The organism is Xanthobacter nonsaccharivorans, assembly GCF_043194755.2.
GTDB classification, from domain to species: Bacteria; Pseudomonadota; Alphaproteobacteria; order Rhizobiales; family Xanthobacteraceae; genus Xanthobacter; species Xanthobacter autotrophicus_G.
Genome location: NZ_CM195526.1, coordinates 3,014,839 through 3,923,171 on the forward strand (window position 1 = coordinate 3,014,839; position 908,333 = coordinate 3,923,171).

Annotated in this window: 792 protein-coding genes, 9 tRNA genes, 7 pseudogenes and 1 riboswitch (2 of these 809 only partly in view); of the genes and pseudogenes, 358 read left to right on the forward strand and 450 right to left on the reverse strand. The window is 68.8% G+C overall.

The genetic code is table 11. From position 1 onward, the window contains the following. The 3 genes in view from V5F59_RS13885 to V5F59_RS13895 are tightly spaced (each overlapping or abutting the next) and all read left to right on the forward strand, a layout consistent with a single transcriptional unit that may run on beyond the window. Positions 1-106: the 3' portion of a hypothetical protein gene (locus V5F59_RS13885; protein ID WP_393978327.1), read on the forward strand. The gene continues 644 nt to the left of window position 1, outside the view; the window shows 106 of its 750 coding nt (coding positions 645-750); its start codon lies beyond the left edge, outside the window; the stop codon is at positions 104-106. After that, entirely contained in the window at positions 103-564 is a 462-nt protein-coding gene (locus V5F59_RS13890; protein ID WP_393978329.1) for a hypothetical protein, read from the forward strand. The genes V5F59_RS13885 and V5F59_RS13890 overlap by 4 nt, the downstream gene beginning before the upstream one ends. Then, entirely contained in the window at positions 561-854 is a 294-nt protein-coding gene (locus tag V5F59_RS13895) for a hypothetical protein (RefSeq protein ID WP_393978331.1), read from the forward strand. The genes V5F59_RS13890 and V5F59_RS13895 overlap by 4 nt, the downstream gene beginning before the upstream one ends. A 286-nt stretch (positions 855-1,140) precedes the next feature. On the opposite strand, the gene V5F59_RS13900 is transcribed toward V5F59_RS13895, so the two are convergent. Genes V5F59_RS13900 through V5F59_RS13910 form a run of 3 tightly spaced genes read right to left on the reverse strand, consistent with a single transcriptional unit; the run spans position 1,141 to position 4,788 of the window. Further along, complete coding sequence (locus tag V5F59_RS13900; RefSeq protein ID WP_393978333.1) at positions 1,141-1,941, reverse strand: DNA adenine methylase; 801 nt, start codon at positions 1,939-1,941, stop codon at positions 1,141-1,143. Between the two features lie 31 nt (positions 1,942-1,972). After that, complete coding sequence (locus V5F59_RS13905) at positions 1,973-3,304, reverse strand: hypothetical protein (protein ID WP_393978335.1); 1,332 nt, start codon at positions 3,302-3,304, stop codon at positions 1,973-1,975. Beyond that, the gene (locus tag V5F59_RS13910) at positions 3,304-4,788 is read right to left on the reverse strand and encodes a DGQHR domain-containing protein (RefSeq protein ID WP_393978337.1); all 1,485 of its coding nucleotides are present in this window, start codon (positions 4,786-4,788) and stop codon (positions 3,304-3,306) included. Before V5F59_RS13910 ends, V5F59_RS13905 begins: the two co-directional genes overlap by 1 nt. A gap of 398 nt (positions 4,789-5,186) precedes the next feature. Here V5F59_RS13910 and V5F59_RS13915 point away from each other — a divergent pair, with 398 nt between their 5' ends. Both V5F59_RS13915 and V5F59_RS13920 read left to right on the forward strand, forming a co-directional pair. After that, positions 5,187-5,741, forward strand: coding sequence for a recombinase family protein (locus V5F59_RS13915; RefSeq protein WP_393978339.1), 555 nt, complete (start codon positions 5,187-5,189; stop codon positions 5,739-5,741). Next, positions 5,738-5,953 (forward strand): hypothetical protein, encoded by a 216-nt coding sequence (locus V5F59_RS13920; protein WP_393978341.1) that lies wholly within the window; start codon positions 5,738-5,740, stop codon positions 5,951-5,953. The genes V5F59_RS13915 and V5F59_RS13920 overlap by 4 nt, the downstream gene beginning before the upstream one ends. A 481-nt stretch (positions 5,954-6,434) precedes the next feature. On the opposite strand, the gene V5F59_RS13925 is transcribed toward V5F59_RS13920, so the two are convergent. The 6 genes from V5F59_RS13925 to V5F59_RS13950 form a co-directional block, all read right to left on the reverse strand. Then, positions 6,435-6,575 (reverse strand): hypothetical protein, encoded by a 141-nt coding sequence (locus V5F59_RS13925; protein WP_393978343.1) that lies wholly within the window; start codon positions 6,573-6,575, stop codon positions 6,435-6,437. Between the two features lie 277 nt (positions 6,576-6,852). Beyond that, complete coding sequence (locus tag V5F59_RS13930; RefSeq protein ID WP_393978345.1) at positions 6,853-7,269, reverse strand: hypothetical protein; 417 nt, start codon at positions 7,267-7,269, stop codon at positions 6,853-6,855. 18 nt (positions 7,270-7,287) lie between these two features. Beyond that, on the reverse strand, positions 7,288-7,608 hold the full coding sequence (locus V5F59_RS13935; protein WP_393978347.1) for an HlyD family secretion protein: 321 nt from the start codon (positions 7,606-7,608) through the stop codon (positions 7,288-7,290). 223 nt (positions 7,609-7,831) lie between these two features. Beyond that, a complete protein-coding gene (locus V5F59_RS13940) occupies positions 7,832-8,443 on the reverse strand; it encodes a hypothetical protein (protein ID WP_393978349.1) in 612 nt (203 codons plus the stop codon). Next, complete coding sequence (locus V5F59_RS13945) at positions 8,440-8,562, reverse strand: hypothetical protein (protein ID WP_509211098.1); 123 nt, start codon at positions 8,560-8,562, stop codon at positions 8,440-8,442. Before V5F59_RS13945 ends, V5F59_RS13940 begins: the two co-directional genes overlap by 4 nt. Positions 8,563-8,668: 106 nt before the next feature. Next, complete coding sequence (locus V5F59_RS13950) at positions 8,669-9,055, reverse strand: hypothetical protein (protein WP_393978353.1); 387 nt, start codon at positions 9,053-9,055, stop codon at positions 8,669-8,671. Positions 9,056-10,580: 1,525 nt separating this feature from the next. On the opposite strand from V5F59_RS13950, the pseudogene V5F59_RS13955 reads away from it, so the two are divergent. Then, positions 10,581-10,952, forward strand: a pseudogene (locus tag V5F59_RS13955) (tyrosine-type recombinase/integrase); the annotation flags it as partial. Between the two features lie 190 nt (positions 10,953-11,142). Here the strand turns inward: V5F59_RS13955 and V5F59_RS13960 are convergent. Continuing rightward, a tRNA-Phe gene (locus V5F59_RS13960) sits at positions 11,143-11,218 on the reverse strand. A 306-nt stretch (positions 11,219-11,524) separates the two neighbouring features. Here V5F59_RS13960 and V5F59_RS13965 point away from each other — a divergent pair. The 5 genes from V5F59_RS13965 (at position 11,525) to glnT (ending at position 16,800) form a co-directional block, all read left to right on the forward strand. After that, complete coding sequence (locus V5F59_RS13965; protein WP_393978355.1) at positions 11,525-12,184, forward strand: helix-turn-helix domain-containing protein; 660 nt, start codon at positions 11,525-11,527, stop codon at positions 12,182-12,184. Between the two features lie 158 nt (positions 12,185-12,342). Continuing rightward, on the forward strand, positions 12,343-13,242 hold the full coding sequence (locus V5F59_RS13970; RefSeq protein ID WP_393978357.1) for a class II glutamine amidotransferase: 900 nt from the start codon (positions 12,343-12,345) through the stop codon (positions 13,240-13,242). Continuing rightward, a complete protein-coding gene (locus V5F59_RS13975) occupies positions 13,239-13,949 on the forward strand; it encodes a protein glxC (RefSeq protein ID WP_393978359.1) in 711 nt (236 codons plus the stop codon). The genes V5F59_RS13970 and V5F59_RS13975 overlap by 4 nt, the downstream gene beginning before the upstream one ends. An 11-nt stretch (positions 13,950-13,960) precedes the next feature. Then, positions 13,961-15,298, forward strand: a complete 1,338-nt coding sequence (locus tag V5F59_RS13980; protein ID WP_393978361.1) for an FMN-binding glutamate synthase family protein — start codon at positions 13,961-13,963, stop codon at positions 15,296-15,298. Between the two features lie 140 nt (positions 15,299-15,438). After that, a complete protein-coding gene (glnT, locus tag V5F59_RS13985; protein WP_393978363.1) occupies positions 15,439-16,800 on the forward strand; it encodes a type III glutamate--ammonia ligase in 1,362 nt (453 codons plus the stop codon). A 72-nt stretch (positions 16,801-16,872) separates the two neighbouring features. On the opposite strand, the gene V5F59_RS13990 is transcribed toward glnT, so the two are convergent. Next, complete coding sequence (locus tag V5F59_RS13990; RefSeq protein WP_393978365.1) at positions 16,873-17,289, reverse strand: cupin domain-containing protein; 417 nt, start codon at positions 17,287-17,289, stop codon at positions 16,873-16,875. A gap of 81 nt (positions 17,290-17,370) precedes the next feature. Further along, entirely contained in the window at positions 17,371-18,336 is a 966-nt protein-coding gene (locus tag V5F59_RS13995) for a LysR family transcriptional regulator (RefSeq protein WP_393978367.1), read from the reverse strand. A gap of 103 nt (positions 18,337-18,439) precedes the next feature. Between V5F59_RS13995 and V5F59_RS14000 the strand changes: the two genes are divergently transcribed. The 12 genes from V5F59_RS14000 (at position 18,440) to eda (ending at position 31,710) form a co-directional block, all read left to right on the forward strand. Then, positions 18,440-19,693: a sarcosine oxidase subunit beta family protein gene (locus V5F59_RS14000; protein WP_393978369.1), complete on the forward strand. Its 1,254-nt coding sequence runs from the start codon at positions 18,440-18,442 to the stop codon at positions 19,691-19,693. Between the two features lies 1 nt (position 19,694). Further along, complete coding sequence (locus V5F59_RS14005; protein WP_393978371.1) at positions 19,695-19,967, forward strand: sarcosine oxidase subunit delta; 273 nt, start codon at positions 19,695-19,697, stop codon at positions 19,965-19,967. After that, on the forward strand, positions 19,964-22,921 hold the full coding sequence (locus V5F59_RS14010) for a sarcosine oxidase subunit alpha family protein (RefSeq protein WP_393978373.1): 2,958 nt from the start codon (positions 19,964-19,966) through the stop codon (positions 22,919-22,921). Before V5F59_RS14005 ends, V5F59_RS14010 begins: the two co-directional genes overlap by 4 nt. After that, positions 22,914-23,522 (forward strand): sarcosine oxidase subunit gamma, encoded by a 609-nt coding sequence (locus V5F59_RS14015; RefSeq protein WP_393978375.1) that lies wholly within the window; start codon positions 22,914-22,916, stop codon positions 23,520-23,522. Before V5F59_RS14010 ends, V5F59_RS14015 begins: the two co-directional genes overlap by 8 nt. Before the next feature lie 92 nt (positions 23,523-23,614). Further along, entirely contained in the window at positions 23,615-24,484 is an 870-nt protein-coding gene (gene purU / locus V5F59_RS14020) for a formyltetrahydrofolate deformylase (RefSeq protein ID WP_393978377.1), read from the forward strand. A gap of 334 nt (positions 24,485-24,818) precedes the next feature. Continuing rightward, entirely contained in the window at positions 24,819-26,609 is a 1,791-nt protein-coding gene (gene atzF / locus V5F59_RS14025) for an allophanate hydrolase (protein WP_393978379.1), read from the forward strand. A gap of 212 nt (positions 26,610-26,821) precedes the next feature. Continuing rightward, positions 26,822-27,028: a hypothetical protein gene (locus V5F59_RS14030; protein WP_393978381.1), complete on the forward strand. Its 207-nt coding sequence runs from the start codon at positions 26,822-26,824 to the stop codon at positions 27,026-27,028. Beyond that, positions 27,025-27,765 carry a zinc ABC transporter ATP-binding protein AztA gene (gene aztA, locus V5F59_RS14035; RefSeq protein ID WP_393978383.1) on the forward strand — a complete coding sequence of 247 codons (741 nt, stop codon included), beginning with the start codon at positions 27,025-27,027 and terminating at the stop codon, positions 27,763-27,765. Before V5F59_RS14030 ends, aztA begins: the two co-directional genes overlap by 4 nt. A gap of 221 nt (positions 27,766-27,986) precedes the next feature. Beyond that, the gene (locus V5F59_RS14040; protein ID WP_393978385.1) at positions 27,987-28,859 is read left to right on the forward strand and encodes a metal ABC transporter permease; all 873 of its coding nucleotides are present in this window, start codon (positions 27,987-27,989) and stop codon (positions 28,857-28,859) included. Positions 28,860-28,871: 12 nt separating this feature from the next. After that, complete coding sequence (locus V5F59_RS14045; RefSeq protein ID WP_393978387.1) at positions 28,872-29,834, forward strand: metal ABC transporter substrate-binding protein; 963 nt, start codon at positions 28,872-28,874, stop codon at positions 29,832-29,834. Positions 29,835-29,897: 63 nt separating this feature from the next. Then, positions 29,898-30,965, forward strand: coding sequence for a CobW family GTP-binding protein (locus V5F59_RS14050; protein WP_393978389.1), 1,068 nt, complete (start codon positions 29,898-29,900; stop codon positions 30,963-30,965). A gap of 97 nt (positions 30,966-31,062) precedes the next feature. Beyond that, positions 31,063-31,710 carry a bifunctional 4-hydroxy-2-oxoglutarate aldolase/2-dehydro-3-deoxy-phosphogluconate aldolase gene (gene eda, locus V5F59_RS14055; RefSeq protein WP_393978391.1) on the forward strand — a complete coding sequence of 216 codons (648 nt, stop codon included), beginning with the start codon at positions 31,063-31,065 and terminating at the stop codon, positions 31,708-31,710. 81 nt (positions 31,711-31,791) lie between these two features. Here eda and accC read toward each other — a convergent pair whose 3' ends face one another. The 4 genes from accC to V5F59_RS14075 all read right to left on the reverse strand — a co-directional run bounded on the left by accC (position 31,792) and on the right by V5F59_RS14075 (position 35,305). After that, a complete protein-coding gene (gene accC, locus V5F59_RS14060) occupies positions 31,792-33,150 on the reverse strand; it encodes an acetyl-CoA carboxylase biotin carboxylase subunit (RefSeq protein ID WP_393978393.1) in 1,359 nt (452 codons plus the stop codon). A gap of 130 nt (positions 33,151-33,280) precedes the next feature. Next, on the reverse strand, positions 33,281-33,760 hold the full coding sequence (accB, locus tag V5F59_RS14065) for an acetyl-CoA carboxylase biotin carboxyl carrier protein (RefSeq protein ID WP_393978395.1): 480 nt from the start codon (positions 33,758-33,760) through the stop codon (positions 33,281-33,283). 55 nt (positions 33,761-33,815) lie between these two features. Beyond that, on the reverse strand, positions 33,816-34,256 hold the full coding sequence (aroQ, locus tag V5F59_RS14070; protein ID WP_393978397.1) for a type II 3-dehydroquinate dehydratase: 441 nt from the start codon (positions 34,254-34,256) through the stop codon (positions 33,816-33,818). Between the two features lie 131 nt (positions 34,257-34,387). Further along, positions 34,388-35,305 carry a glycosyltransferase family 2 protein gene (locus tag V5F59_RS14075; RefSeq protein ID WP_393978399.1) on the reverse strand — a complete coding sequence of 306 codons (918 nt, stop codon included), beginning with the start codon at positions 35,303-35,305 and terminating at the stop codon, positions 34,388-34,390. 404 nt (positions 35,306-35,709) lie between these two features. Here V5F59_RS14075 and V5F59_RS14080 point away from each other — a divergent pair, with 404 nt between their 5' ends. Together V5F59_RS14080 and V5F59_RS14085 are read left to right on the forward strand one after the other, a co-directional pair. After that, positions 35,710-36,951: a hypothetical protein gene (locus V5F59_RS14080; RefSeq protein ID WP_393978401.1), complete on the forward strand. Its 1,242-nt coding sequence runs from the start codon at positions 35,710-35,712 to the stop codon at positions 36,949-36,951. Continuing rightward, positions 36,948-37,538, forward strand: a complete 591-nt coding sequence (locus V5F59_RS14085; RefSeq protein WP_393978403.1) for a protein-S-isoprenylcysteine O-methyltransferase — start codon at positions 36,948-36,950, stop codon at positions 37,536-37,538. Before V5F59_RS14080 ends, V5F59_RS14085 begins: the two co-directional genes overlap by 4 nt. A gap of 433 nt (positions 37,539-37,971) precedes the next feature. Here V5F59_RS14085 and V5F59_RS14090 read toward each other — a convergent pair whose 3' ends face one another. Then, on the reverse strand, positions 37,972-38,193 hold the full coding sequence (locus V5F59_RS14090; RefSeq protein ID WP_393978405.1) for a hypothetical protein: 222 nt from the start codon (positions 38,191-38,193) through the stop codon (positions 37,972-37,974). Between the two features lie 86 nt (positions 38,194-38,279). Beyond that, the gene (locus V5F59_RS14095; protein WP_393978407.1) at positions 38,280-38,576 is read right to left on the reverse strand and encodes an exodeoxyribonuclease VII small subunit; all 297 of its coding nucleotides are present in this window, start codon (positions 38,574-38,576) and stop codon (positions 38,280-38,282) included. Between the two features lie 176 nt (positions 38,577-38,752). Between V5F59_RS14095 and V5F59_RS14100 the strand changes: the two genes are divergently transcribed. The 7 genes from V5F59_RS14100 to V5F59_RS14130 all read left to right on the forward strand — a co-directional run bounded on the left by V5F59_RS14100 (position 38,753) and on the right by V5F59_RS14130 (position 47,138). Next, positions 38,753-39,916, forward strand: coding sequence for an ATP phosphoribosyltransferase regulatory subunit (locus tag V5F59_RS14100; protein WP_393978409.1), 1,164 nt, complete (start codon positions 38,753-38,755; stop codon positions 39,914-39,916). Next, positions 39,913-40,890 (forward strand): ATP phosphoribosyltransferase, encoded by a 978-nt coding sequence (gene hisG, locus V5F59_RS14105; protein ID WP_393978411.1) that lies wholly within the window; start codon positions 39,913-39,915, stop codon positions 40,888-40,890. The genes V5F59_RS14100 and hisG overlap by 4 nt, the downstream gene beginning before the upstream one ends. Before the next feature lie 93 nt (positions 40,891-40,983). Continuing rightward, the gene (locus V5F59_RS14110) at positions 40,984-41,814 is read left to right on the forward strand and encodes a sulfite exporter TauE/SafE family protein (RefSeq protein ID WP_393978413.1); all 831 of its coding nucleotides are present in this window, start codon (positions 40,984-40,986) and stop codon (positions 41,812-41,814) included. A gap of 220 nt (positions 41,815-42,034) precedes the next feature. Beyond that, the gene (locus V5F59_RS14115) at positions 42,035-42,823 is read left to right on the forward strand and encodes a TSUP family transporter (protein ID WP_393978415.1); all 789 of its coding nucleotides are present in this window, start codon (positions 42,035-42,037) and stop codon (positions 42,821-42,823) included. Positions 42,824-42,997: 174 nt separating this feature from the next. Next, positions 42,998-45,628: an aminopeptidase N gene (gene pepN / locus V5F59_RS14120; RefSeq protein WP_393978417.1), complete on the forward strand. Its 2,631-nt coding sequence runs from the start codon at positions 42,998-43,000 to the stop codon at positions 45,626-45,628. A 183-nt stretch (positions 45,629-45,811) separates the two neighbouring features. Next, entirely contained in the window at positions 45,812-46,105 is a 294-nt protein-coding gene (locus tag V5F59_RS14125; RefSeq protein WP_393978419.1) for a hypothetical protein, read from the forward strand. 76 nt (positions 46,106-46,181) lie between these two features. Then, positions 46,182-47,138, forward strand: a complete 957-nt coding sequence (locus V5F59_RS14130; protein ID WP_393978421.1) for a LysR family transcriptional regulator — start codon at positions 46,182-46,184, stop codon at positions 47,136-47,138. Here the strand turns inward: V5F59_RS14130 and fae (V5F59_RS14135) are convergent. Beyond that, complete coding sequence (gene fae / locus V5F59_RS14135) at positions 47,132-47,671, reverse strand: formaldehyde-activating enzyme (RefSeq protein WP_393978423.1); 540 nt, start codon at positions 47,669-47,671, stop codon at positions 47,132-47,134. The two genes, V5F59_RS14130 and fae (V5F59_RS14135), sit on opposite strands and share 7 nt — an antisense overlap. Positions 47,672-48,005: 334 nt before the next feature. Here fae (V5F59_RS14135) and V5F59_RS14140 point away from each other — a divergent pair, with 334 nt between their 5' ends. Next, positions 48,006-50,318, forward strand: coding sequence for a sensor histidine kinase (locus tag V5F59_RS14140; RefSeq protein ID WP_393978425.1), 2,313 nt, complete (start codon positions 48,006-48,008; stop codon positions 50,316-50,318). Positions 50,319-50,515: 197 nt separating this feature from the next. Continuing rightward, a complete protein-coding gene (locus V5F59_RS14145; RefSeq protein ID WP_393978427.1) occupies positions 50,516-52,111 on the forward strand; it encodes a serine hydrolase in 1,596 nt (531 codons plus the stop codon). 7 nt (positions 52,112-52,118) lie between these two features. Here the strand turns inward: V5F59_RS14145 and V5F59_RS14150 are convergent, their stop codons facing one another. The 4 genes from V5F59_RS14150 to V5F59_RS14165 all read right to left on the reverse strand — a co-directional run bounded on the left by V5F59_RS14150 (position 52,119) and on the right by V5F59_RS14165 (position 59,202). Further along, on the reverse strand, positions 52,119-55,103 hold the full coding sequence (locus tag V5F59_RS14150; protein WP_393978428.1) for a bifunctional [glutamine synthetase] adenylyltransferase/[glutamine synthetase]-adenylyl-L-tyrosine phosphorylase: 2,985 nt from the start codon (positions 55,101-55,103) through the stop codon (positions 52,119-52,121). Between the two features lie 165 nt (positions 55,104-55,268). Next, the gene (locus V5F59_RS14155) at positions 55,269-56,657 is read right to left on the reverse strand and encodes an ATP-binding protein (protein ID WP_393978430.1); all 1,389 of its coding nucleotides are present in this window, start codon (positions 56,655-56,657) and stop codon (positions 55,269-55,271) included. A 43-nt stretch (positions 56,658-56,700) separates the two neighbouring features. After that, entirely contained in the window at positions 56,701-57,420 is a 720-nt protein-coding gene (locus V5F59_RS14160) for a winged helix-turn-helix domain-containing protein (RefSeq protein WP_393978432.1), read from the reverse strand. A 201-nt stretch (positions 57,421-57,621) separates the two neighbouring features. Further along, complete coding sequence (locus V5F59_RS14165; RefSeq protein ID WP_393978434.1) at positions 57,622-59,202, reverse strand: Do family serine endopeptidase; 1,581 nt, start codon at positions 59,200-59,202, stop codon at positions 57,622-57,624. Between the two features lie 354 nt (positions 59,203-59,556). On the opposite strand from V5F59_RS14165, the gene V5F59_RS14170 reads away from it, so the two are divergent. From V5F59_RS14170 to V5F59_RS14180, 3 genes are all read left to right on the forward strand, one after another. Then, positions 59,557-59,961: a COG4315 family predicted lipoprotein gene (locus tag V5F59_RS14170; RefSeq protein ID WP_393978436.1), complete on the forward strand. Its 405-nt coding sequence runs from the start codon at positions 59,557-59,559 to the stop codon at positions 59,959-59,961. A gap of 180 nt (positions 59,962-60,141) precedes the next feature. Then, entirely contained in the window at positions 60,142-60,654 is a 513-nt protein-coding gene (locus V5F59_RS14175) for an RNA polymerase sigma factor (protein ID WP_393978438.1), read from the forward strand. Beyond that, complete coding sequence (locus V5F59_RS14180) at positions 60,651-61,454, forward strand: anti-sigma factor family protein (protein ID WP_393978440.1); 804 nt, start codon at positions 60,651-60,653, stop codon at positions 61,452-61,454. The genes V5F59_RS14175 and V5F59_RS14180 overlap by 4 nt, the downstream gene beginning before the upstream one ends. On the opposite strand, the gene V5F59_RS14185 is transcribed toward V5F59_RS14180, so the two are convergent. From V5F59_RS14185 to ccmI, 4 genes are read right to left on the reverse strand one after another with little or no spacing between them, the layout of a single operon-like run. Next, on the reverse strand, positions 61,455-61,931 hold the full coding sequence (locus tag V5F59_RS14185) for a cytochrome c-type biogenesis protein (RefSeq protein ID WP_393978622.1): 477 nt from the start codon (positions 61,929-61,931) through the stop codon (positions 61,455-61,457). 5 nt (positions 61,932-61,936) lie between these two features. Next, positions 61,937-63,922 (reverse strand): heme lyase CcmF/NrfE family subunit, encoded by a 1,986-nt coding sequence (locus tag V5F59_RS14190; protein WP_393978442.1) that lies wholly within the window; start codon positions 63,920-63,922, stop codon positions 61,937-61,939. 3 nt (positions 63,923-63,925) lie between these two features. After that, positions 63,926-64,405: a cytochrome c maturation protein CcmE gene (gene ccmE / locus V5F59_RS14195; RefSeq protein WP_393978444.1), complete on the reverse strand. Its 480-nt coding sequence runs from the start codon at positions 64,403-64,405 to the stop codon at positions 63,926-63,928. After that, entirely contained in the window at positions 64,402-65,598 is a 1,197-nt protein-coding gene (gene ccmI, locus V5F59_RS14200) for a c-type cytochrome biogenesis protein CcmI (protein WP_393978446.1), read from the reverse strand. The genes ccmE and ccmI overlap by 4 nt, the downstream gene beginning before the upstream one ends. A gap of 172 nt (positions 65,599-65,770) precedes the next feature. Here ccmI and V5F59_RS14205 point away from each other — a divergent pair, with 172 nt between their 5' ends. After that, positions 65,771-66,190, forward strand: coding sequence for a YidB family protein (locus V5F59_RS14205; protein WP_393978448.1), 420 nt, complete (start codon positions 65,771-65,773; stop codon positions 66,188-66,190). 122 nt (positions 66,191-66,312) lie between these two features. Then, the gene (locus tag V5F59_RS14210; protein ID WP_393978450.1) at positions 66,313-68,511 is read left to right on the forward strand and encodes a transglycosylase domain-containing protein; all 2,199 of its coding nucleotides are present in this window, start codon (positions 66,313-66,315) and stop codon (positions 68,509-68,511) included. Positions 68,512-68,629: 118 nt separating this feature from the next. On the opposite strand, the gene V5F59_RS14215 is transcribed toward V5F59_RS14210, so the two are convergent. From V5F59_RS14215 to V5F59_RS14285, 15 genes are all read right to left on the reverse strand, one after another. Next, positions 68,630-70,327 carry a GMC family oxidoreductase gene (locus tag V5F59_RS14215; RefSeq protein WP_393978452.1) on the reverse strand — a complete coding sequence of 566 codons (1,698 nt, stop codon included), beginning with the start codon at positions 70,325-70,327 and terminating at the stop codon, positions 68,630-68,632. 69 nt (positions 70,328-70,396) lie between these two features. Further along, on the reverse strand, positions 70,397-71,860 hold the full coding sequence (locus V5F59_RS14220) for an aldehyde dehydrogenase family protein (RefSeq protein WP_393978454.1): 1,464 nt from the start codon (positions 71,858-71,860) through the stop codon (positions 70,397-70,399). Between the two features lie 54 nt (positions 71,861-71,914). Continuing rightward, positions 71,915-73,639, reverse strand: coding sequence for a thiamine pyrophosphate-binding protein (locus V5F59_RS14225; protein ID WP_393978456.1), 1,725 nt, complete (start codon positions 73,637-73,639; stop codon positions 71,915-71,917). Between the two features lie 63 nt (positions 73,640-73,702). Then, on the reverse strand, positions 73,703-75,025 hold the full coding sequence (locus V5F59_RS14230; protein WP_393978458.1) for an MFS transporter: 1,323 nt from the start codon (positions 75,023-75,025) through the stop codon (positions 73,703-73,705). Between the two features lie 39 nt (positions 75,026-75,064). Then, on the reverse strand, positions 75,065-75,871 hold the full coding sequence (locus V5F59_RS14235; RefSeq protein WP_393978460.1) for an enoyl-CoA hydratase/isomerase family protein: 807 nt from the start codon (positions 75,869-75,871) through the stop codon (positions 75,065-75,067). 40 nt (positions 75,872-75,911) lie between these two features. Next, a complete protein-coding gene (locus tag V5F59_RS14240) occupies positions 75,912-77,456 on the reverse strand; it encodes an AMP-binding protein (RefSeq protein WP_393978462.1) in 1,545 nt (514 codons plus the stop codon). Next, positions 77,449-77,967, reverse strand: a complete 519-nt coding sequence (locus V5F59_RS14245) for a (2Fe-2S)-binding protein (protein ID WP_393978464.1) — start codon at positions 77,965-77,967, stop codon at positions 77,449-77,451. Before V5F59_RS14245 ends, V5F59_RS14240 begins: the two co-directional genes overlap by 8 nt. Continuing rightward, the gene (locus V5F59_RS14250) at positions 77,955-78,779 is read right to left on the reverse strand and encodes an FAD binding domain-containing protein (RefSeq protein ID WP_393978466.1); all 825 of its coding nucleotides are present in this window, start codon (positions 78,777-78,779) and stop codon (positions 77,955-77,957) included. Before V5F59_RS14250 ends, V5F59_RS14245 begins: the two co-directional genes overlap by 13 nt. Continuing rightward, complete coding sequence (locus V5F59_RS14255; protein ID WP_393978468.1) at positions 78,776-81,772, reverse strand: xanthine dehydrogenase family protein molybdopterin-binding subunit; 2,997 nt, start codon at positions 81,770-81,772, stop codon at positions 78,776-78,778. The genes V5F59_RS14250 and V5F59_RS14255 overlap by 4 nt, the downstream gene beginning before the upstream one ends. A gap of 191 nt (positions 81,773-81,963) precedes the next feature. After that, entirely contained in the window at positions 81,964-82,803 is an 840-nt protein-coding gene (locus tag V5F59_RS14260) for a helix-turn-helix domain-containing protein (RefSeq protein ID WP_393978470.1), read from the reverse strand. Between the two features lie 16 nt (positions 82,804-82,819). Continuing rightward, positions 82,820-83,593: an ABC transporter permease gene (locus V5F59_RS14265; RefSeq protein WP_393978472.1), complete on the reverse strand. Its 774-nt coding sequence runs from the start codon at positions 83,591-83,593 to the stop codon at positions 82,820-82,822. Beyond that, a complete protein-coding gene (locus tag V5F59_RS14270; protein WP_393978474.1) occupies positions 83,593-84,429 on the reverse strand; it encodes an ABC transporter ATP-binding protein in 837 nt (278 codons plus the stop codon). The genes V5F59_RS14265 and V5F59_RS14270 overlap by 1 nt, the downstream gene beginning before the upstream one ends. A gap of 107 nt (positions 84,430-84,536) precedes the next feature. Further along, positions 84,537-85,577: an ABC transporter substrate-binding protein gene (locus V5F59_RS14275; RefSeq protein WP_393978476.1), complete on the reverse strand. Its 1,041-nt coding sequence runs from the start codon at positions 85,575-85,577 to the stop codon at positions 84,537-84,539. A gap of 83 nt (positions 85,578-85,660) precedes the next feature. Continuing rightward, positions 85,661-87,079 carry a UbiD family decarboxylase gene (locus tag V5F59_RS14280; RefSeq protein WP_393978478.1) on the reverse strand — a complete coding sequence of 473 codons (1,419 nt, stop codon included), beginning with the start codon at positions 87,077-87,079 and terminating at the stop codon, positions 85,661-85,663. 73 nt (positions 87,080-87,152) lie between these two features. Next, positions 87,153-87,767: a UbiX family flavin prenyltransferase gene (locus V5F59_RS14285; protein WP_393978480.1), complete on the reverse strand. Its 615-nt coding sequence runs from the start codon at positions 87,765-87,767 to the stop codon at positions 87,153-87,155. Between the two features lie 290 nt (positions 87,768-88,057). Between V5F59_RS14285 and V5F59_RS14290 the strand changes: the two genes are divergently transcribed. The 4 genes from V5F59_RS14290 to V5F59_RS14305 all read left to right on the forward strand — a co-directional run bounded on the left by V5F59_RS14290 (position 88,058) and on the right by V5F59_RS14305 (position 93,867). Then, positions 88,058-89,059: a LysR family transcriptional regulator gene (locus tag V5F59_RS14290; protein WP_393978482.1), complete on the forward strand. Its 1,002-nt coding sequence runs from the start codon at positions 88,058-88,060 to the stop codon at positions 89,057-89,059. 213 nt (positions 89,060-89,272) lie between these two features. Beyond that, complete coding sequence (locus tag V5F59_RS14295; protein WP_509211099.1) at positions 89,273-90,442, forward strand: alpha-hydroxy-acid oxidizing protein; 1,170 nt, start codon at positions 89,273-89,275, stop codon at positions 90,440-90,442. Next, entirely contained in the window at positions 90,439-91,899 is a 1,461-nt protein-coding gene (locus tag V5F59_RS14300; protein WP_393978486.1) for an FAD-binding oxidoreductase, read from the forward strand. Before V5F59_RS14295 ends, V5F59_RS14300 begins: the two co-directional genes overlap by 4 nt. Before the next feature lie 267 nt (positions 91,900-92,166). Beyond that, a complete protein-coding gene (locus V5F59_RS14305; protein WP_393978488.1) occupies positions 92,167-93,867 on the forward strand; it encodes an amidohydrolase in 1,701 nt (566 codons plus the stop codon). 578 nt (positions 93,868-94,445) lie between these two features. Here V5F59_RS14305 and V5F59_RS14310 read toward each other — a convergent pair. The 3 genes from V5F59_RS14310 to V5F59_RS14320 form a co-directional block, all read right to left on the reverse strand. Beyond that, a tRNA-Thr gene (locus tag V5F59_RS14310) sits at positions 94,446-94,521 on the reverse strand. Positions 94,522-94,646: 125 nt separating this feature from the next. Further along, positions 94,647-95,054, reverse strand: coding sequence for a DUF4332 domain-containing protein (locus tag V5F59_RS14315; protein ID WP_393978490.1), 408 nt, complete (start codon positions 95,052-95,054; stop codon positions 94,647-94,649). An 87-nt stretch (positions 95,055-95,141) separates the two neighbouring features. Next, positions 95,142-95,519: a hypothetical protein gene (locus tag V5F59_RS14320; RefSeq protein ID WP_393978492.1), complete on the reverse strand. Its 378-nt coding sequence runs from the start codon at positions 95,517-95,519 to the stop codon at positions 95,142-95,144. 261 nt (positions 95,520-95,780) lie between these two features. Here V5F59_RS14320 and V5F59_RS14325 point away from each other — a divergent pair, with 261 nt between their 5' ends. The 5 genes from V5F59_RS14325 to V5F59_RS14345 all read left to right on the forward strand — a co-directional run bounded on the left by V5F59_RS14325 (position 95,781) and on the right by V5F59_RS14345 (position 102,394). Next, positions 95,781-97,469 carry a helicase HerA-like domain-containing protein gene (locus tag V5F59_RS14325; protein WP_393978494.1) on the forward strand — a complete coding sequence of 563 codons (1,689 nt, stop codon included), beginning with the start codon at positions 95,781-95,783 and terminating at the stop codon, positions 97,467-97,469. A gap of 230 nt (positions 97,470-97,699) precedes the next feature. Next, positions 97,700-98,131: an ANTAR domain-containing protein gene (locus V5F59_RS14330; RefSeq protein WP_393978496.1), complete on the forward strand. Its 432-nt coding sequence runs from the start codon at positions 97,700-97,702 to the stop codon at positions 98,129-98,131. A 254-nt stretch (positions 98,132-98,385) separates the two neighbouring features. After that, positions 98,386-99,765 carry a M20/M25/M40 family metallo-hydrolase gene (locus tag V5F59_RS14335; RefSeq protein WP_393978498.1) on the forward strand — a complete coding sequence of 460 codons (1,380 nt, stop codon included), beginning with the start codon at positions 98,386-98,388 and terminating at the stop codon, positions 99,763-99,765. A gap of 94 nt (positions 99,766-99,859) precedes the next feature. After that, positions 99,860-100,867 carry a zinc transporter ZntB gene (locus V5F59_RS14340; protein WP_393978624.1) on the forward strand — a complete coding sequence of 336 codons (1,008 nt, stop codon included), beginning with the start codon at positions 99,860-99,862 and terminating at the stop codon, positions 100,865-100,867. Positions 100,868-101,002: 135 nt separating this feature from the next. Next, positions 101,003-102,394, forward strand: a complete 1,392-nt coding sequence (locus V5F59_RS14345; protein WP_393978626.1) for an esterase-like activity of phytase family protein — start codon at positions 101,003-101,005, stop codon at positions 102,392-102,394. Positions 102,395-102,583: 189 nt separating this feature from the next. Here the strand turns inward: V5F59_RS14345 and V5F59_RS14350 are convergent, their stop codons facing one another. Together V5F59_RS14350 and V5F59_RS14355 are read right to left on the reverse strand one after the other, a co-directional pair. Beyond that, entirely contained in the window at positions 102,584-104,212 is a 1,629-nt protein-coding gene (locus V5F59_RS14350) for an ArnT family glycosyltransferase (RefSeq protein ID WP_393978500.1), read from the reverse strand. A 376-nt stretch (positions 104,213-104,588) separates the two neighbouring features. After that, positions 104,589-105,185, reverse strand: a complete 597-nt coding sequence (locus V5F59_RS14355) for a superoxide dismutase (protein WP_393978502.1) — start codon at positions 105,183-105,185, stop codon at positions 104,589-104,591. A gap of 205 nt (positions 105,186-105,390) precedes the next feature. Here V5F59_RS14355 and V5F59_RS14360 point away from each other — a divergent pair, with 205 nt between their 5' ends. From V5F59_RS14360 to V5F59_RS14380, 5 genes are all read left to right on the forward strand, one after another. After that, positions 105,391-106,212, forward strand: a complete 822-nt coding sequence (locus tag V5F59_RS14360; protein WP_393978504.1) for a hypothetical protein — start codon at positions 105,391-105,393, stop codon at positions 106,210-106,212. Positions 106,213-106,481: 269 nt separating this feature from the next. Next, the gene (locus V5F59_RS14365; RefSeq protein WP_393978506.1) at positions 106,482-106,721 is read left to right on the forward strand and encodes a DUF1127 domain-containing protein; all 240 of its coding nucleotides are present in this window, start codon (positions 106,482-106,484) and stop codon (positions 106,719-106,721) included. A gap of 389 nt (positions 106,722-107,110) precedes the next feature. Continuing rightward, on the forward strand, positions 107,111-108,124 hold the full coding sequence (locus tag V5F59_RS14370) for a polysaccharide deacetylase family protein (protein ID WP_393978508.1): 1,014 nt from the start codon (positions 107,111-107,113) through the stop codon (positions 108,122-108,124). A gap of 251 nt (positions 108,125-108,375) precedes the next feature. Continuing rightward, positions 108,376-109,302, forward strand: coding sequence for an L-threonate dehydrogenase (gene ltnD / locus V5F59_RS14375; RefSeq protein WP_393978510.1), 927 nt, complete (start codon positions 108,376-108,378; stop codon positions 109,300-109,302). Positions 109,303-109,746: 444 nt separating this feature from the next. Then, entirely contained in the window at positions 109,747-110,031 is a 285-nt protein-coding gene (locus V5F59_RS14380) for a cysteine rich repeat-containing protein (protein ID WP_393978512.1), read from the forward strand. A 46-nt stretch (positions 110,032-110,077) separates the two neighbouring features. Here the strand turns inward: V5F59_RS14380 and putA are convergent, their stop codons facing one another. Then, complete coding sequence (gene putA / locus V5F59_RS14385) at positions 110,078-113,710, reverse strand: bifunctional proline dehydrogenase/L-glutamate gamma-semialdehyde dehydrogenase PutA (RefSeq protein WP_393978514.1); 3,633 nt, start codon at positions 113,708-113,710, stop codon at positions 110,078-110,080. Between the two features lie 227 nt (positions 113,711-113,937). On the opposite strand from putA, the gene glsA reads away from it, so the two are divergent. Next, the gene (gene glsA, locus V5F59_RS14390; protein ID WP_393978516.1) at positions 113,938-115,776 is read left to right on the forward strand and encodes a glutaminase A; all 1,839 of its coding nucleotides are present in this window, start codon (positions 113,938-113,940) and stop codon (positions 115,774-115,776) included. A 112-nt stretch (positions 115,777-115,888) separates the two neighbouring features. Beyond that, positions 115,889-116,683, forward strand: coding sequence for a DUF2189 domain-containing protein (locus V5F59_RS14395; protein WP_393978518.1), 795 nt, complete (start codon positions 115,889-115,891; stop codon positions 116,681-116,683). A 57-nt stretch (positions 116,684-116,740) separates the two neighbouring features. On the opposite strand, the gene V5F59_RS14400 is transcribed toward V5F59_RS14395, so the two are convergent. Beyond that, positions 116,741-118,075 (reverse strand): NUDIX hydrolase, encoded by a 1,335-nt coding sequence (locus V5F59_RS14400; protein ID WP_393978520.1) that lies wholly within the window; start codon positions 118,073-118,075, stop codon positions 116,741-116,743. A gap of 197 nt (positions 118,076-118,272) precedes the next feature. Continuing rightward, positions 118,273-119,001: an SIMPL domain-containing protein gene (locus V5F59_RS14405; protein ID WP_393978522.1), complete on the reverse strand. Its 729-nt coding sequence runs from the start codon at positions 118,999-119,001 to the stop codon at positions 118,273-118,275. A gap of 166 nt (positions 119,002-119,167) precedes the next feature. Between V5F59_RS14405 and V5F59_RS14410 the strand changes: the two genes are divergently transcribed. Beyond that, positions 119,168-119,243 (forward strand) — tRNA-Ile (locus tag V5F59_RS14410). A 278-nt stretch (positions 119,244-119,521) separates the two neighbouring features. On the opposite strand, the gene V5F59_RS14415 is transcribed toward V5F59_RS14410, so the two are convergent. From V5F59_RS14415 to V5F59_RS14445, 7 genes are all read right to left on the reverse strand, one after another. Further along, the gene (locus tag V5F59_RS14415; protein WP_393978524.1) at positions 119,522-120,106 is read right to left on the reverse strand and encodes a class I SAM-dependent methyltransferase; all 585 of its coding nucleotides are present in this window, start codon (positions 120,104-120,106) and stop codon (positions 119,522-119,524) included. Positions 120,107-120,148: 42 nt separating this feature from the next. Beyond that, complete coding sequence (locus V5F59_RS14420) at positions 120,149-121,000, reverse strand: SDR family NAD(P)-dependent oxidoreductase (RefSeq protein WP_393978526.1); 852 nt, start codon at positions 120,998-121,000, stop codon at positions 120,149-120,151. Positions 121,001-121,109: 109 nt separating this feature from the next. After that, positions 121,110-122,156, reverse strand: a complete 1,047-nt coding sequence (locus tag V5F59_RS14425) for an AraC family transcriptional regulator (protein ID WP_393978528.1) — start codon at positions 122,154-122,156, stop codon at positions 121,110-121,112. Positions 122,157-122,193: 37 nt separating this feature from the next. Further along, positions 122,194-123,021, reverse strand: coding sequence for an oxidoreductase (locus V5F59_RS14430; RefSeq protein WP_393978530.1), 828 nt, complete (start codon positions 123,019-123,021; stop codon positions 122,194-122,196). A gap of 432 nt (positions 123,022-123,453) precedes the next feature. Continuing rightward, positions 123,454-124,068 carry a TetR/AcrR family transcriptional regulator gene (locus V5F59_RS14435; RefSeq protein ID WP_393978532.1) on the reverse strand — a complete coding sequence of 205 codons (615 nt, stop codon included), beginning with the start codon at positions 124,066-124,068 and terminating at the stop codon, positions 123,454-123,456. Between the two features lie 3 nt (positions 124,069-124,071). Further along, positions 124,072-124,494, reverse strand: coding sequence for an ester cyclase (locus V5F59_RS14440; RefSeq protein ID WP_393978534.1), 423 nt, complete (start codon positions 124,492-124,494; stop codon positions 124,072-124,074). Between the two features lie 555 nt (positions 124,495-125,049). Further along, the gene (locus V5F59_RS14445) at positions 125,050-125,907 is read right to left on the reverse strand and encodes a LysR family transcriptional regulator (RefSeq protein ID WP_393978536.1); all 858 of its coding nucleotides are present in this window, start codon (positions 125,905-125,907) and stop codon (positions 125,050-125,052) included. Positions 125,908-126,007: 100 nt separating this feature from the next. Here V5F59_RS14445 and V5F59_RS14450 point away from each other — a divergent pair, with 100 nt between their 5' ends. Continuing rightward, positions 126,008-126,988 (forward strand): quinone oxidoreductase family protein, encoded by a 981-nt coding sequence (locus tag V5F59_RS14450; protein ID WP_393978538.1) that lies wholly within the window; start codon positions 126,008-126,010, stop codon positions 126,986-126,988. A 246-nt stretch (positions 126,989-127,234) separates the two neighbouring features. Further along, the gene (locus V5F59_RS14455) at positions 127,235-127,753 is read left to right on the forward strand and encodes a hypothetical protein (RefSeq protein ID WP_393978539.1); all 519 of its coding nucleotides are present in this window, start codon (positions 127,235-127,237) and stop codon (positions 127,751-127,753) included. 81 nt (positions 127,754-127,834) lie between these two features. Here V5F59_RS14455 and V5F59_RS14460 read toward each other — a convergent pair whose 3' ends face one another. The 3 genes from V5F59_RS14460 to V5F59_RS14470 all read right to left on the reverse strand — a co-directional run bounded on the left by V5F59_RS14460 (position 127,835) and on the right by V5F59_RS14470 (position 131,975). Next, positions 127,835-129,109, reverse strand: coding sequence for an MFS transporter (locus V5F59_RS14460; RefSeq protein ID WP_393978541.1), 1,275 nt, complete (start codon positions 129,107-129,109; stop codon positions 127,835-127,837). Positions 129,110-129,135: 26 nt separating this feature from the next. Continuing rightward, positions 129,136-129,684 (reverse strand): hypothetical protein, encoded by a 549-nt coding sequence (locus V5F59_RS14465; RefSeq protein WP_393978543.1) that lies wholly within the window; start codon positions 129,682-129,684, stop codon positions 129,136-129,138. 311 nt (positions 129,685-129,995) lie between these two features. Then, positions 129,996-131,975, reverse strand: coding sequence for a phospholipase D-like domain-containing protein (locus tag V5F59_RS14470; protein ID WP_393978545.1), 1,980 nt, complete (start codon positions 131,973-131,975; stop codon positions 129,996-129,998). A gap of 412 nt (positions 131,976-132,387) precedes the next feature. On the opposite strand from V5F59_RS14470, the gene V5F59_RS14475 reads away from it, so the two are divergent. Further along, positions 132,388-132,810, forward strand: a complete 423-nt coding sequence (locus tag V5F59_RS14475) for a cupin domain-containing protein (protein WP_393978547.1) — start codon at positions 132,388-132,390, stop codon at positions 132,808-132,810. 287 nt (positions 132,811-133,097) lie between these two features. Here V5F59_RS14475 and V5F59_RS14480 read toward each other — a convergent pair whose 3' ends face one another. The 10 genes from V5F59_RS14480 to V5F59_RS14525 form a co-directional block, all read right to left on the reverse strand. Then, positions 133,098-133,802, reverse strand: coding sequence for an ABC transporter ATP-binding protein (locus V5F59_RS14480; RefSeq protein WP_393978549.1), 705 nt, complete (start codon positions 133,800-133,802; stop codon positions 133,098-133,100). Then, complete coding sequence (locus V5F59_RS14485) at positions 133,795-134,604, reverse strand: ABC transporter ATP-binding protein (protein WP_393978551.1); 810 nt, start codon at positions 134,602-134,604, stop codon at positions 133,795-133,797. Before V5F59_RS14485 ends, V5F59_RS14480 begins: the two co-directional genes overlap by 8 nt. Further along, the gene (locus V5F59_RS14490) at positions 134,601-135,632 is read right to left on the reverse strand and encodes a branched-chain amino acid ABC transporter permease (protein WP_393978553.1); all 1,032 of its coding nucleotides are present in this window, start codon (positions 135,630-135,632) and stop codon (positions 134,601-134,603) included. Before V5F59_RS14490 ends, V5F59_RS14485 begins: the two co-directional genes overlap by 4 nt. Then, positions 135,629-136,501: a branched-chain amino acid ABC transporter permease gene (locus tag V5F59_RS14495; protein WP_393978555.1), complete on the reverse strand. Its 873-nt coding sequence runs from the start codon at positions 136,499-136,501 to the stop codon at positions 135,629-135,631. Before V5F59_RS14495 ends, V5F59_RS14490 begins: the two co-directional genes overlap by 4 nt. Positions 136,502-136,666: 165 nt before the next feature. Beyond that, positions 136,667-137,821: an ABC transporter substrate-binding protein gene (locus V5F59_RS14500; RefSeq protein ID WP_393978557.1), complete on the reverse strand. Its 1,155-nt coding sequence runs from the start codon at positions 137,819-137,821 to the stop codon at positions 136,667-136,669. A gap of 49 nt (positions 137,822-137,870) precedes the next feature. Next, positions 137,871-139,067, reverse strand: coding sequence for a 2Fe-2S iron-sulfur cluster-binding protein (locus tag V5F59_RS14505; RefSeq protein WP_509211100.1), 1,197 nt, complete (start codon positions 139,065-139,067; stop codon positions 137,871-137,873). Continuing rightward, positions 139,064-139,927, reverse strand: coding sequence for an FAD binding domain-containing protein (locus tag V5F59_RS14510; RefSeq protein WP_393982929.1), 864 nt, complete (start codon positions 139,925-139,927; stop codon positions 139,064-139,066). Before V5F59_RS14510 ends, V5F59_RS14505 begins: the two co-directional genes overlap by 4 nt. After that, entirely contained in the window at positions 139,924-142,284 is a 2,361-nt protein-coding gene (locus tag V5F59_RS14515; protein ID WP_393982928.1) for a xanthine dehydrogenase family protein molybdopterin-binding subunit, read from the reverse strand. The genes V5F59_RS14510 and V5F59_RS14515 overlap by 4 nt, the downstream gene beginning before the upstream one ends. Then, on the reverse strand, positions 142,281-143,132 hold the full coding sequence (locus tag V5F59_RS14520; RefSeq protein ID WP_393982927.1) for an alpha/beta hydrolase: 852 nt from the start codon (positions 143,130-143,132) through the stop codon (positions 142,281-142,283). The genes V5F59_RS14515 and V5F59_RS14520 overlap by 4 nt, the downstream gene beginning before the upstream one ends. Further along, a complete protein-coding gene (locus tag V5F59_RS14525) occupies positions 143,129-144,412 on the reverse strand; it encodes an amidohydrolase/deacetylase family metallohydrolase (RefSeq protein WP_393982926.1) in 1,284 nt (427 codons plus the stop codon). Before V5F59_RS14525 ends, V5F59_RS14520 begins: the two co-directional genes overlap by 4 nt. Positions 144,413-144,562: 150 nt before the next feature. Between V5F59_RS14525 and V5F59_RS14530 the strand changes: the two genes are divergently transcribed. After that, positions 144,563-145,072: a MarR family winged helix-turn-helix transcriptional regulator gene (locus tag V5F59_RS14530; protein ID WP_393982925.1), complete on the forward strand. Its 510-nt coding sequence runs from the start codon at positions 144,563-144,565 to the stop codon at positions 145,070-145,072. A 525-nt stretch (positions 145,073-145,597) separates the two neighbouring features. Beyond that, a complete protein-coding gene (locus V5F59_RS14535; protein WP_509211231.1) occupies positions 145,598-145,912 on the forward strand; it encodes a DUF983 domain-containing protein in 315 nt (104 codons plus the stop codon). A gap of 88 nt (positions 145,913-146,000) precedes the next feature. On the opposite strand, the gene V5F59_RS14540 is transcribed toward V5F59_RS14535, so the two are convergent. The 15 genes from V5F59_RS14540 to V5F59_RS14610 all read right to left on the reverse strand — a co-directional run bounded on the left by V5F59_RS14540 (position 146,001) and on the right by V5F59_RS14610 (position 171,821). Continuing rightward, the gene (locus V5F59_RS14540; protein WP_393982923.1) at positions 146,001-146,678 is read right to left on the reverse strand and encodes an energy-coupling factor ABC transporter permease; all 678 of its coding nucleotides are present in this window, start codon (positions 146,676-146,678) and stop codon (positions 146,001-146,003) included. A gap of 37 nt (positions 146,679-146,715) precedes the next feature. Continuing rightward, a riboswitch (cobalamin riboswitch) is annotated at positions 146,716-146,935 on the reverse strand. A gap of 362 nt (positions 146,936-147,297) precedes the next feature. Further along, a complete protein-coding gene (locus V5F59_RS14545; protein ID WP_393982922.1) occupies positions 147,298-148,524 on the reverse strand; it encodes an ABC transporter substrate-binding protein in 1,227 nt (408 codons plus the stop codon). A 167-nt stretch (positions 148,525-148,691) separates the two neighbouring features. Further along, complete coding sequence (locus V5F59_RS14550; protein ID WP_393982921.1) at positions 148,692-150,092, reverse strand: efflux transporter outer membrane subunit; 1,401 nt, start codon at positions 150,090-150,092, stop codon at positions 148,692-148,694. 10 nt (positions 150,093-150,102) lie between these two features. Continuing rightward, positions 150,103-153,369, reverse strand: a complete 3,267-nt coding sequence (locus V5F59_RS14555) for an efflux RND transporter permease subunit (RefSeq protein ID WP_393982920.1) — start codon at positions 153,367-153,369, stop codon at positions 150,103-150,105. Beyond that, positions 153,366-156,473 (reverse strand): multidrug efflux RND transporter permease subunit, encoded by a 3,108-nt coding sequence (locus tag V5F59_RS14560; RefSeq protein ID WP_393982919.1) that lies wholly within the window; start codon positions 156,471-156,473, stop codon positions 153,366-153,368. Before V5F59_RS14560 ends, V5F59_RS14555 begins: the two co-directional genes overlap by 4 nt. After that, a complete protein-coding gene (locus tag V5F59_RS14565) occupies positions 156,470-157,912 on the reverse strand; it encodes an efflux RND transporter periplasmic adaptor subunit (protein ID WP_393982918.1) in 1,443 nt (480 codons plus the stop codon). Before V5F59_RS14565 ends, V5F59_RS14560 begins: the two co-directional genes overlap by 4 nt. 515 nt (positions 157,913-158,427) lie before the next feature. Further along, the gene (locus V5F59_RS14570) at positions 158,428-160,062 is read right to left on the reverse strand and encodes a dihydroxyacetone kinase subunit DhaK (protein ID WP_393982917.1); all 1,635 of its coding nucleotides are present in this window, start codon (positions 160,060-160,062) and stop codon (positions 158,428-158,430) included. 90 nt (positions 160,063-160,152) lie between these two features. Then, positions 160,153-161,931: a methanol/ethanol family PQQ-dependent dehydrogenase gene (locus tag V5F59_RS14575; protein ID WP_393982933.1), complete on the reverse strand. Its 1,779-nt coding sequence runs from the start codon at positions 161,929-161,931 to the stop codon at positions 160,153-160,155. Between the two features lie 605 nt (positions 161,932-162,536). After that, on the reverse strand, positions 162,537-164,498 hold the full coding sequence (locus tag V5F59_RS14580) for a MacB family efflux pump subunit (protein ID WP_393982932.1): 1,962 nt from the start codon (positions 164,496-164,498) through the stop codon (positions 162,537-162,539). A gap of 14 nt (positions 164,499-164,512) precedes the next feature. Further along, positions 164,513-165,799: an efflux RND transporter periplasmic adaptor subunit gene (locus V5F59_RS14585; RefSeq protein WP_393982916.1), complete on the reverse strand. Its 1,287-nt coding sequence runs from the start codon at positions 165,797-165,799 to the stop codon at positions 164,513-164,515. A 13-nt stretch (positions 165,800-165,812) separates the two neighbouring features. After that, the gene (locus V5F59_RS14590) at positions 165,813-167,318 is read right to left on the reverse strand and encodes an efflux transporter outer membrane subunit (RefSeq protein WP_393982915.1); all 1,506 of its coding nucleotides are present in this window, start codon (positions 167,316-167,318) and stop codon (positions 165,813-165,815) included. Between the two features lie 479 nt (positions 167,319-167,797). Further along, complete coding sequence (locus V5F59_RS14595; protein ID WP_393982914.1) at positions 167,798-169,042, reverse strand: ABC transporter substrate-binding protein; 1,245 nt, start codon at positions 169,040-169,042, stop codon at positions 167,798-167,800. 35 nt (positions 169,043-169,077) lie between these two features. Next, a complete protein-coding gene (locus V5F59_RS14600) occupies positions 169,078-170,094 on the reverse strand; it encodes an SMP-30/gluconolactonase/LRE family protein (protein ID WP_393982913.1) in 1,017 nt (338 codons plus the stop codon). Between the two features lie 3 nt (positions 170,095-170,097). Then, entirely contained in the window at positions 170,098-170,970 is an 873-nt protein-coding gene (kce, locus tag V5F59_RS14605) for a 3,5-dioxohexanoate:acetyl-CoA acetone transferase (RefSeq protein WP_509211232.1), read from the reverse strand. 77 nt (positions 170,971-171,047) lie between these two features. Beyond that, positions 171,048-171,821 carry a cyclase family protein gene (locus V5F59_RS14610; RefSeq protein ID WP_393982911.1) on the reverse strand — a complete coding sequence of 258 codons (774 nt, stop codon included), beginning with the start codon at positions 171,819-171,821 and terminating at the stop codon, positions 171,048-171,050. A gap of 292 nt (positions 171,822-172,113) precedes the next feature. Here V5F59_RS14610 and V5F59_RS14615 point away from each other — a divergent pair, with 292 nt between their 5' ends. Then, the gene (locus tag V5F59_RS14615; RefSeq protein WP_393982910.1) at positions 172,114-172,818 is read left to right on the forward strand and encodes a TetR/AcrR family transcriptional regulator; all 705 of its coding nucleotides are present in this window, start codon (positions 172,114-172,116) and stop codon (positions 172,816-172,818) included. A gap of 530 nt (positions 172,819-173,348) precedes the next feature. On the opposite strand, the gene V5F59_RS14620 is transcribed toward V5F59_RS14615, so the two are convergent. Further along, positions 173,349-174,044 (reverse strand): ribonuclease activity regulator RraA, encoded by a 696-nt coding sequence (locus V5F59_RS14620; protein WP_393982909.1) that lies wholly within the window; start codon positions 174,042-174,044, stop codon positions 173,349-173,351. A gap of 21 nt (positions 174,045-174,065) precedes the next feature. Further along, positions 174,066-174,851, reverse strand: a complete 786-nt coding sequence (locus V5F59_RS14625; RefSeq protein WP_393982908.1) for an SDR family oxidoreductase — start codon at positions 174,849-174,851, stop codon at positions 174,066-174,068. A gap of 146 nt (positions 174,852-174,997) precedes the next feature. Between V5F59_RS14625 and V5F59_RS14630 the strand changes: the two genes are divergently transcribed. Then, positions 174,998-175,921 (forward strand): LysR family transcriptional regulator, encoded by a 924-nt coding sequence (locus tag V5F59_RS14630; protein WP_393982907.1) that lies wholly within the window; start codon positions 174,998-175,000, stop codon positions 175,919-175,921. Here the strand turns inward: V5F59_RS14630 and V5F59_RS14635 are convergent. The 15 genes from V5F59_RS14635 to V5F59_RS14705 form a co-directional block, all read right to left on the reverse strand. After that, on the reverse strand, positions 175,865-176,893 hold the full coding sequence (locus V5F59_RS14635; protein WP_393982906.1) for a 5-oxoprolinase subunit C family protein: 1,029 nt from the start codon (positions 176,891-176,893) through the stop codon (positions 175,865-175,867). The genes V5F59_RS14630 and V5F59_RS14635 overlap by 57 nt on opposite strands. Next, a complete protein-coding gene (locus V5F59_RS14640) occupies positions 176,890-177,633 on the reverse strand; it encodes a 5-oxoprolinase subunit B family protein (RefSeq protein ID WP_393982905.1) in 744 nt (247 codons plus the stop codon). Before V5F59_RS14640 ends, V5F59_RS14635 begins: the two co-directional genes overlap by 4 nt. Continuing rightward, positions 177,617-178,372, reverse strand: coding sequence for a LamB/YcsF family protein (locus V5F59_RS14645; RefSeq protein ID WP_393982904.1), 756 nt, complete (start codon positions 178,370-178,372; stop codon positions 177,617-177,619). The genes V5F59_RS14640 and V5F59_RS14645 overlap by 17 nt, the downstream gene beginning before the upstream one ends. Positions 178,373-178,485: 113 nt before the next feature. Beyond that, positions 178,486-179,193, reverse strand: a complete 708-nt coding sequence (locus tag V5F59_RS14650; protein ID WP_393982903.1) for an ABC transporter ATP-binding protein — start codon at positions 179,191-179,193, stop codon at positions 178,486-178,488. Next, positions 179,183-179,917, reverse strand: coding sequence for an ABC transporter ATP-binding protein (locus V5F59_RS14655; RefSeq protein ID WP_393982902.1), 735 nt, complete (start codon positions 179,915-179,917; stop codon positions 179,183-179,185). The genes V5F59_RS14650 and V5F59_RS14655 overlap by 11 nt, the downstream gene beginning before the upstream one ends. After that, the gene (locus tag V5F59_RS14660) at positions 179,914-180,921 is read right to left on the reverse strand and encodes a branched-chain amino acid ABC transporter permease (RefSeq protein ID WP_393982901.1); all 1,008 of its coding nucleotides are present in this window, start codon (positions 180,919-180,921) and stop codon (positions 179,914-179,916) included. Before V5F59_RS14660 ends, V5F59_RS14655 begins: the two co-directional genes overlap by 4 nt. A 2-nt stretch (positions 180,922-180,923) precedes the next feature. Next, positions 180,924-181,799, reverse strand: a complete 876-nt coding sequence (locus V5F59_RS14665; RefSeq protein ID WP_393982900.1) for a branched-chain amino acid ABC transporter permease — start codon at positions 181,797-181,799, stop codon at positions 180,924-180,926. Between the two features lie 31 nt (positions 181,800-181,830). Next, entirely contained in the window at positions 181,831-183,087 is a 1,257-nt protein-coding gene (locus tag V5F59_RS14670; RefSeq protein ID WP_393982899.1) for an ABC transporter substrate-binding protein, read from the reverse strand. Between the two features lie 93 nt (positions 183,088-183,180). Further along, positions 183,181-184,005, reverse strand: coding sequence for a putative hydro-lyase (locus V5F59_RS14675; RefSeq protein WP_393982898.1), 825 nt, complete (start codon positions 184,003-184,005; stop codon positions 183,181-183,183). A gap of 455 nt (positions 184,006-184,460) precedes the next feature. Further along, positions 184,461-185,435, reverse strand: coding sequence for a threonine ammonia-lyase (locus V5F59_RS14680; protein ID WP_393982897.1), 975 nt, complete (start codon positions 185,433-185,435; stop codon positions 184,461-184,463). A 123-nt stretch (positions 185,436-185,558) separates the two neighbouring features. Further along, complete coding sequence (locus V5F59_RS14685; RefSeq protein ID WP_393982896.1) at positions 185,559-186,470, reverse strand: LysR family transcriptional regulator; 912 nt, start codon at positions 186,468-186,470, stop codon at positions 185,559-185,561. Between the two features lie 165 nt (positions 186,471-186,635). Then, complete coding sequence (locus tag V5F59_RS14690) at positions 186,636-187,364, reverse strand: maleate cis-trans isomerase family protein (protein ID WP_393982895.1); 729 nt, start codon at positions 187,362-187,364, stop codon at positions 186,636-186,638. A gap of 23 nt (positions 187,365-187,387) precedes the next feature. Continuing rightward, on the reverse strand, positions 187,388-188,152 hold the full coding sequence (locus V5F59_RS14695; protein ID WP_393982894.1) for an ABC transporter ATP-binding protein: 765 nt from the start codon (positions 188,150-188,152) through the stop codon (positions 187,388-187,390). A 3-nt stretch (positions 188,153-188,155) separates the two neighbouring features. Then, a complete protein-coding gene (locus V5F59_RS14700; protein WP_393982893.1) occupies positions 188,156-188,965 on the reverse strand; it encodes an ABC transporter permease in 810 nt (269 codons plus the stop codon). A 157-nt stretch (positions 188,966-189,122) separates the two neighbouring features. Then, positions 189,123-190,136, reverse strand: coding sequence for an ABC transporter substrate-binding protein (locus V5F59_RS14705; protein WP_393982892.1), 1,014 nt, complete (start codon positions 190,134-190,136; stop codon positions 189,123-189,125). 153 nt (positions 190,137-190,289) lie between these two features. Here V5F59_RS14705 and V5F59_RS14710 point away from each other — a divergent pair, with 153 nt between their 5' ends. Continuing rightward, positions 190,290-191,084 carry a GntR family transcriptional regulator gene (locus V5F59_RS14710; RefSeq protein WP_393982891.1) on the forward strand — a complete coding sequence of 265 codons (795 nt, stop codon included), beginning with the start codon at positions 190,290-190,292 and terminating at the stop codon, positions 191,082-191,084. Next, positions 191,081-192,460, forward strand: coding sequence for an amidohydrolase family protein (locus V5F59_RS14715; protein ID WP_393982890.1), 1,380 nt, complete (start codon positions 191,081-191,083; stop codon positions 192,458-192,460). Before V5F59_RS14710 ends, V5F59_RS14715 begins: the two co-directional genes overlap by 4 nt. A 36-nt stretch (positions 192,461-192,496) precedes the next feature. On the opposite strand, the gene hydA is transcribed toward V5F59_RS14715, so the two are convergent. Further along, positions 192,497-193,924, reverse strand: coding sequence for a dihydropyrimidinase (hydA, locus tag V5F59_RS14720; protein WP_393982889.1), 1,428 nt, complete (start codon positions 193,922-193,924; stop codon positions 192,497-192,499). A 291-nt stretch (positions 193,925-194,215) separates the two neighbouring features. On the opposite strand from hydA, the gene V5F59_RS14725 reads away from it, so the two are divergent. The 3 genes from V5F59_RS14725 (at position 194,216) to V5F59_RS14735 (ending at position 198,944) form a co-directional block, all read left to right on the forward strand. Further along, on the forward strand, positions 194,216-195,100 hold the full coding sequence (locus tag V5F59_RS14725) for a protein-L-isoaspartate O-methyltransferase family protein (protein ID WP_509211101.1): 885 nt from the start codon (positions 194,216-194,218) through the stop codon (positions 195,098-195,100). Between the two features lie 189 nt (positions 195,101-195,289). Next, a complete protein-coding gene (locus V5F59_RS14730) occupies positions 195,290-197,965 on the forward strand; it encodes a spermidine synthase family protein (protein WP_393982887.1) in 2,676 nt (891 codons plus the stop codon). Between the two features lies 1 nt (position 197,966). Beyond that, positions 197,967-198,944, forward strand: a complete 978-nt coding sequence (locus tag V5F59_RS14735) for an alpha/beta hydrolase family protein (protein ID WP_393982886.1) — start codon at positions 197,967-197,969, stop codon at positions 198,942-198,944. Positions 198,945-198,957: 13 nt separating this feature from the next. On the opposite strand, the gene V5F59_RS14740 is transcribed toward V5F59_RS14735, so the two are convergent. From V5F59_RS14740 to V5F59_RS14755, 4 genes are all read right to left on the reverse strand, one after another. Beyond that, positions 198,958-199,152: a hypothetical protein gene (locus V5F59_RS14740; protein WP_393982885.1), complete on the reverse strand. Its 195-nt coding sequence runs from the start codon at positions 199,150-199,152 to the stop codon at positions 198,958-198,960. 110 nt (positions 199,153-199,262) lie between these two features. Next, complete coding sequence (locus tag V5F59_RS14745) at positions 199,263-199,607, reverse strand: DUF1491 family protein (protein ID WP_393982884.1); 345 nt, start codon at positions 199,605-199,607, stop codon at positions 199,263-199,265. Next, entirely contained in the window at positions 199,608-200,309 is a 702-nt protein-coding gene (locus tag V5F59_RS14750) for a peptidoglycan-binding domain-containing protein (protein WP_393982883.1), read from the reverse strand. It lies immediately after the preceding gene. Beyond that, entirely contained in the window at positions 200,306-201,730 is a 1,425-nt protein-coding gene (locus V5F59_RS14755; protein WP_393982882.1) for a sensor histidine kinase, read from the reverse strand. Before V5F59_RS14755 ends, V5F59_RS14750 begins: the two co-directional genes overlap by 4 nt. Positions 201,731-202,012: 282 nt before the next feature. On the opposite strand from V5F59_RS14755, the gene V5F59_RS14760 reads away from it, so the two are divergent. Continuing rightward, positions 202,013-202,465, forward strand: a complete 453-nt coding sequence (locus tag V5F59_RS14760; RefSeq protein WP_393982881.1) for a DUF5330 domain-containing protein — start codon at positions 202,013-202,015, stop codon at positions 202,463-202,465. Positions 202,466-202,586: 121 nt separating this feature from the next. Then, entirely contained in the window at positions 202,587-203,009 is a 423-nt protein-coding gene (locus tag V5F59_RS14765; RefSeq protein WP_393982880.1) for a SufE family protein, read from the forward strand. Between the two features lie 12 nt (positions 203,010-203,021). On the opposite strand, the gene V5F59_RS14770 is transcribed toward V5F59_RS14765, so the two are convergent. Further along, complete coding sequence (locus V5F59_RS14770) at positions 203,022-203,579, reverse strand: hypothetical protein (RefSeq protein ID WP_393982879.1); 558 nt, start codon at positions 203,577-203,579, stop codon at positions 203,022-203,024. A 380-nt stretch (positions 203,580-203,959) separates the two neighbouring features. Beyond that, on the reverse strand, positions 203,960-204,997 hold the full coding sequence (locus tag V5F59_RS14775) for a GntR family transcriptional regulator (RefSeq protein WP_393982878.1): 1,038 nt from the start codon (positions 204,995-204,997) through the stop codon (positions 203,960-203,962). A gap of 203 nt (positions 204,998-205,200) precedes the next feature. On the opposite strand from V5F59_RS14775, the gene V5F59_RS14780 reads away from it, so the two are divergent. Further along, positions 205,201-206,292 (forward strand): Ldh family oxidoreductase, encoded by a 1,092-nt coding sequence (locus tag V5F59_RS14780; RefSeq protein WP_393982877.1) that lies wholly within the window; start codon positions 205,201-205,203, stop codon positions 206,290-206,292. Positions 206,293-206,607: 315 nt separating this feature from the next. On the opposite strand, the gene V5F59_RS14785 is transcribed toward V5F59_RS14780, so the two are convergent. From V5F59_RS14785 to cysD, 3 genes are all read right to left on the reverse strand, one after another. Continuing rightward, positions 206,608-207,417 (reverse strand): enoyl-CoA hydratase/isomerase family protein, encoded by an 810-nt coding sequence (locus V5F59_RS14785; protein WP_393982876.1) that lies wholly within the window; start codon positions 207,415-207,417, stop codon positions 206,608-206,610. A 191-nt stretch (positions 207,418-207,608) separates the two neighbouring features. Next, a complete protein-coding gene (cysC, locus tag V5F59_RS14790; protein WP_393982875.1) occupies positions 207,609-209,531 on the reverse strand; it encodes an adenylyl-sulfate kinase in 1,923 nt (640 codons plus the stop codon). A gap of 50 nt (positions 209,532-209,581) precedes the next feature. After that, on the reverse strand, positions 209,582-210,376 hold the full coding sequence (gene cysD, locus V5F59_RS14795; RefSeq protein ID WP_393982874.1) for a sulfate adenylyltransferase subunit CysD: 795 nt from the start codon (positions 210,374-210,376) through the stop codon (positions 209,582-209,584). 328 nt (positions 210,377-210,704) lie between these two features. Here cysD and V5F59_RS14800 point away from each other — a divergent pair, with 328 nt between their 5' ends. From V5F59_RS14800 to V5F59_RS14840, 9 genes are all read left to right on the forward strand, one after another. After that, positions 210,705-211,019 carry a DUF2849 domain-containing protein gene (locus V5F59_RS14800; RefSeq protein WP_393982873.1) on the forward strand — a complete coding sequence of 105 codons (315 nt, stop codon included), beginning with the start codon at positions 210,705-210,707 and terminating at the stop codon, positions 211,017-211,019. Between the two features lie 48 nt (positions 211,020-211,067). Further along, positions 211,068-212,723: a nitrite/sulfite reductase gene (locus V5F59_RS14805; protein WP_393982872.1), complete on the forward strand. Its 1,656-nt coding sequence runs from the start codon at positions 211,068-211,070 to the stop codon at positions 212,721-212,723. Next, complete coding sequence (locus tag V5F59_RS14810) at positions 212,710-213,210, forward strand: DUF934 domain-containing protein (protein WP_393982871.1); 501 nt, start codon at positions 212,710-212,712, stop codon at positions 213,208-213,210. Before V5F59_RS14805 ends, V5F59_RS14810 begins: the two co-directional genes overlap by 14 nt. A 22-nt stretch (positions 213,211-213,232) precedes the next feature. Beyond that, positions 213,233-213,952, forward strand: a complete 720-nt coding sequence (locus V5F59_RS14815) for a phosphoadenylyl-sulfate reductase (protein WP_393982870.1) — start codon at positions 213,233-213,235, stop codon at positions 213,950-213,952. 113 nt (positions 213,953-214,065) lie between these two features. Further along, positions 214,066-215,079, forward strand: a complete 1,014-nt coding sequence (locus V5F59_RS14820; RefSeq protein WP_393982869.1) for a sulfate ABC transporter substrate-binding protein — start codon at positions 214,066-214,068, stop codon at positions 215,077-215,079. 116 nt (positions 215,080-215,195) lie between these two features. Then, the gene (gene cysT / locus V5F59_RS14825; RefSeq protein WP_393982868.1) at positions 215,196-216,050 is read left to right on the forward strand and encodes a sulfate ABC transporter permease subunit CysT; all 855 of its coding nucleotides are present in this window, start codon (positions 215,196-215,198) and stop codon (positions 216,048-216,050) included. Further along, positions 216,047-216,970 (forward strand): sulfate ABC transporter permease subunit CysW, encoded by a 924-nt coding sequence (gene cysW, locus V5F59_RS14830; protein ID WP_393982867.1) that lies wholly within the window; start codon positions 216,047-216,049, stop codon positions 216,968-216,970. The genes cysT and cysW overlap by 4 nt, the downstream gene beginning before the upstream one ends. Further along, complete coding sequence (locus V5F59_RS14835; RefSeq protein WP_393982866.1) at positions 216,967-218,019, forward strand: sulfate/molybdate ABC transporter ATP-binding protein; 1,053 nt, start codon at positions 216,967-216,969, stop codon at positions 218,017-218,019. Before cysW ends, V5F59_RS14835 begins: the two co-directional genes overlap by 4 nt. A 96-nt stretch (positions 218,020-218,115) precedes the next feature. Then, positions 218,116-218,307, forward strand: coding sequence for a hypothetical protein (locus tag V5F59_RS14840; protein WP_393982865.1), 192 nt, complete (start codon positions 218,116-218,118; stop codon positions 218,305-218,307). Positions 218,308-218,364: 57 nt separating this feature from the next. Here V5F59_RS14840 and V5F59_RS14845 read toward each other — a convergent pair whose 3' ends face one another. Together V5F59_RS14845 and moaA are read right to left on the reverse strand one after the other, a co-directional pair. Further along, positions 218,365-219,354, reverse strand: a complete 990-nt coding sequence (locus V5F59_RS14845) for a DMT family transporter (protein WP_393982864.1) — start codon at positions 219,352-219,354, stop codon at positions 218,365-218,367. 278 nt (positions 219,355-219,632) lie between these two features. After that, positions 219,633-220,679 carry a GTP 3',8-cyclase MoaA gene (gene moaA, locus V5F59_RS14850; protein ID WP_393982931.1) on the reverse strand — a complete coding sequence of 349 codons (1,047 nt, stop codon included), beginning with the start codon at positions 220,677-220,679 and terminating at the stop codon, positions 219,633-219,635. A 209-nt stretch (positions 220,680-220,888) separates the two neighbouring features. On the opposite strand from moaA, the gene V5F59_RS14855 reads away from it, so the two are divergent. Together V5F59_RS14855 and V5F59_RS14860 are read left to right on the forward strand one after the other, a co-directional pair. Then, the gene (locus tag V5F59_RS14855; protein WP_393982863.1) at positions 220,889-221,263 is read left to right on the forward strand and encodes a gamma-butyrobetaine hydroxylase family protein; all 375 of its coding nucleotides are present in this window, start codon (positions 220,889-220,891) and stop codon (positions 221,261-221,263) included. A gap of 122 nt (positions 221,264-221,385) precedes the next feature. Continuing rightward, the gene (locus tag V5F59_RS14860; RefSeq protein WP_393982862.1) at positions 221,386-222,168 is read left to right on the forward strand and encodes a DUF1223 domain-containing protein; all 783 of its coding nucleotides are present in this window, start codon (positions 221,386-221,388) and stop codon (positions 222,166-222,168) included. A gap of 135 nt (positions 222,169-222,303) precedes the next feature. Here the strand turns inward: V5F59_RS14860 and V5F59_RS14865 are convergent, their stop codons facing one another. The 3 genes from V5F59_RS14865 to V5F59_RS14875 all read right to left on the reverse strand — a co-directional run bounded on the left by V5F59_RS14865 (position 222,304) and on the right by V5F59_RS14875 (position 227,120). Then, entirely contained in the window at positions 222,304-223,476 is a 1,173-nt protein-coding gene (locus tag V5F59_RS14865; protein WP_393982861.1) for an acetyl-CoA acetyltransferase, read from the reverse strand. A gap of 82 nt (positions 223,477-223,558) precedes the next feature. Further along, complete coding sequence (locus V5F59_RS14870; RefSeq protein ID WP_393982860.1) at positions 223,559-225,250, reverse strand: formate--tetrahydrofolate ligase; 1,692 nt, start codon at positions 225,248-225,250, stop codon at positions 223,559-223,561. Positions 225,251-225,356: 106 nt separating this feature from the next. Then, positions 225,357-227,120, reverse strand: a complete 1,764-nt coding sequence (locus tag V5F59_RS14875) for a tetratricopeptide repeat protein (protein WP_393982859.1) — start codon at positions 227,118-227,120, stop codon at positions 225,357-225,359. Between the two features lie 192 nt (positions 227,121-227,312). Between V5F59_RS14875 and V5F59_RS14880 the strand changes: the two genes are divergently transcribed. Next, positions 227,313-228,182, forward strand: a complete 870-nt coding sequence (locus tag V5F59_RS14880) for a 4-(cytidine 5'-diphospho)-2-C-methyl-D-erythritol kinase (RefSeq protein ID WP_393982858.1) — start codon at positions 227,313-227,315, stop codon at positions 228,180-228,182. A 22-nt stretch (positions 228,183-228,204) separates the two neighbouring features. Beyond that, positions 228,205-228,531 carry a YnfA family protein gene (locus tag V5F59_RS14885; protein WP_393982857.1) on the forward strand — a complete coding sequence of 109 codons (327 nt, stop codon included), beginning with the start codon at positions 228,205-228,207 and terminating at the stop codon, positions 228,529-228,531. Here V5F59_RS14885 and V5F59_RS14890 read toward each other — a convergent pair. The 7 genes from V5F59_RS14890 to V5F59_RS14920 form a co-directional block, all read right to left on the reverse strand. Beyond that, a complete protein-coding gene (locus V5F59_RS14890; RefSeq protein ID WP_393982856.1) occupies positions 228,484-231,327 on the reverse strand; it encodes a DUF2339 domain-containing protein in 2,844 nt (947 codons plus the stop codon). The genes V5F59_RS14885 and V5F59_RS14890 overlap by 48 nt on opposite strands. 208 nt (positions 231,328-231,535) lie before the next feature. Next, positions 231,536-231,823, reverse strand: a complete 288-nt coding sequence (locus tag V5F59_RS14895) for a YciI family protein (RefSeq protein ID WP_393982855.1) — start codon at positions 231,821-231,823, stop codon at positions 231,536-231,538. 33 nt (positions 231,824-231,856) lie between these two features. Further along, positions 231,857-232,438 carry a TetR/AcrR family transcriptional regulator gene (locus V5F59_RS14900; protein WP_393982854.1) on the reverse strand — a complete coding sequence of 194 codons (582 nt, stop codon included), beginning with the start codon at positions 232,436-232,438 and terminating at the stop codon, positions 231,857-231,859. Positions 232,439-232,597: 159 nt separating this feature from the next. Beyond that, entirely contained in the window at positions 232,598-234,277 is a 1,680-nt protein-coding gene (locus V5F59_RS14905) for an NAD+ synthase (RefSeq protein ID WP_393982853.1), read from the reverse strand. Between the two features lie 90 nt (positions 234,278-234,367). Continuing rightward, entirely contained in the window at positions 234,368-235,240 is an 873-nt protein-coding gene (locus V5F59_RS14910; RefSeq protein WP_393982852.1) for a S49 family peptidase, read from the reverse strand. 31 nt (positions 235,241-235,271) lie between these two features. Further along, positions 235,272-236,045, reverse strand: coding sequence for a tRNA1(Val) (adenine(37)-N6)-methyltransferase (locus V5F59_RS14915; RefSeq protein ID WP_393982851.1), 774 nt, complete (start codon positions 236,043-236,045; stop codon positions 235,272-235,274). After that, entirely contained in the window at positions 236,035-236,262 is a 228-nt protein-coding gene (locus tag V5F59_RS14920) for a putative signal transducing protein (protein ID WP_393982850.1), read from the reverse strand. Before V5F59_RS14920 ends, V5F59_RS14915 begins: the two co-directional genes overlap by 11 nt. A 117-nt stretch (positions 236,263-236,379) precedes the next feature. Between V5F59_RS14920 and V5F59_RS14925 the strand changes: the two genes are divergently transcribed. Continuing rightward, a complete protein-coding gene (locus V5F59_RS14925; protein ID WP_393982849.1) occupies positions 236,380-237,387 on the forward strand; it encodes a polyprenyl synthetase family protein in 1,008 nt (335 codons plus the stop codon). Positions 237,388-237,487: 100 nt separating this feature from the next. Here V5F59_RS14925 and V5F59_RS14930 read toward each other — a convergent pair whose 3' ends face one another. Next, positions 237,488-237,913: a DoxX family protein gene (locus V5F59_RS14930; RefSeq protein ID WP_393982848.1), complete on the reverse strand. Its 426-nt coding sequence runs from the start codon at positions 237,911-237,913 to the stop codon at positions 237,488-237,490. 149 nt (positions 237,914-238,062) lie between these two features. On the opposite strand from V5F59_RS14930, the gene V5F59_RS14935 reads away from it, so the two are divergent. Continuing rightward, entirely contained in the window at positions 238,063-238,989 is a 927-nt protein-coding gene (locus tag V5F59_RS14935) for a LysR family transcriptional regulator (RefSeq protein ID WP_393982847.1), read from the forward strand. 95 nt (positions 238,990-239,084) lie between these two features. Here V5F59_RS14935 and V5F59_RS14940 read toward each other — a convergent pair whose 3' ends face one another. The 5 genes from V5F59_RS14940 to V5F59_RS14960 form a co-directional block, all read right to left on the reverse strand. Continuing rightward, positions 239,085-239,540 (reverse strand): hypothetical protein, encoded by a 456-nt coding sequence (locus tag V5F59_RS14940; RefSeq protein WP_393982846.1) that lies wholly within the window; start codon positions 239,538-239,540, stop codon positions 239,085-239,087. A gap of 320 nt (positions 239,541-239,860) precedes the next feature. Further along, positions 239,861-241,108, reverse strand: a complete 1,248-nt coding sequence (locus tag V5F59_RS14945) for an MFS transporter (protein ID WP_393982845.1) — start codon at positions 241,106-241,108, stop codon at positions 239,861-239,863. 166 nt (positions 241,109-241,274) lie between these two features. Continuing rightward, positions 241,275-241,775 carry a Spy/CpxP family protein refolding chaperone gene (locus tag V5F59_RS14950; protein ID WP_393982844.1) on the reverse strand — a complete coding sequence of 167 codons (501 nt, stop codon included), beginning with the start codon at positions 241,773-241,775 and terminating at the stop codon, positions 241,275-241,277. Positions 241,776-241,930: 155 nt separating this feature from the next. Next, on the reverse strand, positions 241,931-242,863 hold the full coding sequence (locus V5F59_RS14955) for a metallophosphoesterase family protein (RefSeq protein ID WP_393982843.1): 933 nt from the start codon (positions 242,861-242,863) through the stop codon (positions 241,931-241,933). A gap of 93 nt (positions 242,864-242,956) precedes the next feature. Beyond that, positions 242,957-244,327: an NAD(P)H-dependent oxidoreductase gene (locus tag V5F59_RS14960; RefSeq protein WP_393982842.1), complete on the reverse strand. Its 1,371-nt coding sequence runs from the start codon at positions 244,325-244,327 to the stop codon at positions 242,957-242,959. Positions 244,328-244,530: 203 nt separating this feature from the next. Here V5F59_RS14960 and V5F59_RS14965 point away from each other — a divergent pair, with 203 nt between their 5' ends. Both V5F59_RS14965 and fae (V5F59_RS14970) read left to right on the forward strand, forming a co-directional pair. Further along, positions 244,531-245,766 (forward strand): glycoside hydrolase 5 family protein, encoded by a 1,236-nt coding sequence (locus V5F59_RS14965; RefSeq protein WP_393982841.1) that lies wholly within the window; start codon positions 244,531-244,533, stop codon positions 245,764-245,766. A 143-nt stretch (positions 245,767-245,909) separates the two neighbouring features. After that, positions 245,910-246,419 (forward strand): formaldehyde-activating enzyme, encoded by a 510-nt coding sequence (gene fae / locus V5F59_RS14970; RefSeq protein ID WP_393982840.1) that lies wholly within the window; start codon positions 245,910-245,912, stop codon positions 246,417-246,419. 96 nt (positions 246,420-246,515) lie between these two features. On the opposite strand, the gene V5F59_RS14975 is transcribed toward fae (V5F59_RS14970), so the two are convergent. The 11 genes from V5F59_RS14975 to tuf all read right to left on the reverse strand — a co-directional run bounded on the left by V5F59_RS14975 (position 246,516) and on the right by tuf (position 261,595). Then, positions 246,516-246,773: a hypothetical protein gene (locus V5F59_RS14975; protein WP_393982839.1), complete on the reverse strand. Its 258-nt coding sequence runs from the start codon at positions 246,771-246,773 to the stop codon at positions 246,516-246,518. Positions 246,774-247,117: 344 nt separating this feature from the next. Then, complete coding sequence (gene rpoC, locus V5F59_RS14980) at positions 247,118-251,302, reverse strand: DNA-directed RNA polymerase subunit beta' (protein ID WP_393982838.1); 4,185 nt, start codon at positions 251,300-251,302, stop codon at positions 247,118-247,120. A gap of 111 nt (positions 251,303-251,413) precedes the next feature. Next, positions 251,414-255,490 carry a DNA-directed RNA polymerase subunit beta gene (gene rpoB, locus V5F59_RS14985; protein WP_393982837.1) on the reverse strand — a complete coding sequence of 1,359 codons (4,077 nt, stop codon included), beginning with the start codon at positions 255,488-255,490 and terminating at the stop codon, positions 251,414-251,416. Positions 255,491-255,773: 283 nt separating this feature from the next. Beyond that, the gene (gene rplL / locus V5F59_RS14990; RefSeq protein ID WP_168456327.1) at positions 255,774-256,148 is read right to left on the reverse strand and encodes a 50S ribosomal protein L7/L12; all 375 of its coding nucleotides are present in this window, start codon (positions 256,146-256,148) and stop codon (positions 255,774-255,776) included. A 68-nt stretch (positions 256,149-256,216) separates the two neighbouring features. After that, positions 256,217-256,735, reverse strand: coding sequence for a 50S ribosomal protein L10 (rplJ, locus tag V5F59_RS14995; RefSeq protein WP_393982836.1), 519 nt, complete (start codon positions 256,733-256,735; stop codon positions 256,217-256,219). A 663-nt stretch (positions 256,736-257,398) separates the two neighbouring features. Beyond that, entirely contained in the window at positions 257,399-258,097 is a 699-nt protein-coding gene (gene rplA, locus V5F59_RS15000) for a 50S ribosomal protein L1 (RefSeq protein WP_393982835.1), read from the reverse strand. 5 nt (positions 258,098-258,102) lie between these two features. Further along, a complete protein-coding gene (gene rplK / locus V5F59_RS15005) occupies positions 258,103-258,552 on the reverse strand; it encodes a 50S ribosomal protein L11 (protein WP_169121423.1) in 450 nt (149 codons plus the stop codon). A 179-nt stretch (positions 258,553-258,731) separates the two neighbouring features. Next, on the reverse strand, positions 258,732-259,262 hold the full coding sequence (gene nusG, locus V5F59_RS15010; RefSeq protein WP_393982834.1) for a transcription termination/antitermination protein NusG: 531 nt from the start codon (positions 259,260-259,262) through the stop codon (positions 258,732-258,734). A gap of 12 nt (positions 259,263-259,274) precedes the next feature. Then, positions 259,275-259,472 carry a preprotein translocase subunit SecE gene (gene secE / locus V5F59_RS15015; protein ID WP_393982833.1) on the reverse strand — a complete coding sequence of 66 codons (198 nt, stop codon included), beginning with the start codon at positions 259,470-259,472 and terminating at the stop codon, positions 259,275-259,277. A 223-nt stretch (positions 259,473-259,695) separates the two neighbouring features. Beyond that, positions 259,696-259,772, reverse strand: a tRNA-Trp gene (locus tag V5F59_RS15020). Between the two features lie 632 nt (positions 259,773-260,404). Beyond that, a complete protein-coding gene (tuf, locus tag V5F59_RS15025; protein WP_393978142.1) occupies positions 260,405-261,595 on the reverse strand; it encodes an elongation factor Tu in 1,191 nt (396 codons plus the stop codon). A 272-nt stretch (positions 261,596-261,867) separates the two neighbouring features. Here tuf and V5F59_RS15030 point away from each other — a divergent pair, with 272 nt between their 5' ends. After that, the gene (locus V5F59_RS15030) at positions 261,868-262,512 is read left to right on the forward strand and encodes a hypothetical protein (protein ID WP_393976017.1); all 645 of its coding nucleotides are present in this window, start codon (positions 261,868-261,870) and stop codon (positions 262,510-262,512) included. A gap of 22 nt (positions 262,513-262,534) precedes the next feature. On the opposite strand, the gene V5F59_RS15035 is transcribed toward V5F59_RS15030, so the two are convergent. Next, positions 262,535-262,608: transfer RNA gene (locus V5F59_RS15035), tRNA-Gly, on the reverse strand. A gap of 51 nt (positions 262,609-262,659) precedes the next feature. Continuing rightward, positions 262,660-262,744: transfer RNA gene (locus tag V5F59_RS15040), tRNA-Tyr, on the reverse strand. A 319-nt stretch (positions 262,745-263,063) separates the two neighbouring features. On the opposite strand from V5F59_RS15040, the gene rlmB reads away from it, so the two are divergent. The 10 genes from rlmB (at position 263,064) to V5F59_RS15090 (ending at position 276,205) form a co-directional block, all read left to right on the forward strand. Further along, positions 263,064-263,912 carry a 23S rRNA (guanosine(2251)-2'-O)-methyltransferase RlmB gene (gene rlmB, locus V5F59_RS15045; RefSeq protein ID WP_393976018.1) on the forward strand — a complete coding sequence of 283 codons (849 nt, stop codon included), beginning with the start codon at positions 263,064-263,066 and terminating at the stop codon, positions 263,910-263,912. A 391-nt stretch (positions 263,913-264,303) separates the two neighbouring features. Further along, positions 264,304-265,971: an MFS transporter gene (locus tag V5F59_RS15050; RefSeq protein WP_393976019.1), complete on the forward strand. Its 1,668-nt coding sequence runs from the start codon at positions 264,304-264,306 to the stop codon at positions 265,969-265,971. Positions 265,972-266,450: 479 nt separating this feature from the next. Continuing rightward, entirely contained in the window at positions 266,451-266,759 is a 309-nt protein-coding gene (locus V5F59_RS15055; protein WP_393976020.1) for a DUF485 domain-containing protein, read from the forward strand. Continuing rightward, a complete protein-coding gene (locus V5F59_RS15060; protein ID WP_393976021.1) occupies positions 266,759-268,492 on the forward strand; it encodes a cation acetate symporter in 1,734 nt (577 codons plus the stop codon). The genes V5F59_RS15055 and V5F59_RS15060 overlap by 1 nt, the downstream gene beginning before the upstream one ends. Before the next feature lie 27 nt (positions 268,493-268,519). Then, positions 268,520-270,115, forward strand: a complete 1,596-nt coding sequence (locus V5F59_RS15065; RefSeq protein WP_393976022.1) for a putative nucleotidyltransferase substrate binding domain-containing protein — start codon at positions 268,520-268,522, stop codon at positions 270,113-270,115. Further along, positions 270,112-270,420, forward strand: a complete 309-nt coding sequence (locus V5F59_RS15070) for a hypothetical protein (RefSeq protein ID WP_393976023.1) — start codon at positions 270,112-270,114, stop codon at positions 270,418-270,420. Before V5F59_RS15065 ends, V5F59_RS15070 begins: the two co-directional genes overlap by 4 nt. A 99-nt stretch (positions 270,421-270,519) precedes the next feature. Further along, a complete protein-coding gene (locus V5F59_RS15075) occupies positions 270,520-273,288 on the forward strand; it encodes an ATP-binding protein (RefSeq protein WP_393976024.1) in 2,769 nt (922 codons plus the stop codon). After that, complete coding sequence (locus tag V5F59_RS15080; RefSeq protein ID WP_393976025.1) at positions 273,285-273,731, forward strand: response regulator transcription factor; 447 nt, start codon at positions 273,285-273,287, stop codon at positions 273,729-273,731. Before V5F59_RS15075 ends, V5F59_RS15080 begins: the two co-directional genes overlap by 4 nt. Beyond that, positions 273,728-275,908, forward strand: a complete 2,181-nt coding sequence (locus V5F59_RS15085) for an exonuclease domain-containing protein (RefSeq protein WP_393976026.1) — start codon at positions 273,728-273,730, stop codon at positions 275,906-275,908. The genes V5F59_RS15080 and V5F59_RS15085 overlap by 4 nt, the downstream gene beginning before the upstream one ends. 222 nt (positions 275,909-276,130) lie before the next feature. Then, a tRNA-Thr gene (locus tag V5F59_RS15090) sits at positions 276,131-276,205 on the forward strand. Positions 276,206-276,551: 346 nt separating this feature from the next. Here V5F59_RS15090 and V5F59_RS15095 read toward each other — a convergent pair. Genes V5F59_RS15095 through V5F59_RS15120 form a run of 6 tightly spaced genes read right to left on the reverse strand, consistent with a single transcriptional unit; the run spans position 276,552 to position 282,840 of the window. Continuing rightward, positions 276,552-277,541 (reverse strand): aliphatic sulfonate ABC transporter substrate-binding protein, encoded by a 990-nt coding sequence (locus V5F59_RS15095; RefSeq protein ID WP_393976027.1) that lies wholly within the window; start codon positions 277,539-277,541, stop codon positions 276,552-276,554. Positions 277,542-277,572: 31 nt separating this feature from the next. Then, on the reverse strand, positions 277,573-278,568 hold the full coding sequence (locus tag V5F59_RS15100) for an amidohydrolase family protein (RefSeq protein ID WP_393976028.1): 996 nt from the start codon (positions 278,566-278,568) through the stop codon (positions 277,573-277,575). A gap of 8 nt (positions 278,569-278,576) precedes the next feature. Continuing rightward, positions 278,577-279,692 carry an LLM class flavin-dependent oxidoreductase gene (locus V5F59_RS15105; RefSeq protein WP_393976029.1) on the reverse strand — a complete coding sequence of 372 codons (1,116 nt, stop codon included), beginning with the start codon at positions 279,690-279,692 and terminating at the stop codon, positions 278,577-278,579. Positions 279,693-279,739: 47 nt separating this feature from the next. After that, on the reverse strand, positions 279,740-280,528 hold the full coding sequence (locus tag V5F59_RS15110) for an ABC transporter ATP-binding protein (protein WP_393976030.1): 789 nt from the start codon (positions 280,526-280,528) through the stop codon (positions 279,740-279,742). Positions 280,529-280,531: 3 nt separating this feature from the next. Then, positions 280,532-281,389, reverse strand: a complete 858-nt coding sequence (locus V5F59_RS15115; protein WP_393976031.1) for an ABC transporter permease — start codon at positions 281,387-281,389, stop codon at positions 280,532-280,534. A gap of 20 nt (positions 281,390-281,409) precedes the next feature. Then, on the reverse strand, positions 281,410-282,840 hold the full coding sequence (locus V5F59_RS15120) for a SidA/IucD/PvdA family monooxygenase (RefSeq protein ID WP_393976032.1): 1,431 nt from the start codon (positions 282,838-282,840) through the stop codon (positions 281,410-281,412). 111 nt (positions 282,841-282,951) lie between these two features. Between V5F59_RS15120 and V5F59_RS15125 the strand changes: the two genes are divergently transcribed. Beyond that, entirely contained in the window at positions 282,952-283,377 is a 426-nt protein-coding gene (locus V5F59_RS15125) for a winged helix-turn-helix transcriptional regulator (protein ID WP_393976033.1), read from the forward strand. A 212-nt stretch (positions 283,378-283,589) separates the two neighbouring features. Here the strand turns inward: V5F59_RS15125 and V5F59_RS15130 are convergent, their stop codons facing one another. The 4 genes from V5F59_RS15130 to V5F59_RS15145 form a co-directional block, all read right to left on the reverse strand. Next, a complete protein-coding gene (locus tag V5F59_RS15130) occupies positions 283,590-284,375 on the reverse strand; it encodes a 1,6-dihydroxycyclohexa-2,4-diene-1-carboxylate dehydrogenase (protein WP_393976034.1) in 786 nt (261 codons plus the stop codon). 73 nt (positions 284,376-284,448) lie between these two features. After that, positions 284,449-285,792 carry an MFS transporter gene (locus V5F59_RS15135; RefSeq protein ID WP_393976035.1) on the reverse strand — a complete coding sequence of 448 codons (1,344 nt, stop codon included), beginning with the start codon at positions 285,790-285,792 and terminating at the stop codon, positions 284,449-284,451. An 88-nt stretch (positions 285,793-285,880) separates the two neighbouring features. Further along, a complete protein-coding gene (catA, locus tag V5F59_RS15140) occupies positions 285,881-286,795 on the reverse strand; it encodes a catechol 1,2-dioxygenase (RefSeq protein WP_393976036.1) in 915 nt (304 codons plus the stop codon). A 106-nt stretch (positions 286,796-286,901) separates the two neighbouring features. Next, complete coding sequence (locus V5F59_RS15145) at positions 286,902-288,080, reverse strand: muconate/chloromuconate family cycloisomerase (RefSeq protein ID WP_393976037.1); 1,179 nt, start codon at positions 288,078-288,080, stop codon at positions 286,902-286,904. 97 nt (positions 288,081-288,177) lie between these two features. On the opposite strand from V5F59_RS15145, the gene V5F59_RS15150 reads away from it, so the two are divergent. After that, positions 288,178-289,080: a LysR family transcriptional regulator gene (locus V5F59_RS15150; RefSeq protein ID WP_393976038.1), complete on the forward strand. Its 903-nt coding sequence runs from the start codon at positions 288,178-288,180 to the stop codon at positions 289,078-289,080. A gap of 191 nt (positions 289,081-289,271) precedes the next feature. On the opposite strand, the gene V5F59_RS15155 is transcribed toward V5F59_RS15150, so the two are convergent. Genes V5F59_RS15155 through V5F59_RS15165 form a run of 3 tightly spaced genes read right to left on the reverse strand, consistent with a single transcriptional unit; the run spans position 289,272 to position 293,292 of the window. Further along, positions 289,272-290,078, reverse strand: coding sequence for a siderophore-interacting protein (locus V5F59_RS15155; protein WP_393976039.1), 807 nt, complete (start codon positions 290,076-290,078; stop codon positions 289,272-289,274). A 50-nt stretch (positions 290,079-290,128) separates the two neighbouring features. Then, positions 290,129-291,076, reverse strand: a complete 948-nt coding sequence (locus tag V5F59_RS15160; protein WP_393976040.1) for an alpha/beta hydrolase — start codon at positions 291,074-291,076, stop codon at positions 290,129-290,131. A gap of 11 nt (positions 291,077-291,087) precedes the next feature. Next, a complete protein-coding gene (locus tag V5F59_RS15165; protein ID WP_393976041.1) occupies positions 291,088-293,292 on the reverse strand; it encodes a TonB-dependent siderophore receptor in 2,205 nt (734 codons plus the stop codon). Between the two features lie 278 nt (positions 293,293-293,570). Between V5F59_RS15165 and V5F59_RS15170 the strand changes: the two genes are divergently transcribed. The 5 genes from V5F59_RS15170 to V5F59_RS15190 all read left to right on the forward strand — a co-directional run bounded on the left by V5F59_RS15170 (position 293,571) and on the right by V5F59_RS15190 (position 298,383). After that, positions 293,571-294,602, forward strand: coding sequence for a helix-turn-helix transcriptional regulator (locus V5F59_RS15170; protein WP_393976042.1), 1,032 nt, complete (start codon positions 293,571-293,573; stop codon positions 294,600-294,602). 146 nt (positions 294,603-294,748) lie between these two features. Then, on the forward strand, positions 294,749-295,696 hold the full coding sequence (locus tag V5F59_RS15175) for a siderophore ABC transporter substrate-binding protein (protein WP_393976043.1): 948 nt from the start codon (positions 294,749-294,751) through the stop codon (positions 295,694-295,696). Then, a complete protein-coding gene (locus tag V5F59_RS15180; protein ID WP_393976044.1) occupies positions 295,693-296,673 on the forward strand; it encodes an ABC transporter permease in 981 nt (326 codons plus the stop codon). The genes V5F59_RS15175 and V5F59_RS15180 overlap by 4 nt, the downstream gene beginning before the upstream one ends. Before the next feature lie 52 nt (positions 296,674-296,725). After that, positions 296,726-297,628 (forward strand): iron chelate uptake ABC transporter family permease subunit, encoded by a 903-nt coding sequence (locus V5F59_RS15185; protein ID WP_393977032.1) that lies wholly within the window; start codon positions 296,726-296,728, stop codon positions 297,626-297,628. After that, positions 297,625-298,383 (forward strand): iron ABC transporter ATP-binding protein, encoded by a 759-nt coding sequence (locus tag V5F59_RS15190; RefSeq protein WP_393976045.1) that lies wholly within the window; start codon positions 297,625-297,627, stop codon positions 298,381-298,383. The genes V5F59_RS15185 and V5F59_RS15190 overlap by 4 nt, the downstream gene beginning before the upstream one ends. A gap of 108 nt (positions 298,384-298,491) precedes the next feature. Here the strand turns inward: V5F59_RS15190 and V5F59_RS15195 are convergent, their stop codons facing one another. Beyond that, on the reverse strand, positions 298,492-299,136 hold the full coding sequence (locus tag V5F59_RS15195) for a glutathione S-transferase family protein (RefSeq protein WP_393976046.1): 645 nt from the start codon (positions 299,134-299,136) through the stop codon (positions 298,492-298,494). 133 nt (positions 299,137-299,269) lie between these two features. On the opposite strand from V5F59_RS15195, the gene trxA (V5F59_RS15200) reads away from it, so the two are divergent. Then, positions 299,270-299,776 (forward strand): thioredoxin, encoded by a 507-nt coding sequence (trxA, locus tag V5F59_RS15200; RefSeq protein ID WP_393976047.1) that lies wholly within the window; start codon positions 299,270-299,272, stop codon positions 299,774-299,776. Between the two features lie 171 nt (positions 299,777-299,947). After that, complete coding sequence (acuI, locus tag V5F59_RS15205; RefSeq protein WP_393976048.1) at positions 299,948-300,934, forward strand: acrylyl-CoA reductase (NADPH); 987 nt, start codon at positions 299,948-299,950, stop codon at positions 300,932-300,934. Between the two features lie 18 nt (positions 300,935-300,952). Here the strand turns inward: acuI and V5F59_RS15210 are convergent, their stop codons facing one another. Then, complete coding sequence (locus V5F59_RS15210) at positions 300,953-301,597, reverse strand: response regulator (protein WP_393976049.1); 645 nt, start codon at positions 301,595-301,597, stop codon at positions 300,953-300,955. Continuing rightward, the gene (locus V5F59_RS15215; protein WP_393976050.1) at positions 301,594-302,055 is read right to left on the reverse strand and encodes an ATP-binding protein; all 462 of its coding nucleotides are present in this window, start codon (positions 302,053-302,055) and stop codon (positions 301,594-301,596) included. Before V5F59_RS15215 ends, V5F59_RS15210 begins: the two co-directional genes overlap by 4 nt. Before the next feature lie 223 nt (positions 302,056-302,278). On the opposite strand from V5F59_RS15215, the gene V5F59_RS15220 reads away from it, so the two are divergent. After that, on the forward strand, positions 302,279-303,454 hold the full coding sequence (locus V5F59_RS15220) for a polysaccharide biosynthesis/export family protein (protein ID WP_393976051.1): 1,176 nt from the start codon (positions 302,279-302,281) through the stop codon (positions 303,452-303,454). 224 nt (positions 303,455-303,678) lie between these two features. Here V5F59_RS15220 and V5F59_RS15225 read toward each other — a convergent pair whose 3' ends face one another. From V5F59_RS15225 to V5F59_RS15260, 8 genes are all read right to left on the reverse strand, one after another. Beyond that, complete coding sequence (locus V5F59_RS15225) at positions 303,679-304,395, reverse strand: ABC transporter ATP-binding protein (RefSeq protein WP_393976052.1); 717 nt, start codon at positions 304,393-304,395, stop codon at positions 303,679-303,681. Next, positions 304,395-305,147, reverse strand: a complete 753-nt coding sequence (locus V5F59_RS15230) for an ABC transporter ATP-binding protein (protein WP_393976053.1) — start codon at positions 305,145-305,147, stop codon at positions 304,395-304,397. Before V5F59_RS15230 ends, V5F59_RS15225 begins: the two co-directional genes overlap by 1 nt. Then, positions 305,144-306,370 carry a branched-chain amino acid ABC transporter permease gene (locus V5F59_RS15235; protein WP_393976054.1) on the reverse strand — a complete coding sequence of 409 codons (1,227 nt, stop codon included), beginning with the start codon at positions 306,368-306,370 and terminating at the stop codon, positions 305,144-305,146. The genes V5F59_RS15230 and V5F59_RS15235 overlap by 4 nt, the downstream gene beginning before the upstream one ends. Positions 306,371-306,373: 3 nt before the next feature. Next, a complete protein-coding gene (locus V5F59_RS15240; RefSeq protein WP_393976055.1) occupies positions 306,374-307,315 on the reverse strand; it encodes a branched-chain amino acid ABC transporter permease in 942 nt (313 codons plus the stop codon). Positions 307,316-307,657: 342 nt separating this feature from the next. After that, positions 307,658-308,896 carry a branched-chain amino acid ABC transporter substrate-binding protein gene (locus V5F59_RS15245; protein WP_393976056.1) on the reverse strand — a complete coding sequence of 413 codons (1,239 nt, stop codon included), beginning with the start codon at positions 308,894-308,896 and terminating at the stop codon, positions 307,658-307,660. Between the two features lie 75 nt (positions 308,897-308,971). Beyond that, positions 308,972-310,378, reverse strand: a complete 1,407-nt coding sequence (locus tag V5F59_RS15250; RefSeq protein WP_393976057.1) for an acetoin dehydrogenase dihydrolipoyllysine-residue acetyltransferase subunit — start codon at positions 310,376-310,378, stop codon at positions 308,972-308,974. A gap of 13 nt (positions 310,379-310,391) precedes the next feature. Then, a complete protein-coding gene (locus V5F59_RS15255; protein ID WP_393976058.1) occupies positions 310,392-312,578 on the reverse strand; it encodes an alpha-ketoacid dehydrogenase subunit alpha/beta in 2,187 nt (728 codons plus the stop codon). Positions 312,579-312,670: 92 nt separating this feature from the next. Further along, entirely contained in the window at positions 312,671-313,261 is a 591-nt protein-coding gene (locus V5F59_RS15260) for a VOC family protein (protein ID WP_393976059.1), read from the reverse strand. A gap of 344 nt (positions 313,262-313,605) precedes the next feature. Here V5F59_RS15260 and V5F59_RS15265 point away from each other — a divergent pair, with 344 nt between their 5' ends. The 4 genes from V5F59_RS15265 (at position 313,606) to V5F59_RS15280 (ending at position 316,900) form a co-directional block, all read left to right on the forward strand. Then, positions 313,606-314,292 (forward strand): GntR family transcriptional regulator, encoded by a 687-nt coding sequence (locus V5F59_RS15265; protein WP_393976060.1) that lies wholly within the window; start codon positions 313,606-313,608, stop codon positions 314,290-314,292. 380 nt (positions 314,293-314,672) lie between these two features. Then, entirely contained in the window at positions 314,673-315,032 is a 360-nt protein-coding gene (locus V5F59_RS15270; RefSeq protein WP_393976061.1) for a hypothetical protein, read from the forward strand. An 8-nt stretch (positions 315,033-315,040) separates the two neighbouring features. Next, the gene (locus tag V5F59_RS15275) at positions 315,041-315,985 is read left to right on the forward strand and encodes an SH3 domain-containing protein (protein WP_393976062.1); all 945 of its coding nucleotides are present in this window, start codon (positions 315,041-315,043) and stop codon (positions 315,983-315,985) included. A 141-nt stretch (positions 315,986-316,126) separates the two neighbouring features. Continuing rightward, on the forward strand, positions 316,127-316,900 hold the full coding sequence (locus tag V5F59_RS15280) for a response regulator (protein WP_393976063.1): 774 nt from the start codon (positions 316,127-316,129) through the stop codon (positions 316,898-316,900). A 167-nt stretch (positions 316,901-317,067) separates the two neighbouring features. Here V5F59_RS15280 and V5F59_RS15285 read toward each other — a convergent pair whose 3' ends face one another. From V5F59_RS15285 to V5F59_RS15345, 13 genes are all read right to left on the reverse strand, one after another. Further along, positions 317,068-317,544 carry a globin family protein gene (locus V5F59_RS15285; protein ID WP_393976064.1) on the reverse strand — a complete coding sequence of 159 codons (477 nt, stop codon included), beginning with the start codon at positions 317,542-317,544 and terminating at the stop codon, positions 317,068-317,070. A gap of 89 nt (positions 317,545-317,633) precedes the next feature. Beyond that, complete coding sequence (locus tag V5F59_RS15290; protein WP_393976065.1) at positions 317,634-319,682, reverse strand: hybrid sensor histidine kinase/response regulator; 2,049 nt, start codon at positions 319,680-319,682, stop codon at positions 317,634-317,636. 103 nt (positions 319,683-319,785) lie between these two features. After that, on the reverse strand, positions 319,786-323,250 hold the full coding sequence (locus tag V5F59_RS15295; protein WP_393976066.1) for an AAA family ATPase: 3,465 nt from the start codon (positions 323,248-323,250) through the stop codon (positions 319,786-319,788). Next, positions 323,247-324,536: a metallophosphoesterase family protein gene (locus tag V5F59_RS15300; RefSeq protein ID WP_393976067.1), complete on the reverse strand. Its 1,290-nt coding sequence runs from the start codon at positions 324,534-324,536 to the stop codon at positions 323,247-323,249. Before V5F59_RS15300 ends, V5F59_RS15295 begins: the two co-directional genes overlap by 4 nt. 358 nt (positions 324,537-324,894) lie before the next feature. Then, positions 324,895-325,083, reverse strand: a complete 189-nt coding sequence (locus tag V5F59_RS15305) for a hypothetical protein (RefSeq protein ID WP_393976068.1) — start codon at positions 325,081-325,083, stop codon at positions 324,895-324,897. A gap of 96 nt (positions 325,084-325,179) precedes the next feature. Then, a complete protein-coding gene (locus V5F59_RS15310; RefSeq protein ID WP_393976069.1) occupies positions 325,180-328,341 on the reverse strand; it encodes an efflux RND transporter permease subunit in 3,162 nt (1,053 codons plus the stop codon). Between the two features lie 4 nt (positions 328,342-328,345). Next, positions 328,346-329,458: an efflux RND transporter periplasmic adaptor subunit gene (locus V5F59_RS15315; RefSeq protein ID WP_393976070.1), complete on the reverse strand. Its 1,113-nt coding sequence runs from the start codon at positions 329,456-329,458 to the stop codon at positions 328,346-328,348. Positions 329,459-329,695: 237 nt separating this feature from the next. Next, positions 329,696-330,502 carry an enoyl-ACP reductase FabI gene (gene fabI / locus V5F59_RS15320; protein WP_393976071.1) on the reverse strand — a complete coding sequence of 269 codons (807 nt, stop codon included), beginning with the start codon at positions 330,500-330,502 and terminating at the stop codon, positions 329,696-329,698. Further along, positions 330,499-332,784 (reverse strand): DUF3141 domain-containing protein, encoded by a 2,286-nt coding sequence (locus tag V5F59_RS15325; protein WP_393976072.1) that lies wholly within the window; start codon positions 332,782-332,784, stop codon positions 330,499-330,501. The genes fabI and V5F59_RS15325 overlap by 4 nt, the downstream gene beginning before the upstream one ends. A 10-nt stretch (positions 332,785-332,794) precedes the next feature. Next, positions 332,795-334,009, reverse strand: coding sequence for an acetate/propionate family kinase (locus tag V5F59_RS15330; protein WP_393976073.1), 1,215 nt, complete (start codon positions 334,007-334,009; stop codon positions 332,795-332,797). Positions 334,010-334,011: 2 nt separating this feature from the next. Next, positions 334,012-334,977 (reverse strand): phosphate acetyltransferase, encoded by a 966-nt coding sequence (locus V5F59_RS15335; RefSeq protein WP_393976074.1) that lies wholly within the window; start codon positions 334,975-334,977, stop codon positions 334,012-334,014. Between the two features lie 160 nt (positions 334,978-335,137). Beyond that, positions 335,138-336,862, reverse strand: coding sequence for a SulP family inorganic anion transporter (locus V5F59_RS15340; RefSeq protein WP_393976075.1), 1,725 nt, complete (start codon positions 336,860-336,862; stop codon positions 335,138-335,140). 309 nt (positions 336,863-337,171) lie between these two features. Next, complete coding sequence (locus tag V5F59_RS15345; protein WP_393976076.1) at positions 337,172-338,239, reverse strand: HAD family hydrolase; 1,068 nt, start codon at positions 338,237-338,239, stop codon at positions 337,172-337,174. A gap of 219 nt (positions 338,240-338,458) precedes the next feature. Between V5F59_RS15345 and V5F59_RS15350 the strand changes: the two genes are divergently transcribed. Both V5F59_RS15350 and guaA read left to right on the forward strand, forming a co-directional pair. Next, positions 338,459-338,869 carry a VanZ family protein gene (locus V5F59_RS15350; RefSeq protein ID WP_393976077.1) on the forward strand — a complete coding sequence of 137 codons (411 nt, stop codon included), beginning with the start codon at positions 338,459-338,461 and terminating at the stop codon, positions 338,867-338,869. 117 nt (positions 338,870-338,986) lie between these two features. Continuing rightward, entirely contained in the window at positions 338,987-340,549 is a 1,563-nt protein-coding gene (gene guaA, locus V5F59_RS15355) for a glutamine-hydrolyzing GMP synthase (protein WP_393976078.1), read from the forward strand. Between the two features lie 569 nt (positions 340,550-341,118). Here guaA and V5F59_RS15360 read toward each other — a convergent pair. After that, the gene (locus tag V5F59_RS15360; RefSeq protein ID WP_393976079.1) at positions 341,119-341,595 is read right to left on the reverse strand and encodes a hypothetical protein; all 477 of its coding nucleotides are present in this window, start codon (positions 341,593-341,595) and stop codon (positions 341,119-341,121) included. A 243-nt stretch (positions 341,596-341,838) separates the two neighbouring features. After that, the gene (locus tag V5F59_RS15365; protein ID WP_393976080.1) at positions 341,839-343,872 is read right to left on the reverse strand and encodes a DEAD/DEAH box helicase family protein; all 2,034 of its coding nucleotides are present in this window, start codon (positions 343,870-343,872) and stop codon (positions 341,839-341,841) included. 258 nt (positions 343,873-344,130) lie between these two features. Between V5F59_RS15365 and V5F59_RS15370 the strand changes: the two genes are divergently transcribed. After that, positions 344,131-344,724: a DUF6088 family protein gene (locus V5F59_RS15370; RefSeq protein WP_393976081.1), complete on the forward strand. Its 594-nt coding sequence runs from the start codon at positions 344,131-344,133 to the stop codon at positions 344,722-344,724. A gap of 34 nt (positions 344,725-344,758) precedes the next feature. Here the strand turns inward: V5F59_RS15370 and V5F59_RS15375 are convergent, their stop codons facing one another. From V5F59_RS15375 to V5F59_RS15410, 8 genes are all read right to left on the reverse strand, one after another. Further along, entirely contained in the window at positions 344,759-345,808 is a 1,050-nt protein-coding gene (locus V5F59_RS15375; protein WP_393976082.1) for a DUF2326 domain-containing protein, read from the reverse strand. Further along, positions 345,805-345,948, reverse strand: a complete 144-nt coding sequence (locus V5F59_RS15380) for an ABC-three component system middle component 6 (RefSeq protein ID WP_509211102.1) — start codon at positions 345,946-345,948, stop codon at positions 345,805-345,807. The genes V5F59_RS15375 and V5F59_RS15380 overlap by 4 nt, the downstream gene beginning before the upstream one ends. An 80-nt stretch (positions 345,949-346,028) precedes the next feature. Beyond that, complete coding sequence (locus V5F59_RS15385; protein ID WP_393976083.1) at positions 346,029-346,721, reverse strand: HNH endonuclease; 693 nt, start codon at positions 346,719-346,721, stop codon at positions 346,029-346,031. Positions 346,722-346,863: 142 nt separating this feature from the next. Beyond that, on the reverse strand, positions 346,864-347,901 hold the full coding sequence (locus V5F59_RS15390) for a nucleotidyl transferase AbiEii/AbiGii toxin family protein (RefSeq protein WP_393976084.1): 1,038 nt from the start codon (positions 347,899-347,901) through the stop codon (positions 346,864-346,866). Beyond that, the gene (locus tag V5F59_RS15395) at positions 347,894-348,523 is read right to left on the reverse strand and encodes a DUF6088 family protein (protein ID WP_393976085.1); all 630 of its coding nucleotides are present in this window, start codon (positions 348,521-348,523) and stop codon (positions 347,894-347,896) included. Before V5F59_RS15395 ends, V5F59_RS15390 begins: the two co-directional genes overlap by 8 nt. 651 nt (positions 348,524-349,174) lie before the next feature. Then, complete coding sequence (locus V5F59_RS15400) at positions 349,175-349,714, reverse strand: 2,4'-dihydroxyacetophenone dioxygenase family protein (protein ID WP_393976086.1); 540 nt, start codon at positions 349,712-349,714, stop codon at positions 349,175-349,177. 65 nt (positions 349,715-349,779) lie between these two features. Beyond that, complete coding sequence (locus V5F59_RS15405; protein WP_393976087.1) at positions 349,780-350,772, reverse strand: transketolase family protein; 993 nt, start codon at positions 350,770-350,772, stop codon at positions 349,780-349,782. A 17-nt stretch (positions 350,773-350,789) separates the two neighbouring features. After that, positions 350,790-351,605: a transketolase gene (locus V5F59_RS15410; RefSeq protein WP_393977036.1), complete on the reverse strand. Its 816-nt coding sequence runs from the start codon at positions 351,603-351,605 to the stop codon at positions 350,790-350,792. 675 nt (positions 351,606-352,280) lie between these two features. Here V5F59_RS15410 and V5F59_RS15415 point away from each other — a divergent pair. Further along, the gene (locus V5F59_RS15415; RefSeq protein ID WP_393976088.1) at positions 352,281-353,387 is read left to right on the forward strand and encodes a glycerol dehydrogenase; all 1,107 of its coding nucleotides are present in this window, start codon (positions 352,281-352,283) and stop codon (positions 353,385-353,387) included. A gap of 52 nt (positions 353,388-353,439) precedes the next feature. Beyond that, the gene (locus V5F59_RS15420) at positions 353,440-354,150 is read left to right on the forward strand and encodes a GntR family transcriptional regulator (RefSeq protein ID WP_393976089.1); all 711 of its coding nucleotides are present in this window, start codon (positions 353,440-353,442) and stop codon (positions 354,148-354,150) included. Positions 354,151-354,241: 91 nt separating this feature from the next. Here the strand turns inward: V5F59_RS15420 and V5F59_RS15425 are convergent, their stop codons facing one another. The 11 genes from V5F59_RS15425 to V5F59_RS15475 form a co-directional block, all read right to left on the reverse strand. Further along, positions 354,242-354,946 carry an SDR family NAD(P)-dependent oxidoreductase gene (locus V5F59_RS15425; RefSeq protein WP_393976090.1) on the reverse strand — a complete coding sequence of 235 codons (705 nt, stop codon included), beginning with the start codon at positions 354,944-354,946 and terminating at the stop codon, positions 354,242-354,244. A gap of 111 nt (positions 354,947-355,057) precedes the next feature. Next, positions 355,058-355,816, reverse strand: a complete 759-nt coding sequence (locus V5F59_RS15430) for an ABC transporter ATP-binding protein (protein WP_393976091.1) — start codon at positions 355,814-355,816, stop codon at positions 355,058-355,060. Further along, positions 355,797-356,537 carry an ABC transporter ATP-binding protein gene (locus tag V5F59_RS15435; protein WP_393976092.1) on the reverse strand — a complete coding sequence of 247 codons (741 nt, stop codon included), beginning with the start codon at positions 356,535-356,537 and terminating at the stop codon, positions 355,797-355,799. Before V5F59_RS15435 ends, V5F59_RS15430 begins: the two co-directional genes overlap by 20 nt. Then, the gene (locus V5F59_RS15440; RefSeq protein ID WP_393976093.1) at positions 356,534-357,577 is read right to left on the reverse strand and encodes a branched-chain amino acid ABC transporter permease; all 1,044 of its coding nucleotides are present in this window, start codon (positions 357,575-357,577) and stop codon (positions 356,534-356,536) included. The genes V5F59_RS15435 and V5F59_RS15440 overlap by 4 nt, the downstream gene beginning before the upstream one ends. Beyond that, entirely contained in the window at positions 357,574-358,458 is an 885-nt protein-coding gene (locus tag V5F59_RS15445; protein WP_393976094.1) for a branched-chain amino acid ABC transporter permease, read from the reverse strand. Before V5F59_RS15445 ends, V5F59_RS15440 begins: the two co-directional genes overlap by 4 nt. A 391-nt stretch (positions 358,459-358,849) precedes the next feature. After that, positions 358,850-360,115, reverse strand: coding sequence for an ABC transporter substrate-binding protein (locus V5F59_RS15450; RefSeq protein ID WP_393976095.1), 1,266 nt, complete (start codon positions 360,113-360,115; stop codon positions 358,850-358,852). Between the two features lie 387 nt (positions 360,116-360,502). Next, positions 360,503-361,855 carry an LLM class flavin-dependent oxidoreductase gene (locus tag V5F59_RS15455; protein WP_393976096.1) on the reverse strand — a complete coding sequence of 451 codons (1,353 nt, stop codon included), beginning with the start codon at positions 361,853-361,855 and terminating at the stop codon, positions 360,503-360,505. Between the two features lie 310 nt (positions 361,856-362,165). Beyond that, positions 362,166-363,026, reverse strand: a complete 861-nt coding sequence (locus V5F59_RS15460; RefSeq protein WP_393976097.1) for an NADPH-dependent oxidoreductase — start codon at positions 363,024-363,026, stop codon at positions 362,166-362,168. 54 nt (positions 363,027-363,080) lie between these two features. Then, on the reverse strand, positions 363,081-364,496 hold the full coding sequence (locus V5F59_RS15465) for an LLM class flavin-dependent oxidoreductase (protein WP_393976098.1): 1,416 nt from the start codon (positions 364,494-364,496) through the stop codon (positions 363,081-363,083). A 14-nt stretch (positions 364,497-364,510) separates the two neighbouring features. Next, positions 364,511-365,713: an acyl-CoA dehydrogenase family protein gene (locus tag V5F59_RS15470; protein ID WP_393976099.1), complete on the reverse strand. Its 1,203-nt coding sequence runs from the start codon at positions 365,711-365,713 to the stop codon at positions 364,511-364,513. Positions 365,714-365,757: 44 nt separating this feature from the next. Beyond that, entirely contained in the window at positions 365,758-366,597 is an 840-nt protein-coding gene (locus V5F59_RS15475; protein WP_393976100.1) for a MetQ/NlpA family ABC transporter substrate-binding protein, read from the reverse strand. 275 nt (positions 366,598-366,872) lie between these two features. Between V5F59_RS15475 and V5F59_RS15480 the strand changes: the two genes are divergently transcribed. From V5F59_RS15480 to V5F59_RS15500, 5 genes are all read left to right on the forward strand, one after another. Then, positions 366,873-367,961, forward strand: a complete 1,089-nt coding sequence (locus V5F59_RS15480) for an LLM class flavin-dependent oxidoreductase (protein ID WP_393976101.1) — start codon at positions 366,873-366,875, stop codon at positions 367,959-367,961. Between the two features lie 30 nt (positions 367,962-367,991). Beyond that, positions 367,992-368,858 (forward strand): ABC transporter permease subunit, encoded by an 867-nt coding sequence (locus V5F59_RS15485; protein WP_393976102.1) that lies wholly within the window; start codon positions 367,992-367,994, stop codon positions 368,856-368,858. Beyond that, positions 368,855-369,568 carry an ABC transporter ATP-binding protein gene (locus V5F59_RS15490; RefSeq protein ID WP_393976103.1) on the forward strand — a complete coding sequence of 238 codons (714 nt, stop codon included), beginning with the start codon at positions 368,855-368,857 and terminating at the stop codon, positions 369,566-369,568. Before V5F59_RS15485 ends, V5F59_RS15490 begins: the two co-directional genes overlap by 4 nt. Positions 369,569-369,592: 24 nt before the next feature. Beyond that, the gene (locus V5F59_RS15495; protein WP_393976104.1) at positions 369,593-370,582 is read left to right on the forward strand and encodes an ABC transporter substrate-binding protein; all 990 of its coding nucleotides are present in this window, start codon (positions 369,593-369,595) and stop codon (positions 370,580-370,582) included. A gap of 113 nt (positions 370,583-370,695) precedes the next feature. Further along, positions 370,696-371,922: an acyl-CoA dehydrogenase family protein gene (locus V5F59_RS15500; RefSeq protein ID WP_393976105.1), complete on the forward strand. Its 1,227-nt coding sequence runs from the start codon at positions 370,696-370,698 to the stop codon at positions 371,920-371,922. Positions 371,923-372,069: 147 nt separating this feature from the next. On the opposite strand, the gene V5F59_RS15505 is transcribed toward V5F59_RS15500, so the two are convergent. Further along, on the reverse strand, positions 372,070-372,219 hold the full coding sequence (locus V5F59_RS15505) for a hypothetical protein (RefSeq protein ID WP_393976106.1): 150 nt from the start codon (positions 372,217-372,219) through the stop codon (positions 372,070-372,072). Between the two features lie 386 nt (positions 372,220-372,605). On the opposite strand from V5F59_RS15505, the gene V5F59_RS15510 reads away from it, so the two are divergent. The 5 genes from V5F59_RS15510 (at position 372,606) to V5F59_RS15530 (ending at position 377,037) form a co-directional block, all read left to right on the forward strand. Continuing rightward, positions 372,606-373,736, forward strand: a complete 1,131-nt coding sequence (locus V5F59_RS15510; protein ID WP_509211103.1) for an ABC transporter substrate-binding protein — start codon at positions 372,606-372,608, stop codon at positions 373,734-373,736. A 74-nt stretch (positions 373,737-373,810) separates the two neighbouring features. Then, complete coding sequence (locus V5F59_RS15515) at positions 373,811-374,692, forward strand: branched-chain amino acid ABC transporter permease (RefSeq protein ID WP_393976108.1); 882 nt, start codon at positions 373,811-373,813, stop codon at positions 374,690-374,692. Positions 374,693-374,696: 4 nt separating this feature from the next. After that, a complete protein-coding gene (locus V5F59_RS15520) occupies positions 374,697-375,539 on the forward strand; it encodes a branched-chain amino acid ABC transporter permease (protein ID WP_393976109.1) in 843 nt (280 codons plus the stop codon). Continuing rightward, positions 375,536-376,324 carry an ABC transporter ATP-binding protein gene (locus V5F59_RS15525; protein ID WP_393976110.1) on the forward strand — a complete coding sequence of 263 codons (789 nt, stop codon included), beginning with the start codon at positions 375,536-375,538 and terminating at the stop codon, positions 376,322-376,324. Before V5F59_RS15520 ends, V5F59_RS15525 begins: the two co-directional genes overlap by 4 nt. After that, positions 376,321-377,037, forward strand: a complete 717-nt coding sequence (locus V5F59_RS15530) for an ABC transporter ATP-binding protein (protein WP_393976111.1) — start codon at positions 376,321-376,323, stop codon at positions 377,035-377,037. Before V5F59_RS15525 ends, V5F59_RS15530 begins: the two co-directional genes overlap by 4 nt. Before the next feature lie 37 nt (positions 377,038-377,074). On the opposite strand, the gene V5F59_RS15535 is transcribed toward V5F59_RS15530, so the two are convergent. After that, a complete protein-coding gene (locus tag V5F59_RS15535) occupies positions 377,075-378,247 on the reverse strand; it encodes an MFS transporter (RefSeq protein ID WP_393976112.1) in 1,173 nt (390 codons plus the stop codon). A 103-nt stretch (positions 378,248-378,350) separates the two neighbouring features. Here V5F59_RS15535 and V5F59_RS15540 point away from each other — a divergent pair, with 103 nt between their 5' ends. After that, positions 378,351-379,277 carry a LysR family transcriptional regulator gene (locus V5F59_RS15540; protein ID WP_393976113.1) on the forward strand — a complete coding sequence of 309 codons (927 nt, stop codon included), beginning with the start codon at positions 378,351-378,353 and terminating at the stop codon, positions 379,275-379,277. A 55-nt stretch (positions 379,278-379,332) separates the two neighbouring features. Here the strand turns inward: V5F59_RS15540 and katG are convergent, their stop codons facing one another. Continuing rightward, positions 379,333-381,507, reverse strand: a complete 2,175-nt coding sequence (katG, locus tag V5F59_RS15545; protein WP_393976114.1) for a catalase/peroxidase HPI — start codon at positions 381,505-381,507, stop codon at positions 379,333-379,335. Between the two features lie 184 nt (positions 381,508-381,691). On the opposite strand from katG, the gene V5F59_RS15550 reads away from it, so the two are divergent. Further along, positions 381,692-382,612, forward strand: a complete 921-nt coding sequence (locus V5F59_RS15550; RefSeq protein WP_393976115.1) for a hydrogen peroxide-inducible genes activator — start codon at positions 381,692-381,694, stop codon at positions 382,610-382,612. Here the strand turns inward: V5F59_RS15550 and V5F59_RS15555 are convergent. Continuing rightward, a complete protein-coding gene (locus tag V5F59_RS15555) occupies positions 382,575-383,060 on the reverse strand; it encodes a MarR family winged helix-turn-helix transcriptional regulator (protein ID WP_393976116.1) in 486 nt (161 codons plus the stop codon). The genes V5F59_RS15550 and V5F59_RS15555 overlap by 38 nt on opposite strands. A 489-nt stretch (positions 383,061-383,549) precedes the next feature. On the opposite strand from V5F59_RS15555, the gene V5F59_RS15560 reads away from it, so the two are divergent. From V5F59_RS15560 to V5F59_RS15570, 3 genes are read left to right on the forward strand one after another with little or no spacing between them, the layout of a single operon-like run. After that, positions 383,550-384,524: an ABC transporter substrate-binding protein gene (locus tag V5F59_RS15560; protein WP_393976117.1), complete on the forward strand. Its 975-nt coding sequence runs from the start codon at positions 383,550-383,552 to the stop codon at positions 384,522-384,524. A gap of 1 nt (position 384,525) precedes the next feature. Next, complete coding sequence (locus V5F59_RS15565) at positions 384,526-385,299, forward strand: ABC transporter ATP-binding protein (RefSeq protein ID WP_393976118.1); 774 nt, start codon at positions 384,526-384,528, stop codon at positions 385,297-385,299. 9 nt (positions 385,300-385,308) lie between these two features. Beyond that, entirely contained in the window at positions 385,309-386,088 is a 780-nt protein-coding gene (locus V5F59_RS15570; RefSeq protein WP_509211104.1) for an ABC transporter permease subunit, read from the forward strand. A 76-nt stretch (positions 386,089-386,164) separates the two neighbouring features. Here the strand turns inward: V5F59_RS15570 and V5F59_RS15575 are convergent, their stop codons facing one another. The 11 genes from V5F59_RS15575 to V5F59_RS15625 form a co-directional block, all read right to left on the reverse strand. Next, the gene (locus tag V5F59_RS15575) at positions 386,165-387,583 is read right to left on the reverse strand and encodes an amidase family protein (protein ID WP_509211105.1); all 1,419 of its coding nucleotides are present in this window, start codon (positions 387,581-387,583) and stop codon (positions 386,165-386,167) included. Continuing rightward, positions 387,583-388,104 (reverse strand): aromatic-ring-hydroxylating dioxygenase subunit beta, encoded by a 522-nt coding sequence (locus V5F59_RS15580; RefSeq protein WP_393976121.1) that lies wholly within the window; start codon positions 388,102-388,104, stop codon positions 387,583-387,585. The genes V5F59_RS15575 and V5F59_RS15580 overlap by 1 nt, the downstream gene beginning before the upstream one ends. Positions 388,105-388,114: 10 nt before the next feature. Beyond that, a complete protein-coding gene (locus V5F59_RS15585; RefSeq protein WP_393976122.1) occupies positions 388,115-390,991 on the reverse strand; it encodes an FAD-dependent oxidoreductase in 2,877 nt (958 codons plus the stop codon). An 80-nt stretch (positions 390,992-391,071) separates the two neighbouring features. Then, positions 391,072-392,196 (reverse strand): 2Fe-2S iron-sulfur cluster-binding protein, encoded by a 1,125-nt coding sequence (locus V5F59_RS15590; protein ID WP_393976123.1) that lies wholly within the window; start codon positions 392,194-392,196, stop codon positions 391,072-391,074. Then, a complete protein-coding gene (locus V5F59_RS15595; protein ID WP_393976124.1) occupies positions 392,197-393,018 on the reverse strand; it encodes an FAD binding domain-containing protein in 822 nt (273 codons plus the stop codon). It lies immediately after the preceding gene. Next, positions 393,015-395,396, reverse strand: a complete 2,382-nt coding sequence (locus V5F59_RS15600; protein ID WP_393976125.1) for a xanthine dehydrogenase family protein molybdopterin-binding subunit — start codon at positions 395,394-395,396, stop codon at positions 393,015-393,017. Before V5F59_RS15600 ends, V5F59_RS15595 begins: the two co-directional genes overlap by 4 nt. A 90-nt stretch (positions 395,397-395,486) precedes the next feature. Further along, the gene (locus V5F59_RS15605) at positions 395,487-396,575 is read right to left on the reverse strand and encodes a TRAP transporter substrate-binding protein (RefSeq protein ID WP_393976126.1); all 1,089 of its coding nucleotides are present in this window, start codon (positions 396,573-396,575) and stop codon (positions 395,487-395,489) included. A 114-nt stretch (positions 396,576-396,689) separates the two neighbouring features. Further along, positions 396,690-398,579, reverse strand: a complete 1,890-nt coding sequence (locus tag V5F59_RS15610) for a TRAP transporter large permease (protein WP_393976127.1) — start codon at positions 398,577-398,579, stop codon at positions 396,690-396,692. Between the two features lie 49 nt (positions 398,580-398,628). Beyond that, on the reverse strand, positions 398,629-399,237 hold the full coding sequence (locus V5F59_RS15615; RefSeq protein ID WP_393977038.1) for a TRAP transporter small permease subunit: 609 nt from the start codon (positions 399,235-399,237) through the stop codon (positions 398,629-398,631). Between the two features lie 75 nt (positions 399,238-399,312). Then, a complete protein-coding gene (gene maiA, locus V5F59_RS15620) occupies positions 399,313-399,951 on the reverse strand; it encodes a maleylacetoacetate isomerase (RefSeq protein ID WP_393976128.1) in 639 nt (212 codons plus the stop codon). An 88-nt stretch (positions 399,952-400,039) separates the two neighbouring features. Then, the gene (locus V5F59_RS15625) at positions 400,040-400,411 is read right to left on the reverse strand and encodes a hypothetical protein (protein ID WP_393976129.1); all 372 of its coding nucleotides are present in this window, start codon (positions 400,409-400,411) and stop codon (positions 400,040-400,042) included. Positions 400,412-400,728: 317 nt separating this feature from the next. Between V5F59_RS15625 and V5F59_RS15630 the strand changes: the two genes are divergently transcribed. Further along, the gene (locus V5F59_RS15630; protein WP_393976130.1) at positions 400,729-402,045 is read left to right on the forward strand and encodes an amidase family protein; all 1,317 of its coding nucleotides are present in this window, start codon (positions 400,729-400,731) and stop codon (positions 402,043-402,045) included. Positions 402,046-402,105: 60 nt separating this feature from the next. Here the strand turns inward: V5F59_RS15630 and V5F59_RS15635 are convergent, their stop codons facing one another. After that, on the reverse strand, positions 402,106-402,309 hold the full coding sequence (locus V5F59_RS15635) for a nitrilase-related carbon-nitrogen hydrolase (RefSeq protein WP_509211233.1): 204 nt from the start codon (positions 402,307-402,309) through the stop codon (positions 402,106-402,108). A gap of 223 nt (positions 402,310-402,532) precedes the next feature. Next, a complete protein-coding gene (locus V5F59_RS15640) occupies positions 402,533-403,351 on the reverse strand; it encodes a crotonase/enoyl-CoA hydratase family protein (protein WP_393976131.1) in 819 nt (272 codons plus the stop codon). Positions 403,352-403,435: 84 nt separating this feature from the next. Here V5F59_RS15640 and V5F59_RS15645 point away from each other — a divergent pair, with 84 nt between their 5' ends. Continuing rightward, positions 403,436-404,080 carry a TetR/AcrR family transcriptional regulator gene (locus V5F59_RS15645; protein ID WP_393976132.1) on the forward strand — a complete coding sequence of 215 codons (645 nt, stop codon included), beginning with the start codon at positions 403,436-403,438 and terminating at the stop codon, positions 404,078-404,080. A 75-nt stretch (positions 404,081-404,155) separates the two neighbouring features. On the opposite strand, the gene V5F59_RS15650 is transcribed toward V5F59_RS15645, so the two are convergent. From V5F59_RS15650 to V5F59_RS15665, 4 genes are all read right to left on the reverse strand, one after another. Beyond that, positions 404,156-405,151, reverse strand: coding sequence for an LLM class flavin-dependent oxidoreductase (locus V5F59_RS15650; protein WP_393976133.1), 996 nt, complete (start codon positions 405,149-405,151; stop codon positions 404,156-404,158). 175 nt (positions 405,152-405,326) lie between these two features. Beyond that, positions 405,327-406,544: an MFS transporter gene (locus V5F59_RS15655; RefSeq protein ID WP_393976134.1), complete on the reverse strand. Its 1,218-nt coding sequence runs from the start codon at positions 406,542-406,544 to the stop codon at positions 405,327-405,329. A 139-nt stretch (positions 406,545-406,683) separates the two neighbouring features. Then, the gene (locus tag V5F59_RS15660; RefSeq protein WP_393976135.1) at positions 406,684-408,237 is read right to left on the reverse strand and encodes a class I adenylate-forming enzyme family protein; all 1,554 of its coding nucleotides are present in this window, start codon (positions 408,235-408,237) and stop codon (positions 406,684-406,686) included. 70 nt (positions 408,238-408,307) lie between these two features. Next, a complete protein-coding gene (locus V5F59_RS15665; protein ID WP_393976136.1) occupies positions 408,308-409,072 on the reverse strand; it encodes an SDR family NAD(P)-dependent oxidoreductase in 765 nt (254 codons plus the stop codon). 174 nt (positions 409,073-409,246) lie between these two features. Here V5F59_RS15665 and V5F59_RS15670 point away from each other — a divergent pair, with 174 nt between their 5' ends. Both V5F59_RS15670 and V5F59_RS15675 read left to right on the forward strand, forming a co-directional pair. Then, the gene (locus V5F59_RS15670; RefSeq protein WP_393976137.1) at positions 409,247-410,299 is read left to right on the forward strand and encodes an Atu2307/SP_0267 family LLM class monooxygenase; all 1,053 of its coding nucleotides are present in this window, start codon (positions 409,247-409,249) and stop codon (positions 410,297-410,299) included. Positions 410,300-410,361: 62 nt separating this feature from the next. Then, entirely contained in the window at positions 410,362-410,877 is a 516-nt protein-coding gene (locus tag V5F59_RS15675) for a hypothetical protein (protein WP_393976138.1), read from the forward strand. Positions 410,878-410,898: 21 nt separating this feature from the next. Here the strand turns inward: V5F59_RS15675 and V5F59_RS15680 are convergent, their stop codons facing one another. Then, on the reverse strand, positions 410,899-411,894 hold the full coding sequence (locus V5F59_RS15680; protein ID WP_393976139.1) for a GlxA family transcriptional regulator: 996 nt from the start codon (positions 411,892-411,894) through the stop codon (positions 410,899-410,901). Between the two features lie 240 nt (positions 411,895-412,134). Between V5F59_RS15680 and V5F59_RS15685 the strand changes: the two genes are divergently transcribed. The 6 genes from V5F59_RS15685 (at position 412,135) to V5F59_RS15710 (ending at position 420,384) form a co-directional block, all read left to right on the forward strand. Then, positions 412,135-413,481: an L-serine ammonia-lyase gene (locus V5F59_RS15685; protein WP_393976140.1), complete on the forward strand. Its 1,347-nt coding sequence runs from the start codon at positions 412,135-412,137 to the stop codon at positions 413,479-413,481. A gap of 255 nt (positions 413,482-413,736) precedes the next feature. Next, positions 413,737-415,011 (forward strand): serine hydroxymethyltransferase, encoded by a 1,275-nt coding sequence (glyA, locus tag V5F59_RS15690; RefSeq protein ID WP_393976141.1) that lies wholly within the window; start codon positions 413,737-413,739, stop codon positions 415,009-415,011. A 275-nt stretch (positions 415,012-415,286) separates the two neighbouring features. Next, positions 415,287-416,540, forward strand: coding sequence for a sarcosine oxidase subunit beta family protein (locus V5F59_RS15695; RefSeq protein ID WP_393976142.1), 1,254 nt, complete (start codon positions 415,287-415,289; stop codon positions 416,538-416,540). A gap of 10 nt (positions 416,541-416,550) precedes the next feature. Next, on the forward strand, positions 416,551-416,844 hold the full coding sequence (locus tag V5F59_RS15700; protein ID WP_393976143.1) for a sarcosine oxidase subunit delta: 294 nt from the start codon (positions 416,551-416,553) through the stop codon (positions 416,842-416,844). Next, positions 416,844-419,852, forward strand: a complete 3,009-nt coding sequence (locus V5F59_RS15705) for a sarcosine oxidase subunit alpha family protein (RefSeq protein ID WP_393976144.1) — start codon at positions 416,844-416,846, stop codon at positions 419,850-419,852. Before V5F59_RS15700 ends, V5F59_RS15705 begins: the two co-directional genes overlap by 1 nt. Then, entirely contained in the window at positions 419,845-420,384 is a 540-nt protein-coding gene (locus V5F59_RS15710; protein ID WP_393976145.1) for a sarcosine oxidase subunit gamma, read from the forward strand. The genes V5F59_RS15705 and V5F59_RS15710 overlap by 8 nt, the downstream gene beginning before the upstream one ends. A gap of 395 nt (positions 420,385-420,779) precedes the next feature. Here V5F59_RS15710 and V5F59_RS15715 read toward each other — a convergent pair whose 3' ends face one another. From V5F59_RS15715 to V5F59_RS15760, 10 genes are all read right to left on the reverse strand, one after another. Then, the gene (locus tag V5F59_RS15715) at positions 420,780-421,574 is read right to left on the reverse strand and encodes an ABC transporter permease (protein ID WP_393976146.1); all 795 of its coding nucleotides are present in this window, start codon (positions 421,572-421,574) and stop codon (positions 420,780-420,782) included. Further along, the gene (locus V5F59_RS15720; RefSeq protein WP_393976147.1) at positions 421,574-422,431 is read right to left on the reverse strand and encodes an ABC transporter permease; all 858 of its coding nucleotides are present in this window, start codon (positions 422,429-422,431) and stop codon (positions 421,574-421,576) included. The genes V5F59_RS15715 and V5F59_RS15720 overlap by 1 nt, the downstream gene beginning before the upstream one ends. Before the next feature lie 53 nt (positions 422,432-422,484). After that, positions 422,485-423,552, reverse strand: coding sequence for an ABC transporter substrate-binding protein (locus V5F59_RS15725; RefSeq protein ID WP_393976148.1), 1,068 nt, complete (start codon positions 423,550-423,552; stop codon positions 422,485-422,487). A 73-nt stretch (positions 423,553-423,625) separates the two neighbouring features. Then, entirely contained in the window at positions 423,626-424,153 is a 528-nt protein-coding gene (locus V5F59_RS15730) for a DUF5943 domain-containing protein (protein ID WP_393976149.1), read from the reverse strand. Positions 424,154-424,193: 40 nt separating this feature from the next. Then, positions 424,194-425,213, reverse strand: a complete 1,020-nt coding sequence (locus V5F59_RS15735) for a dipeptidase (protein WP_393976150.1) — start codon at positions 425,211-425,213, stop codon at positions 424,194-424,196. 70 nt (positions 425,214-425,283) lie between these two features. Beyond that, positions 425,284-426,345 (reverse strand): ABC transporter ATP-binding protein, encoded by a 1,062-nt coding sequence (locus V5F59_RS15740; RefSeq protein ID WP_393976151.1) that lies wholly within the window; start codon positions 426,343-426,345, stop codon positions 425,284-425,286. A gap of 27 nt (positions 426,346-426,372) precedes the next feature. Then, a complete protein-coding gene (locus tag V5F59_RS15745; RefSeq protein ID WP_393976152.1) occupies positions 426,373-427,179 on the reverse strand; it encodes an ABC transporter permease in 807 nt (268 codons plus the stop codon). Positions 427,180-427,187: 8 nt separating this feature from the next. Then, entirely contained in the window at positions 427,188-428,150 is a 963-nt protein-coding gene (locus V5F59_RS15750) for an ABC transporter permease (RefSeq protein WP_393976153.1), read from the reverse strand. Continuing rightward, positions 428,123-429,190 carry an ABC transporter substrate-binding protein gene (locus V5F59_RS15755; RefSeq protein WP_393976154.1) on the reverse strand — a complete coding sequence of 356 codons (1,068 nt, stop codon included), beginning with the start codon at positions 429,188-429,190 and terminating at the stop codon, positions 428,123-428,125. Before V5F59_RS15755 ends, V5F59_RS15750 begins: the two co-directional genes overlap by 28 nt. A 134-nt stretch (positions 429,191-429,324) precedes the next feature. Continuing rightward, the gene (locus V5F59_RS15760; RefSeq protein ID WP_393976155.1) at positions 429,325-430,035 is read right to left on the reverse strand and encodes an isochorismatase family protein; all 711 of its coding nucleotides are present in this window, start codon (positions 430,033-430,035) and stop codon (positions 429,325-429,327) included. Between the two features lie 127 nt (positions 430,036-430,162). Here V5F59_RS15760 and V5F59_RS15765 point away from each other — a divergent pair, with 127 nt between their 5' ends. The 3 genes from V5F59_RS15765 to V5F59_RS15775 all read left to right on the forward strand — a co-directional run bounded on the left by V5F59_RS15765 (position 430,163) and on the right by V5F59_RS15775 (position 435,000). After that, entirely contained in the window at positions 430,163-431,056 is an 894-nt protein-coding gene (locus V5F59_RS15765) for a LysR substrate-binding domain-containing protein (RefSeq protein WP_393976156.1), read from the forward strand. Positions 431,057-431,150: 94 nt separating this feature from the next. Beyond that, positions 431,151-433,799 carry an ATP-binding protein gene (locus tag V5F59_RS15770; RefSeq protein ID WP_393976157.1) on the forward strand — a complete coding sequence of 883 codons (2,649 nt, stop codon included), beginning with the start codon at positions 431,151-431,153 and terminating at the stop codon, positions 433,797-433,799. After that, positions 433,789-435,000: a response regulator gene (locus tag V5F59_RS15775; protein ID WP_393976158.1), complete on the forward strand. Its 1,212-nt coding sequence runs from the start codon at positions 433,789-433,791 to the stop codon at positions 434,998-435,000. The genes V5F59_RS15770 and V5F59_RS15775 overlap by 11 nt, the downstream gene beginning before the upstream one ends. On the opposite strand, the gene V5F59_RS15780 is transcribed toward V5F59_RS15775, so the two are convergent. Beyond that, the gene (locus V5F59_RS15780; protein WP_393976159.1) at positions 434,909-435,703 is read right to left on the reverse strand and encodes a winged helix-turn-helix domain-containing protein; all 795 of its coding nucleotides are present in this window, start codon (positions 435,701-435,703) and stop codon (positions 434,909-434,911) included. The genes V5F59_RS15775 and V5F59_RS15780 overlap by 92 nt on opposite strands. Before the next feature lie 277 nt (positions 435,704-435,980). On the opposite strand from V5F59_RS15780, the gene fmdA reads away from it, so the two are divergent. The 4 genes from fmdA to V5F59_RS15800 all read left to right on the forward strand — a co-directional run bounded on the left by fmdA (position 435,981) and on the right by V5F59_RS15800 (position 439,850). Beyond that, complete coding sequence (gene fmdA / locus V5F59_RS15785) at positions 435,981-437,207, forward strand: formamidase (RefSeq protein ID WP_393976160.1); 1,227 nt, start codon at positions 435,981-435,983, stop codon at positions 437,205-437,207. 66 nt (positions 437,208-437,273) lie between these two features. Next, positions 437,274-437,792: an AmiS/UreI family transporter gene (locus V5F59_RS15790; protein WP_393976161.1), complete on the forward strand. Its 519-nt coding sequence runs from the start codon at positions 437,274-437,276 to the stop codon at positions 437,790-437,792. 59 nt (positions 437,793-437,851) lie between these two features. Then, positions 437,852-438,154: an FmdB family zinc ribbon protein gene (locus V5F59_RS15795; protein WP_393976162.1), complete on the forward strand. Its 303-nt coding sequence runs from the start codon at positions 437,852-437,854 to the stop codon at positions 438,152-438,154. Between the two features lie 115 nt (positions 438,155-438,269). Continuing rightward, positions 438,270-439,850, forward strand: coding sequence for an adenosine deaminase (locus V5F59_RS15800; protein WP_393976163.1), 1,581 nt, complete (start codon positions 438,270-438,272; stop codon positions 439,848-439,850). 109 nt (positions 439,851-439,959) lie between these two features. Here V5F59_RS15800 and V5F59_RS15805 read toward each other — a convergent pair. Together V5F59_RS15805 and V5F59_RS15810 are read right to left on the reverse strand one after the other, a co-directional pair. Next, positions 439,960-440,766: pseudogene (locus V5F59_RS15805) on the reverse strand (SDR family NAD(P)-dependent oxidoreductase). Positions 440,767-440,800: 34 nt separating this feature from the next. Continuing rightward, positions 440,801-441,508 (reverse strand): glutathione S-transferase family protein, encoded by a 708-nt coding sequence (locus V5F59_RS15810; RefSeq protein WP_393976164.1) that lies wholly within the window; start codon positions 441,506-441,508, stop codon positions 440,801-440,803. A gap of 175 nt (positions 441,509-441,683) precedes the next feature. Here V5F59_RS15810 and V5F59_RS15815 point away from each other — a divergent pair, with 175 nt between their 5' ends. The 3 genes from V5F59_RS15815 to V5F59_RS15825 all read left to right on the forward strand — a co-directional run bounded on the left by V5F59_RS15815 (position 441,684) and on the right by V5F59_RS15825 (position 443,823). Continuing rightward, the gene (locus V5F59_RS15815) at positions 441,684-442,382 is read left to right on the forward strand and encodes a glutathione binding-like protein (protein ID WP_393976165.1); all 699 of its coding nucleotides are present in this window, start codon (positions 441,684-441,686) and stop codon (positions 442,380-442,382) included. A 67-nt stretch (positions 442,383-442,449) separates the two neighbouring features. Further along, a complete protein-coding gene (locus tag V5F59_RS15820; RefSeq protein WP_393976166.1) occupies positions 442,450-443,040 on the forward strand; it encodes a TetR/AcrR family transcriptional regulator in 591 nt (196 codons plus the stop codon). Positions 443,041-443,085: 45 nt separating this feature from the next. Then, the gene (locus tag V5F59_RS15825; RefSeq protein ID WP_393976167.1) at positions 443,086-443,823 is read left to right on the forward strand and encodes a haloacid dehalogenase type II; all 738 of its coding nucleotides are present in this window, start codon (positions 443,086-443,088) and stop codon (positions 443,821-443,823) included. Positions 443,824-443,844: 21 nt separating this feature from the next. Here the strand turns inward: V5F59_RS15825 and V5F59_RS15830 are convergent, their stop codons facing one another. The 5 genes from V5F59_RS15830 to V5F59_RS15850 form a co-directional block, all read right to left on the reverse strand. Further along, a complete protein-coding gene (locus V5F59_RS15830; RefSeq protein WP_393976168.1) occupies positions 443,845-444,663 on the reverse strand; it encodes an anti-sigma factor family protein in 819 nt (272 codons plus the stop codon). Beyond that, entirely contained in the window at positions 444,660-445,493 is an 834-nt protein-coding gene (locus V5F59_RS15835; protein ID WP_393976169.1) for a sigma-70 family RNA polymerase sigma factor, read from the reverse strand. Before V5F59_RS15835 ends, V5F59_RS15830 begins: the two co-directional genes overlap by 4 nt. 54 nt (positions 445,494-445,547) lie before the next feature. Continuing rightward, entirely contained in the window at positions 445,548-445,850 is a 303-nt protein-coding gene (locus V5F59_RS15840) for a cupredoxin domain-containing protein (protein WP_393977040.1), read from the reverse strand. Between the two features lie 118 nt (positions 445,851-445,968). Next, positions 445,969-446,934, reverse strand: coding sequence for a metallophosphoesterase family protein (locus V5F59_RS15845; RefSeq protein ID WP_393976170.1), 966 nt, complete (start codon positions 446,932-446,934; stop codon positions 445,969-445,971). A 171-nt stretch (positions 446,935-447,105) separates the two neighbouring features. Continuing rightward, positions 447,106-447,732 (reverse strand): FMN-dependent NADH-azoreductase, encoded by a 627-nt coding sequence (locus V5F59_RS15850; protein ID WP_393976171.1) that lies wholly within the window; start codon positions 447,730-447,732, stop codon positions 447,106-447,108. A gap of 129 nt (positions 447,733-447,861) precedes the next feature. On the opposite strand from V5F59_RS15850, the gene V5F59_RS15855 reads away from it, so the two are divergent. After that, the gene (locus V5F59_RS15855) at positions 447,862-448,806 is read left to right on the forward strand and encodes a LysR family transcriptional regulator (protein WP_393976172.1); all 945 of its coding nucleotides are present in this window, start codon (positions 447,862-447,864) and stop codon (positions 448,804-448,806) included. Here the strand turns inward: V5F59_RS15855 and V5F59_RS15860 are convergent. Beyond that, positions 448,745-449,689 (reverse strand): LysR family transcriptional regulator, encoded by a 945-nt coding sequence (locus V5F59_RS15860; RefSeq protein ID WP_393976173.1) that lies wholly within the window; start codon positions 449,687-449,689, stop codon positions 448,745-448,747. The genes V5F59_RS15855 and V5F59_RS15860 overlap by 62 nt on opposite strands. 131 nt (positions 449,690-449,820) lie before the next feature. Here V5F59_RS15860 and V5F59_RS15865 point away from each other — a divergent pair, with 131 nt between their 5' ends. The 7 genes from V5F59_RS15865 (at position 449,821) to mtnK (ending at position 456,071) form a co-directional block, all read left to right on the forward strand. Continuing rightward, entirely contained in the window at positions 449,821-450,378 is a 558-nt protein-coding gene (locus tag V5F59_RS15865; protein WP_393976174.1) for a carboxymuconolactone decarboxylase family protein, read from the forward strand. Positions 450,379-450,537: 159 nt separating this feature from the next. Further along, positions 450,538-451,185 (forward strand): pyridoxamine 5'-phosphate oxidase family protein, encoded by a 648-nt coding sequence (locus V5F59_RS15870; RefSeq protein ID WP_393976175.1) that lies wholly within the window; start codon positions 450,538-450,540, stop codon positions 451,183-451,185. A gap of 95 nt (positions 451,186-451,280) precedes the next feature. Further along, positions 451,281-452,075 carry a TIGR04282 family arsenosugar biosynthesis glycosyltransferase gene (locus tag V5F59_RS15875; protein WP_393976176.1) on the forward strand — a complete coding sequence of 265 codons (795 nt, stop codon included), beginning with the start codon at positions 451,281-451,283 and terminating at the stop codon, positions 452,073-452,075. 42 nt (positions 452,076-452,117) lie between these two features. Continuing rightward, positions 452,118-453,185: a radical SAM protein gene (locus V5F59_RS15880; protein WP_393976177.1), complete on the forward strand. Its 1,068-nt coding sequence runs from the start codon at positions 452,118-452,120 to the stop codon at positions 453,183-453,185. Continuing rightward, positions 453,186-453,902 (forward strand): glycosyltransferase family 2 protein, encoded by a 717-nt coding sequence (locus V5F59_RS15885; protein ID WP_393976178.1) that lies wholly within the window; start codon positions 453,186-453,188, stop codon positions 453,900-453,902. Between the two features lie 9 nt (positions 453,903-453,911). Continuing rightward, positions 453,912-454,787: a nucleoside phosphorylase gene (locus V5F59_RS15890; RefSeq protein WP_393976179.1), complete on the forward strand. Its 876-nt coding sequence runs from the start codon at positions 453,912-453,914 to the stop codon at positions 454,785-454,787. Positions 454,788-454,808: 21 nt separating this feature from the next. Next, the gene (mtnK, locus tag V5F59_RS15895) at positions 454,809-456,071 is read left to right on the forward strand and encodes an S-methyl-5-thioribose kinase (RefSeq protein WP_393976180.1); all 1,263 of its coding nucleotides are present in this window, start codon (positions 454,809-454,811) and stop codon (positions 456,069-456,071) included. A gap of 23 nt (positions 456,072-456,094) precedes the next feature. Here mtnK and V5F59_RS15900 read toward each other — a convergent pair whose 3' ends face one another. Beyond that, positions 456,095-456,559 (reverse strand): PRC-barrel domain-containing protein, encoded by a 465-nt coding sequence (locus tag V5F59_RS15900; protein WP_393976181.1) that lies wholly within the window; start codon positions 456,557-456,559, stop codon positions 456,095-456,097. 148 nt (positions 456,560-456,707) lie between these two features. On the opposite strand from V5F59_RS15900, the gene V5F59_RS15905 reads away from it, so the two are divergent. From V5F59_RS15905 to V5F59_RS15915, 3 genes are all read left to right on the forward strand, one after another. After that, complete coding sequence (locus tag V5F59_RS15905) at positions 456,708-457,346, forward strand: cytochrome b/b6 domain-containing protein (RefSeq protein WP_393976182.1); 639 nt, start codon at positions 456,708-456,710, stop codon at positions 457,344-457,346. Between the two features lie 12 nt (positions 457,347-457,358). Next, positions 457,359-458,147 carry a molybdopterin-dependent oxidoreductase gene (locus V5F59_RS15910; protein WP_393976183.1) on the forward strand — a complete coding sequence of 263 codons (789 nt, stop codon included), beginning with the start codon at positions 457,359-457,361 and terminating at the stop codon, positions 458,145-458,147. A 167-nt stretch (positions 458,148-458,314) separates the two neighbouring features. After that, positions 458,315-460,312, forward strand: a complete 1,998-nt coding sequence (locus V5F59_RS15915; protein ID WP_393976184.1) for a hypothetical protein — start codon at positions 458,315-458,317, stop codon at positions 460,310-460,312. Between the two features lie 57 nt (positions 460,313-460,369). On the opposite strand, the gene V5F59_RS15920 is transcribed toward V5F59_RS15915, so the two are convergent. Then, complete coding sequence (locus V5F59_RS15920) at positions 460,370-460,639, reverse strand: hypothetical protein (protein ID WP_393976185.1); 270 nt, start codon at positions 460,637-460,639, stop codon at positions 460,370-460,372. 279 nt (positions 460,640-460,918) lie between these two features. Between V5F59_RS15920 and V5F59_RS15925 the strand changes: the two genes are divergently transcribed. Both V5F59_RS15925 and V5F59_RS15930 read left to right on the forward strand, forming a co-directional pair. Further along, positions 460,919-461,473 (forward strand): sigma-70 family RNA polymerase sigma factor, encoded by a 555-nt coding sequence (locus tag V5F59_RS15925; RefSeq protein ID WP_393976186.1) that lies wholly within the window; start codon positions 460,919-460,921, stop codon positions 461,471-461,473. Then, positions 461,470-462,111 carry an NrsF family protein gene (locus V5F59_RS15930; RefSeq protein ID WP_393976187.1) on the forward strand — a complete coding sequence of 214 codons (642 nt, stop codon included), beginning with the start codon at positions 461,470-461,472 and terminating at the stop codon, positions 462,109-462,111. Before V5F59_RS15925 ends, V5F59_RS15930 begins: the two co-directional genes overlap by 4 nt. 67 nt (positions 462,112-462,178) lie before the next feature. Here V5F59_RS15930 and V5F59_RS15935 read toward each other — a convergent pair whose 3' ends face one another. Beyond that, positions 462,179-463,081, reverse strand: coding sequence for an alpha/beta fold hydrolase (locus V5F59_RS15935; RefSeq protein ID WP_393976188.1), 903 nt, complete (start codon positions 463,079-463,081; stop codon positions 462,179-462,181). Between the two features lie 166 nt (positions 463,082-463,247). Between V5F59_RS15935 and V5F59_RS15940 the strand changes: the two genes are divergently transcribed. From V5F59_RS15940 to V5F59_RS15950, 3 genes are all read left to right on the forward strand, one after another. Continuing rightward, positions 463,248-463,826 carry a CGNR zinc finger domain-containing protein gene (locus tag V5F59_RS15940; protein WP_393976189.1) on the forward strand — a complete coding sequence of 193 codons (579 nt, stop codon included), beginning with the start codon at positions 463,248-463,250 and terminating at the stop codon, positions 463,824-463,826. A gap of 111 nt (positions 463,827-463,937) precedes the next feature. Continuing rightward, positions 463,938-464,624, forward strand: a complete 687-nt coding sequence (locus tag V5F59_RS15945; RefSeq protein ID WP_393976190.1) for a DUF1109 domain-containing protein — start codon at positions 463,938-463,940, stop codon at positions 464,622-464,624. 136 nt (positions 464,625-464,760) lie between these two features. Then, entirely contained in the window at positions 464,761-465,306 is a 546-nt protein-coding gene (locus V5F59_RS15950) for a sigma-70 family RNA polymerase sigma factor (protein WP_393976191.1), read from the forward strand. 11 nt (positions 465,307-465,317) lie between these two features. On the opposite strand, the gene V5F59_RS15955 is transcribed toward V5F59_RS15950, so the two are convergent. The 8 genes from V5F59_RS15955 to V5F59_RS15990 all read right to left on the reverse strand — a co-directional run bounded on the left by V5F59_RS15955 (position 465,318) and on the right by V5F59_RS15990 (position 477,578). Continuing rightward, on the reverse strand, positions 465,318-466,397 hold the full coding sequence (locus tag V5F59_RS15955; protein ID WP_393976192.1) for a helix-turn-helix transcriptional regulator: 1,080 nt from the start codon (positions 466,395-466,397) through the stop codon (positions 465,318-465,320). A 325-nt stretch (positions 466,398-466,722) separates the two neighbouring features. After that, the gene (locus V5F59_RS15960) at positions 466,723-467,862 is read right to left on the reverse strand and encodes an aminomethyl transferase family protein (protein ID WP_393976193.1); all 1,140 of its coding nucleotides are present in this window, start codon (positions 467,860-467,862) and stop codon (positions 466,723-466,725) included. Positions 467,863-467,939: 77 nt separating this feature from the next. Beyond that, positions 467,940-469,655 (reverse strand): trimethylamine N-oxide permease, encoded by a 1,716-nt coding sequence (locus tag V5F59_RS15965; protein ID WP_393976194.1) that lies wholly within the window; start codon positions 469,653-469,655, stop codon positions 467,940-467,942. Positions 469,656-469,851: 196 nt separating this feature from the next. After that, complete coding sequence (locus V5F59_RS15970) at positions 469,852-470,823, reverse strand: electron transfer flavoprotein subunit alpha/FixB family protein (protein ID WP_393976195.1); 972 nt, start codon at positions 470,821-470,823, stop codon at positions 469,852-469,854. Beyond that, the gene (locus V5F59_RS15975) at positions 470,823-471,617 is read right to left on the reverse strand and encodes an electron transfer flavoprotein subunit beta/FixA family protein (RefSeq protein WP_393976196.1); all 795 of its coding nucleotides are present in this window, start codon (positions 471,615-471,617) and stop codon (positions 470,823-470,825) included. The genes V5F59_RS15970 and V5F59_RS15975 overlap by 1 nt, the downstream gene beginning before the upstream one ends. Before the next feature lie 8 nt (positions 471,618-471,625). After that, complete coding sequence (locus V5F59_RS15980) at positions 471,626-473,038, reverse strand: hypothetical protein (protein WP_393976197.1); 1,413 nt, start codon at positions 473,036-473,038, stop codon at positions 471,626-471,628. Between the two features lie 2 nt (positions 473,039-473,040). Beyond that, entirely contained in the window at positions 473,041-475,203 is a 2,163-nt protein-coding gene (locus V5F59_RS15985; RefSeq protein ID WP_393976198.1) for a heterodisulfide reductase-related iron-sulfur binding cluster, read from the reverse strand. A gap of 170 nt (positions 475,204-475,373) precedes the next feature. After that, entirely contained in the window at positions 475,374-477,578 is a 2,205-nt protein-coding gene (locus V5F59_RS15990; protein ID WP_393976199.1) for an oxidoreductase, read from the reverse strand. A gap of 386 nt (positions 477,579-477,964) precedes the next feature. Between V5F59_RS15990 and V5F59_RS15995 the strand changes: the two genes are divergently transcribed. From V5F59_RS15995 to V5F59_RS16030, 8 genes are all read left to right on the forward strand, one after another. Next, the gene (locus tag V5F59_RS15995; RefSeq protein ID WP_393976200.1) at positions 477,965-478,168 is read left to right on the forward strand and encodes a hypothetical protein; all 204 of its coding nucleotides are present in this window, start codon (positions 477,965-477,967) and stop codon (positions 478,166-478,168) included. 419 nt (positions 478,169-478,587) lie between these two features. Further along, positions 478,588-479,808 (forward strand): ABC transporter substrate-binding protein, encoded by a 1,221-nt coding sequence (locus V5F59_RS16000; protein ID WP_393976201.1) that lies wholly within the window; start codon positions 478,588-478,590, stop codon positions 479,806-479,808. Between the two features lie 186 nt (positions 479,809-479,994). Further along, positions 479,995-480,846 (forward strand): branched-chain amino acid ABC transporter permease, encoded by an 852-nt coding sequence (locus tag V5F59_RS16005; RefSeq protein ID WP_393976202.1) that lies wholly within the window; start codon positions 479,995-479,997, stop codon positions 480,844-480,846. 3 nt (positions 480,847-480,849) lie between these two features. Beyond that, positions 480,850-481,863 carry a branched-chain amino acid ABC transporter permease gene (locus V5F59_RS16010; protein WP_393976203.1) on the forward strand — a complete coding sequence of 338 codons (1,014 nt, stop codon included), beginning with the start codon at positions 480,850-480,852 and terminating at the stop codon, positions 481,861-481,863. Between the two features lie 2 nt (positions 481,864-481,865). Further along, positions 481,866-482,606, forward strand: a complete 741-nt coding sequence (locus V5F59_RS16015; protein ID WP_393976204.1) for an ABC transporter ATP-binding protein — start codon at positions 481,866-481,868, stop codon at positions 482,604-482,606. Beyond that, on the forward strand, positions 482,599-483,303 hold the full coding sequence (locus V5F59_RS16020; RefSeq protein WP_393976205.1) for an ABC transporter ATP-binding protein: 705 nt from the start codon (positions 482,599-482,601) through the stop codon (positions 483,301-483,303). The genes V5F59_RS16015 and V5F59_RS16020 overlap by 8 nt, the downstream gene beginning before the upstream one ends. 21 nt (positions 483,304-483,324) lie before the next feature. Continuing rightward, positions 483,325-484,251, forward strand: a complete 927-nt coding sequence (locus V5F59_RS16025) for a nitrilase-related carbon-nitrogen hydrolase (protein ID WP_393976206.1) — start codon at positions 483,325-483,327, stop codon at positions 484,249-484,251. A 78-nt stretch (positions 484,252-484,329) separates the two neighbouring features. Then, on the forward strand, positions 484,330-485,139 hold the full coding sequence (locus tag V5F59_RS16030) for a TrmB family transcriptional regulator (RefSeq protein ID WP_393976207.1): 810 nt from the start codon (positions 484,330-484,332) through the stop codon (positions 485,137-485,139). 9 nt (positions 485,140-485,148) lie between these two features. Here V5F59_RS16030 and V5F59_RS16035 read toward each other — a convergent pair whose 3' ends face one another. The 3 genes from V5F59_RS16035 to V5F59_RS16045 form a co-directional block, all read right to left on the reverse strand. Further along, positions 485,149-486,171: an LLM class flavin-dependent oxidoreductase gene (locus tag V5F59_RS16035; protein WP_393976208.1), complete on the reverse strand. Its 1,023-nt coding sequence runs from the start codon at positions 486,169-486,171 to the stop codon at positions 485,149-485,151. Positions 486,172-486,516: 345 nt separating this feature from the next. Then, positions 486,517-487,311, reverse strand: coding sequence for an SRPBCC family protein (locus tag V5F59_RS16040; RefSeq protein ID WP_393976209.1), 795 nt, complete (start codon positions 487,309-487,311; stop codon positions 486,517-486,519). Between the two features lie 21 nt (positions 487,312-487,332). Continuing rightward, positions 487,333-488,475 (reverse strand): zinc-dependent alcohol dehydrogenase family protein, encoded by a 1,143-nt coding sequence (locus V5F59_RS16045; RefSeq protein WP_393976210.1) that lies wholly within the window; start codon positions 488,473-488,475, stop codon positions 487,333-487,335. A gap of 123 nt (positions 488,476-488,598) precedes the next feature. Between V5F59_RS16045 and V5F59_RS16050 the strand changes: the two genes are divergently transcribed. Genes V5F59_RS16050 through V5F59_RS16060 form a run of 3 tightly spaced genes read left to right on the forward strand, consistent with a single transcriptional unit; the run spans position 488,599 to position 492,346 of the window. After that, on the forward strand, positions 488,599-489,486 hold the full coding sequence (locus V5F59_RS16050) for an FAD binding domain-containing protein (protein ID WP_393976211.1): 888 nt from the start codon (positions 488,599-488,601) through the stop codon (positions 489,484-489,486). Beyond that, positions 489,483-489,965 (forward strand): (2Fe-2S)-binding protein, encoded by a 483-nt coding sequence (locus tag V5F59_RS16055; protein ID WP_393976212.1) that lies wholly within the window; start codon positions 489,483-489,485, stop codon positions 489,963-489,965. Before V5F59_RS16050 ends, V5F59_RS16055 begins: the two co-directional genes overlap by 4 nt. After that, positions 489,962-492,346: a xanthine dehydrogenase family protein molybdopterin-binding subunit gene (locus V5F59_RS16060; RefSeq protein ID WP_393976213.1), complete on the forward strand. Its 2,385-nt coding sequence runs from the start codon at positions 489,962-489,964 to the stop codon at positions 492,344-492,346. Before V5F59_RS16055 ends, V5F59_RS16060 begins: the two co-directional genes overlap by 4 nt. Positions 492,347-492,442: 96 nt before the next feature. Here V5F59_RS16060 and V5F59_RS16065 read toward each other — a convergent pair whose 3' ends face one another. From V5F59_RS16065 to V5F59_RS16085, 5 genes are read right to left on the reverse strand one after another with little or no spacing between them, the layout of a single operon-like run. Next, entirely contained in the window at positions 492,443-493,987 is a 1,545-nt protein-coding gene (locus V5F59_RS16065) for a class I adenylate-forming enzyme family protein (protein ID WP_393976214.1), read from the reverse strand. Positions 493,988-494,032: 45 nt separating this feature from the next. Continuing rightward, the gene (locus V5F59_RS16070; RefSeq protein ID WP_393976215.1) at positions 494,033-494,785 is read right to left on the reverse strand and encodes an SDR family NAD(P)-dependent oxidoreductase; all 753 of its coding nucleotides are present in this window, start codon (positions 494,783-494,785) and stop codon (positions 494,033-494,035) included. Between the two features lie 58 nt (positions 494,786-494,843). Next, on the reverse strand, positions 494,844-495,605 hold the full coding sequence (locus V5F59_RS16075) for an N-acyl homoserine lactonase family protein (RefSeq protein ID WP_393976216.1): 762 nt from the start codon (positions 495,603-495,605) through the stop codon (positions 494,844-494,846). A gap of 30 nt (positions 495,606-495,635) precedes the next feature. Next, positions 495,636-496,409: an enoyl-CoA hydratase-related protein gene (locus V5F59_RS16080; protein ID WP_393976217.1), complete on the reverse strand. Its 774-nt coding sequence runs from the start codon at positions 496,407-496,409 to the stop codon at positions 495,636-495,638. After that, positions 496,410-496,877 (reverse strand): acyl-CoA thioesterase, encoded by a 468-nt coding sequence (locus V5F59_RS16085; protein WP_393976218.1) that lies wholly within the window; start codon positions 496,875-496,877, stop codon positions 496,410-496,412. Between the two features lie 379 nt (positions 496,878-497,256). Here V5F59_RS16085 and V5F59_RS16090 point away from each other — a divergent pair, with 379 nt between their 5' ends. After that, positions 497,257-498,492, forward strand: coding sequence for an ABC transporter substrate-binding protein (locus tag V5F59_RS16090; RefSeq protein WP_393976219.1), 1,236 nt, complete (start codon positions 497,257-497,259; stop codon positions 498,490-498,492). Between the two features lie 55 nt (positions 498,493-498,547). On the opposite strand, the gene V5F59_RS16095 is transcribed toward V5F59_RS16090, so the two are convergent. Further along, complete coding sequence (locus V5F59_RS16095) at positions 498,548-499,615, reverse strand: winged helix-turn-helix transcriptional regulator (protein ID WP_393976220.1); 1,068 nt, start codon at positions 499,613-499,615, stop codon at positions 498,548-498,550. A gap of 275 nt (positions 499,616-499,890) precedes the next feature. On the opposite strand from V5F59_RS16095, the gene V5F59_RS16100 reads away from it, so the two are divergent. After that, on the forward strand, positions 499,891-500,781 hold the full coding sequence (locus tag V5F59_RS16100) for an aldose 1-epimerase family protein (RefSeq protein ID WP_393976221.1): 891 nt from the start codon (positions 499,891-499,893) through the stop codon (positions 500,779-500,781). 33 nt (positions 500,782-500,814) lie between these two features. On the opposite strand, the gene V5F59_RS16105 is transcribed toward V5F59_RS16100, so the two are convergent. The 9 genes from V5F59_RS16105 to V5F59_RS16145 all read right to left on the reverse strand — a co-directional run bounded on the left by V5F59_RS16105 (position 500,815) and on the right by V5F59_RS16145 (position 511,958). After that, the gene (locus V5F59_RS16105; RefSeq protein WP_393976222.1) at positions 500,815-501,153 is read right to left on the reverse strand and encodes a Rieske 2Fe-2S domain-containing protein; all 339 of its coding nucleotides are present in this window, start codon (positions 501,151-501,153) and stop codon (positions 500,815-500,817) included. Between the two features lie 180 nt (positions 501,154-501,333). After that, positions 501,334-502,893 carry a hypothetical protein gene (locus tag V5F59_RS16110; protein WP_393976223.1) on the reverse strand — a complete coding sequence of 520 codons (1,560 nt, stop codon included), beginning with the start codon at positions 502,891-502,893 and terminating at the stop codon, positions 501,334-501,336. Then, the gene (locus V5F59_RS16115; RefSeq protein ID WP_393976224.1) at positions 502,872-503,336 is read right to left on the reverse strand and encodes a hypothetical protein; all 465 of its coding nucleotides are present in this window, start codon (positions 503,334-503,336) and stop codon (positions 502,872-502,874) included. The genes V5F59_RS16110 and V5F59_RS16115 overlap by 22 nt, the downstream gene beginning before the upstream one ends. 194 nt (positions 503,337-503,530) lie before the next feature. Continuing rightward, positions 503,531-504,037, reverse strand: coding sequence for a peptide deformylase (locus V5F59_RS16120; protein WP_393976225.1), 507 nt, complete (start codon positions 504,035-504,037; stop codon positions 503,531-503,533). Positions 504,038-504,216: 179 nt separating this feature from the next. Further along, complete coding sequence (locus tag V5F59_RS16125; RefSeq protein WP_393976226.1) at positions 504,217-504,942, reverse strand: adenosylcobinamide amidohydrolase; 726 nt, start codon at positions 504,940-504,942, stop codon at positions 504,217-504,219. 163 nt (positions 504,943-505,105) lie between these two features. Further along, positions 505,106-507,778 (reverse strand): bifunctional diguanylate cyclase/phosphodiesterase, encoded by a 2,673-nt coding sequence (locus V5F59_RS16130; RefSeq protein ID WP_393976227.1) that lies wholly within the window; start codon positions 507,776-507,778, stop codon positions 505,106-505,108. Between the two features lie 29 nt (positions 507,779-507,807). Further along, the gene (locus V5F59_RS16135) at positions 507,808-508,914 is read right to left on the reverse strand and encodes a TRAP transporter substrate-binding protein (protein ID WP_393976228.1); all 1,107 of its coding nucleotides are present in this window, start codon (positions 508,912-508,914) and stop codon (positions 507,808-507,810) included. Positions 508,915-509,077: 163 nt separating this feature from the next. Then, positions 509,078-510,004, reverse strand: coding sequence for a cation diffusion facilitator family transporter (locus V5F59_RS16140; RefSeq protein ID WP_393976229.1), 927 nt, complete (start codon positions 510,002-510,004; stop codon positions 509,078-509,080). Between the two features lie 334 nt (positions 510,005-510,338). Next, positions 510,339-511,958: a GMC family oxidoreductase gene (locus V5F59_RS16145; RefSeq protein WP_393976230.1), complete on the reverse strand. Its 1,620-nt coding sequence runs from the start codon at positions 511,956-511,958 to the stop codon at positions 510,339-510,341. Positions 511,959-512,061: 103 nt separating this feature from the next. Between V5F59_RS16145 and V5F59_RS16150 the strand changes: the two genes are divergently transcribed. After that, positions 512,062-512,955 (forward strand): LysR family transcriptional regulator, encoded by an 894-nt coding sequence (locus V5F59_RS16150; RefSeq protein WP_393976231.1) that lies wholly within the window; start codon positions 512,062-512,064, stop codon positions 512,953-512,955. Between the two features lie 477 nt (positions 512,956-513,432). Continuing rightward, a complete protein-coding gene (gene rnk / locus V5F59_RS16155) occupies positions 513,433-513,885 on the forward strand; it encodes a nucleoside diphosphate kinase regulator (RefSeq protein WP_393976232.1) in 453 nt (150 codons plus the stop codon). Positions 513,886-514,048: 163 nt separating this feature from the next. Here the strand turns inward: rnk and V5F59_RS16160 are convergent, their stop codons facing one another. The 12 genes and pseudogenes from V5F59_RS16160 to V5F59_RS16215 all read right to left on the reverse strand — a co-directional run. Then, entirely contained in the window at positions 514,049-514,612 is a 564-nt protein-coding gene (locus tag V5F59_RS16160) for an NADPH-dependent FMN reductase (RefSeq protein ID WP_393976233.1), read from the reverse strand. A gap of 34 nt (positions 514,613-514,646) precedes the next feature. Continuing rightward, positions 514,647-514,934, reverse strand: coding sequence for a YciI family protein (locus V5F59_RS16165; protein ID WP_393976234.1), 288 nt, complete (start codon positions 514,932-514,934; stop codon positions 514,647-514,649). A gap of 93 nt (positions 514,935-515,027) precedes the next feature. Continuing rightward, positions 515,028-516,002 carry a sugar ABC transporter substrate-binding protein gene (locus tag V5F59_RS16170; protein WP_393976235.1) on the reverse strand — a complete coding sequence of 325 codons (975 nt, stop codon included), beginning with the start codon at positions 516,000-516,002 and terminating at the stop codon, positions 515,028-515,030. Between the two features lie 46 nt (positions 516,003-516,048). Continuing rightward, entirely contained in the window at positions 516,049-517,023 is a 975-nt protein-coding gene (locus tag V5F59_RS16175; protein ID WP_393976236.1) for an ABC transporter permease, read from the reverse strand. Further along, on the reverse strand, positions 517,020-517,979 hold the full coding sequence (locus V5F59_RS16180) for an ABC transporter permease (protein WP_393976237.1): 960 nt from the start codon (positions 517,977-517,979) through the stop codon (positions 517,020-517,022). The genes V5F59_RS16175 and V5F59_RS16180 overlap by 4 nt, the downstream gene beginning before the upstream one ends. After that, positions 517,972-519,510, reverse strand: a complete 1,539-nt coding sequence (locus V5F59_RS16185) for a sugar ABC transporter ATP-binding protein (RefSeq protein ID WP_393976238.1) — start codon at positions 519,508-519,510, stop codon at positions 517,972-517,974. Before V5F59_RS16185 ends, V5F59_RS16180 begins: the two co-directional genes overlap by 8 nt. 8 nt (positions 519,511-519,518) lie before the next feature. Beyond that, positions 519,519-520,943 (reverse strand): FAD-linked oxidase C-terminal domain-containing protein, encoded by a 1,425-nt coding sequence (locus V5F59_RS16190; protein ID WP_393976239.1) that lies wholly within the window; start codon positions 520,941-520,943, stop codon positions 519,519-519,521. Positions 520,944-521,008: 65 nt separating this feature from the next. Further along, positions 521,009-521,890 carry an intradiol ring-cleavage dioxygenase gene (locus V5F59_RS16195; RefSeq protein ID WP_393976240.1) on the reverse strand — a complete coding sequence of 294 codons (882 nt, stop codon included), beginning with the start codon at positions 521,888-521,890 and terminating at the stop codon, positions 521,009-521,011. Further along, a complete protein-coding gene (locus V5F59_RS16200) occupies positions 521,887-522,804 on the reverse strand; it encodes an NAD(P)-dependent oxidoreductase (RefSeq protein ID WP_393976241.1) in 918 nt (305 codons plus the stop codon). The genes V5F59_RS16195 and V5F59_RS16200 overlap by 4 nt, the downstream gene beginning before the upstream one ends. 10 nt (positions 522,805-522,814) lie before the next feature. Then, positions 522,815-524,206, reverse strand: a complete 1,392-nt coding sequence (locus tag V5F59_RS16205; RefSeq protein WP_393976242.1) for an amidohydrolase family protein — start codon at positions 524,204-524,206, stop codon at positions 522,815-522,817. 3 nt (positions 524,207-524,209) lie between these two features. Then, entirely contained in the window at positions 524,210-525,298 is a 1,089-nt protein-coding gene (locus V5F59_RS16210; protein WP_393976243.1) for a maleylacetate reductase, read from the reverse strand. Between the two features lie 127 nt (positions 525,299-525,425). Beyond that, positions 525,426-525,737 (reverse strand): annotated as a pseudogene (locus tag V5F59_RS16215) (Dabb family protein); the annotation flags it as partial. A gap of 121 nt (positions 525,738-525,858) precedes the next feature. On the opposite strand from V5F59_RS16215, the gene V5F59_RS16220 reads away from it, so the two are divergent. The 4 genes from V5F59_RS16220 (at position 525,859) to V5F59_RS16235 (ending at position 529,961) form a co-directional block, all read left to right on the forward strand. Then, a complete protein-coding gene (locus V5F59_RS16220; RefSeq protein WP_393976244.1) occupies positions 525,859-526,770 on the forward strand; it encodes a LysR family transcriptional regulator in 912 nt (303 codons plus the stop codon). Positions 526,771-526,852: 82 nt separating this feature from the next. After that, positions 526,853-527,545 (forward strand): hypothetical protein, encoded by a 693-nt coding sequence (locus tag V5F59_RS16225; protein WP_393976245.1) that lies wholly within the window; start codon positions 526,853-526,855, stop codon positions 527,543-527,545. Continuing rightward, a complete protein-coding gene (locus V5F59_RS16230) occupies positions 527,511-527,894 on the forward strand; it encodes a hypothetical protein (protein WP_393976246.1) in 384 nt (127 codons plus the stop codon). The genes V5F59_RS16225 and V5F59_RS16230 overlap by 35 nt, the downstream gene beginning before the upstream one ends. Positions 527,895-527,927: 33 nt before the next feature. Further along, positions 527,928-529,961: a YgiQ family radical SAM protein gene (locus V5F59_RS16235; RefSeq protein ID WP_393977042.1), complete on the forward strand. Its 2,034-nt coding sequence runs from the start codon at positions 527,928-527,930 to the stop codon at positions 529,959-529,961. A gap of 45 nt (positions 529,962-530,006) precedes the next feature. Here V5F59_RS16235 and V5F59_RS16240 read toward each other — a convergent pair whose 3' ends face one another. The 8 genes from V5F59_RS16240 to V5F59_RS16275 form a co-directional block, all read right to left on the reverse strand. Then, the gene (locus V5F59_RS16240; RefSeq protein WP_393976247.1) at positions 530,007-531,368 is read right to left on the reverse strand and encodes an RsmB/NOP family class I SAM-dependent RNA methyltransferase; all 1,362 of its coding nucleotides are present in this window, start codon (positions 531,366-531,368) and stop codon (positions 530,007-530,009) included. Positions 531,369-531,652: 284 nt separating this feature from the next. After that, complete coding sequence (locus tag V5F59_RS16245; protein ID WP_393976248.1) at positions 531,653-532,360, reverse strand: ABC transporter ATP-binding protein; 708 nt, start codon at positions 532,358-532,360, stop codon at positions 531,653-531,655. Beyond that, the gene (locus V5F59_RS16250) at positions 532,357-534,111 is read right to left on the reverse strand and encodes a branched-chain amino acid ABC transporter ATP-binding protein/permease (protein WP_393976249.1); all 1,755 of its coding nucleotides are present in this window, start codon (positions 534,109-534,111) and stop codon (positions 532,357-532,359) included. The genes V5F59_RS16245 and V5F59_RS16250 overlap by 4 nt, the downstream gene beginning before the upstream one ends. A 12-nt stretch (positions 534,112-534,123) precedes the next feature. After that, positions 534,124-535,020 (reverse strand): branched-chain amino acid ABC transporter permease, encoded by an 897-nt coding sequence (locus V5F59_RS16255; RefSeq protein ID WP_393976250.1) that lies wholly within the window; start codon positions 535,018-535,020, stop codon positions 534,124-534,126. A 117-nt stretch (positions 535,021-535,137) separates the two neighbouring features. Then, on the reverse strand, positions 535,138-535,392 hold the full coding sequence (locus V5F59_RS16260; protein ID WP_393976251.1) for a Zn-ribbon domain-containing OB-fold protein: 255 nt from the start codon (positions 535,390-535,392) through the stop codon (positions 535,138-535,140). 171 nt (positions 535,393-535,563) lie between these two features. Next, a complete protein-coding gene (locus V5F59_RS16265; protein ID WP_393976252.1) occupies positions 535,564-536,358 on the reverse strand; it encodes an enoyl-CoA hydratase/isomerase family protein in 795 nt (264 codons plus the stop codon). A gap of 33 nt (positions 536,359-536,391) precedes the next feature. Further along, positions 536,392-537,555: a thiolase C-terminal domain-containing protein gene (locus V5F59_RS16270; protein WP_393976253.1), complete on the reverse strand. Its 1,164-nt coding sequence runs from the start codon at positions 537,553-537,555 to the stop codon at positions 536,392-536,394. Further along, positions 537,552-539,111, reverse strand: coding sequence for an acyl-CoA synthetase (locus tag V5F59_RS16275; protein WP_393976254.1), 1,560 nt, complete (start codon positions 539,109-539,111; stop codon positions 537,552-537,554). The genes V5F59_RS16270 and V5F59_RS16275 overlap by 4 nt, the downstream gene beginning before the upstream one ends. A gap of 167 nt (positions 539,112-539,278) precedes the next feature. Between V5F59_RS16275 and V5F59_RS16280 the strand changes: the two genes are divergently transcribed. Beyond that, complete coding sequence (locus tag V5F59_RS16280) at positions 539,279-539,959, forward strand: TetR/AcrR family transcriptional regulator (RefSeq protein ID WP_393976255.1); 681 nt, start codon at positions 539,279-539,281, stop codon at positions 539,957-539,959. A gap of 55 nt (positions 539,960-540,014) precedes the next feature. Here the strand turns inward: V5F59_RS16280 and V5F59_RS16285 are convergent, their stop codons facing one another. From V5F59_RS16285 to V5F59_RS16295, 3 genes are all read right to left on the reverse strand, one after another. Beyond that, the gene (locus V5F59_RS16285) at positions 540,015-541,166 is read right to left on the reverse strand and encodes an ABC transporter substrate-binding protein (RefSeq protein WP_393976256.1); all 1,152 of its coding nucleotides are present in this window, start codon (positions 541,164-541,166) and stop codon (positions 540,015-540,017) included. 320 nt (positions 541,167-541,486) lie between these two features. Next, a complete protein-coding gene (locus V5F59_RS16290) occupies positions 541,487-541,891 on the reverse strand; it encodes an SRPBCC family protein (protein ID WP_393976257.1) in 405 nt (134 codons plus the stop codon). A gap of 53 nt (positions 541,892-541,944) precedes the next feature. Continuing rightward, a complete protein-coding gene (locus V5F59_RS16295; RefSeq protein WP_393976258.1) occupies positions 541,945-542,322 on the reverse strand; it encodes a VOC family protein in 378 nt (125 codons plus the stop codon). 97 nt (positions 542,323-542,419) lie between these two features. On the opposite strand from V5F59_RS16295, the gene V5F59_RS16300 reads away from it, so the two are divergent. Next, positions 542,420-543,259 carry a helix-turn-helix transcriptional regulator gene (locus V5F59_RS16300; protein WP_393976259.1) on the forward strand — a complete coding sequence of 280 codons (840 nt, stop codon included), beginning with the start codon at positions 542,420-542,422 and terminating at the stop codon, positions 543,257-543,259. A 142-nt stretch (positions 543,260-543,401) separates the two neighbouring features. Here the strand turns inward: V5F59_RS16300 and V5F59_RS16305 are convergent, their stop codons facing one another. After that, positions 543,402-544,409, reverse strand: coding sequence for a helix-turn-helix transcriptional regulator (locus V5F59_RS16305; RefSeq protein WP_393976260.1), 1,008 nt, complete (start codon positions 544,407-544,409; stop codon positions 543,402-543,404). A gap of 171 nt (positions 544,410-544,580) precedes the next feature. On the opposite strand from V5F59_RS16305, the gene V5F59_RS16310 reads away from it, so the two are divergent. Beyond that, entirely contained in the window at positions 544,581-545,201 is a 621-nt protein-coding gene (locus V5F59_RS16310; protein WP_393976261.1) for a GyrI-like domain-containing protein, read from the forward strand. 75 nt (positions 545,202-545,276) lie between these two features. Beyond that, the gene (locus V5F59_RS16315) at positions 545,277-545,846 is read left to right on the forward strand and encodes a GNAT family N-acetyltransferase (RefSeq protein ID WP_393976262.1); all 570 of its coding nucleotides are present in this window, start codon (positions 545,277-545,279) and stop codon (positions 545,844-545,846) included. A 188-nt stretch (positions 545,847-546,034) separates the two neighbouring features. Here the strand turns inward: V5F59_RS16315 and V5F59_RS16320 are convergent, their stop codons facing one another. Next, a complete protein-coding gene (locus tag V5F59_RS16320) occupies positions 546,035-547,051 on the reverse strand; it encodes a glycerophosphodiester phosphodiesterase family protein (RefSeq protein ID WP_393977044.1) in 1,017 nt (338 codons plus the stop codon). A gap of 81 nt (positions 547,052-547,132) precedes the next feature. Between V5F59_RS16320 and V5F59_RS16325 the strand changes: the two genes are divergently transcribed. Together V5F59_RS16325 and V5F59_RS16330 are read left to right on the forward strand one after the other, a co-directional pair. Continuing rightward, entirely contained in the window at positions 547,133-547,954 is an 822-nt protein-coding gene (locus tag V5F59_RS16325; RefSeq protein ID WP_393976263.1) for an AraC family transcriptional regulator, read from the forward strand. Positions 547,955-548,272: 318 nt separating this feature from the next. Continuing rightward, positions 548,273-548,788, forward strand: coding sequence for a cupin domain-containing protein (locus V5F59_RS16330; protein WP_393976264.1), 516 nt, complete (start codon positions 548,273-548,275; stop codon positions 548,786-548,788). A gap of 530 nt (positions 548,789-549,318) precedes the next feature. On the opposite strand, the gene V5F59_RS16335 is transcribed toward V5F59_RS16330, so the two are convergent. Further along, positions 549,319-549,714: a winged helix-turn-helix transcriptional regulator gene (locus V5F59_RS16335; protein ID WP_393976265.1), complete on the reverse strand. Its 396-nt coding sequence runs from the start codon at positions 549,712-549,714 to the stop codon at positions 549,319-549,321. 115 nt (positions 549,715-549,829) lie between these two features. On the opposite strand from V5F59_RS16335, the gene V5F59_RS16340 reads away from it, so the two are divergent. Together V5F59_RS16340 and V5F59_RS16345 are read left to right on the forward strand one after the other, a co-directional pair. Beyond that, positions 549,830-550,267, forward strand: coding sequence for a nuclear transport factor 2 family protein (locus tag V5F59_RS16340; RefSeq protein WP_393976266.1), 438 nt, complete (start codon positions 549,830-549,832; stop codon positions 550,265-550,267). Between the two features lie 5 nt (positions 550,268-550,272). Next, positions 550,273-550,881 (forward strand): FMN-dependent NADH-azoreductase, encoded by a 609-nt coding sequence (locus V5F59_RS16345; protein WP_393976267.1) that lies wholly within the window; start codon positions 550,273-550,275, stop codon positions 550,879-550,881. A gap of 202 nt (positions 550,882-551,083) precedes the next feature. Here V5F59_RS16345 and V5F59_RS16350 read toward each other — a convergent pair whose 3' ends face one another. From V5F59_RS16350 to V5F59_RS16365, 4 genes are all read right to left on the reverse strand, one after another. Further along, complete coding sequence (locus V5F59_RS16350) at positions 551,084-552,505, reverse strand: sensor histidine kinase (protein WP_393976268.1); 1,422 nt, start codon at positions 552,503-552,505, stop codon at positions 551,084-551,086. After that, complete coding sequence (locus tag V5F59_RS16355; RefSeq protein ID WP_393976269.1) at positions 552,505-553,215, reverse strand: response regulator transcription factor; 711 nt, start codon at positions 553,213-553,215, stop codon at positions 552,505-552,507. The genes V5F59_RS16350 and V5F59_RS16355 overlap by 1 nt, the downstream gene beginning before the upstream one ends. Continuing rightward, the gene (locus tag V5F59_RS16360; RefSeq protein ID WP_509211106.1) at positions 553,190-553,720 is read right to left on the reverse strand and encodes a cytochrome b/b6 domain-containing protein; all 531 of its coding nucleotides are present in this window, start codon (positions 553,718-553,720) and stop codon (positions 553,190-553,192) included. The genes V5F59_RS16355 and V5F59_RS16360 overlap by 26 nt, the downstream gene beginning before the upstream one ends. An 87-nt stretch (positions 553,721-553,807) precedes the next feature. Next, on the reverse strand, positions 553,808-554,086 hold the full coding sequence (locus V5F59_RS16365; RefSeq protein ID WP_393976271.1) for a PepSY domain-containing protein: 279 nt from the start codon (positions 554,084-554,086) through the stop codon (positions 553,808-553,810). Between the two features lie 196 nt (positions 554,087-554,282). On the opposite strand from V5F59_RS16365, the gene V5F59_RS16370 reads away from it, so the two are divergent. The 3 genes from V5F59_RS16370 (at position 554,283) to V5F59_RS16380 (ending at position 559,424) form a co-directional block, all read left to right on the forward strand. Then, positions 554,283-554,759 (forward strand): rubrerythrin family protein, encoded by a 477-nt coding sequence (locus V5F59_RS16370; RefSeq protein WP_393976272.1) that lies wholly within the window; start codon positions 554,283-554,285, stop codon positions 554,757-554,759. Between the two features lie 519 nt (positions 554,760-555,278). Beyond that, entirely contained in the window at positions 555,279-558,416 is a 3,138-nt protein-coding gene (locus V5F59_RS16375) for a two-partner secretion domain-containing protein (protein WP_393976273.1), read from the forward strand. Between the two features lie 564 nt (positions 558,417-558,980). Further along, a complete protein-coding gene (locus V5F59_RS16380; protein ID WP_393976274.1) occupies positions 558,981-559,424 on the forward strand; it encodes a PaaI family thioesterase in 444 nt (147 codons plus the stop codon). Between the two features lie 86 nt (positions 559,425-559,510). Here the strand turns inward: V5F59_RS16380 and V5F59_RS16385 are convergent, their stop codons facing one another. Continuing rightward, positions 559,511-559,987: a MarR family winged helix-turn-helix transcriptional regulator gene (locus V5F59_RS16385; protein WP_393976275.1), complete on the reverse strand. Its 477-nt coding sequence runs from the start codon at positions 559,985-559,987 to the stop codon at positions 559,511-559,513. A 187-nt stretch (positions 559,988-560,174) separates the two neighbouring features. On the opposite strand from V5F59_RS16385, the gene V5F59_RS16390 reads away from it, so the two are divergent. The 18 genes from V5F59_RS16390 (at position 560,175) to V5F59_RS16475 (ending at position 578,760) form a co-directional block, all read left to right on the forward strand. Next, positions 560,175-560,963, forward strand: coding sequence for an SDR family NAD(P)-dependent oxidoreductase (locus V5F59_RS16390; protein ID WP_393976276.1), 789 nt, complete (start codon positions 560,175-560,177; stop codon positions 560,961-560,963). 324 nt (positions 560,964-561,287) lie between these two features. Next, positions 561,288-562,784 carry an FAD-dependent oxidoreductase gene (locus V5F59_RS16395; protein WP_393976277.1) on the forward strand — a complete coding sequence of 499 codons (1,497 nt, stop codon included), beginning with the start codon at positions 561,288-561,290 and terminating at the stop codon, positions 562,782-562,784. Positions 562,785-563,025: 241 nt separating this feature from the next. After that, positions 563,026-563,268, forward strand: a complete 243-nt coding sequence (locus V5F59_RS16400) for a hypothetical protein (protein WP_393976278.1) — start codon at positions 563,026-563,028, stop codon at positions 563,266-563,268. 73 nt (positions 563,269-563,341) lie between these two features. Further along, a complete protein-coding gene (locus tag V5F59_RS16405; protein ID WP_393976279.1) occupies positions 563,342-564,757 on the forward strand; it encodes an FAD-dependent oxidoreductase in 1,416 nt (471 codons plus the stop codon). Positions 564,758-564,793: 36 nt separating this feature from the next. Then, positions 564,794-566,548 (forward strand): FAD-dependent oxidoreductase, encoded by a 1,755-nt coding sequence (locus V5F59_RS16410; protein ID WP_393976280.1) that lies wholly within the window; start codon positions 564,794-564,796, stop codon positions 566,546-566,548. Positions 566,549-566,624: 76 nt separating this feature from the next. Next, on the forward strand, positions 566,625-567,467 hold the full coding sequence (locus V5F59_RS16415) for a branched-chain amino acid ABC transporter permease (protein WP_393976281.1): 843 nt from the start codon (positions 566,625-566,627) through the stop codon (positions 567,465-567,467). Between the two features lie 3 nt (positions 567,468-567,470). After that, on the forward strand, positions 567,471-568,484 hold the full coding sequence (locus tag V5F59_RS16420) for a branched-chain amino acid ABC transporter permease (protein WP_393976282.1): 1,014 nt from the start codon (positions 567,471-567,473) through the stop codon (positions 568,482-568,484). Beyond that, positions 568,477-569,196, forward strand: coding sequence for an ABC transporter ATP-binding protein (locus V5F59_RS16425; RefSeq protein ID WP_393976283.1), 720 nt, complete (start codon positions 568,477-568,479; stop codon positions 569,194-569,196). The genes V5F59_RS16420 and V5F59_RS16425 overlap by 8 nt, the downstream gene beginning before the upstream one ends. Continuing rightward, positions 569,193-569,888 carry an ABC transporter ATP-binding protein gene (locus V5F59_RS16430; RefSeq protein WP_393976284.1) on the forward strand — a complete coding sequence of 232 codons (696 nt, stop codon included), beginning with the start codon at positions 569,193-569,195 and terminating at the stop codon, positions 569,886-569,888. The genes V5F59_RS16425 and V5F59_RS16430 overlap by 4 nt, the downstream gene beginning before the upstream one ends. A gap of 54 nt (positions 569,889-569,942) precedes the next feature. After that, positions 569,943-571,136 carry an ABC transporter substrate-binding protein gene (locus V5F59_RS16435; protein WP_393976285.1) on the forward strand — a complete coding sequence of 398 codons (1,194 nt, stop codon included), beginning with the start codon at positions 569,943-569,945 and terminating at the stop codon, positions 571,134-571,136. A 70-nt stretch (positions 571,137-571,206) separates the two neighbouring features. After that, on the forward strand, positions 571,207-571,935 hold the full coding sequence (locus V5F59_RS16440; RefSeq protein ID WP_393976286.1) for an SDR family oxidoreductase: 729 nt from the start codon (positions 571,207-571,209) through the stop codon (positions 571,933-571,935). A gap of 351 nt (positions 571,936-572,286) precedes the next feature. After that, positions 572,287-573,390 carry a cupin domain-containing protein gene (locus tag V5F59_RS16445; RefSeq protein WP_393976287.1) on the forward strand — a complete coding sequence of 368 codons (1,104 nt, stop codon included), beginning with the start codon at positions 572,287-572,289 and terminating at the stop codon, positions 573,388-573,390. Next, a complete protein-coding gene (locus V5F59_RS16450; protein ID WP_393976288.1) occupies positions 573,387-574,160 on the forward strand; it encodes a maleylpyruvate isomerase family mycothiol-dependent enzyme in 774 nt (257 codons plus the stop codon). The genes V5F59_RS16445 and V5F59_RS16450 overlap by 4 nt, the downstream gene beginning before the upstream one ends. Before the next feature lie 69 nt (positions 574,161-574,229). Then, positions 574,230-574,949 carry a fumarylacetoacetate hydrolase family protein gene (locus tag V5F59_RS16455; RefSeq protein ID WP_393976289.1) on the forward strand — a complete coding sequence of 240 codons (720 nt, stop codon included), beginning with the start codon at positions 574,230-574,232 and terminating at the stop codon, positions 574,947-574,949. Continuing rightward, positions 574,946-575,587, forward strand: coding sequence for a maleylacetoacetate isomerase (maiA, locus tag V5F59_RS16460; RefSeq protein WP_393976290.1), 642 nt, complete (start codon positions 574,946-574,948; stop codon positions 575,585-575,587). The genes V5F59_RS16455 and maiA (V5F59_RS16460) overlap by 4 nt, the downstream gene beginning before the upstream one ends. Before the next feature lie 57 nt (positions 575,588-575,644). Beyond that, complete coding sequence (locus V5F59_RS16465) at positions 575,645-576,898, forward strand: 3-hydroxybenzoate 6-monooxygenase (protein ID WP_393976291.1); 1,254 nt, start codon at positions 575,645-575,647, stop codon at positions 576,896-576,898. Between the two features lie 72 nt (positions 576,899-576,970). Further along, complete coding sequence (locus V5F59_RS16470) at positions 576,971-578,188, forward strand: ABC transporter substrate-binding protein (RefSeq protein WP_393976292.1); 1,218 nt, start codon at positions 576,971-576,973, stop codon at positions 578,186-578,188. Positions 578,189-578,403: 215 nt separating this feature from the next. After that, a complete protein-coding gene (locus V5F59_RS16475) occupies positions 578,404-578,760 on the forward strand; it encodes an NIPSNAP family protein (RefSeq protein ID WP_393976293.1) in 357 nt (118 codons plus the stop codon). 737 nt (positions 578,761-579,497) lie between these two features. Here the strand turns inward: V5F59_RS16475 and V5F59_RS16480 are convergent. The 5 genes from V5F59_RS16480 to hsdR all read right to left on the reverse strand — a co-directional run bounded on the left by V5F59_RS16480 (position 579,498) and on the right by hsdR (position 587,201). Next, positions 579,498-580,430, reverse strand: coding sequence for a restriction endonuclease (locus tag V5F59_RS16480; RefSeq protein WP_393976294.1), 933 nt, complete (start codon positions 580,428-580,430; stop codon positions 579,498-579,500). Further along, the gene (locus V5F59_RS16485) at positions 580,427-580,774 is read right to left on the reverse strand and encodes a hypothetical protein (protein WP_393976295.1); all 348 of its coding nucleotides are present in this window, start codon (positions 580,772-580,774) and stop codon (positions 580,427-580,429) included. Before V5F59_RS16485 ends, V5F59_RS16480 begins: the two co-directional genes overlap by 4 nt. Beyond that, on the reverse strand, positions 580,771-582,090 hold the full coding sequence (locus tag V5F59_RS16490; protein ID WP_393976296.1) for a restriction endonuclease subunit S: 1,320 nt from the start codon (positions 582,088-582,090) through the stop codon (positions 580,771-580,773). The genes V5F59_RS16485 and V5F59_RS16490 overlap by 4 nt, the downstream gene beginning before the upstream one ends. After that, entirely contained in the window at positions 582,087-583,619 is a 1,533-nt protein-coding gene (locus V5F59_RS16495; RefSeq protein WP_393976297.1) for a class I SAM-dependent DNA methyltransferase, read from the reverse strand. Before V5F59_RS16495 ends, V5F59_RS16490 begins: the two co-directional genes overlap by 4 nt. A gap of 78 nt (positions 583,620-583,697) precedes the next feature. Next, the gene (hsdR, locus tag V5F59_RS16500; protein ID WP_393976298.1) at positions 583,698-587,201 is read right to left on the reverse strand and encodes a type I restriction-modification system endonuclease; all 3,504 of its coding nucleotides are present in this window, start codon (positions 587,199-587,201) and stop codon (positions 583,698-583,700) included. Between the two features lie 3 nt (positions 587,202-587,204). Here hsdR and V5F59_RS16505 point away from each other — a divergent pair. Beyond that, positions 587,205-587,318: pseudogene (locus V5F59_RS16505) on the forward strand (integrase core domain-containing protein); the annotation flags it as partial. 68 nt (positions 587,319-587,386) lie between these two features. Here V5F59_RS16505 and V5F59_RS16510 read toward each other — a convergent pair. From V5F59_RS16510 to V5F59_RS16520, 3 genes are all read right to left on the reverse strand, one after another. Continuing rightward, positions 587,387-588,007 (reverse strand): terminase small subunit, encoded by a 621-nt coding sequence (locus tag V5F59_RS16510; protein WP_393976299.1) that lies wholly within the window; start codon positions 588,005-588,007, stop codon positions 587,387-587,389. An 87-nt stretch (positions 588,008-588,094) separates the two neighbouring features. After that, positions 588,095-588,295, reverse strand: coding sequence for an Arm DNA-binding domain-containing protein (locus V5F59_RS16515; protein WP_393977046.1), 201 nt, complete (start codon positions 588,293-588,295; stop codon positions 588,095-588,097). A gap of 526 nt (positions 588,296-588,821) precedes the next feature. Further along, entirely contained in the window at positions 588,822-589,601 is a 780-nt protein-coding gene (locus tag V5F59_RS16520; RefSeq protein ID WP_393976300.1) for a class I SAM-dependent methyltransferase, read from the reverse strand. An 87-nt stretch (positions 589,602-589,688) separates the two neighbouring features. Here V5F59_RS16520 and V5F59_RS16525 point away from each other — a divergent pair, with 87 nt between their 5' ends. Beyond that, positions 589,689-590,120 (forward strand): Rrf2 family transcriptional regulator, encoded by a 432-nt coding sequence (locus tag V5F59_RS16525; protein ID WP_393976301.1) that lies wholly within the window; start codon positions 589,689-589,691, stop codon positions 590,118-590,120. A gap of 92 nt (positions 590,121-590,212) precedes the next feature. Here the strand turns inward: V5F59_RS16525 and V5F59_RS16530 are convergent, their stop codons facing one another. Then, positions 590,213-590,788: a TetR/AcrR family transcriptional regulator gene (locus V5F59_RS16530; RefSeq protein WP_393977048.1), complete on the reverse strand. Its 576-nt coding sequence runs from the start codon at positions 590,786-590,788 to the stop codon at positions 590,213-590,215. A 196-nt stretch (positions 590,789-590,984) separates the two neighbouring features. Between V5F59_RS16530 and V5F59_RS16535 the strand changes: the two genes are divergently transcribed. Next, complete coding sequence (locus V5F59_RS16535) at positions 590,985-591,383, forward strand: RidA family protein (RefSeq protein ID WP_393976302.1); 399 nt, start codon at positions 590,985-590,987, stop codon at positions 591,381-591,383. Between the two features lie 212 nt (positions 591,384-591,595). Here V5F59_RS16535 and V5F59_RS16540 read toward each other — a convergent pair whose 3' ends face one another. Further along, positions 591,596-592,429, reverse strand: a complete 834-nt coding sequence (locus V5F59_RS16540) for a helix-turn-helix transcriptional regulator (protein ID WP_393976303.1) — start codon at positions 592,427-592,429, stop codon at positions 591,596-591,598. A 94-nt stretch (positions 592,430-592,523) separates the two neighbouring features. Here V5F59_RS16540 and V5F59_RS16545 point away from each other — a divergent pair, with 94 nt between their 5' ends. Next, positions 592,524-593,408, forward strand: coding sequence for an SDR family oxidoreductase (locus V5F59_RS16545; protein WP_393976304.1), 885 nt, complete (start codon positions 592,524-592,526; stop codon positions 593,406-593,408). A gap of 183 nt (positions 593,409-593,591) precedes the next feature. Here V5F59_RS16545 and V5F59_RS16550 read toward each other — a convergent pair whose 3' ends face one another. The 6 genes and pseudogenes from V5F59_RS16550 to V5F59_RS16575 form a co-directional block, all read right to left on the reverse strand. After that, positions 593,592-595,220: a hypothetical protein gene (locus tag V5F59_RS16550; RefSeq protein ID WP_393976305.1), complete on the reverse strand. Its 1,629-nt coding sequence runs from the start codon at positions 595,218-595,220 to the stop codon at positions 593,592-593,594. Between the two features lie 369 nt (positions 595,221-595,589). Further along, positions 595,590-596,066 carry a DUF4411 family protein gene (locus V5F59_RS16555; protein ID WP_393976306.1) on the reverse strand — a complete coding sequence of 159 codons (477 nt, stop codon included), beginning with the start codon at positions 596,064-596,066 and terminating at the stop codon, positions 595,590-595,592. Further along, positions 596,063-597,181 carry an ImmA/IrrE family metallo-endopeptidase gene (locus tag V5F59_RS16560; protein WP_509211107.1) on the reverse strand — a complete coding sequence of 373 codons (1,119 nt, stop codon included), beginning with the start codon at positions 597,179-597,181 and terminating at the stop codon, positions 596,063-596,065. Before V5F59_RS16560 ends, V5F59_RS16555 begins: the two co-directional genes overlap by 4 nt. Before the next feature lie 524 nt (positions 597,182-597,705). Continuing rightward, positions 597,706-598,383 carry a hypothetical protein gene (locus V5F59_RS16565; RefSeq protein WP_393976308.1) on the reverse strand — a complete coding sequence of 226 codons (678 nt, stop codon included), beginning with the start codon at positions 598,381-598,383 and terminating at the stop codon, positions 597,706-597,708. A 166-nt stretch (positions 598,384-598,549) separates the two neighbouring features. After that, a pseudogene (locus tag V5F59_RS16570) lies at positions 598,550-599,398 on the reverse strand (transposase); the annotation flags it as partial. Positions 599,399-599,765: 367 nt separating this feature from the next. Continuing rightward, positions 599,766-600,611, reverse strand: coding sequence for a hypothetical protein (locus V5F59_RS16575; RefSeq protein WP_393976309.1), 846 nt, complete (start codon positions 600,609-600,611; stop codon positions 599,766-599,768). 256 nt (positions 600,612-600,867) lie between these two features. On the opposite strand from V5F59_RS16575, the gene V5F59_RS16580 reads away from it, so the two are divergent. Continuing rightward, positions 600,868-601,095: a hypothetical protein gene (locus V5F59_RS16580; RefSeq protein WP_393976310.1), complete on the forward strand. Its 228-nt coding sequence runs from the start codon at positions 600,868-600,870 to the stop codon at positions 601,093-601,095. After that, complete coding sequence (locus tag V5F59_RS16585) at positions 601,092-601,412, forward strand: DUF7662 domain-containing protein (protein WP_445329483.1); 321 nt, start codon at positions 601,092-601,094, stop codon at positions 601,410-601,412. The genes V5F59_RS16580 and V5F59_RS16585 overlap by 4 nt, the downstream gene beginning before the upstream one ends. On the opposite strand, the gene V5F59_RS16590 is transcribed toward V5F59_RS16585, so the two are convergent. From V5F59_RS16590 to V5F59_RS16640, 11 genes are all read right to left on the reverse strand, one after another. After that, positions 601,334-602,275 carry a LysR family transcriptional regulator gene (locus V5F59_RS16590; protein ID WP_393976311.1) on the reverse strand — a complete coding sequence of 314 codons (942 nt, stop codon included), beginning with the start codon at positions 602,273-602,275 and terminating at the stop codon, positions 601,334-601,336. The genes V5F59_RS16585 and V5F59_RS16590 overlap by 79 nt on opposite strands. Before the next feature lie 85 nt (positions 602,276-602,360). Beyond that, entirely contained in the window at positions 602,361-603,554 is a 1,194-nt protein-coding gene (locus V5F59_RS16595) for a 2-oxo acid dehydrogenase subunit E2 (RefSeq protein ID WP_393976312.1), read from the reverse strand. 13 nt (positions 603,555-603,567) lie between these two features. After that, complete coding sequence (locus V5F59_RS16600; RefSeq protein WP_393976313.1) at positions 603,568-604,812, reverse strand: CoA transferase; 1,245 nt, start codon at positions 604,810-604,812, stop codon at positions 603,568-603,570. 106 nt (positions 604,813-604,918) lie between these two features. Then, the gene (locus V5F59_RS16605; RefSeq protein WP_393976314.1) at positions 604,919-607,705 is read right to left on the reverse strand and encodes a 2-oxoglutarate dehydrogenase E1 component; all 2,787 of its coding nucleotides are present in this window, start codon (positions 607,703-607,705) and stop codon (positions 604,919-604,921) included. Between the two features lie 142 nt (positions 607,706-607,847). Then, positions 607,848-610,226 carry a 5-amino-6-(D-ribitylamino)uracil--L-tyrosine 4-hydroxyphenyl transferase CofH gene (gene cofH / locus V5F59_RS16610; RefSeq protein ID WP_393976315.1) on the reverse strand — a complete coding sequence of 793 codons (2,379 nt, stop codon included), beginning with the start codon at positions 610,224-610,226 and terminating at the stop codon, positions 607,848-607,850. A gap of 5 nt (positions 610,227-610,231) precedes the next feature. Beyond that, positions 610,232-610,933 carry a 2-phospho-L-lactate guanylyltransferase gene (cofC, locus tag V5F59_RS16615; protein ID WP_393976316.1) on the reverse strand — a complete coding sequence of 234 codons (702 nt, stop codon included), beginning with the start codon at positions 610,931-610,933 and terminating at the stop codon, positions 610,232-610,234. Continuing rightward, on the reverse strand, positions 610,930-611,958 hold the full coding sequence (gene cofD / locus V5F59_RS16620) for a 2-phospho-L-lactate transferase (RefSeq protein ID WP_393976317.1): 1,029 nt from the start codon (positions 611,956-611,958) through the stop codon (positions 610,930-610,932). Before cofD ends, cofC begins: the two co-directional genes overlap by 4 nt. Beyond that, the gene (gene cofE / locus V5F59_RS16625; protein ID WP_393976318.1) at positions 611,955-612,722 is read right to left on the reverse strand and encodes a coenzyme F420-0:L-glutamate ligase; all 768 of its coding nucleotides are present in this window, start codon (positions 612,720-612,722) and stop codon (positions 611,955-611,957) included. The genes cofD and cofE overlap by 4 nt, the downstream gene beginning before the upstream one ends. Beyond that, on the reverse strand, positions 612,712-613,398 hold the full coding sequence (gene npdG, locus V5F59_RS16630) for an NADPH-dependent F420 reductase (protein WP_393976319.1): 687 nt from the start codon (positions 613,396-613,398) through the stop codon (positions 612,712-612,714). The genes cofE and npdG overlap by 11 nt, the downstream gene beginning before the upstream one ends. 62 nt (positions 613,399-613,460) lie before the next feature. Next, the gene (locus V5F59_RS16635; RefSeq protein ID WP_393976320.1) at positions 613,461-614,417 is read right to left on the reverse strand and encodes a TIGR03619 family F420-dependent LLM class oxidoreductase; all 957 of its coding nucleotides are present in this window, start codon (positions 614,415-614,417) and stop codon (positions 613,461-613,463) included. 56 nt (positions 614,418-614,473) lie between these two features. Beyond that, complete coding sequence (locus V5F59_RS16640) at positions 614,474-614,914, reverse strand: cupin domain-containing protein (protein WP_393976321.1); 441 nt, start codon at positions 614,912-614,914, stop codon at positions 614,474-614,476. Positions 614,915-615,291: 377 nt separating this feature from the next. Here V5F59_RS16640 and V5F59_RS16645 point away from each other — a divergent pair, with 377 nt between their 5' ends. The 3 genes from V5F59_RS16645 to V5F59_RS16655 all read left to right on the forward strand — a co-directional run bounded on the left by V5F59_RS16645 (position 615,292) and on the right by V5F59_RS16655 (position 618,983). Beyond that, a complete protein-coding gene (locus V5F59_RS16645; RefSeq protein ID WP_393976322.1) occupies positions 615,292-616,188 on the forward strand; it encodes a TRAP transporter substrate-binding protein in 897 nt (298 codons plus the stop codon). 116 nt (positions 616,189-616,304) lie between these two features. Next, positions 616,305-618,185, forward strand: coding sequence for a TRAP transporter large permease (locus V5F59_RS16650; protein ID WP_393976323.1), 1,881 nt, complete (start codon positions 616,305-616,307; stop codon positions 618,183-618,185). Between the two features lie 39 nt (positions 618,186-618,224). Then, positions 618,225-618,983, forward strand: a complete 759-nt coding sequence (locus V5F59_RS16655; RefSeq protein WP_393976324.1) for an SDR family NAD(P)-dependent oxidoreductase — start codon at positions 618,225-618,227, stop codon at positions 618,981-618,983. 17 nt (positions 618,984-619,000) lie between these two features. On the opposite strand, the gene V5F59_RS16660 is transcribed toward V5F59_RS16655, so the two are convergent. From V5F59_RS16660 to V5F59_RS16680, 5 genes are all read right to left on the reverse strand, one after another. Beyond that, positions 619,001-619,777: a WCX domain-containing protein gene (locus tag V5F59_RS16660; protein WP_393976325.1), complete on the reverse strand. Its 777-nt coding sequence runs from the start codon at positions 619,775-619,777 to the stop codon at positions 619,001-619,003. After that, positions 619,756-619,947: a DUF6538 domain-containing protein gene (locus tag V5F59_RS16665; RefSeq protein WP_393976326.1), complete on the reverse strand. Its 192-nt coding sequence runs from the start codon at positions 619,945-619,947 to the stop codon at positions 619,756-619,758. The genes V5F59_RS16660 and V5F59_RS16665 overlap by 22 nt, the downstream gene beginning before the upstream one ends. A gap of 51 nt (positions 619,948-619,998) precedes the next feature. Beyond that, positions 619,999-620,088 (reverse strand) — tRNA-Ser (locus V5F59_RS16670). Between the two features lie 672 nt (positions 620,089-620,760). Next, positions 620,761-621,618 carry a 2,3,4,5-tetrahydropyridine-2,6-dicarboxylate N-succinyltransferase gene (gene dapD, locus V5F59_RS16675; protein WP_393976327.1) on the reverse strand — a complete coding sequence of 286 codons (858 nt, stop codon included), beginning with the start codon at positions 621,616-621,618 and terminating at the stop codon, positions 620,761-620,763. 78 nt (positions 621,619-621,696) lie between these two features. Next, positions 621,697-623,310, reverse strand: a complete 1,614-nt coding sequence (locus V5F59_RS16680; protein WP_393976328.1) for a peptide chain release factor 3 — start codon at positions 623,308-623,310, stop codon at positions 621,697-621,699. Between the two features lie 203 nt (positions 623,311-623,513). Between V5F59_RS16680 and V5F59_RS16685 the strand changes: the two genes are divergently transcribed. Continuing rightward, the gene (locus V5F59_RS16685) at positions 623,514-623,948 is read left to right on the forward strand and encodes a hypothetical protein (RefSeq protein WP_393976329.1); all 435 of its coding nucleotides are present in this window, start codon (positions 623,514-623,516) and stop codon (positions 623,946-623,948) included. A gap of 679 nt (positions 623,949-624,627) precedes the next feature. Here V5F59_RS16685 and V5F59_RS16690 read toward each other — a convergent pair. The 4 genes from V5F59_RS16690 to V5F59_RS16705 are packed head-to-tail and all read right to left on the reverse strand — an operon-like array spanning position 624,628 to position 627,915. Continuing rightward, positions 624,628-625,344 (reverse strand): FadR/GntR family transcriptional regulator, encoded by a 717-nt coding sequence (locus V5F59_RS16690; RefSeq protein WP_393976330.1) that lies wholly within the window; start codon positions 625,342-625,344, stop codon positions 624,628-624,630. Positions 625,345-625,396: 52 nt separating this feature from the next. Beyond that, complete coding sequence (locus tag V5F59_RS16695; protein WP_393976331.1) at positions 625,397-626,146, reverse strand: SDR family NAD(P)-dependent oxidoreductase; 750 nt, start codon at positions 626,144-626,146, stop codon at positions 625,397-625,399. Positions 626,147-626,164: 18 nt separating this feature from the next. Beyond that, the gene (locus V5F59_RS16700; protein ID WP_509211234.1) at positions 626,165-626,872 is read right to left on the reverse strand and encodes a 3-oxoacyl-ACP reductase FabG; all 708 of its coding nucleotides are present in this window, start codon (positions 626,870-626,872) and stop codon (positions 626,165-626,167) included. Between the two features lie 59 nt (positions 626,873-626,931). Further along, positions 626,932-627,915, reverse strand: a complete 984-nt coding sequence (locus V5F59_RS16705; RefSeq protein ID WP_393977050.1) for an NAD(P)H-quinone oxidoreductase — start codon at positions 627,913-627,915, stop codon at positions 626,932-626,934. A gap of 269 nt (positions 627,916-628,184) precedes the next feature. Here V5F59_RS16705 and V5F59_RS16710 point away from each other — a divergent pair, with 269 nt between their 5' ends. The 8 genes from V5F59_RS16710 (at position 628,185) to V5F59_RS16745 (ending at position 637,732) form a co-directional block, all read left to right on the forward strand. Next, the gene (locus V5F59_RS16710; RefSeq protein ID WP_393976333.1) at positions 628,185-629,411 is read left to right on the forward strand and encodes an ABC transporter substrate-binding protein; all 1,227 of its coding nucleotides are present in this window, start codon (positions 628,185-628,187) and stop codon (positions 629,409-629,411) included. A gap of 161 nt (positions 629,412-629,572) precedes the next feature. Then, positions 629,573-630,445 carry a branched-chain amino acid ABC transporter permease gene (locus V5F59_RS16715; protein ID WP_393976334.1) on the forward strand — a complete coding sequence of 291 codons (873 nt, stop codon included), beginning with the start codon at positions 629,573-629,575 and terminating at the stop codon, positions 630,443-630,445. A gap of 4 nt (positions 630,446-630,449) precedes the next feature. Then, positions 630,450-632,285: a branched-chain amino acid ABC transporter ATP-binding protein/permease gene (locus tag V5F59_RS16720; RefSeq protein ID WP_393976335.1), complete on the forward strand. Its 1,836-nt coding sequence runs from the start codon at positions 630,450-630,452 to the stop codon at positions 632,283-632,285. Further along, positions 632,269-632,973, forward strand: a complete 705-nt coding sequence (locus V5F59_RS16725) for an ABC transporter ATP-binding protein (protein WP_393976336.1) — start codon at positions 632,269-632,271, stop codon at positions 632,971-632,973. Before V5F59_RS16720 ends, V5F59_RS16725 begins: the two co-directional genes overlap by 17 nt. A 17-nt stretch (positions 632,974-632,990) precedes the next feature. Next, positions 632,991-633,833 carry a shikimate dehydrogenase family protein gene (locus V5F59_RS16730; protein WP_393976337.1) on the forward strand — a complete coding sequence of 281 codons (843 nt, stop codon included), beginning with the start codon at positions 632,991-632,993 and terminating at the stop codon, positions 633,831-633,833. Next, the gene (locus tag V5F59_RS16735) at positions 633,830-634,582 is read left to right on the forward strand and encodes an SDR family NAD(P)-dependent oxidoreductase (RefSeq protein ID WP_393976338.1); all 753 of its coding nucleotides are present in this window, start codon (positions 633,830-633,832) and stop codon (positions 634,580-634,582) included. The genes V5F59_RS16730 and V5F59_RS16735 overlap by 4 nt, the downstream gene beginning before the upstream one ends. A gap of 111 nt (positions 634,583-634,693) precedes the next feature. Beyond that, positions 634,694-636,082 carry an FAD-binding oxidoreductase gene (locus V5F59_RS16740; protein WP_393976339.1) on the forward strand — a complete coding sequence of 463 codons (1,389 nt, stop codon included), beginning with the start codon at positions 634,694-634,696 and terminating at the stop codon, positions 636,080-636,082. Between the two features lie 42 nt (positions 636,083-636,124). Beyond that, the gene (locus V5F59_RS16745) at positions 636,125-637,732 is read left to right on the forward strand and encodes a GMC family oxidoreductase (protein WP_393976340.1); all 1,608 of its coding nucleotides are present in this window, start codon (positions 636,125-636,127) and stop codon (positions 637,730-637,732) included. A gap of 602 nt (positions 637,733-638,334) precedes the next feature. Here the strand turns inward: V5F59_RS16745 and yidD are convergent. Continuing rightward, positions 638,335-638,727, reverse strand: a complete 393-nt coding sequence (gene yidD, locus V5F59_RS16750) for a membrane protein insertion efficiency factor YidD (RefSeq protein ID WP_393976341.1) — start codon at positions 638,725-638,727, stop codon at positions 638,335-638,337. Positions 638,728-638,852: 125 nt separating this feature from the next. Between yidD and V5F59_RS16755 the strand changes: the two genes are divergently transcribed. Beyond that, a complete protein-coding gene (locus tag V5F59_RS16755) occupies positions 638,853-639,473 on the forward strand; it encodes an HD domain-containing protein (RefSeq protein WP_393976342.1) in 621 nt (206 codons plus the stop codon). A gap of 75 nt (positions 639,474-639,548) precedes the next feature. Here V5F59_RS16755 and V5F59_RS16760 read toward each other — a convergent pair whose 3' ends face one another. After that, positions 639,549-640,040: an iron-sulfur cluster assembly scaffold protein gene (locus tag V5F59_RS16760; protein ID WP_393976343.1), complete on the reverse strand. Its 492-nt coding sequence runs from the start codon at positions 640,038-640,040 to the stop codon at positions 639,549-639,551. Positions 640,041-640,373: 333 nt separating this feature from the next. Here V5F59_RS16760 and folE point away from each other — a divergent pair, with 333 nt between their 5' ends. The 4 genes from folE (at position 640,374) to V5F59_RS16780 (ending at position 643,786) form a co-directional block, all read left to right on the forward strand. Continuing rightward, positions 640,374-641,138: a GTP cyclohydrolase I FolE gene (gene folE / locus V5F59_RS16765; protein WP_393976344.1), complete on the forward strand. Its 765-nt coding sequence runs from the start codon at positions 640,374-640,376 to the stop codon at positions 641,136-641,138. A 127-nt stretch (positions 641,139-641,265) separates the two neighbouring features. Continuing rightward, positions 641,266-641,769, forward strand: a complete 504-nt coding sequence (gene hisI, locus V5F59_RS16770; protein ID WP_393976345.1) for a phosphoribosyl-AMP cyclohydrolase — start codon at positions 641,266-641,268, stop codon at positions 641,767-641,769. 210 nt (positions 641,770-641,979) lie between these two features. Next, positions 641,980-643,056, forward strand: coding sequence for a patatin-like phospholipase family protein (locus V5F59_RS16775; protein WP_393977052.1), 1,077 nt, complete (start codon positions 641,980-641,982; stop codon positions 643,054-643,056). A 91-nt stretch (positions 643,057-643,147) separates the two neighbouring features. Then, a complete protein-coding gene (locus tag V5F59_RS16780; RefSeq protein ID WP_393976346.1) occupies positions 643,148-643,786 on the forward strand; it encodes a flavin reductase family protein in 639 nt (212 codons plus the stop codon). Between the two features lie 36 nt (positions 643,787-643,822). Here the strand turns inward: V5F59_RS16780 and V5F59_RS16785 are convergent, their stop codons facing one another. The 3 genes from V5F59_RS16785 to V5F59_RS16795 are packed head-to-tail and all read right to left on the reverse strand — an operon-like array spanning position 643,823 to position 647,221. Further along, on the reverse strand, positions 643,823-644,956 hold the full coding sequence (locus V5F59_RS16785) for an alginate O-acetyltransferase AlgX-related protein (RefSeq protein ID WP_393976347.1): 1,134 nt from the start codon (positions 644,954-644,956) through the stop codon (positions 643,823-643,825). Positions 644,957-644,968: 12 nt separating this feature from the next. Next, on the reverse strand, positions 644,969-646,387 hold the full coding sequence (locus V5F59_RS16790; RefSeq protein ID WP_393976348.1) for an MBOAT family O-acyltransferase: 1,419 nt from the start codon (positions 646,385-646,387) through the stop codon (positions 644,969-644,971). Positions 646,388-646,438: 51 nt separating this feature from the next. Next, complete coding sequence (locus tag V5F59_RS16795) at positions 646,439-647,221, reverse strand: NAD kinase (RefSeq protein WP_393976349.1); 783 nt, start codon at positions 647,219-647,221, stop codon at positions 646,439-646,441. A 167-nt stretch (positions 647,222-647,388) separates the two neighbouring features. Between V5F59_RS16795 and cutA the strand changes: the two genes are divergently transcribed. Next, positions 647,389-647,715, forward strand: coding sequence for a divalent-cation tolerance protein CutA (cutA, locus tag V5F59_RS16800; protein WP_393976350.1), 327 nt, complete (start codon positions 647,389-647,391; stop codon positions 647,713-647,715). A gap of 109 nt (positions 647,716-647,824) precedes the next feature. On the opposite strand, the gene V5F59_RS16805 is transcribed toward cutA, so the two are convergent. From V5F59_RS16805 to V5F59_RS16815, 3 genes are all read right to left on the reverse strand, one after another. After that, entirely contained in the window at positions 647,825-648,856 is a 1,032-nt protein-coding gene (locus V5F59_RS16805; RefSeq protein WP_393976351.1) for an MBL fold metallo-hydrolase, read from the reverse strand. Positions 648,857-649,046: 190 nt separating this feature from the next. Further along, the gene (locus V5F59_RS16810; protein ID WP_393976352.1) at positions 649,047-650,060 is read right to left on the reverse strand and encodes an amino acid ABC transporter substrate-binding protein; all 1,014 of its coding nucleotides are present in this window, start codon (positions 650,058-650,060) and stop codon (positions 649,047-649,049) included. Between the two features lie 41 nt (positions 650,061-650,101). Next, positions 650,102-650,734 carry a L,D-transpeptidase gene (locus V5F59_RS16815; RefSeq protein ID WP_393976353.1) on the reverse strand — a complete coding sequence of 211 codons (633 nt, stop codon included), beginning with the start codon at positions 650,732-650,734 and terminating at the stop codon, positions 650,102-650,104. A 433-nt stretch (positions 650,735-651,167) separates the two neighbouring features. On the opposite strand from V5F59_RS16815, the gene thrS reads away from it, so the two are divergent. Further along, complete coding sequence (thrS, locus tag V5F59_RS16820; RefSeq protein WP_393976354.1) at positions 651,168-653,144, forward strand: threonine--tRNA ligase; 1,977 nt, start codon at positions 651,168-651,170, stop codon at positions 653,142-653,144. 57 nt (positions 653,145-653,201) lie between these two features. On the opposite strand, the gene V5F59_RS16825 is transcribed toward thrS, so the two are convergent. Further along, complete coding sequence (locus tag V5F59_RS16825) at positions 653,202-653,525, reverse strand: cytochrome c (RefSeq protein WP_393976355.1); 324 nt, start codon at positions 653,523-653,525, stop codon at positions 653,202-653,204. Positions 653,526-653,650: 125 nt separating this feature from the next. Beyond that, positions 653,651-654,727: an RgsD C-terminal domain-containing protein gene (locus V5F59_RS16830; protein WP_393976356.1), complete on the reverse strand. Its 1,077-nt coding sequence runs from the start codon at positions 654,725-654,727 to the stop codon at positions 653,651-653,653. Between the two features lie 186 nt (positions 654,728-654,913). Between V5F59_RS16830 and V5F59_RS16835 the strand changes: the two genes are divergently transcribed. Beyond that, positions 654,914-655,477 carry a nitroreductase family protein gene (locus V5F59_RS16835; RefSeq protein ID WP_393976357.1) on the forward strand — a complete coding sequence of 188 codons (564 nt, stop codon included), beginning with the start codon at positions 654,914-654,916 and terminating at the stop codon, positions 655,475-655,477. 135 nt (positions 655,478-655,612) lie between these two features. Here the strand turns inward: V5F59_RS16835 and cynS are convergent, their stop codons facing one another. The 9 genes from cynS to V5F59_RS16880 form a co-directional block, all read right to left on the reverse strand. After that, positions 655,613-656,101, reverse strand: a complete 489-nt coding sequence (cynS, locus tag V5F59_RS16840; RefSeq protein WP_138401318.1) for a cyanase — start codon at positions 656,099-656,101, stop codon at positions 655,613-655,615. A gap of 67 nt (positions 656,102-656,168) precedes the next feature. Beyond that, positions 656,169-657,086: an ABC transporter ATP-binding protein gene (locus V5F59_RS16845; protein ID WP_393976358.1), complete on the reverse strand. Its 918-nt coding sequence runs from the start codon at positions 657,084-657,086 to the stop codon at positions 656,169-656,171. 5 nt (positions 657,087-657,091) lie between these two features. Continuing rightward, positions 657,092-657,931 (reverse strand): nitrate ABC transporter permease, encoded by an 840-nt coding sequence (gene ntrB / locus V5F59_RS16850; protein ID WP_393976359.1) that lies wholly within the window; start codon positions 657,929-657,931, stop codon positions 657,092-657,094. A 4-nt stretch (positions 657,932-657,935) separates the two neighbouring features. After that, positions 657,936-659,300 carry a CmpA/NrtA family ABC transporter substrate-binding protein gene (locus V5F59_RS16855; RefSeq protein WP_393976360.1) on the reverse strand — a complete coding sequence of 455 codons (1,365 nt, stop codon included), beginning with the start codon at positions 659,298-659,300 and terminating at the stop codon, positions 657,936-657,938. A 66-nt stretch (positions 659,301-659,366) separates the two neighbouring features. Beyond that, positions 659,367-660,542 (reverse strand): NAD(P)/FAD-dependent oxidoreductase, encoded by a 1,176-nt coding sequence (locus tag V5F59_RS16860; protein WP_393976361.1) that lies wholly within the window; start codon positions 660,540-660,542, stop codon positions 659,367-659,369. Further along, complete coding sequence (locus tag V5F59_RS16865; RefSeq protein WP_393976362.1) at positions 660,539-661,153, reverse strand: 2-hydroxychromene-2-carboxylate isomerase; 615 nt, start codon at positions 661,151-661,153, stop codon at positions 660,539-660,541. Before V5F59_RS16865 ends, V5F59_RS16860 begins: the two co-directional genes overlap by 4 nt. Before the next feature lie 25 nt (positions 661,154-661,178). Then, positions 661,179-662,042: a sulfurtransferase gene (locus V5F59_RS16870; protein WP_393976363.1), complete on the reverse strand. Its 864-nt coding sequence runs from the start codon at positions 662,040-662,042 to the stop codon at positions 661,179-661,181. A gap of 88 nt (positions 662,043-662,130) precedes the next feature. Further along, positions 662,131-663,252 (reverse strand): acyl-CoA dehydrogenase family protein, encoded by a 1,122-nt coding sequence (locus tag V5F59_RS16875; protein WP_393976364.1) that lies wholly within the window; start codon positions 663,250-663,252, stop codon positions 662,131-662,133. 90 nt (positions 663,253-663,342) lie between these two features. Continuing rightward, on the reverse strand, positions 663,343-663,873 hold the full coding sequence (locus V5F59_RS16880; RefSeq protein ID WP_509211235.1) for an OsmC family protein: 531 nt from the start codon (positions 663,871-663,873) through the stop codon (positions 663,343-663,345). A 257-nt stretch (positions 663,874-664,130) separates the two neighbouring features. Between V5F59_RS16880 and V5F59_RS16885 the strand changes: the two genes are divergently transcribed. From V5F59_RS16885 to V5F59_RS16895, 3 genes are all read left to right on the forward strand, one after another. Then, positions 664,131-664,799 (forward strand): TetR/AcrR family transcriptional regulator, encoded by a 669-nt coding sequence (locus V5F59_RS16885; RefSeq protein WP_393976366.1) that lies wholly within the window; start codon positions 664,131-664,133, stop codon positions 664,797-664,799. Between the two features lie 192 nt (positions 664,800-664,991). Then, a complete protein-coding gene (locus V5F59_RS16890; protein ID WP_393976367.1) occupies positions 664,992-666,119 on the forward strand; it encodes a zinc-dependent alcohol dehydrogenase family protein in 1,128 nt (375 codons plus the stop codon). 114 nt (positions 666,120-666,233) lie between these two features. Further along, a complete protein-coding gene (locus V5F59_RS16895) occupies positions 666,234-666,359 on the forward strand; it encodes a hypothetical protein (RefSeq protein ID WP_393976368.1) in 126 nt (41 codons plus the stop codon). 63 nt (positions 666,360-666,422) lie between these two features. On the opposite strand, the gene V5F59_RS16900 is transcribed toward V5F59_RS16895, so the two are convergent. Further along, positions 666,423-667,457 (reverse strand): c-type cytochrome, encoded by a 1,035-nt coding sequence (locus V5F59_RS16900; RefSeq protein ID WP_393976369.1) that lies wholly within the window; start codon positions 667,455-667,457, stop codon positions 666,423-666,425. 183 nt (positions 667,458-667,640) lie between these two features. Here V5F59_RS16900 and V5F59_RS16905 point away from each other — a divergent pair, with 183 nt between their 5' ends. The 6 genes from V5F59_RS16905 to V5F59_RS16930 all read left to right on the forward strand — a co-directional run bounded on the left by V5F59_RS16905 (position 667,641) and on the right by V5F59_RS16930 (position 671,991). Next, a complete protein-coding gene (locus V5F59_RS16905; RefSeq protein ID WP_393976370.1) occupies positions 667,641-668,243 on the forward strand; it encodes a 50S ribosomal protein L25/general stress protein Ctc in 603 nt (200 codons plus the stop codon). A gap of 56 nt (positions 668,244-668,299) precedes the next feature. Continuing rightward, positions 668,300-668,908: an aminoacyl-tRNA hydrolase gene (gene pth / locus V5F59_RS16910; protein WP_393976371.1), complete on the forward strand. Its 609-nt coding sequence runs from the start codon at positions 668,300-668,302 to the stop codon at positions 668,906-668,908. A 139-nt stretch (positions 668,909-669,047) separates the two neighbouring features. Beyond that, positions 669,048-670,145, forward strand: a complete 1,098-nt coding sequence (gene ychF, locus V5F59_RS16915) for a redox-regulated ATPase YchF (RefSeq protein ID WP_393976372.1) — start codon at positions 669,048-669,050, stop codon at positions 670,143-670,145. A gap of 11 nt (positions 670,146-670,156) precedes the next feature. Then, positions 670,157-670,621: a MaoC/PaaZ C-terminal domain-containing protein gene (locus V5F59_RS16920; protein WP_393976373.1), complete on the forward strand. Its 465-nt coding sequence runs from the start codon at positions 670,157-670,159 to the stop codon at positions 670,619-670,621. Positions 670,622-671,056: 435 nt separating this feature from the next. Continuing rightward, the gene (locus tag V5F59_RS16925; protein WP_393976374.1) at positions 671,057-671,521 is read left to right on the forward strand and encodes a MaoC family dehydratase; all 465 of its coding nucleotides are present in this window, start codon (positions 671,057-671,059) and stop codon (positions 671,519-671,521) included. Further along, the gene (locus V5F59_RS16930; RefSeq protein WP_393976375.1) at positions 671,518-671,991 is read left to right on the forward strand and encodes a MaoC family dehydratase; all 474 of its coding nucleotides are present in this window, start codon (positions 671,518-671,520) and stop codon (positions 671,989-671,991) included. The genes V5F59_RS16925 and V5F59_RS16930 overlap by 4 nt, the downstream gene beginning before the upstream one ends. A 52-nt stretch (positions 671,992-672,043) precedes the next feature. Here the strand turns inward: V5F59_RS16930 and V5F59_RS16935 are convergent, their stop codons facing one another. Further along, the gene (locus V5F59_RS16935; protein WP_393976376.1) at positions 672,044-673,030 is read right to left on the reverse strand and encodes an aldo/keto reductase; all 987 of its coding nucleotides are present in this window, start codon (positions 673,028-673,030) and stop codon (positions 672,044-672,046) included. 115 nt (positions 673,031-673,145) lie between these two features. Between V5F59_RS16935 and V5F59_RS16940 the strand changes: the two genes are divergently transcribed. From V5F59_RS16940 to V5F59_RS16960, 5 genes are all read left to right on the forward strand, one after another. Then, a complete protein-coding gene (locus V5F59_RS16940; RefSeq protein WP_393976377.1) occupies positions 673,146-673,805 on the forward strand; it encodes a TetR/AcrR family transcriptional regulator in 660 nt (219 codons plus the stop codon). Positions 673,806-673,924: 119 nt separating this feature from the next. Then, complete coding sequence (gene ndk, locus V5F59_RS16945) at positions 673,925-674,347, forward strand: nucleoside-diphosphate kinase (protein WP_393976378.1); 423 nt, start codon at positions 673,925-673,927, stop codon at positions 674,345-674,347. A gap of 169 nt (positions 674,348-674,516) precedes the next feature. Then, entirely contained in the window at positions 674,517-675,218 is a 702-nt protein-coding gene (locus V5F59_RS16950; protein ID WP_393976379.1) for a TerC family protein, read from the forward strand. A 161-nt stretch (positions 675,219-675,379) separates the two neighbouring features. Then, complete coding sequence (locus V5F59_RS16955; protein WP_393976380.1) at positions 675,380-676,117, forward strand: TerC family protein; 738 nt, start codon at positions 675,380-675,382, stop codon at positions 676,115-676,117. 116 nt (positions 676,118-676,233) lie between these two features. Continuing rightward, complete coding sequence (locus tag V5F59_RS16960; RefSeq protein ID WP_393976381.1) at positions 676,234-678,354, forward strand: molybdopterin-containing oxidoreductase family protein; 2,121 nt, start codon at positions 676,234-676,236, stop codon at positions 678,352-678,354. A 32-nt stretch (positions 678,355-678,386) separates the two neighbouring features. On the opposite strand, the gene V5F59_RS16965 is transcribed toward V5F59_RS16960, so the two are convergent. From V5F59_RS16965 to aqpZ, 5 genes are all read right to left on the reverse strand, one after another. Continuing rightward, positions 678,387-679,268 (reverse strand): hypothetical protein, encoded by an 882-nt coding sequence (locus V5F59_RS16965; protein ID WP_393976382.1) that lies wholly within the window; start codon positions 679,266-679,268, stop codon positions 678,387-678,389. A 7-nt stretch (positions 679,269-679,275) separates the two neighbouring features. After that, complete coding sequence (gene purN / locus V5F59_RS16970) at positions 679,276-679,956, reverse strand: phosphoribosylglycinamide formyltransferase (protein WP_393976383.1); 681 nt, start codon at positions 679,954-679,956, stop codon at positions 679,276-679,278. After that, on the reverse strand, positions 679,953-681,038 hold the full coding sequence (gene purM / locus V5F59_RS16975) for a phosphoribosylformylglycinamidine cyclo-ligase (protein ID WP_393976384.1): 1,086 nt from the start codon (positions 681,036-681,038) through the stop codon (positions 679,953-679,955). Before purM ends, purN begins: the two co-directional genes overlap by 4 nt. An 83-nt stretch (positions 681,039-681,121) precedes the next feature. Beyond that, positions 681,122-682,018: a hydrogen peroxide-inducible genes activator gene (locus V5F59_RS16980; RefSeq protein WP_393976385.1), complete on the reverse strand. Its 897-nt coding sequence runs from the start codon at positions 682,016-682,018 to the stop codon at positions 681,122-681,124. Positions 682,019-682,384: 366 nt separating this feature from the next. Next, positions 682,385-683,074, reverse strand: a complete 690-nt coding sequence (gene aqpZ / locus V5F59_RS16985) for an aquaporin Z (RefSeq protein ID WP_393976386.1) — start codon at positions 683,072-683,074, stop codon at positions 682,385-682,387. A 558-nt stretch (positions 683,075-683,632) separates the two neighbouring features. Between aqpZ and V5F59_RS16990 the strand changes: the two genes are divergently transcribed. The 3 genes from V5F59_RS16990 to V5F59_RS17000 all read left to right on the forward strand — a co-directional run bounded on the left by V5F59_RS16990 (position 683,633) and on the right by V5F59_RS17000 (position 687,222). After that, the gene (locus V5F59_RS16990) at positions 683,633-683,911 is read left to right on the forward strand and encodes a hypothetical protein (protein WP_393976387.1); all 279 of its coding nucleotides are present in this window, start codon (positions 683,633-683,635) and stop codon (positions 683,909-683,911) included. Between the two features lie 91 nt (positions 683,912-684,002). Beyond that, positions 684,003-686,570 (forward strand): carbohydrate-binding family V/XII, encoded by a 2,568-nt coding sequence (locus tag V5F59_RS16995; RefSeq protein WP_393976388.1) that lies wholly within the window; start codon positions 684,003-684,005, stop codon positions 686,568-686,570. Between the two features lie 142 nt (positions 686,571-686,712). Next, the gene (locus V5F59_RS17000; RefSeq protein WP_393976389.1) at positions 686,713-687,222 is read left to right on the forward strand and encodes a DinB family protein; all 510 of its coding nucleotides are present in this window, start codon (positions 686,713-686,715) and stop codon (positions 687,220-687,222) included. Positions 687,223-687,225: 3 nt separating this feature from the next. Here V5F59_RS17000 and mdoH read toward each other — a convergent pair whose 3' ends face one another. Further along, a complete protein-coding gene (gene mdoH / locus V5F59_RS17005) occupies positions 687,226-689,049 on the reverse strand; it encodes a glucans biosynthesis glucosyltransferase MdoH (RefSeq protein ID WP_393976390.1) in 1,824 nt (607 codons plus the stop codon). 63 nt (positions 689,050-689,112) lie between these two features. On the opposite strand from mdoH, the gene V5F59_RS17010 reads away from it, so the two are divergent. The 5 genes from V5F59_RS17010 to V5F59_RS17030 all read left to right on the forward strand — a co-directional run bounded on the left by V5F59_RS17010 (position 689,113) and on the right by V5F59_RS17030 (position 693,037). Next, on the forward strand, positions 689,113-690,117 hold the full coding sequence (locus V5F59_RS17010) for a zinc-dependent alcohol dehydrogenase (RefSeq protein WP_393976391.1): 1,005 nt from the start codon (positions 689,113-689,115) through the stop codon (positions 690,115-690,117). A gap of 81 nt (positions 690,118-690,198) precedes the next feature. Then, on the forward strand, positions 690,199-690,630 hold the full coding sequence (locus V5F59_RS17015; RefSeq protein WP_393976392.1) for a 6-pyruvoyl trahydropterin synthase family protein: 432 nt from the start codon (positions 690,199-690,201) through the stop codon (positions 690,628-690,630). A gap of 9 nt (positions 690,631-690,639) precedes the next feature. Then, complete coding sequence (locus tag V5F59_RS17020) at positions 690,640-691,674, forward strand: glycosyltransferase family 4 protein (RefSeq protein ID WP_393976393.1); 1,035 nt, start codon at positions 690,640-690,642, stop codon at positions 691,672-691,674. Continuing rightward, positions 691,671-692,537 carry a class I SAM-dependent methyltransferase gene (locus tag V5F59_RS17025; protein ID WP_393976394.1) on the forward strand — a complete coding sequence of 289 codons (867 nt, stop codon included), beginning with the start codon at positions 691,671-691,673 and terminating at the stop codon, positions 692,535-692,537. Before V5F59_RS17020 ends, V5F59_RS17025 begins: the two co-directional genes overlap by 4 nt. After that, the gene (locus tag V5F59_RS17030) at positions 692,534-693,037 is read left to right on the forward strand and encodes an Lcl C-terminal domain-containing protein (protein ID WP_393976395.1); all 504 of its coding nucleotides are present in this window, start codon (positions 692,534-692,536) and stop codon (positions 693,035-693,037) included. Before V5F59_RS17025 ends, V5F59_RS17030 begins: the two co-directional genes overlap by 4 nt. A gap of 6 nt (positions 693,038-693,043) precedes the next feature. Here the strand turns inward: V5F59_RS17030 and ftsY are convergent, their stop codons facing one another. Genes ftsY through dapF form a run of 3 tightly spaced genes read right to left on the reverse strand, consistent with a single transcriptional unit; the run spans position 693,044 to position 696,529 of the window. Further along, entirely contained in the window at positions 693,044-694,366 is a 1,323-nt protein-coding gene (gene ftsY / locus V5F59_RS17035; RefSeq protein ID WP_393976396.1) for a signal recognition particle-docking protein FtsY, read from the reverse strand. Between the two features lie 19 nt (positions 694,367-694,385). Next, entirely contained in the window at positions 694,386-695,672 is a 1,287-nt protein-coding gene (gene mtaB / locus V5F59_RS17040) for a tRNA (N(6)-L-threonylcarbamoyladenosine(37)-C(2))-methylthiotransferase MtaB (protein ID WP_393976397.1), read from the reverse strand. Next, the gene (gene dapF, locus V5F59_RS17045; protein ID WP_393976398.1) at positions 695,672-696,529 is read right to left on the reverse strand and encodes a diaminopimelate epimerase; all 858 of its coding nucleotides are present in this window, start codon (positions 696,527-696,529) and stop codon (positions 695,672-695,674) included. Before dapF ends, mtaB begins: the two co-directional genes overlap by 1 nt. A gap of 265 nt (positions 696,530-696,794) precedes the next feature. Here dapF and V5F59_RS17050 point away from each other — a divergent pair, with 265 nt between their 5' ends. The 4 genes from V5F59_RS17050 to V5F59_RS17065 all read left to right on the forward strand — a co-directional run bounded on the left by V5F59_RS17050 (position 696,795) and on the right by V5F59_RS17065 (position 700,413). Continuing rightward, on the forward strand, positions 696,795-697,457 hold the full coding sequence (locus V5F59_RS17050; protein ID WP_393976399.1) for a GyrI-like domain-containing protein: 663 nt from the start codon (positions 696,795-696,797) through the stop codon (positions 697,455-697,457). Positions 697,458-697,586: 129 nt separating this feature from the next. Continuing rightward, on the forward strand, positions 697,587-699,188 hold the full coding sequence (locus tag V5F59_RS17055; RefSeq protein WP_393976400.1) for a DUF3300 domain-containing protein: 1,602 nt from the start codon (positions 697,587-697,589) through the stop codon (positions 699,186-699,188). Positions 699,189-699,416: 228 nt separating this feature from the next. Then, positions 699,417-699,950: an RNA 2',3'-cyclic phosphodiesterase gene (gene thpR / locus V5F59_RS17060; protein ID WP_393976401.1), complete on the forward strand. Its 534-nt coding sequence runs from the start codon at positions 699,417-699,419 to the stop codon at positions 699,948-699,950. A gap of 43 nt (positions 699,951-699,993) precedes the next feature. Continuing rightward, complete coding sequence (locus tag V5F59_RS17065) at positions 699,994-700,413, forward strand: YkvA family protein (RefSeq protein WP_393976402.1); 420 nt, start codon at positions 699,994-699,996, stop codon at positions 700,411-700,413. Positions 700,414-700,511: 98 nt separating this feature from the next. Here the strand turns inward: V5F59_RS17065 and V5F59_RS17070 are convergent, their stop codons facing one another. Then, positions 700,512-701,492 carry an NADPH:quinone oxidoreductase family protein gene (locus V5F59_RS17070; RefSeq protein ID WP_393976403.1) on the reverse strand — a complete coding sequence of 327 codons (981 nt, stop codon included), beginning with the start codon at positions 701,490-701,492 and terminating at the stop codon, positions 700,512-700,514. Between the two features lie 367 nt (positions 701,493-701,859). Here V5F59_RS17070 and V5F59_RS17075 point away from each other — a divergent pair, with 367 nt between their 5' ends. The 8 genes from V5F59_RS17075 (at position 701,860) to V5F59_RS17110 (ending at position 708,251) form a co-directional block, all read left to right on the forward strand. Beyond that, positions 701,860-702,381 carry an invasion associated locus B family protein gene (locus V5F59_RS17075; RefSeq protein ID WP_393976404.1) on the forward strand — a complete coding sequence of 174 codons (522 nt, stop codon included), beginning with the start codon at positions 701,860-701,862 and terminating at the stop codon, positions 702,379-702,381. 161 nt (positions 702,382-702,542) lie between these two features. Further along, positions 702,543-703,766, forward strand: a complete 1,224-nt coding sequence (gene rlmN, locus V5F59_RS17080) for a dual-specificity RNA methyltransferase RlmN (protein WP_393977054.1) — start codon at positions 702,543-702,545, stop codon at positions 703,764-703,766. Positions 703,767-703,793: 27 nt separating this feature from the next. Beyond that, positions 703,794-704,177 carry a VOC family protein gene (locus V5F59_RS17085; protein ID WP_393976405.1) on the forward strand — a complete coding sequence of 128 codons (384 nt, stop codon included), beginning with the start codon at positions 703,794-703,796 and terminating at the stop codon, positions 704,175-704,177. Between the two features lie 10 nt (positions 704,178-704,187). Further along, positions 704,188-704,721 (forward strand): hypothetical protein, encoded by a 534-nt coding sequence (locus V5F59_RS17090; RefSeq protein WP_393976406.1) that lies wholly within the window; start codon positions 704,188-704,190, stop codon positions 704,719-704,721. An 83-nt stretch (positions 704,722-704,804) separates the two neighbouring features. Beyond that, positions 704,805-705,197: a hypothetical protein gene (locus tag V5F59_RS17095; protein WP_393976407.1), complete on the forward strand. Its 393-nt coding sequence runs from the start codon at positions 704,805-704,807 to the stop codon at positions 705,195-705,197. A gap of 72 nt (positions 705,198-705,269) precedes the next feature. Further along, positions 705,270-706,136, forward strand: a complete 867-nt coding sequence (locus V5F59_RS17100; protein ID WP_393976408.1) for a chorismate mutase — start codon at positions 705,270-705,272, stop codon at positions 706,134-706,136. Between the two features lie 52 nt (positions 706,137-706,188). Then, positions 706,189-707,313 carry a histidinol-phosphate transaminase gene (gene hisC / locus V5F59_RS17105; RefSeq protein WP_393977056.1) on the forward strand — a complete coding sequence of 375 codons (1,125 nt, stop codon included), beginning with the start codon at positions 706,189-706,191 and terminating at the stop codon, positions 707,311-707,313. Beyond that, complete coding sequence (locus tag V5F59_RS17110; protein ID WP_393976409.1) at positions 707,310-708,251, forward strand: prephenate/arogenate dehydrogenase family protein; 942 nt, start codon at positions 707,310-707,312, stop codon at positions 708,249-708,251. The genes hisC and V5F59_RS17110 overlap by 4 nt, the downstream gene beginning before the upstream one ends. 87 nt (positions 708,252-708,338) lie before the next feature. Here V5F59_RS17110 and V5F59_RS17115 read toward each other — a convergent pair whose 3' ends face one another. The 4 genes from V5F59_RS17115 to galU form a co-directional block, all read right to left on the reverse strand. Then, positions 708,339-711,821, reverse strand: coding sequence for an indolepyruvate ferredoxin oxidoreductase family protein (locus V5F59_RS17115; protein WP_393976410.1), 3,483 nt, complete (start codon positions 711,819-711,821; stop codon positions 708,339-708,341). Positions 711,822-712,039: 218 nt separating this feature from the next. Continuing rightward, entirely contained in the window at positions 712,040-713,083 is a 1,044-nt protein-coding gene (locus V5F59_RS17120) for a nickel/cobalt transporter (RefSeq protein ID WP_393976411.1), read from the reverse strand. Continuing rightward, entirely contained in the window at positions 713,080-713,721 is a 642-nt protein-coding gene (locus V5F59_RS17125) for a DUF1007 family protein (protein WP_393976412.1), read from the reverse strand. Before V5F59_RS17125 ends, V5F59_RS17120 begins: the two co-directional genes overlap by 4 nt. Before the next feature lie 230 nt (positions 713,722-713,951). Further along, positions 713,952-714,839: a UTP--glucose-1-phosphate uridylyltransferase GalU gene (galU, locus tag V5F59_RS17130; RefSeq protein WP_393976413.1), complete on the reverse strand. Its 888-nt coding sequence runs from the start codon at positions 714,837-714,839 to the stop codon at positions 713,952-713,954. Positions 714,840-715,119: 280 nt separating this feature from the next. Between galU and V5F59_RS17135 the strand changes: the two genes are divergently transcribed. After that, on the forward strand, positions 715,120-716,436 hold the full coding sequence (locus tag V5F59_RS17135; RefSeq protein ID WP_393976414.1) for a lytic murein transglycosylase: 1,317 nt from the start codon (positions 715,120-715,122) through the stop codon (positions 716,434-716,436). A 76-nt stretch (positions 716,437-716,512) separates the two neighbouring features. On the opposite strand, the gene V5F59_RS17140 is transcribed toward V5F59_RS17135, so the two are convergent. From V5F59_RS17140 to V5F59_RS17155, 4 genes are all read right to left on the reverse strand, one after another. Next, positions 716,513-717,223 carry a hypothetical protein gene (locus V5F59_RS17140; RefSeq protein ID WP_393976415.1) on the reverse strand — a complete coding sequence of 237 codons (711 nt, stop codon included), beginning with the start codon at positions 717,221-717,223 and terminating at the stop codon, positions 716,513-716,515. A 51-nt stretch (positions 717,224-717,274) separates the two neighbouring features. After that, positions 717,275-718,531, reverse strand: a complete 1,257-nt coding sequence (locus V5F59_RS17145) for a cytochrome P450 (protein ID WP_393976416.1) — start codon at positions 718,529-718,531, stop codon at positions 717,275-717,277. Further along, on the reverse strand, positions 718,515-720,179 hold the full coding sequence (locus tag V5F59_RS17150; RefSeq protein WP_393976417.1) for a di-heme-cytochrome C peroxidase: 1,665 nt from the start codon (positions 720,177-720,179) through the stop codon (positions 718,515-718,517). The genes V5F59_RS17145 and V5F59_RS17150 overlap by 17 nt, the downstream gene beginning before the upstream one ends. A 303-nt stretch (positions 720,180-720,482) precedes the next feature. Further along, entirely contained in the window at positions 720,483-721,619 is a 1,137-nt protein-coding gene (locus V5F59_RS17155; RefSeq protein ID WP_393976418.1) for a helix-turn-helix transcriptional regulator, read from the reverse strand. A gap of 371 nt (positions 721,620-721,990) precedes the next feature. Between V5F59_RS17155 and V5F59_RS17160 the strand changes: the two genes are divergently transcribed. From V5F59_RS17160 to V5F59_RS17180, 5 genes are all read left to right on the forward strand, one after another. Next, the gene (locus V5F59_RS17160; protein ID WP_393976419.1) at positions 721,991-723,478 is read left to right on the forward strand and encodes a peroxidase family protein; all 1,488 of its coding nucleotides are present in this window, start codon (positions 721,991-721,993) and stop codon (positions 723,476-723,478) included. 282 nt (positions 723,479-723,760) lie between these two features. Beyond that, positions 723,761-733,030, forward strand: a complete 9,270-nt coding sequence (locus V5F59_RS17165) for an SDR family NAD(P)-dependent oxidoreductase (RefSeq protein WP_393976420.1) — start codon at positions 723,761-723,763, stop codon at positions 733,028-733,030. A 58-nt stretch (positions 733,031-733,088) separates the two neighbouring features. Beyond that, entirely contained in the window at positions 733,089-734,288 is a 1,200-nt protein-coding gene (locus V5F59_RS17170; RefSeq protein WP_393976421.1) for an efflux RND transporter periplasmic adaptor subunit, read from the forward strand. Between the two features lie 21 nt (positions 734,289-734,309). After that, positions 734,310-735,455: an ABC transporter permease gene (locus V5F59_RS17175; RefSeq protein ID WP_393976422.1), complete on the forward strand. Its 1,146-nt coding sequence runs from the start codon at positions 734,310-734,312 to the stop codon at positions 735,453-735,455. After that, entirely contained in the window at positions 735,452-736,207 is a 756-nt protein-coding gene (locus V5F59_RS17180) for an ABC transporter ATP-binding protein (protein ID WP_393976423.1), read from the forward strand. The genes V5F59_RS17175 and V5F59_RS17180 overlap by 4 nt, the downstream gene beginning before the upstream one ends. 8 nt (positions 736,208-736,215) lie before the next feature. Here V5F59_RS17180 and V5F59_RS17185 read toward each other — a convergent pair whose 3' ends face one another. After that, a complete protein-coding gene (locus V5F59_RS17185; protein ID WP_393976424.1) occupies positions 736,216-736,770 on the reverse strand; it encodes a MarR family winged helix-turn-helix transcriptional regulator in 555 nt (184 codons plus the stop codon). A 280-nt stretch (positions 736,771-737,050) separates the two neighbouring features. Between V5F59_RS17185 and V5F59_RS17190 the strand changes: the two genes are divergently transcribed. Genes V5F59_RS17190 through V5F59_RS17205 form a run of 4 tightly spaced genes read left to right on the forward strand, consistent with a single transcriptional unit; the run spans position 737,051 to position 740,870 of the window. Then, positions 737,051-737,557 carry a flavin reductase family protein gene (locus tag V5F59_RS17190; protein ID WP_393976425.1) on the forward strand — a complete coding sequence of 169 codons (507 nt, stop codon included), beginning with the start codon at positions 737,051-737,053 and terminating at the stop codon, positions 737,555-737,557. A gap of 20 nt (positions 737,558-737,577) precedes the next feature. Next, entirely contained in the window at positions 737,578-739,062 is a 1,485-nt protein-coding gene (locus tag V5F59_RS17195; RefSeq protein ID WP_393976426.1) for a 4-hydroxyphenylacetate 3-hydroxylase family protein, read from the forward strand. Positions 739,063-739,107: 45 nt separating this feature from the next. Further along, positions 739,108-739,488 (forward strand): cupin domain-containing protein, encoded by a 381-nt coding sequence (locus V5F59_RS17200; RefSeq protein ID WP_393976427.1) that lies wholly within the window; start codon positions 739,108-739,110, stop codon positions 739,486-739,488. Positions 739,489-739,517: 29 nt separating this feature from the next. Beyond that, positions 739,518-740,870, forward strand: coding sequence for an amidase (locus V5F59_RS17205; RefSeq protein WP_393976428.1), 1,353 nt, complete (start codon positions 739,518-739,520; stop codon positions 740,868-740,870). Positions 740,871-740,931: 61 nt separating this feature from the next. On the opposite strand, the gene V5F59_RS17210 is transcribed toward V5F59_RS17205, so the two are convergent. From V5F59_RS17210 to V5F59_RS17220, 3 genes are all read right to left on the reverse strand, one after another. Further along, positions 740,932-742,371, reverse strand: coding sequence for a DUF1254 domain-containing protein (locus tag V5F59_RS17210; protein WP_393976429.1), 1,440 nt, complete (start codon positions 742,369-742,371; stop codon positions 740,932-740,934). Positions 742,372-742,466: 95 nt separating this feature from the next. Further along, a complete protein-coding gene (locus V5F59_RS17215) occupies positions 742,467-743,858 on the reverse strand; it encodes a sensor histidine kinase (protein WP_393976430.1) in 1,392 nt (463 codons plus the stop codon). Beyond that, positions 743,842-744,555, reverse strand: coding sequence for a response regulator (locus V5F59_RS17220; protein WP_393977058.1), 714 nt, complete (start codon positions 744,553-744,555; stop codon positions 743,842-743,844). Before V5F59_RS17220 ends, V5F59_RS17215 begins: the two co-directional genes overlap by 17 nt. Positions 744,556-744,730: 175 nt before the next feature. Between V5F59_RS17220 and V5F59_RS17225 the strand changes: the two genes are divergently transcribed. The 12 genes from V5F59_RS17225 (at position 744,731) to V5F59_RS17280 (ending at position 755,464) form a co-directional block, all read left to right on the forward strand. Beyond that, the gene (locus V5F59_RS17225) at positions 744,731-745,039 is read left to right on the forward strand and encodes a hypothetical protein (RefSeq protein WP_393976431.1); all 309 of its coding nucleotides are present in this window, start codon (positions 744,731-744,733) and stop codon (positions 745,037-745,039) included. A 163-nt stretch (positions 745,040-745,202) separates the two neighbouring features. After that, positions 745,203-746,033, forward strand: a complete 831-nt coding sequence (locus V5F59_RS17230; protein WP_393976432.1) for a sterol desaturase family protein — start codon at positions 745,203-745,205, stop codon at positions 746,031-746,033. A 153-nt stretch (positions 746,034-746,186) separates the two neighbouring features. Next, positions 746,187-746,561 carry a hypothetical protein gene (locus V5F59_RS17235; RefSeq protein WP_393976433.1) on the forward strand — a complete coding sequence of 125 codons (375 nt, stop codon included), beginning with the start codon at positions 746,187-746,189 and terminating at the stop codon, positions 746,559-746,561. Positions 746,562-746,705: 144 nt separating this feature from the next. Further along, positions 746,706-747,401 carry a helix-turn-helix transcriptional regulator gene (locus V5F59_RS17240; RefSeq protein WP_393976434.1) on the forward strand — a complete coding sequence of 232 codons (696 nt, stop codon included), beginning with the start codon at positions 746,706-746,708 and terminating at the stop codon, positions 747,399-747,401. 68 nt (positions 747,402-747,469) lie between these two features. After that, positions 747,470-747,844: a VOC family protein gene (locus V5F59_RS17245; protein ID WP_393976435.1), complete on the forward strand. Its 375-nt coding sequence runs from the start codon at positions 747,470-747,472 to the stop codon at positions 747,842-747,844. A 172-nt stretch (positions 747,845-748,016) separates the two neighbouring features. Then, on the forward strand, positions 748,017-748,301 hold the full coding sequence (locus V5F59_RS17250) for a helix-turn-helix domain-containing protein (RefSeq protein ID WP_393976436.1): 285 nt from the start codon (positions 748,017-748,019) through the stop codon (positions 748,299-748,301). Continuing rightward, positions 748,298-750,340 (forward strand): hydrogenase 4 subunit B, encoded by a 2,043-nt coding sequence (gene hyfB / locus V5F59_RS17255; protein WP_393976437.1) that lies wholly within the window; start codon positions 748,298-748,300, stop codon positions 750,338-750,340. The genes V5F59_RS17250 and hyfB overlap by 4 nt, the downstream gene beginning before the upstream one ends. Continuing rightward, positions 750,331-751,284 carry a respiratory chain complex I subunit 1 family protein gene (locus V5F59_RS17260; protein ID WP_393976438.1) on the forward strand — a complete coding sequence of 318 codons (954 nt, stop codon included), beginning with the start codon at positions 750,331-750,333 and terminating at the stop codon, positions 751,282-751,284. Before hyfB ends, V5F59_RS17260 begins: the two co-directional genes overlap by 10 nt. Continuing rightward, positions 751,284-751,976: a hydrogenase-4 component E gene (locus V5F59_RS17265; RefSeq protein WP_393976439.1), complete on the forward strand. Its 693-nt coding sequence runs from the start codon at positions 751,284-751,286 to the stop codon at positions 751,974-751,976. The genes V5F59_RS17260 and V5F59_RS17265 overlap by 1 nt, the downstream gene beginning before the upstream one ends. Beyond that, positions 751,973-753,418, forward strand: coding sequence for a hydrogenase 4 subunit F (locus V5F59_RS17270; protein ID WP_393976440.1), 1,446 nt, complete (start codon positions 751,973-751,975; stop codon positions 753,416-753,418). The genes V5F59_RS17265 and V5F59_RS17270 overlap by 4 nt, the downstream gene beginning before the upstream one ends. A gap of 13 nt (positions 753,419-753,431) precedes the next feature. Continuing rightward, positions 753,432-754,940 carry a hydrogenase large subunit gene (locus V5F59_RS17275; RefSeq protein ID WP_393976441.1) on the forward strand — a complete coding sequence of 503 codons (1,509 nt, stop codon included), beginning with the start codon at positions 753,432-753,434 and terminating at the stop codon, positions 754,938-754,940. 11 nt (positions 754,941-754,951) lie between these two features. Beyond that, a complete protein-coding gene (locus tag V5F59_RS17280) occupies positions 754,952-755,464 on the forward strand; it encodes an NADH-quinone oxidoreductase subunit B family protein (RefSeq protein ID WP_393976442.1) in 513 nt (170 codons plus the stop codon). A 318-nt stretch (positions 755,465-755,782) separates the two neighbouring features. On the opposite strand, the gene adh is transcribed toward V5F59_RS17280, so the two are convergent. Then, positions 755,783-757,303, reverse strand: coding sequence for an aldehyde dehydrogenase (gene adh, locus V5F59_RS17285; protein WP_393976443.1), 1,521 nt, complete (start codon positions 757,301-757,303; stop codon positions 755,783-755,785). Positions 757,304-757,673: 370 nt separating this feature from the next. Between adh and V5F59_RS17290 the strand changes: the two genes are divergently transcribed. Then, the gene (locus tag V5F59_RS17290) at positions 757,674-759,563 is read left to right on the forward strand and encodes a sigma-54-dependent Fis family transcriptional regulator (protein WP_393976444.1); all 1,890 of its coding nucleotides are present in this window, start codon (positions 757,674-757,676) and stop codon (positions 759,561-759,563) included. Between the two features lie 31 nt (positions 759,564-759,594). Here the strand turns inward: V5F59_RS17290 and V5F59_RS17295 are convergent, their stop codons facing one another. Next, a complete protein-coding gene (locus tag V5F59_RS17295) occupies positions 759,595-760,704 on the reverse strand; it encodes a hypothetical protein (protein WP_393976445.1) in 1,110 nt (369 codons plus the stop codon). A gap of 317 nt (positions 760,705-761,021) precedes the next feature. On the opposite strand from V5F59_RS17295, the gene V5F59_RS17300 reads away from it, so the two are divergent. After that, entirely contained in the window at positions 761,022-762,098 is a 1,077-nt protein-coding gene (locus V5F59_RS17300; RefSeq protein ID WP_393976446.1) for a hypothetical protein, read from the forward strand. A 19-nt stretch (positions 762,099-762,117) separates the two neighbouring features. Here the strand turns inward: V5F59_RS17300 and V5F59_RS17305 are convergent, their stop codons facing one another. The 4 genes from V5F59_RS17305 to V5F59_RS17320 form a co-directional block, all read right to left on the reverse strand. Next, a complete protein-coding gene (locus V5F59_RS17305) occupies positions 762,118-762,675 on the reverse strand; it encodes a winged helix DNA-binding protein (protein ID WP_393976447.1) in 558 nt (185 codons plus the stop codon). A gap of 68 nt (positions 762,676-762,743) precedes the next feature. Beyond that, positions 762,744-763,724, reverse strand: a complete 981-nt coding sequence (locus V5F59_RS17310; RefSeq protein ID WP_393976448.1) for a TRAP transporter substrate-binding protein — start codon at positions 763,722-763,724, stop codon at positions 762,744-762,746. Positions 763,725-763,789: 65 nt separating this feature from the next. Beyond that, entirely contained in the window at positions 763,790-765,097 is a 1,308-nt protein-coding gene (locus V5F59_RS17315; protein WP_393976449.1) for a TRAP transporter large permease, read from the reverse strand. 4 nt (positions 765,098-765,101) lie between these two features. Then, positions 765,102-765,647 (reverse strand): TRAP transporter small permease, encoded by a 546-nt coding sequence (locus V5F59_RS17320; protein ID WP_393976450.1) that lies wholly within the window; start codon positions 765,645-765,647, stop codon positions 765,102-765,104. Positions 765,648-766,018: 371 nt separating this feature from the next. Here V5F59_RS17320 and V5F59_RS17325 point away from each other — a divergent pair, with 371 nt between their 5' ends. Beyond that, positions 766,019-769,690: a hydantoinase B/oxoprolinase family protein gene (locus tag V5F59_RS17325; protein WP_393976451.1), complete on the forward strand. Its 3,672-nt coding sequence runs from the start codon at positions 766,019-766,021 to the stop codon at positions 769,688-769,690. A gap of 216 nt (positions 769,691-769,906) precedes the next feature. Here V5F59_RS17325 and V5F59_RS17330 read toward each other — a convergent pair whose 3' ends face one another. After that, positions 769,907-773,272 (reverse strand): DNA translocase FtsK, encoded by a 3,366-nt coding sequence (locus V5F59_RS17330; RefSeq protein ID WP_393976452.1) that lies wholly within the window; start codon positions 773,270-773,272, stop codon positions 769,907-769,909. Positions 773,273-773,664: 392 nt separating this feature from the next. Here V5F59_RS17330 and V5F59_RS17335 point away from each other — a divergent pair, with 392 nt between their 5' ends. The 8 genes from V5F59_RS17335 to V5F59_RS17370 all read left to right on the forward strand — a co-directional run bounded on the left by V5F59_RS17335 (position 773,665) and on the right by V5F59_RS17370 (position 779,689). After that, a complete protein-coding gene (locus V5F59_RS17335; protein WP_393976453.1) occupies positions 773,665-773,925 on the forward strand; it encodes an RAG2 PHD domain containing protein in 261 nt (86 codons plus the stop codon). Positions 773,926-773,988: 63 nt separating this feature from the next. Then, positions 773,989-774,180 (forward strand): hypothetical protein, encoded by a 192-nt coding sequence (locus V5F59_RS17340; RefSeq protein ID WP_393976454.1) that lies wholly within the window; start codon positions 773,989-773,991, stop codon positions 774,178-774,180. Between the two features lie 65 nt (positions 774,181-774,245). Beyond that, entirely contained in the window at positions 774,246-774,335 is a 90-nt protein-coding gene (locus V5F59_RS17345; protein ID WP_393976455.1) for a K(+)-transporting ATPase subunit F, read from the forward strand. Between the two features lie 10 nt (positions 774,336-774,345). Continuing rightward, positions 774,346-776,076, forward strand: a complete 1,731-nt coding sequence (gene kdpA / locus V5F59_RS17350; RefSeq protein WP_393976456.1) for a potassium-transporting ATPase subunit KdpA — start codon at positions 774,346-774,348, stop codon at positions 776,074-776,076. 1 nt (position 776,077) lies between these two features. Beyond that, on the forward strand, positions 776,078-776,254 hold the full coding sequence (locus V5F59_RS17355) for a hypothetical protein (protein WP_393976457.1): 177 nt from the start codon (positions 776,078-776,080) through the stop codon (positions 776,252-776,254). A 25-nt stretch (positions 776,255-776,279) separates the two neighbouring features. Next, positions 776,280-778,376 (forward strand): potassium-transporting ATPase subunit KdpB, encoded by a 2,097-nt coding sequence (gene kdpB / locus V5F59_RS17360; protein ID WP_393976458.1) that lies wholly within the window; start codon positions 776,280-776,282, stop codon positions 778,374-778,376. Between the two features lie 11 nt (positions 778,377-778,387). Beyond that, positions 778,388-778,993, forward strand: coding sequence for a K(+)-transporting ATPase subunit C (locus V5F59_RS17365; protein ID WP_393976459.1), 606 nt, complete (start codon positions 778,388-778,390; stop codon positions 778,991-778,993). 240 nt (positions 778,994-779,233) lie between these two features. Then, the gene (locus V5F59_RS17370; RefSeq protein ID WP_393976460.1) at positions 779,234-779,689 is read left to right on the forward strand and encodes a YybH family protein; all 456 of its coding nucleotides are present in this window, start codon (positions 779,234-779,236) and stop codon (positions 779,687-779,689) included. 285 nt (positions 779,690-779,974) lie between these two features. Here V5F59_RS17370 and V5F59_RS17375 read toward each other — a convergent pair whose 3' ends face one another. After that, positions 779,975-781,939 (reverse strand): sigma-54-dependent Fis family transcriptional regulator, encoded by a 1,965-nt coding sequence (locus V5F59_RS17375; protein WP_393976461.1) that lies wholly within the window; start codon positions 781,937-781,939, stop codon positions 779,975-779,977. Positions 781,940-782,272: 333 nt separating this feature from the next. Between V5F59_RS17375 and V5F59_RS17380 the strand changes: the two genes are divergently transcribed. The 6 genes from V5F59_RS17380 (at position 782,273) to V5F59_RS17405 (ending at position 787,814) form a co-directional block, all read left to right on the forward strand. After that, positions 782,273-783,280 carry a thiamine pyrophosphate-dependent dehydrogenase E1 component subunit alpha gene (locus V5F59_RS17380; RefSeq protein WP_393976462.1) on the forward strand — a complete coding sequence of 336 codons (1,008 nt, stop codon included), beginning with the start codon at positions 782,273-782,275 and terminating at the stop codon, positions 783,278-783,280. Between the two features lie 27 nt (positions 783,281-783,307). Beyond that, a complete protein-coding gene (locus V5F59_RS17385) occupies positions 783,308-784,330 on the forward strand; it encodes an alpha-ketoacid dehydrogenase subunit beta (RefSeq protein ID WP_393976463.1) in 1,023 nt (340 codons plus the stop codon). A 12-nt stretch (positions 784,331-784,342) separates the two neighbouring features. Then, positions 784,343-785,491 (forward strand): acetoin dehydrogenase dihydrolipoyllysine-residue acetyltransferase subunit, encoded by a 1,149-nt coding sequence (locus tag V5F59_RS17390; RefSeq protein ID WP_393976464.1) that lies wholly within the window; start codon positions 784,343-784,345, stop codon positions 785,489-785,491. Between the two features lie 62 nt (positions 785,492-785,553). Further along, the gene (locus V5F59_RS17395) at positions 785,554-786,354 is read left to right on the forward strand and encodes a glucose 1-dehydrogenase (protein ID WP_393976465.1); all 801 of its coding nucleotides are present in this window, start codon (positions 785,554-785,556) and stop codon (positions 786,352-786,354) included. Positions 786,355-786,368: 14 nt separating this feature from the next. Beyond that, positions 786,369-786,719 (forward strand): carboxymuconolactone decarboxylase family protein, encoded by a 351-nt coding sequence (locus V5F59_RS17400; RefSeq protein ID WP_393976466.1) that lies wholly within the window; start codon positions 786,369-786,371, stop codon positions 786,717-786,719. Positions 786,720-786,743: 24 nt separating this feature from the next. After that, positions 786,744-787,814 carry a 2,3-butanediol dehydrogenase gene (locus tag V5F59_RS17405; RefSeq protein ID WP_393977060.1) on the forward strand — a complete coding sequence of 357 codons (1,071 nt, stop codon included), beginning with the start codon at positions 786,744-786,746 and terminating at the stop codon, positions 787,812-787,814. Here V5F59_RS17405 and V5F59_RS17410 read toward each other — a convergent pair whose 3' ends face one another. Together V5F59_RS17410 and V5F59_RS17415 are read right to left on the reverse strand one after the other, a co-directional pair. Continuing rightward, positions 787,815-788,975, reverse strand: a complete 1,161-nt coding sequence (locus tag V5F59_RS17410; RefSeq protein WP_393976467.1) for an alpha-hydroxy acid oxidase — start codon at positions 788,973-788,975, stop codon at positions 787,815-787,817. Positions 788,976-789,079: 104 nt separating this feature from the next. Continuing rightward, positions 789,080-789,289 (reverse strand): annotated as a pseudogene (locus V5F59_RS17415) (L-lactate permease); the annotation flags it as partial. Between the two features lie 321 nt (positions 789,290-789,610). Between V5F59_RS17415 and V5F59_RS17420 the strand changes: the two are divergent. Next, a complete protein-coding gene (locus V5F59_RS17420) occupies positions 789,611-790,402 on the forward strand; it encodes an FCD domain-containing protein (RefSeq protein ID WP_393976468.1) in 792 nt (263 codons plus the stop codon). A 25-nt stretch (positions 790,403-790,427) separates the two neighbouring features. On the opposite strand, the gene V5F59_RS17425 is transcribed toward V5F59_RS17420, so the two are convergent. Further along, a complete protein-coding gene (locus V5F59_RS17425) occupies positions 790,428-790,886 on the reverse strand; it encodes an Lrp/AsnC family transcriptional regulator (protein WP_393976469.1) in 459 nt (152 codons plus the stop codon). A gap of 130 nt (positions 790,887-791,016) precedes the next feature. Between V5F59_RS17425 and alr the strand changes: the two genes are divergently transcribed. The 10 genes from alr to V5F59_RS17475 all read left to right on the forward strand — a co-directional run bounded on the left by alr (position 791,017) and on the right by V5F59_RS17475 (position 803,538). Then, positions 791,017-792,192, forward strand: coding sequence for an alanine racemase (gene alr, locus V5F59_RS17430; RefSeq protein ID WP_393976470.1), 1,176 nt, complete (start codon positions 791,017-791,019; stop codon positions 792,190-792,192). A gap of 13 nt (positions 792,193-792,205) precedes the next feature. Beyond that, the gene (locus V5F59_RS17435) at positions 792,206-793,471 is read left to right on the forward strand and encodes a D-amino acid dehydrogenase (RefSeq protein ID WP_393976471.1); all 1,266 of its coding nucleotides are present in this window, start codon (positions 792,206-792,208) and stop codon (positions 793,469-793,471) included. 182 nt (positions 793,472-793,653) lie between these two features. Further along, positions 793,654-794,685 (forward strand): LacI family DNA-binding transcriptional regulator, encoded by a 1,032-nt coding sequence (locus tag V5F59_RS17440; RefSeq protein WP_393976472.1) that lies wholly within the window; start codon positions 793,654-793,656, stop codon positions 794,683-794,685. Between the two features lie 173 nt (positions 794,686-794,858). After that, on the forward strand, positions 794,859-796,340 hold the full coding sequence (locus V5F59_RS17445) for an FAD-binding oxidoreductase (protein WP_393976473.1): 1,482 nt from the start codon (positions 794,859-794,861) through the stop codon (positions 796,338-796,340). A gap of 30 nt (positions 796,341-796,370) precedes the next feature. Continuing rightward, positions 796,371-797,885, forward strand: a complete 1,515-nt coding sequence (xylB, locus tag V5F59_RS17450) for a xylulokinase (RefSeq protein WP_393976474.1) — start codon at positions 796,371-796,373, stop codon at positions 797,883-797,885. A gap of 142 nt (positions 797,886-798,027) precedes the next feature. Beyond that, on the forward strand, positions 798,028-799,122 hold the full coding sequence (locus V5F59_RS17455; protein ID WP_393976475.1) for an ABC transporter ATP-binding protein: 1,095 nt from the start codon (positions 798,028-798,030) through the stop codon (positions 799,120-799,122). 53 nt (positions 799,123-799,175) lie between these two features. Beyond that, on the forward strand, positions 799,176-800,501 hold the full coding sequence (locus V5F59_RS17460) for an ABC transporter substrate-binding protein (protein ID WP_393976476.1): 1,326 nt from the start codon (positions 799,176-799,178) through the stop codon (positions 800,499-800,501). A gap of 208 nt (positions 800,502-800,709) precedes the next feature. Then, positions 800,710-801,570, forward strand: a complete 861-nt coding sequence (locus V5F59_RS17465) for a carbohydrate ABC transporter permease (protein ID WP_393976477.1) — start codon at positions 800,710-800,712, stop codon at positions 801,568-801,570. A gap of 5 nt (positions 801,571-801,575) precedes the next feature. Beyond that, a complete protein-coding gene (locus tag V5F59_RS17470) occupies positions 801,576-802,403 on the forward strand; it encodes a carbohydrate ABC transporter permease (protein WP_393976478.1) in 828 nt (275 codons plus the stop codon). A 43-nt stretch (positions 802,404-802,446) separates the two neighbouring features. Then, the gene (locus V5F59_RS17475) at positions 802,447-803,538 is read left to right on the forward strand and encodes a glycerol dehydrogenase (protein ID WP_393976479.1); all 1,092 of its coding nucleotides are present in this window, start codon (positions 802,447-802,449) and stop codon (positions 803,536-803,538) included. A 37-nt stretch (positions 803,539-803,575) separates the two neighbouring features. Here V5F59_RS17475 and V5F59_RS17480 read toward each other — a convergent pair whose 3' ends face one another. The 12 genes from V5F59_RS17480 to V5F59_RS17535 form a co-directional block, all read right to left on the reverse strand. Further along, the gene (locus V5F59_RS17480; RefSeq protein WP_393976480.1) at positions 803,576-804,304 is read right to left on the reverse strand and encodes an ABC transporter ATP-binding protein; all 729 of its coding nucleotides are present in this window, start codon (positions 804,302-804,304) and stop codon (positions 803,576-803,578) included. After that, the gene (locus V5F59_RS17485) at positions 804,297-805,070 is read right to left on the reverse strand and encodes an ATP-binding cassette domain-containing protein (RefSeq protein ID WP_509211108.1); all 774 of its coding nucleotides are present in this window, start codon (positions 805,068-805,070) and stop codon (positions 804,297-804,299) included. The genes V5F59_RS17480 and V5F59_RS17485 overlap by 8 nt, the downstream gene beginning before the upstream one ends. Next, positions 805,067-805,969 (reverse strand): branched-chain amino acid ABC transporter permease, encoded by a 903-nt coding sequence (locus V5F59_RS17490; RefSeq protein WP_393976482.1) that lies wholly within the window; start codon positions 805,967-805,969, stop codon positions 805,067-805,069. Before V5F59_RS17490 ends, V5F59_RS17485 begins: the two co-directional genes overlap by 4 nt. After that, positions 805,966-806,850, reverse strand: a complete 885-nt coding sequence (locus V5F59_RS17495) for a branched-chain amino acid ABC transporter permease (protein WP_393976483.1) — start codon at positions 806,848-806,850, stop codon at positions 805,966-805,968. Before V5F59_RS17495 ends, V5F59_RS17490 begins: the two co-directional genes overlap by 4 nt. A 28-nt stretch (positions 806,851-806,878) precedes the next feature. Further along, on the reverse strand, positions 806,879-808,009 hold the full coding sequence (locus V5F59_RS17500; RefSeq protein WP_393976484.1) for an ABC transporter substrate-binding protein: 1,131 nt from the start codon (positions 808,007-808,009) through the stop codon (positions 806,879-806,881). Continuing rightward, positions 807,994-808,773 carry a pyrimidine 5'-nucleotidase gene (locus tag V5F59_RS17505; RefSeq protein ID WP_393976485.1) on the reverse strand — a complete coding sequence of 260 codons (780 nt, stop codon included), beginning with the start codon at positions 808,771-808,773 and terminating at the stop codon, positions 807,994-807,996. The genes V5F59_RS17500 and V5F59_RS17505 overlap by 16 nt, the downstream gene beginning before the upstream one ends. Positions 808,774-808,791: 18 nt before the next feature. Then, a complete protein-coding gene (nadC, locus tag V5F59_RS17510; protein ID WP_393976486.1) occupies positions 808,792-809,682 on the reverse strand; it encodes a carboxylating nicotinate-nucleotide diphosphorylase in 891 nt (296 codons plus the stop codon). 103 nt (positions 809,683-809,785) lie between these two features. Then, a complete protein-coding gene (locus tag V5F59_RS17515; protein ID WP_393976487.1) occupies positions 809,786-811,042 on the reverse strand; it encodes an amidohydrolase family protein in 1,257 nt (418 codons plus the stop codon). 119 nt (positions 811,043-811,161) lie between these two features. Further along, positions 811,162-812,634 (reverse strand): aldehyde dehydrogenase family protein, encoded by a 1,473-nt coding sequence (locus V5F59_RS17520; protein WP_393976488.1) that lies wholly within the window; start codon positions 812,632-812,634, stop codon positions 811,162-811,164. Continuing rightward, the gene (locus V5F59_RS17525) at positions 812,631-813,365 is read right to left on the reverse strand and encodes an orotidine 5'-phosphate decarboxylase / HUMPS family protein (RefSeq protein ID WP_393976489.1); all 735 of its coding nucleotides are present in this window, start codon (positions 813,363-813,365) and stop codon (positions 812,631-812,633) included. Before V5F59_RS17525 ends, V5F59_RS17520 begins: the two co-directional genes overlap by 4 nt. A 169-nt stretch (positions 813,366-813,534) precedes the next feature. Further along, positions 813,535-814,503, reverse strand: a complete 969-nt coding sequence (locus V5F59_RS17530) for a CobW family GTP-binding protein (protein WP_393976490.1) — start codon at positions 814,501-814,503, stop codon at positions 813,535-813,537. Beyond that, positions 814,500-815,027 carry a CinA family protein gene (locus V5F59_RS17535; protein ID WP_393976491.1) on the reverse strand — a complete coding sequence of 176 codons (528 nt, stop codon included), beginning with the start codon at positions 815,025-815,027 and terminating at the stop codon, positions 814,500-814,502. The genes V5F59_RS17530 and V5F59_RS17535 overlap by 4 nt, the downstream gene beginning before the upstream one ends. Before the next feature lie 315 nt (positions 815,028-815,342). Here V5F59_RS17535 and pdxR point away from each other — a divergent pair, with 315 nt between their 5' ends. Beyond that, entirely contained in the window at positions 815,343-816,815 is a 1,473-nt protein-coding gene (gene pdxR / locus V5F59_RS17540) for a MocR-like pyridoxine biosynthesis transcription factor PdxR (protein ID WP_393976492.1), read from the forward strand. 188 nt (positions 816,816-817,003) lie between these two features. Here the strand turns inward: pdxR and V5F59_RS17545 are convergent, their stop codons facing one another. The 5 genes from V5F59_RS17545 to V5F59_RS17565 form a co-directional block, all read right to left on the reverse strand. Then, positions 817,004-817,261 carry an Arm DNA-binding domain-containing protein gene (locus tag V5F59_RS17545; protein ID WP_393977062.1) on the reverse strand — a complete coding sequence of 86 codons (258 nt, stop codon included), beginning with the start codon at positions 817,259-817,261 and terminating at the stop codon, positions 817,004-817,006. Between the two features lie 163 nt (positions 817,262-817,424). Then, positions 817,425-817,509: transfer RNA gene (locus V5F59_RS17550), tRNA-Leu, on the reverse strand. A gap of 253 nt (positions 817,510-817,762) precedes the next feature. After that, positions 817,763-818,533, reverse strand: coding sequence for an enoyl-CoA hydratase (locus V5F59_RS17555; RefSeq protein WP_393976493.1), 771 nt, complete (start codon positions 818,531-818,533; stop codon positions 817,763-817,765). 135 nt (positions 818,534-818,668) lie between these two features. Then, positions 818,669-819,550, reverse strand: coding sequence for a bifunctional DNA-formamidopyrimidine glycosylase/DNA-(apurinic or apyrimidinic site) lyase (gene mutM / locus V5F59_RS17560; protein ID WP_393976494.1), 882 nt, complete (start codon positions 819,548-819,550; stop codon positions 818,669-818,671). Between the two features lie 109 nt (positions 819,551-819,659). After that, on the reverse strand, positions 819,660-820,808 hold the full coding sequence (locus V5F59_RS17565; RefSeq protein ID WP_393976495.1) for a DNA recombination protein RmuC: 1,149 nt from the start codon (positions 820,806-820,808) through the stop codon (positions 819,660-819,662). Positions 820,809-820,888: 80 nt separating this feature from the next. On the opposite strand from V5F59_RS17565, the gene def reads away from it, so the two are divergent. The 4 genes from def to V5F59_RS17585 all read left to right on the forward strand — a co-directional run bounded on the left by def (position 820,889) and on the right by V5F59_RS17585 (position 823,634). Next, positions 820,889-821,407 carry a peptide deformylase gene (def, locus tag V5F59_RS17570; RefSeq protein WP_393976496.1) on the forward strand — a complete coding sequence of 173 codons (519 nt, stop codon included), beginning with the start codon at positions 820,889-820,891 and terminating at the stop codon, positions 821,405-821,407. Between the two features lie 28 nt (positions 821,408-821,435). Further along, complete coding sequence (fmt, locus tag V5F59_RS17575; RefSeq protein WP_393977064.1) at positions 821,436-822,359, forward strand: methionyl-tRNA formyltransferase; 924 nt, start codon at positions 821,436-821,438, stop codon at positions 822,357-822,359. A gap of 23 nt (positions 822,360-822,382) precedes the next feature. Then, a complete protein-coding gene (gene truA, locus V5F59_RS17580; RefSeq protein WP_393976497.1) occupies positions 822,383-823,120 on the forward strand; it encodes a tRNA pseudouridine(38-40) synthase TruA in 738 nt (245 codons plus the stop codon). A gap of 160 nt (positions 823,121-823,280) precedes the next feature. After that, positions 823,281-823,634, forward strand: a complete 354-nt coding sequence (locus V5F59_RS17585; RefSeq protein WP_393976498.1) for a hypothetical protein — start codon at positions 823,281-823,283, stop codon at positions 823,632-823,634. 80 nt (positions 823,635-823,714) lie between these two features. Here V5F59_RS17585 and trxA (V5F59_RS17590) read toward each other — a convergent pair whose 3' ends face one another. The 8 genes from trxA (V5F59_RS17590) to V5F59_RS17625 all read right to left on the reverse strand — a co-directional run bounded on the left by trxA (V5F59_RS17590) (position 823,715) and on the right by V5F59_RS17625 (position 839,473). Then, positions 823,715-824,035 carry a thioredoxin gene (trxA, locus tag V5F59_RS17590; protein ID WP_393976499.1) on the reverse strand — a complete coding sequence of 107 codons (321 nt, stop codon included), beginning with the start codon at positions 824,033-824,035 and terminating at the stop codon, positions 823,715-823,717. A gap of 75 nt (positions 824,036-824,110) precedes the next feature. Next, complete coding sequence (gene addA, locus V5F59_RS17595; protein ID WP_393976500.1) at positions 824,111-827,617, reverse strand: double-strand break repair helicase AddA; 3,507 nt, start codon at positions 827,615-827,617, stop codon at positions 824,111-824,113. Continuing rightward, positions 827,614-830,661, reverse strand: a complete 3,048-nt coding sequence (gene addB, locus V5F59_RS17600; RefSeq protein WP_393976501.1) for a double-strand break repair protein AddB — start codon at positions 830,659-830,661, stop codon at positions 827,614-827,616. Before addB ends, addA begins: the two co-directional genes overlap by 4 nt. A gap of 569 nt (positions 830,662-831,230) precedes the next feature. Continuing rightward, on the reverse strand, positions 831,231-831,932 hold the full coding sequence (locus V5F59_RS17605; RefSeq protein WP_393977066.1) for a nucleotidyltransferase family protein: 702 nt from the start codon (positions 831,930-831,932) through the stop codon (positions 831,231-831,233). Positions 831,933-831,964: 32 nt separating this feature from the next. Beyond that, entirely contained in the window at positions 831,965-833,536 is a 1,572-nt protein-coding gene (tsaE, locus tag V5F59_RS17610; protein ID WP_393976502.1) for a tRNA (adenosine(37)-N6)-threonylcarbamoyltransferase complex ATPase subunit type 1 TsaE, read from the reverse strand. Further along, on the reverse strand, positions 833,533-835,953 hold the full coding sequence (locus V5F59_RS17615) for a sensor histidine kinase (RefSeq protein WP_393976503.1): 2,421 nt from the start codon (positions 835,951-835,953) through the stop codon (positions 833,533-833,535). The genes tsaE and V5F59_RS17615 overlap by 4 nt, the downstream gene beginning before the upstream one ends. Positions 835,954-836,951: 998 nt before the next feature. Further along, a complete protein-coding gene (locus V5F59_RS17620) occupies positions 836,952-838,178 on the reverse strand; it encodes an ArgE/DapE family deacylase (protein WP_393976504.1) in 1,227 nt (408 codons plus the stop codon). A gap of 71 nt (positions 838,179-838,249) precedes the next feature. Then, complete coding sequence (locus tag V5F59_RS17625; RefSeq protein ID WP_393976505.1) at positions 838,250-839,473, reverse strand: urate hydroxylase PuuD; 1,224 nt, start codon at positions 839,471-839,473, stop codon at positions 838,250-838,252. A gap of 129 nt (positions 839,474-839,602) precedes the next feature. On the opposite strand from V5F59_RS17625, the gene V5F59_RS17630 reads away from it, so the two are divergent. After that, entirely contained in the window at positions 839,603-840,529 is a 927-nt protein-coding gene (locus tag V5F59_RS17630) for a LysR family transcriptional regulator (RefSeq protein WP_393976506.1), read from the forward strand. Between the two features lie 138 nt (positions 840,530-840,667). On the opposite strand, the gene V5F59_RS17635 is transcribed toward V5F59_RS17630, so the two are convergent. Then, entirely contained in the window at positions 840,668-842,059 is a 1,392-nt protein-coding gene (locus tag V5F59_RS17635) for a nucleobase:cation symporter-2 family protein (RefSeq protein WP_393977068.1), read from the reverse strand. A 262-nt stretch (positions 842,060-842,321) separates the two neighbouring features. Between V5F59_RS17635 and uraH the strand changes: the two genes are divergently transcribed. The 3 genes from uraH to V5F59_RS17650 are packed head-to-tail and all read left to right on the forward strand — an operon-like array spanning position 842,322 to position 845,432. Beyond that, on the forward strand, positions 842,322-842,675 hold the full coding sequence (gene uraH, locus V5F59_RS17640) for a hydroxyisourate hydrolase (protein ID WP_393976507.1): 354 nt from the start codon (positions 842,322-842,324) through the stop codon (positions 842,673-842,675). Positions 842,676-842,679: 4 nt separating this feature from the next. After that, positions 842,680-844,146 carry an allantoinase PuuE gene (puuE, locus tag V5F59_RS17645; protein WP_393976508.1) on the forward strand — a complete coding sequence of 489 codons (1,467 nt, stop codon included), beginning with the start codon at positions 842,680-842,682 and terminating at the stop codon, positions 844,144-844,146. A 23-nt stretch (positions 844,147-844,169) separates the two neighbouring features. Then, the gene (locus V5F59_RS17650; RefSeq protein WP_393976509.1) at positions 844,170-845,432 is read left to right on the forward strand and encodes an allantoate amidohydrolase; all 1,263 of its coding nucleotides are present in this window, start codon (positions 844,170-844,172) and stop codon (positions 845,430-845,432) included. Between the two features lie 471 nt (positions 845,433-845,903). Here V5F59_RS17650 and V5F59_RS17655 read toward each other — a convergent pair whose 3' ends face one another. From V5F59_RS17655 to V5F59_RS17665, 3 genes are all read right to left on the reverse strand, one after another. After that, on the reverse strand, positions 845,904-846,914 hold the full coding sequence (locus V5F59_RS17655; protein WP_393976510.1) for an Hsp33 family molecular chaperone: 1,011 nt from the start codon (positions 846,912-846,914) through the stop codon (positions 845,904-845,906). A 226-nt stretch (positions 846,915-847,140) separates the two neighbouring features. Further along, on the reverse strand, positions 847,141-848,070 hold the full coding sequence (argF, locus tag V5F59_RS17660) for an ornithine carbamoyltransferase (RefSeq protein WP_393976511.1): 930 nt from the start codon (positions 848,068-848,070) through the stop codon (positions 847,141-847,143). Continuing rightward, positions 848,067-849,275, reverse strand: a complete 1,209-nt coding sequence (locus V5F59_RS17665; protein WP_393976512.1) for an aspartate aminotransferase family protein — start codon at positions 849,273-849,275, stop codon at positions 848,067-848,069. The genes argF and V5F59_RS17665 overlap by 4 nt, the downstream gene beginning before the upstream one ends. Positions 849,276-849,905: 630 nt before the next feature. Here V5F59_RS17665 and V5F59_RS17670 point away from each other — a divergent pair. Continuing rightward, positions 849,906-850,436, forward strand: a complete 531-nt coding sequence (locus V5F59_RS17670; protein ID WP_393976513.1) for a GcrA family cell cycle regulator — start codon at positions 849,906-849,908, stop codon at positions 850,434-850,436. Between the two features lie 127 nt (positions 850,437-850,563). Here V5F59_RS17670 and hisS read toward each other — a convergent pair whose 3' ends face one another. Then, positions 850,564-852,093, reverse strand: a complete 1,530-nt coding sequence (gene hisS, locus V5F59_RS17675) for a histidine--tRNA ligase (RefSeq protein WP_393976514.1) — start codon at positions 852,091-852,093, stop codon at positions 850,564-850,566. Between the two features lie 164 nt (positions 852,094-852,257). After that, a complete protein-coding gene (locus V5F59_RS17680) occupies positions 852,258-852,953 on the reverse strand; it encodes a L,D-transpeptidase (RefSeq protein ID WP_393976515.1) in 696 nt (231 codons plus the stop codon). 455 nt (positions 852,954-853,408) lie between these two features. Here V5F59_RS17680 and V5F59_RS17685 point away from each other — a divergent pair, with 455 nt between their 5' ends. The 9 genes and pseudogenes from V5F59_RS17685 (at position 853,409) to serA (ending at position 867,039) form a co-directional block, all read left to right on the forward strand. Then, positions 853,409-857,002, forward strand: a complete 3,594-nt coding sequence (locus V5F59_RS17685; protein WP_393976516.1) for a response regulator — start codon at positions 853,409-853,411, stop codon at positions 857,000-857,002. Beyond that, a complete protein-coding gene (locus V5F59_RS17690; protein WP_393976517.1) occupies positions 856,999-857,883 on the forward strand; it encodes a CheR family methyltransferase in 885 nt (294 codons plus the stop codon). The genes V5F59_RS17685 and V5F59_RS17690 overlap by 4 nt, the downstream gene beginning before the upstream one ends. 214 nt (positions 857,884-858,097) lie before the next feature. After that, entirely contained in the window at positions 858,098-859,981 is a 1,884-nt protein-coding gene (gene ybaL, locus V5F59_RS17695; protein WP_393976518.1) for a YbaL family putative K(+) efflux transporter, read from the forward strand. A gap of 95 nt (positions 859,982-860,076) precedes the next feature. After that, positions 860,077-861,024: a metal ABC transporter substrate-binding protein gene (locus V5F59_RS17700; protein ID WP_393976519.1), complete on the forward strand. Its 948-nt coding sequence runs from the start codon at positions 860,077-860,079 to the stop codon at positions 861,022-861,024. Further along, positions 861,021-861,923, forward strand: a complete 903-nt coding sequence (locus V5F59_RS17705) for a manganese/iron ABC transporter ATP-binding protein (RefSeq protein ID WP_393976520.1) — start codon at positions 861,021-861,023, stop codon at positions 861,921-861,923. The genes V5F59_RS17700 and V5F59_RS17705 overlap by 4 nt, the downstream gene beginning before the upstream one ends. Positions 861,924-862,152: 229 nt before the next feature. Next, a complete protein-coding gene (locus V5F59_RS17710; protein ID WP_393976521.1) occupies positions 862,153-863,031 on the forward strand; it encodes a metal ABC transporter permease in 879 nt (292 codons plus the stop codon). Continuing rightward, positions 863,028-863,878 (forward strand): annotated as a pseudogene (locus tag V5F59_RS17715) (metal ABC transporter permease). Before V5F59_RS17710 ends, V5F59_RS17715 begins: the two are co-directional and overlap by 4 nt. Before the next feature lie 126 nt (positions 863,879-864,004). Next, positions 864,005-865,180: a phosphoserine transaminase gene (locus tag V5F59_RS17720; RefSeq protein WP_393976522.1), complete on the forward strand. Its 1,176-nt coding sequence runs from the start codon at positions 864,005-864,007 to the stop codon at positions 865,178-865,180. Between the two features lie 272 nt (positions 865,181-865,452). Continuing rightward, positions 865,453-867,039, forward strand: a complete 1,587-nt coding sequence (gene serA, locus V5F59_RS17725; protein WP_393976523.1) for a phosphoglycerate dehydrogenase — start codon at positions 865,453-865,455, stop codon at positions 867,037-867,039. Positions 867,040-867,708: 669 nt separating this feature from the next. Here the strand turns inward: serA and V5F59_RS17730 are convergent. From V5F59_RS17730 to V5F59_RS17765, 8 genes are all read right to left on the reverse strand, one after another. Beyond that, positions 867,709-868,257 (reverse strand): GlcG/HbpS family heme-binding protein, encoded by a 549-nt coding sequence (locus V5F59_RS17730; RefSeq protein ID WP_393976524.1) that lies wholly within the window; start codon positions 868,255-868,257, stop codon positions 867,709-867,711. 102 nt (positions 868,258-868,359) lie between these two features. Further along, positions 868,360-869,298: a DMT family transporter gene (locus V5F59_RS17735; RefSeq protein WP_393976525.1), complete on the reverse strand. Its 939-nt coding sequence runs from the start codon at positions 869,296-869,298 to the stop codon at positions 868,360-868,362. A gap of 213 nt (positions 869,299-869,511) precedes the next feature. Beyond that, positions 869,512-870,093 (reverse strand): disulfide bond formation protein B, encoded by a 582-nt coding sequence (locus V5F59_RS17740; protein ID WP_393976526.1) that lies wholly within the window; start codon positions 870,091-870,093, stop codon positions 869,512-869,514. A 12-nt stretch (positions 870,094-870,105) separates the two neighbouring features. Continuing rightward, a complete protein-coding gene (locus V5F59_RS17745) occupies positions 870,106-870,261 on the reverse strand; it encodes a DUF5993 family protein (protein WP_393976527.1) in 156 nt (51 codons plus the stop codon). Positions 870,262-870,547: 286 nt separating this feature from the next. After that, complete coding sequence (locus V5F59_RS17750; RefSeq protein WP_393976528.1) at positions 870,548-871,426, reverse strand: VOC family protein; 879 nt, start codon at positions 871,424-871,426, stop codon at positions 870,548-870,550. 137 nt (positions 871,427-871,563) lie between these two features. Beyond that, positions 871,564-872,151, reverse strand: coding sequence for a hypothetical protein (locus V5F59_RS17755; RefSeq protein ID WP_393976529.1), 588 nt, complete (start codon positions 872,149-872,151; stop codon positions 871,564-871,566). Between the two features lie 98 nt (positions 872,152-872,249). After that, positions 872,250-874,223 (reverse strand): methylmalonyl-CoA mutase family protein, encoded by a 1,974-nt coding sequence (locus tag V5F59_RS17760; protein WP_393976530.1) that lies wholly within the window; start codon positions 874,221-874,223, stop codon positions 872,250-872,252. Positions 874,224-874,406: 183 nt separating this feature from the next. After that, positions 874,407-874,643, reverse strand: a complete 237-nt coding sequence (locus V5F59_RS17765; protein WP_393976531.1) for a GlsB/YeaQ/YmgE family stress response membrane protein — start codon at positions 874,641-874,643, stop codon at positions 874,407-874,409. A 249-nt stretch (positions 874,644-874,892) separates the two neighbouring features. Here V5F59_RS17765 and ccrA point away from each other — a divergent pair, with 249 nt between their 5' ends. Beyond that, the gene (gene ccrA, locus V5F59_RS17770; RefSeq protein ID WP_393976532.1) at positions 874,893-876,176 is read left to right on the forward strand and encodes a crotonyl-CoA carboxylase/reductase; all 1,284 of its coding nucleotides are present in this window, start codon (positions 874,893-874,895) and stop codon (positions 876,174-876,176) included. Between the two features lie 122 nt (positions 876,177-876,298). On the opposite strand, the gene V5F59_RS17775 is transcribed toward ccrA, so the two are convergent. From V5F59_RS17775 to ftsW, 4 genes are all read right to left on the reverse strand, one after another. Further along, positions 876,299-877,390: a patatin-like phospholipase family protein gene (locus V5F59_RS17775; RefSeq protein ID WP_393976533.1), complete on the reverse strand. Its 1,092-nt coding sequence runs from the start codon at positions 877,388-877,390 to the stop codon at positions 876,299-876,301. 87 nt (positions 877,391-877,477) lie between these two features. Beyond that, complete coding sequence (gene murC / locus V5F59_RS17780) at positions 877,478-878,893, reverse strand: UDP-N-acetylmuramate--L-alanine ligase (protein WP_393976534.1); 1,416 nt, start codon at positions 878,891-878,893, stop codon at positions 877,478-877,480. Next, the gene (murG, locus tag V5F59_RS17785) at positions 878,890-880,068 is read right to left on the reverse strand and encodes an undecaprenyldiphospho-muramoylpentapeptide beta-N-acetylglucosaminyltransferase (RefSeq protein WP_393976535.1); all 1,179 of its coding nucleotides are present in this window, start codon (positions 880,066-880,068) and stop codon (positions 878,890-878,892) included. The genes murC and murG overlap by 4 nt, the downstream gene beginning before the upstream one ends. A gap of 94 nt (positions 880,069-880,162) precedes the next feature. Beyond that, complete coding sequence (gene ftsW / locus V5F59_RS17790) at positions 880,163-881,374, reverse strand: putative lipid II flippase FtsW (RefSeq protein ID WP_393976536.1); 1,212 nt, start codon at positions 881,372-881,374, stop codon at positions 880,163-880,165. 230 nt (positions 881,375-881,604) lie between these two features. Between ftsW and V5F59_RS17795 the strand changes: the two genes are divergently transcribed. Next, the gene (locus V5F59_RS17795) at positions 881,605-884,328 is read left to right on the forward strand and encodes a ligase-associated DNA damage response DEXH box helicase (protein ID WP_393976537.1); all 2,724 of its coding nucleotides are present in this window, start codon (positions 881,605-881,607) and stop codon (positions 884,326-884,328) included. Here the strand turns inward: V5F59_RS17795 and nadC (V5F59_RS17800) are convergent, their stop codons facing one another. The 11 genes from nadC (V5F59_RS17800) to V5F59_RS17850 all read right to left on the reverse strand — a co-directional run bounded on the left by nadC (V5F59_RS17800) (position 884,329) and on the right by V5F59_RS17850 (position 894,657). Continuing rightward, the gene (gene nadC / locus V5F59_RS17800) at positions 884,329-885,192 is read right to left on the reverse strand and encodes a carboxylating nicotinate-nucleotide diphosphorylase (protein ID WP_393976538.1); all 864 of its coding nucleotides are present in this window, start codon (positions 885,190-885,192) and stop codon (positions 884,329-884,331) included. It lies immediately after the preceding gene. Positions 885,193-885,202: 10 nt separating this feature from the next. Further along, the gene (locus V5F59_RS17805) at positions 885,203-886,747 is read right to left on the reverse strand and encodes an L-aspartate oxidase (RefSeq protein WP_393976539.1); all 1,545 of its coding nucleotides are present in this window, start codon (positions 886,745-886,747) and stop codon (positions 885,203-885,205) included. Next, complete coding sequence (nadA, locus tag V5F59_RS17810) at positions 886,744-887,766, reverse strand: quinolinate synthase NadA (RefSeq protein ID WP_393976540.1); 1,023 nt, start codon at positions 887,764-887,766, stop codon at positions 886,744-886,746. The genes V5F59_RS17805 and nadA overlap by 4 nt, the downstream gene beginning before the upstream one ends. A 57-nt stretch (positions 887,767-887,823) precedes the next feature. Beyond that, a complete protein-coding gene (locus tag V5F59_RS17815) occupies positions 887,824-888,834 on the reverse strand; it encodes an NUDIX hydrolase (protein ID WP_393976541.1) in 1,011 nt (336 codons plus the stop codon). A 75-nt stretch (positions 888,835-888,909) separates the two neighbouring features. After that, positions 888,910-889,929 (reverse strand): two-component system response regulator, encoded by a 1,020-nt coding sequence (locus V5F59_RS17820; RefSeq protein ID WP_393976542.1) that lies wholly within the window; start codon positions 889,927-889,929, stop codon positions 888,910-888,912. Next, on the reverse strand, positions 889,926-890,531 hold the full coding sequence (locus V5F59_RS17825) for a chemotaxis protein CheB (RefSeq protein WP_393976543.1): 606 nt from the start codon (positions 890,529-890,531) through the stop codon (positions 889,926-889,928). Before V5F59_RS17825 ends, V5F59_RS17820 begins: the two co-directional genes overlap by 4 nt. A 27-nt stretch (positions 890,532-890,558) precedes the next feature. Then, positions 890,559-891,164 carry a 3-isopropylmalate dehydratase small subunit gene (leuD, locus tag V5F59_RS17830; RefSeq protein ID WP_393976544.1) on the reverse strand — a complete coding sequence of 202 codons (606 nt, stop codon included), beginning with the start codon at positions 891,162-891,164 and terminating at the stop codon, positions 890,559-890,561. A 192-nt stretch (positions 891,165-891,356) separates the two neighbouring features. Then, complete coding sequence (locus V5F59_RS17835) at positions 891,357-891,905, reverse strand: cytochrome b (protein WP_393976545.1); 549 nt, start codon at positions 891,903-891,905, stop codon at positions 891,357-891,359. Positions 891,906-891,986: 81 nt separating this feature from the next. Next, on the reverse strand, positions 891,987-892,418 hold the full coding sequence (locus V5F59_RS17840; RefSeq protein WP_393976546.1) for a metallopeptidase family protein: 432 nt from the start codon (positions 892,416-892,418) through the stop codon (positions 891,987-891,989). 562 nt (positions 892,419-892,980) lie between these two features. Further along, positions 892,981-894,408 carry a 3-isopropylmalate dehydratase large subunit gene (leuC, locus tag V5F59_RS17845; protein ID WP_393976547.1) on the reverse strand — a complete coding sequence of 476 codons (1,428 nt, stop codon included), beginning with the start codon at positions 894,406-894,408 and terminating at the stop codon, positions 892,981-892,983. 78 nt (positions 894,409-894,486) lie between these two features. Next, the gene (locus V5F59_RS17850; RefSeq protein WP_393976548.1) at positions 894,487-894,657 is read right to left on the reverse strand and encodes a hypothetical protein; all 171 of its coding nucleotides are present in this window, start codon (positions 894,655-894,657) and stop codon (positions 894,487-894,489) included. A gap of 145 nt (positions 894,658-894,802) precedes the next feature. On the opposite strand from V5F59_RS17850, the gene V5F59_RS17855 reads away from it, so the two are divergent. Continuing rightward, entirely contained in the window at positions 894,803-895,519 is a 717-nt protein-coding gene (locus tag V5F59_RS17855) for an MgtC/SapB family protein (RefSeq protein ID WP_393976549.1), read from the forward strand. A gap of 3 nt (positions 895,520-895,522) precedes the next feature. Here the strand turns inward: V5F59_RS17855 and V5F59_RS17860 are convergent, their stop codons facing one another. Then, positions 895,523-896,329 (reverse strand): TrmH family RNA methyltransferase, encoded by an 807-nt coding sequence (locus V5F59_RS17860; protein ID WP_393976550.1) that lies wholly within the window; start codon positions 896,327-896,329, stop codon positions 895,523-895,525. Continuing rightward, positions 896,326-897,393 (reverse strand): LacI family DNA-binding transcriptional regulator, encoded by a 1,068-nt coding sequence (locus V5F59_RS17865; protein ID WP_393976551.1) that lies wholly within the window; start codon positions 897,391-897,393, stop codon positions 896,326-896,328. Before V5F59_RS17865 ends, V5F59_RS17860 begins: the two co-directional genes overlap by 4 nt. A gap of 120 nt (positions 897,394-897,513) precedes the next feature. On the opposite strand from V5F59_RS17865, the gene V5F59_RS17870 reads away from it, so the two are divergent. The 4 genes from V5F59_RS17870 (at position 897,514) to V5F59_RS17885 (ending at position 901,616) form a co-directional block, all read left to right on the forward strand. After that, positions 897,514-898,434: an NAD(P)-binding domain-containing protein gene (locus V5F59_RS17870; RefSeq protein WP_509211109.1), complete on the forward strand. Its 921-nt coding sequence runs from the start codon at positions 897,514-897,516 to the stop codon at positions 898,432-898,434. A 115-nt stretch (positions 898,435-898,549) separates the two neighbouring features. Continuing rightward, positions 898,550-899,278: a hypothetical protein gene (locus V5F59_RS17875; RefSeq protein WP_393976552.1), complete on the forward strand. Its 729-nt coding sequence runs from the start codon at positions 898,550-898,552 to the stop codon at positions 899,276-899,278. Between the two features lie 329 nt (positions 899,279-899,607). After that, positions 899,608-900,141 (forward strand): Hsp20/alpha crystallin family protein, encoded by a 534-nt coding sequence (locus V5F59_RS17880; RefSeq protein ID WP_393976553.1) that lies wholly within the window; start codon positions 899,608-899,610, stop codon positions 900,139-900,141. 329 nt (positions 900,142-900,470) lie between these two features. Beyond that, the gene (locus V5F59_RS17885; protein ID WP_393976554.1) at positions 900,471-901,616 is read left to right on the forward strand and encodes a site-specific DNA-methyltransferase; all 1,146 of its coding nucleotides are present in this window, start codon (positions 900,471-900,473) and stop codon (positions 901,614-901,616) included. Positions 901,617-901,618: 2 nt separating this feature from the next. On the opposite strand, the gene mutY is transcribed toward V5F59_RS17885, so the two are convergent. After that, complete coding sequence (gene mutY, locus V5F59_RS17890; protein WP_393976555.1) at positions 901,619-902,710, reverse strand: A/G-specific adenine glycosylase; 1,092 nt, start codon at positions 902,708-902,710, stop codon at positions 901,619-901,621. A gap of 79 nt (positions 902,711-902,789) precedes the next feature. Here mutY and V5F59_RS17895 point away from each other — a divergent pair, with 79 nt between their 5' ends. Then, entirely contained in the window at positions 902,790-903,293 is a 504-nt protein-coding gene (locus V5F59_RS17895) for a DUF721 domain-containing protein (RefSeq protein ID WP_393976556.1), read from the forward strand. 236 nt (positions 903,294-903,529) lie between these two features. Further along, positions 903,530-904,207, forward strand: coding sequence for a DsbA family protein (locus V5F59_RS17900; protein WP_393976557.1), 678 nt, complete (start codon positions 903,530-903,532; stop codon positions 904,205-904,207). A 126-nt stretch (positions 904,208-904,333) separates the two neighbouring features. Here the strand turns inward: V5F59_RS17900 and V5F59_RS17905 are convergent, their stop codons facing one another. Further along, entirely contained in the window at positions 904,334-904,741 is a 408-nt protein-coding gene (locus V5F59_RS17905) for a tautomerase family protein (RefSeq protein ID WP_393976558.1), read from the reverse strand. A 98-nt stretch (positions 904,742-904,839) separates the two neighbouring features. Between V5F59_RS17905 and V5F59_RS17910 the strand changes: the two genes are divergently transcribed. From V5F59_RS17910 to V5F59_RS17920, 3 genes are all read left to right on the forward strand, one after another. After that, entirely contained in the window at positions 904,840-905,715 is an 876-nt protein-coding gene (locus V5F59_RS17910) for a LysR substrate-binding domain-containing protein (protein ID WP_393976559.1), read from the forward strand. A gap of 910 nt (positions 905,716-906,625) precedes the next feature. After that, the gene (locus tag V5F59_RS17915) at positions 906,626-907,123 is read left to right on the forward strand and encodes a DUF6790 family protein (RefSeq protein WP_393976560.1); all 498 of its coding nucleotides are present in this window, start codon (positions 906,626-906,628) and stop codon (positions 907,121-907,123) included. 109 nt (positions 907,124-907,232) lie between these two features. Beyond that, a protein-coding gene (locus V5F59_RS17920; RefSeq protein ID WP_393976561.1) for an ABC1 kinase family protein crosses the window boundary here: on the forward strand, positions 907,233-908,333 show its 5' portion. The gene runs 246 nt beyond the window's last position; the window shows 1,101 of its 1,347 coding nt (coding positions 1-1,101); its start codon is at positions 907,233-907,235; its stop codon lies beyond the right edge, outside the window.

Consider the following 908,333-nt stretch of genomic DNA (forward strand, 5'->3'; position numbering starts at 1 on the left):
CGGACGGCACCTCGGGCTTCCTGCTCAAGGACGGGATCATCGCGCGCACGGGGGGCGCGGCGCGCTGAACTTCTCTTTTCACGTCACACCATGGGGGATCAGATGAAAGCCGTACTGAAAAATCCGAGAACGGGCGAGCTGAAAGAGGTCAAAGTCGGGTTCAGCTTTGTGCTGTTCTTCTTTTCCGCGCTATTCGGCCTGCCGCTGTTCCTGCGTGGGCTCTATAGGCTCGGTGCCTTCATGGCCATCTGGCGCGTCTTCGTCATCGTGATGAGTGTGCTTCCGGGTGAGGAAACCCGCGCGGCCCTCGCCTCCCTTTTCCTTATGCTGGACACCGGCCTCATCGTCTGGCTCGGTCTGAAAGGCAACGAATACACCGCCAAGAACCTGCTCGAAAAAGGCTGGGTGTTCGCCAAGCCCGACAGCCTCGAAGCCCAATTCGCCATGTCCCGCTGGAAGATCGAGCCCGTGGCCGCAGCCGCGTTGCCGGGAAACGGCGGAACCGCCCCTGAGGCTCGTGGTATAGCCTCGCGCCCTTGGGCACGATGCGTCGAGAGGCCATGAGGCTACACATTGTCATCGGAGGGGCCGAAGCGCCGCGGCCGAGATTACGCAGGCGCAACGGCCGCTTGCAGCCACTTAGAAGCGCCACAGAGGCAGAACATGCGAACAGCCGCTCTCTTGTCGCTCTCTCCCTCGTCATGGCCGCTGGCGGCCTGTTTGCGCAGGCGCAGCAGATGCCGGCCGAATATATCGGCGTCTGGGCACATGAGCGCGGCTCGTGCGACCTCGCCGCTGCCGATGCCCATGGTGAGTTTCCGTTCCTCGTCGTGACGCGGGGCGGCTACGGGTGAGGCGGAGCGTGGGGTAACGGGGATGTCATGGTCGTGTCGTCGCAAAAATCGCCGTACCGAATCTAGGATTCCGGGATTGGGCAGCCTTGCCGTAACGCGACGCCTCTGGGCAACCTTGCCATTCTGCTTTCTGAAGACGTGGCATGACCCTAGACCGCCGCTGAAAGCTTCCGGCCTGGGGCAGCTGGCCCGCTTGGCTCATACGGGGCTAAAGGGCGGATTGCCGGTTGGCAGCTTCACAGAAAGAAGATCGCAAAACCGTCGCATTTGGCAAGTCCCTGAGGTTTCATAGGTTTGCCGAGAAGAGCGCCTCTGTCGTCTTGCCACGGCGGCCGGGCTCGCTTGCCAACACGCTAACGCGAGAAACTGGCCGATACTCGCAGATCTCAGCGTAAAGCTCTCGAACGGATTCATGATCGGCATTCGTGACGACGACCGCCGCGCCACGATCGATCGCTGATGCCACTGCGTCGCGCAATCTGATCTGGTCCTCCCACCCAAAAAGCGTTTCATTGTACTTTATGAAGCCATTGAGGTTGTGGCGAACAGTATACGGTGGATCCACGAAGACAAAATCGCCTTGCCTTGCGTGAGCGATCGTCGGTTCGAAGTCGCAGCAAACAAGCTCTGCGCGTTGCAATCGGCGTGATATTCCCTCGAAATCCTCATTGTCGAAAATAACCGTCGACTTTGTACCGATCGGTACGTTGAACACGCCTTTTAGGTTCACACGATAGAGCCCGTTCCAACAGGTGCGGTTGAGGTACATTGTGCGGGCCGCCCGATCGAGGCCGTCTTCCGGGACTCGAGACCGCAGATCATAATAGTAGCTGCGGCTATGCTGCGCATGATGGCGCTGCATCAACTCCATAAGCTCTCGCGGAGAGTCCCGCAGGACAGTATATAGGTGGATCAACTCGGCGTTGACGTCGGATAGAATGGCGCGCGCAGGCGCAAGGTGGAAAAAGATCGCTCCTCCACCCAGAAAAGGCTCGATATACCGATCATATGATGCCGGAAGCGGCAATTGATCCGAGTTAACGAGCCAACGTTTGCCGCCAGCCCATTTGAGGAACGGTTCTGTCACAGGCCGTGCCGTTGGACTGAGGGGGGTGTTATCATGTACATAGGCTCCAAACTCCGATCCGCTCGGCTTCGTAGATCGTCGGCAGCCCTTTTGCGGTTCGCGCGACCCAATCATTTAACGAGGTCGGCTCGGGGTCAATCGACCCTTCAAAATCGAGAAGCGCTAGCTCGACATCGAGCCACAAGTCGATAGGGTCGCTCAGCGGCTGGGCGGGTGGCCAGAATCCCCGGGCAACGGCAATCGGATCAATCCAAGGGCGCATATCACCTTTGACACAACTGATGCCAGCCTCGACAAGGGAATTTTGTGTGAGCGCTGTGGCCGCGCGCAGCAGCAAGAAGGCTCGGGCCAACATTTCAGTCGGTTGCGCTGGACTGCTGGTGGCGTTCGCGAGCTGCAGAAACAGCGGACTCCTTGGCTGTTGCGCATTGGTCAGAAACTCAACTGATGCGAGCGTCCGGATCGCTGGCGGAAGCTCTTCGTAGCGAGTAGCGATGGAACCGGCCGCGTAGTTTTTATCATTCGCGACAACACGATGCTGCCTGAGCAACAGGGAGCGCAACATGAATCGATCCAGTTGATCGAAGCTTGCACCTGAGGTCGGCTCGAACATAGTCCAGAAATGGCGAACAAAGTTCAAAGCTTCTGGAATCGATGGAGCGAGAAGGTTCATCGCTTGGGGTGAATAACTGGAAATATTGCGATAGCGGTGCTCTTCCTTGCCCCGCTTGAGGTCGAGTCCCCAGGCTTCTATCAACGAGGTAGCTGCCCCCGTTGCCGACATGCCTGGCCAGATCGCGTCGAGACATTCACGTAGGGAACTCCCCCTGATCTTCAGCAGATCAAGTAGAGCTCGAGAGGTCGGAATAGCTGTGGTCCACGCCTTCAGCGTTTCCCACACGACATCGTGCGTCCCCATGCCGGGCCCGTTGGCACGCGCCCGTCCATTGCGATCCAGAGGCCACTTATCGAGGCGCTCAATCGAGCCCGCAGCGGTGACTACGAAGTTTGTTCGATTGAAAATTCCAACGCCCAGATTAGCAAGGATACACAGGCCAGCCCGAAGTTGGGCGTAATAGGCGAGATGGCGAGCCGCGTGACCGTCACCCGCGAGAATGGCTGAGAGGGAACGCGCCGCATAGCTCCAGCCATCGATGCAATGGTTCGGGATTGATGCGGCAAGCCCCTCGATAGCGTGGGCCGAAGTAACGCCCCCCCAGTGGCTCCACCCCGGGAGTTGCCCGTTGCTCGCTGGATGTCCCGCAGGGCACCATTGATCGACTGTCAGGTTCGCAAAGCCCGCCAACGCTCTGAGCAGATGGCCTCGATCCGCGGTCTGGAGGATACCGTTTCGGATCGCCATTATGCGCCTGCACTGACCAAGTCACTCGCGACGCGACCAACCTGATTATTTTCTTCTGCGATGGTGCGGAGCACATCTTCACGAAGCGCGGCATATCCACCGCTGCCACGGTACGATCGTTTCCGCACTTCGATGTCTTCATCGCCCTTGACTTCGGGGCCTTCGAGAGAACGCCAGTCGAAGCAGGCTAAGCCGTTCGCCAGATCCATCATCTGCTGGCGGAACGCTGTATTGCGTAGTGCAGCTAGGGCTGCATCAACTTCTTCCACCGACGTTTCGTTTTCGCCGTGTTCAGGAAAATGCCACCGATCCAACCGCCAAAGGCGGGCTCCTGCGAAGAAGACGTCGTTCGCGATCGCCAAGACCGCCCTCACACCCTGATCCTGATTTAGCCAGGAGGTTTTGTCGGTAAAAGCGCGTTGTGGATCTCTTTTGTAGGCGCGGATCCAGTATTGCAGGTCGTTGCGGCCAATCGCATCGAGCAAATCCGTCCAAAGCTGAATGATGAACGCGGCCTGCTGCGGGCGAGTCCACTCGAGTGGCTCTTCCTCATCTCCAAGGTTGGATTGGAAAAGACCTGGGCGCCCTTGGCCCCGTCCCGTGCTCAAAAAACTTCCCAAGAGAGCGCGGACCCAGGCTGCCTGGCTGACGCCGCCTGTCCCACGCTCGCCGAGCATGTTGATCCGGTTGCGCCACGGACTCTGTGGGTGCGCGTAAACGAGCTCGGTTAACTCCTGCGCTCGTGCTTCTCGGTACACAGTCAGTTCGCCGACACGATCGAGCCAATCCTGCGTACGCAGTAGGGGGTAAAGATCAAAAGCATGGCTCGGATTGATGCGCTTGGGAGACACATTGATCGACCAGAACAGGTAGGCTTGCCAGGCTATATCAAGACCATGGAAAGCAACGACCGGCAGCTCGAAATCGTCCGGAATCGGCTCATCCTCGCCGGCCGCATCGAAAGCCCACAGACGATGCTGACCGTCGATCACTTCGAACGGCGCAAGTTCATCCTCGCCGAAATCGGTATCTGCGGGAAGCTCAAGCGTACAACGGGCGTCACCGTTCTCGACGACTTTGACGAGATGGCGGGGATGGAGCGTACGTCCGCGCCGTTCGTCACCCTCGACGAGAATGTTCAGCACGATCGCTGTAGGGAGCCAGCCAGGCTTCCGCAGGGGCAATGTTTCTGCGGTCCGCTGGGCAGGCTTCAGATCGCCGTAAGGATAGCCGAAGCGGACGTAGCGCTGGATCCGGCCGGTGCGCGAGACATCTCGAATCCTCTGAATGCCCTCCGCTTCCGCACCATCGCGCTCACGCTTGTAGACATCGCAAAGCTTTCGCAACTCTGCCGCCGACATCGAAAACATGAAGATGTTCTCTGCCGGTCGTCTACGATGAGCCGCTTCGTTGAAGTCGTAATCATTCCAGTCGTCGAGCCATTGTTTAAAGCGCAACGCTGGAACGCTCTGATTATTCGCCAACCTGCCCCCCCGACGCTCTTGCGGTAGCTCGCCGTTTGGCAACTATCTATCGTAGGTAGACGCCCGCGTCACCATTCGAACGCGTCTGATTCGTGCCACCAATCGCTTATGGAACTCTCCGTCTTCTAGGCTCGGAAGTCACCAAAGGATGCGACCGCGAATGGACGACCGCCTAAAAGAACGACGCTCCCTTCGCCGAAGGTCCGAAATTAGGGCGTGAGGTGAAGGCTTGCTATCGGGCCACGCCCTCTAATGGCGCGCTGCCATATCTCTAAATGTCGCACAACTCCTAATTTTTGCGACACCAGCGCTCTGCCCGATCCGCCTCAGCTTCAGCGTTGTAAAAAGCGGTCGCAGAACGGATCATGTCTGCGACAAGTTTTGCGACAGGCCTTCCCATGCGCATCGGATACGCCCGCGTCTCCACCGACGACCAGGACCTCACCCGGCAACGCATGGCCCTACAGGCGGCCGAGTGCGAGCGCATCTTCGAGGAGAAGGTCAGCGGCGCGGTCCGCGCGCGGCCCCAGCTCGAGGCGATGCAGGGTCAGTTGCGGGCTGGCGACGTGGTCACGGTCACGCGCCTCGACCGCTTGGCACGCTCCACCCGCGATCTTCTCGATATCTCGGAGCGCCTGTCGACGGTCGGTGCCGGCCTCCGCTCCCTGGCCGAGCCGTGGGCGGACACGACCACGCCGGCCGGCCGGATGGTGTTGACAATCTTTGCGGGTATTGCAGAGTTCGAGCGATCCTTGATTGCCGAGCGGACCGGGGAAGGTCGCACGGCGGCAAGGGCGCGGGGCGTGCGGTTCGGTCGGCCGCCCGCTCTCGGCGGGGACCAGGTGCGTCTTGTGAAGCGTCTGCGGGCCGAAGGGATGTCGGCCCGGGAAATTGCCGCCTCGCTGGGCGTCCATCGATCCACGATCCATCGGCTGGAGCAGGAGAAGCCGTGATCCATCGTCTGCGTGTCGCCATCGCCCCCCTGCTCATTCTTCCGATGCTCACCGCCCCCTCCATCGCTCAGCAGCCCGTTCGTGCGCGCTCGCCGATGGGACCGGGGAAATGGGTCGTGTCGATGTCGAGCGAGGAGCCGAAGGATGACGCGGAACGCAAGGCGTGGTGCGCGAACCCTGCGGCGTGGGTGGAGGTTTCCGAGAAGAGCTGAATCGAGGCGGATTCGGATGGCCGCCGGGTGTGCGCGCTGCCGAGGTGGAAGAGCAACGGGGCGACATTCCGGGCTCCGCCCATGAAGTGCAAGCCGGCCGTAGCGACCGATGGGGACGGGGACGGATCGGTAATGGTGCTCGTAAAGGGACCGAAGTCCGTCGAAATCAACAACTCCCTTTACATCCACTGCGACTGAATGGGGCGGTAGCCGCGGCCGGGCTCGCTCTTCGCCAGGGTCGGCCGGGTCCAGGTGCCATGGTGCTCGCCCCGGGCAAGGGGTGGCTCCTCGCCATGCTCGCCGGCACACCGGCTGCGCGTGGCTGCGGTGCCCGCCTGCGGCCGCCCTTGCCCGGCGCTCCGCTCCCTGGCGCGCCGGAAGGCGTCGGGACGCGGGGCGTCCCCTCAATATGTTCGCCGCCGCGGGCGCCGAACACTGGGCAGATGATCGCCCCCCCGAGGTCACTCGGCCGCGTCGTAGTCTACGGGTCACCGTAGATTCCATAGCCGTTGGCGATCCGGCCGTTGAACTCGCCTTGCAGGAGCTCGAGAGCATCGCCAACCAGATCCTGGACGGCATCCGCCGCATCGGCGGCGGCGGCGAGCTTGGCTTTCAGGGGCATGGGACCTCTCCTGTTTTCAGAGTGTCAGACGGGTTCAGGCCCGCCTGAACCCCTGCCACGTGGCGAACGCGGGGAGAGGGTGGGGAGCAAGCACAATCGGCGCGGGTGGTGCGGGCGCACAAGCGTAGCGCGGAGCCTCGGCAGTGCCGATTGCGCTTGCTGGGGAGGGATGGGGCAGCGCCCCGTCCTCCCCCTTGCCGCCGGCGGCGGCACTCAAAATATCCGAATTGCCCATGATTCACTCCGGAAGTTTTTGTAAATCTAGATATTGATGGTCTCATAGAGTGTTAGTTACTGTTATTATTGCGATCGCGGCGCACATTATCGATGACATTACGGAAATGTATCGAGCAAGCGTAACTATCCCGATTTTGGTTGTGAGTTTGTAATTTTTAGTCTGTATTCTTTGCCGTAAAACGAATTTTTCCCAGCTGAATATCAGCCTTCCAATCATGAACGAGATAAAAGCAATCATCGCAATTGGTCCAAATTTTCCGCCGCCATTGGCAATTTTATCTGGTGACGCAATAAATTCAAAGTATACAAATAATAACAAGCCAATTATAATATTTATTTTTAAAAAATTAATAACGACATTCGGAATCGGAATATCACTTTTGTTTTCGTTAGTATGACGCTCCGTTTCGGTCATTTGTGTTCCTTTGATGCGGGTGACATTGGCGCTGATCGACATTCATATTTAGAGGTTCTTCTACCTCTCCCTCCCCGCATCGTGGCGGTATCTCAACAGCGGCGACAGCAGATACTCGATGATCCGCCTCTGCCCCGTCTTGATCTCCGCCGTAACCGCCATCCCCGGCTCGATGGCCTTCCAGCCCTGCTCGGTGTCGATGCCGTCCTCCCGCACCGAGATCCGCGCCACATAGGCCGGCTGGCGCGCCTGCCGCTCGATCTCGTCCGCAGGCGCGTCTGCCTCCTTGGCCCGGTCGAGCCGCGCATCGGAGACGACCGCGTCCTGGCTCACGCTGTCGACGGTTCCGTGCAGCAGGCCGTAGCGCGTGAACGTTTCCACCTTCACCCACCGCTGCCTGATCCGTCGCCACGTCTAAAGGCCTGCTTCCAATTTCGCTGATATAAAATTCAATTTCATATCAGCGAAATTCAAGGCATTGATAATGCGGCCAAAATTCTGCGACCAGAGCATGTGAAGGTCAAATGCTGGCTCATTTTCTTTAGCAGCGCGTCGGCAAAGCTCGCTGACTTGGACAGGCGCTCCCACTCGTCGAATAGTCCCATCAACGGGATGCCACGGCCAGCTCCCGAAGCGGCCGCTCCTCAAGGCCGAAGGCTCTGCATGCCTCGGCCCAATCCGCCTCGTCTTCGCCGGTCACTTCGTCCCATTCAACGTCGTCGGGCCACAGGCCGCACTTTCCCCACCCCTCGCTCTGCAGCATGTCCGCCAGCGCCCAGGCCGGACGAAGAACCCGCAGGGAAACGCGCTCGCGGTGGACACCTTTTGCGGTGGTGGCGAACCACTTGTCGGAACGCGGCACGATCTCATAGGGCTCGACCTCGAAGACCGAATGGCTGGCTTTGACAGCCACGGTCGGGCGCGTCGGGATTTGCGTGGTCCAGCCGGATTGGCGAAGCGATTCAACGCCAAAAACCACCGCCGAGGGCATCGCCTTGACCACGGCCTGCTCCCAATCGGGGTACTGGCTCTTCACCAGATTTGCGAACACATCACTATGCCCGCCCAGCCCCTTCACCAGGCCGCGCCGCTTCCACAGATAGAGATATTGGGAGGCCGTCTTGGAGGTCCACTGGAAGCGGACCGTCAGGTCGGCGCCGCGAAACACCGCCGGCAGGCTCTGCAGCCGATCAAATGCGGACGTGTTCTGTCTCACGGGCGCGGTCCCTCATCGATGTAGCCGAGGCCATTGCCGTAGTCGGCCTCGATCTCCCGCATCCTCTCGATCCCCTGCTCAAAGGCGCAGATCGAGGAGCGGATCGAGGAGCGGACCATCTCGCCCACCGCATGTTTCTCTAAAGATTTTTAGATAAGTTATGCTGGCGCGGCGCCCTTTTCAATGCACTGCAGGCGCGCGGCGGTGGTCAGGACCCGTTCCCAATCAGGCAGCGGTGCGGTGCTTTTGGGCATAGTGTTTCCAGAAGTGGTAGCGCTGGGCATAGGGGTCGGAGATGCGGGCCGCGCAGACGTGCTCGATCTTGTCCAGCAGCTCCGGCTGCCGCCGCGCGACGCCTCGTAGCGCCAACCAATCCTGCATTCGCCCGCGCTCGACCACCGCAGCGCCGCGTCGCCAAGCTCGCTGATCATCGCGCAGCAGTTGGAGACCACGATCGTAGCGGCGATGCCGTAGACGACGATGGCCGCAGCGTTCCGATGCTTCCGGGGCATAGGTGTTCCAGGAATGGTAGCGCTGCGCGTAGGGGTTACCGACCTTGGCGACGCGGACGCCGCGCATGACCATATCCAGCAGCTCCAGCCAGTCTCGCATGCGCCCGCGCTCGATCACGTCGTCGAAGGCGGAGAGTGTCTAGCGCCGGTGGCTCAGGTGGCGATGGAGCATGGCGGCGCTCAATCGGCGGGCATTTTTCCCGATCGACTAAATTCGGCAAGAGTACGAATGGCTTGCGCGTAGGGCAGAGATATAATTGCTGGCAAAAATTGCGCTCATAGGCTCGCCTGAGCCAAGCGAATAATGCCACCCTCTACGTTCATCTTGGAACCCACCCTTGGGCCGACCGCAAACCTCAGCGGTCACCAGGAGCAGGGCCTGCAAGAGGTCTTCATTGCTCACCGTCACCGCGACCTCCCGGCTTGGCTGCTTCGTACTCGATGGCGTTATCTATGGCTATCAACGGTTGATAACGGCCTGCGTCCAATTTCGATGATATAAAATACAATAAAAATTGGTAAGTGCCTGCCGGGAAATTGGTTTCCGCATCCTCAAATTACCAACCTTGGTCACACTCCCCGTTCCGGCTAGCCAACATCAACAGTCCGGCTAGATAGCATTTCGTATCAAGACACTGGAGCGTATGCAAAATTGCCTTGACATGCATCGGACTGCGCTGCTTTCATTCACTGGCGGTTAAGTGATGAATACGATCGTCCACTCAGCATCCCGTCCTTGCACCCGCTCTGTATGCACGGATGTCCGCTCTCCCACGAGTTTGCATTTCTTTTCGGGATGGAGCGTTCCATGCGATCACCAGGTCGATTCAGTTATAGTGAGTGCAAATCACTCCTGCGCAGCGCGAAAGAGTTAGGTTACAAAAACCCGCGGCTGGAAGTGGGACCTGACGGGACTCTTGTGCTCGTAGCCGAAAACCCGCCGCCGTCTGCCGAGATAAATCCTCGCCCTCAAGATGAAAACCCAAACCCCTGGGATGATGTGTCGGTCTGGAGCAAATAAAATGCCACGCCTGAACCCACCTCATCTTTCCCGCGATGTCGACAGGCATGGAAACATTCGCTTGTACGTGCGAATGCCAGGCAGACGAAAGATCCGGATCAGGGAGGAGTACGACAGCCCAGCATTTTGGGCGGCTTACCGCGACACGCTGGCGGGGACGTATGAGCGGCCGGCGGCACGTTCACGGTCAGAGAAGGACCCAGCGCCCACCGGCTCCCTTCGGGAGCTTTGCGAGCGATATTTCGCGAGTGGTGAGTTCCGTAAAAAATTGGGGGAATCAACCCGGCGCGTCCGGCGCTCGATCCTTGAGCGCCTCTGTCTTGAGACAACCGCGTCCGGCGCCCTGGTCGGTGACCTGCCGTTCAAGTCGATGCGTCCGCGACATGTCCGCATCTTGCGCGACAAAAAGGCTGAAACACCTGGTGCGGCTGACGCCGTGGTCAAGGCCGTCCGTCGCCTCTTCCAATTCGCGGTGGAGGAGGAGCTAGTCGATATGAACCCCGCCATGCAGGTCAGCTTTTTCGGTCCCGTGCGACCGGATGGCATCCCAGCCTGGGGCAAGAAAGACGTCGCAAAGTTCCAAGCTGCGCACCCCCCGGGCTCCATGGCGCGCTTGGCGCTTTTGCTTTTCACTGAGTTCGGTCAGCGAATTTCGGACATCCACCGGTTGGGTCCGTCCATGGTGGAGGACGGAAAAATCACGTTCACTCAGTGGAAAAATCGGAAGCGCAAACCGGTGACACTCACCCTGCCAATCAGCGAAGGGTTGGCCGCGGAGTTGCGGACGCTTCCACCGGAGCGAGAGACGTTTCTCGTCAACGAATGGGGGCGCCCATTCAGTTCGGCAGCCTCATTTGGAAATCGGTTTCGGGATTGGTGCAAGACAGCCGGTCTGTCGGGCTTGTCCGCTCATGGATTGCGGAAGTATTTTTCCTCTGCTCTCGCGAATGTGGGGGCTAGCAACCGTGAGATCATGTCTTACACCGGTCACCAGACCTCGAAAGAGGTTGATCGTTACACCCACTCCTCGGAGCAGCAGCGGCTCGCGCAATCCGCGCAGCTGAAGCTATCAGCGAGCAAGCGCGTCCCACTTCCTTCGGCGGTTGCCGAAAGTGGGACAAACCCTAACCCTAAGTCCTTGTCGGAAAAGGCTTCTGAGGAAGAAATGGTGCCCAGGGGCGGAATCGAACCACCGACACTGCGATTTTCAGTCGCATGCTCTACCAACTGAGCTACCTGGGCGTCGAGGGGTGGTGAGCACCTCCCGAGAGCCGCGAGTGTATAGTGAGGATGATCGGCGCTGTCCATAGTCCATCGTATCGGCGCCGCGGACACCTGTGCCGCCTGTGGAAAATTGCCTCTCCGGCCCCCTGCGAGCCGTTGGAAATGACCGACAGGGTAAGGGTGGCACGGCGGTGCCGGCGCGGCCCGGCCGAAGCGGCCGGAGGGCTGCGCCCCGGCGAATAGGGCGTGTCATCCGCCGCGGAAGCTGGCAAAGTGCTGATGCGGGCAGACCAGCTGGCCGCGTCAGGAATCGGGGGCAGGAGAGTGGCCGAAAGGAAGGCGAAGGGCAGCGCGGAAGCGGCCGAAGCGATTGATCTGTCTACGGGTTCCGGAGCCCCTGCCGCGGCGGCGGTGACGCTGGAACAGGCGCTCGGCGTGCAGGTGCGCTCCATCCGCCGCGAGCTGGACCTCACCGTTTCCGATCTCGCCGGCGCCGCCGGCATCTCGGTGGGCATGCTGTCGAAGATCGAGAACGGGCAGATCTCCCCCTCCCTCGCCACGCTGCAGGCCATCTCCAAGGCGCTGAACGTGCCCATCACCACGCTGTTCTCGGCCTTCGAGGAACGGCGCGACTGTTCCTTCGTGCGGGCGCACCAGGGCGTCATCATCGAGCGGCGCGGCACCAAGGTGGGCCACCAGTACGAGCTGCTGGGCCACGGCCTCGGCGGCGACATCGTGGTGGAACCCTATCTCATCACCCTGTCGGAAGAGGCGGCGCCCTACACCGGCTTCCGCCACGCGGGCGTCGAGTTCATCTACATGCTCTCCGGCGAGGTGCTCTACCGCCATGCCGACCGCACCTATCACCTGCGCGCGGGCGATGCGCTGATGTTCGATTCCGGCGCCGCCCACGGGCCGGAGGATCTGGTCGCCACGCCCATGACCTACCTCTCCATCATCGTCTACGGCCGCGATCGCCACTGAGCATCGCGCCGGCCTCCAGGAATGGCAGCCGGACCGGGACGGGAGAGTTTTCCTCAAGCGAAAAATTTATTCTCAGTCGTTGACGCATCTTCCGGTTCGGCGTACTTCTTCATTCCAAGGTCGCTCGCGCGGCCCGCAATGGAGACAGTGACAGCGCCATGTGCGGCATCGTCGGACTTTTCTTGAAGGACCCGAAGCTCGAAAGTGAGCTCGGGGCCATGCTCGCCTCCATGCTCTGCGTCATGACCGACCGCGGCCCGGACAGCGCCGGCTTCGCGGTCTACGGCGCCGGCGGGAAGGACAAGGTGAAGCTCTCCCTTCGCGCCGCGAAGGGCTACGACTTCGAGGCACTGGCCACCGGCCTGTCCCTCCCGGCCGACGGCATTCCGGCGCTCTCCATCCGCGGAACCCACGCGGTGGTGGAGGTGCCCGCCGCGCACGAGGCGCAGGTGCGCGCCTTCCTCGCCGAGCGGCATCCGGAGGTGGCCGTGGTTGGCTCCGGCACCCGCATGGAGATCTTCAAGGAAGTGGGCCTGCCCGCCTCCGTGGCCGAGACCTTCGGGCTCGCCACCATGCGCGGCACCCATGGCATCGGCCACACCCGCATGGCCACCGAGAGCGCGGTGACCACCGCCGGCGCCCATCCCTTCTCCACCGGCACCGACCAGTGCCTGGTGCACAACGGCTCCCTCTCCAACCACAATGCCCTGCGCCGCGCGCTGAAGCGCGAGGGCGTGGCCATCGAGACCGAGAACGACAGCGAGGTGGCCGCCGGCTATCTCACTTGGCGCATGAAGCAGGGCGCGTCCCTGGGTGAGGCGCTGGAGGCGGGGCTGAATGACCTCGATGGCTTCTTCACCTTCGTGGTGGGCACGGAGAATGGCTTCGGCGTGCTGCGCGATCCCGTCGCCTGCAAGCCCGCCGTGATGGCCGAGACCGACCAGTACGTCGCCTTCGGCTCCGAATACCGTGCCCTCGTGGACCTGCCCGGCATCGCCAAGGCCAAGGTCTTCGAGCCGGAACCCGCCACCGTCTATTTCTGGGAGCGCGCCCAGTGAACGCCATCTCCCCCGATGTCACCTTCGATCTCGCCGCCACCCCGCTGCGCGAGCTGAACGAAGCCCTGCACAAGGCCTCCGCCGAGGCCAACGCCCGCCGCTGGCGGGTGCTGAACCCCAACGGCCGCCACGCGGTGGCCGTGGGCATCGCCGCCCCGCTCACCGTCGAGATCGAGGGCAACGTGGGCTATTACTGCGCCGGCATGAATGCCGAGGCGTCGGTGATCATCCACGGCAATGCCGGCCAGGGTGTCGCCGAGAACATGATGAGCGGCTTCGTCCACGTGCGGGGCGATGCCAGCCAGTCCGCCGGCGCCACCGGCCATGGCGGCCTGCTGGTCATCGACGGCAACGCCTCCGCCCGCTGCGGCATCTCCATGAAGGGCATCGACATCATCGTGAAGGGCTCCATCGGCCACATGAGCGCCTTCATGGGCCAGGCCGGCGCGCTGGTGGTGATGGGCGATGCAGGCGACGCGCTGGGCGACAGCCTCTACGAGGCCAAGCTGTTCGTGCGCGGCACGGTGAAGAGCCTCGGTGCCGACTGCATCGAGAAGGAGCTGCGCGACGAGCACAAGGCGCTGCTCGCCCAGAAGCTCGAGGCCGCCGGCATCGCGCCCGGCAGCGTCGACCTCTCCGAGTTCAAGCGCTACGGCTCGGCCCGGCGCCTCTACAATTTCCACGTCGACAACGCGTCCGCGTACTGAGGGCCGAGACGATGACAGCTCATTCCAACGTGCCCCGCACCCCGCCCCGCTTCTCGGCCACCTTCGATCCGGCGACGCTCGCCGAGATCCGCCGCGCCGCAGCCACCGGCATCTATGACATCCGCGGCAGCGGCACCAAGCGCAAGGTGCCTCACTTCGACGACCTGCTCTTCCTCGGCGCCTCCATGTCGCGCTACCCACTGGAAGGCTACCGCGAGAAGTGCGGCACCGACGTGATGCTCGGCACCCGCTTCGCCAAGAAGCCCATCCACCTGAAGATCCCGGTGACCATCGCCGGCATGAGCTTCGGCGCCCTCTCGGCCAACGCCAAGGAGGCGCTCGGCCGCGGCGCCACCACGGTGGGCACCTCCACCACCACCGGTGACGGCGGCATGACGCCGGAGGAGCGCGGCCAGTCCCAGACCCTCGTCTACCAATACCTGCCGTCGCGCTACGGCATGAACCCGGTGGACCTGCGCAAGGCGGACGCCATCGAGATCGTCATCGGCCAGGGCGCCAAGCCCGGCGGCGGCGGCATGCTGCTGGGCCAGAAGATCTCCGACCGCGTCGCCGCCATGCGCACCCTGCCCAAGGGCATCGACCAGCGCTCCGCCTGCCGCCACCCCGACTGGACCGGCCCGGATGACCTCGAGATCAAGATCGAGGAGCTGCGCGAGATCACCGACTGGGAGAAGCCCATCTATGTGAAGGTCGGCGCCTCCCGCCCCTATTACGACACCGCGCTGGCGGTGAAGGCGGGCGCCGATGTGGTGGTGCTCGACGGCATGCAGGGCGGCACCGCGGCGACCCAGGACGTGTTCATCGAGCACGTGGGCCTGCCCATCCTCTCGGCCATCCGCCCGGCGGTACAGGCGCTGCAGGACCTCGGCATGCACCGCGAGGTGCAGCTCATCGTCTCCGGCGGCATCCGCTCCGGTGCGGACGTGGCCAAGGCGCTGGCGCTGGGCGCCGACGCGGTGGCCATCGGCACGGCCGCCCTCGTCGCGCTGGGCGACAACGACCCCATCCACGAGGCCGAGTACCAGGCGCTCGGCACCACCGCCGGCGCCTATGACGACTGGCACGAGGGCCTCGACCCGGCGGGCATCACCACCCAGGATCCCGTGCTCGCCGCCCGGCTCGACCCGGTGAAGGCCGGCCGCCGCCTCGCCAACTACCTGTCCGTGATGACGCTGGAGGCGCAGACCATCGCCCGCGCCTGCGGCAAGAGCCACGTGCATAATCTGGAGCCGGAGGACCTCGTCGCCCTCACGGTGGAGGCCGCCGCCATGGCCGGCGTGCCGCTCGCCGGCACCTCCTGGATCCCGGGGAAGACCGGCGGCTACTGAGCCCCGCCCCTGACGACGAGGCCGCGCCGCTCGACCGGCGCGGCCTTTTGCAAGAACAGTATTCCAAGAATACTGGCCAAAAATACTGGCCAATAACACCGATCAAGAACACCGAGACCTTCCATTCCGGGGAAAACCACATGAAGCGCATTGCCGAAATCGCACGGGAGGCGGAAGGACGCTCCACCGTGTCCGCCAAGGCGGAAACCGACCTCGCCAAGGTGGCGAAGGAGCGCGGCATCAAGTACTTCCTCATCTCCTACGTGGACCTGTTCGGCGGGCTCCGGGCCAAGCTCGTGCCCGCCGCTGCCATTGCGGGGATGCAGAAGGAGGGCGCCGGCTTTGCCGGCTTCGCCACTTGGCTGGACATGTCCCCCGCCGATCCGGACCTGTTCGCGGTGCCGGACCCGACGAGCCTCATCCAGCTGCCGTGGAAGGAAGAGATCGGCTGGCTCGCCGCCGACCTCATCATGGACGGCAAGGAAGTGGCGCAGGGCCCGCGCACGGTGCTGAAGAAGCAGCTCGCGGAGGCCGCCAGCCTCGGTTACGTGATGAAGACCGGCGTCGAGTGCGAGTATTTCCTCACCACCGCCGATGGCAAGTCCATCTCGGACGGCGCGGACACCGCCGAGAAGCCCTGCTACGACCAGTCCGCCCTCATGCGCCGCTACGATGTCATCAAGGACATCTGCGACGCCATGCTGAAGCTGGGCTGGGGCGCCTACCAGAACGACCATGAGGACGCCAACGGCCAGTTCGAGATGAACTGGAACTACGACCACGCCCTCCTGACCGCCGACCGCCATGTCTTCTTCAAGTACATGGTGAAGTCCATCGCCGAGCAGCATGGCCTGCGCGCGACCTTCATGCCGAAGCCCTTCATCAACCTCACGGGCTCCGGCTGCCACGCCCATGTCTCCCTGTGGCAGAAGGGCAAGAACGCCTTTTCCGATCCCACCGGCGAGCTCGGCGTCTCCAAGCTCGGCTACAATTTCATCGGCGGCCTGATCCACAATGCCGATGCCCTGTGCGCGCTCACCAACCCGACGGTGAACTCCTACAAGCGCATCAACGCCCCGCGCACCATTTCCGGCGCCACCTGGGCCCCCAACACCGTCACCTATACCGGCAACAACCGCACGCACATGATCCGCATCCCCGATGCGGGCCGCTTCGAGTTCCGCCTCGCCGACGGCGCGGCGAACCCGTACCTCCTGCAGGCGGGCCTGCTGGCGGCGGGCCTCGACGGCATCAAGAACGAGCGCGACCCGGGCAAGCGCCTCGACATCAACATGTACACCGACGGCCACAAGGTGAAGGGCGCCAAGCGCCTGCCCCTCAACATGCTCGACGCGCTGCGTGCCCTCGACAAGTCGAAGGTGCTGCGCGACAGCCTCGGCGCGCCGCTGGTGGATGGGTATCTGAAGCTGAAGAACGAGGAGTGGAACGCCTACTCCCGCCACCTCACCCAATGGGAACGGGACAACACCCTCGACATCTGAGCCCTGCTCTGTCGCGTTGTCCCCGAAGAGCCCGGCGCTTTCCCCGCGCCGGGCTCGCTTCGTTCAGGCCCCTCACTCCGGGGCCGGCGAGGCCAACGGCTTGTCCTTCTCCACCACGTAGGTGATGGCGAGGCGGGTTTTCTCCGGCCCCACCTGAAAGGCGTGCGGCACCTCGGCGGGGATCTGCAACCCCTCGCCGGCAGTCACGGCGCGGTCGGCCTGGCCCTTCACGGAAACCACCCCGCCTCCCGCCACGATATAGATGTTCTCGATGCCCGGATGGGTGTGACGCGCCAGCTTGAGGCCAGCGTCGAACTCCGCCTCCATGAGGATGGTGACGTACGTGTCGCCCGGCAGCTCGGTGCGGCCTAGCACCTTTCGCGAAACGCCCTGCGGCTGGGGGGGCTGGCCCTGGGCCGACACGGCGGTGGCTGCGAACCCCGCCGCCGTGCAGATGGCGCAGGATATGAACCCGCGTCGGTTGAGCATGCTCCGTTCCTCCCTGGATTCCGCGCCGGCGCGGACAACACCGGGAAGGATAGGGCGCCCAGGCAACCGCGTCCCGCGCCTTTATGCCGGAACGCCGAAGCTCTCCCCAAGCCATGGCAGCGCCCCGCGCAGCGCCGGCACCACCTCCTCCGCAAGCGTCTCACGGCAGAAGGCGGCCACCTCCCGCGGCAGGCGGCCCAGCTCCTGCCGGCGGGCGATGAGGGTGAGGCTGCGCGAGAAGGCCGCCCCCGGCAGGGGCGCGCAGGCGAGTCGGTCGAGCGCCACTCCCGCCTCGAAGATGCAGAGCGGCGTGGTCACGGCGATGCCCTCCCCCGCGGCGACGGTGGCCGTCACCCCATGCGGCGTGTCGAACTCCAGCCGCCGCGGCAGGTCCAGCTTGAGGCGCCGCAGATGCCGCTCGATCTCGATGCCGGTCTTGGAGCGGGCGGAAAAGCGCACCAGCGGCAGCCGCGCGCAGAGCCGCGCCAGCTCCTCCACCCGCTGCGGCGCGCCCTCCCCCGCGGGGAGCAGCAGCACATAGGGCTCGGTCAGCAGCGGGAAGCGTTCCAGCCCCTCGATGTCGGCCAGCTCGTCCACCCCCACCAGCAGGTCCAGCTGGCGCGAGAGCAATGCGCTGGCATGGGAGGCGGTGAGGCCAGACAGGATCGACACCTCCTCCGCCAGCGCGGCAAGCCGGCCGGCGAGAGGCGCCGCCAGTGCCCGCGAGAGGGAATCGACGAGGCCGGCACGGACGAGCGGCAGGCGGCCGTGCTCCGTCTCCTTCAATGCCGGCACGATCTGCCGCGCCTCGGAAAGGAGCGCGCTCGCCTTCTGCCGCAGCACGCCGCCGGCGGAGGTGAGGCCCAGCGGGCGCACCGCGCGATCGAACAGCGCGACGCCCATGCGGCCCTCCAGCTCCGCCACCGCCTGCGACACGGCCGGCTGGGTCAGGCCGAGCCGCCGCGCCGCGCCGGCCATGGCCCCTTCCTCGCAAACCGCGAGGAAGATCTCCAAGGCCTTGAGATCAAAGGGCAGAAGCTCCCGCACGGCGCCGGCTCCACACTATAAGCAGGATTTATATTATCCCTGCTTTGCCGGGAGGATATAGAAGAAACAAGAGAGTTTGCGCGCCCGCCTCAGCGAGTTTCAGATGTCCCGCTATTCCTTCCTGAGCCTCATCGCCAATGCGCTGAACGGCCAGACCGGCTGGCAGCCTGCCTGGCGCGATGCAACGCCGAAGCCGCAATATGACGTGATCATCGTCGGCGGCGGCGGCCATGGCCTCGCCACCGCCTATTACCTCGCCAAGGAGCACGGCATCCGCAACATCGCGGTGCTGGAGAAGGCGCACATCGGCTCCGGCAATGCCGGGCGCAACACCACCATCATCCGCTCCAACTATTTGCTGCCGGGCAACGAGCCCTTCTACGAATGGTCCATGAAATTGTGGGAGGGCCTCGAGCAGGACCTCAACTACAACGCCATGGTCTCCCAGCGCGGCATCATCAACCTGTACCATTCCGATGCCCAGCGCGACGCCTATGCCCGGCGCGGCAATGCCATGCGGCTCGCGGGCGCCGGTTCCGAGCTGCTCGACCGGGAGCAGGTGCGTGCGCTCTGCCCCTTCCTCGATTTCGACAATTCCCGCTTTCCCATCAAGGGCGGGCTGATGCAGGCCCGGGCCGGCACCGCGCGCCACGATGCGGTGGTGTGGGGCTATGCCCGCGCGGCCGACCGCCTCGGCGTGGACATCGTGCAGAATTGCGAGGTCACCGGCTTCCTCCGCGAGGGGGATACGGTGGTGGGCGTGGAAACCACCCGCGGCACCATCCGCGCGAAGAAGGTGGCGCTCGCCGTGGCCGGCTCCACCTCGCGCGTGGTGAAGCCGCTGGGACTGCGCCTTCCCATCGAGAGCCACGTGCTGCAGGCCTTCGTCTCCGAAGGGCTGAAGCCGCTGGTGCCGGGGGTCATCACCTTTGGCATGGGGCATTTCTACGTCAGCCAGTCGGACAAGGGCGGCCTCGTCTTCGGCGGCGACATCGACGGCTACAATTCCTATGCCCAGCGCGGGAATCTCCCGGTGGTGGAGGACGTGGCCGAGGGCGGCATGGCGCTCATGCCCCTCATCGGCCGCCTCAGGATGCTGAGGTCGTGGGGCGGCCTCGTGGACATGTCCATGGACGGCTCGCCCATCATCGACGTGGGGCCCCTGCCCGGCCTCTACCTCAACACGGCGTGGAACTACGGGGGCTTCAAGGCGACCCCGGCTTCCGGCTGGTGCTTCGCCTGGACCATCGCGAAAGACGAGGCGCACCGCTTCAACGCCGCCTTCCGCCTCGACCGCTTCCGCTCCGGCGCCATCATCGACGAGAAGGGGGTCGGCGCCCAGCCGAACCTGCACTGACATGCGCATTCCCTGTCCCTATTGCGGCGCGCGTTCGTCCCACGAATTCGCTTATCTGGGCGATGCGGCCCCCACCCGGCCGGATCCCCTCGCCCCCGACGCGGCGGAGGCCTTCGCCGCCTATGTCTATGAGCGCGACAACGTCGCCGGCGTCATGGACGAGCTGTGGTACCACGCGAGCGGCTGCCGCCGCTGGCTGAAGGTGACGCGCGACACCCGCACCCACGCCATCACCGCCGTGGCATTCGCCCGCGCTCCGGAGGCCGCAGAATGACCCGCCTTGCTTCCGGCGGCCTGATCGACCGCAGCCGCACCCTCTCCTTCTCCTTCGACGGCCGGACCTACACCGGCCACCCCGGCGACACCCTCGCCTCGGCCCTGCTCGCCAACGGGGTGCGGCTCATGGGCCGCTCCTTCAAGTATCACCGCCCCCGGGGCGTGATGACGGTGGGCTCGGAAGAGCCGAACGCTTTGGTGGAGCTGCGCTCCGGCGCCCGGCGCGAGCCCAACACCCGCGCCACCATGGTGGAGCTGTACGACGGCCTGGAGGCCCAGAGCCAGAACCGCTGGCCCTCCCTCGACCACGACGTGCTGAGCATCAACCGCCTCGTTTCGCCCTTCCTCGGCGCCGGCTTCTACTACAAGACCTTCATGTGGCCCGCCGCCTTCTGGGAGAAGGTGTACGAGCCCGTGATCCGCCGCGCCGCCGGCCTCGGCCGCGCCGCCGACGCGCCCGACCCGGACCATTATGAGAAGGCCACCCTCTTCTGCGACGTGCTGGTGATCGGCTCCGGCGCGGCGGGCCTTGCCGCCGCCCTCGCGGCCGGCCGGTCGGGCGCCCGGGTGGTGCTCGCCGACGAGGACTTCCGGCTCGGCGGCCGGCTGCTGTCTGAACGTTCAGTCATAGATGGCCTCGAAGCCACCGAATTCGTGGCGAAGGCGGAGGCGGAGCTGTCGAGCCTCAAGAACATCAGGCTCATGCCCCGCACCACCGTGTTCGGCGCCTATGACGGCGGCGAATATGGCGCCGTGGAAAGGGTTGGCGACCATCTGGCGGTGCCTGCGCCGTTCCAGCCGCGCCAGCGCCTGTGGCGCATCGTGGCGAAGCGTTCCATCCTCGCCTCCGGCGCCTTCGACCGGCCCATCGTCTTCCCCGGCAACGACCGGCCGGGAGTGATGACCGCCGATGCGCTCGCCACCTACGCCACCCGCTTCGGCGCGGGCGCGGGCGCGAACGCGGCCGTTTTCTCCAACAACGACAATGCAGTATCCGCCGCCCTCGACGCCGCGCAGGCCGGGCTGAAGGTGGAAGCCGTCATCGATGTCCGCCCCGCCCTTCCCGCTTCTCTGGCGGCGCGGGCGAAGGCGCTGGGGGTGCGGGTCATCACCGAGGGCGAGGTGGTGGCAACGTCAGGCAAGTGCCTGAAATCCATCACCATTCGCACCCCGCGCGGGTCCGAGACCCTGGCCGTCGAGGCGCTCGGCGTGTCCGGGGGAGCGACGCCCAACCTCAACCTCACCTGCCATCAGGGCGGCAAGCCCATCTGGCGCGAGGACATCGCCGCCTTCGTCCCCGGCGCCCTGCCCCCCGGCATGGCGGTGGCGGGTGCCGCGGCAGGCCACCTCGCCTTGTCCGAATGCCTGAAGGACGGCACCGAGCTGGGCGCGGCGGCGGCCGAGGCGGCAGGCTTCGCGCCTCCCCACGCCCCGGCGCCGGCCGCTGAGGAAAAGCCGAGCGGTCTCAAGCCCTTCTGGCATGTGGCCGGCAAAGGTCCGGCGTTCGTGGACCAGCAGAACGACGTCACCGCCAAGGACGTGGCGCTGGCCCATCGCGAGGGCTTCCGGGCGGTGGAGCTGCTGAAGCGCTACACCACGCTGGGCATGGCCACGGACCAGGGCAAGACGTCCAACATGGCGGGCCTCGCCATCATGGCGGAGCTGACCGGCAAGGGCATTCCCGCCACCGGCACCACCGTGTTCCGCCCACCCTATACCCCTGTGGCGCTTGGCGTTCTCGCCGGCCATCACCGCGGCATGGACTTCAAGCCGGCCCGCCCGACACCGACCCACGACTGGGCGGAGGCGCAGGGCGCCGTGTTCGTCGAGACCGGACTCTGGATGCGCGCGGCCTACTTCCCGAAACCCGGGGAGAAGGACTGGCTCGAGACCGTGAACCGCGAGGTGAAGGCGACGCGGGAAAGCGTCGGCGTCATCGATGTCTCCACCTTCGGCAAGATCGATCTGCAGGGGCCGGACGTCGGCACCTTCCTCGACCGCGTCTACATCAACATGTTCTCGACCCTGGCCGTGGGCAAGGCGCGCTACGGCGTGATGCTGCGCGAGGACGGCATCGTGATGGACGACGGCACCACCGCGCGCCTCGCAGACGACCATTACGTGATGAGCACCACCACGGCGAACGCGGCCAAGGTGTTCCAGCATCTGGAATATTGCCTGCAGGTGCTGTGGCCGGAGCTGGACGTGCAGCTCGCCTCAGTCTCCGAGCAATGGGCGCAGATCGCCATGTCGGGGCCGCGCTCCCGCGAGGTGCTGGCGAAGGTGGTGGACGGATACGACGTCTCCAACACCGGCCTGCCCTTCATGGGCGTGGCCCAGACGACGGTGATGGGGGGCGTCGAGGCCCGCATCTTCCGCCTCTCCTTCTCCGGCGAGCTCGGCTATGAGATCGCCGTGCCGGCCTCGAAGGGCGAGGCGCTGATGCGGGCGCTGATGGAGGCGGGCGCGCCCTTCGGCATCACGCCCTATGGCGTCGAGGCGCTGGGCGTCATGCGCATCGAGAAGGGGCACGTCTCCGGCAGCGAGCTGAACGGGCAGACCAGCGCCCGCGACCTGGGCCTCGGCAAGATGGCCTCCACCAAGAAGGACTACATCGGCCGCGTGCTGGCCGCCCGTCCCGCATTCCTCGATCCGGAGCGGCCCGCCTTCGTCGGCTTCAAGCCGGTGGAACCGGGCGCGCGCCTCAGGGCCGGCGCGCATGTCCTGAAGGTCGGGGCCGCCCCGACCACCGAGAACGACGAGGGCTACATGACCTCGATCGCCTATTCCCCGACCCTCGGCCACTTCATCGGCCTCGGCCTCCTGAAGCGTGGGCCGGAGCGCATCGGTGAGCGGGTGCGCGCCTATGACCCGGTGCGCGGCGGTGACATCGAGGTCGAGGTGTGCTCTCCCGCATTCATCGACCCGCAAGGGGAGAAGCAGCGTGTCTGACCAGTTGGAACAGCTTGCCCCCACCCGCCTCGTGCCGGCGGGGCATTACGGCCCGGATGGCGCGACCGGCGTGTCCGCGCGCACCGTGGAGCGCCTTGCCCTCGCGACCCTCGTCGCCCGCAAGGGTGCGACCGCGAGCCTGCTCGCCGCCGCATCCGCCGCTGGCCTGCCGCTGGTCGACGCCCCCCGCCTCGGCACTGGTGCCGGGCTCCAGGCGGTCGGCACCGGGCCAGGCCGCTGGCTGGTCATGGCCGAGGGACTGGAGGGACCGGCGCTGGTGGCCTGGCTGAAGAGCCTTTTCCCGGGCCTTGCTGCCATCACCGACCAGAGCGACGCCAATCTGGTGCTGGACATTTCCGGCCCCAAGGTCCGCGAGGGCCTCGCCAAGGGCGTGGCGGTGGACCTCCACCCCGTCGCCTTCGAGGCAGGGGATGCGGCGACCACCTCGGTTTCGCACGTGGGCGTCACCTTCTGGCAGATGGATGACGCGCCCCGCTATCGCTTCGCCGTTCCGCGTTCCTTCGCGCCCGCCTTCCTGCGCTGGCTCACCGCGAGTGCCCAGGAATACGGCTTCGCCCTCGCCAACGCCGGCCGAGGTTGACCGCAGCGCGGCGCGCGCTCTTCCTTCCGCCGACCTTCCTTCATCGCGCGACCGCCTGCCACCGAGGCGCGCCAGCCCAGAGACGCTGACATATGACGACGCCCGCCGAGCCGTTCATCCTCACCCTCTCCTGCCCGAACCGACCGGGCATCGTGGCGGGGGTCTCCACCTTCCTGTTCGAGAAGGGCTGCAACATCCTGGAAGCCCAGCAGTTCGACGACACCGAGACCGGCCGCTTCTTCATGCGCGTCGTGTTCAACGTGGTGGCGAGCGAGGCGAGCCTTGCCGAGATCCGCGAAGGGTTCGCAGCCGTCGCCGAGCCCTTCTCCCTGAGCTGGACCATGCGCCCCAAGGCCGAGAAGCGGCGGGTGCTGCTGCTGGTCTCCAAGTTCGACCATTGCCTTGCCGACCTGCTCTATCGCTGGCGCATCGGCGAGATCCACATGGACATCACGGGCATCATCTCGAACCATCCCATCGAGACCTATGCCCATCTCGATTTCGACGGCATCCCCTTCCACCACCTGCCGGTGAGCAAGGCCACCAAGCTGGAGCAGGAAACGAAGATCTGGGAGATCTTCCAGTCCACCCGTTCCGAGCTCGCGGTGCTCGCCCGCTACATGCAGGTGCTCTCGGACGGGCTGTCCGCCAAGCTTTCGGGCCAGTGCATCAACATCCACCATTCCTTCCTGCCGGGCTTCAAGGGCGCCAAGCCCTACCACCAGGCCCACGCCCGCGGCGTGAAGCTCATCGGCGCCACCGCCCACTACGTGACCTCGGACCTCGACGAAGGGCCGATCATCGAGCAGGATGTGGAGCGCATCTCCCATCAGGACGACCCGGAGGACCTGGTGCGCAAGGGCCGCGACATCGAGCGCCGGGTGCTCGCCCGCGCCATCTCCTGGCACCTGCAGGACCGCGTGCTGCTGAACGGCTCGCGCACGGTCGTCTTCCGCGACTGACCGGGCGCGGCCAAGCACCGCCACCCCACAGCGACAGTGCAAGATCGGGGCGGGAGGACACTCCCGCCCCGATCTTGCGTTGTTCAAGGGCCACCCGGCCAGCGCAGGCAGGTCCAGCGTCCGCTGCCATGCTCCGCAGAGAAACAAACGCCTATTTTTTCAGCATTTCGCCTGTTTCTGGAGCCTGAAGGCCGGCACAGCATCCGCGTCAGGCGCCTTAAGATATAACATAAATACTTGATAATACTTATATTTTGTAAAATTGCATACAATTGGCGCGTTTCCTGCTAGTTTTCCCGAGCCGCATCGGTGCGGCCTCAGATACGGGTAGCCCATGCAGACCGTCGCCAGCCTTCTCTCCGCCCACAGGTCCGGCAGCCGCTCCCTCACCGAGACCGTGCGCGCCGTCTACGCGAAGATCGCGGTGCACGACGACCCGGCCATGTTCATCACCCTGCGCGAGGAAGCGGACGTGCAGGCGGAGGCGCAGGCCCTGGAGGCGCGCGGTGACACCTCCCTGCCCCTCTACGGAATCCCGGTCGCGGTGAAGGATAATATCGATGTGGCCGGCCTGCCCACCACCGCGGCCTGCCCCGCCTTCGCCTATGCGCCGGAGCGCGACGCCACCGCCGTGGCCCGGCTGAAGGCCGCCGGCGCGCTCATCATTGGCAAGACCAACCTCGACCAGTTCGCCACCGGCCTCGTGGGCGTGCGCTCGCCCTATGGCATTCCGCGCAATGCCTTCAATCCGAAGCTCGTGCCCGGCGGCTCCTCCTCCGGCTCGGCGGTGGCGGTGGCCGCAGGCATCGTGCCGGTTTCCCTCGGCACGGACACGGCAGGCTCGGGCCGCGTGCCGGCCATGCTCAACAATATCGTGGGGCTGAAGCCCTCCCTCGGCCTGGTGCCGAACACCGGGCTGGTCCCGGCCTGCAAGACGCTGGACTGCATCTCCGTCTTCGCCCTCACCGTGGACGACGCCATGGCGGTGCTGAAGGTGATCGGCGGCTTCGACCAGGAGGACGCCTTCTCCCGCGACCTGCCCGTGGGCGCCCTGAGCGCTCCGCCGGCGGCGCCCGTCCTCGGCGTGCTGCGGCCCGACCAGCGGGAGTTCTTCGGCGATGCGGACGCCGCCGCCGCCTATCGCGAGGCGCTCGCCCGTTTCTCCGCCATGGGCGCGGTACTGAAGGAGATCGACTTCTCGCCCTTCGCCGAAACCGCACGCCTGCTTTACGAAGGCCCCTGGGTGGCGGAGCGCTGGATCGCCGCCGAGAAGCTGCTCACCACCGATCCGGACGCGGTGCACCCCGTCACCCGCGCCATCACCGAACCAGGTGGCAAGGCCAGCGCGGCGGATGCCTTTCGCGCCATGTACCGGCTGAAGGAACTTCGCGCGAAGGCGACACCCGTCTGGGCGGACATCGACGCTTTGCTGCTGCCCACCGCCCCCACCGCCTATACGGTGGATGAGGTGCTCGCCGATCCCGTCCGCCTCAATTCGCGGAATGGCACCTACACCAATTTCGTGAACCTCATGGACCTGTGCGGCATCGCCGTGCCCGCCACCGTCGCCCATTCGGGCGTGCCTTATGGCATCACCCTGCTCGCCCCCGCGGGAAAGGACGCCGAGATGGCAAGCCTCGGCCGGGCCTTCGTGGAACAAGCCAGCCTGCCCCTCGGTGGCAGCAAGGGCCCCGCGCCGGAGTTGCCCCCACTCCCGGCGCCCCAGGCGGCGGGCCGGCTCGATGTGTGCGTGTTCGGCGCACATCTGTCCGGCATGGCCCTCAATGACGACCTCAAGGCCATGGGAGCGCGCTTCGTGCGGGCCGTGTCCACCGCCCCCTGCTACCGCATGAAGCTCCTGCCCGGCAGCGTGCCGCGGCCCGGCGTCGTGCGGGCGCGGGCCGGCGGCGGCGCCCTCGCGGGCGAGGTCTGGTCGCTGCCGCATGAAGGCGTCGGACGGCTGCTCGCGACCATTCCCGCCCCCCTCGGCCTCGGCCAGGTGGAACTCTCGGACGGCACCAGCGTCACCGGCTTCCTCGCCGAGGCAGCGGCCCTGGAGGAGGCGAGCGACATCACCTCCTTTGGCGGCTTCCGGGCCTTCGTCAAAACGGGCACCCCCGCCTAACCCGCGGGGAAACAAGGAGCTGCCTTTCTTTTCAAACGGAACACGACGACACGAGACGTGCTGGACAACAGGTTAGATACACTGTATCAAAACCCTTGTTCACAGCATGCTTCGGCAGGTCCATGCCCGTATCAAGCACCGCCATCGCCACCATCTCCCCGGCACGGACCGGCCTGCCAGCGGGGTCCGGCCATGTTGCCGGATTGGGAACCATGCGTCAGGTTCAGCCGCAGGACACTGCGCATGCGGCGCAGGGTCATGACGATCACCCGCCGGCCCGTCCGGCGAGGAAGATGCCGGTGGTGAAGATCGGCCCCTCCGTCCTGCGCATGTCGCTCGGCATGCGGCTGGCGCTGGCCGGCATCCTCATCGCCGTCCTTTGGGTGGCCGTCGCCCTGGTGGTGGGAGGCCCGTCGTGAGCGCGCAAATCTCCTTCCGGAACCTGACCCTCGGCTATGAGCGGCACCCGGCCGTCCACCACCTTTCCGGCGATGTGACGGAAGGCGCTTTGCTCGCCGTGTGCGGCTCCAACGGCGCCGGCAAGTCCACGCTGCTGAAGGGCATCTGTGGCGCCCTGAAGCCGCTCGGCGGCTCCATCGACCTGCACGGCCTTGACGCCCGGGAGATCGCCTATCTGCCCCAGGGCGCGGAGATCGACCGCAGCTTCCCCATCAATGTCTATGACATGGTGTCCATGGGCCTGTGGCGACGCGCCGGCCTGTTCGGAGGCATCGGCCGCGCCGATCGCCAGCGCATCGAGAACGCCATCGCCGCCGTAGGGCTCCAGGGCTTCGAGGCACGGCCCATCGGCACCCTGTCCGGCGGGCAGATGCAGCGCACCCTCTTCGCTCGCTTGCTGCTGCAGGACGCCCGCGTCATCCTCCTGGACGAACCCTTCACCGCCCTCGACGCCAAGACCGTCGCGGACCTCGTGGACCTGGTGCGTCGCTGGCACGGGGAGAAGCGCACCGTGATCGCGGTGCTGCACGACTTCGAGCTGGTGCGCGCCACCTTCCCGGAAACCCTTCTGCTCGCCCGTACCGCCATTGCCTGGGGACCCACGGCGGAAGCGCTTGGGCCGGAAAACCTGCTGAAGGCCCGCCGCCTGGGAGAAGCCTGGCGGGAGGACGCACCCGATTGTTCCGACGCGGCCTAGCCGCCTGCCGCATCAGTCCGGCGGTCCGTCGCCGACGCCTTGAATGATGTTCTTCCGCTTGGCCGGGGGTCACCACGGGGCTTCCTCCAGGCCGGGTTCGGACACGCCCCCCGAACTCGGGCTCCCGGCCAAGCGAAAGAGCGTTTCGAACCAAGAATGCCGCCTCCGCCGACGTGGAGGCGACCGGGCCCGTATGGCCGCGCGTGCGGCAAGAGACGAACATGAACCCTTACGAGCTCCTCATCGCTCCGTTCACGGAGTTTGAATTCATGCGGCGGGCGCTCGCCGGCGTGTTCGCGCTGGCGCTCGGCGCGGGGCCCCTTGGCGCCTTCCTGATGCTGCGGCGCATGTCGCTGACAGGCGACGCCATGGCCCATGCCATCCTCCCCGGCGCCGCCATCGGTTTCCTCTTCGCAGGGCTCAATCTCTACGCCATGACGGCGGGCGGCCTCGCCGCCGGCCTGCTGGTGGCCATCGGCGCGGGCGTGGTGGCCCGCGCGACGGGCATGAAGGAGGACGCCTCGATGGCGGCCTTCTACCTCATCTCGCTGGCCCTCGGCGTGCTCATCGTCTCGCTCAGGGGCTCAAACGTGGACCTCTTGCACGTGCTGTTCGGCACGGTGCTCGGCATCGATGATGCCACGCTGATCCTCATCGCCGGCATCACCACGGTGACGCTCCTGACCCTCGCCTTCATCTGGCGGCCGCTGGTGCTGGAATGCGTGGACCCCACCTTCCTCGCTTCCGTCAGCGGGGCCGGCGGCGTGAGCCACATCGCCTTCCTGTCGGTGGTGGTCATGAACCTGGTGGGCGGCTTCCACGCACTGGGCACGCTGCTCTCGGTTGGGCTGATGATGCTGCCGGCGGCCACGGGGCGCTTCTTCGTGCGCGACCTGACGTCCCTCGTCCTTCTGTCGAGCCTCATCGCCTTCGCGGCAGGGGCGATCGGTCTCCTCGTGTCCTACCACCTCGGCACGCCGTCGGGCCCCTCCATCATCCTGGTGGCCGGGCTCGCCTATGCGGCCGCGGTGGTGTTCGGCCCCCTGGGCGGGCTGCTGTCCCGCGTGGCGCCCCGCCGCCATCTCGAAGCCTGAAGAGGACTGTCCATGATCTCGCGACGTCTCGTACTGGCCGCCGGCCTGGCGGCCACGCTGGCCGGCCCCGCCTTCGCGCAGGGGACCGCACCGGCGGGCAAGCTGCCGGTGGTGGCCTCCTTCTCCATCCTCGGCGATTTCGTGAAGGAGGTGGGCGGCGACCGCGTGCAGCTGACCACCATCGTCGGCCCCAATGGCGACGCCCACGTCTACCAGCCCACCCCCGCCGACGCGAAGGCGGTCGCCGCGGCCAAGGTGGTGTTCGTGAACGGCCTCGGCTTCGAGGGCTGGATCGATCGCCTCGTCAAGGCCTCGGGCACCAGGGCCACGGTCGTGACCGCCACCAAGGGCATTACCCCGCGCATCCGCTCCGCCAATGAGCCGCAGGACGACGACGAACGGGATGGCGCCGGCAGGAAGAAGGGCAAGGACGCCCACGATCACGGACCGATCGACCCGCACGCCTGGCAGTCGGTGGCCAATGCCAGGATCTATGTGGCGAATGTCCGTGACGGCCTGATCACCGCCGATCCCGACGGCCGCGATGCCTACACCGCCAACGCCGCAGCCTATATTACCAGGCTCGACGCGCTCGAGAACGAGGTGAAGACCGCCATCGCGGGCATTCCCCCGCAGCAGCGGCGCATCATCACTTCCCACGATGCCTTCGGCTATTTCGGCGAGACCTACGGTTTGACCCTCGTCGCCCCCGAGGGGGTCTCCACCGAGAGCGAGGCTTCGGCCAAGGACGTGGCGCGCATCATCCGCCAGATCAAGGCGCAGAAGATCCCGGCCGTGTTCATCGAGAACATTACCGATCCGCGCCTCGTGCAGCGCATCGCCAAGGAGAGCGGCGCGAAGATCGGTGGCGAGCTTTATTCGGACGCGCTGTCCGATGACAAAGGCCCCGCGAGCACCTACATCGACATGATGCACTCCAACGTGCGCGAGCTGTCTTCGGCGCTCGCGAGCTGAGGAGGCGATCCCCTCAAAGGCGGCGGCCGCGCCCCGGCCGCCGCCCGCAATCAGGTGAGACACATGGCTGAAACCGAGGCCAGCAAGGACGCTGCGAAGATCCCCGTCACCGTGCTGACCGGCTATCTGGGCGCCGGCAAGACGACGCTGCTCAACCGCATCCTCTCGCAGCCGCACGGAAAGAAATTCGCCGTCATCGTCAATGAGTTCGGCGAGATCGGCATCGACAACGACCTCGTGGTGGGCGCCGACGAGGAAGTGTTCGAGATGAACAACGGTTGTATCTGCTGCACCGTGCGCGGCGACCTCATCCGCATCATCGACGGCCTGCTGCGCCGCAAGGGCGCGTTCGACGGTATCATCGTCGAGACCACCGGCCTCGCCGATCCCGCCCCCGTCGCCCAGACCTTCTTCGTGGACGAGGAGGTGCAGGCCAAGACCAAGCTGGACGCGGTGGTCACGGTGGCCGACGCCAAGTGGCTCTCCGACCGCCTGAAGGATGCGCCGGAGGCCAAGAACCAGGTGGCCTTCGCCGACGTCATCCTGCTCAACAAGACCGACCTGGTGACCGGCCCCGAGCTGGACGAGGTGGAAGCCCGCATCCGCGGCATCAATCCCTACGCCAAGCTCTATCGCACCCAGAAGTCGGAGATCGACATCGCCAAGGTGCTGAACCAGGGGGCGTTCGACCTCGACCGCATCCTCGAGATCGAGCCCGCCTTCCTGGAGGAGGAGGAGCACCATCACCACGATCATGACCACGCGCACGGCCCGGACTGCGGCTGCGGGCATGACCACCACGATCACCACCACGGCCTGAAGGCGGTGCACGACGAGGAGATGCAGTCGGTCTCCTTCTCCACCGAGCAGCCGCTCGACCCGGACAAGTTCTTCCCCTGGGTGCAGAATCTGGTCGCCACCGAAGGGCCGAACATCCTGCGCTCCAAAGGCATCCTCTCCTTCAAGAACGACCCGGACCGCTTCGTCTTCCAGGGCGTGCACATGATCCTCGACGGCGACCACCAGCGCGCGTGGGCGGCGGACGAGAAGCGCCTGAGCCGCATCGTCTTCATCGGCCGCAAGCTGGACCGGCAAGGCCTGGAGGCCGGCTTCCTCTCCTGCGTCGCCTGAACGGCTGCTCCCGGCAGCCCCCCCCGATGGGGCGGGGCTTTTCTCTCGACACCGTGCCGCGATTGGGGTTCAAGGGCGAGAATTGGAGATCCGTCTCATGAGCCTGCCCAGCGCCCTTGAACTGGTGGCCAAGGCCCCCGTCGTCCCCGTGGTCGTCATTGAGCAGGTGGAAGACGCCATCCCGCTCGCCCGCGCGCTGGTGGAAGGGGGGCTGCCGCTCATCGAGGTGACGCTGCGCACCCCGGTCGCCCTCGAAGCCATTCGCATGATCGCGGCCGAGGTGGAGGGCGCCATCGTCGGCGCCGGCACGGTGATTGACCGCGCCCAGATCGAGGCGTCCCTTGAAGCCGGCGCCACCTTCCTCGTCAGCCCCGGCACCACGCCGAGCCTGGCCGAAGCCTTCGCGCAGACGCCCATTCCGGTGATGGCGGGCTGCGCCACCGCCTCGGAGGCCATGCGCCTGGCGGAACTCGGCTTCGAAATCCTGAAGTTCTTCCCGGCGGAGGCATCTGGCGGCGCGCCGTTCCTCAAGTCCATCGCCGGCCCCCTGCCCCACCTGCGCTTCTGCCCCACGGGCGGGATCGGTCCCGCCAACGCGTCGGATTATCTGGCCCTGCCGAACGTGGTGGCCGTGGGCGGCTCCTGGGTGGTGCCTGCGGACGCCATCCGCGCCGGCGATTTCGGCAAGGTCCGGGTGCTGGCCGCCGGAGCGGCGGGCCTGAAGCGCGCGGCGAAATTCGGCTGACCGTCCCGGCGCCGCAGTCCTGAAAACAAAAAGCCCGGCATCACGCCGGGCTTTCTTTTAGTCGGCGTGGGGAACGCCCCGTCACACCAGGACCTTGCCCTCGCCCTCGACGAGGAAATGCTCCAGCCAGTGGATGTCGTACTTGCCCTCGGCGATGTCGCGGGTGCGCACCAGCGTGCGGAACAACGGCAAGGTCGTGTCGATGCCGTCCACCACGAACTCATCCAGCGCACGGCGCAGGCGGCGCAGGCACTCATCCCGCGTCTTGCCATGGACGATCAGCTTGCCCACCAGGCTGTCGTAGGTGGGAGGGATCACGTAGCCCTGGTAGGCGTTGGAATCCACGCGGATGCCGAGGCCGCCGGGCACATGGTAGTGCGTGATTTTGCCCGGCGAAGGACGGAACGTGGTCGGGTGCTCGGCGTTCACCCGACACTCGATGGCATGACCCTCCATGACGATGTCGCTCTGCTGCAGCGTCAGGGCCTCGCCCGCGGCCACGCGGATCTGCTCGTTGATGAGGTCGATGCCGGTGACCATCTCCGTCACCGGATGCTCCACCTGAATGCGGGTGTTCATCTCGATGAAGTAGAACTCGCCCTTCTCGTACAGGAACTCGATGGTCCCGACCCCGAGATAGCCCAGTTCCCGCATGGCCTTGGCGCAGGTTTCGCCGATCTGCGCGCGCTGGGCGGCGCTGATCACCGGAGAGGGCGCCTCCTCCCACACCTTCTGATGGCGGCGCTGCAGCGAGCAGTCGCGCTCGCCCAGATGAATGGCGTGGCCCTTGCCGTCGCCCAGCACCTGCACCTCGATGTGGCGCGGCGTGCCCAGATACTTTTCAAGATAGACCGCATCGTCGCCGAAGGCGGCCTTTGCCTCGGAGCGGGCGGTGGACAGGGCCTGGGAGAGGTCCTCCTTGGTCAAGGCCACCTTCATGCCGCGGCCACCGCCGCCGGCCGCCGCCTTCACCAGCACCGGGAAGCCGATCTCCTCGGCCACGCGATGGGCCTCCTCATCGGTATGGACGCCGCCATCGGAGCCGGGCACCACCGGAATGCCGAGGCGCTGGGCCGTCTTCTTGGCCTCGATCTTGTCACCCATGATGCGGATGTGCTCCGCCTTGGGGCCGATGAAATGGATGTTGTGGTCCGCCAGGATCTCGGCGAAGCGCGCGTTCTCAGCCAGGAAGCCGTAGCCAGGATGCACCGCATCCGCCCCGGTGATCTCGCAGGCGGCGAGAAGCGAGGGGATGTTGAGGTAGCTCTCGCGCGCGGCGGGCGGGCCGATGCACACGCTCTCGTCGGCGAGGCGCACGTGCATGGCGTCCGCATCCGCCGTGGAGTGGACCGCGACGGTGGCGATCCCGAGCTCCTTGCAGGCGCGCAGGATGCGCAGCGCGATCTCGCCGCGGTTGGCGATGAGGATTTTTCTGAACATCAGCGGTGCCTGCCTTTGCAGCATGTGCGCGACTTGCGCAAACGCGGGTTTGCCTCACGTTTGCGCGCCAGCGCGCCTTCTTCACGCGAACCGGGACACACTTCGCTCGAAAACGCGTCTGAAGCCCGGCTCATTCGATGATGAGCAGGGGCTCGCCGTATTCCACCGGCTGCGCATTGCCCACGAGGATGCGCGTCACGGTGCCGGTGCGCGGCGCAGGAATGGCGTTCATGGTCTTCATGGCCTCGATGATGAGGACCGTCTGACCTTCCTTCACGCTCGTGCCCACATCGATGAACGGGGCCGCGCCCGGCTCGGGGGCGAGATAGGCGGTGCCCACCATGGGCGAATTCACCACGCCGGGATGCTTGGAGAGGTCGGCGTCCGCAACCGGGGCGGCGGCGACCGCGGCGACCGGCGCCGCCATGGGGGTGGCGAAGGGAGCGGCGAAGGGAGCGGCCTGGGCGATGGTGACCGGCGCGGGGGCGCGCACCACGCGGATGCGCAGGCCCTCGTGCTCCACCTCGATCTCGGTGAGGTCGCTGCCCGAGAGGAGCTCGGCGATCTCCTTGACGATGGCGGTATCGATGGGGGCTTGGGAGGGTTTCATGCTGTTCCTGCTCTTGCCGGCCGTCTGCGGCCGCGCGAGGGCTCGATGATGGGGATCACGATGATGGCGGCAGCGATGCGATGGCCCTAAGGCCCAGCACGTAGCTCTGCGGCCCGAAGCCACAGATGACGCCGCGCGCCACCGGCGAGAGGAAAGACTGGTGGCGGAACGCCTCCCGCGCGAACACGTTGGACAGGTGCACCTCGATGGTGGGCACGCCCACCGCCGACACGGCATCGCGCAAGGCGACCGAGGTGTGGGTATAGGCCGCGGCGTTCAGCACGATGCCGCGGGCCCCGCGCGCCTCCTGGATGAAATCCACAAGGGCGCCTTCCGAGTTCGTCTGGCGGAACACGATGTCGAAGCCGAGTTGGGCGCCTTCCGCACGGCAAAGCGCTTCCACGTCGGCGAGCGTCGCCGCGCCGTAGATTCCGGGCTCCCGGGTGCCGAGCAGGTTCAGGTTCGGCCCGTTCAGGACGTGGACGGTATCGGACATCCGTGACTTGTCTGCCACCGGCTCCCTTTGGCCGGGTCGGCAGCCTTATAGGGGTGTGCGGGCGCTATGGAAAGAGCGCGCGTCACCGCACCGTCGCATGCCGGGGCGCCGGGCGCCATCGCACATGCGCCTCACAGCCGCGGGGCGGGGGTGTTCCGGCGCGGCCCGTCGAGATATCCGGCAACCTTGCCGGCCCGAATGGCGAAGCGGTGCAAATCGAGGCAGGCCAGCGCCAGGAGGCACCCCGCGCCCAGCCAGGCGAGCCGCACACCCTTGCCGCCGGAACGGGCATATTTCTCCCGCACATAGAGCTCGGAATGCATCTTGGCGCGGTTGATGCGGAAAGTGTGGGAAAAGGACGGCGCACTGGACCGCCCGCCCGCATGCACCACCCGCGCGCCCGTCACCACCACGATGGGAATGCGCCGCGCCACCGCCCGCAGGGAGAGATCATCGTCCTCATGGTAGAGGAAAATGGCCTCGTCGAATCCGCCCAGCTCCAGGAAGGCGGAGCGCGCCACCAGGAAGGCGGCGCCATGGACGAAGCGGGTGCAGAAATCCCCGGCGATCTCCTCCGGCGACAGGCGAGCCTGGCGCGGCACCTTTTCAAAGATGCTGCCTTCCTTGCGCATCAGCCGCCCGTTCTCGCCGACAATGGCCGGCATGAGGATGGCCGGATCACCGTACCGCTCAACCGCCTGAAGCAACTGGTCCACGGCATCCGGCGCAAGCTCGGCATCGGGGTTCAGGAACAGGACGTAAGGCGTGGGCGCCCGCCGCGCGCCCACATTGCAGGCGGTGCCGAAGCCGGCATTGCCGGGCATCTCCACCAGATCGATGGGACGGGACAGGCTGGCGCGCCAAAGGGTGCCCTCCGGGGAGGCATTGTCCACCACCACCACCGTGCACGCCGCCGGGACGGAGGCGACCGCGCGCCCGATCACCGCACCGCTATTGTAGGTGACGAAGACGACCGTGACGTCGGCGGGACCGGGAGAAGGCGAGACGGACACGAAAACCCCGAAGCCAATCTGAAGATGGAGACGCATGCCCCCTCCCCTTCCTGCCCCTCCCCCGGAACGAAGGCAAGCCGGCCGCGCAAGCTGCATCCCTTGAGGTCACCAGGGCCCGCGCAGATCTGCCTGCTCCGCGGCCTGATCGGACAACGCGCCCTCTAACCTCATGAATTAAGGCGGATGAGCCGCCCATGTTGAATCGCATGGACGACCCCACATGGCAGATCCGGCTCTAGCCACGCCCGGCCATCTTCGTTAGACCAGCCGGCGCAACAGCGCCTCTCCCCCTGAGTGAAGTGGAGCATGACCCCGTCCGCACGCCGGTCCATCCGTCCCGCAGCGCCCGCCGTGGCGATCGCCTAGGAACCGTCATGCGAGAGGCTCCCGAGGCGCGCGTGGGAAGGCGCCACCTCTTCTTCATCGCCGGGTATGATTCCATGCCCGTGTCCGCGCACGACCGCGTTTTCCGGCGGGAGCTGAAGCGCTTCGGGACCGTCTGGGGGGCGGCGACCCGTTGCCTGGACCCGGCCCCGCAGACCACGCCCACCGGCGCCCTCTGGCGACTTGAGGCGGAAGGTCCCAACTGGAAGGCCGGCGCAACGTTCGAGCTTCTCGCCTGGGACGACCTGGCCCGCGCGGACATGGAGCGCCCGCTCCGGTCCCACATCAAGGGCACGGTAAAGGCGCTCGCGGACATGGTGACGAGCGGCACCATCGCCAATTATTTCCGCGCCAGCCGCCGCTATGGCCTGTTCTTCCTGTTCACCTACATGCTCCTCGCCCTGTTCTGGGGCGCGGCACTCGCCGCCGGCATCCTCACCGGCAAGGGGGCGGCGCCGGCCCTTGGACCAATCGGCGCCGCGGCCCTCGGTGCGGCCGTGACCGTGGCCGGGGGCTTGCTGCTGATGCGCTGGCCGGGCCGCCGCTTCCGGCTGAAGCAGTCCCTCGACCTCGCCGAATTCTCCGTAAACTTCGCGCGCAACCGCCACCCCGAGCTGGATGCGCGGGTGCGCGCCTTCGCCGACCGCATCCGCGATGTGGAGCGCGCAGCCGCGCGGGACGGGCTCGACGAGATCATCGTCGCCGGCCACAGCCTCGGGGCCATGCATGCCGTGAGCGCGGTGGCGGCGGCGCTGGAGGCCGACCCGCTGTTCGGCACACGGGCCCGCGTGCGCATCCTCACCCTCGGCAGCACCACCGCGAAATTCGCCCTGCATCCCGCCGGCACCCGCCTGCGCGCGGCAGCAGAAACGGTTGCGGCGGCCCGCCACATCGGCTGGCTGGAAGTGCAGTCACGCGACGACATCGTCTCCTTCTACAAGGTCAACCCGGTGACGCTCGCCCCCGCCAGCTTCGCCGCGCCGCTGCTGCCGGCCGGGGACTTCTCCCAGCGCCCGCTGCTGCGGCATGTGGAAATCCGCCATATGGTGAGCCGCAGCTTCTATCTGAAGCACTGGCTCGACGTGATGCGCCTGCACTGCCAGTGCTTTCTCGCCGGCGACATTCGCGCGGCGCACGATTTCTATGCCTACCTGTGCGGGCCGCTCTCGCTCGACGTGATCGCCGCCCACACCAACGGCCTGCGGGCCTATACATACGCCGACGGCACCTTGCGCCCCCTCTTCGCCGACGAGACCGGGCGCATCCACCCCGAACCTGACGCCAAGAGAGACGCATGAGCCTTCTCACCTTCGCCAAGATCGCCTGGGCGGCCGGCGTCGTCTGCTGGTACGTCCTGCGCATCCCGTTCGAGCGCAAGGCCAAGCGCCTGAGGGTGGCGGACGCCCGCCACCGCACCGCGCGGGAGATGACGCTGCTCAGCATCTCCACCCTCGGCCTCGGGGTGGTGCCCGCCCTCTATGCCGCCACCTCCTTTCCCCGCTTTGCCTCCTACCCCATCTCGCCGGTGCAGGTGGTGGCGGGCGTGCTGGTGTTCGCGGCCTCCCTGTGGCTGTTCTGGCGCACGCACCGCCAGCTCGGGCGCTACTGGTCGGTGACGCTGGAGATCAAGGCCGAGCACAAGCTCATCACCTCCGGCGTCTACGCGCGGGTGCGCCACCCCATGTATTCCGCCTTCTTCCTGTGGGCCGTCGCGCAGGCGCTTCTTCTGCCCAACTGGATCGCCGGGCCGGCGGGCCTCATTGGCTTCGGCACGCTGTTCTTCTTCCGGGTGGGCCGCGAGGAACAGATGATGCGCGAGGCCTTCGGCGCCGAATATGCGGCCTATGAGAAGCGAACCAAGCGCATCATCCCCTGCATCTACTGAGGGCCGGGGAACGAAGCGGGAAACGCGCCCCGCCGCCGATTCGGTCATGCTCCGTTCGCGATAGGTGCCAGGGAACAAACCGCCCTGCCCCAAAATGGGACGATGGCTGGGGCGCGATCGGGAAGCCCCGCTGCGGTGGCATTGAGCCATAGAGCGGGTCCCATCCCGCAGTGCCGCGCACCAGCCTGTTCGGCGCCTCCCCGGCAGAAATCGAAAGGCGGATTCCTCGACCTCCCGCGCGGGACCGACGCCGGCCGGGTGCCGACGCTGTTCATCCTCGCTGCCCTCTCGTTCGAGAATGGCTATGGCCTGAGGGCGCGCGCCCGGTCGGGCTTCAGCCCAGGTATTGGGAGCTCTGCCGCACGGCCCATGCGCGCGAACCGTTCGACACGTCCCCGATCCCCCAGGGCTTCCAGACGCTGATCCGGGCCGATCATCTCAACCCGCGCTTCTTCGCGGGCTCGGCTTGCGGGCGCATCCTCACCCGGAAGACCTCCGCCCAGCGCGGGACCATCGAGAGCCCGGCGCGCCATTCCTGCGGCGCAGCGGGGGAGGCCAGCACCCGTGGCCAAGGGCCGCTCGCCAGGTCGCACCAGCGGGTCATCGGCGCCGGGAACACCAAGGTGGCAGCCTCTTCACCGGCATAACCGAACATCGGGGCGCCTTTGCCACCACCATGCCGCTGCGGAATGTAGAGGGCGACGGCCTTCGAGCGCGCGGGCGGCCTCGACCGTCCGCCCTTCAGGCCTCCGGATCGAGGAGGGCGGTGCCCACCGGGCGACCGTCAGCGTCACGGGTGATGGTCTCCACCCGCGCCTCGGCCGCCTTAAGCAGCGCCTCGCAACGCTTCTTCAGCGCCTCGCCACGCTCATAGATGGCGATGGATTCTTCCAGCGGCACATTGCCCTTCTCCAGGCTCGCGACAATGGCCTCCAACTCGGCGAGCGCCGCCTCGAAGGTCAGCCCTTCCACGCCCGCTGCCGGCGCAGCAGCCGCCAGCGCTGTCTTGCCGGCCTTCCCTTCCGTCGCGCCCGCCATGGCGGCCTCCGCTGATTCTGTCGCGCCCACCATAGACGAGGCCGGCGACGGGCAGAAATCCGGCGAGAACCCTGGCCGGGCGACCACCCCGCTGCACCCGGATGGGTCGGCCGGGGTGGCCCCGGCGCCCGCGCTTTGCTAGAAGCCGGCCAGACTTCACGGAAACCTCGCATCCCATGTCCCCCGCGGCCTCCGCGCCTTCAGCTCCCCGCACCTCTCCGAGCCTGGAAGAGGCGCTGCTCGCCTGCTTCGCGGCGGCCGGCTTCGCGCGGCTTGATCCCCCCATCCTCCAGCCGGCGGATGTCTTCCTCGACCTGTCGGGGGAATCGATCCGCCGCCGCATGTTCCTGACGGTGGACGAGGAAGGTCACGAGCTGTGCCTGCGGCCGGACCTGACCATTCCCGTCGCCCGGCACGTCATCAGCGCGAAGCTGGAGCTGCCGGCGCGCGTCTCCTACCTCGGCCCGGTGTTCCGCTTCCGCGGCGAGGGATCGGGCGAGTTCCGGCAGGCCGGCCTCGAATCCTTCGGCCGCGCCGACATCGAGGCGGCGGATGCGGAGATCCTCGCCCTCGGCCTGGACGCCTGCGCCCTCTATGGCCTGCCCCAGCCGGAGATCCGGCTCGGGGACGTGGGCCTGTTCGCCGCCTTGCTGGAGGCGTTGCCCCTGGCACCCGCCCTGCGTCGCCGCCTGCTGAAGGACTTCGGCCAGGGCCGGCTCGACGCCGACCTCGGCCGCCTCGACGAGGGCAAGCAGGAGGGCGTCTCCGCCCATGCCGGCGTGCTGGCGGCGCTTGCCGGCGCCGACCCGGCGGCGGCACGAGCCCTCATCACCGACCTCCTCTCCATCGCCGGCATTTCCACCGTGGGCGGGCGCTCCGTTTCCGAGATCGCCGAGCGCTTCCTGGAGCAGTCGTCGCTGGAGGCGGGCGCGGGCCTCACCGGCGAGACACGGGAGATCCTCACCCGTTACCTCTCCATCTCCGGCACCCCGGACAATGCCTCCGCCCGCATGCGGGCGCTGGCCACCGATGCGCGCATCGACCTGTCCGCCGCGCTCGACGTGTTCGACCGCCGCACCGGCTTCCTCACCGCGTATGCGGTGAACCTTGCCGACGTCGCCTTCTCCACCGCCTTCGGCCGGCCGCTGGATTACTACAGCGGCATGGTGTTCGAGCTGCACGACCCCGCCCGCAATGCCGGCGGGCCGCTGGTGGCGGGCGGGCGCTACGACAAGCTGCTCTCGCGCCTCGGCGCCGAAACGTGCGTGCCCGGCGTCGGCCTTGCCGTGTGGGTGGAGCGCCTCGCCGCCCTCGACGTCGCTCAGGAGGGCGCCCGATGACGAGCCCGCTCATCCTCGCCGTGCCCTCCAAGGGGCGGCTGCAGGAGAATGTCCACGCCTTCTTCTCCCGCGCCGGCATGCCGCTGACGCAGGCCCGCGGCGCGCGCGACTATCGCGGGGCGCTCGGCGGCGTGGACAATGTGGAAGTCGCCTACCTCTCCGCCTCCGAGATCGCCGCCGCCCTTGCCGCCGGTGCCGCGCATATCGGCGTGACCGGCGAGGACCTCGTGCGCGAGAACATCCTCGACGCCGACAGCCGCGTCGCGTTGCTGGAGAAGCTGGGCTTCGGCCATGCCAATGTGGTGGTGGCCGTGCCGCAGGCCTGGATCGACGTGCGGTCCATGGACGACCTCGACGACGTGGCGAGCCATTTCCATGGCCGCACCGGCCGGCGCATCCGGGTGGCGACTAAATACATCAACCTCACCCGCGCCTTCTTCGCCCGCCACGGCATCGTGGACTATCGCATCGTCGAGAGCGCCGGCGCGACCGAGGGCACGCCGGCGGCCGGCACGGCGGAGCTGATCGTCGACATCACCACCACGGGCGCGACCTTGGCCGCCAATGCGCTGAAGGTGGTGGACGACGGCATCATCCTGAAGTCCGAAGCGAACCTCGTGGCCTCGCTGACCGCCAACTGGAGCGCGGGCGCCCTTTCCGCCGCGCGCGCCATGTTCGATCGCCTCGGGGCGGAGAAGCGTGCCCGCACCATGCGCGAGGTGCGCACCCGCTTTGCGAGCTGCGATGCCTCCCTGGTGGACGAGGCGGTGACGGCCTATCACTGCGTCGCCCCCTTCGGCGGCCCCACCTCCTCGGGGATGCTAACGCTGCACTGCCCACCGGGCACCCTGCACGCGCTGGCCACCTTCCTGCGCGAGCGGGGGGCGAGCATGGTGACGGTGGGGCCCATCGAATATGTGTTCGCGGCGGACAATCCGCTGTTCGAGGCGCTGCAGGCGCGGCTCGGGAGCTGAGGAGGCGCCCGGCGCCACTCTTCCCGTCGCGGACGGCATATTTCCCCCGCTTCGGCGCAATGCCATGCTGGCGCGATCGGGGGATTCGCCACCATGACCGAGCCAGCCGCAGCCGCCGCGCCATCCCTGTCGCGCGCGCATCTTCTCACAGGCTTCGGGGCCGGCGGCGCCATCGGGGTGCTGGGTGGGCTCATCGGCCTGGGCGGGGCGGAAATCCGCCTGCCCGTGCTGATCTCCCTCGGCTTCAATGCCCTGCCGGCGATCATCGTCAACCGGGTGCTGAGCCTGGTGGTGGTTGCCTTCGCCCTGCCCGCCCGCGCCGCGACCATTCCCTTCGCCGAGGTCGCCGGGCACTGGCCCGTGATCGCCACCCTCCTCGCCGGCAGCCTGGTCGGGGCGTGGACCGGCGCCACCTTCGCCACGGGCCTGGCCTCTCGCACCCTGTTCCGCGCCATCGCGGTCCTGCTCATCATCACCGCTGCGCTCCTCGTCGCCGGCGGTGATCCGGAGCTGCGGCACATGCCCATCGACGGTACAGTGCAGCTTGTAGCCGGCGTGGCGGCGGGCTTCGGCATCGGGCTCGCGGTCGCGCTGATGGGCGTGTCGGGCGGTGAGCTGCTGGTGCCGACGCTGGTGCTGCTCTTCGGCCTCAACGTGAAGCTCGCGGGCAGCGTTGCCCTCGCCGTCAGCCTGCCGACGCTGCTGGTGGGGTTCGCGCGGTTTGGCCGCGACAACACGCTCGGCGTCATCCGCGCCAACCTCGGCTTCCTGGCGCTGATGGCGGCGGGCTCCATCGCCGGCGCCTTCCTGGGCGGGCAGTTGCTCGGCATCGTGCCGTCCTATGTGCTGCTGCCGCTGCTCGGGCTCATTCTCGTCTTGTCGGCCTGGAAGATCTGGCGGCACGGCAACGCCGCCGAGGCCTGAGGCGTCGCGGGCGTCGGCTTCGTGCTCCCCGAAGCTGTATCCTTTGGAATATTTCTTTTCCCCGTGAGACACCGCCAGCTATATCCAAGACAATATAAGCAGCGCTTGTTCGACGATCCGGAAGTCAAATCACAGAACAATCAGCCATCGCGATACCGGTGGACGCCCCCTTGAACTTGTGCGCAACCTGCCGGCTGGACCCATTTCATCCGGCCTGGACATGAATGCGGCGCTGCGTCCACCCTTCGCTTTTTCGGCAGGAGGGATCATCGGCACGCTCGGGGGGCTGATCGGCCTCGGCGGGGCGGAGTTTCGCCTGCCGGTGCTCATCGGCATGTTCGGCTTCCGGGCGCTGGATGCGGTCATCGTCAACAAGGCGGTCAGCCTCATCGTCGTCGCCTTCGCCTTGCCTTTCCGGGCGAGCGTGGTGCCCTTCGCCGACATCGCGAGCCACTGGACGGTGATCGCCAACCTGCTGGCGGGAAGCCTCGTCGGCGCCTGGCTCGGCGCCGACCTGGCGCTGAAGCTGGCGTCCCGCGCCCTGTTCCGCGTCATCGCGGCACTGCTGCTGCTCATCGCGATCGTGCTGGCTTTCGGCCATGGCGCGACGCAGGGGCATCCGCTGCTCGACGGCGCGGCGCTGCAGGTGGCGGGGGTGGTGGCGGGCCTCGGCATCGGCATCGTCGCCTCGCTGCTCGGAGTTGCAGGCGGGGAGCTGCTGATCCCCACGCTGATCTTCCTGTTCGGCGTGGATGTGAAGCTGGCCGGCAGCCTCTCCCTCGCGGTGAGCCTGCCCACCATGCTCATCGGCTTCGCCCGCTACAGTCAGGACCGGAGCTTCGGTGTGCTCGCGCGGAACCGCGGCTTCCTCTGTGCCATGGCCCTGGGCTCCATCGCCGGGGCGTTCGTGGGCAGCCGCCTGCTCGGTATCATCCCGGTGGACCTGCTGCTGCCCCTGCTCGCCCTCCTGCTCGCCGCTTCCGCCATCAAGCTGTGGCGGGACGGCTGATCCGCGCGAGGGGCCTTGCATTGCACGCGGCTCCGCGCGGTCTCTTTCTCGAATTTAGCAGGCGATTCACCGAGCAAATTGATTCAATTTGCGCGGATCGCGCTCTAGTCTGCCCCATGACCCGACCGGACGACGGCCGGCCTTGATCCGGCGCAGGCGCCGAGGAGCCTTGACATGCGTGATGCCGAACCCAAAGCCATCCACCTCGCCGACTACCGCCCGCCGGACTGGCTGGTGGAGAAGGTGGACCTCGATTTCGCGCTGCATCCCTCCCAGACCCGCGTCACCGCCCGGCTCGCCCTGCGCCGCAATCCGAAGGGTGCGGCCGGCGCCCCCGTGGTCCTCGAGGGCGACGACCTGACGCTGGTGCGCCTCGCCATCGACGGCACGCCGCTGGCCGGCTCGAGCTTCGAGGCGACGGGCAACCGCCTCACCCTCGCCCACCCGCCCGCGGACGCCTTCCTGCTGGAAATCGAGACGCTGGTGGACCCCACCGCCAACACGCAGCTGATGGGCCTCTACCGCACCTCGGGCAATTACTGCACCCAATGCGAGCCGGAGGGCTTCCGCCGCATCACCTATTATCCGGACCGGCCGGACGTGCTCTCGGTCTTCACCACCCGCATCGAGGCGGACAAGCAGGAAGCGCCCATCCTCCTCGGCAACGGCAATCTGGTGGAGAGCGGCCAGGTTCCCGGCACCTCGCGCCACTATGCCGTGTGGCACGACCCGTGGCCGAAGCCCTCCTACCTCTTCGCCCTCGTGGGCGGGCGCCTCGCCAAGGTGGCGGACAGCTTCGTCACCGCCTCGGGCCGCAAGGTGGAACTGGGCATCTATGTGGAGGAAGGCAAGGAGGCCCGCGCCGGCTATGCCATGGACTCGCTCAAGCGCTCCATGCGCTGGGACGAGGAAGCCTTCGGCCGCGAGTATGACCTCGACGTGTTCAACATCGTGGCCGTGTCTGACTTCAACATGGGGGCCATGGAGAACAAGGGCCTCAACGTCTTCAACGACAAATACGTGCTGGCGAGCCCCGAGACCGCCACCGATGCGGACTATTCCGGCATCGAAGGGGTGATCGCCCACGAATACTTCCACAACTGGACCGGCAACCGCATCACCTGCCGCGACTGGTTCCAGCTGTGCCTCAAGGAAGGCCTCACCGTTTTCCGCGACCAGGAATTCTCCTCCGACCAGCGCTCGCGCCCGGTGAAGCGCATCGCCGACGTGCGCATGCTGAAGGCCGCCCAGTTCACGGAGGACGCAGGCCCCCTCGCCCATCCCGTGCGGCCCGAAACCTACCGCGAGATCAACAACTTCTACACCGCGACCGTCTACGAGAAGGGCGCGGAGGTGGTCCGCATGCTCAAGACCCTCCTCGGCGAGGAGGGGTTCCGCAAGGGCATGGACCTCTATTTCGAGCGCCACGACGGCGAGGCGGCAACCATTGAGGACTTCGTCTCCTCCTTCGCCGACGCCACCGGACGCGACCTCTCCCAATTCTCCCTGTGGTATGCGCAATCGGGCACGCCGGTGCTGAACGTGAGCGGCACCTATGACGAGGCGGCCGGCACCTACCGGCTTGACATCTCCCAGTCCGTGCCGCCCACCCCGGGGCAGCCGGAGAAGAAGCCCATGGTCATCCCCCTCGCCCTCGGCCTGGTGGGCCCGGACGGACGGGACCAGCCGCTCATGCTCGGCAACACGCCGGTGGAGCGCGGGGTGGTGGAGGTGAAGGAGGCCACGCAGAGCTTCCTTTTCACCGGGCTGGACGCCCGGCCGGTCCCCTCCCTCAACCGCGGCTTCTCGGCCCCGGTGAACCTCGTGAGCGATCTCACGGAGGCGGACCGGGTGTTCCTCGCCGCCCACGATGCGGACCCGTTCAACCGCTTCGATGCGCTCCAGCGCATCGCCCTTGAGCTGCTGAAGACAGGGGCGCGCACGGGCACCCTGCCGGCGCCCGACGCCCTCGTCACCGCCGCCCGCGCCATCCTCGCGGATCCGGCGCTCGATGCCGCCTTCAAGGCGCAAGCGCTGGCCCTGCCAGGCGAGGGAGAGGTGGCGCGCGAGCTGGCCCGCGAGGTGGACCCGGATGCCGTTTTCGCCGCCCGCAAGGCGCTTCGCGTCACCCTCGGCACCACCCTCGCGGAAGGTTTCACCGCGGCCTATGCGGCCGGTGCCGCAAGTGGCGCCTTCTCGCCGGATGCCGCGTCCGCCGGACGGCGGGCGCTCCGCAACCTCGCGCTCGACTATCTGGCGGTCACCGGCTCGGCCGACGGCATCGCCCGCGCCAAGGCCCAGTTCGAGGCCGCCGACAACATGACCGACCGCATCACCGCTCTCGCGGTGCTCGCCCAGCATGACGTGCCGGAGCGGGAGGCCGCCCTCGACGCCTTCTACCGGCGCTTCGAGCGGGACGCCCTGGTCATCGACAAGTGGTTCACCCTGCAGGCGCAGATCGCCTCGCCCACCACCCTCGACCGGGTGAAGGACCTGATGCTGCACCCGGCCTTCTCCCTGGCGAACCCGAATCGGGTTCGCGCCCTCGTGGGCGCCTTCGCGGCCGCCAACCCCACCCAGTTCAACCGGGCCGATGGGGAAGGTCACGCCTTCGTGGCAGAAGTGGTGCTGACGCTGGACAGCAAGAACCCGCAGGTGGCGGCACGGCTCCTGGCCTCGTTCAAGACCTTCCGTCAGCTGGAGCCGGCGCGGCGCGGCCACGCCGAGCAGGCGCTTCGCCGGATCGCGGAAACGCCGGGGCTTTCGCCGGATGTGGCGGACATCGCCACCCGATCGCTCGCCTGACGGCATTCCGTTACGGGAAAGCCTGCCCGGCACACTTGCCGGGCGGGCGCTTCACCGGAGCGCGATTGCACTGAAATCTGGGATAAAGAGATGCAAAACTGCCGTATTATCCCAACGGCGAGGGACGCTTAGCTTCTCCTGTATCGAAGCAGCGATCGCGCTGCCCAACTCATGGAGAGCATCATGCGTTACATGACCATAGGCGCCATGGCTCTTGCCGCCACCCTCGGCTTGTCGGGCCTTGCCCGCGCCGCCGACGAGCCCTCCCGCCATGAGGCCGATGAGGAAGCCGAGGCTGCTGCCCAGATGCAGTATGATTATGGCATGCGTCCCCTCGGCTATGCGCAGCCTCGGTGGCGGAACCACCCCCTCGCGAACGTCCCCGGCACGTGGCAGGAGCCGGACCCGGCGCTCCAGCACCTGACGCCCGACGAAAATTTCCTGCGCCAGGGCGACCGTGGCAGGGGGGGTGAATGAGGATGTCCCGGCCGGACCGGGGCAAGCCCGGTCCGGCCGGATTGGTCCATGAGGCCCGTCCACCCGGAGACCGGACATGACCCGTTTCGACGAGGTGGAAGTGTTCCTGCGCGTGGTGGAGCGCGGCAGCTTCAACGGCGCGGCGACCCAGCTCGGCCTGCCGGCCTCCACCGTCAGCCGCCGGGTGAAGACCCTGGAGGATCGCCTCGGGGTGCAGCTTCTCCACCGCACCACGCGTCGCGTCTGGCCCAGCGAGGCCGGACAGGCCTACTACCAGCGGTGCGTGACGGCCGTCGCCATGCTGGACCGGGCGGACGCCGCCGTCCGCGCCCTGACGCAGGAGCCGGAAGGGCCTCTGAAGGTGCTGATGGCCTACGGCCCGGCGATCCTCGTCATTGAACCGGAGCTCGCACATTTTCGTGCGCTCTACCCAAAGGTGCAACTGCACCTCACCCTCGACAATCACGCCCTGGACCTGCTGGAGCATGGCTTCGACCTCGCCGTCCGGCATGGTCCCGTGCGCGATTCCAGCTATCACCTGCGCCGTCTTGGCAATGCCCCGCTCCATCTCCTGGCAAGCCCGGCCTATCTCGACCGCATGGGGCGTCCGCGCCATCCGCGGGAGCTGGAGCATCACGCGCTTCTCGCGGTGCGGTCCGGCCCCGGACCGCTCACATGGCCGCTGGAGGGCCCGCAAGGCTCGTTCGAGCTGAAGCTCGACCCCGGCTTCGTCACCAACGATGTGATCATGGCCATGCGACAGGCCATCAGCGGAGCCGGGATCATGCTGAGCTCGAAATGCCTCGCCCGGCACCGCATCGACAGCGGAGAGCTGGAGGTGCTGCTGCCGGACTGGCACCACCGCGACGGCCTGGAGACCGTCGCCCTGTTTTCCGCCCGCGCGACCCAGGACCTCAAGGTGCGCGTCTTCCTCGATTTTCTCGCCGCGACCTTCGCCCGCTGGATCAAGGGCGAGCCGCCGGCCAGCGTCAGCATGGCGCCGCCGGCGGGTGGAGTGCACGAGCCTCAGTAGTCCACCACGCCGTCCAGGGCGTAGTGCTTCACCGTCTTCCGGTTGGCGATCAGATCGTCGATGGTCGGCTCGCCCTTGAGAGCGCGGGAGATGGCGAGCTTGGTCGCCTCGTAATTGGTGCGGTAGAGGTCCGCCTTGTCCAGGTTCGGATCCTCGGCGCAGCGCGGGTCGAGCCAGACCATGATGATCATGGCGAGCTCGTCCACCTTGGCCTTGGGAATGATGCCCTCGCTGACGCTGTCCACGATGGCGTCGCCCATGGCCGCCTGCACCACCCCGCCCAGCAGCTCCACATACTCGGCCGTGTGGATGGTGGCCTTGGTGGTCATCATGGTGGCCGGGCGCACCATCTGGTTCAGGTCACGCACCACGAACATGCGGGTATGGCCCTGCACCTGGCCCATCATGGAAGCGAAGGCCTGACCCGCGGGGCCGCGCACCGAGCCGATGAGCACCTCCGGCATGGCATCGGTGAACTGCCCGTCCGCCGCCAGAACAGTGGCTTCGCCCGTCTTGAACCAGATGTCCGTCATCTTTTCCTCCTGGAATTCGGCCGGCAGGTAAGCACTGGCGCCCCTGCCGCGTCCATGGCGACGCAGCGTCGCTGTCGCCCTGTGGAAAGCGCCTTGTCCGCGCCCGTCCCCACAAGGGCAAAGCCCGCCCCGCTGCCGCCTCCGCCCACCGGGAAACCGCGCAATCACGGCGATTTTTCTGCACTTGACTCCCCGGGACTCTAGACAGCAGCCCCCCGATTCGATTCAAATGGACGCGATTCGGAGAGATGCGGCACGTCCCTCCAGATCGAGGACGTGGGGGCTCAGAGCAGTAGGCCGCTCAAGGCTCCCGGAGACCCGGAGGAGACCGGCGATGGCACGCGCCAACGCTGCGAGCGTCGGCGCGCGCGACCAAGCCATTAGAGGTCTGGCACGGTCGATCGCGCGCCCTGCCTACCAGCGACTGCTCGATGCGGAGCCGGTCCTGCGCCGGATCGTACCCGCCCTGATTGTCACCTTTCTCGTCGTCATCGGCGTGGGTGCGGTGGTGCAGGTGCATTCGCACCGCGTCGCCGAGATCAACAACGCCAAGGATGACCTGGGGCTCCTCGCCCTCGCCACGGCGGACGCGCTGACCCTGCGCGCCGGCAATTCGCTCGCCCGCGTCCCCCAGGCGCTGGAGGAGAGCCTCCCGCCCCGCGCCATCGAGGCCGGGCGCCGGGTCTATGTGACCGACGCCCAGGGGCACATCATCGCCTCCGCCCCCGCCGGCGAGGTGCCCGCCACCCTCTCCGCCTTGCTCGATCCGAGCCAGCCCCTCGTCATCTTCGCCGAGCGCGCCGGCGTGCTGGAAGTGCCATTCAGCGAAGGCACGGCCCTCGCCACCGTGCGCAACCTGCCGGCACCGCTGGGCCAGATCGTCTTCGTCCAGCCCACCGACCGGGCTCTCAGCGCGTGGTCGGATTCCACCACGCTCACGGTCACCCTCTTCACCACCACCGGCGCGGTGCTGCTGATCCTCGGCTTCTCCTTCCATTGGCAGGCGAGCCGGGCGCGCGAAGCGGACCTGATCTACGACACCGTGCGCCGGCGCATCGACACCGCCCTGAACCGCGGACGCTGCGGCATGTGGGACTGGGACATGGCGCGGGGCCGCATGTACTGGTCCGACACCATGTTCGAGATCCTCGGGCTGGAGCGAAAGGACGAGCTGATCTCCTTCGGCGACATCGCCAAGCTCGTGCATCCCGACGACGGCGACCTCTACGAACTGGCCCAGGAGCTGGCCGAGCGGCCCGGCGCCTCGGTGGACCGTGTGTTCCGCATGCGCACCGCCAAGGGCGACTTCGTGTGGCTGCGCATGCGTGCCGAGGTGGTGCAGCAGCAGGGCGAGGACGGCCCGCACCTCATCGGCATCGCCATGGACGTGACCGAGGCCCAGCGCATGGCCGAGCGGACGGTGACCGCCGACATGCGCCTGCGCGACGCCATCGAGAGCATCTCGGAAGCCTTCGTGCTGTGGGACAGCCAGAACCGGCTGGTGCTCTGCAATTCCAAGTTCCAGTCCCTGCACGAATTGCCCGACGAGGCGATCGTGGTGGGCACCCCCTTCGAGACCATCGCCTCGGTGGGCCGCCACCCGGTCACCCGCACCCCGCTGAAGCCCGAGGACAAGCCGGAGGAAGGCTCCCGCGCCTTCGAGGCCCAGCTTTCCAACGGCCGCTGGCTGAAGATCGCCGAGCGCCGCACCAAGGACGGCGGCTACGTCTCGGTGGGTACCGACATCACCACCATGAAGCGCCACGAGGAGCGCCTCATGGACAACGAGAAGCGCCTGATGGCGCTGGTCGCCGACCTGCGCAAGTCCCAGCAGACCCTGGAGCACCAGGCCCAGCAGCTCGCCGAGCTCGCGGAGAAATACTCCGAGGAACGCAACAAGGCCGAGGACGCCAACCGCGCCAAGAGCGAGTTCCTCGCCAACATGTCCCACGAGCTGCGCACGCCGCTCAACGCCATCATCGGCTTCTCGGAGATCATGGAGAGCGGCATGTTCGGCCCGCTCGGCTCGGAGAAGTACGCCGAGTACTGCACCGACATCAAAGGCTCCGGCACCTACCTCCTCGACGTCATCAACGACATCCTCGACATGTCGAAGATCGAGGCGGGCCGCATGCAGCTCGAAGTGGAAGATGTCGCACTCGACGAAATCATCGCCGACGCCATGCGCGTCACGGCGGTGAACGGGGACGAGAAGAACATTGCGATGACAGTCGCTGCCGGCGAGAACCTCGCCATCAAGGGCGACCGGCGCGCGCTGAAGCAGATTCTGCTGAACCTCCTGTCGAACGCGGTGAAGTTCACGCCCGAAGGCGGCAGGATCGCGGTAAAGGCGCGGGTGAACGGCACCGCCGCGGTGATCGCCATCGAGGACACCGGCATCGGCATCGCGAAGGAAGCCATCGCTCGCATCGGCCGTCCGTTCGAGCAGGTGGAAAGCCAGTTCACCAAGACCCACAAGGGCTCGGGCCTCGGCCTCGCCATCGCCAAGTCGCTGGTGGAGCTGCACGGCGGCGCCATGCGCATCCGCTCCACCGAGGGGCTGGGCACCACCGTCATCGTCCGCCTGCCCACGGCCGGCCGCGCCGCCAACTCCAACGAGACGCCAAGGCTCGCGGCCGTGATGTGAGGAGGGCCAGCGCCCCTTTTCCCCGGCGCGGCGTCGCGGCGAGGAAAGACGTAGGCCAGCCTCGCCGCCCCGGAAGTTCCCTCCCGCCGCTTCACTCCATGCCCTCCCGCATCCGCCTTGCCGGCGCGGCGCGAGAGCCGCTAAGCCTGGGCAAGACAAGGCGCCACCGCAGTGCGCAACTATGGGAAGGAGGACATATGACCTCGAACTTCGTGCGTGCAGGCGCGTCCTGCCGCCTTCTCGCCGCCCTCCTCCTCGCCACCTCAGCCTTCATCGCCCCGGCGTCCGCGGAAGTCAGGATCGACGCCACCCGCCCGCCGCCTTTGACCTATGCCGTCGCCATTCCCAAAGGCCAGGTGGACGCGGCCGTGCGAAAGATCGATGCGCTCGCCAAGGACCTGATGCAGCGCACCGGCGTCCCCGGCCTCGCGGTGGCCGTGGTCAAGGATGGCAAGACGCTGTTCCTGAAGGGCTACGGCCTGCGCAAGGTCGGGGAGCCCGCGCCCATCGATGCCGATACGGTGTTCCAGCTCGCCTCGCTCTCCAAGGCGGTGGGCGCGGGCGTGGTGGCGCACGAGGTGGCGAAGGGCACGGTGGCCTGGGACACGCCGGTGCAGCAGCTGATGCCGTGGTTCGCCTTGAAGGACCCATGGGTGAGCGCCCACGTCACAGTCGGCGACCTCTACAGCCATCGCTCCGGCCTGCCGGATCACGCGGGCGACGAGCTGGAGGACATGGGCTACGATCGACGGCAGGTGCTGGAGCGCCTGCGCGAGGCGCCGCTCGCCCCCTTCCGCATCACCTATGCCTACACGAATTTCGGCCTCACGGCCGCGGCCGAGGCGGTGGCGACCGCTGCCGGCAAGGACTGGGAGAGCCTTTCCGAGGCGGTGCTCTACAGGCCACTCGGCATGGCCTCCACCTCGTCCCGCTTCGCCGATTACATGGGGCGGCCCAACCGGGCGGTGCCGCATGTGAAGGAGAACGGCCGCTTCGTCGCCAGATACCAGCGCCAGCCCGATGCCCAGGCTCCGGCCGGCGGGGTCTCCTCCAGCGTGCGGGACATGGCGAAATGGCTCGCCTTCATCCTCGGCGGCGGTACCTATGAGGGGCGCGAGATCGTGCCGGAGACGGCGCTGGCGCCCGCCATGACGCCGGAGATCATCAGCTCCCGCTCGCCGAACGTGGAGGCCCGCACCGGCACCTACGGCTACGGTTTCAGCGTGACCGTCTCCCCTTCCGGGCGGGTGATGGTGGATCATTCGGGCGCGTTCATTCTCGGGGCCGGCACCAATTTCGTGCTGATGCCGTCGGAGAAGCTCGGCATCGTGGTGCTCACCAATGCCCAGCCCACCGGCGTGCCCGAGGCCCTTTCGGCGAGCTTCATGGACCTCGTGCAGTTCGGCGCCGTGACGCGGGACTGGCTGACCGCCTATGGGCCCCTGATCAGCCCGTTGTACACGCCCCTCGGCGCGCTCGCGGGCAAGCCGAAGCCGGACAACCCATTGCCGGCGCAGCCTTTGTCCGCTTACGTCGGGACCTACGCCAACAGCTATTACGGCGACGCGCAGATCAGCGCGGAGGGCGGCGGCCTCGTCCTCACCATCGGCCCTGCCCCGGTGAAGGCGGCCCTCGACCATTGGAGCGGCGACGTCTTCACCTTCCGCCCCACGGGGGAAAGCGCACCGCGGGGGTCGCTCTCGCAGGTGACCTTCAAGGGCAGCGGGACCGGCGAAACGATGACCATCGAGTTCTATAATGAAAACGGATTAGGCACCTTCGCCCGCAGATAGCCGGGCGCTATCCCGCTGCATCGCCGAGAATCCGCTCGAAGATCACCCGAACCTTCGCCTGGGTTTCGGCGATATCAGCATCGAGCGTGGCGAAATCGGGCATCTCGCCGGCGCGGGCGAGCAGGGCGCGGAGCGCCGGGCTCGCATCCGGAGGCACGCTGTGGGCGTCCACCGACAGGCGGAGCACCTGGGTGAGGTTCTGGTAGAGCCGGCAGGCGCGCAGCAGCACATGCGCATCCTCCGGCGAGAGGAAGCCCAGCCGCTCGGCGGTGGCCAGCACCCGCTGGGTGGCGGTGTCGGCGATTTCCGGATGCGCGTTGGCGTGCGCAAGCACGAGATACTGGGCGAGGAACTCCACATCCACCTGGCCGCCGGCGGCGTGCTTCAGGTTCCAGCGGTCGTCCTCGCCCTTCTCGGCGGCGATGGCGCCTCGCATGTCGAGGATGTCGCCGGCAAGGCGGCGCGGGTCGCGGGGCTGGGCCATGACGGCGCGGATCACCTCCCGCACCCCTCTCCCGAAGGCCGGGTCGGCGGCGATCACCCGCGCCCGGGTCAGCGCCATGTGTTCCCAGGTCCAGGCCTCTTCCCGCTGGTAGGTGGCGAAGGAGGACAAGCGCGTCGCCACCGGGCCGGACCGCCCCGAGGGGCGCAGGCGCAGGTCCACGTCGTAGAGCTTGCCGGCGTTGGTGAGCGAGGTGAGCGCCGTGACGAGGCGCTGCGTGAAGCGGGCGAAATACTGCGCACCGGTGAGCGGACGCGGGCCGCCGGAGGTGGGGTCCGCGTCCGGGTCGAAATCATACAGCACGATGAGGTCGAGGTCGGAGCCCGCCGTCATCTCGCGGCCGCCCAGCTTGCCCATGGCGAGGACGGCGGTCTGCGCCCCGGCGATGGTGCCGTGCGCCTGCGTGAAGCGCGCCCAGACCCGGCGGTGCAGTGCGCGGATGATCACCTCGGCGAGGGTCGCATAGGCCTCGCCCGCGCGCGCTGCCGGCAGGGTGCCCGAGGCGATGCGCACGCCGATGAGCACATGCTGCTCCTGCCGGAACCGGCGGGCGCGGTCGAACTGCTCCTCCTCGGTATCGGCGGTGTTCAGCAGAAGGTCGAGATGGGCGGTGAGGCTCGCCTCGTCCGGCAGCACGTCGAAGAAGGCGGGATCGAGCAGGGCATCGGCCAGGGACGGCCGGCGTGCCAGCGTCTCCCCGAGGCGGGGGGCCGCGGTGAGGATGGTGGCGAGCAGGCGCACCAGGTCCGGATGCCGGTCCAGCGCGGCGAGCAGCTGGCCGCCCGCGAGCTCGGTGAGGAAGCGGTCGGCGGCGATGAGCGCTCCGTCCGGATCGCCGCCGCGCGACAGGGCCTCCAGCATCAGCGGCACGATGCGGGCGAGGTGCGCGCGCGCCGCCTCCGCCTTCAGGGCGCGCCGGCCCCCGGCGAGCCAGCCGCGCACGATGCCGCTGGCCGCCGCCGGATCGCGGAAGCCGAGGCGGGACAGCGCCGCCATGGTGGCGCGGTCGTTGCCTTCGGGCGGGAACACGAGGTCGGCGTCCAGCACCGCCGGGGGCGCCACGTCCTCGAACAGGTTGGCGTAGTGGCCCTGAACCGCCTGCAGGCGCGTGACCAGCGCCGCCGCGAAGGCGTCGCGGTCCGCATAGCCCATGAAGCGGGCGAAGCCCTCCATGGCCTCCCGGGTCTCGGGCAGGGTATGGGTCTGCGCATCCGCCACCATCTGGATGCGATGCTCCACCCGCCGCAGGAAGACATAGGCCTCGGCCAGTTCGTCCCGCACCCGCGGCTCGATCCAGCGATGGGCGGTCAGCGCGTCGAGGGTTTCCAGCGTGCGGGAGGTGCGCAGCAGGGGGTCGCGGCCGCCGGCGATGAGCTGCTGGGTCTGGACGAAGAATTCCACCTCGCGGATGCCGCCGCGCCCGAGCTTCACGTTATGCCCTTCCACCGCAACCACGTCATGGCCGCGGAAGGCGTGGATCTCGCGCTTCATGGCATGGACGTCGGCGATGGCCTGGAAGTCCAGCACCCGCCGCCACACGAAGGGGGAGAGATCCGCCAGGAAGGCGCGCCCCACCTCCATGTCCCCGGCCACGGGGCGGGCCTTGATATAGGCCGCGCGCTCCCAGGTCGCGCCCTCCCGCTCGTAATAATCGAGGGCGGAGGCGGTGGAGAGCGCCACCTGGGTCGAGCCGGGGTCGGGCCGCAGGCGCAGGTCCACGCGCAGCACGTAGCCGTCGGCGCTGCGCTCCTGAAGCAGGCGGACCAGCCCCTGGGTGATCCGCACGAAGAAGGGGGAGGCGGACACGCTGTCGGAGAGGGGCGCCTTCTCCCGGTCGTAGACCACCACGAGGTCGATATCGCTGGAGTAGTTGAGCTCCCGCGCGCCGTGCTTGCCCATGGCGATGACGGCAAGGCCCGATCCCTTCGCCGCGTCGGCGGGATCGGGCGCCCGCAGGCGCCCGGCCCGCGCCGCCTCGCCGAGCAGGAACGAGAGGGCGGTGCGCACGGCCGCGTCCGCCACATCCGAGAGGCCGGCGGTGACCGCGACCAGGTCGAACGCCCCGCCCATGTCGGCGAGGGCGATGAGCAGCGCCGCCTCGCTGCGCATGCGCCGCAGGGCGCGCATCACCGCCGCCTCGCCGTCCGGCGTCCCCAGCGCGGCCCGTGCCGCCGCCTCGCAGCCGGCGATCAGCTCGTCGAGATGGAGACGCGGATTGCCGGAGAGCACGCGCAGGAGGCGCTGGGGCTCGGCCCGCACGAGATCGAGGAGGAAGGGCGAGCCCTCCGCCATGGCGAGGCAGGCATCGCGCGCGCAAGGGGCCGCGGCGAACACCGCATCGAGCCCCTCCCGCGCGTCGGCGGCGAGACGATCCGTTGCCTGGGAAAGCTTAATGTTTGCCGCCTCGGCATCGCCGATCACGGGGGCTTCCCGCATCAGGAGCGCGAGGGGCGGCCGGTCGGCCGAATCCGTGTCCAGGGGCCAGCGCATGGTTTCCCTTAAAGGCACCAGCACTTTGTGATGCGCAAGCCCTGTTTCGCAATTGCAGCGTCCGCCGCGCCGCGAAAAGCGCGTGGTAAACAGATTCCTGCCTTCGGCGCCAGATGGTTAACGGTCCCGTCCGATGCCGGACGGAAGGCAAAAGCCCGGCCTCGGCTATTTTGCCGGCAATCGGAGCGTGGCCACCAGACCCGGCGCGTTGTCGGAAAAGGCCAGGCTGCCGCCATGCAGCCGCGCCACCGCCCCCACGAGGGACAGGCCGAGCCCGGAGCCCGGCCGCGTGCGGCTCGTCTCCAGCCGCACGAAGCGCTCCACCACCCGCTCCCGGTCCGGCTCGGGAATGCCAGGCCCGGTGTCGGCCACGGTCAGGACCGCCTCCCCATCCCGCCGGACGAGGGTGACGGCGACGCGGCCGCGCATGCCCTCTGGCGGGCGGCCGTACTTGATGGCGTTGTCGATGAGGTTGGAGAGCGCCTGCGCCAGCAGCTCGCGCACGCCGTGGATCGTCACCGGCTCCACCTGCACCACCACGTCCAGCCCCTGCTCGTCCGCCAGCGGCTCGTAGAGCTCGGAGACGTTCTCGGCGATGTTGGCGAGGTTCACGTCGCTCATCATCGCCCGCGCCTGCCCGGCTTCGGCCCGCGCGATCATGAGCAGAGCGTCGAAGGTGCGGATGAGGTCGTCGCTCTCCTCGATGGTGGTTTCCAGCGCGCCCCGCCAGTCCGCTTCGGTGCGGGCGGTGCGCAGGGCCTCCTCCGCGCCGTTGCGCAGGCGGGTGAGCGGGGTCTTCAGGTCGTGGGCGATGTTGTCGGAGACCTCCTTCAGCCCCTGCATCAGCCCCTCGATGCGGTCGAGCATGGCGTTCAGCGAATGGGCGAGGCGGTCGAACTCGTCCTGCGTCCCGGTCATGGCAAGCCGGCCGGAGAGGTTGCCGGCCATGATGGTCTCGGCCGTGGCGGTCATGGAATCGATGCGCTTCAGCACCCGCCGCGTGACGAACACGCCGCCGGCAAGGCCCAGCACGACGATGAGCAGGACGGCCCACTGGGCCGGGCGCGCCACCAGGTCCCTGAGGGTATCGCGCTCCTCGATGTCGCGCCCCACCAGCAGCCGGTAGCCGCCGGGCAGGAACATGGCCTGAACGAACGCCACGTGGCTCTTCACGCCGCTGTCGTCGGGGCGATTGTAGGTGGTGAAGCGCGTGCCGGGCTTGTCGAGGAGGCCGAAGGACAGGTCCGAGACGTTGGTGGCCAGCACCTCGCCCTGGAAATTGGTGAGCATGTAGATGGAGGAGCCGGGACGCCGGGTCCGCCGGTCGATCACGTAGACGAGGCGCTGGATGCCGCCGATGCGGTACTGGTCCGACAGGAAGACGACCTCCCGGTTGAGGTCGTCCGCCACCTGCCCCTGGATCAGCTCGCGCGTGTGCCAGGCGGTGTAGACGATGACCGACACCGCGAACACCGCGAACACCAGGAGATAGGCCGCGAGCAGCTTGAACGCCGTGGTGCGCACGAGGCGCGAGAAGTGGGAGAGGAACTTCATGGGCAGGGCCTGTGGGCGCCGGGCCGCGGCATGAGGCGGGCCGTCACGCCAGCCCCGCGCGCACCATGTAGCCGGCGCCGCGCACCGTGTGGATCAGCGGCACCTCGAAGCCCTTGTCGATCTTCGAGCGCAGGCGGGAGACGTGCACGTCGATCACGTTGGTCTGCGGATCGAAATGATAGTCCCACACATTCTCCAGCAGCATGGTGCGGGTCACCACCTGCCCCGCATGCCGCAGCAGATATTCCAGCAGCCGGAACTCCCGCGGCTGGAGCGGGATCTCCCGGCCGGAGCGCGTCACCCGGTGGGCGAGGCGGTCGAGCTCCAGGTCGGCCACCTTGTAGACCGTGTCCGCCGCCTGGCTGACGCCGCGGCGCGACAGCGCCTCCACCCGGGCGAGCAGCTCGGTGAAGGCGTAGGGCTTGGGCAGGTAATCGTCGCCGCCGGCCCGCAGGCCCTGCACGCGGTCGTCCACCTGTCCCAGCGCGGAGAGGATGAGCACGGGTGTCGTATGCCCGCGCCCGCGCAGCTCGGCGACGAGGGACAGCCCGTCCCGGGCGGGCAGCATGCGATCCACCACCATCACGTCGTACTTGCCGTCGAGGGCGAGGGCGAGGCCCTCCTCCCCGTCGGCAGCATGGTCCACCACATGGCCCGCCTCGCGGAAGGCCTTGCGCAGATATTCGGCGGCGTCGCGGTCGTCCTCGACAAGGAGGAGGCGCATGGCGGTGAGAGGATCCGGATCGAGATTCGCTGTCGTCATCCTAGCTTACCTTGACGGCGGGTCCGAGAGGCACGGGTCGCGTGAAAGCAATGCGGCGCGGGAAGCCCGTTGGAGCTCCCCGCGCCTGCGGAGCCGAAGCGGCATCAGGGGCGATGGCGATGGTCCGCCTCGGGTCCGTCGGGAGCGGACCCGGCGGGGCTGCCGCCGGGCCCTCGCCGGGGGATGGAGGTCAGCGAGGCGTCAGCCTTTGGCCTTGGTCTCGAGGGTGATGGCGACGAAGCGCACGCCCTCGCCGCTCTTCACCTGGATGAGCACCGCCTTGCGGTTCTCCGCCTTGGCGGCGGCGAGGCCGTCGCGCACGTCCTTGGGGGTGGAGACCGCCTTGTCGCCCACCTTCAGGATCACGTCGCCGGTCTTGAAGCCACGCTGGGCGGCGGGGCCGTTGGGATCGACGCCGGTGACCACCACGCCCTCGGAGCCCGCGCCCTGCACGCTCTTGGAAGGCGCAAGCTGAAGGCCGAGGCGCGGCAGATCCTTGCCGCCGGCGCTGTCATCCTCGCTCTGGGGCGCATCCGAGCGGGAGGCCACCTGCTTGTCGTTCGGCAGCTGGTCCAGAACCACCGACAGGTTCATGGGCTTGGTGTCGCGGATGAGCGAGAGCTGGATCTCGGTGCCGGGCTTCATCATGCCCACCTTGCGGGTGAGGTCCCGGGCTTCCTTGATGGGCTCGTTGTTCACCTTGACGATCACGTCGCCGGCCTTCAGCCCCGCCTTGGCGCCGGGGGTGTTCGGCTGCACCTGGGCCACCAGGGCGCCTTCGGCGTCCTTGATGCCGAGGCCGGAGGCGAGGTCCTCGGTCACCGGCTGGATCTGCACGCCGATGTAGCCGCGGGCCACCGAGCCCTTGTCGCGCAGCTGGGCGACCACCGTCTTCACCGTCTCGGAGGGAATGGCGAAGGCGATGCCCACGTTGCCGCCCGAGGGGGAGACGATGGCGGTGTTCATGCCGATCACCTCGCCGTTCAGCGAGAAGGTCGGGCCGCCCGAATTGCCCCGGTTGATGGGGGCGTCGATCTGGATGAAGTCGTCATAGGGGCCGGAGCCGATGTCGCGGCCGCGGGCCGAGACGATGCCCGCCGTCACCGTGCCGCCGAGGCCGAACGGGTTGCCGACCGCGATCACCCAGTCGCCGACGCGCGGGGCGCCGTCCGCGAGCTTCACCCACGGCAGGTTGGTCACGTTGTCGATCTTCAGCAGGGCGACGTCGGTGCGCGGATCGGTGCCGATCACCTTGGCGACGTATTCCTTGCCGTCGGTGGTGGTCACGTCCACCTCGTCGGCGCCGTCCACCACGTGGTTGTTGGTGACCACGTAGCCGTCGGCGGAGATGATGAAGCCGGAGCCCTGGCCCACGACGGGACGCTCACCCTTGGGGCCGCGATTGCCGCGCGGGCCCATGCCCGGGCCGCCCGGACCCATGGGGCCCTGGCCATCGCCGAAGCCGAAGCGCTTCAGGAATTCCTGGATCTGGGGCGGAACATTGCCGCCGAACTCGCCGCCGCCGCCCATGGCCATCTGCTGGTCGCCGGTGTCCTTCTTCACCTTCACGGAGACCACAGCGGGCGTCACCTTCTCGACGATGTCGGCGAAGGAGAAGGTGCCGGCGGGCTGGCTGGTGGTGATCTGGGCAAGCGCGGGGGCGTTCAGCGGCGGCACGAACTGGCCGGCCACGACGCCGGCGAGCGCGAGGCCCACGACGCCCGCGAGCAGGGCCCGGCGGTGGCGCTTCGTCACGGAAGGAGTGTTGTCGGAGCGGGTCATGTGCGTTCGCATCTCTCTGTTTGTCTGCCGCCCGGGCAGGATCGGGAGCGAACCTAAGGCCTGAAGCGTTACAGCAGTCTGGCGGGGGAATTAACGATCGGTAATGTGGCTCCCCCCCGCGCGACGCCTGGCGCGGCGGCCGGAACGCGGCGCGGAACATTTTTTTCCGGTGCCGGGGGAATAAGCGCGGGGCGCCGGCGTCTTCTCCCCTGCAGGTCGTCTGCTGAAGAGCGCGATCCGGTCAGATTGGGTCGATCCGATCGGTGAATCGTCCTCTAACTCCAAATTGGAGAACGCGTTACCGAACCGGATTGCCGTGCAGTCTGGTCGGCGCGCGCTCCCAGGGGGAACCCCATGTCCCGCACTTCTTCCCGTTCTGCCGGGCTGGCGCTCGCCTGCGCCATCTTCGCGGCCGGCAGCCTTGCCGTGCCCGCTTTCGCCGCCGATCCCGCCAAGGTCGCCGACACCGCCAAGGGCAAGACCCTGGTGAATGCCGCGGGCATGACGCTCTACGTGTTCGCCAAGGACAAGGACGGCGCCTCCACCTGCAACGGCCCGTGCGCCATCAACTGGCCGCCCCTGAAGGCCGAGGCCGGCGCCAAGGCCGCCGCCCCGTGGTCCGTCATCACCCGCGCCGACGGATCGAGCCAGTGGGCCTACAAGGGCAAGCCGCTTTATACCTGGAGCAAGGACAAGGCGCCCGGCGACGTGAGCGGCGACGGCTTCCTGGACGGAGCCTGGTCGGTCGCGCACCCGTGAGCCCGAGAGCCCGCGCCGGTCTGATTGCGGTGCAATCGGATCGGATAACGCGGTCTCCTTCTGAAGGTTAGAGGGCGATTCACCGACCAGGTTGCTGCAATCTGATCGGATCGCGCTCCGGGGCGCCCGGCCATCCCCCGCTGGCCGGGCGCCCCTTTTCCAGCCGGAGACGGATGCCGCATGGCGCGCGATTCCCTCGACGCAAGGCTTGAGGCGCAGATCCCGCATCTGCGGCGCTACGCCCATGCGCTGGTGCGCGACCGCGACGCGGCCGACGATCTCGTGCAGGATTGCCTGACACAGGCGCTTGCACGCTGGTACCAGCGGCGCGCCGAGGCCGAGCTCCGGCCCTGGCTCTTCGCCATCCTGCGCAACCTCTACATTTCGAGCTACCGGACGCGGGCGCGGCGCGGCACCCAGGTGGAGCTCGATCCGGCCTCGGATCCGGGCCAGCCGGCCGACCAGGAGCGGGCGCTGGTGGCCCGCGACGCGCTCGGCACGCTCGACCTCCTGCCGGAGGAGCAGAAGTCCCTGCTGCTGCTGGTGGGCGTGGAGGAGCTGTCCTATGCCGAGGTGGCCCGCATCCTCGACATTCCGGTGGGCACCGTCATGTCGCGCCTGTCGCGGGCCCGCCAGCGCCTGCGGGCGCTCCTCGACGGCGAGGCCATGCCCTACCTGCGGAGAGTGAAATGACCAGCGCTCCCATTGGCGAGGACGACCTCCAGGCCTGGACCGACGGGCGGCTCGACGACCCGCGCCGCGCCGAGGTGGAGGCCTATCTCGCCACCCGGCCGGAGATCGCCGCCCAGGTGGAGGAAGACATCCGCCTGCGGGACGACCTGCGCCGGCAGCTGGCCGATATCGCCGCGCAGCCGGTGCCGGCCTGGCTGCGCATTGCGCACCTGCGCGCCGCCAGCCGGGCGCGCGGCCTGTCACGCGTCAGGGCCGCCGCCGCCGGCTTCGCCCTTCTGGCCACGGGCGTGGCCGGCGGCTGGCTCATGGGGCGGGGGCAGATGGTCCTGCCGGAGCGCGTGCCGGCCCTGGAGGTGGCGCGCGAGGCCGCATCCGCCTATCGCACCTTCGTGGTGGAAGTCGCCCATCCGGTGGAGGTGGACACCTCCCGCGAGGCGCACCTGCTGCGCTGGCTGTCGAAGCGCCTCGGCCGGTCCCTTGCCGCCCCGGACCTCTCCGCCTTCGGCTTCCGCCTCATGGGCGGCCGGCTGCTGCCCGCCGATGCGGGCGCCGCGGCCCAGCTCATGTATGACGATGCCGGCGGGCGGCGGCTCACCGTCTATGTGGAGGCTTCCGCCGGGACCGAGACCGCCTTCCGCTTCCGGCAGGACAGGGAGGCCGGGACCTTCGCCTGGATCGACCGGGGCTTCGGCTTCGCCGTCACCGGGCCGGTGGGGCGTGACACCCTGCTGCCCATCGCGGAGGCGGTCTATCGCACCTTCGAGGCCGATGCCGCGGGAAGCGACAAGCGCGCGCTGTGATCAGGCGGGCGGCGTCTTCCCCTCGGCTTCCGCCATCAGGCGCTTGAGGCGGGCCTCCTCCTCCGCCGACAGGCGCGGCGGGATGGCCGAGCGGCGGCGCCTCAGGCCGAAGACGGCGGCGAGCGCGCCGAGCGCGAGCACCAGCACGGGCGTGGCCCACAACAGGGCGTTGCGCCAGGAGACGCGCGGGCGCAGCAGCACGAACTCGCCATAGCGCGCCACCATGAAGTCCATGACCTGGCTGTCGCTGTCCCCCGCCTTCAGGCGCTCGCGCACGATGACCCGCAGATCCTTGGCGAGGGGGGCATCCGAATCGTCGATGGACTGGTTCTGGCAGACCATGCAGCGCAGCTCCGCCGAAATGGCGCGGGCGCGGCTCTCCAGCACGGGATCCCCCAGGATCTCGTCCGGCTGCACCGCCAAGGCGGGAGCGGCGAGGCCGGCGAGGAGGACGAGGGCGGCGAGAAGTCGGCGCATCATCGTCACTCCGCCGGCACGGGCGCGCGGCGGCGCACGGTGGCGGGGCGGGGCGCCCCCACCCGCAGGCGCCGGTCGGCGAGCGAGAGGGCGCCGCCCAGCGCCATCACCACCGCCCCCAGCCAGATCAGCGTCACCACCGGCTTGTAGGTGGCGCGCACGGAAACCTGCCCGTCCGCGCTCTCCTCGCCCATGCTCACATAGAGCTGGCTGAGGCCGAAGGTGCGGATGCCCGCCTCCGTGGTCGCCATCTGGCGGGCCGCGAACATGCGGCGCGAGGCCTCGATGGTGCCCTGCGGCATGCCGTCGTCGCGGATGGCGAACACCGCCGTGCGGGCGCGGAAGTTGGGGCCGGAACGGTTCTCCAGCCGGTCGAGGGTGAGGCTGCGGGTGCCGATGGCGATGGTCTCGCCCACGCGGACCGAGGCGATCTTCTCCAGGCTCCAGGAGGTCTCGCTGACGATGCCGATGAGGCACACGCCCACCCCGATATGGGCGATGGCCGTGCCATAGGTGGAGCGCGGCACGCCGGCGAGCCGGGCGAGGGCGATGCGGGCGCTCACCTTGCCGATGCCGGCCCGCTCGGCGATGTCCGTGAGGGCGCCGAGGATGATGAACACCGCCAGCGCCACCCCGAGCGACGCCAGAACAGGGCCGCCGGTGGTGGCGGCGGCCGTGACCACGGCGGCCACCACCGCAAGGCCCGCCGCCAGCATCAGCCGCTGGGCGACGCCCAGCAGGTCGCCGCGCTTCCACGCGAGGAGCGGGCCGAACGGCATGGCGAACACCAGCGGCAGCATCAGCCCGCCAAAGGCGAGATTGAAATAGGGCGGGCCCACCGTGATCTTCGCCCCCGTGAACGCCTCCAGCGCCAGCGGATAGAGCGTGCCCACCAGCACCGCGGCGGTGGCTGCGGTGAGGAACAAATTGTTCAGCACCAGCGCGCCTTCCCGCGACACCGGGGCGAACAGGCCACCCTGCTTCAGCTCCGAGGCGCGGAAGGCGAACAGGGCGAAGCCGCCGGCGATGAACACGGTGAGGATGGCGAGGATGAAGACGCCGCGCGCCGGATCGGTGGCGAAGGCATGCACCGAGGTGAGCACGCCCGAGCGCACCAGGAAGGTGCCCACCAGCGACAGGGAGAAGGACAGGATGGCGAGGAGGATGGTCCACACCTTCAGCGCGTCCCGCTTCTCCATCACCACGGCGGAATGCAGCAGGGCGGTGGCGGCGAGCCAGGGCATGAGGGAGGCGTTCTCCACCGGGTCCCAGAACCACCAGCCGCCCCATCCCAGCTCGTAATAGGCCCAGTAGGAGCCCATGGCGATGCCCAGGGTGAGGAAGATCCAGGCGGCCAGCGTCCACGGCCGCACCCAGCGGGCCCAGGCGGCGTCGATCCGCCCCTCGATCAGCGCGGCGATGGCGAAGGCGAAGGAGATGGAGAGGCCCACATAGCCGAGGTAGAGCAGCGGCGGGTGGATGGCGAGGCCCGGGTCCTGGAGGATGGGATTGAGGGACCGCCCCTCCGCCGGCGGCGCCGCGATCCGCAGGAACGGGTTCGAGGTGAACAGGATGAAGGACAGGAAGGCGGCGGCGATGGCCCCCTGCACCGCCAGCACATACGCCTTCAGGCGGTCCGGCAGGTTGCTGCCGAACACCACCACCAGCGCCCCGAAGAAGGCGAGCACGAACACCCACAGCAGCATGGAGCCTTCGTGATTGCCCCAGGTGGACGTGACCCTGTAGATCACCGGCATCTGCGAGTGGGAATTCTCCACCACGTTGACGACGGTGAAGTCCGAGGTGACGTAGAGCTGCACCAGCGCCCCGAAGGCGAAGGCGATGAAGGCGAACAGCGCCAGGGCAAGGGGGCCGGCCGCCCCCATGAGCACGGCGTCGCCGCGGCCGGCGCCCCATGCCGGCAGCACCATCTGCGCGAGCGACAGGGCGAAGGCGAGCGCCAGAGCGTACTGGCCGAGTTCAGCGATCATGGCTCAGCTCCCCGGAGCGCGGGTGGCGGGGGAGGCGGCGCCGGGGACCGGCGCGCCGTCCTTCCAGTGGCCCTGCTGCTTCAGCGCATCCGCCACCTCACGGGGCATGTAGCGCTCGTCGTGCTTGGCGAGCACGCTGTCCGCCTTGAAGACGCCGTCCGGCTGGAGCGCGCCTTCGGCCACCACGCCCTGCCCCTCGCGGAACAGGTCCGGCAGGATGCCGGAATAGGCGACCTTCACCGTGGCGTTGCCGTCGGTGACGGAGAAGGTGGTGAGCGTGCCGCTCTTCGCCACGCTGCCGGTCTCCACCAGGCCGCCGAGCCGCAGGCGGGCGCCGGGCGAGACCTGCTGCTGGGCCACCTCGGTGGGGGTGCGGAAGAAGACGATCGTGTCGTTGAGGGCGGACAGGATCAGCCCCGCCGCGAGGGCGAGCACACCGAGCCCCGCCCCGATGATCACCAGGCGCCGACCCTTGCGCGTCATCCCTTGCCTCCTCCTGCCAGCTCCTTTTCGGCGGCATCGAGCCGGCCGAGGGCTTCCGCATTGTCCTTGAAGGCGGCGCGGGCGCTCTTCAGAGCCTCCGCCACCTTCTCCTTTTCGCCGAGCACGGTGTAGGCGCGCATGAGGCGCAGCCAGCCTTCCAGATCGTTCGGCTCGCCGGCGAGGCGCTCGGCGAGGCGCGTCACCATGCTGCGCACCATGGCCTCGCGGTCCTGCGTCGACATGGCGGCGGCGGCCGCCACGTCCGCGGCGCCGGGACCGGGGCCGGCCGCCGGCACGGGCGCTCCCATCCGCGGCCCCTTCTGCGCGGGCGAGGCCGGCGACCCCGCCGGCGCGCCGGCCACCTTGGCGAGCTTGGCCATGAGCATGGGGCGGTTGGGCGAATCGGCCGGCATGCGCGCGAGCAGGTCGCCCCAGATGCGCGCCGCGTCCGCATCGCGGCCATCCTGCTGGGCGGCGAGGCCCAGGTAATAAGCGGCACCCGGCTCCTCCGGATCGAGCTTCAGCGCCTCCGAGAAGGCCCGGGCGGCGTCGGCGGTGACCAGCCCTTCCGAGCCCGCGACCATGGCCTCGCCCAGCATGGAATAACGCAGCGCCGTGGGCCCCAGGGTGCGGATGGCGACGCCGTAGGCGCGGACCGCATCGTCCGCGCGGCCCATGCGCAGATAGATGGGGGCGATGATCTCGAAGCCCCGGCCATCGTCCGGGTTGCGCGCCAGATGATCCTCCAGCTTGCGCACCAGCATGGCGAGGTCGCTGCGCTCCGGCGCCGCCGACAGGCGATCCGCGAGGGGGGCGCCCGGCAGGCCGGGAGACCCGAGCAGCACGTAAAGGGTGGCGGCCATGGCCGGAACGAAGACGAGGCCCGCCACCGCCGCCGTGCGCCGGCGCCCCGCGGTGCGGGTGGCATCCTCGGCGCCGGCTTCGGCCGCGCCCGCCGCATCGGCCGCGAGCATGCGCCGCGCCACCTCGACCCGCGCGGCTTCCGCCTCGGCCGCAGGCAGCCGCCCGGCCTTGGCATCGCGGGCGATTTCCGCCAGCTGGTCCCGATAGACGGCAAGATCCGCCTCGCGCGTCGCCTTGACGGCACGCACGCGGGACAGCGGCCACAGCACCGCGAGGGCCGCGAGCGCGGTCATGAGCGCGAAGGCTGCAAACAGAGGGATTGAGATCATCACCTTCAGCCGTTAGCGGGTGAATGCACGGATGCAAAGGCCTCACACCGTCTCAGCGGCGCGGAGCCGCAGGGGCGCCCGGTCTTGTGATCGACTTCGGCCATGCGTTCCGGTACACCAAGCCCCTCGATATGACATCTTGCACTGCAGCGGACCCGGGGGAGCGACGGCCATGGGCCTCTTCGACCAGATGATGGGTGGCATGCTCAATTCCATGCTGAGCCAGGCCGGAAATTCGGGCGGCCTGGGCAGCCTCCTCACCACCATGCTGAACGGCCCCATGGCCAACGCGGTGCCGGGAATCATCAATTCCGCCCTTGCCAAGACCCCTTACGGCAGCATCGAGGGGCTGGTCGCCCAGCTCCAGCAGTCGGGCCTCTCCGAGGAGGTGGCGAGCTGGATCTCCACCGGCCCGAACGCCGCGGTGAGCGGCGAACAGATCATGTCCGCCCTCGGCGAAACCCAGGTGGGCCAGATTGCCGCATCCCTCGGCCTGTCGCCGGAGACCCTGCCGGATCTGCTCGCGCAGCACCTGCCTACCATCATCGACCGCCTGAGCCCCAACGGGGCGATCGAGGCGCCCGGCCGCTGAAGGCGGCGCCGGGTGACCGCTCGCAAGCGGCGGTCCCGCGGGCTATATAAGGCGCAGAGGACGCATCCGGCGCGGGGGCCCGGGTGGGTCGTCGGACCCGAGCTTCAACCGAGCCTTGAGACGTGACCGAGCCCGAGCGCCCTTCCCTCCTGACGCGGCTGCGCGGGCTGCTGCTGGATTTCGACGCCCTCATCGACAGCGGGCTGTTCAGCCTCGGCGCGCGGACCCGCCGCGCCTTCTCCGCCTATGCCGCCTTCACCGAGCGCTTCAACCTCACCGGCGTGCGACGCTTTGCGGTGGGCGTGGCGTCGGAAGGCCTGACCCTCGGCGTCGCCGGGGCGGTCGCCATGCTGGCCCTCGCCCTGCCGGCGTTCCGCGAGACCTCCGACGACTGGCTGAAGCGCACGGAGCTCGCCGTCACCTTCCTCGATCGCTACGGCAACACCATCGGCGAGCGGGGCGTGAAGCAGAATGACACGATCCCGCTGGAGGACATTCCCGACAACCTCATCAAGGCGACGCTCGCCACCGAGGACCGGCGCTTCTACGAGCATTGGGGCATCGACATCTCGGGCACCATGCGCGCCCTCGTGTCCAATGCGCGGGCGGGCGGCGTGGTGCAGGGCGGCTCCTCGCTCTCCCAGCAGCTCGCGAAGAACCTCTTCCTGTCCAACGAGCGCACCTTCGAGCGCAAGATCAAGGAGGCGTTCCTCGCCATCTGGCTGGAGGCGCGACTCACCAAGAGCCAGATCCTGAAGCTCTATCTCGACCGCGCCTATCTCGGCGGCGGCGCCTACGGCGTGGATGCTGCGGCGCGCTATTACTTCGGCAAGTCGGTGAAGGAAGTGAACCTCGCCGAGGCGGCCATGATGGCGGGCCTGTTCAAGGCCCCTTCCAAATACGCGCCGCACGTGAACCTGCCGGCGGCGCGCGCCCGCGCCTCCACCGTGCTCGACAATCTGGTGGAAGCCGGCTTCATGACCGAGGGCCAGGTGTTCGGCGCCCGCCGCAACCCCGCCACCCCGGTGGACCGCCGCGACGACGACGTGCCGGACTATTACCTCGACTATGCCTTCGGCGAGGTGAAGAAGCTGGTGGACCAGCTGCCCCCCTCGGTGGTGGAACGCAACTTCATCGTCCGCACCGGCCTCGATCCGAACATCCAGAAGGTGGCCGACGCGGCGCTGGAATCCTCGCTCGCCGAGTTCGGGCGCGACTACAAGGTCAAGCAGGGCGGCATCGTCGTGATGGAGCCCAACGGCACGCTCCGCGCCATGGTGGGCGGACGCGACTATGGCGACAGCCAGTTCAACCGCGCCACCGACGCCCTGCGCCAGCCCGGCTCCTCCTTCAAGCCCTACGTCTACACCGTGGCGCTCATGAACGGCTTCAAGCCGTCCACCATCGTGCAGGACGCCCCCATCTGCCTCGGCAACTGGTGCCCGCAGAACTACGGCCGCTCCTACATGGGCTCCATCACCCTGAAGACCGCGCTCCAGCATTCGCTGAACACGGTGGCGGTGCGGCTCGCCGAGCGGTTCGGCCGCAAGAAGATCGTGGACCTCGCCCACCAGATGGGCATCCGCACGCCGCTGCCCATCTCCGCGCCGCTGCCGCTGGGCGCCGCCGAGGTGACGCTGTTCGACGCGACCACCGCCTATTCGGTGTTCGCCAACGGCGGCAAGAGCGTCTACCCCCACGCGGTGGTGGAGATGCGCATCGGCAACGGCGACGTGATCTGGCGCTTCGACCGGGATGCGCCCAAGCCCGTCCAGATCATCCCGCAGCAGGCGCTCTACGACATCAACGACATGCTGAACAACGTGGTGGAGAACGGCACCGGCCGCCGCGCGCGCCTGCCCAACGCCAAGGTGGCGGGCAAGACCGGCACCACCAACTCCTATCGCGACGCCTGGTTCATGGGCTTCACCGGCAACTATGTCTGCGGCGTGTGGTTCGGCAATGACGACTATGCGGTCATGAACAAGATGACCGGCGGCACGTTGCCGGCCCTGACGTGGCAGAAGGTGATGGCCTATGCGCACCAGGGCATCGAGATCAAGCCGATCCCCGGCGTCACCACACCGATCCCGAAGCTCGACGAGGCGCCCGCCACAGTGAACGTGCCGGGCCTTGCCGAGACGGAACGCCCCGTCACCCTCTCGCCCCGCTCGGCGGAGCGCCTCGCCGGGCTGGAGCGCCTGCTGAAGGAAGCGGAGACGAGGTTCGCCGCCGCGCCTGCCGCCGAGCCCGCCCGGCCCATCCCCGCGTCATCCCCCGCGCCCGCCACGCCCATGCCGGTACCGGTGCGCCGAAACTAGAACATCCTCGATGTGAAGCGGGCACCGTTTCGCGTGAAGGACATGCGCGAAACCAAGGCCCCGGAGGGTTTTCCCGATTCCGGGAAACGGGGCAGCACCCCAGCATGCGCACGCCGCGTCACACGAGGCCGGCCGCGATCTTCTCCGCGATCATGATGACGGGAATGTTGGTGTTGGCCGTGGGCAGGCGCGGCATGACCGAGGCATCCGCCACATAGATGTTCCCGCTGCCGATGACACGGCCGGCCGGATCGAGCACCGCCTGCGGGTCCTCGGGATCGCCCATGCGGCAGGTGCCGCTCGCATGCCAGACGCCGAACACGTTGGTGCGCACCAGCTTCTCCAGGCGCGCGTCATCCGCGACCACCTCCGCAAGGGCGACGCCGCCGGACATGAACCGGCGCAAGGCCGGCTGGCGCAGCATCGGCGGCACATCGAGCAAGGCGCCGAGCACCTCGGTCAGCAGGGCATTGCGGCGGGAGACGCGGCTCAGCGTCTTGATGAAGGGCGAGAACGCCGCCGGGAACAGGTCGCCGGAATCAGGATTGAGCGCCTCGCACACCAGCAGCCGGACGAGGGTGCGAACCCCCGCCATCATCCGCGCGAGGTCAGAGGGATCGCTTAGCAGGTTGAGGTCCGCCTCCGGATACACGAACGGGTCGGGTGAGAGGAGGCGGACGCGGCCCGACGATTTCGGCCGGTTGCACCACAGGAAATACAGGCCGAGCCGGCGCCCCAGCCCGTGCCAGCCGGCCCGCGCGGACGCGGTGGCGTACATGTCGGACGCCTCGCCCCCCGCGAGGCCGGAGGAAAAGCGCAGCGCCGCGAAACTCGCCCGCCGGTAGGCGGCGGCGAGGCGCAGCCGCGGCGGCAGGTATTGGCAGAAGGTCAGCGTCGGGTGATCGCGCAGGTTCCGGCCCACGCCGGGCCGGTGCGCCACCACGGGAATGCCCAGCGCGGCGAGTTCGGCCCCATCGCCGATGCCCGCGCGCATCAGGATGGCGGGCGTCTGCAACGCGCCCGCCGTCACCACCACCCGGCCCGCAGCAATCCGCAGCAGCACCCCCTCCCGCTCCACCTCCACGCCGGTGGCGGAGAGGCCCTCCATGAGGAGACCCGCAAGGCGGGTTCCCGGCCAGATGGCGAGGTTCCTGCGGGCCCGCGTCGCGGGATCGAGATAGGCGACGGCGGTGGAGACGCGGCGGTCGCTCTCATTGTTGAAGGCGGGCGGGAACACGCCGTCCTCGAACTCGCCGTTCTGGTCCAGCCGCCACGGCAGCCCGCTGGCGGCAAAGGCGTCCGTCGCTGCCTCCGCGAAGGCTGGCCATCCCGGCGGCAGGATGCGGCGGATGGGGATGGGGCCGGTCTTGCCGTGCAGCGGCCCGTCGCAGTCGAGGTCCCGCTCCAGCTTGATGAAATAGGGCAGCACATCGTCCCACGCCCACCCGCGCGCCCCCAGTCCCGCCCATTCGTCATAGTCGCGCGGCAGGCCGCGGTTGGCCGACTGGACGTTGATGCTGGAGCCCCCGCCCATGACCCGCCCCTGCTCATAGGCACGGGTGCCACGGCTGCCGTCCTGGCGGCGGGTGGTGAAGGCGGACAGGCCCGGCCAGATGAAGCGATCCCCATGGAACAGCCCCATGGGATAGCTGTCGGCGATGGGCTCCGGCACGGCGTCGGGCGGCGTGTCCTCGCCCGCCTCCACCAGCAGCACCCGGTGCGAGGGATCAGCGGACAGGCGGTTCGCCATCACGCAGCCGGCGGAGCCGCCGCCGACGATGACCGTGTCGAAGAAGGGTGTGTCCGGGGAAATCATGGCACGGCCTGTCCTGCAGCCCTCGGGAGCCGCATGGGAAACTATAGGAGGAGAGATGGCTGGGCGGCGTCAGACGACGCCGGCCTCCTGGTAGATGTGCTTGATCTCCATGAAGTCGATCAGCGCGTCATAGCCATGCAAGCGGCCGAGGCCGCTGCGCCGGTAGCCGCCCGTCTCGGCCTCCGCGAACAGCTTGTTGTGGTCGTTGATCCACACCGTTCCGTTGCGCAGCGCCCGCGCCACCCGCATGGCCCGCGCGCCGTCGCGCGTCCAGATGCTGGCGGACAGCCCGTAGACCGTGTGATTGGCCCGGGCCACGGCCTCCTTCTCATCGCTGAAGCGCTCGAGGACCACCAGCGGACCGAAGATCTCCTCCTGCACGAAGAAGGCGGCGGTGTCCCCGTGGGCGAGCAGCGTGGGAGTGAGGAACGCACCCTGCTCCAGGCCGCCCCCCGGACGGGTGCCGGCGAGCACCACCTCGTCGGCAAGGTCCACGGCCTCGGCGATGCGCCGGTCCACCAGCTCGCGGGCGGCGGCGTCGATGAGCGGCCCCATCTGGCAGCCGTCCGCCGCGCCGGGGCCGACCCTGAGCCCGGCAAGCGACTCCTTCAGCGCGGCCTTCATCTCCGCGTAGCGGCTCTCATGCACCAGGATGCGCCGTGCCGCCGTGCACTGCTGGCCGGAGATGATGGTGGCCGCCGCCGCGAGGCGCGGCGCCACGGCGGCCACGTCCGCATCCTCGAACACCAGGCAGCAGGACTTGCCGCCCAGCTCCAGCGACAGCTTCTTCATGGTCGACGCCGCGTCGGCCATGATGCGGACGCCCGTGGCATTGGAGCCGGTGAAGGAAATCACGTCCACGTCCGGCGAGGTCACGAGGGCCTGCGCCACCCCGTGGCCGGTCTCCGTCACCAGGTTCACCACCCCCTTGGGCAGCCCCTCCACCCCGTCGAGGGTGCGCAGGATTTCCGCCGTCACGAGGGCGGTCTGCGGCGCCGGTTTCACCACCGCCGTGCAGCCGGCCGCGAGCGCGGGGGTGAGCGCGCGGATGAGCAGCACCGCCGGCGCGTTCCAGGGAATGATGAGCCCCGCCACCCCCGCCGGCTCCTTGAGCAGCGTGGAATAGGCGCCCGGCTCCACCTCGAACACATGGCCGGGGATGTAGCGGGTGATGCCCGCATAATAGCGGATCTCGGAGATGGAGCCGGCGATCTCGCCCCGCGACTGGGCCAGCGTCTTGCCGTTCTCGGCGGTGAGCAGGCGGGCGAGGTCCTCGGCCCGGCGTTCCATGGCGTCGGCCCAGCGCAGCATCACCATCTGCCGCAGGCGCGGGGCCTGCGTCCACTCGGGCCGCTCGAAGGCGCGGCGGGCGGCGGCGATGGCGGCCTCGCCATCCGCCGGGCCGCTGGCCGGGAAATGGCCGAGCACGGCACCCGTGGCCGGATCGAAGCTCGGCGCGGTCTGTCCGCCGAGGGCGCCCTGCCAGGTGCCGTCGATGAGGTTCTGCGCGGCAAGGGGGCTGATCGCGTTCATTGATATCTCCTCCCCGGCCGTCGTGCGCGGCCCGGCCTGTGTCGTTCCTGTTCCTCAGCCCTTGCCGTGCCCCGCCTTCAGCGCGGCCTCGCGCAGGCCGGTGAGGGTGGCGGAGGGGGTGATGGCCTCGGGGTCGATGACGAGTTCCAGAAGCGCCGGCCTGCCCTGCTCCGCAGCGAAGGCGCGGGCGCGGGCGAAGGCGGCGGGGAAGGCCTCTGTCGCCTCCACCTTCTCGCCGAACGCGCCATAGGACCGGGCCAGCGCCGGGAAGTCCGGGTTCTGAAGGCTCGTGGCGTGCACCCGGCCGGGATATTCCCGCTCCTGGTGCATGCGGATGGAACCGTACATGTTGTTGTTCACCACCAGCACCACCACGCCGGCCTTGTACTGGCAGGCGGTGGCGAGCTCCTGCCCGCTCATGAGGAAGCAGCCGTCGCCGGCGAAGCAGATCACCTCCCGTTCGGGGTGCAGCAGCTTCGCCGCGATGGCCGCCGGCAGGCCGTAGCCCATGGCACCGGAGGTGGGCGCGAGCTGGGTGCGGAAGCCGCCGTAGCGATGGAACTTGTGCACCCAGATGGCGTAGTTGCCCGCCCCGTTGGTGAGGATGGCGTCGGCGGGCAGCGTCTCCCGCAGATGCGCCATCACCGCGCCGAGATCGAGCGGGCCGGGCATGGCGCCGGGCGTCTGGTCGGCGAGATAATCGGCCCGCGCCGCCTTCACCGCATCGCTCCAGGGCGCAGCGGTGCGCCAGCCCGCCGGGCCCCTGGGCCGCAGCGCCGCGGCGGCGGCGGCGAACTCCCGCACGCCGGCATTGATGAGGAGGTCGCCCTGGTAGACCCGGCCCAGCTCCTCGGGGTCCGCATGCACGTGCACGAAGCGCTGGGCCGGGCGCGGCACCTCGAACAGGGTGTAGCCGCTGGTGGTGGTCTCCCCGAGCCGGCCGCCCACCGCAATGACCAGATCCGCCGCGCGGATGCGGACGATGAGCTTCGCGCTCGGGCCGAGGCCGGCATGGCCCACGTAATTGGGGTGGTGATTGTCGAGGATATCCTGCCGGCGGAAGCCGGCCGCCACGGGCAGGTCGAAGGCCTCGACGAAATGCTGGAAGTCGCGGCATGCCGCTTTCGTCCAGCCCCCGCCGCCGACGATCACCAGGGGACGGGTGCTCTCCGCGATCATGGCGGCAAGACGGGCCATGTCGTCCGCCCCCGGATGGGCGGCGACGCGCCGGTAGCCCTGCGCATCCGGCACGGACGCGAAGGCGGTGAGCACGTCCTCCGGCAGCGCCACCACCACCGGCCCCGGCCGGCCGGACACGGCCATGTGGAAGGCGCGGGAGACGATCTCCGGAATGCGGTCGGGTCGGTCCACCTCCACCACCCATTTGGCCATGCCGCCGAACATCTGCGGGTAGTCCACCTCCTGCCAGGCCTCGCGGTGGCGCATGTGCGAGCCCACCTGGCCGATGAACAGGATCATGGGCGTGGAATCCTGCGCCGCCGTATGCACGCCGATGGCGGCATGGCTCGCCCCCGGCCCGCGGGTGACGAAGCAGATGCCCGGCCGTCCCGTGAGCTTGCCGTAGGCCTCCGCCATGTTGGCGGCGGCCGCCTCGTGGCGGGTGACCACGGTGCGGACCTGCGCCTGCGCGCCGGCCAGCGCGTCCACCGCCGCCAGGAAGCTCTCCCCGGGAAGGCAGAACACCATCTCGACGCCATGGATCTTGAGCGCGTCCACAAGGATCTCACCGCCCGTGCGGGGGCTCTCGGACTGAAGCATTTCTGCACTCTCACGCAAGAAGAAGGAACGGGCCGGAAGCATATTCCGGCCCGTTTCGGAGCGTTACCGGAAATTGCCCCTGGTCTCGGGGATGATGAGAGACCCCACAAGATAGAGCAGGAAGACGCAGCCCGCGAAGATCGACAGGGCCATGGGAATGTCTGCCGGCGTCGCGCTCGCGAGCGAGACGAAGGTGGGCATCATGCCGCCGATGGCGAAGCCGATGTTCCACGACAGGCCCGTGCCGGTGGCGCGCATGGCGGTGGGGAAGCGCTCGTTCAGGAAGATCAGCACCGGCGCGTAGCCCGCATTGCCCATGAAGGCGATGCCCAGCGCGTAGAGCACGATGGTGGAGAGGTCCGTCGTCTTCGCCATGCCGAGGTAGAAGGTCGGCAGGAGGATGATGGCGGCCACGCCCACGATCAGGAATGTCTTCTTGCGGCCGATGATGTCGCTCAGGGTTCCCACCAGCACCGCCGAGACGAGGGCGGACACCGAGCAAGCCATGAGGATGTAGGAGGACACCTGGTTCGGCAGCTGGTTGATGAGCTTCAGGAAGGTGGGCATGTAGCCGGAGGTCAGGTAATAGCCCGCCCCGCCACCGATGGTGATGAGCAGGTTCACCAGCAGCACGTTGCGGTATCCGCCGGCGAACAGGGTCTTGAGCGGGGCGTGGGCCTCCTTCTTCGCCGCCTTCTGCTTCTGCATTTCCTTCCAGAACGGAGACTCTTCCAGGTTTCGGAAGATGAACCACCCGAGGAAGGAGGACAAAAGGCCAGAGAAGAACATCACGCGCCAGCCCATCTGCGCGAACGCCTCGCCGGGGAACAAGGTGGAGGTGACGAGGAAGACGAAGGAGGCGAGCAGCGCGCCGATGCCCGCGCCGCCACCGCCCACCAGGCCGGACATGAAGCCGCGCCAGTTCGCCGGCACGGATTCCGTGCCGATGGTGTGGGTGGAGGCGACGACGCCGCCCACGAACACGCCCTGGACGAGGCGCAGCAGGATGAAGATGACCGGGGCGATGGCGCCCACCTGGTGGATGGTGGGCAGGAGGCCGAAGGCGGCGGTGGAGAGGCCGACGCCGACGATGGCCACCAGCATGGCGCCCTTGCGGCCGTGCGCATCGGCATAATGGCCGAACACGGCCGAGCCGATGGGCCGCATGAGCAGCGTCACGGCGAAGGAGGCGTAGACCGCCGCCAGCGACCATGTCGGGTGGGTGGAGGGAAAGAAGAGCTGCCCCACCACCGGCGCCACATAGAGCAGGATGAACAGGTCGAACAGATCGAGCGACCAGCCGAGGACCGAGGCGATGATCGCGCTTGTGCGTTGCTTGCTGCCCACCGCCGTGGCGGTGGGATTTACGAGGTCTTGCGTGGACATGTTCTTGCTTCCTCCCATTCGACGCTGAGCGCCGTGTCGTCAGATGCCCGTGAAGACGGGCTTCCGCTTCTCGTGGAACGCCTCGACGCCCTCCTTGAAGTCATGGGACTGCCGCAGGCGGCTGTAGCAGTGGCCTTCCAGCTCGATGGCGATGGCGAGCGGGGAATCCTCGGTGTCGTTCAGCAGCTTCTTCGCCGTCCGCTGGGCGATGGGCGAGAAGGAGACGAGCTCCGCCACCAAAGCGTCGGTGGCCTTCTCCAGGTCGGCGTCGGCCACCTTCTCGGTGGCGATGCCCCAGGCGAGGGCCTGCTCCGCATTGATGCGCCGGGAGCGCATCACGATGTCCTTGGTGCGGGTGATGCCCACCATCTTCTGCAGGCGCGCCGAGCCGCCGGAGCCGGGGATCTGGCCGAGCTTCTGCTCGGGCAACGCATATTGGGTGGTCTCGGTGATGATGCGGAAATCGCAGGCGAGCGACAGCTCGAAGCCGACGCCGAAGCAGTAGCCGCGGTTCGCCGCGATCACCGGCTTCGCGGCGCGGGCGGGGGCCGCGATGTTCCAGGCGAGCTTGGAGACATGCTCGGGGGTCGCCTCCATGAAGCCCTTGATGTTGCCGCCGGAAGAGAAATGCTCGCCGATGGCGCGGACCACGATGACGCGCACGCGCGCATCCTCGTCCAGGGTCTCGAACACGAGGCGCAGCTGGTCCCGCTCCGGCATCGAGACGATGTTGAAGGGCGGGCGATCGAGGACGATGTCCGCACGCTGCTGGGCCTCGTCGATCTCGACGCGGAAGCCGTCGAGCGTGGCGAGGCGGGGATCGGCGAAGGTCATCACGGAAGGCATTCTTTGCTCCTTGGATGGGGGATCTCGGGATGGGATGCGGTCAGGCGGCGCTGGAGGCCGAGGCGGCCTCGGGCGCGTAGTCGCCGGAGACGAGATGGCGGCGCAGCAGCTTGCCCACCGGGGATTTCGGGATGTCCTGGACGAACACGAAGCGCCGCGGCCGCTTGAAATTCGCAAGGCCGGACTCGCGGCACCAGCGGTCGAGCTCTTCCGTCTCCACCGCATCCCGGCGCTTGACGAAGGCGACGACGATCTTGCCCCACTTCTCGTCCGGCAGGCCCACCACGGCCACTTCCGACACCGCCGGGTGCAGCGAGAGGCAGCTCTCGATCTCCACGGGGGAGACGTTCTCGCCGCCGGTGATGATCATGTCGTCCACGCGGCCGGTGACGAAGAGGTCGCCGTCCCCATCGATGAAGCCGGTGTCGCCGGTGAAGTACCAGCCCTCGCGCAACGCCTTGGCGTCCGCCTCGGGCCGGCGCCAGTAGCCCTCGAACGCCTCGTCGCCGGAAAGCAGGGCGATGATCTCGCCTTCTTCCCCCGGCGCCGCCAGATCCTCCGGCGAGGCGGCGCCGAGGCGCACCACGCGCACCATCTGGTTGATGCCCGCGCGGCCGGCCGAGCCGGGCTTCACCATCGCCTTCTGGTCGATGGTGAAGGTGTAGATCTCCGACGAGCCGTAATGGTTCACGAACAGCTCGGGGTGGAAGGCGCCGTCCAGCGTCTTCAGCAGCCCGTCGGTCATGGAGGCGCCGGCAAAGCCCAGCTTCCGCACGCTCGACACGTCGGTGCCGGCGAAGGCGGCATCGTGGACGAGGTCGTGATAAAGCGTCGGCACCAGATAGAGGTTGGTGACGCGCTCCCGCGCGATCAGGGCGAGCGCCGTCTTCGTGTCGTAGCGCGGCAGGCACACGAAGGTGCCGCCGATGACCGACATGGCGATGAGCGAGCGCACCCCCATGGTGTGGTAGAGCGGCATCACGCCCAGCGTCACCTCGCCCCGCCGGTAGAGGTTCTGCGCCACATGGGCGATGCCGGCGGCACGCTCCGCGCGATGGCGCCGCGGTACGCCCTTGGGGCGCGAGGTAGTGCCCGAGGTGTAGAGCATGATGGACCAGGCATCCGCCCCCACGCGCGGCAGGGGGGTGCCCGCCTCGCCCTCAAGCAGATCGGCGAATGGCACGGCGCCATCGGCCGGGCCGCCCACCGCGATGCGCGCGAGGCCCCGCGCCAGGGTGCTCGCCTGCGCCGCCTCGGCGGAGACCTCCTCGAACACCAGGGCCCTGGCCTCGGCATTCTCCAGGCAGAAGTCGATCTCGTCGGCCTTGGCCCGCCAGTTGACGGGGGTGATCACCAGTCCCGCGAACTGGCAGGCCCAGTGCAGGGTCGCCGCCTCCCAGCGGTTCTGGAGCACGCTGACGAGATGGTCGCCGGGCTTCAGGCCCAGCCGGTCGAACGAGGCGACCAGCGCGCCGATCTTATCCAGCCAGTCGCGGTAGGTGAGCCGCAGCTCGCCGTCCACGATGGCAAGGGCGCCGGGATCGCGCGCCACGCTGGCGAGGAAGCTGGTGCCGAGGTCAAGCATGGGCGGGTTCCTCATGACTCGTTCTGAGTTCCGCTGCCGCTTCCAGCGCGGCGCGGACGATGGGCGTGTAGCCGGTGCAGCGGCACAGATGGCCGGAGAGGAGGTCGCGCACCTGCGCCTCGCTCGGCGCCGGCACGGCGCGCAGGAAGGCATCCAGCGACATGAGGATGCCGGCCGTGCAGAAGCCGCACTGAAGGGCGTGGTGGCGGCGGAAGGCGGCCTGCAGCACCGAGAGGCGGTCCGGCGCCGGGGCGAGCCCCTCCACCGTGCGGATCGATGCCCCCTCCACCTGCACCGCGAGCGTGAGGCAGGAACGGGCGAGCATGCCATCCACCTCCACCGTGCAGGCGCCGCACACGCCATGCTCGCAGCCCACATGGGTGCCGGTGGCGCCGATCTCGTGGCGCAGGAAGTCGGAGAGCAGGGTGCGGGGCGAGGCCTGGCCATGGACCGGGCGGCCATTGAGGGTGAAGCGCACGGTGTGGCGCTGATCGGCGCTCAGGCGCGGCATCGTCTCGCCTCCTCGATGGTGGAGCGGCCGATGCGGCGCACCAGCTCGCGGCGATAGCGGGCGCTCGCATGCACGTCGTCGCGGGCATCGAGCTCCCAGGCGAAAGCGTTCAGCGCGTCATCGAGGCCGGAGCCCTCCAGGAGCGGGAAATCCCGCGCCACCGGCATGTCGGCGACGCCGCCCACCGTGAGGCGGATGCTCGTGCCCGAAACGAGCGCGGCGCAGGCGACGATGGCGAAATCCCCGTGCCGGCGGGCGATCTCGCGGAAGGCAGTCCCCTCCCCCCGTGCGCCGGGGAAGGAGACCGCCTCGATCATCTCGTCGTCGGCCTTGGCGGTGGCCATCATGCCGGTGAAGAAGTCCGCCGCCGGCACCTTGCGGCTGGCCCTGGCGCTCCTGAGGTGCACATGCCCCTTCAGCGCCACCAGGCAGAGTGGCAATTCCGCACTGGGATCGGCATGGGCGATGGAGCCGCACACGGTGCCGCGGCTGCGGGTCTGGGCATGGCCGGTGAAGGGCAGCGCCTGGGCAATGATCGGCACGACGCCCGCCAGCCGCTCATCCGCCAGAAGGCGCGCCTGCCGCACGCCGGCACCCACCACCAGCGCGCCGCCTTGCTCCTCCAGCCGGGCGAGCGGGCCCACGCGCATGATGTCCACCAGCACTTTCGGCCGGGCGAGGCGCATGTTGAGCATGGCCATGAAGGACATGCCGCCGGCGAGGATGCGGGCATCGGAGCCCTCCGCCTTCAGCACGGCGAGGGCCTCGTCCACGCTCTCGGCGCGGACGTAATCGAAGGCTGCAGGCTTCATGGCGCGTTCCTCCCGAGGAGAGAGGAAAGCCGGGCGAGGAGCCGCGACACGAGCCCGCCCTGCGCTCCCGCGCCGCCGCCAGCCTTGCGGGCCAGCGCCGCGAAGAACTGGCCGATGATGACCTTGGCCGCGCCGTCCAGCAGGCGTCCGCCGACGCTCGCCACCTTGCCGCCGACGAAGGCCTCGTAGGTGTAGGCGAGCTCGGTCCCGCCCGCGCCGTCGGGCGTAAGAGTGATGCGGCCGGAGCCGCCGCCGAAGCCGAGGTTGCCGTCGACCTTGCCGGAGAGCGTGACGGCCTTGGGCGGATCGAGGTCCGAAAGGGCGACCTGCGCCTTGTAGCGGCCCTTTACCGGGCCGATGCCGAGGGTGACGTCGGCGGTGAACTTGGTGTCGGAGACTTTGCGGACGTCGTGCGCGCCGGGGATGATGGCGGCCAGCGTGTCCGGGTCGAGCAGCATGGCCCACACCGCCTCCGGCGCCACGCTGACGCGGGCCTTGCCCTCGCCGTGCATGAGCCGCTCCCCCTTGACGCCGGCACGCGGAGCCGTGATGGACCGCGCGCCGGCGGGAGGCTGGACCTCCGCGCCGTGGATCAGGGCAGCGACGGCGGAGGGAACCAGCGGCAGGCGCACGTCCGCGATCCCCAGCGCATCCGCCACCGCATTGGCGAGGCAGGCGGGGGTGGACATGCAATTGCCCTCGCCCACCCCCTTGGCACCGAGCGGCGTGAAGGGAGACGGCGTCTCGGTATGGACGATGACCGGCTCGGGCACCTCCATGGCGGTGGGCACCAGATAGTCGGCCAGCGTGCCCGTCAGGAAGCTGCCGTCTTCGCCATAGGCGTATTCTTCGAGCAGCGAAGCGCCGAGCGCATGGGCGAAGCCGCCCCGGATCTGCCCGTCCACCATGCCGGGATGGAGGATGGTGCCGCAATCGTGCGCGGTCACGTAGCGGTCGATGCGGATCTCGCCCGTGTCGCGGTCGATCTCGACGCCGCAATAATCGAAGATGAAGCCATGGCAGAGGGAGGAATTGATGTGGTCCGCGTCATCCGCCGCCGTCAGCTCCGGCGGGGTCCAGAACGCGGTCTCACGGATGGTGGGGCCGGTGCCCTCCGGCAGTTGCGCGGGGGACCAGTGGGACAGGGCCGCGACGCGCGAGAAGGGCAAGGCGTTGGCGGGGTTCGAGCGGGCGGAGAGCTTGCCGCCGGCGAACACCACCTCCTCCGCGGGCACGTTGAGCTGCGCCGCTGCCACGCGCGCAAGGCGCGCCGCGATGCGGTCCGCCGCGAGCCGGGCGGCGCCCGCGACGGCGGCGGCGAAGCGGCTGGCATAGTTGCCGGAGGCGATGGACCAGGCGTCCTTGGCTGTGTCCATCTCGGCATTCACGCGGATGTCCGAGGGCTTGAGGCCCAGCACGTCCGCCACCACCTGCGACAGCACGGTGCGGTGACCCTGGCCCTGAGGCACCGAGGCGACATGCACGCTCACCGAGCCGACGGGATCGATGGCGATGGTGGCGGTGGCCTGCGCCCCGTTCTTCGGCCCCGCCTTCCTGCGCTCCTGCGCCGTGAGGACGGTGGCGATGTAGCCCATGTTGGAAACCGAGGGCTCCACCACCGCGGCATAGCCGATGCCGTAGAGGCGGCCCTCGGCGCGCGCCTGATCGCGCCGGGCGATCAGCCCGGCGAGGTCGCCGGCCTCAAGGCCCGCCTCCAGCGTCTTCTGATAGTCTCCGGAATCGAGCAACGCACCGGGGGCGGTGCGATAGGGAAAGGCACCCGCGGGGATCAGGTTGCGGCGGATCACCTCCAGCGGATCGAGGCGGAGCTCCACCGCGATGCGCTGCACCAGCCGCTCAAGGGCGAAATAGACCTGCGGGCCGCCGAAGCCGCGATTGAGACCCGTGGGGCACTTGTTGGTCACCACCACGCGGTTGCGCACGGCAACGTTGGGAATGGCGTAGGCGCCGGTCAGGTTCCCGTGCATGCGGTAAAGCGTGGCCGGCTCGGGCGCGCGCAGGTGGGCGCCGCAATCCTCCACCTGGTCCCAGTCGAGGGCGGTGATGCGCCCCTCCGCCGTCACCGCGGCGGTAAGGGTGGTCGCGCGGTTTGTGGCGGAGACCGAGGCCATGAGGTGCTCGAGCCGGTCCTCGACCCACTTCACCGGACTCCCCGCGACCCGCGCCGCCACGGCACCCAGCACGATGTAGGGGAAGATGCCCTGCTTCACGCCGAACGAGCCGCCGCTGTCGCGCGGGGTGCGCAGGCGCAGGCGATTGCCGGGCACCTTCAGCGCCCGCGAGATCACCGCATGAATGGAGAAGGGACCCTGGAAATTGGCGAGGACATCGTAGGCGTCCTCGTGCGGGTCGTATTCCGCGACGAGGCCGTAAGTCTCGATGGGCGTGCAGGAATTGCGCGGATAGCGCACCGAGAGGGAGATGCGGTGCGCCGCCGCGGCGAAGGCGCTTTCGGGGTCGCCATAGCGGAAGCTCCGCTCGGAGGCGAGATTGCGCGGGAAGCCGGCATGCAGCAGCGGCGCGCCGTCCTCCATGGCGGTGATCGGGTCCATCACCACCGGGAGCGCGGCATAGGACACCTCGATGAGGTCGAGGGCGTCTTCGGCCACGTAGCGATCTTCCGCCACCACGAGGGCCACCGGCTCCCCCACATAGCGCACCCGGTCCACCGCCATGGGCCAGCATTCCACCGGCGCCTTCACCCCCACGACGAGAGAGGTGGTGAGCTGTGCCACGTCCGCCCCGGTGAGCACCGCGGCGACACCCGGCAGAGCCCTGGCGGCGTCGGTGGCGATGGCGGTGATGTCCGCATGGGCGTGGGGCGATCGGAGGAGCGCCATGTGCAGGGTGCCGGGCTTCACGCCCAGATCGTCGAGATAGCGGCCGCCGCCGGTGAGGAGGGCGGCATCCTCCACGCGCTCGATGGCGCGGCCGACCCATCCGTCCGCCGTATCGCGGGGCTTGTCGAGCATTCCGGCGCTTCCCTGGTTCCACGCGCTTCGCGGCGCGTGTTTCGTTGGCGGGAAGGTGCCGGGGGCGGACGGCGCGGACCATGCCGAGCCGTCTCACCTTTTACCGAGGAGTCTCATTCGACGTTTTGCGCTGCGGCGAATGCGGGGGGCATCCTGAGCGGATGCAGCATCGCCCGGCCGGGCCGCACCCCTCAGAGCGCCATGCGGGAGATCGCCCGGAACGCGCTGGGCGTCACGCCCGTATGGTCGCGGAAGAAGCGCGTGAAGTGGGAGGGCGCGGCGAAACCGAGCCGCTCGCCGATGTCGGTGAAGCTGTCATCCACGCTCGTCACCGCGGCCACCGCCGCCTCCACCCGCATCACGTTGAGATAGATGCGCGGCGGCACGTTGGTGGAGGCCTCGAACAGGCGGAAGAAATGCGCGCGCGACAGCCCGGCCTCCCTGGCGAGAACGGCCGTGTCCACATCGTCGGCGAGGTTGGCGCGCATGCCCTCCACCACCCGGCGGATGCGCCAGTCCATGCGGCGCTGCCCGTCCAGGGCGCGGATGGAGAAGGTGCGCCAGGGGGTGAAGCGCTCCACCACCGCGATCATCAGGTCGGCGAGCAGCGCCTCATGGACCGTCTTGGCGTCGGGCTCGGCCATCATGGCCGCGGCAAGGTCGTGGGTGAGCCGGTGGATGCGGGGGGAAATCTCGCCGCGCGGCTGCTCGAAAAAGCCCGGAACGCCCGACGCCCCCCAGCCGGGGCGGAAGGTCTTCAGCCATTCGGGCTCGATATAGAGGGCAAGGATGAGCGTCTTCGGCCGCTCGGGATCATGCACATAAGCGTGCGGCTCCCAGCCGTTCACCAGAACGCAGCTGCGGTCGGTGAGGGGAACGATCCCCTCACCGACCGCGAAGGTCGTATCCGCCCCCTCCACCTTCAGAAGCACATGACAGTGGGGATGGGCATGGCGCACCAATGAGCGGTCCATGTCGAGCAGGGCCACCCGGCCGAACGCGCCGTGCGCTATCCGAAGGGCATGGGACATGCGGCCTCTCTCGGCGTCAGGCTTTCGCCTTCCAGGGGATCAGCATCCGCTCCACCTCATCCAGGATGGTCGAGAAGATGAAGCCGAGAAGCGCGATGACCAGAAGTCCGACATACATGGTGTCCACGGTCAACACCTGCCACGCATTCCAGATCATGAAGCCGATGCCATCGGACGCGGCGACCATCTCCGAGATGGCGATGAGGATGAGGCCCATGCCCATCGCCAGCTTCACCCCCGCCATGATGGAAGGCAACGCGCCCGGCAGGGCGATGGTGCGGAACACCTGCCAGCGGCTGGCACGGAAGTTGTGCCCCACGTCGAGATAGATCTTGTCGATGTTCGCCACCCCCATCACCGTGTTGATGAGGATGGGATAGAAGGCGCCCAGCGCCACCATCACCACCTTGGACATCTCGCCGAGGCCGAAGATCAGCAGCACCAGGGGGAGGATGGCGCTCTTCGGGATGGGGTAGGTGGCCGAGATGAGCGGATCGACGGCGGCGCGCAGCGGCCGGGAGATGCCCATGGCAAGGCCCAGGAACAGGGCCGGCACGCCGCCCACCAGCATGCCGAGCGCCAGCCGGCGCAGGCTCGCCACGAGGTTGGTCCACAGCTCGCCCGAGGCGATGAGCGCGCCGAAGGTGTGCACGATGCTCGACGGCGCCGGGAAGAAGCGGGCGTCGATGAGCCCGGTGCGGGCTGCCGCCTCCCAGATGCCGAGCAGCACCAGGGGGGTGAGGAGGCCGATGAAGCGGTCGCCGAGACCGAAGGTGGATTTCTTCGCCATCACTTGCCTCCCTCGGCATTCATGCGCGCCCGCTGAACCTCCTCCCGCAATTGCTCCCAGATATGGAACACGAGGTCGCCGTAGGCCGGATCGTGGCGCAGCTCCAGCACATTGCGGGGCCGGGCGAAGGGCACGTCGATGATGGCCTTCTCCCGCCCGGGATTGGCGGTCATGATCATGATGCGGTCGCCCAGCGTCACCGCCTCGTCCACGGAATGGGTGATGAAGACCACGGTCTTCTTGGTGGCCTCCCAGATGCGCAGCAGCTCTTCGTGCAGCAGCATCTTGTTCTGCTCGTCGAGGGCCGAGAACGGCTCGTCCATGAGCAGGATTTCCGGATCGTTGGCGAAGGCGCGCACGATGGAGACACGCTGGCGCATGCCGCCGGACAGCTGGTTCGGGTAGCGGTCGCGGAAGCGGTAGAGGCCGATGCGCTCCAGCCAGAGCTTGACGCTCTCCTCCACGTCCTTCTCCGGCACGCCCCGCATCCGAAGGCCATAGGCGGCGTTGTCGTAGACGGTCATCCAGGGAAAGAGGCTGTCGCCCTGGAACACCATGGAATTCTCCGGCCGGCTCGGGTCGATCCGGTGCATGTCCATGGTGCCCTCGCTGACGCTCTCCAGCCCCGCGAGCATGCGCAGGAGCGTGGTCTTGCCGCAGCCGGAGGGGCCGACGATGACGAAGAACTGGCCCTGGGGGATGTCGATGTCGATGCCGTCCACGGCCACGAAACCGGAGGACCCGAAATATTTACGCACATCCCGGAGCGAGATCTGCACCGGAACCGAGGGCTGAATTGCATTCGGCTTCGGGCTCAACATACTGACGACGGCCATGACATCATTCCTCCCCGTCCATCATCGCGCCCCGCGCGCCATAGCGCTTCGGGGTCTTCTTGTTCTTGTGGTCAAGCAGACACCGGACGGCCGGTGCCCTGTCGAAGTCAGTTCTGCGCGGCCTTGTAGGCGCCGAGCGCCTTGACCGCGTTCCTGGCGAAGGACAGGTCCACCACGTCCTCCACCTTCGCGGGGCGCTCCAGGTAGCCGTTCTCGGTGAAGAACTTGAGGTCCTCCGCCATGCTGGCCGTGTCCACTTCCCCGTTGGGGTTGATCCCGTTCGGGATCATCTTCGCGAACAGCTCGGCGTCCTTCAGGCCGGTGGTGCGCATGATGGTCTTGATGACCTCGGGCGCGCCCTTGCCGTCGAACCGGCCGCCGGCGGTGGCATCGCTGAAGATGCGGGCGGACTTCACATAGGCGTTCATGAAGCGCTGGGCGACGTCGCGCCGCTTGGCAATGAAGTCGCCGCCGTAGAGCAGGACGGCCACCTGCTGGTCGGGATAGCCGTCCACCACGAACCGCACCGCAACATTGTTGTTCAGGGCCTGCGTAGCCGACGGCTCGGTGGTGATGGCCGCGTCGATGGCGCCGGTGGTGAAGGCGGCGATCTGCTGCGGATAGCCGATGTAGTTGTGGCTCACATCCTTGTAGGTGAGGCCGGCCTTGCCGAGGATGTGGGCAAGCTTTGCATTGGTGGCCGCGCCGGGGCCCACCGAGCCCACCTTCATGCCCTTGAGATCCGCGACCGTCTTGACCTTGCCGCTGTCCACGAGGTCCTTGCGGACCATGAGCGGCATGTAGTCGTAATGGGCCGGTGTCGAGCCCTTGTCCGCCACCACCTTGATGTCGATGCCACGGGCGGCGGCATTGTAGAGGCCGGCGGACGAGGCGCCCGCGCCCACGTCGATCTGGCCCGCGCCGAGAGGCGCGATCATCTTCGGGCCGGAATCGAAGGTCACCAGCTCCACCTCGAGCCCCTGCTCGGCGAAGATGCCCCGCTCGACGCCGAGGTGGAAGACCACGTCGGAGATCACATTGTTGATGCCCACCTTCACCTTGTCCGCCGCCTGGGCCGCACCCGCCCCCGCCAGGGTGGCGGCGAGCGCTCCGGCAGCGAGAAGGTGACGTGTCGTCCTCTTGAACATCTGGTTCCTCCCGGTCTCATGTCCGGTGCGCCTGAGGCGCCCGGCTTCTTTGGTCGAGTTGGTGCGCCCGCGGGGAGCGCGCTTCAGGAAACCTGCGCGACGATGCGGGCGAAGGCGGCATTCGGGTCCTTCACCAGAACCTCCGCCAGCTTCACGTCCTCCTCGCCCTTCACGTGGATGCGGCGGAAGGCGAGCGGATCGTCGGACAGAGGCGCCGTGGCGTCGAGGCCGAGCTTCGCGCTGATGCCGTCCGTGGTGGACGGGTCGAGCTTGGAGCCCTGGGCGCCGGCGACCACCACCATGTCACGATCCGCCTGGAAGCGTGTCGCGATCGCCCATTCGATCTCGTCGGCGCTGGAGATGTCCACGTCCTTGTCCACCACCACCACCTGCTTGATATCGTAGTGGCCGCCGAAGGCGCCCATGATGATGTTCTTGGGCTCGCCCTCGCTCACCTTGTCGATCTTGACCACCAGATGGTAGCGGCAGGTGCCGCCACGGGTGAGGCGCACGTCCAGCACATTGGGGAACGAGCGCTTGAGATGCTGCAGCAGCGTCGCCTCCCGCGGCACGCCACCCAGCACCAGATGCTCGAAGCTGCCGCCCACGATGGTGTGGAAGATGGGATGCCGGCGATGGGTGACGGCATCCACCTGGATGACCTCGCGGGCGGCGCGCGGGCCGTAATATTGCGGGAATTCGCCGAACGGACCTTCCGGCTCGCGCACCTTCGGCAGGATGCGGCCTTCCACCACGATCTCCGCGGAGGCGGGAACACGCACCGAATTGGTCTTGCACTTGACCACCTCCACCGGGCGGCCGAGCAAGGCGCCTGCGATGTCCATCTCGTCCTCGTCGAGGGCGGCGATGGCCTGGGAGGCGAGGAGCAGCGCCGGGTGGACGCCGATGACGATGGCGATCTCGAGCCCCTGCCCCGCCTGCTCCGCCATGCGGTAGTAGGCCAGCGTATGACGCGGCAACAGCAGGACGCCGATGCGGTCCGGCCCGCTGATCTGGCAGCGGTGAATGGAGACGTTCTGCACCCCCGTCACCGGGTTGCGGGAAATGAGGAGGCCGGCGGTGATGTAGGGCCCGCTGTCGAGCTCATTGTGCTTGGGGATGGGCAGCTGCTTCAGCAGGTCCACCTGCGTGTGCACCACCTCCTGCGCGGCGGCCGAGGTCACCTCGACGCACGGCAGGGGATCGCTGGCGGCGGCCAGGAAATGCGGCAGCAGTTCCGCCTCGCTCACGCCGAGGGCATCGGCGACCCAGCTGCGCTGGGTGAAGAGGTTCACCACCACCGGGATGTCATGACCGCTCGGGCGCGGGAACAGCACCGCCTTCTCCCGCTCGACGCACTTGGCCACCGCCGCCAGTTCGTCGATCAGGGAGACATTCTCCCGCGCCACGGCCAGCTCGCCGCGGGCCGCAAGCTCGGCCAGCCAGGCACGCAGGTCCGCGGGGGTCTGGGCATTTGCGGGGCGGGGTCGGGTCTCGAACATGGGAGGGGTATCCAATGAAAGGAAAGGCGCGGCCTGAAACGGCAGGAGGTGGCAGGGCCAGAGCTTGACCGGGCTAGGACTTGACCTGGCGCAGGGCCGGCGCCCGGCGCTTGAGGTCCGCGTCCTCGCCCCAGCGGCGCACCACGCCGACCTCGATGTCGAACAGGTCGAGCACGCGGCCCACCGTGTGGTCGATGAGGTCGTCGAGGCTCTCGGGCTTGGCATAGAAGGCGGGCACCGGCGGGGCGATGATCGCGCCCATCTCCGACACGGTCGTCATGGTGCGCAGGTGGCCGGTGTGAAGCGGCGTCTCGCGCGCCATGAGCACGAGCCGGCGGCGCTCCTTCAGCACCACGTCGGCGGCGCGGGTCAAAAGCGTCGTGGTCACGCCGGAGGCGATCTCCGACATGGAGCGCATGGAGCATGGCGCCACCACCATGCCCATGGTGCGGAACGAGCCGGAGGAGATGGAGGCGGCCATGTCGTCGATGGAATGGCAGACGTCCGCCATCGCCTTCACGTCGGCGATCTTGAGGTCGGTCTCGTAGGCGAAGGTGATCTCCGCCGTCTTCGACATGACGAGGTGCGTCTCCACCCCGGCATTGCGCAGAAGCTGGAGCATCCGCACGCCGTACATCACCCCGGACGCGCCGGAGATGCCGATGATGAGCCGCTTGTGATCCAGCATGGCGAAACCTCCGCTTCCAGCCGCGGTGCGGCGGGGACAATGGCTCGACAGAGGGCACGGAAATCGACACCGGGCGCCCTTGGCGCCGCGCCGTCCTGCTGCGTCCTCCTCCCGCGCCTGTGGGCTATTTTGCCTTCTCGGCGCATGGCACCTCGGGATGCCGTTGATGGAGTGATAGACAAGTCAGATAATCACTTCAAATAATGATTGATTATCATGACAATCACCTACGATGATCATGCGATGGCCGCACAGCGGCCGGGCGCTGCGACTGCGGAGGGAGGCACGCCATGGATCTGAGGCAGATGCAGTATTTCCTCTGCCTGGCCGAAACCGGGAATGTCACGCGGGCGGCCCGCCAGCTCAATATCGTGCAGCCCGCCCTCAGCATGCAGATCGCCAAGCTCGAGGCGGAGTTCGGCAAGAAGCTGTTCGACCGCAGCGCCCACGGCGTCTCCACGACCGAGGCGGGCGACGCCCTCGTGCGGCTGATCACGCCCATCGTGCGCGATGTGGAGCACGCCATGCAGGAGATGGCGCAGCTCGACGGGCGGGTGTCCGGCCGGGTGGTGGTGGGCCTCATCACTTCGGTGGCGCAGAGCACGCTCGCCAATTCCTCCGCAACCATCGCGGCCCGCTATCCGGAGGTGGAGCTGTCGGCCTGCGAGGGCTACACGGAAACCATGATGGACTGGGTGACCACCGGCCAGCTCGACCTCGCCATCATCAATGTCCCGCGGCAGAAGAGAGGGCTCGCCTCCCACCACATCCTCGATGAGGAGATGGTCTTCGCCGCCCGCAAGGACTCCCCGCTGCGGGTGCCGGCACACCTCAGCTTCGCCGACCTCGCGGGGCGCGATCTCGTGATGCCGTCGAAGCGCCACGGCCTGCGGGCGATCCTGGACGCGCAGGCCGCGGAAGCCGGCATCGAGCTGAAACCGCGCATCGAGATCGACACCCTCTCCGCCATCTGCGAGGTGGTCGCGACGACGGATCTCGTCACGGTGCTGCCCACCATCGCCTTGCACCAGGCCCTCGCGGGGGGGCGGGTGCAGGCCCATCATTTCGACGCGCCGCGGCTGACCCGCTCCATCGCCGTCGTGCATCATCCCCGGCGGGCGATCTCGCCGGCGGCGCATGCGGTGGTGGAGGTGATCCGGCAGGATCTCGTGGACGCGGCGACCTCCGCCTCGACCTTCGTGCACCCTGCCTCGGCAGGCGCATCCCGTGCCCGGCGGCCGGGCGGGAACAGGCGTAAAATCAACCTGAATGATCACTCCAATAACACGTAATTATTTGCGGTGATGACCTCCAGCGATCTACCAAGACGCAAACAGAACAGCAGCGGCGCGATCCGATCAGATGGCCATGCAAGCTGATCGGATCGTGCTTTGGAGGAAGCGGCCTTGACGAACATCTCGCACGAGGTACAGCGCCCGCCGGCTGCCGCCGCCGCCTGGGGCGCGGGTTCGGGCACAAGCGCGGCCGCGCGCCTGAGGCAGCGCATGCCGACCCTCGATTATCTGGAGCGGGCCGCGCGCCGCCGCATCCCGCGCTTCGCCTATGACTTTCTGGACGGCGGCACCGGCGCGGACATCGGCGTGGCCCGGAACCGCGCCGCCCTCGATGGGGTGGAGCTCGTGCCGCGCTACGGCGCGCCGGGACCGGTGCGGACCGAAGTGGAGCTGTTCGGCACCCGCTATTGCGCGCCCATCGGCATCTCCCCTGTCGGCGTCGACGGCCTCGTCTGGCCCGGCGCGACAAAGCTGCTGGCGAAGGCCGCGCACAAGGCCCGCATTCCCTACATCGTCGGCACGCTGGCCGGCGCCTCCATCGAGGAGGTGGCGGCGCTGGCGGGGGACTGCACCTGGTTCCAGCTCTACGGCCTGCCCGGTCGCGACCACCTCGTCACCTTCGACCTCGTGCGCCGCGCGGAGGTTGCCGGCGCGCGCGCCCTGGTGGCGACGCTCGACGCGCCGGTGCGCTCGAAACGGCCGCGGGACCTCGCCAACGGCCTCGTGGTGCCCTTCCGCACCACGGCCCGCACGGTCGGCGATGTGGCCTTCGCCTGGCCCTGGGCCCTCGCCCTTCTGAAGGCGGGAACGCCCGCCTTTGCCAACATGGCGCCCTATGTGGAGCCGCCCGCGACCCTGCCGAAGACCGCAGGCTTCGTGCAAAGCGAGATCAAGGGCACCTTCTCCTGGGAGGCCGTCAAGCGCCTGCGCGATGCCTGGCCCCGCGCCCTGGTGATGAAAGGCATCATGCATCCCGCCGACGCGGAGCAAGCGATCGCCATCGGCGTGGACGGCATCCTCGTCTCGAACCATGGCGGGCGCCAGCTCGATGCCGCACCCGCGGCCATCGACGTGCTGCCCGCCATCGCCGCGGTGGCGGGAGGCCGAGCGACGATCCTGTTCGACAGCGGCATCCGATCGGGCCTCGACGTCGCCCGCGCGCTGGCTCTCGGAGCGCACGGCACCTTCTGCGGCCGCGCCTTCCTCATCGGCCTTGCGGGCATCGGCAACGCCGGCGCGGACTATGTGGCGGAGCTCCTCACCGAGGAGCTCCAGGTCGCCATGGGCCAGATCGGCGCGCCGGATCTCCCCGCCCTCGCCCACGCCGAGCGGCGCCATCGCGGCGCCTATGCGTTCCAGACCTCGGGCAGCGTATCGTGACCGCATCCCGGGACACCTCGCGCCCCCTGCCGGACCCCGCGGCGCTGGCACGGCTCAAGGAGACGGTCGGCCCCGCCGGCTTCCTCGATCTGCCCGGCGATACCGATCCCTTCCTCACCTCCTTCGGCGGCACCTTCCGGGGGGAGGCCGCCCTCGTCCTGCGCCCCGCCTCCACCGGGGAGGTGGCGCGGGCCGTGGCCATTTGCGCCGAAGCCCGCATTCCGATGGTGCCGCAAGGCGGCAACACCGGCCTTGCCGGGGGTGCCCAGCCCGACCGCTCAGGCTCGTCGGTCCTCATTTCCCTCGACCGCATGCGCCGCGTGCGCGCCGTGGATCGGCACAATGACACCCTGACCCTGGAAGCCGGCGTGACCCTCGCCGACGCCCAGGCGGAGGCCGAGCGCATCGACCGGCTGTTTCCCCTCTCCCTCGCCTCCGAAGGCTCCTGCCGGATCGGCGGCAACCTCGCCACCAATGCGGGGGGAACGCAGGTCCTGCGCTACGGAAACATGCGCGCCCTGACCCTTGGCCTCGAGGTGGTGCTGCCCGACGGGCGCATATGGGACGGCCTGCGCGCCCTCAGGAAGGACAATGCCGGCTATGACCTGAAGCAGGTGTTCATCGGCTCGGAGGGCACGCTCGGCATCATCACCGCGGCCGTGCTGCGCCTGTTCCCGCGCCCCCGCGCCGTGGCCACCGCCATGGCCGCCATTCCGGACGTTCCCGCCGCCATCCGTCTGCTCGGCCTCGCCCGGGAGCGTCTGGGAGAGCACCTTTCAGCCTTCGAGCTGATGCGGGCATCGAGCCTCGACCACGCCATCGCCGCGGTGCCCGGCCTCGCCTCCCCTTTCAGCTCGCGCCACGCCTGGTATCTCCTGGTGGAAGCGAGCGGACAGGAGGCAGGAAATACGCTTGGCACAGCACTTGAGGCCGTGCTGGAAGCCGGACTGGAGGACGGCCTCGTCGCCGATGCGGTGATTGCCGCGTCCCATGAGCAGCGCCAACGCCTGTGGAAGCTGCGCGAGGCCCAGGCGGAAGCGCAGAAGCATGCGGGACGCGGCGTGAAGCACGATATCAGCGTCCCGGTCTCGGTGATCCCGGACTTCATCGCCCGGGCGGATGCGGCGCTGACGGCGGCATTTCCCGGCATCGAGCCGTTCACCTTCGGCCACGTGGGCGACGGCAACCTGCACTACAATCCCATCGTCCCGGCCGACTGGTCCGATGGGGAATGGCGGCAGAAATCCGCCGAGATCAACCGCCTTGTCCATGATGTGGTGGCCGAGTTCGGCGGCTCCATCAGCGCCGAGCATGGCTTGGGCCAGCTGCGGGCATCGGAGGCCGAGCGCTACAAATCCGCCGTCGAGCTCGACCTCATGCGCACGCTGAAGCAGGTGCTCGACCCACTCGGATTGATGAACCCCGGCAAGGTCCTGCGCGACATTCCGCGAGAGTGAGCCGGCACGCCGGGCGAGGGTGCCGGCGCGCGCGCATCATCTGGAACGAGGCTCCCCCCCTCTGACGGACGACTGGACCGGATTGTGATGGGCCGCCATGCCGCGATAAGTAGTAAGCATAATGCGGGCCGCCTTCCTGATCGGACGTAAGCTATCCTCGGCCGCGGCATATTCGTGGTCCGAGGGTATCTCGGGCCGAGCCATGGCCGGTCCCGTTGGCCGGGACAGCGAGAGGGGGTGTCGGTGGGGGCGGTTCTGAATTCAGGAGTGCGGAACGCTCTCCGGGCTGCGGTCACATTGCTCGTCGGTCTGTCGGCCGCACAGGCGGAAACGCCCGCGGACTTCGTTCTGCGCAATGGAAAGGTCTACGCGGCGGATCCGGCGCGGTCGATCCGCTCCGCGTTCGCGGTCCGTGGCAACACCATTGCCGCGGTCGGCGACGACGAGGCCATGAAGCCGCTCATCGGGCCGCAGACGCGCGTCGTCGACCTCGGCGGCAAGTTCGTCATGCCCGGCCTGATCGACGCCCACTCGCATCCGGTGATCGGCGCGGTCAATGCCGCCAAGTGCTCCCTCGCCGGCGTGAAGCCGACGCTGCAAGAGATCACGCCGGTCATCCGCAAGTGCCTCGCCGAACGCCCCGGCGGCCCGGACGCCTGGCTGGAGGTGGTCCAGCTCTACAATTACGGCTTCGATGCCTCGGCCAAGGACATCGACACGGTGGAGGCGACCCGTCCGCTCGCCATCGTCGGCAATGACGGCCATACCATGTGGATGAACACCCGCGGGCTCGCGCTGGCGGGGATCACCGCGAAGACGCCGGACCCTCAGGGCGGGCGCATCCTGCGGGACGCCACCGGCGCACCGACCGGAGTCCTGACCGACGCCGCGCTGATCGGCCCCTCCAAGCTGCTGCCGATTCCGACCACCGCGGAGATGGCCGATCTCCTGGAAAAGACGATCAAGGGCATGAACGCGACCGGGCTGACGGCCGTGACCGATGCCGCCCTGACGCCGGTGGAGTTCGCCGTTTTCGAGAAGCTCTATCGCGAGGGGCGGCTGAAGGTCCGCGTCCGGGGCGCGCACTTCATCGAGGACCTGAGCGACGACAGCGACGCGGCCGTGGCGAAGATCGTCTCGGCGACACGCAGCGAAACCCTCGACCCCGCCTGGCTGCGCGCCGATTCGGTGAAGGTCTTCGCCGATGGGGTGCTGGAATTTCCGGCGCAGACCGCCGCGGTGCTCAAGCCTTATCTCGACGCCAACGGCAAGCCGACCGCCACGATCGGCGATCTCTATTTCGAGCCGAAGCCGTTCAACTCCCTCATCACCAAGCTGGACAAGGCGGGCCTGACCGTTCACGTGCATGCCATCGGCGACCGGGCGGTCCGGGCCAGCCTCGATGCGTTCGCGGCCGCGCGCGCCGCCAACGGCGCGCGGGACAACCGGCACCAGATCGCCCACCTGCAACTGGTCGATCCCGCCGATTTTGCCCGTTTCGCGGAACTCGGCGTCATCGCCAACGTGCAGTTCGAATGGGGCAAGCGCGACGCCTCGAACGTAGGGCCGCTGGAGCCCTATCTCGGGCCGGAGCGCTACCGCTATCTCTATCCCTACGGCAGCCTGCGGGCGGCCGGGGCGCTCGTGGCGGCAGGCAGCGACTGGGACATCTCGCCCTACGATCCCTTCATCGCCATGGAGGTGGGCGCCACCCGGCGGGATCGCGGCAAGGATGCGCAGACCCTCAACATCGAGGAGCGCCTCTCGGTCGCGGACATGCTGGCCGGCTACACCATCAATGCCGCGGCAGCGATGCGCATGGACGACATCGTCGGCAGCATCGAGCCGGGCAAGCGCGCGGACTTCGTGATCCTCGACCGCGATCCGCTGGCCATCGATCCCTCGACGCTCAGGAACACGAAGGTGCTCGCGACCTATGTCGATGGAAAGGTCGTCCACGAACAGTAGACGGTCCGGGCATGCGCAACGATGCGCCGTCATTCTTCATCTTCTGCTTTGGTGAAGCTGGATGAAGGTGCGGATGGGCTCTGCGTATCGGGGCATCGAGCCGGTGTGCCGGGCCTTGTTCCGGGCTTCCTCATGAAGACCGCCGAATGCCCTGCTCCGGGCGAGAACCATGCGGAGCTCATCGGCGAGGCGGATCGGTCTCGCAGCCAGCGGCGCAAGTCCTCATTGGCGGCCGCGAACACCACCACGGAGGTGAGGGCGCGCATCGCCCCCACCTCCCCTTCACCGAGCAGCACTCCTTCTTCGCCAACGAGGTCGCCTGGCGCGAGCCACGACCTCGCCCTTGCGGCACGTGCGCCGTTCCATGGCGGCTGCAAGAGACGCCTCCTCATCCTCGCCAAGGCTTGAGAACAGGGCAACCGCACGGGGCGATGCGGAGGCTCCGTGCGCGTGACCGCGATGCCGCCACGCGCGAGGTTCAACCGGACCACAGCGGACCCAGCCAGACTTTCAGGCGGTGCTAAATCTTTGATTTTTCAGATGAATTTGACGTCATCGGACGTCTTCGGAGAGGCATCTGGTGCCGCGGAAGGGATTCGAACCCCCGACCCACGCATTACGAATGCGTTGCTCTACCAGCTGAGCTACCGCGGCACGCGGGTTTTCTTTACGGGGAGGGGCCGCGCATTTCAAGGGTGAGGTGGAGGATAACGCGTCCGCCCACAGACGGGAATAAAAAACGCCCCGCATTTGGCGAGCGGGGCGCTGGAATCCAGTGATCAGTAGGTGAGGACGGGTGGCAGCTCCTTAGCCTTGGCCACCCAGCTCTCCACCATGCTCAGGGTCGGCAGGGCCCGCACCAGCTTCCGCTTCTCGTTGGCTTCCACCAATGCCTTCAACAGGTTGGCGGGAACGCGGGTCTTCAGTTCCTTCACCGTGTCGACGCCCGCGGCTTCTAGAAGTTCGGAATATTCCTCACCTACGCCTTTGATTCGCATCAGGTCGGCCATGTTCGCCCACTTGAGGATCCGGCTCTCCTCGATGCCGGTCGACGCGGCGAGCTCCTTTCGACCCTTTGGCGCCTTCGCCGCCTCCAGCAACGCCTCGGTCGTGGACAGGCCAACGGCCTTCAGCTTGGCGGCATAGGTCGGCCCGATTCCCTCGATCTCGATGATGGGATAGGACATGCGTACCCCCTGCTTGGCCCGGCGCTCCGGCCGGCCGCAAGATCAAGCCACAACCTGCGGCCGTGTCAACGGGCGTACCCCACCACCTCACACCACCTGCCGCAGGCCGGGGATGGACTGCACCAGGGTGTCGACCGCCTCGGGGCCGACGGTCTCGCGGGCATAGTCCACGGTCTCGCGCACGGTGGTCTGCACCTGGGGCATGGTGAGGCCGAGGGCCATCATCCGGTCCGCGACGCGCATCAGGCGGGCCATGCCGCCGAAATGGCGCTGGGCGGCGGGCACGTCCCCCTCCGGGGCCTCGTTCGCCAGCGCCCTCGCCCAGGGATGGACCGCGAACAGCGGCTCCATGGCTTCGTCCGGCGCCTCCCGCGCCAGGAACTGGATGACGAGGCCGATGAGGGCCTGCGCCGTCCGGTCGTCCACTCCGATGCGCTCCGCAAGCCGCGCGATCAGCTGGTCCATGCCGTCTCCAGAAGCTGCACACGCAGGGCCCGGCTTCCATGCCGCCGCCCCACGCCGACATCATGGGCCGCACCCCGCAGCGGGGCAGACATTGCAGGCTGGGGCGACCGCAGGCAAGGCCCCTGCCCCGCCCCTGCCCTTCTGCCTTCCCCGCCCCCGGCGCAATTTGCTTGCCCCCTCGCCGGAAAGGCTGCGAAAACTCCGCCTCGACGAGGACGACCGCGGCGGCCGATTCGAGACCGCCGCATCAAGGATGCTGCCATGGCCCGCGCCCCTTCGACCCGCTCTTCCCCCACCGGTCCCAGGACCGGCGCATCGGCCGGAGCACCGACCGGGGCGGCAGCTGGCGGCCCCGCCGCCCCCGCGGTCAACCCCGACACCGACGGGCGCATCCTGGTGGGCCGCTGCCAGCTCGGAACGCGCGAGGCCGCCGCCACCGGCGCGGCGACGAAGGACGCCTGGCTCACCCTCAAGCTCGCCAACCGCCACGGCCTCGTCACCGGCGCCACCGGCACCGGCAAGACGGTGACCCTGCAGGTGCTGGCGGAAGGCTTCTCGCGGGCCGGCGTCCCGGTGTTCGCGGCCGATATCAAGGGCGACCTCTCCGGCATCGCCGCCCTGGGCGAGGAGAAGGACTTCCTGCTGGAGCGGGCGAAGGAGGTGGGCATCACCTATGCGCCCGACAGCTTCCCGGTGATCTTCTGGGACCTGTTCGGCGAGCAGGGCCATCCGGTGCGCGCCACCGTCTCGGAAATGGGACCGCTGCTGCTGGCGCGCCTCATGGGGCTCAACGACACGCAGGAGGGGGTGCTCAACATCGTCTTCCGCCTGGCGGACGAGCAGGGCCTACTGCTGCTCGACCTGAAGGACCTGCGGGCGATGCTCGCCTATGTGGCGGAGAACGCATCGAGCCTCACCACCCAATACGGCAACGTCTCCGCCCAGTCGGTGGGCGCCATCCAGCGCCAGCTCCTGGTGCTGGAGAACCAGGGCGCGGACAAGTTCTTCGGCGAGCCGGCACTGAAGATCGACGACCTGATGCGGGTGGACCGCACCGGCTACGGCACCATCTCCATCCTCGCTGCCGACAAGCTCATGGGCGCGCCGCGGCTCTATGCCTGCTTCCTGCTGTGGCTGCTGTCCGAGCTGTTCGAGCACCTCCCCGAGGTGGGCGACCCCGAGAAGCCGAAGCTGGTCTTCTTCTTCGACGAGGCGCACCTGCTCTTCGACGAGGCGCCGAAGGCCCTGCTCGACAAGGTGGAGCAGGTGGTGCGCCTCATCCGCTCCAAGGGCGTGGGCGTCTATTTCGTCACCCAGAACCCGCTGGATGTGCCGGAAAGCGTGCTGGCCCAGCTGGGCAACCGCGTGCAGCACGCCCTGCGCGCCTTCACCCCGCGCGACCAGAAGGCGGTCAAGGCCGCGGCCGAAACCTTCCGGCCGAACCCCGACCTCGACACGGCCCAGGTCATCATGGAGCTGGGCAAGGGCGAGGCGCTGGTCTCCATGCTGGAGGGCGCCGGCGTGCCGGCCATGGTGGAGCGCACCCTCATCCGCCCGCCCACCGCCCGTGTCGGGCCGGTGACGGCGGCGGAGCGGGCGGCCATCCTGGCAAAAAGCCCGGTGGGGCACATCTACGACACGGCAGTGGATCGGGACTCCGCCTTCGAGATGCTCCAGGCCCGCGCCCAGCAGAAGGCCGCGCCGCAGGGCAAGGGCCCCAGCGAGGCCTCCGCATCCGACGGCGGCTTCCTGGGCGGGGTGCTCGACAGCGTGCTCGGCACCGGCCAGCCCGCGCCCGGGACGGGCCGCACCACCGCCACGCGCACCAGCACCCGCATGTCCACCACCGAGGTGGTGGTGCGGCAGGTGGCGCGGTCGGTGGCATCCCAGGTCGGCACCCAGCTCGGCAAGGCCATCCTGCGCGGCATCCTCGGCAGCATCAGCAAGTAGCTCCCGGGAGCAGGTTGTAGGCCGCCAAACGGCCCTGCCGCACCGCACGCGCCGCCCCCGTCCTGCCGCATGGCTTAACGGTTCCTGTTGCCTCCGGCCGCCGGGGGCGGTATCGTTTTCAGATGTCGGATGAGATTGCGGGGTCGCACCGACAATGTAACCAATACGCGCCAGAGGCGAATCGTCCTTCACCGGATGACCAAATCGGCGCGGATGAAGTGGAGCGCCTCATGAAGGTGTTGCCGACTGCCCGCATTCTTCTTGTCGATTCCCATATGGAACGTCGCCAGGCAATGTGCTCCGCCCTCGCCGCCCTCGGCGTGGGCTCGGTGCGCGATGCCTCATCCATCGATGAAGTGTCCGATCCCTCCGTGCATGGCGCCGCGGATGTGCTCGTCGTCCATGTGGACGATCCGGAGGACGCCCCCGCCAATCCCTTTCGATTCGGCGCCGGCATCCCTGCGGTGCTCGTGGCCGAAGTGCCCGCCCAGCACCTGGTGCGGGCCGCGGGGCGCGCGGGCTATGATGCGGCTCTCGGGGCGCCCGTCGCCCCGCGCCTCCTTTATCGCCGCATCGGCTCGGTGATGCAGCGGGCACGCCGGCTGTCCCGCCCGGTGGCCGCGCCCCTTCCGGCATCCGTCGACCTCGCCACGGCGGGCTGACGCCTTCGATCCGGCGGCCCCCTCGGGGGACCGCCTGCGGCCGGGCCAGCGCCCGAGACAAGGCGCGCCGTTTCCCGCGCTCCGATCTAATCCTTTGAAGCCTTCCCGGGCCTGCGGCGTGTGGCACCTTGCCAGACGCGGCGCCGCCAGCCAGCATCCCCCATCATCGCGGGCCTCGGGCGGGCCGCTCCCGAACGGCGATTCACGCCGGGCGGAGCGGCAGCGCGCGCGGCCGAGCCGGGACGGAGAGCCAGATGGCGGGATTGACCGAGACGTTGCAGCAGGTGGACACGGGGCTCGACGCCTCCCTGGAGCGGCTGTTCGCCTTCCTCGCCATCCCCTCCATCTCCACCGATCCCGCCTATGCGGATGCCTGCAAGGCGGCGGCGGCGCTCGCGGCCGAGACCCTCACCGGGCTGGGCTTCACCGCCACGGTGCACCCCACCGCCGGCCATCCGGTGGTGGTCGCCCGCACCGATACGGGCGCGGCGCGGCGCGTGCTGTTCTACGGCCATTACGACGTGCAGCCGGTGGACCCGCTGGAGCTGTGGGAGACGCCGCCCTTCGCGCCGCGATTCGGCGCGACGCCGGACGGACGGCGCACCATCGTCGCCCGCGGCGCCTGCGACGACAAGGGACAGGTGTTTACCTTCCTGGAGGCGCTGCGCGCCATCAAGGCCACGCAGGGCGCCCTGCCGGTGGACGTGACCGTGCTGCTGGAGGGCGAGGAGGAGTGCGGCTCCCCCAACCTCCCCGGCTTCCTCGCCGCCCATGCGGAGGACCTCAAGGCCGACGTCGCCCTTGTGTGCGACACCGGCATGTGGGACCCCAAGACCCCCTCCATCACCACCTCCCTGCGCGGGATCCTGCATGCCGAGCTGACCATCGAGGCGGCGGACCGGGACCTGCATTCCGGCCTGTTCGGAGGCGCCGCGCGCAACCCCATCCACGTGCTCTCCCGCATCATCGGCGAGGCGCATGACGAAAACGGCCGGGTGACGCTGCCCGGCTTCTATGACGACGTGGTGGAGCCGCCGGCCGAGGTGCGCGCGCGCTGGGAGGGCCTCGGCCTCACGGCGGAGACCTTCCTCGGCCCCGTGGGCCTGTCCATCTCCGCCGGCGAGGGCGACCGCCTGGTGATCGAGCAGGTCCAGTCGCGCCCCACCTTCGAGGTGAACGGCATGTTCGGCGGCTATACGGGCGCCGGCACCAAGACGGTGATCGCCTCCCGCGCCACCGCCAAGATCTCCTTCCGCCTGGTGGCGGACCAGGACCCGGAGAAGATCCGCTTGAGCTTCGAGGCCTTCGTGGCCCCGCGCGTGCCGGCGGATTGCAAGGCCGTCTTCTCCTGGGGCGAGGGGGCGCGCGCCTTCCTCGTCCCCGCCGACAGCCCGGACCTGACCCGCGCCGCCGCCGCGCTGGAGGCGGAATGGGGCGTCGCCCCCGTCACCATCGGCTCGGGCGGCTCCATTCCGGTGGTGGGGCAGTTCAAGACGCGGCTCGGCGTGGACACCCTGCTGATCGGCTTCGGCCTCGACGACGACCGGGTGCATTCGCCGAACGAGAAATACGACCTCACCTCGTTCCACAAGGGCACGCGCAGCTGGGTGCGGATTCTCGAGGCCCTGGCCTGATGGCGTAACGTCATTCCGCTTCGGTACTTTTTTGCGTCGCGCAATCATGTCAGGAAGGCGCAGCAGCGTCCCGAGTTGGAGCGCCCCCGTGAGCATGATCGCCCCCTTGAGCAAGATCGACACTGAAGGCCTGCTGTCCGCCTGGCGGTTCGACGGCAAGGGCAGCGCGGTCCGCATGACGCCGGACGAGGCCCTTTCCGCCCATGCGGCGGACCGGTCGGCGGAAGGCGGCTTCATCTGGCTGCATTTCCGCCACCTGCCCCGCGCGCCGCAGACCTATCTGCGGCAAACGGCCGGTCTCGACCCGAACGTTCAGGAATCCATGCTGGAGGACCAGTGCCGGCCGCGCTGCGCCATGTTCGTGGACGGCGCCCTGCTCTCCCTGCGTGGCATCAACCTGCAGAGGAACGCCCTGCCGGAGGAGCTGGTGACCATCCACCTGTGGGTGGATGCGCGGCGCATCATCTCCGTCCAGCACGATTTCCTCTCCTCCATCGCCGACTTCGAGGACGCGCTGGTCCGCGGCCGTTGCCCGCGCGCCCAGGGAGAGTTCGTCGCCGAGCTTTCCATGCGGCTGGTGGAGCGGGTGGACGCGGTGGTGAACACGCTGATCGAGGATGCCGACGAGCTGGAGGATGCGGTGCTCACCACCGACTCTTCCGAGCTGCTGCCGAAGCTCGCGGTGCTGCGCCGCGTCGCCATCAAGCTGCGCCGGCACATCGCCCCCCAGCGGGAGGCGCTGAACCATTTCGCCTTGGAGGACGACCCCTGGATGGGGCCCAAGGACCGAAACCGCCTGCGCGACGCCGCCGACCGCGTCGCCCGCTTCTCGGAGGAACTGGACAGCGTGCGCGAGCGCGCCGCCGTCATCCGCGAGCAGATGGTGGACACACGCGCCGAGCAGATGAACAAGTCCATGCTGGTGCTCGCGGTGGTCACGGTGGTGTTCGCGCCCATGACGCTCATCTCCGGCATGTTCGGCATGAACGTGGGCGGCATTCCCGGCAACACCGATCCCGAAGCCTTCTGGGCGCTGGCCTTTGCCATGCTGGTGCTGGGCTTCATCCTGCTCTGGCTGTTCCGCCGCATGAAATGGATCTGACAGCCCTCCGGGGCGGACGTTACGGAAACGTCGTCGGCCTGTCGCGGCCATGTCGCCGAACCCGCTGCAGGTGAAGCGCGCATCGGACCTTCAGGAGGTGTCCCCGTGCGCACGCTGAAATCGTTTACCCTTGCGCTGCTCGCCGGCGCCGCGCTCGTTCTTCCCGCCGTCGCCCAGGACAAGACCCAGACCGAAAAGACCGCGGCCGCCCCGTCCGAGGGCGCCGCCTTCCCGGCGGTGCTCGCTGGCCATGTGGTGCTGCCGGCCGCCAGCTTCGTGCCTGCCCCGGCGGATGCGCCGGCGGCCCTGAAGACCAGCGGCAAGTTCACCGCCGCCGACCGCGTCCGCAACGACGTCGTGGGCAGCGTGAAGGGCGTCAGCGTCCTCTCCAACAAGGCGGCCCCGCGCGAGACCGGCCTTTCCCTCCCCTTCGAGGGGCAGGCGGTGCAGGGCTTCTCCGGCATCGTCTCCGAGGGCGACGGCCGGTTCTGGGTGCTGACCGACAACGGCTTCGGCTCCAAGGCCAATTCGCCGGACGCCATGCTGATGGCCCACCGCCTGAAGATGGACTTCAAGGACGGCAAGATCGAGCGCCTCGGCACCATCTTCCTGCATGATCCGGACCGGAAGGTGCCCTACGCCATCGCCATGGAGGGCACCGAGAAGCGCTACCTGACCGGCGCCGACTTCGACCTCGAATCCATCCAGGTGGTGGGCGACAGCATCTGGTTCGGCGAGGAGTTCGGCCCGTTCCTCATCGAGACCGACCTCGACGGCAAGGTGAAGGCGGTGTTCGAGACCCAGGTGGACGGCAAGCCGGTCCGCTCGCCCGACCATCCGGCCCTGAGCCTGCCCGGCGCGCCGGACGGCAAGGTGGCGTTCAACGCCTATCGCTCCAAGGGCTTCGAGGGCATGGCCCTCTCCCCGGACAAGACCAAGCTCTACGCCCTGCTGGAAGGCCCGCTGTTCGATGCGGCCACCGGCGGCAAGGAGAAGGTGGGCGACAGCGAGGTGCTGCGCATCGCCGAGTTCGACATCGCCAAGCGCGACTGGACCGGCCGCAGCTGGAAGTATCCCCTCGCCCAGGCCGGCAACGCCATCGGCGACTTCAACATGGTGGACGACACCCACGGCCTCATCATCGAGCGGGACGACCGCGAAGGCTCCCGGTTCAAGGCGTGCGAGGCCGGCAAGGTGGAGCCCACCTGCTTCGACAAGCCGGCCCAGTTCAAGCGCGTGTACAAGGTGGAGTTCTCGCCCGAGACCGCCGGCCAGCTGGCGCGCAAGGTCGGCTACATCGACCTGCTGAACATCAAGGACCCCAACGGCAAGGCCAAGCAGGGCGGCACCGAGGGCGCGCTGGACATGCCCTTCTTCACCATCGAGGACGTGGTGATGGTGAGCCCGACCCAGATCGTGGTGGGCAACGACAACAACCTGCCCTATTCCGCCGGCCGCGCGCCGCAGAAGAATGACGACAACGAGTTCGTGCTGCTGGACGTGGCCGAGTTCCTGAAGGCCAAGTGAGGCGAGAGCGTTTCCCTGTTTCATGGAATCGGGGAAACGCTCCCTCTCCTGGTGCGGACGCGTTTTCTTCAGGCAAGCCGCTTTCTGCTTCCCTTGGGAACGCTCCGGGGCGCCCCACTCGGGCGATGCAAAGAAAAAGGCCGGGCGTTGCGCCCGGCCTTTCCGTTTTGGGATGCGGCCTTGTCCGGCTCACTGTCCTTCGGCGAACACGCTCGGGAAGGGGCGGCCGCGCACGTCGTAGACGGTGGCGTAGGTGACGCCGTCGCGCTCGATCTTCACCAGGGTCGGCGCCTTCACCTCGGCGCAGTAGAACTCGCCGAGCATCAGATAGAAGTCGGCATTCTTGCTGTCGTAGGTGGTCTCGTAGCGCGGGCCCAGCTCGGCGGCGGCGGCGAAATGCGGGCCGCACACGGCCACCCGCAGCTTGCGGCCCTGCGGCAGGCTCCAGCGGTGCTTCTCCACGTATTCGTCCAGCTCGGCGGCCGCCTGCTTGAAGGCGAGGCCCCAGTAATCGAGCATGAACAGGCTGTCTGCCCCGCGGGTGCCGCCCACGAAATTATTGTAATAGGTATATTCGTAGGGATGAAGGGTGCGGAATTCCTTCGCCGGCAGGGCGAAGCCCACGAGGATCGCGGCAGCGACCGCACCGCGGGCGAGGCGCGGCATGCGCTGCGCCCGCTCCCAGATCCAGGCCGCCGCGAAGCCGCCGAGCAGGGACAACGCCGGCGTGATGAACACGAAATGGCGGATGCCGTTGTAGACCACCGGCCGGGCGACGACCGTGAGCATGATGGGGAAGAAGGCCGCGGTGACGATGAGCACCAGCCGCGCGCGCTTGGCCGGCGCCTCCTTGCCGAAGAAGACCGTGACGACGGCGCCCGCCGCCCCGGACAGCACGAGCCCCAGGAAGATCTCCGGCATCTGCACGGAGAACAGCAGCGGCACATAGATGCGCGGCATGTCCGGCACCATGATGGCGCGTCCGTCGAACATCTCGCGCCAGGGCACTTCCCAGAACACGGAATAATACTTCAGCGCCATGAGGGGATTGAGCGGCTCGGCCACGCCCCAGGGCCAGGCGATACCCATGACGAAATAGGCGAGCGGCCCTCCCAAGGCGAGCAGGCCGCAGAAGCGCAGGGTGCGCTTGGCCGCATCCTTCAAGCCGAGCTGGAAGGACTCGGCCACCAGCACGAAGCCGATGGCCGCGACGATATAGACCCCGGTCATGAGGCCCATCACCCGCGTGCCCACCGAAAGGCCGAGGCACAGGCCGAACAGGGTCACCGTGCGGGGCGTGGGGTTCGGGAATTCATCGAAGGCGCGGACCGTGGCGTAGATCAGGCCGGCGATGGAGACGGCGAAGGGCGCGTCCTTCGCGTTCATGAACATGTGCCCGAAGAAGAGCGGGCAGATCATCAGCAGGGCCATCGCGGCAAGGCCGCCCCAAGGCCCCGCCAGCCGGCGCCCGGTGCGCCAGACGATGAAGAAGCCGGCAAGACCCACCAGCGCGCCGAGGAGGCGGCGGATGTCGAACACGTCCACGAAGGGCAGCAGCTTCGCCAGCGTCGCGGCGATCAGGTCGAAGCCCCCGCCGTAATAATACAGGTTGACGAAGGAAAAGACCTTCCGCTGCGTCAGACCAGAGCTGAAATAGCTGTACAGCAGGTCGCCGTACTGGGAATGGGTGAAGTCATCCCACCCCAGGCCATAGTCGGAAAAGGTGAGGATGGCGATTGCTACAACCGCCGCAAGCAACGCGACGGCGCAGGCATCCGCAATCGTGCCCGGCCGACGTTCAAACTGCAGAACCGACATGGAAGGAGAACCCCAACGGAACACGCACCCTGCGCGCCCGCCGGACGAGGAGCCCTGGCCCCTCGTTGCCCCCATGGCAGATGGCATACCACCTTACCGCAGCCGGGGAGCGCGCGTCACAGATAAGGTCGTGTAGCCGAAGATCGCAACAAAATTATGCTGTGCGTCGCACAAATTCGGGCAGCATTGCTGTGGAATTGCGGCCGGCTCAACCTGAACGCTGGGAGATGTCCCACGGTTAGGACTTGGCGGGAGCCTTGGTTTTCCCCAGTGGAAAGGAATCGTATCGAAAGAAATTGCTTCCCCGGCGAAGCAACGCGCCGGCCCAGCCTGCTGGGAGGCTCCCCGGCGCCCGGAGGCGACGGGGAGCGGAAACTCACACAGCCTTGCTGTAGAGCTCGGCCACGTAGTCCCAGTTGACCAGATGGTCGACGAACGCCTTCAGATAATCGGGACGGCGGTTGCGGTAGTCGATGTAGTAGGAGTGCTCCCACACGTCGACGCCGAGAATGGGGGTGGCGCCGCTCACCAGCGGGCTTTCGCCGTTGGCGGTCTTGGCAACGATCAGCTTGCCGTCCTTGAGAGCGAGCCACGCCCAGCCGGAGCCGAACTGGCCGACGCCGGCGGCGATGAAGTCTTCCTTGAACTTCTCGACCGAGCCGAGGTCCTCGATGATCTTCTTCTCGAGCTCGCCGGGGATGGCGCCGCCGCCGTTGGGCTTCATCCAGTTCCAGAAATGCAGGTGGTTGTAGTGCTGGCCTGCATTGTTGAAGAGGGGAGCGTTCTTGCCGAACGAGCCCTTGACGATCTCCTCCAGGGATTTCCCTTCAAATTCAGTTCCCTTTAGGAGATTGTTGCCATTGTTGACGTACGCGAGATGGTGCTTGTCGTGGTGGTATTCCAGCGTCTCGCGCGACATGTACGGCGCCAGAGCGTCATAGGCATAGGGCAGGTCGGGCAGCGTGAAGGACATGAAACATCTCCGCAATCTATCCGGCATCATGCTCGGGGCGAAATCGGTGCCCCGGAGCGCACCGGGTATACGACATGTCCGAGCAACGACCTAGATAGGGCGGCCTTCGCCTTCAAACAACCTTGATACCGCCGATTTTCCCGGCGACAGCCGGACAGGGTTCCCGGATCCGAAGGGTCCGCAAGCGGGCAAGTGGGGTGACGAGATGTGGTGGTTCCTGGTCCTTCTCGGCGTGCTGATCGCGCTTGCCGGCCTCGCGGTGATCGCGCTCGGCGTATCCATTTTCGTGACCACCTTCGGCAACACGCTCATTACCACGGGCGCGGTGGCCGCGTCGGGCGGGTTCGTGATTACCGCCATGGGCCTCGTGCTGCGGCAGCTGGAGCGGCTGACCGACCGCATCGAGCATATGGAGCACGACGCCACCGGCAGCCGTGAGGCGCACGAGGAGGAAGCCCTGCCCGCCCCGGCACCCCTGCCCGCCCCCGCGCCGCGCCTCGCCGCCCGCCCCGCGGCGCCGCGCCTGTCGGTTCAGGAGCCGGCGCACGAGGCCGACGAGGATGGCACCGAGGAGGAACCGGTGCACGCACCGGAGCGCGAGCGCGCCCCTGCCGCCCGTCCGGCGCCGCTGCCATCCGCGTTCGAGCCCGCCCCGGATGCGCCCGATCCCATGCTGGAGGCGCGTCGCCAGCGCCTCGAACGACGCGCGGAGCCCGCCGCCCCACGCCAGGCCCCGGCCGCGCCGGCTCCCGTCGTCCCGCCCCGCCCGGCCCGCACCACCGGCTACGAGCCGCCGGCGCGCCCGGCCCGCCCCGAACCCGCTGCCCCGGCCCCCGCGGCGCCGCCGCCCCCCCGGGCGGCCGAGCCGGAGGAGCCGCGCATCCTCAAGTCCGGCATCGTCGGCGGCATGGCCTACACCCTCTATTCCGACGGCTCGATCCAGGCGGACTTGCCGGACGGCGTGGTGCGCTTCGCCTCCCTGCAGGAGCTGCGGGACCACGTCTCCCAGTCTCATTCAGAGCGCTGAGGCCGCTCCGGCGGCCACGCCTTCGGCATCGCACAACGGCCGGGCACGCGCGGCCGCGACCCCGCAAAGTCCTGCCGAACCCTTAATGACCCTGCGTTCGCCGACAGGGCTGCCTTGCATTCTTTGCGGTACTGCCCAGCGGCGACGCACATTATCTTCCCTCCAGATGCTGCACCGCGGCATTCCCTGCGCCCCCGGATCGGCAGAGCCGTCCGGCCGTCAGGCATCCGCCTCCCGTCCGCGGGATGCGGCAAGAGGAGAAGACGGAAATGTTCGCGCTTCAGACCCTTTGGGTGTCCCTTCAGAAGGTGTTCGCCGGCGAGATCCTGCGCCGCCGCGTGATGGATGAGCTCGGCTCCCTCAGCGACCGCGACCTGGCGGACATCGGCATCAGCCGCTCCGACATCGCGCGCGTGGCCCGCGAGGCTGCCGCCGTCGAGGTGAAGGCCGGCGCCGTTACCAAGGCCCCTCGCCCCAACCGCCTCACCGGCTCGGCCCTGCCGGTCTGAGGACCTTTCCGGGGCGGAGGCATCAGCCTCCGTCCCCTCGATACGGTTTCGCGCCATCGCTCCGCGCGGAATATGCCGGTTGGGCTCGCCCCGGCCGGAACCTTGCTCCGCCGACAGGGCCCGCCGGCTTCGCCGCGGCTCGCGGGAGCGGGCTTCAGGAACGACGCCGGTTGATGGGTCGTCGCAAGATGCCGCTACGTAATCATTGTCGGCCCTGGCGCGAGCGCACCTCGAAACACCCCTAAATACCTCCCAAACAGTCATTGATACAGACGCGAAACGTAATTCGTGGCTGTAAATCGGCATTTGGCCGCGCGCGCTTCACGATTTGTCCACGAACGGCGATGATGATGTTCATCAAATCGTCCTCAATCGTGGAAAGCGCCGTCGTGAAGCCCCTCCTGATCGTCTCCGGAATCCTGGCCGTTGGCGCCGTTGGTGCCGGCCTTGCGCTCGGTCCGGTGCTGTCGTCTCCCAAGGAGGACGGCCCCGCCACCACGCAATCCATTGCCAAGCCTGCGTCTGCGGCCGCCGCCGCGGCCAGCGCCCAGGCGGCGGCAGCGGCTGCCGCGATGGCGCAGCCCGTGGCCGCGCCTGCGCCGGCCCCGACGCCGAATATTACCCCGCGCAAGAACTATACCTACAAGTCCTTTGAGGTGGAGGGCTCTTACGTCGCCCTCACGTTCGACGACGGTCCGAACCCCGAGACCACGCCCAAGCTGCTCGCTATCCTGCGCGAGCGCGGCGTGAAGGCCACCTTCTTCGTGCTCGGCAACATGGTGGCCAAGCACCCCGAGGTGCTGAAGATGATCTCCGACGAGGGCCACGAGATCGGCAGCCATTCCTGGAGCCATCCGCAGCTCACCCGCATCAGCCAGGCGTCGGTGGACAAGGAGCTGGGCAACACCTCCGAGGCCATCTTCCAGGTCACCGGCAAGAAGCCGATCTACCTGCGCCCGCCCTACGGCTCCATGAAGCCGAGCCTGCGCACCTATATCGAGGACAAGTACGCCCTCACCACCGTCAACTGGTCCGTGGACCCGAACGACTGGCGCGATCGCGACACCGAGAAGGTTTACAACGCCATCATGGGTCAGGTGAAGCCGGGCGCCATCGTGCTGTCGCACGACATCTACCCGACCACGGTCGCCGCCATCCCGCGCGTGATCGATGAGCTCACCGCCAAGGGCTACAAGTTCGCGACCCTGTCGCAGATGATCGCCATGGACAAGACGAAGCCGGTGACGCTCGCCTCCCTGCAGCCGAAGCCGGGCCAGAAGAAGCCGCAGAAGCCGGGCGCCAAGCCCGATGCGGCGGCCAAGCCCGGCGCCTCCACCGCCAAGCCGGCGCAGAAGCCCGCGGCCAGCACCGGTGCCGCCCAGCGCAGCGCCAGCGTCTACTGAACCTGTCCTATCCCGTTCCTGCGGCGCCCCGGCCCCCGGCCCGGGCGCCGCATGCGTTTCAAACCCCGAGGACAGCCGGGGCAAAGATCGAAACGATTTGATCGCCGCCCCGATGGCCCCTACAACAGGGCAAACGCGGAAACCGGATCCGAGCCGATCGGACAATCCGTCTCCAGCTCCAAAAAGCAAGTGCGCGGCCCGGCCGGCTGGCAGTGCCTCCCGACCGGCGCATGCGCCAGGGGAGGAAGCCCATGAACACCACCGGGGAAACGCCAGCCACCGCCCCCCTCACCGCCGCGGTCGTGGGGCTGGGCTCCATGGGTTACGGCATGGCCATGTCGCTGCTGCGCGCCGGCATCGCGGTGACGGGATGCGACGTGAATGCCAACACCGTCGCCCGTTTCGCCGCCGAGGGCGGCAAGGGCGCCGCCTCGCCCGCCGAGGCGGCGCGCGGCGCCCATATGGCGGTGAGCGTGGTGGTGAATGCCGCGCAGACCGAGGCCATCCTGTTCGGCCCCGGCGGCGTGGCCGAGACCCTGCCGGAGGGCGCCGTCTTCATCTCCTCCGCCACCATGGACCCGGACATCGCCCGCGCCCTCGCCGCCCGGCTGGAGGCCACCGGCCGGCACTATCTCGATGCCCCCATCTCCGGCGGCGCCCAGCGCGCGGCGGAAGGGGCGCTGACCATCCTTGCCTCGGGCAGCCCGCAGGCCTTCGCCGCAGCCAGGCCCGCCCTCGATGCCATGGCGGCCAAGCTCTATGCGCTGGGAGACGCGCCCGGCCAGGGCGCCGCCTTCAAGATGATCAACCAGCTGCTCGCCGGCGTGCACATCGCCGCCGCCAGCGAGGCCATGGCCTTCGCCGCGCGGCAGGGGCTGGACATCCGCAAGGTGTACGAGGTCATCACCGCCTCCGCCGGCAACAGCTGGATGTTCGAGAACCGCATGCCCCACGTGCTCAACGGCGACTATGCACCGCGAAGCGCGGTGGACATCTTCGTGAAGGACCTCGGCATCATCCAGGACATGGCGCGCAACGCCAAGTTCCCGGTGCCGGTCTCCGCCGCGGCGCTGCAAATGTTCCTGGCCACCTCCGCCGCCGGCATGGGCGGCGACGACGACGCTTCCGTCGCCCGCCTCTACGCCCAGATCACCCGCACCAAGCTGCCGGGGACGTGACGGCGCCCGCCCCGCGCTCTACAGCGGCTCGGGAATCTGCTTGAAAAGCCCGGCCGGCTTTTTTTGACGCGGGGACGTCAATCCCGGACCGTCACGGCCGGCCCTGACGGCGCTTTCGGGAGACGTGGGGGGTAAGGACTTCCGAAGCAGGCTCTTCAGCGCGCGATCCCACCGGCGCGTGCTCCGGCGCATGTTCAAGCGACGCGGGCACCGGTGCGCGTAAAGAAAATGCGTTGGATCAATACGCTAGTGCCTTTCCCCGATTCCGAGAAACGGGGAAAGGCTTTAGGCTCGGCTGACGGCAGAGGCCCCCTCCGGCCGTCGTTACATATCGTCACCATTCGTCACGAGCCCGGAAAGGCGCCGTAACGCGCCCCGGCGAAGGTTGGCCCGAGCCGGCGCCTCCTTCGGCGGCGGAACCGGCACCCAATCGAGGAGACCTTGATGTTCCACGCTGCGCGCACCGCCTTGCTGGCCCTTCCCGTCCTCGCCCTCGGCCTTGTTCCCGGCGCTCCGGCGCTGGCCCAGGCGCAGGCTCCGGCTGTGTCCGTCGACCAGCTCAAGGCCCTGCGCACCGCCTGTGAGGCCGACGTGAAGAAGCTCTGCGCCGGCATCCAGCCGGGCGGTGGGCGCATCGTGCAGTGCCTCAAGGACCATCGGCAGGAGGTGAGCCCGCCCTGCCAGGCCAGCATCGGCGCCCTGGTCGCCAGCCAGCGCACCAAGCAATAGGCGGTTCCGGCCGGGGCCGGCGCATCCCGCTCCAAGGCGAAGCCTTTCAGGTCACCGCCATCAGGCTCGCATTGCCGCCGGCCGCCGCCGTGTTGACGGAGAGGGCCACCTCCTCCAGCAGGAAGGGGGCGGGATAGGCGAACGGGTTCGCCGCGATCTCCTCCGGCGTCGCCGCATGCACCGGCACCACCGGGCCGGGCAGCGCGGCGATGCGGCGGACGGCCCTGGTCAGCTCCGCCCCCTCCCCTTCCACCAGCGCCGCGGCGAACGGTTCCGTCCCCCGCCTGCGCCGGATGCGGGCGGTGAGCGCCGGCGGAAGCCCGGCGATGGTCGCGAGGAGCGGCTCCGGCGCCTCCACCACCCCGTGGTTTCCGGTGGCGAGCATGGCGCCGATCTGGCGCATCAGGCCGGCTCGCGTGCACGGCATCAGCAGCAGGGCGCCGCGCGGGTGCAGGGCATAGGTGTTGCGCTCCCCCACCGGGCCGGGCAGCTCCAGCGACAGGCCGAGGGGCACGCGGGCCGCGAAGGCCGAGACCGCCGCCGCATCCTCCTTCCGCCCCTGCGCCACGAGCCAGTCCGCGAAGGCCGCCGCAGCGGGATCGGCGGCGCCGGGACCGGGATCGAACGCCGGCCCCGTCACCAGCCGGCCGAGATAGAGCGGCCCGCCCGCCTTGGGCCCGGTGCCGGAGAGCCCGCGCCCGCCGAAGGGCTGCACCCCCACCACCGCGCCGATCATGTTGCGGTTCACATAGAGATTGCCCGCCGCCACCGCCCGCGTCACCTGCACGATGGTCTCGTCGAGCCGGGTGTGCAGGCCGAACGTGAGGCCGTAGCCCGTGGCGTTGATGGCCGCAAGCAGCGGCCTCAGCTCCCGCCGCCTCCAGCGCAGCACGTGCAGCACCGGGCCGAACACCTCGCGGTCGAGATCGGCCATGGAGGAGATTTCGATGAGCGTCGGCGCCACGAAGGTGCCGCGCGCCGCCTCCGGCGGCAGCGGCAGGCGGTGGACCTTGCAGCCCTTTGCCGCCATGGCCGCCACGTGCGCTTCGATGCCGGCCCTGGCCTCGGCGGTGATGACGGGGCCCACATCCACCGCGAGGCGGTCCGTGCGCCCCAGTTCCAGCTCGGCCATGGCGCCCTTCAACATGGCGAGCATGCCGTCCGCCACCTCCTCCTGCAGGCAGAGCACGCGCAACGCCGAGCAGCGCTGGCCGGCGCTGTCGAAAGCGGAGGCGAGCACATCCCCCACCACCTGCTCCGCCAGCGCGGAGCTGTCGACGATCATGGCATTCTGCCCGCCGGTCTCGGCGATGAACGGCACCGGCCGGCCCAAAGGGGTCAGCCGCCCGGCAAGCCCGCCGGCGATGGCCCGCGCCACCTCGGTGGAGCCGGTGAACATCACCCCCGCCACGTCCGGCGCCCCCACCAATGCCGCGCCCACCGCGCCATCGCCGGGAAGCAGCAGGAGCACATCCGCCGGGATGCCCGCCGCGTGGAGCAGGCGCACCGCCTCGGCGGCGACCAGGGGGGTCTCCTCCGCCGGCTTGGCGAGCACCGCATTGCCCGCCGCCAGCGCCGCCGCCACCTGGCCCGTGAAGATGGCGAGCGGGAAATTCCAGGGGCTGATGCAGGCCACCGGGCCGAGCGGCCGGTGCGCCGGGGTGAGGCGCGCGGCGGCTTCGTCCGCATAATAGCGCAGGAAGTCCACCGCCTCGCGCACCTCCGCCACCGCATTGGCGGCGGACTTGCCCGCCTCCCGCATGATGAGGCCGAGGAGACGGGGCCTCTCCCGCTCCATGAGGTCGGCGGCGGCGCGCAAAAGGGCGGCCCGCGCCTCGACCGTCCGCGCCGCCCAGCCGGGCGCGGCGGCGCGGGCGACGGCGGCGGCGTGGGCCACATCCTGCGGCCGCGCGTCCCGCGCCTCGCCCACCACGTCCGAAAGATCGGCCGGGTTGCGCACCAGGCGCGGCGCGGTGCCGCCCGTGGCAGGCGCCGCCTGCCAGCGGATGTCGGCGCCCTGGCGCAGGGTCTCGCCCAGCTCCCGCAGCACCGCGTCGCTCGCAAGGTCCAGCCCTGCGGAATTCACCCGCCGGCCATAGAGCGCCCGGGGCGCGGCGATGGCCTCATTCGGCGCGCCGGAGTCCGGCATGGCGGCCGCCGCCTCGGCCGGGTCCGCGATCAGCTCGGACACAGGCACGTCCGCATCGGCGAGGCGATGGACGAAGGAAGAATTGGCGCCGTTCTCCAGCAGGCGCCGCACCAGATAGGCGAGCAGCGTCTCGTGGGTGCCCACGGGCGCGTAGATGCGGCAGGGGCGCTTCAGCGGGCCCACCACCTGCGCATAGAGCGGCTCGCCCATGCCGTGGAGGCACTGGAACTCGAAATCCCCCTCCCGGAAGTCCGGCCCCGCAAGCTCGAGGAGGGTGGCGAGCGTCTGCGCATTGTGGGTGGCGAATTGGGGAAACACCCGCGCGCGCGCCGCCAGCAGCCGGCGGGCGCAGGCGATGTAGGACACGTCCGTATGCAGCTTGCGGGTGAAGACAGGGAAATCCGCCATCCCGTCCACCTGGGCACGCTTGATCTCGGCGTCCCAATAGGCCCCCTTCACGAGGCGCACCATGATGCGGCGCGCGGTGCGGCCGGCGAGATCGACGATGAAGTCGATCACCTGCGCACATCTCCTGCCATAGGCCTGCACCGCGAAGCCGAGGCCATCCCAGCCGGCGAGGCGCGGATCGGCGGCGAGCTGCTCCAGCACGTCGAGGGACAGCTCAAGCCGGTCCTGCTCCTCGGCATCGATGTTGAAGCCCATGTCGTGGGCCTTGGCCTCCAGAGCCAGCGCGGCAAGCCGCGGCAGCAGCTCCGCCCGTACCCGCTCGGCCTTGGCGCGGGCATAGCGCGGATGCAGCGCCGAGAGCTTCACGGAAATCCCCGCCCCCCTGTAGACGCCCCGCCCCGCCGACGCCGTGCCGATGGCGGCGATCGCCGCGCGGTAGGCGGCGAAGTAGCGCTCCGCATCGGCCGCCGTCATGGCCGCCTCGCCCAGCATGTCGAAGGAATAAAGGAAGCCCTCCGCCTCCCGCCCGCGGGCGCGGGCGAGCGCCTCGCCGATGGTGCGGCCCATGACGAATTCGGACCCCATCAGGGCGATGGCGAGGTCCACCGCATGGCGGATCACCGGCTCGCCGCAGCGCGCCACGACGCGCGCGAGCGCCGAGGACAGGCGCCCGTCGTCCGCCGTGGCTGTGAGCCTGCCGGTGAGGGCGAGGCCCCAGGTGGCGGCATTCACGAACAGCGAGCGCCCCGCGCCCAGATGCGCCATCCAATCGCCATGGCCGACCTTGTCGCGGATCAGGGCATCGCGGGTGGCGGTGTCGGGGATGCGCAGCAGCGCCTCCGCAAGGCACATGAGCGCCACGCCCTCGTGGGAGGAGAGCGCATATTCCTGTACCAGAGCCTCCACCACCGAGCCGCGCGGCCTGGCCCGCAGGCGGGCGACGAGATCCCGCGCCCGCCCCGCGATGGCCGCGCGCGTTTCCGCCGGCAGGCGGGCCTCGGCGAGAAGACCGGCCACGCAGTCGCGCTCCGGCCGGCGGTGGGCGGCGGAGATCCGCTCACGCAACACGCTGCACGATCCCGGTGCCGGGGCGAAGCGGGTGAACAGCGCGGGGGTGTCCATGGCGTTCTCTCCCTCTCGCGGGCCGGTGGAGCGGCACGGCCCGGCGGGGTCTGTCCCGACGGCCATGATAATGCCGCGCGCGGGCGAGCGGGCTTTTGAATGCCGGCTGCGCTTTTCCGGCCCGGACCGTCCGGACCCGGGCAACATGGCGGCGACGGGCCGGGTCACGTGTTGCATTGCACGCGCTCTGCGCCTTCACTGGCGTTCGAGAGTTCCGGAGCCGCGCCGTGCCGATTCCCGCCCCTGCCCCCGCCGTGCTGACCACGCCGCTGTTGCGCTTCCTTGAGGAAACGCGCACCGCCTTCGCCCCGCTCGACGCCGGCGAGGTGGCCTCCTACATCCCGGAGCTGGGCAAGGCGGATGCGGACCATTTCGGCATCGCCGTGGCCACCACCGACGGCCATGTCTACGAGACCGGGGATACGCAGATCCCCTTCACCATCCAGTCCATCTCCAAGGCCGTGGTGTTCGCGCTGGCCCTCGACCTCCTGGGGGCGGAGAAGGTGGAGGCCACCATCGGCGTGGAGCCGAGCGGTGAGGCGTTCAACTCCATTCGCCTGCGCGCGGACAACAAGCCCTTCAACGCCATGGTGAATGCCGGCGCCATCGCCTGCTGCGGGCTGATCGCCGATGCGGCGGGGGACGAGGCGTTCGAGTTGATCCGCTCGACCCTCGGCCGCTTTGCCGGCCGCGCGCTGGAGGTGGACGATGCCGTGTTCCAGTCCGAGCGGCTCACCGGCGACCGCAACCGGGCCATCGCCTATCTGCTGCGCACCTATGGCGGCGTGCGCGGCGACGTGGACCATGTGCTCGACGTCTATTTCCGCCAGTGCTCGCTGCTCGTCACCGCCCGCGACCTCGCGGTGATGGGGGCGAGCTTCGCCAACCACGGGGTCAACCCCGTGACCGGGGAGACCGTGGTCTCCAATTATGCGGTGGCGCGCACCCTGGCGGTGATGAGCTCGTCCGGCATGTACGACTTCGCCGGCGAGTGGATCTACCGCGTGGGCGTGCCGGCGAAGAGCGGGGTCGGCGGCGGCATCCTGGCGGCGCTGCCCTCCCAGCTGGGCCTCGGCATCTTCTCGCCGCGGCTCGACGTGCACGGCAATTCGGTGCGCGGCATCCGCACCTGCGAGGCCATCTCCGAGGCCTTCGACCTGCACATGCTTTCCCGCCAGGACGATGTGCGCACCTCCATCGTCGCCGACTATGATTTCCGGACCGTGCCCGCGAAGCCCGGCCGCCAGCCCCATGCGCGGGAGATCCTGAAGGCCCGCTCCGCCGCCATCCGGGTGCTGGAGCTGGCCGGCAAGCTCTCGTTCGCCACCATGGATTATGTGACGCGACGCCTCACCGATCCGGCGGGCGTGCCGGAATTCCTCATTCTCAACCTGCACCGCGTCTCCACCATCACCGATGCGGGGCTCCGGCTGCTCACCGGCCTCCTGCGCAGCCAGCTGCCGCCCACCACCACCGCGGTGATCGCCGGCGTGGAGAGCACCTCGCCGGTGGCGCCGCAGCTGAAGGCGCTGAAGGACCAGGGCGTGCGCGTGCGCATCTTCCCCACCTACGACGCTGCGGTGGAATGGGCGGAGGACCAGATCGTCTACCGCCACGGCGGTTTCTCGCAGGTGGGGGTGGAGGCCGACCTGACCCGCCAGGCCCTGCTCGAGGGGCTCTCCACCGAGGACCTTTCCGCCCTCTCCCGCCTCGGCACGCGGGTGGCGTTCGATGCCGGCACGCGCATCATCAGCGCCAGCGAGCCGCCCGAGAAGGTCTATTTCCTGCTGCGCGGCATGGTGAGCGCCCGGGCCGCGACCGGCACGCGGCTCGCCACCCTCATCCCCGGCATGGCCTTCGGCGAGCTGGCGCTGATCGACGAGCCGCGCTCCGCCGACATCTTCGCGGAGACGGAGGCCGTGTGCCTCGAAGTGGGCATGGAGCAGTTCCGCGCCTTCGCCGAGAGCCATCCGCGGGCGGCCGACCGCATCATCCGCAACCTCGCGGTGCTGCTCGCGGCCCGCATCCGCATGGCCACCGCCCGCATCGAGATGCTCACCGGCTGAGACAAGCGGGCGCGCGACGACGCGCCACACGAAACGCTTTACAACCCGCCGCACCGCTCGCACTCTTCCTGGAAAGACGAGACCCCGAATGGGGCTCTTCAGGGAGCACGCCATGGCGGACATCATCGAACACCCGACGGGGATCGCACCGGCCGTGCCGGCCCTGCGCCCCGTCACCTATGCGGACGTGAAGGCCTCGTTTCAGGACGGCATCGCCGACTTCGTGCGGGCGCCGGCCTTCGGCCTCTTCTTCGGCGCCATCTATGCCTTGGGCGGCCTTCTCCTCCTCGCCTGCGTCTTCTCGCTGGATCTCGGCTACCTGGGCTATCCCCTGTTCGCGGGGTCGGTGCTCATCGGCCCGTTCGTGGCGGCCGGGCTCTATGAGGTGAGCCGAGAGCTGGAGGCGGGGCGCACCCCCACCTGGCGCGGGGTATTTTCCACCGTGTTCGACCAGCGCAAGCGGGAGCTGGGATGGATGGCCTTCGTGTCCATCTTCGCTTTCATCATCTGGATGTATCAGGTGCGGCTGCTGCTGGCGCTGTTCCTGGGCTTCGCCTCCTTCGCAAGCCTTCAGGAATTCGTGCGCGTGCTCACCACCACCTCGGACGGGCTGAGCTTCCTGGCCGTCGGCCATGTGGTGGGGGCGGCGCTAGCGCTTGGCCTGTTCTCCATTTCCGTCATCTCCTTCCCGCTCCTCATGGACCGGGACGTGGATGTGGTGACGGCCATGATCACCTCGGTGCAGGCGGTGCTGCTGAGCCCGGGGCCGATGATCACCTTCGGTGCCAGCGTGGTGGCGCTCATCTTCATCGGCGCGGCGCCCGCCTTCCTCGGCCTGATCCTGGTGCTGCCGGTGCTCGGCCACGCCACTTGGCACCTCTATCGCCGCGCCACCCGCCCGGCCTGATCCGGCGCCTGGCGCGGTTCCCTGCGCAAAACCGCGGCACACGGTTGCGGGGATGGCCTACCTGCGGCCGGCCGGCGCCTTCGGAATCCTGCGACGGGCACGCGGGGTTGCCGGCTTCACGCCCGCCTTGGGCTTCGGCGCTGCCACCTTGCCGGCGGCAGGCTTCGTTGCCGCGGGCTTCATCGCAGCGGCCTTCGTTGCGGCGGCCTTCGTTGCGGCGGGTCTGGCTGCCACCGGCTTTGCGAGGGGAGACTTCGCCGTCGGTGCCTTGACCGCTGACGGCCTCGCGGTGCCGGGCTTCCCGGAACCGGCTTTGGCCGCCTTCAGGGGGAGCTTCGCACCGGCGGGCTTGCCCGACGCCGGCTTCGCCGCCACCGCCCTGCGCCCCTTCACCCCGCTGGCAGCGGGATCCGTCCCGAACGACGGCGGGACCGCCTGCGGCGCCTCATCCGGCGCGGGGGCCGGGATGTCCTTTGCCTTGCCCTTGCCGGCCTTCGCCTTCGGAACGGGCGCCGCCTTCTTCGCCTTCACGGCAAGGGCGGCCGCCTGCCCCTGCGGCTCCGACACCTCAACGGGCGGTGCCTTCTTCTCCGCCTTGGCGCCTTTCGCCGGCTTGGTCCTCTTTTCCTGCTTGCCGCTCTCGGCGCCCGGGTCCTTGACCTTCGTGCCCTTGAGCTTCTCGTCCTTCGTCCCCTTCGCCTTGGTCGACTTGCGCGCCTTCTCGGCGGCGGCGCCCTCTGCCGGCGCGTCGCCGGGCTTGTCCTTGGACGCCTTCGCCTTGGGCGGCCTGGCCGCGAACGCCCCGGCGGGCGCCTCCGCACGGTGCTCGTCCCCGGCCGCGACCGGCGCGGGCGCGTCCCCGAGCGCGCCCTTCTTCACCGCCTCCTTGGCGGGCTCCTTCCTGGCGGGCTTCTCCTTTTGCGCCTTCTCCTCGGCGGCGCGCAGCTTGGCTTCATGCTTGCGGGCCATCATGTCGCCGAAGGAGCTGATGAGCTGGGCGAGCTCTTCCTCCTGCACCGCGCCGGCAGCACTGTCCACGGAGAACCAGAACCCGTGGCGCTGGAAGCGCTCGGGCCATTTCTGCAGCAGGCGCTTCACCTTGAGCGGGAACACCAGCACGTCGCACAGCACCGAACGCGTGCCGAGGCGCTTCTCGTAGGTGTACATGCCGAGGGGCTCGCGGGAGATGACTCCCATGAGCCCGGCTTCCTCATAGCATTCGCGCGCCGCCGCTTTCGGCGGGGAAAGGCCCTTCATGGGCCAACCCTTGGGAATCACCCAGCGCCGCGTCTCGCGGGAGGTGATGAGCCGGATCTGCACCTCGCCGTCGCGCCGGACCCGATAGGGCAAGGCGGCATACTGCACCCGCCGCCCGGAATGCCCGCCGGCCATCGGCATCGCTGGAGAACCCGATGAAGGCGACATGGGCTTTCCCGCGGCAAGGCCCGTTGGCCCGGCGCACCGGCTTCCGCATCACAGGCGGCAGCCGGCACGATTCGCCCAGGCAACAAGGTGAATCGGACAACCGGATTGATTTACCATAGAGCACAAGCCCCGCAACCCGCGACGTCCGCCCGCGGGAGGCTCCATCACTGCGGTTCCACCTCGTAGACGATCACGGTGCGGGCGCGCACGTCGATCTCGCCCGCCTCCACCGGCACCGGCGCGCGCGAGGCGGCATCGGCCTTCATCATCATCATCGGCGGGGGCAGCACGGGCCCGCCCAGGCTCTCCGGCTGGATGGAATTGATGCGCGTGAGCCTCAGCCCGGCCGCTCCGGCGAGGGCCTTGGCCTGCTCCATCGCCTCCTTCACCGAGGCGAGGCGCGCCTCCCGCTCCAGCGCCGGCAGGTCGGACAAGGAGAAGGACAGGCCCGAGGCCTGGTTCGCGCCGGACTGCATCACCTTGTCGAGCAGCGGCCCGAGCGTATCGAGCTGGCGCACGGTGATGCGGACCTGATTGCGCACCTCGAACCCGGTGAGCTTGGGCGGCTCGCGGTTGCCCTGGGAATAGGCATATTGCGGCTGGACCGAGAAGTTGGCGGTGGCGATGTCCTTGGAGGCGATGCCCGCGCCCTTCAGCGTCTCGATCACCGCGGTGACTGCCTTGGAATTGGCGGCGAGCGCCTCGTCGGCGGACTTGGCGCTGGTCACCGTGCCCGTGGTCAGCACCGCCATGTCCGGCGCGGCGGAAACCTTGGCCTCGCCCACCACCGTCAGCGTCGCCGCAGCCGCCGGAACCGAGAGGACCATGACCGAGGTCAGGGCTGCGGCCAGCACCGGGCCAAGCGAATGAGACGGGCGAAACGACAGGCGCATATTCTTCTCCCTGAAACCGATGGCGGGAGACGACGCTGCGATAACGGCGCCATTGCGGCGAGAGGCGTGGACGACACGCCGGGATTGTGGATGCCCCGGTTGTTCCCGGCTGGCGAGATTGCTAGAGCTTGAACCTTCCAGCGCCGCGGGCCACGCCCCGCCGCCGGGGCCTGTAGCTCAATGGTTAGAGCTGACCGCTCATAACGGTCTGGTTGGGGGTTCGAGTCCCTCCGGGCCCACCATCTTCTCAATCGCTTATGGACGAAATGCGATCTGCCCAAGGGTCGCGCTGAACCCGTGCACGCGGCGGATGGCCCGCAATAAGCTTGAAGCGTGCGGAAGAGCGAGACGAAGGTCAAAGGCGACGAGCTGCGGGTATGGATGGACACCGCTCGGCCCGGCGATGACTGGTGCTGGGATCTCCAGCTGTTCGATTCTCCCGAGCCGGATGCCGTCTGCGACACCGGAGAGATTGGCGATCTCCAGCGAAGGCCGGTCTTCATCCAACGCACCGGGCTCTTCATTTAAGGATGAGCGGCGACGCTCTCCTTGTGATGCGATAAACCGCGGCAGGCGGGGCATTCAGCAGCGCTCGGCCCATGAGCGTCGCGCGCAGGCCGAGGCGGTCGAGAATGGGGCGGGGCACCGGGCAGCGCGGCCCGTAGGTGAATTGGTAAAACGCGCCGCCTGGACGCAGCTGGCGGAAGGCCCCATCGAGAATGGCAATCACCTTGCGTGGTGAAAAGCTCAGAAGGGGCAAGCCGCTGACCACGGCGCCGACGGACTGTTGAGCCGCGAAGGCGACGGTCCTGAGCCGCGCCGCATCCATCCACAGGACGCGCGCATCGGGAAAGCGCAGTTGCAGCAGGCGCGCGAAATCTGAGCCGAATTCCACCAGGGTGAGGTCCGCTTCGGCTATGCCCCGGTCAAGGAGCTTGGCGGTGAAGACCCCGGTGCCAGGGCCGAGCTCGATCACCGGCCCGGTTTCCGGGACGATGTCGCGGGTGATCAGATCCGCCAACGCGTTTCCGGACGGCGCGATGGCCCCGACGCGCAGGGGCTCGGCGGCCCAGGAGCGAAGAAACGTCAGAATGTCGCTTTGCATCTCGTCACCCGAATGGATCGCGGAAGGCCGTCCCGCACCGCCTCACAGCGATGCGATCCGATGTTCGGGCGCGCGGCCCTGTGCGGCGCTCGACACGTCCTCCCATGCCTCCCAGGTGGCGAGACGGGCGGCGTAGGCGGTCCGCGCGACCTTAAGCCCCTCGGTGCCGAGGAACAGGCGCAGCGGCGGCGCGTCGGCATCGACGACGGCCAGCACGGCCGGGACGGTGGCGTTGGGATCGCCGAACGCCATCTGCGCACCGGCCGCGAAGACCTGCCGGCGCAGCTCGGCGTAGATATCGAGACCGGGCGTGATCTGGAGCGAGGTGGCGCTGGCGAAGTCCGTCGCATAGGCGCCCGGCTCCAGCAGAGTCACCTTGATGCCGAACGGCGCCACTTCCGGAGCGAGGGCCTCGTGCATCGCCTCCACCGCCCATTTCGACATGTTGTAGGCCCCGGAAATCGGGTGGGCGACGAGGCCGGCGACGCTGGAGACGCTGAGGATATGCCCGCGCCTCTGCGCCCGCAGATAGGGCAATGCCGCCTGGATGACCCGCAGCATGCCGAACACGTTGGTGTCGAGCTCGGCGCGCAGGTCCCTCTCGTCCACCTCCTCGATGGCGCCGACCAGCGCGTAGCCGGCATTGTTGAGGACCACGTCGAGCCGGCCAAAATGCCGGTGCGCGGCGGCAACCACCGGATAGACCGCATCGGCGTCGGTGACGTCGAGCCGCAGGGGCAGCATGGCGTCACCATGGCGTGCGGCGAGGTCGGAGAGCGCGGTGATGTCACGCGCCGTGGCGACCACCTTGTCGCCGCGGGCGAGCGCCGCCTCGGCCCAGATGCGGCCGAAGCCGCGCGACGCGCCGGTGATGAACCAGATCTTCTCTGCCATGGAGGCCTCCTCGGGACGTTGTGACCCTTGGAGGATGGCAGCCGAGGCTCCGCGCGGCAGTGACGCAGGGCGCCAACGCTCTGGCGGAACGCGCCAATTCCGGCGCCCTTCAATGTGTCCAGGTCGTCGGGCTCTTGCTGTCCACGCCACCCAAGCCCTTGCGCTCGCGCCACTCGCCCGGCGTCACCCCCTCCCAGTCTCGGAAGGCGCGATAGAACGAGCTCGCATCCTGATAGCCGAGCAGGCAGGCCACCTCGTCGATGTCGGTCGAAGGATCCGACAGCAGCTGGCGGCCGAGTTCCTGCCGCGCCTCGACGAGCAGTTCCCGAAAGGTGGTCCGCTCCTCGGTGATGCGCCGCTGCAGGGTGCGCTCGCTCATGCCGAGGTTCTGGGCGACATCGGCCAGCTCCGGCCGCCCGCTCGCGAGGCTCCGCTTCAGCACCATCTTCACCTGCGCGCCGACGGAACTGTGCGCCTCCAGCTCCTGCAGGGCGGAGGCGAGCGCCGGCGTCAGGATCGCCAGCAGCTCGGGATTGTGGCCGGGGAACGGGCGGTCGAGATCGGCCGGATCGAGCACCAGCGCGTTGCGCCGCGCCCCGAAGCGGATGGCGCAGCGGAAATAATCCGCATGAACCCCGTCGCCCGGATCAGGCCGGACGAGATCCACCCTCCGGGGGGTCACGGGCTGGCCGGTGCCGCGGCGGCCGAGCTCCACCAGCGAGGCGAAGGTGACGTCGGTGGCGATGGCGGGCTCCGGCCGGGTCGCGTGGAGCCAGGTGCTCGTCACCACCACGCCTTCCTTCGCTTCCGCCATATGGAGCTGCTCGGGCGTGCAGAGCCGCTTGAAGCGGGCGAGCCGCATCAGGCCGTCCCGGTAATCACGCGCATAGAAGGCGGCGAGGCTCGCCGGCGGATGGGCAGCGGTGTCGGCGCCGAGCACCAGGCGAATGCCCAGCGCCGGATCGTTCGCCAGCTGCGCCACCGCGTCCCAGAGCGCGAAGTACTGCTCGGTGGTGACCACCGCCTGCTCGTTGAGATGCAGCGTCGCCGGGAGCCGCGCCTGCCGCAGCACGGCGGCCGGCGGATAGCCCATGCGCTCGATCGCGCGCCAGAAGGCGGCCGGAACCTTGCAGCGATCGGCCGGCAGCGGGCTCATGGCCGGCCTCGCGTGGTCGGGGTTGCGCGGTTGGACTTCATTTCGTCTGGCTCATGATGATGCTGTCGAAGGTCCGGTCGCTCAGCCATTTGCGCATGCCGAGCAGCATCGCGGCATATTTGCCCGCGGCATAGCGCGTCTTCGGCTTGCGCGCCTTCACCGCCTTTGACACCACGTCGGCAATCACCGTGCCGGGGCTGCCGGTTCCCTTGCCATAGGTGTTGGCAATGGAATTGGCGACCGCCTGGGCGAGCTTGGCGTAGGGGCCCCCGGCCGAGCGCTTCAGGAGATTGGCCGAGGCGGCGTCGCCGAATCCGGTCTCGATCACGCCGGGCTCGACGATGACGACACGGATGCCAAACTGCGCGACCTCGAGGCGCAGGCAATCGGACCAGCCCTCCAGCGCGTGCTTCGTGGCGTGATACCACGCGCCGAGCACGGAATAGATCTTCCCGCCCATGGAGGTGATGTTGACGATGGTTCCCGAGCGCTGCGCGCGCATGGCGGGCAGGATCAGCTGGGTGAGCCGCGCGGCGCCGAACAGGTTCACCTCGAACTGGTAGCGGGCCTCGTCGAGGGGGATCTCCTCCACCGGGCCGTAGAGCCCGAAACCGGCATTGTTCACCAGCACGTCGACGGTGCCGCTCCGGCGCAGGATGGTGTCGACCGCCGCGTGGATATCGTCTTCTCGCGAGATGTCCAATCGCAGCAGCGTCGCCCCGAGTGTCTGCAAGTCTTCCATCTTCTCGACCTGCCGGGCGGCCGCATAGACGTGATATCCATCGCTCAATAGCCGCCTTGCGATCTCCTTGCCCATCCCGGAGGAGGCGCCTGTCACCAGAGCTGTTTTCTTGCGCGCGGTCATTTCTGCACCTCATGTCGCTCGGCGCGATACTAAGTGGAGCGACCGAACGGGAAATCACCAAAGACGCCACCGGACTGGCAGCTTGCGCCAAATGCCAAGATCAGCAAAGCACCGGCCGGCAGCGGCGGCTGGAACGCCTGGCTCCTCCCACGGAGCCAACATTCAGTCGATGAGCAGTCAATGGCGAGGTCTTGAAGGCGTGCCTGTCGCCCGGCCGCAAGTGTCCGGTTCGATACAAGGACCTTTGCCTTCGTCTCGCGGACCATGAGGACCGCATCCTCGCCCTGCCGGTCACTGGCCTTCCGGACGCAGCGATGCAGGCGCACATCCTTCCATGAGCACTGCCGCCCCCCTCCGGGCGGATGCTCGCGACCGGCTTGCCCGGCTCACACGCCGGACGCGGGACGACTTCGGAAGCTCCCGATGCTCTCCCTAAGGGGACCGAGTCCGTGCCGCCGCCACCAGAGTCCTGATAGCCCAGCGCTTCACCTCACGCGCCTCGGCATCATCGAGCTGCAAGACATCCTTGCACACGATCATGGCTTCGGGCCCGACGATCAGGGTGAGCGCATTCTTCAGCCTGTCGAGCGCCTTCGGGTCGAATGCGCCACGCGCGGGTTCCAGCGCGGCTTCGATCAACGGGGTGCGGCGGTTCTGGCGGGATGGCAGCTCACTCTCGTCAGCTCCCTTCGCCCGCCTCTCGATGGACTGTGCCAGCATGAGGCGGAGCGGAGCCTCATGGGCGAGGATCATGTCATGCAGGACCTGGTCGACGCGCTCGACGCGGGCCGCCGGATCGGCGGAACGGTCGTTGCCGAACAATTCCTCCGCCCCGGGGATCTCAATGTCCATGGAGGCTTCCAGAAGGAGCGCCTCGATGCTGGGGAAGTAGCGATAGGCTGTCGCCCGCGAGACCAATGCCTCCGCCGCGACGTCTTCCAGCGTCGGCTGGCGGCCCTGTTTCATCAGCCGGTTTGCGGCTTCGAGCAGGTCCTTGCGCGTCCGGCGCCGCTGGTTCGGCCGTATCGCCTTGCTTCCCTCGCTCACCGCTCACTCCTCCGGCAGTTGTCGCAGGATGGCAGCGAGGTCGAGCCAGACATTTTCGCGCTTGATGTCACCTTCGTCGTTGAACTCCAGCACATGGAGCAGCCGAAACTCCAGGGGACGATTGCGGCCTTCAACGCCGAAAGGCCGGCCCGGAGCGCGGCCCCGCCACAGCGACTCATCCACCATGAAGCCGTCGCCATAAAGTCTACGGATGGATTCGACCGAACTCTCGGAGAGATCCGAGAAGGTCGCCTCGTAGAAGGCGCGGGCCGCATCCCGCCCATGCGAGGGGCCGAAGGGCCAGCCGACCACGTCGTGCACCACGTCGTCGGACAGCGTTTTCAACACGCCTTCAATATTGTCGCTGGCCTCAAAGCCGAAATGCTCGTCGATCTTCCGATCCATGTCATGGGGAGTGAGCGTCATCTTGGCCCTCGTTGAGAATGAGCGCGCGGACCATAATGAGACAAAAATCTCATTTCAAGATAAATCTCATTTGCGTCCCTTCCCCCCGGGTTTGCCGGAGCCATCCCATCGACACGTGATGCTGGCCGATCTGGCGCGGCTCTGGAACGAACGGGCCGCGGGCCTTTGCTGTGCAATGGAGTGCCAGCCGTGCGAGCCTCGCCGCTTCCGTTCGCGCTCGTGCACGCGGCGCAGATCCACAACCGGGTGCGGGAGGAGGTGTGAACGGCCATATCTGGCTGGGCTCAGGCAAAGGATGCAGGTCGGGCGGACCACCTGCCCCGTGGCGCCCGAGGCGTTGAAGAGGGCCGCGGATCATGAGCAGTCCTAAATTGAATTCCGCCGACGCGCCCTATGCTGGCGCACCGGCAACGCAAGCCAGCCACAAACATATATATACAATAATTAATATTATATTTCAGATAAATTCATGATAAACTACAATATAATCTTTAATTTCTATAGCATTCTAAGAAAATGCGATGGCGCCGCGCGACCTGAGAAGCCGTAGAATCTTCAGGAGGTCTTCATGTCGCGGCACACGGCAATGATATGGTCCATCACCGCCCGCACCCGGGCCGCGCGCCTGAGGTCCGGGTGCACCAGCAGCCACAGTTCGCGGGTCACCCCATCCCCGTTCGCGACGCACACGAGGTCGTCCGCCGCGCCCGCCAGCACATGGGGCAAGGCGGCAAGGCCCATGCCGGCGCGGGCCGCGGAGATGAGGCTGGAAAGGTCATTGCTCCGGAACACCATTGGGCGTCCCTGCGCCAGGGCTTCGAGCCAGAGCTGCTGTGGAGACCGGGCCAGCTCCTCGTCATAGCCGAGGAAAACGCGGCGCGGCTCCGGCGTCGCCTCCACATAGGCCCGCGTGCCATAAAGGCCGTAGGCGAGCCCGCCCAGCCGGCGGGCCACAAGCCCCTTCTCCTGCGGCCGCGACAGGCGCAACGCGAGATCCGCCTCGTGCCGGGACAGGCGCGCCGCCGCCGGCGTGCCGCAAACGTCGAGCACCAAGCCCGGATGCCGTGCGAGCAGCGGCGCAAGGCGCGGCACCAGCCAGTGGCTCGCCAGCGCCGGCGGCGCACTGATCCGCACCCGCCCGGAGATGCCCGCCGCGGCACCGGACGCGAGGCGCTCCACCCCATGCACCGCCTGCTCCACCGCGCCGGCCCGCTCCAGCAGCCGCTCGCCGTCCTCAGTGAGGGCATAGCCGCGGGGCAGCCGGTCAAACAGCTTCAGGGCCACAGCCGCTTCGAGGCCGGCGATGCGGCGGGCGACGGTGGAATGGTCCGCATCGAGCCGCCGCGCCGTTTCGGAGAGGCTGCCGCACCGCGCCAGCTCCACGAAGAAGCGCAGGTCGTCCCAGTCGAGCATGGTGATATCTGCGCAAATTTCCTCAGATAGTGCGCACATATCATGAATTCACACGCAAAAACACAGCCCATAGGGTCCCGGGGCTCACAGGAGACCCACCATGACCGATACCTTCGCCATCGAGCTGGCCGCCCCCGGGGGCATTGATCGCCTGCGCGCCGCGACGCGCACCCTGCCGGCCCCCGCTTCGGGAGAGGTCCGCATCCGCCACAGCGCCATCGGCGTGAACTTCGTCGACATCTACCAGCGCACCGGCCTCTATCCGCTGGGCGACCTGCCGGCGGTGCTGGGGGTGGAGGGCGCCGGCGTGGTGGAAGAAGTCGGCCCCGGCGTGAGCGAGCTGGCGAAGGGCGACCGCGTCGCCTATGCGGGCCTGCCCGTGGGCGGCTATGCGCAGGCCCGCAACATTCCCGCCGACCGCCTCGTCCGGATTCCGGACGGGATCGACGACCGCACCGCCGCTGCGGCCATGCTGCGCGGCGTGACCGCCCACATGCTGCTGCGCCGCGTCTTCCCCGTCGGGCCGGGCACCACGATCCTCATGCATGCCGCCGCCGGCGGGCTCGGCCTGCTGCTGACCGCGTGGGCGAAGCGGCTCGGCGCGCGGGTGATCGGAACGGCGGGCTCCCCCGCCAAGGCGGAGCTTGCCCTCGCCCAGGGCGCCGACCATGTGATCCTCTACAGGGAACAGGATTTCGTCGCCGAGACCCGCCGCCTCACCGATGGGAGCGGCGTCGACGTGGCCTTCGACGGCATCGGGGGAGAGACCCTCACCCGCACGCTCGACGCGGTGCGCCCCTTCGGCATGGTGGCGAGCATCGGCCAGGCATCGGGCTCGCTGCCGCAGTGGCCCTTGAGCGAGCTCGGCCCGCGGCGCTCCCTCGCCCTCAGCCGGCCGAGCGTGTTCGCCTATGCCAGCGACGTGGCGGCCTACCGGCAGGCGACGGCGGAGCTGTTCGGTGAGCTTCTGCGCGGCCTGCCGGTCACCATCGGCGCGGAGCTGCCCCTCGCCCGCGTCGCCGACGCCCATGTGATGCTGGAGCGGGGCGAGACCATCGGCTCGCTGCTGCTGGCGCCCTGAGCCGCCCCGCCGGTCGCTGCCAGCAGCGCTCCCGCCCTCGCCTCCCGCTGACCTGAGCCGGCCTGACGGTGAATGCGATGGAGAGATGCACCGCGACCATGTCGCAGTCACCGGGCAGGGAGGGAGTTTTGGTGCGGAGCGTTCCAGAAAAATCGGTCTCGGGAATACAATTTTTGAGCAACAAGGTTCGGATGAAGGTACAATGTTTCGCCATTTGGGGCGACAAATCAGTACTAGGGAGTTCTTATGAAACGAATTTTATTCGGCGGACTTCTGGCGGCAGTCTGCGCCATCGGCGGAGCCTTCGCGCAGAGCAATCCATCCAACCAGGAAGAAATGAAGCCGGCAAACTGGCTTTTCGTGCAGGTAGCCGATTCTGTCGTCGTCGACGACAAGACCATCACTCTGAAGGGCGTTGCTCCGCAGGTTCTGATGTTTACGGATCGCCCCGAGCGGATGACGGGAGACGCCACGACCGCCTCTTTCATCAAGCTCTGGACCGAGGGCAAGGACAGCTTCCAGAAGGATCCACCCAACGCCACCCTCTCGGTGACCGTGGACGGCAAACCCAGCGTGGCTGCGGTGGAGCTCACGGATCCGGTGCTCACCGGGGACACGCTGGTCTTTTCCTACAAGTTGCTCGGCGACGAGAAACCCGCGTCCGGCATCAACGCGAGCCTTTTCATAGATTGGTGGTACGGGCGGGGATGGCGCGGCGGCGGATGCTGGCGCGGCCCCTGGGGTCATCTCCACTGCCGCTGGTGAAGACATGTCCCGCCCGGCGAACCGGGCGGGACTCTTCCCGCCCCAGGATGGCGGGAGAGAGGGATGCGGCCGGGTTGGTCCTCAGGCCGGCTTGCGGTCGGCGTCGGGGTGGTGGAAGGCGAGCACCAGCACCACGGAGGACAGGGCCAGCCCCGTCATCAGCAGGAAGCCGTCGACGAACGATCCGCGCAGCCCCAGCACCCATCCGGTGATCACCGGCGCCGCGAAGCCGGACACCGCGAAGCCGAAGTCCATGATCCCGAGCGCAGTGGCTGCCCGTTTCGGCGCAACGTCCACATTCACCGCGTAATAGGCCGCGTTCGCGCCCATGGAGGCAGCCACCGCCACGGTGATGCCGGCAACGGCCACAGCGAGATTGTTGCTGAGGGCCACGGGCACCACCGCAAGCGCCGCGACGAGCTGCGTGCCGGCGATGAGATAGGAGCGCGCCACCCGCAACCGTCCGGTGGTCTTGAGCAGATGGTCGGACCAGCGCCCGAGCGCCCACAGGGCAACGGCCGCCGCAAGCCAGGGCAGGACGGTGAACACACCGACTTCGGTCAAGGCGAGCCCGTAGGCCTGGTGCAGGTAGCTGGGCAGCCAGGTCATGAAGAAAAACAGGAAATAGCCGAAGACGAAGAACGCCCAGTAGTTCACCATCAAGGTCCGGTTGGTGAGCAGGGCGCGGATCTCTGTCGCCGTGGGCCATTCGCGCGCGGCCCCGGGCCCGGGCCCCTCCCGTCCGGCGCGGATATGATCGAGCTCAGCCGCGTTCACGTGGCGCGATTGGGCGGGATCGTCCCGGAACAGGACATACCAGAGCGGCACCCAGGCGATGGATAGCGCGAACAGCACGCCGAAGGTCCAGCGCCAGTCGAGCACCGACAGAAGCTGCGTGACAATGGGGCCGCCGATGGCCAGCGCCAGCGGCACCGAGACGAGCGCATAGCCCAGCGCGGTGGCCTGCTCCTGCGGTGGCAGCCAGCTGCTCACAGCTCCCGTGAGCGCCGGGAAGTTGGGTCCTTCCGATATGCCGAGCAGCGTCCGCGCCAGGTAGAGGGTGAGGAAGCCGGTGGCCGCTCCCGTGAGGCCGATGGAGAAGCTCCACAGCAGGGCGGCGACGGCGAGCACCAGGCGTGCGCCATAGCGATCCACCGCGAAGCCGCCGAGCAGGGTCGTCACCGCATAGCCGAGACCGAAGGCGCCGAGGATGATGCCCGCATCCCCCTTCGTGAGCCCCAGCTCCTGCTCCATCAGCGGGATGGCATAGGAGATGGCGGCCCTGTCGATGTAGTTCACGACCGTGACTGCAAACAGCAGGAAGACCACCACCACATGGAACCGCGTCGCCCGCATGTCCTGCTCCCCTCAGACGACCGGCTTCACAGGCGCAGGCGCACCCAGAGCACCCCGCCGGCCACCACGGCCATCATTACCGCAAGGAGAGCCACGAACAATGCCGATTGGTCCAGCCAGGCCACCGCGGGCACGCAGAGGCCCATGAAGATGCCGTTCAGGCCCATCCGCCAGGACGTGGTGTGCACACCGGCGACGAAGGTCCCCAGGGCGAGCAGCAGGAGCACGATCAGGCTGGTGGAATCCGCATCGGCGACCGCCTGGACGCTCGGCAGGAAGACAAGGTTCATGGCCGCGAGGAAAGCGCCCCAGTGCAGCACCTGGGTCCAGATGAGGCGCACGCGCTCGTCCTTGTCCGCCGCCTTCGACCAGCCGGCGAGGATTCCCACCCCACAGCTGGCCAGCGCCACGATTTCCCAATAGGCGACCAGCGGACGGCGCGTCATCGCCCCATAGGCGACGCCGCCCACGGTCAGGATCAGAATGGCGAGATAGGGCAATTCGCGCGCCCAGAAATGTCCATCGCTCGGCTTGGACGCTGACGAGACGTCGTCTGGCTGCTGTACACGGCTCAAGGCTTCCTCCTCCCCGCCATTCCGTCGGGGCTGCGGTCGTTTCGCGCCCGGGCTGGCGAACTGCCTTGGCATAGCGGAAGGCCAGCCCTCGTCACAAGGAAATGAGGACGGCATCCGCCCCCCTGCCCCGGTGCGTTGCCGCGGGCTGCGAAGTGCCCAGCCTCTCCGCGCAGCCGGCCTGCCCACCGGGGCGCGACGACCGAAGCCGGAAATCCTTCCCGATGCCGGCGGTCGAAGACCCGCGCCGGCACCTGGCGGAGCCGGCCCGCAGAGCATCCACCATGCCCGGCCCGGCTCCCCGGACGGGGGCTTCACCGCCCCCGCGCGAAGTACCGCATGAGGCCGCCCTTGCGGCCCTTCACATATCCGTCGAGCCAGCGATCGGTGCCCGACAGGAAGCCGGACCAGCCCGCCTTGCCCTCCCGGCGCAGCTCGGCCTCCACGGCCCGGAACTTGTAGTGGTCGTACACGTCGAGCACGTGGACCGCGTAGGCCTCGGCGAGGCCGCGGTCTGCCTGAACGATCACCATGTTCTCGTCATTGGCGTAGGAGGCCTTGAAGCCGAGGTTGTGGCTCCCGAGCACGACGGCGCAGTCCTTCGACAGAGGGTCGATCACCACGACCTTGTCATGGATGATCGCCCCGACCTTCCTGGCGGTGAGCTCCTCCACGCCGAACTCCTTGAGCAGGCTGTGCTCGTCCACCCGCGCCGCCCGCACGATGGAGGTCTCGCCTTTCTGGAAGGTGTAGGGCGCGATCGCGTCCTCGTCGTCGCTCGGGTCGTCCTTGTCGTTTTTCTTGGCCGGAACATAGTTGGGCATGGCCTGCGGGCTGGAGACGGCGCCGGTGACGATGAGCCCGGGGTTGGCCAGCCCGAACTCGATGGCCTTGCCCACGATGCAGTCCTTCCCGCTCTGGCCCGGATAGAAGGCGAGGAAGAGGATGCAATCGCGCGCCGCCTGCATCAGGGCATAGACCTCCGCAAGGTCCGGCGGGACCTTGGTGGACTTGTTGCGCTTGGGCATGTTGGGGGAGAACCAGGCCGTGAGCCGCGCCCCGCCGTCGAGGTCGAAGCGCCGCGGCTCGGCATTGGCGGCGCGCAGGGCCGGCCCCTGCTGGTTGTCCTTCATCGCCGCCGACAATGGGGCGGGCTGGGGTAGAGCGTCCGCGTTCAGCTGCGTCCAGTAGGTGGCGAAGGCGCCGGCCACCGCGTCGTCCTCGATCAGCAGGGCATTGTTGGTCTGCCCCGCGATGCCGGTCGCCGTCCAGTTGGTGCTGCCGGTGAAGACGGACCGCGCGCCGCGCCGCGGCGGCATGTGGACGACGAACTTGTTGTGCCCGATGTCCGTGGAATTGTTGAACATCCGGTGCTGGATATCCACTCCGGCCTCAACCAGCCTCGCCCGGGCCGGTGCGTTGCGCACGTCCCACGCGCCCTTGTCTACGGCGGAATTGGCGAGGATGACCCGGATCCGCTTCCGATTGGCGAGCAGGAGATCAACCAGTTCCTCGTCCTCAAGCTCGTAGAGCGCGGCGAGGAAGTTGCCGGGCCGTCCGAGGAAGTCGTGCAGAAGGGGGAGAACGTCCCCCGCCAGATAGGCGCGGATGGGATCTTGCGGCGTCGAGATCATCTTGATGAGCTCGTCGCGCTCCTGGACGCCGTCTTCCCAGATCACGTTCCGCAGCCACTGGGCGGCCAGAATGCCGTTGGTGAAGGTGGACTGGAACTTGCCGTGCCGGCGGGTGACGAGGATCGGATTGCTCGCCACCGCCTCGCCGAGATAAGCCAGAGGCCGAGGCGTGCCCTCATAGGCCGGCACCGGGATCTCGACCTTCCGCCCCTGTGCATCGAGGACAGGCTTGCCGCTCGCGTCGCGCTGGACCACCTGGACGAGCGCCGGCTTCGGATCGGGAGCGGGGGGCAGGCCCGGTTTCAGGTCGCCCAGGGGGCGGACCTCATAGCGCACATGCACCTCGTCCGGGCGTCGCTCGGCCCGGTTCCGGCGCTTGCGGAGCGTCAGGTCGCGCCAGGAGAGCTTCTGCACCGGCCAGATGGATGTGGTCTGCGGCAGCCAATGGGGGTTTCGCTGGCCCTTGAAGCCCACCCAGGCCGCGAGCGGCACGCGGTCGTCCTGGCCATCCTCCGGCCGCTTGCGAACGGCGCCGCCCGCATCGAGATAGACACGGATGACCTCGAACCCGAGGCATCCCGCTATCGGCCCGTCGACCCCCCAGGACAGGTAGGCCACCTCATTGTTCGCATAGGCCCGGACAGCCGTGATGTTTCCCATGGCGCCCTCCACAAAGCTGCAGAGCTGGCTTTTCGGGACCCCGACTGCCCCCGGCCTTCGAGGGAGATACGTAGCAGAAGCCTCGGGCGGTCCAGCCTTCCGCCTTTCAGCACACGTCATTGCATCCAGAAGTAGAAGATATCATCTTCTGCGACAGTCGTGTGACACTCCGGCGTCGGCGCCGTGCATCGCAGGACTGCGCGCGGCGAGGCGGAACACGCACTTTGCCGGTGGCGCCGGATCCCTTCCGCCTGCGCCATCCGGAACCGTGGTCCGTGCGCCGGCAGATCTACCGGAGCGGCGGAAGACGCGTTGAAGACCTTCTGTCAACAATCATTGGAAAAGCCCTGCCGCTGTGAGACTGTTCGCCCCGGGAGGGCTCACGCACCTCCCTCACCCGAAGGAGGCTAAGATGGTCCCGGTCATCGCGTCCGAAGCCCTCGAACGAGCCCACGTACAGGGTGCGGAGGATAAATCGGTCAACTGGGCCGGTGCCTTCGCCACATGTGGCGGCCGGGCAGCCGTCCAATCGTCGGTCATTGTCTATGAGATCGAGCCCGGCGGCCACCTCGGCTGGCATACGGACGCGACGGAAGAGAGCCAGTACATCATCGCGGGCACGGGCGAGCTCCGCATGGAAGATGGAACACAGCAGGTCCGACCCGGCAGCGTGTTCGTGCTGCCCGCCAACGTTCGGCACGACCTCGCCAACACCGGTCATGAGACCCTGCGCGCCGTGGCCTTCTTTGCAGCGGCGATGTTCACGCAGACGTTCGACGAGGTGATGCTCCCGCCGAACACGCATGTTCTCGGCACCCCGAACCGCGGCGGGTGATCTGCGGCGGGGGAGCAATGCTGGCTTCACCACCAAGGTCCGGAGAGAATGCGGTGGGGCGGTGATGCTTGCACAGCCTCGCCTCGATGGTCGCCGGCGAGCTCGTGCGGCCATGAGGTGGGGGGTGCGGTGGGGCGGCCATGGCGTTGTCGATTTCCCGCGGCAGCGGGGGGCGCCCCCCTGCCGGGCCCGGACTTGCGTGACTGCGCCGCCAGCGAGCGGATGCCGGCCTTGCGAGAGATCCGGTGACGCCCGATGCGCCCTGCCGCACGCGGCGCGCCGGCCGGTCAGCCGCCGAGGTAGGCGGCGCGCACGTGGGGATCGTCGATCAGCTCCGGTCCCTTCCCCGCCTTCACGATGCGCCCCGCCTCGATGAGATAGGCGTGGTCGCACAATTCCAGCGCGGCGAAGGCGTTCTGCTCCACCAGCAGCACGGTGGTGCCGGCGTCGCGGATGGCGCCGATGATGGCGAACATCTGCTCCACGATGTTGGGCGCAAGACCCAGCGACGGCTCGTCGAACAGCACGAGGCGCGGCCGTGACATGAGCGCCCGGCCGATGGCCAGCATCTGCTGCTCGCCGCCGGACAGGGTTCCCGCCATCTGGTGCCGCCGTTCGGCGAGGCGCGGGAAGTCCGTGTAGATGCGCTCGTAATCGGCCTTGAGCGACGCATCGGCGGATCGCAGATAGGCGCCCATGGCGAGATTGTCGGCAACGCTCATGTGCGGGAACACCCGCCGCCCCTCCGGGCAATGGGCCACGCCGAGGCGCAGCATGCGCTGCGGGCCGGCGCCGGTCACGTCCTCCCCGTCGAGGCGGATGGCGCCCGCCCGCGTCGGCACGAGGCCGGAGATGGCGCGCAGGGTGGTGGACTTGCCGGCGCCGTTCGCCCCCACCAGCGCCACCAGTTCCCCCTTGCCCACGTGGAGCGACACGCCCCGGAGCGCCGCCACCGGCCCGTAGCCGCAGACGAGATCGGTAATCTCAAGCATGGGCCGGCTCCTTCTGCTCCAGCTTCGCGGCGCTCTTGCCCAGATAGGCCTCGATCACCTTGGGATCGCTGCGGATCGCGGCCGGCGGGCCCTCGGCGATGAGGCGGCCGTAGTTGAGGCAGACGATGCGGTCGGAGACCTCCATCACCATGGGCATGTCATGCTCCACGAGGAGGATGGTCACCCCCTCCTCCCGCACCTTGCGGATGAGACGCACGAAGCCCTGCGTCTCCGAGGCGTTCATGCCGGACACCGGCTCGTCCAGCAGCAGCATCCGCGGCGCGATGGCGAGCGCCAGCGCAAAGCCCACCAGGCGCTGCTCGCCATAGGAGAGGGCGCCCGCCTTCTCCCCGGCGCGATGGGCAAGGCCCACCAGCTCGATGATGGCCTCCGCCCGCGCCCGCGTCGCCGCCTCGGCCCGCCGGGCGCCGGGGGTGGGCAGCAGGCGGTCGAAGAGGGAGGGCGCGCCATGGCGGTTGAGGCCGATGAGCACGTTGTCGAGCACCGTGTCGTCGGCGAACACGCTGGTGCGCTGGAAGGTGCGCGCGAGGCCGAGGCGGGCGATGTCGTTGGTCTTCACCTTGGAGAGGTCGCGCCCGCGGAACAGCACCCGCCCCTGCGTCGGCTTCAGGAAGCCGGTCATGATGTTGAAGGCGGTGGTCTTGCCTGCCCCGTTGGGGCCGATGAGGCTGAGGATCTCGCCTTCCCGCACGTCGAAATGCAGGTCGGCGATGGCCGTGAGCCCGCCGAAGCGCATGCCCACGTGCTCCACGCAGAGGATGGGGGTCTTCGACATGCTCATGGATTCGCTCCCGCCTCGAGGGGCTTGGGCTGCGCGGCGGCCTTCGGGCGGCGGCGGGCGAAGCCCTCCAGCGCCGGGACGATGCCCCGCGGCATCACGAACAGGATGGCGATGAGGATGCCGCCATAGACGATCCACTGGGCTTCCGGCGCCATCACCGGCCGCAGCGCCACCGGCAGCAGGCCGAAGATGATGCCCCCCACCAGCGGCCCGGCCAGCGTGCCCTTGCCGCCGGAGACCACCATGATGACCATGGTGACCGTGTAGGAGAACAGGAACACGTCCGGATCGATGATGCGGATGTAATGGGCATAGAGGCTGCCCGCGCCCCCCGCCATGGCGGCGGAGACGGTGGCTGCCACGGTCAGCGTGCGGGTGGCGTTGATGCCGAGGGAAAGGGCGAGGGACTCGTTCTCCTTCAGCCCCCTCATGGCGCGGCCGAAGCGAGAGCCGACGAGGCGCGCCACCACGAGATAGCTCGCCGCCGCGAGCACGAGCACGAGATAGTAGTTCTCCATCTTCGTGCGCAGCGTCATTTCGCCGATGCCGGGCAGGACCAGCGCCATGTTGGGGATGGAGGTGAGCGCGAGCGGACCCTGCGTCAGCTCCACCCAGTTCAGCGCCACGAGCCGCACCACCTCGGCGAACGAGATGGTGACGATGACGAAATAGGCCCCGCGCACCCGGAACGAGAGCCGCCCGATGAGGTAGCCGCACGCCCCGGTGATGACGATGGCGAGGCAAAAGCCGAGGAGCGGTGACCCGCCCTCGTGCGTCACGCGCAGGCCGAAGGGCAGGCTCACGTCGAAGCCCAGCGCCGTGAGCGCGCTCACATAGGCGCCGATGCCGAAGAAGGCCACGTGCCCGAGGCTGAGCTGGCCGGTGAAGCCCAGCAGCAGGTTCAGGCTCATGGCGCAGATGGTGAAGATGCCCGTGATGATCAGGGCGTTGAGGAGATAGGGGTCCTTCAGCCACAGCGGCACGAGGGCGAAGACCACCAGCAGGAGGGGGGCGATGAGGCGCGTCATCCGATGCGCTCCGCGCGGGCGAACAGGCCGGTGGGCTTCACCAGCAGCACGGCGATGATGATGAGGAAGCCCATGGCGTCGCGATATCCGGAGGAGATGTAGCCGGCGCCCAGCTCCTCGGCGAAGGCGAGGATGAAGCCGCCGATGGCCGCGCCGGAGATGGAGCCGAGGCCGCCGAGAATGACGATGGCGAAGGCCTTGACCGCCGCGAGGTCGCCCATCTGCGGGAACACCACGTAGACCGGGCCGAGCAGCGCCCCCGCGGCCGACGCAAGCGCCGAGCCGATGGCGAAGGTGGCGGTGTAGACGAGGGAGACGTTCACCCCCATCAGCGCCGCTGTGTCATGGTCCTGGAAGGTGGCGCGCATGGCGCGTCCAAGCCGGGTGCCGTTGATGGTGAAGTAGGTGACGGCGATGAGCGCCAGCGCCGAGGCGAACACGAACAGGCTCACCCACGAGACCGACACCGGGCCAAGCACCAGCGGCTGCGCCGGGAAGGGCGTGGGAATGGCCTTGGCCACCCCGCCGAACACCCACAGCGCCCCCGACTGGAGGATGATGCCGGCGCCGATCATCACCAGCATGGTGGTGTCGATGTCCGAGTGGCGCAGCGGCCGCAGCAGCACGAACTCGATGAGCGCGCCGAGCACAAGGCCCGCCACCACCGCCACCGGCAGCGCCAGGAAGAAGTTGATGCCCAGCGCCACCGCCGCCAGGTACATGCCATAGGCGCCGAAGGTGTAGAGCGCCCCGTGGGTGAAGTTCACCACGTTCATGATGCCGAAGATCAGGGTGAGGCCGATGCCCAGCAGCGCATAGGTGCCGCCGAGCACCAGCGCATTGACGAAATGTTGCAGCAATTGATCCATCTGGCCTGTCCGGGCTGGCGTTCGGGGCAATGCGGGCGGGAACAGCGCCTCCGCTTTACGGAAGCGGGGTGAGGGAATGCTGGCGCATGTCAGGCAGTTGACCGCGACAGCCCCTCACCCCAGGCCCCCGCCCGAAGGCGGGGAGCCACCGCTGGTGGGATGGGCTCAGCCGCCGAGCTGAACCTGCTTCACCTTCCCGTCGGAAATCTCGATCAGGTAGACATTGGGCTTGGACTGGCCGCTCTCCTTGCCGGCCGGGCCGCTCTTCTGGAACTTGATGGGACCGTTGAGGCCCATGATGTCCACCTTCCAGAAGCCCTTCTGGATGGCGGCGGGGTCGGTGCCCCCGCCCGCCGCGATGGCCGCCGCCACCGAGCGGATGCCGTCATAGCCGCGGAAGCTCTCGGTGGCGCCGGCGAACTCGAAGCCGCGCTTCTTCCACTCGCCGAGGAAATAGGCGGTGGCCTCGGGGTTCGGGGTCTTCTCCGGCCACCAGGGCAGGAAGGTGGTCAGGTGCATGGTGCCATCGGCGGCGGGGCCGGCCTGGGCGATGATCTGGTCCGGATTCTGCGAGCCGCCGGTGGTGATGACGCGCTTCTTCAGGCCGAGCGCCGCCATCTGCTTGAACAGCAGGGTCAGCTGGTCCACGGCGCTGGTCACCATGATGGTGTCGGCGTCGGAGGCCTTCAGCTTGGCGAGCTGGGCGCTCATGTCCTGGGCGGACTGGTCCATGGTCTCCACCAGGCCGACCTCGACGCCGTTGGCCTTCAGCATCTTGGAGAAGTCGGCGGCGGCGCCACGGCCCCAGTCGTTGTTGATGACGAGGAAGTCCACCTTCTTGAGGCCGAGCTTCCTGGCGATGGGCTCGAACGCCTCCGCCTCCACCGCCGACGGCGGGGAGATGCGGAAGATGAAGGGATTGCCCGAGGTGGTGATCTTGCCGGAAGAGGAGGTCTCCACCAGCATGGGCACCTGGTATTCCTCCAGCTTCGGCATGGTGGCCAGCGTGAGGGAGGAGCCCCAGGAGCCCATCAGCACCGGCACCTTGTCGGAGGTGATGAGCTTTTCCGCCACCGAGGCGGCCTCGGTCGGGTTGCTCTTGTTGTCCTCGATGACGAGCTCGATCTTCTTGCCGAGGATGCCGCCCTTGGCATTGATCTCGTCGGCGGCGATCTTGGCGCCGTTCACCACATAGGTGCCGGAAGCCGCGAAGGCGCCGGTGAGGGGCTCGTTCACGCCGATCTTGATGGTATCGGCCGCGAAGGCGGTGGAGGACATGAGCGCGACGGCAATGGTTGCCAGCGCGGTCCTGCGGGTCATGTGCATGTGCGGTCTCCAGTCTCGGGGCAGTCAGGGTCTTGAAGGGGGATCAACCGCCGCGCCCGAAGAGGGCGGCGAGGCGGGCGGCGATGAGATCGAGCGCAAGGCGCAGGGGGTTCAGCCCCGGCGTCGCATGGGCCGGGGCCGGCGTGCCGGAAAGGCGCGCCGCGAGGTTCGCGGCGAAGGCGGAAACGAGGCGACCCGCCACCTCGCGCACCAGGCCCGGGCGGCCGAACTGGGCGAGCGGCCCCTTCAGCGTGTAGCCCACCTCAAGCGCCACGCGGGCGGTGCCGGGCGCCATGCCGGGCAGGACGCGATAGCTTATCTCCCCCTCGGTGCTGGAGCCGCCGTCCGCCCCGGCGCCACGGATGGTGCCGGCGCGGGCGGACGCATCGCGGGTGAGGCGGGCCGTGCCGCGGAAGGTGGCGTGGATGGGGCCGAGCGCCACGCGCATGCCGCCTTCCACCCGGTCCGGCGCGGGCATGGCGTCCACCACCGCGCCCGGCAGGCAGGCGGCCACCGCGGGGATGTCGGCGAACAATGCGAACACCACATCCGGCTCGAAGGGCACATCGAAGCTCTGCTCGAACCTGTGGGCCGGGGTGAAATCGTCGGCGAGCCGCGCGATGGCGCGCACCGGCGCGGGAGCGGCGGGAGCGGCGACGGGCTGCGCCGCCGCCGGCGCCGCGCTGGCCGCCCGCGCCCCCACCGGGCCCAGGGGGCGCCCGGCGGCGGCCGGCGCGAGGCCGCCGGCGCGGCGCGCGGCGATGACGGACGCGACCGCCTTCACGATGCCCGCATATCCGGTGCAGCGGCAGAGGTTGCCGGCAAGGCCGAGGCGGATGCGCGTCTCGTCCGGCTCGGACAGGCGCAGCACGATGTCCCGCGCCGACACCAGCATGCCCGGCGTGCAGAAGCCGCATTGCAGGGCGTGCTCCCGATTGAAGGCGGCCCGCAGCGCGGCGGTCACCTCGTCCTCGTCGAGCCCCTCGATGGTGACGACCTCCGCCCCCTGGCAGACACCGGCGAAGGCGAGGCAGGCACGGGCCGGCTCGCCATCCACGAGCAGGGTGCAGGCGCCACACACGCCGTGCTCGCAGCCGGTGTGGGTGCCGGTGAGGTTCAGCGTGTCGCGCACGAAATCGGCGAGGCTGGTGCGCCCCTCCGCCTCCGCGGCGACGGCGCGTCCGTTGACGGTGAGGCGGATCATGCGCGCGGCACCGTCGTGCTTGAGGGGGGCGTTCATGCCGCGCTCCTTCCGTCGGTGAAAAGGGCGCTCGCCTGAAGGGCGGCGCGGCTCAGCACCTCCACATGGATGTGGCGGTCCACCGCGTCGGCGATGCCCGCGGCCCGCAGCGCCGCGTCGGCCACGCCGGCATCGAAGCGGTTCGCGAAGGCCGTATCGATGGCACCGCCGAACAGGGGCCGCGCATCGGCCATGACGAGGGGCGGCGCGTCGATGGCGCCCATCACCGCGCGGACGGTGCCGGCGGCGGGATCGGCCAGCACGGCGCCGATGGCGTGGGCGAACTCGCCCACCTTGCGGCAGTGCTTCACATAGCCGAAGCGCGCGGCGGCCGGCACCTTGGGCACGCGGATGGCGACGAGGATCTCCCCCGCCCCGAGCGCCGTCGAGAGCGCGCCGGTGAGGAAGTCCGCGAGCGGCAGGCAACGCCGCCCGGACGGCCCGGCGACCTCCACCTCCGCGGCGAGGACGGAAAGGGCGTTCACCCAATCGGCGGCCGGGTCGGCGTGGGACAGGCTGCCGCCCATGGTGCCCCGGTTGCGCACGGCGCGATAGGCGATGCCGCCCGCGACCCGCCTGAGGATGTGCGTCCCCACATCCGGCACGCGGCCATCCTCCACATCCGCATGGGTCACGAGGGCGCCGTAGGTCACGTGGCCTTCGTCGTCCGAGGCGGTCTTGAGCTCGGCGATGCCGGAGACGTCCACCACCAACGCAGGGCTGGCGAGGCGCAAATTGAGCATGGGGCCGAGGGACTGGCCGCCGGCCATCACCTTGGCGCCGTCTCCGGCGGAGGCGAGCAGGGCCACCGCCTCGGCGACGGTCCGCGGGCGCTCGATGCGGAAGGGCGCGGGCTTCATGCGGCGCTCCTGTCCCTGAGGCCCGCGGCCAGCACCTTCTCCATGATCCGCCGTGGCGTGACGGGCGAGCGCAGCATCTCCACCCCCAATGGCCGGAGCGCGTCGTTGATGGCGTTGGCGATGGCCGCCGGCGGGGCGATGGCGCCGCCCTCGCCGATGCCCTTCACGCCAAACCGCGTGTAGGGCGAAGGCGTCTCCATATGGCCGATGAAGGGCATGGGCACTTCCGGCGCGCCGGGCAGAAGATAGTCCGCCAGCGTCGAGGCCAGCGGCTGGCCGGAGGTGTCGAAGGCCATCTCCTCATAGAGCGCGGTGCCGATGCCCTGGGCGAGGCCGCCGAGGATCTGCCCGTCCACCACCATGGGGTTCACCAGGGTGCCGCCGTCTTCCACGATGGCGTAGTCGAGGATCTCCACCTCGCCGAGGCCGGGGTCCACCGCCACCACCACCGCATGGGCGGCGTAGCTGAAGGTGCCGCTGTCGCGCACCGGCTTGTAGCCGGCGGTGACCTCCAGCCCGTGGGGATCCACGTCCGCCGGCAGGTCCTGCGGGCGACGGTACCAGGTGTGCGCCACCTGGCCGATGGAGACATCGCCGGCGGGGCCGACCACGCGCCCGCCCTCAAGGCGCACCTCTTCCAGCCGCGCCTGCAGCATGTGGGCGCCGATCCGGCGGATGCGTTCGGAGAGCTCGGTGCAGGCCGTGGCCACGGCGCCGCCGGCCATCACCATCACCCGCGAGCCCCAGCTGCCGGTGGAATAGGGCGTCAGGGCCGTGTCGCCATGCACGAGGCGGGTGCGGGCGACCGGGATGCCGAGGATCTCGTGCGCCACCTGCGCCAGCGTCGTCTCCAGCCCCTGGCCGTGGGAATGGGCGCCGACGCGCAGCTCCAGCCCGCCGTCCGGGGTGAGGCGCGCACCGGCCTGCTCATGGCCCGGCACCATGGGAATGCCCCAGCCGGAATAGACCGAGGTGCCGTGCGCCGCCTGCTCGCAATAGATGGAGAAGCCGAGGCCGATGCGCCGGCCGTCCTCTTCGCCGGCCTGCTGGCGGGCGCGCACCTGATCCGCGCCGATGGCGCCGAGCGCCTGCCGGAGCGCTTCGGGATAGTCGCCGCTGTCGAAATGCTTCTTCGTGATGTTGTCGAACGGCATCTGCTGCGGCCGCACAAGGTTCCTGAAGCGCACCACTTCCGGGGCAAGGCCCAGCTCCGCCGCGAGCGCATCGAGCGCCACTTCCAGCGCGAAGCACACGCCGGTGCGGGCCACCCCGCGATAGGGCAGGATCGGGCACTTGTTGGTGGCGACCGACCAGGTGCGGCAGCGGTAGGCCGGAAAATCGTAGGGCCCCGGCAGGATGCTCGCCACCTGCGCGGCTTCGAGGCAGGCCGAGAAGGGATAGGCGGAATAGGCGCCGCTATCCACCGTCGCCTCGCAGTCGATGCCGCGCAGCGTGCCGTCGCGCTCGGCATAGAGCGTGATCTCGTAATGATGCTCGCGGCAATTGGCGTTGGCGGTCAGGTGCTCGCGCCGGTCCTCCAGCCAGCGCACGGGCCGGCCGAGCTTCCGCGCCAGCCAGCCGAGGCAGACCTCTTCCGCCAGCAGGATGGCCTTGTAGCCGAAGCCGCCGCCCACATCGGGGGAGACGATGCGGATCTGCCCCTCCTCCAGCCCCAGGCATTCGGACAGGCCCGAGCGCACGATGTGCGGCATCTGGCTCGCGGTATGCACCACCAGCTGATCGGAGCGGTGATCGAAATGGATGACGGTGCCCCGCCCCTCGATGGGCGCCATGCACTGGCGCGCGGTGGCGATGGTGCGCGTCACCTTCACCGGCGCGTCGAAGGCGGCGGCGATGTCGATGTCCACGAGGCTTTCGAGGAAGACGTTGTCGCCCCAGTGCTCGTGCACCAACGGCGCGCCGGGCTTGCGCGCCTCCAGCATGTCGTGGAGGGCGGGCAGCTCGTCGAGGTCCAGCACCACCCGGGCGGCCATGTCCTCGGCCTCGGCGCGGGTGGGGGCGACGCACAGGGCGACGAGCTCGCCCACCTGCCGCACCTTGCCCGTGGCGAGCACCGGCTGCTCCGACACCTTGAAGCCCGGCAGGCCGGAGACGGCGCGGATGGGCTTCACCCCGTCGAGGTCCGCGGCGGTGAAGACGCTGCCCTTCAGGTCCTCCGGCACGTGAATGGCGCGGATGCGGGCATGGGCCAGCGGGCTGCGCACGAAGGCCACATCCAGCATTCCGGCCATGCGGATATCGGCGATGAACTGGCCGCGCCCGCGCATCAGCCGGTCATCCTCCTTGCGGGGCAGGCGCGCACCGACCCCCTCGGACCGAACCTCGGTGGCGCTCATGACAAGCCTCCCGTCAGATCGCGCGCGGCGCGCACCAATTGGCCGTCGGGCCGGCGCAGCTCGTCGAGGATGGAGAAATGGTGCGCGCCGAGGATGGGCAGCAGCGCGCCCGGCGCATGGGCGGCCACGCGCTGCGCCGCGAGGGCCCGGGAATCGTGCACCAGCGCCGGCACTTCCGCCGTTCCATAGGCGATGACCAGCGGCTTGGGCGAAGGCGCATGGCGCAAGGGCGAGAAGGCGGCGATCTCCTCCGGGGAGAGGTCGAGCGCCCCGTTGAGATAGGTGTCGCGGATCGGCGCCAGCTCATAGACGCCGGAGACGGCGAGCCCAGCCGCCACCGCCGGATGATCGAGGGCCAGCACCGCCAGCTGCGCGCCGGCGGACCAGCCGGAGACGACCATGGGTCCGAAGCCGTGCTCGGCGCCGAGGCCGGCGACAAGATCGAGCGCTGCCTCCATCTCCTTAACGATGTCGCCCAGCCGTGCCTCGGGCGCGAGGGTGTAGCTCGGCATCACGACGGACCAGCCGTGGGCCAGCAGCCCTTCGGCATAATGGGCGAACACCTCGCGCGAGTTGCGCTGCCAGTATCCGCCGTGGATGAAGACGAGGCAGGGAGCGCCGCGCGTGCCGGGATAAAGATCGAGCTTCTGCCGCGCGCCGGGGCCATAAGGAAGATCAAGGAGCGCCTTCGCCGACGACCGGAAGGCGGCGGCAGCGCCGTCGCGCTCCGCCACCCATGCCGCGCTGGTGGGCACCGCGGCATTGTTGTTGTAGGCGGCGTCCCGCTCGGCCTGGGAGAGGCTCTCCCAGACCTCCTGCGGCGCCGGCTTCGAGGCCGGCGCGCTCACGCCGCCACCGCCTGCGGCAGGGGCAGGATGGGCGCGGTGGCGTCGAAGCGCTTGCCCGCCCGCAGGCAGAAGGCGGGCGTGAGCAGGCGCTCGGCGATCACCTTGGTGTCCTCGTTGTCGCGCAGGAGGAAGCGGCCGCGATTGTCGTCCAGCACCGAGACATCCGCCGCATAGCCCACCTTCAGCGCCCCGATCCGGTCGGAGAAGCCGAGCATCTGCGCGGGGTTGGAGGTGACCATGGGCACCACCTGCTCGAGCGACAGGCCAAGCGCCATCATGGAGCTCATGGCCTGGGTGAGGCTGAAGCGCGCCTGCCCCTTGAAGGGGTGGTTCTCGTCGTCATGGTGCTCGGCCGGGGTGCCGGCGGGCGCGGGCACGTGGGTGTTGTAGCCGTGCATGTCGGCCCCCAGCGTGTGCGGCACGACGCCGGCGGCGATGGCCTTCTTCGCGAGCCGGTAGGAGAAGTGGCTGCCGTGTCCCACGTCCACCTTCAGGCCGCGGTCGAGCGCCGCCTGGATCACGTGGTGCACCTGCCCCTCGCGGTTCACGAAGCCGCCGGGATGACGGGTGAAGGGATGGGCGAGGATGTCGCCCGCCTTCAGCAGCGGGATGACGCGCTCCAGGATGGTGTCCGCATCCTCGCCGTTGGCGCCGCTCTCCGGCAGGCCCCAGAGGGCGCCGAAATGCACATAGAGCGGGATCTCCGCCTGGCGGGCGATCTCCGCCGCCATCTCCATCACGCGGATGCCCCAGCGGGCGAAGCCGCCGATCTCCGCATGGCCCTTGATGCCGCGCACCATGTCGCGGTTCGCCACCGCCGAGCGCACGGTGGCATCGATGTCCACGCAATCGGGGCTGTAGAGGTTCGGATAGTAATGGCCTTCCAGGCCGCCCACGAGATAGGCGGAGAGGAAAGCATAAACGCGGGTATGGGCAGGTTCCGCGATGAACTTGCGGAAGCCGGGCAAGGTCATGCAGGAGGGGCCGCCCTGGTCGATCACGGTGGTGACGCCGGACTGAACACCCACCATGTCGGGATTCAGGCCGAAACGGCCGGTGACATATTGATAGACATGGCCGTGGGTATCGATCAGGCCCGGCAGCACGAGCTTGCCCGACACGTCGATCACTTCCACCGCGCTGGAGGGCAGGATCGTCTGTGCCACCGCCGCGATGCGCCCGTCGCGCACAGCGACGTCATAAGCGCCGTCGATGCCGGACGCCGGGCAGATGACGTGCCCGCCTTTCAGGACGATATCGTAGCCCGCAGGTTCAGCCATCAGGGGTCTCCATCCATGCACGCGCGGCCTGACGGCGCGCCGGGAAATTGCGAAGCATGCTTCGTATTCCCTCAATGCACGGGACATGCCAGAATTGACATGGATCAAATCCACGGTTGGCCGGGAACGCCGCGCGGACACGGGGGCAGGATGAAAAAGAGCAGCAACACAAAGGCTTCCGGGGACACCGCACCATCGGACGCCTCCGAGGCGTGGCCGCTGTTCGACCGGCCGGGCTTCCTCGCGCGGCGGGTCCACCAGATCCACGTCAGCCTATTTTCTGAGCTGTGCGCGCCCTTCGGTGTGACCCCGGTGCAATACAGCCTGCTGAGCGCCCTGGCGGGGCGGGAGGAGGCGGACCAGACCACCCTCTCGCGCATCGTCGCGCTCGACCGCACCACCACCACCGGCGCTCTCAAACGCCTTGTGGCGCGGGGGCTTGTGAAGCGCGGCACCTCGGCCACGGACCGCCGCTCGCAGAGCTGCTCCCTCACCGAGGACGGGCGCCGGATGCTGGTGGAGATGGAAGCCTCCGCCCGCAAGGCCCATGCCGCCACGGTGGAGATGCTCAGCCCCGAGGAGCAGCATCATCTCATTGAGGCGATGAAGAAAATCGTCGCGGCCCATGGGGGCCGCCAGAGCGGTTTCGACTTGCTCTAGATTTAAGCAGCTGCCTGCCCCGTCGACATCTGCCCCCGCAGCGGACAGCAGCGACATCGCCGCGCGCGTCTCGGCTCGCTCCGTAACACTTGGCCCCAAGCGGGCCTTGCCGGTGTTGGGGCAGATCAAGGCCAGCGCCGCGGTGCCCATGTAGGGAGGAATTCCTCTCCTGCCCGCCCGGTCATCCCTGCCCTCATGCTCGCCCGCTTTCGTCCGACCGATGGACGGTCCCGGCCGCCGCCGTCCCTCCGCTGGCGACGCTCGTCATCGGGCTCGCCCCTGGCCTCATCCCCTTTCGACGCGCACGCCCACCGCGCCTCGCCCTGGGCGGACGACGGCGCCCTGTCCGACGCGGAGGATGCCGCGCCCACCGGCGAAGCCTGCTTCCCCCCTCGTCCCCTGCCGGCGCGCCCCGTTGATGCCCACACCGGCTCCGCCTCGCCCCGCCCGGTAAAGCAGGCGGCCAGGCGCGGCTGGTCGGGGCGCTGCCCCGCCTGCGGAGAAGCCTCCCTGTTCCACAGCTGGATGGTGGTGCACGACCTATGCCCACCCTGCGGCGCGGCCCTTGCCCATCCGCGCATTTGCGATGCGGTGCCCGCCGTGGCCGTGCCCCTCGCCTTCGTCGCGGCGGCCGTGCTCGGCGGCGTGCTGGAGCTGCTCGGCAGCGTGCCGCTCGTTCTGGAGATCGCCGCCAGCGAGGCGGTGGCCGTGACGACCGCCCTCCAGGTGCTGCCGCGCGCCAAGGGCCTGCTGGTGGGGCTCTCCTGGGCGCACCGCGTGGGCGGCCTCGATCCGCGGGAGCCGGACGCGGGAGACGGCCCCCTGCCCGAGGTGCGGTAGCGCCGCGCCAGCCCCAACGAAAAACGCCGGCGGGGGTGCCGCCGGCGTCGAGCTTGCGTCCGGTTCGGGCGGCACGCGCCGCCCGGCTTCAGACCGCCTCGTAGAGGCGCTTCTCGATGAGCATGTTGCCCTTGAGGGCGTGGAGCGCCTTGGCGGCGGCGAGCACGGCAAGGTCCACCAGCGGCTCCACCAGGATCACCAGCAGGTAGGCCCCGCTGAAGGAGGCGACGGAGGCGATGTTGTCCACGGTGAAGCCCTGGCCGTAGACGGCCCAGAACGCCACCCAGGCGACGATGCCGGCCTGGTAGGTGGTGGAGAGGGCCAGCGCCTGGCCGTACTTCAGCTCCACATAGGGCGTGTTGGGCGCGATGGTGCGACGGGCGACCATGCCGAGGCCGAACAGCGGCACCAGCAGCGTGGTGATGTTCATGCCGTATTGCGGCAGGTCGAACGGGGCGAAGAACAGGCCCTGGATGAGCAGGCCGAACGCGAGGCCGATGGCCGCCGGCGCCATGCCGAAGATGAGGAACAGGGTGGAGCCGAGGATGAGGTGCACTTCCGAGACACCCACCGGATAGTGGGGCAGCACCTCAAAGAAGGAAAAGACGAGGGCGGTGGCCGCCGCGCTGCGCGACGCGAGCGAGACGAGGCCGCGCTCGCGGGCCGCCTCATAGGCGAGCTTCAGGCCATAGCCGCCCACGCCTGCCGCGGTGACGTAGCTGAGCCAGATCTTCCCGCCGTCCACAAGACCGGGTTCGATATGCATCGTGTTTCTCCTTCGCCGTCTCACCCGACGGCGCCAAGCCAGACCGATGCGCAAGGCCGGTCTCCTGACTCGCGGGTCGCAGCAAACCCTCCGTCTTCCCGGCATCGGCGAAAGCCGTTGCCAGTGACACAATGGAAGGCCGCTCGCCGCTCACAGTCGCGGGGGCGGTCGGGGCTTCAGGCGTGGCGACGCCCTTCCCCGTTCCCGTTTCAGTCCGGATGCGATGCACCCGGAGCACCTTACGCACCTGCAAAAGGGCGCTGAACGCGCCCGCCTGTCAAGCTGCGCGCAGGGGATAAGGCGAACCGGGCGGAACATGAAGACCGCCGTGCATACGGCCACCGCGCCTCTACCACCGTGAGCCGATGGGGCCCGGCGCGGAGCCCCCCTCCCCCCGCGCGCCAGAGCGCGTTCCGCACAGGTGGTCCGCCCTCCGGCGTCTCTAAGCGAGCGGATCCGGCCTCCAGGGCATCGGCTATCGGCTCCGTCCGGGGCACGATTCGACAAACGCTCCAAGGTCCAGGCGTGAACGCCGCGACCTCGGGCAAGGCCTTGTGTGGACGGGAGCACAATGCCGGCGCGGCCCGCCGGGTCGGCAGGCCGCGGATGGGGGCGAAGACTATTTGGCGGCCTGCTGGCTCACCAGCGGGCAACCGCCTTCGTTCAGCGGGCGGAAGGCCTCGTCGCCCGGAATGACGCGGATGAGCTTCAGATAGTCCCACGGATACTTCTGCTCGGCAGGCGCCTTCACCTGCAGCAGGTACAGGTCGTGGACCATGCGGCCGTCCTCGCGGATGCGCCCGCCGTGGGCGAAGAAATCGTCCACCGGCGTCGCCTTCATCTGCCCCACCACGGCCTGCGTGTCGGTGGTGCCGGCGGCCTTCACCGCCTTCAGATAGTGCAGGATGGCGGAATAGGTGCCGGCCTGCCCCATGGTGGGCATGGCCTTGTGGCGCTCGTAGAACCGCTTCGACCAGGCGCGGGTCTCGTCATTGAGGTCCCAGTAGAAGCCCTGGGTGAGGATGAGGCCCTGGGCCGTCTGGAGGCCGATGGCGTGGATGTCGGTGATGTGCAGGTACAGCCCCGCGAGCTTGATGCCCGACTGGGGAATGCCGAACTCGTTCGCCTGCTTGATGGCGTTCACCTGGTCCGCGCCGGAATTGGCGAAGGCGATGAGCCTGGCGCCCGTGCCCTGCGCCTGCAGCAGGAAGGAGGAGAAGTCCGAGGCGCCCTGGGGGTGGCGCACGGCGCCCACCACCTTGCCGCCGCCCTTTTCCACCGCCTTGGCCGTGTCGCGCTCCAGCGCCGTGCCGAAGGCATAGTCGGCGGTGATGAAGAACCACGGCCCGTCCTTGGCCAGCGAGGCGCCCGTGCCGGCGGCCAGCGCATAGGTGTCGTAGGTCCAGTGGATGCCGGTGGGGGCGCAGGCCTTGCCGGTGAAGTCGGACGAGCCGCCGGTGGAGGCGAGCACCAGCTTGTTCTTCGCCCGGCCGATCTCCTGCACCGCCAGCAGCACGGAGGAGGTGGGGATATCGGCGATCACGTCCACCCCGTCCTGGTCGATCCAGCGGCTGACGATGGCGGCGCCCACGTCCGGCTTGTTCTGGTGGTCCCCGGCGATGATCTCGATGGGCCGGCCCAGCACGCTGCCGCCGAAATCCTCCACCGCCATCTGCGCCGCGATCACCGAGCCCGGCCCCGCCATGTCCGCATAGATGCCGGACTGGTCGTTCAGCACGCCGATGCGCAGGGGCTTCTGGTCGGCCCGGGCGATGTCCGCGCCGGCGAGAAAGGGAACAGCCAGCGCGGCGACAAGGATTGCCCAACGGGCGGGAACACGACGCATGAACGGTCTCCACGAATTTGTGGGACCGATTAACCGACAATATCGAGTGGATCAATTAATTTACGGATATGACGCGATATACGTTCGTTTAACATATACTTTCCGTCATTAAGGCCCGCGGAAAAAGGCGCCGCCCGGCCGATCCGGGGAGCCGCTGCCGCATCGGCTCAGGACCCCCAGCCGCCGCCCAGCGCCTGGAACAGGCTGGTCGCCGCCTGCACCCGCTGGAGCCGCACCTGCACGAGGCCCACCTCGGCGGTGAAGAAGGTCTGCTGGGCCTGCAGCACCGCCACCAGCGTGGTGGTGCCGCCCGCCAGCTGGGATTCCGCCACCTGGAAGGCGGTGCGGGAACTCGAAACCACGTCGCCCTGGAGCTTCACCTGGCGGTTGGTCTGGTCGAGGGCCACCAGAGCCTTCTCCACGTCCGCGAAGGCGGAGAGGATGGCCTTGCGATAGGACTGAAGGTACTGCAATTGCAGGCCCTTGGCCTGGACCAGCTGGCTCTCCAGCAAATAGCCGTCGAAGATCGGCTGGGTCAGGCCGGCCACCAGCGTGTAGTACCACGCCCCCGGCTGGAACAGGGCCTTGAGGGCGGCGCTCTGCACCCCGCCGGTGGCGGTGAGCTGGATCTGCGGCAGCATGGCCGCCTGCGCCGCCGCCACGCTGAAGCCGGAGGACTGGAGCTGCGCCTGCGCCAGCGCCACGTCCGGCCGCCGCAGCAGCAGATCGGAGGGCAGGCCCGGCGTCACCCGCGGCACCGCGATCTGCGCGAGGCCGCCGCGCGGGGCGCTGAGCGTCTCCGGCGTCTGCGCCACCAGCACCGCGAGGGCGGCCACGTTCTGGCGCAAGGTGATCTCGATGGGCGGGATGGAGGCGCGCACCTGCGCCACCAGCGCCTCCTGCTGCGACACGTCCAGCTGCGAGACGGTGCCGCCCGCGAACTGCCGCTTCACCAGGTCGAGGATGCGGGTCGCCGCCTCGAGATTCTGCCGGGCGATGTTCAGCTGGTCGCGGGAGGCGAGGATCTGGAAATAGGTGTTGGCCACCGCCACCTGGGTGGAAAGGGCCACCACGTCGCGGTTGAAGCGCGCCGCCGCCGCGCTCTCCTGCGCGGCATAGAGGCCGTTGCGGTACTGGCCCCAGAAATCCACCATGTAGCCGGCGGACAGGCCCAGCACGTTGAGGCCGCGGGTGGTGCCCGGGCTCCCGTTGCTGCCGGCCGTGCGCACCTGCTCCGCCGTGCCGTCGAAGGTGAGGGTGGGATAGAGCGGCGCGCCGGAGATGCCCACCTGCGCATCCGCCTGGATGATCTGCGCCACCGCCACGGCGATGTCGAGATTGTAGGTGCTCGCCAGCTCCACGAAGCGGGTGAGGTCCGGCGCGCGGAAGCCGCGCCACCAGTCCGGCTGCGGCAGGCTGGCGTCGGGGTTGGCCGGCCCTTCCGTGAAGCGGGGCGGCACGGCGATGCCGGTGGCCGGCGTCTCCGCCTCGGGCAGGCAGCCCGGGAGCAGCAGCGCGAGCGCGCCGGCGAGGATCGCCCGGCGTCCGGGACGGAAGGGTGTGGTCACGGGGTCCATCTCATTCGGCAGGGGCCGGCGGCGGCGCGAGCCGGGCGCGCCGGTCCGCAGCGGAGCGCCGTCCGCGCAGGCGCTCCACATAGAGGTAGACCACCGGCGTCGTATAGAGGGTGAGCAGCTGGCTGAGCAGCAGACCGCCCACCACGGCGATGCCGAGCGGCCGGCGCAGCTCGCTGCCTTCGCCGAAGCCGACCATCAGCGGAATGGCGCCGAACAGCGCCGCCATGGTGGTCATCATGATGGGGCGGAAGCGCAGCAGGCAGGCGTGGAACACGGCGTCGCGCGGGGCCATGCCCTGGTGCCGCTGCGCCTCCAGCGCCACGTCGATCATCATGATGGCGTTCTTCTTGACGATGCCGATGAGCAGCAGCACGCCGATCAGCGCCATCACGTTGAACTCGCTGCCGAAGGCCATGAGGGCGATGAGCGCGCCCACCCCCGCCGACGGCAGGGTGGAGAGGATGGTGACGGGATGGGCGAAGCTCTCGTAGAGCACGCCCAGCACCAGATAGACGGCGACGATCGCCGCGAGGATGAGCAGCGGCTGGCTGGAGAGCGACTGCTGGAACGCCTTGGCCGTGCCCTGGAAGCTGCCGTGGACGCTCGCGGGCATGCCGATGGCGGCTTCCGCCTCCGTCACCGCCGTCACCGCATCGCTCAGCGCCGCGCCGGGGGCGAGGTTGAAGGACAGGGTGGTGGCGACGAACAGGCCCTGGTGGTTCACCGCCAGCGGCGTCGATCCGGTGCCGAAGCGCGCCACCGCCGAGAGGGGGATCATGGGCGCGGCGCTGGTGCTCACCGCCGAGCCGGTGGAGGTGGCGCCCCGGCCCCGCGCGCCGATGGCGTTGGTGGCGGCGTTGCGGGCGGTGTCGGAGGCGGCGTCCTTCGCGGCCATGCCCGGCACCGCGAAGGTGCCCGCCACCGCTCCCGTGCCCTGCGCGCCGCCCACCGCGCCGCCCGAGGTGCTGATGAAGACCTCGTTCAGCACGTCGGGATTCTGCCAGAAGCGCGGCGCCACCTCCATCACCACGTGATACTGGTTGCGCGCCACGTAGATGGTGGACACCTGCCGCTGGCCGAAGGCGTCGTAAAGCGTGTTGTCGATCTGCCCCACGGTGATGCCGAGGCGGGCGGCGGTGTCGCGGTCGATGGTGACCTCGGTCTGCAGGCCGCCGGACAGCTGGTCGCTGTTCACCTGGGTCAGGCGCGGGTCGCGCTGGAGGGCGGCCACAAGCTTGGGCGCCCATTCGGTAAGGCGGTCGAAGCTGTCGCCTTCCAGCGTGTACTGGAACTGGGCGCTGGAGGGGCGCCCGCCCACGCGGATGTCCTGCGCCGCCTGCAGGAAAAGGTTCGACCCCGGCACCGCCGCGAGCCCCCGCCGCAGCCGCCCGATCACCTCGTCGGCGGAGATGCCGCGCTCCGCCAGCGGCTTCAGCGCGACGAAGGCGAAGCCGGCATTGCCGCCGCCGGTGAAGGCCACCACGGAATCCACCGCCGGGTCGGCGCGCACGATGTCCACGTAGCGCTTCACCTTCTCCGACAGGGCCTGGAAGGAGATGGCCTGGTCCGCCTGGATCATGCCCACGAGGCGGCCGGTGTCCTGCTGGGGCAGGAAGCCCTTGGGGATGACGATGTAGAGGTGCACCGTCAGCGCCATGGTGCCGAGGAAGACGGCCAGCAGCAGCCGCGGATGGTCCAGGCTCCAGCCCAGCGTGCGGCGGTAGAGCGCGAGGGTCGCCTCGAACACGCGCTCGCTGGCGAGGAACAGGCGGCCGTGCCGGCGCCCCTCCTCGCTGCGCAGGAGCAGCGCGCACATCATGGGCGTGGTCGTCAGCGACACGAGGAGCGAGACGAGGATGGTGGCGGAGAGCGTCAGCGCGAACTCGCGGAAGATCCTGCCCACCAGCCCGCCCATGAGCAGGATGGGGATGAACACCGCGATGAGCGAGACGCTCATGGCGAGCACGGTGAAGCTCACCTCCCCCGCGCCCTTCAGCGCCGCCTCCATGCCCGAGAGGCCCGCGGACCGGTGGCGGGCGATGTTCTCCAGCACCACGATGGCGTCGTCCACCACGAAGCCGGTGGCGATGGTGAGCGCCATCAGCGACAGGTTGTCGATGCTGAAGCCGGCGAGATACATGACGCCCAGCGTGCCGACGAGGGACACCGGGACGGCGACGATGGGCACCAGCGCCGCCCGCCAGTCGCGCAGGAAGGCGAACACCACCACGATCACCAGCACCACCGAGATGGCGAGGGTGCGCCCCACATCCTCCACCGAGGCGCGGATGGTGGTGGAGCGGTCCATCACCACCTTCAGGTCCACGGAGGGCGGGATGGAGGCGGCGAGCGTCGGCAGCAGCGCGCTCACCCGGTCCACCGTGTCGATGATGTTGGCGTTGGGCGAGCGGTAGAGGATGAGCAGCACCGCCGGCTTGCCGTTGGCAAGGCCCATGGAGCGGATGTTCTCGATGGAATCCACGCTCTCGCCGATGTCCGAGAGCCGCACCGGCGCGCCGTTGCGATAGGCGACGATGAGGTCGCGGTAGTCGTCGGCCTTCAGCGCCTGGTCGTTGGCATAGACCTGGAAGCGCAGCTTTCCCTCGTCGATCGCCCCCTTCGGGCTGTGGGCATTGGCGGCGCCCAATGCCGCGCGCACGTCCTCCAGGCCGATGCCGTACTTGTAGAGGGCGTTGGGGTTCAGCTCCACCCGCACCGCCGGCAGGGAGCCGCCACCCACGGTCACGTCGCCGATCCCCTCCACCTGGAACAGGCGCTGGGCGAGGATGGTGCTCGCCGCGTCGTAGATCTGCGCGCGGGAGAGCGCATCCGACGTGAGCGAGAGGATCATGATCGGCGCGTCGGCCGGATTGGCCTTCCGGTAGGTGGGGTTGGAGCGCAGGCTCGTCGGCAGGTCGGCGCGCGCCGCGTTGATGGCGGCCTGCACGTCGCGGGCGGCGCCGTTGATGTCGCGGTCGATGCCGAACTGCAGCGTGATGCGCGCGCTGCCGCTGGTGCTCGACGAGGTCATCTCGGTGACGTCGGCGATGGTGCCGAGATGGCGCTCCAGCGGGCTCGCCACCGTGTCGGCCACCACCTGCGGGCTCGCGCCGGGCAGGTTCGCCGTCACGGTGATGACGGGGAAGTCCACCGCCGGCAGCGGCCCCACCGGCAGCAGAGGCCAGGCGACGAGCCCCGCGGCGAACACCCAGAAGGTGATGAGCGTGGTCGCCACGGGCCGGCGGATGAAGGGGGCGGACAGGCTCACGGCCGCGCCCCCGTCGGCTCCGCCGGGACGCCCTCCCCGCCCCGCGCGCCGAGGCGGCGGCGGTCGAACCACAAATAGATCACCGGTGTCGTGAACAGGGTCAGGAGCTGGCTGAGCAGGAGGCCGCCGACGATGGAGACGCCCAAGGGATGGCGCAGCTCCGAGCCGACGCCCGCGCCCAGCATCAGCGGCAGCGCGCCGAGGATGGCGGCGAGCGTCGTCATCAGGATCGGCCGGAAGCGCAGGAGGCACGCCGTGCGGATCGCCTCCCGCGGCGACATCCCCTGGCTGCGCTGCGCATCGAGGGCGAAGTCGATCATCATGATCGCGTTCTTCTTCACGATGCCGATGAGCAGGATCAGGCCGATGATGGCGATGATGGTGAGGTCCTCCCCCGCCAGCATCAGGGCGATCAGCGCGCCGATGCCCGCCGACGGCAAGGTGGAGAGGATGGTGAGCGGGTGGACGAAGCTCTCGTAGAGCACGCCCAGCACGATGTAGACGGTGACCAGCGCCGCCAGCACCAGCAGCAGCTGGTTCGACAGGGAGGCCTCGAACGCCCGCGCCGCCCCCTGGAAGCTCGCCACGATGCTCGCCGGCATGCCCATCCCGTCCTTCGCCTGCCGGATGGCGGCAATGGCCTCGCCGAGGGAGGCGCCGGGGGCGAGGTTGAAGGAGATGGTGGTCGCCGGAAACTGGCCGAGGTGGGAGACGAGCAGCGGCGCCGTCTCCACCCGCGCGGTCGCCAGCACGGAGAGCGGCACCTGCGTGCCGGCGGCGGACGGCAGATAGAGGGAGGCGAGCGCCTCCCGCGTGCTCTTCAGGTCCTCCGCCGCCTCCAGGATCACCCGCTGCTGGCTCGATGCGGTGAAGATGGTGGAGACGATGCGCTGGCCGAAGGCGTCGTACAGCGCGTTGTCCACCGTGGCGGGCGTGATCCCGAAGCGCGCCGCCCGGTCGCGGTCGATGTCGATGGAGACGGAAAGGCCGGTCTGGGAGAGGTCGCTCGCCACGTCGGCGAGCTGCGGCAGCTCGGAGAGGCGGGAGACGAGGCGCGGCGTCCATTCCGCCAGCTCCGGCCCGTTCGCATCCTGCAGCACGAACTGGTACTGGGTCCGGCTCACCCCGCCGTCGATGGTCAGGTCCTGCACCGGCTGGAGATAGAGCTGGATGCCGGGAACCTGCGCCGCCTCCCGCTTCATGCGGGCGATGATCGCGTCGATGGACGCCTTGCGCGCATCGTGCGGCTTCAGATTGATGAGCATGCGCCCCACATTGGGCGTGGCGTTGGCGCCGTCCACGCCGATGAAGGAGGACAGGCCCTCCACGTCCGGATCCGCGGCGATCACCCGCGCCAGCGCCTGTTGCAGATCCGCCAGGCGCGAGAAGGAGACGGATTGCGAGGCCTCCGTCATCGCCTGGATCACGCCCGTGTCCTGCTGCGGGAAGAAGCCCTTGGGGATGACCACGTAGAGATAGCCGGTGAGCGCCACCGTCGCGACGAAGACCAGCAGCGTCGCCCCTTCGTGGGCCAGCACCACGTCGAGGGCGCGGGCGTAGAGGCGGATCACGCTGTCGAAGAAGTCCCGGCTGGCCCTTTGCAGGCGGTTCTCGTGCTCCTCCGCCATCGGCTTCAGCAGCTTGGCGCAGGCCATGGGCACCAGCGTCAGCGAGACGACGCCGGAGACGAGGATGGTGGTGGAGAGCGTCACCGCGAACTCGCGGAACAGCCGGCCCACCACGTCGCCCATGAACAAAAGCGGGATCATCACCGCGATCAGCGAGACGGTGAGCGAGATGATGGTGAAGCCGATCTGCTCGGAGCCCTTCAGCGCCGCTGCAAGCGGGCTCTCGCCCTCCTCGATGTAGCGGGAGATGTTCTCGATCACCACGATGGCGTCGTCCACCACGAAGCCGGTGGCGATGGTGAGCGCCATGAGGGTGAGGTTGTTGAGGCTGTAGCCGAACAGGTACATCACCCCGAGCGTGCCGACGAGCGAGAGCGGCACCGACAGGCTTGGGATCAGGGTGGCGCGCGCGCTCCTCAGGAAGACGAAGATGACGAGGATGACGAGGATGACGGCGAGGGTGAGCTCGTAGCCGACATCCCGCACCGAGGCGCGGATGGTGGTGGTGCGGTCGGTGAGCAGCGCCACGTCGATCTCGGCGGGCAGCGCCGCCTCGAGCTGGGGCAGGAGCGCCTTCACCCGGTCCACCACGCCGATCACGTTGGCGCCCGGCTGGCGCTGGATGTTGAGGATGATGGCGGGAATGTCGTTCATCCAGCCGGCGAGGCGGTCGTTCTCCACCCCGTCCACCACGCTCGCCACGTCGGTGAGGCGCACCGCCGCGCCGTTGCGATAGGCGACGATGAGGTCGGCATATTGCGCGGCGCTGGTGAGCTGGTCGTTGGCGTTGATGGTCTGGGCGCGGGTCGGCCCGTCGAACCCGCCCTTGGGCGCGTTGACGTTGGCGTTGGAAAGGGTGGTGCGCAGGTCGTCGATGTTGAGGCCGTAGGCGGCGAGCCGGCGCGGGTCCGCCCGCACCCGCACCGCCGGCCGCTGCCCGCCGCTGATGGAGACGAGGCCCACCCCCGGCAGCTGCGAGATCTTCTGCGCCAGCCGCGTCTCGGCCAGCGCCTGGATGTCGCGCAGCGGCATGGTCTTCGAGGTGAGCGCCAGCGTCAGCACCGGCGCATCGGCCGGGTTCACCTTGGCGTAGATGGGCGGCGCCGGCAGGTCCGCGGGCAGGAGGTTGCCGGCGGCGTTCAGCGCCGCCTGCACCTGCTGCTCGGCCACGTCCAGCGGCACCGAGAGGTTGAACTGCAGGGTGATGGTGGAGGCCCCGGCCGAGCTCTGCGAGGCCATCTGCGCCAGGTTGGGGATCTGCCCCAGCTGCACCTCCAGCGGCGCGGTGACGGACGAGGTCATCACGTCCGGGCTGGCGCCGGGATAGAAGGTCTGCACCTGGATGGTGGGGTAGTCCACCTGCGGCAGGGCCGAGACCGGCAGGAACAGCAGCGCGATCGCCCCCGAGAGCAGGATCGCCACCATGGTGAGGGTGGTTGCGACCGGCCGCAGGATGAAGGGGCGCGAGGGGTTCATCGCGCGGCCGCGCCGCCCGTCTGGCCGCTGTCGGCGCGGGGACGCCCGGGGACATCCTTCGGTGCCTGCCCGGGGACATCCTTGGGGGCATCCTTGGGGACACTCTGGCCCGCGCCATCGGCCGCGTCCTGGCCCGCATCCGGCCGGCCCTCGTCCGCCGGCTTCCGCCCCGCCTTGCCGGGCGCGCCCGGCCCGCCGGCCGCCGGCGCCCCCTCCGGCACCGGGGCGCGGACGTTGACGGTGGCGCCGTCGCGCAGCCGGTCCGTCCCCTCCACCACGATCCGGTCGCCGGGCACGAGGCCGGAGAGGATCTCCACCTGCTCCCCTGCGCTGATGCCCAGGGTGACGGGCCGCAGGGACACGGTCTGGTCCGCGTTCAGGAGGTAGACATAGGTCCCCGGCACGCCCCGCTGGATGCCCGCCGTGGGGGCGATGGCGACCCCGGCATGCACGTCCACGTCGAGGATCACATTGACGAACTGGTTGGGGTACAGCGTCAGGTCGTCATTGGGAAAATCCGCCCGCAGCTTGATGGTGCCGGTGGTCTGGTCGATCTGGCTGTCGAAGGTGCGCAGGACGCCCTCGGCGATCCGCGTCTGGCCCGTGCGGTCGAAGGCATGCACCTTCAGCTGCGCGCCGTCGCGCAGGCGCCGGGAAATCTCGGCGAGGCGGTCCTCCGGCACGGAGAACACCACGCTGATGGGCTTCAGCTGGGTGAGCACCACGATGCCGGTGGTGTCGCCCGGCGTCACGTAATTGCCCTGGTCCACCAGCCGCAGGCCGGCGCGGCCATCCACCGGGGCGCGGATCTGGGTGAAGCCGAGATTGATGGAGGCGGTCTCCACCGTCGCCTTGTCCGCTTCCACGGTGGCCGTGTACTGGGCGACGAGCGCCTTCTGGGTGTCCAGGGTCTGGCGCGGCACCGCATTCTGGGCGGAAAGGCCCTGGTAGCGGTCGAAGTCCACCTTGGCGCCCGCCAGCAGCGCCTTGTCGCGGTCAAGCTGCGCCTGCGCCTGCGCCAGCACCGCCTGGAACGGGCGCGGGTCGATCACCGCCAGCAGGTCGCCCTTCCTGACCGCCTGCCCCTCCGTGAAATTCACGCTCTGGAGCTGGCCGCTCACCTGCGGCCGCAGCGTCACCGTCGAGATGGAGGTAACCGTGCCCAGGGCCCGGACGGTGACGGTGATGTCCCCCTTCGTCACGGTGCCGATGGAAACGCTGGTGGCCGGCGCCTGCCGCGACCGCCCGGCTCCGGCCCCTGCCGCGCCCTGGCCTGCCGCGCCTGCCCCTGGGCCGACCGGCGGCGCAGGCGATCGCCAGTATTGGAAGCCCACCCCCGCAAGGGCGAGCGCCGCGACGAGCCCAAGAACCACCCGCATCCGTCCATGGGCGCGCGTCGGCGAGGGCGTTCCGACGCGACCCGAAACCTGATCGTCCATCCTGCCGGTCTCTCACGACATGGCTTACGGCCCGCGCACGGCGAACCGGCCCGATCCATCCTCCCCCTCGAACGCCCCTTCGAGATTGCGGCAAGGATGGGCCGAAGCCCGGCCATGGTTATCCCGATCCTGTGGCTGAAATAAAGCCCTTTGCGTCCGGCGCCGCCCCTGCCGGGAGGCGGCTGCCCGTGCGCGATTCGGCGGGAGTGGGGAAGTCCGCTCGACAGGCAGGGCGCCTCGCGGCCCGGTGCCGCACCCGCCCGACCGGCCGGAGGACATGGAAGCTCCCTTCGGTCCTGGCCGACCCCGGCTGTGGCGAAGGAGCGCCCCCTTCCCCTCCCCGCGGGGTGTCGACGGCAACGCACCGGTTGAGGTATTCAGATATTCTGGCCCAATTCCCCTCGCCCGGCTTGCGCGAGGGGAACGGCGCATCAGCCGAAACAGCCGCCGAATCCCGTTTCGGCAGTCCTTCGGATACCGAAACAGGCCTGAAGGTGCTGAACTTCCAGAAGTCGTCAGGCGCCTTTCGCCAGGGCCTCGAAGACGCGGGCGACGGCCTCCGCCCCGGGGTCCGCCACCCCCTTCAAATCCCCGCCGGACAAGTAGCTGGAACGTCCCGCGCGGGCCGAGGTCATGGCCGCCGTGGCCTCGGCCCCCGCCCGCGCCGCCGCGGCCGCCACGCCAAGCCCCTGCCCCGCCTTGAGGGCGCCGATGGCGGGGGCGAGGGCGTCAATCATGGTCCGGTCGCCCGGCTGGGCGCCGCCGTAATGCTGCATCCGCCCGAGGCCGGATTCCAGTGCAGTTGCAAGGCTTTCTCCCTGCCTCAGCGCAACGCCGGCCGCCGCCGCGAAGATGGAGAGGAGCACCCCGCTCGACCCGCCCATCACGCGCGACAACCGCTCGGCCACGGCCCCGCACAAGGCCGCCGGATCGGCCAGGGGCAGCCGGCCCAGGTCCTCCCGCACCTTGCGCGCCGCGGCGGCGAAGGTGGAGCCGGTGTCGCCATCGCCCACCTTGGCGTCGAGGGCATCAAGGTCCGGCTGGGCGGCGATGAGCGTGTCGCACAGGAGCGCCACCAGCGCCCGCGCGGCCGGGTCGTCGGAAGCTTCCGCCACCTTCGCCTCCAGCCGCCGCGAGGAGGCGACCACCGTCACCGGCCCCGCCGTCCGCGCCACCGGCCAGGCGACCGGCTCCACCGGCGCCATGAGCCAGGCGTATCGGGAATCAGTGAGTGGCATCAAGGAGATGGAGAATCCGCGCATGTCCAGCGCCGTCACCGCCCCCGCCGGCCCCAGCACCAGTTCGATGCGCCCCCCGAGGGGGCTCGACAGGATCTCCCGCAGCACAATGGATAATTCCAGCGCCGGCACCCCACCCAGATTGTTGAGGAGCAGCGCCAGCCGCGGCGCCTCCTTTATGTCCGGCCCGAAGCGACGGAGCATGTCCGCCACCAGCGTGCGCGCGGGGGGCAAGGCGATGCGTTCCAGCCCTGGCTCCCCGTGGATGCCGAGGCCCAGCTCCGCGTGCCCGTCCTCCATGCGTTCCTCGCTGGGGCGGCCGGGAATGGAGCAGGTGCTGGTGGCGACGCCCAGCGACTTCACCGCCCCCGCCGCATCCTGCGCATGCCGCTTCACCTCGGCCAGCGGCAGGCCGGCGGCGGCAGCGAAGCCGGCCGCCTTGTGCACGAACACCGTGCCGGCGATACCGCGCGGCCGCGGGTTGTCCGGCAAGGCGATGTCGTCGCCGACGATCACCATCTCCACGTCGAGGCCGAGGGCCCGCGCGCGCTCGGCGGCGAGGCCGAAATTCAGCCGGTCGCCACCGTAATTCTTCACGATCAGCAGGCAGCCGGCGGGGCCGGTGACCGCGAGGATGGCGGCGAGCACCGCGTCCACCGTCGGCGAGGCGAAGACGTCGCCACACACGGCGGCATCGAGCAACCCCTCCCCGACGAAGCCCGCATGAGCCGGCTCGTGCCCCGACCCGCCGCCGGAGACGACCGCCACCCGGCCCTCAGGCCGCTCGCTCCGAAGCACCACCTTGATCTCCGGATAGCCGTCGAGCCGCGCCAGGCGCCCGCCGGAACCCAGGATGAGGCCGTCGATGGCATCCGATACAAGGGTTTCGGCGGAATTGAAGAAGTGCTTCATCGCGCTTTCCGTGCTGTGCGTTTCCCCGGGGCGTTGCGCCGTGCGCAGAGCGAGCTTAAGGCCTCGCCCCCGGACGGGGATAGGGGTGCGTCACGGCCCGTCCGGCAAGGCGAAGACGGTCAGCTGGCCGCCCAGCGCCGTATATTGGTTCAGCCCCGCATAGGCCTGGTTGGCGCCGGAGCCGTCGTTGGGATCGGTGAGGCCGGCGGCAAGGCCGATGCCCGCCCAGCCACCGACGCCGGACAGCACGGCGATATGTTGCCGGCCCCCGTGCATGAACGTGGTGACGTTGCCGACGATGCCCGACGGTGTCTTGAAGCGGTAGAGCTCCGCCCCGGTCCGCGCGTCCACCGCCTTCAGATGGCCTTCCAGCGTGCCGTAGAAGACGAGGTTCCCGGCAGTCGCTAGCGCCCCCGACCACACGGAGAAGAGTTCCGGCTTCGACCAGACGCTCTTGCCCCGGATGTTGTCCCAGGCAATGAAATGGCCCGTGCCGCCATTGCTGGCGGGCGCCGGATACATGGAGAGCGTCGCGCCCACATAAGGCTGGCCCGCCGTGTAGTCCACATGGAACGGCTCATAGTCCATGCACATGCCGGTGGCGGGCACGTAGAACAGCCCGGTCAGCGGCGAAAAGGCAGCCGGCTGCTGGTTCTTGGCGCCGAGGGCTGCGGGGCAGATGCCGGTGTAGGTCACATCTTCCCCCTCCCGCTCGGTGGAATAGGCGGGGTCGCGCTTCGGGCGGCCGAAGGTGGGGCTGGCATGGTCGAGGTCGATGCCGGTGGCCCAGTTCACCGCAGGGTCGAATTTCTCCGCCACCAGCAGCGCCCCGGTCTCCCGGTTCAGGGTATAGGCGAAGCCGTTACGGTCGAAATGGGTGAGCAGCGGCGTGGGCGTCCCGTCCACCACCTGGTCGGTCAGGATCATCTCGTTGACGCCGTCGTAGTCCCACTCGTCATGGGGCGTCATCTGATAGACCCAGCGGGCGACACCGGTATCGAGGTCGCGGGCGATGATGGTGTCAGACCATTTGTTGTCGCCGGGCCGCTGCGTCGGGTTCCAGGTGGAGGGATTGGCGCTGCCGTAATAGACGAGGTTGAGCTTCGGATCGTAAGCAAACCAGCCCCAGGTGGCGCCGCCGCCGGTCTTCCACTGGTCGCCCTTCCAGCTCCTGAGAGAGGAATCCTTCCCCACCGGCTTGCCCAGCTCGGTGGTCCTTTCGGGGTCGAAAAGCATCTCTCCATCGGGGCCGGTGCTGTAGGCGCGCCACAGCAGCCTGCCATCCCTGAGGCCGTAGGCCGAAAGGTGCCCGCGCGCGCCGAACTCGGCGCCGGCGATGCCGACGATGAGCTTGTCCTTCACCGGCATCACGGTGGCGGTGTTGGATTCACCGAGGGCCGGGTCGCCATTCACCGCCGACCATCGCTTCTGGCCGGTCTTCGCGTCGAGGGCGACGATGGTGGTGTCCGCCTGGTGCAGGAAGACCATGCCCTCCGCATAGGCGAGCCCGCGATAGACGAGGTCGCAGCACATGACGGAAGCCACGTCCTTCTTCTGCCGTGGCTCGTAGCGCCAGAGGATGCGGCCCTCGTGATTCAGGTCGAGGGCATAGACCACGTTGGGGAAGGGCGTGTGGACATACATGATGTCCCCCACCACCAGCGGCGCCCCCTCGTGGCCGCGCAGCACGCCGGTGGAGAAGGTCCAGACGGCGCGCAGCCGGCCGACGTTGCCGCTGTTGATCTGGTCCAGCGGGGAATAGCGGGTGTTGGCGTAATCCACGGTCTGGAGCACCTGCTCCCCTCCATCCGCGGTGCGCTTCAGCACGTCGTCATTGCCGAGGGCCGGCGCGGGCGAAAGGGCGGCCATGGCGAGGCAAAGGAGAAGGCTCGGGCCGGCGCCGATCCGAGGGCGCCGGGCGAGGGATGGCCGTGTCATCGGGGAATGGGTTTCCGGTCTCGTTGCGCCAGGGATGGGGGCGCAGCATCCCCGCACTCGGTCCGGCGCGCAACAGCTCCGCAACGGCAGCCCTCGCACCTGTCTTAGCCCGGCAGCGGGGACCGGGAGACCCGCTGACGGCGGTCCGGCCTGCAGTGGTGCGCGCCCTCCTCCGGGCTCCCGCCCCGACCGCAACCGACCGGTCGAAGCCGGAGGAGCCCAAAAGATCGAAGCTGAAACCGGAGGTATCATAGAAGCTGCATGGCGCAGCTCCCCGGATCCACCCGAAAGACACAAGGAAAGCCTTCTCACTCGCAAGGCATAGGACGAGAAGAAGCCGGGCACAGGAGGAAGCCGACCCTATCTTATTACCATAGAAATGGTCGAGACACCTCGAATCCATCTCAAGATATGCGGATAATAAATTGATAATTAACCATGATTTTCCGATCGTCCGCTTTTCCGAACGGCGGTAGCGTCTCACCCTGCTGATGCTGCATTGCAGCATCAGCAGGGATTTCTCCCCTTCCCTCTCCTCAATCCCGGGAGAGCGCCGCCACCGGATCCAGCCGCGAGGCATTGCGGGCCGGGAGGTAGCCGAAGACGATTCCGATGCCGCTGGAGCACAGGACCGCCGCGACGATGGATGTGGCCGAATACACCAACTCGAAGTTCGATCCCGTTAACGCGAAGGCCGCCCCGAAGGCGAGCGCGAGGGCGATGCCGGCCACCCCGCCCACGAGGCACACCAGCACCGCCTCGATGAGGAATTGCTGGAGGATATCGCTCTGCCGCGCCCCCACCGCCATCCGAACCCCGATCTCCCCCACCCGCTCGGAGACGGAGACGAGCATGATGTTCATCACCCCGATGCCGCCCACCAGCAGCGAGATCACAGCGATGGCGGCGACCAGCGCCGTCATGGTCTGGGTCGTGGAGGTGATGGTCTTGCGGATGTCGTCGGTGTTGAGAATGAAGAAGTCCTTGGTGCCGTGGCGCTGGGTGAGGAACCTCGTCACCTGCTGCTCGGCAAGGTCCACGCTCACCTCGTCCGCCACCTTCACGGTGACGGAACGCAGCGCGGTCGAGCCGAGGAAGCGCGTCTGCACCGAGGTATAGGGCAGGTAGACCGAGAGGTTCTGGCTGGAGCCGAAGCCCGTCTGCTGGGCGGCAGTGACGCCGACCACGCGGCAGAACACGTCCCCCACCAGGATCACCTGCCCGATGGGGCTGCCGGGCAGGTCCTTGAACAGGGTCTTGCGGGTGTTCTCGTCGATCACCGCGTCCAGGGCACGGGTGCGCACGCTGTCCTGGTCGAAGAAGCGGCCCTGGGCGAGCCGGGTGCCGCGCGCGGCGAAGTAGCCCGAGCCCACCCCGTTCACCAGGGCGTTCGCCTCGATGGCGCCGAAACGCACGGTCTTCTGGGTGGAGACGGTAGGTGTCACGGCGGCCACATAGCGCTGGCGGGCAAGCGCGTCCGCGTCCGCCGCCACCAGGGTTGTGATGCGGCCGGAGCGGGTATCGCCGAAGGTCTTGCCCGCGAAGATCTCCAGCGTGTTGGTGCCGAGGTCCGAGATGTTGGCGAGCACCCGTCGCCGCGAGCCTTCGCCCAGCGCCACCACGCACACCACCGAAGCGATGCCGATGATGATGCCCAGCATGGTCAGGAAGGTGCGCAGCCGGTGCGCCTGCATGGCGAGGAGCGCCATCAGGAAGGCCTCCCGCAGCCGGCCGGCGAAAGCCCGCCAGCGGGCGGCTTCCGGCGTGGCGTCCACGGCCTCCTTCTCCTCGCGCGGCAATGGCTCGTCGGGCGCACGCCGGCGGTCGGCGACGATCTCGCCGTCGCGGATCTCGATGATGCGCTGCGCCCGCTCGGCCACGCTCATGTCGTGGGTGACGATGATGATGGTGCGCCCTTCCCCATGCAGCTCGTCGAGGATGCGCAGCACCTCAGCGCCGCTCCTGGTATCGAGCGCGCCCGTAGGTTCGTCGGCGAGGATCACCTCGGCCCCGTTCATCAGGGCGCGGGCGATGGAGACGCGCTGCTGCTGGCCGCCGGACAGCTGGCCGGGCCGATGCCCCGTGCGTTCGGCCATGCCGAGGCGGGCGAGGAGCGCGGCGGCACGGTCGCGGCGGCGCTCCGGCGGTGCTCCGGCATAGACGGAGGGGATCTCCACATTGCCCAGGGCGGTGAGTTCGGACAAAAGGTGATAGCGTTGAAAGATAAAGCCGAAATGCTCCCTCCGCAGGGCCGCCAGCGCATCCGGGCCAAGGTCCGAGGTCTCCCGGCCGGCGATGCGGTAGCTGCCGGAGGTGGGCCGGTCGAGGCAGCCGAGGAGGTTCATGAGCGTGGACTTGCCGGAACCCGAGGCGCCGACGATGGCCACCATTTCTCCCCGCCCGATAGCAAGGTCGATGCCCTTCAGCACCTCGATGGTGCCCTCCCCCGCCGGATAGGCGCGGCACACGCCCTTAAGCTCGATCAGCGGCACGCCCATCTTCGCATCCATGACTAAAAGCCCATGGGCGACGGCGGGCCGCCCCTCTCGGAAGTCTTTGTGCCGGCAGTCATTTCCCCGGTGACGACCCGCTCGCCCGCCGTGAGGCCCGAGCGGATCTCGGCCGTCACCTTGTCGTTGAGCCCCACCTCCACGGGACGGCGGGAGAGGCTGCCGTCGGCGCCCACCACGCGCACCGCGAAGCCCTGGCCGTTGCGTTCCAGCGCCGTGGCGGGAACGGTGAGCACATTTTTCGCCTGGCCGAGAATGATGTGCACCTCCGCCGTCATGTAGGTGCGCAGCCGGCCGTCCGGGTTCGGCACGTCGAACAGGCCGATGTAATAGATGGCCGAGGAGGAGGAAGAGGAACTGGACGAGGAGGACGACGAGCTGCTCGACGACGTGCTGGAGGTCGTGAAGCTGCTGTCGGTTTTGATGGCTTCAGGGGCAGGTTCTATAAACTCCAGCCGGCCGTCGTACCGCCGCTCCGGCTCGCCCAGAATTGAGAAACTGAGCGGCATGCCCGTCGCGACCTTGACGATGTCAGCCTCGGAAATCTCAGACCGCACCGTCATCATGTCCAGCCGGCCCAGGATGACGATGGTGGGGGCGGACTGGGTGGCGTTCACCGTCTGCCCTTCCTGGGCGACGATGGAGAGCACCGTGCCGTCGATGGGGGCGGTGATGCGGGTGTAGCCGAGGTCGGCGCGGGCGGTCTCCACCCCGATCTGCGCCTCGGCGATCTGGGCCTCCAGCGCCGCCAGCTGGGCGCGGGTGACCTTCACGGCCGCCTCGGCGCTCTCATAGTCGGCCTGGGAGACGGCCTTCTGGGCCACCATGCGGGTCTGGCGTTCGAGCGTCAGCTCGTTGAGGCGCAGCGTCGCCTCCTTCTCCACTTTCTGGGCGCGCACGTTGGCGAGGGCGGCCTCGGCGGTGTGGAGCGCGTTCTGCTGGGTGACGGAATCGATCTGCGCCACCAGGTCGCCGGCCTTCACCTTCTCCCCCAGCCGGACCTTCACCGAGGTGATGCGGCCGGAGGCCTGGGAACCCACAGCCACCAGCTTGGAGGGCTTCAGCGTGCCGGTGGCGATCACCGTCTCCTCCACATCGCCGCGGGTGACCGGCGCGGTCATGAGGCCGGCATCGGCCGCCGGGGCGGTGAGGCGGGAATAGAGATATCCCCCGCCGGCGAGCAGCAGCACGGCAAGGCCCCATGGCAGCAACCGGCGGCGGGCGGGCGGCGCCTTCGGCGCGCGCGGGGGCGCGGCAGCGAGGCGATCCGGAGCGAAGGGGGCGTTCATGGGCGGTGTCTCGTCATGGCGTGCCGGCGGGCGGCATGCGCGCGAAGCGGGGGCCGGTGTTGTGGTCGACGATCTCGGGCTTTGAGGTATCCACCGCCCCGTCCCAGCCGCCGCCCAGCGCCTTGTTGAGCGCGACATAGTATTTGGCGATGGACGCCCGGCTCTCGATCAAAGACGTCTCGGCGGAATAGAGGGAGCGCTCGGCGGTGAGCACGTCGAGAAAGCTCGACGCGCCATTCTCGTAGAGCGTGCGGGACAGCCGGGCCGCGTCCCGGTAGGCGGCGGCGGAGGCGGCGAGCTTGCCGGACTTGATGCGCTGCTGGGCGAGGGAGACGGAAGCATTCTCCACATCCTCCAGCGCGGTGAGCACCGCTGCGCGATAGGCGATGAAGGACTGATCGCGCTCCGCCTCCGCCAGCTCCACCGCCGCCTTCAGCTGGCCGCCGGTGAAGATGGGCACGGTGAGCGTCGGCCCGAACGACCAGCTGATGGAGGAGGAGCGGGCGAGATCCCCCACCTGCGCGCCGGTGGAGTTGATCGTCCCGGTGAGGCTGACGGACGGATAGCGGTTCGCCTCCGCCTGCGCGATCAGCGCGGTGGACTGGGCCAGCAGCCGCTCGGCCGAGCGCACGTCCGGCCGGCTCGCCAGCACGCCGGCGGGAATGCCGCGCGGCACCGGCAGGCGCGGGGCCGGCACCGCGCGCACCTTCCCCATGCGCTCGGCCAGGGCCAAGGGCGCCTGCCCGGTGAGCACCGAGATGCGGTGCATGCTCTGCGCATAGGAGGCTTCCAGCTCGGGAATGTCGGCTTCGGTGCCCGCGGCAAGGCCGGTGGCATTGGCCACGTCCACGGCGGAGGCGCCGCCGGCCTCCTGCTTGCGACGGGTCAGCGCCTCGGTCTCGCGCTGGGAGGCGGCGGTGCGCCGGGCCAGCGCGATCTTCGCCTGGTAGCCGCGCGCATCGATGTAGTTGGAGGCCACGTCGCCCACCAGCGTCAGGAGCGCCGCGTCGAGATCGTTGGTGGCCGAATCCACGCCATAGCGCGCGGCCTCCACCGCCCGGCGATTGGCGCCGAACACGTCGATCTCCCAGCTGGCATCGAAACCCGCCTGGAACTCGCCATAGCCGGAGGTGACGGTGACGTCGCCACCGCTGGAGACCGCATCCCCATTGTCGCCGCGGGTGCCCGAGGCCGTGCCCGACACCTGCGGGAACAGGGCGCCCACCTTCTCGCGATAGGTCGCACGCGCGGCCCGCACCTTCGCCTTGGCGGTCGCCACATCGAGATTGCCGGCCACCGCTTCCGCCATCAAGGCGTCCAGCACCGGATCGCCGAGGCGGCGCCACCATTGCTTCAGGTCGGGCTGCGCTTCCGCCCTGGCCGCGTGGGTGCGGCCCCAATGGGCGGGCAGATCCAGGGCGGGCGTTTCATAGTCGGGACCGACGGCGCAGCCGCCGAGGGACAATGCGAGGGCGAGCAGCAGGCCGGCCGCGCCGCAGCGGGGTGCAGGAGACCTCATCGCCCGCAACCGGCCCCTTTGCCGCCCGGAACGTGCAAAACGATGATGTGACGACCTGAACCCATTGCGAACCCGCCTTGGAAACCGGCTCGCGATTTTAGGGCCCACGGTGACGGCAATGGGACCCGGGGGCGTCAATAGGTTTCCCCAAGGTGTCTGAATATTGCTGCCGGTGCTTCTCCCGGCGGCTGTGGCCCGCGGGACACCCGCCCGGCCCCTGGCGGCCGTGATGACCCATCAGCTCGGCTGAAGCCCCGGTCATCTCAAGCGTCTTCAGCCCGGGCTCATCCGGGCATCCCCGCGTCGCTCGCCCGCCGCCGGCGGTTGAGGCCAGGGCCCGAGGGCCGGGGTCGCCGCCATCGCCCCGGAATTCCGGGGCTCGAAACGCAGCGGCGGCCGCGTCGCCTGGGCAACGCGGCCGCCGCATGATCCGAAAGCCACCGGCCGGCCCCCGCGCCGGACCGGGGCCGGGGCAGACCTCAGTTCTTCTTCTCGCGCTGGGCGATGATGGCGGGACAGGCGCTCTGCGACAGGGGGCGGAACGCCTCGTCCCCCGGCAGCGTGGCCACGAGGTCGTAGAGGTCCCACTCGCCCTTGGAGGCTGCGGGCGACTTCACCTGGAACACGTAGAAGTCATGCACCATGCGCCCGTCCGGACGCAGGCGCGCGTTGCGCACCACGTCGTCCTTGATGGGCAGCTCGGCCATCTTCGCCACCACCGTCTCGGCATCGTCGCTCTTCGCCGCCGCCGCTGACTTCAGGTAGTGCAGGATGGAGGAATAGACGCCCGCATGGATGGCGGAGGGGATCTTTCCGGCCTGCGCCTTGAAGCGCTCGGAGAAGGCGCGCGTGCCGTCGTCGATGTTCCAGTAGAACCCCTCCGAGAGCAGCGTGCCCTGCGCGGTCTGCAGCCCCACGCTCTTCACGTCCAGCGCGGTGAGGAAGAAGGCCACCAGCTTCTGCTTCGAGCTGGTGATGCCGAACTCGCGCGCGGTCTTGATGCCGGACACCGTGTCGTTGCCGGCATTGGCGAGCGCGATGATGTCCGCGCCGGAGCCCTGCGCGGTGAGCAGCGGCGAGGAGAGGTCCACCGCCGGGAAGGGATGGCGCACGGAGCCGAGGACCTTGCCGCCCTTCGCGCTCACGACCGTCTTGGCATCGGCCTCGAGCTGCTGGCCGAGGGCATAGTCCGCCGTCACCAGGTACCAGGAGGTGCCGGGCTGGGTGAGGCGGTTGGCGATGCCGGCCACCTGCACGTAGGTGTCCCACATCCACTGCACCACATGGCCGGGCTGGCAGGCGTCGCCCGTGAGGCGGGCGGTGCCGCCGGGGAACAGGGCGACGCGGTTCTTCTCCTTCACCAGCGGCGCGATGGCGAGCTGGATGGAGGCGTTGGACATGTCGGCGAGGACGTCCACGCCATCCTGGTCGATCCACTTGCGGGCGGTGGCGGAGGCGATGTCCGCCTTGTTCTGGTGGTCGGCGGAGATCATCTCGATCTTCATGCCGGCGCACTCGGCCTTCAGGCAGTCGTCGATGGCCATCTGCGCGGCGATCACCGAGCCCTTGCCGGTGATGTCCGAATAGACGCCCGACATGTCGGTGAGCACGCCCACCTTCACGGTGCCGTCGGACATCTGCGCCGAGGCCGGCGATGCTGCGAGGCCCGCGGCCAGCACCAGGGCGCAGCCGGCGGTCGCGGTGCGGGTCAGTCCCTTCCTCATGTGGTTTCTCCCGATATTTTCTTCGTTCGTGATGCTCACCAATGGGCCATGGGCAGGCCCGCCACCGGCGCGCGAAAGACTGGAATGCGGCTGCCCCTCAGGCTGCCCACATAGACGTTCCGCAGGTCCGGCCCGCCGAAGGTGACGCTGGCGAACCAGGGGGCGATGCGCCCGCCGCAGGCGAGCATCATCTCCGGCGTCGCGGCGTCCTTCTCGAAGGCGGCCATCAGCGCCCTGCCCTCGGCGCTGCCCTTGTCGTCGTCGAGCAGGATGCGCAGGTCGCCCTCAGGCGTGATGGCGAAGATGCGATCCGTCATCACATGCGTGCCCCACAAATTGCCATGCGCATCGAAGGCGATGCCGTCGATGAAGGCGCCGTGGTCGGCGGGGCCGAACACCTCGCGGTCCGTCAGGCTGCCATCGGGCAGGACGCGCAGGCGGGTGACGTGGCGCCCGCAGGTCTCGGCCACGTAGAGCCACTCCTCCTTCGCATCGAGGCGGATCTCGTTGGTGAAGCGGAAGCCGTCCGCCACGATGCGCAGCACGCCCTGGTCGTAGAGCGCGACGTAGCCGTCGGCCACGTTGGGGCTCATGGCCCGCATCCAGTTCCTGATGCGGGTGGAGATGGTGAGCCAGATGCGGTCGCGGCTGTCGCGCAGCACGAAGTTCACCTTGCCGATGGGCGCGCCGTCGATGCTGTCCGCCAGCACCCGGCTCTCGCCCGAACGCGTCATCACCTCCAGCCGGTCGGTGCCGAAATTGGAGATGAGGATGTCGCCGTTGCGGGCGAAGGCGAGGCCGTTGGGCAGGGTGCCGGAGACGAAGCGCGCCTCCTCGTCCGTGGCGGCGGCGAACCCCGTCGCCTCCGTCTGCGCGACGAGGCGTTGCGTGCCGTCCGGGCCGATGTGCACCACCCCGCCTCGCGCATCCGCGCTCCACAGGGCGCCGTCGCGTTCCGCGAGGATGCACTCCGGCCGCTGGAGCCCCTCCCCCACATAAGCGATGGCGGCGGGGTCGACCTCGAAGCCGTCGATGGGGTTGGGGGCCGCCATGGCTCAGAAGCTCACCTTGTCCGCGCCCTTGAGGCCGAGGGTGGCGCGGGCCTCGTCGGGAGTGGCGATCTCGTGGCCCAGTTCCTCCAGGATGCGGCGGATCTTCGCCACCTGCTCGGCATTGGAGGTGGCGAGCTTGCCGCGGCCGATGAACAGGCTGTCCTCCAGCCCCACGCGCACGTTGCCGCCCATCATGGCCGCCTGGGTGGCGAACGGCATCTGGTGGCGGCCGGCGGCGAGCACGGACCAGTGGTAGTCCTTGCCGAACAGCTTGTCGGCGGTGCGCTTCATGAACATGAGGTTGTCCATGTCGGCGCCGATGCCGCCGAGGATGCCGAAGATGAGCTGCAGGAACACCGGCGGCTTGAACCAGCCCTGGTCGAGGCAGTGGGCGAGATTGTAGAGGTGGCCCACGTCGTAGCATTCATGCTCGAACTTGGTGCCGTGCTCCTCGCCGAGCATCTTGTAGATGCGCTCGATGTCGCCGAACGTGTTGCGGAAGATGAAGTCCTTCGTCCCCGTGAGATAGGGCTCCTCCCACGGATGCTTCCAGTTGGAATAGCGCTTCGCCAGCGGGTGCAGGGCGAAGTTCATGGAGCCCATGTTCAGCGAGCACATCTCGGGCGCCGTCAGGAGCGGGGCGGCGAGGCGCTCCTCCACGCTCATGTTCAGGCCGCCGCCGGTGGTGATGTTGATCACCGCGTCGGTGGCCTGCTTGATGCGCGGCAGGAATTCCATGAACACGGCCGGGTCCGGCGTCGGGCGGCCGTCCTTCGGGTCGCGGGCGTGCAGGTGCAGGATGGCGGCGCCCGCCTCGGCGGCGGCGATGGCCTGCTCGGCGATCTCGCTCGGCGTGATGGGCAGCGCGTCCGACATGGTGGGCGTGTGGATGCCGCCCGTGACCGCGCAGGTGATGATGACCTTGCTCAAGACATGTCTCCGCAAAAAGGCGTTCAATCGGGAAGAATGGCGACGGCGCGTGTCCAGCCGGCCGAGGCGGCGCGCACCTTCACCGGGAAGCAGCTGACGGTGAAGCCGGTGGCGGGCAAGGCTTCCAGATTGTGCAGCTTCTCGATCTGGCAATAGCCCTTCTCACGGCCCGCCTTGTGCCCCTCCCAGATGAGCGAGGCATCGCCCGTCTGCGCAAAGCGGCGCGCGGTGAAGGAGAAGGGCGCGTCCCAGCTCCAGCCGTCGGTGCCGACCACGCGGATGCCCTGGTTCACGAGGTGCAGCGTCGCCTCCCGGCCGAAGCCGCAGCCCTTGTCCACATAGTCCTGCTCGCCGTAGCGGGCGCCGGCGGCGGTGTTCACCACCACGATCTCCAGCGGGCTCAGCGTGTGGCCGATGCGGGCGAGCTCGGCGTCGATCTCGGCGGGCGTCACCACATGGCCGTCGGGCAGGTGGCGGAAGTCGAGCTTCACGCCGGGGCGGAAGCACCAGTCGAGGGGGATCTCGTCGATGGTGATGGCCCGTGCCCCGCCGTCCATGGTCGGGTGATAATGCCAGGGCGCGTCCACATGGGTGCCGTTGTGGGTGGAGATGTGCGCCGTCTCCACCGCCCAGCCCATGCCGTCCGGCAGCTGCTCGGGCTTCAGACCCGGAAAGGCGGCGCACAGCACCGGCGCCGTTTCCCGATGGGCGGAATAGTCGATCCGCACCCGCTGGAACGGGGGATCGGCGGGCACGTCGTTCTCCAGCGGAATGGAGATGTCGATAAATCTCGGCACGGCGCTTCCATCCTGAGGCGCGCGACGACCAGATCGCGGCGCGATGTGATCGAACGGCGCGTTCTCTTGCTTAAGTCCGGAGCGCGATGTCCCGAGCACACTCACTCAATCTGCTCGGATCGCCCTCTTGTCGGCCCGGTGCGTCCGGCCTCTTTTGTACAGTCGTACAGGTTCTTGCACATCCGTACAAGAGAGATCATGATCCATCCTACACGCTTCTGCCGGCAATGGCGTGACGCCACAACCAGCGCTAGAAAGACCGGAAGCCGAAGGGGACATCCGGAGCGAGGACATGGAGACGACCAGGCCCAAGCCCCCCGCATCCGCTCCGCCCGCGTCGGCGAGGCGGACGCGCCGTTCCGCCGTGCCGGCGAGCGAGCCGCAGCGGCCGGACCGCCGGCAGGACATCCTGACGAGCGCGGAAGTGCTGTTCGCCGAGCGCGGCTATGCCGCCGTCTCGGTCCGGGACATCGCGGGGCGGGCCGGAGTTCCGGTGGCGCTGGTGGGCTATTACTTCGGCCGCAAGCCGGAGCTGCTCGCCACCGTGTTCGAGCACCGGCAGGCCAATCTGGACGAACGCATCGCGCGCATCCGCGAGGTGGGGGCGAAGGGGCCGGGCGCGGGGCGCGTGGAGGAGATCGTCACCGCCTGGGCGGAACCGGTGGTGCGCCTGCACGGCTCGGCGAGCGGGGATTCGTTCTCGCTGCTGGTGGCCCGCACGGCATGGGACCCGGGGCCCGAGGCCACCGCCATCATCGAGCGGTTCTACGATCCGCTGGTGCGGGCCTTTCTCGAGGCCATGCGCATCGCCCTGCCCGGGTGTCCGGAGGAGCGGCTGCTGTGGGCCTATGAATATGCGGTGGGCGCGCTGCTCATGTATGTCGCCGACAAGCGGATCGAGCGTCTCTCCGGCGGCCGCGCCACCGTCGGCGACCCTGCCATGTTCGATGATTTCGTCCGCTTCGTCAGCGCCGGCTTCAAGGCCGCCTGCGGCTGACGGAACCTGTCCGCTGGTGCCGATAAAGGGACCTCGTGCCCCGGACAAGCGACACCGAAGGTGGAGCGCCGATCCGGGGCCCAGGGGAAAAGTCCGCGAAGCGGGCGATATCTTCAGGGCCTCTCAGGCAGGAGCCGCCTTCGGCGAACCCTTGCGCTGGGCCCCAGCTCTCCTTCCGCTGCGCTGCGCTCCGTTCCAGTCGGCCGGGGCACGAGGTCGCTGTGTTCGCGGCAGGCCTCTGTACAGCCCTCCACCGGTCGGTACTCCCCCTCTCCCCTTGAAGTCGGCTGCTGCCGACTTCAACCTTTGCAAACCGAACCCGGCCGGGTTCGGACGGGAGCGGGTCGGGGTGAGGAGTTCGCCGGCCGGGCGGTGGGGAGCCGCGCGTCTTCAAGCCCGGCGTCGGATCCCCCTCACCCTGCCCTCTCCCTATAAGGGCGGCTTTCCGGCCCCTCCGCCCCTCGCCAATAGCCGCTCTGCGGTGCGCCTTCCCCTCGCGGCCGATGCGGCTGGCGCTCAGGCGCTCCGGGTCACTTCGTGGCGTCGTAGCGGGCCTTGGTCTCGGCATTGGGCGGGTAGAGGCCGGGCAGCGAAGCGCCCCCGTTCACCTCGTCCATCACCCAGCCCTCGAACCGCTCCTGCTCCGGCGCGGTGGCGAGCACATGGTCCAGCAGCGCGGCGGGAATGAGCACGGCGCCGTCCTCGTCCACCACCACCACGTCGTCCGGGAACACCGCGACGCCGCCGCAGGCCACGGGCTCCTGCCAGTTCACGAAGGTGAGGCCGGCCACGGAGGGCGGGGCCGCGGCGCCCTGGCACCACACCGGCAGGCCGGTGCCGAGCACGCCCGCCATGTCGCGCATCACCCCGTCGGTGACGAGGGCGGCGACGCCCTTCTTCGCCATGCGGGCGCACAGGATGTCGCCGAAGATGCCGGCATCGGTCACGCCCATGGCGTCCACCACCACGACCACGCCGTCCGGCATGGCCTCGATGGCGGCGCGGGTGGACTTCGGGGAGGCCCAGGATTCCGGCGTCGCCAGGTCCTCGCGGGCCGGCACGAAGCGCAGCGTGAAGGCCGGACCCACCACCCGCTTCTGGCCGGGACGGATGGGACGCGTGCCGCGCATCCACACGTTGCGCAGCCCCTTCTTGAGCAGCACCGTGGTGATGGTGGCGGTGGACACCTTCGAGAGCGTCGCGACGACGTCCGGAGCGAGGGCCATGGCTTCGGTTTCCTTGTGGTTTCAGATGCTGGGGATCAGCCCCCCGTCCACCCGCACCAGCGAGCCGGTGACATAGGAGGCGGGGGCGCCGGCGAGGAAGGTCACCACGGCGGCGAATTCCTCCGGCGCGCCGTAGCGGCCCATGGGGATGGCGGCCGCGCTCTCGGCGGCGACATCGGCGGCAGCGCGCTGCTCGCGGTCGGCCTTCGCCTTGTCGAGGAAGGCCACGCGGTCGGTGGCGATGCGGCCGGGGGCGACGGCGTTCACGGTGATGCCGTCCTTCGCCACCTCGCGCGCCAGCGTCTTCGACCAGCCCACCAGCGACAGGCGCAGCGCGTTGGACATGGCGAGGTTGGGGATGGGCGTCACCACGCCGGACGAGGTGGTGGTGATGATGCGGCCCCACGTCTTCGCCCGCATGCCGGGCAGCACGCGATCGGTGAGGGCGATCACCGAGAGCACCATGGCCTGGAAATTCCTGGCCCACAGCTCGCTCGGCTGGCCGGCGGCCGGGGTGGGCGGCGGGCCGCCGGTGTTGTTCACCAGGATGTCGACGGAGCCGAAGCGCGCTTCCACCGCAGCCACCTGCGCCTCGATGGCAGAAAGGTCGGAGAGGTCCCACACCAGGGGCATCGCCTCGCCGCCCGCGGCGACGATGTCGGCGACGCTCGCCTCCACGTTCGCCGCCGTGCGCCCGGCCACCGCCACGCGCGCGCCCTCGCGGGCCAGGGAGGCGGCGATGGCGCGGCCGAGACCGCCGCCGCCACCGAGCACGAGGGCCGTCCTGCCGTGAAGACCAAGATCCATTTTGTTTCTTCCGCTCGTTGTGGCGCGCACACACGGGAGCGCCGTTCACCTTGCAGGACCGCGCTGAGGATGGCGCGTTCCCAACCCATAGGAAATGTGTGTAATTATAGCTTCAGAAGATACAATCACTTTTGTTATGCTGACTCATGGACACACGCTTTCTTGAGAGCTTCGTCGAGGTGGTGGACAAGGGCTCCATCGCCGAGGCGGCGCGGCGGCTGAACCTCACCGCCGCCGCCGTGGCCCAGCGGCTGCGCGCGCTGGAGGCGGAGATCGGCACGCCCCTCGTGCTGCGGGCCGGGCGCACCGTGAAGCCCACCCAGACGGGCCTTGCCATTCTGGACCGGGCGCGGGCGCTGCTGCGCGACGTGCGGGACCTGCGGGCGGTGAGCGTGGGCGGGACGCTTTCGGGCGAATTGCGCCTCGGCGCCACCACCACGGCGCTTACCGGCCTGATGCCGGCGGCGCTGGCCGCGCTCGCCCAGGCGCATCCGCAGGTGGAGGTCTACATCGTCCCCGGCGTCTCGGCGGACCTCTACCACCAGGTGCTGCGCGGCGAGCTCGATGCCGCGGTGATCCTTGAGCCGCAATTCGCCTTGCCCAAGTCCTGCGAGTTCGAGACGCTCAGCATCGAGCCGCTGGTGGTGCTCTCGCCCGCCGCCGTGGCCGACTGGCCGGCCGCCGCCCGCGCGCCTCATGCGCTGCTGCGCACCCAGCCGTTCGTGCGCTACGACCGCAACCATTGGGGCGGGCAGATCGTGGACCGCTACCTGCGCCACACCGGCATCAAGCCGCGCGAGCGGTTCGAGCTCGATTCGCTCGAGGCCATCGCCGCCATGGTGGACCGCGGCCTCGGCGTCGCCCTGGTGCCGGATTGGGCGCCCCCGTGGCCGGAGGGTCTCGCCCTCCACAAGCAGCCGGTGCCGGAGCCCGGCTGGGCGCGGCACATGGGGCTGTTCTGGGCGCGCATGTCCCCCCGCCTGCCGCTGGTGGAGGCCCTGCGCGCGGCCGCCTCAATCCGACCCGGCGAAGGCATCGACCACCCCGCCCACGAGGTTCAGCCCCAGTAGGAAGTCCGAGGGCAAATGGGTGCGGACGAGCGGCACCCGCGCGATGGGGTGGGCAAGCGCCTCCGCCTGCGCGCGGCGGGCCGCCACCGCATCCGCGATGGTCACCGCCGCGAAGCGGAAGCGCGCGCCCGGCCGCAGCTGGGCGAAGGCGCCGAGGTCGGCGCCGATGACGTTGGCGATCTTGGGATAGCCGCCGGTGGGCTGGCGATCCGCCATCAGCACGATGGGCCTGCCCTCCCCCGGCACCTGGATGGCGCCGTGGGCAATGCCGTCGGACACCACGTCGAACCCGTTCCGGTGGCGCAGCGGCTCGCCCTCCAGCAGATAGCCCATGCGGTCGCTGCGGGGGGAGAGGGTCCAGTCGCGGCCGAGGAAGGCGGCGATCTGGTCGGCGCTGAAATAGTCGTCCTGCGGGCCGAGGACCACGCGGATCACGTCCGCCGGCCGGTCCAGCCACGGCGCCACCAGCCGCGCGGGAGCGGTGGGGGCAAGCGCGCCCGCCGCGGCGACGGGGATGAGGTCCCCCGCCTTCAGCGGCCCGCCGTCGAGCCCGCCGATCGCGGCGCGGGTGTGGGTAGCGGTGGAGCCGAGCACCGGCTTCACCACGAGCCCGCCCGCCACCGCCAGATAGCACCACGCTCCGCTCGCCCCGGCGCGCAGGGAGAGCTCGCGCCCCGCCTCCAGCGTCAGCGCCAGCGGCGTCTCCAGCTTCTGCCCGTCGACCAAGGCGATGAACGGCGCGCCGGCGACGGCGAGCGTGACGGGCCCGCCTTCCGCTGCCACCGTGAGCCCGCCGAGGCCGACCTCGATAGCGGTCGCCTCCGCTTTCGCGCCCACCGCGAGGTTCGCGGTGGCGTGGGCCAGCGGGTCCATGGGCCCGGAGGCGGTGATGCCGATGCGCAGGTAGCCGTGCCGGCCGCCGTCCTGCACCGTGGTGCCCGGACCGGCGGCGATGATGCGAAGGCCGCTCATGCGCCGCCCTCCCGCCGGGCGATGACCTCGCCGGCCGCCGCGCGAGCCTCCAGAGCCAGGAATGTGGCGCGATCGATGGGCTCGAAGGTCAGCTCGTCCCCCACCGCGAGCAGCACGGGCGGGTCGCGCGTCAGCGAGAACATGGTCTCCGGCGTGCGCCCCAGCAGCCACCAGCCGGTGGGCATGGAGACGGAGGCGATGGAGGTGAGGCCGCCGCCGATCATGATCACGTTCGGCGGATGCGGCGGGCGCGGCTTCACGCGGCGCGGCACGGCGAGCTGTTTCGGCAGCCCGCCGAGATAGCAGTAGCCCGGCGCGAAGCCGTACATGTAGAGCCGGTAGCGCGCGCCGGAATGCAGCTTCACCACCTCGTCCGGCGTGAGGCCGGTGGCGGCGGCGACGGCGGCGATGTCCTCGCCGTAGACGGGATCGTAGCAGCAGGGAATGGTCCACAGCGCGCCGCGCCGCTCCGTGCCGCGGACGGTGCGGGCCAACTTCGTCACCTCGGCGGCGAGGGTCGCCCGGTCGATCACCAGCGGATCGTAATGGATCATCAGCGAGCGATAGGTGGGCACGCTTTCGCGCACTCCCGGCAGGTCGCGCGCCGCCAGCGCCGTGTCGAGCGCCAGCACGCGGTCGTTGAGCACGGGATCCACCCGGTCGCCGAACTCGGCGACGAGGGCCGCCTCGCCCGCATCCAGCAGGCGCAGGGCCGCGGGAGCTTCAGGCGAAGGGCGCAATGGTGATGCCCTCGTCTTCCAGCCGGCGGCGCACGCGGCGCGCCGTCTCCACCGCATGGGCGCTGTCGCCATGGACGCAGATGGAGCCGATCTCCGTCGGCAGCAGCCGGCCCGAGCGGGTGAGGATGGCGCCCGCCTTCACCATGGCCGCGACCCGGGCGGCGGCCTCGTTCGCATCGGCGATCATGGCGCCGGGCTGGCCGCGGGGCACCAGCAGCCCCTCCTCCGTATAGGCGCGGTCGGCGAAGATCTCGGCGACAGGAGCAAGCTCCGCCGCGCGGGTGGCGGCGGCCTGCGCGCCGAGGGGGCCGGCGAGGATGGGCAGGCTGGCGTCCACCGCCTTCACCGCGCGGGCGACAGCTTCGGCGATCTCCGGCATCTCCTCCGCCATGTTGCCGAGGGCGCCGTGCACCTTCACATAGGCGACCCGATGGCCCGCGTAGGCCGCCATGCCCTGCGCCGCGCCGACCTGATAGGCGATCAGGCGCTCGATCTCGCCGGCAGAGAAGGGAATGCGCCGCCGGCCGAAGCCCCAGAGGTCCGGAAAGCCCGGATGGGCGCCGATCGACACGCCCTTCTCCTGCGCCAGCGCGAACACGCGGGCCATGATCTCGGGATCGCCCGCATGCAGCCCGCAGGCGAGGTTGGCGGAGGAGACGATGTCGAGCAGCGCCGCGTCATCGGTGATGACATAGGCGCCGAAGCCCTCGCCGAGGTCGGAATTGAGGTCCACCTTCATGTCGCGATCCCTCGTTGACCGCGACGCCGTCTGACGGCCCACGCGGTCCTTGTCCTCGATCTGGAGCCGGACCCGGCTCCGGCGCTTGCGAATTGCGGGCGCGCCGCCCGTCGTCAGATGCCGAGATAGGCGCGGCGCACGTCCGGGTTCTCGCGGACCTCGGCGGCGGTGCCTTCGAGGATGACACGGCCGGTCTGCAGCACATAGGCGCGATCGGCGATCTCCAGGCTCTCCACCAGCCGCTGCTCCACCAGGAGGATGGTGACGCCCGTGTCGCGGATGGTCTTCACCGCCTCGAAGATCTCGTCCACCAGCTTGGGCATGATGCCCTGGGAGGGCTCGTCCAGCATCAGCAGGCGGGGGCGGGTCATCAGCGCGCGGGAGATGGCCAGCATCTGCTGCTCGCCGCCGGAGAGGGTGGCCGCCTTCTGCGACAGGCGCTCCTTCAGCCGCGGGAACAGGGTGAAAACCTGCTCCAGCGGCGCGTCCCGGTCCGGGTCCTTGCGGAAGAGGTAGGACCCGAGGCGCAGATTGTCCGCCACCGTGAGGCGCGGGAACAGGCGCTTCGATTCCGGCACGTAGGCGATGCCGCGCTGGGTGATGAGGTGGCCCTTCAGACCGTCGATCCGGTCGCCGGCGAAGGTCACGGTCCCGCCCTTGGGGCGCTCCATGCCGGCGATGGACTTGAGCAGCGTGGACTTGCCCGCGCCGTTGGCGCCGGCCACCACCACGATCTCCCCCGCCTTCACCTGAAGCGAGATGTCATGGATGGCGATGAGGCCGTCATAGGCCGTGGTCAGGGATTTGACGTCAAGCAGCACGGTGGCGGTCCCCGAGATAGGCGGCGATCACGGCCTCGTTGCGGACGATCTCGGCGGGCGCGCCCTCGGCGAGGAGTTGGCCGAGGTTCAGCACGATGGCCCGCTCCACGAGCTGCATGACGATCTCCATCACGTGCTCCACCATGACCACGGTGATGCCCCTGCCCTGCACCTTGCGCACCAGCTCCACGCCGAGGCGCGCCTCGGACGGGGTGAGGCCGGTGAGCACCTCGTCGAGCAGCAGGAGCTTCGGCTCGGTGGCGATGGCGCGGGCCACCTCCAGGCGGCGCTTCTCCGGTGGGGTGAGCTGGCCCGCCGACGTCTCCGCACGCCCGCCGAGGCCCACGAAATCGAGGGTGTCGTAGGCAGCGGCACGCGCCATGGTGGCGTTGGCGTGGCGCACGAAGGCGCCGATCATCACATTCTCCACCACGCTCATGGAATCGAAGGAGCGCGGCACCTGGAAGGTGCGGGCGATGCCGAGACGGCAGCGCTCCGCCGCCGGCAGGCGGGTGATGTCGCGCCCCTCGAACAGGATCATGCCGGCGGTGGGGACCCGCGCCCCGGCGATGGCGCCGAACAGGGTGGACTTGCCCGCCCCGTTCGGCCCGATGAGGCCGAGGATCTCGCCCCGCCGGATGGAGATGGACACGTCCGAATTGGCAGTGAGCCCGCCGAAGCGCTGGGTGACGCCGCGCGTCTCGAGGAGGACGTCCGAGCTCATGCCTTGCCTCCCTTGCGCTGGAACAGGCTCAGCAGGCCCTCCGGCTTCGCCAGCGCCACGCCCATGATGAGCGCGCCATAGATCACGAGGTCGAGGCCGGAGCCGGACCCGCCGAGATAGGAGCGGGTGATCTCCGTGAGCGGGATGAGGATGGCCGCGCCCAAGGCCGCCCCCCACAGGGTGCCGATGCCGCCCAGCACCGCCGGCAGGGCGAAGAGCAGCGAGAAGCGGAAGCTCATCACGCTGTCCGGGTCGATATAGGCCACATAGGCCGCGTAGAAGGCGCCGCCCACCGCCGTGAAGAAGGCGGAGACCGCCGCCGCGGCAATCTTGGAGCGGAACACCTCCACCCCGAGGCTCTCGGCCGCCTCCGCCTCGTCCTTCACCGCGCGCCACCAATAGCCCCAGCGGGAGTTCTCGATGAAGTAGGTGACCAGCCAGGTGACCACCAGAAGCCCCAGCGCGAAGTAGAAATACGGCACCTTGTTGCGGGCGAACTGGAGGGTGAGCCAGCTGTCGTCGCCGAACGGCCACTGGATGCCCAGCGCCCCGCCGACGAAGTCCCAATTGTGCACCAGGAGAAGCCCGATCTCGGCGATCACCAGCGTGGCGATGGCGAAATAATGCCCCTTCAGGCGGAAGGTCATGAAGCCCAGCGCCACCGCCAGCACGGCGGAGAGCGCGCCGCCCACCAGCATGCCAATCCACGGCACAACCTCATAGTTCACATACAGCACCGAGGCCGAATAGGCGCCGATGCCGAAGTACAGCGCATGGCCCAGCGAGATCTGCCCGCAATAGCCGCCGAGGATGTTCCAGCTCTGGGACACAGCTGCGTAGAGGAGCGTGAGGATGAGGACGTTCTGGAGATAGACATCGGTCACGCCGAAGGGGATGAGCGCCACCGCGGCGAAGATGGCGGCGGCGACGACGAGCTGGCGCCGGCGCTTCGCGGCGAAGGCATCGCGGGCCGGGGCGGAGGAAGAGAAGATGGCATCCGTCATCGTCAGAGCTTTCCGAACAGGCCGCTCGGGCGGAAGAACACCACGGCGAGGTAGAGGGCATAGATGCCCACCGCCTTCATGGTGGGCGGCAGGATGAGCGCGGTGATCGCCTCCACCAGGCCGACGATGATGCCCGCCACCAGCGCCCCGAACACGCTGCCGAAGCCGCCCAGCGCCACCGTCACATAGGCGATGGTGCCGAAGGTCGCGCCCACCTGGGGGTGGATGTAGTAGAAGATGGCGAGCACGGTGCCGGCGAGGCCGACGAGGGCCGCGCCGAGGCCCCAGCCGATGGCGAAGACCTTGTTGCGGTCGATGCCCACCAGGGCCACCGCGCCCTGGTCCTCGCGCGTCGCCTCCAGCGCCTTGCCGAAGTCGGTGCGCGAGATCAGCGAGAGCGCGGCGAAGGCGGCGATGGAGATGAGCCCGCCGTAGATCTGCGGCCACGGCAGGAAGATGCCGGCGACATCCAGCGTATGCCCGCCGAGCCACGAGGTCTTGATGGACCGGTAGTCCGGCGTGAACAGATACTGTGCCGCCCCCTGGATGAGGATGGCGAGGCCGAAGGTGGAGAAGATCTGCACCATGCCGGCATTCGCCTTGGCGCGCATGGCATGGCGCACCACCGCGACATAGACGAAGGCGCCCACGCAGAACAGGAGCCCCACCACGAAGGGGGCGACGACGATCGGGTCGAGCGTCGTCGCCAGCACGAGGCCGAAGGTGGCGTACATGGCGATCATGAGGAACTCGCCATGGGCGAAGTTCACCACGTCCATGAGGCCGAAGATCAGCGAGAGGCCGACCGCGATGAGGGCATAGATGAGCCCCATCAGCAGGCCGCTCGCGAGCACCTGGATAAGCGCTTGCGCCGTCATATCTTTTGTCCCGGTGATGGCAGGAGCGGCGTCAGCCGTTCATGGGCCAGATGGCGGCCGCGACGGCCACGTCTTCCGGGAAGATAGTGACGAACTTGTCGCCCGTGTATTGCAGCAGCACGGGGCTCGCGTCCGGGTTCTGGCCTTCCTCGTTAAAGCGCACGCGGGCCCAGGGCATGATGGTGCGGGTGCCGGGAATGTCGGTGGCCGCGAGCGCCTCGCGGATCACCTTGCCGTCCGTGGACTTCGCCCGGTCGATGGCGTCGGCGAGGATGACGAGGCCGATGAACTGGCGCGAGGTGTTGTCGTTCAGGTCGCGGCCGGCGCGGGCCTTGAACATGTCGTTCACCGTGGCGATGAACGGGCGCTTGGCGGCAAGGTCCAGGGAGAAGGAGGCGCGGGAGATGGCGCCCACGAGCTTGTCGCCCACCGCGTCGTAGACCACCTTCTCGGAGAAGCCGGCGGCCTGGGCCACTAGGTTCCTGGGCTTGTAGCCCAACTCCGCCATGGTGCGGGTCAAGAGGATGGCGTCGGTGGTGTAGGTGGAGGGCATCAGCACGTCCGCGTCCGCGGTCTTCAGCTGCTGCACCTCGGCGGTGAGGGAGGGCGAGTTCGCCCGATACTTCACCTCGGTCGCCACCTTGTAGCCGCGCTCGCCGGCGAGCCGGCGCTGCACGTTGGAGGAATCCACGCCGAAGATGGTATCCTCAAAGAACAGCGAGACGGTCTCGATCTTCTTGCCCTTCTTTTTCTGGACGTCGAAGAAGTCGAACATGGCGGCGGAGAACATCTCGTCCTGCGCGGCGGGGCGGAAGAAGTATTTCATCTTCTTGCGCTGGAGGCTGGGGGAGGACGAGTCCGCGCACAGGAAGGGCACGCCGTAGCGCTCGGCCACCGCGCTCACGGTGGCAGACACGGCCGACTGGTAGCAGCCGATGAGCGCCGTCACCTTGTCCTGGGTGATGAGGCGCTCGGCCTCGGCACGACCCTTCTGCGGATCGGCCTGGTGGTCGGCGAACACCAGCTTCACCTTGGCGCCGCCGAGCCCGGCAAGGCCTGCGGCCTTCGCGGTGGGCATGTCGAAGTCGAAGGCGCCGTTGATGATCTCGGCGGCGGTCTCGAAAGCGTGTCGCGCATCGATGCCCACCTGGGCGCTCGCCCCCGACATGGGATAGATGACGCCGATGGTCACCTCCGCCGCGCCCTGCGCGAAGGCGCGGGAGGCGGGGCCGGCAAGGCCCATGAGCGGAAGGGCGGAAGCGGCGAGAAGAAGCTCTCTGCGGTTCATGGTGGTCCCCTCTGGAGGTCGGGATCTGGATGAGGATCGGTTGTTGGCTGCGCCGTTTTCGGCGTCAGGCGGGGCGGCGCGCGCCCCGTGGCGTCACAGGATCGCGAGTTCGGTGTTGCGCTTGTCGGTCACCAGCATGCAGCCGGGCGCGTGGGTGATGGCGAAGTCCGGCTTGGAATCCATGAGCACCGACTGGGGGGTGACACCGCACGCCCAGAACACGGGCAGCTCGTCGTCGCGCACCTCCACCGGCGCGCCGAAGTCCGGCTTCATCACGTCGGCGACCCCGATCAGCTCCGGCAGGCCCACGTGCATGGGCGCGCCGTGCACGGACGGAAAGCGCGTGGTGATCTGGATGGCGCGGATGGCGTTGGCCGGGGTCAGCGGGCGCATGGACATGACCATCCGCCCGGAGAAGCGGCCCACCGGCGTGCAGCGCACCGAGGTCCGGAACATGGGCACCTTGGTGCCCTGGTCGATGTGGCGCAGCGGCAGGCCTTCCTGCAGCAGCGCCTCCTCGAAGGAGTGGGAGCAGCCGATGACGAAGGCCACGAGGTCGTCGCGCCAGAATTCGCTCACGTCGGTGGTGTCGGCGATCACCTTGCCGTCCTTCCACACGAGATAGCCGGGGAAGTCGGTGCGGATGTCCAGGTCCTCGCCGAGGGTCGGCACCTTGAAGCTGCCCGGCTCCGACATGCCGATGACCGGGCACGGCTTGGGATTGGCGTGGCAGAAGCGCAGGAACTCGTTCGCGAGCTCCTGCGGCAGCACGGCGAGGTTGCCCTGCACATAGCCCGGCGCCATGCCGGCGGTGGGGCCGGTGATGGCGCCCGACCGGCAGCCGAGGCGCACGGAAAGAGGCGTCTGATAGGAGCTGAGGGAGGGCTGGAACGAGCCCTGCTTGATGGCACTTGCCATGACCTGAGGCCGCCTTTGCACTGTGTGATGCTTGGTCGCAGCGAACGCCCACCATTTGGGCCCGCCCGATCCGTAGGCATTATTCAGAAGCGGCAGCCACAAGGTCCAATGATGATTCAGGATTGTTTTTGATAAGCTGTGATTATAGAAAGTGCCGCTGGGGCAGAAGAACGACGAATGTCCCGCAAAATCCTGCCGTCATGCCGGGTTGCGCTGCCCGGAGAGGTGGCACCCGCCATGGCGCGTTCCCATGGCACGTCCCCATGGCCCGCTCCCCCGTGCGTGCGGCAGCAGGGCATGCCGCTGCGACACGCCCTGCTCGCCAGCCCCGACATCGCCGGCCGGACCGAAGGCCGTTTCCGCGAACGCGCGTCGCGGTCTGGCGCCGGAGATCGCGACCCGGCAGAAAATTGGCCGGTTTCCGGCGGACCGGGTTCGCCGGAAACGCTCCTGGGTCAGGCGCCGATGCAGGCCGCGAAGGTGGTCGGATCCACATTGCCGCCGCTGAGCACGACGGCCACCGTCCTGCCCTTCGCATCCACCTTGCCCGCCAATACGGCGGCCAGCGGGGTGACGCCCCCAGGCTCCACCACCAGCTTCAGCGCGTCATAGACGAGGCGCATGGCCGCCTTCACCTCCTCGTCCGTCACCGCGACGCCGCCGGCGAGCAGGGTGCGGTTGATGGGGAAGGTCAGCGCACCCGGGGTCGGCGCCATCAGGGCGTCGCACAAGGTGGCGACGCCGCCCGCATTGCGCTCCGGCACGCCCGAGGCGAGGGAGCGGGCGAGGTCGTCGAAGCCGGCCGGCTCGGAGCTGAACACCTGCGTCTGCGGCGAGCGCGCCTTGATGGCGGTGGCCGAGCCGGCCAGCAGCCCGCCGCCCGAGCTGCCGAGGATGGCCATGTCGAGGCTGTCGCCGCCCGCCAGCACGTCCTCGATCACCTCGAGGCCCGCCGTGCCCTGCCCGGCGATGATGTGGGGATCGTCATAGGGCGGGATGATCACCGCGCCGGTCTTCAAGGCGATGTCGGCGCCGATTTCCTCCCGCGATTCGGCGAGGCGATCGTAGAGGCGCACGGTGGCGCCATAGCGCCTCGTGCCCTCCACCTTGGCGCGAGGGGCGTCGGCGGGCATCACGATGGTGGCCGGGATGCCATGGCGTGCCGCCACCGCCGCCACCGCCTGGGCGTGGTTGCCGGAGGACCAGGCGACGATGCCGCACGCGCGCTCCTGCGGTGTCATCAGCGCCACCCGGTTGGAGGCACCGCGGAACTTGAAGGAGCCGGTGTGCTGCAGCATCTCCGGCTTGACGAGGACGCGCGCGCCGCACGCGGCATTCACGAGCGGGCTCTCCAGCAGCGGGGTGTGGATGAGCTGGCCGGCGAGGCGCCCGGCTGCGGCCTCCACATCTGCGATCGTGGCAGCGAACACTGGCTTGACTCCGATGGGTCGGGTGGGCGGCGAAGCCGGCGCCTGGGGCCGGTTCCGCTTCGGGCCGCGCAGAACACCACGCCTGCCGGCTCCGTTCAAATCACCGAACATGATGGCAGAAATTCAGCCCCCGCGGTCGGCCCGCCCGATCCGGTCCTGCTGCGCCACCTCCGCCGCGAGGGCCGCGAGCGAGCCGGCGATGCCCCCGCCCAGCGTCATGGGGTAACTGGCGGTGAAGGAGAGGGCCGGCAGGTCCAGCACCGTCTCCACGATGCGCAGCTTGCCGGCGGCCAGCTCGCCCCGGATCACCTCCGGCGGGATGACGCTGAGGCCGATATGGTCCTCGGTCATGCGGATGATGGTGGAGAGGGAGGAATTGCTGAAGATGCGCGGCGTGCCCATCTCCGGTACGCTCAGGGTCTCGCGCATGAACGTGTAGGGATAGGTCGACTTGGGGTAGGTGATGATGGGGTATTTCAGGATGTCCCGCAGCGCCAGCGGCTCCAGCCCCACCACCAGGTCGCTCGCCGCCACCACCGCGAGGCGATAGCTGCCGAGATCGAGGTTCGCCATGTTCGGCTCGGTGAGGGGGCCGAGCAGGAAGGCGAGGTCCAGCTCGCGACTCACCAGCGCGTCGCGCATGACCGGGGTGATGTCCACCGTGAGGTCGATCAGCACGTTGGGATAGACCGCATGGGCCCGCTCGATGAAGCGGGAGAGCCAGGTCTGCACGATGGTTTCCGAAACCCCGAGCCGCACCACCCCGCTCATGGCTTCCGGGGTGGCCACCGCCTCCATCATGGCAGCGCGCAGGCGCAGGAAGCGCTCGGCATAATCCACCAGCACCCGCCCCTTCTCGGTCAGGCTGATGGACCGCGAGGTGCGGGCGAACAGGCGCGTCTTCAGCTCGGCCTCCAGCGCGGCGATGCGCTGGGAGACGGCGGGCTGGGTGGTGTTCAGCCGCTCCGCCGCCTTGCTGAAGCTTTCGAGCTGCGACACCCAGTAGAAGATCTCGAGACTGCGGAAATCGACCATGGCACAGCAAAGGTGGCATCACGCTCCGGCGTCAAGGGCTGGCCCTGCCGGGCCCCGCAAGACCGGAGCCCGCGGCCGGCTCAGGCGCAGGTCCACCGGCGGCCATTGCGCCAGACGCGACAGGAGGGCGCGGCCTGTCCCTCGGGGAAAGGCCGCGCCGGTCCCTCAGCCGAGGTCGCGGAACAGGCTGCCCCAGCCCTTTACCCGGCCCGGCGCGGTACCGGCGAGGGAAAGGCTTTTCCACACCACCGTGGCGATGGTGTCGTAGATGGGGATGCCGATCTCCTGCTCCAGCGCCTCCACCAGCGGCGCCGCCTTGAGGTTGGTGCAGGTGACGGCGATCGCCTCGGGCTTCGCCTCCGCCGCCTCGCGGATCATGCGGGCGAGCGTCTCCGCCGAGACTTCCGAGAAGGAATAATTGTCCCGGATGCCGAGATGCCGGTCGCTCACGCAAGTGATGCCGAGCTTGGCGTAATTGGCGATGATCTTGTCCTGCACATCATCTGTATAGGGCGAGACGAGGCCGAGCCGGGTGACGCCCTTAAGCTTCAGGATTTCATTGAGCGCGAGCATGGAGGTGCAGGCGGCGATGCCCGTTGCCTGCGTGATGCGGGCGCACAGCCGCTCGTCCGCCTCGAAGCCGAGCCAGCCGGAGGAGGTGCCGTTCCAGCCGATCACTCCCACCTTGGCATGGGAGAGCAGCTCGGCGGCCCTGAGGATCTCGGTGTCGTCGAACTGGGCGAGCGCCTGGTCCGAGAGGGCGATCTCGGTCACCTTGAAGCGGCCGAAATGGGCCGAAGCCTCCGGCAGGTTCGCCACCATCGCCTGGGTCACCGGCTCAAGCACGGTGTTGGAGGACGGTGTCAGCATGCCGAGAAGAACGCGTTGGGACATTTGACGTTTCCGGTTCTTGGAGATCAGGCGGCGGCGCGGTCGGGGCGCAGCAGGTGCAGGATGTGGCGCTTGATGTCGTTGAATTCAGCGCCGGTGATGTCACGCGGTCGTTCGAGGGTGATGGGGATCACCTCGGCGATGCGGCCGGGCCGGGCCGACATGACCACCACATGGCTGCCGAGGGTGAGCGCCTCGTCGATGCCGTGGGTGACGAACACGATGGTGCCCTGGCTCTTCTGCCAGATGCGCACCAGCTCGTTCTGCATGTCCATGCGCGTCTGCTCGTCGAGCGCGCCGAAGGGCTCGTCCATGAGGATCACGCCCGGGTTCATCAGCAGCGCCCGGGCGATGCCGACGCGCTGGTTCATGCCGCCGGACAGCTCCGCCGGATAATGGTTCTCGAAGCCGGTGAGGCCGACGAGGTCGATGTAGATCTGCGCCTGCTCCCGCCGCACCGCCTTTTGGGCGCCACGCATCTTCAGGTGGAAGGCGACGTTCTCCCACACCGGCAGCCAGGGCATCAGGTTCGCCTGCTGGAACACCACCCCCCGGTCCGCGCCCGGCCCGGTCACCGGCTGGCCGTCCACGGTCAGGGTGCCGGCGGAGGGCTTGTCGAAGCCGGCGATCATGTTCAGCAGCGTGGACTTGCCGCAGCCCGAGGGGCCGAGCAGGCAGATGAAGTCGTTGCGCTTCACGCTGAGGGTCACGTTGGACAAGGCGGTGACGTCGCGGCCCCGCGCCTTGTCGGTGAACACCTTGGAGACGTTGGAAATTTCGATGTTGGCCATGGTTCAGCCCTCGCCCTGGAGCGTGGTGCCGCGCTGCCAGCGCAGGGCGCGGGCCATGGCGAGGCGGATGAGGAGGTCGCTGAGGTAGCCGAGCAGGCCGATGGAGGCCATGGCGGCGATCACGATGTCGTAGCGCAGGAAGTAATAGGAATCCCACAGCACGTAGCCGACGCCGCTCTTCACCGCGACCATCTCGGCCGTCACCGTGAGCATCCAGGCGGAGCCGATGGCGATGCGCAGGCCGGCGAAGATGGAGGGCAGCGCGGCGGGCAGCACGATGTGCCACAGCAATTGCCTCTGCCCGCCCCCCACCATGGCGCCGGCGCGGATGAGGTTGCGGTCGCAGGTCTTCACCCCATGGATGGTGTTGAGCAGGATGGGGAAGAAGGCGCCGAGGAACACCAGGAAGATGGCCGGCTTGTCGGCGATGCCGAACCAGATGATGGCAAGCGGGATCCACGACACGGGCGGGATGGGCCGCAGCATCTGCAAGGTCGGCTCGATGGTGACCTCGATGAAGCGCGACCAGCCGATGGCGACCCCCACCAGCACCCCGACGAGCGTGGCGATGGCGAAGCCCGCCGCGACGCGGGAGGCGCTGGCCGCGGCGTCGAAGATCCAGCGGCCGGCATAGCTCTGGGTGTTGCCGTCGATGTCGAACACCCAGTCCGCCCACGCCCAGGCCACCGCGGAGGGGGCGGGCAGGAGCGCCGGCGGCAGCGCGCCCGAGCGGGAGAAGGCCTCCCAGCCGGCGAGGATGAGGACCGGAACGACGAAACGTTCCGGCCGGCCAGGTATGGAAAAGCTGCGCATGCCGCCGGTTCCGCTGTCTTGGAATGAGCTTCGGGCCGAAGCCGTGCGAAAAGTCGAGGCGATGCTGCCCACCGCCGCATCCCTCATGGCCGGGACCGTCCCGGCCATGAGGCATTCGCAAGACCCCGGACAGTCTTTCAGGACACCTGCCTGCCGATCAGTAGCCGAGCTCGGACTTCGGCTTGCCCGTGGCCTTTTCGAGGAAGGAATAGTCCATGCGGTCTTCCACCTTCTTGGTCACGTCGGTGCTGATGTACTTGAGGTCCCGCATCATGTCGGCGATGGCGGCGGCCGATGCGCGATGCATCTTGTAGTCCGGGTAGAGGTTGATGATGGCGGCGTCGGCCACCGTCTTGTCGAGGCCCGTCACCTTGGTGATGACGCCTTGCCAGAGCACGTGGTCGGCATCGAGCTTGTCGTCGAGCTTCACCACCGCCTTCACCACCGCTTCCACCGCCTTGGGGTTGGAGGCGATCACGTCGGAGCGGGTGACGATCAGGTTGGTGAGCTTGCCGGCCGCCTGGTCATAGGGATAGGCGAAGAGCTTGGCCGCCTTGGCCTGCAGGATCTGGGTGGCGAAGGGCTCCACCGTGGAGATCAGCTCCACCTCGCCGCGGCGCAGGGCCTGGATGTGGTCGGACGGGTTCGGGATGTTGACGAACTGCACGTCCTTGTTGGGGTCGATGCCCTGCTTCAGCAGCGCGCCGCGCATGTGGATGTCCTGCGCATTGCCGCGGGAGGCGGCGACGCGGAACGGCTTGCCCTGCGCCTTGTAGGCGGCGACCAGCGCCTTCAGGCCGGCCCAGTCGTTCTCGTTCACGGCGAGGTCGTTGGCGATCACCAGGGCGGAGCCGCCGGAGATCTGGCCGGAGATGGCCACCAAGTCGAAGCCCTTGTCGAGGCCGGTCACGTAGTGGAGGTAGGTGACCTGCGCCACGTCGAGGCTCTTGGAGACGAGGGCGGTGAGCACGTCGTTGCCGGTGTTGAAGCCGATGGCCTCGATCTTCACGCCCTCGGCGAACTCGGGCAGCAGGGACATGGGCACGCAGTGGGCGCACTTGGCATAGCCCACCTTCACGACAGGCTCCTGCGCGCGGGCCGGCGGCGCGGCGGAAAAGGATGCGGCCACGGCGACGGCCATGGCGAGGCGGGCAAGCAGAGTCTTCATCATCTGGCTCCTCAGAAGGGTCGCAACGGGCCGGCGCTTGGACGCCCCGGCAATCCGCATTCGGTATGCGATCTTTGTTTTGTATTTTTCTTTCAAATGTATAATCTCCATTCAATCTGATTTGAAAGCCGCTTCTGTAGGCGATTGGTGGAGCAAATGCCTAAATTGAAGGCAGAGACCATTTCCGCACCAGCCGAGAGCGAGGCGCCTGTGGAGGCCCCTGCCCGGCCGAGGGCGCGGTACAAGTTCAAGCCCGTGCGCCTGAAGCTGTCGGCGGGCGAGGCGGCGCAGCCGCTGGCCACCGCCTCGCTGCACGACCAGCTGGTGATCCGCCTGCGCCAGATGGTGCTGGAGGGCGATCTGCCGCCCGGCAGCCCGCTGCCGGAGAAGATGCTGTGCGAGACCTTCGGCGTCTCCCGCACGCCGTTGCGCGAGGCCTTCAAGGTGCTGGCCTCGGAAGGGCTGATGGAGCTGCGGCCCCACCGCACGCCGGTGGTCACGCCCGTGGATCGCGAGGAGATCGCCGCCGTCTTCGAGGTGATGATCGCCCTCGACCGGCTGGCCGCGGCCCTCGCCTGCCGAAAGGCCACGGCGGAGGACCGCGCCCGGCTCGATGCCCTGCATGGGGAGCTCGCCGCCCACCACGCAGCCGGGGCCCGCAGCGCCTATTTCCGCACCAACCAGGACATCCACGCGGAGATCACGCGCCTCTCCGGCAATCCGGTGCTCATCACCAATTGGAGCGCGCTCTCGGCCAAGATCTACCGGGCCCGCGCCCAGGTGAACTACAACGCCGGCCGCTGGGCGGAATCCCTTGCCGAGCACGAGGCCTTCATGGAGCGCCTCAGGGCCTGCGACGTGGACGGCTTCGCCGAGAGCATGGCCGAGCACACCCGCCGCACGGCCGCCGCCACCCTCGCCAGCCTCGATCCGGCGCAGGGGCAGCCATGAGCCCCGTTCCGGCGCCGGACGGCCCGCCGCAGCCCTGCGACCTCCTCGTCACCGCCCGCGCCGCTCTGCTGATGGACGAGGCCGGCACCGTCGCGTCCCACGTGGCGGTGGCGGTCACGAACGGTGTCATCCTGGCCATCGGCCCGGCGCAGGAGATGGCCCGCGCCTTCGCCCCCGCGCGGCGGCTCGGCTCGCGCCGGCACCTGCTGCTGCCGGGGTTCGTCAACACCCACAACCACACGCCCATCATGGTCGTGCGTGGCATGATCGAGGACGTGAGCTTCGCCCCCGCCTACACCCCCGGCGTGCCCCAGGGCGATGTGCTGTCCGAGGAGGAGGCCTACCTGCTCGCCCGCCTCGGCGCCTATGAGATGCTGCGCTTCGGCTCGACGACCGTGGTGGACTTCTATCGCCACCCCGAGGCCCTCGCCCGTGCCGCGCAAGAGACCGGGCTGCGCGCCTTCGTGGGCGGGCGCATCATGGATGCGGACACCGCCGCCCTCGCCCGCCGCGAATGGCGTGCCGATGCCGCCCGCGGCGCCGCGACCCTGAAGGAGGCCATGGACTTCGCGGACGGCTGGGCGGGACGGGATTCCCGTGTCACGCCCATCCTCGGCCCCCATGCGCCGGACACCTGCTCCCCCGCCTTGCTGCGGGAGGTGGCAGGCCTTGCCGCCGCGCGCGGGCTCATCCTGCACACCCATCTCCACCAGTCGCCCATGGAGATGGAGACCGTGCTGGCGCGCGACGGCCTGCGCCCCGTGGAGCTGATGGCGGAGGTGGGCCTTCTCGGCCCCGCGCTCGTCGCAGGACACTGCATCCACATGACCGACGCGGACATCGCCCGCTTCGGCGCCAGCGGCGCGCATGTGGCGCACATCCCCGTGGGCAATGCGGCCCACGGCTCGGTGGCGCCCATCAAGGCGCTCGCCGACGCCGGAGCCAACATCTCGCTCGCCACCGACACCAAGTCCGGCGACATGATCGAGGCCATGCGCATGGCCCTCGCCGGCACGCGCATCCGCGGCGCCGGCTTCTCCTTCACCTCTGCCGATGTGCTGGGGTGGGCCACGGCGGGCGGGGCGGCCGCCCTGGGCCTGGCGGACACGGTGGGCCGCATCGCCCCGGGGTTCCGGGCCGACCTGGTGCTGCTCGACCTCGACGCGCCGAACCTCGCGCCCCTCATCGACGGGCCCGGCCTCGTGGTGCATTCGGCCAACGGCGGCAATGTGGATGCGGCGGTGGTGGACGGCCGCGTGGTGCTGGAAGAGCGCCGGCCGACCCTCTTCGACGGCGCCGAGGTGATCACCGCTGCGGAAGCCGTCACGCGCCGCCTGTGGGAGAAGGCGGGCCACCGCCCGCTCATCGCCGTGTGAGGTTCCGGCGGGCCTTCGCCCGCCGGAGACGCCGCCTCAGAAGGTTACCGGCCCGGCCTTCGTCGCGTAAGGCGAGAGGCCGCGGGCGAGGTGGGTGCCGTGGCCCTTCCTGCCCACCAGCGCGCCGTCACGCATCACCACCGCGCCGCGCACCATGGTGAGCACCGGCCAGCCCTTGATGGGGCGCCCCTCATAGGGCGTGTAGTCCGAGCCGTCGCCGAGCATGGCATGGGAGAGGGTGAGCTCGCGCTCCGGATCCCAGATGGCGATGTCCGCGTCCGCCCCCACGGCGATGGTGCCCTTGCGGGGATAGAGGCCATAGGTCTTGGCCGGGTTGGTGGCGGTGAGCGCCACGAAGCGCTCGATGTCGATGCGCCCCTTCATCACCCCTTCCGAGAAGAGGATGGGCAGCCGCGCGCCCACGCCCGGAATGCCGTTCGGCACCCAGCGGAAGCTGGTGCGGCCCTTGGGCGTCAGCTTGCCGGCGGGGTCGTCGTAGCGGAACGGGCAGTGGTCGGACGAGAAGATCGTGAACACGCCGGTCCGCAGCCCCTCCCAGCAGGCCTCCTGGCTCGCCTCGTCCCGCGGCGGCGGCGAGCAGACGTATTTCGCGCCCTCCATGTTGAGGCCGTCGAGGTCCTTCTCGGTGAGCACCAGATACTGGGTGCAGGTCTCCCCCAGCACGGTGAGGCCCTTGTTCTGCGCCCAGCGGATCTGCTCCATGCTCTCGCGGTTGGAGACGTGGACGATCATCACCGGCACATCCACCAGCTCGGCCAGCGAGATGGCGCGATGAGTGGCCTCGCGCTCCACCGCGATGGGGCGGGAGGTGGCGTGGAAGCGCGGGGCGGTGCGCCCGGCCTTCTCCAGCTGCTCGGTCATGAAGCGGATGGCGTCGTAATTCTCGGCGTGCACCATCACCAGCGCGCCGGTCTCCCGCGCCACGCTCATCACGTCGAGGATCTCGCGGTCGTTCAGCGCGAGGCCCTCGTAGGTCATGAAGATCTTGAAGGAGGTGTAGCCGTCCGCCACCAGCGCCGGCAGCTCCTGCCCCAGCACCTGGTCGGTGGGATCGGCGATGATCAGGTGGAAGGACACGTCCACGTGGCACTCGCCCTCGGCCTTGGCGTGGTAGTCCTTCAGCGCCTGCCGGAGGCTCTGCCCCTTCTCCTGCAGGCAGAAGGGCATGATGGTGGTGTTGCCGCCGAGCGCCGCGGAGCGGGTGCCGCTCTCGAAGTCGTCGGCCATCACGATGCCATCCCCGGAGGGCTGGGAAATGTGCACATGCGCATCCACGCCGCCGGGCAGCACGAGCCTGCCGGCGGCGTCGATCACCTCGCGGGCGTCGCCGAGATCGGTGCCGAGGGCCACGATGCGGCCGCCGGAAATGGCCACGTCGCAACGGGTGCGGTCGGCCGCGGTGACAATGGTGCCGCCGCGGATAATGGTGTCGTAGATCGTCATTTTCGCCTTGCCAGAACCGGCGACCCGCCAGGGTGAGCCGCGTGAGGGGGCGCCCCCAGCCCGGTCGCCCTCACGACCGGAAGCAAGGATCGCGCCGCAGAATGAAGCCCCGTCTCGATAGCCCCGACGCGCCGGCAGGTCCACGCGTCGCGCGCGCGGTCCACCACGCATCGGCGTGGGTGTGCCGAAAATACAATGATTCTAATTTGTCTGAGGTCCCGCCCAAGGCGCCAATTGTCCGCCGCCACGCCCTCGGCTATCGACATGACGCTGGAGAAGGGGCGGAAGATCATGAAGCGTCGGGATTTCCTGTGCGCCGCGGCAGGAGCCGCGACGCTGCTGCCGATGGGGCGCGCGGCGCGCGCCGCGATCTACACCTCCACCGTGCCGAAGCCGCTCGATCGCGACGCCATGCCCCCCATGGACAGCGCCGACGCCTACATCAAGTGGATGGTGGAGAATCGCGGCGAGGACCCCAAATACCTCGCCCTGCGCTGGGAACGCTTCCAGGGCATGCTGCGCAACCGGGACCTCAGCGACAAGCGCAACATGCGCGCCTTCCTGATGACCCCGCGCGAAGAGTTCGTGCTGCAGCAGAACCTCGGCCGCGCCTATGACCACGCCTTCCTCGACATCGGCTACGGCGTCACCATCTCCGGCCCCTATCTCGTCGGGCGCATGACCAGCGCCATCGACGTGAAGTTCGGCGAGAAGGTGCTGGAGATCGGCACCGGCTCCGGCTACCAGTCCGCCTATCTCGCCAACCTCACCGACAAAGTGTGGTCCATCGAGATCATCAAGCCCCTCGCCGAGCGCACCCGCGGCATCTACGACGGCCTCGTCAAGCGCAACTACACCGAGTTCGCCGCCATCACCTCCAAGTCGGCCGACGGCTATTACGGCTGGGAGGAAGCGGGCCCCTTCGACAAGATCATCGTCACCTGCGGCATCGACCACATTCCCCCCGCGCTGCTCCAGCAGCTTGCCGTGGGCGGCGTCATGGTCATCCCCGTGGGCCCGCCCGGGGCGCAGCGGGTGCTGAAGGTCACGAAGGAGAAGGCGGCGGACGGCACCGTCTCCGTCACCCGCTCCGACATCTACAACGGCAAGATCGTGCCCTTCGTGCCCTTCACCAAGCTTGAGGGCGATAGCATCTCCGGCACCCACAACAAGTAATGCCGAGGTGCGAAGATGCTGACGCATCCGCACCTTGACACGCTCAAGCGCCGCGCGGGCATATATCAGGTCCCGGGGAGTGCGACTCACCTGGACCTGGCATAAGGCGGCCCGCCCGGCAGGCGACCACGGGGCGACGGCCGGCGGGCGCGGCGTCCGCCGGTGGCCCGACAGGAAAGACAGCGGCCGATGACCCCCTCGCCCAAAGCCGGCACGCCCGCGGGCCTCTCCGAGAGCCTCTTCCTCTATCTCTCGGTGGCGCTGGTGACCGGCGCGGTCATCGCCCTGCAGATCTCCATCATGCGGCTGTTCTCGGTGGGCAGCTGGGCGCATTTCGGCTCGCTGGTGGTCAGCCTCGCCATGCTCGGCTTCGGGCTGGCGAGCGCGGTCATGTGCATCGGCAAGGACTGGTTCGAGACGCGCTGGCGGGGCGCCGCGGGCACGGCGCTGGTGCTGTTCGGGCCGCTGATGATCGTGTGCAACCTCACCGCCCAGCAGCTGCCCTTCAACGCCATCTTCCTGATCTCCGACCCCATGCAGAAGTGGCGCCTCGTCGCCAACTTCGTGCTCTATTTCCTGCCTTTCCTCGCCGGCGCCTTCTTCCTCGGCGTGGTGTTCCTGAAGGCGGCCTCCTTCTTCAACCGGGTCTATTTCGCCGACCTCACCGGCTCGGGCGTGTGCGGCCTCTTGTTCCTGCTGACGCTCTACCGGCTGCCGCCGGAGGACCTCATCCTCGTGCCCCTCGGCCTGTGGTTCGTGGGCAGCGCCCTGTGGTTCGCGGCGGTGAGGGACCGGACCGGCGGCCTCGCGCTGGTGGCCGCCGCCGTGCTCGCGGCGGCCGGGCATCTCGTCGCCCCGCAGGCGCTGGGGCTCACCAAGCTCGCGGTGTCGGACTACAAGGGCGTCTCCTACGCCCGCAAGTTCCCCGACGCGAAGCTCGTCTACCGCAGCCACTCGCCGTTCGGACTGATGGAGGTCTACGGCTCCTCCTACCTGCACTTCGCCCCCGGCCTTTCGGATTCCGCCGCCTTCAACCTGCCGGAGATGCCCAAGGACGCCTTCCTCGGCCTGTACATGGACGGCGAGGGGCCGAGCGGCATCATGCGCAAGCTGCCCACCGAGCAGACGGCCTACTTCCGCTATCTGCCCATGGCCTATCCCTTCCTGATCCGGCCGGATGCGGACACCTTCGTGGTGCAGTTCGGCGGCGGCATCTCCACGGAGGTGGCGCTGCGCTCCGGCTCGCGCTCCGTGACGGTGGCGGAGGGCAACCCCGCCGTGCTCGACGCCTTCGAGACCGATCCGGCGCTGCGCGCCTTCACCGGCGACATCCTGCACGACCCGAAGGTGAAGGTGATCCCGCAGGACGGGCGGCTCCACCTCGCCTACACGCCCGCCCGCTATGACATCATCGACCTGAGCCTCGCCGATTCCGCCGGCCTCTCCAGCCCCGGCGGCTTCGCCATCGTGGAGAAATTCTCCTACAGCGAGGAGGCGATGGCGGCCTACATGCGGGCGCTGAAGCCGGGCGGCATCCTCTCCGTCACGCTCTGGAACAAGGAAGAGCCGCCCAAGTCCGTGCTGAAGCTCTACGCCACCATGGCAGCGGCGGCGCGGACCTTCTCGCCGGACATCTCCGGTCGCTTCTTCGTGGTGTCGAGCTATCTGTCCACCGCGACGGTGCTCTACAAGAACGGCGCCTTCACCCCCGAGGAGATCGCGACGCTCCGCGCGCAGACGCGGGCCCTCTCCTTCGACGAGATCTATTATCCCGGCGCAAGCTTCGACCTCTCCGGCGCCGATGGCGTGGTCGCGGCCTATCGCAACCAGATCTTCTCCACCGACGGCCCGCCCAAGGACCCGGTGGCCGACGCGTCGGGCGATCCGACCGCCGGCCCCGCGCCCGATGCCGAGGGCGAGCCCGTGGACGGGCCCGCCGATGCATCGGCGCAGGTCTTGCCCTCCACCACCCTGGGCCGGCTCGCCTGGTTCCACCTCGTATCCAACAGCTGGAGCGAGATGGAGCGGGCCTATGTGTTCGACGCGCGTCCGCTCACCAACGTGCGCCCCTATTTCGCGGCCTACGTGAAGCCCGCGGACCTCGCCCGCGTGACCGACCGGCTCGAGCTGTTCCAGGACGAATGGGGCTACCTGCTGCTGTGGGCGACCCTCGCCATCGCCGCCGCCGCGGCGGCGGTGCTCATCGCGCTGCCGGTGATCTTCGGCTGGCGCACCATCTTCAGCCGCTATCCCGGCAAGCTCTCCACCATCCTGTATTTCGCCTGCCTCGGGCTCGGCTACATCATGGTGGAGGTGGGGCTCATCTCCTTCTTCATCTCGGCCCTGGGCAATCCCACGGTCTCGGCCTCGGTGCTCATCACCGGCATGCTGGTGTTCTCCGGCTTCGGCAGCCTGGTGTCGGAGCGGGTGCTGCCGGTGGCGCGCTCGGCCATGCCGAAGATCTTCCTCGCCATCGGCGCCATCCTCATCGGCTACGGCCTCGCCATCGACCGGGTAATCGCCCTCATCGGCACCCTGCCCTACGGCCTGCGGATGGTGCTGTGCTTCGCGCTCATCTTCCCGCCCGCCTTCCTCATGGGCTTTCCCATGGCCACCGCCATGGGCACGCTGGACCGGCTGGGCAAGCACCACATGTTCCTGTGGGCCTGGGGCATCAACGGCTCGTTCTCGGTGGTGGGCGCGGCGGCGGTGCCCATCGTCGCCACCCTGTTCGGGCTCGACAAGGTGCTCATCCTGTGCGGCCTCGCCTATCTGGTGGCCATGCCCGCCTTCTTCGGCGTGCTCCTGCCCCTGGCCAAGGACGAGCTGCCGGACACGCCCGCCGCCGCGGCGAAGGCGGCCTGAGATGCAGCGCGCGGGGGCCCTCCTCCTCGGCGCGCTGATGCTCGGCGCACCGCTGCCTTATTCCGGGGCGGCGCATGCGCAGGGCTGGCCCACCCCGGCGGACCGCTCCGCCTTCGTGCCCTTCGCCACCTCGCCCTTTCCCTATGCGGGCGAGATTCCCGAGCAGGACAAGCCCTTCCTCGATGTCACCGGCCGCGGCGGGCGGGGCCACACCTCGCCCCGCGGCGGTGTTTATTTCGAGGACCGAACCTATGCGGATCGCCGCTCGCTGCTGTTCATCCCCAAGGGGTTCGATCCCCGCCGGCCGTTCGCCATCGTCCTGTTCCTGCACGGCAACGAGGCGCGGCTGGAGCGGGATGTGGTCGCCCGGCAGCGCGTGCCGCAGCAGCTCGCCCGCTCCGGCCTCAATGCCGTGCTCCTGGCGCCGCAGTTCGCGGTGGATGCGCTCGATTCCAGCGCCGGGCATTTCTGGGAGGCCGGGCACCTGTCCCGCTACCTGGCCGAGGCCGCCCCGCGACTCGCAGCGCTCGCCGGCGACGGCGGCCTGCGCGAGGCCTTCGCCGCAGCGCCGGTCATCCTCGTCGCCTACAGCGGCGGCTATCTGCCCGCCGCGTTCGCCTTGGAGCGCGGCCGTGCCGAAGGGCGCATCTGCGGCGTGATCCTGCTGGACGGGCTGTACGCGGAGGCCCCGCGCATGGCGGACTTCGTGGCCGCGCACCCGGATGCCTTCTTCTTCAGCGCCTATTCCGCGTCCACGCGCGCCGAGAACACGGCATTGCAGAAACTTCTCGCGGCAAAGGGCGTGCGCCTCTCGACCGGCCTGCCAGGGGAGCTGAAGCCGGGGGTGGTTTCCTTCCTCCCGGTGCCGGGAGACGTGACGCACAATGATTTCGTCACCCGCGCCTGGACCAGCGATCCGCTCCAGGCGGTGCTGTCACGTGTGGGCGCCTTCGCGAAAGGCACGAAGCCGGCGCGCTGAAGCTTCCGCGTGCTCAATGGGCGCGACGGTTGTTTGCGCCGCGGGCCGCCTCTTCCGTCTCGCCTGCCTCGTGCCGCTCGATGCGGATCACCGGCAGGATGACGATCTGTGCTCCCTCGGGACGCGGCTCCCGCGCCATCCGGCGCCGTGCCGCCTGACCGCGGACCGGAGCGCGCCGCGCCGTGGGGAACGCGATGACTGTGCTCATGCCCTCCTCCTCGTGCCATGTGCAGCCATGACCACAACGTCTCGACGGACGTTATGGTTTCGCCGGCATGCGCGGCGCCTGAACGATGACCTTGAGGAAGATGACGCGCGTCAGCCCGGCGCGATGTCGAGGAAATGCCGTCCGGCCCGGTCCTCGATCTCCACCACGAACAGATCGGGGTCGAACCGGACCTCCTTGGCGATGCGCGCATCGGCGTCCTGTTCCGGCCGGCCGGCCTCCACCAGCACGCTGAACATGCGGTCCGCGGGCGCGGCCTCGTCGAAGGCGGACTGAGGCGCCGGGCCATAGAGGGCGGCGGTGCCGTCGAGGCGCGACACCTTCACGAAGATGGCGCCCGCCTCCTCCGATCCCTTGCGCACGACATAGGCAGAGGCGCCCTCCACCTGCACGCGGCGGATGAGGGCGGCGACGAAGATGGCGCTCTTGAGCCGCATTCAGTTAATCGCCGAGCCGGACACCGAGGCGAGCTCGCGCACCAGCTTGTCGGAGATTTCCCCGTCCATCGGCAGGCTGCGGTCGCGCTGGAAGCGCTGGATGGCGCTGCGCGTCTCCCCGCCCGGGCGGCCATCCACCTTCAGCGGGCCATAGCCCAGCTTCGCCAGCGCCTTCTGCACCGAAAGGATGCGCGAGGAGCCCGGCACGTCCGAGGGCGGACGCAGGGTCCCGGTCACGTCCGGCGCGGCACCGAGGGCCGCCAGCGGCCGGCGCGGCCCGTCAGCGCGCGTGTCGGTGCGCGTCACGGAAGGGCCAGGTGTCGCCGGCACGAGGGGGACCGCCACCTCTGCCGTCGCGGTCCGCACCGAGAGATAGCCGAGCGAGCCATTGGTCGCGCCACCGGTGGGCGCGGCACTGGCCTGCGGGCTGGCCGGCGGCAGCGGCACCGTGGTGTGGTTGGTCTTGGGGCGGCTGGTCTGGCCGAAGCCGGAGGGGCGCGCCCCCGGAAGCGGCGCCCCGGACGGTGGCGCCTGAAGAATCAAGGCGTTGGCGAGGAAAGCCGCGGATGCGGCAAAGCCCACGGCGCCGGCCACGAGGTCGAGCCGGCGCAGCCGCCGCTCCTCCTGGGCCCGGTCGTCGGCCGCCGGGAGTTCGGTGGCGGCATCCGGGGTGGATCCCTGCAAGACCGGTTCGAGTCTCATGCCATCCTCTTCGCGCGGGCGTCTTCCATGCGCGCCGGGAAGGGCGCGACCACATCCTTGGTCCACTCCTCGCGGCCGGCCGTGGCCCCCGCCTCCAGCGGCAGGCTGACGATGACACTGGTGCCGCGGCCGAGGGCGCTATGCACATGAAGGTCGCCACCGTGGAGCTTCACAAGCCCCTTCACCACCGCGATGCCCAGCCCGCTGCCGCGCGCCTTCTGGGTGCAGTCGCCGGCCTGGAAGAACGGCTCTCCAAGCCGGGCCACGTCCTCCGTCCGCATGCCGGGGCCCGTATCCCGAACGCGGATGGTGAGGAGGCCCCCCTGGGTGCGCACCCCCACCTGGACGCGGCCGCCGGCAGGGGTGAACTTCACCGCGTTGGACAGGAGGTTCAGCACGATCTGGCGCAGCGCGCGCCGGTCGGCATCGAGGGGCGGCAGGCGGGAGGACGCGCTCATGCGCACGCTCACGCCGCTGCGGTCGGCATCGAGCGCCACCATCTGCGCGCAGCCTTCCACGAGGGCGGTGACGTCGACCGGCTCGCGATCCAGCACATAGGCCCCCGCCTCCACCCGCGACAGGTCGAGGATGTCGTTGACGAGGCCGAGCAGATGCTGGCCGCTCTCATGGATGATGCGGGCGTATTCCGCCTTGCGGGCATCATCGAGGGGGGTGCCCGTGGGGGTCGCCAGGAGCTCCGAGAAGCCGAGGATGGCATTGAGCGGCGTGCGCAGCTCGTGGCTCATGGCGGCGAGGAAGCGGCTCTTGGCGGCATTGGCCTGCTCCGCCTCGGCGCGAGCGCGGGCCTCCGCGTCGGCCTTCAGGCGCTCGGTGTTGGCCGCCTCCCAAGGCGCGCACCAGACCATGCGCACATCCCCGGAACGCAGCGGATGGCAGCGCGCCTCCAGCGCCATGAAGGCGGGCGCGCCGTCCCCGCCGGCATCGCAGCGCAAGCGCAGGGTGAGCGCCACCGGCCGGCCACGCGCCGCCGCCTGCACCGCGGAGAGGAAGGCGGGTCGGTCCGTCACCAGCACCCGGTCGAACAGCATCTGGCCCATCAGCCCGGCCCCATCCGTCTGCGCGAAGGGGCCGTCCTTGGCCTCCACGGCCAGCACGTCGCCGCGGGCGGCATGGCGGGTGACGAGCAGCGCGCCGGCGGGCACCGCGGCATCGCTGGCCTGCCCAGCGGCGCGAGAGAGGCCGGCGGCCACCGCGGCGAGCGCCCCGCTGCCGAGGCCGGAGGCGAAAAGAATGAGAGCCTGCCCCTCCGCCCCATGCATGAGGCCGGACGCCTGCATCAGCAGCGCGCCCGCGCCGCAGGCGACGGCGAGAAGGCCAAGGGCGGCAAGCACGGCGGAGGTGATGCGGCCGAGCACGGCGAGACGCGGCAGCGCATCACCGCCCGACGCCGGGTCAGGCACGCTCCGCAGTGTTTCGCTCTGTTCGCTCATGCCGAGGTGACGCACGCCGCCCCCTGTCCGATCCCGTGTGCGGGACATTCCGCCCGCCGGCCTGCCGCGCCGTCACCAACCCTCGCATGCCAGCCTTTAAGCGAACGCTAAACGGCGGCGCCCGCCGGGCGCAGCGTTAACGATGTCTTGAAAAGTCAGCCGGCATCCAGCCCCCAGCGCACGCGAGAGCGGCGGGCTTCTGGTAGTCTTCGCGGGCGCCTGGAACGTCCCGGCGCCGTGTGTGAGGGAGCCATGTTCTTCCTGTTCCGCCTCATCCTGTGCATCGGCCTCGTGCTGCTGCTCCTGCCGCTCGGGCTCAAGGGCACCGACGGGCGGGAGGTGAGCATGTTCGACGCCTTCGGGGCGGCACAGGCCATCGTCGCCGACATGCGCGGGTTCTGCGATCGCCAGCCGCAGGCCTGCGCCGTAGGCGGGCAGATGATCACGCATATCGGCGAGAAGGCGCAGGTGGGCGCCAAATGGCTGTTCGATTCCCTCGGCTCCGCCAAGCCCGGCGCAGGCGGCGCTCCGGCGCAGGTCCCCCCGCCGGCGCCCCAGGGCCAGGCCGGCGGGATCGAGCTGACGCCGCAGGATCTCGCCCCCGTCTGGGGCGGCGGGGACAACGGACGCACGATCGCGCCGGCCCCGGTGCCCCTGGCTCCCTCCGGTCCGATCACGCCCTTGCCCCCGCGGCGGCCCGCCTGAGCGCCCCGGGATACCATGCGATAAAGTCGGCGCAGGACTTTGCCGGCTGTGCTATGCTGCAATGCAATTGCGCTCGGCAGCGGAAAGGCGGCCGGAAGGTTCAGGACGAGGAATTGACCTCATGACTGCAGACGATCTCATTGCGGACTTTGAATTTCTGGACAATTGGGAAGACCGCTACCGGCACGTGATAGAGCTCGGCAAGAAGCTGCCGCCCTTCCCCGAGGCGGAGCGCAACGAGACGAACAAGGTGCAGGGCTGCGCCAGCCAGGTGTGGCTGATCTCCGAGCTGAAGCAGACGCCGGCCGGGACCATCATCGAATTCCAGGGCGATTCCGATGCGCATATCGTGCGCGGTCTCGTGGCGGTTCTGCTGGCGCTGGTCTCTGGCCGCAGCCCCAAGGAGATCCTGGAGACGGACGTCCTCGCCATCTTCAGGCAGATCGGGCTTGAAGGGCACTTGACCCCGCAGCGCTCCAACGGCCTGCGTTCCATGGTGGAACGTATCCGCGGCCACGCCCGCGCGGCATTGGCTGCGGCCTGAGGGGCGGCCGCCTCACGGCACCGGCACCACCTCGATGCGCGCCTGCGCCAGGCGCCGGTAGAGCCGGCGCCTCTGGGCGATGGGCCACCAGTCGTAGAGGAAGATCTCCATGGGACGCCACAGAGCGACCCATCCCAGAATGAGCAGCCCCTCGCTGGCGAAGCCGTAGAAGCGCTCAAGGCCGGTCATTCCGGCGATCAGGCGCGCCGCGGCGAGGCAGACGGCCAGCACGACGCAGCCGATGGCCAGCGACAGGCGGCCGATCCGGAACAATTCCCGCAGCTCACCCGCCAGCGCATTTTCCTGCGCCGCGAAGTAATGCGCCATGGACTCCGCCAAGGCACGCGCCTCCGGCGCGGCGGCTTCGTCCAGCGGAAGATGCACCACGATGCCGATGCGCGCATCCCGCGGCAGTTCCCGCGCCCAGCCGACGATGAAGGCTTCCGCCTCCGCATCGATATCCCGCTCCCGGAAGGGAAAGGGATCGAGCATGTTGAACAGCTGGGATATGCGATCGACGCGAAGTTCGATGCGCTTTTCTGCGGCCTGGGCCGCGGCAGAATGGGTCACGGATGCTCCGGTCGTCCAGGCACACGCTCCCCGCCATCATGCGATGACCGGGGAGCGGCCCTTTCTCGCGCTCAGTCCCGATGCTGGCGACGGGCGCGCACACGCACCGGTACCGCTTTCGGGCGATTCGCGGCAAACGACACAAGGGTCGTGGCCAGAGCGAGCGCAGCGAGGAGAGCGGAGGCGGCAACGAGGGACAACATGGACATTCTCCACCGAAACGCACACGACGGCATGACCGCGTGCAGGCGGGCCGAAAGCCGGCGAACAACCGCATTCTAAGCAGCAACGCCCGCCCAGCGCCAGCCTACCAAGGGAGAAATGGCGCGTCGGCGGCGCGGTTCCAGTCCCGTCACGTGCATTTGAGCGGCCACGGCGCCTCAGAGGGCGACGAGATAGGGCAAGGGACCCGGCGCGAATTCCCGACGCATGCGATCGAGCCGCTCCAGCGCGCGGCCGAACGAGCCCTTCAGATGGTCCCGCAGCGCTCCCGCCGCCGCCTCGGGGCGGCCCCCGGCAAGGTGGTCCACCACCGCCAGATGCTCGGCGAGGAAGGGCTCGTCCGCATGGAAGCGCGGCGCCCAGCCATAGAGGAAGGTCAGCGCCACCAGCAGCGTCTGGCAGGTGCCGAGCGCCTCCATCAGCGTGGCGTTGCCGCAATGGCCGAGGAGGGTCACGTGAAGGTCCTCCTCCAGCACGCCGAGACGGTCGCCGTCGCGCGCCTCGGGCCGGGCGATCGCGTCGGCAAGGCGCGCGCGCATGGCCGGCACGAGATCCACCGGCAGGCGGGGAACCGCCCTCAGCAGCGCCGCAGGCTCCAGCAGGGCGCGCATCTCGAACAGCTCGGCCACATAGGCCGGGGTGAGCGCCGGCGCATGCCAATGCAGGCGGGCGTCCTTCTTCACCACGCCGCGCCGGTTGAGGCGCGACAGCACCTCCCGCGCCACGGTGCGGCTGACGCCGTAATGGGCGGCGAGGTGATTCTCCACCACCCGCCACGCCCCGAAGGCCGTGCGCATCACCACCTCGGTCTCGACGATCCGGTAGATGCGCTCGGCCGCCGGCTCCGGCGACAGGCGCACCGGCGCATCGCCCACCGACCCGGCCACGACCGCGGCCGGCACCGCCCCTGACAACGGCAGCACCACGAAGCCATGGCCTTCCGCGCGACGCACGAGGCCCAGGCGCTCCAGCCGCGTCAGCGCCTGCCGCGCCGGGGCCCGGGAAATGCCGAAGCGCTCCGCCACCCGCGATTCGAGCAGGCGCTCGCCCGCCGCCAGCGCACCACTGGCGATCTGGGCGGCGAGGATGTCGAAGGCGCGTTCATGAAGGCGCGGGGTAATGCCGCTCGGCGCCGGCTGTTCCCCACCCCGTGCCCCCGCCGACGGGTGAACGACGGGCGAACGCTCTGCCTGCATGCCGTAACCAACCTCCCTGCGGGGCTCTGACCGGAACCGCTCATGCAAAAGGTGCCCGACCGCGCCCCGCGTGCCAACCCCGCCAAGGACTTGTGACCCGCGGCACCGGAGCGCGTCCGGCCGAGCACGGCCAAATTGCGGCCGAAACGAATAATGTCTACATTAGACATTCGCAACTTGGGCGACCTCGAGGACATGCCGACATGACCGCCGCCCCTGCCCCCCTCCCCGTTGCCGGCGAACGCCATCGGGAGGCGGACCTCCATGCCTTCTGCACCGCGGCCCTCCGCGCCGCCGGCGCGGAGCCGGAGACCGCGGAGGCGGCGAGCCGAGCCATGCTGCATGGCTCGCGCATCGGCGTGGACAGCCACGGCGTGCGGCTGCTGGACCATTACGTGGCCGTGATCGAAGGCGGCCGGGTGAATGCGCGGCCGGCCCTGCGCTTCACGGATGGGGCGGCGGCAGTCTCGAGCCTCGACGCCGATCACGCCCACGGTGCCCGCGCCGCTTATGCGGCCATGGACCGGGCCATGGAGAAGGCGGCGCTCTACGGCATGGGCGCGGTGGCCATCCGCAACTCCTCCCATTTCGGGGCCGCGGGCGCCTATGCGCTCCAGGCGGCGGAGAAGGGCTTCATCGGCCTCGCCTTCTGCAATTCGGACAGCTTCGTGCGGCTGCATGGCGGCGCCGAACGCTTCCACGGCACCAACCCCATCGCCATGGGTGTCCCGGTCGAGGGCGAGGACCCCTGGCTGCTCGACATGGCGACCAGCGCCATCCCGTACAATCGCGTGCTGCTCTACCGCAGCCTGGAGTGCGCGCTGCCGGCCGAGGTGGCCTCGAACCAGGAGGGGCACGACACGACAGACCCGCACGCGGTGGATATGCTCGCGCCGCTCGGCGGGGCGTTCGGCTTCAAGGGAGCGGCGCTGGCCGGCGTGGTGGAGATCTTCAGCGCTGTTCTCACCGGCGCGCGCCTGTCCTTCGATATTGCACCCATGGGTGGGCCGGACTTCGCGACGCCACGCAATGTGGGGGCGTTCGTGATGGCCTTGACGCCGGGCGCGTTCCTGGACGAGACGGACTTCAACGCCGCCATGACACGCTACCGGCAAACCCTGCGCGCCTCGCGGCCCGCGCCGGGGGACAGGGTGATGGCGCCGGGCGACCGGGAATGGCTGGTGGCCGAGCAGCGGCGCCGGGAAGGCATTCCCATCGACCCCGCCACGGCCCAGGCCTTCGACCGCCTCGCCGCGCGCTATGGCCTGCCCCGGCCGAAGCCCGTGGCGGGATGAGCGGCGCGAACCGGATCAGCCGAAAACGACAGCCGCGACGATGATGCCGTAGGCCAGAAGGAAGAGGGCGCCGTCCCGGAAGACGCGGCCGCGTGCGATGGTGCTCATAATTCACTTTCCACTATTTCCACGATTTTTATATTAAAAGTGAATTGAGTCAATAAACAATTTTAATATGTTATTTAAGCCGATCTGCCTCCGCCCTGCGAGGCCCCGGCCAGCCCCCCCCCCCAACGCCTTCCAGCAAAAAGAAAAGCGGCCGGCGAGGTCGCATCCCCGCCGGCCGCTGGCGTCCATGGCGAACGGATGCCGGGTTCAATGGCCCTCAAACTTGGGCGCACGCTTTTCCACGAAGGCGGCGGCCCCCTCGGCGAAATCCCGGGTGCCGGCGCAGGCGACGAAGGCATCGCGTTCGGCATGCAGCTGGTCGGAAAGGCTATGGCCGAAGGACGCGCGCAGCAGGTGCTTGATGCGGCCGTAGGCCAGCGTCGGCCCGGCGGCGAGGCGCTTCGCCAGGATGTCGGTCTCGGACTTCAGGTCAGCGGCGGGAACCACCTTGTTCACCAGCCCCAGCCGCAACGCCTCCGCGGCATCCAGCGTGTCGGAGAGGAGTGCGATCTCCATGGCCTTGCGCAGCCCCACCACCCGCGGCAGCGAGAAGGAGGCCGAGCCATCCGGCGAGGTGCCGATGCGGGTGTAGGCGAGGGTCAGCTTGATGTCGTCGGCGGCGATGGCGAGGTCCGCCGCCAGCGCCACCGAGACGCCAGCCCCCGCCACCGCGCCGTGCAGGCTGGCGATTACCGGGGCCGGCATGGCAGCCAGGGTCAGGATGGCGTGATGGAACGGGTCGATGATGGCATTCACCACCTTGGGCGCGTCGCGGCCCGCGGCGTGGAAGCGCCCCACGTCGCCGCCGGCGAGGAAGGCCCGCCCCTCGCCGGAGAGCACGACCACGCGCACGCTTTCGTCCTTCGCCACCTTGTCCACCGCCGCCTTCAGCGCCAGCACGGCCGGCTCGTCGATGGCGTTGAGCACCTGCGGGCGGTTGAAGCGGATGCGGGCGATGCCCTCGGCAATATCGAGCAGGATCGGGGCGGCTTCGGCGCTCGCGCTCTCGGGACTCATGGGGCGTTCCTCGGCTTGGCCCGCCGCGAGGGCGGCGAGCGCAGGGAGCGTCAAGCTGCCAAAGCCGCGAGGGGGCCACAAGCGCGGAGGGGGCCGGACATGCAAAGCCCCCGGACAAGCCGGGGGCCAGGCACGCGCGGGGGGCCGCGCAGGAGGAAGGCTGGCTCCGGCCGCACCCGGAGACGCCCCCCTCAGATGGGCGAATCGGTGTCCGCTGGGAACAGCACGCCGGCCTCTTCCAGATAGGCCTCCAGCGCCGCGACGGAATCGGCGAGGTCTCCCGTGGTATCCACCACCACCTCGGGGATCTCCGGCTCCTCGTAGGGAGCTGAGATGCCGGTGAAATTGGCGATCTCGCCCTTGCGGGCGCGGGCATAATGGCCCTTCGGATCGCGCCCCTCGCATACCGCGAGCGAGGCGCGGATAAACACCTCGTGGAAGGAGTTGCCGCACACCTCGCGCGCCCGCGCCCGATCGGCCCGGGTGGGCGAGACCAGGGCGGCGATGGCGACATGGCCGTTCTTGGCGAGGAAGGCGGCGAGATGCGCCACCCGGCGGATGTTCTCGGAGCGCTCCTCCGGCGAGAAGCCGAGGTCCGAATTGAGGCCCGTGCGCAGGGTGTCGCCATCCAGATAGACCGGCGAGCCGCCCAGGTCGAACAGCCGCCGCTCCATGGCCCGCGCCACGGTGGACTTGCCGGCCGCCGGAAGGCCCGTGAGCCAGAGCACCGCGCCCCCGTGGCGGTTGCGCGTGACGCGCTCGGCGGCGGTGACGGCCGAATCGACCGCGACCACGGGACCGCGCTTCGCCACCTCCACGCTCGCCTCGCGGGCGGCATGCAGGATGATGCCGCCGCCGCAGATGCGCCGGTCACGCTCCACCACGATGCGGCCGGTCAGGGCATTGAGATGGTAGGGATCCGCAGGCAGCGGGCGGCGAAGGGAAATCTCCACCTCGCCCACATGGTTGCGGCCGAGGGTGGCCTGCCCCTCGGTGACGAGGTTCGCGGGATCCACCGCGCTCGTGACGGCGCTCACCACGCCCGGGGCGGCAGCCGTGGAGAGGCGCACGACCACCGGGTCGCCGGCCTTCAGAGGCTCGTCGTCCAGCCAGAACACGCGCGCCTTCAGGCTCTTGGCGGCGCGCGGGCGCTGGTCTCCGTGGGCGGCCATGTCGCCGCGGGTGACGAAGATGTCCTTGTCGAGGGTGATGCCCACCGACTGGCCGGCCTCCACCGTGTCCGGCGCCGGCCCCGGCCACGCCTCGATGGATTTCACCGTCGCCGTGGTGCCGGCCGGCTCGAAGGCCAGCGTATCGCCCACGGACAGGCGCCCGCTCTCGATGCGCCCGGCGAGGATGCGCCGCTCGTCGAACTTGTAGACCGCCTGGATGGGGAAGCGGAGCGGCTGGTCGGCAAGGCTCGGCGGGGCGGTGAAGGCGTCGAGCGCCTCGATCACCGTCGGCCCGTCGTACCAGGGCAGCCGCGCGGTGCGCTCGGAGATGAAGTCGCCGTCGCGGGCCGACACGGGGATCACGAAGGACGGGCGCAGGCCGAAGCCGGCGAGATAGGCGGACACCTCGTCCTCGATGGTCTTGAACACGGCCCGGTCGAAGGCGACACGGTCCATCTTGTTCACCACCACCGCCACCTGCCGCAGGCCCAGCAGGTGCAGGAGGAAGGCGTGGCGGCGCGTCTGCTCACGCACGCCCTCGCCCGCATCCACCAGCAGCACGGCGGCATCGGCCTGGGCCGCGCCGGTGACCATGTTGCGCAGGAACTCCACATGCCCGGGCGCATCGATGAGCACATAGTCGCGCTGCGCCGTCTTGAAGCGGATCTGGCTGGTATCCACCGTGATGCCCTGGTCGCGCTCGGTCTGCAGCGCGTCCAGCAGGAACGACCACTCGAACGGCATGCCGCGGCGGGCGGAGACCGCCTTCAGCATCTCCAGCTTGCCGTCAGGCAGGGATCCGGTCTCGTGCAGGAGTCGACCGACGAGGGTGGACTTGCCGTGGTCCACATGGCCGACGATGACGATGCGCAGGAGTTCGCGCTCGATCGGGGGTGCGGCGGCCGGAGCAGCAGGGGACGTGGTGAGCGGCACAGCGGACATGGGATGATCTCTTCAAAAATCGCGGACGGCGCACGGAGGAAAAGGCGACCTCACAGGTAGCCGGCGGTGCGCAGGCGCTCGAAGGCGTCTTCGGATTCGTGGTCCATGGCCCGGCCTGAGCGCTCGGACGTCTTGGTGACCGCAAGCTCGGCGAGAATCTCGTCCAGCGTCGATGCGTTCGACTCCACCGGATTGGTGATGTCCTTGTCGCCCAGCGAGCGGTAGCGCTTGCCGTCCTTGGAGAAATAGAGCGGGATCACCGGGATCTGCTCGCGCTGGGTGTAGGCCCAGATGTCCATCTCGGTCCAATGCAGGATGGGATGGATGCGCACATGGGCGCCGGGGGTCAGGGCGGTGTTGTACTGGTCCCAGAACTCCGGCGGCTGCTCGCGCACGTTCCAGGCGCCGTCGGTGCCGCGCGGGGAGAAGAAACGCTCCTTGGCGCGGGTCGGCTCCTCGTCGCGGCGGATGCCGGCGATCACGCCGTCGAAGCCGTGCTTGGCGAGCGCCATGCGCAGGCCCTCGGTCTTGCGGGCGGCCGAGCGGGCGGCGGGCGGCAGGGTCGGGTCCGTGCTTTCGAGGGGCGGGCAATCCTCGATGATGAGGTCGAGGTCCCACGCCTTCGCGTAATGGTCGCGGAAGGCATACATCTCCGGGAACTTGCGGCCGGTATCCACGTGCATCACCGGGAAAGGCAGCTTGCCGAAGAAGGCCTTGCGCGCCAGGTGGATCATCACGTTGGAATCTTTGCCCAACGACCACAGCATGGCGATCTTGCGCAGCTGGGCGAATGCCTCACGGAAGATGAAGATGCTCTGCGCTTCCAGCGCATCGAGACGCGTCATGCCGTCATTCCCTTGCGGCGCCCAGTCGGCGCCCTGATGCCCCATGGTCCGGCCGCCCTGACGAGAGGCTACGCGCCCGGACGGGGGCAGATGTCAAGCCCTAACCACCCCACGCGGCCCATGTCCTTGATCTCCTTCAGGTCGATCGAAGGCCGGGGCGATGCCCATTTAAATTCTACCAAACTGGTAGATTTTACATTTCCGAGAGGCGGTTATTTTCATATTGCGCAATTTTGATCGGTAATTTAGCTTAAGACACACGTCAACTGGATAATTTAGCGCTCTCCCGCTGTGAGTTTGGTAAATGGGCGGGCGCGGAGGTAAAGAGATGACCTCTCCCCTGCAGCGCAAGCTGAAGATCAACGGCCCCACCGTGGTGACCGCGAACCGCCTCGCGGATGGCATTTCGGTCTGGCTCGCCGCTGATGGCAGCTGGAGCGAGACCATCGCGGACGCGGCGGTGGGCACCACCAGCGACGAGGTGCTGCGCCTGCTCGATATCGCCCATGCGGACGAGAACACCGCCGTGGGCGCCTATTCCGCCTCGGTCCGCCTGTCCGCCGAGGGCAAGCCGGAGCCGGCGAACCTGCGGGAGCGCATCCGCGTTGCGGGCCCGACCATCTTCCTGAATAACGCCGCCTGACGGCCGGCGTCGACGCCCGGCGGCCCTTCGACCTGCGAGTTCGCGACCATGTATGTCTATGACGAGTTCGACCGGACGTTCCTTCAGGAACGCGTCGCAGAGTTCCGCGACCAGGTGGGCCGCCGCCTGTCCGGCGAATTGAATGAGGAGGAGTTCAAGCCGCTCCGCCTCATGAACGGCGTGTATCTTCAGCTCCATGCCTACATGCTGCGGGTGTGCATTCCCTACGGCACGCTCAATTCCACCCAGCTCAAGGCGCTGGCCGCGGTGGCGCGCAAGTACGACCGGGGCTACGGCCACTTCACCACCCGGCAGAACATCCAGTTCAACTGGATCAAGCTCGCCGAGCTGCCGGACGCCATGGCCGACCTCGCCGCGGTGGGCATCCACGGCCTGCAGACCTCAGGCAACTGCATCCGCAACACCACCACCGATCCGTGGGCGGGCGCCGCCCAGGACGAGGTGGAGGACCCGCGCCTCTATGCGGAGGTGATCCGGCAGTGGTCCACGCTGCACCCGGAATTCACCTATCTGCCGCGCAAGTTCAAGATCGCCATCACCGCCTCCAAGCACGACCGCGCCGCCGTCCGCGTGCACGACGTGGGCCTGCGCCTGCACCAGCGCGACGGCAGGACCGGCTTCGAGGTGATGGTGGGCGGCGGGCTCGGCCGCTCGCCCTTCATCGGCAAGACCATCCGCGAGTTCCTGCCGAAGGAGGATCTGCTCTCCTATCTCGAGGCGATCCTGCGCACCTACAATCTCGGCGGCCGGCGCGACAACATCTACAAGGCGCGCATCAAGATCCAGGTGCATGAGCTCGGCGCCGAAGCCTTCGCCCGCAAGGTCGAGGCCGAATGGGCGGAGATCCGCGACGGGGCCCTGAAGCTGGACGAGGCGGCCCTCGACGCCATCCGCGACCGCTTCGTGAACCCCGCCTTCGAAGCGCTGGAGGAGGCCCCCGCCGCCCTCACCACGGCGCTCGCCAGCAATGCGGACTTCTCCCGCTGGTACGGCAATTCCGTCGCGGCCCACAAGGTGCCCGGCCACGCCATCGTCACCTTGTCCCTGAAGCCGGTGGGCGCCCCGCCCGGCGATGCCACGGCGGACCAGATGGACGCCATCGCCGACCTCGCGGACGAATATGCCTATGGCGAGATCCGCGTCGCCCACGAGCAGAACCTCACCTTCCCCCATGTGCGGCAGAAGGACCTGCCGGCGCTGTGGGCGAAGCTGAAGGCCATCGGCGTCGCCACCCCCAACGTGGCGCTCATCACCGACATCATCTCCTGCCCCGGCCTCGATTACTGCTCGCTCGCCAACACCCGCTCGATCCCGATTGCCCAGAAGATCACCGAGCGCTTCGCGGACGATGCCCGCATCGCCGACATCGGCCGGCTGCACCTCAACATTTCCGGCTGCATCAACGCCTGCGGCCACCACCATGTGGGGCACATCGGCATCCTGGGGGTGGAGAAGAAGGACGAGGAATTCTTCCAGGTGACACTGGGCGGCAAGGGCAATTCCAAGGCGCGGATCGGCGAGCTGATCGGCCCGGCCGTGCCGGAGAGCGAGATCGTGGACGTGGTGGAACGCCTCGTCGATACCTATCTGGATCTGCGGACCTCGCCCTCGGAAACCTTCATCGCCGCCGTGCAACGCCTCGGCGTCGAGCCCTTCAAGGAGCGCGCCTATGCCTCTCGTTAAGAATGGCGCGCCCGTCGCCGAGGACGCCTATGTCGCGGTGGCCGATGACGCGACCCTGCCGGACGGCGCGGTGATCGTCTCCGCCGACCGCCTCCTATCGGACGGCGCGGCCCTCGCCGGGCGCAACGGCGAGATCGGGGTCGCCTGGCCGAACAATCGCGATGTTTCGGAGCTTCAGCCCTTCCTCGACCGGCTTTCGCTCATCACCCTCGCCTTCCCCAAGTTCCGCGACGGGCGCGCCTACAGCCAGGCGCGCCTGCTGCGCGAGCGCTACGGCTACAAGGGCGAGCTCAGGGCGGTGGGCAACGTGCTGCGCGACCAGACGCTGATGATGGTCCGTGCCGGATTCGACGCCTTCAGCTTCGAGAAGGCAGCGGATGCCGAGGCCTTCGGCAAGGCGCTCGCCACCTATTCGGTCTTCTACCAGCCCACCGGCGACGGGCGCGCCACCGTGCGCGACACCCGCCGTGCAGCGGCCCCGACGTGACGGGCGGAAACGACAGCAGGGAATGACAACCATGAACGCCATGGACCGTGCCGCGCCCGCGCTGGACGTGGCGGCCCTCGATGCAAGGCTGCAGACGGCCTCGCCGCTGGAGATCATCGCCGCCGGGCTCGACGCTTTCCCCGGCCGCATCGCCGCGGTCTCCTCCTTCGGGACGGAATCGGCGGTGCTGCTGCACATGATCGCGCAGCTCGACAAGGCGACGCCGGTGCTCTTCCTCGATACCGGGCACCTGTTCGAGGAGACGCTGGCCTATCGCGACACCCTCGCCGAGCAGCTCGGCCTCACCAACGTGCAGACCTTTTCTCCCGACCCCGCCGCCCTGGCGGCGCAGGATGCGGACAGCAGCCTGTGGGCGGAAAATCCGGATGCCTGCTGCGCATTGCGCAAGGTGGAGCCGCTGGCCCGGGCGCTCGGCCCCTACGCGGCCTGGATCAACGGTCGGAAGCGCTACCAGGCGGCCACCCGCACCGCCATTCCCTTCGTGGAGCAGGACGGGGCGCGGGTGAAGTTCAACCCGCTAGCCGCCATGGGCCGGGACGACCTTCTTGCCTATATGGATGCCCACGCCCTGCCCCGGCACCCGCTGGAGAAGCACGGGTTCGCCTCCATCGGCTGCATGCCCTGCACCACGCGGGTCAAGCCGGGGGAGGATCCGCGTGCCGGCCGCTGGCGGGGGAAGGCCAAGACCGAATGCGGTATCCATTTTGGAGATGGGATTTAATTTAATTCCATAGATTTTGTGAGAAAAGGTGTTGACCCTTCGCGAAGCCGATGCCATCGTTCGGTTCATCGAACGATGGATCCGTTAGACGGATCGTTTCGCTGGAGGTTCCGATGTCGTCTCGCCGCGCTTTCCTGCGCACCGGCCTTGCCGCTGCCGCGCTCGCTCTCACCGTCGGGTCTGCCGCGGCGGCCGACATCACCCTGCTGAACGTCTCCTATGACCCGACCCGCGAGCTCTATGTGGACGTGAACAAGGCGTTCATCGCGGAATGGGTGAAGGCGCATCCCGGCGATACGGTGAAGATCAACCAGTCCCACGGCGGCTCGGGCAAGCAGGCCCGCTCGGTCATTGATGGCCTCGAGGCGGACGTGGTGACCCTGGCGCTCGCCTACGACATCGACGCCATCGCCGAGAAGGGCTTGCTCGCCAAGGACTGGCAGAAGCGCCTGGCGGACAATTCCTCCCCCTACACCTCCACCATCGTGTTCCTGGTGCGCAAGGGCAATCCCAAGGGCATCAAGGACTGGGACGATCTGGTGAAGCCCGGCATCAAGGTGGTGACCCCCAACCCGAAGACCTCCGGCGGCGCGCGCTGGAACTATCTCGGCGCCTGGGGCTATGCGCTGAAGAAGAATGGCGGCGACGAAGCCAAGGCCAAGGCGTTCGTGCAGGCGCTCTACAAGAACGCCCCGGTGCTCGACACCGGCGCCCGCGGCTCCACCGTCACCTTCGTGGAGCGCGGCATCGGCGACGTGCTCATCGCCTGGGAGAACGAGGCCTATCTCTCGGTGAACGAGCTCGGCCCCGACAAGTTCGACATCGTGACGCCCTCCCTCTCCATCCTCGCCGAGCCGCCGGTGGCGGTGGTGGACAAGGTGGTGGACAAGAAGGGCACCCGCGCCATCGCCGAGGCCTACCTCCAGTTCCTCTACACCCCGGTGGGGCAGGAGATCGCCGCCAAGAACTACTACCGGCCGCGCAACGCCGAGGTGGCCGCCAAGTACAAGGACAAGTTCGCCAAGGTCGAGCTCTTCACCATCGACGATGTGTTCGGCGGCTGGCAGAAGGCACAGAAGACGCACTTCGCCGATGGCGGCGTGTTCGACCAGATCACCGGCAACTGAGCCCCATCCCTTGAACCCGAGCGTGGCCGCCGCTCCCGGACCCCGATGCCGGGGGCGGCGGCTGCGCTATCGGGACACGAGACGCACACTGCCACAGAGCTTATAAGTTCCCCTTCATGAGCGCCTCACCGTCCCGCCTCGCCTTCCGCCAGCAGACCGTGATCCCGGGATTCGGCATCACGCTCGGGCTGACCCTCACGTGGCTCAGCCTCATCGTGCTGCTGCCGCTGTCGGCGCTGTTCATCAAGACGAGCGAGCTCTCCTTCGAGCGCTTCATCGCCATCGTCACCGCCGCCCGCACCCTGCACGCGCTGCAGATCTCCTTCGGTCTCGCGCTGGTCGCCGCGGCCATCAACGTGGTGTTCGGCGCCATCGTGGTCTGGGTGCTGGTGCGCTACGACTTCCCGCTGAAGAAGGTGGTGGATGCGCTCATCGACATCCCTTTCGCCCTCCCCACCGCGGTGGCCGGCATCGCGCTCACCGCGCTCTATGCGGAGAACGGCTGGATCGGCGCGCTTCTGAAGCCGCTCGGCATCCAGGTCTCGTTCACGCCGCTCGGCATCCTCGTCGCCCTCGTCTTCATCGGCCTGCCCTTCGTGGTGCGCACCGTGCAGCCCGTGCTGGCCGACCTCGACCTGGAGCTGGAGGATGCGTCCGCGAGCCTCGGCGCCACACGCACGCAGACGCTGGTGAAGGTGGTGCTTCCCTCCGTGTGGCCGGCCCTGCTCACCGGCTTCGCCCTCGCCTTCGCCCGCGCGGTCGGTGAATACGGCTCCGTCATCTTCATCGCCGGCAACCTGCCGGGCATTTCGGAAATCGCGCCGCTGCTCATCGTCATCCGGCTGGAGGAGTTCCGCTATGCGGACGCGACCGCCATCGCGACCGTGATGCTGCTGGCTTCCTTCGTGCTGCTGCTCGTCATCAACCGCCTGCAGCGCTGGGCCGAGACGCGTGGAGCGAAACACGCATGAACGCGCTCGACCAGACCGCCAGCGCCGAGCCCGTCCACGGGGCCAGCGAGGGCCTGCCCTCGGCCTTGGCCCAGTCGCACGCTTACACCAACCGGCATCGGCCGGTCCGCACCGAGCCGAAGGCGGTGCGCATCCTGCTGACCGTCATCGCCCTCGCCTTCGTGGGCCTGTTCATCGGCATGCCGCTCATCACCGTCTTCTACGAGGCGCTGAAGCGAGGCTGGCAGGCCTATGTGGCGGCCCTGGTGGAGCCGGACGCGCTCGCCGCCATCCGCCTCACGGTGCTGGTGGCGGTCATCTCGGTGGTGGCGAACCTCATCTTCGGCCTGGTGGCGGCCTGGTCCATCGCCAAGTTCGAGTTTCCCGGCAAGACCTTCCTCATCACCCTCATCGACCTGCCGTTCTCTGTCTCGCCGGTGGTGGCGGGCCTCATCTACGTGCTGCTGTTCGGCTCGCAGGGCCTGTTCGCTGCTTACCTTCAGGCGTGGGACATCAAGATCATCTTCGCTTTGCCGGGCATCGTCCTCGCCACCATTTTCGTCACCTTCCCGTTCGTGGCACGCGAGCTGATCCCGCTGATGCAGGAGCAGGGCACGGCGGAGGAGGAGGCGGCCATCTCGCTCGGCGCCTCGGGCCTTTCCACCTTCTTCCGGGTGACCCTGCCCAATGTGAAATGGGCGCTGCTCTACGGCGTGCTCCTGTCCAACGCCCGCGCCATGGGCGAGTTCGGGGCGGTGTCGGTGGTGTCGGGGCATGTGCGCGGCCTCACCAACACCATGCCGCTGCACATCGAGATCCTCTATAATGAATACCAGTTCGTCGCCTCCTTCGCGGTGGCGTCCCTCCTGGCGCTGCTCGCCCTCGTGACGCTGATCGCCAAGACCATCCTGGAACACCGCCTCGCCGAGGAAGACAGATGACCATCGACGTTGTCGGCGTCACCAAGCGCTTCAAGACCTTCACCGCCCTCGACCATGTGAGCCTCACCATCCGCAGCGGCGAGCTGGTCGCCCTGCTCGGGCCGTCGGGGTCGGGCAAGACGACGCTGCTGCGCATCATCGCCGGCCTCGAATGGCCCGACACGGGCGAGGTGCGGTTCGACGGGGAGGATGCCCTCTCCCGCTCCGTCCGGGAGCGCAACGTGGGCTTCGTGTTCCAGCACTACGCCTTGTTCCGGCACATGAACGTGTTCGAGAACGTGGCCTTCGGCCTGCGCGTGCGGCGCGGGGCGGACAAGCTGCCGGAGGTCGCCATCCGCGAGAAGGTGAATGAGCTGCTCTCCCTGGTGCAGATCGACTGGCTGGCCGAGCGCTATCCCGCCCAGCTCTCCGGTGGCCAGCGCCAGCGCGTGGCCCTTGCGCGGGCGCTCGCCATCTCCCCGCGTGTGCTGCTGCTGGACGAGCCGTTCGGCGCCCTCGACGCCAAGGTGCGCAAGGAGCTGCGCCGCTGGCTGCGTCACCTGCACGAGGAGCTGCCCGTCACCTCGGTGCTCGTCACCCACGACCAGGAAGAGGCGCTGGAGCTGGCCGACCGCGTGGTGGTGATGGGTCACGGCAAGATCGAGCAGGTGGGCTCGCCGGCGGAGGTCTATGACGACCCGGCCACCGCCTTCGTGCACGATTTCATCGGCGAGACCGTCGCCCTTCCCGGAGAGGTGCGTGGCGGCGCGCTCTATTTCGGCGCGCGGGCCCTTGATCTCGACCCGCAGGGCGTCGCCGACGGTCCGGCGCGCATCCTCGCCCGCCCCCACGAGGTGGAGCTGGCCGATCCGGATGCCACCCCCTTCTCCGGCAAGGTCCTGGCGGTGCGCACCTTCGGCCCCACGCGACGGGCGGACGTGGAACTCGCCGGCAGCGCGGGACCGGTGATCGTCGAGGCGGCGGTGCCCCACGGCCGGGCGCTGGAGCCCGGCACGCAGATCGGCCTCCTGCCGCGCCGCTACAAGGTGTTCCCCCAGGCCGCGCGGTGAGCGCGGCAGAACGGCATCGACGAGATTTCGCCATGGGTGCATGGTGAATTGACCGATGCTGGCCCCGCTTTCCGGCGGCCGGAAGGGAGAAGACCCGTGCCCCCGCTCATCGTCGTCGCCTTGGGCGCCCTCGGCGCCGTGGCCCTCGCGAAGGTCATTGCGGCCGAAACGCGCCGCGTGAACGAAGCTCTCGCCCGCCATCGCTCCGCCGAGCGTGGCGAGCTGAAGACCGTGCCGCTGGAGCGGGATCCGGTCACCGGCGACTATCGTCCCAAGAACAGCGGATAAGCAGCAGCCCCTCGCCCTCGGATCCCGCGCCCTCGTGCGAAGGCGGGGCCCCCGGCTTCAATCGCGGGTGGGCGCGCAGGCGGGCGCGGGACGGCAGGAGGAAGCGCTTCCGAGCCCGGAAGCGCCGGCTGCGGCGCGACGCGCCGCACGGCTCTTCACATGCTCGCGGTGGAGCGCATAGAGCCCCGCCCCCACCACCAGCACCATGCCCACCGTGGTCCAGGCATCCGGCGTGTCGCCAAACACGAAGTAGCCCGACACCAGCGCCCCGAACACCAAGAGGTAGCGCAGGGGCGAGATCGACGCCACCGGCGCGCTGCGGAAGGCGAACACCAGCAGCAGCGTGCCGCCGCCGAAGGCGAAGCCGGCCGCGGTGACGTAGGCCACCACCTCCAGCGAGGGCATCCTCCAGCTTTCCCAGAACGCGAAGACGGCGCTTGTCGCGCACAGCACGAGTGTGCCGGAGAAGCCCACCACCGTCCCCGGAATCTGCATGCCGATGCCACGGGTGGAGACATCGCGCACCGAGCCGAAGAAGGCCGCCAGCAGCGGCAAAATGGCGATGGCGTTGAAGGTGGCCGGATCCGGCCGTGTCACCACGACCGCGCCGAGGAAGCCGACGATGATGGCACACCAGCTGCGCCAGCCCACCTTCTCGCCCAGCATGGGCACGGCGAGGGCGGTCGTCACCAGCGGGGTGGCCATGTAGATGGTGGTGGTGGAGGCGATGGGCATCACCGCCAGCGCCGCCACATAGACGAAGGTGGTCAGCGTATCGAGGGTGGAGCGCATCACCACCCGTGGATTGAAGGCATAGCGCAGCGCCGGCATGTCGCCCGCGGCCACGATGAGCGCCAGCAGGAACAGGCCCGCCACGAAGGAGCGCAGGCCCAGCGCCTCGCCCAGCGGGACCTCGCGGATGGCGAGCTTCAGAAAGGTGTCGTTGGTGACGAACAGGGCCATGGACACCGCCATGGCAAGGACGCCCTTCACCGCGGACGAAGCCGCGGCGTGACCGGCCTTCACCGAGGTCGGGGCCGCATTCATAGGGCGCGCTCCGCTGCCGCGGGCACGACACGGGACGGTGTGAAGACAAGGAAAGGATGACCGGCGCGAGGGCGCGCGACGGGCCGGGGCAGGCTCACGTCCAACCTCTTTGGGTTTTCTCCCGTGGGGCGAACCGGATATCCGCCCCTCATCGATTTGATGCGCCAGATGTAACTCACGTGGAGTAAATCGCGGCCTGCTCAAATGCAGGGGCTCGCGCAAGAGCCCTTCGCCCGCGGCATGCTGCCGCCCCTTTCTTGCCGCATTTGCGGAAGGGATCAGCCGCCGGTGGTGCTCATGTGCCGCCGCACGGCGGGCTGGCGGGTCTGCCGGTCGATGATGAAATCATGCCCCTTGGGCTTGCGGAAGATCGCCTCGTCGATGGCCGCGTGCAGGAGCGCATCACCGCTGGAGGCGCGCAGCGGCGCCCGGAGGTCCGCCGCATCGTCCTGGCCGAGACACATGTAGAGGGTGCCGGTGCAGGTGACGCGCACGCGGTTGCAGCCCTCGCAGAAATTGTGGGTCAGCGGCGTGATGAAGCCGAGGCGCCCGCCCGTCTCCTTCACCTCCACATAGCGGGCGGGGCCGCCGGTCCGGTAGTCGATGTCGGTGAGGGTGAAGCGCTCCTCAAGCCGCGCCCGGACGGTGGAGAGCGGCAGATACTGGTCCACCCGCTCCTCGCCCACCTCGCCCAGCGGCATCACCTCGATGAGGGAGAGGTCGTGGCCTTCCCCGTGCGCCCATTCCATCATGGACGCGATCTCATGCTCGTTCACATCCTTCAGCGCGACCGCGTTGATCTTCACCTTGAGCCCGGCGGCAGCGGCGGCGCGCACGCCTTCCAGCACCTTGGAGAGGTCGCCCCAGCGGGTGATGGCGCGAAAGCGCGAGGGGTCCAGCGTATCGATGGAAACATTGATGCGCCTGACCCCGCAGGCCGCGAGATCGGCCGCGTAGCGGGCGAGCTGGGAGCCGTTGGTGGTCAGCGTCAGCTCCTCCAGCCGCCCCGCCTCGATATGGCGGGAGAGGCTGCGGAACAAGGTCATCACGTCGCGCCGCACCAGCGGCTCGCCGCCCGTGAGGCGCAGCTTGCGCACCCCGCGCAGCACGAAGGCGCTGCACAGGCGGTCCAGTTCCTCAAGGCTGAGCAGGTCCTGCTTCGGCAGGAAGGTCATGTGCTCCGCCATGCAATAGACACAGCGGAAATCGCAGCGGTCGGTCACGGAGACGCGAAGATAGGTGACGGCGCGCCCGAACGTATCCACCAGCGGCCCGGCCTTGGCGGCGGCCGCAGCGCCCGGGCGGTCGATCAGGTCCCTCGGCACTTCACTCACGTGACCACTCCTCGACACCACCCTGCGCCGCCTCCCCTGCCGGCTTCGGCCGATCTCGAGGTCCGACCCGGCACACAGAACCTGCGGCAGTGCGCGGACTTCGGCGCATGCCCTATATATCGTATGCAAGGCGCAGATGGATAGGGTGCACGGCCGAACACATTGCGGTGTGGCCCCGCATCCCGCGACGGGAGAACACCATGGCCGCAGGTACTGCCCCCACCGCTGCATGGCCCACGGAACTGCGCGTGGTGAACGAGCGCCACGCCCTCGCCGTGACCTTCGAGGATGGCGCCAGATTTACCCTGCCCGCCGAATATCTGCGGGTGGAAAGCCCCTCCGCCGAGGTGCAGGGCCACCAGCCCGAGGAGAAGATCGTCGTGCCCGGCAAGCGAGCGGTCCGGATCACGCAGGTCGAGCCGGTGGGCAACTACGCCGTGCGCATCCTCTTCGACGACGGCCACTCCACCGGCATCTACACCTGGGAGCTGCTCTACACCTACGGCGTGGAGCAGGAGGAGAAGTTCGGCGCCTATCTCAAGGCGCTGGAGGACAAGGGCCTGTCGCGGGGATGAGCTCGAAGCCGGCTGACACGATGACGTGAGGCTGTAACCCCGCGTCGCCGACCGGAGAAAGACGAGCGGGACAGCCCGGCACCCCAGACCCGCGCGGGTAGCGTCCCGCCGCGGAGCTGATCATGCCCAAGACCAAGCGCCATCCCGAGCTCGAGCGCCATCCCAAGGCCGGGCGCATTCCCTTCCCGGCTGCCGATCGTTCCCGCGCCCTGCGCCGGCTGGTCGCAGCCGGCGCCGTCATTCTTCCCCTCGCCGCGGCGTGGAGCGCGCAGGCCGCCCCACGCGCGCAGCACCTCACGGTGGTGGAGCTGTTCACCAGCCAGGGCTGTTCCTCCTGCCCGCCGGCGGATGCCAACCTCATCGCCCTGAGCGAGCGGCCGGACGTGCTCACGTTGAGCTTCAGCGTCACCTATTGGGACCACCTCGGCTGGCGGGACACCTTCGGCCGGCCGGAATTCACCCAGCGCCAGTATCGCTACGAGCCGCGGCTGGGCGAACGCGGTCCCTTCACGCCGCAGATGGTGGTGAACGGGCGCGTCAGCCGCGTCGGCTTCAGCCTGCCGGATATCGAGCGCGCCATTGTCGGCGCCGGACCGCTTGCCGGCCCGGAGGTCGCCGTTGGCACGCGCGAGGTGGCCGTGGGCAAAGGCGCGGTGCCCGATGCGCCGGCCGACGTGTGGCTGGTGGAATACGATCCTGCCGTGGTCCAGGTCCCCGTGCGCCGCGGCGAGAATGCGGGCCGCACGCTGCCCCATGCCAGCGTGGTGCGCCGGCTGGAGCGCCTCGGCGGCTGGAACGGCCAGCCTGTGCGCTTCGCCCGGCCCGAGACCACCCCGGGCCTGCGCACCGCCATCCTGGTGCAGGCGCCCGAAGGTGGGCCGATCCTCTCCGCCGCAACCAACTGACACCAGGGGCCGGCGCAATGCTTGAGCGACGCCAACGTGGCGCCGTGCCTGATACGCAGGCGGGCGGCCCCAAGGGGACCGCCCGCCGTTCACTTCATCGCCAATCCGGCGCGCTTCGCAACCGGTTGCGTTTGCTCACTTCGCCCGTTCGAGGATGGACACGTAATTGGCCACCGCGGCGCCGCCCATGTTGAAGACGCCAGCCATCTTCGCACCCTCGATCTGCATGTCGCCGGCCTCGCCCATGAGCTGCATGGCGGAGAGCACGTGCATGGAGACGCCGGTGGCGCCGATGGGATGGCCCTTGGACTTCAGGCCGCCCGAAGGGTTCACCGGCAGCTTGCCGGTCTTCTCCGTGATGCCCTCGCGCACAACCTTGTAGCCTTCGCCCGGCTTGGCGAGGCCCATGGCCTCGTACTCGATGAGCTCGGCGACGGTGAAGCAGTCGTGGGTCTCCACGAGGCTCAGGTCGTCCAGCGTGATGCCGGCCCTCTCCAGCGCCTTCACCCAGGCGCGACGGGCGCCCTCGAAGGCGATAGGATCGCGCTTCGACAGGGGCAGGATGTCGTTCGCCTGCGCGCGGGCACGGAAGGCGATGGCCCGCTGCAGCGTCTCGGCCACGTCGGCGGAGGCGATCACCAGCGCGGCCGCGCCGTCCGACACCAGCGAGCAGTCGGTGCGGCGCAGGGGACCGGCCACGTAGGGGTTCTTCTCCGAGATGGTGTTGCAGAACTCGAAGCCGAAGTCCTTGCGCATCTGCGCGTAGGGATTGGAAACGCCGTTCTTGTGGTTTTTGGCGGCGATGCGCGCCAGCTCCTCGGAGCGGTCCCCGTAGCGCTGGAAATAGGTCTGGGCGATGCGCCCGAACACGCCGGCGAAGCCGCCCTCGATGTCCGCTTCCTCCTTGCGGTAGGAGGCGTTGAGCAGGATGTCGCCCACCTCCGCGGTGGGCTTGGCCGTCATCTTCTCCGCGCCCACCACGAGAGCGATGCGGCCCTGTCCGCTCTCGATGTAGTTCAGCGCCGAATGGATGGCGGCGGAGCCGGTGGCGCAGGCATTCTCAAGGCGCACCGCAGGCACATGCGCCAGCTCCGGCACGCTCAGCGCAGGCATGGCGCCCTGGAAATCCTGCTTCTGGAAGCCGGCGTTGAAGACGCCCACATGGATCGAATCCACATCCGCCGGCGCAAGGCCCGCATGCTCGATGGCGGCGCCGGCGACGCGACCGATCAGCGCCTCGGTGTCGGCATCCTCAAGCTTGCCGAAGGGCGAATGGGCCCAGCCCACGATGGCGGCCTTGCTGTCCATGAGACGTTCTCCCGGCGGCGTGACGCCGCGTTGGCGTTGGATGATACCGATCAGTACGTATCAGATAGGACCGCGGGCCGGCTCAGGAAAGGCCCGCGATGAAGCCGTCCGGCATCACGAAGATCTCGTGGGCGGCGGGGGCGGAGGGCAGGCCCGGCATGGTCATGATATCCCCGGCCAAAGCCACCACGAATCCGGCGCCGGCGGACAGGCGAACCTCCCGAACCGGCAGCACGTGGCCGGATGGGGCATTGCGGGCCAAGGGATTGGCGGAGAAGGAATATTGCGTCTTGGCCATGCACACCGGCAGGTGGGCGAATCCGGCGGCCTCGAACTCCTTCAGCTTGGCCGCGGCGGCGGTGGAGAAATCCACCCGCTCCGCCCGGTAGATCTCCCGGGCCACCGTCTCGATCTTCTCGGCGAGCGGCAGCGCATCCGGATAGAGGAAGCGAAAATCGGACGGCTTCTCAATGGCTTCCAGCACCGCGCGGGCGAGGTCCTCGGCGCCGGTGCCGCCCTTCGCCCAATGCCGGCAGACATGCACCGAGACGCCCAGCGGGGACAGTTCCGCCGCCACCGCCGCCACTTCCTCGTCCGTGTCGCTGGTGAAATGGTTTAGCGCTACCACCACGGGCAAGCCGAACTTGGAGAGGTTCTCCACGTGACGCTTCAGGTTGGCGCAGCCAAGCTTCACCGCCGCCACGTCCGGAATGCCGAGGGACTTCACCGCCACGCCGCCATGCATCTTCAGGGCCCGCACCGTGGCGACCACCACGGCGGCGGATGGCGCAAGACCCGCCTGCCGGCACTTGATATCGAGGAATTTCTCGGCTCCGAGATCAGCTCCGAAGCCGGCCTCGGTCACCACCACGTCGGCGAGGGCGAGGGCGCTTCTGGTCGCCATCACGGAATTGCAGCCGTGGGCGATGTTGGCGAACGGGCCGCCATGCACCAGCGCTGGGGTGCCCTCCATGGTCTGCACCAGGTTCGGCTGGAAGGCGTCGCGCAGCAGCGCCACCATGGAGCCGATGCCGCCCAGCTCCTCCGCGGTTACCATCCGCCGACCCCGGGTCTGGCCGATGACCATGCGCGAGAGGCGCGCCTCCAGGTCCTGGAGGCTGTCGGCGAGGCAGAGGATGGCCATCACCTCGCTGGCCACCGTGATGTCGAAGCCGTCCTCCCGCGGGAAGCCGTTGGGCGGGCCGCCGAGGCCGATGGTGACCTGCCGCAGCGCGCGGTCGTTCAGGTCCATCACCCGCCGCCAGCTGATCCGTCTCGCGTCGAGATCGAGGGCGTTGCCCCAGTGGATGTGGTTGTCGATCAGCGCCGACAGCAGGTTGTGGGCGGCGGTGATGGCGTGGAGATCGCCGGTGAAGTGCAGGTTGATGTCCTGCATGGGGATGATCTGCGCCCGTCCCCCGCCGGTGGCGCCGCCCTTGGCGCCGAACACCGGGCCGAGGGAGGGCTCGCGCAGGCACACGGCCACCTTGGTGCCGAGGCGCGAAAGCGCGTCGCCGAGGCCGATGGTGGTGGTGGTCTTGCCCTCCCCCGCCGGCGTGGGGTTGATGGCGGTGACCAGCACCAGCTTGCCGGTGGGCGCGAGGGTGGAGACGAAATCGAGCCCGAGCTTCGCCTTGTGGGGCCCGTAGCGGTAGACCGCCTTGGCGGGGACGGCGAGCTTTTCCGCCACCTCCTCGATGGGAAGCGGCACGACACTGGCAGCGATGGCCGCGTCCGACATGGGGTCGAGCGGGCGGGCGGTTCTCTGATGCATGCAAAGGGTCCCTGGGCGGGGAGAACCTAGCGGCTCCCACAGCCCGAGGGAAGCACCCCGCCGGAACAGCAGACGGTTCCGGGGGCGAGACGAGCGGCGCGCCGCCCTATTGGGCGGCGGGGGCCGGGGCGGCCGCAGGGGCCGGCGCGGAATTCTCCTCGGCCTTCAGCACCGGGGCGGGCTGCTCGGCCACGTCGAGACCCTTGTCCAGCTTCACCAGGATCTTGGTGAGATCCTCCGGCTCCGGCTTCAGGTCACGGGCGTGGGCCCACTGGAAGCTCGCCTCCAGCTTGCGCCCCGCCTTCCAGTAGGCGTCGCCCAGGTGGTCGTTGATGACCGGGTCCTGGGGCATCAGCTCCACGGCACGCTCCAGCTCGGTCACCGCCTCGTTGTAGCGGCCGAGCTTGTAATAGGCCCAGCCGAGGCTGTCGACGATGGGGCCGTCGTCCGGGCGCAGCTTGACCGCCTTGCGGATCATGTTGAGGCCCTGGTCCAGGTTGGTGCCCTGGTCCACCCAGGAATAGCCCAGATAGTTGAGCACCTGCGGCTGGTCCGGGTTCAGCTCCAGCGCCTTCTTCAGGTCCGCCTCGGCGCCGGTCCAGTTCTTCGAGCGCTCGTTGCAGACGCCGCGGAAATAGAACAGCGCCCAATTGGCCTTGGTGGGCTGGGGCACCAGCGCGATGGCCTTGGAATAGGCCGTGGCGCATTCCGCGAACATCTTGCGCGACTGAAGGATGCGCCCCAGGGCCATGATGGCCTCGATGTCCTTGGGGTCCTGCGCGATGATCTTGTCCAGATGCGCGCGGGCCTCGTTGAACTTGTCGGTCGCGTCCAGGTTGATGGCGAGGTGCACGTCCGCGTTGCGCTTGAGCGGCGAGGAGGCCGGCACCGACTCATACACCTCGATCGCCTTGTCGGCCTGCTTCAGCTGCTCGTAGAGGTCGGCGAGGGTGAGGCTGGCGAAAGGATGGTCGGGATCGAGCCAGATGGCGAACTGCAGGTAGACGAGGGCGAGGTCCTCGCCCCCCTGCCGGCCCAGCAGGGAGCCGAGGCCGTAGAGCACTTCCGCCGAGCCTTCCTGCGCCGACTTCACCAGCGGCGGCAGCGGCTTGCCGGCCTTCAGCTCCTTCAGCGCCTGCACCACCAGCGGGTGGTCGGGCAGCTGCTTGTCGAAGCTCTGGTAGGCGGCGATGGCGGCGGGGATGTTGTCGTTGCGCGAGGCCCAGCGGGCATAGGCGTCGATGGCCCGGAGCGAGCCGGGATCAAGCTTCATCGCCTGCTCAAGGCGCTTGCCCGCCTCCTTCTTCACCCCCGCCGCATCGAGGATGAGGCCGGCGTGCAGCTCCTTCATGGGCGCGTACCAGTCCGGCCCCTCCAGGCGGTCGATGAGGTCCACCGCGCCCTTGGCATTGTTGGAGCCGTAGAAGGTCCAGGCGGCGAGCAGGGTCTTGGTTAGGTCGCCCACCGGACCGCTCATGGAGACGGCGAGGTTGGTGCGCGCGCTCTGGTAATGGCCTTTCTTGATGGCCTTCACCGCCAGCGCCAGCCGGGCGATGCGATGGGTCCGGTCCGTCTTCAGCAGGCGGTCGGTGAGCTTCATCGCCTCGTCGACCTGCCCGTCGATGAGCATCACGTAGAAGGTGCGCTCGACGATCTCGTCATTGCGCGAATCGAGGCGCAGCAGGTTGCGCAGGTAGGTGATGGCCGCATCATTGTCGCGCTCGACGATGGCGAGGCGGGCGGCAAGGTAGCTTCCGGCCAGGGAGGCATCGACATCCGGAACCGCTTCGGCGCGGGCGGGAACGGTGAGCTGGAGCAGCGCGGCAAGGCCGGCCGCGAGGGCCACGGAGAAAAAGGGGCGTGAAGTCACCGATCGCGATTCCTGAAGTGCCGGCCGGGGGGCGGTCGCAGCCATCCAATCCGGGTGAGATGGCGGGAGGATGGCGGCTTTCCCCCCATGCTGCAAGTTTCGCAACTGCACACACCGCGTTGCACGCCGCGCAGGCGGGCGGGCGCAAGAGACGACCTTGCCCGGCCGGGGACCGCGCGGCATAAGCCGGCCATGCAGCTCTTTCGCTCCCGTGCCCCGGCGAAGATCAACCTCACCCTTCGCGTCGCCGGCCGGCGGGCGGACGGGTTTCACGATCTCGCGAGTCTGGTCGCCTTCGCCGGCGCCGGCGACCTCGTGACGCTGGAGGCCGGCCGCCCCCTCGCCCTCGCCGTCAGCGGCCCCACCGCCGGCGCCGCCGGGCCGGACGACGACAATCTGGTGCTGCGCGCCGCCCGCGCCTTCCTCGCCCAGGTGCCCGGCGCCGCGCTCGGCGCCTTCCGGCTGGAAAAGCGCCTTCCGGTGGCGGCGGGCATGGGCGGCGGCTCCTCGGATGCGGCGGCGGCGCTGCGCCTTCTCGCCACCCTCAATGCCATTGCCCTCGACGATCCCCGCCTCATGGCCGCCGCCCGGGCCACCGGATCGGACGTGCCGGTCTGCCTCGACCCGCGGGCCCGGCTGATGGCCGGCGTGGGCGACCGCCTGTCGCCCCCGCTCGCGCTGCCTTTCCTGCCCGCGGTGCTGGTGAACTGCGGCGTGGCCGTGCCCACCGTGGACGTGTTCCGCGCCCTCGGCCTCTCCCCCGGCACGGCGCTGGCCGGCCCGGAGCATCCCGCCGCGCTGCCGGTGGAGCGCGGCGCCCTCCTCGCCATGTTGCGCGCCATCCCCAATGATCTGGAGCCCCCCGCCATCGGCCTCGCGCCGGAGATCGCGCGAGTGATGGAGCGGCTGGCGCAGGCGCCCGAGGCGCTGCTGGTGCGCATGTCCGGCTCGGGCGCCACGGTCTTCGCCCTCACCGACACCTGCCGGACGGCCGCGGCCCTGGCACGACGCGTGCACGCGGCCGAGCCCGGATGGTGGGTGAAGCCCACCGTGCTGCGATAACCGCCGGCAAGGAAGAGACCTCATGACCACGACGCTGCCCGCATTCCTTCTCGCGGCCCTGGGCGAGATCGCCGGATGCTTCGCCGTCTGGCATGTGGTGCGGCTCGGCGGCTCGCCCTGGTGGCTGCTCCCCGGCCTCGCGAGCCTCGCCGCCTTCGCCTATGCGCTCACCTTCGTGGAGGCGGAGGCCGCCGGCCGGGCATTCGCGGCCTATGGCGGCATCTACATCCTCTCCTCCCTCGCCTGGATGTGGGCGGTGGAGGGCGTGCGGCCCGACCGCTGGGATGCGGCCGGCGCCCTGCTATGCCTTGCCGGAGCCGCCGTCATCGTGTTCGGCCCCAGAAGCTGAGGCGGAGGCAGGCGGCGCCGCGCGGGCGAGCAGGCGCTGGTAGAGCCAGCCCATGGCCACCAGCACCAGGCCGAGGCCGATGAAGGACACCGCCCGCAGCACCCCCTCCAGGTCCGACATGTCGGACAGAAACACCTTCAGCACCGTCGCCACCATCACCGCCCCGGAGGCGAGGCGCAGGGTGCGCGAGCCGCGCCACAGGCCGAGCAGCAGGAGCAGGATGGCGAAGCCGAGCCACGCGGCCGAATAGGCATACCACTCGGCTGCCGTGACGGCGTCGTAGTCGAGTTCGGGCCCCTGGAACAGGCGGCTCACCTCGAATGTCACATAGGCCAGCCCCAGCACCACCGCGAGCGCCCGCGCCGCGAGCCGCACCTGCTCGCGCCCCGCCGGCTGGACCAGGCCGAACAGCAGCGCCAGTCCCGCCGGCAGGCCATAGGCGAGGAGCAGCGCGTTGAACACCGGCCCGCCCACGCCCTCCCCCGTGCTGAAGGGATTGTTGCCGGTGAGGCTGGCGACGGCCGCGAAGGCGGCCGCCACCGCCACCAGATCGGAGAAGATGCGGGTGAGCCACCGCCCCGTCGCATTGGCGATCCGCGCGAGGCCCACCGCATAGGCGCCATACAGTACCGAGAGCAGCCCGGTCTCGAACAGCTGCGTGCCGGGGGCGTAGATGTCGCCGTGGTGGGCGAGGTGCCGCACCTCCAGCGCCACCAGGAGCATGGAGAAGACGAGGGCGAGGCATTCGTGCACGCGCCGCGCCCGGTCGTCCCCGCCCCTGGCGAGCAGCCGCGCCGCGCCGAGGAAGGCCAGCGCCGGCACGCCATAGCCCCACAGCAGCCAGTTGAAGACCGGCGTGGGGCCCGGATCGATGGCGATGCTGGGCAGCCAGATGATGCGCCCCAGCACCACCAGCCCCAAGGCGGCGGAGAATTGCCGCAGCCCCGGCAGCGGCCGCTGCGTGGATACCCAGGCGACGCCCAGCGCCGCGAGGGAGAGACTCACCGTCAGCCAGCCCTTCTCCAGGGCGAAGGTGAGGGCCAGCGCCAGGCTCACCACCCCGCCGGCAGCGAACACCGTGGCCCCATGCCGGCGCGCCGCGCGCGCCAGCATCTCGGCCGCCAGGGTAAAGACGAAGGCGAGCGCCAGGGCGATGGCGGCGAACGGCAGGCTGCGGTCGAAGCCGGCGAGGCGCCCATAGGCCGCGATCAGCATCAGCGCCGGTCCGATGGTGCCGGCCACCGCCCAGACGAGGGCGAGGACCTTGGCCTCCCGCCGCCGCGCCGCCGCGAGGCTCAGGCCCAGCAGCACCGCGCCCATGCCGAAGCCGAAGGTCATGAAATGCCCGGCGGAGAGGCGCGCCGGCTCCGGCAGCACCCCGGCCATGGGGCCGGCCGGCGCCACCGTCGTGCCCGGCTCGGGCGGGAACACCCATTGGGTGAGGAGAAGCGGCGTCAGCAGCGCCACTGCGAGGGTGGCATAGGTCATCGGCCGCACCCGCCACGCCAGCCCCAGCACGCCCAGCGCGCAGAGGACATAGAGGGTGAGGGACGAGGCGCTCCCATGCCCCCCGAGCTGGCCCTCGATCGCCGCGGTCGCCGTCACCAGCAGCGCGCCGGCGGCGCCGGTCGAGGAGACCGGGTCGTGCCGCCGCCCCGCCTGCGGACCGAACAGGAGGCCCGGCGCCAGCAGCGCCGCGGTCGCCACCAGCAGGAAGAGGCCCAGTCCGCCGGAGGCGTTCACCGCCTGCGGCACCTCGAAGGCGATGAGGGTGACGCCCCAGGCCACCACGCCGGCGATGGCGAGATAGGCGAGCCACGCCCAGCGCTTCACCCGCGCGACGCCCAGCGCGCTCGCCGCCACCGCGGCGATGAGCAGCGCGACGCCCCAGGCGTTGGGGTCGCCGGTGCTGATGAGGAAAGGCGTCACCGCCGCGCCCACGAAGCCCAGCGCCGCCAGCGCCGGTCCATGCAGCAGCGCGGCCAGGAGGGTGGCGATGCCGGTGGCCGCCAGCGCCAGGAACGCCACCTGCGGCGAGATCAGGTGGTAGAGCTCGTAGGCGGCATAGAGGCTGCCGAAGGCGGTCATGGTGCCGGCGGCGGTGAGGACGCTCGGCACGTCCGGAACCAGGTGCAGGCCGTCGGCCCCGGCCGGCGGCGCGATGCCGTCCCGGCGGTTCTTGCGGCGCAGCCATTCTCCACCCGCCAGCAGGGCGACCGCCAGCATGAGGCCCAGCGTCACCCGCGCGGCGGGGCCGATGAGGTCCTGCTCCACGGCGAAACGCACGAGGAAGATGCCGCCCAGCGCCAGCGCCAGACCGCCCACCCACACGGCCCAGCGGGCGCCGATCTTCTCCTCGAAGCCGGCGAGGCGGTCCTTGAGCGCACCGGCGGAAGCCGGCGACGGACCGGAGACGACGGCGCGCGGCCGGCCGAAACCGGGCGGGCGCGTCACGTCCTGCAGGGGCGGTTCCGGCGCGGCGGGTTCCGCAGCGGCGGTTTCCGGCGGGACGGGCACCGGGGGCGCGAACGTCTCAGGAGCCGGAGGCGCCGCGGCGGGGAGGGAGGCCGCGGGCGCTTCCGGTGCGGGTGGGGCCGGCACCGCGGCGGGCGGCGGGACAATGCCGGCCACGGCACGCCCTGCCCGCTCGCCCTCGGCCACCTGCGCCTCAAGCGTCGCGACCCGCGCCTCCAGCAGGCGGATCCGGCCGCGATGGCCGAGCGCGAGGATGAAGGCGATCAGCGCCATCACCGGGAAGGCGAGGACCAGCAGTATGAGAAAAGCCCACTCGTCCATGCCCGTGCCCCAAAGCTCGCTGTACGCAACCTAGAGCGCGATCCGACCGGATTGAAACAACCTGATCCGTGAATCCGCCTCTCACCCCCCAAAAGAGCACGGGCCGCGGTATCGACGCTACAGCTTTGAGACACTTGATGAATTGGTGCCGGTGCCACCTACCTCCACCGCGCGCGGGCGGAGGTTCGGGGCGAGGCTTCCCCGCGACTCAGGCGGCGAGGAAGGCGAGTCGCGGATCGGTACGGCTCGGGTCGATCTCCAGGATCTCCGCCCGCACCACGTCCTCGGCGACCAAGGGATCCTCTTCCACCCGGCGCCGCAGCGCCTCCGGCGAGGTGCCGTGGGCGAGGATGGCGCCGCCCGCCTTTGGCTGGAGGCTGCCGGCCATGAGGAAGACGCCCTCCTCGAAGCCCTTCTGCAACCAGGCCCGGTGCCCGTCCATGAGGCGCCCGGCCTCGGCGCGCTTCTCGGAGAATTTCAGCAGAACCACGTACATCTCGTCCCTCCCCTGCGATGAAGCCGGGGCCGCCTAGGCGGCCGGCGCCGGCGGGCGCTGCGCCTCGACCCAGGCCGCCATGCCCTCCACCTCGCGGCGGATGAAATCCGCGTCGCGGAAGGCGCTGGCCAGCGTCGCCACGCCCTGGCTGGCGGCAAGCAGGTGCATGGCCAGCGCATCCGCCTCGGCGGGTCGGCCCAACGCCACGAACTGGCGCGCCAGCCAGTCGCGGAACATGGTGAAGATGCGGCTCGCGTCGTCCTTCGCCCCGTGGTCAAGCTTCGCCAGCTCGTTGCAGAGCGTGCCCACCGGGCAGCCATGGCGCATGATCTTCGCCCGGTTGGTGATCAGGATCCCGATGAAGCTGCGGATGCGCGCGGCGGGGTCGTCCCCCTCCTCTTCCCACGCCTCCAGCATGCGCCGGGTGCTGGCGAGCCGCACGGCGATCACGGCGTCGAGGATGTCGTCCTTGGTCTTGAAATGATAATAGAAATTGCCGCGGGAGATATTCACCGCCGCGGCGATGTCGGCGAACGAGGTGGCCTCGAAGCCGGTCTCGTAGAACAGCCGGTCGGCCGCCGCCACGATCTCGTCCCGCGTGCTCTTCCCGGCCATTCCCGGCGCCTCCCAGATGATCTCGCGACTTTAGGTCAAATGTCCTAATTCAGGAATTAGGACAATCATCCTACATCGTCAAGAGCGCGCGAAAAGGCGCCGCCACGGCAGCGCTGAAGCCGGAGTGGACGGCACGCCGGCGCCGGTGCGCCGGGCCGGTCAGCCCTCGCGGAAGCGGTTGGTGATGGGGTAGCGGCGGTCGCGGCCGAAGTTGCGGCCGGTGACCTTCACGCCCGGCGCCGCCTGCCGGCGCTTGTATTCGGCGATGTGCAGGAGGCGCTCCACGCGCTTCACGGTCGCCGCGTCGAAGCCGTCGGCGATGAGGCTCGTCACCGGCTCCTCGCGCTCCACCAGCCGTTCGAGGATGGCGTCCAGCACCGCATAAGGCGGCAGGGAATCCTCGTCCTTCTGGTTCTCGCGCAGCTCGGCGGTGGGCGGCTTGTCGATCAGGCTGTCGGGCATGACCACGCCGTCCGGCCCCAGGGCGTCCGCCGGCTTCCAGCGGTTGCGCAGGCGCGAGAGGCGGACCACCTGCGTCTTGTACAGGTCCTTGATGGGATTGTAGCCGCCGTTCATGTCGCCATAGAGCGTGGCGTAGCCCGTGGACATCTCGGACTTGTTGCCCGTGGTCACCACCATGGCGCCGAACTTGTTGGACACCGACATGAGCAGCGCGCCGCGCACGCGGGACTGGAGGTTCTCCTCCGTCACGTCGCGCTGGGTGCCCTCGAACAGGGGCGCCAGCGCCGCCTCGATGCCCTCCACGCCGGAGGCGATGGGCACGGTGTCGTAGCGCACGCCCAGGGCCTGCGCCACCGCAGCCGCATCCGAGAGGCTGTCGGCGGACGTGTAGCGGTAGGGCAGCATGATGCAGTGGACCCGCTCCGGCCCCAGCGCATCCACCGCCATGGCCGCGCACAGTGCCGAATCGATGCCGCCGGACAAGCCCAGCACCACGCCGGGAAAGCGGTTCTTGTTCACATAGTCGCGCAGGCCCAGCACGCAGGCGGCATAATCCGCCTCGTCGCCCTCGATACGATCGGCGAGGTTGGCGCCAAGGCACTTCCAGCCGTTCTCGAACCGCTGCCACTTCGACAGGCGCACCCGGTCCATGAAGCCGGGGAACTGGAGCGCGAGGGTGCGGTCGGCGTTGAGCGCGAAGGAGGCGCCGTCGAAGACCAGCTCGTCCTGCCCACCCACCTGGTTCACATAGAGCAGCGGCAGGTGGCTCTCCACCACACGGGCCACCGCGATGTTCTCGCGCTCGGCATAGACCGTGCGGCGATAGGGCGAGCCGTTGGGCACGAGCAGGATTTCCGCGCCGGTCTCGGCGAGGCACTCCACCACGTCCGCGCCCCAGATGTCCTCGCACACCGGCACGCCGAGGCGCACGCCCTTGAAGGGGATCGGCCCCGGCAGCGGGCCGGGCGCGAACACGCGCTTCTCGTCGAACACGCCGTAATTGGGCAGGTCCACCTTGTGGCGGACTGCGGAAATGCCGCCGTTCTCCAGCAGCAGGACGGAATTGTAGAGCCGTTCCTCCTCCACCCACGGCGCGCCGATGAGCACCGCCGGGCCGTCCACCGTCTCCGCGGCCAGGGTCTCGATGGCCTCGCGGCAGGCTTTCTGGAAAGCCGGCTTCAGCACGAGGTCCTCCGGCGGATAGCCGGCGATGAACAGCTCGGTGAAGACCACGAGGTCGGCGCCCGCCTCGCGGGCGCTTTCCCGCGTGCGGCGGGCAAGATCGAGGTTGCCGGCCACATCCCCCACCGTGGGGTTCAGCTGCGCGACGGCGATGGCGAGGGTATCGACGGGCGTATCGGGAGCGGGCGTGGTCATGCTTCGGATTTAACCGCAGGCGTCACGGGTGGGAAGGACAAGAAAGGGGCACGCGCGGGATTTGCCTTTTCCTGCGCCAGATAAGCCCCATCACAGGCCGAGGCGCGACCACAAGGCGCGCTCCTCAACGGCGGCAGCCACCCCCTCGGCGGCCGAGCGCGCCACGGCGCCGGCAAAGCCGCCCGGCCGGCGGAACGGGAAGCTGGAAGCGCCCTGCACCAGCGGCAACAGCATGTCCTCCCCGTAGCGGGCCTTCAGGATGCCGCGCACGTCGCCGAGCCCGTCCACGAGGCCGAGGCCCGCCGCCTGGGTGCCGAGCCAGAACTCGCCCGAGAACAGCAGCGCGTCATCGGCGGCCAGGGCGGCGCCCCGGCGGGACCGCACGAGGTCCGCGAACACGGTGTGGAGCTCCTTCAGCAGGCTGTCGAGCCGCTCCACGTCCTCCGGCTGGGTGGGGCGGAAGGGATCCAGCGTCACCTTGCGCTCGCCGGCGGTGAAGACCCTCCGCTCGATGCCCAGCTTCTCGATGGCCTTGTCGAAGCCGAAGCCCGCCGTGACCACGCCGATGGAGCCGACGATGGAGCACGGATCGGCGAAGATCTCGTCCGCCGCGCAGGCGATCATGTAGCCGCCCGAGGCCGCCGCGTCCTCCACGAAGGCGAAGACGTGCTTCTCCTTCTCCTCCGCCAGCGCGCGGATGCGCCGGAAGATGAGGTGCGACTGCACCGGCGAGCCGCCCGGCGAATTGATGAGCAGCGCCACCGCCGGCGCATCCTTGATGGCGAAGGCCTTGTCCAGGGCCTTGGCGGTGTTCGCCAGCGTCAGGCTCTGGCTGAAGGGGGTCGACATGCCGATGGGGCCGGCAAGCCGCACCACCGGGACCACCGTGAGGTCCTTGCGCCATTTCCGGGGAAGGATGCCGCGAAAGCGGCGTGAAACGAAGGAGAGGAAGCTGTCGGCCATGGGCAAGATGTAGGCGCTCGGCGTGACGCCCTCAAGGCGCGCCGATGGCGCCGCCCCCGCGCAGCACCGCCTCCGCCTCCGGCGTCGGTGCGCCGTCCCCTCCCGCCAGCACCAGGCCGGGCAGCAGCGCGGGCGGCGTGCGCCGGCCCTTCACCGCCCGCACCAGGAGCCGCACCGCGGGCCGGTCCAGACGGGGATGGACCGGCAGGATCTCCACCGCGCCGAACCGGCGCGACACGGCGGCGAGGATCTCCGCCAGCGCCTCCGGCCGGTGGATGAGGCAAAGCACGCCCCGCGCCGCGAGGCAGCGGTCGGCGGCGCGCACCCAATCCTCCAGCAGGGCCGCGCCGGCCATGTGGGCGCGGGCGCGGCCGGCATCGGGAGACGTGCGGTGGCGGGCCTCGGCATTGAAGGGCGGGTTCATGAGCACGAGGTCGGCCCCCCCGGCCGCCGGGCGGGGCGGGCCCGAGGGTCGGGCGAGGGCGCGCACATCGGCCGCGACCACCTCGGCGCGATCGGCAAGGCCGTTGGCCGCCGCATTCTCCTCCGCCAGACCGGCAAGCTCCGGCGCGATCTCCACCAGCGTGGCCGAAGCGTCCCTGACCCGCGTGAGAAAGGCGAGGCCGGCACCGCCGACCCCCGCGCCGAGGTCCACGGCGCGGCGACGGTCCTCCGGGGCGAAGGCGGCGAGCAGCAGCGCGTCGTGGCCCACCCGATGCCCCTCCTCCGGCTGCCGCAGGGTCAGGCGACCGCCGAGGACGGTGTCGGCGGAGATGCGGGCGGGGGCGTCGGCCTCAGCCCCCATCGCGGAGCGCCGCGCCGAAGCCGGCCTCCTTCAGGAGGCGCCGGGTGCGGTCCACGTCCTCGTCCACAACCATGAGTCGGCGGGGAAACACGCCGATGGAGCCCTCGAGCACGCTCATGTGGCTGTCCGCGACCATGTGCCCGATATCGGCCGCCTGAAGCAGCGCCTCAATGGCGCCGAGCAGCACCAGATCGTTGGTCCGGACCACCTCCTGCATCGTATACCGCCTGACGTATAGGAGACGTTCGGGGCCCCCGCGTCCTGACGGCGCTTGCACGGAACCCGTCAGCATCCCTATGGTGCGCCCCAAAGAATGACAAGCGGGAGCGTTTCTTTGGCCCTCGTCCTTCCGTTCGAGCCGAACGAGCCGTCCATCGAGGCGCTGGTCGCCCTGGTGAAGGCGGACATGGAGCGGGTGAACGCCGCGATCCTCGCGCGCACCGGCTCCGATGTGGCGATGATTCCGGAGGTGGCCAACCACCTCATCTCCTCGGGTGGCAAGCGGCTGCGCCCGATGCTGACGCTCGCCTGCGCCGCCCTCTCCGGCTACCGGGGCGAGGGGCACATCAAGCTCGCGGCTTCCGTGGAGTTCATGCACACCGCCACCCTCCTCCACGACGACGTGGTGGACGAGAGCGACATGCGCCGGGGCAAGCTGGCCGCGCGCAAGCTCTGGGGCAACGAGGCGAGCGTGCTGGTGGGCGACTTTCTGCTCGGCCAGGCCTTCAGGATGATGGTGGAGGTGGGCTCGCTCACCTGCCTCGACATTCTCTCCACCGCCGCCTGCGTCATCGCCGAGGGCGAGGTGATGCAGCTCGCGGCGGCCAAGAACACCCAGACCTCCGAGGACGACTATCTCGCCGTGATCCGCGGCAAGACCGCGGAGCTGTTCGCCGCCGCCTGCGAGGTGGGCGCGGTGCTCGGCCAGCGGCCGAAGGCGGAGCAGGCGGCCTGCCGCTCCTATGGCATGAACCTCGGCATCGCCTTCCAGCTGGTGGACGACGCGCTCGACTACGGCGGCTCCCAGGCCAAGCTCGGCAAGAACGTGGGCGACGACTTCCGCGAGGGCAAGATCACCCTGCCGGTGCTCCTCGCCTTCCGCCGCGGCGACGAGAAGGAGCGGGCCTTCTGGCAGCGCTGCCTGGAGAAGGGAGAGGTGAGCGACGCCGACCTCGCCCAGGCCATCGGCCTGCTCACCAAGCACCGGGCCATCGCCGACACGGTGGAGCGGGCCCGCCACTACGGCGCCATCGCCAAGGATGCCCTCGCCCTCTTCCCCGCGTGCCCGGCCAAGGACGCGCTGATGGAGGCGGTGGACTTCTGCCTCTCCCGCGCCCACTGAGGCGCGGCTTCGCCCCGCAGGGATTGCGGCAGCAGGTGCCCAAACGAAAGCGGCCGGCCCCTCGCGGAGCCGGCCGTCGTCTTTTCGGGGCGTGCTGCGATCAGGCGACCGCGCGGCGGGCGCCCGGGATGAGCGCGGCGGGCTTCACCGCCAGGGCGCCTTCGCCGGCCAGGGCCACCACGAGCGAGGCCACCACGAGGAAGGCCGGATACTCCCAGCCGCCGCCGGGAACGGAGAAGACCCAGCCGTTCGGCGCATGATAGTTCAGGGCGCCGAGCATGATGGGGATGAGCAGGATCGCCACCTGACGGGCATAGACGCCGCCGATGATGAGGAGCCCGCCGATGATCTCGGCGGCGATGATGGGCAGCGCCAGCGCGGAGGGCATGCCGATCTTGGCGAGGAAGCCGGCGAAGCCGGGAACGGTGAAGACGAACACCTTCATGAGGCCGTGCATGACCCACATGAGGCCGAGGGCGACGCGAAGAAGAAGAAGGCCGTAAGGGGCGGTGCGAGAGTCAACCATGGGAGCGGTCTCCGGTTCAAGGTGACGTCCATCTAGCTTTCGCAGACACGCAAGGCCATACTCAGAAAAACCAGCCTGAGTTTGCATCTTCGCAAATCACAAAATCGCCAAGTCCGCACTTCCAAGTCCACACTTGCAGGGTCAAGCCGATGATTGCGTGGGACGACTTCCGCCTTGTCCGGGCCATTGCCGAGAGCGGCACCCTTGCCGGCGCCGCCGAGCAGCTGGGCGTGAACCATTCCACGGTCTTCCGCCGGCTCGGCACGCTGGAGGCGCAGCTGGGCGCGCGGCTGTTCGAGCGGGCGCGCGCGGGCTACGTGCCCACCCCCACCGGCGAGGAGATGATCCGCCTCGCCGAGCGCATGGGGGAGGAGATCACCGCAGTGGAGCGGCGCATCACCGGCCAGGACCTGCGTCCCTCCGGCGAATTACGCGTGACCACGAACGACACGCTCCTGGTGCACATGCTGACCCCGGTGTTCGCCTCGTTCCGGCAGGCCTATCCGGAAATCCACCTGGACGTGGTGATCTCCAACCAGTCCCTCAGCCTGTCGAAGCGTGACGCGGACGTGGCCGTCCGGGCCAGTGACCGGCCGGGCGACACCCTGGTGGGCCGACGCATCGCCTCCATCGCCTGGGGCGTCTACTGCCACGCCGACCTCGCGCCCAAGGCGCCGCTCGCGGCGGGTGACCTGAGGCGGTACGACTGGATCGGCTTCTCCGACAATCTCGGCGGCATCAAGCCGGCCAAGTGGCTGCGCGAGCGGGTGGGCGAGGAGAAGCTCGTCTACCGCATCAACACGGTGCTGGGGCTGGCGGAAGCCGCCGCGGCCGGCATCGGCCTCGCGGTGCTGCCCTGCTTCATCGCCGCCGTGACGCCGGGGATCGTCCAGATCATGAACCCGCAGGTGGAGATGGAATCCGGCCTGTGGCTGCTCACCCACCCGGACATCCGCGCGACGGCGCGGGTGCGGGCGTTCATGGAGCATGCGGGGCGCGAGCTGGTCCGCCTGCGCCCGCGCATCGAAGGCAGGCCCTCGGACAGCGCGCCGGAAGCGGAAGCGGAGCTGGAATAATCCCCACGCGGCAGGCCCGAACGCGTCAGGTGGCAAGCGCCGCGAGCCCCGCTTGCCAGGCCCGCTCGCTAGGCCCGCTTGCCAGGGCGGCGCGCCTATTCGGCCGCGGCCTCGGCGGTGCCGCGGGTCTTCGACTTGGACCGGCGCGAGGCCACCTGCTGGCGATCACCGCCGGCGCTGACGAAATCGCACCACATGGTCTGCACGCCGGCGAGGGTGCCGCGGAACGTGTTCGCTCCGGTCTTCACCACGTCGAAGCACGGCTCGAAGGTCATGCCCTTCACGAAGCCGCAGACCTTCTCCTCGCGCACCCGCAACGTGTTGGGCGGCAGATGGACAAAGCGCGGAGAATTGTCACGCAGGGAAATGAGGCCGGCCACCGAGCCGTCCGGATAGACCCGGCCCGAGCCCTTCGACCCCTCGAAGCAGTTGAAGGAGAACACCCGCCCGAGCACGAACGTCCGCGCCTCGGTGGCAGTGAGTTGCTGTGCGGCGGCAGGAGCCGACGCCAGGACGGCGAAGCCCAAGGCCGCGAAAAGGATGCTGCGCATGGCTCTTTCGCGAATTCTTGATTTGATCCGGTACCACGATGCGCAGACCGGGGCCGCCCTTGTCAAGAGTCCCCGCGCCGCAGGAGGGGCGAAGGCGCCGCGCGGGCGACGATTTCCGCGCGGCGTGTTTTTCCCGCCGTCGTCAGGCCAGCGACCCCGGTCGTTGACCGGCGCCGAGAGGATTTCGCTCCGCAGCTCGGGGGTCCCGAGCTGCTTATCCTCAAGGCCGGTGCCTGCAATGGCAGGAACCGGTGCCGCGCGGGCTTGACCAAAGGCCCATAAGACGAACTCACGTGAGAGGAGCTCACGGGCCCTTGGTGTCAGGCGATGACCGGACGCACCACCGGGCGCTCCTTGATGGGCAGGTTGATGGCGGCGGAGGCGAAGGAGAGCGCCACCGAGAGCCACCACACGATGTCGTAGGAGCCCAGCCGCTCATAGAACTGGCCGCCGAGCCACACGCCCAGGAAGCCGCCCACCTGGTGGGAGAAGAAGGCGAAGCCGTAGAGCATGGCCATGTAGCGGGTGCCGAACATGAGCATGACCAGCCCGGAGGTGGGCGGCACGGTGGAAAGCCACAGGAAGCCCATGGCGGCGCCGAAGAGATAGCAGCTCAGCGGCGACACCGGCGTCAGCACGAAGACGGCGATGGCCACGCCCCGCCCGGCATAGATGACCGCCAGCAGCCACTTGCGCGACACCCGGCTCGACAGGTAGCCGGCGGTAAGCGAGCCGAGGATGTTGAACAGGCCGATCAGCGCCAGGGTGTAGGAGCCCACCTGCAGCGTCATGCCCTTGTCCACCAGGAAGGCGGGCATGTGCACGGTGACGAAGGCCAGCTGGAAGCCGCAGGTGAAGAAACCCAGCACCAGCATCACATAGCTGGGGTGCCGCAGCGCCTCACCGATGGCGGCGCCGATGCTCTGCTGGTGCCCATGGCCGGCCCCTCCCGCCGACGCGGCGCTGTGGGTGCGCAGCGCCAGCGCGAACGGCAGCACGATGAGCAGCGAGAAGCCGAAGATGATGGCCGTCTGCTGCCAGCCCATGGCGTTCATGAGGCCCGTGGTGAGCGGAGGAAACAGGAACTGGCCGAAGGAGCCCGCCGCCGTCGCCGCGCCGAAGCCGATGGACTTCCATTCGTTGGGCAAAAGCTTGCCGAACGCGGCGAGCACCAGGTTGAACGAGGCGGCGGAAAGCCCGAATCCCACCAGCACGCCGGCGCTCAGCTGCAGCATGCCCGGCGAGGTGGCATAGGCCATGAGCACGAGGCCGCTGGCGTAGACGAGGGCGCCCACGCACAGCACGCGCACGGTGCCGAAGCGATCGGCCAAAGCGCCGGCGAAGGGCGAGCCGAGCCCCCACAAGAGGTTCTGCACCGCCACCGCCAGGCCGAACACGTCGCGCCCCCAGCCATATTCCTGCGACATGGGCAGCAGGAACAGGCCGAACACGGAGCGCGGGCCGAAGGTGATGAGCGCCACCGCACAGCCGGCGATGACGATGAGGATGGGCGGAACTGCGTTCCGCCCGCCGGCGGCTGCGGCGGACGGGGAGGAGGAGGCGGACATGGAGCAACTCGCTGTGTCGCGCCGGCAGGCGCGTTTCACAGCCATTCTACGGGAACTGCCCGCCTCAATGAAAATCAATAATGATCAAGGAATGCATGAAGCATTCTCATGGATGCCCTCATGGCGGGGCGGCCACCCGGGCCGCCCCTCCACCACCGGGCACCGTTCAGCCGCGGCGCGGGCCGTCGCCGTGCGGGCCGTGATGGCCCCCCATGCCGCGCATGTTCTGGCGGATGATCACGTTGAGCCGCTGCTTCTGGGCATCGTCCAGGGTCTTGTAGAGCGGATCGGCAGCGTCGGCGATCTTGCGCAGGTCGGCGGCGCTGGCCTCCATGCGGCTGGCAATGGAGCGCATGCGGGCGATGGGATCGGGCGCGGTGTTGGCCTGCCGGGCAGCCTCGCGGGCGGCGCGCGCCTCGTCGCGACGGGCCAGGCGATCCTTCGCCACCTGCTTGAGGGTCGCCTCGACGCCCGGCCAGAGCTTCTCCTGGTCCGGGGTGAGCTTCAGCGCGGTCTTGAGCGCCGCGATGCGTGCATCGGTGAGGATGGCTCGATCCTCCGCGCTGGGCTGCCAGCGCTGGGGGTCGGGCGCGGCATTGGCGGCATAGGTAGCCGCGGAGCCGGCGATCAGCGCAGCGGCGGTGGCGGCAAGGACGGCTCGTTTCATGTGAAGTCCTCCTTCAAGGGACGAAGGAAGCATCGGGCCGCCACCATGTTCCAGCAACTTAAAGTTCTGTAATTCAGCAATTGTAACAAGATGTGACGCAAGTTGCCGCCAAGCCGGAACATTGCCGCGGGAGCATCGCATTCCCGCCACAACTGTCACGTCTCGGCAAACGGCCCGATGAGAACCTCGTGGGCGAGCGACTGGACGGTGGCGCTGCCCTTCGCATAGCCGCGCCGCTCCATGTCGCAGCGCCAGCTGCCCGGCCCGCCGGAGATGCGGTAGAGGCAGTAGCCCCCCGGCCCGCGCTCGTCCTGCGGCCCCGCCGAGGCGGAGGGCACGCCCACCACGGGGATGTCGTGCACCGTAGCGCCCGCCGCCGCGCGCACATGGCCGAGGGAGACCCGGTGATCATGGCCGTGGAGCACCAGTTCCGCCCCCACCTCCGCCAGCACCGCGCGGACGGCCGCGGCATCCCTCAGATCGCGATGGAACGGGCGCTCGCCGACGGGCGGATGATGGATCATCACCACCCGGAACAGGCCCTCCTCCTTCAGCTGCTTCAGCACGGCGGCGAGCCGCGCGCGCTGGCCGCGCCCCACTTCCCCGCTCGCCAGGAAGACGGCGGTCGGCACTGCGGTGGAGACGCCCACCACCGCCACGCCGCCGCGCCGCCGCACATACGGGAAGGCTTCCACATCCACCGGCGTATGCGGATGGGTGTCGTCGCCGGCGAGGAAGGGGGCCCAATGCTCCAGGTGATAGTGCATGGCGGAGCGCACGTAGGCATCGTGATTGCCGGGCACCACGCTCACCTTGTCTGCGGCCCCAAGGGAGGCAAGGAAGGTGGCGCCCGTATCGAACTCCGCCGGCAGGCTCACGTTCACCAGGTCGCCGGTGACGCAGATGTGGTCCGGCGCCTGGGCGAGAAGGTCGTCGAGGAGCGGGGCAAGGGTGGAGGCGCCGAAATTCCGACGCCGCGCGCCGATCCAGTTCATCATGCCGAAGAAGCGCTTGCCCAGCAGCTCGGAGATGCGCGCCTCGGGAATGGGCCCGAGGTGCGGATCGGAGAGATGGGCGATGACGAACATGATCGGGACCCCCGTCGCGGTGACGGGGGCTTATAGCAGATCGCGCGCGGCGGAGGGCGCAGCGGGCCCTCCGCGCAGCGGAATGAGGTCCCTTCAGGCGCTCAGGCGCCGGGGCTCGGCGGCAAAGGCCGCCTCCATCTCCCGGCGGATGCGGACGGTGTCGCTGTCGGCGATCTCCACGTCCGCCCAGCGCACCGGCTGGCCGGCGGCCACCGGGCGCTTCAGCACCACATGGTGCGCAAGGCCGATGGGCAGCGCCCCCGCCGCAAGCGAATCCTCCGCCCGCATGATCTTGCCGTAGACGGTGTAGCCCCCCTCCCCGTCCAGCGTCTCGCCGGCGTGCAGGTCGCGCTTGGCGGTGGCCGCCACGTCCGAGAAGAAGCCGATGGCCGAGCCCGAGGCTTCGTTGCGCAGAGCCGCCGCGGCCACCGAGACGCCCAGCTCAAGCCCGATGAGGTGGTAGGGGCGGTAGAGCGCGGTGTAGCGGCCGGAAGGATCCGTCACCATGCCGTATTCCTTGAAGCAGCGCCGGGCATAGTCGCCACGATGGGAGGGATCCGCCTCCAGCACCACATAGACCCCCCAGCGCAGGTCCCGGAACACGGGCCGGCCATCCAGCTCCAGCGAGGAGACCACCTCCACCATGCCGGTCTCCTCCAGCAGCCCGCCGTCCGCGCGCGGCCGCAGCACGCGGGGCAGGTCGTCCACGCCGCAGGGCGGGAACAGCAGGCCGTCGCGCGGCGCCTTGAGGCCGGTCATGTTGGAGATGGCGGCCATCTCGATGGCGGACTTGGTGCCGTCCACGAAGGAATTGAACATCTGCGGGTTCATGCCGCCCGCCGCCGCCATCTCCCGCGGGATGGCCAGATTGTCCCACACCGTCTCGGGGGTGGAGGCATGGAAGGCCGGCAGGTGCCGCGTGCCCTTGCCCGCAGCCACCACGCGGAAGCCACAGGTCTCGGCCCAGTCCACCATGTCGCAGACGAGGGCCGGCTGGTCGCCATAGGCCGCCGCGTAGACCACGCCTGCCGCCTCCGCGCGCCGGGCCAGCAGCGGGCCGGCCAGCACGTCCGCCTCCACCGTGACCATGACGATGTGGCGCCTGTGGGCGATGGCCGCGAGGGCGTGGCGGATGCCCGCGGCCGGGCTGCCCGTGGCGTCCACCACCACCTCCAGCCCGTCGGCGGCGATGAGGGCGGCGGCATCCTCGGTCACCACGGTCCGGCCGGTGCGGCGGGCCTCGTCGAAGTCCCGGGCGAGGGCGGCATCCGTGTCCCAGCCGGTGGCGGCAAGGGCGGCCACCGCACGGTCCCGCGACAGGTCGGCGATGCCCAGGAGATGCGTGCCCGGCGTGGTCCGCACCTGCGACAGGAACATGGAGCCGAACTTGCCGGCACCGATGAGCGCGACGCGCACGGGACGTCCTTCGGCGGCCCGCGCCTTGAGCTTCCTGGCGAGATTCATGGGGCTGGCGTCTCCTCGGCCTCTTGATTCGGTTCTCTTCCGCAGACCCTGTGCCGGCCTTTCCGCGGAACCCATGCCGGTGCGCCCGCGCACCGGCATGAAACGATTTGGCCTGCCCACAATAAGTTGATGTTGCGGCCGCTGTCTCGCACCCTTCATGGTGCAGTGCAGTCCGGCGCGTCGTCCAACGGGAGCCAGGTTCCTTGCGTTCAGTCCTTCCCCTCGCCCTCCTCGCCCTCCTGAACCCAATCGCGGCCTCCGCCTCCCAGGTACAGGTGCGCGGCGCCGACATCATCGTGGATGGCCGCCCCTTCGTGCCCAACGGCGCCAGCGGCGAAGCCCGATTCGCCGAGCTGAAGGGGCTCGGGGCGAACGTGGTGCGCACCTACGGCCAGGAGCCCGGCGAAACCCTCGATGCCGCCCAGCGCGCGGGGCTGAAGGTGATCGTCGGCTTCTGGATGGGCCATCCGCGCCTCGGCTTCAATTATGCCGACCGTGGCGCCGTGACCCAGCAGCTGGATGCCCTGCGCCACATGGTGGAGCGCTATCGCACCCACCCGGCTCTGCTCATGTGGGGCATCGGCAACGAGGTGGAGAACGAGATGTCCCCCGAGGAGGCCACCGCGGTGTGGCCCGCCATCGAGGAAGCGGCGAAGCTGGTGAAGACGCTGGATGGCCAGCACCCCACCATGGCCGTCGTCGCCGAGGTGGGCGGCGACAAGGCCGCCGCCGTCCGCCGGCTTGCCCCCAGCATCGATGTGCTCGGCATCAACGGCTATGGCGACGGCCTGCTCACCGCCGCGACCCGCGCCCGGGCGCAGGGATGGACCGGGCCCGTCATCCTCACCGAGATGGGTCCCCTCGGCCATTGGGAGGCGCCGCGCACCGGCTGGGGCGCGCGGGTGGAGCCCACCTCCACCGAGAAGGCCGACCGCATCCAGCGCTACCTCGCCGCCGCCAAGCTCGCGAACATCGGCGCCCTGCCCTTCCTGTGGGGCCAGAAGCAGGAGGTGACGCCCACCTGGTATTCCCTGCTGCTGCCCACCGGCGAGTGGACCCAGACCGTGGAAGTGATGGCCCAGACCTGGGGCGGCACTCCGCCCGGCGGCCCCAACCGGGCGCCGCGCATCCTCGCCCTGGGGTTCTCGGGACCGGCCAGCATCGGCGCCAGCGAGGAAACCCGCGTGCGGCTCGCCGCCACCGATCCCGATGGCGACCCGCTGAAGGCCGAATGGCAGGTCATGCAGGAGACCACGGCCCGCAGCGTGGGGGGCGACCCGGAAGACGTCCCGCCGAGCTTCCCTCAGGCCATCCACGACCCCACCCTCACCGGCGTGCGCATCGGCGGCCTGCCGCCGGGCCGCTACCGCGTGTTCGTGGTGCTGCGCGACGGCCGCGGCGCCGCCGCGACCGGCAACCTGCCCTTCGAGGTGCGCTGACGCCTTGGCTCCCCTGCCCCGCCCCCGGTCCTTCCCCATCCTCGGCCACGCAGCCCGCACGGCGGGCTCGGCCCTTGCATGAAGGCGCGGACGCCGCGGCAGCGGCGGGGCTTTGTGACAATCCCGGTTCTTGGAGACATTTCATGCCGAAGATCGACAGGCTGATGGTGGGCGAGGCGCTGGTGGGCGATGGCACCGAGGTGGCCCACATCGACCTCATCCTGGGCCCGCGCGGCTCATCCGCCGAGACCGCCTTCGTCAACGCCCTGACCAATAACAAGGACGGCTTCACCACCCTGCTCGCCGTGGTGGAGCCGAACCTTCTGGCCAAGCCCGCCACCGTGCTGTTCAACAAGGTGACCATCAAGGACGCGCGCCAGGCGGTGCAGATGTTCGGTCCCGCCCAATATGCGGTGGCCAAGGCGGTGACCGATTGCGTGGCCGAAGGGATCATCCCCATCGAGGAGGCCGACGACATCTTCATCTGCGTCGGCGTGTTCATCCATTGGGACGCGGCGGACGACGCGCGCATCCAGGCCTTCAATTATGAGGCAACGCGCCTGGCGCTGCAGCGGGCGGTGACGGGATCGCCGCGTCCGGACGAGGTGCTGGCACGGGGGGCAAGCGCCCGTCACCCCTTCGCCGCCGGCTGATCGCGGGCGGGCCCGACCGGGAGTCCGGAAGACGGCGGCAGGCCAAAAAAGAAAACGCGCGCCAAGGGGCGCGCGGCGCAAGGGATGCGTCAGGCCTCAGTCGCGCAGGGCGGCGATGAGGTCCCGGGCGAGCCAGGTGCCGATGCCGGCGAGCCCGGCGCCCGCCACGAAAGACAGCGCCGACCAGTGTGCCCCGGCCAGGCAGAGGCCCATGAGCAGGCCCGACATGGCGCAGGCGAACGCCAGCACCAGAGCCGCGGCCGCGCTGTGGCGCGCCACGGAATCATTTGCGGCGATGCCCCTCGCCGCCGCGCGCCTGGAGGGCGGAATCCCCCCGTCGAATTCGTAAGCCATGTCTCCTCCCCGCGCCGCATTAGACTGCGACATTCAAGTTGAGGAGCCATTAGAACAAAAACCCTGCCTGCTTTCACCTATATTTTTGAAGCTTTCCGAATGTTGCCTTGACAGCCAGGATGAAATTTCAGGCAGGTTGCATAGCAACATGAACAAGGCCTCGGAACGGCTCAGCTTTTGCCTGACGCTACTGCAGCGCATCAATTGTCCTCGCGGCAGGCGCCTCGGGCGCCGCCCCATTTTGAGGCGGGCCCGCGCACCTGTGGCCGCCCCCCGGTGGAAACGCGGACAAAGAAAAAGGCCGCCCGGAGGCGGCCTTTTGCCATGCATGCCCGTCCCGAGGATCACTCCGCCGCGTCGGCGGGGCCCTCCACCATGGACTGGCCTTCCGTCTGCTCGTCGCGGGTCGCGACGATGAGGTCGTCGCGGCTGTTGGCGATGGTGCGCAGGCGGTTCATCTGGGCGCCGGTGCCGGCCGGGATGAGGCGGCCGACGATGACGTTCTCCTTCAGGCCCTCGAGCGGGTCCACCTTGCCGTTGACCGCCGCCTCGGTGAGGACGCGGGTGGTCTCCTGGAAGGAGGCCGCCGAGAAGAAGGAGCGCGTCTGCAGGGACGCCTTGGTGATGCCAAGGAGCACGGGATGGCCGGTGGCGGGCTTCTTCGCCTCCTCCGCGGCCTTCTCGTTCGCCTCGAGGAACTCGAGACGGTCCACCTGCTCGCCGTCGAGGAAGTCGGTTTCCCCGGCGTCGTCGATCTCCACCTTCTGGAGCATGTTCCGGACAATCACCTCGATGTGCTTGTCGTTGATGTTCACGCCCTGGAGCCGGTAGACCTCCTGGATCTCGTTCACGAGGAAGGCGGCGAGCTCTTCCACGCCCTTGATCGCCAGGATGTCGTGCGGCGCCGGGTTGCCATCGACGATGAAGTCGCCCTTCTCCACCACGTCGCCGTCCTGGAGATGGATGTGCTTGCCCTTCGGGATCAGGTACTCCACCGGATCCCCGCCCTCCGTCGGCTCGATGGAGAGCCGGCGCTTGTTCTTGTAGTCGCGGCCGAACCGGATGGTGCCGGAGATCTCCGCGATGATGGCCGCGTCCTTGGGACGACGGGCCTCGAACAGCTCCGCCACGCGCGGCAGGCCGCCCGTGATGTCGCGGGTCTTGGCGCTTTCCATCGGCACGCGGGCCACCGCGTCACCGGCCTTGAGGTGCTGGTTGGGGTCCACCGAGATGATGGCCTCCACCGGCAAGGCGTAGCGGGCGTCGCCGCCGCGCGGCAGCTTGATGACCTTGCCGTCCTTGCCCTTGATCAGGATGGCGGGACGCAGCTCCGGCCCGCGGCCGGCCCGCGAGTCCGTCACCACGCGCTTGGCGATGCCGGTCGACTCGTCGACCGTCTCGTTCATGGAGGAGCCTTCCACCAGGTCCTCGAACGCCACCGTTCCGTCCACCTCGGAGAGGATGGGGCGGGTGTAGGGGTCCCACTCGGCGATGCGCTGGCCCCGCTTGATGGTGTCGCCCTCGTCCACCTTGAGGCGGGCACCGTACTGCACGCGGTTCACCGCGCGCTCGGTGCCGTCATGGTCGACGATGACCACCGCGAGGTTGCGGCTCATCACCACCAGGTCGCCGTCCGAGTTCCGCGCCACGTTGCGATTGCGGATGCGGACGCTGCCCTCGAAGTTGCTTTCCACGAAGGAGGAGTCGGCAAGGGTCGCCGCGCCGCCGATGTGGAAGGTGCGCATGGTGAGCTGGGTGCCCGGCTCGCCGATGGACTGGGCGGCGATGACGCCCACCGCCTCGCCCATGTTGACGGGCGTGCCGCGGGCGAGGTCGCGCCCGTAGCAGGTGCCGCACACGCCGTTCCGGGTCTCGCAGGTCAAGACCGAACGGATCTTGATCTCCTGGATGCCCGACTTGTTGATCCGCTCGATGTGCGGCTCCTCGATCATCGAGCCGCGCGGCACGATGATCTGGCCGGTGGCCGGCTCCACGATGTCCTCGGCCGCGGTGCGTCCGAGGACGCGCGACGCCAGCGAGGCCACGATCTGGCCCGCGTCGATGATGGCGCGCATGTGGATTCCCTTGTCCGAGCCGCAGTCGCGCTCGGTGATGATGGAATCCTGCGCCACGTCGACGAGACGGCGGGTGAGGTAGCCCGAGTTCGCGGTCTTCAGAGCGGTGTCGGCAAGGCCCTTGCGCGCGCCGTGGGTGGAGTTGAAGTACTCCATCACGGTCAGGCCTTCCTTGAAGTTCGAGATGATCGGGCTCTCGATGATCTCGCCCGACGGCTTGGCCATGAGGCCGCGCATGCCGGCGAGCTGCTTCATCTGAGCGGGCGACCCACGCGCTCCGGAGTGGCTCATCATGTAGATCGAGTTGATCTGCTTGTCGCGGCCGGTCTTCGGATCCTTCCTCACCGCCGAGATTTCCTTCATCATCTCGTCGGCGATGCGGTCCGTGCACTTGCCCCAGGCGTCAACCACCTTGTTGTACTTCTCGCCCTGGGTGATGAGGCCGTCGTTGTACTGCTGCTCGTATTCCTTGGTGAGCGCGCGGGTCTCCTCGACCAGCTCCCACTTCTTCTTCGGCACCACCATGTCGTCCTTGCCGAACGAGATGCCGGCGCGGAACGCGTTGTAGAAGCCGAGCGCCATGATGCGATCGCAGAAGATCACGCTCTCCTTCTGACCGCAGTGCCGGTACACGGCATCGATCATGTTGGAGATTTCCTTCTTCGTCATCAGCTTGTTGACGACATCGTAGGAGAGCTTCGGATCCTTGGGCAGCAGCTCGCCGATCTTCATGCGGCCGGGCGTGGTCTCATAGATCTTGGAATACTGCTTGCCGTCGGCACCGATGCCGATGTAGCGGCCCTTGATCTTGGTATGCAGCGTGATCGCCTTGGCGTTCAGCGCATGGTCGATCTCGTTCATGTTGGCGAACAGCATGCCCTCGCCGGGCTCGTTCTCGCGCATGATCGAGAGGTAGTAGAGACCCAGCACGATGTCCTGGGACGGCACGATGATGGGCTGGCCGTTCGCGGGGTGCAGGATGTTGTTGGTGGACATCATCAGCACGCGGGCTTCCAGCTGGGCTTCCAGCGAAAGCGGCACGTGCACGGCCATCTGGTCGCCGTCGAAGTCGGCGTTGAAGGCCGAGCAGACGAGCGGGTGCAGCTGGATGGCCTTGCCCTCGATGAGCACCGGCTCGAACGCCTGGATGCCGAGGCGGTGGAGCGTCGGCGCGCGGTTCAGCATCACCGGGTGCTCGCGGATCACCTCGTCGAGGATGTCCCACACCTCGGGACGCTCCTTCTCCACCAGCTTCTTGGCCTGCTTCACCGTGGCCGAATGGCCCTTCGCGTCGAGGCGCGAATAGATGAAGGGCTTGAACAGCTCGAGGGCCATCTTCTTCGGCAGGCCGCACTGGTGCAGCTTCAGCTCGGGACCCACCACGATCACCGAGCGGCCGGAATAGTCCACGCGCTTGCCGAGCAGGTTCTGGCGGAACCGGCCCTGCTTGCCCTTCAGCATGTCGGCGAGCGACTTCAGCGGGCGCTTGTTGGCGCCGGTGATGACGCGGCCGCGGCGGCCGTTGTCGAACAGCGCGTCAACCGCCTCCTGAAGCATGCGCTTCTCGTTGCGGATGATGATGTCCGGCGCCCGCAGCTCGATCAGCCGCTTCAGGCGGTTGTTGCGGTTGATGACGCGGCGGTAGAGGTCGTTGAGGTCGGAGGTCGCGAACCGGCCGCCGTCCAGCGGGACGAGCGGGCGCAGGTCCGGCGGGATCACCGGCACGTGGGTGAGGATCATCCACTCCGGCTTGTTGCCGGACAGCTGGAAGGCCTCGACGATCTTCAGCCGCTTGGCGAGCTTCTTCGGCTTGAGCTCGGTGGTGGCCTCGGAGATCTCCACGCGCAGGTCGGCGGCGATCTTGTCGAGGTCCATGGCGCGCAGCAGCTCGCGGATGGCTTCCGCGCCGATCATCGCGGTGAAGTTGCTCTCGCCATACTCGTCCTGGGCGCGCAGGTAGTCGTCCTCCGAGAGGAGCTGACGATACTTGAGCTTGGTGGTGCCCGGCTCGATGACGACGAAATACTCGAAGTACAGGATGCGCTCGAGGTCCTTGAGCGTCATGTCGAGCAGCAGGCCGATGCGGCTCGGCAGCGACTTCAGGAACCAGATGTGCGCCACCGGGGCGGCGAGCTCGATGTGGCCCATGCGCTCGCGGCGCACGCGCGACAGGGTCACCTCGACGCCGCACTTCTCGCAGATGATGCCCTTGTACTTCATCCGCTTGTACTTGCCGCACAGGCACTCGTAGTCCTTGATGGGACCGAAGATGCGCGCGCAGAACAAGCCGTCACGCTCGGGCTTGAACGTGCGGTAGTTGATGGTCTCCGGCTTCTTGATCTCGCCGTAGGACCAGGACTTGATCTTCTCCGGGCTCGCGATGGTGATCCGGATCTTGTTGAAGGCCGGGGCCGGAACGGTCGGATTGAAGACGTTCAGGACTTCCTGGTTCATGAGCTGGCTCCCAAACGAAGTGGGCCTTTATTCGATCCTGACCGGCCGAACCGCCGGTCAGGCTGTCCGCACGAGGCGGAAGACGGGGCGGCCATGAGGGCCGCGCGCCCGTCAGCTGTTCTCGAGGTCGACGTTGAGGCCGAGCGAGCGCATTTCCTTCACGAGCACGTTGAAGCTCTCGGGAATGCCGCTCTCGAACGTGTCCTCGCCGCGCACGATGGCCTCGTAGACCTTGGTGCGGCCGGCCACGTCGTCCGACTTCACGGTGAGCATCTCCTGCAGCGTGTAGGCAGCGCCGTAGGCTTCGAGCGCCCACACCTCCATTTCGCCGAAGCGCTGGCCGCCGAACTGCGCCTTGCCGCCCAGCGGCTGCTGGGTCACGAGGGAGTAGGGGCCGATGGAGCGGGCGTGGATCTTGTCGTCGACCAGGTGGTGGAGCTTCAGCATGTAGATGTAGCCCACGGTGACCTTACGATCGAACGGCTCGCCGGTGCGCCCGTCATAGAGCGTGGACTGGCCGGAGCGGTCGAGGCCCGCCCGTTCCAGCTCATGCTCGATGTCCGCCTCGTGGGCGCCATCGAACACCGGGGTCGCCATCGGCACGCCCTTGCGCAGGTTCTCGCCGAGCTCGGGCAGCTCCTGATCCTTGAGCTGCTCGATCTCGTCCTTGCCGTAGATGGTCTCCAGACGGTCCCGCAGCGGCTTCAGGTCCTGCCGGGCGTAATAGGCCTCCGCAGCGGCGGCCACCTGACGGCCGAGGCCCGCGCAGGCCCAGCCGAGGTGCGTCTCCAGGATCTGCCCCACGTTCATGCGCGAGGGCACGCCCAGCGGGTTCAGCACGATGTCGACGTTGGTGCCGTCCTCGAGGAAGGGCATGTCCTCCACCGGAACGATGCGCGAGACCACGCCCTTGTTGCCATGGCGGCCGGCCATCTTGTCGCCGGGCTGGATCTTGCGCTTCACCGCGACGAAGACCTTGACCATCTTCATCACGCCGGGCGGCAGCTCGTCGCCGCGCTGCAGCTTCTCGACCTTGTCGAGGAAGCGCTGCTCGAGCCGCTTCTTGCTGTCGTCGTACTGGGCGCGGATGGCCTCCAGCTCCGCCATGATGGCGTCGTCGGCCACGGCGAACAGCCACCACTGCGAGCGCGGATACTCGCCGAGGATCTCGCGGGTGACCACGGTCTCCTTCTTGAAGCCCTTGGGGCCGGCGATGGCGGTCTTGCCGTCCAGGATCTCGGTCAGGCGGCCGTACACGTTGCGGTCGAGGATCGCCTGCTCGTCGTCACGGTCCTTGGCAAGACGCTCGATCTCCTCGCGCTCGATGGCGAGGGCGCGCTCGTCCTTGTCCACGCCGTGACGGTTGAACACGCGCACCTCGACGATGGTGCCGGTGGTGCCCGGGGGCAGGCGCAGGGAGGTGTCCCGGACGTCCGCGGCCTTCTCGCCGAAGATGGCGCGCAGGAGCTTCTCCTCCGGCGTCATCGGGCTCTCGCCCTTCGGCGTGATCTTGCCGACGAGGATGTCGCCCGCGCGAACCTCGGCGCCGATGTAGACGATGCCGGCCTCGTCGAGATTCTTCAGCGCCTCTTCCGAGACGTTGGGAATGTCGCGGGTGATTTCCTCAGGTCCCAGCTTCGTGTCGCGGGCCATGCACTCGAATTCCTCGATATGGATCGAGGTGAACACGTCTTCCTTGACGATGTTCTCCGAGAGCAGGATCGAGTCTTCGAAGTTGTAGCCGTTCCACGGCATGAAGGCGACGAGCACGTTGCGGCCGAGCGCCAGCTCGCCGAGCTCCGTGGACGGGCCGTCGGCGATGATGTCGCCCTTCTTCACCTGGTCGCCTACGCGCACCAGCGGACGCTGGTTGATGCACGTGGACTGGTTGGAGCGCTGGAACTTCATCAGCCGGTAGATGTCGACGCCCGACTTGGACGGGTCGGCCTCTTCCGTGGCGCGGATGACGATACGGGTCGCGTCCACCTGGTCGATGACACCGGTGCGGCGGGCGGCAATGGCGGCACCGGAATCCCGGGCCACCACGGCCTCCATGCCGGTGCCCACCAGCGGCGCCTGCGAGCGCACCAGCGGCACGGCCTGGCGCTGCATGTTCGAGCCCATGAGCGCGCGGTTGGCGTCGTCGTTCTCAAGGAACGGGATGAGCGCAGCGGCGACCGAGACCAGCTGCTTGGGCGACACGTCCATGAAGTCCACGCGGTCGGGCGTGACGAGAAGCACGTCGCCCGCATGACGGCAGACGATGAGGTCTTCCTCGAAGCGGCCGTCCTTGTCGAGCGGGATGTTGGCCTGCGCGACGTAATACTTCCCCTCCTCCATGGCGGAGAGATAGACCACCTCGTCGGTGACCTTGCTCTCCACCACGCGGCGGTAGGGCGCCTCGATGAAGCCGTACTTGTTCACGCGGGCGAAGGTGGCCAGCGAGTTGATGAGGCCGATGTTTGGGCCTTCCGGCGTCTCGATCGGGCAGATGCGGCCGTAGTGGGTCGGGTGCACGTCGCGCACCTCGAAGCCGGCGCGCTCGCGGGTCAGACCGCCCGGGCCGAGGGCCGAGAGACGACGCTTGTGCGTGATCTCGGAGAGCGGGTTGGTCTGGTCCATGAACTGCGACAGCTGCGAGGAGCCGAAGAATTCGCGCACCGCGGCCGCCACCGGCTTGGCGTTGATGAGGTCCTGCGGCATCACGGTGTCGATGTCGACGGACGACATGCGCTCCTTGATGGCGCGCTCCATGCGCAGCAGGCCGACGCGGTACTGGTTCTCCATGAGTTCGCCCACCGAGCGCACGCGGCGGTTGCCCAGGTGGTCGATGTCGTCGATCTCGCCCTTGCCGTCGCGCAGCTCGACGAGCGTCTTGATGACCGAGAGGATGTCCTCGCGGCGCAGCACGCGCACGGTGTCCGGGCAATCGAGGTCGAGGCGCATGTTCATCTTCACGCGGCCCACCGCGGAGAGGTCATAGCGCTCGGCGTCGAAGAACAGCGAGTGGAACATCGCCTGCGCGGAATCCAGCGTCGGCGGCTCGCCGGGACGCATCACGCGGTAGATGTCGAAGAGCGCGTCCTCGCGCGTCACGTTCTTGTCCGCCACCAGCGTGTTGCGGATGTAGGCGCCGGTGTTGACGTGGTCGATGTCCAGCACCGGGATCTCGTTGTAGCCGTTCTCCTCGAGCAGCTTCAGCGTCTTCTCGGTGATCTCGTCGCCGGCTTCCGCGTGGATCTCGCCGGACGCCAGGTCCACGAGGTCCTCGGCGATGTACTGGCCGACCATCTCCTCGTCGGAGATCTTGAGGAACTTCAGCCCCTTCTCGGCCAGCTGGCGGGCGGCGCGCACGGTGAGCTTCTTGCCCGCCTCGAGCACGACTTCGCCGGTGTCGGCGTCCACCAGGTCGGACACCGCCTTGTAGCCCTTCATGCGCTTGGGATCGAACGGCATGCGCCAGCCGCCCTTCGCGCGCTCATAGGGCACCTTCTCGTAGAAGGTGGAGAGGATTTCCTCATTGTCGAGGCCGAGCGCGTAGAGCAGGCTCGTCACCGGGATCTTGCGGCGGCGATCGATGCGCGCATACACGATGTCCTTGGCGTCGAACTCGATGTCGAGCCAGGAGCCGCGGTACGGAATGATGCGGGCGGCGAACAGCAGCTTGCCCGAAGAGTGGGTCTTGCCCTTGTCGTGATCGAAGAACACGCCCGGCGAGCGGTGCATCTGGGAGACGATGACGCGCTCGGTGCCGTTCACGATGAACGTGCCGTTCATGGTCATGAGCGGGATGTCGCCGGTGTAGACGTCCTGCTCCTTGATGTCCTTCACCGACTTGGCGCCGGTATCGGGGTCCACATCGAACACGATGAGGCGCAGCGTCACCTTGAGCGGCGCAGCGAAGGTCATGCCGCGCTGGCGGCACTCGTCCACGTCATACTTCGGCGGCTCGAACTCGTAGCGCACGAACTCCAGCATGGCCGCGCCGGAAAAGTCGGAGATGGGGAAGACCGACTTGAACACCGCCTGCAGGCCGTCGTCGTCGCGGCCGCCCTTGGGTTCCTCGATCTGCAGGAACTGGTCGTAGGACGCCTTCTGAACCTCGATGAGGTTCGGCATCTCGGCCACTTCCTTGATCTTGCCGAAGAACTTGCGGATCCGCTTACGACCGGTGAACGTTTGCGCCATCTCGATCCTCGTCCGTCCTGGTCCTCTCGGGCCGGCACCCCGCGCCTCTCATGAAGGCTGGGGCTCGCCGCGCCGGCTCCGGAACCGTGCCACCGTCCGCCTCAGGGGTGGGGGCGAAAACGCCATCCCCCTTCAGCACCATGACGGCTCTCCCGGCGACCGCGGGCTCTTCCCCTTCGGCCGCCGGGAGAACCGTCTCTCCCTTGTCGCGCTCATCCGGCGAACCGGCATCGGCGCTATGAAGTGGGTCCCGGCGCGAGCCGGGACCCGGAGCTTCAGAAGCTCACTTGAGCTCGACCTTGGCGCCAGCCTTCTCGAGCTGGGCCTTGAGCTTCTCGGCCTCGTCCTTGGCCACGCCTTCCTTGACGGGCTTCGGAGCGCCTTCCACCAGGTCCTTGGCCTCCTTGAGGCCGAGACCGGTGATGGCGCGCACTTCCTTGATGACCTCGATCTTCTTGTCGCCGGCGGAAGCCAGGACAACGGTGAACTCGGTCTGCTCTTCCACCGCGGCGGCGGCAGCGCCGGCCGGGGCAGCAGCCACGGCCACGGCAGCGGCGGCGGAAACGCCCCACTTCTCCTCGAGGAGCTTCGCCAGCTCGGCGGCCTCGAGCACGGTGAGGGAGGACAGCTCGTCGACGAGCTTGGTCAGGTCAGCCATGGGATGTTCCTTAAGATGGGTTCGGATTTCTAAATTGCGAGATCAGGCCGCATGCAGCGGCCGCGTCCTCACGCTGCTTCGTCCTGCTTGGCATAGGCCCCGAACACGCGGGCGAGCTTGGCCGCCGGTGCCGTGGTGAGCTGCGCGATCTTGGTCGCCGGGGCCTGGATAAGGCCGACGAGCTTGGCACGCAGTTCGTCCAGGGACGGGAGTGTGGCAAGCGCCTTCACACCATCCACATTGAGGGCCGTCTTGCCCATCGCGCCGCCGAGGATCACGAACTTGTCGTTGGCCTTGGCGAACTCGACGGCAACCTTCGGCGCCGCCACCGGATCGTTCGAATAAGCGATCACGGTGGGTCCCTTGAGAAGGGACGCCACATGGGCGACGTCGGAGCCTTCCAGAGCGATCTTGGCGAGGCGGTTCTTGGCCACCTTCACGGTCGCACCCTCGGCCTTCATCTGTCGACGCAGTTTCGACATCTGGGCCACGGTGAGACCGGAATAGTGGGCGACCACGACGACGGAAGTGGTCTTGAACACTTCCGTGAGCGTCGTGACGAGCTCTTGTTTTTCCGCTCGATCCACGTCTGGCTCTCTTTAAGCCTGTGGCGGAACACGCTCCCCCTTGCGGGGGCCCGGCTCCACCGGTTGCGCCTTGCCGCGCGCCGCGGCCAACCTGTCAGTACGACATGGAAGGCCGCGATCCGCGACGCTCACATGCCCTGTCCCCTCGGTCCCGGAGCACGGAAAACCGTGTCGCGGAGCGCAAGGCGCTGGTTCCGAACCGATCTTCATCTTCACGCGGCCAAAGCCGGCAAAGGCCAAATTCCGGTCTTCCCCGTCTATGCGGGCTCCCCAGAGGCCACCTCGGCGAGGCGGATGCGGGAATTAAGCCTTGAACGAAAGCCCAAACGGGCGATCATCAGGGCACCTGCAGTCTCGGACAGGACTTCCGTCCGTTAACGGTCAGTCAAGGCTGACCGACCATTTACAGACGATAAGGCCGGGCGGGCGAACCCTCCCAGCCCTTCCACCCGGTCAGGGGTGAAAGCTCCAATAGGAATCTCCCGCATGTCGCCATACGGGAGGGGCGCTTATACCCGACTTCCCCGCGCCTGTCACCCCCACCCCTTGACAAATCGGGAAGCCTGAAGTTCGCACCGCGCAAGGCGCCCTACCCCTTGCCGCACAAACAAAAAGGGAGGCTGCGGGGCAGCCTCCCTCAATCTCTTGTGATCGATCGGTCGATCAGGCGGTGAGCACCGTAGAGGGCTCGACCTTGATGCCCGGGCCCATGGTGGAGGACACCGCCACGCGCTGCAGGTAGGTGCCCTTGGCGCCCGTCGGCTTCGCCTTCACCACCGCGTCCACGAAGGCGCGGATGTTCTCGGCGAGCTTGTCGGCGGGGAACGAGGCCTTGCCGATGCCGCCGTGGATGATGCCGGCCTTCTCGACGCGGAACTCCACCGCGCCGCCCTTGGCGGCGGCGACGGCGCCCTTCACGTCCATGGTCACGGTGCCGACCTTCGGGTTCGGCATCAGGCCACGCGGACCGAGCACCTTGCCGAGGCGGCCGACCAGCGGCATCAGGTCCGGGGTGGCGATGCAGCGATCGAAATCGATGGTGCCGCCCTGGATGGTCTCAAGCAGGTCCTCGGCGCCCACGATGTCGGCACCGGCGGCCTTGGCCTCGTCGGCCTTGGCGCCACGGGCGAACACCGCGACGCGCACGGTGCGGCCCGAGCCGTTCGGCAGATTGCACACGCCGCGGACCATCTGGTCCGCATGGCGGGGATCCACGCCCAGGTTCAGCGCGACCTCGATGGTCTCGTCGAACTTGGCGGTGGTGCGCTCCTTGAGGAGCTTCAGGGCCTCGTCGAGGGCATAGAGCTTGATGCGATCGATGCCTTCGACCGCGGCGCGGATGCGCTTGCCTTGCTTCGCCATGGCGCTCACCCCTGAACCTGCAGGCCCATGGACCGGGCCGAACCTTCGATCATCTGGACGGCGGCCTCGACGGTGTCGCAGTTCAGATCCTTCATCTTCTTCTCGGCGATCTCCGCGAGCTGGGCGCGCGTGACCTTGCCGACGAAGGTGCCCTTGCCGGGCGTCTTCGAGCCGGAACCGGGCTTCTTCTTCGTCTCGAGGCCCGCGGCCTTCTTGAGGAAGTAGGAGACCGGGGGGGTCTTCAGCTCGAAGGTGAAGGAGCGATCCTGGTAGGCGGTGATCACCACCGGGATGGGCATGCCCTTTTCCATCTGGGCGGTCTGGGCGTTGAACGCCTTGCAGAACTCCATGATGTTCAGGCCGCGCTGACCGAGCGCGGGACCAATCGGCGGGGCCGGATTGGCGCTGCCGGCGGGCACCTGCAGCTTGACGTAACCCGTAATTTTCTTCGCCATTTCAACTACTCCCAAGATACGCCGCGACCCCTCTCGAGATGCGGCCGGGATGGCGTGGTGCGGGTCCGCGAGGCGCTTGGCGAGACGCCCCCTCCCCTCCCACGCAGGCACTCAACCCTGGGGCCGAGCGCCATTCATCGGATCGCCTGCTCTTGCGAGCCCCGGACGATCCACTCCGGTCAGATCTTCTCGACCTGACCGAATTCCAGTTCCACCGGCGTCGCGCGGCCGAAGATGGACACCGCCACCTTCAGGCGCGAGCGGCTGTCGTCCACCTCTTCCACGATGCCGTTGAAGGAAGCGAACGGCCCGTCCGCCACCTTCACCGTCTCGCCCACCTCGAAGGTGATGGAGGGCTTCGGCCGCTCGATGCCTTCCTGCACCTGCTGCAGGATGCGCATGGCTTCCGATTCGGAGATGGGCATGGGCTTGTTGTCGGCGCCCAGGAAGCCGGTGACCTTCGGCGTGTTCTTGATGAGATGGAACGCCTCGTCGGTGAGGTCCATCTTCACCAGCACGTAGCCGGGGAAGAACTTGCGCTCGGTGTCCACCTTCCGGCCGCGGCGCACTTCGACCACCTTCTCGGTGGGCACCAGGATCTGCTCGAACAGGTCGGTGAGGCCGCGCTGGTCGGCCTGCTCGCGGATCGAGTCGGCCACCTTCTTCTCGAAGTTGGAATAAGCGTGAACGATGTACCAGCGCTTTGCCATGCGGGCCTCCCGTCAGCGGCCGATGGTGAGCAGCGTGGAGACGCCGAACCGGATGACCTGGTCGGCGACGAGGAAGAAGATCGAGGCGAGCAGCACCATCACGAACACCATGGCCGTGGTGATGAGCGTCTCGCGACGGGTCGGCCAGGTGACCTTCGCCGTCTCGGCGCGGACCTGCTGAAAGAACTCGACAGGACTGTTCTTCGCCATGTGTCCAAGACGGCCCCTTGGGAAAGCCCGGTGGCCGCCACCTCTCTGCCGCGGCGCCATGCGCCGCCCGAATTCCGTTCGATCCGCCGGCGCCGGCCCAAGGACATTTCCTTGCGAGACGCTGTGCGGGATCCCGATGGCGGCGTTCCGGTCGCGTCCTCGCGCCCATGGCCGCCGGCCTGCCATTCCCTGCCGTCCCGTCCTGCGCTGTCAGGATCCGGACTGGCAGGAGTGGAGGGACTCGAACCCCCAACCCCCGGTTTTGGAGACCGGTGCTCTAACCAGTTGAGCTACACTCCTAGGGTCGGCGCCTCGAAGGGGAAGCATTTGCCCGTCGGCTTCGAGGGTAGACTCCGCCGCGCCGGGGAGTGACCCAGCGCATCGGACGGGTGTGTGTAGTGGGATGCGCCGCGCCTGTAAAGGGGGACGGTGCCGGCGGGCTCCGCCTATCCCCAAACTGTCACCCGGGCGGAATGTGCGACCGGGGGCGGCGCTCACCGGTCAGCGTGCATTTCCGGGCTTCGCGCCGGCGGGGGCCGGCTGCCCCTCCTCCCCCGGCTCCGGAGGCTGCCGGGAACCTCCGGACGCCTTGCCCTTCCGTGGCTCCAGGGCGCAATCATGGTTGGCGCCGGTTCCCGGCGCATTCTCGAAGACGCAGCGGGTGTCCGGCGGGTCGCCGCATACTTTCGCGAGATTCCGGAAGCCGACGCACTGTCCGTCCGGCCCGCGATAGCCGGGCCCGCCCTTGCAGCCGCAGCCCGTGCAGGGCGTCTGCTCCGGGCAGGCCGCCGGAGCCGGGGCCGGGGCAGCGACGAGGAGCACCGCGAGAATCAGCGCGCTCGTCCGCATCTTCCGCCCCAAACGCAAAGAGCGGCGCCCGGGGGACGCCGCTCTCATGCCGTGCGGAAACCGGACGATGCGTCCGGCCGCGATCACTCGATGATGGAGGCGACGACGCCGGCGCCGACGGTGCGGCCGCCTTCGCGGATGGCGAAGCGCAGCTTCTCTTCCATGGCGATCGGCACGATCAGCGCCACGTCCATGGACACGTTGTCACCCGGCATCACCATCTCGGTGCCTTCGGGCAGCGTGCACACGCCGGTCACGTCCGTCGTGCGGAAGTAGAACTGCGGGCGGTAGTTGGTGAAGAACGGCGTGTGGCGGCCGCCCTCTTCCTTCGTCAGGATGTAGGCCTCGGCCTTGAACTTGGTGTGCGGCTTCACCGAACCCGGCTTGCACACCACCTGGCCACGCTCCACGTCCTCGCGCTTCGTGCCGCGCAGCAGGATGCCCACGTTGTCGCCCGCCTGGCCCTGGTCCAGCAGCTTGCGGAACATCTCGACGCCGGTCACCGTGGTCTTCACCGTCGGGCGGATGCCGACGATCTCAACTTCCTCGCCCACCTTGATGATGCCGCGCTCCACGCGACCGGTCACCACCGTGCCGCGGCCGGAGATCGAGAACACGTCCTCGATCGGCATCAGGAACGGCAGGTCAACCGGACGCTCGGGCTGCGGGATGTAGGCGTCGACCGCCTCCATCAGCTTCAGCACCGCGTTCTTGCCCAGCTCCGGATCGCCGTTCTCGAGCGCCACCAGCGCCGAGCCGCGGATGATCGGGATGTCGTCCCCGGGGAAGTCGTACTTCGACAGAAGCTCGCGCACTTCCATCTCCACGAGCTCAAGAAGCTCGGGATCGTCGACCATGTCGCACTTGTTCAGGAACACCACCAGCGCCGGAACGCCCACCTGGCGGGCCAGCAGGATGTGCTCGCGGGTCTGCGGCATCGGGCCGTCCGCCGCCGACACCACCAGGATCGCGCCGTCCATCTGCGCCGCACCGGTGATCATGTTCTTCACATAGTCGGCGTGCCCGGGGCAGTCCACGTGCGCGTAGTGGCGGTTCGAGGTCTCGTACTCCACGTGAGCGGTCGAGATCGTGATGCCGCGCGCCTTCTCCTCAGGCGCCTTGTCGATCTGGTCGTACGCGGTGAACGTCGCGCCGCCCGTCTCCGCAAGAATCTTCGTGATCGCTGCCGTCAGCGACGTCTTGCCGTGGTCCACGTGACCGATCGTGCCGATGTTGCAGTGCGGCTTCGAGCGGTTGAACTTCTCTTTGGCCATCGTTCTCTCTCAGTCGATCAGCGCCCCGCACGGGCCGCGAAAAAAGCCGCCGTGGGATAGGGGGTTTCGAGTTGGGATGCAAGTGCCGGTCGCGCGTTGCAGCGCGGGCGCTCCTGCGCGCTCAGGTGCGCTTACGCGCGCGACGCCCCCGCCGCCCCGTCCTGTGGCCGACGGAACACATCCCGACGCCAAGCCAAATTCCCTTAGGGAATAAGGCTTGCCACACCCCATCCGGCAACCGAAGGTGGTTGCAATCAGGGCGGGAGGGGCTCTTGAACATCATCAATCGTGTCGTGGTGGCCAGCGCCGCCGCGCTTCTGCTCGCGGCCTGCGCCACGCTGCCGAAGCACACGCTTTCGGAAGCGGACGTGGCGAGCCTCACCCTTGCGAGCGTGAAGGTCGCCTTCCCCTCGGACGGCGCCGTCAAATGGGCGGAGGCCGAGGCCCTCGAGACCAAGGAAAAGGACACCCCGAAGGCCGACCTCCATAAGATCGAGCGCGCCAGCTTCCGTTCCTATGCCGAGCACCGGCTGGCCGCCGCGCTCACCACGGAGAGCCATCGCCTGCTGTCGGACCTGATGCAGGGCACGCGGCCGGCCCGCCTCGAAATCACCGTGCGCAGCCTGCTGATCCCCACGACCGCGGAGCGCACCGGGCAGGTGCTCGCCGCCACCGCCCTCACCACCGTGCTCGCCGGCCCCATCGTGGCGGGCGTGACGGTGGGCGCCACCCAGGGCATCTTCATCACCTGTGACGTCGCGCTGGTGGATGCCACCAGCAACACCGTGCTCGCCTCGGTGGGGGAGGTGAAGGCCTCCAGCTCCGCCACCCAGTTCAGCGGCGAATCGGTGGACGGCATCGCCGCCGCGCTGGTCGGCAAGGTCAAAGGCTGGTTGTCGGAGAAGCCGTCCGCCTGAGGGATATACGCCAGGGAAAGACTGGAGCGGGTGAAGGGAATCGAACCCTCGTATTCAGCTTGGAAGGCTGCTGCTCTACCATTGAGCTACACCCGCGCGAGCCACCGCGCAGGGCGGCCCGGACCTTCCTACCATAACGGCGACGGGTGGTGGAGGGGGTTGGATTTGAACCAACGTAGGCAGAGCCAACGGATTTACAGTCCGTCCCCTTTAACCACTCGGGCACCCCTCCAGCGACGCCCGTCGCACCGGTTCTTCCCGGCTTGAGGCGGGGAAGACTCCTTGCAAGCTGGTGATTCAAGGAATTCCCAGCAGCCCGAAGCCGGCGACGAGCAAGCTCAAATCACCGTCCGAGGATCGGGGTTATGTGAAAGCGGCGCGCTGAAGTCAACCGGAAATGATGCGCGCCGGCGACGCCTGTGGATGGCGCGCCACGGGGGCCCCGCCCCGGGCGCCGCCGCCACCGCCCCGGGAGGCCCGCTGCGCGGCGCGACCTGCTTCCCCGCGCGACACCTCTTGCGCCGGGCGGCGCGCTCTGACAAAGCCTCTCCATGTCCGACCGTCCGCCCCGCGAACCACGCCGTCCCGGCGCCCGCCCGTTCCAGTCCCGCTCCGGCGGCCGGCCCGGCGCGCCCTTTCCGCCGCGCCGCCCGAAGGGGGGCAAGGCGCCCCCGTGGGAAGGCGCGGACGACGTGGCCCTGCTCTACGGCTGGCATACGGTGGCGGAGGCGCTGGCGAATCCCAGGCGCAAGTTCCGGCGCATCCTCGCCACCGAGAACGCGGTGAACCGGCTTGCCGAGGAGGGACTCACCCTCCCCATCGCCCCGGAGGTCGTCCGCCCCTCCGAGATCGACCGGCTGCTGGGACCGGACGCGGTGCACCAGGGCCTGCTGGCAGAGGTCGACCACCTGCGCTCGCCGGCCCTGAAGGACATCGCCAAGACCGACCTGGTGCTGGTGCTGGACCAGATCACCGATCCGCACAACGTGGGCGCCATCGTGCGCTCGGCGGCGGCGTTCGCGGTGAGTGCCATCGTCACCACCGCCCGCCACAGCCCGGCAGCCACCGGCGTGCTGGCCAAGAGCGCCTCGGGCGGGCTGGAGCACGTGCCCTTCTGCCTCGTGCAGAACCTTTCCCGCGCCCTCACCGAGCTGAAGGACAACGGCATGCTGGTGGTGGGCCTCGACAGCGAGGGACCCGCGGACCTGGAGGATACCCCCCTGCGCGCCCCGCTCGCCCTGGTGCTCGGCGCCGAGGGCAAGGGCCTGCGCCAGCTGACGCGCGAGACCTGCGACGTGCTCGCCCGCATCGACCTGCCGGGCGCCATCAAGAGCCTCAATGTCTCCAATGCCGCCGCCCTGTCGCTGGGCATCGCGCGCCGGGTGATGAAGCGCGGCTGAGCCGTCCCCCGCGCATCGCGCCGGCGGGGACCTCTGCGGGCGCGCCCCCGTGGCCGCGGGCCCCGTGGTCGCGCGCCCCGTCTTCGCGCGCCCCGTCTTCGCGCGCCCCGTCTTCGCGCCTGCACCTAAGACCATTGGCCAATCGAAAGTCGGCCTTACCTCCGCCATCTTTACCAACTGGCGCGACATGCGCGCCCAGCCCTGCAGGATATCCGCACGCCAACAAGATGCGGGACCGCCGGGCCGACGGAGGAACGCCCGAGACCCGCCGCATCGGACATGCGCGCGGCGTGCTGGGCGTTGCCCGATCCGGCCCGTCTTCCTGCTGCGGCTTCGTTGAGCTCGACTTCCGCCATCGGCGGAGCCCAGAAGCGACGGGAGGGATTGTTCAATGAGCGTGACGACTGCAGGGGTGGCCGCCAAGCCGCGTCCCATGACCCGGGAGGAGAAGAAGGTCATCTTCGCCTCGTCCCTCGGCACTGTATTCGAATGGTACGATTTCTATCTCTACGGATCTCTGGCCGCCATCATCGGCGCCCAGTTCTTCTCGGCCTACCCGCCGGCCACCCGCGACATCTTCGCCCTGCTCGCCTTCGCCGCCGGCTTCCTGGTGCGCCCGTTCGGCGCCATCGTGTTCGGCCGCGTCGGCGACCTCGTCGGCCGCAAGTACACCTTCCTCGTCACCATCCTGATCATGGGCCTGTCGACCTTCATCGTCGGCATCCTGCCCAACGCGGCCTCCATCGGCATCGCCGCGCCCATCATCCTCATCGGCCTGCGCCTGCTCCAGGGCCTCGCGCTCGGCGGCGAGTACGGCGGCGCCGCCACCTACGTGGCGGAGCATGCCCCGCACGGCCGCCGCGGCTTCTACACCTCCTGGATCCAGACCACCGCGACGCTGGGCCTGTTCCTGTCGCTGATCGTGATCCTGTTCACCCGCACCATCGTGGGCGAGCAGAACTTCGCGGCCTGGGGCTGGCGCGTTCCCTTCCTCGTCTCCATCGCGCTGCTCGGCGTCTCGGTCTGGATTCGCCTCCAGCTGTCCGAATCGCCGACCTTCCAGAAGATGAAGGACGAGGGCACCACCTCGAAGGCCCCCCTGTCGGAAGCCTTCGGCCAGTGGTCGAACCTGAAGTTCGTGCTGCTCGCCCTGTTCGGCCTCGTCGCGGGCCAGGGCGTGGTCTGGTACACGGGCCAGTTCTACGCCCTGTTCTTCCTGCAATCGATCCTGAAGGTCGACGGCTACACCTCGAACCTGCTCATCGCCTGGTCGCTGGTGTTCGGCACGGGCTTCTTCGTCCTGTTCGGCTGGCTGTCCGACAAGATCGGCCGCAAGCCCATCATCCTCGCCGGCTGCCTCATCGCCGCCGCGAGCTACTTCCCGCTGTTCAACATGATCACCTCCTACGCGAACCCCGCGCTCGAGAAGGCGATCCAGAACGTGCGGGTGACCGTGGTGGCCGATCCCGGCAACTGCGGCAGCCTGTTCAACCCGGTGGGCACCCGCATCTACACCCAGCCGTGCGACCTCGCCCGCGACTTCCTCGCGAAGTCCTCGGTGAAGTACTCGTTCGAGCCGGGCGCCGCGGGCTCGCCGGTGCAGCTGAAGGTGAACGACGCCGTGGTGCCGTTCTCGCCGGACTTCAACAAGGCGGCGGCCGCGGCGCTCCAGGGCGCGGGCTATCCCACCGCGGCGACGAACAAGGACGTCATCAAGATGGCGCACCCGTTCGACATCTTCCAGCCGCGGACTGCGGCGGTGATCGGGCTGCTGTTCATCCTGGTGCTGTTCGTGACCATGGTGTACGGCCCCATCGCGGCGGCCCTGGTGGAACTGTTCCCGGCCCGCATCCGCTACACCTCCATGTCGCTGCCGTACCACATCGGCAACGGCTGGTTCGGCGGCCTGCTGCCGGCCACCTCCTTCGCCATGGTGGCCGCCACCGGCGACATCTACTACGGCCTCTGGTACCCGATCGTGATCGCCCTGATGACCTTCGTCATCGGCCTCCTGTTCGTGCCCGAGACCAAGGATCGCAACATCGATCACTGGCACTGAGCCCAGGCAAAGACGGTCCGCGCGCCCCGCAGCGCGTGGACCGGAGGGAACGGCCCCGCCCCGGCGGGGCCGTTTTCGTTTGCGCGGCGCACACGGCTCCCCGCAAGCGGACGCCCCGCTTCCGCGCGGGACGTCATACGAAGGGCGAAAGGCGGCAAGCCCCTCACCCGAAGGTATGAGAGGCCATGGCCACCTCGAAACGGCACGGCGCGCGGTCAAATGCGCATCCGGGCACCGCTTCAAGCCGTCACGAAACCGCTCAAACCTTTGGCGATGATGGTTTTTCAAGAAAACACGCGCCGCAGAGGCAAAAGACCATGCTTTAGGCGTATCGTCGAAAGTACGGGGTTTCCTCAACTAGCAACTCGTCGGCGACTGATACAGATTATGGCACGACAAATGGCCGGACGCGGCCGGGGGTCGCCACCAGATAACAATCAGGCCCGTGGCGTTCCGCGGGTTCCGAGGGAGGCCGTCCGATGGAATCATCTCTGGCCGCACGCATTGCGGCCGATCCGAATTACCAGCTGCTGAAGTCGAGGCGCTCGCGCTTCGGGTGGATCCTCACCCTGGCGATGCTCATCGTCTATTACGGCTTCATTCTTCTCATCGCCTTCAAGAAGGACGTTCTCGCGGCCCGCATGGGCGACGGCGTGATGACGTGGGGCATCCCGATCGGCTTCGGCGTGATCGTCTTCACCATCGTCGTGACCGCCATCTACGTCCGGCGCGCGAACAGCGAGTTCGACGAGCTCTCCGAGAAGATCAAGCAGCAGGTGCTCAAGTGATGTCGATGCATCCGTCCATCGGCAAGGCCCTGCGCCTTGCGGGCCTTTGCGCCCTCACCCTCCTGCCCTCGGCCGCGTTCGCGGCGGAGGCCATCGGCGCGTCCGAGAAGCAGGCCACCAACTGGACCGCGATCACCATGTTCGCGGTCTTCGTCCTGGGCACGCTCTACATCACCAAGTGGGCGGCGGCGAAGACCAAGTCGGCGGCCGACTTCTACACGGCGGGCGGCGGCATCTCCGGCTTCCAGAACGGCCTCGCCATCGCCGGCGACTACATGTCGGCCGCGTCCTTCCTCGGCATTTCCGCCGCGGTGATGAGCACCGGCTATGACGGCCTCATCTATTCCATCGGCTTCCTCGTGGGCTGGCCGATCCTCACCTTCCTGATGGCCGAGCGCCTCAGGAACCTCGGCAAGTTCACCTTCGCCGACGTGGCCGCCTTCCGCTTCGCCCAGACCCCGGTGCGCGTGTTCGCCGCCTCCGGAACGCTGGTGGTGGTGGCGTTCTACCTCATCGCCCAGATGGTGGGCGCCGGCCAGCTGATCAAGCTGCTGTTCGGCCTCGACTACTGGATCGCGGTGGTGATCGTCGGCGCGCTGATGATGATCTACGTGCTGTTCGGCGGCATGACCGCCACCACGTGGGTGCAGATCATCAAGGCCGGCCTGCTGCTGGGTGGCGCCACCTTCATGGCCTTCATGGTCATGTGGCGCTACGGCTTCTCCCCGGAGAAGCTGTTCGCCGCCGCGGTGGAGGTGAAGACCAACCTCGCCGCCGCCAAGCCCGGCGCCACGCCGCAGGCCGCGGCCGCCGCCGGCCAGTCCATCATGGGCCCGGGCACCTTCATCAAGGACCCGATCTCCGCCATCTCCTTCGGCATGGCGCTCATGTTCGGCACCGCCGGCCTGCCGCACATCCTCATGCGCTTCTTCACCGTGCCGAGCGCGAAGGAAGCCCGCAAGTCTGTGATGTGGGCCACGGGCTGGATCGGCTACTTCTACCTGCTCACCTTCATCATCGGCTTCGGCGCCATCACCTTCGTGCTGACCGACCCCTCCTTCCTCGACGCCAAGGGCGCGCTGCAGGGCGGGTCCAACATGGCGGCGGTGCACCTTGCCCATGCGGTGGGCGGCAACGTGTTCCTCGGCTTCATCTCGGCGGTGGCGTTCGCGACCATCCTCGCGGTGGTGGCCGGCCTCACGCTGTCGGGCGCCTCGGCGGTGTCGCATGACCTCTATTCCACGGTGTTCAAGGCCGGCAAGGCCGACAGCGCCGCGGAGCTGAAGGTCTCGCGCATCACCACGGTGTGCCTCGGCATCCTCGCGGTGCTGCTGGGCATCGCCTTCGAGAAGCAGAATATCGCCTTCATGGTGTCCCTGGCCTTCGCGGTCGCCGCTTCGGCCAACTTCCCGGTGCTGTTCATGTCGGTGCTGTGGAAGAACTGCACCACCCGCGGCGCGGTGATCGGCGGCTTCCTGGGCCTCCTGTCCTCCGTGGTGCTGACGGTGCTCTCCCCCTCCGTGTGGGAGGCCACCCTCGGCAATCCGGCGGGCTCGGCGCCCTTCCCCTACACCTCGCCGGCGCTGTTCTCCATGGCGCTGGGCTTCCTCGGCATCTGGCTGTTCTCGATCACCGACAACAGCCAGCGCGCCAAGCAGGACCGCGCCGGCTTCCCGGCGCAGGAAGTGCGCTCCGAAACCGGCATCGGCGCGGCGGAAGCCTCGGCGCACTGACGCCCGGGCGATCCCGTCCCCACGCCGATGCCGCGGCCGGATGACATCCCGCCCGGCGTCCCGCAGGACAGCCGGGCCAGCGAGCCCCGGGCCGAGGAGGCCCGGGGAAGTGCTGAGGTCGGCTCCGACAAGGCCCAGGGAAACCCGCCCGGCACCGCCGGGCGGGTTTCCGCGTCCGGCCGGGAGCGCCGCGAGTTCGTCTCGCTCCTGACGTCGCGGGTGCGCGACGTCTTCCTCCGCAAGCCCTTCTTCGTGGACGGCGGCACCGACCTCGTGAGCCTGTGCCGCGAGCTGTCCCGGCTCCGGCTCAGCGAGGCGCTGGTGCGCGACGGCGACCGCATCGGCATCTTCACCACCACCGACCTGCGCGACGCGCTCACCCGCGAGACCCCGCCCGACCGCCTCGCGGTCCGGGAGGTGGCCGTCTTCGACCCCTGGTCGGTGAGCCTCGACGACGAGCTCTACGACGCGCTCATCCTCATGCTGCGCCACCGCATCCACCGCCTGCTGGTGCGCGATGGCGACGGCGGCGAAGCCGGCATCGTCGGCGTGCTCGGACAGCTCGACCTCATGGCCTTCGTGGCCAACCATTCCCATCTCATCGCGCTGGAGGCGGCGCAGGCCACCAGCCCCGGGGAGCTGAAGTCCGCCGCGCGCCAGATCGACAGCCTCGTCGCCGTTCTCCATGCGGACGGCGTGCGCGTGGAGGTGATCGCGGCGCTGGTGGGCGAGCTCAACCGGCAGATCTTCCGCCGCCTGTGGGACATGCTCGCCCCCGAGGCGCTGCGGGCCAATTCCTGTCTCCTGGTCATGGGCAGCGAGGGGCGCGGCGAGCAGATCATCAAGACCGACCAGGACAACGCCCTCCTCATCGCCGACGGCTTCGCCTGTGAGGACCTTCCGGAGATCACCGAGCGCTTCACCGCCGCGCTGATCGATTTCGGCTATCCCCCCTGCCCGGGAGGGATCATGCTGAGCCGGCCCCTGTGGTGCCAGCCCCTGTCCACCTTCAAGGAGACGCTGCGGCGCTGGATCCACGGCGGCGGGCCGGAGGGGCCCGACAAGGACGGACCGATGAACCTCGCCATCTTCCTCGATGCGGCGCCGGTGGCGGGCGACGCCGGCCTCCTGAAGGCGGCGCGGGCCCATGTGGACTTCCTGATGATGAACGATGCCGGCTATTTCGCCCGCTTCGCGGAAGCCGTGCAGCGCTTCGGCGAAGGGGGAAGCTGGTGGTCGCGCCTGCCCGGCCTCACCGGGCGGGCGGCGGCGGAGATCGACCTGAAGAAGCTCGGCATCTTCCCCCTGGTCCATGGAGTGCGCGCGCTGGCGCTGGAGCACCGCATCGCGCCGCTGGGCACGGCCGACCGGCTGAAGGCGCTGGTGGCCACGGGACACATGGACGACGGCTTCGCCCGTGACCTCACCGATGCCCTGCGCTTCCTCATGGGCCTGAAGCTCGCCGCCAACCTGCGCCAGATGCAGGAAGGCCGTCCCCCCGGCAACGCCATTCGCCTCGGCGACCTCGGCCCGCTGGACCGCCAGGCGCTGAAGGAGGCGCTGGCCATCGTGCGCGGCTTCAAGCAATGGCTCGCGCGCCACTACCGGTTCGACGCCCTATGAGAGACGACGGCGCGGACATCCCCGCAGCCGGCCCCGGCCGGCCTCCCGCCAGCCCGGCCGGCGAGCGCGGTCCGCGCCCGCAGGTGCTGCTGGCCCTGTGCGCGGCCGGCGCCCTCGCCTTCAATTTCCCGCTGCTCATCGTGTGGGATGCGGACGTGACGGTATTCGGCCTGCCGCTGCTGCCGGTGGCCCTGTTCGCCATCTGGGCGGCGCTCATCGCCGCCCTGGCGATCGCCAGCGAGCGCCGGCCGCGGCCGTCGGCTGTGCTTCCGGCCCTGCCGGCCCATCCCGGCGAAGCCCCCTGACCCGTCCGGCAGCGAGGATGTGATGGGAGCACCGCGCCGCACGCCCCTCGTCCCCTCCCCGCCGTCTCGGCGGCGAGGCCCGTGCACGCGGGGGCCGCAATGACCGGGCCCATGATCGCCGCTCCCGTGGTGGTGGGCGCCGCCGTCCTCTACCTCGCGCTGCTGTTCGCCATCGCCGCCTTCGCCGACCGGCGGGCGGCGCAGGGCCGCTCCATCATCGGCAACGCCTGGATCTATGCCCTGTCGCTGGCGGTCTATTGCACCGCGTGGACCTATTTCGGCAGCGTCGGGCGGGCGGCGACCACCGGCGTGTGGTTCCTGCCCATCTATCTCGGGCCCACGCTGGCCATGCTCGTGGCCTGGATCGTGGTGCGGAAGATGATCCGCATCGCCCACACCTACCGCATCACCTCCATCGCCGATTTCATCGCCAGCCGCTACGGCAAGAGCCCGCTGGTGGCGGCGGTGGTCACGCTCATCACCGTGGTGGGCATCGTCCCCTACATCGCCCTGCAGCTGAAGGCTGTCTCCGCCGGCTACCTGGTGCTGACGCAGGCGCACGCGGCCCAGGCCGGGCCGGGCCCCGCCTGGTGGCAGGACGGCACCCTGCTGGTGACGTTGGCCCTCGCCCTCTTCACCATCCTGTTCGGCACCCGGCACCTCGACAGCGCGGAGCGGCACGAGGGCATGGTGGCGGCGGTGGCGGCCGAATCCCTCGTGAAGCTCATCGCCTTCCTGGCGGTGGGCGCCTTCGTCACCTTCGGCCTGTTCGACGGGATGGCCGACATCTGGGCCCGCGCCCGGGCCCTGCCGGAGCTGAAGGACCTGCTGCGCCTCGGCGGCGGTTCCGGGGCGGGCGCCTTCGGCTACGCCCAGTGGTTCACCCTTACCCTCCTCTCCATGCTCTCGGTGCTGCTGCTGCCCCGGCAATTCCAGATGATGGTGGTGGAGTGCGTGGACGAGCGGCACCTGAAGCGGGCCGCCTGGGTGTTTCCCGCCTATCTGCTGGTCATCAACATCTTCGTGCTGCCGCTGGCGCTGGGAGGCATGGTGCTGCTCGGTCCGCAGGGAGCGGACCCGGAAACCTTCGTGCTCTCCCTGCCCCTCGCCAGCGGCCAGGCGGGACTGGCCCTGTTCGCTTACGTGGGCGGGCTTTCCGCCGCCACGGGCATGCTGATCGTGGAGACCATCGCCGTCTCCACCATGGTCTGCAATGACCTCGTCATGCCATCCCTGCTGCGGCTGAAGGCCTTCGGCGCGCGTACGGGCGGGGACCTGACGGGGCTGCTGCTCAACATCCGCAGGGTGGCCATCCTTGGCGTGCTGCTCCTGGGCTACCTCTATTTCCAGGTGGCGGGGGAGGCCTATGCCCTCGTCTCCATCGGCCTCATCAGCTTCGCCGCGGTGGCCCAGTTCGCCCCGGCCCTGTTCGGCGGCCTCTACTGGCGCGGCGCGACCCGCCTCGGGGCCCTGGGCGGCCTTGTCGGCGGCTTCCTGGTGTGGACCTACACGCTGATGCTGCCCTCGGTGGCGAAGTCCGGCTGGATCAGCGATGCCTTCCTCACCCGCGGCCCGTTCGGGATCACGGCGCTGGCGCCGGAGCAGCTGTTCGGCCTCGTCGGCCTCGACAACCTGTCCCACTCCCTGTTCTGGAGCCTGCTCGTCAATGTCTCCCTCTATGTGGGCCTGTCCCTCTGGCGGGAGCCGTCCGGGCGGGAGGCGAGCCAGGCCCTGCTGTTCGTGGACGTGTTCGCCCGCGGCCGCGACGCCGGGGCCGGCGCCCCCGTGTTCTGGCGCGGGCGGGCGCGGCCGGCGGACCTGATGGCGCTGGCGAGCCGCCTGCTGGGGCCGGAGGCGGCGCGCCAGATCTTCGCCGCGCATGCCCGCGAGGTCGGCGCCGCGGACGGGACCGATCCCACCGCCGACGCCCGCCTGGTGGACAAGGTGGAACGCCGCCTCGCCGGCGCGGTGGGCTCCGCCTCCGCCCGGGTGCTGGTGGCGGCGGTGGCCGAGGAGGAGCCCCTCGGCACCTCGGACGTCATGGAGATCCTGAACGAAGCCTCCCAGCTGCGCGTCTACGCCCGCGCGCTGGAGGAGAAGTCCCGCTCCCTGGAGGTCGCCTCCGCCGAGCTGACCGCCGCCAATGCGCAGCTCAAGACGCTGGACGAGCTGAAGGACGACTTCATGTCCTCCGTCACCCACGAGCTGCGCACCCCGCTGACCGCCATCCGCGCCGTGTCCGAGCTGATGCTCGACACCCCCGACATGACGGAAGGCCAGCGCCAGGAGTTCCTGAAGATCATCGTGGCCGAGAGCGAGCGCCTCGGCCGGCTGGTGAACCAGGTTCTGGACATGGCGAAGATCGAATCCGGCCAGGGCGAATGGCATTCCGCCGACGTGGACATGCGCGCCCTCGTCGCCGACGCGGTGAAGGCGACGGGGGAGCTCGTCCGGGCCCGCGGGGCGCAGATCCTGCTGGTCGCGCCCGATCACGTGCCCCTCCTGAAGGCCGATCCCGACCGGCTGACGCAGGTGATGCTGAACCTCATCTCGAATGCGGCGAAGTTCGTGCCCGAACGCGGCGGACGTGTCGAAGTCCGCCTCTCCACGGATGCCGGAGGCGTCGAAATTCGGGTCATGGACAACGGCCCGGGGGTGCCGGCCGCCGACCGCGACACCATATTCGAGAAATTCCGCCAGGGCGGCGACGCCCTGACCCGCCCCCCCGGCACCGGGCTCGGGCTTCCGATCAGCCGCCGGATCGTGGATCATTTCGGCGGCAGGATGTGGCTGGAGCAACAAGAAGGCAGCGGCGCGTGCTTCGCGTTCCGCCTGCCCTTCCGGCCGAAGAAGGAGGAGACGCCATGATTGCCGAAGCGAGCCCCGCTCCCGGCGCCGACCCGGGCGCCAAGGTGCTCATCGCCGACGACGAGCCGAACATCGTCATCTCCCTGGAATTCATGATGAAACGGGAGGGCTTCCACGTCCTGGTGGCGCGGGACGGCCGGCAGGCGCTGGAGGTGATCCGCCGCGAGCACCCGCGCCTCGTCCTGCTCGACGCCACCATGCCCGGCATGAGCGGCTTCGACGTATGCGAGGCGGTGCGCGCCGATGCGGACGTGGGGGCCACCCGCATTCTCATGCTCACCGCCAAGGGCCGGGAGACCGACATGGCCCGCGGTGTCGGCGCCGGGGCGGATGCCTATGTCACCAAGCCCTTCTCCACCCGCGAGCTGGTGCAGAAGGTGAAGGACATGCTGGCCAAGGACCTGCCAGCCAGGGACTTGCCGGCAAGGGACATGCCGGCATGAGCCTGAAGGGGCGTGTGGCGCTGGGCCGGGCGCTCGCGGTCCTCGTTCCCGGGGCGGCGCTTGCCCTGTGGCTGGCGCTGGGCGCCGGCTTCCTTTTCGTGGCGCTCGAGCCCGCGCGGCGCGCGAGCCTCGCGGATGCCCTCGCCCCCCTCGTCGAGAGCCACGGCATGATGCTGGTGCTGTGGTGGCTCGTCGCCTCCCTCGGCGCCGGCCTGCTTGCCCGCCATCTGCACGCAGGCCATGTGGAAGCCGTGGCGCGCCTTGCCGATGCGACCCGCGTCCTCGCCTCCGACGCCGCCGCTCCACCCGCCCCTCCCCAGGGCAGCGCGCAGGTGCGGGCGCTGGCCGAGGCGGTGAACGCCCTCGCCGATCAACGCCGGGCCCTGAAGGACGACATGACGCGCCTCGTGGCGGAGGCGAGCCGGGACGTGGCCATCCAGCGCGATCAGCTCGCCGCCCTCATGGCGGAGCTGCAGCAGTCTGTGGTGGTGCTCAATCTCGAAGGGCGGATCCTGCTCTACAATGCGCAGGCGCGCGCCCTTTTCCGTCGCCTGTCGCAGGCCCCGGGCGGTGCCGGCGGGGCGGAGCTCATCGGCCTCGGGCGCTCCATCCACGCCGTCATCGACCGCGCGCTCATCGCCCATGCGCGGGAGACCATCGAGCACCGCATCGCCCGCGGCGATGTGCGGGCCTCCACCCGCTTCGTCACCACCACCCCGCTGGGCCACCTCATCCAGGTGCTGCTCGCCCCCGTGCGCCCCGGGACCGACGCGGCCTGCGCCATCAATGGCTTCGTCCTGCTACTGGACGACATCACCGAGGAATACGAGGCCCGCTCCCGACAGGACCGCTCCTGGCTCGACCTGTCCGAGGCGAGCCGCGCCTCCTTCGCCGCCATGCAGGCTGCCCTCGACATGCTGGACTATCCGGACCTCGAGCTCACGGACCGGGAGCGCTTCCAGGCGGTGGTGCGCGACGAGGTCTCCGCCATGAGCGCGCGCCTTGCGGCGCTGGCAGCCGATGCCTCGCAGGACCTGAAGACCCGCTGGCCGCTGCAGGACATGCTGGGCGCAGACCTCATCGCCGCCGCCGCCCGGCGCATCGCGGACGAGACCGGGCGCCAGGTGGGGACGGAGGAGGTGGACCCCGACATCTGGCTGAGCGTGGACAGCTTCGCGCTCATGGAGGCGCTCACCTTCCTGGCCACCCAGCTGGTGGGGGCCATGGGGGAGCCGGCCCTGACCCTGCGCCTGTCGCCGGCGGGGGCGCGCGCCCACCTCGACCTTGCCTTTCATTCGGCCGGTGGAGCCACCCCCGGCGCGACCCTCGCCGGCTGGCAGACGCGCCCCATGCGGACGGGGGACACCGCCTCCCCCCTCTCGGTGCGCGACGTGGTGGAGCGGCACGGCGGCGAGTTGTGGCTCGAGCATGCGCGGGGAGGCTCCAGCGCCTGCTTCCGCTTCCTCCTGCCCGTGGCATCCGGCACGGCGCAGGAGCTGCCCGCCCCCGGCGAGAGCCGGCCGGCCTATTTCGACTTCGACCTGTTCGCGGCCAGCGCGCAAAGCCGCGAGAGCGACGAACGGCTTCTGAGCGAGATCGCCTATACGGTCTTCGACACCGAGACCACCGGCCTCGACCCGGCCGGCGGCGACGAGATCATCCAGATCGGCGCGACGCGCATCGTCAACGGCCGCATGCTTGCCAGCGAGTGCTTCGACCAGCTCGTGGACCCCGGCCGCTCCATCCCCGAGGCGGGCATCGCCGTCCACGGCATCCGCCCGGAGATGGTGCGAGGCAAGCCGAGCATCGCCCAGGTGCTGCCGGCCTTCCACGCGTTCGCGGCGGACACGGTGCTGGTGGGGCACAACGTGGCCTTCGACCTGCGCTTCCTCACCCTGAAGGAGGCGGCGAGCGGTGTGCGCTTCGACCAGCCCGTGCTGGACACCCTGCTGCTCGCATCCATCGTCCATCCGGGGGAGGACAGCCACCACCTGGAAGCCATGGCGGGCCGCCTCGGCGTCACCGTCTCGGGCCGGCACACGGCGCTGGGCGATGCCCTGGTGACCGCCGAGATCTTCCAGAAGCTGCTGCCGCTGCTGCGCCAGCGCGGCATCCTCACCCTCGGCGAGGCACGGGCCGCCGCCCAATCCTCTTATTACGCGCACCTGCGCTATTGAGCGTCCGCCTAAGTCTGCCGGCGCATTTTCCCGCGCCCGCGGCAGGGGCGGCCCGGCAGCCTCAAGGCGCTCCCTCCTCGATCGCGGGCGGCTTGACGGAAAGGAGGCGGTGGGAGATTAAGGACGGGCTGGCCCCGGCACAAAGAGCGGCACACAAGCCTTTGCGGCGCGGCCCCGTGCAGCATTCAAGTGTTTGAAGAAGCGTGTAAATATTCTGGAAATGCCGGCTTAGCACAGCGGTAGTGCAGCGGTTTTGTAAACCGAAGGTCGGGGGTTCGATCCCCTCAGCCGGCACCAGTTCCCCGTCGATGCACGTCGAAAATTCAAGGAACGGGCCGCCTTTCGCGTCGACAGGCATCTGTTGGCGTCTCGCTGTTGTGTTGGCACCGCCGCGAGCCAACACGTTCGGACGCCAACACGATGCCCCCGTCGGACGTGGCCGCGCGCGCCGCCAAGCCGCGGCCAAAGGCCGTGAAGCGGCCAGACGGGGCGGCCGACGCCTGTTCGTGGCCCCGGCTGGCGGAAAGCCCCGGGCGCCCCGCCTCCCGTTTCGAGGGGAAGCAGAAGCGCCTCGCGCTCGGAGCCCAAGGTGCAGGCGAGGGCTCCAGCACGGCGGCGCCTCGCTGCTCCCGCGCTGGCAAGCTCAGTCCGTCGGGGACGCGATGGAGGCGTTGAAATCCCGGACGAACGTCGAATCGACCTTGAGCGGCGCGGGGATGAGCCCTTCGGCGTAGAACACGTCGGCGATGTTCTGGTTGTTGCGCACCAGCTCGTCATCGATGGGACGCAGGCCCGCGGCGCGGTTCTTCTCCGCGATGAGGGCGACGTCCGGGTCAATCTTCAGGATCGCCGCCACCGCCTTTGCGCGCTCCTCCGGATGTTCGTGGCTCCAGGCGACGTGACGCGCGAGCTGCCGCACGAACGCGGCCACCGCCTCCTTCTTCGTCTTCAGCGCCTCGTCGCTGACGATGTAGTAGAGCACGTTGTTGGCGCCCACGTCGCCGGCGGAAACGAGGCGGCGGCTACCCGTGCGCTCGAATGAGGTGAGCAGCGTGTCGATGGCAACCGCGGCGTCGATGTTGCCGCTCTCCAGCACGGCCTGGAGGTTGGTTCCGCCAGGCAGGTAGACCGGCTCGATGTCCTTCAGGGAGAGCCCCTCGCTCTTCAAGGCATTGTAGAGCGTCCAGTGGGAATTGGTGGCGCGCACGAAGTTGATCTTCTTGCCCTTCAGATCCTTCACCGAGCGGATCGGCGAGTTCTGATTGACGATGATGGCCTGCCCCCGCCCCCAGTTCTGGGTGGAAGCGACGATCTTGAAGGGCACGTTGGCCGCCTGAGCGCCGATGGGGACCACTTCGCCCACTTCGGCAACATCGATCTCCCCGGCGTTCAGCGCCACCACCATGGCGGGCGACTGGCCCACGAAGTTGATGACGTTGAACTTGAAGCCCGGCACCACATCGTCGCCGCGCGCGGCGAAGGTGGGAGCGAAGCCGAAATTGTTGCTGGTGCCGACGCGCAGCGTCACCGGCTGCTGGGCGTGGGCCACGGTGGACAGGCCAAGGCCGATGAGCAGGCCGGTGGCGATGCGGCGTCCGCCGCGCGCCAGCGGACGAAGAACAGCGAAGGACATGGACAGGAATCCGTTCAGGTTGGAGACAAGGTCAGGCGGCCGGCCGGGCCGCGCGCCGCGGCGGCTGCGCAACGGGCGTGACGCCGCTCTCCGCCAAGGCATGGAAGGCTGCGGCCACCGGGAAGATCGGCGCGTCGGTGCCGAACAGGATGCGCTCCGGCCCGAACACCTCGGCCGCGAGCGCGATGGCGCGCGGGCCGAAGGAGGCGGTATCCACGAGGATCCGCCGCTTGCGTCCCGCCGCCTCGGCCTCGCTCACGCCGTAGCGTGCCGCGCCGTGGGCGATCCGCTCGGCGAGGAACGGCAAGGCCCCGGCGAGGTTCGCCACATGCACCTGGATGTGCGGGAAGGCATCGAGGAACGGCGTGAACTCCAGGGTCACAGCGGCGGCGGAGAGATCGTTCTGGATGCCGAGCACCCCTTTGCGGATCGCGGCCGCCGCGTCCTGCGCCACCGGCGCGCCGGACACGCCCGGCAGCGGCCCCGGGTGCACGAACAGATGCCCCGCCCGCGCATCGAGCTCCGCCAGCACGGCGGAGAAGCGCTGCGCGGTCTCCTCGTCCCGGAATGCCGCGGTGGGCAGGATGACACCGGCGAGGCCCAGCCGGTCCAGCCCGTCGGCGAGGATCGCCGGCGCCGCATCGAGCCGCGCCAGCGGCACCAGCGCGAGCGCGCTGAAGCGATCGGGGCGCCGCTCGACGAGCCGGGAAATCCCCTCGTTGAAGCTGCGCACCAGCGCCGGAGCGTCTTCGGCCGCCGCCGTGTCGACGCCCATCAGGCCCGGCAGGGACAGCACCTGGTGGGCGATGCCGGCCTCCTCCAGCTCCCGCTCGCGCAAGGCGATGTCGAAGATGGCCCGGCCAAGCCGATGCTGACCACCATCGGCGCCGAGAAGGAGCGTTTCCTCGCCCGACGGCACGAGGCGTGGGGCACCAGTGCGGGCGGAGAGCAATTCCACCAGCTCGGGCGGGAAGAAGTGGGCATGCCAGTCCACGAGGCCCCGGAAGGCGTGGGGTGCGGTGCTCATGATGCGCCTCACGCTGCGCTGGCGGCGGCCGCGCGGGACCGTCGCACGAGGGGCAGGATCAGCTCGCCGACGCGATAGGCTTCCTCCAGCGCCGGATAGCCGTTGAGGATGATGGTCTCGAGCCCGGCATCCACATATTCCTCCAGGCGCTCGGCCACTTGGGCATGGGAGCCCAGCAGCGCTGTCCCGCCGCCGCCGCGGATGAGGCCCACGCCGGCCCAGATGTTGGGATAGACGATGAGATCCTTCACGCCACCGACCCTGCCGTGGTGCAGCTGGAACAGGCGGGCCTGGCCCTCTGAATCCATGGCGCGCAGGTTGCTCTGCACCCGGGCGACGGACTCGGCATCCATGGTGTCGAGGTGGCGCTGCGCCTCGGCGAAGGCAGCCTCCTCGGTCTCGCGGGCAATCACGTGCATGAACAGGCCGAAGCGCAGGGTGCGCCCGTAGGCGGCGGCGCGCTCGCGCATCTCCTTCACCCGCTGGGCGAGGACGGGCGGCGGCTCGCCGTACATGAGGTAGACGTCCGCCTGCCGGGCGGCGATGTCCTTGGCGATCTCCGAGGAGCCCGTGAAATGGACCACGGGCTTGGCGCCGAAGCTCCCCGGCTGCGCCACCTCGCTGCGGTAGAACGGCCCCTCGTGGGTGAAAGGCGCGCCGCTCCACAGCTGGTGCAGCACGGAGAGGAAGTCGTCGGTGCGGCGGTAGCGGTCGTCATGGTCGAGGAAGTCGCCATAGGCGCGCTGGTCCGCCGGGCTGCCGCCACTGGTGATGTTGAGGTGGATGCGGTTGCCGGTGGCCCGCTGGAGGGTGCCGGTCATCTGCGCGGCAATGGCCGGCAGGGTCAGGCCGGCGCGGAAGGCGATGATGTACTCGAGCGTGCGGGTGTGCGGCGCCACCAGGCCCGCGGTGACGAAGGTATCCTCCGCCGAGAAGCCCGTGGGCAGCAGCACGCCCTTGAAGCCGGCGCCTTCGGCCGCGCGGGCGATCTGGACGAGATAATAGGGGTCGGACTGGCGCAGCTTCGCATGGAGGCTGCCGGAGCCGGGCACGACCTTGAGGTTGTTCACGATATTGCGTCCGTCCCCGTAGGTGGGGAGGAACCAGTGGAAGTCGACGCTCATCCTCAATCTCCGTGAAATCGCGGGCGCGCCCGCCCGGGGGCATGGGGTCAGCCGGCTGCCAGCGCCGGCACGGCGTGCGGGGTGGCCTGCGGCGGGGCAGGCTCCTCGGGCGCGACGCCGAGGGCGGCGAGAAGCTCCGTCTCCAGCGCGCCGAACACCGGGTGGCGGCGATCGCGCGGGCGCGGCAGGTCCACCTCGATCTGCCGGGCGATGCGGCCGTGATCGATGAGCACCACGCGGTCGGCCAGCAGCAGCGCCTCCTCGACGTCGTGGGTCACGAACAGCATGGAGATGCGGTGCCGGCGCCACAGGTCGAGCACGAGGCGCTGCATCTTCAGCCGGGTGAGCGCATCGAGCGCGGCGAACGGCTCGTCGAGCAGCAGCAGCTCCGGCGTCCGCACCAGAGCGCGGGCGAGGCCGACACGCTGGGCCTCGCCCCCGGACAGCGTGAGCGGCCAGGCGTCCGCCCGCGCGGTGAGGCCGACCTCCGCCAGCGTCGCCCGCGCAAGTGCGCGCAGCTGCTCCGACGGCCCGTCGAGGCCGAGGACGATATTGCGCCACACCTTCTTCCAGGGCAGCAGTCGAGGGTCCTGGAACACGATGGCGCGGCTGTCGGTGACCTCCAGCGTCCCTTCGGCCTCGCGGTCGAGGCCGGCGACCAGGCGCAGCAAGGTGGACTTGCCGCAGCCGGACGCGCCGACGATGACGACGAACTCGCCGGCGGCGACATCGAGGCGGATATCCTCGAGCACGCGCCGGTCGCCGAAGCTGCGGGAGACGCCGGAGAGGTGGACGGTGGGAGCCGCAGGCGCGGCCGTGGGAGCGGGCGCGGTCACGGCTCAGGCTCCCTTGAAGGCGCGCTGCCAGGAAAGCGCGCGCCGCTCGATGACGCGCACCAGGGCGTCGGCGAGGATGCCCACCACGGCATAGACCCCGAGCGCGCCCATGATGACGCCGGTCTGGGCCAGCTCGTTGGCCTGCACGATCATCCAGCCGAGGCCCGACGAGGCATTGATCTGCTCCGCCACCACGAGGCTCAGCCATGCGGTGCCGATGGCATAGCGCAGGCCCACCAGCGCCGACGGCAGCGCGGCCGGGAAGATCACGTCGCGCACCATGGCGAAGCGCGAGAGATGGTAGGCGTGGCCGAGGTCGATGAAGCGCTCGTCGACGCTGCGGATGCCCTTGAAGACGTTCAGGTAGACCGGGAAGAAGCTGCCCAGCGCCACCATCAGGACCTTGGACAGCTCGCCGAGGCCGAACCACAGGATGAAGAGCGGCACGAGGCCGAGATAGGGCAGCGTGCGCACCGCCTGGATGGTGGAATCGAGGGCATCCTCGCCCCGCTGCGACAGGCCGGAGACGACGCCGGCCACCAGTGCGGTGGAGGCGCCGAGCAGCAGCCCCACCGCCGCCCGCCACAGCGAGATGCCGAGGTTGGTGAACAGCTCCCCCGACCGCGCCGCCGCCCACAGGGTCACGCCGATATCCAGCGGCGAGGACATGAAGCGCCGGTTGATGAGGCCGAACTCCGCGAGCAGCTGCCAGCCGACCAGGATGGCGAGGGGGACGATGGTGCGCCTCAGGCCGCGCGAACGGAGCAGCGATGCGAGCCGGGTGCCGAGAGCCGTGCCCTGCCCGTCGGCCCGCACGATCAGGGACGGGGAGACCGAGGAGGTGGAGGCTGAAGATGTCATGTTCCTTGATATCCCTGGGCTTATTCCGGCAAGGCCGCGAGCGTTGCGGCAGCGGGCCGCACGGCGGCGGCATAGTCCGAGAAGGCGATGTCGTCGGCGGGCTGCTGCGTCATCCGCGCCAGATGATGGGCCCGGTCCGCGCGCACGAAGGATTCGATGATCGCCGACACCAGCCGCGGCACCCCGGTGGCAAGGCTCGCCACGTCGCTGACGAAACGGCCGAAGCTGGCGATGGCCGCCGGCGTGAAGCAATGCACGTCGCGCACGAAGGGGGCCGTGCCCGGATGCTTCTCGGTGAACTCGTAGCCCGGCCCCAGATAGGGGAAGCGCGCGAGCACGGGATCGCGCTTCGCCGCGGGCGGTGTGTAGCGGTCGCCCCACAGGGCGATCTGCGGCGCCAGCGCGGCAAGCTCGGGCGCAAGCGTCGGGTCGTAGGTGAAGCCGGTGCCGGCGACCACGGCGTCGAAGACGAAGGGGCCGGCATCGATCTCCACCTCCACGCGGCCGCCACCCGCCGCCCTCGCCTTGCGCCATGGTGCGGCGAGATGCAGGTGAAGGCCGGGAAGGCGCAGCGCCCGGGCGAGCGTGTCCTTCGAGGGCGCCGGTCCGCGTTGACGGATGAGGCGGGCGATTTCCCAGCGGTCCGCATCGGGCAGGACATGGAAGCCGTCGATGCCGCCATAGGCGGTGGCCCGCAGCTGGGTGAAGTGGGCGAGCTCGGCGCCGCGGCTGAACAGGTGCGCCTCGGCGGCGCCGTGCTCCAGCGCGCTCGCGGCGATGTCGAAGGCGGACGAGGCTGCCCCCAGGATACCGATCCGCTTGCCGCGAAAATCGTCGAAACTGAACCGGTCGTAGGAATGGGCGACGAGGCCCGGCGGCAGGCCGCGCAGCACATCGGGAATGGCGGGCCCGCCGGATCCGGCGATGCCGGTGGCGAGGACCAATTTGCGGGCAGCAAGGCGCACGGGCGCGCCGTTCTCCTCCAGCTCCAGCTCGAACCGGCGGTTGGCGCGAGTGATGAGCCTGAGCCGCGTGCCGCCCCGCACGGAAATGCCGAGACTGCGCCGCAGCCAGGCGAGATAGTCGTCCCAGGCCTCGCGCGGCGCTGTGTCGAACGCGTCGTAGGCGGTGGCCCCGCTGCGCGCCTCGTACCAGGCGCGGAAGGTCAGGGCCGGGATGCCGAGGTCCGGCCCCCGGTTGGCCTTGGGCGTGCGAAGCCGCTCCATGTAGGCGCGATTGCTCCAGACGCCGGGAGTCCCGGTTTCGGCGTCGATGACCTCGATATTCGTGATTCCGGCGCGGAGCAGCGCGAAGGCGATGGCGATCCCGCTCTGGCCCGCGCCGACGATTACCACGTCGCGGTCTACGCCTTCAGCTACGGGAACCCAGCTCGCCGGCGCGGGGCCGAGCAGCTCCAGCGCCCTCGATGCTGCGCGATCCACCTCGCTCATGCGGAACTCCTCCGAACGCTTCACTCCTTTCATATTTGATTAAATTGATCATATAAGTAAACTAAGATCCAAAGGGATCGTTGGTTGCCATTTGGAAACCGGGAGGAAAGGATGGGGCAGACCACCGCCGACGCATTTTCCGACGCGATCGACACGCTGTCCGAGGTGACGCCGGTCTATTGCCCGATGGTCGAACTGCTGGACACCCTTGCCGGCAAATGGGCGTTCCCCATCTTGCTCAAGCTCATCGTCGCTGACGGACCGATCCGGTTCGGGGCGCTGCAGCGCCGGCTGGGCAGCATCACGCAGAAGGAGCTCACGAAACAGCTCAGGCTTTATGAGTCCTACGGCCTGGTGACGCGACAAATCTTCCCGGAGATACCCCCCCGCGTGGAGTATGAGATTTCCGATTACGGCCGAACGCTGAAGGATCCGCTTCTTGCGCTCGCCCAATGGAGCGCAACGAAGGGCGAGGTTCTCTTCCTGGCCCGCGCGCGAACCACAAAGGCGAAGGGCGCACCGCCGGCAGTCGGATAGGCTGCAGGCGAGCGCCCTCAGGACGCCGCGGGCTTTTGCCGTGCGATGGAGCGCCCGCCGGGCGAACCTCGCCGTTTCCGCTCCCCCTCGCGCACGCGGCGCAGATCCTCAGCCGGATGTCGGAGGCCGCGTGAAGCCCCCTGCCCTCGTGTCTCGCCCCCGGAACACGTGCGCCGATCTGATTGCGCCGCCATCAGATCGGATAACGCGCACTAGCCGATGGTCCCCCCGGCGACGAAGCAGGTCTGTCCGGTGATGTAGGCGGCCTCGTCGGAGGCGAAGAAGCAGATGGTGGCTGCCACCTCTTCCTTCGTGCCCATGCGACGCAACGGCGTGCCGCCGAGGATGTCCTCGTACATCTCCCGGCCCCACGCCCTCTCTTGCTCGGAGAGGGGCGCGGTGTTGCGCGGGACGGCGCGCACGCCGTTGTCGATGGCCCCGGGCGAGACGGCGTTGACGCGGATGCCGTGATCGGCGAGCTCCAGCGCCATGCAGGTGGTCATGGCGTGCACGCCGCCCTTGGCCGCCGAATAGGGGACGCGATAGATGCCGCGCGTGGCGTTGGACCCCACGTTCACGATGGACCCGCTTTTCTGCCGGATCATCACCGGGATCACGGCCCGGCAGCTCCACAGTGTCGGCCAGAGCGAGCGGCGGATCTCCTTCTCCATCTCCTCGGGCTGGTACTCCCAGAAGGGCTTTGCCCAGATGGTGCCGCCCACATTGTGCACGGCCACGTCGATGCGGCCGTAGGCCTCCACCGCGGCGGCCACCATGGCCTCGGCCCCGGCGTGGGTCTCCAGGTCGGCAGAAAAGGCGCGCACGGTGCCGCCGGCCGCCGCGATCTCGCCGGCCACCTCGGCATTCACCTCGGTGGCGCGGTCCACGATGAACACCTTCGCCCCTTCCGCGGCCAGCCGGATGGCGGTCGCCCGGCCGATGCCCTGGGCGGAGCCCGTCACCAGGGCCACCTTGTTCTCGAAGCGCCTGTCTCCCACCCTGTCTCTCCCTGTCGATGCAGGACGGCGGCCGCAGGGGACACCCGCGGCCGCCGTCTTCTGTGGGGGTTCCTCAGTGCGCCGCGGACAGCGAGCCCTTGGGTTCCGCAGACGGGCGGGCCCGGATCAGCGCCACGGCCAGCGCCGCGATGGCGAGGGGAATGGCAATGCCGAGGAAATAGCCCGGCACGCCGCCCATCTGCAGGAACCAGCCCCCGAGCGCCGAGCCGATGATGGCGCCGGTGCGGCCGATGCCGATGGCCCAGCCGGTGCCGGTGGCGCGCAGCTCCGTGGGATAGATGCCGGAGATCAGGTAGTTCAGGGCCAGCTGCTGGCCGCCGACACCGAAGCCCGCCGCGGCCACCAGCACGAACACCGCCGTCCAGTTGCTCCCCGCCAGGGCAAGGCCCACGCAGATGGCGATGCCGAGCGCGAACATGCAGAGCAGCAGGAGCCGCGCATTCACCTTCGGCAGCAGGATAGAGAGCGGGATGGCGCAGACGATGAAGGCAGTGTTCACCGTCACCGTGCCGAAGGCGGCGGAGGCGGCCGGCAGGCCGGCGGTGGTCAGCACGGTGGGGAGCCACAGCAGCAGCATGAACCAGGCGATCCAGTTGAACAGGTAGGTCGCCCACACCGCGATGGTGCTCATGCGATAGGCCGGAGCGAACAGGGCGGCCACCGACCCCTTCGCCACCGTCTCCGCCGGGACGAAGCGCGTCTCGGCGGGAACCGGGCGGGCGATGATGCGCTCCACCAGCGCGCGGCTTTTCTCCATGTCGCCGGGCTTGCCACGGGCCACGAGCAGCTGCGGGGATTCCGGCAGGATGGCGAGGCACACCACCAGCATGGCGAGCGGCAGCGAGCCGCCGACCAGGTAGATGCCCTGCCAGCCGATCACCGGCATCCAGCCCGTGGCGAGCAGCCCGCCGAGCACCGCGCCCAGCGGCAGGCCGAGGAGCACGCCCGTGAGCACGGTGCCGCGGGCGCGGCTCGGCGCATATTCCGCAGCCAGCGCCAGCAGCACCGGCGTGGCGCCGCCCATGCCGAGGCCGGTGAGGAAGCGCAGGAGGACGATCTGCGTCGGCGACGTGGCGAAGGCGATGGCGAGAGAGAACACCCCGAACAGCAGGATCGCCCCGAGGATGGCGGTGCGCCGCCCGATCTTGTCGCCGATGGAGCCCAGCGCCATGGCGCCGAGGGCCATGCCGAGCGTGCCCGAGATGAAGATATAGGTCATGTCCGCCGGCGCCATGCCGAAGGCCTTCGCAATGGCAGGCCCGGTGTAGGCGATGCACTGCGTGTCGAAGCCGTCGAGGGCGGCCACGAAGAAACACAGAAGAAAGACAAGCCACTGGCGCCCGCGCAGGGGCTCCTTGTCCAGCAGATCCTGAATGCTCTGCTTTGCACCCGCCATGGGTTCCTCCTCCACCAGCCGTTTGATCATTTGTTTTGGGTCATGCGTGCATGACGGCGGGCGGCGGGGGCGCCGCCCGCCGCCTGTCTCAGGCGGCTTCCGCGCGCAGGCGCTGCACCTCGGCGGCCGGCAGGGCGTCTGCCTCGCGCTTCAGCTCGAAGTCGAAGGCGATGCGGGCGAAGGGCTCGTTCAGCCCGGCCGCGGCGATGGCCTCCGGATCGGCATTGCGCTCCACCGGCGGGATCAGGCCGTCGCGGGTGGCGAAGGCGAAGTCGTCGTGCAGATAGGGATCGCCGTCGATGTTGATCTGCGTCGTCAGCTTGCGATGGCCGGGGGCGCTCACGAAGAAATGGATGTGCGCCGGCCGGTGGCCGTGGCGGCCGAGCGTCTTCAGCAGCGTGTCCGTGGAGCCTTCCGGCGGCACCGCATAGCCGGCGGGCATGATGGTGCGGAAGCGGTAGCGGCCCTCGGCGTCCGTCTCGATGGTGCGGCGCAGGTTGAAGGCGCTCTGGCTCTTGTCGAAGAAGGAATAATTGCCGCGGGTGTTGGCGTGCCAGACCTCCACGTGCGCGCCAGCGATGGGCGTGCCGTCCACGTCGCGCACCTGGCCGTGCATGACCAGGATCTCGCCGTCCTCGGTGCCGTCGTCGAGCCGGCCCTCGCCCTTCACCAGCGGGGCGCCGGCGACATAGAGCGGTCCCTCGATGGTGCGCGGCGTGCCGCCGGTGAGGCCGGCCTTCGCCTCGGCCTCGTCGAGCCGCACGTCGAGGAAGCGCTCGAAGCCGAGCCCGGCGGCGATGAGGCCGTATTCATCATTGCGCCCGGCCTCGGTGAGGTAGTTCACGGCAGTCCAGAACTCGTCCGGCTGCACGTCGAACTCCTCGATCACGTGGAACAGGTCGCGGACGACACGATCCACGATGGCCTTCACGCGCGGCGTGGGCTCGCCGCGGGTAGGCGCCTGCATCTCCTTCAGCAGGGCATCGATGGCAGCTTTTTCCATGGGCGTTCTCCTTGATGGGGCATTTCTTGTTCGCCCCCGCGCAACGAGGTGCGGGGGCATGGCTCAGCCGCCGGCCGGGTCGGATCCGATGGGGAGCGCCTCGGCCTCAGGCCCCCGCCGTCTGGCGGGCGACGGGGACGAGACGCGGCGCCGGGCGATCGCGGCGGAAGAAATCCACCCGATCCATGTCGAGCACCACGCCGATGCCGGGGGTCGCCGGCACGACGAGGGCGAAATCGCGATAGGTGAGCGGTGTCGCGAGGATCTCCTCCACAAGCAGGAGCGGACCGAACAGCTCGGTGCCCCAGGCGAGCGCAGGCAAGGCAGCGCAGAGCTGGGCCGCCGCCGCGGTGCCCACCCCGCCTTCCAGCATGGTGCCGCCATAGAGCTCGATGCCCGCGGCATCGGCGATGGCGGCCACGCGCTGGGCGTCGAACAGGCCGCCGGACTGGGCGATCTTCAAGGCGAACACCCCGGCGGCCCGCGTCCGGGCCAATTCCATGGCCTCGCCGGGGCCCTGGAGGGATTCGTCCGCCATGATGGCCACGTCGAAGCGCTGGGTGAGGCGCGTCAGGGCGCGCGGGTGATCGCGGCTGACCGGCTGCTCCACAAGGTCGACGCCGGCCGCCTCGAGCGCCGCGATGCCGCGGCGGGCCTGGTGCTCGCTCCAGGCCATGTTCACGTCCACCCGCACGCTGGCGCGGTCGCCGAGGGCGGCCTTGATGGCGGCCACGTGCTTCACGTCCGCGCCCACCTCGCGCTTGCCGATCTTCAGCTTGAAGATGCGGTGGCGGCGCGCCGCCAGCATCGCCTCGGCTTCCTCGATATCCTGCGCGGTGTCGCCGCTGGCGAGGGTCCAGGCCACTTCCAGGGCGTCACGCCGGCGCCCGCCGAGCAGCTCCGAGACGGGCAGGCCCAGCCTGTGGCCCAGCGCATCCAGCAATGCGGTCTCCACCGCGCAGCGGGCGAAGCGATTGCCCTTCACCGCGTGCCGCACCCCGTCCATGAGGGCGGCCACGCGGGAGGCGTCGGCGCCGATGAGCAGGGGCGCGATGTAGGTGTCGATGGTGAGCTTGATGCCCTCCGGGCTCTCCTCGCCATAGCTGAGGCCGCCGATGGTGGTGCCCTCGCCCACGCCCACGGTTCCATCCGAGCAGAACACCCGCACGAGCACCAGCGTCTGGCTGCGCATGGTGTGCATCGACAGGTGATGGGCACGTATGGTTGGAATGTCGACGATCAGGGTCTCGACTCGATCGATGCGCGCTGCGCCGCCGGTCTGCATCTTGGCGTTGTCCTTTTGTGTTACATAAGGAAAATCACGCCGGTGCCCCCCGCGTCAAAGACAGTCTCGATCCGCTTACATACCTAAAAGGTCTGGAATGGAACTGCGGCACCTTCGATATTTCACCACCGTGGCCCGGGAGCACAGCTTCACGCGGGCGGCGGAGAAGCTGAACATCGCCCAGTCGCCGCTCAGCCGTCAGATGCGCGAGCTGGAGGAAGAGCTTGGGGCAACCCTTTTCGAACGCCCCAGCCGCCCGCTGCGGCTCACCGCGGCGGGGCGCTTTTTCAACGAGCATGCCCTGCAGATCCTCCAGCGCGCGGACGAGCTGCGGATCACCACGCGTCGCTTCGGCGATGCCGGGCGCCGCCAGTTCTTCATCGGCTTCGTGGGATCGGCCCTTTATGGCGGGCTGCCGGAGGTGGTCCGCGGCTTCCGGACCCATTATGCCGGGCTGGAGGTGGTGCTGGTGGAGATGAGCACTGTCGAGCAGATGGCCGCCTTGAAGGAAGGGCGCATCGATGTGGGCTTCGGCCGCATCCGTTTCGACGACCCTGCCATCCGGCGCGAGGTGATCGCCGAGGAGACCCTGCTGGTGGCCCTTCCGCCGGACCATCCGCTGCTCGGCGCGGAGGGCGTCGCCTTCCGCGACATCTCGGCGGAGCCTCTGGTACTCTATCCCAAGTCACCGCGCCCGAGCTATGCCGACCAGGTGCTCTCCTTCTATCGCGACCGCGGCTGCATCCCCGTCATCGCGCAGGAAGTCCACGAGCTGCAGACCGCGCTCGGCCTAGTGGCGGCAGGGGTGGGGATCGCGCTCGTGCCCCAGTCGGTCCGGCACCTGCACCGCGACGACGTCGCCTATCGCCCGCTGCTGGAGCCGACCATCACCTCCCCGCTCATCATGAGCTACCGGGCCAGCGACACATCCGCCGAGGTGACGCAGATCTTCGGCCTGATCCAGCATCTCTACCCCCCTCTTGAAGCAGCAAGAGGCTGAAAACACCACACCATCTGCGCACGCTCTTCCGGCCTCGCGCTCATCGCGAGAGCCTTGCGGCGACAGCCGGGACGGCGCCGGGCGCGGGAGCTGCGGGGCCACCGCAGCCGTATCGGATCGCGAAACCTCGCCAAGGAAGCCTTGCAGGAAACCCGGCTGCGCCGCGCCGGCAACATGGCGCGGGGGAGCGATCATCCGCGGGATGTATCGTCCCGGTCGTGGCCGTACAGCACGTCATAGTCCGGCTCGCTGATGCCGCGCTTCCAATAGCCGATGGCCACCATGGACGACCGGGGCAGCCCGAGCCGCGCGGTGAGCCGGGCCCGCGCCGTGCGCACCGCGTCCGACTCGGCGGCGATCCAGGCGGAGACGGAGAGACGCTCCGGGACCGGCAGCCGGTCCAGCGCATCGGTGATGAGGCTCGTCGCCCCCGCCGCGCCGTGGCGGAACAGGTAGGAGACGCTCACCCCCGTTGGCCGGCGAAGGGGGATGGCCTCCGCCTCGTCCTCCACCTCGATGAAGGCGGCGCCACGGGCTTCCGGGGCAAGCTCCTCGAGGATCGCGGCGATGGAGGGCAGGCCGCAATGATCGCCCGCCAGGATGTGGAAGTCCGCCGGCGGCAGGGTGCGCCCGCCCGGCCCGCCGACGCCGACCAGATCTCCGGGGCGCGCCCGCTGGGCAAAGCGGGCGGCGGGGCCGTGGCCGCCGTGGCAGGCGAAATCCACCCACACTTCCCCGCGCGCCGCATCGAACCGGCGCACGGAATAGGTGCGCACCGCCGGCCGGAGACCGTCGGCGGGCCAGATGGCCCGCCCATCCGCGCCGGCAAGCGGCCATTCGGGGCGCTCCACCCCCTCCGGCGGAATGAGAAGCTTGATGTTGGGGCCGGTGCCGAAGCCCTCCAACTCCGTCCCGCCCAGGACCAGGCGGCGCATGCGCGGGGTGATCTGCTCCGCCCGGAGCACTTCCAGCACGCGGATGCCGCGATAGCGCGCCACCCTCGCTGGAGCCTCCGCCGGGGCGCCCGTCGATGGACTCGTCGATGGGCTCATGGCTCCTCGCCCTCGGGCCCGAGGAAGGTCTCGAGCCCCAGGAGCAGGGCGTGGGGTGCCGCCGACATGTGGGTCTGGCCGGGCAGGATGGCGAAGGTCACCTCCACCGGGCGCCCCGGCAGGGCATCCAGGCGGGCGGCGAGATCGCGCGCGCCGTCCACCATCCGCCGCTGGGCCAGCTTGCGCGCGAGCTCCGGCGCGTCGGGCTGGCGGCGCAGGCCGGGGTGCAGCTCCTGCTCGTAGGCGCCGACGGTGAGGAGCAGCCGCCGGTGCCCGGCCGGAGGCCGCGCCGCGAACGCGGCCTCCTCCGCCGCGATGGCACCGTTGGCCCACCACAGGGAGGGGCTGGCCGCCACGTAGAGGGAAAAGGCGTCGGGCCGCGCGAACAGCGCATGGAGCGCGAACAGCCCGCCGAAGGAATGGCCGATGAGCGCCTGCCGCTTCGGGTCCACCTTGTAGGACGCGGCGATAGCCGGCTTCAGCTCGTCCTGGATGAAGGCGAGGAAGGCATCGGCCCCGCCGGTCTGCTCCGGTTTCAGATAGGTCCACGATCCCTCGCCCGGCGTCGCGGGAGCGGAGGTGAGGTCCTTGGCCCGGCGCGGCATGTTGATGGCGAGATCGCCGGGATAGCCGATGGCCACCAGCACCGCGGGGGCCATGAGCCCGCCCTGCCTGACGCCCTGCGCGCGGGCGAGATCGGCAAGGGTGCCGGCCACCGCATTGCCGTCGAGCACGTAGGCCACCGGGTAGCCGGCTGCCGGGGGCGGCTCCTCCGGCGCGGCGATGAAGATGCGATAGGCGAGGCCCGTGCCGGAGACGAGCGTGCGCTCCTCCAGCCCCGGCATCTGGACCGGCCCTGCCACCGCGGGCGCAAGACCCGCGGCGAGGACGGAGAGAGCGGCGGCCGCCACGGTGAAGGAGGAGAAGGCTTTCCCGTTCGACATGCTCTTTCCGCTCAATAGGTGGCGCTCACCTTCAGCCAGTAGCCGCGGGGCTCGCCGTAGAAGTTGAACAAGGCGGTGGAGCCGACGCGCTGGTAGTAGACCTCGTCGAAGACATTGGTGGCGGTGAAGGTAGCCTTCCAATTGTCGTTGAACTTGTAGCCCACCTGCGCATCCACCACCGTGTAGCCGTCCTCCGTGAGCGTCACGCCGCCGGACGTGGTGTAGAAGCTGGAGAGGATCTTGAGGCCGCCGGCCACGTGCCAGCCCTTCAGGGTCGGATCCTGGAACTCGTACTTGGTCCACAGGTTGTAATTGTGCCGCGGCGTGTAGGTGCTGAAGCCGGTCTTCAGCTGCGCGGCGGTGGCGGTGAGATATTCCGTGTCGGTGTAGGTGTAGCCGGCGTAGATCTCCCATCCGGGTGCGAGCTTGCCGCTCACCTCCGCTTCCCAGCCGGTGACCTGCACTTCTCCCGAGGCGACGTAGACGTTCGCCACGTCGGTGGCGAGGGCGCGGTTGTTGTCGCGGATGAGGAACATGGCGGCGGAGGCGTTGAGCGCGCCGTCGAAGAAGGAGCCCTTCAGGCCCGTCTCGTACTGGTAGCCCTGGCGCGGGGCCAGCACGTCGCCGGCCGCATTCAGCTCGGTCTGCGGCACGAACGTGGTGGTGTAGCTGCCGTAGAAGGAGACCTCCTTCGTCAGGTCCACCACGAAGCCGGCGTAGGGCAGGAACTCGTTGTCGATGTCCACCGAGCTGGTGGTGGTCGTCAGGCTGCCGCCGGAGGCGGTCGTGACGTTCGACGTCGCGTCGTACCAGGAGAAGCGACCGCCGAGAATGACGTGCACCTGCTCCAGCGGATTGATCTTCGCCTGCGCGTAGAGGCCGTACTGGGTGGGATCGGTGACGCTCTCGCGATTGTAGAGCGTGAAGGGCTCCGCGACCGCGTAAGGGTTGAAATTGTAGATGTTGTAGGTGCCCGGCAGGGTCGTGGAGGTGGGAGAGAGCTGGGTCTGGTCCACGGTCCGGAAGTCGGCGCCCACCGTCAGGTTGTGCTCCTGCCCGAAGGCCTGGAACGGCGTCGCCACGTGCGCGTCGCCGGAGAGGGAGGTCTCCCGCACCTTCGCCGCCGTGTACTGCATGGTGAAGTTGCCGAGCGTCGCCGGATTGGTGCTCACCGCCGAGCGGCCGTAGGCATATTTGTAGTCGATGTAGCGATCCGAATAGCGCAGGGAGGCCTTGGCCTCGCCGCCGTTGGCGAGGTCGTGCTTCACCTCGGCCAGATAGTCGGTGGTCTCGTTGTCGAAGCGGTTCCACAGCCCGCCGACGAAGGTCGAGCGCGGCACGTTCAGCAGCTTGCCCTCGCCGTTGCCCAGGTTGATGGCGGGCAGGCCGTTGAAGGGCAGCATGTCGCGTTCCTGGTGCCAGGCGTAGAGCGACACCGTGGTGTCCTCGGTGATGTCGAACGCGAGGGTGCCGTAGCCCACCCAGACCTGGTTCTCGTTGTAGTTCACGAAGGAATCACGGTCCTGGTAGGCGCCGCCGATGCGCGCGCGCACCGTGCCCTGCTCGTTGAGCTTGCCGCCGGCATCCACCTCGGCGCGCACGAAGTCCCACGAGCCGTAGCTGAGGTCGGAATTGAAGAAGCCCTTGTCGAGGGCCGGCTTCAGCGTGCCGTTGATGACGCCGCCGGGCCCGGCGTTGTTGCCGCCCGCGCCGCCGTAGAACAGGCCGGCCGGCCCCTTGAGCACGTCGAGCCGGTCGAAGATGAAGAGATCCGGCTGGGTGCCGAGGATGGAGGAGAGCGGGGCCGGCAGGCCGTTCACCAGCAGTGTGTCGATCTCGAAGCCGCGGGAGAAGATGGAGGAGCGGCCCTGGTCGTTGGCGAGGATCACCATGCCGGTGGTCCGGCGCATGGCGTCCTCCAGCTGGGTGAAGTTCTGGTCGTCGATGCGCTCGCGGGTGACGGTGGAGATGGACTGCGGGATCTCGCGCACCGGCGTCGGCATGCCCACGCCCACGGTGGTGACGGCGGAGGTGTAGGTGTCGCGTCCCTCGGTGAGCACCTGGCCTTCGGCGTGCACCGCCTCCACGTTGACCGTGTCGAGCCGCACCTCCGCGTCCGTCCCTTCGGCGAGGGCCGTCGACGCCAGGAAGGTCGACGCCAGGAAGGCCGACGTCAGGGCTGCGAGGCCCGCCCCGCATGCATGACGTGCGCGCAAGCGCGCTCCACGCGCCGAAATCGCCTTTGACCTCATGGGAAAGCCCACCTCATCGCCTGAACCCGAATCCGAGCATCGAGGCGGGACTCTCGCGCGTTTTCGTGCGGCATACCTTTGCCGGGCTTCCCAATTCGTTTGCGGTTTCGCCTGATTGATGGAGGAAGTCAAAGATCAGGGCGAGAGGCAAAGCTGCACTTTTGAACAATAATAAATTCATGATACGGCCTAGACATTGACACCCGCCCCATCTGCCCCTCCTCTTCTTTGGCATGAGCAACATGCGAAGCCACAAGCGCCACCGTGCGGAAACGGCGGGCGCCTCGGGCGCGGACCCCTTGCCGGACGGCAGGGGTGATCTGGTGCACTGTGCCGAGATCGCCGGCCTGTCCCATCTCGCCGGCACCCACTTCGCCGTGACGGTGCCACGCGCGCTGGGCGACGGCGCGGTGCTGGCGGGGCGCTACATCATGACCGAGCTTTTGAGCGGGGCGGTGCTCCACGCCACCGATGCGCGCGACCTGCACGACCTGACCAGCCAGGTGGTGCATGGGGAGGGCATCACCTTCAGCCTGTTTCTGGACGGCACGGCGGACGTGCTCTCCGGCGGGCGGGCCTTCCGGTTCGGCTCCGGCCGGGCCGGGGAGGCGGAGGCGGCGCTGATGGTGCGCACCGAGCCCGACCTCTTCGTGCGCAGGGGGCGGCAAGGCCATCACGTGCGCAAGGTCAACGTCACCGTGCCCGCTTTCTGGCTGGAGGAGAGCGGGCTCGACCAGGTGGACCGCCACCGCGCCGCGTGGCACTTCAGCCGCGAGCATCTGTCGAACCTGCGCTGGCGGCCCTCCGCGCGGCTCGTCGCCCTCGCCGAGCAGGTGCTCGCCACGCCGGCCTACGGCCCGCTGCTGCGGCGCCTCTATCTGGAAAGCCGGACCACGGAGATGCTGTTCGAGGCCTTCTCCACCCTCGCCGAGGGCGCCGGAAGCGCGGACCGGCACCGCCCGCGGCTGCGCCAGCGCATGCGGCAGGTGCAGGACTTCCTGGAGGACCGGCTGGACGCGCCGCTCACCCTCGAGACGGTGGCCCAGGAAGCCGGCATGAGCATCACCAGCCTGCAGCGCGCCTTCCGCGACGCGTTCGGGACCACCGTCTTCGACTATGTGCGGCGGCGGAAGCTGGAGCGCGCCCGCGACGCCCTGCGCAGCGAGGGGGTGAGCGTGACCGAGGCCGCTGCCATCGCCGGCTACACCTCGGGCGCCAACTTCTCCACGGCATTCAAGCGGGCCTTCGGCGTATCGCCCAAATCGGTCCGCTGACGCGGCCGGCCCGAAGCGACCGGGAAACGACCCGCGGCATCCGTGTCGCAGGGACGCGGGAGCCCGGGCGAAGTATCAATCCTTCAGATCAAGTCATTGATTTTGCTTTTCTTTGCAGGAACGGCAAAGATGTTTGCGAGAACGGCATGAACTGCGTCCAACCCAACCGGCGCTCGGCGCTCCGCCTCCTCCTGGCCGCGCTTGCCCTCGCCTCCCTGTCCCTCGCCCCGCCCGCCCGCGCCGAGAGGGAGGTGGAGCATGCGAAGGGCCGCACGCGCGTTCCGGAGCGGCCGCGCAGCGTGCTCGTGTTCGACGTGGCCGCCCTCGACACGCTCGATGCGCTGGGCGTGGAGGTGGCCGGCGTTCCCGGCTCCAACCTGCCCGATTATCTCGCCAGGTATCGCGACAAGCGCTACGCGAAGATCGGCACTCTGTTCGAGCCGGACTACGAGGCCGTCAATGCTGCCGCGCCGGACCTGATCATCGTCGGGCCGCGCTCCTCCGCCAAATATGCGGAACTCGCCCGCATGGCGCCCACCCTCGACCTCACCGTCGATCCGCAGCATTTCGTGGCCGGCACCAGGCGCAACGTGGCGCTGCTCGGCGACCTCTTCGGCCGCGAGGCGGAGGCGGCGGCGCTGGTCGCAAAGATCGATGCCGGCATCACCCGCGTGCGCAAGGACGCCCCAGCGGCCGGCACCGTGCTGATGGTGATGGTGAACGGCGGCAAGCTCACCGCCTTCGGCACCGGCTCCCGCTTCGGCTGGCTCTACGACGACCTCGGCCTCACCCCGGCCGCGACGGGCGGCTCTGCCGCCGCCCATGGGGAAGTGATCTCGTTTGAATACATCCTGAAGACCAATCCCGACTGGCTCCTGGTGCTCGATCGCGATGCGGCGGTGGGACATGGCGGCCAGGCCGCCCGTGCCGCGCTCGACAACGAGCTGGTCGCCGCCACCCGCGCCGCGAAGAGCGGCCATATCCTCTATCTGGACCCGGTGCGCTGGTACATTTCGGCGGGCGGCGGCGCGGCCCTCACGGTGATGGTGGAGGAGCTGGCCACGGCGCTCGACACCGCGCAGGCCCGCAGATGAAGCCGACGGGGGCGAACGCGCCCCTGGCCCTCGGCCTCCTCGGCCTTGCCGCGCTGGCCGGGGCCAGCGTGCTCATTGGCGCCGGGGGGCTGGGCCTGTCCACCCTCATGTCCGGCGATGCCGGCGGGCATGCCGCGCTCGTGCTCATGGCGAGCCGGGTGCCGCGCACCCTGTCTCTCCTCTTCGCCGGCATGTCCATGGGCGTGTGCGCGGCGCTGATGCAGATGCTGTTCCGCAACCGCTTCGTGGAGCCCACCACCGCCGGCACGGCGGAAGCGGCAAGCCTCGGGCTCCTCCTTGCGGCCCTCGTCGCCCCCGGCATGCCCATGCTGGGCAAGATGGCGGTGGCGGCGGCCTTCGCCCTGGCGGGCACGGTGCTGTTCCTGAAGATCGTCGAGCGCATCGGCTTTCGCGGGGCGGTGATCGTGCCGCTCGTGGGGCTGATGCTCGGCGGGGTGATCAATGCCCTCACCACCTTCCTCGCCTATCGCTACGATCTTTTGCAATCGCTGGCGGCATGGACGACCGGGGACTTCTCCGGCGTGCTCAGGGGCCGCTACGAGCTGCTCTGGCTCACACTGGCCCTGGCGGGCCTCGCCTATCTGGCCGCGGACCGTTTCACCGTCGCCGGCCTCGGCGAGGCGGTGGCGCGCAACCTGGGGCTCGACTACGGCCGCACCGTCGCCATCGGCATCACCATCGTCGCGCTGGCGACGGCCGCCTGCATCGCCACCGCCGGCACGGTGCCCTTCCTCGGCCTCATCGTCGCCAACGGGGTGAGCCTCGTCCTGGGTGACAACCTCAGGCGCACCCTGCCCTGGATCGCCCTGTCCGGCGCCGCCTTCCTCCTCGCCTGCGACATGGTGGGGCGCCTCATCCGCCAGCCCTACGAGATCCCCGTGGGCGCCGTGGCGGGCGTGGCCGGCAGCGCGATGTTCCTCCTTCTGCTGCTCGGGCGGCGCGCCCGCCTTGGCTGACGCGCGCGCCCTCCGCGCCCGGCGGGTCCTTCTGCTGCTGGCGCTCACCGCGATGATCGCCGCCGCCTGCTTCATGACGGTGGGCGCGCGCGGCAGCTGGGGTTTCGTCCTGTCCCTGCGCGGCGGCAAGCTCGCAGGCCTTGTGCTGGTGGGCATCGCCGTGGCGGTGGCGACGGTGCTGTTCCAGACGCTCACGGAGAACCGCATCCTCACGCCCGCGGTCATGGGCTTCGATTCCCTCTATGTGGCGTTGCAGACGGCGGCCGTCTTCGCCCTGGGCGGGCACGGCGCGACCACGCTCGATCCGCGGCTGCGCTTCGCGGGGGAGACGCTGGTGCTGGTCGCCGCCGCGCTCGGCCTGTTCCGCTGGCTGTTCGACGGGCGCCGCGGCTTTCACCTCGTGATCCTGTCCGGCCTCGTCTTCGGCATCTTGTGCCGGGGGCTCGCCAATCTCGTCCAGCGCATGCTCGATCCCAACGAATTCTCGGTGCTGCAGGCCCTCATGTTCACCCGCTTCAACAAGGTGGACACCGCCCTCCTGCCGCTGGCGGCGGTGGTGATCCTCGCCGCGGCGGGGCTCGCCTGGCGGCTGGTGCCGGCGCTGGACGTGATGGCGCTGGGCCGCGCGCCGGCCATCACGCTCGGCATCGACCACCGGCGCATGGTCACGCTGCTGGTGGCGCTCATCGCCGTCCTGGTCTCGGTCTCCACCGCACTGGTGGGGCCGGTGCTGTTCTTCGGGGTGCTGGTGGCGAACCTCGCCTACCTCCTGCTCGGCACCGATTCCCACCGCTACACCCTGCCGGGCTCGGCGCTCGTGGCCATCGCCTGCCTCGCCGGAGGCCAGACGGTGCTGGAGCGGGGCCTCGGCCATGACGCCGCATTGAGCGTGGTGATCGAGTTCACCGGCGGCCTCGTCTTCCTGCTGTTGCTGTTGAGGGGCGCGCGCACGTGATCGAGATCGAGCACCTGTCGAAATCCTACGGGGCGACGCGCGTCCTCGACGATGTCAGCCTCACCCTGCCCGCCGGCGGGCTCACGGCGGTGATCGGGCCGAACGGCGCGGGCAAGTCCACCCTGCTCTCCATCGCCGCCCGCCTGCTGGCACCGGATGCCGGACGTGTGCGGATCGACGGCCTCGACGCGTTCGAGACGCCGGGCCACGTGCTGGCGAAGCGCCTCGCCCTGCTGCGGCAGAGCAACACGATCACCCCGCGCCTCACGGTGGAGGAACTGGTGGGCTTCGGCCGCTTTCCCCATTCCCGGGGGCGGCCGACACCGGAGGATGCGCGGCACGTGGCCGAGGCCATCGCCTATGTGGACATGACGGGGCTCGCCACCCGCCTCCTCGACGAGCTGTCGGGCGGGCAGCGCCAGCGCGCCTTCATCGCCATGGTGCTGGCGCAGGATCCCGCCTGCCTGCTCCTCGACGAGCCGCTGAACAATCTCGACATGAAGCACGCCGCCGCCACCATGAAACTGCTGCGCCGGGCCGCCGACGAGCTGGGCAAGACGGTGGTGGTGGTGATCCACGACATCAACTTCGCGTCCTGCTACGCCGACCGCATCGTCGCCATGAAGGACGCCCGCGTGCGGCTCCAGGGCTCCCCTGGCGAGGTCATGCGGGAGGAGGTGCTGCGCGACATCTACGACATGGACATCCGCGTGCGCGAGCTGGATGGCCACCGGCTCGGCGCCTATTATCGCTGAGGGAACCGGCCGTGGCGCATTGCCAACGCGGCCATGTCCGGAATGCGCCACGGCCGGCGCCTTCCGCCCATCCGCCGAGCCGGGTAAGGCCCGGCGCCCCGGCGAGGATCAGGTGCGGTAGCCCTCCTCGGCCAGCACCTGCCGCACCACCGGCCGTGCCCGCACGCGCTTGTAGTGCGCGGCCACGCGCTCCGGCATGGGGATGCCGATCCGGTCCGCCCAGAACTCGTTGTAGAACAAGGCGGCGTCGGCGATGGAGAAGTCCGGCCCCAGCGCATAGCCTTCGGCGGGCAGGCGCTTTTCCAGCACCGCGAAGGCCTGGCTGACGATCTCGCGGCCGTGGGAGGCCACGTCGTCCTTCAGCCGCTGCCCCTGCCCCGCCTCCCCCGCGGAAACGTAGCGATCCGCGGTGAAGACGCGCGTGTAGCCCTCCCCGTGCAGCTGGATGACGGCGAATTCCAGAAGCTCGATGGCCTTGGCCGCAAGGTCTGGGTCCTGCGGCAGCAGCTTCGCCCGCGGATAGGTCTGCGCCAGCCACAGGGCGATGGACTTGAAGTCCGTCAGCGCCTGGCCGTCGTTCAGCACCAGCGTGGGGATCGTGCCGCGCGGGTTGATCTTGAGATAGTCCGGCTTCAGGTGGTCGCCGGCCGGAATGTTGATGATCCAGGCCTCGAACGGCAGCTCCAGCGTCTCCAGCAGGATGTGGATGCCGGTGGAGCACGAACCGGGGGTCATGTAGAATTTCAGTGCCATGGCCCCGTCCAAGCAAGATCCGTGACAGTCGCGCGCGGCGATGCCCGGCGGCGGTGGGGAACGGCGGTAGGGAACGGTGGCCTTGGCAGGCTTCTTGCGGCGCGCCCCGTGAACCTCACCGGCAGCCCCGCACATGAACGCCCAGCCCCCCAGCACCCCGCCCGTCCCCGGCCGCACCGTCGCCTGCCCCACCTGCGACGGCCTCACCTCCCTCGCCCCCGAGGCGGATGCCAAGGCGGCGGCCTGCCCGTCCTGCGGCGGGCCGCTCTTCACGGGACATCCCATGGCGCTGACCGCGGCGCGCTTCACCGCCCACACCGCCCACAGCCAGGTGCCGCTGGTGATCGACTTCTGGGCCGACTGGTGCGGGCCCTGCAAGACCATGGCGCCGGTGTTCGAGAGCCTCGCCGCGGAATTCGAGCCCCATGTGCGGTTCGCCAAGGTGGATACGGATGCGGAGCGCCAGCTCGCCGAATATTTCCGCATCAGCACCATCCCCACCCTCAGCTTCATCCACAACCGGCGCGAGGTGGCGCGCGTCGCCGGCGCCATGTTCGCGGGCGACCTGCGGCGCTGGCTCTACGAAGCCCTGTCGAAGGCGCAGGACGGCGCGGCGGTGGAGCCTCGGGACGCCCCCTGACCGCGGCCAGCCTGCCGCTACTCCCGCGCCTCGCATCGGGCCCACCCGGGCAACGGCGCGCGCCGACACGGTCGCGGCGAAACGGGAGGCGTGGCAAGCTGCACGGCGCCGAGACCCCGCGTCGCTCCTGCGCCGCATGCCTCGGGCACCGAAAAGACGAGGAAACGTCGCATGAGCACCGACAGCTTCCGCGCCCTCATGGCGCGCAAGACCGAGGCCGGCCAGGCCGTCGCGCTGGAGACCATCACCGAGGCGGACCTGCCCGCGGCGGACGTGACCGTGGAGGTGGAATACTCGTCCTTCAACTACAAGGACGGGCTCGCGCTGAAGGGCCTGAGCCGCATCCTGCGCACCTTCCCCATGGTGCCGGGCATCGATTTCGCCGGCACGGTCCGCGCCAGCGACAATGCGGCCTTCGCGCCGGGCGACAAGGTGGTGCTCACCGGCTGGGGCGTGGGCGAAAGCTGGTCCGGCGGCTTCGCCCAGCGGGCGCGGGTGAAGGGCGAGTGGCTGGTGAAGCTGCCCGAAGGCCTCACCACCCGCCAGGCCATGGCCATCGGCACCGCCGGGCTCACCGCCATGCTGTGCGTGGATGCGCTGGAGCGCTACGGCATCACCGCCGGCGGCGACGTGCTGGTGACGGGCGCGGCGGGCGGCGTCGGCAGCGTCGCGGTGCGCCTGCTCTCCCGCCTCGGCTACAAGGTCAGCGCCCTCACCGGCCGCCGCAGCGAGGAAGACTTCCTGAAGAGCATCGGCGCGGCCGAGATCGTCGACCGGGACACCTATGCGGCGGCGGGCAGGCCCCTCGCCGGCGAGCGCTGGCACGGCGCGGTGGACACGGTGGGCGGGCAGGTCCTCGCCAACGTGCTCGCCTCCATGGCCTATGGCGGCGCGGTGGCGGCCTGCGGGCTTGCGGGCGCCACCGACCTGCCCACCACGGTGTTCCCCTTCATCCTGCGCAACGTGGCGCTGCTGGGGGTCGATTCCGTGAACTGTCCCACCGCGCGCCGCACCAGCGCCTGGGCCCGCATCGCCACGCTGCTCGACCCGGCCGACATCGAGGCCGTGACGCGGGAGGTGGGCCTCGACGACCTGCCGAAGCTCGCCGACGCCATCCTCGCCGGCCAGGTGCGGGGACGCACGGTGGTCCGGCTGTAAGGCCCCGGGCTTCGGCTCCTACCGGGGCACGGGCGCGCCGGCGACATACTGGATCGCCCGGCGGATCAGCTCCGCAAGGTTGCCGGCGCCCAGCTTGCTCTTCAGCTGGGAGCAGGTGTTGGCCACGGTCTTGTAGCTGATGCCCAGCTCGTCGGCGATCTGGCCGTAGGCCTTGCCCTCGGCGAGGAGGGCGAGGGCCTGCAGCTCGCGCGGCGTGAGGTCCGCCAGCACGCCGCTGCGCCCGCGGGTGCCCAGCAGAGCCACCTCCAGCGCCAGGTCGTGGCTGATGTAGGGCTGGCCGCGGCGCACCTTCTCGAAGGCGTCGAGGAGGTCGGCGGCGGAGGTGTCCTTCACCAGATAGCCGGTGGCCCCGGCCTCCAGCGCGCGGCTGGCGATCACCGGGTCCGCATGCATGCTGAAGACGAGGATGGGCATGCGCGCCGCCTGCGCCCGGAGCCGCCGCAGGAGCGACAGGCCGGCAAGGCCGCTGCCGTTGAGCGCGAGATCCACGATCACCATGTCCGGGCGGTGGCGGCGGAACTGGCGATAGCCGGCAACCGCGGTCTGCGCCTCCATCAGCTCGCAGGCACCCGCATCCTCCAGCAGGATGCGGCAGCCCTGGAGCACGATGGGATGGTCGTCGATGATGAGCACACGGGTCATGCGTTCTCGAGCCCCTCCCGGCGCGGCACCGGGATTTCCGCGATGAAACAGGCGCCGCCTCCCGCTCCGGCCTGGAGCCGGCAGCTGCCGCCGAGCGCGCGCACCCTCTCGCGCATCCCCGCGAGGCCCAGCCCCTCGACGGGACGGGCCGGCGGGCCACGGCCATCATCGGTGACGACGAGGCGCACCGCCCGCCCCTCCGCGCCCGCCACCTCGGCGATCTCCACCCGCACGGTGCGGGCGTCGCCGTGCTTCAGGGCGTTGGTGACGGCCTCCTGGGTGCAGCGATAGAGGGTGGCGTCGCGGGCGGCGCAGTAATGGTCCGCCAGCGGCCCCGCCTCCAGCAGCAGGGTGCGGGACGGGTGGTGCTGGCGGACGTCCGCGAGCAGGCTCAAGAGGGCCTCCTTCAGCGCGAGATGATCGAGCGCGGCGGGGCGGATGCGGCGCAGCAGGGCCATCGGAAGATGAATTACGTATCGAAATGCCCATGGGAGAGCCGCAACGTTACCTGTTACTTCTGGATCACGTCGGCAGGCAAACGCACCCCGGAACAGGAATGCAGCATTTGCTTTCCCGGACTCCGGTCATTCCCGATGGTATATTCCAGGAGGGCGATGACGGAGCGGATCTGTGCGGCAATTACTTGGGCGGGCGCTTGATTCGACGTGTGCGACGTCCGGAATGCCGCGCGTGGCCCCGGCGCGGCTGGCAGCCGCCCTGCTCGGCGCCCTTGCGCTCGCCGGCTGCAATCTCCTGCCCGCCGCGGGCCCCTACAGCGCCGAGCTGCGCAATCCCCGGACGCAGGATGCCGACGGCGTGGGCTACAAGCTCGTGCCGGTGACCGCGAATGTGGTGCGGGTGCTGGCGCAGGAGGAGGCGGAGGGGCTCATCGGCACCTTCCGCAACGACCGCAAGCCCATTCCGGATGTGAAGATCGGCATCGGCGACGTGGTGAGCGTCACCCTGTTCGAGGCCTCGTCGGGCGGCCTCTTCATCCCCGAGGAGGCCGCCTCCCGGGACGGCAATTTCGTCACCCTGCCGGACCAGCAGGTGGACAGCAGCGGCGACATCTCCGTGCCCTACGCCGGGCAGGTGAAGGCCGCGGGGCTGCGTCCCGAGCAGGTGCAGAACGCCATCGTCGCCCACCTGAACAACCGCGCCATCGAGCCCCAGGCCGTGGTGACGGTGAAGGACCAGCGGTCCAGCACGGTGACCGTGCTCGGCGAGGTGGGCACCCCCGTCAAGTTCCCGCTCACCTCCAGCGGCGAGCGCGTGCTCGATGCCATCAGCCGCGCCGGCGCCACGCCGAGCAAGGATTACGACATGTTCGTGACCCTTCAGCGCGGCGGGCGCGATGCCACCATCAGCTTCCGCCGCCTGGTGCGCGAGCCGGCCAACAACATCTACCTTCAGCCGAACGACACGCTCTACATCTACGCCCGCGCCCGCACCTACCTGGCGTTCGGCGCGTCCGGCAAGCAGGGGCAGTTCGCCTTCAACGACGACACGGTGAGCCTCAGCGAGGCGATCGGCCAGGCGGAGGGCCTCAACGACGGGCAGGCGGACCCGCAGTCGGTCTTCCTGTTCCGGCTGGAGGGGCGCGAGACGCTGAGGCGCATGGGGGTGGATGTCTCCGACACCACGGAGGAGCGCGTGCCCACCATCTACACGGTGAACTACCGCGAGCCGACCGGCTTCCTGCTGACGACGAAGCTGCCCATGCACAACAAGGACGTGGTCTATGCGGCCAACGCCGGCTCGGTGGAGATCACCAAGTTCCTGAACCTGGTGCTGCTGGGCGCCACGACCGCGGAGTCCATGGCGCACACCGACACCTACCTCTACGGACCCAACTGAAGGGCCCCAGGACGCGGGGCCCGCTTCGCTCGAGACCACTCCAGCGCGGGATGGAAGGGCGGGGGGAACACGCGGCGCACGGGCGCGCCCGGCGGGCCCGGCCGTGGGCTTCCCCATGGGCGAAGCACCCGCGCGCCGGCAGCCGCGACCGGCAGCCGGCCCCCGGCGACGAAGCGGCGCGCACCGGGCCGCGGGCGAACCAGCTCCTGCGGCCGCGGCGCGGCTCACACCGCCAGCCATTCCTCCATCAGCTTCGCGTCGGAGGTGAGCTGTTCCGGCCGGCCCTCGAAGACGATGCGGCCATGCCCCATCACGCACACCCGGTGCGAGACCTTGAGGGCGATGGTGAGCTTCTGCTCCACCAGCAGCACCGAGACGCCGCGCCGGTTGATGTCGGCGATGGCTTCCCCCACCACGGTGACGATCTTCGGCGCGAGACCCTCGGTGGGCTCGTCGATGAGGATGACGAGGGGATTGCCGAGCAGCGAGCGGCACATGGTGAGCATCTGCTGCTCGCCGCCGGAGAGGGAGCCGGCGCGGGTGTTCCGCCGCTCCTTCAGGCGGGGGAAGTAGTCGAACATCTGCTCCACGGTCCAGCGCGGGGCGCCCTCGGCGCCCTTCTGCTCGCCCATGCGCAGGTTCTCGTCCACGGTGAGGTTGAGGAACACCTCGCGCTCCTCGGGGACATAGGCGATGCCGCTGCGGCAGATGGCGAAGGGCCGCTGGCCGGCGAGGTTCCGCCCCTTCAGCGTCACCGTTCCGCCAGCGGGCGGCACGAGGCCCATGATCGCCTTCAGCGTGGTGGAGCGGCCCGAGCCGTTGCGGCCGAGCAGGCTCACCACCTCCCCCTGCCCCACCTGGAAGGTGACGCCGTGGAGGATGTGGCTCTTGCCGTAATAGGCGTTGAGGCCGTCGATGGAGAGCAGTGCGTCCCGGCTCATCAGTGCGCCTCCTCGCCGAGATAGGCCTCGCGCACCTGGGCGTTGCCGCGGATCTCCGCCGGGCTGCCGGTGGCGATGATCTGGCCGTAGACCAGCACGCTGATGCGATCGGACAGGCGGAACACCACGTCCATGTCATGCTCCACGATCAGCAGCGTGCGGCCCTTGGTGATGTCGCGGATGAGGCCGGTGGTGTACTCGGTCTCCTCGTGGGACATGCCGGCCATGGGCTCGTCCAGCAGGATCACCTTGGGATCGCTCGCCAGCGTCATGCCGATCTCCAGCGAGCGCTGCTCGGAATAGGAGAGCTCGCTCGCCAGCGTCGTCGCGCGCCTTTCGAGGCGCACCTGGGCGATCAGCTCGTCGGCGAGCTGCGTCACCGCCTTCATCCGCGAGGCCCGCCGCCAGAACACGTAGTCGAGGCCGAAGCGCCGCATCACCGCGAGGCGCAGGTTCTCGAACACGGACACGCCGGGAAAGATGTTGGTGATCTGGAACGAGCGCGCGAGCCCCTGCCGGTTCACCAGGTGCGGCGGCATTCCGCCGATGGGCAGGCCATCCAGCAGGATGTCGCCGGAGGTGGGCGCGAACTGGCCCGAGATGAGGTGGAACAGGGTGGACTTGCCCGCCCCGTTCGGCCCGATCACCGCATGGCGCTCGCCGGGAACCACGTCCAGCTCGATGCCGCGGATGATCTCGACGGGGCCGAAGGACTTGCGGACCCCCTTCAGGGAGAGGACCGGGGTCGTCATGCCGCGCCTCCATGCTCGGGATCGAGCCGCCGCGCGGCCGCTTTGAGAAGGCCGAGGCCCGCCGCCATCAGCACCAGCGGCACGCCCCAGGTGAGGGGGGAGAAGGGCAGCCACTGGTGCCCGAACAGGGACACCGGCGGCCATACGCCGCCCACGATCATCGACCGGTAGTCGGCGGAGAAGAAGCGCTGCGCCAGCTCCACCGCGCAGATGAAGCCCACCGTCGCCAGCACCAGCGCCACGGCGAACAGCAGCCCCGCGGCAACGCGCGCCCAGGAGAAGGCGAGCCGCCCCTCCCGCAGGCGCTTCGCCGCCTCGCCCACGAGGCCCTCGGGCAGGAACATCATGACCAGCACGAAGATGACACCCTGGTACAGCAGCCAGGACCGGGTGAGGTCCGACACCGCATAGCCGAAGAAGCTCATGAGCGCCGCGCCGATGGCCGGGCCGAGGAACACCTTCACGCCGCCGATGTAGCTGTTGAGCACCACCGAGGCGGAGAGCTGCATGTCGAGCACCACGTAGTTCGCGGCCTCGATGTTCAGCGCCTGCAGCGCGCCGGCCACCCCCGAGAACAGGGCCGAGACCGCGAACACCAGCACCGAGAGCTTGTGGATGTCGTAGCCGAGGAAGCGCAGGCGGTGGGTGTTCTCGCGCAGGCCCAGCGTCAGCCGGCCCACCGGCGTCAGCGTGAAGAGGTAGAGCAGGACGAGCGACAGCACCACCCAGAACAGGGTGAGGTAGTAGACCTCCACGTTGGAGCCGAAGGTGAAGCCCCAGGCCGGCATGCGCATGGCCGAGACGCCCGCCTCGCCGCCGAAGATCTCCTTCAGGTGCGGGGCCAGCGCATGCAGCAGCTCGGCGAGCGCCAGCGTGATCATGGAGAAATAGACGCCGGTGCGCTTGGTGGCGAACCAGCCGGCGGCGATGCCGCTGACGAAGCCCATGGCCCCGCCCACCAGCGGCAGCAGCGGCGTGGGCAGCAGGCCCGCGCCGTTGAAGGCGTTCATGGCGTGGATGGTGGCGAACGCGCCGAGGCCGAAATAGGCCGAGTGGCCGAAGGAGAGCATGCCCGCCTGCCCGCACAGGAGCGCGAAGGCGGAGGCGAACAGGGCCGCGATCAGCATCTGGATCGCCGCGTTCACGAGGCCGGGCGACAGCACGGCCGGCGCGGCGACGAGCGCGGCGACGACGACCAGGAGGAGGGGAATGCCGAGGCGCATGGTTCAGTTCTTCTCGCCGAACAGGCCGGAGGGGCGCACCAGCAGCACCAGCAGCATCAGCGCGAACGGGATGGTGGCGGCAAGGCTCGACACCTGCAGCGTCAGGGGCCCGCCCACGGCCCGCGCCCAGTCGCCGAGGCCGATGTAGGAGAGGAGGTCGGCCAGGCTCGCGTCCACCCCCACGGCGAGCGAGGTGATGATGCCGATGAGCAGGGAGGCCACCATGGCCCCTTCCAGCGAGCCGAGGCCGCCGATGACCACCACCACGAAGACCAGCACGCCCAGTTCCAGCGCCATGTTGGGGTTGGTGGTGTAGAAGGCCCCCGCCAGCGCCCCGGCGAGCCCGGCCAGCGCCGCGCCGACGCCGAACACGCCCATGAAGACGAGCGGCACGTTGTGGCCCAGCGCCTCGGCCATCTTCGGCCGGTAGATGGCCGAGCGCACCACGATGCCCACCCGCGTGGTGGTGAGCAGCGCGTAGATAAGGCCGAACATGGCGAGCGCCGCCGCGCCCATGATGAGGCGGTAGACGGGGTAGTCCGTGCCGCCGATGCGGAAGGCGGCGAAGTTCAGCGCCGCCGGCAGCCGGTAGTCCACCGGGAAATTGCCGAAGAACAGCTTGATGAGCTCGGCGATGATGAACGAAAGACCGAAGGTGAGCAGCAGCTCGTGGGCATGGCCGAAGCGGTGGACCCGGCGCAGGAAATAGCGCTCCACCACCACGCCCACGAGGCCCACCACGATGGGGGCGGCGATGACCGCCGGCACGAAGCCGATCACCCCCGCCAGCGCATAGGCCACGTAGGCGCCCAGCATGTAGAAGGAGGCGTGCGCGAAATTGAGGACGCCCATCATGCCGAAGATGAGGGTCAGTCCCGCCGAGACCATGAACAGGAGCAATCCGTAGATCGCCCCGTTCAGCACGGCGACAGCCAGATGGTCCATCACATGTCCCCTCGCTTCAGGCAGATGCTCTCGGGCGGGTTGCCGCTCTTCTGTTCGATCCCCGCAGCCGGGCCTTCCAGGGCCCGACCCGCATGTTGCTTCGCACCGTCATCCCCGGCCGTGCCGACAGCGGGACCTCGTGCCCCGGACCAGCGAAGGCGAAGCCTGAGCGCTGATCCGGGGTCCAGGGGAAGGTTCGGCGAAGCCGGCAGTAACCGCTGCGTTCTCCGCGGAAGCCGCCTTCGGCGAACTCTTGCGCCGGGCCCCGGCTCTCCTTCCACGGCGCTGACGCTCCGTTGCGGTCGGCCGGGGCATGGCGGCATCCCGGGTGAAGGGCGCGCCTCAGTTCGGCCGGTTCATCTTGCAGGCGTCCTGCACCGGCGAGGAGGCCTCGGCGGCGGTGAACACCTTCATGGGCTTGAAGCCGTAGGGGGTGCCGTCCACCTTGAACTTGGCGTCCTCGGCGACGATGGACACCACCATGGGGATCTGCGCCTGGTGGTCGGCCGCGCGCATGGAGGCCTCGCCCATGGGGGTCTTCAGCTTCACGTTCTCCAGCGCCTTGCCGATGGCGTTCACGTCGATGGCGCCGTCCTTGCCGGGAGGCGTGGCCTTCAGCGCCTCGCCCAGCATGGCGACGCCGAAGGCGGTCTGCGGCTCGATATAGACCGGGTAGTGGCCCATCTTCGCCTTGTAGTCCTCGGCGAAGGCCGCGGTGTCCGCGTTCGCCTCGGCGTTGAAGGGGTGGGAGACCACGTTGCCCACGGCCACGTCGCCGGCATTGGCGATGTTGCCCGGCTGGTCGAGGAAGGCGGTGGCGAAGCGCGCCTTGAGGCCCGCGCCGTGCGCCGCCTTCATGAGCAGGAGCAGGTCGTTGGACCAGTTGCCGGTGATCACCGTCTCGGCGTTGGCGGCGGCGATCTTGGCCACGTAGGGCGAGAAGTCCTGGATCTTGTTCACGTCGTGGAGGGTCTTCTCCACCACCTGGTAGCCGCCGAGCTTGGCGTTGTCCTCGATGGCCCCCTGCATGTCCACGCCCCAGGAATAGTTCTGGTTCATGGAATAGACGCGGGTGCCGAGGACGCCGGCCTCCTTCATGGCCAGCACCATGGGCTTGGTGCGCACCTGGGCGTTGGGGTTGAAGCGGAAGTGGTGGAAGTGGCACTTGGCGCCGGTCAATTCCAGCGCCTCGCCGCCCACGTTGAGGAAGATGACTTCCTTGCCCGGGTTGCGGATGTTGTACTTGCGCACGTCTTCCGTGATCTGGCCGGACACCGCGGAGGAGGCGCCCTGCACGATGAAGCGCGCACCGTCGGCGATGGCTGCCTTCACCTTGTCGGCGGCGCCCACGGGGCCGCCCTGGTTGTCATACTCCAGCAGCTCGACCGGCGCGCCGGCATAGCCGCCGGCGGCGTTGATCTTGTCCACGGCATATTTCGCGCCGGCCTTGAACATGAGGCCGGTGGAGGCCTGCGGGCCGGAGAGGGTCTCGATCACCGCGATCTTCAGCGGCTCGGCGGAGGCCGCCGCGGTGGAGGCGAGGAACGCCGCGGCGAGCGGGGCGAGGAAACGGGCCTTCATGTCTGTCCTCCCAGGAAAACGGTTCGGTTTCGGTTCACGTAACTCTTCTTGCTTGGAACTCAGGAGACCTCGGTCTCACGGCGCGGCGCGCAGGTGGCGCTCCAGCAGGCGCCATACGGCCTCGCGGATCTCCAGCTGCGGCATGTGGCCGACGCCGGGGAACAGGTGCTGCGCCACCGCGCCGGGCACCCGGCGCAGGTGGGCCGCGGGAATGATCCGGTCCGCGCCGCCGAAGACCACGCAGACCGGCGCGGCGATCTTTTCCAGCGCGGCGCGGGCGGAGAAGGCCTGCGTCCCGTCCGGGAACAGGCGCTCCGCGAGGCGCTGCTGCGCGGCCACCAGCGCGCCGTCGGCGCGGGCCGCGGCGCTCGCCTTCACGAAGGCGGGGCTGAGCACGGACGCATCCGCCACCAGCTCCGCCATCCACGGGGCGAGGCTCTCCGCCGAGCGGGCGCGGGCGAAACCTTCGATGAAGGCGCCGTTGATGTCCGGGCCGAGGCCGGCAGGGGCGATGAGAAAGAGCGAGCGCACATCGTGCCACCCCTCCCCCGCCAGCGCCATGGAGACGGCGGCGCCCAGCGAATGGGCGACGAGATCGAAGCCGGAGAGGCCGAGGGCGTCGAGGGTCTCGCCGACCGCCGCCACCATCTCCGCGAAGGTGGAGGCGCCATGGCCCGCCGAGCCGCCGTGCCCCGGCAGGTCGATGCCCAGCACCGGCCGCGTCACGTCCGCACCGGCGAGGAACGGGCGCCATCCGTTCAGCTCCGAGCCGAAGCCGTGCACCAGCACCAGCGGCCGGCCCTCGCCCTTGCGCAGCCACGCGGAATTGAGCACGCCCGTGACGGCGACGGCCGGGCGCGGCGCAGGGACCGCCGCCGGCTGCGGAGCAAACTGCGGGGCGACCTGCGGGGCGACCTGCCGCGCGCGCTCCACGTCGATGCGCACGATGCGGCCGCGCGGGCCGGAGCCGGTCAGGCCGGAAAGGTCCACGCCATAATCGTCGGCGAGCCGCCGGGCGAGGGGCGAGGCCACGACCTTGCGCGCGGCGACGAGGGCGGCCAGCGACGGCGCGCGCTCCGCCAGAGGCAGGGACGCGGGCCTTGTCGGCGCGGCGGGCACCGGCTGGGGCGCCGGCACCACAGGGGCCGGGGGAACAGGGGCCAGGGGAACAGGGGCCGGGGGCACGGCCGCCACAACGGCGACGGGGGCCGCGACTGCCGGACGCGCCGGTGCCGTCTCGCCTTCCGCGAGGATGGAGGCGATGAGCGTGCCCACCGCCACGGCGCGCGAGCCATCACCGACCAGGATCGGGCCGAGGCGGCCGTCGGCGTCCGCCTCCATCTCCATCACCGCCTTGTCGGTCTCGATCTCCGCGAGCAGGTCGCCGCGCTTGATCGCCTCGCCTTCCTTCTTCAGCCAGCGGACGAGGTGGCCCTCCTCCATTCCGGCGGAGAGGGCGGGCATGAAAATGTCCTTGGGCATCTGGTCGCTCCGATCAGGCGAGGGCGAGGCCCTGCTCGGCCATGACGCGGCGGAGGCCCGCCTCGATGTCCGCGCGGCCGGCGCAGGCGGCGGCTTCCAGCACCTTGGAGATGGAGGGCGAGGCCTCCCCGCCGGTCACGCGCTGCACCGGCTGGTCGAGCGCATCGAACAGGCGGGACTGGATCTCGGAGGCGAGAAGCCCGCCGTAGGAGGTGCCGAGCGAGCCCTGCTCCACCACCAGCACGTTGCCCGTCTTGGCCACGGAGGCGTCGATGGTCTCCCAGTCGAGGCCGGCGCGGTCGAGGCTGCGCAGGTCGATGACCTCCGCGTCGACGCCGAGGCGCTCCACCTCCTCCACCACCAGCTTCACCATGGAGAGATAGGTGAGGACGGTGAGGGCCGAGCCCTGCCGCACCACCTTCGCCTTGCCCAGCGGGATGAAGTAGTCGAGATCCTCCGCCGGCGCCGGGCCCTTGGAAGTGTAGAGGTCCACGTGCTCCAGCACGAGCACCGGGTCCTTGCAGGCCAGCGCGCTGTTCATGAGGCCCACGTAGTCGAACGGCGTGGACGGGGCGACGATGCGCCAGCCCGGCGCGGTGGCGAAGATGCCGGCGGGGTCCATGGAATGCTGCGAGCCGTAGCCCGTGCCCATGGCCACCTTGGTGCGCAGCACCAGCGGCACGTCGATGTCGCCGCCAAACATGTGCCGCGCCTTGCCGATCTGGTTGAACACCTGGTCGGCGGCCACCCACATGAAGTCGGGATACATGAACTCGACGACGGGCACGACACGGCCGTCCATGGCGGCGCCGCCGGCGAGGCCCGCGAAGGCGTTCTCGCTGATGGGGGTGCCGAGCACACGGTCGCCGAACGCATCCTTGAGGCCACGGGTGGCGCCGTTGGTGCCGCCCTTCAGGCGGTGCACGTCCTCGCCCATCACGACGATGCGCGGGTCCTGGTCCATCCGCCGGTGCATCACGTCCGCCACCACGTCCACGAAGCGGGCATCCGCCACCGTCTTGCCGGCGAAGGTCTCCAGCTCCTCGGTGCGCACGCCCGAAAGCTCGGACAGGTCGCCGCGCACGCCGAAGTCGCGGAAGTCCGGCGAGGGCCAGAGCGCGGGGACGATGCGGCGCTTGCCGTCCACCACCTCGATCAGCTCGCCGGCCACGTCCTCCATCAGCGCCTTGGCGCGCTCGCGCAGGGCGGCGAGATCATCGGCGCCGATCAGCTGGCGCTCGGCCATCTCGCGGCCCACCAGATCGATGGGGTCGCGGCCGCGCCAGGCGCTCTCCTCCTCGCGGGTCCGATAGCCGAAGGCGGAGCCGGGCAGCGGGCCGTTCTGGTGGAAGAAGCGGTAGACGTCCGCCTCGATGAGGGTGGGGCCCCCGCCAGCGCGCATCACCTCCAGCGCCTCAGCGGTGGCGAGCGCCACGGCGAGGGGGTCCATGCCATCCACCTTCCAGGAGGGGATGGCGAAGCCGAGGCCGCGAGCGGAGAGGCGCGTCTCGGCCGTCACCTCGTCCACATTGGTGGAGACGGCGTAGCGGTTGTTCTCGATGAAGAAGCACAGGGGCAGCTTCCAGGCCGCCGCCAGGTTCATGGTCTCCAGCACCGAGCCGATGTTGGTGGCGCCGTCGCCGAAATAGGTGAAGACGGCATCGCCCGTGCCCGCCGTCTTGTGGGCGAAGGCCGCGCCCGCCGCCAGCGGCACGCCGCCGCCGACGATGGCATTGGTGCCGAGGTTGCCGGCGGCCGCCCAGCGCAGGTGCATGGAACCGCCGCGGCCCTTGCAAAAGCCCTGGGCGAGGCCGAGGATTTCCGCCAGCGTCTTCTTGGAGAGGTCGCGCACGTCGCCCGTGAAGGCGGCGGTGGGGCTCATGCCGTCCGGCGCCACATAAGCGAGCGACTTGGCGAGGAACTGGTGGTGGGCGCGGTGGGAGCCGTTCACCTGGTCCGCCGCGCGCATCATGACGGCGGAGCCGGTGGCGCCGCCCTCCTGCCCGATGGCCGAATGGGCCGGGCCGTGCACCAGCCCCTGCCCCGCCAGCTCCAGCACCTTCTCCTCGAAGGCGCGGATGAGCACCATGGAGGTGAGCATGGTGCCGAGCAGGGCCGGGTCCGCCGCGTTCCAGTCCGCGCGGGTGGTGGTCAGCTCACGCCAGGGGGCGGCGGGTTTCAGGTCGGCATGGGTCGCCATCACGGCAGCTCCGCAAACGCGTGGAACATCGGGGGCAGGACGCCCCCGCGGAAGAAGGGAAAGGCGGCGGGGCACGCCATCGCGCACATGGCTCAGCCTGCCTTTTCGCCGGGGGCGGCGTGCAGCCCGCCGGCGGGATCGGCCGGATGCCACAGGCGCAGGTCGCTCGTGCGCTCATAGGCCTTGCCGGCCGGGAAGCTCACCAGCTCGCACTGCATGCCCCAAGGGGTGAGGAAATAGACCCAGGTCTGGCCGCCGCTCGGCCCGCTCTCGCGGAACACCGGCTCGCCCAGGATGCGCACGCCGTGGGCCTGGAGATGCTGCACGGCGGCGGCGAAATCGTCCACGTAGAAGGCGAGGTGATGCCCGCCCACGTCGCTGTTCAGCGGCTGCACCTTCCGCTGGCCGGGGGCGGTGTATTCGAACACCTCGAAATTGGAGCCGAAGCCGCAGCGCAGGAAGACGAGCTTCTTCATCACCGCGCGCGGATCGACGTTGAGCTGGCGTGCCATCCAGTCGTCGTCCGACTGGAACGGGCCGAGCTCGTAGACCTTGGTGCAGCCGATCACGTCCACGAAGAAGCGCTCGGCCTCCGCCACGTCCGGCACGGTGAAGCCGATGTGGTCGGTGCCGCGCAGGCCGGGGAGGCCGCGGGCCGCGTGGTGCTGGTGATCCTCGCCCATGCCTGGCGTCCGACATCCGGTCCGGTGGAGGGATGGCGCGCCTCGCTGGATGTCCGGGAAAGCCCTGAACCGCCCCTGCCCGGACCACCCCGCGGAGGGTCCGCAAACATGAGGCGACCGCCCCTCCCGTTGTCCAACGATCTGCGCCGTTTCGATGAGAGCGATAGTGGGCACGGGATACGCTGTCAACGCAAATGTATCCGATCAAGCGCTATAAAACCGATAAGTCAGCCATATTCGCCTATTTTGGATACAATTGCGATTTCAGGCCGCAACATGGTATCCAATCTGAAGAACGGGCCCGCGCTTCGCGTTTCGGCGGAGCGGGTCCCCAAGGGCGTGCCATGAGAAGCGAAAAAGCAACGGACGGGCAGGACAGGGAGGGCGGCGTGCGCAGCCACGCCATCGCGGCGGACCTGCGCGCCGGCATCCTCGCCGGCGACTATGCGCCGGGCACCCGCGTGCGGCAGGAGGAGCTGGCGGAGCGCTACGGCACCAGCCGCATCCCCGTGCGCGAGGCGCTGCGCGACCTCGAAAGCGAGGGCCTGGTGGTGCTGGTGCCGAACTCCGGCGCCTGGATCGCCAAGACCGACATCAAGGAATGCGTCGAGATCTACAAGATCCGCGAGCGGGTGGAGCCCCTGGCGCTGAGCGAGAGCATCCGCAACATGGACGCGGCCACCATCGCCCGCCTCGCCGAGCTGGTGGTGCAGATCGAGGCGGCGGCCGAGGTGGAGGACTTCCTCAAGCTCGACCGGGAGTTCCACCTCCTCAGCTACAAGGCGGCGGCCATGCCGACTCTGCTGACCATGATCGAGCGCTTCTGGAACACCACCCAGCACTACCGCCGCGCCTATTCCCGCCTCATCGGCAAGGACGGGCAGTGGATCATCCATGCCGAGCACCGGCTCATCATGGAAGCCATCCGGCGGCGCGACGGCATGGACGCCCAGCACCTGCTCGAAAGCCACATCCGCCGCACCCGCCTCCACCTCCAGGCCAACGACCCGTCCGCCGCCGAGGGGCGGTAGCGCAGGCGGGCGAGGTGGCGGGCGGCCGGGTGCGCGGCCTGCCCGGCGAGGGTAGCCCGCGCGGGGCGTGCCCCCCGTCATGGCGCCTGCGGGCGAGCCGCGGCGGCTCCGCGCGGCCGCGCTCAACGAATCTGCCGCTGACACCGCCCAAGGCGCCAAAGGTCCGGTGGCGGCTCTCACGCCACCTGTGGACCGCCACGGCACGGCTCCCGGCCGCGCCGCCGGGCCGGGAACGGACATGGCAGACGGATGCCGAAGGCCCCGATCCCGCCAAATGTCGGGAAATGTTTCAGCCCGCCTCCCCACGCCGGAAGCAGCGCGAAAAGCAAAGGAAACACGGGTGTTATAGTGTCTCTTCATCGCCAATCGGGAACATGCCGATGAAGACCGTCTCTCGCCGCCTCCTCTCCACCCTGATGGTCGCAGCCCCCCTCCTCTGCCTCGCCGGCACGAGTGTTGCGGAAGAGACCACCCGCCTCTTCAAGATCATCACGGTCAAGGACGAGATCGTCGTCGGCCTTTCCCCGCAAGACATTGCTGCCATTGGCGGAAACGACGTGACCGCCATCGGCCGCGCGCTGAAGGAGAAGGGCGAGATCACCCTCTGGCGATACGCCGTGCGCAAGGCGCCGGACGGCCAGCTGGAGCAGGCGCCGGCCGCCCGCGTCAGCCTCCTCGGCCACGACAGCGTGCGGGTGGAGCCTTATGCCAGCCCGCTGAAAATCATTTCTCCGCAATGAGTTGTGCGATGCTCAAGATCGATCCGGTGGTGCCGTTCGTGGCGGTGCCGGCCCTCGCCTTCTTCCTCCTCGCCCCCGTCCCCGGCCATGCCGCGGACCCGGCATGGGTCGCCGCGGCGAAGGCGCAGCTGCCCCCCTCCCTCGTCGCCGGCCGGGTGATCCGGACCGGCGACGAGGGACAGGCGGCGCTGATCGCCGTCTTCCCCGCCGGCGCGGATGATCCGAAGACGCCGGGCAGCGCCTTCAACCTCGGACAAGTCCTTGAGGTAAAGCTGAAATCCGAAAACGGTACGCTTTCCGTCGCCGCCACGTCCGTTCGTCCGCGAACGCCCCAGGACCAGGTCCAGGACGACATGGAAGAGAACCAGTCGGAGCTCCTTGCCGAGCTCGGCCGCCAGAAGCGGGAGGGGGGCGTCGAGCCCTGCCGCATCAGTGCGTGGTCCATCGACAAGAGCCGCAAGGGCCTGCCCGTGCGGGCCGCGCCCTCGGACACGGCGAAGGTGCTCGGCACCCTCGCCCCGCCGCGCCACACCCCCGAATCGGGCAACGGGGAGGACGACAGCTGGCACGTGGAATTCGAGATCACCGGCTACAAGGACGGCTGGTTCCGCATCGCCGACGCCACCCCGCCCGGCGCGCCTTATGGTGATCCGCCGCCGAAGAGCTATCCGAAGAGCTACAAGGGCACCGGCTGGATCCGCGCGGACAAGGTCGGCGGCGCCTATGCCAACACGCAGATGCCGGTGATGCGCCTTCTGCAGTCCCCGAGCATCGATGCGATGGACTATGCTCCCGGCAAGGATACGGCGGATCCCGAAGGCAACCTGCCCATCGACGGCACGCTGGAGCGCATCCATGCCTGCTCGGCCAACTGGGCGCTGACCACGAGCCGCGACGGCAAGCGCGGCTGGTGGCGGGGCATCTGCTCCAACCAGGTCACCAACTGCAGCTGACACGCAAGACCCGCCCCTCCATGGGGCCGGGCCCACGCGCCGGAAGCCGGCGTGACGCGACTGTTTCGATCAAGCTGCGAAATGCCCTATCATGCACGCCTTGCGGGCACCTCAGGAGGGGAGCGCCTTCGGCGCGGGGCGATGGCTGGGGACGAGACGGGCTGGCGCATCGTCGTGGTGGACGACGAAGAGGCGCTTCGGGAAACGGTCGGTGAATATCTGTCCGGCCAGGGGTTCGCGGTGCGGTGCGCGGCGGGCGGACGGGAGCTTGACGCCCTGATCGCCGCCGGCCCGGCGGACCTCATCGTCATGGACGTGAACATGCCGCAGGAGGACGGGGTCTCCATCACCCGGCGCCTGCGCGCCACCTCCGGCATTCCCATCATCATGCTCACCGCCGCCGATGACATCGTCGATCGCGTGGTGGGGCTGGAGGTGGGGGCCGACGACTACATGGTGAAGCCCTTCGACCTCAGGGAGCTGAAGGCGCGCATCCGCGCCGCGCTGCGCCGGCATGCCGCTCCTGCGCCCGCAGCCGGCCCCCAACCGGTCCCGGCCGCGCCGTCCGAACCCCTGGCCCTGGTGCCGTGCGGCGCCGTGTTCCTGGACATGGATGCCCATGGCCTGGTGCGACGGGACGGCACGCGCGAGGCGTTGACGGCCATGGAATTCGACCTGCTGCGGGTGTTCCTGCAGAACCCCAACCGGGTGCTCACCCGCGACCGGCTGCTGGACCTCGCCCATGACCGGGACAACGAGCCCTTCGACCGCAGCATCGACGTGCGGGTGACGCGCCTGCGCAAGAAAATCGAGGCGGACCCGGCCAAGCCCCAGGCCATCAAGACGGTGCGGGGCGTCGGCTACCTGTTCGTGCCCGGCCCCAGGGGGGGATCGCACGGCGCCGATCCCGCGTGAACGCCGGACGTGCGCGATCCGGGAAACGGCGAAACGCCGCGCGCCGCGGGTGGCGGCACGCGGGGCGAGAGGGATATGGCCCCCCGGCCGGCGCCCCGAGAGGGATCGAGAGCGCCTGCCGGAGGGTCGCCGGAACGGACGGTGCGGGGGTTTCCGTCGTCCGGCGTTCAGAGCACCGCCGCCGGGGCGGGGCGCAGATGGGCATCCGCGTCCAGTCCGGCCTCGGGGGCGGAAACACGATGGGCCGCGGCGATCATGACCTGCGCCACGGTCGCGTAGGCCGAGGTCCAGGCCGCGCGCATCTCCGCCGTGAAGCGCGGGCCGAAATAAAGCGACAGGGTCTCGATCAGCGCCGCGCCGACGGTCTCGTAGTGCGCGTCGCGCACGCCATAGCTGACATGGCGCACCGCGAGGTCCTCCAGCACCGGCACGACCGCCGGGAGATTGCGCAGCGAGGCCACCACGAGGCGGAGCGCGGAAAACAGCTTCTGGCCCTGCGCCGCCATGTCCGTATCGCCGAAGAGCCGGCGCAGGGAAGGATCATGGACGAACAGGCGCTCGTAGAAGAGGGGGGCCGCCGCATCCCGTGCCGCATACACCTCGGCGAAGCTGGTCTCCAGCAGCAGGATCTCGTCTTCGCGCATGGCCACTCCCCTTCGGTCGACGGGGAGGAGCATGGCGGGCGAACGTTGCTGCAGGAGGTCGGCGGGCGGCCTGAACTGTTTCAAGTGTTTCAGGCGCCCGGCGCGGTAGCGAGGTCCTTCAGGAAGGCCCGCACGTCATGGGGCGTGAAGGGCTTCTCGATGAGCGGGCAGCCCGACCGCGCCAGGAAGCGCCCCGCCGAGGGCCCGAGCGTGTCGCCCGAGATGAAGCCGATACGGCCGGACAGGTCGGGCCGTTGGCTGAGCAGCCAGTTGTAGAGCCCCGGCCCATCGCCGTCCGGCATGCGGATGTCGCACAGGATCGCGATGAAATCGCCCGCCCCCGGCCCCCGCTGCGCGAGCAGGGCCTCCGCCGCGTGGCCGCTGTGGGCCACCACCGCCTCGTAGCCACCGTCCTCGGCGATCTCGGCGAGAAGGCCGGCGATGTCCGGCTCATCGTCGACGATCAGCACCCGGCCCAGCGCGGCGGGGGCGGCATGGGGCGGCGCCTCGGCAGGGCGCGCGGGCGCGGAGCCTGGCAGCGCCTCGTCCACCGGAAGCTGGACCACGAACATGGCCCCGCCCCCCGGCGCCTCCCCCAGCTCCAGCGTGCCGCCGTGGGCCTCGATGAGCCCACGGGAGACGGCGAGGCCGATGCCGGTGCCCACGCCCTGCGGCTTGGTGGTGAAGAAGGGATCGAAGATGCGCGAGCGGATGCTCTCGGGAATGCCGGGGCCATTGTCCGCCACGCGGATCCGCACCGCCTTCAGCGCCGGCTCCGCCTCCACGCACACGCGGATGAGGCGCTCCCCGGCCTTCTCCTCCAGCGCCTGCTGGGCGTTGACCAGAAGGTTGAGCAGCACCTGGTGCACCTGCCCGGCATCCAGCATCAGCCGCGGCAGGCCGGGCGTGACCGAAATGGAGACCTTCACCCCGGAGGCGCGCATGTTGTAGGCGAGCAGCTCCACCGCCTCGCGCACCACGTCGGAGAGGTTGGTGGCGCGTCGCTCCGCCTCGCGCTGGCGCGCCATGTCGAGGAAGGCGCGCACCACGCGGGCGCAGCGGTGGGCCGCCGTCTCGATGCGGTCGCAGCGCTGCAGCACCTTCTCATAGGCGGGGCCGCCGCCCACCTCCTTCAGCACCTGCTCGCGCAGCAGCATGGTCTGGCCGGTGACCACCGACAGCGGATTGTTGAGCTCGTGGGCGACGCCGGCCAGCAGCGAGCCGAGCGCCGCCAGCTTCTCCTTCTGGTGCAAGGCATTGCGCTGGCGCTTGATCTCCTCCTCCGCGCGCTTGGCGGCGCTGAGGTCGCGCATGTGGGCGGCGAACATGCGCCGCGCGCCGCGGGTGACGTCGGTGATCGACAGCTCGATGGGGATGCGCGCGCCGTCCTTCAGCATGGCCGGCAGCTCCAGCCGCCGCCCGATCACCCGGCTCGCGCCCGAGGTCAGGTAGGACCGCATGCCGGCGGCGTGCGCCGCGCGATGCTCCGGCGGGATGATCAGCTCGGAAATGGAACGGCCGATGGCCTCCTCCCGCCGGTAGCCGAAGATCTGCTCGGCGGCGGGGTTGAAGTCCATCACCAGGCCCTCCTCGTCCACCACCACGATGGCGTCGAGGGCGGTGCCGACGATGACGGCGTGAAAGGCCTCGGTCTCGATCTGCACCTCGGTGCGATGGGCGATCTCGATTTCCTGGTGCTTCAGGTCCGTGAGGTCGCGGGCGACGCCGAAGCAGCCGACCACCGGCCCCGCCGGATCGGCGCGATAGGGCGAGATCACCTCCTCCAGATAGCGCTGGCCGAGGCGGCCGTAGTCCACCCAGGCCACCCGCCGCACCGGCTCACCGGCGAACACCTGCTCCATGAGGGGCGCATAGGCGGCGAAGACCGACGGCTCCAGGAAATCGTGCACCGGGCGGTCGATCACCTCCTCCCGCCGCCGGCCCATGAAGTCGATGAACTCCTGGTTGGCGAAGCGGCACACGCCCTGGGCGTCGAGCAGGACGGCGCGGCCCGGAATGGACTGGAACAAAGCGGTGAACAGGCTGAGGTCGGACGGCGGCACCAGCGTCGCGCCCGCGCCGGCGCCGTCCCCATCCGCGCCGGCTGGCATCGCCCGCTCACCTTCCTCCGCCGTCATTCGGCCCTCCCCGGCAGCCCCCGTCCGCGGGCAAGCTAGGCCACCTCTGTTTCACGCCCGTTTCAGCCGCCCGGAGCCGCAGGGCCGGCGGGCGGACGCGCAGTCACAGCCGGATCACCTGGCATTGCGTCCCCACCGCCCGCCGCGCCGCCTCCGCCACATGGGCGTGGTGGGTGAAGACGATCACCTGCGTCAGCGCGCCCAGCTCCGCCAGCAGGCGCAGGCCCGCCTCGGTGCGGGCCTCGTCGAAGGTCACGAACAGATCGTCGGCGATGAAGGGCAGCGGCGTCGCCCGCCGGGCGTGCTCCTCGATGGCGGCGACGCGCAGGGCAAGGAACAACTGGTCCGCCGTGCCTTCGGAGAGGCCGTCCAATGCCTGAGGCCGCTCCCCGCGCACCGCGGCGAGACGGGGGGAATCCGCATCGTAATCCACCGCGATCCCGCTCCAGCGGCCCAGGGTAAGGCCGGAGAAGGCCCCGGAGGCGCGGGTGACGATGGGGCTCTGGTGGGCCTCGCGATAGCGCTCGATGGCACGGGCCAGGAGGCGCCCGGCCACGTGGCTGCGGCTGAAGACCTCCACCGCCACGGCAAGGTCGGCGAGGGCATTCTGCTCCTCCTGCGCGGCATCGGCCGCGCCCTCACGGGCGATGAAGGCCTCAAGGGCGGCCCGCGCCTGCGCGTCGCGTTCCACCGCCTTGTCCCGCAGCTCCCGCGCGGGGGTGTGGGCGGCGGCGGCTTCCGCCGCACGGCCGGCAAGCTCGGCATCGTCCCGCCCGGAGGTCTGCGCCCGCACCGCCTCCAGGTCGCGGCCGCGGCACATGTCGGCAAGGCGCTGGCGGGCCTCGGCGACCCGCACCGCGAGGGCGGCCGCCTGCGCGAGCCGCTCGAGCACGGTGGGAAAATCCTCCGCCGGCACGTCCCCCGCGCGCGCTCTCAGGACGTCAACGACAGCCCCGGCCCGCGCCAACGCCTCGGCGGCTGCGCCGGCGGCCGCCTTGCGCGCGCCGTGTTCCTTGCCTGCCAGCTTCGCATTGGCGCTCGCTTCCCTGGCCGCGTTCAGCCGCTGCCGCAGGCGCCGCGCGAGCACCAGCGGATCGCCCGCCGCGTCTTCCCCCGCCGCCTGCGCCAGGGCGGCGACCCGGCCGGCGAAGGCGGCCTCGTCGCGCGCGATGGTGGCGGCGCGATGCTCGGCGGTCGCGAGCGTGCCGGACAGGGTCTCCGCCTCGCGCCAGAGACCGAGGGCGGCCCGCACCTCCTCCGCCGGGGCGCCGGGACGCACGGCGACGCGCGGCAGCACCTCCGCGGCTTCGGCGGCCAGCGCCGCGCGCAGCTCCTCCAGCCCGGCGGCGCGGACGGCCAGGTCCTCGCGGGCGAGCGCGAGGCGCGCGAGATCGCGCTGCTGGTCCCGCGCGTCGCGGTGCCGGCGCTCCTTGCGCTCCACCGCCTCGCGCAGGTCCGCCATGCGCAGCGGCCCGGCGCCGAGGGGCGGCAGGCCGAGGTCCCGGCGCAGCTCTTCCGTCGCGGCGCGGTCGAAATCCACCGCGGCCTGCGCCGCCTGTCCTTCCGCCTCCTGCCGCAGCAGGAGGGAACGCGCCTCGCGCATGGCCTCCGCCTCGCGCAGGAAGGCGATGGCTGCCGCATCCGCCGGCCGCGCGAGGCCGGAGGCGGCGAAGAGGCCCTCCCAGTTGCGCAGCGCGCCGGCGCGGCGCGTCTCCGCCTGGGCAAGGCCGGTGCGGGCAAAGGTGATGCGCAGCTCGATGTCCGCCAGCTCCCGCGCCACCTGCACCAGCTCGGCGAGGCGGTGGGTCTCGCGCTGGCGTTCGTCGGCGATCCGATCGGCGACGACGATGGCGCCGTCGAGACCCCGGGCGGCCTCCCGGTCGTCCGCCATCGGCGCGCGCTCTGCCAAGGCGAGGGGGCGCAGCCTGTTCCACAAGGCGTCGCGGGTGGCGCGGGCGGCGGCGACCGCCTCCTGGGTGGGCGCCGTGCCTCCGCCGTCGAGCGCCGCATGGCGGGCGCGGGCGCGCTCGGCCTGCTCGGTCAGCTCCATCGCCGCCTGATGCTGGCGGGCGACGGCCTCCTCCGCCTCGGCGACGGCGCGCAGCATCGCCTCCGCCGCGGAGACCTGCGGCAGGGGCGCGAGGCACAGGCCGTCGAGATCGAGCCCGAGCGGCCCCAGCCGCCGCAGGCGCTCGCGCAGTTCCGTTCGCCCCGCCCCGAGGCGCGCCGCCAAGGTCTCGAGGGCCCGGGCGCGCTCCTCCGCTCCGTCGAGGGCGGCGAGGCGCCGGCGCAGGGGCTCGGGATCCTCCACCGGCCCCAGGCCCGCCTGCACCGCCTCCGCCAGCGCCGTCTCACGGGCGTGGGCATCGCGCTCGGTGGCCAGGGCCTCGGCGCGGGCCTCCAGCCTGGTCAGGCGAACGGCGAGGTCCCCGGCGCGGGCCACGAGGGGCGGCGCCGGCAGGCTGGCGCACAGAGTCTCCACATCGGCGAGGCCGAGATGGACGGCGATGCGGGCAAGGCCGGCGCGGGCCTCGGCGGCCTCCGTCCGCCGCTTGGGCAGGTCGTCGCGCGCCTTCTGGATGGCGGAGCGCTGCTCGTCGCAGGCCTCCACCTCCTCGGCGCGGGACAAGACGGCCTCGTCCACCGCCACGGCGGCGCACGCGGCGGCGGCGCGGACCTCCTCGGCGGCGGCGCGCTCGAAGGCGGCACGGGCCTCCTCCAGCGTGGCCAAGGCGGCATGGGCCTGCCCGGCGAAGGGGGCCGGCACATCCGGCAGCGGACCGAGGGCGGCGAGGGCCTCCTCCTCCGCCGCGATCTGGCGCAGCACGCCGGCGGCGCGCGCCAGCAGGTCCGCCCAGGCGGCCTCGCGCGCAGCTTCGCCCTCCGCCTCCACCGCCAGCCGGCGGGCTTCGGCGGAAGCCTCCGCCTCGCCGCGCAGCCGGCGCATCTCGTCGGCGCGCAGGGCCCCCTCGCGCATGCGGGCGCGGGCGTCCTTGACCCGGTCGGAGGCCTGATAGAAGAGGTTCGAGCCGACGCGGCGGCCCGGATTGAAGACCCGCCCCGCCTCGGCCAGATACGCGTCCCGCATCGCGGCGATGCGCTTGAGGCCGGGGGCGGCGGTGATCAGCACCTCGGCCAGCTCCCCGTGGCCGGCCAGGAGATCCCGGCCACCGGCCCGCAGGCGTTCCTGGTCGAGCCCGAAGATCTCGAGGAAGGCGGCCCGGTCATGGCCGCCGACGAAGGGCGCGAGCGCGTCGTCCGGCAAGGGCGCGTCCGTGTCCGGCGCGACCAGGGTGGCGCGGCGGCGCTTCAGCCGGGCGAAGGACAAGGAGGCGCCGCCCGGCGCCACCACCGTCGCCGACAGGCGCATGTCCTTGTAATCGTCGCCCACCTTGAAGCGCGAGCGCTCCTCGATGCCGAACAAGGCGTCGCTCGCGGCATGGAGCGCGGTGGTCTTGCCGGCCTCGTTGGCGCCCTCGATCACCACCAGCCGGGCGGCGGGATCGAACGCCAGCTCCCGGCCGGCGAAGGCACCGTAGCGGTCGAGGCCGAGGCGGGAGAACCTCATCGCTCGCCCTCCCCGTCCTGCGCCCGCATCGCGAGGCGGGCGGCAATCTCCCCGCCCGCCGCGGCGATGGCCGCATCCGCCATCCCCTCCTCGTCGAGGCCCGAAAGACCCATGGCCTCCAGCACCTCGGGCGGGGTCCTGGCGCGCAGCTCCCTGAAGGCGGCGGCGATCTCGGCGCGGAACTCGGCATCGGCCCCCACCTCGGCCAGCGCATCCTCGAAGCCGGGGGTCTCGAGCTCCGGCGCCGCGTCCGGCCCGCTGGTGCCGAGCACCACCTTCTCGATCAGAAGCTCGGCGGAAACCTCATAGGCATGGGCCTGCATCTCCTCGGCGAGGCCGGAGCGGGCCACCAGCCCGGCATGGAGCGCGGTGGCGCCGGTGAAGGTGAGACGCAGCGCCAGCGGCCGGCCCTCGGCCGCGTCCACCGCGGCGGTGATGGCGGCACGGGCCGCCGCCTCCGCCTCGGCCATGGCCGCGCAGCCGGTGAGGTCCACCAGCCGGTGCTCGAAGCGGGCGGCATCCAGCGTCAGCGCCTCCAGCCCGGCGATGCGGCCATCGGCGACGCGCACCAGCGTCGCGCCCTTGGGGCCGGTCTCGCGGGCATGGCGGCCCTGCAGATTGCCGGGGAAGACGATGGCGGGCTCAAGGCTCACCACCTCGCGGCGGTGGATGTGGCCCAGCGCCCAGTAGTCGTAGCCGGCGCGGGAGAGGTCCTCCACGGTGCAGGGGGCGTAGGTGTTGTGCCCGTCGCGGCCGGTCAGCGAGGTGTGCAGAAGGCCGATGTTGAAGCGCCCCGGCACGGCCGGCGGATAGGCACGGGCGACGTTCTCCGTCACGGCGCGGTCCTTGAAGCCGCGGCCGTGCAGCACCACGCCCAGGTCGGGAAGCTCCGCGCTTTCCACCGCGGTGTCCGAAAGGACCCGCACATTCGCCGGCAGCGGCAGGTCGCGGCTCATGGTGGAGGCGGCATCGTGGTTGCCGCGGATGATGAAGACCGGGATCTGCGCACGGGCCAGGCGCCCCATCTGCCGCACGAAGAACTGGCCGGTGGCATAGTCCTTCCAGTCGCCGTCATAGACGTCGCCGGCGATGAGGAGGAAGGCCACCTGCTCCTTGAGCGCCGTGTCCACCAGGTTCTCCAGCGCGCGGCGGGAGGCCCCGAGGAACTGGGAGAGAAACGCCCCCTCGCGCGATCCCGCCTCGGCCCCGCGCCGCGCAAGGCCCCTCAGGGGACTGTCGAGGTGGAGGTCGGCGGCATGGAGGAAGCTGAAGGAGGAAGACGACATGGGCGGCAGGGCGACTCGGCTTGGCTGGGGCCGCGGCACCATAGAACACGCGCCCACCGGATTGCACCGCAATCTGACCGGACAGCGCGTCCCCCCTCAGGCCACCGGCCCCGGTCCTCGACCGGCGCCGCGCGGGTCGCTCACGCGCCGCGCGCACCTGGCCAAAGGCCCGTGAGGAATGCTCACGGGAGTTTGGACTTCAGGGTCGAGGGGGAGGCACCGATCATGTGAAGCCGCGCCGCGGTCCCCCATGGATCGGATCACACCCTGGCGCCCGTCTCCCGGCTTGCCCCGCGGCCGCGGCCGGAGGGCGCCGGCGCCCGTGCCGCCCGGCAGCTCGCGCCGCTTCGTGTCCAGCCTATTTGGGACAGGCGACTTCCTTGTAGACCGCGTCGGCGAACTGCTTGATGCCGACATTGATGCGCAGGGGCGAGGTCCAGGTCTGGTAGGTGACGATGCCGCGGGTGATGGACACCACCTTGTAATTCTCCGGCCCCTTGGTCTTGTAGCATTTGCCGGGCTGAATATCCTCTTCCTTCACGGGCATGGCAAAAATCCTGGGCAAGAACTGAAAAGAATGCGCCCAGTATGCCCGCGGTGCTGCGGCGCGGCAAGGACGGGCGCCGAGCGCCCGCCCCCCGGCTCACCCCCCGTGCGGCGCCCCTTCCGCCGGCGGCGTCGCCACCTTCGGCCGGGCGCCCGGGCGCAGCTTCTCGCGCAGGGCCTGGAACATCACATACAGCGGCGGGATCACGAAGATGCCGAGGAAGGAGGCGGCGATCATGCCGCCGAACACCGGCGTGCCCACGTTCTGCCGCGCCATCTGCGCCGCGCCCTGCGCCACCACCAGCGGGTAGAGGCCGAGGATGAAGGCGAGCGAGGTCATCATCACCGGCCGGAACCGGAGGCGCGAGCCCTCGGTGGCGGCCAGGAGCAGGTCCTCGCCGTGCTCGCGCCGCTCCTTGGCGAACTCGACGATGAGGATGCCGTTCTTCGCCGCGAGGCCGATGAGCACGATCATGCCGATCTGCCCATAGAGGTCGAGGGTGAGCTGGCCGATGACGATAGCCGCGAACGCCCCCAGCATGCCCACCGTGACCGACAGCAGCACCGGGACGGGGATGGTCCAGCTCTCGTACAGCGCCACCAGGAACAGGAAGGCGAACAGCACGGCGAAGGCGAGGATCATCCCCGTCTTGCCTTCCGCCCGCTTCTCCTGGAAGGAGGTGTCGGTCCAGGCGCCGGAGAAGCCCTGGGGCAGGGTCTTCGCCGCCACCTCGTCCATGGCCGCGAGCGCCTGCCCGGAGGAGACGCCGGGCGCGGGGGCGCCCTGCACGGTGACCGCGCGCTTGTTGTTGTAGCGGATGAGCGCCGGCGGGCCGACCTCCACCTGCACCTCGACGATGGAGCGCAGCGGGATCATCTCCCCCTTATTGTTGCGCACATGGATGCGGTAGATGTCGTCGATGGACTTGCGGTCCGCGGCCTCCGCCTGCACCTGCACCTGCCAGGTGCGGCCGAACAGGTTCATGTCGTTCACATAGAGCCCGCCCAGCGCCGTCTGCAGCGCGGTGAACACGCTGTCGAGGGGCACGCCCAGCACCTGCGCCTTGTCGCGGTCGATGTCGAGCTGGATGGACGGGTTGGTGGCCGAATAGGTGGAGAACACGCGGGCGAGCCGCGGGTCCTGGTTGGCGGCGATGATGAGGCCGCGCAGCACCTGCGCCAGCACCTTGGGATCGCCCGCCTTCAGGTCCTGCAGCACGAAGGAGAAGCCGCCGCCGGTGCCGAGGCCGACGATGGGCGGCGGCGCCAGCGGCACCACCGTGCCGCCGGGGATCTGCCGCATCTTCTGTCCGAGCCGGGCGATGATGGCGTCCGCCCCCAGCTCCTTGCCCTTGCGCTCCTCGAACGGCTTCAGCGTCACCACGATGAAGGCGGCGTTGGGCTGGGAGTAATTGTCGATGAAGTTGAGGCCGACGACGGAGGTGTAGTCCTCCACCGTATGCTCCTCCTTCAGGATGGCCTCGGCCTTGCGGATCACCTCCGTGGTGCGGCCCACCGAGGCGCCGCCGGGCAGCTGCACCACCACGAAGAAGGCGCCCTGGTCGTCCTCCGGCAGGAAGCCGGTGGGCGTCATCTTGGACAGGGCGAAGATGCCGCCGGAGGCCACGAACACACACACGAGGCCGATGATCGAGAAGCGCACGAGCCGCGCCACCGCCGCCCCATAGGCGTCGCGCACCTTGTCGATGCCGCGCATGACATAGCCGATGGGCCCCTTCTTCGGCCCGTGGGACGGCTTCAGCAGGATGCCGCACAGCGCCGGGGAGAGGGTCAGCGCATTGATGGCCGAGAGGAACATGGCCACCGCCACGGTGATGGCGAACTGGCGGAACAATTCACCCGAGATGCCGGGGATGAAGGCCACCGGCACGAACACCGAGAGCAGCACCAGGGTGATGGCGATGATCGGGGCGGTGATCTCCGCCATGGCCTTCTTGGTGGCGTCGGCGGGGGAGAGCTCGGGGTGCTCCTCCATCACGCGCTCGACGTTCTCCACCACCACGATGGCGTCGTCCACCACGATGCCGATGGCGAGCACGATGGCGAGCAGCGACACGGTGTTGGCCGAATAGCCGATGGCGTTCAGCACGATGAAGGTGCCGATCAGGCTCACCGGCACCGCCAGCGTCGGGATCAGGGTGGCGCGGAACGAGCCGAGGAAGAGGTAGACCACCAGCACCACGAGGATGAAGGCCTCGATGAGGGTCTTCTGCACCTCGTGCATGGTTTCGGTGACGAAGGTGGTGGGGTCGTAGGTGATCTTCCACTCGAGGTCGTCGGGGAAGGCCTTCGCCAGCTCCGCCATGCGCGTGCGGATGGTGTTCACCGTGGTGATGGCATTGGCGCCGGGGGACTGGTAGAGCGCCAGAACCGCCGCCGGACCACCGTTGAACAGGGTCTCGCGGTCGAGGTTGGAAGCGCCGAGCTCGAGCCGCGCCACGTCGCCGAGGCGCAGCACAGAGCCGTCCGGATTGGTCCGGAGCACGATCTTCTCGAACTCGTCCACGCTGGAGAGGCGGCCCTTGGTGCGCAGGTTCAGCTGCAATTGCTGGTCGTCGGAGATGGGCCGCGCGCCGATGCGCCCCACCGCCGCCTGGACGTTCTGCGCGCGGATGGCGGCCACCACGTCCTCCGCGGTGAGGCCGAGGCCGGTGAGCCGGTCGGTCTTCACCCAGGCGCGCATGGCATAGTCCTGCGGCCCCCACAGGGAGGCATCGCCCACGCCGGGAATGGACTTCAACTCGTCCAGGATATTGATGGTGACGTAGTTGGAAATGTAGAGCGGGTCGAGGGTCTTCTTCGGCGAGGAGATGGCCAGCACCCCGAGCAGCGCCGAGGACTTCTTCTTCACCGTCACGCCCTGGCGCTTCACGTCCTCCGGCAGCTTGGAGAGCGCGACCTGCACGCGGTTGTTCATGTTGACGGTGTTGATGTCCGGGTCGGTGCCCAGCTCGAACGAGCCGGTGAGCGTGTAGGACCCGTCGTCGCCGGACACGCTCTTCATGTAGATGAGCTTGTCCACGCCCACCACCTGCGCCTCGATGGGCTGGGCGACGGTGGCGTCCACGATCTCGGCGGAGGCGCCGGGATAGACGGTGGTCACCGACACCTGCGGCGGGATGATGTCCGGATATTGCGCCACCGGGATGGCGAACATGGACAGGAGGCCCGCGATCACCGTCACGATGGCGATGACGATGGCGAGCCGCGGACGATCGACGAAGACGGAGGAGATCATCGGCTCAGCCCTTGAGGCTGGTGTTCGCAGGAACGGCGCGCACGGCAGCGCCGGGGCGCAGCGCCTCGAACCCGTCGATCACCACCGGCTCGCCGACCTTCAGCCCCTCCATCACGATCACGTTGGGGCCCAGGGTGCCGCCGGTCTTCAGCCGCCGCACCACCGCTTTGCCGTCCTCCACCGCGAACACGTAGACGCCGGCCTGGTCGGCGATGAGCGCGGCCTGCGGGATGACGATGCGCTCCTCGGGCGCGCCGGCCTTCAGCTCCACGCGCACCAGCTGGCCATCCACCAGCTTGCCCTTCGGGTTCGGCACGTCCGCCCGCAGGATCACCGTGTCGGTGGTGCGGCTCACCGAGACGTCGACGAAATTGATGCGCCCCAGCTGGTCGTAGATGGTCCCGTCGGGAAACTTGACGCGGACCTCCACGTTGGCGAGGTCCACCTTCCCCTCCTCCTTCTGCGCCTCCAGATAGTCGCGCTGGCTGACGGGGAAGGTGATGTACATGGGGTCCTGGCTCACCACCGTGTCGAGCACCCCGCTCTCCGGCCCCACGATGTGGCCGCGGGTGAAGACGGTGCGGCCGATGCGGCCGGTGATGGGGGAGACGATGTCGGTGTAGCCGAGGTTGATCTTGGCGGTGTTGAGGGCCGCCTCGGCGGTGAGCAGCGCGCCCTTCGAGGATTCCTCGTTGGCCACCGACTGGTCGCGGGCGACCGCGGTGCCGGCATTCTTGGCGAGCAGCTCCTCGGCGCGCTCGCGCTGGATCTTGGAGAGGGTGAGCGCCGCCTTGGCGCGTTCCACGTCGCCCTCCGCCTGCTGCACGTCCGCCTCGAACAGGGGCTTCTCGATGCGGTAGAGGGGCTGGCCCTCCTTCACCGTCTCGCCCTCCTTGAACAGGACTTCTTCCAGCATGCCCTTCACCCGGGCGCGGATGTCCACCTTCTCGGGCGCCTCCACGCGGCCCACGAACTCCATGGCCTCCGAGACCGGCTTCAGCTCCGCCGGCACCACGCCCACCGGAATGGGGCCCTGCTGCTGGGCCAAGGCGGGAGGGGAAGCAAGAAACGCCAGCAGCGCGAGAGCTGCGGCGGGCTTGGCGGTGACGCGTGACATGCCCATTCTCCCCAACCAGCCGATGGGCGCGCCCGAGCGCACCACCCGTTCGCCCGCACCGCTCGCGGAGGAAGATCCCCGCGTCGCGCGGACTTTATTCATTGCACCGGGACCGGCGCGGGCCAGTCGAGCGGTATGGTTCTACTTGATCGAGTCGATGGAAGAGAGATTATCCTCTTCCGGTCCTCTTGTGGAGCCGCCGTTCCGGCGGCTCCGGCCACGGGGCAGCTTCCAGCCTCACCCCATGATGGAGAGGCCGCCGTCCACATAGACGGTCATGCCGGTGAGGCGCCGGGCGAACGGCGTGGCGAGGAAGGCGGTGGTGAGGCCCACGTCGTCGATGTCCACCAGCTCGCCGATGGGCGCACGCTGGGTGGCCTCCGCGAGCAGCAGGTCGAAGTCCTTGATGCCGGAGGCCGCCCGCGTCTTCAGCGGGCCGGGGGAGACCGCATGCACGCGGATGTCCTTGTGGCCGAGCTCGTAGGCGAGATAGCGCACCGCGCTTTCAAGCGCCGCCTTCACCGGGCCCATGAGATTGTAGTTGGGCACCACCTTGTCGGCGCCGTGGTAGCTCATGGCCAGCAGCGTGCCCCCCTGCGGCATCAGCGGCTCCGCCAGATGCGCCATGCGGATGAACGAGTGGCAGGAGATGTCCATGGCCACCTTGAAGCCCTCCGCGGAGGAATCCACCAGGCGCCCCTGGAGGTCCGCCTTCGGCGCGAAGGCGATGGAGTGCAGGGCGATGTCGAGGCTGCCCCACTCCTTGGCGATGCGGTCGAACACCGCCTCCAGCTCCCCTTCCCGGCTCACGTCGCAGGGGGCGAGGATGCTGGCGCCCAGCTCCTGCGCCAGCGGCTCGACGAAGGGCTTCGCCTTGTCGTTCAGATAGGTGATGGCCAGATCCGCCCCGAGATGGCGGAACACGCGGGCGCAGCCATAAGCGATGGAATGCTCGTTGGCGATGCCCAGCACCAGGGCGCGCTTGCCCTTGAGGGCCGAGCCGAGCAAGGCGATATCCGGGTTCACGGGCGCCGTCGCGGTCATACGGCCTGCCCCGCTGCATAAGAGGGGAAGGGCACCACCCGGCCATCCGGGACCGCCGGCGGCGTCCCGGCGAGCACCTGCCGCACCTCGGCGGTGAAGGCGGTCAGCTCCGGCCCGAAGGCGATGTTCGCCATCAGCCGGTCCAGCAGGGTAAGCAGGTGGGTGCGCTCCTGCGGCGTTTTCAGGAGGTCCGGCAGGCTGGCGAGGGCCTCCTGCGGCGCATGGTCGGCAATGATGGACTGGCGGCGGATGACCGCCTGCGCCACATCCGCCGGCAGGGCGATGAGCCCCACCTCGTGGCCCACCAGGTCGCGGATCTGCTTCAGGGTGGAGAGCCGGCGCTGGCCGCCGCCGCGCTGCTGGGCGAGGAGCGCCACCCGCACCGCCGCATCGGTGAAGTCGCCGGAATGCATGGCGGCAAGGGCCGCCGCCACCTCCGCCGGCGGCTGCTCCACCAGCGCCGGCTGGACGGGGGCGGTGAGGTCCGGGTCCAGCATGGCGAAGGTGCCGTAAAGGCGGAAGAACTCCGTCTCCACCGTAGCGTCGCGCAGGCGGCGGTAGAGGTCCCAGCCCGCGGTGATGGAGGTGGCGGCGAAATGCTCCGCGGCGACCAGCGGGCCCTTCTCGTCGCGCGGGGTGCGCTGGCTGCGGGCGAAATCGGCGAACGGCGCGAACGCCCGGAGCACCGGGTTGAGATCCGACAGGCCCCAGCGCGCGGCGCGCAGCGGATGCACGGCCCGGAGCGCCCGGCCCATCTCCGGCGTCACCACCGCGGACAGGAGGGGGTGCACCAGCACCTCATAGGCCCCCGAGACCGTCTCGGAGATGTTGGCCACCACCTCGAAGGGGATCTCGTCGCGCCGGTCGTATTTCTGCAGCACGGCGATGTCCTCCACCAGGCGCTCGGTGAGGGTCACGTCATACTTCAGCTCGCCGGAGGAGCGGTCCTCCTCGATGGTCATGCCGTAGAGGCCCGGAGGCAGCGCCTCCACATATTCGACGAGGTCGACGATCTGCGCATGCTCGCGCCGCGCCACCGCGCCCGAGACGAAGATGCCGAGGTGCCCCACGCTCTGGTGCATGAGGCCGACGATCACCTGCCCCGCATCCTTCAGCGCCCGCGTGGTGGGGTAGAGGTCCGCCACCCAGTTGATGGCCTGCTGCGGCGGGGTGATGTTGTCGCCCAGCGAGGCGAAGACGATGATGGGCGAGCGCACCGCCTTCAGGTCGAAGGTCTTGCCCGGCGCCCATTCCGCCTTGCCGGCGGCGAGCTTGTTGCCCACGAACAGGTTCTCGACGATCCACCGGATCTCGGCCCGGTTCATCAGGAAATAGCCGCCCCACCAGCGCTCGAACTCCAGGAAGCGCGGCGGCTCCGTGTCGATCTTTGAATAGAGCGCGTAGTATTTGGAGAAATAGGTGTTGCCGGGGTTCAGGTATTCGAAATTGTCGACGAGATACGCCCCGTCGAACACCCCGCCGCCGAGGTCGGAGGCCAGCAGCGCCGTCCACGAGCCGCCGAGCACGCCGCCGGCATAGCGCATGGGGTTCTCGGCGTCGTTGCCGGCCCAGTAGGACATGGGCGCGCCGTTCACCACGATGGGGCCCACGTTGCCGGGGTCCAGCGCGGCCACCAGCATGGCCGCCCAGCCGCCCTGGCAATTGCCCATGACCACCGGCTTGTCGGTATCGGGATGGCGCGCCCGCACGGTGCGCAGGAACTCGGCCTCGGCCAGCGACACGTCCGCCAGCGTCTGCCCCGGCACCGGCTCGGGGAAGAAGATGACCATGTAGACCGCGTGCCCCGCCTTCAGCGCGAAGCCCACTTCGGAATCCGCCTTGAAGCCGCCGATGCCCGGCCCGTGGCCGGCGCGCGGATCGATGATGAGGAAGGGCCGCCGGGCGGGGTCCAGCGTCACCCCCTCCGGCGGCACGACGCGCACGAGGGCATAGTTGCAGGGCCGCTCGAAGCCGCGGGCGTCGGCGATGATCTCGTAGTCGAAGGCGAGCAGCGGCGGCTTGCCGGCCTTCTCGTGGGCAATCCAGTTGTTGCCGCGCTGGCGCATGGTGTCCCAGTAGATGAGGGAGCGCTGGGCCGCGTCGCTCCAGTAGGAGACCGCGTCCCGCCATGCGGCGGCGGGCTCCTGCGGGCGGGCGGCCGTGGCGAAGGCGCTCGCCGCCCCGCGCATGGCCTCGCCATAGGCGGCGACCGCCTCGCCGAGGCGCAGGCGGTAGATCTCCACCACCCGGCCATAGATCTTCATCATGTCCATGGGATGCATCTGAGCCTCCTCAGGCGGCGCTGGTGCGGGATTCGTCCTCACGGGACATCAGCGCGCGCATCTCGCGCACGATGGTCCATTCCTCGTCGGTGGGGATCACATAGGCCTGCGGGCCGCTGCCGCGGGTGATCTTCCCGGCGCCGATCAGGTTTGCGTCCTCGTCCAGCTCGAAGCCCGCCCAGCGGATGGCGTTCAGCACGTCGGCGCGGGTGGCCGCGTCGTTCTCGCCGATGCCCGCGGTGAAGACGAAGCCGTCGACGCCGCCCAGCGCCGCCACCAGCGAGCCGAACTCGCGGTTGATGCGATACACGAACAGGTCGATGGCGCGCTGCGCCCCCGGCTCCGCCTCGGCCTTCTCGCGCAGCTCGCGCATGTCGTTGGAGATGCCGGACACGCCGAGCAGGCCGCACTTGGTGTAGAGGAAGTGCTCCGCCTCCGCCGCGCTCATGCCCATCTCGCGCTGGAGGTAGAAGACCACGCCGGCATCGATGGTGCCGCATCGCGTGCCCATCATCAGCCCGTCCAGGGCCGAAAAGCCCATGGTGGTGGCGACGGACCGTCCGGCCTCGTAGCCGCACAGGCTCGCCCCGGAGCCCAGGTGCGCAGCCACCACCCGGCCGGTGGCGAGCCGCGCATCCACCTTGGGGAACTGGGTCGCAAGATAGGCGTAGGAAAGGCCGTGGAAGCCGTAGCGCTTCACCCCCGCGTCGGTGATGGCCTGCGGGATGGCGAACAGCTGGCCGATCTCCGGCTGGGTGTGGTGGAAGGCGGTGTCGAACGCCGCGATCTGCGGCAGGCCCGGCACCCGCCGGGCGATGATGCGGATGGGCTCCATGCTGCGCGGCTGGTGCAGCGGCGCGAGCGGGGAGAGGGCGTCGAGCTCGGCGATGACCTCCGGGGTCAGGCGCACCGCGTGGGAATAGTTCGGCCCGCCGTGCACCACCCGGTGGCCCACCGCGGTCAACTGATGCCCGCCGCGATGGGCGGCGAGCCAGTCGGAGAGATAGGCGAGCGCCTCCTCGAAGCCGAAGCCCCCGTGGCCGGGCCAGCGCTCCTCACCCACCACCGCGCCCTCGTGGTCCTTCACCTTGAAATGGGGCTCGGTGCCGAGGCCCTCGAACAGGCCGCGATAGATACGGTTCGGCACGTCCGCCCCGTCGTCCACGAACACCTGGAACTTGAGGGAGGAGGAGCCGGCGTTGAGAACGAGCTGCACCTTCGCCATGATCAGACCTCCACCGCCTTCTTGGCCACCCGCTGCGCCTCGGCCAGCAGCGACGCCACGGCGCAGGAAGCGAGCCGCGTCGTCTTGGAATCCGCCCGGCTGGTGAGGATGATCGGCACCCGCGCGCCCAGCACGATGCCGGCGGCGTCCGCGCCGGCGAGGAAGGTGAGGCTTTTCGCCAGCATGTTGCCCGCCTCCAGGTCCGGCACCACCAGGATGTTGGCCCGTCCCGCCACCGGCGACGTGATGTGCTTGATCTCCGCCGAGCCGAGGTCGATGGCGTTGTCCAGGGCGAGCGGCCCGTCCACCACGCCGCCGGTGATCTGGCCGCGATCCGCCATCTTGCACAGGGCCGCCGCCTCGATGGTGGAAGGCACGGAGGGGTTCACCGTCTCCATAGCCGAGAGAATGGCCACCCGCGGCTCCTCGAACTTCAGCGCGCGGGCGAGATCGATGGCGTTCTGGACGATGTGGCACTTCTCCTCGAGGGCGGGGGCGATGTTGATGGCCGCGTCGGTGACGATCAGCGCATCCTCGTGGGTGGGCACGTCCATCACGAAGCAGTGGCTGATGCGCCGGGCGGTGCGCAGGCCGGTGTCGCGGGCGACCACGGCGCCCATCAGCTCGTCGGTGTGGAGGGAGCCCTTCATGAGGGCATCCGCCTCGCCGCAGCGCACGAGCGCCACCGCCTTCTCGGCCGATTCGTGGCTGTGGGCGGTGGCCACCTGCCGGATGTCGCCGATGTCGAGGTTGGCGGCCGCCGCGGCGGCGGCGATCTTGGCCGGCGGGCCCACCAGGATGGGCTCGATGAGGCCGAGCTGCGCCGCCTCCAGCGCCGCGCCGAGCGAAACGGCATCGCACGGATGCGCCACCGCCACCCGCAGCTTTGTCAGCGCGCGGGCCGCGGCGATGAGGCGGTCATATTTCTCGTGGCGGCGGTCAGGCTGGACGGGAACGGGGACCGTCATGAAAGCTCTCCCAATCGCAGAGCCGGCGGCAGTCGCACCCCGAGACGATCATCGGCCCGGGAATGAAGTCGAAGGCACTACCCCGGTAAGGACAAACAGTGATCGTCAGCAGCCTATGCAGGGTTCAGCCTGCGTTCTTCCATGATGTAAATCAATCTCCTTATGATGACGCTTTCATCTCACTCGGACCTCCGTCGGGGCTGCCTGCGTTTTCGGCAGCGGGCTCCGACAACGCCTTCACCGCATGGCGCAGGGTCGGGTAGATGGATAACCCGTCGGGGTTGAACCCGCGCTCCGCCATCCAGTTGCGCCACTCCGTCTGCCGGCCCGCGCCCACCATTTCCACGCCCCGCGCCCGCAGAACCTCCGTCACCTCCTTGAGGGTGAAGAGGCCGGTCACGTCCACCGCCGTCACCGGCAACAGGTCGATGATGACGGCGGTGGGCTTCGCCTCGCCACCGGCGGCGGCGAGCAAGGCGTGGCGGAAGTGCCCGGCGTTGAAGAACACCAGAGGCCCGTTGAAGCGGAAGATGACGAGGCCGTGGGGCGCCGTCGCGCTTTCATGCCGGGACAGGGAGTGGAAGCCGGGCATCCCCTCCACCCGCCCGAGGATTTCCACCCGCGGGCGCGCCGTGAGCCGCACGAAGCGCAGCAGCGCCAGCACCACCGCCACCAGGATGCCCTGCGTCGCCCCCAGCGTGACGACCCCGAGCGTCGCCAGGATGGAGATGGCGGCCTCGGCCCGATCCGCCCGCCAGATGAGGCGGAGCGTCGTGAGGTCCACCAGCGAGACGCCCGCCATCACCAGCACCGCGCCGAGCGCCGCCACCGGCACGAAGGCGAGCGGCCCGGTGAGGAAGATGAGCGCCAGCCCCACCGCCAGCGCCGCGAACAGCGCCGCCGCATGGGTGCGCCCGCCCGCCGCATCGGACATGGCGGTGCGGGAATCCGCGCCCGAGATGGCGAAGCCATGGGTGAAGGCGGACACCGCATTGGCGACGCCGAGGGCGGCGAAATCCTTGTCCGGATCCACCTCGTAACCGTTCTTGGAGGCGAACGAGCGGGAAGTGAGCATCATGGAGGTGAAGCTGACGAGGGCGAGGCCGCCCGCCGCCGGCACCAGCTCCGCCACCGCCGCCGGGTCGATCCGTACCAGCAGGAGCCCCGGCAGCCCGGCCGGCACCGCGCCCAGCGTCTTCACCCCGGCAAGGTCGAGCCCCAGCAGGAGCACCGCCAGCGCCGCCCCGGCCATGGCCAGCACCGCCGCGGGGAAGGACGGCAGAAGCCGCCCGGCCACCAGCATCACCCCGAAGGCGCCGAGGGCAACGAGCAGGGTGGGCGGATGGGTTTCGCCGATCCGCACCAGGAGATCGAAGGTGGCGTGGAACACATGCCCGCCGGTACCGCTGATCCCGGTGATCTTGCCGAGCTGGCCGAGCACGATGGTGATGGCGATGCCATTGAGGAAGCCCACCAGGATGGGCTTGGAGAGGAAATCGGCCATCACCCCCAGCCGGAGGAAGCTCGCGAGGATGCAGATCACCCCCGTCAGCAAGGCCAGCTGCGCCGACAAGGCGGCATAGGCGGCCGCATCCCCCGCCGCCAGCGGCGCCACCGCGGAGGCGATGACCGCGCAGGTGGCCGCATCCGGCCCCAGCACCAGCTGGCGGGACGAGCCGAAGATGGCATAGGCCACGAGGGGGAAGAGGGACGAGTAGAGCCCCACCTCCGGCCGGAAGCCGGCGAGCTCGGAATAGGCGATGCCCACGGGGATGGCCACCGCCGCCACCGCCAGCCCCGCCCGGAGGTCCGGCCCGAGGTCGGAGCGACGGTATCTCAGGAGGGAGACCAGGCCCGGGGTCCACCGCCGCAGGATATGGTGCACGGCTGCGATCCTCCCTCATGCCCTTCGCGGCGAAACACCCCCGGAGCCATCGAAGCCTGGGCCAGAATCTGCCGAATTTCTAGAGCTTTGAAGTGCGGATTGCCGGGGGATCGGTGCCGGACCCGGGGAAAAATCCGGCCGGGCCACCTGCGGGGAGTGGCGGCCCGGCCGGCGCAGCCCGGGAGGTCTCGTGCAGCGCGGGGGCATGTTCCAACAGGCTGGAGCGGGGCACATCCCCCAAACTGAGGAAACGCTTCCGCGATGAAAATCCGTTTCCCTTATCCCCGTCCCATGCCCTCGGGCGTATGCTCAGGGCATGGGCTCGAAGGAGAACACCCGTTTCCAGTCGGACTTCATGCTGATGACGAACCAGCCGCGGGCCTTGGCCTCGTCATGGAGCGCCTGGGTGAAGGTGCCCACCTCGGATGCCGGCAGCCCCAGCGCCGGCCCATAGGCCACCTCCCGCCGCGCATCGTCGTGCAGGACGAGGAGGGAGAGGCGGGCCCCCGCGCCAGCCTTTGCATATTCCAGCATCTGCCGGTCGCCGGTGGAGTTGCCGAAAGCGATCAGCGGCCGCTTGCCGATGACGAGATGGATGCCCTCCGGCTTGCCGCCGAAGATGTCCTCCAGCAGCAGGGACGGCTCCAGCGTCAGCACCGGCCGGCCGGCGGCGTCATAGCCGAACTTCACCGCGTCGGCCGTCCCGACCACCTGCTCGGGCGGGACCCCGTAGAGCCTCTGGGAATAAGCCCGCACGAAATCCTGCCCGCCGCCGGTGACGATATAGGTGCGGAAGCCGTTGCCGCGCAGATAGTCCAATACCTCCCGCATGGGCTGGTACACAAGCTCGCGGCGCAGCCGGCCGAGCCGGGGATTCCTTGCGGTTTCAAGCCACTGGACCACTTCCATGCGGTACTGATCCACCGACACGCCGCGGAGGGCGAGGAGGATGATCTTCTTCAGATCCTCGAAGGGCATGCGCCCCATGGCCTCCTCGTCGCCGGAGATGGCGGTCTTGAACGGCTCCTCGTCCTTCAGCGCCGGATTGGTCTCAGCCATGGCCCGGAGCCGGCTCGCCGCGAAGGAAACCTCGCTGTAGACAGGCTTTTCCACCCACAGGGTGCCGTCCTGGTCGAAGGTGGCGATGCGGTCTGCGGGATCGACGAAGGTGGGCCGCCCCGGCTCGGTGACCGCCTTCACGAAGTCGAGGAGGGCGGCCTTCGTCGGCCCCTCGGTCCAGGACGGCAGGGGATCCGCGGCCTGCCCGGCCCCCTGCCCCGCCGCCGGCGAGAGCCCGCCGACCATCATCGGCAGGCCCAGGCACAAAGCGAGCAGAACGCTGCGCGCAGCCGCCGCCAGCCGGGAAATCACCGTCATGTCACCCCCCTCACCGCACCACGCCCCAGTGCGGGACACGCCCCCCGCCACGGACCTGGGCATCTTGCCCGATTCGCCGGCGCCCACGCGACCGCGGAGCGCCTGCCCCGGACCGCCGAGGCGTGGTGCGCGGCATCATCTTCTTGCCTCGGCGTCGCTTTTTCCGGACCATGGCCGCGCCGCCTTGCCTTCGCGCCCCGGCGGCCCCTGGACGGATCCATGAGCCATTCCCCGATTCTCCGGCGCCAGCAGCAGATATGGACGACGCTCGCCGTCATGCTCTGGCTCGTTATCACCGTGCTCTCCCTGCTGCCGGGCAACGAGCGGCCGCATACGGGCTATTCCGGAAATGCGGAGCATTTTGCCGCCTATGCAGGGGCTGCGAGCGTCACCGCGCTCGCCTTCCGCTCGTGGGCGCCGGTCTGGCTGGTGCTGCCCTTCTCCCTGGCGTCGGCGCTGTTCGAGGTGGCGCAGCTGTTCATTCCCGGCCGAAGCTCGGGAGTCGACAACTGGTTCTTCAGCACCTTCGGGGCGCTTGTGGGCGTGCTGCTGGCCCGATGGCTGCTGCGCCCCGTCCTCGATCGCCTGCTGGCGCCAGGCGCCTCGCCCCTGCCCGGCGGGGAGCGCTGAGCCGGTCCGGACAGGGGCGGCGGACGCTCTTTTCCCCCTCCCACGTGCGCCCCGGGTTTGGCATCCGGCGCATTTGGGCTAAAGGAATGCGCCCGTCCCGTCCGCCAAGGCCCGCGCATGACCTCCTCTCCCGCCCAGGAAACCGTCCTCATCATCGATTTCGGCAGCCAGGTGACCCAGCTGATCGCCCGGCGCGTGCGCGAGGAAGGTGTCTATTCGGAAGTCGTCCCGTTCCAGAAGGGGGCGGAAGCGATCGCCCGGCTGAAGCCGAAGGCCATCATCCTTTCCGGCGGCCCCGCCTCCGTGATCGAGGGCGAGAGCCCCAAGGCCCCCGAGGAGGTCTTCACCGCCGGCGTGCCGGTGCTCGGCATCTGCTACGGCGAGCAGTGCATGGCCGCCCAGCTCGGCGGCACGGTGGAGGCGGGCCACCATCGCGAGTTCGGGCGCGCCGAGGTGACAGTCCAGAAGGTAGTGCCCCTGTTCGAGGGCGTCTGGCGGGAGGGCGAGCGCCACACCGTGTGGATGAGCCACGGTGACCGCGTGACCCAGCTTCCGCCGGGCTTCGAGGTGATCGCCGTCTCCGACAACGCCCCCTTCGCCGCCATCGCCGACGTGTCCCGCAACTACTACGGCGTGCAGTTTCATGCCGAGGTTGCCCACACGCCGGACGGCGCGCGCCTTCTCTCAAACTTCGTGCGCAAGGTGGCTGGGCTGGAGGGGGCCTGGACAATGGGCGCCTTTCGCGAGCGCGCCATCGCCCGCATCCGCGAGCAGGTGGGCACCGGGCGGGTGATCTGCGGCCTCTCGGGCGGTGTGGATTCCTCGGTGGCGGCGGTGCTCATCCACGAGGCCATCGGCGACCAGCTCACCTGCGTGTTCGTCGACCATGGCCTGATGCGGCAGGCGGAGGCCGACGAGGTGGTCTCCCTCTTCCGCGGCCACTACAACATCCCGCTGGTGCATGTGGACGCCTCCGACCTGTTCCTGAAGGAGCTGGACGGCGTCGAGGACCCCGAGCAGAAGCGCAAGACCATCGGCCGGCTGTTCATCGACGTCTTCGACGCCGAGGCCAAGAAGGTGGGCGGCGCGGATTTCCTCGCCCAAGGCACCCTCTACCCCGACGTGATCGAAAGCGTCTCGTTCGCCGGCGGCCCCTCGGTGACCATCAAGAGCCATCACAATGTGGGCGGGCTGCCCGAGCGCATGAACATGAAGCTCGTGGAGCCCCTGCGCGACCTGTTCAAGGACGAGGTGCGCGCGCTGGGCCGCGAGCTCGGCCTGCCCGAGACCTTCGTGGGCCGGCACCCCTTCCCCGGCCCGGGCCTTGCCATCCGCTGCCCCGGCGCGGTGACGAGGGAGAAGCTCGACATCCTGCGCCAGGCGGACGCCATCTATCTGGAGGAAATCCGCTATGCCGGCCTCTATGACGTGATCTGGCAGGCCTTCGCGGTGCTGCTCCCCGTCCGCACTGTCGGCGTCATGGGGGACGGCCGCACCTACGACCACGTGCTGGCCCTGCGCGCCGTCACGTCCGTGGACGGCATGACGGCGGACTTCTACCCCTACGACATGAGCTTCCTCGGCCGCGTGGCGACCCGCATCATCAACGAGGTGAAGGGCGTCAATCGCGTTGTCTACGACGTGACATCGAAACCGCCAGGCACCATCGAGTGGGAGTAGGGGAAACGGCGGCGATTGGCGGCTCTGGCGTAGAATTTCGCAGAAAATACAATGACTTTCGGGCAGTCTTGGCTGCTGCCTAGAGCGCATCGCCAACGGAAATGGCAATGCAATTAAGTCATTGAAATAGTTGTATTTATCGAAGGGCTGTGCGCGACGCGTGGCTCGTGGCGGATTAATGTGACGGTACTTTTGACGGTGCTTTTCATATCCGATCCAGCATTCCCAAAAGTACCGTCACGTGTTTTCGGGGCCTGACGGTACTTTTTTGGACAACAACGCGTTGAAGCGTATAGCGAAAATGCTCGGAAGATGACATTTCGGCACTGACGGTACTTTAGTTATCGACATGCATAGTTTGCAGCTGTCGGCTGCGCCCCGGTCGAGATTCTGGACCTAATTGCATGTCGTCGGATGGGGGGCGTCGCGTCGGCGCGAGGCTTTCTCAATTGTTCGTCGTCAGAACCTTGGGCACAGCTAGCGGTGTAAATTAATAGAGAGCCAGCCTCGTCTCGGGCTGGTTTTGGACGGCAAGTTTACGGTTCTCCATCTGTGCCATGACAGGCTCGTTACTGTGGCCCCTGAAATCCGCGCTTTCCGATGGCCGTGAGAACTTTGTGGTTGATGTCACGACGTTTGCCTAGCTGAGCTGAGGTCAGACTTCGAAGGCGCATTGTGTTCTGACAGAAATTATATTCCCATTCATTGAGCACGCGGCGCTCGTAGAAGAAGGCGATCGCGTCGGCATTCAAGCTTTTATCTGGGTCTTTCCGTATTCGTTTGATAGCGGTGAAGATCAAATCGGATCGCAACCCGAGAAACCGCTTCACACAGATGTTGCCTACCTCGGTCGAGTGGCCGGTAACGCGATTGTGGATGGAGCAGATTTCTATGATCGGGAAGTGTCCACACGGACAGGCTTCTGGCTCATCAGCTTCATGGATGCCGACTAGGCTCCATTCCTTGACGGCGACGTCCCAGCTTCCTGCATTGCTGAGGGGAAGGATGTGTGCCTTGAGCTGCAGGAGATTGTAGCCATCTCCCATCTCGGTTCCTCCTAGAGCTGACGCAGTTCTTCCAAGTCATCGGCCGTCTGCTTCAAGATCGCCTCATAACAGGTGCTGCATACGCGGCGCTCGGTCGTGAAGGCGCCTCCAAGCTTGGGAATTGCGATGCAGGACGTTCCGGCCGAAATCTCGTCATTGCAGCGATAGCATTCAGAGCGGCGCTGAACGTCAACGCGGACGGGGCGCCCGCTAGCGCCGCCGATGAGTGATGGCGTTTTCCCTTTAGGAGTTTTCTTCGTCATAGTCCGCCTTTGCCTTCCTGACCCTCCTGGCCAGCGTCTGGACAAGGTCTTCGAGATTGTCCAAGACGGACCGGAATTCTTCGATCGATGCGGCCTGGCGGTCCTTTCCCAGGCGCTTGTTGATCTCGTGATTTACCATGGTCAGAGCAGCGATGAAGTTCGACCGCCCGCTCAATTTCAATGACCGGTATTTGTAAATCAGCTCGGTGCCCGCGACCGTTAGCTCGACGTGATTGAGCACCACCGTTGCGAAGCGCTTGGCTTCTTCGTTGAGTCGCTTCCGCGCCTCCTCCCACTCGCGTTGTGGCTGGACCGCAAAGGGTGCGGTCGGCGTGAGTTTGCGCACGGAACTCTTTTGGGCCGCCCGGACCATTTCCTCGACCTTACTGTCGTCGAGGCCAAGGAGCTTGAATCGTTCACGGAGGTCGTCGACGATCTGCTGGTCTTCGTGGCTGGTGAAATCTTCTTCCCAAAGGGAGTCCACGATCTCGTCGTGAACGACAACCAGATCGCTGGCGCGTAACCGCGTCGTGCCGTCCAGCACTGCCTGCGGCGGCTCGGGTTCGTCACCACCGATGACTTTGTCCCAAAACGCCTTGTCGTCGTTCTCGAAGTCTTTGAATTCCTGGAATCGGGCATCGAGGTTCATACCGAGATGCGTCACGATGTGCCCGAGGTTGTCGGGGTGGCCGGGGCTGTTCTGCACCACGACCCGCATGATGCGGCCTACGAATTGAAGGTATGGTCCAAGCGACCGGAAAGGCCGGAAGATCGCTGCGACGCTGAGCTTGGGATGGTCGAAACCTTCGCCGAGCATCTGAACCTGGATGATGCAATCGAGGGTACCATTGCGAAGAGCAGCAAGGATGCCTGCCTGTTCGTCCTCCCGTTGTTTGCTGTGAATGACCTCGGCGGTGAAGCCGCGCTCCCGGTAGAGCGAGCTGATTTGCCGAGCATGGTTGATGGAGCAGGCCACGGCGATGAGCTGATGCTGCGTGCCGGTTTGACGTAGCTGTTCGAGGCGCTCGAGGCTGGTGTCGACGATATGTTGATTGCAGACCGATGCGAGCGCGACGCCGCGGCTGAACCAGTCTTCATCTTTAAGCTTCACGACCTCATCGAGCGTGTAGGCGCGGCCGCGCTCGTCGGCAAAGCTCAACTCGATGGTTGAGGGGGCGACATAGGTCGACTTCAGGCGTTTGATATAGCCTTTGAGGGTCGCGTTGCGGAACGGGTAGCGATAGACCAATTCACCGTCGAGTTCCTGCCGGTCGCTACGGAACGGTGTTGCTGTGAGCAGGATCACCTTTGCCTGGGGAAACCGCTCGATCACCCGCTGCCAACTCGCGGCCGCGCTGTGATGCGCCTCGTCGACGATAATCATGTCGAAGAAGTTGTCAGGGAACTGGTTCAGCCACTTGTCGAGATCCGTGGCGAGTTGCTGCACGTTGGTGATGACGACATGCGACTTGTTGGCGACGGTGATGTTGCCGGTATCGAGCGTGGTCGCCAGCGGACCGGAGATCATCTGGTCGGCAGTGAGTACGGCCGCTTTTCGCCAGAAGCATTTCTGGCGGTTGGTGACGTCCATGGCCTCATAGAGGCCCTGCTTAATGGTCAGGTTCGGAGCGATGACGAGGACGCGGCCTTCCGCGAGGCCAAGCGGCAGTAATGACGCGAGGCCCGTTTTGCCACAGCCGACCGGTATCTGCAGGATGGCCTTGTTCTTCCCAGCACGGAAGAATTCGTAAGTACGCAGGTATCCCTCACGCTGCGGATCACGGAGCTCGTCATTGCCCTCGATCTTGAAATCTATGTCGGTGAAGAACGATTGCACGGGCCGATGTCCACGCATCCACGCGTCCAGGCCCGCTTTCTCAAAGGTCCACTTCTTACCGACCTTGCGCGCGGGAATGGTGCCCTCGCGAGCCATCCCATAGAGCACGGTTTTACCGACACCGATGTAGGTGGCGGTTTCCTCCAGAGAGAGCCAGCTTTCTTCGAGAGTCACCATAATTCACCTTCATTTGATATCATATGATAGCAAATGACAGATAGAGATACAAGGGGCGCAAGATTCGCTCCCATGTCCTTCTGGGCGGGCGCTGAACGTTTCCCGATCATGGCGGGGGGCTTGCCTATCGACCACGCGCTTCCGCGGGAGCGCGCCGCTCCGCGGCGGATGGATATCAGAGGCATCTTGGAGGGCAGGTCGCGGTTGGCGATTTAAGAGTGTCAGAAAACTGTATATATTTCTGACAGGAGAAGGATTGTGGCTCGATTGACCGAACAGATTCTGTCGCATGTGACCGGCTTGCGGGCAGGCGCGCCTGTCGCGGCGAAAAGCTTGCTTCACCTCGGCACGCGCGCTGCGGTGGATCAGGCCCTGTCGCGCCTAGCTGAGCGGAGACAACTGATCCGCGTCGGACGAGGCGTGTATCTGCCGCCGGTCACGAGCCGTTTCGGGACTAGGACGCCGTCAGTGGAACAGGCGGTCGAGGCGCTCGCAGCCCAGCGCGGCGAGGTTATCGTTTCGAGTGGCGCGGCCGCCGCCAATAAACTCGGGCTTACGACGCAGGTGCCGGTGCGGTCCGTCTATCTGACGTCGGGACGCACCCGGAAAATGAGCTTAGGTAAGCAGGTCATCGAGCTTCGCCACGCCCCGCGTTGGCAACTCGCCTTGGCTCATGAATCGGCTGGAGAGGTGGTGCGCGCGTTGGCCTGGCTTGGGCCCGAGAAGGCGGAAGCCGCCCTGAAGACATTGAAGCCAAAGCTCTCACCAGCGACCTTCAACGAACTGGTCGCGATAGCACCGCAGCTTCCGACTTGGCTTGCGCGCGGCGTGGGGAAGGTCGCGCACGGCTGATACCTTCTTCACCTCCCTGCCGCGATCGCTGATATCAGTACCGGAAACCGAGTAAGCTGCCGGTCGGATCCGTATCGGTCAGGCGCAGACGGACCAACGACTCAAAATCGAACCCGGCCGAAAAATCGCTGACCGGCACCATGTCGGTGTTGAGCGTACAGATATACTGAAAGCCGTATTTGAGGGCCATTGCAGCAGCCAGTTCCAGCGCATGGGCCCGCTGACGCGGATCGACCCCGTCGAAAATCGTGCTGTCGTGGATGAGGAAGTCGATGCCGAGACCCCGCTGTCGGGCAAACGAAATCAGCATAAGATCGTAGCAGAAGATCTTCATCTTTCTGATGCCTTCGCTCGGGCTACCTGCAATTTCGACGTCGAATTTATAGCCCGTATCGTCGATGTCGATGACCAGGCGGCCGGCAGCCTTGTAGAGATTCTCGGAAAATTCCGAGAACAGGCTCAGCGCTTGCGACCACAGCGCTCGCCGCTCTTCGTAATCGAGTGTCGTCGCCCGTTTCAGCTCGACGGTCTCGACCTTGATCGTGTCCGCCTTGGTAGTCATCTGGCGGAGCTGGGTGATCCGGTTTGTGAGCTCGTCGACCTTGAGGCGGGTCGTCGCGTGGAACTCCTGCAACTGCGTCAGTTCCTCGAGTGCTCCTTGACCGGCTAGCGCGCTAAGATAGCCAGCGCGGCGATCGGTGAGTGTGACGATGTCGGCGTCTCGTTCTGTAACCGCGGTTTCCAGCGCTGCGATCTCGCCGGCAATGAACTCGCGGCGATTGGCGATGATCTTCTCGTTGAAGGCACGCGCGTCCGCGAGCGTTACCGCGACGTCATTGCCACCGATGGTCAGCTCAAGGGTGAAAGCCCATCCCTGCAGGGCCTCGATGCGAAGGCCCTTTCCCGGAGAGGTATTGCTGGCCAAGCAGAAGTCGATGATTTCGATCAGCGTCGATTTGCCTAGCGCGTTGGTGGTGTCCTTGTCGCCGGCTGCCGTCGAACGATCGGCTAGCACCAGATTGACGCCCGCTCCGAACGTGGCGGTGTGGAAGCCTCTCTTGTTTGCGCGTACCGCTCGAATCATGACGCCGTCCTGACAATCAGGCCGTCTTTGATATCGATGGCGCCGATGAGAAATAGAAGATTGGAAGCTAGGACGAAGCGCTCGAACGTGCCGACGTTTGGCTCGCCGCGTAGACGCTCCCACAGACCGGACACGGTCATGGGGCCGGTCAACTGAGCGAGAACCGTCGCGCCGACCCCGAGCAGCGCTTCATTCTAAGGGATGTGTTTGGTCGGGAGGATCATTTCTCGAACACATCGCAGATTTCGAACAGATAGATCAGCACAGCAATCCCGGCCGTTTTATCGGCCTGACGGCGTAGGCCTCGCTGGGCGAAGGCGCACATCAACTCGAACAGTTCGTCGCCCTTATGACCTTCCTTCCGGCGGGCATAGTATTCCTCGAGGAAGCCGGCTTTCAGCCGTTCCGGGAAATCGGGATCGAGCTGCGCCTCGGCTTCGACATAGTCGGCTACCGTCGCGCGCGAGGTGAGGCCGGCGGCAATGATATGCCGTGACCCATTCGATAGGGCGTTCTTTTTGATTTTCTCGTCAGGAGCGGTGAGGTCGAACGACCCGTTGGCCGCAGGAGCCTGGTTGGCGACCCAGGACACGGCGTTTTGGAGTTCGGGGAAAGCCACGTCGGCGAAGGCTTCCTCCATTGCTTGGCGGACCTGCTTTTCGTGGTTCGCCTTCAGCTCCTGAAGTGTGGAGGTCGGCCAATCGGCTTCGACTTTGTCGATGATGGTGTGGTGGTCGGTGCAGAGGTAGATGAGATTCTGGACGCTATCGCGCTGCTCGTCCGTCATTGTCGCGTCGTACCGAGCAGCCCCCAGCTTCTCCCCAGCGATATGGGCTGCTTCACCGACATACGTGTCAGTTCCTACCTTGGCATCATAGGTGAGATGCTTGCCGCACTTTGGAAGCGCGCACACACCACCGCTCCGAAAGGCTAAGATGATCCTGGTCGGGTAACTAGAGCCCATAGCTTGTGCCTATCTGTAGGCGGCCGTTGCCATGGTCTCGATCAAAGGATTGAAGCGCGTTTATGAACATTCCTCCTTGGCTCCCGGCTATTCATTTATTGATGGCGTCTTGGAGTGCGCTGATTTTTGCCAGTATATCGCTGAATATGGGCGGACTCTCGTCAAACATCATGGGCGCCATTGCTCGATAGTCGGTTCGTAAGTCTTTGACCCGCGCTCCGTCCGGCATCAGCCGGAGCGTCCCGGGCCGAGCCGTTTCGTAGCTGGCCCAGCTCGAACGGAAGAAGGTGGCCTTGTGATGGGCGACCTGCGCCAGCAGATCGAGATCGGCAATAGCGGCTTGGCCTTCGTCCGTGTCGAGGAGCATGGCCAGGTCGTAGTAGTGCCGCGAGAAATATTGCGGCGTCGGCGACTCGGTTGGGCGATGCGCTTCCGCATGGAGCGCCGTCGCCTTTTCCCAGAAGGTGCGCCGAGCTGACAGGACAGTCACACTGGTATCGGGGTCTTCGAAGAAGTCTGGATAGTCGTCGGCCGCATAGGGGCGAATGATCTTCTCCTCGGTCGGCCAGGGATCGCCGCGCGCGCCGAGTTCGAACTTCACGCGCGGCGTGATGTAGGCCATGCCCTCATATTCGGCGGCAGGCAGCGCGGTTGGATAATGGAAGTTGACCGTTTGGGCGTCGCCGGCGTCTATCTCCAGCGACCACTCGCCGTTGGCCGGCTCGCCGAGTTGTTCGACGATCGCGGCGCGGAGCGCCGGGAGAAGTTTCTGGGCGATGTGGCGCTCGACGTCGCCGACCAGGTCGTCGATCAGCCGCGCCGCCTGCTTCCTGCTGATCCCTTCCTTCTCGGGATTGCGATCGCCGGTGTATCCGAGTTCGGCGCGATTGAATGACAGATCGATGTCCTCGGAGAAGCGGCGGATGGCGCCGAACGCCTTGGATAGCGAGGTGCCGCCCTTGAAGACGAGGCTCGCCGTCGTCCCTTTTGGCAGACCGAACAGGCGCCGCAGGCTCCAGCAGACCCAGAAGTCCTTTTCGATGATCGTGTCGGCGACGCCCCGTCCGGCGCCCGTCTCCCCGAAGAGGGCGGCTCGATCGTCGGCGGGGAGTCGGGCGACCTTATCCATCGATATCGGCCACCGCTGCGTTGGCGATCGAGACGAGCGTGGGCCGCATCCAGGCAGGCGCCTGAACCGCGGTTGATGCCAGCGTCTTCTTGTCGTTGGCCGAAAGCCGACGCGCAGCGACCTGCGCCACGTCAGCCGCCCGAACGGGGCCGACATGGCGAAGCGCCTGAACCACCGTACCGGCAGCGCTGCCCGGCGCGATCAGATGCTTGGGCGAGGCGTGGCGAAGATCGACGACGCGCTTTCCCAGCACGACCCGTCGTGACGGGCCGTCGGTGAGATAGGTGCTTTGGGCGGGAACCTGTGTCGAGAGACCGAGCGCGTTCGCTGCCCGGGCGCCAGCAATCTGCACCTGCGAGCCTGTCTCCCGGGCAAGGGCGTGGGCGACATCGTCCGGAGCAGGCGACAGCGGCCCGAGCTTCGGATGCAGCTTTGGGAAGTCATAGAGCCCGCGCGCGAGCCGACGGAGTTGTCCGCCCTTCACCAGTCGTGAGAGGGCCTGATCGACGGATGAGCGCGCGGCGACGGTGAGGAAGTCGCTGGGCGTGAAGACGCTGCCGCGTCCGCTGGCGCGGACACGCTTCATCACCCGGTCGGGAACGGAGGCGGCGACCATCTTCATACGTCAGAAAATAAGGTATCTTTTTCTGACATGCAAGGGATGGGTTGTTGAAGCTGCAACCCATCCTTGGGGCGACCTCGATTTTCGCTTTCCAATCCGTTAAAGTAGTTGATGACGGTACTTTTTGTGGGTGGCGGCAAGGTACATGCTGACCGAAAAATGCGGGTCTAAAGGGCAATTGATCCCGATAGATGCCGGAGCCACGCAAAATATTTTTGCAGAAATTTCCCTTTAAAATCAACACCGTAAGTTTTTGGCGGCCCGCAGGTCGGCTTATGGTGCGCCAAACGAGAAAAAACCCAGCCAGATCAACGATCTAACTGGGTTAAAAACAATTGAGTGGGAGTGAACTGATGTGGTTCGCGGCGTTTCGCGAACGATCGCCACATCGTCATTGAGGTGCTCCCCGGCATTCCGGCCAGGGACACGTCGCGCCCTTCGATCGACCGCGGAACCGAACACCTAGAGCCATCGGCTGCCATCGGCGAGTTATCGGCCGTGGAAGGGGTCCTTGCAGGTGGGGCGAGGGCGCGTGCTGGATGGCGCGCTTGATGTTCAAGCTCCACGACAGGGCCGCCGCGCTCGAAATGAGCGCGTGCCCTCTCGGGATGTTCAACGAACCCGAGGACCGCGCCATTCGCCGGAGGGCCGCTACCGGATGAACTGGTCCACGAACGCCGCGCCCAGGCCCGCCGCGGCATAATGGGACCGACATTTGTCGACCCGGGTGAACACGTCGTCGAAGCCGGTGACGTTGCCGTCCGGGTCCACGTAGATCATGGTCCCGTTCACCTGGAACAGGGTGATCATCTCTTCCACATGGGGATCGACAACCAGCGTATGCGTCTCGCCCGGCGCCTCGTAGACATAGCCTCCCTCGGTCGCCACCCAATCGTGCTCCAGATAGCGCCAGGAGCCCTTGATGACATAGCCGTGCACCGGCTGCGGGTGGCGGTGGCGCGAGAGAACGCCGGCGCGGCGCACCTTCAGCACGCTCATCCAATAGCCCGAAGAGACGGACAGCAGCAGCGGGCGGAACCACACGTTTTCCTCGATGGGCACCCACAGGCGCTCGTCTTCCGGCACGGCGGAGGCGATGACCAGCTCCGGCACGCATTCGGAGGGTTGAGGCTTGCGATAAGGGGTCCAGCGCTCGTCGAGGGGCGTGGCGTTCTGGTCGGCGATGATCATCTCGTCTCCTCCTGCATCGGGCCCCGCGGACGAGCCGCGGGGGCTCTATTGTTCGGCCTGAGCAATCAGGCCGCTCCGCGAGCCGCCATGGCCTCTCGGGCGACGGCGGCGATGCCCGGCGCATCGAGGCGATAATGCGCATAAAGATGCGTCGGCGGGGCAATCAGGCTGTATTCATCGTGGATGCCGTGACGGACCAGACGCACGCCGGCTCCCTCCTCCGTCAGCACTTCGGCGATGGCGCCGCCGAGCCCGCCAATCACATTGTGCTCCTCCACGCTCATCAGCACCCGGGAGCGGCCGGCAGCAGCAAGGATCGCCGCATGGTCGATGGGCTTGATGGTGGGCATGTCGATCACTCCCACAGAATGCCCGGCCGCGTTGAGCGTCCGCGCCGCCTCGAGCGCCGGATGGACCGCCATGCCGCAGGCGATGATGGTCAGCTCGTCGCCCTGCATGTGTTCGATGGCCTTGCCGAAGGTAAAGGGCGTGTCCACCGGATAGACGTCCGGCTCCCGCCCGCGGCCGATGCGGAAATAGATCGGCTCCGGGTAAGATGCCGAAGCCTTGATGGCGGCGGCAAGCTGGGGCCCGTCCGCCGGCGAAACCACGGTCAGGTCGGCGATTGCCCGCATGGTCGCGATGTCTTCCGTCGCGTGGTGGGACGTGCCGTAGAAGCCCAGCGAGATTCCGGTGTGGTGGCCGATGAGCCGCACGGGCTGGGCGCAGTAGGCCACGTCCATGCGGATCTGCTCGCAGCACAGGAGCCCGAGGAAGGAGGCGAAGGTCGCCACATAAGGCTTGAGTCCGGTGGTGGCGAGGCCGGCCGCGGCCGTCACCATGTTCTGCTCGGAGATGCCGAACTGGATGTAGCGCTCCGGATAGTGGCTCGCGAACGTATTGAGGCCATTGGAATATTGCAGGTCGGCGGAACCGGCGACCACCGGCTCGCCCGCCTCGACCAGCGCGATCAGCGCATGCGAGAGGAAGTTGAGACCCGGCGTCCGGGCGTTCAGCTCACGGTACTGCCAGGAATTGGGGGAAAGGGGGAGGTTCATGGTGGTGCGTCCTCGCCTCAGATCGTCTTGCTCATGATTTCCGCGACGGCGCGGGCCGCGTCCGACGGGTCGAGATAGCCGAGGTGCCAGCCGGGCTCGGTCTCCATGTAGGAGACGCCCTTGCCTTTCACCGTGCGGGCGATGATGCAGCAGGGCTTGCGGCGCGCCGCATCGGCCTTCACCTGGCGCAGGAGCGTGGTCAGGGCGTCGAGGTCGTGCCCGTCGACCGTGTGCACCTCCCAGCCGAAGGCACGCCATTTCTCGTCCAGCGGCTCGATGCCCATCACGTCATCCACCGCGCCGTCGAGCTGGAACCCGTTGCGGTCGACGATGGCAACGAGGTTGGCTGCTTTGTGGTGGGCTGCCGAGATGGCGGCCTCCCATACCTGGCCCTCCTGCATCTCGCCGTCCCCGAGCATGACGAAGACCGAGAAGTCGAGCCCCTGGATCCGGCCGCCCAGAGCCATGCCGAGCCCCGCCGACAAGGCATGGCCGATGGAACCGGACGAGAAGTCCACCCCCGGGACCTTGCGCATGTCCGGATGGTCGCCGAGGGGATTTCCAAGGCGGGTATAATTGTCGAGCGTCTGCTTATCGATGAAGCCGAACTCCGCGAGGATGGGAAAGAGCCCCACGGCCGCATGGCCCTTGCCCATCAGGAAACGATCCCGATCCGCGCGCTTGGGATCCCCCTTCGTGATGTCCATCACATCGTAATAGAGGGCCGCGAAGATCTCAGCGGCGGAGAAGACCGAGCTGTAGTGCCCGACCTTCGCCACCTCGATAAGGCGGATGGTCTCCAGCCGCACGAACCGGGCCTTTTCGCGCAGCATGGCCAGGGTGGAAGGGTTGGGCCTAAGGTTGGACGCCCCGCCGACCGTCGGCGGGAGGGAGGACAGATCGAGCGCGCTCATAGGGTCTCCTGCTCTCGGGATCGCGCAAAGGCGTGCGCGGTTGCGCGGCCTGCGGCTGGAACGCCGCGCATCTTCATCGCTTCATAAAATATGATATATGATATTGCAACGCCTGTTCCTCGATCCTAGCCGTTTCCGCCCGAGCCAATGGTCCCTCGCCCGGGGGCGGAAAGAGGAAATCGATGATCGCGTCCATCTGCGCGGATCATGTGCTCGCCGGAATGGATGCGCCCGCCCCTCGCCTCAGCCGCGCAGGAGCGGCGTGATGGGTGGCCATCGAGCCGCCCACGCTTTCGGCCAGGCACGAGCCTGCCTCGATGTCCGCGAGACGCTCCGCCGCCACCTGCCAGAGAATGAGAATCCCAAGGATGCCACGCGCCACCCTGCTGCTGTTGAAGGCGTGTGCAAATGCGCCGAGGGATATGCGAGGTGGACCAGCACCCGCGCCGTCCCGTCAATGGAATTGCCCTCGGCATGATCCGGCGGTCTCTTCTGCCGGCTCGGCGACTGCGGCCTCTCCACCACTTGCATCACATGATGCACGATATATCATATGGCACGCAATGCCCCCCTCACCACCGGGAAGACAAGTCCATGAAGGTTTTCGGAGCTCCGCGACGCTATATCCAAGGCGCAGGAGCGCTTGATGTGCTGGGGACGGAGCTGGCGCGCATCGCCCGCAATGTGGTGTTGGTGATTGACCCGATCGTCGACGAGGCACACGGCTCCCGCATCGCCGCCTCCTGCGCCGAAGCGGGGGTTCAGCTGCGGCGTCTGCGCTTTGGTGGCGAGTGTTCTCCGGCGGAAGTTGAGCGGCTGGAAGCGGAGCTCGGCGGCAACGTGCCCGATCTGGTGGCAGGCGCCGGGGGCGGAAAGTGCATCGATGTGGGGAAGGCCCTCGCCAACCGTTTGAAAACAAGGGCGGCCACCATTCCCACCATCGCCTCCACCGATGCCCCGACCAGCCACAACTACGTCATGTACGACGCGCATCACCGCCTGCTCGCGGTGGAGAAGCTGCCCGCCAATCCCGACCTCGTGCTCGTGGACACGCAGGTGATCGCCGAGGCGCCGCGGCAGCTTTTTCTCGCCGGCATCGGCGATGCGGTGGTGAAGCTGTTCGAGGTGGAGCGCTGCATAAAAGCCAATGGGCGCAACATCTTCGGAGCCGACCCGGTCTATTCCGCGCTGATTCTCGCCCGGGGATGCTACGAGGTGCTTCGCGACCATGCAGAGGCGGCGCTGGCAGCCGTCGACCGCCGGAAGGCGGATGAGAATCTCGAAAAGGTCGTGGAAGCAACGGTCCTAATGAGTGGCCTGAGTTTCGAGAGCGGTGGCCTCTCGCTCTCCCATTCCATGACCCGGGGCCTGTCTGCCGTGCCCAAATACGCCCATGCGCTCCACGGCTTCCAGGTGGCCTATGGCGTGCTGGTGCAACTGGTGCTGGAGGGACGGGACGAGGCGTTCATGGGGGATATCTTCGCCTTCTTCGAGCGCATCGGCCTGCCGACGAGCCTCGTTGCGCTGGCCGGCGCGGCGCCCACGGCAGAGGAGGCGTCCACCATCGCCCGCCTCACCCTGGCCGCGCCCCATGCCCGCCATTTCCCGCGCGTGCTCGCGGAGCATGAGGTGATCGCAGCCATCCTGAGCCTCGAGGACCGGGCGGCGCGACCCGGCGTCCCACTGAGCGCGGCGGTGTGATTTTCCCGCATGATATATCATAATGCGGTCCCGGTGGTGGCTGGATGGCGCGATGTCAGAACTTGAGCAGGTCGAGAAGGAAAATCTGTCCGCGCGGGTCTACGGCCGCCTGCGCCGCGCCCTGATCGACGGGCAGTTCGAACCTGGCGAGCGGCTGCGGATCTCGGCGCTCGCGTCCGACCTCGGCACGTCCATCACGCCCGTGCGGGAGGCGATCTTTCGCCTGGTCAGCGAGCAGGCGCTGGAGATGAAGGCCGCCACCGCCATCCATGTGCCGGTGCTGGACAGCACGCGGCTGAAGGAAATCCAGCTGATCCGCATGCACCTTGAAGGCGCGGCCACCGAGCGGGCCGCGGAACGCATCACCGACAAGCAGCTGAAGCGGCTCGAGGCCATCCAGGCGGATTTCATCGAGGCGGCCGCCACCAGTCCCAAGAAGGCAAGCCTGAGGAACCGCGACTTCCACTTCGCGCTGATCGAGATCGCCGATCTGCCCCTGGTGGAATCCATCGTGGAGAAGCTGTGGACCCTCATGGGCCCGGTGCTCAGTGTGTTCCACACCACCATGCCGGTCCGCCAGATCGCCGGGAAGGACCACCGGCACTATGAGGTGCTCTCGGCCCTCAGGGCGCGCGATCCGGCCGCGGCGCGGCGGGCAATCCAGATGGACATCCAGTGGGGTCTGGAAATGGCGGACTGGCTCGACCGGCAGGCAAGCGACCCGCCGGCCCGGCGCAAGCTTGCCTCCCTGAAGACAGACTAGGACGCGACCCGATCAAATTGAATCCATCTGACCGGTGAACGGCTCTCTGACTTGAAGATGGAGCAGGCCGAGCGGACGGGTCAGGGCCGGTTCAGGAGATGCCGTAGCCGCCATCCACGGGGATAATGGCGCCGGTCACATAGGCCGCGGCGGGGGAGAGCAGGAAGGCGACCACGTTCGCCACGTCGGCAGGCTTGCCCCAGCGCTGCATGGGAATGCGGGCCATGATGGCGGGCCCCCGCTCCGGATTGTGGAGGGCGCCGGCGGCAAGGCGCGTCTCGATCCAGCCCGGCGCCACCGCATTCACCCTTATGCCCTCGGCGGCGAAGGCCACCGCGTGGGAGCGGGTGAGCTGGAGGATGGCGCCCTTGCTCGCCGCATAGGCGGGATTTCGGCCCGATCCGAAGTAGCTCCACATGGAGGCGATGTTCACCACCGATCCCCCACTTTTCCCCAAAGCGGCACGGAACGCGAGTGTCGTGAGGTTTGAGGCGTTCAGGTTGACATCGATCACCCGGGCGAAGCCGTCGGGCGTCAACTCCTTCTGATCATGGAGGATGATTCCGGCGCAGTTCACGAGTGCCGACAGGTTCGGCACCTTCGAGCTCAGCTCGGTCACCGCGGCCACGTCGGTCACGTCCAGGACCTCGAAACGGACACCCGCGGCGAGGTCGTCGTCCCGGTCGCGGCCCACCGCCAGCACATCCCATCCGGCCGCCGCCAGATGCTCCGCCACCGCCCGGCCGATCCCGGTTCCGCCACCCGTGACGACGGCGCTCTGCTGCTCACGTCCCATGTGCGTCTCCCATCCTTCTTTTTCAGGCCCGCGGCCTGTGCCGGCGCCTCCGCCGACCGTCCCGCGTCGCGATCCGGCCGTGCGCGGCGCGCGTCGTGCTTTTGCAAAAAATCACAGCCCGAGGTAGCTGGCGCGCAGGTGGTCGTCGGCGAGGAGTTCCGCGCCCGTGCCGGAGAGCGTCACCACCCCGTTTTCCAGCACGTATCCCTTATCCGCCATCTCCAGCACCTGGAACACGTTCTGCTCGATGATGAGGATGGTCAGGTCCCGCGCCTTGATGCGCTCGATGCTCTCGAACAGGCGATCGACCATGATGGGGGCAAGGCCGAGGGAGGGCTCGTCCAGCGCCAGCACGCGCGGCAGGGCCATCAGCGCCCGGCCCACGGCCACCATCTGCTGCTGCCCGCCCGAGAGGGTGGAGGCCGGCAGGGCCTGGCGCTCCCTCAGGATGGGGAACAGGTCGAACACCTCCTCCAGCGTCTCCTCCCGCCGGGCCCGGGCCCGCGGATTGGTGGCGCCCACCAGCAGGTTCTCGCGGATGGACATGTCGGAAAACAGCTGCTTGCCCTCGGGCGACTGCACGAAGCCGCGCTCGACGATGCGATGGGGCGCCAGCCCGCCGATCTGCTCCCCACCCAGGCGGATCTCGCCCCGGCGCGGACGGATGAGGCCTGAGACGGTGCGGAGCAGCGTGGACTTGCCGGCCCCGTTGGCGCCGATGAGCGCGACGATGGAGCGTGGCTCCAGCGTCAGGTCGATGCCGCGCAGCACGTCCTGCTCGCCATAGCCGGCCCACAGGTCGGCGACCTCCAGCGCCGCCCCCACGGGCGCACCTTGGGCAACGCAGGCCTCAGACATGGGCTTCAGCATAGCGCTCTCCGAAATAGGCCTTCAGGACGTCCGGCTGCTTCACCACCTCGGCGGGAACCCCGTCGGCGATGAGCTTGCCGTAGTCGAGGACGATCACCCGGTCCGACAGGCCCATGATCACCTTCATCACGTGCTCGACGATGAGGATGGAGACGCCGAGGTCGCGCACCTTGCGCACGAGCCCCACCATCTCGGCCGCCTCGGTGGGGGTGGCGCCGGCCACCACCTCGTCCATCAGGAGGAGGCGGGGCTTCGTGGCCAGCGCCCGCCCCAATTCCAGCTTGCGGCGGTCGAAGGCGGTGAGGTCCTCCGCATCGGTCTGCGCCTTGGCCGAGAGGCCGAGGAAATCCACCACCCTCTCCGCCTCGGCGCGCGCCTCCGGCTCGGAGGCGGTGCGCACGAAGGCGCCCACCATCACGTTCTCCACCACCGAGAGCCCGCCGAAGGGCTTGGAGAGCTGGAACGTGCGGGCGACGCCGAGACGGCAGATGTCCCAGGGCCGCGTGCCGACGATGTCCCGCCCCTCGAACCGGATCGACCCGGTATCGGTGCGCAGGGCGCCGGCGATCATGTTGAAGGCGGTGGTTTTGCCCGCCCCGTTGGGACCGAGCAGGCCGAGGATCTCGCCCTCATTCATGTGGAACGACAAGGAGGAGACGGCCTGCAGCCCGCCGAAGCGCTTGGAGATGCCGTCCACGTCCAGGATGCGGGAGGTGCTCATTGTCCGCGCGCCTCCTTGGCCGCGACGACCGGTGCCTTCGCCCTGCTTCCACCGGTGAGCCAGTGCCGGAGCGGCGCGATAATGCCCTTCGGGAAGTAGAGCACGGCGAGCATCAGCACCACGCCGTAGATGATGAGATGCAGGCCCAGCACCTGCCCGCCGAAGGCGGCGCGCACCACCTCGCCCACCGGATGCAGCACCAGGGCGCCGAGCGTCGGCCCGAGCACGGTGCCCTGCCCGCCCACGATGGTCATCACCGCCATGTCGATGGACAGGTCGATACCCATGTTCCGCTCCGGATTGATGTAGCGGAACAGCTGCGCGTAATAGGCCCCGCCGAGCCCGGTCAAGAAGGCGGAGAAGGCGAGCGCGGTGAGGCAGTAGCGCGTCGGGTCGATGCCGAGGGCCTCGGCCCCGTCGCGGTTGCCGCGGATGGCTTTCAGGTAGAAGCCCAGCCGCGAGCGCTCCATCACATGGGTGGCGGCCATCACCATGAGCAGCATGGCGAGGATGATGAAGTAATAGGCGAGCTTCCCGTCGAACTGGAACGCCCAGAAGCTGCTGCCCCCCACCGGGGGCACGGTGAGGCCCTGCGCCCCCTTCAGGGGAATCCCCAGCACCTCGTCCGTATTCTCCAGCCAGATCCGCAGGATCTCGGCGAAAGCGATGGTGGTGAGGGTGAAGTAGGGCCCCTTCAGGCGGAAGGTGGCGTAGCCCACGGGCACCGACACGATCGCCGCCAGGAGGCCGCCCAGCAGCATGCCGATCCAGGGCGAGAGGCCGAGGCCGGTGAACAGCAGCACGGTGGCGTAGCCGGCGATGCCGGAGAAGGCAGAATGGCCCAGCGACACCTGCCCCACGTAGCCGCACACGAAGTTCCAGGCGGAGGCCATGTAGGCGAAGTAGAGCACCATGGCCGCCGAGTGGATCACATAGCTGTCGCTCGCCAGGAAGGGCAGCGCGACGGCCCCCGCGAGGAGCGGCAGGCCGAGGGTGAGGGTGAAGGAGTGGCGCATGCGCAGGCCCTGCCCGTCCCTCACGCCCGCCCCATGAGGCCGGCGGGCCGCACGAGAAGGATCGCGATGAAGAGGCCGAAGGAGAAGATGGCCGCCGAGGTGGCGGTGACGAACTGGGAGGCGACGCTCTCGAACACCCCGAGCAGCAGCCCGCCGAGGATAGAGCCGGGGATGGAGCCGATGCCGCCCAGCACCACCACCAGGAACGACTTGATGCCGAACGACAGGCCGATGGTGGGCGTGATGGAGAAGAACGGCACCAGCAGCGCCCCGAACAGGCCGAGGATGGCGCAGCCCAGGCCGAAGGTGACGTTGTAGATCACCGGCACGTTGATGCCCGACAGGGCGGCGGCATCGCGGTTCTGCGCCGTGGCGCGGATGGAGCGGCCCGTGTCCGTGTGGTTCAGCCAGAACGACAGGGCAATGGCGACGAGGATGGCCGCGCCAAAGCCGATGAGGCGGGCGATGTTCAGCGGCAGGCCGGCGATGAAGATGGATTCATAGGTGATGTCGGTGGTCACCGAGCGCACATCGGGCCCGAAGGCCATGAGGACGGCATTGTCCACCACCAGATAGACGCCCGCCGTCAGCAGGAGCGCGGAGGTCGGCTCCACCACCAGAGCGCGCTCGCGCCGGATCAGCGGCGAGATGACGACGCCCTGCACCAGATAGCCCACCAGGAACAGGAAGGGCACGGTGAAGACGATGCTCGCGTAGGGGTGCAGGCCGAGGCTCGCCCACAGCAGGTAGGAGCAATACATGGCCAGCATCAGGAAGGAGCCATGCGCGAAGTTGATGACGCGCAGCACGCCGAAGATGAGGCTGAGCCCGAGGGCGACGCCCCCGTAGATTCCGCCCAGCAGCAGGCCGTTCATGACGGCGAAGGAGAGGGTCAAGAGGTCCATGGCAACTCCGTTGGGCCGGATGGCGGTGCCGGAAAAAGGGATCGGGCCCGGAGGCTGCGTGACACGGCCGATGCCCGGGCCGCGCAGGTGCGGAGAGCTGCCGCCCCCGGCCTTGCACGCAAGGTCCACGGGCTCCGCCTCAAGGCGCGGCTTCGGGTGCCGGCTTCAGGTGCCGACGCCGGTCCTGGCGGCACCATCGCCGCGGTGAAGCCTGCCGATGCCGGGGCGCGGCGCGCGTCCTGGGCGGTCCCGGGTCCGCGGCGGTCGAAGGTGCCGTCGGGCGTCCGGGATCGGCAACCTGAAGACCTCCGGTTCCGCGCGCCGGAGACGCAGGCCGGGTCGGGCTCCCGGCCACGACCATGAGGGCCGGGCCGGGAGGACGCCGCAGCCCTCAGCGGGCGGACCAGTCCGGAACCGGCCACACGGGCTTGGTGTCGGCGGCGCGGTTCTCCGCGGGCCACACGGTGCGGCGCTCGCCGCCGATGTTCTCCGAGATCACGCCGTGGCCGAAGGTGTTCTGCCCCTGCTCATCGAACTTGATGCGCTGGTAGCCGACGATGAGCGGCATGCCCGAGGTGATGTCGGTGGTGGCCAGCGCGTCGCGGATCTTCTCCCGGTCGGCCGAGCCGGCGCGCTCCAGCACGTCCTTGATGAGGTAGACGTTGGAGATGCCCTGCGCGCCGTAGGAATTGATGTCGTAGCCGGCCTGCGCCTTGAAGCGGGTGTTGGCGTCCACCACCCGGGGGTCCTTGTCGCTCTTCAGGCGGTCGATCTGCCAGTCCTCCTGGACGAACAGATAGTCCACCGCCTTCTGCGGCACGGCCTTGTAGAAGGAGGGATCCTCCGAGCCGCCGCCCACGGAGTGGATGCCGTAGGGAATATTGATCTTGTTCTCGAAATACTGGCGGGTGAACAGCAGGTGGTCCGGCGTGTAGGCCACCACGATCAGCGCCTCGGGCTTCGTCGACCGGATCTTCAGGAGCTGGGCGGTGAAGTCCACCTGGTTGGGCGGAAAGCTCTCGTCGAGGGTGATCTTGTAGCCGCGCTCGGCAGCGAACTTCTTGATGTTGGCGGCGTGGGAGCGGCCCCAGTCCGAGCCCTCGTAGAACAGGCCGATGGTGGCGGGGCCCTTGCCGGTCTCCTTCTTGAGGAGGTCGATGGCGTCGAGCTGCTCGCGCGCGTCGTAGGTGGCCTTGTTGTTGGGGCGGAAGACGTATTTGAACCCGCGCTCGGTGATCTCGTCCTTCACGGCGCCGGTGACGATCCACGGCGTCTTGTAGCGCTCGGCCACTTCCGAGGCCGGGAAGGTGACGGCGCTGTTGTAGGCCCCCACCAGCAGGGAGACGTTCTCGCGCTGGATGAGGCGCTCCGTCTCGGAGGCACCGATGTCGGGCTTGGACTGGCTGTCGGCGAAGATCAGCTTCAGCTTCGCGCCGCCGAGCGCGGCGATGCCCCCCGCCGCGTTGATTTGTTCGGCCGCCACCTGCGCGCCGAGCTTGGTCTGGTTGCCGATGGTGGCGGAACCGCCCGAAAGCGGCAGCACGAAGCCCACCACCACATCCTGCGGGGCGGCCGTCTGCGCCGCGGCGCCGGACACGCCCAGCGCGGCGGCGAACGCCCCCAGCAGAACCCTGCGAGTGAAGACGAGGCGCGGCATGTTTCCTCCCGATTTATATTATGCATGATATATCATTAATCGGGACGCGGAAGTCAAGCGCGCCCTGGTCACGACTGGCGCGACGTCAGGGGCGGCACCTTCGACGGGCGGAGAAGGAATGCGGGGGCGCGTGTGGTGCGGTGGCGTCCGGCCGCTTCGGTGCGGGACGCGGCCCCCAAGCCGCGCGGCGATCCGAATTCCGGCGCGCCGGGGCACAGGATGCCGGGGCCGGCGGCGGCGTATCACGGGTGGCGCCGCCGTGCGCGTGCATCTGGAGGGACAGCGGGGCGGGCGCCCCACGAGCGACGCCCTCGGGGCCCATGCCGCGCCGGGCCCCGAACGGGCGGCGCATCAGCCCGCCGCCCGCATGTCTGTCGAGGACCTCGCCTATTCGGCAGCTTCGGCCTGACGATGCGTGGCGTGGTGCTCCGGAAAGGGCAGGCCCAGGTTCTCGCGCAGGGTCGTGCCCGCGTATTCGGTGCGGAACAGGCCGCGCTTGCGCAGGATCGGGACCACCCCCTCGATGAAGTCCTCGAGCCCGCCCGGCAGGTGCGGGGCCATGATGTTGAAGCCGTCCGCCCCCTCCTTCACGAAGCGCTCCTCCAGCGCATCGGCGATCTGCTCGGCGGTGCCCACCACCTGCCAGTGGCCGCGCGCGCCGGCGATGGAAAGGTAGAGCTGGCGGATGGTGAGCTTGTCGCGGCGGGCGGCATCGAGCACCAGCTGCTGGCGGCTCTTCGGCCCATTCGTCTCCGGCAGGTCGGGCAGCGGCCCGTCGATATCGTAGCCGGAAAGGTCGCCCACCCCCATCACGGTGGAGAGCAGCTGCAGCCCCACCGCCGGATGGATGAGGGACTGGAGTTCCTCGAACTTCTCCCGCGCCTCCGCCTCGGTCCGGCCGATGACCGGCGACACGCCCGGCATGATCTTCACATGGTCCGGATTGCGGCCGGCATTGGCGGCACGGGTCTTGATGTCGGCATAGAAGGCCCGGGCCTCGTTGAGGGTGCGGTGGGCGCAGAAGATGGCCTCCGCGCTGGCGCCCGCCAGGTCGCGCCCATCCTCCGAGGCTCCGGCCTGAACCACGACGGGATGGCCCTGGGGCGAGCGGGCCACGTTGAGCGGGCCCTTCACCTTGAAGTGGCGCCCACGGTGGTTCAGCACGTGGAGCTTCTCGGGATCGAAGAAGGTGCCGGAGACCTTGTCGCGGATGAAGGCATCATCCTCCCAGGTGTTCCACAGGCCCTTGACCACATCCAGGAACTCGCGGGCGCGATCATAGCGGTCGGCGTGCGGGATGTGCCGGTCGAGGTTGAAGTTGCGCGCTTCCTCCTCACCCGACGAAGTGACCAGGTTCCACCCTGCCCGCCCCCCGCTCAGGAGGTCGAGGGAGGCGAACTTGCGGGCGATGTGGAACGGCTCGTTGAAGGAGGTGGAGGCGGTGCCGATGAGGCCGATGTTGTGCGTCACCACCGAAAGCGCGGAAAGCAGCGTCAGCGGCTCGAAGCCCACGTTGCGCGAGGTGCGATGGACCGACTCGAGATTGGTGTCGCGCACGCCAAGGGAGTCGGACAGGAAGATGGCATCCAGCTTCGCCGCCTCGGCGAGGCGGGCGAGGCGCAGGAAATGGTCGACCCGTACGTTGGCGTTCGCGGGCGCGCGCGGATGCCGCCAGCCGGCGATGTGGTGGCCATCCGTCATCAGGAAGGCGCCGAGCTTGATCTGTCGGGTCTTGGTCATCAGTTCGCCTCCACGGGCGATAGCGCTACGAGCCGGTGGTGCCGCACGATCGGCACGGCCGGAACACGGGTCGGTTGCGGAATCAGCTTGCGGCCGGCGCGGGAGCCGGCCGATGGCCACGCTCTCCCATTCAAAAAATTAAATCAATCAATTTTATTATATTACGTAATCCCACGGATCTGCCCCGCCCGTTGCGGGGCGAGACAGACCCACGGCCCACCATCGGGCGTGGAAAGCGCGTGTCCTTCACCGGCACCCCGAAGCGGGGGCACCGGCAGCCGGCGGGGCGCTTGAAGGGCGACCGGACGCCTCAGCGCAGGCCGAAGCCGAGGGCGGCGAGCGCGTCGCGGATCCGGTCGCGCCCGCTCAGGGCCTCGGCGCCGCGCACACGGTTGAGGGCGGTGGCGGTCCAGCCCACCTCCGGCAGGCCCTGCCCCTTCTGGAAGGTCCTGAGCGCGGCCTCGTAATGCTCCACGGCCGCCTGCGGCAGGCTCGCGTCGTAGCGCTCACGGTGGAGCACGAGGCGCTGCGAGAGGCGCGGCTTCACGTCGGCGGGGCGCGCCGGATCGGGGTGGCCGATGGCGAGGCCGAACACGCCGAGCACGTTGGGCGGCAGGCCGAGCAGCTCGGCCACCTCCACCGGCCGGTTGCGGAAGGCGCCCAGATAGACCCCGCCGAGGCCGAGGGATTCCAGCGCGACCAGCGCATTCTGGGCCGCCAGCGCGGCGTCGATAATGCCCACGAACAGCGTCTCGAGGAAGGACAGGGCGTCGGTGGGATGACCTGCCCGGCGGCCGATTTCCTCAAGGCGCGCGAGGTCCGCGAGCCACACCAGCACCAGCGGCGCCTCGACCACATGCTTCTGGCCGCCCGCGATCTCGGCGAGGCGCGCCTTGGTCTGCGGGTTTTCCACCGCCACCACGCTGAAGGTCTGCAGGTTCGAGGAGGAGGGCGCGGACTGCGCCGCCGCCACCAGCGTCTCGATCAGCCCTTCCGGCAAAGGGCGATCGGAGAAGGCCCGGACGGAGCGATGGGACAAGAGGCCGGCGATGGTGTCGTTGAGGAGAAGCCCCGCAGGGGCCTCCGCCGAGCCGTAGCGATCGACGAGCAGCGCACGGGCCTGCGAGGCGGAGGGGGCGGCGGGTCTTGGGTCGGAGAGTGCGGCAGACATGAAGGAACTCCGTGAAGGTGCGAAGCCGGCGGGGAGCGGCCGCCGTGGGGAAGGTCAGGCCCCGACGGCAAGCGACTCCGGTTCGGCCGGCGCCACGGCCCTGGAACGACGGAAGGCGGCGGCGGGATGGGTGCTCGGGAGGGTCGCGCCGCGGCCGGGGAACAGCTTCTGGCGCAGCGTCCCCTCGCCATAGGCGGTCTTGTAGACGCCGCGCTCCTGGAGCTCCGGCACCACGAGGTCGACGAACGCCTCCAGAGTCTCGTGCGAGACCAGCCGGTTGAGGTTGAAGCCGTCCACGTCCGTGTCCCGCACCCAGGAGATGATCTCATCCGCCACCTCGCCGGGAGCCCCGACGATGAAGGGCGCGCGCGCGCCGGTGGCGCTGAGCGTCGCGAGGTCCTTCACCTTCAGCGGCTCGGTGCTGCGCAAGGTGAGGTTTTCGAGGGTGGACTGGATGGCGTTGCTCTTCACGTAGGCGATGGCCTCCTGCGGATCGAGCGTCGAAAGGTCCACGCCCGTCCACCCGGAGAGCAGTGCCAGCTGCCCGGCGGTATGGACATATTGCGCATAATCGGCGAGGCGGTCGAGGGCCTCCGCCCGGGTCGGCGCGACGATCACGGTCGCGCCGGCGAACATGCGGATGTCGTAGGGATCGCGCCCGAAGCCCGCCGCCGCCGACCGGATCGCGCGCACCGCCTCGGCGAGGATGGCCCGGGTCTGGCCATTCAGGAAGATGCCCTCCGAATGCTTGGCCGCGAACAGCCGTCCCCGGCCGGAGGTGCCGGCCTGGTAGAGCACCGGCGTGCGCTGGGGAGAGGGCTCGGCGAGCTGGATGCCGTCCACCTGGTAGTATGGCCCGTCATGGCGGATGCGGTGCACCTTGGCGGGATCGGTGAAGATGCGGGCATCGCGGTCGCGGCGCGCCGCGCCGTCCTCCCAGCTGCCCTCCCAGAGCTTGTAGACGGCGGCGAGAAAATCCTCCGCCGCCTCGTACCGTGCCTCGTGGTCGCGGTTGGCGGCGTGTCCCATGCCCCTCGCGCCGCTGTCCAGATAGCCGGTGACCACGTTCCAGCCGACACGGCCGCCGGTGAGGTGATCGAGCGTCGCGAACCGCCGGGCGAACTGGTAGGGGTGCTCGTAGGTCAGGTTGGCCGTGACGCCGAAGCCGATGTGACGGGTGGCGTGCGCCATGCTCGGCACCACGAGCGTCGGGTCGATGTCCGGCGTCTGCGCGGCGGAGACGAGCGCCGCATCCGGGCTGTTTCCGTAGACGTCGTACACGCCGAACACGTCGGCGATGAACACGCCGTCGAAGAGCCCGCGCTCGGCGGTCCGGGCAAGATCGATCCAGTAGTCGAGCGTGTTATAGTCGAAGGCGCGGTCGCGCGGATGCGCCCACAGGCCCGCCCAGGTATGACCGGGGGAGGCCATGTTGAAGGCGTTGAAGCGGATCTCTCTCGGCCGGGACATGGCAGGCTCCACCGTCAGCTGTAGAGCGGGGTCGGCGTGATGGTGCCGTTGAGCGCGTAATTGCCCACCTCGCGCGACTTGTAGACCACCGGATCGTGCAGGGTGTGGGTGCGGATGTTGCGCCAGAACCGGTCGTAGCCGTAGGCCCCGGCGGTGGCGCGGGCGCCCATCAGCTCGAAGATCCGCGAGGTCACCTCCAGCGCCGTGCGGCCGGAATGCACCTTGGCCGCATAGATGGCCGCGGCGGCGAGGTTGCGCTGGTCCTGCGCGAGGTCGTTGCCGCGGGCGCTCGCCGTCTCGAACCGCTGGGCGGCCACGTCGGCGAGCGCGACGGACGCGCGCAGCTCCACGTCGAGGTTCCCGTAGTGCTCGAGGATGTAGGGATCGAGGCTCGCCTTCTCCACGCCCGAGGCCTGCCACGGCCGGGAGACCTCGCGGATGTAGCGATTGGCCTCGGCCAGAGCCCCTTCCGCGGTGCCGATGTAGAAATTCACGATGAGCAGCTGGTGGAACGGCACCACCAGGCTCGTGCGCGCGGGCGGCGGGGCGGAGGCATCGCCGAGAACCTCGTCCCGTGCCACCGCCACGTCCTCGAAGGTGATGGTTCCGCTCTCGGACAGGCGCTGGCCGAAGGCATCCCAGTCGTTGCCATGGGTCACCCCCGCCCGGTCGCCGGGCACGACGATGACCGCGAAGCCGTCGCCCAGCTGGGCCCGCAGGGTGATCCGGTCGGCGAGCGCGGCGTTGGAGGCGAAGGTCTTGCGGCCGGAAAGGCGAAAGCCATCGGCGGCGGGGACGAGCTGCGATTCCGGATCACGCGGATTGGAGGCGCCGCCCCAGAACCACCGCCCCGCCACCGCCGCCCGGGTGAGCTGCGCCGCCTGCTGCGCGCTCGCCCGCCACACCGCATTGGTGAGGTGCAGATAGTGGTAGGCGAGCAGTTGGGCGATGGAGGCGTCCGCCCGCCCGATCGCCCGCACCGCGAGCAGCGCATCGGTGAAGCTGCCGCCGCCCCCGCCGAGCTCCACCGGATAGAGCAATTCGAGAAGGCCGGCCTCGCGCAGCAGCTCCAGCTCGCGCCGGGGGGAAGCTCCGGCCCGGTCGCGCGCGGCGGCATCGGGCAGGAGGGCGGCGGCGACGCCCTCGGCGAGGGCGAGCCAGTCGACAGGCTCCGCCGGGCGCGCGGCGGCACGGGGAAGAAGGGACGAACGGGTCATGCGCGGGGCTCCTCTGGCGCGGATCGGCTCGGGGCGGCGGGCGCTCACCACGCGGGCAGGATGCTTCCGTTGAACTTGCCGAGGGTGAAGTCCTTCACCGGCTGCGAGCGGTAGATCTCGATGAACTTGCGGACCCTCGGATCATCCTTGCGGTCGTCGCGCGCAGCGAAGACGAGGGTGAAATAGGGCTTGGCCTCCTCCACCGTGGTCTCGGCCACCAGGGCCTTGTTGAGATCGAGGCCGGCGAGATAGGCGTAGTTGGAGGAGACGAAGGCGGCCGCGACATCATCCAGCGAGCGCGGCAGCTGGGCGGCGTCGATCTCGACGATCTGGAGCTTCTTCGGGTTCTCGGCCACGTCCAGCACGTTGGCGTAGAGGCCGGTGCCCGGCTTCAGCTTGATGAGGCCCGCCTTCTGGAACAGCAGCAGGGCGCGGCCGCCATTGGTGGGATCGTTGGGGATGGCGATCTTGGCGCCGGCCGGAATGTCGGCGGCGCTGGTGTATTTCTTCGAGTAGATGCCCGCCGGCACCAGGATCGATTCGTCGAGGGCGACGATCTGGTAGCCCCGCGTCTTCACCTGGTTGGCGAGGTAGGGGCGGTTCTGGAAATTGTTGAGGTCGATGTCGCCGGCCTGCAGCGCCGCGTTCGGCTGGTTCCAGTCCGTGAATTCGATGATCTCCGCCTTGATCCCCTGCTGGGCGGAGAGCCGCGCCGCCTCGCGCAGGATGTCGCCATAGGGACCGGCGGACACCCCCACCTTGAGGGGCTTGTCGGCGGCCGGCGCCTGCGCGGCGGCGGGTGCCGCCACGGCGAGGGCGGCAAGGCCCGAGAGGGCGAGGGAGAACAGGCGGGCAAAGAGACGGGGACGAGGCTGACGGATCATGGGTTCATCCAGGTTCGGCGGAATCGGCGGCTCGAAGGGCACGCGCTGCGCTGCGATGATCCATATCATATAATTTTGATTGAAATAGTAAACTTTATATCGACGCGCCTTGCCGGAGCGCATTTCGCAGCTCGAAGACGGCGGGCCACCGCCGGGCGACGGGCCGGGCTCGGCATAGGGAGCCCCGACAGGGCCCTTCCGGGCATCGGCACCCTCCGGGGTTGACAATCGCATGAAATAATTTTGTCTATCGACTTTATTAATTTTGGTGACTCATGACCCTTCCTCCTCTCCGCATCGGCGTCTGGGCGCCCGTCCATGGCCCGCGGGCCGCATGGCAGGATCCGGCCGAGCCGTTCGACGCCTCCTGGCCGCACAACCGGGACACCGTGCTGGAAGCCGAAGCGCTGGGCTATGACGCGACGCTGGTGGCGCAGCACACCGTCAATCCGCATCTGCCCGAGAAGGACCAGCTGGAAGCGTGGACCGCGTCCGCCGCTCTCGCCGCCCTGACCAGCCGCATCGAGATCCTCGCGGCCATCAAGCCCTACCTCTACCATCCGGTCGTGCTGGCGAAGATGGCGCTGCAGATCGAGAACATCTCGCAGGGACGGTTCGGCTTCAATCTCGTCAACGCCTGGAACCGCGCCGAGTTCGAGAAGGCGGGCATCGCCTTCGGCGAGCACGATGCGCGCTACGCCTACGGGCGGGAATGGATCAGCGTCGTCGAGCGGCTGATGGCGGGCGAGACGGTCAGCCACGCCGGCGAGCACTTCCGGATCAGCGACTATCGCCTGTCGCCGGCCAGCCCCGTGCGGGCGCGTCCCCGCATCTATCTCGGCGGGGAATCCGAGCCCGCCCGCGCGCTTGCCGCCGACCATGCGGATGTCTTCTTCATCAACGGCCAGCCCATCGAAGACGTGCAGGCGATCATCGCCGACCTCACCCGGCGCCCGCGGCGCGGCGCGCCGCTCGCCTACGGGCTTGCGGCCTTCGTCATCGCCCGCGAGAGCGAGCGCGAGGCCGAGGAGGAATATCGCCGGCTGCTCGCCCTCGCCGCCAGGGATGCGCCGGCCAAGCAGGAGCAGGCGGCCCGCACCGACCCCAATGTGGTGATGATCCGAACCTTCGCCAAGTCGCCGCGTGTGGGCACCAACGGGGGCACCGCCGCGGGCCTCGTGGGCAGCTACGACCAGGTGGCCGAGCGCATCCGGGCCTTCCATGCCGCCGGCATCGAGCTGTTCATGCTGCAGTTCCAGCCGCTGCGCGCCGAGCTCCGGCGCTTCGCGGCGGAGATCTTTCCCCGCCTCGACCGCCCCGCCCCCGGTGCTGCCGCCGACCTGCGCGTCGCGCAGGCGGGCTGACCTCCCCTCCCGCCCCCGCCGAGGTGCGCCTTGAGCAACGCCGAGCACACAGCAACCCTTCCCCTGCCCGCCCTCGCGGGGCCGCGACCGGAGTCCGGAGGACGACGGCGCCCCCGCGTGCGCCTCGGCGCATCCCATCTCCTCATCCTGTCCTGGGTTGCGCCGGTGCTGCTGGTGGTGGCGTGGGAGATCCTCGCCCAGACGGGTTTCGTCACGCCCCAGGTCCTGCCCGCGCCGAGCAAGGTCGTGCGCACGGCCTTCAAGCTCGCCACCTCGGGCTCCCTGCTTGAGGACCTCGTCACCAGCCTGCTGCGGGCCGCGGCCGGCTTCGCCATCGGCGGCAGCATCGCCTTCGCTCTGGGCATCCTCGTCGGCTTCTCGCGCATCGCCGAGGCCCTGGTCGACCGCAGCGTCCAGATGGTGCGCGCCATCCCCTTCCTCGCGCTGCTGCCGCTGGTGATCGTGTGGTTCGGCGTGGGCGAGGGACAGAAGATCTTCCTCGTCGCGCTGGGCGTCGCTTTCCCCATCTACATCAACACCACCCTCGGCATCCGGCAGGTCGATCCCAAGCTCCTGGAGCTCGGCCGGGTGCAAGGCCTGTCCACCCTCCAGATGATCACCCGCATCGTCCTGCCGGGGGCCCTGCCCTCGATCCTGACCGGCGTGCGCTACTCGCTCGCGACCGCCTGGCTGGCGCTGGTGGTGGCGGAGACCATCGGCGCCCAGGCCGGCATCGGCTTCCTCGCCATGGATGCGCGCGAGTTCCTGCGCACCGACGTGGTGGTGCTGACCATCGTCATCTACGCCCTCATCGGCGTGGTGGCGGATTCCGTCGCGCGCCTGCTCGAGCGCCGGCTGCTGGCGTGGCACCCGAACTTCGGCGGGGCGGGCCGATGACCGTGCCGCAGCTGGACCAGGCAAAGCCGGCGGTCCGTGTCGCCGGCCTCACCCGCGCCTATGGCGACCGGGTGGTCATCGACCGGCTCGACCTCACCATCGGCCGGGGCGAGTTCGTGGCGCTGCTTGGCGAGAGCGGCTGCGGCAAGACCACCCTGCTGCGCGCCCTCGCCGGCCTCGACCCCATCGATGGCGGGCGCATCGAGGCGCCCGGGCGGCCGGCCGTGGTGTTCCAGGAGCACCGCCTTCTGCCATGGGACAGCCTGTGGCGGAACGTGGCGCTTGGCCTGGACGCGCGAGACGCGCGGGCGCGCGCCGCCGCGGCCCTTGCCGAAGTGGGCCTCGGCGGCCGGCTCGACGACTGGCCGCGCAATCTTTCCGGCGGCCAGGCCCAGAGGGTCGCGCTGGCCCGTGCCCTGGTCCAGGAGCCCGAGCTTCTGCTGCTCGACGAGCCCTTCGCCGCCCTCGATGCACTGACCCGCATCCGCATGCACGTGCTGGTGAAAGACCTGGTGGCCCGTCACCGTCCCGGCGTCCTCCTCGTCACCCACGACGTGGAGGAAGCCATCGCGCTGGCGGACCGCATCCTGGTCATGCGCGGCGGCGTCATCGCCGCGGAGCATCGTCCCCCGGCACCCGGGTGGCCTGCCGCCAGCCGGTCCGCCCTCCTCGCCGAGCTCGGGGTCGAGAACGACCTCCCGAGCGCCTGACCCCCCATTTCCGACGAGACCTCCATGTCCTCCTTCCTCAGCCCCTCCCGCCGCCAGTTCCTTGCCACCGGCCTCGCCGCCGCCTCCGGGCTGTTGCCGTTCGCCGCCGCGGCGCAGAAGGACACCCGCAACACCGACACCGTGCGCCTCACCTGGGGCTTCCACGGCCTGACCCTGATCGCCAAGGAGCGCGGCGTCTTCGAGAAGGCCCTGGGGGAAAAGGGCATCAAGGTGGAATGGCTCGGCCCGTTCCCGAACCATGCGCCGACCCTCCAGGCGGTGACCGGCGGCAGCGCGGACTTCGGCTTCGGCGGCTCCACGACGCCTGCCTTCGCCGCCATCATCGCCGGCTCGCCCCTGGTGTTCTCCCAGTTCGTGCTCTACGAGCCGCGCACGACGGCGATCATCGCCAAGGACGATTCCGGCATCAACAAGGTGGAGGATCTGGTCGGCAAGTCGGTGGCGGTGAACCGGTCCGGCCTCGGCGAGTTCCTGCTCGTCGCCGCCCTGGAGAAGCACGGGATCGACCGCTCCAAGGTGAAGTTCGTCTATCTCAATCCGCCGGATGCCGCCCCCGCGCTGGCCTCGGGCAAGGTGGACGCCTGGTCCATGTGGAGCCCCGGCGTGGACATCGCGCGGCTCGAATACAAGGCGCACGACATCTTCCTCGAGGACCGCGACCTCGATTTCTTCATCGACTACAGCTCCTACGTGACCAGCCGGAAGTTCGCGCAGGAGAATGCGCAGATCGTGAAGGCTGTCGCGAGCGCCTACGAGACCGAGGCCAAGTGGACCAACGCCAACGTCGTCGAGGCCGAGACCATCGTGCAGAAGCGCGCCGGCTACAGCGACGCGATCCGGGACCAGTTCATCGAGCGCAAGCGGCACTACACGCTGTTCCCGGCGTCCGATGCGGCGTTCGTCGCGCAGCTGCAGAAGGCGGCCGACTGGCTGGCGGAGCGCAAGATCCTGCCCGAGAAGATCACGGTCTCCGACCACCTCGCGACGTTCTGAGGCCGCGCCGCCCGCCCCCCTCCCCGCCTCCGGTCCGGAGGCCCGAACCGTCGATCCGGCTGAAGCCGGCCGGATCAGGCTCCGGCCCACCAGCCCCATGCCCAGGACTCATCATGAACCTTCCCGTCACCGACCTGTCGTTCCGCCTCACCGCACCGCCGGATATCGCCTCGCCGGAATGGCAGCGCCTGTTCGACCACATCGCCCTCGGCGCCGCCGAGCGGGAACGCGACCGCATCCTGCCTTTTGAAGCCATCGACCTGCTCCGGAGCGCCCGCTTCGGCGCGCTCCGGCTGCGCAAGGAGGATGGCGGTGCCGGCGCATCCTTCCGGGAGCTCTACGCCATCGCCATCCGCCTCGCCGCGGCGGACGCGAACGTCGCCCACATCTTCCGCAACCATTTCACCGTGGCCGAGCAATACGCCCGCACGCCGTATGACGCGCAGGGCCGCGCGTGGCAGGCCCAGGTGCGCGACGGCGCCATCTTCGGCCTCGCCAGCACCGAGACCGGCGCCAATCCGGCCGGCGGGACGCGACCCGACACGCTGCTCACCCCCGATGGCGAGGGCTTTCGGCTCGACGGCGTGAAATTCTACAGCACCGGCACCCTCTACGCCGACGCCGTGCTGGTGCGCGCGGCCGACGCGGAGCGACGTCTCGCCTCCGTCATCATCCCGGTGAAACGGGAGGGCATCGAGATCCTCGACGACTGGGATGGCGCCGGCCAGCGCCTGACCGCCTCCGGCACCACCCGCTACACCCATGTGCGGGTGGAAGCCGTGGAAGCGGTGTTCGACGTCCCCGGTCGCGGCTATGGCCTCAGCTATTCCAACACCCAGGCCCAGCTCTTCCTGACCTCGGTGGTGGCGGGCATCGCGCGCGGCGCCCTCGACGAGGCGGTCGCCTTGCTGAAGCGACGCCAGCGCAGCTTCTATTATGCCCACACGCCGCGTCCAGCCGACGATCTGCTGCTCCAGCAGGCCATCGGCCAGCTCGCCGCCAACGCCTTCGCCGCCGAGGCCACCGTGCTCGCCGCCGCCGACGCCCTCGACCGCACCGGCGCGGCGCGCGACCGCGGCGAACCCGACGGCGTGCTGGCGGCGGACGCCGCCCTCGCGGCGGCCCAGGCCAAGATCGTCGTGGACGACCTTGCGCTGCGCAGCGGCTCGCTCCTGTTCGAGGCCGGCGGCGCCTCCGCCACCGAGCGCCGCTACAATCTCGACCGCCACTGGCGAAACGCCCGCACCATCGCCTCCCACAATCCGGTGAGCTACAAGGCCCAGGCCATCGGCGCCCTCCTCGTCAACGGCACGCCGCTGCCGGACAAGGGGTTCTTCTGACCCGGCGGCCCACGGGCGCACCCGCTCCAGGATCCCCAAGGCGCCCGGGCCGCCGTCATGCGACGGCCCGGGCGTGATGCGTCCTTCCAGGGGGCGCCGTCCGCCTTGAAGCCCCCGCGCTCCGGCGACTTCCCTCGTTCCGATCTCTCAAGGCGCTTTCCACGAGCCTCCCGCGAGATCGCCCAGCGCGACCTCGTCGATGATCGGCTTGCGCGCCATGCCCGCCTTCCATATGCCTGCCAGCGTCTCGCCCATACGCGGCGCCGGACGCCCGGCGTCCCGGTCGGTGAGGGACATCGGCGAGGGGTGTTTCGTCCACGGCCTTGACGACCGTGGAGCGGCTCCGAGGCAGCCCATCACGTTTCCGAAGCAAAGCTGGCAGGCAGATCGGCACCAGCCGATACCTACATTCTATAAAAATATATATCTGCCAAAGAAATTTATTTTACTTAACATATTTATATTGAAATATAGATATATCAGATAATTATATTTCATAATATTATTTCTCAATCATAAACAAAATAAGATACATCGAGTATATACATATTTACTTCTTTACGATAGCGCATGTCTTCGCCGGAACCCGCAGGGTCACACATCCTTCGGTTTTCAATGGACGAGCTTTCCCGGCCCAACTACAAATTCGACGCCCAAAAAGGGCCCGCTTCGAGGGAGGACTCATGATGACCCGCTCACTTCTGGCCGCGGGAGCGTTCGCTATCGCCACGGTCACGGCTACCGCAGCGTTCGCCCAGCAGGAAGTGCCCATCGGAGCGATCGAGATCCTTTCCGGGCCGAGCGCCAGCTACGGCATCGCCATCAAGGCCGGGCTCGAAATGGCGCTGGACGAGATCAACAGCGCGGGTGGCGTCCTCGGCGGCAAGAAGCTGACGCTGGTTATCGAGGACTCGGCCGGCAACAAGGACCAGGCCGTCAACGCCGCGCGCAAGCTGGTCGGCCGCGACAAGGTGCCGGTGATCATCGGCCCGACCCTTTCCAACGAAATGTTCGCCGTGGGCCCGGTGACCAATCAGCGAAAGGTCGTGACGGTGGGCACCTCGACCACCGCCAAGGGCATCACCGAGATGGGCCCCTACATTTTCCGCACTTCCCTGCCCGAAGCCGACGTGGTGCCGGTGACGCTGAAGACCGCCAAGGACAAGTTCGGCGTCAAGACCATCGCGATGATGTACGCCAATGACGACGCCTTCAGCAAATCCGGCTTCGATTCCATGAAGGCCGCGGCCGAGGCGCTGGGCCTGAACATCGCCACCATCGAAACCTTCGGCAGCAAGGACACGGACTTCTCCGCCCAGCTGACCAAGATCAAGGGGCTGAACGTGGATGCCATCACGGTGTCCGCGCTGGTGGAGCCCATCTCCGGCGTCCTCCTGCAGGCCCGCCAGCTCGGCATCCCCGCCAGCGTGCGCTTCATCGGCGGCAACGGCGCGAACTCGCCCAAGCTCGGCGAGATCGCCGGCGAAGCCGCGGACGGCCTGCTCGTCGGAAGCCCCTGGTTCGTCGACAAGAAGGACGCGGCGAATGTGAAGTTCGTCAGCGACTTCCGCAAGAAGTACGGCAAGGACCCGGACCAGTTCGCCGCCCAGGCCTACGACACGATGCACATCGTCGCCAAGGCCGTCGACGCGGCCGGCGCGAGCGACAGCGATGCCATCCGCGAGGCCCTGCTGAAGACCCGCCACAGCGGCGTGATGGGCCCGTTCAGCTTCACACCTGGCCGCGATCCGGCCTCGGCGGAGGGCGTGGTCGTGCTGACCATGAAGGGCGGCAAGTTCCAGATCCTGGAATAGCCGCGACCGGCACCCGTCCCAGGTTTTCCCAACGATCGGAGCGCGCCTCCGTCAAGCCAGAGTGAAGCTGGTCGATGCTTTCCCAACAGTTGGTCAATGGTCTCGTCCTCGGGTCGACATATGCCCTGTTCGCCCTTGGGTTCACCCTGACCTTCGGCGTGCTCCGGGTCATAAACCTGACGTATGGCTTCTACTTTTCCGTAGGCGCCCTCGTCGCATTGTCGCTGGCGCGCACGCTGGGGCTGTCCATCTGGACGGCGCTTCCAGCGGGCGCGCTGGCCGCCGGGCTGGTGGCGGTGGTGGTGGACGGCGTGCTTCTCACCCGGCTGCGCCGCAGCAAGGCGGGGGAGCTCTCCTCGCTGATGGTGACGCTGGGTGCGGTCCTTGCGCTCTATGCCCTGATGGCGGCGTTTCTCGGCACGGACATCCAGCGCTTTCCCTTCGGCTTCGTCAGCAACACGGCGCTGGAGATCGCGGGCATCCGCGTGTCGCAGGTGCAGATATTGATCATCGGCACCACCCTGCTTCTGGTGCTGATGCTCTTCGTGCTCCTCCAGTACACGCGCCTCGGCCTGATGATCCGCGCGCTGGCGCAGAACGAGGACGCCGCCCGCCTGATGGGCATCAACGTGGACGCCACGGTGGTTGCCGTGTCGTTCCTGTCCGGCCTTCTGGGCGGGGCGGCCGGCGTTCTGATCGGGCTGAACTTCAACGCCATCCAGCCGTTCATGGGCGAGACCATGATGCTGCGCGGGTTCGCCGTGATCATCGTCGGCGGGCTCGGGGACATCCGCGGCGCGCTGGTGGCCGGCATTCTTCTGGGCGTGCTGGAGGTGCTGACGGCCGGCTACATCTCCTCCAACGCCAAGGACGCCGTCGCCTTCACCATCCTGGTGCTGACCCTCTGGATCCGCCCGGTCGGCCTGTTCGGCCGTGCACAAGCCAAAAGGGCATGAGGCGATGACGGAGTGGCTGGACGATTTTCTGTTCACGTACGAGAACTTGATCCACGCGCTGGGGGTCAACGGACTGCTGGCCTTGTCCATGTATTGCGTGATGGCGCTGGGGCAGCTTTCGCTCGGGCAGGCGGCATTCATGGGCATCGGCGCCTACACCGGCGCCCTTCTGACGCTCAAGCTCGGCCTGCCATTCTACGTGGTCCTGCCCCTGTCCGCCGTGGTGCCGGCAATGGTCGCGCTTGTCATCGGCGGCCCGACGCTGCGGCTGGATGGCGTCTACCTCGCCATCGCGACCATCGCGCTGGGCGAGGTCCTGCGGGTGTTCTACATCAATCTGGACAGCGTCACCGGCGGCGCGCTCGGGCTCTCCGGCATCCCGCAGAAGGCAAGCCTGCCCCTCATCTATGCCCTGCTGGTCCTGTTCGTGGCCGGGTTCTGGACCATCGGCCGGACCAGGATCGGCCGGGCCATGGAGGCGATGCGGGAGGACGAGATGGCCGCCGGCGTCATGGGCATCAATCTCCCGCGCTACAAGCTCGGCGCGCTCATCGTCTCGTCCATGATCGCCGGTCTGGCCGGGTGCCTCTCGGCCCACTCGAACAGCTTCATCGGCCCCAACGAATACGGTTTCGAAACGGCCGTGAGCATCCTCAGCTTCGCCCTGCTGGGCGGCATCGGCACGCCCGTGGCCCCGGTGGTCGGGGCCATGGTCCTCACGGCGCTGCCGGAGGTCCTGCGCCCGCTCGCGGACTTCCGCCTCGTCATCAACGGGCTCATCATCGTACTGGCGATCCTGTTTCTCCCGCGGGGCATCCTTCCCTTCCGCCTGAGGAGAGCGCCATGAGCCCCTTGCTTTCCGCACGCGGCCTGACGATGCAGTTCCGCGGCCTCCTCGCCGTCGACGGGGTGGATGTCGACGTGGCCACCGGCTCGGTCCACGGCATCATCGGCCCCAACGGAGCGGGCAAGACGACGCTGTTCAACCTCGTCTCCGGCTTGCTTCAGCCCACCTCCGGCACCCTGACCCTGGAAGGCCGCGACGTGACGGCATCGCCGCCCTATGCGCGGACCCGGCTCGGCCTGGCCAGGACCTTCCAGAACATCCGCGTGTTCTCCGACATGACCGCGCTCGAGAACGTGCTGACCGGAATGCACACTAGGCTGGAGACGCCGGGCTGGAAGGCCCTCCTTCCCGGTTCCGGCGCCGGGGAGCGCGCCGCCAAGGCGCAGGCCATGGAGCTGCTGGAGTTCGTCGGCCTCACCGACAGGGCGAACGTCCGCTCCGGCAGCCTCGCCTATGGCGAGCAACGGCGGCTGGAGATCGCCCGCGCCCTCGCCAGCCGGCCGCGGCTGCTGCTGCTGGACGAGCCTGCGGCGGGCATGAACCCGGCCGAGACGCGCGAGCTGGCCGTGCTGCTCAGGCGGCTCGGCGAGCGAGATATCTCGCTTCTCCTGGTCGAGCACGACATGAGGTTCGTCATGGATCTGTGCGACCGCATCACCGTGCTGAATTTCGGCCGAAAGATCGCTGAGGGCGACCCGCTGTCGATCCGCAACGATCCTCAGGTCATTGAAGCCTATCTCGGCAAGAAGGTCGCGGAACGGCTGTCGAGGATGCTGGACGCATGAAGGACCTTCTCAAGGTTTCCGGCCTGCAGCTCGGCTACGGGCGCGCCGCGGTCGTCAAGGGCATCGACCTCACGGTGCCTGAGGGTTCCGTGGTGTGCCTGATCGGCGCCAACGGCGCGGGGAAGACGACCACCATGCGGGGGCTGTCGGGGCTCCTCAAGACCACGGCGGGAAGCATCCACTTCGATGGCGTGGACATCACCAATGCCCCGGCCCACCGGATCGCCCGGCTCGGCATCCGCCAGGTGCCCGAAGGGCGGCAGGTGTTTGCCGAGATGAGCATCGAGGAGAACCTGCGGCTGGGCGGCCTTCAGGCCCCCGGCCCCGAGGAATTCCGGAACCGGCGCGAGAAGGTGCTGGCGCGCTTCCCTCGCCTGCAGGAGCGCCTGGCGCAGCAGGCCGGGCTTCTTTCGGGCGGCGAGCAGCAGATGCTGGCCCTCGGCCGCGCCTTGATGGGAGCGCCCCAGCTCCTCCTGCTCGACGAGCCGAGCATGGGGCTGGCGCCCCTGTTCGTGGAGGAGATCTTCCGGATCGTCACCGACCTGAAGCGCGAGGGCGTCACGATCCTGCTGGTGGAGCAGAACGCGCAGGCGGCGCTGGAGATCGCCGACTACGCTTATGTCCTGGAAGGCGGCCGCATCACGATGCAGGGTCCGGGTGCGGAAATCGCCGAGAATCCGCAGGTGATCGCCGCCTATCTGGGCGGGCACTGAGGGCGCCGCAGCGCACGGGGCCCGTGCGCCCGCCGCCTCAACCGCAGGCGGGCGCGACCTCCAGCCGCCGGCGCCCGCGCCGCAGCAGCAAGGTGAAGGCGAGGCCCGCGAGGGCGGTAGCCGCGCCGGCCAGTGACACCGCCGGATAGCCGAGGCCCGCGTCGATCACCGCCCCGCCCAGCGCCGCGCCGAGGGCGTTGCCCAGGTTGAAGGCGCCGATATTCATGGCCGAGGCGAGGTTGGGCGCCTCCGCCGCCTCGCTCACCACCCGCATCTGCAGCGGCGGAACAAGCGCGAAGCTGGCAATGCCCCAGAGGAAGACGAGCGGCACCGTGGCCGCCTTCGAGCCCATGCCGCCCGCGAACAGCACCAGGAGGACCACCACCGCCACGAGCGAGCCGATGAGCGTGCCGTCGAGCGAGCGGTCCGCGAAGCGCCCGCCCATCCAATTGCCCACGGCGAGCCCCAGCCCGTAGACGATCAGCATGGCGGTGACGAAGCCCGAGGCCGCGCCCGTCTCAACGCGCAGGATCGGCGCGATGTAGGTGAAGACGGTGAACATGGCGCTGGCGCTCACCACCGTGAGCAGCAGGGCGGCGAGCACCGGGCCGCGCGCCAGAACCTTCAGTTCCGAGCGCATGTCGGTCTGGCCGTCGACCTTCAGCTGCGGCAGCGAGACGCGCACGGCCAGCATGGCCACGGCGCCGATGATCGCGATGCCGAAGAAGGCCGTGCGCCAGCCCACGGTCTCGCCCACCCAGGCTGCCAGCGGCACGCCGCCGATGGTGGCGAGGGTGAGCCCCGAGAACATGGCGGCCACCGCGCCGGCCCGCTTCTCCGGTGGCACCACGCTCGCCGCCACCACCGCGCCGACGCCGAAGAAGGCGCCGTGGTTGAAGGAGGTGACGATGCGCCCGGCGAGCAGGGCCCAATAGCCGTCGGCGAAGGCGGAGATGAGGTTGCCGACGGTGAAGATGCCCATGGAGAGCATCAGCAGCCGCCGGCGCGGCATGCCGGCAAAGGCGAGCGTCATGATGGGCGCGCCCACCAGCACGCCGAAGGCATAGGCGCTGACCAGCAGGCCCGCCATGGGGATGGAGACGCCGAGGTCGTTCGCGATCACCGGAAGCATGCCCATGGGCGCGAACTCGGTCACGCCGATGCCGAACGCGCCGATGGCCAGCGCCAGCAGGGGTGGATTGATCTTCATGGCTGAGAAGCTCCGCCGAATTGTTCCTTGCCGGAATATGATTGACAGACGACGGCTTCAGTAGTGAGCCTTCGGGTCAAGCATCTTTGCGCGGGAATCACGAATGGAGCGCGCCGACCGAACGGGGGAAATGGCCATCTTCCTGAAGGTGGCCTGTGCCGGCAGCCTGTCGGGCGCGGCGCGGGAGCTGGGCCTCACGCCATCTGCGGTGAGCCGGATCGTCGCCCGCATCGAGGCACGGCTGGGGGTGCGGCTCATGGTGCGCACCACGCGCCAGCTGCGCCTCACGACGGAAGGGGAGACTTATGCCCGCGCGGCCCGGCGCATCCTCGCCGACCTCGACGAGACGGAGACCGCCCTCGCCGACCGGGCGAGCCCGCGCGGCCGCATCCGCGTCAGCGCCGCCATGGCCCATGGCCGCATGGTCATCGTGCCGCTGCTCGGCGCGTTCGTGGCGCGCTACCCGGAGATCGAGGTGGAAATGGAGCTGAGCGACGAGGTGGCCGACGTGCTGGGCGGGCGCGTGGACGTCGCGATCCGCTTCGGCCCGCTCCTGGACAGCCCGGTCACCGCCCGGCGCCTCGGCGAGACCGGCCGCACGGTGCTCGCCTCGCCCGACTATCTCGCGCGCCACGGCACGCCGCGGGTGCCGGCGGACCTCGCGCATCACAACTGTCTCGACTTCAGCTTCCGCCGCATCGAGCCCGGCTGGCCGTTCCGCGAAAACGGGCGGGACTACATGCTGGCGGTGAAGGGCAACATCACCGCCAACAATGGCGAGACGCTGGTGCAGCTCGCGGCCCAGGGCGTCGGCATCACCCGGGTCGGCAACTTCCACATCGACGAGGCCTTCGCACGGGGCGAGTTCGCGCACGGTGCCCTGGTGCCGCTGCTGGAGGCGTTCAACCCGCAGGACCGGGAAAGCATTCATGCGGTCTTCATCGGCGGGGCCAACACGCCGGCGCGGGTGCGGGTGTTCGTGGATTTCCTTGCGGAGAACCTGCGGGGCGCCGGCCCCGAGCACGGCTGATCCTCCACGGGCCGAGACCTCCCCCCGAGCAGGCGCGGGGGGAGGTCCTTGTTCATCACGCCAGATCGAAGCGATCCGCGGTCATCACCTTCGTCCAGGCGGCAACGAAGTCCTTGACGAACTTCTCCTTGTTGTCGTCCTGGGCATAGACCTCGGCATATGCCCGCAGGATCGCGTTGGATCCGAACACGAGATCCATGCGCGTCGCAGTCCACTTCAGCGCATCGGTCTTGCGATCGCGGATCTCGTAGAGGCCGTTGCCCGCCGGCTTCCACACATTGCCCATGTCGGTGAGGTTGACGAAGAAGTCGGTCGTCAGCGCGCCTTCCCTGTCGGTGAACACCCCGTGCTTGGTGCCGCCGTAATTGGTCCCGAGGACGCGCATGCCGCCGACCAGGACGGTCATTTCGTTCGCGGTCAGGCCCATCAGCTGGGTGCGGTCGAGCATGAGCTCCTCCGCGCTCACCACGTAGTCCTTCTTCAGCCAGTTGCGATACCCGTCGTGGATCGGCTCCAGCACCGCGAAGGACGCGGCGTCGGTCGTCGCGTCCGTCGCGTCGCCGCGGCCGGGCGCGAACGGCACGGTGACGTCGACGCCCGCCGCCTTGGCGGCCTGCTCCACGCCCACGTTGCCGCCGAGGACGATGACGTCGGCGATGCTCGCCCCCGTCTCGGCCGCGATGCCTTCCAGCACGCCGAGCACCTTGGCGAGGCGCGCCGGCTCGTTGCCTTCCCAGTCCTTCTGCGGGGCAAGGCGGATGCGCGCGCCGTTGGCGCCGCCGCGCATGTCGGAGCCGCGGAAGGTGCGGGCGCTGTCCCAGGCGGTGGCGATCAGCTCGCTGGCCGAAAGGCCGCTGTTGACGATTTTCGCCTTGACCGCGGCCACGTCGTAATCCGTGCGGCCGGCCGGGACCGGATCCTGCCAGATCAGGTCTTCCTTCGGGACGTCCGGGCCGATGTAGCGGACCTTCGGGCCCATGTCGCGGTGGGTCAGCTTAAACCAGGCGCGGGCAAAGGTGTCCTGGAAATATGCGGGGTCCGCCATGAACTTCCGGCAGATCGCGTTGTAGACGGGATCCACCTTCATCGCCATGTCGGCATCGGTCATCATTGGGTTGTGCCGGATCGACGGGTTGCTGGCATCGACCGGCTTGTCTTCCTCCTTGATGTTGACCGGCTCCCATTGCGAGGCCCCCGCGGGGCTCTTGCGAAGCTCCCATTCATGGCCGAAGAGCATGTCGAAGTAGCCCATGTCGAACTGCGTCGGATGCGTCGTCCAGGCGCCTTCCAGGCCTGAGGTCACGGCGCGGCTGGCAAGGCCCTTCTGGCCGGGGTTCGCCCAGCCCAGGCCCTGCTGGTCCACACCGGCCGCCTCGGGCTCGGGACCGAGCGCCTTGGCGTCGCCGTTGCCGTGGGTCTTGCCGACCGTGTGGCCGCCGGCGGTCAGCGCCGCGGTCTCCTCGTCGTTCATGGCCATGCGGGCGAAGGTCTCGCGCACCTGCGCCGCGGTCTTCAGAGGGTCCGGCTTGCCGTTGACACCCTCCGGGTTGACGTAGATCAGGCCCATCTGCACCGCGGCCAGCGGGTTCTCCATGGTCGAGGGTTCGTCGACGTTCCCGTAACGGCTGTCGCTCGGCGCCAGCCATTGCTTCTCCGAGCCCCAATAGGTGTCCTTCTCGGGGCCCCAGATGTCATCGCGGCCGAAGCCGAAGCCGAAGGTCTTCAACCCCATGGATTCATAGGCGATGGTGCCGGCGAGCACGATGAGGTCGGCCCAGCTGACCTTGTTGCCGTACTTCTTCTTGATCGGCCACAGCAGGCGACGCGCCTTGTCGAGGCTTACATTGTCCGGCCAGGAATTCAGCGGGGCGAAACGCTGGTTGCCGGTGCCGCCGCCGCCGCGGCCGTCGGCGATGCGGTAGGATCCGGCCGCGTGCCACGACAGGCGGATCATCAGGCCACCGTAATGCCCCCAGTCCGCCGGCCACCAATCCTGGCTGTCGGTCATCAGGGCGTGCATGTCCTTCTTGAGCGCCTCGAAGTCGAGCGTCTTGACCTCTTCACGGTAATTGTAGGCCGCCCCCATGGGGTTGGTCTTGGTATCGTGCTGATGGAGAATGTCGAGGTTCAGCGCCTTCGGCCACCAGCCAAGGTTCGTCTCGCCGACTTCCGTGACCGCGCCGTGCATCACCGGGCATTTGCCGGCCGGCCTCATCTCACTCCCGCCCATGTCGCTCTCCTGACAGTGATTATGCATTCTGGTGCGCCACCAGATGCACGCGCCGCACTGCGATCCGTCGATCATGCCGGAACACAGCCCCGAGCTGCGCGCCTTCCATTGACGGGCTAAGTCCTACCCCAGAAGTATGATAATGAAAATTTGCATTTTCTAATCAGAACGATATGTTTAACTTATGAACGGTATCACCATGAAGCAGCTTCGCTATTTTGAAGCGCTGGCCCTGCATGGTCATTTCGGCCGCGCCGCCGAGGCCTGTTCCATCTCGCAGCCGGCCCTGTCCCTGCAGGTGAAGGAGCTGGAGGACATCCTCGGAGCGCCACTGGTGGAACGGGGCACGCGGCAGATCCGCCTGACAAGCCTCGGCGAGCAGTTCGCGCTGCGGGTGCGCGGCATTCTCCGCGCGGTGGATGAGCTGGATGACCTCGCCCGCTCCTCACACAGCGCGCTCGCCGGCCGGCTGCGGATCGGCGTCATCCCCACCGTCGCGCCCTATCTGCTGCCAGCGGTGATCAAGCGCCTCACCGAGCATCTTCCGGCCCTGGACCTGCGCCCCCGCGAGGCGGTGACGCAGAGGCTGGTAGAAGACCTGGCGGAAGGCCGGCTCGACACGGCCATCGTCGCCCTGCCGATTTCCGAGCCCTCCCTGAACGAATATGCCCTGTTCGAGGAGGAATTCGTCCTGGTGCGCCCGGTGGAGGATGCGGAAAAGCCGGTGCCGAACCCGGAGATGCTGCGCGAGATGAGGCTGCTCCTGCTCGAGGAGGGGCATTGCTTCCGCGAGCAGGCCCTGTCGTTCTGCAAGATGTCGTCGAGCCTCCCGCGTGACCTGATGGAGGGCAGCTCGCTGACGACGCTGGTGCAGATGGTTGGCGCCGGCATCGGCGTCACCCTCATCCCGCAGATGGCCGTTTCCATCGAGACGCGCTCGGCATCCGTATCCGTCGCGCAGCTGGCCCATCCGCGCCCGTCGCGGACGATCGGCATGGTCTGGCGAAAGACCACCCCCCTGGCGGGCCAGTTCGAGCATATCGCCGAGATGGTCCGCGGGGTCGCGGTCACTCCTCGTTGCGCCGCGCGCGCTTGCGGGTCTTGAAGTCGGCCTTCAGCTCGGCACGGCTGTACTGGTTGTTGCCCTCCACCAGCTGGGTGAGCATGGCGAGGAAGGCGGAGCGATACTCCGGGTCGAGCGGATCGAGCAGGCGCTGCTGCGCCTTCACCATGCTGGCATACATCTTCTCCACCAGCGTCCGGCCCTCCTCCGTGAGATAAACGTTCATGGAGCGCCGGTCGCGCTCGGAACGCTCGCGGCGCACCAGGCCGCGCTCGGAAAGGCGCTCCAGAACGTCTGCCACATTGGTGCGGTCGATGCCCACCTCCACGCCGAGGGTGCGCTGGTCGCTGCCCGCGTGCTTCAGCAGCGTGGTCATCAGCCCGTACTGCACCGGCGTGATGTTGAACTCCTTGCACTCCTCCAGAAAGAGGGCGGAGTGGATCTGGTGCAGCCGCCGCACCAGATAGCCCGGCCGCTCCCACAGGGGCATGGCCGGCTGGGCTGCCGACAGGGCATCCCCGGACCCTGCGGGGGCCGGCGGCTCCGGGGCGACGGCGGCGGAAGGAGGAGCCGCCGGCTTTCTTGCGCGGACGGTCCGTTTCCGGGCTCCGGATTCCTCCTGCGCCGGATGTGCATCCTTCAGACCGCCGGTTTTCGTCACCCTCAAGTCCGCACCTTCCCTCATTCCCCGAAGCGCCGTCCGCCCGGCAGGCAAGCCGCACGGCGCAATCCTGATCGGCATCGGAGCATGTCCCGGGCGCCGCGCACAAGCGCCGCACGAAAGGACAGCTGCGAACGGTGGATTCCGCTTGCCTCGCGACTGCGCACTGAGGCACGCTTCATGCAGTGTACCACATTGTATCCTGGCAGATACGCCCTTTTCGGAGCTCCCCACCAGTTCAGAACTACCAAAAAAGAAGGACATCCAGAGATGCTCGCTCGGTCTGCCCCCAAGCTGCTTGCATCAATTATAAGCTGTATGCTGATCATTTCGTCGGCCTCTGCCGCCGAGACCATCCGCGTTCGACTGGACTGGGCCCCCTGGGGCAACCAGGCCCCCTTCCACCTCGCAGCCAAGAGAGGCGTCTTCGCCGCGAACAGCCTCGACGTGGAACTCGTGGACGGCAATGGCTCGGTCGCCACCGTCCAGATCGTCGGCAACGGCAGCGAGTTCGACGTGGGCCATGCCTCCCTCGCCCCCATGGCCATCGCCCGCGCCAAGGGCCTGCCCGTCAAGGCCATCGCCGGCTTCATCCGGCAGAACGACATCGGCCTGCTGGTGCCCAGGGACAGCGGCATCGCCAGGCCGGCCGACCTCAAGGGCAAGACGCTGGCCTTCACCGCGGGCTCGCTGGAGGCGCCGTTTCTCGACCGCTTCCTCGCCGCGGGCGGCCTCACGCGCAGCGACGTGGAGCTCATCGCCGTGGATGCCGCGGCCAAGGGCGGCACCTACATGATGGGCCGCGCGGACGGTGTCTTCTCCACCGTCCCCTTCATCCTGCCGGTGGTGAGCGAAAAGCGGCCGTCCAACGTGATCCGCTTCGCCGATCATGGCCTCGCCTTCCCGAGCTTCGGCCTCTTCGCCACCGAGAAGAGCATCGCCGCCAAGGGCGCCGCGCTGAAGACCTTCTCGTCCATCGTCGCCGGCATGTGGACCTACATCCTGGCCGGGCACGAGGACGAAGCCGTGGCAGCCATCATGGAGGCGCGGCCGCAGGCGAAGCTGAACCCGGCCATCCTGCGCGCGCAGATCGAGACGCTGAAGGGCTACGTCTCCACGCCCGCCACCAAGGGCCAGCCTATGGGAATGATGGCCGTGGCCGACTGGACGCAGGCGCTCGCCACCCTCGCCGCGGGCGGGCTCATCCCGCAGGGGCAGGACGCCAAAGCCTACTTCACCGACGACCTCATCGACCCGGTGCTGGTGGCCCGTGTCGCGGCGGGCGGCAAGTAAGGTGCCCGCCCCCTTCATTTCCGCGCAGGGTGTCAGCAAGAGGTTTGGCGGGCCATCGGGGGTGCTGGCCCTCGACGAGATCGGCCTGGAGATCGGCGAAGGCGAATTCGTCAGCCTGCTCGGTCCTTCCGGCTGCGGGAAGAGCACGTTCCTGCGTTGCCTCGCCGGCCTCGAGACGGCGACCACGGGATCCCTCGCCCTGGAGGGACGGCCCATCCTCGGCCCGCCCGAGGCCCTCGGCATCGCCTTCCAGCGGGACGCCCTGCTGGAATGGTTCGACATCCTCGAAAACGTGCTCCTGCCGGCCGATTTCGGCGGCAGGCGCAAGGGCGACTATGTCCGGAAGGCGCAGGAGCTGCTGCAGATGGTGGGGCTGAAGGACTTCGCCCATGCCTATCCGGCAGCCCTGTCCGGCGGCATGCGCCAGCGGGCGGCCATCTGCCGGTCGCTGCTCATGGAGCCGCGCCTCCTGCTCATGGATGAGCCCTTCGGCGCCCTCGATGCGCTCACCCGCGACCAGCTGAATGTGGACCTGCACCACCTGTGGCTCCGGCGGCGCATGACTACGGTGTTCGTCACCCATTCCATCTCGGAGGCGGTGTTCCTGTCGAGCCGCATCGTGGTGTTCTCCCCGCGGCCCGGGCGCATCGTGGAGAACGTGGCGCTGGACCTGCCCGACGAACGCCGCCTCGCGGTGAAGGAGGCGCCGGAATTCCTCAGCTACACCCGCCACTTCCGGCACCTGTTCGAAACCATGGGCCTCATTCACGACTGAGCGGACAGCATGATGGACAAGCTCTCATCCGCCCTCAGGGGCTGGGGCACGCCGCTGGCCGGGGCCCTTTCCGTATTCATTCTCTGGGAAGCGGTGGTGCGCGTGGTCGGTGTATCGCCGATCCTCGTGCCGCCTCCCTCCCTGGTGCTGGCGGACATTGCGGCGGCGCCCCTCTGGTTCGCCCAGCAGACCGCCTTCACCGCCCTCATCACCCTGTCGGGCTTCGCCTGCGCGGCGGTGTTCGGCATCCTGTTCGCCATCCTCATCGTCGAGTGGCCGCTGCTCGACCGCCTGCTCTTCCCGCTCTTCATCGCCCTCAACAGCGTGCCGAAGGTGGCGGTGGCGCCGCTCTTCATCATCTGGTTCGGCACGGGCGCGGAACCGAAGATCGCCATTTCCTTTCTGGTGGCGGTGTTCGCGATCGTGGTGGACACCGCGCTGGGCCTGCGGTCCGTGCCGGCGGACACGCTGGACCTCGCCCGGGCGCTCCGCGGCTCCCGGCTGAAGGTGCTGCTGCGCATCAAGCTCTATTGCGCCTTGCCCCACATCTTCGCGGGGCTGAAGGTCACCATGTCGCTGGCGCTGGTGGGAGCGATCGTCGGCGAGTTCGTGTCGGCGCAGAAGGGGCTCGGCTACGTCATCCTGACCGCGCAGGGCATGTTCGACACACCGCGCGTGTTCGCCGCCATTCTCATCCTTGCGGTGATGGGAGTGGGGCTGATCGCGCTCATCGACGCGGCCGAGCGCCGGGCCCTGCCCTGGCGCAGGCGGCAGGCGGGCGGGCACTGACGAAGGCCCGCCGGCGCACGCGCGGGCCCATCCGGCACCGGCGGAAGACCGGGGCCGGGCATGGCGCCCATCCGTCTCACAGTGCGCCGAACGCTCCGGGGCAGACGGGCGCCGGCAATGTCGCCCCGAAAGCCGCGGCGGCCGCCAGCAGATGATGGTCCGCGCCCCATCTCGCCACGAGCTGCACGCCCAGCGGGCCGCCATTCTGCGCAAGGCCGACCGGCATGGCGATGGCCGGATGTCCGGTGAGGTCGAAGAGCGAGAGCGCCGACGTCCATTCGGAGCGCAGCGGCCCCGTCTCCTTCCCGTCCACCGCCAGCGGGCCGGCAAGATCGAAGTCCGCGCCCACCAGCGGGGCCGAGACGCAGGGGGTGAGGATGAAATCCACCTCCCCCAGCACGCCTTGCACCTGCCGGAACAGCTGCGTGCGCGCCACCTGGGCCCTGAGGAGGTCGAGCGCGCTGAAGCCCCGCGCCGCCGCGATGCCCGCGCGGAGCGTCGGCGAGAGGCGCGCGAGAGCCGCATCGGGCGTCGCAGCGAAACGCAGCGCCCAATTGCTCTGCTGCAGGGTGGACCAGATGGGATCGGGGTGGGCGAAGCCATAGGCCTCCACCCGCACGCTCGCGCCCAACGCCTCCAGGATGCCAGCGGCATGGCGGGTCGCGGCTTCCACCTCCCCCGCCACCATGCGGTTGCCGGTGGTGAGCCACAGCAGGACCTTGCGCCCGGCCAGGGGCGACCCGGCGGGCGCGGGCCCGGACGGCCCCTTGAGGCTCCAGGGATCGGCCGGCATCGGCCCCGCCACCACCGGCAGCGTGGCGGCGATGTCCGCGACGGAGCGGGCCAGAAGGCCAAGATGGATGAAGCTGCCGAAGCCGTCCGGCACCCGCTCGTGCGGCACCAGGCTGAGGGTGGGCTTGAACCCGTAGAGGCCCGTCGCGGCCGCAGGCAGGCGCGTGGAGCAGCCCGCGTCAGTGGCCAGCGTCACCGGCGTCACGCCCATGGCGACGCTCGTGCCGGCGCCGGAGGAGGAGCCCCCGCAGGTGAGCGCAGCATCGAACGGATTGAGGGTCAGGCCGGTGAGGGGTGAGGCCCCGAGGGGCGAATGGGCGAACTCGGTGGTGGTCGTCTTCCCGATCACCACGGCCCCAGCCGCCTTCAGCCGCCCCACGGCCGCGATGTCCGCCTGTGCGGGCGGGGCGTCGGCGAACAGCAGGGAACCCCAGCGGGTGGGCAATCCCGCGCTGTCCAGAATGTCCTTCACGCTCACCGGCACCCCCGCGAGGGGCCCCACCTCCTCCCCCGCCCCGATGCGCGCATCCAGCACGGCGGCGGCAGCCATCGCGCCCACCTCGTCGAGGGCGGCGAAGGCATTGAGCGGGGCGATGGCGCGGGCGCGGGACAGCGCCTCGGCCACCGTGTCGGCAACCCGGCGCGCGCCCGACGCATGGGCCGCCGCGAGCTGCGCGACGGCAGACGTTTCAGCCGCCATCATCACACCGGAATGCACAGGGCGTTGTCGATGAGCAGGCTGTCGTACACGCAGGTGCGCGAGGCCAGCCTCAGCCCGTCCTCCGTGCGCCGGAAGCGATCCATGTAGCGCCCTACCTGGTGGATGGTGGCATCCGGCCGGTCGAACAGCACCTGGAACACCACGTAGTGGGCCGCGGCTGAGATGATGCCATCCGCCTCCTCGGCAACCGTCAGGTTGCTCACCATGTGCCGCAGATAGCGCGGCGCGAACATGGCGGTCTTCTCCAGGGCGAACGCCCGGTCGCGGATCATGCCCCGGTTCTCGCAATAGATGAGGCCCACCGGAAGCCTGCGGTCGAAATTCTCGCGCGAGACGATGGTGTAGAAACCGTCCGGCGTGAACAGCCCCGCCCAGTCCATCAGGCGCTGCTCGTCGAGGGCGCTGCAATAGGCCGCGTTGAAGGCCTCCACCTCCGCCTTGAGCAGCAAAGCGGAGATGAGGTCCTCCCGGCTCGGCGCCGGCGCGTTGGATGTGCTCAGCATCGGGGCCTCCTCAGGCAATGCCCATGGCATCGCGCCAGTGGCGGTACATGGCGCGGATCGCCGCTTCCGAAATGAGGGTGTCGGCGGTGCCTGCCTCGGTATCGGGATCGAGCTTCACCAGATGCTCGCCGCCGGGGATGCCGAGCATGCCGTCCTGCACGAACTTGATGGCCTCGTTGTCCTCAAGGCCCAGGAATCCGGCCGGGCCCATGAGATTGCCCTGGCGCAGGCGATGGCGGGTCATCTCCTCGTCGTCGCCCTCGAAGCCGAACATGGTCCATTTCATGATGAATTCGTTGGGCCCGTTGGGCACGATGTGGCGGATGCCCAGCGTGTTCATCTCCCGCTGCACGATGAGGTTCGGCCAGATGGTCGCCATGGTGACGGACCAGGGGCTGTCGAACTCGTCGATGAAGTCCATAAAGCGCGGCTCCTCGAGAGTCATGCCCTCCTTGTAGGCCCGCATCTCCTTCTTCTTATCCTCGGAAACGACAGCATCCGACTTGGCGGAGGCCATCACCCCGTGGCGGCCGGAGGGATCCGCCAGCATCAGCGACTTGTTGCCCGCCACCAGCAGGCCGAACGTGACCAGGAAGGTGTGCAGCAGGGTGGCGTGATAGGGGTCCTTCAGGTTCTCGTGGTAGAGCTTCCAGTTGCCCGGCAGGCTGTGGCGATAATGGCCGAGCAGCTTGGGCTTGCGCCCGTCGAACGTGGCCTCGAACTCGCGCAGCACTTCCGGCCCCAGATAGTCGGGGAAGCTCTCCATCTCCTCCGCATACGAGGCGAAGACCACGCCGCGATGGGTGGTGACGGCAAGCTGCCTCAGGCCATGCTCGGCCGGCTTGAAGTCCTTCGGCATGCCGCCCTTGCCGTCCACCCCCCGGCGGAACGGCACGCCCACGAGGTTGCCCTTCAGGTCGTAGGACCATTGGTGATAGGGGCAGACGAACTCCTTGGCGTTGCCCGACAGGTCCCGGCAGAACTCGGCGGCGCGGTGGGCGCAGCGGTTCTCGAACACGTGGATGGAGCCATCCTCGGCCCGGGCGACCACCACAGGCGTGGGCCCCACGTTGGAGCGGATGAAGTCGCCGGGATTTTCGATCTCGCATTCGAGCGCGACGAAGTTCCAGGTGCGGCCGTGAAAGATGTTCTCCACCTCCCGCTGGTAGATGGCCTCGTCCGTATAGACCCAGTCCGGAATGACCGAGAGGCCTTCCGTGGGCCACACATATTTCTTCGCGAACTGGACGTCGGGGCTCGCGCTCATGTCGTCCTCCTCTGGGCTTGTTGCTTCGCTGCCCACCAGGCGCGCGCCCACGGCGGCGGCGTCGAAGGGGGTGGGATCGTAAAGCTCGGCGCGGCCGGCGCGGATGGCGGCCGGATCATCGAAGGCGATCACCGCCGTGACCCGGCCCGTCGCTGCATCCAGCGTGCGATACACAGCCCCGGAGGCAGCGTCCGGCCCCGCCGCCACCACCGTATCGGTGGCGTCGGGCGTGCCCGTCATCTGGATGTTGAGGCCAAACTGGTCGGTCCAGAACCAGGGCGCCTTTTCCGCCGGGATCTCAGTATCACCGGCGATGGCGCGCCCCGCGGCGGCGCCCTGCTCCTCCGCATTCTGCCAGCTTTCCAGGCGGCGACGTCGGCCGCGGAGAAGCGCATGATGGAGCGCGCAGTCTCCGGCGGCGTAGATGCCCGGCACGCTGGTGCGGCCGGCGGCATCAACCACGATGCCGCCCTCCACCGCACAGCCCGCCTGCCCGGCCAGCGACGTCTCCGGCACAAGGCCAACGCCCACCAGAACCGCATCCACGGTGATCGGCCCGGCGGTGGTGGCCACGGCGAGGCCCCCCTCGACCTGGTTGATGGCCTCGACGCCGATGCCACGCCGTACCTCGACGCCAGCCTTCTCCGCCACACGGCGGAAGACGGCGCCGAGCGCGGGCGGCAGCAGGCGCGCCATGAGCTCGGCTTCACGCTCCAGCAACACCACCTCGACACCGCGGGCGCGGGCTGCGGAGGCGAGCTCCAGCCCGATGAAGCCGCCGCCCACCACCAGAACCCGGCGCGCCCCGGCGAGCGCCCCTGCAACGGCCCGCGCATCCTCGATCGTGCGCAGGTGGTGAACACCGGGAAGGTCTCCCCCCGGCACTGCGAGCCGCCGGGCTGCGCCGCCGGTGGCGAGGAGCAGGGCGCCATAGGAAAGCGTGCTGCCGTCGGACAGGGTCACCACCTGAGCGGCAGCGTCCACCGCCTCGACCCGCACGCCGAGATGGAGCAAGACCTCAAGCGCATCGGCCTCTTCGGCCGAGAGCCGCGCGGCGGAGGCGAAATCGAAGCTGCCGGAGAGGATCTCCTTGGACAGCGGCGGCCGCTCATAGGGAAGATGCGGCTCGGCACCCACCAGATGGATGGCGCCGGCAAATCCCGCCCCGCGCGCCGCGCGGATGGCGGCGGCCGCCGCCTGCCCGGCGCCTGCCACAACAAGCGCAGGCGCCCCCCGCATCGCTGTCGGCGGCGCCGGCTCCGCACCCGCAGGCTCAGCTGAATCCGAGTCCAATTCAAGATGTATACTGCTCATATCGAGATCGATGAAGACCTCCCCACCCTCCACCTTCGCGGCATAGGTGGCGAGGTCCCTTGTCAAGGGCGCGCAGAGGGCCTTGCCGGTGCGGATGTCGAAAACGCCCTGGTGGAGGGGGCACTCGATGGTGCCGTCCTCCACATGACCATCCTTGAGAAAAGCCAGCGCATGCGTGCAAATCCCGTGGGTCGCATGCACCTCGCCGCCAATGCGGAACAAGGCGACCGGCGTGCCGTCCACCTCCACGCCGACAACGCCGCCATCGCGCAGCGCGTCCAACCGAGCCACCTTCCGCCAGGCCATTCCCGCTCCCTTACAGGTTCAATTTTAATCAGTATACTATCTATTATACGCAACACCAGAAACACCTTGGGCGCCCGCGCTCAGGCCCTGACGAACAGCCGGCGCAGGGCTCCGCGCAAGGTCGCGACCAGCAGGCTGAGGGCGCTGAGCTCCGCTGCCTTGGCCGCCGGCTCCTTCCCCGCCAGGGCCGCCGCGAGGTTTCCGGCGAATACACCGGCAAGGTGCCCCACCAGGTTCTGCACCAGCGCCCCCCGCGAGAACTGGGCGAGCGGCCCGGTGATGCGGTAGCGCAGCGTGACGTCGAGATCGGTGCCGCCCGCTCTCGGATGCAACGCGAACACGATCTCGCCCTTCGCCTGCGAGCCGGAGCCCCGGTCCTTGCCCGAGCCCGTGACCAGGCCGGCATGGACGGCATCATCAAAGCTCACCTCCGCCTCGCCGCCGAACGAAGCCTTGATGGGGCCGAAGGTCACCACCATGCGGCCGTCCAACCGCTTGCCGTCGAACGAGACGATCTCGGCGCCCGGCAGGCAGCGGGCCAGAAGGTCCATGTCCTTCAAGGCAGGCCAGACGGCGGCCGGCGACGCATCCATATGGACGCTCTGGCGGATCTCGCTGCCGCCTCCACCGAGGCCGGCCGCAACAGAAGCTGCGGGCGGAGCCGAGGCCTTGGCCGCCATCGGCGCGGGCGTCAGCGCAACTTCGGACACGACCACAGTCTCCGCCGCCTGCGCCGCCACCGGCACCTTGCCGGCGGAGACCGCGCACACCGCATTCACGATGCCCACATAGCCTGTGCAACGGCAGAGATTGCCGCTCAATTCCTCGCGGACCGTCCGCTCGGAGCAGGCGCCGAGGCGCGTCACGATATCCCGCGAGGAGATGAGCATGCCCGGCGTGCAGAAGCCGCACTGAAGGGCGTGGTGCTCGGAAAACGCCTCGCGCAGCTCTGCCATCACCGGGTCGGCGTCGAAGCCTTCGATGGTGCGCACCTCGGCCCCGTCGCAGGCGGCGACGGAGGCAATGCAGGACCGCTGCGGCTTGCCGTCGATGAACACGGTGCAGGCCCCGCATACCCCCTGCTCGCAGCCCAGATGCGTGCCGGTGAGCGAAAGGTGCTCGCGCAGGAAATCCGCGAGGTGCGTGCGCGGCTCCACCAGCGCGCTGACGCGCTCGCCGTTCACGGTGAGGGTGATGGCGTTCATTCAGATCCCCGCATCGCTGAAGGCGCGTTCCACCGCCACCTTGTGGATGGCCCGGAAGGCCTCCGGAAGGCCGGCGAGTGCCGTGTCGATTTCCGCATTGGCAACGACCAGGGCCCCCGCCGGATCGCCCGCGGCAAGGGCGGCACCTGCGCCAGCCAGCACCAGCGGCGGCGCTTCCACCGCTCCTGCCACCACCCTGGCAAGGCCGCTCCCGCCATCCAGCACCACGGCGCCGATGGCCTGGGCGAACTCGCCGGTCTTGCGGCAGATCTTGTGGTAGCCGACTTTCGCGCTGCCCGAGAGCACCGGCACGCGCACGGCAGTGAGCAGTTCGTCCGGCGCGAGAACGGTGGTGTAGGCGGCGATCATGAAATCGCCCATGGCCACCTCGCGCATCCCGGCCGGCCCGCGCAGCGTCAGGCGCGCATCGAGCACGGCCATGGTGGAAATCCAGTCGGCCGCCGGATCCGCATGGGCGAGGCTGCCGCCGATGGTGCCGCGGTTGCGCACCGCGCGATAGGCGATGCCGTGCGCCACACGGCGCATGAGCCCTGCCGACACGTCCGGCACCACGCCATCCTCGAACTCGGCATGGGTCCAGCCGGCGCCGATCTCCAGGAAGGTCGCGCTGCGGTTCAGCGCGCGCAGCTCGGAAACCCGGCGCAGATCCACGAGCGCCGAGGGCCGCGCCAGGCGTAGGTTCAGCATGGGGCCGAGGGAGCAACCGCCGGAGACCGGCTTTGCCCCATCCGAGCCGGCGATCGCGCCGAGGGCCTCGTCGAGGCTTCCGGCGAAGGAGAGATCGAAGGCGGCGGGCTTCATGCGGCGCTCCGCCCGTTGGCGTCCCGTCCCCTGGCATCGGCGAGCGCCGCAAGCACGCGTTCGGGCGTTGCCGGGATTTCGCACAGCACAGCGCCGAGGCCCCTCAGGGCGTCGTTGATCGCATTCACCACGCCCCCCGCAGGCGCGATGGCTCCACCCTCCCCCACGCCCTTGATGCCATGGGCCGAGAAGGGCGAGAGCGTCTCGGTATGGGCGATGCGCACCCTGGGCAGCTCCGTGGGGCCGGGGAGCAGATAATCGACCAGGGTGGACGCCAGCGGCTGGCCCTCCCGGTCATAGGTGCTTTCCTCGAACAGCGCCGTGCCGATGCCCTGGGCCACGCCGCCATAGGCCTGGCCCTCCACGATCATGGGGTTCACCATGCGTCCGCAGTCTTCCACCACCACATAGTCGAGAATCTCGGTGGCACCCGTCCTCGGGTCCACGGCCACCACCACCGCGTGGGTGGCATAGGAAAACAGGCCCGTATCCACCTGCGGCTTGTAGCCGTCAGTCACCTCGAGGCCGCCGGTGTCCACATCGTCCGGCAGGACTTCCGGCGTCGTGTACCAGGCGCGGGCCACCTCGGCGAAGGTGGTGGATCCGTTGAGGCCGTGGATCACGCCCTTGTCGAAGCGGATATCGGAGGGCGCGCATTGCAACAGGTGCGCGGCCAGCGCCTTCACCTTCTCCGCCAGCTTCTGTGCCGTGCGGGACACCGCCCCGCCCGCCATGACGATGCCGCGCGAGGCATAGGCGCCGGTAGAGAAGGGCGTGGTCGCGGTGTCGCCCAGGATGACGTGGATCTGCGATACGGGAAGGGTGAGGATCTCGCTCGCCACCTGCGCCAGCGTCGTCTCCAGGCCCTGGCCGATGGTGTGGATGCCGGCGCGCACATCGGCGCTGCCATCCGGATTGATGCGGATGGTGGCCTGCTCGTAGCCCGGCACCAGTGGCGTGCCCCAGGAAGCGAAGACCTTGGTGCCGTGGGCGGACTGCTCCGTATAGGTGGAGAAGCCGACGCCGATCAGCCGCCCGTCCGCCTCCCCCGCCGCCTGCCGCGCCCGCACGGCCTCGAAGCCGATCATCTCCCTCGCCATGGCGAGGGATTGGGGATAGTCGCCGCTGTCGTAGAACTTCTTCGTAATATTGGTGTAGGGCATGGCCGCAGCGGGCACGAGGTTCTCCGCCCGCACGTCCACCGCCTCCCGCCCCACGGCGGCGGCGATGGCGTCGATGGTCAGTTCCATAGCGAAGCACACGCCCGGCCGCGCCACGCCGCGATAGGGGGCGAACGGCGGCTTGTTGGTGGCCACCGAATAGGTCTTGCAGCGATAGACCGGCCAGACATACGGCCCCGGCAAGTTGCCGCCGGCCTGCGCCGCCTCAAGGCAGGCGGTGAAGGGCCACACCGAATAGGCGCCCACATTGACGCTCACTTCCGCGTCGAGGCCCAGCAGCTTGCCACATTCATCCGCATAGGCGGTGATGACATATTCATGCTCCCGGGCATTGGCGCCGGCGGTCAGGTGCTCGCGCCGGTCCTCGATCCAACGGAACGGGCGCTTCAGCGTCATCGCCAGCCACGCCACGAGGATTTCCTCTGGCTGCATCAGACACTTGTAGCCGAAGCCCCCGCCCACGTCCGGCGGGGCGATGCGGATCTGGCCGGCGGGCAGGCCCAGCGTCTCGGCAAGGCCGGCGCGGATCATGTGCGGCACCTGGGTGGAGGTGTGGACCACCAGCATGTTCGCCTGGAAATCCCACCAGGCGACGAGGCCCTTGCCCTCCATGGGGTGCATGCACTGGCGGCCGGTGCGGAAGCGCTTCTCCACCTTGATGGGCGCGGTGCGCGCCACCTCCTCCATGCCACCGGTATCAAAGCTGGTTTCGAGAAAGAGGTTGTCGCCCCACGCCTCGTGCAGCAGCGCCGCGCCAGCCGCGCGGCCGCTGTCGCAATCGACGATGGCGGGCAGCTCCTCATAGTCGAACAGCGTCGCCTCGCAGAGGTCCTCCGCTTCGGCGCGGGTGGGCGCATAGGCCATGGCGACGATGTCCCCCACATAGCGCACCTTCTCCCGCGCCAGGGGCGGCCAGGCGGAGAGCTTGTAGCCGGGAATGGTGGAGCGGGTGACGATGTCGCCGATCCCCGCGGCATCGGCGACGGTGAACACCCGCTCCTCCTGCCCCTGTGGCTTGGTCACGGCGGTGATGCGCGCGTGGGCGACGGGGCTGCGCAGGAAGGCTACGTCGCACATGCCGGGCATGCGGATGTCGCCGGCGAAGCGACCCCGCCCCATCAGGTGGCGCGCATCCTCCTTGCGGCGGACACGCGCGCCGATTCCCTCGCCTTCAACGGTGCCGTGCTGTGCGGACATGGACTTCCCTGCCTTTTGCCCCTGGCTCTTGCTGGAGCGGCGCGGACGCCGCCCCATATGCGTGCGTGTCAGCCTAGAACCGCAGTTCGCTCAGGGCCATTTGGGCGCAGCGAAGCGGAAGGTGTCGAGCCGGTAGTCGGCCACGCGCATCCAGGCGTTGGATTCGTTCAGGAAGGTCTTCCACGGCTCGTAGATCTTCCTGAAGTCCGGATTGGATGCCGCGATCTCCGCGAAGGTCTCCGTGGTGGCCTTGTACACCGCCTCCATCACCGGCTGCGGGAATGCGCGCAGCTCCACGCCCGCGCCGAGCAGGCGGCGCAGGGCCTCCGGGTTCCTGGTGTCGTAACTGGCGAGCATCATCAGGTTCTGCTCGGTGGCCGCGGTCTCGAAGGCCGCCTTATAGAACGGCGGCAGCGCATCCCACGCCTCCTTGTTGGCGAGGGTGGTGATCTGGGCGCTGCCCTCCCACCAGCCGGGAGTGTAGTAATATTTCGCCACCTTGTTGAAGCCGAGTTTCTCGTCATCGTAAGGGCCGATCCATTCGGCCGCGTCGATGGTGCCGCGCTCCAGGGAGGGATAGATGTCGCCGGGCGGAATCTGCTGCGGCACCACTCCAAGCTTGGAGAGGATGCGCCCGCCGAGGCCGGCGATGCGCATCTTGAGACCCTGGAGGTCCTCGAGCCCCTTGATCTCCTTGCGATACCAGCCGCCCATCTGCACGCCGGTATTGCCACAGGGGAAGGAGACCATGTTCTCCTTGCCGAACAGTTCCTGGATCAGCGCCTTGCCGCCGCCGTAATAGTACCAGGCGTTCTGCTGGCGGGCATTGGTGCCGAAGGCGATGCCGCCGTCGAAGGCATAGGCCGGGTTCTTGCCGGTGAAGAAGGCGGTGAGGGTGTGGGAGCACTCCACGGTCTTGTTCTTGGTGGCGTCGAATACCTGCGTGGCGCCTACGATCTCGCCGCCGGCGAACGGCATCACCTCGAACTTGCCTTCGGTCAGCTCGCCGATGCGCTGGCACATGGCCGCGGCCGAACCGTAAATGGTCTCGAGGCTCTTCGGCCAGCTGGTGGCCATCCGCCACTTCACCGAGGGCAGGCCCTGGGCGAGCGCCGGCGCGGCGACCACCGATGCGGCGCCTCCAGCCGCGAGCTGGGTGAGAAATGTACGTCGCTTCATCCTATTCCCCTTTTGGTTCTTGGCTGGAGCAACCCGGGGGAAGAACCCGGGACTGTGCGGATGACCGTGCTGCGGAAATGGGAAGGGCGCGGCGACGCGAGAGGCAGGCGCGCATCACAGGCCTGCCCCCGGCTTCGGAAGGTCGCCGAGCCCCGGCATGGCCGGCAGGTCCGGCAGGCCGCCTGGCCCGTCGAGGCCATCGAGCTGACGCTGGGCCGCGGCGGGATCGCTGGTCCCGGCGGCGCTCTTGTAGTGCATCACCATCTGCGGGAAGAGGATGATGAGCCCCACCATGACGAGCTGGATCACCACGAAGGGTATGGCGCCCCAATAGATCTGGGCCGAGGTGATGGGCTCCATGCGCCGCCCCGTCACCTTGTCGAGATAGGGCACCTTCGGGGCCACGGAACGCAGGTAGAACAGAGCGAAGCCGAACGGCGGATGCATGAAGGACGTCTGCATGTTCACGCCCAGCATCACCCCCAGCCAAATGAGATCAATGCCCAGCTTCTCCGCCGCAGGACCGATGAGCGGGACGATGATGAAGGCGAGCTCGAAGAAATCGAGAAAGAAGGCGAGGAGGAAAATCAGCGCGTTGATGAAGAGCAGGAATCCCACCTGCCCGCCCGGCAGGCTGGTGAGCAGATGCTCCACCCACAGATGCCCGTTGATGCCGTAGAAGGTGAGCGAGAACACCCGCGCGCCCACCACGATGAAGATGGCGAAGGCCGAGAGCTTGGCCGTGGTCTGCGTCGCCTGGGTGAGGATGGAGAGGGAGAAGCGTGCGGGATTGCGCTCCAGCCGCCGCTTGATGGCCGCCAGCACCATGGCGCCCACCGCACCCATGGCACCGCCTTCCGTCGGCGTCGCGACGCCGAGGAAGATGGTGCCCAGCACCAGGAAGATGAGCAGCAGCGGCGGCACCATCACGAACGTGACCTGTTCCGCCATGCGCGAGACAAGGCGCAGGCCTGTCGCACGCTCCACCGCCGCCACGGCGAAAGCATAGACGGCGCCGGCTCCAACGAGATCGGCGAGCAGGCTCAGCGCACCGTGGCCGCTCTGGCGCGCCGCCACATAGCCGAGCGCAACCGCAACCGTGAGGAGAGCCGAGAGCGCAAGGCGCCGCGCGCCAAGAAAGCGATTGAGCAGGGTCGAGACCAGGGCCACCACGGTGGCGACACAGATGGCCAGGATGACGTAATCCGCCCCCGGCTTCACCTCCTGCTCGCCCATCACCATCGTTGCGACCGCTGCGGAATACGCCAGCAGCACGCCCAGCTGCCACACGCCGCGCCGTCCCGAAGGCTCGCGGCAGGTGAGGGCCTCCGGCGGCAGGCCGGGGGCCGCCTTTGGGGCGACCAGCGTCACCAGGAAGACGAACAACGCATAAAGGCCGGACAGCACGAGGCCGGGCACGAAGGCCCCCTCATACATGTCGCCCACCGAGCGACCGAGCTGATCGGCCATGACGATGAGCACGAGGGACGGCGGGATGATCTGCGCCAGCGTGCCGGAGGCCGCGATGACGCCCGAGGCAAGCCGCCGGTCGTAGCCATAGCGCAGCATGATCGGCAAGGAGATGAGGCCCATGGAGATGACGGAGGCCGCGACCACGCCGGTGGTCGCCGCCAGCAGCGCACCCACGAAGATCACCGCATAGGCAAGGCCGCCCCTGACCGTGCCGAACAGCTGGCCGATGGTTTCCAGAAGGTCTTCCGCCATGCCCGAACGTTCAAGGACGAGGCCCATGAAGGTGAAGAAGGGAATGGCCAGCAGCACTTCGTTGGACATGGTGCCGAATACGCGCTCCGGCAGCGCCTGGAGCAGGGGCCAGGAGAGCGTGATGGTCTCCGGCGCATACGGCGATAATTCCACCGCGATGAAGAAGAAGAGCAATCCGTTTGCGGCCAGGGCGAAGGCCACCGGATAGCCGAGTAGCATGAACACGACGAGGGTCGCGAACATGATGGGGGCAAGGTTCTGGGCGATGAAGGCGATCATCGAAATACGACCCCGCGACGCACTGGAATGAGGGGAAGACTGCGGGCGCTCACGGCTTCATCCCGCCTTCGGAAATGCGCGGGTCCACTGCCGCGAGCTCATGCAGGATGCGCTCCGCCTCCGCCTCGTGGAGATCGGTGGCGGCGCTCTCCTGAAGGTCTCCGCGCATGATCGCCACGCGCTTGATCAATTCGGAGGCGCCCTGCAGTAGGATGAGGCCGAAGCCGAGGAGGATCAGCGCCTTGGCCGGCCACAAAATCAGCCCGCCGGCATTGGTCGACATCTCCGACGAGGAGAGGGAATTCATGACGAAGGGAATGGAGAGCCACACCATCAGAGCGCAGAAGACGCCGAGGAAGAAGATGATGCAGAATATTTCAATGATATTCGTGACGCGCCGCGAGAACTTGCTCGCCACGATGTCGATGCGGATATGCTCGTTGAGCTGAAGCGTCCAGGGCGCGCACAGCATGAAGACCGCGCCGAACAGATACCATTGCAGCTCCAGCCACGCGTTCGATGAGACGCCGAACAGCTTGCGCACCACAGCATTGGCCGCGGAAACGAGAATGGCCACGAAGATCGCCCAGCAGGCAATCCGTCCGACAAGGGCATTCAGACGGTCGATCGCAAAGGCGACACCAAGAATAGTCTTCACGCCGACACTCCCCATGATCAGAGCCGGACAACCGGGCCCCACGGACACTGGAGATATAAAAAGAACTTTTCTAAACTAAAATGCGTCCGCCTGATATTTTGGATGCGCAGATTCAAAGCATTCGATCGCCATGCAGTTTTCGTATATCCGCATTGCCATCGGGTATTCTGCCAGATGGCAATTGAACCGATGGGCGTTGAACACTTGCGGCACGAGGCAGATATCTGCCATGCCAGGCGCATCACCGAGAACGAAGCGCCCCGACACCCCCCTCGCCGCCAGCACGCCCTCGATGCTGCGGAAGCCTTCCGCGATCCAGTGGGCATACCAGGCGCTGCGGTCCGCCTCGGACTGGCCGAGCCGCGTGTCGAGATACTTCAGCACCCGCACATTGTTCAGCGGATGAATGTCGCAACAGATGATCTGGCTGACGGCGCGCACATAGGCACGGGCCTCCGGCGCCTCGGGAAGGAAAGGCGGATCGGGCCGCGTTTCCTCCAGATACTCCATGATGGCGAGAGACTGGGTAAACACCCGCCCCGCGTCCACCAGCGCGGGGACAAGCCCCTCCGGGTTGAGCCGGAGAAAAGCGTCCGCCTTGTGCTCCATCTTCGGCAGGCTCACATAGTGCGGCTCAAAGGCGAGCCCCTTGAAAGCCAGCGCGATGCGCACGCGATAGGACGCGGACGACCTGAAAAAACCGAACAGTTCCATCTGCGCACTCTGGAAGAGCTTGTTTGTCTTGGTACGCAATCTGTCTTGCCGCAGGAGGGGACGGCGCCGCGCACCGCCCCTCCGCCGGTCAGGCGCCAGCCGCCTTGTTCAGGATTTCCTCGGGCGTGCTCGAAACAACCTTGGCGTAGCGCGGGACGAACTTGCCACCCGCGATGTGCCGGATGAATGACGGCTTGATCTCCTCCGCGAGGATCCGGCGAATACGCGCGTGTTCCTCGATGTCCTTCCACTCCGCGATCAGGTAGAAACGCAGCGGATCTTCCTCGTCACGAAGAAGAACACCGTCCTTCACCTGAGCCCACGACTTGTGCATGGGGTTTCCATCCGAGTAGTCGAACGCCTCGAACTCGCGGATGAACGCGTCTTCCACACCCGGATGAATGGTGAAATCGTAAATGTGAAGGTAGTTGCCCTTCGTCGCGAGCGGCTCCTGCGCCATGCTGGCCTCCCCCCGGTAGTCCGTGGACAGTGTGAGAGCCGCCTGCGGCGGACTCGAATAAAGATGTACACTGATTATTGTTGCCGTCAATGCGCTGGGTCAGCTTTCGCTAAAAATGCTGCATTGAAGAGCATAATGGCTATTTTAAGCGCATATTCCGCTCCATCGTGGCGCCTTCTCGTGCACATAAACAGATGTATACTGATTAAATAGATGGCCTAGCATCGCCCCCGCTCTCGCACAGCAGCATGAGGCAGAAGACAGTGAGCGCCGCCATTTCCCGGTCCCCGGAGCCACATCCACCACGCATTGCGGCATTGACCGGGAGCTTCGGTTGCGGCGCATTCTCTCCCCTGGCCGCGGTCGAAGCCTGCCTCGCCGCGGCGCGCGATGCGCCGGACGCCTTCATCACCCTGACACCAGCGCGGGCGCTCGCGGAGGCTGCAGCGAGCGCGGAACGCTACGCGGCAGGTGAACCGACCAGCCCACTCGACGGCATCTGCGTCAGCTACAAGGACCTGATCGATTGCGCCGGAGAGACCACCACGGCCGGCTCGCCCCTGCATGCAGGCGATGCGCCGGCGCGCGCCGATGCACCGCTGGTGGCGGCCCTCTGCCGCGCGGGAGCAATATGCGTCGGCAAGACCAACCTCACGGAGTTCGCCTTCTCCGTCCTCGGCTGGAACCCGCATTTCGGGACGCCGGACAATCCGCGGGTCTGCGGGCACGTGCCGGGAGGATCGTCCAGCGGCGCGGCGGTAGCGGTGGCGCGCGGCGCCTGCCATGTGGCCATCGGCACGGACACGTCCGGCTCCGTGCGGGTGCCGGCGGCCTTCTGCGGCCTCGTCGGCTTCAAGCCCTCCCCGCAGCGCTACCCGCTCGACGGCACCTTCCCCCTCGCCCCCTCCCTCGACACCATCGGTCTCCTGGCCCACCACGTGGAGGATATCGCGGTGGTGGATGGCGTACTCGCAAGGACAGCCGCTGCGCCCGCGACGAACCTCGCGGGCGCGCGCTTCATAATTCCCCAGGGCCTCGTGACGCAGGACCTCGCCCCCGACGTCGAGATCGCCTTCGCCAGGGCACTCACCCGGCTGCGGAACCTCGGCATCCCCGTCGCGTTTCGCCCGGTCGCCGCCCTCGATGCCGCCCACGCCGCCATGATGGCGCACGGGCCGCTGGTCGGCGCCGAGGCGGCGCGGGTCCATGCCGACCTCCTCAAGGCTCCGGAGCGGCTCGCCCGCATCGATCCGAACGTGCGCGCACGCCTGGAACTGGCCGCCCGCATGCCGGAGGACGCCTATCGCGCATTGCTTTCTACCCGCGCGCGGCTTTGCGACGACCTTGTCGCAGACATCGGCGATGCCATGCTGCTCTTCCCCACAGTCCCTCATCTGGCGCCGGAATTGGCACCCCTCATCACCGATCCCGCGCTGTTCGCCAGGGTGAACCTGCGCACCTTGCGCAACACCATGCTTGGCAGCTTCCTGCGCATGCCCGGCCTTGCCCTGCCGCTGGAACGCGGGCCCGGGGCACTCCCCGCCAGCCTGCTCCTGAGCTGCGCCGAGGGCGGCGACGCGCGCCTTCTCGCCATCGGCTGCGCCCTGGCCGAGGTGCTGGGGCAGGATGCATGATCCTGCGATACGGCGGCCACCCGGCGCAGCTCCGCCGCACGAAAGCCGGTGGCGGCCTTCCTAAAAACATGCATCTACACAATGATTTAGCCTACATCCCGATTTCGCTGGCGACAGAAATACCGGCCTCTGTAGCCCTGTGACCCACGCCGGAAAGCCCGGCAGGAAGGATTCGGGAAAGACCATCTGCGCCGCGCCAGCGGACGCGGCCTCGGCGATGAGGTCGCAGGCCTTCTCGGCCGTCTTCTGGGCGTCCGGGAGCAGGGACGATGTATGGCCGGCGGCGGCCTTGAAGCGGGGCTAGCTGACGGTCATCGGGGGCATTTTGCCGTTGGAGGGGTGCGGAAGATGCGCGCCCCGCCACGAGGCCCGCCTCCCCTCCCGGCAAAGAAAGGACGTTCGCAAGCCGCGTTGCGAAGATGCCCCCCGGCGCGATGCGTATCCCGCGCCGAGTGCCTTGGCCCTAGGTGCCGCGACCGCCGCGCGGCTATTCCGCCGCGGCCGCAGCCGCGAACCAGGACCCCGGATAGGCGGGTCGGCGGCGGACAATCCAGGCATCGAGCCCCTCGCGCAGGTCGGCGGTCGGCGCCATGCGGGCGAACTGCTCCGCCTCCACCAGCAGGCCCTCGCCGATGGGCTGGTTGAGTCCGCGCGTCACCGCCGTCAGGATGCTCGCGACCGCCAGGGGCGAATGGACAAAGATGCGCTCCAGCAGCCCGCGCGCGGACGGGATCAGCTCGTCGTGCGGGACGACAGCGTTGACGAGGCCCAGTTCCAGCGCGCGGGCAGCGGAGAAGCTCTCCCCCGTGAGCAGCAGCTCGATGGCCCGCTTGCGCCCGGCGAGGCGCGGCAGGCGCTGCGTCCCACCAAAGGTGGGCGGCATGCCCAGGCGGATCTCCGGCTTGGCGAACACCGCCCGCTCGCTCGCGATCGACAGGGCGGCGGCCTCCGTCACCTCGCACCCACCGCCGTAGGCGAGCCCGTTCACCGCCACGACGATGGGCTTGCGGAACGCCTCGATCCGGGCGGTGAGCTTCTGGCCGCGCGCCACGAAATCCCGCAGCGCCACATCCGCCCCAACGGCCACGGAGCGCGAGAATTGCGGGATGTCACCGCCTGCGGAAAAAGCGCGCTCCCCGGCGCCGGTGAGAATGACGCCCCGCACCGCCGCGTCCCCTTCGATCCCGTCGAGCAAAGCAAGCAGCGTATCGATGGTCTCGTAATCCAGCGCGTTGAGCTTTTCCGGGCGGTTGAGCGTCAGCGTGGCGATCGCCCCTTCGGTCGTCATCAGCACAGGCCGTGTCATCGGCATCTCCTCCAAAACGGTGCGGAGGGAAGGATGGCCGGCGCGCCGGATTGAGTATACTCACTGTACGGTATACATAAGGGCATGCCTCGATATACGGATACAAGGCAGCGCATCGTCGCGGCGGCCTCGAAGCTCTTCTATGCGGAGGGGATCGGCCGCGTCAGCGTCGACGCCGTGGCGGAGAAGGCCGGCGTCACCAAGCGCACGCTCTATTATCATTTCCGGAGCAAGGACGATCTCATCGCCGCCTATCTCGATGCGCGGGACCAGCCCAACCTGAAGCAGATGGCGGGATGGTTCGCGTCAGCGGAGGGCGGGCTGGGAGAGAAGATCGCCGCCATCTTCGATGCCCTCGCCCGCGCGGCGCGCCATCCCAAATGGAAGGGCTGCGGCTTCCTGCGCACCACGGCGGAGCTGGCCGCCCTGCCCGGCCATCCGGCGGTGCGCATCGGCGCGCGGCACAAGGCCGGGTTCGAGGCGTGGCTCGCGACGGAGATCGAGGCGGTGGGCCTCGCCGACGGCAGGCCGCTGGCGCGGGAGATCCTGCTCCTGCTCGACGGCGCCTTCTCCGCCTCCCTCGTGCACCGCGATCCCGCCTATTTCCTCGCCGCCGGGCGTGCCGCGTCGAGCCTTGCCACCCTCCGCCTGAACGAGGCGGCGGCACAGGCCCACACGGCGCGGCGCCCGCGCCGTCGCGCCCAGGCCGAGACGCCGGAGCGGGCCTGAGACCAGGGGCCCGCGCCTACCCAAGGGCCTTTGAACAGGCCCGCCCGGCATCGGCGGAAGACCAGGCCGATGGTATCAGGCCTCGGCCGGGGCAGGCAGCACCTCGGCGATGATCTCGTAGGATCTCAGCCGCGCAGCGTGATCGAACACGTCGGAGACGATCATCACCTCGTCCACCTGCGTCTCCGCCACGAACGCCTCGAGGCCCGCCCGCACCGCCTGCGGCCCGCCCACCACGGACCGGGCGAGGAAGCGCCGGGCCTGCGCCTTCTCCATGGGGCTCCAATAGGTCTCGATATCGTCGATGGGCGGGCGGCTGAGGCCCCGGCTGCCGCGGAAGATATCGGTCACCGACATCTGCTGTGTGGTGGCGAGCCGGCGCGCCTCGGCATCGGTCTCGGCGGCGACCACGTTGATGCCCGCCATGGCATAGGGCTTCGCCAGCTGCGCCGAGGGTTGGAAACGCGCACGGTAGATATCGAGGGCCGGCAGCAGCTGCTCCGGCGCGAAATGCGAGGCGAAGGCATAAGGCAGGCCGAGGGCCGCCGCGAGCTGGGCACCGTAGGTGCTGGAGCCGAGGATCCACAGCGGCACCTGCGTTCCCGTGGCGGGGACCGCCCGCAGGGTCTGCCCCGGCTGCTCGGGAGCGAGATAGGCTTGAAGCTCCAGCACGTCATTGGGGAAATTGTCGGCATTCTCCAGGGAGCGGCGCAGCGCCCGCATGGTCACCTGGTCCGTGCCCGGCGCCCGCCCCAGGCCCAGGTCGATACGGCCGGGGAAGAGATGGGCGAGCGTGCCGAACTGCTCGGCGATCACCATCGGCGCGTGGTTGGGCAGCATGATGCCCCCCGCCCCCACGCGGATCGTGTGCGAGCCCGCTGCGATATGGGCAATGACCACCGCGGTGGCCGCGCTGGCGATGCCCGGCATGTTGTGGTGCTCCGCCACCCAGAAGCGGCGATAGCCCCAGCCCTCGGCATGGGCCGCGAGGTCGCGGGCATTGTCGAGGGCCTGCCGGGGGTCGAAGCCCTCACGCACGCGGACGAGATCGAGAATGGACCGGGAAACCATGGGTTCGGCCTGTCCTCTGGCAGGACGCCCGCCGGGCCGCATCGGCGGCAGGCCGTCTTTGGAAAGAAGTAGGAGCGTGCGGGCGCCTCGCCCCGGCGCCCGGTGTCGCGCTCCCGGCTGGGAGCTAAATAGGCATCGCCCGGCCGGAATGAAACCTCAGGCCGGCCGGCCCGCGTCACTCGGTGGCGAAGGTGGCGAGGATGAGCGCGCACAGGCCGGCGCCCACCCCGGCGGTGAGCCACCAGCCGCCGCCCACATAGGTGAGGGAACCGAGGGTGGAGCCGACAGCCCCGCACATGAAGGCAACCGTCATGAAGGCGGAATTGACCCGGCCCCGCGCCTCGGAAGTGAGGCCGTACACCGCCCGCTGGCTGAAGATCTGGTTCGCCTGCACCGAGGCGTCGAGCGCGATGGCGGAGAACACCAGCAGCGCCATGGCCCCGGTGGCGACGCTCCAGCCCGACAGGAGGAAGGACAGCCCCGTCACCGCCATGGCGATGCCGGTGGCAATGCGGGTGTGACCGCGGTCCCCCAGCCGGCCGGCCACCGGCGCCGCGAGCGCCCCGCCCGCCCCGGCGAGCGCGAACAAGGCGATGCCCGACTGGCTGAGGCCGAAGCGGTCGTGCAGCATCAGCGGCGCGGCGGTCCAGAACAGGTTGAAGACGGCGAACAGGGTGCCCTGATAGGCCGCCCGGCGCTTCAGCGTAGAGGATTTGACGAGCCAGGAGAGGATGGAGCGCAGGATGGCCCCGTAGCCGATGCCGGCATTGGGCTTGCGGGTGGGCAGCACCACCTTCAGCAGCACCAGGATGATCGCCATCGCCCCGATGGAGACGATGAACACCGAGCGCCAGCCGAAATGGGCAGCGAGGAAGGAGGCCAGCGGCCGGCACAGCATGATGCCGGCCAGAAGCCCGCTCATGATGTTGCCCAGCACCACGCCCCTCTTGTGCTCCGGGGTGAGGTGCGCCGCCAGTGGCACGAGGATCTGCGTGCCCACCGCGGTGACGCCCACGAGAAAGAAGGAGAGGAACAGGAGCGGCGGCGTGGGGCTGAGCACCACCCCCAGCAGGCTCAGGATCAGCACCGAATTGGTGATGAGGATGAGCCGCTTGTTCTCCAGCAGGTCGCCGAGGCACACGAGGAAGAACAGCCCCACGCCATAGCCCACCTGGGTGATGGTGACGAGGCTGCCGGCCAGGCTCTCCGGAATGCCGAGGTCCCGGGCGATCAGGCCGACGAGGGACTGGGAATAATAGAGGTTCGCCACCGTGACGCCGCAGGCGAGGGCGAACAAGGCGGTCACGGCCGGGGAGAGGCCGGCGGGCTGGGAAGGCCCGGCATCGGGAGCGGACAAGTCCGGGCCCGTCTGGCGGTGCAGGCGTTGGTCCATCCGTCAATCGTCCGGGAAAAGAGGGGCGCCCCCACCCCTCAGCGGCACAGGAATGCGAGCGCTGTGTGACGCCGCATCCTGCTCATAGCGGTGTTTGACGACGCCTCAAAGAGCGCCCGGCGGATGCCTCCCGGCGCACTCATGCCGTGAGCGCGCGGCGCAGCACCTTGCCCGAGCCGGTGCGCGGCAGGCTTTCCACGAAGATCCAGGCGCGCGGGCGCTTGTAATCGGCGAGCTGCGCGGCCGCGTGCGCCTCCAGCGCGGCAACCTCGGGGGCGGCGCCATCCTGCAACACCACGAAGGCGGTGATCACGGAGACGTCACCGGAGCGTGTCTCCTTCACCGCCACGTCGGCCACGTCCGGATGGCCGGCGATGGCCCGCTCCACCTCCTCCGGCGCGACCCGATAGCCGAAGGCGTTCATCTGGTCGTCGGCGCGGCCCTCGTACCAGAGGTAACCGTCGGCATCGAGATGGGCGAGGTCTCCGGTGAGGAACCACGGGCCGCGCATGACGGCCTGCGTCTCCGCGGGCAGGTTCCAGTAGCCGAGCATGAGGCCGGGGTCGGAGCGATGCACGGCGATGACGCCGGTTTCCCCAGCCGGAAGCGGCTCTTCGGCGGCAGGGCCCTGCCCTTCCATGGGCAGGATGGCGATGCGCCGGCCGGCCTGGGGCTTGCCGGGGCTGCCCGGCCGCGTGGGCACCGAGGGGCCGGAGGAGATGTAGGTGGAAATCTCGCTCATCCCCAGCGCCTCGTAGAGCTGGCGGCCGGTGGCCTCGATCCAGTCGTGGTGGAGGGTCGGCTTCAGCGCCTCGCCGGCGGTGAGGCCGTGGCGCAAGACGGGGAAGCGCGCAGGCGTGACGGCCGCATATTTGAGGATGCGGCGGTAGAGGCTCGGCACGGCGGCGAACAAGGTCGCCTGCGTCACCTCCAGAAGGTCGGGCCAGGCCTCCACCGGCCGCTCGCCCAGATGCACGATGCTGGTGGCGCCCACCGACCAGGGATCCATGAGGCCGGCGCCCAGGGTGTAGGTCCAGTTGAACGCCCCGGCGTGGAACAGGCGGTCATCCGCCTTCAGCCCGTACCAGGCCTCCCGCATGGGCCGGCGGCCCCAGGCCACCCTCTGAGCATGGGCGACGCCCTTGGGCCGCCCGCTGGTCCCGGAGGTGTAGACGAGGAAGGCGAGGTCATCCGCCGCGGTGTCGGCAAAGCCCGCCGGCGATGCGGCCAGCAGCCGCTCGATGTCGGCCGGGCCGAGCATGCGGGCGCCGTGCGGCTCGGTGGGCAAAGCGCAGGAACCGTCGCCCACCACGATCCGCGCGCCGGAATCGGCGAGGATCAGGTTCAGCTCGTGTGCCGTGAGCTGGATGGAGGTGGGGATGGGCGCGAGGCCGGCGGCGATGGCGCCGAAGAACACCAGCGGGAAGGTGGAGGTATTGCCGATGCGCAGCAGCACCCGCGCCCCGCGCTCCAGCCCGAAGGCCGCAAAGCCTCCGGCAACCCGGGCCACCGCCGCCTCGATGTCGCCGTAGCTCCAGGTCTCGACGATCCGTCCCTCCGGCCCCTCGGCCACCAGCAGGGCCGGCTTCTCCCGTCCCACCCCCGAGCCCAGGCAGTAGCGGGCGAGGTTGAAGGCGGCAGGCACGGGATCGAGCACGGCGGGGGCCACGGAAGGAGGGCAGGAGTTGGTCATGCGGGTGTCGTCTTGCTCGCGTCGGATCGCGCATCATGGCCCCGGCGCCGCCTGCGGCGCCAGCCCCCGCTCATCGAGCGAGGAAGCCGCCGTCCACCGGCAGGGTGTGGCCGGTGATCATCGCGGCCATCGGGCTCGCGAGGAACAGGATGGCATCCGCCACCTCCTCCGGCTCGGCGAGGCGGCCGAGAGGCATCAGGCCTTCCAGCGCCGCGAGCCGCTCGGGATCCTGCAGCAGCGGAGCGATGAAGGGCGTGCGCACCCAGGTGGGGGCGACCGCGTTCACCCGCACGCCGGCGGGGGCAAGCTCCATGGCGAGCCCCCGTGTGAAATTGACGATGGCGCCCTTGCTGGCCTGATAGGCGGGGTTGGGATAGGTGCCGCCCCCGGACAGGCCCATGATGGAGGCCACGTTCACCATGGCCCCGCCCTGCGCCCTCAGCAGCGGCACCGCGGCGCGGGCGCACAGGAAGGCGCCGGTGACATTCACCGCGAACACCTTCTCCCAGTCCGAAAGCTCAAGCTCGGTGATGCCCTTGCGGATGGAGAGGCCGGCATTGTTTACCAGCACGTCGAGCCGCCCGAATTCCACCCTCACCGCATCGAAAGCACCGGCGACGGCGGCCTCGTCGGTCACGTCGAGGGCAAGGCCCGACGCCTTGCCGCCGTCCTGCCGCAGCGCCTCGGCGGCGGCGCCGGCGGCGGCCGCGTCCCGGTCGGTGAGCACCGCATGGGCCCCGCACTGCGCGAAAGCGGTCGCCGCGGCAAGGCCGATGCCGCTTGCCGCGCCGGTGACCAGCACCACCTGGCCGGAAAAATCGAGATCCGCCGCCATCTGCCCCCGCCTCCTGATTCTGCGGGCGGAATGATTTCACATTGAGGCGAGAATTGCGCCGGGGCGAGCCCCTCGCTCATACCCTCGCCCAAAGGCCGGTTGATATTTTCCCGCAGATCGCATCGAAAGGCGCGGGCGGCGCTTGCAGCGGCGGATCGGACGGGAGCGGCCGGAATGGAACTCGGCGTGTATACCTTCGCGGATGTAAGCCCCGACCCGGCAACGGGTGTGGCGATCACCCCCGGCCAGCGCCTGCGCAACCTGATGGAGGAGATCGAGCTCGCCGATCAGGTGGGGCTCGACGTGTTTGGCCTCGGCGAGCACCACCGCGCCGACTATGCCGTCTCCGCACCCGCCGTGGCCCTTGCCGCCGCCGCCAGCCGCACGCGGCGCATCAAGCTCGCAAGCGCGGTGACGGTGCTGTCCTCCGACGATCCGGTGCGGGTGCATGAGCAGTTCGCCACGCTGGACCTGCTCTCCGGCGGCCGTGCCGAGATCATGGTGGGGCGCGGCTCCTTCATCGAATCCTTCCCGCTGTTCGGCTACGACCTGCGGGATTACGATGCCCTCTTCGCCGAAAATCTCGATCTCCTGCTCCGCATCCGCGCCAGCGAGCGCGTGTCCTGGCCCGGCGGCCACCGCCCCGCCATCGCCGATCTCGGCGTCTATCCGCGGCCGGAGCGGAAGATCCCCTTGTGGATCGCAGTGGGCGGCACCCCCCAGTCCGCGGTGCGGGCCGGCGCGCTGGGCCTGCCGCTCGCGCTTGCCATCATCGGCGGGGAGCCGGCGCGGTTCGCCTCGTTCCTGCACATCTACCGCGAGGCGGCGCAGGGCTCCCTGGTCGCCCCCGAGCGGATCGCGGTGGGCATCCACGCCCATGGCTTCCTCGCCGAGAGCCGGGAAGCGGCGGCGCAGGCCTATTATCCGGCCTATTCCCAATCCATGAACCGCCTGGGGCGTGAGCGCGGCTGGCCGCCCATGACCCGTGAGCAGTTCGACCGCTCCACCGCCCTGCGCAACCACCTCGTGCTCGGCGGGCCGGATGAGATGATCGAGAAGATCCTCTACCAGCACGAGCTGTTCCGGCACGACCGCTTCCTCATCCAGTTCGCCATCGGCGCGGTCGCGCACGCGGACGTCCTGAAGGCCATCGAGCTGTTCGGGACCAGGGTCGCCCCGGCCGTGCGCAAGGCGCTGGCGCCGCAGGCCACGCCGGGCGTGGCCTGACCCCCTTTTCCCTTCCGCTGGGGCACATATCGCGTCGCCGCATTCGCGGGCATCATCCCACCATGGCAGATCCCATCACCCAGCCCCGCCGGCGCGCGCGCAACCCTGTCCTCGCTGCGCTGCGCCTCGCCTTCCGGCTCGTCTGCGGCATCATCATCCTGCTCGACGAGCTGGTGCGCCCGCTCTACCGGCCGCTGCTCGACCGCCTCGCCGCATTGAAGCTGATGCAGGCCTTCGAGCGCTGGGTGAGCAGCCTGCCGCCCTATGCCATCCTCGTGCTCATCGCCGTTCCCTACGGCGTGGTGGAGCCGGTGAAGTTCCTGGCGCTCATTCACATGGCCAACGGGCACGTGCGCACGGGCACCGCCCTGTTCCTGTTCGCCCATCTGGTCAGCTTCGTGCTCATCGAGCGCATCTTCACCGCCGGCAAGGCGCAGCTGATGACGGTGCGCTGGATGGCCTGGGGCATCGAGACCGCGGCCTCCGTGCATCGCTCGGTGGTCGAATGGTTGAAGCTCGCGGAGCTGAAGCGCAAGGCCAAGGCGATCTGGCGCTGGGTGCGCATGCGCGTGCGGTGACCCGTCCATTCACGGCGGGCGTTACTCGAACACCCGCGCCTCGTCGTCCATGCCGGCGCGCCCCTGGGGGCGGGAGGCGTGGCGGCGGAAGGCGGCTGGCGTCTCGCCGAAGCGGGCCTTGAAGGCGCGGCCGAAGTGGGAGCCGTCGGCGAAGCCCAGGTCGGCGGCGATCCGCCCGGCGGAGGCCTTGGTGTTGGCGAGCATCCAGCGCGCATGCTTCAGGCGGAGCGCCAGGTAGCTCTCCTGCGGGCTTTCCCCCAGCCGCTCCGCGAACAGGCGTTCCAGCTGGCGCGCGCTCACCGCCAGCGCATCCGCCAGCGCGGCGATGGGCAAAGGCTCGGCGAGGTTCTGCTCCATCAGCAGCAAAGCGCGGGAGACGCGGGCGTCGTCCACGGTGCCCTCGGCGAGGCGGGGGGCGGGCTGGGCGCTCTCGGCCGAGCGCGGCCGGTCGATGAGCAGGATGTTGAGCGCCTTCTGCGCCACCGCCGCGCCGAGATGCTCGGTGACCAGCCGGGCCGCAAGGTCCGCCACCCCCGCCCCGCCGGAGCAGGTGATGCGATCGCCGTCCACCACGAACAATTGGTCCGCCACCGGCACCAGGGCGGGGAACTCCTCCAGGAAGTCGCGATAATGGTACCAGCTGACGCAGCATTTGCGCTGCGCCATCAGCCCCAGCCGGCACAGCACGAAGGAGCCGGTGCACACCCCCACCAGTGTCACGCCCGCTTTCGCCGCGCGGGTCAGGTAAGCGCCGATGGCCGGGGCGAGCGGCGGCATGCCGTGGAGCAGCCCGCCCACCACCACGATGTAGTCGAAACCCGCCGGGTCCGTGAGGTCCGAGGTGGGCTGGATGTCGATGCCGCAGGAGGAGCGCGCCGGCCGCCGGCCCGGGCTCATCACCTGCCAGGAGCAGTCGATGGGGCGCGAGCGGTCGCCCTTGTCGCCGGCGAGGCGCAGCACGTCCACGAAGCTGGAAAAGGCCGTGAGCGTGAAATTGTGCATCAGCACGAAGCCCACGCGGAGCTTCGCGCTTGCGGGGGGACGGGGGAGCGGCAGATGTCGCATCTGTTCCAGACTGGGGTCGCACCACGCCGAGATCAAGGCGCGGACCACATGCATCATTCGAGCATCGCCCCCGTCCCGGGGAAGGTCAAGGCGCCTCAGGCAGGCCGGCATCCGGGTCCCGGATGACCTTGCGCGGCCACGGCCGCCACCCGGGATGCGAAGGGCGCGCAAGCACCCCGTCGGAGGAAGCGGATGACCAGCGTGTTCGACCTCTTCAAGATCGGCATCGGGCCATCCTCCTCGCATACCGTAGGCCCCATGGTGGCGGCGCGGCGCTTCCGCGACGCCCTGCCGGACGGGACCGCGCAGGTCACCGCCGAGCTGTTCGGCTCGCTGGCCTGGACCGGCAAGGGCCACGGCTCCGACCAGGCCATCTGCCTCGGCCTCATGGGGGCCAGGCCGGAGACGCTGGACTCGGATGAGGTGCCGGTGCTGGTCGCCCGCCTCGCCATCCAGAAGTTCATCGAGGTGAATGGCACCCGCATCGCCTTCGATGCCGAGCGGGACCTGGTCTTCGATTTCGACACGCTCCTGCCGCTGCATTCCAACGGCATGCGCTTCCGCGCCTTCGCCGAGGGCGGCGCGCGCCTCGACGAGCGTGTGTTCTATTCCATCGGTGGCGGCTTCGTGGTGGAGGAAGGCGAGCCGCGCGAAGCCGCGCCGCAGGCGACCGCCTACCCCTTCGCCACCGCCGCCGAGATGCTCTCCGCCTGCGCCCGCACCGGCCTTTCGGTGGCGGAGCTGCAGATGGCGAACGAATGCGCCCTGCGCCCCCGCGCCGAGGTGGAAGCGGGGCTCGATGCCATCATCGCCGCCATGTTCGCCGCCATCGATCGCGGCCTGTCGCGGGAGGGCGCCCTGCCCGGCCGGCTCAGGGTGAAGCGCCGGGCCAAGGCGATCCGCGACCAGCTGGAGGCCGACCGCCTCGCCAACCACCGCCCGCCCCACGAGGTGATGGACTGGGTCTCCGTCTTCGCCATGGCGGTGAACGAGGAGAATGCCGCGGGCGGGCGCATCGTCACTGCCCCCACCAACGGGGCGGCGGGCATCGTTCCGGCGGTGCTGCGCTATGTGCGCGACATCTGCCCCGAGACCACCCACGATCAGCTGCGCGAATTCCTGCTGGCCGCCGCCGCCGTGGGCGGGCTCATCAAGCGCAACGCCTCCATCTCGGGCGCGGAAGTTGGCTGCCAGGGCGAGGTGGGCTCCGCCGCCTCCATGGCCGCGGCGGGCCTTGCCGCGGTGCTGGGCGCAAGCCCGGAGCAGATCGAGAACGCCGCCGAGATCGCCATGGAGCACCATCTCGGCATGACCTGCGACCCCATCGGCGGGCTGGTGCAGATCCCCTGCATCGAGCGCAACGCCTTCGGCGCCAACAAGGCCATCGCCGCCGCCTCCCTCGCGCTCCGGGGCAACGGCATCCACCACGTCTCCCTCGACCAGGTGATCGAGACCATGCGCCAGACCGGCGCCGACATGCAGTCCAAATACAAGGAAACCTCGCAGGGCGGCCTCGCGGTCAACGTGCCGGAATGCTGAGGGAGCAGCCAACCGGGGAGTGCCCCAGGCGCACCCCACAAGCGACACCGAAGGTGGAGCGCCGATCCGGGGCCCAGGGATCCGGGGCCCAGGGGGAAAGTCGGCGAAGCCGGCCATATCCGCCGCGTCATCCGATCAAGCCGCCTGCGGCGAACCGTTGCGCTGGGCCCCGCCTCTCCTTCCGCTGATCGCTCCAGTCGACCGGGGCACGAGACCACCCTTCCAACCCATCCCATCCAGAAGGACGAACGCCAAATGAACCTCCACGTTTCTCCCGCGCCCGCCACCGACACCGCCGTGTTCGACGCCATCCGCGCCGAGCTCTCCCGCCAGCAGGACCAGATCGAGCTGATCGCCTCCGAGAACATCGTCTCCGAGGCCGTTCTGGCCGCGCAGGGCTCGGTGCTCACCAACAAGTATGCCGAGGGCCTGCCCGGCAAGCGCTACTACGGCGGCTGCGAGCACGTGGACGTGGTGGAGGAGATCGCCATCGACCGCGCGAAGCAGCTTTTCGGCGCCGGCTTCGCCAATGTGCAGCCCCACTCGGGCGCGCAGGCCAACGGCGCGGTGCTGATGGCCCTGCTCCAGCCCGGCGACACGATCCTTGGCATGTCGCTGGCGGCCGGCGGCCACCTCACCCATGGCGCGCCGCCCACCCTCTCGGGCAAGTGGTTCAACGCCATCGGCTACGGCGTCACCCGCGACACCGCCCTCATCGACTATGACGAGGTGGAGCGCCTCGCCCTCACCCACAAGCCGAAGCTCATCATCGCCGGCGGCTCCTCCTACCCGCGCATCATCGATTTCGCCCGCTTCCGCGCCATCGCCGACCAGGTGGGCGCGTATCTGATGGTGGATGCCGCCCACTATGCCGGCCTCATCGTGGCGGGGGCCTATCCCTCCCCCTTCCCCCACGCCCATGTGGTCACCACCACCACCCACAAGACCCTGCGCGGCCCGCGCGGCGGCATGATCCTCACCAATGACGAGGCGCTGGCGAAGAAGCTCAACTCCGCCGTCTTCCCCGGCCTGCAGGGCGGCCCGCTGATGCATGTCATCGCCGCCAAGGCCGTGGCCTTCGGAGAGGCGCTCTCGCCGGAGTTCCGCACCTATGCGCTGAAGGTGGTCTCCAACGCCCGGGCGCTGGCGGCCCGCCTCGCGGCGCGCGGCGCGGCCATCGTCTCCGGCGGCACGGACAGCCACATGGTGCTGGTGGACCTGCGGCCCTTCGGCGTCACCGGCAAGGCGGCGGAAGCGGCCCTCGAGCGCGCCGGCCTGACCTGCAACAAGAACGGCATCCCGTTCGATCCCGAGAAGCCGTTCGTGACCTCCGGCATCCGCCTCGGCACGCCGGCGGGCACGACACGGGGCTTCGGCATCGAGGAATTCGAGACCATCGGCGACCTCATCGCCGACGTGCTCCAGGGCCTCGCCGCCAACGGCGCGGAAGCCAACGGCAAGGCGGAGGTCGCCGCCCGCGCCAAGGTGCGCGAATTGTGCGCCCGCTTCCCGCTCTATGCGGGGATGTGAGGAGCCCCGTGTCCCGGCCGACTGAAGCGTGAGCGGAAGGAGAGCCGGGACCCAGCGCAAGAAGCTGCCGAAGGCGCATCTTCGCCCGAGCGCGTGAAGCTATCGCCTGCTTCGCAGCAACTTTGCGCTGGGTCCCGTCTCGGCGCTCCGCGTTCGTCGTCGCTGGGCCGGGACACGCCAAGTCGCATCCATTCCAAAACCCGGTCGCATTTCGACGAGAACGCCGCCGCGGCCGGGCGCATCCTGCGATGCAGAAAACGAGGACTTGAGGTCCAATGCGCCGCTTTTCCATCTCCTCCCTTCTCACCGAGGCCCTGAACGCCCACCAGGGCTGGGGCCGCCAGTGGCGCAATCCCGCGCCGAAGGTCGCCTACGACGCCATCATCATCGGTGGCGGCGGCCACGGCCTCGGCGCCGCCTACTACCTCGCCAAGGAGCACGGGCTCACCAACATCGCGGTGCTGGAGAAAGGCTGGATCGGCGGCGGCAATGCGGGGCGCAACACCACCATCATCCGCTCCAACTACCTCTATGACGAAAGCGCCGCGCTCTTCGAGCATGCGGTGAAGCTGTGGGAGGGCCTCTCGCAGGACCTCAACTACAACGTCATGTTCTCCCAGCGCGGCGTGCTGATGCTGGCGCACAATCTGCACGACGTGCAGAGCTTCAAGCGCCACGTCTATTCCAACCGGCTCAACGGCATCGACAACGAGTGGATGACACCGGAAGAGGCGAAGGACTTCTGCCCGCCGCTGAACATCTCCCCGGACATCCGCTACCCGGTGCTGGGCGCGGCGCTCCAGCGGCGCGGCGGCACGGCCCGCCACGACGCGGTGGTGTGGGGCTATGCCCGCGGCGCCGACGCGCTGGGCGTGGACATCATCCAGAATTGCGAGGTCACCGCCATCACCCGCGGCCCGGACGGGGCGGTGACTGGGGTGGAAACCTCGCGTGGGTCAATAAAGACGAAGAAGATCGGCGTATCCGTGGCCGGTCACACCTCCATGGTGATGGGCATGGCCGGCGTGCGGATGCCGCTGGAGAGCTTCCCGCTGCAGGCGCTGGTGTCGGAGCCGGTGAAGCCGTGCTTCCCCTGCGTGCTCATGTCCAATGCCGTGCACGCCTACATCTCCCAGTCGGACAAGGGCGAGCTCGTCATCGGCGCGGGCACGGACCAGTACGTCTCCTACAGCCAGCAGGGCGGCCTGCACATCACCACCCACACGCTGGATGCCATCTGCGAGCTGTTCCCGCAGTTCAACCGCATGAAGATGCTGCGCTCCTGGGGCGGCATCGTGGACGTGACGCCGGACCGCTCCCCCATCATCGGCAAGACGCCGGTGAAGGGCCTGTATGTGAACTGCGGCTGGGGCACCGGCGGCTTCAAGGCGACACCGGGCTCGGCCCATGTGTTCGCGCACACCATCGCCCGCGACGAGCCCCACCCCATCAACGCCCCCTTCACCCTCGACCGCTTCCGCACCGGCCGCCTCATCGACGAGGCGGCGGCCGCGGCGGTGGCGCACTGAGGTTCCGCGAATGCTCCTCGTCCCCTGCCCTTACTGCGGCCCCCGCCCCGAGGTGGAATTCCACTGCGGCGGCGAAGCCCACATCGCCCGCCCCGCCGACCCGAGCGCCCTCGATGACGCCGCCTGGGCCGAATACCTGTTCATCCGCAAGAGCCCGAAGGGCGTTCACGCCGAGCGCTGGCTCCATGCCCACGGCTGCGGGCGCTGGTTCAATGCCCTGCGCAACACCATCAGCGATGCCTTTATCGTGAGCTACGAGATGGGCCAGCCGCGCCCCGACCTGACCCGGCAGGGAGACAAGTGATGGCCCAGGACTATCGCCTCCCCCGCGGCGGCCGCATCGACCGCGCCAAGCCGCTGACCTTCGCTTTCAACGGCCGGACCGTGGAGGGCTTTGCCGGCGACACCGTCGCCTCGGCCATGCTGGCCAACGGCATCCGCCTCATGGGCCGCTCGTTCAAGTATCACCGCCCGCGCGGCGTGCTGACCCACGGCGCGGACGAGCCGAACGCGCTGCTGAAGGTGGACCGCGGGCCGGGCCGGGTGGACCCCAACAACCGCGCCACGGTCATCGACGCGGTGGCCGGCCTCAAGGTCTCCTCGCAGAACCACTGGCCGTCGCTGGAGCACGACGTCGGCGCAGTGAACAACCTCGTGTCGCCGGTGCTGGTGGCGGGGTTCTACTACAAGACCTTCATGTGGCCCCGCTCCTTCTGGGACAAGGTCTACGAGCCGAACATCCGCGCCGCCGCCGGCCTCGGCGTCGCCCCCGACGCGCCCGACGCCGACCGCTACGTCCACCGCAACACCCATTGCGACGTGCTGGTGGTGGGCGCGGGCCCGGCGGGCCTCGCCGCAGCGCTCGCCGCCTCCGAGGCGGGCAAGCGCGTGATCCTCGCCGACGAGCAGGCGGAGATGGGCGGCAGCCTGCTGCACGACCTTTCCTCCACCATCGACGGCAAGAGCGCGGCGGACTTCGTGGCGGAGGCGCTCGCGACCCTCGCCGCGCGCAGGAACGTGACTCTGCTGCCGCGCACCACCACGTTCGGCTATTACAACCACAACCACATCGTGCTCACCGAGCGCGTCACGGACCATCTCGCCAAGCCCGATCCCAAGCTGCCGCGCGAGCGGCTGTGGCAGGTGCGGGCGAAGGAGGTGGTGCTCGCCACCGGCTCTCACGAGCGGCCGCTGGCCTTCGCCGACAACGACCGCCCCGGCATCATGCTGGCCGAGAGCGTGCGCGTGTACGTGAACCGCTACGGCGTCGCGCCGGGCCGGCGGATCGTCTTCGCCACCAACGGCGCCTCCGCCTATCGCGCGGCGGCCGACGCCAAGGCGGCCGGCCTCGACGTGACCATCGTAGACACCCGCCCCGAGCGCGCCATCGGCCCCGAGCGGGCGCTGGCGCAGGGGATCGAGATCCTCGCGGGCCACACGGTGGTCGGCTCCACGGGCTCGAAGGCGGTCACCGGCCTCATCGTCGCCCCGGTCACCGCCGGCAAGGGCGTCGGCGCGCGCCGTACCCTCGCCTGCGACTGCGTGGGCGTCTCCGGCGGCTGGACGCCGGCGGTGCACCTGTTCTCCCAGTCCCGCGGCAAGCTCGTCTTCCGCGAGGAGATCGACGCCTTCGTGCCGGGCACCTCGGCGCAGGCGGAGCGCTCCGCCGGCTCGGCGAAGGGCACCTATGACCTCGCCGACGTCCTTGCCGAAGGCTGGGCCGCGGGGGCGGAAGCCGCCGGCATCTCCGGCACCCGGCGCTTCGCCGCCACGCCCGCGACGCCCACCGGCTTCGTGCCCGTGCGCGTGCTGCCCACCGATGGGGACGCGAAGAAGGTGCGCGCCTTCCTCGACTTCCAGAACGACGTGACCGCCAAGGACATCCGCCTTGCCGTGCGCGAGGGGTTCGAGAGCGTCGAGCACGTCAAGCGCTACACCACCAACGGCATGGCGACAGACCAGGGCAAGACCTCCAACATGGCCGCCCTCGGCCTCATCTCGGAGATCCTGGAAAAGCCGGTGCCGCAGGTGGGCACCACCACCTTCCGCCCGCCCTACACGCCGGTCACCTTCGGCGCCATCATCGGCTCGGCGCGGGGCGAATTGTTCGATCCCATCCGCACCGCGCCGCTGCATGCATGGGCGCAGGAGCACGGAGCGAGGTTCGAGAACGTGTCGCTGTGGCGCCGCGCCTGGTACTTCCCCAAGGCCGGCGAGGACCTGCACGCCGCGGTGAACCGCGAGTGCAAGGCGGTGCGCGCGGGGGTGGGCATCTTCGATGCCTCCACCCTGGGCAAGATCGAGGTGGTGGGCCCGGATGCGGCAGAGTTCATGAACCGCATCTATCCCAATGCCTGGCTGAAGCTGGAGCCCGGCAAGTGCCGCTACGGCCTGATGCTGAAGGAAGACGGCTTCATCTTCGACGACGGCGTGGTGGCGCGCATCGCCGATGACCGCTTCCACGTGACCACCACCACCGGCGGCGCGCCGCGGGTGATGGCTCACATGGAGGACTATCTCCAGACCGAGTGGCCGGACCTGAAGGTCTATGTCACCTCCACCACCGAGGAATGGGCGGTGATCGCCTTGCAGGGGCCGAAGGCGCGCGAGGTGCTCGCGCCCTTCGTCACCGGCATCGACCTGTCGGCGGAGGCCTTCCCGCACATGTCGGTGCGGGTGGGTGAGATCCTCGGCGTGCCGACGCGGCTCATGCGCGTGTCCTTCACCGGCGAGCTCGGCTACGAGATCAACGTGCCGGCGGACCACGCGCGGGCGGTGTGGGAGGCGCTCTACGACCACGGCCAGCGCTTCGGCATCACCCCCTACGGCACAGAGACGATGCATGTGCTGCGCGCCGAGCGCGGCTTCATCATCGTCGGCCAGGAGACGGACGGCACGGTGACGCCGGAGGACCTCGGCCTCTCCGGCATGGTCTCGAAGATGAAGAAGGACTTCGTGGGCAAGCGCTCCCTGGTGCGGCCCGACATGGCCCTGCCCGACCGCAAGCAGCTGGTGGGCCTGCAATCCCTCGACGGCCGCACGGTGCTGGACGAGGGCGCGCAGGTGGTCGCCGACACCGCCCAGCCGCTGCCCATGAAGATGCTGGGGCATGTCACCTCGTCCTACTTCAGCGCCAATCTCGGCCACCCCATCGCCATGGCGCTGGTTTCGGGCGGGCGGGCGCGCATGGGCGAGACGCTGCATGTGACGACGCCCGGGGGCTTTACCGCGGTGAAGGTGGTGGCGCCGGTGTTCTTCGACGCCGAAGGAAAGCGCGTGAACGGCATTGCCGAAGGAGCGATCCATGCTTGATACGACCACCACGGCGCACCGCACGCCCATCCTCGCGCAGGGCACAGGCGGCATCGTCTCCCCCTTGCCGCCGGCCGACCGCTTCGTGCTGCGGCTGAAGGGCTTCTCCGGCACCGCCGGGGATTTCGACCTCACCGGCCCCCTCAACAGCGTCCGTGGCACGCCGGCGCACTTTGCCGCCCGGCTGGGGCCGGACGAGTGGCTGCTGGTGTGCCCCGAAGGCGAAGGCGCCGCCGCGCAGGCGGCCCTGGAGGCAGACCTCGCGGGCCAGTTCTTCTCCCTGGTGGACGTGGGGCACCGCAACGTCGCCGTCGCCGTCACCGGCCCCCATGCGGCGGACGTGCTGAACGCGGGCATCGCCCTCGACCTGTCGGATGCCGCCTTCCCGGCCGGTTCCGCTACCCGCACCCTGCTCGGCAAGGCGGACGTGGTGGTGGTGCGCATCGGCGACGGCTTCCGCGTGGAGAGCTGGCGCTCCTTCGCGCCTTATATGCACGCCTTCCTCGCCGATGCGGCGCAGGAATTCGCCTGAGCATCCTCCGCCTCAAGAAAAGGGCCCGGAAAGGCATGACCTTTCCGGGCCCTTTTCTTTTGCCGCCGCGTCTCTCACCCCGCCATCCCCCGGCTTGCCCGGAGGATCCACATCTCAGCGCGCTCCGCGCTCGATGTCTCGGCCGTTGCCGCCTTATGTTTCCGGTAGCGGCCACAGCCGAAGAGCTGCCTTCGCGCCCCGGACAAGCGAAGGCGAAACCTGAGTGCTGATCCGGGGCCCAGGGGAAAAATCGGCGAAGCCGGCGATAGCCTCAGGGCCCACATAGCAGGAGCCGCCTGCGGCGAACCCTTGCGCTGGGCCCCGGCTCTCCGTCCACTGTGCTACGCTCCGTTCCAGTCGGCCAGGGCACGACACCCGTGAAGGAGCGGAGTCCGTCACGCCACCCCGGCCGTCCCCGCCATGCTGCCGCGCAGGATGAGCAGGCCGGAGAGCGCCGCCGTCACCACCAGCGTCAGGCCCGACACCGCCGCGATGGAAGGCTCCAGCTGGTAGGACAGGCTGGAGAAGATCTGGATCGGCGCCGTGGTCTGCCGGCTGGCGAGGAAGTAGGTGACGATGAACTCGTCGAACGAGGTGATGAAGGCGAACACTGCCCCGGCGATCAGCCCCGGTCGGATGAGCGGCAGCACCACCCGCCACAGGGCCACCGGCATGGATGCGCCGAGGCTCTGCGCCGCCTGCTCCAGCGAGCGGTCCATGCCCTGCAGGCTCGCGCCCACCGTGACGATCACATAGGGCACGCACAGCACCAGATGGGCGATGAGGAAACCGGAGATGGTGTCGTCGAAGCGGATGGGCAGGAACACCCGGTAGATGGCCATGCCCAACACCACGTGGGGCAGGATCATGGGCGAGACGAGCGCGGTCCGCATCGCCTTGCGCATCTTCATGGGCCCCCGGTCGAGCCCGATGGCCGCCGCCGTGCCGATGACCACCGCGAGCGGCGTGACCAGCACGGCGATGAGCAGGCTGGTGCCAAGCGCCTTCCGCCAGGTCTCGTCCTGGAAGATGGCGGCGTACCACCGGAGCCCGAAGGCCTTCGGCGGGAAGGAGAGATAATCCTCCGCCGTGAAGGACTGGATGAGCAGGATCACCTGCGGCAGGACCAGGAACACCATCACCGCCACGGCGATGGTGCCCACGAGGAAGCCGATGCGGTTCTCGTTCATCACGGCATCTCCCCGCGCATCTGCTCGATGCGCTTCTCCGCGCGGCTGGAAGCCACCAGGATCACGGCGATGAAGATCAGCAGCACCACGGCGAAGGCCGCCGCGCGGCTGAAGTCGAACTGGGTGCGCACGAGGTCCGTCATCACCATGGGAAGCGTGGTGACGAAGCTGCCGCCCATGATCACCGGCGTCAGGTACACGCCCATGGTGAGCACGAACACCAGCGTGGAGCCGGCGATGACGCCCGCCATGCTCATGGGCAGCGTCACCCGCCGGAACACGGTGAAGCGCGAGGCGCCGAGGCTGGAGGCCGCCTGTTCCACCGACGGGTCGATGGCGAGGAGGGAGGAGAACACCGGCAGCACCAGGAAGGCGAGATACACGTGGGTGACGCCCACCACCACGCCGAACGTGTTGTAGAGCAGGGGCAGCGGCCCGTCGATCAGGCCGATCTCGCGCAGCAGCGTGTTCACCATGCCCTCGCGCCCCAGCACCAGCAGCCAGGCCACGTTGCGCACGATGACCGAGGTGAGCAGCGGCGAGACGACGATGGTGAGCGCCACGAGCCGCATCACCGGCCCGGCCCGCCGCATGAACAGCGCCAGCGGATAGCCGAACAGGAGGCAGGCGAGCGTGACGAAGAAGGCGAGGCGCACCGTGCGCAGGAAGATGGAAAGCGTGATGCCGTCGTTGAAGAAGGCGCTGTAGTTGGCGAGCGAGAGCGCCGGCGCGCCGGAGGGATGCACGCTCTCGCCCACCAGCACGCCGAGCGGCAGGAAGAAGACGAGGGCGTAGAGCAGCATGGCGGGGGCAAGAAGCCCCCACCAGCCGAAGCGCTTGAGATCGTGCGCGGACATGCCTTTGACCCTGGTGGGTGCGAGGGCGGAGGGAAGCGAGGCGTCGGACGCCATCAGCTCTGCTTCCAGGCGTCCCAGCGGCGGCGCCAGTCGGGCAGGCTGTCCACGATCACCTCGAAGTTCTCGGGCACCGCGCGGGCGAGCTCCTCGCGGGTGGAGACCACCACGCGCTTGGCGATCTCCGGCGGATAGACCACCTTCTGGTTCGGCGAGGCGTAGAACAGCCCCTGGGCGAGGGCCTGCTGCGGCGCGACCGTGCAGGAGAAGTTGATGAAGGCCTTGGCGAGGTCCGGGTTCTTCGCGCCGCGCGGGATGCAGAACGGATCGGCGCGGGTGAAGAAGCCTTCCTTCGGCGAGACGAAGTCAATCGGCACGCCCTGGTCCTTCAGGGGATACACGCGGCCGTTCCACACCGGCATGATCCACACCTCGCCGGTGCGCAGCAGCTGCTCGGCCTGGGCGCCGGTGGTCCACAGGGTGGCGAGGTTCGGGCGCAGCTTGGTGAGGGCGGCGAAGGTGGCGTCGTCCACCGGCAGCGGCTTGCCCTTGGCGACGAGGTTGACCATCTGCAGCGCCTGGTCGAACAGCGCCTCGTTGAGCGCCGCCTTGCCCTTGTACTGGGGGTCCCAGAGGTCGGCCCAGGCGGTGGGCGCGGTCTTGATCTTGTCGGTGTTGTAGGCGAGGCCGTAGCTCCACAGCACCAGCTTCGGCCCGTGGGGGGTGATGTAGTCCGGATAGAGGTTGGCGTATTCCGGAATGTCCTTGGCGTCGATGGTCTGGAACAGATTGTTGCGGACACCGAAGATGTAGTCCGGCATCTGCATGGGGATGACGTCCGCATCCGGGCGGCCGGCATCGACCTGCGCCTTGATCTTCGCCATGGGCGGGGAGGACCCCTGCATGGTGAGGACGTCCACCTTCACGCCGGTGGTCTGGCTGAAGGGATCGATCCAGTGGTCCTTGATGACCTTGCCGAGCAGGCCGTCGAAATTATAGACCACCAGCGTCTCGCCCGCCGCCAGCGAGCGGGTGATCACCGCAGGGGCCGCGAGGGCCCCGGCGGCGGCGAGCCCGAACGTCTTCAGCGCCGAGCGGCGGGACATCTTCATCTTGTCGCTCATCTTGATTGAACCTCTGGTCGGGTTGTTGTGCGCCTGTTCCCCCGGCGCTTTTTCTGCTTGCGAAAGAACCGCCTCAGGCCGCGGGGGCGACCTCGAAGAGGCAGAAGTCATGGCCCTCGGCGGCGCACTGCACCTCGCGCGCGACGAGCTTCTTCGGCGCGCCGGCCTCCTCGCACACATATTCCAGCGCGCCGGCGAGCCAGGGCGCGAACATGAAGCAGAGCTTGCGGCCGGCGCCCTTCGTCTCATCCGTCACGAAGGAGGAGTGGTCGAGGCGGATGGTGGCGGTGCCCGCCACCGGGTCGATGGCCACGATGGAGAAGAGCCCCCAGCCGCGCTGGGACAGGCGCTTCATGTAGTGGGCGAACACGTCGACGCCGGTGAGACCGTAGACCTCCGCCTGCTTCTTGCACCACACATAAGCGGAGAGCCAGCCCGCCGGCGCGAGCGCGGCATCGAAGGCTTCCGCCCCCATGGCGCCCTCGATGGCGAAGTGGTTGTTGTTGTAGAAGTGCTGCGGCACCAGGATCATGGGCATCTTGTCCACGAACCAGCGGCCGGTTTCGGGGTCCACGTCGATCTCGACTTCAGGCTTCGCCATGGAAGATCTCTTCAGAAAAGGAAGGGGAATGAGGGGGCGCTCAGGCGCCCCACACGTCCTTGAGCAGCTGCAGCCAGTTGCCGCCCATCACCTTCTCGATGCGCGCCGTGGACCAGCCGCGCTGCTCCATGGCCGCCGTGAGGTTGGGGAAGTCGCCGATCTCGCGGAAGCCTTCCGGATTGATCACCGCGCCGAAGTCGGTGAGCTTGCGGCCGAAGCCCTTGTCGTGGGTGATCCAGTCGAAGAAGGGCTGGCTGAACCCCTGGGTGAAGTCCGTGCCCACGCCTACGATGTCCTCGCCGGCGAGGTTGATGACGTATTCCATCGCCTCCACATAATCGGCGACGGTAGCCTCCGGCCCCTTCTTCAGGAACGGCGGGAACATGGTGACGCCGATGAAGCCGCCCTTGTCGGCGATGAAGCGCAGCTGCTCGTCGCTCTTGTTGCGCGGGTGCGCCTTGAGGCCTGCCGGCAGGCAGTGGGAATAGGCGACGCGCTTCTTCGAGGCGACGATCACGTCCTCGGAGGTCTTCGGCCCCACGTGGGACAGGTCGCACAGGATGCCGAGGCGGTTCATCTCCGCCACCACGTCACGGCCGAAGTCGGACAGGCCGCTGTCGCGGCTCTCGTAGCAGCCCGAGCCCACGAAGTTCTGCGTGTTGTACGTCATCTGCACGATGCGCACGCCCAGCTCATGGAACAGCTCGAGATACTCGATCTTGTCCTCGATGGCGGAGGTGTTCTGCCAGCCGAGGATGATGCCGGTCTTGCCTTCCGCCTTCGCCTTCAGGATGTCGGCGGTGGTGTAGACCTGGGAAATCAGGTCGGAATGGGTCGCGAAGTCCTTCTTCCACTTCGCGATGTTGCGCATGGTCTCGGTGAAGTTCTCCCACACCGAGCAGGTGCAGTTGGCCGCCGTGAGACCGCCCTTGCGCATGTCCTCGAACACGGGACGGGAGAAGTCGGAGATGATGAGCCCGTCGATGACGATGAGCTTCTCGTGCAGGTTTGACACGGGCTTTTCTTCCCTGGTGGCCGCGGGGGCAAGATGAACATTCATGGGTGGACGCACCTTTGCTGGAGCCGGCCGAGGGCCGGCGGATCGGAGGAGGAAATGGCGGGCGCGGCGCTCACACCGGCACCAGCACGCCGGCGTCGGGCTGCCAGGAAATGCGGACCGGACGGCCGGCGGCGAGCGGAGCCGGGCCGCCCACGGCAGGTGAGGGCCGCCGCGCGATGAGGGTGAGGCCGGATGGCGTCACCAGGCGATAGTCGATGACGAGGCCGCGATAGGTGACAAACGCCACCTCTGCGGTGAGCGTGTTGGCGAGCAGCGCCTCGTCGGTGCCGTCGAGCACCAGCCGTTCCGGCCGCAGCGCCAGCGCCATCCGGCCGGAACGCGCCTCCATGGGCACGGACAGGACTTCCCCGCTCTTCAGGCGGAAGCGGCCGGAGCCGGCGGCCTCGCCCGCAAGCAGGTTGGTGACCCCCATGAACTCGGCGACGAAATGCGAGCCCGGCCGCTCGAACAGATCGTCCGGGGCGCCCGCTTGCTCGATGCGGCCGGCGCGCATGAGCACCACGCGGTCGGCGATGGAGAGCGCCTCGTCCTGGTCATGGGTGACGAAGATGGTGGTGATGCCCAGCTGCTGCTGGATGTTGCGGATCTCCAGCTTCATCTCGTTGCGCAGCTGCGCGTCGAGGTTGGAGAGCGGCTCGTCGAGCAGCAGCACGTCCGGCTCGATCACCAGCGCGCGGGCCAGCGCCACCCGCTGCTGCTGGCCGCCGGAGAGCTGCTTGGGCAGGCGGTCCGCAAGATGCCCGAGCTTCACGCGGTCGAGGGCGATCTTCACCTTGGCGGCGATGTCCGCCTTGGGCAGCTTGCGCATCTGGAGCCCGAAGGCCACGTTCTCGCCCACGCTCATGTGCGGGAACAAGGCGTAGTTCTGGAAGCCGAAGCCCATGTTGCGCTTGTTGGGCGGCAGCTGGGTCAGGTCCCGACCACCCACCAGGATGCGGCCCTCGGTGACCGGGATGAAACCGCCGATCATGCGCAGGGTGGTGGTCTTGCCGCAGCCCGAGGGGCCGAGCAGCGCCACCAGCTCGCCCTCGGCGATGGTGAGGGAGACGTTGTCCACCGCGGTGGTGCCGTCATAGCGCTTGACGATGGACTGGAGGACGACGTCGGACATGCGTGCACCTCGGGTTCGGCAAAGGGGTCAGAAGGCGCGCGAGAGCCTCGCGTAGCGGTCGCTCACGACGAGCAGCGCGCCGATGATGAGGATCTGCACGGTGGCGACAGCCGCCACCGTCGAATCGAGGTTCCATTCCAGGTAGGAGACCAGCGCGATCTGCAGCGTCGTGCGCCCCGGCCCCACCAGGAAGATGGACTTCTCCAGGTCGATGAAGGAGATGACGAAGGAGAACAGCGCCGCCGCCACGATGCCGGGCTTGATGAGGGGCAGCGTGACCCTGAAGAAGATGGTGAGCCGGCCGGCTCCGAGGCTCTGCGCCGCCTCCTCGTAGGAGGGGCTCATGCCGGTGAGCGAGGCGGTCACGAGCCGCACCGTCCACGGCAGGGCGATGAGGCCATGGGCGACGAGCAGGCCCGGCAGCGTGCCGGCGATCTCCACGTCGAACAGCACCTCCAGCTCGATGAAGGCCATGAACAGCGCCGCGCCGCCGACGATGCCCGGCACCACCATGGGCGAGAGCAGCAGCGTCTGGACGGCATCGCGCCCGGGGAAGCGGTAGCGCACCAAAGCGAGGCTCGCCGGCACGCCGAGCACCAGCGAGATGGCGACGGCGATCAGCGCGGTTTCCACGCTGGTGATGAAGCCGTTGCGGAAGGCATCCTGCTCCCAGGCCCGCACATACCAGTCGAAGGTGTAGCCCGTGGCCGGGAAGGAGAGGATGCGGTTTGCGAAGAAGCTCACCCACACCACCGCCACCAGCGGCAGCAGCACGAAGGCCATGACCACCGCGGTGAGCGTCGCGTAGAGGCGGTTGACGGCGAGAAGTCCCATGGTGCCCCTCACTCGCTCCAGCGCCGGTAGCGGCGCTGCACCAGCACGTTGGCGGTGGTGGTGAGCACCAGCGTCACCGCCATGAGGACGAAGGCGAGCGCCGCGCCGAAGGGCCAGTTCATGGCCTTGGCCACCTGCTGGTAGACGGTGGGCGCCATCATGTGGAAGCTCGGTCCGCCGATCAGCACCGGCGTGGCATAGGCGTTCATGGAGAGGATGAAGCACAGCATGGTGCCGGCCAGGATGCCCGGCAGCGCCAGCGGCAGCACCACCCGCCACAAGGTCGTCAGATGGCCGGCGCCGAGGCTTGCCGCGGCCGCCTCCAGATTGGCGTCGATACCTTCCAGCACGCTCTGCAGCGTCACGATCATGAAGGGAAGAAGCACGGAAACGAGGCCGATGACCACCGCCGTGGGCGTGTACATGAGCTTGACCGGAGAGAGGCCGGTGGCGGAGACGACGGCGTTGAACAGGCCCTTGTCGCCGAGGATGACCATCCAGGCCGCGGTGCGCACCGCATTGCCCATCAGCAGCGGCAGGATGACGAGCAGCAGCAGCCGCCCCTTCCACGCCGCGCTCGCCTGCCGCACCAGGAAATAGGCCACCGGGAACCCGGCCACGAGGCACAGCGCCGTGGACAGCGCGGATACCCACAAGGTGGTGCCCAGCACCTCCTGGTAATAGCTGTCGGCGAAGAATTTCTGGTAGTTGGCGAGCGTCAGCGCCTCCACCATCATCTGCCCCGGAACGAACCGGTTCAGCGAATAGCGGAACATCAGCAGAAGCGGACCGATCAGCGCCACCAGGACGAAGATCGTCGCGGGGGCAGAGAGCCCGAAGGCGGGCGAGAGGCGCCGGCCTCCCCGCGCACCCGGCGCGGGGAGGGGCAGGGCCTCGGACAGGCCGGGGGCGGACATGCCGGGGGCGGACACGGACGCCTCGCTCAGCGCGCGATGTTCTTGTTCCACCATTCGAGCCATTCCGCCGTGTTCTTGGCGACGTGGGCATAGTCGGGGAACTTGAGCGCCGCGGCCTCGGCGGCGGTGAAGTCCACCTTGGCCTTCAGCTCCGGCGAAAGCTCCGCCTTGCCGTTGGCGGGGGCGTAGAAGCTCGCGCCGGCGAGACCTGCCATGGCCTTGGGGTCCAGCATGGCGTTGAAGTAGATGTAGGCGAGATCCGGGCTCGGGGCCCGCTTCGGCAGAGCCGCGCCGAACATCACGGCAATCGCGCCTTCCGAGGGATACTGGATGGCGAGGGGCGCGCCGTCATTGGCCCACTGCAGGCCGCGGGCCTTGTAGTTCACCGCAATGTCCACCTCGCCATTGACAAGGCCGGCGCCGAGCTGCTGGTGCGCGGCATAGATGCGCGGCTGGGTCAGCTCCTTGAGCTCCAGAAGGCGGGCCTTGCCCTCTTCCGTGTTGGTCACGTTGCCGCCTTTGATGAGGCCGGCCATCATGATGTAGTTGAAATAGAGCTGGTTGGTCAGGCCGATCCTGCCGGCCCATTTCTTGTCCCACAACTCGGCGTAGGACTTGGGCGGGTTCGGCACCTTGTCCTTGTTGTAGACGATGCTGACGCCGCTGTAGAGCCACGGCACGAAGAAGGGCTTCGACTTCAGGGCCGGCACCACGTCCGCATAGTTCGGCACCTTGGCGAAGTCGATGTCGGAAATCACCTCCTGGCCGTAGAGCTCGACGCTGTCGCCCTCGTTGATGTGGATGACGTCGATGGTGCCGCGCTTCAGCCGCTTCTCGGCGATCAGCTTGGCCTTGCGCTCCGGCTCCATGCCGAGGTCGCGGACGATCTTGATGCCCCGGCTCTCGACAAGGGGGGCTTCCACGAACTTGATGGTGCGCTCGTTCCAGTCGCCGCCCCAGTTGGAGACGACCAGGGTGCCTTCCTGGGCGCGGGCGATCCGGGGAACGGCCAGCGCCGCGGCCCCCGCACCCAGCGCACCGAGGACCGCACGCCGCGAGGGCGCGCCCGAGAGGATGTCAAAGGTCTTCGTCATGTCCGCCTCTGGATATTTTTATTGAAGCTGTCGAAGCCGTCGAACGTCCCGAAGCCGGGACCCCGGAGGCGGCCCCCGCCCGGCTTGCCGCCGGGTCGGGAGTCCGTCTCCAGGTCATTGAATCATCTTGATTTTCAGGCCGCTGCCCGCGCCTTCGCGCCCACCTCGTCGAGATAGGCGATGCAGCGCTCCAAAGGCTCCACATCGGCGAACTTCGCGTCGATGTCGAACAGGTTCCAGGCCACCGCGCCCGGTACCCGGTCACCGATGCACTCCTTCACCGCGATGGTGCGGAAACCTTCCGCCAATCCGTCGCAAAGCGTTGTGCGCACACAGGCCGAGGCGGTGACGCCGGTGACGAGGATGGTATCCACATTGTTGGCCCGCAGGAAGCCGGCGAGGTAGGTGCCATGGAAGGCGGACGCCCGCTTCTTGATCAGCACCTGCTCGCCCGCCACCGGCTCAATCCGGCTGTCGATGGCCCACAGCTCGGGCTTGGACTGGTCGACCACCTCGATCGGAATCTTGTGGTGCCACAAGCCCATATCGGTCGCGGCCTGGGCTTCGTCGGTCACCTGGTAGCAGGTGGTGACATGCACCACCGGGTGGCCGTTGCGCCGGCACGCCGCCAGAAGCGCCTGCACGCCGGGAATGATCTCATCATCCACCTTCTCGCAGGTGAAGGGATTTCCCGGCCGCGTCCAGGCATTGGCGAGATCCACATTGATCAGCGCCGGCCGGCGGCCGAAACCCACCCGCCGCTGGAAACCGCGCCCCTGATAAAGGGAGCTTGCCTGTTCAAATGCGCGCGTCAGCATCGCATCGAGGTCGTCCTCGAACGCCATAGCCTTTGTCCCTGCTTGTTTTGTCGCCCATGCCAGCGGGCTTGCAGGACGAAGACTGCGCGATCTGATATGACAGGAGAAATTCCAATTTCGCCTCGATTAATGCCTCTGGTGATATAAATCCGCCATGCGTTTCGACCTCCGACATGTCCGCTGCTTCGTCCTCCTGGCGGAGGAGCTGCACTTCAGCCGGGCCGCCCAGAGGGCGCACATGACCCAGCCGGCCATGAGCCGCCTCATCCGCGACCTGGAGGCGGACGTAGGCGTGCCGCTTCTCGTCCGCACAACCCGATCCGTGGAGCTGACAGAGGCCGGCAAGGCCTTCCTGGCCGACGGGCGGGCCGCGCTGGACCGGCTGGAGCGTGCCGTCACCAACGCCCGCCGCACCGCCAGCGGCGAGGTGGGCGTGCTGCGCATCGGCTACATGGACTTCGCCATCAACGGTCGCCTGCCGGAATTCCTGAGCGCCTTCAGCCGCTACCGGCCGGAAATCCGCCTCGAGCTCTCCTTCATCCCCACCTTGAAGCAGCAGGAGGCTCTGCTCGCCGAGCGCATAGACATCGGCTTCATGATCGGCACCTTCGACGAGCCGAGCATGGCGAGCTACACCTTCGACGACAACCGTTACGTGGCCTTGCTGCCCATCACCCATCCCCTGTCCAACGTGCGCACCCTGCGCCTTGCCGACCTCGCCGACCAGCCGTTCGTGCTGGGCTCCGGCGAGAATTGGGGGGCGTTCCGCAACGCCTTCTTCTCCATTACCCATCGCGCCGGCTTCACCCCGCGCATCGTGCAGGAGGCCTCCTCCTCCGAGGGCATCTTCGGCCTCGTGGCGGCAGGCGCGGGCGTATCCGTCTACGCGAGCTGCGTGCGCAACCTGCAGCGGCGCGGCATCGTGATCCGCGATCTCGACGACGTGTCCGAGAAGCTCTTCACCTGCGCGGCCTGGGCGACACCGGTGCGCGCGCCCGCCGTCACCGTCTTCACCGACTTCCTGCTGCATGTATGGGGCGGCGCCTGAACGCCACCATCCACAGAACCCGACCGCATCCGCGGGACTGGCCGCGCGGGCCCCGATCCTCTAGCCTTGCCCCAAACCAATAAGGGGCAAGCCCTTGGAAACGCCCGAACTGCCGACACTGAGGTCCTACCACTCCTGGATTGCCAACGAGACGCTTGAGGATTACTCGCTTCGCTTCACGGCGCGCTCGTTCCGCCGCTGGTCGCCGTTCGTCATCGCGAACACGGCGCTCGGCGGTATTTCCTTCCTGGCGCTGGAGGCCATCGGCGGCACCATCACGCTCAACTACGGCTTCCTGAACGCGAGCCTCGCCATCGCCGCGGTGTCGATGTTCATCTTCATCACCAGCCTTCCGATCGCCTATTATTCCAGCACGTACAGCATCGACCTCGACCTCCTCACTCGCGGCGCGGGGTTCGGCTATATCGGCTCGACCATCACCTCTCTGATCTACGCGAGCTTCACCTTCATATTCTTCGCCCTCGAAGGCGCCATCATGGCGCAGGCGCTGAAGCTCTATGCCGACATCCCCTTGGTGCTTGGCTATATCATCTCCTCGCTCGTCATCATCCCCGTGACGGTCATGGGCATCACCATGATCTCGCGTCTGCAGATGGTGACGCAGCCGCTCTGGCTGGCGATGATGCTGCTGCCCTTCATCATGATCGCCGTCAAGGCGCCGGAGGATCTTGTCCGCTGGACCCGCTTCGTCGGGCTGGATACAGGCAAGGCGGGCTTCGATCTCATCGCCTTCGGCGCGGCGGCCAGCGTCATGTGCTCGCTGGTGGTGCAGATCGGCGAGCAGGCGGACTATCTGCGCTTCCTGCCTGAAAAGACAAAGGAAAATCGCTTCGCCTGGTGGAGCGCCGTGGTGCTGGCGGGGCCGGGCTGGATCCTCATCGGCGGGCTTAAGATTCTTGGCGGCAGCCTGCTGGCTGTGCTCGTGTTCTCCGGCGGGGCGTCCCGGCAAACGGCGCTCGAGCCGATCCACATGTACCTGTCCGCTTATGGCTATGTGTTCGACAGCCCGTCGCTTATCCTCTTCTGCGCAACGCTGTTCGTGATCCTTTCACAGGTGAAGATCAACGTGACCAACGCTTATGCGGGATCGCTGGCCTGGTCGAACTTCTTCTCGCGGATGACCCACTACCACCCCGGCCGGGTGGTGTGGCTCATCTTCAACATCCTCATCTCCTTGCTGCTGATGCTGCTCGGCATCTTCGACACGCTGGAGATCGTGCTGGCGGTCTATTCCAACATCGCCATGGCGTGGATCGGCGCCATCGTCGCCGATCTGTGGGTGCTGAAGCCCTTGAAGGTCAGCCCGAGCTTCATCGAGTTCAAGCGCGCGCACCTCAGGGATTTCAATCCCGTAGGCTGCGGCGCCATGGCATTTGGCTCGTTCGTGTCGATCCTCGCCTTCACCGGGGTGCTGGGCCGGGTGGCGCAGGCCTATTCGGCGCCGCTCTCCTTCGTTCTCGCCTTCGGCGCAGCCACAGCGATCGGGATTGCAACCCGCGGGCGCTATTATCTCGCCCGGCCGCCGGTCGCCTCATTTCCCGGCGCCGCGGGCTCCGCCATCCGCTGCGAGGTCTGCGACCACGGCTATGAGCGGGACGACATGGCTTATTGCAGCTTCTACGAGCGGCCCATCTGCTCGCTGTGCTGCAGCCTGGATGCCCATTGCCACGACGCCTGCAAACAACCGAGCCAGGTGCTGGAGACCTCCCGCTCGCGCTATTTCGGCGAGGGGCTCACCCGCCGCATCGCCCCGCACACGCCGCAGCGCCTCCTGAAGGTGGGTGGCGTGCTGATCGCGCTGACGGTGGTCACGGCCGCCCTGTTCCTGCTCACCTACCGCCTCATCGAGCCGGGGGCGGACGTCCCGCACCTCGACAACGGCGCCCTGATGCTGCGGGTCTTCCTCGCCATGCTGCCGCTGCTCGCCATCAGCGCCTGGTGGATCGTCCTGTCCAACGAGAGCCGGGAGCTGGCCCACCGCGACCTCGTGCGCTCGCTGGAGAAGCTCCATGCGACGCAGGACGAGCTCGCCCGGACCGAGCGGCTCGCCGCCATCGGCCAGCTCACCGCCACCGTGAGCCACGAGCTGCGCAATCCCCTTGGCACGCTCATGAGCTCGGTGGCCATCCTGAAGCGGGCCGGCCACCTGGATGCCACCGCGCAGGACGAGCTGGAGCGCATCCAGCGCAACGTGCGCCGGTGCGTGCGCATCATCGAAGACCTGCTGGAATTCTCCCGCCGGCCCAACGTGGCCATGGTGCCCCTCGCCCTCGACGCCTGGCTCGCCGAGCATGCGGGGGAACTGGCCGCCCTCGCCCCGGTGAAGCTGGAGATGCGCCTTGGCTGCGACCGCGTGATCGAGGCGGATGGCGAGCGGCTGCGGCAGGTGCTGGTGAATCTGGTGCAGAACGGCATGCAGGCGGTGCAGGAGCGTGCTCCTCGGGGCGACGGGCGGGTGGTGGTCTCCACCGCCGCATCGGAGGATGAGGTGGTGCTCAGTGTCCGGGACGATGGCATCGGCATGAGCGAGGAGGTCAGGGCCCGCCTGTTCGAGCCGCTGTTCTCCACCAAGCCCTTCGGCCTGGGGCTGGGGCTCGCGCTCGTGCGGCGCATCGTGGAGCGCCACGGGGGCACGGTGTCCATCGCCTCGCAGCCGGGGATGGGCAGCACGGTGGAGATCCGCCTCCCGGTGGCGAAGCTGGAGCTGGCCGATGCGTCCTGACCTGCCGGCCACGGCGGACCCCGCCCATCTGCTGATCGTGGATGACGACCTCGACTTCGCCCACAGCCTCGCCCGCCTGCTGGGGCTGGAGGGCTACGCGGTCTCCGTCGCCCACGACAGCGCCGGGGCGATGGAGCTGGCAGAACGGGCGGACATTGCCCTTGTCGACATCCGCCTCGGCCATGAGGATGGAGTGCACCTGGCGGTGGAGATGCTGAAGCGCGATCCCGAGCTGCTGGTGGTGATGATCACCGCCTATGCCTCGGCGCAAACCGCCATCAAGGCCCTGCGCGCCGGCATCTATGATTACCTCTGCAAGCCCTTCGAGCCGGACGATCTCATCGCCACCGTGGGCCGCTGCTTCGATCGGCTGCGCCTCGCCCGCGACCGGGCGGAGGCGGAAGAGCGCCTGCGGCGCAGCCGGCGCATGGAGGCCGTCGGCCGGCTGGCGGCGGGCATTGCCCATGATTTCAACAATCTGCTCGCGGTCGTGGTGGGCAATCTCAAGCTCGCCCAGGAGGAGCTGACGCACGGCCCGCGCGGCGACCGGGCCGCCCTCGACGAACTGGTGCGCGATGCCCTCGACGCGGCGCAGGACGGCATCGCCACCAACCGCCGCCTGCTCGCCGTGGGCCGGGCGCAGACGCTGCTGCCCCGTGTGGTCGATGTGGGCCGCACGGTGGGCGCCATGGCCCGGCGCCTGGAGCGGGCGCTCGGGGAGGAAATCGCGCTTCACCTCGCCTTGCCCGGTGCGCCCTTCCTCACCCATGTGGATCCGCGGCAGTTCGAGGCCTGCCTTCTCAACCTCGCCATCAATGCCCGGGATGCCGGCGCCGGCCGGGTGCGGCTCGCGGTGGAGCCGTGGACGGTGGAACCGGCGTCCCCCCTGCTGATGGAGGACATGGCGCCGGGCCCCTATGTCGGCGTGGTGCTGGCCGATGACGGCTGCGGCATGTCGGCGGAGGTGCTGGAGCAGGCGATGACGCCGTTCTTTTCCACCAAGCCAACGGACCAGGGCAGCGGCCTCGGCCTCAGCACGGCCTACGGCTTCGCCCGCCAGAGCGGCGGCACCCTGCTGCTGGAAAGCGTGCCAGGCGAAGGCACAAGCGTCACCCTGCTTCTGCCGGCGCTCCCCGCCGGGGCGGAGGCCGATGCCCTGCCGGAGCCCGATCCGGAGGCGGATCCGCCTCCATCGCCGTGAGGACATATCCCTCCCCGCGCACGGTGCGGATGATGCGCGCCTGCCGGCCGTGATCGCCCAGCTTTCGGCGCAGCTTGCCCACCAGCACGTCGATGCTGCGGTCGAAGGGCGCCCATTGGCGGTGAGCGATGAGGTCGAGGATCTGGTCGCGCGTCAGCACCCGCCCCGGCCGCTGCGCTAGGGCCGCGAGCAGGCGGAACTCGTGGCTGGTGAGGGGCACGTCCGCCCCGTCCGGAGCGGCGAGGGTGCGCCGGTCGAGGTGGAGGACGAAACCGCAGAAGTCGAGGCGGTTGCCAGCCTCTTCCGCCTCGGCTGGCACCGCGCCCCGCCCGTGCGCCCGGCGCAGGATGGTGCGGATGCGGGCGAGCAGCTCCCGCGGCTCGAAGGGCTTGGTGACGTAATCGTCGGCGCCGATCTCGAGGCAGACGATCTTGTCCACCGTCTCGCACTTGCCCGAGAGCATGATCAGCGGCGTGTCGAGCTGCGCGCGCAGCGCCCGGGCCAGCGAGATGCCGTCCTCCCCGTTCGGGAAGGTCATGTCGAGGATGATGAGGTCGTAGATCACCTCCGACACGGCCTCGCGCATGGCGGCGCCGTTCAGGGCGAACTCCGCGGCGTAGCCCTCCCGCGCCAGGAACTTGGTGACGAAGGCGCACATGCGGCGGTCGTCGTCCACCATGAGGATGCGCTGGATTCCGGCCATCTCCTCCCCGTCGTCCTCCCGGTGCCGCCCTTGAGGGCGCGTTCTTCCCGCGCGGCGGCCACGCCGCTTCACCAAGGGATCATACCCCGTCGCGCGCAGCCCGCGCCCTCCCCCGGCGCGCTTTACAAAAAATTACATTGGCCCGCGCCGCCGCAGCTAAGCCGCTTACACGGCACTCTTAGCCTCCTCCTCGGGTGAAGGTGCGCAAGAGACGTTTCGAGAACGCGCCGCGGAGGACGAAAGCACAGGTCCGCTCACCCCCAAGGAGAGGAAGCCCATGGCCAAGACCGTCTTCAAGATCGATCTGAACAAGCGGCCCGAGGATCAGGCCATCAAGACCCACAACCGCTGGCACCCGGACCTGCCCATGGTGGAGGTGTTCAAGCCGGGCGATGAATTCCGCGTCGAATGCTACGACTGGACCGGCGGGCAGATCGGCAACAACGACAGCGCCAACGACGTGCGCGACGTGAATCTCACCAAGGTGCACTATCTGAGCGGACCGTTCGGCGTCGAGGGTGCCGAGCCCGGCGACCTGATGGTGGTGGACATCCTGGACATCGGCCCCATCGAGGGCTCGGAATGGGGCTTCAACGGCCTGTTCGACAAGAACAACGGCGGCGGCTTCCTGACCGAGCATTATCCGGAGGCGGTGAAGTCCTGCTGGGACTTCCACGGCATCTACACCACCTCCCGCCACATCCCGCGGGTGCGCTATCCCGGGCTCGTCCATCCCGGCCTCATCGGCTGCCTGCCGGACCACAAGCTGCTCGCAGAGGCCAACCGGCGCGAGGCGGCCCTCGTCGCCACCGCCCCCGACCGCGTGCCGCCGCTGGCCTGCCTGCCCTATTCGGAGACGGCCCTCATGGGCCAGATGACCGGCGCCCTGCGCGACAAGGCCGCCGCCGAGGGCTGGCGCACGGTGCCGCCGCGCGAGCACGGCGGCAATTGCGACATCAAGAACCTGTCGCGCGGGTCGCGCTGCTACTTCCCGGTCTATGTGAAGAACGGCGGCCTCTCCATGGGCGACATCCACTTCTCCCAGGGCGACGGCGAGATCACCTTCTGCGGCGCCATCGAGATGGCGGGCTGGATCGACATCGGTGTCGGCCTCATCAAGGGCGGCATGGCGAAGTACGGTGTCGTCAACCCCATCTTCAAGCCGTCCCCGGTTGATCCGCACTTCGACGACTATCTCATCTTCGAGGGCATCTCGGTGGATGAGCACACGGGCGAGCAATATTATCTCGATGCCCACGTCGCCTATCGCCGGGCCTGCCTCAACGCCATCGAATACCTGAAGAAGTTCGGCTATTCGGGCGAGCAGGCCTATTCCATCCTCGGCACCGCGCCGGTGGAAGGGCGCATCGCCGGCATCGTGGACATCCCCAACGTGTGCGCCACGGTGGCCATTCCCACCAAGATCTTCGACTTCGACATCAACCCGAACTCCACCGGCCCGACACGCCAGGTTTCCGGCGTCGACGTCGCCCGGGCGAGCTGAGCCCCTCCCAGCAACCCGGCGCCCCGGCCGGTCGCCTCCGGCCGGCCGGGGCAGAGGAGATCCCACATGCTGCTCGGACTTGGCTTGCTCTATGTCGGCGCGGTGCTCGTGCTCAACGGCCTCTGGCTGCTGGGCAAGATCGAGGACCGCGAGATCATCGTCGTGAACGTGGTGTCGGGCGTCGTCACCCTCGCCATCTCGCTGTTCTGGGCCTTCAACCCGGCGGCGGATGCGGGCTCCATCAAGGGCGCCGCCCTGACTCTGCTGTTCACGGCCACCTATTTCTGGGTGGCCTACAACCGCGTGACCAAGGTGGACGGGCGCGGGCTGGGCTGGTTCAGCCTGTTCGTCGCCATCACCGTGACGCCGGTGGCCATCCAGTCGCTGCAGGGGGCGGCAAGCCCCATCGGCATCTGGATGGGGTGGAACTGGGTGGGCTGGGGCCTCCTGTGGTTCTGCTACTTCCTGCTGCTCACCCTGAAGCAGCCGATCCTGAGATTCACCGGGGCCTTTACCGTGCTCATCGGCATTCTCACCGGCTGGGCGCCCGGCCTCTCCCTGCTGCAGGGCTGGATTCACCCTTGAGATCAGGAGCGGATGGCCCGGCCCCGCCCGGCGCCATCCGCTTTCGCATGGAGCCAACGATGCCGCGTTACACCTATTCCTGCGACGATTGCGGCCCCTTCGACGCCTGGGCCACCATGAGCCAGGCGGAGGAGCCCGCCTGTTGCCCGGCCTGCAGCGGCGCAGCCCGCCGCGAGATGGCCATGCCCCATGTCAGCACCCTCAACCCAAGGCTCCGCACCGCCATCGCCCGCACGGAGAAGACCTCCAGCGAGCCGAAGGTGGTCTCCCGCGAGCACCTGGCCGGCTGCGGCTGCTCCTTGTGCGCGACGCGCAAGAAGAAGCCCCAGCCCATCGAGCGGCGCTGGTCGCTCGGCCACTGAGGCGCAGCCCGCCCGGGGCCGCGCTCCGGGCGGGCGACCTCCTGCTTGAGAGGCGTTTTGCGATCGGGGAAGCGTAAGCTAGGCTCCGCGGCGATTCCCTGCCCGGAGAGCCCCCTTGCGACGTCGCATCTGGATCGCCGTCCTCGTTGTTGCGGCGCTGGCGCTCGCCGGGCGTATCGCCATCGTCGCCCAGGACCTGCCGCAGACCGTGACCGCCGCCCATTTCGAGCGGCTGCGGACGAAGGACCTGCCGCGCCTGCGCGATTTCCTGCATCACATGCCCAAGGGCGGGGACCTGCACACCCATCTGTCCGGCGCGGTCTATGCCGAGCGCTTCATCGCCTGGGCGATGGCGGATGGCTTGTGCCTGCGCAAGGCGGACCTGTCGATCCAGCCCCGGCCGCAGGGAGCCCCGGCGGAGCTGCCGTGCGGGACGGACCCCGCCCTCGTCCCCATCGCCGAGGCGGTAGCGCCGGGCCGCGGGCAGAACACCTACGACCTGCTCGTCAATTCCCTCTCCATGCGCTGGTTCCTGGCGACGCCGGCGATCCCCTCCGGCCACGACCAGTTCTTCAGCACCTTCGGCCGCTTCAACGCCGCCACCGGCGGCACCGACTGGGCCACCGCCTTCGGCCGCACCGCCGAGATGACCGTGGACCAGCTCCGGCAATATGACGCCACCGGCGTGCAATATACCGAGCTCATGGTCACCTTGTTCGAGGGCGACGATCGCCGCCGGCTGGCGCAGGCCATCGCCCCCGAGACCGGCCCCGGCCCGGCGCAGGTGGGCGATCCCGCCGCCATGCTCGCGGCGCTGGAACGCGCCGGCCTGTCGCAGTTGGTGGCGAAGCGCACGCAGCAGCTCAAGGAGCTGATAGCCCGCATCGAAGCCCTGCTCGACTGCGATGCGCAGCGCACCAGGCCCGGCTGCGGCGTCACCTTCCGCTACATCGCCCAGGTCAACCGCAACAGCCCGCCGGCGGAGGTGTTCGCCCAGACGGCCTTTTCCGTCGCTTTGGTGCGCGCGGCGCCCGGCATCGTGGTCGGCATCAATTATGTGGGGCCGGAGGACTACCAGATCTCCCGCCGCGACTACCGCACCCACATGAAGTGGATCGGCGCCCTCGCCGGCAAGGACGTGCCGGTGGCGCTGCATGCCGGCGAACTGTGGCTCGGCCTCGTGCCACCGGAGGACCTCGACTTCCACATCCGCGACGCGGTGGAGACGGCAGGCGCCCGGCGCATCGGCCACGGCACCGCCATCGCGTTCGAGACCGACATGAACGGGCTGCTTGAAGAGATGCGCCGGCGGAACGTCACCGTGGAGATCGCCCTCACGTCGAGCGACGTGATCCTCGGCATCCGGGGCAAGGAACACCCCATCATCACCTATCTGCGGGCCGGCGTGCCGCTGGTGCTGGCGACGGATGACGCCGGCGTCTCGCGTATCGACCTCGGCAACGAATATTTCCGGGCTGCGCGCGACCACGCCTTCGACTATCGGCATCTCAAGATGTTCGCGCACAACGCCATTTCCCAATCCTTCCTGGCCGAGGCGGACAAGACGCCGGAGATGGAGAAGCTCGACCGCGCCTATGCCCGCTTCGAGCGATCGGTCTACGAGGCCCAGCCCTTCACGCGGAAGGTGGTGGCGGTGCTCCGTGCGCTCGCCCCCGGCCTTCCCGCCTGGAACTGAGCGGCGCGCCATTCCGGAACGGCCGCCCGGTCGGCGGTGGCGCGATGGCGGCCGCCGAGCCGGACGGGGGAGAGGGCGGGGCCAAGCCCCCGCGCCAGCGGGGTCGCGCCTACAGCGCCGAATGGTCGCGAACCGCCTCGGCGAGTGCCGGCTTCAGGGCGGCGAACCGCGCATCGAGGGCGAGGGGATCGTTGCGATTGAGCGCGATCATCTGCGCCCGCACCTCCCCGCCCCGCACCACCTCGAAGGCATCCCCGGCGATGCCGGCGACCACCGCCGCCGCCACTGCCTCGGGTGGCTCCCTGCTGAAGCCCACCTCCGGCCCCGCGCGGCTGGTGCGCATCATCGGCGTGTCGGTCGCCCCCGGATAGACCGTGATGACCCGCACGCCCTCGCCCGCAAGCTCCCGCCGCAGGGCCTCGTCGAACCGGGCGAGGCCCGCCTTCGTCGCCGCCTAGGTGACGTAGAAAGGCATGCCGATCAATGCGATCGCGGAGGTCACGTCGACGATCAGCCCCTCCCCGTTCTCCCGCAGCGCCGGCAGCGCCGCGCGGGTGAGCAGGATGGGAGCGATGAGGTCCACCTCCACCATGGCGCGGATCTCCGCCTCGGTGGTCGCCTCCAGCCGGCCGGCGCGCACGCCGCCCGCATTGTTGACGAGGATGTCCAGCCCGCCGAGATGGGCGCGCGCGCCCTCCAGCATCGATGCCCGTCCCTCGGCGGAGGTCACGTCGGCAGCGATGCCGTGAACCTCGCCGCCCTTCGCCCTCAGCTCTTCCACCGCCGCGGACAGAATATCGGCGCGACGGCCGGTGATGACCACGCGCGCCCGCTCGGCCACCAGCGCATCGGCAATGGCGCGGCCGATGCCGCTCGATCCTCCCGTGAGGAGGACCCGCTTTCCCTCGATCTTCATGGCAAGTCTCCCTGGAGGTTGACGGCCGGCCGCCTCACTCCGCCGCCGACGGATAGTTGGAGGGGAACAGGGCGCGACGGGACTCCTCGTCGCCCATGGCCTTGAAGGCGTGGTCCTTGCCCACCGCGCGGGCCCGCGCGACGGCGGGGCGGGCATCCACCTCGGCGAACCAGCGCTTCAGGTTGGGGAAGCCCGCCAGCGGATCGGCCTCGCCCTTCAGCACCCGCGCGGCGCGGTCGATCCACCCCCAGGCCGACATGTCGGCGATGGTGTACGCGTCGCCGACCATGTGGCGGCGCGTGGCCAGGAGATCGTCCAGCACCCTGTAGTGGCGCTCGGCTTCACGCCGATAGCGGTTGACCGCGTAGCCGAGCCCCTCCGGTGCGGCGTGCTGGAAGTGCACCGCCTGGCCGGAGAAGGGCCCGAGCCCGCTGGCCAGGAACAGGAGCCAGGAGAGCAGTTCCGGCCGCTCTTCCGGCGCGCCGCCGAACTGGCCCGTCTTCTCTGCCAGATAGAGGAGGATGGCCGTGGAATCGAACACCCGCGCCGGCTTGCCCCCGGGACCGTCGGTATCGACGATGGCCGGCACCTTGCCGTTGGGATTGATGGCGCGGAAGGCGGGCAGGTGCTGCTCGCCCCTGGCGGTGTCCACCGGCACCACCTCGTAGGGCAGGCCCGCCTCCTCGAGGAACAGGGCGACCTTGGCCGGGTTCGGCGTGGGATGAAAATAGAAGCGGATCAAACGGGTTACCCCTGCCAGAGCGGCCGGCGAAGCGGCGCGGATTGCATTTTAGATCGACTGATATAGAATGCACGTCGAAGCGGGGGCGGCAAGATCCTTCCCGCCTGAATTTCGCAGGCGTCATGGTCTTCACATGATCTTGTCCATGCCGCGAGCACAGATCGAGAGGCTTCTGATGATCGATCTCTACTATTGGCCGACACCGAACGGCCACAAGGTCACGATGTTCCTGGAAGAGACGGGGATTTCCTATCGCATCATTCCGGTGGATATCAGCGCCGGAGACCAATTCAAGCCAGATTTTCTTGAGATTTCGCCCAACAATCGCATTCCGGCCATCATCGACCATGCGCCGACAGATGGCGGCGCGCCGCTTTCGGTCTTCGAGTCGGGCGCCATCCTCCTCTATCTGGCAGAGAAGACCGGTCGCTTCATGCCCGCCGACCTGCGCGGCCGGAAGAGCGTGCTGGAATGGCTGTTCTGGCAGGTGGGCGGCCTCGGCCCCATGGCCGGGCAGAACCATCATTTCGTCCAGTACGCCCCCGAGCGCATCCCTTACGCCATGGAGCGCTACGTGAAGGAAACCAACCGCCTGTACGGCGTGCTGGACACCCGCCTCGGCAGGAGCGCGCATGTGGCGGGCACGGACTATTCCATCGCCGACATGGCGATCTATCCCTGGATCGTGCCGCACCAGCGCCAGCAGCAGGACCTCGCCAACTTCCCCAACCTCAAGCGCTGGTTCGAGGCGGTGGCGGCGCGGCCGGGAACGGTCGCCGCCTATGCCAAGGGCGCGCCTTTCGGCAGCCGCCCGACGGTGACCGAGGACGGCAAGAAGATCCTGTTCGGCCAGACCGCCCGGCGGGCAGGATGACGCATCGGCCGGCGCGCTGTACGGTGCGCCGGCAAACGGCGGCATGGACAAGAAAGACCGAAGGACGATGGCACGGCCGAGAGCGTTCGACGAAAACGAGGTGCTGGATGCGGCCGTGCGCTGCTTCTGGACCCGCGGATACGAGGCGACCTCGGTGCGGGACCTCGCCTCCAGCATGGGCCTCACGGGGGCGAGCCTCTACAATGCCTTCGGCGACAAGCATGCGCTCTATGAGCGGGCGCTGGAGCGCTATGTGGACCGCAGCGTGGCGGACCGCATCGTCCGCCTGGAAGCCCCTGGCATCCCGCCACGTGAGGCCATCGCCGGCTTCTTCGCGGAGGTGCTGGAGCGCTCCTTGGATGACCCGCAGATGAAGGGCTGCATGGTGGTGAACGCCGCCGTGGAGATGGGGCCCCATGACCCCGTGCTGCGCGCCGCGGCGAGCCGAACCCTCGGGGAAATCGAGGCTTTCTTCACCCGTCGCGTCGCCGCCGGGCAGAAGGACGGGACCCTTTTCTCTGGCGAGACGGCCGAGGGCCTTGCCCGCATGCTGCTCGGCGTGCTGCTGGGCATCCGGGTGCTGTCACGCATCCGCCCCGAGCGGGCATTGCTGGAGGACGTGCTGCGCCCGGCGCTCGCGGCGCTGGAACCGCGCTGAACCGGTCGCCATCCCTTCAAGACCATGGCATTGGCCGGAGCCCCCATGATCAAGGCCTTTGTGTTCGACGCCTATGGAACGCTGTTCGACGTGCAATCCGTCAGCGTGGTGACGGACAAGGCCTTTCCCGGCCACGGGGCGCTCATCACCCAGATCTGGCGGATGAAGCAGCTGGAGTACAGCTGGCTGCGCTCGCTCATGGACGATTACCGGGACTTCTGGAGCGTCACCCGCGAGGCTCTTACCTATACCCTTGGAATCCTTGGCCTTCAGCCGACCGATCAGCTGTTTGACGACCTCGCCGAGGCCTATAATCACCTCACGCCCTATGCCGATGCGGCGCAGGCGCTTGCCGGGCTCGGCGGTGTGAGGCGCGCCATCCTCTCCAACGGCAGCCCCCACATGCTGGCGACGCTGGTGGGCAACTCGGAGCTGAAGGACCTCATCGAGGAGACCATCAGCGTCGACGCGAAGCGCTGCTTCAAGCCGGACCCACGGGCCTATCAGCTGGTGGAGGAACGCCTCGGCGTGAAGCCGCACGAGGTGATGTTCGTCTCCTCCAACGGCTTCGACATCAGCGGGGCCAAGCGCTTCGGCTTCCGCGTGGCGCGGATTTCCCGTGTGCCCCTGTCCACCCTTCCGGCCGAGCTGGCGACCGGCGGCGCGCTCGCCCCGGCGAGCTTCTACAAGGCCTTGCGGACCCAGGAAGAGGCTCTCGGCCACCGGCCGGACGTGGTGGTTTCGTCCCTCGCCGAGCTGCCCCGCCTTGCCTTTCCGGCATGAGGAGGGGTTTGGCACCTTCGTCTATTTCGGCAGGGATTCGACGAAGTCCTCCTGAAACTCCTTCAGCTCCACCGTGTTCAGGTCGGAGACGGCCCAGTAGGTGAGACCCGCCTCGCTCCAGTTGATGAGGTTGTAGCCGTCCTTCGCCTTCGCCAGGTGCGCACCGGTCGCGCTCGGCCAGACGAAGACGTTGATGGCGTGCCCGTGGCGCCGGTAGACCAGGGCGGCCACCACCCGCCCACCGATATAATCCAGCCGCCCCCCTTCCAGCGGGAAGCCGCGGGCGGCCAGGTCCACCACCGGGGGCGAGAAATCGATCTTGCCGCCGAACCACGGCTTCACCGTATGGCGGTCGGAGGAGACGACATCGGTCAGGTGGCTGGCGAGCAGGGATCGCACGTGGCCGGAGACCAGCTCGTCCTCCAGCGGAGCGCCGCCCCTGGGGGGCAGGACCATGAGGAGGAGGGCCGCCGCCAGCACCGCGAGGGACGGCAGCAGGCTCCAGGCCTTCAGGTCCGGCAGCGTCGCGCGCAGGCGCCGCAACAAGCCCGGGACCAGTTGCCGAAGCGGCACCGCTCGCCCCTCCTCGGCAGCCAGCGCGGCGAGAACATGGGTGCGCAGCTCAGGGGGCGCACGCCAACGCACCTCCTCCTGCGCCATCACGCGGTGCATCCGCTCCAGCCGCCGCATCTCGGCGGCGCAGGCGGAACAGGTGGCAAGATGGCGCTCGACCGCCATCACGTGCGCGGCGTCGAGCTCACCGTCCACATAGGACTGGAGAAGGCCCTCCCATTCGGCGCAGGGCTCCGGGACGGACCCGCCGGCCGGTTCGTCGGTCATGGCGTGCCCTCCCCGCCGGAACCGCGCTCCCAAAGCTCGGCGAACTGGCGCCGCGCGCGGGAGAGGCGCGACATCACAGTGCCCACCGGCACGCCCGCCACCTCGGCGATCTCGCGATAGGAGAGGTCGTCCAGCTCGCGCAGCACCAGCACCTCGCGCAAGGCCTCGGGCAATTGCTCCAGCAGGGCGCGCACCGCCTCGGCCTCGGTGCGGCGCAGGAGGATGCTCTCGGGCGTCTCGCCGTCGACGAGGAGGTCCACCGGGCCGGGACTGCCCTCTTCCCCGTCGGCGTCGGCGGGCATGGGATCGGGCGCGCGGCGCTGCTGGTCGCGGCGCGCATGGTCGCGCCATGTATGATGGCAGTTGCGGACGATGGCGAGCAGCCAGGCCCGCGCGCTGACGCCCCGGAAGTCGGAAAAGGACCTGTAGGCGCGCAGATAGGCGTCCTGCACGACATCGCCGGCGGCATCAGCGTCGCGGGTGAGGTAGCGGGCGAGCGTGTAGGCCGCGTCGAGATGCGGCAGCATGATCTCCCGGAAGCGCGCGGCCTCGGCGGCGGAGAGCGCACGCGGCCCCGCGGCGCGCGCCCCGGGGGCATCTTCACGGGCGTCGTCATGGCGGGTGGAGAGCGATGCGGCGCAGGCCTGCAGGCCTGCGTGCCACAGGCGCCTGGCGAGACTGCGGAGCGGATCCGCGAGATTGAAGCCGGGAAGGGCCGGCGCGCGGCCGCCCCCCGGCAGGCACGCGGCCCCGCTCCTCCCGCAGGCGCCGCCCATGGGCCCGGCGACCCCTGCGGGCAGGGGTCGCCATGAGGAAGGCTCAAGCCACATCGCTCCCGTCTCCTGTCGTGCCGGGGCCGGCTGCCCTGCCCTCTGCGCCTGCTGTCAGCTGGCCGGCTTCACGATGATCTTTCCGACCATATGCGGGTGAAGGGAGCAGAAATAATCGTAATCTCCCGCATTCGTGAAGGTGAAGGAGAACCTGTCTTCCGTATCGAGAGCTTTCGAACGAAAGCTCAGCTTCTTGTCCACCACCGAGTGGGGAATGTCATCGTTGTTGACCCAGGTGACGGTAGTACCTGGCACGATGGTGACTTCGGCGGGGGAGAAAGTGAAATTGTCGATGCTCACCGTCACCTCCTCCGCCGCGGCCGGCCGCAGGGGCAGGGCGAGGCAGAGGGCGACCACCGTCGCCGCCAGAATCGCGGAAACGGGATTGAGGCGGAAGGCGGCGGGCGAAACGCGGGTGTCGGGCTGAAGCACGGGCTGGCTCCTTGAGGCAGAGGACGGGCAGGCGCAGGGGCCTTCAGCCCTCGAGCGGCATGTCGATGATGGCGAGGGGCGCGCTGCCGCGGATGAAGTTCACCGTGGCGATGCCGAGGTTCTTCCTCAGCTCGCCGGCCGGCAGCTTCAGCGGCCCGGGCGAAGGCGCCGTACCGGGCGCGGGCTGCGGGAAGGCAGTGGAGCGGGCGGTGTGGAAGGAGACGTTGCCCTCCACCTTCTGCATCACCTGGTGGATGTGCCCGTTCAACACCGTCACCGAGCCGAAGCGCTTCAGATAGGCGAGCGCCTGCAGGCCGTCGGCCGTGCCCCAGCCCCACTCGGGATAGACCGTCCACAGGGGAATGTGGGCGAACACCACCATGGGCGTGGAGGAGGGCAGGCCGGCGACGTCGTTCTGCAGCCATTCCAGCTGCTCGGCGCCGAGATTGCCGAGGCCCCCGGCCTTGAGGTCCACCACGTTCACGAGGGCGATGAAATGCACGCCGTTGTGATCGTAGCTGTACCAGCCCGCCCCCTTCGATCCCTTGCCGTAGCGGTCGAGATAAGCCTTGCCCTGCTCATCATCCAGCAGGTCGTGCTCGCCCGGCACGTAGAACACCGGCAGGCCGACCTCCTTGATGATCTGGTCGGCGTCGTCGAACTCCTTGTCCTTGGACAGGTGGCTGATGTCGCCGGTGTGGATCATGAAGGCGGGCTTCTCCTTCAGGGCCTTGATGCGGGCGACGGCCTCGCGCAGCGTGCCCAGCACATCCGGGTTCGCGGCCTTGTCGAAGCCCACGTGGCTGTCGGAAATCTGCAGAAAGGTGAAGGCCTTGGCGGGCTCTGCCGCCATCGCCGCGTCGAGGCCGAGGCCGGTGGCGAGGCCGCCGGACATGGACCACAGAATGCCCGTGCCCGCCCAGGTCATGCATTCGAGGAAGCCGCGCCGGTCGATGCCGTCCGCATCCGCGGCGGGCGGGGCATGGGGCCCCTTGGAAGACGTGCTCATGGATCTCTCCGGAAGGCGCCGGCGGCAGCCGGCGCGGAAGGCCGGCCGGCCCCCGCAGGAACCGGCCGGCTTCGCTGGGTCTGTGGGGATGTCCCACACAGGCCATGACCGGGGAGAGGCCCGCTTTATTCGCGCCGCCCGGAAGATTTTTTCCGTCGGTGGCGCGCACCCTCACGCGGCGAGGGACGGCAGGCGCGCGATGGCCTCCAGCGCGGCATCCAGCTCCGCCGCCGCCACCGGCTCGGCGCCGTTGGTGGCTTCCGCCGTGATGATCTCCACCTGCGTGAAGCCGATGAAGCGCAGCAGCTGGTCGAGATAGGGCTTCAGGAAGTCGAGGGGGGCGAGCATGCCGCCCGGCTTGTAGCTGGCCGCGCCATAGGCGATGGCGACGAAGGCCGGCCTGCCCGTGACTAGGCCCCGGAAGGTCGCCCCGTCATAGGCCACCGTGCGGTGGATGCGCACCACATGGTCGATCCACGCCTTCAAAGCCGAGGGCGGGCCGAAATTGTACATGGGGGTGGTGATCAGCAGCGCGTCGGCCGCCTCGATCTCGCCGATGAGGCGGTCGGAGAGGGCGACGGCCTCCCGCAGCGCCGCGTCGCGCTGGTCCGCCGGGGTGAAGAAGCCGGCGATGGTGCCGGCATCGATGTGCGGCACGGGATCGGCCGCAAGGTCGCGCCGGACCACGCCGGCGCCGGGCGTGCGGGCGATCCAGCGCGCCTCCAGCGCATCCCCCAGCTGGCGTGAGCGCGAGCCCTCGGCGCGGGCGCTGGAATCGATCCGAAGCAAGGTCGTCATGCAATGAGCCTCCAGGGGCGGCCATGAGGGCCGCCGGTGGCCGGCACCATCACTTGTGCGGCCAACGCCGAAAAAGGCTGACTGCGACAGGTCACTCATGCGAGATGTGCAGGAATGGACGTGAGCTGAATGGACCTGTCCCACCTGCGCCTCTTCGCCCGTGCCGCCCGGCGCGGCAGCTTCGCCGCCGCCGCGCGCGACCTCGACATGGACGCCTCGGCGGTGTCCCGCGCCGTCGCCGCGCTGGAGGCGGAACTGGGCACGCGCCTGCTCCACCGCACCACCCGCACCATGGCCCTGACCGAGGCCGGGCAGGCCTATCTCGCCCGTGTCGAGCCCCTCCTGGAGGAGCTGGACCGCGCCCGGGACGAGGTAGCCTCCGCCCGCTCCGAGCCGGTGGGCACGCTGCGCCTCACCACCTCCGTCGCCTTCGGCGAGACGTGCCTGATGCCGCTGGTGCCACAGATGCGCGCCCGCTTCCCGCGGCTGAAGCTCGACCTCCTCCTCACCGACGCCAACCTCGACCTTGCCGCCGAGCGCATCGACATCGCGCTGCGCCTCGCCCCGGAGCCGCAGGCGGAGCTGGTCGGCGTGAAGCTGTTCCAGACCCGCTACCGGGTGGTGGCGAGCCCCGCCTATCTCGACCGTGCGGGCGCACCGGCCACGCCGGCGGAGGTGCAGGCGTGCCCCGCCATCGTCTTCGCCTTGCCGGACTTCCGCTCGCGCTGGCTGTTCCGCCGGGACGGGCGCGTGGAGGATGTGCCGGTCTCCGGCGCGCTCGCCATATCGAGCGGCCTCGCCATCCGCCACGCGGCGCTGGAAGGCCTCGGGCTCGCGCTGCTGCCGGACTGGCTGGTGGGGCCGGACATGGCGGCCGGCGCGCTGGTGGATGTGTTTCCTGCCTACGAGGTCACCGCCACCACCTTCGACACCGCCGCGTGGCTGCTCTATGCGAGCCGCCAGTACGTCCCGAAGAAAGTGCGGCTGATGACCCAGTTCCTGCGCGAGCGGCTCACCGGCGCTCCGGCGGGGTCGCCCACGCGGACACCGGCAAGGCCGCAAGGCGGCTCCTGAGGCGGGGCACCGCAAACGCCACGAACGCGCGCAGCTTCGCCGCCGGCAGCCGCGCCTCCGGATAGACCACGTGCACCGGCAGGCGCGGCCCCTCGAACGCCTCCAGCAACAGCACGAGGCGGCCCTCCGCCACCTCCTCCTCCACCTGGTAGGACAGGACCCGCGTGACGCCCCGCCCGCGCACCGCCGCCGCGATGGCGGCCTCCGCGCCGTTGACGGTGAAGTGCGGCCGCACGGTCACCAGCTTGCGCGCCCCGCCGGAGGGGCCCGCCGCGAAAGCCCAGCTGGCGGTCTCGGTGATCTGCGAGAAGGAGATGACCCGGTGTCCCGCCAGATCGGCGGGCGCCTGCGGCGTACCGCGCGCCGCGAGATAGGCGGGGCTGGCGCACACCACCCGCCGCACCTCCCCCACCCGGACGGCGACGAGGCTGGAATCCGGCAGGGGGCCGATGCGCACCGCCGCATCGTGCCCCTCGTCGATCAGGTTCACCACCCGGTCGACCAGCAGCACGCGCGCCTCGAGCGACGGATGGGCCTCCAGCAGCTCTTCCACCAGCGGCGCCACATGCAGCCGCCCGAAGGTGACCGGCGCCGTGACGGAGAGCAGGCCCCGCGGCTCCGTGCGCTCGCCGGACGCCAGCAGGTCCGCCTCGGCAAGGTCGGCGAGAATGGCGCGGCAGGAGGCGAGGTAGCGCTCCCCCGCCTGGGTCAGATGCAGCGCCCGGGTGGTGCGGTGGAGCAGGCGCGTGCCGAGCCGCTCCTCCAGCAGCGCCACCGCCCGCGTGATGGCCGCCGGCGAGCGGCCGAGCCGCCGTGCCGCGCGGGCGAGGCTGCCCTCGTCCAGCGCCGTGACGAAGGCCGTCATCGCATCGATGCGGTCCATGGGGTGACCCTCATGATTTCAGTTTCTGAAACAATGGCTTTCAAACTCTAGCCATTCTGGACAATGCCGGGAAGTCCTAGCTTCTGCTCACCGCGCCGCCCGACGGCGCCGTGCCCCGGAAGGACAAGCCCATGAGCCGCATTCCCGCCCTCGACCCCACCTCCGCCTCCGCCACCGGCAAGGCGAAGGATCTTCTCGCCGCCGTCGCCGCGAAGTTCGGCGCCACCCCGAACCTGTTCAAGGTCGCCGCCCAGTCTCCGGCCGCGCTGGAGGCGCTCATCGCCCTCAATGGCGCGCTCGGCGCCGGCGTGCTGCCCGGCAAGACCCGCGAGAGCCTCGCCATCGCCGTGGCCGAGGTGAACGGCTGCGACTACTGCCTCTCCGCCCATTCCCTCATCGGCAAGGGCGCCGGCCTGTCCGACGCGGACATCACCCTCGCCCGCTCCGGCCGCGCCGCCGACAGCAAGGTGGAGGCCGCCCTCGCCTTCGCCCGCGCGGTCATCGCCCAGCGCGGCAAGGTGAGCGACGCCGATCTTGCCGCCGCCCGCACCGCGGGGCTCGACGACGGCGCGCTGGTGGAGGTGGTCGCGCAGGTCGCGATGAACATCTTCACCAACTACCTCAACAGCGTCGCCGATACCGAGATCGACTTCCCCGTGGTGCGCTCCGGCGCGCCGCGGGCGGCCTGAGGCCTGCGGCGGGCGCCATTGGAGTGGCCCATGCCGGCTGAAACGCCCCTCCAGGCCGGCACGGCCCCTTCGGTTCAGGGTAGCGCCCGCCGAAGCCTCTCGCTCTCCCGCCGGGCCCCTCCGGGGGCCCGGCACCTCTCTGGCACATGGGAGCCACGCATGCCCGACCACGCTCCGCCCTCCAGCGACATCGCCTTCACGCCGGCGGTGAAGGCCGCGCAGGCCGCGCGCGGCGCGCGCCACCTCTATGCCCGGATGGAGGCCCGCGGCGGCTTCCACACCCGCCTCACGCCGGATCTCGTCCAGTTCCTCGGCGAGATCGACACCGCCTACCTCGCCACCGCCAGCGCTGACGGCCAGCCCTATGTGCAGCATCGCGGCGGACCGAAGGGCTTCATCCGCGCCCTGGACGAAGAGACCCTCGGCTTCGCCGATTTCAGCGGCAACCGCCAGTACGTGACGGTGGGCAACGCCTCGGAAAATCCGAAGGCCTTCCTGTTCCTGATGGACTATGCCCACCGGCGCCGCATCAAGATCTGGGGCGAGCTCCGGGCTGAGGAGGGCGATGCGGCGCTCCTCGCGCAGCTCATGCCGGACGGCTACGGCGCCATCGCCGAGCGCGCCCTGCTGTTCCGCGTGCGCGCATGGGACGTGAACTGCCCCCAGCATATTCCCCAGAAGATCGACGCCGCCCTCGTCGCCGCGGCGCTGCACGACCGCGACGCCAGGATTGCCGCGCTGGAGGCCGAGGTGGCGCGCCTGCGCAGCCTTGTCTCCGACGCCGGCACGCCGGCATCGGCGGACTGAGGCACCCGGGCCGTTCACTCGTTCGTGAGGCCTGTAACGCACCGGCCGTGTGGAGCGAATTCCGGGAAAGACAACAGTCCAGAACGGGGCGTTCCATGATCGACACGCGAGACGTCGGCTCGACTTGCGCCATCGCCGTCATGGCGAAGGCTTCGGCGCCGGGGCGCACCAAGACGCGCCTTTCCCCGCCGCTCGATCCAGGCGAGGCGGCGGCCTTCAACACCGCCTTCATCCAGGACATCGTCGGCAACATCCTCGCCGCCGCGGCCACCTCTCGCGTCACCCCTTACGTCGCCTACGGGCCGGCGGGCGCCGGTGCCTTCTTCGACACCGTGCTGCCGCCGGGCATCGGCCGGCTGGAGGCGGCCCTGCCCACCTTCGGCGCCTGCCTCATGGCCACCATGGGCCACCTCTTCGCCATGGGGCATGGGGCCGTGGCGGTGCTGAATTCCGACAGCCCGACCCTGCCGCCGGCCCTGCTGGCGGAGATGGCCGAGGTCCTCGCCCAGCCGGGCGAGCGCGCGGTGCTCGGCCCATCGACGGACGGCGGCTATTACGTGCTGGGCCTCAAGGCGCCCCACTGGCGGCTGCTCGAGGACATCGACTGGAGCACCGAGCGCGTGGCCGCCCAGACACTGGAGCGCGCCGCCGAGATCGGCCTGCCCGTCCACCTGCTGCCGCCCTGGTACGACGTGGACGACGCCATCGCCCTGCGTCTCCTTCATGGCGAGCTGATCGCCGGTGTGCCCTTCGGCACCGGCGGCGTGCCCCGCGGCGCGGCGCGCCAGTCCGCGGACCTCATGCGCCGGCTGCTCGCCACGGAGGGCCTCGCCATCCGCCTCGGCCTGCCCGCCGCCCCTGTCGCGCAGCCCCGGCGCCGCGCCTCCTGAGCGCGCCGCCCGACCGCCCCTTCAGACCAACGGATCGAACCCATGAACCTCATCACTCCCGGCAGCGCCCTCGATGCCCGCCGCTATTTCGAGCGGGCGGAAGCGAAGCGCACCAGCGTGCCGGTGAAGAAACCGGTGTGCCTCTATCTGGAGACCACCAACCGCTGCAACCTGCTCTGCACCACCTGCCCGCGGACCTATGAGGAGCTGGAACCCCCGGCGGACATGAGCTGGGAGCTGTTCACCGCCATCGTCGACCAGATCCCCGACCTCGAGCGCTGCGTGCTGCACGGCGTCGGCGAGCCCATGCTGGTGCCGGACCTCGACCGCATGGTGCGCTACCTGAAGGAACGCGGCACCTACGTGCTGTTCAACACCAACGGCACGGTGCTCAACGAGAAGAACGGCCGCGCCATGATCGAGGCCGGCCTCGACGAGCTGCGCGTCTCCCTGGACGCATCCAACGCCCGGTCCTACCAGGCCATCCGCGGCAAGGACTATTTCAATCGCATCCTGAAGAACGTGCGCGCCTTCCGCGTGCTGCAGGAGCGCGAGGGCCATGCCAACCCCCGCGTCTCGGCCTGGCTCACGGGGCTGAAGGAGACGATTTCCGAGCTGCCCGACTTCGTGCGCGTGGCGGCGGAGCTGGGCGTGAGGGAGGTCTACCTTCAGCGCCTCGTCTTCTTCGAGGAGGAGGCCATCGGCCGCGCCCGGCCCGACCAGGCGCTCTACGAGCAGATCAACGCCGATGAGGCCGGCTATATCGCCGAGGCGACGCGGATCGCCCGCGAGCTGGGAATGGTCTTCTCCGCCTCCGGCGCCGCCGCCGAGCCGGGCATGAGCCTGAAGCGGGCGGAGGACGGCACCCCCTGGTCCATGTGCCGCCGCCCCTGGACGGTGATGTATTTCACCGCCAACGGCCGCGCCCTGCCCTGCTGCATCGCCCCCTTCTCCCAGCGCGGCTATGAGAATTACACGCTGGGCGATGCGCGGACGCAGACCCTTTCCGAGATCTGGGAGGGCGATGCGTACCGCTGCTTCCGCGAGGGGCTCCTGTCCGATACGCCGCCGGCGGCCTGCGCCAACTGCGGCCTGCGCTGGAGCCTCTAGATGGGCAAGCGCATCGCCCTCGTCATCCCGACGCTGAACGAGGCGTCGACCATCGGCGGCACCCTCGCCGAGCTTCCCGCCGGCGTGGTGGACCTCGTGGTGGTGGCCGATGGCGGCTCCACCGACGGCACGCGGGAGATCGCGGCCGCCGCGGGGGCCACCGTGCTCGCCTCCGGCCGCGGCTTCGGCCGCGCCTGCCTCGAAGGCGTGTGCGAGGCGCGCGATGCCGACATCATCGCCTTCATGGACGCGGACGGGGCGGACGACCCCGCCTTCCTGCCCGCCCTGCTGAAGCCCGTAGCCGACGGCGCGGCGGACTTCGCCGTGGCCTCGCGCACCCGCGGCGTGCGCGAGCCGGGCGCCATGGCCTGGCACCAGATCCTCGCCGGGCAGGCCGCCGGCCTCGGCATGCGCGCGCTCTACGGGGTGCCCTTCAGCGACATGTGCACCTTCCGCGCCATCCGCCGCGACGCCCTCGTGGGCCTCGGCATGCGGGAGCTGACCTACGGCTGGAACATCGAGATGCAGATGCGTGCCGCGCGCGCCGGCCTCTCCATCGTCGAGATCCCCGTCGCCTACCGCTGCCGCAGGGGCGGCGTGTCCAAGGTCGCCGGCAACCTGGGCACCTCGCTCACCGCCGGGGCCCGCATCGTCTCCACCTTCCTCCGGGTCGCGATGCAGGTGTCCACGCCCGCCGCCGCGCCGAACAAGATGTGAGTGACTTCCATGCTGCTTCAGCCACTGCACGAGCCCGACGACCTCGACCATCCGGCGCGCGCCACCCCGCGGCCCTCCGGCTTCCTGCCGCTGATCGAGCGGGCGGACCACCGCGCGCCCTCCGTGTTCCGGCCCGAGAACATGATGCGCGAGGCGCGCCGCCAGAAGGGCCTGAAGACCGGCCCGGTGCCGCGCACCGTGCTGCTCGATCCCGACGGCGACATGGTGGACTACGTGCGCGCCAAGGGCGCGATGCGCTCGCCCTACTGGGCCTGCTACCACACGGACATGTGGGTGTGGGAGGAGGGCGGCCTCTCCTTCGGCATCGTCGGCTATGCGGTGGGGGCGTCCTTCTCCGTGCTGGTGGCGGAGCAGGCCTTCGTCTGCGGGTGCGAGCTTCTGGTCTCGGTCGCCTCAGCCGGCCAGATCGCCGACCACGCGCCGCCCTCCTATTACGTCATCATCGACCGGGCTCTGCGCGACGAGGGCACGAGCTACCATTACCTCCCGCCCGCCCCTTTCGCGCCGGCGGACCCGGAGGTGGTGACCATCGCCCGCGCCGCCTGCGCGGAGGCCTTCGGCCCAGTGCTGACCGGCGCCACCTGGACCACGGATGCCCCCTTCCGCGAGACCGAGGCCGCCATCGCCCGCCGCAAGGCGGAAGGCCTGCTGGCGGTGGAGATGGAGGCCGCCGCCCTCTACGCCTTTGCCCAGGCGCAGAAGCGCCCGGTGCTGTGCCTCGCCCATGTCACCAACCAGCTCGGCTGCGTGGATGGGGATTTCGAGAAGGGCGCCCACAACGGCGCCTCCCGCTCCATCGCGCTCGCCACCGCCTTCGCGACCGCCTGGATGGCCCATCGCGCCAACACCGCGCATTCCCGCTGACCGCAAGAGGAGGGAACCGCCATGCTCGACCGCACCGCCTATCTGCCCCTCGACAGCGCAAGCCTGCCGGCGCGCCTCGGCACGCGGGCAGAGCTTCTCGACCGCCTCGGCCCGCCCGCCCTCTGGCAGGTGCGCGAGGTGGGCGACGGCAACCTCAACCTCGTCTTCATCGTCGAGGGCCCGAAGGGGTCCGTAGTGGTGAAGCAGGCCCTGCCCTACGCCCGCGTGGTGGGCGAGAGCTGGCCCATGTCCCTCGACCGCGCCTTCTTCGAGCACGAGGCCCTGAAGCGCCTCGGCACGCGTGATCCCGGCCGGGCGCCGCAGCTGATCTTCTTCGATCCGGCGCAGGCCATCCTCGCCATGGAGCACCTCACGCCCCACAAGGTGGCGCGCCGCGCCTTCATGGAAGGGGAGGAGCTGCCGCTCATGGGCGAGCACCTCGGCCTCTATCTCGCCCGCACCCTGTTCCGCGGCTCCGACTGGTCGATGCCCACGGCCGCGCGCAAGGCGGACCTCGCCCTGTTCGCGGGCAATGTGGAGCTTGCCGGCATCACCGAGGAGCTGGTCTTCTCCGATCCCTTCAAGCCGGCGCCCCTCAACCGCTGGACCTGCGGGCTGGAGGACGCCGCCGCGGCGGTGCGCGACGACCGCGCGCTGAAGTTCGCTGCGCAGGAGATGAAGGCCCGCTTCTGCACCTGCACCGAAACGCTGCTGCACGGCGACCTGCACACCGGATCGGTGATGGCGACGGCGGACGACACCCGCGTCATCGATGCCGAGTTCGCCCTCTACGGTCCCATGGGCTTCGACGTGGGCGTCCTCGTCGCCAACCTCTGGATGGCCGTCTTCGCCCAGCCCGGCCACCGCGCGGGCGGGCGGGCGCAGCGGGCCTATGGGGACTTTCTGCTCGCCACCGTCGAGACGCTGTGGCGGGTGTTCGCGGCGGAATTCTCCCGCCTCTGGCGCACCGAGCGCACAGGCATCCTCGGCGGGCGCGACCTGTTCGAGGCGCAGGGCGACACGCTCGGCGCGGCCGCCGCCCTCGCCCACCACCTGGAGCAGGTGTGGCAGGACGCGCTGGGCTTTGCCGGAATTGAGATCTGCCGCCGCATCCTCGGCCTCGCCCACATCGCCGAGTTCGAGACTATCGCGGACGTGGCGCTGCGCGCGCGGCTGGAGCGACGGGCCCTCGCCTTCGGCCGGCACCTGGCGGTGAACCGGCGGGACATCCCCTCCATCGACGCCGCCAACCGGCTGGTGCGGACACGGGAGGAGCAGCCATGAGCCGCCCCTCCTCAAACCCCGCGTCAGCGGCGGGTGATGGCGATGCGGATGATCTCATCCGCCGGAACGGGCGTGCCCGCATTCCCCGCCCAGGTGAGCAGCTTCGGCAGGTCGCCGCGCGGGATGTCGAGCAGCGCGATCTGCCGGCCGAGGATCGCCACCGTCTCGATGGGCACGGGCACCGGCCGGCCGCCATGGCCGAACCAGCCGCCCACCGGCACCACCAGCACGATGCCGCCCTCCGGTGTGCGGGCGACCTCCGTCACGAAGCCGAGGGTACGGTCATCGAAATCCAGCAGCGGCAGCCCCACGAGGTCCCCCACCCGCACCTTCTGCGGATGGCGCTCGGCCATGCGCTCAGCGGGGGTGAGGTCGTCGTCGGCCGGGGCCACCTGGGTGTTCGCGTGCGGCGCGCCCCCGGCGATCGCCGGCGCGCTGGGGGTTGCGGAAGCGAGTGCGAGCAGGAGGAGAAAATGTGCAGTGCGCATGACCGCGCTCCTTCGAGGAACAGCTTTCTGAAATGAATAAATTCATTTCTGCATAATATACAATAGTAAAAATCATAAATTTCAGAATTTTTACTTACGAAACCGCAGGGACAAGACAATGCGCAGCCGAGCAAAAAGACAAAGACGCATGCATCCGCTCCCTTTGCGGATCATGCACTGGGCCAATGCCATCGCCATGGTCATCATGATCGGCAGCGGCTGGAAGATCTACAATGACGAGGTGATCTTCGGCTTCCTGCACTTCCCGCAGGCCATCGTGCTCGGCATCTGGGCGCAGCATGGGCTGCAATGGCATTTCTTCGGCATGTGGATCCTCGTGATCAACGGGCTCGCCTACCTCGCCTATGGCATCGCCACCGGCCGCTTCGCCCGCCTGTTCTTCCCCATCCGCCCGCGGGAGGTGGCGCAGGAGATGATCGCCGCCCTCACCTTCCGCCTGAAGCATGCCGACCTCACCCACTACAATGCGGTGCAGAAGCTGCTCTACGTGGGCGTCATCGCCATCGTCGTGGTGCAGGTGGCCTCTGGCCTCGCCATCTGGAAGCCGGTGCAGTTCTCCGGCCTCCTCGCCCTGTTCGGGGGCTTCCAGGCAGCCCGCCTCGTCCACTTCCTCGGCATGGCGGCCATCGCGGGCTTCATGGTGGTGCATGTGGCCCTGGCATTGCTGGTGCCGAGGACGATCCTCGCCATGCTCACCGGCGGCCCGCGCGTTCCCGCGCCGGAACAAGCCGCCGACGGCGCGCCCGCGCCGAAACCCTTGCACTGAAGGCAGGCGCCCATGTTCCGCAACGTCTTCAAGCCCCGCCGCGGCTCCATCACCACCCCCGACCAGAGCCTGCTGGCGGAAAACCGCAAGCTCATCGAGCGCATCGACCGCCGCAAGCTGCTGCGCGGCTCGCTCAGCCTCGGCGCGCTCTCCCTGCTCACCGGCTGCGACATCTCCGACCGAAGCTCCGTGCAAGGCGTGCTGAAAGCCTTCTCCGACTTCAACGACGGCGTGCAGGCGGCCCTCTTCGACCCGGCGAGGCTCGCCCCCACCTTCTCGCCCGACCGCGTGGTGAAGCCGCCGCGCTTCAACGCCTATTATGAGATCGAGGACGTGAAGCCGGTGGACCTCTCCACCTGGAAGCTCGAACTCTCCGGCCTCATCGCCGACAAGCGGCCCTGGACGCTGGAGCAGATCTCCGCCCTGCCCGAGCAGGAGGAGATCATCCGCCACGTCTGCGTGGAGGGGTGGGACTATATCGGCCAGTGGTCGGGCCCGAACCTGAAGGACTTCCTCACCCGGGTCGGCGCCGACCTGTCGGCGAAGTACATCGCCTTTCACGGCCATGACGATTACATGGAGAGCATCGACATGGCTTCGGCGCTGCATCCGCAGACCATCCTCGCCACCAGATATGCGGGCGAGCCCATCACCGCCCCGTTCGGCGCGCCCCTGCGCCTGCGCACGGCGGTGAAGCTCGGCTTCAAGAACCCCAAGTGGATCCGCGCCATCGAGGTGACGAACACCTATCCCGGCGGGTTCTGGGAGAAGCAGGGATTCAACTGGTTTGCCGGCTTGTGAGCGCGGAAGGCACGCTCTGGTGGTCGTCCGCGCCCGGCCTGACGCATGACGTGTCCTCATTCGACGCATTCCGGCCGGATCCGCGCCGACCGGCCGGTCACGGCACGAGAGCGCCTTGCCGCTCATAGGGTGATGCCATATGAGCGGAACGGGGGCTCTGGGGGCAGATGATTTCCGTCGCGAATATTCTTTATTGCGGCATCGCCGCGCTCGTCCTGTGGGTCGGGCCTGGGTGGCTGCTGGCGCATGGGCTGGGCTTCAGCCGTAGCGCGGCGCTCGCCTTCGCGCCGGCGCTGGGCTGGGCCATGCAGACAGCGGCGGCCCTGTCGGTGGCCCTCGTCTTCGGCTTCTCCAGCCCGGTCATCCTTCTGGCCACGGCGGCCCTGTGCGTCTGCGCCCCGCTGCTCCACGGGCTCGCGGGAGAGGAAGAGCGGCGCTTCCCCATGGAGACCCTCGCCCTGGCCGCGGCGCTGGCGCTGGTGCCGGCGCTGGCCGTGCTGCCCAAGGTGGGGGCGGACGGGGCCATCGCCCTCGCCTCCCCCATCTATGACCACGCCAAGATCGCCCTCATCGACGAGATCGCGCGGCACGGCGTGGTGCCGCCGGGCAATCCGGTCTATGGCGCCGGCGGCACGCCGGGCACGGTGGCCTATTATTATCTCTGGCATTTCGGCGCCGCCCAGCTGGCCTTCCTGGCCGGCGCCAAGGGGTGGGAGGCGGATGCCGCCGCCACCTGGTTCTCCACCTTCGCCGCCCTCGGCCTCGTGGCGGGCCTCGCCTTCCGCTTCCGGCCGGGGGTGGCGGCGCCGCTCCTCGCGCTGCTCGCCGCCGCCGCCGGCTCGCTCCGGCCGGTGGCGGGCGCCGTCTTCGGCCCGGCGCTGCACCGGGTGATCGAGCCCGCCACCGGCCTGGCCGGCCTGCTCTACCAGGCGAGCTGGAGCCCGCACCACGTGGCCTCCGCCTGCTCGGCGGTGCTCGCCGTGCTGCTGATGGCCGGGCTGCGGGCACGCGCAACCGCTGCCGGCGCGGCGGCCCTCGCCCTCGTGGCGGCGGCGGGATTCGAGAGTTCCCTGTGGGTGGGCGGCATCACCGTCGCCCTCGCGGGCGGGACGGCGGCGCTGGTGCTGGCCTTCCGCGGGCCCGCGGAGGGCCGCTGGCGCTTCCTCGCCGCGGTGGCCGGGGCAGCGATTGTGGCCGGCGCCCTGGTCGCGCCCCTGCTCATCGCCCAGCTCCAGGCGGTGGCCGCCCGCGGCGGCGGCGCGCCGGTGCGCATCGAACCGTTCGCGGTGCTCGGACCGCTGGTGCCGGAAGGCCTGCGGATGGTGCTGGACGTGCCGGCTTTCTGGCTGGTGCTGCTGCCGGTGGAGTTCCCCGCCATCGCCCTGGCCGGCGCGGCCGGCCTCGTGCTGGCGCTGCGCCGCCAACCGGAGGGAACCCAGGGCAACCATCGGCTCGGCCCTGCCCTGGGCGCGCTCGCCTTCGTCTCGCTTCTCGCCGCCGGCATCCTGGTGAGCACCGCCGGGGAGAACAACGACCTCGGCTGGCGCGCCATCCTGCCCGCGGTTCTGGTGCTCTCGGCCTTTGCGGGCGCGGCCCTCGCGGCGGCACTGGCGGCGGCGCGGGAGGGGCGGCGGGCGGCGCTGGCGGCGGGGCTGGTCCTCCTCGCCCTCGGACTGCCCGATGCCCTCGCCCTCGCGGGCCGCAACGCCACCGGCGCGCCCGGCGTGGACGGCTATGTTTTCGCGGGTGATGCCGATTTGTGGCGCGCGGTGCGGCACGAGGTGGGCAAGGACGTGCGCATCGCCAGCAATCCGGGCCGGCTGGAGAAGCTGACGCCCTGGCCCATCAACCTGTCCTGGGCGCTGCTGTCGCGCCGGCGCTCCTGCTTCGCGGGCAAGGAAATGGCGCTGGCCTTCGCCCCCCTGACATCCGAAGAGCGGGAGGCGGCGTCCGACCTCTTCGCCCGGGTCTTCGCGGGCACGGGAACGCGGGCGGACGTGAAGAAGCTGCGCACCGTCTTCGGCTGCGGCGCGGTGGTGGTGACCGCGCAGGACGGGGCGTGGCACACCGACCCCTTCTCCACCAGCCCCCTCTACCGGCTGGCGCAGGAGGAGGACGAGCGCTGGCGCATCTATGTGGCGACGGGCGGGACCGGCACGCGCTGAAGCGGCAGGCAGCCCCGGCCGCGGCGGACCACCGCCGCGACCGGGCTCGGGCAGCGTTCAGTTGCTGCCGAGGCCGCGATCGCCGAGCCTGAACAGCGCGGCATCATTCGCCGAGGGGGCCCGCTCCTCATTCTGCACACCGGCGAAGCCGTGGCCCACATGGGCGCCTTCCACATAGCCCAGCGCCGGGTGGCCGTAGCCGGTGACCCCGGCCGCCGCGCGAATGCTCTCGCGGTTGACGGCCGTCTCCGTCTCATCCGCGAAGGCCGCGGAGCCGAGGGTGAGGGCGGAGGCGAGAACGACGAGGGAAAGAACAGACTTGCGCATGATGGTGTCTCCATGATCAGAGCGTTGACATGGAGCTTTCCGCAAGTCCTGTCCCCACGGTTACAGATGATCCGAATGATGCGCTTCAACTGTTTTTGAGAATAATCCCGCCATCCTGTGGATATCTGCGGGAATAAAACACCCCTTCGGAAGGTCTCTTGCCCGGAACGGCTCTTGCTCCGCACGGCTCTTGGCGCCGGGCGCTCGCATGCTCGTGATCGCGCGGCGCGTAACCCGCGGCAGGCCCGGCGCGAATACAGGCCCATGAGGGGGACCTTCATGACCAGTTCTGAACCGGATCTCGATGCGCTGATGCGCGCGGGCCAGGCGGGCGATGCCGAGGCGCACCGGGCCTTGCTGCAGCATGTCTCCACGCGCCTGCGCAGCTATTTCCGCAACAAGCTCCGGCGCAGCGGCGCCGGGCTGGACGAGGTGGAGGACCTCGTGCAGGACACGCTGCTCGTCCTCCATACCAAGCGGCACACCTACGATGGCTCCGCGCCGGTGCTCGCCTGGACCTACGGGATCGCCCGCTACAAGTTCATCGACCACCTGCGCCTCAATGCCCGGTCGTTGCGCAACGTCCATATCGACGATGTGGACGACCTTGCCGACGAGGACAGATACGCGGCCGTGGACACCTCCCGCGAGCTGCATCGGGCGCTGGCGAAGCTGCCCCGCCATTTCCGCCTGCCCATCGAATACGTGAAGATCGAGGGTCTCAGCATCGCGGAAGCCGCCGCGCGCATCGGCATGACCGACGCCGCGGTGAAGATCGGCATCCATCGCGGCATGAAGAAGCTCGCCGCGGCTCTGTCGGAGACGCGCCCATGAATACCGACGACCTCATCGACTTCCTCTCCACCCATGTGGAGGCGGTGGATCCGCGCCGGCAGGACCGCTTCGTGGCCATCGCCGTGTTCGGCTCGTTCGGGGCCGCGGCGCTCGTGTGCATGCTCACCCTCGGCCTCAGGGCCGACATGCTGGAGGCGATGCGCACGCCGGGATTCTTCCTGAAGATCGGCTTCCTCGCCTCGGTGGTGGCGATCGCGGGCTACGGCCTGCGGCGGGCGGCGCGGGCGGGATGCGCCCACCGGCAGGTGCTGGTCATCGCGCTGGTGCCCCTGGCGCTGGTGTGGCTCGCGGCGGGCATGGAGCTCGCCTCGCTCTCGCCGTCCGAATGGTACGAGGCGGTGATGTTCCACGAATGGCGGCTGTGCGTGGTGGCCATTCCGCTGCTCTCGGCCATTCCGCTCACGCTGCTGACCCTGGTGCTGCGCGAGGCGGTGCCCACTGAGCTGCCCTATTGCGGCGCCCTGCTCGGGCTGGTGGCCGGCGGCATCGGCGCCCTCGCCTATGCCTCCTACTGCCTCAACGACACGCCGGTCTATGTGGGGGTGTGGTACGCCACCGGCATCGCCCTCGTCACCGTCTTCGGCTGGGTGGCGGGGCCGCGCCTGCTGCGGTGGTGAGCTTTCGCCATTTCCCTGCCGCGCAAAGAAACGTCGCGCCGGAACGCTCCGGCGCGACGTTCGCGTTTCAGGCGATGCGGGCGAGGAAGCCGCGGATGGCCCCGGCGATGTCCGGCAAATGGGTTTCCAGCGCGAAATGGCCGGCGTCGTAGGTGTGCACCTCGGTCGCCGGCGCCAGCGCCTTGAACAGGTCGCGGCCGGCGGCGGTGAAGAACGGGTCGTTGTCGCCCCAGGTCACCAGGATGGGGGGCTGGCGGTCCTTCAGATAGGCCTGGAAGGCGGGGTAGGCGCCCACATTGTCCTGGTAGCGGTAGAGCAGCTCCAGCTGGATGCGGTCGTTGCCCGGCCGGTCGAGCAAGGCTTGGTCGTGGATCCAGGCATCCGGCGAGAGGCGGTCGGCGCGGGCCGACGAGCCGTGCTCATACTGGAACCTCGTGGTTTCGGCGGCGAGGAAGGAGCGGACCGGCTTTTCCGTCTCCGCGTTGCGGTCGGCCCAGTAGGGGCCGAAGGCGGCTGCGGCATTGGCGTGGAAGCCTTCGAGATTGGCCACCGCATTCTGCACGATGAGGCCGATGACGCGCTCGGGCCGGCGGGCGGCGATGCGGAAGCCGACGGGGCCGCCGTAGTCCTGCATGTACAGCGCGTAGCGGGCGATGCCGAGCCGGTCGATCAGCTTCTCCACCACGTCGGCCAGCGCATCGAAGCCGTAGGCGAACGCCTCCGGCGCCGGGGCGCTCGAATAGCCGAAGCCCGGATAGTCCGGCGCGATGATCCGGTAGCGGTCGGCGAGCGCCGGAATGAGATCGCGGAACATGTGGGAGGAGGACGGGAAGCCGTGCAGCAGAAGCAGCACCGGCGCATCGGCCGGGCCGGCCTCGCGGTAGAAGATGTCGAGGCCATCAATGGCCGCGCGGCGATAGGCAACCTGCGCCGCGGCGCCGGAGCGCGCGGGGGGAGTGACGGTGAGCATGGCTGATCCTTGTAACTGGCTTAATGCCATCAAAAGGGTTACTTAGCACCATGTAACCTGTCAAACTTATTTTTACAGGTTTTCACTCATCCGGCATCCTTGTGAAAAACCCCTGACTGCGTATCTTCCCGGTTACGGCGCTCCCCGCGCCGGATGAGGAGTTCCCGTGAACACACCGCAGGACAGCGATTTCCGGGATGGCATGCCGTTCCTGGGCAGCCGTCTGTGGATCGATTTCGTGAATTCCGCCCCCGTCGCCCTGGGCGATTTCCTCGCCACCGCGGAGGGCTGGCAGCGCTGGCGCGCGGCCGCCCGGCTCGATACGGACAAGGCCGGCGCCGGCGATCTCGCGGCCACCCATGCCTTGCGCGGCAGCCTCTCCCGCCTGTTCGAGAATCTGATGTCCGGCACGGCGCCGCAGCCGGGCGACCTCGCCCGCCTCAACGGCCTGCTCGCGGCGCAGGCGACCCACCCCCACCTGGAGTGGCGCGACGGAACGCTGAAGGTGGAGGAGCGCAGCTCCGGCGGCGGAGGCCCGCTCGCGGCCATCGCCGCCGATTTCGTCGATTTCGCCGCCCATCACGAGCCGGCGCGCCTGCGCCACTGCGCCAATCCCGAATGCAGCCTGGTCTTCTACGACACGGCCCGCAACGGCACCCGGCGCTGGTGCTCCATGGCCGCCTGCGGCAACCGCCACAAGGTGCGCAGCCATCGAATGCGCGTCGCCGCCGTCAGCTCGTCGTGAGCGGCGCGCCCGATCCTTGCTTTCGCCGCCCCCCGAGGGGATGATCCGCCAGAATTTCGCCGCGATGCGGCGATGATGCGCCTAGACGAGGCATGCGAGCGGAAGGTGAGAATGACGATGCGCCGGAGCATGCGCTTCGCAGGCGGACAGCAGGGCCTTTCCACGGACGCGCTCATCGACGCGCTGGCGGGTGATGCCGCCACTTCGCCGGCCCGTTCCCCGCGTCGCACGCTCGCGCTGGCCGTGGGAGCCGGCACCTTCGTTTCCGCCATTGCCATGCTGGCGCTGCTGGGCGTGCGACCGGACATGGCGACCGCGCTGCCCACCTTCGGCTTCTGGATCAAGCTCGCCTTTCCCCTCGGCATCGCCATCGCCGGCCTCATGGCCTTCGACCGGCTGGGCCGGCCGGGGGCCCGCGCGGGCGGTGGATACCGGGTTGGGCTGGCGGTGGTGGCCGTCATGGTGCTCCTGGCCGCCACGCAGCTCACCCTGGCGCCCGCCGGGCAGATGCGCACGCTGGTGATGGGGCATACGCTGGACCATTGCACCGCGCTGATCGCCCTGCTCTCCCTGCCCATTCTCGCCGGCGGCCTGTACGCCATGCGGCAGATGGCGCCGACGCGCCTGCGCCTTGCGGGGGCCGCGGTGGGGGTGACGGCGGGCGCTCTCTCCGCCTTCGTCTATGCCATCGCCTGCGACGAGACCGCCTTGCCCTTCATCGCCCTGTGGTACGGCCTCAGCATCGCCCTCGTGGGGCTCGTGAGCGCCCTCCTCGGCCCGCGCCTGCTGCGCTGGTGAAGGCACAGACGGGGCGCCGCAGCGGGCACGACCTTGTGTTTTGGTGCGGTCGTTCTAGAATAATTCCACAAGGGCCGGCGCGGCGGAACCGTGCCGGGTGTCCGTCCCGCAGGAGCGCTTCGGGTCGGGAACGGAGATGAGCGTGTCGGACCCGGATCTGTCGCTCGATGCCCTCATGATCGCCGCACAGGCCGGCGACGAGGCGGCGTACCGGGCGCTGCTGAAAGCGCTCGCGACGGCGCTGCGCGGCTTCTTCTCCCGCCGGCTCGGCAGCAATGGGGCGATCGAGGACCTGGTGCAGGAGACGCTCATCGCCCTCCACGAGCGACGCGGCACCTACGACCCGCAGCGGCCCTTCGCGGCCTGGTTCTTCGCCATCGCCCGCTACAAGCTCATCGATCACGTTCGCGCCGCGCGCCGGACCGCCGCCGTCTCCGCCGACGCCCTCGACACCCTCGCCGACGCGGACGAGGAGATGGCCACCACGGCCCGCCTCGATCTCGAACGCCTCCTGGAAACGCTGCCCCCGCGCACCCGGGACCTCGTGCGGACGGTGAAGATCGAGGGCCATTCGGTGGCGCAGGCCTCGCTCACCTCCGGCCTCTCCCCCACCGCCATCCGTGTGCTGCTGCACCGGGCGGTGAAAGCCATGTCCGCCCGCGTCGGCAGCTCCGGTTCCTGACCGGCCCCGCCTTAGCGCGCGCCGATGGACTGCATGACGTGCTTCACCAGGGCCCGCTCGGAGCCGACGCCGGCCTTGCGATACATGCGCAGCCGGCAATTCTTGATGGTCCCCTTGGAGAGGCTCAGTTTCTGCGCGATCTCGCCGGTGGTCTGCCCGTTCATGAGCAGGAGCAGAATCTCCCTCTCCCGCGGCGTGAAGATGCCGAGCGCGTCTTCCAGCAGCCGGTCGGGATCCCCCCCCGCCTCGCGCTGCGGCGCGTCGAGCACATACATGCGACCGCCGGGAGCGAGGGGAAAATCACGGTCGAACACCTCTACCTTCACGGTGAGCGAACCACAGACATGGGTCTCCCCCGCCGGCGCGACGCGCAGCGCCGCCACCGCATCGGCGAGGGCGGGGACGCGCTGGGCGGCCTCGCGCCACGCCTCATTGGCGAAGACATCGACGCCGAACCGGTCCTCGATCAGCGTCGGGCGGGTGATGAAGCCTTCCACCTGCGGCCCGCGCGGGTTGCGCAGGTCGTTGAACAGCGCACCGAGATGCGAGCGGTGGAAGCCCTCCAGCATGGGGAAGATGAGCCGCGCGCGCTCGATGTCGCTCTGCGAGAAGCGCCCCGTCTCGCGCTCCAGGAACAGGCCGAAGCAGCAGTGGCCGACGGTGGAGAAGAACATGCCCAGCTCGTCGGAGATGCTGGCCAGCGTCTGGAACACCTTGTGGTACATGTCCCACGCCCGCCCCGGGGAGCGCACGTCGTTCAGCATCAGCACGCCGGGGCTGCCGTTGTTCTTCCAGTATTCCGAGAACGGATCCACCGAGGAATAGAGGTTGGAGTAATAGGCCACCACGTCGCTCGCCACGTCCTTGGTGTAGAGCACGTCCGGCGGCGCCACGCGCGAATAGCGGATGATCCAGCAGGCGTCGTGGTTGATGGCCGCGCCCGCGAGCTCCACCAGCTCGCGGTGGAAGCGGTCCGAGCCGATCACGCGGGCCACCTCGCCCACCCGCGCGAACCATTCCGGGCTGTTCAGGCGCACGGCGCTGTAGCGGGCAGGCAGGGGAGCGGACCGGGGTTGATCCGGATCGACCATCGCAACATGCCCCAACGGTATCGCCACATCTGGAATTCTTGTTGCGGCGAATAAAGCCGAAGCACAGGCGCTTGGCAATTGTCGGCACGATGGGAAGAGGCCATGGGCGCAAGCTCGCGAGGACGGGACGGATCGCGCTCTGACCGTGCAGAAAGACAATGCGTTATCCGATCTGATCGCGGATCGACCAGATCGGCGCGTGCTCCAGCGGCGCGCCCCGCCCGAGCGGGGAAAGACCGGAGAGCGCGCCGGCGACGGCCGCGCTCTCCGGCAAGGTCCCAGGAGGAAGCCCTGGGGACCGCGACGGCCTGAGGTGGCTAAGATTTCAGGCCGTGCGTTCTTCGAGCGGGTGGGTGCGCAGGCGCAGCGGATCGTAGAAGGGCGTCTTCACCACGCGGGCCGCGAAGGTGCCATCGGCGCTGCGCACCTCCAGCTCGGTGCCGCAGGCGGACAGCTCCGGCGCCACATGGGCGAGCGCGAGCGAACGCATGAGATAGCGGCTGTAGGCGGTGGAATTCACCAGCCCCACCTCCTTGCCGTCCCGGAACAGCTTCGCGCCCGGCTCGACCGCGGCGTGGTGGTCGATCTCCACGCCCACCTGCGCCACCCGCTCCTGCCCCTTGCGACGCGCCAGCGCCTCCCGGCCCCGGAAGGCGGGCTTGGACAGGTCCACGGTCCAGCCGAGCCCCACTTCCCACGGCGAGGTGTCGCCCTGGGGCATGTCGTAGGGGAAGAACAGCAGGCCCCCTTCCACCCGCACCACGTCGAGGCACGACCAGGAGGCCGGCATGACCCCGAACGGCTTGCCCGCAGCGAGGATGCTATCCCAAAGGAACACCGCATCCACCGAGGCGCAGAACACCTCGTAGCCGCGCTCGGCCGAATAGCCGCCGCGGGCGATGGACACCGGGTAGCCGAACAGCGTCGTCTTCTGGTGCCCGAAATAGGGCAGGCGCTCCAGCGCGAACGGCGTGTGGGGATTGAGGATGTCGAGCGCCTTCGGCCCCTGCAGGGAGAGGACGTGCACGTCGTTGTCCTTGGTGAAGGTCACGTCCCGCCCCTCGGCGACGCTGGGCAGGATGTCCTCCAGCGAGCCGCCGCCGTGGGAGATGCGGTAGGCGTTCGGCCCGTCGCAATAAACGAGCACGTCGTCGATAAGCGCGCCCGCCTCGTCCACCACGCTGGTGAGGGAGGAGGCCCCCGGCGCGATCCGCGAGATGTCCGAGGAGCACATCTCGTTCAGCACGGCGAGCGCCTCGCCGCCGGCGACGTCGATCATGCGCAGTGCCGAGACGTCGAACAGGCCGGCCGCGGTGCGCACCGCGATCACCTCGTCATAGGGGTCGGTGGCGTAGTTCTGCGGCACCGGCATGTCGTTCCACGCGGCCTCGAACGCGGTGCCGAGCGCACGGTGGCGGTCCGACAGCACCGAGAGGCGGGAGTAAGCGGGAAGTCCCTGTGTCATCTTGCAATATCCCTGGAGTGAGAGGGCGCTTCACCGAGCAAATTGGCTCAATTTGCTCGGTTCGCGCTCTTGAAGGATCAGAGGTGGAAGAAGAGGTCGGACACGATCACCACCACGATGCCGGCGATGAGCGCGAGATAGGGCAGGATGCCGGCGCGCTTCTCGGTCTTCGTCCCGTCGCCGACCTGCAGGTCCTCGAAGGTCTCGTGCGGGAACTTGCCGCCGTCCTGCACATAGTGCCGGTAGATGAAGACCGGAATGATGAGCGCCGCCGTGATCAGCCCCGCCCACAGGGCCACCGGGTTCCACACCTTCGCGCCGGCGCCCATGAACACGGCATTGGCGAAGGCGAAGACGGTGCCGAGCACGATGAGGATGGTGGGCGCCTTGTAGGGCCGCGCCACGTGGCCGGAATCGATGCGGTGGATCCAGCCGGAGTTGAGGTTCAGGAAGTTGAAGATGATGTAGCCCACGTTGGCCACCGCCAGCACGAAGAAGAAGCTGGTGGCATCCGCGCAGGCGATGGCGAGCAGGACGAGGTTGAACCACAGGTCCGTCCACATGGCCCGGGTCGGCGCGCCATGCTCGTTCACATGGTCGAGGAAGCGCGGCAGCCAGCCGTCCACGGCGCCCTGGTAGAGGGTGCGCGAGGAGCCCGCCATGGCCGTCATGATGGACAGCACCAGGGCGAGGATCATCAGCATCACGAGGGCGCTCTCGACGATCTTGCCGCCGCCCACCATGTGCGCCAGCGCCTGGGCGACGCCGGAGCCGTCGACGATGGCCGGATCGAGCATGCCCGACAGGCCCAGCGCCCCCTGGAAGGTGAAGGGGACCAGGATGAAGAGCGCGAGGCACAGCAGGCCCGAGTAGAAGATGGCCTTGAAGGTGTCCTTCTCGGGATTGCGGAACTCGCTGGTGTAGCAGACCGCTGTCTCGAAGCCGTAGGTGGACCAGGCGGCGATGAACAGGCCGCCGAGCACCAGCGTCCAGCCCGGGATGTTCCAGCTGCCGGGATCCGCCGCGCCGGCGGCGGCGAGCGGCACCAGCGGCGAGAAGTTGGCCCAGTCCACCTTGCCGGTGAGAATCGGCACCAGGCCGACGATGACCATGGGCACGATGACCGACAGGCCGATCCACTTCTGCACGCTGGCGGTGCCCATGATGCCCCGGTGCTGGATGGCGAACACCACCAGCATCAGCGTCGCGCCCACGAAGAAGGAGGCGTTCAGCGAGAAGGAAATGGGCCCCACCGCGTGGGAGAACAGGGTCCAGTCCCGCACGGCAGGGGTCAGCGCCGCCACCGCGGCGGCGGCCTTCTCCACGTCCGTGCCGGCAAGGCTCGCGCCATGGGCGGCGAGCCATTGCGCCACCTCGGGGCTGTTCACCGCCGGGATGGGGGCGAAGGCGTTGAGGATGTAGGCGGCGGCGATGGAGCAGCCGAGCGAGAGCACCGGGCTCCAGGCGAACCAGTTGCACCACACGGACAGGGGCGCCACCAGCTTCACATAGCGCACCCAGGCGGCCGCGCCATAGATGGAGGCGCCGCCCGACTTGTTCGGGAACAGGCCGGCGATCTCCGCATAGATGAAGGACTGGATGAAGCCCATGCCGATGGACATGGCCCAGATGAGGAAGGAGAGCGTGCCGGTGGTGCCGGCGATGCCGCCGATGGAGAACAGCACCAGCGCGGGAACGCCGCTCGCCACCCAGAAGGCCCCGGTCCAGCTGATGGAGCGGTGAAGCCGCCCCTCGCTCTCTGTCGTTGCGTGGATATTGGTAATCGTCGTCACGTTTTCCTCCCTTGTCCGGTGCTTCGGGCCGACGGCGCGCGCGGCCCGCCCGGACGTTGTTTTCTGGTGAGACACCGTGCGGCGGCCCCTTGCCCTGCCTCGGGGGCCGCCTTCCTTTCTCCTTGGACGCGATCGACTTTGCCTCCGGCGGGGATCGACTTGGCGATCTGTCCCCGCCGGACGTTTTGGTTCGGCGTTACTGAATGCCCTTCTGCTTCCGCAGTTCCTCGGCGATCTCCAGCATGTCGCCGACGATGCCGTAGCGGGCGATGGTGAAGATGGAGGCTTCCGGATCCTTGTTCACCGCCACGATGTTCTCCACGTGCTTCATGCCCCACTGGTGCTGCACGGAGCCGGAGATGCCCATGGCGATGTAGAGATTGCACTTGGCCGCCAGCTGGCCGGACTGGCCCACTTGGCGAGCCTTGGGCAGCCAGCCGCTGTCGGCAATGGGGCGCGAGCAGCCGAGCGTCGCGCCGAGGCCCTCCGCCAGCTCCAGGAACTGGGACACGTTGGCCTCGTCCCCGACCCCACGGCCGATGGAGAGGATGAAGGGCGAGCCGGGGATGTCGATGCCGCCGGTGGCCGGCGGATCGCGCCATTCCAGGTGCCGGCTGCGCGGCTTGCCCTCGCCCGCGTCCAGCGCGGAGACGGCGGGGCTCGCCGGCGTCGTGGCCGGCGCGAAGGCGCCGCCCCGCAGGGTGAGGAGCACGCCCGGGCGACCGGGAAAGTCGATCTCCACGAAGACCTTCTCGTTGTAGCCGGCGCGCGTCGCCACCACCTGCCCGTCCTCGGCGGCGAGGCCGAACACGTCGGTGGCGAACCCGAGGTCCTGGCCGATGGCGACGGCGGGGGCGAGCGCGAAGCTGTCCACGCTGTGCGGCATCAGCACGAGGGAGGGCGCGCGCGCGGCGATGACAGACTTCAGCACCGCTTCGTAGACGTGCGGCTCGAAGGTCTCCGCATCGGGACGGGCGACGGTGATCACCTCGTCCACCGCGCCGACGCTGACGGCGCCGACGAAGGGGGCGGGATCGGCGGCGATGACAAGGACGGCGACGGGACCGCCAAGGGCCGCCTTCAGCTCGCCGGCGGCGCCGATGGCCTCCAGCGTGGCGTCGCGCAGGACGCCGCGCCGGTGCTCGGCCAGGATGAGAATTCCGGACATCAGCCGTTCACCTCCGTGATGATTTCCAGGAGACGCGCCGCCTGCTGGGACGGCGTGCCCGTGATGATCTCGCCCCGGCCCCGCTCGGGCACGAAGACGCGGCGCACGCGGCTCAGCGCGCCGGCGGCGCCGATCTCGCCGTCGGCGAGGCCGATGTCGTGCGGGGACAGGCACTCGATGGCCTTGGCGTTGGCCTGCTTGATGGAGCGCAGGGAGGCGTAGCGCGGCGTGTTGATGCCGAGCTGGATGGTGAGCACCGCGGGCGTCTCCACCTCCAGCCGCTCCACGAGGCCCCCTTCCAGTTCCCGTTCCACCTGGGCGAAGGCGGCGCCGGGCTTGAACTCCAGCTTCGAGACCACCGCCGTGCGCGCCCAGCCGAGCAGCGCGCCCACCGACATCCCGGTCTGCGCATGGCCCTGGTCGGCGGATTGCGCGCCGCACAGCACGAGGTCCGGCGCCTCGTTCTCCGCCACCCGGGCGATGACGCGGGCGATGGCGACGCGGTCGGCGTCCGCGAGATCCTCGTCATCCACGCGGATGGCCCGGTCGGCGCCCTTGGCGAGGGCCTTGCGCAGCACGTCGTCGGCATCCTCCGGCCCCACGGTCAGGACCACCACCTCGACCGCCCCCTCGGGCGCCGCTTCCTTGATCTGGACGGCGGCCTCCAGCGCGTATTCGTCGAATTCGTTGAGGTCGTGCTCGCAGAAGTCGGGATCGACATCGCGGCCGTCGTCGCGAAGCTCGAACTCGTCGTCGAGCGAGGCGACGCGTTTCACCGGCACGAGTATCTTCATGGGTGTCCTCACGGCTGTTGGAAGGTTTCAAGGGGCCTGCGTGCGGCACCGATGGTGGCCGCGGCGTGGGAGACGGCGCGCTTGCCCACCGCGAAGCGCACCTGCGGCGCGTCATCGTCGGCGCGCCCCCAGGCATCCGTGAGCGGCAGGTTGGGGTGGCGGACGGCGAAGGCCCGGTTGAGGGGATAGGGATCGTCCAGCAGCAGGCGCAGCGCCGCCGCGGGAGCTTGCGGATTGAGCGCCACGGCGCGGCGCACGTCCGCCTCGGAATGCACGGCGAGGCGGTGCAGCGCCTCCTCCCGCGCCATCGGATTGCGTGCAACGGCCGAGGCCACGTCCACCGCCCCTGCGGTGGCCTCCTCCGCCTCCAGTTGCCTCAGCGCTTCGGCGGGCAGGTCCGGACGGCAGGCGACGGCGGCGCGCACCCATGGGTCGGCGTCGCCGGCGAGGCGGGCGAGCACGTCCGGCGGGCAGCCGGGGTTGCGGCCGGCGGCGTGGCGCACGCCCGGCTGGGCATCCTGGCACAGGCTGAGGACCAGCGACGTGGGCAGGCTCGGATTGCGGGCGAGCCAAATGCGCACCCACACATCCGCATCGCGAGAGAGGGTCTCGGCCAGGTCCTCCGGCAGCGCCGCATGCCGGGCCTGGGCCCGACGGACGCGCACGTCGCCATCATCCGCCAGCGACACGCCTTGCCGCTCCGCATGGAGGCGCAGGGCCTCGGCCCGCACGGCGGGGTCCGCGTCGCGCAGCAGCGCCTGCCGCAGGCTCGGCGGCAGCGCGGGATTGCCCGCCGCGCGGCGACGGATGGCGGCATCGGCGTCCACGCAGGCGTCGGCAACGCGGGTGAGCGGGCAATGGGGATGGGCCACCACCTCCGCGCGGACGACGGCGCCACCGCCGAGGAGGGCGCGCAGCAGCTCCCCGTCCGCCTGCGGATGCCGGGCGACGCCGGCACGCTCCACCTCTGTCGCGCCGTCCAGCAGCGCATGGAGGGCCAGCGCCGGCGTCGCCGGATTGCGCAGCAGCGCGGCGCGCACGGCCGCGTCCGCATCGGCGGCGAGGCCGGCCAGCACCACGTCCGGCGTGTTGGCATGTGCCGCTATCGCCGCGCGCATGGCCCCGCCTTCCATGCGTCGGGCGAGCCGCAGGAGCGTCGCGCCGGAGGTGGCCGGATTGCGCACGATGCGCTGGAGGATGGCGGGCCGCTCCTCCCCCGCCAGAAGATCGAGGAAGGCGGGCGGCGTGAAGGGCAGCGCGGCGAAAACCAGCTTCAGCCGCGCACTGGCCAGCAGCAGCCGCGCCAGCGCCGCCCGGGTGCCCTGCGCGCCGTCCGCCCCGTAGGCCGGCAGCGCCAGATAGGCATCGCCGCGGGCGAGGAGCGCGCCCGTCAACGCAGCCATGTCGGCGGGCGCGCCCATCGCTAGCCCACCTCGGCGGGGGCGGCGAGGATGGCCGGCTCTTCGGGCTCGAGCGCCTCGGCGAGCAGTTCGGTCAGCTCCAGCACACGGAAGTTGCGCTCGTTGCCGGTGGTCTTCACCGCATCTTCCAGCATGGTCATGCACTTGGGGCAGTTGACCACCAGCGCGTCGAGGCCGGCGATCTCCGCCGCCTCCCGCGCGCGGATCTCGCCCACCTTGGTGGTGCCGGGCGGATCCGGCACCCACACGCGCCCGCCCCCGCCGCCGCAGCAGAAGGAATTGTCGCGGCTCTTGCCCAGCTCCACGAGCTTCACCCCGGTGGCGGCCAGCACGTCGCGCGGGGCGTCGTAGCCCTTGTTCAGGCGGCCGAGATGGCAGGGGTCGTGATAGGTGACGGTGAAGTCCAGCTTGCGGGCCGGCGCGATGCGCCCCGCCTCGATCAGCTCCTTCAGGAAGGCGCTGGCGTGGCTCACCTCATAGCTGCCGCCGAGGTCCGGATACTCGTTCTTCAGCGTGTTGAAGGAGTGCGGGTCGGTGGTGACGATGCGCTTGAACGCGCAGCCCTCCAGCGTCGCGATGTTGCCCTCGGCCAGCTGCTGGAACAGCCCCTCCTCGCCCACGCGGCGGATGTCGTTGCCGGCAGTGGTCTCGCCCTCGTAGAGGATGCCGAAGTCGATGCCGGCGGCATGGAGGATGCGGGCGAAGGCGCGGCTGACCTTCTGGTTGCGCGGATCGAAGCTCGCGTAGTCGCCCACGAACCACAGCACGTCCACCGGCTCCTTGCGCGCGTCCTTGATCTTGAAGGGCAGGTCCTTGGTCCAGTTGGGCCGCTTGCGGCGGCTTTCGTTGAAGCAGTTGCCGGTCTTGTTCACCGCCCCCAGCGTGCGCTGGAGCGCCGGGTCCATCTCGCCCTCGTCCACCAGCGTGCGGCGGAGCATGTTGATGAGCGGCACGTGCTCCACCCCCACCGGGCAGATCTCCGTGCAGGCGCCGCACTGGCGGCACGACCAGAGCGTCTCCGGGCGGATCTCGCCGGTGGCGAGGCCGAGGAGCGGCGTGGCGCAGCCGGCGGCGCGGGGCTTCGGCAGCACCTCGCCGAGGTGGGCGTTGGCCTGCTCGCGGAGCGTCAGCACCACGTCGCGCGGGGAAAGCGGATAGCCCGCGGCGCGCGCCGGGCAGGCCTCATGGCAGCGGCCGCACTTGGTGCAGGCATCCGCCTGGACCAGATAGCGGCTCGCGACGTCTCCCAGCTCGCGATAGCCGATGCGCGCGGCATCGAGGTCGCCGAGGGGCAGGCGGCGCGCCGCGTCGGGGTCGCGCAGCAGCCAGGAGGTGGCGGCGGTGAATATGTGCTTCGCCTTGGTATAGGGGATGAGGGCGATGAAGGTGAGGGCCAGCACGCCGTGCACCCACCACAGGCCCATGCGCAGCGCCCCGGCGCCCGGGCTGGTGAAGCCCACCGCCTTGAGCCCGGCGGCAATGGCCGCGCCCACCGGCGCCCACCAGCGCGTGTCCCACACCGCCGGATCGCCCTGGAGCCACACCATGCGCGCGCCGGACAGCAGGAAGCCGGTGACGCCGATGAGCAGCAGCGTCCACAGGAAGGCCCAGTCCTCGATGCGGTAGCGCTCGCGGGAGAAGTCGGCATCCTGCGGCGCGCGGTCGGGGCGGGTGTAGTCGAGCTTGGGCGGACGCAGCCAGCCGCGCCGCCACATCATGTAGGCGAGGCCGCAGATGAAGGCGGTGCCGGCGACGGTCATGGCCAGCTTGAACAGAAGATAAAAGTGCCCGTGCCAGAATTCGAGGCCGATCAGCGGGCCGAGAATGTCTTCCTGCAACGTGATGGTGGCGGTGCCGATGAAGAGCAGCGCGAAGCCGTAGAAGATGAAGGCATGCAGCCGCCCCGCCGGCTTGTCCCGCCGCCGGAGCGCGCGGTGGGAGGCGATCACCTTCGCCGTGTCCACGAGACGCCGGCCCATATCCGCCCAGGCGACGCGCGTGCCCCGCCGGCCGCTCAGATACTTGCGGACCTGCACATAAACGCCCCAGCAGAAGGCCGAGATGCAGCCGATGGCATAGACGTAGAAGAGCGCGAGCATCCAGGGCGAAAAATCCTGGAACAGGATGCGCGTGACCTTTGACGGATCGATGCCGGTCGGAATCATCTCGTGCTCGCCCTCTGGATTTTTTCTTGGTCGTGCCTTCGCCTGCGGCGCGCATCGGCCCATCGCCGGGCCGGGCTCCGCCTCCGCAGGTATGCGCAAGGGCCCGGCCACAACCGGGCATGCGGGGCGCGCCCTGCGCGCCCCGCCCGCTTCGCCCAGGGCGAGGGGAACTAGCCCTGGTAGCGGATCTCGTAGGAACCGCCCGGCTGGTAGGGCGCGCCATAGACGGCGGCCTCCCGGCGATAGGGCTTCGGCTCCTGCGGGTTCGCCTCCTCGATCTCGCGGGCGAGGCGCTGCCCGTCGAAGGTGGCGTCGGCGATGAGCTTGGGGGCCCAGGCGTCGCCGATCACGTACACGCCCTTGATGCCACGGGCGTCCCACTCACCGGACCGCGCCTTCAGCCCCCGGAAGAGGCCGTCGTCGGAGCGGCGTGCCGTGACGAGAACGAGCGTGTCGAACTCGTGCCAGGCGTGGGTGGTGTTGGCCGTGCGGGGCATCTTGCCGGGGCCGGTGTAGATGCGCTTATGGCCGTCGCCCCAGAGGTTGTAGAGCTCGATCCGCCCGTCCTCCACGCGGCTCGCCCAGGTGCTCGAGAGCACGTTGATGTGCAGCTCGTGCAGCATGCGGTGCATGTTCGGGGCTTCGAGGGTGAAGTGCATGTAGCGGCCGAGCTCGACACCGGACGCCACCGTCACCTCATGCCCCGCCTCGGCCAGCTTCTGGGCCAGGCTCGGCGCCATGTAGTAGGGGTCGGCATTGAGGATCACGACGCGCTTGCCGATCGGCTTGGTGCCGCGGATCACGTCCTCCGGGGTCAGCACGTTGGCGCGCGGCGTCTCCAGGCCCGGAATGGGCGCGTGGGTGAGGCAGTTGGTGCCGTCCGTCACCCAGTGCGCGCCGGTGGCGATCACCACCTTGTCGGCGCCGTAGGAGAGCACGTCCTCCACCGTGAGCTTCTTGCCGCCGAGGGCGATCTGGCTGTCGCGGTTGCGCTTCACCAGCTTGCCGAGCTGCACCTCGCGGTAGTCGCGGTGGTAGCTCCACTCGCCGAGGCCCGGCAGGCTCGCCACCTCGTTCACATAGCCGCCGACCTTCTCGGCGCTGTCCACGAGGTGAACCACATAGCCGCGCTCCATGAGCACGCGGGCGCATTCGGAGCCGGAGGGGCCGGCGCCCACCACCAGGATGGCGTCGTCGGAGCCCTTCTTGGGGAAGCGCTCCGGATGCCAGCCGCGGCGGAACTCCTCGCCGGCGGTCGCGTTCTGGGTGCAGATCATGGGCGGGCCGCCGATCTCCCAGCGGGAGATGCAGACGTTGCAGCCGATGCAGGTGCGGATGTCGTCGAGGCGGCCGTCGCGGATCTTTTCCGGCAGGAAGGGATCGGCGATGGAGGGCCGGGCGGCGCCGATCACGTCGAGCTCGCCGTTGCGGATGACCTCGACCATCTTCTCCGGATCGGTGAAGCGGCCGACGCCGAGCACGCACTTCTTCGAGGCCTGCTTCACGAACTTCTGCCAGGAGAGCTGATGGCCCTGGCGGTAGAAGCGCGAGGGGCCGGCATCCTCGCCCCATTCGGCGATGTCGCCCACGTTCACGTCCCACAGGTCCACGAGGTCATCGGCCAGCTCGACGAACTTCAGGCCGTCGCGCTCCACCTCGATGCCTTCCTCGCCGATCAGCGTATCGACGGCGAAGCGGGTGGCGATGGCGCATTCGGAGCCTACGGTCGCCTTCATCTGCTCCAGCGTCTCGATCCAGAAGCGGGCGCGGTTCTCGAAGCTTCCACCGTACTTGTCGGTGCGCTTGTTGTAGTATTTGGAAAGGAACTGCAGCGGCAGGTAGGAATGGGCGCCGTAGCAATAGATGATGTCGAATCCAGCATCACGGGCGCGGCGCGCCGCCTCCACGTAGAAGCCCTGCACGCGACGGATGTCGTCGTGGTCCATCTCGTGGCAATAGGTGAGGGATTCGAACTCGGAGGCATACTGGCTCGGCCCGCGCGCGGTCTGGCGCGTCTCCATGCAAGGCGCGTGGGCGCCGCCGTACCACAGCTCCACGCCGGCGAGCGCGCCGTACTTGTGGATCTCGGACGTCATCGCCGCGAGGTTGCGCACGTCTCCCTCGTCCCAGATGCGGGCGGACACGCGATGCGTGTCGTCGGATTCGGGATGGATGGAACAGTATTCGGTGTTGAGCGCCGCCCAGCCGCCTTCGGCCTTGAGCGAGCGGTGCGCGGCCTGGAAGCCGGGCTTGTCGGAACCGGCGCCGATGCAGTGCGGCACCTGGTAGAAGCGATTCCGAAGGGTTTTCGGCCCGATCTTGATCGGCTCGAAAAGAATATCGTATTTGCTGACACCCAGCGTTTCGTGCGTCATCTCAACTCCCCGTTTAAAATCCGGAAGGCAGGCGTGTGACGACCGGATCTCTTCGCCGAAAAAGACAAGCAGGGAGCTCGGCGCGCACGAGGGCACGCTCGAAAACTGTCGTTTCTCGAGGATGAGCTTGCTTGTCTGTTCCCGGTCGTTTTCTTATTGGGAGAATTCTAACTCGCCCGGCCACGCCTCCGGCAATAGTGCCAAATGGCACTATCGTGACATGCGGCACCGCAATACATGCCAGTGCTTCAGCGGGAGGAAGATGAGCGGAAGGAAAATCGCCGGCTCCGCCGTCCCGCCCCCTGGGGAAAGAGCCGGTGGGCGGCGCCCTTGAGAGGCGCTTTCGGCGTTGCGGAATCCCTTCCCGCCGCCAGTCGCAGGCAGCGGTGACGCACGCACGCGCGAAGCCGCTCTCGGAGAGGAAATGCCGCCGCCCGGCCGCCCCCCGCCTCGGCGGCGCCCCCGACCTCGGCGCCGTCACCGGCAGGACGGGCGCCGTCATCGCCGCGGCCAGGACCATCCCCACCGCGATCTTCATCGAGCTGCCGGCGCAAGGCCAAGCCATCTCCCTCGCCCGCGGCGCGGCCTGATGCGCCGCGCCGGTGAGCCGCGGCCAGCGGCGCCCCGCAGGCCGCGGCTCACCGGACAGCCTCCCACAGGCGCGGGGAAGCCATGCGCCCGCCCTGCCCGCCCGCGCGGTGACGACCGGGAGACGCCCCGCCTTGCGGGGGTGCCGGCAAAGGAGGCGGCGCGGCCCCGGCGCGACGAAGTCTCTCGACGCGATATTCGTCGAGATTTTCGACACTTCATTTCCCGCTGGGCTCCGCCCCATAACCGATCCCATAAATCAAATTTTGTGCACAAAAAATCATTTAATTTCATGAAATTACGCTATTCAGCCCCATTCGAGGCCGGGCCTGCCTAAAATTTGGATATGAATCATGTTGACGGAAAAGTCCGACAACGCCTACCGTTCCCGCCATTGCAGCCTTGCCGAAGGTGGTCCCCCATGATGTCCGCTTCCTTCGACCGGCGCCGCGCAGCGGGAGTGATGCTCGCTGCCGGGGCGGTCGCGTTCGCCTCTTTCCTTCAACCTGCGCATGCCGCGGACGATGTGGTGGTGGGTGTCATCCAGCCCCTCTCCGGGCCCAATGCCCAGTTCGGCATCGGCGCCGAGCGCGGCACCGCGCTTGCGGCGGAGATGATCAACGCGGCCGGCGGCATCAAGGCGCTGGGCGGGGCCAGGATCAAGCTGGTGTCGGCCGACGTGCCCACCCCCAACACCGCGGCCGCCACCACCCAGCGCCTCATCTCGCAGAACGGTGTGAGCGCGGTGGTGGGCGCCTTCGTCTCCTCCACCACGCTGGCCGCCTCGGAAGTCACCGAGCGCGCGGGCATTCCCCTCGTCACCTTCGCCTTCGCTGACCAGATCACCGGGCGCGGCTACAATTACGTGTTCCAGGTCTCGCCGAAGGGCACGGTGTTCGGCGCGGCGCAGTTCGATTATGCCACCGCCATCGCCAAGGCCGCCGGCGAGAAGATCGACAAGATCGCCATCCTCTACGAGGACACCGCCTACGGCACCGCCCAGGCCAAGGGCCTGCGCGAGGCGGCCCAGAAAGCCGGCGTCGCCGTGGTGCTGGACGAGGCCTATCCGCTGGGCATCACGGACGTTTCCCCGCTGGTGAACAAGCTGCGCGCCTCCGGCGCCCAGATCGCCTTCCCGGTGTCGTATCTCAACGACAGCCTGCTCATCATCCGCGCCCTGCGCCAGCAGCAGATCGACATTCCGGTCATCGGCGGCGCGGCGGGCTACATCATCCCCGACTTCAAGAAGGGCCTCGGCGACTATGCCGAGAACGTGCTCTCCGTGGCCGCCGCGTCGGGCGACCTGATCCCCGAGCTGGCGAAGAAGTACAAGGAGAAGTACGGCACCTTCATCACCCACGAGGCGATCATCCACGCCGCGGCGCTGGATGCGGTGGCGCAGGCCATGGAGAAGGCCGGGTCGTCCGACCCGCAGAAGGTGCGCGACGCTCTTGCGACCCTCGACACCTGCACCGGCCTCGCCAAGGGCGTGCCCGGCGGCTGCATCAAGTTCGACAAGACGGGCCTCAACGCCTCCGCCTTCCCGGTATTCGTGCAGTGGCGCGGCGACGAGCCCGTCACCGTCTACCCGCCCCAGGCCGCCAAGGCCGAGCCCATCTGGCGTGGCAAGCCGGTGAAGTGAGGCTGCCCGCCCATCATCCCACCCCTCCCCGCCCCTCGGCGCGGGGTGGAGCAGCGGCCGGGCATCACACCAAGCCCTGATCGGCGTGATGCCCGGCCGTGCCGGCGGACGAGACGACCTCGCCCCCGAAGCGCACAGATCCGCCCTCTCCCCCAGGGGGCGCTCCTCCAACCCCGCGGGACCCTCATGCTCCAGGCCCTTGTCGATGGCATCCTGCTCGGCGGCGTCTACGGCGTCATCGCCACGGGACTGTCGCTTGTTTTCGGCGTGCTCGGCGTCGTCAATTTCGCCCATGCCGAATTCCTGATGCTCGGCATGTATGTGGCCTGGTTCGCCTGGCGCTGGCTGGGGCTCGATCCCATGCTGGGGTCGGTGCTCTCCTTCATCGTGGTGTTCGCCATCGGCTACCTGGTGCAGCGCACCCTCATCGAGCGGGTGCTGAAAGCGCCGCCGGCGGCTCAGGTGTTCCTCACCGTGGGCCTGCTGATCACCATCGAGAATGCGGCGCTCATGGCGTTCGGCTCGGAATTCCGCTCGGTGAGCGTGCCCTACCAGGTGGAGGGCTATCGCCTCGGCGACATCTTCGTCGGCGCCCCCTATCTCTACGCCTTCATCGCCGCGGTGCTGCTGTCCGGTGCCCTGTGGCTGTTCCTCGAGCGCTCCTGGACCGGGCGCGCCATCCGCGCCGTGGCGCAGGATGCCATGGCCTCGACGCTGGTGGGCGTGGATACGCGGCGCACCTACGGGCTCGCCTTCGGCCTCGGCGTCGCCCTCACCGCCTTCGGCGGGGCGGTGATCCTGCCCTACATCACGGTCAGCCCCACCATCGGCGGGCAGTTCGTGGTGCTCATGTTCACGGTGGTGGTGCTGGGCGGCCTCGGCTCGGTGGCCGGGGCGCTGGCGGGCGGGATCATGGTGGGGGTGGTGCAGTCCATGTCCACCCTCGTCTTCCCCATCCAGCTGCAGAACCTCTGCCTGTTCGTGATCTTCATCGCCGTTCTCGCCCTGCGCCCGCAGGGCCTCATCAAGGGCGCCTGAGCCATGCGGATCCGTCTTACGCCCGCCCGCGTGGCGCTCGTGGTGTTCTTCCTCGCCGCCGCGATCCTGCCCGTCTTCGCCGACCCGCGCGGGCACCTGCTGCGGGTGGCCGCCATGGTGCTGCTGTTCGCGGCCATGGCGCAGTCGTGGAACATCGTCGGCGGCCTCGCCAACCAGATCTCGCTGGGCCACGCCGCCTTCTTCGGCCTGGGCGCCTACACGTCGACGCTGCTGTTCCTGAAGCTCGGCATCTCCCCGTGGATCGGCATGCTCGCCGGAGCCGTCGTAGCGGGCGGAGCGGCGGCGCTGCTCTCCATCCCCACCTTCCGGCTGAAGGGGCACTATTTCGCGCTGGCCACCCTCGCCTTCGCCGAGGTGATGCGGGTGATCGCCAACAGCTGGGCCAGCCTCACCGGCGGGCCGGTGGGCCTCTCCATTCCCTTCATGGGCACGCAGCCGGCCTATTTCGCCTTCCGCGCGGTCTCCTCTTACTACTGGATCATCCTGGGGCTGCTCGCCTTCGTGTGCCTCGTCTTCCATCTGCTGGCATCGGGGGCCATCGGCTACCGGCTGCGCGCGGTGCGGGAGAACGAGAATGCGGCGGAGGTGGCGGGCGTCGATACGTTCCGGGTGAAGCTCACCGCCAGCGTCATCTCGGCGGCGCTCACCGCCATGTGCGGCACGGTGTTCGCCCAGTTCACCTTCTTCTTCGACCCGGACTCCATCTTCGCCCTCGCCGGCATCTCCGTGCGCATGGCCATGATCGCCATCGTCGGCGGGCTCGGCACGCTTGGCGGCCCCATCCTCGGCGCCCTGTTCCTGATCCCGCTGGAGGAGGTGGCCAATGCGACGCTCTCCTCCCAGGCGGCGGGCCTCTCGCAATTCGTGTTCGGCGTGATCCTCATCGCCGCCATCCTCATCCAGCCCCGCGGCCTCATGGCCTGGTGGCCGAAGAAGCGGCCTGCGGCCAAGGCCGCGCCGACGGCCGCGATGCCCGCCGCCGGGAAGGGAGCCTGACCATGGGCGTGCTGCTTCAAGCCGAAGCCATCTGCGTCACCTTCGGCGGCCTGAAGGCGGTGGACGGCGTGTCCTTCACCATGGGGGCGGGCGAGATCATCGGCCTCATCGGCCCCAACGGGGCGGGCAAGACCACCTTGTTCAATGCTCTGGTCGGCCTCCAGCCGCTGACCTCCGGCGCGGTGCGCCTCGATGGCGAGACCATCTCCGGCCTCAAGCCCCACAAGGTGGCGGCGAAGGGCATGACCAAGACCTTCCAGAATGCCGCCCTCTTCCCGGACATGAGCGTGGCCGAGAACGTCACCACCGCCGCCCTGCTGCGCCACGACCTGAAAGGCGCGCGGGCGAAGGCGGAAGCCGTGCTGGACAAGCTCGGCCTCGGCCCTATCGCCGATGCCGACGTGCGCGACCTCACCTTTCCCCAGAAGGCGCTGGTGGAGATGGCCCGGGCGCTCGCCACCGAGCCGCGCGTGCTGCTGCTGGACGAGGTGATGGCGGCCCTCACCCCCACCGAGATGGACGAGGTGATGGCCGTCATCCGCGCGCTCCGCAGCGAAGGCCTCAGCTTCCTCGTGGTGGAGCACCACATGCGCGCCATCATGGCCCTGTGCGACCGCCTGCTGGCGGTGAATTTCGGCCGCCTGCTGGCGCAAGGCACGCCGCGCGAGGTCGCCGCCGACCCGCAGGTCATCGAAGCCTATCTCGGCCACGGCGCCGCCGGGAAGGAGGGCGCACATGCTTGAAATCCGCGACCTGTCCGCCGCCTATGGCGGGCCGGATGTGCTCTCGTCCGTGAGCCTGGAGGTGAAGGCGGGGGAAACGGTGGCCGTGCTCGGCGCCAACACGGCGGGCAAGACCACCCTGCTGCGCGCCATCTCCGGCCTCATCCCCAGGGCAAGGGGGCACATCGCCTTCGAGGGCACGGCGCTCATGGGGCGGCCGGCGCACACCATTCCCGCCCTCGGCATCGGCCACGTGCCGGAAGGCCGGCACGTCTTCCCGCGCATGACGACGCTGGACAACCTCATGATGGGCGCCTTCTTCCATCGCGGCGCCAGGGACATCACCCAGCGCATCGAGCGGGTGTTCGCCCTGTTTCCCCGCCTCAAGGAGCGGCAGGGGCAGATGGCGGGCTCCATGTCCGGCGGCGAGCAGCAGATGGTCTCCATCGGCCGCGCGCTGATGGGGCAGCCGAAGCTGCTGCTGCTGGACGAGCCGAGCCACGGCCTCGCCCCCATCGTGGTGGACGAGCTGCACGCCGCCATCGGCGCCATCAACCGGCAGGGGGTCTCGGTGCTGCTGGTGGAGCAGAACGCCATGCTGGCGCTCTCCGTCGCCCATCGCGGCTACGTGCTGGAGGCCGGGCACGTGGTGCTCGCCGGCACGTCCCGGCAGCTCGCCGCCGATCCGGGCGTGAAGCGCGCCTATCTCGGGGTGTGACATTCTCAGGGAGTAAGACCGATGAAGGTGAAGGCCGGTGTCGCCCAGGTGGGCGCGGTTCCGTTCGACGTGGAGGCCTCGCTCGCCAAGGCGGAGGCGTGGATCGCCAAGGCCGGGGCCGAGGGCTGCCAGATCGTGGTGTTCCCGGAGGCGTTCCTCTCCGTCTACCCGAAGGGGTCGGACTTCGACATCTCCATCGGCGTGCGCACCGGGCGGGGGCGTGACGAGTTCCGCCGCTATTTCGATGCCGCCATCACCGTGCCCGGGCCGGAGACGGAGCGCATCGGCAAGGCGGCCGCCGCGGCGCAGACCTATGTGGTCATCGGCGTGATGGAGCGCGAGCTCGGCACGCAATATTGCACCGTGCTCTATTTCGGCCCGGACGGCGCGCTGCTGGGCAAGCATCGCAAGCTGATGCCCACCGCCGGCGAGCGCCTCGCCTGGGGCTTCGGCGACGGCTCCACCCTCCCCGTCTTCGACACGCCCATCGGCAAGATCGGCGCGGTGATCTGCTGGGAGAACTACATGCCCATGCTGCGCATGGCCATGTACGCCAAGGGCGTCTCCCTCTATTGCGCCCCCACCGCCGACGACCGGGAGACCTGGCTGCCCACCATGCGCCACATCGCGCTGGAGGGCCGCTGCTTCGTGCTCTCCACCTGCCAGGTGGTGAAGCGCGGGGATTTCCCGCAGGACTATCGCTGCTCCGTCTCGGATGATCCGGACGCCATCCTCATGCGCGGCGGGGCGGTGATCATCGATCCGCTCGGCCAGGTGCTGGCCGGCCCCGTCTTCGACACCGAGGCCCTGCTCACCGCCGAGCTCGATCTGGACGACCTCGCCCGCGCCAAGTTCGACTTTGACGTCGCCGGCAATTATGCACGGCCGGACGTGTTCACCCTCACGGTGAACGAGACGCCCCAGCAGGCGGTGAGCCTGAAGGCGTGACACGCGCGGGGCATGCATTGTCCCGCGATTTCCTCCATTCTCGCGGCGCAATTCCCCGCGCCGCGAGAGACGCGTTTCATGGACATGGAAGACAAGCTCGCCAAGATCGGCATCACCGGAAAGCTCTTCAAGCTCTACCTCGCGGCGGTGGAGCTGGGGGAGGCGCCGGTGCAGGAGGTGGCGGCCCGCGCCGGCCTCGCCCGCACCACCGCCTACGACGTGCTGGAGCGCCTCGAGCAGGAGGAGCTCATCCGCATCGAGGAGCGGGGCGGCCGGCGCTACGTGGTGGCGGAGGACCCGGTGGGCATGCTCCAGCGCCTGGAGCTGAAGAAGCAGGTGATCGGCGACCTGATGCCGCAGATCCGCTCCCTCTACAACCGCGCCAAGGGCAAGCCGCAGATCCGCTTCTACGAGGGGGAGGAAGGCATCCAGACGGTGCTGTGGGATACCCTCACCTGCCAGAGCGGCATCCTGCGCGGCATCCTCTCCATGAACGAGCTGATCGAGACGCCGGGCCTCGCCGAGATGGACGTCTATATCGCCGAGCGGCTGAAGCGCGCCATCACCCTGAAGGTGCTGCGCTCGCGCGACAAGGAGGTGGAGCGGATCTGGCCCTCCGGCGCCGAGCAATTGCGCGAGCTGCGCTACGCTCCGGAAGGCATCAGCCTGGGCGTCACCCAGTACGTCTATGACGACAAGGTGGCCATCGTCTCCTCGAAGCGGGAGAATTACGGCCTCATCATCGAGAGCGAGGACTTCGCCCGCCTCCAGTCGGTGCTGTTCGAGACCCTGTGGTCCATCTCCAGCCCCGTGGCGGCGTCCCCCGCATCTCCCACCCCCGCCCCGCGCCGCGCCGCAAATGGACGCAAGCGGGGGGAGGAGGCATAGAGGCGCCCCTCAGCGCCAGCCGAGGGCGGGGGCCACGTGCTTCAGGATCGCCTCGATCACATGGGCGTTGTAGTCCACGCCCAGCTGGTTGGGCACGGTGAGGAGCAGCGTGTCCGCCTCGGCGATGGCCTCGTCGGCGGCGAGCTGCTTCACCAGGACGTCCGGCTCAGCGGCATAGCTGCGGCCGAAGATGGCGCGGGTCTTCTCGTCGATGAAGCCCACGTGGTCGTCCTCCTGCCCGCTGCCGCCGAAATAGGCGCGGTCGCGGTCGTCCACGAGGGCGAAGATGGAGCGGCTCACCGACACCCGCGGCGCGCGAGCGTGGCCGGCCTCCGCCCAGGCGGCGCGATAGGTGCGGATCTGCTCCGCCTGCTGCACGTGGAAGGGCTTGCCGTTCTCGTCGTCCTTCAGGGTGGAGCTCTGCAGGTTCATGCCCAGCTTGGCTGCCCACACAGCGGTGGCGTTGGAGCTGGCGCCCCACCAGATGCGCTCGCGCAGCGCCTCGGACACCGGCTCGACGCGCAGGAGCCCGGGCGGATTGGGGAACATGGGGCGCGGGTTGGGCTCGGCGAAGCCGACGCCCCGGAGCACGTCGAGGAACACTTCCGCATGGCGGCGGGCCATGTCGGCGGCGGTCTCCCCCTCGGCCGGCCGGTAGCCGAAATAGCGCCACCCGTCGATCACCTGTTCGGGCGAGCCCCGGCTGATGCCGAGCTGGAGGCGCCCGCCGGAGATGAGGTCGGCGGCGCTGGCGTCCTCCACCATGTAGAGGGGATTCTCGTAGCGCATGTCGATGACGGCGGTGCCGATCTCGATGCGGCTGGTCCGCGCGCCCACCGCCGCGAGCAGCGGAAAGGGCGAGGAGAGCTGCTGGGCGAAGTGATGCACGCGGAAATAGGCGCCGTCCGCCCCCAGCTCCTCCGCCGCCACGGCGAGATCGATGGATTGCAGCAGCGTGTCCGCCGCCGAGCGTGTCTGGGAATGGGGCGAGGGCGTCCAGTGCCCGAACGAGAGGAAGCCGATCTTTTTCACGGGATTGCACTGCACCACGGTGAGGGGAGGCCCGGAACCTACGACGCCACGGCCGGGATTGCACCCGTGCCGCCCCCCTCATGCCGCGATGGTGAAGTCCACGCAGCCGCCGTGTGGTTCCGGCTGCGACGCGGGCCGCCGCCGGCCCTGGCGTCCCCGGTCTTCTTTCAGATGGTCATGCCCCGGCTGGTCCGGGGCCTCCCCCCATCCGCGACGGAATGTCGGAAAACGCGGGGGAAGAGCAAGCCGCGCCGTGGATGCCCCGGACCAGCCGGGGCATGACGCCTCTCCCCAACAACGGCGCTCCCGGGAGACGGCCGAAAAGCGCCCCCCAAAGGCGCCTGGTCAGGGCGCGCCCGTCCGCTCGCCCCCGCCGCCGAGCCGACCGAACAGGTAGCCGACCGCCCCGGCGAGGATGAGCAAGGCGGCCCCGACGAGATCGGGCGACAGGGCGCCCGCCGCCGCGCCGGATGCAGCGCCCCGGAGCTCGCTCCCCGCATAGCCGGCAAGCACAGCTGCGACGAGGAGCAGGAGAAGCTGCCCCGGCCTCCATGCGCCGGGGCCAACGGGCGTCCCGGCAGGCACGCCGCGCGCCGTCCGGGCCGGCGCCGGCGCGGCCACCGCCTTCGGCGCGTCGACCGTCCCCGCGTCTCCCGCGGCGCCGGCGCCGGAGGCCGGCCCGGCCCCCTCCTCCGCCTGCTGAGCCGCGATCTCCTGCGCGAAGCGCTTGAAGAAAGCGGCGGACATCTGCTTTGCCGTGGCGTCAATGAGGCGCGCGCCAAGCTGGGCGAGCTTGCCGCCCACCTGTGCGGTGACTTCATAGCGCAGCAGCGTGTCCGCGCCGTCCTCCTCCAGCCGCACCACGGCCTCGCCCCTGGCGAAGCCGGCGACGCCCCCCTGCCCCTCGCCGATGATGCGATAGCTCGCGGGCGGGTCGAGGTCGGAGAGAGTGACCGCGCCCTGGAAGCGGGCGCTCACGGGCCCCACCTTCAGCACCACCGTCGCCGCCATGGCGGTGTCGGAGGTCTTCACCAGCTCCTGGCAGCCGGGGATGCAGACCTTCAGCACCTCCGGATCGTTCAGGGCCCGCCAGACCACCGCACGGGGGGCCGGAATGCGCTGCTCGCCGCTCATGTCCATGGTGTCGTCTCCCCTTGCCCGTCAGGCCGGCGCGCCGCCGCCGAAATCCACCACCAGCCGCACCACGGAGCCGTCGTGCAGCCGGTCGAAGCCTTCGTTGATGTCCTCGAGCGCGATGGTGCCGCTCATCAGCCGGTCCACCGGCAGGCGGCCCGCCTTGTAAAGCTCCATGTAGCGCGGCACGTCGCGCACCGGCACGCAGGTGCCGATATAGCTGCCCTTCAGCGTGCGCTCCTCCGCCACCAGGCTCACGATGTTCACCGGCAGCGTGGCATCGGGCGGCGGCAGGCCGGCGGTCACCGTGGTGCCGCCGCGCCGGGTCATGCGGTAGGCATTCTCCAGCGCCCGGGCGGAGCCGGCGAACTCGAAGGCGAAATCCGCCCCGCCACCGGTGAGCGCGCGCACCTGCTCCACCGCATCGGCGGCGCGGGCATCCACCGCGTGGGTGGCGCCGATCTCCAGGGCGAGGGCGAGCTTCTCCGGCGCGAGGTCCACCGCCACCACCCGAGCGGCACCCGCCGCCCTGGCGCCCAGCACGGCCGCAAGGCCCACGCCGCCGAGGCCCACCACCACCGCGGTTTCCCCGGCCTGGATCCGCGCCGTGTTCACCACCGCGCCGACCCCCGTGAGCACGGCGCAGCCGAACAGGGCGGCAATGGCGAGGGGGATATCCTTGTCTATCTGAACCAATGAACGGCGGGACACCACCGCATATTCGGCAAAGGCCGAGCAGCCGAGATGGTGATGGATGGTCTCCTCACCCTCGTGCAGGCGAATGGCGCCGGTGAGCAGCTCGCCCTTGCCGTTGGCCGCGGCGCCCGGCTCGCACAGGGCCGGGCGGCCCTGCGAGCAGGGCTGGCAATGGCCGCAGCTGGGCATGAACACCATGACCACGTGGTCGCCGGGCGCAAGGTCGGTGACGCCGGCGCCCGCCTCCACCACCACGCCAGCGGCCTCATGGCCGATGGCCATGGGCAGGGGACGCGGACGGCTGCCATTGATGACGGAAAGGTCCGAATGGCACAGGCCGGCGGCCGCAATCCTCACCAGCACCTCGTCACGGCCCGGCGGATCGAGCTCCACCTCCTCGATCCCCAGCGGACGGCTCGCCCCATAGGGCAGTGGCGCGCCCATGGCGCGCAGGACGGCGGCTTTGATCTTCATGGCGGGGTGCTCCTTCATCATCCGGCCCGTGCGCAGGGGGACCTCGGCAGCTTGACATGCTGTATCATAGTCTAATAATGCAAGTCACTAGGGATCGGAAACGCAGATGCCGGAGCAGAACGCATGAAGCCCGCCCGGTTCGATTATGTTCGCGCCGAGAGCATCGCCCACGCGGTGGAGGTGCTGGCCGGCGCGGGGGGAGACGGCAAGATCCTCGCCGGCGGCCAGAGCCTGATGCCCATGATGAACTTCCGGCTGGTGAAGCCGTCGGTGCTGGTGGACATCAACCGCATCGCCGGCCTCGACCGCATGGAGCAGCGCGGCAACCGGCTCCTGCTCGGCGCGCTGGTGCGCCACCGCATGACGGCGCAGGACCCGCTCGTCGCCCGGCACATCCCCGTGCTGCATCACGCCATGAAGCATGTGGCGCACCTCACCGTGCGCAACCGGGGCACCTTCTGCGGCAGCGTCTGCCATGCCGATCCCGCCGCCGAGATGCCCATGATGACCCTGCTGCTCGACGGCCTCGTCCACATCGCCGCGCCGCGCGGTGCACGCACCCTGCCGGCGCGGGACTTCTTCCTGGGCTCCCTCGTTACCGCCCTGGCGCCGGACGAGCTCGTCACCGGCATCGAGCTGGAGGTCCCCGCGCCCGGCACCGGCTGGGGCTTCGAGGAGTTCGCCCGCCGCCACGGCGACTACGCCCTCGCGGCCGTGGCCGTCACCCTGCGGCGGGAGGGAGGGCGCATGCGCGACGTGCGCATCGCCGTGATGGGGGTGGCCGACCGGCCCCTTCGGCTTGAAGCCGTCGAAGCTGCCCTCGAAGGTCAGGAAGGTGGCGGGGTTGCCATCGGCGAAGCCGTCGAACGTCTCAAGGCCTCCGTGACCCCGAACTCGGACCTCAACGCCTCAGCCGACTACCGCCGCCATCTGGTCAGCGTGCTGGCCCGCCGGGCGCTGGCCGCCGCCTGGGACCGCGCCGAAATCCCGGCCGGGGAGATCGCCGCATGAGCGATGCTGCGACAATCACACTTATTGTCAATGGCTTGAGCATGACGCGCACGGTCGATGCGCGGCTGCTGCTGAGCGACTTCCTGCGCCACGAGCTGGGCCTGACCGGCACCCACGTGGGCTGCGAGCACGGGGTCTGTGGCGCCTGCACCATCCTCCTCGACGGCCGCAGCGCCCGCTCCTGCCTCACCCTGGCGATCCAGGCGGACGGAGCGATGATCGAGACCGTGGAAGGACTTGGCCGCATCGATGAGCTGGGCCGGGTGCAGCAGGCCTTCCGCCATCATCACGCCCTCCAGTGCGGCTTCTGCACCCCCGGATTCCTGATGGCGATCACCGACATGCTGCGCCACCATAGCCTTGAAAACGATGAGGAAATCCGCGAGGCGCTGTCCGGGAACATCTGCCGCTGCACCGGCTACGAGCACATCGTCAACGCCGTCCGCGAGCTGGCGCGGGAGAGGGGACCGCTGAAGTGACGGGCATCGATCCTTCCGTGGAACTGCGCCCCAGGCTGGTCGGCCAGCGCATCCGGCGCACCGAGGATCCACGCCTCCTCACCGGCAATGGCCGCTACGTGGACGACCTCTCCCCGCCCGGCCTCCTGCACCTCGCGGTGCTGCGCAGCGACCAGCCCCATGCGCGCATCCGCGCCGTCGACGTGGGCGAAGCCTTTGCGATTCCAGGCGTTGTCGCCATATTCGATGCGAGCGATATCGCCGGCGACTTCCATCCTGCGGTCCCCACCTCTCGCATGAAGGGCTATCACGCCACCCCCTTCCGCCCCCTCGCCGAGGGCAAGGTGCGCTATGTGGGCGAGCCCGTGGTCGCCGTGGTGGCCGAGAGCCGGTATGCGGCCGAGGACGCGCTGGAGGCGATCCGCGTCACCTACGAGCCCCTGCCCTTCGCCATCCGGCAGGTGGACGCGGTGGCCGACGACGCCCCGCTCCTCCATGAGGAGGCGGGCACCAACGTCATCGTCTCCCGCACCTTCGCCCGTGGCGACGTGGACGCAGCGCTGGCGCTGGCTGCCGTGGTGGTGAAGGGGCGCTTCCGCATGACGCGCAAGAGCCCCATGCCCATGGAGGACCGCTCCTACCTGGCGGAATGGGACCGTCGCCGGCAAGCGATGACGCTGCATTCCTCCACCAACATCCCCGGCATCATCCGCGACGTTCTCGCCGGCTGCCTGGACCTGCCCGGCAGCCGCATGCGGGTCGTGGCGCCGGAGGTGGGCGGCAGCTTCGGCGGCAAGGGCTCGCTGAACCACGAGGAAATGCTGGTCTGCGTGCTGGCGCGCAAGCTGGAGCGGCCGGTGAAGTTCGTGGCCGACCGCATGGAAGACCTCACCGCCATGAGCCAGGCCTTCGACGAGCTGATCGAGGCGGAGCTGGCGGTGGATGCGGAGGGCCATCTCCTCGGGCTCAAGGCGGACGTGATCGGCGACATCGGCGCCTATTCCATCTACCCCTGGACCGGCGCGCTGGAGCCTGTGCAGGTGGTGAGCTTCCTGCCCGGTCCCTACCGCATGGAGCATTATCAGGGACGCGTGCGCGGCGTGCTCACGCCGAAGCCGCCCACCGGCCCCTATCGCGGGGTCGGCCGTCCCTCCTCCACCTTCGCCATGGAGCGGCTCATCGAGATGGCGGCCCGCAAGCTCGGCATGGACCCGGTGGAGATCCGCCGGCGCAACCTGGTGAAGGCGGAGGAATTTCCCTATCGCACCGGCTCAGGCATCATCTGGGACCGCTCGGCGTTCCAGGAATGCCTGGAAGGAGTCTGCGCCCATGTGGACTATCCCGCGCTGGTCGCGGCACGCGATGCCGCCCGCGCCGAAGGCCGGTGGGTCGGCATCGGGCTTGCGAGCTATGCGGAGCTGACCGGAATCGGCTCGCGCATCGCCGTGGCGCCCGGCATGCCCATCAATACCGGCACGGAAACCTCCATCATCCGCATCGACGCCACCGGCGCGGTGACCGCCGCCTTCGGCATCTCCTCCCACGGGCAGGGGCTGGAGACGACGCTCGCCCAGGTGGTCGCCGACGAGCTCGGCTGCCGGATCGAGGATGTGGAGATCCAGCACGGCGACAGCGCCCTCGTGCCCATGGGCACGGGCACCTACGCCAGCCGCTCGGCGGTGCTGGGCGGCGGTGCGGCCACCATGGCCGCGCGGGTGGTGAAGGCGAAGGTGCTGAAGGCCGCCGCCTTCCTCATGGACGTGCCGGTGGAGGACCTCGACGCCGGGGGCGGCCTCATCCGTGCCCGCTCCTCCAACGCCACCATGACGTTCAAGGAACTGGCCCACGCCGTCTATGCGCAGATGGGGCGCATCCCGCACGAGCAGCGGGAGGACCTCGTCGCCTCAGAGACCTACGATCCCTATCTCGGCACGGCCTGCTCCTCCACCCATCTGGCCATGGTCGAGATCGACCCCGGCACCTACGGCGTCACGGTCGCGCGCTTCGCTGTGGCGGAGGATTGCGGGCGCATCATCAACCCGCTGATCGTCGACGGGCAGGTCCACGGCGCAGTGGCACAGGGCATCGGCGCGGCGTTGCTGGAAGAGGTGGTGCACGACGCGGAGGGCCAGCTCCTGACCGCCAGCCTCGCCGATTATCTCGTGCCGGTGGCGACCACCATGCCGGACATCGGCATCGTTCATGTGGAAGCGGACCTGCCGAACACGCTCGGTGGCTTTCGCGGCATGGGGGAAGGCGGCACCATCGGCGCGCCGGCAGCCATCGCCAATGCGGTCTCCGATGCCCTTTCCCACCTCGGCATCGAGGTGGATACGCTGCCGGTGACACCCGAGCGCATCTTCCGCCTGGTGGCGGCCGCTCGTGGCTCCGCGCAAGGCTGAGCCACTTCTCGCCGCGGGCTCCTCAAAAAAGCGGGCGTCGGTCCCGAGGGGATCCGACGCCCGCCCCTTCGCGGGAAGGCCGGTGCAGCGGCGTGGTCAGGGCATCGGCGGCACCATCTCCTTCAACCGGAAGCGGATGATCTTGCCCGAGCCGGTGCGCGGGATCTCGTCCACCTGATGCACCACGTGCGGAACCTTGTAGGACGACAGGTGGATGCGGCAGTGGTCGAGCAGGAGGGCGGCGTCGAATCCCGCGTCGCGCGGCACCACGTAGAGCGCGGGAACCTCGCCGAGCTGGGGGTGCGGAACCCCGGCCACTGCGCAGTCGAGCACGCCCGCGAAGGCGAGCACCACCTCCTCGATCTCGGCGGGCGCGATGTTCTGCCCGCCACGAATGATCAGCTCCTTGAGCCGGCCGGTGATGGTGACGAAGCCGTTGCGATCCGCCCTGGCGAGGTCGCCGGAGTGGTACCAGCCGTTGCGCAGGGCCCTCTGCGTTTCCTCCGGCTTGTTGTGATAGCCGCGCATCACGTTAGGCCCGCGGACGATCAGCTCGCCTTCCTCGCCCGCGTCGAGGTCACGCAGGCTTGCCGGATCGACGATGCGCAAGGCGACGCCCGGCAGGGGCAGCCCGCATGACCCCATGACCCGGCCCGAGGAGGCCGCGTTCATGGTCACCATGGTGGAGGTTTCGGTGATGCCGTAGCCATCCAGCAGGGGCACATGGAAGGCCGCCTCGAAGGCGGCGTTGAGCGTCGCCGGCATGATCGCCCCGGCGGATACGCACACCCGGAGGCCCTGTAGCCGCTCACGCCCCTCCGCCTGCGCCGCCTCCATGAGATAATGGAACATGGTGGGCACGCCGGGAAAGACTGTGAACTCGCCGGTATCGATGAGGCGCATCATCTCTCGGGTGGAATACTTCTCCAGAATGTATTCGCTGGCGCCCGTGGCGATGATGGAGAGCACCGAGAAATTGAGCGCATAGGAGTGGAACAGCGGCAGCGGCGAGAGCACGGCATCGTCCGCCGAGAGCCCCACCACCGGGGCCCAGCACGCGGCTGTCACCCACAGCATGCTGCGACAGGTGAGCAGCACGCCCTTCGCCCGTCCCGTTGTGCCGGACGTGTAGATGATGAAGGACACGGCGTCGATGTCCGTGGGATCGCGCGGCGGCGCGGCCGGTGGCATCTGCGCCAGCGCCAGGAAGCTGCGCAGGTCTCCCGCAGGGGCGTCCACAAGGAGGAGACCGGCGACGCTCGGCGCCTCGGCGCGCAGGCCCTCCACCATAGCGGCGCGCGAGACGGTGGTGATCACGATCCGGCACGCCGCATCGGAGAGGCGATAGGAAACCTCGCCCGCGCTCGCCTCGGCGCTGATGGGCACCGCCACGGCTCCGGCCCGCACGATGGCAAGGCAGGCCTCCACCCAGGCGACGGAATTCGGCAGGAAGATCGCCACGCGATCTCCCACCCCCACGCCAAGGCCGGCGAGGTGGCCCGCCAGATGGGCGGTGCGCTGCTCCAGTTGCGCATAGGTGACGGAGCGCCCCGCATCGCGGAACGCGACCTTGGCTCCGCGTTCCGCCGCGTGGCGCCGCAGCAATTCCGGAACGGGAGCGATGAGATCGGCCTTGAGCATGGTTTCCTCCACTATTGCGACCACGTTCTCGGTGCGTGGCTTCGCTCAGACCATGCAGAAGCCGCCAGAGATGCTGATCACCTGGCCGGTGATCCACGACCCCTTCGGCGAGGCGAGGAGCGCGACGGCGGGAGCGATATCCTCCGGCTGGCCGAGGCGGCGCAGGGGATAGAATTTCGTGAGCTTGTCGCGGTTGGCCTCCACCCAGGCGCGGTCATGGGCGGTCTCGATGAGGCCGAGGGAAATGGTATTCGCCGTTACCCCGAAACGGCCGAATTCCCGCGCCAGCGACTTCATGAGCGCGATCACCCCCGCCCGCGCCGCCGCCACGATGGCGAGGCCGGATTCGCCGACGCGCGAGCTGTCCCCCACCACGGCGATGAGGCGGCCATCTCCCCCCTTCTCAAGATGCGGGGCGGCCGCGTGGGCAAGGTGGATGGCGCCATAAAGGCAGGTGTCGATCTGCGCCTTCCACTCCTTCTCGGTGCTGTCGGTGAACTTCTGGCGAATGGCCAGGCCGGCGTTGTTCACCACGATGTTGAGGCCGCCGAAATCGCTGACGACCGCCTCCACCATGCCTTTCACGGCGGCCAGATCAGCCACGTCCGCCTTGTAGGCGTTAGCGCTACCGCCCAGCGCGCGGATCTCGTCCACCACCGCCAGCGCCTCGTCGGCGGAATTGCGGTAGTTCACCGCGACAGCGGCGCCTTCGGCCGCAAGCGCCAGCGAGATCTCGCGCCCCACGTCGCGCGCGCCGCCGGTGACGAGCGCCACCTTGCCCTTCAGGTTCAGATCCATGGAAACATGCCTTGTGCCAGATGTTGAAATGTCTTGGACAGCGAACGGGGAAGCGGCTTCACGCGTAGGCGTGCGCGCCCTTCCTGAGTGTCGCCCACTGGGCGTCGTCGTGGCCGCACAGGACGGTGGCTCCGGTGGCCTCTATCTTGCGGATTTCCGCGATTGACCGATGATGCTGATCCACGTCCCAGGTGTTCTTCGGCACCACGTCCGTATCGAGGCTCGACCGGAGGCTCACCGCGTCGGAGGCGAGAAGAAAGGCGCCGTCGCGATCAAGGGAGACCAGAGCGCCCGTGAGCCCCGGCGTGTGGCCGGGCAGGGGAATGAGGATGATACGGTCGTCGCCGAACAGGTCCTTCTCGCCGGTGATGATCTCCATGGGGTTCGGCTGGTCCCACTCCACGGGCAGATAGCCCGCCGCCTGCGCATTCTCCGCCCTGGCGGCTGCGAGCTCGGCCGCGTGCACCACCACCGTCGCCTTGCGGAAGAAGACGTTGCAGCCGCAATGGTCAGGATGGAAATGGGAGCAGACCACCACGTCGATGTCGTCCGCCCCGAGCCCCACGCAGGAGAGCTGCGAGATCACGTTGTCCTCGCGCCCCATGATGGGCGTCATGGCGCGCGCCACGCCGCCCCACCGCTCCTGCGCATCGGTGACCACGGACGGATGGCAGCCGGTGTCGAACAGCACGTTGCCCTGGGGGTGGCGCAGCAGGATGGAAGAGACCGGCAATTCGATGGTCTCGCTGCGGTCGGCGTCCGGCTGGTAGACGTGCTTCTTCATCCGAAGCCGGCCGCCTGTCAGTACATGCATCTTCATCGGCATTCCTCCATCGGTCCGGCACGGGCCCTAGCGCCCCTCGAAGCGCGCGGGCCGCTTCTCGGCGAAGGCGTTCCGCCCCTCCTGGTAGTCGAAGCTGCGCGAAGCCTCGTCGATCAGCCGTTGTGCCATGGCGAGGTCGAGCGCCCCCGGCCCCATGACGAGCCCGTCGAGGATGGTCTTCGCCCCGCTCACCGAAAGCGGGGCGTTGGCAGCAATACGTCCGGCGAAGGCCCGCGCGGCGGCGAGGGCGTCGTCCGCCACCTCGTCCGCGAAGCCGATCCTGAGCGCCTCCGTGGCATCAAGCCGGTCCGCCGCGTAGAGGATGCGCTTCGCCTGGGTCAGCCCCACCAGCGACAGCAGCCTCTGGGTGCTGCGCACGCCATAGACGATGGAGAGCCTGGCCGCAGGAATGCCGAAGATGGCGGAGGGGGCGGCGAAGCGGAAGTCGCACGACATGGACAGGTGGCATCCGCCGCCGAGGCAATAGCCGGACACCACGGCGATGGTGGGCTTGCCGGCCCCGGCGATCGCATCGGAGGAGGCATCCACCGCCTCCTCATAGGTGACGCTCTGCTCAACCGTGTGGCGCACCGCGGGAAACTCGGAAATGTCCGCGCCGACGCTGAAATCCTGCCCCGCTCCGGCGAGGAGGATCGCCCGCACGCCGGTGTCCGCTCCCAGGTCGCAGAAGATCCGCGCCACGTCCCGCCACATGGCCAGCGTCATGGCATTGCGCTGGGCCGCCCGGTTGAGCGTCACGGTGGCAATGCGATCCTGAACTTCGACTTCGATGTCCGGCACTCAAGCCTCCTGTCGTGATGCGTCGGCCGCGCCGACGGCAAGAGGAGAAAGAACAAGGCGTAGCTTTTCCGGCAAGGGGACCGGCCGGCTGGTGGCACGGTCCACATAGACATGGACGAAGTGCCCCTGCGCCGCGGCCACATCGTCCGCATCCCGAAACAGGCCGATCTCGTACCGCACGCTGGTCGTGCCGAGCCGGCCCACGCGCAGTCCGGCGGCAACCCTGGAGGGGAACGAGAGCGAGGAGAAGTATTGGCAGCGTGTCTCGGCCACCAGGCCGATGACGGGGCTGTTCTGAATGTTGAGCGCGCCCGTCTCGATCAGGTAATGGCCGACGGCCGTATCGAAGAAGGAATAGTAGACCACGTTGTTCACGTGACGGTAGACGTCGTTGTCCATCCAGCGCGTGGTGATCTCTCGAAAATGACGATAGTCCGACCGCCTCTCCGGCGTCACGCGCGCGCTCAAGGCCTGCCTCCCCGCCCGCAGAGGGGCCTGTCGTACAGAGTGAATGCCGAAGGCACAGGTCCAGCCGATGACACGTGGATCTCCTCCCTCTGGGCCGCAGTCGCAGGGTGGCGCCTGTCGATCAAATCATAGCTTGCATTAATAGACTAAAAATGGTGTTGTCAATGCCGTCTCCAGGGGCACAGCCGTGCAAGGCGCTGCCTTCAGAAGCATTTCTCGCATATTCGACAAGCTGTTGTTGCGATGCGAGAGGGCTTCACTCGGCATCTTTGGATGTTAGGTTCACTTAAGAAAGCAAAAGAACGGAGCGTGCCTGGCCCGGCCGGACGACAGCGGTTCCGGGGAATGAAGATGCACGCGCGTCACAGCGGAGGAAAGAATGCCCAGGATTGTTCACACGGTCACGATGTGCGCCGCGCTCGCCCTGTCCCTGCCCGCCCTCGCGCAGGCACCGGTGGCACCTCAGGTCCGGATCTCGAACGATGTGGTGAAGATCGGCGTGCTCACCGACATGTCCGGCCAGTTCTCCCATGAGTCAGGCGAGGGCTCCGTCGCAGCGGTGAAGATGGCCGTGGAGGACTTCGGGGGCAAGGTGCTCGGAAAGCCGGTCGAGGTCATAGTCGCCGATCACCAGAACAAGACCGAAATCGCCATCGCCAAGGCCAAGGAATGGTTCGACGTGGACCACGTGGACATGATCGCCAACCTCATCAATTCCGCCGTGGCGATCGGTGTTGCGGGCGTGGCCAAGGAGAAGAACGGCGTCGCCATCATCAACGGTTCCGGCTCCTCCCGCCTTACCAACGATTCCTGCACGCCCAACTCGATCCACTATGCCTATGACACCTACGCGCTGGCGGTGGGCACCGGCAACGCCTTGATCAAGCAGAACAAGAAGCGCTGGTTCTTCCTCACCGCCGACTATGCCTTCGGCCACGCGCTGGAAGCTGACACGGCCACGGTGGTGAAGGCCGGCGGGGGCGAGGTGGTGGGCGCGGTGCGCTATCCGATCAACACTCTCGACCACGGCTCGTTCATGCTCCAGGCGCAGGGCTCCGGCGCCGATGTCATCGCCGTTGCCGGATCGGGCACGGTGTTCATCAACGCGGTGAAGGCGGCGCACGACTTCGGCCTCACCCAGTCCGGAAAGCAGGCATTGGCCGGCCTGCTGGTCTGGATCACCGACATCCATTCCATGGGCCTCGAGGCGGCCCAGGGACTGGTGCTGACCAACGCCTTCTACTGGGACCGCGACGACGAGACCCGCGCCTTCTCCAGAAGGTTCGAGGCGCGCACGGGCCGCAAGCCGCACATGGGCGATGCCGGCGACTATTCCTCCACCATGCACTATCTGAAGGCGGTCCAGGCGGCCGGCACGGACGAGGCACAGGCGGTGATGGCGAAGATGCGCGAGCTGAAGGTCAACGACTTCTTCGCCAAGAACGGCTACATCCGCATCGACGGCCGCTTCGTGCACGACATGTATGTCTACCAGGTCAAGGCCCCGTCGGAATCCAAGTATCCCTGGGATTATTACAAGCTCGTCACGGTCATTCCCGGCGACCAGGCGTTTCGACCCTTGTCCGAGAGCCAGTGCCCGCTCGTAAAGAAGTAAGCGAGGCCGCACCGGTACGGGCAGCAAAGGCGGCTTCGCGCTGAAGCCGCCTTTATCATTCGGGCGTGTCGACGGCCTGCGCCACGAAGATGCGCTCCATGCGATCGCCGGCTTCGGGCGCCCCGTATTTCGCCGGATCGTAATTGAGCCGGTAGCGCATGGCATGGGCCTCGATGGGCTGCTTGCACTGGTCGCAGATGACCACCGCGGAGAAGTCGTGGCCGCAGTCGAGATGGGTGAGGATGAGCGGCGGGTCGCCCCCGGCGAGCCATCGATCCCCCCAGGCCGCCATGGTGATGAAGGCACCGTAGAGGTCCTTGCCCATCTCCGTCAGCCGGTATTCGTAGCGCTCCGGCAAGTCCTGATACTTGATGCGCTCGAACACGCCGCGCGCGACGAGCCGGCCCAGGCGCTCGGTGAGGATGTTCGGCGCGATCTTCAGCTCGCTCTGCAGCTTGTCGAAGCGGCGCACGCCGAAGAACGCCTCCCGCAGGATGAGGAAGCTCCAGCGGTCGCCGATGATCTCGAGGGACCGTGACACCGAGCTTGGCCGTCCCCGCGAAAAATTTGCAGATTCCGCCGTCCGCCGCGCCCGCTTCGCCGCCTCCACCGGCGTGCGACCGGCACCGGGCCCGTCGCGGTAGCGCACGCGCGTCGCCTTCACCTCGCCAAGGCAATGGGAGCAGGCGACATAGGGTTGGCACGGCTGCCCGCAGGTGGCGTGGATGAGCCTGAGCGGCGGGCCCTCTGCCCCGGAAAGCCAGCGGTCCCCGAACCGGATCAGGGCGACGAAGCTCGGGTAGAGATCCATGCCGCAGCGGGTGAGGTGATATTCGACCCGGCTCGACTTTGCCGAATAATGCACCTGCCGGAAGATGCCGCGCAGGGTGAGGCGCTTGAGGCGCTCAGCCAAGGTGCCTCTGGGCAAGCCCAGCGCGGTTCGGAACTCCTCGAATCGCCGCGCGCCGAAGAAGGCCTCGCGGATGATGAGGAAGCTCCAGGCATCGGATACGATGGAAATGGTGCGGCCGACCGAGCAATTGCGCTCGAAGAGCTGGACGGTGCTGCTGCGCGTTTCACGCTTCGCCGTGCGCGGAAGGGGCGCACGCTGGTCCGTCGACATATCTCTTGCGTCTCCGCGTCGCTCTGTTGGTTCAGATATAATATGAACTATGCGGCCCGTCTCGGAAACGGCGTGCAATTGTTGCCGTGATGAAGCTGGATCCTCTCAAGGGCTCAAGGGAGGTCAGTGCCCAGGGCACGGCGACCAGCGGCCGCGTATTTCCGCAGGCGGCGACGGCCCCACACGGCTCCGCGATCGGGACACGCGCAGCGGAGGATGAAACTCCCCTCGCCGGGTGCTACTGATTCCGAAGGCGGATCATCTGGAAGGTGAAGATGATGACGGCGGGCACCACGGCCACACTGACGTCGGGCAGGCTCTCGGCGGAGATATCCACCCTCGGCGCCGAGTTGGTTCGGCTGCGCGACGGGGAGGGCCGCGACCTGCTCTGGAACGGAGACCCGGCCTTCTGGACCGGCCGGGCACCGCTCTTGTTCCCCATCGTCGGCGCGCTGCCGCAGGATGCGTTCAGCCATGAGGGCCGGCGCTACTCCATGCACAAGCACGGCTTCGCGCGGCGCAGCCTGTTCGACCTCGTGGAGGCATCTGGAGAGCACGCCCTGTTCCGGCTGCTGCCGAGCGCGGAGACGCGCGCGCACTACCCTTTCGACTTCGTGCTCGACATGGCCTTCGCCATCGTCGACGACACGCTCTCCATCGAGGCCACGGTACGCAATCCCGGTGCGGAGAGCCTGCCGGCGAGCTTCGGCTTCCATCCGGCCTTCCTCTGGCCCCTGCCCTATGGCGGCACCCGCGCCGACCACCGCCTGCTGTTCGAGACGGCGGAGCCAGATCCGGTGCACCGCCCGGTGGACGGCCTCCTCTCCACCGCCACCGAGCCCAGCCCGGCGGCAGGCGGGGTGCTGGCGCCGGAGGATACGATGTTCGAGCGCGACGCCTTCATCTTCCTGAATGTCCGCTCCCGGCGCGTGCGCTTCGGGGTGCCGGGGCAGCCGGGCATCGAGGTCGCCTTCCCCGGCATGCCGCAGCTCGGCGTGTGGACGAAGCCCGGCGCGCCTTATCTCTGCATCGAGCCCTGGCACGGCTATGCGACGCCGGAGGGCGACACGCGCCCCTTCGTGGAAAAGCCGGGCCTCGCGCACATTCCGCCGGGGGGCGAGGAGCGCTTCGCCATGACCGTCAGCTGGCGCCCCCGGATCAGCTGACGCCACAGGCGGCGCAGCCCTCCTGCGGCGATGTCATGCCGGCACGCGCGCCGGCTTCACCGGTCCCACGTCCACCTGGATCTCGTCCCCCTCCACCCGCAGCTCGTAGGGATGGAGCACGTTGCGCACCAGGTGCGTCACGCACTTGCCGGTGCCGCAATCGAAGCCCCACTGGTGGTGCGGGCAGGTGACAATCTTGCCGTTGAAGGTGGCCTCCGTCAGCGGCATGTCCGCGTGGGGGCAGCGCCCGCGATAGGCCTTGAGCTCGCCCCCCTCGGGCCAGACCACGAGCACGCTCTTCTTCCCTGCCTGGAACAGGCCCATGCCTCCCTCAGGCACGTCGCCGGTGCGACAGATAAAGGTGAACGCCATCTGAGGTCGCCTTCCTGCAAGTGATCGCCGCATGGCGCCACGCAAGGAGCGGACCAGTCGCAAGCCCGCCTCCACGGCCGCCGGACAGCCGGCGAATGTCGCAAAGGCGACGCGCCCGGCGCCTTCTTTGGACTCTTCTCAACACGCGCGGCACGCCAACGCAGCCAGCGGCCGGCAGAATCAGGGCACGCCGTCCACTGGGTCCGGGTGGCCGTCGATGCGCATCTGGAACACGAAATAGGTGGGCGAGCAGAAGCCGTTCTGCGCGGCCGCCGCCGCAACGCCGGGCAGCGTGGACGGCAGGGCCTGGCACATGAAGTCCTCGCGGCAGAAGCGGCCCTCGCCGCAGGTGGGGCGATTGCCCCGCGCCACGCTCGCCCCCATGCAGCTGGCGAAATTATCGGTGGCGACACACAGGTCAAAGGCCTTGCCGCCCACCACCGCACACACCTCCTGCGGGGTTCTGCCCTTGCCGAAGCCCGCGAACGCGCGCTCCTCCGGCGTGCACTGGCGATAGGCCGCCCCGCCCGGCACGCCGAGCTTGGCCGGCCGGCAGGTGTAGGCGGCCGGCGAGGCGGACGCCGCGCGGCTGTTGATCTGCCGCAGGATGCGATAGCGGTCGAGATAGGGCGCCCGGCCGGGCACGATCTCGCCTTCCAGGCACGGCATGCCGGAGACGAGGTCCGCCTCGCGCGCCGGCAGGCACTGGCCGAGGCCCAAGGGAAGGCGTGGATTGCGGACGATGGCCTGACAGGAAGCGCCGGCGCCGCAACTCCAGCCGGTTCGGAAGGGCGCGGCGATACCCTTTTCCGGCAGGATGCAGGCCATGGTCGCGGCGGCGGGCGGGCTGACATGCGGGGCCGTACCCAGCCAGGCCGGGGCCGGGGCAAAGGACAGGGGCCTGAAGGTATCCGGCTCGCGCCCCTCGGCCAGCGCTGCGAGATAGGCCCGGCGACGGGCATCCTCCGCATAGAGATGGGGCGAGACCGGCACCTTCACCACATTGAAGGGTGATACCCCCGGCGCGTCGTGGCCGATGAGGTGGAAGCCGGCCGTGGCCGCCCCCTGGTGGCAGCCGGTGCAGGTGCCGTCATCGAGCCGCGCGATGAGCCCGCCGGGCGAGGCGAGGAGTTTAAGCCCGTCCAGCGGCACGCTGGCCAGATCCTGCGGCGAGAACAGGCTGGCGAAAGGATGGTTGGCGGTGCGGGCGCTGCCGAAGGTGGAGAAGGACAGCGCCTTCTCGGCCAGGAACTCCTCCGGCAGCTGGTACACACCTTGGTCAATGTCCGTCACATGACTGCGCACATACTCCACGAGCCGTGCCCGGAGGCCGGCATCAGCGGACAGGCGTGCCACGTCCGGCGTGTTCTCCAGCGTCTGAGGCACCATGCGCGCGCCTTCCGGCCGGAACACCCGGAGCAGATAGATGGCCTGCCCGCCGAGCTCCGTTTCCATGCCCGAGGGCAGGCGCACCACCTGGGCATTGACCTCCACCTGCCGCAGGACGATGCCCGCCCCGCCCGTGGAGCGCTGCCCGAGCGGCCCCTGCGCGAGCCAGCGAGCCATCTCCTGCGGGGAGGCGGCCGCCGCCGGCGCGGTCCAGCGCGCGGCCAGGTCGGGGCAGCGACCGTCCACCTCCCGCGGCACGTCGAACACCGCGTTCACGTTCACCGGCAGGCGCGAGGCATAGAGCGTCTCGCCACGGGTGAAGCGATAGCTCAGCCGGTAGATGAGCCGCACCTCGCCGCAGGAGGGGGCGCCGTGAGGCGTGTGAAGTCGCGCCGGTCGGTGCGGTTCACCACCGCCGCGAGGTCAAAGCGCGCCAGCGGCGAGGCGAGCCAGCGCAGGTCGATCACGCGCCCTGCGTTCTTGTCCGTCACCTCGAACAGGGGGCGCCTGTCCGCGCTCATCCGCTCGCGCAGGGCCTGCACATCGCGGGAGAGGTAGGCTGTGATGTCGGCGTAGCGTGGGCTGCTCCGGGAAAGATCCTCCAGCGTCCGGCTGCCGGGCGCGCCCATGATGCGGGCGAACGACCAGTCCATGCCTTCCAGCGCGGAGGTGGCGGCCCGGTCGAGGACCATGCGAACCGGCTCGCGCGCGGGCGTCCCCGGCACTTCGGCGCTGGCCGGCATGCCGAGGACCAGGGCCGCGAGCCCCGCCATCAGGCCAGCATCACGCGCCACAAGGCGGCAACCCTCCCCGCGTGCCCTCGATCGGCCCCGCGCCATCACCCGGCCACCCTCGCCTTCCCGCCGGCCCGCCATGGGCGCGAAGCCTTCAGCGGAGGGAAGCAGATGCCGGGCGCATGACGCAAGGGCGTCGACAGCTGGCACCGGCCGGGGCAGGCAGCCCCTCGCTCTCTCCGAACGGCGGAGGCTCAGCGCTGCGGCTCCCGCTGCAATTTCTCATAACGCTTGATCACCCGCTCCCGCTTCAGGCGCGACAGCTTCTGGATCCAGAAGATGCCATCGAGCTGGTCGATCTCATGCTGGTGGCACACGGCGCGCAGGCCTTCGGCGTCCTCGAGCAGCTCAACGCCGGCCAGATCCTGGTAGCGGATGCGCACCCGGGCATGGCGCTCCACCTCCTCCACGACGCCGGGCATGGAGACGCTGCCCTCCTGGTGCCGGATCAACCCATCGGAGCTCCAGACGATCTGCGGATTGACGTAGGTCTGCACGCCGTCCCCGGCGGACAGCTCCAGCACCACCACGCGCAGCGAGACGCCCACATGAGGGGCCGTGATGCCGATCCCCGGTGCGGCACGCAGGGTGTCGAGCAGGTCGGCCGCGAGGCCGCGAAGCGCATCGTCGAACGAGGTAACGGGCTCGGCAACGATCCGCAGGCGCGGATCGGGGAATTTTACGATCTGCCGAACGGTCATGAAGCCATCCCTCGCGGCGCGGTGTTCCTGCGCTGTGTCTAGCAGAGCAGGAGGCTTCGTTCAGCCTGCTCCCAACTACCCCTTCATCAACTGACCGCGGCCGGCCGCGACGACAAAATGCACCGGAGAAGGGCGCCGCCTCGGACGCCGGCGTCTGGCCGGGCCCGCCCGGCGGCCCTTCACGTCCCGCTCATGCTTCGTGTCGAAGAGAGTGAGGTGACCGCCCCGCGCTCCCCCGTCGCTTCGGCGCACCACTGCGCGGCGGCGACCGCCGTTGCCCGCAGGACACTGGCCCCGATCGCCTCCCCGATCGCAGTGTGCATGCCCGCGAAGGCCTCCCCCTCGCCCGCGGCCGGCGCGCTCACCACGATGCAGTCGGTGCCGGTGCCAGTTACGATCTCCTGCCGCCCCGGCCGGCGATAGGCGAGCTCGGCGAGCGCGACGGTGCGGGCCTGCGTCGCCAGCGACAGGGCTTCCAGCAGCGCTGTGTCGGTCAGCGGCGTGGAGACCGCGCACAGGATGTTGATGGTCCCGGCATTCAGGGGATGAAACTGTGCCCCGACCCGCCGGCCCACCCGCTCCCCATTGTTGAGGCCGAGCGTGACCAGGCATTCGGCTCGGACGTTTTCGCAGGCGGCTGCCGCATGCTCGTGGCAGGCCACGTTGCGAGCCGTCATCAGGCCGACGGCATCCGGCACGCCGCGGTCCTCCATCCGGCGGCGGAACCACGCGGCCGGGTCCGCTGCGTGGCGCAGCTCCTCGTTGCCGACCTCAAGCCATGCCACAGTGCGGCCATGCACCAGGCCCGGCCGGTTGAGCGACCAGCTCAGCATGCGCTGCACGGACGCGAACCGGGCGAGGAGCCACGGCCGCTCGCAGGTCACCTCAAACAGATTCCCGTTCACGCGCGCCCCTGCGAAGCCCCGCTCGCGGCCGCCTCCTTGAGGACCGGCGCCGCGCGCGGTGGAATTGTGGAGCGCACCTTATCAAGGCATCGGCGGGTTTCGCCAAGTCCGGGAGACGATGAAGCAGACGCCGGGGTCGAGGCCCCCGGCCGCCGGACCCGCTTCAGGTCGTGTGGTCCCCGAAAGGAGACGCCGGTGCGAGCGGTGGAGCACGCATGTCGGCGAGCACGCGCGACAGCGGCAGGGGGCGGCCCAGGTAGTGCCCCTGGACCTCCGTGCATCCGGCCCTGCGGGCGATTTCCAACTGCTCGGCGGTTTCGATCCCCTCGGCTGTGCTGGCGATGCCAAGGCGACGGGCAAGCCCGGTGATGGCCTCCACGATCGCCGTGCTGTCCGGCTGCGCCGACATGTCCTGCACGAAGGAGCGGTCGATCTTGATCTTGTCGAGGGAGAAGACCCGCAGATGGCTCAGGCTCGAATAGCCGGTGCCGAAATCATCGAGGACGATCCGCACGCCGAGGCCCTTCAGCCGCTGCAGGACATCCCTGTTGCGCTGGCTTTCGGCAAAGAGCGCCGTCTCGGTGATCTCCAGCTCGAGGCGCGCCGCGTCCAGTCGGTTCTCACGGAGCGCGCCCGCCACCACCTCGACGATGCGGCCCGAGGCGAGCTGGACCGGCGACAGATTGACGGCCACCCGCGCATGCTGCGGCAGCAGCCGTGCGTCGGCGCAAGCCTGCCGCACAACCCAGGTTCCGATGTCGGCAATCAGCCCCGTTTCCTCGGCGAGCGGCACGAAGGCCACCGGGTTTATGAGCCCGAGGCGCGGGTGGTTCCAGCGCAGCAGCGCCTCGAAACCGCAGAGCTGCTCCGAGGCCAGAGCGTAGATCGGTTGGTAGACGAGCTCGAACTGCTGCCACGCCAGGGCGTCCCGCAGGTCCGCCTCCATCTGGATCCGGCCGCGCAGGTAAGCCTCCATCTCCGGGGCGAACACGCAGAGCGTGCCCCGCCCCCGTCCTTTGGCCTGATAGAGGGCAAGGTCCGCCTGCTTGAGCAGGGCATCCGCGTCGGCGTCCGCCCCCCCGGCCACCGCGATGCCGACGCTGACGCTGATGACGATGGTGTGCCCGAGGATCGTGTAGGGCCGGCTGAGCGCCTCGATGATGTCCGCGCCCAGCGCCTCGGCCTGCTGCGGCTGAAGCGGGGCGAGGCTGACGACGGCGAATTCGTCACCGCTCAGGCGCGCGCATTCGAAATCCCCGGCGCAGGTCCGAAGCCGGGCCGCGACGGCGCACAGGAGCGCATCTCCCACCGGGTGGCCGAGGGTATCGTTCACGTCCTTGAAGCGATCGAGATCGAGATAGAGCAGCGCCATCCGCACACCCTTGGCCTGCGCGGCGCGGAGCGCCGCCTGGATGTGGTCGCGGAAGAGGACCCGGTTGGCGAGGCCCGTGAGGTCGTCGTGATGGGCGAGGAAGCGGATGCGTCCTTCCCGATCGATCAGGGCCTCGTTCTGCCGCTGGCTTTCCTCGATCGCATCGGCAAGGTTCGCCAGCGTGGTCTTGAGGGCGGTGATATCGGTGTGGATGCTCACTATGCCGCCATCGGCGGTGCGGCTTTCCTTCATCAGGACCCAACGTCCGTCGGCGAGGCGCCGCTCCAGCGGACCACCCGCCGAGCGGTGCCAGGCCAGCATCGCAGCGATGTGGCGCTCGGGATCGCGCGTGCCCTCGGGGCACGACCCACCCTCCCCGCTCTCGCGCAGGACCTTCTCGAACCGCGCGCCCGGCACCATGAGGGGCGCCCCAAGCGGATAAAAGTCGCGATAGTTCTGATTGCAGGTGACGAGGCGGTCGTCCTTGTCCCACATGGCGAAGCCATCCGACATGGCATCGACCGCATTGGCGAGCACGGTCGCGGCCCTTGCCCGGTCGGCTTCGGCGCGCTCGCGCTGGCGCAGGGCGACGAGCAGCGTAGCGGCGAAGGCCACGATGGCGACCCCACCCGAGGCGGCGGCATAGAGCATCCTGTCGCGATCGCGGGTCCAGTCGGCGAGCGCCGCGCCGCGGGGCACCGCCAGCACGACCCGCACATCGTCATAAAGGGAGGCCCGCACCACGGCGATGGTTTCCACCCTCTCCACCCGGACGGCAAATGCCTTGCCGTCCGCCGCCGCGCCCCCGTGCGCCTCGGCCATCACCTTTCCGGTGCCGACCTCGTCGTGCGGCAACGCGGCGATCAGCTGTCCATTTGGTCGCGCCAGCAGGATCCGCGCCCCGGGCGTCACGCTGGTCTCCGACAGAAGGTTCATGAGCGTGCCGAGCGGCACTTCGGCGACCGGTGTGACACCGCTCCAGTCCGGGATGGAACGCACCAGGTAAAGGGACCAGTCGCCGGTGATGGTGTTGCGCACCGGCCCGATCAGCGCGGTGGGCGCACCGGCGAGATCGATGGGCCCGATGGGCAGCACGCGCCCTGCCGGACGCATGCGTGCGGAGGCGAGAATGACATTGCCCGCGCCCACGAGCAGGAGGTCGCGGAAGGCCAGCGTCTGAAAATTGACGCTGCGCAGCAGCTGGCCCGCCGCGGCGGCATCGTCGGGCGAGGAACGGGCGGCGGCGAACAGGCTCGGCAGGCTCGCAAGGGCGCCGTGCACCTGAAGGAACTGGCGGTTCAGGGCATTCTCCACCGCGTGGGAGGAGCGCTCGAGTGCCGCCTCGGCCGCAGCCAGGGACGCCGTCTCGCCCCGATCGACAAGAACCGCCGTGCCAACCCCGATCAAAACGAGGATGAGCACCATTCCACCGCCGACGATGAGCTTCAGTCGATGCCAGATCATGTGCCCCGGCCACCTGCGCTCCGCACGGGCTATTCTGCCTTTACGGTGATGTTCTGGATAGGTGCGAGAAAGGTGTTCCAGGCCGTGGCGCAGGCCTCGCCGCACCGCTCGATCCAGCGCGGCAGCACGGTTTCGGTCAGCAGCCGTTCCCGACGCTCCTGGTCGGCCGCCGAGACCGCGACCAGCGCCATGGGCGGTCCGTTCATTCCCGCGCAGGCCAGAGCACCGGTGTTGCATGCCAGCCCGCGTGCGGTATCGGCCTCCGCCTGCTCCCAGATCCGCTGCTCCAGATCGGCGACACCGGCGCGGATCACCTCCTGCACGTCGGGCGCAAGCGCCTTCCATGCCGTGATATTGGCCCCGAAGAAGGACAGCCCCCAGCTGATGGCCATGGCATGGACATGGGTGGTGATGCCGGGAAGGCCGACTTCATAGCCGCTCAGCGTGCCTGTCACCGCGCAATCGGCGACGCCGGCCTTGAGCGCCGACGGGATCTCGGCGAAAGGCAGCAGGACGGGCACCGCGCCCAGCGCCGTCATGAGCTCCGACTGGCCCACGGAGGAGGTGCGGACCTTCCGTCCCGCGAGGTCTGCAAGTCCCGAGAATGGCCTGGTGCAGAACAACACCTGCGCGGGATAGGCATAGATACCCAGAAGCTCGATGCCGTAACGCTCCCGCAACACGTCGGCCAGATGCTGCCGAAACGCCTTCACCGTGCGCCGCAGCGCGGGCATGTCCGGGTTGAGCACCGGCAGGTCCACCGCATTCAGTTCCGGCTCGTCGCCCGCCGCCACGGACACAAGGGCGGTGCCGAAGGGAACGACTCCGAGCCGCATGAGCTGGAGCATCTCCTGGCCGCGCAGCCCTCCCCCGTCCAGCGGGCGGATGGTGGCGGAGATCCGGCCATTCGACCGCGTGACGATTTCGGATTGCCAGAAGGGCTGCTCGAGCCGGGTATATTGGCTAACGCCCGCGAGCCCCCCTACGATCTGCAGATGCACCTTGCCATCATCCGCCGGAGCGGCGCGCGTCTCGCTCGCGGCGGCGAGACACGCGACCAGGGCACAAGCAAGGCTCCCCAGCCGTCTTAATGGGATCCTGGGTAACGCAGCAGCCCTCTCCAGCCACGCAACCATGGTTTGCGCCTTCGCGTCATTTCCGGTTGCCGAGCATAGGCAGGATATCGCCCGGACGGAATGGCCCATTACACGGGATCAACTTGCACCAAAGGCGATAGACGAAGGTATCCAGTGGTGCGGTTGGTGCGGACGCTCACACGAGGCTCGTCCCCGGCGACGATCAATCCGCCCATTCCGGATCGGTCGTGAAGGCGATGGTCAGCCAGCGGTCCGGGCTGTCGTCCCCGATGGCGACGCCGATCTCGTCGCGGATGTGGTCCCACTCTTCCAGAGTCTTGGGCGGCCAGCCGCGCGGGACGATGAAGTAGAGCTCGATCTGCCTGCCCCGGCCGACCCTCGCCACGTAGGCGCGGTGGGAGACGAAGCCGTAGCGCCCCACCACCTGCCGGGCGACGGCGTCCACATGCTGCTTGAGCGAGGGCGGGGTCACCAGCAGGATGTCCGACAGCGCCTGCTTCACCGTGCCGAACGGCAGCGGGATGATGACGAGGCAGACCACCGCCAGCGCCGCCGGGTCGATGTAAGGGGAGATCCATGCAAGGCTCGTCCCCTGCACGAGATAGCCGGTGATGAAGGCCACGAGCAGCGCCGCCGTGAGCCCGGCCGACATCAACCATGCCTTGGCATCAAGCGCCAGGAAGTCGGACTTGATGGTGCGGTTGGCGTGGCGGGCGAAGAACGCCATGGCCATCGCGATGGCCACCGTCACCACCGCATAGAGGATCGCCTGGTCGAAATTGAGTTCGCGCCCGCCCGACATAAGGCTGCCGATGGCATTGATGAGCGCGTAGATGGATGCGCCCATCAACATGATTCCATTCAGCCCCAGCACCATGGGCTCCAGGTGCCAGAAGCCCATGGTGAACTGGGCGACGAAGCGGTTGGCCGCGGGCCCCGGCGTCGCTGAGGTGGCAATCAGATTGGCCACCAGCAAGGCAAGCACGGTCATGCTCGCATCGGTGAGCGCATAGACGCCGTCAAATACGATGGCATAGGAGCCGGACAGCAGGCCGAACACGATGCCCAGCACCGCGAGCAGAAGCGTGACGGCAATGGATATGCGCAGGACCCGCTGCTCCGTCATCATTTCCTCACCGCACTGCTTCCGGCCGAACACCGCCATACAAGAATCGGACGCCCCAGGGCCAAAAAACCCAAAGCGAGCGCAGAAATCTGCACCAAACACCGCCCCGGGGGGACATCACCGCTTCCGGCGACAAGATCACCAACATCGCATCGGCGCCGACGAGTTGATCAGCATGCGCGGTGGCCTGACGACCCACGGAGAGGGGCGGCGCATGGCCGATCAAGACATGGTGCATCGGGTGAAGGGACGTGCAGGCCGGATCGCCATCAACCACGAGGGCCTCCGCGGCAGGCTGAACCCACCGTAGAGCCCACTCCAGGCTCCAACCAAGCGCCTACATCGCATCCTCGACGATGAGCGCGGCGCCCTTCTCGGCGATCATGGCGGTCGGCGTGTTGGTGTTGCCCGAGGTGATCGTCGGCATGATCGACGCATCGACCACCCGCAGGCCGTCGACGCCATAGAGGCGCAAGCGCTCATCCACGACGGCCAGCGGATCGCTGGCGAGCCCCATCTTGTTGGTGCCGACCGGATGGAAGATGGTGGTGCCGATATCGCCGGCCGCCTTCGCCAACGCGGCATCGTCATCGCCCACGGACGGGCCGGGCAGATATTCCGCCGGATGGAAGCGGGCGAGCGCCGGCTGCCGCATCAAGCGCCGGGTGACGCGGATGGCATCGGCGGCGACCTGGCGGTCTTCCGGCGTCGAAAGATAGTTCGGATCGATGACCGGTGCCGCATCGGCGCCGGGCGCGCCGATGCGGATCGTGCCCCGCGAGGTCGGACGCAGATTGCATGCGGCCACAGTGATCGCCGGGAAGCGATGCAGCGGCTCACCGAACTTGTCCAGCGAGAGAGGCTGAACGTGGAACTGGATGTTGGCGCGCTCCTGATGCGGATCCGATCGCGTGAAGATCCCCAGCTGTGACGGCGCCATGGTCAGCGGCCCTCGCCTGCGCAGGGCGTAGTCGACCCCCATCCAGGCCCGGCGAAGCAGGTTGTAGTAGGTTTCGTTCAGCGTCCGCACGCCGGAAACCTTGTAGATGGCACGCTGCTGCAGGTGATCCTGGAGATTTCGTCCGACACCCTGGCTATCCCGCACGACGTCGATGCCGAGCGCCTGCAGCCACTCCCCGGGGCCGATGCCGGAGCGATGGAGCACCTGGACGGAGCCGACCGACCCGGAGCACAGGACAACCTCGCCCTTCGTCCGGGCTTCGATCGTCACCCCATTCTGGCTGTACAGAACGCCGACGGCCTTTCCGTCCTCGACAATGACCCGGTCGGCGAGCACGTCGGTCTCGAGCCGCAGGTTTGCCCGGGAGAGAACCGGCTTGAGGAAGCCGCGCGCCGACGACCAGCGCCGGCCCCGTTTCTGGTTCACATGGAAATAGCTGATCCCCTCGTTGTCTCCGGTGTTGAAGTCGGGGATCTTGCGAATGCCCATTTCGCTCGCGGCATCCGCGACCGCATCCAGCACATCCCAGGAGATCCGGGGCGCCTCGATCCGCCAGCCGCCTCCCACCCCATGATGCTCGCTCTCGCCCAGGAAGTGATCCTCGAGCCGGCGGAATGCGGGCCGCACGTCGCCCCAGCCCCACCCTGCCAAGCCCAACTGGCGCCAATGATCATAGTCCGCCGCCTGCCCCCGCATGGAGATCATGGCGTTGATGGCCGACGACCCGCCGATGACCTTGCCGCGCGGATAGGCGAGCGCCCGGCCATTCAGGCCAGCCTGAGGTTCGGTCTTGAACATCCAGTCGGAACGCGGATTGCCGATGGCGAAAAGATACCCGACCGGAATGTGAAACCAGATCCAATTGTCCCGGCCGCCGGCCTCCAGAAGAAGCACGCGCCGGCGCGGATCGGCCGACAGCCGATTGGCGACGATGCAGCCCGCCGTCCCGGCCCCCACGACGATATAGTCGTACTCGCCTTCCAGTCGCTTCTTCATGGGCTCCCCCTCGCGCGCTTTTCCCTCAGCGCTTGTTGCCATGGTGGATTTTTGCACTCAATGCCGATAATTTCGCTTCCTATTCGCATTTTTGCAGATGGCGATGGACTGGGACGACCTCCGCATTTTTCTTGAGCTGGCTCGAACCAAGCAGATGACAACGGCCGGAAAGGCCTTGGGCATTGACGACTCGACCGTGGGCCGGCGCATCGCGCGCCTGGAGAAGGCGATCGGGGTCTCTCTCATCGAGCGCACCGGGCGCCGCACCGCGATCACCGAGCACGGGCAAAAGGTCGCCGATGTGGCCGAGCAGATCGAGGCGACCATCCTTCGCGAGATCACCGGCCTCGGCGAGGATCCCGCTCGTGTTGCCGGACGGGTCCGCATCGGGGCGCCGGAAGGCCTCGGCATCGGCTACCTGGCGCAAAGACTGGCGCAGATGTCCCTGCTCTACGAACGGCTGGAAACCGAGCTCGTCGCTTTGCCCAGGACGTACTCGCTGGCGGCCCGCGAGGTCGACATCGCCATCACGCTCGACCGTCCCACCACCGGACAGGTGACGGTTCGCAAGCTCACGGACTATTCGCTCGAGCTCTATGGGACCGAGCTCTATTTCCAGCGCCGTGGGAAGCCACAGTCGGTCCATGACCTTCACCGCCACACCTTCGCTGGTTACATCCCCCAGCTTCTGTTCACGCAGGAGCTGAGCTTCACGGACCTCGGAGACGGAGAAGTCGCCCTATCCGCCATTCGCAGCACAAGTGTGATCGCGCAGGTCAATGCCGTCCGGTCAGGGGCCGCCATCGGCATATTGCCGCGCTTTCTCGCCTCGGCGCATGCCGAACTGGAGCCCATCCTGGCTGACGAAGTACATTTCGTGCGGAGCTACTGGATCGCCGTGCACGACAACCTCAAGCATCTGCACCGGATCCGGACTGTGCTGGATGCTCTCTCGGGACAGGTGCGAAGCGACCTGGCGACCTTCCTCAGGCGATGAGCGCCGTCAACGCCGGCGCCACCGGAGAGGGTGGGCATGGCCGCCACCCTCTCCGGTGCGCCGCGGCCAATGCGGCAATTCCCCCGGCGGCCCGGGCATACTTCCGGCCTCACGCTCAGCTTTCAAACGGCCGCGGGGAACCGGCCCAGCAGGGGCCGGCGCCGGTTCGAGGTACAGCCGGCTGCACCAGGGCTAGGGCCGCTCGACGCGCACCTGCGGCAGCACTTGACATAACGTAAGCCGAGAGGCCTCATTATGCGATGAGCGCCACCTTCAGCCCTCACCGCCGCCCCTGCCCCATCGCAGGAAAATAGCCCCGCGCTCGGATCTTGCGCCCCGAGTGCCGGGGTGACGATGTCTTGTTCGCGCACCTGCGCGGCAGCCACTGGCAGCGCGCATTCACCCGATCTCCATCCCTGAGCCCGCGCCACGCCAGAACGGACGTGGCGCCGCGCGCGCTTGCGGCGACCCATCACCATGAAGACGCAACCCCGTTCCGTCCGCCTTCCCGCGCTCGTTCTGAGCCGCCCCGACCACGAGCGCCTCACCGGCCTCGCCACCGCTGCGCTCGACCGCATGCCGGAGGTCGCCGAGGAGCTGCTTGGCGAACTCGAAAGGGCACGCCTCGTGCCGGCTGGAAAGGTACCGGCGAACGCCGTGCAGATGGAGGCGACCGTGACCTATAGCTCGGGCGGCAGCATGCGGACCGTAAAGCTGGTCTATCCCGAAGATGCGGACATCGCCGCCGGCCGGGTGTCGGTGATGACCCCCATCGGCGCCGCATTGATCGGGCTTTCGGAAGGCCAGTCCATCAGCTGGACCGCCCGAGACGGACGCCGTCACACGTTGCAGATCATCGAAGTTGCACCGGTTGGACGCTCCCCGGACGGGCAGAAGGTCGATCAGGAGAGCAAGGAACATGCACGGTGAGGCCGAAGGTGGGATTACGCCTCACCGGTGATCGGCGCGCGCTCTTTCCTTACGCCTGGAGAGCGATCCGCTGGAGACGACGCCCCCGGACAGGGACCGGGGACGGCTTCTGAGCGGGCACGGTGCCGGGCTCACTCGCCGGCGCCGGGCCCGCTAGGCACCGTCAACGCAGCCGCTCGGTCCACGCCGCGAGCGCTGAGAGGAGCTGGCGGATGAAGTCCGCCGTCGCCTCGTCGGTCAGCTTGCCGTCCGCATCGAACTTGGTCTGGGCGGCGCCGATCATCACCTCCGGCTTGTTCACCGGGAAGGCGTTGAGGAAGACGAGCATCTGCCGCAGCTGGTATTGCGCCCGCGCCGTGCCGAGAATGCCCATGCTCGCGCCCATGATGGCCACGGGCTTGTTGTCGAACGGCTGGCTCGGCGGGCGCGAGGCCCAATCGATCGCGTTCTTCAGCACGCCGGGAATGGAATAATTGTATTCCGGCGTCACGAACAGGATGGCGTCGGCCGCGGTCAGCTGGTCGCGGAAGCGCTGCACCTGCGGCGGATAGCCGGCGAGGCGGACGTCGTCGTTGTAATGGGGAAGATCGCCGATCTCGGCCGCCTCGATGCTCATGCCCTCCGGCGCGAGCGCGATGGCCGCCTTCAGGGCTGCCGTGTTGTAGGAGCCTGCGCGCAGGCTGCCGGAAATCCCCACGACCCGGATCGGGCGGGCGTCGCTTGCCATGTCTTTTCTCCAGTGAAACGCGGATGATCGGCCGTCAGCCCTGGCGGCGGAGGAAACCGGTGATGGTCACGCGTTCCCAGATTCCCGCCTTGTGGAAAGGGTCGGCGGCGTTGAAGCGTTCCGCCGCGGCACGGTCCGGCGCCTCCACCAGGAACAGGCTGCCGATCATGGTCGCGCCGTCATCTGCGACCAGCGGGCCGGACATGACGATGGTCACGCCGAAGGCGGAGGTGTCGGCGAGAAACGCCTTGTGCGCCTCGTAATGGGCGAGGCGGGTGTCGAGCGCGCCTTTCCGGTCAACGGCGTGGATGGCGAACAGCATGCGGCAGGCTCCTGCGAGGACAAGGGCGGCGTCCAGACTTCACCGGAGCCGCCCCTTCTAGAGGTTCGATGGTATCTAACGCGTTTGACGCCTTCAGTTCGTCTTCGTGGACATGGCCGCGGCCTCGCTCCAGCTCGGACAGGCGCGGGATTCGAGCGGAACGTCATAAGGCTGATAGTTTGACGCGTTCACCACGGTGGGCTTCAGCACCACCTCGCCGACGATGGATTCGTTCCGCAGGGCACGGATGGCCACCATGGTGCCGATGCAGCCCTGCACGAAGCCGTTGTAGTCCCCGGAGGCAAGCAGCTTTCCGGCCTTGATGGCGTCCACGGCCTCCTTGGTGCCGTTGATGCCGATGACCTTGGCCTTGCGGTTGGCGCCGTCCAGCGCCTCGATGGCGCCGACGGCCATGGCGTCGTTGGCGGCGAGCACGCCGTCGATCTGGGGGTGGGACTGCATCAGATTCTCCATCACCTGCAGGCCCTGCAGGCGCTGGTAGTTGGCGGGCTGGCTCGCCAGCAGCTTCACGTCCTTGTTTTCCTTGATGGCGTCGTTGAAGCCGCGCACCCGGTCGATGTTGGTGAGGGAACCCTTCACACCTTCCAGGATCACCACGTTGCCCTTGCCGCCCATCTCCTTCAGCAGGTATCGGGCGGTCTCGAGGCCGAGGCTGTAGTCGTCCGCGCCCACGAAGGCGAGGAACTTGCCGCCGGCGCTGCGGTCGGTGACGTTCACCACCGGGATCTTCGCCTCGTTGATCTGCTCCACGCCCGGCACCATGGCCTTGTAGTCCACCGGCACGAAGACGATGGCGCTCGGCTTCTTCACGATCACGTCCTCGATCTGGCTCAGCTGCTCGGGGATCGAGTCCGGCTTGGTGGGAATGTAGTGCACCACCTTCGCGCCCAGGGACTTGGCAGCCGCCTCGGCGCCCACGCGCACGGTCTGGAAATAGGGGTTGGTCTGGTTCTTGGTGAAGACGGCGATGGTCTCGTCGGCCGCGAGCGCACCGGTGGAGATCAGCACGGCGGGCAGCGCCGCGGCGAGCAGCTTGAGCTTCGTCATTGGGGTTCCTCCGTTTTTTGGTCGTTGCCTGGGGTACGCGTCGGGCTCAGGAGCGCCTGCGGCCAACCATGTCGAGCCACACGGCGAAGATGACGATCACGCCTGTCACCAGGGGCTGCCAGCTGGCGTTCACCGCGAGCAGGTTCATGCCGTTCAGCACCAGGGTCAGGATCAGCGCGCCGACGAAGGTGCCGAACACGCTGCCCACCCCGCCGAAAAGGGAGGCGCCGCCGATGAGCACCGCCGCGATGGCCGGCAGCGTCATGGCCTCACCGATGTCGCCCTCGGCCGAATTCAGCCGGGCGAGGAAGACGATGGAGGCAACCCCCGCCATGGCGCCCGAGAAGGCGTAGACGAGGATAAGGCGCCGATCGACCGGAATGCCCGTGAGCCGGGCCGCCACCGGATTGGCGCCGATGGCATAGATCTGCTGCCCCCACACGGTGCGCTGCGCGAAGACCGTGCCAGCGATGAGGAAGCCGATCATCAGGTAGACCGGGATCGGGATGCCGAGGAAATAGCCCGAGCCGATCTGCCGGAAACCGGGCGGGAAGCCGTGGATGGTCTCCCCGCCCATGTAATAGTAGGTGATGCCGTGCAGCACCCAGAGCATGCCGTAGGTGGCGATGAAGGAAGGGATCCTCAGCTTCGCCACCATGAGGCCGTTGCAGATGCCGATGGCGCAGCCCGTGGCGAGCCCCGTCAGCGTGCCCAGCACCGGCGAGCCGGTGGCCTTGATGACGGTCGCGGCGAGGCAGGCGGAAAGCCCGATGTTGGCGCCGACCGACAGGTCCAGCCCGCCGGTGAGGATCACCAGCGTCAGCCCCGAGGCGAGGAAGAACAGGAGGCTCGCCTGCCGAAGCACGTTGAGGATGTTGTTGGTGGTGAAGAAGGCTTCCGTGGCGAGGCTCAGCGCCACACACAGGAGGCCCGCCGCCAACAGCCGGTAGAGCAGCTGCTGCACGTCCTTGGAGAGGTGGATGCGGGGCGCCCCCGCGGAGATGTCGCCGGCGAGGCTCATGACTTGTGGCTCCGCATGCCGTCGAGGAAGAGGGCGAAGATGACGAGGGCGCCGATGCAGGCCACCTGCACCGAGGACGGCACGGCCATGAGGTTCAGCCCGTTGCGCAGCACGCCCACGGTGAGCACGCCCATGAGCGTGCCGAAGATCCAGCCGTTGCCCTTCTCGAACGAGGTCCCGCCCAGCGCCACGGCGGCGATGGCGTCGAACTCCATGCCGATGGCGGCGGTGGGATGGCCGGCATTCATGCGGGCGGTCATCAGCAGGGCTGCGACGCCAGCCATGGTGCCGCCGAGCATGTAGACCGCGATCAGCAGCCGCCTCCACTTCACGCCGGCCAGCGTCAGCGCGTCCCGGTTGCCGCCCAGCGCGCACACATAGGTGCCGAAGCGGGTATGGTAGAGCAGCACGTGGAACAGGGCGTAGAAGCCGGCGCCGATGAGGATCGGGTTGGGGATGCCCGCCACCTCGCCCGAATAGACCTGCCGCACGAAGCGCGGGATGCCCACCACGCTCTGCCCGTCGGAGACGATGAGCGCGAGCCCCTGCGCCGCGCCCAGCGTGCCCAGCGTGGCGACGAAGGGCGGGATGCCGAGCACCGACACCAGCCAGCCGTTGGCGAGGCCGAAGACGAGGCCCACAGCCAGCGCCCCCGCAAGACCCAGCACCAGCGACTGCGTGGCGACCACGATCAGCGCCAGCACCAGCGAGGCAAGGGTGAGCACCGCGCCCATGGAGAGGTCCAGCCCCTCGGTCATGATGATCAGCGTCATCGGCAAGGCGAGGAGCAGCAGGATCACCGACTGGACGAGGATGTTCGAGAGGTTGCCGGCGGTGAGGAAGCCGGGGCTCGCCACCGCGAACAGCACGCACAGGGCGGCGAGCGCCACGGCGACGCCGGGCACTGATGGAATGCGCGCCCGCGCGAGGGGGGAGGAAAGGGCCCGGTCACTCATCGTGCATCCCCATTCGGACGATGTTCTCTTCGGAGAGGTCTGCGCGCGACAACTCGCCGACGACGCGCTTGCCGCGCATGACGTAGGCGCGGTCGCAGACATGGACGATCTCCGCCTGCTCGGAGGAGATCATGAGCACCGCCGCGCCTTCCGCCACGAGCTGGTCGATGAGGGCGAAGATCTCGGATTTCGCGCCCACGTCGATGCCGCGGGTCGGCTCGTCGAAGATGAACAGGCGCGTGCCGGCGGCGAGCCACTTGCCGATCACCACCTTCTGCTGGTTGCCGCCCGAGAGCACCGCCGCGCTCTGGTTCGGCGAGGGGGTGGCAATGCGCAGGCGGGAGATCAGCTCCTCCGCCGAGCGCCGCGCCCTGCCGGGCGAGAACATCATGTTGGGAAAGAGCTTCGGCAGGCCGGCCACGGCGAGGTTGTCGCTGACGGTGCGGATGAGGGCGAGCCCCTCCGTCTTGCGGCTCTCGGGGATGAGGCCCACGCCGGCGAAAGCCGCGGCGTCCGGGCCGCCGGTCCTGGCCTTGCCGAAGATGCGGACTTCGCCGGCGGTCACCTCGTCCGCGCCGAAGATGGCGCGCGCCACCTCCGTACGGCCGGAGCCGACGAGGCCGCACAGGCCCACGATCTCCCCTGCCCTCACCTTCAGGTGGATGTCGCGAATGCCATTGGTGGAACAAAGGCCGCTCACCTCCAGCACCACTTCGCCCGGCTCGGTGGCGAAGCGGCGGGGATAGGACATGTCGACATTGCGGCCGACCATCATGCGCACCAGTTCGTCCGGCGTGGTCTCGCCGGGGAGCGCGCGGCCCACCAGCTTGCCGTCGCGCAGCACGGTGATGCGATCGCCGAGGGCGAACACCTCGGCCATGCGGTGGGAGATGTAGACGATGGCGACGCCCTTCGCCTGCAGCTGGCGCATCACCTCGAACAGGCGCTCGGTCTCCCGGTCGGAGAGCGCGGCGGTGGGCTCGTCCATCACCAGGATGCGCGCATCCTGGGAGAGCGCCTTGCCGATCTCCACCATCTGCTGCTGGGCGACGCCGAGAGCGTGCACCTTGGTGCGCGGGTTCACGTCGAGGCCGATGAGGTCCAGCACCTTCTTCGCCTCGCGGTAGAGGCGGCGGCGGTCCATGAGGCCGGGAATGCGCGAGGGGAACTCGCGGCCGAGGAAGATGTTCTGCGCCACGTCCAGATAGGGGACGAGGGAGAACTCCTGGAAGATGACGGCGATGCCGAAGCGCCGCGCATCGGCGGGCGAGCGGATCTCGATCCGTTGGCCATTGTGGAAGTATTCGCCGGCGTCGGCCTGGTAGGCGCCGCACAGCACCTTCATGAGCGAGGACTTGCCGGCGCCGTTCTCGCCGAGCAGCATGTGCACCTCGCCGGGCCACACGGCGAAGGACACGTCGTCGAGCGCCTTCACGCCGGGAAAGGTCTTGGAGATGCCCTTCAGCTCCAGAAGCGGCGCTCCGGGCGCGGCCGGCGGCGCGGCCAGCTCGAGGCGAGGCGATGTTGCCATGACCGCCCTCATGGTGCGTCTCCGTGGTTCGATGCGCGGGGCCGGAAGATCTTGCCGGGGTTCATGATGCCGTCCGGGTCGAGGGCGCCCTTCACGAGGCGCATGACGTCCACCGCCTCGCCCAGCTCCAGGGGCAGGAAATCCATCTTGCCGACGCCGATGCCGTGCTCTCCCGTGCAGGTGCCGTCGAGCGCAATGGCGCGCCGCGCAAGGCGATCGCAGAAGGCCTTGGCCCGGGCGAGCTCCTCGCCGCTGTCCGGATCGAGCAGCACGAGCAGGTGAAAATTGCCGTCGCCCACATGGCCGACAACCGGGGCGGTGAGGCCAGTTTCCGCGATGTCCGCCGCGGTCTCCACGAGGCATTCGGCGAGGCGGGAGATGGGCACGCACACGTCGGTGATCATGGCCCTGGCACCGGGGCGCAGCGCGAGGCCGGCGTAAAGCGTGTTGTCGCGGGCCTGCCAGAGCCGGCTGCGCTCCTCCGGTGTCGTCGCCCACTGGAAGCCCTGCCCCCCGAGCTCCGCCGCAAGCGCCTGCGCCGTCTCCGCCTGCTCGGCCACATAGGCCCTGGAGCCGTGGAACTCGAAGAAGAGGTGCGGAAGTTCCGGCAGGCCGAGCTTGGCGTGCAAATTCATGCCGCGCATCATCACGGCATCGAGCAGCTCGACGCGGGCCACCGGCACGCCGGACTGGATGACGGCGATGGCCGTGTCCACGGCGGCCTTGAGGTTCGGGAAGGCGCACACGGCGGAGGAGATGGCCTCCGGCTGCGGATGCAGCTTCAGGGTGATCTCGGTGATGACGCCGAGCGTGCCCTCGGCGCCCACGAACAGGCGGGTGAGGTCGTAGCCGGCGGCGGATTTCCGCGCCCGCTGCGCGGTGCGGATGACGCGGCCATCCGCCAGCACCACTTCCAGCGCCAGCACGTTGTCCTTCATGGTGCCGTAGCGCACCGCCATGGTGCCGGAGGCCCGCGTCGAGGTCATGCCGCCGATGGAGGCGTCCGCCCCCGGGTCGATGGGGAAGAACAGGCCGGTGTCCCGCAGCTGGGCGTTCAGCTGCTTGCGGGTGATGCCGGACTGGACGGTGACGTCCATGTCCTCCGCATTCACCTTCAGCACCTCATTCATGCGCCCCATGTCGAGGCACACGCCACCGTGGAGCGCGGCCGCGTTCCCCTCCAGCGAGGTGCCGGCGCCGAAGGCGACGAGGGGCAGCTTCATCTCGCGGCACAGGCGGACGATCGCCTGCACCTCGGCTGTCGTCTCCGGAAACACCACCACGTCCGGCGGGGTCGCCGGATGATAGGCCTCGCTGCGACCATGGTCGGCGAGCACGCCCTGGGCGCGGGTGGCCCGCTCGCCGACGATCTCGGTGAGGCGCGCCAGCACGGCATCCATGGGGCGGCCGCCGATGGTCATATGGGCAGACATGCTTTCCTCCCTCCGCACGCATCCCGTTGGCCGGGCTTTGCTGCGCGATATTGTGTGTCCGTTCGTTACGCCGCCCGCGAGGTCGCGGCGGAAATCGGGTTGAGGCGGAAATCGTAGGTGAGCTGGCACCAGGGCCGGTCCATCACCCGCCCGTCCGGCGCCGCTCCCGCCGGGTGGGCGGTGAAGTCGCGGATGAGCGAGTCCTTCACCCCGAACACCGCATCGCTGTCGAGATAGGGGTCGCCGGACACGAACACATGGGTGACGAGCTTCTCGTGGCCGGGGGCCTCGATCATGAAATGCACATGTGCCGGACGCCACGGATGGCGCCCCTGCGCCTCCAGCATCTTGCCCACCGGCCCGTCGTGCGGGATGGGATAGGCTGCCGGGCGGATGGACCAGAAATGGAACCGCCCGTTCTCGTCGGTGCGGAACCGGGCCCGCGCCACGAGGTCCGCGCCCTCGTGCTGCACGTCGTAATAGCCATCCTCGTCCGAATGCCACACATCGACGATGGCATTGGCGAGCGGCGTGCCGTCCGCGGTCGCCACCGTGCCGGAGGCGAACATGGGCTCGCCGGCGAGGTCACCGGAAATGTCGGTGCCGCAGGGCGCCTCGGGCGGGCCTTCCACATAGAAGGGGCCGAGCACGGTGCTCTCGGTGACCGCGGTCTGGTGGTCGTGGTTGATGGCGTCCACCAGCATGGACACGCCGAGCGTATCCGAGAGCAGGATGAATTCCTGCCGCGTGCCGGTGCACATGTGCCCGGTGTCGGTGAGAAAGCCGATGCCCGCTTCCCACTCCGCCTGGGTGGGCCGCACCTCCCGGATGAAATCGTGCAGGTGGCGGATGAGCGCCTCGCTGATCTGGCGAATGCGGTCGTCCGGCGCGTTGGCGACGCGCTCCAGCACCGCCTGGGTGATGCTGAACTGGTCGAAATTCCTCATGCGAGCCTCCCTTCGTTCTTCTCGAGATCCGGCTCGCCTAGTCCTGCGAGCCATTCGGCGAGGCGGACCGTGGCAATGAAGTCCGTCTCGCCGTCGCCGCGCCCGATGAGCGCGCCGTAGATCTCCCGCGTGAGCGTGGCGAGGGGCATGGCCATCTCGGCAGCGTGGCCGGCCCCGACGATCAGGTCGAGGTCCTTGGCCATCTGCCGGCAGGAGAAAGTGGAGTTGAAGTCGCGCGTCTCAAGGCTCTTCGCCTTGTAATGGACCATGGGCGAGCCCACCGCGCTGTTGGTGAGCACGTCGAGGATGTCCTGCCAGACGAGGTTGCCCTTGCGCGCGAGCACGATGCTCTCGCCCATCATGGCGGCGGAGACGGCGATCATCAGGTTGACCGCGAGCTTGGCGTAGCGCGCCTCCTCGGCCGTGCCGAGATATTTCTGGGCGCGGGTGAAGTCCTGCGCCACCGGCAGGAAGGTCTCGAACGCCTCGCGCGGGCCGGAGACGAAGCAGGTGAGGTTGCCGGTGTGGGCGATGGCCGCGTTGCCGGAGACCGGCGCGCGCAGGTAGCGGATGCCCTGCCCTTCCGCCGCCTGCGCCAGCTCGGCGGAGATGGTGGGGCTGACCGTGGAGGTCTCCACCAGGATCGCGCCCTTGCGCATCACGGCGAGCAGCGGGCCATCGAGGGCCACCGCCCTCAGCGCCCTGTCGTCCGGGAGCGAGGTGAAGACCATATCGCGGCCGGCCGCCTCCTCCAGCGTCGCGGCGGGGGTCACTCCGCCACCGGCGACCTCGGCGATGCGCTGCTGGTCGCGGTCGAAGCCGGCGATGTCGCGGCCGGCGCCGGCGAGGCGGGTGGAAATGGGCAGGCCCATCTTGCCGAGCCCGATCCAGCCGAGGGATTGTGTGTCAGCCATCATCCTCTCCTCACGCCGCCTTCCTGCCGAGGCCCAGCTCGTCGACGATGCGCGTGCCCGAGGCGGAGAGCCGGGCGAGCTTGTCGTCGATGCCGCCTGCAAGCAGCGTCCTGTCCTTCTTCACGAAGCGCCCGGCGATCATCACCGCTTCCACGTCCCCGCGGCCCGCCTGCATCACCACCGTTGCGACGGGATCGTGCACCGGCTGGAGGTGAAGGGCGCGGGCATCGATGAGCACGAGGTCGGCCTGCTTGCCGGGGGCGAGGGAGCCGATGCGGTGGTCGAGCCCCAACATGCGCGCGCCCGCGATGGTGATCCATTCCAGCGCCTGCCGCACCCGCACGGTGGCGGTGGCCGGAATGGCGCCGGTCTCGCGGCGGCTGTCCGTATTGTCCAGCACCCGCTGCATGCCCAGCGCGATGCGCGCGACGCCCATCATGTCGCCGGCCAGCACGCTCTCGAGGTCCACCCCGAGGGAGGGCGCGGCGCCGCGCTTCAGCAGCCGGCCGGTGACGGGGAAGCCGTGGCCCTGGGTCATCTCGTTCTCGGGTGTCACCGAGAAGGAGGCGCCGAGGTCCACGAGGCGGGAAAACAGCTCATCGGAAAGGTCGTTGCCGTGCACCAGATTGATGCCCGGCCCGACCAGCCCTTCGGCGATCAGCGTCTCCCAGCCGCCCGGCGTCTTCGCCGCGCCGCCGCCCTGGTGCATGGAGGCGACAAGGCCGAAGTCGCGGGCGAGGCGGAAGTCGGCGCGGGCCACCTCCAGCGTGGAATAATGCGGGCCGAGGATGGCGAGGCCGAGCGTCATGAGCCCATCGTCGCCCGCAAACTGGCCGCGACGCAGACGCTCGATCTCGGCGCGGGGGTGCGGCACCTCGGAGAAATGCGGCTCGCCGGGCCTCGGATCGGGCTTGGGCGAGCCGTGGAAGAAGGCGGCGCGGATGCCGCTCTCCGCCAGCGCCCCCACGGCCGCATCGGTATGGTCCGGCGTCGGGTTGTTATGGCACCAATCCACCAGCGTGGTGGTGCCGGCATCGATCTGGCCGAGCGCGCCTACCAGCGTCGCGATGCCGATGTCGTCCGGCCGGAAGCGGGTCGCAAGGCCCGCATGCACCCAGCGGAAATATTCCAGCAGCGTCCAATCGGCGGCGAGGCTGCGCAGCCCCGTCTGCCAGGTGTGCATGTGGGCGTTGACGAAGCCGGGCACGCAGATGCGCCCCGCAGCGTCCACCCGCTCGGCGTCGGGCGCCTCGATGTGCGGGCCGATGGCGGCGATGCGCTCGCCCTCGACGAGGATGTCGCCCACCGGCAGGTCGCCGACGCATGGCTCCAGCGAGAGAATGGTCGCGCCGGAAATGAGGATCCGCCGGCCGGAGGTGCTGGGGCTGCTGCTCTGGCTCATGGCTCAGGCGGCCTCCTCTGCGGGCTCGACCGCAACCGGCCGCTCGCCGGCGAAGGCGCGGGCGATGAGGTCGCGGATGCCATCACGCGTCACGGGGCGCGGGTTCCAATACGGGCTCTCCACCGCGAGGTCGGCGGCCCGCTCGATCCCGTCGGCCGGCATGCCGATGTCCGCGAGCGCCCGCGGCACGCCCAGGGCCCGGACAAGGTCGAACAGGCCCTGCGCCGCATCCGGCGCGCCCAGCGCCCGGGTAATGGCGGCCATGGCTTCCGGCGCCGCCGGGGCGTTGTAGGCCACCGCATGGGGCAGCACGATGGTGTGCGTCTCGGCATGGGGCAGGTTGAAGGTGCCACCGAGCGTGTGGCAGAGCTTGTGGTGCAGCGCCATGCCCACCGCGCCGAGGCAGCAGCCGCACAGCCACGCGCCATAAAGCGCCATGGTGCGGGCCTCCATGTTCGCCGGCTCATGGATGAGGATGGGCAGCGCCGAGGACAGGGTGCGGATGCCGTCCTCGGCCATCAGCGAGATCACCGGGTTGCGATCGCGGGCGTAGAGCGCCTCCACCGCATGGGCGATGGCGTTGACGCCGGAGGTGGCGGACAAGGCCGCCGGCAGGCCCACCGTCAGCTCCACGTCGTAGATCACCGCCTCGGGCAGCACGTCGAGGGAGCGGATGGTGGTCTTCCGCCCGCCCTGGGTCTCGCCGAGGATGGGCGTCATCTCCGAGCCCGCATAGGTGGTGGGGATGACGAGCTGGGGCACGCCGGTGCGCAGGGCCAGCGCCTTGCCGAGCCCGGTGGTGGAGCCGCCGCCCAGGGCGACGACGCAATCGGCGTCCGCTGCCCGCAGGGCATCAAGCGCGGTTTCGGTGACCTCCACCGGCGTGTGCATGGTGGCCCCGGAAAAGACGCCGGCGCATCCAGCACCGATGAGCCCGGCGATGCGCTGCCCCTCCCCCGCCTGCTGGGGCGTGGTGAGGACGAGGGCCCGACGGCCGCCGAGCCGCGCCACCTCGGCGCCCACCTCGGCGACGGTGCCGCGCCCGAAGCGGACGCGGATGGGCAGGGCCTCGTAGGTGAAGGTGTCGATCATGATGATCTCTCTTGCGGGAACACGTGGGCGCCGGCGGGCGCCGGTTTGCTCACGCGCCGGCGACGAGCGCGCCGCGCGGGTGCAGGGCCGCTTCCGTCGCGCTTGTCGCGGCGCTGCGGGGCGTGGGTTCGGCCGCCACATAATCCACCTGGAACCTTGCGATCCGCAGGTCGGCCAGTTCCTGGCGCACGCGCAGATGCTCGGGATGGGAGGCATAGGCGGCGAGATCGGCGGGGGTCGCGAACTCGGACACGAGCACCACGTCGCACGCATAATCCACGTCGCTGATGTCGAGGCCGACTTCCACATGGGTGAGGCCCGCGACACGGCCCCTGAGGCCTTCGAACGCGGCTTTCACCTTCAGGCGGGCGGCTTCGCGCTCCTCGCGCGTCTCACCGCCCACCCGCCACATGACGATGTGCCGGACGGGTCCGATCATTGGCGTTTCCTCGACCTTATTGGTCTTTCGTTGAGGATGAGTTTTGACTTGCGCGCAGCGGAAATAAACCGGATTTTATGGAACGGTCTTTTGCGCCAAGTGGAAATATGACCCTGGAAATATGGATCGCCTGACCCAGATCGAGGTGTTCGTGAAGACCGCCGAGCTCGGCAGCCTCTCGCGCGCGGCGGAGGCGCTCGGCATGTCGAACGCGGCGGCGAGCCGGCATCTCTCGGCGCTGGAGGAACGCCTCTCGGCGCGGCTGGTGGAGCGCAACACCCGCCGCCTGTGGCTGACGGAGGCGGGACAGGAATTCTACCAGCGCAGCGGAACCCTGCTGACGGAGCTGGCGGAGGCGGAAGAGGCGGTGAACGAGCATACGCTCGCCCCGCAGGGTCTATTGCGGGTAACGAGCTCGCTCTCCTTCGCCACCATCTATCTGGCGCCTATGCTGCCGGAATTCCGCAAGCTCTATCCCAAGCTCAGCGTGCACATCGCGGTCGCGAACCGGTATCTCGACTTCATCGAGGCCGGTATCGACGTGGCCATCCGCACCCGCCTGCATGAGCCCGACACGAACATCATCGTGCGCCGCCTCGGGCGGATGCACCGCGTGCTCGCCGCCTCCCCCGCCTATCTCGAAGAGCATGGCCGGCCAAGGGAGCCCGCCGACCTCACCCGGCACGACATGCTGGTCTACAACCTCGCGCAGGACCCCTTCTCGCTCCGTCTCACCAAGGGCGACGTGGAGCGCACGGTGCGCATCTCCGCCGCGCTCGACTGCAACGACGGGCAGGTGATCCGACAGGCGGCCCTCTGCGGCCTCGGCATTCTCATCCAGCCCATCTACATCGTGCAGGGCGATATCGAGGCCGGGCGGCTGGTGCCGGTGATGCAGGACTGGCAGCTTCCCATGCTGACCATGAACATCGCCTACCAGAACCGGGAGCGCCTGCCCGCCAAGATCAGGGTGTTCACCGACTACCTGGTGAACTACGTGCGCCAGGCCTCCAACAGCCTGTTCCTCCGGTGAGGGCTGCCGACCGGCGGCTTTGCGATTTCCGACCGGGTAGGGTGAGCGCCACGGCGAGCGACCGGCGAGCACGCTCCGCGGTGTGTCGGGCGCGGGCCAGGACATCGGCGCGGCCCTGCCTGATGATGAAAGGCATAATTCTGTCTGGTCGGTACGGATCGGGCCCGACGGATTCTTCGATGTGTCGGACGTCCGTCGCGCGCTCCTCGTTCCGGCGTCCTTCTCGCGGCCGGAGGATATAACGCGGCTGGGCTACAGCCATCCGGTCAGCGACATCACCTTCTCCGAATGCGGCGACCGGGACGTCATGCGGCTCGGCGAGCGCGGCGGCTTCCGCAACCTCGGCCTCAATATGGAGAATGCGTTCGCCCGGCCCCATGAGGCCCGCGCGCTGCGCTATGCGCTCAATCCGGCGGGCGCCTGGCTTTCCTCTGGCCGCTATGACGTCGGCTTCTACGATCGGCGCAACGAGGGGCAGCCCTTTGTCCGTGCGAACTGCGCCAGCGGCGTCGCATTCGGCTACGGCTACGCGCCGCGCGGCTGGTCCATCGATCGGACCAAGCCTGACCAGACCGTGTGGCTGTCCGGCGATGTCCTGTGCTTCGCCCCCGGCGCCACCACCTCCACCGACGACGCGGAGGTGAACGGCATCCAGGGCACGCCGGCGGGCGCCGTCGACGAGTTGCTCCCGTCCGGGGCCGCAAGCCGCCTATCCCGCCGGAGGCCCGCCCTATCCGCCTGTGGGCCTGGCGCAATCCTGCCTCATCGACGCTGACATCAATGTCGGCGCGGACGGGCCGGTCGACAGCGCCGGGCTGACGCGCAACGACGCCGCGCGCATCGGCGATGTCGCCATCTACGAGCCGTGCGCGCCGCCCACCCCGGCGCTGACCCTACTGAAGCGGCAGGTTGCTCCGGTCTGCCTTCCCGGTGCCGAGTGCACCTTCGAGGTGTTGCTGACCAATGCCGGCCCCAGCGGGTGGAACGGCATCCCGCGCATCATGGACACCCCGCCGCTGGGCACCGTTCTTCTGAGCGCCTCGTTTCCGTGGCGGTGCATTCCCGTCGCCTCCGTCCGGCCATGGAGGAGGGTGTCGGTCCAGGGTCTGGGCAGTGTGAGTTGAATTCGCCGCGGTGGAGCCTTATGCGTGGACGCCATGGATCCCCAAGCCGCCGCCGAGAAACCCTTGAGTTCCTTGTCCTGCCACCGCCCGCCTTCCGGCAAGGCGGCGCCGTTCCTGCCCATGAGCCGCGCCGAGATGACGGCGCTCGGCTGGGACGCCTGCGACATCGTGCTGGTAACCGGCGACGCCTATGTGGACCATCCGAGCTTCGGCATGGCCATCATCGGCCGGCTTCTGGAAGCCCAGGGCTTCAGGGTCGGCATCATCGCGCAGCCCGACTGGCAGTCGGCGGAACCGTTCAAGGCGCTGGGCAAGCCGAAGCTGTTCTTCGGCGTCACCGGCGGCAACATGGACTCCATGGTCAACCGCTACACGGCGGACCGCCGGCTGCGCCACGACGACGCCTACACCCCCGGCGGCGAGGGCGGCCGACGGCCGGACCGCTCGACCATCGTCTACACGCAACGCTGCCGCGAGGCGTTCAAGGACGTGCCGATCGTGCTCGGCGGCATCGAGGCGTCGCTGCGCCGCATCGCCCATTTCGACTACTGGTCCGACAAGGTGCGCCGCTCGATCCTGGCGGACGCCAAGGCGGACCTGCTCGTCTACGGCAATGCCGAGCGCGCCATCGTCGAGGTGGCGAACCGTCTCGCCGCCGGTGAGCCGCCCCGCGATCTGAACTCCATCCGGGGCGTCGCGCTGTTCCGCCGCGTGCCAGACCATTATACGGAGCTGCACGCCGACGATCTCGACGCCGCCGATGAGGGCGCGGCCCGCCGCCCCGGCGACACCGTGATCCGGCTGCCAGCCTACGAGCAGGTCGAGCAGGATGGCGAGGCCTATGCCCGCGCCTCGCGCGTGCTGCACCGGGAAAGCAATCCCGGCAATGCGCGCCCGCTCGTCCAGCGCCACGGCGACCGCGACCTCTGGCTGAACCCGCCGCCGATCCCGCTGACCAGCGCCGAGATGGACGCCGTCTACGACCTGCCCTACGCCCGCGCGCCGCATCCCTCCTATGGCGATGCGAAGATCCCGGCCTGGGACATGATCAAGTTCTCGGTGACCATCATGCGCGGCTGCTTCGGCGGCTGCACCTTCTGCTCCATCACCGAGCACGAGGGCCGCATCATCCAGAACCGCTCGGAAGACTCGATCCTGCGCGAGATCGAGCAGATCCGGGACAGGACACCGGGGTTCACGGGCGTGATCTCGGACATCGGCGGGCCGACCGCCAACATGTACCGGATGGCCTGCAAGGACCCCAAGATCGAGGCGGCCTGCCGGCGGCCATCCTGCGTCTTCCCCGACATCTGCCCGAACCTGAACACCTCGCACGACGACCTCATCCGCCTCTATCGCAAGGTCCGCGAGGTGGAGGGGGTCAAGAGGGTGATGGTCGCGTCCGGCGTGCGCTACGACCTGGCGGTGAAGAGCCCCGAATATATCAAGGAGCTGGTGACCCATCACGTCGGCGGCTATCTGAAGATCGCCCCCGAGCACACCGAGCGCGGCCCGCTCGACAAGATGATGAAGCCGGGCATCGGCACCTACGATCGCTTCAAGGAGATGTTCGACGCCGCGGTGAAGCAGGCCGGCAAGAAATACTACCTCATTCCGTATTTCATTGCCGCGCATCCGGGCACGACCGACGAGGACATGATGAACCTCGCGCTCTGGCTCAAGAAGAACCGCTACCGCGCCGATCAGGTACAGACGTTCCTGCCCTCTCCCATGGCCACGGCCACGGCCATGTACCATACCGGCGTCAATCCGCTGCGGGGCGTGCGGCACGGGGGAAGCGACAAGGTCGTGACGGTGAAGGGGCTGCGGCAGCGCCGGCTGCACAAGGCGTTCCTGCGCTACCATGATCCCGACAACTGGCCGCTGCTGCGCGAGGCGCTGAGGCAGATGGGCCGCGCCGATCTGATCGGCCCACGCCCGGACCAGCTCGTGCCGGCGCACCAGCCGCCCGGAACCGGCAAGGCCGCCGGCACGCCACGGCCCGTGCGCCGCACGGGCGGGACGCAACGCTTCACCACGAAGGGCGTGCCCTTGCGAAACAAGTGAACGTTCGGGCGGACAGGCGTCCCCTGCCGAGGCCCGCACCCGCACTTACTCGGGCGTTGGCGTGGCCTCACGCTGCATGACAGCCGCGAAAAAACCGTCGGTATCGTGGCGCGCCGGCGTCAGTGACAAGTAGTCCGGATGCGCCGAGCCAGTCAGCTGCGGCGCGACCTCGCCCAGCGGCACCACATGAAAGGCAGGATGCGCCGCAAGGAAGGCGGCCACCTGCTCCTCGTTTTCCTCGGTCAGCATGGAGCATGTGGCGTAGACGAGCCGCCCGCCGGGCTTCACCAGCCGTGCCGCGCTCGCAAGAATACGCGCCTGCAGCGGCAGGAGATTATCCAGCCCGAGGCCCAGCACGCGCCAGCGTGCGTCGGGATTGCGCCGCCACGTGCCGGTGCCGCTGCACGGCGCATCGACCAGCACGCGATCGAAGGAAGCCTTGTGGCGCTTCACCCAGCGGTCGGTTTCGCTGGCCAGGAGCCTGGTCTCGATATTGTGCAGCCCTGCACGCCGGAACCGCTCGGCGGCACGCTTCAAGCGGCTGTCCAGCACGTCGCAGGCGATGACGTGGCCCTTGTTGGCCATCTGCGCGGCTATGGCCAGCGTCTTGCCGCCGGCCCCGGCGCAGAAATCGACCACGCGTTCGCCCGGCCGCGCGTCAACCAGCATGGCGACAAGCTGCGAGCCCTCGTCCTGTATCTCCACCTCGCCACTTTTCAACATCGGCAGGCTGGCCAGCGAGGGACGCTCTGCCACGCGAATGCCGTAAGGCGCCATGCGAGACGCCTCGGCCCGCAGGCCGAGATCCCGCAGCCCATGCAGCACGTCCTCGCGCGTGGACTTGAGCGGATTGACGCGCAGATCGAGCGGGGCTGGGGTCAGAAGCGCGGCCATCTCGCGCCCGAAAGCGTCATCGAAACGGCGCCGCAAGGGGTCGACCGCCCAGGATGGACATTCAACGCGCACCTCGTCCGGCATGGCGGGATGGTCGATGGGGCAGCCCTGCAATTTCACCAGCAGCGCGCGCTCGTGATCCTTCAGGACGGCAGGCGCGAATTTTCCACCGTTGAACAGGCCATGGACCTGATCCGGCGTCGTGCGCCCCAAGGGCTTGCCCCCATCGAGCGCCAGCCATGCCAGCAGCCGGTTGCGCGGCGCGTCCGGGCGTCCGTGCTTCGTCAACCACCAGTCTATGCGAGCGTGATGCCGCAATAGTGCGTAGAGCAGATCAGAAATATGGCCACGATCCTTGTCGCCGATATAGCGACGGGCTCGAAACCACGCCGAGACGACAGCATCGGCGGGACGCGCGACACGATCGACTTCATGCATCAGATCGAGAGTTGCTTGCAGACGGGCGGCAGGGGTCACGGAGAGACGATCAGGCTGGAAAAAGCGCGGCACCATAGATGAAAGCGCTGCTGTTGACCATTGATTCGCATATCTCTCTGGCGACCTCCTGCATGGAGGCAACCGTGAGCCCCCCGCACCGCGATCAGGCTCGACCGCATCGGCAAGGCCCCATCCCGAAACGCCGCTATCGCGCGACGCCCCGAACCTTGTCCGGCAGAAGCGGCGCGATAATCCCCCATTCCTCGTCGGTCAGTTCGTGGCGGCGCATCTTTCAGGCTCCCGGCTTCGGAGCTTGAAAGACGACAAAACCCGCTACGCGGATCTATGGGGACACTCTTCTAGCTCAGATAGCTCTCGATCACCGCCCGGTCCCGACGCAGCTCGTGCGCCGGCCCGCTCAGGGCGACGCGCCCCCGCTGAAGCACGTGGGCCTCATCCGCCGTGTCAAGCGCGAGCAAGGCGAGCTGCTCCACCAGCAGCACTGCGAGGCCGCCGTCGGCGAGGCCGCGCAGCGCCTTGAGGATGGTCGTCACCACCTGCGGGGCGAGGCCGAGGGAGGGCTCGTCGAGCAGCAGCACCTTCGGCCGCATCATCAGCGCCCGGCTCACCGCGAGCATCTGCTGCTCGCCGCCGGAAAGATTGCCGCCAAGGATGTGCTGGCGTTCCTTCAGAACCGGAAAGCGGGCGAACTCGCGCTCCAGCCCCTGCGCGATCGCGTCGGCGTCGAGACCGGCCACACGGTCGGCGCCCATCACCAGATTGTCCCGCACGGTGAGGTTGGGAACGATCTGGCGGCCCTGCGGCACGTGCACCAGCCCGGCGCGGGCGAGAAGGTGGGGCTTGATCCCGGCGGTCGGCCGCCCGTCGAAGCGGATGGTGCCGGCGCGCGGGGCCACGATGTTGGAGAGGGTGCGCAGGAGGGTCGTCTTGCCCGCGCCGTTGGCGCCGATCACCGTCACCAGCCGCCCCGGCGCGAGGCGCAGGGAGACATCGTGCAGGATGCCGACGGGGCCGATGGCGACCTCGATCTTCTCGACCTCGATCATGCCGCATCCTCCACGGCGCCGAGATAGGCGCGGATGACGTTCGGGTCCTTCTGCACCTCCGCCGGCGTGCCGCAGGCGATGCGGTTGCCGAAATCGAGCACCGTCACCCGGTCGGCGAGGCCCATCACGAACTCCATGTTGTGCTCCACCAGCAGCACGCTGATGCCGGCATCCCTGAGCTTCGCCACGATGCGCGCGACCTCGCGCGCCTCCTGCGGGTTCACGCCCGCCACCGGCTCGTCCAGCAGCAGGATGGCGGGCTTCTGGGCGATGGCCCGCGCCAGCTCCACCAGCTTGCGGTGGCCATAGGACAGGTCCTTGGGGCTCATGTCCGCGAGGTGGCCGATGCCGAGGAAGGCGAGGATGGAAGCGGCCTCGCCCCGCTCGCGCGCCTCGTGCCCGGCGCCGCCGAGGAAGTCGAGCACGTCGCCGACGAGGCCGCGGCGGCGTTCCATGCCCAGCATCACGTTCTCCAGCACGCTCACGCCCTGGATGAGCTGGAGGTTCTGGAACGTGCGCACCAGCCCGAGGCGGGCGCGGCGGTGCGCCGGCAGGCGCGTGACGTCCTCGCCGCCGATGAGGATGCGCCCGGCGGTCGGGGCGTAGAGCCCGGCGACCACGTTGATGAAGGTGGACTTGCCCGCGCCGTTCGGCCCGATGAGCGCATGGACCGTGCCGGGCTCGACCGAGAGCGTCGCGTCGCGCAGCGCCACGACGCCGGCATAGCTCTTGGTGACGCCCACCACCTCGAGCCGCCCCCCGGTGCGGCCGCGCGCGGCCAGGACGGGATGGAAGGCGGGAACCCCATCCGCCGCGACGCCCGGCTTCGCCCGACGCCGGCCGAACAGGCCGATGGCGCCTTCGGGGAACAGCAGCAGCACCACCAGCAGGATGCCGCCGTAGAGCATGAGCCCGATGTCGTGGACGGCGGCGATGGCCTCGGCGATACCGATCAGGATCGCCGTGCCGAGCAGCGGCCCCGCCGAGCGCCCGAGGCCGCCGATGACGGTGGCGATGAGCAGCGAGATGGTGAGACGGATGTTGAAGGCATCGGAGGAGACGAAACCGCTCTGGTGGGCGAACAGCACGCCCGCCAGCCCCGCCAGCCCCGCGCTCGCCGCGAACACGCCGATGCGCCACAGCGGCACGTTGAGGCCGACCGTCGCGGCGAAGGATTCGCTCTCCTTCACCGCATTGAGGTGGCGGCCGATGGAGGAGCCGAACACGTAGTCGCTGGCGATCTGCACCAGCAGCAGCACGCCGGCGGCGAACCAGAAGAAATAGGTCGGCCCCATGCGGAAGTTGCCGAAGTCGATCTGCGGCACGCCCATGAGGCCCATGGTGCCGCCAGTCACCGTCACCCAGCGCTGGGCCACGATCTCCACGATGAAGCCGAAGGCCAGCGTCGCCATGGCGAGATAGAGCCCGCGCGTGCGCAGCGCCACCGCCCCCACGAGGAGCCCGGCGACGAGGCTGGCGGCGAGCGCCAGCCCCATGGAGAGCGTCAGCGGCCAACCGTAGGTGGTGGCGAGGATGGCGGAGACGTAGGCGCCCACGGCATAGAACCCGCCGTGGCCGAGCGACATCTGCCCGGAGAGCCCCAGCAGGATGTTGAGGCCGATCACGGCGATCGCCGTATAGGCGAAGGTCTGGCCCACATGGACGAAGAAGGGGTTGGGGGCGACCAGCGGAAAGACGGCGATGGCCGCGGCGGCAAGGCCGTAGACGGCGAGGCGCGGGATGCGGGGCATGATCAAGCCTCCTCAGCGCACGTCGGCGCGTCGCTCGCCGAACAGCCCGGAGGGACGGACGGCGAGGAGGGCCATGACGAACAGCAGCGGGTAGAGATCGCCGAAGGCGCTGTCCCAATAGTTGGAGAACGCTTCCGCGACGCCGAACAGCAGGCCGCCGATGAGGATGCCGACCGGATTGGTGAACCCGCCGACCGCGGCGACCGCCAGCGCCTTGATGGTGAATATCAGCCCCATGTGCGGATGCACCGACACCAGCGGCCCCACCAGCACGCCGGAGATGCCGGCCATCAGCGCGGCGAGCACGAACACCAGCACCACCACGCCGCGCACGTCGATGCCGAACAGGGACGCAGCCTCGGGATTGAACGCGACCGCATAGACCGCCTTCCCCCAGCGCGAGCCGAACAGGAACCAGTAGAAGGCGCCGACCACCACGAAGGCGGTGACGATGATCGCCGCCTCCTCGAAGAAGATGCCGACGCCGAGGATGTTGATGACGTTGTCGCGGGTCTTGGAGAACAGGGGCGGCGCATATTGCGCGGACTTGCCGAAGCCGAGCTCCACCAGGTTCTGGAGGATGAGCGCCGATCCCGCGGTGGTGAGCACCCAGGAATAGGCGCCGGCGCGGTCGCCCAGCCGGTCGAGCGGCCGGATGGCGAACCGCTCCAAGAGATAGCCGAGAACCCCCATGATCACGAGCACGCCCAGCACCGCGAGCGGCGCCGGCACCCCGGCGGCGAGCATGCCGATGGAGGCGAAGGCGCCCACCATCAGGAAATCCCCCTGGCCGAAGTTCAGCCGGTGGGTGGCGAGGTGGGTGATGAACAGGCCCTTGGCGGTGAGCGTGTAGATGGCGCCCACGGCGATGCCGCTGACGAGCAGCTGGAAGAAGTTGAGCAGCGTCACGGTGCACCTCCGCCGCCGGGCGGGACGCTGGGATGCAAGGCGGATGGTCTGGTCGGCATGCTGTCTCCCGGAAGGTGGGTCGCGGCCGGTCTTGCGCCGGCCTGTTTCCTCTGCATCTCAGCCCGCTTCTGCCTCAGGCGCGAACATGGCCATGCCGGTCCTGCCGCCGCAGAAGCGCATGCGGGCGCCGAGGGGCGGCGCGTCGGCCTCGGTCTCCGGTGTGCGTGCCAGCCGGCCGGTCAGGCGTACACCGCAATCGAGATCGACCACCGCGACGGCATAGGGCCCGTCCGCCTGGAAGCGCGTGGGCGGACGGCGCACCAGCGTCCAGGAGACAAGGACGCCGTCCCCGGCGACCGTTGCCGGCTCCATGCGGGGGCTGTGGCATGAGGGACAGAGCTCGCGCGGGCCCGGATCAAGCTGGCCGCACGCGGCGCAGCGCAGGATCTCGATGGAAGGCGCGGAGGAAAGGCTGGAAGGCATCGGCGTGTGGTGATCCCGGTGGCAGGCGCGGCGGTGGCAGAAGTGTCGGGGGTGATGGTCTCAGCGGCCCTGGAAATCGGCTTCGCGCTTCTCGCGAAATGCCGTCGTCCCCTCGACGATGTCGTGGCTCTGGCCGAGGTCGAAGAAGGAGCGCGACTCGAGCCGCAGCGCCTCGCCCTGCGGCATGCCGACGGCGCGGCGCATCACGTCCTTGGCGAAGCGGTGGGAGAGCGGCGAGCGCTTCGCCAGCATCTGCGCATAGTCGAGCGTGAACGCCACCAGCTCCTCGGCCGGCACGATGCGGTTGACGAGGCCGATGCGGAGCGCATGCTCAGCGTTCACCCGGTCCCCGGAAAGGATGATCTCCATGGCATGGCCGAGCCCGACGATCTGCGGCAGGCGGATGAGGCCGCCGTCGCAGGCGTGAAAGCCCCATTTGGCGTCCTGGAGGGCGAACTCCGCATTGGGCGCGCAGAACCTCAGGTCGCAGGCGAGCGCCAGCTCGAACCCGCCCGAGATGGCGAAGCCGTTCACCGCGGCGAGGATCGGCTTGTCGATCTCCAGGGTGCGGGTGATGCCGCCGAAGCCCGGACCGTTGGTGTAGCGGGTGCGGAACTCCGGCGCCGAGGTGCGGGCGAAGTTCACCGTATAGGTCTTGAGGTCGGCGCCGGCGCAGAAGGCCTTGTCGCCCGCGCCCGTGACCACAGCCACGTGGGCGCCGTCGTCGCGGTCGAACGCGCGGAAGGCCTCCACCAGCTCATCATTGGCGGCGAAGTCGAGGGAGTTCATGACGGACGGACGGTCGATGGTGATGAGCCAGACCTTGCCGTGGCGGTCGCAGCGAATGTCGCCCATGGGTTCTTCCGATGCTGTGGGAGGGGCGCGCGGTCAGGCGCCAGTGGAGCGCAGGATGTTGACGGTGCAGGCGACGCCGGTACCGCCTAGATTGTGGGTGAGAGCGACCTTCGCGCCCTTCACTTGGTTGGGGTGCGCGCCGCGCAGTTGGAGCACGCTCTCGTAGATCTGGCCGAGGCCGGTCGCGCCCACCGGATGGCCCTTGGCGAGCAGCCCGCCGCTGGCATTGATGGGCCGGTCGCCGTCCACCGCGGTGCGGCCCTCGGCGGCATAGGCGGCCCCCGCGCCGCGCGGCATCAGGCCGAGGTCCTCGCCGTCGATGATCTCGGCGATGGAGAAGCAGTCGTGCAGCTCCACGCAGCTCACGTCGTCCGCGGAGATGCCGGCCTGGGCATAGGCGGCCTGCGCGGCGGCGATCGTCGCCTCGAAGGTGCACAGATCGGGATGGCCGGCGATGCGCGCGCTGCCCCGCGCCTGGGCGGAGGCCAGCACCTCGACCGGCTGGGGAAGGACATCGCGCAGCCGGTCGCCGGCGACGAGGAGGACGGCGGCGGCGCCGTCGCTCGCCGGGCAGCAGTCAAAGAGGCGCAGCGGATCGCAGATGAGGCGGGCGGCGCCGATCTCTTCGACGGAAAGGTCTGCGCCCATCTGGGCGAGAGGGTTCCTGAGGCCGTTGCCCTTGTTCTTGCGGACGACGGCGGAGATATCGTCCCGCGTCGCGCCGTAGCGCTCCTCATAGAGCCGCCACGCGAGGCCGAACAGGCCCGGGAAGGTGAGCCCGCTCACCCCGTCGCTGCGGAAGTCCATGGCGCAGTTGAGCGCCGAGGTGACGGCCGCCGTGTCGGCATGGGTCATCTTCTCCGCGCCCACCGCCAGCGCCATGTCGCACATGCCGCTCGCGACCGCGAGGAAGGCGTGGCGGAAGGCGATGCCGCCGGAGGCGCAGGCGCCCTCCACCTTGGTGCAGGGAATCTGCGGCAGGCCGAGCCCATCCGCCACCAGCCCCGCCAGCACCTCCTGCCCGAGCAGCGGGCCGGCGACGAAATTGCCGAGATAGAGCGCGCCGATGTCGCCGCGGTCGAGGCCGGATTCGCGGATCGCCGCATCGGCCGCGCGGATGGCGAGGGCCTCGATGGAAGTTCCCGGATGGCGACCGAAGGCGGAGGAGCCGATGCCGGCGACGAAGACGGGCCTCACGATACGGTTCCCTTGTTCTCGGCGGGGTCCCCGGCAAGGTCTTCGGCGAGCCGGCGGCGCAGCTCGGTCTTCAGGATCTTGCCGTAGTTGTTCTTGGGCAGCGCCGCCTCGAAGCGGTAGCGCTTGGGCCGCTTGAAGCGGGCGATGTTGTCGAGGCACAGCTGGTCAAGCTCGGCCGCATCGACGCTGGCGCCGGGGCGCACGGCGACGAACGCCACCACCTCCTCGCCCCAGTCGGCATGGGGGGCGCCGATGACGGACACCTCGAGCACGCCCTCGTGGCGCAGCAGCACCTCCTCCACCTCGCGCGGATAGATGTTGCTGCCGCCGGAGATGATGAGGTCCTTGGAGCGGTCGCGCAGGGTGAGATAGCCCTGCCCGTCCAGGCTTCCCACGTCGCCGGTGTAGAGCCAGCCGTCGCGCAGGGCGGCCGCCGTGCCGGCGGGATTGTTCCAGTAGCCTTCCATCACGCAGTCGCTGCGGGTGATGACCTCGCCAACCTCGCCGGACGGCAGGTCGCGGCCGTCCTCGTCCACCACCCGCACCTCCTGGCCGGTGCGCGGATAGCCGCAGGAGCCGAGCACCTCGTCCGCGGCGGGAGCGCCGTCGGGGCCCACATGGAGCGCCTTGGGCAGCGCGGTGATGGTCATGGGCGATTCGCCCTGGCCGAAGATCTGGCACAGCTTCGGGCCAAGCATGCGCAGGGCCTGCTTGAGGTCGGCGACGTACATGGGCGCGCCGCCATAATAGATGGTCTTGAGGTTCGTCAGGTCCGCGGTGAGCGTCGCCGGGTGATTGACCAGGCGCGTCAGCATGGTGGGGGCCGCGAAAAAGCTCACCTTCCGGTAGCGCGCGATGGCCGCCAGCACATCCTCCACGTCGAAGCCCGGCAGCACCACCTGCCGTCCGCCCTTCAGCAGGAAGGGCAGGCTGTAGAGACCGGCGCCGTGGGAGACGGGCGCGCAGGTGATGTGGGTGTCGTCCGCATCCACCGGATCGATGTCCGCCAGATAAGCAAGGCTCATGGCCAGCAGGTTGCGGTGGCTGAGCATGGCGCCCTTGGGCTTGCCCGTGGTGCCCGAGGTGTAGAACAGCCACGCGCGCTCGTCCGGCGCAGCATTTGCGCAGGCGATCGGCGCGGCGCCCGCGAGCCGGTCGTAGTCCGCCGTTCCGGCGCAGATGACCGTGCGCAGATGAGCGATCGAGGCGACCTCCGCGGAGAGCCCGCCGGCAAGGCCCCGGGTGGTCACGAGGGCCTCGGCGCCCGCGTCGGCGGCGATGCCCGCCACCTCGCGGGGGTGGAGCTTGGCGTTGACCGGCACCGCGCACAGCCCGGCGATCCAGCAGCCCATGAGGCATTCGAAGAAGGCGCCGGTGTTCTCCATGAACAGCACCACGCGGGCGCCGGGCGCGAGGCCGAGCCCCCTGAACCCGCCGGCCACGCGCGCGGAGCGCTCGGCGAAGGCGGCGTAGGTCAGGGTTCCGTCGGCGTCGGTGATTGCGGGGTTGTCCGGCAGGCGTCGTGCGGTCTGCAGGATGAGCGTGGCGATGCTCATCGGCCCTCCCTACTATTTAGTAGTTATATTTACTGATGAGTCAGGCTAGCTGTTTTACGAGTTTTGTGCAAGCATGTCCGTCGGTTTTTGTTCCGAAGGCCGCGCTTCCCGGATGTCGATCCCGGAGTGTCCATCCTTCGGTCGTCCCAAGCAGGATGCGCCAGTTCATGAGTGACACTCCCACCACGGCGATCCGTGCCCCTGCGCCGGGGCGCGCGGCCTTCGACCGAGACGAGCAGCGCCGCCGCAAGCGCGAGGCAGTGCTGCGCGTGGCCGCCTCCGCTTTCAACCGCCGGGGCTTCGCCAATACATCCATGGACGACGTGGCATCTGTTCTCGGCGTGTCGAAGCCGACGCTCTACCAGTATTTCAAGAGCAAGCAGGAGCTGCTCTACGCCTGCCACCAGGTGGCCATGGACAATGGCGAGGCGGGCCTGGCGCTGGCCGCCGCCCATGACGGGACCGGCCTGGAGAAGCTCATCGTCTACCTGCGGCGCTACATGGAAGGCATCTTCGGCGACCTCGGAAACTGCCCGGTGCTCACCGATGTCGATTCGCTCACGCCGGAGGACCGTGAGAAGGTCGTCGCCCGCCGCAAGCGCATCAGCCACGCGACAAAGGATCTGATCGCGCTGGGGGTGGCAGACGGCTCCGTCGGCCCCTGCGACCCCAAGCTGGCCAGCCTGTTCGCCCTCGGCGTGGTGAACTGGATTCCGGCCTGGTATCGCGACTCCGGACCGAATACCCCGGAGGAGATCATGGAAAGCTTCGCCGCCTTGCTGATCTCGGGCCTCGCCGCGCCAGCTGCGCCCAAGCGCCAGCGCGCGAAGGCGAAGCCTCAGGCCTGATCCCCTCCCCTGCCCGCCGCCGGACCGTCCGCGATCCGGCGGCAGAGAGGCCATCCTACTTCGGCGCGGGCACCACCGTGTCGCCCTTCCAGATGCCGAGGAAGATGTCGCCCTGGCCAAGGCATTCGTGGTCGTTCGGGCCGAACGGCTTCGCCGGCGTCGCCGAGACCGCCTGGACGCCGTCGATGGCCTCGATGGCATCACGCAGTTTGGCCGGGTCGGACTTGCCGACCTTGTCCACCGCCGCGAACATGATCTGTCCCGCGTCGTAGCCGAGCGCGGCCACCACCGGCCAGCGATACTCCTTGCCGTACTTCTCCGTCATCCGCTTGTTGAAGGCCTGCGCCTTGGGATCGGAGAGGTCCAGCGCCTGCCCCATGGCGGTGCCCTGGATGGCTTCGACGCCGACGATGTCCTTCACCTTCAGGGACGACAGGCCCCAGTTGCCGGCGAAGACGGGTTTATAATCCAGCCGCGGCAGCGGGCGATAGGGCAGCTCGAACGACTCGTGGAAATGCAGGATGAGGTCGGCGCCCGCGTCGCGCATCTTGATCATTTGCGGCGTCAGGTCGTTGACCCCCGGCGCGGCCGCCTCCACGGCGGCGAGGGTCACGCCGCGCGCCTTGAGGCCGGCGGTGGCCTCCTGGGCGGCGAAGTTGCCGTAGCCGGTGGTGGAGTGCAGGAGCCCGATCTTCTTGTAGTTCTTCACGGCCCAGTCGAGGATCGCATCGATCTGGTACTTCTCGATCATCGAGCAGCGGAAGATGAAGCTCGGCTTCTGGTCGATGAACTTGGTGGTGATGTCGGTCGCGGCGGCAGGCCCGGCGATGAGCGGCACGCCGGCACGCTGCAGCACCGGAGCAAACGCCATCACGTTGCCGCTCGACACTGTGCCTATGACGCCGGCGACGCCGTCGTTCTGGATAAGGCGCTGGACCACCGAGACGGCGCGCTGGGGATTGGCCTCGTCGTCATAGACCACGAGCTCGATCGGCGTCTTGCCGCCCTTCGCCTTGTAGTCCTCCAGCGCCAGCTTGACGCCCTGCAGGTAGCTCTCGCCGAAGTCGACGATGGCCGGCGGCCCGCTCAGGCCTTCCACCACACCGATCTTCACCGGCGCCTGGGCCCGCGCGGCGCCCCCCGACGCAAGCACCAGAGCCAGCGCCGTGCCGACGCCCGCGAGCAGCGCACCTCTTCCCGATCCCATCCGAACCATATCCGTTCCTCCCCACCATTGCTCTTCGGCTCCGCGGCTCAAGGCAGCCACAAAACTCGTGAGTAAGTTTTATATCCTTTTTAGTAGGGGTATCGGATCGTGCTGCGCTCCGCAAGGGGGGAACCGCTCGGGGGCTGCGGCTGTCCGCATTGGGCGTGGGATGGCGAGCTCGGCACATCGGAGCACTCAGGCCAGTGGGTTTTGCAGCCATCCAAAATACTCAAGCATTGGATTGACCTGTAACCAGCATGGGCCGTTGCGCCGTGCCTTCCCTCGCCCGCGTCGGAGCTGCGCGCGGACGCCGGGGGCCGTCACGCCCTCCGCATCAGCTTGTCCAGGGCGGTCTTCATCGCCTCGGCCCCCGCCTCCATCAGCGGACCGACCACGGTCGCAGCGTCATCGGGCAGAAAGTCCGCCGTCCACAGGACGCAGGTAAGTGGGCCCCGCTCGGACACCTGGGCAGAACCGTTGTAGTGCCTCAGGAAGGGGGCCTCGGCGGCCCAGACGAGCCGCCGCTTCTCCTCGTCCAGCGTAACGATGCGCTCTCGTGCCGTAGCGCCGTTGAAGAAGGTGACGACGCGCTCGCCCGGCTCCAGGCGCGTGTCGATGACGAAACCCGGCACGAGACGCGTGTGCAGGGCGCCGATGTCGCGGATCGCGTCCCACACCTCATCGGCCGGGGCACCGGTGAGAATTTCCTTTTGAATCGTTGCCATGAGATACCACCATCGTTCTCAAGAGTGTTGAAGCGGCATGCTCGCGGAATGGCTTACGCGGATGTGCCGCAATAGGCCTCGATGCGATAGCCATCGGGGTCCTTCACGAAGGCCGCGTAATAGGTTGGGCCGTAATCCGCCCTGGTGCCCGGCTGGCCGTTGTCCAGGCCACCGGCACCGAGCGCCGCGGCGTGAAAAGCATCCACGCTCCGGCGGGTGGGAGCGGCGAAACAAAGGTGAAGGCCGGAGGCGTCGTCTGGTGGAACCGGTGCCGTGCTGGCGAGGACCCAGAAGGACACGCGGTCGGCACCATAGCCGAGGGCGCCCTCGTCCGCGCTGAGGCAGCGATGGCCGAGGGGCGCCAGCACTGCGTCGTAGAACGCCTTGCTGCGTTCTACATCCTTCACGCCGATGGAGATGTGGTCAAACATGTCTGGATCCTCGCTGCTCGGGGGATGAGCCATGGGTATGGGGCGAGGCCGCTGTGCGCTTGGGAAAAATTGCTTTTCGAAGCCGAAGGAGGCAACGGTGACGGACAAGATGGAGGCGCGACCGCTGGCAGGAGGCCCGGGCTGGCATGTTCGGGACATGCTGTGCCGCTGCGGCCCTGATGACGCCCCGTTCGAGGAAGAGCACGACACCGTCGCCGTGGCGGCGGTCCTGAGTGGGACATTCACCTATCGCACGACCCAGGGCGGAAGCCTGCTGGCGCCCGGCGCCATCCTGCTGGGCAACCATGGCCGATGCTTCCAATGCGGCCACGAGCACGGGACCGGCGACCGGTGCCTGTCCTTCCACTTCACCGCGGACTATTGGGAAGGGATCGCCGGTGCCGTCCCAGGCGCCCACAGGGGCCGGTTCGAGGTCCCGAGCCTGCCGCCGGCTGCGGCGTTGCTACCGACCACCGCCATGCTGGAAGTCGCGCGGAACCTCGGACAGCCCGCAATGGAGGAGGTTGCCCTCGCATTCGCGGCCACGGCGCTTGGAATGTCGGCCGGGCTCACGCTCGAAGGCGGAGGACACCGCGCTTCGGACGAGCGCCGGATCTCCGAGGCGGTGCGGCGCATCGAGCTGTCGGCCCACGAATGCGGAGACGAGCGGCTCTCGCTGGGCGCGCTCGCGGCGGATGCCGCCATGAGCCCCTGCCACTTCCTGCGGACCTTCCGCCGGCTCGTCGGCATGACCCCGCACCAGTTCGTCCTTCACGTGCGGATGCAGAAGGCCGCTGTGCGTATTCGCACCACGGACATCGCGCTCACCGCCATTGCCCTGGATGCGGGCTTCAACGACCTCTCCACCTTTGGCCGGCGCTTTCGGCGCGTCATGGGAGCGAGCCCCGGCGCCTATCGCCGGCAGACACGGAGCTAATGGGCGGCCCGCCGAGGGACATCGCGACGACACGCGCGCCATGCACCCGTCGAACGTCGCCGTGGGCAATCGCGTGGACGGACTGGAGCAAGCAGAGCCTAAGATGTCGGGGAGGCGCCCCTGCCCTGGGGCTCGGGGATGACTAGGCCACCGGGCCGGCCCGGCGCGGTGCCCGCGCTCCGCGCGCGACGCCATAGAGCCGCCCGAGGTCGGCGGCGATCTCGGCCATCCGCCGGCGCAGCTCTGGCGGATCGACCACCTCGATCTCGGCACCGAACCGCAGCAAGTCCACCACTGCCTGCCGCGTGCTCCCGACGGGTAACGTCGCGGTGCACCAACCGCCGGGGCCGGCATCGCCGTGAAGTTTGGTATGGGCGCGGACATAGGGCGGGCTGAAGGCGGCCAGCATTTCCAGCCCCAGCGGCGACAGCCGGACGGTGGCGACGACAGCGTGGAGCTCGGCCTCCAGCCGCTCGGTGGAGGCCTTCCAGTAGGCCGGAAGATCGAACCGCTCCGGCCGCTCGAAGCGGGTATCGAGCACATGGAGATCCAGGATGCGGGCGACACGGTAGGTGCGCGCGCCGCCGGCGACCGCGCCGACGAGATACCAGGCCCCGCTCTTCAGCACGATGCCGAGGGGCTCCACCTGCCGCAGCTTCTCGCCCTTCCAGCTCGAGTACCGAATCTCCACGGGATGCTGGCGCCACACCGCATCGGCGATGGCAGCGAGGTGCACAGGCTGCTCGGCGTCGGAGAACCAGGCCGGCGCATCGAGGTGAAACCGAGCGCCCATGCGTTCCGCGCTCGCCCGCAACTCCTCCGGCAGGGCGGCGAGGAGCTTGGTGCGGGCGGTGGCGATCACCGCGCCGAGGCCAAGGTCGGCGGCCGGCCCATCGAGCCCGGTCAGGAACAGCGCTTCCGCCTCCTGTGGCGAGAGGCCATTGAGCCGCACGCGATAGCCGTCGAGCAGCCGGTAGCCGCCGCCCGTGCCGCGCTCGCTGTAGACCGGCACGCCGGCGGCGCTCAGCGCGTCAATGTCGCGATAGATGGTGCGCAAGGAGACCTCGCACGCATCCGCCAGGGCCTGCGCGGTTACCCGTCGCCGGGCCTGGAGGGTCGTCAGGATGGAAAGGAGACGGCTTGCACGCATGATAATGATTATCTTCCCCCAACCTGACAGAAATTGACAGGGAGGACGATCTAGGGTCCCGGCATGGATCCAACCGGTCCTCGACCACATCATGTTCTGCCACACGCGCAACCACGGCTCAGCCAGATGTGACCGGCGGGTGATCGCCATTTCCAAGCTCCGGAGCCCGCGATGGAAAAGAGTGACATCAGGAAGCAATGCAAGCCGCTCTACAGCGCCAAGGCTGGTGTCTTTTCCATCGTTGAGGTGCCGCCTCTCCCATATTTCATGGTCGATGGCGCCGGAGACCCCAACACCGCGCCCGAATACGGATCTGCCATCGAAGCTCTCTATGCCGCTTCCTACACACTGAAGTTCAGGAGCAAGGAGGCATTGAAGCGCGACTACGCTTTGCCACCCCTGGAGGGGCTCTGGTGGGCGGAGGACATGGCCGACTTCACCGCACGCCGGAAGGATCTTTGGCGCTGGACGATGATGATCCTCGTGCCGCGATTCATCCCGCACGCCATGGCGGAGGATGCCATTGCCCGCGCGCTGGACAAGAAAAAGCTGCCGGCGCTGGCGAAGGTGCGCGTCGCCGCCCTTGAGGAAGGGCAGGTCGTGCAAACCCTGCATGTGGGCTCATATGACGACGAGGGCCCAATCCTGAGGACGCTGCATGAGGACTTCCTCCCCGCCCATGGGCTGGCCCCGGCCGGGCGTCATCACGAAATCTACCTGAGCGACTCGCGAAAGACCCCTGCCGTCAGCTTGAAGACAATTCTTCGCCAGCCTGTACGATCCATCGCCTGACATCCCCATCAGGTGCAGGCTCGGACGATCGGCAAGAGATACTCTGTTCAAGCTGGTGGGCGCGGAGGACGTATCATGATGTCATGCGAGATGGTCTTTCGTGCCGTCACTGTGCACAATTGGGCTGATTTCGAGACGCTGTTCGAAAGTCGGGGCGCACCGAAGTCCTGCTGGTGCACGGTCTGGCGGACCACGCAGCCGCTTCCCGGCGCATCGCCGCAAGCCACGGCGAAGAAGCTCGAGATGAAAAGGCGCGTCGTGTCGGGAGAACCGATCGGGCTGCTGGGCTACATCGGTCCGGAGCCGGTGGCGTGGTGCTCCATCGCGCCGCGCCATACCTATCGTGCCACCATGAGCGACACCATGCCGGGAGACGAAAGGCAGAAGGTCTGGTCGATCACCTGTTTCTTCGTCCTGAGGCGGTTCCGGGGGCAAGGGCTGTTCCGGAAGCTGATCGCGGCCGCAGAAGCGTATGCCGCCGGCAACGGCGCGACGCTGCTGGAAGGATGTCCCGTCGACCCGCAGTCTCCAAGCTACCGCTTCTGCGGCTTCCTTCCGGCTTTCGAGCAGGCGGGATATGTGCAGGTCGGCCAGAAGGGTGCGCGCCGGCACATCGTGCGCAAGCAGCTCGCCGCGGCGGAATAAGCGTCACGCCCGGTGACAGCCCGCCGCCGCGCACTCTCCGAGCCGGACGGCTGGCAGACGGCCCCTTGATGGAAGACGATCTCCTTCCCCCTTCGGCGGTCCTGCGCCACAGCGTGGTCCTGTGCGTGGTGGGGGTGCCCCCTGCGCAAGCGGTGCATCCGAGGGAAACACGGCGACACGGCACAGGCCTATGGCGCACCACCTTTCGGGCCAGCATCGCCCAACCCCTTCGAACGCTGCAGCGCCTGGGCGACCGTCTGGAGGTCGTTCGTCAGGATTCCGCCTCCGTAGCCATGCGGCAGGCTGCGAACATCTTCAGGAGTATCGATACCGGAAGAAAAATCGCCGCCGCTGTAAGGTCCGACAGCAAAGACAAGACTTCCAACATACCGCATGCGCTCAAGGAAGCGATCTGGCCATCCCCAGAGCCATGGCGCGATGTTGGTCGGGACGAAGATGATGCTGTTGTGGCAAGCGGGCGGCACCATCCCGGTCCAACCGTAGCCGACATACGAAAAGAGGCATGCTTTCAGGGTGCTTCGAGACATCGTCCGCAGACCAGGCATGGCGTTTCTCAAGGCGTCAATTGGTGCGTCTCCGCCATAGACCATCAGCCGGCCTGCCTCTTCAGCAGTTCGCGCCCGCAAGGCCGCCGCGAGGAGGCGGCCCTCATTCGGGTCGTTGCTCTTGATGTTGATCAGGAACCGACGCCTGGGAAATGTCGTCAGAACCTCATCCAGCGAAGGCATCAGCCCGAGGCCGTGTCCGCGAAAGGGAAAGGTCCGTCCGCCATCGGCCGTATAACCGTATCCCACATCGAGTGCCTTCAGCTGCGCCATCGAATGCTCCCTGGTCACACCGTGACCATCGGTGCGGCACTCGAGGGTCCAGTCGTGAAAGACAGCGAACTGGCCGTCGGTGGTGGGATGAACATCGAGCTCGACGATGTCGGCGCCAGCTTCGAATGCAGCGCGCATCGAGGCAATCGTGTTTTCGAGGTATTGGTGCGTCGGTGGCAGCATGCGGGCGGCTGTGCACGTATCATTCTGCAAGCCGACCCTGTCGAAATCCTGAGCAAGGCCACGATGCGCCAATATTGTTGCCCGCGTGGTTGGGCGCACAGCGAATATGTTTGAATTGTTTACGAAAACGAGCGCACCGAAGAACAGCGTTCCGCCGCCAATCCAAAGCCACATTTTTCGCATGGAACAGAAAACCTTGTGCGGACCGTCCACAGGGGGCGTCGCCCCTGAGCACCGAAGCTACGATACACGGCGGAGAGCAGCTTGGAAAAATGCGACAGCCCTGCGCTCGACGGCCAGCCTGCACCGCGCGGCCTGATCGACCCTCGTGGCGCGGCTCAGCGGGTCCGCGTCCGGCGCTATGTGCCGTCGGCCCGGCTCCGGCCCTTCGTCGATCACCACTGGATCATCGAATGGGACCTGACGGGATCTGCTGAGGAGCTTCAGCGCGTCATTCCGTCTCCGAATGCGCATCTGGTCATTTCGCCTGGGGAATCAGCCCTTTTCGGGGTCGTGCGCGGCCTGGAGGAGCGCTGGCTGCGCGGACGCGGGATAGCCTATGGAATGAGGTTTCGGCCGGGCGGCCTTCGCCCGTTTCTCAACCACCCGATGGCCGTTCTCACGGACCGCAAGCTTCCCGCCGAAACGTTGACCGGCTGCGGCGCACCGGTTCTCGAAGCGCGTATCCTGACACAGGACTCCCACGAGGCCATGATCCGTGAAGCCGAGGCTTGCCTCGAACCTCGCCTCCCCGCGCCGGACGACACCGTCGATCGCGTTTGCTCGATCATCGCGGCCCTCCGCCAGGACGGCGGCGCGACGCGGGCCGCGACATTGGCAAGGGCGTTCGGAATGACGCCGCGCTCCCTGGAGAGGCTGTTCTGCGAATATGTCGGCGTGTCCCCAAAGTGGGTCATCCAACGTTATCGGCTCCAAGATGCAGCATATCTCCTCGCTTCAGACTCCCGTATTCAACTGGCCGCACTGGCGGCCGATCTTGGATATTTCGACCAGGCCCATCTGACCCGGGATTTCCGGCGCCAATTTGGGCTCTCCCCTGCACAATATAGACAGAGCCAAGTTTGAGTGTGATCCGCAGGTGCCGCGATCACGCTTCACGGACACTCCGCGGCATGGGCTGGGGAGTCGACTCTTGTTGCGTCGTCCACCGGGACACCCGTGTCCGTTGCTCTTGTGGGTGAGGTTGGCATTGCCGGTCATGCCGTCCGCCACGCCGAGCCCGGTCGGGGGCACCGCCGGCTTCTCGGCACCTTGAGCAGCCTCGGGAGAAATGGGAGGCCGCTTGCACACATGACCGCGATGATCTTCGCTCAACCTGACAAAAATTGACAGGTAGGGCGGTCTAAGGTCGCGATGCATACCCACCTGAGGACCTCCATCCCCATGACGAAGCCCATCATGAACGTCGCCGATGTCGATCTTCAGCCGCGCCCACCCGCGTTCGCACCCACCGGTGCAGCGGCGGAGCTCTATGACGCGCGGATTGCGTTCGTCTCCCGCCGGATGGGCGCGACCAGCCTCGGCTACAACGTGACCGCGGTGCCCCCGGGCAAGCGGGCCTTCCCGTTCCACAGCCACCTGACGAACGACGAGATGTTCTTCGTCCTGTCCGGCACGGGGGAGATCCGCATCGGAGAAGAGGTGCATCCAATCCGCCCGGGCGACATCATCTCCTGCCCGGCCGGCGGGCCGCAGACGGCGCACCAGATCATCAACACCGGAACTGAGGAGCTGCGCTATCTCGCGGTCAGCTCCATGCACATGCCGGAGATCGCCGAATACCCAGAGAGCGGACGGTTCGGGCTGCTCGCGCCCCTCACTTCGGCATCCGACGGCAGCCCGCGCATGCTCATGTACATGGGACGCGAGGACGACACCCTGCCCTATTGGGACAGCTGACGAAAGCCGGCGGCTGGAGGCAAGCTGATCGGCTTCGGCGCGGCAATGACGGTGGCGATGGCGGTGGCGCCCTCCGACACAATGGAGGCGCTGCCGCCACGAAGCAGCACCGGCATCGCCTGCACATGGGAGGGGCAGGCGCGCCGACCTCCACCAGCTCATGCTGAAGCGCTGGAACACCTGCGAGATGAGCGTGGTGATGGTGACGCACGACCTGAAGGAGGCGTTCACCCTCGCCACCCGCATCATCGCCTTCGAGCGCCGGCGCAACCACCTCGAAAAAAGCTCGCTCCGGCGCCATCGTCGCAAAAAAACATCGAGGCCTGCCCCAAGAGAATCGCGGGACAAGGAAAGGAGGCGATCAACGCAGCGGGTTCGCCACTTTCAATATACGCGGCGAACTCCGCGGGAAAACCTCAGGCCCACCCTTGAAATCCACGTCAACCGGCGCATATTACATGGGTACACTCATGTAATACGAGAGCACAGATTTTTGATATTTGTAAATACATACCTCACGACACTATGTTCTACTTCGCATCGTACTTTGACTGTGCCCGCCGAACTTCTTCCCAGTTTGCTTTCGTCCAATCGACCAGTCCTTGCGTGGGAAGCAGCAGGCTCCTTCCAAGACCGGTCATCTCATATTCGACGCGGGGCGGCACCTCGGGAAACACCTCGCGGACAACCAGTCCGTCGCGCTCCAGATTCTTCAGGGTCGAAGAAAGCATCCTCTGCGAAATACCCGGAACCGCGCGTTCAAGCTCGGAAAATCGAGCGCGGCCGCCGAGAAGGTCCAGCGAGAGCACGACGAAGATCGTCCATTTGTCGCCGACCTTTGTCAGCAGTTCCCTCACGGCCATCGGGTCAGAGCTCCTGCAGATGGCGGCAGGGTCCAACTGTCTGATCCGGCTCGGCTTTTCCATGACTTACCTCGGCGTAAGTGACTGATCTCAAAGTGCCTTCTTCTTTGAAACAGGCTTCCGATTTATATGTAGCTCTCATCCTGCAAGCAACATCGCAAGCTACTGCGAGAGCCTGATGCCAAATCCGAAATATGCTGCCTACGCGCCAGCTGCCCCTTACTTCGATCTCGTTCGAGGCGCGCTGGGCGAGCTCGTCGATGGCGATCACTTCTTCGACGTCCTGACCGACGAAACCGTCTATGAGGTGCTCTACGACGTACCGGGCTGGCCCCGCGTCATCAATGGGCGCGCCGACGTGATGGCCGCGTTCAGAGGCTATGTCGACAACATCACCCTGCAGTCCGCCGACAAGCTGGTCGTCCACACAACCGACGATGGTTCTGTCGTCGTCATCGAATACGAGGTCCATGGGACGATCCTCGCGACCGGTGTGAAATACGACAACCGCTTCTGCTCGATCGTCAGGATCGAGAACCGCAAGATCGCGCATTGGCGGGACTACATGGACTCGCTCGCCGCCTGGAACGCCTTGACGGCGCGGGCTCGGGGGTGAAGGCCATGAAGCGGATTCTCATGATCGAAATCAGCCCGCGGGGGCAGGACTCGGCAAGCCGGGCGGTTGCCGGCGCGCTCGTCGCGCGGCTCAAAAAACTTTATCCATCAGCACAGCTCATACGCCACGATCTGGCCGCCGAGCATCTGCCCCATCTGGACGGGACCACACTGCGCGCCATCGCGACGAGAGACCCCGCCGAGGCCGACGCGTTGAAAGCCGCGGCCCGGCTATCCGATCAGCTCACCGATGAGCTTCTGGAGACAGATCTGCTGGTGATTGCTACACCGATGTGGAATTTCGGCATCCCTTCGGCACTCAAAGCCTGGATCGACCTTATTGTCCGGCCGGGCCGGACGTTTCAATACACCGCTGGTGGCGTGCTCGGTCTGGCGAAGGATAAGAAAGCGCTTCTGGTTCTTGCTTCAGGTGGCGTCTTTACGGACGGTCCGTGGCGGTCGTGGGATTTCGTCGAACCCTACCTGCGTCAAATCCTCGGCTTCATCGGGATCACCGACATGCAGACCGTGCGCGTCGAAGGGATGAACATCCCCGACCTGGCCGTCAGTGCCGTGCCGAGGGCGATCGAGGCAGTTGGAGAGCTGGTCCTTTAGCCCCGGCCCCGCCCGCCCGACAAGCGAACGGCCGGTTCAGGCCGCGGAGCCAAGGTCCGGGATTGGCGCAAGGAGGCCCGGACCCGCGCTGCTGCTTCGATGTCTCACCAGGATGGTGACCACCCGCAACGAAAAGATGGAAGCGGCTATCCGCGCAAGACCGGTACGCCCGCTTCCGGCGGCGCAGGAGCGCGCCCGTTCCCTAACCTCTTGAGGTGGGCAACGCTCGGCGGGTCATGCTTCCGGCTCCGCCATCCGTTTCGTATCCGGGAAAGACGAGGCGGATAAGGGCCCCGCCCCCCGGAGCATCCTCGATCTGAACATCGCCACCATGCAGGTGCATGATGGTCGAGACGATCGCCAGGCCGAGACCCGCTCCGTCCGCGCGGCTTTCGTCGAGGCGGTGGAAGCGCTCCAGCACGGCGTCCCGCCGGTCCGCCGGGATGCCGGGGCCATGATCGCGCACTGCGCATTGGGGACCCGGGCCAGCGCTGACCTCAACGATGGTTCCGGGCGGCGTATGGCTCAAGGCGTTCTCGACGAGATTCCGCAGGGCGCGACCGAGCGCCTCGCCGTGGCCACGCACCACCGCCGCGCCCCCGTCCCGGAACATGATCGAGCGGCCGTGGGCGACCGCGAGTGGCGTTAGATCCGCCACCACGTCGCGCGCGATGACGCAAAGGTCGGCGCGAATGTCCGGATCGAGTTCAAGCGCTGTGGCATGCGACATGTCGAGCATCTGGTTCACGAGTCGCTTCATTCCCTGCGCATCGGCGACGAGCTTCGTCTTCTCCGGGCCATCGGGCAGCCTGCCGATGCGCAGCATCATGACGGCGAGGGGCGTGCGCAGCTCGTGGGCTGCATCTCCCGCGAAATCCTTCAGGGCGCGCACGGAGCGCTCGATACGCTCCAGCATTGCATTGACCGAGGTCACCAGCGCCTGCACTTCCCGCGAGGAGGCTTCCGCCTCGATCCGCGTTGCGACCTGCGCCGGATCGATGCGATCCACGGCCGCGATGGTCGCCCGGAGGGGCTTCAGCGTGCTGCGCACCACGCTGAAGTTGAGAAGCAGGAACATGAGCGAAAGCAGGAGGAGCGGAAAAATCACGTGGAACCGGATCTCGTTGAAGATGACCGGCACGAACGGACGAAAGCCGTGGCCGGAAATGGCCACCGAGATCCAGAACGGGTGCGTGCCGACGTTGACGCGGCGGGTGCCAGTCAGGAGGAAGCGATTGTCCCAGCTCTCCCGTTGCGTCCGGATGACCAGGAACGACATGGGCGGCTCGTCGGCGATCTTGAGGTTGGCATCGTCGAACCGGGCGACCACCCCCCCACCTCGCTCGTGGATCAGGAAAGCGCGCCGCGTCCCTGCCGCGAGCGGCAGCTGCAGGTCATCTGGAATGACTCGGCCGGCATCGGCACGCATCTGCGGAATCTCGCGCGCGATCCGATCCGCCTCGGCGGTCACCAGCAGCTGGTCGAGCTCGTTGGGATTGTTGACATACATCCACACCACGGCGAGCAGCTGGAACGCCAGGAACACGAGACCCACCAGGGCGAGCCGGAGCGACAAGCGGAAGAACAGGCTGTGCGGCGCGCTGGAGACCAGACGGACCGCCATCACGGGGAACTCCGGTCCGAGCCGGCGACGCCGGCGCGCGAAGCCGGCGCGAGCATGTAGCCGATGCCGTGGGCGGTGTGCAGTATGACATCCGCCTTCCCGGCGGCAAGGCGCCGACGCAGGCGGGATACGGCGGCTTCCAGCGCGTTGGGGGTCACTTCGGAAGAGAGCGCATACAGCGCCTCCTCGAGGCCGGCCTTGCTCACCACATGCCCGGCCCGGCGCATCAGGCGTTCGAGCAGGTCCCGCTCACGTGGGGGCACGTGGACCACCCGCCCGGAAATGCGAACCTCCCGCTCGATGGTGTCGAAGGCGAGATTCTCCATGTTCAGGGTGGTGCCGAGGCAGCCCCCGGGACGACGCAGCAAGGCGCGGCAGCGCGCCGCCAGCTCGGGCATCTCGAAGGGTTTCACCAGATAGTCGTCGGCGCCCGAGTCCAGGCCGCCCACCCTGTCGCCAAGCCCGTTGCGAGCGGTGATGACCAGGATGGGCGTCGTATTTCCTGCCCGGCGGACGGCACGAATGAAAGCGATGCCGTCGCCGTCCGGCATGCCGAGGTCGACGAGCAGGAGGTCATAGCGCGTGATGGACAGGCTTTCCTCCGCTGCGCTCAAGGTGGCGAAGCGGTCAAGCACGAAACCCTCGGCCTCCAGACCTTCGGCGATCAGTGCCGAGAGCCGGAGATTATCTTCCGCGAGCAGGACCCGCATGGTCTACGTCCGCTCCGCGGGCGCGGCGCTTGCGCCCTGTGATCATGGCGAGAACCAGATTTTCTCGATGTACCACGCTTTCCGCGATGGCCGCGAGCACGTGCACCACCGCCATGGCGAGAATGAGGTTGGCACCGATCTCATGGGCGTCCTGGACCCCCTCCACCCCCCAGAAGGCGTCGAGGGTCTGCATCCAGCCGGTAAGGCAGGTGAGCGCAAGAAGCCCCATGAGCACGAGGATCATCGCCGCTCCCGCCGGATTGTGCCCCACGTAGCGGCGATCCCGACGCGCTGCGACGGCCAGGAGATGGGACGCCACGGCCCGGGGCGATACGACGAAATCGGAAAAGCGGGCATGGGCGCTTCCGATGAAGCCCCACACGACCCGCACAGCGAGCGCGGCGGCCACGACGTAGCCCACATAGCGATGGGGCGCCTTGCCGCTGTTCAGGACGAAACTGTTTAGCACGACGCCCAATACCACCGTCCAGTGGAAGATCCGCACCACCGGATCCCACACAGGGACCGTGTACCGGACGCGCGCCAGGCCGCGCGACGGCGTTTCGGTTTGAGGAAACGGCGTTGGCATGGCTCAGTCCACGTTGTTCTCGACGATCTCTCCGGTCACCGGGTTGAAATAGACTTCCGCCTTCCGGCCATCCGCATTGTATCCGTAGATTTCGTAGCATCCGGTCGTGGTCTTCTTGAACACCTTGATATCCTTGAATCCCATCTGCGCGATCTTCAGCTTCATGGCTTCCTCGCCGAGCCACTTGTCCTGCGGCTCCTTGGTGCAGGTAGGACTGGCGACGGCGGCGGACGAAACAAGGCACAGCCCGGTGACGGCGAGCACGACATATCGGCGGATCATTGGTTGTTCCTCGTGGGTGGGGAGGCGACAGGCCGCGCGCATCCCGATGGGGGATCTCTAGGGATGGCGACTGACAAAAGCCTGACGACTGCAGCGGGGCGAATGCGCGGCTCACCGTCAGGACCTCGTCAGCCCGCCCCCTTATCGAAGAGCCGCCGCTCCCCTGAGCGACACCCTTCTTTCGGGAGACCGCTCCATGACCATCATTCGCAGCCTTCTTGTCGCCGGCGCTCTCGCCGGTGCCTCGCTCGCCGCCGCGCCCGGCTTCGCCGGCGACACGCTCAATCCGCAGACCAAGAAGAACCTGGAAGCAGCAATGCACGGCGAGGCATTCGCCAATCTGAAGTATCAGGCCTATGCCGAACATGCGCGCAAGAGCGGGCACCCTGAACTCGCCAAGCTGTTCGATGAAAACGCAAATGTGGAGGCCAACGAGCATTTCGCCCGCGAAGGGGATGCGCTTGGTCTGGTGAATTCCGACGAGGCCAACCTGCTCGACGGCATGGCCGGCGAGCACTATGAAAACACCAAGATGTACGTCGAGTTCGCCAGCCAGGCCGATGCCGTCGGCGACAAGAAGGTGGCGGATCTTTTCCGTCAGATCGCCGCCGATGAAGGCGATCACTACGCCGCTTACAAGGCGGCCGTTGAGAAGCTGCGCGCCGGAAAATGAGGCCACGATCGGCGTGAAGCTATTTCTTCACGCCGATCGCAACAAATGCAGACCTATAATGTAACGAGGGGACAGCCGGAACCGCGCCCGTCCTGCGCGGTTCCGGCTCCATCAGCCGTTCCCCGATAAGCGTGACGCCCCTCGAAAGCCGTTGCTGGGATGAGTGGCCGGGAGGCCGAGATTCCGAAGGGCTCGTGTTGGGCGGTAGAAAGCCGTCTCCGACAGGGGCATGGCCACCTGCATCCCCTCATCAAAGCGTCGCAAGCGAGCATACCCCTGCGACCGATGTAGCCACACCTTCTTCTCCGCCATTTGCATCGCCACGACCGCTGCCTTCTGGCTCCGATCAATGACTTCAGAGCCTGGCGGACATCGCTGCATTCCCTAGCGGCAGATATAGATACTCACGAAATTGCCACGTTGACTCGCGCCGCGCGCTGCGCGTATCTGGTTTTAGTTATATCCAATTGAATATAGCTTTGCGGCGTTTTTCGCCGCTTCGGTCCCGGGATTGCCGCCATGCCTGTTTTTGCGCCTACTGGCCTTATCCTGTCCGCACACCCGCGCGGCGCCCGCTCCCACAACGCCCCGGCGCTCACGCCTTTCTCCGATCCACGCGCGCAGGCCGGTTTTGCCGGGCGCCGCCGTCCCGTTTTCGCCACCATGACGGCGACGGCGGCCCTGCTCACCCTCCAGCAGCCGGCCGTCGCAGCGCCCCAGGGCGGAAACGTCGTCGCCGGTTCCGCCACCATCTCCCAGTCCGGCAACACCACCACCATCAACCAGTCCACCAACAAGGCCATCATCAACTGGCAGAACTTCTCGGTTGGCAAACAGGAGACGGTGGATTTCAACCAGCCCTCCAGCTCCTCCGTCACCTTGAACCGAGTCATCGGCAACGAAACCTCGATCATCGCCGGCGCCATCAACGCCAACGGGCAAGTGTTCATCGTCAATTCCGCGGGCATTCTCTTCACCGGCACCTCGCAGGTGAACGTGGGCGGCCTCGTCGCCTCCACACTCGACATCTCCAACGCCGACTTCCTAGCCGGGAACTATGTTTTCTCCGGCTCCTCCACGGGATCCGTCGTCAACAGGGGCGCGCTCACGGCGGCGGACGGCGGCTACATCTCACTCATGGGCAAGACCGTGTCGAACGCGGGCGTCATCACCGCCACGCTCGGTACGGTGGCGCTGTCCTCCGGCTCGAAGGTCACCCTCAATTTCGACGGCAACTCGCTGGTGGACGTCAGCATCGACCAAGGGGTGATGAACGCGCTCGTCGAGAACAAGCAGCTCATCAAGGCCGATGGCGGCAAGGTGATCATGACCGCCAAGGCGGCGGATGCGGTGCTCTCGGCGCAGGTGAACAATACCGGCGTCATCCAGGCCCGCACCATGGCGCAGCTCACCGGTGGCGGCACCACCACCAAGAAAGGGGCTGTGACCCTGAAGGCCACCGGCGGCACCACGCGGGTGTCGGGCAAGATCGATGCTTCGGCCCCCACAGGCGGCGATGGCGGAAGCATCACCGTTTCGGGGAACAAGGTTGCGCTCGCCGATGGTGCCGTCATCAGCACCCTGGCCGCCACAGGGACCACCGGCAGCCTGGCCATCACCGCCGACCGATTGGCCGTCGCCGAACAGAACGGCGTTCTCGACCAGTTCCGGCGTTACATCACCGGCGATGACGGCAGCGTCCTCACGTCCTCTCAGGTCGCCGGACTGCTCGCGCTCAACAACGTCACCCTTGCCTCGGCGAGCGGGTCTCTCGACATCGACGGCGGGGTGTCCTGGTCGGCGAATACCAAGCTGGCACTGGCCGCGACCAACGACATCAACATCAATGCATCGATCACGGCGACCGGAACGCGCGCCGGGCTGGTGATGAATTATGGCGGCGATTACATCATCGCCAGTGGTGCCTCGGTCACCCTGAGCGGCGCCGACGCCAGCCTCGCCATCAACGGGCAGAGCTACACGCTGATCCACACCATGGCGCAGCTGGAGGCGATCAGCCCCATCATCCGCGACGCGAACGGCAACCCGGTTCTCGATCCGGACAGCATGATGCCGAGCTACACGGACGGGAGCGGATATTACGCGCTCGCCCAGAATCTTGACGCTTCAGGAACCACCTACGACAGGGCGGTGATCAATTCCCTCACCAGCGGGACCCTGGCCGGGATGGGCCACACCATCAGCAACCTCACCATCAACGCCACCACAGCCGACATGTACGGCCAGTATGCCGACGCCGTGTTCATCGGCACGGTCGGCACGTTTTCGGATGGCGCCGGTTCGGCCACGGTTCGCGACCTTGGACTGGTGAACGTCAATGTTGAGGGCGGCATGGTCGCCGCCGGGTTGGTCGGATACAATTTCGGCACCCTCAGCAATGTCTACGTGACCGGAAAGGTCACGGGCGGCTATGAGGTCGCCGGCCTCGCATCGTTCAATAACGGGCTTGTCACCAATTCCCATGCCGATGTCGCCGTCACGGCCGTGAATGGCGGCTCCTATATTGGCGGCCTGGTGGGGTTCAATTCCGTTCGTGGCGTGATCAGCCATTCCTATGCGACCGGGCCGGTCACGGCGGCGGGCGTGACATTGCCCGACGGCGGGATTCTCGTCAGCGCCAGCGTCGGCGGACTTGCGGGCGTCAACGCTGGCAGCATCAACAATTCCTACGCCACCGGCACCGTGACGACGCACGACAGCGTGGACGTGGGCGGCCTCGTCGGCACCAATTACAATTTCGGCTTCGGCGTCCCCGGCGAAGGAACCATCAGCAACTCCTATGCGACGGGCAATGTGTCGGCGACGTTTACAAATCAATACCTTGGCCAACCCGGCTTCGGTGTGGGCGGGCTCGTCGGACACAATGACCAGGGCACCATCAGCGGCTCCTCCGCCAGCGGAAACGTGACGGTGACCACATCGGGCTCCGATATATTCACGTACAGCGTCGGCGGTCTGGTCGGGTACAATTTGTTCGGCACGATCTCCAACTCGTCCGCCAGCGGCAACGTGACGGGCAACGGCAATGTCTATGAAATCGGTGGGCTCGTCGGGACCAATATCACGGTCCAGGGCGAGGGTGGCGGCGGCGTCAGCAACTCCACGGCCAGCGGAAACGTGGCGGGACATGACGCTGGCGGGCTGGTCGGGGCTCAAGGCGGCGATCCATCCACGGTCACCAATTCGTCGTCGAGCGGCGCCGTGAACGGCGTGGGGGGCACCCCGGCCGTCCAGCCCTGGCAAGCGGCGGTGACGGCGGTGCAATCCGCGGCGAACGCGGCGATGGTTTCCGCCACGACGGGGGCGCAGGCGACGGCGAACAATCCCCCGAGTGCGGTTCAGGCGAAGGCGGGGAGCGCGGCGACCGCGGCGCTGTCGGGCCCCTCAGTCGCGTCCCACATCGACGACAGAGCGGCCCCGCCGCCCGCAACCTCCCTGCGCGAGTTGGAGGAGGCGCGCAGGAAGCGCGCATCGGCGCAGCAGGCGCGCCCGGCCGTTGCGCGTCAACCCGGCTTCGGCGGCACCATTCGGTCCATCGACGTGGACGGCCAGCATTTCGATCTGGAGAAGGACAGTTCGCCGGCTGCCCCGGCTGCGCCCACCCAGCCCGCGGCTCCGGCTCCCGCCGCCCGATAGCCGGTTCCGGCATCGGTCGGTCGGAGCGCCTCGCACGGCCCTTCCCGCCGCCGGCGCTCCGCCCGAGGGGCGGTCTCGCGTCCGGCCGCCGGAGTGGGCTTCTGGATGATCTGCATCCCGCCGGAGGCGCGGGAGAACGGTTAGCCCTCCATGGACTGTCCCAACTCGTGGGGTGCGCCCCTGGGAAAGGCCGCCCTCAGGTGATCGAGGAAGGCGGAGATGCGGGGACTGAGCAACCGCCTCGACGGATAGAGGGCCCATAGGCGATCTCAGGTCCGTCCGCGTCGCCCCAGTGCGCCAGCCAGTCTCCAGCTCATGACCGACCAGCGAGACGGGAAGGCATGCCGGGCCGACCCCAAAACCGGCCATCACCGGGTCGGCATTATGGCAAATCATTGACACAAATGACGGGGCGTACATAATGCCCATGGCGGACATGACCAGAGCCTTCCGGAGGAGCTTCGACAAGCCGATGAGCGACACGGTCGAAAGCATCCGAGGATCCGCCACCCGGCAAGGGCTCAGCTCGCGGGGCCGGCTTGCCGCTCAAATCCGGGCTAAGCGATGACAGACGCGGCCATTTCGCAAATGGATGCAGCATCAGAGAGCCTGACGGAGCGCATCCTGCGCATGTTCTCGCGCAATGCATTCTCCGGGACGATGCCGCTTCGCCTCGTCGAGGCCGAGGTGGGGCGGGCGGTGATCACCATGGAAGTCGGCCCGGAGCAGATGAACGGCCATGGGACGTGTCATGGCGGCGCCCTGTGGACGCTGGCTGACATGGTCTTCGGTGCAGCTGGCTATTATGACGGCACGATCCTGACCATGGGCAGCGATCTCACCTTCATCCGTCCCGTTCCCGGCGGCGCGACGGTCCATGCGTCTGCGGCGCAGATCAGCCGTCGGGGATTGAGCGGACTTTTTACCGTCGAGCTCACCCTCGATCCAGGCAATCCCGACGCGGTGGTCGCTGCCGGGACCTTTTCTGGCCGTTGGCTACGCAGCTGAGGCCGCGACGGCAGGCATAGAACAGCACACCCATGCCCGTGCACGTTCCACATCGTGCCGCCGAAGCCCCGGTCCCGTTCTCCGCATCATGCGGACTTGGTATCCTCAAGGGTGCGGAGAGGCGCGCTCGTCACCTCGTTGTTCAGAGCCGCCAGGCGGGTCAGCAGCTTCATGAACTGCTTGCGCTCGGCCTGGTTGAGGGGCGCAAGGAGGCGCTCCTGCACGCGCTCCACCGCACCCTCGACGTTGCGCAGCAGGTCTGCCCCCTCGCGCGAAAGGAAGAGAAGCTTCAGCCGCTTGTCCTCCGAGCTCGGCTTGCGGACCACGAGGTGGCGCGCTTCCAGCCGCTCGATCACGTTGCCGATGGTGGAGCGGTCGAAGGCGATCAGCGAGGACAGGCGCGTGGCATCGACGCCGGGGCGCTCCTCGATCGCCACCATGGCTGCATACTGGACCGGCGTGATGTTGAACTCGGCGCACTCGTCCAGAAACAGAGCCCAGGAGATCTGGTGCGCCCTGCGGATCAGATGGCCCGGCTTTTCATAAAGATCGTTCAGGGACATCGAAAAACAACTCCGGTTGGCGAGGCGTCCAGGGCTCACGAATGCGATTGACAGAATGCTGAACAAACGCGATTTTGGCGCAGCTTGGCGTTCAAGGCAACGCAGCCATTCCGCCAAGCTCCCGGGGCTGGTCCACCCAGCCTGCCGGCAAGCAAAAACACAAGCATCATAATATAGGGAGATGGCCATGGGCCGCCTTCAAGGCAAGGTCGCGATCATCACCGGCGCGAGCCGCGGGCAGGGCGAGACCGAGGCGCGCATGTTCGCGCGCGAGGGGGCGGCCGTCGCCCTCTGCGACGTGCTGGACGAAGCCGGCGCCGCGGTCGCGGGCGAGATCTGCGCGGAGGGGGGCGAGGCGCGCTATTTCCACCTCGATGTTTCAGATCCGGCCAACTGGGCCGAGGTGGTGGCCGCGGTCGTCGCCTGGCAGGGGCGGCTGACGACCCTCGTGAACAACGCCGGCATCCTCAACCGCACCGGCATCATGGCGACGTCTCTGGACGCCTGGAACCGTGTGGTCGGGGTGAACCTTACCGGCGCCCTCCTCGGCATCCAGGCGGTGGCCCCGGCCATGCGGGATTCCGGAGGCGGCGCGGTGGTGAACATCGCCTCCGTGGCGGCCTATGTGGGCCACAACGACCCGGCCTACAGCGCGACCAAGGCCGGCCTTCTCGGCCTGACCCGTTGCGCCGCCATGGAGTTTGTCGACTGGGGGATCCGGGTGAATGCGGTGTGCCCCGGCATCATCGTCACCGGCCTCAACGCGGGCGGCGCGCATCTGGAACCGTGGCGCCGGGCGACGCCCCTCGGCCGCTACGGCACCATCGACGAAGCCGCCCGCGCGGTGCTTTTCCTGGCGTCCGACGAGGCGAGCTTCATCACCGGGGAAGACCTTGCGGTGGACGGCGGCTTCAAGGCCGGAGGCGCCGCCCGGCGCATCTCGGTCGAAACGGGAATGGCCCTGCCGCACGGCTGAGGGGGCCGCGGCCGGCGACATCCGGCCCGGAAACCGCCGACCCGTCCTTTGGGCGCGCGGAGCCGATTTGGGCCGCGCGCGCATTGACCACGATCAAATAAAACGTATACTCACTATCTGTATTCTGTCAAAAAGACGCCGCCTGCAACGCGGCTCAAGGAAACGCCGCCCACCTCCGCACCGCACCGCGAACGGGGCATCGCCGATCCCCGTCCGCGGTTCCGCGGAAGTTCCGATCTGTCCGTGCCTCGTTGATCCGCGCCGCTCGCTCGGCTGGCGGGTGATTGACCTTGTCTTCAACGAAAAGGGCCCAAGGGAGGGACCATGTCGTCCAGCATCAGCGCTCGCGTCCGCAAAGAGGAAACCGACATCGTCGTGGTTGGTGGCGGCGGGTCCGGGCTGACGGCGGCGATCTTTGCGCGGCAGGCAGGTGCGAATGTCATCCTGCTGGAGAAGCATACCGAACTAAGAGGCAGCACCGGCCTGTCCATCGGCTCCATCACGGCGACCGGCACCTGGCACCAGAAGCGCGCCGGGATCAAGGACAGTCCCCAGGCGCATTTTGAGGACATGGCGAAATTCGCCGGAGATCTGGCCGTCAACGACAATGAAGAGTTGCGCCGGATCCTGGTGGAAAATGTCACCGAAAGCGTCGATTGGCTCATGAGTCTCGGCGTGACCTTCTACGGACCCATGCCGGAGCCACCGCATCGCCAGCCGCGCATGCACAATATCATTCCGAATTCCCGCGCCTACATCTACTTCGTCGCGCGGGAAGCGAAGCGGGTCGGCGTCGACGCGCGCGTGAACGCGGAGGTGAAGCGCCTCGTGCTGGAGAATGGCCGCGTGGTCGGCGTCGTCGCCAGCATCGCCGGAGAGGAGCGCGAGATCCGCGCGCGCCGTGCCGTCATCCTCGCCACCGGTGATTATTCCTCCAGCCCCGAATGGAAGGGACGCTTCAACCCGGCTGTGGCGGACGTGGACGGCGTGAACACCACCAACGTGGGCGACGGCCACCGCTTCGGCGAGGCGCTGGGCGCGCAGGTGAAGTTCGGCGAGGTGGTCTACGGGCCCAACCTGCGCTTCATGCCGCCGCCGAAGCCGAGCCTGCTCCTGAGCCTGCCGCCGCATCCGCTCCTCACCAAGGCCATGCGGATTGCGCTGGAGCGCCTGCCGGCGGCCATGCTGCGGCCGTTCATCCTGTCGTTCGTCACCACCTATCTCAGCCCCGAGCCCAGCCTGTTCAAGGAGGGGGCTATTCTCGTGAACAAGAACGGCGAACGCTTCGCCGATGAGCTCGACAAGCCCAATTACGCGTTCGGCAAGCAGCCTGACAAAATCGGCTACATCGTTTTCGATGACGAAGTGGCGCGGAAGTTCCGCAAGTGGCCCTATTTCATCTCGACGGCGCCGGGCGTCGCCTATGCTTATCTTCAGGACTACAAGCGCAACCGGCCGGACCTGTTCCACAAGGCGGGCACCATCGGCGGTCTCGCCGCATCCATGGGGGTGCCGGCGGGGGGGCTGGAGGCGGAAATCGCGCGCTACAACTCCGGGGCGTCGGGACGGCCGAAGCTCGGCAAGGGGCCGTACTACGCCCTCGGTCCGGTGAAGAGCTGGATCATCCTCACCGATGGCGGCCTGACCGTGAACCGCAGCCATCAGGTGATCCGCGGCGACGGCAGCGTCGTTCCGGGCCTCTACGCAGTCGGGTCCACGGGCCAGGGCGGCCTGCTGCTGGAAGGCCACGGCCACCATCTCGCCTGGGCGTTCACATCGGGCCGGCTGGCGGGCCGCCATGCTGCGGGCGCGAACCCGTGAAAGCATCATCCGGAGCGTCGAAATCGCTCCGCCTATATTGACAGTATACGTCAATTACGTATTCTTACTAATAACAAGGCGGACCACTCTCTGTCCGCCAAAGCAATCATAAGCGCCGCCGACGGCGCAGCAGGAGGAACGCGCGGGGAGCGTGGCGAGATCTGCTCAGCATCAGCGGCTGGGCAGTGTCTGCCATCGATGATCTGTCGCGCCCTCCTTCGCAAGCGGACTGGAGGACCACTTGGCATCGAACGAATACAAAATTCCCACCTATCCGGTCGTCGGGTTCCTGGTCCGTCACGGGATTCTTCTTTCGCTCGTGCTAGGCGTCGTGCCGCTACTCGCTGCGGCGGGGCTTGTCGCGTCGGGCTGGGCCTTGTGGGTCCTTGTTCCGGGGGCGGGAGCCAGCGTGGTGCTGGCGACCCTGCTCATCAGCTACATCGAAGTCTTGCGGGTGATCTCCGATACCCTGATGCCTAAGTAAGCATCCGCCGGAAAACAACACGGCCGAAGCTTTGCGCGCCGCCCGGCAAAGCGATCCGAAAGGCAAGAACAAGATGAGTGCCTCTAAGACCTATGATGTCATCGTCGTCGGCGCCGGCCTTGCCGGACTGTGCGCGGGCCTGCGCGCCGCGGAGGGCGGCCTGCGCGTCCGCGTGATCGAGCAGAGCGCGGACGAGGCCTATCTGTGCAACAGCCGCTACACCGGCGGCCTGTTCCACATCGCCATGGACGACATGGCAGGCGATCCCCCGTGGGTGGTGGACAACGTGCGCCGCTCCATGCACGGCGAGACCGACGAGGCGCTCGCCACCACCCTTGCCGCCAACGCCCGCCGCACGCTCGCCTGGCTCAAGCAGCAGGGCGTCCGCTTCATCAAGGCCGGCCCCGATGGGCTGCGCCAGAACTCCCTGGCTCCGCCCGGCGTGCGCCAGACCGGGCTGCACTGGCAGGGCCGGGCCGGCGACGTGATGCTGCGCACGCTCGCCGATGCGCTGCGCCGCCGCGGCGGCATCCTCACGCGCGGTGTCGAGGCGCGCGAGCTCGTCATGGAGAACGGGCGCTGCGCCGGCCTCCTGGTGCGGGAGGGTGGGGTGGATGTGCGCCTCGGCGCGCAGGCCGTGGTGCTGGCGGACGGCGGCTTCCAGGCCGACATGGAGCTGATGAAGCGCTTCATCTCGCCCGCGCCGGAGCGCCTCCTGATGCGCAATGCGCGCAGCGGCCGCGGCGCCGGCCTGCGCATGGCGGAGACGGTGGGCGCGAAGCTCGTCGGCATGGATCGCTTCTACGGCCACATCCAGTATCGCGCGGCGATGGAGGACGAGCGCTTCTGGCCCTATCCGGTGCTGGACTCCCTCGCCACGGCGGGCATCGTGGTGGACGGCACCGGGTCGCGCTTCTGCGACGAGGGGCTGGGCGGCATCCACGTGACCAACGCCATCGCCCGCCTCGCCGATCCGCTGTCAGCCTGGATCGTGTTCGACGCGGCGATCTGGAACGGGCCGGGCACGGACTGGCTGCTGCCCGCCAATCCCTATCTCCTGAGCGCCGGCGGCGCGCTGGTCTCGGCGCCGACGCTGGAGGCGCTGGCCGACAAGACCGGCCTCCCCGCCGACGCGCTCACCCGTACGGTCGCCGCCTATAACGGCGCGGCCCGGGGCGAGGGCGAAGCGCGGCCGGAGCGTACCGCCGCGCGCTACAAGCCCTGGCCCGTCGAGGAGGCGCCGTTCCACGCGGTGCCGGTGTGCGCCGGCGTCACCTACACCATGGGCGGCATCGCCACGGATGCGAAGGCGCGGGTGCTTGCGCAGGATGGCGCGCCCATTGCCGGCCTGTTCGCGGCTGGCGCCACCACCGGCGGCCTGGAGGGCGGCAGCCGTTCCGGATATTCGGGCGGCCTGTCCAAATCCAGCGTGTTCGGCCTCATCGCCGGTGAGACGCTGGTGGAACAGCTCGCCTCCCGGGCAGCCTGAACAGAGCTCCGTCGAGACAGTCGCGAGGACGATGCCGTGTCGAACCGCACCCAGGACCGAGAGGTTGATCTCCTTGTCGCCGGCGCCGGCGCCGGCGGCATGACAATGGCGCTCGTGGCGGCGCTGGAGGGGCTCGATGTCCTCCTTGTCGAGAAGTCGCAGCAGGTCGGCGGCACCGCCTCAACCTCCGCCGGTACGCTCTGGATTCCGGGGAACCGCCAGAGCCGCGACGCGGGCTACGACGACAGCGCCGAAAAGGCCGACGTCTACATGCGGGCGCTCGCCGGCAATGCGGGCGATCCGGTGCTGCGGAGCGCCTATCTGTCCACCGGTCCGGACGCCATCGACTATCTGATGGCGCGCACGGACGTGCAGTTCGTCGCGTGCGGCAAGCATCCCGACTACCAGTCCCAGCTTCCGGGCGCGGCGGTGTACGGGCGGGCCATCGTGCCGCGCATGTTCGACGGCCGGCTGCTCGGCAGGGATTTCGCCCGTGTGCGCCCGCCGATCCCGGAATTCATGGTGTTCGGCGGCATGATGGTGGGCAAGGACGATATTCCCCGCCTCATCGGCCGCTTCAGGTCGCTCGCCAACTTCACCTATTCCGCCGGCCTGTTCTTCCGCTACCTCGCCGACCGGCTGCGCCATGCCCGCGGAACCCGCGTGGTCATGGGCAACGCCTTGGTGGCGCGGCTCTATTCCAGCCTGCGCAAGGCGAATGTGCCGATCCTGTTCGGCGCCTCGGTGAAGGAGCTGCTGCGCGGCCCGGAGGGGGTGACCGGCGCGGTGCTGGAGGAGGAGGGCGGCCGGCTGATCCGGGTGCAGGCGAAGAAGGGCGTCGTCCTCGCCACCGGCGGCTATGCGCACAACCCGGCCTTCCGCGCGGCTTTCATGCCGAAGCCCGTGCCTCAATATTCGCTCGCTGCGGCCGGTGATACGGGCGACGGCATCGCGCTCGGACAAGGAGCCGGGGCGCGGATCGCGCCGGGCGAACATGGCACCGGCGCGTTCTGGACGCCGGTCTCCACCCTGCGCCGCAAGGATGGCACGCAGGGCCTGTTCCCCCACCTCTCCCTCGACCGGGCGAAGCCGGGGCTGATCGCCGTCAACAAGGCGGGCCGGCGCTTCGTGGACGAAGGCGCCTCCTACCACGACTTTGTCGAGGCCATGTTCGAGGAGAACAGGACCACGCCGAGCATCCCAGCCTATCTCGTCTGCGAGGCGGAGTTCGTGCGCAAGTACGGCCTCGGCGCCATCCATCCGGGAACCACCAGCCTGAAGCCGTTCGCGGAGAGCGGCTACATCGCCCTCGCCCCCACGCTGGAGGAGCTGGCGCTCCGTATCGGGGTCGATCCGGCGACGCTGAAGGCCACCGTCGCGCGCCACAACGGCTTCGCCGCCACCGGCGTCGACGAGGACTTCGGCAAGGGCGCGCGCGAGCTTTCGCGCTTCAACGGCGATCCTGCCTACACCCCCAACCCGTGCCTCGCGCCCATCGTGAAGGGGCCGTTCTGCGCGGTGGAGGTCTGGCCGTCGGAGATCGCCTGCAGCACCGGCCTCTCCACCGACGCGGACGCCCGCGTGCTCGGCGCGGACGGGCAGCCCATCGGCGGGCTCTACGCCTGCGGCAACGACATGGCCTCCATCATGGCCGGCACCTATCCGGGGCCGGGCACCACGCTCGGCCCGGCCATGGTGTTCGCCTATCGCGCCGCCATGCGCGCGGCGGGGAGGGCCATCCCCCTGCCCTCCGGAAACGACGCGCACCAGGGGCTCGACGCAGCCCAGTAACGAGGGAAACGACCATGTCTTCGCGTGAGCACGCCCGTCCGGGCGGCGATGGCGCGCGCCCGCAGGAGGGCGGCCGATGCTGATCCAGATCCTCAACGGGCTCGTCTACGGCGGCCTGCTCTACATCCTGTCGGTCGGCCTGGTGCTGATCTTCGGCTTGAGGCGCGTGGTGAACTTCGCGCACGGCGCCCTGTTCATGGTGGGGGCCTATGTGGGCTACGCCGCCAACATGGTTCTCGGCCTCTGGGGCGCGGTGGCCGCCTCGGTGCTGGTGCTGTCGGTGCTGGGAGTCGCGCTGGACCGGCTGGTGTTCCGCCCGCTCCAGAAGGAAGACCCCATGGTCACGGTGCTCGTGACCTTCGGCATCCTGCTGGTGCTGGAGGACGTGGTGCGCACCATCTGGGGCCGCGACCTCCTGAGCTTCCCCACCCCGCCCGCGCTTTCGGGCACGATCGCCCTGGGCGATGCGAGCTTTCCCGTCTACCGCCTGCTGGTGGTGGCGGTGGCGGTGCTGGTGGCGGCCGGGCTCAGCTGGTGGCTGCGGACGAGCCGCGCCGGCCTCCACGTCCGCGCCTCCAGCGTGGATCCGCTCACCACCGGCATGCAGGGCGTGGACACGGAACGCCTGAGCGCGCTCGTGGTGGCGCTCGGCTCGGCGCTGGCGGGCCTCTCCGGCGTCATCGCCGCACCGCTCGTGGCCCTGTCGCCCTCCATGGGAAGCTCGATCCTGATCGAGAGCTTCATCGTGGTGGTGACGGGCGGCCTCGGCTCCTTCACCGGCGCCTTCGTGGCGGCGCTCGTCATCGGCCAGCTGCACAATCTCGGGGTGGTCTACGTGCCCCACATCGCCTCCATGATCCCGCTCATCCTCATGGTCGCGGTCCTGATCTGGCGCCCAAACGGCATCGTGAGGACCTGAGCCATGAGCGAGACCTCCAACCTCTCCGCGCCGCTGGTGGCGGCGCCCGTGGCGCGACGCGACATCGCCTTTCCCGCGACGCTCGCCATCGTCGCGGTGGCGGGGGCGCTGGTGCCCGGACACATCGGCTCGGCGCTGCTCCTCACCCTGCTCACCCAGGCGACCATCGGCGCGGTGCTGGCCACCTCGGTCGGCTTCCTCATCCGCCAGAACGGGCTGGTGAGCTTCGGCCATGCGGCCTTCTTCGGCGGCGCGGCCTATCTCGTCGCGCTGGCGGCCCAGAGCGGCATCGTTCCGGCGGAGGTGGCGATCATCGCCGCCGTGCTGCTGCCAACGGTGCTCGCCTTCGCCCTCGCCTTCGTGATGCTGCGGGTGTCCGGCGTCGCCTTCTCCATGCTCACCCTCGCGGTGGCCGAGGCGCTGCACGAGCTGATGATGCGCTGGCGCGAGCTCGCCAACGGCGAGGACGGCCTGCCGGTGCGCCTGCCGAACGCACTGTTCGGCCTGCCCGTTTCCACCTTCCAGCGTCCAGAGACCATGTTCATGGTGTGCTGGATCGTGCTGATGGCGCTCATCGCCGGCCTGTGGCTGCTGTCGCGCAGCCATCTCGGCACGCTCACCCTCGCCATCCAGGACAATGAGGAGCGGGCGCGCTTCATCGGCTACGAGACGCTGCTGCCACGCGCCATGGTGTTCGCCTTGTCGGCGGGGATCGCCGCCATGGGCGGGGTGCTGTTCGCGCTCTACAACGGCTTCGTCACGCCGGACGTGCTGCACTGGAGCCTCTCCGGCGAGGCGCTGGTGATGGCCATCATCGGCGGCGCCCGCACCCTGTGGGGGCCGGCGCTGGGCGCGGTGGTGTTCTTCTTCCTGCGCGATGCCGCCGGCAGCTACACCGAGCACTGGCAGGCGTTGATCGGCATCGTGCTCATCACCGTCACCGTTGCCCTACCCACCGGCGTCTCGGGCGCCCTCGGCCTCATGGTTCACCGGATCCGGGGAGGGCGGCATGGCTGAGACCCTGAGCCTCGAGGCACGCGGCCTCACCCGCAGGTATGGCGGCTTCACCGCGCTGCGCGACGTGTCCATGTCGCTGTCCACGGGCGAGATCCGCGGGCTCATCGGCTCCAACGGCGCCGGCAAGTCCACCTGCATGGACGTGCTGTCGGGGCGGGCGCGCGGCACCGGCTCCTCCGGCACGGTGCTGCTGGAAGGCCGCGACATCAGCACCCTGAACGAGCGCGCGCGGCGCCATGCCGGGCTCGCGCGCTCGTTCCAGAAAACCAACATCTTCCCCGAGCTCACGGTGCGCCGGCAGGTGGAGCTCGCCGCCCGCAAGGCCGAGGTGGACAACACCCAGGACGTGCTGCGCGAGCTGAACCTCCTGCCCCACGCCGAGCGCCGCGCAGCCGACATCTCCTATGGCGACCAGCGGCGGGTCGATCTCGCGCTCGCGCTGGTGGGCCGGCCGAAGGTGCTGCTGCTCGACGAGCCGGCGGCGGGGCTGACCATGGGCGAGTCCCTCGCCCTCGCCCACATGCTGCGCGACCTCGCCGAGCGCTGGCGCCTCACCGTGCTCATCGTGGAGCACGACATGGACGTCATCTTCTCCATCTGCGCGCGCGTCACGGTGCTCCACCTCGGCCAGATCCTGGCCGAGGGCACGCCGGACGAGATCCGCGGCAACACCGACGTGGTGAAGGCCTATCTGGGGAGCGCGGCCGCATGACCTTGCTCGATCTCGAAAGGGTGGATGCCGGCTACGGCCCGGCGCGGGTGCTGCACGACGTCTCGCTGCAGGTGTCGGCGGGCGAGCGGGTGGCCATCCTCGGCCGCAACGGCGTGGGCAAGACCACGGTGGTCAACACCCTCGTCGGCGTGGCCGCGCGCCGGGCCGGGACGGTGGCTTTCAAGGGTCGCCCGGTGTCCGACATCCGCGCCTATTCGGCGGCCCGCGCCGGCCTCTCCATCGTGCCGCAGGGCCGGCGCATCGTGCCGACCCTCACCGTGCGCGAGAACCTCATCCTGGGCGCGGCGCCGGGCCGTCCGGGGCCGTGGAACATGGAGGCGGTGTTCGCCATGTTCCCGATCCTGCGCGAGCGCGCGGACACGCCCGGCACCGCCATGAGCGGCGGCCAGCAGCAGATGCTCGCCATCGGCCGCGCGCTGATGGCCAATCCCGACCTCCTGATCCTGGACGAGCCCAGCGAGGGCCTCGCCCCGGTGGTGGTGGACGAGCTGGGCGAGACGCTCGCAAAGCTGGCCGGCACCGGCACTTCGATCCTGCTGATCGAGCAGAACCTCGGCCTCGTCCGCTCGGTGGCCGAACGATACTACGTGCTCTCCAAGGGCGCGGTGGTGGAGAAGGGGCAGCTCGGCGGCCTCTCCATGGAAACGCTGAAGAAGCACGTCGCGGTCTGACCGCGCGGGCGCGCCGACCAGTTCAAACAAGCAAGACAGGACCGGGAGGAAAAGATGTTGGTCAACAGGCGTGTACTGCTTGCCGCCACGGGCTTCGCCGCGCTCGCCCTCGGCGGGCCCGCGACGGCGGCCGAAAAGGAGCCGCTGCTGATCGGCGTGCCCACCGCGCTCACCGGCCCCTATGGGGATCTCGGCGAGCAGGCGCGGCGCGCGGTCCTGCTCGCGGTGGACGAGGCCAATGCCGCCGGCGGCGTGGACGGCCGCAAGGTGGAGGTCCGCTTCCTCGACACCCAGGCCAAGGCCGAGGCCGCGCGCCAGCAGGCCGAGAAGCTGGTGCTGTCCGGCTACAAGATCCTCACCGGCGCCATCGCCTCGGGCGAGGCGCTGGCCATCGCGCCGCAGCTGGAGCGCTGGGACGCCATGTATGTGGCGACCATCAACAAGGCCGACGAGATCACCGGAAAATCCTGCAATCGCAGGCTGTTCCGCGTGAACCACCCGGACTATTCGGACGCCGCCGTGGTGCGTCCGTGGCTGGCGACCCGCAAGGAGGGGAAGTGGGCCATCATGGCCTCCGACACCGCGTGGGGCCGCAACTCCGCCGCCAGCTTCACCAAGGCCGCCGAGGCCACCGGCAAGAGCGTGGCGGCCGAAGGCTTCGCCAGCCTCGGGACCAATGATTTCGCGCCCTACATCCAGAAGATCGCCGATTCCGGCGCGCAGGGGCTGTGGGTCGCGCTCGCGGGACGCGACGCCATCAACTTCGCCACCCAGGCCAAGCAGTTCGGCCTGCTCGGCAAGGTTACCACGGCCGGCGTGAGCTTCGTCACCGACAACACGGCGAAGACCCTGGGCGACACGTCGAAGGGCATTCTCGGCGTCATCAACTACAGCTCCACCTTCGATTCTCCGCAGAACAAGGCGTTCGTGGCGGCCTGGGAAAAGAAGTATCCTGGAACGACACCCTCCAATTTCGAGGGAGAGACCTACATCGGCATGCAGGTCATCTTCCAGGCGGTGAAGAAGGCCGGCAGCGTGAAGCCGGCCGACGTGAGCGCCGCCATGGAGGGCACCACCTTCGACACCGTGTTCGGCGACGCGCTCATGCGCAAGGAGGACCACCAGCTGGTGGTGCCCAACTTCTTCGGCGACGTGGTGGAGGTGAACGGCCAGCCGAAGCCGGTGATCACCATGGTGGTCTCCGCGGCCGAAGCGATGCCCGCGCCTGACGCCAGCTGCAAGATGTGACGCGGCTTCCGCGCCTTCTCATCCGGGCCGCCACGCTGGAGCGGCGGCCCGTTCTTTCCGGGAGACATGCGTGAACACCATCGACCTCAACGGGCGCACCGCCGTGGTGACGGGTGGGGCGGGCGGCATCGGCCGTGCCATCGCCGATCGGCTCCTCGCCTCCGGCTGCCGCGTCGCCGTGTGGGACCTCAACGTGACGGCGGGCGAGCGCGAGGGCCTTGTCTTCCAGCAGGTGGACGTGATCGACGAGGTCGCGGTCACGGGGGCTGCCGCCCGCGCCGAGGAGGTGCTCGGCGGCATCGACATTCTGGTCAACAATGCTGGCATCACCGGCCCGACCGAGCTGCTCGAACGCTATGACTACGCCGCCTGGCGGCGCACCGTGGCCGTCAATCTCGACAGCGTGTTCCTGTGCAGCCGCGCGGTCATCGCCGGCATGCGGGCGCGGGCCTACGGGCGGATCGTCAACATCGCCTCGGTGGCGGGCAAGGAAGCCAACCCCACCATGGCCGCCTATTCGGCGGCGAAGGCGGGCGTCATCGGCCTCACCAAGGCCCTTGGCCGGGAGCTGGCCGAGACCGGCATCCTCGTCAACTGCGTCACGCCGGGCCTGATCGGAACCGAGCTCTTGAAGCAGATGTCGCCCGAGGCCGTCGCGGCCTCGCGCAGCAAGATCCCGGTGAACCGGGTCGGCGAGCCGAGGGAGGTGGCGGCCATGGTCGCCTGGCTGTGCTCCTCGGACTGCAGCTTCACCACCGGAGCGGCCTTCGACATCTCGGGCGGGCGCGCCTCCTACTGAAGAAGGGCAACCCGCGTCTCCCCGCCACGCCGGCGCGTCCGGCGCGGCGGCTTGCGAATGCTTCGGGCAGCGTGGTCTTCGCATCACCGAAGCAGAAGACCGCACCGGAAGCTTGCGAAAAGTCTGGTGAAACGGGCTGGAAGTACCGCATGCTAATTGACACGTATACTGTTTATCAGTATACGTTCTAAAAATCGAGGCCGCACGAAGCAGGCCCGTCTGCAAGCGGCGCGGGGCGCGCCGCGGATGATCCGGCCCGATGGCCGGCGCACGAGACACCGCAGCAACGAACCGACGGAATGGGCTGCACCGCGGCCATCCAACCGTCGACGACAAGGGAGGTTCAGCCAGATGTCGATGATGACTCACGGAGACGTGGCCAACGCCATGCAGCCGGACGACACCCCCGCCCTGCGCGCCCTCTATGAGAGCTTCGATGCGGAGCACATCAAGCCGCTCTGGACCCAGCTCGATGACCTGATGCCCATGCATCCGGCGCCCCGCGCGGTGCCGCATGTGTGGAAGTGGTCGACGCTGCTGCCGCTGGCGCAGGAATCCGGCCGCCTAGTGCCGGTCGGACGGGGCGGCGAGCGGCGCGCGCTGGGCCTTGCCAATCCCGGCCTCGGCGGGCGTCCCTATGTGAGCCCCACCCTGTGGGCCGCCATCCAGTATCTCGGCCCGCGCGAGACCGCGCCGGAGCATCGTCACGCCCAGAACGCCTTCCGGTTCGTGATCGAGGGCGAGGGCGTGTGGACTGTGGTGGACGGCGATCCGGTGCGCATGAGCCGGGGCGATTTCCTGCTCACTCCGGGCTGGTGCTTCCACGGCCACCACAACGATACCGACCAGCCCATGGCCTGGATCGACGGCCTCGATATTCCCTTCTCCTACCAGAACGACGTGGGCTTCTTCGAGTTCGGCTCGGAGCGCGTCACCGACTATGCGACGCCCCGCTTCTCGCGCGGCGAGCGGCTGTGGGCGCATCCCGGCCTGCGGCCTCTTTCAGGCCTGAAGGAGACCGTCTCCTCGCCCATCGGCGCCTACCGCTGGGAGCATACGGACCGCGCCCTCGCCGAACAGCTGCTGCTGGAGGACGAGGGCCAGCCCGCCACCGTGGAGCAGGGTCATGCCGCCGTGCGCTACGTCAACCCCACCAATGGCGGCGACGTGCTGCCGACCATGCGCGCCGAGTTCCATCGGCTGCGCGCGGGCACCGTCACGCCGACCCGCCGCGAGGTGGGCTCGACGGTGTTCCAGGTGTTCTCCGGCCGCGGCGGCGCGGTGATCGACGGCCAGGAGCATGCGCTGGAGGTGGGCGATCTCTTCGTCATCCCGTCCTGGGTGCCGTGGTCCCTGTGGGCCGAGGACCAGTTCGACCTGTTCCGCTTCTCCGACGCGCCGATCATGGAGCGGCTGCACTTCGCGCGCACCGCCGCCGAGCAGGGGGACCGGTGACCGGCTCCACCGAGGCGGACGCGCGCGCGGCGCTGCGTGCGCGTCAGGGGCCGGGCGCGCGTTACGATGCGCCGCTGGCCCCAGCGTGCGAGCTCGCCCTCGCGCGCCGCGGCACGGCCTATTTCGCCCGGGTGCTGAACGGATTGCCCGACGAGGCCTTCGCCGCGCCCTCCCGCCTGCCGGGCTGGACGCGGGCCCGCGTTATCGCCCACGTGGGCTATGGCGCGCGGGCGCTCGCCCGGGTGGTGGAGAGCGTGCGCACGGGCGCGGATCTGCCCATGTACGAGAGCGAGGCGGCGCGCGCGTCCGAGCTCGATCTCGGCGCCAGCCTTCCGCCGCGTGCGCTGCGCAACCTGTTCCGCCACGCCGCGGTGCATCTCGACGTGGAATGGCGCGACCTGTCCGACGCCGGGTGGGACGGCTCGGGAAGGGGTCGCGACGGCGCGCCGCTCGCGGTGCGCGCCACCCCGTGGCTCCGGGCGCGCGAGGTCTGGCTGCATGCGGTCGATCTCGATGGCGGCGGCGCGGTGCGGGATTTCCCGCCGGACCTCCTCGACCGGCTTCTGGCCGAGCTTGCAGCCGAGGCCGGCGTAAAGGCGGCGCTAGCGCCCACCGACAGGCCCGGCCCACCCGCGACCGGCGCCGGCCCGAAGGTGTCCGGACGCGCCGCAGATCTCGTGCGCTGGCTCTCCGGCCGGGGGATGGAACGCCTGTCCGGCGACCTGCCCGACGACCTGCCCACGCTGCCGCTCCCGCGCGACGACGGCTAGGCCGCGCTGTCGCCCGGACGATCCCGAACCCGACCCGATACCCCCGCTCCGCGCTTACGGAGGATTATCTTGACCGACCTTGCCACCCTTGAGCCTTCCGCCCTGATCTTCCCCCGGACGGAGCTGCCGAGCGTCCCCGTGCGCGGGCAGCGGGGCGCCTATCCGGTGCACCGCATCTTCTGCGTCGGCCGCAATTATGCCGACCACGCGAAGGAAATGGGCGTCGAGGTGGATCGCGAGGCGCCGTTCTACTTCACCAAGTCGCCGCTGACTCTGGTGCAGACGGGCGCCACCGTGCCTTACCCACCGGGCACCGGGAACTATCACTATGAGATGGAGCTGGTGGTCGCCATCGGCGCCCCGGCCTATCAGGTGAGCGTCGAGGAAGCGCCGAAGGCGGTCTTCGGCTTCGCCACCGGTCTCGACATGACCCGCCGCGACCTGCAGCTCGATGCGCGGGCCAAGCAGCGGCCGTGGGATTTCGGCAAGGATTTCGAGCAGTCGGCGGTGATCGCGCCCATCACCCCCGCCGCGGGCTTCTCCCCCGGCGAGCAGATCATCCGCCTGACCGTGAACGGCGCCGAGAAGCAGAACGCGCGGCTCACCGATCTCATCTGGTCGGTGCCGGAGCTCGTCAGCCACCTGTCGCGCTACTACCACCTCGCCCCCGGCGACCTCATCTACACCGGCACGCCGGCGGGCGTCGGCCCGGTGGTGGCGGGCGACGTGATCATCGGCACCGTCGAGGGGCTGGCGCCCGTCGAGCTGACCATCGGGGCGGCGGCATGACCTTCCACGGCTACTTCCGCTCGTCGGCCGCCTATCGCTGCCGCATCGCCTTCAACCTGAAAGGCATCGCGCCGCCCCTCGTGCCGGTGCACCTGCGGCGCGGCGAGCAGCGCGCCGAAGCCTATCTCGCCCTCAATCCGCAGGGGCTGGTGCCGGCGCTGGAGACGCAGGAGGGGGCGCTCACCCAGTCGCTCGCCATCATCGAATGGCTCGACGAGACCCATCCCGAACCGCCGCTGCTGCCGGCCGGCGCCGCCGCCAGGGCACGGGCGCGGGCCTTCGCCCTCGCCATCTGCTGCGACATCCATCCGCTGCAGAACCTGCGCGTGCTCGCCTATCTGAAAAGCACCTTCGGCGCCGATCAGGCGGCGCTGGATGCCTGGTGCCAGCGCTGGATCGGCGACGGCCTCGCCGCCTGCGAGGCGCTGCTCGCCCGTGAGCCCGTGGCGCCCTTCGCCTTCGGCGAACGGCCGGGCCTCGCCGAGATCTGCCTGATCCCGCAGATGTTCTCCGCCGATCGCTTCGGGGTGGACGTGTCGGGCCTGCCCCGGCTGCGTGCCCTGCGCGCGGCCTGCGAGGCGCTGCCGGCCTTCGCCGACGCCCATCCCGCGCGCCAGCCAGATGCCGAGGCGGCCTGACCGGGCCGCCGCCGCTGCCGAACGCCATCCAGACAGCGCATGCCGAAAGGGAACCACATGTCCGACACGCACTCCATCCTCGTCGCCGGCGGCGGCATCGGCGGCCTTGCCGCCGCGCTCGGCCTCGCCAAGCACGGGCTCCGCGTCACCGTCCTCGAGCGCGCGCCGGTGCTGGGCGAGATCGGCGCCGGCATCCAGCTGGGGCCGAATGCCTTCCACTGCTTCGACTGGCTCGGCGTCGGCGACCAGGCGCGCGCCATGGCGGTCTATATCGACAGCCTCCGCCTGATGGATGCGGTGAGCGGCGAGGAGCTGACGCGCATCCCCCTCGACGATGCCTTCCGCGCCCGCTTCCGCAACCCCTATGGCGTGATCCACCGCGGCGACCTTCACGGCGTTCTGCTCGCGGCGGCGCGGGCCAACCCCCTGGTGGCGCTGCGCACCAGCGCCGAGGTGGTGGACTATGACCAGGACGAGGCCGGCGTGACGGCCCATCTCGCCAATGGCGAGCGCGTGCGCGGCGCGGCGCTGGTCGGGGCGGACGGACTGTGGTCCAACGTCCGCAAGAAGGTGGTGGGCGACGGCAAGCCCCGCGTTTCCGGCCACACCACCTATCGCTCGGTCATCCCCACCGAGCTGATGCCGGAAGACCTGCGCTGGAACGCGGCGACCCTGTGGGCCGGGCCGAAGTGCCACATCGTCCATTATCCGCTGTCGGGCTGGAAGGTGTTCAACCTCGTGGTGACCTACCACAACGATGCCCCCGAGCCGGTCGCGGGCCTGCCGGTGACGGCCGACGAGGTGCGGCGCGGCTTCGAGCACGTGAACGAGCGGGCGCGCCGGATCATCGACCACGGCCGCGACTGGAAGCTCTGGGTGCTGTGCGATCGCGAGCCGGTGACCAACTGGCAGGACGGCCGGGTGGTGCTGCTGGGCGATGCCGCCCACCCCATGCTGCAGTATTTCGCGCAAGGGGCCTGCATGGCCATGGAGGATGCCGTGTGCCTCGCCAATGCCTGCGCCGCGACCAGCGACGTCGAGGCCGCCTTCGCCGCCTATCAGGACCAGCGCCGCCTGCGCACCGCGCGGGTGCAGCTCCAGTCCCGCTGGATCGGCGAGCACATCTACCATCCGGCCGGCGGCCATGCGGACCTGCGCAACGCCGTCATCCGCGCCAAGTCGCCGGAGGACTGGTACCGCTCGGTGGAGTGGCTGTACGGCGGCTCGGGCATCGCCGCCTCGTTCGGCGCCGAGGGCAGGAGCGCGCCGCCGGCCGTCGCGGCCGCTCCGCTCGCGCCGGCGGAGGTCTGACCGGCCGGTCCGCAGGGTCGTCAACGATCACAGAAAGGCATGGAAACACATGCCTCAACGGGGAGGAAAAGCATGCTGAAGAAGCTGAAGGCTTTCGTGGCCGGCTGCGCGATGCTCGCGGCGGCGCCGGCCCATGCCGAATTCACCGGCGGGGTCATCCGCATCGGCGTCCTCAACGACCAGTCGGGCATCTATGCCGACATGGCCGGGCCGGGCTCGGTGGAGGCGGCGAGGATCGCCGTCGAGGAGTTCGGCGGAAAGGTCGGCAACGTGCCGGTGGAGGTGGTCTTCGGCGACCACCAGAACAAGCCGGACGTGGGGCTCAACATCGCCCGGCAGTGGCTCGACGTGGGTGGCGTCGACATGATCGCGGATCTCACCAACTCGTCCATCGCCCTCGCCGTCGCAAGCCTGGTGAAGGACAAGAACAAGGTGGCGATCATCTCGTCGTCCAACAGCAACCGCCTCACCGGCGACGCCTGCTCGCCAAACCATGTGCAGTGGACGCTGGACAATTACAGCCTCGCCAAGAGCACGGGCACGCAGGTGGTGAAGTCCGGCGGCAAGACCTGGTTCTTCATCACCGCCGACTACGCCTTCGGCCACGACATGGAGCGCGAGGCCGGGCAGATCGTGAAGGCGGCCGGCGGCTCGGTGGTGGGCGCGGTCCGCCATCCGCTCAACACCGCCGATCTCTCCTCCTTCCTGGTTCAGGCGCAGGGTTCGGGCGCGACGGTGATCGCGCTCGCCAATGCCGGCAGCGACTTCACGAGCTCGGTGAAGCAGGCGGCGGAGTTCGGCATCACCCAGAGCGGCAAGAGCCTCGCCGGCCTCGCGGTCTACCTCACCGACGTGCGCTCGCTGGGACTTCAGGCGGGACAGGGGCTCTATCTCAGCGAGCCCTTCTACTGGGACCTGAACGACAACACGCGGGCCTTCGCGAGGAAGTTCGCCGAGCGCCGGGGCGGGGCCATGCCCACCGCCTACCAGGCCGGCGTCTATTCCAGCGTCCTGCACTACCTGAAGGCCGTGGCGGCCGTGAACGGGGACAGCGACGGGCGCGCCATCGTCGCCAAGATGAAGGAGCTGCCCACCGAGGATCTGGCCTATGGCAAGGGCTATGTGCGGATCGACGGGCGCAAGATCCACCCCATGTACCTGTTCCGGGTGAAGGCGCCGGCCCAGTCGAAGGGGCCGTGGGACCTCTACGAGAAGGTCACGGAGACCCCCGGCGACCAGGCCTTCAAACCCCTCGCCGACGGCGGCTGCAACCTCGCCTCGCAGAACTGAGGCGCGCGGCCGGGTTGCCCGGAGGGGCGAAAAGTGTCCTCCGGCCCATCCCGGCCGGGGGCCTCCACGCGAAGCACTGGAGAGGCGCGGCTCATCGCAGCCAGCTGCGGTCGCGTCCTCCCCGGCCCCGCCGGCGGTGGAGCGCGACAGGTCGCTGGCCCCCCGGTCATCGCACATTCGGCAAGCTCAATCGAAAGCGACAAGGAAACAGTTCCATGATCGTCGAGGAGCGGATCTACGTTCTGCACACCCATGTGAACGTAAAGGAATATCTGAGCATTTATGCTTCGGAAGGATTGCCCGTCCAGCTTGAGATTCTCGGCGGATTCCTAGGCTATTTCACCACCGAGTTCGGCGTCCAGAACCAGCTCGTGCACTGGTGGGCTTACGAAAACCTCGAAATACGGCGTGAGCGGAGGGCGAGGCTGGCGGAACAGCCGGCCTGGCAGGAGTGCCTGCGGAAAATCCGCCCGATGATCATGACCATGGAAAACAGGATCATGATCCCCACCGCCTTCTCGCCGCTGCCAGGCGCATCGCTGCCCCGCCTCACGCCCGCCGGTTCGCACTGAGAGCGCGGGATCAGCATTTGGATGACATCAGCTGCCTTCACGGCGCGCGCCAGCGGCGCGCGCTCAAGCCATTTCTCCGAACCGGACGCTGCGCTTGACCGAACCGCCTCGCGTTTGGAGGTCAAGGTCGCCGACCGTCCCCAGCCACCCGGTGCGCGGCTGCAACTTCCGCCGACCGATGCCTCTTCCAAAAGGCGCGCTTGAACCGTGTCCGGCCGGGATGGCTTGCTTCTGGATCAGCAACCTCTACGGCCCAGAACCTCATATCGTGCCGTGGTTAGAGGAGATCGCTCGAGGAGGATATCCCCGCATCACCTTCGCGAAGGAACGTTCTTGGAGAGAGCTCCTGGTGCTCCCCGGCGATCACCTGAAGAGCGCGAACATTTGGAATATCCGGAGCCTGAGTTCGTTCGCTTCTGCATTATCAGGCGGTGGCCGAGGGCATCGACCCGAGAACTCGATGTCCTGCTTCCCCGGCTCACCCTGGTGCGCTCGATCTATCGGGCGCGGCCCTCCTCCCACGATGATGATCCGCAGCGTTTTCGTGACAAATGGACCATATTCGGGGAAAGCGAGTCCGCGACAGAGTATCCATTTCAGCGTTCCGGAACTCTCCACCGCTGGATAGAAACTGGGGGCAACGTCAGCCGTTCCGAATGATTGCACCCATCGCTTACGCTGCTGCGAATGCCTTACCTGCGGCTTCGGATAGAACATCTTCCAACAGAACGCCTGGCCTATTCCTCGCCGAAGAAGTCCTCGTCCAACCGCTTGAAGTCGACGGTGCGATAGCTACGGACGCCGACGCCGTGTTCGATCATCAGGTCGGCCAGCTCCTGCCCGTCGATCAGGATGATCCTTTGGGCCAGATGCCTGACGTAGTCGCGCGCCGGCTGGCTGAAGGTGGAGGTGGTGACGAAGACGCCCTTGGTGGCGCCGAGGCCAACGAGACTTCCGACAAAGCCATTCACATCCGGGCGGCCGATGGCACTGCCGGGCGCGTAGCGCTTGGCCTGAACATAGATCCGATCGAGGCCGAGGCGATCCTCGTTAACGATGCCATCGACACCGCCGTCGCCGGAGCGGCCGAGCTGTGCGGCGGCGTCCTTATGGCTGCCGCCATAGCCCATGGCCACCAGGAGATCGACGATCAGCTGCTCGAAAAAGGCCGGGCTGTTGGCGAGGATGCGCTGAAGCAGCTCGTCGCGGAGTGCCGCCGTCAGTGCTGCGTGGGCGGCGTCGATCTGCTCTTCCGGTGTGGTCGGGGGAGGGGCGGCCGTGTCGACGGGCGTCGTGCCGCCGGTGTCCTGTTCGGCCGCGGTACTTTCATTTCTGTAGAATTCGCGGAACTCCGGCTCTTGCATCAGCAGCGCCACGTCGATGCGCTCCGGCGATGTCGCCAGCAGCGCCTTGCCCTTTTCGCTCGCCAGAAAGCGGCCCCGCGCGGGCGAGGTGATCAGACCCGCCTTGCTCATGTAGAATTTCGCCCAGTGGACGCGATTGTGCAGCACACGCTGGCGGCCGCTCGGCAGAAGCTCTTCACGCTCGGCCTCACTCAGCCCGAAAGCGTCGGCAATCCGCTCCGCCACGTCGGCCACGCGTGTCTCGCCCTCGGCGGCGAAGCGCAGGACAGGGAGCATGAGGGTCTGGTAATCGGGGATCGGGCTCATGCCGCAATCACCCGTCCTGCTGTCGTCCGGAGGGACAGGCGGAGATGGTAGGGCGTGACTTGCTCGAAGCGCACCACATCGCCCGGCTCTGCCCCGGTGTGCTTGAAGAACTCGCGCACGAATGTCCGGTTCTGGAAGAAGGTTCGCGGCCGGCCGCTCGCGTGCGTCGGGACAAAGGTGTCAATGTGCCCGGTTCTGAACTCCAGGTGCATCAGGCGCCGCGCCGGCGCCCGGGCATTCGTGCCGCCGAACACATCGGGCGGAAGCTTGCGGTAGAAGGACGTGATGTAGATGTGGGAAAATTTGAGATTGGCGTCGGTCAGTTTGCTCTCGTAAACCGTCATGCCTTCGCTCCCCGCCCGCGCTTCACCTTCGGCGCCGCCGCGCGCTCGGCGCGGATGCGGGCCAGCAGACGCTCGGCGGGCTCATCGTTCTCGTCCTGGGGCACCAGCTCGCCGCGGAAGGCCTTGGCGAGGATCGCCTCGTCCAGCTTGTCCACCAGCGCCAGAGCGCGCTTCGCCTGCTCCGCCAACCGGTCGATCCTGGCGAAGGCGGCTTCGATGCGGCGGACGATTGCGTGTTGTTCTTCGAGGGTGGGGAGCGCGAGCTTGATTGCTCGTATCATCGAAACATTCAGTGTTTTCCTTGCAACTTCTCGCGCATCTCCCGAAAAGCCCTCTTGGCAGTCGCGTGCCTGTAAACGCAATGTAAGCCAATCAGGGTCGACGATACTCCGCTTTGGTCGAATTCGTGCAACTGCCCGAGCAATATTGGCGGGCCCATTCATTCCTTCCACAAGCGCGATACGGCCAATTGTTCCCACCACGGAAAGGAGGATATCTCCGTTCTGAATACGGGCATTTGAAAACTGCTGGTCAATTGAGGACTCGATCCTACGCAGTTGCCCCCATACCACCCGGCCACCAACAAGATCGCACACCCTTACAAGCGGAACCCCGACATCTCTGATCGTGCCGGGCTGCAGGACGCCATATCGTATTGGCGCGTCTGCCTCGACCAGCTCAACGAGGCGCACGGGCCTGCCCTTGCAATGGATAAACGCCTTGCTGAGCACGGCCTGCTTGTAGCGGGAGACGAGGGTTTCAATGCGGGCGAGTTCGGTGCGGGCGCGGGCGGATTTCGCGTTCAGCGCACCCAGCTTGGCCACGATGCGCTTTTGCTCGGCCAGGGGTGGAAGGGGGAGCGCCGTAGTTTCCAAAAAGTGTCTGGGTACACGGCGCTGACCTACCGCTCCGGTCATAGAGCGTTCCGCCGTCTGTCTGTAGCTTTGACGGCGCAGGAAACGCCACACAAAATCGGGCTGCACAGCGCCTTTGGCGCGTAAAACATGAAACTCCGTTGAGCCGCAAGCCATGCCGTTGACCAGGTCTCGCGCAACAGCGATTTTCCCATTCTCCATGCATGGCGTGATCTTTGCAAAAATCACATCGTGATCCGCAAAATGGGTGTAGCCCTTCCAAATATCCGAAAGCGGTCGCACGTTTGACTTGTCGACGATCGTTCCTGTCTCATCGTCCACTGCAGGCATGGGTACGAAGCTTACCTTCAGAGATCGATCTGTTTCGGGATCGTGCTTGGGGTTGAACTCGCAAATATCTTCAAGCGTCACCTCAACCCACCCCTTCGGTAGCGCGCTCATTCCGCCGCCTCCGGCTGCTCATCCGCCAGCTCCGCCATCAGCGCCTCGATCTCCAGCGTCGCGGCCTGCAGATGGCCGAGGATGGTGGCGGCGATGTCGTCGGGCTCGGTGAGGCCGTCTTCCGCTTCGTCCTCCGCCTCGCGCAGCCAGGAGATGTCGAGATTGTCGCCACGGGTGGCGATGTCCGCGCGGGTGAATTTGCGCCAGCGGCCGGCCTCGCCTTCATCCGGGCCGCGCTCGGCGCCATAGGGGCTTTTGCCGAAGGCCTGCTCGAAGCCTTCGAAATGGGCCGCCGTCAGCGGCGTGGTCTTGCCGAAACGCGGCATCTGGGCGCGCAGGTCGTAGATCCAGACGGCCTTGGTGTTGCCGGTCTCGGTCTTGCCGCGGGTCAGGAAGATGACGTTGGTCTTGACGCCCTGGGCATAAAAAATGCCGGTGGGCAGGCGCAGGATGGTGTGCAGGTCGCACCAGTCCATCATCATCTGGCGCAACTGCCTGCCGCGCCCGTCTTCAAACAGCACATTGTCCGGCACCACGATGGCGGCGCGGCCACCGGGCCGCAGCGCGCGGATGCAGTGTTCCACAAAGGGAAGCTGGTAGGACGATACGGTGGCGGTGACGGAGAGGTCGTCGCGCGTCGGCGGGCCACCGGCCGGGCCGAAGGGCGGGTTGGTGAGGATGAGATCGGCGCGGCCAAGCTCCTTGCCCTTGTCGGAGAGGGTATCGCCGAGATCGATGTGGTCGTTCTCCAGATCGTGCAGATAGAGGTTCATCAGCAGCAGGCGCAGCGTGCCCGCCACATTCTCCATGCCGTGGAAGGCGTTACGCTTCTGCCAGGCGCCGCTATCGGGAAGATCGAAATAGCCGTCCGTGCGGGCCTTCATGTCGCGGTCGGCGGCAATCAGAAAGCCGCCGGTGCCGGCGGCGGGGTCCTGGATCACCTCGCCGGGCTTGGGCCGCATGAGGCGCACCATCACGTCGATCAGCACGCGGGGCGTGAAATATTGTCCGGCGCCGCGCTTGGTCTCCTCGGCGTTCTTCTGCAGCAGGCCTTCATAGAGATCGCCGAACTGGTCGCGCTCCTCGGAGAACCAGTCCAGCTCATCGATGGCGGAGACCAACGTGGCGAGATTCTGCGGCTCGCGGATGATGGTGGCGGCGCTGTCGAAAATCTTCTGCACCATGTCCGGCAGCGGCCGCGCATCGGCATAGCGCTTGCGCTCGTCAGGCGTCGCGTTCTCGCCTGGCGGCCGCACCAGGGCATCGTCCTTGCCAAGGCGGGTGCTGGTGGTCCCGAGGGTGACGAGAACGTTGCGATAATGCTCCAGCTTGGCGAGGCCGTTCGCCGCCGCCAGATCCGCCCAGCGCAGACCCTTCGGCAGGCTGCCCGTCTCGCGGTTGCGCTCGGCCATCATCTTCAGGAACAGCAGATAGGTCAGCTCGGTGACATATTGCTGGTAGGTGATGCCATCCTTGCGCAAGACCGTGCAGAGGCGCCAGAGTTTCTGGACGATGGCATTGGCGTTCATGGCATGAGTCTCTGAGGATCAGGAATCGTGACTGCGCTTGTAGCGGGCGCAGGGTCTTGGTCAATGCGCATCGGTCCTTCAGGCGGCGGGCGGCGCCCAGATGGCCTCGTTGAAGGCATGCAGCACCTCGTCGAGCGCGCCATCAAACTCCTGCGAGATGCGCTGGAAGCCGCCCTTGTCGGCGAACGCGCCCTGATCGAGCAGGGTCGGGTCGGCCACGGGCTTGTCCTTGAGCGCGCGGCCGATGCGGCGCAGCCAGTCCTTCTGTTTGCTGGTCCAGGGGCGCGAGGCCTCGATCTTGCCGATCGCATGGTCCACGCGGGTGGCATAGGGGATCAGCGGATCGCCGAGCGCGGCCTGGCGGACGAAGCCGATGATATGGGCGGCAATATCCGCGTTGCGGGCGCGGCCATAGGCGGCGCGCAGCATGGCTTCGGAATAGTTCCTCTCGTCCAGCAGGCCCGCCAGCTCCGACAGTTCCTTGCGGGTGAGATCGCGCGGGCGCTGGGTGACGGCGATGAGCGCCGGCAGCCGGTTCATGTTTTCGCGCACGAAGCGCTCGAAACCGGTGATGTAATCCTCCGGCGTCGTGTTCTTGCCGAAGATCTCCTCGATGCGGAGCAACTCGTCCTCATGGCTGGAGATGACCACGCCATCGCTCCTGTCCGTGCGCAGCGGGCGGCGCTCCAGCAGCTCCACGGCGCGTGGGTGAGCGGCGAGCCACGCCTGAAGCTCGGCTCCGGAGCGGGTGGAAAGGCGCTGCAGGGCCATGTCGGGGTTCTCGCCCGTATGGCGCTCGAAGCTGTCGCGGGTCTCGGCATCCATGCGCTTCACCATGGCCCGCATGCGCACGATCACCTGGCCCGCGACCCAGCTCTTGTCCGCCTCCGTCTGCGCCTTCTGCAGATCGCCCACCAACTCGCCGAGCGAGATGTCGGGCTTCACGACGACCGGGCGCATATCGGTCATCTCCTGGAGCTCGGCATAGAGATCGACGGCATCGAAGATGCGGAAATGCTCCTTGCCAATCTCCGGGCACAGCCGCGTGGCGCGACCGATCATCTGGTCATAGAGGATGCGGCTCTTCACCCGGCGAACGAAAACGAGATTGCAGATGGCGGGCACATCGACGCCGGTGGTCAGAAGATCCACGGTCACGACATATTTCGGATAGGGGTCGTTCTTGAACCTCAGGATCAGGTCGTCGGCGTTTTCGACACGGCCGGTGATCTTCAGCACCATGCCATGGGGAACCGCCTCCGCGCCGTATTCCTCCTGCAGCTCCTCGATCAGCAGGCGCACGATGTCGTCGGCGTGCGTGTCGCGGGCGGCGAAGGTCAGCGTCTTGCCAGGCTTCGAGGGCGGGATCTCGGTGGCAATCGCCCGGCAGACGATGCGGTTGAAGGCCTCCGAATAAACGCGCCTGTTGAAATCGGCGAGGTCGTAATCCAGCGAGACATCGTCGGGCAGATCGAAGAGATCGATCTGCCCGGTCCGGCGGTCGATGATCTCGACCTCCTCGCCGCCAACGAAGTGGATGCCCGCTTCCGAGAGCGCCGTGGTGATGCGCTTCGGCGGCAGGTGGTCGTTGAGATAGCCTTCGACGACGGCCTGGCGATAGCCATAGTGGAAGACAGGGGGGCCGAAGATCTCGCGGGTGTGGAGCGCGGGTGTCGCCGTCAGCGCGACCTTCACGGCATCGAAATAATCGAGGATCTGGCGGTAAGCGGACTGATAATCGTCCATGTTGCGAAAGCCGATGTCGCTTTCGCGCAGCTCCGCATCCAGCGTGTAGCCGCGATGGGCCTCGTCCACGATGATGCAGTCGAAGGTGCCGGGCGAGGGCCGCTTGGCCGGGTCCGGCTCGTTCAGGATACGGGCGATGAGCGACTGGACGGTGGCGACCTGCACCTGGTCCTCGTCCTCCGGCAGCTTCTGCTCCAGCCCCGCCACCTTGTAGATCTGGGCGAAGTTCAGCATGCCCTCGATCTCGGTGGTCTCCAGGGCGTCGGTCGTCTGCTTGCCGAGTGCCTTGCGGTCGACGAGGAACAGGATGCGGCGGAAGCGCTTGTGTTTCAGCAGGCGATACATCAGCGCAATCGCCGTGCGCGTCTTGCCCGTGCCGGTCGCCATGGACACGAGAATGTCGCGCTGGCCCGTGACCACCGCTTTTTCGATCGCCGCGATCGCGTCTTCCTGGTAGGGGCGCATCCTGCCCTTGCCGAAGCTCTCCTCGGCGAGGTCTTGCGCGGCGGTGTCGACATCGGTTGCGAGCTTGTCCAGCAGGTCCTTCGGCGAGAACCAGCTCGTCATGGCGATGGCGCGGTTCGTCTGCCGGCGCACATCTCGATACCAGATGCCGGATTTGGTCAGCCACTGGCGCACATAGGGCCGTCCGTTGGTGGCGAAGACGAAGGGCACGCGGAAGGGATCATCCAGACCATGTTTCCAGGGGCCGTGCGGGCAGGCTTGCTCCGGCGCCAGCAGAAGGGTGCGGGCGTAGCGTTCGGCCTGCTGGAGCGTGGACGGCACATCGACGCTCTCGCGCTTCGCCTCGATGACCCCGACGCAGGTGAGGCCGACGAAGAGGGCGTAATCCGCGCGGCCGTTTTCGCAGGGCCATTCGGCGATCGCGAGGTTGCGGCCTTCTTCCGGCCGTGCCTCCTTCTGGTAGGTCAAGCCGTCGCTGTCGGCCTCCCAGCCGGCGTCAACAAGCTGGATGTCGATCAGGCGGCGGGTCTGACGCTCGTCGAGCTCCAGCCGGCTGGCGGCCTGGAGGCCGGCCTGCTTGAACTGCATCCGCAGTTGTTCGGGCTGGGCCTCGGCGGCCTTCTGCAGTTCGGCGAGCTTGCGCGAGAGCGCGGCCTGATTGGCCTCCATTTCGACGGCGGCCTGTTCCCAAACCGCGCTATCGGCTGCCGCCTGCCTCGCCAACTCTTCGGCTGCGGCCCGGGCCTTGGCGAGCTCGTCGGCTGAGGCATGGGCGGCCGCGAGCTTGTCTTCGGCTTCACGGACCTGGGCGCGCAGTGCTGCAAGCTCTGCCAGTGTCCCCTGGTCGATCTCGGCTGAGGCTCTGGGCGGCACGAACGGGCCTGGCTTGAAATTCGGATCACGCCCGTAGGTGCGACGATACCAGACGCCAAGGGCGCAGCAGAATTTGAGCGCCGCCAGAGCCTCCGCCGGTGAGCCCGCCAAGCTATGGGTTGCCGCGTTGCCACTTTTGCGGACAGCATGGAAAACGTCCGTGACTTCCCGCGGCAAGACCTGCTGCGCTGCCAGTCGCCGCAGGAGATCATGCGTGGTCTCGCGCGCCGCCGGATCATAAACGCCGGAAAGCGCCGCGATCTCCTTGACCATGTACTCGCCGAACTGGCGGCTTTTGATCAGGGATGTGTTGGCGTCTTCAGCAAAGAAGCGCTCGGCCAGAATGCCGAGGCGATGCAGCTCCGGGCTGATCTCCCGGAGATGGTCGAAGTTCACTGACAACGCTGCGCCCCAATCGTTTCTGGCGGATGAGGGTAGATAATTGATGTGATCCGCGCAAACTGGATTGGAGTTAGAAATTGCTGCGCTGTCATCCATTGGCCCGGAAAGCCTACCGATAACGCCTCCATTGAGGCCTGCAATCGGCGCTTCCGAAGTGAATGCCTGAACATCCACTGGTTCCTGACGCTTGCCGGCGCGACCGAAAAGATGGAGGCGAGGGTCAGCCGAAGGGCCAAACGCTATAACGTCGAATTGTGCGACGACGTCATCTGGTGTTCATTTTATTGTTCATGCTCCTGAAGTTGTGCGAGCAATTCCTGCATCGGATCGGTTGCGTCCTCGTCCTTCCGCGCATGAACTGAGAATAATCCGAGGTGGCGCGCGAGTTTTTCGAGGGTGGAGAGCTTGTCCCAGATCTGCAGTGCAACCTTTCGCTCCAGCGTTCCGTCCCTCAGGTCGCGGGTCGTGATTTGCAGAAAGCGGATAGCCGCGCGGTCGTGGGGATTGATCTGGTTCAGAGGCTTGAGCTTGCCCGCCGCGTCAAAGAGCTGGCCGATATCCGCGAAGGCGATGCGGGCCAGTTCCTGCAGCACACGGGCCGCTTCCACCCCCGCCGCCTTTGCTCGGCGCTCCATCGACTCGGCGATCGCCTTTGCGATGTACGGTTTTGGCAGGTTCTCAGCACCAATCTGGCGCGCGGTGCGCTGGCTGCAGGAGCAGCCGACGTGGCAATGGAACACCGCCTTGCGGTGCTTGCCGACAGACACCGAAAGGGCAGGCGTGCGGCGATTGGGATGGGCAGGGCAGAAGCAGAGGCCGCCGCGGCCGGTCCAACGCCCGCCGAGAGCTTTGACCATCTGGCGGGCATCGAGCCCGCCGCGGTGTATGTGGCGTTCAGTCATGGCGGCCACCCGAGACATGAGCAGCTTTCACGTTCTCGATTACGGCGATGAGCTGTGAGCGAGGCCAGCGCGACAGACGGCCCAGCTTCAACGGCTCCGGGATGGTGTGTCCGGGCATGGCCCGATCGTGAGGCGCTTCTCCTTGCCGGCGATCTCATCCCGGAGGCGCCAGACCTTGCCCCCTGCCGGAGAGACGGCGAGGTGGAACCCTCCGCCGTCGGTCAGTTTGTAGGGCTTCTCGGCCGCCTTGGCTTTGCGGATCTGCAGTCTGTGAGCGGCCTTGGCCAGCCTCCCCCCTTACCCGGTTTTTACCCGCGATCGACTACGCTTTAGCGCGATGTCGTGAGGCGCCCTCCAGTCAATATGGCGTGCGACTCAGCGCTGGCAAGGCTTCTAAGGGGATATGAGATGGGACGAAAATAAGGGCTGGCGGGCAGCGCCCGATGAAGATGAGAACTAGGAAAGCGTCATAACCATCTGATAATTATGTACACACACCTGATTATGCGACCACCGGCGAGTTTCGGGGGCATTTGGATGGCAAACGGCGGCCATTTCGGATGTTTGACGGGGTATTTTCTGCATCACCCGCTGATTTTCACCACGTATTCGTTCTCCGAATCTACCTGATCATCCAACCTGCGCGGCTGTTCGAACAAACGTCTGCAACTGGGACCTTTGCGGCGGTCGGCTTCGGAGCGTCCGAGTGTTCTTCGCGGACACCGAGCAGCCGTTTATGTACCGTCCACCGCCGCTGCGATTGCTGCCACTCGTGAAGTCAATTGAGATGCGTGAACCACCCCTCCTCTCAGCGTTAGCGTCGAGCGACTGCAATCAGCGCCGTGGAGGGTATGGGTAGGATTGCACTTTCGCCTGCCATCTGCCGCACCTCGGCGATCACGGCATCTTTCTCGTCCAGACCGAGGCTCGTCCAGTCAGGAGACATGCCGAACAGCGAGTCGGGTTCGGCCAGTGCCCCAACATCTAACTCATAGTCGAAGGTAACATGCTCGATCTTAGGGTCCCGATACCCCGCCGCTATCAGTTCGCGGGCGAAATCCACCGGGTCGCTCAGCGCTTTCACGGCTTCCGGCATTGTCATTCCTTCCCGGCGGGGGAACAGCTTGCGACGAATCTGGCCGAGTAACAGGAAGGTCGCGGCACCCTGCTCGCGCCAGGTTGCGATCACGCCGTACCCGCCAGGGCGCGTCACCCGCGCCATCTCGGCGAGGCCCTTGCGCCAGTCCGGAAACATGATGACGCCGAATATCGAAAATGCGGCATCGAAGCTGGCATCCCCCAAAGAAAGCGCCTGGCCGTCCATGACCCGCGCCTCGACGTTGGGCACATGCGCCGCTGCGATGCGCGCGATCATGCCAGGCGAGAAATCCGTGGCAAGCACCTGCGCCCCCGTTCGAGCTGCGAGCAAAGCCAGTGCACCGGTACCGGCCCCGACATCGAGAACACGACTATCGGGACCTAGGGGCACGCGGGTAAGCGCTGCCTCGGCATAGCGAGCCGTAAAGGGATGGGCCGTCTGCTCATAGTGCCGGGCGGCGGTGTCCCAGTGGTCGGGGCTCTCGAATTCAACCATTTTCGGTGCTCCACGAATCATGTAACATTACAAGTATCGTGACACTGGACCCTTGCCAATCCCCGCCGGCATGCGAAAGCTTCGACCATGCGTAATGACAGCCGCTTGTCGCGAATGCTCCATGTATTGCTCCACATGGCTCGCCACGATGGTCCAATGACCTCCGACGAGATCGCGCGCATGCTGGGCACCAATCCCGTGGTCGTGCGTCGGACGATGGCCGGCTTGCGGGATTCTGGCTATGTGCGATCGGAAAAGGGCCACGGTGGTGGATGGGTCATCGCGGCAGACCTTGGGGCCGTGACTCTTCTCGACGTTCACCGTGCCGTCGGCGGGCCCCGTCTCTTCACGATCGGTAACGGGCACAGAAATACCGACTGCGCGGTTGAAAAAGTCGTCAACGAAGCCTTGGAGAACGCATTGAGCAAGGCCGAGGCAATGTTGATCGCACAGTTGGGTACGATCAGTCTGGCCGAACTGGCACGACGCTTCGACGCGCGGTGTAATTCAACCATCTAGTGGAATAATGCTAAAGCGATACGGCACCAGATAGTAAGCGGCAATTTCGGGTCTTTGGTGGAGGCTCAGCAAGGCTCAATCCGGCCAAGGCTTCAGTATGGCTTCTCCTCAGCCAGCAAACCTGTCGCCATGACGCGGAAAGCCTCAATGGCTTTGGGAAGGACAGCACCTGGTTCATCACTTGCCGCCACCCATAAAGCAGCATTCAACGCCGCGCCGTTGAGAAGACGTGCCGCCGCCTCGTCATCGACGGGCTTCATGATCCCGTTCGCGATCAGCCTGCCAACGGTTTGCTTCGTCATTTCCAGACAGGCGTTCTGGCTGGGCCATTGTGTGGGTTCCCCCAGAAAGGCAGGCCCGTCGAGCAGCACGATCCGGCGGACCTCGGGGTCGAGGGCCATTTCGATATAGGCCGATCCCTCCGCAAGCAGACCTTCCCAGTCGTTCGGCGCGGCCGCCCCCAGTTCTTGTGCCCGCCTCGCCATTTCGCCATCGACTTGAGCGACCACTGCGGCGAGCAGCCCCTTCTTGTCACCGAAATTGTGGTAGAGCGCCCCGCGTGTCAGCCCAACATCCGCGGTGAGTTCGTCCATCGAGGCCGCGGCGAACCCTTTCGCGGCAAAGGCCCGGCGCGCTGCCGAAATCAGTTTGGCGCGGTTTTCTTCCATGGTCTCGATGCGTCGACGCGGCGTCACGAATGGCTGTCCTTTCACATACGCAGTGTATCTGAGTTGACATACGCACCGCATGTCAGATATTCGCATACACAGCGTATATCAAATTGCGCCGCAAATGAGAACCATGCCCCGACTGCGATGAACGCCGACATTGCAGGCTCAAGCCGTTTCAAGAAAGGTTGATCCCATGGCCAAACGTAATGCTGTTTTTCCGACGAGCCGCCATGCCCTCTATGAAGCCCATGGCTATTCGGCTGCGATCGCATCCGGCGATCTCCTGTTCGTTTCCGGTCAGGTTGGAAGCCGTGCCGATGGCTCGCCAGAACCGGACTTCGCCGAGCAGGTTCGATTGGCCTTTTCCAATCTGGGGGCAACGCTGGCGGCGGGCGGCTGCACCTTCGACGACATCGTCGATGTGACGACGTTCCATACCGATCCGGAAAACCAGTTTGAAACGATCATGAAGGCGAAGAGCGACGTCTTTTCGCAGCCACCCTATCCGAACTGGACCGCGATCGGTGTCAACTGGCTCGCCGGCTTCGACTTCGAGATCAAGGTGATCGCCCGCATCCCAGATGAAAGCTGAAGCGATCCTCGTCACCTGATCGCCGGAGGCCTGCGAGCCGACATACGGGGCTTTGTCGAGCAGCTGCTGGGCAGCGATCGCGGACTCCGGCATGGCAGGCGGGCTCTCGCATGGTCGCCGCAAGCGCCAGACGAAGGCCGCCTCCATCCGCTTGAGCACCGTTAGTCGTTGAGCGTCGCGAGCGGAGCCTTGATCATCGCGTCGAAAGTCAATCAGCTTTCGGACGAGATCAGCGACCGGACCCGATCAGCATCGTCCTGCCGCACCGGGCAGTAGACGACCATGGAAAGATCAGACCGCCCGTCCACTGCGAAGGACGAATATTCGAACTCGATCGAACCAAGCAGGGGATGTCGTATGCGCTTCAGGCCAACGCCAAAGCCGTTGACCTCGTTGTCATTCCATATCCGTGTAAAATCAGAACTCAGGTGCGAAAGTTCATCGACCAGTGCTTCCGCCTCTCCGCTCATTCCAGCGCGGACTGTGTCGGCACGGAACGCGCCGACGACAAAACGCGCCACGCTCTCCCAGTCATATTGAGCGGCACGCGCATTTGGATTGCAGAAAAGCTGCTTCAAAACATTGCGTTCGCTCGGCGCCAATGCGCCATAATCCGTCATAAGCAGTGTAACGGCCCGGTTCCAGGCGACTATGTCCCAGATCGCGGTACGGATCATCGCTGCGTTCGGCTCCAGTGCGTCAAGCACGCGCTGCAACCTGGGTGTCACGCTTTCGACGGATTTGGTTCTGAACTCCGGCTTGATGCCGCGTCCAAGCAGAAATAGGTGCTCGCGCTCGACCTCCGTCAACATGAGGGCTCGCGCGATACGGTCGAGGACGTCGGCTGACGGCGCGCCCCCGCGCCCCTGCTCGAGCCATGTATACCAGGTTGGGCTGATATTGGCGCGTTGCGCGACTTCTTCTCGGCGCAAGCCGGGAGTGCGGCGGCGTCCGGCCAGAAACCCGAGGGTGGTGGGGTCGAGCTTGGCTCGACGGTCCCTCAGATAGGCCCCCAACCGCTTCTCACTGAATACAGACCTGTCCATCCTATTAGCTCTTATACCGGGATAATCTCACTACTTTAACAGGATACAATAACCATGCAGATATGTCCCGACGCAACAGACAGGGACTATGCCAATGCGGGTATTTGTAACCGGCGCGACCGGATTCATCGGATCGGCCATCGTCAGGGAGCTGATCTCGGCAGGACATCGGGTTGCAGGCCTTGTCCGCTCCGACGACAAGGCTGCCGCGCTTGAAGCAATCGGCGCTGAGGCGGAACTGGGATCGCTCGAAGACCACGATGGATTGCGAGAAGCCGCTGCCAGATCGGATGCCGTCATCCACACTGCGTTCAATCACGACTTCTCGAAGTTCGTGGAGAATTGCGAGAACGATCGCCGGGTAATCGAGACCCTGTCGTCGGCTGTAGCTGGTTCGGTCCGACCGCTCATCGTCACCTCCGGCGTCGCCGTCGGCGGCGCTCAGCCCGGCAGACCGCTGACGGAGGAAGACCGGCCACTCATGTCGTCGATTTCTCCACGCGCCGCATCGGAAGAAGCTGCTTACGACGCGGTTGCCAAAGGTGTGAACGTGAGCGTGGTCCGTCTACCCCAGGTGCATGACACTGTGCGACACGGTCTTGTTACCTACGCGATTGCCACAGCGCGCGAAAAGGGAGTGGCCGCCTATGTTGGCGACGGGACTCAGCGCTGGCCGGCTGCGCATGTTCATGATGTGGCCCGTCTTTACAGGCTGGCGCTCGAACAGTGCAAGTCCGGTGCAGTCTGGCATGCGGTGGCGGAGGAAGGTTTGCGACTGCGTGAGATCGCGGAAGCAATCGGACGGCGGTTTGAACTGCCTGTTGCCTCCATTGGGCCGGCGGAAGCCGAAGCGTATTTCGGATGGCTCGCGGCATTCGCATCACATGATGCACCAGCCGTAAGCCAAAGAACGCAGAGAGAACTCGGATGGCATCCTGCCGGACCGGGGCTGATCGCGGACATCGAGGCCTCGCGGTAATCCAATCTCTGTTCATCGGCCAGCTTCACCGCGCTGCCTCCGCGGCGGAGGCCACTTGCGCTCATCCCTGAGCCAACCGAGCAGGGACGCGGTGGGGTAGGTCTTGCCATGCTCGATGTGCGACAGCGTGGCAGCGGCTGATGCCGCTGCGCTGGGCGAGCGCGTCCAGCGTCCAGCCCTGACTCAGTTCGGCCGCGCCGGCACCGCCTGGCTGTAGCCCTTGGTGACGTTCTTGCACCAAACGGGGCCGTACTGGCTTTCATGAGTCGGGCAGGCAAAGCGGAAGCCCCACACGAAATCGGTCTGCACCGCCACTTGCCGCGGCGCTTCCCGCTGGCCCTGATCGCCGAAGAACGCGTTCACAGAAAACCAGGCCGGGTTCGGCGTGCCATTCACGCTCTGCGCCAACCCCGCATCGCTCATCGTGCGGTCGAAGATTGAATAGGCGGGCAGACCCTCGGCAGTGATCGCAGCGCGAGCGTGGCAGGTCATGCAGGAGGAGGTGTTGACGAAGCCCGCCTCGGTCACCGAATTGCCGAGCCGGGTCTCCACCCCGGTCGCCGAGACGAAGTCGGATTGGGTGCCCTTCAGCCGGTAGGACCGCCAGGCGGTATCGCCTTGCGAGGGCCGGCTGGGATCGCTGGTGCCGCCTCCGGCGATGGCGAAGGACGCCAGCAGATCGACCAGCCCCTGGCTCATGCGGCCTGCCTCCTTGTAGCGCGCGGCCAGGGCGAATGCTTCCACATCGGTCTGCGCCACGGCCTCGGCGTGGTGCGGCGGGATGTAATTGCGCGCCGGCGGGGCCAGCCCGGCCTGGGCGGGCAGTTCGGCGGCCAGGTAGCCGAAACTGTCGTTGCAGCCCAGGAAGTCACAGCGCCCCTGGTTGTCGACATGCTCGAACGTTGCCCAGGTCCAGTTCGGCACGTCCTTACTGGAGATATGGAAGGACAGCAGCAGATAGCGCTTCTTTGCCGGTTTCGGATCGGTGGGTGTCGCGCGCGGCAGCAGGTCCATCGTGATGAAGGGATGCACGGTGTCGTTCGGGTCGATCCCCAGTCTAGGAGCCTGGTCGGCAGCCAGCCAGTTCACCTTCACCATCACCGCGCGAATCGGGAAGTCGATGGCGATCAGCGCGGGCGCCGCGGGATGTGCGGCGGAGGGATCGGGAGGGGCGGGCCAGCGTGGCGCATAGGCGGCGCGGGCTGCCACCGCGTTGCGAAACACCCGCGCCAAGCCCTCGGTGAAATACAGCTCGTTGTCGAAGACGTAATTGACCATCGGCTCGTTGCGGTAGATCAACTCGTCCTGAAGCGCGCCGATCACCGGGGCCTTCAGGCTGTCGGGCACGTCCTTCCACGGCGTGTCGGCGCGGCCCGTGGCTTCGGTCAGGCTCATCTGGTGCGCGGTGACCGGCTGGCGCACCTGGTCGTCGGGCACACCCGGCGTGGGGCCCGGATAGACGGGGCAGTGCAGGGGGGCCGCGTCATTGCTGATCTCCACGCCGGCGCAGCATTGGCCAGGGGCCTCGCCGGGGCGGCAGCGCGGCCAGGGATCGCTCGGCCAGGTCTGGCGGTCGGTCGACCAGTCCTCCCAGAAATGCTGGGAGACGGCCTGGGCAAACAGCAACCAGGCGAAACTGTCCGGGCAGCTCTGTGCCGGGTTGGTCACGTCGCCGCCGAAGCTCGCATGCCCGTCGCGCATGCGTAGATGGCATTCGGGCGAGTCGCGCACCATGGCGAAGGGTTCGGTCGCGTAGTCGAGCTGGTTGGGCAGTTTCGGCGTCTGCGCTTGTGCTTGGGTCAGGATGGGCAAGAGCAGGCCTGCGCACAGAATCAGCCACCCCGACCGCCGCATCCCCGACACCCCATTTCTCGCGTGGCAACGTTTTGAGCTTATCCGCCGGAACGACGGAGGGCCAGAGCCCCGCCCGAACGGGCGATGCAATCCTCGGCTCCCGAGCGCGTATCACGCCAGCTTCATCCGCCTGAGCGATGATAAGGTGCTGCCTCCTGAGGGAGATGGCGTTACGCAAGTGGGTCATCGCCCTGGAGCCGCAGCAAACGCCCGGCGCCCGGTTTCCCCGACGCCGGCCGAAGTGCTTCAAGCTATCTCTACCTCGAGGATCGCGCCCGCCATCAGGCCATGACGCCAATTTTCAGGTCCCTGAAGGCACGAGATACATCAGAACTTCCAGCCAACCCTCCGGATCAGATCGAGCAGATTAATGTACTCGATGCGATAAATTTCGCAGACATCCGGTATCTTAGGTTTGCCAGTGCTGCCACGACCTTCTTCTGTGACAACTACGCCGCCCAAAATTCGGGCCATTGCGATGACAAAGGGATCTGCAGCGAAGGAGCGCTTTCGCTCCATCACGAGCCGCGGGTGCTCCGCAAGTACTGCCGAGACGTCCGCCAGCACCAATTCATCAGTTGGCACGAAAAAGCCGTCGCACGGCTTGAGAAAGTCGAGAAGCTCGGTGGATCGCTTTTCCAGTTCGACCTTGACCTCACTCGGGGCAATCATCTCGCCAGCCTGGATCGAGGCAGTCAAGCGATCCCAGAGTGGCGGCAGAACATCAATCGGATAGCGCTCGACCCACGCGGCGACCAGCGCAGAGGTATCCCAGACAAAGCGAGGTCGGGGAGATGCGCTCATGCTGCCTTGAACGCTTGCTGCTCAATGTAGGGAATATGCTTTGCCTGCACACCGAGGAAAGCGGCAGCGTCGTTTAGGCTGATACGTCTGTCTCGGTAGCCAGAGAGGACGTGGCGGGCATAGCTCTTTCCATAGCGACCGATCATCTGCTTGTGGTGAGGTGGGCCACCAGAAGTGCCGGACGGCTCGTCAAACGCTTGGTACTCTTCTTCGAATGCCGCCCTCTTGTGCGCATAGGAGCGTCCACTCGCCCGACCAAGTGTCATGAAGCGAATGAGGGCCGCCTCCCGGCTCGCTCCAAGCTGCTCGGCGGCACGAGCAAGCTCTGTAGAGCCCCAGTCGGAACTGGGGCCCTTGCCCTCCGCGACCGCAACAACGGCATCGACGGGCATCATAACTGCGGCAGCAACGGCATTGCACCATCGCTCGACCCGCCGAACGGCAACCGGCATCATGGGCTGGGGAGCAACGACGTTCTCGACAACGCCCTCGCCGAGCAGAAGGTGAGCAAATTCATGCAATAAGGTGAAGGTTCGTCCGTTGGTTTTGTCCTTTCCGTTGACAGCGACAACTGGGAGCGCCGTGGCCGGGACAGCGAAGCCGCGCACGTCGCGCACCGCAGGGCCATGAGACCCGCCCATGACAAAAACAAGAACATCTTGCGCTTCAATCGCGGCTCGCCACCCATCAAATACGGCACTTTTCCGAGCCCATTGCGCGATTTCGGTCGGACTGACTCTCAAAAATTGGCGAACGGAAACAGCAACTGTTTCCGGATCATCGTCGATCGTAGCAGAGAGCTTAAAAGGCTGGACCTCACCTCCGACTTCTTCGATGATTTCCAACGCTATGCTCCGGCGCTCCTGTGCGAGACGAATCTCGTAAGCGACCCGAGCTGGCATCGGAGAGAGCCCCCCGGTCGTAGGATCAATTCGGCGGAAATCTTTTAGCGCTTGGAATTCGCGTGGCGGCTCGGGCAGCAGCATGACGGCGAGCGGCCGATGGTATTTTTCAGCCAGCTTGCGAAGTTGTGGCAGGGACGGTGCGCCTTCGCCGTGCTCCCACTCCTCGAGCCGTTCAACCGGAACATTCGCCGCCTTCGCTGCCGCCTCCATCGTTACGCACGCACTCCGCCGTGCCCATGCGAGCACTGCGGGACGTACGGGAACGGGAACCTTGGTCGGCATTCGAGACACCGCGAAATAACCAGCCACACTCTAGAGCATAAAAATGGCCAGACGATAAATGCAGATTCGAGCGTCCTGGTGAAGGCATCTGGACGATCGGAACGACCATACCGGCAGCAGCCTTGGCCGCCTTGAAGGCACGCGCTAGGTCGGCTTGCTGCAGCATCAGGCAGCGTGGCTCGATGGCGGGGCCAGGGGTGTCCTTGTCGCGGCCATAGGGGCACCCTTCTTCGCCGCTCAGAATCTCGCCTCTCAGCATAGTGCGCCTGACGATAGCGCGGAGCCTTCGCGGGGCGCCTCGTAGCTCAGTCGGGAAACGGAAGGGGGCATCTGCCGCAGCAAAGCTGCTGCCTCGCGCGCCCCCTCGGCGCCAATCCTCACGATAGGCGCCTGGATGGACCGGCATTTGGCCGGCGGCAAGGCAGGATCGATGGCCTCTTAGCTGCTGCGTGTCACGCCTGCGGCGGCGGGTGGCTCGAGGCGCGGCGCCGGCCGAGCCGCATGAGGAGCATGGCTAAGCCAAGCATCAGCCATGCGACGAGCGGGTCCCAGAAGGGGACGAGGAGCACCGGAAGCACATGGAGCGGCGGGTTCGCCAGTTCCACCGGCTGCGCCAGCGTCACGCCGTCCACCTTCACCGCCGAAGGCCAGAGCACGCGAGGTTCCTGAGTTCCCGTCCATGAGAAGGGGCGCGGCGCCGCGGCCGGGGCGCCGTCGGGATGGAACAGCTCGATCTCCTTCGTGCGGGTGGAGGCGACGGCTATCGCTCCGTCGGTCGTCATCCCGAGCGCTCCTGAGGCGCCGCCGGTGTGTGCAAACCAGCCGGCGCGGAAATTGCCGTCCATATCGTAGCGCTGGACTCGGCCGAAGGCGCCGGTGAGCGCGACCATGCTGTGGTCCGGCCCTGCAATGGTGGTCGTGAAGAAGAAGGCCGGAAGCTCCACATGATCGAGCAGGCTGCCCAGATTGGGCAGGAGAAAGCCCCCGAAGAATCCGAGCGCGCCGAGGACCGTCAGCACGGCGGCGACGCCATGGCCCGCCCGCATGAGGCGCAGCGCGTCACGCCAGAAGACGAACATTAGGACAAGGGGGAAGAGGACCCAGAGCAGCACGGTGTTATTTTCCCTCACCGGCCCTCTCCGGGCAAGCGCCAGCTTCACTTTCCTCCGTTCTGCCCCAGCGCCAGTTGGAGCGGCAACGCGATGGCGGTGCCGAACCAGTAGGCGACAATGTTCCATGGATTGAAGATGCGCCCCGGGAGCAGCGCGCCCGGGAGGGTGTGCGGAAGGCGTCGAGGGCGAGTGCGTGGTCGAGAGCGTAGGCGCTGTCGGCGGCGAGGCGCGCAGGCCACAGGCCGAAGCGATCCTGGGTGCGCTCGATCATGGTGTGCACGGCTCCGACTTCCGCCTGCCGGATCGCGCGGCAGGCCTCCACATCGACGATGACGGCATGGTCGAGGTCGATCAGATAGTTGGTCGCATAGGCGAAGAAGGCATGGCCTTTCAAGGCGCTGGTCCATTGCGCCGCCGGATCCGACCTGGAGACGAACTTCGGCTTCACCTCGCTGGCTGCGCCCCAGGCGGCCTCTTCGAGCGTGTCGAGATATTCCCGGACCGAACGGCGGCTCTCGGCGAGCCCCTCCCAGTCCACCTGTTCCGAGGCGGCGGCGGACCGCTGCTTGTTGGCATCGGCCTTGATCAGGCTGGCATCGACGGCAAAACCCTCGCCGCCGACCAGCCCCTCTTCGATGCAACACCGCACCGTGGTTTCGAACAGCTCCCGCAGCAGGTCACTGTCGCGGAAGCGTCCGTGGCGGTTCTTGGAGAAGGTGGAGTGGTCCGGCACGGCGCCTTCGAGGCCGAGCCGGCAGAACCACCGATAGGCAAGGTTGAGATGGACCTCTTCGCACAGCCGCCGCTCCGAACGGATGCCAAAGCAATAGCCGATCAGGAGCATCCGGATCATCAGCTCGGGATCGATCGAGGGGCGGCCAGTCTCGCTGTAGAAGGGCTTGAGGTGTACTCGAATGGCGGAGAGGTCGACGAACCTGTCGATAGCCCGAACGAGGTGGCCGGCAGGCACGTGGCGTTCGAGGTTGAACCCGTAGAACAGCGCCTCCTGCATCACCATCCGCTCGCCCATCATCGGTCTGTCCTCCCCCTACAAGGAGAACTGAATCAGGACTTCATCCCCGCGGCAACACCGACTCTTTCAACGGAATCGGCCCGAGGCAGGCAGCCCCCGCCCCAAGAGCGTGAGGCCGAAGCCGGCCCAGACCGCTGAGAGCAGGCCAAAGCCCGCGTCAATGGCTAGTACGGCTTGACTGACGTCATGCTGCCCGGACTCGCGACGGAGATGCAGAAGATCTTGCCCCTTAGCGTTCCTCGGACGCCATAGGTGCATTGCCGGGGAATTGCCGTTGCAACCGGTTACAAGAGGCGATGCGGAAGAAGTTGGCGTTGCCCTAATTGCGCGCGAGGTCGGCCTGCGGAGCGAGGTGTTTGTTTTTACTTCACTCGAACCAATCGCCGGGGACCGAGCCATCAGCAAAGCGCTGCTGAACCGACCAGTTGCGAAAAGCGATCTGTTCGTTCGGGCGCAGATAAAGGACAGTGAATCCCTCGCTGCTGCCCGTCTCGACGGCAACAAAACGTCCCTTGCCGAGATGGGCGACTAAAGAGTTCATTGCTAGCAAGAACGGCGTGAGATCGGGACGCTTCTCGTCGCTAATCTCGAAGGTGACCGACCGTCCGTCGCTCAGCGTTACCGACCCCACAAGGAGGCCCGGCTTGGCGGCCTCGGTAACTGACTGAACCAGAAAATCACCGCAGGCAAGCGCCTCTAGCTCACGAACGTGCTGCGGCACGTATTCCCCCGGTTGATGCTCATCAACGCTGCAGATGGTGTAGACATTCTCGAATACAGACTGGGAGTGCGCGTCAATCATATCGGCCAATGCGCGGTCGGACATTGGCTGATTTTTCGACAATAGGCCGGACATATCATTGAGTTCAATCAGCGCGCCGCTATAATCGGCCAGTTCAATCATTGTCAGAAGGTCCAAGGAGTTGTGAGACACCGCCGCCTTCTTCTCGGCGTAGAATCGAGCGATATCGTCCCCTTCGCACCACTGCCTGTGTTCTCGTATCACCCGTGTCACGATAAGATCACGGTCCAGTGTGGATTTGATCCGCAAACCGGCGCTCTCTAACCGACCGAGCACCTCACGAACAAGCTGCCAATTCGCATTGTTCGCCAACAATGCACCAGCCTTTCGCTTCCACTCGTCCATCTGGGTTTCGACGTGCTGGGGACGAGGAAATAGCTTTGCCCAAGCCCATGAGAACAGCGTCTTCATCGTTGAACTCCCCCGGTCGGTGACAGATATCGCACCGAGCATGGCACGCGCAGAACCTTATTTCATGTCGAATCACCCCCGCTTTTCTCAACGGCGCGATTTTGCCGCCGCCGCAGCAGCAGGGCAAACCGACCGAAGCATTTCGGATGTAGCTATTGTAACCCATCGCTGGATGGCCACCACCACCTCGATATCTGGTTAAATCTATTGCCATGGCACGAAATAGAACGTTCGTCCCTAAAATGCAGGCATTGACATGACCGAGATCACGATGCCGCCGGTCGCCCTAGCCTTGTTGCAACCGGTTGCTGCGACGAAGAACGTCGAGCACTCCGCGACGCTGCCAACGGGTGATTTGCAGGTTCGTGCAGCTTTTGAGGTAATCCGATGTCTGCTCCTGCCGCTGCCAGGCCTTTGTCACGCCCTGGTGGATTGCACGGTCGGAGTGACGGCGATGGGCGGCAACGGTAGTCTCGCGGCATGACGACCCAATACGGTGCGCTCGCACAGCATCTCCAAACCCAGACCGACAGCCTGGTAACGCTCGATTTCGCGGAGACCGAGACTATCCTCGGTTTCTCGCTCCCGCGCAGCGCCCGGACGTATGGCGCTTGGTGGTCAAATACGCGGAGTCATGCGGTTTGGGTGCCCGTTGGCTGGGCTAGCGAGGCGGTGGATGTGGGCGCTCCAGAGCCACCAGCAGTGCGAATATCAACATTTCACTATACCTTTATGGGCGCCAGCTTGCTGGGCGTCCCGCAGAGGATGCCGCTGTCGACATGTCGGACAATCTGGTCCTGAATGATCTGGACGAGCTGGCGGGTTGCCTTGGTCACCGGACGATGCAGGGCCGTTGCCAGCACGAGGGTCGCGCGCAGATCACCGGCCGCGAAGGGGCGTGCCACCAAACGCTTCTCCTTGACCTCGCGGTGAACCGCGCCGAACGGCAGGATGGTTTGAGCCGCGCCCATCTCCACGAGCTGCTTCAAAGCCGGAACGGAATCGATCTCAACGGCCAGCTCGACCTTGATGCCCGCATTGTGAAACATAGCGTCCACGACCCGGCGCAAGCCATGGCCGGTGCCTGGAAGCACCAAGCGGTCGAGACGGACTTCCTCCAGGCTGGCAACGGACGCCGCGCAAGCATCGCCGGGACTGTCGATGAGGTACAGCTCCTCCTGCAGCAGGGGGATAACATTCATGCTGTGGGAGCGGCGTGAATCGTAAAGAATCCCGAGGTCGATCGCGCCCGACTCGACCCATTCGAACAAAGTCCCGCTAAACGCCTCCACCACGTGGAGATGCACCGCCGAGCATTCGGCGCGGAAGGTTTCCGCAAGTGGCGCGACGATGGTGCTGCCGATGGAGGGCGGGATGCCGAGGCGCACCAGGCCGCTCGGCGTGTTGGCTTGGTCGATGATCTCCCGCTGCACCTGATCGAACTGCTGAAGCATGGGGCTGAGGGCGGAGTGAAGCTTCGCCCCCACCTCGGTCAGCGCGATGCCGCGGCCATGCCGGTAGAACAGCGCGCTCTTGAGCTCCTGCTCGAGATTCTGGATCTGCCGGCTGAGCGTTGGTTGCGCTATGCCCAGCTTGATGGCCGCGCGGGAGAAGCTGCCGGTTTCTGCGACCGCAGCAAAATATCGAAGCTCCCGAAGATCCATAGCCTGACGCGCAACCTTACGACCGCTCCGAAGCCCCCGCGGATCTTTATAATGAATTTTCACGCCTGTGGTAGGGCTCGTGCCTTCAGAGCAGCATGAGTTCCGGCGACTGGAGGAACTCCTTGAGCCGCACTAGGAAAGTCACGGATTCGCGGCCGTCGATGAGGCGGTGATCATAGCTTAGGGACACGTACATCATCGGCCGCACGGCGACCGCGCCTGCGACTGCCACCGGGCGATCCTCCACCCGGTGCACCCCGAGCACCCCGGATTGGGGCGCGGCGAGGATGGGGACGGACAGGAGCCCTCCGAACGGGCCGGCGTCGGCGATGGAGAAGGTGCCGCCCTGCAGCTCCGCCACCGAGAGGGTTCCGGCCTCCGCGCGCGCCCGGAGAGTGGTCAGCGCGACCGCGATGTCGCCGAGGTCAAGCTCGCCAGCCCGGCGCAGCACCGGGGACACCAGCCCGGCCGCCGTCTCGATGGGGACGGCGATGTGCATGTCGAGATTGTGCAAGATCTCATCGCCGTCGATCCGCCCATTCAGCTGAGGCACCTCGGCGAGCGCGTGGATGCAGCCGCGGACGATGAACGCCATCCGGTCGAGCTCTACCCCGCGGCGAGCGCGGAACGCTGCGCCATGGGCGGCGATGAGCGTGTCCACCTGGGACAAGTCCACATCATTGAACGTGGTGATCATCGCCGCGACGGTCTGCGCGTCCTTCAGCCTCTGGGCGCGGGCGGACCGCAGGGCGCCGAAGGGCACGCGCCTGGCACCGCCCCCGGCGTCCTCCGTCCGTGAGGCCGGGACTGCCGGCGGCGCCGGCCGCGGCGTTGCCGCAGTCGAGCGGAGCGACGCAATGGTAACGAGGGTCTCCGGCCCGCCCCTCGGTGCGGGCTCAGGCTCCGCCTTGTGGGCTGGCCTGTGAGGCGGTGGCGCGGGGGCCTGCGCGACCAGCTTCATGACTGCCAGGCCGGGAGCAGCGGCGGCGTCCGCAACACACGCGGACGCCGCCGAGGGAATGCGCTGCACGTCGCCCGCACGGGTCGCGCGCAGCGTGGCGAGGAGCGCGCCAGGGCGCACGCTTTCACCCTGCGCGGCATGCAGGACGGCGATCTCTCCATCGGCAGGTGCCGCGACCTCGATCGTGACCTTCTCCGTCTCAAGCTCTGCGATCACCTCGTCGCGACGCACCGCGTCGCCGGGCTGACGCAGCCATCTGGCTATGGTGGCCTCGGCAACGGACTCCCCGAGACTGGGCACGCGGATGTCGACAGGCATGGGGCCTCACTTGTCAGGCGGGGGACGGCGTCCCTGCGTGCGCCGTCCCGGTGCCGGCGATGCCGTGGAGATTCAGTCGGTCGATCTCGCGCGCGTTGAGGCCGAGCAGCCCCGCGAGCACCTCGGCGGTGTGCTCGCCAAGCCGTGGCGCGCGCGGCGCGGCGCCCCGCCTGGCGCCGGGAATGCGCGCGGCCGCCCCTGGCGTCGGATAGCGTCCGCCGCCGGGATGGGTCACCTCCTCGAACAAGCCGTCCGCAGACGAGAAGCCCGGATCCTCCGCCATGGCGACGGCCAGGCTGCGGTAAGGCCCGAACAGCACGCCGACCGCCTCGAACCGCGCGGACAGCTCGGAGAAGGTCAGCGCCCGGACGGCCGGCTCCACCAGCGCGCAGAGCCGCGCGTGCCATCGGTAGCGGGCGCCCTCGTCCGCGGCGAAGGAGACACCGGCCTCCTGCTCCAGCGCCGCCACCGGCGCGCCGAGCCGCAGCGCCGCCACCAGCGCGGTCCACTGGCGCGATGTGAGGGCCACCGCCATCACCCTGCGGCCGTCGGCGGTCTCGAAATCGCGCCCGAAGGCGCCGTAGAGCACGTTGCCCGTGCGCTCGCGGTCATGGCCCGAAAGAGCCACCTCCGCCACCTGCCCCAGGTGCCCCAGGGTCGCCATGGCCATCTCGCCCAGGGGGGCGCGGATTTCCATGCCCGCGCCGGTGAGGAACCTTTGCCGCTCGGCCGAGACCAGGGCGAAGGCGGCATAGGCGCCCGTCAAGAGGTCCCAGGCGGGCAGCACGTGGTTGACCGGACCTGCGTCCACCGGACCGGTCTGGTCGGGCACCCCCACGGCGCAGTTCACGGTGTAGTCCACCGCAGCGCGCCCGTCGGCCCACCCCATCACGCGCACGGTGACGAGATCCGCCCGGCGTCGGCTCAGGGCGGCATGGGAGAAGAAGCCATCCGCCGGCTGGTTGGTGACGAAGAGGCCGCCCTCCGCACCCGGCGCGGCCACGAGCTCCTGCGCGAGCTCGCGCCCTTCCGGCGTCTTCAGATTGAGGGCGACCGACTTCTTGCCCTTGTTCAGCCCTTCCCAGTAGAGGCTCGCGCCATTGGGGGCGAGGGGCCAGCGATGGGCGTCGAGCCCGCCTTCCAGCGGATCGATGCGGATCACCTCGGCGCCCATCTGGAGCAGATGCAGCCCGCAGGACGGGCCGGCCACGAACGAAGCCGCCTCCACCACGCGCATGCCTTTGAGAATTCCGTACATGTCAGTTCCTCCGGTTCCGCGCTGGCGCGCGCGCTCCCTCACCCAGGAATGGCCTGGAACGGAATGGCGGCCGGGGTCGGACGGGCGATGGGGGGCCTGCCGCGCCTCAGCTCTCAAAGGCGCGGGCAACCAGCTCCTGCTGGTCGCGCAGATGGTGATCGTGGAAGCTTCCAGCCGGCGAGGGCGAGGCCGGGCGCGCGACAAGGCGGGCGCGGGCCAGGCCGCATCCGGCGAGAACCGGCTCCAGCGCCTGGTCCACAAAGGTCCAGGCGCCCATGTTGGCGGGCTCTTCCTGAACCCACAGGACCGTGCAGCCCGGCCAGCCGGCCAGCTGCTCGCGCAGCGCGTCGGCGGGGAATGGGTAGAGCTGCTCCAGCCGCAGCACCGCCACGTCGTCGGCACCAAGACGGGAGCGCTCCGCCTCCAGCTCGTACGCAAGCTTGCCGGTCGAGATGAGCACCCGGCGCGCCGGGCCCTGCGGCTTCGACGCCAGCACCGGGCGGAAGGCCTCGCCCGGCGCGAAGGCCGAAAGGGGCGAGATGGCGTCCGGCAGGCGCAGCAGGGTCTTGGGGCTCGTGACGAACAGCGGCTTGCGCTGCCGGCCGAGCATCTGCCGGCGCAACAGGTGAAAGTAGTTGGCGGGGGTGGAGGGATTGGCGACGCGGATATTGTCCTTGGCGCACATCTGCAGCAGCCGTTCCACCCGGGCGGAGGAGTGCTCCGGGCCCTGCCCCTCCAGCCCGTGGGGCAGCAGCACGACGAGACCGGATGGCTGCATCCATTTCTCCTCGCCGCTGGTGATGAACTGATCCACCACCACCTGGGCGCAATTGGCGAAGTCTCCGAACTGCGCTTCCCAGATCACCAGCGCGTCGGGCCGCTCCAGGCTGTAGCCGTACTCGAACCCGAGCACGCCATGTTCGGCGAGCGGGCTGTTCACCGCATCGAAGCGGCCGACGGAGCCGCCGAGCAACTGCAGGGCATTCGCGATGCGTCCATCGATCATGTCCGCCACGGTGAAGTGGCGGTGGGAGAACGCGCCGCGCACCACGTCCTGGCCGACCAGGCGCACGTCTGTCCCCTCCTTGAGGAGCGTCGCGAAGGCGAGGCTCTCGGCCACCGCCCAGTTGGCGCCCTTCTCGGCCGCCTCCAGCCGCTGATTGAGGACGCGCTGCATCTTGGGGTCGATGGTGAAGCCCTTCGGCGCGGTGCCGAGCTGCGCAAGGAGCGCCTTCAGGTCGGCTTCCGCGATGCCGGTGACGGGCTCCGCCGCGGAGGCATCCGGGCGGTAGGGGGACCACCGGTCCTCGGGAAAGGCGCTGCGGTTGATGCGATGGTCGGCCGATGCCGCATAGGCGTCCTGCAGCTCCTGCCAATAGGCCTCCCGCAGGGTCTCGGCACGGGCGGGCTCGGCCACGCCCTCGGCCGCCAGCCGCGCGCCGTAGAGAGCGGCGACCGGCGGCAGCACATCGATGCGGCGATAGAGAACCGGCTGGGTGAACCGCGGCTCGTCGATCTCATTGTGCCCGTTGCGGCGGTAGCAGACGAGATCGATCACCGCGTCCCGGCCGGTGGCGCGCCGGAAGTCCACGGCAATGTCCGCAGCGGCCAGGGCCGCGTCCGGATCGTTGCCGTTGACGTGGAGGATGGCGCTGTCCACCGCCTTCCATAGACCGGTGCAATGCCGGGAGGTGCGCGCCTCCGACGGGTTGGTGGTGAAGCCGATCTGATTGTTGATGACCACGTGGATGGTGCCGCGGGTGGTGAAGGCGTCCAGCCCGCCCAGCTGAATGATCTCCGAGACGCTGCCCTGCCCGATCACGCTCGCATCGGTGTGGAGGATGATGGCGAGCGTGTTCGCCGGATCCTGCCCCGCCCGCTCGGCGAGGTCCTGCCGCGCCCGCGTCCGGCCGAGCGCTACGGGATTCACCGCCTCGAGGTGTGACGGGTTGGGGCACAAAGTGACGCCCACCTCCCGCCCGGCCGCCAAGAGCGTGGCGGCGAAACCGAGATGATAGGGCACGTCGGCGGCGCACGGCGCATCGATGGGAAACGGATGCCCCCCCTTGAACTTGTGCAGCAGCTCCGCCGCCGGCTCGCGCAGGACGTTGGCCATCAGGTTGAGCCGGCCGCGGTGCATGGTGCCGATCACCACGTCGCGGATGCCGCCGGCCGCCGCCCGCTCGATGATGCGGGCAAGCAAGGGCACCACGGTTTCGGCGCCTTCGGCACCGAACCGCTTCTTGGTCGGCGTCTTCACCGAGAGGAAGCGCTCAAAGATCTCCGCCCGCACCAGAAGGTCGAGGGCCGCGCGTCGCGCATCGGGGGCCGGCAGGGCCGGACGTTGCTCGAAGCGATCCACCAGCGCGCGCCGCACCATGGCATCGTCGATATGGCCCGTCTCCAGCGCCAGGCCGCCGAGATAGAGGTCGGACAGTTGGTCGAGCCCGCCAGCATCGGAGCCGGCGAGATGGGCGGTCAGCGCGGCGGCAAGGGTCGGGCCGGAGAGCGGTTCGGCGGAGGCTTCGTCCGCCAGCGGGTCGAGGCGGGCGAGGAGATGGCCCCGCGCGCGCAACGCCTCGACAAGGGCAACGCCCACATCGCGCCGCGCGGACCCGGTCGCCGCGGGCGACGGAGAGGCGGCCGCATCCAGATCGTCGAGCAGGCGGAAGACGGCCTGCCAGCTCTCATCCACGGACTGAGGTTGCGCCCGATAGCGAGCCTGCAAGCTCTCGAAATATGTGGGGGCGGCGGCTGCAAGGGGGGAAGTGTACCGACGCATGGAGAAATTTTTCCGATGCCGCGTGTGTGTAGCAGATAGATCTGGGCGGAAGCGATGTGCCCGGCGGTTCTCTCGGAGATAACTTGCCATCGCCGGGGAGAACACCTCCATCCGCCCCTCTATCAGCTATTCAATGCTGCTATGGGCAGGCGTGAGGTCTTCCCAGACGCAAGCATTCGCCCGCTAGGGTCGGAGCGTCGGGAAACCGGTCAAGGCACCGGGGTGGGGAAGGAGGCGCCGGAGAGGTGCGGCTTCAGCGCCCCGCGCCGCAGGAAGCCGCCAGCGCGATGCCGGGTTCCGGCGGCGCGAGGGGGCTGGGCGGCGCTTCGCCATAGAGGGTGGTGCGCCGCCGCGGGATGCGCCCGGCGGATGCGATCATCGTCTCCATGCGCTCCGGTGTCATCTCCTGCCCGTGGCTGGCACCAGCAGCGCGGGAAATGCTCTCGTCCATGAGCGTGCCGCCGAAATCGTTGACGCCGGCATCAAGGGCGAGGCTCACCATGTTTGGCCCGAGCTTCACCCAGGAGGCCTGGATGTTTCGGACCACAGGATTGAGCACCAAGCGCGCGACCGCATGGATGAGGATCGCCTCGCGCGCCGTCGGGCCCTTACGGGCACCGCCGTTTAGGTATATGGGCGCTTCCATGTGGACGAAGGGGAGCGGCACGAACTCGGTGAAGCCGCCGGTCTCCTCCTGGAGGGCGCGGATGCGCAGCAGATGCCGCGCCACATGCTCGTAGCGCTCCATGTGGCCGAACATGATGGTGGCGGTGGATTTCAAGCCCACCCGATGGGCGGCGCGCATCACCGTCAGCCATTCCTGCGTGGTGAGCTTGTCGGGGCAAAGCGTCGCCCGTACCTCGTCGTCGAGAATCTCCGCCGCCGTGCCGGGCAGGGAGCCAAGGCCGGCCGCCCTCAGCGCGACAAGGAATTCGCTCACCGGCAGGCCGAGGGTGGTGGCGCCGTGATGCACCTCCAGCGGCGAGAAGGCGTGGGCGTGCATGGCGGGCACCGCCGCCTTCACAGCCGCCAGGATCTCAAGATATCTGGCACCAGTATAATCGGGATGAATACCGCCCTGCATGCACACTTCCGTCGCGCCACGGTCCCACGCCTCGCGAGTGCGGTCCGCGATCTCCGCAAGGGTCAGATCGTAGGGCCGCCCGCGCAGCGCCTCGTGGGTCTTGCCCTTGGAGAAGGCGCAGAACCGGCACTTGTAGGTGCAGATGTTGGTGTAGTTGATGTTGCGCGTGACGACGTAGCTCACCACGTCCCCGTTTGCCGCCCGGCGCAGGCCGTCGGCGCTGGCGCATACGGCCTTGAAGTCATGGTCCCGGGCGGCGAGCAGGCGCACGATGTCGCCTTCCTCCAGCGTCGCCCCCGCCTCGGCCCGGGCCAGGACGGGCGCCAGCGCGCTGCGGGCCACCGCCGGGGCGCGCAGGTTTTCCACCAGGGCGGCGGGCGCGGCGGCGGGAATGCCGACGCTCCAGTCCTCGGCGCGCGGCCAGCCGGCTCCGTCCACCTGACGCTGCACCGCGGTGCGCATCCGGCGGTCGAGCCAGGTCGCCGCCCGCTCGGCGAAGGAAGGATAGACGGCGAGCCGCTCCACCAGCATCTTGCCGGATGCGCGGGTCGCCGCCTCCAGCACCCGCAGATGCGGCCAGGGGGCTTCCGGATTGACATGGTCCGGCGTGACCGGCGAAAGCCCGCCCCAATCGTTGATGCCGGCGGCAAGAAGGGGCGCGAGCGCTCCTGCGCTGAGATTGGGCGGGGCCTGGATGTTCATGCCGGGCTCGAACAGCATGCGTGCCGCCGCGATGGTCCATTGCAGCTCGGCCAGCGAGGGCGCCTTAGCCTGCGCCATAAGGGTGCCAGGCTTGGGCCGAAAGTTCTGGATGATGATTTCCTGGACGTGGCTGTAGGCGTCGGAGATCTCCCGCAGGGCCAGCAGCGCCTCGACCCGCTCCAGGCGTGTCTCGCCGATGCCGATCAGCAGGCCGGAGGTGAACGGCACCTTGTGTTCCCCGGCCGCGCGCAAGGTGGCGAGGCGGACGGCGGGCAGCTTGTCGGGAGAGCCGAAATGCGGCCCGCCCCGCGCGCTCAGCCGCTCGGCGGAGGTCTCCAGCATGAGGCCCAGGGAGACCGAGACCGGACGCAGCGCGGCGATGTCCTGTGCCGACATCACCCCCGGATTGAGATGCGGCAGCAGGCCCGTCTCCTCGAACACGAGGCGGGCCATGGCGGCGAGATAGGACAGGGTGGTGTCGTGGCCGAGGCTGGCCAGCTCCCTGCGGGCGGCCTCATAGCGCAGCTCCGGCTTGTCACCCAGGGTGAACAAAGCCTCGCGGCAGCCGGCCGCGACGCCGGCACGGGCAATCCGCAGCACCTCGTCCGGCGTCAGGAAGGCCGCCTCGCCGTTCCGCGGGGGATGGGCGAAGGTGCAGTAGTGGCAGACATCCCGGCAGAGCTGGGTCAGCGGAATGAACACCTTGCGGGAGTAGGAGACGCGGTGGCCATGGGCGCGGTCACGCTTTTCGGCGGCCAGCGCCATGAGCGGCGTGGGATCATCGAGGTCCAAGTAGGGCCGCAGGTCGTCCAGGCAGAAGCGGTCGGAGAAGGCGGCTGGGGGCATGGGGATCATCCCGCGGCGGTCGGAATCAGGACAGGCGAAGCGACAGGCGGCAGGCTGCCCGGCAGAAGACCAGGGGCGAAGCGGGCAAGGACGGAGCGCGTGCGCGGACCGCAGCCGATGAGCGCCGGCAGGTCCTCCGGCCGGTCGAGATCGGCGCGGGCGCCCGGGCAGTCCGGCTCCGCCACGCTGAAGCCCGCCGCCGCGGCAGCGGCCTGGTGCCGGGCAAAGCTTGCCGGGCCATAGACCGGCGCGAAGCCGAGCGGCAGGCGGCTGGCCAGAAGATTGGTGCCGCCATCCCGCTCGGCCGGCACCAGGGCGACATCGCTGCCGGCGAGGCCGGCGCGCAGCGCGGCGAGGTCGGCGAGGCGCAGGCCGGGCAGGTCGGACGGCACCACAAGGACGGCCGCGGCGCCGCGGCGGGCCAGAGCCTGGGCGCCACGCGCAACGGCGTCGTTGAGCCCATCCTTGTCGGATGCGGCGAGGAAGAAGGCGCCATGGCGTCGGCACAGCCCACGGGCCTGCGGGTCCTCGCCAACGACGAGGGTGCCGCCGAGGTCGGTGTCGGCGGCGAGCAGCGCGAGCAGATCATCCAGCATGGCGCAGGCCAACGTGGCGCGGCCCGCCGCATCGAGCAGCCCGCCGAGGCGCTGCTTCGCCGTGGTGAACCGCTTTGCGGGCACGAGAGCCCAGGCCCCTGACCAGCTCATGACAGGCTCCCGGGCTGTGCTTTTGCCGCGTGCCCGACGCGCCGGCGCGTACCGAGCTCGCGCGCGAAGGCGAGGCATTCGTCGGCGAGCGCCACCCGCTCCGCCGGTCCGGTCATCAACGTCGGCGCCACCCGGCAGGCGAGACCGGAAGCGGCCACGCCCGCGGCATCCGCCGCGTCGGCGGTGTCGATCACGAGTCCGTCCGCGAGCCCGAGATAATGCGCGGCGATGGCGGCCGTGCCGGCGCCGATGCCCAGTTCGTCCATGATCTTCGCCGTCGGCCCCTTTACCGCGCGCCCGCCGATGAGGGGCGAGACCGCCACCACCGGCGCAGGACAGAGGGCGAGGGCCTCCCGCAGGCCCGGCAAGGCGAGGATGGGATCGATGCTCAGATAGGGGTTGGAGGGGCAGATGATGACGGCGTCCAAGCCGTCGCCGGCCAGCAGATCCGCCAGCTCGGGCAGGATGCGCGCCGTCTCGGCGCCCTCGAAAGACAGGCGGAGGACGGGGGGAGCACAGCGCTCGCGCACGAAATAATGCTGGAAGGCGAGCAGTCCCTGAGGCGTCTCCACCATGGTGCGGACCGGGTCATCGCTCATGGGCAGGATGCGGGCGGCCAGGCCGAGCCGGCCGGCCGTGCCGGCCACCACCTCCGAGAGACGCGCGCCGCCCGCGAGCCGGCCGGTCCGCTCCACATGCATGGCAAGGTCGAGGTCTCCGAGCTGGAACCAGTCCTCGCCGCCCAGCTGGCGCAGCGCGCTCATGAACTGCCACGTCTCCCCTGCCCGCCCCCAGCCGCGCACCGGGTCGGAGAGGCCCGCCAGGGTGTAGAGCACGGTGTCGATGTCCGGGCTGATGGCGAGGCCGAGATGGGTGAAGTCATCGCCCGTATTGACCATGACGGTCAGCGCCGGCCCCAGCGCCGCCTGGAGGCCGAAGGCCAGCTTCGCCCCGCCGACGCCCCCGCACAAGGCGAGCACGCGACGTGGCCCGGCATGCGCATCTGCTTTGCCTGCGGCCGTCATCTGAACAGGTCCCGGCGCTTGTCCCGTACAAGGGCGGACGCGGGCCGCTCGGGGCCGAGAGGCCGCAGGCCGCGCACCACCACGACGGGACGTCCCTCGTTGGCCTGCCCCATGAGGAGCGAGGCGGCCGCGGCCAGCTCGTCCGCCACCGCGATCTCGGTGGCCCGCAGCGGACGGCCGAACAGGTCGGGCTGGCCGGCCATGTCCTGAAGGGCTGGAATGCCCGCCGCGCCGATGGCGACGCCCACCACGCCGTTGCGCCAGGGGCGCCCGAAGCTGTCGTTCATGACGACGGCCACATCGGCGGAGAAGGCGACGTCCAGCTCGCGCTTCAGCCGCGCGCAGCTGGCGTCGGGATCGCGCGGCAGAAGCAGCACGCGACGGCGGCCGGCCTCCTGGGTGATGTTGGATTCGTCGATGCCCGCGTTGGCCATGACGAAGCCGAGGCGATGCTCCGCCACCACCACGCCCGGGCCGTGGCGCACCACCTCGCGGCTCTCGCGCAGCACCCATTCCAGATGATGGGCGTCCTTGCCCGTCGCCGCGGCCAGCTCCAGCGCCAGGGGCCGTGGCTCCACGGCATCGAGGTCCGCGTAGCAGCCCTCGGCCTTAGAGACAATCTTCTGGGCTACCACCACCACGTCGCCGGTCTCGAGGCCGATGCCGTCGGCGCGCGCCGAACGGGCGATGATCGCGCCGAGGTCGTCCCCTGGCGCGATCAACGGGATCTCCTCCAGCGCATGGAGCGAGAGGCTAGGCAACACCGCCCTCCCCCGCGCCGATCTCCGGCAGGCCGGTGATCCGGATGCCGGCGCCCTGCACCTTGTAGCGGCGGTTGATGCCGATCAACACCGAGGTGAGCGCCTCCGCAGCCGCCGAATTGGCCAGCGCGCCGCCATCGATGCCGCGCGCGCCGATGTCCGCGACGAGGGCGATCACGACCTCCCGGGCCTCCTTGTCGTCGCCGAACACCAGCACGTCGCAGCCCACCGGCTCCCCAGCATGGAGCTTGGATGCCCCGACATTGTGGAAGGCCGAGACCACCCGCGTCCCCGCGCCCAGAAGGGCCTGGGCGATCTGCGCGGCGGACCCCTCATCGGGAAGCTGCACGGTGGCCACCTTCGGCGGCTTCAGGGGCACCACGGCGTCCACCACAATCTTGCCCTCCACCACCGCGCGGATGTCGGCGAGGGTCTCGGCGTGGCTGGAGAAGGGAACGGCCACAACCACCAGATCGGCCGCGGCCGCGGCCGCGCGGTTGTCCGTGCCCTCAAGCGTCTTGCCGACGGCCGCGCCGAGCTCGGCAGCGGCGGCGGCGGCCTTCTCGGCGGAGCGCGACCCAAGGATCACGCGATGGCCGGCGGCGGCCCAGCGTTTGGCGAGGCCGGACCCCAGATCGCCGCTGCCGCCGATGATGGCGATGGAGGAAGGCGTGCTCATATGTGTCTCCAGAAGAAGAATGCCCGCACGGCGGCCGTCGGCCAGAGCCGTGCCGGCTCCGGTCACGGCTTCGGCAGAACCTCTTCCGCGAACCGCTGCATCCGCTCCAGCGTCTCCTCCACGGTCGCCGTCTGGAAGATCAGCGATACATGATCGACGCCGATCTCCCGGAGTGCGGCGGCGTCGGCGGCCATGTCGGCGGAGCTGCCGGTGAACAGACGGCGCGCGCCATCCTTCGTCTGGGCGGTCCAGTCCACCGAATGCAGCAGCACGAGGCCGCGGTCCACGCTGACCGGGTCGCGCCCGGCGTCGGCGAGCACCTTGTCCAGCCTGCCCAGACCCGCGGAGATGCGCTCAACCGTATCAAGGGGCGCCTGCGGATTGTTCGACGCCGGATACCAGCCGTCGCCCACCCGCGCCGTGCGCCTGAGCGCCACCGGGCTCTCGCCGCCGATCCAGATGGGCAGGTTTCCCCCATGATAGGGCTTGGGCATGAAGGTGATGTTCCCGAAGCTCACATGCTTGCCGTGGGCCTCGGGATGCTCCTCGCGCCACAGGGTGCGGAACGCGTCGAGATACTCGTCCGTCACTGCCCCGCGCTCGTCGAAGGGCGGCGAGGCGAGCGCCGCGAACTCCTCCGGCATCCAGCCGACGCCGCAGCCGAGCACGATGCGGCCCTTGGAGAGCACGTCGGCGGTGGCGAGCATCTTCGCGGTCAGCACTGCCGGGCGATAGGGCAGGATCATCACCGACGACAGGATGCGGATTCGCTCCGTCGCGCCGGCGATGAAGGACATGGTGGTGAGCATCTCCAGCGCCTCGCCGAACGCCTTGCCGGGCCACTGGCCCTGCTCGGTATAGGGATAACGCGAGTTGATGTCGGTGGGGACCACCACGTGGTCATTGACGCCGATATGGCTGAACCCCAGGGCATCGGCCTTCTGCGCGATGGCGAGCGTGCCTTCCCGGCTCGACATGGCGCCGCGCATGAAGGTGTGGAGACCGATGTTCAATGGCATGGATATGGAAGTCCCGAATGGGCCGGAAAGGCGGGAAAGCGAGCGGGGGCGGCGAATCAGGCCGCGCTTTTCCGGCGCATGTGATCGGGGATCGGCAGCGGCGCGTTGGCGCTGTCGAGGAATTCCACCGTGGTGAACACGAAGTCGCTGTCACCGATATTCTGGATGTCGTGCACCATGAACTCGCCGGCGCCGAATTCCATGTGCCTGGTGTCGCCAGCCTTGTACTCGGGCTGCAGGATGCGCCCGTCCGAGAAGTGGCTGAGGCCCTTGCAATCGGTGGTGGCGGTCCAGAAATAGCTGAGAAGGTGGCGATGGAAGGGAAGGCGCTCGCCCGGCTTGAGCCGCACCTCCCAGACCCGCGCGCGATCGCTCTCCGACAGGAGGGTGGTCCCGACGCAGCCGTTGAACTGGCCCTTCTCAAATTCTTCGCGCAGATGCTGGGGCCAATGGGCGGGCGCCTCGATATGGGCGGAGGCGGCGGTGGTGCTCTTCATGGTCGTCCCTAGGGTGTTGTGTTGTTGTTGATCGCATCATCCACCATCCCGTCGTCCGATCCAACGGGCTGCGCACCACCCGGCCGCCTATAACAGATATAGCCGGCCTCCGACTTTTTCAGACCGAGACCAGCCTATAGGATGCCAAATGAAGAGGCTTGCTCATCGTCGATGATTAAAAACTCAGTCCGAATATATATCACGACGAGCCAATAATTCATAACTAAAAACAGGGATAAGGAGGCGCCATGCTCACCCGCCGTAGATTTATTGGATCGATAGCCGCGACCGCGTGCGGTCTTTCGGCTGCATCCACGACGCAGGTCTTCGGTCAGCAGACGCAGACCGCCGAATACACGCTGAAATGGGGCCACTCTATGCAGCTGTCCCATCCGCTCACCATCCGGGGGATCGAGGCGGCGGACAAGATTCGGCAGGAAAGCAACGGCCGGGTCGACATCAAGGTGTTCCCGGACAGCCAGCTCGGTGGCGACACCGACATGGCCTCCCAGGTCCGCAGCGGCGTCCTGGAGATGTATACACCCGCCGCCACATCCTTCGCGCCGCTGGTGCCGGTGGTTGGCATCGTCAACACGGCTTTCGCCTTCAAGGATTCGGTCCAGGGCTGGCAGGCAATGGATGGCGAGCTCGGCGCGCTCATCCGCCAGGGCTTCTCCCGCCTCAACCTGCATGTCTTCGACCGCATGTGGGAGAACGGCTTCCGCCAGATAACGTCGGCGTCCAAGCCCATCAACTCCCCCGACGACCTGAAGGGCTTCAAGATCCGCGTGCCCATCAGCCCCATGCTGCTGTCCCTGTTCAAGGCGCTCGGCGCGGCGCCCACCAGCATGAATGTCAGCGAGCTCTACAGCGCGCTCCAGACCCGCATCGTGGATGGCCAGGAAAACCCGCTGAGCGTGATTGCCACACGCAACTTCAACGAGGTGCAGCGTTACTGCGCCATCACCAATCATTCCTGGGACACCTGGATTCAGCTGGTGAACATGAATGTCTGGAAGAAGCTGCCGCCCGATCTGCAGGAGATCATCTCCCGCAACATGAACGCGGCGGCCCTGCTGCAGCGCGAGGACATCCAGAAGATGGACCTCACCCTGCGTGCCGCGCTGGAAGGCAAGGGCATGATCTTCAACACGCCCGACCGCGCGCCGTTCCGTGATGCGCTGAAGAAGGCCGGCTACTATGCCGAGTGGCAGAAGGTTTACGGCGATGCCGCCTGGAAGGCCCTCGAGAACGCGGTCGGCAACCTGATCTGACAAGCTCTTCCTGGATCAGCGCGACGGCGTCCCACGCCGTCGCGCCATGTTGCCTTGCGCGCCTGGGCCGGCGCCGCAGGCTTTTCCCTTCTTCAGATCCAAGGCAGGCGTTGGACATGTCCGTCGGCGAAGCAAACGAAGCAACAAGAGCGGTCAGCGGTGGCATCGCAACCGCCCGCTGGGTGGAGGTGATCGAGAGAACCCTGCGTTGGGGAACCGAGATCCCCGGCGCCATCCTCCTGGTGGCCGAGATCGCGATCATCGCCTCCGGCGTGGTTGCCCGTTACGTGTTTCACTCCCCCTTGTTCTGGGTGGATGAAGCGGCCGCGGTGATGTTCGTGTGGATCTCCATGCTCGGCGCCGTGGTGGCGCTCCAGCGCGGCGAGCACATGCGCCTCACCCTTGTCCTCGATTCCTGCTCCAGGCGCTGGCGGGACCGGCTCAATGCCGTCAACGCCGTGCTGATCGCCGGCGCCGCGCTGCTCCTTGTCCCGTCCGCGTTCGAGCACCTGGAGAACGAGAGCTTCATCCAGATGGTGACGCTGGGCATCTCCGAAGGCTTCCGTGCCTCGGCCTTTCTCGTGGGCTTCGTGATGCTCGCCGCCATTGCCGTGCTGCGGCTCGGCCATTGCCGGTGGAGGGACATCTCCTTCGCCCTGGCCGTGGTGGCCGTGGCGGGGCTTTGCCTCTATCTGGCCCGGCCTTGGATGATGTCCATCGGCAACCTCAACCTGCTCATCTTCTTCGTGCTGCTGCTCGGCGCGCTGATCGCCATCGGCCTGCCCATCGCCTTCACCTTCATCATCTGCACCAGCTCCTATCTGGTGCTCATCCCGAAGATTCCTCTCGTCATCGTCGTCACTCGCATGGGTGAGGGCATGTCGAGCATGGTGTTGCTGGCCATCCCGCTCTTCATCGTGCTCGGCCTGCTCATCGAGGTCATGGGCCTGGCCCGGGCGCTGGTGAACTTCATGGCCGCGCTGCTCGGGCACGTTCGGGGCGGGCTCTCCTACGTGCTGCTGGGCGCCATGTTCCTGGTCTCGGGCATTGCCGGTTCCAAGGCCGCCGACATGGCGGCGGTGGCGCCCGGGCTGATCCCGGAGATGAAGCGGCGCGGCGCCCACCAGGGAGAGCTCGCGGCCCAGCTCTCCGCGTCCGCGGTGATGACCGAGACCATTCCGCCCAGCCTCGTCCTCATCATGCTGGGCTCATCCACCGGCATCTCCATCGGCGCGCTGTTCGCCGGCGGCCTCCTGCCCGCGGTGGTGTGCACGCTCGCCCTCGTCATCACGGTCTATTTCCGCATGCGGAGCCAGTCCGAATCGGTGAGCGTGGCGCGCGCGTCGGGCGCCGAGATCCGGCGCACCTTCGTCGTTGCCCTGCCGGCCCTGGCACTGCCCTTCATCATCCGCTCCGCGGTGGTGGAGGGTGTGGCCACGGCCACCGAGGTATCGACCCTGGGCGTGATCTATGCGCTGGTGGTCGGCGCGCTGGTCTACCGCAACTTCTCGGTCTCCCAGTTGGTGGGAATCCTGCGCAGCACGGTGGCACTCACCGGCGCGGTGCTGCTCATCCTCGGGGTCGCCATCTCCATGGCGTGGGCGCTGACCCAATCGGGCTTCGCCAAGCAGTTAGTGGTCGCCATGTCTTCCATTCCCGGCGGGGCGTGGGGCTTCATCATCGCCTCGATCCTGGGCTTCATCGTGCTGGGCAGCGTCCTGGAGGGTCTCCCCGCCATCCTGGTCTTCGGCCCGCTGCTATTTCCCGCGGCTCGCGCCATGGGCATCCACGACGTGCACTATGCCATGATCATCATCATCGCCATGGGTATCGGCCTGTTCGCCCCTCCCTTGGGCATCGGCTACTACGCCGCATGCGGCATCGCCCGCGTGCCGCCGAACGAGGCCATGGTCCGGATCTGGCCCTATCTCGGCGCGCTCGCACTGGCGCTTCTGCTCATCGCGGCGGTGCCGTGGTTCTCAATAGCCCTGCTCTGAGGCTGCCTGCGACCAGCCCCCTGCTTCCGGGAGAATGACATGACATGCGTCGAGGCTGCCGCCCCCGAGGGAAAGGTCGCCGTCGTGGTGGGCGCCGGCAGCGGCATAGGCGCGTCGGCGGTGGCGGTGCTGGCGGCGAAGGGCTGGCGGATCGCCGCCGTCGACCGCGACCTTGGCGCCGCCCGCGCGGCGGCGGATGCGGCCGGCGAGGGGCATGCCGCCTTTGGGGCGGACATCTCCCGGGAGACGGAGGTGATCGAGGCGTTCGCGGCCATCGCCCGGACGTTCGGCAGGGTGGACGGCCTCGCAGCGTGCGCCGGCGTCTCCGACAGCACGCCATTCCTCGAGCTGGATGCCGATGCGTTCGCGCGCATGTTCGCCATCAACACCACGGGGACCTTCCTCGCGATGCGTGAGGCGGTGAAGCTGATGCCGGACGGGGCGCGCATCTGCACCGTCTCCAGCGTCGCCGGCCTGCGGGGCGGCGGCGTGTTCGGCACCGCCGCCTATGCGGCCAGCAAGGGCGCGCTCATCGCCCTGACGAAGACCGCCGCCCGCACGTTCGCGCCGCGCCAGATCACCGTGAACTGCCTGGTCCCGGGTCCGGTGCAGACACCCATGCTGGAGGCGTTCTGGGGCGACGAGGACCAGCGCCGGCGCGTGGAGGCCATGATCCCCCTCGGCCGTCCCGGCCGGGTCGTCGAGGTGGCGAGCGCCATCGCCTGGATGTTCAGCGCCGAGGCCGCGTTCCTGACGGGATCCACCATCGTGGTCGATGGCGGCATGTCCATGTACTAACTCCAGCTGTTCCGACATCATTCGCCGCAATGCTGGGGGGCCAGAATCTCCACCGCAGTTCCCCATGTAAACAGATGGTGGACCATCTCCAGCAATCCACCCGCGGTGAAACGGACTTCGAGGCGTCCATCGTTGGGCTCGATGCGCAGCATATGAACGCCGTCGATTTCGACCACGTCCGCAGCCTTCAGCCCGAGCAGTTCGGCAAAACGAGCGCCAGTGAAGAGAGCAATGCGGGGCAGCCAGTACATCCAGCCCTTGCCTCGGGCGGACGAGAAGGCCGGCGCCGCGAATGCCCGGTCTGGTTCCGCCTTATACAGCTCCACCGCTCGCGCAAGAGTCAGGCGCGAAGGCGGTGGCGGCGACATTCGATCGACGTTGGCAAAAAGCGGGTCGTACGACCGCTCCTGCGCGAGGTCCGCCCGATAGATCTCACGCGAATAGTGCTCGATCAGCGCCCGCTGCACATACTCGGCCAGCCGCGGAACGATAGTGGCGTCTCGGCCAAGATCGACACGAGCCTCCTCGGCCAACTCCGTTGCAACCAGTTGCAGCGAGGCGTCCTCCGCGGACTGGCCGACGTGCATGATTTTTTCGGACGCTTCAGACGCGAGGTCGCCTCGCAGGGACGCATCTAAAGGCATCGGCTCGGCACCCGCCTCCAGCCTGTGGAGATAGGTAAGCGCCAGATACTGGAGATCCGCATCGGAGATTTGGCTGAGAGCGAGCTTCGAAGCGGGCGTGCGAGCCTCGGCGAACAGAGCATCCGCTTTCACGCTTTCGACACGCGCCAAGCGGCGGGCCTCAGTGTGGGGAACGTCGCCAGCGACTTCCAAATTTCCTTCTTCCCGATTCTGCCTTGGATGTCGGCCGGAACCCGAACGCGAAACGTCCACTTTCCCGCCCGTTTGAAGAGCCTGCTGTCCCTTGCCATTTCGCCGCCTTGTGTAGCAAGCGGCTTCATAAGCTCTTGATCTTGCGCGTCAAACAGGGATTTCAATGCGTTAGGGGAGACTGGCGGAGAGAGAGGGATTCGAACCCTCGATACGGTTTCCCGTATACACGCGTTCCAGGCGTGCGCCTTCAACCACTCGGCCACCTCTCCAGCCGCATGCGCTCGCGCGCAGGCAGGGCTCACCCGGGATACGGCACCGAAGGCGGGTTGCGCGCCCTCGGCCATTGGCCGTCTCCAAGGACCGGGACGAAGCCCGGCCGCCGGCGGTTTCCGCGTCACTTGGGGAGACAGTGGAAAACCTGTGGTTCCGAAGCGGAGCCACAGTCCGGCGAGGCGGCGGAATATAGCGGCTTCAAGCCGTCTGGCAAGACGAAATCGCGCTGCTGCCCACAGGCCTGCGCAGCGGGGTGGAACGGCCCCTTGGGTCGGAGAGGTCCGGCCCTCCCGCGATCCGCCCTCCCCCCGTCAAACCTCGCGGCAGGTGGCGCCGGCTGCCCGCTGTCGGCACCTCTCCCTTCCGCCGGGCAGGCCGGCGCGGGAGGGCTGCGCCGGGGCGAGGCGCCGACGCGGACAAAGCCTGGCAGCCGGCGACAGCGCGGCGGAAGAATCGGCCAGCAGGATGGCTTCGCGCCCGCCGCAGGCCTCAGGCGCCGGCGTGGCGCGACGCCCCCTTCGTCGAACACGGCCCCGTCCGATAGCGGCACCGCCGGCATCAACCTTCGGCGTCGCAGGGCAGCTTAGGGCCCGGCGCGACGACAGGCCCGCCGGGCCCAGCGGGCCGGATCCGGCACTCCCCGCGGCTGGAGACGGCCGCCGATGGCCTCAGTCGCGGAGCAAATCGTTGATGGAGGTCTTGGAGCGGGTCTGCGCGTCCACCCGCTTCACGATCACCGCGCAATAGAGCGAGGGGCCGGGCGTGCCGTCGGGCAGCGGCTTGCCGGGCAGCGCGCCGGGCACCACCACGGAATAGGCCGGCACCTCGCCCACGAACACTTCGCCCGTCTGCCGGTCGATGATCTTGGTGGAGGCGGAGATGAACACGCCCATGGAGAGCACGGAGCCCTTGCGCACCACCACGCCTTCCACCACCTCGGAGCGGGCGCCGATGAAGCAGTCGTCCTCGATGATCACCGGGCCGGCCTGCAGCGGCTCCAGCACGCCGCCGATGCCCACGCCGCCGGAGAGGTGCACGTTCTTGCCGATCTGCGCGCAGGAGCCGACGGTGGCCCAGGTGTCCACCATGGTGCCCTCGCCCACATGGGCGCCGAGGTTCACGAAGGAGGGCATCAGCACCACGTTGGGGGCGATGAAGGCGGAGCGGCGCACGATGGCGCCAGGCACGGCGCGGAAGCCGGCGGCGCGGAACTCGGTCTCGCCCCAGGTGGCGAACTTGGAGGGCACCTTGTCCCACCAGTGGGCGTCGCCGGGGCCGCCGGGAATGGCTTCCATGTCGTTGAGGCGGAAGGAGAGCAGCACCGCCTTCTTCAGCCACTGGTTCACCGTCCAGGCGCCGTCGGCGCCCTGCTGGGCCACGCGCGCGGCGCCGCTGTCGAGCAGGGTCAGCGCCTCGTTCACCGCGTCACGCACGGCGCCGGTGGTGGAAAAGCCGATCTCGGCGCGCTTCTCGAAGGCGTCGTCGATGATGCGGGAGAGCTCGGCAAGGCGGGCGGCGTCGGCCATCTGGGTTCTCCAAGGGGCGGTTGTCCGGGGGCCGCGTCCGGCGCGCCCCGGCTTATGGAAAGGGGATCAGGGAAAGGGTCAGCCGCGTTCCTTCACGGCGACGAACTTCAGCTTGGGCCACTCCTCGATGGCGCGGTCCAGCACCCACTGGCTGCGGGCGAGATAGACCGGCGCGTCGTCGCGGTCGCGGGCGGTGGAGGAACGGTTGCTCTCCAGGAAGCGGTCCACCTCGGCCCGCTCGCCGATGATCCAGCGGGCGGTGACATAGGAGGTGGTCTCGTAGCGGATCGGCACGCCGTATTCCTTCTCCAGCCGCGCCGCCAGCACGTCGAGCTGGAGGGTGCCCACCACGCCGACGATGGGCGCGGGGTCGGAGACGGGTTTCAGCACCTGCACCACGCCCTCTTCCGCCATGTCCTGCAGCGCCTTCTGGAGCTGCTTGGCCTTCATGGGATCGGAGAGGAGCACCCGGCGCAGGATCTCGGGGGCAAAGTCGGGCAGGCCCTCGAACTTGATGCTCTCGCCTTCGGAAAGGGTGTCGCCCACCCGCAGCATGCCGTGGTTGGGAATGCCGATGATGTCGCCGGCCACCGCCTCGTCCACCGTCTCGCGCTCCTGGGCGAAGAAGAAGATGGGGTTGGCGATGGCCATCTGGCGCTTCTCGCGCGGGTTGAACAGCTTCATGCCGCGCTTGAACCGGCCGGAGCACAGGCGCACGAAGGCCACCCGGTCCCGGTGGTTGGGGTCCATGTTGGCCTGCACCTTGAAGACGAAGCCGGAGACGAGGTCCTCGGCGGGCTCAACGGTGCGCGCGCCGGCGGCGGAGCGGGGCAGCGGGCTCGGCCCCACCGAGCCGAGGCCGAACAGCAGCTCGGCCACCCCCGCCTCCTTCAGCGCGGAGCCGAAATAGACCGGGGAGAGATGCCCCTCCCGGAACGAGGCGAGCTCGAACGGCGGCAGCACCCCCAGCGCCAGCGTCAGGCTCTCCACCGCCTCGTTGATGATGCGCTCCTCCACCCCTTCGAGGCCGATGAGGTCCTCCGGCGTCTCGAACGGCACCTCGCGCACCAGCGGGCCGCCGCGCTCGGTGGCGAGCAGCGCACGCTTGTTGGCGATGTCGATGAGGCCGCGGAAGTCCACGCCCATGCCGATGGGCCAGGTGAGCGGGGTCAGGTCGAGGGCGAGGGTGGAGGACACCTCGTCCATCAGCGCGATGGGGTCGAGGCTCTCGCGATCCACCTTGTTCACGAAGGTGAAGATGGGAATGTCGCGCAGGCGGCAGACCTCGAACAGCTTGCGGGTCTGGCTCTCGATGCCCTTGGCCGCGTCGATCACCATCACCGCCGCGTCCACCGCCGACAGAGTGCGGTAGGTGTCTTCCGAGAAATCCGAGTGGCCGGGCGTGTCCAGCAGGTTGAAGACGATGCCGTCACGCTCGAACGTCATGACGGATGACGTAACGGAAATTCCGCGCTGCTGCTCGATCTCCATCCAGTCGGAGCGGGTGCGGCGGCGCTCGCCGCGCGCCTTCACGTGGCCGGCCATGCGGATGGCGCCGGAGGCGAGCAGGAGCTTCTCCGTGAGCGTCGTCTTACCGGCGTCCGGATGGGAGATGATGGCGAAGGTGCGCCGGCGGGCGAAATCGGGCACGGCGGCCGCGCCGGAGCCCTGGGTTTGGGCGGTGTCGAGCATGGGGGGCTATATAGAGTGAATTTCTTCCCTGACAAAGCCGCGCCGATGCCACCGGCGAGGCCCGCGTCCTCGACCCCGGACGAGGCGTCCCGCCCGGCGCCCAGGCCGTGCCACCGCCGCGGGGCGGATCAGCTGCCGTATCGTCCACTGCGGAATCCGGGGCTATAAGACCTGATCCGAACCGACAAAAAGGGAGGACGAAGATGATGCCCGACGCCATCGCAGGAACGGCCCGCCGCGGCCATGCGGCCCGTCTCATGCTGGCGGGCGCCGTGCTTGCCGGCTTCGCCGGGCCGGCGCTCGCCCTCATGCCGCCCTATGTCTACGAAACGGCGCGCCGGGAAGCGAAGAGCATCATCGTCATCGAGGTGTCGAAGGTGGACACCCCCCGGCGCGAGTTCGGCACCTGCACGGTGGCCGGCACGGTGAAGGTGGTGGAGCGCGGCGAGGCCTTCAGGCCGGGCCAGACGGTGCAGCTTGCCGTGCCCTGCGAGCGGCAAGGCGCCTCCCCGCCCCTGGGCGGCACCATCTACCAGCAGATGGAGAAGCTCGCCCAGTCCCGGTTCGGCCGCGCCTGGCTGGATGCCGAGGGCAAGGTGGTGGTCTCCCAGTACGAGCAGCTCGCCGCCTTGCCCTGAGGGGCGAAGGCGAACGACGTGCGGGCGACATGCGCCGGCTCGTCCGGGGGCATCCACCTTTCCGCGCCGGCGCGCCAAACACCCGAACGCCAGTCCGGCCGAGGCGTGGATCCCCCGGGCAAGCCGGGGGATGACGGCGGTGAAGCGCCCGGCTGTTCCCCTGACAACCGCGGGAGTGAAGGCGCCTGCGGCTGTTCCCCGGACAAGCGACGGCGCAGCCGGAGCGCTGATCCCGGGGGCCAGGGGAAACGTCGGCAAAGCCGGCGATATCCGTCGTGCCCTCCGTTCAAGCCGCCTTCGGCGCACTGGTGCGCTGGGCCCCGGCTTTCCTTCCGCTTGTCGCTCCAGTCTGCCGGGGCGCGAGGGTGGTTTCGCGCCGCGTCGTGCTCCGGCTCGCCCGGGGCATCCACCGGGCCGAGGCCCTGCGCGTGGCAGATGATGCGCCCCCAGCCGCAGAGTGGATCGCCCGGAACTCGGTCCTAGCCGAGTTCCGCTTTTGCAGGCGGAAATCCGCCACAGCCGGCTTCCGGATACGCCGGGCGATGACGCGGGAAAGGTCGCGGCAGGGGCCGACGGGCAAGGCCACGGCTCCGGCCAGCGGGCGAGGCCGCCCTGCTCTTGAGAGAAAGGAAGCGGCGCTTTCGCCCGGGCTTCGACCTGAGCTGCGGAAAACCCGCCCCTACGGCTTCAGATAGAGCGCGAGCCGGGCGGCGGCGTTGCGCAGGTGCTCCTCGGCGGCGGCGCGGGCGGCGGCCGGGTCCTTCTTCTCGATGGCGGCGTAGATGGCCTCGTGCTCGCGCTGCACCGCCTGGGCGAGGCCGCTGTGGCGGGCCGTGTTCGACCGCGCGGTGCGGATGAAATAATGCACCCTCTGGTCGAGGAACCGCGAAAGGTCGCGGAAATACTGGTTGCCCGTCGCCTCGGCGATGGCCCGGTGGAAGCCCATGTCCTCGTCCACCCCCGGCTCGCCCCGGTCGATGGCCCGCTGCATGGCCTCCAGCTGGGCGCGGATGGCCTCGAGCTCTTCCTCCGAGCGGCGCACGGCCGCATGGGCGGTGGCGGTGGCCTCCACCGCCATGAGCAGCTCCACGATGGCGCTCATCTCCTCCTTGTCGCTGAAGTCGGCGATGTCGATGCGGAAGGTGGAGGCCGCCTCCGGCGCCGCCACGAACGCCCCCGCCCCCTGCCGGGTGGTGACGAGCCCGTCGTGCTTCAGCCGGCCCACCGCCTCGCGGACGATGGGACGGCTGACCCCGTAGGTCTGCGACATCATCTGCTCGGTGGGCAGGCGCTCGCCGGGCTTCAGGCGGCCGGAGGCGATCTCCTCGCGCAGCCTGTGCGCCAGGGTCTCGGCCAGCGAGGGGGCCCGTCCAAGGATGTCGCGGGGTTCAGCCATCCCGTTGCTCCAGCACTCCATCGGCAGCACGCGCCGCGCAGAATCGCGCGGTTCAGCTGGCGATATAAAGACCACCGTTCACATGCATCGTCTCGCCGGTGACGAAGCTCGCCCAGTCGGAGGCGAGGAAGGCCACCACCCGCGCCACCTCCTGCGCCGTGCCGAGCCGCTTCAGCGGCGTGTCGGCCAGAAGCGCGGCGCCGCTGGCATCCATCAGGCCGCGCACCATGGGCGTGTCGATGAGGCCGGGGGAAACCGCGTTCACCCGCACCCTGGGCGCCAGCTCCTTGGCCAGCGTGCGGGAGAAGGTGAGCACCGCCCCCTTCGCCGCCGCATAGTCCGCATGCCCGACGCTGCCCCGGTGCCCGGCCATGGAGGCGACGTTCACGATGGCGGCGTTGGCGGAGAAATGGGGAATGGCCGCCCGGCAGGTGTAGAACACCCCGTCGAGGTTCACGGCGATGCCGGCGCGCCAGTGGGCGTCGCTCATGTCCGCCACCTTCCGCTCGCGGTAGAGGCCGGCGGAGGTGACCAGCACGTCGAGGGCGCCGAAGCGCTCCCGGACGAAGGCGAGGGCGGTATCGGCATCCTCGGGACGGGCGGCATCCTGCTTCACGCCGACGGCACGCGCGCCGGTCGGATCCAGCTCGAAGGCGAAGGCCTTGATGCCGTCTTCATCGAGATCGGTGAGCACGCAATTGGCGCCGAGGTCGAAGAAGGTTTTCGCGATGGCGCGGGAGATTCCGCCGTTCGCGCCGGTCAGGAGAAGGGTGCGGCCCCTGAAGTCGAAGGTCTCGGTCATGTCGAACCTCAAGGGACTTCAGGTGAGGAGCCAGCCGCCGGCGACATCGATCACCTGGCCGGTGACGAACGCTGAGGCGGGGGACGACAGGAACAGGCAGGTGTCCGCCACTTCCTCCGGCCGGCCGAGCCGGCGAAGGGGGGTGGCGAGGCGCACCGCCTCGTTGGCGCCGGACGCGGTGCCGCGCATCATGGGGGTGTCGATGCGGCCAGGGGCGATGGCATTTACCGTTATGCCGTAAGGGCCTAGCTCACCCGCCAGATGCTTGGTGAAGCCGATCAGCGCGCCCTTCGAGGCGGCATAATGCACCCCCACGATGTCGCAATAGGTGCGCCCGGCGACGGAGGCGATGTTGATGATTCGCCCCTCCCCCAGCGCCTTCATGCCGGGCGACAGGGCCCGGACGCAGTTGAAGGCACCCGTGAGGTTCACCTCGATCACCCGCCGCCATTCGGCCGGGTCCATCTCCCACGCCTCCGCCCGGCGCCCGTCCTGCCCGCTCTTGGGTGAGATTCCGGCATTGTTCACAAGCACTTGCACCGGACCCAGCGCCGCCTCGGCGGCGCGCGCCGCGGCTTCCACCGCGGCATAATCGGAGACGTCCGCAGACAGGCCGACGGCCTTCACCCCACGCGCGGTGGCCGCGGCCGCTGCCTCCTCCGCGAGGGCGGCGTCATGGTCCAGATAGGCGACGGCGGCGCCCGCGTCCGCATGGGCGTCGGCCATGGCCCGGCCGATGCCGCGCCCCGCTCCGGTGACGAAAACGACGCGTGAAGAATGGGTGCTCACCGTCCGGTCTCCAGCATGATCTTGCCGAGGTGCGCGCTCGATTCCATGAGCGCATGGGCCTCCCGTGCGTTCTCCAGCGGGAAGGTGGCATGGATGAAGGGCTTCACCTTGCCGCTCTCCAGCAGCGGCCACACGTCGCGTCGCAGCGCGTCGGCGACCTGCGTCTTGAGGGCGACCGAGCGGGCGCGGAGGGTGGAGCCGGTGAAGGTGAGGCGCTTCAGCATCACCGGCATGAGGTCGATGGTGACCTCGCTCGGCTGCAGGAAGGCGATCTGCACCAGCCGCCCCTCAACCGCCAGGGCCTGGAGATTGCGCGCCACATAAGGCCCGCCGACCATGTCGAGAATTTCCTCGACGCCCTTGCCGTCGGTGAGCGCCTTCACCTCCGCCACAAAGTCCTGGGCACGGTAGTTGATGGCCACATCGGCGCCCACGGACAGGCAGAAGTCGCACTTTTCCTTCGATCCGGCGGTGGCGATGACGCGGGCGCCCGCATGGTGCGCCAGCTGGATGGCGGTTGAGCCGATGCCGCTCGAGCCGCCATGGATGACAATGGTCTCGCCGGCCTTCAGCCCGCCCCGCGTAAAGACGTTGTCGTAGACGGTGTAATAGTTTTCCGGCAGCCCGGCGGCTTCCAGAAGCGAAAGCGGCTTGGGAACGGGGAGGCAGAGCGGCTCTTCCGCGACGCAATACTCCGCGTAACCCCCGGAAATCACCAGGGCACAGACCTCGTCGCCGATCTTGAGGGCTTCGACGCCCTCCCCGAGGGCGACGACGCGCCCGGCGATCTCCAGGCCAGGCACGTCCGTGGCCCCGGGAGGCGGGGGATAATTGCCCGCGCGCTGCAGGCAGTCCGGCCGGTTCACGCCGGCAGCCACCACCTCCACCAGAACCTGTCCCGGCCCCGGCGCCGGCACGGGGGCGGTCTCCGCCGCCACGACCTCGGGGCCCCCGGCCCCCATGAAGCGGACCTGGCGCATCGTCTTCGGCACGTCGACCACTGGCGTTCTCCCTCAGGGCTTTGGCGGGCGCGCTCACGAGGCGTCCCGCCTCCGCGCCCGTTGCCGCGATGTGATGGGACAAGGCTACATAAGTCCCACTTGTCAGGCAACTTGGTTACTTGCATTATCCGCCCCGTGTCGCGCTCGGAGCAACCCGGTGCGAGACGGGACGGACGCACAAGAATTGTGTCCCCGCAACGGCTTATCGCACGCCGGCACCGGATCGGTGTCCGGAGAGGGAGGAGATGATGAAGCGTTTCGCGCGGGCAGCGCTGGCTGCCGCATTGCTGGTTGGCGCGTCGCAGATGGTTGGGCCCGCGTCGGCCCAGGGCACCATCAAGTTCGGCGCGCTCTACCCCTTCTCCGGCGCCCTCGCCCTGCTCGGCGACGAGAGCTTCCGCGGCTTCGAGCTGGCGGTGGACGAGCGCAATGCGGCGGGCGGCATCGACGGCAAGAAGATCGAGTTCACCAGGGGTGACGCGGTGGACCCCAACCAGGCGGTCGGCGAGGCCCGGCGCCTGACTTCGGTGGACAAGGTGTCCGCCATCTTCGGCACCTATTCGTCCTCGCTCTCCCTCGCCGCGACGCAGGTGACCGAGCTCGCCGGCGTGCCCTATTTCGAGCTCGGCGCGATCTCCGATCCCATCACCGAGCGCGGCTTCAAGTATGTCTTCCGCACCAACGCCACGGCGCGCGACTTCGCCAACCGCATGGTGGATTCGGTGATCGAGGCGGTGGCCCCGGCCCTCGGCGCCAAGCCCGGCGACCTGAAGATCGGCATCATCCACGAGGATTCGCTCTACGGGCAGACCGTTTCCGGCTACCAGAAGACGCGCGCCAAGGAGAAGGGCCTCAACGTGGTGGAGGTCCTGCCCTATTCCGCCAAGTCGGTGGACCTGACCCCCGTCATCCTGCGCCTGAAGTCCGCCGGCGCGGACGTGGTGCTGCAGACCTCCTACCAGAACGACACCGTGCTGTTCTTCCGCCAGATGAAGGACCAGGGCTACAAGCCCAAGGCGGTGATGGGCGCCGGCGGCGGCTATTCCACCCGTGACACCATGCAGGCTGTCGGCCAGGAGAACATGGAAGGCGCCCTCGACGTCGACTTCACCCAGTACAACACGAACCCCAAGGCGGCCCCCGGCATCGACGAGTTCGTGAAGCTCTACAAGGCGAAGTACGGCATCGAGCCGCGCTCCGGCCATTCGCTGGCCAACTACATGGGCGCCAAGGTGTTCTTCGACGCCATCGCCAGCGCCAAGAGCACGGACGCCGACAAGGTGCGCGCCGCCGTGCTGAAGGTGGATATCCCGGTGGGCCAGACCTCCACCGGCTGGGGCGCCAAGTTCTCCGAGCAGGGCCAGAACACCCGCGCCACCCCGTTCCTGATGCAGTGGCAGGGCGGCAACCTCGTCACCGTCTTCCCCGAGGCGGCCGCGGTCGCCAAGCTGAAGACCGGCATCGGCGCCAACTGACGGCCTGATCTACCACTGGCGGCGTTTCCTCCCGCGCCGCCCGGCCCTCGCGCGTCCCGCGCGCGGGGGCCTTGTTCCCGCCCGCCGGCAACGGCCGGGCCCTGCCTGCCGCGTGCCTTTCGGCACGCCCCAATTCCCGCCTGCGCACTGGAGCGAGCGCGATGGACGTCCTCATTCAGCTGGTGCTCAACGGCATCCTGCTCGGCAGCATGTATGCCATCATCAGCGTCGGCCTCACCCTCATCTTCGGCATCGTCCGGGTGGTGAACTTCGCCCATGGCGAATTCCTGATGGTGGGCATGTATGCGGCCTACCTGCTGGCCGCGAAGTTCGGCCTGCATCCCTATGCGTCGGCCGTCCCCATCGTGCTGCTGCTGTTCGCCATCGGCGCGCTGGTGCAGCGCTTCCTCATCCAGCCGCTGCTGGGCGCCGACGAGCACATCCAGATCTTCGCCACGGTGGGCCTTTCCACCGCGCTCGTGAACCTCGCGCTGCTCGTCTTCGGCGCGGACCTCTATTCCGTGCCCCCCTCCATCGCGCAGGGCTCGGTGCAGGTGGCCGGCTTCTCCCTGGTGAAGGGACAGATCGTGATGTTCGTCTGCGCCCTGGCGCTGGTGGCGGGGCTGCACCTGTTCATGCAGTCCACCGCGCTCGGCCGCGCCATCCGCGCCACGGCACAGAACCGCAACGCCGCGCTGCTGATGGGCGTGAAGGTGGACCAGATCTACGTCATCGCCTTCGGCCTCGGCGCCGCGTGCGTGGGCCTCGCCAGCGCGCTGGTGATGCCGCTCTATCCGGTGACGCCCACCATCGGCACCTATTTCGTGCTCACCGCCTTCGTGGTGGTGGTGCTGGGCGGCATGCGCTCCATGTACGGCGCCTTCTTCGGCGCCATGATCATCGGCCTCGTGGACAGTCTCTCCGGCTACTACATCGCGCCGGACCTGAAAGAGGTCGTGTATTTCGCGCTCTTCCTCCTGATCCTCATCTTCAAGCCCACCGGCCTGTTCGGCCTCGGGCGCGGCACGGAGTGATCCGATGAGCCTTCAAGACTCCTCGACCGCGCCCGCCGCCCTGGGCCGGTCCTCCCTTCTCGCCCGGATCACCGATCCGCGGGTCTACTGCTCGCTGATCGCGCTTTCGCTGCTGCTGATCATTCCGGCCTGGTCCGGCTCCACCTTCATGGTGCACGTGTTCGTCACCATCTGCGTGTTCGGCGCGCTCGCCACCGCCTGGAACATCCTCGGCGGCTACGCCGGGCAGCTTTCCCTCGGCCACACCGTGTTCTACGGCCTCGGCGGTTACACGGCGGCGCTGCTGATCCAGCATCTGGGCCTCTCGCCATGGATCGGCATGATCGCCGGCGCGGCGCTGGCGGCCCTCGTCAGCCTCGGCATCGGCTACCCCTGCTTCCGCCTGCGCGGGCCGTTCTTCTCACTGGCCACCATCGCCTTCCTCGAGGTGGTGCGCCTGCTCACCATCCACTTCAACGGCCTCACGGGCGGCTCGGCCGGCCTCGTGGTGCCGCTGCAGCTCGGCTGGCCGTGGATGATCTTCCGCGAGAAGATCAACTATCTCTACATCGCCTTCGGCCTGCTTCTCCTGTCCCTCGCCGTGTCCTACGCCATCCGCAACTCGCGGCTCGGCTACTCGCTCACCGCCGTGCGCGAGCGCGACAGTGCAGCCCAGGCGGCCGGCATCAACATCAACGGCGTCAAGCTCTGGGCCATCGCCATCTCGGCGGCGCTCACCGCGTGCGTCGGCACCTTCCACGCCATGTACATGACGTTCCTGGAGCCGGCGACGCTGTTCTCCCTCGCCACCGCCATCGAGATCGCCATGTTCGCCCTGATCGGCGGCCTCGGGACGGTGGCGGGGCCCCTGCTCGGCACGGTGCTGGTGGTGCCCCTCGCGGAGCTTGCCCGCGGCTGGCTCGGCGCCTCGGCCAACGGCCTGCACGGCTTCGTCTACGGCACGGTGCTGGTGGTCATCACCCTGACCCTGCCCGGCGGCCTGGTCGGCACCTTCGGGCCGCGCGTGGTCCGCCTCATCGACAAGCTGCCCGGCGGTGGGCGCAAGCGTGCCGAGGTTGCCGCCCCCGCCCCGAAGGCCATCACCGGAACCCCAGGCGAGCCAGTGCTGAAGGCGCAGAACCTGGTGAAGCGCTTCGGCGGCCTCACCGCCACCGACAACGTCTCCCTCACCCTGAAGCGCGGCGAGATCCTGGGCGTGATCGGCCCCAACGGAGCCGGCAAGACCACGGTCTTCGCGCAGCTCTCCGGCTTCCTTCAGCCCAATTCCGGCACGGTGGAAATCCTCGGCCCGGACGGCAAATGGCACCAGCCGAAGACGCCGGACGCCTTCGCGCGGCTCGGCATCGGCCGCACCTTCCAGATCGTGCAGCCCTTCGGCAAGCTCTCCGTGCTGGAGAACATCATGATCGGCGCCTTCCTGCGCCATCGCTCGGTGGACGACGCCCGCGCCGTGGCTCTGCGGGTCACCAAGCTGGTCGGCCTCGACGACGTGAAGGACGTGGAGGCGGGCACGCTGCCCATCGGCGGCCTGAAGCGGCTGGAGGTGGCGCGCACGCTCGCCACCGAGCCCGCCATCCTGCTGCTCGACGAGGTGATGGCCGGCCAGAGCCAGGCGGACACGGTGAAGATGGTGGAGCTCATCCGCACCATCCGCGACACCGGTGTCACCGTCATCGCCATCGAGCACAACATGCAGGCCATCATGAGCCTGTCGGACCGGATCGTGGTGATCGATTCCGGCAAGGTGATCGCCGAAGGCCAGCCGGAACATGTAGTGCGCGAGCGCCGTGTGATCGAGGCCTATCTCGGAGAGGATTTCGTCCATGCTCAAGGTCTCTGACGTCACCGCCGGCTACGGCCGCACCGTCATCCTGCAGGACATCTCGCTCCGCGTGGGCCGGGGCGAGGTGGTCACCATCATCGGCTCCAACGGCGCCGGCAAGACGACGCTGCTGCGGGCCATCTCCGGCCTGGTGAAGCCGACCAAAGGCACCATCGAGTTCGACGGCCAGCGCATCGACCGCATGAGCCCGGACCAGATCGTCGGCTCCGGCCTGATCATGGTGCCGGAGGCGCGCCAGCTCTTCCCAGTGATGACCGTGCGCGACAACGTGCTGATGGGCGGCTACCACCCCAAGGTCCGCGCCGGCATGGCGGAGCGCTTCGAGGAGGTGCTGGACATCTTCCCCCGCGTGCGGGAGCGGCTGAACCAGCTCGCGGGCTCGCTGTCCGGCGGCGAGCAGCAGATGGTGGCCATCGCCCGCGGACTGATGGCGAAGCCGAAGCTCCTCATGCTGGACGAGCCGTCGCTGGGCCTCGCACCCATCATCGTAGGGCAGATGTTCGACGTCATCGACCGCATCTGCAAGAGCGGCACCACCGTGCTGCTGGTGGAGCAGAAAGCGTTCCACGCGCTGAAGATCGCCGATCGGGCCTATGTGATCGAGAACGGCCAGATCGCGCTCGAGAACACCGGCGCGGGCCTGCTCGCGGACCCGCACATCAAGACCGCCTATCTCGGCATCTGAGCCCCGGAGCCGCCCCAATGAACGCGACGCACGCCCCGCTTTCCCTGCGCGAGATCACCGGCCACACGAAGGTGTACGGCATCCTTGCGGACCCCATCCACCACGTGAAGACCCCGCAGATGCTCAACGCGCTGATGACGCGCGAGGGGCGGGACGGGGTGATGGTGCCCTTCCACGTCTCCCCCGAGGAGCTCCCCGCGCTGGTGAAAGGCCTGAAGGCCGTGAAGAGCCTTGGCGGCTTCGTGGTCACAGTCCCGCACAAGACCGCCATCGTCGACCTCCTCGACGAGGTGTCCGACAGCGCCCGGCGCATCGGCGCCTCCAACGTGGTCCGGCGCGAGGCGGACGGCCGGCTCGTGGGCGACATGCTGGACGGCAAGGGCTTCGTGGGTGGCCTCATTGCCGCGGGGATCGCGCCACAGGGCAAGAGCGTCTATCTGGCCGGCGCGGGCGGGGCGGCGAACGCCATCGCCTTCGCCTTCGTGGAGGCCGGCGTCTCCCGCCTCACCATCGCCAACCGCACCCGCGCCAAGGCCGAGGACCTCGCCGCGCGCCTCGCCGACGCCTTTCCGGACGCACCGGTGGAGATCGGCACCAGCGATCCCTCCGGCCACGACATCGTGGTGAACGGCACATCCCTCGGCCTGAAGGACGGCGATCCGCTGCCCCTTGATGCCACGCGCCTTTCGCCGGAACAGGTCGTCGCCGAGGTGATCATGCAGCCGGAGGAGACGGCCATCCTCGCCGCCGCGAAGGCGAAGGGCTGCCGCACCCACCCCGGCAAGCCCATGCTCGCCTGCCAGCTGGAACTCATGGCCGACTTCCTCGGCATGCGTGCCCTGCCGGGAGCGGCCCGATGAGCGGGTCTCTGGAAGGCCGCTGCGCCCTCATCACTGGTGGCGCGGCCGGGCTCGGCCTGGCCGTGGCGCAGGCTTTCCGGGCCGAGGGCGCCTCCATCGTACTGCTCGACCTCGACCCGGCGGCGGCCGCCCGCGCCGAGGAGCTCGGCGAGGCCATTGCTGTTAAAGGCTCGGTGACCGCCAAGGCGGACATCGTCGCGGCCTTCGATGCCGCCGAGGCGCGCTTCGGGCCGGTGGACATCTGCGTCGCCAATGCCGGCGTGTCGCAGAACGCCCCCACCCTCTCGCTGAGCGAGGAGGAGTGGAACCGCGTCATTTCCATCAACCTCACCGGCGCCTTCCTCACCGCGCAGGAGGCCGGCCGGCGGATGATCGCGCAGGGCGGCGGATCGCTTTTGCTGATGGCCTCCATGTACGGCGTCGTCGCCGCGCCGGAGCGCATCGGCTACTGCGCCTCCAAGGCCGGCGTCGCCATGATGGCGAAGGCGCTCGCCTGCGAGTGGGCAAGGGACAAGGTGCGGGTGAACGCCATCGCCCCCGGCTACGTGCGCACCGCCCTGCTGGAAGACCTCGCGGCCCGCGGCCGGCTCGATCTCGACCGGCTCAAGGAACGCACCCCCATGGGCCGGCTCGTCGAGGCGGACGAGGTCGCGCGGATGGCGGTTTTCCTCGCTTCCGATGCGGCAAGCGCCGTGACCGGACAGGTGCTGGGCGTGGACGGCGGGTGGTCGGCCTACGGCTATGTGTGAGGCACGGAAGCATGCATTCCGTCGGTGGCCTCTCGCCGCCCCGGCAGAGGACAGCGGGCGCGGATCCGTCTAAGGAACGCGCACCCAATCCACCGTTTTGAGGCTCATGCCATGAGCACCGATCTGATTGCCCGCCTTTCCGCCATTCTCGGCCCCTCCGGCCTGATCACCGAGGAGGCCGACATGGCCTCCTATGCCATCGACTGGCGCCGCCTGTTTCCCGGCCGGCCCCTGTGCGTCGCGCGTCCCGCCTCCACCGCGGAGGTGGCGGAAGTGGTGAAGGCCTGCCGCGCGGCCGGCGCGCGGCTCGTGCCGCAGGGCGGCAACACGGGCCTTGCCGGCGGCGCGGTCCCGGATGCCTCCGGCGGCGAGGTGGTGCTCTCGCTCACCCGCATGAACAAGGTGCGCGCCATCGATCCGGTGGGCCTCACCCTGGCGGCGGACGCGGGCTGCATCCTGAAGGTGGCGCAGGACGCCGCCGCCGACGCGGGCCGCCTCCTGCCCATCAGCCTCGCCGCGGAAGGCTCCGCCACCGTGGGCGGCGTGGTCTCCACCAATGCGGGCGGGGTCAACGTCCTGCGCTACGGCATGGCCCGCGCGCTGGTGCTGGGCCTGGAGGTGGTGCTGGCCGACGGCACGATCGTGGACATGGCCCGCCAGCTCCGCAAGGACAATGCCGGCTACGACCTGAAGCAGCTCTTCATCGGCACCGAGGGCACCCTCGGCATCGTCACCGGCGTGGTGCTGCGCCTCGTGCCGCGGCCGAAGCACACGGTCACCGCCCTGCTCTCGGTCCCGAGCCCGCAGGCGGCGCTGGACCTCCTTGCCCTGGCGCAGGAGGAGCTGGGCGACACCATCTCCGCCTTCGAGCTGATGAGCGGCTATTCCTTCGACCTGCTGAAGCGGCACCTGAGCCTCACCGCCCCCATCGCCGCAGGCGACTGGTTCGTGCTCATCGAGGCGGGGGCAAGCCTCTCCGGCCTGCGCGAGGCGGCGGAGAGCGCGCTCGCGGCGGCGCTGGAGAACGGCACCGCCCTCGACGGCGTCATCGCCGAGACGGGCGCGCAGGCAACCCAGCTCTGGGCGCTGCGCGAGCACATCACCGACGGCGAGGCCCGCGAGGGCAAGAGCATGAAGCACGATGTCTCCGTGCCTATCGTCGCGGTGCCGGCCTTCCTGGAGGCCGCCGACATCGCCATCGCCGAAGGGGCGCCGGGCGCGAAGGTGAACGCCTTCGGGCATCTGGGCGACGGCAACATCCACTACAACGTGGTGATGGCGCCGGGCCAGGACGGCGCCGCCATCAACACGCTGGTGCACGACGTGGTGGCGCGCTTCTCCGGCTCCATCTCGGCCGAGCACGGCATCGGCCAGTACCGGGTGGACGAGCTCCTGCGCCGGCGCGCCCCGGCCGAGGTCGCCCTTGCCCTCACGGTCAAGCGGGCGCTCGACCCCGATAATTTCCTCAATCCCGGAAAGGTCCTGCCGGCGCCAGCCTGAAGGCCCGCCGCAGCAGGAGTTTTATCCTGCAGGTACAAAGAGATGGACAGCTTCGACTATATCGTTGTGGGTGGCGGAACGGCCGGTTGCATCCTCGCTGCCCGCCTCTCGGAAGACCCGCGCCGGACCGTGCTGCTGCTGGAGGCGGGCGGCACCGACAGGGGCTTCTGGGTGCCCATTCCGGCCGGCTTCTCGAAGCTGCTTTCCGGCAGCGCCTTCAACTGGCGCTTCAACACGGTACCGGAACAGAATACCTACGACCGGGAGATCGTGGTGCCGCGGGGCAAAGGCCTCGGCGGCTCCACCCTCATCAACGGCATGATCTTCGTGCGCGGCCAGCCGCAGGATTATGACGGCTGGGCCCAGCTCGGCGCTACCGGCTGGGGCTGGGACGACGTGCTGCCCTACTTCAAGAAGTTCGAGACATTCGAGGCCTCCGACATCGACCACAGCGTGCGCGGCGGCGAGGGCCCCATCAACATCGTCCGCGTCGGCGAACGCCCTGTTCTGGCGAAGGCTTTCATCGATGCCGCCGCCGAGGCTGGCTTTCCCCGCAACCCCGACTACAACGGGCATGACCAGGAAGGTTTCGGCCCCTATCAGGTGAACCAGAAGAACGGGCGCCGCTGGACCGTGGTGGACGGCTATCTGCGCCCCGCCCTCTCCCGCCCCAACCTCAAGGTCGTCACCCGCGCCCACGCCTTGTGCCTCAACCTGGACGGCCGGCGGGTGACCGGTGTCACCTACCGCCACGGCGGCAGGCAGGTGTCGGCGGCGGCGCGGGGGGAGGTGCTGCTCACCGCAGGCGCGGTGCAGTCGCCCCAGTTGCTGGAGCTGTCGGGCATCGGCCATCCGGACACGCTGAAGGCCGCGGGCATCCCGGTGGTGCATGCCCTGACCGGGGTGGGCAACAACTACCGCGACCATTTCGCTACCCGTATGAACTGGCGGGTGAAGCAGCCCATCACCCTCAACGAGCAGACCCGCGGCCTCGCCCTGGCGAAGGCGGTGGCGCAGTATTTCCTCACCCGCACCGGCATCCTCACTTTGGGCACCGGCCTTGCCCATGGCTTCGTGAAGACGCGGCCGGGCCTTGCGGGACCAGACGTGCAGTATTTCTTCATGCACGCCAGCTACGCCAACGCCGCCGACCGGTCCCTCGACCACCTGCCGGGCATGACCATCGGCGTCACGCAGCTGCGGCCCCAGTCCGTCGGCTCCATCCATGCGGTGTCGGCCGACCCGTTCGAGCCGCCGGCCATCAAGCCCAATTTCCTCGCCGTGGAGGAAGACAGGACCTGCCTGGTGGAGGGCATGAGGATCGCCCGCCGCATCATCGACCAGCCGGCCATGGACCCGTATCGGGCGTTCGAGATGAACCCCGGCCCGGACGTGAAGACGGATGCCGATTTCCTGGAGTTCGCCCGCCGCACGGGGCAGACCATCTACCACCCGGTGGGCACCTGCAGCATGGGCATTGGCCCGGATGCGGTGGTGGACCCGCAGCTCAAGGTGAAGGGCCTCGACGGCCTGCGGGTGGTGGATGCCTCGGTCATGCCCACCATCGTCTCCGCCAACACGGCGGCGGCGGTGATGATGATCGCCGAGAAGGCGGCCGACATGATCAAGGCGGAAGCAAAGTCACATTGAAGGCCCGCATGCCCCCTCCCATCCCGGCCGAAGACCGAAGCCAATGGCAGAGGGGGCGTGGAGGATCAGAGGTGTTTCAGCCCGGCGTCCTCGAGGACGCCGTTGGCGGGCTGACGGGAAAGGGGGGCCGGAGATGAGGCTCCGCCAGATCTCGTGGTCCCCCTCGCCGCCGGCGCAGTTCGCAACCCGCCTCTCTCAGCATCTCCCGGGGCTCACGCGACATCGGTCCCGTCGGCCCCTGGCGGGCCGGACCTGAGGGAACAGGCGGCCAGAAGCTCGTCCGTGTGCCCATGGTCGCGCACGGCTGCCCGTTGATGGTGATGGCGATGTCGCGCGGCACTTCGCCGATGCGCGATTCCCGCCCGTCCGGGACAATGGCGGGAAGGCGGCCTTGCGCATGTCCCGGCTCCCAGCTCCGGGGTCATGAGGGCCGATTGACCGGCGGCGCCCCAGACCTCCGCCTCTTCATCAAAGAGGCCTCGGACACGATGGTGCGCTTCGGCAACGCGGCTCCCGGGACCTCGGATAACGCACTTGAGGCTGGCCGGGGCCGGCGCATGCCCTTTCCTCACGAGGACGGCACGACCCACCGATCGACTTGATCAACTTGATCGGATCCCGCCCTCGCCATCCCCCTTCGGCATGCGCCACGCGCCATAGCGCCAGGGCCGAGACCAGCGGGCGTCGGTGGGCAGGCGGTCCGGCACCGGATCGTAGCCATGCCCGCCCCAGGGATTGCAGCGGCAGATGCGGGCGGTGGCCATGACGCCCCCCGCCAGCGCCCCGTGGCGCAGGATGGCGTCCGCCGCATATTCCGAGCAGCTGGGCAGGTAGCGGCACTGCCGACCCATGAAGGCAGAAAGGGAGTAGCGATAAAGAAGGATCGGCCCGCGCAGCAGATGGCGCGGCAAGCGGCGCACGACATGGAGCACGCGGCGCATGCCCGCAGCCTTGTCCTCCGGCTCGGGACCGAAAAGCTCCGTCAAGTCAGACACGTGTTCCCGCCGCCTCACATTCGCCATCCTCGGCGCCGCTGATTGACCTATCCCATCATCATGTCGAGGTCGGGGCCGCCATGGTCCCGGCGACCGGAGCGGCTCCTCCCCACGGGAGGTGATCCATGACGCACATTCTGCCGGCCGGGCCCGGCACGCTCCTTCCCGCCGACGCGGAAGGCCCTGCTTTGATGCTCGTGGTGCGGGCGCTCGCCTTCGCGACCCTGCGCCACACCGACCAGCGCCGCAAGGGCAAGCGGGCCCAGCCCTACGTGAACCATCTGGTGGAGGTGGCCCTCCTGGTGAGCGAGGCGACGCAGGGGCGAGACGCCCCCCTGGTGGCCGCCGCCCTGCTGCACGACGTGGTGGAAGACCAGAGCGTGACCGCCGCGGAGATCGAGGCCACCTTCGGCGCCGACATCGCCGCCCTGGTGATGGAGGTGACGGACGACAAGGCCCTGGACAAGGCCGAACGCAAGCGTGTTCAGGTGGCCCATGCCCCGCATCTCACGCCGCGCGCCAAGGTGCTGAAGCTGGCCGACAAGACCGCCAACCTGCGCTCGCTGGCGGAGGACCCGCCTGAGGACTGGCCGCTGGCCCGCGCCCGCGCCTATGTGGAATGGTCCCGCGCCGTGGTGGCGGGGTTGAAGGGCGCCTGCCCGGCCCTGGAAGCCGCCTTTGCCGCGGCGGCGGAAGAGGCGGTCGCCGCCATCGAGGCCCGGGCGGCGCAGGCCGCCGCCGGCTGACGCACGCCCGGTCGCGGGTTCCCCCGGTGTTCGAGTTCCCCGGTGTTCAGGCGGCGGCCGCCGGTCCGCGTCCCCTCATTCCGCCGCGGGGGCCGGTTCGGCCGGGGCGCCCGTTTCCGCGCCCTCGGCCGCCTTGGCCCGGGCCGCCTCGATCTGGCCGATGGCATCCACCACCGCATCGAAGGTGAGCATGGTGGAAGCGTGGCGCGCCTTATAGTCGCGCACCGGCTCCAGCACCTTCAGGTCGTCCCAGCGGCCGCCGGGGGGCGGGCCGTTCTCCCGCAGCATCTTCCACATGGCCTCGCGCACCGCGCGCAGCTCCCCTGCCCTGGCGCCGATCACATGGCGCGCCATGAGGGAGGAGGAGGCCTGCCCGAGGGCGCAGGCCCGCACCTCGTGGGCGAAGTCGGTCACCATGTCGCCCTCCATGGCGAGGTCAACGGTGACCGTGGAGCCGCAAAGCCGCGAATGAGCCCGCGCGCTGGCCTGCGGGCTCGCAAGCCGGCCCAGCCGCGGAATGTCGGCGGCGAGCGCCAGGATGCGGGCGTTGTAGACGTCGTTGATCATCGGGCAACATTCCCCCGCCGGCCACGGGGCGCGGCGGAAACCCTCGGCCCGGGCCTCTCCCGCGCCGGCTCAGTGTTATATAGCGCGCCACGCAACGGGTGGAAGGGCCGCCCGCAAACGGCACCCCACCACCTCTCGCGCTCCACCGCCCTTGCGAAAACGGGCATGCGGCCCCATCATAGAACTTAGGCCCGACATTGGGCCTGATAAGGATCTGGACGGCAAGGCCGCCGCCGGCTTTCGGCGGGGCGCGGTTTGAGCGACACCGCGCATGCGCAGCCGACAACCGGTGACACTCCCTCTTCGCGAGAAGGGGGTCGGACGGAGTTGGTCATGGACGCGGTAGTGAAGTTGTTCAAGGCGCAGGCCGAGAACGAGGAACGTGAACGCCTCCGCAAGGCCGAGGCGCGGGCCCGCAAGCACAAGGACGGCGAGGCCAGGGACAGCGAGGCCAGGGACAGCGAGCCGAAGGCGGACGGGGCAGCCCCCGTGCGCAAGGCGTTCGGCCCCCTGCCGGACGGCACGCCCCGGCCCACCCGCAAGGAAGCGGAAGCCGCCGTGCGCACCCTGCTGGCCTATCTGGGGGAAGATCCCGCCCGCGAGGGCCTGCTGGACACGCCCAAGCGGGTGGTGAAGGCGTATGACGAGCTCTTCTCCGGCTATGGCGAGGATGCGGACGAGCTGCTCGACCGGACCTTCGGCGAGATCGGCACGTTCGACGATTTCGTGCTGCTGCGCGACATCCCCTTCCATTCCCATTGCGAGCACCACATGGTGCCGTTCGTGGGCAAGGCCCATGTGGCCTATTTCCCGGTGGAGCGCGTGGTGGGGCTCTCCAAGATCGCGCGGGTGGTCGATATCTTCGCCCACCGGCTGCAGACGCAGGAGCACCTCACCTCGCAGATCATCAATGCCCTCGACGAGGGCCTGCGCCCCCGCGGCGTGGCGGTGATGATCGAGGCCGAGCACATGTGCATGTCCATGCGCGGCATCACCAAGGCCGGCGTCTCCACCCTCACCACCCAGTTCACCGGCGTGTTCCGGGACGACCCGGCCGAGCAGGTGCGCTTCATCACCCTGCTGCGCTCCAAGGGCTGACCGCAGGACGCCGTTCCGGCATCCTCGAGCGAAGCCGGCACCGGTTTGCGTGGAGACAAGGCGTGAACCGGTGCGGCAGCGACGCGCCTGCGGCGCAGGAGCGCCTTTCCTGTCGAGTTGGAGCCCCATGAGCGCCGAGACCAAAAGCGCCGAGAGCCATTCCGCCCCCTTCCCCGCCCCCGGCACCGGCGCGGCTCTGGAGGAAGGCACCGCCCTCACCCCCCGCTTCGATGCCAACGGCCTCGTCACCTGCGTGGCCGTGGACGCGCAGACGGGCGAGGTGCTGATGCTCGCCCACATGAATGCGCAGGCCCTCGCCCTCACCATCGAGACCGGCGAGGCGGTCTACTTCAGCCGCTCCCGCGGCAGGCTCTGGAAGAAGGGCGAGACCTCCGGCCACACCCAGAAGGTCAAGGAGATGCTGATCGACTGCGACCAGGACGCGGTCGTCATCAAGGTGGAGATGGGTGGCACGGGCGCCGCCTGCCACACCGGTCGCCGCTCCTGCTTCTATCGCGCCGTGCCGCTGGGTGCCGCGCCCTCCGCCGCCACGGCCCTCGCCTTCACCGGGGATGCGCCGCGCTTCGATCCGGCGGCGGTCTACGGCAAGGACCACGGGCACGACCACTGAGGGCGCGCGCCCGCGCCCTGCCCGCCTTCCGGCGCCGACACGCTTACGACACCAGACGTTAGTATATGTCCCCTAACCTCGGGGGCGGCTGTTCGCGCGCGGCATACCGGTTTTCCGCACGCCGCGCGGGAACCGCCGCACAATGGGGACATTCGGGGGGCATAGGTAGATCGGGGCCGCCATCCGGCGGCGCATCGGGAGGCGCGCATGCTGCTGCAATCCCTCAACTGGCGGTTTGGCCCGCCCGAGTCCCCGCGCGGCGCGAGCCCGTCCACCCCGACCCCGGACGACCCGCGGACCGCCGCCCCGCCCGATCTCGACACCCCCTCCCATCCCGCACCCCACATCGGCCGCAAGGCCGGGCCGTCCATCGGCCTCGCCCTCGGCGGCGGCGCGGCGCGGGGCTTCGCCCATATCGGCGTGCTGAAGGTTCTGGAGCGCCACGGCATCCGCCCCTCGGTGGTCGCCGGCACCTCCATCGGCGCGGTGGTGGGCGGCATCTGGGCCGCCGGCAAGCTCGACATGCTGGAGGACTGGGCGCTCGGCCTCACCAAGCGCAACATCATCGGCCTGCTCGATTTCGCCCTCGGCAGCGCCGGCCTCATCGGCGGGCGGCGGCTGGTGGAGCTGATGCGCCGGGAGGTGGGCGCCGTCGCCATCGAGGACCTGCCCGTGGTGTTCGCCGCCATCGCCACCGAGCTCGGCACCGGCCACGAGATCTGGCTGACCCGCGGCGACTTCGTGAACGGCATCCGCGCCTCCTACGCCCTGCCCGGCATCTTCACGCCGGTGAAGGTGGGCGGACGCTGGCTGATGGACGGGGCGCTGGTGAATCCCGTGCCCGTCTCCACCGCCCGCGCCATGGGCGCGCGCATGGTCATCGCCGTGAACCTCAATGCCGACGTGTTCGGCCACGGCACGGTCATTCACGAACATGGCGGCGTGGTGGAGGCGGCCGAGGTGGCCCTTTCCGAGAAGAAGGAGGGCATCGCCGCCATGCTCAGCCCGGACCGCATCCGCCGCCAGTTCTTCCCCGGCCGCGGCGCCCAGGTGAATGACGGGCCGCGCGGCCTCACCACGGTGATGACCGAGGCCTTCAACATCACCCAGGACCGCATCGCCCGCTCGCGCCTCGCCGGCGACCCGCCGGACCTCATGGTCTCCCCCAAGCTGGCGCGCATCGGCCTGTTCGATTTCCTGCGGGCGAAGGAGGCCATCGCCGCCGGCGAGGAAGCGGCCGAGCGGGCCATGGCCGACATCCGCGAGAGCATGGTCGCGCTGGGCTGAGGGCGCGGCCGCCGGCCACGCGCCCTCAGCCCTTCCGGCTTGCGCGGGCGCTGGCTAATCTGCCGGCCTGTCCCATCCCGAAAGCACAGCCATGTTCTACGAGCCCGCCAAGCGGAACCACGGACTGCCCCATTCCCCGCTGAAGGCCATCGTCGCCCCCCGGCCGATCGGCTGGATCTCCTCGCTGACGCCGGCGGGCACCGCGAATCTCGCGCCCTATTCCTTCTTCAACCTCATCTGCGAGGTGCCCCCGCTGGTGATGTTCTCCTCCCTCGGCCGGAAGGACAGCGTCGCCAACATCGAGGCCACCGGCGAGTTCGTCTGCAACCTCGCCGTCCTTGACCTCGTGGACGCCATCAACCTGTGCTCCGCGCCCTTGCCGCCGGACCAGAGCGAGTTCGATTTCGCGGGGCTGGAGAAGGCGCCCTCGCGCCTCGTCAAGCCGCCGCGGGTCGCCGCCGCGCCCTGCGCGCTCGAATGCGTCTATGTGGAGACCATCCGCCCCCGCGCGAAGGACGGCACTCTCACCAACGCCCACATGATCATCGGCGAGGTGGTGGGCGTGCATATCGACGACGGCGCCATCGTCGATGGCCGGGTCGACATCGCGATGCTGAAGGTGCTGTCCCGCTGCGGCTATCTGGACTACGGCCCCATCGAGCGGCTGGTGGAGCGCGAGCGCCCTCCGGGCGGAGGCTCGGACCTGAAGGCCCGCGCCCCGGCCGCCTGATCTTCCCGGCAACGCGGGGCTGAAGGAAGCGCCCCTTCAGCCCGCCTTGCCGGCGTCCGCCGCCGCCTTCGGCCAGTTCTCCGGCTCGCCCTTGCAGGGCATGGCGCGCTCGGTGGGGGCGTAGATGAGGATATCGGGCTTGAAGCGCTCCACCGATTCCATGTCGAACCGGCAATAGCGGTGGTGCTGCCAGGAATAGGCGGAGGCTGCGGAGATGCCGAGGCCCCGCCACGAGCCCTGGCTGAAGCTGTCGCCGATCACCATGATGCGCGGGCCGGGATGGCCCGTATCCACCGCATAGGGCACGAAGGGATCGTGCGGCGCCACCGGCTTGAACAGGCCGGGAATGAGCGTCTGCTCCTTCGGCGGGACCATGGGACCCTTGGGCGGAAACTGCACGTCCGGCGGGTTGGGAACGCGGGCGCCGGTGGCGCGCAGCAGGTCGCCGGTGAGGCGGGGCTCCGCCGGGCCGAGGGCGTCCTCCGCCTTCACCGCGAGGTCCGGCCGCCCGGCCGCCGCCATGGCCGCGTTGAACCCCAGCAGCATGCCGCGCTGGTTCCAGTGGGTGTCGTAGCGCCAGTGGACGGGGCCGACCTTCTTCGCCTCGGCGAGGATGGGGCGCATGTCCACGAAGGTGAGGCCCGCCGCCTTCATCTGCTGGGCCACGAGGTCGTACTCGGTCGGCGATGTCTTCAGGCGGCGGGCGTAGGCGGGCAGGTTCTCGAAATTGGTGGTGTGGCCGTTGGGCGGGATGAGCACCACGAAGCGCCCGCCACGGGCCTTCATATAGGCGTTCATGCGCTCGGCAAAGGCGACGAAGCCGCTCACCGCCTCCGGCCGGACCAACTGGCCGAGCGACTGCTCCAGCGCGTGCTCGTCCTTCAGGAACAGGGAGCCGTTCTCCCCCTTCAGCGCGAGGTCGCCCTGGGTGTCGCCCATGAAGCGCATGTAGGAGCGGTGCGCGGCCAGCACCGCGCCGCGGAAGCCGAAGGCGTTGTTGATGAAGGGGTCGAGGCGTTTGGCCGCCTCCTCCCACCAGTGCGCCTCCGGCTCCAGCACGGTGCGCAGGGGCGCGGGCGCGTCCGGTGCCACGAGGCCGATGGTGGGCAAGGTGAGGATGGCGAAGAAGATCACCGCCCACCAGCGCCGGAAGGACATGAGAAGCGGCATCGCCCGTCCTCCTCAGAACCGGAAGTACAGGAACGGCGAGTAGGTCGCCGCTCCCACCGAGAGCACGCACAGAACGAACAGGCCCCACACCACCACGCTGTCCACCGCGCCGAACAGGGCGAGGCGGATCCTGGGCGCGAGCGAGCGCCCGCCGGGCCGCGGCAGGCCGAACATGGCGAGCGGCCACGCCAGGATCAGGATGGCGATGGTGACGGGCTTCAGCTCCACCTCCAGCTGGGCGGAGAGATAGCCCACCCCATTCATCCCCACGAGGCCCTGGAACAGCTCCATGGCGCCCGGAAACGAGTTGGCGCGGAACCAGACCCAGCCGAACAGCACCACCAGCAGCACATAGACATGGGAGAGGAGCCGCGGCCCGTCCTTCAGCCAGGCGCCGAAGCGGGTGCGCTCCAGCACCAGGAACGTGCCGTGGTGGGCGCCCCAGATGACGAAGGTCCAGCTCGCCCCATGCCACAGGCCGCACAGCAGAAAGACGCTCCACAGGTTCACCGCGGTGCTGAGGTGGCCGCGCCGGTTGCCGCCCAGCGGAATGTACACATAGTCCCGGAACCAGCTGGACAGGCTCATGTGCCAGCGGCGCCAGAAATCGCTGATGGAGCGCGCCCCGTAGGGCAGGTTGAAGTTGCGCGGGAACTTCAGGCCCATGGCGACGGCGAGGCCGATGGCCATGTTGGAATAGCCGCCGAAGTCGAAATAGATCTGCAGCGCGTAGGCCGTCACCCCGAGCCAGGCCTCGCCCAGGTTCGGGGCCGTGGTGTTGTCGAACACGGCCGCCACCACGGGGGCCACCTCGTCGGCGATCAGCACCTTCCACGACAGGCCGATGATGAAGATGCGCAGGCCCAGCGAGACCCGTCCGAGGGTGGTGCGCCGCGTGTGGATGCGCCGGTTGATGGTGGAGTAGCGCACGATGGGCCCGGCCACCAGCTGCGGGAACATGGTGATGTAGACCGCGATCTCCTCGAACCGCCCGTTGGCCGAGGCCTTCCGGCGGTAGACGTCCACCAGGTAGGAGATGGCGTGGAAGGTGAAGAAGGAGATGCCGAGCGGCAGCGCCGGATGCACCACCGGCAGCGCCACGCCGAGGGGCTGGAGGAGCAGGTTGAGGTTCTGCGCCAGGAAGCCCGCATATTTGAAGGCGATGAGGCCGGCGAGGTTCGCCGCCACCGCCAGCGCCAGCATCCTCAGCCGCCATGTCTCGCTCCGCGGCCCGATGGCGAGGGCCAGGAAATAGTTTGCGACGATGGAGACCGCCAAAACGGCGACGTTGGCGATGCCGCCCCACGCATAGAAGACGAGGGAGAAGGCGAGCAGCACCATGTTCTTCGCGCGCACGCCCGGCGTCGCGAAGTAGCACAGCAGGAAGGCCGGCAGGAAATAGAAGAGGAAGGTGACTGAGGAAAAGACCATGGAACGTCGGAAGCCGGCTCGCCCTTCTCCGCGCTGGCGCGCAATCCGCCTCTAATACACGAATTGCTCGCGCAGGATACGCTCTTCCAGACCGTGGTCGGGATCGAACAGCATGTCGATGGAGGAGGAGGCATCGAGCCGCGCCGACACGGCGATGATGTCCCGCACCTCGAAATGGTCCGCCGCCGCGCTCACCGGGCGCTTGTCGGCCTCCATCACGGCGATGTCGATGCGCGCCTTGTCCGGCACCAGCGCGCCGCGCCAACGGCGGGGGCGGAAGGGCGAGATGGGGGTGAGCGCCAGCAGCGCCGTGCCGAGCGGCAGGATCGGCCCGTGGGCGGAGAGGTTGTAGGCGGTGGAGCCCGCCGGCGTCGCCACGATCACCCCGTCGCAGATGAGCTCTTCCAGCCGCACCTTGCCGTCGATGGAGATGCGCAGCTTCGCCGCCTGGTAGGTCTGGCGCAGCAGCGACACCTCGTTGAAGGCCGGGGCGCGGTGGCGCGTGCCGCTGGCGTCCACCGCCTCCATGATGAGGGGGTGGATGGTCACCTGCTGGGCGGCGGCGAGGCGCTGCGGCAGCATTTCCTCGCGGAAGGTGTTCATCAGGAAGCCCACCGAGCCGCGGTGCATGCCATAGATGGGCAGCCCGCGGTCGCGGAACCGGTGCAGGGTCTGCAGCATCAGGCCGTCGCCGCCGAGGGCGACGATCACGTCCGCCTCGCCGTCGTCGACTGCGCCGTAGCGCGCGATAAGGCGCAGGCGCGCGGCCTCCGCCTCGGGCGTCTGGCTGGCGACGAAGGCGATGCGGGAGAAGCGGCGGGCAGGTTCGCTCATCGGAGGGAGGTCGAAGGGGCCTGAGGAGGACGGGCCTGAAGCGCCGCCGCGACTGCGTTTCCGGTCTAGCTCCCCGACGCCCGTCTGTCGAGGCGCCTTCGCCGCAGGGCTGGCATGGGCTAGAAGAAGGGACTTCCCTCGCACCGGATGCCGCGAGAGGCCCCCGCATGGACCCGCGCCTCGTCTATTCCACCTTCCCGTCCCTTGACGCGGCCGAGACGGTCGCCCGCGCGCTGGTGGAGGCGCGGCTCGTCGCCTGCGCCAACATCCTGCCGGGCATGGTCTCCCTCTATCGCTGGGACGATCGGATAGAGCGGGCGGACGAGGTGGTGCTGCTCCTGAAGACCACCGCCGCCCGCGCGGGCGAGGTGGTGGAGGCCGTGCGCAGCCGGCACCCCTACGCGGTGCCGGCCATTCTCGTGCTGCCGGTGGAGGGCGGACTGCCCGCCTTCCTCGCCTGGATCGGCGCGGAAGTGACGGACACGCCGGCCTGAGGCCCCCGCCCCCCGGCCGGCCCTTGGCCTCGACCGACGCAAGGCGGACGAGGCCAAGGGCCGCGCGCGCATCCGCAGGCCCGCATGTCCTGCCCCCGGGCCTGCGCCATCAAAGCACCGGGCGCCAGTACAGGGGCACGGTGCGGAAGCCCGCCCCGTCCTTCTCCAGATACAGCGCCCCCGGGAAGGGGATGTGATAGCCGGCCAGCAGCGTCCGGTCGGCGGCGAGGCGCTCGTAGGTCCTGCGCCGCACCTCCTCCGCCGCCACCGGATCCATGTCGAACACCGCGTGCCAGGACGGGTTGCGCACGAACAGCGCCGGCAGGTTCGACAGGTCCGACTGGATGAACAGCACGTCCTTGCCCGAGCCGAGCTGGAAGGAGGTGTGCCCCGGCGTGTGGCCGGGCGTGCCCACGGCGGTGAGGCCGGGCGCCACCTCCTTGTCCCAGGCGTAGCGCTCCACCTTGCCCTCGAACGCCTTGAACACGCGCCGCACGTTCTGGAAATTGCCCTTCAGCCCATCCGGCGCGCGGCTCATCTGGCCCTCGTCCATCCAGAAGGCCCATTCGCGCTCGGGCACGGACACCTGCGCCTTGGGGTAGGCCAGCGCCCCCTCCGGCGTGAGCAGGCCGTTGATGTGGTCAGGGTGGAAATGGGAGATCACCACCTGGTCCACGCTCGCCGGATCGACGCCGGCGGAGGCCAGGGTGCCGCGCAGGAGGCCCACCGGGCCGGGCTGGCCGCCGTTGCCGGTGTCCACCAGCACGCGCCGCCCGCCCATGTCGAGCAGCAGCACGGTGAAGGAGATGGGCACCTGATTCTCCGGCAGGAAGGCCGCCTTCAGCGCGGCGTTCACCGCCTCCTTCGGCTGGTTGCGCACGAAGGTGTCGGAGAGCGGAATGGTGCGCATGCCGTCGGAGACGGCGGTGACCACCACGTCGCCCACCTTGTAGCGATAGACGCTCGGCGCCTGCCCGCCGGTGGCCACCGGCGCGGCAGCCAGTCCGCCGATCGCCTGCGCCACGGCACCGCTCGTGGCGGCCTGGACCTGTGTTGCGCTGACCGTCGCCCCACCCGCCACCATCGCCCCCGCCGTGCCGGCGGCACCGGCCAGCAGAGCCCGCCGCGAAACCTCGGTCATCCCAATCTCCTCGCTGCGTGAAGGTGCGGGAGATTAGGCGAGAGGTATGGGCGTGATCGACCTCAATGAGGTGGCGAGCGCTCAAATGGTCGCGAGCCGCGCCATCGGACAGGGCCCGCAGGGGAAGCGACGCCAACAAAAAAAGCCGGCCCGTAGGCCGGCTTCATCTTCTCGGGCGGTCGGCCGCGCCTCAGCGCACCGGCGGGGCGTACTGGATGCCGCCCATGCTCCAGAGCTGGTTGATGCCGCGCGGGATGCCAAGCTTCGAGGCGGCGCCCACGTTGCGCTCGAAGCTCTCGCCGTAGTTGCCCACCGCCTTGATGATGCGCACGACGAAATCGTTCGTCACGCCCAGCTGCTCGCCGAAGCCGCCATCGGTGCCCACGAGACGGCGCACCTCGGGCTTCTTGGAGGCGAGGGCCTGGTCGATGGTGGAGGTCGCCACCCCGAGCTCCTCGGCGTTGATCATGCCGAAGACGGTCCACTTCACGAGGTTCGCCCACTGGTCGTCGCCCTGGCGCACCACGGGGCCGAGGGGCTCCTTGGAGATCACGTCAGGCAGCACGATGTGGTCGCCCGGCTTCGCCATGGTGAGGCGGAGCGCGTAGAGCTGCGACACGTCGGTGGTGAGGGTGTCGCACTTGCCGTCCTCGTAGGCCTTCACCAGGTCGCCGGAGGTGGGAAGCGTGACGAGCTCCAGCTCCATGCCGTTGGCGGCGAAGTAATCCCTGGTGTTCTCCTCGGCCGTGGTGCCGGCCTGGACGCACACCTTGGACTTGTTCAGCTCCAGGGCGGAGGTGACCTTGCGCGCGTCGCGCACCAGGAAGCCCTGGCCGTCATAATAATTGATAGCGGTGAACAGCAGGCCGAGCTTGGCCTCGCGCTCCAGCGTCCAGGTGGAGTTGCGCGAGAGCACGTCGATCTTGCCGTCCTTCAGGGCCGGGAAGCGCTCGTCCGCGGTCAGCGCCACGTACTTCACCTTGCCCGGATCGTTGAGGATGGCCGCGGCGAGCGCCTTGCAGACATCCACGTCGAAGCCCGACCAGCTGCCGGCCGCGTCGGGAGCGGAGAAGCCCGGAAGGCCCTTCGAGACGCCGCAGACCAGCTCGCCGCGGTCCTTCACGGCCTTGAGGGTCTGCGCCGAAGCCGCCGTGGCGGTGAGCGCAAGCGTGGCGCCGGCCAGAATGGCCAGGATCGTCTTCATGAATGCCCCCAGTGAGAAAGAGAGAAGTGAGGAAGCCGCTCTCAAAGGGCGGCCTGCTGGCGCACGACCACCTTGGTGCCCACGGGCACGCGGCCATAAAGGTCGATGATGTCGCTGTTCACCAGCCGGAAGCAGCCGGAAGACACCGCATAGCCGATGGTCTGCGGCTGGTTGGTGCCATGGATGCGGTAGACGGTGCCGCTGATGTACAGCGCGCGGGCGCCCATGGGATTGCCGGGGCCGCCGGCCATGAAGCGCGGCAGGTAGGGCTGGCGCTGGATCATCTCCGCGGGCGGGGTCCAGTCGGGCCACTCGGCCTTGCGCTCGATGCTCTTGAGGCCCGACCACTGGAAGCCGTCGCGGCCCACGCCGATGCCGTAGCGGAGCGCCCGGTTGTCACCCTGCACGAGGTAGAGGAAGCGCTCGTTGGTGTGGATGACGATGGTGCCGGGCTTCTCCGTGGTGCGGAAATAGACCGGCTGGCGGCGGAAGGCGGGATCCATCTGCGCCACGTCGTCGTCCGGGGCCACGAGGCCCGGCTGGTCGTCGATATCCATCACGGCGCCGGGGGCGCCGCGCGGCCCCACCTGCGCCTGGGCGCCGGACGCGAAGGCAAACAGGCCGGCCTGCATCAGGACGGCGATGGTCAAGGTCTTGAACGTCACAGGCATCATGCCGCCTCTTTTCTCGCGTTCCGGACGGACCGTTCCGCCGGATGCGGTGTTCGCGGACCGGACCGGACGCGCCACGGCGCGCACCCGACCGGCACCCTACCCCGCGCAGCCCGCCCGCCCCTGTTCCCGGCCCGATCCCGGACCTCGACGCACACCCTGGCTCGGCGAACACTCACGACCCCGCTTCCGGATTAGCCGAGGCCGCGCGCGAGGAAAAGGGGGGTTGCAGCCAACGCAGTGCAGCATTTTCGGATGCATTGGTAACGGAACGGTATCATCGACACGCCATGACGGGGTATGACCTTACGTCATGACGGGTCGGGCCGGCACGTCCTTTACGCCGCCGCATGGCTTTCCTAAAAGGAGCCGCCCGAAGAAAACGAGCATGCCTACCTGCGTGGTGCGCAGGAGTGGGCGAACGAGGAGTTGATCCATGATTTCCCTGACCTTCCCCGATGGCGCCAAGCGCGACTATGCCGAGGGGACGTCCGGCGCGGACATCGCCGCCGCCATTTCCAAGTCTCTCGCCAAGAAGGCCGTCGCCGTCACGCTGGACGGCAACCTCGCCGACCTCGCCGAGCCCATCACCCGCGATGCGAAGATCGAGATCGTCACCCGCGACGACCCGCGCGCGGTGGAGTTGATCCGCCACGACTGCTCGCACGTCATGGCCGAGGCGGTGCAGGAGCTGTGGCCGGGCACCCAGGTGACCATCGGCCCGGTGATCGAGAACGGCTTCTATTACGACTTCGCCCGCAACGCCCCCTTCACCTCCGAGGACCTCCCGGTCATCGAGGCGAAGATGCGCGAGATCATCGCCCGCGACCGCCCCTTCACCAAGGAAGTGTGGACCCGCGACGAGGCCAAGCGCGTGTTCGCCGAGAAGGGCGAGAATTACAAGGTCGAGCTGGTGGACGCGATCCCCGCCGACCAGGACGTGAAGATCTACAAGCAGGGCGAGTGGTTCGACCTCTGCCGCGGCCCGCACATGCCCTCCACGGGCAAGATCGGCAACGCCTTCAAGCTCATGAAGGTGGCCGGCGCCTATTGGCGCGGTGATTCGAACAACCCCATGCTCACCCGCATCTACGGCACCGCCTGGCAGGACGAGAAGGAGCTGGCCTCCTACCTCCACCGCCTGGAGGAGGCCGAGAAGCGCGACCACCGCCGCCTCGGCCGGGAGATGGACCTCTTCCACTTCCAGGAGGAAGGGCCCGGCACGGTCTTCTGGCATCCCAAGGGCTGGACGCTGTTCCAGGAGCTGGTGGCCTACATGCGCCGCCGCCTGAAGGCCGACTACCAGGAGGTCAACGCCCCCCAGGTGCTCGACCATTCCCTGTGGGAGACCTCCGGCCACTGGGGCTGGTACAAGGAGAACATGTTCAAGGTCCAGTCCGCCGGCGACGAGACCAAGGACGAGCGCGTGTTCGCCCTGAAGCCCATGAACTGCCCGGGCCATGTGCAGATCTTCAAGCACGGGCTGAAGAGCTATCGCGACCTGCCGCTGCGCCTCGCCGAGTTCGGCGCGGTGCACCGCTACGAGCCCTCCGGCGCGCTGCACGGGCTCATGCGCGTGCGCGGCTTCACCCAGGACGACGCCCACATCTTCTGCACCGAGGAGCAGATGGCGGCGGAGTGCCTGAAGATCAACGATCTCATCCTCTCCACCTATGCCGACTTCGGCTTCGAGGAGATCGTGGTGAAGCTCTCCACCCGACCGGAGAAGCGCGTGGGCTCGGATGCCGTGTGGGATCACGCCGAGGAGGTGATGACCCGCGTGCTGAAGCAGATCGAGGATGCTTCGGGCGGCAAGATCAAGACCGGCATCCTGCCCGGCGAGGGCGCCTTCTACGGTCCCAAGTTCGAGTACACGCTGAAGGACGCCATCGGCCGCGAATGGCAGTGCGGCACCACCCAGGTGGACTTCAACCTGCCGGAGCGGTTCGGCGCCTTCTATGTGGACGCGGACGGGCAGAAGAAGACGCCGGTGATGATCCACCGCGCCATCTGCGGCTCCATGGAGCGCTTTACCGGCATCCTCATCGAGCACTTCGCCGGACACTTCCCGCTGTGGCTCGCGCCGACCCAGGTGGTCGTCGCCACCATCACCTCCGACGCGGATGAGTACGCCGCCGAGGTGGTCGCCCAGCTCAAGGCCGCCGGCCTGCGCGCCGAGGTGGATCTGCGCAACGAGAAGATCAACCTGAAGGTCCGCGAGCACTCGCTGGCCAAGGTGCCGGTGCTTCTGGTGGCGGGCAAGAAGGAGGCGGCCGAGCGCACCCTCTCCATCCGCCGCCTCGGCTCCAACGCCCAGTCGTCTGGCACGCTCGACGACGTGGTGGCCGCCCTCGCCGACGAGGCGGTGCCGCCGGACCTGAAGCGCCGGGCGTCGGCCGCGAAGGCGGCGTGAGGCGAGGACATCTGGATCTGAACGGGGCGCTTCGGCGCCCCGTTTTCGTTTCGCTCCCTACTTCCTCAGCGTCGCGAAATAAGCGGCGAGGTCGGCGGCCTGAGCTCGGGTGAGGGAGACCTGCGGCATGGCCGGATGGGGGGCGAGCAGGCGGAAGGCGAGCCAGGAGGCGGTGATCTTCCTGCGCCCCGCGGCGAGGGTGGGAAACGGCGGCGCGTCGCTGGTGGTATGCGTGGAATCGGGCGCGACCAGATGGCAGCTGGAGCACCAGCTCTCGGCCAGGGCATGGCCCGCCGCGGCATCCGCGGCCGAAGCCGGCGCCTGCGGCAAGGCGAGGAGGGAGAGAAGCCCCAGGGCGAAGATCGGCCGGCGCATAAGCATGTAGATGCTCCCTCTTCTCATTGCAGGACACTCTATCTCATTGTGGAAACGCGTTTTCTCCACGCGAACCGGTTTTCACTTCGCGCGAGGGCGCGCCGGGGAGGCGGCACGGGCCGGCAGGCCGGTCAGCGCATCAACACTTCCAGCTCCTGGTCCTTGCCGGGCTCCACCTTGAACTCGCGCGTGTAGCTCTTGCCGTCCTTGCGGGCGGTGGCCTCATACTCACCCTCCGCCAGAATGACGTTGGGAAATGCGCCGATGGATTCCTTGATCGTGTCGCCGCCGGGCGTCGTCACGGTCCATTGGGTGTCGGCCAGGGATTCGCCGCCCGTCACCTTCACCAGCTTCAGCACCACCTGCGCGGCGCGATGGTGCACGGTGGCGTCGGTGAGCTTGCCGGGAGAGACGCTCACGTCGGCGCGCACCACGGCATTGGCGTCGCCATAGGTGGACACCACGTGGTAGGTGCCCTCGGGCAGCAGCACCACCTCGCCGGCGTTGGCTCCGCGATAATAAGGCTGGCTGGAGGCCTTCCCCTGGAGGAAGGAGCCTTCGAAGATGTCGAAGGTGAGCTTCTGGGCGGCGATGGGCTTGTCGTTCACGTCGGCGCCGAGGCGCAGCGCCCCCGCGGGCACGTCGAACGCCTGCCGGCGGGAGACCGGCCCCACCTGCACCCGCTGCGCCGACGAGGCGAAGCCGTATGCCACATGAATGATGTAGCCGCCGGGGGTGAGGAAGAAGACCGGCGTCGCCTCCGAGCTTTCCGCGACGAGCGGAAAGGCGCCGGAGCTTTCCGGCTGGTCGGCGAACACCCGCCACACCAGCATGCGCGGGATGGGCGGCCCATCCGCGCCGAAGCGGGCGTAGACGCCCAGCGCCGACTTTCCGGCGGGCGGGGACGGCAGCACCGCATGGGGCTCCCGGCCGGAGCCGCCGGGGGCCGGCATGGCAGGCGCGGCGGCGGGCGCCTGCAGCACCGGGCGCGGCGCCGTGGGGGCCTGGAACGGCGGGGGCGGCGGCACCACCGGCTGGGCGCCGAGGAAGGGCATGGTCTGCGCCTCGGCCCGGCCGGGCACCCCCTGCCCCAGCGACAGGCCGACCACCACCGCCGCGCACAGCGTCGCGAACCGGGACGCCAGGCGCCGGAAGGAGGCCTTGGAGGCCCGGAAATTCGGGATGAGCGCGCAAGCGAAGCGGTTCATTTGTCTGAGGTGCACAAAATTCGGGGCGGTTTCAAGTCAGGATCATGCCGCGTCGCACCCTCAGACGGCGGCACCGGCGCCCTGCGGGGCGGTCGCCCGGCCGCCCTTCGGTGCTATAAGGGGCAAGCTGCGCCGTTGCGCCCGCCCTTCCCATCCGTTGCATTGCCGAAGAGAGCTTTTCCAGCCATGCCCGATGCCCTCGACCTCCTTTCCACCCGCCGCTCGTCCCGCATCATCGATCTCGTCGCCCCCGGCCCTTCGGCCCAGGATCTCGACACCATCCTCACCCTCGCCGCCCGCGTGCCGGACCATGGCAAGCTCGCGCCCTGGCGCTTCATCGTGTTCGAGGGAGAAGGCCGCGCCCGCGCCGGCGAAGCCCTTGCGGCGGCGCTGAAGGCGAGCGATCCGCAGGTCGCGGACAAGCGGCTGGAGGACGAGCGCAGCCGCTTCCTGCGGGTGCCGCTGGTGGTGGCGGTCGTCTCCACCGCCGCGCCGCACGTGAAGATCCCGGAATACGAGCAGCTGCTCTCCGCCGCCGCCTGCTGCCAGAACATGCTGATCGCGGCGGCAGCGCTGGGCTACGGCGCCACCTGGGTCACCGAATGGCCGACCTATGACGCCGGCGCGCGGGCCGCCCTCGGCCTTGCCGGGCACGAGCGCATCGCCGGCTTCATCTACATGGGCACCGCCACCCAGAAGCTCGAGGACCGGCCCCGGCCGGACCTCGCCCAGGTGGTGACGCGGTTCTGACGGCGGCGCCCTGAATCAGCCTGGAGCCGGGAACGCCGGGCTCCAGGCCATCCCTGCCCTCGATACGCCCGGCGCCCCGATACGCAGGAACCGATCCCCCGGACACGCCGGCCGGGGGACGGGGGCGCCGCGGCCTCAGCTTTCCTTGAAGCCGTAGTCCGGGATGCCCTGCTCGTTGCCGTAGTATTTGTAGGGCAGGAACTTGCCCGACATGGTGATCTGCACCCGGTCGCCCTTGGGGTTCGGCTCGCGCACCATCTCCATGTTGAAGTCGATGGCGGACATGATACCGTCGCCGAACTCCTCCTCGATCAGCGCCTTCCACGCCGGGCCGTTGACCATCACCAGCTCGTAGAAGCGGTAGATCAGCGGGTCGGTGGGGGGCATGGGCGTGCCGGCGCCGCGCATGGGCACCTCGTTGAGCATGCGCTCCTCCACCTCAGAGAGGCCGAACAGCTCCGCCGCCTTCTTCGCCAGCGGCTTCACCAGCTTCATCTGGCCGAGCAGCGCCCCCACCACGAGGAAAGGCGACATGCCGCCGATCTCCTCGCAGATGTACTTCCAGGTCCAGCCCTTCTCGCGCTTGATGTCGAGGATCTTCTCGGTGAGCTGTTCGCGCTTCATGTGGTCTTCTTCTCCACTCTTGTCGTTCGCTTGAAGGGGCCGGACCGGCCGTTTCACACGCGCGCGCCTAGTCGCGTCCGCTGGCGAGCGCGGGGAAGGGGATGGTGTTGGCGGGCGGAGGCACGGGCGGGGTCCCGAGCCGCACCCGCGGGGGGTGGCGCGGGTCGTAGCCCTCCGGCTTCTCGTCCCTGAAGGTGCGGCTGCGGGAGACGAGGAAGTCCACCAGATGGTTGCGCACCGTGTAGTAGTCCGGCTCGCGGTGGATGCTGTCGCGGGCGCGCACGGCCGGCAGCGGGTTCTCCACCACCTCGGCCACCATGGCCTCCGGGCCGTTGGTCATCAGCACGATCTTGTCGGCGAGGTAGATGGCCTCGTCCACGTCGTGGGTGATCATGACCACCGTCTGGCCGGTGGACTTGCAGATGCGCCGCACCTCGTCCTGCAAGGTGCCGCGGGTGAGGGCGTCGAGCGCCGAGAAGGGCTCGTCCATGAGCAGGATCTTGGGCTCGATGGAGAGCGCCCGGGCGATGCCCACGCGCTGGCGCATGCCGCCGGAGAGCTCCGCCGGCTTCTTCAGCTCGCTGCCCTTCAGGCCCACGAGGTCGATGAAGCGCTTCGCCCGCTCCTCCACCTCCGCCCGCCCAGCCTTGCGCCAGCGGGAGGAGACCGCATAGGCGACGTTGCCGATGACGCTCCGCCACGGCAGCAGCGCATGGCCCTGAAAGATCACCGCGCGGTCGAGGCTGGGGCCGGAGATGGCCTGCCCGTCCACCACCACCACCCCGTCGGACGGCTCTTCCAGCCCGGCGAGGATGTTGAGCACGCTGGTCTTGCCGCAGCCGGAATGGCCGATGATGCAGACGAACTCGCCCTTGGGCACCTGTAGCCACAGGTTCTCGAAGATGGTCGTTCTGCCCCCGCCGGGCGCGGGATAGCGCCGGGCGATGCCTTCGATGGAGATGAACTTGGGATGGGGCGTGTCCATGGCGCTCACTCCGGGAAGGTCACGCGCTTCTGGAAGCGCGCGAGGATCAGGTCGAGCACCATGCCCACGAAGCCGATGAGCAGGATGCCCACGATCACGTTGGCGATGGAGAGGTTGTTCCACTCGTTCCAGACGAAGTAGCCGATGCCGGTGCCGCCCACGAGCATCTCCGCCGCGACGATGACGAGCCAGGCGATGCCGATGGAGATGCGCATGCCGGTGAGGATGGTGGGCGCCGCCGCCGGCAGGATCACCGTGAAGGCGCGCCGCCACGGCCCCACCTCCAGCGTCCGCGCCACGTTCAGCCATTCCTTGCGCACCGCCCCCACCCCGAAGGCGGTGTTGATGAGCATGGGCCAGACCGAGCAGATGAAGATGACGAAGATGGCCGAGAGGGAGGAATCCTTGATGGTGTAGAGGGCGAGCGGCATCCAGGCGAGCGGCGAGATGGGCTTCAGCACCTGGATGAACGGGTCCAGCGCCCGGTAGGCGAGCGGCGACATGCCGATGAGAAAGCCCACCGGCACCGCCACCAGCACCGCCAGCCCGTAGCCGATGAACACCCGGCCGATGGAATAGAGCAGCTGGAGGCCGAGGCCCTTGTCGTTCGGCCCGTTGTCGTAGAAGGGCCGCTTGAGGTTGTCCCAGAGCTTGCCCGCCACGTCGAGCGGCCCCGGCATGGCGGACTTGGCCCCGGCGGTGGAGATGCCCATCAGCTTGGCATATTCGGGATCGAGCGCCGGTCCCGAGCTTGCGCTCGGGGTGACGGCGATCTGCCAGGCCGCGCAGAAGGCGACGAACAGCAGCACCGAGAGGAGGCCGGCGCGCACGCCGAGGCTCTTCATGGCGTCAGCTCCGCTTGATGGCGAAGGAGGCGACGTATTCGGCGGGCTTCGCCGGATCGAAGACCTTGCCCATCACCGAGAACGACTTGGAGGTGGTGGCGGGCGGAGTGAGGCCCATCTCCTTCATCACCTTGGCCGCGTCGGTGGCGAGGAACACCTCGTTGGCCACCTTGGCGTAGTCCACGTCGCCCTTGATCTGGCCCCAGCGCTTCATCTGGGTCAGCATCCACACGGCGAACGAATCCCACGGGAAGGGGTCGAAATCGACCCGCCTGGGGTCGTCCTTGATCTGGCCGAGTCCGTCCGCATACTTGCCCACCAGCACCTGCTCCAGCACCACCGGCGGAGCGTTGAGATAGGCCGCCGGGGCGATGGCCTCGGCGATGGCCTTGCGGTTCTCGGCTTTCGAGGCATAGCCGGTGGCGTCCACGATGGCCCGCAGCAGCGCCGCATAGGTGTTGGGCATGGTGGCGATGAATTCCTTGCTGGCCGCGAACGAGCAGCAGGGGTGGCCGTCCCACATGGTCTTGGACAGGGAGTGGATGAAGCCCACGCCGTCGAACACGGCGCGCTGGGCCACGTTGTCCGGGGCGAGGAAGCCGTCGATGTTCTCGGCCCTGAGGTTCGCCACCATCTCCGGCGGCGGCACCACGCGCAGCTGCACGTCGGTGTCCGGGTCGAGGCCGTTCTCCGCCAGCAGGTAGCGCAGCAAATAGTTGTGCATGGAGAAGTCGTAGGGAATGGCAAGCTTCATGCCCTTCCACGACTTCACGTCCATCTTGTCCTTGTGCTTGATGCCGAGCGTGAAGGACTGGCCGTTGATGTTCTCAATGGCCGCCGCGGCGAAGGGGATGGGGTTGGAGCCGATGCCCTGGCTGATGGCGAGCGGCATGGGCGCCAGCATGTGGGCGGCGTCGTATTCCTTGTTGATGGTCTTGTCGCGGATCACCGCCCAGCCGGCGGTCTTCACCACCTCCACGTTGAGGCCATGCTTCGTGTAGAAGCCCATGGGATGGGCCATGATGATGGGCGTGGCGCAGGTGATGGGGATGAAGCCGACCTTGAGGTCGGTCTTCTCCGGCTTGCCGGTGGCGGCGAAGGCTTCGGTGGCCGCGTCCAGCGGGAAGAAGGTGGCCAGCGCCGCAGCGGCGGTGGAGGCGCCCACCGCCTTCAGGAAGGCGCGGCGCTGCATGTCGCCGGGAAACAGCGCGCGCATGAGGCCGGAGGCCACCACCTCCTTGTAGCGCCCCTCGTCGGAGAGGGAGGCCGCCCGTTCCGCCGCCGCATGCTCCTCCGCGCTGGAATGCCGCCCGCACAGGCAACGACCGAGCTTCGACATGGTCGAGAACGGGTTCGAGAACATCGACATCGGGCAATTCCTCGCGGGAGTACGGGTGGGATGACGTGGGGGCAATGGCAATGCCCGTGCCACGGCCTAGCCGGGCACGGACACCGGCGGCGGGGCGAGCGACTTGCGCGCCAGCATGTGGCTCTTGGGATCGTTGACGGAGGTGACGGCCAGCAGCCGCTCCCCCTTGAAATACCGCACGCAGAAACGGCCGGCGGCGACGTCGCCCTCCACCTCGGTGCGGTCGAAGCCGTCCAGCAGGCCGGCGATCTGAAGCTTCACATCATGTTGATCCGACCAGAACCAGGGGATCGGATCGTATGCAATGACGCCTCCGGCGATGGTTTTTGCGGCAGCCTTGGCCTGGTCGATGGCGTTCTGCACAGATTCAAGGCGAACGCGGCGCCCGTAGAGCCTGCTCGGAAAGGAGGCAACATCCCCGACCGCATGGATGTCGGGCATGCTGGTTCGGGTCGCCTCGTCCACGCGGATGCCGTTCTCGATGGTCAGGCCGGCCGCCGCCGCGAGTTCGGTGTTGGGCACCGCTCCGACGGCGGACAGGACGAGGTCGGCGGGCAGCACCCGCCCGTCCTGAAGCTCCACGCCCGTCACCCGCTCCGTCCCGACGAGGCGCGTCACGCCGGTGCCGGTGAGAATGGCGATGCCGTGCCCCTCGTGGAGGGTGCGGGCGAAGTCGGAGATGGTGGAGCACGCCACGCGGGCGAGCAGCCGGGGGGCGCCCTCCACCACGGTCACGTCCAGGCCGAGCTTCCTCGCCTTGGCCGCCACCTCGAGGCCGATGTACCCGCCGCCGATGATGACGAGCCGCGCTCCCGGCTCGGCCGCGGCGCGGAAATGCTTCACGTCGTCGATGGTGCGGATGGAGAAGACGCCGGCCAGATCCGCGCCCGGCACCGGCAGCGCCCGGGCGCGCGTGCCGGTGGCGATGAGCAGCGCGCCGTAGGACAGGCGCGCGCCATCGGCGAGCTCCACCTCCCTGTCGGCGGGAAAGACGCGGGCGACGCGGGTGGACAGGCGCATGTCCACACCCGCCTCGGCATAGAAGGTGGGGGCCTTCAGCTCCAGCCGGTCCTCGGTCATCTCGCCGCCGAGATAGGCCTTGGAGAGCGGTGGGCGCTGGTACGGCAGATAGGGCTCGTCGCCGATCACGACGATGGGGCGGGCGTATCCCTCGGCCTTCAGCGAGGTGACGGCCTGGGCCGCCGCCTGCCCCGCGCCGATGATGACAAGAGGCCCGCTCATTGCGCCGCCTCCGCCGTCCCGCCCTTGAGGGCGGCTTCGACGAAATGCAGACGGTCCTGGCCGAAATACATCTCGCCATTCACAAAATAGGTGGGCGAGCCGAACACGCCGGCCTCGATGGCCGCGGCGGTGTTGCGCTCCACCTGCTCGGCCGCCGCCACGCTGTCGGACAGCTCGGCGAGCCTGGCGCCGTCAAGGCCCACCTCGTCGGCGAGACGGACGAGGTTCGCACGCTCGGAAATCTGGATGTCCCGCGCCCACACGGCGGCAAGGCAGGCGCCGATGAGGTCCGCGGGGTCGAGCCCCTCGAGCTGCGCCGCGACGATCAGGCGGCAGGCGGGAAGCGTGTCGGTGGGCCAGAACTTCGGCTCGGTGTTGATGGGGACGCCGGCGAGCTTCGCCCAGCGCACGATGTCGGCCTTGCGATAGGCGTTGCGCTGGGGGGACTGCTTCGCCGGGGCGGTGGAGCCACCCGCGGCGAAGACCTTCAGGATGTCGACGGGCCGCCAGAGGATGGCGGCGCCGCTTTCGCGCGCGATGGCGCGCAGGCGCCCGTGCCCAAGGTAGGCATAGCCCGATTGCGGGCTGAAATAGCAGATGATCTCGGACACGGCGGGGCTCCTTGCTGGCTCGCGTTCAGGCGAGAGCCGCGGCCGGGTGCCCCTCCTCGATGGGCAGCGCCGGATCGCGCGACCACTCGTTCCAGGAGCCAAAATACATCTTCACGTCCTTCACCCCCGCCTCTTTCAGCGCCAGGAAGGTGTTGGAGGCCCGCGCCCCTTTGAAGCAGTAGAGATAGACAGGGGTCTCGGGAGAGATGCCGACCGTCGCGCACTCGGCGAGGATCTCGGCCGAGGACTTGAAGCGCGGCCCCTCGGCGGTGGGCTTCATCATGCGGTACCACTCGATCCACTTGGCGCCGGGGATGCGGCCCTTGCGGGGGCAGAAATCCTTGCCGTAGGGCGACGAGCTTTCGCCGATCCACTCGTCCACGTCGCGCACGTCGAGCTTGGCGACGGCGGGGTCCTCCACGGCCTTCAGCATGGCCGCGGCATCGATGATCACCTCACCGGCGGCCGTGTCCACGGGGAAGGTGGCATTCTTCGGCGCGGGGGTGTCGAGGGAGACGGGAAGCCCCGCCGCCTGCCAGGCCGCGAAGCCGCCGTGCAGCACCTTGATCCTGGGATAGCCGAGGAAGGTGAGCAGGAAATAGCCGCGGCACGACTGGCCGAAGCCCGAGTTCATGGACTGCTCGTAGATCACCGCCGTCTCGGCGCCGGAAAGCCCGGCCTTGCCGAACGCCTCGGCGAACCTGGCGCGCAGCTCGGCGTAGCCCTCCGGCGTGGAGGTGGCGAGGAAGGTGAAGATCTCGTGCAGGTTGACCGCGCCGGGAATGTGCCCGGCGGCATAGCTCGCGGGGTCGCGCGTATCGATGACGACGGTGGGCTCGGACAGGATCAGCTTCGACAGGTCGGGCGGCGAAATCAGGATGGCACTCATGGTGATCCCCTCTCATGGAAGGCGATGAGACGAACGGAAGGTGCCGGAGGCTTTGCGCCTCTCGTGTTGTGAAGGCGGGAAGGTGAGCTCAGGCCGGCAGTTCGGCGAGCATGAGCTTCAGCTGCTTGGTGGCCGGGGTGACGATGGCGACGAAATAGGCCTCGCGCAGGCGGCGCTGGCAGCGGTGGGCGCGCACATAGCCCCGCGCCCCGCAATGGAGCATGGCGTTGTGGGCGGCCTCGACGCTCTTTTCCCCGGCGAGGAGGCGGGCGGCCACCACGCGGCGCCAGTATTCCGGGGACGTGTCGAACGGCGTCTCGGCCAGTGCGTTCACCTCTGCCTCGATGGCTGCCAGCGTCTCCGCCATCTGGTCGGGCTGGGTCTCCAGGAAGCGGTTCACGTGGCCGAGCGGCCCTTCCACCTCGCGCATCATGGCGATGCAGTCGCGGATGAGGCCGATCGCCATGCCCGCCTGCAGCAGGATGAAGCCGGCCCGCATCTTCTTCACGAAGGGCATGGCCTCGTGGGCGAGCACCATCTCGTCGGGCACGAACAGGTCGCGGACCTGCACCGCGTAGGTGCCGGTGCCGTCCATGCCCAGGAACGGCTCGCAGGGCTTCAGCGTCACGGCCGGGTCGGCGCAGTCGACGAGCGCCATCACCGGCTCGCCGTCGTCGAGGGCGAAGATGGCGCCGAAGAAATGATCTGGACCGAGGTTGGACACCCAGGGCAGGATGCCCTTCACCTTGTAGCCACCCTCCACCCGCGTGCCCTTCAGCTTCAGCGTCTCGATGCCGAAGAAGGACTTCATGGGGTTGGAGAGCGCGGTGCCGCCGAGCACATGCCCGGTGGCCGCGGCGGCCAGATACTTGGCGCGGGCGGCGGTGTTGTCGGAATTGATGAGGTACCAGACCAACGTGTTCTGGCACCAGGCCATGAAGCCGGTGCCGGTGCACACCTCCGAGATGCGGCTCATGCCCTCGATGGCCGGGCCGAGCCGGTGGCCACCATCCAGATGCAGGCGGAAGGCGCCGGCATCGGCGAAGCGGTGCAGCAGGGTGGCCGGATAGGTGCCCTCGTCGATAGCGCGGGCCCAGGCGGACAGATCGGTCATCGCGATCTTGCCGATCTCGGCGAGGGCCGCTCCGGGATCGAGGTTCGACGCGGAGGGATCATGCGGCGACAAGGCGGTCACGGCGGAAGCGGGCATGGCAATCCTCGGCAGGGCGCAATCGGGGCGATCCACGGGGCGGATGGGGCATGCCCGGACCCGCCGGGCATGCCGTTCGCGCGGGCAGGCTCAGGCCTGGGTGACCTCGAGATTCACCGGGCGGACGAAGGTGTTGGCCACCGGCGACCACTTGGTGACGTGGGCGACGAGGGCGTCGATCTCCTCCTTGGGCACGCCGTCGCACTCCATCTCCACCTTCACGCGCACGTCGGTGAAGCCCACCGGCTTCTCGCTCACGTCGCCCGTGCCCCACACGGCGGTGATGTTGAGATCGCCCTCGAGGGCGAGCTCCAGCTTGCGCACGGTCCAGCCGCGATGCACCGCATTGGCGTGGAGGCCCACCGCGATGCAGGAGCCGAGCGCCGCCAGCGACGCCTCGGAGGGGTTCGGGGCGGTGTCGTCGCCCAGGAGGCCCGGGGGCTCGTCGACGATGTAGGGGGCGAGGTTGCGGATGTAGTTGGCGTGGCGGAAGCGCCCCTCGGCCACGGTCTTGCACTTCAGGGTCTTGATGACCTTCGGGTCCGCCTTGCCGGCGGCGATGAGCTTCTCCAGCCCACCCTTGTCGATGGGGGCGAGGCAGCCCGTGGTCGCCTCGGGCATCAGGCAGCCGGTGAGAACGGTTTGGGGCGCAGACATCCAGATCTCCTTGGGTCGCGATAGACAGACCGGTCTGTCTTATGCACGCGCCGTGCCAGAGGCCGGTGCGCGACCCATGAATTCGCGCAAGACGCGATTTACATAGGCAAGGAAAGGATTTTGGCGGATTCCCCACACCCATTGCGCGGCATGATTCCTGCCTGTATGGAACAGACAGGTCTGTCTTTGTGCCCACACTTGCGGCACGGTGGTGAGAAGCGATGCAGCAGGCGAAGACATTGCGGGCGCCGGCCCCCCGCGCCCCCGTGCGCTCAAAGGCCGAGACACAGCCCGACGCGGCCCCCGGCGGTGCCGAGGGCGAGCCGAAGGCGCGCGAGCGCATTCTCCAGGCGGCGACGAAGCTCTTCTGCCAGTACGGCATCAACGCCGTGGGCGTGGACGCGGTGGTGGCGGAGGCCGCGACCGCCAAGGCCACCCTCTACAAGACCTTCGGCTCCAAGGAGCGCCTCGTGGAGGCGGTGCTGGAGCGCGAGGGCGCGGCATGGCGCGACTGGTTTCTCGGCGAGCTGCTCAAGGGCGAGGCAACGCCGGTCATGCGCCTGCGCCGGATCTTTCCCGTGCTGCGGGAATGGTTCGGGCAGGAGCACTTCTTCGGCTGCCCCTTCATCAATGCGGTGGCCGAGCACGACAAGAAGGATGACCGCCTGCGCCAGATCGCCCTCGCCCACAAGAAGGTGGTGCTGGAGACCATCGCCGGCCTCGCCGGGGAGGCGGGCGCGCGGGATGCCAACGGTGTCGCTCATCAATTGGGCGTGCTCATCGACGGCGCCATCGTCGCCGCCATGATCACCGAGGACCCCAATGTCGCCCTGCTCGCCGGCCAGACCGCCGACCTGCTGCTCGCCGGCTTCGCCGCGGAAGCGGCCTGACGCGCTGGCGGGTCGGCGCCGCGCCCTGCCGCCATGCGCCGTCGCCATGTCGTGCCGGACGGGCGCGATGCCCCCGCCCGTCCCACCCCGGGGAATGCCGCGCGCCACCCCGGCGAAATACCTGCCTCCCGAGCTTGACGGTGCCGCGGCCCACCGCCATTACGGCATCAACATGCGTCGGGAGGAAATATGATGCGTATTCGCGCCGCCGTGCTCCGCACGTCCCCGGTCAGCAAGCCCTATGCGGAGACCAAGCCCCTCTCCATCGAGACCGTCGAGCTCGCGCCGCCCCAGGCCGGCGAGGTGCTCATCAAGGTGGCGGCGGCCGGCCTGTGCCATTCCGACCTTTCGGTGATCAACGGCGACCGCCCGCGCCAGACCCCCATGGTGCTGGGCCACGAGGCCTCCGGCGTGGTGGTGGAGGCCGGCCCGGGCGTGGACGACCTCGTCCCCGGCGACCACGTGGTGATGAGCTTCGTGCCCACCTGCGGCACCTGCCCCTCCTGCATGGAGGGCCGGGCCCAGCTGTGCGGCCCAGGCCAGGCGGCCAACGGCGCCGGCACCCTGCTCGGCGGCGGGCGGCGCCTGAAGTGCGACGACGGCACGGACGTGTATCACCTGTGCGGCATCGCCGGCTTCGGCGAATATGCGGTGGTCTCGCGCCGCTCCATCATCAAGATCGACAAGGAGATGTCGCTCGTCGACGCGGCCCTGTTCGGCTGCGCGGTGATGACCGGCGTCGGCACGGTGGTGAACACCTGCGGCGTCAGGCCGGGCCAGAGCGTCGCGGTGGTGGGCCTCGGCGGCGTCGGCCTGTCGGCGGTGATGGGCGCGGTGGCGGCCGGCGCCGACCAGATCGTCGCCCTCGACCTCTCGCCCCAGAAGCTCGACCTTGCCCGGCAGATCGGCGCCACCGACACCTTCCTGGCCAGCGACCCCGACATCGTGGAGGCCGTGAAGGCGGCCACGAAGGGCGGCGTGGACCACGCGGTGGAGATGGCGGGCTCCGCCCCCGCCTTCGAGCTGGCCTACAAGATCACCCGGCGCGGCGGCACCACCACCACCGGCGGCCTCGCCAACCCCAACGCCCGCGTTTCCCTGCCGCCGGTGCACCTGGTGGCGGAGGAGCGCACCATCAAGGGCAGCTACATGGGCAGCTGCGTGCCGCCCCGCGACATTCCGCGTTTCATGGCGCTCTACAAGCGCGGCAAGCTGCCGGTGAACCGCCTGCTTTCCTCCACCGGCCCGCTCGATGGAATCAACGAGGGCTTCGATCGCCTCGACCGCGGCGAGGTGGTGCGGCACGTCATCGTCTACTGATCAGCCGCCTGCCCTGCGGGGAGGGGCTTTCCTTCCCCGCAGGTTTGCATAAAGTCCGGCGCGACCGTCGGCCGGGAGCGTGCCGCGGGACGCCGCTTGTTCGCAGGAGAAGCCATGCGCGCCGCCATCCGCCTTGCCGTCGTCGCGGCGCTCGCCCTCGGCCTGTCCGGCTGCGACAAGTGCGGCAACTGGTTCGGGCAGGGCAAGCCCAACGCCTGCCAGTCCACTACCCCCAGGTAGCGCCCGCGGCCCGGAGGCCCGGGCAAGAGAACGTATCGCCGCCCGTGCGATCGGGGGCCGTCCCTATCGCGCATCCGGGTTCGGCACCGTGCCCTTCTCGGCCTTCAGCCGCGCGATCTCGGCGCGGATGGGCGCGAACGGGCCGTATTTATGCTGCGCCTGCGGGAAGCTGTCCGCATAGGGGCCATAGGGCGCATCCACCGGCTTGTCGAGCAGGTCCGGGAAGTCCTTCTCCAGCCCCTCCCGGTGCGGACGCCCGCGGCTCGCCACATAGGCCGCCACGTCCCACGCATCGGCCGGGACCAGCGCCGGCATCAGCCAGTCGATGCCGGCGGGCATGTTGTCGTGCACGAAGTTGGCGATGGTGACGAGCCGGTTCATGCCCGCGCCGTCGTTGAAGCTGTCCGGCCCCCACAAGGGCGGAACGCCGTAGCCGAGGCTTGCGTCCGCGCCGTTGCGGACGAGGCCGCGCCCGTCCTCCCCATGGCAGAAGACGCAGGTCCGCGCATAGATCACGGCCCCGCGCGCGGGGTCGGCGGGACGGTCCAGTTCCGCCATGGCGCCGGCGCCCGCGCCCTCGATCGCCGCCCCGCGCGGCAGCGCGGACGACAGGACCGTGAGATAGGCCACCAGCGCCCGCATGGGCCTCACGTCGCGCGGCATGGGCCGGCCGTTCATGGAACGCGTCATGCAGCTGTCGAGCCGGTCCTCGAGGCTCGCGAGCTCACCCGAGCGGGCGGAATAGAGGGGATAGTCGGCCGCGGCCGCCACCAGCGGCAGGCCGAATTTCTTCCTGCCCGCGTCGAGGTGGCAGCTGGTGCAGGCAAGGTTGTTGCCGGCGAAGCGCATGACGGGATCCGGCGCATCCGGGCCGATGTGGCGGGCGGTGGCCTCCAGCACGGAGCGGCCGTAGCGCACGAGGCGTCCGTGCTCGTCGTCGGGTAGCTGGTCGATATCGGGAATGTCCCATACCGCGATGCGCTTGCCGGCAGCGGCGAGGTTTGCCGGCTCCGGCGGCTGCGCGGGAGCCCCGGCCACGCCCGCCGAGACGCAGAAGGCGACAACCGCCGCGTAACCTACCATGCTGGTCCGGCGCATGCGTCCCCCCTTGTGTGCAGGCCTCGCGAAGGCCCGTCTTTCTTGCATTCCAGCCCCGGCGTCGCTATAAGCGCGCCTTCGCTTTCGGCATGCGCCCCCCTGGAGGCGTGCCGCAAGGCGAATCCGCGCGTCCACAAGGATGCGGCGGAATTCCGGAACCATATCAGATTCAGGACAAGTGCCATGACTGCCATCAAGGAACTGAAGGCTGTGGCGCGCCCGCGGGCCGGCAAGGGGGCCGCCCGTGCCGAGCGCCGCGCCGGGCGCGTGCCCGCCGTGATCTACGGCGAGAAGCAGGAGCCCGTGACGATTTCCCTCGACTACATCGCCGTCAACCGGGCGATCTATGCGGGCCACTTCCTCACCACCCTGTTCGAGGTGGACGTGGACGGCACCAAGCACCGCGTGATCCCGCGCGACTACCAGCTGGACCCGGTGAAGGACTTCCCCCTGCACGTGGACTTCCTGCGCGTCTCCAAGGGCGCGACCGTGACGGTGGAAGTGCCTGTGCACTTCGTGAAGCAGGAAGCCTCCCCGGCGCTGAAGGCCGGCGGCACCCTGAACGTGGTAGCCCACACCGTCGAGCTCGACTGCCCCGCCGAGTCCATCCCGGACGCGATCGAGGTCGACCTCACCGGCGCCAACTATGGCGACACCTTCCACCTCTCCACCCAGAAGCTGCCCGAGGGCGTGACCTGGGCCGGCCACGGCGATGACACCCTCGCCACCATCGTCGCCCCGTCCGGCGGCGAAGAGGTGGTCGCCGAGGAAGAGCCGAAGGCCTGATCCTTCGGCCTTCCGGCTTTATCGCGAGAGACGTTTTCGGGCCGGAGGAAAGCCACATGTTCCTGTTCGCAGGGCTCGGCAACCCCGGCCCGAAATATGCCGGCAACCGGCACAATATCGGCTTCATGGCGCTCGACGCCATCTGCCGGCGCCACCGGCTGGGACCGCTCCGGCGCCGCTTCCAGTCCATGGCCGCGGAAGGCGAGATCGCCGGCGAGAAGGTGATCGCGCTCTTCCCCGAAACCTACATGAACGAGAGCGGGCGCGCGGTCTCGGAAGCCCAGCGCTTCTACAAGATCCCCCTCGACCACATCTTCGTCTTCCACGACGAGCTGGACCTGCCGCCCGCCAAGGTGCGCATCAAGAAGGGCGGCGGCAACGCCGGCCACAACGGCCTCAGGTCCATCACCGCCCAGTGCGGCAACGATTATTTCCGCGTGCGCCTCGGCATCGGCCATCCGGGCGACAAGGCCATGGTGATGCCCTATGTGCTCGGCGACTTCGCCAAGAGCGAAAAGGGCTGGCTCGACGCGGTGTGCGACGCCTGCGCCGATTTCGCCCCCCTGCTGGCGGAACGGCGCCCGGAGGAATTCCAGAACCGCGCCCACCTGTTCATTGAGGCACAGGGCTTTGCCGAGCCGAAGCGCGTGGGCGAGAAGAGCTGAGGCGGGGCGCGGCTCTCCGCCGGGTTGCGCAGCCCTCCCGTCAGGGGATATGCGAGGGCCGAACGGTCACACTCCTGACCCCATCCTTTCCTTCCCTCCTGCCGCCGCAACGGCCGGCGGATGAAACTCCGGGCGTTCCATGGGCTTCAAATGCGGCATCGTCGGGCTTCCCAACGTGGGCAAGTCCACCCTCTTCAACGCGCTGACCCAGACCGCGGCGGCGCAGGCGGCGAACTATCCGTTCTGCACCATCGAGCCCAACGTGGGTGACGTGGCGGTGCCCGATCCGCGCCTCGACACCCTGGCGGAGATCGCCGGCTCGGGAGCGATCATCCCCACCCGCCTCACCTTCGTGGACATCGCCGGCCTGGTGCGCGGCGCCTCCAAGGGCGAGGGCCTCGGCAACCAGTTCCTCGCCAACATCCGCGAGTGCGACGCCATCGCCCATGTGGTGCGCTGCTTCGAGGACGGCGACGTGACCCACGTGGAAGGCAAGATCGCCCCGGTCAACGACATCGAGACCATCGAGACCGAGCTGATGCTGGCCGATCTCGACAGCCTGGAGAAGCGCGTCACGGCGCTGGAGAAGAAGGCCAAGGGCGCCGACAAGGAGGCGAAGGAAACCCTCGACCTCGTGATGCGCGCCCTCGTCCTCCTGCGCGAGGGCAAGCCCGCGCGCCTCGCCGAGGTGAAGGCGGAGGAGCGCAAGCTGTTCAACCAGCTGGGCCTGCTCTCCGCCAAGCCGGTGCTCTACGTGTGCAACGTGGAGGAGGCCTCCGCCAAGGAAGGCAACTCCCTCTCCGCCGAGGTGTTCGCCCGGGCGAAGGAGGAAGGCGCCATGGCCGTCGTCGTCTCCGCCAAGATCGAGAGCGAGATCGCCGTGCTGCCGCCGGACGAGCAGAAGGAATATCTGGAGGCCATCGACCTCGACGAGCCGGGCCTCAACCGGGTGATCCGCGCCGGCTACGAGCTGCTCCAGCTCCTCACCTATTTCACCGTGGGCCCCAAGGAAGCCCGCGCCTGGACCATCACCGCCGGCACCAAGGCCCCGGCGGCGGCGGGCGTGATCCACTCGGATTTCGAGAAGGGCTTCATCCGCGCGGAGACCGTCGCCTTCGACGATTACGTGAAGTTCAAGGGCGAAGCCGGGGCCCGCGAGGGCGGGCGCTTCCGCCTGGAAGGCAAGGACTACGTGGTCGCCGACGGCGACGTGCTGCACTTCCGCTTCGCCAACTGACGGGCCGGGCCATGGCGGAAGGCGCGGGGCTGCGGGAGATCGGCCGGTTCACCTTCACGGCGGACGAGATCAAGCGCTTCGCCGGCGCCTTCGATCCCCAGCCCTTTCATATGGACGAGGCGGCCGGCGCCGCCTCCCCTTTCGGTGGGCTCGTCGCCTCCGGCTGGCACACGGCCTGCGTGTGGATGGGCCTGTTCGTGCGCGCCCACGGCGCGGCGGCGGAAGGGCTGCCGGCCAGCCATGCGGCGGTCATCGCCCCGGTGGGCGTGGGCTTCGGCATGACCGACCTGAAATGGCTCGCCCCCGTGCGGGCGGGCGACACCCTCGTGTTCTTTACCGAGGTGCTGGAGGCCCGCCCCAGCGGCAGCCGCCCCGGCTGGACCATCTACCACCGCCGCGGCAGCGCCCGGCGGGAGGATGGGACGGAGGTGCTCTCCTTCGAGCTGCGGCACCTCGCGCCGGATGGGACCGCCTGAAGCGGAGTGCGACTCGCCGAGCGCGCAACATGGAATACGGAACACGGAACATAACGGTTTCAACCACCCGCCGACCCTGGTCGTCCTGACGACGTGGTGACCAGAGTGATCGGCCGGAGAGGCTTCTCTCCCCTTCTCCGCGCGACCTGCTCATCGAGAGCGGCATGCTCAATTTCTGAAGCACCATGTTCAGCGAGCGCGCGACCATGATCATCCCGCCCGTCACCAGGACGGGGTGCTCAGCGCACCGCGAGGCCGTTGCGCCTCCCGGTTCCGCAGGACATCCGCCACGTGCCCGCGGGCAGCGACGAGAAGGCCTTCTGGCCCGCTCCCCCGCCGCGGGATGGCCCGCGCCCGCCCCCCTTATCCCCACCCCGGCTTGACGTCTGCGTCATCCTCGCCTTCCATCGCCGCTCAACGACAGGGAGGCCCGCCTTGCCCGACTTCTTCTGCGAAGATTTCATCATCGGTGAGGTGAAGACGTTCGGCTCGCACACGGTCACGGAAGAGGAAATCCTCGCCTTCGCGCGGGAGTTCGATCCCCAGCCCATGCACCTGGACGCAGCCGCCGGAAAGGCCTCGCTGCTCGGCGGCCTCGCCGCCTCCGGCTGGCATTCCTGCGCCATCATGATGCGTCTCATCTGCGATGGCTTCCTGCTGCGCTCGGCCAGCATGGGCTCGCCCGGCGTGACCGAGAACAAGTGGCTCGCCCCGGTCTTCCCCGGCGATACGCTCACCCTGCGCCGCACCGTGCTGGAAAGCCGCACCTCCAGGAGCAAGCCGGAGATGGGCCTCGTCACCTTCCGCCTGGAGCTGGTGAAGCCGGACAAGACGGTGGCACTGGAGCAGGTGGCCGTGGTCATGATCGGCCGGCGGAACCCGGGGGCGCGACTGGCATGAAATTCCTGGACGAGATCGAGGTCGGCACCCGCGTCGTGCTCGGCCACCACACCTTCACCCAGGACGAGATCATCGCCTTCGCCCGGCGGTTCGATCCCCAGCCGTTCCACGTGGATCCGGAGGCGGCGAAGCGCAGCCACTTCGGCGCGCTGGTGGCGTCCGGCTGGCACACGGCATCCCTGTGGATGAAGTGCAACGTGGACTTCCGCACCCGCGAGGCGGAGGCCCAGCGGACCAAGGGGGAACGGGCTCCCATGGTGGGGCCCTCCCCCGGCTTCTCCAACCTCAGGTGGCTCAAGCCGGTCTATGCCGGCGACACCATCACCTATGCTTCCGAGGTGCGGGAGAAAACCGCCAGCAAGTCCAAGCCCCAGTGGGGCATCCTCAAGGCCTACAACACCGGCACCAACCAGTATGGCGACCTGGTGATCGATTTCGAGACCGCGGTGCTGCTGGAGCGACGCGCCTGATGCACGCGGAAGGCCCGCACGGCATGCCGCGCGGGCCTTCCGTACCCTGTCTTCAGAGGTTCAGCATGGCCATGCCGGCCGCGTGGTAGCGCGTGCCCGCCACCGCCTCCGGCGCGAACAGGCCGTCCAGTGTCGCGATCTCCGCCGGGGCGAGGCGGAGCGCGGTGGCGGCGATGTTCTGCTCCAAATAGGCGATGCGCCGCGTGCCGGGGATGGGCACCACGTGGTCCTGCTTGTTGAGGATCCAGGCCAGCGCGACCTGTGCGCTGGTCGCCCCCTTGGCGGCGGCGAAGTCGGCCAGAGCCTCGGTGAGCTTCAGGTTCTGCTGAAGCGCCTCGCCGGTGAAGCGGGGGTTCTGGCGGCGGAAATCGTCCGGGGCGAGGCTGTCGGGGCTCTTCACCGTGCCGGTGAGGAAGGACCGGCCGAGCGGGCTGTAGGCGACGAAGGTGATGCCCAGCTCGCGGCAGGCATCGAGCATCTCCGCCTCGGGCTCGCGGCTCCAGAGCGAATATTCGATCTGCACCGCGGTGATGGGATGCACCGCATGGGCGCGCCGGAGCGTCGCCACGGAGCATTCCGACAAGCCGAGGAAGCGCACCTTGCCCGCCTCCACGAGACCCTTCATGGCACCCACCGTCTCCTCGATGGGCGTGTCGGGATCCACCCGGTGCTGGTAATAAAGGTCGATGGTGTCGATGCCGAGCCGCGCGAGGCTGGCATCGCAGGCGGAGCGCACATAGTCCGGCGTGCCGGACACGCCGAGGCGCTCGCCGTTCGGGCCGCGCACGTTGCCGAACTTGGTGGCGAGGATCACCTGATCGCGCCGGCCCTTCAGGAAGCGGCCGAGCAGGCGCTCGTTATGGCCCACGCCGTACATGTCGGCGGTGTCGAAGAAATTTATGCCGCGCTCGAGGGCGGCTGCTAGGGTGGCGAGGGACTGTTCGTCGTCGCTGGGTCCGTAGAATTCGGACATGCCCATGCAGCCGAGGCCGATGGCGGACACGGAAAGACCCGAGCGACCGAGGGGACGGTGGTCCATGGGGGACCTCATTTCGAGAGAGGGAAACCCGAAAGGGGAATGGCCGGTGGAAAGCAATCGGCCATGAATGTAAACTACACTGTACCGTTTACTTTTGTCAATGCCTCCCACCCCCATGCCTGACACCGAAATCCCCCCCAAGGGCCCCGCCGCGCCCCCGTCCGGACGCTCGCCTGCCGCCCGCCCCCGCCGCGACACGCGCGGCACGGCGGCGCGCATCCGCACGGCGGCGCGGCGGCTGTTCGTGGAAAAGGGCTACGAGGCGACCTCCATGGATGCGGTGGCGGCGGCCGCCCCGGTGTCCAAGCGCACGCTCTACCAACACTTTCCCGGCAAGGCGGAGCTGTTCGGCGCGGTGATCGACGAGGCCTGGTCCCACCTGACGCGCTCACCCCTGCTGCCGCAGGACACCAGCGGCGACCCGCGCGCCGTGCTGCGCGCCTATGTGGGCCGCCTCGCCGAGCATTGGGACCGGCCGGACGTGATCCCCCTGCTGCGCCTCGTCATCGCCGAGGCCCCGCGCTTCCCGGAGCTGTCGCAGGCCTATTTCGCTGCGGGCAAGGAACCGGCCGTGAAGGGGCTCTCCGCCTATCTCGGCGCGCTGGCCGCCGCGGGGTGGCTGAAGCCGGGGCGCGACCCGCAGCTCGCGGCGGCGCAGTTCCTCGGCGCCATCAAGGAGCCCCTGTTCTGGCCGCGCGTGCTGGGCGTGCCGGCGGCATTCGATGCGGCCGAGGCGGTGGAGCGCGCCATCGACGCCGTGCTGGGGCCGGCCTGAGAGGCCGCCCTTTTCCGTCGCGGGCCCTTCCCTTGCCCGTTCCCGCTGCGGCTGCTAAGAGCGCGCACCCGCGGGACGCCCGCGGCTTTCCATTTCCAGAACAGACAGGACGGTTCCCCATGGCGATCGAGCGCACCTTCTCGATCATCAAGCCCGACGCGACGCGTCGCAACCTGACCGGCGCCATCAATGCCGTCATCGAGACCGCGGGCCTCAAGATCGTGGCGCAGAAGCGCATCCGCATGACCAAGGAGCAGGCGGAGACCTTCTACGCCGTGCACAAGGAACGCCCCTTCTTCGGCGACCTCGTCACCTTCATGACCTCCGGTCCGGTGGTGGTGCAGGTGCTGGAAGGCGAGAACGCCGTCGCCAAGCACCGCGACGTGATGGGCGCCACCAACCCGGCCAACGCGGCCGACGGCACCATCCGCAAGCTGTTCGCCGAGTCCATCGAGGCGAACTCCGCCCACGGCTCCGACAGCGTGGAGAATGCGGCGGTGGAAATCGCGCAGTTCTTCGCCGGTAACGAGATCGTCGGCTGATCCGGTACTGATGTACAATACCGCGGCGCGTGATCGAATTTGTGCGCCGCGGTGTCCGGTTTTCCTTGAGATCGGACCTAAGGGCAGGCTAGCGTAACGTCATAATCCAAAATACGGCGCACCAGACGCCGCATACAAGAGACGACGCTAACGGCCCGGGGTGGGATCAATGTCTCTCGATTCACCAGTGCTATGGCTGGCACTGCTCCAGATCATATGGATCAACGTCCTCCTCTCGGGGGACAATGCCGTCGTCATCGCGCTGGCCTGCCGGTCCCTGCCGGAAAAGGCGCGGCGCATGGGCATCGTGCTCGGCGCGGGCGTGGCGGTGGTGCTGCGCATCCTGTTCACCGGCATCGTCGCGACGCTGCTCGCCTTGCCCTGGCTGAAGCTGGTGGGCTCCCTCGCCCTCATGTGGATCGCCGTGGACCTCGCCTCCCCCAACGAAGGCGGCGAGGAGGCGGTGGAGGCGAGCGACAACCTCTGGAAGGCGGTGGGCACGGTGGCCGTCGCCGACGTGGTCATGAGCCTCGACAATGTGGTGGCGGTGGCCGCCATCGCCGACGGCAACTGGTGGCTGCTCGCTTTCGGCCTCGCCATCTCCATTCCGCTCATCGTCGCCGGCTCGTCGCTGGTGATGGCGCTGATCGACCGCTTCCCCTTGCTGGTGTGGGCGGGCGCGGCGCTGCTCGGCTGGGTGGCCGGCGAAATGCTGCTGGGAGACACGGCGGTGGTCGAGCACCTCGGCGCCGAGACGACGGAGCATCTGCACCGCATCGTCGCCGCCGCCGGCGCGGTGCTCGTGGTCGGCGTGGCGCTGCTGATGCGGCGTCTCAAGGCCTCCCGCGCGGAGCATGACGCCGCCGCATGATCCCGGCCCCTGCCGGGGACCTCAAAAAGGGGCTCGATGGGCCCCTTTTTCGGGTCCTCAAGTTGACGTAAGGTAAATGTTACGTTGCGTCACAATAATATGTAAGGTGTCCTGTCTTTCCGGTGCCGCCACGGGTGGCGCGGCGCAGCATGGAGCTTTCGATGGATTTCACGACCCCTGCCTTCTGGGTCTCGCTCCTGCAGATCATCTGGATCGACCTGCTCCTGTCCGGCGACAATGCGGTGGTGATCGCGCTCGCCTGCCGCTCGCTGCCGAAGGCCCAGCGCAAGTGGGGCATCCTGCTCGGCGCCGGCGCGGCGGTGAGCCTGCGCATCCTGTTCGCCCTCGCGGTGTCCTATCTTCTGGGCGTGCCCTTCCTGAAGGTGGTGGGCGGCCTGCTGCTGCTGTGGATCGCCATCAAGCTGGTCACCGACAACGGCGGCGACGCCCATGAGGTGGCGGCTTCCGACAGCCTGTGGAAGGCGGTGCGCACCATCGCCATCGCCGACGCGGTCATGAGCCTCGACAACGTGGTGGCCATCGCCGCCGCCGCGCGCGGGCACTGGGAGCTGTTCGTCTTCGGCCTGCTGCTCACCATCCCGCTCATCATCTTCGGCTCGCAGCTGCTGCTGACCCTGCTCACGCGCTTCCCCATCCTCATCTGGGCCGGCGCGGCGCTGCTGGGCTGGATCGCCGGCGAGATGCTGGTGGGCGACGTGATGGCCCTGTCCTGGCTCCAGCACCTCAACCCGGGCCTGGTGAAGATGGACGACCACGGCCTGCACCCCGCCGCCTTGCCCCATTATGCGGCGAGCATCGCCGGAGCCCTGTTCGTGGTGACGACGGGCTACCTGCTGCGCGGCCGGACCCGCCCGGCGGAGGCCGGGCACGGCGCCTGAGGGATCGGGCGGGAGCAGGCTCCCGCCCGGAGCCGCTCTCCGCGGGCCCTGGCAAGGCGATCCCGTCCGCACGAAAGGGGGCGACGGCCGCCGCTGCCGCCTCTATCTTGCCCGGCATGAACGTGCATGCCCCGAACACGTCCGCGAACGTCGTCCGCCCCATCGCCACCCGCGGCTCCACCTGCCCGCACGACTGTCCGTCCACCTGCGCGCTGCAGGTGGACATCATGCCGGACGGCCGCATCGGCCGGGTGCATGGCGCGAAGGACCAGACCTACACGGCCGGCGTCATCTGCGCGAAGGTCGCCCGCTATGCCGAGCGCGCCAACCATCCGGAGCGCCTGCTTCACCCGCTGCTGCGCACCGGGCCCAAGGGCTCCGGCCGGTTCACCCGCATCTCCTGGGACGAGGCGCTGGACCGGGTGGCCGAGGGGCTCCTGACGGCGGAGCGGGAGCATGGCGCCCAGTCGGTCTGGCCGTATTTCTACGCCGGCACCATGGGCCTGGTGATGCGCGACGGCATCAACCGGCTGACCCATGCCAAGGGCTATTCCCGCTTTTTCTCCACCATCTGCGTGAACCCCGCCTGGAGCGGCTACATGGCCGGGAACGGGCGCATCTCCGGCGCCGACCCGCGGGAGATGGCGGAATCGGACCTCATCACCCTGTGGGCCACCAATGCGGTGTCCACCCAGGTGAACGTGATGACCCAGGTGGCCCACGCCCGGAAGCGGCGTGGGGCGAAGCTGGCGGTGGTGGACGTCTATCGCACCCCCACCATGGAGCATGCGGACATCCCCCTGCTCATCCGCCCCGGCACGGATGCGGCTCTGGCCTGCGCGGTCATGCACGTGCTGTTCCGCGACGGCCTCGCCGACCGGGCCTATCTGGAGCGCTACGGGCGGGACGTGGAGGCGCTGGAAGCCCATCTGAAGCCGCGCTCCCCCGCCTGGGCCGCCGCCATCTGCGGCCTTTCGGCGGAGGACATCGAGGCCTATGCCCGGCTCGTCGGCACCACGCCGCGGGCGTTCTTCCGCCTCGGCTACGGCATGTCGCGCACCCGCAACGGGGCGGTGAACATGCATGCGGTGTGCTCCATCCCCGTGGTGGCGGGCAGCTGGCAGCACCGGGGCGGCGGGGCGCTCCATTCCCTCTCCGGCACCTATCGCTGGCGCAAGACCATGATCGAGGGGCTCGACAAGCTCGATCCCCGCGTCCGCGCCCTCGACCAGTCCCGCATCGGCCCCATCCTCGTGGGCGACGAGGAGGCGCTGGCCGGCGGGCCGAAGGTGGCGGCGATGCTGATCCAGAACACCAATCCGCTCGCCGTCGCGCCGGACCAGGAGAAGGTGAAGCGGGGCTTTGCCCGCGACGACCTGTTCGTGGCGGTGCACGAGCAGTTCATGACCGACACGGCGAAGATGGCGGACATCGTGCTGCCCGCCACCATGTTCACCGAGCATGACGACCTCTACCAGTCGGGCGGGCACCCCCACATCCAGCTCGGCCCGAAGCTGGTGGAGCCGCCGGGCGAGTGCCGCTCCAACCACGACGTCATCTGCGCGCTGGCGCGGCGCGTGGGCGCCGAGCATCCCGGCTTCGGGATGACGCCCCGCGCACTCATCGACTGGACGTTGCGCGAGACCGGCCGGGCACCGCTGGACGAACTGGAGGAGGCGCGCTTCCTCGACGTCTCGCAGAGCTTCGAGGACGCCCATTTCCTCACCGGCTTCGGCCACAAGGACAAGCGCTTCCACTTCGCGGTGGACTGGGCCAACCTCGCCTTCCCCGCCCCCGGCAAGTTCGGCCCGGTGGCCGAGATGCCGGCCCTGCCCGACCACTGGGCGGTGATCGAGGCGGCGACCGCCGAACACCCCTTCCGCCTCGTGACCGCGCCGGCGCGCAACTTCCTCAACTCCTCCTTCACCGAGACACCCACCTCCATCGCGCGGGAGGGAGAGCCCTCCCTCCTCATCCATCCGGAGGACGCGGCGGGCCTCGGCATCGCCGAAGGCGACCGGGTGGCGGTGGAGAACCTGCGCGGACGGGTGGTGCTGAAAGCCCGCCTGTTCGACGGCGTGCTCCGCGGCGTGGTGGTGTCGGAGCAGATCCAGCCGGCCCGCGCACACGAGGGCGGGCGCGGCATCAACACGCTGACGGGAGCAGACCCGGTGGCGCCGGTGGGCGGCGCGGCGTTCCACGACAACAGGGTGCGGGTGGAGAAAATAGGCATCTAGGGAAGCGGGAAAGGGCCGGCGGATAACTGGAGCTATTCCGCTGGCAGCTTGATCAGGTCACGGGCAACGTCGCACCTTTTCAAGTTTGGCGCGGGCGTGAATGCCTGCCCCTCCGGGCCGCTGAGGGTGAACCAGCGGTCCCTTAGAGCCGGCACGGCATGACCGTCCTGATCCACTTCGGTGAGCGGAGAATTGTAAACGTATGCCGCACCCGAAAATCCGTAATGATATAGGGCTCCGGTGAGAATACATTTCGCCCGAGCCGCCAGGCTGGCATTCGACATGATCCGAACGAATGTCGCGGCGATCGCGGTGGACTTACGATATCTTGCCAATCGACATCCATCGGAGGGCGTTTCCACATTTACCCTGTAATCATCTTCTGGCAAGAAAGACTTTGCGGCATTTTTCAATTCGTCATCAGACGAAGATACAAAGAATGCCATCTTCCTCATGCTTGGCGTCGTCGCGACCAGAGTGCCTGGATCGGCAATGTATTGAATTGAACGTCCGGGGAGATAGCTAACCTGAATTTTTTGATCGAGATATTGGAGTACGATCAACGGAGGCCTGCTCCCGTTGGCTTCCCCCTTCACCGAGCCATCAACATTGAGCGCCCGGTTGAACGTTAGAATGTCGCTCAGGCTCGCCACGTCTGCGATGACATTACGCGATAGCGGAGTTGCAGACGCGTCGCGGTAGACACCGCCATATTTGAGTCGCCCGATTTGGCGGTTGTCCGAGTTGTCGAGATTTGGCGAGGTGCAGTCCGCAAACCGGGCTTGAAGGTAGGTCTTCCTCCAGCCGGATAGTGCGCCCTCGCCCTCGCAAACGCAGGAGGAAACGGCCTCGCTGCGCCCGGCAGTGGAAGCGAGGAGCGCCAGCACAATGGTCGCGCAGGTCCTCCACGCCATGGCCGCCTCACACCACCGGCAGCACCAGCGGCTTGAGCCCGCCCCGCACGCCTTCGATCAGCACCCGCTCCTCGGCCACCGTGAGGCGGCCGGAGGCGAGAAGCTCCAGGCCCTTGGGATAGATGATGTGCTCCTGCTCCAGCACCCGGTCGGCCAGCACGTCCGGCGTGTCGTCGGCCTCGATGGGCACCACGGCCTGGAGGATGATCGGCCCCTCGTCCATCTCGGCACGCACGAAATGCACCGTGCAGCCGTGCACGCGCACCCCGGCCTCCAGGGCCCGCTCATGGGTGTGCAGGCCCTTGAAGCTCGGCAGGAGGGAGGGATGCACGTTGATCATGCGGTTGCGCCAGCGCTCCACCAGCCAGGGGGTGAGCAGGCGCATGAAGCCGGCGAGGCAGACGATCTCGATGCCCTCCGCCTTCAGGTGCGCATCCAGCGCGGCGTCGAAGGCGAGCCGGTCGGCATAATGCTTGTGGTTCAGCACCAGCGTGGGGATGCGGTGCTCTTTGGCGAACTCGAGCCCCGCCGCATCCGCCCGATTGGAGAGGACGAGGGCGATCTCCGCCGGGAAGTCCTCCCGCTCCGCGGCCTTCACCAGCGCCGCCATGTTGGAGCCGCGGCCGGAGATGAGGACGGCGGTGCGCTTCGGCGCGTCGCCCGACGCGGACCCGGACAGTCCGCTCATGGCACGAACCGGAAGTCGGTGGCGCCCTCGTAGGCCACGTGGGCGGCGTCCTGGGCGGAGCCGTCGGACGGCTCGATCACGCCGAGGCGCACCACGCTCTCGCCGGCATCGGCGAAGGCGTCGGCCACCCGCTCCTCCTGATCCACCGGCACCACCACGGCCATGCCGATGCCGCAGTTGAAGGCGCGCAGCATCTCTTCCGGGGCGACGCCGCCCACGGTGGAGAGCCAGCGGAACACCGGCGGCACCATGAGGTTGGAAAGGTCGATGCGGGCCAGCGTGCCCTTGGGCAGCACGCGCGGCAGGTTCTCGGTGATGCCGCCGCCGGTGATGTGGGCGAGCGCCTTCACCGCGCCGGTGGCGCGGATGACGGAGAGCACGCTCTTCACATAGAGCCTGGTGGGGGTGAGCAGCGCCTGCCCGAGGCTCTGGCCCTTGTGGAAGGGCGCCTCCTCGGTCCAGGCGAGGCCGGAGCGCTCCACCACGCGGCGCACCAGCGAATAGCCGTTGGAATGCACGCCGGCGGAGGCGAGGCCGAGGATGACGTCGCCGGCGCCGATGTCCTTCTTCGGCAGCAGGTCGCCGCGCTCCACCGCGCCGAGGGAGAAGCCGGCGAGGTCGTAGTCGCCGTCCTTGTACATGCCCGGCATCTCGGCGGTCTCGCCGCCGATCAGGGCGCAGCCGGCGTCCTTGCAGGCCCGGGCGATGCCGGCCACGATGTGGGCGCCCACCTCCGGCGCGAGGCGGCCGGTGGCGAAATAGTCGAGGAACAGCAGCGGCTCCGCGCCCTGCACCACCAGGTCGTTCACGCACATGGCCACGAGGTCGATGCCGATGGTGTCGTGCACGCCGGTGTCGATGGCGATCTTGAGCTTGGTGCCCACGCCGTCCGTGGTGGCGATGAGCAGCGGGTCGGAAAAGCCGGCGGCCTTCAGGTCGAACACCCCGCCGAAGCCGCCGATGTCGGCATCCGCGCCCGGGCGCGCCGTGGCCTTCACCAGAGGCTTGATGAGATCCACGAGGCGGTTGCCCGCGTCGATGTCCACGCCCGCGTCGCGGTAGGAAAGTCCGTCCTGAGCCATTCGGTCCTCGTCTTTGCGCGGGGCTTAACTGCGAATGCCGGGCAAAGCAAGGCGCCGCGCGCGCAGGGCTGCCTTTCGCCCCCTCACGGCTGCGGCCGGCAGGCCCGGACCATGGCGGCCAGCGCCTCCACATCCTCACGATAGGGCAGCGTGCGGCGCCACACGAGGCCGATGGTGCGGGTCGGCACCGGATCGGGGAAGGAGAGCAGGCGCACCCGCGGGATATGCCCGCCCTCCTGCGACACGAACATCTGCGGCAGCAGGGTGATGCCCTGCCCGTTGGCCACCAGCTGGACGAGGGTGGAGAGGCTGGAGGCGCCGAACCGCCGCAGCCGCTTCTCGTCCACCTTGCGGCAGACGTTGAGCGCCTGGTTGCGGAAGCAGTGGCCGTCCTCCAGCAGCAGCAGGTCGTCGGCGAGGATGCTGTCCGGCGAGGCGAGCGGTCCCCGGAAGGCCGGCGAGGCCTCCGGCACCGCCAGCAGGAAGCGGTCCTCGAACAGGGCCATGGTGTCGAGGGCGGGATGCTCCACCGGCAGGCTCAGCACCACGAGGTCGAGGTCGCCGTGGGCGAGCTCGGCCACCAGGTGCTCGGTCTGGCTTTCCCGAAGGCCGATCTCCACCCCGGGATAGCGGCGCGCCATCTCCGGCAGCAGGCGCGGCAGCAGGTAGGGCGCGATGGAGGGGATGACACCGAGCCGCAGCCGCCCCTCCAGCAGGCGGCCCCGGTCGCGGATGGTGCGCTCCATGTCGGTGAGGGCGGCGAGCACCTCGCGGGCGCGGCCCGCCGCCTCCTCCCCCACCGGGGTCAGCCGCACGCCGCCGCGGCCGCGCTCCAGAAGGCGCACGCCCAGCATCTCCTCCATCTCGCGGATCTGCATGGAGAGGGCCGGCTGGGTCACCGCGCACTCCTCCGCCGCGCGGCCGAAATGGCGGTGGCGGGAGAGCGCCTCGAAATAGCGCAGCTGGCGGGTGGAGAGCATATGATCAGATTATCTGATCAAAAGGCGCATGCAATCTGATTTGTGCTTATTCAATGTTCCGCCCATGCTGCATTTACGTTGTGCGCCGGACCACGGCGGCCGTGCCGGAAAGGCGCAGGCCGCCAGCCCCGAGATCCGGTGGCGCAGCGGCGTGCAGCGGTCCGCCCCGGGTCGACGGGGCGGACCTGTTGCCATGGCGAAGGCTTCGATGCCTGGAAATTGCGCCCGTCGCCGCCGGGCGCGGCCGGTTCAGCGCGGGAGATCCGTGCACGGGAAAGCCGGACGGACGAGCGGTCCGTACGTCCCGGCTCGCGGAAAGGGGATGCGCCACGGCGCATCCCCTTTCTTCTTCAGCGGCGGGGAGGATCAGTCCTCCAGCACCTTCAGCTTGAACAGCAGGCCGGCGAGATAGGCGCCCACCAGCGGCACCACGATGAACAGCCACAGCTGCGAGATCGCCTTGCCGCCCGCGAACAGGGCCGGGCCGATGGAGCGGGCCGGGTTCACCGACACGCCGGTGACGGGGATGAACACGATGTGGATCATCACCAGCGACAGGCCGATGGCGAGGCCCGCCGCCTGGGTGATGCCGGCCTTGGAGGTGGAGCCGAGGATCACCACCAGGAACACGAAGGTGCCCACCAGTTCGGCGACGATGGCCGCCACGAGGCCGTAGCCGCCGAGATAGCCCTCGCCCCAGCCGTTCTGGCCGAGGCCGGCGGTGCCCACGTCGAAGCCGGCGAGCTTGCCGGAGGCGATGACATAGAGAACGGCCGCGCCGGCGATGCCGCCCAGCACCTGGGCGATCCAGTAGAGCGGCACCTCGGCGGTGGGGATGCGTCCCGCCGCCCACACGCCGATGGTGACGGCCGGATTGATGTGACAGCCGGAGACATGCCCGATGCCGTAGGCCATGGACGTCACCGCGAGGCCGAAGGCGAACGCGATGGCGAGCATGCCGATGGGCGCGCTTCCATACCCCGTGAGCACGGCCGAGCCGCACCCGAACAGGACGAGAACGGCAGTGCCGATGAACTCGGCCACGAACTTGTTCATGCCCACCTCCTGGAGCACGCTTCCGAACGCGCCGCGACGGTAGCCGGCGGGAAGCGCCCCCTCCTTGCGGTTGCAGGGCGAAGTCGCCGGACGCGGCCGATGCGCCCCGTCCGGTTCGCCCCTCAGGACGCGGTGATTCCCAACCCTTGGCCCCGCGCCGCGTCGAGCGAACGCCGCAGCGGCGCAAAGATCAAGGCGGCAACCCTGGCGAGAGGTGTCTCTCCACCATTCTTTTTGGCGAGCCGCCGGCGCCGGATCGCGTCTTTTTGGCGAGCCGCCGGCGCCGGATCGCGTCTTTTTGGCGAGCCGCCGGCGCCGGATCGCGGAAAGATGAACGGATCCTGACCGGTTCCACCTGCTCCGGTTCAATCGGAAAGACGTAAGACAAGGTGATCTTCATCCTTCGTTAAGGGGAAGACGATCGCCGCGCGCCGGCCTAGTGGATCAGCCGAACGATGAGTTGCTGTTCGGCCCTTCGCGACAGATGGGTTCCAGCTGCCGCAGTCGAGCCACGAGGACCTCCGCCGGTCCGATCGCCCCGGTCCACACGAGATGCACATGAGAAAGCGCACTTTCATCCTTCTGGCCGGCGCCACGCTGGTTGCCGCCAGCGCGTTCGGAGATACCCTCGTGAACGCCTTGCCCGCCGCCTCCGTCACCCCCTCGCTCGCCGCCACGGACGCCGCCGACACGCCCTACCAGTGGCACGGCTATTTCGGGCCCCGGCTGGTGATGACCGATGCCTATGTGCCCGCCTGTCCGCTGCGAAAGGTGTGGACGGAGACCGACGGCGGGCCGCGCCTGAAGTGGAGGCGCGCCTGCCCGGAACAGAATTGAGGCCGCGCCGCCCCCTACACCCCCGCTGACGCTCGTGCAGGAACATGGTAGTCCTGCCCGCGCCTCGACAGATCGGGGAGGGAGGGTCTTGATGACGCGACTTTTGACAGGAGCCTCGGCAGCGGCTCTCGTCGCCGCAGCCATGCTCTGGACCGTGGATGCGAAGGCGCAGCAGGGCGAGCCGGCCGCCGCGCAGCAGGCCGCCGGCCAGCAGGATGCCTCCCCCGCCGCGCCGCTGCCGTGGCCGCGCACCTTCGAGCTCGGCGACGGCCAGGTCCTTCAGCTCTATCAGCCGCAGATCGACAGCTGGGAGGGCGACCAGATGGCCGGCCGCGCCGCCGTCGCCCTCGGCCCGAAGACAGGCGCGCCCACCTACGGCATGGTCCGGTTCGCCACCCGCGTGGCGGTGGACAAGCCCGCCGGCATCGTCCACTTCGCCACCCTGCGCATCGAAGGCGTGGAGGTGCCGACCGAGCCGGCCAAGGCCGCCCTCATCCGCTCCACCCTGCAGGCGCACCTGCCGGCCGACGGCATGGCCATTCCGCTCGACCAGTTGCAGGCGAGCTATGCGGTCAACCAGGAGCTGGCCAAGCTGAAGACCCAGCCGGTGGACAACACGCCGCCGCAGATCCTCTTCGCCACAAGCGCCACGGTGCTGGTGCCGGTCTCCGGCGCGCCCGTGCTGCGGCCCATCAAGGACGTCACCGGCTTCCAGCGCGTCGTCAACACGCGCCCGCTGCTGCTGCTCGACGAGGCCGGAACCTATCATCTTGAAGCGGCCGGCCACTGGTACGAGACGCCGAACCTTGCCGGCACGTGGATCGTCACGCCGCAGGTGTCCGACGCCCTCACCGCCGCCGGCAAGGCCGCCAGCCAGGAGATCCCGGCCGATCCGCTCCTCAACGACAAGGGCAAGCCGATCAACCCGGCCCCGGCCATCGTCGTCACCACCCAGCCCGCCGAGCTGATCCAGACCGAAGGCCAGCCGCAGATGCTGCCGGTGGTGGGGACCAACCTGCTCACCATGAACAACGCGGACCATGCCGTGTTCATGGAGACGACCACCAACACCTATTACGTGCTCATCTCCGGCCGCTGGTTCCGCGCGCCGGACCTGAAGGGGCCGTGGGCCTTCGTCGACAGCAACGCGCTGCCGAAGGACTTCGCCAGGATCTCCCCGCAGGACCCCAAGGCCAACGTTCTGGTCTCGGTGGCCGGCACGCCGCAGGCCAAGGAGGCGGCCATCGCAGCCACCATCCCGCAGACCGCCAGCGTGAAGCGCGACGTGACGCTGAAGGTGGTGTTCGACGGCACGCCCCGGTTCGAGCCCATCGCCGGCACCTCGCTCGCCTATGCGGTGAACACGCCGACCCCGGTGATCCGCCTCGATGCCCAGCGTTTCTATGCGGTGAACAACGGCATCTGGTTCGTGGCCACCGGCCCCTCGGGTCCCTGGCGGGTGGCGGACATCGTGCCGGACGTGATCTACACGATCCCGGTTTCCTCGCCGCTCCACTACGTCACCTACGTGCGCGTCTACGCCACCACGCCGGACGCGGTGGTGGTGGGCTACACGCCCGGCTACATGGGCGTCGTGGTGGCGCCGGGCGGCACGGTGGTCTACGGCACCGGCTATTCCTGCCCGGGCTATGTGGGCACCTACTGGTTCTCCTGCCCGGTCACCTATGGCCTCGGCGCAGGCTTCGCGCTGGGCGCGGTGGACGGCTTCGCCTTCGGTTTCGCCACCGGCTGGGCCTGGGGCGCGGCGGTGTATCCCTATTGGGGTCCCTACTGGCATCCCTGGGGCCCCGGTCCCTACGGGCCGTATGGACCCTATGGCCCCTGGGGCGGCCACTGGGGCTACACCAACCTGAACCAGACCAACCTCTATGGCCGCTGGGGCGGCGCCGCCACGGTGAACCACGCCTGGGGCACCACCTGGAACGGCACCGAATGGTCCGGCCGCGACTGGCGCGGCACCACCGCCAACGGCACCAGCTTCACCGGCCGCTCGGGGGCCGCGTTCAATCCCTATTCCGGCAATTACGCCGCCGGCCGGGAGAACGCCCGCTACAATCCGGCCACCGGCGCCCGCGGGGAATCCCGCGCCGGGGCGGCGGGCAACGCCTATACGGGCAATGCGGTGGCCGGCCGTGAATCCGCGGGCGCCAACCCCACCACCGGCACCTATCACGCCTCCCAGACCGGGGTGACCGACAATCACGGGAACGTGAACGTGGACAGCCGCGGCATCGCCGGCAATGCCAAGACCGGCAACGCGGTGGCCTGGGACAACGGCCATGTGGCGGTGGACCACGACGGCAACGTCTACCAGCACACCGACAACGGCTGGAGCCAGCACACCTCCTCCGGCTGGCAAAACGTGAACCGCAACACCGACACCTCCGGCCTGGACAATGAGGAGCGCGCCCGCTCCTGGGGCCAGCAGCGGGTGTCCAGCTACGGTGGCGACGGCTTCGGCGGCAACGCCTATGGCCGGGGCGACAGCTTCGGCGGCGGCGAGGGCTTCGGGTCCGGCGGCTTCGACCGCGGCTTCGGCGGCTACGGCGGCGGTGACCGCTTCGGCGGTGGCGGCGGCTTCGGTGGCGGCGGTCACTTCGGTGGCGGGTTCGGCGGTGGGTTCGGCGGCCGCCGCTGAACATCCGGAACCTCAGCCATCAAGAATGAGAAGACAGGCCTGGTCGGCAGCTGATGCCGGCCGGCGAATGTCCGGAAGCTTCGAGGGCTTCCACGCACCTGCGGGCGGCGCCGGGCGTCGTTCCGTCGCCGGAGAACAGGGCATGCCCGTTCAGCGCTATTCCACCCTGGCCGCCTACAACGCCTGGGCCAACCGTCGCCTCTACGCCGCCGCCACCGCCCTCGGGGAGGAGGCCTGCGCCCGGCCGGCTGGCGCCTTCTTCGGCTCAATCCTCAACACGCTCAACCACTTGGTGGTAGCCGACCGGATCTGGCTCGGCCGGTTCGAGGGCATCGAGATGGCCCAGCCGGCCCTCGACACCATCCTCGCCCCGACCCTCGCCGGCCTCTTCCCCCTGAGGGCGGCGGAGGACGCGCGCTTCATCCGCTTCATTGCCGGCCTGGATGCCGCGGGCCTTGCCGAAAACATAAGCTACACCAACAGTTCCGGCGCCCGTTTCCAGCAGTCCCTCGCCAGCGCGCTCGACCATGTGTTCAATCACCAGACCCACCATCGCGGGCAGGCGCATGCGCTGGTCACCCTGCTCGGCGGGCGGAACGCGGGGCCGGTGCTGGATCTCATCGCCTTCCAGCGCGAGCAGGCAACGGCCTGAGCGTCAGGCCGCCCGGCGCAAGGCGGGCGCTTCCCCCTTCAGGAGCCTTTGCACCTCGGTCGCGGCGAATTCCTCCGGCACGGCGCAGAGCTTGAGCCGGGCGAGGATGCGCCCCAGGCGCGGATCGGCGGTGACGACGGTGAAGGGAATGGCCAGAACATAGCCGGCGAGCACCGGCGCCGCCCACAGCACCAGCACCGGCGCCACCGCCAGCAGCCCCGCCGTGACCGCAAGGCCGAACAGGGTCTGCGCCCGGAATGCGCGCGCAGCCGCCGACCAGCTCACCCCGTGTCCGTCGCGGGCCTGCGCTCGCCAGCCGGATTGCGCGCGTCGGAGGAGGAGGCGCCCCATCTCCAGCGTTACCGCCATGGCGGTGATGGCACTGAGCAGGAAGGAGAAGGCCAGCTCCACCATCACCGACACCGCGAAACGGCCCGCCCCGCCGTAGCGGGCGATGCCCCGGGGCGTCAGCGCCACGTCGGCGACTCCGGCGAGCTTGGGGGCCAGCGCCATCAGCAGCAGGCCACCATAGAGGGCGAGGGCGAGGCCCGCCGGATAATCCTCCACCCCCGCCGCCTCCAGCGCCGCGAACGGCAGCAGGCCGACCAGCAGCGGATGCGCCGGCACGGTGACGAACATGAGGATGGCCCACACCAGCTGGAACCGGCTCATGGGCCGGAGGCTCGCGGCGAAGCCGGGCTGGGCGAGCAGGCGCAGATACTGGAGGTTGCCGAGGCACCAGCGCAGGTCGCGCGTCACGAAATCCGTGGCGGCGGGCGGGTTCTCCTCATAGCTCTCGCTCTCCACCGGCAGCACCCGCACCTCGAAGCCGGCGCGGCGCATCAGCACCGCCTCCACCTGATCGTGGGAGAGGATCGGCCCGCCCATCGGAGGCGTCCCGGGTAGATGCGGAAGATGGCAGGCGGCACGGAACGGGGCGATGCGGATGAGCGCGTTGTGGCCCCAGAAGGGCCCGCACTCCCCCGCCCACCAGGAGGCGCCCAGGGTGTAGCAGCGCATGCCGTGGCGCATGCCGAACTGGAAGATGCGGGCGAACGCGCTCTGCGCCGGCAGGCCCACCACCAGGCTCTGCAGGATGCCGAGGCGCGGATGCGCCGCCATCAGCCGCACCAGGAGGAGAATGGTCTTCGCCCCCATCAGGCTGTCGGCGTCGAGCGGCAGCATGAAATCGTAGCGATCCCCTGCCGCGACACAGAAGTCACGGACATTGCCGGCCTTGAAGTCCGTGTTCAGCGCCCGGCGGCGGTAGAAGATGCGGTGCGCCCCCTCCTCCCGCTGCCACTCGGCCACGGCGGCCTCCTCCGCGGCGGCGATCTCCGGGCGGGAGGTATCGCTCAGCACATGGAAATCGAAGGCCGCGCCATGGCCCGAGGCGTCAAGGTCGGCCTTCACCGCCTTGAGGCGCGCGAGGGCGCGGGCAGGCGCCTCGTTGCGCACAGTCAGCAGGATGGCGGTGCGGGCGGTGACCGGACCGTCAGGCAGCGGCGGCGCCAGGAAGGGCGCGGCGGCCTCCACCCCGCGCCGGCGGCCGTGCAGCAGCCACAGGCCGGCCAAGGCATTCCACAGGCCGATGGAATTCCACGGCGTGATGGCAAGGGCGCACAGGAGCAGCAGGCCGTCCACCACAGTGAAGCCCCCGGCCGCCGCAAGCACCGCCATGCCCGCGAGCACCAGGAGGAGCGTCGCGGCATTGGCCAGCAGCATGAACAGCCTGCGTCCCCGCAGCGCCGCCATGGGCTGCAGGAGGGCCGGCGTGAATGCGTCGGCCGGCAGGTGCCGGGGCGGTGGACCGGACCGCGAAGACATGCATAGCTCCTCCGGCCGGCGGCGGAGGCGCCGCGGCATCGAGAGCTATACGAGAGCGCAGGCATGCCCGGCGATGATGCGTCAAATTGTCCCGCAAGCCTGAGCCTGCGGGCGCTCTGGTACACGGCCCCCGGCCGCGCCGAGCTCCGTGCCGAAACACCGACGCCGCCGGCGGGTGGCCTGTGCCGTGTCGCCACCCTCTGGAGCGGCATCAGCCGGGGCACCGAGCGTCTCGTCTTCGCCGGGCTGGCGGATCCCGTCCACCGCCAGCGCATGCGCGCGCCCATGCAGGAGGGCGAGTTTCCCTTCCCGGTGAAGTACGGCTATTGCGCCGTGGGGCGGGTGGAAGACGGGCCGCCCGCGCTTCATGGGCGCATCGTCTTTGCCCTCGCCCCCCATCAGGACCACTTCTTCGCCCCCGCCAGCGCCCTCGCCCCCGTGCCGGCGGACGTGCCGCCCCGCCGCGCGACATTGGCCGCGAACATGGAGACGGCGCTCAATGGCGTGTGGGATTCCGGCGCCGGGCCGGGCGATCGCATCGCCGTGGTGGGCGCGGGGCTCGTAGGCCTTCTGGTCGCCCGCCTCTGCGCCCGGCTGCCGGGAGCAGAGGTGACGGTTCATGATCCCGACCCGGCCCGGGCCCCGCTGGTGGAGGCCTTCGGCGCCACGGTCGCGGAGGTGAGCGAAGGCACCGGCGCGGCCGATGTGGTGTTCCACGCCAGCGGCTCGGCTGCGGGGCTCGCCACGGCGCTCGCCTGCTGCGGCGAGGAGGCCCGCCTGGTGGAGATGAGCTGGTATGGCGACAAGCAGGTGCCCCTCGCCCTCGGCGGCGCCTTCCACCACAAGCGGCTGCAGATCGTCTCCTCCCAGGTGGGCATGGTGAGCCCCTCCCGCCGCCCGCGCTGGAGCCACCGGCGGCGGCTGGAGAAGGCCCTTGCCTTGCTGGCGGACCCGGCGCTGGACGCGCTGATCACCGAAGAGGTGGCCTTCGACGATCTGCCGCAGGCCCTGCCGCGTATTCTCGCCGAGGGGGCGGAAGGCATCGCCACCGTGGTGCGTTACACATGATCCGATCGGCCCCGGTCTTCGACCGGCGCCAAGCGGGCTCGCTCACGTGCCCCGGCCGACGCCAGCGAGAGGAAAAGACGCATGTATGCGGTGGAAGTACGGGACCACATCATGATCGCCCACAGCTTCCGCGGCGAGCTGTTCGGCCCGGCCCAGGCGCTGCATGGCGCCACCTTCGTGGTGGACGTGGCCTTCTTCCGCCCGGAGCTCACGGTGGAGGGCGTGGTGGTGGACATCGGCCGCGCCCATGAGGCGCTGAAGGGCGTGCTCGGCCCGCTGAACTACCGCAACCTCGACGAGTTGCCCCAGTTCGCCGGCCGCAACACCACCACCGAGGTGCTCTGCCGCCATGTGTTCGACAAGATGGCCGAGGCTGCGCGCACCGGCGCGCTGGGAGCCGGGAGCGACGGGCTCGCCCGCATCCGCGTGACGCTGCACGAATCCCACGTGGCGCGCGCCTGGTTCGAGGCCGACCTCTCCGCCGACGCCTCCTCGCTGCAATTCCTGTCCTGAGGGCTCCCCTTGCGCATCGCCTTCGTCCACCCCGGCGCCATCGACACGCCGACCGGCGGCTATTCCTATGACCGGCGGATCATCCGCGAGTTGAAGGATCTGGGGCACGACATCGTCCCCCTCCGGCTCGATGGCGCATACCCCACCCCCTCGGCGGCCGAGGTGACGGACGGCCTCGCGCGGCTCGCCGCCACGGCGCCCGGCACGATCATCTTCGGCGACGGCCTCGCCCTGAGCGCGCTGCCGGCGGATGCGCTGAAGCAGCTTGGGCGGCCTGTTGTCCTCCTGGTGCACCACCCGCTGGCACTTGAGACCGGGCTGGCCCCCGAGGTGGCGGACCGGCTCTTCGCCAGCGAGAAGGCGGTGCTGGGGGCGGCGGACGCCATCGTCGCCATCAGCCCGGAAACGTGGCGGGTGCTCCTCGACCGCTTCGCGGTGCCGCAGGCGCGCATGACCCTCGCCCTGCCCGGCACCGAGCCGGCGGCGCGCGTGGTCGCGGACGGCACCCCGCCCCGCCTCATCGCCGTGGGCTCGCTCACGCCCCGCAAGGGCTATCCGGTGCTGCTCGACGCCGTGGAGCAGCTCGGCGACATCCCCTTCACCCTCACCATCGTCGGCTCCCCCCACCTCGATCCGGACACCGCCGCCATGGTGGCGCGCCGCGCCGCCGGCCATGCCAACATCCGCCTCGTGGGGCAGCTCGCCCCGGCGGCGCTGGATGCGGCCTATCAGGAAGCCGACATCTTCGTGCATCCCTCGCTCTACGAGGGCTACGGCATGGTGCTGGCGGAAGCCATGCGCCGCGGCCTGCCCGTGGTCTGCACCACCGGCGGCGCATCCGGCGAGACGGTGCCCGACGGGGCCGGCCTCAAGGTGCCGCCGGGCGATCCAGAGGCGCTTGCCGCCGCGCTGCGCCGACTGATCACCGAACCCGCCCTGCGCCGGCAGATCGCCGATGGCGCCTTCGCCGCGGGCCAGAGCCTGCCCACCTGGCAGGATACGGCCCGCACCATCGCTGGCGTGCTGGAGAGCGTTGCGCGGTGAGCGCCCCGGAGGCCGCCACCTTCTCCGAGGCCTGGCTGGCGCTGCGCGAGCCGGCGGACCTCCGCGCCCGGAGCGCCACTCTGGAGGAGACGCTGGTGGGGTACCTCGCCCGCCATCCGGTCCAGCGCATCGTGGATCTCGGCGCCGGGTCGGGCTCGAACCTGAGGGCCCTCGCGCCGCGTCTCGGCCCCCGCCAGCACTGGACGCTGGTGGACCATGACGACCTCCTCGCCGAGGCTGCCCGCACGCGGCTTGCCGCCTTCGCGGATGCGGTCCGCACGGAGGGCGACGCCCTCGTCTTCACCCTGGGCCCACGCGAGATCCGGGTGGATTTCGCCATGGCCGACCTCGCCGCAGATCCCGGCGCCGCCCTCGCCTTTGGAGCCCATCTGGTGACGGCGGCCGCCTTCTACGACCTCGTGTCGGCGGACTGGTGCGCCAGCTTCGCGAGGCGGCTTGCGGGCAGCGGCATTGTCGTCCATGCCGCGCTCACCTGCGACGGGCGGGACAGCTGGCACCCGCCCCACTCCGCCGACGCCGCCATTGCGGCGGCCTTCCGCGCGCACCAGGGCATGGACAAGGGCTTCGGCCCCGCCGCCGGGGCGGAGGCGGGCGCGGTGCTTGCGGCGGCTCTGGAGCGATCCGGCTATGCCGTCACCTGTGCCGACAGCCCGTGGCGCCTCGGCCCGCAGGATCACGCCCTGATCGCGGAGCTGGCCCGCGGAACCGCCGGGGCGGCTGCCGAAAGCGGACGTGTGGACAGGACCGTGGCGCAGGACTGGGCGCGAGCCCGCAGCGCCGCAGAGGCCTGCGTCATCGGCCACATGGACCTTCTGGCGGTGCCGGCCGGCTTCGGCGCATGACACGTCCTGTGCTGGCGCTCGTCCTCGCGCTCCTGGCGCCGGCCCATGGGGCCTTCGCCGCCTGCTACGGCTGGGGCGACCGCCCGCGCGCGGAGCGGTTCGAGCTGCGCGGCGGCGAGGCTCTGGACCGCAAGTCCGGCCTCCTGTGGCAGCGCTGCAGCCTCGGGGCGCACTGGGACGGCAAGGCCTGCGCGGGGGAAAAGTCCTGGCTCACGCTGGAAGCCGCCCAGGAGGCCGCGAAGGCCGTGGGCCATGGCTGGCATGTGCCCTCGGGGCCGGAGCTGGAGACCATCGTCGACCCGGACTGCGGGCAGCCGGTGGTGGACACGGCCGTGTTCCCCGACATCGAGCTGGGCGATGACGGCGCCGCCGGCTACTGGACCACCAGCCCCGTGGGCGTGCTCGGCCTCATCTATTACTTCGACTTCATGACCGGCATGGCGGACGGCCACTCCACCGGCCTGCCGCAGGCGGTACGGCTGGTGAAGACGGCGCCCTGAGCCCCCTCACGCCAGCCCTGCGATGGCGCGTGCGAAATCGCGGGCGGCGAAGGGCTGGAGGTCGTCCGCCCCCTCGCCCACGCCGATGAGGTGGATCGGCAGCCTGTGCTTCGCCGCGATGGCCACGAGGATGCCGCCGCGCGCGGTACCGTCGAGCTTGGTCATGACGAGGCCGGTGACGCCGGCCGTGCGGGCGAAGGCCTCCACCTGCGAGAGCGCGTTCTGGCCCACGGTGGCGTCGAGCACCAGCAGCACAGCGTGGGGCGCCTCCGGCTCCAGCTTCTTGATGACGCGCACCACCTTTTCCAGCTCCGCCATCAGCTCGGCCCGGTTCTGCAGGCGGCCGGCGGTGTCGATCATCAGGATGTCCGCCCCCTCCGCCCGTGCCGTGGTGATGGCGTCATGGGCGACGCCCGCCGCGTCGGCGCCCTGCTCGCGGGCGATGACGGTGGCCCCGGTGCGCTGGCCCCACACCTTGAGCTGCTCGATGGCGGCGGCGCGGAAGGTGTCGCCGGCGGCGAGCACCACCTTGCGGCCCTCGCCCACCCACTGGGCCGCGAGCTTGCCGATGGTGGTGGTCTTGCCCGACCCGTTCACCCCCACCATGAGGACGATGAACGGCGTCTTCGCGGCATCCACCACCAGCGGCGTGGCGACGGGGGCGAGGATGGCCTCCACCTCCTCGGCGATGAGGCTCTTCACCTCCTCGGGGGAGATCATCTTGTCATGCCGGCCCTTGCCCACGGCCTCCACGATGCGCATGGACGTTTCCACGCCGAGGTCGGCGCGGATCAGCACGTCCTCCAGCTCCTCCAGCGTCTCCGCATCGAGCTTGCGCTTGGAGACGAGGTCGGTGATGCCCTGGCCGAGGCTCGACGCGGTGCGGGCAAGGCCGGAGGCGAGGCGGCTCCAGAAGCCCTTCCGGGCGGACGTCGCAGCGGGGGCAGGCGCGAGCGGCGCAGGGCCGTCCGGCGCCGCAGCCGGCGCCTCGGGCGCGGGGGAGGGCTGCTCCGCCTCGGAGACGAGGGGCTCGGCCGGAACCTCAGCCGAAGCCTCCTCGGCCACGGCAGGCTCTTCCGGCCCGGCTTCCACGGGCTCCGGCGCCTCCGGGGAAACCGTCGTTTCCGGCTCCTGCGGCACGTCCGCGACGGGCTCGACGGCCTCCGCCAGCTCGGGGCCGTCCGGCGTCTCCGGGGCGGGGTGAGGGGCCTCGACCCCGGGCCCCTCGGCCACGGTCTCCTCGCCGCCAGTCAGCCAGCCCCAGAAGCCGCGCTTCTTCTTCGGCGCGTCCGCGCTGCTGTGGGGGGCCTTGGGATCCTCGTGGCTCATGGCTGTTCCTTGAGAAGGGTCACGCCGCAATCAGGCGGGCGCCGTCGTGGCCGGCGATGCGCAGCTGCGCGAGGCTGCCGCGCTCGACCGGGCGGGAGAGACGCACCGGGGTGAAATGTTCCGTGTGCCCGCGCCCGCCGGCCTCCACCAGCACCCGGCGGCGACGCCCCACCTGGGCGGAGAGGTGCCGGTGCAGCAGCTCAGCCGCAGTCTCCCGCAGCCGCAGCGCCCGCTCGGCCACCTGGGCGGCCGGCAGCTGCGGCATGCGGGCCGCCGGCGTGCCGGGCCGGGCGGAGAAGGGAAACACATGCACGAAGGCCAGGCCCGCCTCCGCCACGAAGGCACGGGTGGCACGGGCCTGCGCCTCGGTCTCGGTGGGAAAGCCGGCGATGATGTCCGCCCCCAGCACCATGTCCGGCCGCGCCCGGCGCAAGGCGTCCACGAAGGCCAGCGCCTCGGCGCGGGAGTGGCGGCGCTTCATGCGCTTCAGGATCAGGTCGTCGCCCGACTGGAGCGAGAGGTGGAGATGCGGCATCAGCCGCTCCTCCTCGGCCAGCGCGCGCATCAGCTCGCCATCCGCCTCCACCGCGTCGATGGAGGACAGGCGCAGGCGCGCCAGCTCCGGCTCGCCGGAGAGCACGGCCCGCACCAGGCGGCCGAGGGTGGGCGTGCCCGGCAGGTCCGCGCCATACGCGGTAAGGTCCACGCCGGTAAGCACCACCTCGCGATGGCCGTTCCGGACGAGCCGCCGCACCTGATCCACCACCGCGCCCATGGGCACGCTGCGGGAGGGACCGCGGCCATAGGGAATGATGCAGAAGGTGCAGCGATGGTCGCAGCCGTTCTGCACCTCCACGAAGGCCCGGGTGTGCCCCTCGAACCGGTCGGCGAGGTGCGGCGTCGCGGTGCGGACCTGGGACATGTCCTGCACCCGCACCTTCTGTTCGGACGAGACACCGAAATCGAGTGCTGCGCGGGCGGCGGCCCAGGTGGCGGCGCCCGACTTGTCCGCATTGCCGAGCACCAGGTCCACCTCGTCCATGCCGGCGAAGGCATCGGGATCGGTCTGGGCGGCGCAGCCGGTGACGACCACGCGCAGGTCCGGCTCCGCGCGCCGGGCCCGGCGGATGGCCTGGCGTGCCTGGCGCACCGCCTCGCCGGTCACCGCGCAGGTGTTCACCACCAGCGCCCGGCCGACGCCGGCGCCAGCGGCGGCACGGGCGATGCCGTCCCCCTCCAAGGCATTGAGGCGGCAGCCGAAATTGAGGACGCGCACCGCCCCCCGCGGCTGGTCATGGGCCGCCATCAGGCGGCCTCCTCCAGCATCGCGGGAGTGAGGGTGCCGGAGAATTCATGCTCCACCGGGCCGGTCATGAGGACGTGGGAATCCTCCGCCCGCCAGCGGATCTCCAGGTCACCGCCCGGCAGCGTCACGGTCACGGCGCGCCCGGCGCGGCCGGTGCGGACCGCGGCGACGCCGGTGGCGCAGGCGGCGGTGCCGCAGGCGCGGGTGCGGCCGGCGCCGCGCTCCCACACATGCAGCAGGATCTTGTCCGGCGCCGTGAGGCTGGCGAAGGAGATGTTGGCCCGCTCCGGGAACAGCGGGTGACGCTCCAGCGCGGCCCCGAGGCGCTCCACATCCACGGCGTCGGCGTCCGGCACGAAGAACACGGCGTGGGGATTGCCCATGCTGACGAAGCAGGCTGGCCCCAGCGCCTCGTAGCCCGGCACAACGACGCAGGCCGTGTCGCCCACGTCGCGGGCGAGCGGAATCTCGGCCCAGCCGAGGCGGGGGGCACCCATGTCCACCTCCACCCGACCGTCCGGGCGCAGGCGGCAGTCCAGAAGGCCCGCCTCGCTCTCGAACACCACGTGCGGATTGCCGGTCGCCTCGGCCTCGAGCGCGGCGATGCAGCGGGTGCCGTTGCCGCAGGCGGCGGAGAAGGAACCGTCGGAGTTCAGGATGCGCACGAAGGCCGCGGTCCCCTCCCGTCGCGGCGGGTAGAGCACCATCGCCTGGTCGAACGGCAGGATGGCGGGACGCGCCAGCGCGCGCGCGGCGGCAGCCGGCACCTCCACCGGATCGGAACGCAGGTCAAGGACGAGGATCTCGTTGCCGAGACCGTTCATCTTCACGAATGGGCGATGGGCGAGCGGGTTCACGGCAAGGTTCACAAAAGGTTGAAGCGGGGCAAAGGCGCGCGGGCGCAAGGCTCTATATGGCGCCGATCGCCCGTCCGCGCCACCCCCGGCGCGCGCGAAGGAAAAGCTGCCGCAACTGCGTCCGCTTGCCGCCTCCAAAACGCCGCCTCAAAAGTAGCTCCTCCGGGGCGTCTTCGGATCATGCTAGAAACCGAATCACCGCCTCGCCGGTGGGGGAGAAGGACACATGCCCGGGTTGCGTTCGGTAAGGTCGAGGATGGGGCGGATGGCGGGATGCGCGCTTCTGGGCGCCGCGGTGCTGAGCGCCGGCGCGCTGCCGCTCCGAGCCCAGCAGGCGCCCGCGACGCCGCCAGCCGCCGGAACCCCGCCGGCCAGCCCAGCCGCGCCGCCCCCCACCCCGCAGCCGGCACAGACGCCGATCGACCCCAAGGCGGTGGAAACGGTGCCAGTCGCCCCCTCGGGACGATCGCTGAACCCGCAGGAGATCACCCTGTCCCCGGTGCCGGTCCTGACCCTGGGCGGGCACGCCACATGGGAAGAGGCCTATGACAAGCTCGTGGCCGGCCTGAAGCAGGCGGATGCCGAGCTGAAGCGCCTCGGCCTCACCCGCAGCGGCGACGCCTTCGTGGCCTATACGTCCAGCGACGACCTCGGGTTCGACTATGAAGTGCAGCTGCCCTTTTCCGGCACCACCACCCAGAAGCCGCAGGGCGACATGAAGCTCGGTGCCTCCTTCGCCGGGAAGGTGATGCGCTTCACCCACGCCGGCTCGTTCGCCGACATGGACAACACCTACGAGCAGATCGCCAATTACCTCGACGAGAAGAACGTGGAGCAGAACACGCTCTACATCGAGCAGTACCGCACCGACCTCACCACCGCCTCGCCCGAGGCGCTCGAAATCGACATTCTCGTCCCGTTGCCGTAAGGGCGCCCACTTCTGCGACGTATCAAAGATTTGCATGGCGGGAATGAGCTACGTTTCCGCCAGCTTGACGTTGGCGGCGCTTTCCACGCGCCGTGCGGAAATGCGCCGGAAGCGCGCAAGGAGAGCCGAATGGCAGGTCTTTCATTGAGAAGCTGCGGCCAGGGGCGGACCGGGAACTGGTCCCGCATCGCGGTCGCGGCCGTGTTCGGCTGGTCCACAGCGGTCTATCCGGTGTTGGCGCAGACGCCACCGGCCGATCCCGCGGGGCAGCCCGCGCCTGCCATGCCGGCAGCGCCGCCAGCCGTCGCGCCGGTGGACCAGCCCGCCCCCATTTCACCGCCCCTGCAGCAGGCCGCGCCTGCGACCGATCCGCAGCAGCAGACGGGTCCCGTCTATACGCTCTCGGAGCTCGAATACATTTTCGGCCCGGTGGCCCTCTATCCCGATCCGCTGCTGGCGATCCTGTTCCCCGCCACCCTGTTCCCCGAGCAGGTCTTGGACGCCTACAACTGGATCCAGGCCAATCCGCGACTGGTGCAGGACCGCAACTTCACCGAGGTGGACGCGAAGGACTGGGATTCCTCGGTGAAGGCCCTCGCCCGCTTTCCCGACGTGATCACCCTTCTGCACGACCACATGGAGTGGACGGAGTCCATCGGCCTCGCCTTCACCAGCCAGCCGCAGGACGTCTCCACCACCATCCAGATGCTGCGCGCCAAGGCGCAGAGTGTGGGCAACCTGAAGTCCACGCCGCAGCAGGTGGTGACCACCCGAGAGGACGGCGGCCAGCGCACCATCTACATCGCCCCGTCGAACCCGGAGCGCATCTACGTTCCGACCTATGACAGCTCGGAGGTGTTCACCACCTTCGCCACCGGCGCCCTGCTGTTCGGCACCGGCGTGCTGGTGGGCTCGGCCTGGAACAACCGCTGGGGCTGGAACAACCGCGGCTGGAACAATGTCTGGGTGGTTCCTCCCGGCTGGCAGCGTCCGCCCTACTGGGGCTGGGGTCCCGGCGTGCGCCCGCCGGCGTGGGGTCCCGGGCCGTGGCGTCCGCGCCCGCCCGTCGGCCCCGGTGGCCCCGGCTGGGGGCCCGGTGGCCCAGGCGGCCCAGGTGGCCCCGGCTGGGGGCCCGGCCGTCCCGGCTTCCCCGACCGCCCCGGTGCGGGCCCCGGCCGGCCCGGCTTCCCCGGCCAGCCCGGCGTCGGTCCCGGCCGGCCCGGCTTCCCCGGCCAGCCCGGTGTCGGTCCCGGCCGTCCCGGCTTCCCCGGCCAGCCCGGTGTCGGTCCCGGTCGGCCTGGTGTTCCCGGCCAGCCTGGCGTGGGTCCCGGTCGGCCCGGTGTTCCCGGCCAGCCCGGTGTCGGTCCCGGTCGGCCCGGCTTGCCGGATCGCCCCGGCGTTCCCGGCCGCCCCGGAGCCGGACCGAACCGGCCCGGCGGGCCCGAGCGACCGGCGGTGGGGCCGAATCGTCCCAACCGGCCCGATCGTCCCGCCGCAGGGCAGAACCGGCCGAAGCGGCCGACGGCCGGCCAGAACCGGCCCAACGTCCAGCGTCCGGCCCAGCAGCGCCCCCGCGCGCAGCCCCAGCGCAACCGGCCCCAGCAGGTCCGGCCCCAGCAGGCCCGCCCGCAGCAGAGGGTCCGGCCGCAGCAGCAGGTGCGCCCCCAGCAGAGGGCCCGGCCCCAGCAGCAGCGCGCCCGGCCGCAGGGGCGCGTGGACCGGAACCGCTGACGCGGCATCCGGAAAACCGGACGCGCGACCGCGGCCCAAACAGCAGGAAATCCGCCCCCACGGGCGGATTTCCCCTTTCTGGAGACGTCATTTACCGCCCACGCCCTTTTCTTGCGCGCGCGAATCTCCTTCACTGAAGACGTTGCCGCCTCGCCGGGCATGCTCCGTGGCGCGGCAGCGCAGCCGGCTCCGGCCGGACGCTCCGAAGACCCCATCGCGGAGGGACCCATGCCGCGACTGTTCACGGCCATCGAGATCCCCCATGACGTGGGGCTCGGCCTTTCCATGCTGCGCGGCGGCTTGTCCGGGGCGCGCTGGATCGATCCGGAGAACTACCACGTCACCCTGCGCTTCGTGGGCGACGTGGACGACGCCACCGCCCGCGAGATCATGTTCACCCTCGGCCAGGTGCGACGCCCCTCCTTCGACCTGATGCTGGACGGGCTCGACCAGTTCGGCGGCCACAAGCCACGCGCGGTGTTCGCCGCCGTGAAGAGCAGCCCCGCCCTCATGGAGCTCCACGCCGAGCAGGAACGGCTGATGCAGCGCATCGGCCTCGGTGCCGAGGGGCGCAACTACAAGCCCCACGTCACCCTTGCCCGCCTGCGGGATGCCTCCTCCCGCCAGGTGGCTGATTACCTCGCGACACGGGGCCCCTACCGCAGCCAGACCTTCCGCGTACCGCGCTTCGTGCTGTTCTCGTCCCGCGATTCGGTGGGCGGCGGCCCGTATCTGGTGGAAGCCGCCTACCCGCTGCTGTGAGGCGGCCCTTGCAGGGCGCCGAAGGGTCCCCAAATCATGGGGCATGAACACCACCACCCTCGGCGGCGACGCTTTCGGTCCGGACGGCCTCTCCCCTGACGAACAGGCCCAGGCGGCACGCGATGAAGCCAGCGTGCGCCGACGTTTCTGGACCAAGCTGAAGGGCGCAGCCGCGCATATTCCCTTCGCGGAGGATGCGGTGGCGGCCTATTTCGCCGCGTTCGACCGCAATACCCCGCTGAAGGTGCGTGCCACCCTGCTGGGCGCGCTCGCCTATTTCATCCTGCCGTTCGACCTGGCGCCGGATTTCCTGCCCCTCATCGGCTTCGGCGACGATGCGGCCGTGCTGCTGGGCGCGCTCCGGCTGCTCTCCGGCCATGTGACCCCCGAGCATTACGCCGCCGCCCGCGACGCCCTCGGGAGGCTGGAGACGCAGAAGGACACTGACGCCAGCAGCCGGTGAGCCTCGCTCATCGACCGCGGGGGTAGGCCCTCGCGACGCGTGAGCCACAGCCTGCCGGCGCCGGTCCAAGACCGGGGCCGTTGGCTCAGGGCCGTGCCTCAGGCCCCGGTGGTGAGCACCACCTTGCCCTTCACCCGCCGCCCGGCGATCTCGCCCAGGGCTTCGGTGCAGGCTTCCAGGGGGAAGGTCTTGTCCACATGGGCGGAAATCCGCCCCTCCCCGGCATGGCCCATCAGCTCGGCAATGGCGTCGCGCAGCCAGCACGGGTTGGCCCGCGCATGGTTGCCGAAGGCGATGCCCCGGGCGTCGCAATTCTTCAGCAGCAGCAGGTTGAGCGGGATCTTCGGGATTTCTCCGGAAGCGAAGCCCACCACCAGGAAGCGGCCGAGGGAGCCGAGGGCGCGCAGCGCCTGCTCCGCCATCTCCCCGCCCACCGGATCATAGACCACATCGAGGCCGCGCGACCCGCCGAAGGCCTTCAGGGCGCCCTTGAGGTCGCCCTGGGCATAGTCGAAACCCACGTCGGCCCCGTGGGCGCGGGCGAAGGCCACCTTTTCCGGCGATGAGGCGCAGGCAATGGTGCGCGCCCCCATGATGCGCCCCAGCTCCACCGCCGCCAGCCCCACGCCGCCCGAGGCGCCGAGCACGGCGAGGCTCTCCCCCGCCTTCAGCTCGCCCCGGTCGCGCAGGGCATAGAGCGCGGTGCCGTAGGTGACGATGAGCCCGGCCGCCCTCACGAGATCCAGGGTGTCCGGCACCCGCGCGAGGAAGGCGGCGTTGACCACCACGCGCTCGCGCGCCGCGCCGTAGGTCATGTAGCCGCACACCCGGTCGCCCACCGAGAAGCCCTCCACCCCCGCGCCCAGAGCCGCCACATGGCCGGCGAACTCGGCGCCCGGCGAGAACGGCAGGTCCGGCTTCACCTGGTACATGTCGCGGATGATGAGCGTGTCGAAGAAATTGAGGCCGACCGCTTTCACCTCCACGAGGACCTCGCCCGGCCCGGGGGCCGGCTCGTCGATCTCCCGCACGGCGAGAAGATCCGCTGGACCGTGGCGTTCGCACACAACCGCTTTCATGAAGGCATGCCTCGCGTGTGAAGGTCATTCGGCTCGGCCGGACGGGTGCCGGGACGGCGGGATTACCAAAAATTAACCCAATGGCGAAGAACCTGTCGCTAAACAGGCCTTCGCAACGGTAGCCCGGCGAGCGTCATCAGGTCGCTCCCGCCGCGCCCGAGGGGCCGAAGATGCCCCGCGAAGGCCCGGAAAGCCTCGAAAACCCCGAAAATCTCGCCGTCCGCATTGAGCCGGATGGAGGCTTCGGTTTAGGAAAAGGCAAGAGGTGAACGCCATTTTTTCGTCCGCCTGCGCCGCTACCCGACACGCGGGCCACCCCTGTCCGGTACCCGGTGCGCCCTCAAGGCCCCAGCGAATAGGAAAAGCCATGACGCTTGCTCGTGTCCATCCGACGCTCCTGGGCGTGTTTCTCGCCTTTGCCGTTGCGGCCCCGGCGGCCGCGCAGGACCAGTCGCAGTCCAAGGCCGTGGCGCAGTTCGGGGACTGGGCGGTCTACGTCTCCACCTCCGCGCCGAAGATCTGCTACGCCACGTCCCAGCCCAAGACCCGCACGCCCGCGAACCTGAAGCGCGACCCTGCCTATTTCTTCATCTCCACCCGTCCGTCCGAGAAGGTGAAGAACGAGGTGACCGTCACCGTCGGCTTCCCCCTCAAGGAAGGCAGCGACGCGACCCTCACCGTCGGCTCCCTGACGCTCCAGCTCTACACCAAGGACACCGGCGCCTGGCTGCGCAACGTGGCCGACGAAGTGAAGCTGGTGGATGCCATGCGCAAGGGCAAGGACCTGACGGTCGTCTCCACCTCCATCAAGGGCAACCAGACCACCGACAAATACTCGCTCTCCGGGCTCGGCCAGGCCATCGACCGCGCCACCCAGGAGTGCAAGTAAGGGCCCCGACGCCCCTGCCCGGGCGCCCGTCCGGTCCCCTGCCTGCCGCGCCGCGGCAGGAGCCGCCGCCGCAGCCGCCGCCGCATCTGCGCGCCGGGAGCCGGTCCCCCTTGCGAATCTCCCCGTGGAAAGCCGCGGCGGAAGGCATTATGTGTGACACCATGACGTCACTGCCCGAACCCGCCCCTGCCCTTGTCCCAACGGCCGAGCCCGCCCCCTCGCCCGAGCGCGCCTCCCTGGTCGGCCTCGACCGGGAGAAGCTCGGCGCGGCGCTGGACGCCATCGGCGTGAAGGGATCGGACCGGCGCATGCGGGTGAACCAGCTCTGGCACTGGATCTACCTGCGCGGCGCCACCGAATTCGCGGAGATGACCAACGTCTCCAAGCACCTGCGCGCCCGGCTGGAGGAGACCTACACGCTGGCGCGGCCGGAGATCGTGCTGGAGCAGGTGTCGCAGGACGGCACCCGCAAGTGGCTGCTGCGCTTTCCCGCCGACCATCCCGGCGAGAAGCCTCACGACATCGAGACCGTCTATATCCCCGAGAGCGACCGCGGCACCCTGTGCGTCTCCAGCCAGGTGGGCTGCACCCTCAATTGCTCGTTCTGCCATACGGGAACCCAGCGCCTGGTGCGCAACTTGACCGCCGCCGAGATCGTGGCCCAGGTGATGGTGGCCCGAGACCGCCTCGGCGACTATCCCGGCCGCGACCGCGCCGTGGGTCCGGGCCTGCCCACCGAGGGCGAACGGCTCGTCACCAACATCGTCTTCATGGGCATGGGCGAGCCCCTTTATGCCTATGACAGCGTGAAGGAAGCCATCGAGATCCTGTCCGACGGCGACGGCCTCGGCCTCGGCAAGCGGCGCATCACCGTGTCCACCTCCGGCGTGGTGCCGGAGATCGAGCGGCTCGGCTCCGAGGTCGGCCCGATGCTGGCCATCTCGCTCCACGCCGTGCGCGACGATCTGCGCGACGTGCTGGTGCCCATCAACAAGAAGTACCCTATCAAGGAGCTGATGGAGGCCTGCCGCACCTATCCGGCCGCTTCCAACGCCAAGCGCATCACCTTCGAATATGTGATGCTGAAGGGCGTGAACGACAGCCCCGCCGACGCCAGGGCGCTGGTGAAGCTGCTGGAAGGGGTGCCGGCCAAGATCAACCTGATCCCGTTCAACCCCTGGCCGGGCACCCAATATGAGTGCTCCGACTGGGAGACCATCGAGCGCTTCTCGGACATCGTGTTCCGCGCCGGTTACGCAAGCCCGGTGCGCACGCCGCGTGGGCGCGACATCCTCGCCGCCTGCGGCCAGCTCAAGAGCGAGAGCGAGAAGCTCTCCGCCCGCGAGCGCCTCGCCTTGCGCGCCATGATGGCGCAGGCGGAGTAGCGCCCACCCCTCTGCCGGAGACGATCCATGCTGGACCATGTCGGGATCTCGGTACGCGACGTGGCACGTTCGCGCGCCTTCTATCTCGCGGCCCTCGCGCCGTTGGGCTATGGCATTGCGATGGAGGCGGGGGACGACGGCAAGGGCGGCGCCACTTATATCGGCTTCGGCGCCGGCAAGCCCGAATTCTGGATCGGCGTCGGCGCCCCCCCGACCGTGCATGCCCACATCGCCTTCACCGCCCCGGACCGGGGCGCCGTGGACGCCTTCTACAAGGCGGCCCTCGCCGCCGGCGGCCGCGACAACGGCCCGCCGGGGCTTCGGCCCCATTACCACCCGCATTATTACGGCGCCTTCGTCTTCGACCCCGACGGCCTCAACGTGGAAGCCGTCTGCCACAATCCGGAGTGACGGGGCGCCGATGGACAACCTCGCCCGCCTGCTGCTGCGCTTCCTCCTGGTGCCGCTCGGCTATTTCGCGGCGGTGATCGCCGGCGCCTGCGTGATCCTCATCGGCGAATGGCGGATCGGCACCCTGTTCGAGACCACCCGCCCCGACGATGCGGCCATCGGCTTCGTGGTGGCCATCGTCACCTCCGTCACGGTGCTGATCCTGCTGCTCACCGTCATGTGGCTGGTGGCCGCGGTGGGCATCCTGTTCTCGGAGGCCTTCGCCATCCGCTCGTGGATGTTCCATGTGGCGAACGGCGTCGTCTCCGCCTGGATCGGCGCCCAGTTCTTCACACCCGCCCTCGGCGCGCCGGGGGTGACGGAGGATCCTTTCTACGTGGTCGCGGCGGGGCTGGCCGGCGGGCTGGCCTATTGGCTGGTGGCGGGCTCCACCGCCGGCTTCTTCAAGCCCATCCTGCGCTCGGCGGCCGAGCGCGCCGCCCGCCTCCCTCCGCCCGCCGGGGCCCCCGAGCCGCCCCGCGCGCCCCTGCCGCCGCCCCAATGAGCCCGCCCGCCGAGCCGCAGCCGCGCAGCCGCGTCCGCAGGTTCTGGCGCCTCGTCCTGGCGTATCTCGCGGGCACGTTTGTCATGGTCAGCGCGCTCCCGGCCATCGGCGGGGTGATGGACCTCATCGCGGAGCATGTGGGCTGGCCGGCCGGCATGGCCCTGATCTACATGGTCGCCATCGTCTCCGGCGGACTGGGCTACCTGGTCGCGGCCGTGTGCGGGCTGCTGCCCGCGGCGGCCTGGATCGCGGCCTCGGAGCGCCACCGCGTGCGCCGCCCGCTGGCGCATGTCCTCGCCGGAGGTGCCGGAGCCGTCCTCGGCTGGCTGCTGCTGTCGTTCGTCACCGAGCATCTCGGCGATCCCATCCAATGGCGCGTGGCGGCCGACCTCTTCCTCGCCGGATGCATCGGCGGGCTCGTCTACTGGGCGATGGCCGGCCGCACCGCCGGCCTGCGGACCCCGGACGAGGCCTGAGCGGACCAACTATCCTTTGCGTCCTCGCCGTGTTCCCGGTAAGCCTCCCCCTTCCACCCGCGCGCGAATGCCATGACCCAGAATGACGCCCCCCTCTCCCTCGCCGACCTGCGGGCCGAGATCGACCGCCTCGACGAGGCCATGCACCGCCTCCTCATGGAGCGCAGCGAGATCATCGACCGACTGGTGCAGGTGAAGCGCACGGCCGGCGCCGAGGGCAGCTCGGCCTTCCGCCCCGCCCGCGAGGCGGACATGATGCGCCGCCTGGTGGAGCGCCACGCCGGCTTCCTGCCCCTCGACACGGTGGAGAGCATCTGGCGCGTCATCATCGCCACCTTCACTTATGTGCAGGCTCCCTACAGCGTGCACGCCGACCTTGCCGTCGGCGAGCCGGCCATGCGGGACAGCGCGCGCTTCCATTTCGGCTTCACCGTACCCTTCGTGCCCCACATGGGCGCGCGCGGGGTCATCGATGCGGTGAAAGGCTCGAAGGGCGACCTCGGGCTCATCGCGGCCGCCCACTCCCCTTCCGGCGGCGATCCGTGGTGGACGGCCCTGGAGGGCGAGGGCACGCCGAAGATCATCGCCCGCCTGCCCTTCGTGGAGCGGGCAGACCATCCCGCCGGCCTGCCCGTCTTCGTGGTCTCGCACCCCATCGCCGATGCGGCGGTGCGCGAGGTGCGCGTCTATTCGCTGCGGGTGACAGGTTGGAGCGCGGCCGCCGGCCGTGCCATACCGGCGTTCGCCGAAGTGGTGGTGGCGCCGGATGAGGCCCTCGACGGCGCCGCCCTGCTCGCCTCCCTTCCCCCGGGCCATCAGGTGGAGGAGGTGACGGCGGCGCTCATCGAGACCGGGGTGGGCATCCGCGCCGTTTCCGAGGTGGGCAGCCATGCCGCCATCCACCGGGTTGGGGAGCAGGCGGCCGCCGCGCGGCCGTGAGGAAGAACGATTCTGGAGTGAAGTCGAGATGTCCGCCGTGCTGAAAGACCCCATCCCCGCTCCCGGCCGCCCCGAGCCGCGGCCCGGCGTGCTCGCCATCGAGGCCTATGTGCCCGGCAAGAGCCACGCCCCGGGGGTGGAGAAGGTCTTCAAGCTCTCCTCCAACGAAACCCCCCTCGGCCCGAGCGAGAAGGCGGTCGCCGCCTTCACCGCCGCCGGCCGCCGGCTGGAGGACTATCCGGACGGCTCCGCCACCGTGCTGCGCGAGGCCATCGCCAGGGCCTACGGGCTCGACCCCGCCCGCATCATCTGCGGCGCCGGCTCGGACGAGATCCTCAACCTCGTGACCCATGCCTACGTGGGCCCGGGGGACGAGGTGATCTACAGCCAGCACGGCTTCCTCGTGTACAAGATCGCGACGCTCGCCGCCGGCGGCACCCCGGTGGTGGCGAAGGAGCGCGACCTGACGGCCGACGTGGATGCGCTGCTCGCCCTCGTCACGCCGCGCACGCGCCTGGTCTTCCTCGCCAATCCGAACAACCCCACCGGCACCTATCTGCCGTTCGACGAGGTGCGCCGCCTGCACGTGGGCCTGCCCTCCAACGTGCTGCTGGTGCTGGATGCGGCCTATGCCGAATACGTCCGCCGCAACGATTACGAGACCGGGCTGGAGCTGGCGCTGACCGCCGACAACGTGCTGATGACCCGCACCTTCTCCAAGATCCACGGCCTTGCGGCGCTGCGCATCGGCTGGGCGGTGGGCCCGGCCCATGTGATCGACGCCATGAACCGCGTGCGCGGCCCCTTCAACATGAACACGCCGGCCCTGCTGGCGGGCGCCGCCGCCATCGCCGACGCGGCCCATGTGGAGAAGGCGGTGGCGCACAACGAGAAGTGGCTGCCGTGGCTGACCCAGGCCATCGAGGAACTGGGCCTGAAGGTCACACCCTCGGTCGCCAACTTCCTGCTCATCCACTTCCCGGACACCCCCGGCCACACGGCGAGGGAGGCGGACGCCTTCCTGACGAAGCGCGGGCTGGTGCTGCGCCAGGTGGCCTCCTACGGCCTTCCCGGTGCCCTGCGCATGACGGTGGGCACGGAAGAGGCGAACCGCCTGGTGGTGGAAGCGCTGCGCGACTTCATGGCCGGAGCAGCCCCCAAGGACGCCACGCAGTGACCCGACCGCTCGTTCCCCGCCTCGCCATCATCGGGGCGGGGCTCATCGGCTCGTCCCTCGCCCGCGCCGCGCGGGAGAAGCACCTCGCCGGCATCATCGCGGTGGCCGACCGCGACCCGGGCGTGTGCGCCCGCGTGCGGGAGCTCGGCTTCGCCGACGAGGTGACGACCCATGCGGCGGAAGCCGCGAAGGACGCCGACATTGTCGTCGCCTGCGTGCCCGTGGGCGCCTCCGGCGCGGTGGCGGCCGAGATCGGACCCGTGCTGAAGGCCGGCGCCATCGTCTCGGACGTGGGCTCGGTGAAGGCCTCCGTGCTGGAGGCCATGGCGCCCCACGTGCCCGCCCACGCCCACCTCGTGCCGGCGCATCCGGTGGCGGGCACCGAGTTTTCCGGGCCGGACGCGGGCTTCGCCACCCTGTTCGAGAACCGCTGGTGCATCGTCACCCCGCCCGAAGGCGCGGACCCGGCGGCGGTGGAGCGCATCGTCGCGCTGTGGCGCGCGGCGGGGGCGAACGTGGAGGTGATGAGCGCCCAGCACCACGATCTGGTGCTCGCCATCACCAGCCATGTGCCGCACCTCATCGCCTACAACATCGTGGGGACGGCGGCGGAGCTGGAGGAGACGCTGACCTCCGAGGTGATCAAGTTCTCGGCCGGCGGCTTCCGCGACTTCACCCGCATCGCCTCGTCCGACCCCACCATGTGGCGCGACGTGTTCCTGCACAATCGCGAGGCGGTGCTGGAGATGCTCGGCCGCTTCACCGAGGACCTCACCGCCCTGCAGCGGGCCATCCGCTATGGCGACGGGGACGCCCTGTTCCAGCACTTCACCCGGACGCGGGCCATCCGCCGCTCCATCATCGAGCAGGGCCAGGAAACCGCCGCCCCCGACTTCGGCCGCCGCGCGGCGGAAAAGCCGAGGCACGAGGACAGCTGACGGCTCCCGCTACCGCAGCCTGCAGGCTACCTGCCCGCCATGCCCCGGCTTGTCCGGGGCATCCACTCCGGACCATCCACCGGCGCACTACTCCGCCGCCACCGCCGGCGGCACCTCCGCCGGGGCACGGAACTGGGCGAGAAGGTGGGTCTCCTCGGCCTTCGCGGCCTGGAGAGTCCGGCTCTTCACATGGCCGAAGCCGCGGATCTTCTCGGGGATGGAGGCGATGGCCACCGCCACCGCATGGTTCGAGGCATCGAGCCGTCCGACCAGCTCCGCGACGGTCCGCTCGTATTCGGCGATCAGCGCCCGCTCGGTCCGGCGCTCGGCCGTGTAGCCGAAGATGTCGAGGGGCGTGCCGCGCAGGCCCTTCAGCTTCGCAAGGAGGCCGAAGGCGCGCAGCATCCACGGGCCGAGCTTCACCTTCTTCGGCTCGCCGGTGGCCGGGTCCACCTTGGCAAAGAGCGGCGGGGCAAGATGGAACTCGAACGTCAGATCACCGTCGAAAGCGGCCTTCGCCTGGGCGAGGAAGGCGCCGTCCGCATAGAGGCGTGAGACTTCGTATTCATCCTTGTAGGCCATGAGCTTGAAGAGGTTCTTTGCCACCGCCTCGGCAAGGCCGCCGCGCCCCGGCGCCTGCGCAGCCTCCACGGCGCGCACCTTGTCCACCAGCACCTTGTAGCGCCCGGCATAGGCTGCGTCCTGATAGGCCGTCAGTTCCTTGACGCGCCGGTCGATCACCTCGTCGAGGCTGGCGCAGAGGCGGCGGGCGTCGCTCGGCACCTCGTCCCTCGGCGTTGCGATGGCCTCCACCGCCGCCGGATCGTGGGCAGCCCTGCGGCCCCACAGGAAGGCGGCCTTGTTCATGGCCACGGCCTCGCCGTTGAGCTCGATGGCCTTCTCGATGGCCTCGGCGGAGAGCGGCAGGGCGCCGAACTGATAGGCATAGCCCACCATGAAGATGTTCTGCGCCAGCGCATTGCCGAACAGCGCCTGGGCCAGCCGGCTGCCTTCGATGAAGTGGGTCATGTCCGGCCCCACCGCCTCGCGGATGGTCCGCTTGATGCGCTCGGTGGGCAGGGAATAGTCCGCGTTGCGGGTGAAGTCGCCGGGGAGCACCTCGTGGGTGTTCACCACCACGATGGTCTTGCCGGGCTTGACCGCGGCCAGCACCTTCTTGGTGCCCGCTACCACCAGGTCGCCGCCCAGCACCACGTCGGCCCCGCGCGCCGGCACGCGGATGGCGGTGATGTCCGCGGGATCGTTGGCGAGGCGGATGTGGCTGTAGACCGCCCCGCCCTTCTGCGCGAGGCCGGCCATGTCGATCATCCCGCAGGCCTTGCCCTCCAGATGCGCCGCCATGCCGAGGATGGCGCCGATGGTGACGACGCCCGTGCCGCCCACGCCGGTGGCGATGATGCCGTAGGTGCCGTGGATCTCGGGATGCGCCGGCTCAGGCAGCTCCGGCCAGTCCCCCGCGCCGCCCGCCGCGCCGGCGATCTTCTTCGGCTTCGCGCCGTGCACGCTGACGAAGGAGGGGCAGAAGCCCTTGATGCACGAATAGTCCTTGTTGCAGGAAGACTGGTCGATCTCGCGCTTCCGGCCCCACTCGGTTTCGAGCGGCTGCACGGAGACGCAGTTGGACTTCACGCCGCAATCGCCGCAGCCCTCGCAGACGCGCTCGTTGATGAGCACGCGCGTGTCCGGATCGGGGTAGAGCCCCCTCTTCCTGCGGCGACGCTTCTCGGCGGCGCAGGTCTGGTCGTAGATGAGGACGGTGACGCCCGGGATCTCCGCCAGCTCGCGCTGCACGAGGTCGAGCTCGTCCCGGTGGCGGATGGTGAGACCCGCCGGCCACAGGGCGCCCGCCGGATATTTCGAGGGATCGTCCGCCACCACCACCACGCGCTCGACGCCTTCCGCGGCCACCTGCCGGGCGATGACGGGCACGGTGAGGTCGCCCTCGTGCTTCTGGCCGCCGGTCATGGCGACCGCGTCGTTGAACAGGATCTTGTAGGTGACGTTCACCTTGGCGGCCACCGAGGCCCGCAGGGCGAGATAGCCCGAGTGGTTGTAGGTGCCGTCGCCCAGATTCTGGAACACGTGGCCGCGGTTGGAGAAGGAGGCCTCGCCGATCCAGTTGGCGCCCTCCCCGCCCATCTGCGTGAAGCCGGTGGTGGACCGGTCCATCCACTGCACCATGTAGTGGCAGCCGATGCCGGCGTAGGCGCGCATGCCCTCGGGCACCTTCGTCGAGGTGTTGTGCGGGCAGCCGGAGCAGAAGTAGGGGATGCGCGTCGCCACGTCGGAGGTGGCGGCGAGCACCCGCTGGGCCTCCTCCAGCTCGGCGACACGCGCCGCGATGTCCGGGATGTGGCCGTAGGCAAGCAGGCGCCGGCCGAGCTGGATCGCGATGTCGTTCGGGTCGAGCGCGCCCTTCACCGGGAAGAGCCACTTGCCCTCCTCGTCCTTCTTGCCGATGCAGACGGGCTGGTTGGCGGTGCCGTAGAGCTCCTCGCGCACCTGCACCTCGAGGAGGGAGCGCTTCTCCTCCACCACCATGATGAGATCGAGGCCGCGGGCGAACTCCATCAGCCCCTGCGTCTCCAGCGGCCAGGGGCAGGCCACCTTCCAGATGCGGATGCCGAGATCATTGGCGCGCACCTCGTCGATGCCCAGCTCGTCGAGCGCGAGCCGCACGTCCAGATAGGACTTGCCCACGGTGGCGATGCCGATGCGCGGGCGCGATCCGCCGGAGGTGATGAAACGATTGAGGTGATTGGCGCGCAGGAAGTGGAGCACCGCATCGCGCTTGTATTCCTGCAGCCGCTCCTCCTGCGCCAGGGGCGTGTCGCCGAGGCGGATGTTGAGGCCACCCGGAGGCATCTCGAAGCCCAGCGCCGGCTCGATGCGCACCCGGTCGAGGCGGCCATCCACGATGCCGGTGCTCTCGATGGTGTCCTTCACCGCCTTCAGGCCCACCCAGGTGCCGGAAAAGCGCGAGAGCGCCCAGCCGTAGAGGCCGTAATCGATGATCTCCTGCACCCCGGCCGGGTTGAGCACGGGGATCATCACGTCGACGAAATGGAACTCGCTCTGGTGGGCGGTGGTGGAGCTTTCCGCGGTATGGTCGTCGCCCATCAGGGCGAGCACGCCGCCGTGGCGCGAGGTGCCGGCATTGTTGGCGTGGCGGAACACGTCGCCGGAACGGTCGACGCCCGGCCCCTTGCCGTACCAGAGGCCGAACACGCCGTCATACTTGCCCTCGCCCCGCAGCTCGGCCTGCTGGGAGCCCCAGAGCGCGGTGGCGGCGAGATCCTCGTTGAGGGCCGGCTGGAACTTGATGTCGTTGGCCTTGAGGATCTTCTCGGCGCGCAGGAACTGCTGGTCGAGCCCGCCGAGGGGAGAGCCGCGATAGCCCGTCACATAGCCGGCCGTGTTGAGGCCGGCGCGACGGTCGCGCTCCTTCTGCATCAATGCGAGGCGGACGAGGGCCTGCGTCCCCGAAACGAAGACGCGCTCCTGGGAGAGGTTGTATTTGTCGTCGAGGGACACGGGCTTCAGGGCCATGGGCGCCTCCGGCTCAGGCGCGGCACGCGGGGCAGTGCATCGCAGCCGTTCAACCATAGGCTGGCACGGAGTGTCGCACCCCGCAATTTCGTTGTTTCAATTCAAAGCGCAACGAAATTGCTTAAAGGCTGGGCATGACGCATTTTGGCGCACTGCAAGACAGGCGCAACGGCGGCGCAGCATGAAAACCCATGAAACTTGCGCCTCGGCGGCAATTCCTAGCCCGGCAGCAGGCGCTCGCTTTCCACATAGCCGGTGAGCAGCGCAAAGCCGAAGAACATCACCAGCAAGGCTGCGCTGACTTCCACGCCGGAGAGCAGGATTTCGGCACGCCGGGTCTGCCGGCCGGCGAGGCGCACGGCAAGGCGCTTGCCATAGACCGCGACGGCGGCAATCAGCGTCACCATTGCGGCGGTGCCGAGCCCCATGGCGAACACCGCCACCACCCCGCTCACGAACACGCCCTGCGCCAAAGCGAAGGTGAGCACCAGGATCGCCCCCGAGCAGGGCCGCGCCCCGGCGGAAACCACCGCCAGCGCCGCGCGCTTCAGGTCCGCGCCCGGCGCGATGAGGGCCGGGTCGGGCATATGGCTGTCGCCGCAGCCGCACTCATCGTCGTGCACATGGCCATTCGCCGGCTGCCAGCCCATCGCCGCGGCGAGGAGCTTCCGGCCCTTCACAATCGCGAGATAGAGGCCGAACAGCCCGATGCCGCCGTAGGCCACGACCTCCACCACGTTCACCACCCGGTCCATGGTCGCGGACGTCGCGTTGAGGATGGCGAAGATGATGGAGACGAGAGCGATGGCGCTCACCGCCTGCACGATGCCGGCCGCAAGCGAGAGCACGGCGCCGCGCTTCAACGTGCCGCCATCGGCCAGGATGTAGGACGAGATCACCGCCTTGCCGTGCCCCGGCCCGGCCGCGTGGAACAGGCCGTAGGCGAAGGAGAGGCCGGCGAGGAGATAGACGGCATGGCCGTCCGCCTTGGCGGCGCGCACCGCCTGCTTCAGCGCCAGATAGAATTCCGCCTGCTTGGCGAGGATGAAGCCGGTGAGGCCGGATGGCGGCGTCGCGGCCGCCGCGCCGCCGAGCCCGAAGGGTGTCGTCTTCGCCCCCGCCCCGAAGGCCTGGGCAAAGGCGAAATCGGGAAACAGCACCAGGGCCACCAGCAATGCGAAGGCGACCAGGCCGCCGAGGAGGGCGAGGAGCGTGACCACCCCGCCTTTTTGGCCATCGGCCATGAACCAGGAAGACTTCACGGGCACTTCACCGTGATCTTGTCGGCAAACTTGGCGCCGTAGTCGCTGGCGGAGGTGAGCTGCGAGAAGAACGCCTCACTCAGCTGGGAGGTCTGCGGCGGATCGGGCGACACCACCTGCTGGGTGCAGCCCGCCGGGGCCGCCACGAGATGCACCGGATCCTTCTCCGCGAAGGCGAAGGACACGAACACGGTGGGATCGAAGACCTCCACGGTGACGGTGCCCTTGGCCGGCATCGGCTTCGCCAGCGGCAAGGTGAAGTGCAGCGTCAGCAGCTCGTCCGCATAGGTGAGGAAATAATCCACCGGCTCCTTGAAGGCGAGCTTGGCCGTGGCGGACTTGCCGACCACGAAATAATCGTACTCCTTCAGCGAGGTGACATTTACCTCTGCCAACGGCTTCAGCACCTTGTCGCCATAGGAGCCGTCCTTCTCCTTCTCCAGGCCCTGCAACGCGAAGGCGGAGAAGGCGTCGTCGAAGGTCCAGATCTGCTTCACGGCGGAAAGCCGCCCCTCGGCATCGTAGACGAGCTCGCTCTTCATCGTCACCCAGACGTGCGGGTGCGCGGCCGCCGGACGCGGCGAGAACAGGATGGCCGCCAGCAGGAGCAGGGCGACGGGCACGAAGCGCGACGTCATCTATGGATACCTTTCTGGGGCACGACCTTGCCTCAGACTTCGGCGGAATGGTGGCGCCCCACCGCGCGCCCGACACCGGCGCCGCGGGACCGACCCGGCGGAATTATCCTCCTACCCGCGAAACGCGGGAGAATGATGACAGCCCGCCGCCGCCCTCCAAGGCCGGCCCGTGGATGCATGACGGCCGTCCCGCTGCACGGGACGGCCGCGGAACCCAGGCCTGCGAAGGCTCAGTTGCTGCCGAGCAGAGTGATCAGCTCGGCGCGGAACTCGGCAGAGATGTCCGGACGCGAGAGCGCATAGGCCACGTTCGCCATGAGGAAGCCGATCTTGGAGCCGCAATCGTAGACGTGGCCATCGAAGCGCACGGCGTAGAAGGGCTCGGTCTCCTTCAGCTTCAGCATGGAATCGGTGAGCTGGATCTCGTTACCAGCGCCCCGCTCCTGATTCGCCAGCAGGTCGAAGATCCCGGGCTGGAGGATGTAGCGGCCGGAGATGGCAAGGTTGCTCGGCGCGGTCCCGGCCTTGGGCTTCTCCACCATCTGGGTGATGGCCTTGGCCCCCTTGGCCTTTTGCTCGCCGGTGCCGACGATGCCGTACTGATGGGTCTGGTCGTCCGGCACCTCGTAGACGGCGATCATGTTGCCGCCGGTCTCGTCATACGCCTCCACCATGGAGGCGAGGCAGCCCTTGCCGTTCTTGGCCATGTGCAGCATGTCCGGCAGCAGCAGCGCGAACGGCTCGTCGCCGATGATGTCGCGCGCGCACCACACCGCATGGCCGAGGCCGAGGGGCAGCTGCTGGCGGGTGAAGGAGGTGGTGCCTGCCTTCGGGGTATCCCGGTCGAGCTGCTCCAGCTCCTTGATCTTCCCGCGCTCCTGCAGGGTGCGCTCCAGCTCGAACTGGCGGTCGAAATGGTCCTCGATCACCGCCTTGTTGCGGCCGGTGACGAACACGATGTGCTCGATGCCCGCCGCCCGGGCCTCGTCCACCACGTGCTGGACCACGGGACGGTCCACCACCGTCAGCATTTCCTTCGGCACGGCCTTGGTGGCGGGCAGGAAGCGCGTGCCGAGACCTGCAACGGGAAGAATCGCCTTACGAATGGGTTTACGCATCAAGTCCGCCCCTCAGTGAGCCCCGATAAACGGGTCCATATCACACCCGAATATTGCAGGCCGAATGCAGCGCAGCAAAGCCAATGCATGACGGCGAGAGGATGGCAACCAGGAAGAAAGGCGCGAAGTTCCGCCCGCTTCGGTTAACGCCTTGGAAGCGCCGAAGAAACGGAAAACTTGCCATCCATTAACCGCGACGCAACCATATTGCGGCCCAGTAGATGCCTCACACGGATTGGAAGAGGACCGCCGGAAACGGCGCCCGGGAGAAGGCTTGGCGATGGCTTCGACGACCTGCAGCAGCACATTGTGCGCCGTGCTCGCGCTGGCCGCGGCGGCGCTGGTGACGCCGGCGGCGGCGCAGGCCCAGACCACCGGATCGATCTTCGGCTTCCCGCCACCCGCCCAGCCGCAGCAGGCGGCCGGCGGCGGCCACCCCCTGATGACGCCCCAGGCGCTCGCCGAAGCTCAGGCGAACTTCCCGAACTGCATTGCCGCCCTGTGGCCGCTCGCCCAGGCGAAAGGCGTGTCGCGGCGGACCTTCGAGCGCTACACGGCGCAGCTGCAGCCGCAGATGAAGATCATGGAGTTCATGGACAGTCAGCCGGAGTTCTCAAAGCCCATCGGGGCCTATGTGAACATGCTGGTCACCGAGTGGCGCGTGAAGAAGGGCCGCGAGGTGCTGGAGCGCTACAAGCCCATCTTCGAGAAGGTGGAGAAGGCCTTCGGCGTCGACCGCTATGCGGTGGCGGCCATCTGGGGCATCGAGTCCACCTATGGCGATCCGGACGGAATCGGCCGGCGCAACGTGCTGGAATCCGTCGCAACCCTCTCCTGCATCGGGCGGCGGCAGGACTATTTCCGCGACGAGTTTGTCGCCACCCTCCAGATCCTGGAAAAGGGCGACGTACCCTATGACCACCTGAAGGGCTCCTGGGCGGGCGCCTTCGGCCCCACCCAGTTCATGCCCACCTCGTTCCAGCGCTTCGCCGTGGACTTCGATGGGGACGGCAAGCGCAACGTGGTGGATTCCATCCCCGACATCATCGCCTCCACCGCCAACAACCTGAAGCTCGACGGCTGGGAGTTCGGCAAGGCCTGGGGCTATGAGGTGGACCTGCCGCAGGGCTTCGACTATCGCAACGCCAACCGCACCATCAAGCGCACGCTCGGCGAGTGGAACAACATGGGCGTGCGGCGCGCCGGCGGGCTCGCCTATCCGCGGCCGACCGAGACGGCCTACCTGCTCCTCCCAGCGGGGGCGAACGGTCCGGCCTTCCTGATGATGAAGAATTTCGACGCCATCCTGAAATACAACCCCGCGGATGCCTACGCCCTCGCCATCGGCCACCTGGCGGACCGGCTGCGCGGCGGCGGCGCCTTCGCCCAATCCTGGCCGAAGGAGGAGCGGGGCCTCAGCAAGGCGGAACGCCTGGAGATCCAGGGCCGCCTCGCCCAGATGGGCTACGACATCGGCAATGTGGACGGCATCCTCGGCCAGAAGACCCGCGTCGCCATCCAGGACTTCCAGGTCCGCTCCGGCCTCCTGCCGGACGGCTATCCCGACGTGGCGCTGCTCCAGCAGATGCGGCGGTGAGGGGCGAGCCCCTCCCCCTGCTCCCTATCACCCGCCGGCATGACCGGCAGGTTTTCTTCATGTAGCTGTTGGGCCCCTACGTCCGGAAATGGTTCTTCACGGCATGCTGCGCGAGGAAACGCGTGATGGCGCCGTAGACGAGCTCCCATTTCGCCGTGGCCCTTGCCGGCACCTGCACGGTGGCGGACCAGTCCTCGCTCTGGAAGCGCATCTCGGTGATGGCGCCCGGCGCGGCGGGATCGGCAGCAAGGCGCAGGAGGATGCAGCGGTCCTCCGAGATCCGTACCAGGACATCGCCGGCGGCGGAGGGAAAGCGTTCCAGATCATGGAGAAAGCCGCGCCGCGCCTCCACCTTGCGCACGGCGGCAATCATCTTCGTCATGCCCATCCAGTCGGCATGACGGCCGTAATAGAGACCGGAGACGCGAATGATGAAATCATCGTCCCCCCGGGCTGCAGCCGGCGGCTGCGCCTCGGCGCCTTCCGTCCCTCCGCCCGCCTTCGGCTCCGCCGCCACCGGGACGGGGGCCCCCTCCCCCGCCGGAGCAAGGTCGGAAGCCCAGAAGGCGACGGCAATCTCGCGGGTGCGGGCCACGCAGCCGAAGCGGGCGAGGTCTGGCACCGTGAGGGCGTAGGCGGCCGGGAAGGAGAGAAGATCGTCCCCCGCCCGGAAATAGAGCGTTTCCCCAAGCTTCTGGCGGGCGGAGGCCTGCCGCTCCTCCAGCGTCTTCGGCGCGACCCGCGAGAGGTTCACCGTCTCGCAGATCGCCGCCGGCACATCCATCATCGAAAACGCCCCCAACGTCGCGGCTGGTCTCGCCCGCCCGGGCAACGCCCTTCAGTCTAGCCCGATCCGGTAGCTCTGCGGAAACGGCGTCCCGCCCATGTCCACCGGCGCCAGCGGCCGGGACGCCGGGCGCTTCAGCACGCGCTTCACGATCTCTGGGATCATGGTGCCGCCCACGTAGCGGCCGAGGCACTCGTGGTGCCCGTAGCCGAAATGCAGGTAGGTGTGGAACGGCCGATCGGCCCGGAACGCTTCCGGGTCCGGCACGAAGTCCGGATCGAACATGGCGGAGAGGCTGAGCGGCAGCACCACCGTGCCCTTGCCGATCACCTTCTCCCGTTCCGTGCCGCCGGCAAGGGTGTAGGTGGAGGCCGCCTCGCGGAACATGAAGGCGACGATGGGCGAGAAGCGCAGCGCCTCCCACACATAGCCCTCGAACGCCGGATCGTCCGCCACCGCCGCCGCCCGCGCCGCGCCCAGCACCTCGGGGCGGGAGAACAGCTCGGCCAAAGCGTTGATGGCCGCCTCCGCCGTGGTCTCGATGGCGCCGATGAGCAGGCCGCCGATGTTGATCACCACCCGGTCCATGCCGAAATGGTCGGCGGCCGGCAGGTTGAGGGAAAGAATGCGGGTGAGGCTGTCGTCCGGGGCGGTGCCGGCCTTGATCTCGGCGATGCGCGCCGGAATCAGCTGGGCGAACAGCGCCCGCAGCTTCACCCGGCTGTCCTCCGCCGCCTGGTGGATGGCGTCGGCATCCGGGCGGCCGTCGTAGGGCAGGTTGTTGAACTGGTCCATCTGGTTGGCATACGACCAGTCCAGCAGGTCCTTGTCCTCGCCCTTGATGCCGAACAGCTGCTGCACGATGCGCAGCGGCACGATGCGGGCGAGATGTTGCACCGCCTCGATCTCGCAGCCCGCCTTGTCCAGCGCCTCGTCCGCCACCTGGGCTGCCAGCGCCCGGATCTTCGGCAAGTCGTCCCAGGCGAGGATGGCGCGCATCACGGACTTGTCGCGGTAGTTCACCACCGTCTCGTCCATGGCGAGCATGAAGTCGCCCATCTTCGGCTTGTAGAGGTCCACGGTGAACACCTTCGGGACCGACAGGGCCTCGATCACGTCGGCCCGCTTGGCCAGCAGCGTCACCTCGCTCGTCTCATAGATGGGGGCATGGGCCCTCAGCTCGGCGAAGAAGGGGCGCGGCTCGCTGGCGATCCAGCTGCGGGCGAGCGGCCAGCGCTCCACCGGGCGCAGCGCCGCGAGGCGGTCGAGATAGGGCGTTGCCGACGCCTTCTCAGTGCTGCTGGACATTGGGCCCCTCCAGGATCTTCAAATATTCGATGATGGCAAAGCGGTCCTCCGGCGAGAGCTTCGCCACGGAGGGATCGGGAAAGACGTGACCCCGGTTGGAATTGCCCGGCAGGCTGGTGTCGAACAGGAAGAGGCCGGCCCGCTCCTTCTCCGTGAAGGCGTCGGGCGCCGAGACGAAGCCGAGCTTCTCGGTATCGAGCCGCTTCGAGCCCACATAGAAGCGGGCCGGGCGCTCCTCCTCCGGGGAGAGCAGGTCGTAGAGGGTGGGCACGGAGCCGTTGTGCAGGAAGGGCCCAGTCGCCCACACGCCAGCGAGCGGGCCCGCCTTGTAGGCCGCCGTCTGCAGCCAGCCCGACTGGGGGGTGTTGCTGCCGGGGGAAAAGCGCCAGCCATAGGCCGCCTTGCGCGCATCACCGGTGATGCCGCGGGCGCGCAGGTCATTCTCCGTGACGGCGCTGACGGTGGCGAGCAGCACCGCCGCCGCCCGCACCTGCCCGTCCGCCGTGTGCGGCGCGTTGGCGAGCAGCGGGGCGAGCACGCCGGGCCGGGCGAAGCGGTCGGTGAAGTTGGCGATCATCTTGGGGTCGGTCTTCACCTTGGCGAGATCGACCATGCTCACGGCCAGCCACTGCCGGCCGCCCTCGGTGTCGGCGGCAGGCGTGAGGGGGTAGTCGGGTCCGCCATGACAGCCCGTGCAATAGGATTTGAACAGCTCGGCGCCACGCTTCGCCTTGGCCGCATCGACCTTGCCCAGCACCTTCTCCGGCCATGCCGGCGGCTTCAGGCTGGCGACCCAGGCCTCCAGCGCCACCAGATTGTCCACCAGCGCAGTAGAGGAGAAGGCTGCCGGATTGCCATTGGCGAAACTGGTATGGCCGAACACCCCCAGAACTTCGCCGAGGTTGCGGCCGAGCGGATTGCCGGCCACCCCGTTCCACTGCACGTAGCGCTGCCGGGGCGTGGTCCACAGGAAGGGATAGCTCACCGGCGCATCCGGAATGCGGAAGTTGGCGGGCTCCGCCAGCGCATCGGCGGCCACCGCGTTCAGGATGTGGCCGAAGGCGTCGAGCCGCCCGCGTCCATAGGGCACCGGCGTCCACGCGCCGGCCTCGAGCCGGCGGATCTCGGCGGCGATAGCCTCCAGCCCCGGGCGGACCAGCTTGGGATCCACCGTCACCAGCCGCGCGGCGAAGCGCTGGAACTTGGCGGGGTCCGCCAGCGTCACGTCCAGCGCCGTGCTGAGGCGCCGCATGAACATCTGGTAGTCCCCGAGGGAGGCGCCGCCGTCAATGCGCAGGCGCGCGCCGCCCTTGGCCTCGATATCGGCGGTGTGGCAGGCGGCGCAGGTCAGGCCCACCGAGGGGCCGAACGCGCCACCCGGCCGCGGATCCTTCACGAAACCGACGGGAAGACCGTCCGGATTGAGCGCGGAAGGCCCTTCCGCCGGCAGGAAGCCGGTCTCGGCGATGTAGCCCGGCGCGAGGAACGGCTCCTGCGAGAACGGCTGCTCCAGCGCCCTGAGAACAACGTAGGGCAGCAATTGCGAGCCCTGGGGCGTGTAATAGAACTTCTCGCGCAGATCGTCGGACCATCCCTGGTCGAGCGTCACCAGCGCACCCGGCTTCGGCGCCGGATCCCGCGACGACATGATCGCATCGGTCACAGCCGCAAGCCCGAGAAAGCCCGCGAACCCCGCGAGCAGGATCAGACCTTTCCGCCCTAGCATTCCTTCCCCCAAGATCGTGCGGGACCCCGCTCCCCGCCTTCGCGACTGCGCCGGCCCTGCGGCCGGCGCGTGTGTGTTCGGTGTCCCGGCCGCCCGCCGGCACGGTGGGCCGCGAGCAAGGGAGCGAAGCGATGAAGCTTAGCATTTCACCAATTCATAACAGGCGAAATGCAGACAACCGTCCCTGCCACGCACAGCCGCGCGAAGCGCGCGACCCCTTGCCCATCAGACCAGCGAGAGGTCGAGGCTCTCGCGCAGGCGCGCCACCAGCTCGCCCTGCCGGTTGGTCCCCGTCTTCTCGTAGAGCGCCTTCAGCTGGCTGCGCGCCGTGGAAAGCGCGACGCTGCGCTGCTGGGCGAAATCGGCCAGGGAAGCCCCAACCGCCAGCGCTGCCGCCAGCGCCGCCTCGGACGGCGTGAGGCGGAAGGTGGTCTGGAGCCGGCGGGCAAGGTCCGCCCCGCTGCGGCCGGGGGCGCGCACCACCACCGCCACCTGTGAGCGCGAGGCGAGGCGTGCCGCCCCTTCCGTGGCCGGAAGCGGATGCAGGGAGACGCGGAACGGCCCCTCGTCATCGCCGTGGCGCGGCACTTCCATATGCTCCGCATGGGGCAGGTTCGCTTCGCCGCGGGCGGCGGCGATGGCCAGCCCCACCGCCCCGGAGAGCGCGCGGGAGGCACGGTCATCACGGAAGGTGAGGCGGCCGGACCGCACGGTCACGTCCCCCAGCTTCACCATGGCCTCGCCGGCGCGGTTCATATGGGCCACCTGCATGTCGCCATCCACGAGGAAGATGCCGGCGTCCACGATGTCCAGCGCCGCCGCGATGTCGCCCACCTTGGCCTTCGCCTCGTCGAGCAGCGCGTAATATTCGAATGCGCGCCGCAGGTGCGGCACCACGAGGGAGAGCTTCTGCTTCTCGCCCGCGCCGAACGGCCCCTTCGCCCGCCCGCGCATGGCGCAGATGGTGGCCATCACGTCCGCCTCCTGCGCGAAGTAGGAGACGAGGGAATGCTCGAGGTCCATCGGCTCCACCACCTCGCGGAACATGGCGGACGCGCGGAACTGGTCCGGATCCACCCCGTCCTCGCCGCAGATGACACGGCCGGGATTGGAGAGGATGTACGACAGCCGCGGATCCTCGGTCGCATGGCGATAGAGGAAGGTCTTGTAGTCGTTGTGGTCGTGCCCCCACACGCGCCAGGTGGGCTTCATCTGCTGCTTGAGGCTGAACACCGCGAGCTGGCCGACGCGGCCGTCGATGAAGCGCGTCACGCCCTCCAGCAGGATGCCCCATTGCTGGGGATCGCCACTGAGGTCGTAGACGTCGCCGATGAGGCGGGAATACTGATCAAGATCGCCCATATCCGTCCCATTTCCGCGTCCCGTCGCATCCAGCCTGGCCGGCGCGTTCGGACGCATGATCCGATGGACCGCCGATGGTTCATCCCCGCGAGAACCGAACGACGCGCCAGGCGCCCCTCATCGCCCGAAGGCGGTGCATGACGGAAGAGCCCGGCAGACGCCACGCAACGCAACGTCGCAGCCACCGAGCGTACTCCAGGCCGCGGCGCAGCATTGCACAACCACCTCAGGCTGCAAGACGCCCGATGGGGGGTCATCCCCCATTCTGATGATGCTCCCCCATGCGGGGGCATGCTGACCTATCGGGAAGGGTGGGGGCCGCAAACGACGAGAAGTGAAGAACCAGAATGCGCGTGGAGAGGTCATTGCAGATGTGTTCGGGGCAAGGGGAGCCGCGGCCGTCGCTGCGCGAGGCGATCGGCGAGCGCGTGCGCGCTCTGGCGCTGGAGGCCGGCGCCCGCCCCAGTGATCACGGCTTCTGCCGGATGTTTCCCAACCTCACGGGAGAGGCGCACCTGTTGCCCCTCGGCCCGCGCACCCTGAAGGATCTTTCCCGCCTCGCCGCCGCGATGGCCGAGCCGGAGGCGCAATCGCAGCCGCCCCGCCTGCGCTCCGACGGGGATGCGGACCTGCCGGCGGCCTATACCTATCTCGTGGAATTCGTGCGCAACGACCTCGTCTGGGAGCGCCGGGCGCCTGACGAGTCCTGGGCGCCGGACCAGACCGGGGCGCCGGCGTTCGCCCCCCTCGGCTCCCTCGCGGGTCTGCTCAACCGGCGCTCCGGCTGCCTGGAGCTCGACAGTGTCTATGACGCCCCGCGCGATCCTGCGGTGGTGCGGCGCATGCTGGTGGGCACCACGGCGCCGAAGCGCAAGGGCAGCCCTTTTGCGCGGGCGCCGCGCGTGGGCGATGGCAACGACCTGCCCCGCCATCCGCGCAGCATCGACCCCGCGCGCGACCGCACCGCCCGCATGGGCGACACCCGCAACGATGCCAACCTCATCCTCGGCCAGCTGCATGTGGCCTTCCTGAAGGCGCACAACGCGCTCATCGCCTCCGGCCTCTCCTTCGAGGCGGCGCGCCGCGCCCTGCGCCAGCGCTACCAGTGGATGGTACTTTTCGACCTCCTGCCGAAGCTGTGCGCGCCCGATGCGCTGGAGGAGGTGATGGCGGAGGGTCCGCGCCTGTGGCACGTGGACCGGCCGGCAGCGCTGGCGATGCCGGTGGAATTTTCCGCCGCCGCCTTCGTGCTCGCCCCCTCCATGGCGCGGGCGACCTACGACTACAACGCCAACTTCCGCCAGATGGACCGCGGCACCCTGGCGACCCGCGCGGTACTCGGCGCCGGCGGCCGTGGACCCGATGCGCTGGAGGAGACCCATATCATCCAGTGGGATGCCTTCCTGCCGCTGCGCGCCGAGGCCCCGCAGCGCGCCCGGCGCCTCGACACTCTCCTTGCCGGTGCGGGCGAGACCGTAGAAGCCCTGGCGACGCACCATCTCCTCCGGGGCGTGCGGCTGGGACTTCCTACCGGACAGGCGGTAGCGCGGCACATGGGGCTGCGCCCCCTCAGGGACGACACCCTGCTCGCCGCCCTGCCGGACCACCAGCGCGTCGCGGCCCTGCCCTTCTGCGAGGCCACGCCCTTGTGGTTCTATATCCTTGCGGAGGCCGGCAATCCCGAGGGACCAGCCGGGCGCCATCTCGGCCCGGTTGGCAGCCGCATCGTCGCCGAGGCGCTCTGGAACCTCGTCCGGCACTCGGATGCCTCCATCCTCGCCCCGGGGATGATCCCCGACCTGCAGCACTTCTCCCTCTGCGACCTCGTGCTGCTCGCCGCGGAGCAAGACGCGGCCTGATCGGACATGACGCTTCCGCCAGCGGACGAAGCGGCGACCAGGGCGGCCGGGGGCGGCCGCATCGCAGCATGCCGCAACCATCTTCCCTGCCCGCACGGAACCCTATGCCGGAGAGGCGAAGGTATTGTCGCAAGCTTTAGTCGGTATTATAGTGCGGAATATTGCCCATTTTACCGGCATTTACTTCGTTTCTGCGTGATGTTGAATGAAATGACGTGACATCGGAGAGACTCTACGCCTAGCTTTCGCACCGCGGCAATCTAGTGGAAGGGGGCGCTTCCCATGGATAGCTTGGATCTTCTGGACGGTGATGCGCGCACGGTAGCCTCGAACCCCTCCCTCGAACCGGAAGCCATTGCCGTCATCGGCATCGGTTGCCGCTTCCCGGGCGGCATAGCCAGCCCGGAGGGATACTGGTCCTTCCTCGTGGGCAAGAGATGCGGCATCCGCGAGATCCCGGCGGACCGCTGGAACCTCAACAATTACTATGATCCCGACCCGGAGGCGGCTGGCCGCTCCTATTCCAAGTGGGGCGGATTCCTGACCGGGGACGTCTTCCACTTCGATCCCGCCTTCTTTGACATGGCACCGCGCGAGGTCATCTCCATGGACCCGCAGCAGCGCCTGCTGCTGCAGGTGGCCTACGAGGCGGTCGAGGATTCGGGCGTGCCCCTGCGCGACCTCCAGAAGCACCGCACCGGCGTGTTCGTCGGCATCTCCACATCCGATTTCAGCTACTCGCAGCGCTACCGGCGCGTCGCCACCGACATCTTCGCCGGCACCGGCTCAGCTTATTCCATCGCCGCCAACCGCATTTCCCATCGCCTGGACCTGAAGGGGCCGAGCATCGCGCTCGACACCGCCTGCTCGTCGGCGCTCGTGGCGGTGGACCAGGCGATCCGCCACCTGTCCATGGGCACCTGCGACGTGGCGCTCGCCGGCGGCGTCAACATGATGCTGGATCCCGGGCCGTTCATCGCCTTCTCCAGCGCCAACATGCTCTCGGCCACCGGTGCCATCTACACCTTCGACGCGCGGGCCGATGGCTTCGTCCGCGGGGAAGGCTGCGGCCTCGTGGTGCTGAAACCCCTGGCCAAGGCGGTGGCGGACGGCGACCGCATCTATTCCGTCATCCGCGGCTCCGCCGTGAACCAGGACGGGCGTACCCCGACGTTGACCGCCCCGAGCGATGCGGCCCAGACCGCCATGCTGGAAAACCTCGTCGCCCGCACCGCCATCGACCCGGAGGATGTGGGCTATGTGGAGGCGCACGGCACCGGCACGCCGGTGGGCGATCCCATCGAGGCGAGCGCCATCGGCCGCGTGTTCGGCAGCCCGCGGGTGGACAGGCCGGTGCTGGTGGGCTCCTTCAAGCCCAACCTCGGGCATCTGGAATCCGCCTCCGGCATCGCCGGCCTGATCAAGATCGTCCTGTCCACCCATCACGGCGTGGTGCCGCCGAACCTGAATTTCGAGCGGCCGAACCCGAACATCCCCTTCGACGCCCTCGGCCTTGCCGTGCCGGTGGAGCCGACCCCCTATGCCGGCGAGCACGACGTGCGGCTCGCGGTGGTGAATTCCTTCGGCTTCGGCGGTACGAATGCCAGCGTGGCGGTGGAAAGCTGGCAGGGCGGCCGGCGCAGCTACCCGGAGCGCTCCTGCCCGCCGGCGCTGCTGCGCCCCCTCGCCACCCCCGATGCGGCGAGCCACGATCCCGTGTTCATCCCCCTCTCGGCCAACGGCAAGGGCGCCCTCGCCCTCTGGGCGGAAGAGCTGGCCGATGCGGTGGACGAGGGCGGCCCCCTCGGCGCCGTGCCCTACCAGGCCCTCTCCACAGCCCTCCGGACCCGCCGCGATCACCTCAACGAGCGCGCCGTCGTCCTCGCCGACGAGGCGGCCCGCGACCTGCCGCTGAAGCTGCGCACCCTGGCACTCGGCGCCGATGCGCCCGCCGACGAGGCCATCGCGCCCTATATCGTCACCGGCCGGGCCAAGCCGCGCCGGCTCGCCTTCACCTTCTCCGGCCAGGGCGGCCAGTGGTGGGCCATGGCCCGCCGGCTCCTCACCGAGGACCGCACCTATCGCACCTTCGTCGAGACCTTCGACGAGGCGCTGAAGCCCTACACCGGCTGGTCGGTGATCGCTGAGGTCACCCGCGACGAGGCCACGAGCCGCATCAACGACGCGGACGTGACGCAGGCCGCCATCTTCTCGAACCAGGTGGGCCTCTACCACATGTGGCGCGAGCGCGGGCTCGTGCCCGAGCTGCTGGTGGGCCATTCCTTCGGCGAGGTGGCGGCGACCCACATCGCCGGCTGCATCGATCTGGAGACCTGCGCCCGGATCATCTACCACCGCGGCCGCATCCCGCACGGCAGCAAGCGGCGCGGGGCCATGGCGACGCTCGGCGTCACCCATGAGCAGCTCGCTCCCCTCCTGCCGGGCGACGGCTCGGTGGTGGTGGCCGCCTACAATGGCCCGACGGCCCAGACCATCTCCGGCATGGAAGCCCCGGTGGATGCGGTGCTGGCCGAGGTGCGCCGGCTCTATCCGGACGTCACCGCCCGCCGCCTTACCATGGATTTCGGCTGGCACTCGCCCCATCTCGACGATTGCGAGGCCATGTTCCGCGAAGGCCTCGGAGAGATTTCCTGGCAGCCGCCGGCGCTGCCCATCGTCTCCACCGTCACCGGAGTATTGGAGACGCGGTTCGACGCCGAATACTGGTGGCAGAACCTGCGCCAGCCGGTGAGCTACAAGAGGGCCATCGACTTCTGCCTCGATCTCGGCATCGACGCCTTCCTGGAGCTGGGCCCGCACCGCACCGTGACCCCGCTCATCCACGGCATCGCCCAGGAGCGCGGGGCATCCGTGGTGGCGGTCTCCTCGCTGGAACGGCAGGGGGACGACCGGCTCGTGATGGCGCGTTCCATGGCGAACCTCTTCGTGAACGGTGTCTCCCTCGACGCCATGCAGGACAGCGCTGGACATGACGAGCGCGCCGGCGAGCCCCTTGCCCTGCCGCGCCGCCCCTGGGCCAACGAGCGCCTGTTGCAGCTGCCGCTGGAGGCACGGCAATTCCTGTTCGACGGGGACCGCCACCCGCTGCTGGGCTGGCGCGAGACCGCGCCGGACCCGGCCTGGACCAACGAGATCACGCTGAAAAGCACCAAGTATCTCGGCGACCACCGGCCGGGGGGCGACTGCCTGTTTCCCACCGTGGGCTACCTGGAGATGATGGCCGGCGCCCTGCGGGAAGTGTTCGGGCCCGCGCCCGTGGAACTGCGGGACTTCAAGATCTTCGATGCCCTCTCCATCGGAGCCGAGGACGTGGTGTTGCTGCGTACCACCTACGATCCGGTGACCAGCCGCGTGCGCATCTTCTCCATGAAGCGCGACACCGAGGAAGACTGGCGCCTGCGTGTGGAAGCCTACGGCTGGCAGCACCCCTTCACCCTGCCGCCCGCGCACTTCGATCCCGAGGTGCTGAAGACCACGCCGGCCATCACCAAGGACGACTTCTACCGCCTCACCGCGCGTCACGGGCTGGACTACGGGCCGAGCTTCCAGGCGGTGGAGGCCATGTGGCTGCTCGGCCCGCGCCATGCGGTGGCGCGCATCGTCAGCGCGGAGGCGGCCAGGCGGGTCGGCTTCGTCGCCTTCCCGGGCCTGTTCGACAGCGTGCTCCAGTCCGGCCTCGTGGTGGACGACGTGGACGCGGGCCTCTGGATCCCCGGCGAGCCGCTGCCGGAGGAGGAGAGCGTCGCCGGCAGATACCGGCTGATGCTGCCCATCGGCATCCGCAAGGTGATGGTGGCGGGTCCGCTGCCGCCGGAGGTCATCTGCGAATTCTTCACCGATCCGAAGGACGACACCGGCATCTACCGCGTCTATGCGCCGGACGGCACGCCCCTGCTCGCCGTCGAGAACCTGCAGGTGAAGACGCTGGGTGCCGTGAAGGCCGCCGCCGGCGAGACCGGCACGGTGGTGATCGAGGAGACGTTCGAGCCCGCCGCCGAGAAGGCCGGCACGTCCCTGCGCCTTGGTCGCTGGCTGCTGGTGACGGGGGATGCCACCACGACCGCTCCGCTTGCCAACGCCTTGGCGGACGCCGGCGCGCAGGTGGAAACAGTGAGCGCCGATCTCTTCCGCACCATGCGCACGGACGATGCCGCGGGGCTGGTGGAGGCGCGTCTTGCCGCACCGGAGGGCCTCGCAGGCATCCTGTTCGCCGGCACCGCCGGGGGAGAGCTGGGGCCGGAGGGCGAACTCGACACCGAACGCTTCGTGGCAGCGGTGGAGGCGGCATCCTGCGGTCTCGTCACCGTGGGCCAGGTGCTGGATCGGCTGAGGGCGGCGCCCGCGCGCCCGGCCCTGGTGGTGCTCGGCCGGGCCAGCCGGCGCACGCCGGCGGATGGGGCGATGACCACCGAGGGCCTCGCGGATTCCGCACTCCTCGGCCTCAGCCGCACCATCGCCAACGAATGCCCGGAATTCGCCGTGCGTCATGTGGATGCGGATGCCGACGCCTTCACCGAGGGCACGGCTCTCGCCCGCGCAGCGCTGGAGGACAGTGACGAGACGGAAATCGTCCTGCGCGGCCGCGAGCGCCAGGTGCCCCGCCTCCGGCAGGGCGCACTCACCGGGCTCGCCCCGCGCCACCGCACCATCGTGAAGGCGAGCGAGGACGCCAACTTCACCGTCACCATGACGAGCCCCGGCCTGATCGACCACGTGGTGCTGCGCGAGAGCCCCATGCCGACACCGGAGGCGGACGAGGTGGTGGTGGAGGTGGCGGCCGTGGGCCTCAACTTTCGCGACATCATGGCCGCCACCGGCATCCTGCCCGACGAGGCGGAGGGCCCGGGGGCGTGGTGGCGCAATCTCGGCCTGGAATTCGCCGGCACCATCGTCCGCGTCGGCGCAGAGGTGGAAGGCTTCGCGCCCGGTGACCGGGTGATGGGCATGGGCAAGGGTTTCCTGCGCCGGTTCGCCGCCGCCGAAGCCCGCTTCCTCATGCGCGTGCCGGAGCATGTGGAGCTGAAGGACGCGGCGACGCTGCCCGCCGCCTTCATGACCGCGCATTATTCGCTGGTGGACGTCGGCCGCCTGTCGGACGACGAAAAGGTGCTCATCCACCTCGCCACGGGCGGTGTGGGCCTCGCCGCCATCCAGGTGGCACGGCACGTGGGCGCGGAGATCCTCGCCTCGGCGGGCTCGGACGCCAAGCGCGCCTTCCTGCGCGACCTTGGCATCGGGCACATCATGAACTCCCGCTCCCTGGAATTTGCGGAAGCCGTCCGCGCCGCCACCAGCGGGCGGGGCGTGGACGTGGTGCTGAACGCGCTCTCCGGCGCTGGCATCGACAAGGGGCTCGAGTGCCTCGCCCCCTTCGGCCGCTTCGTGGAGATCGGCAAGCGCGACCTCGCCCAGGACAAGCCCATCGGGCTGAAGTCGCTCTACTACAACAACACCTATTCGGTGATCGACCTGTCCACCATCGCCGACGAGCGGCCCGCCAAGCTCGCCGCATTGCTGAAGGCGGTGGAGGCGCTGGTCGCGGAGGGAACCTACCGGCCGCTGCCGGCCACCCGCTTCCCCGCCTCCCGCGCCGCGGAAGCCATGCGCCTGTTCTCGAAGGCGCAGCACATCGGCAAGGTTGTGCTCACCTTCGACGAACCCGAGATCGAGGTGGAGATTGATCTTTCCCAGGCCATCCGCTTCTCGGCCGAGGCGAGCTATCTCGTCACCGGCGGCCTGCGCGGGTTTGGCGTGGCCATCGCCGACTTCCTGAGCCGTCACGGCGCCGGGCGCCTGCTGCTCGCCGGCCGCAACGGCACGCCGGACGAGGAGGCCGCGCCCGTGCTCGCCGCCATCGCCGCGCGGGGGACGCAGATCGTGCCGGTCGCCCTCGATGTGACGGACGCGCCGGCCGTGGACGCGCTGGTCGCGGCCTACGCCCGCTCCGACAAGCCGCTGAAGGGCATCGTCCACGGTGCGGCGGTGATCGAGGACGGCTTCCTCAACCAGCTCGATGCGGCGCAGATCGCCCGCGTCATCCGCCCCAAGGCGGGCGGCGTCTGGAACCTGCACAAGGCGGCGACGGCCCACGGGGCGAAGCTCGACTTCTTCGTGAGCTTCTCGTCGCTGGCGCAGGTCATCGGCAGTCCGGGGCAGGCGAACTACACCGCGGCCAATTCCGTGCTCAACGCCATGGGCTCGTTCCGCAAGGGGCGCGGGCTTCCCGGCTCGGCGGCGGCGTGGGGGTCGATCGCGGGCTCCGGCTTTGTCGCCCGCTCGGAGGCGCTCGGCAACTATCTTGAGAGCATCGGCATGAAGCCGGTGCAGGACCAGGAGGCGGCCGAGGCCCTCGGCACGCTGCTGCGGGCCGAGGAGGAGAACCTCGGCTTCGCCCGCGCCGACTGGGCGGCCATCGGGCGGGCGCTCTCCCGCACCGCGGGGGCCGCGCGCGTGAAGCCGCTGCTCGCCCAGCGCACCGGCGGGCGCTCGCGCATCCAGGCGGAGCTCATCGCCGCCCCGCGGGAAGCATGGGACGCCATGCTGGCTGACCTCATCCGTGCGGAGGTGGCGAAGGTGCTGAAGGTGTCACCGTCCGACATCCCGGCCGATCGGCGCCTCAGCGAGCTGGGCCTTGATTCCCTCTCCTCCTTCGAGCTGAAGAACCGCATCGAGGCCCATGTGGATGTGAACATTCCCGTGGCGAAATTCCTCCAGACCCCCACGGTCACAGGCCTGTCCGGCGTGGTGGCCGCGACCTTCGAGGCTGCGCAGAAGGCCCGTGCGGCGAGCGCCGCCGCGACGGCCGGCGCCGGCCCCTCCGAAGCCGGCTCGGGCGTCGCGATCTTCCGTCCCCTGCCCCGGCAGGAAGCGATGCTCGCCCTCGACACCCGCCCCATGACCTCGTCCGTCGCCCGCGCCGCGCTGGAAGTGACCGCCTCCCGCCCCGCGCCGGACCTCGATTTCGAGCCCGTCGCCCGCGCCCTCGCGGCGCTGGCCCGGGACGCCGATGCCTTGCGCCTCACTGCCACCGCTGAAGGCTCCATCGTGGCCGGCGAGGTGCCGGACCTCGAATGGGTCGCGGGGCCGCAGGCCCTCGCTCCCGTCACCCGGCCGGGGCATCTGTGGCGCTTCGGCGTGTCCAGGGCCGCGCATGGCGGCCTCGACCTCCATGCCCGCGCGCACCGGGCGGCGGCCGATGCCCTCTCGCCCCATCTGGCGCTCGCGGCGATCCTCGCCGCGGCCCGGGGCGACGACACGGCCGGCGGGGCCTTCAGCACCTTCGCGGGCGAGCATCCCGCCGAGGGCACGGTGGCGCACGTGGGCCACCTCGCCTTCTGGAAGGAAGTGCTGCGCAACCCGCCCGCGGCCCTTGCCGCGCCTGCCCGCTCGCTGGCGCCCGCGCCCACCGGCTTCGGCCTCAACCGCGGCCCCGTGGGCCATCTCGATGCCACGCTCCTCCTGCCCGGCTTCACAGGTCTTGCGGCGGCGGACCAGGAGGCGCTTCTGCTCTCCGCCTTCGCCCGGGCCCTCGGTGCACGCACCGGGGCCGAGCGGCTGGTGGTGGAATGCCACGATCCGGCCCGGCGCCATGCCCCCACTGGGCTCGTCGGCCCCGTGGATGCCGCGGTGCCGCTGCTGGTGGAGCGGCTCGACATGCCGGCCGAGCGGCTGGTGCGCTGGATCCGTCAGCGCCTCGCCATGGGCCGGGACCACGGGGTGCTGGACACGGCGGCCATCGAGGCGGCGCTCGCGCCGCGCCTCAATGCCGCCGACGCCGCCCTCCGTCAGGTGGGCTTCGCCTTCCTTGACGCCGAGGCTGCCGGGCGGCTCGCCGCCCTCGGCATCGACAAGCCTCTCGATGCGCTGGCCGATCCGTTCAATGAGATCCGCCTCGACCTAGCGACGCAGGGCGACGCCCTCGCCATCCGGCTGGCCCTCGACACCGCGGCCTTCGACGAGGCCGCCGGCCGCGCGCTGCTCGACGCCTTCGCCGCGGCGCTCGGCGACCTCGGCGGCGTACCGGCACAGCCCGACGGCATCGGCACGGATGCCACCTGGCATGCGCCCGCCGAAGCCCTGCGCGGCGCACGTCCGGCCCCCCTGCCGCCGGTGCCCGAGGCGCCTGCCTCACACCCGGCCCGCGTGAGCGGCGAACGCGAGGTGCCGGTCTCCCTCAAGCAGGGGTTGCTGCTGCGCGCGTGCATGAAGCCGGAGACCAACCACGCCTATCGTCTCGCCTGGACCATCGGCCGTGCGTTCCGCATCTCCCCCCGCGTCGACGTGGAGCGCCTGCGCCGCGCCCTGAAGCTTGTGGAAGAGGGCCAGGAAGCGCTGCGCACGCGCTTCGTGGTAGGCGACGACGGCGTGCCGCGCGCCTTCATCCTGCCGCCCGGCGAGCCGCCGCTGGTGGTGGAGGACCTGCCCGACGCGGACGCGGCAGCCGTGGAGGCGCGGCTCGCGCAGCTGCTCGACGACGAGCTCGATCCCTTCACCAACCCACCCTATCGGCTCACCATCCTGCGCTGCGGCGCGGAAGGGGACGTGGTAGTGGCCCACGGCTACCACACGGTGTTCGACGGCTGGGCACTCGGCGTGTTCGTGGAGCAGCTGTTCCAGGCCTTCCTCGGCCTGCCGCTTCCCCCGCCGGAGATGGGCGTGGAGGAGTATGTCACCAAGTTCGAGCGCGCCACCGACCCCGCCTTCATGGCCGAGCGCGACGCCTATTTGCGGGCCCTCTACGGCGAGACCCCGCCCCAGCTCCCAGACTTCGGCCGCAACGCGAAAGGCCTTGCGCCCAACCTGGACCTAACCCATGGCGGCCCGGCCGGCGAACTGTTCGCCTTCCTGACCCCGCAGAGCCAGCAGCGGCTGCAGTCCCGCGCCCGTGCCGCCGGCGTCACCGAGACGGCTCTGCTCATCGCCGCCTACACCCAGACCCTCGCCGCGCAGGGCAACAGGGATGACGTGATGGTGGGCGTCCCGGTGGCCATGCGCACCGACCGCCGCCTGCAGGACTTCATCAGCTGGGTGGCGGGCACCACCCTCCTGCGCGCGCCGGCGAAATCCGCGCCGAGCCTGGAGACGCTGGCCGCCCACCTGTCGGACCAGCTCAACCAGTCCCTGCACTACATGCCGCTGGAGTATGTCTGCGGCGACGGGCCGGTGCATGACGAGATGGTGGCGAAGGGCTCCTACCTCAGCCTCTACATGACGGGCATGCAGTCCCCGGATCGCTTCGCCCGCGGCGCCACCACCTCCAGCCTGCAGCGCCAGGGCAAGGCGGTGGAGCTGGACCTCGGCCTCATCAAGGTGAGGCCGCTGTCGACGCGGCTCCAGCGCTATGTCATCAACGAGATCGACCTCCGCTCCTTCCAGAGCGAAAGCGGGCTTTCCTACCGCATGGGGTTCGACCTCACCGCCTTGACCAAGGCGGAGGCGCGGGGCTTCCTCGACGAGGTGCTGGACCGCATGGGGATCGGCACCAGCGGGTGCGAGGCAATCGTGGACGGCGACGAGGAGCAGACCGCGTGACCTTCCATGACCCGCGAACGGACGACCGCCGCCCCGCCTGCCGACGGGGACGGCGGCCATGAAGCCGCAGCCCCTTCCACCGGTCGCAAAGGCCGCACACGCACACCACACCAATGCGGGATGGCGCCGCTTCACCATCCTCATGCTCGCGCTGATCGTCGGGGGCGGGGCGGCATTCTATTGGTACATCCTGCCCCGAAAGGCGGAGGCATACGAGGTGCGCCCCCGCCTGATGAGCCTCGAGATCAACGGTCCGGGACTGCTCGACGCCATCAACCGCGTGGTCATCACCAGCCGCATCCAAGGCTTCCTGAAGGCGATCGAGGTGGACCGCAACGACCAGGTGCGCAAGGGACAGGTGCTGGCGCGGCTCGAATCCGTGGACCTGCTGAACCAGCTTGCCGCCGCCGAGGCGGAAGCCACCGCCGCCGCGCGCGGCATCGGGGAGGCGGAGAGCGACCGGGCCCGGGTTCTGGCCGGCTACGAAAAGGTGAAGATCGAGCTGGAGCGGCGCACCACCCTTGCCCGCACCAACGCCATATCCCCGGCGGAGCTGACCACCGCGGAAGCCAATTTCCGCCAGGCCGAGGCGGACCTCGCCCGCGCCGAGGCCGGCATCGACCGGGCGAAGGCGCAATTGCTCGCCAAGCAGGCCAATGTGAAGGTACTGGAGGCCCGCCTCGGCGAGGCCACCATCTCCGCCCCCCTCGACGGCGTGGTCATCTCCCGCGAGCGCAATCCTGGCGACCTGCTGCTGCCCGGCGCGAACCTGATGCAGGTGGTGGAACTCTCCACCATCATCGTCTCGGCGCGGTTCGACGAATCCGCCCGCGCCTCCATCAAGGTCGGCCAGCCGGCGCGCATCCGCTTCGCCGCCGATCCCTCCCGCCTGTGGACCGGCCGCGTGCTGCGCCTGTCGCGCCAGGTGGATCAGGAGACACGCGAATTCACCGCCGACATCACCCTCGATGCCCTGCCCGAGAGCTGGGCCATGGGCCAGCGCGCTAACGTGGCGGTGGAGGCGCAATCCCCCGCCCTCGCCATCGGCGTGCCGGAAATCCTCGTGACCCGGCGCGACGGGCGACCCGGCGTGTGGCTTGCGGAGCACGGTCGCGCGGTGTGGCGGCCGGTCGCCCTCGGCTATGTCAGCGGCAACAACATCGAGGTGACGCGCGGGCTGACGGCGGGCGACCTGGTGCTGGCACCAGCGGGGCGCTACCCTTTCGAGCCCGTGACCCCCGGCATCCGGGTCCAGTGACGGCGGGATGAGGCGCAGGGCATGAACATCGCCCTCAAGGACATGCGCTTTTCGATGCTGCGCTTCGCTTTGACGGCGGTGGGCATCGGGCTGCTGCTGGGCGCCACCATGGGCATGATCGGCCTCTACCGCGGCATCGTCCACGAGGCGCTGCTGATCATCAACGACATCGGCGCCGACCTCTGGGTGGTGGAGGGCGGGCGCTCCGGCCCGTTCGCCGAGAGCTCTGCGGTGCCGGCGAGCCTCGACCGGCGGGTGGAGGGCGTGCCGGGGGTGGAGACCACCCGGCGCTTCATCCAGTACAACCAGCAATACCAGATCGACGGCAAGAGCGTGCGCCTCGCCGTGACCGCCATCGACTATCCCAAGGACACCGGCAGCTGGATCCCCCTCATCGACGGGCGGCTGTTCCGCTCCACCCGCTACGAGGCCATCGCCGACCAGACCACCGGCCTCCTGGTGGGGGACATGATCCGCCTCGGCCATGACGACTATGCCGTGGTGGGCCTCACCAAGGGACAGGTGGACATGAGCGGCGACGGCATGTTCTTCGTCACCATCCCCGACGCCCAGGCCATCAACCGGGTGCTGCCCTCGGAAGCCGTGCTGCTGAACCGCCTCGCCAGGGGCCGTTCGCGCATGGGCCTCGGCGACGGCGGCGCGCTCGCAGCCGTGATGGTGGAGCTGAAGCCCAATGCGGACCCGCTGCTGGTGAAGGAGCAGATCAAGGCCTGGGGCGACGTGGAGGTGCTCACCAAGGAGGAGGAGCGCGCCATGCTGCTCGACGGGCGGCTGTGGCGCCTCAGGGTGCAGATCCTCGCCTTCACCGCCATGACGCTGCTGGTGGCGGGCTCCATCATCGCGCTCACCATCTACATGCTGACGCTGGAGAAGATCCACCAGATCGCGCTCCTGAAGCTCATCGGCGCGCGGGACCGGGTGATCATCGGGCTCATCGTGCAGCAGGCGCTGTGGATCGCGGTGCTGGGCTTCGCGGTGGCGCTGGCCATCTCCTTCACGCTCTATCCCAATTTCCCGCGCACGGTGCTGCTGCTACCGGAGGACCTCGCGGGCATCGGCTTCTCGCTCATCGTCATCGCGCTGGGCGCAAGCTGGTTCGCCATCCGCCGGGCCATGAAGGTGCGGGCGCAGGAGGTGCTGGCGTGAGCGATCTCAGCATCTCCCGGCAATTCTGGCCGAGCCAGGTGGTGATGGAGGTGCGCGACGCCTCGAAGACCTACCTGTCGGGCGCCAACGCCGTCCATGCCCTCACCGACATGACGCTGGCGCTGCGCGCCGGCGAGCTCACCGGCATCGTCGGCCCGTCCGGATCGGGCAAGACCACCTTCCTGATGATTGCCGGCCTGCTGGAGCCGCCCTCCACCGGATCGGTGCACTTCCGCGACCAGCCCATCGCCCATGCCCACACCCACCTCAACAGCCTGCGCGACTTCCGCCGCACCCATGTGGGCTTCATCTTCCAGAAGGCGAATCTCATCCCTTTCCTCACGGCCATCGAGAATGTGCAGATCGCGCTGGAGATCAACGACATAAGGCCGAAGGCGGCGCGGGCGAGGGCGCGGGAGCTGCTCGCCCAGTTCGGCCTCGACCACCGGGAGGACAACTACCCGTCCCAGCTGTCGGGCGGCGAGCAGCAGCGCGTGTCCATCGCGCGGGCGCTGGCCAATGATCCGGTGCTGCTGCTGGCCGACGAGCCCACCGCGGCCCTCGACGGCGGGCGCGGCCGGCAGGTGATGGAGGTGTTCCGCACCCTCGCCGACGAGCGGCGCGTGGCGGTGTGCGTGGTGACCCACGACCCGCGCTGGTCCGACATCTTCGACCGCATCGTGGAGATGAGCGACGGCCGCATGGTCTCCACCCGCCCCGGCGGCGCCCTCAAGGCGCGGCTGGAGTTATAGGGCGCGCCTCATACCGTCGGCGGCAAGCGCCGCTCCATTTCCTCCAGGGTGCCGTTGGGCGCGAGGTAGTCGATGAGGCGCAGCGTGCGCTCGCCCGTGCCCGCGAGCTTGGCGATGATCGCCCGCAGCATCCTGAACTCGTGAGTGGAGAGCGGCTCGAACAGGGTGTCGTTGGCGGGCACCTGAACCTGCGTCATCTCGCTCAGGCGCCGCTCGGCTTCCTCCGTCACGGCCAGAACCACGCGGCGGCGGTCATCCGGATTGGGGGCCTTGGTGACGAGGCCCGCTGCCACCAGCTTGTTCACCTCTATGGTCACGAACGCGCCCGACAGGTGCAGGTGCTCGGCCAGCGTGTTCACGCCCAGCTCCGGCGTGCGGCTGGTGAGCCGGGCGATGGAGGTGAGAAGCGTGTACTGGGTGCCGGAAAGGCCGATGAGCGCACCGAGCCGGTTGCGCACCTCCTGGATGGCCGCCGCGAACGCCAGCATGTCGTGCACGAGGTCACGGAACTCGAGATCCGAGCCGTCGACGAGAAGGGCGGGACGGGAGGCGGTCAAGGGCACGGGCCTCTTGGCTTTGGCAGACTTCGGCGACGACATTGGCTGCAGCTCTCCCGGGGGCACGGTCGCTGGAAAGCAAGGCTGCCTTACTTTTAACCTCTCCGGGGCCTTGACGTCTATCACCTCGTCATAATAGCTTTGTTACAAAGCTAATTGGCTTGGGGGCGCGATCCGAGCGAACCGGACGGATCGGTGACCACCCTGCAAACGTGAAGAAAGAGAACGCGTTGTCCGATCAGATTGCGGTGCAGTCCGATCGGACCCTGCTCTAGGACATTGCCCCATGTCGCCGCGTGCAGCCGACCCCTTTGATCCACACGCCTTCCGTCGCACTCTCGGTGCTTTCGCAACGGGGGTCGCCATCGTCGCCGCCGAGGCGGCGGATGGAACCCCCGTGGGCATGACCATGAGTTCCTTCAACTCGGTCTCGCTCGATCCGCCGCTGGTGCTGTTTTCCGTCGCGCGTTCGGCCCTTTCGCTGCCTGCGCTGAAGACAGCGCGGGCCTTTGGCATCTCCGTGCTGGCCCAGGACCAGCAGGAATTGTCGAACCGCTTCGCCCGCGCCATGGGCGAGAAATGGACCGGCGTGGAACGCCTCACAGGCGCCCATGGCGCCCCGCTGATCGCCGGCGCGGCCGCCCATCTCGAATGCGTGCCCCATGCCATCCATGACGGCGGCGACCACGAGATTTTCATCGCCCGCGTCCTCGCCCACCGGGCCGAGGAGGGCGCCCACCCGCTGATCTTCCACGCCGGCCGCTACCGCAGCCTCGCCGCGCACGCACACTAAAGAAATCCAGAGGACAAGCCATGATCAAGACCGGAGCCGAGCACACCGCGAGCCTGAGGGACGGCCGCCAGATCTTCCTCGACGGCGCGTTGGTCGCCGACGCCACCACCCACCCCGCCTACCGCCGGGCGGTGGCCTCGGTGGGCCGCATGTTCGACTTCCACAGCGCGCCGGAAAACCGCGAGCTGATGACCTTCGAGACCGAGACCGGCACGCGCGCCAACCGCATCTGGCAGCTGCCGAAGAGCTATGAGGACCTGAAGATCCGCCGCCGCGGCCTCGAGGCCTGGACCGAGCTGCACGGCGGCTTCCTCGGCCGCGCGCCGGACCACGTCGCCTCGTGCATCTCCGGCATGTACATGGGCCTCGACCAGTTCGAGCTCTACGATCCCGCCCGCGCCCGGGCGCTCGCCGATTACTACACCTACGCCCGCGACAACGACCTCTACCTCACCTACGTCATCATCAACCCGCAGGCCGACCGCTCGAAGAACGCCGCGGAGCAGGCCGATCCCTTCCTGTCCGCCGCCATCGTGGACGAGGACACCTCGGGCATCACCGTGCGCGGCGCCAAGATGCTCGCCACCGGCGGCATCATGGCCAACGAGGTGTTCGTCACCTGCATCCAGCCACTGCAGAAGGGCGAGGAGCCCTACGCCCTCTCCTTCGCCATCCCCATGAACACGAAGGGGCTGAAGATCCTCTCCCGCAAGTCCTACGAGGCGGGCGCGCCCTCCGTGTTCGACAATCCGCTGGCCAGCCGCTTCGACGAGAATGACGCGGTTCTCTACTTCGACGACGTGAAGGTTCCGTGGGACCGCATCTTCGTCGCCCGAGACATCGCCATGACCGGCAGGCAGTTCCACGCCACGCCCGCCCACGTCTACCAGAACTACCAGGCGCAGATCCGCCTTTCGGTGAAGCTGAAGTTCCTCCTCGCCATTGCCCGGCGCACCACCGAGATCAACGGCACCACCAACTTCCCGCAGGTACGCGAGACTCTCGGCCAACTGGCCGCCGAGGCTGCCATGGTCGACGCCTTCGTTGCCGCCATGGAGGCGAAGGGCAGTTATTACGGCCCCTATTTCGTGCCCGACCGCCATACCCTCTACGCGGCGCAGACGCTCGCCCAGCAGCTCTACGGCAAGTTCATCTCGACCCTGCGCGAGCTGGCCGGCGGCGGCATGATCATGCTGCCCTCTTCCGTGCATGACTACGAGAACCCGGAGCTCGCCGCCCTCATCGCCAAGACCCAGCAGTCCCCCGCCGCCAGCGCGGAAGAAAAGGTGAAGTTCTACAAGCTCGCCTGGGACGCGGTGGGCTCGGAATTCGCCTCCCGCCACACGCAGTACGAGATGTTCTATGCGGGGGCGAGCTTCGTGGTGAAGGGCCACTCCTTCCGCACCTACGACTGGGCGGGCGCCGACCGCCTGCTCGACATGATGCTCTCCTCCTATTCCCTCGCCGACGAGGTGGCCCCCGCCGTCGCCCGCGCCGCCGAGTGACCCTCCCCTAAAAGCAAACCGTTCCTTCCCTGAGGACTGCCCCACATGGCCATCAACAAGCTGCACGACGAGTTCCACACCCTCGATCTTTCCACCGGATGGGAGGTGCCTCCGGGCTATCCGGAAGGCATCAAGCAGAAGATCCTGTCCGGCTCGCTGGACGAGGCGAACAAGAAGGGCTCCCGCTCGCGCCTCCTGAAGTTCGATCCCGGCGTCTTCACCACCGCGCCCTTCGTGCACGAATACTGGGAGGAGGTGTTCCTCGTCTCCGGCGACCTCACGGTGGGCAATGACGAGAAGGGCGAGGGCGGCGAGAACTTCCAGCCCTTCACCTATGCGGTGCGCCCGCCGGGCGCGTTCCATGGCCCCTTCAAGTCGGAAAAGGGCTGCATCCTGTTCGAAATCCATTATTTCGATCCAGCCTGATTCCTCCTCTTTGCCCCGGACGCCCCGCCATGGAAAAGCCGACCCTCGCCGCCCTCGCCGATGACCTCGCCTCCGGGCGCACCACGGCGCGGGCGCTGGTGGAAGAATGCCTCGCCCGCATCGCGGACCCCGCGGGGGAAGGCGCGCGCGCCTTCGTCGCGGTGAACCGGGAGGCGGCGCTTGTCGCGGCGGAGGCGCAGGACGCCCTGCGCAAGGCGGGGGCCGCGCCCTCGCCCTTCGCCGGCATTCCGGTGGGCATCAAGGACCTGTTCGACATGGCCGGCGAGGTCACCACCGCCGGCTCCGTCGTGCTGAAGGACCACGCCCCGGCGAAGGCGGACGCCCCCGCCGTGGCGCGCCTGAGGCGGGCGGGGTTCGTGGTCGTCGGCCGCAACGCCATGACCGAGTTCGCCTATTCCGGCCTTGGCATGAACCCGCACTATGGCAATCCCGCCGCCCCCTTCGAGCGGGGGTTGTCGCCGCGCGTGTCCGGCGGCTCCACCTCCGGCGGCGCGGTAGCGGTGGCGGACGGCATGGCGCATCTGGCGCTGGGCACCGACACCGGCGGCTCCTGCCGCATCCCGGCGGCCTTCTGCGGCATCGTCGGCTACAAGCCCACCGCCCGGCGGGTGCCCCGTGAAGGGGCCTTCCCCCTCTCCTCCACCCTTGATTCCATCGGCCCACTCGGTCGCTCGGTCGCCTGCTGCGCCAGCGTGGACGCCATTCTCTCCGGCGCCGAGCCGGCCCCGCTCGAGGTGCGCCCGGTCGCGGGCCAGCGCCTCCTGGTGCCCACGACGGTGGCGCTCGATGGGCTCGACCCCGTCGTGGCCGCGGCCTTCGAGGCGGCGGTGGAGCGCCTCGCCCAGGCCGGCGCGCGCATCACCTCGGCCCCCTTCCCCGCATTCGGCGATGTGGCGGCCATCAATGCCAAGGGCGGCTTCTCGGCGGCCGAGAGCTATGCCGTCCACCGGCGCCTGCTGGCGGAGAGGTTCGAGGCCTATGATCCCCGCGTCTCGGTGCGCATCCGGCGCGGGACGGAGCAGTCCGCCGCCGACTATGTGGAGCTGGTGGCCGCCCGCCGCGCCCTGGTGGCGCGGGCGACGGCGCAGCTCGCACCGTTCGACGCGCTGGTGATGCCCACCGCCGCCATCCTGCCGCCGCGGATCGCCGACCTCGCCACCGACGACGACGCCTATGGCCGCGCCAACCTCCTGGCCCTGCGCAATCCGACGCTGATCAACATGATCGACGGCTGCGCCATCTCCCTGCCCATCGCCGCCTCCGGCGGCGCGCCGGTGGGGCTGATGCTGGCCGGCGCGCCGGGCACCGACGCCTCGCTCTTCGCCATCGCCGCTGGCGTTGAGGCGGCGCTCGCCGGTTGAGGCAAGCGTCCCCGGCCCGGGCAGGATCGGTGGCCAGTGGCCGCCGATCCCGTTTGCGGGCTCAGGCCGCCACGATGCCGGGCGGGCTCCAGCTGCCCGCTCCGGGGGGCAGGATGGAAGGGGGCGTGGTCTTCGGCCAGTAGAGGCGCATGATGAGAGAGAAGGTGCCGTCCGGCGCCGGCAGCCAGTTGGCGTTCGCGTCCCCGCCGGGCGCATCCTTCCGGATGTGGAGGGTGAGCGAGCCGTCCGCATTGCGCTTCAGGCCCGGCAGCATGGGCGAGTTGATCAGGTAGCGGTCGATGGGATTCCTGATGAGCAGCTGCGTCTTGCCGTCATACATGGTGACCGACCAGAAGGCGTTCACCGGCGGTAGCTGGTCGGCGGCGAAAGTCACGGTGTAGTTCTTCCTGGAGGCGTCCAGAGCCGCGCCGGTCCCGTCGACATGGGCCATGGGATACATGGCCTCCTCCGCCGCGTTGCCGTAGATGCCGGCCTGGGCGGCGGCGGCGCGCAGCAGCCAGTCGCCGTGGTAGAAGGCGGCGTCGCCGAAGGACGAGCCGACCCGCCATCCATTGATGTCCTTGCCGATGGAGGCGACGGCCTCGTCCACCTTGCGCTTGCCCTCCACGAGGCCCAGCAGCACCTCCGCCTTGTCCTCCAGCGACAGGTCACGGAAGTTGAAGGTCCGCCCCGGGCCGATGCCGATGCGGGCCAGCTGCTCGCGGATCCACAGCTCCTCCGGCAGCGGCGGGGCGAAGGTGAGGGCGAAGTCGAGATACTCGAAGAAATCGGTCTTCGCGCGGTCCTTGGAGAACTGCGGAAAATCCACCGGCCCCGGCGACGATGGGGCCGGCGCCTTCAAGTAGGCGGAGAGCGACTGTACCTTGTAGCCGGCCTGCACCTTCTTCACGTTGTCGAGGTCGGCCGCATCGAACAGCTGGGTGCGGAAGATGGCGAGGCCGAACTGGGTGCCGCACCGGAACACGCGGCTGATCCCGGGGGGCGTCGCGCCGGTCCAGTGCGGCCCCACCACGAGATAGTCGCCGGCGCCGTTGCCTGTCGCCCGGCTGCCGATATAGCCGTAGATGAAGGTGTTGCCGTCGCACAGCTGCACCGAATAGTAGCGCTTCGGGTCCACCTCCGGCACGGAGACGACCATCGGCTCCGCGCGCAGGTCCAGCCAGCACAGGGAATAGGGCGTGTCGCTGTTGGGCGAAATGACGCTCGTATCCTGCCAAGTGAAGACGCGGGCCTCGTTGTAGATGGAATTGAAGGGCGCCTTGTACTGTCCGGAATTCTTGTCGATGATGTATTCATACATCACACCATAGTTCATCACGAGCGGCAGGCCGTAGATATAGCCCGCCTCGGCGATGTCCCTGGCGCGGAAGAAGCCCGGCCTCTGGGCGGTGTGCTGCGCCAAGGCGGCGCGCGCGGGAAGAAGCGGAAGGGCCGCGGCGCCGAGCGCGGCGGTGCGCAACAGGTCACGTTTGGTCAGCATGGAACGCACCTCCACCGGTTTTCGCGAAGCCTTAGCTTCGGGCGGTGAAAATGCAACCGCGTGCGGCCGAAGGCGGCATCCCTGGCGCCCGTTCGTCAGCTCTCCGCGGCTTTCGGCAGGATGACGGTGAGGCAGGCGCCGCCGCCGGCCCGGTCGGATATGGCGACGGTGCCGCGGTGGCCCTCCACGATCTGCCGCACGATGGTGAGGCCGAGCCCGGCCCCGCCGCTGTCGCGGTTGCGCGAGGGCTCCACCCGGTAGAAGGGCTCGAACACGCTGGCGCGCTCGGCGACGGGAATGCCGGGGCCGCGGTCCTCCACCTTCAGCGCCACCCGGTCGCCCAGGTCATCGAGGGTGATGTCGGCACAGCCCCCGTAGGCGAGCGCGTTGCCCACGAGGTTCGCCAGCACCCGTGCGAGCGTGCCCCGCGCGCCCTCCACCTGGAGCGGGGCATCGGCGCCGGACAGGCTCACCCTGCCGCCTTCCGCGCGCCGCGCCTCCGCCTCCGCCAGCGCCAGCGCCGCGAGGTCCACCCGCTCGCCCGAGGCCGGCGTGAAGGAGGCGCGGGCGAAGGCGAGCGCATCGTCCACCAGCGCCTGCATGCCGGCGAGGTCCGCCTCGGCCTTGGCCACCTGCCCGGAGGCGGGCATCAGCTCCAGCCGCAGCCGCAGCCGGGTGAGATAGGTGCGCAAATCGTGGCTGATGGCGCCCAGCACCAGCGTGCGCATGCGCACCAGCTCGGCGATGCGCGCCTGCATGGCGTTCACTGCGCGGATGACCGCCTTCACGTCGGTCGCGCCCCGCTCGCGCACCTGGAGCGGCTCCAGCCGGGCGCCGAACCGGTCCACCGCCTCGGCGAGGTCGGAGAGGGGCCGCGTCTCCCGCAGCACCAGGAGCAGCGCCGCGGCCGCCACCAGGAAGCCGAGGATGCCGGCGATCAGCCCCACCGGGACGCCGAGCAGCCGCACGGCGAGGTCGCCGCCCGCCAGCACTTCCAGATAGCCACCGTCCGCGAGCCCCACTGCCACGCGAAGCCGCGCCCCGCGCAGGTCGGAAAGGCGCTCGATGGCCGCGCCGCCACGCCGCTCGGCGCCGATGAGGGCCAGCGCCACATAACGGTCCGCCGGACCGTCCGTGAGCTGGCGCACCCGGCGCGCGGCGAAGGCGAGGAGGCGCGGGGTGTCGATCTGCGGCCGCGCGGTCACATAGCCCGGCGAGAAGCCGGGCGCGCTCGCCGCCTTCAGCGCCAGGGTCCGCTGCTCGGGCGTGAGATGGTCCATGAGCTGGGCCAGCGCCGCGATCCGCTGGAGCATGGGCACGAAGGGGCCGAGGGGCGCGGCGCGCTGGCGCTCGGTGATGTAGGCGGCGAGCATCAGCACCTGCACCGCCACCAGCGCGCCGATCACGATGAGGGCGAGGCGCGCGGCGATGCCGAAGCGCCGGAGCGGCCGCGCGCCGGGGGCTGGAGCCTCAGAGGGTGCGGACATCGGCGCTGAAGAGGTAGCCGCCGTTGCGCACGGTCTTGATGAGGCTGGCCGCCTCCTCCGACACGGCGACCAGCTTGCGTCGCAGCCGGCTCACCGACACGTCGATGGTGCGGTCGAAGGGGTCGGCCGTGCGCCCGCGCGTCCAGTCGAGCAGCTGGTCACGGGAGAGCACCCGCTTCGGCCGCTCCAGGAAGCAGGCGAGCAGGTCGAACTCCGCGGACGTGAGGTCCAGCGGCGCGCCGTCCACGAGGCCCACGTTGCGCGCGTCGAGGTCCGCCACGAAGCCGGCGAAGGCGACGCGCCGGACCACTGGCGCCTGCGCCAGCGCCCCCTCCGCCCGCCGCAGCACGGCGCGGATGCGCGCCAGCAGCTCCCGCGGGTTGAAGGGCTTCGGCAGATAATCGTCCGCCCCCATCTCCAGGCCGACGATGCGATCCACGTCGTCCCCCTTGGCAGTGAGCATGAGGATGGGCAGGCCGCCCCGTGCCCGCAGCCGCCGGCAGATGGACAAGCCATCCTCTCCCGGCAACATCAGGTCCAGCACCACGAGGTCGGGCCGGGTGGTGGCGAGCAGGCGGTCCATGGCGACGCCATCCTCGGCGGCGAGCACGCCATAGCCCTCCCGCGACAGGAAGTCAGAGAGAAGGGAGCGGATTTCGCGGTCGTCCTCGACGAGGAGAAGGGTGCGCTGCGCCATGGCCGGAGATGTCATGCGCTAAGTGTCGCGGAGCCGCACGCCCCCATCAATGGCGTACCGGCTTGCCGTAACAAAACGTTACACCTTCTCACCCCGGCGCAAACGCGGTGCAAAGGGCCGCGGCGAAGCTCCTCCCATCGCAACGGGCCGACGCGCCCTTCGACGGAGCCGCAGAATGAACCGCACCGCCCTCGCCCTTTCGCTCGCGGGGGTCCTTTCCCTCGCCGCCGCCACCCAGGCCGCCGCCTGGACGCGGTCCTCCTCCACCACCACCGCGCGCGGCATCTACAACACCCAGGCGGCCGGCGCCTGCGCAGGCGGCACCTGCAGCCGCGGCGCCACCACCACGGGCCCCTATGGCGGCACGGTCTCGCGGTCCGGCAGCGTCACCCGCACGGCGCCCGGCACCTACAATTACAACCGCACCACCACCGGCCCGAACGGCAACAGCGTGAACCGCTCCGGCACGGTGACGCGCTACTGACCATCCCGCTCCGGGCCGCCCCCCAGGGGGCCCGGCGGGCCGGGTCGCGGCGAGCCGCCCAGAAGCCGCGACCCGGCCCCCACTCAGGGCGGCACTGCGACGGCACGGTGCGCCACGACAGGCGATGCTGGGCGCGCGGGGGAGCAAGCGACAAGGTGATGGCATGGCCCATTTTCTGCCCGGCGGCGTCTTCGCCCTCCTCGCCCTAGCCCTCATGGCGGCGGAATATCTGTTCCACAAAGTGAACCATGTGGAGGGCGCTCCGGAGAGCCACGACGCGGCGGAAACGGCCGCATCCCTCGTCATCGCCATGGGCAACAAGGTGACGGGAGCGCTGACCGCGGGCATTGCCGCCCTTCCCGTGACCTTCGTCTTCCAGCACCGGATGTTCGATATCCCCGTGCAGGGCGTACTGGCCTGGGCCGTGCTCTTGGTCGCGGTGGACTTCTGCTACTACCTGCACCACCTCGCCATGCACAAGGTGCGGTGGCTGTGGGCGAACCACGCCGTGCACCACTCCGCCACCCGGCTGAACCTGTCGGCTGCCGTGCGGCTCGGCTGGGGTGGGCATCTCACGGGCGGGCTCGTCTTCTACCTGCCGCTGGTGGCCCTTGGCGTTCCGCCGCTGGCGGTGTTCTCCCTGCTCGGGCTGGGGCTCGTCTACCAGTTCTTCCTGCACCTCGCCCGCCCGCCCCATCTCGGCCCGCTGGAATGGGTGCTGAACACGCCGCGCCATCATCAGGTGCACCACGCCTCGAACCCGTCCGTCGTCGATCGCAATTTCGGCGGCGTGCTGATCGTGTTCGACCGCCTGTTCGGCACCTTCGCCCATGCGCCGAAGGACGAGCCCCTCACCTTCGGCATCGGCGGGACGGGGGCGACCTCCCATCCGCTCAGGATTGTCTTCGGCACCTGGCTGGAAATGCTCCGCGAGACCACCCGCGCTCCGGGCCTCAAGGCGAAGCTCGGCATCCTGTTCGGACCTCCTGGCTGAAAGGGTATCCAGGTGGGCGCGGACATTCGTGGAATGCATTTCTGTAATGCGGAAAATGCGCATGGTGCAGCGCAACAATCACGCTATAGTGAGCCCAGCTAAAGCGCACCGACCTCTAGGCCGCCGGCCACACGTGTGCGCAGTGAGACTGAGATGAACAACATCCTCAAGATTGCCGGCGTGGCCGGCCTCCTTGTCACGGCCGGCGTGTCCGTGGCCTCCACCTCCTTCGCCGGTGATACGCTCCCCGCCGAGCGCCAGGCCATCGTCACCAACCTGGGCGGCAAGGCCGCTGCGGTGACGTACTGGGTGAATGATTCCAAGGGCTACGAGGTGATCACCACCGTCGACGCCGCAGCCGAGCCGGATGCGAAGCCCGTCGTGGTGCGTGTCTCCGCCGTGCTGCAGCCCGGCCAGCAGCAGGTGATCTCCCTGCCCGGCCCGGTGGGCCGCGAAGGCACCACCCTGCGCATCAGCCGCGTGGCCGACCGCGTTCAGGTGGAGAAGGTCAGCGCCCTCGCCTACTGAGGCACGAAGCCACTCCCGCAATGCACAAAGGGCGCCCCTCAGGAGGCGCCCTTTTCGTTTGGGCCGGGCATCTGTTGCCATAAGGTGGCAGCATCCCGCGCACATCATCCGGCCCCATATCCCGCTCCCCATATCCCGCCCCCCATGTCCCGCTCCGAACGCCTCTTCGACCTGCTCCATGCCCTGCGCCGTCATCGCCGGCCGGTGAGCGGCAAGGTGCTGGCGCAGGAGATGGGCGTGAGCCTGCGCACCCTCTATCGCGACATCGCCAGCCTCCAGGCGCAAGGCGCCACCATCGAGGGGGAGCCAGGGGTGGGCTATGTGCTGAAGCCCGGCTTCCTGCTGCCGCCGCTCATGTTCACGCCGGAGGAGATCGAGGCGCTGACCCTCGGCTCGCGCTGGGTGGCCGGGCGGGCGGACGCGCGGCTGCGCGAGGCCGCATTGAGCGTGCTCGCCCGCATCGCGGCGGTCCTGCCACCGGACCTCGGCGAGGAGGTCCACGCCTCCGCCTTGCTGATCGGCCCGGGGCCGGAGATCCCGAAGGACAGAGTAGACCCTGCGCTTCTGCGCAAGGCTATCCGCACCGAACGCCGGCTGCGCCTTTCCTATCAGGATGAAACGGGGACGGCCTCGGAGCGCATCGTCTGGCCGTTCGCGCTCGCCTTCTTCGATACGGCGCGCGTGCTGCTGGGCTGGTGCGAGCTGAGGCGGGATTTCCGCAGCTTCCGCACAGACCGCATCGCCACCGCCGATGTGCTGGAGACGCGCTATCCGCGCCGCCGGCAGGCACTGCTGAAGGCGTGGCGCGAGGCGCAGCGCATCGTGCCATCCGGCTCCTGATGCTGCCGGAAACTGGCAGCATGCCGCCTTATGGTCCGCCCGTCGCAGCAACATGAACGGGCCACGCCATGACCGAGACCAGCACCCTCCTCCTCTACGTCTCCGACCCTGCCGCCAGCACGCGCTTCTATGGCCGCCTGCTCGGGCGCGCGCCGGTGGAGGCGAGCCCCACCTTTGCGTTGTTCGTGCTGCCGTCCGGCCTCGCGCTGGGCCTGTGGAAGAAGGACGGCGTGACGCCCGCGCCGATCGTCCCTGGCGGCGGCTGCGAGCTGGGCTTCAAGGTGAAGGACGCCGCGGCGGTGGATGCGACTCATGCCGACTGGCAGGGCCACGGCGCGTCCATCGCCTTGCCGCCCACCGATCTCGATTTCGGCCGCAGCTTCGTTGCGCTCGATCCGGACGGGCACCGCCTGCGCGTCTATGCGCGCCACGCGGAGAACTGAGACGGCCGGGCAGCGGTGACGAACCGGCCGCGCGGGGCGGCAGCCTGGCCCGCGCGGCCGATCAATAAATGATGTTTAAAACATCATAAATGCGTGTTGAAATGTCATAAAGCAGGGTGTAAACAGGAGAAGTAATGCTCCAGCCGCCATCCGCGCGGCATGATGGCCTGCCATGATCACAGCCGCCCAGCTCCGCGCCGCCCGTGCCCTCCTCGGCCTCGACCAACGCGCGCTCGCGGCCCTGTCGGGCCTCTCGCTCCCCACCATCCAGCGCATGGAGGCGAGCGATGGGGTCATCCGCGGCAATGTGGACTCCCTGATGAAGCTGGTGGACGCGCTGGAAACGGGCGGCGTCGAGCTCATCGGCGAAAACGGGGTCAGCGAGGGCGGCGGGCGCGGGGTGCGCCTGCGCACGCCCGCCCAGCCCCGGCGCCCCGCGGCGGAGGAGCCGGCATGACCGCAGCGCCTGTCGCCCCCTTGGCCGCATCCCCTCAACTGCTGCTGGCGCTTTGCGCCGTCGCCCTGTTCCTGGGGCTCGCCGTGCTCGGTGTCGTGTTCGCGCGCAGGCCGTCGGGGCGGGTCATCGTCTATGGCGGAGCACTCGCGGTGAGCGGCGTCGCGGCCCTGTCCGCGCTCACGGCGCTGGCCACGCCGGCCGCGGGCCTGGTGCTGCCGCTGGGCATTCCGTGGATCGGCGCGCACCTGCGCCTCGACCCACTCTCCGCCTTCTTCCTGCTCGTCATCAACGGGGGGGCCGCCGCGGCCGCCCTCTATGGCCTCGGCTACGGCCGGCATGATCATGCCCCCGAGCGGGTTCTGCCCTTCTTCCCCGCCTTCCTCGCCGGCATGAACCTCGTGCTGCTGGCGGACGACGCCTATTCCTTCCTCCTCGCCTGGGAGTTCATGTCGCTGGCGTCCTGGGCGCTGGTGGTGGCCCACGACAAGGAGGCGGCGAACGTCCGCGCCGGCCTCGTCTATATCCTCATGGCCTCGTTCGGCACGCTGGCGCTGATGCTGGCCTTCGGCCTGCTCGCCGCCGGTTCCGACACCGGCTTCGCCTTCGATGCCATGCGCGCCGCCCACCCCGGCATCGCCATCGGCGCGGTGGTGCTGGCGCTCGCGCTGCTCGGGGCGGGCTCCAAGGCCGGCCTCGTGCCGCTGCACGTGTGGCTGCCGCTGGCCCACCCCGCCGCGCCGAGCCACGTGTCCGCCCTCATGAGCGGCGTGATGACCAAGGTGGCGGTCTACGGCTTCATCCGCATCGTGTTCGATCTTGCCGGCGCGCCGCAGTGGTGGTGGGGCATCCCGGTGCTGGCGGCGGGCGGTGTCGCGGCGGTCATCGGCGTGCTGCAGGCGCTGTTGCAGAACGATACCAAGCGCGCGCTCGCCTATTCCACCATCGAGAATATCGGCTTCATCTTCGTCGGCCTCGGCCTCGCCCTCGCCTTCCGGGCGAATGGGCTGGACGGCGCGGCCGCCCTCGCCCTCACCGCCGCCCTGTTCCATGTGCTGAACCACGCCGCCATGAAGAGCCTGCTGTTCTTCGGTGCGGGGGCGGTGCTCACCGCCACCGGCACGCGGCAGATGGACCTGCTCGGCGGCCTCATCCACCGCATGCCGGTGACGAGCGTGGTGGTGCTCATCGGCTGCGCCGCCATCTCCGCCTTGCCGCCGCTGAACGGCTTTGCCTCCGAGTGGCTGATCTTCCAGTCCATCCTGCTCAGCCCCGAGCTGCCCGCCTGGGGCCTGAAGCTGATGGTGCCGGCGGTGGGCGCGCTGCTGGCGCTGGCGGCGGCGCTGGCCGCGGCCTGCTTCGTGCGGTTCTACGGCATCGTCTTCCTCGGCCACCCGCGCGGCGCGGCGGCCGAGAATGCCCATGAGGTGGACGCCTTCTCCCGGGCCGCCATGATAGCGCTCGCCGCCGTGTGCGTCGCCGCCGGCCTCCTGCCCGGCTTCGTCATCGATGCGCTCCAGCCGGCGGTGGTCGCCCTCACAGGGGCCCGCATGCCCGCGCAGGGCTCGGTGGCCTGGCTCTCCATCATTCCCGTGGCGGAGAGCCGCTCGTCCTACAATGGCTTGCTCGTGTTCGCCTTCACCGCCCTTTCGGCGCTGCTCGCGGCCTTCGCCATCCACCGCCTCGCCTCGGGCGCGGTGCGCCGGGCGCCGCCATGGGACTGCGGCTTCCCCAATGCCGACCCGGTGACGCAATATTCCGCCGGCTCCTTTGCCCAGCCCATTCGGCGGGTGTTCGCCCGCTCGCTCTTTTCCGCCCGCGAGACGGTGGAGATGCCGCCGCCCGGCGCGCTCACGCCGGCCCGCCTCACCCTCTCCGGCCGCGATCCCGCCTGGGCCTTCCTCTTCCTGCCGCTGACCAAGGCGGTGGGCGCTGTGGCGGACCGGGCGAACCGGCTGCAATACCTCACCATCCGCCAGTATCTGGCGCTGGTGTTCGGCGCCCTCGTCCTCCTCCTCCTGGTGCTCGCCCTATGGACCTGATGGCGAACCTCCTCGTGCAGGGCACGCAGATGCTGCTGGTGCTGGCCATCGCGCCCGCCCTCACCGGGCTGGTGCGCAAGGTGAAGGCGCGCCTCACCCGTCGGCGCGGCGCCTCCGTCCTCCAGCCGTACCGGGACCTGCTGCGCCTCCTCCACAAGGAGGCCGTGCTGGCGCAGAACGCCTCCTGGCTGTTCCGCGCCGCGCCCTATGTGATCTTCGCGGCCACCTGGGTGGCGGCGGCGCTGGTGCCCACCTTCGCCACGGGGCTCATTTTCTCCTGGTCGGCGGACCTCATCGCCATCACCGCCCTCATCGGCTCGGCGCGCTTCATGCTGGCGCTCGCCGGCATGGATGTGGGGACGAGCTTCGGCGGCCTCGGCTCCAGCCGGGAGGTGATGATCTCCTCCCTCGCCGAGCCGGCGATGATCGTGATCGTGTTCTCGCTGGCCCTGGTGGCGCATTCCACGCAGCTCTCCACCATCGCCGCCGTGTTCCATGGCGGGGTGGGCCTCAGGGTCTCGCTGGCGCTGGCGCTGGTGGCGCTGCTGATGGTGGCGGTGGCGGAGAACGGCCGCATCCCCGTGGACAATCCGGCGACGCACCTGGAGCTCACCATGGTGCACGAGGCCATGGTGCTGGAATATTCCGGCCGCCACCTCGCGCTCATCGAGCTGGCGGCGCAGCTGAAGCTGGTGCTCTTCCTCTCCCTCGTCGCCTGCCTGTTCCTTCCCTGGGGCCTAGCGCCGGCGGGAGCAGGCATTTCCGGGCTCGTGCTCGGCGCCGGCGCCTATGGGCTGAAGCTGGCGGCGGGGGCGGTGCTGCTCGCCGTGTTCGAAACGTCGGTCGCCAAGATGCGGGTGTTCCGCGTGCCGGACTTCCTCGGTGCCGCCCTCATGCTGGGGCTGCTGGGAACGCTGCTTCTCTTCGTGTCGAGGATATTGTGATGCTCGACCATGCGCTCTCCGCCAGCCTGGTCTTCGACGTGGCGCACCTGTGCGCCGGCGCGCTGGTGCTCATCTCCTTCCTGATGCTGTACCAGGACCGGCTCTACGCGCTGCTGAACGTGTTCGCCCTGCAGGCGGTGGTGCTGTCCCTCTCCGTGGCGTGGCAGGCCTTCGCCCAGGGGGCGCCGCACCTTTATGTGACGGCGGGCATCGCCCTGGTCTTCAAGGCCCTCATCATTCCGGTGGCGCTCCACCGCATGGTGGCGCGGCTCGGCATCCACCGGCAGGTAGAGACGGTGGTGTCCATCGGCCCCACCATGCTGGCCGGCATCGGCCTTGTCGCCCTCTCCATGGTGGTGATGCTGAAGGCCACGGCCCAGGTGGGCGTAATGGCGGACGCACTGGCCCGCGAAGACCTCGCCTTCGCCCTCTCGGTGGTGCTGCTCGGCCTGCTGATGATGGTGACGCGACGCAACGCGGTGAGCCAGGTGGTGGGCTTCATGTCGCTGGAGAACGGCCTGATCCTCGCCGCCACCGGCGCCAGGGGCATGCCGCTGGTGGTGGAGATCTCGGTGGCCTTCTCCGTGCTCATCGCCTTCATCGTCATCGGCATCTTCCTGTTCCGCATCCGCGAGCGGTTCGACACCGTGGACGTGGACGCCCTCGACCGCTTCCGGGGAGGGCGCGCATGAGCCTGCCCCTCGACCCCTCGGTGGTGATCCTCGCGGTTCCCGCCCTCTCCGCGGTGGTGCTGGCCCTCGTGCCCTCCTACCGCGTGTCGGCGGCGCTGAACGTCCTTGCCTGTGGGCTCACCTTCCTGTGCGCGCTGGCGCTGTTCGTGGTGCCGCACGGGGCCGGGCCGCTCCTCATCGTGGACGACCTCAACGTCGTGTTCGTGGTGCTGAACACCTTCGTCGCCTTCACCACCAGCGCCTTCTCCGCGAGCTACATCGCCCACGAGCTGGAGACGGGCCGCCTCACGCCGCTGCACCTGCGCTTCTACCACGCCATGTACCAGGTGCTGCTCACCGCCATGAACATGGCGCTGCTGTCCAACAACCTCGGCGTCATGTGGGTGTCCATCGAGGTGGCGACGCTCACCACCGTGCTCATGGTGGGCCTCTATCGCACCGAGGCAGCCATCGAGGCGGCGTGGAAATATTTCATGCTCGGCTCGGTGGGCATCGCCCTCGCGTTGTTCGGCACCATCCTCGTCTACATGGTGGCCCAGCCGGTGGTGGGCGAAGGCCATGACGGCATGATCTGGAGCGTGCTGATGCGGCATGTGCGGGAGTTCGACCCCGCGCTGCTCAACGTGGCCTTCGTGTTCCTGCTGCTCGGCTATGGCACCAAGGTGGGCCTCGCCCCCCTCCATGCCTGGCTGCCGGACGCCCACTCGGAAGGCCCCACGCCCATCTCCGCCGTGCTGTCCGGCCTGCTGCTCAACGTGGCGCTCTATGCGGTGCTGCGCTTCAAGCTGCTGCTCGCGGCCCACCCCGGGACGCTGGCGCCCGGGCCGCTGATGATGGCCATGGGCCTCGCCTCGCTCCTGCTGGCCGGCTTCATGCTGTACCGGCGGCGGGACATCAAGCGCCTGTTCGCCTATTCCTCCATCGAGCACATGGGGATCATCGCCTTCGCCTTCGGGCTGGGCGGGCCGCTGGCCAATTTCGCCGGGCTGCTGCACATGACCATGCACAGCCTCACCAAGTCCGCCATCTTCTTCGCGGTGGGCCACGCCTGCCAGGTGAAGGGCAGCCAGCAGCTGGCCGACATCCGCGGGCTGACCACCTCCCATCCCCTGCTGGGCTGGGGCCTCGTCGTCGCCGTGGCGGCCATCGCCGGGCTGCCTCCGGCAGGCGTGTTCATGAGCGAGTTCTTGGTCGTCACCTCCGCCTTCGCCCATATGCCCTGGCTGGCGCTGCCGCTGGTGGCGGGGCTGCTCATCGCCTTCGGCGCGCTCATGTGGAAGCTCTCGGGCATCGCCTTCGGCCCGCCGAGCCCCGGCACGGCGCCGGTGAAGGCGAGCTACCTGCCCTTCGGCCTGCACATCGCCCTCGTCCTCGTCGCCGGGCTCTATCTGCCGCCGCCGCTGGTGGCATGGTTCCGGCACGTCGCCGCGCTGCTCGGCTAGGAGGACGGACGGCATGGAAACCTTCGCCGCGCTCGTCGCCAAGGGCCGCTCAGGCCCCTGCCGCCCCTGGCCCCGGGCCGAGGTCTCCACGGCGGAGTGGACCGCCCTGGCGCAGCATCTCGCCGCTGGCGAGCTGGTGCTCTCCGGCCTGTGGGGCGACCGGGACGCCGTGAGCATGGCCCTATTGGATCCCGCGGCCGGCATGCTCGCGGTGGCGACCCTGCCCTGCCCGGCGGGGACATTCCCCTCCGTCGCCCGCCATCATGCCCCAGCCGCGCGACTGGAGCGGGCCGCCTGCGACCTCTTCGGCCTGAAGTCGGAGGGCGCGCCGGATGCGCGGGCCTGGCTCGACCACGGCCGCTGGGGCCTCGCCCATCCCATGGGCGCGGCGACGCCGGCACCGGCAGAGGGGGCGGCCTATCCCGTTCTGCCGGTCGAGGGCGACGGGATGCACCAGATCCCCGTGGGCCCGGTGCATGCGGGCATCATCGAGCCCGGCCACTTCCGCTTCACCTGCTATGGCGAGACCGTGGTCCGGCTGGAGGAGCGGCTCGGCTACGTGCACAAGGGCATCGAACGCCTGATGACCGGCGCGACCATCGCCCATGCCGCGCGCCTCGCCGGCCGCTATTCCGGCGACAGCACGGTGGCCTATGCGCTGGCCTTCAGCCGCGCGATTGAGGCTGCCCGCGGCGTCGCCGTACCCGAGCGCGCCCATGGGGTGCGCGCGGTGATGGCGGAGCTGGAGCGCCTCGCCAACCATCTCGGCGACTTCGGAGCCATCTGCAACGACGCGGCCTTCGCCCTGATGCTCGCTTATTGCGGCGTGCTGCGCGAGCAGGTGCTGCGCACCGCCGCCCGCGCCTTCGGCCATCGCCTGATGATGGACAAGGTGATCCCTGGCGGCGTCGCGCAAGACCTTGCTCCGGAGGGCATCTCCGCCATCCGCGCGCTGGTGGCCGCCGTCCGCTCCGCCTTCCCGGCGCTGGTGGAGCTCTACGACAACACCGCCTCCCTCCAGGACCGCACCGTGACCACGGGCATCGCCAAGCCCGAGTTCGTGCGCCAGTTCGGGGCCGGCGGCTTCGTCGGGCGAGCCTCCGGCCGGGCCTTCGACACGCGCCGCAACCTGCCCTACGCGCCCTACGACCGCCTGCCCTTCGAGGTGCCGGTGCGCGACGACGGGGATGTGAACGCCCGGGTGTGGATCCGCATCCGCGAGGTGGAGGAGAGCCTGGGCCTGATCGTGCGCCTGCTCGACACCCTGCCCGCGGGCGAGGTGGTGGTGCCGGTGCCCGCCGGCGGGCCGGCGGAAGGCCTCGCCCTGGTGGAGGGCTTCCGCGGCGACGTGCTGGCCTTCGTGGCGCTGGCCGCCGGCGACACGGTGCGGCGCGCGCACCTGCGCGATCCCTCCTGGTTCCAATGGCCGCTGCTGGAAGCCGCCATCGAGGGCAACATCGTGGCCGACTTCCCCCTCTGCAACAAATCCTTCAACTGCTCCTATTCGGGCGTGGATCTCTGAGGAGGCAGGCCATGCGCAAGCTCATCCTGCAAGCCCTGCTGAAGGCGCCCCTCACCGAGAGGGGGCCGGACGACGCGGCTGTCGAAGCGCTCGCCCAGGAGCTGGACGCCGCCGCCCGCGCGCGGCTCGGCCGCAGCCTCTCCATCCGCGAGGTGGATGCGGGCTCCTGCAACGGCTGCGAGCTTGAGATCCATGCGCTGGGCAATGCCTTCTACGACCTCGACCGCTTCGGCATCCGCTTCGTCGCCTCGCCGCGCCATGCCGACGTGCTTCTGGTGACGGGGCCGGTGGCGAAGAACATGGCCGAGGCCCTGAAGCGCACCTATGACGCGACACCTGCGCCCAAATGGGTGGTGGCGGCGGGCGATTGCGCCATCAACGGCGGGCTCTTTGCGGGAAGCTATGCGGTGGCGAACGGGGTGGAGGCCATCCTGCCCGTGGACCTCAGGATTCCCGGCTGCCCGCCCACGCCCGTGGACCTGCTCACCGGACTGCTGGCGCTCCTCAAGGCCGGAAACGCCTGACGCGGAGCCTCGCGCCCGCGGGGCCCTGAAACGACCGACGCCGGAGACCTGGGGGAATCAGGTCTCCGGTCGAAGCGCATAGCTGTCGGCCCTCCGTGTTGGGCATCCTGATCAGATGTCTTGGTCTGCTCTTTGGTCACTCACGCGTGAAGAGAAAAACCGGGGATGGCCGGCGCCTGGCCCGGTCACGCCGGATGGGGCGTATCCGGCGCGGCGCGGGACATCGGCCATCCCCGGGAAAGCCCCGGGAGGGGGGCAGGGAGAAGATCGCGGCGCCTGGCCGGAACGCCGGCGCGCCGCGATCGGACAACCCGATGCTCAGAAGAAGCCCAGCTTCTTCGGGCTGTAGCTGACCAGCAGGTTCTTGGTCTGCTGGTAGTGGTCGAGCATCATCTTGTGGGTCTCGCGGCCGATGCCGGACTGCTTGTAGCCGCCGAAGGCCGCGTGCGCCGGATAGGCGTGGTAGCAATTGGTCCACACGCGGCCGGCCTGGATCTCGCGGCCCATGCGGTAGGCGCGCGCGCCATCGCGGGTCCACACGCCGGCGCCGAGGCCGAACAGGGTGTCGTTGGCGATGGAGAGGGCCTCCTCCTCGTCCTTGAAGGTGGCCACCGACACCACCGGACCGAAGATCTCCTCCTGGAAGACACGCATGTTGTTGGTGCCGAAGAACACGGTGGGCTTCACGTAGAAGCCGTCCGAGAGGTCGCCGTCGAGCAGGTTGCGCTCGCCGCCGGCCAGCACCTGGGCGCCTTCGGCCCGGCCGATGTCGATGTAGGACAGGATCTTGTGCATCTGCTCGGAGGAGGCCTGCGCGCCGATCATGGTGGCGGGATCGAGCGGCGAGCCCTGCTTGATGGCGGCAACGCGGGCCAGCGCCTTCTCCATGAACTGCTCGAAGATGCTCTCCTGCACCAGCGCGCGGCTCGGGCAGGTGCACACCTCGCCCTGGTTCAGGGCGAACATGACGAAGCCCTCCACCGCCTTGTCGAGGAAGTCGTCGTCCTTGGCCGCCACGTCGTCGAAGAAGATGTTCGGCGACTTGCCGCCCAGCTCCAGCGTGACGGGGATGAGGTTCTGGCTGGCATAGCCCATGATGAGGCGGCCGGTGCCGGTCTCGCCGGTGAAGGCAATCTTGGAGATGCGGGTGGAGGAGGCGAGCGGCTTGCCGGCCTCGAGGCCGAAGCCGTTGACGATGTTGAGCGTGCCGGGGGGCAGCAGGTCGGCGATGAGCTCGGCGAGCACCAGGATGCTGGCGGGGGTCTGCTCGGCGGGCTTGAGCACCACGCAATTGCCGGCGGCGAGCGCGGGGGCGAGCTTCCATGCCGCCATCAGGATGGGGAAATTCCACGGGATGATCTGGCCCACCACGCCGAGGGGCTCGTGATAATGGTAGGCGACGGTGTCGTGGTCGATCTCGGAGAGCGCGCCTTCCTGGGCGCGCACGCAGGCCGCGAAATAGCGGAAATGGTCAATGGCAAGCGGGATGTCGGCGGCGGTCGTCTCGCGGATGGGCTTGCCGTTGTCCCAGGTCTCGGCGCGGGCGAGCAGGTCGAGGTTCGCCTCCATCCGGTCGGCGATCTTCAGCAGCACCAGCGCCCGGTCGGCGGCGGGGGCGCGGCCCCAGGCCTTCTTGGCGGCATGGGCGGCATCCAGCGCGCGCTCGATGTCGTGCTCGTCGGAGCGCGGCACCTCGCAGATCACCTTGCCGGTGATGGGGGAGATGTTCTCGAAGTAGCGGCCGTTCACCGGCTCGACGAAGGCGCCGCCGATGAAATTGCCGTAGCGGGGCTTGAAGGGCGAGGCGTGCTGGCTGGCGAGAAAAGCTGGGACGTTCATTGTTTCCTCCCATTGTTGATGACCAGGTTCGACTGCACCGGCCGTGCCAGATCTCCCGGCCGCCGGCGCAGTCTTTATTTGCAGTGCGGGAAGATGCTGGCTCGTCTTGATTTTATCGCCACGCGCCGAGCCCTCACCGAAGGTCGGCTGGACGGGACGCGAATATTCGTGCGAGACTGTCGCGCATAAGAACAAGGCCTGCGACACCTGTCGCAAATTGCGACAGGTGCGGGAACGGGCCCCGATCGGATGGCGGCGCAATCGGATCGGGGCACTCTCCCGGCAGACGCGGAGGACGTGAATTCGCAGAAGTTCACGTCCGGGGATGTGAGACGCGAACCGAGGGACGAGAATGCCGCCAATCGTGCCGATGAGCGCACCGCCCGATGCCGTCCTCGCGGCCCGCCGCCGCTTCTTCTCCGGCGTCCCGGTGGCGGACGACGCGCTGGCCCTGCCCATCCTGCGATCCTGGACCCGCTGTGCCGAGCGCGGCCTGCCGGTCGCCGGCCGCCTGCGCGCCGAGCCTCTGACGCAAAGCGAGCTCGCCGCCCGCCGCGAGCGGCACGAGGTGTTGCGCCGCCGCTGCCGTCCGGAGCTGGAGGCGCTGCACGCGGCCGCCAACGCCTCCGACAGCATCGCCATCCTCACCGACCCTTCCGGCCTCGTGCTCGACACCGTGGGCTCGGCCGATTTCGCCGACCGCGCGGCCAAGGTGGCCCTGCGCCCCGGCGTCAGCTGGAGCGAGGCGGAGACCGGCACCAATGCCATCGGCACCGCCCTGGTGGAGCGCCGGCCGGTGGAGGTGCGCGGCGCCGAGCATTATGCGGAGGCCCACGGCATCCTCACCTGCGCCGCGGCGCCCATCCACGACCCGTTCGGCGAGATCGCCGGGCTGCTCGACCTCTCGGGGCCGGCCAGCGTGCCCCACCTGCATGCGCTGGCGCTGGTGCAGCTGGCCGCCGACCAGGTGGAGCATCGCCTGTTCGAGGGCGCCTTCCCGCACCACACCCTCGTGCGCTTCCATGCGGACCCGAGCTATCTCGGCACTGCGCGCGAGGGCATCCTCGTGTTCGAGGACTACCGCCTCGTCGCCGCCAATCGGCCGGGACTGGCGCTGCTCGGCCTTGGCTGGGATGCGCTGGGGGCCCGCCGCTTCTCCGACCTGTTCGAGGGGGCGCTGGGCCGGGCGGGCGAGGAGCGCCGCGTGCGCTCCGTGCGTGGCGACGTGATGCTGCGCCTCGACCGGCAGGCGCTGATCGTTCCCCCACCGGCACGCCCCGTGCGCCCGCCGGCGAGGGCCGAAGCCCCCGCGGCCCCGGAGGGCCCGCGCTTCGACCCGCAGACCGAGAAGGACCTCGGCCGCGCCGTGCGCCTGCTGGATGCCGGCGTGCCGGTGCTGATCCAGGGCGAGACCGGTGCCGGCAAGGAAGTGTTCGCGCGGCAGATGCACCGCCGCTCCGCCCGGACCGGACGCGCCTTCGCGGCGGTCAATTGCGCGGCGGTGCCGGAAGGGCTCATCGAATCCGAGCTGTTCGGCTATGAGGAAGGCGCCTTCACCGGCGCCCGCCGCTCCGGCCACAAGGGCCTGTTCCGCGAGGCGGACGGGGGCGTGCTGTTCCTCGACGAGATCGGCGACATGCCGCTTTCCCTGCAGAGCCGCCTTCTGCGCGTGCTGCAGGAGCGGGAGGTGACACCGCTCGGCGGCGGCCGGCCGGTGGCCGTGGACTTCGCCCTCATCTGCGCCTCCCACCGCGACCTCAAGCAATTGGTGGAGCAGGGCGCCTTCCGCGCCGACCTCTATTTCCGCATCGCCCAGTACACCGTGACGCTGCCGGCCCTGCGCACCCTGACGGATCGGGAGGCGCTGGTTTCCCGCATCTGGCAGGAGCTGGCGCCGGCGGGCGATGCCCCCCTCCTCTCCGCCGAATGCCTCGCCGTGCTGGCGGGCTATGACTGGCCCGGCAACTTCCGCCAGCTGGTGGGCACGCTGCGCGTGCTCCAGGCGCTGGCGGAGCCAGGAGAGGCGCTGACGGTGGACGACCTGCCGGCGGACATCCGCCGGGTCCCCGCGCCCCCCTGCGCCATCGCCTCGGCCCCGGCGCTCTCCGGTGATCTCGACGCGGTGACGCGCTCGGCCATCGAGGCAGCACTCCAGGCGGCGGGCGGCAACATCTCGCAGGCGGCGCGCCGGCTCGGCATCCACCGCTCCACCCTCCACCGGCACCTCGGCACCCACGGCAAGGCCGGCCGGGCGGGATAAGCCCCCGCACCGCCGGCCTGGGGAAGGCCCGTCAGCCCCGCGCCTGCTCTGACACCGCCATGATGGCGGCGATGGCCGGGATAACCTGCTCGCGCATCTTGCGACCGTAGAACAGGGAGAAATGCCCGGCGTCGGGAAGGGTCAGCCGCCGGCGCAGGGCGTCGGGCACGTTCGGGCACAAATCGTGGGCGGCCTCGGTCTGGGCGGGGGCGGAGATGTCGTCCACCTCCCCTTCCACGGTCAGCAGCGCCGTGGAGGACAGCGCGGCGCCCGCCGCTCCGTGGCCGGCCACCTGGAGCGAGCCACGGGCGAGGGCGTTTTCGCGGAAGATGGTGGAGACGTTCTCCATGAAGAATTCGCCGGCCACGTCCATCATGGTCCAGCACAGGCGGGCGAGGGGAAAGCGCAGCGGGTCGTCGCCGTCGTCGAAAGCGAGGCGCAGCGGCAGCTCGCCACCCGAAAGCCCCTGCCGCCAGAGATAAAGGGCGAAGGTATCAATCTGCCGCCACGCGGGGAACACCCGCCGCCCGGCGCCCGGAAAGCTGTGGGAGATGGTCTCCAGCACCTGCGCCTCCAGCGCCTCCAGCGAACGCTCCTGCAACACCCGCCACAGGCGGGTGGGATTGCGTGAGGGATCGATGGGCCCGCCCATCAGCGTGAGGCTGAGGACCGGCGTGCCGGCCTCCGCCAGCAGGCAGGCGGCGACGAAGGCGGGCAGTGCCCCCTGGCATACGCCGACCATGTGGACGCCCTCGGCGCCGTCGCCGAGGGCGCGGGCCATCTGCGCCGTCTCCATGCAATTCTCGGCGAAGCCGAAGCGGCCGGCCGCGAGCGGCACATATCGCGCGTTCGGCCATTCGGTGACGCCCACCTCGTCGGCAACGGGGCGCAGCGCGACCAGCAGATCACGCATCAGGAAAGGAAAGCCGCCGGCGATGGGCGCCACCACCAGCACCTTGCGGCCCGCGCCAGCGGCCGGTGCGCGGGCACCGGAGAAGCTGCGGAGCTGGCCGAACGGGAGGCGGGCCTTCACCTCTTCCTGCGCCCCGGTGATGCCGAAAGAACGAAACGCGGCCTCGTCCAGACGCTCGCTCTGTGCGGGCGCGCCGATACGCCAGGGACGCAGGTCGTCAAGCCACATGAAGCGAGGTCCATCCCCAGGTGCAGGTCGGGCGACGCAGTCATCATAGCCGAACCGTTCGCGCGCACCATGCTTTGGCGAGGGATGCAACCAAAGGTATGGGGCCGCTCCGAGCCCGGATTGCCCGCATTGCGACACGAACGCCGCCGCTTGCGGCCCTTTCCGACGCGAAAGGCGGCTGCGCATGGCGCAGTTTCGTGCTTTTCCGGGCACGTATTATGCAGGATCGGAGGCTGCATCTGGGTTGTTGACCGAAATCCGCCGGGATGAAGAGCGGGAGGGCAGCGATCGGACCCCTGCACTCCGGAGAGCCTCCCATGACCGCGCCCTTCCCCGCCGCGCTGCCCGGCGACGCCGCTTACGTCTCGCCCACCCATCTGCGCACGCCGTTCCGCTCCTTCCTCGTCTCCTTCGACAAGGGCATCTACTGGCTGCGGATGCCACAGGATACCGGCAAGACCCAGTTCATCCGCGGCATCGTGGCGAAGCGCCCGCCGAAGGAAGACGCAGCGCCGGAGGGCATCGACAGCGCCATATCGAGCAGCCTTCGCGCCATCGCCGTCGAGCTCGCCCCCGGCGCGGGGGCGCAGGCGCTGGCCGGAGCGGTGAAGGCGGCCTTCGAGGCCGAGTTCGGCCCTGCCGGTGCAGCAGGCGCGGAGGCGCTTTCCGGCCTCGGCGACCCGGAGGAGGCCCCGGCGGCATTCGCCACATGGCTCGCCCGCCTCGGCGACGTGGCACGCGCCACGGACGGCAAGCGTCTCCTGGTGTGCATCGACGGCCTCGACGCCGGAGCCGGCGGCACGGCCCCGAGCGTGCTGGATGTCCTGCCGGGCATCGGCCAGATGCCCGGCGGCGTTCTCCTGCTCCTCACCTCCCGGCCGAAGGAGGCGTGGCCGGATGGCCTCTTCGCGCAGGCCGAAGCGAAATTCGCCTCGGGGCCGGCGGTCGCCGTGCAGGACGTCGGGGTCGAGGACGCGCCCTATGTGGATACCCTGCGACGACTGTTCCAGGAGCGCCTGCGCCCGGTGCTGCGGGCCCGCGCCATCGCCATCCTTCACGCCCTGCTGGAAACCAGGGCCACCTTTGAAAAGGGCGGGCGCGACCCGCGCCTCACCGGCGACGCCGTCTTGCGCGATGCGCTGAAGGACGACTGGAAGAAGCTGACGAACAAGTTCCCGCGCTATTCGGGCCAGCTCCTGCCGGTGGCGTCGCTGGTGCCGCTGCTCGACCAGTTCGACCGCTTGTGGGTGGACGTGATGGACCGCGGCGAGCGCAAGTTTCGATACGTCCATCTCATCATCCAGCGCATTGCCGACGGCACGCTGCCGGTGGAGGATGTGGCGGGACTGCCCCGCGGCGCCGACCTCGCCGCCCGCCTCGGCGTGCCCGCCTGAGCCGGCTCCCTTCAGAAAGTCAGAGGGAGGCGGCTGCGCGGGCGGCCTGGTCGTAATGGCCGGAGAGGGTGCGCAGCAGCGCCGCGATCTCCGACAGCCGGGCCGGATCGATGCCGGTGGCCACCACGGCACCGGTGAGCAGCGCCTCGCGCACCTCGCGGTAACGGACGCAGGCGGCCCGCCCGGTGGCGCTGGCGGCCAGCGTCTTCTCCTTGCCGCGCCGGCCGCCTTCCACCAGGCCGAGGGCCTGCAGCTTCTTGGCGGCATAGGTGACGAGGTGGGTGTCCTCCACATCCAGCACGAGGCACAGATCGGCAATGGTCTTCGGCCGGTCGCGATGGACCACGTGGTGGAGCACCAGCACGTCGAGGGCGGAGAGGTCCGGCACGCCGGCCGCCGCCATGCAGCGCACCATCCAGCGCCCGTAGGCATGGGTGAGCATGTTGAGGCCGAACTCGAATTCCGAAAGCGCTGGCAGCGCCCCGTCGGCGAGATGGGCGGAGGAGACGATGGCCGGCGTGGCGGCCGCCTTGGCGGCGCCTTCGGGCTTCTCGTTCCGTTCGTCGCGCGCTGTCACGTCGGCCTCATTGTGGGCAGGTCCGGTCGGGAGGCGGCGGGGCGGATCGGCCCGCCCCGCCGCCGGCGTCACTTCTTGTAGGCGTCGATCACCGACTTGCCGTCCGCCCCGGCCTTGGCGAGCCAGGCGTCGGTCAGGTTCGTGCCGATCTTCTCGAAGCCGGCCTTCAGCTCCGGGCTCGGCGGGGCGAGCTTCATGCCCTTGGCGGAAAGCTGGTCCATATAGGCCTTGGTCTTGGTCTCGGAGAGCTTCCAGCCGCGCTCCTCGGCGGCGGCGGCGGCCTTCAGCACGGCCTCCTGGGTGGGCTTGTCGAGGGCATCGAAGGCAGCCTGGTTCACGAACACCACGTTCTTCGGCAGCCAGGCCTGGATGTCGTAGAAATACGGGATGCTCTCCCAGATCTTCACGTCGGTGCCGGTGGCGGAGGAGGTGATGAGGGCGGTGACGGTGCCGGTGGCGAGCGCCTGGGCGAGTTCGGCCTGCTGCACGGTGACCGCCTGCGCGCCCACCGCCTCGCCGATGCGCGAGGTGCCGGCATTGTAGGCGCGCCACTTGGCGCCCTTCAGGTCCTCCACCTTCTCCACGGCGGCCTTGGAGAACAGGCCCTGCGGCGGCCACGGCATGGCGTAGAGCACCTTGAGGCCCTGGGTGGCGAGCTTCTTCTCCACCGCCGGGCGGGAGGCCGCCCAGAGCTTCCTCGACGCATCGAAGGAGGTGGCGAGGAAGGGCACCACGTCGATGCCGAAGATGGGATCCTCGTTCTCATGCAGCGAGATCAGCACCTCCCCGGCCTGGGCCTGCCCGGTCTGCACCGCGCGCTTGATCTCCGGCGCCTTGAACAGGGACGCGTTGGGGTGAAGCGTGATGGAGAGCTTGCCACCGGAGGCCGCTTCCAGGTCCTTGGCGAACTGGGCGAGGTTCTCGCTGTGCAGATTGTCGGCCGGATAGGCGGACGGCAGGTTCCATTTGGTCTGCGCCATGGCCGGAGCGGCGAGGGCCACGGCCCCGATCGCAAGCACCGGACCGAGGATGCGCATCAATCCAGACATCTGTCGTCTCCTTCGGGTTGATCACATGTTTCAGGCCCCGCCTTGGGGCGGCAGGGGTGTCCGCGTCAGTTTCCGTAGGCGAGCTCGGGCAGGATCATCACGATCTGCGGAAACACGGTGATGATGGCAACTGCCGCTACGAGAAGGAAGAAGAACGGCAGGGAGGCGAGGGCCACCGTGTTCGAATCCTTGCCCGACATGGTCTGCAGCACGAACAGGTTGAAGCCCACGGGGGGCGACACCTCCGCCATCTCCACCACCAGCACCAGGAAGATGCCGAACCAGACCGGGTCGAAGCCGGCGGTCTTGATCATGGGGATCACCACCGAGGTGGTCAGAACGATCATGGAGAGGCCGTCGAGCGCGGTGCCGAGCACGATGTACATGACGGTGAGCGCGGCAATGAGCGCGTAGGGCGACAGGTGCAGGCTGTCCACCCACTGGGCGAGGGCCACCGGGATGCCCGTGTAGGCCATGGAGGTGGACATGAAGGAGGCGCCGGCGAGGATCAGCATGATCATGCAGGTGAGGCGCGTCGCGCCCATCACCGAGGCCCAGAAGGCCGGCCAGGTGAGCGCCCCCTGCCACCAGGCGATGGCGAGCGATCCGGCCACCCCCCAGGCGGCGCATTCGGTCGCCGTGGCCCAGCCGAACAGCAGCGCGGCGAAGACGAAGATGATGAGCAGGCTGACCGGGATGAGGTTTGCCGATTCCCGCATCTTTTCCCGCCACGGCAGAGGTGGGTCGGCGGGCGGGGTGCGCTTGGGGTTCAGCAGCGACCAGACGATGATGTAACCGGAATAGAGCGCCATCACCAGGAAGCCGGGCAGGAAGCCGGCCAGGAACACCTGGATGATGGAGACGTTGGCCGCCACCGCATAGACCACCATGGTGATGGAGGGCGGGATGAGGATGCCCAGCGTGCCGGCGCCCGCCAGCGAGCCCAGGCTCACCATGTCGTCGTAGCCGCGCTTCTTCAGCTCCGGCAGGGCGATCTTGGCCACCGTCGCGCAGGTGGCGGCGGAGGAGCCGGAGACCGAGCCGAACAGGCCGCAGGCGATCACGTTCACATGCATCAGCCGGCCGGGCAGCCAGTTGAGCCAGGGGGCAAGGCCGCGGAACATCTCCTCCGACAGGCGGGTGCGGAACAGGATCTCGCCCATCCAGACGAACAGGGGCAGCGCCGCCAGCGTCCAGGAGGCGGAATTGCCCCAGATGGTGGTGGCGAGCACCGCGCCGGCCGGAATGCCGCCGGCCACGAACTGCATGCCCACATAGCCCACCACCAGCAAAGCGATGGCGATCCACACGCCGCAGGCCAGGAGCGCCATGAGCAGGAGCAGCAGGAGCCCGGAAATCTCGATCATTTCCATCAGGCTAGACTCCGCTCTGCATGGCGCGCTCGACCACTTCCTCGGCGCTCGACGGCGGCGGCTTCTCGTAGCGCGGCTCCCCGCCCCGCAGCGCGTGGACGAACTCGTCCACGAAGGCGACGAAGAGGATGACGAGGCCGCCCGAGTAGCCCAGCTGCGGAATCCACAGGGGCACGGCGACGACGCCCTGGGAGATGTCGTTGAAACGGAAGGAATCCCAGGTGAGGACGACCGCGTTCCAGGCGAAGAAGCCCACCGAGCCGACGCCGATGACGAGGCAAAGGAACTCCACCACCCGCTTCGCCCGGCCCTTCAGATGATCGGTGATGAGGCCGACGCGGATCAGCTCCCCCGAGCGGAAGGTGTGGGCGAGGCCGAGGAACGCGCTCGCCGCCATGCACCAGGCGACGAAATCGTCGCCTGCGGGGATGTTGAAGCCGACGATGCGCCCCACCGACAGCAGCATCATCAGCACGAAGATGGCGAGCATGAAGAGGCCGGCGAGCCAGCCGGCGCCGAGATAGAGCCCATCGAGCCCGCGGCGGATCATCCGCGCCTCCCCGCACCGAAGCCCGCAGCGGCGCCGAGGCGCAGAGGATCATTGCCCGCACCCTGCAGGCGTGAGGTCCCGATCATGCTGTCCCCTCTCGCGGCTTCCGGAAACCGGGCCGATCTTTGGCCGCTTGCGTTACGGCAGTGATGGCATGATTGTGGCACGTCAATAAATTGTCAACGAATTGTTGACGACGAACAGCGGCCATGCCTTCCTTTGGCCGCAGCGACACAAATTGCTGTCGCAGCGGAATGCCTTTCCAAGCAGGTCGCCCGTAGCAAGTCCCGCGCCATGCCCTGCCCCTGGGTCCGGCGGCGGCACGCGCACGGCGGCCACCGCTCTTCCGGCCCCCTGTGGAGCATGAGACGATGACGCGGACGACCCAAGCAGGCGACACCGGCACCCCCGAGGCTTCTTCGGGCGTTGCGGCCTGGGAATTCTGGATCGACCGCGGCGGCACCTTCACCGACATCGTCGGCAAGCACCCGGACGGGAGCCTCGTCGCCCACAAGGTGCTGTCGGAAAATCCCGAGGCCTATCGCGACGCGGCGGTACATGGCATCCGCGAGATCCTGGGCCTGAAGGCGGGAGCAGCCATTCCCGCGGGGCTCGTCTCTGCCGTCAAGATGGGCACCACGGTGGCCACCAATGCCCTCCTGGAGCGCAAGGGCGACCGCACCCTGCTCGTCACCACCCGCGGCTTCAGGGACGCGCTCAAGATCGGCTACCAGGCGCGGCCGAAGATCTTCGCCAAGAAGATCGTGCTGCCGGACATGCTGTTCGAGCGCGTGCTGGAGGTGGACGAGCGCGTGCGCGCCGACGGCACGGTGGAGGCGACGCCGGACCTTGCCGACCTGCGCGGCCGGCTTGAGGCGGCGAAGGCGGACGGCATCGTCGCCGTCGCCATCGTCTTCATGCACGGCTACCGTTATCCCGGGCACGAGCGGCAGGTGGCGGCGCTGGCGCGGGAGATCGGCTTCCCGCAGGTCTCCGTCTCCCACGAGGTCTCGCCGCTCATCAAGCTGGTGGGGCGCGGCGACACCACGGTGGCGGATGCCTACCTCTCCCCCATCCTGCGCCGCTACGTGCGGCAGGTGGCGGACGAGCTGTCCGGCGGCGGCGGGACCGAGGGCGAGGCCATCCGCCTCATGTTCATGATGTCGTCGGGCGGGCTCACGGCGGCGGACCTGTTCCAGGGCAAGGACGCCTTGCTCTCCGGTCCGGCCGGCGGCGTGGTCGGCGCGGCGCAGACGGGCGCGCTTGCGGGCTTCGAGCGCATCATCGGCTTCGACATGGGCGGCACCTCCACCGACGTCTGCCATTTTGACGGGGAGCTGGAGACCGCCTTCGACACCGAGGTGGCCGGCGTGCGCATCCGCGCGCCCATGATGCGCATCCATACGGTGGCGGCGGGGGGTGGCTCCCTCCTGCATTATGACGGCGCGCGGTTCCGGGTCGGCCCCGATTCAGCCGGCGCCAATCCCGGCCCGGCCTGCTATCGCCGCGGCGGCCCGCTGGCGGTCACCGACGCCAACGTGATGCTGGGCAAGCTCATTCCCGATTTCTTCCCGAGGATCTTCGGCCCGGCCCAGGACCAGCCCCTCGACGCCGAGGTGGTGCGCGCGAAGTTCGCGGCGCTGGCGGGCGAGATCGGCGGCGGGCGCACACCGCAGCAGGTGGCGGACGGGTTCGTCACCATCGCGGTGGAGAACATGGCCAACGCCATCAAGAAGATTTCGGTGGAGCGCGGCTATGACGTGACGCGCTATGCCCTCAACTGCTTCGGCGGCGCCGGCGGGCAGCACGCCTGCCTCGTCGCCGACGCGCTGGGCATGACGAAGGTGCTCATCCATCCCTTCTCCGGCCTGCTGTCGGCCTACGGCATGGGCCTCGCCAGCGTCCGCGCCCAGCGCACCCGCGCGGTGGGCGCGGAGATGACGCCGGGCCTGCTGCCCCAGCTGCTGGCGACGAAGGACGAGCTCGCCATCGAGACGCGCGCCGAGCTGGCCGGCCAGGGCATCGCGGCCGATGCCACCATCACCGAGGCGAAGGCCCACCTGCGCTACGCCGGCACGGACACCGCCCTGCCCGTGGCGCTGGCCGACCTTGCGGCCATGACCGCCGAGTTCGAGGCGAAGCACCGCGCCCAGTTCGGCTTCGTCTCCCCGGAGAAAAGCATCGTCGTGGAGGCGCTCGAGGTCATGTCGGCGGGCGGCGGCGCCGGCATTGCCGAGCCGGACCTGCCGCTCGCCTCCGGCAGCCCGCCGGAGGCCCGCCGCACCCGCTTCTTCGCCCGTGGCGACTGGCACGACGCGCCGGTGGTCCTGCGGGAGAACTTCAGGCCCGGCATGACGCTGGCCGGCCCCGCCATCGTCATCGAGCCGAACCAGACGGTGGTGGTGGAGAAGGGCTGGCGCGCCGACGTGAACGCCAGGAACCACCTCGTCCTCGCCCGCACGCAAGCCCTCGCCCGCGCCGAGGCGGTGGGCACCCATGCGGACCCGGTGATGCTGGAGGTGTTCAACAACCTGTTCATGTCCATCGCCGAGCAGATGGGCGTCACCCTCCAGAACACCGCTTATTCGGTCAACATCAAGGAGCGGCTGGACTTTTCCTGCGCCGTCTTCTCCGCCGAAGGCGACCTCGTGGCCAATGCCCCGCACATGCCGGTGCATCTCGGCTCCATGGACAAGTCGGTGGAGACGGTGATCCGCGAGAACGCCGGCGCCATCCGCCCCGGCGACGTGTTCGCGCTGAACGCCCCGTACAATGGCGGCACCCATCTGCCGGACATCACCGTGGTGACCCCGGTGTTCGACGGCGTGGGCGACCGCATCCTGTTCTGGGTCGCCTCCCGCGGGCACCATGCGGACGTGGGCGGCGTCGCCCCCGGCTCCATGAGCCCGCTTGCCACCCATATCGAGGAAGAAGGCGTCTATATCGACAATTTCAAGCTGGTGTCGGCGGGCGCGTTCCAGGAGGAGGGCCTCCTGAGGCTCCTCACCACCGCCCGCTATCCGGCGCGCAACCCGGTGCAGAACGTGGCCGACCTCAAGGCGCAGATCGCCGCCAACGAGAAGGGCGTGCGCGAGCTCCTGAAGATGATCGACACCTTCGGCCTCGACGTGGTCGAGGCCTATATGGGCCACGTCCAGGACAATGCCGCCGAGAGCGTGCGCCGCGTGCTCGACCGGCTGGAGGACTGCGCCTTCGCCTATGAGATGGACCAGGGCACGGTCATCAAGGTGAAGATCACCGTGGACAAGGAGAAGCGCGAGGCGACGGTGGACTTCACCGGCACCTCGCCCCAGCAGGAGACCAACTTCAACGCCCCCGCCCCCGTGACCCGCGCCGCCGTGCTCTACGTGTTCCGGGTGATGGTGGAGGACGAGATCCCCATGAATGCCGGGTGCCTCAGGCCCATCCGCATCGTGGTGCCGGAGGATTCCATGCTGGCGCCGAGCTATCCGGCGGCGGTGGTGGCGGGCAATGTGGAGACCTCCCAGGCGGTCACCAACTGCCTGTTCGGGGCGCTGAAGGCCATGGCGGCCTCTCAGGGCACCATGAACAACCTCACCTTCGGCAACGACACCTACCAATATTACGAGACCATCTGCTCCGGCTCCCCGGCCGGCCCCGGCTTCGACGGGACGGACGGCGTGCATGTGCACATGACCAATTCCCGCCTCACCGACCCCGAAGTGCTGGAGACGCGCTTTCCCGTGCTGCTGGAGGATTTCCACATCCGTCCCGGCTCCGGCGGGCGGGGGCGCTGGCATGCGGGGGCCGGCACCTACCGGCGCATCCGCTTCCTGGAGAAGATGGAGTGCGCGCTGCTCTCGTCCCACCGGCGGGTGCATCCCTTCGGCGTCGAGGGGGGCGAGTCCGGGGCGCTGGGGGAAGGCTTCGTGCGCCGCCGCGACGGCTCCACCGAGATGCTCGCCGGCTGCGACCAGAAGGTGCTGGAGGCGGGCGAGGCGGTGATCATCGTCACCCCCACCGGCGGCGGCTTCGGCGACCCCAGGCTCCGGGGGAAATAACCCTGTGGCCGGTGGACCAGGCTCATCGGCCACGGCTGTCAGCCCGCGTGGCACCCGAGCGAGCCCGCTCGGCGCCGGTCCAGGACCGGGGCCGCCGGCATAGTAGGCCCCTCATGCCCATCGCCTGGCCTGCGCCGGGCGATGGGTTCTCTATCCCGAAGTTTGGGAGGCGTTACACCGGGCAGGTGGATGCGATCCGATCGGATCGCTCTCCCCTCAGCCCGGCCGCGAGAAGGTGAGGATCTCGCGCTTGCCGGCATGGTTGGCAGGGCCGACGATGCCTTCGGTCTCCATCCGCTCCATAAGGGAAGCGGCCTTGTTGTAGCCCACCTGCAACCGGCGCTGGATGTAGGAGGTGGAGGCCTTGCGGTCGCGCATGACGATGGCGATGGCCTGCTCGTAGAGGTCGCCGCCGACCTCGCTGATGCCGGCGCGGTCGAACACCGCCTCGTCCTCCTCGTCGGCCTCCTCCGTCTCGTCGAGGATGACGGCGTCGAGATAGTCCGGCCCGCCCTGGGCCTTGAGGAAGGCGACCACCTTCTCCACCTCGCCGTCGGAGACGAACGGTCCGTGCACGCGCGTGATGCGCCCGCCGCCCGCCATGAACAGCATGTCGCCCTGCCCGAGCAGCGTCTCCGCCCCCATCTCGCCGAGGATGGTGCGGCTGTCGATCTTGCTGGTCACCTGGAAGGAGATGCGGGTGGGGAAGTTGGCCTTGATGGTGCCGGTGATGACGTCCACGGACGGGCGCTGGGTGGCCATCACCAGATGGATGCCGGCGGCCCGGGCCATCTGGGCGAGGCGCTGGATGGCGCCTTCGATCTCCTTGCCCGCCACCATCATCAGGTCGGCCATCTCGTCGACGATGACGACGATGTAGGGCAAGGGAGTGAGGTCCATCTCCTGTTCCTCGAACAGGGCCTCCCCGCTCTCCTTGTCGAAGCCCACCTGCACGCTGCGGGTGATGACCTCGCCCTTCTCCGCCGCCTCCTTCACGCGGGCGTTGAAGCCATCGATGTTGCGCACGGCGAGGCGGCTCATCTTGCGGTAGCGCTCCTCCATCTCCTTCACCGCCCACTTCAGCGCGATGATCGCCTTCTTGGGGTCGGTGACGACGGGGGTGAGGAGGTGCGGGATGCCCTCGTAGACGGAGAGCTCCAGCATCTTGGGATCGATCATGATGAGTCGGCAGGCTTCCGGCGTGTGCCGGTAGAGCAGGCTCAGGATCATGGTGTTGATGGCCACCGACTTGCCGGAGCCGGTGGTGCCGGCGACGAGAAGATGGGGCATGCGGGCAAGGTCCGCGATCACCGGCACGCCGCCGATGGTCTTGCCCAGGCACAGGCCCAGCTTGGGGTGGGTGTCGGCAAATTCGTGGCTGGCCAGCAGCTCGCGCAGCCACACGGTCTCGCGCCGGCGGTTGGGCAGCTCGATGCCGATGACGTTGCGCCCTTCCACCACCGCCACACGGGCGGACACCGCGCTCATGGACCGGGCGATATCCGGCGAGAGGCCGATGACGCGGGAGGACTTCACCCCCGGTGCCGGCTCGAACTCGTACAGGGTGACCACCGGGCCGGGATTGGCGTCGATCACCTCGCCGCGCACGCCGAAATCGCGCAGCACCTGCTGGAGCATGGAGGATGACTGGTCGAGGAATTCCTCGGACATCTCATAGTCCGGCTCCACCACCGGCGGCTCGCGCAGCAGGTCGAGGGGCGGCAGGTCATAAGGCGAGGCGGCGGTCTCCAGGGCGGGCGCCGCGGCAGGCGGGAGGGTCGCGGCGGGCGCCGGCACCATGGCCACGGCGGCCGGAGCAGCCACGGGGGCCACGGCCGCGGCCTCGAACCCGGGGGCAGCGGCAGCGCCGATGAAGCGCGCGGTGATGCTCTGCTGGTACGGCCGCCAGACGAAGGGCCAGGCATCCGTGGAGGGGGCATCCGTGGAGGGAACTTCGGCGGAAGGCGCATCGACGGAGGGGGTCGGCACGGGCGTGCCGGCGGGGCCGGCGGCTTCGAGCTCGTCTCCGGAGGCTTCCATCGCCTCCTCCTTCGCCGCCTCGTCCTCGAGGAGCGTATCCTCGGGAAGCCCCTCCGCGACGAGCCGGCCCTCTTCGTCGCCGATCAGAGCGGCAGCGGTTTCCTCGTCTTCATCCCCGGCCGTCTCCGCCTCGTCCATCCCGGCTTCGACAGCGTCCTCTTCGGCCAGGACCTCGTCGGCCAGGTCCTCTTCGGCAGGGTCCTCATCCGCCTCATCGTCGTCCGCGACGGCGTCGAGGAGGGAGTGGAAGGCATCGTCCGCGTCGGAGACGAACGGCGCATCGCCCTCGGCCGGCGCGTCGTCATCCGCGTCGAAGCGGGCGGCGTCCAGCAGCTGGCGCTCGGCGGCGAAGGCGGCCTCCTCCATGCCATCCCCGGCGACGGCCATCTCCAGCGGGCCGAGGGCCATCAGGTCCTGGTCGGCGGCCATCACCGGCGGGATGGCGTCGGCGCCGAGCAGCAGCAGACGCCCGAGGGGACGCAGGGTCGGCGGCACCTCCTCCGGCACGCCCGCGGCACGGGCGACGGCTTCCGGCGCAAGCATCTCGGGCGGCTCCGGCACGGCAACCACATCCACCAAGGCCACACTCTCCACGCAAGGGGTCTCATCGGAAGCGACAGGGGCCGCGGGCGGCTCCGCGCCGGGGGCGGCGAAGGCCGGCACCTCCATCGCACCCGCCACGGGAGCGGCCATGGGGGCGCCGGCGGCAAGGCCGACCGCGCCGTCCTCGGCCAGATCGACGGTGCCGGCGGCCGGTTCGGGACCCGCAGCCGGATCAACCGGAAGGTTGGAAGCGCCCAGGTCCGGAACGCTGAAGTCCGGAACGCTGAAGTCCGGAAGGCCGGTGTCCGAAACGCTGAAGTCCGCGCCATCCTGGTCCAGGGCCGGAAGGCCGGCCCCATCGAGGCCCCGCGCGAAAGGCGTCGTCGCGGCCTCAGGGTCATAGGCTGCGGCCGGCGGAAGGGCGGCGAGGGCAGCAGCGGGGTCCGGCAGGTCGATGATGCCGGCGGGCTCGGCTTCGGCGGGGGGATCCTTGCCGTCGCTGGGATCGAGCACGAAGCGCCAGCCGCGGTTGGAAATCTCGCAGGTGATGACGGCCGCCGCCACGTCGCGCGGCCGCAGGAAATGGTCCGGCGTGCGGGTGAAGCGGGTGTTGGCATCCAGCGTGAAGGGGCGCAGCCAGCTCGGGATCTGCTCCAGGTTCAGCCAGCTGGGGCCCGCCGCCGCCTCGGACGGGGCGCCGCCATTGTCCTGCTGCACATCGTGCGCGGCCCCGTCATACGGATAGGGATCGTAAAGGGATGGGGCGTGGCCGCCGTGGCTGTAGGAGCCCTGGCCGCCGGCATCCCGCCCATGGGGATCATGCCCGTAGGACTCGTGCCCGTAGGACTCTTGCCCATAGGGATCCGGGTGGGAGCGGCCGCGCTCGGGCTGCTCCCTGAGGCGCGCGCCATAGGAGCCATGGGGCGCCCCGGCGTCCGTGCCCTCGGAAAAATCGGGGGAGAAGCCAAAGGGTCTCGGGGGACGGGTGAAGGAAGACATGCTGATCCACAGTCCGCAGCGTCGGCGCCGTGTTTCAAGGCATAGGCCGGGGCCCGTTAAGGGGAGGTTTGCGCCACCGGAAAATGGTTTCTAAATACCATCGCCTGTGGACAAGCCCACGGATCGCGCCCCCCGCGCCGGGCCTGCGCCCCTCCCCCGATCGCGCCGCGGACCCGTCGCGGGGTCCTGCTGGCCGCCGCCGCTATGGAATTCCTATGCGCGGACCCGAGCGGCCCGTCTCGAATCCCTATGCCTCCTTCGCCACCCTTCCGGGCATGGCCGGCGCGACCCGACACCGGGTGCGCCGGCCGGCGCCCGCTCTCCCTTGCGCCCTGAAGGGCGAGGGACGGGCGGAGCGCACCCTCCTGAACCGACATCCGAGGACCGAGGCCATGGCGACCTCCCTGAAACCCCGATTGCGCGCCGACACCTGCCCCCTGCCCGACCTCATCGTCGGCCAGGATGTCTCCGGCCGCTGGCTGGTGCGCGACGCCGGCGGCCAGATCGGCGGCGTGTTCCGCGACCGGCAGGCCGCCGAGCGGTTCGCCGCGTTCGAGAGCGGCCACCGCCAGGGCGCGGTGCGCCTTGCGCCCTTGGGGGTGCGGATCGCGCTGACGGGGCCCCTCCCCCGTGCGCTCGCACGCGGGCGCTGAGTGAAATCCCTATGAGAATTTTATATCCGCGCCGCGCCGCCCGGCTCGAATCCTTATGCCGCCATGGACATTATTCCCGGCGAAGACTGGCGCCCGTGCCCTGAAACGGGCGCTGTCCGCATTCTCCGGCGTCAAGTCTTCGGCCGCCGGACTCTTTCAGGAGCAAAGCCGATGCTGGATGCCCTTGTGCTCGCGCTCGCGCTGTCCCTTTTCGTCGTGGCCATCGGCTACGGCTATGCCTGCGAACAACTTTGACCCGTCCGCGAATGACTTGCCCGCGAATGACGTGCCGCGAAGGCGGGACTTCGAAGGAGAAACCCATGACCATCGATTACCTTCTGGGGGGGCTCGTCACGGCGGGCCTCCTCTTCTACCTCACCCTCGCGCTCGTGAAGCCGGAACGGTTCTGAGGAGCGCGCCATGACCCTATCCGCAACAACCCTCGCCGGCCTCGCGCAGGTGGCGGTGTTCGTACTCGCCGTGGTCGCGCTGGCGCGCCCACTCGGCGGCTACATGACACGCGTGTTCGCCGGCGAGCGCACGTTCCTCTCGCCGGCGCTGAGGCCGGTGGAGGGCGTCCTCTACCGCCTCGGCGGCGTCGATCCGGCGCGCGAGCAGCACTGGCTCACCTATGCGGTGGCCATGCTGCTGTTCCACGTGGGCGGCTTCGCCATCCTCTATGCGGTGCTGCGCCTGCAGGACCTGCTGCCCCTCAACCCGCAGGGCATGGGACCGGTGGCGCCGGACCTCGCCTTCAACACCACCATCAGCTTCCTCACCAACACCAACTGGCAGAACTACGGCGGCGAGAGCACGCTCTCCTACCTCTCGCAGATGCTGGGGCTCACCCACCAGAACTTCCTCTCCGCCGCCACCGGCATCGCGCTCGCCATGGCGCTGATCCGCGGCTTCTCGCGGGCATCGGCGCAGACGGTGGGGAATTTCTGGGTGGATGTCACCCGCTGCACCCTCTACGTGCTGCTGCCCATCTGCGTCGTCTACGCGCTGTTCCTGGTGTGGCAGGGCACGCCGCAGACCCTCGGCGCCTATGTGGATGCGGCCACGCTGGACGGCGGCACGCAGACCATCGCCCTCGGCCCCGTGGCCTCGCAGGTGGCCATCAAGATGCTGGGCACCAACGGCGGCGGCTTCTTCAACGCCAATGCCGCCCACCCGTTCGAGAACCCCACCGCACTCTCCAATTTCGCGCAGATGCTCTCCATCTTCGCGCTGGGCGCGGCGCTCACCAACGTCTTCGGCCGCATGGTGGGCAACGAGAGGCAGGGCTGGGCCATCCTCGCCGCCATGGGCGTGCTCTTCCTCGCTGGCGTCGCGGTGACCTGGTGGGCGGAGGCCTCCGGCACGCCGGCGCTCAACGCCCTCGGCCTCACCGGCGGCAACATGGAGGGCAAGGAGCTGCGCTTCGGCATCCTCGCCTCCTCCCTTTTCGCCGTCGTCACCACCGCCGCCTCCTGCGGCGCGGTGAACGCCATGCACGACAGCTTCACGGCGCTGGGCGGCATGATCCCGCTCATCAACATGGAGCTCGGCGAGATCATCGTCGGCGGCGTGGGGGCGGGCATGTACGGCATGCTGCTGTTCGTCATCGTCGCCATGTTCGTGGCGGGGCTGATGGTGGGCCGCACGCCAGAATACGTGGGCAAGAAGATCGAGGCGAAGGAAGTGAAGATGGCCATGCTCGCCATCCTCATCCTGCCGCTGATGATGCTGGGCTTCTCGGCAGTGGCGAGCGTGCTGCCCTCGGCGGTGGCCTCCATCGCCAACCCCGGGCCGCACGGCTTCTCGGAGATCCTCTACGCCTACACCTCGGCCACCGCCAACAACGGCTCGGCCTTCGGCGGCCTCACCGGCAACACGCCCTTCTACAACCTCACCCTCGGCATCGCCATGTTCGTCGGCCGGTTCCTCATGATCGTCCCGGCCATGGCGATCGCCGGATCGCTGGCGGCGAAGAAGACCGTGCCGGCCTCGGCGGGCACCTTCCCCACCACGGGGGGGCTGTTCGTGGGGATGCTGGTGGGGGTCATCCTCATCGTCGGCGGCCTCACCTTCTTCCCGGCCCTCTCGCTGGGGCCCATCGTCGAGCACCTGGCCGCCCAGGCGGGCCAGAGCTTCGGGGCGGGGGGCTGAGATGCGCGAGGAGCACACCCCCACCCCGCCCGCCCGTCCGCGCGACGGGCGGGAGCGGACGCGGCGCCTGCCGCTCCAGTTCTCCGAGATCGTCCTCATCGCCTCCGTCGCCTGCCTCGTGGCCGCCGCGGCCATCCAGGCGGTGGTGACCCTCGCGGTCCAACTCTCGGCCAAATGAGCCCTCCTTTCCGGGATCCCCTCCCATGACCAAGACCTCAGGCTCCGGCAGCCTTCTTCAGCCCTCCATCCTCGTGCCCGCCATCGGCGCGTCGCTGCGCAAGCTCGACCCGCGCGTGATGGTGAAAAACCCGGTGATGTTCGTGGTGGAGGTGGTGGCGCTGCTCACCACCGTGCTCTTCCTCCGCGACCTCGCCACCGGCGGCGCGAACCTCGCGTTCTCGTTCCAGATCATCCTGTGGCTCTGGTTCACCGTGCTGTTCGCGAACTTCGCCGAGGCCGTCGCCGAAGGCCGCGGCAAGGCGCAGGCGGAATCGCTCCGCCGCACCCGCACCGAAACCTCCGCCAAGCTCCTCACCGGCAACGGCAACGCCTTCCGCACGGTACCCGGCACCTCGCTCAAGGTGGGCGACGTGGTGCTGGTGGAGGCGGGCGACATCATCCCCTCCGACGGCGAGGTGGTGGAGGGCGTCGCCTCGGTGAACGAGGCCGCCATCACCGGCGAGAGCGCGCCCGTCATCCGCGAGAGCGGCGGCGACCGCTCGGCGGTCACGGGCGGCACGACGGTGGTCTCCGACTGGCTGAAGGTGCGCATCACCGCCGCGGCGGGCGCCACCTTCCTCGACCGCATGATCGCGCTGGTGGAAGGCGCCGAGCGGCAGAAGACGCCGAACGAGATCGCCCTCAACATCCTGCTCGCGGGCATGACGATCATCTTCATCTTCGCCACCGCCTCCATCCCGAGCTTCGCCGCCTATGCGGGCGGCACCATCTCGGTGATCGTGCTGGTGGCGCTGTTCGTCACCCTCATCCCCACCACCATCGGCGCCCTGCTCTCGGCCATCGGCATCGCCGGCATGGACCGGCTGGTGCGCTTCAACGTGCTCGCCATGTCGGGCCGCGCGGTGGAGGCGGCGGGCGACGTGGACACCCTGCTCCTCGACAAGACCGGCACCATCACGCTGGGCAACCGCCAGGCGGCCGAGTTCCGCCCCGTGCGTGGCGTGAGCCCGGAGGAGCTGGCGGACGCCGCCCAGCTCGCCTCGCTCGCCGACGAGACGCCGGAGGGCCGCTCCATCGTGGTGCTGGCGAAGGAGAAATACGGCCTCAGGGCCCGCGACATGGCGGGCCTCAACGCCCAGTTCGTGCCCTTCACCGCGCAGACCCGGATGAGCGGCGTGGACGTGGACGGCTCCAGCGTCCGCAAGGGCGCGGTGGACGCCATCCTGCGCCATGTGCAGAACCCAATGCAGGCGGTGACCGCCTCCGGCGCCGTGCAGAACGTGCGCACCCTGCCGAACGCCGAGGCGGTGCGCGAGATCAACGCCATCACCGAGGAGATCGCCAAGGCCGGCGGCACGCCGCTCGCCGTGGCGCGGGACGGGCGGCTGCTCGGCGTCGTCCACCTGAAGGACATCGTGAAGGGCGGCATCCGCGAGCGCTTCTCGGAGCTGCGCCGCATGGGCATCCGCACGGTGATGATCACCGGCGACAATCCTTTGACCGCCGCCGCCATCGCCGCCGAGGCGGGGGTGGACGACTTCCTCGCCGAGGCCACCCCGGAAGCCAAGCTCCGCCTCATCCGCGAGGAGCAGGCCAAGGGCAAGCTCGTCGCCATGTGCGGCGACGGCACCAACGACGCCCCCGCCCTCGCCCAGGCCGACGTGGGCGTCGCCATGAACACCGGCACGGTGGCTGCCCGCGAGGCCGGCAACATGGTGGACCTCGACAGCGACCCCACCAAGCTCATCGAGATCGTGGAGATCGGCAAGGCGCTGCTGATGACGCGCGGCTCGCTGACCACCTTCTCCATCGCCAACGACGTGGCGAAGTATTTCGCCATCATCCCGGCCATGTTCGTGGCCTTCTACCCGCAGCTCGGCGCGCTGAACGTCATGGGCCTCGCCTCGCCGCAGAGCGCCATCCTCTCGGCCATCATCTTCAACGCGCTCATCATCATCGCGCTCATCCCGCTGGCGCTGAAGGGCGTCAAGTTCCGGCCCATCGGCGCGGCCGCGCTGCTCAAGCGCAACCTCGTCGTCTACGGCCTCGGCGGCATCCTCGTGCCGTTCGCCGGCATCAAGGCGATCGACCTCGCCGTTGCCGCGCTCCACCTCGTCTGAGGAGTGATCCCATGCTGAAGGAAATCCGTCCCGCCCTGGTGCTGGTGGCCCTGCTCACCGCCATCACCGGCCTCGCCTATCCCCTCGCCATGACGGGGGCGGCGCAGGTGCTGTTCCCCTTCGCCGCCAACGGCAGCCTCATCGTCCGCGATGGCAAGGTGGTGGGCTCCGAGCTGATCGGCCAGAACTTCACCTCGGCGCACTACTTCCACGGCCGCCCCTCGGCCACCACCGGCGCCGATCCGGCCGATGCCACCAAGACCGTGGCGCAGCCCTACAACGCCGCGAACTCCATGGGCTCGAACCTCGGCCCCACCAATCCCGCCCTCCCCGACCGGGTGAAGGCGGATATGGAGGCGCTGAAGGCCGAGAACCCCGGCGCGCCGGTGCCGGCCGATCTCGTGACCACCTCGGGCAGCGGGCTCGATCCGCACATCTCGCCGGAGGCGGCCCTCTTCCAGGTGCCGCGCGTCGCCAAGGCGCGCGACATTCCCGAGGACAAGCTGAAGCGGCTCGTCGCCCTCTACACGGAGGAACGCACCCTCGGCCTCTTCGGCGAGCCGCGCGTGAACGTGCTCGCCCTCAACCTGGCGCTGGACCACTACCAGCCGAAGTGACGTACCCGTCCAAGTGAAGCGCGGCGTGCCTTGGCCTTCGCCCCTCCGTCATCCCCCGGCTCGTCCGGAAGTCGGCTGTTGCCGGCTTCCGATGGGGCAGACGGAACCCGGCAACAGCCGAGTTCGGGGGATCCACGGTGCGGCTGGGCCAGGCCGCGTACTCATAAAATCGGCCGGTTGCGAACGGCGCGGCGCTGGCTCAACCTGAGAAGAATGCCTCTCGCAATGGAGCCATCACCGATGAAGCCTTTCAGTCGCTCGCTCCTACCCTTGCTCTTGGTGGCATTCGGAGCGGTCCCAGCACGCGCAGATGACAAGGCTGACGTGCTTGCAGCGAACACGCAGGTCGAAGAGGCGTTCTCCAAGCTGGACGTCAAGGCTATTGAGGCGACCTGGGCCCAGGACGGGTCTGTTTCCGTTATACACCCCGCAAGCAAAGCGCCGATCCTAGGTTGGGAGGCCGTCCAGAAAAGTTATGCGGACCATCCGGTTAGGTACAAGGATTTCTCAGTTGCGATGGACAATCCGCAGGTAACGATCAACGGCGATGTCGCTTGGATCGTAGGTATTGAAAAGGTGAACGCGCATCGAGCGAACGGTGACGTGCTCGACATTTCGGCGCTTGCGACGAACATATTCGAAAAGCGCGGTGGCAAGTGGCTGCTGGTGCATCACCATGCCAGCCGTATGCCCTAGAACAATTTCGAGCGAAGTGAATACCGGTTCGCGTGAAGAAAATGCGTTAAAGCAAAGACATAGACCGTTTCCCCGATTCCATGAAACGGGGAAAACGGTCAAGCCGCCGAACACGCTTCTTCAACAAGATCAAACAGTGCCGCGGGGTCGCAACGCGCTCCGCCAGGCTGGCCGCCGATTGCCTTGCATGTGTCCGGCTTGCGCCAGGTGGATGCCCCCGACCAGCTGGGGCATGACGGTGCGGGGTTTGGAGCGCCCTCCGCTCTCCGGTGGCCCGCAAGCCCCTCAGCCCGGCCCCTCCTCCCCCTGGCGGACGGCGGAGATGCCGAAGCGGCGCATGCGTCGGTGCACGGTGGTGCGGTCGATGCCGAGATCCCGCGCCACGGCGGAGACGTTCCACTGGCGCGCCGACAGAGCGGCGAGGAGCTGGGCCCGGCCGCCCTCCGCCACGGCGCGGGGCGCCGGCATCGGGTCGTGCACCTCTTCCAGCGCGTGGGCACAATGGAGGCGATCCGGCAGGTCGTCGCGGGCGATGTGTCCGTCGCTCGCCACCGCGCAGGCATAGTCCAGCGCGTTCAGGAGCTCGCGGACGTTGCCCGGCCAGGAATGGGCCTTCAACGCCGCGCTGGCCTCCGGCGAGACGGTGTAGCGCACGCCCGCCGCGCTCCCGCGTTCGGCGAGAAAGCCGGCGATGAGGCGATCGAGATCCGCCCGCCGCCGCAGCGCCGGCAGGGCGAGCACCGCGCCGGACAGGCGGAAGTAGAGATCCTCCCGGAACCGGCCCGCCTTCACCTCCGCCACCAAATCGCGGTGGGTGGCGGCGATGACGCGGATGTTCACCGGCACCGGCCGGGTGCGGCCGAGCGGCGTCACCTCCCGCTCCGCCAGCACGCGCAAGAGGCGGGTCTGGAGCGCCAGCGGCATGTCGCCGATCTCATCGAGGAAGAGCGTGCCGCCGTCCGCCTCCAGCACCAGCCCCTTCCTGCCGCGCGCGGCCGCGCCGGTGAAGGCGCCCGGCTCGTAGCCGAACAATTCGCCCTCGATCAGCGTCTCCGGCAGGGCGGCGCAGTTCACCGCCACGAACGGCTTGGCGGAACGCCCGCTGGCGGCGTGGATGGCTTTCGCCAGATGCTCCTTGCCGGTGCCCGTCTCGCCGGTGATGAGCAGGCTCATCTGCGTGTTGACGAGCTTCGCCGCGCGCAGCGCCACCTCCTGCATGGCCGCGTCGCCGTGGTGGAGCGCGGCGAGCGGCTTCGGCAGGCTGGGCGCGGGCGGCAGCGGCGCGGGCGAGGCCGCGCGGGCCGGCGGCTGCTGCGCCTGGGCGAACAGCGGCGTGCCGCTCACCGCGAGGCGCACCATGCGCTGCGCCGCCGGGCGGGAGGGAATGAAGCGCGGCAGGTCGTCCACCTCCAGGTCGAAGAAATCGGAGAACATGCGCCCCACCAGCGGCCGGGGGTCCTGCGGCCCGGGGCGCCGGTCGCGCTCGCGCAGGAGGAGCCGGCGGGCCTTGTCGTTGAAGCCGAGGATCCGCCCCGCCCCGTCCACCGCCAGCACGAAGGAGGGGTCCACGTCCGCGAACTCGGGGGACGGCGCGAGCTTGACGATCCATTCCTGGCGGAAGCGGTTGAGCAGGTTCGCCGTCTCGATCTTGTGGGCGAAGGATTTCACGAACCGGAGGGCGAGGAACTGGCTCTCCTTCGGCTCGGGCGAGCGCAGGGCGGAGATGTCGAGCACCGCGGCAAGCGCGCCGGAGGTGTCGTAGACCGGCGCCGCGGTGCAGGTGAGCGGGATGTGGGTCGCGTCGAAATGGTCGGTCTGGTGCACCACCAGCGCCTCGCCGGTGGCGATGCAGGTGCCCACCGCGCAGGTGCCGGCGTGGGGCTCGTTCCAGTCGGCGCCGAGATAGAGGCCGGCGCGCATGAGATTGTTGTCGAAGGTGGGATCGCCGATGAAGTCCACCGTGATGCCCTTGGCATCGGTGAGCAGCAGCACGTAGCCGAGGCCGGCGACCTCGCGGTAAAGCGTCTCCACCCCGAAGCGGGCGGTGTGGAGGAATTCCTCCATGGCATCCTGGTGCTCGCGCAGCCGCGTGCCCGGCACGATGCAGGGGTCGCGCAGGACCACCGGATCGAGATTGTGCTCATTGACGCACCGCCGCCAGGACGCCTCGATGATGGCGTCGCGCCGCGTTGCGTGGCCGCTCGCCGCGCGCACCAGCTCGTCGATGTGCGCGACCTGCTCCTGCCGCATGGACGATCCTCCCAGACCGTTCTTTTGCGGCAAGTCTCGCCCCTATCGGGGGCAAGAGCAAGTATTGCGGTCCTGCCCCACAGTTACGGCCCGGCTGGCGCTGCAACACCTGTGGCAGCCGCCGCCACAGGTGTGGCGCCCGCGCCGCAACGCGCCTCTCCCGAGGCGGGCGGTGAAAGTATTGATGCGCAAGCCTTTGCGGATTTTCGGGCAGTTGGCCCGGCGTTTGCTGAAGAAGATCCCAACAAAAATCCGCAGACGGAACAGGACAGCACCACTGCCGGACCCCGGCGTCTGTCCCGCACTGCAACGAACACCTTGAGGGAGGAGACCATGACGCAGACTTCCACCACGCCTTTGTCCAACAATCCGATCCCGCTCGAGAAGGACGAGCTCATCAAGGCCTACCGCACCATGCGCACCATCCGCGATTTCGAGGAGCGGCTGCACGTGGAGTTCGCCAAGGGCGACATCCCCGGCTTCGTGCACCTGTATGCCGGCGAGGAGGCCTGCGCCACCGGCGTCATGATGCACCTCACCGACATGGACCGCATCGCCTCCACCCATCGCGGCCACGGCCACTGCATCGCCAAGGGCGTGGACGTGGCTGGGATGATGGCGGAGATCTACGGCAAGGAAACCGGCTCCTGCCGCGGCAAGGGCGGCTCCATGCACATCGCCGACCTTTCCAAGGGCATGATGGGGGCGAACGGCATCCTCGGCGCCGGCGCGCCGCTCATCTGCGGGGCGGCGCTCGCCGCCAAGTTCCGTGGCGACGGGGGCGTGGGCATCACCTTCTTCGGCGACGGCGCCGCCAACCAGGGCACGGTGCTGGAGAGCATGAACCTCGCCGCCATCTGGAACCTGCCGGTGATCTTCGTGGTGGAGAACAACGGATACGCGGAAGCCACCTCCGTCACCTACGCCACCGGCGTCGAGAGCTACGTGGACCGCGCCGCCGGCTTCGGCCTGCCCGGGGTGAGCGTGGACGGCACGGACTTCCTCGCCGTGCACAAGGCGGCGGGCGAGCTCATCGCCCGGGCGCGGGCGGGCGGCGGGCCCGCGCTGCTCGAATGCCGGATGATCCGCTTCTTCGGCCATTTCGAGGGCGACAGCCAGACCTACAAGGCCAAGGGCGAGAACGACTTCAACCGCGCCAACCGCGACTGCCTGAAGATCTTCGCCGACCGCGTCACCGCCGCGGGCATCGTCAGCGACGCCGAGATCGCCCTCCTCGACCGGGAGGTGGCGCAGCTCATCGACGACGCGGCCGCCTCCGCCAAGGCGGCGCCCCTGCCTGTCGCGCGGGACCTCCTGAGCGACGTCTACGTCTCCTACTGAGCCACCAACGATAACCGGAGGAACACCATGGCCCGCAAGCTGAGCTTCAAGCAGGCGATCAACGAGGCGCTGGACCAGGAGATGCGCCGCGACCCCACCGTCATCCTCCTCGGCGAGGACATTGTGGGCGGGTCCGGCGCGCCCGGCGAGATGGATGCGTGGGGCGGCGTGCTCGGCGTCACCAAGGGGCTGCATGCCAAGCACGGTCAGCGCCTCATGGACACGCCCCTGTCCGAGAGCGCCTATATCGGCGCGGCCATCGGCGCCGCCGCCTGTGGCATGCGCCCGGTGGCGGAGCTCATGTTCCTCGACTTCATGGGCGTGTGCTTCGACCAGATCCTGAACCAGGCGGCGAAGTTCCGCTACATGTTCGGCGGCAAGGCGAAGACGCCGGTGGTGATCCGCGCCATGGTGGGCGCCGGCTTCCGCGCCGCGGCCCAGCATTCGCAGATGCTCACCCCCATGTTCACCCACGTGCCGGGGCTGAAGGTGGTCGTGCCCTCCAATGCCTATGACGCCAAGGGCCTACTCATCCAGGCCATCCGCGACGACGACCCGGTGATCTTCTGCGAGCACAAGAACCTCTACGGTTCCGAGGCGGACGTGCCGGCCGAGCCCTATGCCATCCCCTTCGGCGAGGCGAACGTGGTGCGCGACGGACGGGACGTGACCATCGTCGGCTACGGCCTCACCGTGCCGCGGGCGCTGGAGGCGGCCGACAGCCTCTCCCGCAGGAGCGGCATCGAGGCGGAGGTGATCGACCTGCGCACCCTCTCCCCCATCGACTGGGACACGGTGCTGGAAAGCGTCGAGAACACCGGCCGCCTCGTGGTGGTGGACGAGGCCAACCCGCGCTGCTCCATCGCCACCGACGTCGCGGCCCACGTGGCCCAGCATGCCTTCGGCGCGCTGAAGGCGGCCCCGCAGATGGTGACGGCGCCACACACGCCGGTGCCCTTCTCCCCGGTGCTGGAGGACCTCTACATCCCGACCGGCGAGGCCATCGCCGCCGCGGTGCTGAAGACCACCCCCCACGCGCTCGCAGCCTGAGGACGGACGAAGATGCAGGACAACGTGGTTGAGAGCGTCACCGGAAACGCGCGCATCAGGCCCATCGTCATGCCCAAGTGGGGGCTCTCCATGGCGGAAGGCAAGGTCACCGGCTGGCTGAAGCCCGTGGGCACGCGCATCGCCGTGGGCGACGAGATCCTGGAGGTGGAGACCGACAAGATCGCGGGCGTGGTGGAGGCCGGCGATGCCGGCATCCTGCGCCGGGCCATCGGCGCGCGCGACACGATCTATCCGGTCAAGGCCCTCATCGGCGTCATCGCCGACGCGGAGGTGAGCGACCAGGAGATCGACGCCTTCGTGGAAGGCTATGCCGCCCCCGCCGAGGACGGCGAAGAGGACGCCGCGGAGGCGGGGCCGAAATACGAATTCGCCGACACCCCCTTTGGCCGGCTGCGCTATGCGAAGCGCGGCTCTGGCGAGACGGCCATCGTGCTCGTCCACGGCTTCGGCGGCGACCTCGACAACTGGCTGTTCAACATCGACGCGCTGGCCGGTGCCGGCACCGTCCACGCCGTCGATCTGCCGGGCCACGGCCAGTCCGACAAGACCGTCGGCACGGCGAGCCTCGCCTGGCTCTCCGACGCCCTCCTCGCCTTCATGGACGCGCAGGGCATCGGCAAGGCGCATTTGGTGGGCCATTCCATGGGGGGCGCCATCGCCATGGAGACGGCGCTGGCCCACCCGGAGCGCGTCGCCTCCCTCGCCCTCATCGGCTCGGCGGGGCTCGGGGAGGAGATCAACGGCGGCTATACGGACGGCTTCGTCTCCGCCTCTTCCCGGCGCGACATGAAGCCCGTGCTGGAGCAGTTGTTCCATGATCCCGCGACGGTCACGCGCCAGCTGGTGGAAGACATCCTCAAGTACAAGCGCATCGACGGAGTGGATGGGGCGCTGTCCGCCCTCGCCGCCGGACTGTTCCCCGGCGGCCGGCAGGCCGGCGTCCTCGCCGACCGGCTGAAGGCGACGGACGTGCCGGTCCTCGTCGTCTTCGGCGCGAGCGACAGGGTGATCCCCCCCGCCCATGCGGAGGCGCTGGCCGGCCGCGCCCAGGTGGAGGTGCTCGCCGAGGCCGGACACATGGTGCAGATGGAAAAGGCGAACCGCGTCAACGAGCTGCTCGCCGCCCACATCGGTCGCTGAGCCCTTTCACCCCCGACAACCACAACAACGCCGCCGCGCCAGCGGACGGCGAAGGAGGAGGCATGCCCATTCTCAAGGACAGGAGCATCGTCATCACCGGGGCGGCCGGCGGCATCGGCGCCGCCATCGCCAGGGCCCTGGCGCAGGACGGCGCCCGCATCACCGTCGCCGACCTCTCGGCCGAGGCGGCCGACAAGGTGGCGGAAGAAATCAAGGCCGATGGCGGCACCGCCATCGCCGTGCCGGTGGACGTGCGGGAGCGGACACAGGTGCGCGCCCTGCTGGACAAGGCGGTCGCCGCCTTCGGTCGCCTCGACGTGCTGTTCAACAATGCCGGCGTCGCCCAGACCCGTCCCTTCCTCGACATCACCGAGGAGGACTGGCGCTTCGTCACCGATGTGAACGCCCTGGGCGTGCTCATCGGCATGCAGGAGGCCATCAAGACCTTCAAGGCCCAGGAGAAAAGCGGGCTTGGTGGCGGCGGCAAGATCGTCAACACCGCCTCCATCGCCGCGAAGCAGGGCTACGAGCCCCTCGCCCATTACTGCGCCAGCAAGTTCGGCGTGGTCGCCCTCACCCAGGCCGCCGCCCGCGCCTTCGGCAAGGACCAGATCACCGTCAACGCCTTCTGCCCCGGCGTGGTGGCCACCGACATGTGGAAGGTGATCGACCAGGGCTTCCGCGACAGCGGCCTCACCTCCCGCGACAACGAGGCCTTCGACACCTTCGCCGCCGGCGCGGTGCTCGGCCGCCCCTCGCGTCCCGACGACCTCGTGGGGGTGGCCCGCTTCCTCGCCTCCCCGGCTTCCGACTTCATGACCGGACAGTCCCTGCTCGTGGACGGCGGCATGGTCTTCACCTGAGGGAAACGCACCACATGTCCCCCATGCCTGAGCAGGTTCAGCTGAAGGAGATGAACCTTCGCTTCGCCGCCCTCGCCAAGGCCTTGCCGCAGCAGATGGGGGCTTTCCGCTCCCTGATGTCGGAGGTCTCGAAGGACGGGGCGCTGTCGTCGAAGGTGAAGGAGCTCACCGCGCTCGCCATCGCCGTGCACAAGGGGTGCTCCGACTGCATCCTGTTCCATATCGCCAACACCAAAGGCCACGGCGCCACCCGCGCCGAGGTGGCCGAGATCCTCGGCGTCTGCATCGAGATGGGCGGCGGCCCGGCGGCCGTCTATGCGGGCCGCGCGCTCGCGGCATTCGACGGGCTAACCAACGACAAGTGAAGGAGGAAACTCATGAGCGCCAGGATGAAGGTCGCCCGTTTCCACGCGAAGAGGGATGTGCGCGTGGAGGAGATTCCGGCGCCCCCGGAAACCCTCGGTCCGCGGGATGTGATGATCCGCAACCGCTTCTGCGGCATATGCGGAACCGACCTGCATGAATATGCCGCAGGCCCCATCTTCATCCCCGTGGAACCGCACCCCTACACGGGCGCGAAGCTGCCCCAGATCCTCGGTCACGAATACGGCGGAACCGTTGTGGCCATTGGCTCCGAGGTCACCAACGTCAAGGTCGGCGACCGCGTTTCCGTACAGCCCCTGGTGTCTCCGAGGGAGGATTACTTCGGCAAGCGCGGCCTCTACCAGCTGAGCGAAAGCCTCGGCATCATCGGCCTCGGCTGGCCGTGGGGCGGCATGGCCGAATATTCGATCGTCAATGATTACAACGTCTTCGTCATGCCGAACACGGTGTCCGACGAGCAGGCCGCCCTCATCGAGCCCACCGCCGTGGTGGTCTATGCGGCGGATCGCGGCGGGGTGAAGCCCGGCTCCAGCGTCCTCGTCACCGGCGCCGGCCCCATCGGCCAGCTGCAGGTCCTGGCCGCGCGGGCGGCGGGAGCGAGCCGCATCTTCCTCTCCGACACGAACGACAACCGCCTCGCCATGGCCCGGCAGATCCTGCCGGACGTAATCACACTTAATCCCCGCAGCGTCGATGTCCCCGCAGCCGTGCGCGCGCAGACGGACGGTAGCGTCGGCGCCGACGTGGCGCTGGAATGCGTGGGCGCCGAGGCGGCGCTCTCCACCTGCATCGATGCGGTGCGGCGACAGGGCGTCGTGGTGCAGGTGGGGCTCCACGTGGGCAAGCCGGCGGTGGATGGTTTCGCCATCACCTTCAAGGACATAGATGTCCGCGGCTCGTGGTGCTACCCGACCCTCATGTGGCCCCGCGTCGCCTCCATGATCGGTGCCGGCATCCTCCCCGCCGAGAAGGTGGTGACGCGCCGCATCCGCCTCGACGACGTGGTCGGAGAGGGGTTCGAGGCATTGCTCGACCCCGCCGGCCAGGAGCTGAAAATCCTCATAGATCTCAATTGATCAGGACCTCCGCGCCCAAGGCGTCTCGTCAATGATGGAGGCGTCGATGGCGCGGATGTCCCGCTTGCCGCACAGGGCCATGGTGATGTCGAGCTCGGTGCGGATGATCTCCAGCGCCCGCGCCACACCGGCGCGGCCGCCCGCACCGAGGCCGTAGAGGAAGGGACGGCCGATCCACACGCCCTTGGCGCCAAGGGCCACCGCCTTCAGCACGTCCTGCCCCGAGCGCACGCCACCATCCATATGCACCTCGATCCTGCCACCCACCGCGTCCACGACGCCGGGCAGGGCGGAGATGGAGGAACGGGCGCCGTCCAGCTGCCGGCCGCCGTGGTTCGAGACAATAATCGCGTCCGCGCCGGTTTCCGCAGCCATGCGGGCATCCTCCGCGTCGAGGATCCCCTTGAGGATCAGCTTGCCGCCCCAGCGCTCCTTGATCCACGCCACGTCCGCCCACGACAGGCGCGGATCGAACTGCTCCTTGGTCCAGGAGGACAGGGAGGCGAGGTCGCCCACGTTGGAGGCATGGCCGACGATGTTGCCGAAGCTGCGGCGCTTGGTGCCCAGCATGCCCAGGCACCAGGCCGGGCGCGTCGCCATCTGCCAGACGTGCTTCGGCGTGAACTTGGGCGGCGCGGAAAGGCCGTTGCGCAGGTCCTTGTGGCGCTGGCCGAGGATCTGCAGATCCAGCGTCAGCACCAGCGCGGAGCAGCGGGCCGCCTTGGCCCGGTCGATCAGGCGCTCGATGAAGGCCCGATCGCGCATCACATAGAGCTGGAACATGAACGGCTTGGTGGTGGCCGCCGCCACGTCCTCGATGGAGCAGATGGACATGGTGGAGAGGGCGAACGGCACGCCCGCCGCTTCCGCCGCCTGGGCCGCGAGGATCTCGCCGTCCGCATGCTGCATGCCGGTGAGGCCGGTGGGCGCGAGCGCGATGGGCATCGACACGGATTCCCCCACCATCTCGGTGGCGAGCGAGCGATCGGTCATGTCCACCAGGATGCGCTGTCGCAGCAGGATCTTCGCGAAATCGCTCTCGTTGGCGCGGTAGGTGCCCTCGGTCCAGGCACCGGAATCCGCATAATCGAAGAACATCTTCGGCACGCGCCGGCGGGCAAGGGCCTTCAGGTCGTCGATGGTAAGCGCATTCTCGAGCATTTCGTCTCTCCTTGGGCCGAGGGCCGGAGCGAGCCGGCGAGGCCGAAAGCGCCGGCGACAAACCCGCCGGCGCGCGTTCCGTCAGTGGGCCCCCGGCACTCCAGTCACGGGTGGCACCGTGTCGGTGAAGGCCGCAGATAGGTCTGGGCGAGCACAAGGCAGCCCACCGCGACCGAATGGAAGGACACGTGGCGCAAAGAGGGAGCCTTCATGCCCGCGCATGGCGGTGGAGGCGACCACGATGCTCTGCGCGTCAATCTCTCGCCGTCCACGCCGCCCGAACTGTTGCCCGCCGCCATGAGCATCGGATTGAGAGAGCGTCTTGCCATAGATGCGCATGAAGCCGAGCAAGCTGTCGCCGAGCAGGAAGCCCGAGACGAGGTTGAGGTTAAATGCCGGCGCCTCCGCATGGCCCTGGTCCGCATGGGCCTTGGCGTGCGGCGACGGTCCGGTCGAGCGGGGGCCCTATGGTTCCTCCAGAATCGACCGGCTTGGCGCCCGTCCGGTTTTCTTGTAACCCAGCCTCGAAATTTTGGTAAAATGTTTTGACCAAAAATGTCAACAGGAGAAATCCCTTTCACGGGGGCGACCGCGCGAATACGATTGTTTCAAACCACCTCGGCGGCATGAGGGGCATGGTGACCAAGGACGGGATCAAGGGGGCGAGCGCCGCGGAGAGCACCGCGCGCCACATCGAGGAGCTGATCGTGGAAGGCGCGCTGCGGCCCGGCGAGCCCCTGCTGCCGGAACGCGAGATGGCCGTGCGGCTCAACGTCTCGCGTCCGACGCTGCGGCAGGGCATGAAGATCCTGGAAGACAAGGGCCTGCTGGTGGCGGATGCCAGCGGCAGCCGGGTGGTCGCGCCCCTCGGCTCCAGCTTCACCGACCCGCTCCTGGGCCTGCTCTCCTCCCACGAGACGGTGGTGGACGATTATCTGGAGCTCAGGGCGAACCTGGAGATGATGGCGGCCACCCTCGCCGCCACCCGCGCCAACGAGGTGGACCGCGAGATGCTCCGCCGTTGCATGGCGCGGATCGATGCCGCCCATGGCAAGGCCGACGCCGCAAACGAGGCGGAGGCCGACGTGGACCTGCACCTCGCCATCTACGAGGCGAGCCACAATCTGGTGCTGCTGCACATCATGCGCGCCTTGTCCGGCATGCTGCGGCGGGGCATCTTTCACAATCGCCAGACGCTTTACGCGCGCCCGGAAGTGCGCGAGGTGCTGCGCGGGCAGCATCGCGCCATCTTCGAGGCGATCCTGGCGGGCGATCCGGAGGCCGCCGGCCGGTGCGCCGAGGCGCACATGAGCTACACCCGGCGGGTGATCGCCGAGATCGCCGCCTCCGAAGCGCGGCTGGAAATCTCCCTGCGGCGCATCGACGGCGGCAACATCGCCTCGCGCTCCGGGAAGGGCCGGCAGTAAGACAGGGCGGCCCGGCCGGCGCGCCTCACGGCCCCGCGGGCCGCCCGCTCACCACGGTGCGAATGGCGAAGGACGACTGGATGCGCGCCACCCCCGGCAGGCGCGACAGCACATCCGTATGCAGGCGCTCGTAGTCGGCGGCGTTCTTCACCTCGATCTTGAGCAGATAATCCGCCAGCCCCGTCATGAGATAACAATCTGTGATCTCCGGGCAGCGGCGGACCGCGGTCTCGAACCGGTTGAGGAAATCCTCGGTCTGCCGCTCCAGCGTGATCTGGGTGAGCACCACCAGGCTGTCGCGCGGCCCGGGCATCTCGACGATGGCGGTATAGCCCCGGATCACCCCGTTGCGCTCCAGAAGGCGCAACCGCCTCAGGCAGGCAGAGGGCGAAAGCCCCACGGCGGCCGCGAGGTCCGCATTGGGCATGCGGCCGTCCATCCGCAGCAGGCGGACGATGTGAGCGTCGATGTCGTCCAGAACCATGCTTCGAATCTTATGCGAAGATTTGAACGGAAATTGCGAAAATTCGCCTGTCAGCAACATAGCCTGCGACGGGATGACAGGAAAGACAGCAGGCCATGCGGTAGACTTTCAGGATCGCTGACGAGCCTTGATGTACGCCATGCGCCCCATGCCCCGCTCCGTCGATCCGATCTCAGATCCGCTGTCCGTCCCCGTCGGTGTGCCGGACCCGGCCCTGGCCCGGGCGGGCGGCATCCTCACCATCGATCTCGCCGCCATCGTCGCGAACTGGCGCGCGCTGGTGGGACATGCCCCCTCGGCCGAATGCGCCGCCGTGCTGAAGGCGGATGCCTATGGGCTCGACGCGGCAAGGGTCGCCCCTGCCCTCGCCGCCGCCGGCTGCCGCACCTTCTTCGTGGCGCATCTCGACGAGGGCATCGCCCTGCGCCGCATCTTGCCCGGCGGCGCACGCATCGCCGTCCTGCACGGGCCCATGCCGGGGACGGAAGGGGAATTCCCCGCCCACACGCTCCTTCCGGTTCTCAATTCCACCGAACAGGTGAGGGACTACGCACGCCTCGCCGGCACCATGGGCCGGCGCCTGCCGGCGATCCTGCAGAGCGACACGGGCATGGCTCGGCTCGGCCTTTCCCGTGGCGAGCTCGATGCCCTGGTCAACGGCGGCGGCCTTTCCGGGCTCGACCTCGTGCTGCACATGAGCCACCTCGCCTGCGCCGACAGCCCGGGGAACCCCGCCAACCCGGCACAGCTCCATGATTTCACCGCCGCCTGCGCCCGCCTGCCGGGCGTGCCGGCAAGCCTGTCCGCCTCCTCCGGCATTTTCCTCGGGCCGGACTATCATTTCGACCTCGTGCGGCCGGGCGCGGCGCTCTACGGCATCGCCCCCCAGGCCGGCGCTCCCAATCCCCTGAAGCTCGCCATCCGCCTCCAGGGGCGCGTGGTGCAGTTGCGCGAGGTACCGGCCGCCACCGCCATCGGCTATGGCCACACGGCGCATACAACGGAGAGGACGCACCTCGCCACCATCGGCATCGGCTATGCGGACGGCTTCCTGCGCAGCCTCTCCAACCGCGGGGCCGGCTGGTTCCGGGGGGTCCGCCTGCCCATCGTCGGCCGCGTCTCCATGGATAGCGTGATCCTCGACGCGAGCGCCCTTCCCGCCGGCGCCCTCCATGCCGGCGACCTCGTGGACTTCATCGGCCCCGACCAGGACCTCGACGCCATCGCCCGCGATGCCGGCACCATCGGCTACGAAATTCTCACCAGCCTCGGGGCGCGCTATCCGCGCCGCCATCTGGGCCTCTGAAGGAGCTCAGGCCATGCGCATCCTCATTCTCGGCAGCGGGGTCATCGGCACCACCTCGGCCTACTACCTCTCCAAGGCGGGGCATGAGGTCACGGTCGTCGACCGCCAGCCGGGCGCCGGCCTGGAGACCTCGTTCGCCAATGCCGGGCAGGTCTCCCCCGGCTACTCGGCACCCTGGGCCGGGCCAGGCATCCCGGTGAAGGCCATCAAGTGGCTGCTCATGCACCACCGGCCGCTGGTACTGTGGCCCAGCCTCGACCCCAAGCTCTACCTGTGGCTGGCAAAGATGCTCGCCAATTGCACCGAGGCGGCCTACCGCCGCAACAAGGCGCGCATGGTCCGTCTCGCCGAATACAGCCGCGATGCCCTCGACGCGCTGCGCACGGAAACCGGCATCGCCTATGACGAGCGCACCCTTGGCACGCTCCAGCTGTTCCGTACCCAGAAGCAGCTGGACCACGTGCACACCGACACCGAGGTGCTCGACGCCCACGGCGTCGCATACGAGCTTCTGGACCCCGCCGGCTGCATCCGCGCCGAGCCGGCGCTGGCGCGCGTGCGGGAGAAGTTCGTGGGAGGGCTGCGGCTGCCCGGCGACGAGACGGGCGACGCCCACCTCTTCACCCAGCGCCTCGCGATCATCTGCGCCCGGCAGGGTGTCACCTTCCGCTATGGCGCCACCATTGAGGCCCTGCGCCACGAAGGCGGCCGCGTCACCGGCGTCGCTCTGGCGGGCGGAGAGGTGCTCACGGCGGACCTCTACGTGGCGGCCATGGGCAGCTACACGCCGGCGCTGCTGGCCCCGCTCGGCATCCGCCTGCCGGTCTATCCGGTGAAGGGCTACTCCCTCACCCTGCCCATCGTGGACCCGGAGGCCGCGCCGCGCTCCACGGTGATGGACGAGACCTACAAGATCGCCATCACCCGCCTCGGCGACCGCATCCGCGTCGGCGGCACGGCGGAGCTGGCGGGCTTCAACCTGGACCTGCGCGAGCCGCGACGGCAGACCCTCGCCTTCTCCGTGAGCGACCTGTTCCCGGCTGGCGGCGACGTCTCCAAGGCCAGCTTCTGGGCCGGTCTGCGACCCATGACGCCGGACGGCACGCCCATCATCGGGCCGACTACCCTTGGCAATCTCTACACCAACACCGGCCACGGCACGCTCGGCTGGACCATGGCCTGCGGCTCCGGCCGCGTGCTCGCCGACATGATCGGCGGCCAAGCGCCGGACATCGACACAGCCGACCTCTCCGTCGCCCGGTATGCGGACGCCGCCTGAGGCCGCTTTTGAGGCGACGGGGCGTGTGAGACAGTCCCTGGCGAGCGCGCGATCCGATCATATCGAACCGCTCCGCGGCTCCATTTGATCGGTAAATCGCCTTCTAACTGATTGAATAGAGACGGATCGACTGCCCATATTGAACGGCCTGGGCGATTCAATATGGGCAGATCCGGCTCCCGATGACACGCGGAACGACCCCCTCCTTCCCTTCCCGGCCGACCCTCGCCGACGTGGCGCGGGTGGCGGGCGTCGACATGTCCACCGCCTCCCGGGTCCTGCGCGGCGACAGCGCCCAGCGCGTGCGCAAGGAGACGCGGGACCGAATCCTGAAGGTGGCAGAGGAGCTGGACTACCGCGCCAATCCCCTGGCCCGCGGCCTGCGCACGGCGCGCACCGATACCCTCGGCATCGTCGTGCCCCAGCTCGACAATCCGGTGTTCGCCTCGGCGATCCGGGGAGCGGAGCTGGCGGCGGCGGAGTTGGGATACTCCCTCCTCATCTCCCATCGCGAGCCGGGCGCCGCCGCCTCCAGCATCGCCAAGCTGTCGCAGACCAATCGGGTGGACGGCCTGCTGGTGGCGAGCCTCGATGACGACGAGGTGCTCCGCTCGGACCTCGCCTCGGCGCGGGTGCCCTATGTGCTCATGAACCGCATCCTGCCCGGCGCTCCGCTCTCCGTGGTTCTGGACAGCCGCGCCGCCGCACGCCGGGGCGTGGAGCACCTGGCGGCCCTCGGCCACCGGCGCATCGCCCATCTGGCGGGGCGGGCCCAGGGCTTCAATGCGCTGGAGCGCCTCGAAGGCTATCGCGAGGGCCTCGCCGCCGCCGGCATTCCCTATGAGGAAAGGCTCGTCGCCACCGCCGGCTACACCGCGGAGGGCGGCGCGACCGCCATGCGCGCCCTGCTCCCGCAAAAGCCCACGGCAGTGCTCGCCGCCACCCTGGTTTCGGCCGCTGGCGCCATGGGCGTGCTGCACGAGGCTGGCCTGCGCATCCCCGAGGACGTGTCGGTGGTGGGCCTTCACGACGCCCCGGTGGCCGCCATGCTGTATCCAAGCCTCACCACCGTGATGATGCCCACGGAGGAGATGGGGCGGGTGGCCGCGACCATGCTCATCCGTCTGCTGGCCGGCGAGCATCCGGAACCCGTGCCGCCCCTGCCGCCGGGCGCCCTCATCGGCCGCGCATCCACAGGCCCTGCCTCCCGCTGAACTTCCGCCTTGACGGGTCACGTCACCTCTGACAGCCTAGAACAAACGATTGTTCATGGCTTGCGCACCCATTGCTCATGACCCGAACGATCCAGAAGAACACGGGAGGACGCCACGATGGGACCCTGCAAGGCGGGGCCGTGCCTGCGCGCCTCCATGGAGAAGAGGTGACCATGACCGGCCTGACCATCGCCGCCGCCAGAACGTCCGACGCGGTGGATGCCGCCCTTGCCGGGGCGCTCGCCGCCATTGTCGGTGCCGAGCATGTTCTCACCGAGTTCGAGGCGCGGCGCGCCTATGCCCACGACCGGCTGCCCTTCGCCAATTTCCGCGAGCGCTTCGGCAAGCTCGCCGGCGTCATGCCACGCCTCGCGGTCCGACCCGGGTCGGCGGCCGAGGTTGAGGCCATCGTGAAGCTGGCGCGGCGAGAGAAGGTGGAGCTGATCCCCTTCGGCAACGGCTCCGGCGTGCTGGGCGGCGCCATTCCCCTCCATCACGAGGTGATGGTGGACCTGCGCCGGCTCGACCGCATCGTCTCCATCAACCCGCACGACGCCATGGTGACGGTCGAGGCGGGCATGAACGGCGCCGTGTTCGAGAAGGCGTTGAACGAGGCAGGCTTCACCACCGGGCACCTGCCCCAGTCCATCGAGATCTCCACCGTGGGCGGCTGGGCCGCCTGCCGCGGCGGCGGCCAGGCCTCCAGCCGCTACGGCAAGATCGAGGACATGGTGCTCGGCCTGAAGGCGGTGCTGCCCGACGGCTCGCCGCTGGAGATCCGCCCCGTCGCGCGCCGCTCGGTCGGCCCCTCGGTCCGCGACCTGCTGGTGGGCAGCGAAGGCGCCTTCGGCATCATCACCGAGTTGACTCTGCGCCTGTGGCGCCTGCCGGCGGAGGAGCGCGGCATGGTGGTCGCCTTCCCCTCCCTCGATGCGGCCTGGGAAGCGGCCCGGCGCATCATGCAGGCAGAGCTGCGCCCCACCGTGGTGAGGATCTACGATGCCGTGGAGAGCGCCGACCGCACGGAGGGGCTCGAACAGTTCAAGTCCAGCCCCATCCTCGCCATCCTCGTCTTCTCCGGCGCCGAGCCGGTCGTCGGCGCGGAGCAGGAGGCGGCGCGTCGGATCATCGAGAGCCTCGGCGGAACGCTGGCCCCGGATGGGCCCTTCCATCACTGGAAGGACAATCGCTACGTGGCCTATTCGCAGAAATGGCAGGCGGCGGGCTATTACAACGACACCGTGGAGGTCACCGGCAACTGGTCGGCCATTCCCGGCATGTATACGGCCATGGCGGCGGCGGTGCGCGCCATCTATCCGCAGATCCACTTCGGGGCGCACTGGTCCCATGTCTACCCGGAAGGAGCCTGCCAATACATGACCATCCGCCTGCCGCCCATGGATGAGGCCGAGGCCCTGCCCCTCCACGCCCGGCTCTGGGAAGCGCTGCAGACGCTGGTGCTGGCGCACGGTGGCTCCATCGCCCACCACCACGGCGTCGGCCTCTTCCGCAATCCCTGGATCAAGGCCGAGCTGGGCACGGCCCACGAGGTGCTGCAGTCCATCAAGGATGCGCTCGACCCGGACAACCTCATGAACCCCGGCAAGCTGGGCCTGCGTCCCGCCGCCGGCGCGGTGGACGTGCGCCATGGGTGATCATTCGTCCCGCCGGCGGAGACCCGCGTGATGAGCGCGGACCTCCTTATCGGCATCGACCTCGGCGCCGGCGCCCTCAAGACCAGCATCATCCGCACGGACGGCACGCTGGCGGGCGAGGCCTCGGCCGCGCTCGCCACCAGCGCCCCCCGACCCGGCTGGAGCGAGCAGGACCCGGCCAACTGGTGGCGCGCCTTGTGCGAGACGACGTCGCGCGCCCTCGCCCAGGCCGGCGGGGATGCCGCACGCGTCGCCGCCGTCTCCTTCTCCGCCGGAGCGCACACACAGGTGCTGGAGGATGCGGACGGCCGCGTCATCCGCCCCGCCATCCTCTGGAACGACCAGCGCTCGGGCGCCGAGACCCGCGACCTGCGCGAGCAGGCGGACACGCGCATCCTCGCGATCGGCGCCAACCGGGCCAACCCCACCTGGACCCTGCCGCAGATGCTGTGGCTGCGGCGGCACGAGCCGGAGGCCTTTTCCCGCGTGAAGCGGCTCTACGTGGCCAAGGACTGGCTGCGCAGCCGCCTCACCGGCACCTGGGAGACGGACTTCATCGACGCGGTCGGCACCCTGATGGCCGACGTCTCCACCGGCGGCTGGTCACCCGAATTGTGCGACATGATCGGCTGGCCGCTGGACACCCTGCCGCCCATCATTCCTTCCACCGCGGTGGCCGGCCGCGTGACGGCGGAGGCGGCGCGCGCCACCGGTCTCGCCGAAGGCACGCCGGTGGTGTGCGGCACCTCCGACACGGCCGCCGAGACCTACGGCGCGGGCATGATCCGCGAAGGCCTCGGCGTGGTGAAGCTTGCCACCGCCGCCACCGTGAGCGTCCTCACCCGCGCCCCACATCCGGACTTCACGGTCATCAACTATCCGCACGTGGTGCCGGATCATTGGTACGTGATCGCCGCCACCAATTCCTGCGCCTCCGCCCACAAATGGCTGCGCGACACGTTTTTTCGCCGGGATGGCGAGGACGGCTCCGCCGTCTTCACCCACATGGACCGGCGCGCGGCGGCCGTGGAACCGGGCTCGGAGGGCCTGTTCTTCCACCCCTATCTCAATGGCGAGCGCAGCCCGCACTGGGACCCCCTGCTGCGCGCCAATTATGTGGGCATGGGCTTCAACCACGGCCCCGGCCATTTCGTGCGCGCGCTCTATGAGGGCATCGCCTATTCGCTCAGGGACTGCATGCAGGCGCTGAATGCCAAGGGGCTTGCCTTCTCCACCGCGCGGCTCACCGGAGGCGGTGCGAAAAGCGTGCTCTGGCGGCAGATCGTGGCGGACGTGCTGAATGTGGAGGTGGAGCTGCCGGCGGTGGCGGAAGCCTCTTTCGGCGCCGCCCTCATCGCCGGAGTGGGCGTCGGCGCCTATGCCGATGCGCGGGATGCGGCACGGGCCATCGACATCGTCTGGCGGACCTCCCCCGATCCGTCACGGGCGGAACGCTATGCGAAGGGCCACCTGATCTACCGCGACATCCAGGCCGCGCTCGCGCCGCTCAACCACCGCATCCACGCTTTCGTCCAGGGCCGCTAGACCGCGACCCGGGCAGATGGAGCCGATCTGCCCGGGTCGCGCGCCAAACATAAAAAAGAGAACGCGTTATCCGGCGAGGTCGCGCCGCAATATGGCCGGTGCGCGCTCCGGGCCGGATACCAGAAGAACGGACAGGGAAGAGATGGCCGAGGTGAGATTGAACAAGGTCCGCAAGGCCTATGGCGGCGTCGTGGCGGTTCACGGCGTCGACCTCGAGATCCGGGACGGCGAGTTCGTCGTGTTCCTGGGGCCGTCGGGCTGCGGCAAGTCCACCACCCTGCGCATGATCGCGGGGCTGGAGGACATCACCTCGGGCACCGTCCACATCGGCGGGCGGGACGTGTCCCGGCTGGAGCCGAAGGACCGGAACATCGCCATGGTGTTCCAAAACTACGCCCTCTACCCGCACAAGACCATCTACGAGAACCTCGCCTTCGGCCTGCGCATGCGCAGGATGGACAAAACGGAAATCGACCGGCGGGTGAAGGCGGCCTCCGCCATGCTCGGGCTCGACCCCTATCTGGAGCGCAAGCCCAAGCAGCTCTCCGGCGGCCAGATGCAGCGCGTGGCGCTGGGCCGCGCCCTGGTGCGCGACCCGGACGTGTTCCTGCTGGACGAGCCGCTGTCCAACCTCGACGCCAAGCTCAGGGTGCGCATGCGCGAGGAGATCGCGCGCCTCCACCAGGAGGTCGGCACCTCCATGGTCTATGTCACCCACGACCAGGTGGAGGCCATGACACTCGCCGACCGCATCCTCATCATGCGCGACGGCCATGTGCAGCAGGTGGGCGCTCCCCTCCAGGTCTATGACCGGCCGGCGAACCTGTTCGTGGCGGGCTTCATCGGCGCGCCTGAGATGAACCTCGTCGAGGGGCGGGTGGAGGCCGGACGCTTCGTCACCGCGGGCCTCAGCCTCGATTTGCCCGCGGGCGTCGGTGCGCCGGAAGGCGCGGAGATCGTCATCGGCGCCCGGCCGGAGCACATCGCCGCGGGCGACCAGCCCGGCGCCCTGCCCCTGGAAGTCGCCGTGATCGAGCAGCTCGGCGCGCAGACCCTGCTCATCGGCGGCATCGGCAAGGTGCGCCTGCGCGTGCTGGTGGAACGCACGGATGCGGTGCGCAGCGGATCGGTGGTTCCGGTGCACCTCGCGCCGCAGCGTCTCCATGTGTTCGACAAGGCCAGCGGCATGCGGATCGAGGCCGCGGATGCGCGCGCCGACCGGCGACCCGCGGCCTGAAGTTCAAGAGCAGACGACGCCAACGACAAAAAGCACAACGGGAGGAACGGGACATGGACGGGACGAAGGACAAGGACGGCCTCAGCCGCCGCTCGGTTCTCAAGGCAGCCGGCGCCCTTGCCGGCGGGGCGATGGCAACAGGCCTCGCGGCGCCGGCGGTGCGCGCGCAGGGCACCAAGACCATCCGCTTCCTCAATGCGGAAACCTCCATCGACAGCATCCGCGCGCTGAAGGTGGCGGCCGCCGAATATGAGCGGCAGTTCGGCACCAAGGTGGTCATCGATTCCGTGCCCCTCGACGGCATCTTCACCAAGGTGACCACCTCCCTGCGCGGTGGCACGCCCTACGACATCGCCACCTTCGCCTTCGTTGGCCACGTGCTGATCCTTGCCAGCGAGGGGCACCTGATGCCGCTCAACGAGCTCACGGACAAGTACAAATGGGGGCCGAACATCCTCTTCCCGATCGACGGGAAGGTCTATTGGTACCCCTATGATTACAACCTCGCCTGGATTTACTATCGCAAGGATCTGTACGAAAAAAACGGCCTCTCCGTGCCGAAGACCTGGGACGCGATGCTTGCCAATTCGCAGAAGCTGAACGGTGACGGCCGCTCCGGCTCGCTCTTCCCCATCGGCTCGAACGGCGCCACCAACTGGCTCTCCCCGGGCTTCATGTGGGCAGAGGGCGTGAAGATCTTCGACGACAAATGGAACGTCGTGTTCGACAGCCCGGAGATCGGGCCGAAGGTCGCGAAGTATCTCGACTTCTTCGGCGAGCTGTACAAGACCATGCCTTCGGGCACCAGCCAGGTGAGCTTCGGCGAGGTGCTCTCCAACTTTACCGGCGACAAGGTGGCCCACACCGCCTATGCCGGCCGCCTGATCGAGACGCTGGAGCGCAACGCCCCCAAGCTGGCCGACCAGTACGGCATCATGCCCTACATGGATTCCACCGGGAAGCAGCAGGCGGTGAACCACGGCTATGACGGCTGGGTGGTGCTGAAGACGCCCCAGTCGGACGAAGCCATGAAGTTCATGAAATGGTTCACCGAGAACCAGTACATCAACTTCCTGCATACCGCCCCGCTGCACTTCCAGCCGCCGCGGCTCGATGTCTATGACGACGCCCGCTGGCGGGCGCATCCCCTCATCGAGAAGCACAATGCGGCGGTGGAGGAGATGCGGCGCTTCCTTACCGACAAGAACATCATCCTCACCTCCATCGACACCCAGGGCCCCCGGCCGGACCTGCGACCGGGCAAGATCTTCGAGGCCTTCGTGTTCCCCGAGATGCTCCAGAACAAGTGCCTGAAGAGCATGTCGTCCGCCGAGGCGGTCAAGATTGCGGCGGAACGCATGAAGCAGGTCATCGCCTGAAGGCGGTGTGCCGGCACAACCGTCATGGCCGGGCTCGGCCCGGCCATCCACGCCCGGTGGCCGGGACCGCCGTCACGAGGTTGCGCGAGCGGGGCGGCATGGATGCCCGGCACGAGGCCGGGCATGACGAGCGCGCATCAGGACTGCGCAGGGCGAGGGCAACGCGCGCAGACAACTTTCGCCCATTTCCGCTCAGAAGGACAACGCCTTGAGCTCACGCGCCACCATCTATTCCTTTCTGGGGATCGGCCTTGCGGCCACTGTGCTGCTCATCGTTCCGCCAGTGGTCTATGCCATCTCGCTGAGCTTCTATCATATGGACAGCTTCGTCGGCACGCCCCGCTGGGCGGGGCTCGACAACTATGTCCACGTGCTTTCGCAATGGGCGTTCTGGCGGGCGCTCATCAACGGCTTCGTCTATTCGCTTGGCACCATCGTGTTCCAGGTGGTGCTCGGCATCGGCTTCGCCCTGGTGCTGAACCAGGCCTTCCCCTTCCGCAACATCGTCCGGGGCCTGTCCATCCTGCCCTACCTGCTGCCCACCGTGGTGGTGGTGCTGACCTTCAAGTGGATGGTGGACGGCTCCATCGGCGTTCTCACCGCCGTCATCGCCGCGCTGGGGCTGCCGCCGGTCAGCTGGTTCGAGAGCCCGGGCGCGGCCATGGCCTCGGTGATCCTGGTGAGCGTGTGGATGTGGACCCCCTTCGTCACCACCACCTTTCTCGCCGCGCTCCAGACCGTGCCGCAATCCCTCTACGAGGCAGCAAAGGTGGACGGCACCACTGCGGTGCAGCGCTTCTTCCACATCACCCTGCCCATGCTGAAGCCGATCCTCACCGTCATCGTGCTGCTGCGCGCGGTGTGGATGTTCAACAAGTTCGACGTGATCTGGCTGCTCACCCAGGGAGGCCCGGTGGGGGCCACCGAGCACCTCGCGATCCTGTCCTACCGCACCGCCTTCTCGCTGTTCGACATCGGCGGCGGCGCGGCCATCGCCACCATCTCGTTCGCGATCCTCTCGGTGGCGGTGTTCATTTATTTCCGCCTCTTTCCCATCGACACGGAGTGAGGAAGATGCCCCGCGCGCGCCCCGCCCGCCTCGCGCTCCACGTGGCGGCCCTCGTCATCGCCATCTACTCGGCCTTCCCCATCTACTGGATGGTGGTGTCCTCGGTGCGCGCCCCGCAGGCGCTGCTCACCAGCACGTCCCTGCTGCCGGGGCCCTTCACCTGGGAATACTATTCAAATCTTCTGGAGCTCACGGACTATCCCGCGCAATTCCTCAACAGCGTCATCGTCGCGGCGGTCACCGTGGCGGTCACCATGGTGCTCTCGGTGATGATCGCCTATGCGGTCACGCGGCACCGGGTGCCGGGCAAGAAGCTGATCATCGGCGCCATGCTTTACGCCTACATGTTCCCGCCGCTGCTCATCGCCATTCCCATGTTCTCGGTCTTCGCGAAGCTCGGGCTGGGTGACACGCTCGCCAGCGTCATCGTCTCCCATCTGACCCTCACCTTGCCGCTGGGCGTGTGGTTCCTGTGGGGCTTCTTCAAGAGCATGCCGTTCGAGCTGGAGGAGGCAGCCATGGTGGACGGCTGCACGCGGCTCGGCGCCTTCCTGCGGGTGGTGCTGCCGTTGTCGCTGCCGGGCCTCATCACGGTGGCGATCTTCTCCTTCCTCCTGTCCTGGACGGACTACACCTTCGCCTTGATCATGATCGGCTCCGACGCCAACAAGACCGTGCCGGTGGGCCTTGCCTCCATGATCGGCTCGTTCGACCTGAGGTGGGGGGAGATCATGGCCGGCTCGACACTGATCGCCCTGCCGCTGTTCGGCGCATTCGCCTTGCTCAGCCAGTATTTCATCCAGGGCCTCGGCGCCGGCGCGGTGAAGGGCTGAACGAAGCCGCCACCGCACCGGTCAAGAACCCGGATAGTTGGAATTGCAAGACCACACCCACGAGGAGGATGACGTGAGCCTGCGCGCCTTCGGCGGTCCCCATCTCTACCTGCAAGGACCGGACGCCCTGAACGAACTGGGGCCGCGCGTCGCCGCCCTCGGCCGGCGGCCGTTCGTGGTGGCGGACGGGGTGGCCGCCGGCCTGATCGGCCCGCGCATCCGCGCGGCGCTCGGCCTGGAGGCCACCTTCGCCACCTTCGGCGGGGAGTGCACCGCGGGCGAGATCGACCGCCTCGCCGCCGCCGCCCGGGAGGCAGGGGCGGATGTCGTGGTCGGGCTCGGCGGCGGCAAGGCCATCGACACGGCGAAGGGCGTGCGGATGGCACTCGCCGCGCCCCTCGTCATCGTGCCCTCCATCGCCTCGAACGACAGCCCCACCTCGCGCCTCGCCGTGCTCTACACGGACGACCATGTCCTCGCCGAGGTGCGGCTGATGGCGACCAACCCGGACGTGGTGCTGGTGGACACCTCCATCATCGCCCGGGCGCCGGCCCGCTTCTTCGCCGCCGGCATTGGCGACGCCCTCTCCAAGGCGTTCGAGGTGGCGCAATGCGCCCGCTCCGGCGGGCTCAACTTCTTCAAGGCCTCGCCCACCGAGCTGGCCCTCGCCATCGCGGACCGGTGCTACGCCATCGTCCGCGCCGATGGTGTCGCGGCCCTGGAAGCGGTGAAGCGCAGGAGCAGCGATGCGTCCATGGAGCGGGTGGTGGAGGCCACCGTCCTCCTGAGCGGGCTCGCCTTCGAGAGCGGCGGGCTTTCCATCGCCCATTCGCTGACGCGCGGGTTCTCGGCGGTGCCGCAGGTCGCGCGGGCCCTGCATGGGGAGCAGGTGGCGCTGGGCCTTCTCGCCCAGCTGGTGGCGGAGGAGCGCGAGGCGGCGTTTCTTCAGGACCTCCGGAATTTCTACGCGGCGGTGGGCCTGCCGACCTCCTTCTCGGCCTTCGGCATCGGCGACCCCGAAGCGGTGCGAACCATCGTGGACGTCACCTGGCGCACCGCGCCCTACATCCGCAACTTCACGCCCACCCTCACGCCGGAGCGGCTCACCAAAGCGCTGATGTCCCTGCTGGCCTGAGGCTCCCGCCCTTGCGGCGCCTGGATCGGCGCCGCGGTCAGCCTGCGGCCGCCTCTGCGGCGCGCATGCCGAGATAAGCCGCAATCACGCGCGGGTCCTTCGCCAGGGCTTGCGCGGTGTCGCCGAAGACGACGCGACCGTGCTCCATCACGTAGCCATAATCGGCGACAGCGAGGGCCTTGCGGGCGTTCTGCTCCACCAGCAGCACCGTAGTGCCCTGGGCGTTGATGTCGGCGATGGTGGCGAAGATGTCGTTCACCACATGCGGGGCGAGGCCCATGGAGGGCTCGTCGAGCAGCAGCACCTTGGGCCGCGCCATCAGCGCCCGCCCCATGGCGAGCATCTGCTGCTCGCCGCCGGAGAGCGAGCCGGCATACTGGAAACGGCGCTCCCTGAGGCGTGGGAAGCGCGCGTAGATGCGCTCCATGTCGTCGGCGACGGACGGGTCGCTGCCGCGCACGTAGGCGCCGACCTTGAGATTGTCCTCGACCGACATGGAGGCCACCACGCGCCGGCCCTCCGGCACGAGGGAGACGCCGGCCCGCACGATCCTGTCGGCGGGGCTGCGCGTCACGTCGCGGCCGTCGAGCCGGACCGCGCCCGAGAAGGCGCGCACCAGCCCGCAGATGGTAAGCAGGGTCGTCGTCTTGCCCGCGCCGTTGGCGCCGATGAGGCACACGCAGGTGCCCGCAGGCACGGTGAGGTCGATGTCCTCCACCGCCGCGACGGAGCCGTAGCCGGAGGTGAGCTTGACGAGTTCAAGCATCCTCGGTCCCCAGATAGGCCTCGATCACGCTCGGCATGCGGCGGACCTCCTCGGGCGGGCCGGCGGCGATCTCCCGGCCGAAGTTCAGCACCACGATGTGGTCGCTGACCTGCGCCACGAACTCGATGTCGTGCTCGATCAGAAGCACGGTGATGCCCATGTCACGGATGGCGACGACGAGGTCCGCCAGCGCCCGCTTCTCGGCGAAGTTCATGCCGGCGGCCGGCTCGTCGAGCAGCAGCAGGCGCGGCCTGGTGGCGAGGGCGCGGGCGATCTCCACCCGCCGCCGATCGCCATAGGACAGGCCGCCGACGGCGCTGTCCCTGAGATGCGAGATGCCCACGAGGTCGATGAGGGCCTCGCACCGCGCGGTCTCGCGCGCCTCGCTGCGCTTCACCGCCGGCAGGCCGAGGAGCACGTCGAGAAGGCGCGCCGACTGGTGTCGGTGGGCGCCGAGCATCACGTTGTGGAGCGTGCTCTCCCCGGCCAGCAGGCGGATGTTCTGGAAGGTGCGCGCCACCCCCAGCGCCGCGACCCGGTGCGGCGCCAGGCGGGCGATGTCCACACCGTCGAGGCGGATGTGGCCGGCATCGGTGGGGTAGAGGCCGGTGATCATGTTCATGGTGGTGGTCTTGCCGGAGCCATTGGGCCCGATGAGCCCCGTCACCCGCCCCGGGGCGGCGGCGAGGGAGACGCAGTCCACAGCCACCACGCCCTGGAAACGCTTGGCCACCTGCCATAGTTCGAGCGCCGCGCCCGCCATCATTCCGCTCCCTGCCGGGCGGTGGCGGCGGCCTGCGCCACGGCTCGCGGACGCGGACGGAACCGCAGCAGCGACATGGCGCCCCCCGGCAGGAACAGCACCACGGCCAGGATCAGCAGGCCCATGAGGATCTCGCGCCACTGGCTGGAGAAGCGCAGCAGCTCCGGCAGGATGGTGGTGAAGATGGCGCCCACCAGGGGGCCGAGCAGAGCATTCACCCCGCCGAGGATGGGATAGGCCAGCGCATCCACGCTGCGCAGCAGGCCGAAATCCGATGGGCCGACGAAGAAGTTGAGATGCGCCGCCAGCCCGCCCACCCCGCCGCTGACGAAGCCCGAGGCCACGAATAGCGACAGCCGCTGGGCGAAGACGTTGACGCCCATGGCCTGGCTCATCACATCGTCCTGCCGGATGGCGGCAATGGAGCGCCCGAAGTAGGAGCGGCGCAGCGCATAGACGAAATAGATGGCGATGGCCACCAGCAGCACCAGCTGCCATGTCTCGGTGTAGCGCGGGATGCCGTAGATGCCGATGGCGCCGCCAGTGACCTGATCCCAGTTCAGGGCGATCACCCGCACCACCTCGGTGAAGGCGAAGGTGGCGAGCATGAAATAGTCGCCCCGCAGCTTCAGCACCGGAGCGCCGATGGCGAGGGCGACCGCGGCGGCGAGCAGCCCGCCTGCCAGCACCGCCACGGCAAAGGGCGCGCCGAGCTGCATGGTCAGGTAGACGCTGCAATAGGCGCCCACGGCCATGAAGCCGCCGGTGCCCAGCGTGAACATGTTGGCGGCAAGCGCCAGCCACACCCCATAGGCGAGGAGGGTGTTGAGCAGGCACAGGTTCACGAGGTTTCCGTAGCTCGCCAGGAAGGCGTCGAGGGGGGCGAGGAGCGCTTCGATCATGCGCGGCGCTCCTCGAAGCCGGAGAACAGGCCGGTGGGCTTTACCAGCAGGATGAGGAAGATGAGCCCGAAGCCGATGGCATCCCGGAAGGCGGAGCTCACATAGGCCACGGAGAACACCTCCACGAGGCCCAGCAGGAAGCCGCCCGCCACCGCGCCGGGAATGTTGCCGAGCCCGCCCAGGATGATGACGGTGAGCCCCTTCACCAGCATGTGCTCGCCCATGAAGGGCGACACCACGTTGAAGAGGAGGCCGAGCAGGACCCCGGCAGCGCCCGCGAGCGCGCCGGCGATGAAGAAGGTGGCGAGGATGGTGCGCCCCACCTCCACGCCGACGATGCGGGCCACCTCCTCGGAAAAGGCCACGGTGCGAATGGCGCGGCCCATGGACGTCTTCTGCAGGGTGAAGCCGAGGATCGCCATGAGGATGACCGCGGTGATGACCACGATGACCTGGAGGAGCTGCACGCGCACGCCGCCGACCTCCCAGACGATGGCGGTGACCGGGCTCGACGGATAGCCGTGCACCGACGTGCCGAAGATCTCCTGCGCGAGGCCGACCAGCAGCCGTGCCTGCGCGAGGCTGGCGACCAGCCCCATCCATTTGTGCCCGCCGCGCCGGCGCAGCACGCGGAACACGAGCAGCTCGGACACCATGCCGAGCACGCCGCCACCCGCCAGCGCCACCAGCAGCGCCAGCGGCAACGGCAGCCCGAGGAGGGCCATCTCCAGCCCCAGATAGGCGCCCACCATGAAGAAGGCGCCCTGGGCGAGGTTCACGATGTTGAGCACGCCGAAGATCAGCGTGCAGCCGATCGCGAACACTGCGTAGATCGAGCCGAGCGAAAGTCCGTTCACGATCTGCTGGAGGAAGGTGGTCATCCGCGAATCCCCCGGGGCGCCCGCGGGATCACTTGGTGGGGGCGAGCTGGAACTTGCCGTCCTTCAGTTCCAGCACCTTGGCGGCCAGCACGGGCTCACGGTCCTTGTCGAAGGAGAAGGGGCCGAGCACGGTGTCGAGATCCTTGGTCTCGGCGATGGCCGTCCGCAGCTTCGCCGGATCGGAGGCGCCGCCCGCGCGCTTCACGGCGTCGGCGAAGATGGTGACGGCGGCGTGGGCCTGGGCCGCGAACGTATCCGGCGCCGAGCCGTACTTGGCCTTGTAGGCCGCCACGAACGCCGTGTTGGCGGGGCTGTCGAAATCGATGAACCAGCCGGAGCCCACCAGGAAGCCCTCGGCCGCGGGACCGGCGAGGTCGGCAAGCTTGGTGGAGATGGCGGCGTTGGCGCCCAGGAACACCGTGGACTGCGGAATGCCGAGCTGGCGGGCCTGGCGCACGATGTTGGCGGTCTCCTCGGCAAGGCCGCCGACGACGACGATGTCGGGGTTCGCCGCCTTGATCTTGGTGAGCTGGGCGGAATAGTCCACGTCGCCCTTCTGGAAGGTCTCGGTGGCGAGGATCTTGATGCCGGCCTTGTCGAGCGCCGCCTTGTGCACGCCGTAGGCGGCCTTCATGAGCACGTCGTCGATGCCGTAGATCTGCGCGGCGGTCTTGGGGGCGTAGCGCTTCTGGGCGTAGGCGAGCACGCCGGGGAACACCGCCGCCTCGGGCGCGCTGGTGCGGAAGATGAACTCGCCGATGGCCGGCACGCCGGGTGCCGTGTTGGAAGAGGCGATCACCGGCACCTTGGCGGCGTTGGCGATGGGATCGGCAGCGAAGGCGGAGGTGGTGAGCGTGGGCCCGAAGATGACCTTCACCTTGTCCTGGTTGATGAGGCGCTGAAAGATGTTGACCGTCTGGCCGCGGTCCCCCGCATCATCCTGGTGGATGGGCACGAGCTTGAGGTCGCCCAGCTTGCCCGACGCGTTGATCTCGGCCGCGGCGAGCTCCGCACCGTTCTTCTGCATGGTGCCATAGAGGGCGGCCGAGCCGCCCGAGGTGGACTGCACGATCCCGAGCTTCACGTCCTCGGCCAAGGCGGCGGGCGCGATTGCCAGGGTGGAAACCGCGAGCAGGAAGGCCGTCAGTCGAGCGTGCATGGATCGAGTTCCTCATGAAGGGGGAAACGGACAGGGCAAGCCGCCGGGCGCACGGATGCGCCGGCGACGATCTGGGCAAGGACGGGCGCAAGGGTCTCGGCGCGGAAATGGACGTGCGCCGCGTCGCCCGCCTCGGGCAAACCGTGGCCGCCGATGAGCACCGTCTGCATGCCGAGCCCGTGGGGCACGGCCAGGTTCACCGCACGGTCGTCGAACATGATGGCGCGCCGGGGCGCCACGTTGTGGCGGGCGAGGAGCGTGTCGTAGGCCGCGCGCTCGGGCTTGCCCACATAGGCGCAGGCGGCGATGTCGCACACTGCCTCGAACTGGTCGGCGATGCCGAGCCGGCCGAGCACCCGCTCGGCATGCGCCGCCGAGCCGTTGGTGAAGACGAGGCGCCGCCCCGGCAGGGCCGAGAGCGCCGCCTTGAGCTCATCGTTCGCGGCAAGGCCGGAGAGGTCGATGTCGTGGACGAAGGCGAGGAAGTCCTGCGGCCTTACCCCATGATGGCGCGTGAGGCCCACGAGGGAGGTGCCGTAGTCGGCATAATAGCGGGCATGGAGCGCCGCCGCGTCGGCCGCCTCCCATCCGGTCAGTTGCTGGATGAACTGGATCACCCGGCTGAGCATCTGGGCATGGAGGCCCACCCCGCGGGGATAGAGCGTGTCGTCGAGATCGAAGACAAAGGTATCCGTCCCGGCACACAGGCTGACCGGCACGGCGCGGGCCTCGGCTGTCTCGGCGATGGGAGCGTCCCCGGTCATTGCCCGCTCCGGCTGATGTCAGCTTGAAAGCTGTCGAAGGCGGTTGATGGTGCGGTGGGCGCTCGGCTTGATGTCCTTTACATCGAGGCTGATGTCGAGCGCCTTCACCGTATGGGTGAGGTCGCCGATGGAGATCACGTCCACCCCCAGCTCGGCGATGGGGACGATGGTGGTCTCGTTGATGCCACCCGAGGCCTCGGTCATGGCGCGGCCGCTGGTGAGCTTCAAGCCCTCGCGCATCTCCTCGAGATCCATGTTGTCGAACATGATGATCTCGACCCCGGCCGCGAGCGCCTCCTCCACCATCTCGAGCGTCTCGCACTCCACCTCGAACTTGAAGGTGTGCTGGGCGCTGGCGCGCAGGACGCGCACGGCCTCGGTGATGGAGCCGGCGATCTTGATGTGGTTGTCCTTCACCAGCACGCAGTTGGCGAGGTTGAAGATGTGATTGTGGGCGCCGCCCACGCGCACCGCGTATTTCTGCACCATGCGCAGGCCCGGCCAGCCCTTGCGGGTATCGGTGATCCGCACGCCGGTGTGCTTCACCAGCTCGGCGTAGCGGCGCGTCTTGGTGGCGATGCCGCTCATCTGCTGCAGCCAGTCGAGCGCCGAGCGCTCGATGACGAAGAAGGTGGAGGCGCGCGCCTGCACCTTCATCAGCACGGTGCCCGGCTCCACCGGATCGCCGTCCTCGACGAAGGGCTCGATGCGCGCCTCGGGCTCGATGGAGCGAATGGTCTCGTCAGCGAACAGCATTCCGCAGACGATGCCCTTCGCCTTCGCGTAGATGTTGGCCGTCTGGATCGGATCCTCGCCCACGAGGAAGCCGCCGGTCGTGTCCCCCGAGCTGAGTTCCTCGCGCAGGCCCATCTCGATCAGCGGACGGATCATAAAGCGGTTCAACTTCATTGCTCGGCTCCTCGGACGGCTAGGGCCCGGTCTGGGGATACTGCCTAGCACTCAAAAACAACTATATCAATCGACTTAATTTATTTTATGGGGGATACCCATTTCAGGCGGCAAGCCGGTTGGTGAAGGCCTTGCCGCCCTTCATCACGAGATGCAGCCGCTCGCGCTGTTCCAGGATGCGGATGTCGGCGAGCGGGTCGCCGTCCAGCACGAGGACGTCGGCCAGACACCCGGCCTTCAGCGCGCCCACATTCGACTTCTCGATGCACACGGCCGCTCTGGTGGTGGAGGCGACGATCACCTCCATGGGCGACATGCCCAGCCAATCCACCATGAAGCCGAGCTCCATCATGTTCTCGCCTACCAGCAGGCGATGGGACTGGTCGGTGCCCATGGCCACATTCACGCCGCGCCGCACCGCCTCCTTCCAGAGGGGGATCTGCGTCTGCATGAGGGAATAGATCTGGGCGTCCTTCACGTCCTCCTGCCCGAGCTGGTGGCTCGCCCATGCCGCATTCTTGCGACGATGCTCGATGGACAGGGGGACGAGGGCAAGGGTGGGCACCCACCAGATGCCGCCGGCGATCATCCGGTCCACGCATTCCTCGTCCATGAACCAGCCGTGCTCCAGCGAGTGGATACCGGCCTGGACTGCATTTTTGATGCCGGCGAGCCCTTCAGCATGCACGGCGACACGCTTTCCTTTCGCCGCGGCCTCGGACACGGCGGTGGCGATCTCCTCGATGGTGAACTGTGGCTCGTCCCAGCTGTCGGTCACGGAGGTAATGCCCCCGGTGGCGCAGATCTTGATGAAATCCGCGCCACGCATGAGCAGCTCGCGCACGAGACGGCGGATCTCCTCAACCCCGTCCGCCACCGTATGGGGCAGCCAGGCGCGCTTCTGGATGCGCATGCCCGCCGGCAGCCAGTAATCGCCATGGCCGCCGGTCTGCGAGACCATGCCAAGGGAGATCAGCAGGCGGGGACCGTCGATGACACCTTCATCGATGGCCGCCCGGAAGCCGGCATCCGCGCCGCCCATGTCGCGGGCCGTGGTGATGCCGCAGGCCAGCGTCTCGCGGAACACCTCGATGGACTTGAGCACATTGTAGGTGGGCGTGTTCAGGAGATGCTGACGCATGTCCCGCGCCCGGTAGGTGCCGTGCACGTGCGTATCGATGAAGCCGGGCAGGACCGTGCGGCCGGCCGCGTCGAGGATCGTGGCTCCGGCGGGCACCTGGACCTGCCGCTCGGGACCGGCGGCGGTGATACGCCCGTCCTCGATCACCACCACGGCCTTGGCCACCGGGTCCGCCCCGGTGCCGTCGATCATGGTTCCGCCGACGATTGCGATGGCCATACGCCTCAGCCTCTCTGGTCTGGCAAAAAAGTTAGCAACGCTATTTGCTGTGCATTGAGAGCCAGCCGCCGTCGCAACGATGGGTCCAGCGCCGCCGCGGTGGCCCCTTCCGGCTCCAGCTACCCGAGATCCACGGTCACATTCTTGATTTCGCAGTAGAAATCCATGGCGTGCAGCCCCAGCTCGCGGCCGATGCCGGATCGCTTGTAGCCCCCGAAGGGAGCGAAGACGCTGGTTTTCGAGGCGCTGGGCAACCCGTTCACGGCAACCATCCCGGTGCGCATGGCCCGGGCCACCCGCAGCGCGCGGCCAATGTCGCGGCACCACACCGAGCCGTTGAGGCCATATTCGCTGTCGTTCGCCAGCGCGATGGCCTCCGCCTCGGTCTCGAAGGGCGTGATCGAACAGACGGGACCGAAGATTTCGGCCCTGAAGGCCGGATTGTCCGGCCCCACCTCGCCGAGGATGGTCGGCGGGTAGAAGAATCCTTCGCCCGCCGGCATCGCGCCACCGATGACGAGGTGCGCGCCGGCTTCACGCGCCAGGGCGACGTTGCGGTCCACCGCATTCCGGTGGGCGGCGGAGATGAGGGGGCCGAGACTGGTCTTCGGATCGAGCGCCGGGCCGGTCCTGAGCCTCGCCGCGGCCTCCGCGAAGGCGCTGGAGAAGGCAGGGATCGCGCGCCGCTCCACCAGCAGGCGCGAGCGGGCCGAGCAGGACTGCCCGGCATTGCCGAAGCCCGAGGCAACCGCGCTCGCGGCGGCCTTCGCCATGTCGGCATCCGCGAAGACCACGCTGGCATTCTTGCCGCCCAGCTCCAGCGCTACCCGCTTGATGGAGGAAGCGGCCAGGCGCATCACCTCCGCCCCCACCGCGGTGGAGCCGGTGAAGGAAATGCCGTCGATGCGGGGGTCCTCGGCGAGCCGGCGCCCCACCTCGGCGCCGCCGGGCAGCACGTTGAGGATGCCGGCCGGCACGCCCGCCTCACGGCACACCTCGGCGAGGAGCAGCGCGCTCAGGGGGGTGAGCGGCGCCGGCTTGAGGATCGCGGCGCAGCCCGCGGCGAGGGCCGGCGCGAGCTTCCAGCTGGCGCCGAGCAGCGGGAAGTTCCATGGCACGATTTGCGCGACCACGCCGAGCGGCTCGCGCAAAGTGAAATCGAGAAGCTCGCGGCCAAGCGGGATGGTGTCGCCGAACACCTTGTCCATGGCACCGGCATAATATGTGAAGACGCGGACCGCGCCCTCCACTTCGCGCCGTGCGCCCGATATGGGCTTGCCGCCGTTGAGCGCCTCCAGCGTCGCGAAATCGTCCATGCGCGCCGTGATGCCCGCGGCAATGGCCTGAAGGACCACGCCCCGGTCCGCGGGCGGCAGGTGGGGCCAGTCGCTCGTGTCGAAGGCGTGCCGCGCGGCGCGGATGGCGGCCTCCACCTCGTCGGCCCCGGTCATCGTCACCGCGGCGAGCAAGCAGCCCGTCCACGGGTCCACGAGCCCCTGGGCCTCGCCCGCCCGGGGCACCACGAAGCGGCCGTCCACGAAGGGCTGGAGCGGCGGCAGGGAAAGGCCGGGGGCCGCGGCGTCCCTGGTCACGACGCCACCGGCTCCAGCTCCCGCATCTGCCGGTAGAGCTTCGCTGCCGCCGCGGCCGGATCGGCGGCCTCGGTGACGAGGCGGCCGACGATGGCGAAGCGACGCGGACATGCGCCTGCCGCGGCGAACGCGCCCTCGATGGTCCCGCCGAGCGCGCCGAAGCCGGTGAGGAAGACCAGCGGATCCTTCACATTCGCAGCGATCCACCCGGACCAGCGGATCACTTTCGCCGCATCGTGGGCCGGCAGCACGAAATGGTCGGCCCCCGCCGCGACGGACCGCACAAGGATGCGGTCGAGCGCGTCGTCAACGAGGTAGCCCCCGCCGGAAACGCCGTAGTCCCGCACCGGGATCTCGCCGCCCACCACGGGCGCGATGCCCGCCTTGCGGGCCTCGCCGACGAAGCCGTCGACCGCGGTGGGGCCGGCCACGGGGAAGAGGATCAACCCGTCCACTTCGGCCTCGGCGCACATGGCGGTGAACTTCTTTGCCATGTCCGGCATGTCCGGGCCGGCCTTCTGGTGGTCATAGAGGATCGGCAGGTCGGTGAGGTCGCGCAGGCGCCTCATGGCCTCCTTGAGGCCGAGGCGCAGCACGCTGGTGAGCCCCAGCTTGTAGCCGGCGACGCCCTCGACCCCGCTGGTGGCTTTCACCACCGCGTCGAAGCGTTCCTGGGTCTCGATGTCGAGAGCGGGAACGATCCCCACCGTGCCGGAAAATGCCTTGACCATCGTTTCCTCGCTGGCTTCCCATCCTTCGTCGGGACGCTAGGAGGCGGGCGGGGCGCGAGGTAGCGCCTGTGGCTGTCGGGCTTATGGAGCCAGTGTTCCGGCGCAGCCAGCGGGAGACGCCCTTGGAGCCAGCCCCCGAGAGCCCGCCACCTGCGGCGCGCACCTGGCCTCAGCCCGCCCGGCGCGCCATGGCCGCAAGCAGGGTGAGCGCGTCGGCGAGATCCTGCTCTTCCAGGTTCCGGCCGATGAGCACCATGCGGTTCTCGGTTGCGAGCCGGCCCGGAGATGGAAGGGTGCCCGGAGAGTAGACCAGCCCCTGCACGCCGTGCAGCACCACCGGTTCCGCCAGTTCCTCCAGCTGGAGGATGCCCTTCAGCCGCAGGAGCGCGCTGCCGAACAGGTCGCCCACGCGATCGAGCCAGGTATCCACGGCCTCCTGCGTGAGGCGCCCGGGAAAGGCGAGGGAGGCGGTGACCACCGCATGGGTCACGGCGCTGGCCATGAACCGGCTCCGCAGCGGTCGCGGCGCTTCCCGGGCATCGATCCAGATGAGCCCACCGTCCCGCGCGGCATGGGAAAGGAGATGGCGCTCCGCCAATGGGTTGAGCGCCGCCACCTCGGCCTCCACCAGGGCGATCTGCTCCGCCGTCGCAAGATCGGCCTTGGTGATGAGGATGCGATCGGCGAGAGCCACCTGGGTCACGCCTTCCGCATGATGAGCGATGGTGGCCGGAAAGTTGGCCGCGTCCACCACCGTGGTGACGCCGGCAATGGAAAAGTGTCGGTTGAAAAGGGGATCCGCGATCAAGGCGTGGAGGATGGGGGCCGGATCCGCGAGGCCGCTCGTCTCCACCACAATCCGCTCGAAGGCGAGCCCGTCGAGCGCGCGCCGGCGCAGCAGTCCGTTGAGCGTGGCGTTGAGGCTGCCCTTCAGGCGACAGCAGATGCAGCCCCCCTCCAGTAGCAGCACCTCGTCGCCGCCCGTCTCCATCAGGGCATGGTCGATGCCTGCGTCGCCCGCCTCGTTGATCACCACCGCGGTATCACGGAAGGCGGAGCGCTTCAGCAGGTCGTTGAGCAGGGTCGTCTTGCCGGCGCCGAGGAAGCCCGAGAGCAGGACGACCGGGATGTCGCTCATGCGGAGAGCTGGCGCAGCAACAGGGCCAGCGCGGCCCCCACCGCCGCAAGGCGCACGTTGTCGCGGCCCCCGGTAAACACATGGCGCTCTTCCGCAAGTCCTCCGTCGCGGGTCGCCGCCGCAACGAAGATGGTGCCCACGGGATTGACGGCATTACCGCCGCCCGGGCCAGCATAGCCGGTGACGGCCACCGTGGCCCCCGCCTGGGAATGGTCCAGCAGGCCGATGGCCAGCCCGCGCGTCACCTCCGCGCTCACCGCGCCGTGCGCCGCCGAGACCGCCTCCGGCACGTCGAGGCCGGTGGCCTTGGCAGAGGCATGGTAGAGGACATACCCGCGCTCGAAGATCTCGGAGGCGCCCGATACGGACGTCAGGCACGCGCTCACGAGGCCCGAGGTCACGGTTTCGGCGGCCGCCAGGCGGATCTTCCTGCGGCGCGCGGCGTCCAGCACCTCGGCGGCGAGCTTGAGCAGGGAAGAAGGAAAGAAGGTTTCGTCCGCGGCGAGCAGAGCGATATCCGGCATTGGCAGGGCCTTGTGTCTAGAGCCGGATCCGCTCGCACCGGATCGCCCGAGGCGATGGAATGCGAACGGCGACTCCGCCTCTATTCAGAAAGGTGGAACGCGACCCGATCGGATCGCTCTCCAGGCGACGGCTTTGCAAGCGGCGCGACCTCGCATGAAGCACGCCGGGCTGGTGTAAAAAATGGTTGCGCGGCGTGCGGCAAGTCAAGCAAGCCAGCGGGTGGCACCAAAAGACCGCCATCGACTGGCCCTCTCGAAACTGGCCCCATCCCGATCTAGGCTTGCCGGAGAACCGGAAACACCTCGAGGCTCGATGTGCTCATCTCGCTCGACCGATCGTCCGACCGCAGCCTGCAGGAGCAGCTCTTCGAGCAGATACGACAGCAGATCCTCGATGGGCGCCTGAAGGCGGAGGCGGCGGTGCCGTCCTCGCGTCATCTCGCCCAGCAGCTCGGCATCTCGCGAAACTCCGTCACCTTCGCCTATGAACGGCTGATCACCGAGGGCTACCTCGTGACCCGCCCCATGGTGGGCACCTATGTGACATCGGCGATGCCCGAGCAGGTCATGAGCGCCGGCAGCGGCGTGGGCGCGTCTGCAAAGACGGACACGCCTATGCCGGCCGAACGGCGCCCCCCGGAGCGACTTGCCCCCGCCGCCTTCACCGGCCGCCCCCACTCCATTCTCAACAACAGCCGCATTCCCATCGATTTCTGGCCGCAGCGCACGGATCCCAGGGCCTTCCCCCTCAAAACCTGGCGGCGATTGATCCTGCATTCCCTCGCGGTTGCCGGGCACAACCTCACCGAATACGGCGACCCGTGCGGCCTCATGGCGTTGCGCACCGCCATCGCCGAACACGTGGCGGTGATGCGCGATATCCATGTCCGGCCGGAGCAGGTGATCATCGTCGCTGGCGCCCAGCTCGCGCTCAACCTGACGCTGCGGGTGCTGGCGCGCGAGGGGGACGCCATCGTCGTGGAGAATCCCTGCAGCCAGGGGGCAGCCTATCTGTTCGAGAGCGTGAACATGCGCCTCATCCCCATCGACACGGACGACCAGGGGATCGATACGAAGGCGCTCGGGGGCGAGACGGCGCAGCTCGCCTACGTCATGCCGTCGCACCAGTATCCCATGGGCGGCGTCCTCTCGCTGGAGCGGCGACGGGAACTGCTGGCCTGGGCCGACCGCACCGGGGCCTATCTCATCGAGGATGACTACGACAACGAGTTCCACTTCGGCAGCATGCTGCTGCCGGCCCTCAAGGCCATGAGCCCGGAGAACGTGATCTATCTTGGCACCTTCTCGAAGTCGCTGGGCGCGGGCCTGCGGACGGGCTACGCCATCTTCCCGGACCATCTTGCCCCGGCGGCGGCAGGGGCCAAGGCCCTGCTGGACAACGGGCAGGTGTGGCTGGAGCAGGCCGCGCTCGCCGAATTCCTGCTCACGGGCAGCTTTGTCCGGCATCTGAGGCGTGTTCGGCTGCGCTACCAGCAACGCCGAGACGCCCTTGTTGCAGCTTTGCGTGCGCATTTCGGCCGCATCGAGGTGCGGGGCGCGGAAGCGGGGACGCATCTCGCCTGGAAGCTGCCGGCGGGCCTGCCCCGCGCCCACCAGATGGCTGCGCACGCCAAAAGCCGCAACGTGGGCGTCTACACCATCCAGAGCGGCGGCGGGCACGAATACGGCACGGCTGACGTGAGCAACGACTGGCTGCTGCTGGGTTATGCCTCGCTCTCCGAGGAGCAGATCGAGGCGGGGATCAGCCGGCTTCGGGACCTGATTTAGCACGGCATGGGCACGCGCGCCGCACCTCCGATCCCGCATCCGAGGGGGATGGCCTTTCACGCGGAAAACCGCTCCCCGATCAACATTCGGTTCTTTCATGCCGATCGGCGGGTATCGTTTCAATTCCCTCGGCAGGCGGATCGTGGCGCTTCTGGAGGAGCCGTCCACTCAGAGCCGGACTCGGCCCGCTACAGCCGATTTGAGGGCCGAGGGGGCCGCGCCATCGACGATCGCCTTCTTGGCATCATCGCGCCGCTCCCTCGCCTTGGCGAGCGGCTCCTCGGGATAGGGCCCGATGGCAGGAGCTTCTCCTTCCCCTCAATCCGGAACTTCAACCGCCAGAGGCGGGAGCCCGTCGGGTTCACCAAGAGACAGAGACCGCCGCCGTCCGCCAGCTTATAGAGCTTGTCGCCAGCCTTCGCCGCGCGGAGGGCCGTGCCGGTCAGGGGCCGTAGGGGTCGCCTTCAGTGAGGGCACGTTACCACCCCCAATACCCCAAATTTGCCGGCTGCCAACGGACACCCCAAGCGTGCCCGGAGCCCTAAGGACCCGAGAATTGAACGCTTGCAAGGCTTTGGGGATCTTTTTGCACCTACCCGGAAGGGTAAATGGTGCCCAGGAGAGGACTCGAACCTCCACGGCTTTCACCACTGGTACCTGAAACCAGCGCGTCTACCAATTCCGCCACCTGGGCCCCGAATGGCGCGAAGCCAATCGAGGACGCGATGCATAAGGGGGTGTCGCAGGGCTGTCAATAACGCCTGCGCACCGCAAGCAGAAGATTTCGAATTGTCCCCAGGCGCGCCACCTGCACCGCCCTCGCGCGGGGCGGCCGCGTCGTGCCCGCGAAAAGCCGGTGGAGGCTCCGGCCGGGAAGGCCGGGAGCGCGAAGACGCAAGGCACCGCGCTCCCCCACCAAGGTTCGGATTCGACCTTGCCGAGCGCCCTCAGCGCTCGAAATTTGCCGGGCGCTTGCCGATGAAGGCCGCCATGCCCTCCTTCTGGTCGGCGAGAGCAAACTGGGCCTGGAACACGCGGCGCTCGAAGCGGATGCCCTCGGCGAGGGTCGTCTCATAGGAGCGGTTCACGCTCTCCTTGGTCTGCATCGCCACCGTCAGCGACATGTCGGCGATGGCCTTCGCCACCTTGAGCGCCTCGTCCAACAATTCGGCGGCCGGGATGATGCGCGAGACGAGGCCGCTGCGCTCGGCTTCCACCGCATCCATCATGCGGCCGGTGAGGCACATTTCCATGGCCTTGGACTTGCCGACGAAGCGGGTAAGGCGCTGGGTGCCGCCCGAGCCGGGCATGACGCCGAGCTTGATCTCCGGCTGGCCGAACTTCGCCGTGTCGGCGGCGAGGATGAAGTCGCACATCATGGCGAGCTCGCAGCCACCGCCGAGGGCAAAGCCGGCCACCGCCGCGATCACCGGCTTGCGCGTGCGCGAGAGGCGCTCCCAGGAGGTAATGAAATCATCGAGATAGGTGCCCGGATAGGTGAAGCCCTGCATCTCCTTGATGTCGGCGCCCGCGGCGAAGGCCTTCTCCGAGCCGGTGAGCACGAGGCAGCCGATGGAGCGGTCCTGCTCCAGCTCGTCAAGCGCGGCGTTCAGGTCGGTGATGAGCTGGCGGTTCAGCGCATTGAGCGCCTGAGGGCGGTTCAGCCGGATGAGCCCCACGCGGTCATGTCGTTCCACCAGGATCGTCTCGTATGCCATCCCATTCCTCCTCTCGCCAGGCGTGACGCCGGCCATTCGGCCCGGGGCCGGTCAAGCCTCCGGTCGCAGGTGCTCTAACCGGTTTCCGGGCTGGAAGCGAAGAGGGAAAGCCGCACATCGCCCGTGCGGGCGTGGCTATCTTTGGCAGGCCGGGCAGAAGAAGGTGGAGCGGCCGCCCTGCACGATGCGCTGCACGGTCCCCTTGCAGCGCAGGGTCTGGCAAGGCTGGCCCTCCCGATCGTAGACGCGGAAGGTGTGCTGGAAATAGCCCAGCTCCCCGTTCACCTGGCGATGGTCCCGCAGCGAGGAGCCGCCCGCCTGGATCGCCTCGCGCAGGACGTCGCGGATGGCAACGACAAGCCGTTCCGCCCTCTGGGTCGGCGCCCCCTCCCGCGTCGCGATGGTGTGGGCGAGCCGCCGCGGCGAAAGGCGGGCGCGATAGAGCGCCTCGCACACATAGATGTTGCCGAGACCCGCCACGAGCTTCTGGTCGAGCAGGGCGGCCTTCAGCGATATCTGGCGGCGGGCGCAGGCCGCGGCCAGATAGGCCGCGTTGAAGCTGTTGCCCAGCGGCTCCGGGCCGAGGCTGGCGAGCAGGGGATGGGAATCCAGCCGGTCGTAGGGCACGATCAGGATGGCGCCGAAGCGTCGCGGATCGTTGAAGGTGACGGTTGCCCCGCCGGCGAGGTGCAGCACCACATGGTCGTGCGGCCCGCTCTCGCCGCGCGGATAGTGGAACTGGCCCGGCTTGCCCTTGCCGTCCACACCCTCGATGCGGATGGAGCCGGACATGCCGAGGTGCATGATCATCACCTCGCCGCCGCTCAGATCCGCCAGCAGATACTTGGCGCGCCGGCCCACCGCTTCGATCCGGCGGCCGGCAAGGCGCTGCGCGAAGTTCTCCGGCAGGGGCCAGCGCAGGTCCGGACGGCGCGCCTCCGCGCTCTCGATCACGGCGCCTTGCAGGACAGGCATGAGACCGCGGCGGACGGTCTCCACCTCGGGCAGCTCGGGCATTTTTTCCTTCGGTTCGGGAGCACGCCACCTGGGGCGCGCGATTCGTCACAGTCTTGTAGGATCGGACCTCAGGCGGACGGGCGCAAGATGCTACTTTCGGTCGCCCCCGTCATTCTCCGGGCGGCGTGGCCGGGGCATCGTCGAAATCCAGCTGCTCAAGGCGCAAGCCACGCCGTGCGATCTTGTCGGCGGAGACGAGGACGCGCCCCACGTCGTCGCTCACCTGGGTGAAGTGCTTGGCAAGATCCCCAACCCGCTCGCGCAGGCGCGTCACGTCGTCGACGAGGGCGGCCACCTCGGCCCGGACGCGGTCGGCTGCCTCGCGCATGCGCGCATCCTTGGCGATGGCCTGCACCACCTGCACCGCCATCATGAGCAAGGAAGGAGATACCAGCACCACGCGCAGCCGGTAGGCCTCCTGCACCACCGCGTCGAAATGCTCGTAGATTTCGGCATAGACGGATTCCGACGGCACGAAGATCAGCGCCACGTCCTGCGTCTCGCCCTGGACCAGGTAGCGCTCCGCCACGTCATAGACATGCTTGGTCAGGTCGTTGCGCAGGCGCTGCCCGGCGGTCTTGCGCGTCTCGGTAGTCGGGGCCTCGCGGAAGGCGGTCACCGATTCCAGCGGAAACTTGGAATCCACGAGCAGCGGCCGTGGGTCCCCCGGCAGAAATATGGCGCAGTCGGGCCGGCGGCCATTGGAGAGGGTGTACTGGAAGGCGAACGAGCCCCGCGGCAGGCCATCCGCCACGATCGCCTCCATGCGCGCCTGGCCGAAGGCGCCGCGAGCCTGCTTGTTGGCCAGCGTTTCCCGCAGCGACATCACCTGGGAGGAGAGGTCGGAAAGGCTCTTCTCCGCCTGCTCCACCATCACCAGGCGCTCGGCGAGGCGGGTGAGGTTCTCGTGGGTGGCGCGGGCGGCGGTGGTCAGCGTCTCTCCCAGACGGTGGGACGTGGCGTCGAGCCGCTCGGAGACGGCGCGGGCGAGATCGCTCTGCCGCTGGGCGATGACTTCCGTCATGCTCTGCACGCGGCCGGCGGTTTCCGCCTGAATGCGCATGAGCTCACGCAGGCGGCGGTCCATTTCCTCGCGCCGCTGCGCCTCCTCCAAGACCATGGCAGCCCGCACGCGCGACTGGCGCACGAGGGAGACCACCGACAGGAAGACGAGCAGCGCCAGCAGCCCCGCGGCGACCGCCGCTGCCTCGGCCAGGGTGACGGCGCGGCCCGCCAAGGTGAAGAGGACATACGGCATGAGTTCTTCTATCGCGATTCTTGTCTTGAACAAACGGCGAACATATTGACCGGGAGCACAGCTTCGCTTATCTCGCGGTGATGGCAACGCGACCCATCCTCATCATCCCCGAACCCAAGCTGCGCACCATCTCCGCTCCGGTCGAGAAGATCGACGGCGAGGTCCGCAAGCTGGTGGAGGACATGTTCGACACCATGTACGACGCCCCTGGCATCGGCCTTGCGGCGGTCCAGGTGGGTGTCGAACGGCGGGTGGTGACCATCGACGTGGCCCGCGACGGCGAGGACAAGAAGCCCCTCGCCCTCATCAATCCGGAGATCATCGCCACCTCTGACGAGACCTCCATCTACAGCGAGGGCTGCCTCTCCATCCCCGAATATTACGAGGAGGTGGAGCGCCCCGCCCGCGTGTCGGTGCGGTTCCTGGATCTCGAGGGCAAGCTGCGGGAGGTGGATGCCGAGGGCCTGTTCGCCACCTGCGTGCAGCACGAGATCGATCACCTGAACGGCGTGCTGTTCATCGACCACATCTCGAAGCTGAAGCGCGACCGGGTCATCAAGAAATTCACCAAGCAGGCGAAGCACAAGGCCGAGGCCTGAGGGCATCGCCGTACCGGACATCCGTATGATGCGCATCGTCTTCATGGGGACGCCGGACTTTGCCGTGCCGACCCTTTCCGAGATTGTCGGCCGCGGTCACGAGGTGGTGGCGGTCTATACCCGCGCACCTGCGCCGGCCGGGCGGCGCGGCCTCGACCTGACCCCCTCCCCCGTCCACAAGGTGGCTGAGCGGTTCGGCCTTCCGGTCTTCACGCCGAAGAGCCTGCGCGGCGAGGCGGCCGCCGAGGCCTTCCGCGCCCATGATGCGGACGTGGCCGTGGTGGTGGCCTACGGGCTCATCCTGCCCCAGGCCATTCTCGACGGGCCGAGGCTCGGCTGCCTCAACCTTCACGGCTCGCTCCTGCCGCGCTGGCGCGGCGCGGCACCCATCCAGCGCGCCATCATGGCCGGCGACAAGGAGACGGGCGTCGCCGTGATGCGGATGGAAGCCGGCCTCGACACCGGCCCCGTGGGGCTCGTGGAGCGCATCCCCATCAGCCCGGACATGACCGCTGGCGAGCTGCACGATCGCATGATGGTGCTGGGCGCCGACCTCATGGCGCGGGCGCTGGCGGCGCTGGAGCGGGGGGGCCTTGCCTTCACACCCCAGCCGGAGCAGGGCGTCGCCTATGCCGCCAAGATCGAGAAGGCCGAGACCCGCATCGACTGGTCCCTGACGGCCCAGGCGGTGCATGACCGCATCCGCGGCCTCTCCCCCTTCCCCGGCGCCTGGTTCCCCTTGGGTGCGGACGAGGCGCGGGTGAAGGTGCTGCGTTCCACCCTCGCCGACGGCTCGGGCGCCCCCGGCGTGGTTCTTGACGACCGCCTCACCATCGCATGCGGGTCCGGGGCGGTGCGTCTCGTGGAGCTGCAGAAGGCCGGCAAGCAGCCCGCGGCGGCCGACGCCTTCCTGCGCGGCAACACGGTGCCGGCCGGCACCGTGCTCGTCTGAGGCAGGCTGCGCCCACCCCCGCCATGCCCCGCTACAAGCTCACCATCGAATATGACGGCACCCCCTTCGCCGGCTGGCAGATGCAGGCGGACCTGCCGACCGTGCAGGGCGTGCTGGCGGAGGCGTTCCGCCGCTTCTGCGGGGAACAGGTGCAGGTCTCCGGCGCGGGGCGCACGGATGCGGGCGTGCATGCCACCGGGCAGGTGGCGCATGTGGACCTCTCCCGGGACTGGCGGACCGACACGGTACGCGATGCCATGACGGCGCAGCTGCGGCCCCACCCGGTCGCGGTGCTGAAGGCCGAGGTGGTGCCTGACTTGTTCGACGCGCGCTTCTCAGCCTCCCGGCGGCATTACGTCTACCGCATCGTCAACCGCCGGCCGGACCTTGCCCTCGACCGCGACCGCGCCTGGCGGATTCCCCAGGCGCTCGATGCCGATGCCATGCACGCCGCCGCGCAGCGGCTTCTGGGCAGGCATGACTTCTCCACCTTCCGCGCCGCCGAGTGCCAGGCCGCCTCGCCGGTGAAGACACTGGACCAGCTGGACGTGAGCCGCGCCGGTGACGAGATCCGCGTCGTCACCTCCGCCCGCTCGTTCCTGCATCACCAGGTGCGCTCCATGGTGGGCTCGCTGATGCGCGTGGGCGAAGGGCGCTGGAGCGCGGATGATCTCGAGGCGGCGCTGAAGTCCGCCGACCGCACCCGCTGCGGCCCCATGGCGCCAGCCTGCGGGCTCTACCTCGCCGGCGTCAGCTACTGAGCCCGAGCGGCCCCGCCGCGTGTATCATCAAACAATTGTAAGCCATGCCGCAGGCCGATGCGGGAACGCGCGACCCGGTCCAGGCATTCTTCCTGTGCACCCGCCTGCCGGCCCAAATGGACCGGCGAGGAGGCCTCAGAAGAGGGGAAACACCCGGTCCATGTTCGGCTTGCACTTCCACCCGCGCTCTTCCCTGTCGCGCCCGAAGCGCCTCGCGGAAGCACTTGTGGTAGCGCGCGAGGTGTCGGTGGCGCCCTCCGGATGGATCTTCTTCGACGGCCGCGAGACTCGGGTGCGCGGGGAGGACGGCACACAGTTCACCGTCCCGGGCGGCGCCTTCTTCGTGCCTGAGGCCCGGTTTTTCGCTGATCCGCAGGAGGCCGGGGAGGTGGCGGCCCGGCTCAACGATGCCGATCCCTGCCTGGACCGGCCGTGGCAGGTGCTGGCCGCAGCCGGGTTCCTTCGCCCGGGGCGTGTTCCCGGAGGCCGGGCACGGCCGAAGGGCGGCATGTGAGCGGCCGCCGGCCCCGCACAGCAAAAAACAGCCGCAGTCCCGAAGGCCAGCGGCTGTTTCATGTCAGACGTGGATGCGCCTCAGATGGCGCCGTTGATCCACTGAACCAGCTTCGCCTTGGGCGCGGCGCCCACCTGGCGCGAGGCGATCTTGCCATCCTTGAACAGCAGCAGGGTGGGGATGGACATGATGCCGTACTTGGAAGCGGTGGCCGGGTTCTCGTCCACGTTCAGCTTCACGATGCGGATCTTCTCGCCCATCTCACCGGACACTTCCTCCAGGATGGGAGCCACCATGCGGCAGGGGCCACACCACTCGGCCCAGAAGTCCACGATGACGGGCGCGCTGGACTTCAGCACGTCCTCTTCGAAATTCTGATCGGAAACCTTCTCGACCGCCATGGCAGACCTCGTAGGGGGGAATGGGGAGAACCACTGAATCTTGGGCCTGAACGTAGGGAGCCCCTCCCCCGTCCGTCAAGGCACGTCACGCCGAGGTGACACGCCGAGCCGCCCGAGCGCGGTGGACAAGCGCTCCTGCCCGAGGCTGAACACGCGCGGGCCGGCGGTATAGATGAGGCGCGCCTCGAACGGCAGGCCGCCGAAGACCTGCGACAGAAGGGCGCCATAGATAGCGAGCTGCGCCACGTAAGGCTCTGCCACCGCCTCCTCCGTCTCCGGCGGGGACCGATCGGTCTTGAAGTCGGCGACGAGGATGCGCCCTCCCCCCACCGCCAGGCGGTCGATGCGGCCGGAGACATGGAAGGGAATACCATCGGATGCCGGCAGCTGGCCGATCACCGGGACCTCCGCCCGGCTTCCCGCGCCGAACAGTTCCGCGAGCGGCGCATGCGCCAGCACGCCGAACGCCTCTCTTAATACCTCCAGATGCAGATCCTCGGACAGGCCGTCCGCCGCATGGCGCAGCAGCCGCAGGCCCGCGGCCTCCCGCTCGGCCGGCACGACCGCGGGCAGCCCGGCAAGGAGGCGATGGATCAGGTCTCCGCGCAGCAGCGGCGGGAGGGGAAGATCCTCCGCCACGGCGGGCGCCCGCACGGGCCCGCCGCCCGCCCCTTCCGCCTTGGAAGGACGCAGCAGGCGGGAGGTCGAAGAGGCGAGCGGCAGGGCGGCGAACCGGGGAATCGGGGCTTGCGCCTCCACCGGCGCCTCGGCCGCCGGTTGCGCGCCCGACTTGAGGCCGGGCCCCATGCTCCAGCGCAGCACCGTGTCGTCGAAGGCCAGGGCGGGACAGGCCGCGGCATCCTCTTGCAGGGCCTCGCGCACCAACTCGTACCAGCAGCCCTCCGGACGGGCATGCGCCTTGTCCTTCGCTGGCGCGCGCGTCTCGGCCCCGCAGACGACGATGGCATCCTCCGCCCGGGTCAGCGCCACATAGAGCAGCCGCCGGTATTCCTCCAGCTCGCGCGCGGCGGAAGCAGCGCGGGCCTCCGCCAGCGGCGGCGGATCCTCCGCCTTGCGCGGCGCCAGCACGGGCACCTCGCCCTCCGGCCCCGTAATGGTCAGCAGCCCGCCGGACGAGCGGGCGCGGGGCATGTCCACCGTGTCGGCGAGGATGACGAGGGGCGCCTCCAGCCCCTTGGCGCCGTGGACGGTCATCACCCGCACCTCGTCGCGGCCGCTTTCCATGTCGCGCTTGGTCTCGGCGCCGCCGGAGCGCATGAAGGCGAGGAAGCCGGCGAGGCTCGGCGGCTCGGTGGCTTCATAGGCGCGGGCGAGGGCCATGAACTCGTCCAGCACGTCCGCCGCCTCCGGCCCCAGCCGGGCGAGCATGGCGCGCCGCCCGCCGTCGCGCCCCAGCACACGGGCATAGAAATCGAACGGCCTCAGGGCCAGCCCCTGCCGCCGCCAGGCCTCGATCCGTCCAAGCGCTTCCGCGCACCCCCGCCCGGCGGAGGCCGCCAGCGCATCGATCAACCGCCCGACGCGGCCCGGGGCGAGACGCATCAGCTCATCGTCGGTGAAGCCGAAGAGGGGGCTTTTCAACACTGCCGCCAGCGCGAGATCGTCATCCGGCGAGAGCAGCACGTCGGCCAGCGCCATCAGGTCGAGGGCGGCGATGTGCTCCGCCACCACGAGGCGATCGGCGCCCGCCACCTGCACGCGCGGATCCTTCAGGTCCTTCAGGGCGCGGATCACGGCCTCGAACACCCGCCCGCGCCGGCGCACCAGCACCAGCACGTCGCCCGCCTTCATGGGCCGCCCCTTGCGGGAGGGAATGGAGAGGCCGGAGGCGATGCCGGCCTGGATGAAGCGCGCGATCCGCTCGGCGAGCCGGCTCACGGGGTCGTCGGCGGGCACTTCGTCGAGGGGGCGGCGCCAATTGTCGGGCTGCGGCTTGGGGTCGGGCACCGTGGTGGGCCAGATCTCCACCAGCGCCGGCGCATCGGCGCGGATGGCGGCATGCACCGGAGGCGTTGCATCGAGGGTCAGGCCGTCATGGGCCTCGGCGCGGGAGAAAATCTTGTCCACCGCCTCTAGCACGCCGGGGGCGGAGCGGAAGGAGTGAGGCAGCTCCACCCGGCGGAAGGCGGCGTCTCCGATCTTCCGCGCGAAGGTGGAGCGCATGCCGCCGAAGGCGCGCGGATCGGCGCCCTGGAAGGAAAAGATGGACTGCTTCTCGTCGCCCACCACGAAGATGGTCCGCCGGACATCCGGCCTTGCCCCCGCGCCCGAGAAGAAGTCGGACGCAAGGCCTTCCACCACCTTCCACTGCTCCGGGGAGGTATCCTGCGCCTCATCCACCAGGATGTGGTCGATGCCCTGGTCCAGCTTGTACTGGACGAAGGTGGGCTGGTCTGTGAGCAGGCGCGCGGCCTTGGTGATGAGGTCGTCGAAATCGAGCAGGCCGCGGGCGGCCTTCTCCGCCTCGTAGCGGCGGCAGGCTTCGGCGGCGAGGGTCAGCGCGGCCTCGGTGCGCTCGAGGGTGCGGGCGCCGCGCAGGGCCTCGTCGAGGCCGGCGAGCCGGTCGCGCTCGGCGAGCAGGCGGGCGAAAAGGCCGGGCTCGGCCTCGGAAACGCCTTTGGTCACAAGGCTCTTGTCGGAGCGCGGCCCATCGGCGCCGAAGAAGACGCGACGCAGGGCGAGAAGGGCTGAGGCCTCGTCCTCCGCGGCCGCAGCGGCTTCGAGGTCGGCGGCGCGGACGTGGTCGGTCTTCTTGTCGGACGTGCTCAAAACAGCCGCCACCGCACCCCATTCGGAGCGCGCAAGGTGTTGGCCTGCCAGCATTTCCGCCTCGATGGCGGCAGCGCTCGCCTCCGGCGCGAGACCCAGCGCCCGGGCCACCGCGGCCCGGCGGGCGGCCGGGCTCGCGCCCAGCGGCAGGATGCGCGAGCGGAGCGCGACGGCGGCCTCGAACAGGCCATTAATGCCTTGATCTGAAAGCTCTTCCGTCAGCCGGGCCAAGGCCTCGCCGAGAGGGGAGCCAGGGTGGGAGGTGGCGTCGATGACGATGGCGGCGCGAATACGGGCCATGAGGTCGAGACGGCCCACCTCGTCCAGCTCGCGAAAGCCCGCCGCCACGTCCGCCTCGAACGGGAAGCGATGCAGGAGCCCGCCACAAAAGGCGTGTATTGTCTGGATCTTAAGCCCGCCCGGCGTCTCCAGCGCAGCGGCGAACAGCCGCCTTGCCCTGGCGCGGATCTGGGCATTGGCGGGGGCGCCGGTGGTCTCGGCGACGGCGGCGTCCAGCTCCGGGTCCGACAGGCCAACCCAGCGGCCGAGGATGCCCAGCACCCGGTTGGCCATGTTGGCCGCCGCGGCCTTGGTATAGGTGAGGCAGAGGATCCGTCCGGGCGGGGTGCCGGCGAGAAGTAACCTTATGACACGCCTTGCTAAAACGTGGGTCTTGCCGGACCCGGCATTGGCCGAGACCCAGGCCGACACGTCCGGATGCGAGGCCTCCGACTGGCGGCGGGTGGCCTCGGCCCTGGGGTCGCGGACATCGGGCGAGGGCGTTGAATTCATTCGCTTTCCTCCCCGGAGAGGGCCCATTCCCGCACCCGCGCCAGATGGTCGTAGTCGCCATGGCGGCCGGCCCATTGGGGGGCGGACAGGGAGCGGTAGCCCTGGGTTTCGTTCTCGAACGCCTGGAGGAGGCCAGTGAGGCCGGAAAGCGCCGCCTCGGCCAGATCCGAGGTGCTATGGTCCTTGATTCGCACGGCTTTTTCCTCGCCGCCCGCGGCCGTGCCCTTCAATTCGATGTAGACGATGTCAGCCACTTCGGCCTCAGGTGCGTCGGGGAAGGCGCCGCGCGCCGCCATGGCCGCTTCCAAGGGAAGCTGCGGGGCGAGCGAGGCCGCCTGCTTGGCGCTCGGCGCCGTGCCGGTCTTGAAGTCGACGATATTGAGACGGCCGTCGGCTCGAACCTCAATTCGATCGGCCCGCCCGGTCAATCGGAAGGTGTTACCGCCGAGCGGGATCTCCAGGCTCCCCCCCGCCTCCGCCACCACCCGGTCGAGGAGGAGGCGGCGCTCCCGCTCCAGGGTGACGAGGAAGGCCGCCGCCCGCTCGAACCGCGCCCACCACAGGGCATGCTCCGCCGGAAAGGCGGCCAGGGGGGCGAAAGCGGCCCGGCCCTCCGCCAGCAGCAGGTCCAGGGCATCGGCGGGCAGCTCCTTCGGATGGGCCTGGGTGAACCGGCCGATGGCCTCGTGCAGGGCCGAGCCGCGCTCCGCCCCGCCGGGGGCGGCATCGAGGGGATCGAGGGGGACGAGCCCGAGGATATGCCGGGCATAGATGGAATAGGGATCGCGCAGGAAGGTCTCGATCTCCGTCACCGAGAGCCGGCGGGGCCGCAGCGCCAGGGGGGGCGCGGGGGCCGGGCGGAGGGCGCGGGGCACGGCGGGGGCGTCGTCGAGCCGGCGGGCGGCCTCCACCCAGCGGGCGCCGCGGGCGCGGGCAGCCTGCCATTCGGCCTCGCCGGCCACGGTCTTCAGCCGCTGCAGGAAGCGCGACGGAACGCTCTGGGTGCCGCCCACCTTGGCGGCGAAGGTGAGCACCACCTGCGGCGCGCCGAAGCTCTGGGCGAAATCGTGGGCGGACAGGCCGATGCGCCGCTCCGGCAGGTCCAGCCCCAGCTGGGCGCGCATGGGGCGGCTGAGCCAGGGGTCGGTCTCCGCGATATGCGGCCAGGCGCCCTCCACCAGCCCGCCCAGCACCACCCGGTCCACGGAAACAAGGCGCGCCTCCAAAGGGCCGAGGATGCGGATGCGCGCATGAGGCTCGGCCAACGGCCGCACCATGGCATCGGCGAACAGGGCGCCGGCCGCCTCCGCATAGGCGGGAAGGTCGAGGCCGGGGCCGTCCGGCGCAGCATCCGCCAGGGTCTCGAAGGTGCGGGCGAGGGCCGCCGCTGCAGCGTCTTCCGCATCCGGATCGAGGGGGGCGGCCATGGCCTCGAAGGCGGCGCGGTGGGCGACCACCAGATCTGCGAGGGGCACCGCGCTGCGCCTCTCCCCCAGGGCCAGCAGGGGTCCGAAGGCGGCGCCGAGCCGCCGCACCAGATCCCGCGCCGCGGCGATCCCGGCCGGCCCCATGCGGCGGCGCGGATCGGCGCCACGGAAGTCCCCGGGATCGAACGCGGCGATGGCCGCCTCCAGCCCGGCGATGCCGGCGCGGGGCCGCGGGCCGCGCAGGGCGATGAGCTCCAGCGCCGCCACCGCCGCGCTCTTGTCCGGCCCATCGAGCCCGAAGGTCGCCAGGGGATGGGTGAGGAGCGCGAACAGGCAGACGGGCGCGAGCTGCTCCGCCGCCGTCTCCACCACCAGCCGTGCCAGCCGGCCGGCCGGCGCATCGGCCAGGGGCGTGCCGGCGGAATCGTCGATCACCACGCCGAAGCGCCCCATCTCCGCCGCCACCCGCCGGGCGAGGTCCCGGTCCGGGGTCACGAGAGCGCAGGTTTCCTCGGGCCGCTCCAGGCTGTCGCGCAGCAACAGGGCGATGGCGAGGGCCTCGGCGCGGGGGTCGTCCGCCTCCACCACGCTGAGGCCGGCCATGGCGCGGGCGAGGTCCGGCGCCGGCAGGCGCTCGGGCAGGCGGGCCCACAGGTCCGAGGTCTCGGCCTGCCGCAGCGCCTCGCTCATCAGAAGCTCGCGGCCGAAGGCGGCCGGCGGGGCGAGGGGCACCACCGCGCCCCGCTTCAGGCCCAGCCGCCCCAGCAGCCGCGCGAGGCCGTACTGGGGGTGGTCCGGCGCCGGGTCCCGCGCATCGGTGATGCGCGCGAAGGAAGCCTCGTCCAGATCCTGGTCGAGGCCCGGCAGCACCACCGCCCCCCGGGGCAGATGGGCGATGGCGGCAAGCAGGCGGGCGGTGGCCGGCATGGAGCCGGTGGAGCCGGCGGCGATCACCGGCCCCGCCTCCGGCCCCAGCGCGGCGAGGCGGCGCGCCTCCGCATCCACCAGCGCATCGCGCCGGGCCGCGGGCTCCACCAGCCCCGCTTCGTCGAGATAGGCGCTGAAGGCGCGGCGGGCGATGCGCACGAAATCGAGCCCCACCTTGAAGTAGCGGTCCAGCTCGTCGGGCACGAGGCCGTCGAGGGCCTCCACGGTCAGGCCCGCCGTGGTCAGATCGTCGAACAGGGCGCCCAGGGCATCCGCAAGCGCGAAGGTGGCGGCGGTGCCGGCGGCCACCGCCTCGCGCTCCACCACGCGGGAGAGGGTGTCGCGCCAATGGGCGACGAGGCGCGCCAGCACGAGGCGGCGATGCACCGGGGCGATGGCATGGGGTGCGGCCAGCACCGGCGCATCCTCGGAAAAGGCGAGCGCGTCCTCGTCCACATCGCCGAGCGGCACGATGCGCGGCAGAAGCAGCGCCGTGCCGCCCGAGGCCTCGAGCAGCGCCTCGGCGAACAGCCGCCCGGCGCGCCGCGTGGGCAGGAACACGGTGGCGCCGGCCAGCGCCAGCGGATCACGCCGGGGCGCATAGCCCTCCACCAGCCCGCCATCGAGCAGAGCCCGCGCCAGCGTCGGCAGGAAGGGGACGGACGGGGGAAGAGTGAGCACGCGCGGCACGATCAAGCCTCCCTTTCCCGGGTCGTTTCCCACCCATCGTCTTACCCGCCGGCGCGGCCCGCGTCATGGGGTCGCCGCGCCCCGCACGGGCAACCCCGAGGGGAGCGCCGATCCGGAGCGCAAAAAGCCCCGGCACCAGCCAGGCCACGGAGTGGATCCCTGGCCAAGCCGGAGGATGACGGTGCTGAAAGGCGCCGCCTCCGTGGGCTGGACAAGCGATGGCGAAGTCGGAGGGCCGATCCGGGGCCCAGGGGAAGGTTCCCCGCAGCAGGCGAGCCGGCCGCGTTCCAAAGCCGCCTTCGGCGCTCCGTGCTGGGCCCCGCCTCTCCTTTCGCTCACGCTTCGGTCGGCCGGGGCACGCGGACGGCTTCCTGAACAGGCGTCATGCCCCGGCTTGTCGGGGCGTCGGCTGCGGCCGCCCCCTCATCCGAAGACGGAACGCCGCAGGAGCCGGGTTCCCGGGCATCCACTTGTCCGCGCCGGGCCCCGGCTCTCCGTCTGCCATTCGCGCCAGTCAGCCGGGGGACGAGGGCCATTTTCGGCCCGTCATCGATGAAACTCCCCCGCCCTCAATCGCTGGACCTCTGGATCGCCTCCTCGGCGAGGGCGATGGCCTCGGGGGTGCCCACGTGCATCCACACGCCGTCGAGCCGCAGGCCGAACAGCCGCTCGGCCTCCGCCACCCGGTCGAACACGCGGTTGAGGGAGAAGGCCCCCTCCGGCGTGCCGGCGAACAGCTCCGGCTTCAGGATGGAGGCGCCGGCGAACACGAACGGCGCCACCAGCCTTTCGCCCCGCCGGGTCAGCCGGCCGAGCGTGTCCATCAGGAAATCGCCGGGACCGTCATAGCCGATGGACAGGGCCGCCGGGGCCAGCAGCAGCAGCGCATCCATCCGCACGGGATCGAAATGCTCGATCAGCCGCGCGAGGTTGGCGCGCATGCCCTCGATCCAGATGGTGTCGGAATTGATGGCGAGGAACGGCCCCGGCCCCAGCAGGGGCAGCGCCTTGCGCACCCCGCCCCCGGTCTCCAGAAGCGCGCCCCGCTCGTCCGAGACGACAATGCGCGGCGGCCCCTGCCGGCCCTTCAGATGCCCCTCCAGCATGTCGGCATGGTGGTGCACGTTGACCACGGCGGTGCCGATGCCGGCCTCCGCCACGCGGTCGAGCACATGGTCCACCAGGGCACGGCCATAGACCTCCACCAGCGGCTTCGGCACCCGGTCGGTCAGGGGGCGCATGCGCGTGCCCATGCCGGCGGCGAGCACCATCGCGGTTTCGATCTGCACCTTCTGCGTCTCGTTCACGCGGCGAAGTCCTTCGATGGCAGAACCTGCTCGTACCAGGTCCTCAGCGCGCCGAGGTCCTGGTGGCCGAGGCAGCGGGCGAGGTAGCGCCGGATGCGCGGCAGGTGCCGCAGGTAGGCCGGCTTGCCGTCCCGGTCGTTGAGGCGGGTGAAGATGCCGAGGATCTTGCTGGCCCGCTGCGCGCCCATCACCGCGTAGGAGCGGGCGAACGTCTTCACGTCGAACAGCGGGTCGGCCTCGCGGCGCAGCTTCACGTAATGGCTGAACAGGTGGAGCTCCAGCTCCTGCGGCACGTCCACCCGCGCGTCCTGGCCGAGGGACACGAGATCGTAGGCGGCGGGGCCGAGCACCGCGTCCTGGAAATCGATGAGCCCCACCTTGCGCAGGCCGGCCCGGCCCGGCAGCCAGATGAGGTTGGGCGAATGGAAGTCGCGCAGCACCCAGGTGAGGGGCTCGTGCAGCAGCCCGTTCAGCGCGCCGCGCCAGATGAGGTGGAACTCCTCCCGCACCACCCCGTCGAGATGGATCCCGCGGGACGGCAGGTACCAGTCCAGCATCAGGTCGATCTCGGTGAGCATGGCCGCCGCGTCATAGTTGGGCAGCGCCCGCTCGACGCGGGGGGCCACGTGCAGCGTCTGCGGCAAGTTGCGGGTGTGCAGGGCCGCCAGCACCTCCACCGCCGCCATATAGCGCTCGGGCACCGGGGCCGGCGGCGTGCCCGCCAGCACCCCCTCGCGCCCCAGGTCCTCGATGACGAGGAGGCCCGCCTCCAGGTCCGCGGAATAGATGAGCGGCGCCGAGAAGCCCTGCGCCAGCAGCGCCCGGTCCATGGCCACGAACGGCTTCACGTCCTCCGCGAGGTGCACCAGCTGGCTGTAGGGCAGGCCGCGGCGGATGGGCGGTCCGTCCGGCTGGCGCGGCGCGTTCATCAGGATGGCGGAGCGGTCCGGCAGCACCAGGCGGGTGTAGGAGCGGCTGGAGGCGTCCCCCTGAAGGAACGCCCGCGCCGCCTCGCCGAAGCCTGCCGCCTCGATCAGCCCCTCGGCCACGTGGAAGCGCTCCAGCCGCGCGGCGACGCTGCCGTAGCCCGTGAGCACGCAGATGCGCGCCTCCGGGCCCAGCTCGGCGGCATATTCGGTGCCGGCGGCGATGAACAGCTCCACGTCGAGCCGGTCCTGGGGCAGGCGATCCTCGGCGCGGTCGGGCCATTCCACCAGCACCAGGGCATTCTCGCGCAGCTCGTCCCAGCCGAGCTCGTCCAGCTCCTCCACGTCCAGGATCCGGTAGAGGTCGGCGTGGACCACCTGCCCGCGCGGGAAATCGTAGGAGATGAGGATGGGGAAGGTGGGGCTCGGCACGTCGACGCCCGGGTCCTCCGCGAAGGCGCGGATGAGGGCGCGGGCGAATTCCGTCTTGCCGGCGCCGAGGTCGCCGGTGAGCGTCAGCGTGTCCTTCGGACCGAACCAGGTGGCGAGCAGGGCGGCGAGCCGGGCGGTGGCGGCGAGGTCCGGCAGCAGCACGCGGCAGGCAACCGGCAGGCCGGGGAGGCGATCGATGGCAAGGGTCATTGGGCGGCCTCCCGCCGGCCTTCGCCGTCGAGGGGGAAGATGCAGGTGGCGAGGGTGCCGGACGCGTGCCCCGTCGGCCCGGCGGGCTGCACCGAGACGGAGCCGCCATGCAGCGCCATGAAGGACTGGACGATGGCGAGGCCGAGCCCCACGCCCCGGTGGCGCGGGCCGGCGCTGCGGCTCTCGAACCGCTCGAACAGCGACCCCGCCACCTCCGCCGGCACGCCCGGCCCGTCGTCCCGCACGGTGAACACCAGCGCCCCGTCCCTCCGCATGGCCGCAAGGCTTACCGTGCCGCCTTCCGGTGACACGGCGATGGCGTTGGAGAGCAGGTTGAACAGGATCTGCCGCACCCGCCGCGCATCGGCGGTGAAGCGCCCGGCCGCGGGATCGACGCTGACGGCAAGCGTGAGCCGCGCCTCCGCCACCGGGTCGCGCACCGCTTCCGCCACCGCCGACACGGTCTCGGCCACGTCCACCTCGGAGAGGTCGAGCTCCATGGCCCCGGCATCGATGGTGGCGAGGTCGAGGATGTCGTCGATCAGCGCCCGCAGCAGGTCCGACGACTGGCGCATGTGCTCCAGATATTCGCGCTGGCGGTCGTTGAGCGGGCCGGCGAGGCCCTCCCGCAGCATGTCGGCATAGCCCATCAGCGTGTTGAGGGGGGTGCGCAGGTGGTAGGAGACGTGGCCGACGAAGGCGTTCTTCAGCTTGTCCGCCGCCTCCAGCGCCTCGGCCCGCTCCTCGAGCACGCGCTGCACCCGCACCGTGTCGGTCACGTCGCGGAAGGTCACCATGGTGGCGCCGTCCGGCAAGGGCTGGGCAGCGCCGTCCAGCACCCGCCCGTCGGGCCGCTCCAGGCGGAAGGTGGCCGCCTCCCGCGGGCCGATGGCGGTCACCGCCTGGCGGATGCGGGCGAAGGCGGGCGTCTCCCCGTGGAGCGGGCGGCACATGGCGGCCACCGCGTCCACGTGCGGCTTCTCGCCCAGCGCGTGGGCGTCCAGCGACCAGAGCGAGAGGAAGGCGTGGTTGTAGAGGTTGAGCCGCCCGTCGTCGCCGAACACGGCCACCGCCTCGGCGAGGCCGTCCAGCGTCTCGCCCTGGATGCGGATGAGGCTGTTGTAGCGGCTCTCCAGCGCCACGTGCTCGGAAAGGTCGTCGAACAGATAGGTGACGCCGCCTTCCGCATTGGGGGTGATGACCACCCGCAGCATCTGCCCGCCGGGCAGGTGCCACCAATCGTTCACCGGCTCGATGGCGCGGTAGGCCTCGCGCAACTTGGCGCGCCAGGCGCGGAAGTCGGCCTGCTCGGGCACCTTGCGGCGGGTGCGCAGGTCTTCCAGGATCTCGCCGTCCGCCGGACGCTGGTCGAGGAAGCTCGGGGCGAGGTCGAACAGCCGCTCATAGGCGGCATTGTGGAACACGAGGCGCTCGTCGGCGCCGAAGATGGCCACCGCCGTGGTCAGCTGGTCGAGGGTGCGGCGGTGGGCGGCCACGGCCTGCGCCGTCTCCGCCCGCGCGGCCTCTTCCCCGGTGACGTCGATGGCGAGGCCGGCGATGCCGAAATCCCCCGCCACCTCCACCACCTCCAGCTGGCGGCGCTGGCCCTTGGCCACCGCCCGCACGCGCTGGTGGAAGGCGCCGCCGGTCTTCTCCGCGCCGGCGGCGGCGGCGCGGGTGCGCGCGTCCAGAAGGTCGAGCCCGCCGGCCCGCGCCTCCTCCGCCGAGGCGGCGCCCACGGCGGCGACGAAGGCGGGGTTCACATAGAGCAGGACGCCATCCGCCGAGCGCAGCCAGGCGGGGGCCGGGGCGGCGTCCAGCGCCGCCGCGAGGCCGGGGCCGAGGGCCTCAACGGCGCGCGCCTGCCCCGCCTCGGCTTCCGGCCGCACCAGCAGCACGCCGGCGCCGTTGAGGCTGCGCCCCTCCACCAGGAAAGCGCCGTCCTTGCCGTCGAGCCGGGCCCAGAGGGCGCCGTCCTCCGCCCGCAATCGGGTGACGGCAGCGTCGAGATCGGCGGCGGCGGGGCCGAGGGCGCGCCTCAGATCCCCCTCATCGAGCCCCAGCACCTCGGGCTGGAAGGTCCGGCTGGTCCAGGTCAGCACGGCCGGCGCATCCGCGCCGAGCAGGGTCTTGAAAGCGTGGGCATCCGCCCGCGCGCGGGAGGCGGCGCCCACCGTCTCGCCGATGACGCGCTCGGCGTGGTCGGCCCGCCGGCGCTCGGTCTCCCGGCTGCGACGGGCGCGAACGGCGGCAAGGCCCGCCAGCAGAGCGAAGGCGAGCGCCAGCACCGGCCAGAGCGCATGCGCGGCGGTGGAGATCAGCGGCCAGTCGGCAGCGAAGGCAGGACCGGCGAGGACCGGGGAAAGCGCGGTCGCCCCGAGGAGGGCGGAGGCGACCCGGCCGCCGCGCGGCGGCATGCGGCATGGCGCGCGGCCGAGGCCCGGCGCACGATCCCGAGGCTCCGCGCCCAGCGGGCTCTCGCCCGAGGGCCGGCCACCCGAAGGACGCCGGCTCTGGGGATCCGCACGCCGGGGACCTTCAGCCGCCCCCCGGACGTCACTCCTCCGGATGCGCTCCGCCATTCGCCCCGGTTTCCTTCCCCTGCCCTGCGGGCACCGCAGCCTTTGCGGCGCCTCGCGAATCATCCGGCAACTCTACCGGACGCCGGCCGGGCAATGAAGGGCCGCGGCGCCGCCGCCCCCAGCCGCGGCAAGGGGCGGAAGGATGGAATCGCGCTGCGGCCGGCGGTTCGGCGCGCGGACGGAGAGCCGAAAGCGAGCGCAAGGGGGCGTCAAAGGTGCGATCGCGGAGACGGGGGCGGGGGGCGGGGCGGGGATGGGGATGGGGATGGGGATGGCCGGCTGCGCCGACGTTTCCCCTGGGCCCCGGATCGGCGCTCCACCTGCAATCTCTGGCCTGGGGAACGGGCCGCAGCCCCTTAACCCCCGTCATCCCCCGGCCCGTCCGGGGGATCCACTCCGCGGGATCCCCCTGCGGCTTGGCCGGCGTCTGGTCTTGAAGCGTACCGGCACGATGCGGCAGGTGCCCCGCAGCTCGGCTGCTGACCAATTGCGCCTCTATGAGCGGCAGTCGGCTACAGCCGACGGCCGGACAAGCCGGAGCTGACGTTCTTTCATGAACCCGCCCGGTGCCCCCGGCCGACCGAAACGGAACCGCGCGCAGGGAAAGGAGAGCCGGGGCCCCGGCGCAAGACTTCGTCGGAGACGACGATAACGGAGACCTCGGCGGGGATGGCCGGCTGCGCCGGCTTTTCCCCTGGGCCCGGATCGGCGCTCCACCTGCGGTGTCGCGGGTCCGGGGAACAGGAGGAGGAGCCCCCATCATGCCCCGGCGTGCTTTAGCGACGGCGGAAGGAGAACGCCTCCGCCGTCGCGGCATCCGGGGCACCGCCTCCTCAGGCGAGGAGGTCGCGCAGGGTGAGGGCGATGACGAGGGTGGCCTTGTCGAGGTCGGACAGGAGGAGGTTCTCGTCCGCCCGGTGGCCATTCGCCTCCTCGATGGTGTGCGGGCCGGCGCCATAGAGCACCACGGGCACCCCCGCCTCGGCATAGAGCCGCGCGTCCGTATAGAGCGGCACGCCCGTCTCCTTCACGTCCTCGCCGGTGACGGCGGAAGCGTTCGCGCAGATGACGGCGGCGAGCTTCCGCGCGCCCTCCCCCGGAACCAGCGGGCGGGCGAGGAGGATGCGCCGCACCTCCGCCCTCGCCTTCGAGCCCGCGAGCGCGCCGGCGATCACCTGGCGCACCTCCGCCTCCGCCGCCTCCGGGCTCTCGCCCGGCACGATGCGGCGGTCGAGGCGGAAGGTGACGCGGTCCGGCACCACATTGGTGTTGATGCCGCCGGAGATGAGGCCCACCGTGAGCTGCGGCGCGCCGATGCCCGCCACCTCCGACACCTTGTCCTGCAGCGTGTCGCGATAGGCATAAAGAGCAGTGAGGATCTTCGTCGCGCCTTCCAGCGCGTCGATGCCGGTGAAGGGCAGCGCGGCGTGGGCCGACTTGCCGATCACCTCCACCTCCAGGTGCAGGCAGCCGTTGTGGGCCACCACCACCGCATAGGAAAAGCCGGCGGAGATGGCGAGGTCCGGCCTGGTGATGCCCTGCTCCAGGATCCAGCCGGGACCCACCTCGCCGCCGATCTCCTCGTCATAGGTGAAGTGCAGCTCCACCGTGCCCTTCAGCGGCAGACCCGAGCGCTTCAGCGCGTCGAGGGCGAAGGCGTAGGTCGCGAAGTCGGACTTAGAGACGGCGACGCCGCGGCCGTACATGCGCCCGTCCACCACCTCGGCGCCGTAGGGGTCGCGGGTCCAGCCCTCGCCGGGGGGCACCACGTCACCATGGGCGTTGAGGGCGATCACGGGACCCTCCCCGAAGCGGTGGCGGACGATGAGGTTGGTGACGGAGATCATCCCGGCGGCCTTGACCCGCTCGGCCGGCACCACGTGCCGCTCCACCGCGTAGCCCAGCCCCTCCAGCAGCTCGGCCGCCCGCGCCGCATGGGGCGCGCAGTCGCCGGGCGGATTGTCGGAGGGCACCTTCACCAGCTCCGCCAGGAAGGCGCGCTGGTCGGGGGCGCGCGCGGCGATCAGGTGGCTCAGGGTGTCGGTCTCGGGGGTGCTCATGGGTCCTGTCCTCGGGATCGGGAAACACGGGAGGCCCGGCGCGCGGCCGAGCCGGAGTTGAAGGATACGGGCTACTTGCCAGCGCCCCAGGCGCGCAGCGCGGCGCGGTCTTCCTCGGAAAGCTCGGTGATGTTGTTGGGCGGCATGGCGTGGGTGAGCCCCGCCTGCACCAGGATCAGGGAACGGTTCCTGGCGACATGCTCCGGCGTGTCCAGCATCACCCCGCGCGGGGCGATGGTGATGCCCTCGTAGAGCGGCTCGGCGGCGTGGCACATGGAGCAGCGGCCCATGACGATGTTGAGCACGTCGTCCGGCACCTCCTCCGGCGGTCCGCTCTTCGCATAGGCCGGCGTGACGAGGGGCGAGAGGCCGAGCGCGGTGCGCCCCGCCTGCGTGGTGGTGGCCGAGATGAAGATGCCGATGACGAGGCAGACCGCCGCCACCAGCCAGCACCAGACCTTGTCGCCGCGGCCCGCATGCCGCTCGTTGTAGAAATAGCGGATCACCGTCCCGGCGATCAGCGCCAGCGCCACGATCACATAGGCGTAGGGCGTGGAATAGGTGAGCGGATAGTGGTTGGAGATCATCAGGAAGACGACGGGCAGCGTGAAATAGTTGTTGTGCGCCGACCTCAGCTTGGCGGTCTTGCCGTAATAGGGGTCCGGCACCTCGCCCGCCTTCAGCGCCGCCACCACCTTGTGCTGGTTGGGGATGATGACGAAGAAGACGTTGCCGCTCATGATGGTGGCCATCAGCGCGCCGGTGTGGATGAAGGCGGCGCGGGGCGAGAACACCTGCTGGAACAGGAAGGCCGCCAGCACCACCCCCACGAACACGATGGCCCCCACCATGGTCGGGTTGTCGCCGAGCTTCGAGCGGCAGAGCTGATCGTAGGCGATCCAGCCCGCCGCGAGGCCACCCATGCCGATGGCGAAGGCGGCGATCGGCTTCAGGCTCATCACCGCCGGGTCGATGAGATAGAGCGAGGACTGGTAGTAATAGATCCAGATCAGCAGGAAGAAGCCGGTGATCCAGGTGGCGTAGGACTGCCACTTGTGCCAGCCCAGCTCCTCGGGCAGGAAGCTCGGGGCCACCAGATACTTCTTCACCTGGTAGAAGCCGCCGCCGTGCACCTCCCACGCCTCGCCGCCCTTGCCGGGCGGGATGTCCGCGCAGACCTTGAGGCTGGCATCGAGATGCATGAAGTAGAAGGACGAGCCGATCCATGCCATGCCGGCGATGATGTGCGTCCATCGCAGCAGCAGGCTGCCCCATTCGTGCAGGATAGGTTCCATTGCCGTTCAGTTCCCGTAGCTGGAAGAGGAAGGGGCATGTCCCTCGGCGCCGGAGAGTGCGCGGCGCCATTGGCCGCGCCGCCCGGCTTGCGTATCGTTCTTGGGCAAGAGGTCAAGGGACGCCGGATCGTGCTGGAAAATATGAAGGCCTTCGTCGCCTCGGTGGAGAGCGAGAGCTTCTCGGAAGCGGCGCGGCGCCTGCGCCTCTCCGCCAACGTGGTGAGCCACCGCATCCAGACGCTGGAGAAGCACCTGGGCTGCCGCCTGTTCAACCGCACCACGCGGCGCATGAGCCTCACCGAGCAGGGCCGCGTCTATTACGAGGCCATCACCGAGGCGCTCCGTCTCATCGATGCCGCGGAAAGCAACATCTCCGAGCTCGGCGCCCTGCCGCGCGGGGCGTTGCGCGTCACCGCCCCGCTCCATCTCGGCCGGCGTCTCGTGGCGCAGGTGGCGGCCCGCTACCAGGAGAGCCACCCTGAGATCGACGTGCGCCTCAGGCTGTCCGAGCACACGCTCGACCTCATCGCCGAATCCATCGACGTGGCGCTGCGCCTCGCCACCTTCGAGGATTCCTCGATGATCATGCGCAAGGTGGCGCAGGTGGACCGCATCCTGTGCGCCGCCCCGTCCTACCTGGAGCGGGCGGGCGCGCCGCAGCGCCCGCAGGACCTTCTCTCCCATCAATGCCTGCTCCTCAGGTTCGCCAGCCTGCGCGAGCTGCGCTGGATGCTGACGGACGACGGCCGCGACCTCGCCGTGCCCGTCACCGGGCACCTGGAGGCCGACGACGGCGATGTTCTCACGGTCTGGGCGCTGGAGGGACGCGGCATCGTGGTGAAGCCGCGCTTCGAGGTGGCCGAGGCGCTCGCGGCGGGACGCCTCGTGCCGGTGCTGGAGACCCATCCGCCGCGGCCGGCGACGCTGGCGGTGCTCTACCCCGCCCGCCAGCTGGTGCCGCTGAAAGTGAAGGCCTTCGCCGACATGCTGGTGGACCAGGGCCGCCGCTACATCGCCGGCGAGCTGGGGAAGATCGGGGAGCGGCTGTCCGCCTGAGGCCGTTTCCGTCCCCATCATCGGCCGCTCCCCGTCTCCCTGCGCCCTGACCGGGCCCTGTGGCATGCCCAGCGGGGCTTGCAGCGCAAGCCGCCCCGGAGGCACGCATCCCTGATCGACCAGCGCGCCGGATCCGGCTCAGTGCGCCTCGGCCTGCTTGGCGGCGGCGACGATCTCCTCCGTCGAGGAGCGCTTCACGCCGTTGAAGAAGACGTTCAGCACCACGGCCACGATGGCGCACAGGAGAATGCCGCTCTCCAGCAGCGGGTGCAGCTCGTGCGGCAGCGCCTTGAAGAAGTTGGGCGACACCAGCGGGATCATGCCGAAGCCCACCGACACCGCGACGATGAACAGGTTGTTGCGGTTGGTCTTGAAGTCGACGCCGGTGAGGATGCGCGCGCCGGTGGCCGCCACCATGCCGAACATCACGAGGCCGGCGCCGCCGAGCACCACCTGGGGCACCGCCTCCACCAGCGCGGCCATCTTCGGCAGCAGGCCGAGGCCGAGCATGATGACGCCGCCGGTCACCGTCACCCAGCGCGAGCGCACGCCGGTGACGCCCACGAGGCCCACGTTCTGCGAGAAGGAGGTGTAGGGGAAGGTGTTGAAGACGCCGCCGAGCAGCGTGCCCACGCCGTCGGCGCGTAGGCCGCGGGCCAGCGCCTTCTCGTCCACCGGCTTGCCGGTCATGTCGGAGAGGGCGAGGAACATGCCGGTGGATTCGATCATCACCACCACCATCACGATGCACATGGTGACGATGGGCACGAGGTGGAACGTGGGCACGCCGAAATGGAACGGCAGGATCACGTCGAACCAGGGGGCGGCCGCCACCTTCTCGAAATGCATGATGCCGAGCGCGCTCGCGAGCGCCGCGCCGGCGACGATGCCGAGCAGCACCGCCACATTGGCGACGAAGCCCTTGCCGAAGCGGATGAGGGCGAGGATCACCAGCAGCACGAACAAGGCGATGCCGAGCCCCTGGAGCTGCCCGTAGGCGGGGTTCGCCACCTGCACCATCTTGCCGTCGATGGTCTGGGTGAAGAACGGCAGTCCGCCGCCCGCCCAGTTGATGCCCACCCGCATGAGCGAGATGCCGATGACCATGATGATGGTGCCCGTCACCACCGGCGGGAACAGGGGCAGCAGGCGCGAGACGAAGGGCGCGACGATGATGCCGAAGATGCCGGCGGCGATCACCGAGCCATAGATGCCGAGCAGGCCGATGGACGGATCCCCCGCCATGGAGAGCATGGGCCCCACCGAGGCGAAGGTGACGCCCATCATCACCGGCAGGCGGATGCCGACGCCCAGGAAGCCCAGGCACTGGGCGAGGGTGGCGAGGCCGCAGGCGAACAGGTCCGCGGAAATGAGGAAGGCCACCTGCTCGGGCGGCAGCTTCAGCGCGCGGCCGATGATGAGCGGCACCGCCACCGCGCCCGCATACATGACGAGCACGTGCTGGAGGCCGAGGACGGCAAGTTTCGGTGCGGGAAGCACCTCGTCCACGGGATGAACGGTCTGAGAAATCTGCGACACGGGATCCCCCTGAAAGGCAATCTGGATCGGGTTCGGAAGGGCGTTCTGGCTTTGTTGGCGCTCTTGCGGAGCGCGCGTCCGATCGGGCGAAATGCCCAACGCATCGGCATGCCTCATTGGAGATCAAATCCGTCTCCACGAAAATGGTTGGCCAATCGAAATATCTTCCAATTTTTTTGGAAAATCGCCGGGCCCGCTCCGGGTTATGCTGCCGCGCAGCGGAGCTTTTGCCCGCAAGGCTCGAGAGGGAAGAATGGGGCGCCTGTCCACGCATGTTCTCGACACCGTCGCTGGCGGGCCGGCGGCCAATGTCGCAGTGGAACTTTACCGCCTTGAGGCCGATGGAAGCCGCACGCTGATCACGCGGCGGCAGACCAACGCGGACGGCCGCACCGACACGCCGCTGCTTGCCGGCGACGATTTCAGGGCCGGCACCTACGAGCTTGAGTTCCACATCGGCGACCATTTCCGCGCCACCGGCGCGCCCATCGCCGATCCGGCCTTCCTCGACGTGGTGCCCCTGCGCTTCGCCCTCGGCGCGGACGGGCATTATCATGTGCCGCTGCTGTGCTCGCCGTGGAGCTACTCCACCTACCGGGGCTCGTGACCCGATGAGCGCGCAGCCCCCCTTCTCCGGCGCCGCCAGGGACCCGGTCACCGGCAAGCCCTACCCCCGCGACCTGATCGGCTACGGGCGCACCCCGCCCCACCCCCGCTGGCCGGGGGAGGCGCGCATCGCCGTGCAGTTCGTGGTGAATTACGAGGAGGGCGGCGAGAACTCGGTCCTCCATGGCGACAACGCCTCGGAGGCTTTCCTCTCCGAGATCATCGGCGCCGTGCCCTGGCCCCGCCAGCGGCACATGAACATGGAGTCCATCTACGAATACGGCGCCCGCGCCGGCATCTGGCGGCTGCTGCGCCTGTTCACCGAGCGGGCCATGCCGGTGACGGTCTATGGCGTCGCCACCGCCCTCGCCCGCAATCCCGATGCGGTGTCGGCCATGAAGGAGGCCGGCTGGGAGCTCGCGAGCCACGGCTACAAATGGCTCGAATACAAGGACTTCACCCGCGACGCGGAGCGCGAACACATTCAGGAGGCGGTGCGCCTCCACACCGAGGTGGTGGGCGAGCGCCCGCTGGGCTTCTACCAGGGCCGCTCCGCCGAGCACACCGTGCCCCTCGCCATGGAGGAAGGCGGCTTCCTCTATGTGGCCGACAGCTATGCCGACGACCTGCCCTACTGGATCACGGGCCCCAAGGGCCCGCAGCTGGTGGTGCCCTACACCCTCGACGCCAACGACATGCGCTTCTCCGTGGCGGCGGGCTTCGGCTCGGGCACCGAGTTCTTCGACTATCTGAAGGACTCGTTCGACTGCCTCTACGCCGAGGGCGCGCGCGCGCCGAAGATGCTCTCCATCGGCCTCCATCCACGCCTCGCCGGCCGGCCGGGCCGGGCGGCAGCCCTCGCCCGCTTCCTCGATTATGTGGCCAGGCACGAGAAGGTGTGGGTGGCGCGCCGGGTGGACATCGCCCGCCACTGGATCGCCCATCACCCGCCGGCGGGCGGCTACACCCCCTCGGTCATGCCGCGCGGCCTGTTCGTGGAGCGGTTCGGCGGGGTCTACGAGCATTCGCCCTGGATCGCGGAAGGCGCCTATCTGAACGGCCTCACGCCGCGCGAGGACACGCCCGGCGGCCTCAACGCCGTGCTCGCCGCCGTGCTGCGCGCGGCGCCGCCGGAGCGGCAGATGGGCGTCATCCACGCCCATCCGGACCTTGCCGGCAAGCTCGCCGAGGCGAAGCTGCTCACCGCCGAGTCCAGCGCCGAGCAGGCCTCCGCCGGCCTCGACCGGCTCACCGCCGAGGAAAAGGCCCGCTTCACGGCCTTGAACGACGCCTACACGGCGAAGTTCGGCTTCGTCTTCATCATGGCCATCCGCGGCCGCACCAAGGCCGAGATCCTCGACGCCTTCGAGCGCCGCCTCGCCAACGACCGCGACGCCGAGGTCGCGGAAGCCCTCACACAGATCGAGCGCATCGCCCTCCTGCGCCTCGAGCAGATGCTGCCGAAAGGCTGACACCCGTGAATAAGGTGTTCTCCGTGCCCCAAGCTGCCCCCGTCCCCGCCCTGGCCCCGCTCGACGGGGACACCATCACCGCGCGCCTGAAGGAGCTCGCCGCCTTCACCGAGGTGCCGGGCGAGCTGACCCGCCTGACCCTCACCCCGGCGCACAAGCGGGCGGCGGCGCAGGTGTCCTACTGGATGCGCGAGGCCGGCCTCACCCAGGTGCACATGGACGCCACCGGCTCCATCGTCGGCCGCTATCCCGCGGACCGCGCGAACGCGAAGACGCTGCTCATCGGCTCGCACATCGACACGGTGCGCAACGCCGGCATCTACGACGGCAACCTCGGCGTGCTCACCGCCATCGCCGCCGTGGAGGCGCTGAAGACCAGCGGCATCCGCCTGCCGTTCGCCATCGAGGTGGCGGCCTTCGCCGACGAGGAGGGCGTGCGCTTCCTCTCCACCCTCACCTCCTCCAAGGCCATGGCCGGCCTCTTCGACCCGAGGAGCCTGGAGGACGTGGACGCGCAGGGCATCTCCCGCATCGAGGCGCTGCGCTCCTTCGGCGCGCCGGTGGACCGGGTGGCCGACTGCCGGCGCGATCCGCAGGACATGCTCGGCTACGTGGAAGTGCACATCGAGCAGGGCCCGGTGCTGGAGGCGGCGGGCGCGCCGCTCGGCATCGTCACCGGCATCGCCGGGGCCTCGCGCGGGCATGTGCGGGTGCGGGGCGAGGCCGGCCACTCCGGCACCCTGCCCATGGCCATGCGCCACGATGCGCTGGCCGCCGCCGCCGAGATGATCCTTGCTGTGGAGGCCCGTGGCCGTGCCAACGGGGATGATCTCGTCGCCACCGTGGGCACCCTCGTCATCGCCGGCAGCGCGGTGAACGTGGTGCCCGGCGAGGTGCAGTTCTCCCTCGACGTGCGCACCCTCAACGACGACCTGCGCCATGCGGCCCTCGCCGACATCCGCGCGACGGTGGCGGAGATCGCGGCGCGGCGCGGCGTCAGGGCCAGCGTGGACATCGGCCACGAGGTGCCCGCCGCCCCCTGCCACGGCCCGCTGAAGGAGCGCATGGCCGAAGTGGTGGAGAGCCTCGGCCTGCCGGCGCTGCGCCTGCCCTCGGGCGCGGGGCACGACGCCATGGTGTTCCGCGGCATCATGCCCATGGCCATGCTGTTCGTGCGGTCGCAGAACGGCAGCCACAACCCGCGCGAATACGCCGCCCCCGCCGACATCGGCCTCGCAGCCGAGGCGCTCTACGCCTTCCTGCTGAAGACGGCGCAGGAGGTGTGAGGGGAGACGAAAAACAACGCCGGCCGCGCCGCGATGGGGAAAGCGGCGCGCCTCAGCGGTTTCGGTCCGGACGGGGCAGACCACCACCGTTCCCCTCGTGCGCCATGTCGCGAACGAGCATGAAGAAGAAGTGGGGTTTGCCCGAATCTCCCAGGTAGATTTCGGTGGAATGATCGTTGAAGACGCGGATCAGCTCGGCGCGGGGCAGGTCCTGCCCGAGGACAGACGCCGGGAAATCCGATACCGCGCGCCGCTCCCGCAGGTCAGGCCCTGAAGCGCGCGGGCGATCATGCGGCGTTCGTCCCGTTCCTGCAGGTTGCCCGGCCTCTCCGGATTATCCCAGACCTCCGCGAGGCTGCCGAGCCAGTAGGCCTTCAGAAAAGCCCGCCATTCCGGAGGCGCAGGAAATGCCGGCCGTCGTGCATGCCCCCGGCGCCCGGAGTGAGGCGGCGGCCGCGCAGTCCCTGCCCTCTACGAATCCGTCTGCCCGCCCAGCACCTCCTCGGCGGCGAACTTGTAGGTGCGGCCGCAGAATTCGCAGGTCACCGTCACCTTGCCGTCGTCCTGGATCATCTCGCGCCGCTCGTCCGTCGAGAAGGAGGCGAGCACGCCCGACACCTTCTCCCGCGAGCAGGAGCAGTGGGCCGCCATCGGCCGCGGGTCGAACACCCGCACCCCGCGCTCGTGGAACAGGCGGAAGAGCAGGCGCTCGGAGGACAGATCCCGGTCGATCAGCTCCACGTCCTCCAGCGTGCCGACGAGGGAGCGGGCCTCCACCCAGGCGTCGTCCTCGTCCACCGCGTGGGCGGCCGTCCCCTCCGGCGCATCGCCGGGGGAGAGATCGGCCATGCGGGCGCGGGAGGCGTCCTGCGGCAGGAACTGGGCGAGGAGCCCGCCCGCCCGCCAGCTGGAGGCCGCACCGCCCGCCTTGACCTCCTCGCCCACGGCGAGGCGCACGCGGGTGGGAATCTGCTCGGACTGCATGAAATACTCGTGCGCCGCCGCCTCCAGCCCCGAGCCGTCGAGGACCACGACGCCCTGGTAGCGATTGGTGGAGATGCCCTGGTCGATGGTCATGGCGAGATGCCCGCGCCCGAGCAGCGCCGCGGGCGAGGTGGCGTTGCGCGTCTCCGCCTCGGCCAGCGCCGCCACATCGTAGCGGGCGTAGGCGCGGATCTTGTCGGGGCTGACGAAGTCCGCCACCACCATGTCCACCGGCCCGTCCGTCTGCGTCTGCAGGATGAAGCGGCCCTCGAACTTCAGCGAGGAGCCGAGCAGCACGGCAAGCGTCACCGCCTCGCCCACCACGCGCTTCACCGCGGGGGGATAGTTGTGGTGGGCCAGCACCTGGTCGAGGGTGGAACCGAGGCGCACCGTGCGCCCGCGCAGATCCAGCGCATCCACCTGGAAGGCGGTGACGATGTCGTCCTGCGCCGCCTCGGCCGCGGGCCGTCCGGCGCCGCGGGCAGTCTCGCCGCTCATGAAGTCTCCTCGGAACGATCCGCCAGGCCCCGGCGCATGCCCCGCGGTGGGGACGCCTCGGCCCGGGAAGAATGGTGCCAGAAACGCGCGCCGCCGGCACGCCCCCCGGAACGGGAACGGGCCGGCCGCACGGTTTGCCGGTCTCTGGCCCCTCAGATATTCACGCGCCGGCCTGTTTCAACCCGGCCCCGCGCCCGCCCGGAGGCTCCCGCCCGCCGCAAGCGCCTCAGCCCACGGCGTTGAAGCACCAGGCGAGGACGCCCTTCTGCGCGTGCAGGCGGTTCTCCGCCTCGTCGAACACCACCGACTGCGGGCCGTCCATCACCTCGTCGGTGACTTCCTCGCCGCGGTGGGCGGGCAGGCAGTGCATGAAGATGGCGTCCTTGTGGGCGCGGGCCATGAGGGCGCTGTTCACCTGGTAGGGTTTCAGCAAATTGTGGCGGCGCTCGGCCTCCTTGTCGCCCATGGAGACCCAGGTGTCGGTGAGGACGCAGTCGACGCCCTCCACCGCCTCTTCCGGATCCCGCATGAACTTCACCTTGGCCTTGGTGCGCTTCACGAAGTCCTTCAGCGCCTGGCGCGGGCCGAGCTCCTTGGGGGTCGCGACCTTCATGGAGAAGTCGAAGCGCTCCGCCGCATGCACCCAGGAGGCGAGCACGTTGTTGGCGTCCCCCGTCCAGGCCACCGAGCGGCCGGTGATGGGGCCGCGGTGCTCCTCGAAGGTGAGCACGTCGGCCATCACCTGGCAGGGATGGGAGATGCGCGTGAGCCCGTTGATCACCGGCACGGTGGCGTATTCGGCCAGTTCCAGCAGGTCCTCGTGGTCGAGGATGCGGATCATGATGGCGTCCACGAAGCGCGAGAGCACGCGGGCGGTGTCGGCGATGGTCTCGCCGCGCCCGAGCTGCATCTCCTGCCCGGTGAGCATGATGGTCTCGCCGCCCAGCTGCCGCATGGCGAGGTCGAACGACACGCGGGTGCGGGTGGAGGGCTTGTCGAACACCATGGCGAGCGTCTTGCCGGCGAGCGGCCTGTCCACCTCGCCGGCCTTCCGCCGGGCCTTCAGATCCCTGGAGAAATCGAGAACCCGGCGCAGATCGTCAGCCGGGATCTCGGACAAATCGAGAAAATGGCGCACGCCGTTCCCCCCACTCATTCTGCGGCCCCCTTCACGGGAGAAGCGCCAAGGCCGTCCTCGATGCGCTTGCAGGCGGCCTCGATCTTGTCCACGGCGAGGCCCACCTCGTCCTCGCTCACGTTGAGCGGGGGCAGGAGCCGCACCACATTGTCGCTCGCGCCCGGCGCGAGCAGGCCTTCCTCGCGCATCGCGAGGATGAGGTCGCCCGCCGGCACATTGGCCTTGAGCCCGACCAGAAGGCCCTGGCCGCGCACCTCGGCGATCACCGACGGGTGCCGGTCCTTCAGTTCCGCGAGGCGCTGGACCAGGCGGTTCGACATGGCGTTCACATGGTCGAGGAAGCCTTCGGCCAGCACCACGTCGAGCACCGCATTGCCCACCGCCATGGCGAGCGGGTTGCCGCCGTAGGTGGAGCCGTGGGTGCCGAGCGTCATGCCCTTGGCCGCTTCCTCGGTGGCGAGGCACGCCCCCATGGGGAAGCCGCCGCCGATGCCCTTGGCCACGGCCATGATGTCGGGGGTGATGCCCGCCCACTCGTGGGCGAACAGCTTGCCGGTGCGGCCCACGCCGGACTGCACCTCGTCCAGCACCAGCAGCAGGCCCTTCTCGTCGCACAGGGCCCGCAGGCCCTTCAGGAAGCCCGCGGGGGGGACCCGCACGCCGCCCTCGCCCTGCACCGGCTCCACCAGGATGGCGCCCGTCTCGGGGGTGAGCGCGGCCTTCACCGCGTCGAGGTCGCCGAACGGCACCTGCACGAAGCCGGGCATCTGCGGGCCGAAGCCTTCCAGATACTTGGCGTTGCCGCCGGCGGCGATGGTCGCCAGCGTGCGGCCGTGGAACGCGCCCTCGAAGGTGATGATGTGGTTCTTCTCCGGATGGCCGCTCGCATATTGGTATTTGCGGGCCATCTTGATGGCGCACTCGAGCGCTTCCGCGCCGGAGTTGGTGAAGAACATGGTGTCCGCGAAGGTGGCGGCCTTCAGCCGGTCGGCCAGCTTCTCGCCGCCGGGGATGCGGAAGATGTTGGAGGTGTGCCAGAGCTTCTGCGCCTGCTCGGCGAGCTTCTCGGCCAGATAGGGATGCGCATGGCCCAGCACGTTCACGGCGATGCCGCCGGTGAAATCCAGGAAACGTCGGCCGTCCGTCGTGACGAGCCAGCAGCCCTCACCCCTCTCGAACTCGAGGTCGATGCGCGCATAGGTCGGCAGAACGGCGGTGATCACTGGAATACTCCTTGAAGGGTCAGTTCCCCTAGGTGGTGGCACTGGTTGACGAACAAAAAGCGACAGTCGCTGCGGCAGAAACTAAAAAAGGCCGCCCTGCGGGGGGCGGCCCGACGGCTGCGGATTCTAATGATCACGGGCGCGAGGTCAACTCGGCCGGGGCCGCAGCCCCGCGCCCGCCGGCCCCGCGCATCGGCCCGCAGGTTAACGAAGCCTTAAGGAGCTGGGGAAAACGGCCTTGACGCGGTTGCCGACTCTGTTTTGCGCATCAGCCATATTGTAGGTTCTTATCCGTCAGCCACGAGATGTCGTGCACAAAGGACGTCAGGGACCAATTCCAGGGACCAGGGAAGCCGGCCACCACCCGCGCGCTCGATCCGTGCGGGAACGTGGAAGGAGTCCGACCGCCCGTGTCTTGGACACCCGCGTCGCCCGGGGTGCCGGCCTCGGTCGCGTATCGGCGGCGTTCTCAAAGGAGCCCGCGCCGGCCAGCTTGCAGCGCAAGCCGGCCAGCCTCCGGCTCCACCGGCATCGGGGCTCTCGGCGGCGCCCCGGAATTCAAGCCCCCGGAGGGCGGATCCTGAAGATCCCCCTTCCTCGGGCATCAGATGCGGCAAATGGAGAAGAGCGATGAGCTGGAATGACGAGCGCGTCGAACTCTTGAAGAAGCTCTGGAGCGAAGGCCTCTCCGCGAGCCAGATCGCGAGTGAGCTCGGCGAGGTGACCCGCAATGCGGTCATCGGCAAGGTGCACCGGCTGGGCCTGTCCGGTCGCACCAAGGCGGCCCCCGCCCCGGCCCGGCCCCGCGCCAAGGGCCCGGAGCAGCCGCAGCCCCAGCGGCGCGACCAGCCCCGGCCGCAGCGCCCGGCCACCATCGGCAACACCGCCCTCGCCCCCGAGCTGGAGGACGCGCCGGAGGAGGCGCCCGCTCCCGCACCCGCGGTGGCGCCGGACAACGTGGTCACCATGACGCAGCGCTGCACCATCATGAATCTCACGGAGAGCACCTGCCGCTGGCCCATCGGCGAGCCGGGCACCGAGAGCTTCCATTTCTGCGGCGGCAGGAGCAATCCGGGCATGCCCTATTGCACCACCCATGCCCGCATCGCCTACCAGCCGGTGCAGGACCGTCGCCGCGACCGCCGGCTCGCCTATCTGTGAGGCGCGCCCGGCCGGGGAAGAGGCCCCCCCGGCCCTCGCGCAGGGCAGACATGAAAAAAGGGGCCTTCGGGCCCCTTTTGCTTTCAAGCCGGCGCCACCGCCGGGAGTGCATGCCGCGCGGGAGGCGTCAGTCCGCGAGGCCCAGCGTCGGCTCGGCGCGACGCTCCAGCACCTCGCGGATGGCGGCGACGAGCGCCGCCTCCTTCACCGCGAACTGAGCGGGGCGGGCGGCACGGTATTCCGCATTGTCGGCGATGGAGGCGGCAATCTTCGCGCCCTCCACCAAGTCCTTGATCTGGACCTCGCCGGCGTCCTTCTCGTTCGAGCCCTGGATGATGACCGCCGGAGCGCCGCGCTTGTCGGCATATTTCATCTGCGCCTTCATGCCGCCGCCGCCGAGATACATCTCGGCGCGGATGCCGTTGGCGCGCAGGTCCGACACCATCTTCATGTAGTCGGCGATGCGGGCGGGCTCCTTGTCCATGGCCAGCACCACCACCGGGCCGACCTCCGCCGCCGCGTCCATCTTGCCGAGGAAGGCGAGGGCCGCGAGCAGGCGCGAGACGCCGATGGAGAAGCCGGTGGCCGGCACCTTCTCGCCGCGGAAGCGGGCCACCAGTCCGTCATAGCGCCCGCCGCCGGCCACCGAGCCGAAGCGCACCGGGCGGCCGTCCTCGTCCTTGATCTCGAAGGTCAGCTCCGCCTCATAGACCGGGCCGGTGTAGTATTCGAGGCCGCGCACCACGGAAGGATCGATCTTCACCCGGTCCTCGTAGCCGGCCGCGGCGACGAGGCTGCGGATGTCGTTCAGCTCCGCCATGCCTTCCAGAAACGCCGCGTTGGAGACGAGCGCCGCGGCCAGCTCCACGTCGCCGTCGAGCTCCACCCTCACCCCGTCCGCATCGGCGGTGACGCCGTTGCCGGTGAGCATGGCGAGCACCACCGCGCTCTGCCGCGCATCGAGGCCCGCACCCTTGGTGAAGTCGCCGCTCTCGTCCTTGCGGCCCGCGCCGAGGAGCAGCGCCACGCCCTCCGCGCCGAACTTGTCGAACTTGTCGATGGCGCGCAGCACCGTGAGGCGGCGGCCGGCATTCCCGTCCCCGCCGAGGCCGATGGCCTCCATCACGCCGTCGAGCACCTTGCGGTTGTTCACCTTGACCAGGTAGGCGCCGCGCGGCACGCCCACGGCTTCCAGCGTGTCGGCCGCCATCATGCAGATCTCGGCGTCGGCCGCCACAGAGGGCGCGCCCACGGTATCGGCATCGAACTGCATGAACTGCCGGAAGCGGCCGGGGCCGGGCTTCTCGTTGCGGAACACGGTGCCCGCCCGGTAGGAACGGTAAGGCTTGGGCAAGGCGTCGAAATGCTCGGCCACGTAGCGCGCCAACGGCGCGGTGAGGTCGTAGCGCAGCGACAGCCACTGCTCGTCGTCGTCCTGGAAGGAGAAGACGCCCTCGTTGGGCCGGTCCTGGTCGGGCAGGAACTTGCCGAGCGCATCGGTGTATTCGATCGCCGGGGTCTCCAGCGCCTCGAAGCCGTAGAGCTCGTAGACGGCGCGGATCTTCTCCAGCATGGCGCGGGTGGCGGAGAGTTCCGCGCCGGTGCGGTCGACGAGGCCGCGGGGCAGCCGCGCCTTCGGCTTGAAGTCTTTCGCCATGGGAATAACGGGCCGCTTTTCGGAAAATCAGAAAGTCGGCGCGTCTTAGAGGACGGGCGCCGGAACGGCAAGGTTCCGGCGGAACAGCCGGGGCTGCGCCGCCCGCATGGCGGCGCCCCGCGCGACCGGATGCCCCGGACCAGCCGGGGCGCGACAGGGGCGCGTCAGCCCCTCACATAGACCCGGGTGCCGAGCGGCACGCGCTCGTAGAGGTCGATGATGTCCTGGTTCAGCAAGCGGATGCAGCCGGAGGACACCTGCTGGCCGATGCTCCAGGGCTCGATGGTGCCGTGGATGCGGAACAGGGTGTCGCGGTCGCCGTCATAGAGATAGAGCGCGCGCGGGCCGAGCGGGTTGGTCTCGCCGCCGGGCAGGCCGCTGGCATAGGGTCCATAGCGCGCGGGCTGGAGCTTCACCATGTTGGCGGTGGGCGTCCAGTGCGGCCACTTCTCCTTGCGCTTGATGGTGGCCCAGCCCTTGAACGAGTAGCCCTGCTTGCCCACGCCCACGCCGTAGCGGATGGCCTTGCCGTCTTTCTGGACGAGGTAGAGGAAGCGCTCGTTGATATCCACCAGGATCACGCCGGGGCCGAAGCCGGCCGGGGCCGGCACCTCCTGGCGCAGCCACCTGGGGTCCACCTCGGAGAGGTCCACCCCGTCCACCGGGAACGGCTCGCCGTCCACCGGTCCATACATGGACGAGGCGCGGCTGAGGGGGGCCGGAGGGGGATTGGTGACGCAGGCGGCAAGTGCGAGGGGCGCACCGAGAACGAACACGCGGCGGGCGATGCCGACGGAAGCCTGGGAAAGATCCGCCTGCGCGGGCGCCGGAAAAAGCGCCTTCAGAAACTTAAGGGCCATGGGGGCAGTCCACTCGGAACGATGCGAATACCGACGCGCGTCAACGCTTTGCGCGGAACGATGGTTTCGCTCCGCCGCACGACCGCGCTCATCCGTGATCAGGTGGCATTATGGTTAACACTACGCTACCGGCGACCGCCCGCAGTGCAGATGCCGGCGATGTACCACCAATGTTGCGCTGCGGGGTGGCCTTTGCGCCACACCCGCCCATGGAACGACATGCCTGCGCATGCTGCCGTCGCCGGATCGCGCGGATGTGAAAAGGGTGGCCCCGGTCGATTGCCGGCGCGGCGCTTTCCAGGAGGCAGGAGGCCGTCCCCTTACGGCACCGGTGGCGGGCATCGCCTCCCGTCGTTCCGCCGGAGGCGCGGCGGGCGCGCGCGATAAAGTTCTTTAGCTCTTTTTCATCGCCCCCTATGCATGGTGCCGCGGGCGCGATGGGGAGTTGCAGGGCGATGGTTGAGCGACAGTCGGCGGGTTGGTTCTCTCACCTGCCCATGCAGTGGAAGGCGGCCGGCGTCATCTCCACGCTGGTCGGCATCTTTCTCCTGCTCCTCGGCGCCAATGCCGTCGTCACCCGCGCCGGCGAGCGGCACCAGGACCAGGTCGATTCCCTCGGCCGGATCCTCGTCCTCACCGATGCCGCCACGCGCGCGGTCGCCCGGCGCCAGATCCAGACCGTCCGCAGCGCCCTGACCGAGCCGGCCACCCTGTCCTCCCGCATGCCGGCGGCGACGGCCGACGTGGCGGAACGGCTCGCCGCCTTGCGCACGGAGGCGGCGGCCGAGCCCTCGCTCATCCCCTTCGTCGAGAAGGCGACGCGCATCGCCAACTCATGGCAGGAGGCGGTCGGCGCCCCGCTTCTCGCTGCGGCGGGCAACGAGGCTGCGCTCGCCGGGGCGGTCCGCGGCTTCCTCGCGGCGGAGATCAGCGAGGCGGGCGCCCGCGGCATCAACGGCACGCTCGACGAGCTCAGCGCCTCGGCCAATGCCCAGATCGCGCGCGCCCGCGCGGAGCTGGATCAGAACGACGCCATCGTCCTCATCATCGACGTCGTCGCCCTTGTGGCCACCCTTCTCGCGGGCGCCGGCGGCGTTGTGCTGGGCGGCCGGGTCGTCACGCGTCCGCTGAACCGGCTCGCGGACCTGATGACGCGCCTCGCCAGGCACGACCACGACATCGAGGTGCCCGACACGGCACGCGGCGACGAGGTGGGGACCATCGCCCGCGCCCTCGAGGTGTTCAAGGCGATGTCCATCGAGACGCGCGACACCGACTGGGTGAAGAGCAGCCTCAACTCCATCACCGCCGACCTGCAATCCGTCACCGAGCTGCGGGCCTTCGCCGACGCGCTGCTGGGCAAGCTCGCCCGGCGGCTCGATGCCGGCGTCGGCGTCTTCTACGCCTACGACGTGGCGAGCGAGAGCCTCTCGCAGATCGGCAGCTACGCCTTCACGGAGCGCCGCCACCTCGCCACCAGCTTCAAGCTCGGCGAGGGGCTGGTGGGCCAGTGCGCCATGGAGCGACGCCAGATCACGCTTGCGCCGGTGCCCGACGATTTCGTGCGGATCCGCTCCGGCACCGGCGAGGGCACGCCGAAGGTCGTCGTCGCCTTGCCCCTGGTGCTGAAAGACCAGCTGCTGGGCGTGATCGAGCTCGCCTGCATCGAGACGGTGGACGGCCCCAAGGCCCGCCTGCTCGACGAGGTGATGCCGGTGGCCGCCCTCTCCTTCGACAACCTCGCCCGCGCCATCCACACCCGCGTGCTGCTGGAGCAGAGCCAGCGCCAGGCCACGGAGCTGCGGGTCGCCGAGGAGGAGCTGCGCACCCAGCAGGAGGAGCTGCGCGCCACCAACGAGCAGCTCCACGCCCAGTCGCAGAAGCTCGCCACCTCGGAGGAGGAACTGCGCGTGCAGGCCGAGGAGCTGCAGGCCTCCAACGACGTCCTGCGCCGCTCCAGCGAGGAGATGGCCGCCCAGAAGGAGCTGCTGGAGGCGCTGAACCGCCAGATGGAAGCCCGCGCCGGGGACCTGGTGCGGGCCAACCAGTACAAGTCGCAGTTCCTCGCCAACATGTCGCACGAGCTGCGCACGCCGCTGAACAGCCTGCTCATCCTCTCCCAGGACCTCGCGGAGAACCGGCCCGGCAACCTCGACGCCGACCAGGTGGAGGCGGCGAACATCATCCACTCCTCCGGCTCCAACCTGCTGCGGCTCATCAACGACATCCTCGACCTGTCCAAGGTCGAGGCCGGAAAGATGGAGGTGGCGTGCGAGCCGGTGAGCCTCGTCGCCTTCTCCCAGCGCATCGAGCGCAACTTCCGGCGCCTCGCCCAGGAGCGCAAGCTGCGCTTCCAGGTGAGCGTCTCCGACGCCCCGGACCTGGTCTACACCGACCTCGGCAAGCTGGAGCAGATCCTCACCAACCTCGTCGGCAACGCCATCAAGTTCACCATGCAGGGGCGCGTCAGCGTCACCTTCAGCCATGGCCTTGAGGACGGAACCTTCCAGGTCGCCGTCACCGACAGCGGCATCGGCATCCCCGACGACAAGATGGACTCCATCTTCGAGGCCTTCGAGCAGGTCGACGCCTCGACGCGGCGCCAGTTCGGCGGCACCGGCCTCGGGCTCGCCATCACCCAGCGTCTCGCCCAGCTGCTCGGGGGCGAGGTGACGGTGGAGAGCAAGCTCGGCCAGGGCTCCACCTTCACGCTCACCCTGCCGGTCGGCGAGCCGGCCGCCGACGAGGTGGAGGAGGCCGACGGCGATGCCGCCGCGCGCCCCGCGCCCGCCATGGCCACGCCGCAGCGCCGCAGCGCCGCCCCCTGGCGCGCCGACGCGGACCCCGCGCCCGCCGCCGCGCCCACCGTGCCGGACGACCGGGACACCCTCACCCCGGGGGCGACCGTGATCCTCGTGGTGGAGGACGATGTGGTCTTCGCCCGCACGCTGGTGGGGCTCGTCCGGCGCAAGGGCTACCAGGTGCTCGCGGCCGGCGACGGCGAGAGCGCCCTGGAGCTGGCACGCCGCTATCGCCCCGGCGGCATCCTGCTCGACGTGATGCTGCCCGGCATGGACGGCTGGACCGTGATCGAGCGCCTGAAGGCCGACCCGGCGACCCGGCACATCCCGGTACATTTCGTCTCCGCCCTCGACGAGACCCGCCGCGGCCGCGACCTCGGCGCGGTGGGCTTCCTCACCAAGCCGGTGACCGCCGAGAAGCTGGGCGAGGCGCTGCAGCTGCTCGCCCATTTCGCCGCCGACCGTCCCCGCCGCGTCATGGTGGTGGACGACGACGCCTCGGCCCGCCACGCCGTGCGCACTCTGCTCGCGCGCGAGAAAGCGCAGATCGTCGAGGCGGAGAGCGGCGAGGTGGCGCTGGAGCTGGCGGCCAAGACCGAGCTCGACTGCATCGTGCTCGACCTCGGCCTGCCGGGCATGTCCGGCTTCGACTTGATCGAGCGCCTCGCGCAGGGCGAGCACCCGGTGCCCGTGGTGGTCTATTCCGGCCGCGACCTGACCCCGGAGGAGAGCCTGAGGCTGCGCGCCTTCACCGACAGCATCGTGGTGAAGGGCGCCCTCTCGCCCGAGCGGCTGCTGGACGAGGTGAGCCTGTTCCTGCATTCGGTGCAGCATGAGCCGAAGAGCCTCATGGAGCATCCGGACGGCGACCTCGGAGGCCGCAAGCTCCTCCTCGTCGATGACGACATGCGCAACATCTTCGCCCTCGCCAAGGTGCTGAGGGCCCGCGGCATCAATGTGATCCTGGCGCAGGACGGCGCCAAGGCCCTCGCCCAGCTGGACGAGCAGCCGGACATCGAGATCGTGCTCATGGACGTGATGATGCCGGTGATGGACGGCTACGAGGCCATGACGCAGATTCGCGCCCAGCCGCGCTTCTCCCGGCTGCCGGTCATCGCCCTCACCGCCAAGGCCATGAAGGACGACCGGGAGAAGTGTCTCGCCGCCGGGGCCAGCGACTACCTGGCCAAGCCGGTCGACGTGCCGAAGCTGCTCTCCATGATCCGCTCCTGGCTGCCGCCCAGATGACCGCGCCCACCCGAAACGGCGCCCCGGAGGCGCCCCGCGACGAGCAGGCCCGCGACGCGCTGGCGCTGGAGGAGATCGAGCTCGACCTGTTCGTGGAGGCCCTCAACCGGCGCTATGGCTACGATTTCCGCGACTACAGCCGCGCCTCCCTGGCGCGGCGGGTGCGGAACCTCGTCGCCAGCCTCGACGTGCCCACCGTCTCCGACCTCACGGCCCGCCTCCTGCACGCGCCGGAGCGCCTGCCCGAGGTGATCGCCGGCCTGTCCGTGCCGGTCTCCGAGTTCTTCCGGGACCCCCATGTATTCCGGGCGCTGAAGGAGAAGGTGTTCCCGCATCTTGCCTCCTACCCCCACATCACCATCTGGCAGGCGGGCTGCGCCCACGGGGAGGAGGTCTATTCGCTGGCCATCCTGCTCAGCGAGGCCGGGCTCTACGAGCGCACCCGCATCTTCGCCACCGACATCTCGAAGGCCGCCATCGACCGGGCGCGGGAGGGCATCTACCCCCTGCGCGAGGCGCCGGACGCGGCCCGGCGCTACCTCGCCGCCGGCGGCACGCACAGCTTCTCGGCCTATTATCACGCGCGCTACGACCTGATGAAGCTGGACGAGCAGCTCATCTCCCGCGTCACCTTCGCCGAGCACAACCTCGTCACCGACGGGGTGTTCTGCGAGGCGCACCTCGTCCTGTGCCGCAACGTGCTCATCTATTTCACCACGCCGCTGCAGGACCGCGTGCTCGCCCGCTTCGCCGAGACGCTGGTGCGCGGCGGCTTCCTGTGCGTGGGCACGCGGGAGAACCTGGAATTCTCCCTGACCCGGAGCAAGTTCCAGCTCGTGGACGAAGGCGCGCGGATCTACCGGCTCAAGGCGGGAGCGTAATTCCCATGACCGCCCCCGCCGGCTGAAGGCGCGGGGGAGGGGCAAATTATTCTGCCCCGGACGTCATCCCTGCCATGACAGTGCCGCCTTCCACGTGAATAATACTTGCTGCCCGGCCAATGTATCCTGCCCCGGCCGGGCCATCCCCCACCCTACGGGTCATGGCACGCTGCTGCGCGCGCGCCGGGCCTATGCCGTGAAGGAGGCTTGACGCGTGCCCCACGAAACGCCGCTGATCGCGACCCTCGTCGGGGCCTTCGTCCTCGCCTTCATCTTCGGCGCCCTCGCCCAGCGCCTCAAGCTCTCCCCGCTGGTGGGCTATCTTCTGGCCGGCATCATGGTGGGCCCCTTCACCCCCGGCTTCGTCGCCGATGCCAACATGGCCATGGAGCTGGCCGAGATCGGCGTCATCCTGCTCATGTTCGGCGTGGGCCTGCATTTCTCCCTGTCGGACCTGCTCTCGGTGCGGGCCATCGCCATTCCCGGCGCGGTGACGCAGATCGGCGTCGCGACATTGATGGGCATGGGCCTCGCCCATTTCATGGGCTGGGGCCTCGGCGCGGGGCTGGTGTTCGGCATCGCGCTTTCGGTCGCCTCCACCGTGGTGCTGCTGCGCGCCCTGCAGGAGCGGCGCATGGTGGAGAGCGAGCAGGGCCGCATCGCGGTGGGCTGGCTCATCGTGGAAGACCTGGCGATGGTGCTGGCGCTGGTGCTGCTGCCCGCCTTCTCCGGCGCGCTCGGCGGCCGGCCGGTGGCGACCACCACCGCGGAATGGCTCGGCGGCGGTGACGTGTGGGCCACGCTGGGCATCACCCTCGCCAAGGTGGCGGGCTTCGTGGTGCTCATGCTGGTGGTGGGCCGCCGGGTGATCCCGCCGGTGATGCACTGGGTGGCGCACATCGGCTCGCGGGAGCTGTTCCGCCTCGCCGTGCTCGCCATCGCTTTGGGCGTCGCCTTCGGCTCGGCCAAGCTGTTCGGCGTGTCGTTCGCGCTGGGCGCCTTCTTCGCCGGCATGGTGCTGAGCGAGAGCCCCCTCTCCCACCGCGCGGCAGAAGAGACTCTGCCCCTGCGCGATGCCTTCGCGGTGCTGTTCTTCGTCTCCGTGGGCATGCTGGTGGACCCCTCCATCGTGGTGAAGAGCCCGCTGCCGCTCCTGGCGACGCTGCTGGTCGTGCTGGTCGGCAAGTCGCTGGCCGCCTTCGCGCTGGTGCGCGCGTTCGGCTACGGCAACCTCACCGCCCTCACCATCTCCGCCTCGCTGGCGCAGATCGGCGAGTTCTCCTTCATCCTCGTGGCGCTGGGGGTGGACCTGGAGCTGCTGCCCGCCGAGGGACGGGACCTGATCCTCGCCGCGGCGATCCTCTCCATCCTCGCCAACCCGTTCTTCTTCCTCGCCCTCGACCGCTTCCGCGCCCGCGCGGCCCAGCAGAAGCCCGCGGCGAAGCCGGCCGCCCCCACGGCGAAGAAGGACGGGCCCGCCCCTGCCCTGCAGGCGACGCAGCAGAAGGGCCATACCGTGCTGGTCGGCTACGGCCGCGTCGGGCGCCTGGTGGCGGACGGGCTGACGGCCGCGGGCCTGCCCTTCCTCGTCATCGAGGACCAGGAGGACCGGGTGGACGCCCTGCGCGCGGCCGGCGTGGAGACCATCGACGCCAACGCCGCCTCCCCGGCCGCCATCGCCGCCGCCAACGTGGCGGGCGCGCGACGGCTCATCCTCGCCATTCCGGACGGGTTCGAGGCGAGCGGGGTGATGAAGAAGGCCCGCCAGCTCAACCCCGGCATCGAGATCGTCGCCCGCGCCCATTCGGATGCCGAGGTGGACCGCCTGCGCCAGGGCCGGGCCAATTTCATCATCATGGGCGAGCGGGAAGTGGCGCGCGGGATGCTTGCCCACGTGCTGGACACCGAGCCGGCGCAAGAGGCCGCACCGGCCCCGGGCCTCAAGCCCACCGCAGGCGAGGCCGCGCCGGTCGCGCAGCCGGCCCCCGCACCAGCGGCAGCAACGGTCCCCGCGGCGGAGGCGGAGGCGCAGACGCAGGCTTCCGCGGGAACGCCCCTTGCCGCGCCTGCCGCAGCGGCGCAAAAGGAAAATGAGTAAGCGACCTTAATGCAAATAATTTGCAATTGCATTTAAGGACGCCTATTTTGCGAATGAATTGCAACTTCATGTTCTAGCCTGATCGGAGCGCGCCCATGCGCGGCTTTGCTCGCCTGACCCGCCGCGCATTTTCCGCGGCCCTTCTCCTCGACGCGCTCCTCGGCGCCGGGCTTGCCTTCTCCCCGGCGCACGCCGCGGAGAAGCTGAAGGTCGTCACCACCTTCACCATCATCGCCGACATGGCGAAGGCGGTGGCCGGCGATGCGGCCATCGTGGAATCCATCACCAAGCCCGGCGCCGAGATCCACAATTACCAGCCCACGCCCGGCGACCTGGTGAAGGCGCAGGGCGCCAGCCTCATCCTGTGGAATGGCCTGAACCTGGAACTGTGGTTCGAGAAGTTCTTCGCCCGCCTGAAGGGGGTGCCCAGTGTCGTGGTGTCCCAGGGCGTCGTGCCCATGGGCATCACCGAAGGCCCTTATAGCGGCAAGCCCAACCCGCACGCCTGGATGTCCCCCGCCGCAGCGCTCGTCTACGTGGATAATATCCGCGACGCGCTTGTGAAATACGACCCGGCCAACGCCGGCACGTACACGGTCAATGCCGAGGCCTACAAGGCCAGGATCGCCGCCACCATCGCCCCCATCCGCGCCGAGCTGGAGCAGGTGCCGCCCGCGCAGCGCTGGCTCGTCACCAGCGAGGGCGCCTTCTCCTATCTCGCTCGCGACTTCGACCTGAAGCAGCTGTTCCTGTGGCCCATCAACGCCGACCAGCAGGGCACGCCCCAGCAGGTGCGCCGGGTGGTGGACCTGATGCGCAAGGACCGGATTCCCGTCATCTTCTCCGAGAGCACCATCTCCGCGGAACCGGCGAAGCAGGTGGCGCGGGAAACCGGGGCGCGATACGGCGGCGTGCTCTACGTGGACTCGCTGTCCGACGCCTCGGGCCCCGTGCCGACCTATCTCGACCTGCTGCGCGTCACCGCCTCCACCATCGCCAAGGGGCTGACCGAGGGGGCCGCGAACGGGCGGACGCAGCCATGAACATTCCGGTCTCTTCCCCGCTCCCCCGCGCGGCGGAGACCGGCTCCGGCCTCCTGGTCGAGCACGTCACCGTCACCTATCGCAACGGCCACACCGCGCTGCGCGACGCCAGCTTCGCCATCCCCACCGGCACCATCACCGCGCTGGTCGGGGTCAACGGCTCGGGCAAGTCCACCCTTTTCAAGACCATCATGGGCTTCCTCTCGGCATCGCGGGGGGAGGTGCGGATCCTCGGCCTGCCGGTGCGGGCGGCGCTCAAGCGCAACATCGTCGCCTATGTCCCGCAGGCGGAGGAGGTGGACTGGACCTTCCCCGTCCTCGTGGAGGACGTGGTGATGATGGGACGCTACGGCCACATGAGCCTGCTGCGCATTCCGCGCCGGGCCGACCACGCGGCGGTGGAGGCGGCGCTCTCCCGCGTCAACATGCTGGAGTTCCGCCGCCGCCAGATCGGCGAGCTTTCCGGCGGGCAGCGAAAGCGCGTGTTCCTCGCCCGCGCGCTCGCCCAGGATGCCCGCGTGATCCTGCTGGACGAGCCCTTCACCGGCGTCGACGTGACGACCGAGGACGCCATCATCGCTTTGCTGAAAGGCCTGCGCGACGAGGGGCGGGTGATGCTGGTGTCCACCCACAATCTCGGCTCGGTGCCGGAATTCTGCGACCGCACGGTGCTCATCAAGGGCACGGTCCTCGCCTATGGACCGACGCCGGAGGTGTTCACCCAGGCCAATCTGGAGAAGGCCTTCGGCGGCGTGCTGCGTCACTTCGTGCTGGACGAGAGCCACGCCGCGCGCCCCGGCACGGTGGGCGTGCTCACCGACGACGAGCGCCCCCTCGTCCTCTACAAGGACCGCCCCGCCCAGAGCGGCACGGCGGGGTCATCCGAGGGGATCGGGTGATGGGACAGGAAGACGCCGCCCTCGCGCCCCGGCCGACTGAAGCGACCAGCGGAAGGAGAGCCGGGGCCCAGCGCGAGACTCCGCCGAAGGCGCCTCCTGCCGGGGCCGCGGCCAGGGTATCGCCTGCTGCGCAGGACTTTCCCCTGGCCGCCGGATCAGCGCTCAGGCTGCACCTTCGCTTGTCCGAGGTACGCGGCCGGAATGCGCGCGGGCTCCGGGGCCTGACGCCATGAGCGTGCTCCTCGAACCCTTCTCCTATGCCTATATGACCAACGCCATGTGGGTGAGCGCTCTGGTGGGGGCGGTGTGCGCCTTCCTCTCTGCCTTCCTCATGCTCAAGGGCTGGTCGCTCATCGGCGACGCGCTGTCCCACGCCATCGTCCCGGGGGTGGCGGGGGCCTACATGCTGGGCCTGCCCTTCTCCATCGGCGCCTTCTTCTCCGGTGGCCTGGCCGCGCTCGCCATGCTGTTCCTGCAGGAGCGCACGAAGCTGAAGGAGGATGCCGTCATCGGCCTCATCTTCACCAGCTTCTTCGGGCTCGGCCTGTTCATGGTCTCGCTCTCGCCGACCTCCGTGAACGTGCAGACCATCGTGCTCGGCAACATCCTCGCCATCTCGCCGGCGGACACGCTGCAGCTCGCCCTCATCGGCTTCGTCTCGCTGGCGGTGCTGCTGGTGTTCTGGAAGGACCTGATGGTGACCTTCTTCGACGAGAGCCACGCCCGCGCCATCGGCCTCAACCCCACCGCCCTGAAGGTGATGTTCTTCACCCTGCTCTCCGCCTGCACGGTGGCGGCGCTGCAGACCGTGGGGGCCTTCCTCGTCATCGCCATGGTGGTGACGCCGGGCGCCACCGCCTATCTCCTGACGGATCGCTTCCCCCGCCTCATCGCCCTGTCGGTGCTGATCGGCGCGCTGACGAGCTTCATCGGCGCCTACGCCTCCTATTTCCTCGACGGGGCGACGGGCGGCATCATCGTGGTGCTGCAAACGCTGATCTTCCTTGGCGCCTTCGTCTTCGCGCCCAGGCACGGGCTCCTCGCCGCGCGCCGGCAGGCAGCAGCAGCCCTGAAAGGCGGGGCGGCGCCGAACGGGGGCGCGTCATGAGCGACCTTCTCGCCGCCCTCGCTGCGCCCGTCCAGTTCGACTTCATCCAGACGGCGCTCGTCATCGCCGCCCTGGTGGCGGTGCCGATGGCGCTGCTCTCCTGCTTCCTGGTGCTGAAGGGCTGGTCGCTGATGGGCGATGCCGTGTCCCACGCGGTGCTGCCGGGCGTGGTGCTGGCCTATATCGCCGGCCTGCCGCTGGCGGTGGGGCGTTCGCGGCCGGCATGGTGTGCGCGCTCGGCACCGGCTATCTCAAGGCCAACAGCCGGGTGAAGGAAGACACGGTGATGGGCGTGGTCTTCTCCGGCATGTTCGCATTGGGGCTGGTGCTCTACACCAAGATCCAGTCGGACGTGCACCTCGACCACATCTTGTTCGGCGACATGCTGGGCGTGAGCTGGGGCGACATCGCCGAGAGCGCGGCCATCTCCGGCCTCGTCACCCTCATCCTGCTCGTCAAGTGGCGCGACCTGCTGCTCAACGCCTTCGATCCCGCGCAGGCGAAGGCCGTGGGGCTGCGGGTGGGGCTGCTCCACTACGGCCTGCTGGTGATGCTCTCCCTGACCATCGTCGCCGCGCTGAAGGCGGTGGGCATCATCCTCGCCGTGTCGCTGCTGATCGCGCCGGGCGCCATTGCCTTCCTCGTGACGAAGCGCTTCGACCGGATGCTGGCGGTGGCGGTGCTGGTGGCGGTCTCCTGCTCGCTCGCCGGCGTCTACCTCTCCTTCTTCCTCGACTCGGCGCCGGCACCAACGATTGTGCTGATGATGACGGGGGTGTTCATCGCGGCGTTCGTGGGGGTGAGGGTGAGGGCGCGGCGGGTGGAGGCCAAGCTGCACTCTCCTTAAGCGCCAAGATCAAGCCTTCGGCACATGCCGCCATCTCACCCTTGACGGCCCCCGCCCCCGAGGCGTATCGCCATCCGTGGGACACCTCCCCCCAACGGGAGGCGCCCATCTGTAAGGATGGACCACATGACGACGAATCCTGCCCCGGCCACGCGTCCGGAGAATCCCAATTTCTCGTCCGGCCCCTGCGCCAAGCGTCCCGGATGGACGCTTGAGGCGCTCTCGGACGCGCCGCTCGGCCGCTCGCACCGCGCCAAGGTCGGCAAGGTCAAGCTGAAAGAGGCGATCGACCTCACCCGCGAGGTGCTGGACGTCCCCGCTGACTACAAGATCGGCATCGTCCCCGCTTCCGATACCGGCGCCGTGGAAATGGTGCTGTGGTCCATGCTCGGCGCCCGCCCGGTGGACATGCTGGCCTGGGAAAGCTTCGGCGAGGGCTGGGTGACCGATGTCGCCAAGCAGCTCAAGCTCGCCGACGCCCGCACGCTGACCGCCCCCTACGGCGAGCTGCCGGACCTGAAGAGCGTGGATTTCAGCCACGACGTGGTGTTCACCTGGAACGGCACCACCTCCGGCGTCATGGTGCCGGATGCGGACTGGATCCCGGCCGACCGGCAGGGCCTGACCATCTGCGACGCCACCTCGGCGGCGTTCGCGCAGAAGCTCGATTTCGCCAAGCTCGATGTGGTCACCTTCTCCTGGCAGAAGGTGCTCGGCGGCGAGGCGGCCCACGGCATGCTCATCCTCTCCCCGCGCGCGGTGGAGCGGCTCGAGACCTACAAGCCGGCCTGGCCCCTGCCGAAGATCTTCCGCATGACCAAGGGCGGCAAGCTGATCGGCGGCATCTTCGAGGGTGAGACCATCAACACCCCGTCCATGCTCTGCGTCGAGGACTATATCGACGCGCTGAAGTGGGCGAAGAACATCGGCGGCCTTTCGGCCCTGCAGGAGCGCTCGAACCGCAACTTCGAGGCCATCGCCCAGTGGGTGCACCGCACGCCGTGGGTGGATTTCCTCGCCACCGATCCGGTGACGCGCTCCAACACCTCCGTCTGCCTCAAGGTGGTGGATGCGGACGTGACCTCCCTTCCCGCCGAGGCCCAGGCGGCCTTCGCCAAGGCCATCGCATCCGGCCTGGAGAAGGGCGGCATCGCCTACGACATCGGCGCCTACCGCGACGCCCCTCCCGGCCTGCGCATCTGGTGCGGCGCCACGGTGGAGCGGGCCGACGTGGAAGCCCTGACCCACTGGCTGGACTGGGCCTTCAACGAGGCCAAGTCGGCGCTACCCAAGGCCGCGTGAAGGCTCCGCCGCGGCCCGGGCGGGTCCTCCCGCCCGGCTGACGCCATCCTCCGCCCTGCGGGCGGCGATCATGGCCATCGGCGGGGAGCCCCTCCCCCGACAGCGGCGCCGCCCGGCTTCCCAGCGCTCCCTTGCCCGCCCGCGTTCCGGGCGGGAGGCATTCTGCACCACGCCCTTCGCCCTCCCCCGCAAGCGGGGGAGGGTCCGCGCCGGTGAAGCGCGAACGCACGCGCACGCCCGGCACAGGCCTTTCACGCACCCCGGAGCCCACCATGGCACCCCGCGTTCTCATCTCCGACAAGCTCTCGCCCGCCGCCGTCCAGATCTTCAAGGATCGCGGCATCGATGTGGATTTCCAGCCCGACCTCGGCAAGGACAAGGACAAGCTCGCCGAGATCATCGGCAATTATGACGGCCTGGCCATCCGCTCGGCCACCAAGGTCACGCCGAAGATCCTGGAAAAGGCCGACCGGCTGAAGGTCATCGGCCGCGCCGGCATCGGCGTCGACAACGTGGACCTGCCGGCGGCCACCGCCAAGGGCGTGATCGTGATGAACACGCCGTTCGGCAATTCCATCACCACGGCCGAGCACGCCATCGCCATGATGTTCGCGCTCGCCCGCGAGATCCCGGCGGCCGATGCCTCCACCCAGGCCGGCAAGTGGGAGAAGAACCGCTTCATGGGGGTCGAGCTCACCGCCAAGACGCTCGGCATCATCGGCTGCGGCAACATCGGCTCCATCGTCGCCGAGCGCGGCGTGGGGCTGCGGATGAAGGTGATCGCCTTCGATCCCTTCCTGTCCCCCGAGCGCGCCCTGGACCTCGGCGTGGAGAAGGTGGAGCTGGACGACCTGCTCGCCCGCGCCGACTTCATCACCCTACACACGCCGCTCACCGAGAAGACCAAGAACATCCTCTCGGCCGAGAACATCGCCAAGACCAGGAAGGGCGTGCGCATCATCAACTGCGCCCGCGGCGGCCTCGTGGACGAGGCGGCGCTCGCCGCCGCGCTCGACAGCAAGCACGTGGCCGGCGCCGCCTTCGACGTGTTCACCGTCGAGCCGGCCGAGACCAACCCGCTGTTCGGCCGCGAGAACGTGGTCTGCACCCCGCACCTGGGCGCTGCCACCACCGAGGCGCAGGAGAACGTCGCCCTCCAGGTGGCCGAGCAGATGAGCGACTACCTGCTCTCCGGCGCCATCTCCAACGCGGTGAACTTCCCCTCCATCACCGCCGAGGAAGCCCCAAAGCTGAAGCCCTTCATCGAGCTGGCCGAGAAGCTCGGCTCGTTCGCCGGCCAGCTGACCGACACGGACATCAAGACCGTGCGCATCGTCTATGAGGGCGCCGTGGCCGAATTGAAGGTGAAGGCGCTGACCTCCGCCGCCATCGCCGGCCTGCTGCGTCCGGCGCTGGCCGACGTGAACGTAGTCTCCGCCCCCTCGGTCGCCAAGGAGCGTGGCATCGTCATCGAGGAAACCACGCGCGACGCCACCGGCGACTATGACAGCCTCATCACCGTGACGGTGGTGACCGAGCAGTTCGAGCGCTCCGTGTCCGGCACGGTGTTCGCGGACGGCCACCCGCGCATCGTCAACATCAAGGGCATCAACGTGGACGCGGAGTTCGCGCCCTCCATGGTCTACGTGACCAACGAGGACAAGCCGGGCTTCATCGGCAAGTTCGCCAGCCTGCTGGGCGACGCGGGGGTGAACATCGCCACCTTCGCCCTCGGCCGTGACCATCTGGGCGGCGACGCCATCGCCCTCGTGGCGGTGGACGGCAACGTACCCGCGGATGCGCTGGCCAAGGTGCAGGCCCTGCCCCATGTGAAAGCCGCGAAGGCGCTCGCCTTCTGAGCGCAGGGGCTGCCCCATCTGCCAAAACGGAAACGGCCGCCCCCGGGGGCGGCCGTTTTCATGTCCGGCACCGGGAAATGCAGGACCAAGAATATGGGACCTGGAATACGGGACCAGGAAATGCAGGACCATCCGCCCAGTCCTCCGGAAGAGGCACATGGGCGCAGGGTGGCCCGGCGATCCGGTGACGCTCAGTCCCGCGTGACGGACCAGCAGCACCAGATGATCGCAAGCCAGATCAAGGCAATTCCGCCCCAGACGGCCAGCATGGCTGAACCCTTGAAGATGCAGGCACCGCAAGACTGTCACGCTATCGTCATCCCCGCGCCTTTGCACCTGTTTTCATCCGGAACTCAGCTTTAGATTGCATTTGCCTGCCGTGGGCGGTTCGTGCCTGGAATTTTCGCCGCGCGAATCCGCTCTCGGGCCGGGCCTGCCGCCCGGGCCCTCAGCACGGGCAGTCGATCCGTTTCCATTCCATATGTCAGAGAGCAATTCCCCCATCATGCGGAGCCGCGTTGCGGCTTCCCATGATCGGATCGCTCCAGCTCCAAGGTAGACAGCGCATTATCCGGCCAGCCTGCACCGCAAGCCGGCCAGCGCGTTCCAGGAGATTGATGTAACGCATCCCCCTCACGCGAACCGATGCCCGCGTCGCCGGAAATGCGCCTAGCGGGGCAGGCGGTCGGCAATGCGGGCGAGGCCGGCGGCGGCACAGGCCTCGTCCTTTTCTCCGCCGGGCGCACCGCCGACGCCGATGGCAGCGACGATCTCGCCCTTCGCCTTCACGGCAACGCCGCCGGCCAGCAACAGGACGTCCGGCAGCGAGGCGAGCGCCGCCGTGTTCGGCCCGTTGCGGGTCTTCTCCACGAAGGCGGACAGTGCGTCGAAGCCGAACACCGGGCCCAGGGTGACTACCGTATAGGCCTTGCGGAAGCTCGACGTGCGGGTGTGCACGGTGCTGTGGTCGCCTTTCAGCAGCACCCTGGTCTCGCCAGAGGCATCCACCACCGCCGCGGAGACGGGCCAGCCCTTCTCGGCGCAGGCGCGCACGGCCTCAACCGCCGCCTCATTGGCGAGGGCAAGGGACAGCTCATAGCTGGAATTATGCACTTGCGCGGCAACGGGACCGGCAGGCCCCGCCGCTCCGGCAAGCGCCACGATCCCCAGCAGCAGGGCGCGGCCCATGCGGCGCCCTGCGGAATATTCGTGCGTCATCGTCTTCACCTCCTGCCGGACCAGCCCGGCGGAAGGCAAGTAGCAGAGGGATGTAACCTCATTAAATAGTTTTTAGAGGTTTCACACGCATGTGACGCCGGCCTAACCCTTCCGCGTCCTCGCCCTCACCTTGGCGGCGTAGGTGGCGAGGGCGATGCCGGCGATGACCAGGGCGTAGCCCGCGAAGTGATACCAGGCGACCTGCTCGCCCAGGAACAGGATGGCGAGGGCGGTGCCGAACACCGGCATGAGGTGCAGGAAGGGCGCAGCCGCATTCGCCCCCACCAGCTCCACGGCGCGGTTGAAGCACAGATAGGCCACCAGCGACGGCCCGATCATCACGTAAAGCAGCGTGCCGATGGTCACGCGGTCGAAGTGCAGGACGAGCCCGGCATAAAGCTCCCACAGCGCAAAGGGCGCCAGCAGCACCGCGCCGAAAGCCATGATGACGGCCAGGAAGGAGAGCGGGCCGAGCGCCGGGCGCTTGCGCAAGATGGCCGCGTAGAAAGCATAGATGACCAGCGCCGAGACGATCCACACGTCGCCCAGGTTCGGCTTCAGGTGCAGGAAGGTGTCGAGGTCGCCGTGGCTGATGATGAAGAGCACGCCCACCAGCGAGATGAGGATGCCCGCCGCCTGCCCGAGGCTCAGCTGCTCGCGGAACAGCAGGAACGTCCACAGCGCCACCAGCAGCGGCGCCACCGATTGCACCAGCAGGCCATTCAGCGCCTGCGTGTACTGCAGGCCGTAATAGCTCATGGCGTTGTAACAGGCGATGCCGGTGCCGGCGAGCAGCACCAGCAGCCAGAAGTGCCGGCGGATGAGCGGCAGGTCGCGGCTGATCTGCGTCCACGCGAATGGCAGGAGGATGAGCGTCGCCCCCACCCAGCGCACGAAGGCGAGGCTGACGGGTGGCACATGCCCGGCGATGAAGCGCCCGAGCACGATGTTGATTGCCCACAGGAGCGCCGTGAGCGTCAGCAGCAGGTAGGGCGCGTCGAAGAGCGCGAAACCGTGGGAGCGGGAAGGCCTCGCCGACATGTTTCCTCTCGCGGCGCGATCACATGCGCCTGTCGCCGGGAGGCGCGTTCACCGCCCGGGGCAGCTCGCCCCGCGCCGATCCCTCCCGTTTGGCCAGCCGCCGCACGCCCCCGCAGGCGACTTCAGGCAGCCCGCTCTACCCCCTTCCGCGGGAGGGGGGAAATCGATTTTTCGCAGCTGATCCATCAGCATCACTGATGGATCAGCTGCCGATCATTTGCCGAGGAGGCGTCCCACCGTGCCGTCATCGATCAGCATGTAGCCGGTGGGGTTGTCCGGGCACAGCCCGCCGCCGCATTCGAGGACGGTCGACACGCCGTTGCCCAGGGCCAGCAGCAGCACCATTGCGACCGCCAGATGCCCCAGCACCGACACCCCCCGCGGCACCGGCGCGGACGTGGCCTCGAACTGCCGGTCGAACAGGAGCAGCGCCGCCGTTCCGGTGATGCACACCATGAACAGGATCAGCGCCCAGGCGTAGAAATGGAGGCCGAAGAAGGCATCCCCATAGGCCCCCTCGCCGGGAATGATGTGCAGCAGCGTCTGCCGTACCGACACCCCCGCGCCAGCCAGCGACGACAGGATCATGACGCCATAATGGGAAGGCCTCGGGCCGAACTTGACGTTCAGCGCCAGGCCCGCCGCCACGCCGAGGAAGCCGGCGCGCTGCAGGATGCAGAGCGGACAGGGCAGGTCGTTGAAGGCGAGCTGGTCCACGAAGGCGGTGACCAGCACGGCTGACACGGCGAGCAGGCCGAGGGCGTTGAGGAAGCGGAAGCGGTCGGCGGGTGCCATCTCGTCCCTCCCTCACAACGCGATGTGGAGGGGATCGGTGGCATGCAGCCGGAACAGCACCAGCAGCGTGACGACCGCGAGCCCCCACAGCAGCAGCGCAGCCTTGCGCCGGCCTGCGAGCGTCGCGGCGAGCGCGAGGAACACCTCGAAGAATGGTAGCGACATCATGGCCCTGCCCTCCCCTGCGGTCGGCGGTCCACGCGGCGGGAATGACTGGCCCCGGACACCATGCGCCCGGCGAGCCCGGCGTACCGCGCGATTCGGCCCCGCCGTCAGGCTAGAGCGTCTTCGCGCGAACCGGAAACCGGCCCGCGCGAAGTAAACGCGCCTGGGCAACAAGATGGAGCGCGATCCGAGCCCGTTGAAACCATTGGCCCGGTGGAAGGCCCTTCAACTTAAAGGAAGAGAGCATGTCCCCCGGGGACGCACCTTGCGCCACGGCAGCGCACCGCGGTCAGCCGGCGCGGATGATCGCCACGTTTCCCGAGGGGTCCGCCACCTTCAGCCCGCCGCCTTCCGGGGTCTCGAAGGCCACGCCAGCCGCCGCGAGACGCCCCTTCAGCGCATCGATGGCGTCCTGCGGCAGGAGGATCGTGAAGCTGCCAAGGCCCTGGCTGCCAGCCCGCGGCGCGGCCGCCCCCTCCGACTGCCAGACATTGAGGCCGATGTGGTGGTGGTAGCCATCCGCGCTTACGAACAGGGCACCGGGATAGCGGGCCATGATGGCAAAGCCCATGGTCTCCACCCAGAAACGGCGCGCCGCTTCAAGGTCGGACACCTTGAGGTGCACATGGCCCATGTCGGTTCCGGCCGGCGCCAGCTGCGGATTCGCCGGGGCCTCGCGCGCCAAGGCGGCGAGATCCAGCGGCAGCGTCGCCATGGCGATGGCGCCATCCGGCGTGCGGGGCCATTCGGCAGCGGGGCGGTCGCGATAGATCTCGATGCCGTTGCCGTCCGGATCGTCCACATAAAGCGCCTCGCTCACCAGATGGTCGGAGGCGCCCAGCCGGATGCGGGCATCCTTCTGGCCAAGCCGATGGAGGGCGAGAAGCCGCGCCGCGAGGCTGGGGCGGTCCGGCACGCGGATGGCCATGTGGAACAGCCCGGGCGCCCGGCGCGGGGGGCGCGGCGCATCGGCATCGCGGCGGATCTCCACCAGCGCCCGGCCGCCTGCGCCGAGCACGATCGTCTCGCCGGACGACATCGGCTCAAGGCCCACGGCATCGCGATAGAAAGGCACGAGCCGCTCGGGATCGGCACTCACCAGGGTCACCGCGCCGAGCGTGAGGTCATGGGGAGCGATGCTGGGGGAAAGGGAAGTTGCGGTTGTCATTCTGAAGCTCCTCGGGTGGACCGATCCCTTTTGCCGGGAGCGGCCCGCCTTGGCGTTGCTTCAAATATGGAGAAGGTCACAGGACTGCGCCATTGCACAGGCGCAAGCGCAAGCTGGCGCGCCCGCCGCCCGTGGCCTCACCCGGTGAACCACTCCTCATGGACTTTGCGCAGCTTGCCGCGACGCCATTCAAACGTCTGCTCGCACCGCTGGTAACGCTCGGGGTTCGGCCTGGTGCAATGGGCGGCGTGGGAGAGCACCTCGATGCGAGGCCTCCCGCCCTTGGGGGCAACGATCTCGAAGATGCGCGCGGGACGGTCGAACGCCCGCGTCCACCGGTCCGGGCCGGTGGAGACGAAGACGATGTAGCGAAAGCCGTCGGACCCGATCCAGGGCGTGTAGCCACCGTCGTCGCATGCCAGGTCATGGGTATCGATCAGATAGTCCGGCCGCCCGTCCGGCGAGACCTCCACCACGGCATAGACCGTCCGCGGGTCCCAGCGGAGCGTGCCTTCCTCGGCACGGCAGGCCGCCTCCAGCTCCCTCACCGCGGTGGCCACCACCCTGGGCAGGCCGGCATAGGGATCAGCGGGCGGGGCGGCTGCGGGTGCCGGAGCCGGTTCACCGGGGCGCGCGCCCGACGGCCCCTCCGCCGCTCCGGCGGGACCGGCGAAAGCACCGCCCCCGAAGGCCGCGCAAAGGACGATGGCCGCGACACGCTTCATCACACATCCCCGCATCCTGTCGGGTCGGAGATAGTCGAAAGCGGTGCCGCCGGTTTTTCCGCCCTGTTGCGCCTGCATTTCAGGACGCAGCCGAAGGCTCACGCCGCCTTCTGGCTCTCCCGGTCCACGATGGCGACGATATCGGCCATGATGCGGTTCAGCTCGAAGTTCTTCGGGGTGTACACCGCGGCGACGCCGAAGCCCTTCAGCTGCACCTCGTCCTCCGGCGGGATGATGCCGCCCACCACCACCGGAACGTCGGACAGGCCCTCGGCGCGCAGCCGATCCATCACGTCGCGCACCAGCGGCACGTGGGAGCCGGAGAGGATAGAGAGGCCGATGACGTGCACGCTTTCTTCCAGAGCCGCATTCACGATCTCGGCGGGGGTCAGGCGGATGCCCTCGTAGACCACCTCCATGCCGCAGTCGCGGGCGCGCACGGCGATCTGCTCGGCGCCGTTGGAATGGCCGTCGAGGCCCGGCTTGCCGACCAGGAACTTGATGCGGCGGCCGAGCTTCTCGGACACCGCATCCACGTTCTTGCGCACGTCTTCGAGGCCCTGCGTGTCCACCCGCGCGGCGCGGCCGACACCGGTGGGCGCGCGGTATTCGCCGAACACCTCGCGCAGGCAGGTGCCCCATTCGCCGGTGGTGACGCCCGCCTTGGCGCAGACGATGGAGGGCTCCATGATGTTGCGTCCCTCCTGCGCCGCGCCCTTCAGCGCGGCGAGGGCCGCCTCCACCGCCTTGGCGTCGCGGGCCTCGCGCCAGGCCTTCAGGCGCTCGATCTGCTCCGGCTCCACATGCTCGGGCACGGTGAGGATGGCGCCTTCGCCGGTGGTGAGCGGCGAGGGCTCGGTCTCGGTCCAGCGGTTGACGCCCACCACCACCTGGTCGCCGCGCTCAATGGCTTCGAGGCGCCGGGTGTTGGACTCCACCAGCTGCTGCTTCATGTAGGAATTCTCGATGGCCGCCACCGCGCCACCCATGGCGTCGATGCGGGCCAGCTCCGCGCGCGCCTCCTCCTTCAGCTCCTCCACCTTCCGGTCGATCTCCGTCGAGCCGTTGAAGATGTCGCCGTATTCGAGCAGGTCGGTCTCGTAGGCCACCACCTGCTGCATGCGCAGCGACCATTGCTGGTCGAACGAGCGCGGCAGGCCCAGCGCCTCGTTCCAGGCGGGCAGCTGCACGGCGCGGGCGCGGGCCTTCTTGGAGAGGGTGACGGCCAGCATCTCCAGAAGGATGCGGTAGACGTTGTTCTCCGGCTGCTGCTCGGTGAGGCCCAGCGAGTTCACCTGCACGCCGTAGCGGAACAGCTTCTGCTTGGCGTCGGTGATGCCGTAGCGGTTGACGCAGATCTCGTCCCAGAGGTCCACGAACGCGCGCATCTTGCACATCTCGGTGATGAACCGCATGCCCGCGTTCACGAAGAAGGAGATGCGCCCCACCACCTCGCCGAAGACCTTGCCTTCCGCCTCGCCCGACTTCTTCACCGTGTCGAGGATGGCGATGGCGTTGGCGAGCGCGAAGGCGAGCTCCTGAACCGGCGTCGCCCCGGCCTCCTGCAGATGATAGGAGCAGACGTTCATCGGGTTCCACCGGGGCAGATGCTCGGTGGTGAAGATGATGGTGTCCTTGGTGAGCCGCATGGACGGCGCCGGCGGGAACACATAGGTCCCGCGCGAGAGGTACTCCTTGATGATGTCGTTCTGCGTCGTGCCCTGCAGCTTGGTGCGGTCGGCGCCCTGCTCGTCGGCGGTGGCGATGTAGAGCGAGAGCAGCCACGCCGCGCAGGCGTTGATGGTCATCGACGTGTTCATCTCGGCGAGCGGGATGCCGTCGAACAGGGTGCGCATGTCGCCGAGATGGGAAATGGGAACGCCCACCTTGCCCACTTCGCCGCGGGCGAGCGGGTGGTCGCTGTCATAGCCGGTCTGGGTGGGCAGGTCGAAGGCGACGGAGAGGCCGGTCTGCCCCTTGGCGAGGTTCGAGCGGTAGAGCTTGTTCGATTCCGCAGCGGTGGAATGCCCCGCGTAGGTGCGGAAAAGCCAAGGTTTGTCGCGAACCACCATCCCTATCTCCCCGTCGGTCGATCTTGTTTCTCGATCGATTGTGCGTCGCAATGCGGGCGCCGTCGATGGGAAATTTTTCCAATGCGACCGGACGCCCCTGGCGCCCGCTCGGACGGTGCCGGGCGGGAGTCAGGCGACCCCAGCTCACCCTTGAAGCGACGCCGGAGGACGTGGACGCGTGCTTTAGCGCTTTACCAGCGAGATCACGAACAGGAGGATGACGGCGCCGAGGGTCGCGGAGATGATCTGCCCGAACATCCCGCCCACCAGGAACACCCCGCCGAACAGGAAGCCGCCGATGATGGCGCCGACGATGCCCACGGCGATGTTGCCGATGAGGCCGAAGCCATAGCCCTGGAAGAGCTGCCCCGCGAGGAAGCCGGCGATGGCGCCGACGATGATCATCCACAAAATGCCCATGTATCTCTCCCCGATGCCCGGCCGCGCCGCGATCCCTGCGCGCACGGCGACGCCCACTCTAGCTGGACACGCGCGCCGCGTGAATGACAACGCAAGCGCGGCCACGTTGTTCATGCCGAGACGCGGGATCGGCGCGAATGGGCCAAAAGGGGGACTATCGCGCAGGAAAAATTCTCTGCTACGCTGCACTGCGATACAGCCCCCAACGACGTGACCGAACGGTCCGCATATGAGGAGAGGACGACAGCCATGGCCCAGACGGCGCCCGCCAACGTGAACGAGGGACCGGTGAAGGACCTTTATGAGCTCGGCGAGATCCCGCCGCTCGGCCACGTGCCCTCCAAGATGTATGCCTGGGCCATCCGGCGCGACCGCCATGGGCCGCCCGAGCAGTCCTTCCAGCTGGAGGTGGTGCCCACCTGGGAGCTGGGCGAGCAGGACGTGCTCGTGTTCGTGATGGCGGCCGGCGTCAACTACAACGGCATCTGGGCCGGCCTCGGCGAACCCATCTCCGTTTTCGACGTGCACAAGGTGCCCTATCACATCGCCGGGTCCGATGCCTCGGGCATCGTCTGGGCGGTGGGCTCCAAGGTGAAGCGCTGGAAGGTGGGCGACGAGGTGGTCGTGCACTGCAACCAGGACGACGGGGACGACGAGGAGTGCAACGGCGGCGACCCGATGTTCTCCCCTTCCCAGCGCATCTGGGGCTATGAGACGCCGGACGGCTCCTTCGCCCAGTTCTGCCGGGTGCAGGCGCGCCAGCTGATGCCGCGCCCCAAGCATCTCACCTGGGAGGAGAGCGCCTGCTACACCCTCACCATGGCCACCGCCTACCGCATGCTGTTCGGCCATCCGCCGCACACCGTGAAGCCGGGCGACTATGTGCTGGTGTGGGGTGCCTCGGGCGGCCTCGGCGTGTTCGGCGTGCAGCTCGCCGCCGCCTCCGGCGCGCATGTGATCGGCGTCATCTCCGACGAGACCAAGCGCGACTACGTGCTCGGCCTCGGCGCCAAGGGCGTGATCAACCGCAAGGACTTCAAGTGCTGGGGCCAGCTGCCCAAGGTCAACTCGCCAGAATACACCGAGTGGACCAAGGAAGCGCGCAAGTTCGGCAAGGCCATCTGGGACATCACCGGCAAGCGCGACGTGGACATCGTGTTCGAGCATCCGGGCGAGAGCACCTTCCCGGTGTCCACCCTGGTGGGCAAGCGCGGTGGCATGATCGTGTTCTGCGCCGGCACCACCGGCTTCAACATCACCTTCGACGCCCGCTACGTGTGGATGCGCCAGAAGCGCATCCAGGGCTCCCACTTCGCCCACCTGAAGCAGGCCTCCGCCGCCAACCAGTTCATCATCGACCGGCGCGTGGACCCCTGCATGTCGGAAGTGTTCCCGTGGGACCGCATCCCCGAGGCGCACACCAAGATGTGGAAGAACCAGCACGCCCCCGGCAACATGGCCGTGCTGGTCAACGCGCCCCGCACCGGCCTGCGCACCTATGAGGACGTTCTGGAAGCCTGCGCGAAGCGCTGAGGATGGGAGGGGCGGCGCGGAGCTGCCCCCTCCTATCAGCGAGGCCCCTTGCGGGACGTCAGAGCGGGACGGCTCCGGCATCAGTCCCGGGCGTGACGCCTGCGCCCCGCCCGGGGCGTCTTTCAGACCCCCCAGAACGCTCTGATCTTCGGCGCCTCGGTCTTTGCCCGCTCGTAGCCTGCCCGCAGCGCGGGCGCGATCTGGTCCGGATCGAGAAGATTGATGCCCGGCGGCGTCCCGGCAATGATGAGCATGGCCTTCGTTCCGGTGGCCTCCAGGGCGGCGATCTCCTTGTGGATGTCGTGGGGGATGCCGGTCAAAAGGCTGCCTTCGTAGCCGTTGGTCAGGGTGATGACCAAGGCCCGTTTCGAGCCGGCGACCACGTCGGTATGGGCCCAGGTCCTGGAAATACCGCCATCCATGCAGAAGCGCTGTCCGAGGCGCGTCGGACCGATGACCCCCGGCAAGGACGAGCTCGCCGCCGCCGCATGCGCCAATGGAATGGCGTTGCGCCGCGCCGCTTCCTGCCCCACCACCAGCCGCTCGCCGGTGTAGCAGTCGTTGGCGGTGGTGAACATTTTCGCCACCGGCCAGTCGGTGCGGCTGTCGCCGGTCAGAAGCCATGCGAGCCGATCGACCCCATCCCCGTTCAGCCGGTTGTCGGCGGCGAGCGCCGCATGCCCGATGGCGCGGATTGTGGCCGGGCTGCCGTCCTTGACACGGAAATTGATCTCCTGCGCGCGCACCTGGCTGGCGTTGGCGGAGGCCACCGGCGCCATCTTGGCGAACAGGCCCGGAAAATGGCCGAAGACGTCGAACTCGGTCCGCAGCCGCTGGAAATGACCACTCGTCAGCGCCGAACCCAGATAGGCGCCGGCGGACGTGCCAACCACCATCTCGGCGACATTGGGATCCACGCCCAGTTCAAGCAGGCCATGGAAGAAGCCGCAGTACCACGCGACGTAATATTCGCCGCCGCCGCCCAGCACCAAGGTGCGATCAAGACCTGCGGCAAGGTTCGACACGGCCGGCGTCTCGGGCGCCGGCCGGGCGAGGCCGTCGCCGTCGAACAGGCCGTTGGAGATGGAGGCCGACAGGGCCTCGAGTTCCGGCGAGGGAGCACCGGTCATCTGGGCGGCCGCGACGGACGGGAGCACCGCAGCCGCCGGCAGACCGGCTGACACGCGCAGAAAATGCCGGCGGCTGGGTGTCATGGCGCTGCGCCTCCTGTTGTCCCCGAACGCTACCCGAGGCGACCCGAACCCGCAAAGAAAAGCACCTGCCGCTTTCGCGCCGTCCCCTCAAGCCGCCGCCGGCTTGAGGGCTTCGAGCTCGCCCGGCAAAGCATAGGCCCAGCCACTGATGGAGCCGGCGCCGAGGCAGATCACGTAGTCTCCCGGCTTGGCCAGCCCGGCCACCACTTCCGCCAGCTTCTCCGGCCCCTCCAGCGCCGTCACGGAACGGTGTCCGTGGGCGCGCAGGCCCTGCACGAGATGGTCGCGATCCGCCCCCTCGATGGGCGCCTCGCCCGCCGTATAGACGGGGGCGACCACCACATGGTCGGCATCGTTGAAACAGGTGCAGAATTCATCGAAGAGCGAGGCAAGGCGGGTATAGCGATGCGGTTGCACCACCGCGATCACCTGCCCCTCGCTCGCCGCCCGCGCCGCCTTCAGCACGGCGGCGATCTCCACCGGGTGGTGGCCGTAATCGTCGAACACGGCCACGCCGTTCCACTCGCCGGTGCGGGTGAAGCGGCGCTTCACGCCCCCGAACTGGGAGATGGCCTCGATGATCTTCTCGTCGGGCACCTTCAGCTCATGGGCGACCGCGATGGCAGCGGTCGCGTTCAGCGCGTTGTGCTTGCCGGGCATGGGCAGCCTCAGGCCGCGGATCTCATGCACGCTCTCGCCTGCCCGGTTGCGGAAGACGACGCCGAACTTGGTCACCCCGCCCTTCAGGTCCACGTCCACGAGCCGGACGTCCGCCTGCGGATTCTCCCCGTAGGTGATGACGCGCCGGTCCTCGATGCGGCCCACCAGCGCCTGGACCACCGGGTGGTCGATGCACATCACGGCGAAGCCGTAGAACGGCACGTTCTCCACGAAGGTCTTGAAGGCCTCCTGGACCTTGTCGAAGGTCTTGAAGTGGTCGAGGTGCTCGGGGTCGATATTGGTGACGATGGCGACTTCCGTCGGCAGCTTCAGGAAGGTGCCGTCGCTCTCGTCCGCCTCCACCACCATCCAGTTGCCGTCGCCGAGGCGGGCGTTGGTGCCATAGGCGTTGATGATGCCGCCGTTGATGACGGTGGGATCGAAATTGCCCGCATCCAGCAGCGTCGCCACCAGGGAGGTGGTGGTGGTCTTGCCATGGGTGCCGGCGATGGAGACGCAGCTCTTCAGCCGCATCAGCTCGGCCAGCATCTCGGCGCGGCGCACCACCGGCAGGCGCCGGGCGCGGGCGGCCATGAGCTCGGGATTGTCGCGCTTGATGGCGGAGGACACCACCAGCACGTCCGCATCGTCCACGTTGGCGGCCTCGTGGCCGATCATCACCTTGATGCCGCGCTCGCGCAGGCGCTTCACATTGGCGCTGTCGGCCACGTCCGAGCCCTGCACCTCGTAGCCGAGGTTGTGCAGCACCTCGGCGATGCCGCTCATGCCGATGCCGCCGATGCCGACGAAATGGATGGAGCCGAGGCCGGACGGCAGCTTCATGCCCTGTTCCCCCTGAAGGTTGCGACCGCGCCGCCGTCCGCCAGGTGCCGGACGAGATCGCCCAGCCGCTCGGCGGCGTCGAGCACGCCCTGGCTTCTGGCCCGATCGGCCATCCGCGTCAATGACATGGGTTCGCTGGCGAAGGAATGCAGCTCCAGCGCCAGCCGATCCGGATCGAACTCCACCTGCCGCAGCACCAGCGCCGCCTCCACGTCCGCAAGGGTGCGGGCATTGGCGGCCTGGTCCTGGTCGAGGGCGTGGGGGAGCGGCACCAGGATGGAGGGCCGGCCGATGGCGGACAGCTCCGCCACCGTGCCCGCGCCGGACCGGGCGATAACCAGGTGCGCCCGCGCCATCCGCGCCGGCAGATCGTCGAAGAAGGGCGCCACCTCGGCCGTCACGCCGAGGCGGGCGTAGGTGTCCCTCACGCGGGCAAGATCCTCCTCGCGCGCCTGCTGGACCAGCACCAGCCGCGCGCGCAGCGCCGCGTCGAGCCGCTCCACCGCCTCCGGCACCACGTCGGACATCACCCGCGCGCCCTGGCTGCCGCCAAACACGAGCACCCGCAGCGCGCCGCCCGGCTGCGGCGGATCGTAGGGCGTCGCCGCGGCGGCGATGGCGGCGGGGCGGAGCGGATTGCCGGTCCACACCGCCTTGACGGCGAGGGCGGGATCCGCCTTGGCGAGGCCGGGAAAACCGGTGGCGATGGCGCTCACCCGACCGGCCAGCATGCGGTTGGCCCGGCCCATCACCCCGTTGGCCTCATGGATGAGGCTCGGCACGCCGCTGAGCGCGGCGGCGAGCAGCGGCGGAACGGTGGGGTAGCCGCCAAAGCCCACCACCACGGCCGGCTTCACGCGCCTGAGCAGGCGCAGGCTGGAGACAAGGCCGGAGGCGAGGGCGAAGCCGGTCCGGGCGAGCGCCACGGGCGAGCGGCCGCGCACCGTGTCCGCCGGAAGCACGTGCAGCTCGCGGGCGGGAAAATGGCCGGCATAGCGGGCGGCGCGGGCATCGGTGGCGAGGTCCACCGTCATGCCGCGGCGGATCAGCGCCGCGGCAAGCGCCTCGGCGGGGAACAGATGGCCGCCGGTGCCGCCGGCGGCGAGAAGAACGAGATCGGTCACGTTTGCCCTCGATGGCCCGGGCGGGCCGTATCCGTGTTGGCGGCCGCGCATCCACAGGGCCGCCCCGCGGCGTCCTGCCCCGCCATTGCGGCCATTCCGCGAACACCGTCCGCCGGATCGGGGAAAAGACCCGGGCGGCGCCCCGTCAGGCCGGGTCCGCCACGGCACCAGCCGGCGGCTCCACCGCACGGGGGCGGGCGACGCCTTCCGGCGAAGGCTGCCTGGCCTCGGTCAGCGCGGCCAGCGCCGCCGCCCCCGGCCGCTTGCGCGACAGGGCGAGCAGCATGCCCATGCCGAAGGCGATGGAGATGAGCGAGGAGCCGCCATAGGAGATGAAGGGCAGCGTCATGCCCTTGGCGGGAGCGATGTGCACGTTCACCGCCATGTTGATGGCCGCCTGCAGGCCGAACAGCAGCGCAAGGCCCGTGATGGCAAAGCGGGCGAAGGGATCGCTCTCGTGGGAGGCCCGCGACAGCGACCGGAGGATGATGAAGGCGAACAAGGCGAGGATGATGAGGCACAGGATGATGCCGAACTCCTCGCCCGCCACCGCGAACACGAAATCGGTATGCCCGTCCGGCAGAAGGCGCTTCATGGTGCCCTCGCCCGGCCCCTGGCCGAACCAGCCGCCATTGCGGAAGGAGTTGAGCGCCGTGTCGATCTGGTAGGTGTCGCCGGAATCCGGATTGAGGAAGCGGTTGATGCGCTTCTGGACGTGCGACACGGTCATGTAGGCGATGAAGCCGCCGCCGGCGCCGACGCCGACGAGGCCCACCATCCAGATCCACCTGAGGCCCGAGAGGAAGAACAGGGAGGCCCACACCAGCGAGATGAGAAGGCTCTGGCCGAAGTCCGGCTGCTTCACCAGCGGGCCGAGCACGCTTGCGAGCAAGCCGAAGGCGAGCAGTTGCGCCGGCATCTCCGGCCGCCGCGTGCTCTCGGAGAACAGCCAGGCGGCAAGGATCACGAAAGCCGGCTTGATGAATTCGGAGGGCTGCACCGTGACACCGGCGATGGTGAGCCAGCGCCGCGCGCCCTTCACCTCCGGCCCGACCACGAGGGTGGCCAGCAGCAGCACGAAGAAGAGGCCGAACACAACCACGCAGGTGCGGCGCAGGGTGCGGGGCGAAAGGAAGGAGGTGGCGACCATCACCACCGCGGCCGGGATCAGGAACAGCACCTGCCGGTTCACGAAGTGGAACGGGTCCGCGATGTTGAGCCGCGCGGCCACCGCCGGGCTCGCGGCGAGGCACAGGATGATGCCGATGACCATGAGCCCGACGAGGCTCGCGAGCAGGGCACGATCCACCGTCCACCACCATTCGCTCAACACGGTGCGGTCGGCGCGCGACATCATGGGACGGCAACTCCGGTGCGGAACATGCTTCGCACCATGCGTCCGGGACGGTTGACGAGCGATTAAGACCCCATTCCCTTGGCGCCGACGCCGCGGCAGGGCGGGTGAGAGCGAAGCGGCATGTCCGGCTCGATGGGGCGGTACAGCCAGTCCCGCGTTTCCGGCGTTCCTGATTGCGAGCCGCGCCCGACGCACCCGCTGAACCGGCGCGCGATATAAACGACGGTAGTATGATGCAACGCCGCATCACCACTCTCGTGCGACGTCGCGTGGCCGCCATCGCGCAAGCGGTTCGGCATGCCTATCTTGGGCGGGTGCCACGCTCCCGACGAACCACCCCCCGCTCCGGTGTTCCCGCGTCCGCCGCCACGGATGGCGCGCTGCCAGATGCGTTCCGGCGCTGGTTCCATGCACGGGGCTGGACCGTCCGCGCGCACCAGCTCGACCTCGTCGCCGCCGCGCAGGCGGGGCGGTCCGTGCTGCTCATCGCGCCGACGGGCGCGGGCAAGACCCTGGCCGGCTTCCTGCCGACGTTGATCGAGCTCAGCGGCGGCAGGGCCAGGCGCGCCAGCCGCGCGACCACGGCACCCGACCTTCCCGCGACGGGCGATGCGGCCCCTCCGCCCGTTCCCTTCGCCCGCTGGCAGGCGGAACAGCCGGCCTCGCCGCTGCACACGCTCTACATCTCCCCACTCAAGGCTCTGGCGGTGGACATCGCCCGCAACCTGGAAACGCCCATCAGCGAGATGGGGCTGCCCATCCGGGTAGAGACCCGCACCGGCGACACCCCCTCCTCCCGCCGGCAACGCCAGCGGCGCGATCCGCCGGACATCCTCCTGACCACACCGGAGCAGATCTCCCTGCTCCTCGCCTCGAAGGATGCGGAGCACCTCTTCTCCGGCCTCAAGCGGGTGGTGCTGGATGAACTGCACGCCCTCGTCACCTCCAAGCGCGGCGACCTGCTGTCCCTGGCGCTGGCGCGGCTCAGGGCCATCGCGCCCGGCCTCCAGTGCGTCGGCCTGTCCGCCACTGTCGCCGAGCCGGACGACCTGCGCCGCTACCTGGTGCCGCAGGACGGCACGGGGCCGCTGGCCGACCTCGTGGTGGCGCGGGGCGGGGCGGCACCGGACATCTCCATGCTTGAGAGCCGGCAGAAGATGCCCTGGGCGAGCCACACCGCCCAGCACGCCTTCGCCGAGATCTACGCCATGATGGCGGCGAACAAGCTGTCGCTGGCCTTCGTCAACACCCGGTGGCAGGCCGAATTCCTGTTCCAGGAGCTCTGGCGCATCAACGACCTCAACCTGCCCATCGCCCTCCACCACGGCTCCCTCGCCGTGGAGCAGCGGCGCAAGGTGGAGGCGGCCATGGCGGCTGGAAAACTGAAGGCGGTCGTCGCCACCTCCTCCCTCGACCTCGGCATCGACTGGGGCGATGTGGACCTCGTCATCAACGTGGGCGCCCCCAAGGGCGCCTCGCGCCTCATGCAGCGCATCGGCCGCGCCAACCACCGGCTCGACGAGCCCTCACGCGCCGTGCTCGTGCCGGCCAACCGCTTCGAGGTGCTGGAATGCCGCGCGGCGCTGGAGGCGGTGAAGGCGGGGGCGCAGGACACCCCGCCGGAGCGGGCCGGGGCGCTGGACGTGCTCGCCCAGCACATCCTCGGCATGGCCTGCGCCGCCCCGTTCGCCGCGGACGCCCTCTATGACGAAATCCGCTCCGCCGCGCCCTACCGCAAGCTGACACGGGCCGATTTCGATGCCGCGCTCGATTTCGTCGCCACGGGCGGCTACGCCCTCAGGGCTTATGAGCGCTACGCCAAGATCCGCCGCACCAAGGACGGACTGTGGCGTGTCGCCAACCCCATGGTGGCGCAGGCCTATCGGCTGAACGTGGGCACCATCGTCGAAGCCTCCATGCTGAAGGTGCGCCTCGTCTCGGCGCGCGGATCACCGAAGACCGGCGTCGCCGGCCGCGTGCGGTTCGGCGGGCGGCTGCTCGGCGAGGTGGAGGAATATTTCGTGGAAACCATGGTGCCGGGCGACACCTTCGTGTTCGCGGGAGAGATCCTGCGCTACGAGGCGCTGGTCGAGGACGAGGTCTACGTCTCCCGCACCACGGCCAAGGAGCCGCGGGTGCCGGCCTATGCGGGCGGCAAGTTTCCCCTCTCCACCTTCCTCGCCGCCGGCGTTCGGGCGCTACTCGCCGCCCCCGAGCGCTGGGCCGCGCTACCGGCGCAGGTGCGCGAGTGGCTGGAATTGCAGCGCGCCCGCTCCCGCCTGCCGGGGCGCGACGACCTGCTGGTGGAAACCTTCGAGCAGGCCGGCCGGCACTATCTCGTCACCTACCCCTTCGAGGGCCGCCTGGCCCACCAGACCCTGGGCATGCTGCTGACCCGCCGGCTGGAGCGGGCGCGATTGAAGCCGCTCGGCTTCGTTGCCAACGATTACGCGCTCGCCGTCTATGCGGCGGGCGACATGAGCCTCGCGGTGAAGCAGGGACGCCTCTCGCTCGCCGACCTGTTCGACGAGGACATGCTGGGCGACGACCTGGAGGCTTGGCTCGCCGAAAGCGCCTTGATGAAACGCACGTTCCGCTATTGCGCGGTCATCGCCGGTCTCATCGAGCGGCGCTTTCCGGGGAAGGAGAAGACGTCGCGGCAGGTCACCGTCTCCACGGACCTCATCTACGACGTGCTGCGCCGGCACGAGCCCGACCACCTGCTGCTGCGCGCCGCGCGGGCGGACGCCGCCACCGGGCTCCTCGACGTGAAGCGGCTCGGCGAGATGCTGACCCGCATCCGCGGCCGCATCGTCCACCAGCCCCTGGACCACGTCTCCCCGCTGGCGGTGCCGGTGCTGCTGGAGATCGGGCAGGAGAGCGTCGGCGGCGAAGCCAACGACGCCCTCCTCGCCGAGGCCGAGGAGGAGCTGGTGCGCGCGGCGACGGGGTGACTACCCCACCCAGTCGAGGCCGATGTCGAGGATGGGCGCGCTGTGGGTGAGCCAGCCCACCGAGAGGAGATCGACGCCCGAGGCCGCGATCGCTGGCGCGGTCTCCCGGTTCACCCGGCCCGACGCCTCGGTGAGCATCCTTCCACCCACCATACGCACCGCCTCCCGCAGCGTGTCCGGCGTCATGTTGTCGAGCAGCACCGCGTCGGCGCCGAGGGCCAGCAGCTCTTCCAGCTGGGCGAGGGTGTCCACCTCCACCTCGATCTTCACCATGTGCCCGGCACGGGCGCGCACACGCTTCACCGCCTCCGCCACCGAGCCGGCGATGGCCACGTGGTTGTCCTTCACCAGCACCGCATCATCGAGACCGAAGCGATGGTTCGCGCCGCCACCGGCGCGCACGGCATATTTCTCCAGCGCCCGCAGGCCCGGCGTGGTCTTCCGGGTGCAGACGATCTGCGCCCGGTGGCCGGCGATGGCCTCCACCAGCCCCGCCGTGGCCGTGGCGATGCCGGAGAGGCGGCAGGCGAGGTTCAGCCCCGTGCGTTCGCCGGTCAGCAGCGCGCGGGAGGAACCCTCCACCTCCGCCAGCACCGTGCCGGGAGCGACCGCCGCGCCATCGCCGATGACGGGCGTGAAGCGTATGGCGGGATCCAGCAGGCGAAAGGCGAGGCGCGCGCAGTCGAGCCCGGCCACCACGCCGGGCTGCCGGGCGGCGAGCACGAGGCGGCTCACGTGCCCCGGCGGGACGACCGCATCCGTGGTGATGTCCCCGGCCCGTCCGAGGTCTTCCAGCAATGCGGCGCGGACAATGGGCTCCACCATCAGCTCGGGGAGCGGGTCGAGGGCCGTCGCTTGGGCCATGGGCGATCCGTCAGTTGGAGAAAGCGAGCACGCGCTCGGGCGCGGCGATGCGACGGGCGGCGGCGAAGGCGCCGTCCAGGGTCAGGCGGGAGCGTTGGACTGCACGGGCGGGGGTGGGGAAATCCGTGCGCGCATGGGCGCCGCGGCTCTCCTCCCGGGCAAGGGCCGATACCGCCATCATCAGCCCCACTTTTGCGGGAGCCGCGGCAGGCCCTTCGCCCGCCGCCAGCGGCAGCAGGCGGGAGACCGCGTCCGAAAGCCCCGCCGCGTCGCGGGTCACGCCCACGAAGCGGGAGACCACAGGTCGCACGCGGGCCGGATCCGGTGCCGCCGGCAGAGTGGCCGGGACAAGACGCACGGACCGGCGCTCGGGTGTCCCGGCGATGCTCGCGGCGACGGCGCGGCCGCACACCACCGCCTCCAGCAAGGAGTTGCTGGCGAGCCTGTTGGCCCCGTGAAGGCCGGTGGATGCCACTTCTCCCGCCGCCCACAGCCCCTCCACTGTGCTGCGGCCCTCCGCATCCACCGCGATGCCGCCCATGTGGTAGTGCGCGGCCGGCCGGATGGGCACGAGATCGGTGACCGGATCGATCCCCGCAGCCCGGCAGCCCGCCGCAATGGCCGGGAAGCGGGCCGGGAAGCGGGCGCCGAGGCAGGTCCGCGCATCGAGGAAGACCTCGCGACCGGCAGTGATCTCGCGCCACACGGCGCGGGCGACCACATCGCGCGGGGCGAGCTCGGCCCCCGGCACGGCTTCGAGGAAGCGGCGGCCGGCGCCGTCCACGAGGATCGCCCCTTCACCGCGCACCGCCTCGCTCACCAAGGTCAGCGGGCGCGCCGGAGTGGCGAGCGCCGTGGGGTGGAACTGCACGAATTCGAGGTCGGCCAGCTCCGCCCCCGCCTCGGCGGCCAACGCCAGGCCGAGCCCGAAGGAGGACGCGGGATTGGTGGTGTGCTCGTAGAGCGCTCCGACGCCTCCGGTCGCCAGCACGAGGCGGCGCGTGCGCAGCACCGCGCCGCCGGCTGGCCCCGCCACCATGAGACCAGCTACCGCGCCGTCCTGAACGAGGATGCGCCGCGCCTCCGCCTCCACCACGGTGATGGAGGGACAGGCCAGCGCCGCAACCGTGAGCGCGCGAACCAGCTCCCGCCCGGTGCCGTCGCCATCCGCATGGACGATGCGCCGCCGGCTGTGGGCGGCCTCCAGCCCCAGCGCCAGGGCGCCGTCGCCGGTGCGGTCAAAGGCGACGCCCAGCCTCTCCAGCGCCGCGACCGCCTCCGGTCCCGCAGCAAGGATGCGCCGCGCGGCGTCGGCATCGCACAGGCCGTCACCGGCGCCGAGCGTATCGGCGAGGTGGAGGTCGGCATCGTCGTCCTGCCCCACGCTCGCGGCGATCCCGCCCTGCGCCAGGGGGCTGGAGCCATCCGTGCCCAGCGGCGCACGGGTCACGAGCACCACCGGCTCGGGGGCGAGGAAAAGCGCCGCCGTGAGCCCGGCGATGCCACCGCCGACGATGACGGGCCGCCCGGAGAGGGCGTCGAGCCCGGCGGTCACAGGACCAGCATCCGTTCCACCGAGCCGCGGGCGCGCTCGGCGACATCGGGGGCGACGACGACCTCGTGCTGGTTCTCCTCCAGCGCCTTGCGGATGTTGGCGAGCGTGATCTTCTTCATGTGCGGGCACAGATTGCAGGGCCGCACGAAATCAAGATCCGGATACTGCACGGCGATGTTGTCGCTCATGGAGCATTCGGTGAGCAGCACCACGCGCGACGGGCGCTTCGTCCCCACATAGTCCGCCATCGCGGCCGTGGAGCCGGCGAAATCCGCTTCCGCCACCACTTCGGGCGGACATTCGGGATGCACCAGCACGGTCACGCCCGGATTGGCGGCGCGCAGCTCGCGCACGTCGGCGGCGGTGAACAGCTCGTGCACCTCGCACTGGCCGGCCCAGGAGATGATCTCCACCCCCGTCTCCGCCGCCACGTTCTTCGCCAGATACTGGTCGGGCAGCATGATCACCTTCGGCACACCGAAGGATTTCACCACCCGCGCGGCGTTGCCGGAGGTGCAGCACACGTCCACCTCCGCCTTCACGGCGGCCGAGGTGTTCACATACGCGATCACCGGCAGGCCCGGATAGGCCTGGCGCATCAGGCGCACATCCTGCGCCGTGATGGAATCGGCCAGGGAGCAGCCCGCCCCGGCATCGGGGATGAGGACGGTCTTGCCCGGGTTCAGGATCTTCGCCGTCTCGGCCATGAAGTAGACGCCGGCGAGCACGATCACGTCAGCGTCCACGCGGGTCGCCTCGCGGGCCAGCGCCAGGCTGTCCCCGACGATGTCGGCCACGCAGTGGAAGATCTCGGGCGTCTGGTAATTGTGCGCCAGGATGACCGCGTTGCGCTCCCGCTTCAGGCGCAGGATCGCTTCCGCATCCTCGGCGAGAAAGGCCCAGTCAGCGGGCGGGACCACCCGGCGCACCCGGTCATAGAGCGGCGCGGTGCGGGCGAGGACATCGGCACGCGCAGGCGCGGCACGGGTCGGGGCAGAGGGGGCGAAGAGCGTTTCCATTTTTATACTCAGTTTGAGCATATTCCGGCAATATGCTTATCCTGAGCATAAGTTCTGTCAAGAGCGCGCAAGCGGCAGTTTCGTTCCCGCGAGGGCTCGCTCCTCCAGCACCGCATGGCGGAAACGGAAGAGTTTTGCAGGCCTGCCAAGGGCTTCGGAGGTCGTGCCGCCGGCCTCCTCCACCAGTTCCTGCTGCTCCATGAGCCGGCGAAAATTCTGCTTGTGCAGCGTGCGGCCGGCGAGGGCCTCAACGCAGCGCTGCAATTGCAGCAGAGTGAAGGTGGGCGGCATCAGCTCGAACACCACCGGGCGATACTTGATCTTGGCCCGCAGCCGGGCGATCCCGGTGGCGAGGATGCGCCGGTGGTCGGCCATCATGGGCCGTCCGGCGCCGCTCGCCTCCGCGGCCAGATCCTCCTGCCCGTCACGCCTCAGGCGTTCCGCCACGATGCCGGCCTCGTAGAGCAGCTCGTAGCGCTGGAGGGTCAATTCCTCGTTCCAAGGCTCGCCCTCGAGACCGAAGGTGACAGATGCGCGCTGGCGCCGTGCGGCCCGCCCGGCCGCGCCCACGCCGGCCTCCGCCCAGCCGGCGAGCGCCGGGGCCAGGACCTTCCCGATGACCGCCGGGGGGCCGGCGCGATGGTCTTCCCACGGAAAATATTCATACCAATTGTGCCAGCCCCCCTCGGCCGCGCCCTGCTCCCGGGCGAGGCCGAGATAGGAGATGGAGATGGTGCGCTGGGCCTCCTCCCCCTCCGCCCGGTCCTTGTCGGCGAACGTATAGAGTTGCTCCACATAGCCGAGCGGATGATGGGTCTGCTGCTCCACCCAGTCGCGCAGGCCCTGCTGGAGGGAGCGATGCGCCAGCTCGAAGGGGCCGGAGGGCAGCCCCCCGCCGCGCGCCACGGTCATCACCCGCGGCTCGCCACCCGTAACCGCCACCAGCACGGCGATGAGGTCCACCGCCACGGAGCGGCTGGCCGGCGACGGCGCCGCAAGCGCGGGCCGCGCGGTGTCGCGGGGTTGGCCGGCGGGGCTTTTGGGGCGCGTCATCTTGGGGCGCGTCATGCGGGTTCCGGGGGAACGACCGGGAAATCCGGCGCCCTTCCCGATATCATGGCGCGGCGGCCGGACGGAAGCGGTTCAGGCCTCAACAGAAGGGCGGACGGGCGCGAGGCTGACGCCGGCCTTGCCCTGCTGCTTCACCTCGTACATGGCCGTATCCGCAAGTCGGATCAGTTCCGCCTCCTCGCGCGCATGGTCGGGATAGATGGCGATGCCGATGCTTGCGCCCACGACGAGGGTCGCCGCCCGATCCCCGTGGGAAAGGCCATAGGGCTCGCCCAGCAGGGAACACAGCCGCTCGCCCTGGGCGACGGCGACCGATGGTTCCGCGAGGTCCACCATGATCACCGCGAACTCGTCGCCGGAGAGGCGCACGGCGAAATCCTCGTGCCGCAGGTTCGCCCGCAGGCGCTGCGCGATGGCGCAAAGCAGCTTGTCGCCCATGCCGTGGCCGTACTGATCGTTCACCTGCTTGAAGCCGTCGATATCGATGTAGAGCAAGGCAAACGATCGCCCGTGCCGCTCCGCCTGGGAGCGGGCGCGGGAGAGATGCTCCACGAACAGGATGCGGTTGCCGAGGCCGGTCAGGGCGTCGTGAGTCGCCATATGGCGGATCTGCTTCTCCACCCGGCGGCGCTCGTCGATCTCCACCTCCAGCTGGCGATTGCGTTTCTCCAGTTCCTCCATGGCAGCCTTGAGGCGCAGCTTGGAGATGTGCAGGTCAAGGAAGACCGTCACCTTGGAGAGCAGCACGGCGTCATTAATCGGCTTGGCGATGTAGTCCACCGCCCCGAAGGTGTAACCCTTCAGGCGGTTGATATCATCGAGGTAAGCGGCCGTGACGAAGACGATGGGAATGTCACAGGTGGACGGATCGTTGTTGAGCAGGGATGCGACCTCGAACCCGTCCATGTCCGGCATCTGCACGTCGAGCAGGATCAGCGCGAAGCGATGGTCGAGGCAAAGCGCCAGCGCCTCATTGCCCGAATGCGCCTCGAAGATCTCGGCCTTCACCGGGGCCAGCAGGCGGCGCATGCTGGCGAGGTTCGCCCTCACATCGTCAACCACCAGGATCTTGGGCACGGTCTCTGTCGTCATCGCCGTCCAAACCCATTGATGCGGGCGGCCAGGACCGACACCGGAGCGCACAGATCAGCCCCTGCCAGCGCGAGAGCCGCGCGCGGCATGGTCTCCACCTCCGCCTCTGCAGGGTCCTGAACCAGCGCCAAACCTCCCAGCTCCCGGATCCGCCGCAAGCCTTCCGCCCCGTCGCCGCTCGCCCCGGTCAGGAGGACGCCGGCCAGCGCTGCTGAATACGCCTCGGCAGCACTATTGAACAGTACGTCGATAGAGGGCCGCGAACAGCACACCTTATCGTCAACCGACAGGGCAAAATTGCGATCTCGGTCCACCAGAAGGTGATACCCGCTCGGCGCCACGTGTACGAGTCCGGAGACAACTGGATGCCGCTCGCCCGCAAGCACCACCGGCAAGGACGAGGCGGTGTCGAGAATGGTCGGCAGCATGTCGGGGCTGTCCGCCCCGAGGTGGACGACGATCACGACCCCGGCGTCGAGATCGGGGTCGAGGGCCGCCAGCAGCTTCATGAGCGCCGCGGGGGCGCCCGCGGACCCGCCGACGACGACGGTGCGGCGCGCCGGACCCTGCGCCGCCGCAGCGATGCGGCGGGCCTCGGCCAATTCTGCCCGCCCCGCCATCGCCCGGCTTCAGAGCCAGGGACGCTCGGCGCCCTTGGAGGCCTCGTAGGAGGCGATGGCCGGCGCCTTCTCCAGCGTGAGCCCGATGTCGTCGAGCCCTTCCAGCAGGCAGCGCTTGCGGAAGGGATCGATGTCGAACGTCACCACGCCGCCATCGGGACCTCGAATCTCCTGCGCCTCGAGATCCACCGTGAGCGTCGCATTGGCGCCGCGGTCGGCATCGTCGAACAGCTTGTCGAGGTCGTCCTTGGACACGACGATCGGCAGGATGCCGTTCTTGAAGCAGTTGTTGTAGAAAATGTCCGCGAAAGACGTGGAGATGACGCAGCGGATGCCGAAGTCGAGCAGTGCCCAGGGGGCATGCTCGCGGGAGGAGCCGCAGCCAAAATTATCGCCGGCCACCAGGATCTTGGCGTTCCTGTAGGCGCTCTGGTTGAGCACGAAGTCCGGGTTATCCGAGCCGTCGTCCTTGTAGCGCATCTCGGAGAACAGGCCCTTGCCGAGCCCGGTGCGCTGGATCGTCTTCAGATACTGCTTGGGGATGATCATGTCGGTATCGACATTGACCAGCTTCAGCGGCGCGGCGACGCCTTCGAGGACGGTGAACTTCTCCATGGGACCCTTCAGCTTTGGCGAGCCTGTCGTGGCGCCCGGCCTGCCAGTACGGCATCTCGCCCTTCGCGAACCGGAACGGCGATGCGGCTGGCGAGCGCTCGCCAGCCGCATCCAATGCATTTCATAACAGGCGCGTCCCGCCTTGCCCAGCAGGTGAAAGCCGGCAAAGCCTGTGGGAACCCCTCAGCGCGCTCACCGCTCCGGCAGCATGCGCTTCAGCACGTCGTCCTTCAGCACCACGTGGTGGATCACCGCCGCCGCGGCGTGCAGCAACGCCAGGATGACGAGGGCATTGGCCAGCAGCTCATGCACCTCCTGCACCTGCCGTGCGGCGGTCCGGTCCACGGCGATCGGCGAAGGGATGGTGAAGAGCGAGAAGAAGGACACTTCGTTGCCGCGCAGGAAGGACAAATAGATGCCCACGATCGGCGTCACGATCAGCAGCAGGTAGAGCAGGCCATGCGCCGCCTCGGAGGCGATCTTTACCGGGCGCGAAAGCGCGGTGGAGGCCGGGGGGGTGGCACCGAACACACGTGCCGGAATACGGATGGCCACCAGCGCCAGCACGAGGAGACCGACGGAGATGTGGGTCCACCAGATCCAGCCGCGCTCCGGGCTGCCACGCGGAAAGAACTGCTCCACATAGGTGATGCCGAAGACGACGATGATGGACAGCACGGTCAGCCAGTGCAGGGCGCGAAGGGGCGCGCCGTAGCGCGTAAGCGTCGGATCGATAGGCACTGCTCGACTCCTCTTGTTTTGATCCATTCTAAAGACCAGCTCCGCAGTCGGTCCAGCGATCCGGACACGGCTTCCCTGCGGTCAATTGGCTCGGTCCTCGACCTCGGCCATGTCGTCGTCGGACAAGCCGAAGTGATGGCCGATCTCGTGCACGAGCACATGGGTGACGAGATCCCCCAGCGTTTCCTCGTGCTCGGCCCAGTAATCGAGGATCGGTCGGCGATAGAGGAACACCATGTTCGGCATCTGGCCGGTCTGCGCCACCGCGCCCTGCTGGGCCCTGCCGATGCCCTGGAACAGGCCGAGCAGATCAAACGGTGTCTCCGCCCCAAGCTCGTCCAGCACGTCGTCGGTGGGGAAATCCTCGACCTTGATCACGATGCCGGCACACAGGGACCGGAAACGCTCCGGCAGGTCGGCGAACGCCTCCTCGGCGAGATGCGCCAGCTCATCGAGGCTCGGGGCGAGGCGATCATGCCAAGCGCTCCTGCCGCTTCCTGCACCCGCCGCCATGCCGCCTCCCCTTCCTGCCTACCGCTCACCGGCAGCCCTTATCCTACCGCATCGCAGCAAACCCATGACAAGACAGGCCGGAGCAAAGGGCCTCAGGCGCCAGACGTCACGGAGCCGTGACTTTCCTGAACACTTTCTGAACACAAGCATCAATCGGGGTTCAGAAGATGTTGGTTAAGGAACTCTTAATCGGCCTGCATCGTTAACCGTGCAGACCCCCACTTGGGAGAGTGGCCATGCTGCGGAAGCTTGCGGTCACCGGCGCGCTGGTGACAATCCTTGGAATTGCTGCGTTTTTCGCCCCCCATGAGGCAAGTGCCGCAACCGCGGGCGTTGTTTCGAGCCTGATCTTCTGATCCGGCCGTCAGACGGCAGGGGTTCTGCGCGCCGCCTGATCACGCGATTGTGAAGGATGGAACCAGCCTTTCAGCTGGCCTGCCTCCTTCCTGCAACAGGCATCGAACCGTCTTCGCACCCGCAAAAAAGGCGAAGGGCGCCACCGGGGTGGCACCCTCCTTCCTGATGGTACGGTCGTGCGCTGGCGTCCGCGCAGACGTCTATCTCACGCCTGCTTCGGCCAGTCGCGCACATCCACGAACCGGCCGGCGATGGCCGCTGCCGCCGCCATGGCCGGCGACACCAGGTGCGTGCGGCCCTTGAAGCCCTGGCGCCCTTCGAAATTGCGATTCGAGGTGGACGCGCAGCGCTGTTCCGGACTCAGCCGGTCCGCATTCATCGCCAGGCACATGGAGCAGCCAGGCTCCCGCCATTCAAAGCCAGCCTCCTTGAAGATCCGGTCCAGCCCTTCCGCCTCGGCCTGCTCCTTCACGAGGCCGGAGCCGGGAACAACCATGGCGGAGACGTTCGGATTTACCTTGTGGCCCTGGGCGATCGCCGCCGCCTGCCGCAGATCTTCGATGCGCCCGTTGGTGCAGGAGCCGATGAACACGCGGTCGAGGGCGATGTCGGTGATCTTCGTGCCGGCGGAAAGGCCCATGTAGCCCAGCGCCCGGATCTTCGCGGCGCGCCTGCCCTCGTCGGCGATCAGCTCCGGATCGGGCACCACGCCCTCCACCGAGATCACGTCCTCCGGGCTGGTGCCCCAGGAGACGATGGGCGGCAGGTTCGCGCCGTCGATGTGGATCTCGCGGTCGAAGTGCGCGCCCTCGTCCGAGCGCAGGGTCTGCCAGAACCGCACCGCGGCGTCCCAATCGGCCCCCTTCGGGGACTTCGGACGGCCCTTGAGGTATTCGAACGCCTTCTCGTCTGGCGCCACCAGACCGGCGCGGGCGCCGGCCTCGATGGACATGTTGCACACCGTCATCCGCCCTTCCATGGACAGGGAGGTGATGGCGTCCCCGGCATATTCGATCACATAGCCGGTGCCGCCTGCGGTGCCGATGGTGCCGATGATGGCGAGCACCACGTCCTTGGCGCCCACGCCCTCGGGCAGCGGCCCGGTGACGGTGACGCGCATGTTCTTCGCCTTCTTCTGGATCAGCGTCTGGGTGGCGAGCACATGCTCCACCTCGGACGTGCCGATGCCGTGGGCGAGCGCGCCGAACGCGCCGTGGGTGGAAGTGTGGCTGTCGCCGCAGACGATGGTGGTGCCGGGCAAGGTGAAGCCCTGCTCGGGGCCCACCACGTGGACGACGCCCTGGCGCTTGTCGAAGCCGTCGTAATACTCGACGCCGAACTCCTTCGTGTTCTCCGCCAGCGCCGCGATCTGGGCGACGCTCTCCGGGTCGGGGTTCGGCAGGGTGCGGTCGGTGGTGGGCACGTTGTGGTCGACCACGGCGAGGGTCTTGTGCGGCGCGCGCACCTTGCGGCCCGTCGCCCGCAGCCCCTCGAAGGCCTGCGGGCTCGTCACCTCATGCACCAGATGGCGGTCGATGTAGAGCAGGCAGGTGCCGTCGTCCTGGCGGGCGACCACGTGGTCGTCGAAGATCTTGTCGTAGAGGGTGCGGGGGCCGTTCGCGGGAGCGTTCATGGTGTCCTGTCCTGAGGAGAGGCCGGCGCGCGCGCAAGCGGCCGGACTGGTCTCGAAATGGCTTCGGTAAAGGGCGCGTCAGGCGCGAAGCTGGGCCGAGGCGGCCGTGGTGAAGCGGCCGAAGAAGCGGCCCGGCAGGCGCACGTGGTCCGGCACCGCCGCGAACTCCATCGTGGTGCGCGCGAACGGCCCGGCGGCGCAGAAGGCCACCCGGCTCAGGGTCTTGAGATGCACGCGCGCATGGGGCATGGCGAGGTTTTTAGCAGTTCCACGCTGCCGCGACAATCCGGCGCGCAAAGCTGTGAAAACGTCTTCACGCGCCTTTTTCCCTTGCCCGCAGTCCGCCGGCCGGCGAGGAAGGGCCCACAGCGAAGCATGACGGCGGGGATCTGGCGTGCGTTTCATCGCGACCTTCGATGCAGCATCCTTTCTCGACACGGTGGTGAGCCTTTTCGCCGCCTTCGTCCTCGGCACCCTCATCGGCGCGGAACGGCAGTATCGCCAGCGCACGGCGGGCCTGCGCACCAACGTGCTGGTGGCGGTGGGCTCCGCCGCCTTCGCCGACCTGGCCGCGCGCCTCGGTGGCCCCACCGACGCCATGCGCGTCGTCGCCAACGTGGTCACCGGCGTCGGCTTCCTCGGCGCCGGCGTGATCATGAAAGAAGGCCTCAACGTCCGCGGCCTCAATACCGCCGCCACCCTGTGGTGCTCGGCGGCCGTGGGCAGCTGCGCCGGAACGGACATGCTCGGCGAGGCGGTGCTGATCACCTTCATCATCATCGCCGGCAACACCATCCTGCGGCCCGTGGCCAATTTCATCGACCGGATCCCGCTGGACGAACGACACTCCGAAGTGAGCTATGAAGTCCGCCTCACGGTGGACACCCCCGCCCTGACCGCGCTGCGCGACAAGCTCATCGAAGCGCTGGAAGCGGCCAAGTACCCGGTCGGCGATGTGGAGGAGGAGCCGGGCCCCGACTATACGGCGGTCCTGGTGGCGAAGCTGGTGAGCACGGCAGTGAACGCAGCCGAGCTCGACGCCGTTACCGATCGGCTCGCCACCCTCCCCGGCGTGCGCCACGCCACCTGGGAGAGCAGCACGGAGGAATAGGCCTCACACCCCGGCGAGGTGATGGAGGACGATGCCGCTGGTGGTGGCGACGTTCAGGCTGTCGAAGCCCGTCGCCATGGGAATGGCCACGGTCCGCACGCGCGCCATCAGCTCCGGCGGCAGGCCCGGCCCCTCGGTGCCGAAGAGCGCGGCGACCCGGGGCGGGCGGGCAAGGTGGGAAAGCACCTCTTGCCCGGAGGGCGAGAGCGCCACCACCTCGAAGCCGCGTGCGCCGAGCAGCTCGAGCAGCATGCCGGCATTGGGCACCCGCACGAAGGGGACCACCAGGCTCGCGCCCACCGAGACGCGGATGGCCTTGCGATAGAGCGGATCGCAGCAGGCCACGTCGATGATCACCGCATCCGCCCCGAAAGCCGCGGCATTGCGGAAGATGCCACCCATATTGTCGTGATTGGTGAGGCCGAGCGCGACCACCACCAGCGCCCGCTCCCCCAGCGTATCGAGCAGCGCGGCCGGCTCCGGCAGCGCCCGCGCCGCGCCGAGGGCGAGGATGCCGCGGTGGATGGGGAAGCCGACCACCTCGTCCATCACCGCCTGGCTCGCCACATGGACGGGCACCTCCTCCGGCAGCGCGGCGATCACGTCGGAAAGACGCGCGGCCTGCGCCTGGGACAAAAGCAGCGAGAGGAGGCGATGCCCACCCGCCGTGCCGAGGCGGGAGGCGAGCAGGCGCAGCACCACCTCCCCCTCCGCCATGAAGCGCCCCTGCCGGCCCACGAGGTCGCGCTCGCGCACGTGGGCATAATCCGCAATGCGCGGGTCATCGGCATCGGTGACGGGCAGGATCATAAGGGCCGGCGCTTCACCGGCACCGGCGGGCAGGTGGTGGCGCGCACCACCAGCTCGGGCGACATCTCCACCCGTTCCATCGGACGGCCGGGATCGGCAATCCGCTTCAGGGCGAGATCGGCGGCGGCGCGGCCATATTCGGCGATGAAGGTGTGCACCGAGGTGAGGCCAGGGTGCCAGAGCTTGGCCTCGGCGATGTCGTCATAGCCCACCAGCGAGAAGTCCTTGCCCGGCGTGAGCCCGGCCGCGGACAGGCCCATGAGGGCGCCGAAGGCGGACAGGTCGTTGAAGCAGACGGCGGCCGTGGGCGGCTCCTCAAGCGCCAGCAGGCGGGCGAGCTGGCGGCGTCCCTCCTCCCTCAGGCCCGGCCCCTCCATGACGAGGGTGGGGTCGAAGGGGATGCCCGCCGCCGCAAGCCCCGCCTTGTAGCCCGCAAGGCGCTTGCGGCCGGTGGAGATGGCGCCATAGCCGCCCAGCATGCCGATGCGCCTATGGCCGAGCGCGACGAGGTGCGCCACTCCCAGCGCCACGCCGGTGCGATCGTCGGAGCCGGCGAAATCGAAGCCGGAGCCCTCGATCTCGCGCGTCACCTGCACCACGGCGATGCCGGTGGCGGCAAGCGCCTTCAAATCGTCCACCGTGGAAGAGGCGGCGGGCGAGACGAGAAAGGCATCGGGGCGGTATTCGGCCAGCGTGCCGAGGGTGCGCGCCTGGCGTGCCACATCTTCCTGGCTCACCCCCAGCAGCACCGTCTTGCCGGCCGCGGTGAGCGCCTCCTCCACCGCGGCGAGCAGCTCGGTGAAGGAGGGATTGACGATATCGTGCAGGCCCAGGGCGACGATATTGGTCCGCGCGGTGCGCAGCGCCGCCGCCCCGCGATTGGCCACGTAGCCGCGGGCGCGGGCCGCCTCCTGCACCTTGAGGCGTGTCGCCTCGGCCACCATGGGGCTGTCGCGCAGCGCGAGCGAGATGGTGGCGGTGGAGAGGCCCAGCTCCCGGGCAAGCCCCTGGAGCGTCACCTTGCCGAGAGGCACGTTGGCCTGAGCGGGAGTCGTCTCGTCCATGGGCATCCCTATAACCGGATCTGTCGCGCCTCGCGCCGTCCTTTTGTTCATGCTAAACGATTTAACGGAAGGTACCAACCGAAGACGACAATCAAACACATCAGGTTCGGGAGACGGACAATGACCAAGGCACGCGTGGGCTTCATCGGCGTCGGGCTGATGGGGCACGGCATGGCGAAGAACATCCTCGCCAAGGGCTTTCCCCTCGCCGTGATGGGCCATCGCAACCGCGCGCCGGTGGACGACCTCGTCGCCCGCGGCGCCACCGAGGTGAAGTCCCCCGCCGAAATGGCCGCCGCCTGCGACATCATCGTGCTGTGCGTCACCGGCGCGCCGCAGGTGAGCGAGGTGCTGCGCGGGGAGAAGGGCATTCTCTCCACGGCGAAGCCCGGCCTCCACATCATCGACACCTCCACCTCCGAGCCGACGCTCACCATGGCGCTTGCCGCCGAGCTGAAGGAGCGCGGCATCTTTTTCTGCGACGCCCCCCTGGGCGGCACGCCGGTGCAGGCGGAGGAAGGCACCCTTTCCGCCATGGTGGGCGCGGAGGATTCCGCTTTCGCCGTGGTGGAGCCGGCCATTGCCGCCTTCGCCAGCCGCATCGTCCGGGTGGGCGCGCCGGGGGCGGGGCACACCATGAAGCTCGTCAACAACTTCCTGTCGCTGGGCTATGGCGCCATCTATGCCGAGGCCCTCGCCATCGCCGCCAAGGCGGGAGTGACAGCGCCGGTGTTCGACAGCGTCATCCGCGGCGGGCGCATGGATTGCGGCTTCTACCAGACCTTCATGGGGTATGCGCTGGAGGGCAACGCCGAATCGCATCGCTTCACCATCACCAATGCCCACAAAGACATGCGCTACGTCACCAACCTTGCCACCAACACGGGCGCAGTGGCTTTCATCAGCGCCACGGTGAAGAACCTCTATGCCACCGCCGAGGGCCTCGGCGCCGGCGCGCAGAACGTGCCGCTGCTGGTGGACGTGATGGCCAGGATCAACGGCCTGCCGACGGTGCCGGAGCGCAAGGCGGCGGCGGAGTAGCGACAGCCGGCCGGGGCGCCGCGCTCCGGCACCGTGACCTTCCGGCCACGCTTGCGCCAGGGTTCGGCGCCCGCACGATCAATGGGCGCGCCGCCGGAACAAGCTCGGGGGAGCCATGGCACCGCGTCTTCCTGCAATGGCCGCCCTCGCAGCGATGGCCGGCCTGCTGCTCGCGCCGGCCCTCTCCCGGGCTGCTCCGGCCTTCGACAAGCCCCTCGACGTGAAGGAAGTGGCGCCGAAATCCGACAGCGAGTCGGAGATGGCGAAATGCACTTATTTCGTGGACCTCATGGTGCATGAGGTCTTCGACGGGCCCACGGCGAAAAAGCCGCGGATCGTCCCGGACAAGGCCGGCCCCTGCACCCTCGCGGTTCCCGCCGGCACCACGGTGGAGATGGAGGACATGATCCTCCAGGGCCGCAAGGGGCCTTTCCTGCTCTTCGCCTACGTGGATGCTCAGGGCGCAGCGGACTTCGCCATCGTGCAGGCGGAAACCGGCAAGGTGATCTTCAAGGATGCGATGGCCCTCGACCCCGACGCCCTTCGCATCGGCATCGAGAGCGGCGCCCTGAAGCTCGGCTACCTGCGCGGCATCAACGCGCCCTGCTCCATGCTCCAGAGCAACGCACGATGCTGGGCCAGCATCGTGATGGACGGGAAGATCCCGAAGGACATGGAGCGGCAGATTCCCGACGGGAAGATCTGCACCCCCGCCTACAAGGCCGCCGGGGCGCCGCGGGACAATCCGAGCATTCTCACCTATCCGCTCGATGTGCTGGTCTCGGCAGACGGCACGCAAAAGGAGCTTTCCCGCGGGAAGATAGGGTGCGTGCCGGCGCCCTGACGCGGATCCCCCACCTTCCCTGCACGCGGCTGCATCCTGCAACCTCGTCACTCGATGCAGGGCGCCCGGACTTGACGCACATCCGGACCCCGACCGCGCCACAGCGGCATCCCGGCCGCCTGCCCCTGCGCACCACGTGCCGCGAGCCGGCACAATGCCGACATCTTGCAGGCGCATGCAGAAAGAGCCGGTGCCGCATGCCAGCGGGCTGGCGCGTTGATCACGCTTCGACTTCCTGTGCGCGTGGCAAGCCCCACGCACGAGAGCCGATGAGACGCCGGCGGGCTTTCGCCTGCCGGTCGATTGTTTGCTTCGACATGGAGACGATCATGGCCGACATCCAGAAAGTACCCGTCAAGATCTCACCCAAGACGGCTGCGCCCACACCGCAGACGGCGATGCACTCGCCCTTCGATCACCTGCGGCGGGAAATCGACCAGGTGTTCGACAACTTCCGCGCCATGGGCTTTCCCTTCGCTCGCCGCGGCCTCGATCTCGACATGCCATGGCCACGCCTCGGCGCGCTCGCCCTCACCCCGGCCATGGACGTGGCGGAGCGGGCGAACGAATACGAGATCACGGCCGAGCTCCCGGGCATGGACGATAAGGACATCGAGCTGAAGCTCGCCAACGGGAACCTCACCATACGGGGCGAGAAGAAGGAGCAGCGGGAGGAAAAGGAGGGGGACTACTACCTCTCCGAGCGCCGCTACGGCTGCTTCACCCGCACCTTCAAGGTGCCGGAAGGGGTGGACGTGGACAAGGTGGAAGCCCGCTTCGCCAAAGGCGTCCTCACGGTGAAGCTGCCGAAGTCCGCCGAGGCCCAGAAGCAGGAGAAGAAGATCGAGATCAAGGCGGCGTAGAGGCCCCGGCCCTCACAGCCGGATCGAACAGAGGCCTGGGCTTTCTCGCAGGCGCAGGCCTCTGCGTGTTGGTCGGCTACACCGAAATGGCGTGCATTTCCCCCAGCGCCCTGATGAAGATCACGCCCGGCGGCACCCCTGTCAGGAATGAACAGGAAGTAAACCTGCTTCATTGACGTAACTGCATGCCGGGCGTCGCCCCTTCACCCGCCCTTAACCCCTTGCCGCCACACTGCGCCCTGTGAGTGAGCGTTGCGTAGGGTTGCGTCATGCGTAGTGTGGCCAAGGGGGCGGCTGGGCGGGCTGCGCGCCGGTTCGACGAGCGCCCGATGTATTCCCAGACCGCCCCCTTGGCGGCGAATTCCGGGCGGCCGGCCGACGTGCCGGCCCTGCCCCTCAACCAGGTGGTTCTCGGCGACAGCGTGCGCGAGATGGCCGCGCTGCCCCCCGGCAGCGTGGACCTCGTGTTCGCCGATCCGCCCTACAACCTCCAGCTCGGCGGCGAGCTGAAGCGGCCGGACGAAAGCCGCGTGGACGCGGTGGACGACGCCTGGGACCAGTTCGAGAGCTTCCAGGCGTATGATGCGTTCACCCGCGCCTGGCTCCTGGCCGCGCGGCGGGCGCTGAAGCCCAACGGCACGCTGTTCGTCATCGGCTCCTACCACAACATCTTCCGCGTCGGCGCGCTGATGCAGGATCTGGGCTTCTGGATCCTCAACGACATCATCTGGCGCAAGGCCAACCCCATGCCCAACTTCCGGGGCCGGCGCTTCACCAATGCGCACGAGACCCTGATCTGGGCCGCCCGCAGCGCGGACGCCAAATACACTTTCAATTACGAGGCGCTCAAGGCCGGCAACGACGACGTGCAGATGCGCTCGGACTGGCTGTTCCCCCTGTGCACCGGCCAGGAGCGGCTGAAGGACGCCGGGGGGCGCAAGCTCCACCCGACCCAGAAGCCCGAGGCGCTCATCGCCCGCATCCTGCTCTCGGCAACGAAGCCCGGCGACGTGGTGCTCGATCCCTTCTTCGGCTCCGGCACCACCGGCGCGGTGGCGAAGCGCCTGCGCCGTTCGTTCATCGGCATCGAGCGGGAAGAGGCCTATGCCGAGGCCGCCCGCACCCGCATCGACGCCATCGAGCCCTTGTCGGAAGAGGCCCTCGTCGCCCCGCCGAGCGCCCGGGAGGCGCCGCGCGTCGCCTTCTCCGCCTTGGTGGAGCGCGGGCTCGTCACGCCCGGCGCCGAGCTCACCGATGCCAAGGGCCGTTTCCGCGCCGTGGTACGCGCGGACGGCACCATCTCGCTGTCCGGCGGGCAGAATGTGGGCTCCATCCATCGCGTCGGGGCCCTCGCCCAGGGGGCGGAGGCCTGCAACGGCTGGACCTTCTGGCACGTGGAGCAGGAAGGCCGCCGCCACCCCATCGACGTGCTGCGCGCCCGCCTCCGGGCGGAGATGGGCATCGCGGCCGAATAGGCCTACTCGATCCCGCCCTGCGCCAGCACCTTGCGCATGACGGAGGGCAGCGCCTCCGCATCGAACCCTTCGGGCGCCACCCAGCGATGCCCGGCCGGCGCGGCGGCGCTCATCGGCAGGTCCGCGCGGAGCACGCGCAGCGTCAGCGCGAAATGGGTGAAGACGTGCTCCACCGCACCCGGCAGAAGCCGCCAGCGGGCCTTCAGCGGCGCGTGCTCTTCCGGAGCCTCCGGCTGCGGCCCCCAGGGGGTGGAGGGCACTTCCGTCATCTTCGCCAGAAGCCCCTTGTCGGGCCGGGTGCGCAGCAGCACCGCCCCGTCCGCCCGCACCGCGAGAAAGGCAACGCCGGCACGGCTCGGCTTCTCGCCCTTCGGCGCTTTCACCGGATAGCGCGCGGGATCACCTGCCGCACGGGCCACGCATGGCTCCATCCAGGGACACAGAGAGCAGGCGGGGGACTTGGGCGTGCAGATGGTGGCGCCAAGGTCCATCATCGCCTGGGCGAAATCGCCGGGACGCCGGGCGGGGGTGAGCGCGGCGGCGCTGGCCCTGATGGCCGCCTTGCCCTTGGGCAACGGTTCGTCCAGCGCATGGAGGCGAGACACCACGCGCTCGATATTGCCATCCACCGGGCTCGCTTTGAGGTCGAAGGCGATGGCGGCAATGGCGGCGGCCGTATAGGGCCCGATGCCGGGCAGATCGAGCAACGCCGCCTCGTCCTGCGGGAAGTGCCCGCCGTGGCGCGCGACCACCGCCTTGGCGCAGGCATGCAGGTTGCGGGCCCGCGCGTAATAGCCGAGCCCGGCCCAGGCGGAGAGCACCTCCTCCAGCGGCGCGTCCGCAAGGTGCGCCACCGTGGGCCAGCGGGCGAGGAAGGCGGAGAAATAAGGCCCCACCGCCTTCACCGTCGTCTGCTGCAGCATGATCTCCGACAGGAAGACATGATACGGGTCCGCCCGGCGACCCGGCTCCGCCCGCCAGGGCAGACGGCGGCGGTGGCGATCATACCAGGCGAGCAGGGCCTCGGGATCGGGACGGGAAGCGTGTCCGGCGACGGACCTTGCGGCGGCGGGGCGGGCGGGGGACAATGACATGCGGCCAAGGTGGCCGTCCGAGCGTGCGACGACAAGGGGCCACGCTCCGCCTCTTAAGCGAGAATTCGATTCCCACACCGTGAAACAGCCCAATTTCAAGCCCCGCCGCGCCTCGGGTCCCCGCCCCCTCGCCGATTATGCGGCGCCGGTGATCAGCGATGCCTGCGGCAAGGCCGGATTCTCGGTGGTGGAAGTCGTGACCCACTGGGACGAGATCGTCGGGCCGGACCTTGCCCCGCGCTGCGTGCCCCTGCGCCTGCAGTGGCCGAAGGAGGAAGGCGCCGCTGCGACCCTCATGGTGCGGGTGGAAGGGGCCTACGCCATCGAGCTGCAATATGCCGCGGGCATCGTGGTGGAGCGCATCAACGCCTATTTCGGCTGGCGCTGCGTCGAGCGCCTCGCCCTCCGGCAGGGGCCGGTGCCACAACGTTACGCCCGCCCCACCCTGCCGCCACCGCCGGACAGCTCCAGCGTCGCCAGCGTGCGGGCCGAAATCGGCACGTTCGAGGACGAAGAACTGGCCACGTCCCTCGCCCGGCTCGGAGCCCTCGTGCGGCGCGAGCGGGGCGGCACACGCCGCTAGGGCGCGAGCCGCCCGGCGGCGCGAAGCTGACCAAGCTGTGATCGGGCAGGCGTTTGCCGCCATATCCTCGACATGCTAGAGCGCGAAACATCTCACGGCGCGTGCCATACGGCCGTCCTTGTTCCCGAACTTCGTCCTCGCGTGCCCCGCCCCTCTACTGTCCCGACGCTGCAACGGATTAGGTGATGCGACCCACAAGGCTCCCGCCTGCACCGACGGACCTTCCGGAGACGACCATGATTATCGACCGCCGCCGCTTCCTGGCCGGAGCCGGCCTCGCCGCCCTGATCGCCGGGCTGGGCCTGCCCCTCTCCCTCGACCGGGCCGCGGCGCAATCGGCCGATCAGGTCAAGCTCCTCGCGCCGGCGGCCAGCCCGCTGCCGGAGAAGGCGCTCGGCAGCCCCACCGCGCCGGTCACCGTCATCGAGTACGCCTCCATGACGTGCAGCCACTGCGCGCATTTCCACACCACCACCTTCCCCGAGCTGAAGAAGAAGTACATCGACACGGGCAAGGTGCGGTTCATCTTCCGCGAGTTCCCGTTCGACGACGTGGCGGTGGCGGCCTTCATGCTCGCCCGCTGCCTGCCGGACGACAAGTATTATCCCATGGTCTCGGTGCTGTTCGAGCGCCAGCTCTCCTTCGTCCGTGCCAGCGCGTCCGATCCCTCGGACAAGGCGTTCCAGGGCCTGCTCGCCATCGCCCGCCAGGCCGGCATGAGCCAGGCCGAGTTCGAGAAATGCCTGACCGACAAGGACCTCGCCAAGAAGGTGCAGGAAAGCGCCGCTTATGCCTCGACGCAGCTGGGCGTGAACTCCACCCCCACCTTCTTCATCAACGGCAAGAAAGAGTCCGGCGCCATGCCCATCGAGTGGTGGGACAAGCAGCTGGAGCCCCTTCTCGCCGGCAAGTGAGCGGCCTGGTGAGCGGCCTGGCCGTTCGCTTGCGAGCCGGCTCCACCAGGGCCCTGACCATCTGAACATCCGATGCCCGGCCCCATGGCCGGGCATTTTGCGTTTCAGGCACCGGCGCCGCGGCGCTCAGGCCGCGTTGAGCTTGCGCTCCACATAGCGGCTCTCCTGGGTGCGGCCGCCGAAGCCATAGGCATCGGCCTTCACCTCCCGCACCAGAATGTAGCTTTCCACATCCAGCTCCGGCAGGAGCGCGCCCATGGCCGCGAACACCGCCTCGAGATAGGCCGCCTTCTCATCCTTGGTGTTGGTGCCGTCCACCACCTGGATGTCGAGGGAGAAAGACGCGCGCTGCTTCCGGCTCAGGGCCTCGCCGCCCACGAACCACTGGGCCGCCGGGACGAAGGACACCGCCACCGCCGTTACCTTCGGATCCTTGCGCAGGACATGCGCGGTGATGTCGGAAAGGGTGGCCGCCACCATGGCGGCGAGGGCGGCATCGGGTTCGCCTGAGAGCTTGACGTCGAGAAGGGGCATGGGAGCCTCCGTTCGCTGGAGAGGGCTTCACCCTAGGCCACATACATTCATGAGAAAATTTGAATTCTAAAATCCAATGAATTTGCTATCCTCATAAAATGATCCGCAATCTCGATCTCGATCTGTTGCGCAGCTTCGCCGCCGTCGTCGACCTCGGCTCCATCTCCGCGGCGGCCCGCAAGGTTGGGCGCAGCCAGTCGGCGGTGAGCCTGCAGATGGACCGGTTGGCCGAGGCCCTCGGCTTCCAGGTGCTGGAACGGCGCGGGCGCGCGGTGACGCCGACGCCGCGGGGCGGCGCCTTCCTCGAGGATGCCCGCCGCCTCCTCGATCTCAACGACCAGGTGCTCACCCAGCATGTGCATGGCGCCTTTGCCCAGCCGCTGCGGCTCGGCTTCGTGCAGGACGTGGGCGAGGATGTGATGCGCCGCATCCTGTTGCGCCTGTCGGCGAGCTTCCCGCAGGCGCCCATCACCGTGCGGGTGTGCGCCACGTCCATCATGCTGGACAAGCTGAAGGCGGAAGACCTTGATCTCGCGGTGGGATTCAGGGCGGAGAGCGACCTGCCCTCGATCCTGCTGCTGCGCGAGCCCATGGTCTGGATCGCCGCGCGCAGCCTGAGGCTGGACCGGGACGAGCCGGTGCCGCTGGTGCTGTTCGAGAGCCCCTGCATCTGCCGCAGCGCCGCCATCTCGGCCCTCACCTCGGCGGGCCGGGCCTTTCGCGTCGCCTTCACCAGCCCGAGCCTGCATGGCCTCATGGCGGCGGTGGGGGCGGGCATGGGGGTGACGGTGCGCTCGCCGCGGGCGCTCCGGCCGGACCTCGCGCGGGTGGCGGATCTCGACTGCGCCGGCCTGCCGGACATGGAGATGATGCTGTACGGCCGCGCCGGCAACCGCCCGCCAGCGTTGCAGAAAGTGGAAGAGCTGCTGGTGGAGGAGCTCCGCCGGGAGCATCCGCTCTACGCCGTGGCCTGAAGCGGACGGGGGCCGGCGAGAGGCTTGTAAATCCCGTCTTTTCAAAGACTTGTCCTGGCGCCTGCCGGCCGTTTCCGGGCAGGACCACGCGCCCTCCCTCCGAGGGGCGTTCAGATTCAACCATGAGATGATGGCCGCCAGGCGCGGCATCCCCGCCCCATCAGGAAAAAACGCAAGCCCGCCAGCCGCTTGGCGCATGGTCACGGCACCGGTCTTCACCGCCATTCATGCCCCTGCGCCACCGGCGGCGGAACCGCGCGGGCATCGGCCTCCGCGGGTGGGAGACGACGGACGCATCAAGCACCGCCTTGTGGAAGGTGCCGGCATCAGCCCCGTTCCTCTCAAGGGCCACGGGGATGGGAGGCGCGGCGGAAAACAAGGCGGCAGCGAGCGCCATGCCCCGAGACACGATACGGGCCGCAAGCCGGGTTCCAGGATGTCAGGTTGGACGTTCGACGATCTCAGGCCAAAGCCGGAGGCCCCGTGGCGCCGGCAGCGGCACGCCCGCCCCGCCGTCGAGCAAGACGGTTCTAAAATACCTTTGATCCGGGGGATAGAACGTGCCGTCCGCCGCCCCGGTCGCCGCATCACGGTGCCGCAGCCGATGGCACGGCAGGACACCACATGCGCCGCCTCCCCGCCCCCGCCATTGGACGCGCGCCCGAGCACGGCGCCTCCCTCCCCGGCCGGCACGGCGGGCGGTAGCCAGCCCGCCCGCCCCGACCGGGCGGCGAGCCCGCAGGCATGGGCCCTGCGGGCAAGCGCATCCCGCAAGGCGAGGCATCGGGAGCCGTACTCCGATCACGCCGGCCACGCGGCGGCGGCAAGGGTCCGCCGGCCGGCGGATGCGGGGCACTGGCGGTGCGGGTCTGCCTCTGTCACCTTCCGGCAGTTCCGGAAAGGGAATGCCATGGTCTTCTGGGTGCCGATCCTGTGCTACGCCGCCGTCCTCCTCCTGACCGCCGCCGGGCTGGCGCGGCCGCCTTCGCCCCGCCCGCCGTGGCACGGGGCGAACCTGCTGCTGCGCTACATCAACCTGTTCCCGGTGGGCCTCATGGGGTTGTGGGCGGCGCTGGGGCACATCGTGTTTCCGGCCCGCTCGGCCGCCGCCATCGGCTGGGCCACGAGCCCGTTCCAGACCGAGGTGGGGGCCGCCAACCTCGGCCTCGGGGTGGCCGGCGTCATCGCCGCCTTCTACCCCAGCTGGGGCTTCCGCCTCGCCGTCGCCGTCATGACGGCTGGCTTCCTCGGCGGGGCGGCGGCGACCCATGTGGTGGAGATCGCCGAGACGGGAAATCTTGCCGCAGGCAATGCCGGCCCCATCCTCTATACGGACGTGCTGACGCCGCTTTTGCTGCTCATCCTGCTCGCTCTCACCTGCCGATCCGCCCGTCGCGCCGGGGCGTAACAGATCAAGGCGCCGGGGCGGCGGATCCGATGAGAGTGGAGCCGCCTCCCCCTCAGGACAGGGAGCGCGCGGCGCCTCTGGCGCGTCCTCCAGCGAGCAAGGTCCGTACATGGTCGACGAGGAAAGAAACCGCTTCTCCGCCCGCGCCGCCCGCTATGCCCGCGTCGGCGCCAATGTGGGCGGGGTGGCGGCGCGCATCGCCGGGTCGCGGCTCATGGGCCTCGACCGGGAGGGCGGCAATGCCGCGGCGCTGACGGCGGCGCTGGGCTCGCTCAAGGGGCCGCTGATGAAGGTGGCCCAGCTGATGGCCACCATTCCGGACGTGCTGCCCCCCGAATATGCCGCCGAGCTGCAGAAGCTCCAGAGCGACGCCCCGCCCATGGGCTGGTCCTTCGTGCGCCGGCGCATGATGTCGGAGCTGGGCCGCGACTGGGAGACGCGCTTCGCCTCGTTCGCGCACCAGCCCTCCGCCGCCGCCTCCCTCGGCCAGGTGCACAAGGCGGTGACCCTCGACGGCGAGACGGTGGCCTGCAAGCTCCAGTATCCGGACATGCAGGCGGCGGTGGAGGCCGACCTCGCCCAGCTCGACATCCTCTTCTCCATCCACCGCCGCATGGACGGGGCCATCGACACCCGGGAGATCGCCGGCGAGATCGGCGCGCGGGTGCGCGAGGAGCTGGACTATCGCCGCGAGGCGCGCCACGCCGCCCTTTATGCCGCCATGCTGGCCGACGAGCCCCGGGTGCGGGTGCCCCGGGTGCGGGAGGACCTCTCCACCGGGCGGCTTCTCACCCTTGAGTGGCTGGAGGGGGAGAAGATCCTGAATTTCACGGGGCATGACCTCGCCGAGCGCAACCAGCTCGCCGAGGCCATGTTCGCCGCGTGGTGGCTGCCCTTCTCCCGCTTCGGCGTAATCCATGGGGACCCGCACCTGGGCAATTACACGGTCTTTTCGGAAGGCGGCGCGCCGCGGGGCATCAACCTGCTCGACTACGGCTGCATCCGCATCTTCCCGCCTCGGTTCGTGGCCGGGGTGGTGGACCTTTATCGCGGCCTCATGGCGGGGGACGACGCGCGGGTGGTGCACGCCTACGAGACCTGGGGCTTCAAGGGGCTGAAGCGCGAGCTGATCGATGTCCTCAACATCTGGGCGCGCTTCATCTACGGTCCGCTCATGGACGACCGGGTGCGCTCCATCGCCGACGGTGTG

Excerpts from the sequence above, each read along its gene's own strand:
- V5F59_RS14285 (WP_393978480.1), bottom strand. The coding sequence starts at position 87,767 with ATGCTGGATCACAAGCGGCTCATCATCGGCATCTCCGGCGCGTCCGGG.
- V5F59_RS17375 (WP_393976461.1), bottom strand. The coding sequence starts at position 781,939 with ATGCGGCAGGAGCAGGTCGCGCACATCGACGAGCTGGTGCGCGCGGCG.
- V5F59_RS14505 (WP_509211100.1), bottom strand. The coding sequence starts at position 139,067 with ATGAACGCCCCCCTCAAGCACGACGGTGCCGCGCGCATGATCCGCCTC.
- V5F59_RS16665 (WP_393976326.1), bottom strand. The coding sequence starts at position 619,947 with ATGAAGCCGCTTGCTACACAAGGCGGCGAAATGGCAAGGGACAGCAGG.
- V5F59_RS17315 (WP_393976449.1), bottom strand. The coding sequence starts at position 765,097 with ATGGAAATGATCGAGATTTCCGGGCTCCTGCTGCTCCTGCTCATGGCG.
- V5F59_RS15905 (WP_393976182.1), top strand. The coding sequence starts at position 456,708 with ATGCATCCGCTCCCTTTGCGGATCATGCACTGGGCCAATGCCATCGCC.
- V5F59_RS16350 (WP_393976268.1), bottom strand. The coding sequence starts at position 552,505 with ATGGCGGTCCGTCTGGTCTCCAGCGCGCCGCACAGCCTGTTCTTCCGC.
- V5F59_RS17850 (WP_393976548.1), bottom strand. The coding sequence starts at position 894,657 with ATGCCCCATGCGCGCGTGCATCTCAAGACCCTGAGCCGGGTGGCCTTC.
- V5F59_RS15695 (WP_393976142.1), top strand. The coding sequence starts at position 415,287 with ATGCGCCGCTTTTCCATCTCCTCCCTTCTCACCGAGGCCCTGAACGCC.
- V5F59_RS15390 (WP_393976084.1), bottom strand. The coding sequence starts at position 347,901 with ATGGATAAGGTCGCCCGACTCCCCGCCGACGATCGAGCCGCCCTCTTC.
- V5F59_RS16760 (WP_393976343.1), bottom strand. The coding sequence starts at position 640,040 with ATGATCAACGACGTCTACAACGCCCGCATCCTGGCGCTCGCCGCCGAC.
- V5F59_RS15515 (WP_393976108.1), top strand. The coding sequence starts at position 373,811 with ATGCTTTCCCAACAGTTGGTCAATGGTCTCGTCCTCGGGTCGACATAT.
- V5F59_RS17480 (WP_393976480.1), bottom strand. The coding sequence starts at position 804,304 with ATGCTTGAACTCGTCAAGCTCACCTCCGGCTACGGCTCCGTCGCGGCG.
- V5F59_RS16090 (WP_393976219.1), top strand. The coding sequence starts at position 497,257 with ATGCCCAGGATTGTTCACACGGTCACGATGTGCGCCGCGCTCGCCCTG.
- V5F59_RS14250 (WP_393978466.1), bottom strand. The coding sequence starts at position 78,779 with ATGAAGCCTGCAGCCTTCGATTACGTCCGCGCCGAGAGCGTGGACGAG.
- V5F59_RS14085 (WP_393978403.1), top strand. The coding sequence starts at position 36,948 with ATGAGCCTTCTCACCTTCGCCAAGATCGCCTGGGCGGCCGGCGTCGTC.
- V5F59_RS15300 (WP_393976067.1), bottom strand. The coding sequence starts at position 324,536 with ATGTCGTCTTCCTCCTTCAGCTTCCTCCATGCCGCCGACCTCCACCTC.
- V5F59_RS15560 (WP_393976117.1), top strand. The coding sequence starts at position 383,550 with ATGCTGATCATTTCGTCGGCCTCTGCCGCCGAGACCATCCGCGTTCGA.
- V5F59_RS15975 (WP_393976196.1), bottom strand. The coding sequence starts at position 471,617 with ATGAAGATACTCGTGCCGGTGAAACGCGTCGCCTCGCTCGACGACGAG.
- V5F59_RS14495 (WP_393978555.1), bottom strand. The coding sequence starts at position 136,501 with ATGGATCAATTGCTGCAACATTTCGTCAATGCGCTGGTGCTCGGCGGC.
- V5F59_RS16305 (WP_393976260.1), bottom strand. The coding sequence starts at position 544,409 with ATGCGTGCAAGCCGTCTCCTTTCCATCCTGACGACCCTCCAGGCCCGG.
- V5F59_RS14565 (WP_393982918.1), bottom strand. The coding sequence starts at position 157,912 with ATGGACGATCAGGTTTCGGGTCGCGTCGGAACGCCCTCGCCGACGCGC.
- V5F59_RS14815 (WP_393982870.1), top strand. The coding sequence starts at position 213,233 with ATGACAACCATGAACGCCATGGACCGTGCCGCGCCCGCGCTGGACGTG.
- V5F59_RS17755 (WP_393976529.1), bottom strand. The coding sequence starts at position 872,151 with ATGAAGCGTGTCGCGGCCATCGTCCTTTGCGCGGCCTTCGGGGGCGGT.
- V5F59_RS14180 (WP_393978440.1), top strand. The coding sequence starts at position 60,651 with ATGACCAGCGCTCCCATTGGCGAGGACGACCTCCAGGCCTGGACCGAC.
- V5F59_RS16815 (WP_393976353.1), bottom strand. The coding sequence starts at position 650,734 with ATGATGCCTGTGACGTTCAAGACCTTGACCATCGCCGTCCTGATGCAG.
- V5F59_RS14590 (WP_393982915.1), bottom strand. The coding sequence starts at position 167,318 with ATGAGGTCTCCTGCACCCCGCTGCGGCGCGGCCGGCCTGCTGCTCGCC.
- V5F59_RS16095 (WP_393976220.1), bottom strand. The coding sequence starts at position 499,615 with ATGTCGACGGACCAGCGTGCGCCCCTTCCGCGCACGGCGAAGCGTGAA.
- V5F59_RS17355 (WP_393976457.1), top strand. The coding sequence starts at position 776,078 with ATGCGCGAGGAGCACACCCCCACCCCGCCCGCCCGTCCGCGCGACGGG.
- V5F59_RS16855 (WP_393976360.1), bottom strand. The coding sequence starts at position 659,300 with ATGTCGATGTTCTCGAACCCGTTCTCGACCATGTCGAAGCTCGGTCGT.
- V5F59_RS14000 (WP_393978369.1), top strand. The coding sequence starts at position 18,440 with ATGTCCCGCTATTCCTTCCTGAGCCTCATCGCCAATGCGCTGAACGGC.
- V5F59_RS17385 (WP_393976463.1), top strand. The coding sequence starts at position 783,308 with ATGGCCCGCAAGCTGAGCTTCAAGCAGGCGATCAACGAGGCGCTGGAC.
- V5F59_RS15420 (WP_393976089.1), top strand. The coding sequence starts at position 353,440 with ATGTCAGAACTTGAGCAGGTCGAGAAGGAAAATCTGTCCGCGCGGGTC.
- aqpZ (WP_393976386.1), bottom strand. The coding sequence starts at position 683,074 with ATGAACAAGTTCGTGGCCGAGTTCATCGGCACTGCCGTTCTCGTCCTG.
- V5F59_RS15740 (WP_393976151.1), bottom strand. The coding sequence starts at position 426,345 with ATGTCCGACGTCGTCCTCCAGTCCATCGTCAAGCGCTATGACGGCACC.
- V5F59_RS16465 (WP_393976291.1), top strand. The coding sequence starts at position 575,645 with ATGTCCGACACGCACTCCATCCTCGTCGCCGGCGGCGGCATCGGCGGC.
- V5F59_RS14785 (WP_393982876.1), bottom strand. The coding sequence starts at position 207,417 with ATGAGTCCCGAGAGCGCGAGCGCCGAAGCCGCCCCGATCCTGCTCGAT.
- V5F59_RS14275 (WP_393978476.1), bottom strand. The coding sequence starts at position 85,577 with ATGTTCAAGAGGACGACACGTCACCTTCTCGCTGCCGGAGCGCTCGCC.
- V5F59_RS17915 (WP_393976560.1), top strand. The coding sequence starts at position 906,626 with ATGGTCTTCTGGGTGCCGATCCTGTGCTACGCCGCCGTCCTCCTCCTG.
- V5F59_RS14715 (WP_393982890.1), top strand. The coding sequence starts at position 191,081 with ATGAGCCCCGTTCCGGCGCCGGACGGCCCGCCGCAGCCCTGCGACCTC.
- V5F59_RS15815 (WP_393976165.1), top strand. The coding sequence starts at position 441,684 with ATGATCGATCTCTACTATTGGCCGACACCGAACGGCCACAAGGTCACG.
- purM (WP_393976384.1), bottom strand. The coding sequence starts at position 681,038 with ATGGCTCAGGACGGACTTTCCTACCGCGACGCGGGCGTGGACATCGAC.
- hisG (WP_393978411.1), top strand. The coding sequence starts at position 39,913 with ATGACGAGCCCGCTCATCCTCGCCGTGCCCTCCAAGGGGCGGCTGCAG.
- V5F59_RS14225 (WP_393978456.1), bottom strand. The coding sequence starts at position 73,639 with ATGCTTCAGTCCGAGAGCCCCCGCACGGGCGGTGAGATCCTTGTGGAC.
- V5F59_RS16000 (WP_393976201.1), top strand. The coding sequence starts at position 478,588 with ATGATGTCCGCTTCCTTCGACCGGCGCCGCGCAGCGGGAGTGATGCTC.
- V5F59_RS16335 (WP_393976265.1), bottom strand. The coding sequence starts at position 549,714 with ATGGAAAAGCCGAGCCGGATCAGACAGTTGGACCCTGCCGCCATCTGC.
- V5F59_RS15730 (WP_393976149.1), bottom strand. The coding sequence starts at position 424,153 with ATGGCGAAGCCTGAAGTCGAGATCGACGTGGACCCCGAAACCGGCCGC.
- V5F59_RS17720 (WP_393976522.1), top strand. The coding sequence starts at position 864,005 with ATGACGACGAATCCTGCCCCGGCCACGCGTCCGGAGAATCCCAATTTC.
- V5F59_RS14395 (WP_393978518.1), top strand. The coding sequence starts at position 115,889 with ATGGCGGACATCATCGAACACCCGACGGGGATCGCACCGGCCGTGCCG.
- V5F59_RS15065 (WP_393976022.1), top strand. The coding sequence starts at position 268,520 with ATGCCGCGGCCGGATGACATCCCGCCCGGCGTCCCGCAGGACAGCCGG.
- V5F59_RS16700 (WP_509211234.1), bottom strand. The coding sequence starts at position 626,872 with ATGGCCGACGCCCATGCGGACGCGGGCGCCGCCGTCGCCTATCTGGAC.
- mutY (WP_393976555.1), bottom strand. The coding sequence starts at position 902,710 with ATGTCATTGTCCCCCGCCCGCCCCGCCGCCGCAAGGTCCGTCGCCGGA.
- V5F59_RS16065 (WP_393976214.1), bottom strand. The coding sequence starts at position 493,987 with ATGCTCAAGGCCGATCTCATCGCTCCCGTTCCGGAATTGCTGCGGCGC.
- V5F59_RS14620 (WP_393982909.1), bottom strand. The coding sequence starts at position 174,044 with ATGGCCCTCGCTCCGGACGTCGTCGCGACGCTCTCGAAGGTGTCCACC.
- V5F59_RS16530 (WP_393977048.1), bottom strand. The coding sequence starts at position 590,788 with ATGGAAGAAAACCGCGCCAAACTGATTTCGGCAGCGCGCCGGGCCTTT.
- V5F59_RS15500 (WP_393976105.1), top strand. The coding sequence starts at position 370,696 with ATGAACCTTCCCGTCACCGACCTGTCGTTCCGCCTCACCGCACCGCCG.
- V5F59_RS15755 (WP_393976154.1), bottom strand. The coding sequence starts at position 429,190 with ATGACGAAGACCTTTGACATCCTCTCGGGCGCGCCCTCGCGGCGTGCG.
- V5F59_RS15600 (WP_393976125.1), bottom strand. The coding sequence starts at position 395,396 with ATGTCCGCACAGCACGGCACCGTTGAAGGCGAGGGAATCGGCGCGCGT.
- argF (WP_393976511.1), bottom strand. The coding sequence starts at position 848,070 with ATGAGTGGGGGGAACGGCGTGCGCCATTTTCTCGATTTGTCCGAGATC.
- glnT (WP_393978363.1), top strand. The coding sequence starts at position 15,439 with ATGAAGCGCATTGCCGAAATCGCACGGGAGGCGGAAGGACGCTCCACC.
- rpoC (WP_393982838.1), bottom strand. The coding sequence starts at position 251,302 with ATGAACCAGGAAGTCCTGAACGTCTTCAATCCGACCGTTCCGGCCCCG.
- V5F59_RS15665 (WP_393976136.1), bottom strand. The coding sequence starts at position 409,072 with ATGGCGGCGGATCTCGATTTTTCCGGCCAGGTGGTGCTGGTCACCGGC.
- V5F59_RS16175 (WP_393976236.1), bottom strand. The coding sequence starts at position 517,023 with ATGAGCCTCGCCGGCGACATCTCCGCGGGGGCGCCCCGCATCCACCTC.
- V5F59_RS15530 (WP_393976111.1), top strand. The coding sequence starts at position 376,321 with ATGAAGGACCTTCTCAAGGTTTCCGGCCTGCAGCTCGGCTACGGGCGC.
- V5F59_RS16285 (WP_393976256.1), bottom strand. The coding sequence starts at position 541,166 with ATGGGATCGGGAAGAGGTGCGCTGCTCGCGGGCGTCGGCACGGCGCTG.
- V5F59_RS15135 (WP_393976035.1), bottom strand. The coding sequence starts at position 285,792 with ATGGCGGGTGCAAAGCAGAGCATTCAGGATCTGCTGGACAAGGAGCCC.
- V5F59_RS15865 (WP_393976174.1), top strand. The coding sequence starts at position 449,821 with ATGAGCCGCATTCCCGCCCTCGACCCCACCTCCGCCTCCGCCACCGGC.
- V5F59_RS17165 (WP_393976420.1), top strand. The coding sequence starts at position 723,761 with ATGGATAGCTTGGATCTTCTGGACGGTGATGCGCGCACGGTAGCCTCG.
- cofH (WP_393976315.1), bottom strand. The coding sequence starts at position 610,226 with ATGCCCCCAGCCGCCTTCTCCGACCGCTTCTGCCTGGACGACCTGCGG.
- V5F59_RS14075 (WP_393978399.1), bottom strand. The coding sequence starts at position 35,305 with ATGCGTCTCCATCTTCAGATTGGCTTCGGGGTTTTCGTGTCCGTCTCG.
- V5F59_RS17205 (WP_393976428.1), top strand. The coding sequence starts at position 739,518 with ATGGAAAAGCCGACCCTCGCCGCCCTCGCCGATGACCTCGCCTCCGGG.
- mtnK (WP_393976180.1), top strand. The coding sequence starts at position 454,809 with ATGCTCGACCGCACCGCCTATCTGCCCCTCGACAGCGCAAGCCTGCCG.
- V5F59_RS14695 (WP_393982894.1), bottom strand. The coding sequence starts at position 188,152 with ATGGCCAACATCGAAATTTCCAACGTCTCCAAGGTGTTCACCGACAAG.
- V5F59_RS17680 (WP_393976515.1), bottom strand. The coding sequence starts at position 852,953 with ATGGCCCTTAAGTTTCTGAAGGCGCTTTTTCCGGCGCCCGCGCAGGCG.
- V5F59_RS14165 (WP_393978434.1), bottom strand. The coding sequence starts at position 59,202 with ATGACCCGCTCCGACAACACTCCTTCCGTGACGAAGCGCCACCGCCGG.
- V5F59_RS14045 (WP_393978387.1), top strand. The coding sequence starts at position 28,872 with ATGATCTCGCGACGTCTCGTACTGGCCGCCGGCCTGGCGGCCACGCTG.
- V5F59_RS15990 (WP_393976199.1), bottom strand. The coding sequence starts at position 477,578 with ATGACGCACGAAACGCTGGGTGTCAGCAAATACGATATTCTTTTCGAG.
- fae (WP_393982840.1), top strand. The coding sequence starts at position 245,910 with ATGCCGAAGATCGACAGGCTGATGGTGGGCGAGGCGCTGGTGGGCGAT.
- V5F59_RS17910 (WP_393976559.1), top strand. The coding sequence starts at position 904,840 with ATGATCCGCAATCTCGATCTCGATCTGTTGCGCAGCTTCGCCGCCGTC.
- V5F59_RS17735 (WP_393976525.1), bottom strand. The coding sequence starts at position 869,298 with ATGTCGGCGAGGCCTTCCCGCTCCCACGGTTTCGCGCTCTTCGACGCG.
- cutA (WP_393976350.1), top strand. The coding sequence starts at position 647,389 with ATGGACCCGCGCCTCGTCTATTCCACCTTCCCGTCCCTTGACGCGGCC.
- V5F59_RS16705 (WP_393977050.1), bottom strand. The coding sequence starts at position 627,915 with ATGCGCCAGGTCCGCTTCATGGGGGCCGGGGGCCCCGAGGTCGTGGCG.
- V5F59_RS15345 (WP_393976076.1), bottom strand. The coding sequence starts at position 338,239 with ATGACGGTGATTTCCCGGCTGGCGGCGGCTGCGCGCAGCGTTCTGCTC.
- V5F59_RS16745 (WP_393976340.1), top strand. The coding sequence starts at position 636,125 with ATGGACAGCTTCGACTATATCGTTGTGGGTGGCGGAACGGCCGGTTGC.
- V5F59_RS13945 (WP_509211098.1), bottom strand. The coding sequence starts at position 8,562 with ATGGTCCGCTCCTCGATCCGCTCCTCGATCTGCGCCTTTGAGCAGGGG.
- V5F59_RS17420 (WP_393976468.1), top strand. The coding sequence starts at position 789,611 with ATGGTGACCAAGGACGGGATCAAGGGGGCGAGCGCCGCGGAGAGCACC.
- maiA (WP_393976290.1), top strand. The coding sequence starts at position 574,946 with ATGACCTTCCACGGCTACTTCCGCTCGTCGGCCGCCTATCGCTGCCGC.
- V5F59_RS17095 (WP_393976407.1), top strand. The coding sequence starts at position 704,805 with ATGGTCAGCGCGCTCCCGGCCATCGGCGGGGTGATGGACCTCATCGCG.
- V5F59_RS17330 (WP_393976452.1), bottom strand. The coding sequence starts at position 773,272 with ATGTCTTCCTTCACCCGTCCCCCGAGACCCTTTGGCTTCTCCCCCGAT.
- nadC (WP_393976538.1), bottom strand. The coding sequence starts at position 885,192 with ATGGCCCAAGCGACGGCCCTCGACCCGCTCCCCGAGCTGATGGTGGAG.
- V5F59_RS16590 (WP_393976311.1), bottom strand. The coding sequence starts at position 602,275 with ATGGATCTTCGGGAGCTTCGATATTTTGCTGCGGTCGCAGAAACCGGC.
- V5F59_RS15255 (WP_393976058.1), bottom strand. The coding sequence starts at position 312,578 with ATGGCGACCCATGCCGACCTGAAACCCGCCGCCCCCTGGCGTGAGCTG.
- V5F59_RS15795 (WP_393976162.1), top strand. The coding sequence starts at position 437,852 with ATGCCGCGTTACACCTATTCCTGCGACGATTGCGGCCCCTTCGACGCC.
- aroQ (WP_393978397.1), bottom strand. The coding sequence starts at position 34,256 with ATGTCCGATACCGTCCACGTCCTGAACGGGCCGAACCTGAACCTGCTC.
- V5F59_RS16045 (WP_393976210.1), bottom strand. The coding sequence starts at position 488,475 with ATGAAGATCAAAGCCGCCGTCCTGCGCGCCATGGGCGCGCCACTGCCC.
- V5F59_RS15445 (WP_393976094.1), bottom strand. The coding sequence starts at position 358,458 with ATGGACCTCTTGACCCTCTCCTTCGCCGTCATGAACGGCCTGCTGCTG.
- V5F59_RS14545 (WP_393982922.1), bottom strand. The coding sequence starts at position 148,524 with ATGCGTCGTGTTCCCGCCCGTTGGGCAATCCTTGTCGCCGCGCTGGCT.
- ntrB (WP_393976359.1), bottom strand. The coding sequence starts at position 657,931 with ATGAAGAGCCTCGGCGTGCGCGCCGGCCTCCTCTCGGTGCTGCTGTTC.
- V5F59_RS16275 (WP_393976254.1), bottom strand. The coding sequence starts at position 539,111 with ATGAGCATCGCCACGCTCATCCTGCAGACCGCACGACGCCTGCCGGAC.
- V5F59_RS15290 (WP_393976065.1), bottom strand. The coding sequence starts at position 319,682 with ATGACGGCGGAGGAAGGTGAGCGGGCGATGCCAGCCGGCGCGGATGGG.
- V5F59_RS16010 (WP_393976203.1), top strand. The coding sequence starts at position 480,850 with ATGCGGATCCGTCTTACGCCCGCCCGCGTGGCGCTCGTGGTGTTCTTC.
- V5F59_RS15720 (WP_393976147.1), bottom strand. The coding sequence starts at position 422,431 with ATGTCCGCGCACGATCTCAAGCGCTTCGGCTGGTGGGGGCTTCTTGCC.
- V5F59_RS15450 (WP_393976095.1), bottom strand. The coding sequence starts at position 360,115 with ATGCCGCGCCTCGTCTTCACTCGCAGGGTTCTGCTGGGGGCGTTCGCC.
- V5F59_RS15080 (WP_393976025.1), top strand. The coding sequence starts at position 273,285 with ATGATTGCCGAAGCGAGCCCCGCTCCCGGCGCCGACCCGGGCGCCAAG.
- V5F59_RS15935 (WP_393976188.1), bottom strand. The coding sequence starts at position 463,081 with ATGCTCACCGTCACTCCCCCCGCGCGCTCCGGCGCCGCGGCGCAGGTT.
- V5F59_RS13895 (WP_393978331.1), top strand. The coding sequence starts at position 561 with ATGAGGCTACACATTGTCATCGGAGGGGCCGAAGCGCCGCGGCCGAGA.
- kdpB (WP_393976458.1), top strand. The coding sequence starts at position 776,280 with ATGACCAAGACCTCAGGCTCCGGCAGCCTTCTTCAGCCCTCCATCCTC.
- V5F59_RS17175 (WP_393976422.1), top strand. The coding sequence starts at position 734,310 with ATGAACATCGCCCTCAAGGACATGCGCTTTTCGATGCTGCGCTTCGCT.
- V5F59_RS14670 (WP_393982899.1), bottom strand. The coding sequence starts at position 183,087 with ATGAACCGCAGAGAGCTTCTTCTCGCCGCTTCCGCCCTTCCGCTCATG.
- fabI (WP_393976071.1), bottom strand. The coding sequence starts at position 330,502 with ATGACCGCGACGGCGCCCGTGAACCCGGATATCGCCTTGCTCGGCTCG.
- V5F59_RS16320 (WP_393977044.1), bottom strand. The coding sequence starts at position 547,051 with ATGCGAAAAATGTGGCTTTGGATTGGCGGCGGAACGCTGTTCTTCGGT.
- V5F59_RS15430 (WP_393976091.1), bottom strand. The coding sequence starts at position 355,816 with ATGCTGAAGCCCATGTCTGAGGCCTGCGTTGCCCAAGGTGCGCCCGTG.
- V5F59_RS14525 (WP_393982926.1), bottom strand. The coding sequence starts at position 144,412 with ATGGCTGAACCTGCGGGCTACGATATCGTCCTGAAAGGCGGGCACGTC.
- V5F59_RS14090 (WP_393978405.1), bottom strand. The coding sequence starts at position 38,193 with ATGTTCGGTTATGCCGGTGAAGAGGCTGCCACCTTGGTGTTCCCGGCG.
- V5F59_RS14890 (WP_393982856.1), bottom strand. The coding sequence starts at position 231,327 with ATGGACGAGTGGGCTTTTCTCATACTGCTGGTCCTCGCCTTCCCGGTG.
- V5F59_RS15260 (WP_393976059.1), bottom strand. The coding sequence starts at position 313,261 with ATGGGCGAGGATCACCAGCACCACGCGGCCCGCGGCCTCCCCGGCCTG.
- V5F59_RS17815 (WP_393976541.1), bottom strand. The coding sequence starts at position 888,834 with ATGACGCGCCCCAAGATGACGCGCCCCAAAAGCCCCGCCGGCCAACCC.
- V5F59_RS16370 (WP_393976272.1), top strand. The coding sequence starts at position 554,283 with ATGACCATCATTCGCAGCCTTCTTGTCGCCGGCGCTCTCGCCGGTGCC.
- V5F59_RS14355 (WP_393978502.1), bottom strand. The coding sequence starts at position 105,185 with ATGTCCTTCACGCTGCCCGACCTGCCCTATGCCTATGACGCTCTGGCG.
- V5F59_RS16560 (WP_509211107.1), bottom strand. The coding sequence starts at position 597,181 with ATGGAGGCGGCAGCGAAGGCGGCGAATGTTCCGGTTGAACGGCTCGAG.
- trxA (WP_393976047.1), top strand. The coding sequence starts at position 299,270 with ATGAACGCCCAGCCCCCCAGCACCCCGCCCGTCCCCGGCCGCACCGTC.
- V5F59_RS15555 (WP_393976116.1), bottom strand. The coding sequence starts at position 383,060 with ATGCCCCTGTGGGAGCGGCCGGGCTATCTGGTGCGGCGGCTGCACCAG.
- V5F59_RS16015 (WP_393976204.1), top strand. The coding sequence starts at position 481,866 with ATGGGCGTGCTGCTTCAAGCCGAAGCCATCTGCGTCACCTTCGGCGGC.
- V5F59_RS16525 (WP_393976301.1), top strand. The coding sequence starts at position 589,689 with ATGCGTAATGACAGCCGCTTGTCGCGAATGCTCCATGTATTGCTCCAC.
- V5F59_RS16265 (WP_393976252.1), bottom strand. The coding sequence starts at position 536,358 with ATGGGCGACATTCGCTGCGACCGCCACGGCAAGGTCTGGCTCATCACC.
- pepN (WP_393978417.1), top strand. The coding sequence starts at position 42,998 with ATGCGTGATGCCGAACCCAAAGCCATCCACCTCGCCGACTACCGCCCG.
- nusG (WP_393982834.1), bottom strand. The coding sequence starts at position 259,262 with ATGGCAAAGCGCTGGTACATCGTTCACGCTTATTCCAACTTCGAGAAG.
- V5F59_RS14080 (WP_393978401.1), top strand. The coding sequence starts at position 35,710 with ATGCCCGTGTCCGCGCACGACCGCGTTTTCCGGCGGGAGCTGAAGCGC.
- V5F59_RS14745 (WP_393982884.1), bottom strand. The coding sequence starts at position 199,607 with ATGCGGCTCAAGAGCGCCATCTTCGTCGCCGCCCTCATCCGCCGCGTG.
- V5F59_RS15105 (WP_393976029.1), bottom strand. The coding sequence starts at position 279,692 with ATGAGCGTCGACTTCCACTGGTTCCTCCCCACCTACGGGGACGGACGC.
- V5F59_RS17700 (WP_393976519.1), top strand. The coding sequence starts at position 860,077 with ATGCGCGGCTTTGCTCGCCTGACCCGCCGCGCATTTTCCGCGGCCCTT.
- V5F59_RS16635 (WP_393976320.1), bottom strand. The coding sequence starts at position 614,417 with ATGCCATTGAACATCGGTCTCCACACCTTCATGCGCGGCGCCATGTCG.
- V5F59_RS14460 (WP_393978541.1), bottom strand. The coding sequence starts at position 129,109 with ATGCGGGCGACGCGGTTCCATGTGGTGGTGGTCTTCCTGCTGTTTGCA.
- V5F59_RS15475 (WP_393976100.1), bottom strand. The coding sequence starts at position 366,597 with ATGATCCGTCAGCCTCGTCCCCGTCTCTTTGCCCGCCTGTTCTCCCTC.
- V5F59_RS16375 (WP_393976273.1), top strand. The coding sequence starts at position 555,279 with ATGCCTGTTTTTGCGCCTACTGGCCTTATCCTGTCCGCACACCCGCGC.
- V5F59_RS16415 (WP_393976281.1), top strand. The coding sequence starts at position 566,625 with ATGCTGATCCAGATCCTCAACGGGCTCGTCTACGGCGGCCTGCTCTAC.
- V5F59_RS16520 (WP_393976300.1), bottom strand. The coding sequence starts at position 589,601 with ATGGTTGAATTCGAGAGCCCCGACCACTGGGACACCGCCGCCCGGCAC.
- V5F59_RS16210 (WP_393976243.1), bottom strand. The coding sequence starts at position 525,298 with ATGATCGACACCTTCACCTACGAGGCCCTGCCCATCCGCGTCCGCTTC.
- V5F59_RS16025 (WP_393976206.1), top strand. The coding sequence starts at position 483,325 with ATGAAGGTGAAGGCCGGTGTCGCCCAGGTGGGCGCGGTTCCGTTCGAC.
- V5F59_RS14155 (WP_393978430.1), bottom strand. The coding sequence starts at position 56,657 with ATGAAGTTCCTCTCCCACTTCTCGCGCCTCGTGCGCACCACGGCGTTC.
- V5F59_RS16715 (WP_393976334.1), top strand. The coding sequence starts at position 629,573 with ATGGACGTCCTCATTCAGCTGGTGCTCAACGGCATCCTGCTCGGCAGC.
- V5F59_RS15970 (WP_393976195.1), bottom strand. The coding sequence starts at position 470,823 with ATGTCCGGAATTCTCATCCTGGCCGAGCACCGGCGCGGCGTCCTGCGC.
- V5F59_RS16135 (WP_393976228.1), bottom strand. The coding sequence starts at position 508,914 with ATGGTTGCGTGGCTGGAGAGGGCTGCTGCGTTACCCAGGATCCCATTA.
- V5F59_RS15590 (WP_393976123.1), bottom strand. The coding sequence starts at position 392,196 with ATGAACGCCATCACCCTCACCGTGAACGGCGAGCGCGTCAGCGCGCTG.
- V5F59_RS13970 (WP_393978357.1), top strand. The coding sequence starts at position 12,343 with ATGTGCGGCATCGTCGGACTTTTCTTGAAGGACCCGAAGCTCGAAAGT.
- V5F59_RS17710 (WP_393976521.1), top strand. The coding sequence starts at position 862,153 with ATGAGCGTGCTCCTCGAACCCTTCTCCTATGCCTATATGACCAACGCC.
- V5F59_RS16905 (WP_393976370.1), top strand. The coding sequence starts at position 667,641 with ATGACTGCCATCAAGGAACTGAAGGCTGTGGCGCGCCCGCGGGCCGGC.
- V5F59_RS16280 (WP_393976255.1), top strand. The coding sequence starts at position 539,279 with ATGAGTGACACTCCCACCACGGCGATCCGTGCCCCTGCGCCGGGGCGC.
- V5F59_RS17840 (WP_393976546.1), bottom strand. The coding sequence starts at position 892,418 with ATGGCGGCGGGTGCAGGAAGCGGCAGGAGCGCTTGGCATGATCGCCTC.
- V5F59_RS14270 (WP_393978474.1), bottom strand. The coding sequence starts at position 84,429 with ATGGCCGTCGTCAGTATGTTGAGCCCGAAGCCGAATGCAATTCAGCCC.
- V5F59_RS14660 (WP_393982901.1), bottom strand. The coding sequence starts at position 180,921 with ATGACGGATGCCATCTTCTCTTCCTCCGCCCCGGCCCGCGATGCCTTC.
- ltnD (WP_393978510.1), top strand. The coding sequence starts at position 108,376 with ATGAACACCACCGGGGAAACGCCAGCCACCGCCCCCCTCACCGCCGCG.
- V5F59_RS15520 (WP_393976109.1), top strand. The coding sequence starts at position 374,697 with ATGACGGAGTGGCTGGACGATTTTCTGTTCACGTACGAGAACTTGATC.
- V5F59_RS16880 (WP_509211235.1), bottom strand. The coding sequence starts at position 663,873 with ATGCCCGAGGCGACCACGGGCTGCCTCGCCCCCATCGACAAGGGTGGG.
- nadA (WP_393976540.1), bottom strand. The coding sequence starts at position 887,766 with ATGGAAACGCTCTTCGCCCCCTCTGCCCCGACCCGTGCCGCGCCTGCG.
- V5F59_RS14380 (WP_393978512.1), top strand. The coding sequence starts at position 109,747 with ATGTTCCACGCTGCGCGCACCGCCTTGCTGGCCCTTCCCGTCCTCGCC.
- V5F59_RS17065 (WP_393976402.1), top strand. The coding sequence starts at position 699,994 with ATGAACACCACCACCCTCGGCGGCGACGCTTTCGGTCCGGACGGCCTC.
- V5F59_RS15145 (WP_393976037.1), bottom strand. The coding sequence starts at position 288,080 with ATGCAGACCGGCGGCGCAGCGCGCATCGATCGAGTCGAGACCCTGATC.
- V5F59_RS16790 (WP_393976348.1), bottom strand. The coding sequence starts at position 646,387 with ATGGTCTTTTCCTCAGTCACCTTCCTCTTCTATTTCCTGCCGGCCTTC.
- V5F59_RS15425 (WP_393976090.1), bottom strand. The coding sequence starts at position 354,946 with ATGGGACGTGAGCAGCAGAGCGCCGTCGTCACGGGTGGCGGAACCGGG.
- V5F59_RS15330 (WP_393976073.1), bottom strand. The coding sequence starts at position 334,009 with ATGGCGAAGGTGCAGCTCGTTCTCAACGCCGGCTCCTCCTCCCTCAAG.
- V5F59_RS17395 (WP_393976465.1), top strand. The coding sequence starts at position 785,554 with ATGCCCATTCTCAAGGACAGGAGCATCGTCATCACCGGGGCGGCCGGC.
- V5F59_RS14945 (WP_393982845.1), bottom strand. The coding sequence starts at position 241,108 with ATGTCCGCCTCCTCCTCCCCGTCCGCCGCAGCCGCCGGCGGGCGGAAC.
- V5F59_RS14280 (WP_393978478.1), bottom strand. The coding sequence starts at position 87,079 with ATGTTCGAGACCCGACCCCGCCCCGCAAATGCCCAGACCCCCGCGGAC.
- V5F59_RS13950 (WP_393978353.1), bottom strand. The coding sequence starts at position 9,055 with ATGCGAGACTGGCTGGAGCTGCTGGATATGGTCATGCGCGGCGTCCGC.
- V5F59_RS17390 (WP_393976464.1), top strand. The coding sequence starts at position 784,343 with ATGCAGGACAACGTGGTTGAGAGCGTCACCGGAAACGCGCGCATCAGG.
- V5F59_RS15325 (WP_393976072.1), bottom strand. The coding sequence starts at position 332,784 with ATGCATCCCATGGACATGATGAAGATCTATGGCCGGGTGGTGGAGATC.
- V5F59_RS16295 (WP_393976258.1), bottom strand. The coding sequence starts at position 542,322 with ATGTTTGACCACATCTCCATCGGCGTGAAGGATGTAGAACGCAGCAAG.
- V5F59_RS16580 (WP_393976310.1), top strand. The coding sequence starts at position 600,868 with ATGACCGAGATCACGATGCCGCCGGTCGCCCTAGCCTTGTTGCAACCG.
- V5F59_RS17280 (WP_393976442.1), top strand. The coding sequence starts at position 754,952 with ATGCGCAAGCTCATCCTGCAAGCCCTGCTGAAGGCGCCCCTCACCGAG.
- V5F59_RS14110 (WP_393978413.1), top strand. The coding sequence starts at position 40,984 with ATGACCGAGCCAGCCGCAGCCGCCGCGCCATCCCTGTCGCGCGCGCAT.
- ftsY (WP_393976396.1), bottom strand. The coding sequence starts at position 694,366 with ATGAGCCACGAGGATCCCAAGGCCCCCCACAGCAGCGCGGACGCGCCG.
- V5F59_RS15225 (WP_393976052.1), bottom strand. The coding sequence starts at position 304,395 with ATGAGCCGGGACGCACTGCTCTCCATCGACGGCCTCAACGCCTATTAC.
- V5F59_RS17875 (WP_393976552.1), top strand. The coding sequence starts at position 898,550 with ATGGCACCGCGTCTTCCTGCAATGGCCGCCCTCGCAGCGATGGCCGGC.
- V5F59_RS14115 (WP_393978415.1), top strand. The coding sequence starts at position 42,035 with ATGAATGCGGCGCTGCGTCCACCCTTCGCTTTTTCGGCAGGAGGGATC.
- V5F59_RS17750 (WP_393976528.1), bottom strand. The coding sequence starts at position 871,426 with ATGACAACCGCAACTTCCCTTTCCCCCAGCATCGCTCCCCATGACCTC.
- V5F59_RS16470 (WP_393976292.1), top strand. The coding sequence starts at position 576,971 with ATGCTGAAGAAGCTGAAGGCTTTCGTGGCCGGCTGCGCGATGCTCGCG.
- V5F59_RS16605 (WP_393976314.1), bottom strand. The coding sequence starts at position 607,705 with ATGGAGGTGTTCTCCCCGGCGATGGCAAGTTATCTCCGAGAGAACCGC.
- V5F59_RS14865 (WP_393982861.1), bottom strand. The coding sequence starts at position 223,476 with ATGGACAGCAAGGCCGCCATCGTGGGCTGGGCCCATTCGCCCTTCGGC.
- V5F59_RS14140 (WP_393978425.1), top strand. The coding sequence starts at position 48,006 with ATGGCACGCGCCAACGCTGCGAGCGTCGGCGCGCGCGACCAAGCCATT.
- hydA (WP_393982889.1), bottom strand. The coding sequence starts at position 193,924 with ATGACGATCTACGACACCATTATCCGCGGCGGCACCATTGTCACCGCG.
- V5F59_RS16290 (WP_393976257.1), bottom strand. The coding sequence starts at position 541,891 with ATGGCAACGATTCAAAAGGAAATTCTCACCGGTGCCCCGGCCGATGAG.
- V5F59_RS14725 (WP_509211101.1), top strand. The coding sequence starts at position 194,216 with ATGAAGCGTCGGGATTTCCTGTGCGCCGCGGCAGGAGCCGCGACGCTG.
- V5F59_RS16890 (WP_393976367.1), top strand. The coding sequence starts at position 664,992 with ATGCGTATTCGCGCCGCCGTGCTCCGCACGTCCCCGGTCAGCAAGCCC.
- V5F59_RS16785 (WP_393976347.1), bottom strand. The coding sequence starts at position 644,956 with ATGCCGCTTCTCATGTCCTTCCGGCGCTGGTGGGCGGTGATCTTCTTC.
- V5F59_RS16250 (WP_393976249.1), bottom strand. The coding sequence starts at position 534,111 with ATGCCCCGCATCCCGCGCCTCGCCGTCTACGGCCTTGCCGCCGCGGCC.
- V5F59_RS16495 (WP_393976297.1), bottom strand. The coding sequence starts at position 583,619 with ATGAACGCCAATGCCATCGTCCAGAAACTCTGGCGCCTCTGCACGGTC.
- V5F59_RS14205 (WP_393978448.1), top strand. The coding sequence starts at position 65,771 with ATGGGCCTCTTCGACCAGATGATGGGTGGCATGCTCAATTCCATGCTG.
- V5F59_RS15095 (WP_393976027.1), bottom strand. The coding sequence starts at position 277,541 with ATGTCCTTCGCTGTTCTTCGTCCGCTGGCGCGCGGCGGACGCCGCATC.
- V5F59_RS14185 (WP_393978622.1), bottom strand. The coding sequence starts at position 61,931 with ATGCGCCGACTTCTCGCCGCCCTCGTCCTCCTCGCCGGCCTCGCCGCT.
- V5F59_RS17705 (WP_393976520.1), top strand. The coding sequence starts at position 861,021 with ATGAACATTCCGGTCTCTTCCCCGCTCCCCCGCGCGGCGGAGACCGGC.
- V5F59_RS14900 (WP_393982854.1), bottom strand. The coding sequence starts at position 232,438 with ATGGCCGGGAAGAGCACGCGGGACGAGATCGTGGCGGCGGCCGACCGG.
- accC (WP_393978393.1), bottom strand. The coding sequence starts at position 33,150 with ATGTTCAGAAAAATCCTCATCGCCAACCGCGGCGAGATCGCGCTGCGC.
- V5F59_RS14905 (WP_393982853.1), bottom strand. The coding sequence starts at position 234,277 with ATGACCACGCCCGCTCCCGATACGCCCGTCGATACCCTCGCCATCGCC.
- serA (WP_393976523.1), top strand. The coding sequence starts at position 865,453 with ATGGCACCCCGCGTTCTCATCTCCGACAAGCTCTCGCCCGCCGCCGTC.
- murC (WP_393976534.1), bottom strand. The coding sequence starts at position 878,893 with ATGAAGCTGCCGTCCGGCCTCGGCTCCATCCATTTCGTCGGCATCGGC.
- V5F59_RS16885 (WP_393976366.1), top strand. The coding sequence starts at position 664,131 with ATGCAGCAGGCGAAGACATTGCGGGCGCCGGCCCCCCGCGCCCCCGTG.
- V5F59_RS16365 (WP_393976271.1), bottom strand. The coding sequence starts at position 554,086 with ATGATCCGCCGATATGTCGTGCTCGCCGTCACCGGGCTGTGCCTTGTT.
- V5F59_RS15870 (WP_393976175.1), top strand. The coding sequence starts at position 450,538 with ATGCCCGACCACGCTCCGCCCTCCAGCGACATCGCCTTCACGCCGGCG.
- V5F59_RS15100 (WP_393976028.1), bottom strand. The coding sequence starts at position 278,568 with ATGAGCACCGCACCCCACGCCTTCCGGGGCCTCGTGGACTGGCATGCC.
- cysD (WP_393982874.1), bottom strand. The coding sequence starts at position 210,376 with ATGACGCGTCTCGATGCGCTGGAAGCGCAGAGCATCTTCATCTTCCGT.
- V5F59_RS14820 (WP_393982869.1), top strand. The coding sequence starts at position 214,066 with ATGTCGTCTCGCCGCGCTTTCCTGCGCACCGGCCTTGCCGCTGCCGCG.
- V5F59_RS14775 (WP_393982878.1), bottom strand. The coding sequence starts at position 204,997 with ATGCAGGCAGAGCGTTCGCCCGTCGTTCACCCGTCGGCGGGGGCACGG.
- fae (WP_393978423.1), bottom strand. The coding sequence starts at position 47,671 with ATGACGGACATCTGGTTCAAGACGGGCGAAGCCACTGTTCTGGCGGCG.
- V5F59_RS14540 (WP_393982923.1), bottom strand. The coding sequence starts at position 146,678 with ATGCATATCGAACCCGGTCTTGTGGACGGCGGGAAGATCTGGCTCAGC.
- maiA (WP_393976128.1), bottom strand. The coding sequence starts at position 399,951 with ATGGAACTGTTCGGTTTTTTCAGGTCGTCCGCGTCCTATCGCGTGCGC.
- V5F59_RS17905 (WP_393976558.1), bottom strand. The coding sequence starts at position 904,741 with ATGCCCCTTCTCGACGTCAAGCTCTCAGGCGAACCCGATGCCGCCCTC.
- V5F59_RS14690 (WP_393982895.1), bottom strand. The coding sequence starts at position 187,364 with ATGTCCCAACGCGTTCTTCTCGGCATGCTGACACCGTCCTCCAACACC.
- rplK (WP_169121423.1), bottom strand. The coding sequence starts at position 258,552 with ATGGCGAAGAAAATTACGGGTTACGTCAAGCTGCAGGTGCCCGCCGGC.
- V5F59_RS16220 (WP_393976244.1), top strand. The coding sequence starts at position 525,859 with ATGGATCGCCTGACCCAGATCGAGGTGTTCGTGAAGACCGCCGAGCTC.
- V5F59_RS16690 (WP_393976330.1), bottom strand. The coding sequence starts at position 625,344 with ATGGCTGAACCCCGCGACATCCTTGGACGGGCCCCCTCGCTGGCCGAG.
- V5F59_RS15900 (WP_393976181.1), bottom strand. The coding sequence starts at position 456,559 with ATGCGCACTGCACATTTTCTCCTCCTGCTCGCACTCGCTTCCGCAACC.
- nadC (WP_393976486.1), bottom strand. The coding sequence starts at position 809,682 with ATGAAGTTGAACCGCTTTATGATCCGTCCGCTGATCGAGATGGGCCTG.
- V5F59_RS14430 (WP_393978530.1), bottom strand. The coding sequence starts at position 123,021 with ATGACCGCGCGCAAGAAAACAGCTCTGGTGACAGGCGCCTCCTCCGGG.
- V5F59_RS14450 (WP_393978538.1), top strand. The coding sequence starts at position 126,008 with ATGACCGATACCTTCGCCATCGAGCTGGCCGCCCCCGGGGGCATTGAT.
- V5F59_RS17220 (WP_393977058.1), bottom strand. The coding sequence starts at position 744,555 with ATGGCGCAGCGCACCCTTCTCCTCGTCGAGGACGACCGCGAAATCCGC.
- V5F59_RS13890 (WP_393978329.1), top strand. The coding sequence starts at position 103 with ATGAAAGCCGTACTGAAAAATCCGAGAACGGGCGAGCTGAAAGAGGTC.
- V5F59_RS17490 (WP_393976482.1), bottom strand. The coding sequence starts at position 805,969 with ATGATCGAAGCGCTCCTCGCCCCCCTCGACGCCTTCCTGGCGAGCTAC.
- rlmB (WP_393976018.1), top strand. The coding sequence starts at position 263,064 with ATGTCCGACCGTCCGCCCCGCGAACCACGCCGTCCCGGCGCCCGCCCG.
- V5F59_RS13905 (WP_393978335.1), bottom strand. The coding sequence starts at position 3,304 with ATGGCGATCCGAAACGGTATCCTCCAGACCGCGGATCGAGGCCATCTG.
- V5F59_RS16835 (WP_393976357.1), top strand. The coding sequence starts at position 654,914 with ATGCCCGATGCCCTCGACCTCCTTTCCACCCGCCGCTCGTCCCGCATC.
- cysT (WP_393982868.1), top strand. The coding sequence starts at position 215,196 with ATGAGCGCCTCACCGTCCCGCCTCGCCTTCCGCCAGCAGACCGTGATC.
- V5F59_RS17445 (WP_393976473.1), top strand. The coding sequence starts at position 794,859 with ATGACCGGCCTGACCATCGCCGCCGCCAGAACGTCCGACGCGGTGGAT.
- putA (WP_393978514.1), bottom strand. The coding sequence starts at position 113,710 with ATGGACACCCCCGCGCTGTTCACCCGCTTCGCCCCGGCACCGGGATCG.
- V5F59_RS14125 (WP_393978419.1), top strand. The coding sequence starts at position 45,812 with ATGCGTTACATGACCATAGGCGCCATGGCTCTTGCCGCCACCCTCGGC.
- V5F59_RS17150 (WP_393976417.1), bottom strand. The coding sequence starts at position 720,179 with ATGTCGTCGCGGGATCCGGCGCCGAAGCCGGGTGCGCTGGTGACGCTC.
- V5F59_RS14835 (WP_393982866.1), top strand. The coding sequence starts at position 216,967 with ATGACCATCGACGTTGTCGGCGTCACCAAGCGCTTCAAGACCTTCACC.
- V5F59_RS16355 (WP_393976269.1), bottom strand. The coding sequence starts at position 553,215 with ATGCGGGTCCTGCTCGCGGAAGATAATCTCCGGCTCTCGGCACTGATC.
- V5F59_RS16145 (WP_393976230.1), bottom strand. The coding sequence starts at position 511,958 with ATGAAGAAGCGACTGGAAGGCGAGTACGACTATATCGTCGTGGGGGCC.
- V5F59_RS16475 (WP_393976293.1), top strand. The coding sequence starts at position 578,404 with ATGATCGTCGAGGAGCGGATCTACGTTCTGCACACCCATGTGAACGTA.
- V5F59_RS14760 (WP_393982881.1), top strand. The coding sequence starts at position 202,013 with ATGTTCTTCCTGTTCCGCCTCATCCTGTGCATCGGCCTCGTGCTGCTG.
- V5F59_RS16710 (WP_393976333.1), top strand. The coding sequence starts at position 628,185 with ATGAAGCGTTTCGCGCGGGCAGCGCTGGCTGCCGCATTGCTGGTTGGC.
- V5F59_RS16435 (WP_393976285.1), top strand. The coding sequence starts at position 569,943 with ATGTTGGTCAACAGGCGTGTACTGCTTGCCGCCACGGGCTTCGCCGCG.
- V5F59_RS17380 (WP_393976462.1), top strand. The coding sequence starts at position 782,273 with ATGACGCAGACTTCCACCACGCCTTTGTCCAACAATCCGATCCCGCTC.
- thpR (WP_393976401.1), top strand. The coding sequence starts at position 699,417 with ATGCCGCGACTGTTCACGGCCATCGAGATCCCCCATGACGTGGGGCTC.
- V5F59_RS15050 (WP_393976019.1), top strand. The coding sequence starts at position 264,304 with ATGAGCGTGACGACTGCAGGGGTGGCCGCCAAGCCGCGTCCCATGACC.
- V5F59_RS16900 (WP_393976369.1), bottom strand. The coding sequence starts at position 667,457 with ATGCGCCGGACCAGCATGGTAGGTTACGCGGCGGTTGTCGCCTTCTGC.
- rlmN (WP_393977054.1), top strand. The coding sequence starts at position 702,543 with ATGACGTCACTGCCCGAACCCGCCCCTGCCCTTGTCCCAACGGCCGAG.
- V5F59_RS15170 (WP_393976042.1), top strand. The coding sequence starts at position 293,571 with ATGCGAAGCCACAAGCGCCACCGTGCGGAAACGGCGGGCGCCTCGGGC.
- V5F59_RS17190 (WP_393976425.1), top strand. The coding sequence starts at position 737,051 with ATGTCGCCGCGTGCAGCCGACCCCTTTGATCCACACGCCTTCCGTCGC.
- V5F59_RS14470 (WP_393978545.1), bottom strand. The coding sequence starts at position 131,975 with ATGGGAAACATCACGGCTGTCCGGGCCTATGCGAACAATGAGGTGGCC.
- V5F59_RS15185 (WP_393977032.1), top strand. The coding sequence starts at position 296,726 with ATGATCGCCGCCGCCTGCTTCATGACGGTGGGCGCGCGCGGCAGCTGG.
- V5F59_RS16205 (WP_393976242.1), bottom strand. The coding sequence starts at position 524,206 with ATGAGCCAGAGCAGCAGCCCCAGCACCTCCGGCCGGCGGATCCTCATT.
- V5F59_RS14350 (WP_393978500.1), bottom strand. The coding sequence starts at position 104,212 with ATGTCGGTTCTGCAGTTTGAACGTCGGCCGGGCACGATTGCGGATGCC.
- rpoB (WP_393982837.1), bottom strand. The coding sequence starts at position 255,490 with ATGGCGCAAACGTTCACCGGTCGTAAGCGGATCCGCAAGTTCTTCGGC.
- V5F59_RS14570 (WP_393982917.1), bottom strand. The coding sequence starts at position 160,062 with ATGAAGCACTTCTTCAATTCCGCCGAAACCCTTGTATCGGATGCCATC.
- V5F59_RS15625 (WP_393976129.1), bottom strand. The coding sequence starts at position 400,411 with ATGGCGCAGGAGCCGCTCGCGACGAAGGGCAACTACCTTCACATTTAC.
- V5F59_RS14145 (WP_393978427.1), top strand. The coding sequence starts at position 50,516 with ATGACCTCGAACTTCGTGCGTGCAGGCGCGTCCTGCCGCCTTCTCGCC.
- V5F59_RS15920 (WP_393976185.1), bottom strand. The coding sequence starts at position 460,639 with ATGCGCAAGTCTGTTCTTTCCCTCGTCGTTCTCGCCTCCGCCCTCACC.
- V5F59_RS15250 (WP_393976057.1), bottom strand. The coding sequence starts at position 310,378 with ATGCCCAAGGACATTTTCATGCCCGCCCTCTCCGCCGGAATGGAGGAG.
- V5F59_RS15535 (WP_393976112.1), bottom strand. The coding sequence starts at position 378,247 with ATGAAGATCAATCCACCCCTGCTGGCGCTGGCCATCGGCGCGTTCGGC.
- V5F59_RS17880 (WP_393976553.1), top strand. The coding sequence starts at position 899,608 with ATGGCCGACATCCAGAAAGTACCCGTCAAGATCTCACCCAAGACGGCT.
- V5F59_RS16685 (WP_393976329.1), top strand. The coding sequence starts at position 623,514 with ATGATGCCCGACGCCATCGCAGGAACGGCCCGCCGCGGCCATGCGGCC.
- hyfB (WP_393976437.1), top strand. The coding sequence starts at position 748,298 with ATGACCGCAGCGCCTGTCGCCCCCTTGGCCGCATCCCCTCAACTGCTG.
- V5F59_RS16740 (WP_393976339.1), top strand. The coding sequence starts at position 634,694 with ATGAGCACCGATCTGATTGCCCGCCTTTCCGCCATTCTCGGCCCCTCC.
- V5F59_RS14510 (WP_393982929.1), bottom strand. The coding sequence starts at position 139,927 with ATGAAGCCCGCGCCCTTCCGCATCGAGCGCCCGCGGACCGTCGCCGAG.
- V5F59_RS14595 (WP_393982914.1), bottom strand. The coding sequence starts at position 169,042 with ATGAGGAAGGGACTGACCCGCACCGCGACCGCCGGCTGCGCCCTGGTG.
- V5F59_RS16005 (WP_393976202.1), top strand. The coding sequence starts at position 479,995 with ATGCTCCAGGCCCTTGTCGATGGCATCCTGCTCGGCGGCGTCTACGGC.
- V5F59_RS14950 (WP_393982844.1), bottom strand. The coding sequence starts at position 241,775 with ATGAAACGAGCCGTCCTTGCCGCCACCGCCGCTGCGCTGATCGCCGGC.
- V5F59_RS16720 (WP_393976335.1), top strand. The coding sequence starts at position 630,450 with ATGAGCCTTCAAGACTCCTCGACCGCGCCCGCCGCCCTGGGCCGGTCC.
- V5F59_RS17235 (WP_393976433.1), top strand. The coding sequence starts at position 746,187 with ATGAACAACATCCTCAAGATTGCCGGCGTGGCCGGCCTCCTTGTCACG.
- rnk (WP_393976232.1), top strand. The coding sequence starts at position 513,433 with ATGAAGACGCAACCCCGTTCCGTCCGCCTTCCCGCGCTCGTTCTGAGC.
- V5F59_RS16830 (WP_393976356.1), bottom strand. The coding sequence starts at position 654,727 with ATGAACCGCTTCGCTTGCGCGCTCATCCCGAATTTCCGGGCCTCCAAG.
- addA (WP_393976500.1), bottom strand. The coding sequence starts at position 827,617 with ATGAATTCAACGCCCTCGCCCGATGTCCGCGACCCCAGGGCCGAGGCC.
- kdpA (WP_393976456.1), top strand. The coding sequence starts at position 774,346 with ATGACCCTATCCGCAACAACCCTCGCCGGCCTCGCGCAGGTGGCGGTG.
- V5F59_RS17495 (WP_393976483.1), bottom strand. The coding sequence starts at position 806,850 with ATGACCACCTTCCTCCAGCAGATCGTGAACGGACTTTCGCTCGGCTCG.
- V5F59_RS17740 (WP_393976526.1), bottom strand. The coding sequence starts at position 870,093 with ATGGCACCCGCCGACCGCTTCCGCTTCCTCAACGCCCTCGGCCTGCTC.
- V5F59_RS14175 (WP_393978438.1), top strand. The coding sequence starts at position 60,142 with ATGGCGCGCGATTCCCTCGACGCAAGGCTTGAGGCGCAGATCCCGCAT.
- V5F59_RS17030 (WP_393976395.1), top strand. The coding sequence starts at position 692,534 with ATGACACGTCCTGTGCTGGCGCTCGTCCTCGCGCTCCTGGCGCCGGCC.
- V5F59_RS14630 (WP_393982907.1), top strand. The coding sequence starts at position 174,998 with ATGGACACACGCTTTCTTGAGAGCTTCGTCGAGGTGGTGGACAAGGGC.
- V5F59_RS15945 (WP_393976190.1), top strand. The coding sequence starts at position 463,938 with ATGACGATGCGCCGGAGCATGCGCTTCGCAGGCGGACAGCAGGGCCTT.
- V5F59_RS17225 (WP_393976431.1), top strand. The coding sequence starts at position 744,731 with ATGAACCGCACCGCCCTCGCCCTTTCGCTCGCGGGGGTCCTTTCCCTC.
- V5F59_RS17530 (WP_393976490.1), bottom strand. The coding sequence starts at position 814,503 with ATGAGCGACATCCCGGTCGTCCTGCTCTCGGGCTTCCTCGGCGCCGGC.
- V5F59_RS15955 (WP_393976192.1), bottom strand. The coding sequence starts at position 466,397 with ATGGTCGATCCGGATCAACCCCGGTCCGCTCCCCTGCCTGCCCGCTAC.
- V5F59_RS14365 (WP_393978506.1), top strand. The coding sequence starts at position 106,482 with ATGTTCGCGCTTCAGACCCTTTGGGTGTCCCTTCAGAAGGTGTTCGCC.
- ychF (WP_393976372.1), top strand. The coding sequence starts at position 669,048 with ATGGGCTTCAAATGCGGCATCGTCGGGCTTCCCAACGTGGGCAAGTCC.
- V5F59_RS17135 (WP_393976414.1), top strand. The coding sequence starts at position 715,120 with ATGGCTTCGACGACCTGCAGCAGCACATTGTGCGCCGTGCTCGCGCTG.
- V5F59_RS17070 (WP_393976403.1), bottom strand. The coding sequence starts at position 701,492 with ATGAAAGCGGTTGTGTGCGAACGCCACGGTCCAGCGGATCTTCTCGCC.
- rplL (WP_168456327.1), bottom strand. The coding sequence starts at position 256,148 with ATGGCTGACCTGACCAAGCTCGTCGACGAGCTGTCCTCCCTCACCGTG.
- V5F59_RS17275 (WP_393976441.1), top strand. The coding sequence starts at position 753,432 with ATGGAAACCTTCGCCGCGCTCGTCGCCAAGGGCCGCTCAGGCCCCTGC.
- V5F59_RS14220 (WP_393978454.1), bottom strand. The coding sequence starts at position 71,860 with ATGAACGCGATCAGCCCCCTTGCCGCGCAGAACCTCATCGACGGCACC.
- mutM (WP_393976494.1), bottom strand. The coding sequence starts at position 819,550 with ATGCCCGAGCTGCCCGAGGTGGAGACCGTCCGCCGCGGTCTCATGCCT.
- V5F59_RS17290 (WP_393976444.1), top strand. The coding sequence starts at position 757,674 with ATGAGCGCACCGCCCGATGCCGTCCTCGCGGCCCGCCGCCGCTTCTTC.
- V5F59_RS14955 (WP_393982843.1), bottom strand. The coding sequence starts at position 242,863 with ATGTTCGTCATCGCCCATCTCTCCGATCCGCACCTCGGGCCCATTCCC.
- cysW (WP_393982867.1), top strand. The coding sequence starts at position 216,047 with ATGAACGCGCTCGACCAGACCGCCAGCGCCGAGCCCGTCCACGGGGCC.
- V5F59_RS16170 (WP_393976235.1), bottom strand. The coding sequence starts at position 516,002 with ATGACGAAGCTCAAGCTGCTCGCCGCGGCGCTGCCCGCCGTGCTGATC.
- V5F59_RS15655 (WP_393976134.1), bottom strand. The coding sequence starts at position 406,544 with ATGGACCAACGCCTGCACCGCCAGACGGGCCCGGACTTGTCCGCTCCC.
- V5F59_RS15265 (WP_393976060.1), top strand. The coding sequence starts at position 313,606 with ATGAGAAGCGAAAAAGCAACGGACGGGCAGGACAGGGAGGGCGGCGTG.
- V5F59_RS14535 (WP_509211231.1), top strand. The coding sequence starts at position 145,598 with ATGGTGGTGCACGACCTATGCCCACCCTGCGGCGCGGCCCTTGCCCAT.
- V5F59_RS15075 (WP_393976024.1), top strand. The coding sequence starts at position 270,520 with ATGACCGGGCCCATGATCGCCGCTCCCGTGGTGGTGGGCGCCGCCGTC.
- V5F59_RS15775 (WP_393976158.1), top strand. The coding sequence starts at position 433,789 with ATGCGTCCTGACCTGCCGGCCACGGCGGACCCCGCCCATCTGCTGATC.
- V5F59_RS15195 (WP_393976046.1), bottom strand. The coding sequence starts at position 299,136 with ATGGCACTGAAATTCTACATGACCCCCGGTTCGTGCTCCACCGGCATC.
- V5F59_RS16930 (WP_393976375.1), top strand. The coding sequence starts at position 671,518 with ATGAAATTCCTGGACGAGATCGAGGTCGGCACCCGCGTCGTGCTCGGC.
- V5F59_RS15315 (WP_393976070.1), bottom strand. The coding sequence starts at position 329,458 with ATGTCACGCGTCACCGCCAAGCCCGCCGCAGCTCTCGCGCTGCTGGCG.
- V5F59_RS17125 (WP_393976412.1), bottom strand. The coding sequence starts at position 713,721 with ATGACGTCGCGCTTCGTGCCCGTCGCCCTGCTCCTGCTGGCGGCCATC.
- def (WP_393976496.1), top strand. The coding sequence starts at position 820,889 with ATGGCAACGCGACCCATCCTCATCATCCCCGAACCCAAGCTGCGCACC.
- ccmE (WP_393978444.1), bottom strand. The coding sequence starts at position 64,405 with ATGACGCGCAAGGGTCGGCGCCTGGTGATCATCGGGGCGGGGCTCGGT.
- cysC (WP_393982875.1), bottom strand. The coding sequence starts at position 209,531 with ATGTCCGCTGTGCCGCTCACCACGTCCCCTGCTGCTCCGGCCGCCGCA.
- V5F59_RS15750 (WP_393976153.1), bottom strand. The coding sequence starts at position 428,150 with ATGGTGGAACAAGAACATCGCGCGCTGAGCGAGGCGTCCGTGTCCGCC.
- V5F59_RS14665 (WP_393982900.1), bottom strand. The coding sequence starts at position 181,799 with ATGACGGCGCAAGCGCTTATCCAGGTGCTCGCGAGCGGCCTGCTGATG.
- V5F59_RS16545 (WP_393976304.1), top strand. The coding sequence starts at position 592,524 with ATGCGGGTATTTGTAACCGGCGCGACCGGATTCATCGGATCGGCCATC.
- V5F59_RS16825 (WP_393976355.1), bottom strand. The coding sequence starts at position 653,525 with ATGCTTATGCGCCGGCCGATCTTCGCCCTGGGGCTTCTCTCCCTCCTC.
- V5F59_RS17320 (WP_393976450.1), bottom strand. The coding sequence starts at position 765,647 with ATGATCCGCCGCGGGCTCGATGGGCTCTATCTCGGCGCCGGCTGGCTC.
- V5F59_RS14910 (WP_393982852.1), bottom strand. The coding sequence starts at position 235,240 with ATGGCCGACAGCTTCCTCTCCTTCGTTTCACGCCGCTTTCGCGGCATC.
- V5F59_RS16185 (WP_393976238.1), bottom strand. The coding sequence starts at position 519,510 with ATGGCAACATCGCCTCGCCTCGAGCTGGCCGCGCCGCCGGCCGCGCCC.
- V5F59_RS14730 (WP_393982887.1), top strand. The coding sequence starts at position 195,290 with ATGACCCCCTCGCCCAAAGCCGGCACGCCCGCGGGCCTCTCCGAGAGC.
- V5F59_RS14740 (WP_393982885.1), bottom strand. The coding sequence starts at position 199,152 with ATGAGCACAGTCATCGCGTTCCCCACGGCGCGGCGCGCTCCGGTCCGC.
- V5F59_RS15465 (WP_393976098.1), bottom strand. The coding sequence starts at position 364,496 with ATGTCCCGGCCGAGAGAGATCCGCTTCAACGCCTTCAACATGGCCTCC.
- V5F59_RS16575 (WP_393976309.1), bottom strand. The coding sequence starts at position 600,611 with ATGAAGACGCTGTTCTCATGGGCTTGGGCAAAGCTATTTCCTCGTCCC.
- fmdA (WP_393976160.1), top strand. The coding sequence starts at position 435,981 with ATGGCCAAGACCGTCTTCAAGATCGATCTGAACAAGCGGCCCGAGGAT.
- V5F59_RS17820 (WP_393976542.1), bottom strand. The coding sequence starts at position 889,929 with ATGACGACAGAGACCGTGCCCAAGATCCTGGTGGTTGACGATGTGAGG.
- V5F59_RS16120 (WP_393976225.1), bottom strand. The coding sequence starts at position 504,037 with ATGACCGTTCGGCAGATCGTAAAATTCCCCGATCCGCGCCTGCGGATC.
- guaA (WP_393976078.1), top strand. The coding sequence starts at position 338,987 with ATGACCTCCTCTCCCGCCCAGGAAACCGTCCTCATCATCGATTTCGGC.
- V5F59_RS17115 (WP_393976410.1), bottom strand. The coding sequence starts at position 711,821 with ATGGCCCTGAAGCCCGTGTCCCTCGACGACAAATACAACCTCTCCCAG.
- V5F59_RS17515 (WP_393976487.1), bottom strand. The coding sequence starts at position 811,042 with ATGGCCATCGCAATCGTCGGCGGAACCATGATCGACGGCACCGGGGCG.
- V5F59_RS14885 (WP_393982857.1), top strand. The coding sequence starts at position 228,205 with ATGACCACGACGCTGCCCGCATTCCTTCTCGCGGCCCTGGGCGAGATC.
- V5F59_RS17295 (WP_393976445.1), bottom strand. The coding sequence starts at position 760,704 with ATGTGGCTTGACGACCTGCGTCCCTGGCGTATCGGCGCGCCCGCACAG.
- V5F59_RS14880 (WP_393982858.1), top strand. The coding sequence starts at position 227,313 with ATGCAGCTCTTTCGCTCCCGTGCCCCGGCGAAGATCAACCTCACCCTT.
- V5F59_RS17900 (WP_393976557.1), top strand. The coding sequence starts at position 903,530 with ATGATTATCGACCGCCGCCGCTTCCTGGCCGGAGCCGGCCTCGCCGCC.
- V5F59_RS15525 (WP_393976110.1), top strand. The coding sequence starts at position 375,536 with ATGAGCCCCTTGCTTTCCGCACGCGGCCTGACGATGCAGTTCCGCGGC.
- V5F59_RS17230 (WP_393976432.1), top strand. The coding sequence starts at position 745,203 with ATGGCCCATTTTCTGCCCGGCGGCGTCTTCGCCCTCCTCGCCCTAGCC.
- V5F59_RS15835 (WP_393976169.1), bottom strand. The coding sequence starts at position 445,493 with ATGTGGCTTGAGCCTTCCTCATGGCGACCCCTGCCCGCAGGGGTCGCC.
- V5F59_RS16960 (WP_393976381.1), top strand. The coding sequence starts at position 676,234 with ATGAACGTGCATGCCCCGAACACGTCCGCGAACGTCGTCCGCCCCATC.
- V5F59_RS16040 (WP_393976209.1), bottom strand. The coding sequence starts at position 487,311 with ATGGACATGAGCGGCGAGCAGCGCATTCCGGCCCCCCGTGCGGTGGTC.
- ftsW (WP_393976536.1), bottom strand. The coding sequence starts at position 881,374 with ATGATGTCGCGCGCCGACCGCACCGTGTTGAGCGAATGGTGGTGGACG.
- V5F59_RS14705 (WP_393982892.1), bottom strand. The coding sequence starts at position 190,136 with ATGATGAAGACTCTGCTTGCCCGCCTCGCCATGGCCGTCGCCGTGGCC.
- V5F59_RS17075 (WP_393976404.1), top strand. The coding sequence starts at position 701,860 with ATGACGCTTGCTCGTGTCCATCCGACGCTCCTGGGCGTGTTTCTCGCC.
- V5F59_RS14765 (WP_393982880.1), top strand. The coding sequence starts at position 202,587 with ATGACTGCAGACGATCTCATTGCGGACTTTGAATTTCTGGACAATTGG.
- V5F59_RS15875 (WP_393976176.1), top strand. The coding sequence starts at position 451,281 with ATGATCGACACGCGAGACGTCGGCTCGACTTGCGCCATCGCCGTCATG.
- V5F59_RS15705 (WP_393976144.1), top strand. The coding sequence starts at position 416,844 with ATGGCCCAGGACTATCGCCTCCCCCGCGGCGGCCGCATCGACCGCGCC.
- hisS (WP_393976514.1), bottom strand. The coding sequence starts at position 852,093 with ATGGCGAAAGACTTCAAGCCGAAGGCGCGGCTGCCCCGCGGCCTCGTC.
- V5F59_RS16420 (WP_393976282.1), top strand. The coding sequence starts at position 567,471 with ATGAGCGAGACCTCCAACCTCTCCGCGCCGCTGGTGGCGGCGCCCGTG.
- V5F59_RS15395 (WP_393976085.1), bottom strand. The coding sequence starts at position 348,523 with ATGAAGATGGTCGCCGCCTCCGTTCCCGACCGGGTGATGAAGCGTGTC.
- V5F59_RS14290 (WP_393978482.1), top strand. The coding sequence starts at position 88,058 with ATGGATCTGAGGCAGATGCAGTATTTCCTCTGCCTGGCCGAAACCGGG.
- V5F59_RS17370 (WP_393976460.1), top strand. The coding sequence starts at position 779,234 with ATGAAGCCTTTCAGTCGCTCGCTCCTACCCTTGCTCTTGGTGGCATTC.
- leuC (WP_393976547.1), bottom strand. The coding sequence starts at position 894,408 with ATGAACGCTCCCGCGAACGGCCCCCGCACCCTCTACGACAAGATCTTC.
- V5F59_RS17050 (WP_393976399.1), top strand. The coding sequence starts at position 696,795 with ATGGCGGGATGCGCGCTTCTGGGCGCCGCGGTGCTGAGCGCCGGCGCG.
- V5F59_RS17565 (WP_393976495.1), bottom strand. The coding sequence starts at position 820,808 with ATGCCGTATGTCCTCTTCACCTTGGCGGGCCGCGCCGTCACCCTGGCC.
- V5F59_RS14230 (WP_393978458.1), bottom strand. The coding sequence starts at position 75,025 with ATGTCCACGCAAGACCTCGTAAATCCCACCGCCACGGCGGTGGGCAGC.
- V5F59_RS16935 (WP_393976376.1), bottom strand. The coding sequence starts at position 673,030 with ATGGACCACCGTCCCCTCGGTCGCTCGGGTCTTTCCGTGTCCGCCATC.
- V5F59_RS15230 (WP_393976053.1), bottom strand. The coding sequence starts at position 305,147 with ATGACGACCCCGGTCCTCTCCCTGAAGGGGGTCCGCAAGTCCTTCGGC.
- V5F59_RS15640 (WP_393976131.1), bottom strand. The coding sequence starts at position 403,351 with ATGACACGGCCTGTGCTGATGACGACCGAAGGGGCGATCGCCACGCTG.
- V5F59_RS15305 (WP_393976068.1), bottom strand. The coding sequence starts at position 325,083 with ATGCCCGTGAAGGAAGAGGATATTCAGCCCGGCAAATGCTACAAGACC.
- V5F59_RS14215 (WP_393978452.1), bottom strand. The coding sequence starts at position 70,327 with ATGATTTCCCCGGACACACCCTTCTTCGACACGGTCATCGTCGGCGGC.
- V5F59_RS17605 (WP_393977066.1), bottom strand. The coding sequence starts at position 831,932 with ATGGTGCTCGCCGCCGGCATGGGCACGCGCATGCGCCCCCTGACCGAC.
- ndk (WP_393976378.1), top strand. The coding sequence starts at position 673,925 with ATGGCGATCGAGCGCACCTTCTCGATCATCAAGCCCGACGCGACGCGT.
- V5F59_RS14930 (WP_393982848.1), bottom strand. The coding sequence starts at position 237,913 with ATGGTTGACTCTCGCACCGCCCCTTACGGCCTTCTTCTTCTTCGCGTC.
- V5F59_RS15400 (WP_393976086.1), bottom strand. The coding sequence starts at position 349,714 with ATGATCATCGCCGACCAGAACGCCACGCCCCTCGACGAGCGCTGGACC.
- V5F59_RS14625 (WP_393982908.1), bottom strand. The coding sequence starts at position 174,851 with ATGGATCTTGGTCTTCACGGCAGGACGGCCCTCGTGCTCGGTGGCGGC.
- V5F59_RS15725 (WP_393976148.1), bottom strand. The coding sequence starts at position 423,552 with ATGAGCGACAAGATGAAGATGTCCCGCCGCTCGGCGCTGAAGACGTTC.
- V5F59_RS15280 (WP_393976063.1), top strand. The coding sequence starts at position 316,127 with ATGGCTGGGGACGAGACGGGCTGGCGCATCGTCGTGGTGGACGACGAA.
- V5F59_RS14960 (WP_393982842.1), bottom strand. The coding sequence starts at position 244,327 with ATGAATCTCGCCAGGAAGCTCAAGGCGCGGGCCGCCGAAGGACGTCCC.
- V5F59_RS14405 (WP_393978522.1), bottom strand. The coding sequence starts at position 119,001 with ATGCGCCTGTCGTTTCGCCCGTCTCATTCGCTTGGCCCGGTGCTGGCC.
- eda (WP_393978391.1), top strand. The coding sequence starts at position 31,063 with ATGAGCCTGCCCAGCGCCCTTGAACTGGTGGCCAAGGCCCCCGTCGTC.
- V5F59_RS15985 (WP_393976198.1), bottom strand. The coding sequence starts at position 475,203 with ATGATTCCGACCGGCATCGATCCGTCAAAGGTCACGCGCATCCTGTTC.
- V5F59_RS14265 (WP_393978472.1), bottom strand. The coding sequence starts at position 83,593 with ATGGCGAAGAAATCCACCTTCGGTCTCGGCGACCGCTTCATCGGCCTC.
- pth (WP_393976371.1), top strand. The coding sequence starts at position 668,300 with ATGTTCCTGTTCGCAGGGCTCGGCAACCCCGGCCCGAAATATGCCGGC.
- V5F59_RS14315 (WP_393978490.1), bottom strand. The coding sequence starts at position 95,054 with ATGTCCTATCCCATCATCGAGATCGAGGGAATCGGGCCGACCTATGCC.
- hisI (WP_393976345.1), top strand. The coding sequence starts at position 641,266 with ATGAGCGCCGAGACCAAAAGCGCCGAGAGCCATTCCGCCCCCTTCCCC.
- V5F59_RS15660 (WP_393976135.1), bottom strand. The coding sequence starts at position 408,237 with ATGACCAACTCCTGCCCTCCTTCCGTGGCCCCCGCCGTGCTCGATCCC.
- V5F59_RS17765 (WP_393976531.1), bottom strand. The coding sequence starts at position 874,643 with ATGGGCATTTTGTGGATGATCATCGTCGGCGCCATCGCCGGCTTCCTC.
- V5F59_RS14475 (WP_393978547.1), top strand. The coding sequence starts at position 132,388 with ATGGTCCCGGTCATCGCGTCCGAAGCCCTCGAACGAGCCCACGTACAG.
- V5F59_RS15380 (WP_509211102.1), bottom strand. The coding sequence starts at position 345,948 with ATGACCGTGTCCGGTCTGTGGGAGCGTCTACGCGGCGAGCCAAACGTC.
- V5F59_RS17425 (WP_393976469.1), bottom strand. The coding sequence starts at position 790,886 with ATGGTTCTGGACGACATCGACGCTCACATCGTCCGCCTGCTGCGGATG.
- uraH (WP_393976507.1), top strand. The coding sequence starts at position 842,322 with ATGGGGCGCCTGTCCACGCATGTTCTCGACACCGTCGCTGGCGGGCCG.
- V5F59_RS14735 (WP_393982886.1), top strand. The coding sequence starts at position 197,967 with ATGCAGCGCGCGGGGGCCCTCCTCCTCGGCGCGCTGATGCTCGGCGCA.
- V5F59_RS16385 (WP_393976275.1), bottom strand. The coding sequence starts at position 559,987 with ATGTCCCTGAACGATCTTTATGAAAAGCCGGGCCATCTGATCCGCAGG.
- dapD (WP_393976327.1), bottom strand. The coding sequence starts at position 621,618 with ATGGCCGACGCCGCCCGCCTTGCCGAGCTCTCCCGCATCATCGACGAC.
- V5F59_RS16395 (WP_393976277.1), top strand. The coding sequence starts at position 561,288 with ATGTCGTCCAGCATCAGCGCTCGCGTCCGCAAAGAGGAAACCGACATC.
- V5F59_RS16100 (WP_393976221.1), top strand. The coding sequence starts at position 499,891 with ATGATGACGGCGGGCACCACGGCCACACTGACGTCGGGCAGGCTCTCG.
- V5F59_RS13980 (WP_393978361.1), top strand. The coding sequence starts at position 13,961 with ATGACAGCTCATTCCAACGTGCCCCGCACCCCGCCCCGCTTCTCGGCC.
- V5F59_RS14975 (WP_393982839.1), bottom strand. The coding sequence starts at position 246,773 with ATGGCTTACGAATTCGACGGGGGGATTCCGCCCTCCAGGCGCGCGGCG.
- V5F59_RS14100 (WP_393978409.1), top strand. The coding sequence starts at position 38,753 with ATGTCCCCCGCGGCCTCCGCGCCTTCAGCTCCCCGCACCTCTCCGAGC.
- mtaB (WP_393976397.1), bottom strand. The coding sequence starts at position 695,672 with ATGGCGGCCCATGACCAGCCGCGGGGGGCGGTGCGCGTCCTCAATTTC.
- V5F59_RS16165 (WP_393976234.1), bottom strand. The coding sequence starts at position 514,934 with ATGCTGTTCGCCATCCACGCCGTTGACCGGAAAGGCGCGCTCGACACC.
- V5F59_RS14150 (WP_393978428.1), bottom strand. The coding sequence starts at position 55,103 with ATGCGCTGGCCCCTGGACACGGATTCGGCCGACCGGCCGCCCCTCGCG.
- V5F59_RS14235 (WP_393978460.1), bottom strand. The coding sequence starts at position 75,871 with ATGCCTTCCGTGATGACCTTCGCCGATCCCCGCCTCGCCACGCTCGAC.
- V5F59_RS16980 (WP_393976385.1), bottom strand. The coding sequence starts at position 682,018 with ATGCTCTCCACCCGCCAGCTGCGCTATTTCGAGGCGCTCTCCCGCCAC.
- V5F59_RS15275 (WP_393976062.1), top strand. The coding sequence starts at position 315,041 with ATGCTCAAGATCGATCCGGTGGTGCCGTTCGTGGCGGTGCCGGCCCTC.
- V5F59_RS17620 (WP_393976504.1), bottom strand. The coding sequence starts at position 838,178 with ATGAGCACCCCCGAGACCGACACCCTGAGCCACCTGATCGCCGCGCGC.
- V5F59_RS15240 (WP_393976055.1), bottom strand. The coding sequence starts at position 307,315 with ATGGACCATCTGGCTGTCGCCGTGCTGAACGGGGCGATCTACGGATTG.
- V5F59_RS14915 (WP_393982851.1), bottom strand. The coding sequence starts at position 236,045 with ATGGGGGCTGAGGCCGACGCCCCCGCCCGCATCTCCGCCGACACCGTC.
- V5F59_RS15055 (WP_393976020.1), top strand. The coding sequence starts at position 266,451 with ATGGAATCATCTCTGGCCGCACGCATTGCGGCCGATCCGAATTACCAG.
- V5F59_RS16445 (WP_393976287.1), top strand. The coding sequence starts at position 572,287 with ATGTCGATGATGACTCACGGAGACGTGGCCAACGCCATGCAGCCGGAC.
- V5F59_RS15790 (WP_393976161.1), top strand. The coding sequence starts at position 437,274 with ATGCTGCTCGGACTTGGCTTGCTCTATGTCGGCGCGGTGCTCGTGCTC.
- V5F59_RS14335 (WP_393978498.1), top strand. The coding sequence starts at position 98,386 with ATGGCGGGATTGACCGAGACGTTGCAGCAGGTGGACACGGGGCTCGAC.
- V5F59_RS14255 (WP_393978468.1), bottom strand. The coding sequence starts at position 81,772 with ATGCTCGACAAGCCCCGCGATACGGCGGACGGATGGGTCGGCCGCGCC.
- V5F59_RS17440 (WP_393976472.1), top strand. The coding sequence starts at position 793,654 with ATGACACGCGGAACGACCCCCTCCTTCCCTTCCCGGCCGACCCTCGCC.
- V5F59_RS15125 (WP_393976033.1), top strand. The coding sequence starts at position 282,952 with ATGGGGCAGACCACCGCCGACGCATTTTCCGACGCGATCGACACGCTG.
- V5F59_RS15415 (WP_393976088.1), top strand. The coding sequence starts at position 352,281 with ATGAAGGTTTTCGGAGCTCCGCGACGCTATATCCAAGGCGCAGGAGCG.
- V5F59_RS15160 (WP_393976040.1), bottom strand. The coding sequence starts at position 291,076 with ATGTCGAACGGGAAAGCCTTCTCCTCCTTCACCGTGGCGGCCGCCGCT.
- V5F59_RS15180 (WP_393976044.1), top strand. The coding sequence starts at position 295,693 with ATGAAGCCGACGGGGGCGAACGCGCCCCTGGCCCTCGGCCTCCTCGGC.
- V5F59_RS15175 (WP_393976043.1), top strand. The coding sequence starts at position 294,749 with ATGAACTGCGTCCAACCCAACCGGCGCTCGGCGCTCCGCCTCCTCCTG.
- V5F59_RS17885 (WP_393976554.1), top strand. The coding sequence starts at position 900,471 with ATGTATTCCCAGACCGCCCCCTTGGCGGCGAATTCCGGGCGGCCGGCC.
- npdG (WP_393976319.1), bottom strand. The coding sequence starts at position 613,398 with ATGAGCACGCCTTCCTCCATCGCCATCATCGGCGGCAGCGGCGATCTG.
- V5F59_RS17400 (WP_393976466.1), top strand. The coding sequence starts at position 786,369 with ATGTCCCCCATGCCTGAGCAGGTTCAGCTGAAGGAGATGAACCTTCGC.
- V5F59_RS17460 (WP_393976476.1), top strand. The coding sequence starts at position 799,176 with ATGGACGGGACGAAGGACAAGGACGGCCTCAGCCGCCGCTCGGTTCTC.
- V5F59_RS16680 (WP_393976328.1), bottom strand. The coding sequence starts at position 623,310 with ATGCTCGACACCGCCCAAACCCAGGGCTCCGGCGCGGCCGCCGTGCCC.
- xylB (WP_393976474.1), top strand. The coding sequence starts at position 796,371 with ATGAGCGCGGACCTCCTTATCGGCATCGACCTCGGCGCCGGCGCCCTC.
- V5F59_RS15880 (WP_393976177.1), top strand. The coding sequence starts at position 452,118 with ATGAACCTCATCACTCCCGGCAGCGCCCTCGATGCCCGCCGCTATTTC.
- V5F59_RS16650 (WP_393976323.1), top strand. The coding sequence starts at position 616,305 with ATGTCCGTCGGCGAAGCAAACGAAGCAACAAGAGCGGTCAGCGGTGGC.
- V5F59_RS15700 (WP_393976143.1), top strand. The coding sequence starts at position 416,551 with ATGCTCCTCGTCCCCTGCCCTTACTGCGGCCCCCGCCCCGAGGTGGAA.
- cofD (WP_393976317.1), bottom strand. The coding sequence starts at position 611,958 with ATGACGGCCGCAGGCAAAGCAGATGCGCATGCCGGGCCACGTCGCGTG.
- V5F59_RS17085 (WP_393976405.1), top strand. The coding sequence starts at position 703,794 with ATGCTGGACCATGTCGGGATCTCGGTACGCGACGTGGCACGTTCGCGC.
- V5F59_RS15220 (WP_393976051.1), top strand. The coding sequence starts at position 302,279 with ATGCCGCGCGTGGCCCCGGCGCGGCTGGCAGCCGCCCTGCTCGGCGCC.
- V5F59_RS15595 (WP_393976124.1), bottom strand. The coding sequence starts at position 393,018 with ATGAAGCCCGCCGCCTTCGATCTCTCCTTCGCCGGAAGCCTCGACGAG.
- adh (WP_393976443.1), bottom strand. The coding sequence starts at position 757,303 with ATGAACGTCCCAGCTTTTCTCGCCAGCCAGCACGCCTCGCCCTTCAAG.
- V5F59_RS17760 (WP_393976530.1), bottom strand. The coding sequence starts at position 874,223 with ATGGTGGTTCGCGACAAACCTTGGCTTTTCCGCACCTACGCGGGGCAT.
- V5F59_RS15060 (WP_393976021.1), top strand. The coding sequence starts at position 266,759 with ATGTCGATGCATCCGTCCATCGGCAAGGCCCTGCGCCTTGCGGGCCTT.
- V5F59_RS14330 (WP_393978496.1), top strand. The coding sequence starts at position 97,700 with ATGAAGGTGTTGCCGACTGCCCGCATTCTTCTTGTCGATTCCCATATG.
- V5F59_RS15825 (WP_393976167.1), top strand. The coding sequence starts at position 443,086 with ATGATCAAGGCCTTTGTGTTCGACGCCTATGGAACGCTGTTCGACGTG.
- V5F59_RS17210 (WP_393976429.1), bottom strand. The coding sequence starts at position 742,371 with ATGCTGACCAAACGTGACCTGTTGCGCACCGCCGCGCTCGGCGCCGCG.
- V5F59_RS15505 (WP_393976106.1), bottom strand. The coding sequence starts at position 372,219 with ATGTCCCTCACCGACCGGGACGCCGGGCGTCCGGCGCCGCGTATGGGC.
- V5F59_RS17470 (WP_393976478.1), top strand. The coding sequence starts at position 801,576 with ATGCCCCGCGCGCGCCCCGCCCGCCTCGCGCTCCACGTGGCGGCCCTC.
- V5F59_RS17690 (WP_393976517.1), top strand. The coding sequence starts at position 856,999 with ATGACCGCGCCCACCCGAAACGGCGCCCCGGAGGCGCCCCGCGACGAG.
- galU (WP_393976413.1), bottom strand. The coding sequence starts at position 714,839 with ATGCGTAAACCCATTCGTAAGGCGATTCTTCCCGTTGCAGGTCTCGGC.
- V5F59_RS16510 (WP_393976299.1), bottom strand. The coding sequence starts at position 588,007 with ATGACTGAACGCCACATACACCGCGGCGGGCTCGATGCCCGCCAGATG.
- V5F59_RS16725 (WP_393976336.1), top strand. The coding sequence starts at position 632,269 with ATGCTCAAGGTCTCTGACGTCACCGCCGGCTACGGCCGCACCGTCATC.
- V5F59_RS15735 (WP_393976150.1), bottom strand. The coding sequence starts at position 425,213 with ATGAATGTTCATCTTGCCCCCGCGGCCACCAGGGAAGAAAAGCCCGTG.
- V5F59_RS16640 (WP_393976321.1), bottom strand. The coding sequence starts at position 614,914 with ATGAAGAGCACCACCGCCGCCTCCGCCCATATCGAGGCGCCCGCCCAT.
- V5F59_RS16140 (WP_393976229.1), bottom strand. The coding sequence starts at position 510,004 with ATGATGACGGAGCAGCGGGTCCTGCGCATATCCATTGCCGTCACGCTT.
- V5F59_RS14240 (WP_393978462.1), bottom strand. The coding sequence starts at position 77,456 with ATGCTTGACCTCGGCACCAGCTTCCTCGCCAGCGTGGCGCGCGATCCC.
- V5F59_RS14485 (WP_393978551.1), bottom strand. The coding sequence starts at position 134,604 with ATGAGCATGTCGAAGACCCCCATCCTCTGCGTGGAGCACGTGGGCATG.
- V5F59_RS14415 (WP_393978524.1), bottom strand. The coding sequence starts at position 120,106 with ATGCAAAGCGACATTCTGACGTTTCTTCGCTCCTGGGCCGCCGAGCCC.
- V5F59_RS14845 (WP_393982864.1), bottom strand. The coding sequence starts at position 219,354 with ATGAATGCGGCCCCGACCTCGGTGAAGGCCGGTCACGCCGCGGCTTCG.
- V5F59_RS17870 (WP_509211109.1), top strand. The coding sequence starts at position 897,514 with ATGACCAAGGCACGCGTGGGCTTCATCGGCGTCGGGCTGATGGGGCAC.
- V5F59_RS17300 (WP_393976446.1), top strand. The coding sequence starts at position 761,022 with ATGACCGCGCCCTTCCCCGCCGCGCTGCCCGGCGACGCCGCTTACGTC.
- cofC (WP_393976316.1), bottom strand. The coding sequence starts at position 610,933 with ATGAGCTGGTCAGGGGCCTGGGCTCTCGTGCCCGCAAAGCGGTTCACC.
- V5F59_RS17310 (WP_393976448.1), bottom strand. The coding sequence starts at position 763,724 with ATGTCTGGATTGATGCGCATCCTCGGTCCGGTGCTTGCGATCGGGGCC.
- V5F59_RS15490 (WP_393976103.1), top strand. The coding sequence starts at position 368,855 with ATGACCGTGCCGCAGCTGGACCAGGCAAAGCCGGCGGTCCGTGTCGCC.
- V5F59_RS14600 (WP_393982913.1), bottom strand. The coding sequence starts at position 170,094 with ATGGCGGCCCCCAACCCCATCGACGGCTTCGAGGTCGACCCCGCCGCC.
- V5F59_RS14805 (WP_393982872.1), top strand. The coding sequence starts at position 211,068 with ATGTATGTCTATGACGAGTTCGACCGGACGTTCCTTCAGGAACGCGTC.
- V5F59_RS16345 (WP_393976267.1), top strand. The coding sequence starts at position 550,273 with ATGAAGCGGATTCTCATGATCGAAATCAGCCCGCGGGGGCAGGACTCG.
- V5F59_RS17525 (WP_393976489.1), bottom strand. The coding sequence starts at position 813,365 with ATGGTCAAGGCATTTTCCGGCACGGTGGGGATCGTTCCCGCTCTCGAC.
- V5F59_RS14800 (WP_393982873.1), top strand. The coding sequence starts at position 210,705 with ATGACCTCTCCCCTGCAGCGCAAGCTGAAGATCAACGGCCCCACCGTG.
- accB (WP_393978395.1), bottom strand. The coding sequence starts at position 33,760 with ATGAAACCCTCCCAAGCCCCCATCGATACCGCCATCGTCAAGGAGATC.
- V5F59_RS17405 (WP_393977060.1), top strand. The coding sequence starts at position 786,744 with ATGAAGGTCGCCCGTTTCCACGCGAAGAGGGATGTGCGCGTGGAGGAG.
- V5F59_RS17345 (WP_393976455.1), top strand. The coding sequence starts at position 774,246 with ATGACCATCGATTACCTTCTGGGGGGGCTCGTCACGGCGGGCCTCCTC.
- V5F59_RS16780 (WP_393976346.1), top strand. The coding sequence starts at position 643,148 with ATGTTCTACGAGCCCGCCAAGCGGAACCACGGACTGCCCCATTCCCCG.
- mdoH (WP_393976390.1), bottom strand. The coding sequence starts at position 689,049 with ATGTCTTCGCGGTCCGGTCCACCGCCCCGGCACCTGCCGGCCGACGCA.
- V5F59_RS16805 (WP_393976351.1), bottom strand. The coding sequence starts at position 648,856 with ATGACCGAGGTTTCGCGGCGGGCTCTGCTGGCCGGTGCCGCCGGCACG.
- V5F59_RS14675 (WP_393982898.1), bottom strand. The coding sequence starts at position 184,005 with ATGGCAAGTGCCATCAAGCAGGGCTCGTTCCAGCCCTCCCTCAGCTCC.
- V5F59_RS17195 (WP_393976426.1), top strand. The coding sequence starts at position 737,578 with ATGATCAAGACCGGAGCCGAGCACACCGCGAGCCTGAGGGACGGCCGC.
- V5F59_RS16195 (WP_393976240.1), bottom strand. The coding sequence starts at position 521,890 with ATGAGGAATTTCGACCAGTTCAGCATCACCCAGGCGGTGCTGGAGCGC.
- V5F59_RS14585 (WP_393982916.1), bottom strand. The coding sequence starts at position 165,799 with ATGAACGCCCCCTTCGCTCCGGATCGCCTCGCTGCCGCGCCCCCGCGC.
- V5F59_RS16920 (WP_393976373.1), top strand. The coding sequence starts at position 670,157 with ATGGCGGAAGGCGCGGGGCTGCGGGAGATCGGCCGGTTCACCTTCACG.
- ccmI (WP_393978446.1), bottom strand. The coding sequence starts at position 65,598 with ATGATCTCAATCCCTCTGTTTGCAGCCTTCGCGCTCATGACCGCGCTC.
- V5F59_RS15780 (WP_393976159.1), bottom strand. The coding sequence starts at position 435,703 with ATGGCCGGAATCCAGCGCATCCTCATGGTGGACGACGACCGCCGCATG.
- V5F59_RS15150 (WP_393976038.1), top strand. The coding sequence starts at position 288,178 with ATGGAACTGCGGCACCTTCGATATTTCACCACCGTGGCCCGGGAGCAC.
- V5F59_RS14030 (WP_393978381.1), top strand. The coding sequence starts at position 26,822 with ATGCGTCAGGTTCAGCCGCAGGACACTGCGCATGCGGCGCAGGGTCAT.
- V5F59_RS17260 (WP_393976438.1), top strand. The coding sequence starts at position 750,331 with ATGGACCTGATGGCGAACCTCCTCGTGCAGGGCACGCAGATGCTGCTG.
- V5F59_RS15580 (WP_393976121.1), bottom strand. The coding sequence starts at position 388,104 with ATGCTGAGCACATCCAACGCGCCGGCGCCGAGCCGGGAGGACCTCATC.
- V5F59_RS16730 (WP_393976337.1), top strand. The coding sequence starts at position 632,991 with ATGAACGCGACGCACGCCCCGCTTTCCCTGCGCGAGATCACCGGCCAC.
- V5F59_RS17655 (WP_393976510.1), bottom strand. The coding sequence starts at position 846,914 with ATGAGCGGCGAGACTGCCCGCGGCGCCGGACGGCCCGCGGCCGAGGCG.
- V5F59_RS14040 (WP_393978385.1), top strand. The coding sequence starts at position 27,987 with ATGAACCCTTACGAGCTCCTCATCGCTCCGTTCACGGAGTTTGAATTC.
- V5F59_RS14635 (WP_393982906.1), bottom strand. The coding sequence starts at position 176,893 with ATGAGCGGCCTTCGCATCATCGCCGCCGGTCCGGGCACCACGGTGCAG.
- V5F59_RS16990 (WP_393976387.1), top strand. The coding sequence starts at position 683,633 with ATGAGAAAGCGCACTTTCATCCTTCTGGCCGGCGCCACGCTGGTTGCC.
- V5F59_RS15270 (WP_393976061.1), top strand. The coding sequence starts at position 314,673 with ATGAAGACCGTCTCTCGCCGCCTCCTCTCCACCCTGATGGTCGCAGCC.
- fmt (WP_393977064.1), top strand. The coding sequence starts at position 821,436 with ATGCGCATCGTCTTCATGGGGACGCCGGACTTTGCCGTGCCGACCCTT.
- V5F59_RS14095 (WP_393978407.1), bottom strand. The coding sequence starts at position 38,576 with ATGGCGGGCGCGACGGAAGGGAAGGCCGGCAAGACAGCGCTGGCGGCT.
- V5F59_RS15235 (WP_393976054.1), bottom strand. The coding sequence starts at position 306,370 with ATGCGCCTCGGCATTCCCCTCCTCCTGGTCGTCGTCGCCGCGCTCGTC.
- V5F59_RS14360 (WP_393978504.1), top strand. The coding sequence starts at position 105,391 with ATGTGGTGGTTCCTGGTCCTTCTCGGCGTGCTGATCGCGCTTGCCGGC.
- V5F59_RS17730 (WP_393976524.1), bottom strand. The coding sequence starts at position 868,257 with ATGACGCACGAATATTCCGCAGGGCGCCGCATGGGCCGCGCCCTGCTG.
- V5F59_RS14780 (WP_393982877.1), top strand. The coding sequence starts at position 205,201 with ATGACCGCCGCCCCTGCCCCCCTCCCCGTTGCCGGCGAACGCCATCGG.
- V5F59_RS15335 (WP_393976074.1), bottom strand. The coding sequence starts at position 334,977 with ATGACGGTCCCCGTTCCCGTCCAGCCTGACCGCCGCCACGAGAAATAT.
- V5F59_RS16055 (WP_393976212.1), top strand. The coding sequence starts at position 489,483 with ATGAGCGATGCTGCGACAATCACACTTATTGTCAATGGCTTGAGCATG.
- V5F59_RS15510 (WP_509211103.1), top strand. The coding sequence starts at position 372,606 with ATGATGACCCGCTCACTTCTGGCCGCGGGAGCGTTCGCTATCGCCACG.
- V5F59_RS15295 (WP_393976066.1), bottom strand. The coding sequence starts at position 323,250 with ATGAGGTTCTCCCGCCTCGGCCTCGACCGCTACGGTGCCTTCGCCGGC.
- V5F59_RS17265 (WP_393976439.1), top strand. The coding sequence starts at position 751,284 with ATGCTCGACCATGCGCTCTCCGCCAGCCTGGTCTTCGACGTGGCGCAC.
- V5F59_RS16995 (WP_393976388.1), top strand. The coding sequence starts at position 684,003 with ATGACGCGACTTTTGACAGGAGCCTCGGCAGCGGCTCTCGTCGCCGCA.
- ccrA (WP_393976532.1), top strand. The coding sequence starts at position 874,893 with ATGGCCCAGACGGCGCCCGCCAACGTGAACGAGGGACCGGTGAAGGAC.
- V5F59_RS14050 (WP_393978389.1), top strand. The coding sequence starts at position 29,898 with ATGGCTGAAACCGAGGCCAGCAAGGACGCTGCGAAGATCCCCGTCACC.
- V5F59_RS15085 (WP_393976026.1), top strand. The coding sequence starts at position 273,728 with ATGAGCCTGAAGGGGCGTGTGGCGCTGGGCCGGGCGCTCGCGGTCCTC.
- V5F59_RS17485 (WP_509211108.1), bottom strand. The coding sequence starts at position 805,070 with ATGATGGCGGGCGCGGCGCTCGAACTATGGCAGGTGGCCAAGCGTTTC.
- V5F59_RS16390 (WP_393976276.1), top strand. The coding sequence starts at position 560,175 with ATGGGCCGCCTTCAAGGCAAGGTCGCGATCATCACCGGCGCGAGCCGC.
- leuD (WP_393976544.1), bottom strand. The coding sequence starts at position 891,164 with ATGGAGAAGTTCACCGTCCTCGAAGGCGTCGCCGCGCCGCTGAAGCTG.
- V5F59_RS14425 (WP_393978528.1), bottom strand. The coding sequence starts at position 122,156 with ATGAGCCCGCTGCCGGCCGATCGCTGCAAGGTTCCGGCCGCCTTCTGG.
- V5F59_RS17410 (WP_393976467.1), bottom strand. The coding sequence starts at position 788,975 with ATGCTCGAGAATGCGCTTACCATCGACGACCTGAAGGCCCTTGCCCGC.
- V5F59_RS14700 (WP_393982893.1), bottom strand. The coding sequence starts at position 188,965 with ATGCGCAGCTTTTCCATACCTGGCCGGCCGGAACGTTTCGTCGTTCCG.
- glyA (WP_393976141.1), top strand. The coding sequence starts at position 413,737 with ATGAACCTCCACGTTTCTCCCGCGCCCGCCACCGACACCGCCGTGTTC.
- V5F59_RS15650 (WP_393976133.1), bottom strand. The coding sequence starts at position 405,151 with ATGGTTTCCCGGTCCATTCTCGATCTCGTCCGCGTGCGTGAGGGCTTC.
- V5F59_RS17745 (WP_393976527.1), bottom strand. The coding sequence starts at position 870,261 with ATGATGTCGCTACCATTCTTCGAGGTGTTCCTCGCGCTCGCCGCGACG.
- V5F59_RS15480 (WP_393976101.1), top strand. The coding sequence starts at position 366,873 with ATGACCCTTCCTCCTCTCCGCATCGGCGTCTGGGCGCCCGTCCATGGC.
- purU (WP_393978377.1), top strand. The coding sequence starts at position 23,615 with ATGACGACGCCCGCCGAGCCGTTCATCCTCACCCTCTCCTGCCCGAAC.
- V5F59_RS14580 (WP_393982932.1), bottom strand. The coding sequence starts at position 164,498 with ATGGGCGTGCCGCTGATCGAGCTTAAGGGCGTGTGCCGCGCCTATCCG.
- V5F59_RS15435 (WP_393976092.1), bottom strand. The coding sequence starts at position 356,537 with ATGAGCACCTCCCGCATCCTGGACGTGGACGGCATCTCCAAGCGCTTC.
- V5F59_RS15830 (WP_393976168.1), bottom strand. The coding sequence starts at position 444,663 with ATGACCGACGAACCGGCCGGCGGGTCCGTCCCGGAGCCCTGCGCCGAA.
- V5F59_RS14870 (WP_393982860.1), bottom strand. The coding sequence starts at position 225,250 with ATGCATCAGAGAACCGCCCGCCCGCTCGACCCCATGTCGGACGCGGCC.
- V5F59_RS16535 (WP_393976302.1), top strand. The coding sequence starts at position 590,985 with ATGGCCAAACGTAATGCTGTTTTTCCGACGAGCCGCCATGCCCTCTAT.
- V5F59_RS16480 (WP_393976294.1), bottom strand. The coding sequence starts at position 580,430 with ATGAGCCCGATCCCCGATTACCAGACCCTCATGCTCCCTGTCCTGCGC.
- V5F59_RS14920 (WP_393982850.1), bottom strand. The coding sequence starts at position 236,262 with ATGCAGGAGGTGGTCCGGACCAACGATCTGGTGCTGCTCGGCGCCATT.
- V5F59_RS17100 (WP_393976408.1), top strand. The coding sequence starts at position 705,270 with ATGACCCAGAATGACGCCCCCCTCTCCCTCGCCGACCTGCGGGCCGAG.
- V5F59_RS14480 (WP_393978549.1), bottom strand. The coding sequence starts at position 133,802 with ATGCTTGAGATTACCGATCTCGTCTGCGGCTACGGGCCGGTGGCGGCG.
- V5F59_RS17615 (WP_393976503.1), bottom strand. The coding sequence starts at position 835,953 with ATGCCGCCGCGCGGCGGCCGGGTCGCCTCCGCCCTCCTCGGGGCGACC.
- V5F59_RS14935 (WP_393982847.1), top strand. The coding sequence starts at position 238,063 with ATGATTGCGTGGGACGACTTCCGCCTTGTCCGGGCCATTGCCGAGAGC.
- V5F59_RS15460 (WP_393976097.1), bottom strand. The coding sequence starts at position 363,026 with ATGTCTGCCGCACTCTCCGACCCAAGACCCGCCGCCCCCTCCGCCTCG.
- V5F59_RS17055 (WP_393976400.1), top strand. The coding sequence starts at position 697,587 with ATGGCAGGTCTTTCATTGAGAAGCTGCGGCCAGGGGCGGACCGGGAAC.
- V5F59_RS14245 (WP_393978464.1), bottom strand. The coding sequence starts at position 77,967 with ATGCCGCGCCTGAGCGCCGATCAGCGCCACACCGTGCGCTTCACCCTC.
- V5F59_RS17555 (WP_393976493.1), bottom strand. The coding sequence starts at position 818,533 with ATGGCATACGAGACGATCCTGGTGGAACGACATGACCGCGTGGGGCTC.
- V5F59_RS15860 (WP_393976173.1), bottom strand. The coding sequence starts at position 449,689 with ATGGACCGCATCGATGCGATGACGGCCTTCGTCACGGCGCTGGACGAG.
- V5F59_RS16130 (WP_393976227.1), bottom strand. The coding sequence starts at position 507,778 with ATGATCTGGCATCGACTGAAGCTCATCGTCGGCGGTGGAATGGTGCTC.
- rplA (WP_393982835.1), bottom strand. The coding sequence starts at position 258,097 with ATGGCGAAGCAAGGCAAGCGCATCCGCGCCGCGGTCGAAGGCATCGAT.
- V5F59_RS14420 (WP_393978526.1), bottom strand. The coding sequence starts at position 121,000 with ATGGCAGAGAAGATCTGGTTCATCACCGGCGCGTCGCGCGGCTTCGGC.
- V5F59_RS16540 (WP_393976303.1), bottom strand. The coding sequence starts at position 592,429 with ATGGACAGGTCTGTATTCAGTGAGAAGCGGTTGGGGGCCTATCTGAGG.
- V5F59_RS16105 (WP_393976222.1), bottom strand. The coding sequence starts at position 501,153 with ATGGCGTTCACCTTTATCTGTCGCACCGGCGACGTGCCTGAGGGAGGC.
- V5F59_RS16810 (WP_393976352.1), bottom strand. The coding sequence starts at position 650,060 with ATGAAGACGATCCTGGCCATTCTGGCCGGCGCCACGCTTGCGCTCACC.
- V5F59_RS16070 (WP_393976215.1), bottom strand. The coding sequence starts at position 494,785 with ATGGATCTGAACCTGAAGGGCAAGGTGGCGCTCGTCACCGGCGGCGCG.
- V5F59_RS14010 (WP_393978373.1), top strand. The coding sequence starts at position 19,964 with ATGACCCGCCTTGCTTCCGGCGGCCTGATCGACCGCAGCCGCACCCTC.
- V5F59_RS16260 (WP_393976251.1), bottom strand. The coding sequence starts at position 535,392 with ATGGAGCCGGCAACGGTCGCCGGGGACGGCGTCCTTGTCTCCTGGACG.
- V5F59_RS16870 (WP_393976363.1), bottom strand. The coding sequence starts at position 662,042 with ATGAGTGCCATCCTGATTTCGCCGCCCGACCTGTCGAAGCTGATCCTG.
- V5F59_RS14575 (WP_393982933.1), bottom strand. The coding sequence starts at position 161,931 with ATGGCCGCCCTTTCGCCCGCGCCGGCCCTCGGCAATGACGACGTGCTG.
- V5F59_RS16050 (WP_393976211.1), top strand. The coding sequence starts at position 488,599 with ATGAAGCCCGCCCGGTTCGATTATGTTCGCGCCGAGAGCATCGCCCAC.
- V5F59_RS15585 (WP_393976122.1), bottom strand. The coding sequence starts at position 390,991 with ATGGCCTGGCGGAAGGTGGCTCGGTTGGACGCGCTGCGCGATGGCGGC.
- V5F59_RS14160 (WP_393978432.1), bottom strand. The coding sequence starts at position 57,420 with ATGACGACAGCGAATCTCGATCCGGATCCTCTCACCGCCATGCGCCTC.
- V5F59_RS17500 (WP_393976484.1), bottom strand. The coding sequence starts at position 808,009 with ATGCACGCTCGACTGACGGCCTTCCTGCTCGCGGTTTCCACCCTGGCA.
- V5F59_RS15925 (WP_393976186.1), top strand. The coding sequence starts at position 460,919 with ATGACCAGTTCTGAACCGGATCTCGATGCGCTGATGCGCGCGGGCCAG.
- V5F59_RS17685 (WP_393976516.1), top strand. The coding sequence starts at position 853,409 with ATGGTTGAGCGACAGTCGGCGGGTTGGTTCTCTCACCTGCCCATGCAG.
- V5F59_RS17585 (WP_393976498.1), top strand. The coding sequence starts at position 823,281 with ATGTTCGGCTTGCACTTCCACCCGCGCTCTTCCCTGTCGCGCCCGAAG.
- cynS (WP_138401318.1), bottom strand. The coding sequence starts at position 656,101 with ATGAAGCGCGAACAGCTCACCGAGAAGATCCTCGACATCAAGCGCGAG.
- V5F59_RS15575 (WP_509211105.1), bottom strand. The coding sequence starts at position 387,583 with ATGATGGCGGCTGAAACGTCTGCCGTCGCGCAGCTCGCGGCGGCCCAT.
- V5F59_RS17270 (WP_393976440.1), top strand. The coding sequence starts at position 751,973 with ATGAGCCTGCCCCTCGACCCCTCGGTGGTGATCCTCGCGGTTCCCGCC.
- V5F59_RS17865 (WP_393976551.1), bottom strand. The coding sequence starts at position 897,393 with ATGGACGAGACGACTCCCGCTCAGGCCAACGTGCCTCTCGGCAAGGTG.
- V5F59_RS16330 (WP_393976264.1), top strand. The coding sequence starts at position 548,273 with ATGACGAAGCCCATCATGAACGTCGCCGATGTCGATCTTCAGCCGCGC.
- V5F59_RS14560 (WP_393982919.1), bottom strand. The coding sequence starts at position 156,473 with ATGAACCCCTCGCGCCCCTTCATCCTGCGGCCGGTCGCAACCACCCTC.
- V5F59_RS14940 (WP_393982846.1), bottom strand. The coding sequence starts at position 239,540 with ATGCGCAGCATCCTTTTCGCGGCCTTGGGCTTCGCCGTCCTGGCGTCG.
- V5F59_RS15365 (WP_393976080.1), bottom strand. The coding sequence starts at position 343,872 with ATGGTGACTCTCGAAGAAAGCTGGCTCTCTCTGGAGGAAACCGCCACC.
- V5F59_RS14645 (WP_393982904.1), bottom strand. The coding sequence starts at position 178,372 with ATGAAGGTGGACCTCAATTCCGACCTCGGCGAGGGCTTCGGCGCCTAT.
- V5F59_RS14810 (WP_393982871.1), top strand. The coding sequence starts at position 212,710 with ATGCCTCTCGTTAAGAATGGCGCGCCCGTCGCCGAGGACGCCTATGTC.
- V5F59_RS14710 (WP_393982891.1), top strand. The coding sequence starts at position 190,290 with ATGCCTAAATTGAAGGCAGAGACCATTTCCGCACCAGCCGAGAGCGAG.
- V5F59_RS15960 (WP_393976193.1), bottom strand. The coding sequence starts at position 467,862 with ATGACACAGGGACTTCCCGCTTACTCCCGCCTCTCGGTGCTGTCGGAC.
- V5F59_RS14490 (WP_393978553.1), bottom strand. The coding sequence starts at position 135,632 with ATGACGCGCCTCATCGCCCCCCTCCTGCTGGTGGTCTTCGCCCTCGTG.
- V5F59_RS16940 (WP_393976377.1), top strand. The coding sequence starts at position 673,146 with ATGCCTGACACCGAAATCCCCCCCAAGGGCCCCGCCGCGCCCCCGTCC.
- V5F59_RS15455 (WP_393976096.1), bottom strand. The coding sequence starts at position 361,855 with ATGACCAAGACCCGACAGATCAAGCTCGGCGCCTTCCTGATGACGGAT.
- V5F59_RS15470 (WP_393976099.1), bottom strand. The coding sequence starts at position 365,713 with ATGACCCGTTCGTCCCTTCTTCCCCGTGCCGCCGCGCGCCCGGCGGAG.
- V5F59_RS17160 (WP_393976419.1), top strand. The coding sequence starts at position 721,991 with ATGTGTTCGGGGCAAGGGGAGCCGCGGCCGTCGCTGCGCGAGGCGATC.
- V5F59_RS16340 (WP_393976266.1), top strand. The coding sequence starts at position 549,830 with ATGCCAAATCCGAAATATGCTGCCTACGCGCCAGCTGCCCCTTACTTC.
- V5F59_RS16655 (WP_393976324.1), top strand. The coding sequence starts at position 618,225 with ATGACATGCGTCGAGGCTGCCGCCCCCGAGGGAAAGGTCGCCGTCGTG.
- secE (WP_393982833.1), bottom strand. The coding sequence starts at position 259,472 with ATGGCGAAGAACAGTCCTGTCGAGTTCTTTCAGCAGGTCCGCGCCGAG.
- V5F59_RS14440 (WP_393978534.1), bottom strand. The coding sequence starts at position 124,494 with ATGACGCTCACTCCCCATGACATGGATCGGAAGATCGACGAGCATTTC.
- V5F59_RS15285 (WP_393976064.1), bottom strand. The coding sequence starts at position 317,544 with ATGCGCGAAGACGAGATCCTGCTGCTGGAGACCAGCTTCGCCGAGGTG.
- V5F59_RS15745 (WP_393976152.1), bottom strand. The coding sequence starts at position 427,179 with ATGGGACTTCTCGCCGTCAACCGCCTCTACGCGACGCTCACCGCGGTG.
- V5F59_RS15570 (WP_509211104.1), top strand. The coding sequence starts at position 385,309 with ATGATGGACAAGCTCTCATCCGCCCTCAGGGGCTGGGGCACGCCGCTG.
- V5F59_RS14190 (WP_393978442.1), bottom strand. The coding sequence starts at position 63,922 with ATGATCGCTGAACTCGGCCAGTACGCTCTGGCGCTCGCCTTCGCCCTG.
- V5F59_RS14860 (WP_393982862.1), top strand. The coding sequence starts at position 221,386 with ATGCCCAAGACCAAGCGCCATCCCGAGCTCGAGCGCCATCCCAAGGCC.
- V5F59_RS16425 (WP_393976283.1), top strand. The coding sequence starts at position 568,477 with ATGGCTGAGACCCTGAGCCTCGAGGCACGCGGCCTCACCCGCAGGTAT.
- V5F59_RS15670 (WP_393976137.1), top strand. The coding sequence starts at position 409,247 with ATGGAACTCGGCGTGTATACCTTCGCGGATGTAAGCCCCGACCCGGCA.
- kce (WP_509211232.1), bottom strand. The coding sequence starts at position 170,970 with ATGTCGGACGCGCTGCCCATCACGCCGAGCGAGATCGCCGAGCAGGCC.
- V5F59_RS16555 (WP_393976306.1), bottom strand. The coding sequence starts at position 596,066 with ATGAGCGCATCTCCCCGACCTCGCTTTGTCTGGGATACCTCTGCGCTG.
- V5F59_RS15885 (WP_393976178.1), top strand. The coding sequence starts at position 453,186 with ATGGGCAAGCGCATCGCCCTCGTCATCCCGACGCTGAACGAGGCGTCG.
- V5F59_RS14855 (WP_393982863.1), top strand. The coding sequence starts at position 220,889 with ATGGCCGCAGGTACTGCCCCCACCGCTGCATGGCCCACGGAACTGCGC.
- V5F59_RS15210 (WP_393976049.1), bottom strand. The coding sequence starts at position 301,597 with ATGACCCGTGTGCTCATCATCGACGACCATCCCATCGTGCTCCAGGGC.
- V5F59_RS16190 (WP_393976239.1), bottom strand. The coding sequence starts at position 520,943 with ATGTCTGCCCATATGACCATCGGCGGCCGCCCCATGGATGCCGTGCTG.
- V5F59_RS16585 (WP_445329483.1), top strand. The coding sequence starts at position 601,092 with ATGACGACCCAATACGGTGCGCTCGCACAGCATCTCCAAACCCAGACC.
- V5F59_RS16965 (WP_393976382.1), bottom strand. The coding sequence starts at position 679,268 with ATGGCGTGGAGGACCTGCGCGACCATTGTGCTGGCGCTCCTCGCTTCC.
- V5F59_RS16180 (WP_393976237.1), bottom strand. The coding sequence starts at position 517,979 with ATGAGTGACCGGGCCCTTTCCTCCCCCCTCGCGCGGGCGCGCATTCCA.
- V5F59_RS16240 (WP_393976247.1), bottom strand. The coding sequence starts at position 531,368 with ATGGTGCCGCGCTTTTTCCAGCCTGATCGTCTCTCCGTGACCCCTGCC.
- V5F59_RS17795 (WP_393976537.1), top strand. The coding sequence starts at position 881,605 with ATGATGCAACGCCGCATCACCACTCTCGTGCGACGTCGCGTGGCCGCC.
- V5F59_RS17090 (WP_393976406.1), top strand. The coding sequence starts at position 704,188 with ATGGACAACCTCGCCCGCCTGCTGCTGCGCTTCCTCCTGGTGCCGCTC.
- V5F59_RS16380 (WP_393976274.1), top strand. The coding sequence starts at position 558,981 with ATGACAGACGCGGCCATTTCGCAAATGGATGCAGCATCAGAGAGCCTG.
- V5F59_RS17335 (WP_393976453.1), top strand. The coding sequence starts at position 773,665 with ATGGCGACCTCCCTGAAACCCCGATTGCGCGCCGACACCTGCCCCCTG.
- V5F59_RS15715 (WP_393976146.1), bottom strand. The coding sequence starts at position 421,574 with ATGAACGAGAACCGCATCGGCTTCCTCGTGGGCACCATCGCCGTGGCG.
- V5F59_RS17015 (WP_393976392.1), top strand. The coding sequence starts at position 690,199 with ATGTATGCGGTGGAAGTACGGGACCACATCATGATCGCCCACAGCTTC.
- V5F59_RS17455 (WP_393976475.1), top strand. The coding sequence starts at position 798,028 with ATGGCCGAGGTGAGATTGAACAAGGTCCGCAAGGCCTATGGCGGCGTC.
- V5F59_RS16795 (WP_393976349.1), bottom strand. The coding sequence starts at position 647,221 with ATGAGCGAACCTGCCCGCCGCTTCTCCCGCATCGCCTTCGTCGCCAGC.
- V5F59_RS17325 (WP_393976451.1), top strand. The coding sequence starts at position 766,019 with ATGACGCGGACGACCCAAGCAGGCGACACCGGCACCCCCGAGGCTTCT.
- V5F59_RS15855 (WP_393976172.1), top strand. The coding sequence starts at position 447,862 with ATGGACCTGTCCCACCTGCGCCTCTTCGCCCGTGCCGCCCGGCGCGGC.
- V5F59_RS14655 (WP_393982902.1), bottom strand. The coding sequence starts at position 179,917 with ATGAGCTCGGACGTCCTCCTCGAGACGCGCGGCGTCACCCAGCGCTTC.
- V5F59_RS16860 (WP_393976361.1), bottom strand. The coding sequence starts at position 660,542 with ATGAGCGGGCCTCTTGTCATCATCGGCGCGGGGCAGGCGGCGGCCCAG.
- V5F59_RS17505 (WP_393976485.1), bottom strand. The coding sequence starts at position 808,773 with ATGACCGGGGACGCTCCCATCGCCGAGACAGCCGAGGCCCGCGCCGTG.
- V5F59_RS16895 (WP_393976368.1), top strand. The coding sequence starts at position 666,234 with ATGCGCGCCGCCATCCGCCTTGCCGTCGTCGCGGCGCTCGCCCTCGGC.
- V5F59_RS17215 (WP_393976430.1), bottom strand. The coding sequence starts at position 743,858 with ATGTCCGCACCCTCTGAGGCTCCAGCCCCCGGCGCGCGGCCGCTCCGG.
- V5F59_RS15845 (WP_393976170.1), bottom strand. The coding sequence starts at position 446,934 with ATGAGCACGTCTTCCAAGGGGCCCCATGCCCCGCCCGCCGCGGATGCG.
- V5F59_RS15115 (WP_393976031.1), bottom strand. The coding sequence starts at position 281,389 with ATGACATCTTCAGCCTCCACCTCCTCGGTCTCCCCGTCCCTGATCGTG.
- V5F59_RS17860 (WP_393976550.1), bottom strand. The coding sequence starts at position 896,329 with ATGATCCTGCCCGTCACCGATGCCGATGACCCGCGCATTGCGGATTAT.
- V5F59_RS15710 (WP_393976145.1), top strand. The coding sequence starts at position 419,845 with ATGCTTGATACGACCACCACGGCGCACCGCACGCCCATCCTCGCGCAG.
- V5F59_RS17625 (WP_393976505.1), bottom strand. The coding sequence starts at position 839,473 with ATGGAACCTATCCTGCACGAATGGGGCAGCCTGCTGCTGCGATGGACG.
- V5F59_RS15550 (WP_393976115.1), top strand. The coding sequence starts at position 381,692 with ATGAACGGTATCACCATGAAGCAGCTTCGCTATTTTGAAGCGCTGGCC.
- V5F59_RS14400 (WP_393978520.1), bottom strand. The coding sequence starts at position 118,075 with ATGGCCGGCGGGCATTCCGGGCGGCGGGTGCAGTATGCCGCCTTGCCC.
- V5F59_RS15645 (WP_393976132.1), top strand. The coding sequence starts at position 403,436 with ATGCCTCGATATACGGATACAAGGCAGCGCATCGTCGCGGCGGCCTCG.
- V5F59_RS17000 (WP_393976389.1), top strand. The coding sequence starts at position 686,713 with ATGCCCGTTCAGCGCTATTCCACCCTGGCCGCCTACAACGCCTGGGCC.
- V5F59_RS16845 (WP_393976358.1), bottom strand. The coding sequence starts at position 657,086 with ATGGACACGCCCCATCCCAAGTTCATCTCCATCGAAGGCATCGCCCGG.
- V5F59_RS14325 (WP_393978494.1), top strand. The coding sequence starts at position 95,781 with ATGGCCCGCGCCCCTTCGACCCGCTCTTCCCCCACCGGTCCCAGGACC.
- V5F59_RS16595 (WP_393976312.1), bottom strand. The coding sequence starts at position 603,554 with ATGCCTGTCGACATCCGCGTGCCCAGTCTCGGGGAGTCCGTTGCCGAG.
- atzF (WP_393978379.1), top strand. The coding sequence starts at position 24,819 with ATGCAGACCGTCGCCAGCCTTCTCTCCGCCCACAGGTCCGGCAGCCGC.
- katG (WP_393976114.1), bottom strand. The coding sequence starts at position 381,507 with ATGGGCGGGAGTGAGATGAGGCCGGCCGGCAAATGCCCGGTGATGCAC.
- V5F59_RS15675 (WP_393976138.1), top strand. The coding sequence starts at position 410,362 with ATGGCAGATCCCATCACCCAGCCCCGCCGGCGCGCGCGCAACCCTGTC.
- V5F59_RS16075 (WP_393976216.1), bottom strand. The coding sequence starts at position 495,605 with ATGAAGATGCATGTACTGACAGGCGGCCGGCTTCGGATGAAGAAGCAC.
- purN (WP_393976383.1), bottom strand. The coding sequence starts at position 679,956 with ATGAGCGGACTGTCCGGGTCCGCGTCGGGCGACGCGCCGAAGCGCACC.
- alr (WP_393976470.1), top strand. The coding sequence starts at position 791,017 with ATGTACGCCATGCGCCCCATGCCCCGCTCCGTCGATCCGATCTCAGAT.
- V5F59_RS17010 (WP_393976391.1), top strand. The coding sequence starts at position 689,113 with ATGCCCGGCGATGATGCGTCAAATTGTCCCGCAAGCCTGAGCCTGCGG.
- V5F59_RS14005 (WP_393978371.1), top strand. The coding sequence starts at position 19,695 with ATGCGCATTCCCTGTCCCTATTGCGGCGCGCGTTCGTCCCACGAATTC.
- V5F59_RS16430 (WP_393976284.1), top strand. The coding sequence starts at position 569,193 with ATGACCTTGCTCGATCTCGAAAGGGTGGATGCCGGCTACGGCCCGGCG.
- V5F59_RS14295 (WP_509211099.1), top strand. The coding sequence starts at position 89,273 with ATGCCGACCCTCGATTATCTGGAGCGGGCCGCGCGCCGCCGCATCCCG.
- V5F59_RS17340 (WP_393976454.1), top strand. The coding sequence starts at position 773,989 with ATGGACATTATTCCCGGCGAAGACTGGCGCCCGTGCCCTGAAACGGGC.
- V5F59_RS17140 (WP_393976415.1), bottom strand. The coding sequence starts at position 717,223 with ATGATGGATGTGCCGGCGGCGATCTGCGAGACGGTGAACCTCTCGCGG.
- V5F59_RS16875 (WP_393976364.1), bottom strand. The coding sequence starts at position 663,252 with ATGCCCGCTTCCGCCGTGACCGCCTTGTCGCCGCATGATCCCTCCGCG.
- V5F59_RS13915 (WP_393978339.1), top strand. The coding sequence starts at position 5,187 with ATGCGCATCGGATACGCCCGCGTCTCCACCGACGACCAGGACCTCACC.
- V5F59_RS15685 (WP_393976140.1), top strand. The coding sequence starts at position 412,135 with ATGACCAGCGTGTTCGACCTCTTCAAGATCGGCATCGGGCCATCCTCC.
- V5F59_RS16310 (WP_393976261.1), top strand. The coding sequence starts at position 544,581 with ATGGAAAAGAGTGACATCAGGAAGCAATGCAAGCCGCTCTACAGCGCC.
- V5F59_RS16755 (WP_393976342.1), top strand. The coding sequence starts at position 638,853 with ATGACGCACATTCTGCCGGCCGGGCCCGGCACGCTCCTTCCCGCCGAC.
- V5F59_RS13990 (WP_393978365.1), bottom strand. The coding sequence starts at position 17,289 with ATGCTCAACCGACGCGGGTTCATATCCTGCGCCATCTGCACGGCGGCG.
- V5F59_RS15120 (WP_393976032.1), bottom strand. The coding sequence starts at position 282,840 with ATGAGCGAGGTGGATCGCGCAGCATCGAGGGCGCTGGAGCTGCTCGGC.
- V5F59_RS15310 (WP_393976069.1), bottom strand. The coding sequence starts at position 328,341 with ATGATCTCCTCCGTCTTCGTCGATCGTCCGCGGCTCGCCATCGTCATC.
- trxA (WP_393976499.1), bottom strand. The coding sequence starts at position 824,035 with ATGGCGGTCGAGAAGGTTTCCGATCAGAATTTCGAAGAGGACGTGCTG.
- V5F59_RS14500 (WP_393978557.1), bottom strand. The coding sequence starts at position 137,821 with ATGACCCGCAGGACCGCGCTGGCAACCATTGCCGTCGCGCTCATGTCC.
- murG (WP_393976535.1), bottom strand. The coding sequence starts at position 880,068 with ATGCGCGGCCGCCAACACGGATACGGCCCGCCCGGGCCATCGAGGGCA.
- V5F59_RS16955 (WP_393976380.1), top strand. The coding sequence starts at position 675,380 with ATGGATTTCACGACCCCTGCCTTCTGGGTCTCGCTCCTGCAGATCATC.
- V5F59_RS14130 (WP_393978421.1), top strand. The coding sequence starts at position 46,182 with ATGACCCGTTTCGACGAGGTGGAAGTGTTCCTGCGCGTGGTGGAGCGC.
- V5F59_RS13925 (WP_393978343.1), bottom strand. The coding sequence starts at position 6,575 with ATGCCCCTGAAAGCCAAGCTCGCCGCCGCCGCCGATGCGGCGGATGCC.
- tsaE (WP_393976502.1), bottom strand. The coding sequence starts at position 833,536 with ATGACCCTTGCCATCGATCGCCTCCCCGGCCTGCCGGTTGCCTGCCGC.
- V5F59_RS14530 (WP_393982925.1), top strand. The coding sequence starts at position 144,563 with ATGAAAAAGAGCAGCAACACAAAGGCTTCCGGGGACACCGCACCATCG.
- V5F59_RS15360 (WP_393976079.1), bottom strand. The coding sequence starts at position 341,595 with ATGGGAGATGGCTACAATCTCCTGCAGCTCAAGGCACACATCCTTCCC.
- V5F59_RS15405 (WP_393976087.1), bottom strand. The coding sequence starts at position 350,772 with ATGAACCTCCCCCTTTCCCCCAATTCCTGGCAGTACCGTGAGCTGAAC.
- truA (WP_393976497.1), top strand. The coding sequence starts at position 822,383 with ATGCCCCGCTACAAGCTCACCATCGAATATGACGGCACCCCCTTCGCC.
- V5F59_RS17245 (WP_393976435.1), top strand. The coding sequence starts at position 747,470 with ATGACCGAGACCAGCACCCTCCTCCTCTACGTCTCCGACCCTGCCGCC.
- V5F59_RS15495 (WP_393976104.1), top strand. The coding sequence starts at position 369,593 with ATGTCCTCCTTCCTCAGCCCCTCCCGCCGCCAGTTCCTTGCCACCGGC.
- V5F59_RS17240 (WP_393976434.1), top strand. The coding sequence starts at position 746,706 with ATGTCCCGCTCCGAACGCCTCTTCGACCTGCTCCATGCCCTGCGCCGT.
- V5F59_RS17775 (WP_393976533.1), bottom strand. The coding sequence starts at position 877,390 with ATGACACCCAGCCGCCGGCATTTTCTGCGCGTGTCAGCCGGTCTGCCG.
- V5F59_RS16645 (WP_393976322.1), top strand. The coding sequence starts at position 615,292 with ATGCAGCTGTCCCATCCGCTCACCATCCGGGGGATCGAGGCGGCGGAC.
- V5F59_RS15820 (WP_393976166.1), top strand. The coding sequence starts at position 442,450 with ATGGCACGGCCGAGAGCGTTCGACGAAAACGAGGTGCTGGATGCGGCC.
- V5F59_RS15350 (WP_393976077.1), top strand. The coding sequence starts at position 338,459 with ATGAGCCATTCCCCGATTCTCCGGCGCCAGCAGCAGATATGGACGACG.
- puuE (WP_393976508.1), top strand. The coding sequence starts at position 842,680 with ATGAGCGCGCAGCCCCCCTTCTCCGGCGCCGCCAGGGACCCGGTCACC.
- V5F59_RS16150 (WP_393976231.1), top strand. The coding sequence starts at position 512,062 with ATGGACTGGGACGACCTCCGCATTTTTCTTGAGCTGGCTCGAACCAAG.
- V5F59_RS17200 (WP_393976427.1), top strand. The coding sequence starts at position 739,108 with ATGGCCATCAACAAGCTGCACGACGAGTTCCACACCCTCGATCTTTCC.
- V5F59_RS15930 (WP_393976187.1), top strand. The coding sequence starts at position 461,470 with ATGAATACCGACGACCTCATCGACTTCCTCTCCACCCATGTGGAGGCG.
- V5F59_RS15950 (WP_393976191.1), top strand. The coding sequence starts at position 464,761 with ATGAGCGTGTCGGACCCGGATCTGTCGCTCGATGCCCTCATGATCGCC.
- V5F59_RS16020 (WP_393976205.1), top strand. The coding sequence starts at position 482,599 with ATGCTTGAAATCCGCGACCTGTCCGCCGCCTATGGCGGGCCGGATGTG.
- V5F59_RS15850 (WP_393976171.1), bottom strand. The coding sequence starts at position 447,732 with ATGACGACCTTGCTTCGGATCGATTCCAGCGCCCGCGCCGAGGGCTCG.
- catA (WP_393976036.1), bottom strand. The coding sequence starts at position 286,795 with ATGGAAAAAGCTGCCATCGATGCCCTGCTGAAGGAGATGCAGGCGCCT.
- V5F59_RS14685 (WP_393982896.1), bottom strand. The coding sequence starts at position 186,470 with ATGGTCGATTTCCGCAGTCTCGAGATCTTCTACTGGGTGTCGCAGCTC.
- thrS (WP_393976354.1), top strand. The coding sequence starts at position 651,168 with ATGATTTCCCTGACCTTCCCCGATGGCGCCAAGCGCGACTATGCCGAG.
- V5F59_RS17170 (WP_393976421.1), top strand. The coding sequence starts at position 733,089 with ATGAAGCCGCAGCCCCTTCCACCGGTCGCAAAGGCCGCACACGCACAC.
- V5F59_RS16485 (WP_393976295.1), bottom strand. The coding sequence starts at position 580,774 with ATGACGGTTTACGAGAGCAAACTGACCGACGCCAATCTCAAATTTTCC.
- folE (WP_393976344.1), top strand. The coding sequence starts at position 640,374 with ATGGACGCGGTAGTGAAGTTGTTCAAGGCGCAGGCCGAGAACGAGGAA.
- V5F59_RS16235 (WP_393977042.1), top strand. The coding sequence starts at position 527,928 with ATGGATCCCCAAGCCGCCGCCGAGAAACCCTTGAGTTCCTTGTCCTGC.
- V5F59_RS14895 (WP_393982855.1), bottom strand. The coding sequence starts at position 231,823 with ATGTACGTGGTTCTGCTGAAATTCTCCGAGAAGCGCGCCGAGGCCGGG.
- V5F59_RS16315 (WP_393976262.1), top strand. The coding sequence starts at position 545,277 with ATGATGTCATGCGAGATGGTCTTTCGTGCCGTCACTGTGCACAATTGG.
- V5F59_RS15070 (WP_393976023.1), top strand. The coding sequence starts at position 270,112 with ATGAGAGACGACGGCGCGGACATCCCCGCAGCCGGCCCCGGCCGGCCT.
- V5F59_RS15605 (WP_393976126.1), bottom strand. The coding sequence starts at position 396,575 with ATGAAGCGACGTACATTTCTCACCCAGCTCGCGGCTGGAGGCGCCGCA.
- V5F59_RS13930 (WP_393978345.1), bottom strand. The coding sequence starts at position 7,269 with ATGTCGATCAGCGCCAATGTCACCCGCATCAAAGGAACACAAATGACC.
- V5F59_RS16490 (WP_393976296.1), bottom strand. The coding sequence starts at position 582,090 with ATGAGCGCGCTACCGAAGGGGTGGGTTGAGGTGACGCTTGAAGATATT.
- V5F59_RS17670 (WP_393976513.1), top strand. The coding sequence starts at position 849,906 with ATGAGCTGGAATGACGAGCGCGTCGAACTCTTGAAGAAGCTCTGGAGC.
- V5F59_RS15540 (WP_393976113.1), top strand. The coding sequence starts at position 378,351 with ATGGAGCGCGCCGACCGAACGGGGGAAATGGCCATCTTCCTGAAGGTG.
- acuI (WP_393976048.1), top strand. The coding sequence starts at position 299,948 with ATGAGCACCGACAGCTTCCGCGCCCTCATGGCGCGCAAGACCGAGGCC.
- V5F59_RS15610 (WP_393976127.1), bottom strand. The coding sequence starts at position 398,579 with ATGATCGCCTTCATCGCCCAGAACCTTGCCCCCATCATGTTCGCGACC.
- hsdR (WP_393976298.1), bottom strand. The coding sequence starts at position 587,201 with ATGGATGACAGCGCAGCAATTTCTAACTCCAATCCAGTTTGCGCGGAT.
- V5F59_RS16245 (WP_393976248.1), bottom strand. The coding sequence starts at position 532,360 with ATGATCGAGGTCGAGAAGATCGAGGTCGCCATCGGCCCCGTCGGCATC.
- V5F59_RS14445 (WP_393978536.1), bottom strand. The coding sequence starts at position 125,907 with ATGCTCGACTGGGACGACCTGCGCTTCTTCGTGGAGCTGGCGCGGTGC.
- V5F59_RS16160 (WP_393976233.1), bottom strand. The coding sequence starts at position 514,612 with ATGGCAAGCGACGCCCGCCCGATCCGGGTCGTGGGGATTTCCGGCAGC.
- V5F59_RS16695 (WP_393976331.1), bottom strand. The coding sequence starts at position 626,146 with ATGACCGAGACCTTCGACTTCAGGGGCCGCACCCTTCTCCTGACCGGC.
- V5F59_RS14455 (WP_393978539.1), top strand. The coding sequence starts at position 127,235 with ATGAAACGAATTTTATTCGGCGGACTTCTGGCGGCAGTCTGCGCCATC.
- V5F59_RS14750 (WP_393982883.1), bottom strand. The coding sequence starts at position 200,309 with ATGAGACTCGAACCGGTCTTGCAGGGATCCACCCCGGATGCCGCCACC.
- V5F59_RS16405 (WP_393976279.1), top strand. The coding sequence starts at position 563,342 with ATGAGTGCCTCTAAGACCTATGATGTCATCGTCGTCGGCGCCGGCCTT.
- tuf (WP_393978142.1), bottom strand. The coding sequence starts at position 261,595 with ATGGCCAAAGAGAAGTTCAACCGCTCGAAGCCGCACTGCAACATCGGC.
- V5F59_RS14515 (WP_393982928.1), bottom strand. The coding sequence starts at position 142,284 with ATGAGCGCCACCGAGGTTCGGTCCGAGGGGGTCGGTGCGCGCCTGCCC.
- V5F59_RS14615 (WP_393982910.1), top strand. The coding sequence starts at position 172,114 with ATGGAGACGACCAGGCCCAAGCCCCCCGCATCCGCTCCGCCCGCGTCG.
- V5F59_RS15245 (WP_393976056.1), bottom strand. The coding sequence starts at position 308,896 with ATGAAGGCCCGTTTCCTCGCCCCGCTCGCCGCGGCGTTCCTCGCCTCC.
- V5F59_RS14340 (WP_393978624.1), top strand. The coding sequence starts at position 99,860 with ATGATCGCCCCCTTGAGCAAGATCGACACTGAAGGCCTGCTGTCCGCC.
- V5F59_RS16735 (WP_393976338.1), top strand. The coding sequence starts at position 633,830 with ATGAGCGGGTCTCTGGAAGGCCGCTGCGCCCTCATCACTGGTGGCGCG.
- V5F59_RS15910 (WP_393976183.1), top strand. The coding sequence starts at position 457,359 with ATGTTCCGCAACGTCTTCAAGCCCCGCCGCGGCTCCATCACCACCCCC.
- V5F59_RS17535 (WP_393976491.1), bottom strand. The coding sequence starts at position 815,027 with ATGCCGGATATCGCTCTGCTCGCCGCGGACGAAACCTTCTTTCCTTCT.
- V5F59_RS15375 (WP_393976082.1), bottom strand. The coding sequence starts at position 345,808 with ATGATTCGAGCGGTACGCGCAAACAAGAGAGGCTTCCACACCGCCACG.
- V5F59_RS17435 (WP_393976471.1), top strand. The coding sequence starts at position 792,206 with ATGCGCATCCTCATTCTCGGCAGCGGGGTCATCGGCACCACCTCGGCC.
- V5F59_RS15890 (WP_393976179.1), top strand. The coding sequence starts at position 453,912 with ATGCTGCTTCAGCCACTGCACGAGCCCGACGACCTCGACCATCCGGCG.
- V5F59_RS15215 (WP_393976050.1), bottom strand. The coding sequence starts at position 302,055 with ATGGCCCTGCTGCGCCGCATCCGCCCCGCCGCGCTCGATCATCTCGCG.
- V5F59_RS16200 (WP_393976241.1), bottom strand. The coding sequence starts at position 522,804 with ATGGCTGACACACAATCCCTCGGCTGGATCGGGCTCGGCAAGATGGGC.
- V5F59_RS16600 (WP_393976313.1), bottom strand. The coding sequence starts at position 604,812 with ATGTACGGAATTCTCAAAGGCATGCGCGTGGTGGAGGCGGCTTCGTTC.
- V5F59_RS17250 (WP_393976436.1), top strand. The coding sequence starts at position 748,017 with ATGATCACAGCCGCCCAGCTCCGCGCCGCCCGTGCCCTCCTCGGCCTC.
- V5F59_RS15915 (WP_393976184.1), top strand. The coding sequence starts at position 458,315 with ATGATTTCCGTCGCGAATATTCTTTATTGCGGCATCGCCGCGCTCGTC.
- V5F59_RS15760 (WP_393976155.1), bottom strand. The coding sequence starts at position 430,035 with ATGGCGTTCGAGGACGACCTCGATGCGATGCTGACGCGCGCATTTGAA.
- V5F59_RS17145 (WP_393976416.1), bottom strand. The coding sequence starts at position 718,531 with ATGTCCAGCAGCACTGAGAAGGCGTCGGCAACGCCCTATCTCGACCGC.
- V5F59_RS17365 (WP_393976459.1), top strand. The coding sequence starts at position 778,388 with ATGCTGAAGGAAATCCGTCCCGCCCTGGTGCTGGTGGCCCTGCTCACC.
- V5F59_RS14320 (WP_393978492.1), bottom strand. The coding sequence starts at position 95,519 with ATGGACCAGCTGATCGCGCGGCTTGCGGAGCGCATCGGAGTGGACGAC.
- V5F59_RS17155 (WP_393976418.1), bottom strand. The coding sequence starts at position 721,619 with ATGGGCGATCTTGATCAGTATTCCCGCCTCATCGGCGACGTCTACGAC.
- V5F59_RS15765 (WP_393976156.1), top strand. The coding sequence starts at position 430,163 with ATGCGTTTCGACCTCCGACATGTCCGCTGCTTCGTCCTCCTGGCGGAG.
- V5F59_RS16030 (WP_393976207.1), top strand. The coding sequence starts at position 484,330 with ATGGACATGGAAGACAAGCTCGCCAAGATCGGCATCACCGGAAAGCTC.
- V5F59_RS14170 (WP_393978436.1), top strand. The coding sequence starts at position 59,557 with ATGTCCCGCACTTCTTCCCGTTCTGCCGGGCTGGCGCTCGCCTGCGCC.
- V5F59_RS15410 (WP_393977036.1), bottom strand. The coding sequence starts at position 351,605 with ATGCTGCGCGAAAAGGCCCGGTTCGTGCGGCTGGAGACCATCCGCCTT.
- V5F59_RS15980 (WP_393976197.1), bottom strand. The coding sequence starts at position 473,038 with ATGGGCGCGCCCGCCGACATGGCTGCGTTGACGGGCGCGCTCCTCGCC.
- V5F59_RS14260 (WP_393978470.1), bottom strand. The coding sequence starts at position 82,803 with ATGTCCCATGCCCTTCGGATAGCGCACGGCGCGTTCGGCCGGGTGGCC.
- V5F59_RS16950 (WP_393976379.1), top strand. The coding sequence starts at position 674,517 with ATGTCTCTCGATTCACCAGTGCTATGGCTGGCACTGCTCCAGATCATA.